General features: G+C 46.5%; 781 protein-coding genes, 6 tRNA genes, 3 rRNA genes, 6 pseudogenes, 4 riboswitches and 1 other annotated feature (2 of these 801 running past the window's edge). Of the genes and pseudogenes, 235 read left to right on the top strand and 561 right to left on the bottom strand.

Annotation, left to right across the window (positions count from 1 at the left end; translation table 11 throughout):
• The 7 genes from QNO02_RS07615 to QNO02_RS07585 form a co-directional block, all read right to left on the bottom strand.
• Window positions 1–314, bottom strand: partial view of an IucA/IucC family C-terminal-domain containing protein gene (locus QNO02_RS07615; protein WP_289391614.1) — the start only. The gene continues 463 nt to the left of window position 1, outside the view; the window shows 314 of its 777 coding nt (coding positions 1–314); its start codon is at window positions 312–314; its stop codon lies beyond the left edge, outside the window.
• A gap of 1 nt (window position 315) precedes the next feature.
• Window positions 316–1,356 carry an ABC transporter substrate-binding protein gene (locus tag QNO02_RS07610; RefSeq protein WP_289391612.1) on the bottom strand — a complete coding sequence of 347 codons (1,041 nt, stop codon included), beginning with the start codon at window positions 1,354–1,356 and terminating at the stop codon, window positions 316–318.
• Between the two features lie 136 nt (window positions 1,357–1,492).
• Window positions 1,493–1,771 (bottom strand): hypothetical protein, encoded by a 279-nt coding sequence (locus tag QNO02_RS07605; protein WP_289391611.1) that lies wholly within the window; start codon window positions 1,769–1,771, stop codon window positions 1,493–1,495.
• 149 nt (window positions 1,772–1,920) lie between these two features.
• On the bottom strand, window positions 1,921–2,226 hold the full coding sequence (locus QNO02_RS07600; protein WP_249911431.1) for a hypothetical protein: 306 nt from the start codon (window positions 2,224–2,226) through the stop codon (window positions 1,921–1,923).
• A 5-nt stretch (window positions 2,227–2,231) separates the two neighbouring features.
• Entirely contained in the window at window positions 2,232–2,828 is a 597-nt protein-coding gene (locus QNO02_RS07595; RefSeq protein WP_289391610.1) for a chloramphenicol phosphotransferase CPT family protein, read from the bottom strand.
• Window positions 2,829–2,873: 45 nt separating this feature from the next.
• On the bottom strand, window positions 2,874–3,221 hold the full coding sequence (locus QNO02_RS07590; RefSeq protein WP_289391609.1) for a hypothetical protein: 348 nt from the start codon (window positions 3,219–3,221) through the stop codon (window positions 2,874–2,876).
• Window positions 3,222–3,310: 89 nt separating this feature from the next.
• A complete protein-coding gene (locus QNO02_RS07585) occupies window positions 3,311–3,877 on the bottom strand; it encodes a histidine phosphatase family protein (RefSeq protein ID WP_289391608.1) in 567 nt (188 codons plus the stop codon).
• Between the two features lie 233 nt (window positions 3,878–4,110).
• On the opposite strand from QNO02_RS07585, the gene QNO02_RS07580 reads away from it, so the two are divergent.
• Window positions 4,111–4,713, top strand: coding sequence for a hypothetical protein (locus QNO02_RS07580; protein WP_289391606.1), 603 nt, complete (start codon window positions 4,111–4,113; stop codon window positions 4,711–4,713).
• Window positions 4,714–4,764: 51 nt separating this feature from the next.
• Here QNO02_RS07580 and QNO02_RS07575 read toward each other — a convergent pair whose 3' ends face one another.
• The 15 genes and pseudogenes from QNO02_RS07575 to QNO02_RS07500 all read right to left on the bottom strand — a co-directional run bounded on the left by QNO02_RS07575 (window position 4,765) and on the right by QNO02_RS07500 (window position 23,375).
• Complete coding sequence (locus QNO02_RS07575) at window positions 4,765–5,244, bottom strand: hypothetical protein (protein ID WP_289391604.1); 480 nt, start codon at window positions 5,242–5,244, stop codon at window positions 4,765–4,767.
• A 161-nt stretch (window positions 5,245–5,405) separates the two neighbouring features.
• Entirely contained in the window at window positions 5,406–6,053 is a 648-nt protein-coding gene (locus QNO02_RS07570; RefSeq protein WP_289391602.1) for a DUF3885 domain-containing protein, read from the bottom strand.
• Window positions 6,054–6,190: 137 nt separating this feature from the next.
• Window positions 6,191–6,469: pseudogene (locus tag QNO02_RS07565) on the bottom strand (DUF3024 domain-containing protein); the annotation flags it as partial.
• Between the two features lie 599 nt (window positions 6,470–7,068).
• On the bottom strand, window positions 7,069–7,905 hold the full coding sequence (locus tag QNO02_RS07560; RefSeq protein WP_091033370.1) for a carbohydrate ABC transporter permease: 837 nt from the start codon (window positions 7,903–7,905) through the stop codon (window positions 7,069–7,071).
• A gap of 17 nt (window positions 7,906–7,922) precedes the next feature.
• A complete protein-coding gene (locus tag QNO02_RS07555) occupies window positions 7,923–8,858 on the bottom strand; it encodes a carbohydrate ABC transporter permease (RefSeq protein WP_091033373.1) in 936 nt (311 codons plus the stop codon).
• A gap of 70 nt (window positions 8,859–8,928) precedes the next feature.
• Window positions 8,929–10,230, bottom strand: a complete 1,302-nt coding sequence (locus QNO02_RS07550) for an ABC transporter substrate-binding protein (RefSeq protein ID WP_091033375.1) — start codon at window positions 10,228–10,230, stop codon at window positions 8,929–8,931.
• 410 nt (window positions 10,231–10,640) lie between these two features.
• Complete coding sequence (locus QNO02_RS07545) at window positions 10,641–11,765, bottom strand: GntR family transcriptional regulator (protein WP_289391598.1); 1,125 nt, start codon at window positions 11,763–11,765, stop codon at window positions 10,641–10,643.
• A gap of 504 nt (window positions 11,766–12,269) precedes the next feature.
• Window positions 12,270–12,602: pseudogene (locus tag QNO02_RS07535) on the bottom strand (DUF4080 domain-containing protein); the annotation flags it as partial.
• A gap of 191 nt (window positions 12,603–12,793) precedes the next feature.
• Entirely contained in the window at window positions 12,794–13,150 is a 357-nt protein-coding gene (locus QNO02_RS07530) for a hypothetical protein (protein WP_289391596.1), read from the bottom strand.
• A gap of 355 nt (window positions 13,151–13,505) precedes the next feature.
• A complete protein-coding gene (locus QNO02_RS07525; RefSeq protein ID WP_289391594.1) occupies window positions 13,506–14,273 on the bottom strand; it encodes a matrixin family metalloprotease in 768 nt (255 codons plus the stop codon).
• A 447-nt stretch (window positions 14,274–14,720) separates the two neighbouring features.
• The gene (locus QNO02_RS07520) at window positions 14,721–16,763 is read right to left on the bottom strand and encodes a B12-binding domain-containing radical SAM protein (RefSeq protein WP_289391592.1); all 2,043 of its coding nucleotides are present in this window, start codon (window positions 16,761–16,763) and stop codon (window positions 14,721–14,723) included.
• 383 nt (window positions 16,764–17,146) lie between these two features.
• The gene (gene recQ / locus QNO02_RS07515) at window positions 17,147–19,027 is read right to left on the bottom strand and encodes a DNA helicase RecQ (RefSeq protein ID WP_249911442.1); all 1,881 of its coding nucleotides are present in this window, start codon (window positions 19,025–19,027) and stop codon (window positions 17,147–17,149) included.
• Between the two features lie 310 nt (window positions 19,028–19,337).
• A pseudogene (locus QNO02_RS07510) lies at window positions 19,338–19,604 on the bottom strand (Rpn/YhgA-type helix-turn-helix domain-containing protein); the annotation flags it as partial.
• Window positions 19,601–21,352: an ABC transporter ATP-binding protein gene (locus tag QNO02_RS07505; protein ID WP_502921877.1), complete on the bottom strand. Its 1,752-nt coding sequence runs from the start codon at window positions 21,350–21,352 to the stop codon at window positions 19,601–19,603. The gene QNO02_RS07505 and the pseudogene QNO02_RS07510, both read right to left, overlap by 4 nt.
• Before the next feature lie 202 nt (window positions 21,353–21,554).
• Window positions 21,555–23,375, bottom strand: coding sequence for an ABC transporter ATP-binding protein (locus QNO02_RS07500; RefSeq protein WP_289391587.1), 1,821 nt, complete (start codon window positions 23,373–23,375; stop codon window positions 21,555–21,557).
• Window positions 23,376–23,489: 114 nt separating this feature from the next.
• On the opposite strand from QNO02_RS07500, the gene QNO02_RS07495 reads away from it, so the two are divergent.
• The 3 genes from QNO02_RS07495 (at window position 23,490) to QNO02_RS07485 (ending at window position 25,751) form a co-directional block, all read left to right on the top strand.
• Window positions 23,490–24,383: an AraC family transcriptional regulator gene (locus QNO02_RS07495; RefSeq protein WP_289391585.1), complete on the top strand. Its 894-nt coding sequence runs from the start codon at window positions 23,490–23,492 to the stop codon at window positions 24,381–24,383.
• A gap of 17 nt (window positions 24,384–24,400) precedes the next feature.
• Window positions 24,401–24,925 (top strand): DUF5412 family protein, encoded by a 525-nt coding sequence (locus QNO02_RS07490; RefSeq protein WP_289391583.1) that lies wholly within the window; start codon window positions 24,401–24,403, stop codon window positions 24,923–24,925.
• A gap of 310 nt (window positions 24,926–25,235) precedes the next feature.
• On the top strand, window positions 25,236–25,751 hold the full coding sequence (locus QNO02_RS07485; RefSeq protein ID WP_289391582.1) for a hypothetical protein: 516 nt from the start codon (window positions 25,236–25,238) through the stop codon (window positions 25,749–25,751).
• Between the two features lie 127 nt (window positions 25,752–25,878).
• Here the strand turns inward: QNO02_RS07485 and QNO02_RS07480 are convergent, their stop codons facing one another.
• From QNO02_RS07480 to QNO02_RS07460, 5 genes are all read right to left on the bottom strand, one after another.
• A complete protein-coding gene (locus QNO02_RS07480) occupies window positions 25,879–27,009 on the bottom strand; it encodes a glycosyltransferase family 2 protein (RefSeq protein ID WP_289391581.1) in 1,131 nt (376 codons plus the stop codon).
• A gap of 585 nt (window positions 27,010–27,594) precedes the next feature.
• Window positions 27,595–28,341: a class I SAM-dependent methyltransferase gene (locus tag QNO02_RS07475; RefSeq protein WP_289391580.1), complete on the bottom strand. Its 747-nt coding sequence runs from the start codon at window positions 28,339–28,341 to the stop codon at window positions 27,595–27,597.
• Window positions 28,328–29,857, bottom strand: coding sequence for a nucleotide sugar dehydrogenase (locus QNO02_RS07470; RefSeq protein ID WP_289392708.1), 1,530 nt, complete (start codon window positions 29,855–29,857; stop codon window positions 28,328–28,330). The genes QNO02_RS07475 and QNO02_RS07470 overlap by 14 nt, the downstream gene beginning before the upstream one ends.
• Before the next feature lie 66 nt (window positions 29,858–29,923).
• Window positions 29,924–30,913 (bottom strand): SDR family NAD(P)-dependent oxidoreductase, encoded by a 990-nt coding sequence (locus QNO02_RS07465; RefSeq protein ID WP_289391579.1) that lies wholly within the window; start codon window positions 30,911–30,913, stop codon window positions 29,924–29,926.
• An 18-nt stretch (window positions 30,914–30,931) separates the two neighbouring features.
• Window positions 30,932–31,621: a glycosyltransferase gene (locus QNO02_RS07460; protein ID WP_249911450.1), complete on the bottom strand. Its 690-nt coding sequence runs from the start codon at window positions 31,619–31,621 to the stop codon at window positions 30,932–30,934.
• A 312-nt stretch (window positions 31,622–31,933) separates the two neighbouring features.
• Between QNO02_RS07460 and QNO02_RS07455 the strand changes: the two genes are divergently transcribed.
• The gene (locus QNO02_RS07455; RefSeq protein ID WP_091033419.1) at window positions 31,934–32,644 is read left to right on the top strand and encodes a GT-D fold domain-containing glycosyltransferase; all 711 of its coding nucleotides are present in this window, start codon (window positions 31,934–31,936) and stop codon (window positions 32,642–32,644) included.
• Window positions 32,645–32,859: 215 nt separating this feature from the next.
• On the opposite strand, the gene QNO02_RS07450 is transcribed toward QNO02_RS07455, so the two are convergent.
• Window positions 32,860–33,267: a hypothetical protein gene (locus QNO02_RS07450; protein WP_091033422.1), complete on the bottom strand. Its 408-nt coding sequence runs from the start codon at window positions 33,265–33,267 to the stop codon at window positions 32,860–32,862.
• 190 nt (window positions 33,268–33,457) lie between these two features.
• Between QNO02_RS07450 and QNO02_RS07445 the strand changes: the two genes are divergently transcribed.
• From QNO02_RS07445 to QNO02_RS07380, 14 genes and pseudogenes are all read left to right on the top strand, one after another.
• On the top strand, window positions 33,458–34,606 hold the full coding sequence (locus QNO02_RS07445) for an RluA family pseudouridine synthase (RefSeq protein ID WP_289391578.1): 1,149 nt from the start codon (window positions 33,458–33,460) through the stop codon (window positions 34,604–34,606).
• A 36-nt stretch (window positions 34,607–34,642) separates the two neighbouring features.
• Window positions 34,643–35,221 (top strand): SLOG family protein, encoded by a 579-nt coding sequence (locus QNO02_RS07440; protein WP_091033429.1) that lies wholly within the window; start codon window positions 34,643–34,645, stop codon window positions 35,219–35,221.
• A gap of 157 nt (window positions 35,222–35,378) precedes the next feature.
• Window positions 35,379–36,194 (top strand): adenosylmethionine decarboxylase, encoded by an 816-nt coding sequence (gene speD / locus QNO02_RS07435; RefSeq protein WP_036610662.1) that lies wholly within the window; start codon window positions 35,379–35,381, stop codon window positions 36,192–36,194.
• Between the two features lie 183 nt (window positions 36,195–36,377).
• Complete coding sequence (gene flgB / locus QNO02_RS07430) at window positions 36,378–36,788, top strand: flagellar basal body rod protein FlgB (protein WP_091033431.1); 411 nt, start codon at window positions 36,378–36,380, stop codon at window positions 36,786–36,788.
• A 149-nt stretch (window positions 36,789–36,937) separates the two neighbouring features.
• Window positions 36,938–37,426, top strand: a pseudogene (locus QNO02_RS07425) (GNAT family N-acetyltransferase); the annotation flags it as partial.
• A gap of 210 nt (window positions 37,427–37,636) precedes the next feature.
• On the top strand, window positions 37,637–38,038 hold the full coding sequence (locus QNO02_RS07420) for an NUDIX domain-containing protein (protein ID WP_256332353.1): 402 nt from the start codon (window positions 37,637–37,639) through the stop codon (window positions 38,036–38,038).
• Window positions 38,039–38,056: 18 nt separating this feature from the next.
• Window positions 38,057–38,920, top strand: a complete 864-nt coding sequence (locus QNO02_RS07415) for a helix-turn-helix domain-containing protein (RefSeq protein WP_289391577.1) — start codon at window positions 38,057–38,059, stop codon at window positions 38,918–38,920.
• 69 nt (window positions 38,921–38,989) lie between these two features.
• Complete coding sequence (locus QNO02_RS07410; protein WP_091033437.1) at window positions 38,990–39,511, top strand: ankyrin repeat domain-containing protein; 522 nt, start codon at window positions 38,990–38,992, stop codon at window positions 39,509–39,511.
• Between the two features lie 225 nt (window positions 39,512–39,736).
• Window positions 39,737–40,252, top strand: coding sequence for an RNA polymerase sigma factor (locus QNO02_RS07405; RefSeq protein WP_091033440.1), 516 nt, complete (start codon window positions 39,737–39,739; stop codon window positions 40,250–40,252).
• Window positions 40,249–41,583: a DUF4179 domain-containing protein gene (locus QNO02_RS07400; RefSeq protein WP_289391576.1), complete on the top strand. Its 1,335-nt coding sequence runs from the start codon at window positions 40,249–40,251 to the stop codon at window positions 41,581–41,583. Before QNO02_RS07405 ends, QNO02_RS07400 begins: the two co-directional genes overlap by 4 nt.
• Before the next feature lie 94 nt (window positions 41,584–41,677).
• Window positions 41,678–42,721 carry a S66 family peptidase gene (locus tag QNO02_RS07395; protein WP_133386821.1) on the top strand — a complete coding sequence of 348 codons (1,044 nt, stop codon included), beginning with the start codon at window positions 41,678–41,680 and terminating at the stop codon, window positions 42,719–42,721.
• Window positions 42,722–42,785: 64 nt separating this feature from the next.
• Window positions 42,786–43,091 (top strand): hypothetical protein, encoded by a 306-nt coding sequence (locus QNO02_RS07390; protein WP_036610673.1) that lies wholly within the window; start codon window positions 42,786–42,788, stop codon window positions 43,089–43,091.
• Between the two features lie 235 nt (window positions 43,092–43,326).
• On the top strand, window positions 43,327–44,088 hold the full coding sequence (locus tag QNO02_RS07385; RefSeq protein WP_091035078.1) for a threonine/serine exporter family protein: 762 nt from the start codon (window positions 43,327–43,329) through the stop codon (window positions 44,086–44,088).
• Window positions 44,089–44,106: 18 nt separating this feature from the next.
• Window positions 44,107–44,565, top strand: coding sequence for a threonine/serine exporter family protein (locus QNO02_RS07380; RefSeq protein ID WP_036610676.1), 459 nt, complete (start codon window positions 44,107–44,109; stop codon window positions 44,563–44,565).
• A 130-nt stretch (window positions 44,566–44,695) separates the two neighbouring features.
• Here the strand turns inward: QNO02_RS07380 and QNO02_RS07375 are convergent, their stop codons facing one another.
• The 10 genes from QNO02_RS07375 to QNO02_RS07330 all read right to left on the bottom strand — a co-directional run bounded on the left by QNO02_RS07375 (window position 44,696) and on the right by QNO02_RS07330 (window position 54,715).
• Window positions 44,696–45,247 carry a DUF2569 domain-containing protein gene (locus QNO02_RS07375; protein WP_133386820.1) on the bottom strand — a complete coding sequence of 184 codons (552 nt, stop codon included), beginning with the start codon at window positions 45,245–45,247 and terminating at the stop codon, window positions 44,696–44,698.
• 112 nt (window positions 45,248–45,359) lie between these two features.
• Window positions 45,360–47,201: a transglycosylase domain-containing protein gene (locus tag QNO02_RS07370; RefSeq protein WP_289391575.1), complete on the bottom strand. Its 1,842-nt coding sequence runs from the start codon at window positions 47,199–47,201 to the stop codon at window positions 45,360–45,362.
• Window positions 47,202–47,221: 20 nt separating this feature from the next.
• Entirely contained in the window at window positions 47,222–47,962 is a 741-nt protein-coding gene (locus QNO02_RS07365) for a HAMP domain-containing protein (protein ID WP_133386818.1), read from the bottom strand.
• 100 nt (window positions 47,963–48,062) lie between these two features.
• Window positions 48,063–49,193: a sensor histidine kinase gene (locus QNO02_RS07360; RefSeq protein ID WP_091033461.1), complete on the bottom strand. Its 1,131-nt coding sequence runs from the start codon at window positions 49,191–49,193 to the stop codon at window positions 48,063–48,065.
• Window positions 49,194–49,248: 55 nt separating this feature from the next.
• On the bottom strand, window positions 49,249–49,953 hold the full coding sequence (locus QNO02_RS07355) for a response regulator transcription factor (protein WP_026081203.1): 705 nt from the start codon (window positions 49,951–49,953) through the stop codon (window positions 49,249–49,251).
• Window positions 49,954–49,982: 29 nt separating this feature from the next.
• Window positions 49,983–50,936 (bottom strand): aminoglycoside phosphotransferase family protein, encoded by a 954-nt coding sequence (locus tag QNO02_RS07350; RefSeq protein WP_133386816.1) that lies wholly within the window; start codon window positions 50,934–50,936, stop codon window positions 49,983–49,985.
• Between the two features lie 106 nt (window positions 50,937–51,042).
• On the bottom strand, window positions 51,043–51,510 hold the full coding sequence (locus tag QNO02_RS07345; protein WP_240768266.1) for a DinB family protein: 468 nt from the start codon (window positions 51,508–51,510) through the stop codon (window positions 51,043–51,045).
• 175 nt (window positions 51,511–51,685) lie between these two features.
• Complete coding sequence (locus QNO02_RS07340; RefSeq protein WP_289391573.1) at window positions 51,686–52,627, bottom strand: DUF1963 domain-containing protein; 942 nt, start codon at window positions 52,625–52,627, stop codon at window positions 51,686–51,688.
• Window positions 52,628–53,009: 382 nt separating this feature from the next.
• Window positions 53,010–54,299, bottom strand: coding sequence for an ammonium transporter (locus QNO02_RS07335; RefSeq protein WP_036610695.1), 1,290 nt, complete (start codon window positions 54,297–54,299; stop codon window positions 53,010–53,012).
• On the bottom strand, window positions 54,296–54,715 hold the full coding sequence (locus QNO02_RS07330; RefSeq protein ID WP_091033471.1) for a hypothetical protein: 420 nt from the start codon (window positions 54,713–54,715) through the stop codon (window positions 54,296–54,298). The genes QNO02_RS07335 and QNO02_RS07330 overlap by 4 nt, the downstream gene beginning before the upstream one ends.
• 287 nt (window positions 54,716–55,002) lie before the next feature.
• Here QNO02_RS07330 and QNO02_RS07325 point away from each other — a divergent pair, with 287 nt between their 5' ends.
• Window positions 55,003–55,494 (top strand): DinB family protein, encoded by a 492-nt coding sequence (locus QNO02_RS07325; RefSeq protein ID WP_091033474.1) that lies wholly within the window; start codon window positions 55,003–55,005, stop codon window positions 55,492–55,494.
• Between the two features lie 114 nt (window positions 55,495–55,608).
• Here the strand turns inward: QNO02_RS07325 and QNO02_RS07320 are convergent, their stop codons facing one another.
• Together QNO02_RS07320 and QNO02_RS07315 are read right to left on the bottom strand one after the other, a co-directional pair.
• A complete protein-coding gene (locus tag QNO02_RS07320) occupies window positions 55,609–56,112 on the bottom strand; it encodes a GNAT family N-acetyltransferase (RefSeq protein WP_289391572.1) in 504 nt (167 codons plus the stop codon).
• 107 nt (window positions 56,113–56,219) lie between these two features.
• On the bottom strand, window positions 56,220–57,320 hold the full coding sequence (locus tag QNO02_RS07315; RefSeq protein ID WP_133386812.1) for a peptidoglycan DD-metalloendopeptidase family protein: 1,101 nt from the start codon (window positions 57,318–57,320) through the stop codon (window positions 56,220–56,222).
• Between the two features lie 220 nt (window positions 57,321–57,540).
• Between QNO02_RS07315 and QNO02_RS07310 the strand changes: the two genes are divergently transcribed.
• The 3 genes from QNO02_RS07310 to thrS all read left to right on the top strand — a co-directional run bounded on the left by QNO02_RS07310 (window position 57,541) and on the right by thrS (window position 62,532).
• Complete coding sequence (locus QNO02_RS07310) at window positions 57,541–58,302, top strand: response regulator transcription factor (RefSeq protein WP_289391571.1); 762 nt, start codon at window positions 57,541–57,543, stop codon at window positions 58,300–58,302.
• Window positions 58,299–60,059 carry a sensor histidine kinase gene (locus QNO02_RS07305; RefSeq protein ID WP_289391570.1) on the top strand — a complete coding sequence of 587 codons (1,761 nt, stop codon included), beginning with the start codon at window positions 58,299–58,301 and terminating at the stop codon, window positions 60,057–60,059. The genes QNO02_RS07310 and QNO02_RS07305 overlap by 4 nt, the downstream gene beginning before the upstream one ends.
• 472 nt (window positions 60,060–60,531) lie before the next feature.
• The gene (gene thrS / locus QNO02_RS07300) at window positions 60,532–62,532 is read left to right on the top strand and encodes a threonine--tRNA ligase (RefSeq protein ID WP_289391568.1); all 2,001 of its coding nucleotides are present in this window, start codon (window positions 60,532–60,534) and stop codon (window positions 62,530–62,532) included.
• 47 nt (window positions 62,533–62,579) lie between these two features.
• Here the strand turns inward: thrS and QNO02_RS07295 are convergent, their stop codons facing one another.
• Complete coding sequence (locus QNO02_RS07295) at window positions 62,580–63,443, bottom strand: SDR family oxidoreductase (protein ID WP_289391567.1); 864 nt, start codon at window positions 63,441–63,443, stop codon at window positions 62,580–62,582.
• Window positions 63,444–63,547: 104 nt separating this feature from the next.
• Here QNO02_RS07295 and QNO02_RS07290 point away from each other — a divergent pair, with 104 nt between their 5' ends.
• A complete protein-coding gene (locus tag QNO02_RS07290; protein ID WP_289391566.1) occupies window positions 63,548–64,090 on the top strand; it encodes a hypothetical protein in 543 nt (180 codons plus the stop codon).
• Window positions 64,091–64,146: 56 nt separating this feature from the next.
• Entirely contained in the window at window positions 64,147–64,878 is a 732-nt protein-coding gene (locus tag QNO02_RS07285; RefSeq protein WP_289391565.1) for an MBL fold metallo-hydrolase, read from the top strand.
• Between the two features lie 572 nt (window positions 64,879–65,450).
• Here the strand turns inward: QNO02_RS07285 and QNO02_RS07280 are convergent.
• Window positions 65,451–66,662 carry a PQQ-dependent sugar dehydrogenase gene (locus QNO02_RS07280; protein WP_289391564.1) on the bottom strand — a complete coding sequence of 404 codons (1,212 nt, stop codon included), beginning with the start codon at window positions 66,660–66,662 and terminating at the stop codon, window positions 65,451–65,453.
• A gap of 262 nt (window positions 66,663–66,924) precedes the next feature.
• Here QNO02_RS07280 and QNO02_RS07275 point away from each other — a divergent pair, with 262 nt between their 5' ends.
• The gene (locus QNO02_RS07275) at window positions 66,925–68,013 is read left to right on the top strand and encodes a M24 family metallopeptidase (RefSeq protein WP_289391563.1); all 1,089 of its coding nucleotides are present in this window, start codon (window positions 66,925–66,927) and stop codon (window positions 68,011–68,013) included.
• A gap of 247 nt (window positions 68,014–68,260) precedes the next feature.
• On the opposite strand, the gene QNO02_RS07270 is transcribed toward QNO02_RS07275, so the two are convergent.
• From QNO02_RS07270 to QNO02_RS07260, 3 genes are all read right to left on the bottom strand, one after another.
• Window positions 68,261–68,614: a hypothetical protein gene (locus tag QNO02_RS07270; protein WP_289391562.1), complete on the bottom strand. Its 354-nt coding sequence runs from the start codon at window positions 68,612–68,614 to the stop codon at window positions 68,261–68,263.
• A gap of 203 nt (window positions 68,615–68,817) precedes the next feature.
• Window positions 68,818–69,501 carry a queuosine precursor transporter gene (locus QNO02_RS07265; protein WP_017689950.1) on the bottom strand — a complete coding sequence of 228 codons (684 nt, stop codon included), beginning with the start codon at window positions 69,499–69,501 and terminating at the stop codon, window positions 68,818–68,820.
• Window positions 69,502–69,877: 376 nt separating this feature from the next.
• Window positions 69,878–71,275 (bottom strand): L-cystine transporter, encoded by a 1,398-nt coding sequence (locus QNO02_RS07260; RefSeq protein WP_091033512.1) that lies wholly within the window; start codon window positions 71,273–71,275, stop codon window positions 69,878–69,880.
• A gap of 353 nt (window positions 71,276–71,628) precedes the next feature.
• On the opposite strand from QNO02_RS07260, the gene QNO02_RS07255 reads away from it, so the two are divergent.
• Entirely contained in the window at window positions 71,629–73,329 is a 1,701-nt protein-coding gene (locus tag QNO02_RS07255) for a methyl-accepting chemotaxis protein (RefSeq protein ID WP_289391560.1), read from the top strand.
• Window positions 73,330–73,455: 126 nt separating this feature from the next.
• Here the strand turns inward: QNO02_RS07255 and QNO02_RS07250 are convergent, their stop codons facing one another.
• The 11 genes from QNO02_RS07250 to cobD form a co-directional block, all read right to left on the bottom strand.
• Complete coding sequence (locus QNO02_RS07250; protein WP_289392705.1) at window positions 73,456–75,000, bottom strand: cobyric acid synthase; 1,545 nt, start codon at window positions 74,998–75,000, stop codon at window positions 73,456–73,458.
• Window positions 75,001–75,126: 126 nt separating this feature from the next.
• Window positions 75,127–76,017 (bottom strand): adenosylcobinamide-GDP ribazoletransferase, encoded by an 891-nt coding sequence (gene cobS, locus QNO02_RS07245; RefSeq protein ID WP_289391559.1) that lies wholly within the window; start codon window positions 76,015–76,017, stop codon window positions 75,127–75,129.
• Window positions 76,014–76,574 (bottom strand): bifunctional adenosylcobinamide kinase/adenosylcobinamide-phosphate guanylyltransferase, encoded by a 561-nt coding sequence (cobU, locus tag QNO02_RS07240; RefSeq protein WP_289391558.1) that lies wholly within the window; start codon window positions 76,572–76,574, stop codon window positions 76,014–76,016. The genes cobS and cobU overlap by 4 nt, the downstream gene beginning before the upstream one ends.
• Window positions 76,571–77,692, bottom strand: a complete 1,122-nt coding sequence (cobT, locus tag QNO02_RS07235; protein ID WP_289391557.1) for a nicotinate-nucleotide--dimethylbenzimidazole phosphoribosyltransferase — start codon at window positions 77,690–77,692, stop codon at window positions 76,571–76,573. The genes cobU and cobT overlap by 4 nt, the downstream gene beginning before the upstream one ends.
• 44 nt (window positions 77,693–77,736) lie before the next feature.
• The gene (locus tag QNO02_RS07230) at window positions 77,737–78,549 is read right to left on the bottom strand and encodes an ABC transporter ATP-binding protein (protein ID WP_289391556.1); all 813 of its coding nucleotides are present in this window, start codon (window positions 78,547–78,549) and stop codon (window positions 77,737–77,739) included.
• Window positions 78,546–79,592 carry a FecCD family ABC transporter permease gene (locus tag QNO02_RS07225; RefSeq protein WP_133386799.1) on the bottom strand — a complete coding sequence of 349 codons (1,047 nt, stop codon included), beginning with the start codon at window positions 79,590–79,592 and terminating at the stop codon, window positions 78,546–78,548. Before QNO02_RS07225 ends, QNO02_RS07230 begins: the two co-directional genes overlap by 4 nt.
• Complete coding sequence (locus QNO02_RS07220) at window positions 79,589–80,587, bottom strand: ABC transporter substrate-binding protein (protein WP_289391555.1); 999 nt, start codon at window positions 80,585–80,587, stop codon at window positions 79,589–79,591. The genes QNO02_RS07225 and QNO02_RS07220 overlap by 4 nt, the downstream gene beginning before the upstream one ends.
• Before the next feature lie 410 nt (window positions 80,588–80,997).
• Window positions 80,998–81,128: riboswitch (cobalamin riboswitch) on the bottom strand.
• Window positions 81,129–81,294: 166 nt separating this feature from the next.
• The gene (locus tag QNO02_RS07215) at window positions 81,295–81,972 is read right to left on the bottom strand and encodes a histidine phosphatase family protein (RefSeq protein ID WP_289391554.1); all 678 of its coding nucleotides are present in this window, start codon (window positions 81,970–81,972) and stop codon (window positions 81,295–81,297) included.
• Window positions 81,963–82,943: an adenosylcobinamide-phosphate synthase CbiB gene (cbiB, locus tag QNO02_RS07210; protein WP_289392704.1), complete on the bottom strand. Its 981-nt coding sequence runs from the start codon at window positions 82,941–82,943 to the stop codon at window positions 81,963–81,965. Before cbiB ends, QNO02_RS07215 begins: the two co-directional genes overlap by 10 nt.
• A gap of 44 nt (window positions 82,944–82,987) precedes the next feature.
• Window positions 82,988–83,818 carry an adenosylcobinamide amidohydrolase gene (locus tag QNO02_RS07205; protein ID WP_289391553.1) on the bottom strand — a complete coding sequence of 277 codons (831 nt, stop codon included), beginning with the start codon at window positions 83,816–83,818 and terminating at the stop codon, window positions 82,988–82,990.
• The gene (cobD, locus tag QNO02_RS07200; protein WP_289391552.1) at window positions 83,815–85,005 is read right to left on the bottom strand and encodes a threonine-phosphate decarboxylase CobD; all 1,191 of its coding nucleotides are present in this window, start codon (window positions 85,003–85,005) and stop codon (window positions 83,815–83,817) included. Before cobD ends, QNO02_RS07205 begins: the two co-directional genes overlap by 4 nt.
• Before the next feature lie 189 nt (window positions 85,006–85,194).
• On the opposite strand from cobD, the gene lplA reads away from it, so the two are divergent.
• The gene (lplA, locus tag QNO02_RS07195) at window positions 85,195–86,199 is read left to right on the top strand and encodes a lipoate--protein ligase (RefSeq protein WP_289391551.1); all 1,005 of its coding nucleotides are present in this window, start codon (window positions 85,195–85,197) and stop codon (window positions 86,197–86,199) included.
• A gap of 252 nt (window positions 86,200–86,451) precedes the next feature.
• Window positions 86,452–87,255, top strand: a complete 804-nt coding sequence (locus QNO02_RS07190; RefSeq protein ID WP_062833159.1) for a Cof-type HAD-IIB family hydrolase — start codon at window positions 86,452–86,454, stop codon at window positions 87,253–87,255.
• A gap of 331 nt (window positions 87,256–87,586) precedes the next feature.
• Here QNO02_RS07190 and QNO02_RS07185 read toward each other — a convergent pair whose 3' ends face one another.
• The gene (locus tag QNO02_RS07185; RefSeq protein ID WP_289391550.1) at window positions 87,587–89,113 is read right to left on the bottom strand and encodes an NAD(P)/FAD-dependent oxidoreductase; all 1,527 of its coding nucleotides are present in this window, start codon (window positions 89,111–89,113) and stop codon (window positions 87,587–87,589) included.
• Window positions 89,114–89,269: 156 nt separating this feature from the next.
• Between QNO02_RS07185 and QNO02_RS07180 the strand changes: the two genes are divergently transcribed.
• Window positions 89,270–89,839, top strand: coding sequence for a TetR/AcrR family transcriptional regulator (locus QNO02_RS07180; RefSeq protein WP_289391549.1), 570 nt, complete (start codon window positions 89,270–89,272; stop codon window positions 89,837–89,839).
• A 388-nt stretch (window positions 89,840–90,227) separates the two neighbouring features.
• Here QNO02_RS07180 and QNO02_RS07175 read toward each other — a convergent pair whose 3' ends face one another.
• Both QNO02_RS07175 and QNO02_RS07170 read right to left on the bottom strand, forming a co-directional pair.
• Window positions 90,228–90,551 carry a hypothetical protein gene (locus QNO02_RS07175; protein ID WP_074094012.1) on the bottom strand — a complete coding sequence of 108 codons (324 nt, stop codon included), beginning with the start codon at window positions 90,549–90,551 and terminating at the stop codon, window positions 90,228–90,230.
• A gap of 297 nt (window positions 90,552–90,848) precedes the next feature.
• Window positions 90,849–91,787: a DMT family transporter gene (locus QNO02_RS07170; protein WP_289391548.1), complete on the bottom strand. Its 939-nt coding sequence runs from the start codon at window positions 91,785–91,787 to the stop codon at window positions 90,849–90,851.
• A 120-nt stretch (window positions 91,788–91,907) separates the two neighbouring features.
• On the opposite strand from QNO02_RS07170, the gene QNO02_RS07165 reads away from it, so the two are divergent.
• Window positions 91,908–93,329, top strand: coding sequence for an aminotransferase-like domain-containing protein (locus QNO02_RS07165; RefSeq protein WP_289391547.1), 1,422 nt, complete (start codon window positions 91,908–91,910; stop codon window positions 93,327–93,329).
• A gap of 140 nt (window positions 93,330–93,469) precedes the next feature.
• On the opposite strand, the gene QNO02_RS07160 is transcribed toward QNO02_RS07165, so the two are convergent.
• The 11 genes from QNO02_RS07160 to cysT all read right to left on the bottom strand — a co-directional run bounded on the left by QNO02_RS07160 (window position 93,470) and on the right by cysT (window position 102,618).
• Window positions 93,470–94,096 (bottom strand): ABC-2 transporter permease, encoded by a 627-nt coding sequence (locus QNO02_RS07160; protein ID WP_289391546.1) that lies wholly within the window; start codon window positions 94,094–94,096, stop codon window positions 93,470–93,472.
• Complete coding sequence (locus tag QNO02_RS07155) at window positions 94,089–94,955, bottom strand: ABC transporter ATP-binding protein (RefSeq protein ID WP_249911481.1); 867 nt, start codon at window positions 94,953–94,955, stop codon at window positions 94,089–94,091. The genes QNO02_RS07160 and QNO02_RS07155 overlap by 8 nt, the downstream gene beginning before the upstream one ends.
• 5 nt (window positions 94,956–94,960) lie before the next feature.
• Window positions 94,961–95,335 carry a GntR family transcriptional regulator gene (locus tag QNO02_RS07150; protein WP_036610760.1) on the bottom strand — a complete coding sequence of 125 codons (375 nt, stop codon included), beginning with the start codon at window positions 95,333–95,335 and terminating at the stop codon, window positions 94,961–94,963.
• A 228-nt stretch (window positions 95,336–95,563) separates the two neighbouring features.
• On the bottom strand, window positions 95,564–96,145 hold the full coding sequence (clpP, locus tag QNO02_RS07145; RefSeq protein ID WP_289391545.1) for an ATP-dependent Clp endopeptidase proteolytic subunit ClpP: 582 nt from the start codon (window positions 96,143–96,145) through the stop codon (window positions 95,564–95,566).
• Between the two features lie 18 nt (window positions 96,146–96,163).
• Entirely contained in the window at window positions 96,164–97,036 is an 873-nt protein-coding gene (locus tag QNO02_RS07140; protein ID WP_289391544.1) for an RNA polymerase sigma factor, read from the bottom strand.
• A 117-nt stretch (window positions 97,037–97,153) separates the two neighbouring features.
• Window positions 97,154–97,963, bottom strand: coding sequence for an MBL fold metallo-hydrolase (locus tag QNO02_RS07135; RefSeq protein WP_289391543.1), 810 nt, complete (start codon window positions 97,961–97,963; stop codon window positions 97,154–97,156).
• A gap of 285 nt (window positions 97,964–98,248) precedes the next feature.
• Complete coding sequence (locus QNO02_RS07130; protein WP_091033569.1) at window positions 98,249–98,695, bottom strand: hypothetical protein; 447 nt, start codon at window positions 98,693–98,695, stop codon at window positions 98,249–98,251.
• Between the two features lie 157 nt (window positions 98,696–98,852).
• Entirely contained in the window at window positions 98,853–99,917 is a 1,065-nt protein-coding gene (locus tag QNO02_RS07125) for a sulfate ABC transporter substrate-binding protein (RefSeq protein WP_289391542.1), read from the bottom strand.
• A gap of 25 nt (window positions 99,918–99,942) precedes the next feature.
• A complete protein-coding gene (locus QNO02_RS07120) occupies window positions 99,943–101,007 on the bottom strand; it encodes a sulfate/molybdate ABC transporter ATP-binding protein (protein WP_036610770.1) in 1,065 nt (354 codons plus the stop codon).
• A 1-nt stretch (window position 101,008) separates the two neighbouring features.
• Window positions 101,009–101,806, bottom strand: a complete 798-nt coding sequence (locus QNO02_RS07115) for a sulfate ABC transporter permease subunit (RefSeq protein ID WP_017689977.1) — start codon at window positions 101,804–101,806, stop codon at window positions 101,009–101,011.
• Complete coding sequence (gene cysT / locus QNO02_RS07110) at window positions 101,803–102,618, bottom strand: sulfate ABC transporter permease subunit CysT (protein WP_289391541.1); 816 nt, start codon at window positions 102,616–102,618, stop codon at window positions 101,803–101,805. Before cysT ends, QNO02_RS07115 begins: the two co-directional genes overlap by 4 nt.
• Before the next feature lie 348 nt (window positions 102,619–102,966).
• On the opposite strand from cysT, the gene QNO02_RS07105 reads away from it, so the two are divergent.
• Window positions 102,967–103,368 (top strand): secondary thiamine-phosphate synthase enzyme YjbQ, encoded by a 402-nt coding sequence (locus QNO02_RS07105; protein ID WP_289391540.1) that lies wholly within the window; start codon window positions 102,967–102,969, stop codon window positions 103,366–103,368.
• Between the two features lie 189 nt (window positions 103,369–103,557).
• On the opposite strand, the gene QNO02_RS07100 is transcribed toward QNO02_RS07105, so the two are convergent.
• The 5 genes from QNO02_RS07100 to tkt all read right to left on the bottom strand — a co-directional run bounded on the left by QNO02_RS07100 (window position 103,558) and on the right by tkt (window position 109,297).
• Window positions 103,558–104,160: a TetR/AcrR family transcriptional regulator gene (locus QNO02_RS07100; RefSeq protein ID WP_017689980.1), complete on the bottom strand. Its 603-nt coding sequence runs from the start codon at window positions 104,158–104,160 to the stop codon at window positions 103,558–103,560.
• 5 nt (window positions 104,161–104,165) lie between these two features.
• The gene (locus QNO02_RS07095; protein WP_036669098.1) at window positions 104,166–104,798 is read right to left on the bottom strand and encodes a YigZ family protein; all 633 of its coding nucleotides are present in this window, start codon (window positions 104,796–104,798) and stop codon (window positions 104,166–104,168) included.
• A 176-nt stretch (window positions 104,799–104,974) separates the two neighbouring features.
• Window positions 104,975–106,330: a glucose-6-phosphate isomerase gene (locus QNO02_RS07090; RefSeq protein ID WP_017689982.1), complete on the bottom strand. Its 1,356-nt coding sequence runs from the start codon at window positions 106,328–106,330 to the stop codon at window positions 104,975–104,977.
• 236 nt (window positions 106,331–106,566) lie between these two features.
• Window positions 106,567–106,884: a pyrimidine/purine nucleoside phosphorylase gene (gene ppnP, locus QNO02_RS07085; RefSeq protein ID WP_017689983.1), complete on the bottom strand. Its 318-nt coding sequence runs from the start codon at window positions 106,882–106,884 to the stop codon at window positions 106,567–106,569.
• Between the two features lie 370 nt (window positions 106,885–107,254).
• Complete coding sequence (gene tkt, locus QNO02_RS07080; RefSeq protein ID WP_289391539.1) at window positions 107,255–109,297, bottom strand: transketolase; 2,043 nt, start codon at window positions 109,295–109,297, stop codon at window positions 107,255–107,257.
• Between the two features lie 434 nt (window positions 109,298–109,731).
• Here tkt and QNO02_RS07075 point away from each other — a divergent pair, with 434 nt between their 5' ends.
• The gene (locus tag QNO02_RS07075) at window positions 109,732–110,211 is read left to right on the top strand and encodes a hypothetical protein (RefSeq protein WP_289391538.1); all 480 of its coding nucleotides are present in this window, start codon (window positions 109,732–109,734) and stop codon (window positions 110,209–110,211) included.
• Window positions 110,212–110,285: 74 nt separating this feature from the next.
• Here QNO02_RS07075 and purU read toward each other — a convergent pair whose 3' ends face one another.
• On the bottom strand, window positions 110,286–111,179 hold the full coding sequence (gene purU / locus QNO02_RS07070; RefSeq protein WP_076209449.1) for a formyltetrahydrofolate deformylase: 894 nt from the start codon (window positions 111,177–111,179) through the stop codon (window positions 110,286–110,288).
• A gap of 42 nt (window positions 111,180–111,221) precedes the next feature.
• Window positions 111,222–112,328, bottom strand: coding sequence for a deoxyribonuclease IV (locus QNO02_RS07065; RefSeq protein WP_289391537.1), 1,107 nt, complete (start codon window positions 112,326–112,328; stop codon window positions 111,222–111,224).
• A gap of 170 nt (window positions 112,329–112,498) precedes the next feature.
• Between QNO02_RS07065 and QNO02_RS07060 the strand changes: the two genes are divergently transcribed.
• Together QNO02_RS07060 and QNO02_RS07055 are read left to right on the top strand one after the other, a co-directional pair.
• Window positions 112,499–112,966 carry a DUF2621 domain-containing protein gene (locus tag QNO02_RS07060; protein ID WP_176872741.1) on the top strand — a complete coding sequence of 156 codons (468 nt, stop codon included), beginning with the start codon at window positions 112,499–112,501 and terminating at the stop codon, window positions 112,964–112,966.
• 157 nt (window positions 112,967–113,123) lie between these two features.
• Window positions 113,124–114,035, top strand: coding sequence for a TIGR01777 family oxidoreductase (locus tag QNO02_RS07055; protein ID WP_249911488.1), 912 nt, complete (start codon window positions 113,124–113,126; stop codon window positions 114,033–114,035).
• 12 nt (window positions 114,036–114,047) lie between these two features.
• On the opposite strand, the gene QNO02_RS07050 is transcribed toward QNO02_RS07055, so the two are convergent.
• The 16 genes from QNO02_RS07050 to QNO02_RS06975 form a co-directional block, all read right to left on the bottom strand.
• On the bottom strand, window positions 114,048–115,820 hold the full coding sequence (locus tag QNO02_RS07050; RefSeq protein ID WP_289391535.1) for a DUF6382 domain-containing protein: 1,773 nt from the start codon (window positions 115,818–115,820) through the stop codon (window positions 114,048–114,050).
• A 298-nt stretch (window positions 115,821–116,118) separates the two neighbouring features.
• Window positions 116,119–116,634, bottom strand: coding sequence for an A24 family peptidase (locus QNO02_RS07045; protein ID WP_091033592.1), 516 nt, complete (start codon window positions 116,632–116,634; stop codon window positions 116,119–116,121).
• 11 nt (window positions 116,635–116,645) lie between these two features.
• Entirely contained in the window at window positions 116,646–117,677 is a 1,032-nt protein-coding gene (locus QNO02_RS07040; protein ID WP_091035091.1) for a hypothetical protein, read from the bottom strand.
• A 29-nt stretch (window positions 117,678–117,706) separates the two neighbouring features.
• On the bottom strand, window positions 117,707–119,824 hold the full coding sequence (locus QNO02_RS07035) for a hypothetical protein (RefSeq protein WP_289391534.1): 2,118 nt from the start codon (window positions 119,822–119,824) through the stop codon (window positions 117,707–117,709).
• 91 nt (window positions 119,825–119,915) lie between these two features.
• Window positions 119,916–120,590, bottom strand: a complete 675-nt coding sequence (locus QNO02_RS07030; protein WP_091033596.1) for a TadE/TadG family type IV pilus assembly protein — start codon at window positions 120,588–120,590, stop codon at window positions 119,916–119,918.
• Window positions 120,574–120,762 (bottom strand): Flp1 family type IVb pilin, encoded by a 189-nt coding sequence (locus QNO02_RS07025; RefSeq protein WP_091033599.1) that lies wholly within the window; start codon window positions 120,760–120,762, stop codon window positions 120,574–120,576. The genes QNO02_RS07030 and QNO02_RS07025 overlap by 17 nt, the downstream gene beginning before the upstream one ends.
• Window positions 120,763–120,773: 11 nt before the next feature.
• The gene (locus QNO02_RS07020; RefSeq protein WP_289391533.1) at window positions 120,774–121,643 is read right to left on the bottom strand and encodes a type II secretion system F family protein; all 870 of its coding nucleotides are present in this window, start codon (window positions 121,641–121,643) and stop codon (window positions 120,774–120,776) included.
• 12 nt (window positions 121,644–121,655) lie between these two features.
• Window positions 121,656–122,399: a type II secretion system F family protein gene (locus QNO02_RS07015; protein ID WP_249911849.1), complete on the bottom strand. Its 744-nt coding sequence runs from the start codon at window positions 122,397–122,399 to the stop codon at window positions 121,656–121,658.
• Between the two features lie 40 nt (window positions 122,400–122,439).
• Complete coding sequence (locus QNO02_RS07010; RefSeq protein WP_091033602.1) at window positions 122,440–123,744, bottom strand: TadA family conjugal transfer-associated ATPase; 1,305 nt, start codon at window positions 123,742–123,744, stop codon at window positions 122,440–122,442.
• Entirely contained in the window at window positions 123,741–124,958 is a 1,218-nt protein-coding gene (locus tag QNO02_RS07005; RefSeq protein ID WP_091033604.1) for a nucleotide-binding protein, read from the bottom strand. Before QNO02_RS07005 ends, QNO02_RS07010 begins: the two co-directional genes overlap by 4 nt.
• 162 nt (window positions 124,959–125,120) lie before the next feature.
• On the bottom strand, window positions 125,121–125,504 hold the full coding sequence (locus QNO02_RS07000) for a VOC family protein (RefSeq protein ID WP_091033607.1): 384 nt from the start codon (window positions 125,502–125,504) through the stop codon (window positions 125,121–125,123).
• A gap of 144 nt (window positions 125,505–125,648) precedes the next feature.
• Complete coding sequence (locus QNO02_RS06995) at window positions 125,649–126,512, bottom strand: DUF6612 family protein (RefSeq protein ID WP_091033609.1); 864 nt, start codon at window positions 126,510–126,512, stop codon at window positions 125,649–125,651.
• Window positions 126,513–126,579: 67 nt separating this feature from the next.
• A complete protein-coding gene (locus QNO02_RS06990) occupies window positions 126,580–127,002 on the bottom strand; it encodes a thiol-disulfide oxidoreductase DCC family protein (protein WP_091033612.1) in 423 nt (140 codons plus the stop codon).
• Window positions 127,003–127,190: 188 nt separating this feature from the next.
• A complete protein-coding gene (locus tag QNO02_RS06985) occupies window positions 127,191–127,469 on the bottom strand; it encodes a hypothetical protein (protein WP_017690003.1) in 279 nt (92 codons plus the stop codon).
• Window positions 127,470–127,568: 99 nt separating this feature from the next.
• Complete coding sequence (locus QNO02_RS06980) at window positions 127,569–127,814, bottom strand: zinc ribbon domain-containing protein (RefSeq protein WP_036610816.1); 246 nt, start codon at window positions 127,812–127,814, stop codon at window positions 127,569–127,571.
• A gap of 213 nt (window positions 127,815–128,027) precedes the next feature.
• A complete protein-coding gene (locus tag QNO02_RS06975) occupies window positions 128,028–128,447 on the bottom strand; it encodes an organic hydroperoxide resistance protein (protein ID WP_133386779.1) in 420 nt (139 codons plus the stop codon).
• 399 nt (window positions 128,448–128,846) lie between these two features.
• On the opposite strand from QNO02_RS06975, the gene QNO02_RS06970 reads away from it, so the two are divergent.
• Complete coding sequence (locus QNO02_RS06970; protein ID WP_036669231.1) at window positions 128,847–130,142, top strand: Nramp family divalent metal transporter; 1,296 nt, start codon at window positions 128,847–128,849, stop codon at window positions 130,140–130,142.
• Between the two features lie 137 nt (window positions 130,143–130,279).
• Here QNO02_RS06970 and QNO02_RS06965 read toward each other — a convergent pair whose 3' ends face one another.
• Together QNO02_RS06965 and QNO02_RS06960 are read right to left on the bottom strand one after the other, a co-directional pair.
• A complete protein-coding gene (locus QNO02_RS06965) occupies window positions 130,280–130,963 on the bottom strand; it encodes an HAD family hydrolase (RefSeq protein WP_289391532.1) in 684 nt (227 codons plus the stop codon).
• Between the two features lie 193 nt (window positions 130,964–131,156).
• On the bottom strand, window positions 131,157–131,555 hold the full coding sequence (locus QNO02_RS06960; RefSeq protein ID WP_235193755.1) for an HAD family hydrolase: 399 nt from the start codon (window positions 131,553–131,555) through the stop codon (window positions 131,157–131,159).
• Window positions 131,556–131,670: 115 nt separating this feature from the next.
• A riboswitch (cyclic di-AMP (ydaO/yuaA leader) is annotated at window positions 131,671–131,846 on the bottom strand.
• Window positions 131,847–132,216: 370 nt separating this feature from the next.
• Here QNO02_RS06960 and QNO02_RS06955 point away from each other — a divergent pair.
• Window positions 132,217–132,696, top strand: coding sequence for a glutathione peroxidase (locus tag QNO02_RS06955; protein ID WP_091033621.1), 480 nt, complete (start codon window positions 132,217–132,219; stop codon window positions 132,694–132,696).
• 147 nt (window positions 132,697–132,843) lie between these two features.
• Here the strand turns inward: QNO02_RS06955 and QNO02_RS06950 are convergent.
• Window positions 132,844–132,926 (bottom strand) — tRNA-Leu (locus tag QNO02_RS06950).
• A gap of 426 nt (window positions 132,927–133,352) precedes the next feature.
• Between QNO02_RS06950 and QNO02_RS06945 the strand changes: the two genes are divergently transcribed.
• The 3 genes from QNO02_RS06945 to QNO02_RS06935 all read left to right on the top strand — a co-directional run bounded on the left by QNO02_RS06945 (window position 133,353) and on the right by QNO02_RS06935 (window position 135,187).
• Complete coding sequence (locus QNO02_RS06945) at window positions 133,353–134,054, top strand: urease accessory protein UreF (protein WP_162158974.1); 702 nt, start codon at window positions 133,353–133,355, stop codon at window positions 134,052–134,054.
• A 266-nt stretch (window positions 134,055–134,320) separates the two neighbouring features.
• On the top strand, window positions 134,321–134,524 hold the full coding sequence (locus QNO02_RS06940; protein ID WP_017690011.1) for a hypothetical protein: 204 nt from the start codon (window positions 134,321–134,323) through the stop codon (window positions 134,522–134,524).
• Window positions 134,525–134,551: 27 nt separating this feature from the next.
• Window positions 134,552–135,187: a nitrogen regulation protein NR(II) gene (locus tag QNO02_RS06935; protein ID WP_133386778.1), complete on the top strand. Its 636-nt coding sequence runs from the start codon at window positions 134,552–134,554 to the stop codon at window positions 135,185–135,187.
• Window positions 135,188–135,217: 30 nt separating this feature from the next.
• Here the strand turns inward: QNO02_RS06935 and urtE are convergent, their stop codons facing one another.
• The 5 genes from urtE to urtA form a co-directional block, all read right to left on the bottom strand.
• Window positions 135,218–135,913: an urea ABC transporter ATP-binding subunit UrtE gene (gene urtE / locus QNO02_RS06930; RefSeq protein WP_062833124.1), complete on the bottom strand. Its 696-nt coding sequence runs from the start codon at window positions 135,911–135,913 to the stop codon at window positions 135,218–135,220.
• Window positions 135,891–136,700: an urea ABC transporter ATP-binding protein UrtD gene (gene urtD / locus QNO02_RS06925; protein WP_091033631.1), complete on the bottom strand. Its 810-nt coding sequence runs from the start codon at window positions 136,698–136,700 to the stop codon at window positions 135,891–135,893. The genes urtE and urtD overlap by 23 nt, the downstream gene beginning before the upstream one ends.
• Complete coding sequence (urtC, locus tag QNO02_RS06920; RefSeq protein WP_091033633.1) at window positions 136,663–137,754, bottom strand: urea ABC transporter permease subunit UrtC; 1,092 nt, start codon at window positions 137,752–137,754, stop codon at window positions 136,663–136,665. Before urtC ends, urtD begins: the two co-directional genes overlap by 38 nt.
• A 21-nt stretch (window positions 137,755–137,775) precedes the next feature.
• Entirely contained in the window at window positions 137,776–138,681 is a 906-nt protein-coding gene (gene urtB / locus QNO02_RS06915) for an urea ABC transporter permease subunit UrtB (RefSeq protein WP_036610830.1), read from the bottom strand.
• Window positions 138,682–138,863: 182 nt separating this feature from the next.
• Window positions 138,864–140,114, bottom strand: a complete 1,251-nt coding sequence (urtA, locus tag QNO02_RS06910; RefSeq protein WP_091033636.1) for an urea ABC transporter substrate-binding protein — start codon at window positions 140,112–140,114, stop codon at window positions 138,864–138,866.
• 261 nt (window positions 140,115–140,375) lie between these two features.
• Between urtA and QNO02_RS06905 the strand changes: the two genes are divergently transcribed.
• From QNO02_RS06905 to QNO02_RS06880, 6 genes are read left to right on the top strand one after another with little or no spacing between them, the layout of a single operon-like run.
• Window positions 140,376–140,678, top strand: a complete 303-nt coding sequence (locus QNO02_RS06905) for an urease subunit gamma (protein ID WP_076209470.1) — start codon at window positions 140,376–140,378, stop codon at window positions 140,676–140,678.
• Window positions 140,679–140,695: 17 nt separating this feature from the next.
• Window positions 140,696–141,085, top strand: coding sequence for an urease subunit beta (locus QNO02_RS06900; RefSeq protein WP_076209471.1), 390 nt, complete (start codon window positions 140,696–140,698; stop codon window positions 141,083–141,085).
• The gene (gene ureC, locus QNO02_RS06895; RefSeq protein ID WP_091015311.1) at window positions 141,082–142,800 is read left to right on the top strand and encodes an urease subunit alpha; all 1,719 of its coding nucleotides are present in this window, start codon (window positions 141,082–141,084) and stop codon (window positions 142,798–142,800) included. Before QNO02_RS06900 ends, ureC begins: the two co-directional genes overlap by 4 nt.
• Before the next feature lie 33 nt (window positions 142,801–142,833).
• Window positions 142,834–143,529 carry an urease accessory protein UreF gene (locus QNO02_RS06890; RefSeq protein ID WP_289391531.1) on the top strand — a complete coding sequence of 232 codons (696 nt, stop codon included), beginning with the start codon at window positions 142,834–142,836 and terminating at the stop codon, window positions 143,527–143,529.
• A 33-nt stretch (window positions 143,530–143,562) separates the two neighbouring features.
• Window positions 143,563–144,282, top strand: coding sequence for an urease accessory protein UreG (ureG, locus tag QNO02_RS06885; protein ID WP_017690021.1), 720 nt, complete (start codon window positions 143,563–143,565; stop codon window positions 144,280–144,282).
• Window positions 144,188–145,159 (top strand): urease accessory protein UreD, encoded by a 972-nt coding sequence (locus QNO02_RS06880; RefSeq protein WP_289391530.1) that lies wholly within the window; start codon window positions 144,188–144,190, stop codon window positions 145,157–145,159. Before ureG ends, QNO02_RS06880 begins: the two co-directional genes overlap by 95 nt.
• A gap of 111 nt (window positions 145,160–145,270) precedes the next feature.
• On the opposite strand, the gene QNO02_RS06875 is transcribed toward QNO02_RS06880, so the two are convergent.
• From QNO02_RS06875 to QNO02_RS06860, 4 genes are all read right to left on the bottom strand, one after another.
• Window positions 145,271–145,696 (bottom strand): helix-turn-helix domain-containing protein, encoded by a 426-nt coding sequence (locus QNO02_RS06875; RefSeq protein ID WP_036610863.1) that lies wholly within the window; start codon window positions 145,694–145,696, stop codon window positions 145,271–145,273.
• 169 nt (window positions 145,697–145,865) lie between these two features.
• Window positions 145,866–145,948, bottom strand: a tRNA-Leu gene (locus tag QNO02_RS06870).
• Between the two features lie 17 nt (window positions 145,949–145,965).
• Window positions 145,966–146,041 (bottom strand) — tRNA-Lys (locus QNO02_RS06865).
• A 106-nt stretch (window positions 146,042–146,147) separates the two neighbouring features.
• Window positions 146,148–146,219 (bottom strand) — tRNA-Glu (locus QNO02_RS06860).
• A 313-nt stretch (window positions 146,220–146,532) separates the two neighbouring features.
• Here QNO02_RS06860 and QNO02_RS06855 point away from each other — a divergent pair.
• A complete protein-coding gene (locus QNO02_RS06855) occupies window positions 146,533–147,309 on the top strand; it encodes a DeoR/GlpR family DNA-binding transcription regulator (protein ID WP_076251528.1) in 777 nt (258 codons plus the stop codon).
• Window positions 147,310–147,313: 4 nt separating this feature from the next.
• Window positions 147,314–148,210, top strand: a complete 897-nt coding sequence (locus tag QNO02_RS06850; protein ID WP_133386771.1) for a Cof-type HAD-IIB family hydrolase — start codon at window positions 147,314–147,316, stop codon at window positions 148,208–148,210.
• Window positions 148,211–148,274: 64 nt separating this feature from the next.
• Here the strand turns inward: QNO02_RS06850 and QNO02_RS06845 are convergent, their stop codons facing one another.
• Both QNO02_RS06845 and QNO02_RS06840 read right to left on the bottom strand, forming a co-directional pair.
• Window positions 148,275–148,946 (bottom strand): MgtC/SapB family protein, encoded by a 672-nt coding sequence (locus QNO02_RS06845; protein WP_017690026.1) that lies wholly within the window; start codon window positions 148,944–148,946, stop codon window positions 148,275–148,277.
• A gap of 93 nt (window positions 148,947–149,039) precedes the next feature.
• Window positions 149,040–149,699: a flavin reductase family protein gene (locus QNO02_RS06840; protein ID WP_289391527.1), complete on the bottom strand. Its 660-nt coding sequence runs from the start codon at window positions 149,697–149,699 to the stop codon at window positions 149,040–149,042.
• Between the two features lie 107 nt (window positions 149,700–149,806).
• Between QNO02_RS06840 and QNO02_RS06835 the strand changes: the two genes are divergently transcribed.
• Window positions 149,807–150,505, top strand: a complete 699-nt coding sequence (locus tag QNO02_RS06835) for an ArsR/SmtB family transcription factor (RefSeq protein ID WP_289391526.1) — start codon at window positions 149,807–149,809, stop codon at window positions 150,503–150,505.
• A 223-nt stretch (window positions 150,506–150,728) separates the two neighbouring features.
• Here QNO02_RS06835 and QNO02_RS06830 read toward each other — a convergent pair.
• The 3 genes from QNO02_RS06830 to QNO02_RS06820 all read right to left on the bottom strand — a co-directional run bounded on the left by QNO02_RS06830 (window position 150,729) and on the right by QNO02_RS06820 (window position 151,454).
• Window positions 150,729–150,817 (bottom strand) — tRNA-Ser (locus QNO02_RS06830).
• A 6-nt stretch (window positions 150,818–150,823) separates the two neighbouring features.
• A tRNA-Asn gene (locus tag QNO02_RS06825) sits at window positions 150,824–150,899 on the bottom strand.
• A 93-nt stretch (window positions 150,900–150,992) separates the two neighbouring features.
• On the bottom strand, window positions 150,993–151,454 hold the full coding sequence (locus tag QNO02_RS06820) for a SprT family protein (protein WP_289391525.1): 462 nt from the start codon (window positions 151,452–151,454) through the stop codon (window positions 150,993–150,995).
• A 118-nt stretch (window positions 151,455–151,572) separates the two neighbouring features.
• Here QNO02_RS06820 and QNO02_RS06815 point away from each other — a divergent pair, with 118 nt between their 5' ends.
• Entirely contained in the window at window positions 151,573–151,929 is a 357-nt protein-coding gene (locus QNO02_RS06815) for a hypothetical protein (protein ID WP_017690032.1), read from the top strand.
• Window positions 151,930–152,110: 181 nt separating this feature from the next.
• Window positions 152,111–152,254 (top strand): cortex morphogenetic protein CmpA, encoded by a 144-nt coding sequence (gene cmpA / locus QNO02_RS06810; protein WP_017690033.1) that lies wholly within the window; start codon window positions 152,111–152,113, stop codon window positions 152,252–152,254.
• Between the two features lie 180 nt (window positions 152,255–152,434).
• Here the strand turns inward: cmpA and QNO02_RS06805 are convergent, their stop codons facing one another.
• The 6 genes from QNO02_RS06805 to QNO02_RS06780 form a co-directional block, all read right to left on the bottom strand.
• Complete coding sequence (locus QNO02_RS06805; RefSeq protein ID WP_289391524.1) at window positions 152,435–154,657, bottom strand: Tex family protein; 2,223 nt, start codon at window positions 154,655–154,657, stop codon at window positions 152,435–152,437.
• Between the two features lie 501 nt (window positions 154,658–155,158).
• Window positions 155,159–157,348, bottom strand: a complete 2,190-nt coding sequence (locus tag QNO02_RS06800) for an alpha-galactosidase (protein WP_289391523.1) — start codon at window positions 157,346–157,348, stop codon at window positions 155,159–155,161.
• A 237-nt stretch (window positions 157,349–157,585) separates the two neighbouring features.
• Window positions 157,586–157,936 carry a type II toxin-antitoxin system PemK/MazF family toxin gene (locus QNO02_RS06795; protein ID WP_024630714.1) on the bottom strand — a complete coding sequence of 117 codons (351 nt, stop codon included), beginning with the start codon at window positions 157,934–157,936 and terminating at the stop codon, window positions 157,586–157,588.
• Between the two features lie 3 nt (window positions 157,937–157,939).
• The gene (locus QNO02_RS06790; protein ID WP_017690037.1) at window positions 157,940–158,221 is read right to left on the bottom strand and encodes a CopG family ribbon-helix-helix protein; all 282 of its coding nucleotides are present in this window, start codon (window positions 158,219–158,221) and stop codon (window positions 157,940–157,942) included.
• Between the two features lie 260 nt (window positions 158,222–158,481).
• Window positions 158,482–159,669, bottom strand: coding sequence for an alanine racemase (alr, locus tag QNO02_RS06785; RefSeq protein WP_091033662.1), 1,188 nt, complete (start codon window positions 159,667–159,669; stop codon window positions 158,482–158,484).
• Window positions 159,670–160,064: 395 nt separating this feature from the next.
• Window positions 160,065–161,264: an outer membrane lipoprotein-sorting protein gene (locus tag QNO02_RS06780; protein ID WP_289391522.1), complete on the bottom strand. Its 1,200-nt coding sequence runs from the start codon at window positions 161,262–161,264 to the stop codon at window positions 160,065–160,067.
• A 249-nt stretch (window positions 161,265–161,513) separates the two neighbouring features.
• Here QNO02_RS06780 and QNO02_RS30275 point away from each other — a divergent pair.
• Both QNO02_RS30275 and QNO02_RS30270 read left to right on the top strand, forming a co-directional pair.
• Window positions 161,514–162,463 (top strand): annotated as a pseudogene (locus tag QNO02_RS30275) (serine hydrolase domain-containing protein); the annotation flags it as partial.
• 90 nt (window positions 162,464–162,553) lie between these two features.
• Window positions 162,554–163,006 (top strand): DUF3471 domain-containing protein, encoded by a 453-nt coding sequence (locus QNO02_RS30270; protein ID WP_353959115.1) that lies wholly within the window; start codon window positions 162,554–162,556, stop codon window positions 163,004–163,006.
• A 245-nt stretch (window positions 163,007–163,251) separates the two neighbouring features.
• Here QNO02_RS30270 and QNO02_RS06765 read toward each other — a convergent pair whose 3' ends face one another.
• Window positions 163,252–165,138 carry an ABC transporter substrate-binding protein gene (locus QNO02_RS06765; protein ID WP_289391519.1) on the bottom strand — a complete coding sequence of 629 codons (1,887 nt, stop codon included), beginning with the start codon at window positions 165,136–165,138 and terminating at the stop codon, window positions 163,252–163,254.
• A 123-nt stretch (window positions 165,139–165,261) separates the two neighbouring features.
• Between QNO02_RS06765 and QNO02_RS06760 the strand changes: the two genes are divergently transcribed.
• The 4 genes from QNO02_RS06760 (at window position 165,262) to QNO02_RS06745 (ending at window position 169,914) form a co-directional block, all read left to right on the top strand.
• On the top strand, window positions 165,262–166,512 hold the full coding sequence (locus QNO02_RS06760) for an MFS transporter (protein WP_289391518.1): 1,251 nt from the start codon (window positions 165,262–165,264) through the stop codon (window positions 166,510–166,512).
• Window positions 166,513–166,674: 162 nt separating this feature from the next.
• Window positions 166,675–166,884, top strand: a complete 210-nt coding sequence (locus QNO02_RS06755; RefSeq protein WP_289391517.1) for a helix-turn-helix transcriptional regulator — start codon at window positions 166,675–166,677, stop codon at window positions 166,882–166,884.
• Window position 166,885: 1 nt separating this feature from the next.
• Window positions 166,886–167,656 carry a DUF3169 family protein gene (locus QNO02_RS06750; protein WP_249911511.1) on the top strand — a complete coding sequence of 257 codons (771 nt, stop codon included), beginning with the start codon at window positions 166,886–166,888 and terminating at the stop codon, window positions 167,654–167,656.
• A 50-nt stretch (window positions 167,657–167,706) separates the two neighbouring features.
• A complete protein-coding gene (locus QNO02_RS06745; RefSeq protein WP_289391516.1) occupies window positions 167,707–169,914 on the top strand; it encodes a serine hydrolase domain-containing protein in 2,208 nt (735 codons plus the stop codon).
• Between the two features lie 138 nt (window positions 169,915–170,052).
• Here the strand turns inward: QNO02_RS06745 and QNO02_RS06740 are convergent, their stop codons facing one another.
• Both QNO02_RS06740 and QNO02_RS06735 read right to left on the bottom strand, forming a co-directional pair.
• Window positions 170,053–171,102, bottom strand: coding sequence for a hypothetical protein (locus QNO02_RS06740; RefSeq protein ID WP_289391515.1), 1,050 nt, complete (start codon window positions 171,100–171,102; stop codon window positions 170,053–170,055).
• A complete protein-coding gene (locus QNO02_RS06735) occupies window positions 171,102–172,937 on the bottom strand; it encodes an HSP90 family protein (protein WP_289391514.1) in 1,836 nt (611 codons plus the stop codon). Before QNO02_RS06735 ends, QNO02_RS06740 begins: the two co-directional genes overlap by 1 nt.
• 444 nt (window positions 172,938–173,381) lie before the next feature.
• On the opposite strand from QNO02_RS06735, the gene QNO02_RS06730 reads away from it, so the two are divergent.
• From QNO02_RS06730 to QNO02_RS06720, 3 genes are all read left to right on the top strand, one after another.
• Complete coding sequence (locus QNO02_RS06730; RefSeq protein WP_289391513.1) at window positions 173,382–174,287, top strand: ABC transporter ATP-binding protein; 906 nt, start codon at window positions 173,382–173,384, stop codon at window positions 174,285–174,287.
• Entirely contained in the window at window positions 174,280–175,113 is an 834-nt protein-coding gene (locus tag QNO02_RS06725) for an ABC transporter permease subunit (RefSeq protein WP_289391512.1), read from the top strand. The genes QNO02_RS06730 and QNO02_RS06725 overlap by 8 nt, the downstream gene beginning before the upstream one ends.
• Window positions 175,114–175,248: 135 nt before the next feature.
• Window positions 175,249–176,043 carry a MurR/RpiR family transcriptional regulator gene (locus QNO02_RS06720; RefSeq protein WP_289391511.1) on the top strand — a complete coding sequence of 265 codons (795 nt, stop codon included), beginning with the start codon at window positions 175,249–175,251 and terminating at the stop codon, window positions 176,041–176,043.
• A gap of 3 nt (window positions 176,044–176,046) precedes the next feature.
• Here QNO02_RS06720 and QNO02_RS06715 read toward each other — a convergent pair whose 3' ends face one another.
• Window positions 176,047–177,033: a Gfo/Idh/MocA family protein gene (locus QNO02_RS06715; protein ID WP_289392699.1), complete on the bottom strand. Its 987-nt coding sequence runs from the start codon at window positions 177,031–177,033 to the stop codon at window positions 176,047–176,049.
• On the bottom strand, window positions 177,033–178,079 hold the full coding sequence (locus tag QNO02_RS06710; RefSeq protein ID WP_289391510.1) for a Gfo/Idh/MocA family oxidoreductase: 1,047 nt from the start codon (window positions 178,077–178,079) through the stop codon (window positions 177,033–177,035). The genes QNO02_RS06715 and QNO02_RS06710 overlap by 1 nt, the downstream gene beginning before the upstream one ends.
• A gap of 244 nt (window positions 178,080–178,323) precedes the next feature.
• Between QNO02_RS06710 and QNO02_RS06705 the strand changes: the two genes are divergently transcribed.
• Window positions 178,324–179,610, top strand: coding sequence for a DUF5050 domain-containing protein (locus QNO02_RS06705; protein WP_133386756.1), 1,287 nt, complete (start codon window positions 178,324–178,326; stop codon window positions 179,608–179,610).
• A gap of 193 nt (window positions 179,611–179,803) precedes the next feature.
• Window positions 179,804–181,435, top strand: coding sequence for a helix-turn-helix domain-containing protein (locus QNO02_RS06700; RefSeq protein ID WP_289391509.1), 1,632 nt, complete (start codon window positions 179,804–179,806; stop codon window positions 181,433–181,435).
• A gap of 128 nt (window positions 181,436–181,563) precedes the next feature.
• Here QNO02_RS06700 and QNO02_RS06695 read toward each other — a convergent pair whose 3' ends face one another.
• Complete coding sequence (locus QNO02_RS06695; RefSeq protein WP_133386754.1) at window positions 181,564–182,139, bottom strand: GbsR/MarR family transcriptional regulator; 576 nt, start codon at window positions 182,137–182,139, stop codon at window positions 181,564–181,566.
• 501 nt (window positions 182,140–182,640) lie between these two features.
• Here QNO02_RS06695 and QNO02_RS06690 point away from each other — a divergent pair.
• Both QNO02_RS06690 and QNO02_RS06685 read left to right on the top strand, forming a co-directional pair.
• Window positions 182,641–183,870: a quaternary amine ABC transporter ATP-binding protein gene (locus tag QNO02_RS06690; RefSeq protein ID WP_076331983.1), complete on the top strand. Its 1,230-nt coding sequence runs from the start codon at window positions 182,641–182,643 to the stop codon at window positions 183,868–183,870.
• Window positions 183,836–186,424 carry a glycine betaine ABC transporter substrate-binding protein gene (locus tag QNO02_RS06685; protein ID WP_091033707.1) on the top strand — a complete coding sequence of 863 codons (2,589 nt, stop codon included), beginning with the start codon at window positions 183,836–183,838 and terminating at the stop codon, window positions 186,422–186,424. The genes QNO02_RS06690 and QNO02_RS06685 overlap by 35 nt, the downstream gene beginning before the upstream one ends.
• A gap of 255 nt (window positions 186,425–186,679) precedes the next feature.
• Here the strand turns inward: QNO02_RS06685 and QNO02_RS06680 are convergent, their stop codons facing one another.
• The 11 genes from QNO02_RS06680 to QNO02_RS06630 all read right to left on the bottom strand — a co-directional run bounded on the left by QNO02_RS06680 (window position 186,680) and on the right by QNO02_RS06630 (window position 198,409).
• Window positions 186,680–186,892 carry an immunity 17 family protein gene (locus QNO02_RS06680; protein WP_047842001.1) on the bottom strand — a complete coding sequence of 71 codons (213 nt, stop codon included), beginning with the start codon at window positions 186,890–186,892 and terminating at the stop codon, window positions 186,680–186,682.
• A 587-nt stretch (window positions 186,893–187,479) separates the two neighbouring features.
• The gene (locus tag QNO02_RS06675; protein WP_289391508.1) at window positions 187,480–188,838 is read right to left on the bottom strand and encodes an ABC transporter substrate-binding protein; all 1,359 of its coding nucleotides are present in this window, start codon (window positions 188,836–188,838) and stop codon (window positions 187,480–187,482) included.
• Window positions 188,839–189,226: 388 nt separating this feature from the next.
• Window positions 189,227–190,048 (bottom strand): carbohydrate ABC transporter permease, encoded by an 822-nt coding sequence (locus QNO02_RS06670; RefSeq protein WP_091033722.1) that lies wholly within the window; start codon window positions 190,046–190,048, stop codon window positions 189,227–189,229.
• Window positions 190,045–191,007 carry a carbohydrate ABC transporter permease gene (locus tag QNO02_RS06665; protein WP_091033725.1) on the bottom strand — a complete coding sequence of 321 codons (963 nt, stop codon included), beginning with the start codon at window positions 191,005–191,007 and terminating at the stop codon, window positions 190,045–190,047. The genes QNO02_RS06670 and QNO02_RS06665 overlap by 4 nt, the downstream gene beginning before the upstream one ends.
• A gap of 344 nt (window positions 191,008–191,351) precedes the next feature.
• Entirely contained in the window at window positions 191,352–193,169 is a 1,818-nt protein-coding gene (gene kimA / locus QNO02_RS06660; protein ID WP_289391507.1) for a potassium transporter KimA, read from the bottom strand.
• A gap of 261 nt (window positions 193,170–193,430) precedes the next feature.
• Window positions 193,431–194,276, bottom strand: coding sequence for a rhamnulose-1-phosphate aldolase (gene rhaD, locus QNO02_RS06655; RefSeq protein WP_289391506.1), 846 nt, complete (start codon window positions 194,274–194,276; stop codon window positions 193,431–193,433).
• Between the two features lie 382 nt (window positions 194,277–194,658).
• Window positions 194,659–195,183 (bottom strand): GNAT family N-acetyltransferase, encoded by a 525-nt coding sequence (locus QNO02_RS06650; RefSeq protein WP_289391505.1) that lies wholly within the window; start codon window positions 195,181–195,183, stop codon window positions 194,659–194,661.
• 203 nt (window positions 195,184–195,386) lie between these two features.
• Window positions 195,387–195,674, bottom strand: a complete 288-nt coding sequence (locus QNO02_RS06645; protein ID WP_091033737.1) for a hypothetical protein — start codon at window positions 195,672–195,674, stop codon at window positions 195,387–195,389.
• Between the two features lie 188 nt (window positions 195,675–195,862).
• On the bottom strand, window positions 195,863–196,351 hold the full coding sequence (locus tag QNO02_RS06640; protein ID WP_091033740.1) for a DinB family protein: 489 nt from the start codon (window positions 196,349–196,351) through the stop codon (window positions 195,863–195,865).
• Between the two features lie 27 nt (window positions 196,352–196,378).
• A complete protein-coding gene (locus QNO02_RS06635) occupies window positions 196,379–197,314 on the bottom strand; it encodes a helix-turn-helix domain-containing protein (protein WP_289391504.1) in 936 nt (311 codons plus the stop codon).
• A gap of 240 nt (window positions 197,315–197,554) precedes the next feature.
• A complete protein-coding gene (locus QNO02_RS06630) occupies window positions 197,555–198,409 on the bottom strand; it encodes a helix-turn-helix transcriptional regulator (RefSeq protein WP_235431527.1) in 855 nt (284 codons plus the stop codon).
• Between the two features lie 105 nt (window positions 198,410–198,514).
• Here QNO02_RS06630 and lacZ point away from each other — a divergent pair, with 105 nt between their 5' ends.
• The 3 genes from lacZ (at window position 198,515) to QNO02_RS06615 (ending at window position 204,092) form a co-directional block, all read left to right on the top strand.
• Window positions 198,515–201,634: a beta-galactosidase, LacZ type gene (gene lacZ, locus QNO02_RS06625; protein ID WP_289391503.1), complete on the top strand. Its 3,120-nt coding sequence runs from the start codon at window positions 198,515–198,517 to the stop codon at window positions 201,632–201,634.
• Between the two features lie 177 nt (window positions 201,635–201,811).
• Window positions 201,812–203,239 carry a VanZ family protein gene (locus QNO02_RS06620; RefSeq protein WP_289391502.1) on the top strand — a complete coding sequence of 476 codons (1,428 nt, stop codon included), beginning with the start codon at window positions 201,812–201,814 and terminating at the stop codon, window positions 203,237–203,239.
• A gap of 166 nt (window positions 203,240–203,405) precedes the next feature.
• Window positions 203,406–204,092 carry a hypothetical protein gene (locus QNO02_RS06615; RefSeq protein ID WP_289391501.1) on the top strand — a complete coding sequence of 229 codons (687 nt, stop codon included), beginning with the start codon at window positions 203,406–203,408 and terminating at the stop codon, window positions 204,090–204,092.
• A gap of 116 nt (window positions 204,093–204,208) precedes the next feature.
• Here the strand turns inward: QNO02_RS06615 and QNO02_RS06610 are convergent, their stop codons facing one another.
• The 10 genes from QNO02_RS06610 to QNO02_RS06565 form a co-directional block, all read right to left on the bottom strand.
• Window positions 204,209–204,556, bottom strand: a complete 348-nt coding sequence (locus QNO02_RS06610; protein ID WP_289391500.1) for a hypothetical protein — start codon at window positions 204,554–204,556, stop codon at window positions 204,209–204,211.
• A 127-nt stretch (window positions 204,557–204,683) separates the two neighbouring features.
• Window positions 204,684–204,920 (bottom strand): hypothetical protein, encoded by a 237-nt coding sequence (locus tag QNO02_RS06605; protein ID WP_289391499.1) that lies wholly within the window; start codon window positions 204,918–204,920, stop codon window positions 204,684–204,686.
• A 47-nt stretch (window positions 204,921–204,967) separates the two neighbouring features.
• Complete coding sequence (locus QNO02_RS06600; RefSeq protein ID WP_289391498.1) at window positions 204,968–205,399, bottom strand: hypothetical protein; 432 nt, start codon at window positions 205,397–205,399, stop codon at window positions 204,968–204,970.
• Between the two features lie 226 nt (window positions 205,400–205,625).
• Window positions 205,626–207,260 carry a chaperonin GroEL gene (gene groL, locus QNO02_RS06595; protein ID WP_036611259.1) on the bottom strand — a complete coding sequence of 545 codons (1,635 nt, stop codon included), beginning with the start codon at window positions 207,258–207,260 and terminating at the stop codon, window positions 205,626–205,628.
• 73 nt (window positions 207,261–207,333) lie between these two features.
• The gene (gene groES / locus QNO02_RS06590) at window positions 207,334–207,615 is read right to left on the bottom strand and encodes a co-chaperone GroES (protein WP_017690077.1); all 282 of its coding nucleotides are present in this window, start codon (window positions 207,613–207,615) and stop codon (window positions 207,334–207,336) included.
• A gap of 400 nt (window positions 207,616–208,015) precedes the next feature.
• Complete coding sequence (tatC, locus tag QNO02_RS06585; protein WP_192133095.1) at window positions 208,016–208,798, bottom strand: twin-arginine translocase subunit TatC; 783 nt, start codon at window positions 208,796–208,798, stop codon at window positions 208,016–208,018.
• Between the two features lie 78 nt (window positions 208,799–208,876).
• A complete protein-coding gene (tatA, locus tag QNO02_RS06580; protein WP_036668966.1) occupies window positions 208,877–209,125 on the bottom strand; it encodes a twin-arginine translocase TatA/TatE family subunit in 249 nt (82 codons plus the stop codon).
• Window positions 209,126–209,333: 208 nt separating this feature from the next.
• Window positions 209,334–209,819: a MogA/MoaB family molybdenum cofactor biosynthesis protein gene (locus tag QNO02_RS06575; protein ID WP_017690080.1), complete on the bottom strand. Its 486-nt coding sequence runs from the start codon at window positions 209,817–209,819 to the stop codon at window positions 209,334–209,336.
• Window positions 209,820–209,856: 37 nt separating this feature from the next.
• On the bottom strand, window positions 209,857–210,360 hold the full coding sequence (gene moaC, locus QNO02_RS06570; protein WP_353959106.1) for a cyclic pyranopterin monophosphate synthase MoaC: 504 nt from the start codon (window positions 210,358–210,360) through the stop codon (window positions 209,857–209,859).
• Between the two features lie 15 nt (window positions 210,361–210,375).
• Window positions 210,376–211,014 (bottom strand): 5-formyltetrahydrofolate cyclo-ligase, encoded by a 639-nt coding sequence (locus tag QNO02_RS06565; protein WP_289391497.1) that lies wholly within the window; start codon window positions 211,012–211,014, stop codon window positions 210,376–210,378.
• A gap of 279 nt (window positions 211,015–211,293) precedes the next feature.
• On the opposite strand from QNO02_RS06565, the gene QNO02_RS06560 reads away from it, so the two are divergent.
• A complete protein-coding gene (locus tag QNO02_RS06560) occupies window positions 211,294–213,252 on the top strand; it encodes an ABC-F family ATP-binding cassette domain-containing protein (RefSeq protein WP_289391496.1) in 1,959 nt (652 codons plus the stop codon).
• 651 nt (window positions 213,253–213,903) lie between these two features.
• On the opposite strand, the gene QNO02_RS06555 is transcribed toward QNO02_RS06560, so the two are convergent.
• The 7 genes from QNO02_RS06555 to QNO02_RS06525 form a co-directional block, all read right to left on the bottom strand.
• A complete protein-coding gene (locus QNO02_RS06555; RefSeq protein ID WP_091033768.1) occupies window positions 213,904–215,463 on the bottom strand; it encodes a 2-isopropylmalate synthase in 1,560 nt (519 codons plus the stop codon).
• A 331-nt stretch (window positions 215,464–215,794) separates the two neighbouring features.
• Window positions 215,795–216,138, bottom strand: a binding site (T-box leader).
• Between the two features lie 517 nt (window positions 216,139–216,655).
• Window positions 216,656–217,711, bottom strand: a complete 1,056-nt coding sequence (tsaD, locus tag QNO02_RS06550; RefSeq protein WP_091033774.1) for a tRNA (adenosine(37)-N6)-threonylcarbamoyltransferase complex transferase subunit TsaD — start codon at window positions 217,709–217,711, stop codon at window positions 216,656–216,658.
• Complete coding sequence (gene rimI, locus QNO02_RS06545; RefSeq protein ID WP_036668955.1) at window positions 217,708–218,229, bottom strand: ribosomal protein S18-alanine N-acetyltransferase; 522 nt, start codon at window positions 218,227–218,229, stop codon at window positions 217,708–217,710. Before rimI ends, tsaD begins: the two co-directional genes overlap by 4 nt.
• Window positions 218,230–218,466: 237 nt before the next feature.
• Window positions 218,467–219,315: a tRNA (adenosine(37)-N6)-threonylcarbamoyltransferase complex dimerization subunit type 1 TsaB gene (tsaB, locus tag QNO02_RS06540; RefSeq protein ID WP_502921876.1), complete on the bottom strand. Its 849-nt coding sequence runs from the start codon at window positions 219,313–219,315 to the stop codon at window positions 218,467–218,469.
• Between the two features lie 2 nt (window positions 219,316–219,317).
• Window positions 219,318–219,800, bottom strand: coding sequence for a tRNA (adenosine(37)-N6)-threonylcarbamoyltransferase complex ATPase subunit type 1 TsaE (gene tsaE / locus QNO02_RS06535; protein WP_017690089.1), 483 nt, complete (start codon window positions 219,798–219,800; stop codon window positions 219,318–219,320).
• A 267-nt stretch (window positions 219,801–220,067) separates the two neighbouring features.
• Window positions 220,068–220,244 carry an H-type small acid-soluble spore protein gene (locus QNO02_RS06530; RefSeq protein ID WP_026081228.1) on the bottom strand — a complete coding sequence of 59 codons (177 nt, stop codon included), beginning with the start codon at window positions 220,242–220,244 and terminating at the stop codon, window positions 220,068–220,070.
• A 4-nt stretch (window positions 220,245–220,248) separates the two neighbouring features.
• Entirely contained in the window at window positions 220,249–220,545 is a 297-nt protein-coding gene (locus tag QNO02_RS06525) for a hypothetical protein (protein ID WP_237176576.1), read from the bottom strand.
• A gap of 264 nt (window positions 220,546–220,809) precedes the next feature.
• Here QNO02_RS06525 and ku point away from each other — a divergent pair, with 264 nt between their 5' ends.
• The 5 genes from ku (at window position 220,810) to ligD (ending at window position 226,151) form a co-directional block, all read left to right on the top strand.
• Window positions 220,810–221,724 carry a non-homologous end joining protein Ku gene (gene ku / locus QNO02_RS06520; RefSeq protein ID WP_133386733.1) on the top strand — a complete coding sequence of 305 codons (915 nt, stop codon included), beginning with the start codon at window positions 220,810–220,812 and terminating at the stop codon, window positions 221,722–221,724.
• 317 nt (window positions 221,725–222,041) lie between these two features.
• On the top strand, window positions 222,042–222,911 hold the full coding sequence (locus QNO02_RS06515; protein WP_289391493.1) for a VOC family protein: 870 nt from the start codon (window positions 222,042–222,044) through the stop codon (window positions 222,909–222,911).
• A gap of 178 nt (window positions 222,912–223,089) precedes the next feature.
• Window positions 223,090–224,202 carry a GerAB/ArcD/ProY family transporter gene (locus QNO02_RS06510; RefSeq protein ID WP_289391492.1) on the top strand — a complete coding sequence of 371 codons (1,113 nt, stop codon included), beginning with the start codon at window positions 223,090–223,092 and terminating at the stop codon, window positions 224,200–224,202.
• Between the two features lie 35 nt (window positions 224,203–224,237).
• Window positions 224,238–225,188, top strand: a complete 951-nt coding sequence (locus QNO02_RS06505) for an ATP-dependent DNA ligase (protein WP_249911535.1) — start codon at window positions 224,238–224,240, stop codon at window positions 225,186–225,188.
• Window positions 225,189–225,260: 72 nt separating this feature from the next.
• Window positions 225,261–226,151 (top strand): non-homologous end-joining DNA ligase, encoded by an 891-nt coding sequence (gene ligD, locus QNO02_RS06500; RefSeq protein ID WP_289391490.1) that lies wholly within the window; start codon window positions 225,261–225,263, stop codon window positions 226,149–226,151.
• Between the two features lie 55 nt (window positions 226,152–226,206).
• Here ligD and QNO02_RS06495 read toward each other — a convergent pair whose 3' ends face one another.
• Both QNO02_RS06495 and cls read right to left on the bottom strand, forming a co-directional pair.
• Complete coding sequence (locus tag QNO02_RS06495; RefSeq protein ID WP_036611290.1) at window positions 226,207–227,118, bottom strand: YitT family protein; 912 nt, start codon at window positions 227,116–227,118, stop codon at window positions 226,207–226,209.
• A 348-nt stretch (window positions 227,119–227,466) separates the two neighbouring features.
• Window positions 227,467–228,906, bottom strand: coding sequence for a cardiolipin synthase (cls, locus tag QNO02_RS06490; protein WP_133386728.1), 1,440 nt, complete (start codon window positions 228,904–228,906; stop codon window positions 227,467–227,469).
• A gap of 376 nt (window positions 228,907–229,282) precedes the next feature.
• Here cls and QNO02_RS06485 point away from each other — a divergent pair, with 376 nt between their 5' ends.
• Window positions 229,283–230,641 carry a hemolysin family protein gene (locus QNO02_RS06485; RefSeq protein ID WP_091033797.1) on the top strand — a complete coding sequence of 453 codons (1,359 nt, stop codon included), beginning with the start codon at window positions 229,283–229,285 and terminating at the stop codon, window positions 230,639–230,641.
• A gap of 120 nt (window positions 230,642–230,761) precedes the next feature.
• On the opposite strand, the gene QNO02_RS06480 is transcribed toward QNO02_RS06485, so the two are convergent.
• The 28 genes from QNO02_RS06480 to QNO02_RS06345 all read right to left on the bottom strand — a co-directional run bounded on the left by QNO02_RS06480 (window position 230,762) and on the right by QNO02_RS06345 (window position 258,058).
• Window positions 230,762–232,351 carry an alpha/beta hydrolase family protein gene (locus QNO02_RS06480; protein ID WP_289391489.1) on the bottom strand — a complete coding sequence of 530 codons (1,590 nt, stop codon included), beginning with the start codon at window positions 232,349–232,351 and terminating at the stop codon, window positions 230,762–230,764.
• 52 nt (window positions 232,352–232,403) lie between these two features.
• Entirely contained in the window at window positions 232,404–233,504 is a 1,101-nt protein-coding gene (locus tag QNO02_RS06475) for a DUF1648 domain-containing protein (RefSeq protein WP_289391488.1), read from the bottom strand.
• A 24-nt stretch (window positions 233,505–233,528) separates the two neighbouring features.
• The gene (locus QNO02_RS06470; RefSeq protein ID WP_036611299.1) at window positions 233,529–233,924 is read right to left on the bottom strand and encodes a GntR family transcriptional regulator; all 396 of its coding nucleotides are present in this window, start codon (window positions 233,922–233,924) and stop codon (window positions 233,529–233,531) included.
• Between the two features lie 221 nt (window positions 233,925–234,145).
• The gene (locus QNO02_RS06465; RefSeq protein WP_249911539.1) at window positions 234,146–235,219 is read right to left on the bottom strand and encodes an AI-2E family transporter; all 1,074 of its coding nucleotides are present in this window, start codon (window positions 235,217–235,219) and stop codon (window positions 234,146–234,148) included.
• Between the two features lie 174 nt (window positions 235,220–235,393).
• On the bottom strand, window positions 235,394–236,173 hold the full coding sequence (locus QNO02_RS06460) for an ABC transporter permease (RefSeq protein ID WP_289391487.1): 780 nt from the start codon (window positions 236,171–236,173) through the stop codon (window positions 235,394–235,396).
• Window positions 236,166–237,074, bottom strand: a complete 909-nt coding sequence (locus tag QNO02_RS06455; RefSeq protein ID WP_047841976.1) for an ABC transporter ATP-binding protein — start codon at window positions 237,072–237,074, stop codon at window positions 236,166–236,168. Before QNO02_RS06455 ends, QNO02_RS06460 begins: the two co-directional genes overlap by 8 nt.
• Window positions 237,075–237,106: 32 nt before the next feature.
• Window positions 237,107–237,358 (bottom strand): hypothetical protein, encoded by a 252-nt coding sequence (locus tag QNO02_RS06450; RefSeq protein WP_143023589.1) that lies wholly within the window; start codon window positions 237,356–237,358, stop codon window positions 237,107–237,109.
• A 296-nt stretch (window positions 237,359–237,654) separates the two neighbouring features.
• Entirely contained in the window at window positions 237,655–238,176 is a 522-nt protein-coding gene (locus QNO02_RS06445) for a hypothetical protein (protein ID WP_133386723.1), read from the bottom strand.
• Window positions 238,177–238,260: 84 nt separating this feature from the next.
• Window positions 238,261–238,845, bottom strand: coding sequence for a VanZ family protein (locus QNO02_RS06440; protein WP_289391485.1), 585 nt, complete (start codon window positions 238,843–238,845; stop codon window positions 238,261–238,263).
• A 10-nt stretch (window positions 238,846–238,855) separates the two neighbouring features.
• Window positions 238,856–241,015 (bottom strand): WD40/YVTN/BNR-like repeat-containing protein, encoded by a 2,160-nt coding sequence (locus QNO02_RS06435; RefSeq protein ID WP_289391484.1) that lies wholly within the window; start codon window positions 241,013–241,015, stop codon window positions 238,856–238,858.
• Window positions 241,016–241,036: 21 nt separating this feature from the next.
• Window positions 241,037–241,957 carry an LCP family glycopolymer transferase gene (locus tag QNO02_RS06430; RefSeq protein WP_133386720.1) on the bottom strand — a complete coding sequence of 307 codons (921 nt, stop codon included), beginning with the start codon at window positions 241,955–241,957 and terminating at the stop codon, window positions 241,037–241,039.
• Window positions 241,958–241,970: 13 nt separating this feature from the next.
• Window positions 241,971–243,302 (bottom strand): UDP-glucose dehydrogenase family protein, encoded by a 1,332-nt coding sequence (locus QNO02_RS06425; protein ID WP_289391482.1) that lies wholly within the window; start codon window positions 243,300–243,302, stop codon window positions 241,971–241,973.
• A 32-nt stretch (window positions 243,303–243,334) separates the two neighbouring features.
• Window positions 243,335–244,717: a sugar phosphate nucleotidyltransferase gene (locus QNO02_RS06420; RefSeq protein ID WP_249911543.1), complete on the bottom strand. Its 1,383-nt coding sequence runs from the start codon at window positions 244,715–244,717 to the stop codon at window positions 243,335–243,337.
• A complete protein-coding gene (locus tag QNO02_RS06415; protein ID WP_091033831.1) occupies window positions 244,714–245,742 on the bottom strand; it encodes a polysaccharide pyruvyl transferase family protein in 1,029 nt (342 codons plus the stop codon). Before QNO02_RS06415 ends, QNO02_RS06420 begins: the two co-directional genes overlap by 4 nt.
• Window positions 245,729–247,105, bottom strand: a complete 1,377-nt coding sequence (locus tag QNO02_RS06410; RefSeq protein ID WP_091033833.1) for a lipopolysaccharide biosynthesis protein — start codon at window positions 247,103–247,105, stop codon at window positions 245,729–245,731. The genes QNO02_RS06415 and QNO02_RS06410 overlap by 14 nt, the downstream gene beginning before the upstream one ends.
• An 8-nt stretch (window positions 247,106–247,113) precedes the next feature.
• A complete protein-coding gene (locus QNO02_RS06405; protein WP_249911545.1) occupies window positions 247,114–248,019 on the bottom strand; it encodes a glycosyltransferase in 906 nt (301 codons plus the stop codon).
• Between the two features lie 43 nt (window positions 248,020–248,062).
• Window positions 248,063–249,085, bottom strand: a complete 1,023-nt coding sequence (locus QNO02_RS06400; protein WP_076209611.1) for a glycosyltransferase — start codon at window positions 249,083–249,085, stop codon at window positions 248,063–248,065.
• Between the two features lie 11 nt (window positions 249,086–249,096).
• Window positions 249,097–250,041 (bottom strand): glycosyltransferase family 2 protein, encoded by a 945-nt coding sequence (locus QNO02_RS06395; RefSeq protein WP_289391480.1) that lies wholly within the window; start codon window positions 250,039–250,041, stop codon window positions 249,097–249,099.
• A gap of 21 nt (window positions 250,042–250,062) precedes the next feature.
• The gene (locus tag QNO02_RS06390) at window positions 250,063–251,130 is read right to left on the bottom strand and encodes a glycosyltransferase family 4 protein (protein WP_133386716.1); all 1,068 of its coding nucleotides are present in this window, start codon (window positions 251,128–251,130) and stop codon (window positions 250,063–250,065) included.
• Window positions 251,131–251,168: 38 nt separating this feature from the next.
• Entirely contained in the window at window positions 251,169–251,648 is a 480-nt protein-coding gene (gene pssE, locus QNO02_RS06385) for a PssE/Cps14G family polysaccharide biosynthesis glycosyltransferase (protein WP_091033844.1), read from the bottom strand.
• Window positions 251,645–252,103: a PssD/Cps14F family polysaccharide biosynthesis glycosyltransferase gene (gene pssD / locus QNO02_RS06380; RefSeq protein WP_289391479.1), complete on the bottom strand. Its 459-nt coding sequence runs from the start codon at window positions 252,101–252,103 to the stop codon at window positions 251,645–251,647. Before pssD ends, pssE begins: the two co-directional genes overlap by 4 nt.
• Window positions 252,100–253,476: an O-antigen ligase family protein gene (locus QNO02_RS06375; RefSeq protein WP_091033850.1), complete on the bottom strand. Its 1,377-nt coding sequence runs from the start codon at window positions 253,474–253,476 to the stop codon at window positions 252,100–252,102. The genes pssD and QNO02_RS06375 overlap by 4 nt, the downstream gene beginning before the upstream one ends.
• Before the next feature lie 34 nt (window positions 253,477–253,510).
• Window positions 253,511–254,209 carry a sugar transferase gene (locus QNO02_RS06370; protein WP_036611331.1) on the bottom strand — a complete coding sequence of 233 codons (699 nt, stop codon included), beginning with the start codon at window positions 254,207–254,209 and terminating at the stop codon, window positions 253,511–253,513.
• The gene (gene galU, locus QNO02_RS06365; protein WP_091035105.1) at window positions 254,206–255,108 is read right to left on the bottom strand and encodes a UTP--glucose-1-phosphate uridylyltransferase GalU; all 903 of its coding nucleotides are present in this window, start codon (window positions 255,106–255,108) and stop codon (window positions 254,206–254,208) included. The genes QNO02_RS06370 and galU overlap by 4 nt, the downstream gene beginning before the upstream one ends.
• Before the next feature lie 187 nt (window positions 255,109–255,295).
• Window positions 255,296–255,973: a CpsD/CapB family tyrosine-protein kinase gene (locus tag QNO02_RS06360; protein WP_091033856.1), complete on the bottom strand. Its 678-nt coding sequence runs from the start codon at window positions 255,971–255,973 to the stop codon at window positions 255,296–255,298.
• Window positions 255,954–256,709 carry a YveK family protein gene (locus QNO02_RS06355; RefSeq protein WP_235193748.1) on the bottom strand — a complete coding sequence of 252 codons (756 nt, stop codon included), beginning with the start codon at window positions 256,707–256,709 and terminating at the stop codon, window positions 255,954–255,956. Before QNO02_RS06355 ends, QNO02_RS06360 begins: the two co-directional genes overlap by 20 nt.
• A 31-nt stretch (window positions 256,710–256,740) precedes the next feature.
• Complete coding sequence (locus QNO02_RS06350; RefSeq protein WP_133386712.1) at window positions 256,741–257,499, bottom strand: tyrosine-protein phosphatase; 759 nt, start codon at window positions 257,497–257,499, stop codon at window positions 256,741–256,743.
• Between the two features lie 154 nt (window positions 257,500–257,653).
• On the bottom strand, window positions 257,654–258,058 hold the full coding sequence (locus QNO02_RS06345; RefSeq protein ID WP_133386711.1) for a hypothetical protein: 405 nt from the start codon (window positions 258,056–258,058) through the stop codon (window positions 257,654–257,656).
• 378 nt (window positions 258,059–258,436) lie between these two features.
• On the opposite strand from QNO02_RS06345, the gene QNO02_RS06340 reads away from it, so the two are divergent.
• Window positions 258,437–258,805, top strand: a complete 369-nt coding sequence (locus tag QNO02_RS06340) for a helix-turn-helix domain-containing protein (RefSeq protein ID WP_017690127.1) — start codon at window positions 258,437–258,439, stop codon at window positions 258,803–258,805.
• Window positions 258,806–258,902: 97 nt separating this feature from the next.
• On the opposite strand, the gene QNO02_RS06335 is transcribed toward QNO02_RS06340, so the two are convergent.
• From QNO02_RS06335 to QNO02_RS06320, 4 genes are all read right to left on the bottom strand, one after another.
• Window positions 258,903–259,058 (bottom strand): hypothetical protein, encoded by a 156-nt coding sequence (locus tag QNO02_RS06335; protein ID WP_221819112.1) that lies wholly within the window; start codon window positions 259,056–259,058, stop codon window positions 258,903–258,905.
• A 232-nt stretch (window positions 259,059–259,290) separates the two neighbouring features.
• On the bottom strand, window positions 259,291–263,889 hold the full coding sequence (gltB, locus tag QNO02_RS06330; RefSeq protein ID WP_091033861.1) for a glutamate synthase large subunit: 4,599 nt from the start codon (window positions 263,887–263,889) through the stop codon (window positions 259,291–259,293).
• A 672-nt stretch (window positions 263,890–264,561) separates the two neighbouring features.
• The gene (locus QNO02_RS06325; protein WP_091035107.1) at window positions 264,562–266,844 is read right to left on the bottom strand and encodes a YhgE/Pip family protein; all 2,283 of its coding nucleotides are present in this window, start codon (window positions 266,842–266,844) and stop codon (window positions 264,562–264,564) included.
• A gap of 206 nt (window positions 266,845–267,050) precedes the next feature.
• Window positions 267,051–267,632, bottom strand: coding sequence for a TetR/AcrR family transcriptional regulator (locus QNO02_RS06320; protein WP_036611349.1), 582 nt, complete (start codon window positions 267,630–267,632; stop codon window positions 267,051–267,053).
• Window positions 267,633–268,014: 382 nt separating this feature from the next.
• On the opposite strand from QNO02_RS06320, the gene QNO02_RS06315 reads away from it, so the two are divergent.
• Window positions 268,015–269,229, top strand: a complete 1,215-nt coding sequence (locus tag QNO02_RS06315; protein WP_289391477.1) for an MGDG synthase family glycosyltransferase — start codon at window positions 268,015–268,017, stop codon at window positions 269,227–269,229.
• A gap of 274 nt (window positions 269,230–269,503) precedes the next feature.
• Here the strand turns inward: QNO02_RS06315 and QNO02_RS06310 are convergent, their stop codons facing one another.
• Window positions 269,504–270,361, bottom strand: coding sequence for a cell wall hydrolase (locus QNO02_RS06310; RefSeq protein ID WP_091033869.1), 858 nt, complete (start codon window positions 270,359–270,361; stop codon window positions 269,504–269,506).
• 130 nt (window positions 270,362–270,491) lie between these two features.
• Complete coding sequence (gene thpR / locus QNO02_RS06305) at window positions 270,492–271,094, bottom strand: RNA 2',3'-cyclic phosphodiesterase (RefSeq protein ID WP_249911549.1); 603 nt, start codon at window positions 271,092–271,094, stop codon at window positions 270,492–270,494.
• Window positions 271,095–271,301: 207 nt separating this feature from the next.
• Here thpR and QNO02_RS06300 point away from each other — a divergent pair, with 207 nt between their 5' ends.
• The gene (locus tag QNO02_RS06300) at window positions 271,302–272,258 is read left to right on the top strand and encodes a D-2-hydroxyacid dehydrogenase (RefSeq protein ID WP_289391476.1); all 957 of its coding nucleotides are present in this window, start codon (window positions 271,302–271,304) and stop codon (window positions 272,256–272,258) included.
• Window positions 272,259–272,491: 233 nt separating this feature from the next.
• Here QNO02_RS06300 and QNO02_RS06295 read toward each other — a convergent pair whose 3' ends face one another.
• The 39 genes from QNO02_RS06295 to QNO02_RS06105 all read right to left on the bottom strand — a co-directional run bounded on the left by QNO02_RS06295 (window position 272,492) and on the right by QNO02_RS06105 (window position 312,530).
• Complete coding sequence (locus tag QNO02_RS06295; protein ID WP_289391475.1) at window positions 272,492–273,469, bottom strand: TRM11 family SAM-dependent methyltransferase; 978 nt, start codon at window positions 273,467–273,469, stop codon at window positions 272,492–272,494.
• A 341-nt stretch (window positions 273,470–273,810) separates the two neighbouring features.
• Window positions 273,811–275,523 carry a methyl-accepting chemotaxis protein gene (locus QNO02_RS06290; RefSeq protein WP_289391474.1) on the bottom strand — a complete coding sequence of 571 codons (1,713 nt, stop codon included), beginning with the start codon at window positions 275,521–275,523 and terminating at the stop codon, window positions 273,811–273,813.
• 285 nt (window positions 275,524–275,808) lie between these two features.
• A complete protein-coding gene (locus QNO02_RS06285; RefSeq protein ID WP_289391473.1) occupies window positions 275,809–276,834 on the bottom strand; it encodes an MsnO8 family LLM class oxidoreductase in 1,026 nt (341 codons plus the stop codon).
• A 21-nt stretch (window positions 276,835–276,855) separates the two neighbouring features.
• Window positions 276,856–278,271 (bottom strand): deoxyguanosinetriphosphate triphosphohydrolase family protein, encoded by a 1,416-nt coding sequence (locus tag QNO02_RS06280; RefSeq protein WP_076209597.1) that lies wholly within the window; start codon window positions 278,269–278,271, stop codon window positions 276,856–276,858.
• Window positions 278,272–279,014: 743 nt separating this feature from the next.
• Window positions 279,015–280,895 carry a molecular chaperone HtpG gene (gene htpG / locus QNO02_RS06275; protein ID WP_289391472.1) on the bottom strand — a complete coding sequence of 627 codons (1,881 nt, stop codon included), beginning with the start codon at window positions 280,893–280,895 and terminating at the stop codon, window positions 279,015–279,017.
• A 1,329-nt stretch (window positions 280,896–282,224) separates the two neighbouring features.
• Window positions 282,225–283,124, bottom strand: a complete 900-nt coding sequence (gene nikC, locus QNO02_RS06270) for a nickel transporter permease (RefSeq protein ID WP_124117053.1) — start codon at window positions 283,122–283,124, stop codon at window positions 282,225–282,227.
• Between the two features lie 230 nt (window positions 283,125–283,354).
• Window positions 283,355–284,359 carry an ABC transporter permease gene (locus tag QNO02_RS06265; protein WP_249911555.1) on the bottom strand — a complete coding sequence of 335 codons (1,005 nt, stop codon included), beginning with the start codon at window positions 284,357–284,359 and terminating at the stop codon, window positions 283,355–283,357.
• Between the two features lie 175 nt (window positions 284,360–284,534).
• Window positions 284,535–286,184, bottom strand: a complete 1,650-nt coding sequence (locus QNO02_RS06260) for an ABC transporter substrate-binding protein (protein ID WP_289392697.1) — start codon at window positions 286,182–286,184, stop codon at window positions 284,535–284,537.
• Window positions 286,185–287,117: 933 nt separating this feature from the next.
• A complete protein-coding gene (locus tag QNO02_RS06255; protein WP_289391471.1) occupies window positions 287,118–288,056 on the bottom strand; it encodes a glycoside hydrolase family 25 protein in 939 nt (312 codons plus the stop codon).
• Between the two features lie 251 nt (window positions 288,057–288,307).
• A complete protein-coding gene (locus QNO02_RS06250; RefSeq protein ID WP_289391470.1) occupies window positions 288,308–288,805 on the bottom strand; it encodes a phage holin family protein in 498 nt (165 codons plus the stop codon).
• A gap of 268 nt (window positions 288,806–289,073) precedes the next feature.
• Window positions 289,074–290,111, bottom strand: coding sequence for a phage tail protein (locus QNO02_RS06245; protein ID WP_289391469.1), 1,038 nt, complete (start codon window positions 290,109–290,111; stop codon window positions 289,074–289,076).
• The gene (locus QNO02_RS06240) at window positions 290,112–290,657 is read right to left on the bottom strand and encodes a putative phage tail protein (protein ID WP_289391468.1); all 546 of its coding nucleotides are present in this window, start codon (window positions 290,655–290,657) and stop codon (window positions 290,112–290,114) included.
• The gene (locus QNO02_RS06235) at window positions 290,654–291,712 is read right to left on the bottom strand and encodes a baseplate J/gp47 family protein (protein WP_289391467.1); all 1,059 of its coding nucleotides are present in this window, start codon (window positions 291,710–291,712) and stop codon (window positions 290,654–290,656) included. The genes QNO02_RS06240 and QNO02_RS06235 overlap by 4 nt, the downstream gene beginning before the upstream one ends.
• Complete coding sequence (locus QNO02_RS06230) at window positions 291,705–292,118, bottom strand: DUF2634 domain-containing protein (protein ID WP_289391466.1); 414 nt, start codon at window positions 292,116–292,118, stop codon at window positions 291,705–291,707. The genes QNO02_RS06235 and QNO02_RS06230 overlap by 8 nt, the downstream gene beginning before the upstream one ends.
• Window positions 292,115–292,372 (bottom strand): DUF2577 family protein, encoded by a 258-nt coding sequence (locus tag QNO02_RS06225; protein ID WP_051447218.1) that lies wholly within the window; start codon window positions 292,370–292,372, stop codon window positions 292,115–292,117. The genes QNO02_RS06230 and QNO02_RS06225 overlap by 4 nt, the downstream gene beginning before the upstream one ends.
• 6 nt (window positions 292,373–292,378) lie before the next feature.
• On the bottom strand, window positions 292,379–293,389 hold the full coding sequence (locus QNO02_RS06220) for an XkdQ/YqbQ family protein (protein WP_289391464.1): 1,011 nt from the start codon (window positions 293,387–293,389) through the stop codon (window positions 292,379–292,381).
• A gap of 13 nt (window positions 293,390–293,402) precedes the next feature.
• Window positions 293,403–294,098, bottom strand: coding sequence for a LysM peptidoglycan-binding domain-containing protein (locus tag QNO02_RS06215; protein WP_289391463.1), 696 nt, complete (start codon window positions 294,096–294,098; stop codon window positions 293,403–293,405).
• Entirely contained in the window at window positions 294,099–296,084 is a 1,986-nt protein-coding gene (locus tag QNO02_RS06210; RefSeq protein ID WP_289391461.1) for a phage tail family protein, read from the bottom strand.
• A gap of 201 nt (window positions 296,085–296,285) precedes the next feature.
• Entirely contained in the window at window positions 296,286–296,708 is a 423-nt protein-coding gene (locus QNO02_RS06205) for a phage tail assembly chaperone (RefSeq protein WP_105600712.1), read from the bottom strand.
• A 170-nt stretch (window positions 296,709–296,878) separates the two neighbouring features.
• Window positions 296,879–297,337, bottom strand: a complete 459-nt coding sequence (locus QNO02_RS06200; RefSeq protein ID WP_289391460.1) for a phage tail tube protein — start codon at window positions 297,335–297,337, stop codon at window positions 296,879–296,881.
• Window position 297,338: 1 nt separating this feature from the next.
• Window positions 297,339–298,655, bottom strand: coding sequence for a phage tail sheath family protein (locus tag QNO02_RS06195; protein ID WP_289391459.1), 1,317 nt, complete (start codon window positions 298,653–298,655; stop codon window positions 297,339–297,341).
• Window positions 298,655–298,864 (bottom strand): YqzN/YkzM domain-containing protein, encoded by a 210-nt coding sequence (locus tag QNO02_RS06190; protein ID WP_289391458.1) that lies wholly within the window; start codon window positions 298,862–298,864, stop codon window positions 298,655–298,657. Before QNO02_RS06190 ends, QNO02_RS06195 begins: the two co-directional genes overlap by 1 nt.
• A gap of 49 nt (window positions 298,865–298,913) precedes the next feature.
• Entirely contained in the window at window positions 298,914–299,333 is a 420-nt protein-coding gene (locus QNO02_RS06185; RefSeq protein ID WP_289391457.1) for a phage tail terminator family protein, read from the bottom strand.
• 221 nt (window positions 299,334–299,554) lie between these two features.
• A complete protein-coding gene (locus tag QNO02_RS06180) occupies window positions 299,555–299,713 on the bottom strand; it encodes a hypothetical protein (RefSeq protein WP_289391456.1) in 159 nt (52 codons plus the stop codon).
• A 398-nt stretch (window positions 299,714–300,111) separates the two neighbouring features.
• Window positions 300,112–300,675: a hypothetical protein gene (locus QNO02_RS06175; protein ID WP_289391455.1), complete on the bottom strand. Its 564-nt coding sequence runs from the start codon at window positions 300,673–300,675 to the stop codon at window positions 300,112–300,114.
• A complete protein-coding gene (locus tag QNO02_RS06170; RefSeq protein ID WP_289391454.1) occupies window positions 300,675–301,325 on the bottom strand; it encodes a hypothetical protein in 651 nt (216 codons plus the stop codon). Before QNO02_RS06170 ends, QNO02_RS06175 begins: the two co-directional genes overlap by 1 nt.
• Window positions 301,326–302,042 (bottom strand): pyocin knob domain-containing protein, encoded by a 717-nt coding sequence (locus tag QNO02_RS06165; RefSeq protein ID WP_289391453.1) that lies wholly within the window; start codon window positions 302,040–302,042, stop codon window positions 301,326–301,328. It abuts the gene before it with no gap.
• Entirely contained in the window at window positions 302,042–302,632 is a 591-nt protein-coding gene (locus tag QNO02_RS06160) for a YmfQ family protein (RefSeq protein ID WP_289391452.1), read from the bottom strand. Before QNO02_RS06160 ends, QNO02_RS06165 begins: the two co-directional genes overlap by 1 nt.
• Window positions 302,633–302,769: 137 nt before the next feature.
• Window positions 302,770–303,909 carry a baseplate J/gp47 family protein gene (locus QNO02_RS06155; RefSeq protein ID WP_289391451.1) on the bottom strand — a complete coding sequence of 380 codons (1,140 nt, stop codon included), beginning with the start codon at window positions 303,907–303,909 and terminating at the stop codon, window positions 302,770–302,772.
• 4 nt (window positions 303,910–303,913) lie between these two features.
• A complete protein-coding gene (locus QNO02_RS06150) occupies window positions 303,914–304,369 on the bottom strand; it encodes a DUF2634 domain-containing protein (RefSeq protein WP_289391450.1) in 456 nt (151 codons plus the stop codon).
• Window positions 304,362–304,772, bottom strand: coding sequence for a hypothetical protein (locus QNO02_RS06145; protein WP_289391449.1), 411 nt, complete (start codon window positions 304,770–304,772; stop codon window positions 304,362–304,364). The genes QNO02_RS06150 and QNO02_RS06145 overlap by 8 nt, the downstream gene beginning before the upstream one ends.
• On the bottom strand, window positions 304,765–305,751 hold the full coding sequence (locus QNO02_RS06140; RefSeq protein WP_289391448.1) for an XkdQ/YqbQ family protein: 987 nt from the start codon (window positions 305,749–305,751) through the stop codon (window positions 304,765–304,767). The genes QNO02_RS06145 and QNO02_RS06140 overlap by 8 nt, the downstream gene beginning before the upstream one ends.
• Window positions 305,748–306,380 (bottom strand): LysM peptidoglycan-binding domain-containing protein, encoded by a 633-nt coding sequence (locus tag QNO02_RS06135; protein WP_289392696.1) that lies wholly within the window; start codon window positions 306,378–306,380, stop codon window positions 305,748–305,750. The genes QNO02_RS06140 and QNO02_RS06135 overlap by 4 nt, the downstream gene beginning before the upstream one ends.
• A gap of 54 nt (window positions 306,381–306,434) precedes the next feature.
• On the bottom strand, window positions 306,435–308,216 hold the full coding sequence (locus QNO02_RS06130; protein WP_289391447.1) for a hypothetical protein: 1,782 nt from the start codon (window positions 308,214–308,216) through the stop codon (window positions 306,435–306,437).
• A 182-nt stretch (window positions 308,217–308,398) separates the two neighbouring features.
• Window positions 308,399–308,833: a phage tail assembly chaperone gene (locus QNO02_RS06125; protein WP_017690174.1), complete on the bottom strand. Its 435-nt coding sequence runs from the start codon at window positions 308,831–308,833 to the stop codon at window positions 308,399–308,401.
• A 174-nt stretch (window positions 308,834–309,007) separates the two neighbouring features.
• Entirely contained in the window at window positions 309,008–309,415 is a 408-nt protein-coding gene (locus tag QNO02_RS06120) for a phage tail tube protein (RefSeq protein WP_289391446.1), read from the bottom strand.
• A gap of 128 nt (window positions 309,416–309,543) precedes the next feature.
• Window positions 309,544–311,007: a phage tail sheath subtilisin-like domain-containing protein gene (locus QNO02_RS06115; RefSeq protein ID WP_289391445.1), complete on the bottom strand. Its 1,464-nt coding sequence runs from the start codon at window positions 311,005–311,007 to the stop codon at window positions 309,544–309,546.
• On the bottom strand, window positions 311,007–311,207 hold the full coding sequence (locus tag QNO02_RS06110; RefSeq protein ID WP_017690177.1) for a YqzN/YkzM domain-containing protein: 201 nt from the start codon (window positions 311,205–311,207) through the stop codon (window positions 311,007–311,009). Before QNO02_RS06110 ends, QNO02_RS06115 begins: the two co-directional genes overlap by 1 nt.
• Window positions 311,208–311,606: 399 nt before the next feature.
• Window positions 311,607–312,530, bottom strand: coding sequence for a hypothetical protein (locus tag QNO02_RS06105; protein ID WP_289391444.1), 924 nt, complete (start codon window positions 312,528–312,530; stop codon window positions 311,607–311,609).
• Window positions 312,531–312,964: 434 nt separating this feature from the next.
• Between QNO02_RS06105 and QNO02_RS06100 the strand changes: the two genes are divergently transcribed.
• The gene (locus QNO02_RS06100) at window positions 312,965–313,309 is read left to right on the top strand and encodes a DUF3139 domain-containing protein (protein WP_289391443.1); all 345 of its coding nucleotides are present in this window, start codon (window positions 312,965–312,967) and stop codon (window positions 313,307–313,309) included.
• A gap of 4 nt (window positions 313,310–313,313) precedes the next feature.
• Here QNO02_RS06100 and QNO02_RS06095 read toward each other — a convergent pair whose 3' ends face one another.
• Window positions 313,314–315,164: a DUF4127 family protein gene (locus QNO02_RS06095; RefSeq protein ID WP_289391442.1), complete on the bottom strand. Its 1,851-nt coding sequence runs from the start codon at window positions 315,162–315,164 to the stop codon at window positions 313,314–313,316.
• Between the two features lie 345 nt (window positions 315,165–315,509).
• On the opposite strand from QNO02_RS06095, the gene QNO02_RS06090 reads away from it, so the two are divergent.
• Window positions 315,510–315,992 (top strand): hypothetical protein, encoded by a 483-nt coding sequence (locus QNO02_RS06090; RefSeq protein WP_289391441.1) that lies wholly within the window; start codon window positions 315,510–315,512, stop codon window positions 315,990–315,992.
• Window positions 315,993–316,087: 95 nt separating this feature from the next.
• Here the strand turns inward: QNO02_RS06090 and QNO02_RS06085 are convergent, their stop codons facing one another.
• The 7 genes from QNO02_RS06085 to QNO02_RS06055 form a co-directional block, all read right to left on the bottom strand.
• Window positions 316,088–317,038, bottom strand: a complete 951-nt coding sequence (locus QNO02_RS06085) for a hypothetical protein (RefSeq protein ID WP_289391440.1) — start codon at window positions 317,036–317,038, stop codon at window positions 316,088–316,090.
• A gap of 188 nt (window positions 317,039–317,226) precedes the next feature.
• Window positions 317,227–317,862, bottom strand: a complete 636-nt coding sequence (locus QNO02_RS06080) for a VOC family protein (protein ID WP_289391439.1) — start codon at window positions 317,860–317,862, stop codon at window positions 317,227–317,229.
• Window positions 317,859–318,317: a VOC family protein gene (locus tag QNO02_RS06075; RefSeq protein ID WP_249911575.1), complete on the bottom strand. Its 459-nt coding sequence runs from the start codon at window positions 318,315–318,317 to the stop codon at window positions 317,859–317,861. Before QNO02_RS06075 ends, QNO02_RS06080 begins: the two co-directional genes overlap by 4 nt.
• A 46-nt stretch (window positions 318,318–318,363) precedes the next feature.
• The gene (locus QNO02_RS06070; protein ID WP_289391438.1) at window positions 318,364–318,939 is read right to left on the bottom strand and encodes an NADPH-dependent FMN reductase; all 576 of its coding nucleotides are present in this window, start codon (window positions 318,937–318,939) and stop codon (window positions 318,364–318,366) included.
• A gap of 188 nt (window positions 318,940–319,127) precedes the next feature.
• The gene (locus tag QNO02_RS06065; RefSeq protein ID WP_289391437.1) at window positions 319,128–319,862 is read right to left on the bottom strand and encodes a response regulator; all 735 of its coding nucleotides are present in this window, start codon (window positions 319,860–319,862) and stop codon (window positions 319,128–319,130) included.
• Between the two features lie 18 nt (window positions 319,863–319,880).
• A complete protein-coding gene (locus QNO02_RS06060) occupies window positions 319,881–321,548 on the bottom strand; it encodes a GAF domain-containing sensor histidine kinase (RefSeq protein WP_289391436.1) in 1,668 nt (555 codons plus the stop codon).
• A gap of 99 nt (window positions 321,549–321,647) precedes the next feature.
• Entirely contained in the window at window positions 321,648–322,130 is a 483-nt protein-coding gene (locus QNO02_RS06055) for an ArpU family phage packaging/lysis transcriptional regulator (protein WP_017690187.1), read from the bottom strand.
• Window positions 322,131–322,823: 693 nt separating this feature from the next.
• Here QNO02_RS06055 and QNO02_RS06050 point away from each other — a divergent pair.
• The 3 genes from QNO02_RS06050 (at window position 322,824) to QNO02_RS06040 (ending at window position 325,698) form a co-directional block, all read left to right on the top strand.
• Window positions 322,824–323,267 (top strand): helix-turn-helix domain-containing protein, encoded by a 444-nt coding sequence (locus QNO02_RS06050; protein WP_082219000.1) that lies wholly within the window; start codon window positions 322,824–322,826, stop codon window positions 323,265–323,267.
• A 42-nt stretch (window positions 323,268–323,309) separates the two neighbouring features.
• On the top strand, window positions 323,310–323,726 hold the full coding sequence (locus QNO02_RS06045; protein WP_017690190.1) for an ImmA/IrrE family metallo-endopeptidase: 417 nt from the start codon (window positions 323,310–323,312) through the stop codon (window positions 323,724–323,726).
• Window positions 323,727–323,898: 172 nt separating this feature from the next.
• Window positions 323,899–325,698 (top strand): 5'-nucleotidase C-terminal domain-containing protein, encoded by a 1,800-nt coding sequence (locus QNO02_RS06040; protein WP_289391435.1) that lies wholly within the window; start codon window positions 323,899–323,901, stop codon window positions 325,696–325,698.
• 601 nt (window positions 325,699–326,299) lie between these two features.
• Here the strand turns inward: QNO02_RS06040 and QNO02_RS06035 are convergent.
• Both QNO02_RS06035 and QNO02_RS06030 read right to left on the bottom strand, forming a co-directional pair.
• Window positions 326,300–328,081, bottom strand: a complete 1,782-nt coding sequence (locus tag QNO02_RS06035; RefSeq protein ID WP_289392695.1) for a proline--tRNA ligase — start codon at window positions 328,079–328,081, stop codon at window positions 326,300–326,302.
• A gap of 368 nt (window positions 328,082–328,449) precedes the next feature.
• The gene (locus QNO02_RS06030; protein WP_289391434.1) at window positions 328,450–330,396 is read right to left on the bottom strand and encodes an FAD-dependent oxidoreductase; all 1,947 of its coding nucleotides are present in this window, start codon (window positions 330,394–330,396) and stop codon (window positions 328,450–328,452) included.
• A 435-nt stretch (window positions 330,397–330,831) separates the two neighbouring features.
• On the opposite strand from QNO02_RS06030, the gene QNO02_RS06025 reads away from it, so the two are divergent.
• Window positions 330,832–331,503, top strand: a complete 672-nt coding sequence (locus QNO02_RS06025) for a 3'-5' exonuclease (protein WP_289391433.1) — start codon at window positions 330,832–330,834, stop codon at window positions 331,501–331,503.
• Between the two features lie 57 nt (window positions 331,504–331,560).
• Here the strand turns inward: QNO02_RS06025 and QNO02_RS06020 are convergent, their stop codons facing one another.
• From QNO02_RS06020 to QNO02_RS06010, 3 genes are all read right to left on the bottom strand, one after another.
• Complete coding sequence (locus QNO02_RS06020) at window positions 331,561–332,532, bottom strand: helix-turn-helix transcriptional regulator (protein ID WP_165980359.1); 972 nt, start codon at window positions 332,530–332,532, stop codon at window positions 331,561–331,563.
• A gap of 151 nt (window positions 332,533–332,683) precedes the next feature.
• Window positions 332,684–333,388 carry a hypothetical protein gene (locus QNO02_RS06015; RefSeq protein ID WP_091033957.1) on the bottom strand — a complete coding sequence of 235 codons (705 nt, stop codon included), beginning with the start codon at window positions 333,386–333,388 and terminating at the stop codon, window positions 332,684–332,686.
• A 207-nt stretch (window positions 333,389–333,595) separates the two neighbouring features.
• Window positions 333,596–333,763, bottom strand: coding sequence for a hypothetical protein (locus tag QNO02_RS06010; RefSeq protein WP_017690196.1), 168 nt, complete (start codon window positions 333,761–333,763; stop codon window positions 333,596–333,598).
• 330 nt (window positions 333,764–334,093) lie between these two features.
• Here QNO02_RS06010 and QNO02_RS06005 point away from each other — a divergent pair, with 330 nt between their 5' ends.
• From QNO02_RS06005 to queF, 6 genes are all read left to right on the top strand, one after another.
• The gene (locus QNO02_RS06005; RefSeq protein WP_036611459.1) at window positions 334,094–334,549 is read left to right on the top strand and encodes a hypothetical protein; all 456 of its coding nucleotides are present in this window, start codon (window positions 334,094–334,096) and stop codon (window positions 334,547–334,549) included.
• An 18-nt stretch (window positions 334,550–334,567) separates the two neighbouring features.
• The gene (locus QNO02_RS06000) at window positions 334,568–335,272 is read left to right on the top strand and encodes an AIM24 family protein (RefSeq protein ID WP_036668803.1); all 705 of its coding nucleotides are present in this window, start codon (window positions 334,568–334,570) and stop codon (window positions 335,270–335,272) included.
• Between the two features lie 386 nt (window positions 335,273–335,658).
• Window positions 335,659–336,339, top strand: coding sequence for a 7-cyano-7-deazaguanine synthase QueC (queC, locus tag QNO02_RS05995; protein WP_289392694.1), 681 nt, complete (start codon window positions 335,659–335,661; stop codon window positions 336,337–336,339).
• On the top strand, window positions 336,336–336,827 hold the full coding sequence (gene queD, locus QNO02_RS05990) for a 6-carboxytetrahydropterin synthase QueD (RefSeq protein WP_036611465.1): 492 nt from the start codon (window positions 336,336–336,338) through the stop codon (window positions 336,825–336,827). Before queC ends, queD begins: the two co-directional genes overlap by 4 nt.
• Window positions 336,820–337,593: a 7-carboxy-7-deazaguanine synthase QueE gene (queE, locus tag QNO02_RS05985; protein WP_289391430.1), complete on the top strand. Its 774-nt coding sequence runs from the start codon at window positions 336,820–336,822 to the stop codon at window positions 337,591–337,593. Before queD ends, queE begins: the two co-directional genes overlap by 8 nt.
• A gap of 148 nt (window positions 337,594–337,741) precedes the next feature.
• Window positions 337,742–338,233 (top strand): preQ(1) synthase, encoded by a 492-nt coding sequence (gene queF, locus QNO02_RS05980; protein WP_076209554.1) that lies wholly within the window; start codon window positions 337,742–337,744, stop codon window positions 338,231–338,233.
• A 128-nt stretch (window positions 338,234–338,361) separates the two neighbouring features.
• Here the strand turns inward: queF and QNO02_RS05975 are convergent, their stop codons facing one another.
• The gene (locus tag QNO02_RS05975; protein WP_289391429.1) at window positions 338,362–338,574 is read right to left on the bottom strand and encodes a hypothetical protein; all 213 of its coding nucleotides are present in this window, start codon (window positions 338,572–338,574) and stop codon (window positions 338,362–338,364) included.
• A gap of 253 nt (window positions 338,575–338,827) precedes the next feature.
• Between QNO02_RS05975 and QNO02_RS05970 the strand changes: the two genes are divergently transcribed.
• Window positions 338,828–340,102, top strand: coding sequence for an MFS transporter (locus QNO02_RS05970; protein WP_076319042.1), 1,275 nt, complete (start codon window positions 338,828–338,830; stop codon window positions 340,100–340,102).
• Between the two features lie 421 nt (window positions 340,103–340,523).
• Here the strand turns inward: QNO02_RS05970 and QNO02_RS05965 are convergent, their stop codons facing one another.
• From QNO02_RS05965 to abnA, 8 genes are all read right to left on the bottom strand, one after another.
• A complete protein-coding gene (locus QNO02_RS05965) occupies window positions 340,524–341,012 on the bottom strand; it encodes a prolyl-tRNA synthetase associated domain-containing protein (RefSeq protein WP_289391428.1) in 489 nt (162 codons plus the stop codon).
• 58 nt (window positions 341,013–341,070) lie between these two features.
• Window positions 341,071–341,916, bottom strand: a complete 846-nt coding sequence (locus tag QNO02_RS05960) for an EcsC family protein (RefSeq protein WP_289391427.1) — start codon at window positions 341,914–341,916, stop codon at window positions 341,071–341,073.
• A 195-nt stretch (window positions 341,917–342,111) separates the two neighbouring features.
• Window positions 342,112–343,092, bottom strand: a complete 981-nt coding sequence (locus tag QNO02_RS05955) for a glycoside hydrolase family 43 protein (protein WP_289391426.1) — start codon at window positions 343,090–343,092, stop codon at window positions 342,112–342,114.
• A 695-nt stretch (window positions 343,093–343,787) separates the two neighbouring features.
• Window positions 343,788–345,209, bottom strand: coding sequence for an arabinan endo-1,5-alpha-L-arabinosidase (locus tag QNO02_RS05950; RefSeq protein WP_289392693.1), 1,422 nt, complete (start codon window positions 345,207–345,209; stop codon window positions 343,788–343,790).
• Window positions 345,210–345,265: 56 nt separating this feature from the next.
• Window positions 345,266–346,108, bottom strand: coding sequence for a carbohydrate ABC transporter permease (locus QNO02_RS05945; RefSeq protein WP_036611483.1), 843 nt, complete (start codon window positions 346,106–346,108; stop codon window positions 345,266–345,268).
• Window positions 346,109–346,134: 26 nt separating this feature from the next.
• Complete coding sequence (locus QNO02_RS05940) at window positions 346,135–347,025, bottom strand: carbohydrate ABC transporter permease (protein WP_036611613.1); 891 nt, start codon at window positions 347,023–347,025, stop codon at window positions 346,135–346,137.
• Between the two features lie 157 nt (window positions 347,026–347,182).
• On the bottom strand, window positions 347,183–348,523 hold the full coding sequence (locus QNO02_RS05935; protein ID WP_091033985.1) for an ABC transporter substrate-binding protein: 1,341 nt from the start codon (window positions 348,521–348,523) through the stop codon (window positions 347,183–347,185).
• A 132-nt stretch (window positions 348,524–348,655) separates the two neighbouring features.
• Window positions 348,656–349,567, bottom strand: coding sequence for an arabinan endo-1,5-alpha-L-arabinosidase AbnA (abnA, locus tag QNO02_RS05930; protein WP_289392692.1), 912 nt, complete (start codon window positions 349,565–349,567; stop codon window positions 348,656–348,658).
• Window positions 349,568–349,964: 397 nt separating this feature from the next.
• On the opposite strand from abnA, the gene QNO02_RS05925 reads away from it, so the two are divergent.
• From QNO02_RS05925 to QNO02_RS05910, 4 genes are all read left to right on the top strand, one after another.
• On the top strand, window positions 349,965–350,882 hold the full coding sequence (locus tag QNO02_RS05925) for an ArsR/SmtB family transcription factor (protein WP_091033990.1): 918 nt from the start codon (window positions 349,965–349,967) through the stop codon (window positions 350,880–350,882).
• A 274-nt stretch (window positions 350,883–351,156) separates the two neighbouring features.
• A complete protein-coding gene (locus tag QNO02_RS05920; protein WP_289391425.1) occupies window positions 351,157–352,074 on the top strand; it encodes a helix-turn-helix transcriptional regulator in 918 nt (305 codons plus the stop codon).
• 83 nt (window positions 352,075–352,157) lie between these two features.
• Window positions 352,158–352,667: a DinB family protein gene (locus QNO02_RS05915; protein WP_289391424.1), complete on the top strand. Its 510-nt coding sequence runs from the start codon at window positions 352,158–352,160 to the stop codon at window positions 352,665–352,667.
• Window positions 352,668–352,678: 11 nt separating this feature from the next.
• Window positions 352,679–353,248, top strand: a complete 570-nt coding sequence (locus QNO02_RS05910; protein ID WP_289391423.1) for a YdeI/OmpD-associated family protein — start codon at window positions 352,679–352,681, stop codon at window positions 353,246–353,248.
• 63 nt (window positions 353,249–353,311) lie between these two features.
• On the opposite strand, the gene QNO02_RS05905 is transcribed toward QNO02_RS05910, so the two are convergent.
• Entirely contained in the window at window positions 353,312–354,181 is an 870-nt protein-coding gene (locus tag QNO02_RS05905; RefSeq protein ID WP_502921856.1) for a helix-turn-helix domain-containing protein, read from the bottom strand.
• Window positions 354,182–354,347: 166 nt separating this feature from the next.
• On the opposite strand from QNO02_RS05905, the gene QNO02_RS05900 reads away from it, so the two are divergent.
• Both QNO02_RS05900 and QNO02_RS05895 read left to right on the top strand, forming a co-directional pair.
• Window positions 354,348–355,862 carry a glycoside hydrolase family 43 protein gene (locus tag QNO02_RS05900; RefSeq protein ID WP_289392691.1) on the top strand — a complete coding sequence of 505 codons (1,515 nt, stop codon included), beginning with the start codon at window positions 354,348–354,350 and terminating at the stop codon, window positions 355,860–355,862.
• A 316-nt stretch (window positions 355,863–356,178) separates the two neighbouring features.
• Window positions 356,179–358,479: a helix-turn-helix domain-containing protein gene (locus tag QNO02_RS05895; protein WP_289391421.1), complete on the top strand. Its 2,301-nt coding sequence runs from the start codon at window positions 356,179–356,181 to the stop codon at window positions 358,477–358,479.
• Window positions 358,480–358,683: 204 nt separating this feature from the next.
• Here QNO02_RS05895 and QNO02_RS05890 read toward each other — a convergent pair whose 3' ends face one another.
• The 8 genes from QNO02_RS05890 to QNO02_RS05855 form a co-directional block, all read right to left on the bottom strand.
• On the bottom strand, window positions 358,684–359,730 hold the full coding sequence (locus tag QNO02_RS05890; RefSeq protein WP_289391420.1) for a glycoside hydrolase family 18 protein: 1,047 nt from the start codon (window positions 359,728–359,730) through the stop codon (window positions 358,684–358,686).
• Window positions 359,731–359,735: 5 nt separating this feature from the next.
• On the bottom strand, window positions 359,736–362,369 hold the full coding sequence (locus QNO02_RS05885) for a transglutaminase domain-containing protein (protein WP_289391419.1): 2,634 nt from the start codon (window positions 362,367–362,369) through the stop codon (window positions 359,736–359,738).
• A 7-nt stretch (window positions 362,370–362,376) separates the two neighbouring features.
• A complete protein-coding gene (locus QNO02_RS05880; RefSeq protein ID WP_289391418.1) occupies window positions 362,377–363,399 on the bottom strand; it encodes a carbohydrate-binding family 9-like protein in 1,023 nt (340 codons plus the stop codon).
• A gap of 63 nt (window positions 363,400–363,462) precedes the next feature.
• Complete coding sequence (locus QNO02_RS05875) at window positions 363,463–364,749, bottom strand: alpha-L-fucosidase (protein ID WP_289391417.1); 1,287 nt, start codon at window positions 364,747–364,749, stop codon at window positions 363,463–363,465.
• Between the two features lie 107 nt (window positions 364,750–364,856).
• On the bottom strand, window positions 364,857–366,452 hold the full coding sequence (locus tag QNO02_RS05870) for an extracellular solute-binding protein (protein ID WP_091034022.1): 1,596 nt from the start codon (window positions 366,450–366,452) through the stop codon (window positions 364,857–364,859).
• 41 nt (window positions 366,453–366,493) lie between these two features.
• Window positions 366,494–367,402 (bottom strand): carbohydrate ABC transporter permease, encoded by a 909-nt coding sequence (locus tag QNO02_RS05865; protein WP_036668765.1) that lies wholly within the window; start codon window positions 367,400–367,402, stop codon window positions 366,494–366,496.
• A 15-nt stretch (window positions 367,403–367,417) separates the two neighbouring features.
• A complete protein-coding gene (locus tag QNO02_RS05860) occupies window positions 367,418–368,389 on the bottom strand; it encodes an ABC transporter permease (protein WP_133386662.1) in 972 nt (323 codons plus the stop codon).
• Between the two features lie 784 nt (window positions 368,390–369,173).
• Window positions 369,174–370,097: an S-layer homology domain-containing protein gene (locus QNO02_RS05855; RefSeq protein WP_133386661.1), complete on the bottom strand. Its 924-nt coding sequence runs from the start codon at window positions 370,095–370,097 to the stop codon at window positions 369,174–369,176.
• A gap of 360 nt (window positions 370,098–370,457) precedes the next feature.
• Between QNO02_RS05855 and QNO02_RS05850 the strand changes: the two genes are divergently transcribed.
• The 3 genes from QNO02_RS05850 (at window position 370,458) to QNO02_RS05840 (ending at window position 374,615) form a co-directional block, all read left to right on the top strand.
• A complete protein-coding gene (locus QNO02_RS05850) occupies window positions 370,458–372,200 on the top strand; it encodes an ABC transporter ATP-binding protein (RefSeq protein ID WP_133386660.1) in 1,743 nt (580 codons plus the stop codon).
• The gene (locus QNO02_RS05845) at window positions 372,193–374,010 is read left to right on the top strand and encodes an ABC transporter ATP-binding protein (RefSeq protein WP_289391415.1); all 1,818 of its coding nucleotides are present in this window, start codon (window positions 372,193–372,195) and stop codon (window positions 374,008–374,010) included. The genes QNO02_RS05850 and QNO02_RS05845 overlap by 8 nt, the downstream gene beginning before the upstream one ends.
• Before the next feature lie 104 nt (window positions 374,011–374,114).
• Window positions 374,115–374,615, top strand: coding sequence for a DUF5381 family protein (locus QNO02_RS05840; protein ID WP_289391414.1), 501 nt, complete (start codon window positions 374,115–374,117; stop codon window positions 374,613–374,615).
• A 34-nt stretch (window positions 374,616–374,649) separates the two neighbouring features.
• Here QNO02_RS05840 and QNO02_RS05835 read toward each other — a convergent pair whose 3' ends face one another.
• Window positions 374,650–375,081 carry an Lrp/AsnC family transcriptional regulator gene (locus tag QNO02_RS05835; protein WP_249911599.1) on the bottom strand — a complete coding sequence of 144 codons (432 nt, stop codon included), beginning with the start codon at window positions 375,079–375,081 and terminating at the stop codon, window positions 374,650–374,652.
• Between the two features lie 131 nt (window positions 375,082–375,212).
• Between QNO02_RS05835 and QNO02_RS05830 the strand changes: the two genes are divergently transcribed.
• On the top strand, window positions 375,213–375,965 hold the full coding sequence (locus QNO02_RS05830) for an MBL fold metallo-hydrolase (protein WP_091034040.1): 753 nt from the start codon (window positions 375,213–375,215) through the stop codon (window positions 375,963–375,965).
• 525 nt (window positions 375,966–376,490) lie between these two features.
• Here the strand turns inward: QNO02_RS05830 and arfA are convergent.
• On the bottom strand, window positions 376,491–377,996 hold the full coding sequence (gene arfA / locus QNO02_RS05825) for an arabinosylfuranosidase ArfA (RefSeq protein ID WP_091034043.1): 1,506 nt from the start codon (window positions 377,994–377,996) through the stop codon (window positions 376,491–376,493).
• Between the two features lie 182 nt (window positions 377,997–378,178).
• Here arfA and QNO02_RS05820 point away from each other — a divergent pair, with 182 nt between their 5' ends.
• Window positions 378,179–379,084 (top strand): ArsR/SmtB family transcription factor, encoded by a 906-nt coding sequence (locus tag QNO02_RS05820; RefSeq protein WP_036611621.1) that lies wholly within the window; start codon window positions 378,179–378,181, stop codon window positions 379,082–379,084.
• A 120-nt stretch (window positions 379,085–379,204) separates the two neighbouring features.
• On the opposite strand, the gene QNO02_RS05815 is transcribed toward QNO02_RS05820, so the two are convergent.
• The 5 genes from QNO02_RS05815 to QNO02_RS05795 all read right to left on the bottom strand — a co-directional run bounded on the left by QNO02_RS05815 (window position 379,205) and on the right by QNO02_RS05795 (window position 389,712).
• A complete protein-coding gene (locus QNO02_RS05815; protein ID WP_289391413.1) occupies window positions 379,205–379,999 on the bottom strand; it encodes a C40 family peptidase in 795 nt (264 codons plus the stop codon).
• Between the two features lie 526 nt (window positions 380,000–380,525).
• Complete coding sequence (locus tag QNO02_RS05810; RefSeq protein ID WP_289391412.1) at window positions 380,526–383,801, bottom strand: glycoside hydrolase family 48 protein; 3,276 nt, start codon at window positions 383,799–383,801, stop codon at window positions 380,526–380,528.
• Between the two features lie 82 nt (window positions 383,802–383,883).
• Window positions 383,884–386,877 carry a glycoside hydrolase family 9 protein gene (locus QNO02_RS05805; protein WP_502921875.1) on the bottom strand — a complete coding sequence of 998 codons (2,994 nt, stop codon included), beginning with the start codon at window positions 386,875–386,877 and terminating at the stop codon, window positions 383,884–383,886.
• Window positions 386,878–387,218: 341 nt separating this feature from the next.
• On the bottom strand, window positions 387,219–388,955 hold the full coding sequence (locus tag QNO02_RS05800; protein ID WP_289391411.1) for a methyl-accepting chemotaxis protein: 1,737 nt from the start codon (window positions 388,953–388,955) through the stop codon (window positions 387,219–387,221).
• A 205-nt stretch (window positions 388,956–389,160) separates the two neighbouring features.
• Complete coding sequence (locus tag QNO02_RS05795) at window positions 389,161–389,712, bottom strand: undecaprenyl-diphosphatase (protein WP_289391410.1); 552 nt, start codon at window positions 389,710–389,712, stop codon at window positions 389,161–389,163.
• Between the two features lie 184 nt (window positions 389,713–389,896).
• Between QNO02_RS05795 and QNO02_RS05790 the strand changes: the two genes are divergently transcribed.
• Both QNO02_RS05790 and QNO02_RS05785 read left to right on the top strand, forming a co-directional pair.
• Window positions 389,897–390,892: an LCP family protein gene (locus QNO02_RS05790; RefSeq protein WP_289391409.1), complete on the top strand. Its 996-nt coding sequence runs from the start codon at window positions 389,897–389,899 to the stop codon at window positions 390,890–390,892.
• Window positions 390,893–391,031: 139 nt separating this feature from the next.
• A complete protein-coding gene (locus QNO02_RS05785; RefSeq protein ID WP_289391407.1) occupies window positions 391,032–392,285 on the top strand; it encodes an acyltransferase in 1,254 nt (417 codons plus the stop codon).
• Window positions 392,286–392,322: 37 nt separating this feature from the next.
• On the opposite strand, the gene QNO02_RS05780 is transcribed toward QNO02_RS05785, so the two are convergent.
• Complete coding sequence (locus QNO02_RS05780; RefSeq protein ID WP_289391406.1) at window positions 392,323–393,060, bottom strand: hypothetical protein; 738 nt, start codon at window positions 393,058–393,060, stop codon at window positions 392,323–392,325.
• 219 nt (window positions 393,061–393,279) lie between these two features.
• Here QNO02_RS05780 and QNO02_RS05775 point away from each other — a divergent pair, with 219 nt between their 5' ends.
• Both QNO02_RS05775 and QNO02_RS05770 read left to right on the top strand, forming a co-directional pair.
• The gene (locus QNO02_RS05775) at window positions 393,280–394,227 is read left to right on the top strand and encodes a hypothetical protein (protein ID WP_289391405.1); all 948 of its coding nucleotides are present in this window, start codon (window positions 393,280–393,282) and stop codon (window positions 394,225–394,227) included.
• 54 nt (window positions 394,228–394,281) lie between these two features.
• The gene (locus tag QNO02_RS05770; protein WP_091015589.1) at window positions 394,282–394,524 is read left to right on the top strand and encodes an NHLP leader peptide family RiPP precursor; all 243 of its coding nucleotides are present in this window, start codon (window positions 394,282–394,284) and stop codon (window positions 394,522–394,524) included.
• 75 nt (window positions 394,525–394,599) lie between these two features.
• Here QNO02_RS05770 and QNO02_RS05765 read toward each other — a convergent pair whose 3' ends face one another.
• Complete coding sequence (locus tag QNO02_RS05765) at window positions 394,600–396,498, bottom strand: ATP-binding protein (RefSeq protein ID WP_289391400.1); 1,899 nt, start codon at window positions 396,496–396,498, stop codon at window positions 394,600–394,602.
• 153 nt (window positions 396,499–396,651) lie between these two features.
• A complete protein-coding gene (locus QNO02_RS05760) occupies window positions 396,652–396,933 on the bottom strand; it encodes a hypothetical protein (RefSeq protein WP_017690238.1) in 282 nt (93 codons plus the stop codon).
• 145 nt (window positions 396,934–397,078) lie between these two features.
• Between QNO02_RS05760 and QNO02_RS05755 the strand changes: the two genes are divergently transcribed.
• From QNO02_RS05755 to QNO02_RS05745, 3 genes are all read left to right on the top strand, one after another.
• Window positions 397,079–397,240, top strand: coding sequence for a hypothetical protein (locus QNO02_RS05755; protein WP_017690239.1), 162 nt, complete (start codon window positions 397,079–397,081; stop codon window positions 397,238–397,240).
• Window positions 397,241–397,362: 122 nt separating this feature from the next.
• On the top strand, window positions 397,363–397,734 hold the full coding sequence (locus tag QNO02_RS05750; RefSeq protein ID WP_036611534.1) for a hypothetical protein: 372 nt from the start codon (window positions 397,363–397,365) through the stop codon (window positions 397,732–397,734).
• A 39-nt stretch (window positions 397,735–397,773) separates the two neighbouring features.
• Window positions 397,774–397,965, top strand: coding sequence for a hypothetical protein (locus QNO02_RS05745; protein WP_289391395.1), 192 nt, complete (start codon window positions 397,774–397,776; stop codon window positions 397,963–397,965).
• 102 nt (window positions 397,966–398,067) lie between these two features.
• On the opposite strand, the gene QNO02_RS05740 is transcribed toward QNO02_RS05745, so the two are convergent.
• Entirely contained in the window at window positions 398,068–399,282 is a 1,215-nt protein-coding gene (locus tag QNO02_RS05740) for an MFS transporter (protein ID WP_289391394.1), read from the bottom strand.
• Between the two features lie 255 nt (window positions 399,283–399,537).
• Here QNO02_RS05740 and QNO02_RS05735 point away from each other — a divergent pair, with 255 nt between their 5' ends.
• From QNO02_RS05735 to QNO02_RS05725, 3 genes are all read left to right on the top strand, one after another.
• The gene (locus QNO02_RS05735) at window positions 399,538–400,185 is read left to right on the top strand and encodes a peptidylprolyl isomerase (protein ID WP_289391393.1); all 648 of its coding nucleotides are present in this window, start codon (window positions 399,538–399,540) and stop codon (window positions 400,183–400,185) included.
• Window positions 400,186–400,660: 475 nt separating this feature from the next.
• Complete coding sequence (locus QNO02_RS05730; RefSeq protein WP_289391392.1) at window positions 400,661–400,924, top strand: YqkE family protein; 264 nt, start codon at window positions 400,661–400,663, stop codon at window positions 400,922–400,924.
• A gap of 205 nt (window positions 400,925–401,129) precedes the next feature.
• Entirely contained in the window at window positions 401,130–401,924 is a 795-nt protein-coding gene (locus tag QNO02_RS05725; protein WP_036612094.1) for an SDR family oxidoreductase, read from the top strand.
• A 139-nt stretch (window positions 401,925–402,063) separates the two neighbouring features.
• On the opposite strand, the gene QNO02_RS05720 is transcribed toward QNO02_RS05725, so the two are convergent.
• Window positions 402,064–402,825, bottom strand: coding sequence for a YwaF family protein (locus QNO02_RS05720; RefSeq protein WP_289391391.1), 762 nt, complete (start codon window positions 402,823–402,825; stop codon window positions 402,064–402,066).
• A gap of 457 nt (window positions 402,826–403,282) precedes the next feature.
• On the opposite strand from QNO02_RS05720, the gene QNO02_RS05715 reads away from it, so the two are divergent.
• Window positions 403,283–404,257, top strand: a complete 975-nt coding sequence (locus QNO02_RS05715; protein ID WP_074093825.1) for a ring-cleaving dioxygenase — start codon at window positions 403,283–403,285, stop codon at window positions 404,255–404,257.
• A 140-nt stretch (window positions 404,258–404,397) separates the two neighbouring features.
• Here the strand turns inward: QNO02_RS05715 and QNO02_RS05710 are convergent, their stop codons facing one another.
• The 3 genes from QNO02_RS05710 to QNO02_RS05700 form a co-directional block, all read right to left on the bottom strand.
• Complete coding sequence (locus QNO02_RS05710; protein ID WP_091034085.1) at window positions 404,398–405,105, bottom strand: stalk domain-containing protein; 708 nt, start codon at window positions 405,103–405,105, stop codon at window positions 404,398–404,400.
• A 272-nt stretch (window positions 405,106–405,377) separates the two neighbouring features.
• Entirely contained in the window at window positions 405,378–406,223 is an 846-nt protein-coding gene (locus tag QNO02_RS05705) for a hypothetical protein (RefSeq protein ID WP_289391389.1), read from the bottom strand.
• A gap of 198 nt (window positions 406,224–406,421) precedes the next feature.
• On the bottom strand, window positions 406,422–407,699 hold the full coding sequence (locus QNO02_RS05700; RefSeq protein WP_017690252.1) for a methyl-accepting chemotaxis protein: 1,278 nt from the start codon (window positions 407,697–407,699) through the stop codon (window positions 406,422–406,424).
• A 334-nt stretch (window positions 407,700–408,033) separates the two neighbouring features.
• On the opposite strand from QNO02_RS05700, the gene QNO02_RS05695 reads away from it, so the two are divergent.
• Window positions 408,034–409,467, top strand: a complete 1,434-nt coding sequence (locus QNO02_RS05695; RefSeq protein WP_091034092.1) for an aspartate ammonia-lyase — start codon at window positions 408,034–408,036, stop codon at window positions 409,465–409,467.
• 120 nt (window positions 409,468–409,587) lie between these two features.
• Here the strand turns inward: QNO02_RS05695 and rpoN are convergent, their stop codons facing one another.
• Both rpoN and pruA read right to left on the bottom strand, forming a co-directional pair.
• Window positions 409,588–410,892: an RNA polymerase factor sigma-54 gene (rpoN, locus tag QNO02_RS05690; protein WP_091034094.1), complete on the bottom strand. Its 1,305-nt coding sequence runs from the start codon at window positions 410,890–410,892 to the stop codon at window positions 409,588–409,590.
• Between the two features lie 127 nt (window positions 410,893–411,019).
• Complete coding sequence (gene pruA, locus QNO02_RS05685) at window positions 411,020–412,567, bottom strand: L-glutamate gamma-semialdehyde dehydrogenase (RefSeq protein ID WP_289391387.1); 1,548 nt, start codon at window positions 412,565–412,567, stop codon at window positions 411,020–411,022.
• Between the two features lie 382 nt (window positions 412,568–412,949).
• On the opposite strand from pruA, the gene QNO02_RS05680 reads away from it, so the two are divergent.
• On the top strand, window positions 412,950–413,873 hold the full coding sequence (locus QNO02_RS05680; protein WP_289391386.1) for a proline dehydrogenase family protein: 924 nt from the start codon (window positions 412,950–412,952) through the stop codon (window positions 413,871–413,873).
• Between the two features lie 229 nt (window positions 413,874–414,102).
• Here the strand turns inward: QNO02_RS05680 and QNO02_RS05675 are convergent, their stop codons facing one another.
• Entirely contained in the window at window positions 414,103–415,314 is a 1,212-nt protein-coding gene (locus tag QNO02_RS05675; protein WP_289391385.1) for a BclA C-terminal domain-containing protein, read from the bottom strand.
• A gap of 451 nt (window positions 415,315–415,765) precedes the next feature.
• Here QNO02_RS05675 and QNO02_RS05670 point away from each other — a divergent pair, with 451 nt between their 5' ends.
• Entirely contained in the window at window positions 415,766–417,481 is a 1,716-nt protein-coding gene (locus QNO02_RS05670; RefSeq protein WP_091034106.1) for a sigma 54-interacting transcriptional regulator, read from the top strand.
• A 47-nt stretch (window positions 417,482–417,528) separates the two neighbouring features.
• Here the strand turns inward: QNO02_RS05670 and QNO02_RS05665 are convergent, their stop codons facing one another.
• Window positions 417,529–419,598 carry an nSTAND1 domain-containing NTPase gene (locus QNO02_RS05665; protein ID WP_091034108.1) on the bottom strand — a complete coding sequence of 690 codons (2,070 nt, stop codon included), beginning with the start codon at window positions 419,596–419,598 and terminating at the stop codon, window positions 417,529–417,531.
• Window positions 419,599–419,913: 315 nt separating this feature from the next.
• On the opposite strand from QNO02_RS05665, the gene QNO02_RS05660 reads away from it, so the two are divergent.
• The gene (locus QNO02_RS05660) at window positions 419,914–420,204 is read left to right on the top strand and encodes a hypothetical protein (RefSeq protein WP_124117151.1); all 291 of its coding nucleotides are present in this window, start codon (window positions 419,914–419,916) and stop codon (window positions 420,202–420,204) included.
• A gap of 59 nt (window positions 420,205–420,263) precedes the next feature.
• On the opposite strand, the gene QNO02_RS05655 is transcribed toward QNO02_RS05660, so the two are convergent.
• The gene (locus QNO02_RS05655) at window positions 420,264–421,934 is read right to left on the bottom strand and encodes a PucR family transcriptional regulator (protein ID WP_091034114.1); all 1,671 of its coding nucleotides are present in this window, start codon (window positions 421,932–421,934) and stop codon (window positions 420,264–420,266) included.
• Between the two features lie 189 nt (window positions 421,935–422,123).
• On the opposite strand from QNO02_RS05655, the gene ald reads away from it, so the two are divergent.
• Entirely contained in the window at window positions 422,124–423,257 is a 1,134-nt protein-coding gene (ald, locus tag QNO02_RS05650; RefSeq protein ID WP_289391383.1) for an alanine dehydrogenase, read from the top strand.
• Between the two features lie 167 nt (window positions 423,258–423,424).
• On the opposite strand, the gene QNO02_RS05645 is transcribed toward ald, so the two are convergent.
• Entirely contained in the window at window positions 423,425–424,342 is a 918-nt protein-coding gene (locus QNO02_RS05645) for a PD-(D/E)XK nuclease family protein (RefSeq protein WP_249911615.1), read from the bottom strand.
• A 513-nt stretch (window positions 424,343–424,855) separates the two neighbouring features.
• Between QNO02_RS05645 and QNO02_RS05640 the strand changes: the two genes are divergently transcribed.
• Window positions 424,856–425,539, top strand: coding sequence for a serine/threonine protein kinase (locus QNO02_RS05640; RefSeq protein WP_289391382.1), 684 nt, complete (start codon window positions 424,856–424,858; stop codon window positions 425,537–425,539).
• 264 nt (window positions 425,540–425,803) lie between these two features.
• Here QNO02_RS05640 and QNO02_RS05635 read toward each other — a convergent pair whose 3' ends face one another.
• The gene (locus QNO02_RS05635) at window positions 425,804–426,700 is read right to left on the bottom strand and encodes an AraC family transcriptional regulator (RefSeq protein ID WP_289391381.1); all 897 of its coding nucleotides are present in this window, start codon (window positions 426,698–426,700) and stop codon (window positions 425,804–425,806) included.
• A gap of 129 nt (window positions 426,701–426,829) precedes the next feature.
• Between QNO02_RS05635 and QNO02_RS05630 the strand changes: the two genes are divergently transcribed.
• Both QNO02_RS05630 and QNO02_RS05625 read left to right on the top strand, forming a co-directional pair.
• A complete protein-coding gene (locus QNO02_RS05630; RefSeq protein ID WP_289391380.1) occupies window positions 426,830–427,717 on the top strand; it encodes a sugar phosphate isomerase/epimerase family protein in 888 nt (295 codons plus the stop codon).
• A 48-nt stretch (window positions 427,718–427,765) separates the two neighbouring features.
• A complete protein-coding gene (locus QNO02_RS05625) occupies window positions 427,766–428,821 on the top strand; it encodes a Gfo/Idh/MocA family protein (RefSeq protein ID WP_289391379.1) in 1,056 nt (351 codons plus the stop codon).
• 310 nt (window positions 428,822–429,131) lie between these two features.
• On the opposite strand, the gene QNO02_RS05620 is transcribed toward QNO02_RS05625, so the two are convergent.
• Window positions 429,132–430,451, bottom strand: a complete 1,320-nt coding sequence (locus QNO02_RS05620; RefSeq protein WP_289391378.1) for a glycoside hydrolase family 125 protein — start codon at window positions 430,449–430,451, stop codon at window positions 429,132–429,134.
• A 482-nt stretch (window positions 430,452–430,933) separates the two neighbouring features.
• Between QNO02_RS05620 and QNO02_RS05615 the strand changes: the two genes are divergently transcribed.
• Window positions 430,934–431,995: a LacI family DNA-binding transcriptional regulator gene (locus QNO02_RS05615; protein ID WP_289391375.1), complete on the top strand. Its 1,062-nt coding sequence runs from the start codon at window positions 430,934–430,936 to the stop codon at window positions 431,993–431,995.
• 232 nt (window positions 431,996–432,227) lie between these two features.
• Here the strand turns inward: QNO02_RS05615 and QNO02_RS05610 are convergent, their stop codons facing one another.
• The 3 genes from QNO02_RS05610 to QNO02_RS05600 all read right to left on the bottom strand — a co-directional run bounded on the left by QNO02_RS05610 (window position 432,228) and on the right by QNO02_RS05600 (window position 435,051).
• On the bottom strand, window positions 432,228–433,841 hold the full coding sequence (locus QNO02_RS05610; RefSeq protein WP_289391374.1) for a hypothetical protein: 1,614 nt from the start codon (window positions 433,839–433,841) through the stop codon (window positions 432,228–432,230).
• On the bottom strand, window positions 433,819–434,394 hold the full coding sequence (locus tag QNO02_RS05605) for an RNA polymerase sigma factor (RefSeq protein WP_145320840.1): 576 nt from the start codon (window positions 434,392–434,394) through the stop codon (window positions 433,819–433,821). Before QNO02_RS05605 ends, QNO02_RS05610 begins: the two co-directional genes overlap by 23 nt.
• Window positions 434,395–434,535: 141 nt before the next feature.
• Complete coding sequence (locus QNO02_RS05600; protein ID WP_289391372.1) at window positions 434,536–435,051, bottom strand: mismatch-specific DNA-glycosylase; 516 nt, start codon at window positions 435,049–435,051, stop codon at window positions 434,536–434,538.
• Window positions 435,052–435,172: 121 nt separating this feature from the next.
• Between QNO02_RS05600 and QNO02_RS05595 the strand changes: the two genes are divergently transcribed.
• The 4 genes from QNO02_RS05595 (at window position 435,173) to QNO02_RS05580 (ending at window position 438,837) form a co-directional block, all read left to right on the top strand.
• Window positions 435,173–436,093: an AEC family transporter gene (locus QNO02_RS05595; RefSeq protein ID WP_062832926.1), complete on the top strand. Its 921-nt coding sequence runs from the start codon at window positions 435,173–435,175 to the stop codon at window positions 436,091–436,093.
• 306 nt (window positions 436,094–436,399) lie between these two features.
• On the top strand, window positions 436,400–437,467 hold the full coding sequence (locus QNO02_RS05590) for a WXG100 family type VII secretion target (RefSeq protein ID WP_289391371.1): 1,068 nt from the start codon (window positions 436,400–436,402) through the stop codon (window positions 437,465–437,467).
• A gap of 16 nt (window positions 437,468–437,483) precedes the next feature.
• Window positions 437,484–437,942 carry a DUF5381 family protein gene (locus QNO02_RS05585; protein ID WP_289391370.1) on the top strand — a complete coding sequence of 153 codons (459 nt, stop codon included), beginning with the start codon at window positions 437,484–437,486 and terminating at the stop codon, window positions 437,940–437,942.
• 58 nt (window positions 437,943–438,000) lie between these two features.
• Window positions 438,001–438,837: a YfjC family protein gene (locus tag QNO02_RS05580; RefSeq protein ID WP_289391369.1), complete on the top strand. Its 837-nt coding sequence runs from the start codon at window positions 438,001–438,003 to the stop codon at window positions 438,835–438,837.
• 124 nt (window positions 438,838–438,961) lie between these two features.
• Here the strand turns inward: QNO02_RS05580 and QNO02_RS05575 are convergent, their stop codons facing one another.
• A complete protein-coding gene (locus QNO02_RS05575) occupies window positions 438,962–439,213 on the bottom strand; it encodes an RNA-binding protein (RefSeq protein ID WP_047841868.1) in 252 nt (83 codons plus the stop codon).
• 276 nt (window positions 439,214–439,489) lie between these two features.
• On the opposite strand from QNO02_RS05575, the gene QNO02_RS05570 reads away from it, so the two are divergent.
• Window positions 439,490–439,882, top strand: a complete 393-nt coding sequence (locus QNO02_RS05570) for a RidA family protein (protein ID WP_289391368.1) — start codon at window positions 439,490–439,492, stop codon at window positions 439,880–439,882.
• Between the two features lie 141 nt (window positions 439,883–440,023).
• Here QNO02_RS05570 and QNO02_RS05565 read toward each other — a convergent pair whose 3' ends face one another.
• The 5 genes and pseudogenes from QNO02_RS05565 to QNO02_RS05540 form a co-directional block, all read right to left on the bottom strand.
• Window positions 440,024–440,656, bottom strand: a complete 633-nt coding sequence (locus QNO02_RS05565) for a copper amine oxidase N-terminal domain-containing protein (RefSeq protein ID WP_289391367.1) — start codon at window positions 440,654–440,656, stop codon at window positions 440,024–440,026.
• A 95-nt stretch (window positions 440,657–440,751) separates the two neighbouring features.
• A pseudogene (locus QNO02_RS05555) lies at window positions 440,752–443,430 on the bottom strand (polynucleotide kinase-phosphatase).
• Window positions 443,427–445,037, bottom strand: a complete 1,611-nt coding sequence (locus QNO02_RS05550; RefSeq protein WP_289391366.1) for a 3' terminal RNA ribose 2'-O-methyltransferase Hen1 — start codon at window positions 445,035–445,037, stop codon at window positions 443,427–443,429. Before QNO02_RS05550 ends, QNO02_RS05555 begins: the two are co-directional and overlap by 4 nt.
• Window positions 445,038–445,471: 434 nt before the next feature.
• Entirely contained in the window at window positions 445,472–446,272 is an 801-nt protein-coding gene (locus QNO02_RS05545) for a nucleotidyltransferase domain-containing protein (protein WP_289391365.1), read from the bottom strand.
• A gap of 26 nt (window positions 446,273–446,298) precedes the next feature.
• Complete coding sequence (locus QNO02_RS05540) at window positions 446,299–447,792, bottom strand: TROVE domain-containing protein (protein WP_289391364.1); 1,494 nt, start codon at window positions 447,790–447,792, stop codon at window positions 446,299–446,301.
• A 371-nt stretch (window positions 447,793–448,163) separates the two neighbouring features.
• Between QNO02_RS05540 and QNO02_RS05535 the strand changes: the two genes are divergently transcribed.
• Both QNO02_RS05535 and QNO02_RS05530 read left to right on the top strand, forming a co-directional pair.
• Window positions 448,164–449,519, top strand: a complete 1,356-nt coding sequence (locus QNO02_RS05535; RefSeq protein WP_289391363.1) for a helix-turn-helix transcriptional regulator — start codon at window positions 448,164–448,166, stop codon at window positions 449,517–449,519.
• On the top strand, window positions 449,467–450,351 hold the full coding sequence (locus QNO02_RS05530) for a WYL domain-containing protein (RefSeq protein WP_133386624.1): 885 nt from the start codon (window positions 449,467–449,469) through the stop codon (window positions 450,349–450,351). The genes QNO02_RS05535 and QNO02_RS05530 overlap by 53 nt, the downstream gene beginning before the upstream one ends.
• Before the next feature lie 115 nt (window positions 450,352–450,466).
• Here QNO02_RS05530 and QNO02_RS05525 read toward each other — a convergent pair whose 3' ends face one another.
• The 6 genes from QNO02_RS05525 to QNO02_RS05500 all read right to left on the bottom strand — a co-directional run bounded on the left by QNO02_RS05525 (window position 450,467) and on the right by QNO02_RS05500 (window position 454,625).
• Window positions 450,467–450,970, bottom strand: coding sequence for an LURP-one-related/scramblase family protein (locus QNO02_RS05525; protein WP_091034173.1), 504 nt, complete (start codon window positions 450,968–450,970; stop codon window positions 450,467–450,469).
• Window positions 450,971–451,152: 182 nt separating this feature from the next.
• A complete protein-coding gene (locus QNO02_RS05520; protein ID WP_133386623.1) occupies window positions 451,153–451,893 on the bottom strand; it encodes a hypothetical protein in 741 nt (246 codons plus the stop codon).
• Window positions 451,890–452,588 (bottom strand): ABC transporter ATP-binding protein, encoded by a 699-nt coding sequence (locus tag QNO02_RS05515; protein WP_091034178.1) that lies wholly within the window; start codon window positions 452,586–452,588, stop codon window positions 451,890–451,892. Before QNO02_RS05515 ends, QNO02_RS05520 begins: the two co-directional genes overlap by 4 nt.
• Window positions 452,581–452,967: a GntR family transcriptional regulator gene (locus tag QNO02_RS05510; RefSeq protein ID WP_036606428.1), complete on the bottom strand. Its 387-nt coding sequence runs from the start codon at window positions 452,965–452,967 to the stop codon at window positions 452,581–452,583. The genes QNO02_RS05515 and QNO02_RS05510 overlap by 8 nt, the downstream gene beginning before the upstream one ends.
• Window positions 452,968–453,161: 194 nt before the next feature.
• Window positions 453,162–454,028, bottom strand: coding sequence for an aldo/keto reductase (locus QNO02_RS05505; protein ID WP_289391362.1), 867 nt, complete (start codon window positions 454,026–454,028; stop codon window positions 453,162–453,164).
• Window positions 454,029–454,067: 39 nt separating this feature from the next.
• Complete coding sequence (locus QNO02_RS05500) at window positions 454,068–454,625, bottom strand: STM3941 family protein (protein ID WP_289391361.1); 558 nt, start codon at window positions 454,623–454,625, stop codon at window positions 454,068–454,070.
• Between the two features lie 560 nt (window positions 454,626–455,185).
• Here QNO02_RS05500 and QNO02_RS05495 point away from each other — a divergent pair.
• Window positions 455,186–457,195 carry a S9 family peptidase gene (locus tag QNO02_RS05495; protein ID WP_289391360.1) on the top strand — a complete coding sequence of 670 codons (2,010 nt, stop codon included), beginning with the start codon at window positions 455,186–455,188 and terminating at the stop codon, window positions 457,193–457,195.
• Between the two features lie 130 nt (window positions 457,196–457,325).
• Here the strand turns inward: QNO02_RS05495 and QNO02_RS05490 are convergent, their stop codons facing one another.
• Complete coding sequence (locus QNO02_RS05490) at window positions 457,326–458,015, bottom strand: stalk domain-containing protein (protein ID WP_289391359.1); 690 nt, start codon at window positions 458,013–458,015, stop codon at window positions 457,326–457,328.
• 411 nt (window positions 458,016–458,426) lie between these two features.
• On the opposite strand from QNO02_RS05490, the gene QNO02_RS05485 reads away from it, so the two are divergent.
• Window positions 458,427–459,620, top strand: coding sequence for a MalY/PatB family protein (locus QNO02_RS05485; RefSeq protein ID WP_289391358.1), 1,194 nt, complete (start codon window positions 458,427–458,429; stop codon window positions 459,618–459,620).
• Window positions 459,621–459,799: 179 nt separating this feature from the next.
• Here QNO02_RS05485 and QNO02_RS05480 read toward each other — a convergent pair whose 3' ends face one another.
• The 11 genes from QNO02_RS05480 to QNO02_RS05430 all read right to left on the bottom strand — a co-directional run bounded on the left by QNO02_RS05480 (window position 459,800) and on the right by QNO02_RS05430 (window position 471,724).
• Window positions 459,800–460,417 (bottom strand): ABC transporter ATP-binding protein, encoded by a 618-nt coding sequence (locus QNO02_RS05480; RefSeq protein WP_289391357.1) that lies wholly within the window; start codon window positions 460,415–460,417, stop codon window positions 459,800–459,802.
• The gene (locus QNO02_RS05475) at window positions 460,407–461,363 is read right to left on the bottom strand and encodes an ABC transporter ATP-binding protein (protein WP_289391356.1); all 957 of its coding nucleotides are present in this window, start codon (window positions 461,361–461,363) and stop codon (window positions 460,407–460,409) included. The genes QNO02_RS05480 and QNO02_RS05475 overlap by 11 nt, the downstream gene beginning before the upstream one ends.
• A 2-nt stretch (window positions 461,364–461,365) precedes the next feature.
• On the bottom strand, window positions 461,366–462,373 hold the full coding sequence (locus QNO02_RS05470) for an ABC transporter permease (protein WP_289391355.1): 1,008 nt from the start codon (window positions 462,371–462,373) through the stop codon (window positions 461,366–461,368).
• A complete protein-coding gene (locus QNO02_RS05465; protein ID WP_133386615.1) occupies window positions 462,370–463,365 on the bottom strand; it encodes an ABC transporter permease in 996 nt (331 codons plus the stop codon). Before QNO02_RS05465 ends, QNO02_RS05470 begins: the two co-directional genes overlap by 4 nt.
• 42 nt (window positions 463,366–463,407) lie before the next feature.
• Window positions 463,408–465,066, bottom strand: a complete 1,659-nt coding sequence (locus tag QNO02_RS05460) for an ABC transporter substrate-binding protein (RefSeq protein WP_289391354.1) — start codon at window positions 465,064–465,066, stop codon at window positions 463,408–463,410.
• Window positions 465,067–465,351: 285 nt separating this feature from the next.
• A complete protein-coding gene (nikR, locus tag QNO02_RS05455) occupies window positions 465,352–465,888 on the bottom strand; it encodes a nickel-responsive transcriptional regulator NikR (protein ID WP_289391353.1) in 537 nt (178 codons plus the stop codon).
• A gap of 51 nt (window positions 465,889–465,939) precedes the next feature.
• Window positions 465,940–466,965, bottom strand: a complete 1,026-nt coding sequence (locus QNO02_RS05450; RefSeq protein ID WP_289391352.1) for an alpha/beta hydrolase — start codon at window positions 466,963–466,965, stop codon at window positions 465,940–465,942.
• 80 nt (window positions 466,966–467,045) lie between these two features.
• Entirely contained in the window at window positions 467,046–468,149 is a 1,104-nt protein-coding gene (locus QNO02_RS05445; protein ID WP_289391351.1) for a hypothetical protein, read from the bottom strand.
• 288 nt (window positions 468,150–468,437) lie between these two features.
• Window positions 468,438–470,465 carry a hypothetical protein gene (locus tag QNO02_RS05440; RefSeq protein ID WP_289391350.1) on the bottom strand — a complete coding sequence of 676 codons (2,028 nt, stop codon included), beginning with the start codon at window positions 470,463–470,465 and terminating at the stop codon, window positions 468,438–468,440.
• Window positions 470,440–471,342 (bottom strand): ABC transporter ATP-binding protein, encoded by a 903-nt coding sequence (locus QNO02_RS05435; protein WP_289391349.1) that lies wholly within the window; start codon window positions 471,340–471,342, stop codon window positions 470,440–470,442. The genes QNO02_RS05440 and QNO02_RS05435 overlap by 26 nt, the downstream gene beginning before the upstream one ends.
• A complete protein-coding gene (locus tag QNO02_RS05430) occupies window positions 471,335–471,724 on the bottom strand; it encodes a GntR family transcriptional regulator (protein WP_091034217.1) in 390 nt (129 codons plus the stop codon). The genes QNO02_RS05435 and QNO02_RS05430 overlap by 8 nt, the downstream gene beginning before the upstream one ends.
• Before the next feature lie 1,134 nt (window positions 471,725–472,858).
• On the opposite strand from QNO02_RS05430, the gene QNO02_RS05425 reads away from it, so the two are divergent.
• Window positions 472,859–473,764: a futalosine hydrolase gene (locus tag QNO02_RS05425; RefSeq protein ID WP_289391348.1), complete on the top strand. Its 906-nt coding sequence runs from the start codon at window positions 472,859–472,861 to the stop codon at window positions 473,762–473,764.
• On the top strand, window positions 473,761–474,603 hold the full coding sequence (locus QNO02_RS05420) for a 1,4-dihydroxy-6-naphtoate synthase (RefSeq protein WP_289391347.1): 843 nt from the start codon (window positions 473,761–473,763) through the stop codon (window positions 474,601–474,603). Before QNO02_RS05425 ends, QNO02_RS05420 begins: the two co-directional genes overlap by 4 nt.
• A 1,209-nt stretch (window positions 474,604–475,812) precedes the next feature.
• Here QNO02_RS05420 and QNO02_RS05415 read toward each other — a convergent pair.
• Window positions 475,813–476,436 (bottom strand): pyroglutamyl-peptidase I, encoded by a 624-nt coding sequence (locus QNO02_RS05415; protein ID WP_289391346.1) that lies wholly within the window; start codon window positions 476,434–476,436, stop codon window positions 475,813–475,815.
• Between the two features lie 21 nt (window positions 476,437–476,457).
• Window positions 476,458–477,459, bottom strand: coding sequence for a Gfo/Idh/MocA family protein (locus QNO02_RS05410; RefSeq protein ID WP_289391345.1), 1,002 nt, complete (start codon window positions 477,457–477,459; stop codon window positions 476,458–476,460).
• A gap of 486 nt (window positions 477,460–477,945) precedes the next feature.
• Here QNO02_RS05410 and QNO02_RS05405 point away from each other — a divergent pair, with 486 nt between their 5' ends.
• The 4 genes from QNO02_RS05405 to QNO02_RS05390 all read left to right on the top strand — a co-directional run bounded on the left by QNO02_RS05405 (window position 477,946) and on the right by QNO02_RS05390 (window position 482,877).
• The gene (locus QNO02_RS05405) at window positions 477,946–479,676 is read left to right on the top strand and encodes an AraC family transcriptional regulator (RefSeq protein ID WP_289391344.1); all 1,731 of its coding nucleotides are present in this window, start codon (window positions 477,946–477,948) and stop codon (window positions 479,674–479,676) included.
• Window positions 479,677–479,775: 99 nt separating this feature from the next.
• The gene (locus QNO02_RS05400; protein ID WP_353959105.1) at window positions 479,776–480,849 is read left to right on the top strand and encodes a FecCD family ABC transporter permease; all 1,074 of its coding nucleotides are present in this window, start codon (window positions 479,776–479,778) and stop codon (window positions 480,847–480,849) included.
• 2 nt (window positions 480,850–480,851) lie between these two features.
• Window positions 480,852–481,868 (top strand): FecCD family ABC transporter permease, encoded by a 1,017-nt coding sequence (locus QNO02_RS05395; RefSeq protein ID WP_091034232.1) that lies wholly within the window; start codon window positions 480,852–480,854, stop codon window positions 481,866–481,868.
• Window positions 481,869–481,929: 61 nt separating this feature from the next.
• Window positions 481,930–482,877, top strand: a complete 948-nt coding sequence (locus QNO02_RS05390) for an iron-hydroxamate ABC transporter substrate-binding protein (RefSeq protein WP_289391343.1) — start codon at window positions 481,930–481,932, stop codon at window positions 482,875–482,877.
• A gap of 171 nt (window positions 482,878–483,048) precedes the next feature.
• Here the strand turns inward: QNO02_RS05390 and QNO02_RS05385 are convergent, their stop codons facing one another.
• The 4 genes from QNO02_RS05385 to QNO02_RS05370 form a co-directional block, all read right to left on the bottom strand.
• Window positions 483,049–483,471: a macro domain-containing protein gene (locus QNO02_RS05385; RefSeq protein WP_289391342.1), complete on the bottom strand. Its 423-nt coding sequence runs from the start codon at window positions 483,469–483,471 to the stop codon at window positions 483,049–483,051.
• Window positions 483,472–483,530: 59 nt separating this feature from the next.
• Entirely contained in the window at window positions 483,531–484,505 is a 975-nt protein-coding gene (locus QNO02_RS05380) for a TIGR02452 family protein (protein WP_289391341.1), read from the bottom strand.
• On the bottom strand, window positions 484,498–484,983 hold the full coding sequence (ybiA, locus tag QNO02_RS05375; RefSeq protein WP_289391340.1) for a riboflavin biosynthesis intermediates N-glycosidase: 486 nt from the start codon (window positions 484,981–484,983) through the stop codon (window positions 484,498–484,500). The genes QNO02_RS05380 and ybiA overlap by 8 nt, the downstream gene beginning before the upstream one ends.
• A gap of 92 nt (window positions 484,984–485,075) precedes the next feature.
• On the bottom strand, window positions 485,076–486,014 hold the full coding sequence (locus tag QNO02_RS05370; protein WP_289391339.1) for an NUDIX hydrolase: 939 nt from the start codon (window positions 486,012–486,014) through the stop codon (window positions 485,076–485,078).
• Between the two features lie 233 nt (window positions 486,015–486,247).
• On the opposite strand from QNO02_RS05370, the gene QNO02_RS05365 reads away from it, so the two are divergent.
• The 3 genes from QNO02_RS05365 (at window position 486,248) to QNO02_RS05355 (ending at window position 490,361) form a co-directional block, all read left to right on the top strand.
• Window positions 486,248–486,682 (top strand): MarR family winged helix-turn-helix transcriptional regulator, encoded by a 435-nt coding sequence (locus QNO02_RS05365; protein ID WP_249911652.1) that lies wholly within the window; start codon window positions 486,248–486,250, stop codon window positions 486,680–486,682.
• 69 nt (window positions 486,683–486,751) lie between these two features.
• Entirely contained in the window at window positions 486,752–488,536 is a 1,785-nt protein-coding gene (locus QNO02_RS05360; RefSeq protein ID WP_289391338.1) for an ABC transporter ATP-binding protein, read from the top strand.
• Entirely contained in the window at window positions 488,529–490,361 is a 1,833-nt protein-coding gene (locus tag QNO02_RS05355; protein WP_289391337.1) for an ABC transporter ATP-binding protein, read from the top strand. The genes QNO02_RS05360 and QNO02_RS05355 overlap by 8 nt, the downstream gene beginning before the upstream one ends.
• Window positions 490,362–490,718: 357 nt before the next feature.
• On the opposite strand, the gene QNO02_RS05350 is transcribed toward QNO02_RS05355, so the two are convergent.
• Window positions 490,719–492,290 (bottom strand): ATP-binding protein, encoded by a 1,572-nt coding sequence (locus QNO02_RS05350; RefSeq protein ID WP_256332322.1) that lies wholly within the window; start codon window positions 492,288–492,290, stop codon window positions 490,719–490,721.
• A gap of 257 nt (window positions 492,291–492,547) precedes the next feature.
• Between QNO02_RS05350 and QNO02_RS05345 the strand changes: the two genes are divergently transcribed.
• Window positions 492,548–492,883, top strand: coding sequence for a hypothetical protein (locus QNO02_RS05345; protein ID WP_036672474.1), 336 nt, complete (start codon window positions 492,548–492,550; stop codon window positions 492,881–492,883).
• 276 nt (window positions 492,884–493,159) lie between these two features.
• Here the strand turns inward: QNO02_RS05345 and mglC are convergent, their stop codons facing one another.
• The 7 genes from mglC to QNO02_RS05310 all read right to left on the bottom strand — a co-directional run bounded on the left by mglC (window position 493,160) and on the right by QNO02_RS05310 (window position 502,953).
• The gene (gene mglC / locus QNO02_RS05340; protein WP_017690326.1) at window positions 493,160–494,179 is read right to left on the bottom strand and encodes a galactose/methyl galactoside ABC transporter permease MglC; all 1,020 of its coding nucleotides are present in this window, start codon (window positions 494,177–494,179) and stop codon (window positions 493,160–493,162) included.
• 15 nt (window positions 494,180–494,194) lie between these two features.
• Window positions 494,195–495,700, bottom strand: a complete 1,506-nt coding sequence (locus QNO02_RS05335) for a sugar ABC transporter ATP-binding protein (RefSeq protein WP_289391336.1) — start codon at window positions 495,698–495,700, stop codon at window positions 494,195–494,197.
• 75 nt (window positions 495,701–495,775) lie between these two features.
• The gene (locus QNO02_RS05330) at window positions 495,776–496,837 is read right to left on the bottom strand and encodes a galactose ABC transporter substrate-binding protein (protein ID WP_036672480.1); all 1,062 of its coding nucleotides are present in this window, start codon (window positions 496,835–496,837) and stop codon (window positions 495,776–495,778) included.
• A gap of 161 nt (window positions 496,838–496,998) precedes the next feature.
• Entirely contained in the window at window positions 496,999–498,177 is a 1,179-nt protein-coding gene (locus tag QNO02_RS05325) for a substrate-binding domain-containing protein (RefSeq protein WP_289391335.1), read from the bottom strand.
• Window positions 498,164–499,951, bottom strand: a complete 1,788-nt coding sequence (locus QNO02_RS05320) for a sensor histidine kinase family protein (protein ID WP_289391334.1) — start codon at window positions 499,949–499,951, stop codon at window positions 498,164–498,166. The genes QNO02_RS05325 and QNO02_RS05320 overlap by 14 nt, the downstream gene beginning before the upstream one ends.
• Window positions 499,952–499,977: 26 nt before the next feature.
• Window positions 499,978–501,711, bottom strand: coding sequence for a response regulator (locus QNO02_RS05315; protein ID WP_289391333.1), 1,734 nt, complete (start codon window positions 501,709–501,711; stop codon window positions 499,978–499,980).
• 339 nt (window positions 501,712–502,050) lie between these two features.
• Window positions 502,051–502,953 carry a tyrosine-type recombinase/integrase gene (locus QNO02_RS05310; RefSeq protein WP_289391332.1) on the bottom strand — a complete coding sequence of 301 codons (903 nt, stop codon included), beginning with the start codon at window positions 502,951–502,953 and terminating at the stop codon, window positions 502,051–502,053.
• A 168-nt stretch (window positions 502,954–503,121) separates the two neighbouring features.
• Here QNO02_RS05310 and QNO02_RS05305 point away from each other — a divergent pair, with 168 nt between their 5' ends.
• Entirely contained in the window at window positions 503,122–503,322 is a 201-nt protein-coding gene (locus QNO02_RS05305; protein ID WP_017690333.1) for a cold-shock protein, read from the top strand.
• A 99-nt stretch (window positions 503,323–503,421) separates the two neighbouring features.
• Window positions 503,422–503,694 (top strand): HU family DNA-binding protein, encoded by a 273-nt coding sequence (locus tag QNO02_RS05300; protein WP_036606368.1) that lies wholly within the window; start codon window positions 503,422–503,424, stop codon window positions 503,692–503,694.
• Window positions 503,695–504,026: 332 nt separating this feature from the next.
• On the opposite strand, the gene QNO02_RS05295 is transcribed toward QNO02_RS05300, so the two are convergent.
• From QNO02_RS05295 to QNO02_RS05285, 3 genes are all read right to left on the bottom strand, one after another.
• Window positions 504,027–504,671, bottom strand: coding sequence for a Vat family streptogramin A O-acetyltransferase (locus QNO02_RS05295; RefSeq protein WP_289391331.1), 645 nt, complete (start codon window positions 504,669–504,671; stop codon window positions 504,027–504,029).
• A gap of 35 nt (window positions 504,672–504,706) precedes the next feature.
• Complete coding sequence (locus tag QNO02_RS05290; protein ID WP_289391330.1) at window positions 504,707–506,395, bottom strand: methyl-accepting chemotaxis protein; 1,689 nt, start codon at window positions 506,393–506,395, stop codon at window positions 504,707–504,709.
• A 507-nt stretch (window positions 506,396–506,902) separates the two neighbouring features.
• On the bottom strand, window positions 506,903–508,903 hold the full coding sequence (locus tag QNO02_RS05285) for a CotH kinase family protein (protein ID WP_289391329.1): 2,001 nt from the start codon (window positions 508,901–508,903) through the stop codon (window positions 506,903–506,905).
• Window positions 508,904–509,368: 465 nt separating this feature from the next.
• Here QNO02_RS05285 and QNO02_RS05280 point away from each other — a divergent pair, with 465 nt between their 5' ends.
• A complete protein-coding gene (locus QNO02_RS05280; RefSeq protein ID WP_289392684.1) occupies window positions 509,369–511,105 on the top strand; it encodes a methyl-accepting chemotaxis protein in 1,737 nt (578 codons plus the stop codon).
• Between the two features lie 120 nt (window positions 511,106–511,225).
• Here the strand turns inward: QNO02_RS05280 and QNO02_RS05275 are convergent, their stop codons facing one another.
• The gene (locus QNO02_RS05275; protein ID WP_289391328.1) at window positions 511,226–511,741 is read right to left on the bottom strand and encodes a hypothetical protein; all 516 of its coding nucleotides are present in this window, start codon (window positions 511,739–511,741) and stop codon (window positions 511,226–511,228) included.
• 94 nt (window positions 511,742–511,835) lie between these two features.
• Window positions 511,836–512,198, bottom strand: a complete 363-nt coding sequence (locus tag QNO02_RS05270) for a hypothetical protein (RefSeq protein WP_105600908.1) — start codon at window positions 512,196–512,198, stop codon at window positions 511,836–511,838.
• Window positions 512,199–512,504: 306 nt separating this feature from the next.
• Between QNO02_RS05270 and QNO02_RS05265 the strand changes: the two genes are divergently transcribed.
• The gene (locus tag QNO02_RS05265) at window positions 512,505–513,083 is read left to right on the top strand and encodes a TetR/AcrR family transcriptional regulator (protein ID WP_062837398.1); all 579 of its coding nucleotides are present in this window, start codon (window positions 512,505–512,507) and stop codon (window positions 513,081–513,083) included.
• 77 nt (window positions 513,084–513,160) lie between these two features.
• Window positions 513,161–515,347 carry a YhgE/Pip family protein gene (locus tag QNO02_RS05260; RefSeq protein ID WP_289392682.1) on the top strand — a complete coding sequence of 729 codons (2,187 nt, stop codon included), beginning with the start codon at window positions 513,161–513,163 and terminating at the stop codon, window positions 515,345–515,347.
• A gap of 129 nt (window positions 515,348–515,476) precedes the next feature.
• Here QNO02_RS05260 and QNO02_RS05255 read toward each other — a convergent pair whose 3' ends face one another.
• From QNO02_RS05255 to QNO02_RS05240, 4 genes are all read right to left on the bottom strand, one after another.
• Window positions 515,477–515,818 (bottom strand): DUF4190 domain-containing protein, encoded by a 342-nt coding sequence (locus QNO02_RS05255; RefSeq protein ID WP_133386591.1) that lies wholly within the window; start codon window positions 515,816–515,818, stop codon window positions 515,477–515,479.
• 564 nt (window positions 515,819–516,382) lie between these two features.
• Entirely contained in the window at window positions 516,383–517,138 is a 756-nt protein-coding gene (locus QNO02_RS05250; RefSeq protein ID WP_289391326.1) for an amino acid ABC transporter ATP-binding protein, read from the bottom strand.
• A 33-nt stretch (window positions 517,139–517,171) separates the two neighbouring features.
• On the bottom strand, window positions 517,172–517,831 hold the full coding sequence (locus QNO02_RS05245) for an amino acid ABC transporter permease (RefSeq protein ID WP_076331811.1): 660 nt from the start codon (window positions 517,829–517,831) through the stop codon (window positions 517,172–517,174).
• Window positions 517,832–517,943: 112 nt separating this feature from the next.
• Window positions 517,944–518,714, bottom strand: a complete 771-nt coding sequence (locus QNO02_RS05240; RefSeq protein WP_076331810.1) for an amino acid ABC transporter substrate-binding protein — start codon at window positions 518,712–518,714, stop codon at window positions 517,944–517,946.
• Between the two features lie 292 nt (window positions 518,715–519,006).
• Here QNO02_RS05240 and QNO02_RS05235 point away from each other — a divergent pair, with 292 nt between their 5' ends.
• Window positions 519,007–519,549 carry a hypothetical protein gene (locus QNO02_RS05235; RefSeq protein ID WP_289391325.1) on the top strand — a complete coding sequence of 181 codons (543 nt, stop codon included), beginning with the start codon at window positions 519,007–519,009 and terminating at the stop codon, window positions 519,547–519,549.
• 118 nt (window positions 519,550–519,667) lie between these two features.
• Here QNO02_RS05235 and QNO02_RS05230 read toward each other — a convergent pair whose 3' ends face one another.
• Window positions 519,668–521,173: an alpha-glucosidase/alpha-galactosidase gene (locus QNO02_RS05230; protein ID WP_289391324.1), complete on the bottom strand. Its 1,506-nt coding sequence runs from the start codon at window positions 521,171–521,173 to the stop codon at window positions 519,668–519,670.
• A gap of 189 nt (window positions 521,174–521,362) precedes the next feature.
• Window positions 521,363–522,376 carry an AraC family transcriptional regulator gene (locus tag QNO02_RS05225; RefSeq protein WP_289391323.1) on the bottom strand — a complete coding sequence of 338 codons (1,014 nt, stop codon included), beginning with the start codon at window positions 522,374–522,376 and terminating at the stop codon, window positions 521,363–521,365.
• 180 nt (window positions 522,377–522,556) lie between these two features.
• Between QNO02_RS05225 and QNO02_RS05220 the strand changes: the two genes are divergently transcribed.
• Window positions 522,557–523,174 (top strand): histidine phosphatase family protein, encoded by a 618-nt coding sequence (locus QNO02_RS05220; RefSeq protein WP_289391322.1) that lies wholly within the window; start codon window positions 522,557–522,559, stop codon window positions 523,172–523,174.
• Window positions 523,175–523,612: 438 nt separating this feature from the next.
• On the opposite strand, the gene QNO02_RS05215 is transcribed toward QNO02_RS05220, so the two are convergent.
• The 8 genes from QNO02_RS05215 to QNO02_RS05180 form a co-directional block, all read right to left on the bottom strand.
• Window positions 523,613–525,949 (bottom strand): rhamnogalacturonan lyase, encoded by a 2,337-nt coding sequence (locus QNO02_RS05215; protein WP_289392680.1) that lies wholly within the window; start codon window positions 525,947–525,949, stop codon window positions 523,613–523,615.
• Between the two features lie 850 nt (window positions 525,950–526,799).
• Window positions 526,800–529,244 carry a glycoside hydrolase family 6 protein gene (locus QNO02_RS05210; protein WP_289391321.1) on the bottom strand — a complete coding sequence of 815 codons (2,445 nt, stop codon included), beginning with the start codon at window positions 529,242–529,244 and terminating at the stop codon, window positions 526,800–526,802.
• A gap of 573 nt (window positions 529,245–529,817) precedes the next feature.
• On the bottom strand, window positions 529,818–530,894 hold the full coding sequence (locus tag QNO02_RS05205) for an efflux RND transporter periplasmic adaptor subunit (protein WP_289391320.1): 1,077 nt from the start codon (window positions 530,892–530,894) through the stop codon (window positions 529,818–529,820).
• Window positions 530,895–530,922: 28 nt separating this feature from the next.
• Complete coding sequence (locus QNO02_RS05200; protein ID WP_289391319.1) at window positions 530,923–532,293, bottom strand: ABC transporter permease; 1,371 nt, start codon at window positions 532,291–532,293, stop codon at window positions 530,923–530,925.
• 18 nt (window positions 532,294–532,311) lie between these two features.
• On the bottom strand, window positions 532,312–532,995 hold the full coding sequence (locus QNO02_RS05195) for an ABC transporter ATP-binding protein (protein ID WP_289391318.1): 684 nt from the start codon (window positions 532,993–532,995) through the stop codon (window positions 532,312–532,314).
• A 217-nt stretch (window positions 532,996–533,212) separates the two neighbouring features.
• Window positions 533,213–534,376, bottom strand: coding sequence for a hypothetical protein (locus QNO02_RS05190; RefSeq protein WP_289391317.1), 1,164 nt, complete (start codon window positions 534,374–534,376; stop codon window positions 533,213–533,215).
• Window positions 534,373–535,839, bottom strand: coding sequence for a sensor histidine kinase (locus QNO02_RS05185; protein WP_289391316.1), 1,467 nt, complete (start codon window positions 535,837–535,839; stop codon window positions 534,373–534,375). Before QNO02_RS05185 ends, QNO02_RS05190 begins: the two co-directional genes overlap by 4 nt.
• Window positions 535,836–536,549: a response regulator transcription factor gene (locus QNO02_RS05180; protein ID WP_036606313.1), complete on the bottom strand. Its 714-nt coding sequence runs from the start codon at window positions 536,547–536,549 to the stop codon at window positions 535,836–535,838. Before QNO02_RS05180 ends, QNO02_RS05185 begins: the two co-directional genes overlap by 4 nt.
• 215 nt (window positions 536,550–536,764) lie before the next feature.
• On the opposite strand from QNO02_RS05180, the gene QNO02_RS05175 reads away from it, so the two are divergent.
• On the top strand, window positions 536,765–537,241 hold the full coding sequence (locus tag QNO02_RS05175) for an RNA polymerase sigma factor (RefSeq protein ID WP_091034338.1): 477 nt from the start codon (window positions 536,765–536,767) through the stop codon (window positions 537,239–537,241).
• 221 nt (window positions 537,242–537,462) lie between these two features.
• On the top strand, window positions 537,463–540,249 hold the full coding sequence (locus tag QNO02_RS05170; RefSeq protein ID WP_502921874.1) for a DUF5689 domain-containing protein: 2,787 nt from the start codon (window positions 537,463–537,465) through the stop codon (window positions 540,247–540,249).
• 465 nt (window positions 540,250–540,714) lie between these two features.
• Here QNO02_RS05170 and QNO02_RS05165 read toward each other — a convergent pair whose 3' ends face one another.
• From QNO02_RS05165 to QNO02_RS05145, 5 genes are all read right to left on the bottom strand, one after another.
• The gene (locus tag QNO02_RS05165) at window positions 540,715–540,975 is read right to left on the bottom strand and encodes a hypothetical protein (protein ID WP_133386580.1); all 261 of its coding nucleotides are present in this window, start codon (window positions 540,973–540,975) and stop codon (window positions 540,715–540,717) included.
• A gap of 300 nt (window positions 540,976–541,275) precedes the next feature.
• Window positions 541,276–542,082, bottom strand: coding sequence for a phosphonate ABC transporter, permease protein PhnE (gene phnE / locus QNO02_RS05160; protein WP_017690380.1), 807 nt, complete (start codon window positions 542,080–542,082; stop codon window positions 541,276–541,278).
• Entirely contained in the window at window positions 542,079–542,930 is an 852-nt protein-coding gene (phnE, locus tag QNO02_RS05155; RefSeq protein WP_105600934.1) for a phosphonate ABC transporter, permease protein PhnE, read from the bottom strand. Before phnE (QNO02_RS05155) ends, phnE (QNO02_RS05160) begins: the two co-directional genes overlap by 4 nt.
• Window positions 542,927–543,724 (bottom strand): phosphonate ABC transporter ATP-binding protein, encoded by a 798-nt coding sequence (gene phnC / locus QNO02_RS05150; protein WP_062837418.1) that lies wholly within the window; start codon window positions 543,722–543,724, stop codon window positions 542,927–542,929. Before phnC ends, phnE (QNO02_RS05155) begins: the two co-directional genes overlap by 4 nt.
• Before the next feature lie 177 nt (window positions 543,725–543,901).
• The gene (locus QNO02_RS05145) at window positions 543,902–544,885 is read right to left on the bottom strand and encodes a phosphate/phosphite/phosphonate ABC transporter substrate-binding protein (RefSeq protein ID WP_105600936.1); all 984 of its coding nucleotides are present in this window, start codon (window positions 544,883–544,885) and stop codon (window positions 543,902–543,904) included.
• Window positions 544,886–545,158: 273 nt separating this feature from the next.
• Here QNO02_RS05145 and QNO02_RS05140 point away from each other — a divergent pair, with 273 nt between their 5' ends.
• The gene (locus tag QNO02_RS05140) at window positions 545,159–546,763 is read left to right on the top strand and encodes a bifunctional metallophosphatase/5'-nucleotidase (protein WP_289391314.1); all 1,605 of its coding nucleotides are present in this window, start codon (window positions 545,159–545,161) and stop codon (window positions 546,761–546,763) included.
• 223 nt (window positions 546,764–546,986) lie between these two features.
• Here the strand turns inward: QNO02_RS05140 and QNO02_RS05135 are convergent, their stop codons facing one another.
• The 4 genes from QNO02_RS05135 to QNO02_RS05120 all read right to left on the bottom strand — a co-directional run bounded on the left by QNO02_RS05135 (window position 546,987) and on the right by QNO02_RS05120 (window position 552,522).
• On the bottom strand, window positions 546,987–547,322 hold the full coding sequence (locus tag QNO02_RS05135) for a hypothetical protein (protein ID WP_289391313.1): 336 nt from the start codon (window positions 547,320–547,322) through the stop codon (window positions 546,987–546,989).
• A 274-nt stretch (window positions 547,323–547,596) separates the two neighbouring features.
• A complete protein-coding gene (locus tag QNO02_RS05130; RefSeq protein WP_289391312.1) occupies window positions 547,597–549,435 on the bottom strand; it encodes an ABC transporter ATP-binding protein in 1,839 nt (612 codons plus the stop codon).
• Complete coding sequence (locus QNO02_RS05125) at window positions 549,416–551,224, bottom strand: ABC transporter ATP-binding protein (protein ID WP_105600942.1); 1,809 nt, start codon at window positions 551,222–551,224, stop codon at window positions 549,416–549,418. The genes QNO02_RS05130 and QNO02_RS05125 overlap by 20 nt, the downstream gene beginning before the upstream one ends.
• Before the next feature lie 245 nt (window positions 551,225–551,469).
• Complete coding sequence (locus QNO02_RS05120; RefSeq protein ID WP_289391311.1) at window positions 551,470–552,522, bottom strand: CotH kinase family protein; 1,053 nt, start codon at window positions 552,520–552,522, stop codon at window positions 551,470–551,472.
• Between the two features lie 345 nt (window positions 552,523–552,867).
• On the opposite strand from QNO02_RS05120, the gene QNO02_RS05115 reads away from it, so the two are divergent.
• Genes QNO02_RS05115 through QNO02_RS05100 form a run of 4 tightly spaced genes read left to right on the top strand, consistent with a single transcriptional unit; the run spans window position 552,868 to window position 555,818 of the window.
• Window positions 552,868–553,605, top strand: a complete 738-nt coding sequence (locus tag QNO02_RS05115) for a hypothetical protein (protein ID WP_091034368.1) — start codon at window positions 552,868–552,870, stop codon at window positions 553,603–553,605.
• A 52-nt stretch (window positions 553,606–553,657) separates the two neighbouring features.
• Complete coding sequence (locus tag QNO02_RS05110; RefSeq protein ID WP_161799422.1) at window positions 553,658–553,795, top strand: hypothetical protein; 138 nt, start codon at window positions 553,658–553,660, stop codon at window positions 553,793–553,795.
• A complete protein-coding gene (locus tag QNO02_RS05105) occupies window positions 553,796–555,142 on the top strand; it encodes an arsenic transporter (protein ID WP_047841808.1) in 1,347 nt (448 codons plus the stop codon).
• 13 nt (window positions 555,143–555,155) lie between these two features.
• Complete coding sequence (locus QNO02_RS05100) at window positions 555,156–555,818, top strand: YwrJ family protein (RefSeq protein WP_289391309.1); 663 nt, start codon at window positions 555,156–555,158, stop codon at window positions 555,816–555,818.
• Between the two features lie 64 nt (window positions 555,819–555,882).
• Here QNO02_RS05100 and QNO02_RS05095 read toward each other — a convergent pair whose 3' ends face one another.
• The 27 genes from QNO02_RS05095 to QNO02_RS04965 form a co-directional block, all read right to left on the bottom strand.
• Window positions 555,883–556,449: a hypothetical protein gene (locus QNO02_RS05095; RefSeq protein ID WP_289391308.1), complete on the bottom strand. Its 567-nt coding sequence runs from the start codon at window positions 556,447–556,449 to the stop codon at window positions 555,883–555,885.
• 146 nt (window positions 556,450–556,595) lie between these two features.
• Window positions 556,596–557,699 carry a toxic anion resistance protein gene (locus tag QNO02_RS05090; RefSeq protein WP_036606281.1) on the bottom strand — a complete coding sequence of 368 codons (1,104 nt, stop codon included), beginning with the start codon at window positions 557,697–557,699 and terminating at the stop codon, window positions 556,596–556,598.
• 11 nt (window positions 557,700–557,710) lie between these two features.
• Window positions 557,711–558,463, bottom strand: coding sequence for a hypothetical protein (locus tag QNO02_RS05085; protein ID WP_105600950.1), 753 nt, complete (start codon window positions 558,461–558,463; stop codon window positions 557,711–557,713).
• A 147-nt stretch (window positions 558,464–558,610) separates the two neighbouring features.
• Window positions 558,611–559,660 (bottom strand): ATP-grasp domain-containing protein, encoded by a 1,050-nt coding sequence (locus QNO02_RS05080; RefSeq protein WP_091034385.1) that lies wholly within the window; start codon window positions 559,658–559,660, stop codon window positions 558,611–558,613.
• Complete coding sequence (locus QNO02_RS05075; protein ID WP_289392675.1) at window positions 559,661–560,509, bottom strand: HAD family hydrolase; 849 nt, start codon at window positions 560,507–560,509, stop codon at window positions 559,661–559,663.
• Entirely contained in the window at window positions 560,509–561,660 is a 1,152-nt protein-coding gene (locus QNO02_RS05070; protein WP_289391307.1) for a cysteine protease StiP family protein, read from the bottom strand. Before QNO02_RS05070 ends, QNO02_RS05075 begins: the two co-directional genes overlap by 1 nt.
• On the bottom strand, window positions 561,657–562,952 hold the full coding sequence (locus tag QNO02_RS05065; protein ID WP_341131763.1) for a phosphoribosyltransferase family protein: 1,296 nt from the start codon (window positions 562,950–562,952) through the stop codon (window positions 561,657–561,659). The genes QNO02_RS05070 and QNO02_RS05065 overlap by 4 nt, the downstream gene beginning before the upstream one ends.
• Window positions 562,953–563,019: 67 nt before the next feature.
• Window positions 563,020–564,240, bottom strand: coding sequence for an HpcH/HpaI aldolase/citrate lyase family protein (locus QNO02_RS05060; protein ID WP_091035150.1), 1,221 nt, complete (start codon window positions 564,238–564,240; stop codon window positions 563,020–563,022).
• 191 nt (window positions 564,241–564,431) lie between these two features.
• Window positions 564,432–565,688 carry a TerD family protein gene (locus QNO02_RS05055; RefSeq protein WP_289391305.1) on the bottom strand — a complete coding sequence of 419 codons (1,257 nt, stop codon included), beginning with the start codon at window positions 565,686–565,688 and terminating at the stop codon, window positions 564,432–564,434.
• Between the two features lie 25 nt (window positions 565,689–565,713).
• Entirely contained in the window at window positions 565,714–566,295 is a 582-nt protein-coding gene (locus QNO02_RS05050; RefSeq protein ID WP_036606267.1) for a TerD family protein, read from the bottom strand.
• 93 nt (window positions 566,296–566,388) lie between these two features.
• Window positions 566,389–566,964, bottom strand: coding sequence for a TerD family protein (locus QNO02_RS05045; RefSeq protein ID WP_091015801.1), 576 nt, complete (start codon window positions 566,962–566,964; stop codon window positions 566,389–566,391).
• A gap of 90 nt (window positions 566,965–567,054) precedes the next feature.
• Window positions 567,055–567,648: a TerD family protein gene (locus tag QNO02_RS05040; RefSeq protein WP_062837433.1), complete on the bottom strand. Its 594-nt coding sequence runs from the start codon at window positions 567,646–567,648 to the stop codon at window positions 567,055–567,057.
• A 35-nt stretch (window positions 567,649–567,683) separates the two neighbouring features.
• Window positions 567,684–568,130 carry a tellurite resistance TerB family protein gene (locus QNO02_RS05035; RefSeq protein WP_036606259.1) on the bottom strand — a complete coding sequence of 149 codons (447 nt, stop codon included), beginning with the start codon at window positions 568,128–568,130 and terminating at the stop codon, window positions 567,684–567,686.
• 343 nt (window positions 568,131–568,473) lie between these two features.
• Entirely contained in the window at window positions 568,474–570,129 is a 1,656-nt protein-coding gene (locus QNO02_RS05030; RefSeq protein ID WP_289391304.1) for an extracellular solute-binding protein, read from the bottom strand.
• Between the two features lie 60 nt (window positions 570,130–570,189).
• Window positions 570,190–571,059 carry a carbohydrate ABC transporter permease gene (locus tag QNO02_RS05025; RefSeq protein WP_036606256.1) on the bottom strand — a complete coding sequence of 290 codons (870 nt, stop codon included), beginning with the start codon at window positions 571,057–571,059 and terminating at the stop codon, window positions 570,190–570,192.
• Between the two features lie 14 nt (window positions 571,060–571,073).
• Window positions 571,074–571,991: an ABC transporter permease gene (locus QNO02_RS05020; RefSeq protein ID WP_047844113.1), complete on the bottom strand. Its 918-nt coding sequence runs from the start codon at window positions 571,989–571,991 to the stop codon at window positions 571,074–571,076.
• Window positions 571,992–572,260: 269 nt separating this feature from the next.
• The gene (locus tag QNO02_RS05015; protein WP_091034399.1) at window positions 572,261–573,325 is read right to left on the bottom strand and encodes a response regulator; all 1,065 of its coding nucleotides are present in this window, start codon (window positions 573,323–573,325) and stop codon (window positions 572,261–572,263) included.
• Window positions 573,322–575,052, bottom strand: a complete 1,731-nt coding sequence (locus tag QNO02_RS05010) for a cache domain-containing sensor histidine kinase (RefSeq protein WP_289391303.1) — start codon at window positions 575,050–575,052, stop codon at window positions 573,322–573,324. Before QNO02_RS05010 ends, QNO02_RS05015 begins: the two co-directional genes overlap by 4 nt.
• A 272-nt stretch (window positions 575,053–575,324) precedes the next feature.
• A complete protein-coding gene (locus tag QNO02_RS05005; RefSeq protein WP_249911699.1) occupies window positions 575,325–576,215 on the bottom strand; it encodes a hypothetical protein in 891 nt (296 codons plus the stop codon).
• Window positions 576,216–576,480: 265 nt separating this feature from the next.
• On the bottom strand, window positions 576,481–577,212 hold the full coding sequence (locus QNO02_RS05000; RefSeq protein WP_249911700.1) for a nuclease-related domain-containing protein: 732 nt from the start codon (window positions 577,210–577,212) through the stop codon (window positions 576,481–576,483).
• Window positions 577,213–577,490: 278 nt separating this feature from the next.
• Window positions 577,491–578,384, bottom strand: a complete 894-nt coding sequence (locus QNO02_RS04995; RefSeq protein ID WP_091034406.1) for an NAD(P)-dependent oxidoreductase — start codon at window positions 578,382–578,384, stop codon at window positions 577,491–577,493.
• A 113-nt stretch (window positions 578,385–578,497) separates the two neighbouring features.
• A complete protein-coding gene (locus tag QNO02_RS04990; protein ID WP_289391302.1) occupies window positions 578,498–580,831 on the bottom strand; it encodes a helix-turn-helix domain-containing protein in 2,334 nt (777 codons plus the stop codon).
• A gap of 54 nt (window positions 580,832–580,885) precedes the next feature.
• Window positions 580,886–582,976: an alpha-amylase family protein gene (locus QNO02_RS04985; RefSeq protein WP_289391301.1), complete on the bottom strand. Its 2,091-nt coding sequence runs from the start codon at window positions 582,974–582,976 to the stop codon at window positions 580,886–580,888.
• Between the two features lie 10 nt (window positions 582,977–582,986).
• Complete coding sequence (locus QNO02_RS04980) at window positions 582,987–584,519, bottom strand: extracellular solute-binding protein (RefSeq protein WP_076332970.1); 1,533 nt, start codon at window positions 584,517–584,519, stop codon at window positions 582,987–582,989.
• A gap of 80 nt (window positions 584,520–584,599) precedes the next feature.
• Window positions 584,600–585,481 (bottom strand): carbohydrate ABC transporter permease, encoded by an 882-nt coding sequence (locus tag QNO02_RS04975; RefSeq protein WP_076332971.1) that lies wholly within the window; start codon window positions 585,479–585,481, stop codon window positions 584,600–584,602.
• Window positions 585,482–585,521: 40 nt separating this feature from the next.
• A complete protein-coding gene (locus QNO02_RS04970) occupies window positions 585,522–586,475 on the bottom strand; it encodes an ABC transporter permease (RefSeq protein WP_091034419.1) in 954 nt (317 codons plus the stop codon).
• Window positions 586,476–586,478: 3 nt separating this feature from the next.
• Window positions 586,479–588,494, bottom strand: a complete 2,016-nt coding sequence (locus tag QNO02_RS04965; RefSeq protein WP_289391300.1) for an alpha-amylase family protein — start codon at window positions 588,492–588,494, stop codon at window positions 586,479–586,481.
• 277 nt (window positions 588,495–588,771) lie between these two features.
• Here QNO02_RS04965 and QNO02_RS04960 point away from each other — a divergent pair, with 277 nt between their 5' ends.
• Genes QNO02_RS04960 through QNO02_RS04950 form a run of 3 tightly spaced genes read left to right on the top strand, consistent with a single transcriptional unit; the run spans window position 588,772 to window position 592,527 of the window.
• A complete protein-coding gene (locus QNO02_RS04960; protein WP_133386567.1) occupies window positions 588,772–589,893 on the top strand; it encodes a GerAB/ArcD/ProY family transporter in 1,122 nt (373 codons plus the stop codon).
• Window positions 589,865–591,367 (top strand): spore germination protein, encoded by a 1,503-nt coding sequence (locus tag QNO02_RS04955; RefSeq protein WP_091034427.1) that lies wholly within the window; start codon window positions 589,865–589,867, stop codon window positions 591,365–591,367. The genes QNO02_RS04960 and QNO02_RS04955 overlap by 29 nt, the downstream gene beginning before the upstream one ends.
• Window positions 591,364–592,527, top strand: coding sequence for a Ger(x)C family spore germination protein (locus tag QNO02_RS04950; protein ID WP_289391299.1), 1,164 nt, complete (start codon window positions 591,364–591,366; stop codon window positions 592,525–592,527). Before QNO02_RS04955 ends, QNO02_RS04950 begins: the two co-directional genes overlap by 4 nt.
• 83 nt (window positions 592,528–592,610) lie before the next feature.
• Here QNO02_RS04950 and QNO02_RS04945 read toward each other — a convergent pair whose 3' ends face one another.
• The 4 genes from QNO02_RS04945 to QNO02_RS04930 all read right to left on the bottom strand — a co-directional run bounded on the left by QNO02_RS04945 (window position 592,611) and on the right by QNO02_RS04930 (window position 594,536).
• On the bottom strand, window positions 592,611–593,114 hold the full coding sequence (locus QNO02_RS04945) for a hypothetical protein (protein ID WP_289391298.1): 504 nt from the start codon (window positions 593,112–593,114) through the stop codon (window positions 592,611–592,613).
• 3 nt (window positions 593,115–593,117) lie between these two features.
• Entirely contained in the window at window positions 593,118–593,705 is a 588-nt protein-coding gene (locus QNO02_RS04940) for a hypothetical protein (protein WP_133386564.1), read from the bottom strand.
• A gap of 43 nt (window positions 593,706–593,748) precedes the next feature.
• Complete coding sequence (locus QNO02_RS04935) at window positions 593,749–594,102, bottom strand: hypothetical protein (protein WP_289391297.1); 354 nt, start codon at window positions 594,100–594,102, stop codon at window positions 593,749–593,751.
• 71 nt (window positions 594,103–594,173) lie between these two features.
• Window positions 594,174–594,536 (bottom strand): hypothetical protein, encoded by a 363-nt coding sequence (locus QNO02_RS04930; protein WP_133386562.1) that lies wholly within the window; start codon window positions 594,534–594,536, stop codon window positions 594,174–594,176.
• A 190-nt stretch (window positions 594,537–594,726) separates the two neighbouring features.
• On the opposite strand from QNO02_RS04930, the gene QNO02_RS04925 reads away from it, so the two are divergent.
• Both QNO02_RS04925 and QNO02_RS04920 read left to right on the top strand, forming a co-directional pair.
• The gene (locus tag QNO02_RS04925; protein WP_133386561.1) at window positions 594,727–595,260 is read left to right on the top strand and encodes a hypothetical protein; all 534 of its coding nucleotides are present in this window, start codon (window positions 594,727–594,729) and stop codon (window positions 595,258–595,260) included.
• Between the two features lie 807 nt (window positions 595,261–596,067).
• Complete coding sequence (locus QNO02_RS04920; RefSeq protein WP_133386559.1) at window positions 596,068–596,394, top strand: DUF1433 domain-containing protein; 327 nt, start codon at window positions 596,068–596,070, stop codon at window positions 596,392–596,394.
• A gap of 58 nt (window positions 596,395–596,452) precedes the next feature.
• On the opposite strand, the gene QNO02_RS04915 is transcribed toward QNO02_RS04920, so the two are convergent.
• On the bottom strand, window positions 596,453–596,734 hold the full coding sequence (locus QNO02_RS04915) for a hypothetical protein (protein ID WP_249911714.1): 282 nt from the start codon (window positions 596,732–596,734) through the stop codon (window positions 596,453–596,455).
• Between the two features lie 235 nt (window positions 596,735–596,969).
• Window positions 596,970–598,268 carry a galactokinase gene (locus QNO02_RS04910; RefSeq protein WP_289391296.1) on the bottom strand — a complete coding sequence of 433 codons (1,299 nt, stop codon included), beginning with the start codon at window positions 598,266–598,268 and terminating at the stop codon, window positions 596,970–596,972.
• Window positions 598,269–598,545: 277 nt separating this feature from the next.
• On the opposite strand from QNO02_RS04910, the gene QNO02_RS04905 reads away from it, so the two are divergent.
• The 3 genes from QNO02_RS04905 to QNO02_RS04895 are packed head-to-tail and all read left to right on the top strand — an operon-like array spanning window position 598,546 to window position 601,551.
• Window positions 598,546–599,802, top strand: coding sequence for an MFS transporter (locus QNO02_RS04905; protein ID WP_289391295.1), 1,257 nt, complete (start codon window positions 598,546–598,548; stop codon window positions 599,800–599,802).
• A 59-nt stretch (window positions 599,803–599,861) separates the two neighbouring features.
• Complete coding sequence (locus QNO02_RS04900; protein ID WP_289391294.1) at window positions 599,862–600,788, top strand: DUF2268 domain-containing putative Zn-dependent protease; 927 nt, start codon at window positions 599,862–599,864, stop codon at window positions 600,786–600,788.
• Entirely contained in the window at window positions 600,763–601,551 is a 789-nt protein-coding gene (locus tag QNO02_RS04895) for a MerR family transcriptional regulator (protein WP_289391293.1), read from the top strand. Before QNO02_RS04900 ends, QNO02_RS04895 begins: the two co-directional genes overlap by 26 nt.
• A gap of 145 nt (window positions 601,552–601,696) precedes the next feature.
• Here QNO02_RS04895 and QNO02_RS04890 read toward each other — a convergent pair whose 3' ends face one another.
• The 3 genes from QNO02_RS04890 to QNO02_RS04880 form a co-directional block, all read right to left on the bottom strand.
• The gene (locus tag QNO02_RS04890) at window positions 601,697–602,296 is read right to left on the bottom strand and encodes a hypothetical protein (RefSeq protein WP_289391292.1); all 600 of its coding nucleotides are present in this window, start codon (window positions 602,294–602,296) and stop codon (window positions 601,697–601,699) included.
• A gap of 454 nt (window positions 602,297–602,750) precedes the next feature.
• Entirely contained in the window at window positions 602,751–604,799 is a 2,049-nt protein-coding gene (locus QNO02_RS04885) for a DEAD/DEAH box helicase (protein ID WP_289391291.1), read from the bottom strand.
• Window positions 604,800–604,934: 135 nt separating this feature from the next.
• Window positions 604,935–605,402 (bottom strand): hypothetical protein, encoded by a 468-nt coding sequence (locus tag QNO02_RS04880; RefSeq protein WP_289391290.1) that lies wholly within the window; start codon window positions 605,400–605,402, stop codon window positions 604,935–604,937.
• A gap of 192 nt (window positions 605,403–605,594) precedes the next feature.
• Here QNO02_RS04880 and QNO02_RS04875 point away from each other — a divergent pair, with 192 nt between their 5' ends.
• The 6 genes from QNO02_RS04875 (at window position 605,595) to QNO02_RS04850 (ending at window position 612,275) form a co-directional block, all read left to right on the top strand.
• Entirely contained in the window at window positions 605,595–605,942 is a 348-nt protein-coding gene (locus tag QNO02_RS04875) for a helix-turn-helix domain-containing protein (protein WP_076332993.1), read from the top strand.
• Between the two features lie 194 nt (window positions 605,943–606,136).
• Window positions 606,137–607,231: a DNA sulfur modification protein DndB gene (gene dndB / locus QNO02_RS04870; protein ID WP_353959104.1), complete on the top strand. Its 1,095-nt coding sequence runs from the start codon at window positions 606,137–606,139 to the stop codon at window positions 607,229–607,231.
• Entirely contained in the window at window positions 607,224–608,726 is a 1,503-nt protein-coding gene (gene dndC, locus QNO02_RS04865; RefSeq protein WP_289391288.1) for a DNA phosphorothioation system sulfurtransferase DndC, read from the top strand. Before dndB ends, dndC begins: the two co-directional genes overlap by 8 nt.
• Before the next feature lie 17 nt (window positions 608,727–608,743).
• On the top strand, window positions 608,744–610,750 hold the full coding sequence (gene dndD / locus QNO02_RS04860; protein ID WP_289391287.1) for a DNA sulfur modification protein DndD: 2,007 nt from the start codon (window positions 608,744–608,746) through the stop codon (window positions 610,748–610,750).
• Complete coding sequence (locus tag QNO02_RS04855; RefSeq protein WP_289391286.1) at window positions 610,747–611,124, top strand: DndE family protein; 378 nt, start codon at window positions 610,747–610,749, stop codon at window positions 611,122–611,124. Before dndD ends, QNO02_RS04855 begins: the two co-directional genes overlap by 4 nt.
• A 17-nt stretch (window positions 611,125–611,141) precedes the next feature.
• A complete protein-coding gene (locus QNO02_RS04850) occupies window positions 611,142–612,275 on the top strand; it encodes a cysteine desulfurase family protein (protein WP_289391285.1) in 1,134 nt (377 codons plus the stop codon).
• 241 nt (window positions 612,276–612,516) lie between these two features.
• Here the strand turns inward: QNO02_RS04850 and QNO02_RS04845 are convergent, their stop codons facing one another.
• From QNO02_RS04845 to QNO02_RS04810, 8 genes are all read right to left on the bottom strand, one after another.
• A complete protein-coding gene (locus tag QNO02_RS04845) occupies window positions 612,517–614,259 on the bottom strand; it encodes a DUF262 domain-containing protein (RefSeq protein ID WP_289391284.1) in 1,743 nt (580 codons plus the stop codon).
• A 256-nt stretch (window positions 614,260–614,515) separates the two neighbouring features.
• Window positions 614,516–619,744: a DNA phosphorothioation-dependent restriction protein DptH gene (gene dptH, locus QNO02_RS04840; RefSeq protein WP_289391283.1), complete on the bottom strand. Its 5,229-nt coding sequence runs from the start codon at window positions 619,742–619,744 to the stop codon at window positions 614,516–614,518.
• The gene (gene dptG / locus QNO02_RS04835; protein ID WP_289391282.1) at window positions 619,725–621,113 is read right to left on the bottom strand and encodes a DNA phosphorothioation-dependent restriction protein DptG; all 1,389 of its coding nucleotides are present in this window, start codon (window positions 621,111–621,113) and stop codon (window positions 619,725–619,727) included. Before dptG ends, dptH begins: the two co-directional genes overlap by 20 nt.
• 4 nt (window positions 621,114–621,117) lie before the next feature.
• Window positions 621,118–622,899, bottom strand: a complete 1,782-nt coding sequence (gene dptF / locus QNO02_RS04830; RefSeq protein WP_289391281.1) for a DNA phosphorothioation-dependent restriction protein DptF — start codon at window positions 622,897–622,899, stop codon at window positions 621,118–621,120.
• A 337-nt stretch (window positions 622,900–623,236) separates the two neighbouring features.
• Window positions 623,237–626,374 carry a DUF3427 domain-containing protein gene (locus QNO02_RS04825; RefSeq protein WP_289391280.1) on the bottom strand — a complete coding sequence of 1,046 codons (3,138 nt, stop codon included), beginning with the start codon at window positions 626,372–626,374 and terminating at the stop codon, window positions 623,237–623,239.
• A 261-nt stretch (window positions 626,375–626,635) separates the two neighbouring features.
• Window positions 626,636–627,112, bottom strand: a complete 477-nt coding sequence (locus QNO02_RS04820) for a hypothetical protein (protein ID WP_289391279.1) — start codon at window positions 627,110–627,112, stop codon at window positions 626,636–626,638.
• Between the two features lie 83 nt (window positions 627,113–627,195).
• Window positions 627,196–627,693 (bottom strand): hypothetical protein, encoded by a 498-nt coding sequence (locus QNO02_RS04815; protein WP_289391278.1) that lies wholly within the window; start codon window positions 627,691–627,693, stop codon window positions 627,196–627,198.
• A complete protein-coding gene (locus tag QNO02_RS04810; RefSeq protein WP_289391277.1) occupies window positions 627,693–628,892 on the bottom strand; it encodes a WXG100 family type VII secretion target in 1,200 nt (399 codons plus the stop codon). Before QNO02_RS04810 ends, QNO02_RS04815 begins: the two co-directional genes overlap by 1 nt.
• Before the next feature lie 498 nt (window positions 628,893–629,390).
• Between QNO02_RS04810 and QNO02_RS04805 the strand changes: the two genes are divergently transcribed.
• Window positions 629,391–629,801 (top strand): hypothetical protein, encoded by a 411-nt coding sequence (locus QNO02_RS04805; RefSeq protein WP_289391276.1) that lies wholly within the window; start codon window positions 629,391–629,393, stop codon window positions 629,799–629,801.
• A 361-nt stretch (window positions 629,802–630,162) separates the two neighbouring features.
• On the opposite strand, the gene QNO02_RS04800 is transcribed toward QNO02_RS04805, so the two are convergent.
• From QNO02_RS04800 to QNO02_RS04775, 6 genes are all read right to left on the bottom strand, one after another.
• A complete protein-coding gene (locus QNO02_RS04800) occupies window positions 630,163–630,447 on the bottom strand; it encodes a DUF4183 domain-containing protein (protein ID WP_091034485.1) in 285 nt (94 codons plus the stop codon).
• A gap of 82 nt (window positions 630,448–630,529) precedes the next feature.
• Window positions 630,530–631,414: a DUF4183 domain-containing protein gene (locus QNO02_RS04795; RefSeq protein WP_289391274.1), complete on the bottom strand. Its 885-nt coding sequence runs from the start codon at window positions 631,412–631,414 to the stop codon at window positions 630,530–630,532.
• Window positions 631,415–631,766: 352 nt separating this feature from the next.
• Window positions 631,767–632,657 (bottom strand): permease prefix domain 1-containing protein, encoded by an 891-nt coding sequence (locus tag QNO02_RS04790; protein WP_289391273.1) that lies wholly within the window; start codon window positions 632,655–632,657, stop codon window positions 631,767–631,769.
• Entirely contained in the window at window positions 632,644–632,988 is a 345-nt protein-coding gene (locus QNO02_RS04785) for a PadR family transcriptional regulator (protein WP_289391270.1), read from the bottom strand. The genes QNO02_RS04790 and QNO02_RS04785 overlap by 14 nt, the downstream gene beginning before the upstream one ends.
• 28 nt (window positions 632,989–633,016) lie before the next feature.
• On the bottom strand, window positions 633,017–633,214 hold the full coding sequence (locus tag QNO02_RS04780) for a cation:dicarboxylate symporter family transporter (RefSeq protein ID WP_502921855.1): 198 nt from the start codon (window positions 633,212–633,214) through the stop codon (window positions 633,017–633,019).
• A gap of 105 nt (window positions 633,215–633,319) precedes the next feature.
• Window positions 633,320–633,706, bottom strand: a complete 387-nt coding sequence (locus QNO02_RS04775) for a DUF4362 domain-containing protein (protein ID WP_289391269.1) — start codon at window positions 633,704–633,706, stop codon at window positions 633,320–633,322.
• A 281-nt stretch (window positions 633,707–633,987) separates the two neighbouring features.
• Here QNO02_RS04775 and QNO02_RS04770 point away from each other — a divergent pair, with 281 nt between their 5' ends.
• Window positions 633,988–635,541: a stalk domain-containing protein gene (locus tag QNO02_RS04770; RefSeq protein ID WP_289391268.1), complete on the top strand. Its 1,554-nt coding sequence runs from the start codon at window positions 633,988–633,990 to the stop codon at window positions 635,539–635,541.
• A 179-nt stretch (window positions 635,542–635,720) separates the two neighbouring features.
• Here QNO02_RS04770 and QNO02_RS04765 read toward each other — a convergent pair whose 3' ends face one another.
• From QNO02_RS04765 to QNO02_RS04700, 14 genes are all read right to left on the bottom strand, one after another.
• Window positions 635,721–639,203: a glycoside hydrolase family 2 TIM barrel-domain containing protein gene (locus tag QNO02_RS04765; RefSeq protein WP_289391267.1), complete on the bottom strand. Its 3,483-nt coding sequence runs from the start codon at window positions 639,201–639,203 to the stop codon at window positions 635,721–635,723.
• 257 nt (window positions 639,204–639,460) lie between these two features.
• On the bottom strand, window positions 639,461–640,468 hold the full coding sequence (locus tag QNO02_RS04760) for a restriction endonuclease (protein WP_101314654.1): 1,008 nt from the start codon (window positions 640,466–640,468) through the stop codon (window positions 639,461–639,463).
• A 199-nt stretch (window positions 640,469–640,667) separates the two neighbouring features.
• Complete coding sequence (locus tag QNO02_RS04755; RefSeq protein ID WP_289391266.1) at window positions 640,668–642,515, bottom strand: IucA/IucC family protein; 1,848 nt, start codon at window positions 642,513–642,515, stop codon at window positions 640,668–640,670.
• The gene (locus QNO02_RS04750) at window positions 642,475–643,854 is read right to left on the bottom strand and encodes a type III PLP-dependent enzyme (RefSeq protein ID WP_289391265.1); all 1,380 of its coding nucleotides are present in this window, start codon (window positions 643,852–643,854) and stop codon (window positions 642,475–642,477) included. The genes QNO02_RS04755 and QNO02_RS04750 overlap by 41 nt, the downstream gene beginning before the upstream one ends.
• Window positions 643,851–644,627, bottom strand: a complete 777-nt coding sequence (locus tag QNO02_RS04745; protein WP_289391264.1) for an HpcH/HpaI aldolase family protein — start codon at window positions 644,625–644,627, stop codon at window positions 643,851–643,853. The genes QNO02_RS04750 and QNO02_RS04745 overlap by 4 nt, the downstream gene beginning before the upstream one ends.
• Window positions 644,624–646,627 carry an IucA/IucC family protein gene (locus QNO02_RS04740; protein WP_289391263.1) on the bottom strand — a complete coding sequence of 668 codons (2,004 nt, stop codon included), beginning with the start codon at window positions 646,625–646,627 and terminating at the stop codon, window positions 644,624–644,626. Before QNO02_RS04740 ends, QNO02_RS04745 begins: the two co-directional genes overlap by 4 nt.
• Window positions 646,602–648,389, bottom strand: coding sequence for an IucA/IucC family protein (locus QNO02_RS04735; protein ID WP_289392671.1), 1,788 nt, complete (start codon window positions 648,387–648,389; stop codon window positions 646,602–646,604). The genes QNO02_RS04740 and QNO02_RS04735 overlap by 26 nt, the downstream gene beginning before the upstream one ends.
• A complete protein-coding gene (locus QNO02_RS04730; RefSeq protein WP_289391262.1) occupies window positions 648,367–649,800 on the bottom strand; it encodes an MFS transporter in 1,434 nt (477 codons plus the stop codon). The genes QNO02_RS04735 and QNO02_RS04730 overlap by 23 nt, the downstream gene beginning before the upstream one ends.
• Complete coding sequence (locus QNO02_RS04725) at window positions 649,794–651,149, bottom strand: diaminobutyrate--2-oxoglutarate transaminase (RefSeq protein ID WP_289391261.1); 1,356 nt, start codon at window positions 651,147–651,149, stop codon at window positions 649,794–649,796. Before QNO02_RS04725 ends, QNO02_RS04730 begins: the two co-directional genes overlap by 7 nt.
• Before the next feature lie 188 nt (window positions 651,150–651,337).
• The gene (locus tag QNO02_RS04720; protein ID WP_289391260.1) at window positions 651,338–652,360 is read right to left on the bottom strand and encodes an ATP-grasp domain-containing protein; all 1,023 of its coding nucleotides are present in this window, start codon (window positions 652,358–652,360) and stop codon (window positions 651,338–651,340) included.
• Between the two features lie 541 nt (window positions 652,361–652,901).
• Entirely contained in the window at window positions 652,902–653,723 is an 822-nt protein-coding gene (locus QNO02_RS04715; RefSeq protein WP_091034523.1) for an ABC transporter ATP-binding protein, read from the bottom strand.
• A 13-nt stretch (window positions 653,724–653,736) separates the two neighbouring features.
• Window positions 653,737–654,780, bottom strand: a complete 1,044-nt coding sequence (locus tag QNO02_RS04710) for a FecCD family ABC transporter permease (RefSeq protein WP_289391258.1) — start codon at window positions 654,778–654,780, stop codon at window positions 653,737–653,739.
• The gene (locus QNO02_RS04705) at window positions 654,777–655,790 is read right to left on the bottom strand and encodes a FecCD family ABC transporter permease (RefSeq protein WP_289391257.1); all 1,014 of its coding nucleotides are present in this window, start codon (window positions 655,788–655,790) and stop codon (window positions 654,777–654,779) included. Before QNO02_RS04705 ends, QNO02_RS04710 begins: the two co-directional genes overlap by 4 nt.
• Window positions 655,791–655,887: 97 nt before the next feature.
• On the bottom strand, window positions 655,888–656,901 hold the full coding sequence (locus tag QNO02_RS04700; protein WP_289391256.1) for an ABC transporter substrate-binding protein: 1,014 nt from the start codon (window positions 656,899–656,901) through the stop codon (window positions 655,888–655,890).
• A gap of 425 nt (window positions 656,902–657,326) precedes the next feature.
• On the opposite strand from QNO02_RS04700, the gene QNO02_RS04695 reads away from it, so the two are divergent.
• Both QNO02_RS04695 and QNO02_RS04690 read left to right on the top strand, forming a co-directional pair.
• Window positions 657,327–657,908: a hypothetical protein gene (locus QNO02_RS04695; RefSeq protein WP_289391255.1), complete on the top strand. Its 582-nt coding sequence runs from the start codon at window positions 657,327–657,329 to the stop codon at window positions 657,906–657,908.
• A 218-nt stretch (window positions 657,909–658,126) separates the two neighbouring features.
• Complete coding sequence (locus QNO02_RS04690; protein ID WP_289391254.1) at window positions 658,127–659,899, top strand: alpha-glycosidase; 1,773 nt, start codon at window positions 658,127–658,129, stop codon at window positions 659,897–659,899.
• Between the two features lie 354 nt (window positions 659,900–660,253).
• Here QNO02_RS04690 and QNO02_RS04685 read toward each other — a convergent pair whose 3' ends face one another.
• From QNO02_RS04685 to QNO02_RS04675, 3 genes are read right to left on the bottom strand one after another with little or no spacing between them, the layout of a single operon-like run.
• Entirely contained in the window at window positions 660,254–661,633 is a 1,380-nt protein-coding gene (locus QNO02_RS04685; RefSeq protein WP_289391253.1) for an ANL family adenylate-forming protein, read from the bottom strand.
• Entirely contained in the window at window positions 661,627–663,045 is a 1,419-nt protein-coding gene (locus tag QNO02_RS04680; protein ID WP_289391252.1) for a cysteine peptidase family C39 domain-containing protein, read from the bottom strand. Before QNO02_RS04680 ends, QNO02_RS04685 begins: the two co-directional genes overlap by 7 nt.
• Entirely contained in the window at window positions 663,042–664,421 is a 1,380-nt protein-coding gene (locus QNO02_RS04675) for an alpha/beta hydrolase (RefSeq protein WP_289391250.1), read from the bottom strand. Before QNO02_RS04675 ends, QNO02_RS04680 begins: the two co-directional genes overlap by 4 nt.
• Window positions 664,422–664,872: 451 nt before the next feature.
• Here QNO02_RS04675 and QNO02_RS04670 point away from each other — a divergent pair, with 451 nt between their 5' ends.
• Window positions 664,873–667,029 carry an alpha-amylase family glycosyl hydrolase gene (locus tag QNO02_RS04670; protein ID WP_289391249.1) on the top strand — a complete coding sequence of 719 codons (2,157 nt, stop codon included), beginning with the start codon at window positions 664,873–664,875 and terminating at the stop codon, window positions 667,027–667,029.
• Between the two features lie 157 nt (window positions 667,030–667,186).
• Here the strand turns inward: QNO02_RS04670 and QNO02_RS04665 are convergent, their stop codons facing one another.
• The 4 genes from QNO02_RS04665 to QNO02_RS04650 all read right to left on the bottom strand — a co-directional run bounded on the left by QNO02_RS04665 (window position 667,187) and on the right by QNO02_RS04650 (window position 672,444).
• Window positions 667,187–668,473 carry an MFS transporter gene (locus QNO02_RS04665; protein WP_289391247.1) on the bottom strand — a complete coding sequence of 429 codons (1,287 nt, stop codon included), beginning with the start codon at window positions 668,471–668,473 and terminating at the stop codon, window positions 667,187–667,189.
• A 198-nt stretch (window positions 668,474–668,671) separates the two neighbouring features.
• Window positions 668,672–669,508, bottom strand: coding sequence for a sugar ABC transporter permease (locus QNO02_RS04660; protein ID WP_017690474.1), 837 nt, complete (start codon window positions 669,506–669,508; stop codon window positions 668,672–668,674).
• Window positions 669,505–670,860, bottom strand: coding sequence for a sugar ABC transporter permease (locus QNO02_RS04655; protein ID WP_289391246.1), 1,356 nt, complete (start codon window positions 670,858–670,860; stop codon window positions 669,505–669,507). The genes QNO02_RS04660 and QNO02_RS04655 overlap by 4 nt, the downstream gene beginning before the upstream one ends.
• Window positions 670,861–671,157: 297 nt before the next feature.
• Window positions 671,158–672,444: a sugar ABC transporter substrate-binding protein gene (locus QNO02_RS04650; protein WP_289391245.1), complete on the bottom strand. Its 1,287-nt coding sequence runs from the start codon at window positions 672,442–672,444 to the stop codon at window positions 671,158–671,160.
• Window positions 672,445–672,889: 445 nt separating this feature from the next.
• Between QNO02_RS04650 and QNO02_RS04645 the strand changes: the two genes are divergently transcribed.
• The gene (locus QNO02_RS04645) at window positions 672,890–673,924 is read left to right on the top strand and encodes a LacI family DNA-binding transcriptional regulator (RefSeq protein WP_091034562.1); all 1,035 of its coding nucleotides are present in this window, start codon (window positions 672,890–672,892) and stop codon (window positions 673,922–673,924) included.
• Window positions 673,925–674,094: 170 nt separating this feature from the next.
• Here the strand turns inward: QNO02_RS04645 and QNO02_RS04640 are convergent, their stop codons facing one another.
• Complete coding sequence (locus QNO02_RS04640) at window positions 674,095–674,853, bottom strand: SDR family oxidoreductase (protein ID WP_289391244.1); 759 nt, start codon at window positions 674,851–674,853, stop codon at window positions 674,095–674,097.
• Between the two features lie 192 nt (window positions 674,854–675,045).
• Here QNO02_RS04640 and QNO02_RS04635 point away from each other — a divergent pair, with 192 nt between their 5' ends.
• Window positions 675,046–675,645: a TetR/AcrR family transcriptional regulator gene (locus QNO02_RS04635; RefSeq protein WP_289391243.1), complete on the top strand. Its 600-nt coding sequence runs from the start codon at window positions 675,046–675,048 to the stop codon at window positions 675,643–675,645.
• A gap of 249 nt (window positions 675,646–675,894) precedes the next feature.
• Here QNO02_RS04635 and QNO02_RS04630 read toward each other — a convergent pair whose 3' ends face one another.
• The 4 genes from QNO02_RS04630 to QNO02_RS04615 all read right to left on the bottom strand — a co-directional run bounded on the left by QNO02_RS04630 (window position 675,895) and on the right by QNO02_RS04615 (window position 680,529).
• Complete coding sequence (locus QNO02_RS04630) at window positions 675,895–676,659, bottom strand: SH3 domain-containing protein (RefSeq protein ID WP_289391242.1); 765 nt, start codon at window positions 676,657–676,659, stop codon at window positions 675,895–675,897.
• A gap of 277 nt (window positions 676,660–676,936) precedes the next feature.
• Entirely contained in the window at window positions 676,937–678,076 is a 1,140-nt protein-coding gene (locus tag QNO02_RS04625) for a toxic anion resistance protein (protein WP_017690481.1), read from the bottom strand.
• Between the two features lie 20 nt (window positions 678,077–678,096).
• Window positions 678,097–679,785, bottom strand: coding sequence for a vWA domain-containing protein (locus QNO02_RS04620; RefSeq protein ID WP_289391241.1), 1,689 nt, complete (start codon window positions 679,783–679,785; stop codon window positions 678,097–678,099).
• Between the two features lie 12 nt (window positions 679,786–679,797).
• Window positions 679,798–680,529 (bottom strand): hypothetical protein, encoded by a 732-nt coding sequence (locus QNO02_RS04615; protein ID WP_353959113.1) that lies wholly within the window; start codon window positions 680,527–680,529, stop codon window positions 679,798–679,800.
• A gap of 497 nt (window positions 680,530–681,026) precedes the next feature.
• On the opposite strand from QNO02_RS04615, the gene QNO02_RS04610 reads away from it, so the two are divergent.
• On the top strand, window positions 681,027–681,557 hold the full coding sequence (locus tag QNO02_RS04610; RefSeq protein ID WP_289391239.1) for a GNAT family N-acetyltransferase: 531 nt from the start codon (window positions 681,027–681,029) through the stop codon (window positions 681,555–681,557).
• 92 nt (window positions 681,558–681,649) lie between these two features.
• Here the strand turns inward: QNO02_RS04610 and QNO02_RS04605 are convergent, their stop codons facing one another.
• Window positions 681,650–683,971, bottom strand: a complete 2,322-nt coding sequence (locus QNO02_RS04605) for a beta-L-arabinofuranosidase domain-containing protein (RefSeq protein WP_289391238.1) — start codon at window positions 683,969–683,971, stop codon at window positions 681,650–681,652.
• Between the two features lie 182 nt (window positions 683,972–684,153).
• Here QNO02_RS04605 and QNO02_RS04600 point away from each other — a divergent pair, with 182 nt between their 5' ends.
• Together QNO02_RS04600 and QNO02_RS04595 are read left to right on the top strand one after the other, a co-directional pair.
• Complete coding sequence (locus tag QNO02_RS04600; protein WP_289391237.1) at window positions 684,154–684,918, top strand: helix-turn-helix transcriptional regulator; 765 nt, start codon at window positions 684,154–684,156, stop codon at window positions 684,916–684,918.
• 129 nt (window positions 684,919–685,047) lie between these two features.
• Window positions 685,048–685,560, top strand: coding sequence for a GNAT family N-acetyltransferase (locus QNO02_RS04595; protein WP_091034581.1), 513 nt, complete (start codon window positions 685,048–685,050; stop codon window positions 685,558–685,560).
• Between the two features lie 134 nt (window positions 685,561–685,694).
• On the opposite strand, the gene QNO02_RS04590 is transcribed toward QNO02_RS04595, so the two are convergent.
• A complete protein-coding gene (locus QNO02_RS04590; RefSeq protein ID WP_091034582.1) occupies window positions 685,695–686,738 on the bottom strand; it encodes a 2,3-butanediol dehydrogenase in 1,044 nt (347 codons plus the stop codon).
• A 332-nt stretch (window positions 686,739–687,070) separates the two neighbouring features.
• Between QNO02_RS04590 and QNO02_RS04585 the strand changes: the two genes are divergently transcribed.
• A complete protein-coding gene (locus QNO02_RS04585; protein WP_289391236.1) occupies window positions 687,071–687,982 on the top strand; it encodes a LysR family transcriptional regulator in 912 nt (303 codons plus the stop codon).
• Window positions 687,983–688,096: 114 nt separating this feature from the next.
• Here the strand turns inward: QNO02_RS04585 and QNO02_RS04580 are convergent, their stop codons facing one another.
• The 6 genes from QNO02_RS04580 to QNO02_RS04555 form a co-directional block, all read right to left on the bottom strand.
• Window positions 688,097–689,851: a methyl-accepting chemotaxis protein gene (locus QNO02_RS04580; protein ID WP_249911765.1), complete on the bottom strand. Its 1,755-nt coding sequence runs from the start codon at window positions 689,849–689,851 to the stop codon at window positions 688,097–688,099.
• A gap of 180 nt (window positions 689,852–690,031) precedes the next feature.
• Window positions 690,032–690,322, bottom strand: coding sequence for a hypothetical protein (locus QNO02_RS04575; protein WP_249911766.1), 291 nt, complete (start codon window positions 690,320–690,322; stop codon window positions 690,032–690,034).
• A 20-nt stretch (window positions 690,323–690,342) separates the two neighbouring features.
• Window positions 690,343–691,731 carry a WXG100 family type VII secretion target gene (locus QNO02_RS04570; RefSeq protein WP_289391235.1) on the bottom strand — a complete coding sequence of 463 codons (1,389 nt, stop codon included), beginning with the start codon at window positions 691,729–691,731 and terminating at the stop codon, window positions 690,343–690,345.
• A gap of 291 nt (window positions 691,732–692,022) precedes the next feature.
• Window positions 692,023–693,375 (bottom strand): amino acid permease, encoded by a 1,353-nt coding sequence (locus tag QNO02_RS04565; protein WP_143023596.1) that lies wholly within the window; start codon window positions 693,373–693,375, stop codon window positions 692,023–692,025.
• A gap of 137 nt (window positions 693,376–693,512) precedes the next feature.
• On the bottom strand, window positions 693,513–693,794 hold the full coding sequence (locus tag QNO02_RS04560; protein WP_091034594.1) for a hypothetical protein: 282 nt from the start codon (window positions 693,792–693,794) through the stop codon (window positions 693,513–693,515).
• 165 nt (window positions 693,795–693,959) lie between these two features.
• On the bottom strand, window positions 693,960–694,415 hold the full coding sequence (locus QNO02_RS04555) for a GNAT family N-acetyltransferase (RefSeq protein ID WP_289391234.1): 456 nt from the start codon (window positions 694,413–694,415) through the stop codon (window positions 693,960–693,962).
• Window positions 694,416–694,670: 255 nt separating this feature from the next.
• Here QNO02_RS04555 and QNO02_RS04550 point away from each other — a divergent pair, with 255 nt between their 5' ends.
• On the top strand, window positions 694,671–695,246 hold the full coding sequence (locus tag QNO02_RS04550; protein ID WP_206105806.1) for a GNAT family N-acetyltransferase: 576 nt from the start codon (window positions 694,671–694,673) through the stop codon (window positions 695,244–695,246).
• Complete coding sequence (locus QNO02_RS04545) at window positions 695,243–695,590, top strand: DUF1801 domain-containing protein (RefSeq protein WP_133386491.1); 348 nt, start codon at window positions 695,243–695,245, stop codon at window positions 695,588–695,590. The genes QNO02_RS04550 and QNO02_RS04545 overlap by 4 nt, the downstream gene beginning before the upstream one ends.
• Window positions 695,591–696,073: 483 nt before the next feature.
• Here the strand turns inward: QNO02_RS04545 and QNO02_RS04540 are convergent, their stop codons facing one another.
• The 4 genes from QNO02_RS04540 to QNO02_RS04525 all read right to left on the bottom strand — a co-directional run bounded on the left by QNO02_RS04540 (window position 696,074) and on the right by QNO02_RS04525 (window position 701,802).
• The gene (locus QNO02_RS04540) at window positions 696,074–697,378 is read right to left on the bottom strand and encodes a DUF1963 domain-containing protein (protein ID WP_289391232.1); all 1,305 of its coding nucleotides are present in this window, start codon (window positions 697,376–697,378) and stop codon (window positions 696,074–696,076) included.
• A 105-nt stretch (window positions 697,379–697,483) separates the two neighbouring features.
• The gene (locus QNO02_RS04535) at window positions 697,484–698,662 is read right to left on the bottom strand and encodes an alanyl-tRNA editing protein (RefSeq protein WP_133386487.1); all 1,179 of its coding nucleotides are present in this window, start codon (window positions 698,660–698,662) and stop codon (window positions 697,484–697,486) included.
• A 228-nt stretch (window positions 698,663–698,890) separates the two neighbouring features.
• Complete coding sequence (dhaK, locus tag QNO02_RS04530; RefSeq protein ID WP_289391231.1) at window positions 698,891–700,660, bottom strand: dihydroxyacetone kinase subunit DhaK; 1,770 nt, start codon at window positions 700,658–700,660, stop codon at window positions 698,891–698,893.
• Window positions 700,660–701,802: a glycerol dehydrogenase gene (locus QNO02_RS04525; RefSeq protein ID WP_289391230.1), complete on the bottom strand. Its 1,143-nt coding sequence runs from the start codon at window positions 701,800–701,802 to the stop codon at window positions 700,660–700,662. Before QNO02_RS04525 ends, dhaK begins: the two co-directional genes overlap by 1 nt.
• A gap of 305 nt (window positions 701,803–702,107) precedes the next feature.
• On the opposite strand from QNO02_RS04525, the gene QNO02_RS04520 reads away from it, so the two are divergent.
• Window positions 702,108–703,142, top strand: coding sequence for a PocR ligand-binding domain-containing protein (locus QNO02_RS04520; protein WP_289391229.1), 1,035 nt, complete (start codon window positions 702,108–702,110; stop codon window positions 703,140–703,142).
• 105 nt (window positions 703,143–703,247) lie between these two features.
• Window positions 703,248–704,237, top strand: coding sequence for an aldo/keto reductase family protein (locus tag QNO02_RS04515; RefSeq protein WP_289391228.1), 990 nt, complete (start codon window positions 703,248–703,250; stop codon window positions 704,235–704,237).
• A gap of 237 nt (window positions 704,238–704,474) precedes the next feature.
• Here the strand turns inward: QNO02_RS04515 and QNO02_RS04510 are convergent, their stop codons facing one another.
• From QNO02_RS04510 to QNO02_RS04495, 4 genes are all read right to left on the bottom strand, one after another.
• The gene (locus tag QNO02_RS04510; RefSeq protein WP_289391227.1) at window positions 704,475–705,362 is read right to left on the bottom strand and encodes a LysR substrate-binding domain-containing protein; all 888 of its coding nucleotides are present in this window, start codon (window positions 705,360–705,362) and stop codon (window positions 704,475–704,477) included.
• Window positions 705,363–705,393: 31 nt separating this feature from the next.
• A complete protein-coding gene (locus tag QNO02_RS04505; protein WP_289391226.1) occupies window positions 705,394–705,864 on the bottom strand; it encodes an SMI1/KNR4 family protein in 471 nt (156 codons plus the stop codon).
• Window positions 705,865–705,977: 113 nt separating this feature from the next.
• Window positions 705,978–707,078, bottom strand: a complete 1,101-nt coding sequence (locus QNO02_RS04500) for a threonine aldolase family protein (protein WP_289391225.1) — start codon at window positions 707,076–707,078, stop codon at window positions 705,978–705,980.
• A 53-nt stretch (window positions 707,079–707,131) separates the two neighbouring features.
• Window positions 707,132–707,992, bottom strand: coding sequence for a LysR family transcriptional regulator (locus QNO02_RS04495; protein WP_289391224.1), 861 nt, complete (start codon window positions 707,990–707,992; stop codon window positions 707,132–707,134).
• A gap of 181 nt (window positions 707,993–708,173) precedes the next feature.
• On the opposite strand from QNO02_RS04495, the gene QNO02_RS04490 reads away from it, so the two are divergent.
• The 4 genes from QNO02_RS04490 (at window position 708,174) to QNO02_RS04475 (ending at window position 710,464) form a co-directional block, all read left to right on the top strand.
• Window positions 708,174–709,163, top strand: coding sequence for a quinone oxidoreductase family protein (locus QNO02_RS04490; protein ID WP_289391223.1), 990 nt, complete (start codon window positions 708,174–708,176; stop codon window positions 709,161–709,163).
• Window positions 709,164–709,556: 393 nt separating this feature from the next.
• Window positions 709,557–709,775: a bacteriocin immunity protein gene (locus QNO02_RS04485; RefSeq protein WP_289391222.1), complete on the top strand. Its 219-nt coding sequence runs from the start codon at window positions 709,557–709,559 to the stop codon at window positions 709,773–709,775.
• 36 nt (window positions 709,776–709,811) lie between these two features.
• Window positions 709,812–710,327 (top strand): RNA-binding protein, encoded by a 516-nt coding sequence (locus QNO02_RS04480; RefSeq protein WP_289391221.1) that lies wholly within the window; start codon window positions 709,812–709,814, stop codon window positions 710,325–710,327.
• Window positions 710,327–710,464 carry a hypothetical protein gene (locus QNO02_RS04475; RefSeq protein WP_165980344.1) on the top strand — a complete coding sequence of 46 codons (138 nt, stop codon included), beginning with the start codon at window positions 710,327–710,329 and terminating at the stop codon, window positions 710,462–710,464. The genes QNO02_RS04480 and QNO02_RS04475 overlap by 1 nt, the downstream gene beginning before the upstream one ends.
• Before the next feature lie 101 nt (window positions 710,465–710,565).
• Here the strand turns inward: QNO02_RS04475 and QNO02_RS04470 are convergent, their stop codons facing one another.
• The 3 genes from QNO02_RS04470 to QNO02_RS04460 are packed head-to-tail and all read right to left on the bottom strand — an operon-like array spanning window position 710,566 to window position 717,355.
• Window positions 710,566–714,072 carry an Ig-like domain-containing protein gene (locus tag QNO02_RS04470; RefSeq protein WP_289391220.1) on the bottom strand — a complete coding sequence of 1,169 codons (3,507 nt, stop codon included), beginning with the start codon at window positions 714,070–714,072 and terminating at the stop codon, window positions 710,566–710,568.
• The gene (locus tag QNO02_RS04465; RefSeq protein ID WP_289391219.1) at window positions 714,041–714,910 is read right to left on the bottom strand and encodes an S-layer homology domain-containing protein; all 870 of its coding nucleotides are present in this window, start codon (window positions 714,908–714,910) and stop codon (window positions 714,041–714,043) included. Before QNO02_RS04465 ends, QNO02_RS04470 begins: the two co-directional genes overlap by 32 nt.
• A 36-nt stretch (window positions 714,911–714,946) precedes the next feature.
• Complete coding sequence (locus QNO02_RS04460) at window positions 714,947–717,355, bottom strand: S-layer homology domain-containing protein (protein ID WP_289391218.1); 2,409 nt, start codon at window positions 717,353–717,355, stop codon at window positions 714,947–714,949.
• 384 nt (window positions 717,356–717,739) lie between these two features.
• On the opposite strand from QNO02_RS04460, the gene QNO02_RS04455 reads away from it, so the two are divergent.
• Complete coding sequence (locus QNO02_RS04455; protein WP_017690511.1) at window positions 717,740–718,528, top strand: formate/nitrite transporter family protein; 789 nt, start codon at window positions 717,740–717,742, stop codon at window positions 718,526–718,528.
• A gap of 264 nt (window positions 718,529–718,792) precedes the next feature.
• On the opposite strand, the gene QNO02_RS04450 is transcribed toward QNO02_RS04455, so the two are convergent.
• The 8 genes from QNO02_RS04450 to nirB all read right to left on the bottom strand — a co-directional run bounded on the left by QNO02_RS04450 (window position 718,793) and on the right by nirB (window position 735,611).
• Window positions 718,793–719,779 (bottom strand): WXG100 family type VII secretion target, encoded by a 987-nt coding sequence (locus QNO02_RS04450; RefSeq protein WP_133386474.1) that lies wholly within the window; start codon window positions 719,777–719,779, stop codon window positions 718,793–718,795.
• Between the two features lie 45 nt (window positions 719,780–719,824).
• Complete coding sequence (locus QNO02_RS04445) at window positions 719,825–720,289, bottom strand: acetyltransferase (protein WP_502921854.1); 465 nt, start codon at window positions 720,287–720,289, stop codon at window positions 719,825–719,827.
• Between the two features lie 162 nt (window positions 720,290–720,451).
• On the bottom strand, window positions 720,452–722,008 hold the full coding sequence (locus tag QNO02_RS04440) for a glycoside hydrolase family 30 protein (RefSeq protein WP_289391216.1): 1,557 nt from the start codon (window positions 722,006–722,008) through the stop codon (window positions 720,452–720,454).
• Between the two features lie 145 nt (window positions 722,009–722,153).
• Window positions 722,154–724,853 (bottom strand): beta-glucosidase, encoded by a 2,700-nt coding sequence (locus QNO02_RS04435; protein WP_289391215.1) that lies wholly within the window; start codon window positions 724,851–724,853, stop codon window positions 722,154–722,156.
• A gap of 662 nt (window positions 724,854–725,515) precedes the next feature.
• Window positions 725,516–730,486 carry a DUF4132 domain-containing protein gene (locus QNO02_RS04430; protein ID WP_289391214.1) on the bottom strand — a complete coding sequence of 1,657 codons (4,971 nt, stop codon included), beginning with the start codon at window positions 730,484–730,486 and terminating at the stop codon, window positions 725,516–725,518.
• Window positions 730,487–730,510: 24 nt separating this feature from the next.
• Window positions 730,511–730,930: a hypothetical protein gene (locus QNO02_RS04425; protein ID WP_091034653.1), complete on the bottom strand. Its 420-nt coding sequence runs from the start codon at window positions 730,928–730,930 to the stop codon at window positions 730,511–730,513.
• A gap of 343 nt (window positions 730,931–731,273) precedes the next feature.
• Entirely contained in the window at window positions 731,274–733,406 is a 2,133-nt protein-coding gene (gene nasC, locus QNO02_RS04420; protein ID WP_289391213.1) for an assimilatory nitrate reductase catalytic subunit NasC, read from the bottom strand.
• Window positions 733,407–733,427: 21 nt separating this feature from the next.
• Window positions 733,428–735,611 (bottom strand): nitrite reductase large subunit NirB, encoded by a 2,184-nt coding sequence (nirB, locus tag QNO02_RS04415; RefSeq protein ID WP_289391212.1) that lies wholly within the window; start codon window positions 735,609–735,611, stop codon window positions 733,428–733,430.
• A 425-nt stretch (window positions 735,612–736,036) separates the two neighbouring features.
• On the opposite strand from nirB, the gene QNO02_RS04410 reads away from it, so the two are divergent.
• Window positions 736,037–737,266 (top strand): nitrate/nitrite transporter, encoded by a 1,230-nt coding sequence (locus QNO02_RS04410; protein WP_133386829.1) that lies wholly within the window; start codon window positions 736,037–736,039, stop codon window positions 737,264–737,266.
• A 145-nt stretch (window positions 737,267–737,411) separates the two neighbouring features.
• On the opposite strand, the gene fabF is transcribed toward QNO02_RS04410, so the two are convergent.
• Window positions 737,412–738,650 carry a beta-ketoacyl-ACP synthase II gene (fabF, locus tag QNO02_RS04405; RefSeq protein WP_289391211.1) on the bottom strand — a complete coding sequence of 413 codons (1,239 nt, stop codon included), beginning with the start codon at window positions 738,648–738,650 and terminating at the stop codon, window positions 737,412–737,414.
• Between the two features lie 138 nt (window positions 738,651–738,788).
• On the opposite strand from fabF, the gene QNO02_RS04400 reads away from it, so the two are divergent.
• The gene (locus tag QNO02_RS04400) at window positions 738,789–739,652 is read left to right on the top strand and encodes a helix-turn-helix transcriptional regulator (protein WP_289391210.1); all 864 of its coding nucleotides are present in this window, start codon (window positions 738,789–738,791) and stop codon (window positions 739,650–739,652) included.
• 134 nt (window positions 739,653–739,786) lie between these two features.
• Window positions 739,787–740,461 carry a response regulator transcription factor gene (locus QNO02_RS04395; protein ID WP_091034665.1) on the top strand — a complete coding sequence of 225 codons (675 nt, stop codon included), beginning with the start codon at window positions 739,787–739,789 and terminating at the stop codon, window positions 740,459–740,461.
• A gap of 20 nt (window positions 740,462–740,481) precedes the next feature.
• Here the strand turns inward: QNO02_RS04395 and QNO02_RS04390 are convergent, their stop codons facing one another.
• The 10 genes from QNO02_RS04390 to QNO02_RS04345 all read right to left on the bottom strand — a co-directional run bounded on the left by QNO02_RS04390 (window position 740,482) and on the right by QNO02_RS04345 (window position 754,464).
• Window positions 740,482–743,721 carry a hybrid sensor histidine kinase/response regulator gene (locus QNO02_RS04390; protein ID WP_289391209.1) on the bottom strand — a complete coding sequence of 1,080 codons (3,240 nt, stop codon included), beginning with the start codon at window positions 743,719–743,721 and terminating at the stop codon, window positions 740,482–740,484.
• Between the two features lie 179 nt (window positions 743,722–743,900).
• The gene (locus tag QNO02_RS04385; protein WP_036672654.1) at window positions 743,901–744,206 is read right to left on the bottom strand and encodes a PAS domain-containing protein; all 306 of its coding nucleotides are present in this window, start codon (window positions 744,204–744,206) and stop codon (window positions 743,901–743,903) included.
• 71 nt (window positions 744,207–744,277) lie between these two features.
• Window positions 744,278–746,275 (bottom strand): methyl-accepting chemotaxis protein, encoded by a 1,998-nt coding sequence (locus QNO02_RS04380; protein WP_091034673.1) that lies wholly within the window; start codon window positions 746,273–746,275, stop codon window positions 744,278–744,280.
• A gap of 335 nt (window positions 746,276–746,610) precedes the next feature.
• Window positions 746,611–747,453, bottom strand: a complete 843-nt coding sequence (locus QNO02_RS04375; RefSeq protein WP_502921853.1) for a MetQ/NlpA family ABC transporter substrate-binding protein — start codon at window positions 747,451–747,453, stop codon at window positions 746,611–746,613.
• A gap of 63 nt (window positions 747,454–747,516) precedes the next feature.
• The gene (locus QNO02_RS04370; protein WP_091034683.1) at window positions 747,517–748,188 is read right to left on the bottom strand and encodes a methionine ABC transporter permease; all 672 of its coding nucleotides are present in this window, start codon (window positions 748,186–748,188) and stop codon (window positions 747,517–747,519) included.
• Entirely contained in the window at window positions 748,185–748,994 is an 810-nt protein-coding gene (locus QNO02_RS04365) for a methionine ABC transporter ATP-binding protein (RefSeq protein ID WP_091034685.1), read from the bottom strand. The genes QNO02_RS04370 and QNO02_RS04365 overlap by 4 nt, the downstream gene beginning before the upstream one ends.
• A 131-nt stretch (window positions 748,995–749,125) precedes the next feature.
• Window positions 749,126–751,429 carry an outer membrane protein assembly factor BamB family protein gene (locus QNO02_RS04360; RefSeq protein WP_289391207.1) on the bottom strand — a complete coding sequence of 768 codons (2,304 nt, stop codon included), beginning with the start codon at window positions 751,427–751,429 and terminating at the stop codon, window positions 749,126–749,128.
• Window positions 751,430–751,529: 100 nt separating this feature from the next.
• Complete coding sequence (locus tag QNO02_RS04355; protein WP_289391206.1) at window positions 751,530–752,324, bottom strand: energy-coupling factor transporter transmembrane component T family protein; 795 nt, start codon at window positions 752,322–752,324, stop codon at window positions 751,530–751,532.
• Window positions 752,299–753,870, bottom strand: coding sequence for an ABC transporter ATP-binding protein (locus QNO02_RS04350; RefSeq protein ID WP_289391205.1), 1,572 nt, complete (start codon window positions 753,868–753,870; stop codon window positions 752,299–752,301). Before QNO02_RS04350 ends, QNO02_RS04355 begins: the two co-directional genes overlap by 26 nt.
• Entirely contained in the window at window positions 753,871–754,464 is a 594-nt protein-coding gene (locus QNO02_RS04345; protein WP_036672660.1) for an ECF transporter S component, read from the bottom strand.
• Window positions 754,465–755,154: 690 nt separating this feature from the next.
• On the opposite strand from QNO02_RS04345, the gene QNO02_RS04340 reads away from it, so the two are divergent.
• Window positions 755,155–756,108, top strand: coding sequence for a copper amine oxidase N-terminal domain-containing protein (locus tag QNO02_RS04340; RefSeq protein WP_289391204.1), 954 nt, complete (start codon window positions 755,155–755,157; stop codon window positions 756,106–756,108).
• 190 nt (window positions 756,109–756,298) lie between these two features.
• Here QNO02_RS04340 and QNO02_RS04335 read toward each other — a convergent pair whose 3' ends face one another.
• The gene (locus tag QNO02_RS04335; protein WP_289391203.1) at window positions 756,299–756,967 is read right to left on the bottom strand and encodes a pectate lyase; all 669 of its coding nucleotides are present in this window, start codon (window positions 756,965–756,967) and stop codon (window positions 756,299–756,301) included.
• Window positions 756,968–757,316: 349 nt separating this feature from the next.
• Window positions 757,317–758,192 (bottom strand): radical SAM/SPASM domain-containing protein, encoded by an 876-nt coding sequence (locus QNO02_RS04330; RefSeq protein WP_289391202.1) that lies wholly within the window; start codon window positions 758,190–758,192, stop codon window positions 757,317–757,319.
• Window positions 758,193–758,374: 182 nt separating this feature from the next.
• A riboswitch (TPP riboswitch) is annotated at window positions 758,375–758,477 on the top strand.
• A 270-nt stretch (window positions 758,478–758,747) separates the two neighbouring features.
• Here QNO02_RS04330 and QNO02_RS04325 point away from each other — a divergent pair.
• The 7 genes from QNO02_RS04325 to QNO02_RS04295 all read left to right on the top strand — a co-directional run bounded on the left by QNO02_RS04325 (window position 758,748) and on the right by QNO02_RS04295 (window position 765,778).
• Window positions 758,748–759,512, top strand: a complete 765-nt coding sequence (locus QNO02_RS04325; RefSeq protein WP_289391201.1) for an ABC transporter ATP-binding protein — start codon at window positions 758,748–758,750, stop codon at window positions 759,510–759,512.
• The gene (locus QNO02_RS04320) at window positions 759,502–760,332 is read left to right on the top strand and encodes an ABC transporter permease (RefSeq protein WP_289391200.1); all 831 of its coding nucleotides are present in this window, start codon (window positions 759,502–759,504) and stop codon (window positions 760,330–760,332) included. The genes QNO02_RS04325 and QNO02_RS04320 overlap by 11 nt, the downstream gene beginning before the upstream one ends.
• A 163-nt stretch (window positions 760,333–760,495) precedes the next feature.
• Window positions 760,496–761,569, top strand: a complete 1,074-nt coding sequence (locus tag QNO02_RS04315; protein ID WP_289391199.1) for an ABC transporter substrate-binding protein — start codon at window positions 760,496–760,498, stop codon at window positions 761,567–761,569.
• Between the two features lie 1,019 nt (window positions 761,570–762,588).
• Entirely contained in the window at window positions 762,589–763,401 is an 813-nt protein-coding gene (gene thiM, locus QNO02_RS04310; RefSeq protein WP_289391198.1) for a hydroxyethylthiazole kinase, read from the top strand.
• Window positions 763,398–764,210, top strand: coding sequence for a bifunctional hydroxymethylpyrimidine kinase/phosphomethylpyrimidine kinase (gene thiD / locus QNO02_RS04305; protein WP_127550527.1), 813 nt, complete (start codon window positions 763,398–763,400; stop codon window positions 764,208–764,210). The genes thiM and thiD overlap by 4 nt, the downstream gene beginning before the upstream one ends.
• Complete coding sequence (gene thiE, locus QNO02_RS04300) at window positions 764,210–764,875, top strand: thiamine phosphate synthase (RefSeq protein WP_289391197.1); 666 nt, start codon at window positions 764,210–764,212, stop codon at window positions 764,873–764,875. Before thiD ends, thiE begins: the two co-directional genes overlap by 1 nt.
• Window positions 764,876–765,034: 159 nt before the next feature.
• Window positions 765,035–765,778: a MerR family transcriptional regulator gene (locus QNO02_RS04295; protein ID WP_289391196.1), complete on the top strand. Its 744-nt coding sequence runs from the start codon at window positions 765,035–765,037 to the stop codon at window positions 765,776–765,778.
• Window positions 765,779–766,344: 566 nt separating this feature from the next.
• Here QNO02_RS04295 and QNO02_RS04290 read toward each other — a convergent pair.
• The 9 genes from QNO02_RS04290 to QNO02_RS04250 form a co-directional block, all read right to left on the bottom strand.
• A complete protein-coding gene (locus tag QNO02_RS04290) occupies window positions 766,345–766,827 on the bottom strand; it encodes a hypothetical protein (protein WP_289391195.1) in 483 nt (160 codons plus the stop codon).
• A 328-nt stretch (window positions 766,828–767,155) separates the two neighbouring features.
• A complete protein-coding gene (locus tag QNO02_RS04285) occupies window positions 767,156–767,812 on the bottom strand; it encodes a deoxynucleoside kinase (RefSeq protein WP_289391194.1) in 657 nt (218 codons plus the stop codon).
• Complete coding sequence (locus QNO02_RS04280; RefSeq protein ID WP_091034729.1) at window positions 767,809–768,432, bottom strand: deoxynucleoside kinase; 624 nt, start codon at window positions 768,430–768,432, stop codon at window positions 767,809–767,811. Before QNO02_RS04280 ends, QNO02_RS04285 begins: the two co-directional genes overlap by 4 nt.
• A gap of 183 nt (window positions 768,433–768,615) precedes the next feature.
• Window positions 768,616–768,732, bottom strand: a 5S ribosomal RNA gene (gene rrf, locus QNO02_RS04275).
• Window positions 768,733–768,806: 74 nt separating this feature from the next.
• A 23S ribosomal RNA gene (locus tag QNO02_RS04270) occupies window positions 768,807–771,732 on the bottom strand.
• 249 nt (window positions 771,733–771,981) lie between these two features.
• Window positions 771,982–773,534 (bottom strand): 16S ribosomal RNA (locus tag QNO02_RS04265).
• The 16S, 23S and 5S rRNA genes sit together here, the layout of an rRNA operon.
• A gap of 699 nt (window positions 773,535–774,233) precedes the next feature.
• Window positions 774,234–775,409 carry a YhgE/Pip domain-containing protein gene (locus QNO02_RS04260; RefSeq protein ID WP_289391193.1) on the bottom strand — a complete coding sequence of 392 codons (1,176 nt, stop codon included), beginning with the start codon at window positions 775,407–775,409 and terminating at the stop codon, window positions 774,234–774,236.
• Between the two features lie 80 nt (window positions 775,410–775,489).
• Window positions 775,490–775,921 carry a MarR family winged helix-turn-helix transcriptional regulator gene (locus QNO02_RS04255; protein WP_036605963.1) on the bottom strand — a complete coding sequence of 144 codons (432 nt, stop codon included), beginning with the start codon at window positions 775,919–775,921 and terminating at the stop codon, window positions 775,490–775,492.
• 165 nt (window positions 775,922–776,086) lie between these two features.
• Complete coding sequence (locus QNO02_RS04250) at window positions 776,087–776,254, bottom strand: DUF3934 family protein (protein WP_074093608.1); 168 nt, start codon at window positions 776,252–776,254, stop codon at window positions 776,087–776,089.
• A gap of 313 nt (window positions 776,255–776,567) precedes the next feature.
• Between QNO02_RS04250 and licT the strand changes: the two genes are divergently transcribed.
• From licT to QNO02_RS04235, 3 genes are all read left to right on the top strand, one after another.
• The gene (gene licT / locus QNO02_RS04245) at window positions 776,568–777,428 is read left to right on the top strand and encodes a BglG family transcription antiterminator LicT (protein WP_133387310.1); all 861 of its coding nucleotides are present in this window, start codon (window positions 776,568–776,570) and stop codon (window positions 777,426–777,428) included.
• Window positions 777,429–777,612: 184 nt separating this feature from the next.
• Window positions 777,613–779,511: a beta-glucoside-specific PTS transporter subunit IIABC gene (locus tag QNO02_RS04240; RefSeq protein WP_289391191.1), complete on the top strand. Its 1,899-nt coding sequence runs from the start codon at window positions 777,613–777,615 to the stop codon at window positions 779,509–779,511.
• Window positions 779,512–779,553: 42 nt separating this feature from the next.
• The gene (locus QNO02_RS04235) at window positions 779,554–780,963 is read left to right on the top strand and encodes a glycoside hydrolase family 1 protein (RefSeq protein ID WP_289391190.1); all 1,410 of its coding nucleotides are present in this window, start codon (window positions 779,554–779,556) and stop codon (window positions 780,961–780,963) included.
• A gap of 100 nt (window positions 780,964–781,063) precedes the next feature.
• Here the strand turns inward: QNO02_RS04235 and QNO02_RS04230 are convergent, their stop codons facing one another.
• From QNO02_RS04230 to pbp4, 6 genes are all read right to left on the bottom strand, one after another.
• On the bottom strand, window positions 781,064–782,284 hold the full coding sequence (locus tag QNO02_RS04230; protein ID WP_289391189.1) for an MFS transporter: 1,221 nt from the start codon (window positions 782,282–782,284) through the stop codon (window positions 781,064–781,066).
• A gap of 32 nt (window positions 782,285–782,316) precedes the next feature.
• On the bottom strand, window positions 782,317–782,916 hold the full coding sequence (locus QNO02_RS04225; protein WP_074096742.1) for a TetR/AcrR family transcriptional regulator: 600 nt from the start codon (window positions 782,914–782,916) through the stop codon (window positions 782,317–782,319).
• Between the two features lie 194 nt (window positions 782,917–783,110).
• Entirely contained in the window at window positions 783,111–783,287 is a 177-nt protein-coding gene (locus tag QNO02_RS04220) for a hypothetical protein (RefSeq protein ID WP_249913492.1), read from the bottom strand.
• A gap of 37 nt (window positions 783,288–783,324) precedes the next feature.
• Window positions 783,325–783,501: a hypothetical protein gene (locus tag QNO02_RS04215; RefSeq protein WP_176873166.1), complete on the bottom strand. Its 177-nt coding sequence runs from the start codon at window positions 783,499–783,501 to the stop codon at window positions 783,325–783,327.
• A 163-nt stretch (window positions 783,502–783,664) separates the two neighbouring features.
• Window positions 783,665–784,081: a VOC family protein gene (locus tag QNO02_RS04210; RefSeq protein ID WP_091038947.1), complete on the bottom strand. Its 417-nt coding sequence runs from the start codon at window positions 784,079–784,081 to the stop codon at window positions 783,665–783,667.
• 229 nt (window positions 784,082–784,310) lie between these two features.
• Window positions 784,311–786,398 (bottom strand): penicillin-binding protein PBP4(5), encoded by a 2,088-nt coding sequence (pbp4, locus tag QNO02_RS04205; RefSeq protein WP_289391188.1) that lies wholly within the window; start codon window positions 786,396–786,398, stop codon window positions 784,311–784,313.
• Between the two features lie 177 nt (window positions 786,399–786,575).
• On the opposite strand from pbp4, the gene QNO02_RS04200 reads away from it, so the two are divergent.
• A complete protein-coding gene (locus tag QNO02_RS04200; protein ID WP_047840578.1) occupies window positions 786,576–786,980 on the top strand; it encodes a CBS domain-containing protein in 405 nt (134 codons plus the stop codon).
• A 120-nt stretch (window positions 786,981–787,100) separates the two neighbouring features.
• Here QNO02_RS04200 and QNO02_RS04195 read toward each other — a convergent pair whose 3' ends face one another.
• The 7 genes from QNO02_RS04195 to QNO02_RS04165 form a co-directional block, all read right to left on the bottom strand.
• Window positions 787,101–787,541: a hypothetical protein gene (locus QNO02_RS04195; protein ID WP_133387315.1), complete on the bottom strand. Its 441-nt coding sequence runs from the start codon at window positions 787,539–787,541 to the stop codon at window positions 787,101–787,103.
• Window positions 787,538–787,987, bottom strand: coding sequence for a hypothetical protein (locus QNO02_RS04190; protein WP_249913495.1), 450 nt, complete (start codon window positions 787,985–787,987; stop codon window positions 787,538–787,540). The genes QNO02_RS04195 and QNO02_RS04190 overlap by 4 nt, the downstream gene beginning before the upstream one ends.
• A gap of 25 nt (window positions 787,988–788,012) precedes the next feature.
• Entirely contained in the window at window positions 788,013–788,489 is a 477-nt protein-coding gene (locus tag QNO02_RS04185) for a GyrI-like domain-containing protein (RefSeq protein ID WP_289391187.1), read from the bottom strand.
• A 216-nt stretch (window positions 788,490–788,705) separates the two neighbouring features.
• A complete protein-coding gene (locus tag QNO02_RS04180; protein ID WP_289391186.1) occupies window positions 788,706–789,773 on the bottom strand; it encodes a hypothetical protein in 1,068 nt (355 codons plus the stop codon).
• A complete protein-coding gene (locus QNO02_RS04175) occupies window positions 789,770–790,645 on the bottom strand; it encodes an ABC transporter ATP-binding protein (protein WP_289391185.1) in 876 nt (291 codons plus the stop codon). Before QNO02_RS04175 ends, QNO02_RS04180 begins: the two co-directional genes overlap by 4 nt.
• A complete protein-coding gene (locus QNO02_RS04170; protein WP_289391184.1) occupies window positions 790,626–791,474 on the bottom strand; it encodes a hypothetical protein in 849 nt (282 codons plus the stop codon). Before QNO02_RS04170 ends, QNO02_RS04175 begins: the two co-directional genes overlap by 20 nt.
• Window positions 791,449–792,021 carry an RNA polymerase sigma factor gene (locus QNO02_RS04165; protein WP_289391183.1) on the bottom strand — a complete coding sequence of 191 codons (573 nt, stop codon included), beginning with the start codon at window positions 792,019–792,021 and terminating at the stop codon, window positions 791,449–791,451. Before QNO02_RS04165 ends, QNO02_RS04170 begins: the two co-directional genes overlap by 26 nt.
• 238 nt (window positions 792,022–792,259) lie before the next feature.
• Between QNO02_RS04165 and QNO02_RS04160 the strand changes: the two genes are divergently transcribed.
• Both QNO02_RS04160 and QNO02_RS04155 read left to right on the top strand, forming a co-directional pair.
• Window positions 792,260–792,862: a hypothetical protein gene (locus QNO02_RS04160; RefSeq protein ID WP_091038915.1), complete on the top strand. Its 603-nt coding sequence runs from the start codon at window positions 792,260–792,262 to the stop codon at window positions 792,860–792,862.
• A 236-nt stretch (window positions 792,863–793,098) separates the two neighbouring features.
• The gene (locus QNO02_RS04155) at window positions 793,099–795,339 is read left to right on the top strand and encodes an S-layer homology domain-containing protein (protein WP_289391182.1); all 2,241 of its coding nucleotides are present in this window, start codon (window positions 793,099–793,101) and stop codon (window positions 795,337–795,339) included.
• 142 nt (window positions 795,340–795,481) lie between these two features.
• Here QNO02_RS04155 and QNO02_RS04150 read toward each other — a convergent pair whose 3' ends face one another.
• The 3 genes from QNO02_RS04150 to QNO02_RS04140 all read right to left on the bottom strand — a co-directional run bounded on the left by QNO02_RS04150 (window position 795,482) and on the right by QNO02_RS04140 (window position 799,010).
• Window positions 795,482–796,468: a phosphotransferase enzyme family protein gene (locus QNO02_RS04150; RefSeq protein ID WP_289391181.1), complete on the bottom strand. Its 987-nt coding sequence runs from the start codon at window positions 796,466–796,468 to the stop codon at window positions 795,482–795,484.
• 405 nt (window positions 796,469–796,873) lie between these two features.
• On the bottom strand, window positions 796,874–797,422 hold the full coding sequence (locus QNO02_RS04145) for a hypothetical protein (protein WP_133387324.1): 549 nt from the start codon (window positions 797,420–797,422) through the stop codon (window positions 796,874–796,876).
• A 4-nt stretch (window positions 797,423–797,426) separates the two neighbouring features.
• The gene (locus QNO02_RS04140; RefSeq protein ID WP_289391180.1) at window positions 797,427–799,010 is read right to left on the bottom strand and encodes an ArnT family glycosyltransferase; all 1,584 of its coding nucleotides are present in this window, start codon (window positions 799,008–799,010) and stop codon (window positions 797,427–797,429) included.
• Window positions 799,011–799,183: 173 nt separating this feature from the next.
• Here QNO02_RS04140 and QNO02_RS04135 point away from each other — a divergent pair, with 173 nt between their 5' ends.
• Window positions 799,184–800,635 carry a CAP domain-containing protein gene (locus QNO02_RS04135; protein WP_289391179.1) on the top strand — a complete coding sequence of 484 codons (1,452 nt, stop codon included), beginning with the start codon at window positions 799,184–799,186 and terminating at the stop codon, window positions 800,633–800,635.
• 150 nt (window positions 800,636–800,785) lie between these two features.
• On the opposite strand, the gene QNO02_RS04130 is transcribed toward QNO02_RS04135, so the two are convergent.
• Both QNO02_RS04130 and QNO02_RS04125 read right to left on the bottom strand, forming a co-directional pair.
• On the bottom strand, window positions 800,786–801,184 hold the full coding sequence (locus QNO02_RS04130) for an iron chaperone (RefSeq protein ID WP_091038905.1): 399 nt from the start codon (window positions 801,182–801,184) through the stop codon (window positions 800,786–800,788).
• A gap of 141 nt (window positions 801,185–801,325) precedes the next feature.
• Window positions 801,326–801,988: a M48 family metallopeptidase gene (locus QNO02_RS04125; RefSeq protein WP_289391178.1), complete on the bottom strand. Its 663-nt coding sequence runs from the start codon at window positions 801,986–801,988 to the stop codon at window positions 801,326–801,328.
• Window positions 801,989–802,141: 153 nt separating this feature from the next.
• On the opposite strand from QNO02_RS04125, the gene QNO02_RS04120 reads away from it, so the two are divergent.
• Complete coding sequence (locus QNO02_RS04120) at window positions 802,142–802,909, top strand: GNAT family N-acetyltransferase (protein ID WP_289391177.1); 768 nt, start codon at window positions 802,142–802,144, stop codon at window positions 802,907–802,909.
• A 114-nt stretch (window positions 802,910–803,023) separates the two neighbouring features.
• On the opposite strand, the gene QNO02_RS04115 is transcribed toward QNO02_RS04120, so the two are convergent.
• Both QNO02_RS04115 and QNO02_RS04110 read right to left on the bottom strand, forming a co-directional pair.
• A complete protein-coding gene (locus tag QNO02_RS04115; protein WP_289391176.1) occupies window positions 803,024–805,402 on the bottom strand; it encodes a GH36-type glycosyl hydrolase domain-containing protein in 2,379 nt (792 codons plus the stop codon).
• A gap of 129 nt (window positions 805,403–805,531) precedes the next feature.
• Window positions 805,532–805,951 (bottom strand): ester cyclase, encoded by a 420-nt coding sequence (locus QNO02_RS04110; protein ID WP_289391175.1) that lies wholly within the window; start codon window positions 805,949–805,951, stop codon window positions 805,532–805,534.
• Window positions 805,952–806,254: 303 nt separating this feature from the next.
• Here QNO02_RS04110 and QNO02_RS04105 point away from each other — a divergent pair, with 303 nt between their 5' ends.
• Window positions 806,255–808,777, top strand: coding sequence for a transglutaminase domain-containing protein (locus QNO02_RS04105; protein ID WP_289391174.1), 2,523 nt, complete (start codon window positions 806,255–806,257; stop codon window positions 808,775–808,777).
• Between the two features lie 126 nt (window positions 808,778–808,903).
• Here the strand turns inward: QNO02_RS04105 and QNO02_RS04100 are convergent, their stop codons facing one another.
• Complete coding sequence (locus QNO02_RS04100) at window positions 808,904–809,806, bottom strand: SDR family oxidoreductase (RefSeq protein ID WP_289391173.1); 903 nt, start codon at window positions 809,804–809,806, stop codon at window positions 808,904–808,906.
• 284 nt (window positions 809,807–810,090) lie between these two features.
• On the bottom strand, window positions 810,091–811,470 hold the full coding sequence (locus QNO02_RS04095; protein ID WP_091019689.1) for an amino acid permease: 1,380 nt from the start codon (window positions 811,468–811,470) through the stop codon (window positions 810,091–810,093).
• Window positions 811,471–811,848: 378 nt separating this feature from the next.
• On the opposite strand from QNO02_RS04095, the gene QNO02_RS30265 reads away from it, so the two are divergent.
• Window positions 811,849–812,214, top strand: coding sequence for a DUF6713 family protein (locus tag QNO02_RS30265; RefSeq protein ID WP_133387335.1), 366 nt, complete (start codon window positions 811,849–811,851; stop codon window positions 812,212–812,214).
• A 72-nt stretch (window positions 812,215–812,286) separates the two neighbouring features.
• Window positions 812,287–813,279, top strand: coding sequence for a DUF4003 family protein (locus tag QNO02_RS04090; protein ID WP_249913516.1), 993 nt, complete (start codon window positions 812,287–812,289; stop codon window positions 813,277–813,279).
• A 112-nt stretch (window positions 813,280–813,391) separates the two neighbouring features.
• Here the strand turns inward: QNO02_RS04090 and QNO02_RS04085 are convergent, their stop codons facing one another.
• The 3 genes from QNO02_RS04085 to QNO02_RS04075 all read right to left on the bottom strand — a co-directional run bounded on the left by QNO02_RS04085 (window position 813,392) and on the right by QNO02_RS04075 (window position 816,821).
• A complete protein-coding gene (locus tag QNO02_RS04085) occupies window positions 813,392–814,381 on the bottom strand; it encodes a phosphotransferase (RefSeq protein WP_289391172.1) in 990 nt (329 codons plus the stop codon).
• Window positions 814,382–814,550: 169 nt separating this feature from the next.
• The gene (locus QNO02_RS04080) at window positions 814,551–816,326 is read right to left on the bottom strand and encodes a SulP family inorganic anion transporter (RefSeq protein ID WP_289391171.1); all 1,776 of its coding nucleotides are present in this window, start codon (window positions 816,324–816,326) and stop codon (window positions 814,551–814,553) included.
• A gap of 165 nt (window positions 816,327–816,491) precedes the next feature.
• Window positions 816,492–816,821, bottom strand: coding sequence for an ArsR/SmtB family transcription factor (locus tag QNO02_RS04075; RefSeq protein ID WP_017690603.1), 330 nt, complete (start codon window positions 816,819–816,821; stop codon window positions 816,492–816,494).
• Between the two features lie 193 nt (window positions 816,822–817,014).
• On the opposite strand from QNO02_RS04075, the gene QNO02_RS04070 reads away from it, so the two are divergent.
• Window positions 817,015–817,959 carry an alpha/beta hydrolase fold domain-containing protein gene (locus tag QNO02_RS04070; protein WP_289391170.1) on the top strand — a complete coding sequence of 315 codons (945 nt, stop codon included), beginning with the start codon at window positions 817,015–817,017 and terminating at the stop codon, window positions 817,957–817,959.
• A 110-nt stretch (window positions 817,960–818,069) separates the two neighbouring features.
• Here the strand turns inward: QNO02_RS04070 and QNO02_RS04065 are convergent, their stop codons facing one another.
• The 9 genes from QNO02_RS04065 to QNO02_RS04025 form a co-directional block, all read right to left on the bottom strand.
• Window positions 818,070–819,647: a glycoside hydrolase family 43 protein gene (locus QNO02_RS04065; protein WP_289391169.1), complete on the bottom strand. Its 1,578-nt coding sequence runs from the start codon at window positions 819,645–819,647 to the stop codon at window positions 818,070–818,072.
• Window positions 819,644–820,543, bottom strand: a complete 900-nt coding sequence (locus tag QNO02_RS04060; RefSeq protein WP_289391168.1) for a carbohydrate ABC transporter permease — start codon at window positions 820,541–820,543, stop codon at window positions 819,644–819,646. Before QNO02_RS04060 ends, QNO02_RS04065 begins: the two co-directional genes overlap by 4 nt.
• A gap of 15 nt (window positions 820,544–820,558) precedes the next feature.
• Complete coding sequence (locus tag QNO02_RS04055; protein ID WP_289391167.1) at window positions 820,559–821,533, bottom strand: ABC transporter permease; 975 nt, start codon at window positions 821,531–821,533, stop codon at window positions 820,559–820,561.
• 135 nt (window positions 821,534–821,668) lie between these two features.
• Window positions 821,669–823,342 carry an extracellular solute-binding protein gene (locus QNO02_RS04050; RefSeq protein ID WP_249913522.1) on the bottom strand — a complete coding sequence of 558 codons (1,674 nt, stop codon included), beginning with the start codon at window positions 823,340–823,342 and terminating at the stop codon, window positions 821,669–821,671.
• A gap of 175 nt (window positions 823,343–823,517) precedes the next feature.
• Complete coding sequence (locus QNO02_RS04045) at window positions 823,518–825,092, bottom strand: response regulator (protein ID WP_289391166.1); 1,575 nt, start codon at window positions 825,090–825,092, stop codon at window positions 823,518–823,520.
• A gap of 11 nt (window positions 825,093–825,103) precedes the next feature.
• Complete coding sequence (locus QNO02_RS04040) at window positions 825,104–826,906, bottom strand: cache domain-containing sensor histidine kinase (RefSeq protein WP_289391165.1); 1,803 nt, start codon at window positions 826,904–826,906, stop codon at window positions 825,104–825,106.
• 56 nt (window positions 826,907–826,962) lie between these two features.
• Entirely contained in the window at window positions 826,963–827,811 is an 849-nt protein-coding gene (locus QNO02_RS04035; protein WP_289391164.1) for a GNAT family N-acetyltransferase, read from the bottom strand.
• 198 nt (window positions 827,812–828,009) lie between these two features.
• On the bottom strand, window positions 828,010–830,190 hold the full coding sequence (gnpA, locus tag QNO02_RS04030; protein ID WP_289391163.1) for a 1,3-beta-galactosyl-N-acetylhexosamine phosphorylase: 2,181 nt from the start codon (window positions 830,188–830,190) through the stop codon (window positions 828,010–828,012).
• Between the two features lie 13 nt (window positions 830,191–830,203).
• The gene (locus tag QNO02_RS04025) at window positions 830,204–831,223 is read right to left on the bottom strand and encodes a glycoside hydrolase family 88/105 protein (RefSeq protein WP_289391162.1); all 1,020 of its coding nucleotides are present in this window, start codon (window positions 831,221–831,223) and stop codon (window positions 830,204–830,206) included.
• A 171-nt stretch (window positions 831,224–831,394) separates the two neighbouring features.
• On the opposite strand from QNO02_RS04025, the gene QNO02_RS04020 reads away from it, so the two are divergent.
• The 3 genes from QNO02_RS04020 (at window position 831,395) to QNO02_RS04010 (ending at window position 836,820) form a co-directional block, all read left to right on the top strand.
• Complete coding sequence (locus QNO02_RS04020; RefSeq protein WP_289391161.1) at window positions 831,395–832,342, top strand: AraC family transcriptional regulator; 948 nt, start codon at window positions 831,395–831,397, stop codon at window positions 832,340–832,342.
• A gap of 231 nt (window positions 832,343–832,573) precedes the next feature.
• Entirely contained in the window at window positions 832,574–835,705 is a 3,132-nt protein-coding gene (locus QNO02_RS04015; RefSeq protein ID WP_289391160.1) for an ATP-binding protein, read from the top strand.
• Window positions 835,702–836,820 carry a response regulator gene (locus QNO02_RS04010; RefSeq protein WP_289391159.1) on the top strand — a complete coding sequence of 373 codons (1,119 nt, stop codon included), beginning with the start codon at window positions 835,702–835,704 and terminating at the stop codon, window positions 836,818–836,820. The genes QNO02_RS04015 and QNO02_RS04010 overlap by 4 nt, the downstream gene beginning before the upstream one ends.
• A 113-nt stretch (window positions 836,821–836,933) precedes the next feature.
• On the opposite strand, the gene QNO02_RS04005 is transcribed toward QNO02_RS04010, so the two are convergent.
• On the bottom strand, window positions 836,934–838,118 hold the full coding sequence (locus QNO02_RS04005; RefSeq protein ID WP_091038856.1) for a DUF4317 domain-containing protein: 1,185 nt from the start codon (window positions 838,116–838,118) through the stop codon (window positions 836,934–836,936).
• A gap of 222 nt (window positions 838,119–838,340) precedes the next feature.
• Window positions 838,341–839,048 (bottom strand): DNA alkylation repair protein, encoded by a 708-nt coding sequence (locus QNO02_RS04000; RefSeq protein WP_289391158.1) that lies wholly within the window; start codon window positions 839,046–839,048, stop codon window positions 838,341–838,343.
• A gap of 515 nt (window positions 839,049–839,563) precedes the next feature.
• Between QNO02_RS04000 and QNO02_RS03995 the strand changes: the two genes are divergently transcribed.
• Both QNO02_RS03995 and QNO02_RS03990 read left to right on the top strand, forming a co-directional pair.
• Entirely contained in the window at window positions 839,564–840,727 is a 1,164-nt protein-coding gene (locus QNO02_RS03995; RefSeq protein ID WP_036606020.1) for a glycoside hydrolase family 27 protein, read from the top strand.
• Window positions 840,728–840,931, top strand: coding sequence for a hypothetical protein (locus tag QNO02_RS03990; RefSeq protein WP_074093540.1), 204 nt, complete (start codon window positions 840,728–840,730; stop codon window positions 840,929–840,931). It abuts the gene before it with no gap.
• 2 nt (window positions 840,932–840,933) lie between these two features.
• On the opposite strand, the gene QNO02_RS03985 is transcribed toward QNO02_RS03990, so the two are convergent.
• Window positions 840,934–841,743: a helix-turn-helix domain-containing protein gene (locus QNO02_RS03985; RefSeq protein WP_289391157.1), complete on the bottom strand. Its 810-nt coding sequence runs from the start codon at window positions 841,741–841,743 to the stop codon at window positions 840,934–840,936.
• Window positions 841,744–841,825: 82 nt separating this feature from the next.
• On the opposite strand from QNO02_RS03985, the gene QNO02_RS03980 reads away from it, so the two are divergent.
• Window positions 841,826–843,361: a carboxylesterase/lipase family protein gene (locus QNO02_RS03980; protein ID WP_289391156.1), complete on the top strand. Its 1,536-nt coding sequence runs from the start codon at window positions 841,826–841,828 to the stop codon at window positions 843,359–843,361.
• Between the two features lie 132 nt (window positions 843,362–843,493).
• Here the strand turns inward: QNO02_RS03980 and QNO02_RS03975 are convergent, their stop codons facing one another.
• Together QNO02_RS03975 and QNO02_RS03970 are read right to left on the bottom strand one after the other, a co-directional pair.
• Window positions 843,494–844,837, bottom strand: a complete 1,344-nt coding sequence (locus tag QNO02_RS03975; RefSeq protein WP_289391155.1) for a HAMP domain-containing sensor histidine kinase — start codon at window positions 844,835–844,837, stop codon at window positions 843,494–843,496.
• Window positions 844,830–845,522 (bottom strand): response regulator transcription factor, encoded by a 693-nt coding sequence (locus QNO02_RS03970; RefSeq protein ID WP_017690627.1) that lies wholly within the window; start codon window positions 845,520–845,522, stop codon window positions 844,830–844,832. Before QNO02_RS03970 ends, QNO02_RS03975 begins: the two co-directional genes overlap by 8 nt.
• Window positions 845,523–845,681: 159 nt before the next feature.
• Here QNO02_RS03970 and QNO02_RS03965 point away from each other — a divergent pair, with 159 nt between their 5' ends.
• Entirely contained in the window at window positions 845,682–846,443 is a 762-nt protein-coding gene (locus QNO02_RS03965) for a TVP38/TMEM64 family protein (protein WP_289391154.1), read from the top strand.
• A gap of 44 nt (window positions 846,444–846,487) precedes the next feature.
• A complete protein-coding gene (locus QNO02_RS03960) occupies window positions 846,488–847,063 on the top strand; it encodes a GNAT family N-acetyltransferase (protein ID WP_289391153.1) in 576 nt (191 codons plus the stop codon).
• Window positions 847,064–847,261: 198 nt separating this feature from the next.
• Here the strand turns inward: QNO02_RS03960 and QNO02_RS03955 are convergent, their stop codons facing one another.
• Together QNO02_RS03955 and QNO02_RS03950 are read right to left on the bottom strand one after the other, a co-directional pair.
• The gene (locus tag QNO02_RS03955; protein ID WP_076253801.1) at window positions 847,262–848,428 is read right to left on the bottom strand and encodes a cobalamin-independent methionine synthase II family protein; all 1,167 of its coding nucleotides are present in this window, start codon (window positions 848,426–848,428) and stop codon (window positions 847,262–847,264) included.
• Window positions 848,429–848,542: 114 nt separating this feature from the next.
• Complete coding sequence (locus tag QNO02_RS03950; RefSeq protein ID WP_289391152.1) at window positions 848,543–849,112, bottom strand: SF0329 family protein; 570 nt, start codon at window positions 849,110–849,112, stop codon at window positions 848,543–848,545.
• Window positions 849,113–849,364: 252 nt separating this feature from the next.
• On the opposite strand from QNO02_RS03950, the gene QNO02_RS03945 reads away from it, so the two are divergent.
• Window positions 849,365–850,420: an ankyrin repeat domain-containing protein gene (locus tag QNO02_RS03945; RefSeq protein WP_289391151.1), complete on the top strand. Its 1,056-nt coding sequence runs from the start codon at window positions 849,365–849,367 to the stop codon at window positions 850,418–850,420.
• A gap of 95 nt (window positions 850,421–850,515) precedes the next feature.
• Here the strand turns inward: QNO02_RS03945 and QNO02_RS03940 are convergent, their stop codons facing one another.
• The gene (locus QNO02_RS03940; protein WP_289391150.1) at window positions 850,516–851,490 is read right to left on the bottom strand and encodes a tRNA dihydrouridine synthase; all 975 of its coding nucleotides are present in this window, start codon (window positions 851,488–851,490) and stop codon (window positions 850,516–850,518) included.
• Window positions 851,491–851,878: 388 nt separating this feature from the next.
• Between QNO02_RS03940 and QNO02_RS03935 the strand changes: the two genes are divergently transcribed.
• From QNO02_RS03935 to QNO02_RS03925, 3 genes are all read left to right on the top strand, one after another.
• A complete protein-coding gene (locus tag QNO02_RS03935) occupies window positions 851,879–852,085 on the top strand; it encodes a DUF2536 family protein (protein ID WP_076215046.1) in 207 nt (68 codons plus the stop codon).
• Window positions 852,086–852,369: 284 nt separating this feature from the next.
• Entirely contained in the window at window positions 852,370–853,248 is an 879-nt protein-coding gene (locus QNO02_RS03930; RefSeq protein WP_289391148.1) for a GNAT family N-acetyltransferase, read from the top strand.
• Between the two features lie 283 nt (window positions 853,249–853,531).
• Window positions 853,532–855,298, top strand: a complete 1,767-nt coding sequence (locus QNO02_RS03925) for a leucine-rich repeat domain-containing protein (protein WP_289391147.1) — start codon at window positions 853,532–853,534, stop codon at window positions 855,296–855,298.
• A gap of 117 nt (window positions 855,299–855,415) precedes the next feature.
• Here the strand turns inward: QNO02_RS03925 and QNO02_RS03920 are convergent, their stop codons facing one another.
• The 3 genes from QNO02_RS03920 to cysD form a co-directional block, all read right to left on the bottom strand.
• On the bottom strand, window positions 855,416–855,766 hold the full coding sequence (locus QNO02_RS03920; RefSeq protein WP_353959103.1) for an S-layer homology domain-containing protein: 351 nt from the start codon (window positions 855,764–855,766) through the stop codon (window positions 855,416–855,418).
• Window positions 855,767–855,870: 104 nt separating this feature from the next.
• Window positions 855,871–857,544, bottom strand: a complete 1,674-nt coding sequence (locus tag QNO02_RS03915) for a GTP-binding protein (protein ID WP_289391145.1) — start codon at window positions 857,542–857,544, stop codon at window positions 855,871–855,873.
• A gap of 1 nt (window position 857,545) precedes the next feature.
• Window positions 857,546–858,445, bottom strand: coding sequence for a sulfate adenylyltransferase subunit CysD (cysD, locus tag QNO02_RS03910; RefSeq protein WP_289391143.1), 900 nt, complete (start codon window positions 858,443–858,445; stop codon window positions 857,546–857,548).
• Window positions 858,446–858,697: 252 nt separating this feature from the next.
• Between cysD and QNO02_RS03905 the strand changes: the two genes are divergently transcribed.
• On the top strand, window positions 858,698–859,192 hold the full coding sequence (locus tag QNO02_RS03905; protein WP_289391142.1) for a leucine-rich repeat domain-containing protein: 495 nt from the start codon (window positions 858,698–858,700) through the stop codon (window positions 859,190–859,192).
• 135 nt (window positions 859,193–859,327) lie between these two features.
• Here the strand turns inward: QNO02_RS03905 and QNO02_RS03900 are convergent, their stop codons facing one another.
• Complete coding sequence (locus tag QNO02_RS03900) at window positions 859,328–859,909, bottom strand: TetR/AcrR family transcriptional regulator (RefSeq protein WP_289391141.1); 582 nt, start codon at window positions 859,907–859,909, stop codon at window positions 859,328–859,330.
• Between the two features lie 148 nt (window positions 859,910–860,057).
• Here QNO02_RS03900 and QNO02_RS03895 point away from each other — a divergent pair, with 148 nt between their 5' ends.
• Window positions 860,058–860,966, top strand: coding sequence for a ketopantoate reductase family protein (locus QNO02_RS03895; protein ID WP_289391139.1), 909 nt, complete (start codon window positions 860,058–860,060; stop codon window positions 860,964–860,966).
• A gap of 226 nt (window positions 860,967–861,192) precedes the next feature.
• Here QNO02_RS03895 and rlmD read toward each other — a convergent pair whose 3' ends face one another.
• Together rlmD and QNO02_RS03885 are read right to left on the bottom strand one after the other, a co-directional pair.
• Window positions 861,193–862,962: a 23S rRNA (uracil(1939)-C(5))-methyltransferase RlmD gene (gene rlmD, locus QNO02_RS03890; protein WP_289391138.1), complete on the bottom strand. Its 1,770-nt coding sequence runs from the start codon at window positions 862,960–862,962 to the stop codon at window positions 861,193–861,195.
• Window positions 862,963–863,583: 621 nt separating this feature from the next.
• A complete protein-coding gene (locus QNO02_RS03885) occupies window positions 863,584–864,465 on the bottom strand; it encodes a diacylglycerol kinase (RefSeq protein WP_047840512.1) in 882 nt (293 codons plus the stop codon).
• A gap of 525 nt (window positions 864,466–864,990) precedes the next feature.
• Between QNO02_RS03885 and QNO02_RS03880 the strand changes: the two genes are divergently transcribed.
• A complete protein-coding gene (locus tag QNO02_RS03880) occupies window positions 864,991–865,707 on the top strand; it encodes an NPP1 family protein (RefSeq protein WP_289391136.1) in 717 nt (238 codons plus the stop codon).
• A 103-nt stretch (window positions 865,708–865,810) separates the two neighbouring features.
• Here QNO02_RS03880 and QNO02_RS03875 read toward each other — a convergent pair whose 3' ends face one another.
• Window positions 865,811–866,227 (bottom strand): DUF4395 domain-containing protein, encoded by a 417-nt coding sequence (locus QNO02_RS03875; protein WP_133387372.1) that lies wholly within the window; start codon window positions 866,225–866,227, stop codon window positions 865,811–865,813.
• Window positions 866,228–866,298: 71 nt separating this feature from the next.
• Window positions 866,299–867,225 (bottom strand): ketopantoate reductase family protein, encoded by a 927-nt coding sequence (locus QNO02_RS03870; RefSeq protein WP_289391135.1) that lies wholly within the window; start codon window positions 867,223–867,225, stop codon window positions 866,299–866,301.
• A 168-nt stretch (window positions 867,226–867,393) separates the two neighbouring features.
• On the opposite strand from QNO02_RS03870, the gene QNO02_RS03865 reads away from it, so the two are divergent.
• Entirely contained in the window at window positions 867,394–867,963 is a 570-nt protein-coding gene (locus QNO02_RS03865) for a TetR/AcrR family transcriptional regulator (protein WP_091038820.1), read from the top strand.
• 146 nt (window positions 867,964–868,109) lie between these two features.
• Here the strand turns inward: QNO02_RS03865 and QNO02_RS03860 are convergent, their stop codons facing one another.
• Both QNO02_RS03860 and QNO02_RS03855 read right to left on the bottom strand, forming a co-directional pair.
• Window positions 868,110–868,895 (bottom strand): sirohydrochlorin chelatase, encoded by a 786-nt coding sequence (locus tag QNO02_RS03860; RefSeq protein WP_133387374.1) that lies wholly within the window; start codon window positions 868,893–868,895, stop codon window positions 868,110–868,112.
• 1 nt (window position 868,896) lies between these two features.
• On the bottom strand, window positions 868,897–869,187 hold the full coding sequence (locus QNO02_RS03855; RefSeq protein WP_017690665.1) for a YerC/YecD family TrpR-related protein: 291 nt from the start codon (window positions 869,185–869,187) through the stop codon (window positions 868,897–868,899).
• A 452-nt stretch (window positions 869,188–869,639) separates the two neighbouring features.
• Here QNO02_RS03855 and QNO02_RS03850 point away from each other — a divergent pair, with 452 nt between their 5' ends.
• Complete coding sequence (locus QNO02_RS03850) at window positions 869,640–870,278, top strand: tyrosine protein kinase (RefSeq protein WP_133387375.1); 639 nt, start codon at window positions 869,640–869,642, stop codon at window positions 870,276–870,278.
• Window positions 870,279–870,410: 132 nt separating this feature from the next.
• On the top strand, window positions 870,411–871,499 hold the full coding sequence (locus QNO02_RS03845; protein WP_289391134.1) for a DNA alkylation repair protein: 1,089 nt from the start codon (window positions 870,411–870,413) through the stop codon (window positions 871,497–871,499).
• 281 nt (window positions 871,500–871,780) lie between these two features.
• On the opposite strand, the gene corA is transcribed toward QNO02_RS03845, so the two are convergent.
• The 4 genes from corA to QNO02_RS03825 form a co-directional block, all read right to left on the bottom strand.
• Window positions 871,781–872,740, bottom strand: coding sequence for a magnesium/cobalt transporter CorA (gene corA, locus QNO02_RS03840; protein WP_133387377.1), 960 nt, complete (start codon window positions 872,738–872,740; stop codon window positions 871,781–871,783).
• Between the two features lie 307 nt (window positions 872,741–873,047).
• Window positions 873,048–874,037, bottom strand: a complete 990-nt coding sequence (locus tag QNO02_RS03835; RefSeq protein WP_062836232.1) for an inorganic phosphate transporter — start codon at window positions 874,035–874,037, stop codon at window positions 873,048–873,050.
• Between the two features lie 14 nt (window positions 874,038–874,051).
• Window positions 874,052–874,669, bottom strand: coding sequence for a DUF47 domain-containing protein (locus QNO02_RS03830; protein ID WP_076215091.1), 618 nt, complete (start codon window positions 874,667–874,669; stop codon window positions 874,052–874,054).
• A 317-nt stretch (window positions 874,670–874,986) separates the two neighbouring features.
• A complete protein-coding gene (locus QNO02_RS03825; protein WP_289391133.1) occupies window positions 874,987–876,063 on the bottom strand; it encodes a DUF3048 domain-containing protein in 1,077 nt (358 codons plus the stop codon).
• A 338-nt stretch (window positions 876,064–876,401) separates the two neighbouring features.
• Between QNO02_RS03825 and QNO02_RS03820 the strand changes: the two genes are divergently transcribed.
• Window positions 876,402–876,944 carry a DoxX family protein gene (locus tag QNO02_RS03820; RefSeq protein ID WP_091038811.1) on the top strand — a complete coding sequence of 181 codons (543 nt, stop codon included), beginning with the start codon at window positions 876,402–876,404 and terminating at the stop codon, window positions 876,942–876,944.
• Window positions 876,945–877,100: 156 nt separating this feature from the next.
• On the top strand, window positions 877,101–877,313 hold the full coding sequence (locus QNO02_RS03815; RefSeq protein WP_017690673.1) for a hypothetical protein: 213 nt from the start codon (window positions 877,101–877,103) through the stop codon (window positions 877,311–877,313).
• Window positions 877,314–877,483: 170 nt separating this feature from the next.
• On the opposite strand, the gene QNO02_RS03810 is transcribed toward QNO02_RS03815, so the two are convergent.
• From QNO02_RS03810 to QNO02_RS03800, 3 genes are all read right to left on the bottom strand, one after another.
• Window positions 877,484–878,269, bottom strand: a complete 786-nt coding sequence (locus QNO02_RS03810) for a DODA-type extradiol aromatic ring-opening family dioxygenase (RefSeq protein WP_062836227.1) — start codon at window positions 878,267–878,269, stop codon at window positions 877,484–877,486.
• A gap of 103 nt (window positions 878,270–878,372) precedes the next feature.
• Window positions 878,373–879,203 carry an alpha/beta hydrolase gene (locus QNO02_RS03805; protein WP_036606057.1) on the bottom strand — a complete coding sequence of 277 codons (831 nt, stop codon included), beginning with the start codon at window positions 879,201–879,203 and terminating at the stop codon, window positions 878,373–878,375.
• A gap of 253 nt (window positions 879,204–879,456) precedes the next feature.
• Entirely contained in the window at window positions 879,457–879,690 is a 234-nt protein-coding gene (locus tag QNO02_RS03800; RefSeq protein ID WP_133387380.1) for a hypothetical protein, read from the bottom strand.
• Between the two features lie 412 nt (window positions 879,691–880,102).
• Between QNO02_RS03800 and QNO02_RS03795 the strand changes: the two genes are divergently transcribed.
• Window positions 880,103–880,915 (top strand): hypothetical protein, encoded by an 813-nt coding sequence (locus QNO02_RS03795; protein ID WP_289391132.1) that lies wholly within the window; start codon window positions 880,103–880,105, stop codon window positions 880,913–880,915.
• Window positions 880,916–880,941: 26 nt separating this feature from the next.
• On the opposite strand, the gene QNO02_RS03790 is transcribed toward QNO02_RS03795, so the two are convergent.
• Both QNO02_RS03790 and QNO02_RS03785 read right to left on the bottom strand, forming a co-directional pair.
• Window positions 880,942–881,847, bottom strand: a complete 906-nt coding sequence (locus QNO02_RS03790) for an AraC family transcriptional regulator (protein WP_289391131.1) — start codon at window positions 881,845–881,847, stop codon at window positions 880,942–880,944.
• A gap of 405 nt (window positions 881,848–882,252) precedes the next feature.
• On the bottom strand, window positions 882,253–885,342 hold the full coding sequence (locus QNO02_RS03785; protein ID WP_289391130.1) for a copper amine oxidase N-terminal domain-containing protein: 3,090 nt from the start codon (window positions 885,340–885,342) through the stop codon (window positions 882,253–882,255).
• Window positions 885,343–885,658: 316 nt separating this feature from the next.
• Here QNO02_RS03785 and QNO02_RS03780 point away from each other — a divergent pair, with 316 nt between their 5' ends.
• The gene (locus tag QNO02_RS03780) at window positions 885,659–886,627 is read left to right on the top strand and encodes a hypothetical protein (protein ID WP_289391129.1); all 969 of its coding nucleotides are present in this window, start codon (window positions 885,659–885,661) and stop codon (window positions 886,625–886,627) included.
• A 150-nt stretch (window positions 886,628–886,777) separates the two neighbouring features.
• Here QNO02_RS03780 and QNO02_RS03775 read toward each other — a convergent pair whose 3' ends face one another.
• The 25 genes from QNO02_RS03775 to QNO02_RS03655 all read right to left on the bottom strand — a co-directional run bounded on the left by QNO02_RS03775 (window position 886,778) and on the right by QNO02_RS03655 (window position 916,650).
• On the bottom strand, window positions 886,778–887,365 hold the full coding sequence (locus tag QNO02_RS03775) for a GNAT family N-acetyltransferase (protein WP_289391128.1): 588 nt from the start codon (window positions 887,363–887,365) through the stop codon (window positions 886,778–886,780).
• Between the two features lie 14 nt (window positions 887,366–887,379).
• Window positions 887,380–888,672, bottom strand: a complete 1,293-nt coding sequence (gene ilvA / locus QNO02_RS03770) for a threonine ammonia-lyase IlvA (RefSeq protein WP_133387385.1) — start codon at window positions 888,670–888,672, stop codon at window positions 887,380–887,382.
• Window positions 888,673–888,735: 63 nt separating this feature from the next.
• Window positions 888,736–889,626 carry an alpha/beta fold hydrolase gene (locus QNO02_RS03765; RefSeq protein WP_133387386.1) on the bottom strand — a complete coding sequence of 297 codons (891 nt, stop codon included), beginning with the start codon at window positions 889,624–889,626 and terminating at the stop codon, window positions 888,736–888,738.
• 364 nt (window positions 889,627–889,990) lie between these two features.
• Window positions 889,991–892,282 carry a beta-glucosidase family protein gene (locus QNO02_RS03760; RefSeq protein ID WP_289391127.1) on the bottom strand — a complete coding sequence of 764 codons (2,292 nt, stop codon included), beginning with the start codon at window positions 892,280–892,282 and terminating at the stop codon, window positions 889,991–889,993.
• Between the two features lie 216 nt (window positions 892,283–892,498).
• Window positions 892,499–893,104 (bottom strand): alpha/beta hydrolase, encoded by a 606-nt coding sequence (locus QNO02_RS03755; RefSeq protein ID WP_249913560.1) that lies wholly within the window; start codon window positions 893,102–893,104, stop codon window positions 892,499–892,501.
• Window positions 893,105–893,118: 14 nt separating this feature from the next.
• Complete coding sequence (locus tag QNO02_RS03750) at window positions 893,119–894,069, bottom strand: ring-cleaving dioxygenase (RefSeq protein WP_251035167.1); 951 nt, start codon at window positions 894,067–894,069, stop codon at window positions 893,119–893,121.
• 254 nt (window positions 894,070–894,323) lie between these two features.
• Entirely contained in the window at window positions 894,324–895,406 is a 1,083-nt protein-coding gene (locus QNO02_RS03745) for a hemolysin family protein (RefSeq protein ID WP_124118555.1), read from the bottom strand.
• 263 nt (window positions 895,407–895,669) lie between these two features.
• Window positions 895,670–897,007 carry a hemolysin family protein gene (locus QNO02_RS03740; protein ID WP_133387389.1) on the bottom strand — a complete coding sequence of 446 codons (1,338 nt, stop codon included), beginning with the start codon at window positions 897,005–897,007 and terminating at the stop codon, window positions 895,670–895,672.
• Window positions 897,008–897,723: 716 nt separating this feature from the next.
• On the bottom strand, window positions 897,724–898,989 hold the full coding sequence (gene purD, locus QNO02_RS03735) for a phosphoribosylamine--glycine ligase (protein ID WP_289391126.1): 1,266 nt from the start codon (window positions 898,987–898,989) through the stop codon (window positions 897,724–897,726).
• 129 nt (window positions 898,990–899,118) lie between these two features.
• Complete coding sequence (gene purH / locus QNO02_RS03730) at window positions 899,119–900,666, bottom strand: bifunctional phosphoribosylaminoimidazolecarboxamide formyltransferase/IMP cyclohydrolase (RefSeq protein WP_289391125.1); 1,548 nt, start codon at window positions 900,664–900,666, stop codon at window positions 899,119–899,121.
• A gap of 294 nt (window positions 900,667–900,960) precedes the next feature.
• Window positions 900,961–901,578: a phosphoribosylglycinamide formyltransferase gene (gene purN / locus QNO02_RS03725; RefSeq protein WP_289391124.1), complete on the bottom strand. Its 618-nt coding sequence runs from the start codon at window positions 901,576–901,578 to the stop codon at window positions 900,961–900,963.
• Entirely contained in the window at window positions 901,578–902,618 is a 1,041-nt protein-coding gene (gene purM, locus QNO02_RS03720; RefSeq protein WP_289391123.1) for a phosphoribosylformylglycinamidine cyclo-ligase, read from the bottom strand. Before purM ends, purN begins: the two co-directional genes overlap by 1 nt.
• 261 nt (window positions 902,619–902,879) lie before the next feature.
• Entirely contained in the window at window positions 902,880–903,326 is a 447-nt protein-coding gene (locus QNO02_RS03715; RefSeq protein WP_289391122.1) for an immunity 26/phosphotriesterase HocA family protein, read from the bottom strand.
• Window positions 903,327–903,329: 3 nt separating this feature from the next.
• A complete protein-coding gene (gene purF / locus QNO02_RS03710) occupies window positions 903,330–904,808 on the bottom strand; it encodes an amidophosphoribosyltransferase (RefSeq protein WP_091038782.1) in 1,479 nt (492 codons plus the stop codon).
• On the bottom strand, window positions 904,793–907,036 hold the full coding sequence (purL, locus tag QNO02_RS03705) for a phosphoribosylformylglycinamidine synthase subunit PurL (RefSeq protein WP_289391120.1): 2,244 nt from the start codon (window positions 907,034–907,036) through the stop codon (window positions 904,793–904,795). Before purL ends, purF begins: the two co-directional genes overlap by 16 nt.
• Window positions 907,014–907,703, bottom strand: coding sequence for a phosphoribosylformylglycinamidine synthase subunit PurQ (purQ, locus tag QNO02_RS03700; protein WP_036606071.1), 690 nt, complete (start codon window positions 907,701–907,703; stop codon window positions 907,014–907,016). The genes purL and purQ overlap by 23 nt, the downstream gene beginning before the upstream one ends.
• A gap of 4 nt (window positions 907,704–907,707) precedes the next feature.
• On the bottom strand, window positions 907,708–907,953 hold the full coding sequence (gene purS / locus QNO02_RS03695; protein ID WP_017690695.1) for a phosphoribosylformylglycinamidine synthase subunit PurS: 246 nt from the start codon (window positions 907,951–907,953) through the stop codon (window positions 907,708–907,710).
• A gap of 601 nt (window positions 907,954–908,554) precedes the next feature.
• Window positions 908,555–909,427: a phosphoribosylaminoimidazolesuccinocarboxamide synthase gene (locus tag QNO02_RS03690; RefSeq protein ID WP_091038777.1), complete on the bottom strand. Its 873-nt coding sequence runs from the start codon at window positions 909,425–909,427 to the stop codon at window positions 908,555–908,557.
• Between the two features lie 243 nt (window positions 909,428–909,670).
• Window positions 909,671–910,969, bottom strand: coding sequence for an adenylosuccinate lyase (gene purB, locus QNO02_RS03685; protein WP_036668399.1), 1,299 nt, complete (start codon window positions 910,967–910,969; stop codon window positions 909,671–909,673).
• Window positions 910,966–912,168: a 5-(carboxyamino)imidazole ribonucleotide synthase gene (gene purK / locus QNO02_RS03680; protein WP_289391119.1), complete on the bottom strand. Its 1,203-nt coding sequence runs from the start codon at window positions 912,166–912,168 to the stop codon at window positions 910,966–910,968. Before purK ends, purB begins: the two co-directional genes overlap by 4 nt.
• Window positions 912,165–912,650, bottom strand: coding sequence for a 5-(carboxyamino)imidazole ribonucleotide mutase (purE, locus tag QNO02_RS03675; protein WP_105602018.1), 486 nt, complete (start codon window positions 912,648–912,650; stop codon window positions 912,165–912,167). Before purE ends, purK begins: the two co-directional genes overlap by 4 nt.
• A gap of 193 nt (window positions 912,651–912,843) precedes the next feature.
• Window positions 912,844–912,945, bottom strand: a riboswitch (purine riboswitch).
• Between the two features lie 270 nt (window positions 912,946–913,215).
• Window positions 913,216–913,650, bottom strand: coding sequence for a universal stress protein (locus QNO02_RS03670; RefSeq protein ID WP_047840488.1), 435 nt, complete (start codon window positions 913,648–913,650; stop codon window positions 913,216–913,218).
• A gap of 178 nt (window positions 913,651–913,828) precedes the next feature.
• Window positions 913,829–914,092 (bottom strand): DUF1294 domain-containing protein, encoded by a 264-nt coding sequence (locus QNO02_RS03665; protein ID WP_017690702.1) that lies wholly within the window; start codon window positions 914,090–914,092, stop codon window positions 913,829–913,831.
• A gap of 125 nt (window positions 914,093–914,217) precedes the next feature.
• The gene (locus QNO02_RS03660; protein WP_017690703.1) at window positions 914,218–914,355 is read right to left on the bottom strand and encodes a hypothetical protein; all 138 of its coding nucleotides are present in this window, start codon (window positions 914,353–914,355) and stop codon (window positions 914,218–914,220) included.
• A gap of 165 nt (window positions 914,356–914,520) precedes the next feature.
• Window positions 914,521–916,650, bottom strand: coding sequence for a DNA topoisomerase III (locus QNO02_RS03655; protein WP_289391117.1), 2,130 nt, complete (start codon window positions 916,648–916,650; stop codon window positions 914,521–914,523).
• A 385-nt stretch (window positions 916,651–917,035) separates the two neighbouring features.
• Here QNO02_RS03655 and QNO02_RS03650 point away from each other — a divergent pair, with 385 nt between their 5' ends.
• Complete coding sequence (locus tag QNO02_RS03650; RefSeq protein ID WP_289391116.1) at window positions 917,036–918,970, top strand: amidase family protein; 1,935 nt, start codon at window positions 917,036–917,038, stop codon at window positions 918,968–918,970.
• 181 nt (window positions 918,971–919,151) lie between these two features.
• Window positions 919,152–920,375 (top strand): S-layer homology domain-containing protein, encoded by a 1,224-nt coding sequence (locus QNO02_RS03645; RefSeq protein ID WP_289391115.1) that lies wholly within the window; start codon window positions 919,152–919,154, stop codon window positions 920,373–920,375.
• A 171-nt stretch (window positions 920,376–920,546) separates the two neighbouring features.
• Here QNO02_RS03645 and QNO02_RS03640 read toward each other — a convergent pair whose 3' ends face one another.
• Both QNO02_RS03640 and QNO02_RS03635 read right to left on the bottom strand, forming a co-directional pair.
• Window positions 920,547–921,548, bottom strand: coding sequence for a ketoacyl-ACP synthase III (locus tag QNO02_RS03640; protein ID WP_289391114.1), 1,002 nt, complete (start codon window positions 921,546–921,548; stop codon window positions 920,547–920,549).
• Between the two features lie 338 nt (window positions 921,549–921,886).
• Window positions 921,887–922,746 carry the 3' portion of an alpha/beta hydrolase family protein gene (locus QNO02_RS03635; protein WP_289391113.1) on the bottom strand. The gene runs 646 nt beyond the window's last position, so the window shows 860 of its 1,506 coding nt (coding positions 647–1,506); its start codon lies off the right edge, out of view — the gene reads right to left on this strand; the stop codon is at window positions 921,887–921,889.

The following is a 922,746-nucleotide window of genomic DNA, read 5'->3' as shown; positions in this document are numbered from 1 at the left end:
TCTGAGAGCGCCGGATGATAGAGAAAGCTGTTCTCCAGCTGAAAGGTAACATGCTGATGATGAAACGTCATCGCGGTCACGAGCGGAGTCGTCCATAGATAGCCAAGCCTCTTGGCTAACATGGAGGCTGCGACTTTCATGTCAGGCGCATCGATATAGTTCTGAAACCAGCTGATATACTCTCGACACGCCTCTTCGTCATGCAACTCAATCAAAGCAATGGTACGGACACTATGTTCAGGCGGCTCACCAAGCAAAATCGAATGATCCTCTACCGTCTCTTTCCATAAGTCTGTCGAGAGATATGGGTTCATATTAATTCGATCCGAGCAGGGCTTCCGATGCCTGATCTACAATCAGATTAATCGCAAGCGGTCCGTAATAAGCGATCCACAGTGTTGAGTTTACGTCATACGTGCGGTTATTCTTCACAGCATCGAGGGACTTCCACACGGGATTAATCAACATAGCCTCTGCTTCTGCCGCAAACAGCTCATCCGACAGCACAAAATAACGATCTGCCCCAATGTCAGGAACCTTCTCCATGGAAATTTCAACAGAAGTATCATCCTTGATCTCTTTAACGAGTTCAGGCATGTTCAAGCCCAAATCATTATACAAAATGCCACCTGTGCGGTGCTCGATACCATGAACACGAATGCCTTCTTTACGCGGACGAATCAGAGCGACTGTCTCATCTCCCATTTTCTCTGCCAGCTGTGCCTTCAGACCAGCAACTTTCTCCTCATAGGCTGTGCGCACTTTCTCTGCCTCGTCCTGCTTGTCTGTAATCTTAGCCACTGTAGCTAACGTATCCCGCCAATCTTCATAGAAATCGAGTACCAGGGTAGGTGCAATTTTGCTTACACTCTCATACTGTTTCTCCTGGAAGTCCGTCATGATAATCAGATCCGGGTCCAACGCTACAATCGCTTCCAGATTAGGCTCGTCCCGTGTACCCAGAACCTGTACATCACTCGGTTGATCACCTAAGTATTCTGGAAAATCGGTGTTGCCTCCAGCGATAACACTACCAGCTGGCTTCTCGCCAACCGCTAACATCTGATCCAGAAACTTAACATCAAGCACTGCAATTTTCTGTAGTTTTTCATTTAGAGTGATGTCACCCTTCATACCCTTGATCGTTACAGGAAAAGCTCCGTCCGTCTGCGTTTCCGCATTCGCAGGTGTCTCCGCTGGTGTTGCCGCAGATTGCTTACCGCTATCTGTACCTGTTGCGGCACCGCAAGCCGTCAAAACAAGAATAAGGGCCAGCATCAAGCCCATAAGTAATCGTGATTTGTGAGCAGCATAGCCCTTGTTACCAGCCGCTTGCCCCTTTGTTCCTTGTTTCATGATGAATCCCCCTTATGCATAATACTGATAATGATTTTCATTGTCGAAACATAAAGAGAGTATAAACGATCTCCGTATCGTGTTACCATGTACTTTTGCGACATTTCAGCCGGACTAATGCGACATCGCGAGCCTTTTATCCGCCCTTTAATTTCTCAGCGATATACCCTTGCAGTCGGTAGATGTCCGAAAGAAGCTCTTCTTCCTCCGGCGTATTCTCATACTCCCCTAACCAGCGCGGTGTGCGGATATGCCACTCATCTGTCAGGTATTGCTGTTCATCCCGATACTCCAAAATATGTCCCAGGAAATATTCCAGTGATCCAAAAGATTGTTTACGACTATCGTTGATGATGGATTGTGTTTGTTCAATGATTACCTGTAACATGTGTTGAATATGATCTTCTGGATTCATAGCGTTCTCCCCCTTGTCCAGCAAAGTTCTAAAAACAAAAAGAGGAAGGCCCTTCTCTATTCCATAGAGAATCAGACAACCTTCCAATCTTCTTTTCAAAACATGAATCATGTATTAACTCATCTGATGTAGAACTCATCATTTCGAAGCTACTCTGGATATTCCCTTGATGCCTCGATCAATTTATTTTCTTCATCAAAAACGTTCAGCACTCTCTCAATGTCATCCACTTCATAGCTTCTAACAACAATCAGTTGCTGCATATGAAGACCTGGTGGGTCAATGTCCGGTCGAGACAAATTATTTAGCAAACGTTCTGGTGTATATAAGATGCTCCATCGTCTGGAACCATCTGTAAAGACCATCGTGATCTCTATCCAATTCCATTCTTCCGAGTTATCCGATCTCACCTCATCATCAAAGCGCCAGCTTACCAGCCTTGGTCTTAAATTCATTTCTTTTACGATGTTTTTACCTCTCTTCTGCTTAACTTCTTAAATGCCGAGTATTCCTGATCGGACTTCATATAACTTAATATCTTTTCCGCACATGCAGCTGAGCTAAGCTCTTCCGTATTTACTTCCAGATCATATTCATCATAGGAGTAGATGTAGTCGAACTGGGAATGGGCAAGTCCAATCTCACGATCTCCCCTGCTCTGCTCTCTTCTGGTGAGTTCTTCTTTCGAGCAATGCACGCCTACAAACAATATCGGATAATCCGATAGTAAATTATAAAAATCGTTAAACCACTTGTCATTGCTGATAACCGTATCCACGATGACATTCAAACCCATTTCCGAAAACAGCTTAATGGTTGCACAGTACAACGAATTGATGGGGTCAAACAGGATATCTGTCATCACATGGTGTTCCACTTCTCTTGTTGGTTTCATATCTGGATATGTATTGTCGATAAACTGATCATAATTATGCAGAAATTGATCTACAGATAGATGATGAAACGGAATATCTCCCTGATTTTTCATTTCCATCGCAATGCTCGTCTTCCCCGAACTTGACGTTCCGTTCAAAAATATAATGAGTCCTCGTTCCATATTGATCACCCTTATCATTAAATTGGAAAACACTGTTCTGCCGAATTACCACTCTCTCCATTCTTCCGTAATATCTTCATCCTGGATGTCTAACCCAGCTAGCCTAGCCGCCTTGTCTATAAAATCAGCCAATTCTTCACGTTCCATCGTTTCAATAAAGTAACCATTGGCCTCATTCATTTCATTAAACCTAAGCACAACTTCTTCTACAGCCTTCATCATGCGCTCAGAATCTTGCGTTTCTTGTAATGCTATTAATTGGTGCAAATATGTATCCAGGGCTTGATCAGACATGAGTAATCTCTCTTCTGTAAAAATCTCATCTCCGTGTTTAACCATTCTCTCGTTCCATAGTTTCGTTGGTTTTTCATGAAACAAGTTTTGTAATGTCAATGGAATCAACCCCTTCCATATTTAATCATATCTATATTTTACCTGTAACCCAAATTATGAACAAGCGTTCACGCCTATTCACTTTCACCCTATTCACTCCATAGCCTTGTCACGTTCTCTAATTCCATCTCGTCAAATTGTAATCGATAAATGTCCGGTTTCTTGGTTTGATTCATAAAATCCAATCCGTAATCCGAATCAAAGTAGTTCATCATCAACGTCATTACATGTCCGTGTGTGCCGATCGCCACTTTTTTACCCTTGTATTCTTCTAAAATCTGTTTCAACACGCCCACTGCTCTATTCTGGCAAACCGTGTTCGATTCGCCTCCTGGCAATGCATAATCCGGGTCATCAAACATCTTCTTCGAAGCAGGCTCGAACTCTTCATCCGCAATCATATCATCTGAAAAATGCCTTTCCCGCAGATCCTCCATGATCTGAATATCTAATTCTAACGCTGCTGCCGCACCCTCTAAGGTCAGAATAGCCCTGGCATAAGGACTTGAGACAATGGAATGTATTCTTTCATTCGTTAATATTTCCGTTATTCGTTCTGCATTCATCTTGCCCTCCAGAGTAAGCCCCCTCGTTCTTTCCGTTCCTTCCGTATACGGTGACTCCGCATGCCTTACCATATAAACGATGGTCTTCATAGGACCCTCCTTGAGTTTCTTCTATCAAAATTTATGGTCACGCTTTAGGTCCTTCAACATATTTTGTCTTTTCGTTCCAAAAATCAATGAAATGGTGCCACCATATTTTGATTCTGAATTCAGGATTGAAATTCTGTCAGATATTAATTTACAATAATTTTCAGATATGTGTATAGTAGAAATGAAGCAAGATGTTTTCAAAAGAAGTTAAATCTGACGGAGAGGATGAGATCATGTCTTTTTTCAAAAGGAAGGTTGTACTAGTCTCTTTATTCGTACTGGCTATCTCTGCTGTTGCAATCGCTTATGCAAATGGTCAATCGAAACCGGACGTGCCCATTCATAAAGTCGTCAACCTTTCGGCCAACTCTTTAATATTTCATGAAATAGATAAGCTGGATGCGTTCGCTGAACTGATCGTTATTGGTTATGCAACAGCAGATTTCAGAGATCGAGAGCATGTTATTACTGCATTTGATGATGGAACCATGCAATCCTTTCACACCAATACAAACATCAAGATTGAAAAGATATTGAAGAAACCTGAAGATTTCCCTTCGGATCAGAACGAATTAACAATCATTGAACCCGTCAGCCTGGAAGGAGACGTCAAGTACACAGTTAATGACTATGTAGAACTGCAGAAAGGTGATAAAAGTGTGCTTTTCTTAATGAAAAACTCCTTTGGTGATTATGGATTAATCAATGATAACTTAGGCAAATTCAGCCTTGAAGGGATAACTCAATATAGTTTACCTCAAGCCTCCACTGTAGAAGAGTTATCCGAATACGAAACTTTCCGTGACTCCGTTATGGAGAGATACCATTTGAAATAAGATTTTCATCATACAACGGTGATCTTTGCGGACATAGCTGCCCTCTTTAATCTATTGCACTTCTTTATCAAGACTAACGTCAAAGGATGAAGTTATCGATTTTTGTCTGTAATCATTGGGTGTCACTTTAATCTTCACGTTTAGATGTATAGATTCAGGAAGATTCATTTCAGTTATATTCTCATAACCAATGAAGTAATGATGCTTTTCGTCCAGTTCTATCAAACCTCCACCTGTTGAGCCAGAAGTTGAAATCAAATATCCGTCATGATAAAGCTCACAAGCAATATTATATTCCTCCAAACTGAACCCTTTCACTTCATATCCAACCTTGATTTGATTTTCCGTGTAATCAGCATTTCGTATACTAATCGCACCACCATCAACCATTTGGGTCTGAATTGCAATATTTGCTTCGGGCATCTGCGGTTTCTTTAATAGATAGCCTACTTTTAGGTACCATATAGCTCCTAATACAACTACAGCAAGTACAATCATAGCAATAATAATCTTCTTTTCTTTTTTATCCATACTCCTTACTCCTTACATCAGAACACTCTTGAAGTTCTTTCCAAACCTGTGTTTCAAATAATACATTACCCCTGCGCGATCAACATCTGAAAACTGTCTTGGATCATCGATCATCCATTCCATTAGGGATTATGATCAATTTAATTTCAGGTTTTCCCGCATTATCCTATAAATATATTGTTAATTTTGTCTCGATCATAATCTAGAATCCAATCGTTATATTCTGTATAGACATCCATTAGCTCTTCCTTTGCTGCTGAAATAACATCGCAACCTCTATCATCATAGATGTGAAATATCGTTTTCTTACTTATATTAACAAAATACACACTATGATAAATCTTTGGCTTAATTCCAACATCATGATTACATATAGCTTTGATTAACTGATTATATTTCAAGTCCTCAACTCTACATTTAGTCCAGTACCTATACATGTTGTTCCTTGGGTCTGGGACTTCATCCGGTTCACAATCCAAACCTGAAAGTATCTCAAGTCTCAAGGCTCTAATTGGCCCTTTCTTCTTGATATATTTCCTGTACAGGTTCAATTTCTTCACTTTGTGTTTAGGCTTATCTGAAAAATAAGCTTGAGTTATTAATAGGACTTCATCTTCTTGATCATGAAGAGCCTTAAATAAGTCAAGCGATCGATGATAAACTTGTTCCATGTAATGCTCCGTATTTATCCCAAACATCAGAGGATTGCCAAGTTCGAATCGTATTGCAACATCCCAATTATAAAAAAGAGGCGGTTTTTCTAATGTCAGGTTTGGAAAATGCTCTGCCAGGTATGTCTTCAGGTCCATTCTGTGGCCTCCAAATTCTCTTTAAAGATGAATGCCTGCTAAAAAATGAGTCCGTCTCTTCAATGGTTTCCCGTTTGACATTCAGATCTTTTAATGTTAATTAGCTTACTCAACTCTCCAACACTTTTTTTGAAAAATTAACCCCAGAACATTCCGTTATGACCTTCGTCCACGATCTTTAGCTGTGTTTCAAAATCTTCATTCGGTTTAATATCATCAATGAAATGCCATCTGCCCTTACTGTCCTGCCAATAGATTTTCCATGCCTGCTCATCTAATCTGAACTGTGCTACCGGCATCTGTACCCATTGCTCGCTTCGAAAGGCTTGTCTTTCTTCAATCAACGTCACATGATTTCCTCTTATTTTATTACTAATCTTCATCTGACTTTTCACGTGCTCGGGTACAGCATTTTCGGTGTAATGGTCTTGATTATATCATGTTGTTCTCTCCGATTTAAATGATGCTTTTAGTGTTGTAAAAGGTGAAACGGAGCGCGGCTTATGCAATGGCAAGCCGCGTCAGGATGAGGTGCTGCGCCCAATGGGGCAGTACCTCATGGGGTTGCACCGCGTGCATTAGTGCGGTGCTCATGCTGCCATCACGAGCACACTTTCATGATGGCAACACTTGGTGCATCACGATAGCTGCGCCGTGATGCACGCAAAAAAGCGCCGCGACTTCATCGTCGTGGCGCTTCCTCCTGCATAAGCCAATCGGCCATGCAGCTTTTGTTACGCTACTGCGTCCCATTGGCGCAGCATAACGGTTTCTTTTGATTTTACAATTTTAATAATGGGGCTATGCTAATCATTTACGACTTAGGGGACAGGCCACGAGCTGGATGTTTCTCCTCATCTAAAAGCTGCCTCTCAAGCCAACAGAGCCTGAGCGATCTGATCGATAATGCCATTGATGCCTGTGGGTCCATAACAGCCGATCCATGTCGCGGAATGGTCCGTCCTAACATCCCTGGGGTTCCGCATCGCTGGAGCTTAATTCATATAAATGATGTTCAACCTTTTATACCGCTAAATGTAATGCCGCTAATAAACGTCTTTTGAAGAAAAAAGAACAAAACGATAATAGGTAATGTCATCAAGGTGGATACGGCCATTAATAGACCCCATTCGGATCCCTTTTGACTCTGAAATTGCTGCAATCCGAGCGAAACCGTGTAAGATGGTTCATTGGTTAAATAGAGCAAGGGGCCCATGAAATCAGTCCAGCTCCCCATAAATTGAAACAATGCCACGGCTAAAACGGCGGATTTGGCTAGTGGAAACATGATCTGTAAATATATACGGAACTCACTAGCGCCGTCTAAGCGGGCCGCTTCACGCAGGGCATCAGGCAGTCCCATGAAAAACTGCCGCAATAGAAAAATGTAAATGGGCACTCCAAAAAATTGGGGTACAATCAGTGGAAGAGGTGTTCCTACCCAACCTAATTTAGTAAACAACAGGAATAGAGGAATCATCGTCACCTGTCCGGGGATCATCATAACAGCAAGGGTAACAAAGAAAAGTATACCTCTCCCACGGTACTCTAACTTGGCAAAACTATATGCAACCAAGGGACAGGATATGATCACACCAAGCGTACTAACGATAGTTATAATCGCCGTGTTTTTCAGATATGTCCAGAAAGGGATATACTCAACAGCACGGGAATAATTACTCCACAGAATTGGATGCGGAATCCACTCGGGTGGAAATGTAAAGACTTGTGTGAGTGGTTTAAGAGAAGTCGAAAGCAGCCAAATGAACGGAATCATGAAAAATGCAGAAGCAACAATTAGACATAAATAGGCTAACGCACGATTGATTCTTTTGATAGCGGTAGGATTCATCCCTTACTTCCTCCTCCTTATTTCCCTTGATAATGAACCCAGCGTTTAGACGTAATAAAAATAATTCCGGTTAATGCCATAACGATAATAAATAAGATCCAGGCCATTGCGGAGGCATAACCCATTTTGAAATATCTGAATCCGTTCTCATATAAATACATGACGTAAAAAGTCATGGAATTTGCAGGAGTTCCTTGCCCTTTGGTCAACGTATAGGGAAGAGTAAACTGTTGGAATGCACCAATCATTCCCATGACAAGGTTGTAGAAAATAACGGGAGTGAGCAAAGGCAGGGTTACCTTTCTCGTTTTCTGAAACCAGTTAGCTCCATCGATTTGCGCCGCTTCATAGTACTCCTCAGGGATGTCTCCTAATCCAGCAAGGTAGATAACGACAGCTTGCCCAATACCCCAAAGCGACATCAGAATGAGAGAGGGCTTGGACCATGACTCACCACCAAGCCAAGGAGGCCCTTCGATACCGATATTCGCTAACATCCCGTTCACCAATCCGAAGTTTGGATGTAACAGCCACATCCACAGAACAGCCAGAGCCACTTGTGGCACGAGAGTAGGTAAGAAAAAGATCGTTCTGAATACAGCCATACCCTTGACCTTCATATTCAACATCATAGCGAGTGCCACACCAATAAATATACTTAAGGGAACAAAAAATACGGTAAAATAAAGCGTGTTGTATATGGATTTCCAAAACAGAGGATCATGGAAAAGATCTCTATAATTATTCATTCCGACAAATTCACCAGGCTGCAGAATGCTGTAAGTAGTGAAGCTGAAGTAGATGGACATTAGCATGGGAATTGCATAAAAGCATAGCAGCCCTATAGCCCAAGGTGAAGCAAACAGCCACCCAATCACGTTAGTTCTGTGAAGTGCTCGTTTCCTTGCCGATGGAATTGCTTTTACTTGAACTGGATCGGCCAGTTTCGCCATGTACATTCTCCTTCCAATTGTCATTCATGAATAGGCAAGGAGAGAGTTCGCTCCCTGCCTACCGAGCACCCTATTTGTCGTATTTTTCCAAAGCCTTATTAACAGTCTCTGTTACTCTATCCAGGTTCTCTTTCGGAGTACCGTTACCGCGGGTAGCCTTTTCCGTAGCGGAAGCTAACTCATTCCACAGCAGTTGTCCTTCAGGAATAACCGGGCGGTTATGTGAATTGGGCAAAATATTAATAAATTCCTTCATAATCGGATCGTCCTTGTAACCGTATTGGTCGTTAACCGAATCGATAACGGAAATTTGAGAGTCAGCGTTTAATAACGTTTGCCCCTCTTCTTTCCCTAAGAATTCGAGGAATTCCCAAGCAGAAGCGACGTTCTTGGCGCCTTTAGGGATAATAGCGGACCCGCCTCCCGACCATGTCGTAAAATTAGTACCTGTTGGGGTCGGTATTGGTGCAACACCGTAGTTTAAATCCGGCTTAAATTTTTCGATACCCTTCACCGTGAAGTTTCCACTTATCTTCATGCTGACTTGACCGGAAATGAACGGATCCATTTCCTCCGAGCCAGCTGCGCTTGTGAATCCGGCAATATCCTCGACATTGTATTTTTTGCCAAAGTCGGTCATCCATTGTAATGCTTCAACGACTTTAGGATCATTTGCGGTAATTTTGCCGGTGGCAGCGTCCTGGAATTCTCCTCCAAATGCCCATCCCCAAGTATACAGCCAGCCTTGCGAATACCATGGGATGAACCCGATCCGTTTGAAACGTTTACCTTCCTTGATGGTTAACTTATCGGCGGCCGCTTCAAGCTCGGCGATCGTTTGTGGTGGTTTGTTGGGATCCAGCCCTACTTCTTTGAAATGATCCTTATTGTAAAATAGCAGGCGAGAGTCCGTATCCATCGGCATTGCATAAAGCTTTCCTTGATAACTGGACTCCTCCCATGCAAATGGATAATACATTTCCTTACGAATTCCGGATTCTGCTGCCATCGAGGATAAGTCAGTCAGAGAACCTTGCGCAGCCCAAGTACCGACCTTAAACCGATCGAAAAGTGCAACGTCAGGAGGATTGCCGCCTGCGACTGCAGTCAGCAGCTTCTGATCGGATCCCTCGTTGGATTCTGTATAAACCAATTTCATTTTGATGGTAGGGTTTTTCTCCTCAAATGCCTTCACGACTTTATTCATATTATCTAAATCAATTGAGGTAAGACCATGCCACATCGTAACCGTTGTAATCCCCTCTCCGGCCTGATCGTTTGAGCCTCCCTTCGTTGAGCAAGCGGTTACAAGTAGTAACATAACCAGAAAGTAAACAAGAATTGGAAATGCGAATTTTTTGGATCTCCTCATTCAAAGTCCCCCTTAAGTTAAATTCATTAGTTTAACTTGGATTCCTATAAGATCCACTTCATTTTCCGATAAATCCACATTTTATGTAAGCGCTAACAACATTGGTGACATGAACTATGCAAAACAGAAAATGATGAACAAAGTGAATTTGTTATAAGGAATCCACTAGTTATACTAAGTATGTTAATATGACGTCATGCAGCGTGTCAATTGCAATATTACGACATTGATGTATGGCTACTTCACAGAAGACAGACCGCGTTTAGAAGACGTTTTTCTAGCGAGATCAGGAAGGTCCATGCTTCGAAGTTTATACTTTCTGATATCAAAAAAAGGCCGAAAAGCCCCTGGAGACTTCTCGACACATTGAACAATATCCTAGCTTTTGTTGAGCTGTGCTTGTATTAACCCTACCTGTTATTTTTAACGACCATACGATGATCAATAATGTTTAGCTCGGGAACTGCTGTTCCATGCAACTGAGAGATGAGCATATCCACTGCCAATTCACCCATCTGCTTCTCATCCTGCTTAATATGAGTGAAGATGGGTTGACCTAGGTAATCGTTCAGGGAGTCGAAACAAACAATCTCGAATTCCTCCAAAGATTTCCCCATCGAGTTGATGACCTGAGCCAGCATGGTAGCTATTAGAAATTCCGACGCGACAAACGCCTTTACATCAGGGTGTTGTTTCAAAAAATGCTCTACTGTTTCTTTATCACGTTCAATCGCTGTTCCGTTTATGTTTATGGGAAGGGTACCCTTCAAGTTCGTCAATACATAATCTTTGTTCAAGTTCATTCCTTCTTGGGTGAAGGCAAACGTATACCCGAGCAGCCTTTCCTCCAATGTTGAAGTGTTCTCTTCCGGCGGAGATAAAAAGGCAATTTTTTTATGACCTTTGCTGATCAGATGACGTGTAAGATCCATGGCTGCTTTCTGATTGTCTGTGTACACCGAACAAACCGGAATTCCTTTTAGGTATCTATCGACCAAAACAATTGGAAACCGATCCAATACAAGTCGAAGCAGCTCCGAATTATAGTGTTGACCATGAATGGGGGTCACGATTAATCCTTTGATGCCCAAACCAATAAATAAGTCGATCGCGCGTTTTTCCTCATCCCGATCCCCGCAAGTTCGCTTGATAATGAGTTGATAATTATGCTCAGCACTCCGCTTTTCCATCGATCTAAGAAGTTGTAGGCCAAACTCGTCAGAAAAATTCGGTATAATAAACCCGATCAACCGCTTATCATCCTCATGAACCAAAGTCGTTCTTACCTCTGAATAATGCTTCGGTTCTTGTCCTCCAATTATACCATCGGCCACATATGAACCTTTTCCTTGTATTCGTTTGATAACCCCAGAATCCGCCAATTTCTCCAGAGCCTTTTTAGATGTAATACGACTGACGCCAAATTTTTCAGCCAATTCTTTTTCAGAAGAGACTCGGTCTCCTTCTTTTAAACGACCTTCTTTAATCTCTTGTACAATATAGATATATATCTGCTCGTATAAATGCAATTCCACAAAACCACCCTGACATCATAATATTAATATACTAAGTATATTACACAAGAAGTAATTCGCAAAGTTACTGAGAATACCGACGAACTTCTGTGGCATGGAGTTTTCCAAGTCTACTATGTCAGACCTCTGCTTACAATTAGACCCCATGGTAGGGGCACGGAATAACTGGCCCTTAGTCGACAGCCGATTCCCGTTTATCTTAGAGTTCTATATTTATTACTTGTTTTACTTGAAGGAACAAACACGCAATCACAATGTTCTCCATCATTACTAATATCTCCAAACAAAATTTTATGTATTTGATCTTTGATAAAATACCCTCTTCTAAAGGCTCCGTAAGGATCCGCAGCTTGATTATGTTGTTAGGCGCAGTACCCTCTTCTTTGAATAGCTTTCAAATCTCTATCCAAAATCTATTTAATATGTTTCCATCTTCTGCTAACTTCCCGCAGCGGCAGTCGCACTCGTACCGCTGCTTTCCAGCCATGCCGTGCCTGAGGCACCGGCAATGCGCGGCAGGCGAACGTCTTCCGGACGTTCAGCCAGGGTCTTCATATAACCCGCCCACTGGTCTTTCTGGAGTGGATCTTCCCACCAGATTTTGCGTGGTTTGTACTTGTGGCCGAGGAAATAGTCCAGCTTCATCAAGCCGAGCACGACATCCATATGCGGCGTTCTGCGCGACTTCAGGAAGCTGTGCAGACGGGTGAACAGATCCTCCAGCTGGTGACCGATCTTCTGCCAGCCCTGACCCTCCCAGTAATCCCCGAACGCCTGGAAGAAGTCAAACGGCGAGTTAAATTCCTGCTCCATCAGATACTTCAGCGTATGGTCTATAGATCAAGTCTAACCGCACAAATCATCCGTAAATTAACCATAGTCCCCCTGTGATAAACTCTCCCTACTTCACCATCTAACACGTAAAAACACCTCCAAAATTGGGCTCCGTATCTTACGATCGGATTGCACTCTCTCGGAGGTGTTACTATTTATCTCAGACTATAGGGCCCTTAAGTTCATCAAATATACTATTTTTTTGTATACTTGTTATTATAGGCGATGAGATATCTCGTTTTAGAATCTTCTACAGCAATCATATCTGTACTGTTTTCGTGTTTAATTTTAAATAGTTTTGTACCTACTTTGTATGTGTTGGAACTTATAATGTTCTCATCATCATGATCACTCTCATTCGTTGAGGATATTTCTATCTCACCTATTTGTTCATCTAGTTCATCCTCTGTAATGGTGTCATTGCTTGTAATATAGACTTCTTCCTTTAATTTTATCATTTTATCTGAAGCAAAACTTCCAGAGGACGATGAACACCCGAACAAAAATAAAATCAATGAAATGACAGGTATAAATAGCAATTTTCTTTTCATATTTCCTCCATAGATAGACGAAGGCCCCTATTTCAACGGGGCCTTGACCTTGAACTTTTATTTACCGAAAGCGGAAGTTGAAACTTCGTCAAGAGTAACTAAACGATTATCGTAAAGATTTTTATACGAGCTATCAGCCACTTTAAACGATTTTTCATCCTGTTTAATAAAGATACTTTCATCCTCGTTAATAGGAATGAATACATTATCATCAATCTTTTTTAGATACAATAATACTTCTGTACCTTCTTGGAGTTCGGTAGAATGCTCATGATAAATAATGGACGTATCCGTCTCTCCGCCAATTTGTCGTAGATTAATTAGATCTCCCTCTGAAACTTCTCCTTTGATGACATTATCTATAGCTACCTCCGATTGCCAAAAATGCTTCCTCTGTTTCACCATCATTTTTGATGAGAGGACTAAGTTTGTTTTTAACCATTCCACTCACAATAACATCGGCATCATGTGCACGAGCTTCAAGGGTGCTATAGCCGATAGCCCAGGAATAATGATTTATTTTTAAGTCTTTTTGTGTGGTTTGAACCTTTTCCAAAACATTATCAGGAACATCTAACACAGGTTCATCACTCTGCACGCTAGCAAAGTTATTGTTATAGATAACATTAATGGTATTAATGTCCCATGAAGTTGGCGACTTGTTTGGACGTCCGTCAATTAAAGTTCCAGAAGAATTACGTTCAAATGTATTGGGAGTCATAACGGTAGGGTTACCAAATGGAGCGTGATCCAACCCAAGAGCATGACCAAATTCATGAGTTGCGATGCCCTTTACATGATCTGTAGTGTAATGACTTTGAGCTGTATAGTATGTATTAACCCATGTCTTCATGGTGGAATAATTTCCGGTTATAATACTAGTGGTCCACTGTGCAAATCCGTCCCAAGTAACACCACTGTCAGATTTATTGCCTGCAGTAAACTTAGAATTGGTCCCAGCTTTTAGAAAGACATCAGTAGAAAGATTCCACTCATCTCTAGCATGTGTCCATATATTGGTGTAGACATTATTGGTCCCATTGTTTTGATAAGTTATATTTCTGCTTCCCCAAGAGTAACCAGTTACTGGAGTCGCATAAACTTGTAAGTTACTAAACAACATTCCTGCTAGACCGCACAGTAATAATGCTTTCTTAACATGTTACATGTAAACACTCCTTAAAAAATGGATTTTATTACCAGTAAATTAAATATAATGATGGTCATATCGAAATGTCAATGCTCTATGTAAAAAAAGTATTTTTCTGCTATAAATCCCCACAATTATTATAAAATAAAAACAGCGAGCCCTATCTCGATTTATCGAGGTAGGGGCTCCCTTAATTGTACTAGGGACTTTTTCAGTGCCTCGTACTCTACAGGGGTCATCCTTTTTAAGTTCCATTGGGTTGCACCGCGTTTGAATAACCGCGGTGCTCATCATTGCAGCAGCATCACGGGTGCGACGCCGTGATGCACGCAAAAAAAGCGCCACGACCTCATAGTCGTGGCGCTTCCTCTTGCTGTATGGCAATAATTAGCCCATGCAGCTTATCTCAGGCCGCTGCACCTACATAGCAGCGGCTTCTTCTCCCAGCGGCAGCGTGTAATACTGCGCCTGCTGCCCTTCATGCTGCTGGTACACAACGACCAGCAGCGTCCGACCTTTCGCGGCAAGCGGGCTGGCGCCAGCTAGCACACGCTCAAGCCGGAACGGAAGCACATCCAATACGGTGTGCTTCTGCAGTTCCTTTTCGCCGAGACCAAGGTCGGCGAAAGCACGGGCACCCATGACCGTCTGTGCGGTCATGGCCGAGGTCATCGGCAACGCACGCGAAGCGTTGCCGTCCACCATGTCCGCCGCTCCATCCGCGGCGGACCCTGTTGCGTCGCCCGAAGCAAGCGACGCTGCACCCCCGGCTTCGCTGCCGATCACACCCGCCGCATCCGCGGCAGAGTCTTCCTCGGCAGCAGTCGAACTTCCCGCAGCGGCACTCGGACCCGTGCCGCTGCTTTCCAGCCATGCCGTGCCTGCGGCACCGGCAACACGTGGCAATCGAACGTCTTCCGGACGTTCAGCCAACGTTTTCATATAACCCGCCCACTGGTCTTTCTGGAGCGGATCTTCCCACCAGATTTTGCGTGGTTTGTATTTGTGTCCGAGGAAATAGTCGAGCTTCATCAGGCCGAGCACGATATCCATATGCGGCGTATTCCGCGACTCCAGGAAGCTGTGCAGACGAGTAAACAGATCCTCCAGTTGGTGCCCAATCTTCTGCCAACCCTGACCTTCCCAATAATCCCCAAACGCCTGGAAGAAATCAAACGGCGAGTTGAACTCCTGCTCCATCAGATACTTCAGCGTATGGTCCATCCGGTGTGCGTTCCAGTATTTCTCCAACACATCCTCCAGCCGCTTCAAGCGCACGATGTCACTGAACGGCAGGACATCACTGCCCAGAATCTCATATGGCGCGTGATCCATATACGTATAGTTGTACTTTTCCGCATCCAGACGCAGACCCGTACCACGCAGCATTTTGAGGAATCCGAGCTGAAGCTCTTCCGGCCCCAGTGCAAACACATCGTTAAACGTTTTGCGGAACGTATTGTAATCTTCCTCCGGCAGTCCGGCGATGAGATCCAGATGCTGGTCGATTTTACCGCTAGCTTTCACTTTGTTTACGGTACGGCTCAGCTTGGTAAAGTTCTGACGGCGTTTCACCAGTTCATTGGTCGGATCATTCGTGGACTGAACCCCGATCTCGAACCGGAATGTACCCGGCGGCGCATTCTCTGCCAGATAGTCCAGTACTTCAGGACGCATAATATCCGCCGTAATTTCAAACTGAAACACTGTCCCCTGATGATTCTCGATCAGGAATTTGAACATTTCGAGCGCATAATCCCGTTTAATGTTAAACGTCCGGTCCACAAACTTAATCAGCTTCGCACCCTTCTCGATCAAGTACAGAATGTCCGACTTCGTCCGCTCAATATCGTAATACCGCACGCCGACCTCAATACTGGACAGACAGAACTGACAACTAAACGGACAGCCCCGGCTGGTCTCAAAATAAATAACACGCTTCCCGAGATCGGGAATATCCTCTTCAAATCGGTGCGGTGAAGGCAGATCGTTCAGATCCGCTTTCGGCCGTCCTGGCATGAGAATGACTTCTTCCCCTTTGCGATACGCCAGTCCATACACGAAGTGGAACTTCTTGCTTCCTTCCAGCTCCGTCAAAAGCTGATGCAACGTCTCTTCCCCTTCACCCATCACGATGAAATCAACATTGGGAATCCGATTCATCCAATATTCCGTGTCGTAGGACACTTCCGGCCCGCCCAGCAGTATTTTCACGTTCGGCATAACCTTCTTGAGATTATCTATGACCTTGATCGTCTCTTCGATGTTCCAGATGTAACACGAGAAACCAATCACATCCGCGCCGCGCTGATACAGATCAGACACAATGTTCATCACCGGGTCCTTGATCGTATACTCCGCCAAGTCAATATCAAAATCCTTCTCACTGTATGCCTTCAGACACCGCAAGGCCAAGGAGGTATGGATGTACTTTGCATTTAATGTAGAAAGAATAACCTTCATGGTTCACAACCTTTGCCTGGACACCCAGACCATATTTTTTGGTAAAAGGAAAGCTGCACAGCCATCCTGCCCGGGATGCTGTTCATCTAAACCTCTTTTGAACTAGCCATTTCATCTCTCATGGACATATCCAACTTTTGTCTTTCAAAGAGTGGACACTCTTTTCAAAAAGACATATACACCTCGCCAAACCCAAACCACAACATACAGTAAATAACCCATATAATAAAACTACATGTTGTATACGATAAGGTCAGCCATTTCTAACGCCAATGTCCACCCTTTGAAAGACAATTAGCCATCATTTGTCCACTCTACAGAGATACAACAACCAACTTCAAAGATTCGAAAGTGAAAATTAACAATACATACTCAATTCACACTTACTCATACTCGTAAAACGCATCATCATCCGTATCCACTTCTTCGCCCGATTGCTTCTGGAAAAACTCCAGGAACGGTAGTCCATACTTGCGGTACTTGACCTCGCCGACCCCTTTGATATCCAGCATGTCACGTTCTGTCTGTGGACATACCACACTCATCTCACGCAGGGTCGCATCATTGAAAATAATGTACGATGGCACATGCTCTTTCGCCGCCAGATCACGACGGATCAGACGAAGTTGTTCAAATACCGTCTCATTAACCGCAGATGGCATTGCATCGCGTCCACGACGTCCGCCGTAATTCGTACCCGAAGCCGTCGCCGCTGTCTTGCGGACGACACGTTGCATCACTTCACGCTGGCCTTTGAGCACCTCCACCGCAAGTGGTTGCAAACGTACAACCGGATACTGTCCCTCGGACAACATCAGATATCCTTCGGATACCATCACGTTGATGATCTCCGATATCTCGCGCTCTGTCCGATTGCCCATCACGCCGTAGGTTGGCAGAGAGTTGAAGCCGTAATCAAGCACCTTTTTGGCACGGGAGCCTTTGAGCACCGAAGCGACCAGCGATACACCATACCGTTCACGCATGCGGTGAATACAGCTGAATATTTTCTGGGCATCAATCGTCATGTCTACCAGCTCGCGGTCGTCCGTACAGGAACTGCAAATACCGCAAGGCGTATCGTCATGCACCTCACCAAAATAATCCAGCTGCGCACTGCGCAGACAACGCGTTGTGTAACAGTAATCCACCATCTGTTGCAGCTTCCGGTAATCGTTCTGTTTGCGGTCGCCCTCCATCGGATTCTGCTCAATCAGGAACTTCTGGGTGATAATGTCCTGTGCCCCGAATAACAGAATACACTGGCTTGGCTCTCCATCCCGGCCTGCACGTCCGGCTTCCTGCACATATGCCTCCATATTTTTCGGCATGCTGTTATGAATAACGTAACGCACGTTCGATTTATCAATCCCCATCCCAAACGCATTGGTCGCCACCATCACACGGATATCATCGTACAAAAAAGCTTCCTGGCTCTGGGCCCGTTCATCGTCCGTCATCCCGGCATGGTAGCGTCCTGCGGGCAATCCCGCCTGCAACAAACGCTGATGCAGATCGTCCACGTCCTTACGGGTCGCGGCGTATACAATCCCTGGCTCACTGGCATGCTCGCGCGCATAATTCAGGACAAAGTCCTTCTTGCTCTCGCCGCGCAGCACGCTAAACGCCAGATTATCCCGCCCAAGTCCGGTCACATACGTCTGCGGGTCCTGCAAACGCAGCAGCCGCAGAATATCGCCCATGACCTCGGGCGTCGCTGTTGCCGTGAAGGCCGCAACCACCGGCCGCTCCGGCAAACTGTCCACAAACGGCGCTACCGCCAGGTAGCTTGTCCGAAAATCATGTCCCCACTGTGACACACAGTGGGCCTCATCCACAGCAACGCATGAGATCGGCAAATAGCCCATCTCCTCGCGGAACCAATCCAGCTCCAGTCGCTCAGGCGCGACATAGAGCAACTTCAGCTCACCGCGCTGCGCCGCGCGGATGCGATCATTCACTTCTTTGCCGCTAAGTGTACTATTAATATACGCGGCAGCAATTCCGGCGGTCGTCAACGCATCGACCTGGTCCTTCATCAATGAGATCAACGGGGAGACAACAAGTGTCAGTCCCGAATATAACAAGGCGGGGATCTGATAACAGATCGACTTACCGCCCCCGGTTGGCATAATACCCAACGTATCTTCACGTTCGAGCAGGCTGGCTACAATCTTTTTCTGTCCCTCACGGAAGTCGGGGTAGCCATAATATTTTTGCAGGAGACCCTGCGCTTCTTCTAATGTAGGTGTTTGCACACTCATGTAAAGACTCCTTACTTATCACCGGTGTTTCTCCACCAGCTTGGTCCGATCCGATTCTGACATCCGAAAGCAGCTCATATGCCGCATCCTTGACAACAAAATGGCGTTCTCATGACTTGTCCGTCAAGCAAACGCCGCTCCCTTTAGTTTAACGGCCCAGCCACGAATGAGCAACCGCGTTTTACTGTAAAACGTTTGAACCTTCTTCATCAAAATAAAAACAACCGTTCATCCCCGTTTGGACAAACGATTGCATTTAATTTAAAAAACAATTAAGTCATACAGCGACTGTTTTGCACTGGTGGTACTTCTAATCTTTCAATGCTTCAACTTCAGGCTCAGATAAGCCGCTTGTTTTGGCGATAACTGAAACTTCAATTCCAAATGAGAGCATGTTTTTTGCAATCTCAATCGCCTTTCTTTTTTCCCCTTCTATTCCCTTTTCCGTAGCCCACTCAATCATGGAAGCTTCATCATGCAAATACTTCTGCCGCTCTTCATACAAACGACGTGCCTCCCGATCCTGACTGAGTAACTCCGACGTATCCCTTACTTTCTTAACCCCAGATTCATTCATGTTATATCACCGCCTCTTGCATTCATGCGATAATACAATCCTTTCCTCTGCATCAGTTGTTCATGCGTTCCATCTTCGGCAATTCGGCCATGCTCCATCACAAGGATACGAGAGCACTGACGGGCAACCTCCATGCGATGTGTGACGAGCAATCCTATTCTGCCTTTCATAAAGTTCAACAAGTGATTCATCACCTTCTGTTCTGTCTGAATATCCAGTGATGACGTTGGTTCGTCCAGAATATACAGATCCGATGACCTCATAAAGAGCCTGGCAAGCGACAGTCGCTGCTGTTGGCCTCCAGATAAATTGGCCCCTTTCTCTTGCAACATTGCTGCGTATTGTCCTTCCTGTGCCTCAATGTATTCATGCAAACCTGCCTGCCCTGCCGCAAGCTTTACCTTGTCCAATGTAACGTCTGAACCCAGACGGATATTGTCTTCAAAACTTCCTGTGAAAAAAGTTGGTGTCTGCGGCATATACGTCAGTCTGGACTGGTCATCCATCTCTACATACTCTGCAACATGTTTATCACCCAGCAAAACGCTTCCGTTTGTTGGCTCAATCAGCCCTGCACACACATGGCATAAGGTAGATTTGCCTGCACCACTGGCGCCAACTACCGCAACCAGTTCACCAGGAACCAGATTAAGCGTAATCTGATCCAAAATCGTCCGACCACTGTTTTCATCTATTACCGTAACCTGTTGAAGACGTAGCATAGCCATTTCGTTCTCTTTATGTGCCCCTTTTTGTGTACTCCCTTGATCTTGGTTACAAATTTCCTGTGCAAACTCCTCGTGCTTCGTATTAGATGCGTCAGTCTTCTTGTTCTCCGCCAATTTCAACCATGCAGAGATACGTCCAAATGCGCCCACGCTGGCTTGCATCTGACTCCACTGGCTGGACAAGCCGAGTACTGGCCACACTACCAATTCAAACAGCAGACTACTTGCAACAACCATGCCCGGAGACAAAGTTCCCCTAGCCGCTGACAAAGCAATAAGGAACAAGGCTGCCAATTGAGCCAGACCAAACACCGCCATCGCCACGTTATCCGACATGCTCAGGGTCATCTGTAACTTGGCCTGAACACGATTCAGTGTTTGCTGTTGTGTTCGAAAACGAGCAAGAAACCACGGTGAAGCATCATACATCTGAATCACCGGTATCCCTTCAACATACTGCTGGATCTGTTCTTGGGACTCGCCTTCCCGGGATTCGACCTCATCGGACAGATGTACAATTCGCTGATCATACAACCTCGCCGTAAACCAGATTGCCCCTGCACTTACCAAGGCGATAACCGCAACCCATGCATCTGCTCTGTACAAGTAACCCAGCGATAAAGCAATGATGAATACAACCGTAACACCCTCTGCAATAGCCTCCACAACTTCTGCACCATGCTTGGTGTCTTCTTTGAGGCGAAGCATCACATCTCCGGACTTCTGTCTGCGCACCCAGGAATAAGGCATCCGGTTTAAAAGTTTCAACAGATCCATGGACATATCCCGTTGCATCGATTCCTTGAGCCATACCAGCACGTAACGATGCATCGCGAGCAATACAATAAATCCTGCCAGAATAGCGATGAAAATCATTGCGGTGGCATTAAGCTGTTCCTGTCCCCCATCATGAATAGCATCCACGAAGAATCCCTGTACAAAGGCAAGTCCCCAATCAAAGACCGCATCTGCTGCGATAAAAATGAGCAAGATCACTACAGCTAATCCATAAGGCTTCATCCAGCGAAAAATAACGGGCCATACCGTTGCCAATGATACAGCTTGCTTTGGATCATCTGGAACATCACTTTTGTTCATCTGATGAGGAGCTTCTATTTCAGACTTTTCATTTTCATTATTTTCATTTTTCTCATATGCTCCACTTTTCTCATGACTGCTCTTCATTTCAACGTCATCGGCATATGCTGCATCTTCGATCTTGTTACTCATGCTGTCCCTCCACTTCCGTATCCTGCTCCGCAATATAACTTCGATATCCGTTTGGCCGATCCAGCAATTCACGATGAGTCCCCGTATCTTCGACGCGTCCCTTCTGAATATAGATGACCTGATCCGCCCGTTCGATCAGCGATAATCGATGAGTAACGGCAATAACCGTTGTGCCTTTGTCAGCAGAGATTCGGGCAAAGAGATCATTCAATCGTTGCTCATGCCACGGGTCTTGAGATGACGTCGGTTCATCCAACAAGAGAATATCCGGGTTTCTCAGCATCGCTCTGGCTAGACTGATACGCTGAAGCTCTCCACCCGACATCGTCCCGCCTTGTGGCTGAAGCTCTGTTCCATAGCCGAGTGATTGACGCATAATCGCGTCATGTGCATGCGTCATGTGGGCCGCAACCTCTACTTGATCGGCAGATATCCCCTCTTGTCCAAAAACAATATTCTCTTCCACTGTACCTGTGAAAATAAAGGCTTGTTGCGGAACATACACCTGATTGACTTGCGCTGTCTGAACTTCGTGCATATCCTTCAGTGAATTCTTCTGATCTTTGACCTTAATCGAACCAGTAACCGGTGTATCTAATCCGGCTATTAATTTCAATAACGTGGTTTTACCGCACCCACTTGGCCCCGTGATCACAGTAAGTTTTCCTTTCCTGGCCTCAAAAGAAATATCTGTTAACACTTCTTCTTGCTCCGCATACCTGTAAGACACATGCTGCACATTGATGCCAGCTGGTTTAGATTGCTTTTCAAGCTGCCCCAAATGCGTATCGGACTGTACATATGCATTTGTACTGGTATTCGCAATCCTGTTCTTTTTCTCCAAATCCAACACTTCAAAGATTCTGGACGCATGAGAAGCCGAACCAATAAAATTATTCCACAGCCCAGATAACGACTCAATGGGACGAGTTAACTGACTGCTTGCTACCAGAAAAGCTGCCAGTCCGCCTACATCCATATGTCCATTCAGGACCTGCATGCCGCCTAGATAGAGAATCAGAATCATGCCACCATACGTCGAGACCCGTCCGGCTGCTTCCGAAAGTCGTTGTAACACAGATACAGACATCGTATGTCTGAACACTTGATCCATTCGATCTTTAAAATGATGGTGTACATAACCTGCGAGTCCGTAACTGCGGATCTCAACTGGGGCTTGGATGATTTCAGTCAGCATCTCATCTCTTGACGCTGCGCTGGCATTCAACTGATCATGCTGTCTTTGCAGACGTTTACCAAGTCCTACCGTTACAAGAGGATAGATCAATGTAAATGCAATGATAGCCAACGACAGCGGCAAGTTCACCCAGCTGAAGTAAGCAAAGGCAAGAATCAGCTGAATAATATTTTTGGCGAGTTCAATGCCATGTTGGTTGATCCCCTTCTGTGCTTCCTTGGCTGAAGTCCATATCCTGGAGGTTAGGTCACCCGTATGATATTGTGCCAGATCACGTGTCTCTGTGTTGCTAAAGGATGAGAGCAGTAGAGACTGCACAGACAATAATGTCTTTTGCTGGAATAACGTCTCGACCCTCGTCATGAATGCGGTTACAATCAATCGTAATACGACAATGCTAACGCCTATGATCAAACCTGAGTAGAGTAAAGAAAACTGTGCTTCAGTCGCGCCTTTGACCAGTCTTCGGATCGATTCCAAATAACCGACCTCAATCAGGGAGACCAAACATGCGGCGAAAAGTAACAGAATGATGAACATACGGTACTTGCCCGTTAGTGTCCATAATCGAGTTAACATGCCTAACGTTGTATAAGTTCTTTTGTCAGCAAACATGGATGGTTTCTCCAATCTTGTCATTAAATTATGTACTTGGTTATGATATCATCGGTGATAAGGAAAAAATGAACATTTATTGCTGTAAGTACTATTAGAAGTAGGGAGATTGATATGCAACACGATTTGCTAGGCACATTGGATAAGCTGTTCGACTACATAGAAGACCATATCCAAGACAAGTTAACGCTGGATCATCTGGCATCTGTGACTCATATATCGAAGTTCCACCTGCATCGCATGTTCAAACATGTAAGCGGACAATTGCCTGGAGAATACATTCGCTCACGCAAACTGGCACGCAGCCTGGAACAATTGGTGAACCTGAATTGGAAAATCATCGATATCAGCGGACATTACGGGTTCGAACATGAACAATCCTACATACGTGCTTTCAAACAAGCCTTTGGTATCACCCCCCTGCAATATCGCAAACAGGGAGCTGGAGACCTTGAATTCACAGCCCGCATGACTTCGTCCATGATCACGATGCTTCCGTACGGATATATTTTCACACCAACATATGTACGAAAACCGGCTATGAAACTCATTGGGCAACGATCCCACATTCGGTATACAGATAATGAAGAGCACTATGAAGCCAATTCAGCAGGCAACGATTTTTTTGAAAAACACTTTCATTCGATTCCTAATGTGTTGCAGCCTAACGTGTATATTGGATTTACCAATGAAATTAATGAGGATTACAGTACATATCAGCCGTCTGTAGAAGTGACCACTCTGGATCATATCCCTGAAGAACTGGACGGAATTGAGGTCCCGGCCAACCAGTATGCCGTTTTCAAATTCGTCTGTGATTTCCATCCAAGTCTGATCAACATTGATCATTTGGACAGTGTCTGGACATTTATCGATGAATATTGGCAGAGCCATTCGGGGTACGAGAAGAGTGATCCATACTATTTTGAAAGAATTGATGGCAGTCTGGCTCAGGACCACTACGGAGAAATGGACATTTATATTCCTGCAAAGCAAATTTCACTGTAGGTGGAGGTTAGATGCTTATGGACTCAAATACTCAAGCTAATTCAAGTTCATCTCATACAGATTCTCGCAAACCTTGGATACGTAGACACCCGTTTATCACTACATTTACATTATTGATTCTTATCCTATTTACTGCCGTATTCCTGTATTTCTGGCTCCGTCCATACTTCTCCACATTTGACCGTTCCGAACAGGGGGAATTGAGCTATTCCATCCCTTCACGGAATGGTGACTATACTGCCGAGATTTACGGCGTGCCCTATGGTGGTGCCGCAGGTGGGGTTACGATCTGGGTCGATGTAAAGAAGACAAATGCCCCTGAGGACGCCACGGTAAAAACGATCTATCGTGCCAAGCACCACGGAAATAACCATCTCGAATGGGAAAGTGAAAACACACTCCGGATTGAAAACTGGAATGAATACACGGATGAGACCATTACTCTCAACATCGATGACGAAATATATGATGGATGGGGCTGGGCGTGCAAAAGCATACGAATGAAGGACCAGTCTGTGCGATGCCCGGCACCCGAAAAATAAAACAACTTAGCAGCTAATATGATGGCCTTTAACACTCGAGATCTCATCTTGATGCGTAATCCTCACTGCACCGCATGTCAGAAGTTCCAACGCTCTGTAAGCCTTGTGAAATTTTCGCCACATGCCTACTTTTATTACACCATGGTAGGAGATACACGCGGCACGAGAAGCATTAAAAGCCCCACTCACCGACTCTTTCGGTTAAGCGGGGCTGCTCTTGTTCTACATGTTATCGTGTAATTACTTATACTTCATTGTGATCTAATATGCTTGTTTATTAACAACTTCGTAGCTATGGAACTTTAAATATATGGCAGCACATAACTTATCTATCACATCTATTCTACCTCTTCTGCTTCTGCTTCTGCTTCTGCTTCTGCTTCTGCTTCTGCTTCTGCTTCTGCTTCTGCTTCTGCTTCTGCTTCTGCTTCTGCTTCTGCTTCTGCTTCTGCTTCTGCTTCTGCTTCTGCTTCTGCTTCTGCTTCTGCTTCTGCTTCTGCTTCTGCTTCTGCTTCTGCTTCTGCTTCTGCTTCTGCTTCTGCTTCTGCTTCTGCTTCTGCTTCTGCTTCTGCTTCTGCTTCTGCTTCTGCTTCTGCTTCTGCTTCTGCTTCTGCTTCTGCTTCTGCTTCTGCTTCTGCTTCTGCTTCTGCTTCTGCTTCTGCTTCTGCTTCTGCTTCTGCTTCTGCTTCTGCTTCTGCTTCTGCTTCTGCTTCTGCTTCTGCTTCTGCTTCTGCTTCTGCTTCTGCTTCTGCTTCTGCTTCTGCTTCTGCTTCTGCTCACAATTGTGCCTTACACTCTACTTCCAATCAACCTTTATTTTCACTGATCCGCCCTATCGCATGCTACCAGCAACGGTTAGTTTTTGTTGTTGTTTCACTTCTGCTTCAATCTATCTTCTCTATCTCTACTCCCGCTTCAAACTCGTTTGTCCTCATCTGTCCCACTTCATCTACCTACTTACGAGGTGACACTTCACCACGTTCTTCCCGCTCTTTCATCTCTTTGCGTACCACCACTTCGAGCTTCTGCCGATTGGCAAGCAATCCGGGATCGTTGGGCAAATACTCACGGGCTTTGGTGTTATGCATCAATGCGTGCTCCCAGTTGCCCAGATGGGCATAACAAAGGGATAAACGGGCATGTGGCAGCCAAGTGCGACAGGCCACAGGTACCGGGCGCAGTCCCGGATCACGGCTGCTCACGTCTACCGCCTGCATATACCAGTAGATCGCCGAGACGGGTTCCTGCCGCTCATGGAAACAGGCCGCAATGGCACAGCAGAAGTCGGCATGTGGCAGATCATACTGGAACGACTGCAGCAATGCGCCGAGCTTACGGCCCGGCTTGCCCAGTCGTTCATAACATTCCGCCAACCGCGCGCAAGCAATCAAGCGATCCTCGCGGTAACCGCTTGGCTGTTCCAGCAGCTTCGCGTACCCGCGTGCCGCTGCCGCATAACGCTGGCGGTCATAACATTCGCCTGCATAATAAAACAGCAGGCGACCTTGGGCTACGCCCTCTTCAGCGATCCATTTGCGCAGAATGCGCACGTTTCGCGCCGAATGATGTCCCGCTTCGCGGCGGTGCGTGACGGCAATGTCTGCCGTAATGACCTCGCCGCGCGGGAAGCTGAGCTGCTCGTGCAGCCGGCCATGCCAGCGGCACCCGGCATCCCGCTTGACCAGGCGAAGGCGTCGGTCCGTCACAAGCGGACTTCCCTCCGCCCCCTCGGCCAGCGTGTAGTTTAAGATCACAGCTTCCGTCTCCCCCTCAGACGGAAGCTGCTGCTTCAACACCTCCAGCTTCGCCCGTTCCGCGGGCAGCAACACATCATCTGCATCCAGCCACAGGATATACTCCTGCGTAGCCTTGGCGAATGACTCATTCCGCGCTGCCGCAAAGTCTTCCTTCCATTCATACGTGTAGACCTGGTTGGTATACTGCGCAGCGATGTCCATAGTGCGATCCGATGAACCGGTATCCACAATGACGATCTCGTCCGCGATGCCGGCAACCGAGTCCAGACAGCGCGCCAGCGTGCGTTCCTCGTTCTTCACAATCATGCACAGACTGATGGTGATCACGTTTTGAGCCCCTTCCTGTCGTACGCGTATTGCGAAATGTCATAACGATTTGCTTGCGTTGGTTAAATACTTCGAACAAAGTACTATCGTAAGTTGAACTAAAAGATTTTTACACTGGACACTCCGATGACAGAACAACCTTCCGATCGTGTTATCCCCATTTTTTTGATCCTTCTATAAAGGGTAAATCCGTGGATAAAGGCCAAGCATATGCTTCCGATGCAGCTTTCATTCAGAACGCTTTTAGCTCAGCTTCTTAATTCTTTTGGGCTTCTCCGTTTCGTGTAAATGTTTATTCCAATTTATTTGGTATTTAGTATTGGTCACGGAATTCATTTCATTTCCACCTTGGCTAACGAACTGAGGTGACGCTATATGGTGTATTTCAGCCACTTGGAAAATGTAACGAATCTGAGACCCGCTATTCTCGCATTATAGGCATCCATTCGTCGTTTATTGCAGCTTTCAGATGAAATAACGTCGCTGAGATTCGTTACATTTCCTATCTCTGCAAAATCATCTAAATAAGGCGTGTGAGATTCGTTAGAACATAGGATAGCTCTGTCGTCATACTAAACAACACCGCTACACTTCCCCACTCTCCTGACGGCGAAGCCGTTTCACCTGCTCCACCGCACTGTCCAGGGCCTTCTTGCGCTGTTTCATTACACGGAGATGCTGTTGCTCCACCTCGGCAAAATGCATATGATCCAGCTCCATCCACTTCATCAGTTGATCCAAAGTCGGCGACATATGCAGTTGTGTACTCCGCCGTTTGCGGGCCACGCAACATAGATATTTATGATGAATTTCGAGTTTCAAGACTACAAAATACGGCATCAGGGTCATCGCCAGACTTCCCGCATAGAAGGTCTGCTTGTGGTCATAGAACGGGTGATACCCATACGGCACGGTTACCACCAGCGTCCCATCTTCTTGCAACAGCCGATGAATCTGGATCAATAACGTCTCCGGATGAGCAAAATGCTCCAGCACTTCTCCAAGCAGCACCGTGTCAAAAGTAGTTCTTACTTTCCATTGCGTAATATCCAGCATCCGAAAATCCACATTGTTTCGAACCGGCCGGGATTCTTTGGCAAGCTCGCCTTGGGCATACCGGATACTCTCTTCCTCCAGATCAATGCCAGTGACACGAAATCCTTCACGTGCCAGCAGAATGGACGTAATGCCCTGACTGCACCCGACATCCAGGATGCGTTTGCCTGTTGCCTCACGGCACATCCAGTGGACACGTGTTCTCGTCGCTTCATGAGAATCTTCCGAATTAATCTCGCCGTAATAGCGTTCGCTTACACGATCATGATTTGCCATGGGCATCTCCCTGATCCTCGTCGGGATCGATCGCAGCTTCACGGCGAGTTACGGCGCCCTCGACTGCCACCTTGAATTCCTCTTTTTGCCCGGACCCTTCTACTCGTTCCTGTTGCTCGTAAACTCTCTTCGCCTCATGCCGTACAGGCTGACCCAGCACCACAATATTTCCCCCGTGGCATCCGGCCGTTGCATTGCGTGTATCAAAAATCAGCTTTGCATGATCTGCCATCTCCTGATAATCAAAACCCGAATGATCCGTCGTAATAATCACCAGATCAGCTCCTGTCCACAATTCCGGCACCGCCGGACTAGCGTGAAGCACTGTACCGTCATCCTTGCGGAAGACAGGCACCATTGGATCGGTAAAAACCACATCTGCGCCCGCTGCGCTCAGCAGCCGGAAGACGTCCAGCGCAGGCGATTCGCGCAAGTCATCAATGTCTTTTTTGTAAGCCATACCCGCGAGTACAACACGTGCTCCCCGCACAGATACACCCTTCTGCTCCAACAGCTCCGCGGCACGTTTTACCACTCTCTCTGGCATTTGCCGATTGGTTGCATCCGCCAGCTGAATGAATTGCAACTCCGATCCCTGACGATTTGCAGCCCAGGACAGATAGATCGGATCGATTGGAATACAATGTCCGCCGATTCCGGGACCGGGATAGAATGGCATGTAACCAAATGGCTTGGTTGCCGCCGCATTCAGTACTTCCCAGATGTTTACCCCCATCTGTTCACAGGCTGGGGTCAGCTCATTCACAAGGGCAATATTGACACTGCGGAATGTATTTTCGAACAACTTTGCCGTCTCCGCTACCGTTGTTGAACTAACCGGAACAACTTCGTTGAGAAACGAGCCATAGAACTGTTTACCATAATTAAGACAAGCAGGTGTGGAACCGCCAATAATCTTTGGGGTATTTTTCACACCATAATGCACACTGCCCGGATCTACCCGCTCGGGAGAATAACAGACGTAGAACTGTTCTCCAGCTCGCCAGCCGTTTGCCGCTTCAATCGGTTGTTTCACGCGTTCCTCCGTTGTGCCCGGATAGGTCGTACTTTCCAGAATAACCAGGCTGCCTTCCTGCAAATACGGAGTCATGCCATCCACCGCCGCCGAGATATACGAGATATCCGGTTGATGCTCGGCAGTCAGTGGGGTAGGCACACAGATTACAATGACATTTGCCTGCGCCACAGCTGCATAATCAGCACTTGCCTTGAATAACCCAGCCTGCATAAGCGATTGCACAACATCATCTTCTATACCGATGACATACGATTCACCGGCACGCAGCTTAGCTACCTTCGAAGTATCAATGTCAATCCCGTGGACTTGATAACCAGCCTGTGCCATCTCTACGGCCATGGGTAAACCAACATAACCGAGACCGATGACAACAGCTTTCAGGGAGCGGTCATTAATATGTTTTATTAGAGTACGTTGCTGTAACTCTTCATTTCCTTCGTTCTGCTCAGGCTGATGATTCTCTTCCATTCCTTCCACCTCCAAACGCTCCGCCTCCCTTCGGTGGGCGTGTCTGAGAACTCCGAACGAGTTTTCAGGCACGCCCTAGTCGATATAGCCGCCTGCACGTAAAAACCTGGCAATCGCTGGTTTGTTCATCATGGCACTGTCCGAGCGATACTCGGAGAAGTTCACACGAGGCAGACTGCTGTACTGATCCGTCAGGCTTTTGTCCTTGTGCTCCGGCAGGATCACATAATACTGCGCATCGTATTGGTACGTACGTGGCGCTTCAAAGGGCGAGATTAACACTTCATGCAATTTCTCGCCTGGACGTATTCCCGTCACCTTATAATCGAAGGATGGACGACCTGCCTGTTCCAACATGACGGATGCAAGTTCCGTCATCTTGCAAGCTTTCATTTTCATCACAAAAGTCTCTCCGCCTACGGCCGCCTCAGCCGCTTTAAGCAGTAAATGTATAGCTTCGGTACGCGTCAGGAAAAAACGGGTCATGCCTATATCCGTAATGGTCGGGCTTTTGCCTTCATCGATCTGACGACGGAACAGAGGCACGACACTACCGCTGGTTCCAAGCACATTGCCCCCACGGATACAGACAAACCGAGTACCCTCACTTAGCCAGTTGGCACGGATCATCATTTTTTCACCCAAAGCCTTTGTCATGCCATATACGTTAATCGGATCTACCGCCTTATCGGTGGACACATCGATGACTTTGGGAACCTGCATACGTATCGCTGCCCGAATAATATTCTGAGTACCGATCACATTGGTCTTGAACGCTTCATCAGGTTGGTCCTCGCACACCGGAACATGCTTCAGCGCAGCCAGATGGAAGAGCACATCCACACCTCTGCATGCATCTTCCACTGCCCGATAATCGCGGATATCCCCAATGATGAATCGCAGACGTGGATCATGGTTGAACTCTCGCTGCATCGCAATCTGGGCGTATTCATTACGTGACAGAAGGCGAATCTCAGCCGGGTCCTGCTCCAGCAGTACCTCAGTCAGCTTTTGACCCCAGGATCCAGTTCCTCCGGTGATCAGAATTGTTTGTCCTTGAATCATGGATGAATCCCTCCCTGATCAGATCATGAATTCGCGTAATACCTGTGCCATCTCTTCGCGGCTTAATCGGTCTTTGGGTGGTACCTTTTTGACTGACGTATTGCTCGAATGCACGATGTTGACATAGTTACGCGGCGTCAGCAGCTCATGCGGCAGATCGATGACATTGCCATGCGTACCTCTGCCCGGAAGCTTGACCCGGTATCCTGCTGCGTATTCGGCTGTCTGATATAAGTAGACATAGAATTGCGGAGAACGGTGAAACGCCGGGGCCATCTCGTTATTTACACTGTCCCACAGATAACCATTCTGGTTGATCAGTGCCATCGTCTGCGGCTGTGGTTGAATATCGTAGAGTTGTTGAACAAAGGTTTTATGGTATAGATCATCCGAATCCAGACGGGCAATATAGAGTTGCTCCGCACCTTCGGCAAACGCCAGAATGGCACGCACACTCTCAATGTTGGTTCCAAAACGAATATTGGAAGGAAGCGGCTCCTGATCCGCCAGAATCTCCCGCATTAAGTCCCCCGATTCCTTGGACAACTTCACCACTGTGAGGAAATCCTGATTCGTCTGTGCCTTCAGGCAATGCAATGTGAACGTGCGGAAGATGCCCATCCGACGCTCCAGCCATTCCCGCGTCAATCGCTGCGGGTCCATTCCGTAATTGTTAAAGTTAATCTCAATCACAACTTTCCTGGACATAACACTCCTCCTCATGTACGCTGCATGTTACGTTTGTCGGATACAGACTGTTTTCATAGTTTTGATGCCGTCTTCCTACGAAGACCATCTTCTATCTATCTGATCGTTTACAAGCCACATCTCACTTGTGAATCCAGCACTCTATATCGTATGAAACGTTGATAGAAGCGGTACCGACAGATGTACTAACTTTCATATAAATAGATTGATATACAACCGAAGATGGCGCCCTTCGGGTCGAACGTACATATCGTTACGGTATTCGCAACATAGAATAGAACAGTTCAATTTTCAAAGGAGGCAACCCATCAAATGAATTCGATCTATCTTGAAATGGAAGATGTGCTTGATCAGCTCGAAGCGGCACTTCTGGAACACCGACCGCTGTCTCTTGTACGAGTCGGTGATGGAGAGAATATCGTCATGTCCCAGGAAACCGTGTGGACCACGGAACAGGTCCTTCAGGAGCGTTGGGCCAAGAAGGCCAACTTAGGTCAAAAGGGACTTCGCCTTCCCAACCCGAAACTCCGGGATGAAGTCGCCTCTTCCTTGCAACGTGCCGATATCGTCGGCATTCTTCCTCGCGGTGACAGCACCATTAATGCTCCGGATTATCTCAAAAGACCCCTGACCGACATGGTATTTGCACACTTTGGCATCTCTCCTCCACTGACTTGTCACGCCTGTGTCAATCGGGAACTGGCGCAGAACCCGCGTTTCTGGCAGATGCTTGCAGGCAAGCGTGTGTTACTCGTTACCCGTGAGATTGAGGCACTGCGTGTCATGCTTGAACGTGAGCCGTATAATCTGAACATTGTGACTGCCCTGCCCTTCGACAGCTATGATCAAATGGATGAAACGCTGCACTGGATTCAGACCAATCAACATACCTTCGATGTTGCTCTCTTCTCCTGCGGCGTCAACGCGGTTGTTCTTGCTGAGCGAACAGCCGCACTCGCAGGTAAAGTCGCCATCGACTTTGGCAAAGCCAACAACATCATTCTGAAAGGCCGTGCCAACTGATTTTCAGGCACCTCCAACCTCGAATCAGTGAGTTGCAGCGAAACTTGCATATGGTTGTACGGCAGAAACCCCCGACTTCTTGAGCCGGGGGTTTCTTGCTGAGCGCTAGTCGACCTATCGCTGTATTGTCTTGCGTTTCTGGGGTATGAAGCGAACTCTGCCGTCAACAGAAGTGATGACGAAGCACTCTGCTTGTTATATTTCGCCTTTCACTACTAACCGGTGGCTGCAATACCGTATAACATCTCCGGTCCGGTTCTTACTGCTGTGGACACCCCCGAGATGAACGAAGTATACACACTTTCCAATGCTGGTGGTGCAGACAGATCCTGAGCTGTGAACGAATGGAATTCGGCACCTCCGTTCTGCCCAATCGTACCTTCAGCACGGTAGATGATATAGAATGGATCATATAAAAAACCCCGCACAAGCTCCACAACAAAGGTATCTCCCAGTTCTCCCGTAACACCTACTGTCCCGTTCAACGTAATAATGGGATTCACCACACCCTGCGTCTGTAGACCAATGGTGCCGAAGGCTGCCGGGGATTCTGACAGTGACAAACCGGGCTGTCCTACGGTTGCCGAGTTCATCGAAGTTCTCATATCGAGAAACACGCCCATGAGTAACACCTCCAATGCTATGGGATACCCTATCCTATGAATCTCACTACTCTTATGATTGGATGTATAGCAGATTGCATGAACCTATTTTTATTTGTCGACTGTTAATGGTATATTGAACTGCATAACGAAAATGAACGGATCGTATGCACACAAGCGGTACAGGCTGTTCAGAAGGAGATTACTATTCATGAATAAACGCAAACGTCCAACAGGCAAGACATCGGCCTCGGCCAAGGGGAAATCTTATGCAGGTTCATCTTCAGCACGGTCCGGCAAGTCCAACTTCTCATCTGCCAAAACATCAGGTGCTTCCGCATCACGCAATACGGAGGAGAATAAGAAGCCAATAGCCGCGAAATCATCGGGTGCACCCAAGAAAGCTGGAGGCAACAAACCCAAAAATGCCAGCGCATCCAAACGACCAGGCAATTCCTATTATCGCAAGCAGGAACCACCACGCCAGTACAAAGTGACCGAACCGGATGAACTGTTGAACTTCCTGTTGCAACATCTGAAATCGGGACGGAATGCAGTAAAATCCATTCTGGGTCGTGGACAGGTATCCGTGGATCAGAAGGTCGTAACCAAGTTTAATGAAGCGCTGACGCCAGGTCAGATTGTCTATATTCGAAAAGAAGGTGCAGTCGCTGCTCCGTCCTTGACGGGTATTAACATTTTGCATGAAGACGATGATATCATTGTGATCCGTAAGGAAGCTGGACTGTTGTCCATTGCCGCTGACAAGACGGATGACCTGACGGCATACCGCCAACTGACAGAGCATGTGCGTCGCACCAATCCGCTGAACCGGATCTTTGTTGTCCATCGTCTGGATCGGGATACGTCGGGTGTCATGATGTTTGCCAAAAGTGAAGAGGTACAGCAGAAGCTGCAAAACAACTGGAAGGAAAATGTGCAGGACCGCGTCTACGTTGCCCTTGTTGAAGGTGCAGTAGCCAAAGAAGAAGGTACCATCTCTTCCTGGCTGAAGGAAACCAAAACGCTGAAAATGTACTCCAGCTCTCGTCCGAATGATGGACAACACGCCATTACACATTACAAACGTCTGAAGTCGAACCGTGAGTTCTCCTTGCTGGAAGTGCGTCTGGAGACAGGGCGTAAAAATCAGATTCGTGTGCATATGGAAGATCTCGGACATCCGATTGCCGGTGACAGAAAATATGGTGCACGCACAAGAGACCTTGGCCGTCTCGGACTTCATGCACGTATACTCTCGTTTATTCATCCCACAACGGATGAGCTGATGTCATTTGAAACGGATATTCCGAAGCCATTCCTGTATCCGTTCCGTGCAGATGCTCCACCTTCGAAATAACTGCACCTTGATCATGCCTGAAAGGAGGAACGGACACTGAAAAACCTGTTGATCACCGGTTACCGGGCACATGAATTGCAAATTTTTGGACAGAAACATGAAGGTATTCCTTATATCAAAAAAGCCATCTCTTCCCGCCTCACTCCCCTTGTCGAGGATGGTCTGGAATGGGTGCTGACGCCGGGACAATACGGTGTGGACCTGTGGGCCTGCGAAGTGGTCATTGATCTGAAGAAGACGTATCCACATCTGAAGCTGTCGATCATCACTGCCTTTCAGAATCCGGAGGAGCAATGGAAAGAAGACAAGCAGGAGTATTACCGTTCCATCCTCTCGGGTGTGGACTATTACGGTGCGATTAGCAATCAACCTTATATCGGGCCGTGGCAGTTCACTGCACGGGATGACCTGTTGCTGCGTAAAAGCGACGGTCTTCTGCTCGTTTATGACGAAGATGCCGGAGAAGGCAGTCCCCGTTTTGTGAAGGAAAAAGCCGTGAAGAAACAGCAGAACGAGGACTATACAATCATCAGTGTCACTTCAGAGGATATTCAATCTGTAGCTGAGGATGAGCGTATGAACGATGTTATAGACTTTGACGATTCTTCATTCTGAAAAAATGTAGATCATCTGGAGTCTATTCATACATAGCTTTCACCAGAGGGGAATCGTGTTTCGAATGACGTACATATGTTTTTTTTCGAGGCAGGTTGGGTATAAGTAGTATTATAACTGCGATGATATGTCGTATGGGATAAGGGGAACTGCAACCATGACAATTACGCCAGAGCAGCGCATTCAACTGCATGGATTTAACAACCTGACCAAGTCGCTCAGCTTTAATATGTACGATATTTGTTATACCAAAACCAAAGACGAACGCGAAGCTTACATTGAATATATTGATGAACAGTATAACGCTGCCCGGCTGAGCAAAATTCTGAACAACGTCTCTGACATCATCGGAGCCCACGTTCTTAATGTTGCCCAGCAGGATTACGTGCCTCAAGGTGCGAGTGTGACGATGCTCGTTTCGGAAGGCCCGATTGTGGAGATCCCCGAGGAATCACTTGATGAATCTCCCGGCCCTCTGCCGGATAACGTTGTTATGCAGCTGGATAAAAGCCATATCACTGTGCACACCTACCCTGAATTTCATCCTAGTGAAGGTATCAGTACCTTCCGTGCGGACATTGATGTCTCCACCTGCGGTGAGATCTCACCGCTTAAGGCGCTGAATTATCTGATCCACTCATTTGATACGGACATTATGACGATGGATTACCGGGTGCGTGGTTTTACGCGGGATACAAGCGGACGCAAGCTGTTCATTGACCATGAGATCGGCTCAATTCAGAATTATATTCCGGACGAGATCAAGAGCAGCTTTGACATGATTGACGTGAACGTCTATCAGGAGAATATTTTTCACACCAAGTGTAAACTGAGGGAATTTGATCTCGACAATTATCTGTTTGGGTACACCAAGGATAAGCTCAGCAAGAAGGAACAACAGGAGATTACGGAGTGGCTGAAGCTGGAGATGGACGAGATCTATTACGGCAAAAATATTAATCGTCCCTCTTAAAGAGGTTGTTCAACGCTGATCCATAAGGGCAAGGTCTAAGACAAGACTTCATGAAGGCAGGGTTCTTCTTTTCGGGGGACCTCCGGCATGTGCTTGTCTTTTTCTTTGTTTTGTTGACAGTGTGCAACTTTATTTCTTATTATAGAAGTAACTGTACAATCTACAGTGAAGGAGACTGAGCCCGTGATCGAAACGAATACAACAAGACGTAACGAATCACTGTTACAAGCACTGACTGCACAGCACAATGCCATTACCAATAACATTGCCAATGCAGACACACCCAACTACAAAAAGAAAACGGTAGAGTTTCAGGAAGAGCTTAGACGTATCGTTGAAAATGGCAAAACCGATCAGCTCGCCATGAAGCGGACTCATACCAAACACTTCCCTGTCAGTGATCCCAATTCTTCCATCGTACAGTACCGAATTGTCGAGAACAACGAAACAACGATGAACAATAACAACAATAACGTTGACATTGACAAGGAAATGGCGGACCTTTCAGAGAACCAGCTCATGTATAACTACATGGTTGATCGGGTCAGTGGACATTACAAAAAAATGAAGAATTTATTGAATGATCTGAAATAATGAATGTACAAGCAGCCCGAAATGGCTGCTTTTTTTATGATCTTTTTCCCTGAGTGCAGCTCGTTTGGTGCCATTTTTCGGTATCCTCTCCTGTTCGTAGTATAATGGGAAGAAACGAATGATTTCATATCGTATAAAAGAGGTGCAACATGTCTCCACGTCATTTAAATGGTTTTCAAGGTTCCAAAGTCAGATTAGCGGCCCCATGCCCTGAAGATTGCATGCGTCTCTCCCGCTTCACAGACGATTATGAATATTTGCGCAACATGGATACCGATATCGCGATCCCGTTAACGCCGGATGAGACAGGGTCCTCCTCCGTCCGCCGCGATAACGGATTTGAATTTGCATTACGTACACTGGAGGGTAACCGATTCATTGGATTCACAGCCCTATACCGAATTGAATGGAACAATCGGTCTGCTCGTTTGGCCATTGGTATCGGCGAAGAAAATGATCGGGGTAAAGGTTACGGCAGTGATGCCCTTGCTCTAATTCTTCGATATGGATTCCACGAATTGAACCTGAACCGGATTGCGCTGGAAGTCATCGAATACAATGAAGCCGCGAGACGTGCGTACCTAAAAGCCGGATTCCGGGAAGAGGGTCGCCAGCGTTCTGCAGTTTTGCGGGATGGCATGCATTATGACCTGATCTCGATGAGTATCCTTGCGGAAGAATGGTCGGCACAGTCTGGGCTTCCTTTATCATTCCGGTCTAATCGTACTCCTGAATCCGGGGATATGGTAGCGGGTGGTTTTTCACAACGTAATGGGAACGAACAAGCTGCGCTGTCCCTGTCGGAATTAAGTTCTGTTCCAAAAGGTGAATCTGAAATTTCACCTCGCATCGGCGTAGGTGCGGTCATCCTGAATGAACGGGGCGAAGTGCTTCTCGCCTGGCGGAATCGTCAGCCCGAACAGCACACCTGGAGTATTCCCGGTGGGAAAGTAGATCCCTATGAATCACTGGAAACTGCCGTCATCCGTGAAATCAAGGAGGAAGTGAATCTGGATATCACCATTGACAGTCTGCTCTGTACGGCGGAGACGATCCAGCCACAACAGAGGGAACATTGGATATCCGTGCTCTATTCCACCAAGGTGATTGGCGGCCATGCTCGTAATCTGGAAGAAGGCGGAGCCATTGGTGAGATCGGCTGGTTCCCACTCCATGATCTGCCCTCTCCACTCGCCTGCTTTGCCGTGCCTGGACTGGAAGCTGTGAAGAAGCTGTATAACCAGAATTAAGCTTGGAGGTGCTTGCAAGTGTTGGAGATTCCTCTTCCTCAACTCGTCCCCTTCATTCTGCATGAATCGAGTTCCCAATTCGATTGGAAAGGCAGCGGCTCGCTATCACTGAAAACATTCCGTAACGGAAAAACGCTCTATGAAGCGGGGCGCGGTCACTTCGCAGTCAATAATGAGAACTATCTGCTTCTGAATGAGGGCCAGGAATATAGTCTTCACATTGATTCATCTACTCCAGTTGAATCCTTCTGTATCTTCTTCCCTCCTGGTTATGTGGAAGAGATCGGCCGGAATCTAATTACCAGTGATCTTCAGCTACTTGATGAGCCGTATAGTTATTCATCCTCAAACAAGATGGAGTGGGTAGAACGTACATACGCGATGGATAATCGGCTTGGCGCAGCCCTGAATCATTTGCGTAATTTCTACAGTCAAGACACGCTGGATTCCTGGGCAATAGCGGAGCAGCTTCATCATCTTGCTGTTCACATGCTGGATCTACACCGTAACGTTCAGCAAGAGATCAACGAATTGGATATGATCAGACGTTCAACCAGAGAAGAATTGTATCGAAGAGTGTATATCGGGCATGAGTATATCTCCGCCTACTATGATCAGCCGTTAACGGTAGAACAGACAGCATCGGCTGCACAACTATCCGTGAATCATTTTCTACGCAGTTATAAAAAGTTGTTTGGTACTTCACCCCATCGTTATCTGACTGAATGCAGGCTATTGGCTGCAAAGCGGCTTATGCTAGATTCGGACAGGTCGGTCACCAATATTTGTTATGATGTGGGCTTCGAAAGCCTCGGTTCGTTCAGTTCATTATTCACTAGACGCTTCCATAGCTCTCCTTCCCAGCTGCGGGCAAAAAGGTGATTATGAAGAAGAACCTCTGAAGAGGAACATCTATAATTACATTATCTCATCAGATGGAGGTATTCCTTTATGAATCATGCAGAACAGATTAATCAACTATTTCAGGCTGCACAGGCTGGAGATGTGGCCAACCTGCAATTATTGCTCGCTTCTCACCCGGAACTCACCAATACTGAAAATCAGGATGGGTTAACTCCGCTGGGGTATGCCTCTCATTATGGACAAGCTGGAGTAGTTCGTCTTCTTCTGGATTATGGAGCCGATGTTAACGCCCTTTCTCATTCCAAGATTTCCTTTATTCCGTCCAATACTGCACTGCATGCCGCGCTTGCCGGAGAACGCTCGCCAGAAGTTATCCGCCTTTTGCTCGAACATGGGGCATCAACGAGTATTCTGGACAGCGATGGACAAAATGTGCTGCACTCCGCAGCATTTCATACGGATCAGATTGAACTTATCGAGATGTTACTTCAGCATGGAGCTGATCCAAACGCGCTGAACTCAGCGGGCCAGACCGCACTGGAGATTTCACTTGAACGTGGCAACACGTCTACAGCTTCATGTCTGCGAGCAGCCTTGGCAGCACAGTAGCAACAATGATTAGATAACGTGAGCAATACCGTGAATAACCGTCAGGACTCTTTTTGGAGTACAAAGAGAAGGCCTGACGGTTATTTGTTGTCCTCTACGTTCTCGTATACATAGGTAGTTCAACTTCTATAGAAATCGCAATACATCATATTTTTTTAGAAAATAAGAACCGTTTGGAGCCTTACGCGGTCTAATACTCAACATATCCATGAAAGGAGGAGCCATGTGACCCCTACTCAGCTCACCATCGCCGCACAAAAAGGGGATGCCGAGGCTTTTGCAGCCTTAATGGAATTACATCAGAGCCAACTGTACCGTATCGCCTATGCCTACCTGCATGACGAAGGTGATGCGCTCGAAGCGATTCAGGAATCAACGTTCAGGGCATTCCATAAACTCAAAAAATTAAAAGAGCCCTCCTACTTTGGCACTTGGCTCATCCGCATTCTGCTCAACTACTGTGCGGACGAACGCAAACGCAAAAGTCGGTTCAGTCCCGTCACCGAGATTCATGAATCCAGCAGTTGGGATCATCCTGCGGACCCCGATCTTGCTGCAGCCGTCTCCACCCTTGACCGGGATTGCAAACAGATTATTATCCTGAGTTATTTCGAAGGTTTCTCCTTAACTGAAGTTGCCGATATTCTCGAAATCCCGACCGGAACTGTAAAATCCCGATTACATCGGGCACTCGGACAGCTCCGTGATCAACTTGAAACGAAAGGAGATGCACCCTCATGACGGATGAACAAAAATCATTTGACGCATTGGAAGAACGGCTGAATGCTCGCAAGACGGAATACGAAACCATGCCTGTACCGGATGCTGCCTATCAGGCTGTTCAGTCCGGAATCCGCCAAGCTGCCCGCAAACGCAAGTCCCGGATGCGCTGGTATATGAGTTCCATCTCGGCAGCTGCCCTCATCCTGCTATTTACCGGATGTATCCGTGTCTCTCCCGCTTTTGCGTCCTTCGTGGAGCAATTGCCCGGCATGGAAGGCATTGTGAGTATGATTCGCCAGGACAAAGGATTAATGATGGCCATCGATAAGTCCCTCTTACAGCAGGTCGGTGTCACCGACGAGCATGATGGTGCTTCCTTGACCGTTGAAGGCATTATTACAGACGAGTCACGTATGGTCATTTTTTACACGATGAAGGGCATGAAAGATTCGGAGAAATTCAATTATGACATTGATTTGCTGGATGAGAACGGAAAAGATCTTCCTGTTGCATTTAGTTACGCTTCACCTAAACCGGCTTCAGACAAAAATGTATATGAGGATATGATTGATGTGATCTTCACAGATGGAGCCCTTCCTCCTGAAGAGCTGAGTGTTGTGTTTAAGTCCAGAGATACAGCAAGTGCTGAAGAGTGGAAATTGACATTCCCGGTAGACAAAAATCTTACCAAAGGCATGAAAAAAGTCATTCCCGTGAATCAGACATTAACGGTGGATGGGCAGCGTATTGATGTGAAACAGGCTACCCTGTATCCAACCCGTCTTGTGCTTGATGTGAATTTTGATCCTAAAAATACCAAGAAGGTATTTGGCCTCAGTGATCTTCAACTGGTCGACGAGCAAGGTCGCGCGTGGAGAACAGATACCTCAACAGGTGGGGATGAACGTTCCATTTATTTCGAAAGCATGTACTTCTCCATACCGAAAAAGCTGACCTTACAGGGATCTGGCTTCTCGGGATTGGACAAAAAGGATCTGAATCTTTCACTTGATCTGAAGTCACGTCAGATTACAGGTGGTCCTCCTGGATTGAAGATGGTTGGCAGCAAGGTTGAAGGCAACGATTTAATTATTGACTTCTCTGTTGCTGGCAGTATGCAAGGTGGGTTCGTTCTCTCTTTCGAAAATGTTAAAGACAGTGAAGGGAAGTCATATGAGATTCCTGGAACCAGTTGGAGTAGTGGGGAAGGGACGGATGATAGTCATACGATTGTTTCTTCTACTATCGAAAATGGAGCCAAGTTAAAAGGTGAATTGAAGATGAACATATCCACCTATCCGATGAAAATCAAGTCACCATTCTCATTGGAGATTCCTGTGAATCCTTAATCTGAACACAACGTGCTTTCAATAATCGGATTAATCTATATAATGGAAATATTCATGAAGATGAGCAATATTCACAAGAAAGGGTGTTTCCATAATGAATCAACGTTCGATCCGTTATCCGCAGCCACTCGCTCCGGGAAATACCATCGGTGTGGCAGCCCCCTCCAGCGGTGTAGGTGAATCCCTGCACCATTATCTTGAGGAGAGCAAACGCAATATGGAGCGCCTGGGTTTTGGCGTGATGGAAAGCCCCTCTCTACGTCATAACACCAAATGCGTGAGTGCCTCCAAAGAGGAACGCGCCCAAGAGATGAATGAATTTTTCCGCGATTCAACTATTCAAGCCATTATCCCACCATGGGGCGGGGAGTTTCTGATGGATATCCTGCCCCTGCTGCATTGGGAAGCTTTAAAAACCTTGCCGCCCAAATGGATCATGGGTTATTCGGACATCAGCACCTTTTTATTCGCATACACCTTGATCACCGGAACAGCATCTGCACATGGCACCAATTATATTGATCTAAGATCAAACGCCATTGATCCCGTGACTGCGCGCTGGATTGATGTGTTACAGACCAAAGATGGCGGACAGATCACACAATCGTCTTCCACACATTATCAATCGGCATGGAAACCGGAATCTCCTGGTTTTAACCTGGATACACCTTCGCGCTGGAAACAGCTAGGCCACTCGGAAGATGCAGATACCGCTGTGTCGTTCTCCGGTCGGCTGATCGGTGGCTGTATGGATACGATCACTAGTCTGATTGGTACGCCATACGCACCCGTCCAATCGTATCTGGATCAGTACTGTGCAGACGAAGGAACGATCTGGTATCTGGAGAGCTGTGAGATGAATGCGGGGGATATCTACCGTCATCTGTGGCAGATGAGACAGGCCGGCTGGTTTGCAGGTGTGAAAGGCTTCATGTTCGGCCGACCTGCGGGTTATTCCGATACAGCCGATTTCAATTTTACTGATGCCCTATCCTCTGCACTTGGGGATCTGGATGTCCCTGTACTGTACGATGTGGATCTCGGCCATGTTCCGCCCCAGCTCACCTTTGTGAATGGAGCATTGGGCAAAGTCGCTTATGAAAATGGACGCGGGAGCCTTGAGATGGCGTTTGTGTAATCACCTTTTATAGGCAGATGCATACCTTGAAGTAAGAACTTATTTTGAGGAAGGGTTGTGCATCATGTCTGAATCCACATCCACGCCATCCACGCGTGTCGTGTATCAAGCCAATCAACCGATGCTTCAATCCGTGCAAAGTGTGCGGAATATGCTTCATCATACAGCTCGGCAGCATATAGGCAAGAAGGTACAAGTCCAGAATATCGATGGGCAAGTGTGGGAAGGTGTCATCATCAGTGCAGACCGGGGGATTTTGTATCTCCAGGTTACCCCGATGCATGGATATCCTGAACCGCGCGCCTTATTTGGACCAACAATTTTGCCGCTTGTGCTGTATGAATTGTTGGTTATCACACTGTTGATGTAGGGCATTGTACTGCTATATCCGAACCTGTTCCAAGAAGCTTCGCTCCTGAGATCTTCAAAGTCTTGGGAACGAAGCTTTTTTATGGTCTCGGCGATGGTGCGGTATGATTCCTTGCGAGCGTGTGAAATATGATACAATGGTGTCGCACCACCCCATATCTCATATGAAACGGAGCTTGATCCGGTTGGAATACATACATCATGATTCATCACCCGTATCACAAGCCGAGACGGGTATGATTGGCAGCAACCCTACTGAACAATCCCGCGTGATTGCAATCTGTCTGCTCGCAGGCAAAATCATGCTGCAAAGCGGTGGTGAAACCTACCGTGTGGAAGATACGATGAAACGTATGGCGGCTGCGCTGGGTTTACCCCATTCGCACAGTTACGTTGTTCCGACAGGCATCTTTTTCTCTGTTGATGCAACCGAACCTGCCAAGCTGATTCGTATCTCCGAGCGTACGACGGATTTGGACAAGGTGTCCGAGGTGAATGCGGTCTCCCGCCGCATCGGACAAGGTGATCTATCCGCTCAGGAAGCCCATGATCTGTTGGTACAGATCGAAGGCAAGCCCTCCTCCTATTCAACGGCTGTGCAGCTTACGGCCGCGGCGTTATCCAGTGGTTGTTTTACCATTATGTTTGGCGGAGGTTGGAGCGACTTTCTTCCGGCGCTGATCTGTGGGGGCATAGGTTATGCAGCCGTTATTGCCTTTCACCGGTTGGTGCGGGTTAAATTCTTTGCCGAGCTTACGGCATCCTTTGTTATTGGCTTACTTGCTTTTCTCCTGATCTATATGGGAGTGGGTCATGAACGGGACAAAATAATTATTGGTTCGGTTATGCCGCTGGTTCCGGGGCTGCTGATTACCAATGCTGTACGCGACCTGATGGCCGGACATCTCGTATCCGGATTATCCAAGGGAGCCGAGGCATTTCTGACTGCCTTTGCCATAGGTACCGGTATTGCAGTTGTATTTTCACTTTTTATGTAAGACGGAGGAATGCAGGATATGCTCCATTTTATTGAACAAGCCTTAACCAGTTTTGTCGCTTCAGCCGCGTTTGGGATCATCTTCAATGCACCAAGGCGCATGCTGCTCCACGGTGGATTTGTCGGCATGATTGGCTGGATTATCTATATCGTGCTTGAATATGCAGCGGATGCGGTTCCTGCTACACTTGCAGCGACCATAGCCGTAGGTGTCATCAGCCAGGTATTCTCTCGCATGTTTCGCGCACCCGTCATCATCTTTAGCGTCGCAGGCATCATCCCTCTCGTTCCTGGTGGACTGGCGTATAATGCGATGCGAAGTTTTGTGCAAAATGACTACAGTGCCGCTATGGAGATGGCCGCCAAGGCACTCATGTTATCCGGCGCCATTGCCGTAGGCCTGGTGTTATCCGAGGTATTAAACCAGATGATACGCCGAATTCCCGCCTCACTTCGGGCAAAATCATCATCGAAATGATTATTCTTTTCATATATCAGCACACGTAAGGCCCGTTGGCATACAGGATAAAATCTTGTATAACAACGGGCCTTACGTGCCACTATCCTATAGAGCACTATAGTGCAGTGAGACAATCAAAGAAGTCTATTTACTTCACGAACGTATTCTTCACACGGACCGATTTTAGGAAATACGGGATAAAGATACAGCACGTCAGAATGGATCGTACGATCAACTGAAAAGCCGGAGTTGCATCAAGCACATGCTGTTCTCTTGGGATTTCATTGCGCGCAATCAGAATCCACGTCACGATGCTTATGATCACATTCATCAGGTACATCACCATCATCATACGCGGAAACTGTCTCTTCCGTTTATATAAAAGAATGAGATTCACGATAACGATCATCAATAGAATGGTACTGCTTATGAAACCAAACCACAGGAGTGGACGGATCGTCTCCCTGTAAATCTGAGGATCGACACCACGGCCTACTTCCCATCTGGCAGGGTCCATGATAACATTCACCTGCGATACATCCGAGATGAGAAACACCAGCGCAAGCCAAAGACTGATCTGGATTAAAATAAGCCATCCGCCCAATCCGGAGATACCAGGCCGTTCCGGTCTGATCCCGGTTTTGGGTTGCAGCGAGTTCATATCCGTATCTGTATCCGAGTTACTGTATTTATAGTTCATTCCATCCTCCTTTTACACTAGATAAAAAAACATATTATACATTAAAATCTAGATTCTGTGTATTTAAGAGGATAAACGGAGCATCTGGCCTATGATCTCCTCCCTTAGACGTTTATCGCATCGCGCGTTTCATTACCGTTGCAAACAACTCCGCTGCAACACCACTTCCTGACCTCATATAATGTTCTGTATCTGTATGATCAAATCCCATCCAAACCGCCGCAGTCCAATTACTCGTATAGCCCACAAACCACAGATCCCGATTGGCCTCTCTTCCCACACCTTGTATTGCAGCCTGTGTTGTTCCCGTTTTACCCGCTACCTTGTGCTGCCCTAACTGTGCCCGGCTTCCGGTCCCCTGACTGACTACATTTTGCAGCATTCTGGTCATGGCATTCGCCGTGCTAGAGGAGATTACCTGCTTGTTTTCCGACGTATGAGCATATATTGTTCGTCCACGGGAATCTGTAATCTGGCGTATCAGATGGGCTGTATTCAACTTGCCATTATTCGCAAACACGGTATAGGCCTGAGCCATCTTCATTGGTGATACCCCCTGATGCACACCGCCCAGAGCAACCGAGAGATTCATATCCTCTTTCCCCAGTTCAATGCCGAGTCGTGCCGCAAATTGATGTGCATCGTTTAGCCCTGTCTCATGAAGCAGCCATACGGCTGGTGCATTAATGGACTTTTGCAGGGCTTGGGACATGGATATTGAACCACTGTAACGCCCACCGAGATTGGAAGGTTGATAGCTGCCATATTGCATGCGTTTATCCGGTAGTATGCTCTCTGGCTTGAACTTCCCCGACTCCAACGCAGGGCCATATGCAATAATCGGTTTAAAAGAAGAGCCTGGCTGCCTTGCATCCATAATCGCCCGGTTGATGCCCCCTTTTAAGGGATTACGTCCACCCATCATCGCTTTCACTTCACCGTTGTGCTGATCGATAATAACCATACTTGCCTGGACTAGCTCGTCTTGGCGATCATCGGGGAATCGGGTAGTGTCTGCAAATGTTTCTTCCATCGCCAGTTGTGCCTGCTGGTCTAGCCCGGTTTGAATAACCCAACCTGCCGATTGAATCTCCGCTTCACTTTTACCTGTGAGCCGAGAAGCCTCCTGAATCACAGCATCCACGGCAGACACATATGCGGGCTTGCTCAAGCCCGGTGAAGTTGTTGCATTCAATACGGTTTCAGGCGGCGTGAAATCGACGTCACGGGCTTTGAGCATCTGCTTTCGTGTAATTAGTCCCTGTTCATGCATTAGTCCAAGGATAACGGCACGTCTTTGTTTGGAAAGTTCAGGATGATCTACTGGATTGTATATGGATGGACCTTTGGGCATTCCGGCCAATGTAGCAATCTGCCATAGTTCCAACTGGTGCATATCCTTAATTCCGAAATACCGCCAGGCTGCCGCCTTTACACCATACTGCTGGCGTCCCATGTAGATCTGATTCAGATACATCTCCAGAAGTTCATCCTTGCTATACCTCTTCTCCAGGGCCATCGCAATCGATATCTCATTCACCTTTCGACTCAACGTTTTATCCCCATTCAAATACAGATTTCTTGCCAGTTGCTGTGTAATGGAGCTTCCTCCCTGACTCAGATTCATATGTATAATGTCTTGCACAATGGCCCTGCCGAGTCCGATGAAATCCAGTCCATCATGGTTGTAGAAACGTCGATCTTCTGTAGCCAAAAAAGCCATCTTTAATAAATCCGGCATGGCGTTCAGATCAGCATATTCGGAATACCCTTTGGTCTGCGTATGCAACCTCGAAATTTCGGTCCCCTCTGCATTCGTAATAATGGTTGAGGAGGCCACCTGCATGGCCTCAGGACGATTGCGAAGCAATCCTTCGCCATAAGTAATCAGATAGAGATAGAAAAAGGCCAAGATCAAAACGACAACCACTGCTCCATCAAATACGTGATACATCCGTCGCTTGCCCCTGTGCTTCAACATTCAGGCTCCTTGTGTACCTGTTCCATTGAAACTCCGCGTTCCTGTCCATTCCGTTGTGTAATCTCTAGAGCATGTTGAAGCAGCAATGTCTGTTCATATGCCAACTTGGCCCAATGCTGAACTTCCACCTCATCCTGACAGCGCCCTTCGATGATCTCATCCAGAGAAGATTCAATACCGTAGAGAGTAAGTTTTATCGGCAAGTCAACCTGTGTAGAAGTAGTTTGGGCGTTCTCCTTGTCTTCTTCCACATGTTGCTGAAGTCCGGGTTGCTCATGCTTAATAGAAGCTCCCTGTATCTCTCTTTTCTCCTGTTTCGGTTCTGATCTGCTCCGCCCTTCCTCATGCAGGAGAATAGCAATCCTATTCAGATTGGCAGCAATTTGTCGTAGTTCACCACCACTTAGAACATCAATTCTTCCAGGATTGTGGCCCAATGCAAGTTCGGCTGTTCCACGCGCAAGTTGACTGAGATCTTCCGCAATCTTCTGGGATCGAATCCAGAAAAAGATCGCAAACACGGCTCCACCAATGAAGATGAAGAACGGCTTTGTTCCAATATGGTTGATTCCCCAGTTCATCATACGCGTTATCCATGCTGTATCAGGAAGGACGTGGTGATGCGCAAATCGCAGCACGTGATAAACGACAAAAAGGAGCGCTGCGCTCAGTAACGCGCTTGCTCCTCCAATGTATATGTATCTTAGTCTTACAGTACTGAATCGGGTCTTCATATTCGTATCCTCCTCTATACAACAATAAGTAATAGAGGTAGCATACCGAATATTTCTTAATGAGGAAGTAGTTAACTTCTTACCAAATTCTTAATTATTACTACTCTTCGTAATTACTTGGCGGAGCAGCAGTTACAGGAAATCGGGTAACAAAATCCGTTCTGCCCTTTTCACTGTAGGCAACGATACTTCCTCGATGTAATTCAATCATCGATTTGGCAATCGCCAGGCCTAGACCCGTACCTCCCGTTTCACGGGAACGCGATTTATCCACACGATAGAATCGATCAAACAGATGTGGCAGATCTTGCGCCGGAATCGGTTCACCATAATTACTGATGCGGACTACAGCCTCATCACCTTCAAGGGCCAGCCCAATCTCCATTAGTTTACCTTGCGAACCATACCGAATGGCATTGCTGAACAGATTCTCATACGCTCTTACAAGCTCTCCTGGAGCAGCTTGTATCCATAGTGGCTCTTGCCCGCCGATGATCTTGTAGGTCATGCCAGCATCCTCCAGCATGGGAGTAAACTCTTCAGCCAGCTGCATCAGAAACGAATTCAGGTTCAATGCTTGCAAAGACAACGGAAGACTCCCGCCACTCACACGCGTATATTCGAACAAGTCATCAATCAGCTTACGAAGAGTCAGGGATTTCTCATAGGCGATGCTAACATAATAGCGCATCTCAATCTCATCCTGGTAGCGATCCTTCTCAATGTACTCCAGAAATCCCAGAATAGAAGTGAGTGGTGTTCTCAGATCATGTGATATCCCCGTAATCAGATCGTTTTTGGCAGCAACTGCATTACGCTCTTCCTGAAGCGATAACTGCAATTGTTCAGCCATCTGATTAATGCTTGCAGCAACCACTCCGAATTCATCCGAGGTCTTCACTTCGATGCGATGGGATAACTCTCCTTTGGCAACTTCCTGAATTCCCGCCGTAATTTCATCCAGAACCCGCATCACCTTACGAGAGAACAGGAAAAAAAACAGCACAAAACCAAGCACGCCCACCACAATCATCAAAGGCACCGAACCGATATTATTCACCAACCACCTGATCCCTTGGGCCGGAATGGAATAATCCGGATACGCCTGAGCTTCCAGGATGGTCTGCCCCACCTGGCTGCCCCCGTACAAAATAACTGCAGTTAATATGCCGCTCAGCAGAAATGCATAGATAAATTTCCAACGGACTGTATTAATCAACTTTGAATTCATAGTAGGAACTCCCTGAATGTGTTCATGTCACATGACATCCTGTGGATGTACATGTTTATTGCGGTTTGATCATCTTGTAACCAACACCCCATACGGTCTGAATGAACTTGGGATGTTTGCTATCGAGTTCAATCTTCTCACGAATCTTGCGAATATGTACCATGACGGTATTATTCGACTCCATGAATTCTTCCTTCCAGACCTGACGATAGATCTGTTCCATACTGAGTACTGAACCTTGGTGGCGAGCCAGTAATTCAAGAACAGCAAATTCACGCGGAGTCAGACGAACCGGCTGCTCATCAACCCAAACTTCATGTGTATCTGTATTAATGACTAGATCATCAATAACCCACTCGTGCTCTTTGTTCTCCCGACCTTCATTGAAGGTATGATACCTGCGCAGCTGGGATTTGGCCCGTGCGACAAGTTCAAGCGGGTTAAATGGTTTGGTCACATAATCATCAGCACCGATGCTTAGCCCTGTGATTTTATCCATATCCATACTTTTGGCGGACAGCATGATAATCGGCATTTTCTGCTCTTCCCGAATTTTCATACAAGCTTCGATTCCGTCCATATTTGGCATCATAACATCTAGAATAATGAGATCGATCGACTCTTTTTTCAATTGTTCCAGTGCTTCAAGCCCATCATTCGCGGTGAGAATCCGATAACCCTCGTTGCCAAAATAAATTTCCATCAGTTTAATAATCTCCTGCTCATCATCCACAAGCAGAATGGTTGCTGGCTGTGCCACGGCATTATTCCTTTCCCTTCCCCAATTTTTTACCTGTTCAAAGTATACCACCGAGGGACGAAACTGCGAAAATCATCGTGATCTTCACGGACACGTTCGATCTTGGTCATCATCTCATGTGTCTCTTCCGGCTTCACCTGCTGAATCCACACCACAGAAGACACGAGTGCCATAGCCGTATACAGTGAATACAATCTCCAGAATAACTCATTCGGTTCATTGCCATCGAAATAACCCTGAATCTGACCAATGGAATATGGAATACTGATCTCCGAAGCAAACAAACCCAGCTTCAAAAATTCATGAATGGGATCCCCTTGATCATAACGATTAAAATCAATCACTCCTGCGAGCTTATCCTGCTTAACGACAAGATTGCTCGGGTGGAAGTCATCATGCTGAAATCCATCTGGACGATTTTTCATCCAACCGAGATGGTCTGCAATGAACGTTAGAATAGGCTGATCCTCTTTCATCACGATCGGGCACTGTTTATAGCGCTCCACGTAACGTTGATGCTTCGTGCTCTTGCGTATGTACCATGATTCGGTCTGTTCCTCCATCGGCAACTGGTGAATCAGCTGTAGCTGCGCTCCTGCTTCAAAGCCAACCGCCCACTGTTGCTGTTCACTCAGTTGAGGCAGTCTCTCGGAAGCATCTTCGCCTTCAATGTAGCTAAGAATCATATATTCGTTCTTCTCATCCAATCTACCTGTGCCCAACGTTGAAGGACACAGTACACCTAATTGTTGCATGCTCTTCAAACATTGATATTCCCTTTGCTTCATCCATTCCTCAGCAACATCATATACCCTCACCAACACATGGCCTTGGTCAGGGACAAACATTTTGAATTTAGCATCCGCTGAATAACCCTTCATAACGGGTTCAATCCGTGTAGCCTTATCAAGTTCAGGAATCTGTTTTAACCTGTCAATCAACGTATTGTTCATCGATGCATTCCATGTATTATGTCGTTCCATACCAGAATCCTCCGTTATTTCACGTATAACGTGTAGTATCGTCGGTCTACTACCACTTTATCCCATGATGTTTACTATAACATGCTTATATGTATTCTATCTGTTTCTATTTAAAAAGTACTGATTCGGGTTCTTTGCCCGTCAGGGTCAGCATCGTATACAATTGTCCTCTGTGATGATATACATGCCCCATAATCTCAAGTAACCACTCCAGCCGACTATAGGAAGCTCCCCAGTACGAATCCGTCACATGTAATAACTCTTCCGTGTTAAACTGCCTGTACCGTTGGTATAGATACATCTGGTTATCAATTAAAGCCTGCTTGATCTCATCGAGCGAATGCACCTGGTTCTCTGCATAGAATTGAGCCATCTCTTCTTCCGTTGCACCTTCGGAAATATAAACATCCGCTCGGCAGATCACAGACAGATGGGCTAGTAATTCTCCAACAGGCCGTTTACCTTCAATTGGAGTCAAAGCCAAATCTTCTTCCGACAACTGATCACATATATCAATCAACGATGTTACAGCCACGTCAATATGTTTGAACGCAGATTGAATCAACAGATACACTTCCTTTTTATCCCATTATACAGAACATATGATCGGTTATTAACCAAGATATCCCTCCTTAATATATAAACAAGTTATATACCAAATCTAACAATTTACGAACAAAAAAGTCCTTCCTCCTTCTTATAGACGGGATTCAGGACATTTTGTTGCCTATATGAGTTCAAATCTTTGCTCAACTTGAGTATAACGAACAATACGTATGCTCGAATCGTCCAGCCTCCAAGTCAGACTTGCGAATGAAAAATTGTAATTCCCCGCAATCCCACCATTGGAAACCAATAGCATCATGTGTATCTATCTTTAACAGCAGCAGCGTATCGGATAGTTCCTGCCATGTCCGATCCTCATCACCGCCGTAATGCTTGGTCAGCTTCTTCTCACACTCCTGCTCATTATAATCATACTCTTCTCCCAGTGCGATCTGTAATACGGCACGATGCTCGGCATCTGGATGCTGCCCGTCAGGATATCCAAACATACCACCCCAATTCAGCATACTCGGATGATTCCAGCTCGACTCGAATTCAAGGTATCGGTCATACAGACTCACTTCCGCTTCGGCCTCATCGCTCTCAAGCTGAGACGGCGAGAGCTCATTCAGCGCGTTGACGTCAATATATGCATATGTAGGAAACTCAAGATTAGGCAGCACAGTCACCGAATGTGCAACAAACGGGGCTCCATCCAGCGCGGTATCTCCCTCAGGCTCTCGCCTTATCAGGTTATGAGAACTCGGCTCAAAAATCACACGATGTTCAATGGGACAAGCAGATTCATCCGTGCCAACGAAAAAGTATAACATGCCACGTTCAGGCAATGTCCCGCGCCCATCATTCGGCGTATACGGCGACAAATCCACCAGGTTCAGTTGGGCCAGGAAAGTCATTGGAATTCCTTCTTGTGTTACGGGCCATTCCATGCGACTCGGCAAATCCGGATGTCCACCCACACGTGAGTTTCCTGTTCTGCGATATTCGTCCAGTGTGGATACATCGAGGCGAATTCCCCAGCGGCTTGAAGACAACAGCAGATCTGCAGCAACTCCCAAACCATACTCCTCAAGTGTTTTACGGGCTTTTCTGGTCAGACGTTCACATTGTTCTGGCTTAATCATATAGATCCTCCCCTTTTGACAATACACCTATGCTGAGACATATTCAGGTTCACACCTGTATATTCTTCCGCCCGGACGTCTTTCCCTGCTTCTATATAAATTGAACTTAAGAATATTTTACACTTACAACTCCGATGACAGAACAACCTTCCGATCGCTGTTATCCCCAGAATTTTTTAGATTCACCTTTGGAAAGGTAAAAATCCGGGGATAAAGGCGAAGTGTATGCTTCCGAAGTAGCTTTCTTGCAGAAAGCTTTTAGCTTCGCTTCTTCAGGTTCTTTCTGTCCTCTACGTTCTCGTGTAAATATGTGTAGTTCAATTTATATAGAAAAAAGAGACTGACATCCCCTGTCAGTCTACTTCTTTATCCTATATTCCATTTAACGATTTGGATCAGAGGACTTTTCCTGGTAAGCACGCATATGCTCCTCACCGTCCAGGAATTCATGGGCCTGATGGGCTGCCATCACACCATGATAGCTGATATCCAGACCCAGATCTTCCTCTTCTTCTGTCGAACGTACAGGCACAATTTTGCCAATCAACTTTAACCCGATCCAGGTCATGGCGAATCCCCAGATGACCAAGGCTGTAAGGCCAAGTGCCTGAACACCCAGCAACCTCCAGCCGCCACCCATGAATAATCCACCATCCGTGGCAAACAGACCTACAGCAATCGTGCCCCACATCCCTGATGCGGCATGCACCGGGAAAGCACCAACTGGATCATCAATCTGCCGACGGTCCAGCCAGTTGGTGGCAGCCATCATCAATAAGCCGGATACTGCCCCAATGAATATCGCTGCTACATCGCCAACAAAAGCACAGCCTGCCGTAATGCCGACCAGTCCCGCAAGCGAACCGTTAATGACCGATGGTGCATCTGAACGATTGAAGCGGAATAACGTATACAGTAACGTAACCGCACCACCCGAAGCCGCAGATAACATCGTGACAATCGCAATGTGACCAATTCTTACATCCGTCGCGCTGAGTGTACTCCCAGCATTGAAGCCAAACCAGCCGAACCATAACAGAAATGCACCTACAGAGGCCAGTGGCAGATTGCTCGGAAGTGCGATGGCACTTACGCCAAGCGGCGTGTATTTTCCTTTACGCGGACCAATGATAATCGCAGCAGCGAGTGCAGAGAATCCGCCGAGTGCATGGATGACAGCCGAACCGGCAAAGTCCTGCATCCCCAGCTGACTAAGCCAGCCGCCGCCCCATGCCCAGTGTCCACCAATTGGATAGATGATCGCCGTCATCAATATGATATACAACAGGTAGGCACGGAAGTTGATCCGCTCTGCTACCGCTCCTGAAACGATGGAAATAACGGCAATGGTAAAGGCAGCCTGGAACAACCAGAATGTCTCCAGAGATACCGGTACGTCCAGATGAGACAAATCCCCATTCAGGAAAAATCCCGTTACTCCCGCAAAACCGCCAACGTCCGAACCATACATCAGTCCAAAACCGATGGCATAGAACAGTAACGTTCCAATTGTAATGTCAGCAAATACCTTCATAATAATGTTCACACTATTTTTATAACGCACAAAGCCAGCCTCGAGCAGGGCGAATCCACCCTCCATCAATAAAATCATCGCTGCACTCAGTACGACCCAGACCGTATCAATCCCGGTGCTTAACGTCTCCAAAGTCATGCTTGTACATCCTCCGTTTCACTAAGCTGTCTGAGCTCACGGATTGTATCGGGCGCAAGCTCAATCTCGTCCCGCTCAATGCTGTCCGGATGCTTAATTCGTTCTGCGATCTGATCCAATTCACGTATGCGTCTGCGAATCTGTTCCATCTTGCGAAAACGTTCCTTCACCTGCACCATATACTCCACCGCCTGATGATGGGATGCTGGACGTCCCGCAAACCATTTGCGTACGGGCGACAACGATTGATAAGCGATCTCTTCCGCTCGACGCTTTTGTTCGAACTGTTCGATCTTCTGCTTGAGCGTTTGGATCTCATTTTCTTTTTTGACCTTCAGCCGTTCGATAAGGTACAATAAATCGGACGATGATATTTGCAATGCTGTATGGTGATACACCTCGTCGATTACTAACATATCATGTCAGGACTCCTTACATATCAAGTTACTTGTACCGATTATAGTTTGCCGGGGTCTGCCCGTCAATCTTTTTTTGGACTTGAGATGGATTGAAACGAACCGTTCATTAGAGAACGGCTTTTTTTATTGGGCACAAATTACATCTAACAAGGCTAATCTTGCCTATGATTCGCATTCATTCTTTCCATTCTTTATGCTTATAGGATAAGCATCCACATTTGGGGTAATGAACATACACAGACTGCCCGCATCACAGAACCCATATATAAGGAGAGGATTATACGATGTTTACTCGTAATGACGATATACGCAACCAAATCTGGGAAGCCGTCTCGGGACTCGAAGAAGAACAATTGAACCAAAAACCTTCACCCGCGCAATGGAGTATTATGCAAGTACTACGTCATCTGAACCTGATGGAAAATGTAATTGGAAAACAAGCCCGCCTGGCTCTCGAAAAGGAACAGACGGTGTCTGTGGACAAAAAACCATATGAATTATCGTTGGACCGCAGCCGCTCCGTCGAGGCACCACCCCATCTTCAGCCTCCAGCAGCGCCTGAAGCACTTGCAGATGTACGCGGTGATCTGGACGAATCTCACCAAGCGTTAAACAACTTTGCATTGGATCATGATCCTGACCTGCTGCGCAGCAAGTCCTTTCCTCATCCCGTATTTGGTGAGATGGATCTTACCCAATGGATTGACTTTACAAGTTATCATGAGGAACGTCATCTGGGACAGATTCAAGAGATTAAACATCAGCTTGGCGTGTAAGCACAACCTACACTTTCACATAGCGACGAATATAGTTGAACGACAAAAAACCTCCAATCCTATCATTTAGGTTGGAGGTTTTCAATGTTCTTATCTCACGAACAAGAACGACACTTATATTTTTTTGCCCAAAATCGCCAGATCTCTATTCACACCATCCAACACGGCCACTTCGGGATAATAACCCCACTGTTCAAAACCATGCTTGCGCAATAACCCCAGACTCGGTTCGTTATGTCCGAAAACAAATCCGAGAATGGTCGTAATCCCAAGTGCAGGACATGCTGCAAATACCGTTTCGAGCAAACGTCCACCAGCCCCAATTCCACGGCATTGCTGATCCACGTATACACTGACTTCCACCGTTCCATTATACGCAGGACGTCCATAGAATGAACTGAGACTCGCCCAAGCGACCACCTGTCCTGCCTGCTTCATCACCCAAAGCGGACGATGTTCCGGTGTATGTTCCTCAAACCAAGGCAAACGTTGCTCCACCGTCACCGGCTCCAAATCCGCTGTTGCCATACGGCCCTCAATGGTAGAATTATAAATTTCTACAATCCTCGGCAAGTCCTCCAGGCGCGCATATTCAATCTGCACATCTTCCAGTTTCATCGCTATTCCTCCATCATTCCAGATCGTTCTATTATCATAGAGGATATTATAATGGAAAATAGAAGCCTTCGTCATCCCTAACATTCTGACAGAGAATTACTCCATCATTACTCCGCCAGTCCCTGTATTGTGTTCCCACGAGTTAACTGCTGACTCTGGTCTGCCCAACGAATGTTAATTGAGCGAGATGTGAACAGATCCGGGCCATCCGATACCTGGAAATGCAGATGAGCTTCACTGGAGTTACCCGAATTACCAAGCTCACCGATAGGGTCTCCCTGCTTGAGCTTATCTCCTTTTTTGACCGAAACACTGCCTTCCTTGATGTGTCCCGTGATGCTGTATTCACTGTTGCCATGGTCGATCACCACATAGTTACCCGCCGGCTCTTCTGGATTCATCACACCCGGTACATTGTCCGGTATATCGTTCTTGATATCGACAACGGTTCCATCGGCAGCTGCATAGAGTGGTTCACCAAAAGCATAATAGTTTTCGTTTGCCGTTGCATCACCTTGATAACTGGATTGTTCTTTGGTCCGTACGATATCCAGTGCATAACGCTGCGTTTCGTGCTCATAATGATAGTTTGACAAGGCATCATTGCCTCCCCAGAATACGTACCATTCCCCCTTCATCGGCAATTGAAATTCCGTTTTGGTGAATTTGGCATCCGTGTCCTCATAAGCTTGCAGCGGTTGGATCAAGAGGCCTTCAATTTGATTTTCTTCGGAAAAATAGGCTCGAATCCCTTTGGTCCCAGTCTGATCCTTCCAGGCAACCTCGGTTAATTGATTCATTTTGGCGTCTACCACTTGCTCCCACGATTCAACACCCTCCAGAAAAGGATCAGCGGTCGTTTTGAACTGTTCAAGCGTTAACGTCCCCTTAAACTCAGGAGAGAACTGATTATAGATTGCATCCTTTGAACCGTTCATCAACGTATCTATGAAATTGTCCGGTGTAACCATCGCGCTCACCTCTGAACTTGAGTTCTGCTCCTGATTAGAGTTCTCGCTCGTTTCATTATTGGATGCCTGTTCGGCTGACTGCTGCTCTGCCTGGTCGGAAGTAATGGAATTGCTGTTGCCGCAAGCAGACAATATCACGCAAGCTCCAAGGGTAATCGCAAGCACCTTCCAGCCCTTTCTATGCTGTAATTTTGAATGTGTATGATGTTCTGATTTCAGATGACCTTCTCTGTTCATTCTCAACATCCCTTCTGTTAATCGTTATACTTTCCAGTTAAGTGTACAGAATGAGTCTTATCCTTCGTCTAACCCTAACTTACCAGTAGATAAACTCGTCTTGCCCTCTAACGCTGTATAATTAAGATTCCGTTAAGATAGCTCATACGCTATACAGCCTTCTTGGATGGTATGATTAGCAATACACACAACGGAAGGATCAGGAGGTCATTTTTAAACTATGGATAACGTCTCATTACTGCTTGTGGATGATGAACAGGCCATTCTGCATATGCTCAAAACCGTTCTGCTCAAAGAGCAGTTTCTCGATATTGATACCGTTACAACAGGCGAAGCTGCCATTGAGGCATGCAACAACAAGACCTATCATTGCATCGTGCTCGACATCATGCTTCCTGGCAAAAGCGGACTGGAAATCTGTCCTTTTCTAAGGCAGGTCACCGATGCGCCCATCCTGTTTCTGACGGCCAAAACAACCGATTATGACAAATTAACCGGATTCGCTGTTGGTGGCGACGATTATGTCGCCAAACCCTTTAATCCGCTGGAAGTCGTTGCTCGAATTAAATCATTACTGAAGCGTTATTTACCTTCCAAAACCGCAGCGATCTCGGATCACATCCCATCTAACGTAAATACGTCATCTCCCAGCACATCGGAAGGCGTGTACGACTTTGGACGGTTTCAAGTGCTGGAATGGGCTGGTGAGCTTCGTGTTGAAGGTGAGTCCGTATCCTGTCCGGCACTTGTGTTTCAACTACTACTCTTTTTCTGCAAACATCCCAATCGCATCTTCACCAAGTCAGATCTATATGAACGGGTCTGGGGCTCTGAAGCCATTAGTGATGACAATACCGTGATGGTTCATATTCACCGCATTCGGGAGCGCATTGAAGCCGATCCTTCCAATCCAGTGTTTCTCATTAACGTCCGAGGTTTGGGATACAAACTGATTCAGCCGGAACATGTGTCACGCCCATGAGTATTCGTCGCAGGTTAATGACCCGGTTTATCGGGATGCTTGCCGGTGCAGTCGTTCTTATCATCCTGCTTGGGTCTGTAGCCACCTACTGGGTTGTGCAAAAGGTAAATGAAGTGAATCTGGTGGATGATTTTGCTGTTAATGGTCTGGACCAATTGATTAATACAGCAGAGATTCTGCCAGATAATACGATCCGATATGACCCCGAATTGCTGAAACAAGTGGATAAAAATCAAGGCTGGCTCCAGGTTCTGGATGAACAAGGTTACGCTATTGATGAATATCACACACCTGCCGATGTTCCTACTCACTATAAACCGGGGGAATTGATTGCATACTGGGAAATCCAGAAGCCGTTCCCTTATCAGATTGTCATGCTGATTCGAGAGAAAAACGGGAAGGAATTCACTTTGTTATATGGCGAGAGTAACCCGGCCAAGTCCTTAATGAATAACATTCGTTCAGACCTTGCTTTCACCAACGGGAAGCTTGATCTTCAGCCCGACCAACAGGAGGCCCTCCGTGCCGCCAATGCTTATCTTCAAGTATTGGACGCGTCAGGAAGCGAACTCTCCTCCTATAACAAACCGGCCATGGGCGTACCAAGCGAATACACCATTCAGGAACTGGTTCTGCAAATTCGCTATCCGAGTCGATCAGGCATGTCTGTTGCCACGTGGTACGATGAGAAGAATGAAACCACCTGGCTGATTAGCATCCCTGGCGATCCATTGGCGACCGGAAATCAAAACCCCTACAATTTTATTCTGGAACCGGCATTGGTTGTATTGATCGTGTCCATCATCATTCTGCTCATTTTGCTTGCCTTCTGGTATGCCAACCGCTTCGGCTCACCTATGCTGCATATGCTCCAATGGTTACAGCGTCTGGAACGAGGACATTACGAGGAACCTACCGGAGCCTTTGGAGTGCCTCGCAGTCAGCGTCGTAACGGAAAGTGGAAGCGAAAATACAACGTGTATGCTGAAGTGCTTCGCTCCATGCAGGCCCTGTCTCACACTTTGAAACAAGATGAAGAACTTCGGAAACAGACCGATTCTCTGCGGGAGGAGTGGATTGCTGGCATAACACATGACCTGAAGACACCCCTCTCCTCCATTCAGGGATATGCTCATATGCTTGAGGCGGATAAGTATAGCTGGACCGCGGAGGAAGTCAGAGAATTCGCAGGCATAATGCTCGATAAGTCCATGTATATGGACAGGCTTGTCAACGACCTTGCCATGACCTATCGATTACGCAGTGGAGGATATCAACCTGTGGTGGAAAAGACTGACGTAAATACGTTACTCCGTGATCTGATCCAGCGCGCTGAACGGAATCCGGCATATGGAGAAGGTCGCATCATATTCCAACCGTCCGAAGTGCCTGTGTATGGACTTGTCCATATTCCGTCGTTTGAACGAATTGTGGATAATCTGACCGCCAATGCCCTTCTTCATAATCCGCCCGAATCCATCCTGGTTGTCAGTGTGCATTCTGGTACGCAGGCAGATGAATTCAGCATTCAGTTTGCCGATAATGGAAAAGGCATGGACTCCGAAACGGTATGGAAGTTATTTGAACGATACTATCGCGGCACAGATACAGGTACATCGGACGTTGGATCAGGGCTGGGCATGGCGGTAACCAAAGGGTTGATCGAAGCCATGAATGGTCGTATTGAGGTACAGTCCACCCCTGGTGAAGGAACGATCATTCGCTTAATATGGGATGAGCCGTCCGAAACCAAATAAAATGTTCCGCTTGACCTTTCCATTTTCAGTCTATATAATCGACACTCAATAACACCTGTTCCAATATATTGATATTGAATGCAACACATTTCAGAATAATTCAAATGAGTTTGATCTAACATATTTGGCGATGACCAGAGACAAGATTTCGTTTGCGTGCTGCCCAGAGAGAGAGGGGATTGGTGAAACCTTCTTCAGCGAACGGACCGGAATTACCCCTCTGCAGCCGTGACCTCGAACCTCAGCATTTTGGACCCCTTTGGATGTTCGACATGCTGTCAGTAGAGTTCACCGCCTGATCCCCGATAACGGATTCCAATGAGGGTTATGATGTTTTCTGTTCCGGCGGCTGGCCGAGATCAGGGTGCACCATAACCAAAATTAGGGTGGAACCACGAGCCAAGCGCACTCGTCCCTTTTCCGGGACGGGTGTTTTTTGCGCTTTCATTTCAAGAAATGGAGAGTGGTTCACATGAGCAAACAAGAAAACAGTAACTCAGCAAGCAACAAATCAGGTAACGAAATAAACAACCAAGCAAATGATCTTCAACCATCCAGTCATTCCATTGAGGTCCGTCTGCAAGGTGGCGCGATACGTTCTTACGAAGCAGGCATCACTGTAGGGGCGGTCGCCTCATCCATCAGCACAAGTCTTGGGAAACAGGCTATCGGCGGTATTGTAGATGGTCAGAATGTCGATCTCGATTGGGTGCTCAAGCAAGATTGCGAACTCGTTATTGTTACTTTGGACAGCGCGGAAGGTCTGTATCGTTATCGTCACAGCGCAGCACATGTGCTGGCACAGGCGCTCAAACGCATCTACGGTGCAGAACAAGTGAAACTGGGTATCGGCCCAGTCATTGAAGATGGATTCTATTACGATGTTGATCTGGAGCATGCCTTGTCCATCAGTGATCTGGCTGCCATTGAGCGGGAAATGAGCAAAATCATTCAGGAGAATCATAAGATCAGTCGCCGGGTCGTTAACCGGGAGGAAGCCCTCCGTATCTTCGGAGAGATCCAGGACCCCTACAAGCTTGAACTCATTCAGGATTTGCCGAAGGACGCCGAACTTTCAATCTATGATCAAGGAGAGTTCTTCGATCTGTGTCGCGGTCCCCATCTTCCATCCACTGGTCGAATCAAAGCGTTTAAGCTGTTGAATGTAGCCGGTGCGTACTGGCGGGGTAACTCGGATAATAAGATGCTGCAACGTATCTACGGCACTGCTTTCCCCAACAAAGCCCAACTGGATGAACATCTGCACATGCTCGAAGAAGCAAAAAAACGGGATCATCGTAAACTCGGCAAAGAGCTTGAACTGTTCATGTTCTCCGAAGAAGCGCCAGGCATGCCCTTCTACTTGCCCAAAGGCATGACTGTTCGCACTGAACTGGAGCAATTCTCGCGTGAGCTGCAATTACAGGAAGGTTATCAGGAAGTTCGGACTCCTCTCATGATGAACAACAGGCTGTGGGAGCAATCCGGCCATTGGGAGCATTACAAGGACAACATGTATTTCTCCGAAGTGGACGATGCCACTTTTGCACTGAAACCGATGAACTGCCCGGGGCACATGCTGATCTTCAAAAATACACTCCATTCCTATCGCGAATTACCGATTCGCATGATGGAATTTGGTCAGGTTCACCGTCATGAATTCTCAGGTGCCCTGAACGGTATGATGCGTGTGCGGACATTCTGCCAGGATGATGCCCATCTCTACGTCATGCCAGAGCAGATCGAGGACGAGATCAATCAGGCGATCTCACTGATCGGACGTATGTACGATATCTTTGGATTCGAATATAAGATTGAATTGTCCACTCGTCCGGAAGATTCCATGGGATCTGAGGAACTGTGGGATCAGGCGGAACGTGCATTGCAAAATGTACTGGATCGCCGCGGCGTGGAGTATCGCGTTAACGAAGGAGACGGTGCCTTTTATGGACCAAAAATTGACTTTCATATCCTCGATGCACTGAAGCGCAGCTGGCAGTGCGGAACAATCCAGCTTGATTTTCAAATGCCGGAGAAGTTCGACCTCACTTACATTGGCGAGGATAGCCTGAAACACCGTCCTGTTGTGATTCACCGTGCCATCTACGGTTCCATTGATCGTTTCATCGGCATCCTGACTGAGCACTATGCGGGAGCGTTCCCACTCTGGCTCGCACCTGTGCAAGTGAAGCTGCTGCCTGTATCAGATCATTACGCAGATTATGCGCTCCAAGTACAGAGCCAGCTCCGGGCTGCGGGCATTCGGGTAGAAACAGATCTGCGCAGCGAGAAGCTCGGGTACAAAATCCGTGAAGCCCAGATGGAAAAAGTGCCTTATTCACTCGTGCTTGGTGAGAATGAGAAAAATGCCTCATCCGCCTCTGTCCGTGCATACGGTCAGGGAGATCAAGGCATTCAACGTATTGAAGCTTTTATTGAAATGATCCAACAAGCTGTGAAGGCAAAAGTATAAACGAAGTAACGCCCCTATTCAATGGTCACTTATCAGCCTGTGCTGAATTACAACTTCTCATCAGGTTTCAGCCCAACTTGTTCTTCGCTCCACGTCCAGAAACGCTCAGCTGAAGCATCATCAACGGCATGTGCCTTCAGCTGCTGCTCTTTCTGTTGATAGAAGTAACGCCCGGTGATGCCGACGACTTCAGGGCTTGTGGCCAGATAAACAGCCGTTCGCGCCCCTTCTTCAGGGGACAGAAAGAATGGAAGCTTGCCCACAAACGCCATAATACGTGTGCCAAATCCGGTATTGCGATCTACGCCAATGCTCGTTCCCACCGCACCAGGGTGTAGACAGTTCACTGTCACCGACGTACCTGACAGTTTGCGAGCCAATGCACGAGTGAACAGCACGTTCGCCAGTTTGGATTGAGCATAGCTTTTGATCGGATTATAACCTTTGTGCAGATGTGGATCTTCGAAGTGGATTTTGCCAGCCTTGTAAGCACCTGACGAAACGTTCACAACCCGTCCCTGCTTCGCAGCTTTCAGAGGTTCTATCAAAAGTAAGGTCAACAGGAAATGCCCCAGATGGTTAATACCGATACTTTGTTCGAACCCGTCTGAGGTTTCCTTCCGCTTGACCATCACCACCCCCGCATTATTAACCAGAACGTCAAGGCGATCATGACGCTCGCGGAATGTGCAGGCAAACTGGCGTATACTTTCGAGTGAACCGAGGTCACACAACATCAATTCAATCGCAGAAGAGCCGGACTGACGCACAGCTTCCTGAAGAGCCTCCTGTCCACGCTTCTCACTGCGGCACGCCATGATTACGTGATATCCTTGTCTTGCAAGTTCAATGGTGGTTGCCAACCCCATACCTGAGTTAGCTCCTGTTACAATTGCTGTCTGATTGGACATGAGGTACTTCCCTTCTGAACCTGAGGTTCCGAAATTAGAGGCGCAACGACGGACAATATGAGATAATGATAGGATCACATCTCGGTTTCCATGGGAGGACAAGTATGCTGACCAAAGAAGATTTTAAAAAAGTTAAAAAACAAGCCAAACTTGAAATCGCACTACTCGAACAGGAATATCAGGAGATCTTGCAGAACGTTGATTCTACGCTGTATGAAAAATACGGTATTTTGGACAAAGAAGAAACACGTGAGCTCACCCGAAAACGCAAAAACCGAAGATATGCTTCACTGGTCATCGAACTATGCGCCATTACTGAACAAATGTTACATCAACTGTACAAAGACGTATATCAGAAAAAGTTTAATTCGACCCAGCTGATAAAAACTCCTGCCTATCGTGCGCGCTCCAACATGGAGATTATTCAAGCCGAACTGAGTAAAGAATTCATTACTCTTGAATCCGAAAAAGAACACTTCGCAGAAGCCCTTAGCCAGGTGTTTCAGACGAGGAACAAACTTGTTCATGATAACTTCTCATTTGTCTCCATCGTTAAGGATGGCAGTAATGAAGAAGAAACGTTTGAAACATTACTCCATACGGTAAAAAAATATAGAAAACACTTAAAATATAATCGCCCTGAATAACAACAATCATTGCTAAAAAAGAAAAGGAGGTGTACCGGACTACGGTCCGGACAACCATGAGCCATCCAACAACTTCGATTACTGTGCTAAATCTCCAGATTCCCACACCTTCCGGGAACAGCCCCATATTCCCCGTCATGCTTCGTGATGTAGATGGTGTTACCTTGGTGGATACGGGCATGATTGGACAATTTGCTGAACTTCAATCCGCTTTGGAACAAGAAGGCGTTCAACTCTCGGACGTCAAACGTGTGATTATTACCCATCAGGACATCGATCATATCGGTAATCTGGGCGTTCTTCTGGATGCTATTCCCGATCTGGAAATCTGGGCACATACCGATGAAATTCCTTATATAACAGGTGAGAAACCTTTGATCAAGTTCACGCCTGAACGTCGTGCGCTGCTGCCCGCGCCCGTATTGGCACTGGCAGATCAACTGCTCTTGCAGCTGCCTGAAGTGAACATTAGCAGAACGCTGGCAGACGGGGACATATTACCCCTTCAAGGCGGTACACAGGTCATTCATACACCGGGACATACCCCAGGCCATATCTGCCTGTATTTCGGGGAGCAACAATTCCTGCTCGCTGCCGATGAACTTCGTGTGGTCGATGATGAACTGGTTGGCCCAGCGCCACCCGCGACACCGGACATGCCTGAAGCGCTGCGAAGCCTGAAGAAACTGACCAACCTTAAGCTCAATAAGGTTCTCTGTTATCATGGTGGAGAGTACACCAATGATCCGGCTCAGCGTATTGCCACACTTGCGGAGAGCGCAGAATAGGTAAAGAATGCGGAGCTGTGAGTGTTTTTGGATGACACAAGCATCCTATTAACGCTGTTTCTCTTCGTGCGGCATTGTGCGGAGTAGCTCATTCAAGATTAGGGCGACACATACATTACAATCAAGGAGCTGTCCCATAAGTCATGAATTTGACGGGAACAGCTCCTTTAATTAACTAACCATGTGCATATACTACTGCACTGGAGTTGTTTTGTAACGAATCTCTGACACCCTATACGCAGAATTTTGAGTATCAGTATTTTCTAACGAACTCCAGACACCTTAGTTACTCATTTCATTGGTTTTTCGGCAGGTTTCGAGTGAATTTTGGCGATATAACGTGACTGAGGTTCGTTATATACTATGAACGCCACCAAACCTCTATTTAAGGTGCGTCAGGTTCGTTAGAAAAATATTATTTAGAGCGATTTAGATTCAGGGCATTTCAGGGCTTTGGCTCAAGATAAGCGGCAACCGTTAGGTTTAAACTTAGTCCATCCTCAACCTTAAGGCGAGACTAATTCGGTTCGACGCTGTCCTGTAACACTGATTTTATCTCCTTTGACCCCGACTTAGCTCTCCGGAGTAAGTACAATCAGCTTGTCATCCCCATCACGTAGCGATCCTCGTCCATCCCGATTGTTCGTAAGCACGTATAACTTTCCGTCCTCACCAGCACTCACATTGCGAATTCGACCCCATTCATCTTCGAAGATCGGTTCCACCTGCTCGACCTGTGTACCATCCTCCGAAAGAGTAACTTTCAGCAACTGCTCTCCACGCAGATTCGCAGCAATCAGTGATCCAGCCCAAGGTCCTTCTTCAACAAAAGCTACACCAGACGGTGCCCATGTATCATTCCCACTATGTGCAAGCGGAGCCTGATATGCGCCATTGTCATCGTCGTCTCCCTCCACCTCAGGCCAGCCATAATTCTCACCAGCTACAATCCGGTTGATCTCATCATGATTACGCTGACCATGCTCAGTGGAGTAGAGATAACCGTTGTCCGGGTTCCAGGCCAGTCCCTGTGCGTTACGGTGTCCCATACTGTATACAGGTGAATTCGGCCATGGGTTGTCTGCCGGGATCGATCCGTCGAGACCTATCCGCAATATTTTACCTCCAAGGCTATCTTGGTTCTGTGACAGTTCCGGTTCATAACGTTCACCTGTCGTGATATAGAGCAACTTGTCCGGGCCAATCTTGATCCGCCCACCGTTATGATTTGTTCCGCCTGGAATGTTACCAAGTAGTTCTTTGTCTATGACCGCTTTGCCATCATTCACCTTGAGGCGTAACACCCGATTGGCAATGTTGTCGCCTTCGAGATAGGAGTGGTATGCATACAAGTAACCGTTCTCCTCAAAGGCCGGATCAGCTGCAAGACCCATCAGACCTCCTTCGCCTTCTTCATTAAACGGAGCTGAGAATTCAATCAGTGGTTCAGGGGCTAGTTTCCCATCCTCAATGACTCGAATTGCACCAGGGCGTTCCGTTACAAACATCCGACCATCAGGCACACTTACAATCTCCCATGGTGCATCCAATCCTTCAACCAGAACGGACGCCTGATACGGAATAACCGTCTCCCCCTGCGCTTCACTCTCTTTTCCACCCACACTGGTATTGCCGCCGTTGGCTGTCTGTCCCTGACCTGTTCCCTGTCCCTGAGACGTCTGCTCTGTTCCTCCCGTAGAAGGTTCGCCTGAAGAACAAGACGCGGTTAACAGTGCCACACTTAATAATGAAGCATACAGTGGAACGTTTACTCGATTATTCATGACTACATCTCCCTTCGCATATCGTTCTTTTGTATAAAATAATTAAGCCAAGCTTCAACGTATTGTTAATATATTGTACTCTATTGTTGTGGTGTTATTATTCATGTGTAAAGCGGTTTCGCCCTGTATTACCCTTCATACCAGCCGCTTAAACCGAGAATTCAAGGGATCCCGAGGACATGAAATCATCGCAGTTTGGAATTCCATCATAATCTTTTATAATAGAAGGATAGTATGAATGGAAAGGTGGACAACTACACTTATGAATCAAAATTCTTTATCTCGTCTTGAAGCCGATCTGTCCGGGCAAGGATTGGACGCCATGCTGATCACAGATCCAAAACATATCTACTATTTAACTGGATTTGCAAGCAATCCGCATGAACGCTTCCTTGGTCTGGTTCTCGCACGTGGCGAAGAACCCTTATTGATTGTACCCGCACTGGACGCTGAAGCTGCCGCAGCCGCTTCCTCGGTATCCAATATTGCCACTCACACGGATACGGATAATCCGTACGCTTTGTTTGATCGTTATCAGGGGCGCTTGGGCCGGGTTGGTCTCGAGAAAGAATACGTGACGGTCGCACGTTATGAGCAGCTGACCGCCGCTCTCGGTGCAGCCAGCTTTGAAGATGTTGGCCCCCTGCTTCGCACATTACGTGTGAAAAAAACACCAGATGAGATAGCCCGCATTCGCCACGCCATTCATCTAATTGAAGAAACTCTTCGTCAAGGCCTCTCTCATGTTCGTGCAGGCGTAACCGAGATTGAACTTGTCGCAGAGATGGAGTATCAGATGAAGAAGCTGGGTGCCGATGGCCCTTCCTTTGATACCATGGTGCTTACGGGACCCAAAACAGGTCTGCCACACGGTACACCGGGTGAACGGAAACTGCAACATGGTGACCTGTTGATGTTTGACATGGGTGTGTATGCTGGAGGATATGCCTCGGATATCACACGTACATTCGCCTTTGGTGACATCTCACCTGAACTCAAAACCATCTATAACACTGTGCTTGCAGCGAACGAAGCTGCTATCCAAATCGTGAAACCAGGCATTACCTGCGCCGAAGTGGATCGTGCAGCACGCCAGGTAACGGAAGTAGCGGGATACGGCGAACGTTTTATGCATAGAGTAGGCCACGGATTGGGTATCGACGTACATGAGTATCCTTCCCTCCATGGAGAGAATATGGACATCCTGAATGAAGGTACCGTATTCACGATTGAACCGGGCATCTATACCGCAGCAGGCGGCGTTCGTATCGAGGATGATGTAATTGTGACCGAGACGGGTGTCGAAGTTCTGACGACATATCCAAAAGAACTGCAAATCCTTACCGACTAATTCAATTGGATCTATGTCAAAAACAGCCCATATACATCCAATGCTCAGCCGATATTATGTATCATGAACTAAACTGCACGCAACTGTGCTGAACTGTATCTTCAATAATATAAAATACACACGCGAACGCAAAAATCCCGCGAATCCATGAATATCATGGGTTGCGGGATTTTAATTAATACAAAGCATATCCTAAATTACTCCGTCTGCATTCTACGTAATCTTATTCCTGCTCACTCATTTACCATTAGTCAAACTCATGCGTGATATCCTGCCAAGACTCTAGCTGTGGCAACTGTTGCTTCCCCCAGTAATCCAGAAACCATTGAATAATCCCAGTTGTATCTGTTGTGCTGCAGCTGTAATGCCGGAAACCGACCTCGCCTTCCTGCAAACGAATCTCCGCCACCATTTGCCCTGGTTCCTCAAGCGCAGCAGCCTGCATATACATACTTCCCTCCACCAGCTCCGAAGGTTTAAGTACTACGTATTCATGCAATTCCAGATTGGAGATCAACTCCACCAATAATGAGGCATTAATGTTATCATTCTCGTAGGTTGTGCCATTGCTTTCCAGTGTATAACGCAGTGTAGAGTACATGTGCGATTCCCCTTTGGTTGAAATCATCGTTGGCTAATGATACACGCTCATAACGACAGGTCGTTTATATTATAACTTTTTCATAAAAATGTAAAAAGGATTTTTCTTGTTTCGGGTCTTTTCTATGAAAAAAACCCTTGCAGAGTCCGAATTACAATGGACTGCGCAGAGGGTAATTTTAAGTGATACTCTTTGAATATTCTCTAAGCTTCATCCTTAAACTTAAAGCTGCGTGCAGCATACAGAAACGGCGTTCCGACTGCAGTTAATACAAATTTGATAATATACGTAGTCAGGAAGATTTCCAGCCAAACATCCCAAGGATAGATGAACGCAAATGCGATCGTGCAGAACACCAGTGTATCCACGAATGAACTGATGATCGAACTACCGTTGGTGCGTATCCACAACTGATTGCGCCCTGGGGCCACCTTGCGCAGCCAGGAGTATAATCGAACATCCAGGAACTGACTGATGAAGTACGCCGTCAGACTTCCGAGTGCCAGACGTGGCAGCAGACCGAACAGCTTCGCCATGGATTCCTGTGCAAAGTCCGTTGGTGCCGGGTCAAAGAACAACACCATCTGCATCAGAACCGTCGTCATGATGAGCGTGAAGAATCCGAACCATACGGCTTTGCGTGCCTCACCTGGTCCATATTTCTCATTGAGCAGATCACTGGTCAGATACATGCTGACATACATCGTGTTGCCTAACGTCAGTACGATACCCATGATATCTATCGTTTTGGTCACCTGAATGTTGGCTATAACCGTAGCCACACCAATCCAGGCATAGAGACCTTTTTTACCGAACAAGCGGTAACACAGCAGGAAAAATCCATAAGTTACGAGAACAAAAACTGCTCCCCACCCTAAGTTAAACATAAATACATACACTGCCTTCCTAGTTTTGATTACGCGGGATGGTTACGAACCGCGGTTTGGCTCAGGGCCAAAACATGAATACTCTATCACATTTCTCGTCCCATGAACAGAACTAAATAACTCCAAGTCTGCCTGAGTGAATATGATCCCTTCTATATTTCTCCTCTGTCACTCTCGACCATACGACTGTTTTTGTACTTCCTTGCCTTACACCGTGTATCGAAAAAGAAGACGGCTTCACACACCGTGCACAGCATAGTTTGATTTCCGCAAAAAAAAACCGCCCTCCAGATTCCTCCGAAGGACGGCTTTTCTCACTTGATTTGTAGACGGCTCTAGCTATCTTAATGTGAGCTTCTATCTAATCCATTCTGTATTAAGCCTGAGCCGCAGAATCCAGCTCACGGCTCTGATCGTTAAACGTGTCCCGATCGTTTTCCTTCAAAATTCTGCTCGTCACGAGTCCTGATGTCATTGACCCGTTCACGTTAAGCGCTGTACGACCCATGTCGATCAGCGGCTCCACGGAAATGAGCAGTCCAACCAGAGCCACAGGCAGATTCATGGTGGACAATACGATCAGGGAAGCGAAGGTTGCCCCGCCGCCAACGCCAGCCACACCAAACGAACTGATCATGACTACGAGGATCAAAGTCACAATGAAGTCCCAGCTCAGCGGGTCGATGCCGACCGTCGGAGCAATCATTACCGCCAGCATGGCCGGATAGATCCCGGCGCAGCCGTTTTGCCCAATCGTAGCCCCAAAGCTTGCAGACAGGTTCGCAATACCGTCCGATACGCCGAGTTTCTTCGTCTGTGTCTCCACATTCAGCGGGATCGCCGCTGCACTTGAACGGGACGTAAAGGCAAATACCAGTGTTGGCAGCACCTTCTTCAAATACGTAACCGGGTTGAAGCCGGACAGAGAGATAATGATCAGATGAATAATAAACATGATCGCCAGCGCGATATAAGACGCAATCACGAATTTGATGAGCTTTAATATCTCTTCCGCATTCGTTGTCGCCGTTACCTTTGTAATCAGTGCTAAAATCCCGTAAGGCGTAAGCCTCAGCACCAGTGTAACAATTCGCATAACCACCGCATATACCGCATTAACCATACCGCGGAACGTCTCCGCCTGCTGAGGTTTTTTGCGATCCAGTCCAAGTACGGCTACACCGATAAACGCGGAGAAGATAACCACCGCCAGTGTGGATGTACGACGTTCTCCTGTCATATCTGCAAATGGATTCGAAGGAATGAATTCCAGCACTTGCTGCGGGATGGTCTGATCCTTCACATCAACAAGCCGTTCCTCCACCTTCTGAATCTGCGCATTCTCCCGGTCTCCTCCTTGAATCTCAATGGAAGTCAGGTTGAAGCCCAGACTGGTCACAATGCTGACCCCGGCAGCAATGGCTGTGGTGATCAACAGAATGGCAATAATGGAAACACTCATCTTGCCGAGATTTTGCTTGCCCTTCAGATTCATAATGGCCGAGATGATCGACACCATGATCAATGGGATCACGACCATTTGCAACAAACGAACATATCCTGAACCGACCAGATTGAACCAATCGACTGATTTCGTAACGACATCAGAACCTGATGTGTACACCAATTGGAGAATAACCCCGTACACAACCCCCAGTCCCAGACCCGCAAATACGCGTTTCGTAAAGGAGATATGCTTTTTCTGCATCCAGTAGAGGATGCCAAGTAAGGCAAGCATAACCACTACATTCAATATGACTAGAAAAGTATCCATTTCTTTTAAATCCTCCTCAGGTATGTGTGTAACCGGAAAATATCCGATTTTCTCTTTTATCTTTTGTACTTCCGACAAAGACATTTTACAATATAACATATAACAAACTATTCTGGTAGGTATTAATTGATATTATGTAATATGCATGTAACAGATTCATCTATTTCTGAAAAAAATACACCAAATCGTGAAAATTGTTCTATTCAACCTCCGGTTAATTTTGTAATATAGGTATATCCGCTTATTCCCAAGTTTTCTCAACGTATAATTTAGGTCTTTCTTCATTGGTAGATAGGTCTTAGGATTACGGAAAAGCGACAATGTTAATGAACTTGACGTGAAAGGATGATCATATGTTTCGTAATCGCACCGTTGCCGGTAAAATCAGAGGCACTTTGTTCCTCGTTCTGCTGGTTGCTTCCCTGTTGTTCAGTATTAGTTTTTACGCCGTTTCGATGAATATTATTCAAAGCTACGTGCTGCCGCAGTTTGACAAAGTCCTAAACACGTCCATTCAGGATATATACAAGAATACTTCAGCATCCAAAATCCTACAGGTACAGAGTGGCGGAGCCGGTTCTGAAGGTGCTGCCATGACCGTGGAATCGTATCTGGCAGATAAAGCAAAAGAACATAATCTGGATGCGGCTTACGTTGTTGCTATTCAAGATGGCTCAGCCAAAGTGGTTGTTGCCAACTCTTCCTCAGGCATGAAAGCGCAGGATGAGATCAGTGTAGAACCCGCAATGAATGCAGCTATTGAGAACAAAGAAATGGTAATCAGTGAGGTCTACTCCGATTCCTTTGGTGTACATAAAGCAGCCTTTATCCCCATTGCAGGAAGTAACATGATTATGGCTGTGAGCATGGATGCCCAGTTCATTCAAGACAAGATTACCCAGATTTTCTGGTTATGTCTTGGGATTACAGCATTAGTGTTTGTGCTCGGGTGGCTTATCTCCACTAGTATGATCAAAAGAGTGACCAAACCGATCATCAAGCTTGTCCAACATAGTAAACAAATTTCCCAAGGCGATCTGACCGCTGAACTAGAGATCAAAGGTAAAGATGAAATTGCCCAGCTTGCCGCAAGCTTCCAGACGATGACGCATAACCTGAAAGAAATGATTAGCCGTGCCTTGTCTACATCCAATGAAGTTGTGTCAGGTTCCAATGACCTGCTTCAGCGAGTTGAATCGATGTCTGGTATGGTTCGAAACTCCAGCCGCTCCGCAGAAGATGCAGAAAAAGGTAGTATCAGCATTGCGTCAAGCGCATCCGAGAACGCCAGAGCTATGGAAGAAATTACGCAAGGTATCATGCATATTGCTTCTTCTTCCGCTGAAGTATCTGACCAGATTGGTGAAGCAGCCAACGAGGCAGTAAACGGTAACCGACTGGCTCAGAATGCCATTGAGCAGATGGAGCGTGTAGGCCAGACAGCAAGCGAATCGTTGCGTTATGTCGAAACTATGAATGAACGTTCGGTAGCCATCGGCACCATTGTTGCTTCCATTTTTGAAATCACCAAACAGATTAACATGCTGTCACTCAACGCCTCCATTGAAGCAGCACGTGCCGGAGAACATGGCCGCGGATTCGCTGTTGTTGCTGGAGAAGTTCGCAAACTTGCCGAGCAATCCAAGACAGCCACGGAAGAAATATCGGATTATCTGGGTACCATTCGTGAAGATGCTGAACGCTCGGTTGATGCCATGAACCGTGTAACCCAGGAGATTGGTTCAGGTACAACTGTTGTTCAACAAGCAGGCTCAGCCTTCCAGCAGCTGAATGAATTGATCCAGAACGTGAATCTGACCATTCAGACCGTCTCTGCTTCTACACAACAAGTATCCGCTGGTGCTGAAGAAGTGAGTGCGTCCGTTGAAGAAACGGCACAAATTACGACCAAATCCCGTGAAAGTATGCTACAGATTGCTTCAACAGCAGATCTTCAGCTCAGCGAGATGGATTCACATTCGAATACAGTTCGTCATCTGCATGAACAAGCTGTAGAGCTGCAATCCGCTATGAAGAATTTCAAAATAAACTAACAGGTTAACCATTAACCTATCATCACCTGTTTTAAACCTCATTTAATCATAGGATATATAATACCCCCATGCCGCTAACATTCCGTTTTTAGAGAACGGTTTGTCGGACATGGGGGTATTGTTGTTTCACTTGGGTGCCTGAACACCCATAATCTCGTACACACGCTTCATATCCAATGCCGAACGCAACGATTCGGCTACCCGATCGAACTCCATCTCCTTACGTTCATGCGCACTATATGTCTCCTGAAGCGGCGGCAGTCCTTTTCCTGCACGCAAGGCATTCAGCCACGAACGTCGGAATTGATCACTTTCAAACAAACCATGCAGGTAGGTTCCCCACACGCTGCCATCTACTGAGCCCCAGCCTTCTTGGAAAGGTTGGCCACCTGGATGGGATATTTCAAATAGTGCGGTTACACGTTCAGGCTCGTGGCACTCTGTAACACCCATATGGATCTCATATCCATGAATAGGTAATGGAGATGTTTCCACATCTGGTTCACCAAACAGACGAATCGGATTCTGAGGTTGCACCCGTCCGGAAGCCCTGACTGTCTGTTTTTCCTGAAGAAATGTTGTCGATAGCGGAAGCCAGCCAAGTCCCTTCGCTTCCTGGATCTGATTCGCCTCCACTGCAAACGGGTCCTTCAGATGTCTTCCAAGCATCTGGTATCCACCACATATCCCTACGAGCTGAACGTTATCACGTTCGGTCTGACTGGCAATCGCCTGCTCCAGCCCAGACTCACGCAGATATGCCAGGTCACCTATGGTATCCTTCGTACCCGGTAGAAGAATGGCATCAGGACTGCCCAATTCCTCTGGCGAGGTCACGTAACGCACATTCACATCCGGTTCACGGGAAAGTGCGTCAAAGTCTGTAAAGTTGGAGATTCGCGGATATCGGATCACCGCCAGATCCAGCTCGGTTTTGCCGGATTTCCCATGACGCATGGAGTCCAGCACCACTGAATCCTCTGCTTCAATCTGAATATCTCTTATGTAAGGCAATACACCTAATACTGGAATGCCTGTCCGTTCTTCGAGCCAGTCGAGTCCCGGCTGCAACAGGGACAGATCACCGCGGAACTTGTTGATAATGAACCCTTTGACTCGCGCCACCTCATGGGGTTCCAGCAGCTCCAGCGTACCTACAATGGAAGCAAACACTCCGCCCCGATCAATATCGGAGATCAGAATCACCGGCGCATCGGCCCAGCCTGCCAGATTCATGTTGACGATATCCCGGTCCTTCAGATTGATCTCGGCCGGACTGCCCGCTCCTTCCATCAGCACAATATCATAGGTATCCCGTAGCCGATTCAACGCATCCATCACCGTCTGCTTTGCTTCAGGCAGAAACTTCTGGCGATAATCTGATGCACTCATCTGGGCAAAAGGTACACCATGTACCACGATCTGCGAATGCATGTCCCGCACCGGCTTGATCAGGATTGGATTCATATCGGTTGTCGCCTCAATACCGCAGGCCTCGGCCTGTGCTCCCTGAGCCCGACCAATCTCCTTGCCATCTTCCGTCACATAGGAATTCAGTGCCATGTTCTGTGATTTAAACGGGGCTGGCTTGAAGCCATCCTGCTTAAAAATCCGGCACAATGCCGTTGTGATGACACTTTTGCCTACATCAGAAGCCGTTCCTTGCAGCATCAGTACCGCCGCTGGTTGTGATGGCCTATCTTCCACGCTCTCTCCCCCTGTCTCCGTGTTATATCCAGATCACCTTGCTCCCAACCTCATGCGTAACACTTTCTATACTGCTTCTTACTTCAAAAGTTACAGCCAGAACAGTCCTTGAAGCACGCTCAGCACGGTCAACAAAGCCGCCTCCAGCAGCTCATTCATGGCACCATACGTATCCCCGGTTAAACCGCCGAGCCGTTCACTGATCCGGGCAGCCACGAATCGGCCGATATAATAACACGCCACAGGCAGTATAATAACTGCCGTCACCGGGTATAGCCACCATGGCAGTGTTCCCAGCCCACTCACCATCGCATCTGCAATCCCCATATCCGGCTTGAAAAGCCACACCGCGGCAAACGTAACCGCCCCTGCGATCAGGGTCAGCCCCACGGCTGAGCTGCGTGCACGCTGGACTTCCTTCCGCTCACCGAGACCTTTGAACAATACCGCAAGTCCATCATCTCCGCGTGCATTCGGCCAGGCCGACATTGCATACACCATGAACCAACGGCTCCAGATCATGGGCAGGATCAGCAGCGCACCGTACACCCAGTGGCCCTGGGCAATAAAATCGGCGATCAGCGCCGCTTTCATCATGAGCAGCAGCACACAGGCAATTACTCCCATGGCCCCGACACGGCTGTCCTTCATAATCTCCAGCATTCGTTCACGGGTACGATAACTGAGCAAACCATCCGCCGTATCCATCCATCCGTCAAGATGGAGCCCTCCGGTGAGCCATACCCATAACGTCAAAGTTAGGATGGCAGCCGGAAATGCGGGAAGCACTGCACCACTTAAGGCTCCCAAGAGCCAGACACACAGACCAATTGCAGCACCGACCAGCGGGTAAAAGACTACACTTTCCCGCAGCAGCGGCGGGACAAAATCGATTTGCATTTTGACAGGGAAACGGGACAAAAATTGAAAAGCGGCGGCCGCCGCATGTTTGCGCTGAGGAGCAGGCGTGCCCTCCTTCATAAGCGGTACTCCTTGCTTTTTAGTTCAATCGCAATGCCCACGGTCACCAGAAATACTTCACCACATATCGCTGCAATGCGCTGATTCAGTACACCGGCCAAATCCCGATATTTCCTGCCAAGGGCATATTCCGGTACGATCCCGTCCCCCACTTCATTCGTAACCAGAACAAGTAAACCGGGATAGGTTCGAATCGCTTCAACCAGCTCGTCCAAATGTCCCTGTAACACCTGCTTCTCGTCATGCTCATGCGCTAACAGAACATTTGTCAGCCACAGCGTCAGGCAATCCACCAGAACGGTGGGTGCAGAAGTCCCTGTATGCCCTTCACCCATGCGGCTTATCAAAGCAGGCAGATGTATCGGCTCTTCCGTTGTATGCCACAGATACCCCGATGCCTCGCGCTGATGCTGATGCATGGCGATACGCTCACGCATTTCATCATCGTAGGCCTGAGCTGTCGCCACATACCAGGCCTCCGAGGAACGTTGCATGCAGAGACGCTCGGCAAAGGAACTTTTGCCACTGCGTGCGCCGCCTGTCACCAGTACGCTCATCGGGAACTCTCTCCTTGCAGGGATGAATCAACCGACGCAGCAGAGTCCGAAGCATGGCTTGCCCCGTCCGAGACACCCGCGCTTGCAAAGGTTGCCATCTCGTTCAGAATGAGACATGCTGCGTCAATCAGATGAAGACTAAGCACACCGCCTGTGCCTTCACCCAGACGCATGTCCAGATCCAGCATCGATTTCAGGTCCAGTTCACGCAGCAGCGCTCCATGCCCATTTTCATGTGAAGTATGAGAAGCGATCATATAAGCCGTACTCAGAGGTGCAAGTTGTCTTGCAACCAGCGCTGCCGCGGTAGAGATGAACCCGTCTACAACGACCGGACACCGATGAGCAGCTGCTGCGAGGATAACCCCCGTGAGTCCAGCAATCTCCAGTCCACCCACCTTGCACAGAACATCCAGTGCATCATCCGGGTTCGGTGCGTTTACACTAAGCGCCTGGCTGACTACAGCAGCCTTGCGCTGCAAGCCTGCATCATCAATCCCTGTACCTCTCCCCACAGCGGCAGCTGGTGCAACTCCGGTTAACGCGCTCATTACCGCAGCACTTGCAGTTGTGTTGCCAATTCCCATCTCCCCGGTGACAAACAGCTGTGTTCCCTTCGCCACCTCTGCCGATACAACTTCGGCTCCTGCAAGGATAGCCCGAACTGCCTCATCCCGGGTCATCGCTGCCCCTCGGGCCATGTTGGCCGTGCCTTTGCGAATTTTGCGGGAGAGCAGGTCCGGATGTTCAAGATCGGCATTCACCCCGATATCCACACAGATCACATCAGCTCCGGCGTGACGTGCAAGCACATTCACCGCAGCACCTCCAGCGAGGAAATTCAGGACCATCTGCGGGGTCACTTCAGCAGGAAAGGCACTGATGCCTTCTTCCACTACGCCGTGATCTGCGGCCATGACAATGACCGCCCTGTGATCAAAACGCGGACGTGCATTGCCCGTCATGCCTGCCAAACGGATCACCAGCTCTTCCAATTTGCCCAGACTCCCCGGCGGCTTCGTCAACGAATCCACATGCGCAGAGGTTTCTGCCGCCACTTCCTGGTCAGGAGCAGTAATCTTACTTATTAAATGCTCCAACACCTGTTCATTATTCATACAACCAGCACTTCCTTCATCAAAATATGGTTGCCCCGCTTCATTTAATCGATGTCCCGCCGCAGCAGCAGTTGAGGTATGGCATGGTCGGGATGGGAGACAATCGCGGGTTTGACGCGAAATATATCCTGGATATTCTCATCGTTGATCAACGTATGAGGTGTGCCCTTTCCAACCGCCATACCCTCACGGAGCGCCAGAATGTGATCGCAAAATAACGCGGCCAGATTCAAATCATGCAGCACAGCCACAATTGTAATGTTATTTCTCTGTCGCCATGCCGATAATAATTCCATGAATTGCAATTGATATTTAATATCCAGAAACGTGGTCGGCTCGTCCAGCAGCAGTAACCGCGGCTCCTGAGCCATAACTTTGGCTAGTGCGACTCGCTGCCGTTGCCCGCCGCTGAGTGCATCCAGCGGTCTGTCCGCCAGCTCTGTCAATCCTAGATCTTCAAGCACCTTGTCCACTACAAGTGCCCCATCACCCGTTTCCCGCCCCAGCCAGTTCTGGTATGGATATCGCCCCATCTCCACCACGTCTCGCACGGGATAGGAGATGGCTGGCAAGCCATCCTGCTGCAATACAGCGATCATGCGCGACAGGTCCTTACGGCTGTAAGAGCCAATATCTCGACCATCGATACGGATCTGACCTTCGTTTAACTGTTCCGTTCCGGCAATAAGCTGGATCAGGGTAGACTTGCCGCTGCCGTTTGGTCCGACAACTCCCCACCAGTCACCTTCGCCAACATGCCAGTCTACATTACGCAATGCCTGATGATTGCCATATGACTTCCCTGCTCCCTTAATGGAGATAAGTGAAGTCGAGTTGGAACTGGTACTGAAATTCATGGCATCATCCCCTTCTGCAACTTTTTGTTCCGGTGCAGCAGGTAAGCAAAGAACGGCGCACCAACAAAGGCGGTGACAACACCGAGCGGAATTTCAGTTGGCGCCAGCAACGACCTTGCGATGGTATCTGCCCACACCATGAAGATCGCACCACCAATGGCAGACAAAGGTACCAACAGTCGGTAATCCGGCCCCACCACCAGCCGCAACATATGCGGGATCACCAATCCAACAAATCCAATGACACCCGATACCGAGACAGCCCCAGCAGTCAGCAGTGTGCCAACTGCCAGCACGGACAGCTTGAGTCTGTCCACTCCGATCCCGATATGTGCCGCTTGACGTTCTCCCAGTGCAAGCACATTCAACGAGCGTGCGCGGCTCCAGAGAAAGACCAGCCCTAACAGAAAATACGGGAAAAGGATGGCCGTATACGACCACCCACGCAGAGCCAGACTTCCCATCGTCCAGTATATAATTTCATTAATCGTCTGTTTCGACATGGTCGACAGGAAGGAAACAACTGCGCCCAGGAAACTTTGCATGACCACACCAGCCAGAATGAGGCTGTGTGTAGGTATTTTACGCCCTTCACGAGCCAGTGCCATAACAAACCATAACGTGATTACACCCGTCAAAAACGCCACCAGTGGCAACGTCCAGATTCCGATCAGTGCATACTGCAATCCGAAGAAAATCAGAAAGGCTGCACCCACCGAAGCACCGGATGATACGCCCAGGGTGAACGGGTCTGCCAGCGGGTTCCGAAGAACCCCCTGGAATCCCGCACCAGCAATCGCCAACGATGCGCCAACGAGCACGGCAAGCAGTACACGTGGGAATCTGACTTTCCAGATAATCTGTTCGGCTGCCTTATTCCAATCCGGTGTAATCCAATCGCCCACCCAGGGAATTTTGTGAATCAGGATACCTGCAATATCCCGGATCGGCAAAGCTACTGAACCAATGCCCGTGCAGATGAGCACGGTGAGCACCAGCAGCACCATGCCCGTCGTTCCGAACAGGATCAGCTTTTTACTCATTGGAATAAGTCAGGGTAGATCGCTTTGGCTACTTCTTTCAACCCTTGAGTTACCCGTGGACCCGGACGGCTCAGCAGGTTGGCATCCAGGCCAATAACCGCGTCATTTTTCACAGCCGTAATTTGATCCCAGCCACTGCGCGCCTTGATGATCTGATCCAGTGTTTTGGAGTTTTCATCAATTACATCATTAGCATACAGAATCACATCCGGGTTGGAGGCAATCACGTTCTCTTCATTGATTTCATACCAGCCCTCTTTGTCCGAAGCAATATTGCTGCCACCGGCTACAGTGATGAGTTCATCCATAAATTCGCCTTTACCCACAGTCCAGCCTGGGGAGAATTCAACGTATACTTTTTTCTTATCTTCCGGTTTAACTGCCTTCACTGCTTCCGTTACATCCGTAACGTCCTGTTTCATCTGAGTGATGATTTCTTGTGCTTTTTCCTGATGATCGGTAATTTTACCGAAGGTTTCGATATTATTCATCACATCGTCAATGGATTTAGGATCCGTTTTGAAAATGGTAATGCCCAGTTCACGCAGTTTCTTCACCGCATCTTCGCTCATGGAGATACCTGTGAAGACAATGTCGGCTTCAGCTGCAATAATGGACTCTTCATTGGGCTTGGTGATACCGCCCATTTTAGCTTTGGTTGTTGCCGCTTCCGGATAATCGTCATAGTCGGATACACCAACGATTTGATCGTCCAATCCAAGGGCAAACAGGGATTCCGTCTCAGCCGGAGACACGGATACGATTTTGGCTGGTGCCTTTTCAAAGGTGAACGATTCACCCGTTGCATCCGTAACGGTAAGTGGATATTGTGTTTTGAGGTCCGTCTGCGCCTGGCCTTGGGATTGCTCCTGTGCCGGTTGCTGTGAAGTACCTGTACCCTCGTTTGTTGTTGCATTTCCACATCCGGCCAAAGCCAGTGCGAGTGCCGCTGCACTTAGCAGGGACGCTACGTTTTTCCAATTCTTGATATTCATTCTGTTATTCTCCCCTTCTCTATTTGTACTATTTTCTTGCATCGTGCTCGAACTCTTACTCCCCATGCCTTGGTGTTCCTGTGTAAGGTTTGAACTGCAACATTTACACGCTAACGGAGAGTGCAGAACCAATCTGAAGAAACGAAGTGTTCGCCTTTATCACCGGATTTTCCATTTCAAAAAGGGAATCAAAAAATCTGGGGATAACAGCGATCGGAAGATGGTACTGCAATCGGAGTGACCTCGTGTAAAATTGGTCTCGGTTCATCTTACATGAACAATAAAAAATCCCCAATCCTTGGACAAGGATCAGGGATGACGTCTCGCATATGGCGATCTGTACATGTTCAACCAAGGGTTGTCCATGCGCATAGAATAGCCCGAAACGCTGTCCTTTCCTCGAAGGAACACCGGTTTGTACGTCCAGGGCAGGTAACCTGACTTACAGGAATCATCCTGTTTTACAGTGGCGGGACCGTGCCGGATTTGCACCGGCTTCCCCATTTCACCCATGTGTGTTTCATGACTCGTACTAAATTTGCCATGAAAACAGCCTTCACACGCGGGACCCTTGGTCGCTGATATGGTAAACCATTGTCGTGTAATTTCTGCATGCTGCATAATCGTTCAGGCATCACACCTGCAGCGTATCTGTATCCATGCTGAAGTCACACTTCTGTTGTGATTATAGGGTATATTGTACATCCTTACAACCCGATCGGCGGAAAAGTCACTCTGCTGCCAAACCACTGATTCCCCTGTTGATCAAGCTGAACCTGAATCGCCTGTCCCGGGACGACATGTGTATCCCAGAACCCAAGCCCGGCAATCAGACGGGACAAGGCATACCGGATGACACCACCATGCGTAACCACAACTATGGTTGACTCGCGCCCCTCATCAACATGCATCGAAGCACGACCCTCCAACAACATCTCTTGGAGAAAGGAATCCAACCGTCCGGTAAACTCCTGCCACGATTCCCCCCCGGGCGGAGTGACCTCCTGCGGCGCATCAATCCAGTTTCGGTACACAGGGTTATCCTTAAGCTGATCATACGTCAGCCCTTCCCACTGTCCAAAATCATTCTCGCGCAGGCGCGAGTCAAACTTCACCTGTCCGATGGCATCAGGAAGAATCTGTTCCAGCGTCTGCCGGCAGCGAAGCAGATCACTGCAATATACCTCATTCCACGAAACACCGCTCAATTGTTCATGAAGCGGAGCCAGTTCTTCTTTGGCATTTGGCAGCAGACCGATGTCGGTATGCCCCAGATATCTTTTTTCCACATTCCATAACGTTGTCCCATGACGGACCCACAGAATGTTTCGTTTCAGCGGCTCAGGCTGATTCGTATGTACTTCATTGCCTCCATTTATGACCATAACAGCGTCCCTCCTGCTAGCCACACCCCCAGCGTTATGAACACGCATAGTACCACAAAAGCCCCTGCCGACCAGAACATCAGGCGTGACGTTTGCACAATATCCTCGGCTTCCATCGGCCTTGTGGCTTCACCCATGTAGGCACGAAATGAAGCAACGCCGTGATACACGTTATGTCCGCCAAGCCGGATGCCCAGTGCTCCGGCCACCGCTGATTCGGGAAAACCGCTATTCGGACTTGGATGTAGTCTTGCATCCCGTTCGACCATGCGTGCTGCTCCTTTGGCGTCCAGCTTCATGACCCAGGCACCCACGATTAACAGAATCGCGGTCAGCCGCGCAGGTATCCAGTTCGCCACATCATCCAGACGGGCCGAGGCCCAGCCAAGATGCAGATACTTGTCATTTTTATATCCGACCATGGAATCCAACGTGTTGACGGCGCGATAAGCCATGGCTAGTGGAGCGCCTCCAATAAGTGCATAGAATAACGGTGATACAATGGCATCCACGATATTTTCAGCAACCGTCTCCACCGTTCCCCGCACAACCTCCGGTTCGTCCAGATGCGCCGTATCACGCCCAACAATCATGCCCAGTGAAGTTCTGGCCGCCGGCCAATCCTGCTGCTTCAGATGACGATACACTTCCATACCTGCATCCTTCAGCCCTTTTGAAGCAATGGTCGTTGCAATGAGCACCACTTCAGCTGCCGCTGCAATGACAGGATGAATCAGCCCAATCACATATACGAGTCCCCAGGTGATGGCAAAAGAACCCCCTGCAATCACAATTGGGAACAACAGCCCTGCTCTCTTCAGCCCCAATTCTGTGCGCACACGCGAGCGAATGACACGTTCCAATGCCGAGATGCCTTTTCCCATGCCAATCACCGGGTGGGGAATCCAGCGCGGATCTCCGATACATCGGTCCAACAGGTACGCCAGTATAATAATCCAGGCTCCCGCCATGCCTGTCCAGAATGGCCAGGTCCATAGATGCTCCAGCTCAAAAGTCATTTGTGCTTGATCCTCTCTTTCCATAACAGTCCGGCCTGAAGGCTCTCCGTCACCGTGTCGTACACCAATCTGCCAATTGCCGCCCCTGCCGTAGTTGCTGTCCCGGCATAAGTGATCATCGGATGAGGTTCCTCCACTGCCTGACGTACCGCCAACACAATGGCATCGGTTGTGGTACCGGTGGCGGGCAACCCGTTCTCCGAATCCAGAACACCCGCATCCGCCAGCGCGGCCGCTTTGGATTCCACCGCCGTCTGTACCGCATTCACCATCGCCCCAGTGGTCATGCGTCCATTCAACCAGAGCATGATGTTAATTGTACCCGGGACATAGGGGTGAATCGTTAGATTCCGTGCTGAAGGAGCAGAGCGCTCCCTGCCGGAAGACATCGTCTTATTTCCCGCCGCATCAAATACCGTTCTCTCCGACCCCGCGCGTGCGGCATTCGATACACCCGCAGTGGTGCAACACAGAAGACCAAATTCATCACTTGTATATTCCTGAATGGAGGTATGCTCCAGCCTTACGGCCGTCAATAATCCGGCGCATTGATCTCGCGGCTCATGCCATTCATTCAGCGCTTGTTCGATATCACGCGGCGGATCATCACAGCGGTAATGCCTGTCCACATAGATGTTAAATATGCGATCCAGTTCTATCATCCCACCGCCATATACTGCACTCGACAGCGCTTGGGCAGCCCTTGGGCTCTGTGCTTTGATATGTCGTTCATATGCGGATATGTTCAGTCCGGGCCAGGAAGAGGAAGCATATTCATTCTCTCCTGTTTCTCCATTCGCAAAGTAGTTATAAAACGGGAGTGTCACGACCGCCTCCCTCCCTGTGCCTGTTCCGAATCTTTCGTCTGCTCCTGCTGACTTGATTCATGAATGGAGGACTGATCGACATTCGGATATCCCTTGGTTTCCAGCACGCTGCCCAGCACTTCGAGCAATGTAGCATTGGCGTCTGCATCCTTGACCGCGAAACGTACATGCCCTTCGTCAAGCCCCGGATACATGGCACAACTGCGAATCAGGATGCCTCTTCTGCCCAGCGCCTCCTGCATTGATGCTGCTGTCCAAGGGGCCGGCACACGTACCAAAATAAAATTCGCCTCTCCCGGTGTCACCGCACATCCGTACGCCTTCAGTCCTTCGATGAGACGCCCCCGTTCCCGCGTGATCTGTGCTATGGTCTCCTGTTCGTACCGTTCTCCGCTGCGCAGACAGGCTTCCCCTGCCATGAGCGCCAGACCGTTGACACTCCAGGTCACCTGTTTCTTCGTCATCGCCTGGATGTATTCCGCACGGCCCAAAGCATATCCGAGACGCAAGCCCGGAATGGCATAAAACTTTGTCATCGAGCGAATGATGATCACATTTGGATAGTCATTCAGATGTGCTGCCAGGGACTGACGCCGGGCTACCGGAATAAAATCCATAAATGCCTCGTCAATAACGAGTACGGTTCCCGTTTTTTCCGCTTTAAGGGCAAGCCTTTGCAATACCTCAAGCGGATATTGTACACCGTTTGGATTGTTGGGCTGGCCAAGGAAGAGCAGGTCTACCTTTTCCATGAGCTGCTCGATCTCCTCAGGTCCCGCTCGCCACGCCAGTTCTTCTCTGCCCTCCGTATGCACAACCTCGGCACCGAATTGTCGTGCCAACGCCCGGTACTCCGAGAATCCCGGTTCCACCGTACCCACCTTGCGCGGGGCAAGCCCCAACAGAATGAGCGCCATGCTTTCGGCTGCACCGTTGCCCACGGAAATCTGCTCCTGCCTCACACCAAGACGCTCGCTAAGCAGTGCTTTGAATCCCCGATGCCCCGGATCGGGATACCGAATCACCGACTGCCATCCTTGCTGTATAGCCTCCAGCACCCCTCTGGGCGGACCGAGCGGATTAATGTTGGCACTGAAATCCAGAAAATCGGCGGCTTCCCTCCCAAATCGTGACGCAGCCGTCTCCACGTCCCCGCCATGTCCGAACACTTCGATATAACCGGTCATTCTTCCGTCATCCTTTCTGTATGTCCTTTTTATTATGGATGGCACGGGAGGTGTGGGTCAATCCTGTTTTCTTTGTGTCCCAACCATAATTCGTTTACAATAGAAGAGGAATTTCGGTTCCGTTTGATATACAAGGTTCACTACATAAGGGACTAGCAATCCCTCACATACATTAATGGAGGAATGACCATGCTGTTTGTAGACAACCAGGGCATTACAGATCCTTCTGTAAACCTTGCCATTGAGGAGTACATTCTGAAACATCTGCCGATGGAGGATGACAGCTATCTGCTGTTCTACATCAACCGTCCATCGATTATCATCGGAAAACATCAAAATACGATTGAAGAAATTAATATCGAGTACGTTCAGGATAACGGTGTGCAGGTAGTTCGTCGTCTTTCGGGAGGCGGCGCGGTATATCACGATCTGGGCAACCTGAATTTCAGTTTTATTACAGCGGATGACGGTCAATCCTTCCACAATTTCCGCAAGTTCACCCAACCTGTGGTTGAAGCTTTGCACGAGCTTGGTGTAAATGCCGAGTTGACCGGGCGTAATGATCTGCAAGTCGGCGAAAAGAAAATTTCGGGCAACGCCCAGTTTTCCACACGTGGGCGCATGTTCAGTCATGGCACATTGATGTTTGATCTGAATCTGGAGCATGTTCAGGCTTCCCTGAACGTCAATCCCGAGAAGTTCAAATCCAAGAGCACCAAGTCCGTGCGCAGCCGGGTCGCCAACATACGTGATCTGATTGACACCAACCTGACGATTGAGCAGTTCCGCGATGAGCTGTTACGTCACATTTTCCGGATGGAGCCTAAGGACGTTCCACAGTACACGCTCACTGACAAGGACTGGGACAAAATCAAGGAAATCTCCGCTGAGCGTTATAACAACTGGGACTGGAACTATGGCTTGTCTCCGGAAAGCAATGTGAAGCACACTCGCAAATTCCCTGTCGGCATCATCGATCTGCGCATGAACATCAAGGATGGACGCATCGAAGATATCAAAATCTTTGGCGACTTCTTCGGCGTAGGTGATGTAGCTGATATTGAAAATATGCTGCGCGGCAAGCGGTATGAGGAAACCGAGGTGCGTACTGCACTTGAGGGCCTGGATGTAAAACATTACTTCGGCAACCTTGAGCTGGAAGACTTTATTGGCCTTGTTTTCCTGGAAGAGTAGGTATATAAGTTCAACTCAAGAATGTTTACACCTGCCACTCCGATGACAGAATAACCTTCCGATCGCTGTTATCCCCAGATTTTTTTGATTCCCTTCTTCAAAGGGAAAATCCGGTGATAAAGGCGAACGCTCCGCTTCTTCAGGTTTTTTCTGTCCTCTCCGTTCTCGTGTAAGACGTTTAATTGAACTGATATAGATTAAGTCGGGTATAGATACCAGATAGATACAGATAAAAAAAGGAGAGAAATACAGATGACCTACAAATTAATCGCAATCGATATTGATGACACACTGATCAACGACAACAAGGAAGTAACCCCTGCTACACAGACTGCACTGGAACAAGCGGTTGCCCATGGTGTAACTGTAACGCTGGCGACTGGACGTGCTTATGCTTCCGCACAAGCGCTGGCTCGTCAAACCGGACTTAACGTGCCAATCATTACGTATCAAGGCGCATTGGTGAAAAACCTGCTGGACGAAAAAGTCCTTTATGAGCGTTACGTTCCACAGGAAGCTTCTCGCAAATTGTATGATTACTGCCTGGAGAACAATCTCCACCTTCAAACATACATTGACGACAAGCTGTATGCCCGTGAGGAAAACGACAAGCTGCGTGATTATGCCAAATTAAACGGCACCCAATATTACATCGAATCTGATTTCATCAAAGTGATCGAACAAAAAACTCCGAAGCTGCTTATTATCGATGAGCCAGACTACTTGGATAAGGTTGCCGTTGACCTGCGTGAATTGCTCGGACCACAAGTGCATATCACCAAGTCCAAACCTTACTTCCTGGAGATCATGCATAATGAAGGAACTAAAGGCCACGCCCTGACCTTCCTCGCTGACCATTTCGGTCACCAGCTCAGCGAGTGTATTGCCATCGGCGACTCCTGGAACGACCATGAGATGCTCGAAGTTGCTGGTCTTGGTGTAGCGATGGGCAATGCCATCCCTGCCCTGAAAGAGCTGGCAGACTACATTACGGCAAGTAATAACGAAGACGGTGTAAAAGAGGTTATTGAGAAGTTTGTGCTGAACGCAGAGTAAATAAGATCAACGAACAGCCCAGTCGGCGAATTTCGCCGTGCAGGGCTGTTTTTTTGATTTTAAAAATATGTTCATTATCCTATTTAAACGATTATATTAGGTATATTTCTCTGTTTTTTTTATGTTTTGAGAGCAACAATGCGGTAATCAAGGATAATTGTAGTGAAATCGTAATCGCCATAGATAAGATGACACGATTTGTATCTGGGACATCGGCAAAAAAAAAAAAACAATAAAAAATACAATGAATGAGATTACAATGCTAGCTATGAATTTGAAAATTATTCGTTTCATGTTTTGCCTACTTTCACGCACCACGATTCATTGTCTCTTACTTGCTCATGGCATGCTGGAAAGACTCCAACAGTTTCTTAATTTGCCCATCAAATTCCAGTTGAAATGGCGGAATGATCTCATCTATTCTTTGCTGGAATAGCTCCGGATCTTGGACACCAAGCTCCGCTCTTAACTCCATTTCTTCTTCGGAACCATTGTCGTTCAGGATCATGTTCAGGATTTCACCTTTAAAGTATTCACTTGGAGGAAGGATTAGAGCATTCATCAGGAACTGGGTAAAAAAGAGATGATTATTATTTTCCTGACTCGCCTTTTTCATCGCCTGCTTAGTAAACAAGTTTATATACTTCTGAGCAAACGTAACCCCTTTCATTCGGGAAGGCCCAACCTGTTCGACCCCTTTCCAGCGCAGATCGGCCACAGAACTAAGCCACCAGGCCGGTTCAATCGCCTGCTGCATACGAAGCAGGATTTGGCGCTCAAACTGCGGCTCAGGATGTATTCGCTGCTCATCCAAACATTTTCCTATGGTCTCGGCTTCAATTGCTGCGACCGTCATGCCTTGGCCATGGATCGGATCGAAGCTGCAAAATGCATCGCCAAGGACGAGTAATCCGGAGGGCCAATTCTCCATGAGTTCAAAATGTTGACGGACAGACTCGGAAATACGGTATCCCCGCGGTCCTTGAAACGGCTCCAGCTGGTCTGCCAACGCTACGATTTCATCCGAAGCAAACAGATGTTTGATTTGCTCTTGGAACTCATCCGGATGGGTTGAAGGATATTCATCTCCTCCTGCGTTGAACAGTAATAGTCCAGCGATCTCATTCTCAATGCGCCACAACATGCCTGCACGAGTTCCTTGCACAGGATCGGACTCTGTTATCACCGTTCCCCAGTCATTTTGAATAGAGGATGGTATCTTATAATAGCGGGTGCTGTAACCAAGAGACACCTTCAGCACTTCCGGCTCAGGCACGGACACCCCTATCTGTTCAAGCCATCTGATCAATTTGGAAGAACGCCCCGCGGCATCAATAACCATATCTGCTGCAAGCATTGCTTCCCGGTTATTCCGGCCTCTTTCCTTGGTATACACGCCTGTAATCGAACGCTGATCTTCTGATGCCATTAACCCGGTAACTTCCGTACTCGTTAAGAAGCTTATATGATCGATGTTTTGGACGCGCTGACGCAGTACCCACTCCAGCAGAGCTCTACTGCTAGATGCAATTTTGAATGAGGAATTAGCATTTGCCTTATTAACTAATGTACCGTAGCGATTGGCAATCACAAATTTCTCTTCATTTGAAGGAATGGCGCCAAGCGCGACCAATTCGTCATTGTATCCGGGAAAGTACTTTTCCAGAATGAGTCCGCCGCGCGGTAATACACGATGTGGATGAAAGGATTGAGGCACACCCTGCCGATTCCCCGGTTCAGAAGGTAATTCATCTCGCTCAATGATACATACCTCATCATAATAATCAGATAACATCCTTGCAGTGATTAACCCTGCAATACCTGCCCCAATTACCACAGCTTTTTTCATATCGGACATCGCCACTTCATCCTCTCTAATCCATCATATTTTATCTACACTTGTAGCCCTATCAAAAAATTACTTATAATACCAATATACACTTGGAATCTCGCATCAAGTAAGAATCAATATCAGGATACTATATAGCTAAACTACAATAAGGAAATGATGTAGATGAAAATGATTGATAAAAAGGTGGATTTGAGAGTTACCCGAACTCATAAATTGTTAACGATGGCGCTTCTCGATCTGTTATGTGAGAAAGGCCAGCTATTCAGCAACATCACAATTAATGAAATATGTGACAAAGCTATGGTTCACCGAACAACATTTTACAAACATTTTAAGGATAAATTTGCTCTACTGTCCTCCACCCTAACTTGGGTCCTTCGGGATTATTTACACATGAATGTAGAAGATCGGATACAGCAGCCTTTGCAAAGCGTATCTAAAATTCTGTTCGGAAATGTACTGGAGACTATCGTGCAGAACCAGCAGAAGGATGAGGGGTTTAACAACTTTTTCATACATTATATCGGAGAGATATTCAGACGAGATTTTCTGGAATTGAAGAGAAGAGGTAAACATTTTTCACTTCCCATTGAACTGGTAGCCGAGTTCCACTCGGGGGTTATTCGTTTACTTGTGACGTGGTGGATACAACATTTCGATGAAAATGTTACGGCAGAACAGATGGATGAATATTACTACCAACTGGTTAACGAGAACATCATGTTGGAATAACAAACAGCTCAACCTAAAATCAAGGGCTGATTTTGAGATTGAGCTGCATACCTTCAAACTTTACCTATTTTAAAACAGTTTCGGAAGCCTGCACTGTCACCCTCGCACGCTTTCCTTTCTTCAACCAGCCGCTCACCTTCTCATTCATCGCCAGCAGTCCTGAAACGACCAGCACCACTCCGATCCATGTAACCCAGCTGACATGCTCACCTGGAGATCCGGTTATTGAGAAGTTTGTGATTAAGGCGGATTACGGTTCAAGCGAAGCATTCAGCACAAACTATGTTCTGATCAAAACATAAAAAAACAACAGCCCTGTACAACGATAACTCGCTTGTGTAGGGCTGTTATTTTAAGTGTAACTATGTATTATCATCTTTCTCAAAACTCATTTTTTGTTAGCCATTTTCTCTAGTGCTCTAACGGCACGCTCACGTTGTTCCCTCTTCACAGCCCGGTAGTGACTTGCATCCTCTCCAGCACTGCTAAAGAATCCCCAGAGCATCCCAATTAAACTACCCACTATACTAGGAACCGCCTGATTCACCCAGTAAAAATCCATATCCAGTTTAATACTTAGAAATAAAAGTCCACCCCAGATGATAAAATAGCCATAAAAAGCTAGATAACGATGACTAAATGCAAAAAGTAGATAAATTAAAAATGCAACAAAACCTAAAACAATCGAAATCACATGAAATTCATCTTCCATAATAACGTAACTCCCTAATGCCAGTCTAGTTGTTTTGCATAAACTCATTGAACTCTAAGAATTTCTTTTCACTTACATGCTCGATTAAACTCTCGCTTGGTAGAACTTTCTCCTCTCCGCTTTGTTAAACGCACTCCACACTATATCATATCCTGCTTCTTCTTATAACCTATATTTAATTCTTATGAACAAATAACCATCCGTTTACGTCATCCAAGATGTCGTAAACGGATGGTTTAGTTTCCTGTACTACTCATTGAATTATCGCTCTCATTCCTGTGCAGAATTACGCATCACCTATTTCACCACAGGTTTGGAGGTTTGAGATACTGAATAGGAACGCTTTCCTTTCTTCAACCAGCCGCTCACCTTCTCATTCATCGCCAGCAGACCTGAAACGACCAGTACCACGCCGATCCATGTAACCCAGCTGACATGCTCACCATAGACAACAGCACCAAGACCTACAGCAATGGGCGGAGAAATGTATAACCAGGTTGCCGGGAATAACGGGTTGGTTCGCGACATAATCCAATAGAACAGACTATGCCCCACCATGGAGCCTATGACAGTCAGATAGATCACCGACGAGACGGCAGGCACCCAGTCCAGAGCAGACATATTCCACGATTCCGTTCCGGCCGAGAGCAGAGTTAAGAGCAATCCCCCATACATCATCTGCACCGCATTAATCGCTACAGGACTAGCCTCCTTGAACTGATGAATGACCTTTTTGGAGTATAATGCACCTGCTGAATAACAGACTTCTCCCACCAGTACCGCGATACAACCCCACATGAACAAGGAACCTGCACCAAGCGATACACCTGGCAGCACAACCAGAACCACACCGGTGAACCCGATCAGGCAGCCTGTAATCATACGGCCAGATGTTTTTTGCCGTAACAACGCCGTCTGCATCAACATAATCATCAGCGGCCCTGTCGCTGACAGAATGGCACCCACACCCGAGCTCACATGCTGTTCAGCCCAATATAATGTGGCAAAGGTGCCGAAGGTCAGACCCGCTCCCGTCAACAACATCTCCTTGCGGAACAGGAGTGACCAGCTCACTTTGCCCTTCATCCACATCCATGCAAACATCAGCGCTCCCGCGATTACAAATCGCAATCCGGCTGACAGAAAAGGCGGCATGCCTGCCTCTACTCCAATTTTAATAGCCAGAAATGTTGTACCGAAAATAAGACACATGACCGTAAATGCAATCCCCACCATGATAACCACTCCTTTGTCTGTTCTTCATCATATCTCATGGTCTACAGAACAGAATGAACAAAACAGAACAGTTGTCGCCTATTAGCTGTTACAATAGAGTTCAAAAGGAGTGTGAGCCGGGTGGGCAGAACCATGATGATGACAGATAACAGCCTGAAACTATATGAGCAAGTAATCCATTATCTCGTTGTACGTATAGAAGCGGGAGAGTGGGCAGAACATGAAAAGCTGCCATCTGTACGAAGCCTGTCCGAGCTACTCGGCGTACATCGTCTGACTGTTTTCAAAGCCTATCAGGAGTTAAAAGAACGTGGGAATGTTTATGTGAAGGACAAGTCCGGCTATTATGTCAGTCCAGCAACTCCATTCTCAGTAACGGATCAGGCGGATGATCCCGCCGTGTCTGCCTGGCTGCATTGGGACTCCCTCGCACGTGTACAGTCGCTTGAAGCTGAATTCCAGTTTTCCAAATCACTGATTGATCCCGCCCTGCTTCCCAATCGGTATTGGGGAGAACTGATGCGTGATCTGCTAGATCAATATCCCCGTTTGCTCGGAACGTATTCCACAATTCAGGGTGATCTGGAATTGCGAAGCGCGCTGGCAAGCCATCTGACGAAAAAAGAACGCTTCTATCTCTCCGCAGACGAGGTGTTAATTACATCAGGTGCCCAGCAAGCGATCGACGTCATCTCGCGGACGCTGGTCAAACCCGGAGATCGGGTGTTGATGGAACGGCCTACGTATGGACCAGCAATGGAGATTTTCCGCAAACAAGGTGCTCGTCTGGTCTTTACGGATATTCACTCGGACGGGTATGATCTGGAGCAGATCGAACATCTGATGAAAAGTGAGAAGCCGCGCCTCTTTTATATGACACCGACCTTTCAGAATCCAACCGGCATGAATGTTCCAGTAGAACAGCGCAAGCAGTTACCGGAACTGGCAGAGCAGTATGGATGTTTTCTGCTCGAAGACGACAGTACCTATGATATCTATTTTAAGGATAAACCTCCTGCACCGATTTTCACCTATGACACCACCGGACACACCCTGTACATCCGTAGTTACAGCAAGTATGTTGCACCCGGGCTACGGATTGCAGCCATCATATGCCGTCAGCGTTTCATGCCGGGACTACAGGCTGTAAAATCACTGACAGATAACGGAACGCCCCTTCTGAACCAGAAGCTTTTTCTCCGTTATTTTCAGTCAGAACGTATGCATCAGCATCTGTCCAAGCTGCGGACCGCCATCCAGCTACGGATGGAAGTGATGGAACAGTTTCTGCTGGAAACGGACTGGACGTGGACCCGGCCGGAGGGCGGACTCAACTTTTGGGTAGAGCTTCCTGAGGGTGTGGATACCGGAAGACTGCTTCACCGATGCATGGAACAATCCGTTGCCTTTGTACCCGGAACCGTATTTGATTCTTCGGATAATTCAGCCAGTCGCAAGCTGCGCCTGTCCTTCTCTTATGCACATGAGCAGCAGATTCGGGAAGGCATGAGCAGGCTTATTACGCTGGCCAAAGAAATATAAGGTTTGGATTTCCTAGAACAGAAGCCACTCCGAAAACTTTCAAGTGCAATTTGCCGCTGGCCCCGCTACATCAAAAAAAGTCGCCTTGTGGCGACTTTACTTTTGGTGTTCTATATTCTCTACCTGCACCCGCTCTGTGCTTAAAGGTCTTTTCTTGCAAACAGGCGGATCGTAATAAGATAAGACACTACAAACAAACCTATTATGCCTACAGAAACCAATGCCATTGTCGTTGTGGTAATCATGCCGTTCTCGTTGGCCATACTCATGAGGTACGCAACGGGTTGCGCCAGTATAATCATACAGACCATGAATATCGCATTGATAATGCCTGCCCCTTTTTTGCTAAGTCCGTAGAATAGAGGCATGTATATGGAGACTAGCACAAGCACCATGCCTACGGAAATGGCAATATCCATAAGTGAATAATTCGGTTTGTTCAGTTCAGGATAATTCAGGTTCACAAGCTCGTGAATTCCGTACGACGCGAGCACCCCGAAAAATGTATAGACTATAGCAGAGAGGTACTTGGCTTTCACAATCTGTCTGCGGCTAACCGGGAGCGTGACCAGGAAATTATGATTATGGTTCTTGATATCAATCATAGTTGCCAGCATGACCGAACCAAAGGCTGTGTAGATGCCTACAAAATACATTGACATTTCACTCTTTGGTATAAATGCAAGACTAAACACCACCAGGTATAATCCAATCGTCCATAGTGAACTTTTCAGTACAATGAAGTCTTTACGAAGTAGGTTAAGCATATTTGCGTCCTCCCTTCGCCGTAAAATAAATGAGGTCTTCCAACGTGGGTCTTTGTAAAAGAGCAAACCTGCCAAATAACTGTTCGGCCTCTGCTTTATGATCCGACAATGCTTCAAAACCAACGGCTGTCTCTCGTATTCCGATGAAATGTTTCCGAATGTCGGAATCAAGCAGACTCGTATCCCCTTTTACAATCGTATACCTTTCCAGCACATCATCTTTGGCTTCATTAAACACCAGTTTTCCTTGATGAATAAACGTAATGTAGTCTGCAATACGTTCCAGATCGGTCGTAATATGTGTCGAGAAAATAATGGACCTTGTTTCGTCCTGTATCATATCCGCAAGAAGATCGAGCAGTTCCCTCCTAAATACAGGGTCAAGCCCGGATGTTGGTTCATCCATAATCAGCAAATCTGCTTCATGCGACAAAGCTACGGCGAGAGAATACTTGATCTTCATGCCTTTGGACAGATCCTGGATTTTCTTTTTGGGAGACAGTTCGAACTGATCCAAGTAGTCATTGAACGCTTTATTATCCCATTTGGTGTAAAAAGGAGCGATCATTTGTGTCATCTCCCGGATCGTTAGATGCTCATAATAAAAGCATTCATCGGACACAATGCCAAGGCGCTGCTTGATGTCAACTTCCTGATTGGGCATCTCACTGCCCAATGTCTTGAGGCTCCCCTTATCGGGATGGATCAGACCCGTGATCATTTTGATCAAAGTACTCTTTCCCGCCCCATTCGGACCAATAAGTCCCGTGATATATCCTTTTTTCACATCAAGAGATACATTATCTACTTTAAATAAGGGATACGTTTTGGTTACATTACGTAATTCGATAGCGTTCATTATGCTTATTCCTCCTCAACCAACAATGTAAGATGATGGATTACATCCTGTGAACTCATGCCCAGTTCTCTGCTCTCACGAATCACTTCGAGCATCTTCTCTTCCAATTGTTTCATCCGCCGTTCTCGAATAAAGTCCTGATTGGCTCCGGATACAAAGCTCCCTTTTCCTACAACTGAATCGATCAGTTTCTCCTTCTCCAGCTCTTCATAGACACGTTTAGTTGTAATAACACTGACTTGCAGATCCTTGGCGAGCTGCCGAATGGAGGGGAGACTATCTCCAGCAACCAATTCTCCGCTCAAGATGCTCTGTCTGATCTGAGTTAAAATCTGCATATAGATCGGATCGCTCGAAGCGTTCGATATTAAAATGTTAATCTTTCCTCACCTCATTGATGTTAAATAGTTTTCAGTAGGTATAGTGTATATATATAATATACACACTATACCTACCGATGGTCAATCCTTATTTCAGATTGTTCTCATTCTGAATCATTCCATAGACGTGGACTGGCTAATCTGGACGACAAAAAAGAGGACGTCAGTTTCCTGTTCGTCCTCTTGATTAATCAAGCCCGAAAGGTCACATGACCTTCCGGGATACTGTTATGAGCTGGATATGACCTTATCCACCAATCCATATTCGACTGCTTCAGCAGCGGACAGGAAATAATCTCGATCCGAGTCCTTCTCAATTCGCTCAATCGACTGCCCTGTATGGTCGGCTAACAGCTTGTTAAGGCGCTGACGATGCTGAATGATGCGGTTAGCATGAATCAACATATCCGACGCCTGCCCCCGCGTACCGCCATGTGGCTGATGGATCATGATCTCACTGTTGGGCAGCGCCATACGTTTGCCTTTGGTTCCACCCACCAGTAATATCGTACCAAAGCTTGCCGCCATACCTGTACAGATCGTGGAGATATCCGGCTTCACAAATTGCATAGTGTCATAGATCGAGAATCCCGCAGTCACCGACCCACCAGGGCTGTTGATGTACATCTGGATATCCTTCTCCGGGTCCTCTGCAGTCAAAAACAATAACTGGGCCACGATGGCATTTGCCATCTGATCCTCAATCTCTCCGGACACCATAATGATCCGGTCTTTGAGCAAACGTGAATAAATATCATAACTCCGCTCTCCGCGAGCAGTTTGTTCCACTACATACGGCACTACATTCATATATGTCGCCTCCTCGGTTTAGGCAACCATGTTGACCGTGTACCCGCCTCCATACGACATCGAGTTCATACCAGAAGTGGGGTACCCGTACATCATTGGCTGCATGGATGGAGACGGCAAAGTCTGCTGCAAAATCGTCCCCGCCACAGCCATCGGATCATCCGAACGATTCAGGCACAGATCAATGATTTGAGCTGTATCTCCATTACGAAATGCCAGCAGATAACTGCGCAGTTCCTCCCGATTGTCCACCACTGTGCCCTCTTCATACTGCAATTCACCGTCTGATTGTTCCAACCTGTGCCTCACCTCGGCTATGGCAGAGCGGGCACGACTTAACGCTGCTTTCACAGCCCCTTCTGTTGTATCCAACATTTCCGCAGTCTCTGCCGCCTTATAACCCATTAATTCACGTAATACATATATCACTCGCTGCCACGGTGGTAGCGCATTTACAAGAAGTTGTACGGCAGACTCCAATTCCTCGAATCGCCTTTCCTCCTCCATCTCGTGCAGGAACGGCTTCAAGCTATCCAGTTTATAGGCTAATCTCTCCCGCTGGCGTAAGATATCAATCCAGCTGTTGCGTGCAATACGAATCAGATAAGCTTCCCAGTTTATATCTTTATTCATCCCGGAAGTTCCAACCACTCTCGACGACAATACTTTGAGACAGGTCTCCTGAACCAAATCCTCCGTCTCTGGAACTGATTTCGTCAGAGATAAACAATACGCATACAACGAACCCATCAGATCGGGTAATACGGCATGAATGCTTTGGTTCAATTGATTTTTTCTGTCGTTGCCATTGAATTCAATATCGAATTTATCTTGTTTACCATCATCATGTGGTCTGTTGATTCTGCAATCCACGGACTTCACAAAGGCCATCTTGGGGGCCCCCCTTTGCTGGTTCCTGATTGATTTTGACTTACACTATGTAAACGAAGAACCCCTTGTAAAGGATACGCTCTTCTGAATTTATTTTATTACGCTAGTTAAGTTGGGTTACGCATTCGTTTCCAGCTTTAATGTTCCAAGCGGCACCTTCATCCCGGTAAGGGCAATCGTAATACCTTGATCCAGATTATAATTCTGCCTTACATCTACGTCATGAGACATATGTGTAAAATAAGTATGACCCGGCTTCAGTTCCCACAGCAGCTCCTGCGCCTCACGCATATCGTACACGGAACGTGTTGAGAATTCCGCAAGCTCATGCACAAAGCTTGTTCCAAGCACCAGCATATCCAGTCCGTGCAATGGCTCTTTCTCGGCGTCTTTCAGGTCAATAGCATCTGAACAGTACGCCCAGCTATACCCGTCTCGATCCAGTCGATAGGCGTAAGAATACCCGTTATGTCCGTGGCATACTTTCCAGGAATGCACCTTCCAGCCGCCTAGTTCAATACCATCATCCGTTTCCAGAAAGTCCATATGACGCCCCAACCAGGGAAACTGTCCCTGAATGGTGGCAATCACTTCACTCGGTGCATACAAACGCCCTTTTACACCCAACCAGCGGCATGCATCCGCCCATTCCGGCAATCCTCCAATATGGTCAAAATGAGCATGAGTGATGAGCAGCGTATGCACCATACGCAATCCCTGATCCTCCATCTGTGATCTCCAGTCTGGTCCGCAGTCAATCATGAACTGTTCACTCGCACCATCCCCAACACCACCGTCAATCAGAACAGAAGAGCGTTTCCGTTTATTTTCTCCCGTAAGCCTTGCCTCTGTACATACGTCGCAATCACAATACACACGTGGAACGCCCATCGCATCGCCAGTGCCCAGAAATGTTAGCTGATTCAATCCGCATTCCCCCTGAATTAATGATATGTAAATTGTAATCGTCCACCTCTGTTTTTGCAAAAAAAAGACCATCCCGCTGCAGTTCTCCACTGCAATTCGGGACAGTCCGTGGTCTGACTGTTCACCGTCAGACTTTAATTCCATGCTACGCTCCATTCGGGAGCTTCCGCTCATCCACATCTGGTGCGCCCTCTTATAGCTGGGTCGCCAATATGAAGAGCAGGCCTTACCTTTTTTCACAGGCCATGACCGACTGAATCGAGTCACATTAACCCAACGCTAGAATTAAACCAGTGCCCGCAGCTTCAAAGTCAGTTCCTGACCCGCAGGTACATCCTTCGATTCTGTAATGACCCAGTTCGATGCAAGCCGCTTCGCCAGCACCTCTGCCTGCTCCGGTTTCAGCTGTAATCCGGTTACTATACCTTCACCCACCGTGAAATCTTTCTCTGGCTGCACCTTAAAGGCCTTCTCCAACCAGATTCCGAGTCCACCACGCGTGTTAAAGGTAATCCGGTAGCCGTCTTTCACTGCTGCCTCCAGATTTTCACCATGCTCGTCCGCATACGAGAAAAATTCGTTATATCGGTATTCCTCTTCAGACACGGCGTCAAAAGCGGAAACGTCTTTGGCTTGAATGGCTTTTAATATTTCTTCCTCAGGCATCCCCTTACCGCGGGCCTGCTCCAGTCGAATTGCTGTACTTTGGGATAATTTGATCTCTGCATTCATCCAACTCACACCTTCCTGCTAGTACTATGTAACAATCATGATTCAGTATACCTCTATTATAACCTTTTGGCAGTAAAAAACCTCCATCTCTACTTCCATTGAAATGAAGGTTTAGTATCCATATGCTCGGTTACCTGTTCGATTACATCAGCTATGCTCATATTCCCGCAAGCACCTGATACCACACGCCGCGTTTGGAGTACAACGTACTGCGTACCTCATCCCATCCACCCAGATAGTTGATATCAAATAATCCTTCAGGCGTTGGGAATGTGGACTCGGTCTGTGCAAATACATCCGGATCTACTGAACGAAAACCATGCTTGGCAAAAATGCGCTGTGCTTCTGGTGTACGCAGATATGCGACAAAAGCTTCCGCCAATTCACGATTCCCATGTTTATCGGCATATTTATTCACCACAACTGCCGGGTTCTCAATCAGGATCGTATTTTTCGGAATGACGATGTCATAATCTACACCTTTAGCGATCCGGGCAAGCAATTCATTTTCATACGTGACGATTACATCACCGACACCATACTCGAATGCCGCCATCGAAGAACGCCCACTCTTGTCCAATGATTCAACGTTGCGATGTACCTGTTCGAGAAAATCCTTGGCTGCGGCAGGATCTTTCTTCCCCTCTTGTTCCTCCGACAGTTTTAATCCAGCACCGTAAATGGCATTAATGTCCCATTGTGCGCCCCCGGATGTCTTTGGATTAGGGTAGAGTACCTTCACTCCCGGCTTGGTCAAATCCTGAAAATCATGAATTCCGAGCGGGTTGCCTGCTCTTGTGCCCAGAACAACAATCGAACGGGTGATCATGCCCTCATTAGGGGTCTGTTTCCAATCGGAGCTAACCAGATCGGCTTTGACCAGCTTCTCGATATCACTCTCCATCGCGAGCAAGGCCACATCAGCCTCGAATCCACCAACGATGGCTCTTGCCTGTGTACCCGAAGCTTCATAGGATTCCTGGAAGTTAATTGTCTGTCCGGTTTTTGCCTTCCACTCCTCTTGGAACTTGGGCAGCAATTCGCCTACAGCGTCTTTTGCTACACTATAAGCACCAATCACCAGCGTAGTGGATGAATCGTTACTAGAGGGCTCGTTCTGTTCGCTTGCCCCCTCCTGCTTGCTGCACCCAGCGGTCATGCAGACGAGCAGAAGCATGAGGGCAACATATAAGAGTATGGCTTTCTTCTTCCTCGTCTGCATGGGCAGCCCCTTTCTTCCACTTGATCTAAATCATCACCGGCATCGGATCTTCCTTCAGTCGGTTCTCAACCACCCAACTGTTGGAGTCATTGAACAGATATGCACGGTGTACAAGGACTCGAATTTGTTGACCGATCTCCAAGGTCGTTTTTTCCAGGGAACGATATGTGATTAACTTATGACCCTGTACGTCCACCTCTACCATCCATTCACTGCCCCGGAAATGAAGATGTTTGACTGTACCTTTTTCCGTTGCAGACAACATGGTGAACTCATTTTTCAAGCCGATCTCAATATACTCCGGTCGAATAAGCGCTTTGGTATGTTCACCCTCGACAGCATGTTCGAATCCTTTCAGCTGGGAAGCATCCTCCACAACCGTAGACTCCCCGATAAAGGTAGCGACAAACGGTGTCTGCGGGTTTTTGTAGATATCCCAAGGTGTGCCCTTCTGTTCCAGACGACCTTGACTGATAATCATAATCTCGTCCGCCACTTCAATCGCTTCATCCTGGTCATGCGTTACAAAAATCGAAGTGATTCCTACCCGTTCGATTAGCTCCCGCAACCATGAACGCAGTTCCTGACGGATCTTGGCATCAATGGCCGCGAACGGTTCATCCAGCAATAACAGCTGGGGCTCCGGGGCGAGCGCTCTGGCAAAAGCCACACGCTGACGCTGCCCACCAGACAGCTGATGCGGATAGCGCTGTTCGAAACCTTTTAACCCGGTCAATTCAACCAGTTCCATAACCCGATCACGAATCTGGGCTTTCGGTGTCTTTTTGACCTTAAGTCCAAAAGCAATATTCTCAAATACCGTCATATGTTTGAACAAGGCATAGTTCTGGAATACAAATCCGATGCCCCGCTCCTGTGGAGGCAGATGGTTCACGACTTTTCCGTGAAAGCGAATCTCTCCGGAACCCGGATTCTCCAGACCCGCGAGCATCCGCAGAATGGACGTCTTCCCGCCTCCGCTGGGTCCAAGCAGACCGATCAGATGGCCTTTGGCAATATCGAATGAGACATCTTTTACCGCATGAAAATCACCGAAATGTTTGTTCAGATCACGGACTTCTACATGCATATCAATGCACTTCCTTTCGCTTCTTGGCCCATTCCATCATGAGCAGCAGCCCGACGGAGAAGGTGACCAGCACCAATGCCACACCATTTGCGGCAGCTACATTAAAATTCTCAACATCCTGATACACCAGGGTTGTTGCGGTCTGCGTTTTGTTCATAATATTACCGGATACAACCAGCACTGCACCGAATTCCCCAAGCGAGCGTGCAACCGTCAAGACTAGACCATATACTACCGCCCAGCGGATTGAAGGCCATGTCACACTCCAGAACGTTCTCCAGCCGTAAGCGCCAAGTGTAGATGCGGCCTCCTCTTGCTGAGAACCGAGTTCCTGCAGGACAGGCATAACCTCTCTGACCATCAGTGGAAACGTAACAAATAACGTTGCGATCACCATACCTGGGAAGGCATAGACCACATTGAATCCAATCCCTTCAAAAAAAGCGCCCATAATGCTGTTAGGTCCCAACATCAACACAATCATCAAGCCGCCAATGACAGGAGATACGGCATAAGGCAGGTCTACAATGCTGTTCAGCAGCCCTTTTATCCGTTCACTCAGCCATCCGGCACGAACCAGATACAGAGCCATCATGATGCCAAACAATGTATTTAACAGGGTGACCACCAGGACAACCAGTCCGGTCATCATCAAAGCGTGTAACGCCTCAGGGCGCATCAGCCCTTTCAGGAATCCGCCTGCCCCGTCTTCAAATGCGCCAATAAAAATACGGCCAAGCGGGATAATCAACAGTACAATAAATACCGCAAACGTCAGTCCGATTAAGAGTCGTCTCATCGTCTTCTCCCCCGCATCTGCACCAGATTGATCAGCCAGAGGATCAGGAAGGAGAGCGTCAGGAGCAACACGGATACAGCAGCGGCTCCCGTTGGATTATCACTTTCAATCTCCCCGTAGATAAATACGGAAGCGGTCAGTGTTCTTCCTGGAATGTTACCAGCCACCAGCACAACAGCCCCGAATTCAGCCAGTCCTCTGGAGAAAGCGAGCATCCCTCCACTGATCATGCCAGGTGCCATGGACGGCAGAATAACCTGCATGAACGTGCGAGTCTTGGATGCCCCCATCGTGTACGAGGCCTCTTCCTCGGAAGGATCGATTTCTTCCAGCAAAGGCTGCACTGCACGGATAACAAACGGAAACGTGACAAAGGTCATCGCGATAACAATGGCGGGCTGATGAAACACAATCTCAAATCCCATGGATTCAGCCAGTTTCCCGATGGCACTGACCGGACCCAAAAGCAGCATAATCATCAAGCCGCCCACCGCTGTTGGCAGTGCAAACGGGAGATCAACCAGACTGTTAAGAAACGATCGGCCCACAAAGCGATACCTTGTCAACACCCAGGCAATCATCGTGCCCAGAACTACATTAATCAGCGTGGCAATCACAGCCAGTCGAATGGTCAGCAGTACGGCTTTCCACGCGATGGGGTCCATAATGCTCTGAACAAAGTTGCTCCATCCTTCGGAGAAGGAATTGACGTACACACCGATGATTGGAAGTACAATAAGTACGATAAAATATAACAATACGGTACTGCGAAATCCCCAAGTCCATCCCTTATGACGAAGAACGGTATTCATTGCTGCGTTCCCTCCCAGCCTCCGGCTTTAGCTCCGGTCGGCAGTCTTCCTGGCTTCAATACAACATTTTTCCTAAGTTGGATGATATTGCTTTAATATTATTCCCATTAGTCTACTTGGTTTTGCTTTTCTGATACTTTACCAGTTTGCAGTGCTAATCGTCAATGCTTTTATTGAATAAAATTGGGGCACATATGAGATCGATTACTAAATATCACTTCAGGTTATTTCTGTCCTCTCCGTTATCATACGAATTGCTATTTTCACCTTGCATATGTGGTTTGTTTGGTATGTAGTGGTTAAGGTACAATCGAGGGTAAGAACAGAGATGATAAGGAGCGATCTAACATGTTATATACGAAGAATATATCCACTTCCACACGAGATGAAATGAAGGATATCACATGGGACGTAAAGCAGGTTGTCCAGAGTAGCGGGGTGCAGAATGGGACGGTGCTCATCTACTGTCCACATACAACGGCAGGTATTGCCATCAACGAAAATGCAGACCCGGATGTAAAACATGATGTCTTGTTACGCTTTGACGAAGTGTACCCTTGGGAGCATCCCGAGTATCGACATGCCGAAGGCAATACAGCCTCTCACCTCAAATCCATTACAACAGGGCCATCACAGACAGTTATTATTCACGAAGGCAGACTGCTGATTGGCCGCTGGCAAGGCATTTACTTTTGCGAATTCGATGGACCACGTGAGCGGGAATATTTTCTCAAAATCATGGAAGGTTAGTTGGGTCCAATAGACCTGCCACCTACTCATTCATTTTTGCAAACACAAACAGGCGGTCCACCCTCATTCCGGGTCGGAGCCGCCTGACTTGGTCTGCTGCGCATATTAACTTTCGCGAGATAACGTTATAAAGAATTAAAGTTATGACAAATCACCGCCCTGAAGTGTAGGGGTGCAACAATAGCGCCATTATTGGACGCCAGGCTGCTGACCCAGATTGCGGCACAGCACTTTGACATGAGACAGCGCAGACGATTCAATCTCCACAAACGTTAAACGGTCCTGAATGTAATAAGAAATGAATCCGTGCATAGCCAAAAATAGCGTACGCGGTACCCTTTGAATATCCTCTTCCGTACAGTTCTCTTCATTCATATACTGCCTTATAATCGATGCAAACAATTCGAAGCAACGTCCCTGTTCGGTACGACAATAAGACAACAGTTCTTCGTCCCTGATCATAAACATGATTTCGTATTGATATGGGTTCTCCAGACCAAAGCGAATAAACTCCATCATAATGTGCTCTACCTTGCTCACATCATCACGAACCGGCCTGACCATAGCTTGCAGCAGCAAATGCCCCAGATGATTAAAATCTTCAACCACGATGGCATAGAACAGCTCTGCCTTTTCCTTAAAGTGATAATACAGCGACCCATGACTATAGCCCAGATGCTGGCCGATGCTTCGCATCGAAATGGCGCGGTATCCTTTGGTAATAAAAAGGTGCCTCGCCGCCTCCAGTATCCGCTCCCTCGACAACTCCTGTTCGACTGCTCTTCTAGCCATATATTTTATTCCCCTTCAATAAAATAAAGCCGCTGTCCCTCCGTGATCCGGGATTGCCCTTGCGTCAAATCCGTGATCCAGGCTATAAATGCCTCGGTTTCACTATCCGGCGGAAGACAAGTCAACGTAACCTTATCGGTGAATCCAGTTTCACCTGTACGGACTTCCCGGCTTCTTAACTCATTTTCCACTTTTCCCAGCCACGTATAATCCAGTTCAACAAACACTTCACGATGCAGCACGTTGGTAATGGCTTCTCCGGCTTCGATGGCTGCTACAGCTCCATCCGTATAAGCACGAATTAACCCACCGGCTCCAAGCATAATTCCCCCGAAGTATCGCGTAACCACAATTGCCACATTTTTTAATTTCTGATTTTTGATCACTTCAAGAATGGGTTTCCCTGCTGTTCCGCTGGGTTCACCGTCATCGGATTGCTTCTGGATCTCGTCTCGCTCCCCAATCATGTATGCAGAGCAGTTGTGAGTCGCATTCCAATGTTTTTTCTTGATCTCATCGATGAAGGCAACAGCCTCTTCCTCTGTCGTGACCGGCATAATATGACCGATAAATCGCGACTTCTTGATTACAATTTCCAGATTGCCCGGTCCTCGAACCGTGCGATAACGTTCAATCATCCTAAATCCAACTTTCTGATCTTTTCCTGAGTCCATTTTACAAGAAAGCAGTTCACCGCGCGAACGCGGACGAACTGCCCTGGTTATCTATATCCGGGAACCCTGCATCTTAAACGAACAGTGATTCCCGGTTAGATTTACATTACCTTATTCAACTATATGAGCAGACCGATGAATTATTCGGAAAGTCTCGCTTCGAGCGCTGCTTTCTCTTCTTCAAAGCCTGGTTTGCCCAGCAATGCGAACATATTTTTCTTGTAAGCTTCCACGCCTGGTTGGTCAAATGGATTGACACCCAGCAGGTAGCCACTGATACCGCATGCTTTTTCAAAGAAGTATACCAGATATCCGAAAGAATATGGAGTCATATCTGGAATGTTCACAATCAGGTTTGGTACTTGACCATCTGTATGTGCAAGCAGTGTTCCTTGGAACGCTTTTTTGTTAACAAAGTCCATGGTTTTTCCTTCAAGGAAGTTCAAACCATCCAGATCGTCCGGATCGGATTTGATTGAGATATGCTCAGCAACTTCAGTAACCTGGATAACAGTTTCGAAGATGTTCCGGCTACCTTCCTGGATGAATTGACCCATGGAGTGCAAGTCTGTAGAGAAATCAACAGATGCAGGATAGATCCCTTTGTAGTCTTTACCTTCACTCTCTCCAAACAGTTGTTTCCACCACTCGGACACGAAGTGCAGTGAAGGCTCATAGTTTACAAGGATCTCAGTGCCTTTGCCTTTGCGATACAATGCGTTACGAACTGCAGCATATTGATATGCTTCATTCTCAGCTACGTTTGGGTTGCTGTATTCTTTGGATGCGTCAGCCGCACCTTGCATCATTTCTTCGATGCTGATACCAGCTGCTGCGATTGGCAGCAAACCTACAGCTGTCAGAACGGAGTAACGTCCACCTACATCATCAGGGATAATGAAAGATTCGTATCCTTCTGCATTTGCGAGTTCTTTCAGTGCACCGCGCGCTTTGTCTGTTGTAGCATAGATGCGTTTGCGAGCTTCTTCTTTACCATATTTCTCTTCCAGTGCTGCACGGAAGATACGGAATGCAATAGCCGGCTCAGTTGTTGTACCGGATTTGGAGATAACGTTGACGGAGAAATCTTTGCCTTCAACCAGGTCCAGCAAATGAGTTACATATGTGGAGCTGATATTGTTTCCTGCAAAATAGATTTCAGGCGTTTTGCGTTTGTCTTTTGGCAGATTGTTATAGAAAGAGTGAGTCAGCATTTCAATCGCTGCACGTGCACCCAGGTATGATCCACCGATACCGATAACGATCAGTACTTCGGAGTCGCTTTGGATTTTGGCAGCCGCTTTTTGAATGCGAGCGAACTCTTCTTTGTCATAAGCCGTTGGCAGGTCAATCCAGCCCAGATAATCGGAGCCTGTTCCTGTTCCGTTGTGAAGCTGCTCGTGAGCCAGACGAATCGGTTCTGCGAAATAATCCACTTCGTGCTGATTTACAAATTGCAATGCCGTGCTATAGTCAAATGTCACTTTTTTTGCCATGATCTCAAAAACCTCCTGATTTCGATTATATTGCGTGTTCAAACTTTGTAATCAAAAGCGGACTTTTTGAACAACCTCTTATATTATGTCCGTATTCCATTCTAAACAACTTGCCTTAAGGATACTTCAAATCCACGGGGCTGACAAGCTTGCAGCTCGAACTTTGTCGTTAGAATTCAAGAAGTAAAAAGGGTAAACCGAATCCGCAGGTTGCGGTTCTGCTTACCCTTCTTATGTTATTCCGCCGGGTACGAGCAGACGTAGTCAGTAACGCTGCGTATCTCCAGTTTAAATTTGGATTCGGCAGGCACGTGGAACGTAGCTTGACCTTGAATCTCTTGCCACTCTTCTTCTCCGGGAAGCAATACTTTCAGATCTCCGGACAGAATCTCCATAATTTCACGAGAATCCGTACCGAACTCATAACTGCCTGGAAGCATGATGCCCAGAGTCACTTTGCTGCCATCCCCCAAAATAACTGTTCTGCTGGTTACTTGACCATCATAATAAATGTTGGCCTCTTTCACTACACTAACTTGATCGAATTGTGACATGCGTACCCGCTCCCCTGAAGTTAATGAAAACAAAAGGCAAAACAGATCAGGGCGATAACGCTTCACCGCCCCTGTTCTGCGGAAATAACTTGCTGCCATGGATCAGGACAGCATGATGCCCTCCCAACCATAGCAGCGTTTATGAAGCTAATTGCGTGTTCAAAAAGTCAGGTTTTCAGTACCGAGAAGATGGGATGAAGCTAGAAATGGAGTAGCGGAGCGTAGGAGAAAACTACGTGAGCAACTACAATGTTTCCGAAGGAAACATACTCCGTAAGCATATTCTTATTCGGCTGAATCCCATATTCGACGCTGATGATGCCGTGAGGCATCCTTCGTAATCAAAAGCAGACTTTTTGAACAACCTCTATTACAGCAATGCTTTTACGCGGCTAACCACGTTATCCACTGTAAAGCCATACTCTTGGATAACACGGTCGCCAGGCGCGGAAGCACCAAATGTGCTGATTCCGAGAATGTCACCTTGATCTCCAACATATTTCTCCCAGCCCATTGGATAAGCCATTTCAATTGCAAGACGAGCTTTAACATCCGGAAGAAGAACGGACTCTTTATAAGCTTTGTCTTGTTTCTCGAACAGATCCCAGCTTGGCATGCTGATTACGCGAACTTGGATGCCTTGTTCTGCAAGTGCTGCTTGAGCTTTAACAGCCAATTGCACTTCAGAACCTGTAGCGATGATTTGTGCTACCGCTTTGCCATCTTTTGCATCAGAGACAACATAAGCACCACGTTTCACGTTCTCACGCGAACCTTCAACGGTACCTTCCAGGATTGGCAGGTTTTGACGAGTGAGTACGAGTGCAACCGGGTTGCTCTTGTTCTCAAGCGCGTAAGCCCAAGCAGCCGAAGTTTCATTACCATCAGCCGGACGAATAACCGTCAGGTTAGGAATGATACGCAGGGATGCCAATTGCTCGATCGGTTCGTGCGTAGGACCGTCTTCACCAACAGCGATACTGTCGTGAGTCAGAACATACGTTACAGGCAATCCCATCAGGGCAGCCAGACGAACAGCCGGACGCAGGTAATCGGTAAATACGAAGAACGTACCTCCGAATACTTTCACACCACTGTGCAGTGCCATACCGTTCATTGCTCCAGCCATACCGAATTCACGGATACCGAAGTAGATGTTACGGCCGGAGTAATCTTCAGGTGTGAAGTTCTCCAGGTTGTTCAAGTGAGTCATTGTGGAGCTTTCCAAGTCAGCAGATCCACCTGTCAGTTGTGGCACGTTGTGTGCCAGACCGTTCAGAGCGTTACCGGATGCTACACGAGTGGAGAGCGCTTTGTCTGTTGCTGCATATTTAGGAAGATCACGGTCCCATCCTTCTGGAAGGTCGCCGTTAATCGCTGTTTCGAATTGAGCTGCAAGCTCAGGATATGCTTTTTTGTACTCGGCAAATTTCTCGTCCCAAGCTTTATTAGCAGAGATACCACGATCTTTCACTTGTGCAAAGTGATCGCGAACTTCAGCTGGTACGTGGAAGTTTTCTTCATAAACCCATTTGTAATACTCTTTAGTCAATTTGGCTTCGTCTGCACCCAGTGGAGATCCGTGAGTACCGCCGTGGCCGCCTTTACCTTGTTTGTTCGGGCTACCGTAACCGATAACCGTTTTAACTTCAATCAGTGTAGGACGCAGTGTATCTGCTTGACCTTCCTGAATTGCTTTTTCGATTGCAGGCAGATCGTTACCATCTTCAACGCGCAGCACTTGCCAGCCATAAGCTTCAAAACGCTTCGCGATGCTTTCGGAAGAAGACAGATCCAATTTACCATCCAACGTGATGTCATTGGAGTCGAACAACATGATCAGTTTGCCCAGGTGCAAACGTCCAGCCAGGGAAGCTGATTCATGAGATACGCCTTCCATCAAGTCACCATCACCACAGATTGCGTAAGTGTAGTGGTCAACTACGTTGAATTTATCTTTATTGTATGTTGCGCCCAGTTGAGCTTCAGCCATCGCCATACCTACAGCCATTGCAATACCTTGACCCAGTGGGCCGGTAGTTGCATCAACACCTGCAGTATGTCCGAATTCCGGGTGACCCGGAGTTTTGCTTCCCCATTGACGGAACTGTTTCAGTTCTTCCATTGGAAGATCATATCCGCTCAGGTGCAGCAAGCTGTACAGCAACATGGAGCCATGTCCTGCAGACAGGACAAAACGGTCCCGGTTAACCCAAGTTGGGTGGTCCGGGTTATGAGTCATCGTTTTTGCAAAAAGTTGGTACCCCATTGGAGCGGAGCCCATAGGCATACCCGGATGTCCGGAATTTGCCTTCTCAATTGCATCAATCGCCAAAGTACGTACGGTAGTAATCGACAGGTTGTCGATTGTAGTGTTCTCGTCCTTTTGAATCGCTTCGTTCTTGTCAGTCATGGTTTGTCCTCCTCATGTCTTTAGATAAGTCGGGTGCGCAAGCGAATCCCTCTCATCATACAAGCAAACCGAATTTCACAATAAGTGAATCCGCTTGAGTGTTTCATTTTGACTTATTCACTTTTGTATTGTATCACTTGGCGTGAAGCTTTTCCATAACCTTCTTTGAGAAGTTCATGAAAAATCGGTTGTTTGTGATGAATAATCCTTGGCCAATCAAGCAAAAATCGTACTTTAAAAGGTACTAAATTCCAAAAGCAGACTTAAGGAGCCTCGCAAATCCATCGCATGAAGTATAACCTTTAACCTGAAAACCATGCATATTTTAGATATTCATCCTCAATTCACATATAATGTTCCTTAATATGGATTTGAAAATCGGGCTGTGGTTTACTTTTCAGATGTCCATGCGTCAATCATAGGAGGTCGCGATCATGCCAGATCCTGCTGCTCACCCATCAACATCGGTAAAACACTCATTACCCTGGTTATCCGGTATTTTAACGGGGATTCTATCCGGAGTTGTCCTGGGATTTTTCCTCAAAATGATTCAGGCCAACACAGGCGAACAAGTATATACCCTGCTGTTGAATATTGATTTTGTGCCTGGTCTTCCACCAACCTTACCCGAATTTATTGAATTTACTTTGCATCTCATCGTATCCGTTATCATCGGCATCTTCTATGTGTGGTGGATACGACATTCAGGCCGCCCAATGATCAAAGGAATTATACTTGGTTCAGTCTCGTCCGTGCTCTATATCCCACTCTCTCAATTGTCATCACGTGTGCCAGACCTGTACGATGTTTTTGCCATCCTCTATTGGATTGCAGGACATCTGCTATTTGGTATTATGCTTGGCTTGTGCGGAAAGTATATCAACACAACAAAAAAAGCGACTCCCGTTTCGTAAACGAATTGGGGTCGCTTTTTGGATAATCTATTATGTGGTTCCGAATCAACCTTGCACAGTATTAAAGCGTGAGCTTAAAATACAACGGTTTTATTTTCGTGAACAAGAACGCGGTCTTCAACATGCCATTTCACGGCACGTGCAAGCACAACACGCTCAATGGTACGTCCAATACGCTTCAGCTCGGTTACATCGTCCCCGTGGCTTACACGCTGCACGTCCTGTTCGATAATTGGTCCGCCATCCAGTTCTTCCGTAACATAGTGCGCTGTCGCACCGATAATTTTGACACCGCGGTTGTACGCCTGCGCATACGGTTTACCACCAACGAAGGCTGGCAGGAACGAATGGTGAATATTAATGATTCGATTGCGGTAATGCTCAATGAACATCGGAGAGATAATCTGCATGTAACGAGCCAGAATGATCACATCCACATCGTTGCCGATGACGTCCAGTTGACGCTGTTCGGCTTCTTTCTTCGTGTCTGCTGTAACTGGGATATGATGATATGGAATGCCAAATGATTCTACATAGTCCTTCATGTCCAGATGGTTGCTGACCACAAGAGCAATATCAGCATCTAGGTCGCCAGCCTGCCATTGCCACAACAATTCAACCAGACAGTGATCTTCTTTGGATACAAAGATAGCCAATTTCTTCTTGCGGCTAACCGCAGATAGCGTCCATTCCATTTGGAAACGGCTTGCTACTTCTTCAAAATCAGCTTCCAGTTTCGGCAAATTGACCAACAATTGCGGAAGATCAAACTCAATCCGCATAAAGAACATGCCGCCAGCAGGGTCCATTGTATACTGGTCCGACTGAACAATGTTTGCACCATGCTGGTGCAGGAAGTGAGAGACGGCAGCTACAATTCCTGGACCATCCGGACAGGAAATAAGCATGCGCGCACGATCGGCGCGGTTTTTAGAATCAGGGCGTACTTGTTTAGCGTGGATCTCCATCGGGTTATTCTTCCTCCTTCAATTAAGCCATGACCTGCGGGATTAACCCGCAAGCCATGCAATCAAGCGATGATTCAGTTGTTCTTCATTCAAATGCGGGAACAATGCAGCTTCAGTCACCATGTCATAGAGGCGTTCCAGCGGTTCGCGCGGATCTGCCTTTTTGGCTTTGGCATCATTTTTGAGCAACGTCCACACATCCAGAATATACGAACGAGACTCAATCTCTTTACCTTTGAAAAAGTGTTGCAACTGTTCTACTTCTGTCAGGAAATCCTGGCCGAATCGACCGGCAACATCCCCACGAAGCAGGGCAATCTCCACCTCATACATTGGACGCTGGGTCTTGGCCTCTTTACCAATCCAAGGTGTCTCAAGAATAAATGGACGTCCTTGAAGCTTCTCATGGTTGACGATGCGGTTAATCGCCTCAAACCCGATCCAGCCAGAGCCAATTGGTGTATGACGGTCCTTGTGCGCACCCATAGCATTCTTACTATCATTAATATGCATTACAGCAATGCGGTCAAGTCCTACCGTGCGATCGAATTGTTCCAGTACACCGTCAAAATCATTAACGATATCATATCCGGCATCATGAATGTGACATGTATCCATACACACAGTGAGGCGCTCGTTATACGTTACTTTCTCGATAATCTGAGCGATCTCTTCGAAACTACGCCCCATCTCCGTACCTTTGCCAGCCATGGTCTCCAGAGCGATGTTCACATCTGTCTCTTTCACACCCTCCAGCACTTCATTCAAACCTTCTGCGATCCGTCCGATCCCATAGTGGGCATCTTTATCTGTAAAAGCGCCAGGATGTAATACGATGTTTTTCACACCAATGGCATGTGTACGACGAATCTCTTCCTGAAGGAAATCTACAGCGAGTCTATACGTGTTGTCTTTGTATGAGCCAAGATTAATAATGTACGGTGCATGGACAACGATATCTTCCATTCCACCCTCTTGCATGGCAAGTTTGCCTTCTTCAATATACATGGATTCAATTGGCTTGCGACGTGTATTCTGTGGTGCACCCGTATATATCATAAACGAACTGGAACCGTACGAAGACGCTTCCTTCGTTGCACTCAATAATCCCTTGTCCGAAAAGGACACGTGGGAGCCGATTTTCAGCATTATTGATCCCCCTTAATCTGAATTATCCCTTATTCTAACGCGATTATCGAAATAAATCTAGAAATGCGCTATAATTCGGGATAGAGGCTATTTTTTACAGCTAATATGTGGAACATGGGTAGGCGGAATCCGTCTTTCCGTGAAAATCAATGAACCGAGGTGACTCCGCAATGATTTTCGACTCCTACGCGATGATACTGACCAGTAGTTCCCCCAGCAATTGGTTTATGAATACAATCGCATTCTGGACTTTTTTATTGCTTGGCAGCATGTGTATCGGTGGATTCTTCATGATGCGCAAGTTTTTGAAAGTGCTACCAAAAGCGGACGGAAAGTCCAAGCTGGATTGGCAGAATTATTGGGTTGAAGCCAGCCGTCACTTGTGGACAGATGAAGCCAAAGCTTTTTTGGATCAACTTGTGGAGCCTGTGCCCGGGCCATTTCGTGACATAGCCAAACATTCCATTGCTGCAGAGATCGGTAAGATTGCAGTTGAAGACAACGCCACGGAAGTATCGAGAGATCATTGTATCAAAGGATACATCATTGCCACACCGAAGCGGGATAATAAGTTTTTGGTAAAGTTTTTGGAGAAAAACAAAATCGATTATTCCCCTTATCAACATTTGATTAAATAAAATAAAAGATGAGTTAAGTGGCATATAAATTGGGTTAATTAGATACAGATATGCTCCGTCAGGTAAGTTGTTCCCAACAGGCATTGCTTACCTTACGGGGCTGTTTGTCGATCCAACGGTATATCAGCGCAGTGAAAATACAGAGAGGATGTTTGATATGAAAATTGCCATTTGTGGAGGTACCGGATTTGTGGGAGGAGCACTTGTAGATTACTGGCTGCAAGCCGGGCACCATGTGAAAGTTATTACACGAAAACTGCCTGACTTGCATAATCCAAGTAAAAATCTTACATATATATCGTGGGAACAAGTCGAAGAACAACCTCACTTGCTGGAAGGTATGGATGCTCTCGTTAACCTTGCCGGAGAAACGCTGAATCAACGTTGGACAACCAAGGCGAAGCTGGAGATTGTTGAATCCAGAGTAACAACCGTAGCACGGGTAGCCCGATTGGTGGAATCTCTGGAACAAAAGCCGGAAGTGGTCGTTCAAGCTTCTGCCATGGCCATCTATGGAACCTCCCCTAATGAAACCTTTGACGAGAGTAGTCCGCAAAAATCCATGAACTTCCCGTCCCGGGTCTCGGAACAATGGGAAGTTGCTGCAGATGCAATCAAAGATGTAAGACTCGTTAAAATCCGGGTGAGTTTGGTGCTTGGACACAAAAGAGGTGCTTTTCCATTGATGAAACTCCCTTATATGCTGGGTGTTGGTGGCAAGATCGGCAGTGGCAAGCAATGGACTAGCTGGATTCACATTATGGATATCGTAAGACTCATTGATTTTAGCATTCAAAATAAACAAGTGTCAGGTCCGGTCAATGCTTCCTCACCGAACCCTGTCACCAATGATGAATTCGGTCGTACGGTCGGTAAAGTGTATCATCGCCCTCACTGGTTCCCCGTACCCAGCTTCTTAATTAAAACCTTAGTTGGTGAACTATCCGTTGTTCTGCTTCAGGGGCAGAGAGTCATTCCGCAAAAAGCACTCGACCACGGATTCCAATTCACTTTCCCTACCTTAACCCAGGCACTGGAAGATCTGAAGCACCGCGGCTTATCTGACTGATTGAACTATGTCTTATCCAACCGACCGATAAGTGTAGACTGATTCCGCAAGTGTAAATGTGTCTCCATCCGCCAATGGATATTCCTTATACGGAGCAAGAATATTGCCCTGAAGAATGGTGCCATTGACGGAACCCAGATCCTTAATCACATAGCCCGATTTGTTCCGGCTCAATTCCACATGAGCACGGGACACGCCGGTCGCTGTGTCCACCCACTGAACCATGTCTGCTGATCTTCCGATGACAAAAGATGCTCCTTGCACATCCATCCGTTCATGTTGGTCACCGGTGCCAGATCTTCGTTCAAGATAATAAGACGCCATCATTGGTCCTGCCCCTGTAACATTACCTCCACTCAGATTCTGCAAATTCACGGTTGCTTCCGCAACTGCATCCTGTCGAATTAGCTCTGAAGTTGAAGCTACCGTCTCCACATGGTGCTGAACGAACGGTGGTTCGGAGTGTTCAGGTGTCATATGCAAATTTTGAAAACGGGAATGCTCGCCACCACCTTCTGAGGTGGATGCAACCGTTTGGTTTATGCGTTCCGCTGACCTTTCAGCTGTATTCCAGCGCCAACTCTCCTGAAATTGTTCCTCTTCATCTTCCATTTGCTTGCCTTTGTTCTTACCTAAATTGAATGAAAAAGACCGCTTATTCTCTGCGTCATTATGAGGACTTCCCTTGCGCTTCCACGTCCATCCTGCTACACCAAGCAAGCCAAGGCTTAGTACCATGCACAGGATCATCTGCGTCTGTCCCGGTTGCTCCATGTATATAAATCTCCATACCAATGCCATGGCAACCATGCAGCCCAGTATGATATAGGTCACTTTGGAAGATCCGGACTTCTCCTCCGCGTCCATATCAACACGCTCTAGGGAATCATACGGGTTACTTCGTCCCTTATCCATGCTGTTTGAGCTCTCAAATGAAGATAGCTCAGGCGAGCGCCTGCCTGGAAAGGTTCGAGATCTCACCGGAATGTCTTCCACCTCGGATTCACTCGTTTTTTGCGGCTGACGAAAATTTAATTGCGGCTCCACAGCAGCATTATGAACGGGAGCACTGGGTTGATATGGTCGAGAATTACCAGTGGCTTGCCTGCTCTCTCGCTCAGAAATCGACGAATGAAGATCACCTCTTGAATCATTGGGTGTTTCCAAAGTTCTGGATGAGAGAAATGCTGCGACTCCTCCATTCTCTTGCTCGTCAGCATATAACTCCAGCAGAAGCTCTCGCAACTGTCTGATATCCCAACGTTCATTGTCACATAACTGCAGAACACGCTGAATGCCTTCTCCTTGCAGTTCCTGCACCTGGGCCATCAGCCTGATCACAAGCTCACGGAATTGCTGCGGCGTTGGATCAACTTCAACCGTATCCATGATTGGTACATAGACCATTCCAAGCTCACCCTGTTCAAATGAACCGTTGATGAACAAGTACTCTTCCTGGATCAATAATTTACGAGGCTCCAACATATACTGTCGGCATTCCATGAAGGCATCGGCTAGTTGGAACAACAGACCATACAGAACACGCAACTTGATTTTGCTTGACTTTAACATCTGGGATAACATTTTGTACCCTGAAATGTCGTACTGCAAAGTTACATTTCGATCGACTTCCCGAATATGAACAGGAAGAAGTCGAGGAATCTGATTGGAGGACAACATCCCCATTTGTACCCGGCTCAATTCCTCCATTCGTAACCCGTCTTCTTTTTCCAAAACCATGAACGCTCCGCCGTTACGAATAAAATCTCTCGTTAATCCATACATGCCAATCCTCTCTTTCCATTGCTATATAGGATCAACTAAAGAAAGTTACACTGGGTACTTCGATGACGGAACAACCTTCCGATCGCTGTTATCCCCAGATTTCTTGATTCCCTTTGTAAAGGGGAAAATCCGGGGATAAAGGCGAGCGCTCCGCTTCTTCAGGTTTTTTCCGTCCTCTCCGTTCTCGTGTAAAAAGTTTAGTTGATATAAGTTGAGTTACAATACACCACACTCTTCCACTCCAATCGCAGTGCTATCTTCGATCACTGTTATCCTAACGTTTTCCAGACTCCTGATATCAAGGGAAAAGTCCCGAGACAAGGACCGTGATAAATCCAGGTAACACCGCCAGCATAAATGGAAACTTCAATGTCTTCTCTTTATTTACCAGCTTGAGCGAACCGAGCATGAAAAAACCTGCAAGACTACTTGCCATGCCTCGAATCCGTTTCGCTGAATCTTTACGGAATAGAAGTATTACTAGACCAATTGCGCCCGCGTACAAAACGGAGTAAATAATGACATGAATGCCAAAAGCAAGCCCCGTCCATGCGCCAATCCCACCAAACAATTTCACATCTCCTGCCCCTACGGCTCCAATCGCATACATCAGAAACAAAATACCAAAACCTGCTGCAAATCCAGCGGCTGAAAACAAGAAACCATCCCAACCGCCCCATATGATATGGGCCAATACGCCTGCAACAGTCACAGGTAAAGTCAATCGATTTGGAATTTTCATGGAACGAATATCTGTAATAAAAGCTGCAATGACGTATATGCCACAGGCAATGTAAAACCACTCCACCTCCATCATCCCCTTCCTTATTTTCTGGAGGCTACCGTAAACGTAGTCTCCGTCTTGGCACCGTCCCCTGTCTCGACAACAAAACTCCATGTTCCTTCTGTTGTCCGAGTACCAACAAACCAGTTCCATTCAATAATTCCATTCTCATCTGCGGTGGCCCAGCCAATGTGCTTCGCAGAACTTTCACCTGACTTGTAAAATATCGTTAAGTTGGCTGTCGCTCCTGGTTCTACCTTCACCTTAATCGTTGCATTATTGCCTATGTAAGCCGGGTCAGGCTTCGACAGTACCGTTGCTGAACCCGCAGTATCCCCGTCTCCTGCGCTGCCATCTGACCCTTCTCCGGTATCTCCAATCCATATCCGTTCTGCCGCAGCAGCCTGAATCCGAAGCGGTTTACTGAGAAAGGGGACTTTTATCGGCAATTCATAACTCAGTTCAAGTCGGAAATAAGGATTTGTTTTGTTTTTAAGATCAGGTATGGAAACACCGTTCACATGCACACGTTCCATATCCAGTAGAGTTGGCTCGATAAATGGTTGCAGCAGCGGTTTGACCATCGGATCAAGCACCGTTTCCAAGACGGATGTCTTGATCTCCTGTAGTGGTTGTTCACCACTGGCCGCCGCTGAACGTACCCAATCACTTAATGGCTCGGGTAGAGAAGAAGCATAACCTTCTGCCCATTCCGTCAGAGACAACTCCGGTATCTTCCAACCCCCTCCAGAGCCCTCACCACCTGCAGAATCAGAAGGTGTGAAGGCAAGGGAAACCGGATATATTTTCGTTGATAACTGCTTCACCGCTTCCCCTGCTGTGCTCTGTAACGCTGTGGAGATTAGAGTCATTTGCACAATGAAGATGAGAAACATGATAAAGAACAGAAAAACAGGTAACACCAGTGAAGCTTCCAGAACCATGCTTCCCTGTTCCTTTTTCGGAGAACATATCTGCTTATTCAGAGACTTCAATCGTTGCAATCTGATTATTCTTGTTAAACGAATCTGCAATTGTGCGCTTTCTTTTTCGTAATGTTGCTGCTTATCCATAATCCCTCCACCGAAACGATCCTGATCATTCAATAGGAATAATCCGCCTTCCGCTCAATGAAAAATCGCCCATCTTCAACCTGATCCGCACTACCCATAACTGTACCTATGCTTCTAACCACCCCTGGTAAAAACCACAGCTTGATGCTGCTGCGCATGTTACCCGAAGCATACGTCTGTTTCTCATCTGGATTCACACCAGTATTCAATCGAATTAGCGCCAGCATTCTGGACATTTTGCGTTCATTGTTACTATGCATCAATAGGAACAATCGGAGATGGTCCCTGTACGTCAGTTTGACTTTGATATACTTGGACAATTCCACACTGCCCTCTTTTGCTAGTTTCACCATATCCGCGATGGCGTTTGTAATCCCGTATAAGATTGCCGCCGATAAAACCAGAAGTGGGTTCCCAAGCTTGCTATGCTCAATTAACCCTTCGGCCGTCCGAATAGCCAGCCGCAAACCAAATATCTCCGCATATGCCGCAGCGATGTTACCCGAAGGATTATGAAACCCGTAAACGATATACTCCAGTTCCTGATTCTCCAGTTTGAAGACATCACCAGCATCTCCACCACCTTCAGTCCAGGTAAATAACTGACCAAAATCCATGGAGTTGAAATAGGCTAAAGCATATTCATTCTGAAATAATTCGTCACCAAGACTGTCCAGCAGACCGGACATCCCGCCAAACAAACTGTCCATTCTCTTCATGGCATCGCCACCAGAGTCATAAGGATCTCCAGCAATCTCTGCCTTTTTGGCTTCCTCACGACTAGCCTCGTTAAAAGCAATATTAGCGTTGTAATATTCCTCCAACTGTTTGAAAGCGTCCATGGAACCCGAACTTCCATTCTGAATCTGCGACAAGATTCGTTTGACTTCCTTCAATTTCCCTTTGGATTCTTTATCATTCGCTTTGCGTTGGGCATCCGACCCACGACCACTTTCCAGCTGCTGCTTACTTTGGAGGATGAGATTGGCAGGACCGCTACGTACATAGGTGTCCATATATCGTTCCGTAACCTGACTTGCCTGTCTGACCGCTGGTTTAATCGGAACACCGCTCATGGCCGTGACGCTGCGAAGCTGTGTATTCAACTCCATGTTGTCTCTTCTGACGTTAGAGAAGTCCGTATTCTGGGAAACAACCCGTGCCTTCAACTGATCAAATAGGCTATCTGCCCTCACAAGCTCCGAAGCAAGAGAACGTGTACTTTTGGCTTCAGTGCCTGATCCAGTAGATGCAGGACTCGTCCCAGGAAGATTCGAGTTGCCCACATTGTCGTAGCTGGCATTCTGCGAACGGTTCTCCCCCTCCGCGATTACACGTTTCATTTCCTCATTGATCTTGCGTGCTTCTTCGATCTTGGACTGTGCTTCCTCCAGCTTTGTTTGATGGGCCTGTAACGCCGGTTGTATGATCATGCTGATGCCTGTCACCACATTACCAACACCCGTCCGATAACGAGCCAGTTCCAATATGTATTGTTGCTCTCTGAATGGCAATCCCTCATCCGCCTGTTTCTTGTTAAGATAATCTGCATAACGTGCTGCTGCCTCGGCAGCTGTCTCTGGTGTTTCTTCCAACATTTCTTCATAGATGGCCTGTGAGGGCGGGTCCATGATTAACTTCGGAAGATTCTTCAGCTTCTCCGCGGATTCCGTCTGATTGGCAATGGCTTCATCCAGCAATTCTTCACGTTTGTCATATAACTTCTGTAATTTTTTCAGCAAGTCTACCGTGTGTGCAGCTTCCTTCATCTCGTCTGACATCGGTTTGAACCGATTGATCACTTCAAGGGTAAAATCAACCGGAGCCCGATACTTCATATCCTCCTGAATCTGACGATTAAATATATCGTATCTGCCCAGTTCACGCTCCATGCTCAGTTTAATGGTATCCCACTGGATATCCAGAATGGGGAAACCATCTTTTACAGAGGAAGGCTTCACGCTATCATTCAGCACTTTAGCCATAATTGCATCCCCACTACTGTCGCCATACCCGAATAAACCATACTCCCGCAGTGAGGTGTCATAGGCTGACATGACGGATCTCATCGCAGCATGAGTCATGCGTTCGGTCTGCACCTTGAATGCCGCTATACGAGCGTAATCAATAAATATTGCGACAAACATATAAACTCCAGCCAATATTAATATCAAAAAAAGGCTTACTGCCCCCGACTCACCGTCTTTTTTTCTAAACAGCTCCGCCCTCCTCCTTTTCTCACTTTTTGCTTTTGCCAAAATGCTGCACAACCTGTCCGGCTTCTGCCGCTGTACTGGTCGCCGCGCCGCCCTTGCCTTTAAACTTGGCTGCATAATAACGGACCAGATCTACCGTTCGAATGAATTCAACCGGTTCAACAACTGCGGATGATCCTTGAGTGAGGACACGGTTACCTGAATCGAATAAAAAAGAAGGAAGAGGCAAAGAAATTACCTGATCCAGCTTGGTCGTTATTTTCCGCTGAATTAGAGAGTTCTGATACTCAATCGTTCCTTTCATGGCTGAAGGCATATGCTGCACCGCTTGTGCTAATTTCTGTTCCGAGAGACTTCCGCCTTCACCAGCAGGTACAGAAACGCTAACCTGATTGTCCGCTCCCGCCCAGCCAAACAACGCTCCAAGCATACGGTCATCCGTCAGTCTCCAGTACAGATTGTCATGTTCTCCAGCGACAAATTCACCTGTCATCGCCTGCTTGTGGCTGTTGTCCCAGCTATAAGCTGCACGTTCGGAAGCTGCATAGGCATGTTGATTCAGGAATGTTTTTTGATACATATACATGGTAAAAAAGAGCAATAACACAAGAATAAACAGCACGACAGGGAAGATCAGGGAGGCTTCAACGGTGAAGCTCCCTTCTTCCTTTTTGAACCTGTTATTCGAAGAATTCATTACTTTTATTACTCACATTAGTTAACAGTCTTTCTACCAATTTTTTAATTTGGTCTTTAAAAATCAAAGCAATAATGATAATAACCCCGATAATCAGAATCAGCTCCAACGTGCCGAGTCCGTCCTCTTCCTCCCAAAACGCGTTTACCTTGTTTTTCAATACTTCCATCATCCCAATTCCTCCTACATATTCATCATCATAAAAGCAGGTGCCCCGATCATGACCACAATCGTAAAAAAGATCAGTACCATCGGAAACACCAGTTTGGAAGAAGCCTGTTCTCCCTTCGCCCGACTGACAGCCTTGCGTTTCTCCCACAACACATGTGACAGATCCCGCAGCGCCAATACAAAGTCACCTCCCCCACGCCGGAAATTCAGCAGCACTGTTGTCGTAAAAATCGTCACTTCCTGTACACCGCAGCGACGACTGAACTGTTCAAATGATTTTTGAAACGAGTAACCATTATTCCAATCTCCCACCGTCTTTCTGAGTTCGTTGTACAACGGATGATTCCGTTCCCCCTGGCTTGTCACACAGTGAACGATGGCACGTTGCACGGTCTCCCCTGCGCCAACCAGCAGTACAATTCGGTTCAGCAGCTCAGGCAGTTCCATAAGAATATCCTGGTCTCTTCGCTGCACCTTTGTATTGAGGTCTTTGTAGAGCGCAAAAGGCAACGCTGCACCGAGCACGAGCCCACCCGCCATACCTCCGATGCCCATATCTCCAACGAGTGATAACAGGCAGCCCACCAGCAGCATGAGCCATGTGTAGGTCAACATTTCGGCGCAATACAGCATCGTTTTCTCTCCACTGTGCTGTATGCCATACATTTTCTGAATGGCATGTTGCATTCGAAACATGAGCACTGGCAATCTGCGTCCAATCTCAAACTTGTCCAATATAAACAGGAAGGGACCATGCAATTTTTTCAGTCGTAATCCTTCCATATCCAGCTTGCGCAGATGCCGGTAGGTCTGCCCCCGGGTTCGATCCAGCACCAGCCATCCCGCTCCGAGCATCCCTGCGACTATAACGGGAAGCAGCATCGTTTCAGCTCCTTATACTTTGATATCCATAATGCGATTAATCCACAGATAACAGCAGGCGAGTACTGCCAATGCACCACTTGAGATGATGTACCCCATCCCGCTATATAATGGCTCCATAAAGTCCTTAGCAGTCAGATTGAGGAATATCAGAAAAATAAATGGAGCGGCAAACATCACCTTTGATTCGAACTTTTTCTGCGATACCGCGACCATAATATCCTGCTGAATGTCCAGCTTCTCACCAATCACCGCAGAGGTACGACGCACAACTTCAACCAGATCCCCGCCAGTTCGTTTGCACGTAATGAACACATCTGCAAAATTCGTAATATCTTCAACCTGTGCCCGATCCGAGAAATCTTGTAGTGCCTCTTCGATTGGTTGTCCATACTCCATCCGTGTCCGCAATATCGTGAACTCACGAATCAGATCGGTATCCGCTTCCGGGTTCAACATCCGCAGATCCTCCACGGATTCCTTGAATCCATTTTCCACCGATTTTCCTGCGGCCAGTGCCGAAGATAATGCATATAATGCTTGCTTAAAATGTAAACTGAGTGTCATTCTTTTTCGTTCCAACAGCACTTTAGTCCAATGTTTTGGTACCCATATGCAACCCGCAGCCAGGATCGCTCCAGCCAACCAGTGATGGTAGAACAGAATTCCAATGCCAAAAAACAGCAGACCACTAATCAGCATACAGACCATTCGTTGTCTCCGGGAAAGCGTATATACGGTGTAATCCGTCAACATCTGTCTAGCTTCACCCAACAGTAATCACCTTCCAATGACTTTAATTCACGTTGTTATCTGATGAATTTGTTTCAATACTATATTGTTCTATGTATCCATCCAGCCATTCCCCAAGCCCCGCCATCTGAATTTTATCCACCTGATTCAACTTTCCAACCTGTACTAACCCGCCAATAATTTTGCCTTCACGCTCTTCTTGTTCCTGGAAACGAAACAGTGGATTCAGCATAACCTCACCGTCCTGCATGCCAATCACTTCACTAATCTCTGTCACCCGCCGTGAACGATCTCGCAGCCGGGATAGATGTACAAAAATATCGATTGCTGAACTAATCTGCTGCCTTACAACCGCAATAGGAAGATCTGCACCGCTAAGTACCATCGTTTCGAGTCTGCTAATCATGTCAGAGATGGTATTCGCATGCCCTGTAGACAAAGATCCATCATGGCCAGTGTTCATGGCCTGTAACATATCCAGCGCTTCTGCGCCCCTGACTTCCCCAATCACAATCCGGTTGGGACGCATCCGTAAGGAAGATTTGATCAGATCCCGAATAGATATCTGTCCCTTGCCTTCGGTGTTTGCATTCCGCGTCTCCAGTGATACCAGATTTGGTACCGTAACAATCTGTAGTTCAGCCGAATCCTCAATCGTTATAATTCGCTCATCGGCAGGGATAAACTGCGATAAGGCGTTCAGAAAGGTCGTTTTTCCCGATCCGGTCCCACCTCCAATGAAGATGTTGTATTTGCTCCGCACCAACTGCTGCAATAATTCTGCCGCTTCTTCATGTAGGGCTCCCTTTTCAATCAGATCGGACATCTTCATCGGTTCACTGGGGAATTTACGAATCGTCATCGTGGGTCCTTTCAAGGCAATAGGAGGCAACACGATATTGACCCGCGAACCATCCTTTAAACGGGCATCTACGATTGGAGAAGACTCATTCACAATCCGGTTTACCCCGGACACAATCATCTGGATGATATCCTCGAGCCGTTCCCTGGACTCGAATTCAAGGGTGATCTGGCTGACTTCACCTTCTTGCTCCACAAAAATCTCCTTGTGACTATTGATCATGATTTCCGTAATATCGGGATGATCCACAAGTGGCTGCAAAATATCCAATCCACGAAAGGAATCAAACAATCGCTGTACCAGCGTGTGACGCTCTCCTGAGGTCAGATCATCCAGCTTCGGGTCAGACAGAACTTTGCGTTCTATCCCCTGCCACAGTTCATCATCTCCTGCTGAAGAGGTTAAATCGAGTCCGGCCCTGACCTCCCTGCGCATCATCTGAAACTGTTCTTCACGATCCAGTATTCTATTGGATGGATCCGTCATAGTGCCCACCGATCCTGCTTCTGAATTCGTCCCGTCTGCTTCAATTCTTCTTCGCCATCTTGTACCAGCATGGCACATAATCTCTTCACTTCACGTTGGAAGATCGGAGAACTAAGCATGACTTCCTCCTGACTGAGTTGCTTCCAAGAAGGGATATAGGGCAACACTGCATCCAGATGCAGATCAGGGCGTGGGAGTGCATTGACGACATTGTCCCGATATTTGTTAACCACAAAGCGTGAACGCTCGAGCATACTTTCGTACAAGTCTGGCTTCGTACGCTCAGCATGCTGTAACCATTGTCCCCAACGATGCATGGCAGATATATCATCCTCAACCAGCCAGACAAAAGCATCTGCTGCATCCAGTACCCCTTCACTGCGCCCATCCCAACCGGAATCCCCATCCAGAATCAACACGTCATATTGTCCACAATCCGTTAAATAACGAAGCAGATTCGACGTATCCTCACGAGTCATTTGCAACAGTTCTTTCCGATTCGATAATGGCCAGAACACATCGGATCTCAGCGCTTCATGCCGGACCACATATCCATCTACGCCCTTCGATTGCGCCTGTAACTGCTTGCCGGATTCCTTTCTGCCCACCTTCAGATCGTATAACAGGCGTGACAATCCCGTCTCCGCATCCGGGTGACGCTGCCCACTTCTAATTAGTCCCTTTTCCAGAAACGGGAGCGTGCTGTCCAGCGTCTCCAGATTAAGATAGAGAACAGCATATCCCGCAAGTCCCAATTGCTTCGCCATATGCAGGGCTACTGCCGTTTTGCCACTTCCACCCGAAGCGGATACTACACCGATGGAGAGAGTCTCTTGCCCCGAATGGTGAACCTTCTTACGGCGTGGCTGTCGGCAAGCATGCATCACAGCATCCAGCAAAGCAGGCAAGGGTTGATATTTCATCAGCCGCTTGGCCTCATCCACCTCTTCCATCCCTTCACTAAGCATTAGCCAAGGTACACCTGATCCTTCTCCCCCGTTATTCAGCCAGTCATTCAGAAATTCCGGTTCCGCAATAACCAGATCTGGTAATTCCCGACCTTCTTTCTCATTCATATGATCCCTGAACGAATCCCCTTGGGAGAATGCCGTGAAACGCACATGGAGACCCGACGAATTTCCCTGTACATAATCAAGCCAGGCGCTAATGTAATCTCTATCTTTTGAAACCAGAACTACCTTCAGTACAATCAAATTTCCCTTCCCTCCCTGTCAAAAAGCACAAAAAAAGCACCGTCCAATAACCGCATGAATATGCAGTATATGGACGGTGCTTCCGTCACGTGCTATGAATGTATGGATAATATAGCATACAATTTCTGGGGGAGCAAGGGATTTATTCTAACCCATTTCTCCTTAAGAGTTGTACGGTGAATCGAACTCAATAATGTTACGGTCCGGATCAAGTACAAAAATCTGTGCGAATCCAGCCACACTATCAGGTCTCGCTTCGTACTCAATTCCCTGCTGTTCCAACCAGGCTATAGTCCCTGAATAACTGGTCACCCAGATCGCAAAGTGGCCGTCTGTTGTATCAATTCCAGCCTCGCGTAACGTGTGACCGTCAGGGTGCTGTAACAAATGAAGTTGCTGGCTACCGATGGCATACCATGTACCTGTGGAGCGGAAAGGCGGGCGTTCAATCTCCTGCATTCCCAGTAACCCCGAATAGAATTTCTTCGCGATTTCCAGATCACGTACAGCCAGACTAACATGGTGGATGTGTGCATATTCGATCATCTTTTATATCCCCTCTCTACTTCAATATGACTATACTATAACACCTTCAACCCTGACCATAATCTCCGCTAAACAGAAAAACACCCCTGATTCTAATCTGGTAAACCTCTCGGCTCACACAAATCTAGTTCAGAGGTGCCTGTTTTATTTTGCGCTATCCAATGCTTCTTGTGGAATCTTGATCTCTTCCACTTGATCCTGGTTGGAGAACGTACTGGTCATCTTCATGTCCATCGTCATTTTCTGTCCATTCTGTTCCATCTCCATGACCATGGTTACGTCCGTACTTGCAGGCAAATAGGTTTCTTTGTTGATCATATATTTCATCTTCATGCTGGTGATATTCATCTGATCAAGCATGGCTTGCATCTGGGCATCCGATCCGTTCTGCTCCATTACGGCTTTGGCCAGTTCCTTTACATTATCACCGGATACGTCAGCGTTAATCACATAATTGTCGCCTTCTTCGGTCACTTTAGTATCTTCTTCAATCTTTTTGAATTGCTCCAATTCACCTTCGGGATTCATGCTTGCTTTCATCTGCTCTATCAGTTCCTTGGTTTGAGCTTCAGGAATCGCAACCCATTGATCCCCAACTTGAGAGTAGATTTTATCCGAAGTGATATACTGCTTCACGTTCTGAGCTTCCTGTCCCGACATTTCCATTTTCATCTCTTGATAGATCATCATTGGATCTTTGATAATATCCATCTTGAGCGATGTTTTAACCTGTTGATCCTGCGACTGTTCACCAGCATCCAGTTTCAGATTCTGATCAATGTTTGCTTCAGTTGTGAAGCTTTTCATTTCTTTGGTTGCTGCATTGGTTTTGGTAATCAATTCGTCCAAGGTAGGGATCTTTGTTTCCTGCTCCGCAGGTGTATTACCCTCGTTAGATGTTTCGTTGTTAGTCGCTGGCGGCGTTGCGGTATTATCTGTATCGTTACCGCATGCTGCCAAGCTCACTGCTAATAATGCCCCGATAAATAATGTAGTCCACTTCTTCAAGTTGTTGTCCTCCCAAAATAGATATGATCTGTAGTCATTACCCAATTATTTCCGTTATTAATCACACTCACAAAAATCGATCTTTGATCTCTGGGGTAGGCAACATGCACGCTTCATCCTTGCCAAACCAGCGATAACGGTTGCGAGCAACCAAGTTATAGACTGCATTACGAATAAATTTCGGTACAATAATGAACACATATAACAACGGATAAGGAAACTTCAGACCTTTCGCCAATCGCAGCGCGGCGGTTGAACGTGTATAGTATTTTCCATTTTCGATCAGAACAAAGGTGTCCATACTGTCTGTCGACAGATTGCCCTTCTCCAGCAGTTCCTTGGCTACATCTGATTGGAGCGAAGCAAAATGATATTTCCCTTCCGGGTCACGCTTGATAATCCATTTGGTTAAGCCCTGGCAGAAGTGACAGACACCATCCACCAGTACGATCGGATGTCCCTGATGCACATCTGTTTGATTTGCTGTCATATTGGCTGCCTCCTATTGTTGCGGTTAGAGTAACTTACCCAATCTGGGCCTTCTTGTTGACTAATTCTAAATTTATTTCTAGAGGTAGTTCAAAAAGACTGAAAACCGCTCTTTTTGAACACGCATTTATTGGAAATATAAAGAAAAAGAGCGCAGGCATTGTGCCCGCGCTCGTATCTGTCCGACAATTACTCCGTAACTGCCTTTTCCATCCATTGGTCATCGATCATCTGTTGATGCAGGTCACTTGCCCACTGGTCCATACATTTGCAAATGAAATCTTTGCGACATACTGGACAAGGCGTTTTCTGCAAACGACTGATATTGGTCATCTTCCATTCCGGGGAACGGGAGTAGAATACACGGCATTTTGTACCGTCTACCAAATTCATTTTAAATTCGTACAATCCGTCTTCCTTGTTACCATAAGCTAATTCTAAATCTGCAATACGCGGTCTATAAGACATGGATATCACCTGTTTAATTCAAATTTGGTTCATGCAATGACACTACTCAGTACTAAGTTATATTAAAGAAAATTCAGTTCAATGTCAACTCGCGCATGTCTACCCGCCAAACAGAATATCCAGAATAGTCCCTACCTGCCCCTGTTTTTTCCCTTTCAAGACATCCGGATCAAATACTTCAACATACCCGCAGGAAGCACAAGCCACAAACAGGTAGTGATTATGCTGTATATCAAACATCTTGCTCAGGCCTGCTCCTGACATGGAGACTTCCTTAATGTTACAATCCGTGCCCCTGCATTTCGTACACACAAATCGCCGCTCGATCATCTCTTCAATACTCATCTTCGTTCCCCCTTTATGGAATGTGTAGCATGAAGTGGGAGTGCAATTATGTAAAATAGTACGCGATCTGGCATCTAATCTCCTGCATCATGTCCATATATTATAATCAACACAAAACCCTGCCGATTGCCAGCAGGGCTTTGTAGTCGAACATCAGGTATCTGGGACGATACCCTGCTCTATATGTTCCCTTTACTTGCCGGGAGTCAAATCTTAGACTACGTTTAAAACAACATCAATGTTGCCACGTGTTGCTTTCGAATATGGACAGAAATCATGCGCCTTGCGGGCCAATTCCTCTGCTTGACTATGATCTACACCAGGCATGCTAACGTCCAGACGAACAGACAGCTGGAAACCGTCATCCGAAGGGTCTTTACCAATGGATACGTTACTTGTAACGACCACATCCTCCAATTTCACACCTGCTTTGCGTGCTACATTGGCAAGGGCACTTTCATAACATGCTCCATATCCAGCGGCAAAAAGCTGCTCAGGGTTAGTACCTTCACCACCGGAGCCACCAAGCTCTTTTGGCATTTTCAGATCATGCTTGAGTACGCCATCCGAAGAAGTCACGGAACCTGTACGTCCACCTTTAACTGTCGCTACTGCTGTATATAAAGCTTCCATTAAGAATCTCTCCCTTATCCATATAGTTTTTACTGCCTTCCTTTCAATTTAAACTTCTGGCTCATTTTGAAACGCAATTTTGTATCTTTATCAGCTTTTACAACTTTATTATTTTCATGCATTTCAATGCGATGGCTGTATTTTCCCTATGTTTGGGTAATATACGAAGGGGCATCTGAAAGCTGCAACCGAAATTTTGTGCCGATACATAAAAGTTGCACTAGACAAAAACAATTGAAGGAGTACAATGTAACAATAAACATAAAAATTTAGATATATCATGAGCGGTTTGTCCCGCATCAATATCTCAAAATCAATAATTCAAAGTCAGGTGATTATCGTATGAGTAAAAAAAATCCGTTCAACGCTCCTTCAAGAGAATCATTGTCTACTGCGGGCATGGCCCCTTCCCTTGGAGAAGCGCATAGTTCAATGAAAGTTCCGCAGAATGCTGCATGGTGGAAGAAATTCCTCGCCTTTGTAGGCCCAGGATACCTTGTTGCCGTAGGTTACATGGACCCCGGGAACTGGGCAACAGATATCGCAGGCGGCTCACAGTTCGGGTATACCTTGTTATCCGTTATTCTGTTATCGAACCTGATGGCCGTTGTCCTTCAGTCGCTGGCTGGCAAGCTCGGCATCGTCACTGGACGGGATCTGGCTCAAGCCTGTCGTGAACGATTCAGCATGCCTGTTGTCATGATGTTATGGATACTGTGTGAGCTTGCCATTGCAGCTACCGATCTGGCTGAGGTCATTGGTTCTGCCATCGCGTTAAAGCTGTTATTTAACATCCCCATGTTATACGGCGTTATCATCACCGCAGTTGATGTACTCCTGATTCTTGTGCTGCAAAACAAAGGCTTCCGCGCTTTGGAAACTCTCGTCATTGTGCTCATGGCAACCATTGCCCTCTGCTTCGGTATTGACCTGTTTCTGGCGAAACCGGATATGGGAGGTGTGCTCCACGGTTTTGTGCCAAATGTCGAGATTCTGCAAAACCCGGCCATGCTCTATATTGCCATTGGTATTATCGGAGCAACCGTGATGCCGCATAATCTGTATCTGCATTCTTCCATTGTGCAGACCCGTCAGATCGAACAGACACCACAGGGCAAAAAAGAAGCCATTCGGTACTCGACCATGGATTCTACAATCGCGCTGACATTGGCCCTGTTCATCAATGCAGCCATCCTGATTGTATCTGCTGCTGTATTCCACAGTGCTGGTATGACACAGGTTGCCGAGATCGCAGATGCGTACCATCTGCTGACACCTCTATTGGGTACTACGGTTGCAAGTATTCTGTTCGGTGTGGCGCTGTTAGCATCAGGTCAGAACTCCACCCTTACAGGTACACTCGCTGGGCAGATCGTTATGGAAGGTTTCCTGAACATTCGAATTCCGGCTTGGCTGCGCAGACTGGTCACACGTCTGATCGCCATCATCCCGGCGGTAATTGTCACAGCCATTGCAGGAGAACATGGCACAGAAGAACTGCTCATTTTGAGCCAGGTCGTGCTGTCTCTTCAATTACCCTTTGCTGTAATTCCCCTGGTGATGTTCACGAGTGATAAAAAAAGCATGGGTGCATTCGCCAACAAATTGTGGCTCAAAATCATATCATGGGTCATTGCCGCGATTATCGTTGTGCTGAATGTATATCTGATCATTCAGACGATTCGGTTATTCTAATCTCGTTCTTATCGACTAAATACTAAAAAGGCTGATCAACTGCGGTATTCTATACCCAAGTTGATCAGCCTTTATTGTTGCAATACAGCAACATGTTTCCTTTTATAATAAAACGCTAAACTCTAATAAACAATTATCTAATCCTGATTGGGCACCAGTAATGGCAGGAGTTCATCCAATGAATTAACAGTCCAATCCGCACGTTCGTCATCCGATCGGTCTGGCTGGAATCTTCCGTAACCCTGCATAATCCGAATTGTACGCATGCCCAGCTTCCGAGCAGGTATAATGTCGTTATCGATCCGATCGCCGATCATGACGGCTTCCTCCGGTTCACAACCGGCCTGCTTCAAGGCCACAGCGTATAACTCAGGGTCTGGCTTGGACACTCCTTCTTCAGCCGAACACGCCAGAACATCAACATACTTCCGCAAGCCGTAGCTCTCCAGTCTTTCTTCCGTTCCAGGACTCTGATTGGCAATAATGCCAATACGATAATACCGTGACAACTGCTGAAGAACGGAATCCGCTGAAGGAAAAGGACGTTCAAGATCTTTTTGAAACTTCAGCTTGTCCTGAATCTGTTTCTGGTGTCCCTCGTCTTCAACGAATGTGTGAATCGCCACTCTCATAGGCCATTGCTCATATTTTCGGTAACAGTTCGCGAACAGTTCGCGTACCGCCTCAATCTTTACCGGATATCCCAAAGCACAGGCTTCACGGACGAACTGTCCGATAATATCATCAACCGGCTCCCATTCATCCACCAGCGTATCTCCAACATCAAAAAACAACCATTTCAATCCACCTACATCCGGCACGCCAATTCCTCCTTGTAAGCCACAGGTGATTCCTGATCCAAATCTAAAAGTTCGTGTTCAAAAAGTCTTGAACTACCTTTAAAACCATAAAAAAGAAGACTCACCATCATGCATGAGTCTCCTCAAATTTCCGTTTATCGATACATTCAATTATAACAGGCACCTTACACCTGAGCAATCACAAGCTATGGCATTACCCATTGAGGAGAAAGCCAACTTCCCCATTGAGCGAATATACAATCCGGTCTGCGCCCATGCCCCGATAGATGCCCTTAGGATGACTCTGCTCTGTAATGACGCACAGGGATTTCGATGTCCATGAACGGCAGATCTGTAAATAACGACAGGTCAGATTCAGGCTGTTCTCGAAAATAAACACGTTGCCTACGCTGCCCTGCGGCAAAAACCATTTTTGAGCTGCAGCCGTATTCATGCGAATGACATGTTCTACTCCGATTCTACGGAGTCTGCGCTCTTCCCCTGCACTGTTGGTTAGAACGGCAAACGGCATTTTTTTGTACATCAGCAATTTGATAAATTTGCGTCCTGCTTCATTTGGAGCAGTCACTAAGATCATCTCAGTATCCATCATTCGTTCCTCCCTTGGCGTGAAAAGACAACAAAAAAGAAGCGTGGGGGACCAAGGCCTCCCGAACGCTTCTTAAAGAACCCATGGCGAAAACGCCATGAACCAGCGTACGGCTTGTTGCCTCTCCCTTTAACGCTTACGAGGTTAGCTGACGGATTCGGGCGCGAGAGTCGCCCTATTTCCGGCTGTCACCGGAAAATTCACCCCATGAATGCCTACTGTCCTGGACAGCGCATTCTGTTGGTTCCCCCGTTTCCCACTCATCAATGAATGGAAACTCAGCGATTAAAACATCGTTCGTATATCTTAAAATAAGATCGAGCGATATTATCGTTTGTTTCGTTTTTCAGGTACAATTTAGTTTAAATTGAAATTACGTTATGAATCATACACCCGCGCCATGTCGGTGTAAAGTCCGCACAGATCACCGAATCGACAGATTTTCGGCAATACTCACATATAATAGCGCTTACAACAAGGTCATACTCTATCCTTCTCTTTAAATCTATCTAATTCTCACTCTGACGAAAATCACTACGCATTTCATTCACGCATTCTGCACAACTTGCCTCTTTTGATTCATTTAACACCATATTAGTTTTGCATTATTTAATTGTAACCAATATAATAAGAGGTATCAGATGATATCATGGAGGCGATTTAGATGACAGTCTACGATTACAAAGTGAATACCCTTCGCGGTCAAGAAGTTGAAATGTCCGACTACCGTGACAAAGTGTTACTGATTGTGAATACTGCAAGCTCATGCGGCCTTACACCTCAATTCAAAGGTCTGCAAGAATTGCAAGACAAGTTCAAGGATGCGCCATTTGAAGTCCTTGGTTTTCCAAGCAACCAGTTTGCCCAGGAAAAAGGATCTTCCGACGATATCGCCGAGTTCTGTCAGATGAATTATGGCGTGAGCTTCCCTATGTTTGAGAAAATTGATGTGAACGGCTCAAGCGCTCACCCTCTCTTCCAGCACCTTAGCACAGAAGCTCCTGGCCTGCTCGGCTCCAAAGCAATCAAATGGAATTTCACCAAATTCCTTGTGGATCAGAACGGACAGGTAATTAAACGTTATGCTCCCAAAACAACACCGGACAAGATTGAAGAAGATATCAAGAACTTGCTGCAAAAATAATACATTGGCCACCCGTAGCCGGAAGGTAGAGCAGCATTGCCCCGGTAATGGATGGCCTTTTTTATCAACTTTGATGTCAAACTGTTCAAAAAGACAAAAAAAGAAGCCTTCCATTAATGGAAAGCTTCTTTTTAATCGTTCATATGATGCGGTCGAGAGGACTCGAACCTCCACGGGCATACGCCCACTACCCCCTCAAGATAGCGTGTCTGCCATTCCACCACGACCGCATGTCGTAAATAATCGGCAACAGAATTGATTATACCGGGTTCAGAACCAAAAGTAAAGTATTTTTTAATACTTCTTTTTCAGCTAGGCATTTTCATCAAAAATCGCATAATCTCGTCATCTTTACCCTTGAACTGCATACATTAGATTTGATCCCCTCCTTTCCGGATTGAGCTGATCTTATTGATTCATTTATATCTAGTCCTCCCTAGACTTCGCAGATATTTAACTTTAAATGTTATATAAAATAACACAAATATTGAATTCCAGATTTAAATACATTAAATTCAACTGATACTATTGACAAAAAGCGGACATTTATGGGATGATAACTATCATATAATTCGGATTTTTAAACATAATGCAAACAAAAAGGAATATAAATGTCACTTTAAGTGACATTTAACGAACACAGGAGGCGAATGATTGTGAACCGTGGGAATAAGCTGCTCGATTATGTCAAACTGCTTGATTCCTCTATTCAGGTTGGAGGGTTCACCCATTCCTTCGGCATGGATATCCATATCAGGGAGGGTACCATTCGTAATGCTGAAGATCTCGAATCATTCATGCGTTGTCAGTTGCATCCGAGCATCGTTCGTCTAGAAGGTATGGCCATCAAAGGCATCTATACCGCAGCAGATCACAAGGATACATGGCGGATAGCTCTAATCGACAAGCTCGTCCATGTTCAGCGAACCCCTGGAGATCTCAGAGAACAAGCTGCCGCCATGGGTAAACGATTGATCAGACTTGCACGCGCTCTGCACCCCTGGATTGAATTCAGCCAGCTCGAACAGATCTTTGCCAAATACGATTCGGTTGGCTGCCTCTCCACTGTTCACGCCTGGATTAACCACCACCTCGACATCCCGGTCGAGGAGGCGGTCCTTGGTTACCTGCATTCAGCCATGAATGCCTGCATAACCGAAGCCTCCAAAGTCATTCCCCTGAACAACGATACAACCAAGGATCTGATGGTCCGCCTGGCCACAGATCTGGAGAATGAATGGAAGACCGTCAGCGCCTCGGCTGCGGATGGACTGGCACAGCCAACCTCGATGTCCATGAAATCATTTTTCCCCAGTTTCCATATGCTTGGAGCTGGACTTCATGCCTACAGGGCCTAATCCTCTTCCTCCTCATACCTGCTCCCCTTTATTCAAACAAACTAAAAAACACGCGGCAACCTCCTTGCCGACGTGTTTTTTGTCATTTTATTTGTTTTATTTACGTATTTACGCCATTTTTCATCACAAAATACACTTTTTTCCGTCTTTTTTAATTGTTAGATGACGAATTTACGTATATAATGAAACATACAGCTCGCATTTCTATATATTTTACATGAAGAAAGGGCGGCTGAATACTACATTCTAACCAGGGGTGAACCCTTTTGAACAAGAAAAAACCAGTTACACCGTTCGGATGGGCCATCAAACGACGGCTAACCGAACTTCAAGTGGACCAGAAGACCTTTTGTGAACAGCATGGCATCCCACCCTATCGTTTATCCAATCTTATTCACGGCACACGCAAAGCAACCCGATTCAGGCACCTGGTCGCTGATATTTTGGATATTCCAGATGAACTGAGATAAGATTTCTGCCAAAGGAGGGTCCCATCCATGAGACATGTTACATCCGATCTGGAGAGGCTGTCGTTCCAGTCCATACGTCACCAGCTCATCATCGTTGATCACAATTGGATTATCCAAAGTTGTAACCGTGCCTGGCAACAGGGACTCGGTCAATGCTCACCATCCCCGGATACACACAGTAATCATAGACATTACCTGCATCTGACGGAAGCCTGGGCAAAACGAGGCAAGAACGCTAACATGGCACTTGTCGCACAGAATTTGAAAGAACGCGGAATACCCTTTAATCGAAATCATACATATGACATCTGCGTGTATACTGTATACAACGAAAAGAGGTGGTTTCGTGTAGAACTCACCCCTCTATCTTATGCAAATTCAATTCAGGATACCGATCTCACTTTGATTGCACACATGGATATTACCGAACAGAGAAAGACAGAACACCAATTGAAGAAGGCATTGTCTGAAGTGCGCACATTGCGCGGACTGCTGCCTATTTGCGCCGTCTGCAAACAAATCAAGGACGAAGAGGAACACTGGAACTCCGTTGAGAGTTATCTAGAGAAGCATACCCACGCCGAATTTACCCATGACATCTGTCCGGAATGCATCCGGCGGTTATATCCCAAATACTCGAATATCCTGGACAAGCGTTCCTGAAACCTTCCTCCACTCGCCGACTAACTACAACTATACGGAGAGATGATGTTCAAACTGCGACATATCCAGTTCTTGCGGTGTCCCATGCAGGGTTATGGTTCCTTTGTCCATGATATAGATGTAATCTGCGGCACTTCGTACAAAATCGATACTCTGCTCTACTAGCAGAACCGAGAGGTTCCCCTTTGCCTTGAGCTGCAAAATAACCTGCCGAATGTCCTCCACGATAGAAGGCTGGATGCCTTCTGTCGGCTCATCAAGGAGCAACAACCCCGGACGCGAAGCCAATGCCCGGGCGAATGCCAACTGTTGCTGCTGTCCACCACTCAGATCCCCGCCCTGCCGTCCATACATCGTCGCAAGCACTGGAAACATCGCCAGCACATCTTCCGGGAACGTTTTTACTCCCGGCGCACTTGTCTCCAGACCAAGCAATAAGTTTTCTTTCACCGTAAGCTGCGGGAAAATTTCCCGCCCCTGCGGTACATAACCAATCCCTGCCCTTGCACGCTTGGCTGTATCCAACGTGGATAACTCCTGATTTTGCCACTGAATATTGCCCTTGCGTGTTTTGAGCAGCCCCATCAATGTTTTCATCAACGTTGTTTTACCTACACCGTTACGGCCCATCAGACACACCACCTGCCCAGGCTGTACGTCCAGGCTCACACCCCGAAGCACATTGCTTTCCCCGTAGCCGGATTCAATTCGTTGCAGCGACAGCATGGTCATCCCTCCTTTTGCCCAGATACACTTCTGCCACTTTCGGATCCGCCTGCACTTCCGCCATCGTACCTTCCTTCAACAATTTGCCTTCATGCATCACGGTCACCTTGGCTGCAAACTCTCGCACAAACTCCATATCATGCTCCACCACCACAACCGAGCGCTCACGCGCAATTTCTTGCAGAAGTCGTCCGGTCTTGTGTGTCTCTTCATCCGTCATGCCCGCCGCTGGTTCGTCCAGCAACAACACACGAGGCTCCTGCAAGAGCAACATACCGATCTCCAGCCACTGCTTCTCCCCGTGGGATAATGCTCCTGCACGGGCGTTAATACGGTCTTGCAGAGCAATCTGGAGAGTAACATGCTCCATGGCAGCACTCATTTTTCCATATCGACGAATACCGATGGCCTGTAGAGGAGAACGGCGAGTCTCCGCCGCCAGCGTCAGATTCTCCTGTACCGTCAGACCCGCGAAGATCGATGGCGCCTGGAATTTGCGTCCCACCCCTTTGCGAACAATCTGGTGCTCCTTCAGTCTTGTTAATTCCGTACCATCCGCCATCTTTACCGAGCCGGACATCGGTTTGGTTTTGCCACATATCACATCCAGCATCGTGGTTTTCCCCGCACCATTCGGTCCAATCAGAAAATGCAGGTCATGTTCATGCAGCTTCAGATTCATGCCTTTGACAGCAACGAACCCACCAAAGGCCACCGTAATGTCCTCGGCTACTAACACCGCTGATTCCTCAGTAGACTTTAGGTTTTTCCCGAGTGACTTGGACATGCGCACTCTCTCCTCTCCGCTTCAGCAAGCGAACGACATGACGATATACACCTACAATACCGTTTGGCATGAACAAAACTACCGTTACAAAGAGCCCACCAATAACGAACAGCCACCCTTCAGGGTAAGCCTCACTTATGCCTGTTTTGGCTGCATTCAGCACCACCGCTCCGATGACCGCTCCAATAAGCGTACCGCGACCACCCAATGCAACCCACAGGACCATCTCAATGGAAGGCACAATCCCCATCATCGATGGCGAGATAATACCCACCTGAAGAACAAACAACATGCCCGCGATGCCTGCAAGCGCACCGGAAAAAGCAAAAGCCAGCGTTTTATATCCTGCCGGATCATATCCGAGGAATCGCACCCGATTCTCTCCATCACGCGCAGCTTCTAGCACTTGACCAAACCGACTGTTCACCATTCGACGACAGAGCACATACGCGATCACCAGAACAGCAAGCGTTATATAGTAGAGAACAATTGTTGTTCCTGCGGAATGAAGTGTGAAACCAAAGATCGAATTATATCCGGTAATGCCATTTGTCCCACCCGTCCATTCCTGTTTACCAACAAAGAGTGTTACCGTAATAAGAACCAAGGCTTGAGTCAGGATGGTAAAATATACACCGGTGATCCGGTTACGGAACGTAAACCACCCCAGGGCAAAGGCGAGCAATGCCGGAAGGGCTATCCCCAATAACAGCGCCACCGGGAAAGAACGAAACGGCTCCCAGAACCATGGCAGACCACTGAGACCACTCCATCCCATGAAGTCAGGAAGTGTTGCTCCACTGGCCTGAAGCTTCAGATACATCGCCATCGCGTATCCACCCAGACCAAAGAACACCCCATGCCCAAGACTCAACACACCGCCATAACCCCAGATCAGATCGAGACCAATGGCCAGGATCGCCAGCGCCAAAAACTTGGCTAACAGACTCAGACGAAACTCCGTGGAGATTAGTGGAGCAAGACACATCATGATGAGTACAACCGCCCAGATAATCCTCATTTTCAGACTGCCAGTCTTGAGTAATGCCGACATGAACTAACCCCCTTCTTCACGTTAATCGAGACTCCGTGTGCGCATCGCGACCAAACCGCGTGGTTTCCATTGCAGGAAAGCAACGATACATACAAACACAAGCACCTTGCCAATGGAGGCCGAGGTATAGGTTTCGAACAGCGTGTTGAACATACCAATCCCCAGTGCACCGCACACGGTTCCAACCAATTTCCCTACCCCACCCAGGACAACGACCATGAACGCATCCACAATATAATACGTACCAAGTGAAGGACCAATCGGACCAATGAGCGTTAATGCACAGCCAGCAATTCCGGCAATGCCCGAACCAATCGCAAAGGTCATGCCATCTACCCGCCTGGTCGAAATCCCAAGACACCCCGCCATGCTCCGATTTTGCATTACAGCCCTCATTCGTCTTCCGGATGAGGTTCGATAGATATAGAGATACATACACAGCAGCACAACCGCAACCAATGCGATAATGAAAATTCGCTTGTATGGAAATACAATGCCATCCGAGATCGCCAATCCCCCATTGAGCCAGGCCGGACTGGATACTCCTACATTTGGCGCTCCGAATATCGTACGGGCCAGTTGTTGCAGCATCATGCCTACACCCCATGTCGCAAGCAGACTGTCAAGTGGCCTGCCATATAGATGCCTGATCAACACCACTTCAAGCAACCAGCCAATCAGAGCAGCTACAATGAACGCAATCGGTAGAGCCACAACAAAGTAGGCACCAAACCACGCCGCTGGAGCATAGGACATGAACAGATTTTGTGTTACATACGTTGCATATGCACCGATCATGATCAGTTCACCGTGAGCCATATTGATGACATTCATCAGCCCAAACGTTACTGCAAGCCCCAATGCAATCAACAACAGAATTGAACTGATACTCAGACCGTTGAACATCTGCAGGATAAACATATCCATCGCTATCCCCTCCTCCATACCGTGACTCTCGATATTTCACATGACTTCAATTAGCGGCAACAACATTTCCTACACCACAGTAACGCTTTACCGCGATACGGTGAGAGGATGTGTTGTCACACCCTCGTTTATGTTTTGGCTGCTTTGAAGCGAGTTACCTGTTTTATTGCGAGGTTTCTATGTTATTTAGCGCTGAGGGAAGCTCCCCATTCATACGTTTTCAGATAAGGGTCCGGCTTGACAGGCTCACCAGAATTCCACAATTCCTTGAACTGCCCATCTTCCTGCACCTCACCGATCCGTACGGTTTTGTAGATATGCTGATTCTCTCCATCCACGGTTACCTTACCTTCCGGGGCATCAAACTCCAGACCCTTGGCAGCTGCCTTCACCTTCTCTACGTCGGTTGATCCTGCTTTTTCCACCGCCGCTTTCCAGAGATAAACCGCCACATATCCCGCTTCAATCGGATCAGCTGTCACTCGATCAGCACCGTATTTTTCTTTGTACTTGGCAACAAATGTAGCATTTTCAGGTGTATCGGTTGTCTGATAATAATTCCACGAAGCCAGATGCCCCTTCAATACGTCTGCGCCAATACCACGGATTTCTTCCTCCGCCACACTTACCGAGAGGGTTGTCATCTGATCCGAGGAGATTCCGGCATCCTTCAATTGTTTGAAGAAGGCCACATTGCTATCTCCGTTCAGCGTATTGTATACAATATCCGGCTTCGCAGCCTTGATTTTGCTTATGATGGTACTGTAATCGGTATGGCCCAGCGGTGTGTATTCTTCACCCACCACTTCGCCGCCCTCTGCTGCGAGTTGTGCCTTAATGACCTGATTGGCCGTTTTCGGGAATACATAATCTGAACCGAGCAGATAAAACGTCTTGCCCCTGTTCTCCAGTAACCAGGTTACAGATGGAACGATCTGCTGATTGGTTGTTGCTCCTGTATAAAAAATATTTGGCGACGATTCCAATCCCTCATATTGCACCGGGTAAAACAATAAACCTTTGTTCTGTTCAAACACTGGGAGCATAGCCTTCCGACTTGCAGAGGTCCATCCACCAAATACAGCAGCTACCTTATCCTGTTGTAGTAGCTTCCCAGCCTTCTCCGCAAAAGTAGGCCAATCCGAAGCGCCATCCTCAATTACAGGCTCGATCTGTTTACCCAAAACTCCGCCCGCGGCGTTGATCTCTTCAATAGCAAGCATCTCGGCATCTTTAACAGATACCTCACTAATCGCCATCGTTCCGCTGAGAGAGTGAAGAATGCCAACTTTAATCGTATCACCGGAGGCAGCCGGCTCTCCTGTACCACCTGAACCCGAAGCTTCAGGCGGCGCAGTGCCCTCCACACACCCTGTCATCACAATGACCACACCGAGCAAAATACTCCATAACTTGACCGACCTCTTCTTCAATAGCCTACACTCCCTTTTTTTAGTCTATTGACGAACATTAAGGTCATTTGCGTCCGAAATGTTCGTTGATCCAAATTATGGAGGGTTACACTCTTCATGTCAATATAGCTTACATAATTTTATTTCATGCCTACTCGTTTCATGCATACTGCTAATATGCCTTGAAGCTTATTGACAAAGGATTCACCCTGTGTGAGTATATTTAACATATAACATGATCCATGAACATATCAGACATTATAAGCGAAAGGTCGGATTGCCTTGCACTGGACTGAGCAGGAAAAGGAAAAACTCCTGATTACCGTGGCCGCTAACCTCGCCCGTGAACGAAGAGCACGCGGACTCAAGTTGAATGTCCCCGAAGCCATCGCCTTGTTGACCTCCGAACTGATGGAACGAGCACGGGATGGAATGAGTGTTGCCGAATTAATGAGATACGGAGGCACCATCCTGACACGTGAAGACTGTATGGATGGTGTTCCCGATATGATTCCTGAAGTACAGGTAGAAGCCACATTTCCTGACGGTACAAAACTGGTTACCGTACATGAACCTATACGCTGAGAAAGGCAGGAGAAACCATGATTCCTGGTGAATACCGTTTGAAGCCAGATGACGACATCATCTGTCATCCGGATCGTTTAACCCTACGACTCATTGTCCTTAACCGCGGCGACCGCCCCGTCCAGGTCGGCTCTCACGTTCACTTCTATGAAGTTAATGCAGCACTGGACTTTGATCGCACCTCAGCTTTTGGACATCGCCTGCACATTCCGGCAGGCACCGCAGTCCGCTTCGAACCTGGTGAAGAGAAACCTGTTGAACTCACAACCTTTGGCGGCAAACGCCAGATTCACGGGTTCAACGGATTAACCGAAGGCTCTGCGGATCAAGCTCCTGATCCACTGAAACTGGAGGCATTCCTGAAGACGTTCTCTCCTCCCATACAAGATGGGGGTGAATCTTCATGAAACGAATGAGCCGTGAACAGTACGCGTCCATGTTTGGACCGACAACCGGCGATGCCGTAAGACTTGCAGATACCGAACTATGGGCAGAGATTGAACATGATTATGCCGTATACGGAGATGAGAGCAAGTTCGGGGGCGGCAAGGTTATCCGCGACGGGATGGGCCAGTCTACGACTGCTCTGCGAAGTGACGGCACTCCTGATACTGTTATCACCAACGCTATCATTATCGATCATTGGGGCATTGTAAAAGCGGATATCGGCATTCGGGATGGTCACATCTGCGCCATTGGCAAATCCGGTAACCCGGATACAATGGATGGCGTTCATCCCGCTCTGGTCATCGGTGCTTCCACCGAAATCATCGCTGGTGAAGGCATGATTGTAACTGCTGGCGGCATTGATACCCATATTCATTTCATCTGCCCACAGCAGATTCAGACTGCATTATCCTCCGGGGTCACGACCATGATCGGCGGCGGAACAGGACCCGCAACAGGAACCAAAGCCACCACCTGCACACCAGGAGCCTGGCACATCCACCGGATGTTAGAATCGGCAGAGGCTTTTCCCATGAACATCGGTTACCTTGGCAAAGGCAACAGTTCCAGTACCGCACCTTTAATTGAACAGATTGAAGCTGGGGTAATCGGCCTGAAGCTGCATGAAGATTGGGGCACTACCCCGAGCGCTATCGACGCTTGTCTTACTGCCGCCGGGGAACATGATGTTCAAGTCGCTATCCACACCGATACACTGAACGAAACCGGATTTCTCGAAAACACCCTGGCTGCGATCAACGGCCGGACGATCCACACGTACCATACGGAAGGCGCTGGTGGCGGACACGCACCGGATATTATCCGGGCCGCTGGGGAGTCCTACGTTATCCCCTCATCAACCAACCCAACACGACCGTACACACGCAACACCGTAGAAGAGCACCTTGATATGTTGATGGTGTGTCACCATCTGGACCCTTCCATCCCGGAAGATGTCGCTTTTGCCGATTCACGGATTCGTCCCGAAACCATCGCAGCAGAAGACATTTTGCATGATCTTGGCGTGTTCAGCATCATCAGTTCCGATTCACAGGCCATGGGCCGAGTGGGCGAAGTCATTATCCGTACGTGGCAGACAGCCGACAAAATGAAAAAACAGCGCGGTAAACTTGAACTCAACCCGGATTCTCCCTCCGATAACGATCGGATCAAGAGATATGTCGCCAAATACACCATCAATCCAGCTATCGCACACGGAATCGGTCATCTCGTCGGTTCGGTGGAAGTTGGAAAGCTGGCCGATCTAATCATATGGAAACCGGCTTACTTCGGCGTTAAACCCGAGATTGTCATCAAGGGTGGCATGATTACATTCGCCCAGATGGGTGATCCCAATGCATCCATCCCGACACCTCAGCCGGTATTTGGCAGACCCATGTTCGGAGCTTATGGGAGCGCCATTGCCAGCGGATCCATCACCTTTGTCTCCCAAGCCGCAGCAGATGCGGGGATCAAAGAGTCATTGGGCCTGAAAAAGCGGGTTGAACCCGTCAAGGGCTGTCGCTCGGTCAGTAAAAAAGACATGATTCATAACGACGTCACCCCTGTCATTGAAGTCGATCCCGAGACCTATGAGGTACGCGCCGACGGCGAGCTTCTCACCTGTGAACCCGCAGACGAGTTGCCTATGGCACAGCGGTACTTTATGTTTTGATAGAAATACGGATTAGCTGATAAGGGGGCACTCATGATGAACAGTGGCACGAAGCTACTCCGTTATGTTCAGCTGCTGGATTCGGCCCTGCCCATCGGTGGTTTCTCCCATTCCTTCGGTCTGGAAGCTTACACGCATGATGGCACCGTGCAAAATACCGCGCAGCTTGAACAGTTTATTCGCAGCCAGCTTCATTCCAGTCTTGTACGACTAGATGGTCTTGCCATCAAAGGCGTCTATCAGGCGATAAAACAGCAAGATGCCGATCTACTTGCCCTGTATGATAAACGTGTCCACGCCCAGCGCTCCCCTCGGGAACTCAGGGAAAGCGGCCACAAAATGGGAAAACGACTGCTCAAGCTGGCCCGTTCACTCTATCCATGGATGGACTTTTCCCTGATTGATAAGGCCATACGGGAACATGGCGCGTATTGCGGCATCACAACCATTCACGGTTATATCAACTATCAGTTGGAGATTGAATTGGATGAAGCCGTTACCGGGCATCTGTATACCTCAGTGAACGCTTATGTGAACAGCGCACTTCGCCTGCTGCCCATCGGACAAACCGAAGCGCAGATGTTGATTCAGAAACTGCTTGATGATATCGAAGCGGAATGGGCTCTCATACGGGACAATGACCCCGAAGATATGCACAGCTTCGGAATCGCCCAGGAAATCTACGCCATGCGGCATGAGACCTTACCCGCGCGGCTGTTTATGTCATAACTAATACTTTTATCTAACCAAGGAGGAATTGTTATGTGTGGAGGAGCTAATCATACGCATCATCCGGAGTGGGAACGTAAGGCATTTGATCGGAGTCGTCCGATGCGAATTGGAATTGGTGGACCGGTAGGCTCAGGTAAAACAGCCCTGGTGGAGAAGCTGTCCAAGGCACTGCGTACACGTTATAGCCTTGCTGTCATCACGAATGACATTTATACCAAGGAAGATGCCGAAATCTTGCTGCGTCAGAATGCACTGGCACCAGAGCGTATTATCGGCGTAGAGACAGGCGGATGCCCGCACACGGCTATTCGTGAGGATGCCTCCATGAATTTCGAAGCGGTTGACGAGTTGATTGAACGCTTCCCGGATCTGCAACTGATCTTCATCGAGAGTGGCGGCGACAATCTCTCTGCTGCATTCAGTCCGGAACTCGCTGATGTGTTCATCTACATTATCGACGTTGCTCAAGGAGAAAAACTTCCTCGCAAAGGCGGTCCCGGCATCACACGTTCAGATCTGCTGTTAATCAACAAAACCGACCTTGCCCCTTACGTTGGAGCAAGCCTGGAAGTTATGAAAAATGATACCGAGCGGGTACGCGAAGGCCGCCCTTATGTCATGTCTAATCTAATGAGCGGTGAAGGTGTATCCGAGATTGTCCACTGGCTTGAACATCAATATATGGATGACGATGCTTCCGCTGCACATCTGCATTCACACAGCCATGAACATGGCACTCACTCGCATTAATTTATCTTCTGTCCCCACGGGAACAGAGATAAATGGGAATGAAAGTGCAGGTGCGCCCGTCACACGCCGCAGCGAGCTTCGGGCCACCTTTGCCTTTCAAGGCGACCGGACTGTCATGACTGATCGTTATTACAGCGCACCTCTCCGGTTTAGCCGATCCTTTCGACCTCCCGGAGGCGGAACCGAATTATGTGTGTACACGTCAGACGTCTCTCCCGGAGTCCTTAACGGGGATCATTATCATTCCGAATGGGAATTAGGTGAAGGCACCCATGTCATGCTGAGCAGCACATCTGCTACCAGACTTCATCCTACACCTTCCATTCCCTCATCCGTTAATCATTACTTTCGGTTGGGAAAAGGGGCCACGCTGGAATACTTTCCTGAATGCGTCATTCCCTTCAAAGGAAGTTCTTCTTCGCTCGCTGTAACCTTTGAGCTGGAAGAAAGGGCAATCTTGGCCTATGCAGATATCTGGTCTGCCGGACGGATTCATCGGGGAGAAGCTTTCCAATTCGAGCGTTACCGTAGCTTGACGGAGATATGGCAAGGTGAACAACTGGCTGTCTGGGATCGATTCGGACTCGAACCGGATACCGATGATCCCAAACACTCCGCGTCTCTCCTTCACTATACCCATACCGCTGCGTTGTGGATGATCGCACCGGGGCTTGGTACTGCGGAGTTGGAGCAAGTCAGATCCGCGCTGCCACCAGATGGACGGATGCTCGCAGGTGCAAGTTTGCTGGCAACCGGAGGCATCGGCGTTCGACTCCTTGGCATGGCAGCTTGGGAGCTTCAGGAGCAGTGTCTTCAGATCTGGAACACACTCCGCCCCCATCTGCTGGGCAAAGAAACTCTTGTCTTTCGTAAATAAGGGCATGAAGCATGCATGGTTAACACAAAAAACCTCTGAACTGTCTCCGAGTGTGTTCGGATTAGTCCAGAGGTTTTTGTACATTCAGTCTATGGATGCTGCTCATATCACTTACGCTTCGTTTTCCTCAGAATCGTTCTCTGATTTGTTCTCAGGTTTATAGCGATAGTCGCCTGCATCCTTACTTTCTTTCGATTTGCGGTAACGGGTGAACTCAATATATTCGCTGATAAAAGACTGTTCCACAGTCGATAATTCACTTTCTTGGCAATTCAATTGCCGCAAAACGTCAAAAAAATAATCCTCCCGTTTTTCCCGAACCATCGCTTCCTTCGATGGACGTCCAATCATGAGCCAGTCGAGGCTCACATCAAAAAACGAAGCAATCTCAATTAATTTATTCGTACTCGGAATAGACTTGCCACGTTTCCAATCACCCAGATTGCCTGTGCTAATCTTCAGCTGTTGGCAGAAAGCCTTCTTGGTCATTCCTCGTTCGGCAATCAGGTGTTCAATTCGCTCATAGATCGACTGCATACAAGAACCGCCTTCCAACCGTAATAATCAACTCATCTGCTTGAATTATACCACATTATTCCTGAATGCTCAGCCTTTATATGCCTGGCACAGAATGATGTATATCGTATAACACAAAGATAGACTCCCATGAATGATCATAGAAGTCTATCTTATATTGTTGCTGTGATGCGGTCGAGAGGACTCGAACCTCCACGGGTATACACCCACTACCCCCTCAAGATAGCGTGTCTGCCATTCCACCACGACCGCATATTCAATTGTAAAAATGGTGAGCCATGAAGGGCTCGAACCTTCGACACCCTGATTAAAAGTCAGGTGCTCTACCAACTGAGCTAATGGCTCTTGCTGTAAACTTCACCGGATGTGCCATGCTTCATTCTTGTCTATAAGAGCAATGACTTTGAGGATTACTCATCGAAAATGTAGATCTCATGAGGTGGTGAAGATATGACCCGTAGGGGATTCGAACCCCTGTTACCTCCGTGAAAGGGAGGTGTCTTAACCCCTTGACCAACGGGCCTTAATAACAAGTTGTCTTTCTTGGCGACAAGAATGATTATACCACAGGACAATTTGAACTTGCAATACTTTTTTTAAAATTTATTTTTCAAGCGTTTTTGTCTTTGGCACACGGCTCTTCAGATCCCTAATATTAGCCATCTCCCCATTCATGCCAGTGTCATCCCCGTGCAGGAACAATGTTAACTATTCATTAAAACACTTATAAAAACTTACGTTCACTTATAATATTGCAAATCACATTAAGAATACTTATAATTAAAGTATCAGTATAAGTATAAGTACGGTCATCCATACACTCGGAGGTGACATGTTTGTTTCAAGAAGAACGAATGCAGCTCATTGTTGAACATCTACGCAAACACAATCGCATCTCAGCCGATGATATTGTCGCCTTGTTTGATGTATCACGGGATACTGCACGCAGGGATCTGATTAAGCTTGAGGAACAGGATGCCATTATCCGAACCCGTGGCGGCGCGATTCTCCCCCCTCCTCCGCAAGAATTCAGATCCTACAAAGACCGTTTACTCGATGTATCTGAGGAAAAGAGGGCCATCGGCAAACTTGCTGCGGCCATTGTAAGGCAAGGCGAGATCATTATTCTGGACTCTTCCACGACTGTGCAGGCCTGTGCCGAGAACTTAGACGGCAAATCCTGTACCGTCATTACTAATTCGATTCATTCCGCTGATCTTCTCTCCAATCACACTGCTGTCCAGATTCGTTTGCTCGGAGGCAAAGTAGATAAGGAACAACGTTATGTCTACGGTACCTCTGTTATTGAGACTCTCTCCCACTATTATGTAGATAAAGCCTTTATCGGTATTGGCGGTATCACCATGGATGGCTTCAGCGCTTCCGAAGAGGAAGGGAAAATTAAACACCAAATGATGAAAGCTGCCAAGAAGGTTGTTGTTCTTGCAGATCAATCCAAGTTTGATAGACGTTATGGTTATCGTTTTGCCGACTGGTCATTGGTGGATGTATTGATTACGGATCAATGGCCAACCAAAGAATGGCTTGTTTTTCTAGCTGAACAACAGGTTGAGATTCTCATTCCTGAACCAACAGATGATAAGGAGTTGTAAATATATGAAATTATTTGCCACAGATTTAGATGGAACTTTGTTGAACAGAGATAGCCAGATTAGCCCGGAGAACGCCGCAGCCATCCAAAAGGCCCAGCAATCCGGTATGAAGGTTACCATTGCTACAGGACGTGTCTATTCCGATGTTGTGACCATCAGCCGCGAAGGCGGAATCAAAACCCCAATTATCGGCTCTAACGGAGCGACAATTCATGATGCAGACGGTGAACGTTTATTCCATCTTCCGCTTGAGCGTGATACAGCAGCTTCCGTCATGCAGTGGCTGGAAGATCATGATGTCTATTATGAGGCTTCAACGCAACAAGGCATCTATGCCCCGCGTAGCAGTCATGAGACCTTGCTCGCCGAGATGGAACGTGTTCTTGGTTCGAACCCTGGTGAGGACATTGCACGCATGATTCGCTCCATCAAGAAACACTATGACAAAAAAGACTATCACCGCGTAAACAGCCATCTGGAAATTCCGGCAGAAGCCTACGTCTATAATATTATGGCCTTCTCCATGAATCCGGACAAAGTAAAGAGAGGACGAGAATACTTCGCATCCCGATCCGATGTCGCCATGGTTGTATCCTTTGAGCATAACTTCGAAATGCAGCACCCGGACGTATCCAAAGGTAATGCCCTCACCAAACTGGCGGCTCACCTGAACATCTCCATGGAAGATACAGTAGCGATCGGTGATAACTTCAACGATGTCTCCATGTTAAAAATGGCAGGACTCGGCATCGCCATGGGTAATGGCGAACCCGAAATCCAGGCATTAGCCAAAGCCATAACGCTGACCAATGTGGAGCACGGTGTTGCCCATGCCATCGAGTGCCTGCTTGAAGGTAAACCGGTGTCCCGTCCAGAAACGATTGTCGGAGAAGGTCAGTAATTGAACCCATACTGAATTAAGCACTGAACCTGCATGGTCGTCTGTTGAGCCATGCAGGTTCGCTTCATTTTAACTCCGCAGATCGAACGTGAGGCACGTCCTGTAACAAAATAATCAGTTGCTCGCCCCGGTATGAACCCGGCAGTTGCAACGTGAACTCAAGTACAGTCTCTTCCACGGAGTCTGTGCTTGTTTGCTGTTCAGTCTTAAATCCGATGACCGAGATCTTCTCCTGTCCCAGCAGTGCCAAAACAGTCTTCAGGGCCTCTCCCTCATTTTGCAGATGGATGGTTAACGTCTCTGTTCGGGCGGATACCAGCCAACGTGTGGGTCTATGCAGTAACATCTGTGCCACGACAATAAGCAGTGTCACGCCTGCACCCGTCCAATACAGACCTGAACCCACAGCAAGTCCCATGCCTGCCGTAGCCCATATGCCAGCCGCTGTGGTCAATCCCCTGACCGTGTGACGCTGTGTGAAGATCATGCCCGCTCCAATGAACCCCACACCACTAACGACTTGTGCAGCGATCCTTGAAGGATCAAGAGACAGATTGTCCCAACCAGCCTGATCCTGGAATCCGTATTTGGACACAATCATCATCAGGGCAGCACCGACAGCGACCACAAAATGAGTACGAATTCCCGCCTCTTTCATTCGATTCTTGCGCTCATATCCGATTAGCACACCACATATTCCAGCTATGAGTACACGCATCAAATATTCCACTTCCATGCACATCACCTCTTTCATTATGTATATGCTTACATTAGTCTATCTTTACTATTACCCAATCTTTACATGACTAATAAAGAACTTCCGTCCAGGTCAATTCTCTGCCCGGAAATTTTCCCCTTGTCTCTCTCCCAATCCGTAATAATGTCTGAAATTATATATCAGCGGATGCCATTCCTCTGGATTAATCTTGTTCGGTCCAGATATCAGGCGTGTGTGCGCGTGCACCTTCAACGCTTTCACTTCAACAATCGCCATGAACGGTGTATGTTCGGGAATACGTATGTGTTGTACAGCCGCTTCAACCTGGAGCGGACATTCAACTATTTTATCTGGTGCCACCTGAACCGAGCATTCGGATGTCAGTCCAGCTACAGTGAATTTATCATGACAATATTCATAGCCCATCTGCCTTTTCTCCTCAGGAACCGGGTTAACTCCCGTATAACGACCCAATGCCTCAACCTGTCTCCACATGGTCGCATCTGGTAAATTAATCACACACTCCGGATGTCGACTCAGATTTTCATAGGCTTTGCCTTGAGTACCTAGACCGAGAACCAGACAGTCTCCAAGCGCCCAAGACGAAGATAATGGTGACAGGTTGGTTGACCCATCCTCATTTAATGTGCTTAGCAGCAATACAGGCGTACCATAATATAAAATACTGGGATTAATCGTTTCATGTTGAATCACTGCTGGACTCTCGGACAACTGCCCTGTAGCAAAGTCCTGTTTCGTTATCTTTTTCATCCTGTACCTCTCCTGTTCCAATTCCAATGATTTATAAGCTCAATCTGACCCATATGGGACGATACAACTGGATTGTAATACAGTAATAGTTCAGATATGATCGAAGTATGAATGTATATCCGAATATTACTGTTATTGCGTCGTTAATCGCTGATCCAAGCCGCGCTATTTTTCTGTCATCCTTACTGGATGGCCGTGCGTTGCCCGCAGGTGAGCTTGCTCATATGGCAAGTGTCACTCCCCAGACGGCAAGCAGCCATCTAGCTAAACTCGTAGAGGGAGGATTACTTGAAGTTGAACAACAAGGACGCCATCGATACTACCGTCTTGCAAACAAAGAAATTGCTAATCTGATTGAAACGATGGCCAGTATTGCCCCGCCTGTTCAGATCCGCTCTCTCAAACAATCCGACCAGCTTCAACAACTGAGTTATGCACGGACCTGTTATGGTCATCTGGCCGGAAAATTGGGAATCTCGCTCTGTGAAGCCTTAGTACAGAAGGGTTATCTTTCAGAGCCCGAAGAGGCACATAGCAAGGATTACCAAGTTACAGAGAAAGGAATACAGTGGTTCACTACGTTTGGAATTAAACTTCAGATGCAGCCAGGATCACGCCGGGCCATCGCTCGCAGATGTCTGGATTGGAGCGAACGCCGTCATCATCTCTCAGGTATGCTTGGGGAACAACTCAGACATCGATTATCGGAACTGGACTGGATTCGTCAAAAAACAGGAAGTCGCTCTGTCGAAGTGACGGAAGCAGGCAAGAAAGGTTTATACGAGGTGTTGAGCATTTCACTTTAAGCAGAAGCGTATACAAGGGATACGCAAAGATGAATAAACGCAAAAAATCCCCTTCACACTGACCGTTAACCGGTCTAATGTGAAGAGGATTTTTTTGGTGAATCAGAACGGAGAGAGAGGGATACTCTCACTTCGTTCGAGACTGCGAAGTATTGCTAACGAAGCTTATGCTCCAACGAACCTTTAGGGTTCTCATCCCTTTGCAGAGAAGTTTAATTCAGAACGGAGAGAGAGGGATTCGAACCCTCGCACCGCTTACGCAGTCTAACCCCTTAGCAGAGGGTCCCCTTATAGCCACTTGGGTATCTCTCCAAGAAATGGCTCCCCGAACAGGGCTCGAACCTGTGACAACTCGATTAACAGTCGAGTGCTCTACCAACTGAGCTATCAGGGAAAATTAACTTGAATAAGATTAATTTATCATGATTAATAATCCAAGTCAACATCCCTTCCATCACTTTCTTTAATACATTAAATGATACACACATCAGATATTTTGAAGGCCCAGTTTTCCCGCGCAACGACCACAACGGTAACGCTTCGGATCTATTTTCCGCTTCCGCAAATATTCCGTACCACAGCTCTTGCACACCAGCTTATAACGATAGGGCAGCGGCTTTCTGCCTTTACCGTCAGGAAGTGATTGGCAGTAACGCGAGCCGCCTACCTTCTGCAATAAAGCCTTGAATTCCGGGTCACGATGCTGATAGCCGCGCCCACGAATATGCAGATGATAGTGACACAGCTCATGTTTGATGATTTTCTCAACCTCATCTCGCCCATAGGCTTCGAGTTGATGCGGATTGATCTCAATCCGGTGACTTTTGAGCATATAACGCCCACCCGTCGTGGTCAGGCGACTGTTAAACAACGCTTCATGGGTGAACGGTACTCCGAAATGATCCAGTGATACCTGTTCAATCCATTGTTGCAATTCCTCATTTTTCATCGGTATCTCTCCTTGCACCCCCTCGGAGCATTTGTTTTTCCGGCATAATACTTGAATTTTAACCGTTTCGTAGGCTACACTGTCAAGTAGAATGTATGAGGGGAGATTATTACTCGTTATGCCTACAATGCGCTATGTCATCCTGCAGCAGGAACAACAATTGCAGTTCGTGGAAATGCCGGCAGATTACGCCTATCAACTCAGTGCGCTCAATCTGCGCCTGCACAAGGAAATTGATAAACTCACTGCAGCAGATGTCCCTGTCCTGCCTTGGGCGATCGCCGAATGTGACAGCCTCGATCTCCTAAACGAAAATCTTACTATCATCGGCGGCCTTGATTATATCAATGCGCTTGAAGAATCTTTTGCAGCACTACGTGAAAGCCATTATCCTTTAATTTCTCTGCTTACCGAAATCCGGGCTCTTCAGGCCCAATTGGAACAATGGTATGAAGAAGAGATGGAAGCTCTCTAATTCACCGCAGGTATCATTTTATAATGATGAGAACGAAAAGCACATCTCCCTGAATTGGGATTTGTGTTTTTTTGAGTGAAAAAGATTGATTTGCCGGAGGGCCTCCACTTATCCCGCACAGTCCAGGCTATTGCCACATATGCTAACGTACAGATGAATTATGCAAGAGGAGGAGATACCCTTGCCTCAATGGCTTTGCAATCAACTGATGCGTGCATTTCACAAAAAGGACAGCCGGCAAATCAAGTTGCTGAACGAATGCTGGTTCTTTTATCGTAACAAACCAGCAAATGGCACACCACGCAGCGCGGAGAACGAACTTTAAGAGGTTGTTCATAAAAGTCTGCATTGGATTACGAAGGATGGCCTTTTGAACACGCACTTTAAGAAAATGCACATATTGCCCACCGTACTTACTAGAGGAATTAGAACGAACAACGGGACTATTACTGTCGACAACAAACAGCCTTCCTGGTCAGGGAAGGCTGTTCTCCAATCCTATTACTTAAGAAGACTGTTGCGCAGAAGCAGGCTTCTTCATCGTAAGGCCGACACGGCCTTTTTTGGTATCCACATTCATAACCCAGACCGTTACATTATCCCCGACAGATACAACATCCATCGGGTGTTTAACATATCCGTTGCTGAGCTGTGAAATATGGACAAGCCCATCACTCTTAATTCCAATATCCACAAAGGAACCAAAATCAATTACGTTCCGAACCGTACCTTGCAGCTCCATGCCTTCTACCAGATCCTCAATTTTCAATACATCTGTACGGAAGATTGGCAACGGCATTTCTTCACGCGGGTCACGACCCGGACGCTGCAAGCTGTCCAGAATGTCACGCAATGTAGGCACACCTACGTCCAGTTTCACAGCCAATTGCTCTGGCTGTTGCTCTGACAGTAATACCGACAGTTCCTTACTGCCCAGCTTGTCCAGTGCAACCTGAAGCTCCTTGAACAACTGATCCACAACCTTGTAAGACTCAGGGTGAATAGGTGTACGATCCAATGGATTCTCGCCCTCACCAATACGCATAAATCCTACGCACTGCTCATAGGTTTTGGCACCCAGACGTGGCACCTTCTGAAGCTGACGGCGGTTCGTAAACCGGCCATTTTCTTCGCGGTACTTCACAATGTTTTTGGCAATCGTAGCGTTAACTCCGGCAACATATGACAGCAACGAAGGTGATGCCGTATTCACGTCCACACCCACATGGTTAACTGCGGATTCCACGACAGCCTTCAGGCTTTCTTCCAGAATCTTCTGGGATACATCATGCTGATATTGACCCACACCAATGGCTTTTGGATCAATCTTAACCAACTCCGCAAGCGGGTCTTGTACCCGGCGTGCAATGGAAGCAGCACTGCGCTCCGCAACATCCAGATCCGGGAACTCTTCCTGGGCCAACTTGGATGCAGAATACACACTCGCCCCAGCTTCATTGACGATCAGATACACGAGACTTTCGTCCCCGTTCTCCTGAATAATCTCGGCAACAAACTGTTCTGTTTCACGGGACCCGGTACCATTACCGATGACAATCAATCCGATGTCATATTGCTTAATCATCCGATGGAAAACCTCGGCTGCTTCACGTTTCTTGTTGTGTGGTGGCGTTGGATAGGTAACAGCCACTTCCAGCAGCTTGCCCGTATCGTCGACCACAGCCAGTTTACAACCAGTACGATAGGCAGGATCGACACCAAGCACACGTTTGCCATGAATCGGCGGCTGAAGCAACAGGTTGCGAAGATTGGCTGAGAATACTGAAATTGCTTGATTCTCACCTTTTTCCGTGAGTTCTCCACGAACTTCACGCTCGATGGAAGGCGCAATAAGCCGCTTGTATGCATCTTCAATCACATCACGCAGGATATCCTGCACGGCAGAAGCACCACGAATGATCTGTCCTTCCATATGGCGATGGGCCGGTTCTGCCTGTACGTCCAGGCCGACTTTCAGAATACTCTCACGTTCACCGCGATTAATCGCGAGAATACGGTGTGGAGGCATCTTTTTGGCTAATTCGCGGTAATCATAATAATTCTCGTACACGGACTCCTCTTGAGCATCCTTCGCTTCCGAAGTCAGCATGCCGTGATCCAAGGTGTACCGACGAATCCAGGCACGAATGGCAGCATCGTCTGCGATATTCTCCGCGAGAATGTCTTTGGCTCCCTGAAGCGCCGACTCCGCATCTTCTACACCCAGTTCAGCATTAATATATTTCGCAGCTTCCTGGAGTGCATCGCCTTGTTTCGGTTGACCCCAGATCCATACAGCAAGGGGTTCAAGACCTTTTTCCTTGGCCACGCTGGCACGCGTTTTCCGCTTCTGACGGAACGGACGATACAAGTCTTCCACTTCCTGCAGCTTCACAGCTTGGGTAATGGAGTTCTTCAGCTCTCCGGTCAGCTTGCCCTGTTCCTCTATAATACGGATGACTTCCAATTTGCGATCCTCAAGATTGCGCAGATAAACAATGCGTTCTTCAATCGATCGCAGCTGGTTCTCATCCAGCTCTCCAGTCATTTCTTTACGGTAGCGGGCGATAAATGGAATCGTATTGCCTTCGTCCAGAAGCTCCGACGTTGTGCGGACCTGCTTCAAGGACAGTGACAGTTCCTTGGCTACCTGTTTGATGATTCGTTCATGGCGTTCTGCCTTTATTGTTTCTTCATTGGGTTCCAGAACCGTTTCCTGTTCAGACAAAATAAATCCCTCTTTCCTTCCTGAATCGTTCGTTACAATCATTTCAGGGCAGCTTTGCTGCTGTAATTACAGTATAGTTGAACCATTTGTTTCTTCCACTCTACCCTATATTATCACAGAATCACGTCCAGATTTCCATCAATCCGCAAGCATACAAGTTCTGACAGAATGATGTCATCCTCCAGCCTTCCCCAATACGTCAAAAAAAGACCGAAAAACGTCAATACGACGCTCCTCGGTCTTTCCTTATTCAAAACTTTAAATACAATAGCAATCTAATAAGTGAAACTGCTCATTTACACGATGACAGAGAGGACAGAAAAAACCTGAAAAAGCGAAGTGTTCGCCTAAAAGCTTTCTGAAAGAAAGCTACATCGGAAGCATACGCTATCTCCGGATTTTCCCTTTGAGAAAAGGGAATCGAAAAATCTGGGGATAACAGCGATTGGAAGGTTGTTCTGTCATTGTAGTATCCGTGTAAATAAAATGTAGTTCACTTATCTAGACGCGTTCAAACCGGAACAGTTCGCTCAGATAGTCTCCTGATGCACTGCCTACCGAAATACCGCCATACATCAAGGCATCGCCGGTAAAGGTCTCCGATCCGCCTTTCAGACGATAATCCGCATTCGGGTCCAATCCTTTCAGCTTCAGGCGCTGAAGTGGCGCATTAGGCTCAGAGAGCACGCGGAAGTAGAATACAACGGCTTCGCTTCCGTCCGGTGCAATAAACATCCACGCTGTCTCATTGCCTTCAAACGGACTGAGCAAGCGACGGAATGTTCCATATTGAACTGTTCCACGGATCTCCTTGTACAGCTCTACCTGTGCTTTCACGATCTCGTTCTCTTTCTCAGTGAATTTCGTCAGGTCCAGCTCGTAACCGAAGTTGCCCGACATCGCAACATGTCCCCGAATCTCAAGCGAAGTGATCCGGTTCACCTGATGATTTGGTACAGCTGAGATATGCGATCCCATGGAACTCACCGGGTACACAAGACTGGTACCGTACTGAATCCGCAGACGGGATATAGCATCCGTGTTATCACTTGTCCACGTCTGTGGCATGTAATACAGCATACCTGGATCGAAGCGGCCACCACCACCTGAACAACTCTCGAACAGAATATTCGGGAACGCCGAAGTGATTCGTTCCATGACGTCATACAATCCCAACATGTAACGATGCGCGGTCTCACGCTGTCTATCTGCCGGAAGCAACGCGGAACCCACTTCCGTCATATTCCGGTTCATATCCCATTTCACATAAGTAATTGGTGCAGAACCAAGTACGTCTGTTAACATGCGCACAATCTCATCACGTACATCCTGACGAGAGAAATCGAGTACCAATTGTTGACGTCCTTCTGTCCGGCGACGATCAGGCACATGCAGACACCAGTCTGGGTGCGCACGGTACAGCTCACTGTCTGGTGAGATCATCTCAGGCTCAAACCACAATCCGAACTGCATGTCCAGACCTGTTACCCGGTTAGCCAGATCATCCAGTCCCTGTGGCAATTTGTTCTTATCTACAATCCAGTCGCCCAGCGAGGAGTTGTCACTGTCCCGGTGTCCAAACCAGCCATCATCCAAAACAAACAGCTCAATACCCAGCTTCTGTCCAGCACGAGCGATCTGTTCAATCTTATCTGCATTGAATCCAAAGTAGGTTGCTTCCCAATTATTGACCAGAACCGGACGTTCCGCATTACGGAACTTACCACGCGCAAGACGCTCCCGATACAATTCGTGGTAGGACTGTGACATGCCGTCCAAACCTGCATCCGAGTATACCATAACTGTTTCAGGTGTCTGGAACGCTTCCTGTGGCTCCAACTTCCAGCTGAACTCAAACGGGTTGATCCCGAGCGATACACGGGTGGTGTGGAACTGATCCACTTCAGCCTGTGCGGTGAAGCTGCCACTATAAACGAGACTGAATCCGTAAACTTCACCTTGGTCTTCATCCGTGCCTGGTGTCATCAGCGCAATAAATGGATTCTGCTGGTGACTGCTTGAACCGCGACGGCTCTCAATCCCTTGCAGGCCTGACGCAAGCGGTCTGCGAACGATATCACGTTCCCGTGTCCATGCACCTGACAATTGCAACAATTCATAATCCGCATGCGGCAAATCAACAGAAGAACTGAGCGCACGCACCACATTCACTGAGGTAGCGCTCTCATTAACGATACGCATGGAGCGTGTAATCGCATTAAATGCCGTAAAGGCTGTATAAGAAAGCTCGATTTTGATACCAGCGACGCGGTCTTCCAACTCAATAACCAGTGTCTCTGCTTCGTCATCGGATTCAACATACGTTGCTGGCAATCCAGTAAGCGCTGTCTTTCCTTTGACCAATCGATGGCCTGTATACGTAAACTCCGAAACCGTTGAGCCATTCTCAAGTTCCAATTGGATTGCAGGATTACGGAAATCACTCGTGCCATACACTGGTAATTCTACTGGCAACGTATCGAACGAGATTGTACGATCCTCTGGTACCGGGTTCGGACTGAAAGATGCTCGTTCTGTACGAACATGCAACCAGCTCAGATCGGTGTCACGTAATTTTTTGCCATAATACAAATGCACCAAATATCCTGAAGGCAGTACCTGAAATACGTAACTGGCCTCACGGGTCTGTAAATGAAATTGAAGTTTCTCCTGATTGATGTAAATGCTCATATGTCTCCTCCACCTCTATATATATAGGTCTTTCGGGTAAACGGTTTCTCAGGTTTCATTATAACGAAAAGATCGCCAATGTTCTACGCTTTCATCAAGCTTTAATCAAAAGAGCGCATAACAGCCCGAAGGTTGTCATACGCTCTTTTGGTTACAGTCTGAATTCAGTGTGTTCCCTTACAGGAACATCCATTGCCAACGAACGGCAGGGCAGCGTACAAGACGCTGGTTGCTGCCTTAAAAATCGATTAAACCAAGGCTGATCTGTAAGGCTTCGTTGACCAATTTCATGGTCTCCTCGTCCAGATGGGTAATCTTGTCAGTCAGCCTCTGTTTATCAATCGTCCGTATTTGTTCGAGCAAAATAACCGAGTCCCGGTCAAAGCCGTGTGCCGCCGCATCAATTTCAACATGCGTTGGCAGCTTTGCCTTCTGGATTTGGGCGGTGATTGCCGCCACAATACAAGTTGGACTGAACCGGTTGCCGATATCATTCTGGATCACCAGAACCGGCCTGACTCCACCTTGCTCGGAACCGACAACGGGAGAAAGATCCGCAAAAAAAACGTCACCACGTTTTACGATCAATGTCTACACCCCGCTAACTAAGCGGTCCAGAGTGCTGTCCGCATCTTCCTCCGCATGAAAGGCTTCGGATGCCATGGTCAGATTAATTTTTGCCATCTCCATGTACCCTCGCTGCATCGTTTCACGGATGTAACGTTTCTTACGCTCCGTTAAATACAGCTTCATAGCCTGCCTAATCAATTCGCTGCGGTTGGAATTCTCCAGCGCTACGATGCCATCCACTTCCTGCAAAAGATAATCAGGTAAACTGATCATGATCCGCTTGGTGTTCTGCAAGTTGGCCACCTTTCTTCCACCCCCACAAACCTTTCGCCATTGTGAACCAGTATTACGTTTTTCCAGAACTTTTATACAAAGGAATATATATGCCCCGAGTATATCAAGTATGCTGTACTCCATTATAAACACGGGGAACAATATTCGTACAGACCAAACATCTCAATTCAGGAATTAAATCCTTACCGTCATACATAATTCGAGATGCTCCGACAGTTTTCCTTCTGTTCTGAAAAAAAGTTTATTGGGAATGACGTCCAGTTTACCTGTCAGGATGTCAAAAGTGGATTAATTTTGGCGACTACTGCTCCCCCGCGGGTATATACCCGCGGAATGCGGTGCGCCATCATGCAGATCACTTCATAAGCAATCGTACCGAGCTGGGATGCCACCTCGTCTGCGGTTATTACGCCACCAGACTGATGACCGATGAGGACAACCTCTTCGCCGACTTGAATTTCTTCCGCCTCTTCCGCGAAAGATTGTAACGACACCATACACTGATCCATGCAGATCGTACCGACGACAGGGACGCGGCGGCCGCGTACAAGCACTTGTGCTTTACCTGTCAGCATTCTGGAGAATCCGTCTGCATATCCGAGCGGCAGGGTCGCTATTCGTTCGTACCCTTGCGTAAAATAACGGGTTCCGTAACTGATCCCCCAATGGGGTGGCAGTGTTTTGACCAGAACCGCTTTTGTCTTCAGCGTCAATACCGGGGACAGCTTCACCACCTGATGATTCACCTCAGCCGAAGGATACAGTCCGTACAGGCTTATTCCCACACGTACCATGTCATAGGACAATTCCGGTGTATCAATGGCAGCGGCGCTGTTCGCCGTATGTATAATCGGGATGGAACATCCCTGATCCCTGAGCGCATGAACCACGCTTTGGAACCGTCTATACTGCTCCAGTGTATAGGTTTTGTCTTCTTCATCTGCTCTGGCAAAATGGGTAAACATGCCTTCCAGCATCACCTGATTGAGCGAAGCTACTTCCTGAATGAAAGCCAATGCCTCATCGCCAGGCAACAGACCTAATCGGCCCATGCCGCTGTCGATTTTAATATGAACCTTCAGTTGGTTAGCGAATGTGCTCGCATCCAGATGTCGAATGGCGTCAAGCACTTCCCTGCTGAACAGTGTGACGGTCACATCATGTTGCCATGCAACAGCGATCCCTTCAGGCGGCGTATAACCCAGTACCAGGATTGGAATCGTAATCCCATGTTGTCGCAGTTCCAGAGCTTCGTCAAGAAAAGCCACACTTAAGTAATCCACACCCACTCGTTCCAGTTCTCTAGCCGTCTCCACCGCTCCATGTCCATAGGCATTGGCCTTCACACAGGCGAGGAATTTCATGCCCTGAGGCAATGCCTCGCGGAAAGCTTCTACGTTAGTACACAAATGATCCAAATTGATGTCCGCTTGGGTCGGCCGATATTGTCCTTGCACGTTAAGTCACCTTCTCTAATCATCTTAATCCGGCTCACGTCAGACTCCATCGTAATGCTCCAGCATGTGACTGTCAAATGAACCGAAGTTTCGCATTCAAAAACAGATGTAAGGTGCGCCGTTTGAGGAACAAATGCGATCACAGAAGAAGACCAATAAGCGAGATTGGCAGGGCTAAATTCCACTTTTCCACCCCAGCAAAATCTGCTTATATCGATTATTTACCCGGTTCCCTCTGCGTAGAAGCGCATTTTGCATTATTGGGTGTATCGAGTAAGAAAAACGGCGCCAGATGAATACCTGTCTTACATCAAAGCAAAGCACCGGAGAACGGGTCTCCGATGCTTCTTAGCATTCCTTATGTTTATGCTACTATTCGTTCATTTGTTCAAAAATCATTTGCCTGACTCTTCCTGCATCGAAGTTGCAATGCGTACCATTTCGTTCTGAGGCAGGTCTGCACTGGTGATCCGATATTCTATACCATCTGTCATCCATGTCAGTGTCTTCAATGCATCTCCGCTGATCATCCCCAGTGTGAATCCAAGATCCACTACACTGGATGGAGCAAGCGACACAGCTCGATCCTGCGGTCTGGCTTCGAATATGGTGTAATTATATATTCCTTCATAACGAAGCATAACCGAATAGTCTCCCGCCTCTTCCAGAATCTGATCATCCTTGAGCTGCACGCCTTCCGGCGCATAGGTCGGCTGAATTACGCCGAAACTGTCTGAGCCTTCCGGTTCTGCAAGGGTTGGCTCTTCGCCTTCCTGACCTGTTGCAGCACCTTCTGTACCTTGCTGCTCTGTGTCCCCACCTACACCCGTCTGTCCATCAGTGACAGCTCCGTCAGGTTCAGGCGCAGTCTGAGGATTGGCAGGTTCTTTACCACCCTCATTACCGGTTTGCTCCACAGGAGTCACACCGGAGTCCGTTCCTGTTTTGCCACCTTCTTCTGTAGCTGCTGACATGTTACGTTGCATGTCAAAGGCATCTTTCTCAAATTCAGTCCCGAATTTGAAGGAGTCAAATTTCACATCGACCACAACATTGGCATTGGAGTCGGATACTTCCACCTGTTTAGGTGCATAATCGCTTTTGTTCAGCCAGATCTTCTGTCTGACGAGTGCATGTGTATTATAATTGGCAGCTACATCAAAAACATAGCTCTCCTTCTCATCCGCAAACTGACGGGTTGTATCTCCCGTAATGCTCCGAATCAATGTTTCATAGAGGTATACCTGTCCTTGGTTATCTGGCCAATTGCTCTGAAACCGGAAGCTTTTGTTCTGGCTCGGTGTCAAAACAAACACGCCTTCATCGTTACGCAGTACAATCTGTGTTACATCCTTTTTGGCATTGGTTAACGCAATACGATAATAGGAAGGCTTCTGATGCCATACCTCGACCTTGTACTGCTGCGGCGCATCTCCGGTATGCAGCGTCATCACGCCTGCCCCCTGGTAACTTTCCATCTCTCCAACGACTTCGTTCAGATCTTTGACCACAGCTGCCGCATCCTTCTTCCCGCAGGCGGCAAGTAAGGCCGATAAGACCAATACCATGGCAAGCATCCATGATATTCGGCGCATGACATCATCCCCTTTAGCACATGTTTTCACTTCAGGATTGTGCTTGCAGCAGAACCCCTACTTGATTAGTACATGTTATGAGGGACTTGTTCGATATATGCGGACTAGTTTGACAAGCAATCGGTGAAGTCCGTTAATACGGCATTGCTATGCAAAATCAGTCTCGGGGAGGATGTTAACTTTATCCAGAAAAGGCATAGTGAATTGTAGGATATTATTCGTTTTGTTGAATATTGGGAGGGAAAAGGTATGACGAAAACAAAGCTTCGCACATCACTGGAAGGACTGGATGAATTCATCAACGAGCAGCTTCAATTATGGAATGGTGTCGGCACAGCGGTGGCTGTGATCCATAAGGATGAAGTCTTCTGGCAAAAAGGCTACGGTTATCGTGACCTGGAGTCCAAACTTGAAGTTACCCCTAATACGTTGTTTGCCATCGGTTCAAGTACCAAAGCCTTTACCGCAGCAACCGCTGCTCTGCTTGTGGATCAGGGGATACTCGACTGGGATACCCCAGTGAAGTCGTATATGAAAGATTTTCAGATGTTCGATCCGATCGCAACAGAACGTATAACTATTCGCGACATGCTGTGTCATCGTTCGGGTCTTCCAAGGCATGAGTTGGTATGGTACAACTCCCCACGTACAAGAGAAGAACTTGTTCGTACATACAGTATCTGGAGCCAAATCAGGATTTCCGAAACAAATGGCAGTATCAGAACCTAATGTACATGACGGCAGGTTATCTGGTTGGACAGCTCAATGAAACTTCGTGGGAGCAGATGGTTCAGAAGACCCTATTTAATCCGCTGGGTATGAACTCAAGTCTGTTCTCTGTTGAAAAAATGCAACTTCAGCCTGACTATGCTTACCCTTATATGGAGAAGGATGGTCAGAATACGAGAATACCTTTTCGAGCCATTGATGCCATAGGACCTGCTGGTTCCATTAACAGCAATCTAGTCGATATGATTGCATGGCTTCAATTCCAATTGCATCAAGGTCAATGGGAAGGAACGTCATTGATATCGAAGGAACAGATGAAGATTATGCATAGTCCTCAGATGCCCAGTGATTCGCCGTTCATAAGCCAAGAACTGCCTGTGAGTACATATGGTCTGGGTTGGATGATTGAGCCTTATCGTGGACATGCCATGATTCATCATGGTGGGGCTATTGATGGCTTTGCATCGCAAGTTGCCTTTTTGCCAGAGGAACAGATTGGAATCGTGGTTCTGAGCAATACCCACGGAAGTATAATTCCGTATACGGTTGCTTTTCATATCATGGACCAACTGCTTGGATTGGAGCCTGTCAATTGGAGTTCCAAATTAAGAAAATTAATGGGGAAAGAATCAGCAGACACGGAGGCTAATCCGGAGAATCCTTTGGAAGTACCTATTCAACCAGACACTGCCGTTGAGGAAAAAATTGAAGAACCTCACATTACACCTTGTGATCGTCCTTACACCGCTTATGCGGGTATTTACACGCATCCTGGTTATGGCGAGATGTCTATTCAGGAGACAACGGACGGGTTGCAGGCAACCTTTAACGCCATTGAAATGCCCATGGTATACACCGGAAAAGATACGTTCTCCGTCGAATTTGTGTTATTCGGTCTGAAGATCACATATACGTTCACCCTGAATGAATCATCAGAAGTTGCACAATCCATCTCCATTCCTTTGTTGCTTGAACCGGGTACAAAGCCTATTGAATTCATTAGGGTTTCGTAAATAATCAGAACCTATATAAATTAAACTAATGAATGTTTACACTGGTCACTCCGATGACAGAACAACCTTCTGATCGCTGTTATCCCCAGATTTCTTTAATTTCTTTTCATAAAGGGAAAATCCGGGGATAAAGGCGAACGCTCTGCTTCTTCAGGTTATTTCTGTCCTCTCCGTTTTGTATAAATGTTTAATTCAATTTATATAGAGAACACTTGCTTCATTTCCGTTGTGGTAGCCAAACCTACCTACCACAACGGAATATACACTGGGTAACTCGTATCCTCTTCCTCGGCACCAGGGCTTCTCTTCACCCACAATCTGCGCAGATCAGGCAGACCATACCCCGCAAGACGATAATCTCGCAACGAATCATGATGGGCGTGTTCTTCCTTGAAGCTGTATGTGGGCAGAAGCAACGCCTCCTGAATCAGTCGATCTTCTAGCCGAATCAATCTACTCAACCGCTCCGCAGGTTCCTGGATCATGACCACTCGTCCACATTCCTGTTCCAGTTCATGTCTCCAGTAATCATTCATCGCAATCAGGAATAACGTGTTCTGGAAGGTATACATCGTCACCAGACTCAGCACGATATGATCATCGAACACTTCTCCCGTATAGATCAGATCACAATCCCTGAATCCATCTTGATAGACTGCATGAACCGGATCTCCCGGGATAATGTTAATATGTAGGCCAATCTGTTTACATCTCTCTGCAAACCAGACCATATCTGCCTCCATCTTCTCTCCTTCTTCCACCCCCAGACTTAAACTTTGCCCTTGGTAAGAGCTACGACGCAATAATACTGAGGCCCGCGCCAGTGAGGTCTCGACAGAAAGTACTGTTTCAGGTGTGACCGAACCATCCGATTGTTCCGATTGCTGTTTCCATAGCTCCCCTTGATCCGCACCCTCCGTAAGATGTTGCTTCTGTACTCGTCCTCGAATCAGACTATAAGCAGCCTGCGTGTTCGGGCTTCCGAGTGCTTCCGACAACTCCTGCGCATTCAATAGCTGTTGAACAGCCCGGCGAAAATTCACATCATGCTGTGGCCCTTCCTTCTGCATATTAAACGTCATATACACTCCGCCCTGCATCTCATGCTGTACAGCACGAGGTTGTGCATCCGGAAATAAATCATGCTTGATGATGGACTCCGCTTTTCCCGAGTGGGGGAGCTGCCACACTTCAACGCGATCCACATAAGCCCGCCCTCTGAAATAGGTAGGGAACACCTCAAGCACGAGCAGCTTCGAATCATGACGAGTCAATTGATAAGGTCCTGTTCCAATCGGATGGAGCGGGTTCATCTCCACATCTCTAGGCAGGATAGATGCAGACATACTACTCATTAGATCCGGGAACATGAAGTTGGGCTTATTCAACACAAAACGTACAGTCAACTGGTCATACGCTTCTATGCTCCCAATGGAACTAAACAGAGGCCTGCACGGGTTACTCTTGTCAGAGATAATGCGATCAAAGGTAAACTTCACGTCCTCTGCATCCAGTATCCTTCCATGATGAAAAGGTATGCCTTTGTGCAGATAAAAGGTCCATTCCCTTCCGTCCTCATGACTCTCCCATGCTATAGCCAGACTCGGCTCACATACTTGGCGTTCAGCATGATAACGAACCAGACGATCAAAGACCTCTGCAATGATGAAAACTTCTCCCCACATCCCCGTCTGCGTTGGGTCGAGAGTCTTAAAAGGTGTATTCTGCGGAATTCGCAAAGTATCCACTCGCCCTCTGTCCCCTTCATTCGAACGCAGACCGAATTGAGTCTGCATTTGCTGCATCAGATGTTCTCGCATCGTAATTGGCAAAGCGGCGGCCAGTTCATAGGCGTCCTCCATCCTGTTGCCACTCAATAGATAATCGAACCGTTCACGCGCCACTTCAAGCAACGGGATGTAAAATACCAGCATCGATTTTTTGCCCCTGCCACGCTGCGGGTTCCACCTGACCCACCCGTTCTCCTTGAATTTGTTCATAATGAGGTTCATGTTGCGCATGGTACAACATAAAAGATCGGCAAGTTCACCTACCGTTGTATATACTTCTTGTTCATCATGCACATGTGGAAAGTTTAATCGCAGTTGAATGTAATGTTCTGATACGTCCATATATGTCCTCCCTTCTGCTAAAATACGAAATCCATCCGGATACTTCTACAGTTTTTCTTCAGGTTTTCCTCCATTATACTCAGTAACATCAACATGACCAGTGGGAAGGAAGAAAAACGATTTATGAAATACGCCGATCTGCACCCTAACATCAGGATACGTATCATTACTGATTTTTTCACGGATCTGACCCAAAAGTCCATCATTCCATTCATGGCGATCTATCTGAGTATTCAGATTGGCGCAGGTTTGGCAGGGTTATTGCTGACTGTCAATATTGTGGCGTCCATGATTGTGGGAATGTGGGCAGGATATTGGTCTGACCGGATTGGACGGAAGAAATTGATGGTGATCGCACAAAGTCTCCAGGTCATGGCTCTACTGGGCTTGGCCATCGCCAATTCGCCGTGGATGGATTCGATCATTGTCACTTGTCTCATGTTTCTGCTCAGTAGTCTCAGTTCAGGGATCACCGTGCCGATTGCTAATGCCATGATTGTCGACGTGAGCAGTGAACATGAACGTCATTATGTATATGGATTGCAATATTGGACAACAAACGTTGCTGTAACCTTTGGCGCACTGATGGGCGGACTATTTTTCGAATCATTTCGTTTCCTATTGTTCAGTCTGGTATGCCTTGAAAGCCTAGCTACCCTGTTTATTTTGATCTTTATGATTCGTGAAACAATGGATAAACGTGCATTAGCTTATAGCGATGCTCCCATCCAGAGGAACATACTGAAAACGTACTGGTCGGTCTTTCAGGACAAACGTTTCATGATATTTTTCACGGCTACTGTACTTGCAGTCTCCCTGGAATTTCAGTTGGATAAATACATCGCTGTTCGTCTAAAAAATGAATTCACCGCTCAACTGTTCGGCTCAGATATCTCAGGTCTGCATATGTTCAGCCTGATCATGGTTATTAACACCGTACTGGTCGCCTTGGTTGCCATTCCATTCTCCAGATGGATAGGTCGCTTCCAGTCCAGATCTATCATGACTGTCGGTATGCTCCTCTATACCGCAGGTTTCACCGTACTTGCTTTCAGCAACTGGGCCTGGTTACTCATCTCATCCGCTATATTGCTAACCATTGGAGAATTGATGTACGCCCCTGTTCGTCAGGTCCTGCTCGCGGGCATGATTCCAGACTCGGACCGTGCTGCCTATATGGCTGCTGACGGGTTGAGTTACAACGCTGCTGCTCTCCTAGGCAGTCTCGGGTTAACCATTGGAGCCTTTCTGCCCTCCTATGCAATGGCTGGTCTGTATGTCCTGATGGGGCTTGGAGCGCTCGTCTTTTTCCGAATGTTACTTCGGAAGGCAGAGGAACAGAATCAACATCTGCCGTGTGCAGATGCATCTTGATTTCACTTTTCCGAAAACAAAATAATCATCCAAGGGAGCCCAGCAGGCTCTCTTTTTCATGTCCATTATCAACATTTAGAAGTAAATTATATTTAACATTTTGTATATTATAGTTTACATTTAGTCAAATATCATGTACATTAGGTTCATGGAGGTGAGCAAGTGGAAGAATTACACAATCACGTTCGGGAGTTACGAGCCAGAGACCGGCTATCCCAAGCAGAACTGGCCAAACTCATTGGTGCATCCCGTCAAACCATTGCCCTGATTGAGCGTGGAGATTACTCTCCGTCGGTCGTTCTGGCACTAAAAATAGCACATGTATTTGGTGAACCTGTCGAAAAAATCTTTGAACTGAAAGGTGGAGATTAAAATGAAAAATTCATCATCCTCGTCCATTAAAAAGCGGTTGCGTCTTCCCTTGTATGCAGCAGGTGGCGCTGTAGTTGGTTTTCTCGGAGCTAGCGGAGTCAGTAAAGTCCCTTCTGACTTGAACTGGACGCTGTCCGTGTATTATGACTATGATCTTTTATTCGCAATACTGGCGGCTCTTGTGGTAGTTATGACGGTGTGGAACATCTTCAGTCTCTCCCGCACGCCATCTGTCCCTCCCATGGAAGATGATGCTTATGGAGATTCCGATTCACTCATCTCTCCCGCAGAGCGCTCCCTCGGAAAAGCGATGATCCTCAGCGGATTCAGTGTTATTCTTACGTTTACCTGGGCAGCACTTGCCTTGTCCTTGTATGCATCCAACCGAACCATGCCGAATTCTCCAGAACTGTTTAACCTCTTGAATCTTGTTGCTTCGTGCATCTCTATTATCATCGTTGTGGTCGTGCAAACTCTGACTGTGAAGCGATACAACCTTTATTTCCCTGATCGTGCGCTGGATTTGAACTCGCGCAATATGAAAAAAGATCACTTCGAGAAATTAGATGAAGGTGAGAAATGGATCGTGTATCGCGCAGCCTATCGTTCTTTTCAGATGATGAATGTACTTCTTGGTGTTGGAATGGTCTCTATGGTTCTATATTCGATACTCTTTACCTTTGCTCCATTCCCGATTGTAGTGCTCTCTGTAATCTGGATTGCCAACATCGGAATCTATTATCGTGAAACCTATCGGGCGAGTAATCAGTAATACATGGGTAGGTAACTATTTTGTAAATATTTTCATAAAGGAGTGTTTGCATGCATTTATCCAAACGAAAGACCCGTTTCAGGTTCACCTCCCTAACAGGCGCTTTTATGGCTGTGGTTCTGTCTCTCAGTCTGTGGGTACCCGCAGTTCAGGCGGAGACCGCGACTCCAGTAGTTGCTGAACAAGGAAAGACGAAAGCGCTGACAACTGAATCGGCTACAGCATTTCTGGATTCATTCTTCGATTCCCCTGAGGCAAAGCCCCATTATGTGGGAGCCTCCGTGGTTATTGTGAAAGATGGCAAAGTACTGGCGGAAAAAGGATATGGCTTCTCCGATGTGGAGAGTAAAACAGCGATCGATCCGAAAAATACGGCCTTCCGTGTAGCCTCTGTCTCCAAAACGTTCACGTCAGCAGCTGTTATGCAGCTGGTCGAGCAAGGCAAGGTTGATCTGCAAGCTGATTTTCAGACCTATGTGAAAGGGCTCGAATTCGATAATCCTTTTGACAAACCTGTAACTGTGGAGAACCTGCTCACCCATACGACCGGATTCGAGATCCGTGATCCGCAGCAGGAAGACATCCATACTGATTTTGACAAGTACATAGCGATGGAGGAATACGCACAGCAACATATGCCTCCTGTCGTTCGGGAGCCTGGTAGCGCCTACATGTACGATAATTTCTCGTTTTTGCTACTTGGCATGATTGTTGAAAATGTAAGCGGCGAGCCCTTTGAATCCTACATGCAACAACATATCTTCAAACCGCTAGGAATGGGTAACAGCAGTTTCATGCTGGACAAAAAGTTCCAAAAGCAGCTAGCTACAGGCTATGATGCGGCACACAATCCGCTTGATCTGTACACCATCTCTCCAACACCAATGCCTCAAGGTGGCATGTTGTCTACCGCTGAGGACATCGGGAAGTTCATGATTGCGTTCCTGAATGATGGCGTGAAGGACAACGAGCGGATTCTCAAGGAATCCACGGTGAAAAGCATGGAACAATACCGTTCTTCCATTCACCCATTGTTGCCGGACGCCACCTATGGATTCGAAGCAGCATTTCAGATTCCCGGTGCAGGAAGTAGTCCAAAAGTTATTACGAAAGCAGGCGACCTGATCGGATTCAGCTCTTATCTCTTCCTTATTCCCGAGCAAAATACAGGCGTTTTCCTGACGTATAATCAAAATGGAGCACTTCGTAATCTGTTCTACCCTGCATTCATTCAGAATTTCTTCCCGCAATATGCAGAGCCTGGACAGCTCAAGGAATACATGCCGCAATCAGCAGCTGAGCTGCAACGCTTCACCGGATTGTACGCGGATCTACGAATTAGCACGATCGTCAGCTCCCTGAAAAATGCTGGTACAGAGCCTGGACAACTGAGCATTTCGGACGTTTTTCTGGGTCAACGCAACCTGATTCAAGTGGAAGATAATCTCTTCAAAGATGAATTGACCGGTCAATTCACAGCATTCAAGAAAAATGCTGATGGAACCATCTATATGAAAGAACCTTACCTCAACCCTATGGGTTATGAGAAAAAAGGACAAAATCCTATGGGCTTCCGGGATGTTCGTGAGAACAGTCCTTATGCTGAGGCTATCTATGGATTACAATCACTCGGACATTATGTGAATGATGTAAGCGAATCTTTTCAACCGAAAACGGCAGTAACACGAGCTGAATTTATTGAGAATGTCCTTAAATTGAGCGGATTGAAAGCCAGCAAAACCACACCACCTACGGGCACCGATTGGGCCGATCATACCGCAGCTGGATATATTCAGCTTGGATTTGAATCTGGCATGATTACAGGTACGGATCAACAACAGTTTAAACCAGATCAAGTTATCACCAGACAGGAAGCGATGGTAATGATCTGGAGATCTCTCCAACTGCAATATCCTAGTGAACTGTTCACGGATGTCAAACTTGCGGGACACACGGACCCATGGGCTGTACCAGCCGTTCAGATGATGGCGAAGCTTGGTATCCATGGACCTGAGGTAAAAGTGCTGGAAGATGGATCCATTGATTTACTTTCCCGCAAACCTCTGATTCGTCAGGAAGAGGCTGCGATTATGTATGCGCTGCTTACCCAACCAACAGATCAAATCGTCGCTGAACTGATGGCTGCTCAGCAGCCGCAAGCTGAACCTGCTGAAGGAGCCGAGCCTGCAGAGGAGACATCTGAAACTGCGCCGGTTCCTGTACCAGCGCCGGTCCCTTCTGCAGCATCAGCACAATAAAAATAAAATTAGATTTATCATGCTTATGAGGCAAGAAAAAACAGGCTTGTTCAGAAGGGTAAGATCCTTCTCGAACAAGCCTGTTTCGTTACTTTTCATAACTTATTATAGCGATCTGTTATTGAGTTATATCCGTCTCTATTCGATCAACGAAGATACATGGTGGTTCCCGTTACGCTGATCAAACTTGGCTGCAGCGGTCTGAGCATGCTCCGCAAAGTAATCGGCCAGCTTGAGCAGGTCGCCTGGATCGCCTTCATACGGGAAGGATGATGGCAGACGCAATCGGTATTCTGGAGATTCTTCCGCCCAGCGGCGAAGCAACGATGCTGCTCTGGCATAAAACAACATTTTGGCGTAAGGATCTTCATGATCAGCAGCGAACACCAGTGTTTCCTCCAGCACATCAATGCCTTTTGCAGGGTTCGTACGTGTGAGATAATCCATCTGTTCCGCAAAACTCTGCACAAAATCGTTCTGGCCTTTGATCAGGCGATATCCCTTGGTCTGATGTTTATCTGCTTCGGCAGTCCGTCCCAACCGATATAACGGCATCAAAATTTCAGACAAAGTCAGATGCGGAATCTCCGCACAGCTCATACGCCCTTTCAGGATAGGCTGTGCCGCCTCCAACACCTTCTCATCGTCTCCTTTTAACAGGAAATATCGCATAATCTCATCCTGCTCACAGGCTTCGCAGTCACTCATAAAGTCACGATCCATCGTTCTGAATCGATCATAACTGCGTCCCGCTTCCTCCAGCTCCCCAAAATCCATAAAGATCCGGAATCGATAATACCAGTAGGAGCGTTCGCTGTAACCGTACGACTTGAAACGCCGTCCGAAATCCTCCAACAACTCCATGATCTTCTCACGTGATATTTCCGGGAAGTCGGGCATCTTGCCCAATATCCATTTGTACGACCACATTAATGTTTCTTCATCATATTCTTCGGGCTGTTGGTCGAACTTGCCCAGCTGCCAGGAAAAAGCAATCAAAGCTTTCATCGGATATCCACAGAAGGTGGCTACATCCACAATCTCTGAGCGTGCTTCGTACGCTTCCATAACCATACCACTGACATCGGCCACCCGCGCTGCTTCCTCCAGCATACCAAGCTTCGCCGGACCATTGGGTAAGCCATAGGCCTCGTCCATCAATTCTTCAAAATCCATCTCTGTCTTCATCACGCATCCCCCTTACGATCTGTATTTGCACGCAAACCCCAATCTATAAAACGAACAATGCCCTGATTTAACACTTCAAGCTCCTGTTTGCTCATGGCATAATGCCCCATCATCAGTGCATTGACGTATAACATTTCGATGGCAATCGGCGTCATCTGATCATCCGGTGATGTCAGTACCCGCTGAATGATCGGATTACTCACGTTCAGATACAAGGTTGAGTACCCTGCTGAACTCATGCCAGAAGACAATGAACCCAGAACAGACGAGAACAATTCCGTGCTCTCCTCGCTTGCTTTTTCAAGTGCGCGAAGTGTTGAAGATTCTTGAGACAGCGTGAACAACACCGGCAGATCCGTTGGCTTGAAACCTTTCACCTCAGCCCGACAACGGAAGCGCTGTAAGGCAGAATCTGCGAGTCGCAATGCATCATAATATTGATTACGTTCAGCGGGAGGTACATCGGTGAAACTCATCGAGACCTGGTCCGGTTGTAGACGCTCCGTCTGTACATTGTGTACAGCCATCGGCAATGTCGTCATCAACTCGCTGTCATAGATGTACCCACCGTTAATCACCAGCATCGATTGTGCGGATGCCACATGATGGATCTGACGGTACTCATCCACAGAAGACGTGAAATACAACGTCTCTCCTTCATCGATTAGTTCACCCAGCTCCCGGTGGCCCCTTGTGCTCTCAAATGGCAGCCAGCGATGAATCATGGCGTAGAATGCCTGATCCTGCACAGCCAGTGCCTTCATGGACAGAGCATGCAGGCGAATCAGCTTCTGCAGCCGTTCCGTCTGGCTCTCAGCCATGTCGGCCAGTCCCTGGCGAAGTGCGTCTCCAAGTTCGGAGCGAACTTCCTCCAGCTTTTCATTTTCATAAAAATGTTCCCGTGATGCCGTCGGTTGAAGCTCATCTGTCCAGATCAGGCATTTCACAAAAAACGCCCACTCAGGCAAAATGTTCTCTGCCTTCTCCGAAATCAGCATTCTCTTCAGGTAAACCCGGTGAGAACGCTTGGCATTCAGATTAACCGCGTGTGGCAGTACAAAAGCAATACCCCCGGTACGGCCTGAAGCTGTCGTCAACGGAATGAAGTCCTGGAACTGCTCGCCAAGCAGACGTTCACCAAATGCCAATACCTCTGATCTGCGTGAACGTGCGAGTGCAGGGTCCATCAGCCAGATCGGTGTCTCGCTATTCACTACATATTGGGCGCCGTCATGATCCAGCGTGACTGGATACGGCAATAACGCTCCGTAATAGAACAGAGCTTCTTTCACATACTCTGGTTCAAAATAGTGCGCCGCGTCCGGTATGCAACGCAGATATACTTTGGTCCCCGGGGACAGCTGTGTGTCCAACTGTCGAATCGTATAGGTGCCATCCGGCTTGCCCCGCCACTCCATCGAAGGGCCGCCCTTCGCGGATTGCGTCAGCATGACGATTTCGTGACTCACCATGAAACAGGATAACAACCCAATCCCGAAACGCCCGATAAACGAAGTCTCTCCATCCAGCAGCGCTTGCTGCCCCCTCTTCGAGGATTGTCCAATCATCGCCAGGAATTCATGGATATCAGCTTCAGTCAAGCCGATGCCGTTGTCCTCCACCATCATGGTCAATTGTTCACCTGTTCCTGTCAGTTCCACACGAACTTTGCCCTGATACCCTGGCTCGGCCTCCGTTCGTGCAGTAATCGCATCCGTCGCATTCTGCATCAGTTCTCGCAAGAACACTTTCGGACTGCTATATAGATGGTTGGATAAAATCTGGATCATCCCGCTCAGGTTCACTTGAAAACGATATTCATTGGATGCTGTCATGACTCACTCACCTTCCTCTAAGTCCAAACACAATATGTACCCATACGATGTAATCATATGGATGTGTTAGACGAATTCATTATGTAATCGTTAAAAACAGACGTTCCCGTGACAGGCACGCCTAAACATCACGTCAAGCCGCCCCTGAATAACCAAGACCGGCGTTAGATGAATATTACAGGCATTCATGAGACGTATGGCCTTATCTTTCATTACCACATTATGAATGGCAATGAAACGGATGTTCTACCCTAAAATAAGGATACATGTTACACGGTAGAGAAAAAACAAACCTGAGACCCGATTTCAGACAGACTTCAGGGTAAATATGCATCCTACATTCGGGACTATTGAAGGAGGAAAATATCTTTTTTGTCGTCCATTTGAACGATATCAGCCTACCGCACGTATAATCTCCAAACTCAGATCGGACGGTGAATATACATGATCGAAGTACGCAACATATCCAAGCAATTCAAGGAGCATCAAGCACTGCATGATGTCAGTTTCACAGTTAAACAAGGCAGTGTCACCGGGTTGATTGGACCCAACGGTTCGGGCAAAACCACACTGATCCGTATCATGAATGGGGTCTTGGGCGCTTCCGGTGGACAGGTGACCATTAACGGATTGGACGCCGCTCGTGAGGCGGAGAAAGTACTGGCCATGTGTGGCACCCTTACCGAGCAAAGTGGATTATATGAAAATATGAGCGGGCGTGACAATCTGACTTTCTTCGCAGATGTTTTTGGCCTGAAGCATGCCAAGAAACGAATCGACGAGCTTGTAACTCTGTTCGAGTTGCAGGATTATCAGCATCGAAAAGTCGGCACCTATAGCACAGGCATGAAGAAGCGCTTGGGCCTTGCACGAGTACTCTTGCACCGTCCTTCCATCCTGTTTCTGGATGAGCCCACCAATGGCCTTGATCCGGATGGAATTCAGATGGTGCTGCGCATTATCCGTCAGTTAAATAAGGAAGAAAAGATGACGATTCTGGTCTCATCCCATGTGCTGTCCCAGCTGTCAGCCGTCTGTGATCATTATATTTTCATGGAAAAGGGGCACATCGTGGAGGAAGGCACAGAGCAGGAGATTGTTAGCCGGTACCTGTCCACGCCGACGCTCGAAGTAGAAGCCGACATGCCCAATGGATGGCACACGGCAACCAACTTCACGCCTGAAATAATCTCCGCACATCAAGCAGTATTTCAGCTTACATCGCGTGAAGACATTCCATTACTCCTAAGGCAATTAACGGAGCATGGTCAAGTCTATCAGGCCCGCATCACGGGCAGTGATCTGGAAAGTATCTATTTTGCCATAAGGGAGGCACACCACCATGAATAACCGCCAAGCCATACGTGCACTGGTACGTAAAGATATCCGGTCCGTCACAGCCAGCGTTCAGCTCTGGTTGCCCATGTTGATCGTCCCACTGATTATCGGAATCATTATGCCCTCTGCCCTCCTGTGGGCGGCCTCCAGAATGGAACTTCGTTCTCTGGGCAACATCAGCTTTCTACTCGAATCATTGGATGCGTTAACCCATGGTGGACAGATTCCTCAGCTTGCTTCCATGCCTACAGATAATCATCGTATTGTCTATTACTTGGCCATGTATATGTTCGCTCCCTTGTTTCTCATCATTCCGGTGATGGCCTCCAGTATTCTGACGGCCAATAGTTTCGCTGGTGAGAAGGAACGTAAGACGCTGGAAGGATTGTTGTTCACACCGATCAGTATGAACACTCTTTTTAAAGGCAAAGTGCTAGCGGCCCTGATCCCTTCCCTTCTATTATCCTGGGTTACTTTCCTGATCTACGGAATCATTGCCAATATTCTGATGTACCCCATGTTTGGAACGTTGATGTTTCCCAATCTGAACTGGATAATACTTGTGGTGTGGGTTGTTCCCGCTTGCAGTCTTATGGTCATTTTATTGAACGTCCTGATCTCGGCCAAGGTCCGTGGGTTCCAGGAAGCCTATCAGCTCGGCGGATTAATTGTCCTTCCCCTCATCGCCTTAGTCGCTGGTCAAGCCAGTGGCATGCTGCTCATTGGTCCTTGGATGTTACTCATGATTGGAGCAGTGCTCCTGCTCATAAGTTTGGTTCTTCTTCGTCTGGTCACCGCGTGGAATGGTCGTCAGCAACTGGCGGAAAGTCAGATCTGAATGATGTGCGTGTAACGAGGAAATTCAACAGATCACACCGTCGCTCCGCTATACAGATTGAGAAATAAATATACGCGGGTTATGATGTGGAGATATATGCTATGGGATGATTCTAGAGAGGAATGGAACAACTGTATGGAATCCAAACTACTTCAAAAATTAAAATATGCTTCACAATTAACGGCACAGGAGAAACATATTGTGGACTATATCCTGAACAATCCCGAAGTTGTATTTGATTCTACAGCCCATGAACTGGCACAGCAGACCTATACAAGCTCATCCACCATTGTTCGCTTATGCAAAAAGCTGGGTACCAAGGGGTACCCAGACTTTCAGTTAAAGCTTGCTCTTGAATATCAACAGATGCCTTCCGCGATGCAAACGCAGGATCATGCAATTGCAGAACAAGGCAATGTGCTGGCTGCCATCGACTCGGTTCCTTACCTGTACCAGCAGGCGCTGGAGGATACCCGCCGGATGTTAAACGCTCCTGTTTTGCTACGAATCGCTAGCTGGGTTAAAGAATCCGTACGCATTGATATCTATGGCAGTGATATGAATTATTATCTGGCTCAACAGGCTTGTGCCAAGTGGAATGAACTCGGCATATCTGCCATTGCTCATAATAGTCCCAACATGCATTATTTGAACACGATGAATCCCAAAAGCCTGACGCTGTCTTTTGTTATCTCACACACAGGGGAGAACCAATCCATGATTGAAGCCGCCAAAGTGCTCAATAGCAAACAGATGAAAGTCATCGCGGTCACGGGCAACAACCATTCAACCCTGTCCAGACATTGTGATGAAACGCTGCTGGCTTATGGATACAATGAACAATTAAGGCTATCCAAAATGTCTTCGATGGTCTCGGTACTCTACATTTTCGACATGTTATACATGGGGAGCATTAGCGCTACGTATTAACGATTAAAGCTGGTCCGCTGCAAATACAATCCCGGCATTCTTGCGCGCACTCATGAGTACACTCATCACAGACTGGCTGTGTTCGAGTAGTTCGTAACACCGTTTGTAATCCCCATTTGCATGGATGTCCCTGAACGCTTCCCACTCATAGTACAGCCAATTGGATTTGGTCTGCTCATTATACCCCTCAGCAGGCTCATTCCCGATTTGAAGCTTGATCTCCCGGCAACCGTTTGCTCCTCCCACAACCTGAAGATAACCTTTCTCGCCCTGAATGAGCACAAAGTTCATGCTGTTTGTGTCTTTGGCACCTACACATTCCGCAATAAACTCCGGATATTGGAGAACCACTACACCTGACGTATCAATGCCGTTTGCATGCTGATTCGCGGTATACGATACGGTATTTGGACTCCCAAACAGATTCATGACCAGATGAAGATTATAAATATTGATATCCATCAGCGCTCCGCCAGAGAATTGTGGATTAAATACGTTCGGCGTTTCCCCTGCAAGCAGATCATTGTATTTGCGCGAGTATTGACTGTAGTTACACTGGATGAGTTTGATCGGACCAAGCTTTGGTAGCTGCTCCTGTATGACTTTAATATTGGGCAGATGAATGTTGGAGATAGCTTCAAACAGCAACAGATTCTTTTCTTTTGCAAGTGCAATCAGCGTTTCTGCTTCCTGAAGCGTGGACGTGAACGGTTTTTCGCAGACGACATGTTTGCCATGTTGAAGTGCCTCATAGGCCTGTTCGTAGTGCATGCTGTTTGGTGAAGCAATATATACGAGATCTACATTTGTATCTGAAAGTAGGGATTCCAGGTCCGTATAGATGGTATCGACCCCATACTTACCCGCAAGCTCCTGTGCTGTCTCTCTCTTCCGGGAGTACATCGCTGTACACGTAACATCATCCAGTTCATTGATCGCAGATAAAATGGCATCCACAATGGACCCTGTACCAATCGTTGCTATATTCATCATATCGTTTCGCTCCTGTCGTTGGTTGTTTGTCGGTTTGCTCTCTTCGCTGCTTCGATTCCGTCATGTAAAATATCCAATACATATAAAACCTCTTCATCCTTGACCGGTTTATCACCGCTATGTCGAATGGCATGAAGCAGTTGATCATATAAAATGCCATAGTCCGTCGCTTCCGAAGGAACTTTCTCCGTATGTGATGTTCCCTCATCGTCCACATAACTAATCGTACCCCAGTTATCCTCCGGTTCAGCTTGAATGGATACCCGGGTTCGTCCATCTCCATTTTTCGTTTGATGCCCACTGCTATATTTAACAAAGCTCCCTCGATCCCCGTGGACAATGAATTTTGGATGCTCGATCTTCACAAGCAGACTGCACTTAATCGTGGCCTTCATTCTTCCATATCGAAAATCAATATCGATGTAATCATCGGATTCACCCGGCGCGATCAAACTCCGAACATCATAATCAATTCGGTCAGCTACGCCATAGATGGAGATTAACTGATCGATGGTATGCACGGCCAAGCCATGCAACAATCCAAATCCACTTCTCGTATACTGTGGGTGAAAATAATCATAGTGGGACTGGATTTCAACAATATTCCCCAGTTTGCCGCTCTCAATCACTTTTTTTAATGTCAGGAAATCACCATCAAATCTGCGATTTTGATTTGCCATGGCGATGAGATTTTTACGATTGGCTAGTTCAAAGACAGCTTTGGCTTCCGCAGAAGTGGAGGCAAAAGGTTTCTCGACCAGCACATGTTTCCCATGTTCCAACGCCTGCTTGGCGTATTCTACATGGCTATCCACATGGGTAGCAACAACAATCAACTCAATCTCATCATCCTGCAATATTTCTTCAAAATTGGTTGAAAAAGCAATCTCGGGATAAAGTAATTCACGCTCTGTATCGCCCACCCGATCTTCCTCGCGACGGTATATCGTCTTCACCTTGATATTTTCCTTTTTGTCCAGATAAGGCAAATGATAATTCACCACCGCATTCCCAAATCCGATGATCGCCACATTCATGAACATGATCGCTCACTCCTCTGCTCTGGTTGAGTGTAATGTTATCACGATCAAGTCAGGCGGAGAAGGCTTTGGGACGGGATTGGCAGCATCATGCGCAATTTGATTTCAGGTTTGAATGACTATGAAATTGAATTTCATCCTCTTCTTTTTTTTCATGTTTGAGATCTAACATATCTTCCATAGTTTACCGATATAACATAAGGAATTAACGACATACATATAGAAAAACGAAGGGGACGATGAACGAATGAAAACAGGGTATACATACTTACAGCGCACCATCTGTACATTGCTGTTATTTACACTCATTGCAGCAGTGACGTTGGGAGGTGGAACCGCAGCCCAGGCAGCTTCACTCAGCCAATCCACAGTGTATTATGAGTCAGATGGCGTCCTGTACAAAGTATCCGCTGATGGCAGCAATACAACAGAAGTATTAATTGATTTCCAAGGGGTGGACTTGCACGCGGCAGGCTCTTATCTCTACTACACGCAGACTGCTTCTTCCACAACATTGCTTCGGGTTCCAAATGACGGGTCCAGCGATGCGGCAGAGACATTTGCTACAGATGTACTCAGCTATTATACGGATAACGGATTCATCTATTATCTGGATGCTACAGGTACCATTTATCGCGCGAATGGCAATAGTAATGCTTCAGCTGTCACCAAAATTGCTGACAAGGCTGATACCGACTTCCCATTCCTCCTGGTAACCAAAGGGCGTGCCTACTATAATGCGTTGGTTAATGGAAACACGTGGATCGTGTCCAAAACGTCCAACGGTTCTGGAGCTGTGCAGCGGATTGCCGCAGGCGCAGTGGAAGGACGTTATTTTACGAACCAAGCCAAAAACGAACTGCAACTGATGGTAAATACAGACCCGTACGAGGATTTCTATTCCACCAATGCTGTTGTCATGTATAAGGTGAATTACAACACTGGTAAAGCGACCGCTGTTAATCCCAAAGCCAAACTGGATGTGAATGCTGTATATTCCGGTGGTTGGGGAAACAATCTTTACGTGTATAACAAAGGAATCGATCTCGACAGCAACAAAGATTACAATTATGGCAAAGGCAAAGCGTTTGCGTTAACAACTTCAGCCAAAACACTTCAACTTCATAACAAAAGCGTTCGGGAAGTAAGTGCTTTAGGTACAGACAAGGTTGTCCTTATTGATGCAGACAAAAAGGCTTATGCCAAAACGGTCTCGGGCAACAAAGTGACCAAATCCGCCAACCTGAATTTGAACAATGTAACGTACGTGGCGAATCAATTGACCAACGGCACACCTACGGCTGCTTACATCTCGGGCAACAACGGTCTCTATTCGGTCAATACAGCTCTCAAGGTAACGAAACTTACCGGGGACGAATGGGATGCATTCCATATCAGAGATGATGTTGCGGGCCTCTTCTACATCAATGCCAAAGATCAATATCGCTTGTATCACGTGCAAACGGGTGGAACAGGAAAAAAAGTAATGAGTGACGTTTTTCTCGACAATATTCTATTGGTGACACCGTACTAACATATCAATATATAATGTTGATTCAGGCGTATAGCCCATTCAACGGACTTGTCCATAACAAAAAGGATTACCTTGCAGCCATAAGGCTCTTGGTAGTCCTTTTTTGGTTGTCGAAAACTATTTTTCAAAAACATCTTCCATATGAGAATGATAATTGTTATCATTAAGAAAATAAGACAAAAGGATGGTCCGTATGACTGAACAGTTTCCCTTCATTGCTGAAACCTCATCTCTACCGCTCCTCTCCTCTATGTGCCGTGTGCGTCGTGGGGAGAATTTCCGTGTGCAAGGCAAGACGGTGTCACGGCCCATGCTCTGTCTTATTTTGCAAGGAGACGGTGTTCTGGTCCTGAATGATACAGCCTATACGGCGCAAGCGGGCAGCTTGTTTGTACTGAAGCCAGGAACAACCATTGAGGCCGCTGCACGCTCGAATGTGACCGAATGTATATTGCTAAGCATGGATACGGTTTGTTTGCAGCAAGTGCGCGGTGAATGGAAAATGACCTCTTCACCCGCCTTCCCGCTGGATTGGCAGACAGGCAGGTTGCTGATTCGTCATGAGCAGCAGGCTGTATCACGTTTGGAACAACTGTATGAAACCTATCGCGGTCTTCAACCGGATCACTTTATCAGCATACATAGCCAGCTGCATGAGCTGCTGCAATTTCTCTCGGAGAACAGGCTGGAAGCCAATCATGAGAAAGTGGACCCTGCCTTGGAACGCAGTATTATGTATATGCGACGTTACATGAGTGAAGGAATCAGCATGGATCAGCTTGCCAAGATTGCTGGACTCACACCCAGCTCTTATTCACGCAGTTTCAAGAAAGCCAAAGGCATGTCACCGACCGATTACTTGAATCGTTTACGTATAGACGAAGCCAAAAAACAGCTGACAGAGGAATCCTGTGTCCTCAAAGACGTCGCGGTATCTGTCGGGTATGGCAATGAGTATTATTTTAGCCGCAAATTCAAACAAACCTTGGGGATTGCTCCCAGCGTATATATGAAAAGAGATCAACTTCGCGTAGCTACAGCATCCATTATGGGATTCCATGAGAACTTGGCTTCGCTTGGACTGCACCCGGTAGCTGTGCTGGAAGGTGAAGGTGTGTTTGACCGAGAATCGGATGAATATGAACAAGAACGCCGATTAACCAGACAATTAGATCAACTTCGGCAGGCGAAGCCAGACTTGATCATCGGTGACTTTTACCACAAGCCCTATTACGATCACCTGAAAAGTATTGCACCCACCATCATCTTGGAGTCCACTGATGACTGGAAAGAGAACCATATGCGCATCGCTGAACTGGTCGGACGTGAGAAACAAGCGTTGCTGAATTTCAAAGAACTTGAGTTTCGCAAGCTTGAAGCAAGCCTGAACCTGCAACCCTATTTCGGACAAAAACGGTTTGCTCTGATGGAGATTACGAGTCAGTTCATCCGCTTACAAGGGACTGGCGAGCATCCATTAAATCACTTGTTGTATGCTGAATTGGGACTCCAGCCTGCTCAGCTTGTATCTCCCGAAAGTTCCAGAAATGAGTATGTTGCGGATAGTATTCCCGTGCTGGACACGGATTACCTGTTGATCCATCGTGCTTCGCTTCAGTCTGCCAGTGAAAAGCTGTTCCGACGCATGAAACAAACGGCATCGTGGAATCGATCCCCTGCTGTATTGTATGGTCACGTTCACGATATCTCGAACTGGCAACGGTTATGCTGGGCCCCGGCTGGCCGGTTGCAGATTCTGAACGAACTGGAACAGATTGCTCAGCAATCTGTAGTCTTTCCTCAGGCAGGTCTGATCGGACATTAGACGGTGAACATAGGTCGATACGATGGGCAAGATTATCTTTTACATCGTGTTCCTTCATTATAATTCAGTAAGTTATTGCACAGGCCAAAGGGCCCTCTCCTATAACGGAAAGGGCCCTTTGCATGTAATTATGAATGTTCCTTAATCTCTTCCTTCGGAACCAGCTTGTATATCTCTTCATCTTCCATGGTATCAATCAAACGATCCAACCATTTGTAATATGCTTCCGCTTGCAAAACTTTGTGTTTGTCTTCCATCAGGATGTGGATAAGTTCAGCATCCGCCTCTTTATCCAGATCTTCGACTAATCGATTCAGTTCTTCAATTGATTTGCGTAGAACCTGAAGGTTACTCTCCACGGCTTTTCTCCACTTAATCGCAAAATAATCCGTAAACGTCTGATGCCAGTCATATTCCACTTCATATAGGTCTTTTCTGGAGCCCTTGCTCCACACTTTATTTACCATTTTCAAATCCAGCAGTGTTCGTACACCTGTACTCATACTCGTTTTGCTCATTTCCATTTCCCGTCCCATATCGTCAAGGGTCATTGGTTTGTCTGCAAAAAATAGCAATCCATACAAGTGTCCCGTAGACAGCGTAACCCCGTAAAGATCCATATTACGTCCAATGGCTTCAATGACGCGCTTACGAATCTTCAGCACGGTTGCCTGCTGTTCCTCTTGTAAATGGTCCAAGCCCATGCTTGCAACCTCCATTCTGAACATTCCACAGTCTTTGGCGAAATAATTGCAACACTTTAAAAGTCCTGCTTACATGGGAAAGCACTCGGCCGGACATCATATATGCCAGAGGGCTTTCATTCACCCAATGTATGAAAATGGGAACTTTACCAGGCTACAATTGCCTATGACTATCTTTTAACCAAAAAATTCAGCTTCAATTCAGCTCATTTTCTATTGTAGAAAAAGCGATATCAAATGTAAAGGAACCTTATTAGGCAGAATAAGGAGAATGACGGAGCATATGGGAGGAAAACTTTGTACAGTTTTTACTGTACAAACATTATGTACTGTTTATTCGGTTGCTATACAGGGTAAGTATTGTTAGAATACAAAACGTTACCCAGAAAGACGGGAAGCGAAGCAAAAACTACCGGATTTCGTGGCTGGGCGCATAAGTGTATGGGCTTATGGATGCTGAAAGCCGTTCGAAGTGCACAACACATCAGAAGGGGTGAAAACATGACCATACTTGAAGTGAAAAACGTAAGTAAATTGTTTGGCCCCCAAACCGAGCAAGGTCTGCAATTACTGGAGCAAGGTTGGGGTAAAGAAAAGTTGGCCAAAGAAAAACAGATAACGGTTGGTGTCAACCGGGTCAACATGGACATTAAAGAAGGCGAGATTTTCGTTATTATGGGACTGTCCGGGAGTGGTAAATCCACACTGGTTCGGATGTTCAACCGTTTGATTGAACCAACATCCGGAGAAATTCTGGTCCATGGTAAGGATCTACGCAAGATGAACAAAGAACAATTGCGCGAAGTGCGCCGGAAAACGATCAGCATGGTCTTCCAGAAGTTTGCGTTGTTCCCGCACCGTACCGTTCTTGATAATGTGGAGTATGGATTGGAAATACAAAAAGTAGATAAGGAAGTACGCCGGGAGAAGGCAAAAACTTCACTGGAGCTGGTTGGCCTTAAAGGCTGGGAAGACAAAATGCCAGATGAACTCAGTGGTGGGATGCAGCAACGTGTCGGCTTGGCGCGTGCACTTGCCAATGACCCGGAAGTACTACTGATGGATGAAGCCTTCAGTGCACTTGATCCATTGATTCGCCGTGATATGCAAGATGAGTTGATCGAGCTTCAGGATAAGATGAAAAAGACCATTATTTTCATTACCCATGACTTGGACGAAGCGCTGCGCATCGGCGATCGTATTGCCCTCATGAAAGACGGCGCAGTTGTGCAGATCGGTACACCGGAAGAAATCATGATTCAACCGGCCAACTCATATGTGGCCCGCTTCGTCGAAGACGTGGATCTGTCCAAGGTCCTTACAGCATCTCACGTAATGCGTCGCCCTGAAACAATTACGCTTGATCGTGGTCCTCGTGTTGCCCTCGAATTAATGCGCGAACGTGGTATTTCCAACCTGTTTGTCATTGACCGATCGAAAAAACTGCTTGGTGTTATTACAGCTGAAGATGCAACCCGTGCCATGCGCGAAAACAAAGTATTGAACGATATTCTGATCACGGACGGGCCGACGGTTTCGCCTGAGACCCTGATTCATGAATTGTTTGAAATCGTAAGTTCTGCCCATGTGCCGCTCGCTGTTGTTGGTGAGAATGGCCGTCTGCAAGGTGTTATCGTCCGCGGTGCCCTGCTGGGTGCGCTTAGCGGTGAAGTTGCAGTAAAGGAGGAACTTGTGAATGATTCCCAAAATACCACTCGCATCGTGGATTGAATCCATCGTTGACTGGATGAGCTCCTCGCTCTCCGGATTGTTTAAAGTTATCTCTGTTGTTATTCAGGAAGTGGTCGGATTCTTCTCCGGGCTGTTCATGCTGCCCCATCCACTCCTGTTCATTGCGATATTGGGTGTTCTTGCGTTCCTCGTAGGTCGACTCCCACTGACACTGTTCACGGTTATCGGGTTCTTGCTCGTAGATAACTTGGGATACTGGTCCCAATCCATGGACACACTCGGTCTGGTTATCACTTCAGGATTGGTTTCGATCCTGCTTGGTGTGCCTGTCGGAATCTGGCTCGCATACAGTAAAACTGCGGCGCGTATTGTCACACCGTTGCTTGACTTCATGCAGACAATGCCTGCATTTGTCTACTTGCTGCCTGCGGTTACATTCTTTAGCCTCGGTGTCGTTCCAGGTGTTATCGCATCGGTTATATTTGCGATTCCACCAACGATTCGACTGACTCACCTGGGTATCAAACAGGTATCTGGCGAATTGGTTGAAGCAGCCGATGCATTCGGCTCAACTTCCATGCAAAAGTTGTTCAAAGTACAACTTCCACTCGCTTTGCCTACTGTGATGTCCGGTATTAACCAGACCATCATGCTGTCGCTGTCCATGGTTGTTATTGCATCCATGATCGGTGCGCAGGGTATTGGTGCGGAAGTATATCGTGCAGTAACACAGTTGCAAATCGGTAAAGGTTTCGAAGCCGGTCTCGCTGTTGTCGTACTCGCGATTGTACTGGACCGTTTTACACAAAATCTGTTTATGCCAGGTCGCAAAAAGACCTCCCGCATTACAACGAAGCAAAAAGCTTGGATCACTGCTGCGGCAACATTCCTTGTGCTTGTAGCTGGTTTCTCACAATACTTCGTTGGTGGCACAACTTCTGCTGGTGGCAACAACTCAGGAGCCAATGCTGTGGGTGAAGAAGTGAACTATCAGATTATTGGTATCGATCCAGGGGCTGGTATCATGAAGTCCGCTGCAAAAGCGATCGAAGACTATAAACTGACTGACTGGACTCTGATTGAAGGCTCTGGTGCAGCCATGACGGCCACGCTGGACAAAGCGATCAAAAATGAAGAACCAATCATTATTACAGGTTGGACTCCGCACTGGATGTTCAACAAATATGATCTGAAATATCTGGAAGACCCTGAGAAATCTTTCGGTGATGCTGAAGAAATTCATACCATCGCCCGTAAAGGTCTGAAAGAAGATCACCCTGTTGCATTTGAATTCCTGTCCCGTTTCCAATGGACATCGGATGAAATGGGTGAAATGATGACTGCTATCCAGGATGGGACATCCGCAGAAGAAGCAGCTAAAGCTTATGCTGAGAAACATGCCGATCAGATTGCTGAGTGGACCAAAGGTCTGACCCCAGTGAACGGTGATGCGTTCAAACTGAGCTATGTGGCTTGGGATTCGGAAATCGCAAGTACGAACTTGCTGAAATATGTGATGGAAAACGAATTGGGTTATAAAGTTAACGCTCTGCAAGTCGAAGCCGGACCAATGTGGACGGGTGTTGCCTCAGGCGACGTAGATGCCTCTCCAGCAGCTTGGCTGCCATTGACACACGCAGACTACTGGGAACGTTACAAAGACCAGGTGGACGATCTGGGTGCCAACATGACAGGTGTACGTACAGGCCTCGTGGTTCCTAGTTACATGACTGAAGTCAATTCGATTGCAGATCTGGAGACAGGTGCCGCTTCTTCCACTCCATCGGCAAGTGCTAATGTGGGCGAAGAGGTTAATCACCAGATTGTTGGTATTGATCCAGGTGCAGGTCTGATGAAAGCTACGGCAAACGCCATTAAACATTATGATTTGTCTAACTGGAATCTGATTGAAGGTTCCGGAGCAGCAATGACTGCATCATTGGACAAAGCTTATAAAAATGAAGAACCAATCATCGTTACGGGTTGGACGCCGCACTGGATGTTCAATCAGTATGATCTGAAGTATTTGGACGATCCCGACTTAATTTTCGGCGATGCAGAGGAAGTTCACACGGTTGGACGTAAGGGAATCAAGGAAGATCATCCCGTTGCCTACGAGTTCTTCTCTCGCTTTAATTGGACTGCGGATCAGATGAGTGAAATCATGGTAGACATTCAAAAGGGCGTTTCGCCTGAAGAAGCTGCCAAGACTTATGCAGAAAAGCATCCGGACCAAATTGAAGAGTGGACCAAGGGGTTAACCCCTGTTAAAGGTGACAATTTACGTCTCGGTTATGTTGCATGGGACTCTGAAATTGCGAGTACCAACCTGATGAAGTATGTGCTGGAGACGGATCTCGGTTATACCGTCAAAGCACTACAAGTCGAAGCTGGACCCATGTGGGCAGGTTTGGCAGCAGGTGATATTGATGCTTCCCCAGCCGTATGGCTCCCGCTTACACATGGTGATTATTGGGAGACTTATGGAGACCAGATTGAAGACATAGCTGTCAGTATGACTGGAGTCAAACAAGGTCTGGTTGTTCCAACGTACATGGATATCAACTCTGTTGAAGACTTAAAAGATAATTAAACCAGATTGAGATGGATAAACCTGAATTTGGTAAAAAGACCACCGAAATTTTTCGGTGGTCTTTTTGTTTTGGCTATGATTTTTTTCAGGCATGCTATTTGATTTGATATTCTATCTTGGTCATACTGCATACTGCTACTTTAAGTATTCACACGCTTTTTCCATTTGACTCTTCTCACATATCCTCTTACTTTGCCTTCGCTCATGAACATCGTATGTAGATGATACTTGGTGAGTTCGGTTATTTCCCAATAACTATCCGATCAGTAACAGTAGTACACCAATGACAATCATAACTACACCGAGAATACCATATACCACTCTTGCACCCTGCCGTCCAATAGTCTTCACAAAAATTCCTGCTCTGAAACTCTTCATAAACCAGTCCCAATTGTTGATACCACCGAGCAAACTAAAAATTCCTGCCGCTATGGCAAATAGTGCGATTAAAACGGGTTGATCTTGCATTTCGTCAACACTCCTTCAATATAATCCTGTCTACTATACCTTCACTTGGTGAAAATTAACAGGCATTAATTAGTAAAAAAACAGCTTGCAGATGTAAGTCTGCAAGCTGTTCTAAGGAGTTAAACATATTATATTCATTTGCCTTTAGAGACTAAGTTTTACAATACCCGCTGATTTTCGCGAAATCTTTTCTAAGCTATATCTCGTCTGAAATATGAATACATCTTGCAATTATTCGTAAGTTTTGCCGATTGTTAGCGCGCAGGAGGATTTTTTACATAAATCGTCATATCGACTTTAGGCCTAACCGTGGTATATAAAATCGAACTACTGACACATGGTAATTAAATATCTTTTACTTCGACATACAATCCCTCACCCTTTTCAGCCGTACTTTTGTTACTTGGCCTGTGATCTGACAAAATCTGTTAACGTTCATCATGTTATCAACGTTGCATCATTTGTTCAAACAGGTTGTACATTAAGAAAAATCCGTCTTAGGTCTCAGAGGATATCATAAAATCACAATAATGCGACGATCATTAATGATCGCCGCATCTGTTTTTAATCCAAAGCTTTACCTACAATTATTTCTTCACCGTGCTGTTATATTGCGCAATCTTGTCTGTAATTTGTTTGGCTGCTGCATCCAGTGCTTCCTGTGGTGTACCTTGTCCATTCAGGACCGTTTCAATCGCTCCTTCGACAAGTTGTCTGGCTTCTGGGAATACACCCATCAATGCCCCGGATGTTGCTGTCGAATCCGCGGAAGCGTGCAATTGATCGACTGCTGTCTGGAATTGCGGGTACTTCGCCATATTATCCTTTAATACTTGCTCATTGTAGGCTGCTGTCGTAATAGGGAAGTATCCTGTCGCAACACTCCAATTCGCTTGTACCTCTGGTGTAGCCAAATACTTGATGAATTCCCATGCCGCTTGTTGTTGTGCTTCCGATTTGTTATTCATAATGTACAAACTCGCTCCACCCACCACAACGCCGCCTTCTTTGGCATCCGCTGGACGAGGCAGGAAGCCTGTTCCCAGTTCAAACTTGCCACCTGAACCTTCTACGATTTTACGCAGGCCAGCCGTGGAATCAAGGGTCATACCGATTTGCTGAGCTGTAAATGCTGCTGTTGTATCGTCTGTGCTACGTCCCAGATTGGAGAGGGTTTTCTCGTCAATCATCTTTTTCCACCACGTTAATGTCTTCACTCCAGCTTCGGAGTTCAGCAGAGACTCTGTAGCTGCCTCAGTTCTTCCGTTTCCATTGTTTACATAATCTGCATTCTGGTTTGCAAAGAACTGTTCCATAAACCAGCCATAGATCGCCATGGATGCACCTGGCTTACCGTCTTTTGCCAGTGCTTTTGCCGCTTGCTCAAACTCTTCATACGTCTTCGGCGGGTTCTCCGGGTCCAGACCTGCTGCTTTGAACATATCCTTGTTGTAGTACAGGATCGGGTTCGATGTGTTAAACGGCATCGCGTTCAACTTGCCATCGATGGTGTAATATCGGATGATGTTTGGCTCCAGTTGGGAAAGGTCGAACTGGTCCTTGTCGATGAACTGTTGTACTGGCGTAATCATGCCCGAATCGATCATGAACTTGCTGCCGATCTCGTAAACCTGGATAATGTCAGGACCGCTGTCTGAGCCCATGGATGCTTTGAGTTTGTTCAGACTTTCATCGTACTTCCCTTGATAGATGGGCTTCACCTGAATGTCCGGATGACTTGCGTTAAAGTCAGAAGCGAGTTGATTAATAGCTTTCTCCCCAGCGCCAGACATGGAATGCCACCACGTCAATTGTGTTGTTTCAGCTGCGGCTGCTTCTGCTTGAGCTCCACTTGCCGAGCTACTTGTTTCCGCTTTTGTTCCGCAAGCGGAGATAACCAACATGAGTGCAGCCAGCATTAATGCAAATGTTCCTCTTTTTTTCAAACGAAATCGCTCTCCTTTTATATGGCTCGCTTCAACATAAGTGCTTTGGGTGCTGCAACGTGACGTTCCGGATATGAATCGCTCTTTTGATCGCTGTTACCCCCGGATTTTTTTCAATCTCCCTTTAAAAGGGGAAAATCCGTGGATAAAGGCGAGCGCTTCGCTTCTTCAGAATCGATTCTTCTCCTTCACTACTTTTGCAGCTCTTCAAGAGACTTATTGAAAATGCGAGCCTCATTTTATTCGCTCCTGGTATCCAAACCTTAGACCTTGTACGAAGATACAAGGTTTAATTCAAAACCTCTAATCAAAACCTCTAAATCAAAATCTTTAGATCAAAACCTTCAGAACTTCCATTTCAATTAAATAGTATTAAAACTTTCTCTCCTTACCCCTTCAGCGCGCCTGCGGCCATTCCGCGGACAAGCTGTTTCAACCCGAAGACCAATAGCAGCAAGGACGGTAGAATCACCATTGCTGTCCCGGCAAATACCAGATTCCACGCGGTGGATTCCTGGAACTCCAGCATCGAGATCCCGATCTGTGCGGTTCTCATTTCCGGTGTATTTGTCACCAGCAGCGGCCAGAGATATGAATTGTACATGCTTAAGAATGAATAGATTGCCAATGTACCAAGTGCCGGACGGGACAAAGGCAAGACGTGCGATATGAAATAACGAATATGACCACACCCGTCGATTCTCGCTGCCTCAAACAATTCCTTGGGCAGTTGCATGAAGAACTGTCTTAGCAGGAATGTTCCAAACGCCGTTGCCAGAAACGGCACCATAAGCCCCTGGTAACTATCCAGCCAACCCCAGCTGCGAACCGTCAGGTAGTTGGGGATCATCGTCACTTCCCATGGAATCATCATCGTTGCGACAAACATGCTGAAGATGACGTTTTTGCCTTTGAACTGCATTTTCGCAAAAGCATAGGCTGCCATACTCGCTGTAATCAATTGACCAAGCGTTGTCAGTCCTGCGACAAGAAAGGTATTGCCGATAAATCGGCCGATCGGAACAATATCGAACACTTCGCTAAAGTTGGACAGATCGATGGAATTTGGAATGATATGCGGCGGATAAGCGCTCGCATCTTCCGGCGTCATGACGGCCATGAAAAAGGTGTACATCACCGGATACAGCACAAGTGCTGCACAGATCGTCAGTAATCCATACAACAGCGTTTTGGTCCATGTCGCCCTCATTGGTAATGCACTTTCCTTTCTACCCATTTGAACTGGATCAGGGTCAGCAGCATAATCACCACAAACAGGATCAGTGCCTGCGCACTACCTGTACCAAAGCGGAAATTAACAAAGGCTTCCTGATAGATGGAATATACAAAAACATTTGTACTGTCCATCGGGCCACCCCGGGTTAAAATGTTGATCTGACCAAACGATTGAAAAGCACCAATGATCGATACGACCGTAACAAAGAATAACGTGGGTGACAGTAGCGGCATCGAAATTTTGCGAAACGTCAGCAATGGTCCTGCACCGTCAATCTTGGCGCTCTCGTAGATCTCATCCGGGATGCCTGCCAAACCACTGGATAGAATAATGTAGTTGAATCCGAGGTTCATCCAGATCGTCATGATGGAGATCGAGATCAATGCCCAATCCGGGCTGGTGAGCCAGGGAATTGGATCGATGCCTACTTTGCCAAGCAGATAATTCAGCATGCCCAGGGTGGGATGGAATAGAAACTTCCAGATGACCGCTGACGAACCAACGGATAACACCACGGGCAGAGAGAACACAAATTGGAACACACGCATTCCCTTGAATCGGTTGTGAGTCAGTGCAGCCAGAATCAGAGCAGCCAGCATACCCGTAGGCACTGTAAACAGGACAAATAGTAAAGTCACTTTCATCCCTTGCATAAACAGTCCCGACTGGAACACAGCCTTGAAGTTATCCAGTCCCACGTAAGCCGCAATCTGCCCCGTCGGATCTGTGGAATGCAGACTGAGGTACACGGACTTAAACATCGGGTAAAACAGAAACACTGCAAACAAAAGCAGCGATGGTGCCAGGAAACCATAGGCCAGCATATTCTCCCGCATTCGCTGCACACGCAGCGAGGCTGTCCGGCGCTCACTCGTACCGGATACGCGCCGTTTGGCGGCAGGCAAGCTGATCCGGTTATCAAGCTCACTCATCGGATTTTCTTCCCCCTTGTTTCACGCATTCAGTGTGTGTGAAATGTTATATCAACTTCAGCACCACGTTATCTAGTGTAAGAGTCGAATGTCACAGCAAAATTCATTCTGAATCAACGTAACGTTAATCATGGACAAGGGACTTTACGCAAATGTGCATCCATTCGAAAGCGGTATCCAGACCGGATCTCATGACAAAAAAACCGCAAGAACTCCCCTTTTTGGAGATATCCCTGCGGTTCGATGTGTAAATGGAATATGAACGTTTGTCTGTTAAAGAACTTGACTCATTTTACAATAATCTGTAAATCTCCCACACGAGGTAAAGCGATTAACCGTTCGAGTTAACGATTAAGATGATATGGCACCGTGGTGACAATCACGTCTTTGTAATTGATCAGATAGGCCCGGATCATGAAGCTGGTCTGGTTGTGCAGTACATTTTGCCACCAGTGCTTGGTGATGAATTGTGGAATCAATACGGTGATGTGATCGGTCTCGGCCGTTTTCCACTCTACGGTATCAATGAATTTCTTCAGCGGCCCCATAATGCTACGGTATCTCGATTTGATCACGACCAGACGAACACCTGGATTCCACTCCTCCCACTTCTGCTCCATCTTGCGTATGGCCTCATCATCGAATCCAATGTACAGCGCGACCACATGATCCGACATCGTCTGGGCGTAACTGATCGTATTCATGACGACCCGGGTAATGCCTGCAACAGGAATGACTATCGTATTGCCTTTTTTGGCCGGCTTATCGATCTGAATATCAATCCGCAGCTCATCAGCAATGTTGCAATAGTGTCGGTGAATACGCATGAATACATAAACAACGAGCGGTAAAAAGATAAAGATGACCCATGTCTGCGTGAACTTGGTGAAAATAAAGATCAGGGTAATGGATAATGTAGTCAGCATACCGACGGTATTGACCAGCAACTTCATCTGCCAGCCAGACGGTTTGACTTTGATCCAGCGAATCATCATACCGAGCTGTGACAGGGTAAATGGAATGAACACCCCTACCGCATAGAGCGGAATCAGGCTTTCCGTATTTCCTTTGAACCCGACCACTAGCAGCGCAGACATCACACTAAGAAAAATGATCCCGTTCGAGAAACCAAGGCGGTCTCCTCTGACCATAAATGCATGCGGCATGTATTTGTCTTTCGCCATCATGAAGGATAGCAGCGGAAAAGCCGAATATGCTGTGTTGGCTGCCAGGAACAGGATCAGTGCCGTTACACCCTGGATGATAAAATACATCGTGCCCCTGCCAAACGTCGCTTCAGCAATCTGGGAAATGACCGTTGCTTTGGGATCAGGCTTCACCCCATAACCGAAAGCCAGCAACGTGATGCCAATGAACATGGCTCCTAATATACAACCCATAAGCAGTAATGTACCCGCGGCATTTTTCTCGGCAGGCTGCTTGAAGTTTGGGATCGCGTTACTTACCGCTTCCACACCAGTCAAGGCCGAACATCCGGAGCTGAATGCTTTCAATAACAGAAACATACTTACATGGGATAGACTTGTTCCGAATTCAGGTGCAGCTGCTTCCATCCCCCCGGCAAGAAATTTGATTCCGCCCGAGATAATCAGAATTGCAATCGAAAAGATAAACAGATGGATGGGGATCGCCAGCACAGACGCTGACTCCGTCACTCCCCGCAAATTCATAATCGTTAGAAAAACAATCATAATGAGTGCAATCACAACACTGTAGTCATGCAGCATAGGAAAAGCCGACGTAATCGCATCCGTCCCTGCGGACGAACTTACCGCAACGGTCAGAATATAATCGACCAGCAGAGATCCTCCGGCAATCAGACTGGATGTTGTACCCAGGTTATCCTTGGCTACGATATAAGCGCCGCCCCCTGTTGGATAAGCAAATATCGTCTGGCGATAGGAAAAAATTAAAATGACGAGTAATCCCAGCACGGCGATGGAAATCGGAACAGAGTACCAAAGGGCGGCGAATCCGGCCGCAACGAGCACCAGCAAAATCTGTTCCGTACCGTAGGCAACGGACGATAGGGCATCCGAGGACAGGATGGCGAGTGCCTTCCATTTCCCCAATTTTTCTCCATCCAGTTCAGCCGATTTCATTGGCTTGCCTATTAAGATTCTCTTCATTTTGCCAAGCATGATCATAACTTCCTTCCGTCTCTCATCTGTGAAGCATTGTTATTATGCAAAATCGCAGAGCTATTGACAATACGTCATTTCACCCGAAATTCGCCAGCGCGTGATAATGCATTCTACGATTCAATAATCGATAACAAAGCCATTCTTGTTCAGCAATTTGAACTTTTTTGAACCAAAATGACGATTGTTCGTCAAAAAAAAGGAAATGGCCTTTGGTTCAATGAACCAAAAGCCACTTCCTTGATCTATGCGTTGACTATTTTAACTGCCCAGAATGCCAGGACGAGGGGTAACACCAAACGCTTGTGCCAGTGTGGTCAGCTGCTCATCCGTAATTCTCTGCCGGATCTCGTGGCCGGCAACCAGCATGTACACTTGGGCTGCCTTCTCAATGGTCTCAATCAGACCAAATGCCTCGTCAATCGTTGTTCCTGTTCCAAAGATGCCATGTTGCGGCCAGATGACCGCGTGGTATTCTTTCATTTTCTCAGCCGTTTCGCGGCCAATCTCGTTCGATCCAGGAATCATCCATGGAATAATACCAATCCCATCCGGGAATACAACTACACACTCCGTGCACATCTGCCACAGCGTCTTCGTGAATTTTGCTTCATCCAATTCGTGGATAAACGTCATAGCCAATACATGAGTGGCATGGTTGTGCATGACCACCCGGTGGTTCGGGTCTAATTTCAGACGTTCGATATGGCTCATGAAATGTGTAGGCAACTCACTTGTTGGGTTGGCCCCCGACTTCAATCCCCAGAGCACTTCCAGCTCCTGTCCATCCTGCGATACACGCAGCAACCCTAGATTACTCTCGGGATCAGCGAGTACATTTTTGAAATATTTACCCGATGCGGTCACGATAAAATACTTGCCTGCCAGCTCCTGCACCGAAAATGCCGGTTTGATCTTGCGAATCACATGATGGATATCGATATATTGTGCAACTTCTTCTTCCTCCAGCAGATAGCTGACATTACCGCCATTACGCTCATCCCAGCCATTTTTCCACATATGTTGGGTAATCTCAGCCATCTCACGGACAAATGGAATATGGAAACCTGCAGCCCGCGTTGTTTCATTGGTAAGGGTCACGTTCATGATCAATCTCTCCTTATATTGAAAATCATATGGCTTGCCACGTACATAGTAAGTTCTTTATTTCACATTCATTATACCTTTGTTTATCTTTGATAGTCAATAAAAAACACAGAAATAAGCTTTTATTTATTTTTGTTTAGTTTTGTTTATTTGAAAATCAAACAAAAAAATACCCCACCGGCGCCCGGCGGGGTCAGTCACACATCTATTTAACACGAGAAGGGGTTTACAAGATTTATCATACCTCCGCTACCTTAATAGAAGCTGAAAGCGAAATAAAAAAAGCATGAAAACCAGGTTGATATACAGTAGACCACATTTCTCATATAAATGAATTCACTTCATTAGGATAGCCTATGGCCTGTCCCTATTCGAAGCATATTTACGGTTTTTTCAGCACATAGGACGGATGCATTAATCCTGTCGGTTCATACTGTTTGTCACCTGTATACTCAAATCCCAGCTTCATCAAGATGTGACGTGACACTTCATTATCCGGATGATGCCCGGCAAACAGTGCCTTCACATTCATTTTGTCAAAGGCATAACCAATTACCGCCCGCGCCGCTTCCTGCGCATACCCTTTGCCCCAGTGATCCCGGGTTAGATGAAATCCCAATTCATAGATCTCCTCTTCTGGAGAATACGGACGCAGGCCACAGCAACCGACAAACACCTCCGACTCTTTCTCAAAAAGGGGCCAATATTGCACCCCCGCTTCCTTCTGTCTTTGAATCTCCTGTGTTAATCTCGCTTCTACTTCATCTTCGCTTAGAAATCCCTTGCTGGTAATCCACTTCGAAATCTCATGATCGCCCCACAGCGCAAACGCCAACGCACGATCCCCTTCGTTCCAAGTCGCACATTCCAACCGTTCAGTTTCAAATAAGATTGTTCTGTTCATCATCGACTAACCTCCTCTATGCCAACACCAGTTCACGTGCAGCTTATAGCTTAAATTAATCGAATGACCGCCAAAGTAAACAAACCTGTATAAAGGCGCTGTAAACCAGCCACTTAATTAATTTAAATCTATGTATATCCATAAAAAAAGAAGACCCCCGTCGACAAGATGTCCGACAGAGGTCATTCCATTTCAGTCCACACCAATTACAAATCTGCTACGGCAAATTGAATTGTTCCGGAAGCTGCGCCTCCAAGGTTAGCTAACAAGGCAAACACCAGAACTCCACCTGCAGAAATGGTAAGGCTGCTGTTTACAGGAATAACGTAAGTGACTACAGGTTCATTAACACGTGTTATTACGAGAGATACTGGAAATGGTCCAAAGTTGTTCACTGTAGCGCTGGCATTGGTGCCTCCAGCCAAGTTTTCGTAGTAAGACTTGCCTACACCGGCTGGAAGATTGTAAAACTGTTGCGGTAAAAGGATGGCCATCGAAATCACCTCCTTTTGCTGTGATACGGTATTCTATGCTTGAAATCTATTAAAGCAACGGTGAATTACCAGCGTCATAATGTCCAATTTTGATAGACTTCATAGATTGATAGACGAATGCACGCAAAAAAGCCCCACCGGACCATCCGGTGGGGCTAACTAAGCTTACTTTATTATTACAGGTTTAATTACGCATACAGCATGAAAAAGTTCAGTTCATGGCCCTGCTGTTTGAGATAGTTATACAGCTGCGAACGGTGATGGAATACATGCGTTACCGTTTCAATCTGCCATTGAACCTGCAAATGACCATGTTCCATATAAAAAGCTTTCGTTGAACGATTCAAAAAGTCATCTTCGCTCAATCCCGTGATATAGGCTTTGTAGGATTCGAAATTGCTCCATAACGTTGCTTCAAGCTTCTCGATATCCTCAATCCCCGACAGGCTATTCTCTACCAGCCCAACCTCAGCTTCACCTTTTTCCTGCATAATGGCAAGATCGGATGCGGTAATCTGGATAAAATGATGCACTAGCTCCACCAATGAACGCATATTCTCCTGTGGACGATAAGACCAATCCTCCGAACGGATCAAGCGAATTAACGAAGCCCCCGTACGTACGCCTGTTTCCAATTCATTTAACAAGTGATCCCGAATCTGCAATGTTCCATTCATATATGATGTCTCCCTTACCTTTTATTCTCACGATTTAAGTATAACCGACGTTTCTACAGATCTATTGTACAAATCGGACAACATCCTGCCATGCTCTCTGGCTGCCGTCAATGGAGTCTCTCCATAAAACTTGCGAAATTGCCGAATCAGATGGGCTTGGTCAAAAAATCCATGATTCTGGGCAAGCATTGCCCAGTCTGCCGTGTTTCCCTGATGAATATCGCTCAGCACACGATGAAAACGAACCACCTCACTGAATCGTTTGGGGCTGATTCCGACCCATTCCGAGAACTTGCGATGCAACTGCCGTTCACTAATCACTTCACGCATCGCCAGCTCTTGGACAGTCATACGTCCCCCATCTATAAAGATGCGGTGCAGCACGTTTTTCATCAAATTGTTCTCAGATGTGCTTGCCTGCACGGGCAACGGACTCAAGTACGCATTCATAACCTCTACTCGCTCTGCAAAACTATTCGTTTCGGCCATCCGTTCCTGAAGCTCGTTCAGCTTCTCCGGCCAACATTCCTGAAGTGCAATTCGCTTATCCGTAAACCACTCCAGAGGCATGCCATGGAAGACATGCGCTCCACCCGGGAAGAACCGGACACCAAAGGTGTAGTCTCCAGCAGAAGGACCATCATCGGATGGCTCAGGTAGAGCGAACGGCTGTGTATAATTGCCACAGTAAGCATAGGAGTGCTCTGAACAGACCGGGTCGTATGTAATCAGCATGTCCGTGCAACCATCCGGCAATACCCGGGCAGGTACCGTCGTCATCGATCGCTCTGGAACTTCTCTCTTAGCAACATCCGCATGTGTTTTAGGAAGAGATCCTGATTCCCAATAACAGGCCACATAAGCCATCAAGCCGGCAGCAGGTATTTTCTCAACATAATAACTGTTAGGGTACGTTCCATTCATCTGAATAGGCTTAAACAACGGGTGCAAACTGTGATCCACAATTCCATCCTCCGGTCACTAGAGTTGGTTACACATTATGTATTTATCTATCATACCATCAACCGAAGAAATGAAGTAAAAAAGTGCCCTACCGGAGGACAATCCGCTAGGGCCAGTCACACATCTATTTAACACGAGAAGGGGTTTACAAGACTTATCTTACCTTCCCAACCTTAATGGAAACTGAAATTGGGATGAATAACAGATCAAAATTCAAAATGAATAACAGCATTCAGACTTTCAATTCAGTCCGTGCAGTTTGCGAAAACGCTCTGGACTCATGCCTGTATGCCTTTTGAACATCGCACAGAAATAACTGGCATTCTCGTAACCCACCCGATCAGCCACTTCATATATTCGAAGCTCTCTCTCACTGAACATAAGTTGTTTGCTTCGATTGATCCGTTCCTGGTTCACGTAAAATACAGGTCTGGTATGGAGTGCTCTCTGAAACAGCCTGCACAAATATTGGGGAGATACCACAGCCACATCGGCAAGTTCCTTCAGGGAAAGTGAACGATCCAGATGCTCTGCGATATAACGTAGCACAGGCTTCAAGCGCTCCAGTTCATCATTATAATTGGCGGATGCGATGAGCAGTGGCTTCAGATCCAGCAGCAGGGCATATAATTGTTTGGAGCATTCCACATCGTAATCTGCGTAATCCGTATCACCGCCATTCTCTCCTCTAACCAGAAGTTGCTCCAGGCCACGCAGCAGCGTTGCTGTCCTGAGTCTGCATACGCGTGAACCGGTTATCCCCGCATAAGATAATAACTGGCTGGCTTCTCTCCCCTGAAACGAGACCCAAGCCAGCTCCCAGCGGTCACTGATGGGCATATATCGATGCGGAACATCGGGATACAGAAAGAAAACGTCACCCGGTCCGACAATATACTCATCTTCTTGTATAATCAGCCTCCCCTGACCATGAATAATCTGATGGATCTGATAATCCGGGAATCCCTCTGGACGCTCGGTTTCATATTGGTGTTCCCAGTAACCAACCGTGGTCATATAGATCGGCAGGCGAGCAGCTTCTTCTGTTTTACCAAAAAAAATCCGGGTATCCATCCAGTACACCACTTTCTTCATCGTTAGTTTCATATTGTGATATATATGGGCAATATTCTTTATTCTCTAAGTCATCATTCAATTCTATAATGACAATATTATAACATTCCAGAAGGAGTTGCTGTTATGCGAAAGAAACTGGTACACACCCCTCCGGCAAATGGATACCCGGAATGGAACAACAATCCCGAGACTTTTCAAGTAGGACGTCTACCTGCACATGCGTCTATGGTAGCGTTTCCATCTGTAGCAGAAGCGTTATCCAATGAATCCAGCGCATCACCATGGTACGAATCACTGAATGGTCAGTGGAAGTTTGCCTTTGCGGAGACACCGGAGCAACGGATTACATCCTTTTATGAGAACAACTATGATGCCAGTGACTGGGACGAGATCGCCGTTCCCTCCAACTGGCAGCTACAAGGTTACGATTATCCCCAATATACGAATATGACCTATCCGTGGGTCGAACGCGAGCCTGAATTGAAGCCACCATTTGCACCAACAAGTTATAATCCGGTGGGTTCGTATATCCGTACGTTTACGGTTCCTGCTGACTGGAAAGAGCGTCCTGTCCTGCTGCACTTTGAGGGCGTTGAATCTGCCTTTTATGTATGGGTGAACGGAGAGCTGGTCGGTTATAGTGAAGACACGTTCACGCCCGCAGAATTCGATATTACTTCGTATCTAACGGAAGGTGAGAACAAGCTGGCTGTGGAGGTATATCGCTGGTGTGATGCGAGCTGGCTGGAGAACCAGGATTTCTGGCGGTTAAGTGGCATCTTCCGTGGTGTATACCTGCATTCCCCTTCCCCGGTTCAGATCGCCGATTTCTTTGTTCGCACTGAACTGGATGATGCGTATCAGGATGCGGAGCTACTGCTGGATTTGAAATTATTTAATCATAATGCCGCGCAGACTACTGCCGGATGGTCCGTTCAGGCACAGCTTTATGACGCACAGCAGCAGACTGTACTGAAGCAGCCACTTACTGCGGCCGTTACTTTCCAGGGTGAGGATGAACTTTCATTCCAGTTGGCAGCAGAGGTTATCAATCCGCTTCTATGGAGTGCCGAGTTCCCTCATCTATATACACTTGTGCTGTCCATTCAGAATGAATCGGGCGAAACACTGGAGGCTGTTCGCAGCCGGATTGGATTCCGCAAGTTTGAACTGAAGGACGGCCTGATGCAAATCAATGGCAAACGCATTGTGTTCAAAGGCGTGAATCGTCATGAATTTTCCCCGGATAAGGGTCGAGCCATTGGGCGGGAAGACATGATCCGTGACATCGAGCTGATGAAGTCCTATAACGTTAACGCGGTGCGCACATCCCATTATCCGAATCAGTCACTCTGGTACGAACTGTGTGATGAATACGGCCTCTATGTCATTGACGAAACGAATCTGGAAACTCACGGCACATGGTATTATGGGCAAAAGGAAATGAATGAAAATAACATTCCCGCAAGCAAGCCGGAATGGCGTAATAATGTAATCGATCGCTGTAACTCGATGTTCCAACGGGACAAAAACCATCCGTCCGTTATTATCTGGTCTCTGGGTAATGAATCCTTCGGCGGCGATAATTTTATCGCCATGTACGATTATCTGAAACAAGTCGATCCAACCCGTCTCGTTCATTATGAAGGGACTTTCCATTATCGCCCTTCCGATTCGGCAAGCGACATTGAATCGACGATGTATATCAGCCCACAAGATGTGGAGCAATACGCGCGCATGAAAGGTCCGAAGAAACCTTATATTATCTGCGAATACAGCCATGCCATGGGTAACTCCTGTGGAGGTCTGCATCTGTATTGGGATTTGTTCGATAAATATGATGTGTTGCAGGGTGCATTCATCTGGGACTGGGTCGATCAGTCCATTCGTACCACTACGGCAGACGGTGTAGAATATTTCGCTTATGGCGGAGATTTCGGTGAATCCCCTCATGATGGCAATTTCTGCGGGAACGGACTCATTCTGGCAGATAAGACGGTTACACCGAAGCTGGAAGAAGTGAAGAAATGTTATCAGAACGTTCGTATGGAAGCTATTGATGTCAAAGACGGCCTGCTGCGCATCCGAAACCAGTTCCTGTTCACGGATCTGAGCGAATATTCGCTCGTATGGACAGTAACACACGATGGTGTATCCGTAGAGAACAGCACGTTGGATATCGCGGTCCCTCCAGGGGAATCGGTTGAAGTCCGAATCCCGTACACGCCATCATCCGATCTGTTCCAGGAAGCGGTGCTGACTGTATCTCTGGTCACCAAAGTTGCAAGCAAATGGGCAGGAACAGGTCATGAGATTGCCTGGGATCAGTTCGTGGTATCTCCGCGATTGCGTCCAATCCAACCGATACACCAAGGACAAGGCAATGCGCCGCAGGTACAGGATCTGCAAGATGAATTGAAAGTGGCTACAGGCCAAGTCAACTTGAGCTTCAATCCAGCTACTGGCGCGTTAACTTCCTATCAAATCAACAATCAGGAGCTATTGCTCGCACCTGTCCGGCCGAATTTCTGGAGAGCCATGACAGACAACGATATGGGTAACCGCCTGAATGAGCGTTCTGCGTTCTGGAGAGATGCTCACGCTACCAGCAGTTTAATTCGTTTCGAGCACCATGCAGACGAACAAGGCATTCTGGTGACGACCGATTATACTTGGGATTCACATCCGGGATGTACGCTCTCGATCACGTATCGAATCGATCCGGATGGCGTACTCGAAATCAGCCAAACTCTTATTCCAGGCGTAGGCTTACCTGATCTACCGGAATTCGGTATGCTGCTGCAACTGAATAACCGCTTGGATACAATCTCTTGGTACGGCAGAGGGCCACACGACAACTACGCAGACCGTCTAACCAGTGCACGTCTCGGTTATTACACAGGTGCGGTTCGAGATCAATTTGTTCCATATCTGAAACCACAAGAGTGTGGTAACAAAACGGATGTACGCTTTGCTGAAATTAAGTCAACGGATGGTCAAAGTGGTCTGCATATTGAAGCCTCCATCCCATTTGAAATCAATGCGTTGCCTTGGACACCTGAGGAGCTGGAAGCAAACGATCATGTGTACAAATTACCTCAGAGCACACAAACCGTTGCCCGCATCAATTACAAACAAATGGGTGTTGGCGGAGATGACAGCTGGGGCGCACGTACCCACGCTGAGTACACCTTGCCAGCCAACCGCGCATATCATTTCACCTTTACGGTAAGACCTGTATAACATCAAGCAAGCACTGCTGGCAGCATGCCGGCAGTGCTTTTTTTATTCATACAATCTAATCTTACATTTTTGAAAGATTCGTGAAAGATAGATACATAGGAGTTACAACCACCATTGATTATACTTTAAACAAACAAGATGCTGACAATGAACATAAAATAAATGGAGGAGTTACAAATGGATTTAATACAAGTTATAGGCAGAGTATTGCCTATCTTAGCTATTGCATTGGCCGCAGGAGTTGTTGTAATCGGTATTACTTATTCAGTATATATTGCATATAGGAAAAGAGGGGGTAAAAGAAGCATAACTAACAGGCAATTTATAGCGTCATTTTTGATCTTGGGTTGGTTTGTCATTGTTATGACTTTAACCACATTTAGCAGAGGAGCTAATTATGAGGGTTGGATCAATTTAGAGCTATTCAGTGGCTATATAAATGCATGGAATCAATGGTCGTTGAGCGAATTCCAGCTCATCATTTTTAACATGTTGATGTTCGCACCATTCGGTTTTATACTTCCGCATATCGGAATGAAAACGCGTCACTTTAAGCCCGTGCTACTCATATCGCTGTTGGTAACATTGGGTATCGAAATTTTACAAATGATCACCGGTAGGGGAATATTTGAACTTGATGATATTCTACATAATACACTAGGTAGTATGGCAGGATATTTGTTGATGAGAGCGATCCTCGACAGTGTTGAGCAAAGAAAGATCACCTTAAGATCACTATGGAAGGCACTCTGCATACCACTAGTTTTTACGATGCTTTTTTCCAGTGCTTTTATCATTTATCACAACAAAGAACTTGGTAATCTCTCCATACGTCCAGCTATTTCTCAAAATATGAATCAAGTCGAAGTAACGCTTAACACAAGGTTACCGGATGAGGCCGAGAAAGTATCTCTTTATCGCAGTAGTGAAATTCACAACCTGGAATATGCCAAACGAGTTGCCTCTCTAATGAAGGATTATTTTGAATTACATCAGAAAGGTAGCATATCTATTGATGGATACAACCGAATTTGGAGTTTTCTTGACAATACGGGAACAGAATATACCTTTAATTATGACGTCAGTCGAGGCACATGGTGGCTGGCATCTAATATTGAAGCAAGCACTCCAGTAGAGCCGGAAGATTTAATCAAACAAGGACAAGAGTATGGCAGTTGGTTGATTGAGAATGACTTATTGCCTAAGAAAGCGATATTCAGCACGCAAAATGGAGACACGGTCCGATGGGATATCGAAAAAACAGTTACAGATATCGCGAAGGGTGACCGCGATTATGATACCGGACTAGTTATGATTGTCCCATCAGCAGAACCTATGATTCCTCAGAATTTATTATACTCTATGAATAAAAATATTTATGTGCGAGTGGTTGATATTATCAGTCCGGCTGAGGCATACGAAGAAATTCCCAAGGGAAACTTTTCGATCTATAACAACTTAAAGAAAGGAGACAAACTAAGTGTGAACAAGTATGAACTGACTTACACCTATGATTCAAAAGGTTATTATCAGCCAGTTTATCGATTTGAAGGAGAGATCAATGGAGAGAATTGGGATGCTTTGATCCCAGCAGTAATGAATTGATTTCAACTTCTACGTGCCTTGATGAAGCATACCATCCTGAAATGCTTGATAAACATTGGCTTTTTTTGGGTGAGTGGTACGTAGTAGAGTTTGAAGTTTTTCATGAGAACATTATAATAAATGAGGTGCTCAAACGATGAAATTATTTTGATTACGAGGTGAGAATTTGCAATATCTGTTTACCGCTCTCTTCATTCTTGGTTTCATTGCTTTCTTGGGATTTCTTGTTCTGATGATCTTATCTATTCGCAAAGGTAATAGGTTGCCGATCAAATACATTATTCTAACAACGGCCTGTTTTGCGATTGCTTCAATTGGGTTGTATGGCATCCTGACTTTATCTTCGAACTCTAATCAGTCTGAAATAGATCAGCCCCCTTCATCCCAAATCGAACTTTCTGGCCTCCATATGACTACCGATGAATTCCAAAATAAATTTAATGGCGCCGTGGGTAAATATCGACTGAATGGTTTGAGTATTACCCGCTTGAATATGAATAACTCTTCTGAGCAGGGCACTAGCGCTTTCGAGTATATATTCAATGATGCATTGCGCTTGGTTGGTGTAGTGAATGCAGATGAGAGCGTACAGGAAGTCAGGTTATATGGAACTGGTGATACGCGTAAACCAACGGGTGGAATTTTTTTGACTGCTATCGCCGCACTCATTCTCACAACCCATAGTGAGTACACGTATAACGATGCACAAGATGTCATTCAGGATATCGGTCTATTGGATCGTGATGTGAATCAGTCTGATTTTGATGGTGCGACAGTTCGAAATGGATTAGAATATCGCTTCAGTATCCAGGATCATGATCTCTCGACTTTTGAAATAACTGTTGCGAAGTAAGACTTCGTTGTGAAAAAGGCCGCTCCCTGAAGGAACGGCCTAACGTGTGGAATATACTATATAATGATTCAGTAGTTGCCACCAAACCAATGATGAACACCTCCCGAATGCGAGAGTTACTCAAACGTTACAATCTCGCTCTGATTGTTCCAACTCATTTTAAAGGTAATCGGGTCTTTCGTTTTCTCCGCCTCAGTAACCGTTCCCGACATACTGAACGGTACCCCTTGTTCCTCAAGCGCTTTCCCCTGTTGTTTTATATTATTGCCGGTAAGGTCAAACACAAAATCCTTTATACGCTTTTCATCACCTATATAAGTAATCCTATAGATCCCTGTTGATCTCTGAAGAGACACATCCCAGTTATCGCTCTTTCCGTGTAGTCTATCATCCGCACTACAAGCTGAGACAATAGATAAAAGTAATATAGTACAAAGAATCAATGGCAATTTAAATAATTTCATAAAATCCCTCCAATATAATAAAATAACCAAAAATTGAAAAATCAATCTCCATAAACGGCTGATAAACCAATTGGCTATATTATCAAATCAGAGCTAAGCTACGTTACGTGTGATAATCATGTGTAACCTATCTTGTGTATTGATCAATATCATCGTTCGCAGATTGGTGCTCTCTTCTATGATGATCTTCATGCTGACGGACGTCGTTCTTTAACTTTGCTAAGAATCCCCATCCCATAAAGGCAAGTAAAAGCACGGTAATCAGTGCATAAGCAAAGCTATATAGATTCATAAAGAAGTTGATAAAAATTGCAGCAAGCATCAACCCCAGAATCCACAATGTCCACTTTGTACCCTTTCTCAAAACATTTCCTCCTCCTTTAGAGTAAATTCCCAAATCATTTATAAGCATCAGTTCCCCAGAGAAACATCTAATGCGCCAGACATCCCTTGCGCAGAAGAGGTACTCACATAATACCAACCCGTGGACAATGCTTTGTCAATAAAATATGTATGCTCTTCTCCATCTGCTGAGACAATGCCAGACTTTATTGCGGTTCCACTTGTAGATCCTTCATTGATCGTGAACGTGAAGTGTTTCGAACCCGTGTTTTTAAAACTCACTTTAACATAACTAAATCCTGCCGGAATATCAAACCGATGTGTATTTGTAGTACCTGCGAAATCTTCATTATTGATTACTGTTAATGTCGTTGCTGGAGTACTTCTAGGTTCATTTGCTTTTACTAATCTCTCTTCAGAATTGGAAGTGAAATTATAAATTAAGATGATAATAACAGCAGACACCAAACCTGCCACTATTATTTTTCTACCAGGTTTCATGATGTATGACCTCCATATCTCATTACTAAAGGAAAAAGAGGAAATCCCCCACATTGTGACTTTGATTATAAAATACTCAATAAAATAAAAACCACTCCTTAATAATTACTAAGGAGTGGTTTTTATTTATGATTTGTAACAGTGGCCGCTTCACAAATTCTTGTCACATCGTAACGAGAATCCACTCTGCCAGGCACATGATGCTTTAAAGGTTTTTACACCTTTATTACATCATGCCGCCCATTCCACCCATACCGCCCATGTCAGGCATTCCGCCACCAGCACCTGCTGGTTCTGGTTTGTCAGCGATAACTGCTTCAGTAGTCAAGAACATTGCCGCTACGGAAGCAGCGTTTTGCAATGCATAACGAGTTACTTTTGCAGGGTCAACGATACCTGCTTCGATCATGTTAACCCACTCGCCAGTTGCAGCGTTGAAGCCGATTCCTGTTTGTTCTTTTTTCAGACGTTCCACGATTACGGAACCTTCTTCGCCAGCGTTAGCTGCGATTGTGCGGATTGGTGCTTCCAGAGCACGCAGGACGATGTTTACGCCTGTTTGCTCGTCACCGGACAGAGCTACAGCCGCAACCGCGCTATATACGTTCATGAGCGCTGTACCACCACCGGATACGATACCTTCTTCAACCGCTGCGCGAGTTGCGTTCAGGGCATCTTCGATGCGAAGTTTGCGTTCTTTCAATTCTGTTTCAGTAGCCGCACCAACTTTGATTACTGCTACACCGCCGGACAATTTAGCCAGACGCTCTTGCAGTTTCTCTTTGTCGAACTCGGAAGTTGTTTCTTCCAATTGTGTACGGATTTGGCTAACACGTGCATCGATATCGGATTTGTTACCAGCACCGTCAACGATGATTGTGTTTTCTTTTGTTACGCGGATTTGACGAGCTGTACCCAGTTGTTCCACAACAGCGGATTTCAGGTCCAGACCCAGTTCTTCCGTGATCAATTGGCCACCAGTGAGGGCAGCGATGTCTTGCAGCATTGCTTTACGACGGTCACCGAATCCTGGAGCTTTAACAGCTACAGCATTGAATGTACCACGCAATTTGTTCACAACCAGCATAGCCAGTGCTTCGCCTTCGATATCTTCAGCGATCAATACCAGCGGTTTGCCTTGTTGAACGATTTTCTCAAGCAATGGCAAGATATCTTGCGTGCTGGAGATTTTTTTGTCTGTGATCAAGATGTACGGATTGTCCAAAACAGCTTCCATTTTGTCCGTATCAGTGATCATGTAAGGAGAGATGTATCCACGGTCGAATTGCATACCTTCAACCACTTCAAGCTCTGTAGCGAATCCTTTGGATTCTTCTACTGTGATTACGCCATCTTTACCTACTTTTTCCATAGCTTCAGCGATCAATTCGCCTACTTCTTCGTCAGCTGCAGAGATTGCTGCAACTTGTGCGATGGATTGTTTGGAATCGATTGGTTTGGAGATGGATTGCAATTCAGCAACCGCAGCTTTAACCGCTTTGTCGATCCCTTTACGGATACCGATTGGGCTAGCGCCTGCAGTTACGTTTTTCAGACCTTCTGTGATCAGCGCTTGCGCCAATACAGTTGCTGTTGTAGTACCGTCACCGGCAACATCGTTGGTTTTCGTTGCTACTTCTTTAACCAGTTGTGCACCCATGTTCTCGAATGCATCTTCCAGTTCGATTTCTTTAGCAATGGTTACACCATCGTTAGTGATGAGCGGGCTTCCGAATTTTTTCTCCAGAACCACGTTACGGCCTTTAGGACCGAGTGTTACTTTTACTGCATTAGCCAATGCATCCACACCACGAAGCATGGAGCGACGAGCGTCTTCACTGAATTTAATGTCTTTAGCCATGTTAAGAAAACCTCCCTAGTTTTTGTTGGAAAATGGTCGTGCTATATGGTTCGGTTATCCGATTAAATTTGAATTAGTCGAGAATCGCGTGAATATCGCTTTCTTTCATAATCAAATATTCTTTACCTTCGAATTTGATTTCTGTACCGGCATATTTGGAGAAAATAACGCGATCTCCTTCTTTCACTTCCAGAGCTACACGTACGCCGTCTTTCAATACTCCAGCACCAACTGCAATGATTCTACCCTCTTGCGGTTTTTCTTTGGCGGAGTCCGGGAGTACGATCCCGAAAGAAGTTGTTTGCTCTTGCTCCAGTGGTTCTACCAATACGCGTTCACCTAAAGGTCTGATCATGAAAAATAGCCTCCTTTTGAAATTATATAACGTTACATTGTAGGTTGTAGCCATATGTATTAGCACTCGACAGTGTTCAGTGCTAACAACCAACTTTATGATACTCAACTTGAAGCATGATTTCAAGTCCTTTTGACGAATTCCTGCGAGAATTTACGTTGAATTTACACGAACATAACCAAATTACACCCGCTGCGCCTGGTTATATGTTGCAATTCACTAATCTTATTCTACGAAATTGTTTAGCCCTTCTGCAACGTTAGCGGACAGTCCCTTTCCCATTGTATCCATTGTTGAACATAATATGCCTGCTTGTCCTGTCGTGTTGGTCGGCAGTCTACAGAAATAGCCCGGATAAGAACACACCGTCTTCTCCGGGCACATTACAGCTTATCCTCATTCAGCCCACATGTTTCTTATCCTCGGCACGAACGTAGCGGGATTCGATCTCTTCATCGGCTGCAAGCTGCTTGCGATATACGATTGCGGATAATAACACACTGATCTCATATAACAGGAGCAAAGGAATCATCACCAGCAGATCAGATATAAAGTCTGGAGGTGTAATAACCACTGCAATGAAGATCAGAACAAAATAAGCAACTCTGCGCATCTTGCGAAGACGAATTGGATTCAGAATCCGCAGTCCTGTCAGAAACATAATAAGTAAAGGAAGTTCAAATAACAGAGACACAGGCAGCACAATGCCAAACAGGAAGCTGAAATACTGCTTCATCCCGTAGGTCTCCACAAGTCCCATCTTCTCCGTTATCGCTGTTGTGAAGGCGAGTGCCATCGGAAAAATAACATAATACGAGAAAGCCATACCTGTCAGAAATAAAAGAAACACATAGGGCACATACTTCAGCGTTGCTTTTCGTTCGCGCGGCTTTAGCCCTGGACTAACAAACTTCCAGATCTGATACACCGTAAACGGCAGCGTAATAATAAGTGAAAACAAACCGGCAATCTTCATGTAGATGCCAATCCCGTCCCAGAACGAGAAGGCATGTAACACAAAACCTTTTGCCGACTCTGCCTTGGTCAGATATTGGTATACCGGGTCCGCCACAAAAAATCCTGCAATCAGTCCCAGCACAAAAATACTTAATACGTAGATCAGCCGCTTCCGCAGCTCACTCAGATGTTCCGTAATCGACATTTCTTCCATTTGCTGCGTCATGCCTGCCCCCCATTATTGCCAGCTTAAAATACAAAACCCTTCCGGCAGGAAGGGATTTCTCTTTCATTGCCGTCAAGATTATTCCGGCAGGCGTTTATCAGCAGGCTTGTCTGCAGGTGTGCTCTCAGCCGCCAGCGGTTTCGCTTTCTCCTGCTCTTTGCGATTGGACGAGTCATCCTCAGAGATAATCTCGCGAGCGCCCTCTTTGAATTCACGGAAGGTACGCCCAACTGCACGTCCCAGTTCCGGAAGTTTGTTGGGTCCAAACAACAACAATGCAATCACGGCCAGCAAAATAAACCCCGTTGGTCCAATGGAACTAAACATTGATATTCCTCCTCGTCTCAAGCTTCGAAGATGCGCATATTCGGCCAGATGTTCATAGATGTCTCTGCTGCGTTCTTAATTTAAGCCCATCATACCATAGATGTAACCACTTACATAACCCGCAAAATTCACAAATAAGAGATGTCACTAGAACAATCTAACAACAGTCATGGCGAATCGGATATCCTTGCCCAGAGTCCATGCTCGATTATTGCTTGAACTGACCCGTAACCATCAGCAGCGCTTCCGGAAGCTGATCCATAATGGCAGCCAGATGTTCGTGCACACCCTTTGGCGTACCTGGCAGATTAACAATCAGCGTGCGTCCACGAATGCCACATACCCCACGGAACAGCATTGCAGAACGGTTTTTGCTCATTACACTGTACCGCATGGCCTCTGCCATCCCGGGAACTTCCCGCTCAATTACACGCCGGGTCGCTTCCGGAGTAATATCACGAATGGCCAGCTCCGTGCCACCGGTAGTCAGCACCAGATCGGCGTGAAAATAATCCGTCATCTCAATCAAAGCCGCAATAATCTCATCGGGTTCATCCGGAACGATACGGTACTCCACGATTTGACCACCCAGCTCTTCTTCCACCAGCTCCCGAATGACTTGTGCACTCGTATCCTCACGTTCCCCGCGGGCTCCTTTGTCACTGGCTGTCAGGATTGCTGTTCTCCACACCATAAAGATCACCCTTCTCCTCTATGAAAATAAATATTGCCTATCGGCTGTAATCACCGTTTTTGCCACCACTCTTGGAATTCAGCATGGTTGGACCGATAATCATATCTTTTTGCATGGCCTTGCACATGTCATAGACCGTCAGTGCTGCAACTGAGGCAGCCGTGAGCGCCTCCATCTCAACACCCGTTTTGCCTTCGGTTTTGACAGTAACTTCAATGTGTAATTCATCCACTCCGTTATCATGAAAACGAATATCCACACCCGTCAGTGCCAGCGGATGGCACATCGGAATCCAGTCCGACGTTTTCTTCGCGCCTTGAATCCCGGCAATCTGAGCCACAGCCAGAACATCACCTTTACCGATTCGGCCCTCCCGAATCGCTTCCAGTGTATCTGGATTCATCGTCACCTTGGTTACGGCCACAGCCGTACGTACGGTAATTTCCTTACCCGAAATATCAACCATCCGGGCCCGCCCCTGTTCATTAAAATGGGTCAGTTTGCCACCCGAAGACTGGCCGTTGTTCACTTCTGAACTCAATCACATCACAACCCTTTATTCGATATGTAATATACCTTCGGTTGTTATCAACAGATCAATCCGCAGATCGAGCAGGTCCATCGGGATCTCCTCTTGTAACTGACCCGGCAATACCATCGCAGCCATCAACGGTTTCTTGCCCGTCATCGCACATGTTGCTGCAAGCGTCTCGGCAAAACGATCATAATAACCGCCACCATAACCAATACGCCCTCCATGGAGATCATAACCAAGCCCCGGTACCAATACGAGATCGATATCCGGCCAATCATCAGGTGTCAGGACTTCACAGGAATCCTTAGGTTCGGGTATCCCCCATATGCCTGGCTCCAGATCCTGTTCTCCGGTCACTCGCCGTAGCTCCATTCGGGTTGGATTCGCCAATACTTTTGGTGCAAGCATCACATCTCCATGTTTCCAGCCCTCTTGAAACAGAAAAGCTGTGGACGCTTCGCTTCCATAGGACAAATAACTGAATATGACGAGTGGTCTGTTCACGACCTTACTCTTGGCCTGTCTAAGGCGTTCCAGCTCCCGCTTCACTCCAGCGTTAATCTTAGTCATTGCCTGCTGACGCATGCTTGCATCCATCAGATCACGGCTCTGTCTCAGTCTGGATCGAAGCTGACTTTTCAGTTCCGCATGATCCTGCATATCCTTGAATAACCTCCTGTTGATAGGGAAGGTAGAAAAAAGCTCTCATTAAAAACAATTTATATGTTATGACCAGTTGTCATCTTGTTGAAATGGTTAAAATGATTCATTTTCTGCAAAATCCTCATGTAATAACATGCCTTCTTTCAGTTTATCATTGATTGATCAAAAAGACTACATGCCCCATGCGTTCCCAATCGGTGCAATTGCTCTGTATTTCATGTAAACTGGGATATAGTTGTCATATCAAGAACTGGACCTATGGAGGAACTTAATTTTATGCTGCTGCAAGTATCCGGAATTATCAAACGTTTTGGTGTCGATCCAATCCTGGACGGCGTGAACTTACAAATATTAGAACGCGAGCGCATCGGCCTCGTTGGTGTAAACGGTGCAGGAAAATCCACTTTGCTCAAAATTGTGGCGGGTGAAATGTCCTATGACGGGGGACAGATTTTCAAATCCAAAGAAACAACGCTCGGTTACCTGGCTCAGAACAGCGGGCTGCAGTCCGACCGTACCATCTGGGAAGAAATGATGAACGTCTTCGCTCACCTGACACAGGCTGAAGCAGATTTGCGTCAGATGGAACGCGATATTGCCGACCCTGCCCAGATGGAAGATGAGAAAAAGTACGCGGACCTGCTGGAACGTTATGCGAAACGCTCCGATTGGTTCAAGGACCATGGCGGTTATGAGATGGAAACCCGCATTCGCAGCGTACTGCACGGGATGGGATTCGGCGAATTTTCGCCAGACACCCCTATTGCTACTCTAAGCGGCGGGCAGAAGACACGCCTTGCGCTAGCTCGTATTTTGCTTCAGGCACCCGATCTGCTCATGCTCGACGAGCCTACCAACTATCTCGATATCGCCACCCTTACTTGGTTGGAAGATTATCTGAGAGGTTATTCAGGCGCACTGCTCGTGGTATCCCATGACCGGTACTTCCTTGATCGACTCGTAACAACCATCGTGGAGATCGAACGTCACCGCTCCAAAAAATACACGGGCAATTACAGCCGTTATATGGAACTCAAAGCTGCCGAATATGAAACTCAGATGAAGCAATATGAGAAACAACAGGGTGAAATCTCCAAGATGGAAGATTTTGTCCAGAAAAATATCGTGCGTGCCTCGACGACCAAGCGGGCTCAAAGCCGCCGCAAGGCCCTCGACAAAATGGAGCGCCTCGATAAACCGATGGGTGATCTGAAAAAAGCTCATTTTTCCTTCGAAACCGCCTTTATGTCCGGCAAAGAAGTGCTTCGAGTGGATCAGCTGTCTGTCGCTTATGATGAGGCTTCTCCATTGTTCCGCAATGTATCCTTCGATCTGCGGCGCGGGGAAACGGTTGCTCTGATTGGTCCAAACGGTATTGGTAAATCCACCATGCTGAAGTGCCTCACCGGAAGTTTGCGTCCGGTAACCGGGGATATCCAATGGGGAACAAAAGTGCAGATTGGCTATTATGATCAGGAGCAGACTGGGCTCAATCCGTCCAATACGGTTCTGGAAGAACTGTGGAGTGCCTATCCCGGGATGGAAGAAGCACGCATTCGGACCGTACTGGGGAACTTTTTGTTCAGCGGTGACGATGTGCTCAAGAAGATCTCCTCCCTCAGCGGCGGTGAGAAAGCACGTGTCTCTCTCTCCAAGCTGATGCTGAAGGAAGCGAATATGCTCATTCTGGATGAGCCTACGAACCATCTCGACCTGTTTGCCAAAGAAGTGCTGGAAGCGGCGTTAATGGATTATGAAGGCACTCTGCTGTTCATCTCCCATGACCGGTACTTCCTCAACAAAATGGCTGAGCGCATTGTCGAGCTTCATCCAGGCGGCACGGAACACTATCTCGGTAATTATGATGATTATGTGGAGAAGAAACAGGAGCTTGAGGACATCGCACGTGAAGCAGCTGAGGCACGTCAGGCTTCAGCCAAGAACTCGTCCAAATCCGATCTGAACACAGCCACAACCGAAAAATCCGGAGCGGCTTCATTCGAAGCGGAAAAACAGGCGAAACGTGAAGAACGTAACCGGCAACGCAAGCAGGAAGCTCTGGAACAACAGATTGCGGAGTTGGAAACGAAGATTACAGATCTTGAGGCACAGATGGCTCTGCCTGAAATCTATCAGGATTATATGAAGCTGCAAGAACTCCAGCAACAAACGGAGGAACACAAAGCAGAACTCATCAAGGCATACGAGGACTGGGAAGAACTAGCTATGGAATAGTACCAATAGTACAGACTCATAACATGGTTTGATCGCGTCCATACAAGTATAGTTGTACCATCGGCTGATTCCTTATTGGGATCAGCTTTTTGTTTGTTAAGGATGAGTATTGAAGGTATGCACCTTATGTTTTTTATGTTCCATGAGATTGAACTCTAACAAACGGAGGTTGGGAGAGCTGTTTTGGCTTTTGTCAAATTTACTCGAATGAAGAGAAATATTTTTATCCCCCTTCCCCTCACACTTATCCACAAGAAAGCAAGATAGCAAGCACATTAATAAGCTTAATTATACAGCGGTAGAATAGCCTTTTACACACAAAAACCATATTTATCCACTAAGTTATCCACTTTATCCACAACTTTGTGAATAGTAAGGAGTCATTCTATCCCCTAAACCCTTTTCGTTTCGAAAACTATACTGGTTTGACTTTGCGGTAGTTACCCACAAATTACACTGGATATGTGGATAACTATAGTCACACCTTGACAAATGCATTCTCCCGCTACTCAATGTTCCTCCATAATAAGACAAAAGCAGACCTTTGTCGTTCAAGGCCTGCCCGTCATTTATTTACTATATGCCATGCATATTTACATCAAATCGCACTTGCTACTATTGCCGCTGTAGATGCGATCTGGCAAAGATGTTTTACGCATGCGCTTCTTGTTCATGATGTTCGGAAGACTCGGCCTTCAGCCCAGCAGCATTACAAGCCGCTACATACGCAAGACCGGCAGCCATGACGATATCATTATGTGTTGCCGTTCCCCGGAACTCACGCCCTGCACGCTCCACGGTAACTACAGCTTCTGCACTTGCACCTTCTCCCCCACTCAAGGCATGCATCTCCATATCAACAAATGCAATATCATCGGAAATGCTCTGACCAATTGCACGAATGGTCGCATCCACGGGTCCACCGCCAACAGCGGAGTAAGATTGTTCTCCAGCGCTTGTGCGAATACGTACGGCGGCCATTCGATCCGTCATGCTGCCCGCCGTCACCTGCAATTCAACCAGTTCATAGTCCTGTGCAGGAATATTCATGGTCTGGCTAACCATCTGTAATAACTGGTCATCACTGACCACTTTTTGCTGGTCTGCGGTTTCTTTGAACACCTCATACAATTGCTCCATCTGTTGCTCATCCGGTTCAAAACCGTATTTGCGAACCCGATCCTTCAGGGCGTGACGACCGGAGTGTTTGCCCAAAATAATCATGCTGCGCGGAATACCCAGAGCTTCCGGGTCCATAATCTCATAGGTATTCCGATTCTTCAGCAGACCATCCTGATGGATGCCTGATTCATGCTGGAACGCATTACGTCCCACCACCGGTTTATTGTATGCAATCGGGAAGTGCATCGCCCGGCTAATCTGACGTGAAGTTTCATATAGCTGATTCAGCTTAATGTTCGTCGTTGCACCAATCGCGTCTCCCCGAGTCTCCAGCGCCATAATCAGCTCTTCCAGTGCACAGTTCCCCGTCCGTTCTCCGATACCATTAATGGTCACTTCAATCTGGGTAGCTCCATTGGCAATCGCAGCCAAACTATTGGCTACGGCCAAGCCCAGATCATTATGACAATGAGCACTATAGCGAACCTGATCGCCGCCTCTTGCACCCTCACGCACCCGGCGGAACATCTCACCATACTCATGTGGCAGGGCATATCCGACCGTATCCGGCAGATTGATAATGCTGGCCCCTGCTTCAATGGCGACTTCTACCATTTCAATCAGATCGTCCATTTTGGTACGGGCAGCGTCCATAGCTGTGAACTCTACGATGTCCGTGAACTGACGTGCATAAGATACCATCTCACGAGCGGTAGCCACCACTTCACTGCGCGGACGGCGCAGTTGATGCTCAATATGAATATCCGAAGAAGAGATAAACAGGTGAATTCGGCGCCGTGCTGCATCCGCTGTTGCTTGAACAGCTGCATCGATATCACCTTTGACCGCACGCGCGAATCCGCAGATTTCCACGTTCTGCAACTGTCTCGAAATCGCCTGAACCGCCGCGAACTCACCTGGACTGGAGATCGGGAATCCAGGCTCAATGACGTCGATACCCAGAGAAGCCAGTTGGTGTGCCAGTTCAATCTTTTGCTCGGGTTGCAGACTTGCTCCTGGTGCCTGTTCTCCATCGCGCAGTGTTGTATCAAAAATCTCAATCATGCGTTTGTTATTAGTTGTTGTCATATCCATTAACCTCCATCAAATTTTTATAAATATTTTCGTTACGATCCATGAGCCACAGAACACCCGCTAATCGCCGTCACTGTTGTTATATATTTTGTTTGTAAACGCGTATGTTGTTTGTAGCTTAGTCCTTGGTAATCATTAAAGCCTGTTGAATTTTTAGTGCCTATACTTGATGTTCGATGTTCATTACTCGTTGCATATACTGCTTACCCTCATAACAGAGTGTACGTCGACTTACACCCTGACCTTCTGACTTTTCAATCTCCATATGGTTCTTCCCATGCCCACCCTGCTGCCGGCAGCAAACACAAATAACCCGCCATCTCATATAAGAGACGGCGGGTTATTATCCCCTCCGCGGTACCACTCTCGCTTGATGGGCCAGGCTTGCGCCAGACTCCATCCACCTCGTCGTCTCCGAGATCCAATGGATTGTGCATGTGCACACGACACCACTGGAATTCGGAGAAACACCCTATAACGGGGGTTAACCGTTGCTATGTAACACATGTTGTTGTCCATCCATCAGGACAACTGGGCGATTGATATCGTCCCCACGCTTCCACAGCTCCGTTCCCGGGCGAGATTCGAATGATTCCAGCCACTGCGTCGCACCACCCCGCAGCTCTCTGAGCGCTTTATCGTTCTACTGCTCCCGTTCATCACATTTATAATATGACCTAACTTCATTTATCCTTATTTTGAAAATCAAAAAAAGCCTGCCACCTCATGCAATAATGCAAGAGACGACAGGCTGTTCACCTTCGCGGTACCACTCTTGTTGACTTACTTCCTGTTCATTCAAGACAACCCCTGAATGCTTTCGCATATCCGGATCCCTTGAAGCAGCCTGAAAGCCCCCTCAGTTATCGTCAGTTGATCCTTGTAATAACGGTCCTACCGACAACGGCCCATTCACGGAGGCAACCCGTAACCATGTACTTTGGGCCATGATCGGCCTTCGGATTCTCCCGGGGAGTCACCGTGTTCCATCGTTCCGCTTCCAGGTGAGTTTCAGGTTTCCTTCGACTGCGTTGCACCATACCGCAGCTCTCTAAGACCGGGAATGACCTTACTATTCCTGTTCATCGCGTTTATCAGTTCAGGAATCTGAATTCCTGTTTAAATTTGTAACTAAATATACATTCTTTACATCCCTGCTGTCAACTCTTAATCTCAAACTGCCTGACTATACGGATTGAACGGACCATTCCTCCAGGGAAAGTCCTGGATCTGCCTTCGCATCAAATTCAGCAATTTCTCCCCGCTGCCATTTCAGATATGCAGCCGCTCCAATCATGGCCGCGTTATCCGTACAATATTCCATTGGCGGGATTAACAGTTCAAGCCCTTCCTTCGTGCATCGCTCCTGTAATGCCGAGCGCAACCCCCGGTTAGCTGCAACACCACCACATAATAACAGTTGACGTGAACCATACTCACGAACTGCTCTAACGGCTTTCTCCACCAACACTTCAACAACAGCTTCCTGGAAACCACGTGCAACAGCAGACGGCTCCAAGGTTTCTCCGCGCATTTTGGCCTGGTTGAGCGCATTCAGTACAGCAGACTTCAGACCACTGAGACTGAAATCGTACGAACCTGCTTCCAGCCATACCCGTGGTAATGGCACTACGTCCTCCGCTTCAGATGCCATCCGGTCCACATGCGGGCCACCCGGATAAGGACAACCCAATGCACGTGCTACTTTGTCATACGCTTCGCCTACAGCATCATCACGTGTACGACCAATCAGTTTGAACTTACCCTCGGATTCCATATGCACAAGTTCTGTATGTCCACCAGATACGACTAGTGCCATCGCTGGATATTGCAGTTCATGAGTAAGTCGGTTGGCATAGATATGCCCCGCAATATGATGTGTGCCAATGAGCGGTTTGCCCAGTGCCATGGCCAGCGTTTTGGCCGCAACAATACCCACCAGCAGTGCACCGACCAGCCCCGGACCTTGCGTCACGGCAATTGCACTTAGATCACGTGGACGAATGCCGGACTGTTCGATCGCCTGTTCCAGCATCAACGTAATGACTTCAACGTGTTTGCGTGAAGCCACTTCAGGTACGACTCCACCAAATGCCTTATGCGTCTCGATCTGACTTGAGATCAGATTGGACAGCACTTCCCGTCCATCTTTGACTACTGCTACCGATGTTTCATCACAGCTTGTCTCCACCGCCAAAATGTAGGATGGTGCAGAATTTATTTTTTCATTGAGTTCGTTCATGAATCCAGTACGCTTCCTTCCTCTTCGCCGCTCCGGCCTGCAGACGGCAAGTTCGCCCACATAATCATCGCATCTTCCCCATTATCGGAGTAATACCCTTTACGAAGACCCGCCGATTCAAACCCTTTTTTCTGATATAAACGCTGTGCAATGCTGTTCGAGACTCTGACCTCCAGCGTCATTCGTTCCATCCCGAGATAAGCCGCTGTGCTCATTAATTCATCCAGTAACTTTTCGCCAAGCTTGCGTCCACGATACGCGCCTCTGACTGCAATATTGGTAATATGGGCTTCATCCATGATTGTCCACATACCTGCATAGCCAATGGCTTTTCCTTCTAATTCCATCACCATATATTTAGCAAAATGATTGTGTGTCAATTCATTTTGAAATGCTTCTTCCGTCCAGGGCAGGGTAAAGGCCTCATGTTCAATCTCCATCACATCGGGAATATCCGCGAGTGTCATGAACCTGAACTGAAGCGTTGCTTCCTGCTTATTATTCGCCACGTTGTCCATCTGCTTTCCCCCCTTTAGTGCGTGTTCAAAAAGACCGGTTTTCAGTACCGAGAAGATGGGATGAAGCTAGAAATGGAGTAGCGGAGCGTAGGGAAAACTACGTGAGCAACCAAAATGTTTCCTCAGGAAACATACTTCGTAAGCATCCCGCTTATTTCGGCTGAATTCCATAATCGATGCTGATGATGCCACCAGGCATCCTTCGTAATCAAAAGCGGACTTTTTGAACAACCTCTTTCAGCCTTTGCGCAGAAGATTGGCTTCCGCTTCAGACAGCTGGGTGTAGTTTGGCACCAGCGCATGCACGTCATCACGCTGACCTGCAAGCAGCGCGGCGGCGCCAAGGCGCCCAACCCAGCGGCCTTCCAGCTCATAAGGTACGAGCTGGAGCGCCGTTCCTGCGGGGCAGCGAAGCTCCGCCGCTGCCGCAGCATGAGGGCCCGTCTCGCCGACGATCCAGACGGCTGCGGGCCGCTCTTCCGGCGCCGCCTCCGCCATGCGGGCGGCGAGGGCTTCCAGCCATCCGTCCATCTTGCGGATGGCATCAGGCGCCAGACGCCGGGGCGCATCGCTCCCGGCGGAGGCAAACAGCGCGGTGCACGCTTGACCGCGCCGTGCATCCACAAGCGGAACGATCCAGTGGACAGGGGCAGCACTTGTGCTGCCCTGGTCCGCGGATGGCGTTCCGCCAGCCCCTGCTGCGGCATCCTCTGCCGCAGCTTCCGCCTTGGCGGCGAGGCCGCTGTGCCAGCCGCCCCAGGCGATGGCCTGAAGGCTGGACACCCCGGCTACGGGGATGTCCCACGCCCAGGCCAGTGTCTTCGCCGCGGTCACCGCAATGCGGATGCCCGTGTACGAGCCTGGGCCAACGCCAACGGCAATGCCGTCCAGTTGGCCAGGCTGTGTTTTGCTGGCGGCCAGCAGCTGCTCCATCACCGGTACAACGTGTACCGAATGGTTGCGCTCAGCCCGTTCATTGCGTTCTTCCAGAAGCGCATGACCTTCCATCATCGCAGCTGCCATCACTGCGGTGGATGTATCCAACGCCAAAAACCGCTGACGCGGCTCTTTTTGTAAATCTTCCATCATCATTTGACCCCATTCTGTCTGAACTGTCGGCACATGGCTGCATAAGTCTCGCCGTACCCATCCAGTGTAATCGTTCGATCCTCCAGGCCCGTTGTTTCAATCTGCACATGCAAATGCTCTTGCGGCAGCAATTCGGGAATGATACTCGACCACTCCACCAGACTGACTCCGGCTCCATAGAAATATTCATCAAGTCCAAGCTCATCCGCTTCTTCCAGCGATATGCGATATACATCCATGTGATATAAAGGCAGACGCCCTTCGTACTCCTTGATTAGCGTGAATGTGGGACTGCTTACCACATCACGTACACCCAAATGCCAGGCAAATTTCTGTGAAAATGCCGTTTTTCCCGCGCCCAGATCACCATCCAAAGCAATCACCATGCCGGCGTTTGCCTGTCTGGCGAGTGCGGAAGCGAGTGCTTCTGTATCTGCAATGCCATGGGATTGATACACCCACTGCTCGTGCGTCTGATTCAATATTCGCCCCACCTTTGGCGGTCCAGCCGCCTGAGTTCACTTTGAACCTTATTATATCGGTCCCTTTCTTCCCCCGCAACATCCAAGGAGGCAAGCGGAAATTATAACATGCATTATTGGACGTGTCTCAAAACTCGCTTCCTTCGAAGTTTCAGACACCTACTGGGAAAAACCAAAAACCGGCACCTCTCGGTACCGGCCGTGTTATGCATATATTTCAGCTTTTATTCATTCTCGAATCCCTCAATAACTATATGCTACTTGTATCTACTCCTCCAAGCGATCCACACGTACCGTCTGGGTATTTCCCGGTCTGCTGCCAACCTGAACGGTCGCCATGCCATTGGCTTCATCCACGTTTTCGATCCAGACTGGATCTCCCTCCAAGGTAACGGCAATGGTATCCTTGGAATCATAGATCGCTTTGGCGCGCTTTGCATCCATCATCTTATTCATACTCCCCTTCCGGATCATCATGTGATTCTCTAACCATGCTGTCTGTTGTACTTTCACCAATATAACCGTTATCTTCCGTAACCTGTCCACCGCCTAACCCTTCATTCACCATCCGGTCAATGTCGAGCATGAACGATTCCCGATCAAGGGGCAATTCTTCAGAAGTGACCGCTTCCCAATTCACATCTGTGGCTGGTGTATAGAATTCTTCAGCGCTTTCGGCTTCCGCAAGAGGATATGGAGAAAATGCATGCTTGTGTGCTTCTTCCTCATCACGTCTGTTCTTCAATATTGCACCTCCCGGCATATGTGCTGCGAGAATAACTACCTATCCCATGCCCATCTTCCTGTCGGAATTCAAGCATGTTTCTGTTATCATCCCCGAGTCTCGCCGAACCATACGAATTCGTTCGTCCATTAGACGATTATCCCTTGCGCCAGATGCCCATACTATTAAATATAAATCCGTGTTCAAAAAGTCCAGTTTTCAGTACCGAGAAGATGGAATTTTTGAACAACCTCTAAAAGGTACCTCAATGAAAGGAGCCGATCTATGCATACCGTCTGGAAAGGTGCAATCAGTTTTGGCCTTGTGCATGTCCCTGTAAAAATGTTCTCGGCTACCGAAGACAAAGACATCTCCATGCGCTATATCCATAAAGTCTGCGGTAGCCCGCTCGCTTATGTTCGTCAATGTCCCTCCTGTGAAGTGGACGTCAAGTGGGAAGAGATTACCAAAGGCTATGAATATGAAAAAGGAAAGTTTGTACTCTTCGAGAAAGATGAATTGGAAGCGTTAAATGATTCCACCGGCAAAACCATTACCATACTGGATTTTGTCGACTTGACTGAGATTGACCCGATTTATTTTCAGAAAACATATTACCTATCGCCCGATCAGGCTGGTGGAAATGCCTACCAGCTCTTGATGAACGCGATGCGGGATACCGGAAAAATTGGCATCGCCAAAATCTCCATTCGCTCGAAGAGCAGTCTGGCTGCCATACGTGTGCTGGAAGATTGCCTCTCCATGGAGACAATTTTCTACCCGGACGAGATTCGCCCTGTCTCCCAGGTGCCCAACTTGCCGGAAGTACAGAACGTGAATGAGAAGGAACTCACGATGGCAAAGCTGCTGATTGACCAATTGTCCACGCCTTTTGAACCCGGTAAATACACCGATGACTACCGCAGCAAACTGCTGGATCTCATTCAGCACAAAGTGGCAGGCGAAGAAATCAAGATTGCTCCAGCCAAACCTGAAGCCAATGTAATGGATTTGATGGCTGCCTTACAGGCTAGTATCGAGGCCGTGAAGCCTATTCCGGCTGACCCTGGGACAACAACGGCCAAGCCTAAGAAACGTGCACCGCGAAGAACGCCTGCTCAAGCGGTTGCCGGAGGAGAATCCGATACACCTGCGACACCAGCCAAAAGAAAAAAGGCGACACCCAAACCAAAAGTTTGAATGTCGCTAAGGCAAGACCGATTCCGTTATATAACTCATGTAATGAGGTTTACTCCGATCCGGCTTCACAGTCGGATTTTTTTGTTTTACAGAACTATGGAAACAGTTCTTGTCAGTAAAACTCCAGCTATAATCGTAAAATACGATTGACGAAAGCTGATTTATATTTTATATTAACTTATGAAAAGTAACTTATTTATAAATATACAGTCACGCTGTAATTCTGCTTTAACAGTATGCAATTAAATAATCCGTTTTCAACGCATATACACAATCAAACGAGAACCCATATTATCTATGATCAGGAGGAAACAATCATGAATACAACGTATCAAATCCCTGCCACAACCCATCTGGGTGAAGTGAGTCTCCGAATTATGAACCTAGAGCGTTCTATTAAGTTCTATACCGATGTGGTTGGATTGAAATTACTGGAGCGTAGTGGCAAAGTGGCTACGTTGACAGCAGACGGAAAACAGTCCCTGCTGCGATTGGAAGAGCTCACGGATGGAATTACCCTGCCGGAACGCTCACACGCTGGCTTGTATCATTTCGCCATCCTGCTGCCTGACCGTAAGTCCCTGGGTCTTGCTCTTCGTAATCTGGCTGCATCCGGTATCGATATCGGCCAAGGCGATCACTTGGTCAGCGAAGCCTTCTATATCTCCGATCCCGATCAGAACGGGATTGAGATCTATGCTGACCGTGCACGTGATACCTGGAAACGGGATAGCGACAATAACTACGTAATGGCAAGTGATCCTGTTGATGTGGAAAGCTTGTTTGCCATATCGGAGAATGAACCTTGGCAGGGTCTGCCTGCTGGCACCGTTATTGGTCATGTACATTTCCACGTCCGCAGCTTGGAAGAAGCCCGCAACTTCTACACCGGCATACTCGGTTTTGATATCGTGGGTAACTTTGCGAACATGTCAGCACTATTTGTATCCGCAGGCGGCTATCATCATCATCTGGGACTTAATATCTGGGCCGGAGTGAATGCACCTGTCAATCCAGATAACGCTACAGGAATTGACTACTTCACCATTGTGTACGCCACAAAGGAACAATTGGATCAGGCACTAGAACAATTGCGTCAATCAGGCGCAGTCGTTACACAAGTGGAAGGTACCTGGTTTACGGTAGACCCACAACATATTCGTATACGTCTGACAACTGCGAACTGAATTTTGTTTAGGCGTTACAATATGTTTGCTTAACCTCATTTTATTAAGCCCGGGTAACTGATTTCTCTACATCTCAGAGAGATCGGCTGCACGGGCTTTTTGAGTTGGCTTTTATAAAACTGGCACAATTGGTGCATTCTAACCAATACATAGACAAGATATGTTAAGGAGATACCTCATGATCGAAAAGGGACGTTTGACTGTTAGACAGCTCGCTTCACTCATGTTCCTGTGCACAATTGGAGAGCAGATTCTGGTCTTCCCTTCCATGATCACATCCTACGCTCATCAGGATGCCTGGTTATCAGCCTTGTTGGGAGTCGCAGGGGGCCTTGGCATACTCTTCATTATGCTTGTTGCCTACAAACTGCATCCCCGGTTAAATCTGATTCAAAATGCCCTTCGAACACTGGGACCCTGGATCGGGACCTTGTTTGGCTCTTTTTATCTCTTTTATTTCCTGATCAGTACCTCAACGTTCATTAGGGAGATTGGCGATTTTATGTCTACCCAGATCTTGCCGGAATCTCCATTACTGATTCTGCATATGGTTTTTATGTGTGCGCTTGTCTGGGGGCTTCTATCGGGTCTGGAGAGCATTGGTAAAACTGCTGAGGTCTTTCTTCCGCTGATCGTGTTGTTTCTGCTTATTCTGACGGTATGTCTAATCCCTCATGTACATTTGGCCAACATCCAACCTGTGCTTGCACAAGGATTTCTTGATCCATTCAAAGGTTTTGTTGCTGTACTCACATATCCCTACTGTGAACTATGCATCTTCATGATGCTTTTTCCCTACACAAAAAAAGAGCCCCATCTGGAGAAGGACATCCTGTTAGCAGGGATGATTGGCGGATTGTTACTCACACTGACGCTCAGTATGTGTCTGCTCGTTATGGGACCATGGATGACCCAGCATCACTGGTTCGCTTCATTCATCCTTTCACAGAAGATCAATATCGGAAACTTTATGCAACGCATCGAAGCCTTCATAGCATCGGTCTGGATTATCGCTGTTTTCTTCAAAGCCGCTCTGTTCTTCTATGGTTTTGTCCTGGGCGTCGCTCACCTGTTTCGCTTGTCCAGTCACCGTTCTCTGATCCTGCCGGGTGCCATGCTTATTCTCGCCATGTCTATTCTAATCTCTCCGAACGAGAACTTTTATCTCAAGGTTGTTATTCCCTATTGGATTGATTGGGATCTGACCTGTGGCATAGCACTTCCGTTACTTCTAATTCTGGTGCATCATATGAAGTCCCGCTTCAAAAAATATAGTAAAATTCCGAATTAACCTGCGCTAATTGGTGTACGAGAGAGGAGTTCCCCATGTTCAAACCGTTGATTCCGTTCGAACCTATCTCCAGAGATACTTTGCCCACAGGTCCGCAATGGATTGCCCAGGTCAAGTGGGATGGAGTCCGCATGCTTGCCTATGAGGACGGGCATGAGCTGCGCCTGGTGAATCGCAGATTACATGATCGAACTGCACAGTATCCCGAGCTGGTAACACCACGCAATTTATGTTCAGGCTCCTCTTATATCTTGGATGGAGAAGTTATTGCGCTGGACCCAGACACCGGAAAACCTTCGTTTTATCACGTTCTGCGGCGGGATCGGATGAGCAGACCCGAAGGTATCGCCCAAGCCATACATCAGATTCCAGTCACATATATGGTATTTGATATCCTGTTTTATGAGGGGAAATGGGTGACGGATCAGCCTTTGGCAGATCGACAGCGCCTGTTGCACGAGGTCCTTAACACCGCTCCCCATGTTCAGGAGGTCACCAATACACTTGATGCCGCTTCCCTACTTACGGTCATGAGACAACATCAGATGGAAGGCATCGTCTGCAAGGATCTCACCAGCAGTTATGGCATACAGGGCAAGGACCAGCGCTGGCAGAAGGTCAAAATCATGCATGATGTATATGCCATGATCGGGGGAGTCACGTACCGGAGCGGTATTGTAAATGCCGTCGCGGTTGGTGTATATGATGGGCCTGATTTTGTCTATATTGGTCATGTTGGGACTGGCAAATTGAACTCCAATACGTGGCGGGAACTCACACATCAAGTCGAGCCTCTGATCAGGCAGGACAGACCGTTCCATAATGTACCCGAGCGCAGTGCAGAGACCACCTGGGTGGAACCGCGAATAGGAGTCAAAGTGCAATATATGGAGCTGACTCACCATAACACTCTACGCCATCCCAGTATTCAAACCTTCGCGGATGTAACCCGCGAAGATTGCCTGGCGAACCAGCTTCTTCCATGATGAAGAGTTCGCTGCACCTCGTGTTTCGGCCCATGTTTCAATAATTCATTAAGCGTATAGGAGGTGTTCCATATGGCCCCCAAGATCCAGGGAACCATCATAATAGAAGGCACTGAGCTGACGGTAACGAACCCGGACAAGCTCTTATGGCCGGAAGCAGGTGTTACCAAAGCCATCTATCTGCAAAAGCTGGCCGCTCTGGCTCCTTATCTGCTCACGTATACGAGCAATCGACTTCTCACCACGATAAGATATCCCCACGGCGCCGGAGGAACATTTTTCTATCAAAAGAATGCTCCTGAGCCTGTACCAGATTATGTACACACTGAAGTTCACGACGGCATCCGCTATGTGGTCATGAATGGACTTCCCGAATTGTTATGGCTTGGCAATCTGGCTGCACTTGAATTTCATCCTTCTCTGCATACTGTGGGAAGCCATCTGCCCAGTGAATGGATGATTGATCTGGACCCCTCTCAGGAACATGAGCCGCGGATCATGCAAGCTGCACTCATCGTTGGCGAAACCCTGACTTCCCTTGGTCTGAGGTCCATTCCCAAAACTTCGGGCGCAACAGGAGTTCAGATCATCGTTCCCATTGTGCAAGGGGTAACCTTTGATGAATTGAGAGAGGTTGGTTATTTTGTGGGCAAATATGTCACTCAGAAGTACCCGGATCTATTCACACTGGAACGACTTAAAAAGGATCGTGGAGACCGCATTTATTTTGACTATCTCCAACATTATGGAGGTAAAACCCTTGCCGCTCCCTATACACCACGTGCCAAGGCAGGGGCCACTGTCTCCACTCCACTTACTTGGGATGAGGTTAGAAGTAACGTCTCCATCCAGGATTACCATCTGATGAACATTATTGAACGCTTGAACCAAACCGGTGATTTAATCGCAGCTGTTGAACCCCAACCCGTTGAACACATTCTCAAACATTTGAAGAAAAAATAGCCGACTCCCTCATCATAAGGGTGTCGGCTATTATCATTCATGCGTATATCAATCGCTAATGGATACCTTTTTTCTTGAAACGTCCGCCCTTCACGTCATGAATATTACCGATAGCCACAAAGGCTTGCGGGTCCCAATCTTCAACGATAGTCTTCAGCTTCGCTTCTTCCAAACGGGTGATCACCACAAAAATGATCTTTTTCTCGTCCCCGCTGAATCCGCCCTCTCCATCCAGGAAAGTTACACCACGACCAAGACGGTCTGTCAGGGCTGAACCGATATCACGATATTTCTCACTAATGATCCATACCGATTTGGACTGGTCAAGCCCTTCATTCACAATATCAATCATCTTCATCGCAATATAATATGCAATCATGGAATACAGGGCATTCGGCCAGCCGAATACAAATCCTGCACCTGCGAAAATAAACACGTTAATGAACAACACGATCTGTCCTACAGACAAAGGTGACTTCTCACTAAGCAAAATGGCTACAATCTCCGTACCATCCAGTGAACCGCCAGACCGAATGACAAGTCCAACTCCCACACCCAGGATCAATCCGCCAAATACAGCTCCGAGCAAAGGCTCCCCTGGTGTTAATGCAGGAACGTGGTGCAATAATGATGTCCCGATGGACATGACCACAATCCCCAGCAGCGTGGATAATGCAAATGTTTTACCAATCTGCTTGTAACCCAGAATCAGGAAAGGCAAGTTGAGCAAGGTCAGGAATACTCCGAGTGGCAAATTTGTAAGTTCTGACACCATAATTGAAATCCCCGTAATCCCACCATCAATAACACCATTCGGTACGAGAAACACTTCAAGCGATACAGCCATTAGTGCAGCACCGATCAGAATCATCACAATACGTTGCAGCAACTTTAATGTAAACACCGAGCTTTTGACCCCGCGGTCAGCTTGCTTGGCTGTTAGTTCTTTCACCGTTACATTGGACATGGTATCCCCCCCGTTAAATCAGTGTGTGAATCCATTTTATAAATCATTTAAATACTCAGGGTGAATCTACATATGGAGAACAGCAAACTGCGTTCTATATGTACCCTGGCTATACAGCGCAAGCATCTAAAAGCGATATAAAATGGATTCAAAATGTTATTCATCCCGGTTTGCACTTTCAAAAGAGAGCAAAAGGGAGCCTGTTTTCCCGCAGACTCCCCTCCTTCGCCAAGACATGATTTATATATCTATTATATCATAAAAGATCAAATTTGCGCAAAATACTTAGCAAAAAGAAGATAAATTCACAAAAAGTGAACTTATCTTCAGAAATCTGCCCTAAATCGGCTAAAGAAGCGGAGAAAGCATCCGAGAAAGCATTTCTGCGCCTTTTTGCCGTCGTGAACGCTTCTGAAATACCTCCCCATCGATCTGACTGCATTCCCCGAGATCACGTTCAAAGTCAGTGATCAAACGACGAATCGGAGAGGACTCGAACAGGACAGCCGTTAACTCAAAATTGCAAAAAAAACTGCGCATATCCATATTGGCCGTGCCTACCGTTGCAAGCAACTCATCCACAATCATCACTTTGGCATGTACAAAACCTTTGCGATATTGGAAGAACTCAACACCTGCTCGCAGAAGTTCCTCTACATATGAAAGGGATGCCAAATGAACAAGCTTTGAATCAGATTGATACGGAATGATAATTTTCACATCAACTCCACTGACAGCAGCTGTTTTGAGTGCCTCATACAGGGCAGGATCAGGAATAAAATAAGGTGTGGTAATGTAAATCCGGTCACAGGCTACTGAAATGGCCCCAAAACACATTTCCTGAATGGCATCCCAGTCCTGATCCGGCCCACTAGCCAGAATCTGAATTCGTTCTTCCCCGCTACAGATATGGGGTGGAAACAATTCCGCAAGCTGGGGTTCGGTAATTCGCTCACCGGAAGCCAATTTCCAGTCGTTAAGAAACGTACTTTGCAGGAAATATACCGCATCTCCCTCAATCTGCACATGTGTATCCCGCCAGAAACCCACCTCTGGGTATTGCCCTAGGTAATCATCGCCTACATTAATGCCACCCACGAAACCAACCTGTCCATCCACAACAACAATTTTACGGTGATTCCGGTAGTTGACTCTTCGGTCAATCGTTGCAATCAGTGGCGGTAGAAAATAATGAAACTCCACACCTGCATCCTGCAGTTTGCGGATAAAACTCCAGCTCATCTTGTGACTGCCTAGACCGTCACAAATAAACCGAACCTTCACGCCCTCCTGTGCCTTGCGAATCATGACATCCTGAAACTTCGTACTGATCACATCATCACGAAAAATGTAAAATTCCACATGCAGATGGTGCTTTGCTTTTTCCATTTCCCTCAGCATTGCCGCAAATGCCTCTTCACCATTTGTGAGCACCGTACTGTGGTTACAACCTGTAATCGGGCTCTCTGACAAATGGGATAACAGGTTAAACAATCGATGCTGGTGGCTGAAACGATCTCCAGGCATCTGTTTGACATCTCCAATGATGTGTGCTTGTTCCCAGATCGTTTCCTTCATTTCACGGAAGATGCGCGATCCACCCTTGCGGAGTTTTTTTCGTTTGTTATAATCCTGCGCCACGAAATAGTACACTACAAAACCGATCAAAGGAACGCAGAACAAAATAAACAGCCAAGCCACAGCTTTAGCCGGATTACGAAATTCCAACAAAAGAATTGTGGCTGCCTGGAAAATAAATACGAGTAATATAATGACCAGCCAGAACATTCGGCTTCCTCCTCAAGTGGCAAGCTTTATGACCTTGCCCTTCTCTCACCTACACAGCTTTGACGATTCTGTATACAGCTAATCATAGATACCCAATGTACCCCCTATTCGTAACGTTTGCTTAGATAAAACTTTACATAAGCAGACGGAATACTTCATTCTGGAAATTCAAATTTCTACTTTGTTCATTGTATATTCTGACTGTGTTACCTTCTACATATCAGTTTAATGATGGAACAGATTCGCATTGTGACGCCAATCTGCTCATTCCACCTTCCAGACTCTTCCTCATTTCTTTGTCTGGAGGTGGTCTTCTTACGTAAAATTAGATATAATAATCGTTAAAAACTTATTACTTAAAGGAGAACAGTAGTGAATGGACAGTGAGAGGTATGCGTTAAATTTAGTATTGGTTGCGATTTTGATAGGACTTTCGGCGTTTTTTGTCGCAGTGGAATTCGCTCTGGTACGGGTTAGACCGAGCCGGATCGACCAAATGATTGCAGAAGGAAACAAGCGTGCGCTGGCTGTTAAACAAGCCGTTGCCAATCTGGATGGCTATTTGTCCGCCTGCCAGCTTGGAATCACGATTACATCTCTGGGACTGGGCTGGCTGGGTGAACCAACGGTAGAGAAAATTCTCCACCCTGTGTTCGAAAGCATGCAAATTCCTGAGGCGGTTTCTTCATTCTTATCGTTTGTAATCGCGTTTGCTTCCATCACGTATCTGCATGTTGTGGTTGGTGAACTCGCTCCAAAAACGATTGCAATCCGGAAAGCCGAGACTGTTGCACTGCTGACGTCTACACCTATCATCTGGTTTAACCGAATTATGTATCCTTTTATCTGGCTGTTAAACGGCTCAGCGAACCAACTGGTGAAACTGTTCGGAATCAAACCTGCTTCTGAACATGAAGATGCACACTCCGAAGAAGAGTTGCAGATCATCATTAATGAAAGCTTTGAAAGTGGTAAAATCAACCAAGCTGAATTCGGTTATGTAAGCCGGATCTTTGCTTTTGATGAGATGTTAGCCAAAGAAATTATGGTACCCCGGACCGATATGGTCTGCCTTTATGTGAATAGAACAAACGAGGAAAACCTGGAGATCATTCGTGAAGAACAATATACACGTTTTCCAGTAGTGAATGAGAGTAAAGACGATATCATCGGTATCATTAATACGAAACAATTCTTCCTGGAACTTTACGGAAACGATGAACCTGTTGATCTATCCTCCCTGATTCAGCCTGTATCGGCTGTTCACGAAACAACTCCTGTGAAGGACTTGCTCAAGAAAATGCAGAAGGATGGCGTCCATATCGCCGTACTTGTCGACGAATATGGAGGAACTTCCGGAATTGTAACCATTGAGGATGTGCTTGAGCAGATTGTTGGTGAGATCCGCGACGAGTTCGACGCAGACGAAGTGGAAGATATTCAAGTCATCAATGAGAACTATGTCATTATGGACGGTAAGGTTTCCTTATCAAAGGTGAACGACATGTTTATGTCCAGCCTGGATGCAGATGAGTGGGACACCATTGGTGGATGGCTCTACAGCCATCGTCCCGAGATGAACGAACAGGAAGAATATGAGTTCGAGAATCTAATCTTTGTTTTGCTGGAAAAAGACAAGAATCGGTTCTACAAAGTGGCCGTTGTTCCCAAGGAACCACTGACCATGTCTGATTATACCGATGAAGACGAGAAAGAGTCCAATTGGTCTAAATAAAGCAAATTTATAAATAAAAAGAGGAACACTTGCCTATATTGGTAAGTGTTCCTCTTTTTATATCTCGCCCCATGTGTCACTTCCCATTGTTATCACTCAACCAAGATTGGAACTCCCGTTTTAGTTTGATTTTAATACCCACTTCGCAATATCATCGATAATGGCTTTGGAGACATTAGATGGCTCAGCGTACTCTTGACCGATTGAAAGTCCATCATAGCTGGATAAAAGATGATTTACCTTTGGATAGCTATTGTACGTTACATTGGAATGACCTTGCAGAGACGATTTCCAGGTTTGGAATTGATTCATAGACACTTGCACATCGTTTTCGCCTTGTATAACAAGCATAGGTGTATTTTGTGATTTAGCCAGTTCCGCAGGTACATAATCTCTCTGCTCAAACCACCAATAAGCAGGTTGAAGTGGAAACGCCTCAGGAAGATGATCTACAGAATATTTTGGATCTTTGACCATTGCAGCCACATTTTTATAAAAATCAGCTTGCCCTTGAATGACATCTCTGTCTAAACCAAGCTGCTTCATCCGCTCTACCAATTCGTCCTGCTGCTCGGTAAGCACATCCACAAAGCTACTACTTGGTGCAGCAAGTAAAATACTTCCTGCAATATCATGTTGTTTATCCTCAGCAATGATTAACGGCATTGCAAACCCGCCTTGACTATGTCCAGCTACAAAAATCGCTGTAGAATCGATATGTGCATTCTTTTTAAGCAATTCCACTGCATCGTTTACCTGATCTACGCTCTCTTGTTTTAATGTGAATTTAGGCTGAGAAGCGACCTTATAGGTATGCTCATACGTAACCTTATCGTATCTTAATACAGCAACTCCTTGTGAAGCTAAACCTACTGCAAGATCGCGAAACGGCTTTGCACCACCAATGGCAGCATCTTGATTGTTAGGCCCAGATCCGTGTACCAGTATGACAACCGGGAAAGGTCCCTCTCCCTTGGGCAAAGTTAATGTCCCTGGCAAAGCTAAATCACCCTGACCAACCGTAATGTTTTGTTCTGTATAGGCAGATGGGTCGTCGTAGCTTGGTTTTTGATACACATCTGGAGTAGCGGCGGCAATATGCAAATCATCCACAAGTCCGTTTTGATTCATTCTGACCGTAATGTTTAAACGAGTCAGCTCTGTTTTGAACGTATAGGTAACATTGCGATGCACTGTATTATTTTCTACATGCTTAGCTATGGCTTCACTTTTAATTTTGCCATTTTGTCCTTCTAAAGCTCCCCACAGCTGACTCAACAACGTGGGTGACAACACTCCACTCACAGAGGTATGAACATACTTGGCAGCCTCCTCGCCATCGCCCTCACTTATAAGTGAAATGAATATGTCCTCAGGTGCTGCCTTCAGCGTCTCGGTAAGAAATGTCCCATCCATATAGGTAACTCCTTTCGTTAACTGAACAGGATTGTCTAAGGATATGGCTTGCCCATTCACCATCGCCTGTTTCTCTCCTACCTTAACTATAATCGTAAGCTCACTTTTTCGTATTGTGATTTGTCCTGTTTTTTGTTGCCAAGATACCTCTGCCCCATTCTTTTCTGCAATCTCACGAACAGGAACAAGATTTTCACTACCAGCGGATTTTTCAGCAGCTTCTGAGATGGATGTCACCGGAAGAATGAGACCTACGAAAGTAAGAGAAAGTAATAGCTTTTTCCAATTGTTCATTGTAATAACTCCTCCTAATCAGTTTTTATGTTATGCATAGATCTATGAGCATTTATTGGCTCAGAACTCTGCTTATAACAACAATAGCAATGATGAATACCAACAGGACCCAAGATAGTGGACGAGCGAAGTTAATCGTCCAGCCTATTCCATAACGTTTTTCTACGGTAAAAGAAGGATCATTGGCATTGAAGTAAATAAAACCAAGCTTCCAATGTTCATCGTCATTCACAGGCTGCTCCTTGGATCGTTCACGATCCTCTTGATGGTTCCGAATTTTCCCACCGCCTTGTCTGCCTGTGAGAGATAGCCCTACCGCGCCTAACAAGATCAGCACAGGGGTAATGAAGATAATACCTTTTAACAAGACGAGATTCGGGACGAACATATTCATCTGAATGAAGGCAAATAAAATGGTAAGAAGCAACCCCGTTATGATCGTAAATAGGGACCATTTACTGCGGAATTGAATATTTTCAGCAGCAAATTGGGCCGGATTAGACGCGGTAAGCTGTTGTTTGCTTGTTTTGATACTCCAGTTCACCAACATCATAAGTGCAATGATGCCTAGCTGCACAAGATTAATAGCCAGTACCGAGAGGTAGGTTTTAGGCGCACTGGAAATGACATTGCCCTGAAGATCATATTTCATTGGAATGACGTTAGGGAGTGCCTTATAATTCAGGATTGAAATGATTCCAATGGCTACAATAATAGCAATGTGAATGAGAAACCAATAGTTGGAATAGGTGAGTTTATTTTGACGGAAGGTGGTATCGATTTTAACCCGTTGAGGTGCGTCTACAGTTGTAAGTGTTCCTTTTATCTTTTTCATCTTGAAATGAAATAAGATGTGTAGTGCTGCCCAGTATACAATAAACAGCACTGTGCAAACACCGGTGATCATTGCCGTAGACTTTTCATTAGCAGATGGGAGTAAATACAGACAGACAAGTATAATCATCCCGTTTCCGATCAGACTTACGGTAGCAAACGTACTCCGCAGCTTACGCAAGATGGGTGTGTAGTAATTATATTCACTTACCGTAACCCCAAAGCTGATTGTTTCCCTTGTCACATATGGTGCAAAAGATAGAAATAGAGCTAATGGAGCAAAGATTAAAATGATAGGTAATATACTAAATAGTTGCATACATAACACACTCCCTCGATTCCTTTATTCTTTGTTGTGACCCATCTTCACATCATCATACATTTGGTCTAACACCGCAGATAGTTCCTCTTTGGTCATTCCGCGACAGATCGCTTCGGCAATAATCGGTCTTAATTCTCTTTGCTGCTTTTTCAAAAAATCATCCGTTAAACCAGGCATTCCATCAGGGTTCACTACGACTCCCTTTTGCCTATGAACCAGAATGTATCCATCTTGCTTGAGTAGTGTATAAGCCTTGTTGACAGTGTGAAGGTTAACACCAATATCTGCGGCTAAATTCCGAACCGAAGGTAACGCCTCACCTAGCTGTAACTCACCACTAGCAATGCCTTCAATAATTTGATAAACAAGTTGCGAATAGATGGGAAGTTCGGATTGCATATCCAGTTGAATAATCAAGGGTTCACCTTCTTTTTGTTATCTGTTATATATCAAGTATAACAGCTATAACATGAGTGAGCAATAAAAATGAAAATAAAAATAAAGCCGCATATCCATCGCGAGGGCAAACTTACCTGACCCTTCACCATGGATATGCGGCTTATCCTATGAGCTTATCGATGTGATTCAAGAATAAACATTAGTAGTGGCACATGACAGAGTTATATTTCAGATTCCATTTAAAGTTCAGTCTTATCTTCGACAATCCGATAATGGATTTTGCGAACTATAATTTTCAGAATCATATACAGCGGAATCACGATGATCATACCCAAGATATTTCCCAGGTCAGCACCCACGAGCAAAAGGATAACGGTAGTCAGTGGATGAATATCCAGCTGTTTGCCATAGACGTAAGGTGAGATCAGATTATCCTGAATTTGCTGTGCGATTACAATGATGACCAATGACCAGATCGCCATCGAAGGTGATTCGATAAACGCAACAATGACAACCGGAATAGCTGCCAGCAAAGCACCCACATAAGGGATGAAGTTTAGAATAATGGATACAACAGTCAGCAGCAAAGCGTAAGGCAAACCTAAGATTAGAAAACCGATGTACATCAGAATCCCTAGGGCTACATTAACAATAACCCGCCCAACAATATAGTTACTTAGTGCTTCATCGATCTCATGGACGGTTTCTTCCCCATCCTTCCGATAATGTCTTGGCAACAATAAGGTTAGATTCGTACCAAACTTGCTGCCTTCCTTGAGCATGTAATACAACATGATCGGGAACGTTGCCAGAATAATAACCAGATTGGATACCACGGAGAATAACCCGGAGACATAATTGGTTGCCTGAGTGATCCCTTGGCTCAGAACATCGGATAATCGTGAGAATAGATTGGAATCATCAGGCAGGTATCTGGATACAAAATTGCTCTTTTCAAGTGCATTCAACTGATCGCTGAGTGAAGTAACCAACGCTGGAGCATTCTCCACAAAATTCATTAATTGTTCACGCAGGGAAGGCCATACAAGCACACTAAAACCTGCAAGTATTAATGCAATTACGACATAAATAATCAGAACTGACAATGCACGTTTGATCTTATGCCTTTCCATATAATCGACAAGCGGGCGCAGCAGATAATAGAAGAAACCGGCAATCAGCAGCGGGATGATGATGATGTGAATCAGTGAGGTCAGGGGGCTGAAAATAAAGTTCACTTTATCCCCCAAATACACGATGAGCAGCAGCAGAATAATCGCTGTGCATATGCGGTAGAACTTGTTATTTATCAAGAAACGTGATCCCTCCATGCGCTGCTCTGCCAAAGTGACTGCGGCGTTCATATGTATATCTAATCATTTACTTATGATACTAAGTACCCTTAAATGACAGTCATGCCACAGCCGATGCTGAATATACACTTTTTCTTTCCAAAACAAACATTGGAGCAAAAAAAGAAGCAGGCGTTAGCCTGCCACATCTCTTTTGCTGAATACAACCCAGGAAATCACCATGAAAATAACGTAATACACCGCCAGGACTGCAATGGAGAAACCAAGTGTCATTCCTGCACTCGGACCACCCATTAGCGCAAAATCCGCCCCGGATGTCATATATTTGCTAAGATCCATGTTGTTGAACAGAACATACTTGGCCCATTCATAACGGACCGGATTGAATATGAGTGAGAAGATACTCTGTGAGAACATAATGAACAGGGATAATCCAATCGCAAGTGCACCTGAACGAAATACGGAGGACACCATAAAGGCAATCGCAAGTGTAATGAACAGATCAACATACAAATATCCCCATAACGTCAGAGCATTACCACTTCCCGAAGGACCATCATGCGAGAACAGTAGATAGGACATACCTGTTGCCATTACAATGACAACCAGAGTACTCAAAATACTGAAGATGATCACGGTGAGGTATTTGGAAGCTAGAATTTTGCTTCGAGACCATGGACGAATAAGCAGCAGTTTGATTGTTCCCCAAGTAAATTCTCCAGCTACCGCTTCCGCTGCAATCACAACACAGAAGATCGTATTCAGAAAGAATACAATTTGCACAGTTGTTACAGCCGCTTCCCAGAATGGAACACCAGCCGACCCCATTCCTTCTCGCAGTAACACTGGCATTAATAGCGAGATCAGCGCCAGAATCGCTAACATGATCCAGGTACGGGGACGACGGAATATTTTCATATTTTCATTCAATATCAGATTACCAAAACTACCCAATGCCTCCACCCCCAGTGACTTGCAAGAATTGTTCTTCCAGGGTGTGAGTCACGTTACGAATACCGTATACCTGAAACCCTTCGCTAACCAGCTTGGCATTGATATCCGGAATCTGCTCACGAGACACCCGCATCACCAGGACATTGCCCTGTACGACAGCACCCTGAATCAGATCCGCAGCGCGGTCAGCATCATTCAGCTCAAAAGCAACTTCGATTAATGCATCCGAACCGGCTTCAGCCCGAAGGTTTCTTACATCAATCAACTTGCCATTCTGGATGATGGCCACCGTATCACACATCAGCTCCATCTCCGACAATAAATGACTGGATACAAAGACCGTAATACCTTCCTCTTGGGTGAGCTGACGCAAATAATCTCTCAGTTCCCGTATACCCTGTGGGTCCAAACCATTGGTCGGCTCATCCAGTACAAGCAGCTTCGGTTTATGTAATATCGCTTGCGCGACACCCAGACGCTGGCGCATGCCCAGTGAATAGGTTTTGACCTTATCGTGAATACGGGCCGTAAGCCCCACACGTTCAATCGTTTCCGCAATACGTTCTTTCGTGACTCCCGGCGACATGCGGGCAAAGTGAACGAGATTCTGGTACCCGGTCAGAAACTTGTACATTTCCGGATTTTCTACAATAGCTCCTACCTGGGCTACCGCCTTCTCAAATTCATTCTTCACACTGTGTCCCGAGATGAAAATGTCACCTTTACTGATGGACATCAGTCCAACCATCATCCGAATCGTTGTTGTTTTCCCCGCGCCATTAGGTCCTAAAAAACCAAAAACCTGCCCCGGAGAAATATCCAGAGTCAGGTCGCTGACCAATGATCGGGAGGATATGATTTTGCTGACGCCCTGAATCCGGACGACCGGCTCCTGCTGCATTCAATCCCCTCCTTCATGGACGAGCACATACCTCATGCCCGTTTCTCATATGCACATAGTGTATCATAATCTTTAGTATATTGTCCCGCAAACTGGGATTTCCCCTGACGTTTCGCTTCAACTACACACGCTTCACAGCATCCAAGCGGCATTTCACTCCGGTAGAATCCGGTGCGAAATACGTGATTGCCTCCATTGCCCTCTTCCTTCATTTCGACAGAGCTTCTAGCGACCGACACAATCATCCCACAACTGACACAGTAAAAGCGGCCCGTTTCGATCAATGATATTCCTTCCCCTCACAAGGAGCTTAGAAGTCCTTGTTATTTGTCGTTAGACGCTGAAAATTGATACATTTTGTATCTATCTCGTAATTTACTTGACACCGGGACTAATGTCAAGGCTTTACAGCCATAAAAACAAGCAAAACACAAAAAAAGCTCCAAAAATGCGACAAAAGTCTCGCATTTTTGGAGCCTGATGTTAGGTAAATGATACAATTCGGTTCAATGTATGGGTTAATATCATCATATCGGAGTTCCAGTCTCTTTCACAACGATGCCCACGATGTGATGCCTGATCAATCACTATTCTCGACCTGCGAGGTATCCTCATTTTTCTGATTTGGATAATACCAGAGTAAGGTCCACTCATCGCCATCTTCTACCAGATAACAGGTCTGCACAATATCGAATTGGCCAAAGGTACCTGAGTACTTCTGGGTGACCCGAATTCTGTAGGCTTCAGAAAATGGTTTAACCCCATCGATCACGGTTACATCGAACTCACGCTCCGGCTTTTCCATCTCCAACTCAAACGTTTCCACGCCAAAGTGCTGCATAAATATATGTGCTCTGTTCTGTACGTAAGCACTCTTGGGAAACCGCTCTTTCATCAGGGGATGAAAGAGTTCCCATGAACTGCCGAAGTCACCCGTCTGCTCATATTTGTAAAACTCTTCGGCAACAGCAGCAGCTTCATCCGATGTATCTGCCTGAAACAAATACGGAATGGTTCTGGCAATCAACCACAGCAATAATACAATGATCGCGATGAAGCCGATCTTTTTGAGCAAAGCATTCCGGTTCCTTCTTCGCAGCATGTCCAGTCCTCCTTGTCCTACTCCATACTTATGATGGATGGCAGACAAGTAGAAGTTGAACGATACATCTAATTTCCTGGGAAATCACTCACTGTGAATGGAAGTACGCTTTCCCTTTCTAATCCTTCGGATAATGGACTGAAGTGCTGCATATATGGCAATCCCACAGCAGCCGCCGAGCAAGTCTACTCCCACATCACGTATCGAGCTTGTCCGGTCCGGGCTGAACTGCTGAATATACTCATCAATGGAGGCTATAACAAACACCACAGCCAGAGCAGAAACGATACTGGTCATAAGGGATGTTCTTCTGTACCGCAGCCCGCCGTACACAAGCATGGCGAGCACAGCGTATACAAATAAGTGTGCACTCTTGCGAAAGACGAACTCTGCAAAATCATACGGCCTCTGCTTCAGCGAATACTCATACTCCCCATAAGTGAATTGCACATCAGGAAGTGTAAAACCGATGTGCAATTTTTGAGACCATTTATGAAGCCACGGCTGAATGTCTTGCTGTTGAGAGGATTGCGTGGACATGGACCAGATGACCAGAATCCAGATCACAATCAACAGCAGAGCAATGAGAAATCCGTACGTTCTTCGTACATGCTTTTGTCTCGTGCGCCCGGAGCCCTCCTCCATCATTTTAATCTTCACCACTTTCATATCTCACTCGTTATTCTATTGATCCAACATACATGCCTCTGCCATTTGTACCTACATATACCTGACCATAGATTTGACGGTCTGCTGCCATAATTTGCGGTTCATTGCCCAGCCCGATTCCAGTACCTAAAGGACCTATATTGTTCCAGGTTGCCCCCATATCATCGGAACGGAAGAATCCATTCACGTTATTTACGGTGCCATATACATAGACAGCTGGAACTAAATTACCTGGCTTCGCTTTACCAAAGGCAAATAATTTGGAATTCTGCACACCCTGGATCTTGGAAAATGTATTTCCCGAGTTCGTTGATGCATATAATCCATCGGTTCCCAGACTCACCCATACATTATTCGCCACGCCAGGTGCAGCCTCGACTTTAATGAAGCTTGTATTGATATCCGTATTAATAGGAAGGCGAACCGCATTCGCTTTGGACCAGTTGGCTCCTGCATCCGTAGACCGATACAGATAACCAGCAGCATACATATAAAATTTATATCCATTGATGCGATCCGCAGCCAGTGGATGATTATAGGCAAAGACCATATTCCCCCCAATTGCCTGAAATGGGGCACCATTCATATTTTGCCATGTTGCGCCACGATTCGTGCTTCTGACCGGATTACCGGTCTGGGGGTAATAAACAATTACATTGGGATTAATGGCTGAATAGGCCACCCGCCCCAGTGTAGAGCCTGCCGGAACGTTTACCGGGGTTACTGTAACTCCGTTATTGGAAGAGACAAATAAGCGTGTGGTCGTACCATACCAGTCACTGCTTCCCAGAAATATCATGTAATTCGGATTTGCCTCATGATAGTCAATACTCACAATTTCTCGCATACCTGAGAGCGGTATTTTATTAAGAGGAACATCGGTTACATTTTCATGTCTAAATCCGACTTGATCCGTTAAACCACTAAAGAATGAAACACCCTGAGGTGGTGTGGATGCCGTGAGTGCGACGACTTCTTCATGACCATCGGTAATAGCTTCCCAAGTACTCGCAGTACTGCCAGTCAATCCATTGGTACCATTGATATTTTCCGTCTTGTACACGCCAAACCAGTCTGTAGCATATACGGTGCCCGGGTTATGCGGATCAAACTTGATACTGGATGTCGCTGAGAAAAACATGTTGGGTGTCCACCATGACGGTTTGGATACCAACGTTTTGCTCACTGTTGTCCAACTCTGTCCGCCATTAACGGAACGATACAGTGGCAGATTATCTCCGCCTGTTCGAACGGCTGCCAGGATGTGATTATCATTATTGGGATCAATCGTGATTCCATAATAAGATGAGTAACTGGAGCTGGGTGTTATATTCGTCCACTGCACACCATTGAACTTGTAAACGCCTTGATTATCCGTTGTCACATACAACGTCCCGTTCTTCGCCACAGTCATACGTGCAGGATATTCGGGACTTCTCCCGGTAAGTTGCCAAGTGGTCTGCCCATTGCTTCTTGGTGCTTTGCTATACACACCAATGCCGCGAACCCCCGCATACACAACTTGACCTTGCTTCGTCACGGGATTCAATCCATAAGCTACACTTCGAATTCCCTCACCGGACAGCCCACTAGGTACATCCCATACCTTACTCCACGTGGCTGCACCATCACTGGAAGTGTACAATCCATCATATCGTGTACCCACGTGCAGGTAATTGGAGTTCGTGGGATTAACCGCGATGCTCTCTCCCATGGCTCGATGGATATTTCCATTCGATTCATTCCGAAGATTAAGTCCGGTTCGAGTCCAGGTTTCTCCCCGATCTGTGGATTTCAGAATATCACTCGGCCCCACGTTACCGTACTTCCCAGCAGCGATATACACGACATTGGGGTTTTGCTGATCCAGCGCAATTCCATCCACGCCGTACAGATTGCTGTCCTCATCTCCAAAATGATCCAGTAGTGGAACCCAATCTCCTGAGGTTACATCCAGGCGGTAAGCTCCTCCAACGTCAGTTCGAGCGTAAACCAGATCAGGCTCAGTCGGATGAATGACCACCCCCGTAACGTACCCCCCACCACCAATAGGTATATTCTTCCATTGATAGTTTTGAGCTGATTGAACATAATTTGTACTTGCCGGTATCATGAGCATATACATTAGGAGCACAATCAGGGACAATTTCATTAGCCTGGAGATACGCATCTGGTTCACCGCCCTATCCGATCATTTTGAATGTTCTTCAATCATCTGATGTATCCTGTCTCGTTCCGACTGTTCCACGATATAATAATACACTCCGTCTATTTTTTTGCCCGTGCCTTTAATCTCAACGGATTCAATATGATCCAGTACCGAACGATAATTGGAGAACATCTGCTTCATCTCATCAAAGGTAACGTCGGTTCTGACGTGAGCACTGACTTCGTCCAGCAACGTCTCCAGTTGCAACACGTTGGATACCTGGACCGTATTCTTCAGCACTTGTTTGATGATCTCCCGCTGACGGTCATTCCGCCCGAGATCTCCCTTCGGATCATCATAACGCATCCGCGAAAATCCCAAAGCAGCTTCACCATCCAGATGAATATTCCCTTGCTCGAACCGGTAACCCTCATAGTCAAATGCAAACGGGTTATTCACATTTACTCCACCCACCATGTCGATGACTTGTGCAAAGCCCTCCATATTCACTTTCATGTAGTAATGTATGGGAACGTCAAGCAATTGTTCCACCGTTTGCACAGACATGTTAACGCCCCCAAAAGCATAGGCATGGTTGATCTTATCCTCCGTGCCGTGACCAACAATATTCGTTCTGGTATCTCGGGGGATGTTAAACATAAGTGCGGATTTTTTTGCAGGATTAACACTTAATACAATCATGGTGTCGGAGCGCCCCCGATCATTGGAACGTTCATCCACACCCAGAATCAAAGCATTAAAAGGTTCTTCATTCTCCATGTCCACAGGGAAATCTCCCCCACCCCGCTGGTCAACAATAGATACCTGCTTGATGGGTTCCCGGGGTTCATACATTTGATCCGCCGCTGATTTAACATGCGAATACAGATACACAGAATATCCAATCATGACAACTGCAACAAGGGAAATGGCACCTAATGTTATTTTAATCCCGCGTCTCATGTTATGGCCTCCGTCAGATGACTGCCGTTTTTCTTCCATCAATATTGGTTAGACCTGGACGACCAACGGAGTAGTATTGGAAGGACGTATCTTTAATCTGATCTTCTCCGTAGATGTTTCTTCCATCAATCAGGATGGGTTGATTCATATGCGCTGCCAAATCAGTCAGATTAACCTCCATGAACTCTTTCCATTCCGTCAGAACACAGAGTGCATCAGCACCTTCCGCCGCTTTCATGGCAAGCTCTTCCCATGTAATGGATGGGGAATCCACCTCTTTGCGGAAGTTCTCGGTAGCAATGGGGTCATACGCCCGAATCACTGCCCCCTGCTCAAGCAAACGCTGAATGATCTCAATCGCCGGAGCATCACGAACGTCATCGGTATCCGGTTTGAAAGCGAGCCCCCAGATGGCAATCTCCTTCCCTTCGAGTGAGCCTAGTGCATCTTCCAGTTTACGAATGACGTTGAAGCGTTGATCTTTGTTTACTTCCACCACGGACTTCAGCAGTTTGAAGTCATAATCCACATTACCTGCAATTTGAATCAGAGCCTGTGTATCCTTAGGGAAACAGGAACCTCCGTAACCAATGCCTGCCTTGAGAAAGGAGGCACCGATTCGTCTGTCATAGCCCATGCCTTCGGCAACGCGGCTGACATCTGCTCCTACTTTTTCACAGATGTTAGAGATTTCGTTGATAAATGAGATCTTGGTTGCCAGGAAAGCGTTGGATGCATATTTAATCATTTCGGCCGAGCGAATATCCGTAACAATAATCTGATCGGTTAATGGCTGATGCAGCTCTTTCAACGTGGCGACTGCCCGCTCACTATGTGTCCCAATGACTATCCGGTCAGGATAGAGCGTATCCTGTACAGCGGTACCTTCTCGCAGGAACTCCGGTACCGATGCCATGTCGAATGGATGATTCGTCAAACTGCTGATCCATTCCTGAATACGATCGTTGGTTCCGACAGGAACAGTGCTTTTAGTCATTATTATTTTATAATTATCCATATAAGAACCTATTTCTCGCGCGACAAGCTCAATAAAACTCAGATTTGCTTCGCCATTAGGCAGGGATGGCGTACCCACCGCGATAATGATGATATCCGAACGACTGATAGCATCCTGAATGTTGGTGGTGAAGGACAGCCTTCCTGCTTTCATATTGGCATTCATGATATCCTTCAGACCCGGTTCATAGATCGGAACATGACCGTCCGTTAACATATTCACTTTTTCCACATTGTTGTCGACACAGATCACGTTATTTCCCAGTTCCGAAAAACATACGCCCGATACCAAACCCACATACCCTGTGCCAATCACCGTAATATTCATTCCATAATCTCCCCCATGTTCTAATGTGTTGGTTACGCGTGCTTCACATATGTCTGAACAATGTCCTGCCATTCGGTAGACACTCTAACGATATCTTCCTCAATCAGCTGGCTGCCGATCTGTACTTCAATGATCTCCAGTTCCGTAACGGCTCTGACGGAATGAAGCATACTCCGGTCAATGATCACCGTATCTCCTTGCCCGATCATTCGGCTCTGCCCATCCAGAATCAATTCCCCTGTTCCCGATACAACCGTCCATACCTCATTGCGAAGCAAATGGTATTGATAACTCAGGTTTTTCCCGGCACTGATGCAGATTCGTTTGGTGAGAACCTCGCCGCCAGCTTCGTTTCTTGTGTAATCCAGAACCCGGTAGCAACCCCACCTACGCTCCTCATACATGGGGCGTTGATCTTCGTTCTTCAAGATTTCCTTGATCCGTGGGCTGGCTTCTTTGTCACTGACCAAAATGCCATCCGGACTCACGGCGACCACCACATCCGACAACCCCAATATGGCAACCGGAATGTTCAATTCATTGACCAGGTGGGTATTCAGGGAATCTCCCGTAATCCACCCTTTTCCTACAACCGAGCTTCCCATCTCTTCCGTGAGTGTGTTCCACGTGCCTAGATCTTTCCAGAAGCCGTTATACGGAATAGCGATAATCTGATTTGCCTTCTCGACAACCTGGTAATCAAAACTGATCTTGTTCAATCTTCCGTATTGCTTCAGCATTTCGTCATACTGGATCGGCAGTTCCATCTCAATGAGCAGATTAATCAAATAACCAAGCTTAAAAGCAAAAACCCCGCAATTCCATAATGCGGCCTGCTCCATCATAAGGACCGCATCGGATTCGCAGGGTTTCTCCTGGAACTTCGCTACATTCACGTATTCATTGTTATTTTCACTGGAAGAAAGGGATTGCGGAATGATGTATCCGTACTTCTCTGACGGATAGGTCGGCACAACTCCCATTAAGGCCAGATCGGCACCTGACTTATCGAGCATCTCCGGCAAGGTTGCCAGCACTTCGAAGAATTCTTTTTCAACAAAGGGATCTACAGGCAACACTGCAATTGTCTCATTCAAACTCACACTCTCTACGGAATACAGATAGGAAGCTGCGAGTGCAATGGCTGGAAACGTATCTCTGCGCTCAGGCTCCACGACCAGTCTGACATCGTCTCCCAACTGAGAAGTCAGAATCTCGACCTGTGGCAAACTGGTTGCGATAAGCGCCTTTGATGCAAGTCCGGCATGATTCAGCTGTCGCCATACCCGCTGTACCATGGATTCCGGATTCCCCCCAGGCCCATGGAGTACTTTAAGAAATTGCTTGGATCTGGAATCGTTGGATAACGGCCAGAGACGCTTGCCAGAACCGCCGGATAACAGAATACTTCTCATAGCGCTGCACCATCCGACAGCACAACCGTACTCGCTCCCTTGCTGGTCTCGGTTGGCTTGTTATATGTGCTGGTCTGATTGGATTCCAGTCTGCCTGCCGGATTGCTCTTGGTCCAAGCTGCATAATAATTCGAGTTCTTGCCGTATGAATTATCCAGCAGGATGTTCGGTTGATCCAGGAGACAGGCCAGAATATGTCCATGCAGACGGGATGTCGTGATGGTCTGGTATTGATTGAATTCCTTAATGGCCGTATGTACCATCCGATCAGAGTATTTGTACCACAACCAGCGGGCAAAAGAGCTGCCTTTCCCTGACTTTAACCGGGACGTAATCATGCGAATGATCTTCCGGTCTACCCGGTTGTACAATGTCTCCCAGTCTTTAAACGTGGCCTTGGGTCCACTGACGGATTCGTAATGCACCTGATTCTGAGTTTTCTCAATGTCTTTACGGAAGAAATACAACATCTCTGCACTAGGCTTGCTCTTGGACTTAAGAGGCCACAACTGATGCGCCATATCCGGAGAAAGGTACACATTGGTTTGTTGAAATTCTTTACTGGCTATCTCATAAGATAAGGTGTCCCGGACAAAAAAGTGCACATCCTTATGACGATTGAATACTTGGGCTGTCTTTTTCAATTCAATATCACTCTTGTAAAACATCGTCTGTGGCAGAATGACAATCCGGTGATTCGGATGTTGTGCAATCATTCGTTCTCTCAATTTCTGATGGGCAGGGTACAGATCACCAAAGTTACCTCCCCCGTGCAACACGATCGTTATACCTTCCGGAACCTTGAGGGACAAAGGGCAATCCAGAATGCTGTATCTGGCACGTACTTGAATATCATTGTCCCGGAAGAAAGCCTCAGTACCTTTCATAATCAACAAGTCGCCACCATTGCTATGCACCGGGTAATCCAAATAATAGATTTCGGTACGCGGTGGAATGACCTTCAAAATCTGACGTAAATGTCCCTTCAACTCTTCCATTGGATGAATATTGTTAGTGCCCAGCATCTCCATCTCCTCCTTGGGTGACTCTTCTTCTTTTTTTGTTTAACCGTTCATAGAGAAACGGTATATCTTCCTTGTCATAGAACATGGCGGCAAACTTCACCTTAAATACAATCTTCATCGCGGCCACAGTAACCACCATTCGCACAATGGACCCGATCAATAAGGCAATCGCAATTCCGTTGAGTCCCCACAGCGGGGTGAATACAAAGAACAAAGCCACCGTCACCGAGAGTGCAATGAGCTGTCTGATCATCACAAGTCCAGGCCGACCAAGTGCATTAAACGCGGATGCCAGAATCCAGGAGCCACCACCAATAATGCATTCCACAGCCAAAATATAAAATGCTACGCTCGCCTCCAAAAATTCGGAGCCAAACAGAAGACCCATCAGGTAGTTCCCCACAAACATGGTGGGTATTACAATGATCATCATGACCATGAGCGAGATGCGGAAGGCTCTGCCAACTGTTCGAATAATCTGCTCTTGGGGCAATCCGGTCACTTTTGGGAAAACAACATTGCTAATCGCCGTCTGAACTGCGTTATAGATTCGGGATAACGCAAATACGACGGAATACAGTCCAAAGTCACGCGGGGTGAGCAAAGCCAAAATAATGATTTTATCAAACTGGGTATACAACGTTCCTAACAATTCAACACCATACACCTTGCTGCCATAACCAAAAAGCTTTTTCGCCGAACTCTGGTCCACCCGATCCTTGAACCATCTCAGTCTCAATTCATTACGGTTGGCATAGATAGCCCACGCCACCACGGAGAAGCTGGTTACAAAATAGATTGCAGCCGCGAGTTGAATGCTCAGCATGCCCAGGCCCCATAACACAAAAAGCCCGCCTACATTAAACAGGGGGATCATTAACCGGATACCATTATATACAGCGAATTTCTCCCGACTCTGCGAGAGGGCTGATATGAGATTGATGACAATAAGTACAGGAACAGTAGCAATCGTATACCATCTGGATATCTGCACGACCTCCGGCGGAAAGCTGGAGAGCCAGAAAGGTAATCCAAACCAGGCCACAATACCAATGATGATGCACACCGGAACTTGAAAAAGAAAGCTTAACCGAACATACTGTGCACTCTTCTCGGTTGCGCTCTGTTTGATGTTATAAATGATAGAAGTTGGTAGTCCGAATCCGACCAATCCGGTTAAGAGCGCAGGCCAGAATAGGATGGCCGAGAATGCGCCCTTTCCCTCTACCCCGAACATGCGTGACGTCAAAATGGAAGACAACATCGTCAGTGTCATGACCAGCAGATTGGTTCCACTTGTCTGAAATATGGCACTCATTAAGCCGTTTCCTCTGAATACTTTGCGAAGTGCAACTTGCGCCATAGCGATCCTCATCCCTTACTGTTTTGACGAAGCGACCCAACGATCATGCCGTTTCGGTAACATACTTTGGCAAGCTGACGTGTGAACCGATCTGCATTATAAATGTAGATCAGTGAGGTTGTGATCCCCTGTGCAAGCTTGATCCCATGTTTGGCCGTACGCACAACACCACGGTCCTGATCACGAATGGCATCACTCACACCTTGCCAATAGATTCGGCGCAGAAACCAGTTCTTCGTTGTTCGCTCTTTGGCTACTTTATGTTGTACCGCACCATACGGCGTGTAATATACCTTGAACTTTGTCCGTATTCTTGCAATTAACTCACTCTCTTCACTAGAGAGAAGATTGTTCCCCACTCTTCCAAGGTCTTCACGGAAGGGAGCCAGTTGATCAAAGACGGATAAACGAAAAGCCACATTTGCACCAAATGGAATATAAGGACTTTTCATCTCAGTGACTTCATCTGCAAAATCCAGAATGGTGAACAGCGACCTGTTCTCTGGTGGAATCCACATTGGCTCAGGCACTTCCCAGATCGGGTCAATCTTGCCACCGACACAACCGATATTTTCATTCATCTCAAACACGCTAACGATCTGGCGAATCCAATCCCTGCAAGCAAAGGCATCATCGTCAAGGAACAGGATATACTCGCCGCGCGCCTCGTGAATGGCCCGGTTACGGGCTACAGACAAGCCTTGCTTTTCTTCCAACACATACCGGATCGAATGGTTCTCATGCTGCAAGATGGTTTGGAGCACGATTTCTCGTGTGTTGTCTTTTGAATTGTTATCAATGAGTATGATCTCATAGTCGCTGCTTGCGTAATTCTGTTGTACGGCACTTCGTATAGCCTCTACCGCATCCTGTGCACGGTTATACGTACAGATCGCGACGGTTACTTTCATCATTTCATCCCCATATTTTTCAATTAGGTCCACCCGTTCATCTGCACTAACTGGAGTACAGGGTAAGTGTCCTTTGGGCAATCACTGGCCAATCCAGCCGCTCCAACGCTTTGACAAAACCACTGCCTTCCTGAAACTCCGATTGTTTTAATCGGATCATATTCATCGCTTTAAGCAATCCATCCGGATCAGAAGGTTCGTAGAGGACCGCACAATCTTCAGGCAGGTATTCCTCCAACAAGCCAATCCGTGGTGCCACCACAGGTTTACAGAAGGTCAATGCCAGAATTGCACTACCAGAAGTTGCAATTTGCTTGTATGGAAGAATGATCGAATCGACTGCATCAAAATAATCCGAATATTCATCATCTTCGATGAAATGAAAATGGGTATGAATATGTCCACTCTTGAGAAATTCATCTCCAAGGTCATAATCCTTTACCTTTTTACCGGCAATCAACAGATGGGCTTGTTCGGAATCCAGATCCTTGAATGCCTCCAGCAAATCATCCACGCCCTTATACGGCGACACCTGACCGAAGAACGCATACACATAACTATCCTCCGGGATGCCAAACCGGGAGCGGATATTCACGCCTTTCCCCTGATACACTCCCTTGTAATGTCCATGCGGAATAACCTCGATCCGGCTGGAATCAATCCCAAACGTCGAACAGATCTCGGAGATCAAGGGTTTACCCATGACAATCAGCTTGGAGCAATTTTGGACCAGTATTTTTCTCATCCAATAATCAAACCGCGTCTTGCCGCTGTTGTGAGGCCAGATGTTATGCACCGTCCAAAACAATTTGGCCCCGCGCAAACGTGCAAAACAAATCATCAATACATACAGAATGGACTTGATCACTGTTGTCAGCACGGATGAACCTCTGTAATAGAAGCTGGGCCAATGAAAATGCAGCACATCATTTTTTTTCAGTTTGATTAGATCTCTTTTGGTAAACTGTTTCACTTCCCATCCCTTATTCTCAATGGAATCGGATAACAGCTCATTGAATTTATTGTTCTCAATCATCTTGGGCAGCATATACACCGTCGGATTTTCCATCCAGGCACCTCTTACTTTAGTTTCATTCGCACAGGTTCCTCTGCATACGTTCCAACTGCGCGCCTTGCATGAAATCTCATTAGAAATCCTTGCATCATAATTTTGGTATTACGCTTGAGCAGCACCCAATCTTTCCACCAGGGATACAGCGACAGTGCTTTTTTCAAATAAACGTTATTGCGAAGCGTATTTCTCGACCATTCGAGCATTCGATAATGGTGTAATTGACGGCGCTTCTGTTCCTTGGACATGTCATTGTAGTATTTCAAAATAATCTTGCGTTGGCCCTTGTACTTGGCCGTTGTAGAGGTTGAAATTCGTGGACCACTGTGGATGTTGATATCCACCAGCGGTTCTTTCACATTCACGGCGATGTAGCCTCGTTTCAATATGCGTAGATAAAAGTCATAATCCTGAGCGGATGTCAGATTTTCATCGAATCGAACTTCACGGGCCAGTGAGGTAAGTACCATGATTTTGGACGTTTCCCCGATCCAGTTGAATGTAAGCAGATCCTCATACCGAATAACATCGCGAGGTTCCACCGACAATTTCCGTTTGACCACCTGATGCTGCTCATTCGTGTATGCGAGATACTTGCTGCAAAAGGTGAATGATTCCTGTGTACGCTCCAGCACTTCCGCCTGGGTTTTTATTTTGTCAGACATCCATTCATCATCATCATCCAGGAAGGCAATGTACTTGCCATTGGCTTGGGATATCCCTACATTCCGTGCATGGTTGGCTCCTTTGGGATATGGAACCCGGATGTACCGAATCCGTGAATCTTCCCGTGTCCAAGCCTGACAGATTTCTGGCGTCTGATCTTCTGAACCATCATCTACTATGAAAATTTCCAGATACGGATGTGTTTGCTCACGTACACTTCTCAACGCATTTTTCAATAACTCGGCCCGATTATGGGTCGTAATGATGCAAGATACCAAGGGGTTCATTTCATCACCTTTTCCTGTTCACTAGGATACCTTCACTTGAAGTGCATCATATATTCCTGACAATCTGCCTACGAGAAGATTCATATCGAACTTATCCGATATAATCTCTCTGTTATGTGAACCCATTCCCGCTCTAACCTCTTCATCCATAATGAGATATTCCAGCGCTGATGTCAGCCCGTGCACATCTCCCGGCTCGATTAACAGCCCATTATGACCGGATGTAATCACTTCGGGGATGCCTCCGACGGTGGTCGATATAATGGGCAAGCCACAATTCATTGCTTCAAGTATGGCCATAGGTAATCCCTCATGATAAGAAGGCAGGACCAGTAGATCCGCTTCCCGCATCAGCTTTTCCTTTTGCTCTCCGTTAATCCAGCCGAGTACATTGACACGATCCTCTATTCCATACTGCTGCACGATCGCTTTGACTTCTTCGACTTCGCCATCCCCTGCCAGATTAAAGGTGGCTGTAACGCCCAGCGCCTTCAATTGCTGAATGGACTGAAGCAGATCGTAGACTCCTTTTCGCTCACCCAGTCTGCCCATGAAGAGAGCATTAACGGCTGCCTGTTGTTCTCTCACAAACGGTTCTTTGACAAAGACCCCGTTATAAAGAACCTCAATCGCTGTCTCCGGCACAATCGTAGCAAAGTATTCTTTCCACGTCTGGGACAAGACAATCAACTTATCTGCCTGATTCAGAATGTAGTGACAATACTTGCGCTGCAGAGCAAATTGATTGTAGAAATCATCAAAGCTGGCCGCATGAATATGCAGAATAACTGACTTTCGAAACAACTTTCGTGCCGTTAGCAGAAATAGAGACTTCCGATAAAAGCTCCCGTTGTTCGCCATATGAATATGCACGATATCCGGCTTAAACGTGTACAGCTTCATCCAGAATTGAATGAATCCCCGTATAAAAATAAGCAGCCGTGAGAACACGCTGCCCGTGATATACGTTTCGACCCGCTGCATAGCATACATTTCCGAGATCGAAGAATCCTCAATGTTTTTGATGACACTCACAATTCCGCCCATATCCTTCAAGGATGATCCAACAACCAATACTTTTGGTTTCATGATAGACTCCTTTTTTTCATGGTTAATCTTCATACCTCTTACAGACTGTTCACGTAATTTTTAATGGATGAGATCAGATCAGACTGTTTTCTCACATAGGGCTGGAACGTCAGCTCCTCTATGCAAGGAACCAAGTTTTGCAATTCAGCCTGACTCTCCGCGACGGCCACATAGCCGTTATCCTGAAAAACTTTGGAGATCTCAAGCTGATGGTCATCCACATGTTCGCCCCATTCTTTCCGGCGTGGAATGACAATAACCGGCTTGCCACGTTCAAGACAATTTGTAATGGAGCCAACACCCGCATGAGAAATAATGCATCTGCTGCGCTCCACATATTCATTCATCTCTTCCTGCGTGAGGAAGGGAATCACAGTGAAATTCCGCGGCTGATACTCGGTATATCCGGATTGGGCAACAACCTCTTCTTCAATAATTCCTGCCTCAATCGCCTCATCAATAAGCTCAAACATCCGATTGAAGGGAAAACGCTGGGTTCCAACGATAGCAAATATCAAAATAAAGCCCCCCTGTATTTCGCATTGGGATAGCTATCCTGCAACGTTTCCCATTGGATGAAGAACTCATCCGAGATTTTGTACATCAATCTCCCGGTTGCACTGGAGGAATAGATTTTGGCATAACTTTCGATATAAATCAGCTTGGCACCGAAGATTTTACCGATGAGGCAAAAAGGGTAGGTAGCTCCCGCCCCTGTTGTAATGATCACCTTTGGACGCTCGCGCAGATATAAAAAGAATGATTTGAAAATGTTAGCCATAAAAATCAGCAAAAACATCGCATTCTTACGCTCTTGCTGCATTAAAAAGTATACTTTACCCTGAGACGAATCTACTTTTTTGCTTTTGTTCTTCTCGGTAATCAGGAAATAATCATGTTCTTCAACCGCAGGAATAATTTTGGTTAATTCATCAAAATGACCGCCTGTAGAACTGATCAAACAGACCTTCATGTTCTAATCTCCTTTGAAAAGGATACGTCCTTGGCTCGCTGTATCTGTATATCCACTTCTGCTTCAGCCCCTGACTTGGAATGAACTCCATTTCCCGTAGCATATAACGCGTTCAGGAAGATACAGAATGGAGCAATCAGATGAACCGTGGACAGGGTATTGTCAAAAAAGGAATAGGTCAGGAAACCGATAATCATTCCGGCAAAATACAACCGGATCATGCCGCTCAACCGGAAGTACACGGCCCGGAACACCAGCAGCAGCGATAGAAACAACAGGATGGCTCCAACTAACCCGCCATCGTAATAAAAACGAATGTATTCATTATGCGGAACGACGAATCCAGAAAAGATACTTCCATCATTCGCTACGAGGGTTGAGCCGAGTCCACGTCCAAATATCGGATACTCATTTGCTTTGCCAATAAAATAATTCCAGGCTACATCCCTTCCCGACAAGCCTTTGCTCTCTGACCTCATCTCATAATTGTCCCACTGCGCTATCACCATATAGGCCACAGCGACAACAAACAGAATGAGAGGAATAATGGCACTGACTCTGCCTTTGATGAAGGCTTTCAGTTGATCAAAAAGATAGACCAGTATAATCGGAATAAGCGCAATAAGCGGCCCCCTTGTTCCCGTCTGGACCAGAATGACCAGATGTGTCAAGGTAAGCATGTAATACAGAACAACCTGATGGCCTTGCTTGATCTGAATCAGACAGACGCAGATTGAGATAAAACACAACATGGCCAGATGCGCGGCGATGTTAGCTCCCTGTAACCGGGTTACACCCGACATCTCCAGGTTAGTAATGGACAATATGCCGGCGAGTTGCAGAATATAACCACCAGCAAGACTGAATAGTGGCAACCATGCGAGTACACGTATAATACGTTGACTGATCTCTCTTGAAAAATGGGGCATCAGCAACAAAAAAGGAACAATTACTCCTAGAAAGGCCTTAAATGGATCGAGCGGACTAACCTTGCTGGGCAGATCAGATAGAAAATAACTTTCCACAAATAAAAACCCAATCGCCAGTGCAGGATAGATCAGATCTTTGCGAATACCAAAGCGTAAAAAAAGAGAGACCACAAAACCCAGAATCGCCAGCTTGTAGAAGGACAGCGAATCCAGTCCTGCCAGATGAATGCTAAATATTTTATCAATGGACAATGAAAAACTTACAATGAGAATCATAAAAATCCAGCTGGGCTGTTTAATATAAACGCCCAGCAGAATCACAGCTATAAGTGCAACAACCGAAACTAACGGAAGATAGATTGCTGCGAAGACAATTACCAGCGAAAAAAGAATGATATTAAACGACTTCATATTCAATGCAGCAAGTATACCGGTCTTTTGCATATCTGCTATGCCACCTCAAAGCCAGAATCGTGTTTCAAAACGCATCCTTCGAACCTACCAGCACCTTGAACGTTCTGAAGATAATTTTGATATCCACCATCATGCTGCGCTCACGGGCATACGTCAGATCCAGCTCCACCATTTCCTCAAAACCAACACTATTTCGACCGCTGACTTGCCATAATCCCGTACATCCCGGGATCATCTGAAGGCGTTGTCTGTCATAGGAAGTGTAGTTCTTCACTTCTCTGGGCAGAGCCGGTCTGGGTCCAACGAGACTCATCTCTCCTCTGAACACGTTCCACAACTGAGGCAGCTCATCCAGACTGGTTTTCCGAATGAACTTGCCAATTCGGGTAATGCGGGGATCATTTTTCATTTTGAACATATTCCCGTTCACTTCATTCTGATCAATCAGTTGTTCCAACAGATCTTCTGCATTCGCAACCATGGATCTGAATTTGTACATATGAAACTCTTTTCCATTCTGTCCGACCCGTACCTGACGAAAAAAAACAGACCCCTGCGGGGCCTCGATTTTGATTAATAATCCGATGACCGCAAACAAGGGGCACAAAATGATCAAACCTATGAAAGAACCCAGCAAATCGAGCATTCTTTTCATAAATAGATACACTTTATCCGCATTTTGTCCTGACATCGTTGATGCATTGTACCCCAGACTTGGGTCCATAACAATCTCCGCTTCCTTCGATTGGGGAGATGGACTCATTCAAACTCCCCCCCGGCTGCATGTTCTACCGACTCTTTTTCCAGAATCTGTTGCAGAGCTTGCAGCATTGGAATTCTAAGTTCCTGTTTTTGCAGAGCGAAGTCGATGGTTGTCAAAATGAATCCCAGTTTCTCGCCCACGTCATAACGCACTCCCTCGAAATCGTAAGCATACACTCCTTGTGTCTCATTTAAACGCTGAATCGCATCTGTTAATTGAATCTCTCCCCCTTGACCAATCTCTTGTTGCTCCAGATGTTCGAAAATCTCTGGACTCAGTACGTATCTCCCCATAATCGCCAGGTTGGAAGGCGCTGTGCCTTGGGCAGGTTTCTCTACGAACCTGAGAACCTCTGTCAAACGGCCATCCGATTGAAGCGGGTCCACAATGCCGTATCTGTCTGTTTGTTCAGCAAGTACGGTCTGTACGCCAACAATGGAATGTTGAACCTGATCATATTGATCAATCAATTGTTTGGTGCATGGAACTTCCGATACGACGATATCATCTCCGAGCAACACGGCAAAAGGTTCGTCACCGATAAAGTTACGTGCACACCAGACAGCATGACCAAGTCCTTTGGCCTCTTTTTGTCTTATGTAGTGGATATCCACGTTAGAAGATTTGCGGACCTCTTCAAGCAAGCCCAGTTTCCCTTTTTCCAGCAAGTTGTGCTCCAGTTCAAAAGCGTTGTCGAAATGATCTTCAATTGCCCGCTTCCCTTTACCGGTTACGATGATGATGTCTTCGATTCCAGAGGCAATGGCTTCCTCAACGATATACTGTATAGTTGGTTTGTCCACAATAGGGAGCATTTCTTTGGGCATCGCTTTTGTGGCTGGCAAAAATCGTGTACCTAGTCCAGCTGCAGGAATGATTGCTTTTCTCACTTTTTTCATAAATACCACCCTATCCTCTTTTTTTTTAGTTTGATAAAAGTTGAACCAGGGCATCTAACCCGTCCTCACGTCATACCTTCGACGATTAACGTCTAAGGTTCATTGAACCCACAGCATGACCGAGTGCCTACAGTGATAAAGGTGCAGTAGACATTACCTGTTTACTTGGGAGCATTGGATGGAAGGTTTACTTCTCTCCGTAGCCCACCGGAACTGCAACGTTTTTGATATTGTTCAGAATTGCGCCCAGGATTCGTGCATTCACATGCTCCAGAGCAGCCTTGGTCTTCTTCACTAATTCCTTCTTGACCTTGCCCGAGTTCACGACCAGCAGCACGCCATCACACAGCGAGCTCACAATGAGTGCATCCGTTACCGCGAGCACCGGCGGTGTATCAAACATGATGACATCATATTGATCCTCTAACTTCTCAATCAGCCTTTTCATCCGGTTGGAACCAATCATCTCGGAAGGATTCGGCGGAATTGGGCCAGAAGTGAACAATTGGAGATTATCGATATAGCTCTCTCTAAGCACGTCTTCCACACTGTACTGATTAGACAGCACACTACTCAGACCGATATGATTCGGTACAGAAAATACCTGATGCAAGGAAGGATTCCGCAGATCCGCATCGATCAGCAGAACTTTCTTGCCTTCCTGGGCATAGGTTACCGCCAGGTTGCTAATGGTCGTTGTTTTGCCTTCGCCGGATTCAGCCGAAGCCACCATGATTTTTTTGATATGACTGTCGATTGAGGAGAACTGAATGTTCGTCCGTAATTTACGGTACCCCTCCGAGATCTGAGATTTGGAGTTAAAATAGGTCACCAGACTGTTATTTTCATTGGTTAGCCGCGACATATTTGCCATCCCCCACTTTCTGTTGAGATACGTAATTTTTCGTATTTTTCAGATCATCTTTTTTCATTTTGGATATCACTGTAAGCACAGGCAGGCCCAGCTCTTTTTCAAGTTCAGTTTCGGATTTGAATGTGTCATCCAGATAATCCATCAGGAATACAAGTGCAATCGCGAGCACAAGACCTGCGAACAGACTGACAATGATGCTTAATGTGGTTTTCATATTGATTGGAGATGCGTTACTATCCACTTTTGCTTCACTGAGGATAGCCACATTATCGATTTTCATGATTAGGGGGATTTGAGATTGGAACACGTTGGAGATGGCATTGACCGTTTTTGCGGCTTTTTCGTAGGTAGTCCCTTGTACAGTTATGCTCATCACTTGGGATTCGCTGGCTGTAGAGACGGAGGTGCTATTCATGAGCTGAGCAGAGGTTAAGCCTAGGTCTGGATACGTGGTAGCGACTTTATCCATAATGGCGGAAGATTTAATAATTTCTCTGTATGAGTTAATGAGTTTGATATTGGTTTGAATCATGCTGAAGTCCATCATCGCCTGGCCTTGAACGTTAGAGGTCTGGTTCACGATCAGTTTGGAACTTGCCTCATAGATGGGCTGGGTGAAGAAAATGCTTTTGACCCCTGCACCCACACCGGCTATCAAAGCAATTGCAACAATCAACCACAGTTTCTTTTGTAAGAGTCGAAAATATCCTTTCAGTTCCACTTTCATTCCTCCTATACGTTGTGATCTATCTATGTAACTACCAGATGGACAGCAGCCATTTGCGAGGTTTCCAGCGTTCTGTGACCAGACACGAATTCGATAGAATGTGCGACGCATTCTCTGCCAGCCTTTTAACGGCTTCGGCTCCAAATCGACGCTCGATGGCCCGCTCTCCTTCACTTATGGCAAATGTCCTTTTGCACGTATCATGTGCATCTGATGAAATGAAATGAAACCCGTTTTCTTTGCAAAAATGAAAACACCACTGCCGAACTTTCCATCCGAAAAGCCCAGTGAAAGATTGAGCTGTGAGCTGACATAGCCCGCCTTGACTCAAGTAATCAGCCAACAACTTTGGCTTCTTCAAAATGACACGATTGCGTTCCGGATGAGCAATAATAGGGGTAATTCCCGCTATTCGTAATTCATGCAGTATCCTGGGGAACTGTGAGGGAATATGACCAAAGGGCAGTTCCAGCAACATGTAACGACTTCCGGCGAGTGTGCAGCACTTTCCTGCATATAAGTCTCCAATCAGGTTGTCATGCACCCTGATTTCCTGTCCGGGACGGATCTCCAGGCGAATGTTGCGTTTGCGAAGTTCTGCATGGAGCAGGTTCACGGCCTGATTGACCACCATCGGTTCATTGTTGTATTGCCCGTTCAGGTGATGCGGAGTAGCAATAATGGAGGTAATTCCTGAGGCTGCCGCCTTCTCAGCCATCGCAACGGACTGCTCCATTCGAACAGGACCATCATCCAGGCCGGATAATATGTGGCAGTGCATTTCAACCATATCCAAACTTCCTGAAATAGTATGAGCCCCCTCGCCCCTTTATTCATTGCGCAAATGCTTTTGGTGTTAAAGAACTAATGCATAACGCTATGAAATATAGTAAAATGGCGTTAAGTACATGTTTTGTTCAGAAAATGTTAAGAATCGCTTGGAATTATATGGTGAAATCAATGTAATGATAGGGTTCCTGCAGAGCCTTTTGTTCTGTTGCCTTTTCATACTGAAAACGGGAAACCGCGGGAAACTGAACTTCAGTAAGCATTGTGTTTAACTGTCCAGTTATATATAGTTTCTGTTCGTGCTGAATATGCAAGTTTGAATGATACATTGTGAGCTCTCCGAAGGGCTGTTTCCATTGCAACCTTGCGTGAAGTCGTACACATACATGTTGATCTTCAACATCCAAACCAATGAGCATTTCTGATGATACCGGCAACTTCAGGTCGCTCAGGAAGGTGATTGCTTGAGTGTCCATTCCAAGTAACAGAACAGGGCGTCTTTTGCGGTCTATCATTTTCCCATGAAACTCCTGAATGTACATATGGACATTTAATTTCATATCAGCCCATTCCTGAATTATTGAATACATGGTTTCATTCCTTTAGAATGGATTAGCCTACATGGACTGCCTACACTTCCTTCTCACAGGTATATGGTCCAGGCAACAAGGAGATACTTAAAATATTCCAAATGATACATTTTGTAACTCCATACGTCCAATTTACGATACAATACGTATCATGTCAAGCGGTATTTGGACATGGTTCTTTTGATTTACGACAATTTGAGATGTCCTTAGACAGACCTATTTACAAATGGAAATGGGTTAAAGGAAACACATGAGGAGTTACTCTTTTGCAGGAAAGCTGCCCTGATCAAACACTTGGCTCAGGATTGTTTCAATATATATTTGATGTCGTTCAGGGGGAAATAGCTTATGAGCTACGGAAATCGCATTGCTGAATTACGGGAACAGCGGGGACTTACTCAAGAAGAACTTGCGAGCTCCATTCATATTACCAGAGCTGCTCTCTCCCACTACGAGAAGAACCGTCGTAAACCGGATTTCGAAGTGTTAACGAGACTTGCTGACATCTTTGAGGTGTCTATTGATTATCTTATAGGACGTACAAAGCAAAGCGATGTCGTGATGGATGAAGACGTACGTGAATTCGTTGATACCTTGGAGTTATCGGATAAGGAAGTGTTGGAACGCTTCGATCTGATGATTGATGGGAAGTCCTTAACAGAAGAAGAGGCACGTCGTTTTATTGCGTTTGTCCGAATGGAACGCAGTATGGACTAAACCCGAAAAGAGGACCCAGTTCCCGAGAGATAACCTCTCTGGCTTCTGGGCTTTTTTTGTGTCTTAATTCCCTTTCATTCCATGCTTGTCTATTGTGTCAAGGACGCTTGTTGTTGACGGAGGATACGAAATGGGTCCAACGCTCCGGGTCGATTCCGCATTGCAGTAAAACTTTCATGATGTCCATCTGGGTTGCTTCGACTGGTTTACCTGTCGGCCTACGATCGTCCCTGTTTGGATGCTTCATATTCATTCCGCTAACCTCTCTTATCTTTATACTTTCCCTGCCCTCCAAAACTAGCCTTATTATACTTGAGAATGTTCCTCGATGTTGTCGTCTCATGGCGATAACGTTTTTTGAAGGGGTTCTAATTTTGTCGAAAGCAAAATAGGAGCAATATGGTGCCGGAATGGCAACCATATTGCTCCTATTATTCTTAATACAACCTGTTCATGCACTTCCACCTTTGAACAAGGAAGTTTTATTAACCTCCAGCACGTGCAAGTTCACGCATATTCGCTTCAAACGCTGCGAGCAGCGCTGCTTCTCCCGTCAAACCTGTTGCTTGAATCCGTTCGATCTGTTCTGTCATACGTTTGAAGTCCTTCGGAATAACCCGAACGAACTGATTCAGCGCATCTTGCCAGTTATCCAGAACGCGCTGACCGACAGCACTTCCTGTATTGGCAACATGACGTTGAATCATGCCTCGCAGATCTGCACTTTCGGCCACATCTTCGATACGCTCCAAAAGAACCATTTCCAGATTACAACGTTTCAGGAATGTGCCTTCTGGATCATATACATAGGCAATACCTCCGGACATCCCTGCTGCAAAGTTACGACCTGTATCGCCCAGTACAACGACACGTCCACCTGTCATATACTCACAACCATGGTCACCTACACCTTCAACGACTACTTTGGCGCCCGAGTTACGTACAGCAAATCGCTCACCCGCAATACCACGGATATACGCTTCGCCGCTTGTTGCTCCGTAGAGAGCCGTGTTACCGATAATGATGTTATCTTCCGCCTCAAACGTTGCTTTCGGAGAAGGCATCACGATCAGTTTACCTCCGGACAATCCTTTACCTACGTAGTCATTGGAATCCCCTTCAACGGTCAAGGTCATACCTTTAGGTACAAAGGCCCCAAAGCTTTGTCCGGCAGAGCCGACAAATTTGAATTTAACCGTATCTTCGGGCAATCCTGCGAGTCCATATTTGCGTGTGATCTCACTACCCAAAATGGTACCTACTGCACGGTTAACGTTTGTAATTGGAAGCACCGCTTCAACCGGTTGACCGGATTCAATAGCAGACTGTGCCAGTGGCAGCAATTGTTGCATATCCAGCGTTTCTTCCAATTGGTGATTCTGATGCTGTGTGCGGTAACGTGCAGAGCCTTCCGGCATTTCAGGCACGTGCAGCAATACAGACAGATCCACACCTTTTTTCTTCCAGTGATCTACGGCTTCTACCGTTTCAAGGCAATCTGTACGTCCGACCATCTCCTGAATGGTACGGAAACCAAGATCAGCCATGATCTCACGCACATCTTCAGCAACAAATCGCATGAAGTTAACCACATGAGCTGGATCACCCATATAATTTTTGCGCAATTCCGGATTCTGTGTCGCTACACCAACCGGACAAGTATCCATTTGACAGACACGCATCATGATACAGCCAAGTGCAACGAGCGGTGCTGTAGAGAAACCATACTCTTCTGCTCCAAGCAAGGCTGCAATCGCTAGGTCACGGCCGTTAAGCATTTTGCCGTCTGTTTCGAGGACGACACGGTCACGCAGATTGTTCAGCATCAACGTTTGATGTGTCTCTGCAAGACCTAGTTCCCAAGGCATACCTGCGTGGCGAATCGAACCTTGCGGTGATGCACCTGTACCACCATCATAACCGCTGACGAGGATGATATCGGCACGGCCTTTGGCTACACCTGCCGCAATTGTACCCACACCCACTTCAGATACAAGCTTCACGTTGATCTCAGCACGCGGATTGGCATTTTTCAAGTCATAGATCAGCTCTGCCAGATCTTCGATCGAGTAGATATCGTGATGCGGTGGTGGCGAGATCAGACCTACACCCGGTGTTGAACCACGGACTTCAGCAACCCAAGGATACACTTTACGTCCTGGCAGTTGTCCGCCTTCACCTGGTTTAGCTCCCTGAGCCATTTTAATCTGAATCTCGTCAGCATTAACCAAGTAGTTGGATGTAACACCAAAACGTCCGGATGCTACCTGTTTAATCGCACTGCGACGGGAATCCCCGTTGCTATCTTTAATGAAGCGAGCCGGGTCTTCTCCACCTTCACCGGTATTGGATTTACCTCCAACACGGTTCATAGCGATGGCAAGATCTTCATGCGCCTCTTTACTGATCGAACCGAAGGACATTGCACCTGTTTTGAAACGACGCATGATATCTTCTACGGATTCAACTTCTTCGAGTGGAATGGAAGCTCCCACCGGTTTCAGTTTCAGCATGGAGCGAATGGTCAACAGTTGATCATTCTCACCTTGTACAAGTTTGGAATATTTTTTATACAGCTTGTAATCCCCAGTGCGTACCGCATGTTGCAGGGTATGAATGGTTTGCGGATTGAACAGATGCTCTTCTCCGTCGTTACGCCATTGATAATCCCCACCGGAATCCAATACTTTATCGTTACCGTCTTTTTCCGTAAAGGCACGGTTATGATGTGTCAACGCTTCGGCTGCCACTTCTTCCAACCCAATTCCACCGATACGGGAAGGTGTCCAAGTAAAGTAACGGTCAACGAAGTCTGATTTCAGACCTACCGCTTCGAATATTTGAGCTCCACGATACGATTGAATCGTAGAAATCCCCATTTTGGACAACACTTTAGTAACGCCTTTGGTAGCTGCTTTAATGTAGTTTTTCACTGCTTTCTCATGCGAGATACCACGCAGCAACCCTTGCTGAATCATGTCATCCAGCGTTTCAAAGGCCAGATAAGGGTTCACTGCACTTACCCCGTAACCCAGCAGCAACGCGTAGTGGTGAATATCACGCGGTTCTGCCGATTCGAGCATAATGCTGACTTTTGTTCTGGTTCCCTGGCGAATCAGATGGTGATGCAGACCTGCTACAGCAAGCAATGCAGGAATGGCAGCATTCTCTGCGTCCACACCGCGGTCAGACAGGATCAGAATGTTATGACCTTTGTCGATGACACGATCTGCAGCTTCGAAGAGCAAATCCATCGCTTTGCGAAGTCCTTCTGCTCCTTCCGCAGCGGTGAAGAAGATTGGAATCGTCATGGAGCGGAAGCCTGGGCGACGCACATGGCGAATCTTCGCAAAGTCTTCATTGGACAATACCGGTGTATCCAGACGGATCTGGCGACAACTCTCCGGTTCAGGATTCAACAAGTTGCGCTCAGGACCAATGGTTGTTGCCGTAGACGTTACAATCTCTTCACGGATTGCATCGATCGGCGGGTTGGTTACCTGGGCGAACATCTGTTTAAAGTAGTTGTACAGACGCTGCGGACGATCCGACAGCACAGCCAGCGGTGCATCATAACCCATCGAACCCGTAGCTTCCATACCTGTTGTTGCCATGGGCTCCAGGATTTTACGCAGTTCTTCAAATGTATAACCATATGCCAGCTGAAGCTGGGTCACGTTATCATGTTTTGGATCAGGAAGTTCCGGTGCTTCCGGCAACTCGCTCAGATCCATCAAATGCTCATCAAGCCAATCCTGATACGGATTCTCGGCTGCAATGATTGCTTTTACTTCCTCATCCGCGATGATGCGGCCTTCTTGTGTATCCACAAGCAACATCCGACCTGGACGCAGACGATCTTTGTACAGGATCTCTTCCGGCGCGATATCAAGTACCCCAACTTCGGAGGACAGGATAATACGGTCATCTTTGGTTACATAATAACGAGCCGGACGCAAACCGTTACGGTCAAGTGTTGCACCAATTTGCAAACCATCTGTGAAGGCCATTGCTGCTGGTCCATCCCAAGGCTCCATCATTGTGCTGTGATATTCATAAAATGCTTTTTTGGCAGGGTCCATGCCTTCATCTGTGCTCCAAGGTTCAGGAACCATCATCATGGCCACGTGTGGCAGAGAACGTCCGCTCAGATACAGGAACTCCAGCGTGTTATCAAACATGGCTGTATCCGAACCGTCCGGATTGATGACCGGTTTTACTTTCGCGATGTCGTCACCGAACAACTCGCTCTCGAACAAGGACTGTCTAGCATGCATCCAGTTCACGTTACCACGCATCGTGTTGATCTCACCGTTGTGGATCATGAAGCGATACGGGTGGGCACGTTCCCAGCTTGGGAAGGTGTTTGTACTGAAACGGGAATGCACAAGTGCGATAGCCGATTCAACAAGGTCTTGCTGCAGATCCAGATAGAACTCTCCTACCTGTTCCGTTGTCAGCATGCCTTTATATACAATTTTGCGACAAGACAAGCTTGGAAGGTAGAATGAACCGCCTTCTGCTTCATCTGCCGAATAACGAATAGCCAGCTCAGCGCGTCTGCGAATAACATACAGCTTACGCTCGAATCCAAGCTCATCTTTCACATCTGCGGATCTTCCAATGAACACCTGACGTACATAAGGTTTCGCTGCAAGCGCAGAACGGCCAAGCATTTCATCAAAAGTAGGAACATCCCGGAAACCCAGGAACGTCTGTCCTTCTTCTTCAATAATCTTCTTAAGGCTCTCTTCATGTGCACTACGAATGGCAGGGTCTTGGGAAAGGAACAACATCCCTACGCCATAGAACCCCTGTTCTGGCAATGCAAAACCAAGACGTTCCGCTTCCTGTGCAAAATAGCGATGTGGAATCTGAATCAGGATACCTGCTCCGTCGCCGGAATTCGGTTCACTTCCCTGTCCTCCACGGTGCTCCATGTTACTGAGCATGGTGAGCGCCTGACTAACGATATCGTGTGAAGGTACTCCTTTGATGTTGGCAACAAAACCCATTCCGCATGCGTCTTTTTCGAACTGCGGGTCATACAGACCCTGTTTTGGAGGTAATCCGATGTGTCTCATGGAACGCAACCTTTCTATAATGAAGTATTTCGGAAAGATCAAGAACATAGGCAACAGGCAACAATGAAACGGGAGGAGCTGGCCTTTCGCTTGCGATAGAGCCTGCTAGATAGAAGAGGTGACAGCATGAGACTGTCAAAAATAATGCCTGCTATTGGGCAGAAGCCATTGAATGAGATGAGCTGATCCGGACGATCCGGCAAACAGCATGTATAAATCAACACGCAGCCGCTGGCACGGCTACTGAAATGGAGCGACGTTTTTTTGATATAGTTCTATTATTTTAACACCGACCTAACATCAGCGCAATTTAAACTTTTTAATACCTCTGATAAGAAATGTTTTGCAGTACAGCTTTACAGTAGTGACGTTTAAATTCATCTCTTTTTCGAATAATTATACACTTTTTAAGCCAGAGTACAACTGAATTAAATTGCTGACAGAAGAAAATCGTTCCATGTGCAGCCTACGTTTATCCATAATTCCACCAAATTTTCACTGCTTAAGCCAGCGAAACTTTACTTCTCTATGCATTTGTATACAAAATAGCCTGCAACCCCTTTTTGGGGTCACAGGCTATTTGCACTATTTGACTACTATATTGCATAATTTCACTACAAGAAAATAAAGTTTTTTTTCAAAAATATGACCCTGCTGAAGATCAGGTTCGACTTATGCCGTCACAACTTGACCAGAATCAGCCTGTTCGACTTCTTTTTTCGGACGTCTGCCATTCCAGAGGAAGTAAGCAAGCGTCAGCAGAATGGATACACCTGCATAGATGCTAAGAATACCTGCCTGATGCCACATCACATCCAGATTACCACTCGATACAACGGCTTTGAAGCCCATAATGCTGTGTGTCATTGGCAACCAAGGGCTAAATGCCTGAAGCCATGATGGAATCAGTTCTACCGGGAAGGTTCCTGCACTAGCCGCAAGCTGGAAGACCAGAAGCAGAATGACGACATAACGTCCAGGCAGATCCAGCCAGGTTACAAGTGCCTGAACGATCAACATGAAGGTCAGCCCCGTAATAATGGTAAACAGATAGAACAGCCCTACGCTGTGCGTCTCCAGTCCAAGACCATATAACATGAAACTTGCCACAATAACCGATTGGAAAATACTCACGGAGCCAAATACCAGTGTCCGGCTGACAAAACGATTCCAGCCTGTTGCACCAGGTACGGACGTTTCCCGCATTTTCAATACAATCGTGGAAATCAACGATCCCACAAACAGACCGATCGACAGGAAGAACGGTGTCAATCCTGTACCATAATTGCTTACGTTCTCTGCTGTGTTCTCCGAGGAGTTTACAGGTTCAGCGAACATGTTCACTACATCATCCGTTTTCTTAACTTCGGATGTTTTCTGCGCGGCATCATTCAGCTTGGTAGCCAGTTCACTTGAGCCATCTTTTAGCTCGGTAAGACCGTCAGCCAGTTTGCCTGCGCCATCCCCCAGTTGTTTGGAACCATCGGTAAGTGAATTAACACCACCACTGAGTTTGCCTACACCCGTTTGCAAAGCTGTTGTACCTGAGCCCAGCTGCTTGGCACCATTGGCGAGCAATGTACCGCCACTTGCAGCATCACCCAGTTTGCCACTGAACTGCTTCAGACCATCGGAGAGCTTCGCTCCTCCTTGACTAAGCTGTCCGGCTCCTGCCAGCAATTGCTTTTGTCCATCTACCAGCTGGTTTGCACCAGCAAGAAGTTGCTCCTGGCCACCATGAAGCTCGGATGCGCCCGCAGCCAGCTGCTGATTGCCCTGATGCAGCTGATCTGCACCCTGTGCAAGCTTCTGCTCGCTCTCATGCAATTGTGCACTGCCATCGGCAACGGCTTCACTCGCCGCAAGCAGTTTCTGTACATCAGCACTTTCAGCCAATTCCGGGTTCGAGGCAGCAAGCTGCTTCAATCCGGCGGCTACGCTCTGTGCACCATCAGCAACCTTGGAGCTGCCATCTACAGCCGATTGCAGGCCTGTTGCCAGTGTACCGCTGCCCTGAACGGCACTTTGCAGACCATCCGACAGCTTCGCACTGCCCTGTTCTGACGATTTCAGGCCAGCCTGCAACTTACTTGTGCCATCCAGTGAAGACTGGAGTCCCGTTTCCAACTTGGCGCTGCCATCCTTCAACTGATCTGCCCCGCTCTGAAGCTGGCTCGAAGCAGCTGCCTGAAGCTGTTGCAGACCGGATACAAGATTCGATGTTCCACTTTCAAGCTTGGTTGCCCCAGTGTGCAGCGCGTTAACACCATCACTTAATGGAGAAAGTCCTTCCTGAAGTTCAAGCGTTCCGGATGCAAGCTTCGCCAGGTTATCCTTGAGCTTAACAGCACCATCATCCAGTTTGCCTGCGCCGGTATTCAGTTCACCCGCCCCGTCGCCTGCCTCAGCCAAGCCATCCGATACTTCGGAGAACTTGTCGAGCAATGTCTCTGCATAGGATTCCGTTACTTTGGCTGAGACTTTTGCTTTCAGGTCCTTAATAGCGGTCTTACCGATCTGTGCACCGACAAAACTGTAATTGCCATTCGGTTCATAGATCAGATCAGCCGGCTCCGGCTTGTCATCGAGCAACGTTGTTGCTTGGGATGAGAAGTTCTCCGGAATCGTAATTTGCATATAATATTTGTCATTACTCATGCCTTCTTTGGCTTGACTCGCACTGACAAAATCCCATTTGAAATCGGCATTTTTCTTCAGCTCATCCACCAGATCACTACCTACATGGAGGGATTTGCCCTCCAGCTCAGCGCCTTTATCCAAATTGACAACGGCAACCGGCATCTCATCCACATGACCATACGGGTCCCAATAGGCCGCCAGATAGATGCCACTATACAGGATCGGTATAAACATAATTGCAATAACAGGGATCAACACCTTCGGGTTTCTCACGGCCGATCCCACATCCTTGAAAAACACGGATAAAGATTTCATGTCATTTTCTCCCCTTAATCTCTCTGCTCCATGAGCAGGAATAACCATAATGAAATACAATGTCGCATTCCAGAAAATATACTGAAACACGAACTGACCACTTTCCTCAAACAGTCACTTTAGGGCAAAAAAACAACCTGTCTTCCGACAAGCCTCCCTGCTTGATACACGTAAAAATCCTTATATTATAGTAGATTAAATTCGGATTACGTTACAGCAGCAATTCCTTCCATTAAGAAAAGGCGAAAGTAAGTCTTAATTTCCTCTTTGCTCAGCGGTTGATGTTGTTTGCTCCAGTCTGAGGTTAATGCAATATACAGGCGAATCATCATAAATGCGACGACTTGCGGATCACAATCTCGAATCTCTCCATTGTCTTTTGCTTTCTCAAGCTCCTTAGCCAGAAAGTCGGAGATTACTTTCTCCACCTTGTCCAAACCTTCCTTGGCCTGCAGCGTTCCAAAGTCCTTCAGCTCCTGAGATAACTTAACAAGCAGATCGTGATCACGACGAAACTCTAACAATGCATCCAGTACTCGAAACAGATTATCGAAAAATGCACTTTCCTGATGTACTTCACGATGCGCGATGTTCTTCATTTCCTGAATCACTTCTACCAGGATCTGATCAAACAATTGTTCCTTATTGGTAAAAAACGTATAGATCGTTCCTTTGCCAACGTTCGCAATCTTGGCGACCTGATCCATCGTCGTTGCTTTGTATCCAAACATGGCAAACGACTGGGCTGCTGCATGAATAACCTGCTGTCTCCTGTCAATCGGAGCCATCATATCCCTCCTTTAAACACATTCATTGTTCAATCGCTCTACATAAATGACCAAAAATACAATTCGGTCATTCGGTCAAAATATACAATACCACCTTAGAAAACAGATTGCAACCCTAACATTTTAAAAATTGTGTTAATATTTTTTAACCTAAATGCAGTGGAAACTCCTTCTGTCGTCGTCTATAGTGTAAGATGACTCAGATAATACGTATATATAATGAAGTTTAGGTTGTCTCATTGTAAGATATATGGTGTAAATATTCATAGAAGAAACATGATTTTGAGCTTCAATGTATATTCATGTAGTAACGCATTCCCTAGCTAGAATAAACAATGAATATCTTCATTTTGAATTAAAACTTATGAATAAAGGTGAACTCATGCGAAAACCAAGAGTGCTCTTATTATCGGAAGGTTTCGGTACCGGTCACACTCAGGCCGCTCATGCGCTGGCACATGGCATCAAAAAAGTCAGTCCACATGTTCACAGTCGTGTCATTGAACTAGGCAAATTTTTGAACCCAACGGTAGCTCCACTAATTTTCTCTGCATATCGAAAGACACTATCGGTTCAACCCAAACTGGTCAGCCTGTTGTACCGCACACAGTACAATAAATCATTAAATGGTTTTACCAAGCTGGCGTTGCACCGAATTTTCTATACACAGACGGCACAGGTTGTATCCCAACTAAAACCCGATGCGGTGATCTGTACCCATCCTTTTCCGAATGCTGTCATCTCCCGGCTCAAACGCCAGGGTCTGAATATCCCGCTCTATACGGTCGTGACGGATTATGACGTGCATGGAACATGGATTAATCCGGAAGTGAACAAATATCTGGTCTCTACCCCTCAGGTCAAAGCATTGCTTGAGATCCGGGGTGTCGATCCCTCCCATATTCAGATCACGGGAATCCCTGTGCATCCAGACTTCTGGGAAGCTGGAGATAAGGTGAAGCTGCGGGAAGAGATGGGGCTTCAGAACATGCCTACGGCGCTGCTTATGGGTGGCGGATGGGGACTTTCGTTTGATGAGGATCATATGAAAGCTCTCACGTCTTGGGCAGATCGTGTTCAATTGGTCTTCTGTCTAGGAAGCAATGAAAAAATGATTGCAAAAATGAAGGAAATGCCTTGCTTCCAACATCCGAATATTCGTATTTTGGGATATACACGGGAAGTAAGCAAACTGATGGATGTATCCGATGTGCTGATTACGAAGCCAGGTGGCATGACATGCACTGAAGCGCTGGCCAAGGGTCTACCAATGTTGTTCATTCCTCCGATTGCAGGTCAAGAGGAAGAAAACTGTGAATACTTTGTACAAGCCGGATACGGCCAGGTCATTCACTCTGCCGACGTGATCACCAATCGTTTCAGACAACTAGTGGAACAGGCATCTACTCAAACTGAAAGCCCGCTGAACGTAGCGCATATTCCAGGTAACCATTCGGTCTATGATCCGAAGTGCTGTGCTCAAGCTGTTCATAATTTATTGTTCCCGACTACGGCCGAAGTCACAACAACCTCCGTGGAGCGCTTCACAGCCGAAATTGCTGCCACGTCCTTGTCAGGTACCAGAATACCATTCTGACGCCTCTATGGGCCTATAGAACAGCTCTCACGAGGTGTTATAGAGGACAAGACAATTGCTCACGATATACAAAGAAGGTTCCCTTCCGAATTTTTGGAAGGGAACCTTCTTTTATTTTCACTAATTCCACCGTATGATTTGGCAGAAAAAAGGGTAATTTAGAGTATAACGATATTTTAAATAACGAAATAAAACTACGATTCAGGCTTTTTCAAGGGCCGTGTGATACACACACAGTTAACTACCCTGCCTGTTTGCAGAATTTACGGGTCGATTACTTGTAAAAAGTATGATGACCGATCGTTTTTACTTTTTTCTGCGAGCGAGCAACTGTCAGATCGTCGGCAAGCGTCAATGATAAGAAATAATACGTATCATCGGCAACTTCCTTCTTCCCGTTCAACGCAGCATTCACTGCTTTGATGCTGTCCTCGTTGGGAACTACACGTTTCATACGTCCGTTCGCTACAGGACTAAACTGGGATTTCTGATAGATGACCTTGTAAATGGTATCGGGAAAATTGGCTGACCGCAGCCGGTTTAAGACAACATTGGCAACTGCCACTTTGCCTTCGTACGGTTCACCTTCCGCTTCTGCCATGACGATTTTTTGCAGCAGATGCAGTTCTTTATCGGACACACTGTATGACCAGGTTGCAAGTTTCGAGTCTTCCTGGTTCAGAAGTTTGGTCCGTGTAAAGTATAGTTTTTGGGGGGGAGTTGTTACAGCAGCGACTTCTTTGGCACGTTTCACTTTGGCCAATTTCAGTGCAGCTTCTTTTTTGGCTTTGGCCGCAGCTACCGCTCTAGCTTTGTTCTTGGCCTTGGCTTCTTGCAGTTCCTGCTCTTCTTGAGCAGTCGTAAGCCAGTTCTTTGCTGGCAGAGATTCAGTCCACGCTACGGTTTGGGCAGACAGATTAGAGGACAGACTTGTCCCATCTTCCATCATACGCCTCTCTTCTTGCGTAGATGTTTGGTTATTTTGCACAGAAGCCGCAAGTTCGGTCATCTGTTTACTATCACTAGCTTCATTCCACTTCCCCGTCGCCTGAACGACATTTACCCCCACTATACATACAAGCAGCACTGATAACATCGGTGCTACCCAACGATTTTTGCTTATAATGTTCATTCGAAGATTCCTCCTGTCGAAACAATTCCCTTAACTAAGTAACCCAAAAAAAAGAATTTGAATAACGATGGCTAATATTACATAGGGATAAACGTTATGTCAATGTGATTTTATGGCATAAAAATGATTATCAGGAAAAAGAGAACGTGTCCAGGACCTCATACATTGGCGATTGGCCCAGCCTTGTCACATAAAGTACAATGTCCTCCACCATCCATGAATTAGCACCTGCGGAATGTTCCGGAAGCACTCCAGATACCCCTTTATTTTCATTACCTGGAAGCTGTCCCAGATATTTTCTGGCAATGGTAATGTGGGGAGCATAAGGTCTTAATTCAGCTTCATACCCAAGGGGCGAAGTCGCCTGCACGATTTGTTTTTGCAATGAAAACAAGTGCTCTAGCTCTCCGCTAACACCTTTCCAAAGCACCTTAGGTGCTTCTTCAAGTCCAAATGTGCCCCAGTCGGAAAGCTGAAGTTCAAACGGCTGAAATCCGCTTGCTGCTGAGCGCAATGCTTTTCGCAGGTGCCCGATGTCACTAACTAACGTATCCCCCAGAAATTGCAAGGTTATATGATAATCTCTATGATCTGTCCATTTACGAAAATCTAGCTTGTTCTGTACAAGCCTCACATCCATCTGAAGAGACTGCTGAACAGCAACAGGAAGACGAATTGCTACAAACAATCTTTCCCGTCGGGATGAATGATCCTGATGTGATTGGTTATTCATTGCATACACCTCTCTAAAGTTCGCTCTATTATTTCATAACTATACATATCGTTTCAAGTTGGGTAAGTATAGAGTGACACAAATATAACCATTTGCAAATAAGGCTAGATTCCTGCATTTCCCACCTTAATGCACATCCAACACCAAATCTGATACACTTTAATTATCAAACTCATCAAACTATTTATCTCAGGAGGACCACACATTATGGGTAAAATTGTATGTTTTCCATCTCTATCCGAAGAACAGCAACAACGCATTCGGAATGCTGCACCGGGATACACCCTGAAATTCGGAAAAGCCAAGGAATTGGACCCCGCTGAGTTGAAAGAAGCTGAGATTATTCTCGGCTGGTCCCCACTCGTCACAGAACATGCATTGAAACAGGACAGCCTGTTGAAGTGGGTTCAGGTCTGGTCTGCTGGTGTGGACAATCTCCCCTTCGCAGATTTGCAACAAAAGAACGTTCAGATCACCAGTGCAAATGGAGTTCACGCGATTCCAATCACCGAAATTATTCTGGGCATGATGTTATCCCACAGTCGCTGGCTGAGACAAGCTATGCTGCATCAACAGCAGGCCGAATGGAAAGCTCCTGCCAAACCACTGCCGGAACTGCATGGCAAAACAGCGGTCATCGTTGGTGTAGGTGAGATCGGTACGGAAACAGCCCGTATTCTCAAAGCACTCGGCATGCGCACGATCGGAGTTCGCCGCTCAGGTAAGGATGTCCCCAATGTGGACCAAATGTACGACATGACCGGTTTACATGAAGCCTTGAGCCAGGGCGATTATGTAATTAACATTTTACCGCTAACCGATGAAACCAAACATATATATGATCAAACTGCATTTGAGCAGTTCCGATCCGGTGCCTGCTTCGTCAATGTAGGCCGTGGCCCCAGTGTGAAAACGGAAGCGTTGCTGAATGCACTCCAAAACGGCCAAGTTGCCTTCGCCGCACTGGACGTGTTCGAAGAAGAACCTCTTCCTGCAGACCACCCGCTATGGGGCATGGATAACGTGTTAATTACGCCTCACATCGCAGGAAGTACAGAGCAATACGCGGATCGAGCAGTCGGTATTTTCGTCAAAAATCTGGAAGCTTACGTCGCTGGCGATACCCTGCCGGTGAACCTTGTGGATTATAGTCATAAATATTAACACAAACACCCGTTCCCATGCAATATTGTGCAAATCAGATCAACGATATACATTGAACTAAAAAGATTTAGACTTACAACTCCGATGACAGAACAACCTTCCGATCACTGTTATTCCCAGATTTTTCTGTCCTCTACGTTCTAGTGTAAACGGTTAGTTCAATGGATATGTAAGCAATAAAAAAATCTACCTCTGGAAATTTCCCTAGAGGTAGATTTTTTTGTTTTTCACGCTTACATACATAGCCAAATATGACGTATAAACGTGCCTTTATGTACTGTTCGGTACTCTTTTACAGTCCATCCCGCTTCCAACAAGTGCTCTTCTACCCACTCTGTGGAAACAATCACTGCCCGTTTTGCCAATATGCGCAAACTTTCCAGCATGGCTCGTTGCTCAGCATCCGGAAGTACAGAGCAGAGATTATAAGGCATGTCCAGAATTGCTGCATCATACAAATCTTGCAGCTCATTCATATCCCCCAGTGTGATTCGATCTGAATCATATCCATAATGCGGCAGATTGATTCGCGCACCTCGGACAGCCAGCGGATTGAGATCGTTACCTTTTGCGTCAATTCCCATGGATAAAGCCTCAATCACAACCGTTCCCATACCGCAGCATGGATCAAGCAAGCGATGGTTTTCTACTCTCGGAACAGCAATATTAACCAGCGCTCTCGCAAGCGTGATGCCAAATCCAGTCGAGTAGTTTTGCGGCTTCTGCCTATGAATTTGCCAAGATCGATCCGCTTCTGTCCACTGGCCCAAGATCCATTTTTCTCCTGTTCGGATTAGGCCGAAAGTCACCTTAGGTTGTTTCATCTGTGCCTTGCCCTTAATGCACATGCCGATTTCTTTTTCCAGTTGACGAGACTGTGCATAATCAGGGGTATGATCCCCTTCTTTCAGACAAATCACCTTAAATGTCTCTTCTGGCAACAGCTGAATCTCTTTGGCAAGAGGAAGCAGATCAGTCACGCTGCTCCCTTCGCCGATCACGTCCAGTCTGCCATGGATAAAAGGACTGCGTCCAGGTGGAATACATCGTTCAGACCACACATACGACCCCATATCCATACGGATCTCCAAACTCGGTTCAAGCAGCGTATTCAGTTCCAGCATGCATAATTCCTGCTCGTTCTCGTGGCAAGCAAAAGTGTAGAGGTGTTTCCCAGAAGTAGCGTATATACCAAGTGTTTCATCAGGCAAAATCCCCCTCTCCTTCCTTCATTAATCATGTTTCTTCTATATAAATAGTAAGCCCATTGAAGACATATCAAATACGACTCATATGTTTGCTTCAGGTAGTCATTGTATACAATGTTAGGCTCCTAGACAACTATCCATTTCCTTACACGTATCTAATTGGAAAGAAAAAAAAGTAAGGTGTTCCCATTGTTTAGGAACACCTTACTTTTTTTTGAGATTGTAGCATTGGAAACCTAATATTCTTGCCAGCAAACGTTATAGGCCAACAGCTCATATATCATACTGATTTCTCACCAATCGCCGCCTGCGTGATTCCAGCTTCTTCTATTATAAGAAGAAGGTTATATTTTTAATTTTTCAATGGATGTAAGCAAATCTTCCGATAATTCTTTCAGACTTTGAATGTTGCCGCTAATCGTTTCCATGGAACTTACCTGCTCTTCCGCCGATGCAGAAACTTCTTCCACACTCGCTGCCGATTGTTCCGAAACAGCGGAAATCTGCTGACTGAAATCATTCATTCGTCCGCTTGCTTCCTGCATGCCTGCCAGTCCATCTGTCATCGTGCTGATGACACCAACCATGCCTTCCACCGATTCGTTAATTGTATGGAAGAGTTGACCTGAAGCAAGCACATGTTCCTGACCCAGTTCGGTCTCCTGAACGCCCGTACGTAATTCCGCAACCACCCCTTGTGACTCCTGCTGGATATCCTCGGTAATCGCCGTGATCTCTTCGACCGAAGTCTGCACAGCCTCAGATAACTTCCGCACTTCTGATGCCACTACAGCGAATCCGCGTCCACTCTCTCCCGCACGTGCTGCCTCAATGGAGGCATTCAATGCGAGCAGATTGGTTTGGCGTGCAATGTCATGAATGACTTGAACCAGTTTGGAAATATCTTCATTTTTACGATTCAACCGTTCCATTTTGTCCATGGAAGCCGAGACCGAACCGGAAATCTGTTGCATCTGCTGCACCGACTGTTCCATCGCCTTGCGACCATTCAGCCCTTGTTTCAGTACAAGATCCGACATGACGCGCAGCTGGCTGCCTTGTTCCGTATGATTTTGAATGTGATCATTCAACGCTTCAACTGTCCGGGCTGATTCCACGGCTGTCTCTGCCTGGCTCTCTGCGGCCTTGGCTGACTCTTCCATGGTCACAGCAATTTGGCGACTACCAATCTTAACCTCTTCTGAGGATATTGCCAGTTCCCCACTTTGCAGATTGACAGCTTCCGCAATTCGTCTGACGCTCAGAACCATGGAAGTCAGGTTACCTTTCATGTCATTCACCGCTTTGGCCAGAACACCGACTTCATCCTCATGTTTGGTATGTATGTCCTGAACATTCAATTGGCCTTCTGCAATCAGTTTCACCGCACTAATGACACGTAGCAGTGGTTTCACGACCTGTGAACGGATAATCGGAATGCTGATCGCTGTAATGACAATCATGACAAGAACGCCAATAATGATGATTAATCTACCATCCTGCACCGATCTGATTGTTTGGGCCGCCGCAAGATTGGACTGTTCCTGATTATATTCCACGAGATAATCTAGATCGACTTGCATGGTGTCAAAGGAATCAGCACCTTTATCAGATACTTCCTTCGCCAGCTGTGTCTGACCCTCATCACTCAGCTTGATCGATTGCGTATTAATCTTGAGATATGCTTCCCATTTGTTCTTGAACGCAGTCCAGTGTTCGAGCTCATCCGCAGACTTCTCTTGCTGATCATAGATTTTAATCGCCTGTGTCGTTTCACGAATATACTTGGTACGCTCTTCTGACAAAAATGCCTTGTCTGTTTCATCCGCGTCAAAGTGACGATAACTCAGTGACAGGACATGCTCTGTGGTATAATTTAACCGATTAATTTGCTGGATTGATGGCATCCAATTGTTCGTAATTTCGTTAGTATTGGTTTCAATTGAATTCATCCGGGTGACAATCGTGACACTCAAAATAATTAAACAGAGGATTAACAAGTAGAACGCGATGCTGATACGCAGACCGATACTCTTGATCTTGAATCTGCTGAACATATGATTTCCCCCTTGACCTCTTCGGTCATCCCGAATTCAGGTGCTTTTGTCATTGTTTTCCCCTTCTTTTGACCTCTTGTCAAAAGAACTTATCTATATTATATCGATAGGAAAATAGACGTAAAGTATTATAACATTATTTTGTCATTAAGATGCTTGGTTTTGTAAAAGATTGTTGAATCTTGACAAAGTCCAAACCGAAGAGCTGCAGCATACGGTAAAGTCCCGATCTGCAGCTCTTCGGTTTGTTCGGATTTCAACGGCTAACATCATAAAGTGATCAGCCTATTTCAGTATTGCTGTCTTATGCTCAGCCAGCAATCGATATGAATCCAACCTGCGCTCATAATCTGGTCCTGCCGTAACCAGAAGCAACCTCTCCGTATCCAGCCTGTTACTCACCTGTTGCAATCGCGCCCATACCTGCTCAGCTGTACCTGCATAATGCCGCACCGAATCATTATGATCAATAACGGCTGCATCATTCGTCTTAGAGACCGCGATACCACTTGAATTCGACTCGGTTGAATGTTCTTTCCCATCCAGCTTGCGCCTCTCCGCCATGTCACGACTCCAGTCCAAAGCATCCGTCTCTGACTCGGCACACAATACGCTGACTGCCACCATAACTTCAGGCTCCTTCATCGTTGCACTAGGCATAAATCCTTCTCGGTATCGCCTTACAGCCTCTGTACCATCGGCATCACTCATGAATTGACCAAAGACATATCCCATGCCAAACCGTGCCGCAAATTCTGCACTCTTCACGTTAGTTCCCAACATCCAGAGTGATAACGGAAGCTTGGGAATCGGACGAGCTGTCACGGGATGATCCTCGTACATGTAGCGGTCTTCGAGCAGTTCCGTGAGTGCTGCGAGCGATTCAGGCAGCTTGGACACATGCTGCAAGTAATTGCCACTGAGTGCCATCGTGGCATGAGGTCCACCGCCAGGAGCACGTCCGAGCCCAAGCTCAATGCGCCCCGGATAGAGCGCAGCCAGCAGGCGGAACGACTCCGCAACCTTGAGCGGGCTATAATGCGGCAACAAGACCGCACCAGAGCCAAGCTGGATCGTTGTTGTCCTTGCTCCGATGTGCGATAACAGTACTTCGGGAGAGGCCGATGCCAATTCAGCCATATCATGATGCTCTGACGTCCAGTATCGTACGTATCCCCAAGCCTCGGCATGTTGCGCAAGTGTCACCGATTGTTGAAGTGCCTGTTCCGCTGTGGCATCGTTTAACCTTGGAACAAGGTCAAGTACGCCCAGACTGAACGTCTCACTCATTCGCTTAGCCACGCGTCTCATCTCCCTTTATATCGGTTAATTTTAATCCAGATCGTAGATCGAACCCACCTTCAGACCGTAGAGTTCATTATATATTTTCTCGGCAAATGCATCCGTCATTCCTGCGATATAATCGATCACCATGTGCTCCCAAGTCCAGATCGGCTGGGCTTTGGCTTGATCCTTCTCATACCGCTGCAGCCAGTCGGATGGAATAATGGATTTGGACGTTTCCGGATCGAGGAATGCATCCCATAATCGCTTAATCATCCACTCACTGCGCTTCTGTAGCCGCTGTACACGCAGGTCACGAATCATGGTCACCCAGGCAAAACTCTTGAGCACACTCACCGTACGCAGCATATCAAGGTCTTCAGCCCCTTCACGGACAAAAGTTACCTTCTTCCAGTCACCGTCGTCAATAACGCCCAGGCTGCCTACAAAAAAGCTCACCCAGTAGGCTTTCACCTCACGACGGGTACGCGAGTAATCATGCTCGCAGAACGGCATCTTCTCATTCCAGATGCGCAGGAACGAAGCGAGGACCTCTTCTACCTTTTGCCCAATCGCTTCTCGGGTCCATCCGTTCCAGAACAGATCCTCCAGCGTTGTAATTTTATCCACAATCAATCGATTCACATGCGGATCTTGCAGGAAATGCTCATGTACTTCAATTTTGCCTGCTTTGATGCCATCCTCCAGGTCATGTGAGGAGTAAGCAATATCGTCGCAAAGGTCCATCAACTGTGCTTCCAGCGTCTTCTTGCCTGCCGGCACGTTCCAGCGGTCACGAATCTCCCGAATATATTGCCACTCATGATGATACATGCCTTTTTTGCTCTCTGTCCCAGGGTACGGATATTTGTTTATCCCTAGTAATACCGCATCAGACAGGTTTAGTCCGTCGATATCTTCACGCTTCTCCAAGTGCATAATGAGACGGAAGTTATGCGCATTGCCTTCAAAATGCTCGTATTTCCGTTTTAACTCGGCACGGACTTCAGACTCCACCTTGGGAACTTTGGCACTGCGGCTTTTTTTCATGATTTTCTTAGCCTCGGTGTTAATGAGGTCATCCAGAATACCATCTAATACTTCTTCACCTTTATGTCCAAACGGCGGGTGACCAAAATCATGTGCGATTGCAGCGCACTCCACCACTTCTGAATCAATAATAAGGCCGGGGTTGTCCGCACGGTCCCAGTCTACCTCAGGAAAACGGCGAATCAAACTTCGGGCAGCCTCTCGTGCAATCTGTGCCACCTCCAGGGAATGGGTCAAGCGAGTACGATAATAATCACCCGTTCCTGCGCCAAACACCTGCGATTTGCCCTGTAACCGACGGAAGGTCGGTGAATGAATGAGTCTGGAATAGTCCCGTTCATACGCTGCACGAGATCCATCCAATTTGGTTAATTCAGGATATTGTCTATGTTCTCTCAGATCGTTCCATTGCATGGGGATCACTCCTAGCCGACTGTCTCTATTTTGAGTGATTATACACAACATCTGTGGTTTCGAAAAGTAAAACCTGTCTGCGATTGTCATCTCTTCTTACATCAACTTGTAATGAACAGTCATCTTCTCTTATTATACCCTGCCAGACTATCATCCGTGCATCTAAATGACAATGATTCATATTGAACTCATTATTCACATATGCTCGCTCCCATAGCAGAACAACCATAAGTACTCACTGTGCCAACAGGTGGCCGTTCCGGTTACGGATCGTTCTTATGATCGCTGTTGTCTCCAGGTTTTCTGAATTCCCTTTAAAAAGGAAGAAATTCGGGAATAGCGTATGCTTCCGATGCAGCTTTCTTACAGAAAGCTTTCAGGCGAACGCTTCGCTTCTTCAGAATCGATTCCGTCCCCTTCACTACTTTTGCTGTACTTAAAATACATAATGGTATTCACCAGTTATCTCGCTAAAATTGGAGTGAAGATCAAGTTCAACTTATAATAATATCATCATTTGCTTCAATGATAGTCTGTCTCCCCCGCGCCCTCCCCGTTGTGGGTAAAAACAAAAAAACCGACAGGACTGAAACGCCCTGTCGGGGTGGAGATGGTGGGTGCAACGGTATTTTGTAGTTTCCAAGCCATATAAGCACTGCGCCTTGGACCCGGAAACTGCATGGAACATTCCATCACTTTTGATTAAGTGCACCGTTATTCCATCACTGCGATATTGCGGAAGTTTACACCATAACCTTACAGATATCGTTGGTGAACTCTACTGGATCTTGAATTGGCAATCCTTCGATTAACAATGCCTGATGGTACAGCAGGCTAGTGTAGAGGTTCAGTTTTTCCTGATCTTGCGCGAAAGCGTCTTTCAACGATTTGAAAACATCGTGATTCACGTTGATTTCCAGCACTTTGTCGGCTTGTACGTTTTCGCTGTTTGGCATAGCTTTCAAGATTTTCTCCATTTCAATCGTCAATTCACCTTCAGTGGACAAACATACCGGGTGGCTTCTGAGACGTTTGGAAGCTTTAACCGCTTTGACTTTGCCGGCCAATTGAGCTTGCATCGCTTCAAACAACTCTTTGTTGTCGTTGTCCTGAGCGTCCGTTTCTTCTTTGTCCGCGCTATCTTCGATACCCAGGTCACCACTGGAGATGGATTTGAATTCTTTCTCCTTGTAGTTCGTGATCATCTTGATTGCGAACTCGTCGATGTCATCAGTAAAGTACAATACTTCGTACCCTTTCTCAAGAACACCCTCGATCTGTGGCAGCTTCTCAATACGGCTAATGGATTCACCAGATGCATAGTAGATGTACTTCTGATCTTCCGGCATTCTGGAGACGTATTCGTCCAGGCTAACGAGTTTGCTCTCTTTGGAAGACGTGAACAACAGCAGATCCTGCAATGTATCCTTATTCACACCATAGTCGCTGTATACACCATATTTCAACTGACGTCCAAACGCTTGGTAGAACTTCTCGTAGTTCTCACGCTCGTCCTTCAACAGGCTTTGCAGTTGGCTCTTGATTTTGTTCTTAATGTTCTTCGCGATCAGGCTAAGCTGACGGTCATGTTGCAACATCTCACGGGAAATATTCAGGGATAGATCTTCGGAATCCACCATACCTTTTACAAATCCGAAGTAATCTGGCAACAGATCCCCGCATTTATCCATGATCAATACACCGTTGGAGTATAACTCAAGGCCTTTTTCATACTCTTTCGTATAGTAGTCAAACGGCGTATTCTCCGGAATAAACAGGATTGCATTGTATACCACTGCGCCATCTGCGCTGATGTGCAGGTGTTTGAGCGGTTTGTCAAAACCGTAGCGTTTTTCCATATAGAAGTTATTGTAATCTTCTTCGGTCAGTTCGCTTTTATTTTTACGCCAGATCGGCACCATGCTGTTCACGGTTTGTTCTTCTTGGTATTCCTCGAATTCGTTCTCCGTGCCCTCTTTCGGACGTTGACCCGTTACATCCATCTTGATTGGGTAGCGAATGAAGTCGGAGTATTTCTTGATGATGGATCTCAGGCGGTACTCTTCCAAAAATTCGTCATACGAATCTTCTTCGGTATTTCCTTTGATCGTCAGGACGATCTCTGTACCTACAGAATCTTTCTCAGCTGGTGTGATCGTGTAACCATCCGCGCCTTCGGACTCCCATTTCCAAGCCTCGTCGCTGCCCAGCGTTTTACTTGTTACGGTCAGCTTGTCCGCCACCATAAATGCCGAGTAGAAACCAACCCCGAATTGTCCAATGATGTTGTGACCGTCTTTTGCTTCATTTTCTTTCTTGAACGCCAGGGAGCCACTCTTCGCGATAACCCCCAGGTTGTTCTCCAGCTCTTCCTGCGTCATCCCAATTCCGGTATCTGTCAGTGTGAGGGTGCGGTTTTCTTTGTCGATCGTGAGCTTGATGAAGTAGTCCTCTTTGTTGAAAACGAGCGAATCGTCCGTCAGTGCTCTGTAATAAATTTTATCAATGGCGTCACTGGAGTTGGAGATCAATTCTCTCAAAAAGATTTCTCTTTGGGTGTAAATGGAGTTGATCATCATATCCAGCAAACGTTTGGATTCAGCCTGGAATTCTTTTTTAGCCATGAGTGGTTTGACTCCTTTCAAATTTGGATATCGAATGATTTGATTGAAAATAGAAAGTAACTGAGATAATCCTGCGGCCATCAGTAGACTCAAAAACCTTTGATCGCTCTAGTCCAAAGATATTGTGCTTCACTTCTAACTGGCTCATTGTAAAAATAAGTGCACGACATTCTGCAATGTAGCCGTTCCGGTTACGAATCGTTTTTCGGATCGCTGTTATCCCCGTATTTCTTTGATTCCCTTTTAAAAAGGGAGAAATCCGGTGATAAAGGCGAACGCTTCGCTTCCTCCAAATCGATTTCGTCCCCTGCACTACTTTTGCATCTGATCAGCGACTGATTTTTAGGATAGAGATCATCAATGAAGTGATATCTTTTATTAAACGTGGAATGCCGCGTCAGGTCTGTTGTGCCCCTTTGGGCTTCGCATGTCTGACTCAGGTTCAATATCTATTTTCAAAAACAGAACCATTCCATATGTAGGCGTATAGTAAAAATATCATTTGTTAGCACTCTAATGATCGGAGTGCTAAACCCTTCCTTTTATATAACATATGGGAAAATTGGGTGTCAATACGCAGGCGGTTATTTTAACAAAAAGATCGAATAACCCTTCAATTTTTGCACATCACCAATTATTTTACCGTAATCCCGCAGGTAAAACAAAAGCCGCCTCGAACCAAAGTTCGAACCGGCATGGTGAAAGATTATAATGTGTCTGTTGATATAGTAGATAGCGTTAAAACATATTTCATCTAATGTACCTTGGAGTATCCTCGACCTTACTGTGTCGAGACTGATGTATGGGTACGTTGGGATATTAGTATGTTGGTACCTTGGTATTGTGGTTGCTTGAATGTCCTGAACAGCATGGTAGTTACGCGCTAACGAACCTCAGAGGCGTAAAATAGCCTTTTTAGGATGAATTTATTATCTAACGAATTGTAGACACGCTATTGCTCGCCTTTAGCCAACCTTTCGAGAATTTCCTCAGGCTTTTCACATAATATCGTGTGTGAAGTTCGTTAGATTGGGAAATTGTCTGGAAATCGTAAAATAAGGGCTCCCGGGTTCTTTAGAGTTGAAGGAGAAGTTAGCGTAACAGCTACAAATAGGATTATGTCTAAAAATTAGCACATGCGATTAGTTTTAGAGTTAGCGATGGCGCGTATGCTGCGTTACAGAAAAAGTTAGGGTTGCAGAGCTAGGGTTTCAAATCAAAGTTACAGCTTGAGTTCGAGCTTGGGTTATAGGTTACGGTTACGGTTACGATTTGATTTTGATTTTGAGTTTGAGCAGAAGTTAGTGTTACGGTTAGAGTTTGAGAATTCTACTTTTTCGCCATTTTCGGATCAAGGGTATCGCGTAGTCCATCGCCCATGAGGTTGAAGCCGAGAACGGTTAACATAATTGAAACGCCGGGGAAAATCAGTGTCCACGGGGCTTTTTGTATAAACTGACGGGAGTCCGACAGCATTTTGCCCCATTCCGGGTCGGGTGGTTGTGCACCCATACCTAGAAATCCGAGTGCAGCGGCCTCAATGATCGCCGTTCCAATTCCAAGTGTACCTTGCACGATCAGAGGAGTAAGGCTGTTGGGCAAGATGTGGCGAAACAAGATTCGCCCGTTGCCCGCTCCGAGTGTCCGTGCCGACGTAATGAATTCCTCCTGTCTCAAGCTGAGTACCCGTGAACGCACCAATCTTCCGTAGGTCGGGATGTTCACGATGGCGATGGCGAGCAGTGCATTTTGCAAAGACGGGCCCAATATCGCCACAATGGCGATGGCTAGTAAAATCCCCGGAAAGGCGAGCAAGATATCAAATAGACGCGAGATAAGCATGTCCGCCCATTTTCCATAAAATCCTGCAATTAAACCAAGCAACGTGCCCGCGATAATAGATCCAATGACGGAGAAAAAGCCCACCCACAAGGAAATACGCGCCCCGTGCAGCACTCTGGAAAACACGTCACGCCCCAGATCATCGGTACCAAACCAATGCTCTGCCGAAGGAGCCTGAAGCCGATCCACCAGCACCTGTTCCTTGTAATCGTAAGGTGCGATGTAGGGCGCAAGGAAGGCCAACAGGATAAAAAATACGATAATAATCAGACCAGCAAGCGCAAGCCGATTTTTCCGAAACGTTCTCCACGCTTCCCGCCATGGACCGGATGTGCTCGCCGACGCAGCGTCAATGGATGGTCCGGTATTGGTCGATAATTTGGCCATGCGGCGTCTCCTTTCTTGGATATGAATATAACAAAAGATCAACGAGTTCTATTACACTCAAGCACTACGATTGCAGTATCATCTTCTGATCGCTGTTATCCCCAGATTATATTGATCCACCTATTTAAAGGTGAAAATTCGATGATAAATGTGCAGCCTATGCTTCCGATGTAGCTTTCTTTTAGAAAGCTTTTAGCTTCGCTTCTGCAGTGTGGTTCTTGATGGAGTTCCTATTTATAACTAATACGAGGATCAAACACGGCGTAGAGCAAATCTACAATCAGATTGATCACCACGAAAAAAAACGCCACGATCAGAATGCCACTCTGGATCACCGGATAGTCCCGCGAACTAATCGCTTCATATATATAACGTCCCACACCAGGCCAGGCAAAGATCGTTTCGGTCAACACCGCACCCCCAAGCAGCGATCCGGTCTGGATGCCGATAACCGTAAGCACGGGTATAAACGCATTTTTGAGTGCATGTCCATATACAACAAAAAATGGCCCCAGCCCCTTCGCCTTCGCTGTACGAATGTAATCGGAACTCATCACTTCCAGCATGCTGGAACGAGTCATCCGGGCAATAACGGCCATCGGGATCGTACCGAGCGCAATACTTGGGAGTAACAAATGTTTGGTTACGGTCCACAACTGATCCCAGCGTCCGGCAATCATCGTATCCAGCACATACAAGCCCGTAATGGCTTCCACCGGATCACGTGCATTCATTCGTCCAATGGAAGGCAGCCACTGCAACTTGTTCGCAAACAGCCATTGTTCCATCAGACCCAGCCAGAAGATCGGCATGGATACACCCACCAAAGCAATGACCATACAGCAATAATCAAACCAGGAGTTGTGCTTCCATGCACTGACAATCCCGGCATTCACCCCAATAATGACAGCAAACAACATACTTGCCATCGTTAATTCAAGGGTTGCTGTCAGATAAGGCACAATTTCCTGGGCAATAGGCACCTTGGTGCGGATGGACGTTCCCAGGTCTCCTTTGAGCAAATCGCCCAAGTAGGCGAAATATTGCTGGAACCAGGGTTTATCCAGACCGAGCTGGTCCCGAAGGGCCTGCTTGGATTGTTCGGTTGCCTTTTGCCCAAGTATGGTCTCGGCCGGATCACCCGGAATCGCGTGGATGATGGAAAAGACGATCAGGGTCATGCCCAGCAGTACGGGCAGCAACACAAGCACACGTTTGACAATATAGCTGTTCAATCCTGTTCACCTGCCTTCGACAAATCGTGCAAAAATAAAAAGCGCCGGCAGACACGCATGCTTTGGATAGTTACGTCCAGATGTGGGTTCTGCCAAGCATTTCGTCTCACCAGCGCTTTGATAGAAAGAATGGTTAATGCGTTAGATGCATATTCAGATTCAACTTCCCTCTACGCTATTCGAAGTAGGCCCCGGCATAGGATTCACTACCCAGCGGAGATGGTACAAAACCTTTCAGGTTTGATTTACCCGCCAGAATTGGGGTGGTATGCACAAGTGGAATCCACGGTGCGTCTTCCTTGATAATTGCCTGCGCTTGTTTGTAAAGCTCGGCACGTTTCTCCTGATCTGTTTCTTTCTGCGCATCGGTCAGCAACACATGCAACTCTTCGTTGACATAGAAGCTGCGGTTATTGCCCGGAATGGCGTCTTTGTCCAGCAAAGTGTACAGGAAGTTATCCGGATCCCCGTTGTCACCCGTCCAGCCGAGCATGTAGATATCATCTTTCTCCCCGGCCTTGGCATCATCCAGATACGTCGCCCATTCCGGGGATTCGATGTTTGTAGTCACACCAATTTTCTCAAAATCAGCCTGGATCGCTTCCGCTACCTTCTTGCCATCAGGCATATACGGGCGGGATACCGGCATTGCATAGAAGGTTACCGGATCAGGCAATCCGTCAGGGAATCCAGCTTCGGCGAGTAGAGCTTTTGCTTTTTCCAGATCATATGGGTAATCCTCAATGGTATCGTTGTATCCCCACAGCGTTGGCGGCATCGGGTTCACGGCAGGCTCAGCTTGTCCAGCAAAGAACGCATCAATGAGGGCCTGCTTGTTCACCGCATGGTTGAGGGCTTGTCTGACTTTGACATTATCAAATGGTTTCTTCTTGAAGTTAAAGCCGATATACGCCACATTGAACGGTGGACGCTCGATCTTCTGCAACTCGCTGTTGCCTTCAAGGATGGACAGATCGTCCGGGTTCAGATCTTCCATGACATCAATCTCGCCGTTTTGTAGGGCATTGAAACGAGCCGTGTTATCCGGAATGGAACGCACGATCACTTTGTTCAGCTTTGGCAGTCCTTCTTTCCAATAATCCGCGTTTTTCTCCAGGGTGATGGAGTCGTTACGCTTCCACTCTTTGAATACAAATGGGCCCGTGCCCACAGGCTCGCTCTTGAAGTTTTCTTTTTTCTCCTGAATCGCGGTTGGGCTGGCAATGCCAAATGGCGTCATCGCAATATTTTGCAGGAAAGGCGCTTGTGGTTGGTTCAATGTGAACTCCACCGTAGTCTCGTCCGTCGCCTTCACTTCCTTGATCACACGTCCGTCCTCTGGACCAAACATGGAATCGTAATAATCGAAGGAATCTCCTTCGAATTTATATTCACTCGCCGGATCACCCCAGCGGTTAAAATTGAACACAACAGCCTCCGCATTGAAGTCAGTTCCATCATGGAATTTCACACCGGACTTCAGCTTAAACACATACTTGAGTCCATCCGCCGAAATCTCCCAGCTCTCTGCTAGTCCAGGAACGACTTCTGTTCCACCTTCCTTGTAGTCCAGCAACGAATCAAACACCTGATGTCCAATCTTCAGCGACTCTCCATCGGTCACAATCGCCGGGTCGAGTGCGACGGAATCCCCACCACGCCCCATAATCATCGTATCTTGCGCTTCCGTCACTTCGGCTGGCGGCTCGCTGCCTTCCGCGGGAGCAGGCGAATTCCCAGCCCCCTCATTGCTTGAGCAGCCTGACAACACCAAGACGGTGCTCAAAGCCAGAGTCAAAAAACCGGACATCCATTTCTTTCTCATTCGCATACGTACAACACCCTTCCCTGTCTCATAATGTGTGTGATGCTGGCATGAAAGATCTCCAATGTTGGCAATCGGTTTGGTGCTATGTATCATATAAAAGGCTTTAGATGCCTGTGATACCTGAATTAATGTTCTGGGAAAAGTACGGCATGGATGAAATGTAAACACAGCATGGGACACGTATGGAATACAGGTAAATTTCAGATCGTGCACATGGATTGAGGACGTCGTTTGATTACTTTTATAGAAAATGAAAAAGGTTCAACAACGTATCTTGTGAGATGAATCTATGAAATCGAATGAAATTGTTGCGTTTTATTTGAACTAAGGTCAATAAGTAACAGTGAGTGGGTATGGACTGGTAAGAGCAAGTTTAAGTTGGTAGATTAAAGATACTGATAGGCATATGGATACTACGCTGCTGGCTACGCAATAAAGTCTGTTCCTTGAGCGTATCGTGTTGAGCATGGAGTGTGGAGACCGGATTAGGTATCGTTATCGTTCGTAAGCATTACGGATGAAAGAAACTCAACATAGACTAGGTTGTTTGATGAATCGTGTAAGTTGTTTAAATCGGTGGCTTTCTCTTGCAGATTGGATAAGTAAAATGTATGAACGAGTCATCTTGAGATGTTGGATTGTACAACAGGGAGACATTACAATAACTTCATATGTTATGGTTTTGTCATGATGAGGAGGATTGTGTAAATAAACTGTGGTGAAAAACAATTTCGTGTAACTTACTTTACATCACATTAATCAATTAGACAAGAGATTTACAGACATAAGTCTTCAACTTTATTATATGCGTTAATATTACTTACACAAAACACAAAAAAGGAACACAGTTCGACAAAAATCGTCTCGTGTCCCTTCTCCACTCCATCCACATTCAGATAAGATCACCATTTTAATTTGCTAAGAATCTGCTCACTTTTTAAATAAACCTCTGCGATGCATCACGGTAATAAAACGGTAAAAATCATAACTTGCCCCATTATCGATACTGAACAATGGATTTTTGGTGTCATATGCAAGTGCTGCATCCACAGCTGCTTTCGCCCATACTGGAACTTCCATTTGCTGACGCGCCTGCAGTTTATCAACCTGGGATTTGAGCGCGTCAAACGCTGCTTTCTCTTCGGCTGTCATCGGTTCGCCCCCTTTCGGTGGTTCGGTTGGTGGATTCGGATTACTTGGATTGGAAGGCTCCGGTGGTTTCGGAGTAGCTGCTGCGTATCTTGCTCTAAGCTCTGCCGCTGTTCCCTCGAATTCATTCATATCCACGTTGCCACTAATGCCATTCACCTTGCCTGAATCCGTATACTGCCAGAACGTCCAACGCTTCCATGCCGGCTGGTCGTCCGGTACACGAGTGTTGCTGTAACGCGCGATCCACAGATCGTATGAGCTGAGTGATGTGTCAAAATTCCCGGCAAATGAATTGCCCGTGTATAGGATCGGTTTTACACCTGTCAGACGTTGTAATTCGGTCAAAAAAGCTTTGGCAACTGTATTCATCTGCGCTTTGCTCAGGTTGCCAGGGTTGTTTTCGTAATCCATGACGGGTGGAAGTTGTAGCGCTTTGGCGCCTCCCACTTTGTTAAGTGTATTGGCATAATGTGCCGCCTCTGCCTTGGCACCATCGGTAGATGTCGCGCGGAAGAAATGGTACGTTCCGACCAGCATGCCCGCTGCCAGTGCACCTGTTACATTTTTCTGGTAATTTGGATCGGTATATGTCTGTCCCTCAGTCGCCTTGATGAATACAAATGTCATGCCACTTGCCTTCACCTTCGCCCAGTCAATATTGCCCTGGTATCGGGAGACGTCAATGCCCTGTGTGTTGCCCGAACTTCTCGTTTGCATGTTTCTCACACCCTTTATGCGGCAAATTGCCGTTTGTATCAGCATTTTACATCATTCGATTCAAGCGTTCCCAGGTACAAGTATAGACAGATTAGAGCATTCTGATCTATACATTGCTGATTGGATGTCACTCTCTGGATTGATGCAAAATGCTCCTATAGTTAATGCGGTTGGATTAGGGGTTGCTTGTGTGCGTGTCCCTGATGTGTTTGAGATATGTGTAGTTTCAAGTGCTAGCTTGCTATAGTGCATTACTTCTTACTATCTCCAGTCTGTGAATCTATGTCATCTGGATCTGCCTGTGAAAAAGAATCTTTGGCACTCGGGGAGAAGTTACCGGGGAGTTCCCCGGTTCCCCCTTTGCCCTTGAGCACTTCAATTGCCTGTCTAATCACAGGCGGAATCGGAGCGCCCAACTTGCCCCCGTTTTCGATAATGGACAATAACTCATTTGCGATATAAAAAAAGGCGACCGCATCCCTGAACAAATGTCCGTCTCCCAGAACACCGTCCACCAGATGAGCCACCGATACCATTGCAAATATAAATACCTTTCGTGCGATGCCGAACATGCCTACGTTACTTTCTAATTTCCCACTCATACCCGCCGCCGCGATACCAGTTAGGTAGTCGAGGATGACGAATACGAGTAATACACCGAGCACGCCTGACCAGCCTCCGAAGAAGTAGGTTACCGAGCTGCTCATGAGTGCAATTCCCCATTTCCATAGGGTATCCCATCGTTCCATGGTTTCACCTCAATTAATCTTTAAGTTTCTTTAGTATTCTTCTTCTCTCAAACGTAACAAGCAAAGTTTCCAATTAATCAACCCAAACAGTACTTCCCTGTTCAAAATAAAAGTTAAGTATAATATAATCTATCAACTTTACAATACAAAAATTAACTTATAAATAATCCCCAAAAAAGGTTTCAACTTCCTAATACATAATTATGTTTTTCCTCTCTGTCACAATTCGAAACCAATATTGAAACTGAAATTGAACTACTTAAAAACTTCATCGAATTACCCCACCACCAAAAGTAAGTTCCGAACCTTGTAGCTGTGAATCTGATTTTGATACTACGGATCCACCAACGACATACAAAGCTAGATAGTTATTACTACCTGTGTTTTTCTCAGCATACACATGGCTAATTAAATCCACATATAGCGCATAATATTTGTTGCTAATTTTATTTTCAATAAGGGCTACATTAGAAGCACTGCGTATGAAAACACCAATACCAGTATCACTAGTTGCCTGTTCAAATTTACAATTGCTCAACCGTACATATTTACATAGTTCAATTTGAAAAGAAGTGCCTCGAGTGTTGATTACATCAAATCCGTATATCTCGACTTCGACTGAGCAATTATTTAAATAGCAGCTGCCTATTGTCACTTCGTTGGAAGCGTTCAAATAAATTCTACCTATACCTGACTTTCCAGATATTATAATCTGCTCCGGATAGTTTCCTTTATTCACTCTTACATAAACTCTGTGGTTTATAACTTCAGGTAGGATTGAAATAGCCTTAGCTATAGTTTTGAAAGCCTGGGCAGGAGATAAGCCTGTATTACCATCATATCCTGTACTAGCATTAACATAATATGTCAAGTTTTCAGTAGATGTCGTTGGACCTGCAGCCACTGGAGTCCATATGATTCCATTATAATATTCCATCTTTCCAGCTTTGATTCGCAAGCCATGCGTTTCCGAACTATTAACTATTGAGTCGGCATGAACATCAATTGCATAATTTGTAGCAATCCTCGCATCCCTAACCGCCTTCTCCGTTGCCGCCACCGTCTCGGACGTGCCATCCGTCTTACTAGACAACTGCACCTTACCTTTCTGCGTCAAAGACGCTTCAGGAACATCAATCTCACCCACCGCTTCACGAAGTTCCTCTAAATCTTGCTTAGTCGCTACACCCTCATCAACCTTCTCCCAGTTCTGATCCAAATACTTGTCCAGATCAAAATAGGTCGTCGATGGCGAGGATCGGTCAATCTTATTCAATCCCAAATTTGGTGTTTTTGGTTCATTCATCTATGCTCCACCTCCTGCAAATTTATCCTGCCGGGTCTGTTCAATCTCATCCAGCGTCATGCTTTCAACTTCCGAAATCGTCAAATACCGTAGACGGTATTCCACGGTCATATGTGCCGGTTTAATATCCTCAATCGCCGCCTTCAGATCGTCCAGATTGGGCGGTAATCCCCATGTGTCGATGAAGCGAATTCGGATCAAGTATTCCTCAGGCGATACGGATACATCAATCCCGCCACTTTCGTACGCCTGCGCCACGTTCTTGAGCATGGAGCCAGAGACTTTGCCGCTGCCGCGCATTTTGGAAATGATTACGGATCTCCGCTGGTCGTCTGGCTTGGCTTGATTCGTCGGAATCTGCAAATCCCGCTCATAACGTTCCAATGCCCAGGTCGCAGACTCCGGGTAGAATTGATCCAGAACACTTTCCAAACCCACCGTAAGCTTGTCCAGCTCAACACCTTCGGTCTCCGTAAGAAGCTGCATCTCCAGCACATTTTCATACAATGGGGGCAAAAGATTCATTAATGCCTCTGCTTTACTCATGTCACCTTCACCGTCCCAAGAACGGCTACTGCGCCGGGGGCAATCTCCAGATTGTACATCCCACCATTCACCAGCAGATCGCTATAATCGATCACAGGTGGGATATCCAGAATGACATTGGCAATACGTGTCCAACGAACCAAAGGATCTGCAAATGCCAGTTCTTTCAGATACGCCGTAACTCCCGTTTCAATCAGTGTCTTCACGCCCTCATACGTTGAACCGGAAGCAAGCGTAACCTGTACCTCCACATCAATATGCACCTCTTCCGCCCCCACCACTGTGACCACGGGCCCGATTGGAGCTGCACCTTCACCCATTCCATCCTGGGATGGATCGATATATTCCTGCACCGCCTTAATAACCGCATCAGCAGGTGTTTTCATTTCATTATTCAGCAATGCCACCTTGACTGTACCTGGCCCGTCCCATAGTGGAAAAGCCTTCGCTTTGCCAACCCCGGAGTTTTCCCGTGCCCATAGCTCATACTGATATTTGTTGGCACTCGTGACCGGACGGGAAACTTTATCCTGATAACGATCATATAAGGCCTGATCCGTTTCCTCGTCTTCTCCAGGAACCAGCAACTGTGTCAATTCAGCCGTCGTCAAGCCGGCAATATAATCGATAGGCAGTAGTGCCCCCGTATATTCATTACCTTCCGCTCCCGCGACCTCACATTCCAACACATATTGCCCTGCCGCGATGCGTTCCACAACAACATACACCCGATCCCCAGTGGAAAAACGACTCTCCAAAGGAACCTCAACAGGCTTACCTTCGTTATCCCGAAAACTCCCAACCCAACGTGCCTTCGTGGCCGCTTTCCGACTAATGCCAGACCAAGCCACCGCGCGATCCAGATACTCTCCAGATGCTGTATCCGCAAACTTCAGGTTGGCGTTCACATCCAGCTCGATATACATCTGAGCCATTTCCACAGCCGCAGGCGCAAGCGCATCATAGATAATGCTGCCTTCACGTTTATCCACACCATCTGGTACCCTATCCAGCATTCGGTTTAAAATAACTTCAAACGTCTGCTCTTCATACATTCATGTTCACCTCCGTCTCTTCCCTGAAGCTGCCAAAATCCGTTTCCACGGTAAAAGAAACCCGTACCCCGTCAGCCTCGTGGACAAAATCGAACTCGGTTACATCCGAAATGCGATCATCCGGAAGCAATGCTTCGCGAATCCAGCGTTCCAGTTCCGATTCAACCATGGATCTCCCGGCCATTCCTTCCCAGGACCATTCCATACCGTAATCCGAGGAATAGATTAGATGCTCGTAGCGGCGTGTGGACAACGCTTTATACACCGCCTGTTTTACCGCATCTTTTCCATCCAGTTGCAATCTTCCAATTCGTTGTCCCGAAGCTTGAAATACATACGTCAGACTCGGAAGCACAGCAGCTTCTTCCAGATCTTCTGCACTAATCTGCGCACCTTGTGGAATCATGGATTCACCAGCCGATCCAGCACAACAAAGCTGTCTCCACCTTGAACACGTAATAACAAAACATGGTCACCCACGGTCCAAGCTTTGTTCACTACGGATTCTGGCAGTACCAGAAAAGGTTCAGCCAATGCCAGCCGTTGTTCAACGGTGATCTCCAGAGGCTGTGTATTCGTCACACTTCCGTACATTATCTGAACGGGAGACTTGGCATCTACAGCGGCCACCGCCGCCTTTTTAATCACGTCCAGCATCATTTATCGTTACACCACCTTCAAATCCAGTGACATCGTGTGCACGCCCCCCTGTACCTTATGCGTACATTCGTCTACCAGAAAATATTGATTAATCTTCAGTTCATCGATCTGGATGTTGACAAAACTACCTGCCCTCACCTTGAAATCACCAAGCGCATCCACTTTCAACGTCTGCGTCTCGCGGTTACGTAGGGTCATCAGGGTCTTCAGCATGGCATCAATCTGGCCTTCCTTCAGGCCATCATCCGCTTTTTGGTACAAAAAAAGCAGCCCCCATTGACGGATGCTGCCTGAGTCCTGATGAACATAGGTTTCTCTTTTTCCCGTATCCTTGTTATCCCGATACAGCTTGATCTTGTTATACGTCTGGTCGTCAATTGACCGCGTATAACTGTAATCCGTGAGCAGACTGTTATCCCCGATGACAAAACCGTAAGGCATCTCTTCCACATCCCGAAGCACAAGTTTGCCGAAATCATCGTAGAAGATATAGTTTTTACCGCCATAGATCAGCGTTCGGTCCAACGCCTCACAGATCATGTCAATCAGCTTTTTGTTATCGAATAACATACGCGGAATAACATATTTCGGCTGAATCAGATCACCAGTCTTCAACAGAAAATCCTTTGCAATTCGTTTAATTACATCCGCAGCAGTCGCATTAACGAACTTATACGTCTGATTCGCGGTTAGATAACGAGTCTGGTCGTAGGCTTTGATTTTGACACTTTCGTCCTTGCCACTATCCACCGAGAAGATATATCCGTAAAATATGCCTACCTCGTTGCTGATATATTTCACGACATATCCATTCTCATATGTGAATTTCTTATTTTGGTACAGACTGCCCTTGATCAACGTGAATTCCAGAGAGGATGGTTTGCCGATGCGGGAGGTTTTGTACGTAATGTCACCGGCAAGTTCGCTAATGTCCCAGATGTTGCCCTGCTTGTCATCCAGCAATAACCGTTCCTTCATGTTTGCCAGCTTATCATCCAGCCTGATCTGCTCTTGCATATTCCCTCTCCTTTCACGGAAGCTTGATCACAAGTCCAATTGGCAGCTTCTTCAGTTGGGCATCTTTGATGCCATTCAGCTTCTGCAGCTCTTTCCAGCGAGATCCATCTCCCAGATGGGCTTTAGCTACAGACCACAAGGAGTCTCCGGCTTTGAGAGTGACAGTTTTGGGCTGGATTTTTTCATTGGGCCGGGAGGCTTTGGTTTTTGTTCTCGAAGCAGCCGTATCCTTGTTGTCCTTAAGTGGCACTACTTTTTTGGCGGCATAGAAAATGAACTGTTTCAGCTTGATATCATACTGGATATCCCCCACCGTACCCGCTGTCTCCTTCCAGTCAAAGCTCTCAATGGAAACCGCCATATTAATGGTGTACCTTGCACTGGAAAAGAACAGTCTGACGGGTCTGCCCGTCTGCATCCAGCGGATGATCTTTTTCACATATTCATAGGGATCACGGTAAAACTGCTTCTGAATTGCCGGATGTCTTGCATCGTAGTTCAGATGATACGGGCTGTAGTCTGCCGGAAAAATCCCGCTGAAACTGACTTCACGCAGCTTCGGCGACTTGATCACGTTAATTTCACCCAAAGCGCTAACGTTAAACGTACTGCCGTCTCCCGAATCCGAAAACTCAATGCTCTCTGGTGTGACCGGGAAAAACATGTATTCAGAACGGTTATTGAAGCTTAGTTGAATATAATATTCCACTTATCCATACACCCCCTGAGCACTGGAGACGATCTGACTGTTCAGTCCATCGGTGATTTTGCTGATGATGCTGTCCACATCATGTCCGCTGTTGATATCACCCGTGGTGACCTGAACGGTTGGCGTCAGACTGACAAATCGCTGAATCGCCTGCATCTCTGCAAGCTCACGCATCAGTTTCAGATCCTCGCTCGTTACATCCACTGTGCCGTCCACGTCACCGATCTTGTCCACCTGTCCGATATTGTTGATTTTGTTGATGTTACTCATATTGTTGTTGGGAACAACGGTGGGAGCAGGTGCAGTTGGCATCGAAGGCATGGAAGGGGTTTTGGGTATTTCGGGTGTGAAGTCTTTGCCAAAGTTACCTGGTAGACCTTTATCCTTGGAGTCATCCTTCGGGTTGGAAGAGAACTTAGAAACCCACTCCTCAGCCTTTATCTGACCATCTTCAAAAGCTTTAGGATTGTATTCTCCGTCCATTTTGAAAAATGTCTTCACATCTTTGTCACTCGTAGGCTCCCAGGATTCCAGGCCTTTCTTCCACTCCTTTATTTGCTTGCCACCTAAATTAATATCTGACTCTTGAAACAAACCAATATTGAAACCAAAGGTTTTGTTAACAAGTTTGATCAGACTGTTAAGTCCGCCATTAATTCGTTCCATGGCATCTTCAATAACAGTTACGACGTTATAGAATATATCAAGAATGAAAATACCCATGTCTTTAAATAACTTCTGTATGGCATATACTGGGTCTATGAAAAAGTTAACAATAGCCTCCCCCAGCGAAGCAAACAGGTTCCACACTGTGGCCACTACTACGCGTACGATTTCTCCAAGCATCATAAATGAACCTATAATCACTCCCAAAATCTCTGTACCAGACATCCCCATCATGTTCAAAATTCCAATAACTGCCGCAATCGCAGCAATTGCCAAAAGAATCGGCCAATTCAACAATAACCACGCAGCAACAAGACTATAGACTTGTGCGATGACCAATGCCAGTACAACAATTGCCAATGCCATCAGGATAGGCTGAATGATATCCCAGTTCTGCTGAATCACGGCTGCAAGGTATAAAATGCCGTCTACCAGCATCGTCAACGCGTTTGCCGCAACCGTAAATGCATTGCTAATCCACTCAATAATGACCGTAAAATCCCCATTTGCAAAGGCTTCATTTAATCGATCCAGTAAAGGTGTTAAGGCAACGAGGGCTGCCTGTCCAATCTGACCGAGAACTCCATTAAACTGATTAACTAGTGCATTCCACTTCTGCAACGGTGAATCTAACATGGTGTCAAAAGCCTGTTGGGTATAGCCTTGTTTTTGCAAAATAACATCAAGCTTTGTGATAAATCCATCCAGATTAGATGAATCAATGGTTTGTTGCAGACCTGCTCCGTTTAGAGCTTCAGCAGGAATGTTAAACGAATTGGCAAGTTCTCCATTGTCTCCGTTCATGGCAGCAACTAAGGCACTGGATGCATCTGACATACTTTTTCCATCTGGAGAAAGCATGCTCAACCGTTTAGTCATATCTCTCAGTTGGTCAACCTGATCCGTATTCTGTGCATACGGGATGAGCGATAGTGTACCTTTCAAGGCATCCGTAACATTCTGTCCACTCTTGAATGCTTCTGCACGGTAGCGATTAAAGATCGTCTCCCCCTGAGCATCATCACCAGTGGCAGCCATATAGCGATGCTTCAGATCCTCTTCTTGTGCCGCTGGAACAAGAACCGCTTGCCCTGCTGATTTCATCATGCTGATCCAGGATCGCACACGCTGGGCTCCTTCTGCAAAAGCCGCGTTCACTTTGGCTTGTTCCTCGGATACGTCCTGTAGCAATTTGGATGCCATTGCAATACTGTTCAGTCGAGCAGAATTAAACATGGTACTTATAGCAGCAGGTAATTGTTGAAATTGCGTTACTATACGTGTTGAAGTAAGGTACAGTCTTGCAAACATGGCATACATTCATTTCTCCCTCCTTTCCTTTTTATTTCTTCCGGGCGCGGCTCTTGGACCGCTCTTTCTTCACTTCCTCCACCCGGATGGAGATCATTGCATAGATGGCCGCTCGTTCTCGCATGGAGAAGGCCATTAGCTCATGCGGCAAAATGTTCAGTTCATGGAGAGCGTAATAAGCCAGATTGGCTTCGGAATCGCCCTCTTTAATTAGTTTTTTACGTCATCCACCAGTTCGTTCATATCCTGATTGAAGCCGTTCAGCTTCTGAACCTGTTCGCCAAGCGAAGCAAATTCCCCAGGCAACAGCATTTTCCGCAAAAGCGATTCCGCCCCCATCACGCCATATGAACGCTGGAGTTCTGCGTTTTTCAAATCGGGAAATACTACACTTGCGCTCATCAGGCGAGCCATGTAATCATTCGCATCAATATCGGGTGTGTAGACACCGTTCTTGCCCTTGATTTTGCGGGTAGCTGCCTTGCGACATTCCTGGTTTTCGTCCTCGGTCATGCTGCGCAGTTTCCAGGCCACCGGCTCGCCCTTCTCATCTTTGAATCGGGGGGATACGGTAAACTCCTCCGTTGTATCTGTTGCTGCATTTTGGGCAAAAAACATACTCAATCCACTCATGTATTGTTCCTCCTCTAAAGTTAGGTCCCCCGCCGCACGAAGCGGCGAAGAACAGTATTTTGACACGCCAAATAGCCCGTAACACAGGCAAGTTGAACAGGTTTCTTTTACAAACCCGCTGCTAAGTTATACTCTTTATGAATCTTAAGGTATTAGGATTTCTCGATAAATTACTTCGGTAAATTGAACGATACAGGCATATCGACATCTTCAAAGGTAAAGCTCACTTCTTCCTCCAACGCCTCGGCCTCGGTATCCAGGGATGCCATGATCACACTGTCGAGGTTGACGCCTTTGAGGGTCACGGTCTGTTTGCCTATCGTAGAGGAAGGATCTTCGTTGGTCACTTCAATGTCGAAGTACGTGTCCACACCATTCTGCATGTACTGGAGCATCAGCTCGCGGAAACGGGAAGTGGTGTAGAAAATTGTCATGGAACCTGAACCGGACCAACCGGTTGCTTTGTGCTGTACGCCGCGGCGGCCCAAGGTTTTGACCTCTGCTTTTTGTTTCTCCACTGTTGCTTCCAGCGTCTTCACATAGAACATTTCTTCCGTCTGTCCCTTAATCGTTGCATATGCGCGGCCTTCCTGGCCGGAAATCGTGTCGCTTGCTTTCAAAAATGCCATCTTAAACCACCTTCACTTTCATATATACTTTTTCAACGGAATCCACAGGTTGGACCTGAATCTCGATCAGAATACTATCGGTTTCATTGCCCGGAGCAACAGTGATATCTGTTTTGGAATCAAAATTTTGAATCGCCCCAATATCCTGAAGCTGCTTAAGGTAGGTAACACATTGGGAACGGAACAGGCTGCGCCCATCCTCGTTGTTGTTCACTTTGCCGATGTAATAGGACTCGAAAATTCGTTTCATATCGTTAGCGATACCATCAAGTACACGGATTACACGGTTTTTGGCAAAATGACGTGCCTTATCCGGTGTAATGGAACGGAATGTATTCACATCCTGCTCTACCACTGCGCGGTTGCTGCTCGCCGTAAACACAAACTCGCCATTACGCAATGCTGCCTCTGTCTCGGTATGTGTCAGTCGTCCGTTCACATCCACGGCGTCGTCATACGCACGGAACGTCAGCGATTCATTCAGGTTAGCTCCTGCGGTTGCACCGGCAGTCCATGCTACGGTTTGTTTTGGCGTAAGAACGGTACCGTCTGCGAGAACAACACCATTTTTGACACTGATAATGCCTTCATGGTCTGCAGCCGGATAATCGGACAGAACGAGTTGCACCTTCTTGCCCTCGGTATCACGCAAGCGCTTGATGTAGGCTGTGTAGACTGACTTGAGTGTGGCATCGTCTGAGATCAGACCAACCGTGTTAAAGTCCAATACTTCCAGTTTGGTCAGGAAATCAGCGTGCTCTTGGTTCGTTGCTGTACCATCCAATCCACCTGTTAGTGGAAGTGACGCTGTAGCTGTGAGTGCACCTTCACCCGTAAATGTGACGTATGCGTTGGATTCCAGAGCTTCGATGGTGGACGAAGTTTGTTTGTCCACTTCTTTACCCGCAAGCAACGTGGAAACGTCCAGTTGTTCCGGATCATTGATATTGGCTGAGATTACAACAGCCAGATCATTACCACGCACACCGCCGTGTTGGGCTGTGACTGTCAGTTTATCCAAGGTTGCCTTGGCTTTGGTACCTGCATTGAGTCGATAAAGAAGCAAGGTCTGCGCCCGTTTCAATGCCTCGCGGATCAGTAGTAATTGCGGTGCTGTCCAGTCATAGCCCAATTTGGCTTGTACATCTTCACCTACTTGTACGGTCAGGATTGTACTCACTTGCCCCCATGACAATGGAAGTGCCAATGCCACCGTTCCCCGCTCCCCTACCGTACCCGGCAATGAGCCCTCTGATGCAAAATTCATATATACGCCGGGGCGTACCTTGTTTTGTGTTGTCCATGTTCCTCCAGCCATTATTGTGCCTCCCCATTCATAAATTGTTGGATGTGTTGCTGTGCTTCTTGTAAGGTGTATGTTGGTTGTTCCAGCAGAACTGCTGCCAAGATATCTTTCTCCATCCGGCTAAGTTGCCGGGATTCGGCGAACTGTGCTTTGCTGTATTTTTGATTGTTTTTCTGTTGAACTTCCGGTTTTTTAAGGTCAGGTTCTTTTTTTGTAAACATCGCCAATGCCCCTCCTATTCCTTTCATACTGATCCCCTCATTTGGTTAGTTATTCTCTTGTAGCTTTAAGTGCAGTAGGTCGTTGTTCCAGTTGTTGCATGGTAGCGGCGGACTCCGACACTTTGGTGGTTCGCATGGTATAATACACCAGCATTCGCGGAGTATCGTTCTCCGTCTCCCAACGCAGTTCCGTTGCACGATAGGGTGTGCCTTCCACGTCGATGGTCTCCAACGCTTCGAACAGTTCGTCCGGCAGGGTCGCTGGGATATTGTCTGCGTCAAGCCAGCGGATTTCAAAGGCATAAGATTGCACGAAGCGATCGCTTCGTTCCCTGGTGAGTTGAGCGGACTGCAGACGGTAGGATATGCCCGGGGTGGAACCAGTGCCCGTTTTGGGGAGGATCGGGATGTTCGGGAAGTGCTGAGTTAGTGTTGTAGAGATAGAGTCGGTTAAGTGGTTTATGCTCATGGTTCACCTCCTTTGGGGTTGAATATTTTTACAAAAGGTATCGTTTCTATATGACACCGGACTGGCATCCGATTTTTCGTATCCTATATATGAAGCCGCTGAGCTACCTGCTGCCAAAATACATTTACCTACTTGTCTCCAAATCAACTCCCCCTGAATTCAATATGAAAGCCCCTGACGGCTCTAGAGCATAAAAATAGCGCACCACTTAGGTACGCTCATTAAATCCCTTCAGTTTGTTCTAAAATGTAATCTTCGACTGCTTGCCGATAATCAGCATTGGTGATGTCATCCAACAAGTACACCTGACCCGTTTTTGGATAAAGTCCTTTGTCCAAGATTTTTTCCGTTGCATTCCTTACAACCACTTGGTTAACCATTACAAAATCGCTCCTGTATTTTCATTAGCCATGAGCAAAATTTGGTCTTCCAATTCTTTATGTCCTCTTCCACTATCAGTTCGGTATGAATCCTTTCCAGCACTGGCAGTTTTGTTTAAGGATCAATTTTCACAATTCGATAAATGTTAAGGCGTCTCATCATATTCCAGATCAATGTGTTCCAATTTCGTAATCTCGTTTCGTGTCGAGCCGTCACCTTGCCAAATTGAAGCTACAATTTCACCGTATTGATCATATATATAATTCTCATTCCTGTTTGCATTGTATTTTCACTTCCTTTCCTGAATATCTTTATTCGGGTTTTAACAGACAACAGTATAAGCTTTCCCGGCTCACAACGTCACACCCTTTCCCCCTGCTATCTCTATCTATTTAAATTACAGTGAAACAAGTGTCGTGTTGAAATAATGCGTAGCTGTTACTGAACTTGTACTGGTGTTATCGGACCAAAGAACGAGTTTCAAAGGTGCGGTTACATCAAAGTTAGCTGGAGCAGTGTTTTGAGAAAAATTCCAATTTATAGTATTTGTAGAAGTGTAAGATGAATTGTCTGCCCTGTATTGACAAGTCGAAATCTTCAACTGCAAATCAATAACAAAGTACAGTAGATTCAAGACTTTTAGACCTTGACCTGCGGCAGAAGAACCATGTATAGGCCAATAATTAACCCCATCATATAGCGCGAAAAAAGCATAAACGCTGTCGATTGTCGCTGGTAGAGAAATATACGACACGGTTCCTGTATTTCTCGCCGTTCCTGTTATCAATTTCGCACCCGCCTCAAACGTTGCATAAGTGTAAGCCAGATAATTTCGGTTGTTCTGGCCTAAGGTTACGCCTGTGCTTGCATTTGGTCCGGGATTTAACAAACTATACTTGCCCCCGCCTGGAGGACCGCCCAACCTGTAATTGCCAAGCGAGAAAAAATCAAGTGTCGGCATTATGTCACCACCTGAGTAACGACATGAACACTGACAACGGAGCTATCAGCCGAACCTTCTACAAATTCGCCGGAAGTGAGGAGTATATCGGTGAATGGTATTAAAATTGTGTCGTAAGGGGCCAGCTTGTAATTCGATATTAAGGTGAGGTTAGCGCCAGTTCCCCCGAATCTGATATTAATTGTCCTTACCACACTGTCGGTGTTGCATATAACAAGAGACTTAACCAGCCTTTTAGAACTATCTGAGGCCGATGGAATTATTGCTATACCACTGGCATTCAATGTTAAGCGGCTAGTACTTAACCCTAAAGTTGTAGGGGTTCCGTCTCGTTCAATGGCTGAAATCCTGATATTAGCAACACCCGGCGTACCTTCTTGATATATATGCATAGTTTCCGATGGTCCGATAATAATATCACTTACTGGAATTACCAAAGTTTCATAAGGTTTAAGTTGTTTTCCTCCCACCAAAAATCTATTTGAGTTTATCATGATATAAATTCTAGGGCTGACAGTTGAGCCAGTGTTGCAGATTACAATTGATTTCAGAATGCACGTTGTATTTGCTTTGCCTGTGTAAATAAGGGTTCCGGCGGGTCCGGTAAAAGGTATTGAGTTAGCGTATATTTTTACGGCTGTATCTGGCATCTATAACGCCCCCCATACGTTTGGTTGTAGTGTTTGCAATGTCCACGGATTAATAAATGTGGCACCGTTTTTATACCTAGTATATGAATTCGTGGTTTCAGTTAAAGACGTGACTCTTTGAATCAAAGTGAGTGAGTTTCTCGCTATAACCTCCACGAAACAATTAACTGCAACCGGACCGTTAATCACACTTGCCACGAAATAAAAACCAGGTGTTAATAAGGTGTTTAAATCCTGAGAACTAAGAGTAGTGACAAACCCGTCATCCTGTGTAAGCGGGAACTTCTGCCATGGTCTATCATCGACGTATGCTTGAGCACTCTCGTCAGCCTGGGGCAGTATCTCTTCAAGTTCGTCTCTTGTAGGTACTTTCTTCCACGCACCCCATCCGAAATAGTAGTTTCTTTGAAAAACCTCTAAGTTGCCAGGCTGGAAGGTGGTCAGGGTTTGCAACACTCCCGCATGCGGCTCGACTGTCAAGTGAAATGCCTCTCCTGTTGGGGAATTAAGCAAGGTTTCTACAGTAGCATTCGTTGGGCAATAATATTCCCCTTCTGTAATATAGCTATTAAGATCAGATTCCGCAGGTATAAGGATGGATTCACGTGTTGCAACGCCTGCGTCAATCTTTTCAAAAATCCTGTTAATACTCTCTCGGGTCACATTCTCGTTCCCCAAGGGAAGAGGCAATTTCAGTCGATCTGTTTCTTTTGGCATTACGCCCACACCTCCAGTTCATTCCACGTCAAGGACGCGGCATTGAGTTCGTCCCATGTCATCTGTTTGTCGTCCAGATCATCCCAGACCAGATAACGATATCTATATTCCACGGCCATGTGGGCCGGTTTCAATTCTTCAATCGCACGTTTGAGATCATCGATATTGGGCGGGCTGCCCATCGTATCCACAAAGCTCACCGTAAAACTCCACGTTTCCGGCTGAAATGTCACATCTACCTTGCCCCCATCATACGCCTCAGCCACATTCGCAACCTGCCTGCCCGAGAACTTTCCTGCCCCGCGCAGCTTCGACTCGACCACCGCACGCCTTTGTTCCACAGGTTTGAGACGATCTGTCTCAATACCAAGCTCTTCTTCCCAGAAGTCCAGCCCCCACGTCGCCGTGCGGACAAAAAACTGCTCCAGCGTCTCATCCAGCGCCTTGTACAGCAGATCCATTTCACTGCCTTTGGCCTGCATATCGGCCTGCATGACACGCGAAGTCTCGTAATACCTTGGCAAATACGAGAACAGCTCCCGCCCTTTCTCACTCGTCAGTCCAATATCTACAATAGAAGGAGCACTCATGCCCTGTCCCCTCCCTTCCTTGCAAATCAATATGGAGTGTCTCGCTCACCAGTTCCAATCCGGATACGCGTACTTCTCCCGATCTTCTTAAGTCTCCGCACTCCCCAATTACATCCTGATCAACCGTCTGCCCAACACTACTCATTCACATCCACCGTCCCCAGCACGGCCACCTGGCTCGCAGTCATCTCAATATTCTGGTCACTCACACCATTCACGGTCAGGTCCGAATAGTCGATAATGGGTGGAATGTCCAGCAGAATTGCGGCAATGCGAGTGTAACGAACGAGCGGATCGGCAAAAGCCAACTGCTTCAAATACGCGGTCACCCCGCGTTCGATCAATGCCCGCACATCAGCGAGTGTCGCATCACTGGCAAGCGTCAGTTTCACCTGAATATTCATCGGCACTTCCACGGCTGGCATCACGGACACCACTGGCCCCGCCGGTGCCACTCCTTCACCCTGTCCATCTTGCGTTGGGTCAACGTACTTCTGCACCGCTGCCACCAGATCGGTACCCGCAGCACGTTTGTCTGTGTCTAACAGATACAATCCCACCGTGCCCGGCCCCTGCCATAACGGAATAACACGCGTTGCACCAACACCTGGCACTTCACTGGCCCACTGTACATATTGTGCTTTGTTGCCACTGGTTCCTTGGTTGCGCACTTTGGCATAAAAGCGTTCCAACAGCGCCGTATCGGCCTCAACATCCGCACCGCCTTTAATCACATTAACGTTCGTGACAGAGGTCACACCACTTACAGGTGTAGACAGCACAGTTACCGTGCCCGCAGGTACATTGCTCTCTTTTCCGGCAACAAGCGCTCGCACGCCTACCACCCCGAAGCCCTCTGCATCCAGTTCCAAACGTCCCACCGTCTCATATTCGAGCGAAGCTTCGGCAGATACTTCATCCGCGAGTGTAGCCACGACCGTGCCTGCTGGCACCACTTTACCTGGCGTCCCCACGAACCTCACCGAACCCTGAGCCGCCACCGCAGCCCGCCGTGTAATACCGTGCTCTCCCGCCCGCAGATCCAGCTCTTCCGAACGAAAATTCGGATCACTGCTCGCAGCCGTACTTGCAAACCCCCGCCGAAGTAATTCCTGCGCCCACAACGCCGCCTCGGACAGCATAAATGCAACCGGAGCGTCCGCATCCCACAGGAACGAACCCTCCGACTTATCCAGATCCGCGGGCAGACGATCCAGCATACGCTGCATAATCTGTTCCTCCGTCTGGTCCTCCAAATAACGCGGAATCTCAGCCATCCCGTCAGATCACCTCACTTTCCAGAATAAACATCTCTTCCTGCACACTCGCCACCCGGCACGAGAACATGCACTGCTCCCGATTCCAATCGAACGTGAACTGGTCTACCGAATCCGTGCGTGGATCAGCCAGCAACGTCTCCGTCACCATCCGGGTAATCTCACTTTCCATCACACCCCGACTGTCGCCCTGCCCCACCAGATCCTCCAGCTCCGAACCATAGTTCCGGGAATAGATCACATGTCTGTACCTTGGCGTTTTCACGGCCTTGATGCACCACTGTACCCAGGCTTCATGCCCACTAGCCGCAGCTACCTTGCCACTTGGGGTCAGTACAAAATCCCCTGCATCGTAATCGAATCGCCAGCTCCGCCCAAAGCGCACCTCTTCCGAAGCCGCCCCCGACAGATCCTCCTCATCTTCCCAGACCACACCCGTTTCCGGGAACAAACTAGGCATGCGCACTCACCACCTTACACAGCACCACAATGTCATTACCGCCATTCACCCGCATTGCCAGCACGCGATCTCCCGCTCTTAACCCTTTACCAAGAGACCACACCGCTTCTTCCACTTCCTCTTCTTGCAAAAGAAACCGCCCCGTGCCCGTCGTCCCGCCGTTTGCCACGTCAGATATACCCGAGATCGCGCCAGCAGTCTCGCGCTCCGGCAGTCCAAGCGTGCCCGGCAACTCGGCCACGAGATAATCCTGCACTTCGTGCTTGAAATCATCCAGCTTAACGCCCGACGAGGTCATCGTACCCAGTACTGCTCCCAGCCCGCTCACAGCCTGACGAGAATGTGTACTCATCGCACCCCGCATGACGTCGGCAAAATGCCCATACGGATCATCTTTATTCAAGGTAAACCCTCCTTTTCACCAGCTCAGCCGTCCCCAGCTCCAACGTCATCGTTCCAGACCCGGCAGATAGATCACGGCTTACCGACATGACGATTAGCTTCAGTCCTTTCAACAACACTGCGTCCCCAGCGCGGATCGTATTCACATCCGGTGCGGATATCGTAAAAGTCTCCTGAATACCCGTCAGATGACTTTTCGCCAGTTTTTTCGCGGCAGTTGTCGATTTCACCTGATCGTCCTCGACCAGCTTTTGCAATGTGCCCAGTTCTTCCACACCATTCTGCTCAATTGCAAGCACTTTGGAAGGAACTTCTTTGCCACTCGGTGACTCCGACGCTGCCATCACTTTAACTTTGGTAACCGCCCCTTCGAGTGTGCGCATCTGGGTCAGATCAATCAGTCGATCAAGTTCATACACCTTTGCATTACTTCCAACCTGGAAGAGCTGCAACCCGCCGGGTGTCATCCGTGGATGGTACATTTCCCCGCCGGACTTCGCCGTTTCTTTCAGATCGGCAAACATCATCGAAAAGATCGTCTGTGACCGATACACGGCTTTGCCCAGCTTTGTCTTGGTATCCGGCAGCGTGGCGTATGGAATCTTCCACTCTTTGGCGTAGGTTTTGAGTCGTTGCGTAGCAGTCTGATCTTTGGGCAGTAGGAACTCGTCCTCCGATTTTTCCAGATATATCATTCGGTCGTACACCGTGAGGGACAGCCGCTTAGTGCCGCTGTTCGAGCTTTCCACCTCCCAGATGACCGCAGGATGCAACAGATGAACCATGGATTTTTCGTCAAAAGGAACCCCGCTAATCCGCACCGCCATCCCAGGTGAGATCGAAGGCAGACCGGAAGACGCAGAAACCGCCAGCCGGATGTTGGCCTGATAGGCAATCTGGTCGAGCGAATCCTTTAGCGTAATCGTTTCCACCAGCTTGGTGATGTCATATTTGTCGTCGACAATGACCTTGTAGGTCATGGCATCACCAGCTTTTGCCCGGGCTTGATCCGGTTCGGATCACTCCCGATGATCTTTGCGTTGAGCTTGTAGATCTCGTTCCATTTGGAACTGCTGCCCAGCTCAAGCTTTGCTATTTTGGAGAGGGAGTCGCCAGATTTGACGGTGTAAGTCTTGCTGTTCTTTTTCAAATCGGTACGCGAACCTGACTTGCTCGCGGATGCCGCAGAGCCCACCTTCTCCACCTTGGAATCCCGCCATGTGCGCAAGGTCAGGTCGAAGTAAATATCTCCTGTCTCCCCCCCACGAAAGCTCGAATTAAGCGAAACAATAAAAACAGGCACGTTCACGCCCGTCTCTGAAATGATGAGGCGCAGCGGCTTTTTGGAGATCAGAAACGTGTTTAGGACATTCATCGCCACACGCGGATCAGGCAAATTTTCTTTGTACATGCAGTAGGACGCATCATACTCTTTTGGAAAAAAAGAAGAGAAGGTGATCTCCTTCACCTTCTCCCCCTGCGCAAAATCAAACTCGCCATGCTCCAGCATATTAATCGTTTCGTACCCTTTGGACCTGGAAATACTCACCTCTTCCGGGTTCACCGGGAATTGAAATGAAGTGCCGCCATCCTTCAGCGTAAATGCCATTTTGTTAGGACCTACTTCATCTATAAGTACAGACATACACGGCCTCCTTTCTGCTTAGGCCATAATCGTTTTTCGGTTTTCCATCGCACGGCGGAACTCGCCCGTAATCCGTTGTCCGACCTGTCTGGAGACAGCATCGTAATCAATCGCATTTTCACGCACAGTCACCTGCACCGCACCTGGTGGAATATTGATCGCAATCTGATTGGTAGTTTCGGTTTTGAAATCCTTCAGGTAGCCGGACAGACTGCTCATCTGGTCTTCAGATATCTGTACCGTCATCGTGGACGATTTCCCATTCGCCTGCGCACCGTTACCAAGCGCCATCGCTTGGTTCTGCATCATGCTTGCTCCCACGAATCCAGCAGTTGTAGGCTGGCCAACCTTGCTGTTCATATATGCGGATGGGCCTGCCATTGTCAGTGCCGGTGGCATGTAGGCAGGTGCCATCTGCGGGCCTGTTGCAACTGGAGACGGTGCAGCCACCGTTGCTGCCGAGACCGTCTTTTCTTCTTTTTTGGAACCAAATCCAAAGAAGCCGGATATGCCATCGGTGATTTTTTTTGTTTTCTCAGAAACATAATCAGCTGCACCCGACAATGCATCCCCTACGCCCTCGGTAGCACTAGACATAAAGTTTCCAATATCCTTCGCTTTGTCTCCAATCCAACCGCCTGCTGCACTTCCGGCCCGACTAAATAAGTCTTTTGATTTCTCGGCTATATTACTAGCCCCTTTAAAAGCAAAGGCAGTCATTTTCGTGATACCCTCCACACCACCATTAACCAAGCTACCTACCTTATCGCCAACCCAGCCACCTGCTTTCTCACCAAGCCAGCCACCTACTGCACCACCAATAAGGTTTCCAACCACCGGAATCGGAATCACACTGCCAAGAATACCACCAATCGTAGTCCCTACTGCATTACCAGCAATAGAACCGATCGCACGCGCGCGTTCCTCAGGAGGAGCGCTTGCAAGATCTTTAATGTTGCTAAACATACGAACCGGTGCCAACAATTTACCTGCTCCCTTGACAATCCCTCCACCCAGTTTACTGATGATTCCTGAGCCTCCTGCTGCTTCACTACCTCCGCCACCAAAGAGACCTTTTACATCGCCCCACAATCCATCGAATCCACCGATCAAATCGGACCCTGCGGACGAGAAATCATTCACAAACTTTGCCCCACGTTTTGTAACCTTGAACGCCTTTTTAAATTTATTCCCCGGTGTGGCAGGTGTTGTGATTTCTTTCCATAGCTTCTTCCCACTATTTCTTGCATCAAAGACTTTCCCCACACCAGATGAGATTGATTTCCCACGATCAAACATACCTTTCATCTTCTGCAAAAAAGTTTTCGGTTTCTCCTCTTTTCCTCCTGCTGCCGTTCCAATATTAATGGAATCCAACTTGCTACTCAGCATATGAATCGATTGGGTATTTATATTCAAAGCATCGATCAGTGGCTGTGAATTCACATTAACGGATACACCTGAAATCTGGTGGCTGACTTTGAGTTGCACACTAGCTGTAGCATTCAACATCTTAGATCGGATTTGCTTCATTTTCCTCAACAAACCATTTAATGCTGGGGTAGCACGGTCAACCAGATCAACCGTCGGTGTAATACGCAGCCTGCTGATTCGCACAGCCATACTATAAATATGCTCCAACCTGCGTCCTGTCGTTCTCAGCTCATTATTCACCTTAATCAGACTCTGATATCGAACTCTGCCCAGACGTTCCGTGGAGCGTTGGATTTGATCCAGATAACGAAGGGTTGTCCGCATTTCCACATTGGACTTGGATAAACCTACAATCATTTCTGCCATTTTTTCACCTCCTGCCCTATATTGTTATCGATTCATTTGCGAGGTTATCGCTGCCATCTCTTCTTCCGAGAACGCAATTAACAGCGAGCGCTCCCCTCGTGGCAAAGACCAGAACTCTCCGGGCCGGAGATGATGACGTACCCACATGTGATACAGGAACGTGGTCATCCCGCCGGAGTGAATCAGTTTTTTAGGTCTTCAATCTCCACACCGAAGCCGGACAGCTCCAGTACTTTATCACCTACGGCATCCAATTCACCCGCGAGCAGCATGCGGCGTACCGCCTGTTCGCCACCGGATAGCTTCATGCGGCCGGTAATCCGGGTGTCCCCCCAGCCGGACAATTCCAGGCTGCGGACTTTCAATTTCACCGTTGCTTCGGAAATGAGCAGCGCGTTAAACGTTTCGGTGTCCACCTTTTCCTCGGTGCGGCCTTTGGTCGTTTTACGAATCGTACAGCGTTCGCGAATGTGATCCACTTTGGAAGACGTCAGTCCACGCAAGGTCAACAACAGATCCAAACGCTGAATCCGCACATTCTCCTCTGGCAAACGTTCTGCTGCTTCAAACAACTGATCCAAAATCTGTTCTTCGGACATATTTTCATTCATACTCATCGGGCGTTATCTCCTTCTTATTTCACAAATGGGTTTATCTATGCCAGCTTCCAAGCCTATAGAGACAACAAAGAGACCGAGATCATCTCGGCCCGCATTGGTGTCCATATTATACGAAGTAACTATGCAATCACGCTTGAGCAAACCCGCTCAATAACGTGCCTATTCCAGAGCTTAGTTCGCCACAATTGGATTCAGCAACTCAAATCCTTCAAACGTAAAGCCCGTTTCCTCCGGTACTTCCTCACCAGCTGTCCAGTTGGCAAGCTGGATTTTGTCCACCATGCAGCCCTTGAGCAGAACGCTCTCATGTCCATATGATTCCGGGTCATCCACTTTGGAGATAATCTCAAATTTGGTGAAGCCGCGCATGATCATGTCAGAGGTGACTTTGTAACCCGTCATCGTGCCTGTTCCTTTTTTCGCGCCATTCTTGTGCACCTTCCAGTCGTTACCAACCAGGTTCAGCTCACGCTTTTCAATCTCCACACTCGCTTCCAGCTTGTTAATGTTTGTCTGCCACACACCATCGATATGCAACTGACCATGGGTACCTAGAATTACTCTTGACGCATCCAACATATATTTTCCTCCTTGGGTTGGTTGAACTAATAAATATTACACGGTATAACTCCGCAGTCAGAACAATCTTCCGATCGCTGTTATCGTGTAAACCATCAGTTCAACATATAGTAATTATTCTAGAAACCTTATTGCACGTAAAATGTACCAAACAACTGCTCCATCACATCCGTCAGCTTCACATTCCATTGCAGGAATACTTGATCTGCTTCCGGTTTCAGAACTGGTGCCGCACCATAATACGCCGGGTCAAGAATGACATCGTAACCGTCGGCCTCAATTACATTGCTCTGTGCGAGCAACGCCAAATAAGCCTTCATGGCACTAATCAGTGCCTGACGACCCTCTTCGGTATTGTTCACTTTACCGATATACGTATCTTCCGCGGAACGTTGCAGATCCGTGTTAATCGCGTCCAGTACACGAATGGAACGGATTTTTTTCCACGCATTATTCTGTCCAGCGGCTGGCGTTACCAGTGTGTTTACACCGCGAAGTGCCTTCACCTGACGACCATCATGGAAGAAAATAAATACGCCATTCTGTACCGCCTGTTCCTGTTCTGCACGCGTCCAGCGACGTGTCACATCATCGAACGGAGTAGCTGCATAGGTTGTGGATTGGTTCAGACGTTGTCCGGCGATCAGACCTGCAACATAGGCGGATGTTTCCGCCGAGCTGTAGAATGCATCTCCAAGGCGCACGCCTGTACCGACATTAATCACACCTTCATGGTTCAGCGCAAGCGAACGTGCTGCCGCTTTTTGTGCTGCTGTAGCAGAGGTATCGTCCGCTGCGGAACCGCCAAATACAGCCACCACCGGTTTACCTTCACTACGTACACGTTTCACCCATGCCGCAAAGCTCGCAAGCAGAGGTGCATCTGCCGCCTGATCCAAAGCCAAGACGTCGAATTGCTCCCCTTCCAGCGCACCCTGTACTGCAATGTACTCCGCATTGGTCAGGTCATCGTTGCCACTTACGCCACCTTTGAATGCCGCACCCGCAATTGTTGCAACTACACCTGCACCATCGCCAATCGCCTGAGCCGTTACCCAGACATTTTGTTCATCCGCGTTAATCTCTTTTGCCAAAGAAGCTGCTGTAATATCCGCTGTCAGGAGCGCATACAACATCCGGTTACCTTCAAAAAGACGAACTTCATGTTTCGTATTATCAATCACACCCGGCTGGATGGTGACGTAGAATCCATTTGCACGCTCCCCCGGATACTTCGCATCCAGTTGCAGCACATTGGCATCACTGCTGTCCTTCAAAGTAAGCGTAGCTGCTTTGGCCGCAGCACTTGCTACCCGATAAGCGAGCAACTTCTTCGGTCCACCCAACAGGGCGAGCTTCAAGGACGTATAAGCCGTACCGTTATCCAGCACATTCGCTGCATAAATGCGTTCAATCACCGCTTCGCTACCTACTTCAACAAAAGTGCCCACCGGACCCCAGTTGGCCTTGATTGGCACAACGACTGTTCCCCGCGTACCCGCTTGAATGGCCGAAGATGCTGCCGCCTGAAAATTCATATATAAGCCCGGAAGGACCGGACGATTCGTTTGCTCCCAAGTTCCACCTGCCATTATCCCTTCACCTTCGCTTTCATAAATTGGTTAATTCGTTCTTGCGTTTCTTCAATGGAAAACGTCTCTTGCGCCGCTTCGTACAGCGCACCGTACAGCACCTCTGCCTTAACGGCAAAGAGGGCTTCTGCATGATTCATCAGTTCTGCCCGTGTATACCGCGGAGCGGTCTGTTTGCTTTTTTTCACTGAGCTTGCCATGGCCATCTCACCTCATTTCTTGGACTACTAAATTTGTGAACATTGATCTTTAAACTTGACCTATGAATTTTCGATCCTATGAACCTATAAATTTGAAGCTATAATGTCGAAGCTACATCTATCATCTCAAAGCTATAATCTGGAACCACTCATAAAAGTGCATGTTCAAAAAGATCGATTTTCAGTACCGAGAAGATGGGATAAAGTTAGAAATGGAGTAGCAGAGCGTAGGGAAAACTACGTGAGCAACTACATGTTTCAGAAGGAAACAATCATCGTAAGCATATGCTTTTTCGGCTGAATTCCATATTCGATGCTGATGATGCCGTTAGGCATCCTTTGTAATCAAAAGCGGGGTTTTTGAACAACCTCTAATAGAAGGTTCCTCTCGACTAACATTTACTCCATGCCTTTGCTATGGTGAATCTCACGAATGAACGGTACATTCGTACCCGGACGACGAATCCGCTGTTGCAACGTCAGGCGAATCTGACCATTCAGATATGCATCCGTCTGCAGATCTGCCGTGATCTCATCCACCGTCACATACCGTGTGTTACCTTCGTGCTCTTCGCCACCCGTTTCAGTGACGGCAAGACGAGATTGCACTGCAAGTTGCTCTACCAACCGAGTAACGGTCTGCCGTGTTAGCACCGGATGATCGGTGAGCACATGCCCAATCCACTGCTGTCGAACCTCCAATGCTGAAGTCCCGGCTACAGACGTGCTGCATATGGCCATTCGCCATAACACAGACGGCATTTCGTATCCACCGGGCCAGACATCCCCATATACCGACCAGTTCGAGCCAAGCTCTTGCTGTGTCCAGTCTTGAAGCGCAGCTAACCACGCGTCACCTGTTTCAGCGAGGACGACTCCCGAGTCTTCGGGAACATACACTCCGAACCGCAGACTGCGCGTAAGCATGCCAGATCCTGCATCCACCCGGTCACTATCTGAAGAACCCAGATAGATACAAGTGAAGGACTCACCTGCTTCATCCACCAGCCTTACTTGATGCAACCCTTCGATTAGAAGGTCTGACCAAGCTTCCACCTGTTCAGCGCCACCATCTTCCGGACGAGCGTATGGTGAGATTTTGATGATCCGTCGATACCCCGCCCAAGCAGACTTCGGCACCTCTTCGGCAAACGCAACCACGGCACAAGGCCCGGCCAACACCTCGCCTGACGCAGGTGCATGCAGCACACGACCGTCCCAATCTGGAACAAGTACCGCCAGCTTCTGTTTCAGCGTTTTTTTAATGAGCGTACTCATTTTACTGGTGCTCATGGCAGTGCTAATTTCATTTCTCATAGACACATTCATTTGGCCCCCTTTGGCTGCAAGTTTGAGATCTGCCAACACCATGCAGCGTCAATGCAGCAGCAGTAGACTCCCCCTTTTAACTCAGAGTCTGTATTGCTATCGAACCAGTAACGGGACTACATTCACCGCATCAAAAAGACCGGCCACTTGGCCGGTCTGTACATTAGCGTATGTGCTTTCGGTGCGTCCCTTGTTATTGATCCGATAATACAATCTTACACCCTTTCATCCCTAGCGCGGATGGTGTTCCGTACGACTTCGGTGCGATTAAGGGAGTCGTTTGGGTGGAAAAAAGACGATTCTGGAGGCATCATTTTAAAGAATAAATAATTAAGCATTAAGATCAATAAATTGATAAATTTATCCAAATATATTAATATTTCATTATCAAATTCATTGTCACTTACGTAAAAGAAGGAGAAATACATATGAGTAAAAAATTCAAGATTACTTCACTTGCTGTTTTAGCATTTATACTCGGGATATCCTGCTGGGCTTACATCGAACTACTTGGTAATCCTTTCAAGCAAAATGATGCTGAACAACAGGTAACCACTTACCTGATTAAACAGAGAGGTTACTCACCCGAACAGCTTATCGAAGTACAAGTTACTTACTCCTCAAAAAGTTCTGAAGCACCTTACGGTGCCTCAGTAACATTCGCGGATGAACCCGAAGCGAAATATCAATATATCATTTTTAACAATAGAGAGATTAAGCAGTACAGTCATAACAGTGATCATCCCAAACACGAGGAGCCCATGGTGAGATAGCAGTTTAGTTCAGTGTAACTTGCGGGTTCAACGTAATCTCAAATGCACGGCCCCAGATGAAATCAGGATTCCCATATTCCAGCAGCGCACTGCCATACGTCGCATAAGACAAATCACCATCACAGATCTCTTTGATCGCCACATTGCCTGTCTGGAACGCTGTTTTATTCGCAAGCGCTGTGGTATAAGTCTGCATCAAATCACGGAGCAATGTTTGCAAATGGGCATAGTCTTCCTCTGAGTTGAACAGCAACATATTTTGATCTGAAAGAGTAGCCACGTTGGTATACAGCGCATGGGCTCGGGAATATGTGCGGATCTCTGCAATCGCTACCGCTTTGTAATAATAATCCTTCAGGAAACGCTTAAACAACAACGAGCCATGCGCGTTCATCGCATCCCGCAACTTATGCTCATGCTTCTCTGTTGTGATCAACGCGTACCTCGACTGTCCCATGCCTACGGCAATACCGATCTTGTTGCCCGGTGTATTCCAGGCACTGTAACCCAGAACCCGTCCGGTATACGGACTGTTTAGCAACGCTTCAGCAACATCAACATTGGCTGGTCCTTTACCCACAAAATCAATCAATACCGAAGGCAGACCTTGCTCACTATTCAGCGTCAGTTGCTCCAACGCAGCTTGCACCTGATCCAGAGCGGTAATGGCAATAATCTCGATGTCGATGCCCGTGTTCTCTCCGGAATTACCCGGGTGACCCTTCGTCATACGATCCAGTTCGGAGGTCATGTCAAACGGGACAACTTGATCGGCTGATACAGCCACCAGCTGTTCATTTTCCAAGCCAGCACCCACATCCGTCACCACCTCAGGTTCAGGATATGCCGAATCCGCTACAAGCACACCACCTACAATATCCACATGACGAACCACATTTTCGTGTACATCCATGTATTCATACGTGTTGATGACGGTATTGCCGTGAGGACCAAAATATTTCACTGCGTAACGTGTCCTCGCCCCACCTCGGAACAACTGGTTAGCCATGCGAGCGACCAAAGCGTGCCCCAGACCATCTGCATCCGGCAGGATGATAGCACGATCCGGATTTTGTCCATTGGTTCCACCCAGCCATTCATTGATCCGCGCTTCTACATATTTGATTTCATTGATCTGAACACCCTGCGTGTTTGCATCGTCGACGCCAACCGCAAGGAAATCGATATAACCTGTGCGAGCCAGCTGATCCAGAATGTACAGATTTGTTTTGAATTTATGTTGTCTTGTATTGTAATACTGTTCTTTATCAAAATAGGTCGTTGTCCCATATTCCACCCCATCTGGGGACAGGTTATAACCTTCAATAATGTCCTCAAACTCAGTGTATGTCTGACGTGGCTGCTGCATCAACGCACGGGACTCATTATATGCATCGAGCGCCAAGCCATCTGCAAACGAGGTTGTAGCCAAACGCATGATGGTGTCCATTACGAATACGGATTTGCGTGGATATTTCTGCTTGATCACGCGAATCACATCCAGCAAACGCGTGGTCTCATCATCGTATTCTGGATAGGCGCCTCCTCCATCTTCGCGGAGCTGACGACTGCCAATCAGACCGCCATAAGCGAGCATATCGGATGAGATAATGAATCCGTCGACCTTGGCAGCATGTTTCAGAATAAAGTCGTGAATCTTGGACGGTTTGCCATAAACCGGCGTGGAGGTGCCGAGCAGCGTTGTGCCATCTACGGTTTTCTCCGAGTCCAGACGATTCTTAATATCACTCAGGTTCGGTGTAACGATATGGATACCGGCTGCTTTCCCTTGCACAATCACATCATCCAGATTCGCTGGACGATCATCCAGTGGAACATACAATACTGTTTTCATATCACGTAGCCTCCTGTTATCTGTTTAGTCTTTAATACCCGATCAGGGCAAGGATGCAATCACCGATTTAAAAAACCGGCCCCATGGCCGGTCTGTACTTTAGCGTATGAGCTGTCGGTGTGTCTTCCTTGCTGCTGATCCGATAATACCATTTTACCGCCTTTGCCCACTCGCGCTGATGGTAATCGGGATGAATTACGCCTGAATGTGGTCGTCTCTATGGCGGTTAAATGCCGATTTCTCGCGAGAAACTCCTATCGATAATCCAACCAAACCCATCCTGATGATGTTTATATGACATAAGTAGCTTTCAAATCCTACGAACAATAAAGGATGGATATGACCATGAAAAAAAGGTATTTCTTCTATCTTTGGATTGCTGTCACCAGTTATATGGCGGGCCCCGCTATGTATGCGTTGGCGATGTACATCTTATATCAGGAAACAGATGTTGTAACAACATCTCTCATTGGATGGACCGCGGCAACATTCTTATCCGTTGGTATCCTGTTTATCCTGATCACAGTCATTATGCTACGAGTGTTCAACATCTATTATTTTTGGCTGCAAACCCTGCTCTTCGAGTTGTTTTTCCTTCCCCTCGTCTATATGACTACTGTTCTTCTTGGGGCTGGCAACAGGGGACTGCCCAAGCTGTCCTTTCTATTTACGCCCGAAGGCATCTCCTTATGGATGTTCTGGGGGAGTATTGCACTTATGAGTTCCTGGGGAATATGGGCAGCGCGTCAGCCCGTACGAAAATCACCATACATGCTGGTGTCCAGAGTCATGCTGATCCTTTTTCTCCTTGAAATTTGGCCCCGTTAAAAAGGTTCAGGATGCCCACAATTCGGTAGACCAGAATAATGCCTACAAGGGGTGTCCGTCATGACGGACACCCCTTCTGAAATGTATGTTTTATCTCACGCGATGATATAACGAAAGTTCTCCCATGTTTCCGGTACAGACTCCCCGTTCTTCGCATGATGATAGAAGCTGAACGGGAATTTGAACACATGTCCTCCGTTCCAGTCACGGGAACGTCTATCGGTGAGCCAATATTCCAGCTCATGGGGGAGCGCCACTGATCGTTCCGCTCGTTCCAGTGGCAGCAGGTCTACGGGTGATTGCAATGTCGGCATCTCCTGTTCAATATCCACATCTCGGCTTAAGCGTAGTGCCTTCACCATGGTAAGGAAAGGCGGAATACCTTTGTGGAATAATGCCGGATAACCCAATTCATATAATATGTTAAGCGCATGTCCATAGGTCAGCATATGACCAATCAGATCATGATGTGCTTCCGCATGATATATGGTCTGGAACGCACCAAGCTCATCCAGAATCAGACGTGACAACTGAACTGGATCTTCGATCTCAGGAAAACCGTCGCTTTTTTCCGGCTTCAGACTGCGAATTTCTTTCAGCGTTGTGTTCATCCAAGATCTTCCCGGGATGGTTCGATCGAATGAATCAATCAGTTCAACCAGCCGACCAATATCCTCCGCAGTGCCCCATCCATCCAGTTCGCGAATAGCTTTCAGACTGATTGCCCCGTAGATGGCCTGGTGTCCAACCCAGTGCAGCTCTCCAATCGTTCGATCCAATGCGTCCGTAATACGCGCTTCGGCATCTTCCCTAGGCATTATCTCACCAATCGGAGAGGTCTGACCAGGGCTGATTCCATGCTGGCGAAGCATGGCTTTTGCTTCGGCGGTAACACTGCCGGCGGCAAGGGCAGTGAGACGATTTTCCCGTACCCAAAAATATGCCGCAATCGCACCCGCCCCATAATGGGCGTGCCATAGATCTCCTGTACGTTCCCGACTGGAAACGATAATCGATAGTCCCTCTTCCAACAAACGTCGATCCAAGCTTACCTCCACCCTTCATCATATGTAAGTCCATCAGAGAAACTATATAAGTTGAACTAAGATCTGTCCTCTCTGTTATCGTGTAAATTTAGTTCAACTTATATTTCCTAATTAATAAATAAAGCGTTTACTTCTATAACATGATGGAAATGCTCCACATATGCCCGTTTTACCCCGGAATGCAAAGTTTAGCCAATTCGAAGCTTGCCCACGCCACGGATGGATACTTCCAGGGGATAGATCTCTGCTTTTTGCTTGGAGAAAAACCACGTCCGATCCTTCTTCACCACAATAAATAAACCATGTACATCTCCTACAGGAGCAAAGGTATCACTAACCTCACCCCAGCGCGTGAGTCCAATCTGCTGAAGCTCATTCACCGTAGATAGAACATCCTCCGTCACCAGTCCAACTTCACACACCTGTAATATATCTTGAGTCGAGAAGTCATGGTCACTCTCGTTCTGAATACGATGATGAGCAATCAGCTCGATAATATTGCCTGCCGGATCTTCAAAATAGAGAGAATGAGAGTCCCAATTAGTAGAGTATGTCTCATCCCGATGTTCTTCCCTACTTAAAACAACACAAGATGCAGCCCACTGCTTTGCTTCCTTGAACCGATTCGTTGGAATCAACCAGGCCACATGATAAAAGGGCTCATGATCTGTTTCACACGGTTTGAAAATCATCTTTGTCCTTCCTACCTGCAGGTTGAAGGCCTGATCTGTCGCATTGGACACTTTCATTCCCAACGTATCGCGATAAAAATGCTTGAGGTCCTCCAGCCGTGTTGTATATAACTGTAATTCTTCGATCATCATACGGTCTTCTCCTGCATCTCCTCCCACTGACTCCACGGCACCATGCCTAGCTCAGGCTTCGCTTCATCCGGTAGCATGGCGATGAATTCAAGCGAATGACCATCCGGATCGGTAAAATACACAGATACCGCAGGCATCCAGCCGAAGACGTACAGTTCACCGATATCATCATCCAGGAAGTTGCTTGTCTTGATTCCTTTGTTCTCCAAGTGAGCCACTGCATGTTTCATATCCTCCAGAGATACATGAAAAGCAAAGTGCTGACGTTTCACCTCGGAAGGTTCCTTTTGCCACAATCCAAGCATGGCATTGCCTTTTCCACCAATCCAGTAGAAGGAGTTTCCACGTTCTTTCTGCCCGTAGGCATGAGGTAAACCCAGGACCGTTTCATAGAAATGATGGGATCTCTCCAGATCCGTCACGTTTAGATGTGTTTCAAATATGCCTGTAATCATAATGCTTAACCTCTTTTCCTTTTCCCAATTTCATCTTCGTTTGTCCTCAACTCATGATTGAATTCCGCGCATTCGTTAACGTCAGGGCCAGACTTAAAAACGATCCAATAACCCGCTGCACCCGGTCCTCTATATCCTGACTACCTTCGTACTCTTCGTATCCGTCAAATGTTGCTTCGAATCGTCTACGCTGCGCACCACCAATGGAAATCCACTCCTGGGCATTGATGCCATGCAGATTGCGAACAATCGCTTGTAGTTGTAAAAGCGAACTTACCCCCACCGCTCCACCAGAGGAGCTGATGGACAGGACGGGCTTGCCGCTGAAATGAGCCTGACTCAGGTGATCCAGTGCATTTTTGAGCACACCGCTAATACTGCCGTGATACTCTGGTGTAGACAGGATGATGGCATCTGCCGCGAGCATACGTGTGTTCAGGTCTGCCAGATGTTCATGATCCGCCTGCTTTTCATCTGGTGCATAGAATGGAAGTGGTGTCTGATACAGATCAAACAGGCTGGCCTGATGTCCCTGACCGCGAATAATCTCCACAGCATACTCTCCCAGACGTGTACTGGTTGCATTGTTCCGATTGCTGCCTGCCAAAATAACAATATTCATTCATGTCACTCTCCTTGGTTTTTTAATAATTTAAACTCTCATGTTTCAACCGATCTGTTATTTCTACTCTTATCTTACCTTTCTTTTGCATCCAAATCGTCAGCAGATAGACTTAACTTGAAATACCAAAAAACTCAACCTTTAGGTTGAGTTTATACGACTTAAGTATGAACATATGTCGGAATTGGTCACACGACCCAGCCATTTCTTACGGCATGAAGAGCCGCTTGTGTCCGATCCGCCAGTCCCAGTTTGTCGAGCAGATGACTGACATGTGTTTTGACCGTTTTTTCGGTGATGACCAATTGAACTGCAATTTCCTTGTTGCTCAATCCTTGAGCAATCAGCCCCAATACCTCTTGTTCACGGCGAGTAAGCATATCCGGACCACCAAAGGATGTATCATTTGATTTTCCAACCTGCTTCAGCTCTTGAATTTGACTGTCTGCTGACTGATCTGTCGGTATATGCTGTGGTTGCTGTTCATTTATAGACCAATCGGATGAAGCCATCACATGCATCAATTGACCTGCTGCGGCGGGATGCAATTCTACCTGACCTGCATGCACATTGCGAATGGCCACAGCCAGATCCTCCGGTTCAATATCCTTGAGTAGATATCCTTTCACCCCTGCGCGCACAGCAGGAACGACATGATCCTGATCCGAAAACGATGTGAGCACAATAATTCGCGTTCCTGGCATTAATGCACGCAGCCGTCTGGCTGTTTCGATTCCGTCCATGACCGGCATATGCAGATCCATTAATACCACGTCAGGTTTTAACAATTCCGCCTGCGCCAGAGCTTCCTGCCCGTTCGATGCTTCACCAACAACTTCCATGTCTTGCTGTGTGGTCAAAAAAACGTGCAGCCCTCGTCTCACCATCGCATGATCATCTGCGAGCAATATCGTAATCGGCATCTCTTCTTCCCCCTGACTTTATACAGATTCGAACGGAAGTGGAATGACTGCCGTTACTGTTGTTCCCTTGCGGGGAGAACTCACTATTTCTAAGCTGCCCCCGAGCGATTGGGCCCGTTCCTTCATAATGGACAGGCCAAGCGAGCTTCCAGACGACACTTTTGGCCTGTTCGCACCACCTTTTCCCTGATCTGTGACGGTGAACACCACTTCATGATCACTTAACTTGAGGGTGACCTCAGCAGAAGAAACATCAGCGTGTTTCCGTACATTATTCAGCGCTTCCTGTCCGATTCGCCACAATGCTTCTTCTATATTACGCGGTAAAGACCGCGTTCCCGTCCGATTCATCACCACTTGAAGCCCCTGGCTGGTGCCGTATTCCTGTAGCGCATGGAGCAGCCCTGCTTCCAGTCCCGCGGGACGGAGCTGCATAATCAATGCGCGCATTTCCTTGAGAGCCTCCTGAGACAAAGCCCGAATATCCTTCATCGCTTCCGCTGCCGGGTGCAGCTGCTCGGAGCCGGATAACATACTTTCCGCGCCTTTAGCCGTTAACGACAGTGAAAATAAAATCTGATTAACCGAATCATGCAGATCGCGAGCCAACCGGTTCCTCTCTTCGAGTCGTGCCAGTTCGCGGCGATTCTCCGCCAGCTTCAGACTCTCCCATGAGGCAGCAATATGTTCAGCCACTGCCTCCAGCACTTCACGGTCCGCCTGCGCAGGACCTGATGTTCCTATTCCGATCACCAGAATCCCCGTTTCCCCTGGCGTATGGTATGGAAGGGGAGCAGCAATTCCCGAGGCAATGGAATTCATAGTCTCGTCAGGCTTGCACAAGGTAAATATCTCAGCGATCTCTGTCCCAGACAAAGATGTTACACGATGACTATTGATTATATGGTTAATGTGGCTCGTCACTTCTGAAGATAACGGAGTACTTGATAACGTTCGAACCTTATCATCTGCATAGGCTGCCTGCAAAACGAACATTCCGTTTTTCTGCTGAATAATTGTAGCAAAAGGCCAATCATAATGCTGCCCAAGCAGCTGTACAACTTTTAAAGAAAAAGTATCAGAATTGCTGCATTCGTTCACTGCAAGACCCAAGGCCGTGCTGAACTCCCCCAGCTTGGCATACAGATCAGCCCGTCGCTGCTCCGCACGATACAATCTCATCCGTTCTATCGCACTACCAATCTGGTATGCCACGCCCTGTAACAGTGCCAGTTCACTGTCGCTGAAATGTTCCTTGGCTGGCGCAGCCACGTTGAGCAGGCCGAGCATCTTCTCACCTGATCTTAACGGGACGGTTGCATGGTGGGTAATATCATGGGTATCTCCCCATTGGAATTCAACGGCATCCTCCAGCCGTTTACAGTTAATGATGTTGACCGCATGATTGAGTTGACCATCCTTAAAGCGGTTCACACACCAGCAGGTACCCGTTCGCATGGGCTCTTTATCTTTACGCAGTAATGCCGGGGGCAGATTGTAATCCGAAACACAGGTATAGTCTCCACGTTCATTAATCAGAAACATCCAGCCTGCCGTTAATCCGGTCAACTCCAGTAATTTGCCGACCACGGTATCCAGCATTAAGTTCAGATCATTGGACGTATTGAGCGTTTCCGCGATTGTCTTCAACGTGATCATTTCCTGCATTCCGACTTCTTCCGACATCGCAGACTTCTCTCCTTTGGCTGTGCCAACTGTGGTTTGTTCAACTATTGTAACCAATCCACCCTGGATATTAAAGGATCAACTTCTTCAATCGCTCACTCAGCCCAGCTTCTGTCGCTCTTTGCGGGACACAGACAAAGGCTCCATATTAATCAGACCTCGATCTGACAGAGCCAGCGCCATTTTGTAGAAAGCACGTGTACGAATCTTCGTATACGTATCCTTGCTGACAGGCGGATCAAACACATGGTTATACACTTTATAGTCAAACACATCATCGTCTTTCAGATATCGTTCACAGACGAGTACACGTTCCTTTTCACTCAGCCGGGATACAACAAAATCAATCGTATCGCAGTATGCCTGACGTGCGCGCTGCACGTCCACATTGTAGATCGCCGTTCTCGCCGTGGAATCACCCGTCACATTGGTTGCACCGTGGAAACGCTCGGCATAACTTGCCGTCACCATAACCTCTCGTTCTTCAAATGCTATGGTTTTATAGATTCGGTATTTTTCCAGTGCAGCTTCAACAGCTGTTTGCGTTTTGCGTCGGTCCAATTCGGGCAGCATCAATTCCATATTTATCTTCCTCCTTTAGTATTCTTCATATCACTCACTCTATCGTTCACGTCATGTTGTTTTGCAATCGTTCTTTGCACGATGGCAAAACGCTCTTATTCATAGAGTTGTCCAGTTTTCCAAAAAAGTAACGACATTTTTTTAATTTCCCCCTGTTGCCTTTTGGAATCACTCCAAACTGCTATAATCCGGGGAATTCAACTTTTCAGAAGGTGATTACAAAACACACGCTCTGCCTCAACTTTACATTTTGTTCGTATAGTGTTCGTATTTCTATTTGAGGATACCACTTTCTGGAGATCGGAGTAAACCTTCATTTTGGTTCGTTTTGACGATAAAATAAAACCTTCGCTCTCATTTCCTATGCCTTTTGGCATAATTGTTTCATATCTCTTTACCTAATGGTATATATACGTTATAGTACTGTTTAATTAATGAACTTCCGTATAAGTCATTTGATTTTTATAAGTTAAGATGTGGATTAGATATGCACGTTAACGGAGAGGACAGAAAGAACCTGAAGAAGCGAAGCGTTCGCCTTTATCACCGAAATTCCACCTATGAAGATATACATTCAGGAAATTCGGGGATAACAGCGATCGGAAGGTTGTTCTGTCATCGGAGTGATCTGTGCAGCACGAGCTCTCTTAATTTATAACTCAAGCACTTGTACGAATCGAAGGAGTTGGCATAATTGTGGAGCACGCTTTTGGTCCTTATATGAAACAACTGCGCGAGCAACAGGGATACAGCATCAATCAGCTCGCCGAAGCAGCCGGAATAAGCAACTCACAGATTTCACGTATTGAGAATGGGGTCCGGGGTGTGCCGAAACCAGCGACCATCCGCAAGATTTCAGATGCACTCTCGGTGCCCTATACAGAGATGATGAAGCAAGCCGGTTATATTGAACCAGGGAGTGCTGCTGAACTTCAGGACGTGCCGGAATGGGCTACATACAAAGACCGTCGTGATTTCAAAAAGATGCTGGAGGACGATGATGATCTGATGTTTGACGGCATTCCACTCGATGAAGAGGACAAGAAACGAATCAAGGATGTACTGACAGGTCTGTTCTGGGAAGCCAAACAGATGAACAAACGCAAAAAGACAGACGAATCGGACAATCGCCCATGAGGCATGACCCACTGAATTTAATGAGGCAGCAGGTGAGATCATATGGATGACATCGTAACAAAGCTGATTCGAAAACACCGGACCAACTGCCCTTTCAGCATTGCCCGCGCGGTTGGAATACAGATTCGTTTCACCAATTTGGGGAAGTCCACCAAGGGACTCTACTTTCGCAAGCTCCGGCGCAGGTTTATCGTCATACACAATGATTTGCCGCCGGAATGGCAACGGTTCGTGTGCGCCCATGAGCTTGGACACGACCGGCTTCATAAAGGGATTAATCGATTCTTTCTGGAGGAACATTCCTATTTTGCTCCAGGCAAGCTGGAAAGACAGGCCAATCGTTTTGCCATTCAATTGCTAACCTCAGGAGTGATGCCTGAACCCGATGAATCTTTGGAGAAATTTTGTTTACGTACCGGACTGCCGCGTGAAGCGCAGCATTTTTTTTACACACTTTAAGAACATACGTTCTTTCAGAAGATTATATTTTCCAACAGCAGATTTACATGTCACTTTCAGGTTACGTATTTTTACGTAATTCGCGAGATTTCCTAATAATAGTCTGTTAAAATACTACGTGAGCTATGTAAACGCTCAAGTAGATTATTATTTGGGGAGGTTTCGGATTCATATGAAAATCTGGAAGAATTACGTTTCACTTCTGCTAACGGTCTGTTTGCTGTTTGGCAGTGTAGGTATTGCCTCAGCTGCAACGGATACCACTCCGGGCACAGGTAAACACATTACCATTCTACATACGAATGATACGCATGCCCGTGCAGTTGAATCTTCACCTGCTATGGGTTTTGCCAAAGTAGCTGGAATCGCTGACAAATATCGTAGCGAAAACCCTAACACACTCTTGCTCGATGCTGGAGATGCTGTGCATGGTACAACATTTGCCACTCTTGTGAATGGTGAGAGCATCGTGAAAGTCATGAATGAAATGGGATACCAAGCCATCGTACCGGGTAACCACGAATTCAACTACGGTTCGGATCGTCTGATCGAACTGGCAGACATGATGAACTTCCCCATGCTGAGTGCCAATGTGAAGAAAAAAGACGGAACACGTCTCTTCGATCCTTACCTCATTAAAGAGGTGGATGGCGTGAAAATTGGTATCATCGCTTTGACTACACCGGAAACGTTGTACAAAACAAATCCAAAAAATGTAGAAGGTCTTGATATTACAGATCCATCTGCAGAAGCCAAAGTTCTGGTGAACGAGATCCGCAGTAAAGTAGATGTTGTTGTGGTATTGGGACACCTTGGTCAAGATGCGTCCAGCACGGATACTAGCTTTAAAGTTGTTAAAGAAGTTCCTGGCATCGATGTATTCATCGATGGTCACAGCCACACTGTACTGCAAGATGGCCTTGTATCCGATAATGGAACATTGATTGCAAGTGCAGGAGAATACACTAACTACGTAGGTGTCATCGATCTGTGGGTAGACGGTGGTAAAGTAACGAAAAAACAAGCAACATTAATTGATGAAACTGAAGCAAAAGACATCAAACCGAATGAGAAAGTCGCGACTCTCGTGAACTCCATTCAAAAAGAACAAGAACCTATTTTGAAAGAAGAAGTAGCCAATACAGCTATTCTGCTGGATGGTAAACGTGAACAGGTACGTGCAGGAGAAACTAATCTGGGTGACCTGCTTGCAGATGCCATTCGTGATGTCAGCAAAGCCGATATCGCATTGACTAACGGTGGTGGTATCCGTGCTTCCATCGAAAAAGGTATTGTAACCAAAGGTGATATCATCACAGTGCTTCCTTTTGGTAATCAAGTGGTAACCCTTGAAGTGAAAGGGTCCGATATTCTGGCTGCCCTTGAAGTCGGTGTAGGTTCCTACCCCGAACCAAGCGGTGGATTCCCGCAAGTATCTGGTATCAAGTTCAAAATCGACACTTCCGCTGCAGAAGGTAACCGTGTACATTCCGTAACCGTGGGTGATAAAGCCCTTGATCCGGAAGCAACGTATACACTGGCAACCAATGATTTCACAGCTGTTGGTGGTGACGAATACACCATGTTTGCCAAATATCCAACTACGGGTATGTATGGCGCGCTGGACGAAGCATTGATCAATTACATGCAGAAGCTTGGCGCTGTAGACATCAAAACAGATGGTCGGATCAGTGAAGCGGTAAAACCTGCAGTAGAGCCGGAAACTCCTGCAACAGAAACACCAGCTCCAACCAAGCCAAAACCAGAAACACCAAAACCGGAAAAACCGTCTAAACCAACACCAAGCAAACCAGCTCCAGCCAAACTGCATGTTGTGAAATCCGGAGATTCCCTGTACTCTATCTCCAAACAATACGGCACAACTTGGCAGGCATTGCAAAAGCTGAACAATATCAAAAATCCACACTGGATTTATCCAGGTCAACAATTGAAATTGCCTGCAGCTTCTTAAGCTCAGCAAAGCAAAGTGCATATAGGCATGATTGCTTATATGGTGCAACAACATTACGAATCTATCTTGTCACAACAAAAAGGGTGTCCCTCAGGCCAGATTACTGGTTAAGAGGACACCCTTTTGTATCTCCGTTCTTAAACATCAATCCACATCAGATACTTGAACATTTCCTGTGGACATATCCTGCTGATCCTGACAATCATCTGAGGCAAAAATAAATCCCAGCTTGGCCATAACGGACCAACTTTATCATGTGCCTTCGACACCGAACTATATAAAAACTCTCCGGAATTACCGTATTCATGCGCTTATTGTACATTTAATTTCGACATCTCTGTCTTCTCAACATTGCATACTTGCACATAAATCCACCTGCGTATAATCATCTTCAAATCCTTAATCATAAAATCATTTGTATACTAAATACATATGTCCAAATATAGTTATTTCGTATGATATCACTCATAAAATCCTACCAAATTGCATGCCTATAGCCCTCTTTTTCATGCTCTCATTGGAATTTCAGCAATCAAAATCATCTACCGCATCATATTCGGTACTATTATATGAACTCATATAATTAGAAAATCCCCTGAATTTAGGAAGTGAGTTGTTCCTTCACATAAAGCACAGCCTCCTGTGCGGTCAAAGCGATTCGTTTCGATTCACCTGATGCTGCAAGTGCGTGTGATCCCAGTTCAACCTGTCCTTCTGCTGCTCCTCGGCCAATAACGATCTGCACAGGCAATCCGATCAGCTCTGCATCCTTGAATTTCACACCCGGACGTTCATCCCGGTCATCAACCAATACGGTGAAACCGCCATCGATTAATTGTTGTTCCAGTTCGAGGGTGAGCTGACGCTGCTGCTCATCCTTCCAACTTACTGTAATCAGATGCACATCATAAGGCGCAACAGCGGCAGGCCATCTTATGCCATCATCTCCTGCATACTGCTCAGCTATTGCGGCCATCAGGCGGGATACGCCAATGCCGTAACACCCCATGACGGGCGCACACTGGCGACCATTACGATCCAGGAATGAAGCGCCCATGGCATCACTATATTTTGTTCCCAGTTTGAAAATGTGTCCAACCTCAATACCTTTGGTAAACACAAGCGGTGATCCACATGTTGGACAAGCATCCCCTTGAGCAGCAAAGCGAATTCGTTCTACTCGCTCCAATGCAAAATCAATGCCTGGGCGTACGCCGGAAACATGCACATCCACTTCATTGGCTCCTGTAATTGCACTCTTCATCACTGCCACGTCAGCGTCCACTACCATCGGCAGATTTAGTCCAATCGGACCCAGGAATCCTACCTTCAGATTTGGATGTGCCGCAATGGCTGCATCGTCTGCAAGGATGAGTTCCTCTGCCCCCAACACCTGCTTTAAAGCGATGTCATTCAATTCATGATCTCCACGCACAAGCGCAGCGACGAGCTGACCATCCGCCACATAAAGCAGCGTTTTGATCATATGTTCAGCCCCTTCGCCCACAAAGGAACTTAACTCTGCGATCGTACGAACGCCAGGTGTGGAGATGCGTACTACATTTTCCGCTCCTGAATGTTCATCCGTTTGAATGGAGTCTGAACTCGCAAAGTCGGCTGGAACTTCCAAGCTTCCTTCTTTTTTCTCAATATCTCCAGAAGTCTGATAATCCGCTTTCTCCAGATTCGCAGCATATCCACAATGTTTGCAGGTTACAATCGTGTCCTCACCCACATCAGCAAGAGCCATGAACTCGTGTGTTTCCCCTTGACCGCCAATCGTTCCTGCGTCCGCCTCAACACGGATATAGTCCAAACCACAACGCTCCAGAATGCGACTATAAGCCGTGTTCATCGCCTGATAAGTCCGATCAAGCTCTTCCCAGTCCGAAGCAAAAGAGTACGCATCCTTCATGATGAACTCACGTCCACGCAGCAATCCAAATCGAGGACGGCGTTCATCCCGGAACTTGGTTCCGATCTGGTACAGGGTGAATGGCAGCTTACGATACGAACTCACCTCGTCCCGCGCTAAAGCGGTTACGACTTCCTCATGTGTTGGTCCAAGAGCAAATTCCCGTGCATGACGATCCTTCAGACGCATCAATTCGGGACCATACTGTGTGTATCTTCCGGATTCTTCCCACAACTCCGCAGGCTGCATAATTGGCAGCAACACTTCCTGACATCCCGCACGATCCATCTCTTCACGAACGATCCGTTCAACATTTAACAATATACGCCGTCCAAGGGGCAGGTAACTGTAAATTCCCGCAGCAAGTTGGCGAATCATACCGGAACGCAGTAACCAGCGATGTCCCGCCGCATCTGCCTCCGCTGGCGCTTCACGTAATGTTGGGACAAGCATTTCACTTTGACGCATCATAACACACTCCTAATCTTCCTTTTTGTTATCAAATACGGCGCATAAACAGCAAAAAGACACATCCGTCAAGGGACGAATGTGTCGTGGTACCACCCTTATTTAACTGCAAATTAATCCGTTCGCAACCTATGCGATCTGTAACATGCAGTCCTACGGGGCATAACGGGCCCTGCCGGCGGAGGTTGCAACCCTGTATGGGCATTCTCTTCCGCAGCTCGCGAGGTAGGAATTTATGAAGCAGCTACAGGAACCTTGCACCACACTGTCCCCTCTCTGTTGAAGCTGGCTTGCACAATCATGTCCTCGTTATAACGCTGTTATCATTTTTGACCACATTAGTTCATTTACAAGTAATTGTCAACCAATTAGTCGAATACAACTCCAGAATAATACTCCACTACATCACGAATGAGCATAAACGCATCCCCATTGGTAAGATTGTTCTTGTCAGCAATGCCAGCAAGCGTGTCATCACTTATAAAGTTTTGTGTTTGCAATTGAGCAAGTGCCTGTTCAAGTGAAGTTTCAGTTTCTGAAGATCCCATTGCCAGACATAACATATACGCAGCCTGATCCAACGTTAAAGGTAGGGTTAAGGCATTCTCCATATTTGCTAGAGCTTGGTCGGCACTGCCTGTGTAGGCTTCTGGAAACATCGCTTGCATTCTTTTCAATTTACTTAAAAATCGTTCTGGATTCATTCCTTTATCCAGTTCCCAACCATCGTTATTATAATTGCCTGAAGTCATATACATACTCGCTGCAGCCAATAATCCCTTGTAATCCTTATGCTCCATGTAATCAGGCTGCTCGAAACGATGTACTTTCAGATCCATACCCTGATTCTCCAGCATCGTACGTAGTTCAGATGCTCGCTCTTCTGAAGTTGAGAGTTCGCGGAAGGACTCCTTATGGATATATGCCAGCTTGACCGCTGCCCCTGCTGCTTCTCCCTCTGCCATTCCCAGTGGGACAACTCTTGCACTACCGTGTGGGATTGTATCATAACTTGCTGCACGTCCAACGACGAGCAAACCATCAACCTTTAGCGGTACGAGCGAGCGAAAGGGTACACCATATTGAATTGGACTCAACATAATCGTGCCGGGATTTCCAACACTCGTGCTCTGAATATCAATATCGTATGAACCGTATCCAATGGCATCCCAATGATCACGATTTTCCATGACATCAGCTAATGTTAATCGGTACTCGCCATAGATATGACGTGACTCCCTCACATAAAGTTCGTTCGCTGTTCCAGCATATTGTAGCCCTGCAAATTCATCATAATTTTTCTTCAGAAAATCAACAATTAGCGGGGCTTCCTTACGCCCGATTTCCAGACCTTTTTTCACAGATATCGGATCTAACGGATCTACCCCAAAGATTTGCATCGTATTAATCAAGATTGTATCATCATTTTGTCTTCCGATATTCAGACTGCGAATCTTAATATATTGTGGATTGGAGGATTCATATTTTCTAGCATCACCGTACCCCCAAGCACTCATCTTATCAACCCCGGTTCCCTCTCTTTCCCTAAACTTTTGCCATACCTCATCAGTAACACCGCTTAGCTTGAATACAAGCGTAGAGACCATTTTGGATTTACCATCTCCAATATCTTGTCTACCTATGGAGTATGGAACTCCTGCAGCGGCTGCAATATCCGCATCTTGCGTTGCATCAATGATGGAGCGGGTTGAGATCTGAACAGTTGTTCCATCTTCTTTAGTTATACTCATACCCGTTATTGTCGTGTGATCTCCCGTAGATTGTTCAGTAAGTGGAACTAATTCCTTAGCATTCATCAACAGGTCAATATTAGGTTCAGAACGAACCATCCGATAGAAAATGTTAGCCGCTGTATTGGTATCAAATGAACTACCCTCGATCTGGTCAAACCATTCCTGGAAAATGCCTTTGTTCAAAAAGTCAGGCTGCCGTAAACTACTCAATAACTGCGGTTGTTCAGGGGAATAATTTAGATCCAGCGTATTAAGGCCTCCCTCGGTCAACAATCCTCCCAACATGTTGCGATCTCTTGCTTCCACCAGCAATACACGCATCCCATTACGAGCAGCTGATAAGGCAGCGGTAATACCTTCCGGATCCGTTCCAGCTACAATAACGTTATAGGAATCTTTCAGGTTTAGTGTAGATTGCACGTCCTCCAAAGGCTGCCATACATAATTATTATTAAATTTATAATTCTTGTTCCAAATATAGAATGCACCATATGCAGCGCTCATTAAAACAATAAACACACTAGCTGTAATTGCTGTTATTTTCAATTTTCTACTAATCAAAGAAACAAACCTCCATATGTACTTTAAATTCAATAATACTAACTCGTGAAGTAGTTTTCCTATGTTATACCAACAACCGACTAACTTTTTCTCCTTTCCTACATGAGTATGCCATAAATAATAAAAAACTCCCCAACACTTCAAACGGTGTTAGGAAGTTTTGATAATAAGACGGAAAGTTCTACTTTTATGTTGCCATAGATACAAACAAAATATAGGAAAGTCCCTAACTTTCCTCATTATAACGACCACTTTTTGTGAAGTAAAGACTTACCAAAACCGGAAATGTATCAGAAAGATCATTAAACACTCAGACTGTCCGTTCATCCTGACTACAATGAATTCTCTAGCGATGGCTGACATGGCAGCACGTTCCCTGTAATATAGAGAAATAGAAATCTATCACAGGTATTAATTGATAAAGGAGCTTGTCCTATGCCATATATCATATATGATCTTGAATTCACAGTAAGCCGCAATACTCGCTATTCTTCTGAAATTATTGATATCGGTGCCGTCAAAGTTACGGAAAGTGCGGATGGATTGGTCGTAACGGGTACGTTCCATACGTATGTTCGTCCTTCCAATAAGTCTGTTCTGTCCACTGACACGATTCAGTTTACAGGTATCACACAGAAAGATATTGATGCAGCCCCTCTTTTTCCGGCAGCATTAAACCAATTCATTGCCTGGATGGGAAGTGACCCCTATTACATGTGTTCCTGGGGACCCGATGACCGCAGCAAACTGATCTCTCATTGTCGCACCCATCAACTTGATGTGGCCTGGATCACCAATCATAACGACCTCCAGCAACAATGGTCCCGCACCGTTCGTAAAGAAGGTAAGTTCCGTCAACTCGGACTCGCTCAGGCTCTTGAAATCTGCGGAATTGAATTTGATGGTACCCAGCACCGTGCTTTGGATGATGCCATCAATACAGCCAAGGTGTTTATGCATCAATTTGACCGTTTCACTCTGGAAAACAACTGTGCAGCCGATGATGAGGGCATTACTTCCAAGGTTGTCTATTCCAGCTCCACAGAAGATGAAGAAAAAGAATCTCCATTTGGCAATCTGGCAAGCCTTTTCAAAACCAAAGAGTAACCGTCCACAGCACAGTACTTAATCGTGTCTTGGCTTAGGATGGATGGCATTCTAATCTCAACTTTTATTGTACATTTGTTGCCAATAGTTTAGGCGTTCTTTCATCTTGATGCGGCAGATCTCAGGTTCGAGAATTTCCGCATCAGGTCCATATTTAGATATCCATACGAGAAATTCGTCAACATCACTTAATATGGCTTCAAATAACAGGCTACCTTCCGGTTCAATGGTTAGGATGGGTCGCATAAAAAATTGCTCCTGCATCACACGCTCCACAGCATGGGGTGCAAATCGAATTTTGAACGCAGTCCACTCCGTACTTCCCTCGTATGCCCAAGGAATGCGGAAGTGTGATTGCATCAGATAATCCTCTTTGCGAAACGTGCGTGGCAATATCCGTATCTTTTGCAGCCGGCTCACCTGAAATATTCGAAGTTTCTCCGACAGGTGACAATACCCTAACAGCTCAAATCTGTATTCACGAGGGATAAGACAGTAAGGATCTATACGTACGATCCCTTTTTTACCTTGAGACAGATACTCCCCTTCAATGGTGTTCTGTGAAATGCCAGCCTGAAGCAGGGTAATCATGGATTGATTCTGCGAATCGTTGTTTTCATTTTGCCATGCGGGCAATCCCGCTTTGAACAATCCACTAATTTGCTCCGACCATTCCACTCGTTCTGTTTTGTTTTTCTGACTCGAAGCAACCACTTTCTCATAAGCGCTCTCAAAAGCAGGTTTCAGCAAAGGACGAATATTCTCCATAACTTCAGCAAGATGCATGAAAGCTTGAGCTTCTTCATCAGACCAATTTAGCGGATACATGGCAAATTGGCTGATAAACATGTACCCTTGTCCGTGTCCCATATTGGCGATCGGGATATGCATTGCACTGAGGGCCTCCATGTCGCGGTATATCGTCCTTTCCGTCGTCTCGCATCGCTGGGCGAGCTCACGTGCCAGTATGCCCGGCTTGGCCTGCACCAGTGTGATAATGCGCATTAATCGGATTAGTCGGTCTGTCATTTTGCCGGACCCTCCACGATGTTGTTTCAATAAATTTGATACAACTCCATCCATTGTTTAATATGATATTGATACATACATTCGACCTTCTCCTAAACTTCACCTTCAAATATGTAGACTCTCTCTATACCGTTACCATCTGAAATCAACCCTATTCCCCTAATATCTTTTTTTCACGATCATGATATCCTGTTGTAAAGGTGATCCCGTAGTGATAACGCAGCTTTTCAACGATCTCGGCTTCTGCGTAATAGTCCAGATCTTGCTTCCGCGCAGCTTCAATTAACAACGCATCAGCATGGCGACGCAACATATTACTTCCCTCCTGAACCCGGCCTCTTTCGTAGGCGCGCAGGGCTTGTTTGATCAGGGGCACGGTTTCACTTAATTTGATCGTCTTCTCCACCTTGGGATCTTCCGGTTGGCGCAACATGCCCAGATGACTGGTGTACTGAATATACAACTGTTCTCTTCGTAACAATACACGTTGACTTTGCTTCAACTTCCTTGTGCTCCAGTAGGCTGAACATACGGCAGCTTTTCCTGATACACGGGGTCCCATGACGAATTCAAGCAAAATTTGTTTACTTTCTCCCTTGTACATATCCCCAAGCCTCAATAACCAGCCAATATCCGTTTCTTTGGAACGACATCCATAGATGCCTTTTAGCTGCACTCCATATTCCGGTTTGAGCAAAAGTTCCAAATCTCTTGATACAATTTTGGGTGCTATTTTCCTAAGTCTTTTGGCAGGGGCACCGTTACGCCACTCTACCATCATATATACGGGGTCGGCTCCCCCTGTCGGTATGGCCTCTTTATTCCACGAATAAGATACTTCAAAGACTGAGTTCACTGGTAGTCTCTCCCCCGATTTATATGTATTATCTTCTAAGTTATCAGGGTGAATGGACACTATATTGTCACGGAACACATGTTCTCATTAAATTTTTCCAATATATTAGTTTTATATCCCTAAATCCGTCTCAATACGACAATAAACGACGAAAAAGCCTGGCACTAGGCCAAGCTTATCAATCACTTATCTATGACAAGTCCCAAATTAAACAGTAGGATGATCGATTCCCATTTTGTGTAAATATTGTACACCATCTGCTTCGTTTACCGGTGCATAGGTGACACTGTCAATGACCAGCTTACGCCCTACTGGCTCTCCATTCACAGTGATCATGATTGTTTTGGTTGATGTGTTCTGATCTGTTGTGTACATATGTTTCTACTCCTTCATGTTCACGATCTTATATTCAATCGGATATATTGGTATCGTTCATTAAATTGCGCATTTGTGAATAGCATGCACCCGGAACTGAAGTAAAAGATCTGTAAAACGGTCCGGTGTGCTTGCCTATCGTTCTATTACCCCACAGATTTGTAAGTTAAACAGCCCTGTTCCTAAATAATTTTAAATATTTCGGGTAATAAAACGATATCATCTTGAACCCATCGTCCCGGTTTTGACGTATAATGTAAGAGCCGTATTTCAACAATAGACGACGAATTCGGCGATTGATCTATCTAACCGAAGAAAGAGGTGTTAACGATGCCAAAATCCATTCAGGGTTATTTCATTCGGGTGTTATTCACCACATGCATTCTATTTACCGTTTCGATCGCTTCAACAGTAAGTGCAGCCAGTGCCAATATTTTTACGGATATATACAGCGGATGGGAGCGAGTCTCCGAACTTCCCGGAGAAGTGAACGCTCTGCAGGAAAGTTATAAGCAAACGATGGAGCAACTAAATCAAACGTCCGCTCAGTTGGGACAAGCCCAGGCCAATGTCGAAGCATTTAAGACCCAGAACGAACAACTGCTGGCTCAGAACCAGAAACTCACTGAAATGGTAAGTAAATTACAGGACGACCAGAATGCCAAAGCAGCTACCACCAAACGAATTCAGACGACGATCATCACTGTCGTTTCTCTCATATTGGGTTACTTTGTTCTGATTCGTGTGATGCGCTGGGGAATGCGTCGCCGTTCGGGCCGAGTATAAAAGAACAGGAGCAACTGCATGAACATACACCTGAACAATGCTGAAGCAGGCGGAGCAGGACAAGTCGTCACATTTTCACTCATTAAAGATGACCGCCTTCATATTTTGCATCCGCAGCAAATTGTGGCCTTCCGCGGTCCAAGTGGGAGTCGCAATGATAAATTCATGAATATCACGGGCATATATCGCAAAAAAAAGCTGATTAAATCCGAAATCACCGGACCTTGCCAATTTGTGGCTGCCCTGCCTCCCGGATTCACGATGAAGGAAGTGGAGCTCACGGAGGACAGTGATCTGCTCTATGACTTCCGCCACCTGTTCTTCTACTCTGATGGTGTAACCATGCATACCAAAATTCAGAAAATCAAAAACATGCTGATCACCCGTGATGCAGTGAAAATGAAATTTTCCGGCAAAGGCAAAATCGGATTGCTTACTCAAGGCCAGGTCTGCCAACAGGAACTTCACCCAACAGCGCCGCTCTATGTGGATGCTGGCAGCATTATTGCCTATCCCGAAAATGCACATCTGGAACTCACCGTATATGGTAACAACCTTGCCAGTCAGCATATGAATTATCATTGGAAGATGACAGGACATGGATCTGTACTCTTTCAGGCTGGACGTGAGAATCACCGCTTGGAACAGGATCTTAACGATGAGGGACTGTTCAAACGAATTTTGAAAGAAGTGATTCCTTTTGGCAATGTATTGATCAAATAAACTGATCAAATAAGCTGTTAGTTGATGGAGCCGACCGATTAGCTGCCACTATGCTCCAGTGGGGTGGTCACCACGCGGTTTCATGTTATAATGGTTCAGACAATTGAAGAAGAAAATCCATGCCTGTGGCATGGGAGAGGTTCGCGAACTCCCTCTATAAGACTTGAACATCTGATGGTCAGTATAAGTCTTGCGTACACATTGCGGTCACCATGCAATCATGTACGTAAAAAACTAAGGACACTTACTCTTACCTGCTTTTTTGAAGCGGTTATCGAGAAGGTGTGTTTTTTGATGGATGCCAGTTCATGAACTTCTCTGTTCTTCCGACACTCTATGCCTATGTGCATGGTTTGATCTCAAGAAGATAGAGAGGTTTTTTTATGTTGAACGAAGAAAAAGCAGTCGTTGTATTCAGCGGTGGTCAGGATAGTACCACGTGTCTGTTCTGGGCCAAACAGCAGTTTGCCGAAGTCGAGGTTGTTACGTTTGATTACGGTCAGCGCCACAAGTTGGAGATTGAATGTGCAGCCGAGATCGCTCGTGATCTGGGGGTACAGCAAACGGTACTAGATATGAGTCTGTTAAATCAGCTTGCCCCCAATGCGCTTACTCGCACGGATGTGGAGATTACACATGAACAAGGCGAACTGCCGAGCACATTTGTAGATGGACGAAATCTGCTGTTCCTCAGTTTTGCGGCCATTATGGCAAAGCAAAAAGGAGCACGTCACCTGGTTACAGGTGTATGCGAGACGGATTTCAGCGGATACCCGGATTGCCGGGATTCATTTGTAAAATCGATGAATGTGACGCTTAACCTGTCGATGGACTATCCTTTTGTCATTCATACCCCACTCATGTGGCTGGACAAAGCCCAGACGTGGAAGATGGCCGATGATCTCGGTGCCTTTGATTATATCCGCGAGCGTACCCTAACCTGTTATAACGGCGTGATCGGCGATGGATGCGGAGAATGCCCTGCCTGCAAACTGCGCAAAGCCGGACTGGATCGTTATGTACAGCAACGTGCTGCTGCTGAATCGGCGGGAGTGGATGTACGATGAGAGAACCTGGAACATTCCGTATTGTAGAGCATCTGCAACGCATCGGAGAAGATATTCTACCCACCCAGCTGCGCTATCACCGCAAACGTGTGCTTGTAAGCAAAGAATTCACCTTTGACGCAGCACATCACCTGCATTGTTATGAAGGCAAGTGCAAAAACCTGCACGGTCATACGTATAAAGTTATTTTTGGCATCAGCGGTTATCCGGGTGAAACCGGGCTGACAGTTGATTTTGGACATATCAAAGATATATGGAAAACTCAGATTGAGGGCTATCTGGATCATCAGTACCTCAACGAGACACTTCCTTTAATGAATACAACAGCTGAAAATATGGTCGTTTGGCTGTTCGAACAGATGGAACATGCGCTCCAGACGGAGCCCTATGCCGGGCTGACCGATGGTGGGCGGACGGAGTTTGTCCGACTCTTCGAGACACCCACCAGTTACGCGGAAGCGAGACGGGAGTGGATGATTGATGAGTAGTATTGTAGAACAGAGACAGTCGCGCGAACGCAACCAAGAGGCGCGTATCCCTGTGATGGAGATTTTTGGTCCGACGGTTCAAGGCGAAGGCATGGTCATCGGGCAAAAAACGATGTTTGTTCGCACCGCGGGCTGCGATTATCGCTGCTCTTGGTGCGACTCGGCCTTTACCTGGGACGGCAGTGGCAAGGACCAGATTCGGATGATTACGCCAGAGGATGTATGGGAAGAATTGCGCCGCGTTGGCGGCACGCGTTTCTCCCATGTCACCATCTCTGGCGGTAATCCCGCCCTGCTCGCTTCGCTGGGCGGGTTGGTTGCCCTGCTGCGGGAGAACGGCATCCGCACTGCGGTGGAGACGCAGGGCTCCCGCTGGCAGCCTTGGCTGGCGGACATTGACGAAGTCACTGTCTCGCCCAAGCCACCCAGCTCCGGCATGGACACCGATTGGGCCGTGCTGGATGATCTGATCGAACGGCTGGCCGCTGGCTCGGTAGAAAGAAGCTATAGTCTGAAGATCGTGATCTTCGATGAGACAGACTTGGACTATGCCCGCCGTGTGCATGCGCGGTATCCGGGCACGGATTTATTTTTACAAACCGGGAACCCGGATGTGACTTCCGCCGATACGCCAGATCTGGCGTCCTCATTGCTTGCTCGTTATGAGTGGCTGATCGACCAAGTCAGTGCCTCCGATGACCTGAACAACGTTCGTGTGCTACCACAGCTTCATACGTTGGTATGGGGCAACAAACGCGGCGTCTGATGGGCAGTGTGGGTGGAATGGGCGGCATGATGTAAGGATGAGGGCGAAAGGTCCTCAGACAATGAAGAGAATTAAACAGGCAAATGGCCTATTCATATATACCGCGAGGCTTTGGGCTTTGGCGGAAACAAGGAGCGTTTAATAACCGATGAGACAACCTGATGAGATGCAAGATGTGACGTTGCTGGGCAACCAGAACGTTAAATATACGTTTGAATATGATCCGGGCATCCTGGAGAGCTTTGATAACAAACATCCGTACCGCGATTATTTTGTAAAATTCAACTGCCCAGAGTTCACCAGCCTGTGCCCGATTACGGGTCAGCCGGACTTTGCGACGATCTATATCAGTTACATTCCTGATATCAAAATGGTCGAGAGTAAATCACTTAAGCTGTACCTGTTCAGCTTCCGCAACCATGGTGATTTTCACGAGGATTGTGTGAATATCATCATGAACGACCTGATCAAGCTGATGGACCCGCGCTACATTGAAGTATGGGGCAAATTCACACCGCGCGGCGGCATTTCCATTGACCCGTATACGAACTATGGTAAGCCAGGAACGAAGTACGAGCAGATGGCCGAGCACCGCATGATGAATCATGATATGTATCCGGAGACGATTGATAATCGTTAATGGATTCCGAAAATAAAAGCAAAAGCCGAACTCTTCCATCTGAAGAAGTTCGGCTTTTGTTTTTTTACAGTTTATACGATTTTTATACGAAGTTCAGCTTTCTTCTAAATCCTCGATTCAACTGACGTTCAAGTGGCTTGATCGTCCTTTAGTTCTCTGACTTTTTTGACGTAATGTCTCAACATCAAAACACCAATCGATTGAAAAATGATAAAGATGACGATAGCAGCAGATAGAGATTTCGGTGCAACATAGATAGCCTGAAACGTTATGACAGCCATATATAAAATGGTCATTACCAGCTCGCGTTTGGCGGATTCATAAGGTGATAAGGATTTCATATCCATCCCTCCTCTATCCTTTTTACACACAAATATGGATTTTCTTACATTAGATGCTAAAGTAATACGTTTCTTTTGTAAATGTAATGCTATAAATAAACACCTCAGAAATAGAGTTGAATTCATCAACGTTTTCCTTTGTTCCCCTTGTCGGTCCAATCAATCTATCCTATTATGTAACAATATGCTTACACGCATAGAATACAACATCAGGCGCTGATCCCTCGTGACCGCGACCAAAGGAGAATTGTACATGTCTACACAAACCTCATTAACAAAGGACGCCACAGCGCGTTCGAAAAACCCACCCGGATTGGATGCCCAAAGCACCGTATACCGGATACTCATTGCAATCAGTCTGGTTCATCTGTTCAATGATTCAATCCAGTCGGTCATTCCCGCCATTTTTCCGATTCTGAAAGACTCTATGCATCTCACGTATACTCAAATCGGATGGATCTCATTTGCTATCAACTTTACCGCTTCCATTATGCAGCCTGTCGTAGGCTGGTTTGCTGATAAAAAACCGACACCATCCATCCTGCCCATTGGCATGGGTTTTACATTTACCGGCATGTTGCTGTTGGCCTTCGCTGACAGTTATATGGCTGTCCTGATCTCCGTTATCTTTGTGGGTCTGGGTTCCGCCGCTTTCCATCCGGAAGGTTCGCGTGTATCACACATGGCTGCCGGGCAACGCCGTGGACTGGCACAGTCCATCTTCCAGGTTGGTGGTAACGCTGGGCAATCCCTTGCCCCATTGCTCACACGCTGGATCTTTATCCCGTTTGGACTGTTCGGTGCCATTGGATTTACAGGCATTGCTGCCATGGGAATTGCAGTTCAGATCTACATCGCCCGTTGGTATGGACGTATGCTGCAATCGGGAGGATATCTGCGTAGACAGGCTGCTGCTCGTCGTGCACCCAATCCTGCTTTGCGCAAAAAGATTACTGCCGCCATTACGTTATTAATCTTGCTTGTCTTTGTTCGTTCCTGGTATATCGCTTCCATCGGCAGCTTCTATGCATTTAATCTGAAAGATACTTTTGGATTGTCCACAGAGGACGCACAGATCTATATCTTCTTGTTCCTGGCTGCTGGAGCACTTGGTACGTTCTTCGGAGGCCCACTGGCAGATCGATTCGGCAAACGTAACCTGATCTTCCTGTCCATGGCTGGAGCTGCTCCACTGGCTCTGTTGCTGCCCTATGCGAATCTGTTCTGGACAGGTGTACTGCTTACCATTATTGGTTTTATTATGTTATCCAGCTTCTCGGTTACGGTTGTGTACGCACAAATGCTGATTCCAGGCAAAATCGGAACAGTTTCCGGTCTAATTACTGGTCTGGCATTTGGTATGGGAGGCCTGGGTGCACTCGTGCTGGGCAATTGGATTGATGTTTTCGGTGTATCACCCGTAATGCAGATGTGCAGCTTCCTGCCCCTGCTCGGGATCTTCACGTTCTTGCTTCCATCCGATAAATTGCTGAATATCTGGGCCAAAGAAAACGGTAGTGAAGAGTAAAAAATACATCAACAGGTGTCCACTTTTTATTCTATATTAGATCCAATCCTTACGTGGCAGCATCGCCCTTATAAGACGTTATCTTGCGCTAACGAACCTTACAGCACTTATTTGAACGAATACTTCCGGTTTCCCAATCTAAAGAATCTGAGCAACGCTATTCCCGAGAAAAAGGCCGAAAACCTTGGAATGTGTGTGTGAAATGCAGAAATAACGTGTCTGAGATTCTTTAGAAACTGGATTTAGGGAAATTTCTCCTAATAGCGTCTACTGAGTTCGTTAGATTTCACTTTAGTCACCTACATTTTCAGCCTAAATAAACTGTTTGAACCATAACAAAAAGGTTCCCGCCAACTCTGTATCCACAGACTGGCAGGAACCCTTTTTATATTTGTTTTTCTCGTATTTAGCTTCAACCGTTTTATTCCACGTCACACATGACAACACTGCTACCCTGAGCTATAATCAGTTCCTTCACATCTTGAAATCCAAGGAATACCGTTGCTGTATTTTCCATCGGATGAATTCCGATTTTCTGACCGACTAGATCCTTGTCAAAAACTACCGTCACGTTTTTCTGTATATTATTGAAAACCCCCATTGGATTTACATGGCCCTTTTCCAATCCGAGGAATTCCAACAAATCCTTTTCACTGGCAAAACTTAATTTGCGGCTAGGTATCTTTTCGCTTAAACTTCTCAAATCAACGGACTTCGTCCCAGCAATCGTCACCAGATAATAATTGCGCTTCTTGTCATCACGCAGAAACAGATTTTTAACGATACGTTCTGTATGCGGAATCTGATAAGAGAATATTTCCTCCATCGTGTATACTGCGGGATGTTCAATACTTTCGTAAACGATATTATTGCGATCTAAAAGATCATAGAAACCCTGTTTGTTTAACATAACAAATTCATCTCTTTCAATATAAATATTCTTTTATAATACTACTTATTCTGTAACCTTATTTCAAACGCTGAAGGATCAGCCGTTTTTTGTACAGCATTTTACCTGCTTCGGCTACATCTCGAATTGTATTTTTGTTGCTCACTGAACCAAAGACCATGCCGGCAATAGGCACGAGTTGGAACAGTTTCTTCCAACCAAAGGATTCACTGTAGGAGTTAAAAACTTCCCGCCAGCCCTGCATCTGCGATACCACTTCAATGGGCTTGTCCGGATCGTCGTATGCTGCCAGTTCTTCAATAATCGCTTTCTTGCCTACAATATCAGCGGAAGAGAATTGCAGACATTTGACAATAAATATACGTTCCAGCGGTTCATCGGGATCATAGCCGTAACATAGTGCCATCTCCTGCAGCACCTTCAGAGAAAGCCCCATTACCATCGGAATATCTGCTGCAATGGTTACAATGCCACCAAAACCTGTAGCTGCTCCCTGAGCCGCGGCAAACTTCGTTCGACTCTCGGTAATGTTATCGGCCACCTGATCAAGCACTTGAAGTGGCAGATTCTCTACACTATGAATCTTGGCTGTGCCCTCAGCTTCAGCATCCTGTTCCAGACGATAGGTCGTATCTATCATGGAATAACCGGACCTCTCGGCTTCCTCTTGCAGCAGTTTGGCTACTTTTTTCTTTTGTACGAGGAACTTGCCTCCATTCTGCACATACTGACCCACATCGTTCAGGGAATCTCCGATCTTCTGTTTCAGTGCTTTAGGCATCACTTTATCCAACATCGCAAAGGGCAAACGCCCGATTTTATCCCAAATAAATAAGTCTTTCTGTTGTTTCTCCCATTTCAAAATCTGTTCAAGTTCGTGGTCCAATGTTTCACGTGAATCCATATGTGGTCCTCCTAATAGGTTGTGTATCGTAATCCGTATCCTTCTCATACGCAGAAATTATCGTTGTGGTTGCTTTGTTTTGTGTCCAGGACACATATGTTCAGACCACTCTATCTTATCGTTCACATACAGAAGAGCCCTTAATCAGCATCACTCGCTAACTAAGGGCTCTCGGATATAAGGTTTCATTACATCTTATTTCGCTTCCGCTGCTGCTCTGCCATCCGGTGCCGGAACACCGAAATCAGGTGTGCCATCTTCACGCCAATGAATTACTTGAGCACGGGCATGGCGGTTCGGATCATACAAGGGATCACCCTCGATGTCTTTGTAATTACGCGCATGATAAATCAGAATATCGGTCTTGCCATCCGGTGACACCGTAAAGCTGTTATGGCCCGGACCGTATTGGCCGTTCGCTTCACAAGTCTGGAATACCGGCTCGGGTGATTTCACCCAGCTGGCCGGATCAAGCAAGTCGGCATTTTCATCTGCGGTGAGCAGACCCATACAATAATTGTAATCGGTCGCGCTTGCCGAGTAGCCGATAAATAACCGTCCATTCCGATGCATCACAGCTGCTCCTTCATTAACTTTAAAGCCGATGATTTCCCAATCATACTCCGGTGTAGAGATCATGACCTGTTCGCCGCGTAGCGTCCACGGGTTTTCCATTTCGGAAATGTACAGGTTCGAGTTGCCCACAATATCAGGATCTTTCTGTGCCCAGACCAGATAGCGGATACCCTTATGTTCAAAGGTCGTTGCATCCAGTGCGAATGATTCCCACCGGGTGTAAATCTGCCCTTTCTCTACCCACTCTCCTTCGAGTGGATTCGCGGAATCGTTCTCTAGAACATACATCCGATGATCGAACAGTCCTTCGTTGGTCTCACTGGTGTGAGCCGCAGCGTAATGTATGTACCATTTGCCATCGATAAAATGAATCTCCGGTGCCCAGATGTTGGCACTCATTGGCCCTGTGTCACGCTTGGTCCAAGCTGTTACTGGCTTGGCATCTCTTAACTCTTCCAAAGTCTCTGCTCGCCGGATCTCAATCCGATCAAAGGCTGGTACAGAAGCGGAGAAGTAATAGTAACCATCTGTATGACGGTACACCCAAGGATCAGCGCGCTGCTCCAGGATGGGATTAGTAAATTTAATGGAATCAGTCATGGGAATGCTCCCCTTTCAAATGTTGTTTGGCTCGAAGTTTGGAGATGTAACCCAAGTGCGCAAAATACGAAAACCTTTTTGGGGTGGTGCACAGCGGACGTTCGGGGGTGGTAGGGCCTTGGTGCTCTCTTGTCCTCCGATTTCTTTTGCCCACCGCTCTTGGCGGTTGAAATCGGATGCCAAACTCGCTCCTGCGGCTCCTTCCTCCCCCTTACTGCTTGTGCACCCTCGGAGCGGCAGCTCGCTCTCACCGCGCTCGCTGGGTTACAACCTCACTTCGAGCCTTTTTGGTGGCTCGGTCTTATGGGATTGACCGCTTCGCTTGGTCAACTCTCCCCATGTAATGCAGGGCTAGCCGCAGAGCTATTGGCCAGCTTTGCCATGCACAGCAGACGTTCGGTGGCGGTAGGACCTTGGTGCTCTCTTGTCCTCCGATTTCTTTTTATCACCGCTCTCTGCGGTTGAAATCGGATGCCAAACTCGCTCCTGCGGCTCCTTCCTCCCCCTCTCTGCTTGTGCACCCTTAGAGCGGTAGCTCACTTTTTTCGCGCTCGTTGGGTTACAGCCTCACTTCGAGCCTTGAATGTAGCTCGGTAAATATAGTGTGGACCGCTTTGCCCTGAGCCGACTCTCCCAACCAAGTGCACGGCTGGCCTATAATCTTGTGGCCAGCTGTGCAACCTCTGGGTCGACCCTTACTCCTCCGCTGCGCTGATCTGCTTGCCCCAGACCGCCACGCCGTGGTCATCGAGCCCTGTCACCACCAGCGCAGGTTGGCTTCGCTCCCAGTCCCAGGACGGGAGCAGCTTCAGCTCTTCCGTGGAAGCTCCGCCCCATGGGCTTTCTTTCCACTTTAGTGTCAGTGTTTGTTTGTCATCAAACGTCCAGGTTCCTGAACCTTTTTCGCTTTGGATTTTTCCTTTGTCCGTTAGGGTATAAGGCACGGCTTGAATCTGCCCGTCCACGGACGGATCAATTGCCATGCCTTCCCACTCCCCGGCAATCATGGACTTCGGAACATCCTGTGCTGTTTCACCAGCGTAACGTTCAGGTGAAACCACAGGCCAGCCATCCTTCGTCCATAACATTTTGCGTACATGCAGATATGGCCAGTTTTTATCCGTCTCACCCCGCGCATGATGCACGATGTAATAATCGTCTCCGTCCTTCAACACGGAGTTATGTCCAGGCGCAACCCAGCCCTCGCCTTCTGTGAAGCGATAACCGCCGAGAATTTTGGTGCCGATCTCATATTGCGGCAGATGATCCGTATCCAGCATGTTATTGCCGTTTATGTCCGTGTATGGTCCTGTGATTGAATCAGCACGCGCAACCCGCACGTTATAATCTTCGAACAAGGAATCATATGAGACGAACAGATAATACTTTTTGAACTCCGGGTTATACACAATGTAAGGACCTTCCACTGCGCCCTCTTCAGTTGCACGATCCCGTGCAGCAATGCGAGTACCATAGCCCTCGTCCTTGAATTTCCCGGTGTCGGGATCAAGTGGCGCAATGTAGATGCCGTCAAAGAATGAACCATATACCATCCACGAATTGCCCTCAGCATCCACAATCGGATTGGCATCAATGGCATTTAATTTGTCTTGTTCATTCGCAGAAGTTTTCACAACCAGTCCTTCATCTGTCCAAGGACCTTCGGGAGATGAGGATGTCTGAAGACCAATAGCCGACTGGGTACTGCCAAAAGAAGAAGCCGAATAATACATCCGATAGGTATCACCAGCCTGAATCACATCCGGTGCCCACAGATTGACCGCACCTGTCCAGTCCAGCGCTTCTTGCGGAATCCCGGGCAGAGCCTGACCTACCCATGTCCAGTGGATCAGATCATCCGATTTGCGTACCATGACGCCGGGTTTCGCTTCTCCTGCTACACGAACGTCTGTGGAATAGACGTAGTATCCCTGATCTGTTTTGATAATGGCTGGATCATGCGCATTGTTCACCGTCCAGCGTGATTCATCGTCCAAAATGGAAGTGTCATACAACTGAGTATCTTGAGGAGCTTCAGGGAAGAGCGGACGGGACACCGTTTCTCCTGCTCCTTCTCCAGAACAACCTGTAGCTCCAACAACTAACAATAACAACATGGAAGCAACCACTCCTTTTCCTGAATTCGACCACCGTCGGAATTTCTTCCGCTGGTTCATCCCTTCACTCCTGAAATAGCAACCGACTCAATAATCTGTTTCTGGAAGATCAGGAAGATGATTAATACAGGTAACAGAGCCACAATCGACGCCGCCATAATAAGTGGGTAATCGGTTTGAATTGCATACGTGGCATTAAAGTTTGCTATAACGAGCTGTAACGTCTGCTTCTCCGGTGAATTCAGATAGATAATCGGTGCCAGATAATCATTCCAGATGCCCATGAACCAGAGAATCAACTGTGCAGCAATCGCCGGTTTGATGAGTGGAAACGTAATACTGGAGTACAGCCGGAAGTAGGAACTTCCATCGATTTTGGCCGCCTCAATAATCGCATCAGGTACACTAAGCAGGTATTGGCGCAGGAAGAAGATCATGATTACGTTACCGAACAGGCCAGGAACAATCAGTGGTAACAGCGTATCCACCCAGCCCAGCTTCGCAAACATGATGAATTGCGGGATCATGACTGTTGGATAAGGAATCATCATGGATGCCAGCAACGCGAGAAACAGTTTATTTTTGTGTGGGAATCTTAATTTGGCAAAGGCAAAGGCCGCGATACTGGACGTAAACGTACCCACCACCGTTACACTCACCGCAACGATGAGGCTGTTTTTGATCCCGCTGAGCAGCGGACCTGCTTCCCAGATTTCTTTATACTTTCCAAATTGGAATACTTCAGGTATCCATACAGGCGGAAGCGCGAACACATCTTGCTTCTCCTTCAATGACGTGGACAACATCCAGATCAGTGGTGCAATCATTGCAATTGCCCCAATCGCAAGTACGATAAAAATGATCGAGTTTGTTAATTTCCTCTTTTGACTGTAAGACATCTCCGGTTCACTCCTTTCCTTGACAATCAATCCCCATCATAGGCTGATTTTTCGTTCATTTTGAATTGCACCAGGGTAATGACAAAAATGAAAATACCAAGAATCATGGCCATCGCTGAGGCATAACCCATCTGCAAGTTACTGAAGGCTTTCTGCCAGATGTAGAAGACGATTGATGCCGAAGAATATTCAGGACCACCAGTAGGTGTCATAATGTTCATTTCGGTGAAGATCTGGGAACCGCCAATGATATTTGTAACAATAAGGAAAAAGGTAACTGGCTTCACCATAGGCCAGGTGATGTTACGGAAGATTTGGAACCCATTCGCTCCATCCAGCTCAGCCGCTTCGTAGTATGTACGTGATACACTTTGCAGTGCCGCCAAGTACAATAACATCGTGTATCCGAGACCTTTCCACACCGTCATAATAATCAGAGCGGGTTTGACCGTGTCTTTGTTCGCGAGCCAGTTAGGACCCTTAATCCCAAACAGATCAAGGAACTGGTTCACTAGACCATAATCCCCGTTGTACGCCCAGTTCCACATAATGGACACCGCAGCGAGGGAAGAAATGACCGGAATGTAATAGATCACACGGAATGTCGTTGTGCCGGGAATTTTACGATTCAGACCCATCGCCAGCAACAATGCGAGCAACAATCCAATCGGAATACCAAGCATCAGGAAAAATGTATTAAACATCGCTTTGTAGAAGAGGTCATCCGTGAGCAAATCCTTGAAGTTGGCCAAACCGATAAAGTTCATCTGTCCCAGTCCGTCCCAATCCGTAAAGGAACCATAAAGGGAGTAGAGGAACGGGAACATGACAAAGATCAGCAATCCAAGAATCGGAGGTAAAATAAACAGATATCCGTACAGCATCTCTTTGCGATACAAACTCGATTTCGTAATCACGGCGTTCACCCCTGTTTCTAGTATCAGCATGTGGCATTCTTCGATTGAACCTTGCCGATCAACGAATGCCACATGCCCGTATGGAATCCAATAAGTTCCAATACGAATGATGCCAGCAGCATGATTGCAGGCTGCCGGCATCACCCTTTCCTATCTACTATTTCTGAGATTTCTTTTCTTGTTCAACCGCTTTGTCGAGCAGTTTTTGCATTTTCGGTTGTTGCTGCTTCACATAGTCTGCGGCTGTAATCTTGCCATCCAATACCGGCTGGATGTCCGTGAAGAACAGGTCATACCATTCCGCATTGTACGTGTAGTTACCTGGCAGAGCCCGGCCGTAATCCTCAACGATATCAATGAATTCCTGTTTGTTGGCTGGTTTCGTGGATGTATCTTTGGCCCACTCGTCTGCCATATCAAGCAAGTTCGGAATCTGTACCTTGGCATCTACCAGTTGCTGCATGCCTTCCTTCGAAGCCGTAAGGTAGTTCACCAATGCTGCTGCTTCTTCTGGATGTTTTGTCTTCGCCGATACTCCGATTCCCAGAGATCCGATCCACGTTGCCGACTTGCCAGTAGATCCCGCAGGGAATGGCAGCAAATCATAATCGAAAGGTAATTTCTCAAATGTACTCATATCCCATGGCCCTACAGGGAAGAAAGCCATTTCACCTTTCATCCAGCGTTGATACGTATCCAATGTTTGCGCTTCCTCAATGGAAGGTGTGATTTTGTATTTGTTTTGCATATCCGCGAAGAATTGCAGTGCTTCCGCGAATTTTGGATCATCAATCGTTACCTTAGTTTTGGTCTCATCCAACCAATCCCCACCGTTGCTCCATACAAAGGATTGCAGTGCCCACTGTACGTTGAATCCGGTACCGTACACATCCGGTTTACCGTCCCCATTGGTATCTTTGGTCGCTTGCTGGTTCACCTTGATGAACTCTTCCCATGTGTATGGTTTATCCTTGTCAGGGAGTGGGATGCCCTCTTTTTCAAACAACGTTTTGTTGTAGCCCAGTGCAAATGGCCCCAGATCCTTCGGCATACCGTAGATATCGCCCTGTCCTGCCATTTTTCCATCATAACGATACAGGTCCACGCCGTATTTCCAGATATTATCGAGATCCACATCCGGATTGTTTTCAATATACGAAGTGAGGTTCATCAGCACATTGCTGTTCACATACGCTTTCACGTCACCCGGATTGATATAAAATACGTCAGGCAAGCTGTTGCCTGTAATTGCCGCTCTCAGCTTGGTCGCATATTGATCCGCAGCCGTTACGATAATTTTGACTTTCACACCCGGATGATCTTCTTCGAATTTCTTGACCACCGCTTGGTATGCTTTCTGCTCGTCTGTACCGCCGCGGAACATAAATGTTAACTCCTTGTCCCCACTTGCACCGCTGCTTCCTCCGCATCCCGCAAGTACCAGCGCACTTACCAGCATAAGAAGCATAAATGTGACCCAACTCTTTTTCTTTACCATCTGAACCCCTCCTGATCTGGACTTGTAACCGTATTCAATTGGATGAAATAAGATTTCTGTTGTTAAATTTATCAAATCCAGATCACTTTAGTCAACACTTTTATAAAACATTTTATATTTATATAAAACAAATCAGTATTTCGGCCAGCCATTCGAGTCCCAAAGCAAGTCATTAATCAGCAATTTCGGATTGCCATTATCCTCTGCATCATAGGCATGTCTTGCGATGACATTACCGTTGTACACGTCCTGACCACCTGGACCTTTCCATTTCACATTGCCTGTATCCAATATCGTTCCGCCACCATTCAGCATATTAACTCCGTTTTTGTCCACATAAGGGCCTGTTATACTGGTCGAACGTCCATAGACCATTTTGTAGGTACTGTTCACCCCTTGGCAGCAAGAATCAATGGAAGCAAACAGGTAATAATAACCGCCACGATATACAATACTTGGTCCTTCAATAGCCCCTCCGTTATTCGGGCGCGCAGCAATGGAAGTTATACTTCCCGTCGGTTTCATCGTATTTTTGTCCAGCTTGACAATCTTCAGACCGCTCCAGAAAGAACCGAAGGCCAGCCATGGATTGCCTGAAGCATCAATGACCAGATTCGGATCAATGGCATTATAATTATTGGTGGTCGTGGTTTGAAGCACCAATCCTTCGTCCTTCCATTGCCCTGCACCAATACTGTTCGCAGACGCAAGACCAATTGCAGACCGATTGGAGCCAAAGGTAGAGATCGAATAATAGAGCCATACTTTTCCGTTATACTGCTCTACATCCGGTGCCCATACATCCAATCCGCTTTGTCCCGGAACGGCAGAAGCCCACCAGGATGGCTTACTTAAGAAGATTTGTGGAACACGATACCAGGACGATCCATTATCGGATTTCAATACTTGAATGCCCGGGCCGGTTGAAAAGGTGTACCAGGAACTGCCCTCTTTGATAATCGACGGATCATGAACAGCGGTATCTCCGGTCAGATTCCAGAACGCCGCCAAAGCTTTTGACTGACCTGCCAGCAGTAATACCATCACAAGTAATGCCGGTAACGCCAACCGTTTCCACTTAAACCTCTTCACATTGCTTAACTTTTCCAAACCAAACTCCACCTTTCCTGATCAAATGGTTAATTAGGTTCATGAAGTAATGAATCAATTTAGGTATAATAGGATTATAAAAGCGGTTACATTACATTTCAATGGTATATTTCAAATATATGTGAACTGATTAACACTTATTTTAACCGGAATAGTGAATAAAATATAGATTATATTTTCGTATTTGCGCTATACACAAGGGTTTTGACTTCTATTTCTCCACCCTTCCCTTCCATGAGGGAATGATTTATAATTATCTGAAATAAAACATATAAATGTGCAAATGTCTGTGTCGAAGACTTTGTTCAGAACGGGGAAAGGAAATCCACCTATGATTTATATTAAAGATCTGATGTCGGGTGTGAATATCTTCAAAGCGCTCAGTTCGGAAATCCGGATTCAGATCATCGAGCTGCTGGCCAAGAACCAAAGCCTTAATCTCAATGATCTCGCAACCAAGCTGGGACTGAGCAATGGTGCCATCACAATGCATATCAAGAAGCTTGAAGAGAGCGGATTGATCGAGATCAACACCGCCGTTGGCAAACATGGAATTCAGAAGATATGTTATCTCAATGAGGAAAAATTGATGGTTGATCTGCGTTCACAGGAGATTAACAATCGTTATGAGGTGGAAATTCAGGTCGGTCATTACAGCGATTATCAGGCTGCACCTACATGTGGTCTCGCTACCCGGGACAGCATTGTTGGAGAGTTCGACGATCCGCGTTACTTTGCTGATCCACTGCGAATTGATGCGGAGATGATCTGGCTGGCTGAAGGTTATCTGGAATATCGGATTCCCAACTATCTCAAGCCTAATCAGTCGTTTAGCGAAATTCAGTTGTCGATGGAACTGGGATCGGAGGCCCCTGGTTTTTGTGACAATTACCCTTCGGATATTTATTTCTACATTAACGGTATTGAGATTGGCTGCTGGACTAGTCCGGGGGATTTTGGCAATACACGCGGTACCTTCAACCCGGAATGGTGGCCTCCGCACTTGAATCAGTACGGCATGCTGAAGCTGATCCGGATTACACAGGAAGGCAGCTATATCGACGGATGCCGCATCTCGGACGTGACGTTGGACCAGATTGGGCTGGATTACAAAAGCGATATTCACTTCCGCATTGCGGTTACGGACGAACCTTTGAACAAACGGGGCTTAACGATCTTTGGTAAAAACTTTGGTAACTATGGACAGAATCTGCTCGCTCGGGTTCTCTATAACGTGCAAGAAGAGTAGAGCCGGCTCTGACTATTAACTCGATATTAAGCCTCGACCGATTTGCTAACGTAACTGTTCAACACAACAACAGCAACAACAATGTGTCTTCAAAAGGGTGCTATCCAGCACTCTTTTTTCATCTCGCCTAAGAACTTATTCAACCAAGTTGAAACAAACATACTGGATGATGTGACTTCCTATAGACCCTTTGTGATCCTCCATGTTGTTCACCATGTCGTGATATAATAATGGCCTGTAATGACAAAAATGGAATAACGGGCGGGGATACCTTTTGAAATTGGAGCGATTAATCTCAATCATATATAAACTGCTGAACCACGAAGTATTGTCTGCTTCCACCTTGGCGGAAGAGTTTCAGGTGTCCCCAAGAACGATCTATCGGGATATTGATGTAATCTGTGCCGCCGGCTTCCCGGTCGTCTCCCATCAGGGACTCAAAGGCGGCTACGGCATGATGGACGGATACAAGATGGATAAAAGCTTGCTTGGTTCTTATGATGTGGATTCCCTGATCACGGTCCTGAGCAGTCTATCCACAGTATTCGAAGATGCACGTGCACAAGGCACGATTGAACGTCTGCAAACGATTGGACCGGAGCATCAGAACTCAAGTCTGTCTGTGGATCTGGAGACTCGCCGAACAGAACCTGATGCCCTTCCTCATCTGCGTAAAGGTATTACGGATCATCAGGTTGTCCGTTTTGACTACATCAATACCAAGAATGAACATACACCCCGCCATCTGGAACCGGTAAGGCTACAATTCAAATATCGTAATTGGTATGTGTATGGATTTTGCCAGACACGGCAGGATTATCGCGAGTTCCGACTGTCCCGGATGATGAACGTGCAACTGACATCGGAACACTTCCAACCCCACCTTGAGCTTCCCCAAGAGACAGTTGTGTCAGATCCGTCATGGCAAGATCAGGTTAGTGATGTGGTATTTCGGGTGAACCCGGAAGCGCTCGCGGAAGCCATGGATCATTTTCAACAGGCAGATAAGCAATTTCACGAGGATGGAAGTATGACGATGCGGATCCAGGTTCATCAACCGTTACAAGCCAGATGGCTCTGGTCGTTTCTGCTTAGTTTGGGAAGTGGTGCTGAGGTGCTCGAACCGATTGAATTACGAGGCATCCTGGAAGAACAGCTTCGAAACACACTTAAGTTCTATGAAGAAGTATGACACGCTGTTGTCATACTTCTTTTTTTATAATCATCTCAGTAAGTTAACCCAATCTATCGCCAAATTAAAGGAGACGATTATCAATGAATCATCCAGAGCAAATGTATAATTACCACACATGGGCCACTCAAACGATCCTGGGCAGAATCAAGGAACTGCCCTCTTCTGCACTGAGTCAGGAAGTGAACAGTTCATTTCCAACCATTGCTCACGCACTCAGCCATATCTATACAGTGGATAAGATGTGGTATCTGGTGTTAACTGGCACCGGTATGCCCGAGGCACTGCAAGCATGCATATCACTCAATAGTGAAATTCACGGTTCTGTGGATGAGTACATCCAATGTTTTACCGACCTGTCGACACAATACAGTGAGTGGTTACGAGGCCAAGCTGATCTGGAGCAAACCATTCTACTCGATAATCCATTTGCCGGAATTCGCGAAACCAGCTTATCGGAAATCGTATTCCATGTGGTTAACCACGGAACCTATCATCGAGGCAATGTTTCTACTATACTGCGTCAATTGGGGCATGCCTCCATCATGAATGACTATTCACTCTTTTGGTATCAGGAACAGGCTCAAGTATAGTTGACAATCGGATGGAAAATGTACATTGTATCCCCGTAACGTCGAGGGAAGAATTGAGAAATTGGTTGTGGACGCATGGAAAAGTCGAGAAATCTTGCTGGGTAATTATAAGCATGAAACCCGTGCCGAATACCCTGCTGTATTTGGACGTGGTTGAGGAGGCGCTGTGCTTTGGCTGGATCGATGGAGTCAAAAAGAAAATATCCGAGACTCAATTAGCACAGAGATTATCGCCTAGAAGTAAACGTAGCTCATGGACTGAATTGAACAAGGAACGTGTTCGTCGTCTTGAACAGTTGGGCTTCATGCATGACGAAGGTAGACAGGTTCTTCCTGTTATGGACCCGAATGCTTTCATTATGGATGGTGTGATCGAACAAAGGCTGAAAGAAGACCATCAGGTTTATGCAAATTTCATGGCCTTTCCTACCCTATATCAAAACGTTCGAATCGATACGATCCAAAGTGTTAAACATCAGCCAGCATTATTCCAGAGCAGATTGGATAAATTCATAATCAACACAAAGGAAAATAAAATGTACGGTCAGTGGCATGACAACGGACAGCTATTGGACTATTGAATTTTCACTGAGACAGCAGACAGGACCTCCCTATGAGGAGGCCCTGTTTTGGTGTTTCCAATTTCAATGATTCTGCCTGTATGTTTTGGGAGACTTGCCAAAGGCTTTCTTAAACTGGCGAGTGAAATAATTGCTGTCGTTAAATCCACATTCATACGAAATTTCCGTGATGGACAGATTCCCGTTTTTCAACAAATGACATGCCTTCTCCAGACGCAACTTTTGCAGATAAGAGATCGGGGTCAACTGATAATAGGATCGGAAAATACGATTCAGATGCCTTATTGAGATGTTCGACTTCCCCGCAATATCCTCCAACAACAGTGGCTCAAGATAATGATCTTCAATAAATGAAATGGCATTTGCCAGATGCATCAGATTATTACCTTCGATCCCTTTCTCCTGCGTATCATATTGTCTCGACAAATAAACAACCATCTCCGTAAGACGTGAGATCAACATCGTCTGATACCCTTGCTGTTTACTCTGATACTCCTCAATCATGAACGATATCAGCGATTCTACATATTCCAGACTGGAAATGGATAACGCCAATTTACTCGGAAAAGAGTGAATATTACGATAAAACGGTTCCAAAACAAACAGCGCCTGGAAGCCGTTAGATTTTCTCAGATCGGGCCCAGCCGAAGCAAGCATTTCAGGACTGAACATAATGTTACAGATCCTAAAATCATGAGGGTCTTTATACGCGTGATGGGTGTCGCCATTAATCACAAATACGTTCCCTTTTTTAATAAAAAATTCCTCGGTGTTCACCACATGGGTTGCATGACCACTCAGAACAATGACAAGTTCCGTAAAGTCCACATGATTATGAAGCTCCATGTCTTGGTCGTGTCCACCATACTGAATGAAAAATGGAAATTGCTGATCCGAAGTAAACCATCTCAAATATGCATTACTCAAAAGCATTCCCCTCCGCAAACCATGTTGGGTTGAATGTCTATATCATGCTATTCGAGGACCGAAAAATCAAGGTTGGAAATGATTGAAGACGATATAATTCCCCTTGAAGCAACGATACCTCTCATACGTTCAGGTTATTTTAAACTCTCAAAAAGAATAGGAGCATAACATGATGAAATATACCAATCCGGTGATTCCGGGGTTTTATCCAGATCCAAGTATCTGCCGTGTAGATGAAGACTATTATCTGGTAACCAGTACCTTTGAATATTTCCCTGGTGTGCCCATCTTCCACAGCAAAGACCTTGTGAACTGGCGACAGATCGGCCATGTCCTCACAACGACTGAGCAACTCCCTCTAGCGAACGCGGGCAGCTCTGGCGGCATTTTTGCCCCAACTCTTCGGTACCATGATGACTGGTTCTATATGACAACAACCAATGTCAGCGGCGGCGGAAATTTCTATGTACGTAGTGCCCAGCCCGAGGGACCATGGTCTGCTCCGATTTTTGTTGATCAGGGCGGCATTGATCCCTCTTTTCTCTTCGATGAAGATGGACATGTGTATTTTCAAACGGCCTGTAACGGCGATGAAGGTGAGGGCATCTATCAATGCGAGATAGACATCACGACCGGAGCCAGACTAACCGATAGCCGATTGATCTGGACTGGAACCGGAGGAGCAGCCCCCGAAGCTCCCCACATGTATAAAATAAACGGCCTCTACTATCTGATGATCGCCGAAGGTGGAACCGAGTATGGTCATATGGAGACCATTGCTCGGAGCACAGAGCCATACGGACCATTTGATCCGTGTCCTCATAATCCAATTCTGTCCAATCGGAGCATGAAATCCAGCATTCATGCAACCGGTCATGCAGACCTTGTCCAGATCCAGGATGGAAGCTGGTGGGCCGTATCTCTTGGCATTCGTCCAGCAGGTTACCCCATGCGGCACCATCTGGGACGTGAAACGTTCCTGGCACCTGTCACTTGGACGGACACCGGTTGGCCAGTGATCGGTGTGGACGGACATATTGAGCAGGAGATGACTGGGCCTTTGTTGACTGAGCACCCTTGGTCGCCCCAGGCTATTCGGGATGATTTTGACGAACCATCATTAGGCATGAACTGGATCTTCTTACGTAATCCAGTTCCGGGTAGTTGGACGCTCACTGAAAATCCCGGGCAACTCATCCTCCGAGGTCATTCGGTTTCACTCGATGATGGACAAAATCCAGCCTTTGTCGGGCGTCGATTGAGCCATTTCTTATGCAATATGGCAACCGAGCTACGTTATGAGCCAAATGCGAGCGGTGAGGAAGCCGGATTAACCTTATTTATGAATGATAAATATCATTACGATTTGGTTGTAACACGGATCGATGGGCAAAAGAAAATCATACTACGGCGAACCGTCGGCTCTCTGCGAACCGAGCAGGTGTTTGACTGTGACACGGGGCCGGTTGTATTTCAAATCAAGGCTGACCGTAATAACTTCACGTTCCTCTACCAGCAAGGTTCATCCGATGCCATCGAAGTGGGTTCAGGGGAAACACATCTGTTATCTACCGAAGTAGCAAGTGGTTTCACAGGTGTGATGATCGCCATGTACGCTTATGCTCCATCGGGGGAGTGTACGCCTGCAAGTTACGATTGGTTTGACTATGAACCTCTGGACGAATAATCGTTTTAACTCCTATATTCAGTAATAGAAAAATATAATATATGATAAGCTAAAATTATCCCCTTAAAGTAGATACTCTTTGAAAAGCCTTGTGTGGTAGCATAAGGAAATGAGTGAACTTTGAGGGGATTTTGCTATAGCTATATCTTTATTACGGATTGCACTTGAATTTATAAAAGAACCATTGCTTTATTAGAGAAGTTCTCCTAGTATTTTTAGAAGGAACACCCCAGCAGTTCCCATCTTGGCAATACCTTCACTGCCCATATGAGAGCGCTATCGCTGCAGCACGAAAGAAAAACGGGAGGTTGCAGATATGAAATGGAATCACTTCAAGTCCAAGCTTCTGTTTAAGTACACCCTATCCTATATCTCCATTTTCCTTATCCCTCTTGTTATTTTAACCATCATTATTTATCACAACGCTGTGGACACGCTCCGTTCAGAGATCGAGCAGACCAATGTCAATCAGCTCACTCAAGCCAAAACTGTCATTGATGATCGCATGAAGGAACTACAAGACATCGCTTTTCGCATCGCCTACGATGAGCAGTTAACGCGGTATTGGACCCACCATCCGTACTATAGCCGGGAATCAATCGGCGCATTGGTCAAATACAAAGCTACCAGTTCCATTATCGATGAGTTATTCCTGTTCTTCCGCGGAGATGATAACATCTATTCTTCTCAAGGTTCTGAGAACCTGGATGTATTTACTGGCCGCTACAAATTTACTACGTGGAACAAAACAGACATGATCCGGGATTTGAATAACGTACAGTCCCCCACAATACGTCCAGCGGAGCAGGTCGTCCAAGGAACCAGAATACCCAATTCCATGCTAGCCTACCTTGTACCGATTGCACCTAACAATACGCCCGCCCATGGAACCGTCATGTACCTGATTCACGAGTCCAATCTGACGGGCCTAATTGATTCCATCCTCAGCGACTATCACGGGATGACTTATATTTTCGATAATTTCGGGCAAGTACTGGCAGCCAATTACAAGGGAGAAATCATATCCGAACAGGAAGTTAACGCTCTGTTTGCTCTTGAACCCGGAACGCACAGCATCTCCTTAAATCAAGAACCACATTCGGTTGTATCCGTTAAATCGGATGCGGGTTGGACTTATGTGACCGCTATGCCGAGCAACCAATTTTTTAGCCGAATCGTTCATATTCGCACCTTTGTTGTTCTTGTTTTCTCCTTCATGGTGGTGATGGGCACGTTCCTCGCCATTATGTTGGCCCGAAGACATTACCATCCGATTTCAGACTTAATGGAGTTCATTCGGTTGAAAAATGATCCTGATCCATCCTCCACCACCAACGAGCTGGAATGGATCAAGAAAACACTGCATGATTATAGTCAGCGCGTAGATCTTCAGGAGCCCTATGCTCGCAATCATATTTTGCTCATGTTGCTGAAGCACGGTCACACCGGAGATTTCCCCTCTGAGTTTACGGATAAGCTTGGCATACGCTTTAACCGATCCCATTATTTTGTGATGACCATGGGCTGGGAAATGCATGCTTTTCCTATCGGTGATAACCCCGAGCAACCTACTGTCATGCAGCTGATGAACGATGTGGAGCTGCCGGAGTTGTCTGCATATGCTTACGGCGTGGAGCTGCCACAGGCAGACCAATTGGCCCTTATCGTGGGATTCGATGCCGAAATAGAGCATGAAGGTAGACTGAATGCTCGTATGGAGCCTATTGTTGAAAAACTGCAATGGATGGTGACAGAACACACCGGGGTCGCGCCCGCAATCGGGATAGGCAATCGGTACATTTATCCGAAACAGCTGAATCAGTCCTACATTGAGGCCTCGACCGCTCTGGAAGCATCGATGCTGCATGGACAGGGCAGCAGTACATACTTTAACAACCTTTCCGGTTCCGATGTACAGGATTCTTCCTTCTGGGTTCCTAAGGATGTGTTATTAAAGCTGGTTCAGAGCTTAAAACAAGGCAGCTATGATGTGGCGGTTCAGATGGTGTCAACTGCGTTGAATACCCTGAAATCCGAAATGCCGTCTGTACCGCTGCTGCGTTGCATCTGCTTTGATATTCTGAATACAATGCTCAAAACCGCTTCGGAGCTTGGAATTCATCATGTGGTTGATCAACTTCCAAGGATCACTTCCTACGACTCGTTGGAGGATTTGGAGAAAAAACTGACAGGTCTTGCCGCCGAAATCTGCGCCCATGTCGAGGCAAAGAGTGAAACGGAAGAAAGCTCCCTGATGGATGAAATTGTTGCTTATATCGATGCCAATTTCTCTGATTATGATCTCAGTCTGGGTACGATTTCATCGAAATTCACGATCTCTTCATCCTATTTCAGTCGTTCTTTCAAAGAAAAGATCGGCATGAACTTTACCCAATATATCTGGCAGAAACGGATGGATGAGGTCATTCGACTACTGCTGCATACTACCGATCCGTTAAAAGATATCATCACGCGTGTCGGTTACCTGGATACACCAAACTTCATCCGCAAATTCAAAAAAGAGACGGGTTATACCCCAGGGCAATACCGTAAAATGCACCGTCCCAACGGCTCCGCCGATTCCCCTGATGATGATGACGAGGAATGTATTGGATAAAGGGATACATTGTCTCTGTGAATGGTTACATCTCAAAACAGTAAACAATGTATATGAGAGCGAATAACCGTGCCTGATTCATTAGACCAAAATAACGCAAACAAGGGGCCGTCCTATACGCCATGCTCATGACGTATAGGACGGCCCCTTCGTATGTTTTTAGTCCTTAGACATAATCGATCCGTCGGCTTCGACGTGCTTATCCTATTTCCCAGCTGGAAGAACCTTCAGCCCTTGATGTACTGCACCCAGCAAACGGTGAGTTGGATCACAGCCGTACTCCCAGAACATGATCCCGGCCAGACCTTGATCCTTTACGTAATCACATTTGCATTGGATCGATTCTTCATCATCATACGATATTAAGCTGGACCCATTAAACAGAAACGGTGCACAGGCTTCTTCATCCCAATAACGAGTGTAACCATTCTTGTTAATGTACTTCGCTTCCAGCTCGGCAAATGATGGTCCATATCCGCCTGTACTACCGGCCATTTGATGGAGCCCGTAGTTTCCGTCAGGAACCTCAGTCCAGATCCGGGAATAGAACGCAGCTCCGATCACAATTTTCTCCTTCGGAACGCCTGCGCGAATAAACAGGTTCACGGAAGCATCCGTACTGATTCGAAACAGATCTCCGGTTGGCGTGTACAGATTCGTATGATGTCCAGTCAGGACTTGAAAACCGCCACGCATATCATAGGTCATCAACTGCACGTAGTCCAGGTACTGCTGCACCTTAGCCATCTCTGTACCATCAACGTAGTATTGATCAGCCCCTGCCGCAATGGTGAGCAGATAATAACGGCCATCCTCTTCTCCCTTGGCACTCAGTGCCTCCCGCATCGTCTTGAGAAGTAAAGTGAAATTCCGTTTATCATCAGGACTGGATGCGATACCTGCTTCACCATAACAAGGATACTCCCAGTCCAGATCAATCCCGTCAAATGGATATTCCTCCAGCACCCGGACCGCAGATGCAGCCATGCTGTCCCTCCCCGCCTGGGTTGAGGCGGCTTCGGAATAACCGCCTGCGCTCCATCCGCCTACAGACAACAGCACTGTAAGATTCGGATGCTCCCGCTTGATGTGCTGGATCACATGGCCGTTTTTTAAATGCTCGGTGGTGATTGCATCATTCTTGACATGTCCGAAGGCTACGTTCAGATGTGTTAACTTCAAGAGATCCTCATGTGCCATATCGGGGAGAACTGAATCAACAGCATAACCCGCAGCAATATATCTCGTCACTCTCTTCACTCCGATCCGTTCGATGATTGAGATATCGCAGCAGCAATCTGCAAGGCTTCCTTCCCGGTACCAATCTTGTACCCGGAAGCCAGATAACGAACTTGATGCTGAGTATCCAGCACAAACAGATGTGGATAACCCGCTTCATAAGCCGCAGGCTTCGAATTGAAGCCTGACAAGGAAGCATAACTGGAATCTCGTACAAAAACCGTGCGTACAGGCAGTTTTGGATAATCAGCAGGGTCAAAGGCAGCGTTCCATTCCATATCTCCGATCATGAGTACGATGGGTATGCCCAGCTTATCCAGCGGCTCTGCCAGCTCGCACAGTTCACGAATCAGATGTTTGGTCGGTTCCCGCTCCGGTTCAATCCAGGCAGCAATGGCACCCTCCGATCCCAGAAGTTCCTCCAGTTCTACCTCTGAACCATCCAGACGGGTCAGTATACTTCCTGGTGCCAGTTTACCCAGTACAGGAATATCAACCTCATTCTCGCGATAAGACAATACAACATCAGTTGTATCTCCGGCGTTCACGGTAAAGTAAACGAATCGTACTTTTGCCGTTCCATCTTTCAGACGAATGCCTGTCGTTAAGCGATAAGCTCCTGCCTCAACCTCATATGGCTCACTATAGACATCCGTACTGCCATAAGGATAAATCAACGTCTTGTAGACGCCATCTTCCAGACGGGCAAACGTAAAGTTCTCGAAATAGGATGCTTCAGGTGTATCCTGCGAAGCTTTTATATCCCTATGAAGTTGGAGCATTCCCCAGCTTGTGCTCTCCTGAGTTTGAGGTAAGGCGAGACTAAACACTGCATCCTCCCAGCCTCTGTCACTTAGATACTGTGGTTTCTGTGCGCTCGGATGTAATCGGGCCGGAATACCCAAACTGCGACATACAGCCACAAACAAAATATCCAGCGACTGAGAGTCTCCCTTCATTAGACTAAACGTCCCTATCGGATTCCCTTTACCTTTTAGATTAGGAAGATCTTCATAGTATTCGTATTCCTGTTCCAGCATTCGGGCAAGTGTCGCAGGATTTTCCCTGAACGTCACTACCTCCTCTGCCGAAAAGGCATTCTGGAATACACCTCGATAAGGGACCAGCATCTCATAGGAGATCCGCGGACACAGGATGTATCTCACAAACGTATCTTCCGCCCATGATCCTTGCTGCGAGAGTGCACCAATCAGATGATCGTCCAGCGTCTGGCGAAGGGTATCAATTAAATCTTTTTCATTCATCGACTCCAGCAACCGGAGCGGCCATTCACCGTATGAATTGGAACGTTCCTCTAGGAAAGATGCAATTTCACGACTGTTCCCCCTTGCCTGCTGGAGAACATCCCACACACGTACCGAGGGCAGTCCAACCTTTTTAGCCAGCGAGACAGCTTCCTCCTCACTCAGGAACGTGTCCTCATACTCGCTCCGGGTCTGCGCTCCTTCCTCCAGCCGACGATTGTGAATCTGGATCTTCTCTTCCGGTAACACAATCACAGCCTCTCCCTCCCTTTCCGGAGGAGGAACCATATCGAAATCTACAATCCCTGTAGGCTGCTCTGATGAGTTCAGCACAAGCTCTATAACCTTGTTTTCCTGAGCCTTGAATAGGATCTCACTCCACTTGCCGCCGCTAACCGCACGAATCAAAAGGTCACCACAGCCAGTCTTAAAGGTCGCTTCCCCTTGTGCATCCGTCCTAATCTCGGCAATTGGATAAAATTCAGCCGTATTGTACAGCTCAAAGCGGACGCTCGCGCCGGGTACGGGCTCTCCCTGCTCATTTTTCACCTTCACATAGATGTTGCGTGTTGGCGCATAGTTCTCAAGCAGATTAATCTCCGTATATCCCTTTTCGGAGAGCGTAATATCCTCTGGGCCGGGATAGTCGGCATAGATTCTTGTATTAATCAGCATGGCCCTGCGGGCTGGCGGACTGAACCACCCTTGGTTCAGACGGACTTCCGGCTCGCATGCACCGATGTAATACCATTGACCATCTGCCCAGGCTTCTACCCAAGCATGGTTACTATCACAGTGAGCCCAGCGCGGTGTGTAGACCTGACGGGCAGGTATACCGATGCTGCGAAGAGCGGCCACCGCCAGCGTGGATTCTTCGCCGCATCGACCACGAGCATTCCGGATCATCGTCAGCGGGGATATCGTGCGCAGATCGCTGCCTATATAGGTCGCTTTTTCATGACACCAGTAATTCGTCTCCAAAATGGCATCTGCCATGGATAAGTTCGTAGTCCGCTCGGCTAATTCGTCATACAATAAGCCGCGGTAATCTTCAATATTTTCCGTATTTATGCGATAAGGCAGTACAAAATGAAGGAACAAATGATCAGGAACGCGTTCTCCCCAAGGCACACGTTTACGGGTGTCCAATGCCCGGCTCACATGACTCAAGAACAAGTCCCCGTTATAATCAGCCATGTCGTTTACCGGCATATAGGCATAGACATACTTCAATGCCCACGTCTCTTCTTGTGTTAGCTCCTGCTGAAAAATATGAAATAACTCCGATTTGCGAGCCTCTGCAAAACGTACCTTCTCCTGGAACTTCTGCTCGATCCTCTCCAATGACTGTGCATCAAGGGAAAATACCAAGGTTTGGCTGGTCATTGCGTTCTCACTCCTTCCACAGCTTTCCGTCTTCCCGAATACAGATCAAGGCCGTTCCGTCCAAAGACGGCGCAGTAATCTGGAACAGGCTGCGAGTCGTTTCAATAACAGGCTCACAGCTCCACGATTCCTCACCCATAAGCAGCTTCACATCTTGGGTAAATTCACCATGCTTTTCATAATAATTACGTTCACGGTAATAAAGCTTGCGAAGCTCCCATTTGATTCGTTCGTCTTCAGGCAACTCAAATGACTGATCCGTTCCGTCATCCGAGAATACAACATACCCCCATAACTCCGGGTAATGCATGTTGATAATACCCATAGGTGACCACACCCAGTTGTCCTCCGGATAAGGTTTACCAGTATCTGGATTCAGCACCTTGTAGTACTCATCGCCCTGTACCTCGGTCTGCCACTCCACGCGCGAGAAGTTGACACGCCAGAATTCACCCGGCGAAGGTGGACGGTTTCCTTCGGCACATTCCTTTAGACTGGTCCAGGGAATCGCAACTTCCACGCTCCATTTCCGGTTCTCTGCACCAGGTCTGTTCAGTTCCCCATCGATATATACGGCCGTCTTGAGACCGCTAATATCCCAACCGTTAACCGGAGGCCCACCATCCCGATACGGCTTCACTAATAACAGGTCCCATACCGTATTGAGCGCATTGATCTCGAACTCATAATATTGATGGGAATCCCCGTCGGGATCGATAAAAATCTCGAAGTCATTGTCATAAAAAATAACGGAATCACGTTCAGTCAGGGTAGCCCATATCTGATCTTCAATCAGCTCGGCAGCAAAATAGAAATAGTCGTCATCCCACAGCATTTTTACCCGTGTCTGTTTCTCTGGCTTTGGACGAAGATCCCCTTCGATATCAACGAAATCCTCCGTCCAATGAGCCGCATTCCAAAATGCCTTATCCACACGGCCATCTAACACCAGTGGTTCCTGCGCACGCTTGCATATATAATGTTTGGGAGCATACTCAATCCTGGGTTCTGGCACTCCACTTCGGTTCATGTCACTCTCTCCAATTCGTAAGGGAGGGCATGCATCTATCGGCACATGCCCTCCCCGTAATGGTTAGTTATGGGTGACAACGGCTCCAGCGCCGCCGTACATTTCCAGCTCCTCATCAAATTCGAGCTTAAGAACGGTCACCTGTTCATGTGTATCCTTCGAGGTCATCTTAATCCACGTTGTTCCCGGGATATTGAACCAAGGCACGCCCCCATGAATCTCATGATTAAGCTCTTTGCCCGAATGCAGCACGGTAATTTTCTTGATCGGATTGCAGAGCCCCTTGATGCACACATTCTCTTTTGGATCGTCATACACAAACAGGTAAAGCGTCTTTCGATCCTGGGATACCGTGCTTCCCCCCAGATAATAGCGAGGCATAATGCCTTCACCCGTACCAAAGACGGCCTCTTCATGGGTTCGGATCCAAGCTCCCAGTCCAAACAAAATATCCTCCTGCCTCTGATCGATGGTGCCGTCTTCACGCGGACCGATATCCAGCAACATATTACCGCCCATCGAAATGCAGTCACAGAACATTCGAATGATCTGATTTAACGATTTGTATTTATGATCGGTTGGCACATAACCCCATGATGTGTTAATCGTGGTGCAGAATTCCCAAGGTCCCTCGGGTCTTGTGATCGGAATGCCCTGCTCAGGCGTCTTGTAATCCCCATAACCTTGAAGGCGGGAGTTGATGATGATATCCGGGTTAAAAGATTGCAGATAATGCTTGAACTCAGGCAGATTCCACTGCTCGGCACTCCGTTCCCAGTCCCCATCAAACCACAGCAGATCCACCTTTCCGTAATTTGTTAAAATCTCTCCCAGTTGATGGTTATTAAATTGCAGGAACTTCTGCCACTTTGCCTGATCCTGAACGCCGTCCACAGGACTTGAATGCCGGTTGACACCACTGAGATCCTCCGGTACTTTTCCACCTTCATACACGCTAGGATAATCCGGATGTGACCAGTCAATGAGCGAGAAATACATCCCCAGATGAATGCCCTTTTCCCGAATCGCTTCCGCATATTCCTTCACAATGTCACGATTCGCTGGTGTCTGTTTGACAACATTGAGATCACTATATTGCGTATCCCATAACGCCACGCCATCATGATGCTTCGTTGTCAATACGGCATACCGGGCACCAGACTTCTCAATCAAGTCCGCCCACTTCTCAGCATTAAATTCCGATGCCGTAAAACCATCCAACTGTTTCATATATTCTTCATAGGATATCCTGCCATTATAGAAGGACCAGGATTCCGCAATCCCGTCCACCGCATAGATGCCATAGTGGATGAATATCCCCAGTTTGGCTTCTTCAAACCATTTCTGCATAACGCTCCACACCTCCCCCGAGAATTCTTATATGCGAAAAATTTAATGCAGCTAACATTATTGAAGCTAACTGCTGTCTTTTTGCATGGGATGTATCTCGATAGGCTTTATTGCCCCGAATTCCAGCGGTCATATGCCCCCTGATACAGTTCGATGATACGGTCACTGCCCATTTTCTTCATCTGTGCAATGTACTTATCCCAGTTCTCAAGTGGTTCCTGGCCGGTCACAAACTTCGCTTCCATCTGTTTAACGTACGTATCCAGATCAGACAATAGAGCGGTTGCTTCGCTTTGCTCTTCATTCGTCAAATAAACGTTAGGAAATGGTGCTTTTCCGATAGGTACCAACTTCTCTTGATTCTGCTGGTCAATCCACTCATCAAATTCGGTGCGTAGACCCTTAGCTACATCCGGATCATTAATACCCGGTGTCAAAATACCAAAGTTCGGCGTAATTTTACCCCGGTATTCCTCGCGATCACCGCCGCCAGGAACAGGGAGCCACTCTTTAACGTGATTTTCCTTGTCTTTGAATTTCCACAGCACACCTTCCGGACCTTGATTGAACAGTGTCGCACCTTCATAGCTGTATAAGTAATCGATCCATCGCATTGTCGCCTCGGGTGACGGGTTGCTGCTTGTAATAGCAAAGGTACCGCGAGCCGACATGCCCGGATGTTTGCCGTATACCGGAGAGTCTGCCACATCGCTCTTCACGGGTGTCATCAGCGGATGATCCGTGCTAGGTTCACCACCAAGCGTGAAGTATGGATGGTAATCGTTAAACAGTGCAAGTTTGTTGCTTTCACCTTTTGCTTTTTTCTGATCACCTGTTTGAGAGAAGGTCTCATGATCCAGCAAGTCTTCCTTCCACAAGCGGTTCATGAATGTAAGATAACCTTTGTAACCTTCTTCTTGATAAGGATAGTGAACTTTACCGTCCTTATCGGAATAGATGCCTTCGTTGTACATTCCCCAGAAGCCGAAGAAAAACATGCGAAGATCATCCAGTTTCACAGAAGTAAGCGGAATTTCATCTTGCTGGCCATTGCCATTAGGATCTTCTTCTTTTACACGCTTGAGATACGTATACAATTCTTCCGTAGTCTTGGGCTCTTCTACGTTAAGTGCCTTCAAGAATTCCCCGTTGTACCACATTGGGCCTCTATACCATACGGCCGCTTTATCAATGAATGGGAGTGCATACATATGCCCATCAGGTGTTGTAAATGATTTGCGGACATCCGGGTTCTCATCGAGTATCTTTTTGATATTTGGGGCGTAACCTTCGTCAATGTATTTTTCCAACGGGATCAGGATGCCCTGGCTGCCATAAGTCACCTGCTCGGCAGGCTTGAGGTCCGCAGCATAGAACATATCCGGTAAGTCTCCACTCGCGAAAACCAGATTTTTTTTCGTTTCAAAGCTATCGATCGGTGAGAGCTGGTATTCCAGCTTGATGCCCGACAGTTTCTCCATTTCTTGCAGCACAGGCATCGTGCTCCAGTCGGCTACGCCCGCATCCTGGGACATAACCTTCAACGTTAGCGTTTTGTCTACAATGGGAAAACCTTCCTTTTTGACCCCCTCTACTTTGGAGGTCGTGCTTCCGTCTTCATTGGTTGAACCACAAGCTGCAAGCAATGTTGCGAATAAGGTGAGACAGAGTGTAATGGATGAAGCCTTGCGAAGCTTTTTCATAACAACAACTCCCCTTGTTTAATGTGGTATATGGATTAAGATCATCCCTTAACGGAACCGATCATAACACCCTGTACAAAGTAACGCTGGAGGAATGGATACACCGCAATGACCGGTAGGGTGGCAACAATAATGACTGCATATTTGACCAGTGCAGCAATCTCCGCTTTGGTATTCATCGCCGTTGCTGAAGACGTATCGATAGCGCCTCCCCCCTGTGCCGCCATTTCCTGAAGCACCAGAATCTGGCGCAGAAAGAGCTGCAGCGGGTACTTGGAAGAATCATTCAGATAGATCATGGCACTAAAATAGCTGTTCCAGTGTCCGACTCCATAGAAGAGCGCCATCACTGCAATGATTGGCATGGAAAGCGGGAGCACAATCTTGATGAACAACCGGGTGTTGGTACACCCATCAATATGCGCCGCTTCCTGTAACTCCTTGGGAATGGTTGATTGGAAGAACGTCCGGCATACGATAATATTCCAGATGGATGCAGCCCCGGGCAGAATAAGTGCCCACATGCTGTTCACCATACCAAGATCCTTGACCAGCAGGTAACTTGGGACAAGCCCTCCGCCGAAGAACATCGTTACCATAAACATCGCCATGAAGAATCCACGTCCCACAAAGTCCGAGCGGCTGAGCGCATAGGCTGCCGGTAGTGTAACAATCAGGTTAACGATGGTGCCTACAACGGTATAGATAATCGTATTTTTGTACCCAATCCAGATGTTGGTGTTCTCAAACACCCTGGCGTAACCTTCAAACGTAATCCCTTTTGGAAGCAGCCACATCTCACCGGAGGCTACATATTTGGGATCACTGATTGAAGCACTGATGATGTATAACAGTGGATACAGCACAATGACGAGCGCTACCGTCAGATAGATGTAATTGCACAATAAGAACAATTTATCACTTCTGCTTTCTTTCACAGCGGATGACATGTGTATTCCCTCCTTTTACCACAGGCTGTTTTCACTGGTGCGGCGTGCAATCTGATTTACGGTAATAAGTAGAATCGCATTAACTACGGAGTTGAATAATCCCACCGCCGTAGAGAAACTGTACTGCGCATCGACCAGACCGGACCGATAGACAAATGTTGAGATGACATCAGACGAGCCCATGTTCAGCGGATTTTGCAGCAGCAGGATTTTCTCGAATCCGACGCCCAGAATACTGCCCATATTGAGAATTAACAAGATGGTGATCGTAGGAATAATCGCTGGTATGTTAATATGCAAAATCCGTTTGAACCGGCTCGCACCATCCACCACAGCCGCTTCATGCAGTTGCGGGTCCACACCCGATAGAGCGGCAAGGTATATAATGGTGCCCCAGCCTGCACTTTGCCAGACTCCTGAAAGTACATACACTGTCTTGAACCACGCAGGGTCCGTCAGGAATTGAGGTGACTGAAATCCAAGGGCCTGTACCAAATTGACAATCATGCCTGACGAGGGTGATAAAAAGGTAATGATCATCCCCGACATCACCACGACCGAAATGAAATGTGGTGCATACGTGACGGTCTGCACAGTACGCTTGAAGAAGGAATCCTTCACTTCATTGAACGCTAACGCCAGAATAATCGGCAGTGGAAAACCTATAGCCAGCTCATACAAGCTGATGCTAAGGGTATTCCATAGTAAATCCCAGAAATAATACGAATTGAAGAAACGGATGAAATGATCGAATCCGACCCATGGGCTTCCTGTGACACCAAGCGTTGGGATAAAGTTTTTAAATGCAATTTGTATGCCGTACATCGGACCATAATGGAATATCAGAAAGTATAAAAAGGCTGGCGCAATAAACAGATACAACTCCCAGTTCCGAATCGTCCTTCTCCATAATTTATTTTTCTTACTGCTCGGATTGGTGTATACCGATAAGTTTTGCGATAAGGCGGACTTCCCATCTGGTTGCATCAGTTGTTTCCTCCTTTTTTGGTAACGCTTACATACCGAGTTTATGGTTCATTGCCTAATCCGTAAATATGCCATTTCAATCTTCACTTCTAAAATCACGGAATATACTGTTACAACAGGGGTTTACACTTTTGTTGCCAGCTTGTCATTGTCATTTCGGGGTTGTAAAACATGTAGAATTTGACCTATTTCCCTCCTGTAGTTGTCATTGAGTGTTTCATCACATGAACTTGAAAGATGTCAGATCCGAACTTAGGTTAGAAAACAGACCTTAAAGTCAAAACCCACATATACGCATTGGACACGGTATTCATGTCTACAAGCATCATACTTTAATGTAATATTATCTGTCATATATATTCCGCACATTACAAACCTGTAATGGCTTGCCTTTATTCTATATTTCTCCTCCCTCTTTCGTATATATGTTGTTTTTATCTTTGCCTTCAGGATACATAAGCGCTTATAAACACTGGAAATATGAAGTCATATATGTAGATTTTGCACAAGGTGTGGAATCTGAAAACAGTAGATATTTCGGAAAAGACCATTTAAAAAAAGCCATTCCGCTAACACGAACTGGCTTTACAACCTAAGCAGATATCCAATTTTATTCATAAAAAATGACATAATTAATCACACTACATGTAATATAAATGATCATATAAACCTGTGTACAGTTTCAACTCAAATAAAAAAACCACTCTCCATACATGTATGGAGAGTGGTTTTGAAGATACACATCCGTTTTAACCATGTTCAGTTTATAGGGGTTGCAGTGAATTTACTTACCAGAAGGTTGAGCTTCTGCTGTATACCCTGTTGGAATATCCGTTTCTGCAGTCACATTTGTGATAACCATCGGATACATCATGTCTGGATCAGGTTGAATAATGGAATAGAGCACGATCGCGCGTCCATCCTTCTCCAATTTCACATCATCAATCTTCAATCCATAACCAGGGTGTGGCATTTCAGCAGTGAGTTTAACTTTGGTTGTTTTGTCATCAACCTTCGTTGTTGTCACTTCAGGTACGATCGCTTGTTGGCCTTCACCTGGATTGGTTGGAGCTGGCTCTGCTGAGCCGCCATTGCCGTGTTTATCCACAAATTCGAGTGCATTGAAGATCATGCTTGCAGCCTCCATACGGGTAAGCGACTGATCTGGACGGAAGTTACCGTCCTTATCCAGTTCAATGATGTTCATGTTCAGCAAGTTCTGGACTGCAGATATGGCGTCCTTACCGATTTTATTTTCGTCCTTAACAAGATTATACTTCATAATAACCGGATAATTCCCGGTTGTGTTAATGCCTTCATGCAGCAAAATAACAAATTGCTCACGTGTCATCTTGCCTTGGGGATTCAATTCTACCGGAATGGACAATCCGTTTTGCGTAGCCGCTTGAACAGCGTCAGCATACCATGTGTCTGGACTAATTTTATCTTGAGCGGAAGACGCAGCATATGCATTTTTCAGACCAAATGCATTTACAATCAGTTGAACACCCTGTGGCTCGGACAATGCAAGATCTGGACGGAACAGATCCGCTGTTACTCCGCTAACAATGCCTTTTGATTTCAATGAATCCACAATCGACTTCTGACCTTCATCCTTCACATCTGTGAAAGCAAATACCGATGCACCTCCTGCTGTCAAAGAAACGCAGAGCGCAAGTGTTGCAGCCAAACCTTTTTTATGTTTCATTTCCTGGCACCTCCATATGATTAGTAAAGCCTATTTTTTACCTCTTCATTCCTACAGACGGCATACCCATGAAAAATGTTTCAGTAATTTCGACATCTGGTGAATACAACACGGGAACACGGCATAGAACTCTTCTCCGACGCAGCTAATCCGATCACCTGCTTTTTGCTAACTGGCTTCGTTGACATCCATTCGGATTAGCGCAAAAATAAGAATAGAGAAATCTATCGGATGACGGATAAACAACGAACTAGATCGCATACAGTAAGAGGGCACGACGCGCTAATAACAGGTGTCGGCCCTTTTCTTGACTCCACCTGCTGAACTGACTTCACCTATAACAAAAGGAGAACAACGCTTATGTCCAAGAAAGGATTACTTCGCGGTTATGTTGTGTCGAACTGGCCTGTTTATCTGGTTGCTGTTCTTCTGATTATTGCCTCCAATGTCGGGCAAGCATCCTTGCCCCGCATACTCGGCAGTTTCACGGATCAGTTGATGCAGAACACGCTTCAGATGCAGACGGTCGTAAGGTACAGCCTGTCCCTTTTGGCTATTGCCATCGGGTATAATCTGCTGTTCGGTACCGGGCAATTCATGATTATGAAGCTCGGTCGACGCTTCGAATTCATGACGCGTGAGCGTATATTCAGTAAGTTTTCCGAACTTAGCGAACATTATTTCTCCAAACAGGGGAACGGAAAGCTGCTCAGTTATGTCATGAATGACGTTACTTCCGTTCGTGAAGCGATCTCCAATGGTGTGACACTCATGACCAATGCCACCTTCCTGCTGTTGTCCTGCATTGTCATGATGCTGCTTAGCGGGATTCCGTTGACGCTCATTCTAATCAGTGTTGTCCCTTTGCTGGCGATTCCATTTCTGGTCGTGTTTTTTGGTCCGCGGATTCGCAAGCGCTCTCGCGACGTGCAGGAAGCTCTTGCTACCATGACGGAATCGGCGGAAGAGCAACTGGGTGGCATTCGCGTAACCAAGACGTTTGCCATCGAGGACAGTGCTCGTGCACGCTTTGGAACTACCGTCGATGCAATCAAGAGCAAGCAGCTTCGACTGGTTCGTCTGTCTTCCTTGTTTCAAGCCTTGCTACCACTGCTGGGAGCCATCTCATTGGTCGTTTCTCTGCTTGTTGGAGGTATTATGACCATGCAGAATTCTATTACACTCGGGAGTTTTGTCGCCTTAACCTTATATCTGCGCATTATCATGGGACCGCTTCAACAGATCGGCAATGTTATTAATACCGTTCAGCGCTCAGGCGCATCACTGGAGCGGGTGAATGACCTGCTCAGCGAAGTAGCGGATGTACGTGAACTTCCTGAAGCCACAGCGCTCCAAACCGTACAAGATATCACCATGGAGAATCTAACCTTCTCCTATCCTGGCAGTTCATCTCCTGCTCTCAAAAACATTCAACTCAATATCCGTGCCGGGCGAACGGTCGGTATTGTAGGCAAGACCGGCTCAGGTAAAAGTACCCTCGTCAAGCTATTGCTGCGTACATATGAACCACCTGAAGGAACAATTCGCATCAATGGTACCGATATTCGTCAGCTGTCGCTGGAAAGTCTAAGGTCGCGCATCGCCTATGTCCCTCAGGATGGATTCCTGTTTAGTACCACCATCCGGGATAACATCGCATTTAGCGACCGGGAAGTATCGCTGGATACAGTGGAACATAGTGCACGGCAAGCCATGATCTATGACAATATTGTCCGTTTTCCCGATCGCTTCGATACACTGCTTGGCGAACGTGGACTCACCTTGTCTGGTGGACAGCGTCAGCGAACGAGCCTTGCAAGAGGACTGATCAAACAAGCACAGTTACTTATTCTGGATGACAGTATGAGCGCGGTTGATGCTGTCACCGAGAGTGGTATTCTGCGCAGTTTGCGCGAAATCGGCAAGGGCAAAACCACATTGATTATCTCTCATCGCATCAGCGCGGTCCGTCATGCGGACGATATTATCGTGCTGGATGAAGGACGAGTCGCTGAACAGGGAACACATGCTCAGCTGATGGTTGCCAAGGGGTTATATGCGGCCACCTACCGTTTGCAGGAGGAGGGATTACATCATGTCTAACGCTAACCCTGAACTTCACCCAGATGCAGAGGCCGATCAGAGTAAACGAACTTCGTTTAAAGCGATGATGGCATACGCCAAACCGCATAAATGGGCTTTTGCCGGTATCTTCTTCTGTTCACTGCTTGGCATATCGGCAGATTTGTTACAACCCTATCTGGTGAAGATCGCCATCGATGATCATCTGGCCGTGGGCCAGACCAGTGTGGGCTTTCTCGTTCAGCTCGCAGCCATCTTTCTTGGGCTGGCTGTCATCAGTTTTATTTTTACCTATATCCAGAATAATCTGTTGCAGCACGTAGGACAGAACATTGTATCCCGGATCAGAAAGGACCTGTTCAAGCATATCTCCAAAATGTCCATGTCCTTCTTTGACCGTTTTCATATCGGCAGTCTGGTTACAAACGTATCCAGTGATACGGAAACCATCAGCAGCTTTTTCACTCAAGTACTGCTCAGTCTGATTCGGGATGGTATGATGCTGGTGCTCATTATCGTCTTTATGTTCCAACTTGATCCTGTGCTGGCGACATACTCCCTGATCGTTCTGCCTGTCATTGCGGTGGTTGCGGTATTATTCCGTAGTCGACTGCGGAAAGCTTATCAAAATGCCCGTACCCGGCTTTCCCGTTTGATCGCATTTACGGCGGAGAACTTGTCCGGCATGTTCCTGATTCAGGCTTTTCACCAGGAAGAAGAACAGAAGAAACGTTTCTCGGAACAGAATGCGCTTCATCTGAAAGCCAACATTGCTCAAGCCCGCTCCAATGTCATCTTCAACCGGACGTTTGATATCCTTGGCAATGCGGCACTGGTCATGATGGTCTGGCTTGGAGGTCGCGCCGTACTGGGAGAGTCCCTGCAAGTCGGGGTATTGTATGCGTTTATCAGCTATATCCGCCAGTTCTTTCAACCGATTAACCAGATTACGATGCAATGGAATACATTCCAGTCCACGACCGTATCGATGGATCGCATCTGGAACATTCTGAATACGCGGCCTGAAGTTGCTGATCCCAAACCCGGAATGGCCTCCTCGCTTGAACCACAAAATGTGATGGGCCAGATTGATTTTAATGATGTGTCTTTTGGTTATCGGGCAGACCGGCCCTTGATCCAACAGATGAACCTGCACCTCTATCCGGGTGAAATGGTAGGTATCGTAGGAACAACAGGCGCTGGCAAAAGTACACTGATCTCCCTGCTCAATCGCTTCTATGATGTAGACAAGGGCAGTATCGAGATTGATGGTACCGATATTCGGCATCTGCCGCAGGCTAAGCTTCATCGGATCGTGGGTCTGATTCAACAGGAACCCTTCCTGTTCTCCGGTTCCATTATTGATAATGTGAGGATGTTTCGTGAGGATATTACGCGAGAGCAGGCGATTGAGGCCTGCCGGTTTGTCGGGGCACATACGATGATTTCACGTTTACCACAAGGATATGATACGCATCTATCCGAACGCGGAAGCGGACTGTCCGCCGGGGAGCGGCAATTGATTTCATTTGCCCGGATTGTGGTGTTCCAACCCCACGTGCTCATCTTGGATGAGGCAACCGCCAATCTGGACTCACACACTGAACAGCTTGTGCAGCAGGCGCTGGAATTGGTATCCCAAGGACGCACCACCATTGTCATTGCTCATCGCCTGTCCACAGTGATGCATGCTGATCGAATTCTGGTGATGGAGAATGGGGAGATTGTGGAGGAAGGACCGCACCAGGAACTAATCGCAGCCAAAGGTGTATATGCAGACTTGTACACCCATGCGCGTGATGCAGGTAAAAATTCAGCTATATCAGGGTAATGAACCTGAGTTATAGTAAATACAGAACGTTGAACATGCCGCTCTGCTTATGCAGGCGGCACGTTTGGCATATCGATCAGCATTGTTAATTAGGAGGAACATCTATGCAACAACATGAAACACCCAAGCGTGACCATCAGCAGATTCGTTACCGACGCAGCACAGCTATATGGAAAGGAAGTTTATGCTTCCTGTTCCTTCTCTTGTGCGTGAGCTTATTATGGATCATCGTGGACGGACAAGCGGAAAGACTGGAGACCCTATACTATTCCATCGCTGCCGTGCTGGGTATGTGGTTGATCGGACCGCTATTCTTCATGTTTGTCTCACGACTAACCAGAACCCCTGCCGTATTGTTATCCTGGGATGAGGATGCGTTGAGCACAGGCAAACAGAAGATTGCTTGGAGCCAAATTCGCAAAGTTGAACTCGCTTCACCTGCCCGCAGCAAGTGGCTCCTGTCTGCTTCTCCCATGTTTGTCCTGTACTTAAAGGACGGCACACGCTCTCATATTCAGACAGATCATCTGCTGAGCAAAAAAGAGTTGAACCAGGCGGTGACCTTGCTTCAGGAGACTTTGCAGCAACAGAAGCAGGATTGTTGAGTACCGGGATGGATGAGGGCAAGTTCCCCACATATCACTGTGATTTCTCAACACCTATGGACAGACTGACTCTGTAATTGCCGTAAGGTAGCAATGCTTCAAGCAGTTGGCCAAGCTGCTCTGTGGTGCCAGTCTGCACTCTCATCAGATAACAGCCTTCTCCGCTGACGCGATGGACTTCAACGATGTCCTTACGATCAGCAATGAATGTACGAAAGGGGGCATGTCTGTCGCCGGAGTTCAAGAAAACCGTGACAAATGCCTGTAGGCCGAGGCCCAGGCGTTCCGGGTTCCATTTTACCGTATACCCTTCAATCACGCCCAGATCTTGCAGCTTGCGGACTCTTGCACCAACTGCCTGTCCCGTAAGATGAACCTCTTCACCGATCTCTTTGTGAGAACGTTTGGCATCTTGAATCAGAATCTGCAAAATACGTATATCTGTGTCATCTACCATTTCATTCATCTTACTTCAGCAATCCTTTCACGGTGAAATTAGCGTGGCCTAATTCCATTCATCATGTTATGTACGCCGTTAAACGGGTTGTATACCATATAGGGTAATACTATTAAACAACTCGAAGGAGTGCAAATATAATGAAAATTCAATTGATTCGCAATGCTACACTGTGGCTGGAATACGGAGGGCTGAACATTCTCGTTGATCCGATGTTGATGGACGCCGAAGTCATGCCTGCATTCCCGAACACACCCAATGAGTTACGTAATCCAAGAGTGAGCTTGCCCGAAACCGAAACGGATTATCTGAATCCGGATCTGTTGATTGTGACACACACCCATCTGGATCACTGGGATGAAGCCGCGGCGAAACAACTTGGCAAAGACATTCCCTTGATCTGCCAGCCTGGGGACGAGAACGTATTTCTGGAGGCTGGATTCACCAATGTAACAGCTGTAGATGAAAAAAATGAGCATCACTCTGTCCGATTCGCCCGTACATCCGGGCATCATGGCACAGGTGAAATCGGCGAACGTATGGGCAAGGTGTCCGGCTTCGTACTTGAAGCAGATGGAGAACCTGTCACCTATATCGCTGGAGATACGATCTGGTGTGAAGAACCTGCTGAGGCCATCCGCCAATATGCCCCAGAAGTCATTGTTGTAAATGCCGGAGGTGCACGCTTCGTGGAGGGTGATCCCATTACGATGGACGGGCCTGACGTTGTCGCCGTGAAGCGCCATGCGCCGTCTGCTCATGTCATCGCTGTGCACATGGATGCGATTAACCATTGTGTGATGTCTCGTACGGATCTTGCGACTTATCTGGCATCCGAGCAGTTGGATGGTCAGGTGCTCATTCCACGTGACGGCGAAAGTTTTGAGTTTTGAAGCGGAAGCTACGCTGAATCAAAGCTGAGAAATAACCTTTTCACACAGGTGGGTGGATTGTAACGAACTCAGCACACGCTATTAGTCTGTTTTTGGATACTCTAATATTCTAACGAATCCTAGACACGTTATTTCCGCTCTGGGCTTGCTTTTCCCGAGATTTATCCATCTTTTTGCCAGGATAACGTGTCTCCGATTCGTTAAATTTCTACTATAACGATAATCGGCACAATAAGGTGTCCTAAGTTCGTTAGCGCGTATGCACAGGAACGTGTACTTCATTCTCAACACACGCCGTTACCTAACTTATATGTTACCTTGTCTGCCACTTCATTACTCATGTCTCCCATGTCTTCCCTTTCCCTATAAAATATAACGAAAAAAGCTGGATGCGATGAACTCGCACCCAGCTTTTTTTGGCTTCAAGGAACACGCTGATCCTCTGAGCCGCTGGCTTCCCTCTTGGGCATCATTCCTGCAATTGCGCCCTCACGTGTCCTATCCCTTTACGCTTACGCTAATCCCCTACTGAACTTTCAAACGAATCACGTTCCATGATGCTTTCGCCAAGCTCGCCGTAATCAGGGTCTCAGATACAACTGCACCCCCACGATTATGAGGAGCAACACGGTTTGGTTGCGCCGCCGTATTCGATGCTTTGAGATCATCACTTTCCAGCACGATATGCTCGATCACGGTACACTTCCCGAAGCTGCGCAGGTCCACCTCGAGCGGAAGGGATTCTTCCAGATGACGGTTGACTGCGAATACAGTCACTTCACCCTGCTCTTCGTTATGAACCGCAATAGCTTCCAGATAAGGAACATCTGTGATTTGTTTTGTATCGTATTTTGGAGACTGGATCAATGGCACCAATGCTGTTCCACGCCCGAAGAGAGATGTATGCATGAATGGATAGAAGATTGTCTGTCTCCATGAACCACCGCCCGTATCTGTCATGATTGGTGCAATTACGTTAACGAGTTGTGCCAGACAGGCCATTTTAACCCGATCCGCATGTTTGAGCATACTGATCAACATACATCCAACAAGCAGTGCATCCTCATGATTGTAGATATCCTCAAGCTGTGGCGGGGCAATCTGCCAAGGGTCCATCTTCGAATCATTTTCATTGGAGTGATACCATACATTCCACTCATCAAAGGACAGATACATCGTCTTTTTGCTGCGTTTCTTCGCTTTGATATAATCACAAGTTGCCTTCACGGTATCGATAAAACGATCCATTTCAAGCGAGCGTGCCAGGAACGTTGGCGTATCTTGCTCTTGATTGCCGTAGTATTGATGCAAGGACAGATACTCCACGTGATCATACGTATGATCCAGCACCGTTGCTTCCCATTCCGGGAATGATGGCATATTCAGGTTTGAACTTCCACAGGCTACCAGTTCAATCGTTGGGTCCGTCCACTTCATGACTTTTGCCGCTTCAACGGCTGCACGTCCATACTCTTCTGCCGTTTTGTGACCGATTTGCCAAGGGCCATCCATCTCGTTGCCCAGACACCATGTTTTGATCGCATGTGGCTGCTTGTATCCATGCTTGATGCGAAGATCACTATAATACGAACCTTCCGGATGGTTGCTGTACTCTACAATATTTCGTGCTGCATCGGCGCCCCGTGTTCCCAGATTAACGGCCATCATGACTTCAGAATTAGCCTGTTTCGCCCAGTCCACGAATTCATTGAAGCCAAATTCATTGGTCTCAATCGTTCTCCAGGCCAGTTCCAGTCTGCGTTTGCGTTCTGACACAGGTCCAACCGAATCTTCCCAATTGTAACCGGATACAAAATTACCTCCAGGATAACGTACAATCGGTACATTTAACTCCTTGACCATCTCCAGCACATCCGTGCGGAAACCCTGTTCGTTCGCTGATGGATGCCCCGGCTCGTAAATCCCGCCATAGACGGCACGTCCCAGATGCTCAATAAATGATCCGTACAAGCGCTTATCCACTACACCAATAGTAAAATCTTTATCTACCGTCATTTTTGCTTTTTCCATAATGAATTTCAACTCCTTAAGATTAATATAAAAATTAATTGATATTCTATGGATCAACGTTCATATTTATATTAAAATCGATTATAGCCTTAATTTCAACCTGAATTTTGCAAAATGTTATTCTTTTTACTGAATTTATGTTTAACTTAATTCTATACAGATAAAATGGAGGAACAACTGTGATCAGAGCAAATACCGATGCCGAATGGCTCCCCCTATATGAAGCACTTGCCAGTGAAGTCCGTCTACAGATCATCCGCCTTGTTGCAGAGACTCCGATGAATGTGAAGGATCTTGCTGCTTCACTGGGTCTGAGTAGTGCCATCGTGACCATGCATGTCCGCAAACTTCAAGATGTGGGCATTATTCAGTCCAAAATGATACGCAAAGACGGCGGCACACATAAAATGAACAGCCTTGCTGTAGACTGGATTGGCATCTCCATGCCGCAGGAAAGCGGGACAGCCCGCAAGCTGCACGAGGTTTCCGTCCCTGTGGGACACTACACCCACTTTGACGTCTATCCGACATGTGGTCTGGCTACGTCCAATCATGTTATCGGACAGTATGATGACCCTCGTTATTTTCTCGACCCTGAGCGGATGCATGCCCATATTTTATGGTTTGGCCGTGGGTTTGTGGAGTACAAAATTCCAAACTATATCTTATCCGGACAGCAGATCAATGCCATTGAATTGGCCCTCGAGATCGGGTCAGAAGCACCTTCGGTTAATCCGAATTGGCCCTCGGATATTACATTTATGCTTAATGGCATCCGATTAGGGGAATGGACAAGCCCCGGAGATTCAGGCAACGGACGTGGCATGTTCACCCCGGAATGGTGGAGTGACAGTGTCAATCAGTACGGCATGCTCAAGGTACTGCGAATAACCAATGAGGGTACGTTTATTGATGGACAACATCTATCCGACATTACACTCGCAGATATCCCGGTTGAACGCAACCAGTGGACCCTTCGTCTTTCGGTGGAAGAAGATGCTCAGCATGTAGGCGGGCTTACCTTATATGGTGAGGGATTCGGCAACTACAATCAGGATATCCTGTTCCGACTGTACTATCACGATTGAGTTCTTCAAAATAATAAATAACACAAAAACACCTCCCACTCGCCTGTCAAAGGCAGAATGGAAGGTGCTTTGTATGCATATGAACATGTGCGGAATATCTAGTAAGGTTCTTGTTCTAACCTACAGCGCACTGCCACCAAACAGGAAGCGATACTCCCAGTGTTTGCCGGAGATATCACTAGTTGTTACACCACCGCCAGCGTTGGAATAGGTGTGTAATACTTTTCCGTCACCCAGGTAAATCCCTGTGTGCGTAATGGTTGCGCTAGATTTATTCACGCCCGAATACGATGATGCAGAGCTGCCTTTATACGACATGAAATACATCAGATCTCCGCGTTTCAGGTTTTTCCAGTTCGTCTGAACTGTACCCTTGGCTTTTACATAGGCTCCCTGTTTGCGGGAATCCGCTGGAAGCTTGATGCCAAGTGCATCAATGAAGGCCTGGCGTACAAAGCTGGAACAGTCAAAAGTAGCTGTGCTGTTACGACTGGCTCCGAACTCATAAGGAGTTCCCAAATATTTCATTCCCGCTGCAATCACTTTTTCTACAGATGCATTGCCAGTCACCGATGTACCACTATTCGAACTCGATCCGCTTGTGCCGCCACTAATCGCTTGTGTGTATTTGGATGAAGAAGATATGTAGCCTGTCCGGTTAGCAGAATCCTTAATCTTATACCAATCCGAACCGGATTGCTGAAGCACCGTTACCGTTTCCCCTTTAGCGACCAAGCGAACAATCTTCGCAGAAGAAGAAGGTGTTGTGCGTAGGTTTACGCCCCAAATTACTTTTACTTGTGAATTGTTAACAGCAGCTGCCGATACCTGTGCCGTTAGTGCTCCTGTCGTCAGACTTCCCATCAGCATCGTTGCTGTGACACTTGCCGTAATAATCGTTTTCTTCCAGTTCATGATGTCGAGTTCCCCCTGATGTTACAGAATTTTAACCTGGCTTGGTTCTCCCGGGCTTGCCCCATTGTAAACGGGCTATCCATAACGTTCATCAGTCAAAAGTCCTGTATTGATGCAGGCGAACTTGAGTACTAAGTATCAGGGTTTGTCCATAATCTGCTGGAAAAATTCACTGCTGATCCCTTCTTTTTGAAAGGTTAAATTATTGTAACTATTTGATGTGCTTGATTTTTCCGCGATACAAGAGCTAGGTCGTTTCTCATTCAGGGCATATGCCATATGACCTATATTTTAATGTTTAAAATCGCAAATATGGTAAACATTACTATGATTCATTTGCCGATTACCGTTCCCCGAATTCACATTTTTGCCTCCAGCCTCAATACGGATCGATTTATCAGCAGTGTCCGTTGATTATTTCGTATTCCATTTTTGCTTTTCCATAAAAAAAGAAAAGCCAGGGATTTCTCCCCGGCTTAACCTATATGATGAGTAACATCACTCTACAATTGGTCGATCAACTCATTTAAGGTTCAATTCCCCATACCTTGGCGCCATCCTGATAAGCTGTCACTTTTGTCCAGGCACTGAAGGCCGTTTGGGTGGAATCAAAGGAATAATCATTGGTTTGATCAAAATTCGTCCAGTTGTTTTTCGAGAAACGTCCCTGGATGATTCCGGTCTCGGCACCAGCGGCCAAACTGCCGGCACCCGATTTGAATTCAATCTCCAGATACGTATCTGCCGTGCCCTTGGCCGGATCTATCGAAACAAAATGCCCTTCCACGTTACCACTGCCAATCTGTGCATAATCACACCAGAAACTCAGATCAGCGGCACTATCCTTCGTGAAATAATACCGGACCTTCACTTTGCTCAAGTCCACCGCAGTTGTACCTGTATTCTTCACATTAAATTGTGGAGTAATCGCATTGACCGAAGTTCCTGAACTACCATTACGGTATTGTACTTCAAGCGTTCCCGTTGTGACTGGAGGTGCTAATGGAGTCAACACCAATACATTTGAATTCGTCTGACCACTCGTATTAATGGCTACGACTCTATAATTATAAGCTGTACCATTCACCGCTGTAGCATCGGTATACGTCAGTGCAGTCAAACCTGTTGCCAGATCAGCATATGCCCCGCTGCCTACCGAACGTTGTACCTTATAACTTGATGCTCCAGTTGATGCAGTCCATGTCAGTACTGCCTGGGCATCGCCAGCCGTTCCAGTAAGGTTGAATACGCCTGGCACAACGGTACCTGCGAGTGGTGTTGCAGATGCCTGTGTCGACGGTGCAGACTCCCCTACGGCATTCACCGCAGTGACCACATAATAATACGTTGTGCCGTTGGTCAAGCCTGTATCCGTGAATGTTGATCCTGTGACCCCTGTTGCTACAGACGTATAAGGACCACCATTCACCTCTGCACGTTTCACGGTATACGAGGCTGCACCAGCGGCTGCGTTCCAATTCAGAACCACTTGCTCACTTCCTCCAGTTGCTGTTACGCCAGCAGGAGCAGCGGGTACTTCCACTTCCGGACTATCGGAATCTCCGAGGAGACGATCATACTCGCCGTACGCTGTAGCCATATCCACTTGTGACCAGAACCGGTGATACGTAAAGGTAGGTGCACCGTTTTCCCACTGCTTCGTGGTCGGATTATACGACGTTTTGTACAGGTTATCCAAGTAAGCCCATGCCGGATCTTGCTTGATGGCCGGACGCAGATCGGAGTATCCAATGTATACGCCATTGCCGCCTTTTGCCGGATCGGAAGGTACACCTGCTGTACCAGGAATCGTGTTGCCTTGACCAAAGGTTCCAGACCAGTTCGCCGGGATATAGATCTCTTTGGCAAAGAAGCGGAAGTAGTCTTTACGCTCTTCTTCCGTAACAATACCCACACCATCATTGTAATCCCAAGCTGTATCCAGCAGAGCCTCGGCCAAATCCTTGGCTTCTTGGCCTTCCGCGTTAAGTGTGCCGTTCTCTGCCTGTGTTCCCGCTGCGAAGAAAGTCAGAGCTTTAACGTAACTTCCCAGAACTCCTGTGTCCTGCACTGGATCTTTGGTCGTTACACGGAAGTTCGGATTTTCCGTAAACGAACTGAATCCGTTCCACTTGTCCGGTTGACCCTGCCATTCCTGACCACCCGGAATCCAGAACTCTCCGGGAGCCGGCGTTGTCGCTACCTGAACATTAGTTCCACCCAAAATGCGCTGTCCAGCCGCATTCAGATAATAGCCTTGCGCATCCGTCACCGGACGCTCACCTACAAATACATAATCCTTACTCCAGTCGATCCACTTCGTGATTACTTTTTTGGCCATCTGGAAGTTCTCAGAGGTCAAATCACCGCTCTCCGCAAGAATATAGTACATCTCGGCTACACGCTCCAGCGGCCATGCCTGGAATCCAAACCAGGTGTTGGAATCCGGATCACGATATACAGGTGCCTCCTGATAAGCCATGTCATAGAATGTACTTACGCCTGCCGGATAGGCTTTGTATGAACCATCCAGACTGTTCGTTGCTCCCCCGCCGATAGCTCCTTCATGGGATTGTAGCCAAGTGTAGAATTCCAACTGACGTTTCAGCGTAGCATTCCAATCTGCCTTCGCTGTTGCTGATTTCGGAATCAAGCCGCCAGCCGGATCAGACAAAGCATACGCTGCAACCGGGTTTTGATAAGCCTGATGGGTATGGCTCGCTCCAATGCGCCAAGCCCAATCCCCACCTTGACCCAGGCCACCGCCCCAAGACGTATACCAAGCCATGAGATACATGTTGGAATCCTTGCCTGTACCCGGAGTCGGTGTACCGTTCTTTGCACTTCCAATTTTCTGGAAGTATTTATCATACATACCATAGCGTAGATAGTCCCCCATCTTCTTCGCTTTATCCAGATATTCCGGATTGTTGTATCCCATCTCCTTTGCCCAATACAGCACCTGTACAGCACGCGCATCGGCATCCGTTGCGTTTGTGTAACGCCATTGTGCTGACGGTACCTGATTTTCCTTTGTGAACAAGCTCATGAAACCTTCGTTTGTCTTACCAAAAGATTTATCATCCTGGGATGGATGCGGAATGGCTTCCCACACAGACTCCTGCTCCCCACGTTGGAACGTATTCACATAGGTAGCCGTATGTGATGGATTCAACAGGTTTCCATATCCATACCAGTCATCCACATCGACCAGCCAGTGCATGAGATAGGTCTGATTGTCACCATAGGTCGCCTTAAGTTCGGCATCAATCGGGTCTTTACCCGCTGCATATTGACCATTAAGTTGCGATGGATATTGATCTGGGAAAGGTTTTTCCGCTGCATACGTAGCAGGGCTGTTTGGGTTGTATGAGCTCATCGTAGGCTGCTCTTCCTTGCCGTCACCTTCGTTGACCGGGATAATGTATTTCTCCATACTGTCCCAAGCTGCTTCCAATTGGGACCAATCTCCCGTGTAGTGACCATACATGGTTTCCAACCACAGCCAGTAACTATATGCCTCAGACGTCGTCATATGACCATAATCCGGGGCCTCACTCAGCAGGGTCTCAATGGAATGATACGGTAGACCCTCTGGCGAAAAATATCCGTTCGCCGGATCTTTCAACTGATCATACAATTGCAAAAACCGGGCTTCATTAATGCTGTCTGCCTGAATCTCGATGGCCTGATCTGCGGCATGTGCTGTTTGCGGCCCTGCCCAGAGTCCGGTGTATCCGGTCAACATGACGGTTCCCGCCAGCATCGCTGTTAAACTTTTTTTCGCAGCTGATTTCAACATTAATATATACCTCCCTGGAATAGTGGAAATTGAATATAAACGGTCTGACCATGCTGCTCTTCGGCCAATGATCTTGAGCTAGTTACGGCTCCAAGCCCCACACTTTGGTGTTTCCCTGATACCCGGTTACCTTGTTCCATGCGGCAAAAGCCGTCTTGGAAGCATCATAGGAATAATCATTACTTTGATCGAAATTGCTCCAGTTATTTTTGGAAAAGCGTGCTTGAATCACGCCGGTCTCTGCTCCAGCGGCCAAACTGCCTGCTCCCGACTTGAAGCTAATCTCCAGATACGTATCTGCGGTACCCTTCGCCGGATTCACTGCGACAAATGTACCTTCAACATTGGCCGTGCCCATCTCGGCATAATCACACCAGAAAGTCATTTGATCCGCACCATCCTTGGTGAAATAATATCGGATCTTTACGGTACTGAGATCAATCGCTTGTGTTCCGGTATTCTTCACGTTGAACTGCGGAGTCACCGCATTACTTGAATCCCCGGACCCTCCGCTGCGGTACTGCACTTCGAGTGTACCGGTCGTCACCGGAGGTGCAGAAGGTGTCAGTGCCAGGACATTGGACAGTGTCTGTCCGTTCGCATTCACAGCTGTAATCCGGTAATTGTATGTGGTGCCATTCAGCGCTGTTGTATCGGTGTAAGTCAACACGGACAATCCGGTTGCCACATCCGCATATGTCCCACCTGCCACCGAACGTTGTACCTTATAGGTAGTAGCGCCCGAGGCTGCTGTCCAGGTCAGGACCGACTGCGCATTACCAGCTGTCCCACTTAAAGTCAGTGCTCCCGGCACCGTCGAAGCTGCTTGTGGGGTAGCCGACACCTGCACAGAACCCGATGATTCCCCTGCTGAATTCACAGCAGTCACTACATAATAATAAGTCGTCCCGTTGGTCAGCCCCGTGTTTGTGTAGGTCAATCCATTAACCCCTGTCGCAACAGTTTTATATGGTCCTCCACTCACCTCGGAGCGCTTCACCGTATACGATTCAGCCCCGGATACAGCGGCCCAAGTCAGGTTAACCTGACTACTTCCCGCTACAGCCTGCACGCCAGCAGGTGCGCTTGGAACCGTGACTGGTGTAACACCAGGCTCCTGTCCATACACCTTTACCCCTGCATCATAGACTGGAAGGTATATACTCTTCACAGGAGTGCCTGTGGTCAGCGTCTGGAACGAATGATCATTACTTGCATTCCATGCACCCTGTGGGCCTGTAATGCGGAACTGTACTTCTTTACGATAATTTCCTTCCCCACCTGGATAGATCTTGGTATTACCGAAGTTCGCCGTAATGGCATAGATATGCTGGGCTGCATTCACCACAACGGGTTGGGATACCGTCGCCCCCTCTGTATAGGAGGTTGTCACTTGCACGTCCGATACCGTACGTCCGGCAGCATACACTTCACTCAAATCCAGGAAATACTTAAAAGACAGTTGATCTCCCATTCGGGCAGGCCAAGCGGAACGATTATTAAGCTGTGCTCTGATTTCCGTATAATTGGCACCTGATGATTTAATTGCAGCCTCCACAAAGAACTCATCTCCCTTCACCTCAGGTGCAGGGAAGTTCGCAAGGGGCTGATGATTCTGACCAAATAGCAAATTCATCTTTGCCAGTGCGCCGGTAAAACCAGCATTGTAATCGGTTGCGACCTCATTACTCACGTAATCCCCGATATCATCGGTATATCCATCCGATGCATCCGGGCCACCGACCATGGCACCATACAGAATGTGGCGATGGTTAGCCGGTGTATCTTCGTTATTCAGCCATGAACCGTGAGCGGTCCGATGATGCGGATATTGAGGTGCATTTTGCCCATATCCGACCACATAACTGCTCTGACGTGGATTATCGCCCAGAATATAATTCATCTGTGAGACAGCAAAATCCTGATATCTTGACTTTTTCACAGGATCACTGACCCAGTCGGAGTATACAAAAGAAATAAAGGATGCATTCGCTGCATATCGGAGCGAGCCCCACTGATCCAGCCACGCCAGACCTCCTGGCGTATACTTGACTCGTGTCCCATTGACTCCAACCGTCCAATAATCCAGATTGCGCTCAGTCGACTGAATAAATCTCGTCGCCTCCGGCATGTTCAAACTGGACGTAATACGGGCAAGCAGGATCTGGGCACCATAATGTTTACTGTCCCAACCTTGTGTCCAGGTATACGGCCAATTGGCTGAGCCTCCGCTAGAAGACCACCGGTCCGTAGCTGCAATGGCTTTGGACAAGTAAGCGCTATCATTAGTGGCTAAATAAAGCCACGCTCCGCCCCATGCCAGCTCGTCTTCGTATCCTGTCCACGAATTATAGAACGCTGCAGCATCAGTGATACAATCGGTGTATTCCCCCCGATATGTATCTGCGAAGTTATACAGCTCTTTCGCATGTTGGAGCAGTCTTGCCGAATATGCCGGATCATCATCTGCAAATACAATCGATGACGCTGCCAGTGCTGCAGCCGTTTCTGCCGCCAGATCACTGCCCGGGCATGAAGCATCGATCTTGAACGAAGGACGGTTCATCTGCATGACTTCTGCGGGTCCCCACCAGGCATGGTCGGTATTGCCTGCCCCCACTTGTCCCCATAATTCATTTGGTTTCGTATGCGCTTTCATAAAATAGTCGGTCGCCCATCGGATATTATCCTTGATCTCCTCCAGTTGTCCGGCCTGTTCATATCCGTCGCCGTATTCCACGACAGACCAGGCGAGCATCGTTGCGGAAGCAGCCATCGGAAAACCAAACTTCACATGATCTCCGGCATCATACCATCCTCCGGTCAGATCAACGCCTACATCAGCCCCATCCTGCATGCCCGAATTACCACGCCATTCGACCCGATTACTCGCTGGCAACGGGCCCGAACGCTGTGCCTCATAGAAGTAAATGGCCTTTTGCAGTGCTTCAGCATAGTTCTGATTTCCGACGGCCGCATCCGCCTTAGGAATTCCTGTGCCCATCGATAAACTCCCTGCCAGTAGTCCTGCCGATAACGCGATCATAGCGACTCGTCTCCACCAGCTCCCCTTCATGTTCAACTATTCATCTCCTCTTCATCAATATTCCGTATGCATTACTCTGGACTGCAAGTTTATATCGCTCCTCCCCATGGTGTATTTCAGTGTAAGTTACACCATTAATTACCATTATAGCCGTTTGTTTCACTAGCTATATAAGCGTTGGTGACTTCTGAAATAACATTGTTGTGACCTGCTCTGCGTCATGCGACAAAAAAAGCTGTTTCTCTAACACATATACGCGTTAGAGAAACAGCTTCTCGCCCTTGCTATCATCAACAGTATAAATCGAATGGCATTCTGACCATCCTGTCAGTATGTTTCTGTACACCTTAGGTGTCAGAACATCTCATTGGTTACACTTTGAACTTGTTAATCTGCTCCTGCAGTTCTTCGGCCATTTTGGATAATGAACCTGCGGATGATGCAATCTCTTCCATCGAAGCCAACTGCTGCTGAGTTGCGGCAGATACATTATGAACCCCGCCCGCTGCCTCTCCAGCAATGTTGGAGATTTGACTTACATATCCTACAACCTCAGTTGTACTAGCCGACATTTCTTCTGAACCTGCAGATACTTCCTGGATTTCACCCGCTACTTTGTTGACCGCATCCGAGATCTGCTCGAACGCTTGTCCTGCCGCAGTAACCATCTCGATTCCTGCTTCTGTCTCACTGCTGTTCACTTTGACTGCCTGAACAGCATGATCCGTATCTTTCTGAATCAATTGAACGAGATCCGTAATTCTTTGCGCAGAAGTAGAAGATTCCTCAGCCAACTTACGCACTTCTCCCGCAACTACGGCGAAACCACGTCCATGCTCTCCTGCTCGTGCGGCTTCAATGGCTGCATTCAGTGCAAGCAGATTGGTCTGCCGGGCAATGTTGTTGATTACCTCGGTAATGGTTCCAATCTCTGCTGAACGTTCCCCCAGCCCTGTAACCAATTCAGTAAGCGAAGCAATGGAATTTCGAACAGAACCCATCTGTTCAACCGCTTGCTGAATAATCATATTTCCTTCGGAAGATTGATTCGCCGCATCTACAGCAGATACGGATACACTCTGAGCAAGCTCGGCAATCTGCTCTGATCCGAGAGCCATCTCATTCATCGCCTGTGAAGAACGCTTCACAATATCAACTTGATCAGACGTACCTACAGCCAGTTCTTCGACCGTTTGGGAGATCTGTTCCGAGGCTTGAGTATTTTGCTCTGCACTTGCAAGAAGCTCCTCCGATGAAGCGGCTACCTGTTCGGAAGTCATCGATACCGATTCAATCATGGAGCGCAAATTGCCACTCATGGTATTGAAGGAAGCCGCGAGCGTTCCCAATTCGTCTTTGTTCTTAAGTACAATCGTCTCACCCGTCAGATCACCATTGGCAATAGCCATGGCCGCTTCATTCATTTTTTTGATTGGACGTGAAATGATGCTTGCAATGAAGAAGGCAATAAATACAGCTAGCAAGAATGCAAAAATCGTCACTGCCAAAATCACATTAAATGTATTCTCTGCCATCACAACAGACTCATTCGTTGCTGCATCCGATCCTTCATTGCCTAAAGTGATTAACTTGGCGATAGAGTCGTTTGCTGTGTACCACATTGGATAGGCTTCAGTGTGCAGTCTACTTGCTTCTTCATAGTTATTTGCAATACCGAATTCTATGAATGCAGGCATTTTCTCCACATAAGCATCATAATTCGTACTGAAATCATTGTAGAGCTTCATCGCTTCATCATTGCTCTCAATGTATGTAAGCAACTGTTTACGCTCATCCTCAATCTTCGTGAGGAGCAACTTTAACGCTTCATTCACCTTGACATTTTCTTCTTCGTCTTGTTCAACGATAATTGCCAGCGCCAACCGCTCTACATCCGAAACATCGCCATTCATCAAGCCAAGGAGGCTTACACTCGGCATCCAAGTCTGATCTACATCATTGGCTTTACCTGACATATTATGGATCTGTATTAACGCATAAACGCTTACAACAACCAGCAGAGCCACGACAATTAAAAAACCAGTCAGTAACTTGCCTCGAATCGTTAACTTCAATATCCCCAACTTATTCCCCCGCGTGTCTTCCATGTGTCCCACTCCTCAAAATAATACATATTTATAGTATATCGTCACCTATCGTCATGAATTGTAGATGTTAGAATTCATTTTCTATAAATTTCGCTTAACTTCGAATATAACGCAAAAGAAGTCTCCCATCTTTGGCAGAACCAGAGAAAGAGACTTCTTTATTGAACAAAACTATTACGATTTCGCTCCATATTACGTGCAGAAGCTAACGAAAAACACGTCGGTGTATGTTAATGAAAAAGTCGGGAATCGACTTGGTATAATTGCGGGTTATAATCAGAACCACACTAAGCAGACTTCCGAGAATGAATCCTCCCAGAATATCTCCTGGATAATGCACACCAACATATACACGAGACACCCCTGTCAACACAGCGAGTAACAACATCCATAACCCGAAGCGACGTCCAATGAAGAATGAAGCAGCCGCTAGAGCAAATACAAAGGAAGCATGTTTACTTGGAAAAGAAGGATCAGGTACATGGGCAACCAGTTGATGCACTGGCCCTTCTACAAAAGGCCTTGGATGACCCACTGCTGGTGATATCCCCCATTTGGTTAGAACTAAAGCTACAATGGAAGCTACACAGGCATAAAAAACAATTCGCTGTTTCGATGGATCGCCGAGAAACCATACGATAACGAGCAGTGCGATCATAACCCAGACCGCATACTCGGATGATGTGATCATAAACCAGTCCAGAAACGGTATTTGGTCTGCAAACTGATTAATCCAATTAAATAGTGATTGATTCATAACTGGCTTTTAATACCCCCATTACACAAAACAAGATTATTTTTTACATAATAAATATACACTAACTATTTGTCAAACAATCCCCATCTTGACCGAAGTTACGAAATCAAAGAGGACATTTTGCTTTCTTTTTGTTAAACTAGTTTGGGTTACATATCAGTTCAATCATAGAAAGGTGAAGATTATGCTTAAAAAATGGTTATGGGGTACAGCCCTGACCCTGGCACTTGCGATTACAGGTGTCATTGTATATTACGGATATTCGATTGTTCATTTTGCCAATAGCATCTCAACTGCTTCCGGGACTTCATCCGATTCTTCCTCTTCGGGCACAAACAGCGATTCAGACACTCCAACGACAACGATTCCCAGATGGGAGGGCCAAGAACGGGTAAACATTCTGCTACTTGGTGGGGACTCCAGAGGCGATGATGCAGGGCGTTCAGACTCGGTCATGGTCGCTTCCATTGATCCGGTCACCAAAAAAGCCCACCTGTTCTCCGTACTTCGAGATACCTATGTCGCCATTCCAGGGCATGGCAAAAGCAGACTTAATGCAGCCTTTTCCTACGGGGGTGCGGAGCTGACCAAACAAACCGTCAGTGATCTGCTCGGTATTCCCATTCAGCATTATGTCTACACAGACTTTACAGGTTTCATGGCACTTGTTGATGCGGTAGGCGGCATTGAAATCGACGTAGAGAAAGACATGTATTACACCAGTAAAGCAGATAAACATATGTACGACATTGACTTGAAAAAAGGATTGCAGCATATGGACGGCAAAACCGCCCTGCAATATGTTCGGTTCCGACATGATGCCACCTCGGATTTTACCCGTACCGAACGGCAGCGGATCTTCATGACCGAGCTGGCCAAGAAAATGCAGAGCACCACGTCGCTCTTCAAAATCCCGGATATCCTGGAAGCCATCGCTCCCTATATTGAGACAGACCTCAGTCCAACCCAGATGTTAAAACTCGCATCACTTGGCTTCGATATCCATGTGAACGATATCGATCAGCAGCAGATTCCACCGAACAAACTCCTCACCAATGAACTGGTCGGCTCAGCTCAGGTGCTGGGTGTTGATGTAACCAAACTCCAGTCCTACATTCAGAAACTGTTTGAAGAAGATGCCGCGTCCTCAGAGACTCCATCATCAGAGGAACAGAACTAAAATAAGCATCAGATATATCAACAAAAAAGACGGCCATAGCCGTCTTTTTTAGTACCTATTTTCTCCATTTAATGCAGCCTTAATGTTTAACGGGTACCCTTATATGATGAACTCCGGTTCCTGGAGGGAGGATTACAATGTGAAAAAACCGCGAATAGCGGAATGGACCGAACTGCGGGGCATTGCCTTTCTGGCAATCGTCATGCAGCATAGTATCGCTGAGTATATCTATCGCGCTGATATTGAACAACCGGATTCCATTATGCTGACCATGATTTATCATCTGACCCGATTTGGTACGCCAACGTTTGTATTTCTATCGGGTGTAATGTTGTTTTACCATCATCGTAACACCAAACCGGAATATCCTCGCTTCATTCGAAAGCGATTTGGCGATATCTATATGCCGTTTGTCGTATGGACACTGATCTATTGGCTCGCAGTCCGTATTTTCACCCCCGCGTTCTGGCGTGCAGGCATACCCGATTTTTGCAGTCTGATTCGTGAACTGTTTGTCCCGCAGACGGGATATCATCTCTGGTTTGTCATTATGGTGTTTCAGTTCTATATTCTGTTCCCCCTTTTTTTGGCGGGAGCGAAAGCCATTCAGAGACGTATCCAGAACACCTCACGTTTCACGCCCATGCAAGTCATTGTGGCACTCATTGTCTTGGCAGCTGCATTCTACGGCCTGCTTATGAAATGGTCCTACTATAATATGGGGAGCTGGACAGAATCCATGTCTGAGCCATGGTCAACGTTGCTGCAATATCGCTCCTATTCATGGGTGATGTACTGGTTCTACTTTTTACTGGGTGCCGTATGTGCCTGGTCAGTGGATAGCTGGAGGAGTTGGACCACCAAGGTGCTGCCATGGACGATCTGTCTGTTTATAGGGATGTATATATGGCTTGGTTACGATGTGCTGCGTGGGTCCGGGGATGTTGTTAATCTGAATATCTCCACCTATCTGAAACCAACCACATTCCTGATCATTATGGCTCAGATGTTTATGATGTATGGTTTCCTTGTACTGATGCGAGGCAAAGATACACGGTTTCAGCGCCTGTTATCCTGGATTGGCCGCTATTCATTTGGTGGATATCTGGTTCATGCACTGGTAATTTACGCTATCGCTTATGTAACCAGACCGCTTCAACTCAGTGGATGGCATCTGCCTGTAACGTTGCTATCGTTCCTTGTAACGGTTGTTATGGCTCTTGCAATCAGTTGGGCGCTGTCCAAGCTTCCTGGCTCACGTTTCACGGTAGGGTTAATGCGCAAACCACGTTCAACCTCCCATTCATCAGCTGCTGTGGACAAAAGAATTACACCTGAGCGAACTCCGTCACCCGGCCACACTCGCAGCCCGGGAACGAGTGAGCCGTTTTGAAATAAAGAAGAGCGTCCCCTTATGGAGACGCTCTTCTTTATTTCACTTCACTCGAAGTTGATCGTCCAGGAACAGGTTCCTGGGGACCCGGGGCTGGATGCACATTGCCCTTCTGATTCACAAATCTCTTCAGATCACCCGTTAATTGTTCCTTCAGCTTGTCCACCAGCTGCGTTTCACTAATGCCTTTTGCCTGAGCAATCTCAGCCAGTGATTTCCCTCCCTGAAGCTGCGCGTGCAGTTGAGCAGGGGTGACTCCAATAAACCGGGCAATTTCGCCTTTATCTACCATGGAACGTTTGCCATGGTGGGCAAATTCACGCCGCAAGTCACGCAGCGGGGTATTAATGACCTTTTTCAACTTGGTATCCATGTCCGCCTTCGTAGCTGCTGCTTGTTCCTTGGTGAGGCACCCCTCATCGACAGCTTGATCCAGACGCTGTGCAAGTGTAGGCTTCAACTTCTGCAATAACTGCTCCTCATTAAGTCCCTTACGCTCTTTCGCAATCTGGGACAACGTCTTGCCAAGTTCCATCTGTTCTTTCAGATCCCGAAGTCCAATCCCAAGCAAGTCTGCCGTCTCACCAATCATAAACAGACCGTGTCCTGCCTGCATGCATGGCTTTGCTGGTTTGCCGGAGGAAGAAACTTTTGACGCATCGTCATGTTCCTCAGCCCGAACGGTTGAATCAGCAAATGCCACATGTCCTGTTGCTGCTGTTATAACTACGGCTGCCAATCCGGCTGCCATCCATGTTTTCCATTTCAAATTCATTTTTCTGCCGCCTTTCCGATGTCGAAATCCTGTGCCTTCCTAGTTTGAGCCTAAAATCCACTTTTTTATGCCATAAAATACAAAAAGTCATCATTTTTCTCACAATTGATCACAAAAAATCCTATTTTTTTCAGTTTATTTCCGCTATACTAAGTGTAACTTCATGATCTAGTCGAACAGTCCTTAATCACCTTATCGCAGGAAGGACGATATGTAACGATGCGGAGAGATTGGTTAGATCCGTTTAGATCCGATCTGGAGGTCGTGTTTGCTTCAGCGGAACAACTCGTACGGGAATATCCCGAACCCTTTTCAGGACATGCATTAGAGCAGATTCGTTCGGTTAATCCGCTGTTACGAGATTCGGGACACAGCTACATCGGGTACATCATTCCACTTTGGATGCAACACTCAGATAAACTACCCCCAGAGAAAGCACACCAATTAAGTACAGCCTGTCTCATTCACATGTTATATTTTCTGAATCAGGACGACGTGATGGATGAACAACCGGAGAATGCCACATTGAAGTTATCCCTGGGTAATCTATATTACATGGATGCTCTTCAATCTTACTCGGTATTATTCAATCCTTCCTCCACGTTCTGGGTCTATTTCAGACAATATGTAGTGGATTGGGCCGTGAGTGTTACGGGTGAGCATTCCATTGATTATTTCCAACAGAATCCCTTGTTGATTGCGCAAAAGGCTGCCCCTCTCCTCATTGGAGCTACTGGTGCACTGCTTCTGCTGAATCAGTCCGACCGGATAATCCCGGTGTGTTCTGCCATCAACATCACACTCATGACACTCCAGATGACCGATGACTTCACAGACACGCAACAAGATGCTGTGCATGGAAACTACAACAGCTACCTCTCCCACATATCCGCAGCACTGAATCACAACTATCCAGTTCATCCTCTAAGCGAACGTATACATGACAATGTATATAATACACAACTCATGAACTCTTACGTAGACATTGCTTATCGCTATAATCGTACACTGACATCGTCTAACTTAGGAATATCGCATCTCGAGGCGTTTAATTCTTATTTATGCAGCACTTTAGTACAAGCTGTTCAGGACATTACACAACGGAAGAAACGGCTCCTCCAAGGCGGGTTTCATCACTGGATTAGCGAGCAACAGTTAGGATTCTGAGCATAAGGACTAAGCTGATTCAGTTTAATTTTAAATATGAAGGGAATGTTGACGATGATGGTATCAGAGAAAACGTTGCATGAGGATATTATTGAAAAGGCTTGGACTGACGAGCACTTCAGACAACAATTGCACTCCAATCCGAAGCAGGCGCTTCGTGAAGCTTTCGGTATCGTAATCCCGGAGCACATTCAGGTGCGTACCGTTGAGGAGCAGCAGAATGACTATGTGCTTGTCATACCTCCCAATCCTTCCAAAGTAAATTATGATGTGAATTGCGGACCTTGGAGAAGTTAAACCGGGTGAGTTATTGGTAATGTAAGAAATTAGGGGTAGGAACAAAAAAAGCCGCTGTATCCTTCTGCGAGTTCGTCAATCGACGAACTCGGCAAAAGATACAACCGCTTCTGTTCCTACCCCTTTGGTGCTTGTAAAGCTGATCTGTCCTTGCATCGCTTCAACAATTCGGAATGTCACCATCATGCCCAGGCCTGTGCCTTTGATTTTATTGGAGAAATAAGGCTCGCCCAACCGGGAGAGTGCTTCCTCGTCCATTCCTTCTCCGTTATCCCTGACATGTACCTTAATCATTCCATCCTGCTTGTACGCCCAGATATCAATCTGGCCTTGTCCCTGCAGAGCTTCAATACTGTTCTTGATAATATTGATAAAAGCCTGCTTAAACTTCGAGGAATTGCCTCGAATATATAGATCTGGCGGAATGTCGGTAGTGATTTTACCACCTTCCAGATTAGCCATCGGTACAAGAATGCCTTCAATATGATTGAATTCATCCGAGATATTGAGCGAGATAATATGGTCAAACTCAGGTTTGGCAAAGGTAAGAAAATCCGTTATGATGCCCGAAGCCCGATCAAGTTCTTCCAGTGCAATTCGCACATACCCCTTATTTTTGTTGTCTTCCTGTTCCGTCATAAGTTGCAGGAACCCTCTTGTCACCTGAAGTGGGTTACGTACTTCATGGGCAACGGAAGCAGCCAGTTCGCTAATAATCTCCATCTTTTCGGATCGCTGCAACTCATTGTTGAACAGCTCCAGTTCCTTGGAATACTCTAGAACTTTAGTATGTTTTTCGGCAAAACGACTTCCGAGAATGGCAATCAACGAGATCACAAATGCAACCATGGACCATTTCCACCATAACAGATGATACGTCCCACTCCGCTGATAATACCACAACAGTTCAGCCACACTGATCAAGGCAAATGTACCAAATCCCGTTGCAAGCAGCATAGCTTCCCGATTTCGTTGCAGCGCTTTGGCGATGGTACCAACCAACAGGATTGTCAGCAGAATGACCAACACAATACCAACCACACGCTGTACGAGCAGATTGTAGAGGATCTCCCATTGCCCACCTGAAGTAACATAGATACATAGAGAGAACACAGCAATAACTGAATATATGAATAGTATTTTTCGCAGTTTGGTGAAGATTCCATGCAGTCCTGGCCCGATAATCTGTTCAAAAAAATAACATAACGCTGGCATGCCCAGCAGCATCGCCAGATCAAAGACTACGGAATACAGGTCACCATATACCTGATAGAACGTATACAAAAATTGCGAGTACGTGATGATCATCGTGCCGATGGAACCCATCACGATGCATAGCGAGATCCATAATCCCTTATGGAATTTGCCAAGGAAGAACGTACAACTCAGCATCGTAATCGCTGTGAAAACAAAGGTCGCGCCCAAAATTACATCAATAAGTCCGTTATGAATATATTTCTCCTGTAACGCGGCATAAGGTCCAACCTGAACAGTACCTTGTATCCCCAGACGGCCTTTTTCATTTTGCGACCATACATAGAGCGTATCACCTGAATTTTCGCTGGATAAGGGCAGCAACACAGCATTATTATCATAATTGTAATGGTAGTTCTCGTAGACCTTTCGGTCTTCCAGATAAACAACAATATGATTGCCTTTAATGTTCTCAAATCGAATGGCTGAACTTTCCTCACTCAACACAGGGATGGTCAGGCGAGTCCATAAAGAATTCGATCGATCCGTATTGCTATACTCTAACTTATCGCTGCCCTGCTTTTCCCATATCTCGTCTGCTCCCTTAACCTCACTGATGAACCCTTGATCGTCAACGTTCCCCCATTTTACTTCCCATCCTGTAATGGATACAGGTTGCTGAACCGCTCCTGTAGTTGCAAAGACTATCCCATGTGGCATGCCTAGAATAATCAATACACTCATCCATAAGATGACGATAGCTTTGGGCACATTTTTCATTCACAGCACCTCAAAGTTCTAATTTTCCCTATCTTAAATTCTCTCATTTATCATTCGCCACCGTTTGTCACGTCACCTTCTTGAGATAAAATGAAATTTCACATTTAAGTCGATTTATAGTCTTATTTCCATTTTATTGTTAAAGTTACCCGATTAATCACGCAAGTCTTCGAACTGGTTCACTATCATTTCCCGTTCTTTCTGTTCAACTTGACTGCGAAATTCAAGCCACTGCTCTGTCTCCTCATCATCATAGATGGTCCATATGTCTGAGAAAAGGAAATCCCGTAACTGTACAACTTGCCCGGACCATATACCGCCTACCCAAAATAAACCATCCGGACGACGGATGACGGTACGGGAGAACCCGGGTGTGGACGCCTTTTGTCCGATACGGATGCGTGTGATCATATTGCCCAGTGTGAACCAGTCCACATGAAATTCCTCCCTTACATATTCAAGCTTCATCATAACATAGGCAAAACAGGAAAAGCTGTAAAAACGGTGGCTGCGATTCAATCCTTTGTTCCGGGTGTAATGGTTTCTCAAAGCAAACAAACACGCTAAGGAGATGATTACAATGAATGAGCCACATCGTACGGTTGAGGTGGAACATAAGGATGTTCAGCATAAATCGGATTCAAGTATGGTCGCTTCCACATTTATTAAATATGCCGCATATATCATTATCTTTTTCGGATTCTTATACTTCTTGGTTAAATATGTATTCCCCAAATTCTAAGGCATTCATATCGTAGTGAACACCCGGAGATAATAACCTGTGCAAGATTACAACACTAGCGCTTTGGGTAACTACGGGGTAAGAAGCATTTGGGCAACCGACAACGAAAGGAAGTGTTACTCATGTCTGACAAACCAATTAGTAACGAAGAGAGCGACCGCTATTATGACCGTTATCAGAGGTCCCGCGATATTCCGCCAGAGACAGAAGTCCCGGAAGGCGATATGGATACCTTTGATGAAGTTTCCGGCAGACGGATTGTAACGGAAGATTCGGATCTGGCACCCGTAGCCGCAACTGCTGTGGACGAGCCGGAATTGGATTCACGTTTGGCTGAGACACCGCTGGAATCTGTACCGGATGCAGATCTTCTGCAACCGAACAGTCCGGTTGATCCTGCTGCACCCGATCCGGATGCGCTGCATGGTACCGATCTGCTTAATGGTGCTGGTGCGGATGCCAAACCGGAGAACGACATTCCACCACGCCATTAACGGCTGTTATGACATCCTGAATGAGGAGGTGCATACACGATGAAGGAAGATCGCCAAAAGAAGGTGCATGAACCGGTTAATCTCGTGACCGAACGGGATATTGACCCGGACTTCGGACTGTTCACTGAGGACTCCTTCCCCGAAGCACTTGAGGACGAGGACCAACGTGATGCGGTCGAGCATGCCATTCCCAAAGAGAAGGCTTCTCGTAAGCCCTCTTCGGATGACTAACTTATATAGATCCGTAGTAGACTTAAAAAAGATGACGTCTGTAATTTCACAGCGTCATCTTTTTTGTTACCTGTAAGTTCACTTACTCTTAGTGATTCAGCATCATCGCTTAGCGGAAACCTTATCTGCCACGGGCAGTTTGTGATCCAATCCCGACCACTTCGCGACAATCGCAGTGATAATCAGTGCAAGTCCATTAATGATAAAAATCCAGCGTATCGGCAGCCAGCCACCGAGAGCCCCACCAACGATCGGTCCCGCCATCGTCCCGATCTGGGCAGCGGACTGATTCAGACTAAAGGCCCTTCCCCTGAAACTTGATGCGGTAGCCTGCACAATCATGGCGTTAATCGCCGGAAATACAGCCGCAAAGAATAAACCATACACAAATCTTAAAATGCCGAATGCGATATAACCTGTTGTAAAGAACTGCAGAAGATTCCCTACAGCCCCACCAACCAGTCCAATGATCAGCACTTTACCGTATCCAATCCTTGAACCAATCTTGCCCCACCGCGGCGCCATAATAACTGTTGCTACCCCCACCGCTGAGAAAATAATACCCGAGCTGAGCGAGGCACGATCCGGCTGAACGCCCATCTCCATCACATAGACCGTCAATAGTGGCTCCAGAATCATGACAGAGAATGTACATATGCCCATCATGCCAAGCACCGTCATAAACAAACGATTTGCTCTCGCTTCACGAATGTCATCCATGACGTGGGAACGAGCTTTGTTCCGGTTGAAGTTCTCTTCTTTTACCCAGAAGGTTGCGATGATTGCTGAGACTAACACAACAATAGCCGAAAACAAAAATGCATTCCGGTTGCCATAATAATGACTCACCACGCCACCAATTAACGGTCCGATAATACCACCAGTGGCTCCTGCAGTGGACATAATACCAAGTGCATAACCAGTCTTCTCTTCAGGTGTATTCGTGCCTACCAGGGCAATCGCTGCTGGAACAAACCCTGCAAGCAGACCCTGAAACAATCGAACAACAATCAGCGAATACGGGTCCTGCACGAAATAATTGATTAAATACAAGACGGCAAGGCTGTATCCCGACCGGATCAGCATCGGCTTGCGTCCGTATTTATCAGCCAGTGATCCCCAGAACGGAGACACGAGTGCACTCGCGAGAAACGTAATGCCAAATGCCAGTCCTGACCATAACTCCAGGTGATCACGAACCCCCAAGTCAGCACTTAGAAACAGGGGCAGAAATGGAATCGAGATCGAATAGGCGGTGCTGCAAAAAAATACACCAATCCACAATATGACCAGATTGCGCTTCCACGAGAAGTTCATATACCCGCACGCCCTTTCCGTTACTGACGCCGGGACTGCCGTGTATTGGAGCGGACGGAACAGACCCGTACGTCCCGATGCGGAAGCATTTTCCTTATTTTACACCCATCATTCCACGAAGGCCATCCCTTGTTCACCACAAACACATGTATTACATTGCCATCCTGTCCACAAAAACGGTATGATAGTTGGGTAAATATCCAAATATGATTTGGAGAAAATATATAATGCAGAGATGCAAGGAGGAACGTTTTCATGTCTTTACGGTGGAAAAAAAATACAGTGGTCTCGCTGGTAATCGCGATGCTGCTTATCGTCATTAGTGGTTGTGGACGCCCTTCGAGTGGCGCTACAGAAACACCAGCTCCAGTTGAACCAACGGGTCCCAATCCGGTAGCTACCATTGAAATGGCAGATGGACAGAAGATCGTCATTGAGCTATATCCGGAGATTGCGCCCAATACAGTGAACAATTTTATTTCACTAGCGAATCAGGGTTTCTATGATGGCACAATCTTTCACCGTGTTATTCCAGGTTTCATGATTCAGGGCGGAGATCCAGACGGTAATGGTCGAGGTGGCCCAGGGTACGCCATTAAGGGTGAATTTACATCCAACGGTCACAAAAATCACCTGAATCATACCCGCGGAGTCATTTCCATGGCACGCGGAGATAATTTGGATTCGGCTGGTTCTCAGTTCTTCATCATGTTAGCTGACGCGGATCATTTGGATAACGCCTATGCTTCCTTCGGTAAAGTAACGGAAGGCATAGAAACTGTGGATAACATTGCAGCTCAGGAAATAGGTGAAGGTGACAAACCCGTTAAGGATCAAGTTATGAAAAAAGTTACGGTAGACACCTACGGTCTGGAGTATCCAGAACCGGTAAAAATGCCTTAATTAACATCCTTGCCAAACGGATGATAATCCCTGGTTATGACTTGTTAATAAACTCTAAACAAACAAAAGCTCTGTCCTGTGCGAATGTCGCAAGGCAGAGCTTTATTTAATGATAGCGGTTACATATATGACTTTATAAAAAATGACCTCTTCCGGCATCATCCTCAATACATCCATCCCATCAAACGTAACCAGCCGATAATCGCAATCCATAACGGGCAGCTAAAGGCAACGCCCCATGCAAGCCCTTTCAGTAAACCACGGTTTACTTCCACGAACAACGACTCCTTTCTCCAGGGAATAGTCGTAGTATCGGTAATATTATATGATTTTATACCCGATTTCATTCGTCACGCAACCCTCGTTTTCCTGCTTTTGTTCCGCAGTTTCATGGAATGCATTACGGGAACCTGATATACTATGACTACTGTACGACAAATGGAACCTGATTCATGTTTGGAAAGGAGATTTTCCTATGGCAAAATCCAAAAAACGCCCCCCTGCTCCTAAAGCAACAGTAGCACAGGATAAACCCACAACACTGAAAGATCTACTGAGCAGTGATGTGCTGGAAAAGCTGAAAGCTCAGGCGGATGAAGCCAAGGCTGCCGAAGCGGCTCTTAAAGAGCAGGAACGTCAGCAAGCAGAAGAAGCTCGCCAAGCGGAGCAGAAGCGCCGGGATAACGACTTCGAATATTTGCTTAATAACAGCGCTATGGACTGGAAGAACCATAAGTAAGCCGGGCATGACCTGAGGGTGTCTTCTATCACACATGCCAAAATAATATTACAGCAGACAGATCATGAAGATGATCTGTTCAAAGAACAGGGCCGCATTGCGGTCCTGTTCTTTTTGATATATACACATATGATTCACGCATCTTGAGCCGGGTATGTTAGAAGTAGAGCGTACAACGATAATCTAACTCATGGAGGGATCAGAGATGACAGAACAACGTTTGGAAGGCAAAGTCGCGATTGTAACCGGAGGTGGATCGGGGATTGGTCAGGCTACCGCTATTCGTTTCGCCGAGCATGGGGCCAAAGTGTACATGCTGGATCGCACACCCGAAAATGCGGAGGAAACCAAGCAGACGATTGAAAAGGCTGGCGGAGAAGCGTATGTGATCGAATGTGATATCTCCAAACCGGATAATGTGCAGAAGGCAATCAATCAGGCTGCGGCTGAAGCGGGTAAACTGGATATCATATTTGCGAATGCCGGCATTAACGGAACGATGGCCCCGATTGAAACGATGGAAATCGAGGACTGGGACCAGACGATGGAGATCAATATGCGCGGAACCTTCGCAACCGTCAAATATGCCATCCCCCATCTGAAAGAACACGGCGGAAGCATCATTATCACCAGTTCTATCAACGGTAACCGGGTCTTCTCAGGGATCGGTTTCTCTGCATACGCTTCCAGCAAAGCGGGACAAACTGCGTTTACGAAGATGGCTGCACTGGAGCTGGCTCGTTATAAGATCCGTGTAAACGCCGTCTGCCCAGGAGCCATCGATACCAACATCGATGATAACACCTACCCGTCGGATGATCTGAAAGAAGTACAGATTCCTGTTGAATTCCCTGAGGGTCATGAACATCCGCTCAAGGGCGAACCTGGAACGTCGAAGCAAGTGGCAAACCTCGTTCTGTTCCTTGCTTCCGATGAAGCCTCTCATGTTACAGGTACACGAATCTATGTGGATGGTGCGGAATCTCTGCTCCGTGGATAAAATATAAATATAAGTTGGCCCCCTTTCAGGGACAACGCCCGAATATCCCGCAAGCGATCTGATCCGGTCAGATTACTGCGGGATGTTTTATTTATAAGAAGTTTATAATCCTGCGCAGTTGCAACTACAAGGATTATCACTACACTGCGGAACTTTTACCTTTTTTCACACGATGCTTCAACCGGTCTGGAATGGCAAAGAGCAAAATGTACATTAGCGAGAACAAAACAAGCGCAAGTATCTCTTCCCCAAGGATGTACATGGGATACGGACCGAGCATATCCAGCACCGAGGGTGTACTCGGCTTGTGTCTCAAAAACATGTAATTCGCGTCAAGCATGACATCTACAATGTATACGATTAGTGCTGCCACATTCACAAATATCATGGAACCGGCTACAGATCTCCAGCTAGGTCGCAGCTGTTCCACCCAGGTCATGTAGAGTAAAGCCAGAATGATGCAGGCATGAGCGACGAAAAATTGAATGAATCGAAAATGTGCATAACCATAACCCAGATTAGGAGTCAGGATCGCCATAAGGGCTCCAGCAATGCCTACAAACAGCAGTGCAGAATGTAACAGTCGACTGCGTGTCAGTAGTAACAACGCCGATAATAGCAGAGACAGACTGCATAGTTCGAGTGGCAGTGAAGTCTGCAGGCTCCATATCCCTCCGTACACATACCAGAGTTGCAGCACGATTTCGCAGGCAAACATGATACAGGCCAGAACAATCCGCAGGGTGCGGCGTGCCCTCTCTGACCATGATCGAAGATGGTGTCGAAGCAAAAACAGCAGTACAATCAATGCTGTAATTACGCTAATTGAAGCGATATGTGAAGTGGAGAACAGAATAAACGGCTCTGCGTCATAAGGGTCCAGCCATGGTGGATACGCCATGCATCTCTTCTCTCCTTTACAAGGATCTCACCAACATTATCTCTCTTTAATGTTAACTTTTTCATTTTGCCATTGAATGAAATTACTGTCCAGTTGGAATTCTAAATAAGCATTGTAATTTGAATATCTTTATGTTAAGATAAATCCAGAACCAAAACAAACGAAAAGTTAGTAACTTTCTTAATCGAAATTATAAAAATACAGCACTCAACAAATGTTCAACTAAACATTTACATGATAACGGAGAGGACAGAAAAAACCTGAAGAAGCGAAGCGTTCGCCTAAAAGCTTTCTGAAAGAAAGCTACATCGGAAGCATATGCTTTCCCCGGATTTCCCCTTTCAAAAAAGGAATCAAAAAATCTGGGGATAACAGCGATCGGAAGGTTGTTCTGTCATCGTAGTATCAGTGTAAATAATCCTTAGTTGAACGTATAACCTAACTAGGAGGAATTATTATGCAAATCAAAGGACTTCACCACGTATCAGCTCTAACAGCACATGCCGATCAGAACTATCGTTTCTACACCAACATCATGGGTCTGCGCCTCATTAAAAAAACAGTCAACCAGGACGATGTATCCGTCTACCATCTCTTCTATGGCGATGAGAAAGGCAATCCGGGTACCGAACTTACCTTCTTCGAGATTCCGATGGCCGGACAGACTCGTGAAGGGGTGAACAGCATATCTGGAACGTCACTGCGCGTTCCAAGTGATGCGGCACTTACTTACTGGCAGCAACGTTTTGACGAATTCGAAGTCCCACATGGAGAGATTGTTGAACGGGGTGGTCGTGCCACGCTCTCGTTCACAGACTTTGAAGGACAACGTCTGATTCTGGTCTCGGATGAAAACAATACAGGTGTCGCTGGTGGTAAACCATGGGATCAGAGCCCTGTGCCTGCCGAGTATGGCATTGTAGGCCTAGGCCCTATCCATCTTACGGTAAAAGATGCTTCCCTTACCGCTCCGGTTCTTACCGAACTGCTCGGTTTCAGAGCTAAAGGAAGTTACCCTGCCTTTACTCCAGGTCAACCTGATGTACTCGTTTTTGAATCCGGCGAAGGTGGCAGCGGCTCCGAGGTGCATGTTGAGGAACGAAATGACCTTGCCCAAGAACGTCCTGGACGTGGCAGCGTACACCATGTTGCGTTCCGCGTGGATAATGAAGAAGAGCTGAAACAATGGGTGGAACGGGTTCATAACTTCCAATTCCCGAATTCCGGTTTTGTAGATCGTTTCTACTTCCGCTCCCTGTATTTCCGTGAAGCAAACGGTATTCTGTTCGAGCTTGCAACCGATGGTCCGGGATTTGATACAGACGAAGAATTGGAGCATCTGGGCGAATCGCTTGCCTTGCCTCCATTCCTTGAAGGTCGCCGAGCCGAGATTGAAGCCAATCTCAAACCGCTGGATACCATGATCCGCTAATAATCGTAACAAAACGAAAATAAAAACGATGTTCATCAGGCAACTCTGAATACGTTCAGGAATTGCCTAGTGAATCATCGTTTTTTATGTTTATGCTTGCCTTGCCACGTCTGTAAGGTGGCAAACTTGCAGATTGTGTTTTACTTCGTCAGATACGATGTTGTGAGCGGTACAAACAGAGCCGAACCCGGATCTTCAGATACAATCTCTACATAGACAGCGTCTGTACCTTTAACATCCACATCCAGACTCATCATACCGCTTTCTGGAGTGATATTGAACTTTTTGAGTGTCGCGAGATCCTGATCATAGATATGAATCTCCTGATTTCCTTTCAGTGCGGCAAGTTCCAAGTGCAGAGAAGAATACTTTTTACCCGTATTAATCTGGATATCATCCCCCTGTTTCGTAGGATCATTATGCAGATAAACATCCTTGTAATCCTTGCCTTTATATGTGGTATCCTTAGGATCTTTGGTGTGCCAAGCGGTAGATCCCAGTACGGATGTTCCAAGTGCACTCAGCGTTACTTTTCCGTTGGTTACGGGCGCAGATCCATTCGTTCCGCCAATCAGGACGGATGAAGTTGCACTGTCATACGTGATCTCTGTCCCAAGCAATGATCCCACAGCACGCACAGGCAAATAAGTTGTTCCGTTGTAAGTGATAGGCAACACCGTTTTACCATTGGCATCTTTGGCTGTCACCGTGGCACCATCCATTTTTAGCGTAATCTTGCTGTTTAGATAGGCTTTAATCTGCTCCAACCCTGTTGCTGCAAGCGCACCAGTACCGATCCCAAGCGTTAATGTGCCTACCATCAGACCCAGTACAACCTTTTTCTTCATCAAAATCCCTCCTGAACGTTAAAATGATTTGTCCTTTATACATTTAAACGACTAAAGTGATAATGTCAATTGTTTACTGCATTTTTAGTACAAAGTTCCTATCTGTAGGCAGCACAAAACGAGGCTGTATGTCCCGATTTTTTTCAGCCTCGCCCTGTTTCCCACTGTCCGCAAAGATAGAAAGGAAGATATTCTTATCAGATGCTCACTAACCCCCACACTTTGAGAACTACTTCCAATCCCCGCTGCACTACGATATCAACAGAATGATATCAATCAAAAGATTCATAATATTCTTCTTCATACACTTCCATGCTGTACTTCAAATCTACAGCCTTCCACTCGCCATCTTGATACTCATAAACAAATGTCAGATCACCAGCATATAAAGCTGCACCATAAGATCCTGCTGCTGATACGACAAGCTGACCATCTTCTACACTGTAATAGGTTACTCCACCGAATCCCAACTCTTCGTTATATACGCCGCCACTCGTATCCTCCTCGATCCGTAAAGGTTCTGCTTGAACGCCATCAACGGCGACATCAACATCCACACGGTCTGATCTAACCGTAACTTTTGATTTCACATGCTGTTTCGCAATCTCATCCAAAGATTGCATCTTCATCTCTTCCAGCGTTACCGGATTAATGATACGTGCTTGTCCCAAATAAATACCTGTTCCATGACCTTTCGTGTACAAAACGATAATTTCTTTCTGACCGTCTCCATTCAGATCCAGCTCGTGCACTTCGGGTTTGTAAGACCCGCCTTCTCCCTGCCAATCACTAAATTCTCTTGTCTTGCCGTCCACTTCCAAAATCATTCCGTTGTATATATATCCTGAACCCTCAACTTTCATAGGGTATAATCTGACGTTCTCATTCTCTGGAGCTACCGAAACATATTCCTCATTCACAGGAATGGATTCCTGTGTTGTCTTCGCTGTGTCATGCAGTTTATCTATATTGGAAGCCTCGACCTCTGCGGTCTGGCTGGATTGATCATCTATATTAAGCTGTTTTTGCGATTCATTCATGGTTCTGGCAGCCGAAGTTGTACTAATCGTAGCTACCGCCAAAATAATCATCAGCAGGATACCTGTCCAAGTTTTCAATATACTGGGCTCCTTTATCTGTTGTGATAATCCTATTATATCTTCATTTATCGCCTGCAAGTTGCGAATTTGTTAATCTTTCATAAAATAATCTTTACAAATTTCCGTTTTCACGAAAGAACGTTCGGCTTTAACCAGAATAAGCAAATTATCATACCAAAACTGTTCTCCAAAAACAAAAAAAATCCCGAACACAGCTTAAGGCTGCATTCGGAATGCTTTGGTTTTGTCCAATAACCGATCGGTTAATTGTCTCAGTTCTTCCGCCGAGGATGAAATCTCCTCCATGATGGCTGTCTCTTCGTGTGCGGCATCCATAATTCGTCTCGCCTCATCCGAGAACGATCCGGCTTTCCCCTGGATCTTCTTCACATGACCGTGCGTTTGTTCCACGCGACCAGTCTGTTCTGCAATCTTGGAACCGATATCATGCGCACCTTTCATAAATACTTCCACCGTTCCTGTCAGTTCATGCAACGTCTGATCCACAGAGACGGTCCGCTCCGATTCATTAACCACGAGACCATGCTGCTCATGAGACAGTTGGGCTGTCTCCCTGATCCGCTGCTGCACACGACTAATCAGCTCATTAATACGGTGTACCGATTCCTTACTTTCGTCTGCCAGCTTGCGGATCTGCTGCGCCACGACTGCAAAACCAGAACCTTCTTCGCCAGCTCGTGCAGCCTCAATGGAAGCATTCAGGGCAAGTAACCCTGTTTCCTCAGCGATGTTTTTGACAGATTGGGTAATTACCTCGATATCGGAGGCTTCCTTCTCTAGCAACAGCATAATGTCGCGGGAACGATTGTGCGACTCGGCCAGCTCGTCCATCCCTTTCATCAACGATGAAAAAGTCTGTTTTGTATGATCCACCGATCGTTCCATCTGACCGGACATCTCTGTCATGTCCATGGACTGGCTATGCATACGCTGGAAATCGTTCAGCATCTCATCCGCAGTGATCAGAGATTGATGGGAAGTAACCTTCTGCTCTTCTACGCCTACCGCAATATGATCCACCGCATCCGACATCATCTCGATCTGTTCGGCGGCCTGGGTAATCGCTTCACTCAGAGACTGTGCGTTCTGTGAAGTCGTTCTTGTACTGTCTGCAATATCATTTACAATACTTCGAAGGTTAGAAACCATTGCGCGAAAAGCATCATATAATACGGTAAGTTCATCTTGCGTGCGTCGCTGCGGAATTTCGGTTGTCAGATCACCCGCTGAAACCTGTTGCGCAGCCCGGGACAGGTGGACGATTGGACGAGTCAGCCAGCGTGAGGCAAACCATCCCAGAATCCCGTTCCAGCATACTCCCATGATCAGGATAATCGATATGTATACCCAATTCGGAATATCTAACGTAATCCAGTCTTTGACAAAAAATATAAAAAAGCCGCTAGTTCCGTAGGTAATAATCGAAATCAGTACCAGACCTGCGACAGTCTTTGCTCCTAAAGTCCATTTCATGTGCACACCCCGTAGTCCTTTTTTCCTATTTTACCAATCATGTACCAAATTTCATGTGATATACATCACTGAAACCGTTCTATTTCCCCCATACTTGCCGTTCATGCATGACTTCTCTACCATAAAGCGCATAATGTATAAGACAAGCTTGGCCGTCCCTCCCTTTCTTAAAAATTGAATAATATTCCATTTAAAATCCCTAATTTTATTTATTATCGGCACAAGAGGCCAAATGATTTAGATTGGCATCCATTTTGCTTAAATGATATACTGAGTGCGCTTCAGCAACGCTGGAGCCGAACTATTTTTATTGATGCCACTGGAGGCGAACGAGATGTCTACTATGTCCACACGGACGGAGAAAGATTTTATCGGTGAAAAAGAAATCCCGGCTTATGCTTATTACGGAATTCAGACGGTACGGGCCGTGGAAAACTTCCCGATTACCGGCGTTCCGGTACACCGGGAGCTGATCACGGCTCTGGCTGCGGTGAAGAAGGCAGCAGCGATTACCAACATGGAGTTGAAGATGCTGCCAAGCAAGATTGGCGAGGTGATCGTCATGGCGGCTGAAGAAATGATGAAAGGCCATCATCTGGATCATTTTATTGTAGACTCCATTCAGGGCGGTGCAGGCACCTCCATGAATATGAATATGAACGAAATTTTGGCCAACCGCGGGCTGGAACTGTTAACCAAAAGCAAGGGAGACTACTTCCATTGCAATCCCAATAATCATGTGAACATGTCCCAATCTACTAATGACGTGGTTCCTACAGCACTGCGCATTGCGGCGTACCAACTGTCGGAGACGTTACTCGCTACCATGAGAAGACTACAGGATGCGTTCCGTAAAAAAGAAGTGGAATTCAACGATGTGGTCAAGGTTGGCCGTACCCATCTTCAGGATGCCGTACCTATTCGCCTTGGACAAGAATTCGGAGCTTATGCCCGTGTAATCGGACGGGATATTGAGCGTCTTGAATTCGCCAATCGCCGCTTGCTTACCATTAACATGGGTGCAACTGCGGTAGGTACAGGACTCAATGCCAAACCCGAATATATCGTCAAAGTTACAGAGCACCTGTCAGCTGTTACCGGACTACCACTACAAACAGCTGAGGATCTTGTGGATGCAACCCAGAACACTGATGCCTATCTGGAACTTTCAGCGGCGCTGAAGGTATGTGCGGTTAGCCTTTCCAAAATCTGTAATGACATTCGCTTGATGGCTTCAGGCCCGCGTGCAGGATTCAATGAATTGCGCCTGCCACCGCGTCAGCCAGGTTCGTCCATTATGCCGGGCAAAGTCAACCCCGTTATGGCGGAAGTCATTAACCAGGTATCCTTCCAAGTGATGGGGAACGACCATACGATCTGTATGGCTTGTGAAGCTGGTCAATTCGAGCTGAATGTCATGGGCCCAGTTATTGCGTTCAACTTGCTGCAATCGCTGAAAATTATGAATAACGGCATCGATGTTTTCACGCGTTATGCAGTGGAAGAGATGGAAGCTAACCGTGAGCGCTGCGAATTAATCATGAACCAAAGTTTCAGTATGGTTACGGCGTTGAACCCGCACTTAGGTTATAATGTGGCAGCTTCCATCGTGAAGGAAGCGCTCAAGACTGGACTTTCCTTGCAAGAGATTATTTTGGAACGCGGATTGCTGACACCGGAAGAACTTGAAGAGATTCTTCATCCGGAACAGATGACTACACCAGGGATTGCCGGAGAACACTTCCTGCGTAATATGGAACGTTTGTAGGTGATCAGGAAAACTGGTGCAGCAACCTAAACACGAATGATTAACAACAACCCCCGCAGACCGTTCATCCGGTTTGTGGGGGTTCTTGTATACAGAGAAGATAAGACGCCAGCTATTCGATTAAGCCCATCGTTTCCGCTCAAGGGAAGGCAGAATCTGAAGTTCCTCCCTGTACTTGGCAACCGTTCTGCGGGAGATAACAATCCCTTCCTCAGCGAGCAGTGTGGCCAAATGACTATCCGAGTATGGACGCTGAGTCTGTTCCATGCGAATGATTTCTTTTAATCTGCGTTTCACCGCTGATGCTGATGTTTTATCCCCTGACGTTGTACTGATTCCGGAGTCAAAAAAAGCCCTGAGTTCATATACACCATGTGGGGTCTCAATGTATTTACCGTTCACCGCACGACTTACCGTTGATTCATGCATGCCAATCTTCTCTGCAATAACAGCCAAATTAAGTGGTTTTAACGCGGATGGGCCTTTGACCAAAAAGTGCTTCTGCTCTTCCATCACGGCTCCCAGCACACGCACTAAAGTCCTGCGCCGCAGGTGTACACTCCGAATGATAGCCCTTGCCTCTGCCGCGCGGGTTGCCCAGATCTCGTCAGGCACCTCTTCCCTGATCCAGCGGATGCACGCTTCATTCATCGATACATGAGGGTTACCTGCCGCATGCAGGCTAAAATGGACCTCACCGTTACGAAACCCAACAATGGCATCCGGAATAATGTAATGTGGTCGTTCCGTACATCCGATGGATCGGCAGGGCTTAGGGTCGAGACGTGTAATATAGTCGTAGGCAACCTGAGCGTCCCGTGAAGTCATGCCTAATCGACTCCCTGTTCTCCCTGGGTGAAAAGGAACCAGTGATTCCAATCCCGCTTCCACCATCCGCTCCGCATTCAGCGCTGCTGATGGATCACGTCTAATCTGGAGCAACAGACATTCTTGCAGATTCCGCGCCCCTATACCAGCAGGGTCCAGCGATTGGAGAAGCTCCAGTCCCGCTGCAATCTTGCTCATCGGAAGCTGAAGAACTGCTTGCACCTCTGCCAGTTCCACCGTCAGATAACCATCATCATTGACGCATCCTGCCAAATACACAGCCATATTTTCCAATTCGTCTGGAAGTGTCATCACTCGAATTTGCGCAATTAGCAATTGTTCCAATGTAGGTTCTGCACCTTTAGCCTGAAGCAACGGATCATAGGAATCATACCTGCGCTGATCTATTCGCCTTGGAATCCGTGCGAGGGGCGCAGCTTGCTCTTCCAGTTCAAGTACTGGATTTTCCTCCGCCGCATCCAGCAAGTAACGGGTCAGATCCTGACCAGACATGGTTAGCAAATGAAAGGATTGTTTCATCTCCGGCGTGATGGACAGCCGAATACGTTGTTCCTGTACCAACTGAACACCTAACATCCGTTTCCCTCCTTATGCCTTCGGCAATAAGCATCTGTGTTTCTTATCCGAACAAAAGGATTTGCAGGGATAATAGCATATTATTCAAGCGAATGTAAGAAGTTTTTAATCAGATCATGGTTTCTGTCTAGTATTTCTCGGATACCAGCTTCGCCTGTGTAAACAGCAGCAGATAGTCTCTTCCACCTGCCTTGGAATCCGTGCCTGACATGTTAAATCCGCCAAATGGATGTGTGCCTACCAGTGCTCCGGTACATTTCCGATTGAAATACAGATTACCCGCAAAGTATTCGCGTCTTGCCTGTTCCAGATGTTCACGATTACGTGAGATCACCGCGCCGGTCAGACCATAGTCTGTATTATTGGCGATATCCAAAGCGACCTGGAAAGATTCTGCTTTGATGAACGCAAGCACAGGTCCAAAAATCTCATCTTGAGCAATCCGGGCTTTCGGATCAACATCGGCAATTATGGTTGGTTCAATGAAATAACCTTCAACGTTCCCTGTACCGCCACCGTGCACAAGACGCCCCTCACCCTTGCCGATTTCAATATATTCCGTGATCTTTGCATATGCCTTGTCATCGATAACCGGCCCAACCTGACTGCCAACTTCAAGTGGACTGCCCATCGTCAGTTTCTGTGTCCGTTCAATCACTTTTTGCAATACTTCATCATATACATCCTTATGAATAATGGCACGGGAACACGCCGAACATTTCTGTCCTGAGAAACCAAATGCCGAAGCGGTAATGGACTCTGCCGCGAGTTCCAGATCACTGTCACTGTCTACTACGATGGAATCCTTGCCGCCCATCTCTGCAATAACCCGTTTGATCCACTTCTGACCTGGAGCTGTTCGTGCTGCACGTTCATTAATTCGCAGTCCTACATCTCTGGAACCGGTGAAACTGATAAATCTGGTGAGCGCATGATCCACGAGATAATCGCCCACTTCACTGCCTGGTCCTGGTAAAAAGTTCACGACGCCATCCGGCAGACCAACTTCTGCGAGCAGCTCCATAAACTTAGCGGCAATCACCGGAGTTGTGCTGGCGGGCTTTAATACCACCGTGTTGCCAGATACCAGTGCAGCAGAGGTCATGCCTGCCATAATCGCCAGCGGGAAGTTCCAAGGGGGAATGACAACGCCCACGCCCAGCGGTATATAACTCAGTTCATTATCTTCTCCTGCAATCCGCACGAGGGGCTGCGGTTCACTCAGTCGCTGCATATCCCGTGCATAGAATTCCATAAAATCTATGGCTTCCGCTGTATCCGCATCGGCTTCAGGCCAAGTCTTGCCAGCTTCATAAACCATCCATGCAGAGAACTCATGCTTGCGACGGCGCATAATGGCAGCTGCTTTGTATAGATAACGAGCCCGTTCATTCGGGTCAGTATGTTTCCATGTGTGGAATGTCTCCGCAGCTGTCTGAATAGCCTTTTCGGCCAATTCCTGATCTGCCTGATGGATCGTTCCGACAACTTGATTCTTGGCTGCGGGATTCACGGAAGTTAACGTGCGGCTGCTTGTTATTTTTTGCCCACCAATAATAATCGGGTATTCCTGCCCAAGTTCAGCTTCTACCTGACGAAGTGCGTCTTCAAATGCTTCCTGGTTCGCCTGGACCGCAAAGGGTGTGAATGGTTCGTTAACAAAAGGGATATTCATCAATGATTCCTCCTTCAGGATGTGGGATTCGCTGGCTGCTCGCCTGAATTATTTTGCATGTTACTCATCACCAAATATATGTAGCAAAATCCGTGCCAACTCCGGTTGGGATTGAAATATTTTTCTCGTTAAATTCAACTACTGAAAATTTACACGGGCCACTCCGATGACAGAACAACCTTCCGATCGCTGTTATCCCCAGATTTTTTTGATTCCTTTTTATAGAGGGAAAATCCGGGGATAAAGGCGAGCGCGATAATTTTCATAAAAAATAGTAGACCATCGCTAAATCTGGCACGCTTCTTGCTTCTAATTAGGGATAAAAAGCATGATTTAACCGAGTTGGATCGAATGATGCACCATGCTGAAGGAGGAAACGAAAATGAGTGTGGGAACGGAAATATATCGCAAAACCTTATTGACCGTGGCAGGCAACAAAGCTGTAGAGAACCTGTCCATCAAATATGGTAAGAAGCTTGCAGGCAAGTTTATTGCAGGGAACACCTTGGAAGAAGCTCTCGAAGAGATCCGCATACTCAATAATAAAGGCATCATGGCTACGCTCGATCATTTAGGCGAAGGCATCACCCGCCTGAGCGAAGCGGCATTATACAGGGATGAGTATGTACGACTGGTAGAAGGCATTGCACGTGAAAGAGCAGACTCCAACGTCTCGCTGAAACCAACACAGATGGGCCTCGCACTCGACCCGGAAGAGGGTTATCGAAATATCCGTACCGTTGCCGCACAAGCCAGATTGCATGATCTATTTGTCCGAATTGATATGGAGGATAGTCCATTTACTCAAGCGACGCTGGATATTGTTCGAAGACTGCACTCGGAAGGACTGCATAATACAGGCACAGTATTGCAAGCCTACCTGCATCGCACCGAAGAAGATACACGTGATATGATTCGGGAAGGCATTCGGCTTCGTCTGGTTAAAGGTGCTTACAAAGAACCCGGATCAGTCGCCTATCAGAATGCTTCTGAAGTCATTCATCAATTCAAAACGATGATTCGTAATCACCTCGATCAGGGTGTGTACACTGCAGTTGCCTCGCATGATGATCACATCATTAACTGGACGAAACAATACGCCAAGGATCGGGGAATCTCTCCGGATGCCTTTGAATTTCAGATGTTATATGGTCTGCGCATGAGCGAACAGGAACGTCTCGCCAAAGAAGGCTATCGCATTCGTTGTTACGTACCTTATGGCACCATGTGGTATCCGTACTATACCCGTCGTTTGGCTGAAAAACCGGCTAATCTCTGGATGGTCGTTAAGAATATGTTCCGATAGTTATTTTCCAGCTGTATCAATATATAAATAAAAAACAGCAAAAATAAAACCATGCTGCCTCTTTCTTTCTGGGCACATGGTTTTTTCTGTACAAACACTTTACCAGAGCATCCAACTTTCCTTTTCTCCGGTTCTTCTCTTAATGTCTAAAAAATTAGCATCCCCAATTTTAAATGTCTATTTTTCTGGACACACCCATTTATTAATCAAAATTACAAGCTCGAAAAGGCTAACTGCTTAACTGTTGAATAAGAATAGAAGCATTAACATTTGTCTGTGTTCCACCTGCTAGTGTTTGCAGACCAACAGCTGATGCGCTGGAATGATTCCGCAATGTCAGCACATCACCGGGAGCAGCCGTAATAATGACCATGCCTGGATTCGGTTGAGTGCCAGCTCCTGAACCATAGACACTGCCACCTACAGGGGCTCCGTTTTGATAAAGGGTGAATTGGTTTGCCTGCACACCTGCAACGTTGAAAAACACCGCATAGTCCCCGGCATTACCAATAATAATCGCAGCGGTATTGGCCGTGTGAGTAATACCGGTAAGATTTGCGTTGCTGTCGAAGATTACATCCGCTTCAATAGCTACAGTTTGAGCTGATGTATTAAAAATATAAGCGTACGAGGACAACCCTTGCCCTGCTGTACCGGTTGCTCCAGTGACACCTGTCGTTCCGGTTACTCCGGTGACGCCTGTTGTTCCGGTAACCCCAGTGCTTCCTGTTACTCCCGTAACGCCAGTGCCTCCTGTTACTCCTGTAACGCCAGTGCCTCCTGTTACTCCTGTAACGCCCGTGGCTCCTGTTACTCCAGTAGCTCCGGTGCTTCCCGTTACTCCCGTAACGCCAGTGGCTCCTGTTACTCCGGTAGTCCCTGTGGCTCCTGTCACTCCGGTGGCACCGGTGCTTCCCGTGATGCCCGTGATGCCCGTGATGCCCGTCGCTCCTGTTACTCCTGTAACGCCCGTGGCTCCTGTCACTCCGGTGGCACCGGTGCTTCCCGTGATGCCCGTGATGCCCGTCGCTCCTGTCACTCCTGTGACGCCCGTGGCCCCTGTCACACCCGTTGTGCTCAGCGTTTCTCCCAACAACTCCTGGGACACCAATCGGTGAGCCGCGACTAATTCGCCTTCGCCATCTTTACCCCATACGGATATTTGTGCTTCTGGAGCAGCCGTGTCTGAGGTTGAAAATACAAACTCAAAAGCATCAAAATTCCCATTATAAACTTTGGTGATGACCTGATTAGGTGATACATTGAGCAGTTCTTCTACATATAATGTTCTGACTCCATTAAGGTAATAGCCCCGAAGAAGTACCGTGAACATTTCTGTCGCATTCCGGTTATCGATTTTGACCGTAACGGATTGAGTTGGTCGGATCCCCGCTATCCCTGAAATATTATTCTCAATGGGCCCAGTTGATAGAATGGCCATTTCATCACCCTCCTTTGATTCTTCTTCATGCGGATTGCCTTCATATAGCATTATTCAGAAGTTTCTTAATGGTGTGGACAATGCATGTACTATATGAATAATCACTTCAACTGCCGTGTAGCAGATTGAGAGATAACAGTTTTAATCAAGTAACTCGAATGTCAATTTAAATAACTCAACCCTCACCTGGATTATTGAATGGTCCATACGAATTAGCATTAATTCCTTTTAATAAAAATAAAAGGGAACTCCAGAAATGAAAATCCAACATTTTTCTCTTCTGTGCCGACAACATGTATGCTTCATGTCAAAAAATATATACACACCTCATTTGGAAAGTTATAATATGGGTAACCATCATTCTCCAGTCATTTCATAAGCAGATCACTTGTAAGTAACTTGTGTAAAAGAAGTTGTTTCCAAAAGTTATGTTCTAATTGAGGTGATACCGATGAAACATTTACTTCCAGAATTAATGTCTTTATTGCGTACGGATATGGATGTTCTGGATACAGACCTCTCCACACTTACCATTCCGTCATCAACATCGTTGGTAGATGCCTTCTCCTTATTCGACACATCTTCTTATCTATTCATTCAGGATGATGGACCCCTATTGGGATATATCGCCGTATCCGATGTTTTGCATGCCATGATGCATGCACATCGCCTAATAGAAGCTTATTTTGAGACCACACTGGAGACAGCGGGTTCAGCTCTGACATTAATTAATGAAGATGCCAAGGTGGCCTACTGGACAACTGGCGCGGAGCATGTTTTTTCGATCAGCAAAAAAGACATCATCGGACAACCCGCAGCGGACTTTTTCCCTCCAGATCGACTACAGTCTCTCAAGACGTTGTATACCGGCGAAACGGTCTATCGCAAACAGCATCAGCCACGGCCCGACCTGTTCGCCCTGATTAATGCTCGTCCTGTCCAACTGGATGGACATATTGTGGGTGCAGTTGCTGCCGAAGTGGATATAACAACCGAAATCCGATTACATCAGGAACTATTACATATGACCTCCAAAGTCCAGCATCTGGAGAAAGCCGTTGCTCGGCTACGGCCCGAATTAGATCCATTCGCCAGAATCAAGGGCAGCAGCTTGGTCATCAAGCAGTGCATGGAGACCATCCGCAAGATCAGTACCACCTCAGCTACTGTACTTATCCTCGGAGAGAGCGGCACAGGCAAGGAGTTATTCGCCAAAGCCATTCATGATCTTCGTGAATTGCAGACTGCACCATTTATCGCTATTAACTGTGGGGCAATTCCTGCTTCCTTGTTTGAAAGTGAGTTATTCGGTTACGAAAAAGGTGCCTTCTCCGGAGCGGATCCCAAAGGCAAAAAGGGCAAGATTGAGCTTGCCGAAGGGGGTACTCTTTTTCTGGATGAGATCGGTGAGATGCCATTGGAATTACAAGTGAAACTGCTTCGGGTGTTGCAGGAGAAGAGTTACTTTCCTGTGGGGGGAACGCGAATGAAACAGGCCGACTGCCGGATTATCGCTGCGACCAATCAGAATCTATTAAGTATGATTGCCCGCAATCAATTCCGGGAAGATCTCTACTATCGGCTGAATGTCATTAACCTTGTCATCCCTCCTTTGCGTATGCGGAAGGAAGATATATATGAATTAACCCAGACGTTCCTTCAAGAATTCTCGTTGCTCTATAACCGTCATATTGAGTTGGTTCCACCTGAAGTGTTCAAGTTGCTGTTCCAATATGATTGGCCAGGCAATGTACGTGAATTACGAAATGTGATCGAACGCCTGACCATTCTGACGACAGATGGTGAGGTGAAGCAGGAATATCTACCTGATACCCTCACTTCCCTCACCATGCAAGAACAGTCCGAAGTTCAACTGACATCCGGAATTCATTCACATGCCAACATCGAAAATCAGCAACGTCAGGATTCGGCGGGAGCAGAACCAGAACAAGAACCTCGAACGGTTGCAAATGTGGACGAATTAGATACCTTGGATGATTCCGAACTTGTCTCCGGTGTTACCTACCAGCAAAAATTGGACACCTATGAGGCGCAACTTCTAATTCAATATCTGAAAGCAGCAGGTGGCAACAAACGAACACTCGCCAAGCAACTTGGCATCTCCCGGGCAACGCTCTATAATCGCATGAAGAGGCTTGGTCTATGACCAGCCTCTTCTTGTCTTTATTATCAGTATGATGAATGAATAGAACCCTACAAAATCCGCGCCAAGCGAGTCAGCGCTGTTCTGAGATGGCGATAAAATGTCGCCCGACTCATGGAACACGTCTGGGCTGCGGCAGTTGGATTGCCAGCATGCGTCCAGTAGGCCGCGTATAACAGCATCTGATCCTGTGGAGATAGGCCATGTACTCTGCCTTCCAACAGATCCATGACATACAGCTGTAACTGGATTCCATCCTTTACTCCTCTAACCCTGCCAGCATATTCATGCAATTCTCCCGGGGAACGAAGATCCCCCAACATCTTGCGAACATCCTGTTCAGTCCAGATTACACCATCCACTTCCGTTGTTTCCGGCTGTATACGATCCTCTGTTGGTTCCGGAGCAAGAAGAGACATGACCCACTCTCCGAATTGCCCATTACGCAAATCCAAATCAAGTACGTCCGCCTGGTCCTCAAATCTGTCGCAGACACGAGTGCGGGTTCTTCGCATCCGGAATCCAATACTCTGCAAAAATAGTTTCAGGTGAGGGTTCGTTGCAACGAGCATCGCTCGCGCACCATCACCCAGTAGAGACAGCCGGTCCAGTGCCATGTATCCCACCAGTTCTTCTCGTGTATAACCAGGCACATCATCTCTTGCCGCAGCTAGCAAAGCAAAGTGAGTATCACTCTGATCCGGGTCATTTTCAAGTTCCTGTGGTGTGAAGCATTCATGCATCTCATTTGGAAAATATTTTAGTAACAACTCACGACTCTCCCTATGTACAAGGATGGTTATGAACATGGCAATTGTCTCCCCAAGCTTGTCACGCATTAATACAATTCCTTCGGGATAACGGTGTGCCAGTTCATCCAGGAAGGGGCCATAGGATACCGCCTGCCATGGTTCCACGCTGTATTCGCACCATTGCTGTAACAGGCTGTGCAGAACGGGCAGATCCTCACTTCTCATCGTTTCGAGAGGTGAGAACAAGGAATCACGGGACACATCCGCGTACTTGCGGTATTGAAGCATGGATTCCTGACACAGCAACAGCATCTTCCTAGCGATCTGGCGACGCTCACGCGGCCCCGCCTGTTCATGCAGCGGTTTCAGTAACTTCACGATCTTGATACGCATGGTCTGCAACCGATGAGGCTCACGTTGGCGAAAATCTCGTAGTAGATGTACTCTGGCCATATCATGCAGGGCAAGACCATCCGGGCCGGAACGGATAAACGACATCTGTCTCAGCATGTGGTACTCTTCTTTTGTCACGGTCATATCCAGTACTGATGATAATAATTCCTGATTGGCTGTCTCAAGCAGTGTTAGTACCTCCACCACAGGATGCAGACGGGGTGTCGTAAGTTCCAATAATAATCGAGCACTGATCATATGTGACAGTTCAGCCCATTCGGACTGCGGAAGATTCCTCCTCTGATCCGCAGCTTCTACAGCAAGGGCCAGCCCCAGCGGATGCCCATCGGTCATTCTCGTAATGGTACCTGCCATCCCCTGATTCAGAAAGCCTGCCACCGTGATGTATTCCGTAATCTCATCAATTGTGAAATGTTGAAGCCGCATCTGTATAAACCTCTGATGTAATCGGGGATGTGTCCGCCAGGTGGACGCCAGTTCCGGGCGTGATGCAAGAATGACAAGTATCCCTCTTAACGGAAGTTTGGATACAAAGACTTCCATGAACCAGCTTTCTAACAGAGCAAGCTCTTCATAATTATCCACTGCCAGAACCAATCTCTTCTCGATTGATGTGTCTCTCAGCAGACTCAATGGTCGCGGGGATCCTTCACTATCCATTGTTTCCAAGCCTAATGTAGAGGACAAATAATCCATAAAAACGGAAGGAGTCGCCCCACATGATCGACCATCCATCCAGATTGCCGTCGCACCTCGATCCCGAGAGACAGATAACATCTCTGAAAGCAAGGAAGATTTACCAATGCCTCCCATGCCCGTAATTGAAAATATGGTTAATGGGGCTTCCGGATGATTGAACCACCGCTCCAGTGTCGTCAGTTCCTTGGTTCGACCAATGAAACGTTTGCCATCCTCAAGATATTTGTCGTATTGAGCCTCACTACTGTCTCCCATATATGTCCTCCGTACTAGATACTGGTACTTTTAATATACTTTTTTTCCTCACAAAATTGAGACTATATTGAGACGCGCAATTGCATGTGAAGTGATAGAATCTTGTTAAAAGCCAATTTATAGGAAATATTCAAAACAGCGGACATGGAAACGTTTAACACGGTATATAGACGCCTCCACGCTTCTTCTCAACGTAATGAATCATTCCGCCGATCAAGCACAGCCAACATGCATATGAGCATTTACTGATCTCGAATTCATGCTTCCCTTTCATACCCTACTACCAGCCCGATATTCCAGGAAAGGCGGATTTGTGTGAGAATAAACCTCGATATCTGTAATCTGAGCGGACAACTTGGAATCAATCCCAAACGACTTAATGAATGGCTGCACCAAAGTGGCATTTCAATGGAGGACAATGAAGCAGAACAGGAAGGACGTCCCGACCGGTCGTCACCCCCGTATCGGCTGGCTGCTCCTTCTTCATTATCACTGGCACCTTCCTCCGGTCAAACGAAGCTTTATCGGGGCCGACGCTCCACTTCCACTCTGCAACGCCTGCCTGCTTCATTACGACATACCCGGCGGATTAGTAAAAACTGCTAGACTGTGCTCAAGGTAGTGTAAGATCGATGCACAGTCTGTCTTGCATCCCTTTCACCTCATCAAGAGGATTGCCACTGTCCATTCTCAATCATCGCGTGCGCGAGCAGCGCCATCTCCAGACAGATTCTTCTCCCTTGATCCATGTAACCTGGACCCATCAGTTCTTCCAGCTTCTCCAGTCTGTTGTACAACGTTTGCCGATGAATAAATAACTGGGCGGCCGCATCTCGCTTGGAACCAAAGTTCTGCAGGTAAGCATCTAACGTCTCTACCAATCGCAGGTGATGCGTTTGGTCATGTTCAATCAACATACCTAGGTGATCCTGGACAAAGGGTTGCAGGAAGGATTGGGGTAACGCCTTTAACATTTGATATATACCCATACGTTCGTAAAAGTGAACATGTTCCATCGGATCTACCGATCTCGAAACTTCGATCACCTGGTAGGCCTCCTGAAGGCTCTCCGGCAGGCTGGTCAAACGGTTGCGTAACTTGCCAAATCCCACATGAATCATAACCTGTTTCAAGTTACGACTGGCAAACCGTTTCACGTCCTGGGCAATCCCTTCCAGTAATCGCAGCAGTTGATGACGTGCAGCAGCCGTTACTGCTTCCTTCGCACAGCACAGATATACCTGGTTGTTCTTCAGCATAATCAGGCTAGGCAGATTGTTCTTCTTGAGCAGGGAACGCAGCAGGACAAGAACATCCTGATGATTAGCTTCCATTCGCTCCCGGCCTGTACCCTTTAATCGATGCTCAATCTCGATGACCCCTCCTGCAAACCAGTACTGTCCCTTTACCAGCAAACGAAGCCCCATTCGGGTCTGAGCCTGTTCCTCCTGATGGATGTTGCCATTCATCAGATCCTGGATCAGTTCATTCTGATTGCGGACCATCTTCTCCTCAAGAAACTGGGAACGAAGCGTGAGCGCTGCCGCCGCCTTCGCCGTATAATCGAGCAACAGCTTGAGATATTCCACTGGAGCTGCGGGATGCACAATCATGCCTACAGCCGAAAATACCTGGCCGAAACAGACGACCGGATGACACAGCAGAGCTTTCTCTTCGTCCATGTGGAACCATAATTCAGTATCTGAATCATTCAAATCCAGATGTTCTACCTCCTGCTCATACCAGGTATAGATGGCCTGTTCCATCTCAGGAACAAGTTCGGGCACAAAACTGCCCGGCTCCATGGACGAAATGTACACCACCGGTTTGGCAGCGTACTCATGCAGCAGGTTCAGCACAGCAGACATATCTGTACTCTGTAAAGTTCGTTGCTGAAGTTGACGGGAGTATGCTTCCAGACTTTTCAGCAGCTGGTGTTGATGATTAATGAGCAGAGAGTGAATATCCTGTGTAATCTCGACAAAACGGACCGGTTGCTCAAATACGATCAGCGGAAACTGGTGTCTGTCCGCCAGTTCAATCAGTTCTTCCGGGATTCCGTATATGCTGGTACCAAACTCTACACATAGCCCCGCTGCCTCACTGCCAATGAGCTGAAGCAGATACTCTTCGCGCCCTTCTTCCGATTGAAGCCACAGTCCAGTGGATAAAATAAGATCATGGGGGCTTACAAATGGAGATACATTTGTAATCTCCAACACATGAACCCAGCCAACCTGACGGTTCACTCCATCCTTCCCTGCCGCTAGTCGTGCTCGGCTAAATACCGGACGTGCAAGGATATCTTTGATCGTAAACACACGGTCATTTCGCAATGGCGATCCCTCTTCGTGTTATTTTTTCTTACATTATAATCCATGGACAAATGTCCTGAACAGTCTTTTTCGACAATATGTTGAGTTCAATTCCTAAAGATTAGACATCAAGTAAGGTGCAAAACGATTATCCAAGTCATAAACTTGTAGTATAAGCTAACAACCAATAAATGGACGAGGTGCATGGTGATGAGAATCGGAATTCCCAAAGAAATCAAGAACAATGAGAATCGTGTAGCAATGACTCCGGCCGGGGCTGCTGATTTCATCAGAGCCGGTCACCAGGTACTGATTGAACAAGGCGCGGGGATCGGCAGTGGATTCACGGATCATGAATATCAAACTGCGGGCGCCGAGATTCGGATTGATGCCAAGTCAGTGTGGGCCGAGGCCGATATGATCATCAAGGTGAAAGAACCGCTTGCCAGTGAATATGGATATTTTCGTCCGGGACTGATTCTGTTCACCTACCTGCACCTCGCAGCGGAACCGGAGCTTGCCAAAGCGCTTATTGCAAGTCGGGTCACGGCTATTGCGTATGAGACGTTGGAGGTCAACAGTGCTCTGCCCCTGTTAACCCCTATGAGTGAAGTTGCAGGCCGCATGGCCTCCCAGATCGGAGCACAGTTACTGGAGAAGACCGAAGGTGGCAAGGGCATTCTGTTGTCCGGTGTACCAGGCGTCAGTCGGGGGAAAGTGGTCATTATCGGTGGCGGAACGGTGGGAACAAATGCAGCCAAAATTGCTATTGGTCTTGGCGCCGATGTGACCATCCTTGATCTGAATCTGAATCGTCTGCGCCAGTTGGATGATATCTTTGGCAATCAGATCCACACACTGGTATCCAGCCCGTCCAACATTGCAGCAGCTGTTGCGGCGGCAGATCTGTTGATCTGTGCGGTGCTGATTCCGGGCGCCAAGGCGCCAACGCTTGTCAGCGAGCAAGTGGTTAAGACGATGGCACCGGGCTCGGTCATTGTGGATGTGGCGATTGATCAGGGCGGGATCGTTGAGACCATTGATCATATCACAACACACGATGAACCGACCTATGTGAAACATGGCGTCGTCCATTACGCGGTGGCGAACATGCCGGGCGCCGTGCCGCGTACGTCTACGGTGGCGCTGACCAACGCCACCATGCCTTATGCGCTGCAGCTGGCCAACCACGGTGCAGCCGCCGCAATTCGCGGCAGTTCGTCCATTCGCAGCGCGGTTAACGTGCTGAATGGACATATCACGTATGAGGCGGTTGCCCGTGATCTCGGGCATGCCTATGTGCCTGCGGGTCAGGCGCTGGAGAATACCGCCGCTGTCCAGTAATCTTGATATGATCGTTCCACCCGGCGCCTTGTCGCCAGGCCTGTGGAACGCAATAGAAGCGCAAGTCGGGTAGATGATGTTCCCGGCTTGCGCTTCTTGATTTTTTTCACATATAGGATAGCTTGTTGGTTGGTATAAGGCCTTTTGGTTCCTCCGGTTTTGGTGCTTCAGACTGCTCGCTCACTGCATACTTCGCGGAAGTTGCAATCCCGGCAGGACCGGTGCGATGGCATCGCTGTGAAATAGGTGACGTCCTTGGGACGGTTATAATACTCATCCTCCACGCAGGATCGCATCTCCTCAATGTAACGACCCACGTTCTCCTCCACCTTCCGGATATCCTCTTCTGTCGCTGTAAACTCTCGGTGTTTCCCGGTTAACAAATACTCCACTCGCAGCTCAATCTGCTCCAAAGGAATTCGGTAGTGTTCTCTCACATAGGATGCGTACAGCATTAGCTGATCCGAGAAGTCATCTTCCTTGCCCGTCTTCCAGTCCACAATGACAATGTTGCCGTTACTGCGCCGATACAATAAGTCCATCTTCACATACACGCGTGTATCGTGCAGCATCATGGTATCCCATTTCTCGATCTCCAGAATGTCCGTACTTGCCCGGGACAAGTCCTCCCACGTAAGCGTCTGGTACAGGTTACCGACACAGGCCGAAGCCCGTTCCTTAATCGTGGCAATCCGGTCATTCAACGTATCATCCCCGTAATAGATCTCGGACAGCATCGTGCGATTCTTGGGGTTAAGTCGCCACTGATCCGCGTCCATTGATTCCATATACGCCTGATTCAGCAGCTTGCGTATCGTCTGTTCCAGAAAGTGTTCACGCGGTTTGTCTTTGCCCTCTTCCCTGCTGCGTACCGCCGACTCACACATCCGATGCGCGAGGTCCCCGAAGACAAGATACAGATTGCTGAGCTGCTTCAGACGGTACAGACGAACCTGCATCTCATCAGCAGAGTCTGCCTTCCAGCCGTTATGGGCACCGTAATAATGATAATAATATTTGCGCAGGCACTCATCGAACATACTCGCCCGCGACTGCGAATAAGACCACTGCGGGTATTGTGCCATAAGTAATCTGCCTTTCTGTATGCCGGATCTGCATGAGATCCCTTAATGCTCACAGTATAAAGCCCGGGCAACCTTGTCGCAAGCGCGCTTCCGTTATTTTCTTCTGACGCAACCGTTTCCGATTCGATCCGTATCGTTTATATAGTAACATCACCAAAAGATGAAATTGCGGAGCAGAACGCTTAATATACTTCATAGAGGGCAGCGAATCCGGGACCTGGATGCTAGTACTGGTCTAGCCCGGGGCCAGTGCGGGCCCGGAGCTAACGAATCTCACACACCTTATCATGTGGATCATGAGGTTTTACGGAATCTAACGAACCCCAGACACGCTAATTAGTCTTATTTCGATTGTAGAACGTGTTTATTGCAAGCAAATGAGCCAATAGCGTGTCTCTGATTCGTTACATTTTCAGATCTGCCGATTTTCGTGAAATAAGACTTACTCCGTTCGTTAGAAAATGATTATATGAAAAAAATTGTACAGGCATATCCTAAAAGGAGGCACCACCCATGAATCGACCGGATTGGTTCCAGGCGGAAGAAGCATTACAACAGATCCAAGTCATCGGAAGCGACCGGAATGAGCTCGTGAACATCATCGGCGATGTAGAAGGATTAAAATGCATTGGCACAGGTACAGACGCGGCTGTATTTACGTATGACGGCTTGCCGCAGTATGCCTTCAAGATGTACTCGGATCATGCCTTGGACAAACTCGAAAATGAAAAGCAGGTGTACGAACAGCTCAAAGGCCTGCCATACTTTCCTACCTATTACGGCAGTGGCCGGAACGTGCTCGTGATCAGTTTTGAACCCGGGGATACCTTGCTGGAATGTTTGGAAAAAGGAATCCCTGTCCCCGAGCAGGTGATGCTCGATGTGGACGCAGCGCGAGAAGCCGTTCGCAGCCGCGGGCTGAACCCTCGCGACATTCATCTAAAAAATGTAATTCTTCAGAACGGACGTGGGAAAGTGATTGACGTATCCGAGTATATTCAGGACGGCAATGACAATCGCTGGGAGCATCTGGTTTGGGCTTATCACAACATCTATCCACGGATCAAAGGAACGCCCATATCCCCACGCATGCTGCAAACGATCAAATGGGGATACAATCAGTTCGATCATGCCAACATCAAAATGGACGACCTCGCCAAGAAAGCCAATCGTCTGTTCTTCAGATTTATGAAATGAGCACGTTGTACACATAGATAATTGTCTTAATATTATTGAATCAAAACCACCCGGATTACAGCCTTAAAGAGGCCTTTATCCGGGTTATTCTTTGTATATGTGCGTATGCGTATGATTATGGTTACGGTAATCACTGCTGTGTGTGCTCCGCTTCTACTTCTACTTTTACTTCTACTTCTGCTCACAATTGCGACTGCGAGTTACTTAGGGTCACAACCATCTTTATAGACATTTTATTGGAGACTACTGCTAAACTGGTCGCGCTCAACCTTCTTTTCTCCCCCGCCCCTGCGAGGGGGTCATGCCCTTGTACTGTTTGTATAACTTTGTAAAATAGTTGGCGTTGTCGCAGCCGACTCTGGCGGCAATCTCTGTAATGGTCAGACTACTGCCTTGCAGCAGTTGCTCTGCCTCACTCATCCTGCACCCGTTCACGTATTCCACAAAGGTACGTCCGGTCAGCTTTTTGAACATTTTGCAGAAGTGATACGCATTCAATCCCACATGACTTGCCGCTTCCGTAACAGACATCTTACCTGTGGGGTCCGCTTCAATCTGTGCAATCAACTGTTTGAAACGTTCGCGGTTTGGAAAATACGATCCGACCGTTTTATCCGGTAGCTGCTGCGGCATAAAGGTACGCGCAAGCAGGGTGAACAAGGCATGCAGCTTGGATTTCACCACGAGCTGATAAGCCGGGGGCTGTAACGCCATTTCCTCTACGGCTTCATTCAGCAAAGAATAATAGCCTACGCAGGCTGTGTTTTCCTCTGCCGGTTTGACCGGAAATCTCACTCTTCCTTCCAAATACGGCGCGACATATTGCTCATGCACAGGATCATGAGTGAAATCATGGAACAGTGCACGGTTCACTACAACGGAATCATAATGCACATCCCCCTCATCCAGAGCATATCCAACATGCAATGTGCCTCCCGGAATGATAATGACCTCACCTGCTCGAACCACATAAGGTTTGCTATCAATATGAAAAAGCGCACTTCCCTTGCGCATGATAATCAGTTCGAAATGTTCATGCCAATGCAAATACAGAATGCATTCTTCAGCTTTCATATCTGAACACCGATTTTGGAACAGCTGAAATGGATGTGATTTATGGTCAATTCGGGTATTTTCGTGAAGCGCTTTCAGATCCAGCACAACTTCTTCCCCCTCTTCACAAGATCCGACTATTATTACACAAGATTGTTTAGAGCCATCCCTTTAATCCACGGCTATAATGAGTGTGTCACGAAGTACTATAAGCCAATATTGGAGTGAATTACAACCATGAATAAATCATTACGCATCGGTACCCTTGTAGGCGGGCAGGACGCCGTCCGCGTTATCCCGCAGATCATGCAACATGGCTTCGAATCATTTAACCTGACCTTCTGGCAAACAACTGGTGATCTGGACCTGGCAGAGACAGCCAAACGTGTCCGTGAAATCGTGGACGAACAAGGTATTGTCATCTCCGCGGTGAGTGTATTTGGTAACCCACTCACAGGAGCCGGAGACAACGCCGATACATTGGCAAGTTGGGAGCGAGTGATCGATAATGCACAGCTCTTCGGTGCAGATATCGTCTCCGGGTTCACTGGAAGATTGACCGATCAACCCATTAACGAGTCCATCCCCCGGTTCAAGGAAGTATTTGGAGAACTGGCACGCCGGGCAGCAGACCGGGGTGTACGCATTGCTTTTGAAAACTGTGATATGGGTGGCACCTGGCAGACAGGCGACTGGAACATTGCCCATAACCCGACGGCCTGGGAGATGATGTTTGATGCTGTTCCAGATGAAAATGTTGGGCTGGAGTGGGAGCCTTGCCATCAAATGTCCAGCCTGATTGATCCTATTCCACAGCTACGCAAATGGGCTCATAAAGTCTTCCACGTACATGGCAAAGATGCCACGATTGCCTGGGATATCGTCAAGGAATATGGCGTGCATGGTCCACGTGAATTTGTCTGGCACCGCACACCCGGCTTCGGGGATAACAACTGGGCAGACATTATCACCATTCTGCGCCAGAACGGTTATCAGGGTACGATTGATATTGAAGGCTGGCATGATCCCGTCTACAAAGACGAACTCGAAATGACCGGACAGGTACATGCATTACGATATTTGAAACAATGCCGCGGCGGCGATTTTGTGCCAAATCCGGTATAGGAAACCATGCGAGCTGTACAACACAATCCATGCGAAGGAGATGAGAACATGACTCATCCTTATCGGGTAATTATTGCTGGCTGCGGTGCCATGGCAAACACGTGGGCGGACTATGCCTTGCAAAGGCCAGATACAGAAATCGTGGGACTGGTCGATCTGTATGAACAGACAGCCATTGCTTTTGCTACAAGACATGGTCTCACCTGCCCTACGTTCACCGATATCCGTGAGGCTATTCAAGCGACTGGTGCAAATATCGTGTTCGATGTCACGATTCCGGCGAGTCATTACGGCATTGCCATGACAGCGCTGAAGGAAGGGTGTCATGTCTTTGGCGAGAAACCCCTTGCGGAGTCCTTCTCCGACTGCACAGATATTGTGCAAACCTCTCGCAGTACAGGACACATTCAAGCCGTGATGCAGAATCGCCGATTCGATCCGCGTATCCGCGCCTACCAGCACCTCATTTCCGGCGGAGCTATAGGGCAGGTAGGTTACGCAGGGGCCGACTTCTTCCTCGGGCCACACTTCGGCGGATTCCGGGATCTGATGGATAGCCCACTGCTGCTCGATATGGCAATACATACGTTTGATCAGGCACGATATATTCTCGGAGCCAACCCGGTATCGGTGTACTGCCATGAGTTCAATCCTCCAGGTTCCTGGTATCAGGGCAATGCGATGGCGTTATGTATATTTGAGATGTCTGACGGGTCCGTATTCAACTATCGCGGATCCTGGTGCGCAGAAGGTGTACCCACATCATGGGAAGCAAGCTGGCGCGTAATCGGTGAAAAAGGAACCGCCATCTGGGATGGTCACGATGACATCTATGCTGAAGTAGTTACTCCGCAAAGCCTGGATGCTGACGGCAAACCATCCTTTTTCCAGCCAAGCGAGCGGATTGAAGCGGAACTGCCTGTCATGGACAAAACAGGTCATCACGGCTGTCTCGAAGACATGTTCGCCGCACTGGAATCCGGACGATTACCTGAGACCGATTGCAGCGATAACCAGTTCAGCATGGCCATGGTCCTCGCATCCTTGGAAAGCGCACGCACAGGCCAGAAAGTCTTCATCGCTGACCTGCTGAAAAACACATAGCGAAGCGCCTGTGTTTTTCAATTAAACAAAGCCCAAACTGCAAAGTTCAGCAGTTTGGGCTTTCTTGTTTTTTTACCTACTCTCCTATTCTAAAAATGATGTCGTTCAAAAAACAGTCGCGCTCGATAGTAAAAGTAGTGTAGGGAACGAAATCGATTCTGAAGAAGCAAAGCGTTCGCCTTTATCACCGGATTTCGACTTTACAAAAGGCGATCAAGAAATCCGGGGATAACAGCGATCAAAAGAACGATTCGTAACCGGAACGGCTGCTTCACGAGCAGTGAGCAATTTTTTTTGAACTTACATCATTTTATAAAATCCCTTTTTTCATTGCCTTATACACCAGTTGCGAGAACAGGCTGTTGGACCAGGCGAACCATGGTCTGGTGAACGTGTTGGGATCATCGGCGTGGAAGCCTTCATGCATATATCCGGTACCCGCATCCGTACTTTCCAGCAATGCAATCATCGCCAGTATTTCCTCGTCATTGTCTGCGGTTAAGCCCTGCATGGATAACGCCATGTGCCAGATGTATCCCGGAGGGGTATGGGGGCTGCCAATACCTTTGGCTACCTTCCCTTCATAATAGAACGGATTTTCTTTGCTCAGAATAAATCGACGTGTGTTCTGATACACCCTGTCTTCAATCGAAGCATATTCCATATACGGTATAGACATGAGTCCAGGTGTGCCCGCATCATCCATTAGACAAAAGTTTCCGTAACCGTCCGTCTCATAGGCATAAATCTGCCCATACTCTGGATGACGATAAGTACCGTACAGGGAAATACCGTGTCGTATTTCTTCTTCCAAACGAGCCATTCGGCTTACCAGTTGTTCATCCCGGAACACCCACTTCGCGATCTCCCCCATCTGACGCAAGGTTACCGCAGCAAACATGTTCGCCGGAATATTATAATGAAAATCACATGCATCATCACTCGGACGAAATCCGGACCAGATCATCCCCGTGTAATTCACAGGCATACCCATTCCTTCATTTCGCAGCGTATCATGGGCTGGACAATTGCGCCGCATGAACCGGTAAGGTGATTGCTCTGTGTGATGCTGTTCTGTCTCCCATAGTTGTACGATATTCTCCATCACTTTCTTGAAGCGCTCGTCAAATATATCCGTCAGTTCCGTCTCCCGCCAATATGTATAAGCCAGCTTCATGGAGAAACAAAGGGAATCCAGCTCAAACTTCCGTTCCCACACCCAAGGTGACATCTCCGTCTCATCATTGGCATCCCAATGCCATCCATTCGCTGTTTCATTGAACGCATTGGCATAGATATCCATATCAGCGTAGAACGTATGACGTTTGATTAGACCTCCAATGATACGCTGCAACTTCTCATCATTCTTCGCAAGTGGAACATAGTGCATGACCTGCTCTACGGAATCCCTTAACCACATGGCGGGAATATCCCCTGTAATTACAAAGGTTGTCCCATCATCGAGCAGCTTTGTGGTCGTTTCCAGCGTATTGGGAAAACAATTGCGAAATTGAGCCAGCAACCTCGGTCGATGTTGCAAACGCTCGTCCGCTTCAGTCAGAATATCCTGCACAGCTTGCGGTAATTCCAGATGCGTCATAGAGATTTTCGGTAATCTGAACTGTTCCATGGATGTTGTCTCCTTCAAATTGGTTTATTTAAGTTCAGCTAATAATTATTTACAACCGCGCTCCGATTGCAGAATAACCTTCCGATCGCCGTTATCCCCAGATTTTTTCGATCCCCTTTCTCAAGGGGAAATCCGGTGATAAAGGCGAAGTTTATGCTTCCGATGCAGCTTTCTTGCAGAAAGCTTTTAGCTTCGCTTCTTCAGATTATTTCTGCCCTCTCCGTTATCTTGTAAATGTTTAGTTGAACATATATAGATTGGTTTAAATTGACCCTAACACTCTTACACTATTGTTATTTTTGTTATGATAAATTATAATAACATTATTATTTGTAAGTGTACTGTGTCAGAAGATGATCGTCAATTCATAAAGGTCATCTCATTGAAAATTCAATTCACTATTTACATCTGAAATTTGCATTCATTCAATCGATACGATCATTGGATTTATGCAAATTGCTCACATACGAAGGAGTAATGATATGTCACGCAAAGTATCCATTCAGACGCTGGCTGACCAGCTCGGATTATCCAAATATGCCGTCTCCCGCGCACTCAGTGGCAAGACAGGTGTCAGTGAAGCGACACGCGCACGGGTACTGGAACTCGCTCGTGCTTTGGGATATCGCCAAAGTACTCCGGGTGCTACCAGCAGTCCTGCTGCTGCAAACCATGTGGATCCGTCCGATCCCCCGTTTGTTCTCATATGCATGAATCAGCTCAATCGCGGTGAACCCCACTACTGGCAACGTGTTCTGTCAGGCATGATCTCCGCCTGTAATGAGCGTAGTTGGCATCATGCCATTGTATCTCCCTCACTCGGAGTGACGGACGAGAACACCTCTCCCGAAAAAGCGATTGCTCCTCATTTGGACTGGGAACGTTGTGCCGGGATTATTGTTATGGGTGCTTTTCCTCATACGGTACTGCAAAGACTCTCTCAAACGGGTCGGCCTATTATTCTCGTAGATCATCAGGAACCCCTGCTGAATTGTGATACGATCAGCCACGATAATCTGGAAGCTGGCATCACCGTCGCGAGATATCTACTGTCTATGAATTGCCGTCGGATCGGCCTTATCACTGATGATGGTCGTGCTGCGAGCTTCGCGCAGCGGAAGATCGGGATTGAGTTGGCCTTGAACCATTTCCATGTGGATACCAGTCGTACGACCAGCTTCAGGGAATGGAATATTCCGTATGAGAACGGTGAATGGGTTAACCAGCTGGCTACCACCATTCAAAACATGCCAGATGATGAACGTCCCGATGCCTGGATCGGTGTTAATGATGATATTGCTTTGCAGTGGATGCACAAATTACAGGAGATGGGCATCTCCACGCCTAAAGATTGCCTTGTCATCGGTATCGACAATGTACACTCTGCCGTTACGTCTTCCCCGCCTCTGACCACAGTTAATCTGTGTAAAGAGGAACTCGGACAGCGTGCCGTAGAGGCTTTGCAACGCCGGATCGAACGCCCGGGGACGCCAAAAGAAACGGTTATGTTATCGACTACGTTGATTCCAAGGGAATCGGCATAATTCAGAAAGCATAAACAAGATCTCTTGGATAGAAAAATTTATTGGTTACTTGCTTCCAACCTCAAATTGAACCATACGAAAGAGGCCCCGCATATCATTATGCAGAGCCTTTTTCATATACCTTATATGCTTATCTATACATCCAGAATCCAATCCAAAGATCAGTACTTATGCCATCCATTCAGAGCTTCATTTACTTCATGGCTGTTGATTAAAATAGATGTACTAATCGTTATTTCAGCCATGGTAGACTATTGTACGATGGAAGGTCCACTTCCCAATTCACATCACGATACTCTCTATTGACTACTGTTCTTTTCAAAGTGAATTTTGTACCCTTTTCTTCGTTAAACCCCCGAATTTTTAATTGCAGATCATCTTCAACGTATTCACCGTTATTATTAGGTTGATCCGGATAACCGTTCACTTCAACAGGATACTCTTTTCCATCCGAATCTACTGCAACCCAGCGATCACCCATGAAAGCATTTCGGAACGTCCCACTCCCCTTCAGAACTAGTGAATACCCTTCCTTTACATCAATCTTCGGAGGATCATACGATTCCATCAGTGGCTCGTACTCAAAATCATAGAATAATATTTTATCTCCAAGCTGTTCAAATTGTGCAAAAGTATAAAAATTCGTGTCCTTACGCCTCTTATTCAGATCAACTTCCACTGATTTCTCTTCTTTCACCGGCAGGGTGTAACCATCCAGAACAAAGCGAATGTTCTTCGCATCTACCGTTACCAACGCAGGGTCCCATGTCTCTGACAACTTCAACGGCCCACCGTTCTTTAAGTCACTCTGATCTTGGAGCTGGAACTTGGCTTGACGGGCATCTGGTCTTATTCCATTGAAAATTCGATATTCATTTGTTTCAGGAATCTCAAGATGGTAGATGATACTCATATAGCTCGCCCAATTCTCATCAACTTTGGCACGAAGTTCATCATCCAGACTCACATTCAGGTCAAGCCGGGTTCCGTTTGGCGTGCGTACAAGCTGTGTCATATCAAGCTTTAGTCCTTCTGGCGTCGTATATGTGTTATCCATAGAATTTTCAACAGCCAATGATTTGGCTTTGGTCATATCGATCTTGAATTTGAAGCTCCAATCCACCGTAACATCTCTATCTTCGTAGGATTTCTTCTCGTAATCATAATATCTGCCCACATTTAAATTACGCAGTTCACCCCGCACGACCACTTGATCCGGAATTTCATCATGAAACTGGAATAACAATCGTTCAGTTAGAGGGCCCTTTGTTCTTGCATCTCTTGCAAGAGTGGCAACCTGTCGCCCCTCTTCATCAGTAACATGAATTCTCCCCAACTCAGGCAGAAACCGTGATACCCCTAATCCATCAGGTGTTGTTTGTTGCATGGTCATTACCATATGAGATCGGTCTACAAGCACGTCTTCAATTTTAAGCGTGTAGCCTTGGTCATTAATATAGATGTTCGGATTAACCACAAGTCCGAGAGGTTTAAGACGCTTGTAATCATCCGCAAAATAGGAATATTTCAATGCTTCAGGCACAGGTATGTTAGGCAATGGCAGACGATCCACAGCATTTACCAGGGGTTGCGCTGGCTCTGCTGTTCGGTCAAAAGCAAACCAAGCCCCTCCGGCAAGGATCACAACAGCCGCTGCAGCGATTCCAGTCCGGCGCATCCAATGCGCTCTCTTGGATTTTTTCATGAATGGATGCTCGTCTTCTCCACTTTCCATGGACACCCCATCCAGCTTCCGCATGACCTTAAGCGTAAAATCCGCATCCGGCTCCTCACGGTACAGGTGCTCCTCCCACAACCGATCTTCATCCTTTGAAATAGGCTTCATACGTAGCTAAACCTCCTTTGCGTTCCATTTGCTTCCTCAGCGTTTTTTTCCCGCGATAAAGGGCGTTACGCACTTTGGTTGAACTCATGCCTGTAATATCTGCAATCTCTTCATAGCTCAACTCGTTTGTGTACTTCAGTAATAACACCAGGCGATACGATTCCGGTAACTGTTCGAGCTGTCGATATATTTCACGCTGCATCTCTTTATGCAGCACACGTTTTTCCGGTGTTTCATTACTGACAGGTTCGATCCCCTGATCGACCGGAGACATGACGGGTTTCTTTTCCCGTATAAAATCCCGCATCCGATTTACCGCAATGGTGTACACCCACGACGAGAAACGACTTCCCTCCCGCCGCGACGGGAGATAACGATAGATGCGAATGAACGTATCCTGAGCGAGATCCTGTGCATCCGGATGACTCGCGCCCATTCCGCGCATGATGCCGTAGACTTTATTTTTATATCGATCCACAAGCACGGAGAATAACTGCTTATCCCCTGCAACAATGCGCTGAATCAGCTCCTCCTCCGGTATCTGTTGAGTCATGTAATCCCCCTTCTCTACAGCTTCCATGCATGGTTCTGTACTATATAGACGGAAGCCGTTCCCGAAACCTCTCACTTTATCCAAAAAAAAGAATTCGCCCTATCGGCGAAGCCGACTGGGTGAACTCTGCTTACTCGCCTCTTAATCTTCCCTGTTCTTCTCCGTGACAAAATCAGCAAGCTGGGAATAGATGGCCACAATCTCATCCATCGACATCCGCACGAGTCCACTGGACGAGGGAGCGACAAACTCCTGAATCTCCTTGACGACCGGGTCATCCTGGAATCCCCATTGCACTTTGGTACGTTTGCTATACTGGGTGTACACTCCTTTTCCGACAAAACAGGCGATGTCCGGTCGGTATTCCTCCAGCTTTTGCCGCAAAATCTGGCGTCCTTCTGCATATTCTTCCTTCGTAATATCTTCCATACCTTTAGTGGGCCGGGCCACGATATTTGTGAATCCGTATCCCAGCTTCAGCAACTCTCCATCCTCTTGTGCATCATATAAACGCGGGGTTAATCCCGACCGTTCAAGGATGCGCCAGAACCGGTTTCCTTTGTAAGCATAATGATGCCCCGTCTCCCCAGACGTAATGCTCGGATTGAAACCAATAAACAATATCGATAAACCAACATCCAGATGATCTGGAATCATGACGCAACCCCTCCTGATGTTTTTTAGCCAATTCACACATTCGGTTGTGTATAAAATGATATAATGAGCAAAGCATTTTCGAAATCGGATTGAAATTTTCATGAAAAAGGAAGCTGAACTAATGATTGCAGACATCATGCTTGAAGTCGTCCTGCCCGTCTTTCTCCTGATCGCCGTCGGGTCCTGGATGCAAAAGGTGTTCAAGCTGGACTTGTACACACTCGCCAAAATCAATTTCTATTGTATTACCCCCGCAGCCGTCTTTATGAGCATGTACCACTCGGATATGTCGGGCGAACTGCTTGGGACCGTGACACTCTTTTACGCGATATATGTATTGATTCTCTATATTGTAGGTTCTGTATTTGCGCGTTCACTTAAGATGAATAAAGGCATGAAGGCTGCCTTCAACAACAGCATTATGCTGGATAACGCAGGCAACTATGGACTGCCCATCAATGCACTGGTATTCCGCGGCGATCCACTCGCCTCTTCCATTCAGGCGCTGGTCATGTCTTTACAGGCATTACTGACATTCACCTATGGCGTGTTGTCCATTCAGGGCGCGAAGCTCAAAGGTAATTACCGTGCGGTGATTATTGGTTTTCTTAAAATGCCTGTTCCATATGCGCTCTTGCTGGGGATTCTGTTTCACATGTGGAAGGTTCCCTTGCCTACGTTCCTGTCCATGCCACTAACCTATGCGCAGCAAAGTATGGTCGCTGTAGCGCTGCTGACACTCGGAGCACAGATTGTAAAATATCCAATTCGTCTGTACCGTCTTGATGTGTATATTAGCACATTTTTGCGTCTCCTGATTGGCCCGGCTATCGGGATTTCAATTGTGCTACTGCTTGGGTTGGAAGGTATCGCTGCACAGGCACTCATTATCGCTTCGGGTATGCCGACCGGTGTCAACGCATCCATCCTGGCGGAAGAATACGATAACGAACCCGATTTTGCAGCCCAGACGGTGCTGATCTCAACGCTCTTGAATATCATCACGATTACGGCACTGATCTCTTATGCCAAAACGTTCTAGATGGGAAATGCCCATAAGTACATCCCTCCGCTAAGGCCAAACTAAAATTTACAAGTCCACGCCCCCTAAAGGGGGGTGTGGGCTTCTTTGTTTATACTCTTCGTCCCATTTGCAGGAACAAAGTCTTACGAAGAGCATTTATTTAACCCAACCAAAGGACTGTTTTGCGCGTCAATTGCTTATTATCCGTTGCGAATAAACGTTTCGACCTTTAAAATTAGTGGGTAAATATTTCATAGCGTTTCATTTTTGATATATACATAATCTGTAGAAATTCTTAATTTTATCTTCCACGAGGTGAATGTCGTGACCAGGATTATTGTACCGCCTGAGCAGCTTCAGGCAATCTCCAACCAATTTGCTCAAGCTTCGGAACATAGTCGTAGCATGATTAACAATTTAAGCAGACATATAAGTATATTACAAAGCCAGTGGTCGGGAATCACACAGGAGCGTTTCTTTCAGAACTTTCAGGTGGCACATCGGCAAATGGAAAGATTCTCTAGCTCAGTCTCTGCGATTGGCACGGAACTACATACCATCGCAACTCGTTTCTCACAAGCGGATCAATCTCAGGGGCATGGTGTACAGACCAGTACAAGCCAATCCACTTCTGGGAAAGATGTAAAAACGACGCTATCAGATATATATGATCAAGGAAGTAAGTCCTGGAATATAATTAATGGGATTCATGGGAATGTAGGCCTGATTGGAACAGGACTATATTCTGCTATGGCTACGTCCATGGTACTCTCCAAAACGGTTCATTTCAAAGTAGATCCCCGGAACTCTAGCCGTGCCAAAGTTCATAATGCTCCGTGGGTGAAGGGAAAGGGGAATTCCTTTCTGAGTAACATGGCACGTAAACTGGATAAACAATTCCGCAACCCCGGTCTGGTTATGAAAGGATTAAAGGGCTTTGATCGACTTGCAGGTAAATTAAAAGTAGGTGATATCGGGCTTGGTTTCAACAAAGCCAACAGCTTCGGTCAATGGACCCGCAATGTTATTGCCGGTGTGAATAAAGGACAATACGGTATGAAAATTTCCAAAATCCCTACAATGATAAGCAAAAAACTGTTCCCTATCAACGTAGGACTTAATGTTTGGGATGAAGGGGTTAAAACGGTCTCCAAGTATAAGGAAGGAACATTAACCAAAACGGATCTCGCCGTGTCCACATCGAATATCGTGATCAAGTCTGCCTCTGCAGGAGCCGGGGCTATTGTTGGCGGGACCCTATTATCGTTCGCCGGGCCTGCAGGAACAGCAGTTGGAGCTTATGTAGGCGGAGCTATAGGTAGTTATGCCGGAAAACATATAGCCTCAGCGGCTGAAAAAGGGATTAGATGGGTTAGTAAACTCTTCAAATAATACTTAGGAGGTATCCATGCAGTTCGTTACATACCAACGCAAATATGCAATTCGTCACACGCTGATATCTGCTCTTTTTATCATAGCTGGACTTGTCTTGACTGGTGATGTTATTTATGGTGACAATAGCGTTCTGCAAACCTTGTACTTTACTAGTGCGGCATTCTTAAGCTTTTGGTTTGTGGGACGTCTGTTTATCTGGAACACCACGAGAATATTTGGAACAAACATTTTATTTTCCTTCGATCTGTCTGGCATTAAGACAAATGCAGGAAAACAGTTATCTTGGAAGGATATACGTACCATTGATTTCGTAGCACCGGGACTAAACAAATGGATCCAGCCTACTCCATCCTATTACTTATTCAAAATGGTTGATGGAAAAAGCTATAAAATATATACGTATAGTCTACTGAAACATCAGGAAAGCGACATTCTTAAAGTACTTCGAAAAACTTGGAATGAGCACAAATGACCTTTTAAAAAAGTAACCTTTATCTAACAATCTACATAGAAAGTAGGCGGTTAAGCTCATGAATAAACGACTTGTTACCTTATCCATTGAAGAATTCGGATTTGCGCTGGCCACACTTGGTGCAGAGGACATTGCAGTCGGTCTCCTAAAACCGATGTATGGCGAGTTATCTGAACAACACTGGGAACTCGTTCTAAGGGCTGCCTCTCACGGTCTTTTATCCAAAGGGCTCATCTTGCATATGGAAGATAGCGAGATAGAGATCGAGCCGGAGTTTTTGAAGATGCTTATGCATTTTGCCCAAAGCCGCAGCATGATTAGAGCGTACTCAGACAGCCTTGAACAAGAAAAGGTATTAACTATTCACAAAAGTACAGATAACAACGATACATACCTCTATCATTTGGCAGTGGATCAACGTGTGCATTTGTTCACCTGGACAGAACCTGAAGAATGGGAAGAGGAACTGTTCCGATTTTACATAGGGCAACACAAACCATTCATTGATCAACCTACTCAGTTCACGATAACGGAGGAACAATGGAATGTCTTGACGAACGAGGAAAACCGTATTTTGTTAGATAGATTCATGGACGATTGGGAGCTACCTCTAGAAACACGCGAGTTATTGAAGGTATGGCATAACTCTTTTGAAGCTTCTGGTCGTAGTGTGGATAACCTCAGTATCATCAATTATGCCGAAGATGTAATTCCTCTGCCTGATCAAGCTCTCCTGCTGCTTCATACCGAACAAGGTATCTGGAGCATGACTAACAGAGATTCCACCAGCGAAAATAATTCTAACATCGAGATTGACCAGCATACCAATTCCTCCTTTCGTAGACAATTGCGAGAATGGATCGATCGCTTCGCGGTTCCTGTCTCCCATACTTAAATGTGCACCACACGCAAAAAAAGTCCAAGAGCCACCACCTTTGGTCTCTTGGACTTCTTCCATTATTTAACCCATGAACTCTCAGCTGCCTGCTCAGCTACTTGTCATGCAGCCTGCCATAGGACTATGATTCAAACGTCGTTCGTTCCGGGAACTTGCCGCCTTCCCTGAATAAACATCGTACCAGTCGCTGCGCGGCTCGATTAAAGAAAAAACTCGGACTTACCCCATCCACCTGGACAGGTTCCAGTTCCCTCACACTTTCCTTGATCTTATTCATCTCAATGAGCCCCATCTTTCGCTCATTCGGTCCGAAGCGATAAATAACCTTCTCATCGTCCTCCGTCTGTTTCACCAGCAGAATCACAGATGCCATACAGGTTACCCCCTATCGTTACGTTATGAGATTCCATTAATCACTTGCCTACTATAATTATTACCCAGATTCTAGTGGAAGGATATAGGACTTAAGTTAGTTATACCTAAATTAAATATCCTGATATAAAGATTCTCTGGAATGAGTCGTTAGGCTCACAAACACCGTGTTTACACTATCCTAATGGATAGTCACTGTCATGAAAGTGCGTACTGCCCAAGTCGTTTTTCTCCGTTTATACTAACCATATCTTGAATTTCCAAAGGAGAGAAATATATGTCTTCAGCTCAAATATATAGCCACGGTGTCCCGTGGGAAGAAGCATTTAGCGTTGCTCAGGGATACAGCGTTAACGGTACGATCTACATTGCAGGACAATTTTCGCATGATATGCAGGGAACGTTTATTGGTGTCGATGATATTGAAGCACAGGTTCGCCAGACACTGGATAACTTGGATCGTGTGCTCGCAGGATTCAATGTGACCAAGTTGAACATTGCTGAACTGGAGATTTTTCTGGTTCACCCGCAGGAGCATCTTGAGGCATGTGTCGCCGTGTACAAAAAGTATATTGGTACGCATCGTCCGGCTGTCACGATGGTTGGGACCTCAGGACTCGCCTTCCCTCATCAACTGATTGAGATTCGAGCGATTGCTCATACCGACTAACTGATCCAGGTCATATCCAACGTTTCAGAGCCAAGTAAAATGGCCTGATGAGGTCTCGCTTTAACGAAGTTCATACACAAAAAAAGAAGCAGGGCCGGATAAACTCCTAACCTGCTTCTTTCTGATTTCTTAATCTTAATCTTATTCTTTCACCTTCACCGTCAGCGTATTACCGGATGAAGTGAGGGATGCCCCAAGCCCTTCTACCAAAACTCTGAGGGGAATGTACGTCGTTCCCTTAATTTCTTTGGGTGCTGCCTGTAGGGTGACTTCTTTCCCGTTAACCTTCACCTTTTTACTGCCCAAGGTAAAGATTAGCTTGTACTTGTCTTTGGTAACGGTAATGGTTTGAGTCTTACTGTCCCAAGACGTTTTGGCTTTCAACGCTCCGGCCATCTCACGCAGGGGTACGAGATTTGTGTTATTCATTACAATTGGAGATTCAGTGAAAATAACCTTGGAACCATTCACATTCACATGAACAGAAGACGTTATATATTCTGGTTTAGGAGTGGCTTTCTTTTGGGTTGCCGTTGAAGACTTGTTACTTTTCTTGGTACTTCCTGAACTGGATGAACTTGAAGATGAAGATTTGGAACTCGAAGAGGAACCTCCGTTGTGATAATGATATTCCCCTTGTTTCAGCCCCCATTTTGCACAGTTGGTACGACAGGTGTGCCCTCCACTCGAATCTGTTCTTCCTGGATGAGCAGACGCAACAGTAGCAAAAATCATGAAAATGGCAAGCAAACTGCTTATTACTTTGATACGCATACGGATAACCTCCAGCAATTAGTTTAGCCAGAGTATCATACCATATTTACCCATACAATATAGGTGAATAACAAAATTTATTTTCACATAACAGTTCACAAACGCGGGTCTACTCGCTCCGACTCCAGCGATAGCGTTGCCAGCACGCATTCATGAATTCGTTCCACTGGCTCTCTGCGTATAAAGCGCTCAATACCCTCCATGCCCAAAGCACTCTCCATTAAGGCGTGACGTTCTTTTTTGGATGTTTTGCGTTTACGAAGTCGGGACAAATTCTCGGGTGCCAGGTAATCCATCCCATAGATGATGTGCAAATATGCACGTCCTCGTACTTTAATCGCAGGTTGAATCATTTTGTTGTTATTCCAAGCGCGGAACGTTTCAGGTTTGATCACAATCCCCTCATGACCTTCCGCCGTAATCTCATCCCACCAACGAATGACATCCGCTTCATCTGCCTCACTTGCGATCATGCGATATTCCGTCTCCATCATCAAGGTCGACATTCAGGCGAACTCACGGTTTTGTTCCATATGCCATTCATGTGTTTGCTCCCAAAATGCTCCCGTGCTATGTGCAAGTGTGTGGAACGGCGCAATCCGAATGTCCACGATATCATCCACATCCCAGCAGTATTTTTGGAATACATCGCGGAACGTCTCGGCATTAGCGAGTTTACCTGCTGTCTCCTGCAACCACTCATCTACCTTACGACCTGCTGCTTGAGCTTCGCGCAGTTTGTCCAGTACCGTAGAGCGATCCATAAGCGAGGCTTCGGCCACATGTGCATATTGCGAAGCAATCAGCTCACGCGCCTTCAGATTCCAAGGTACAATCTCCGCATCGAGCAATACAAATTCGGTCTGATGACGATCAAAATAACCACCTGCGGTCAAATCAGCATGTAACCTTGAGAGCACAGCCTGCTCTATCGAAGGGTCAAAAAAGGATCGGCCCGTCCGGGTCACAATGTTCCCCAACATCGGCCTACCCACTCGCTGCACCGCAGCTTGTTCATCGCGGATGAGAAGTAAAATGGCCCGGCTGCCCATGTGTTTTTTCTCGGCAACCATACGGGTAACGCCCTGTAAGCGATAATACTGGAACGCATCCTGTGGATGCTCCAGGTATCCTTCTACAGAACATACACCTGGCGGAGGACTCATTGTAGGCGGGATGTAAATCAGTTCTTCCAGCGGTACAGTATAATGGGAAAACGTATCAATTGCCGTCTTCGCCACCTCACCGTGCACAGACACATCCAGTTTGGATGCTGTCTGAACCGTGAAACCCTCCTTGAACTTACGTATGTTGGGCGGAGCAAAACGCCGCTGTTCCCAGCGCTTTAATGGACTATCCGGATCCCCCGCATAATCCTGCTTCGCCGGAACACTGACTGCCTCACGTTCTGGCATTCGCCAAGCAGTGAGCATGCCACCAAAAACGACACCTTGATCGATGTTGACCGTATCATTCACAATCGTAGGATATGGACGAGGATCATGCCCCCAAACGATGCATTCACCCGAATTGTGATCCACGTACCAATCCTTGCGCACAGGCCGACCCTGATCATCCGTCCCTTCCACATCGCCATACCGGCAGTAATCCTGAATGCGTTTGGACTGTTTTCCAATAAAATGATCTCGAATCCCTGCGTGTGCAACAACCACCTGTCTTACCCCGTTACTGGAAAACACCAGATGAGATGGTGCATCAAGCAGAAATGCCTTAAGCTCTGCACGTACTCGCTTTGCTGTCTCTTGGCCGTGCTCCTGCTCAAACTGTAGCAGTTCCATCTCCACCCGTTCGTCACCATGACTCAGCGTAACGTCTCGACCATCCAGATAACGTGCGATCTTCCAGCCGTGATTACTGTCAATCATGTAGGCGAGCTCGGCGGTACAATGACGTTGCCAGAACAACAGACATTGTAACGATTCTGGCCCACGGCTCGTTACGTCACCAACGGAGACCAATTTGCGTCCTTCAGGGTGACGATACAGGCCACTTCCGTCCTTGTCCACATATCCGAGGCGCACGATTAATTCCATCATTTCATCATAACAACCGTGAATATCTCCGATGATATCAATACCTGTACCCATGTCAGTCACCAGCGGATTGGATGTGCGGACAAACGTAATCTCATCTGGCCGCTTCAGCACATAACTGGCATCAAAGCCATCCTCACGGATCGAGCGTAATGTGCGCTTGAACTGCTGCACCTGTTGTTTCACCCGTTGACGGCCACGCGGATACTCCCGCTGGGCATCACGTTCCAGTAGTTCTTTTTCCGGAATATCCAACACGACAGCAATCACAGGCACATGAGCCTTTCTCGCCATCTGAATCAGGCGCTCGCGATCCTCGGGATACAGATGTGTCGCATCCACCCAGGTCAGCTTGTTCAGGCGGCAGCGGGTTGCCAGCATCGCCTCCATCGCTTCAAATGCTTTGGCCGATACTTGCTGATACTCCGCATAGATCACATCCGCTTCACTGCGGGGACGGTGTTTCCAATCCACATACTCATCATCTCCAACCAGCATGCGGAATTGATCGGATGAGACGGCTTCCGTGCGGCGAATGACGCTTTCTGCAACAAGACGATCCAGCAACGTACTTTTGCCACTGTTGGACGGGCCGACAAGAACGACAATGCCTGCGTTGGGTAGATGAATCTCACGCTGTCTTTCCTCCGTCCCACTTTCCCTATCCTGCTGCCCTCTGCCTACATCCGAGATTTCGTTCGGTGTTACTATTCTCCTCATGATTGGCTCTCCTTTCTCCGCTCAAAAATGACCAGTTGGGTAGGTTTTCCATAACCTTCTGCATGCTCACCGATACCTTTAATTTCATAGGCATAGTTCCCTTGTTGCGTCCATTCCTCACACCGGGAAACCAGCTCCGCACGGGTCCACTCAAAGCGATGATCATGGTGGCGAAAGCTTTCCTGCTCCATTGCATACACTTCGTTATATTCCTTGTTTGGTGTAGTGACCAGCAGCACTTCTGGCTGATATTCGTTCATGATTGTATCCATAATTCCGTTTAGACGATATTCCTCAATATGCTCAATCACTTCGCACAGGATCATAACATCCTGGTTTTGCATCTGCTCGTCAAAATAAAACAGTGAACCAATGATTGGTTCCGGCATAGCCACCACTCCTGAACGCCCCTCCAACTTAGTAAAGCGCTCCATGGCCCGGAGCCGCGACTGACCGGAAGGTTCAACGGCCAGAATTGCCTCCACACCGGGAATGTACGCCAAACGGGCAGACAGCTTGCCTTCACCCGCTCCCATATCAACAATGCTCCGTTTGACTGGCAACGCTGCAACCACATCTGTAATCGCACGATAACGCAACTCGTTTAACCGCACAGGAGGTTCAGATTGTTCAGATTGCCCGCCATCTCCTCCAGCTGTACCTGTATCTACATCAGCAATCTTTGCATCACCATCTTCTATCTCTGTATCTGCATCTGTACCTTCACCTGGACCTCTAGAATCTGCATTCAGTTGCTTCTCATCGCTATCGGACTCGGACCCCAGGTACTCTTGTTCTCCTTCTTCCTGATGCCCTGCTTTATTCTCCTGAATAATCGCTTCCGAGGTGTGGCCTATTCCTCTCTCCTGTCCAAAGGACACAGTCAAAGCACCCTCTTGACGCTCATACTGCCGAATCAGTTCGGTAAAACGCAACGTACGCTTCACAATGAGTTCTTTCAGTGGGTGAGCATCCAGCCAGCCTTCACCATACCGTTTGATTTTATCGATCTCATCTTCACTGATGAAATAATGTTTGTAATTATCCAGCACTGGAATCAGTAGAAAAAGCTGACGCAGTGCATGTTGTACCGTATTACGTCCACGCAGGATGATATGGCGAACCGTGCTTTTACTTTTCAGATCAAATGAATACGATAGTTCTCCACGCTCCACCGAAACGGCGTATCCTAATGGCAAGAATAATTCTTCCACAACTCGATCCGGCAGATCGGACGCCACTGGGCCAAATGTCAGTTCCAACTCAAAAGTATGACCTACCCATTGCACATAGTCTTCCTTGGGCTTACCATTCAGGGCCGTCCCTAGCGCCCCACGTATGTAGGAGCAGAACAAACTGCTGGTCACGAACTCACGATCATTGATATATTGCGTTATGTCATATCCATCGGGTGTACCCCTGACCAGATCCACAGGATCAGGCTCGGCATGAATCAGCACTTCCGTTTCGTTCTCTGTAGTTGTGGTGTACACCATTCTTACACGCACGCCTTTGTCTACGCGGTCATATATATTCAGCGGATTCTTCGCTAACAAATGGGATACGACCGCCGCGTCAGCGCCGCTTGCTTTTAAGATCAGATGCATCAGTTCTCCTCCTTAATATATGAAAAATGTTTCACGCACTAGACAGTGTCTTCAAACCTGCTGAAAGCCCAAGCGTTCTTAAACGTCTCGGAGCCAGAGCAGCACAAGTGCATGATGGAGCGCTAACGAATCGCTGGCGTCTTATTTCATAATGAGAAGCACCCCCGGAAACCTAACGAACCCCAGTCACGCTATATGGAGCTAAACCGCCTTTTTCTATCCTTTTATCCGACTTTTTCGGAAAATAACGTGTCCCATGTTCCTTACATTTTAAAAAGGCACCCTGGAGGCCACATAGGACGTCCTGTGTTCCTTAGAACATACTCTCCCTAGCAATTGCAACTCGTCACAATCGGCCAGCCGACCTGAACTTTAAAACGTTCGGGACGCGGACATTCATCATCGAATCGCTCGCCTGGGTGAGAAGAAACGCCCTAATTGTTCCCCCACACCTCTTGCAATGCCAAACGGAAAATCCGATCCAATTCTTCAAATTGAATTATTTGCTCATTATCCATCTGTCCGGCCAGTTGTTCAAAATGCTCGATCTTCTCCGCCAAAAAAGTCTGAATTGCGGGCAACTGCGGCTCCAGATCCAGTTCCTCGCCTGCCTTTTTCCGGCGCAGCAATTCATGAATCTCCGTATATAGCGGTGTAGTCGCAGGTACAAGTTCTTGCACCAACTCTTCGAATGCCATCGGTGGCATTGCATCATAACGTTCGATCCAGCCACAAGCGAGTAATGGACGAAGAACATAGAAATACTTTTTAATCTTGACCCGCTCACCTTGTAAATAATCGCGGAAGTTCCCCTTTGCCATATTCAGATAATGATACATGCAGGACTTGGGCGAGAAGGTCAACGGTGAAAGTGCACGGATATGCTGTGCCACGTTATACTGTTCATCATACTGAATGGGGGATTGCAGCCACTCCAAAAGTGGTGGATTGGATTTGCGAAACAGCTTCAACGCCTTGCGCAGATCCCAACCATTAATGTCGAGCTGGTCACTGATTGGGCGTTCGATCACATCCCTTTTATCCTCAATCGACAAGTACCATTCCAGCGGTCTCACATATAGAAAACGCACATCATAATCGCTGTCCTGAGAAGGAAACCCCCACGCCCGGCTGCCTGATTCACAGGCATAGATGATCCGTACCTGCTCGTCCTGTTCAATCTGCTTCAGCTGTTGTCTAATCGTATCTCTCATTTCTTCATGAACGTAGGTCATGGTCAGCCGCCTCCAAATTCCCTCAATTAAATCTCTATCTCTCTAACCCGGTTCGCGAGTGTATCATATCCTGCCACAGTCTCGGCAATATACGTCAATACCGTTTCACTCCAACCGTAGATGTAAAAGGTTTTGCCATCCCGTGGCGGTACCATTGCCTGCCGATAAGGTGCTATATCCACAATAAATGCCTTCAACTCCGGATTCATCATCCGGCGATATCGCTCAAGCTCGGCATATAACGGGCTGCCTTCATTCTGCTGTTCATCGGTGATCATAATGATCTGATCCACTTTTTCTCCGATATCCCGAAGTTCCCGCACTGGTCGACCCGTGTCTGTTCCACCTTGTGCGCGAATACGGTGAGCTTGGGAAAGAATGCTCTCATCCATCTTGGGACGAGCATCCTCAACCATATGATCGAATAACCAGAACAGTGCGTTACCTCGTGTTTGTTTATAAAGCGCCAGTGCCAGCACCGAACCAATCCGCAAATAATTCCCTTGCATGGAACCGGAGCGATCCAGGAAAATAGCCGTTTTTCCCGGCAGTGTTGGCAGGTTGCCAATGGATAGCTCCACCGCTTGCCTCAAAGCATCCCGCAACTCTTCTCTCGCAATCATTTCATACGCACTGGCGAATCGGAAAGGTAAGATTCGCGACTTGCGCAGGGCTTCTGCATCCGTTAGACGGCCCGTTACGTAATCGATATTTTTCGATTTTTCAAAAACACCTGCCCGATCCATTGCATTCAGATGGCGCAGCAACGCAAAGGTCGGCATCTGTGACATTAACGCCTCCCACACCGTACGTGTCGGTTGCATGATCGAGGTGACCACCGAATACGGAAGTTTACCTTTCACGATCAGATGCATCCGACTTGCCGGGTTAGGGGTAGCTTTCAGCTTTTCAAGGGCCTGCAACTGCGGAAGTTCCGTAAGATCCACCTCATGCCCGCGCAAATAACGGAATAAGGCTTGCTGCTTCAGATCTATCGGCTTGGGATGTGCTGTAGCGATCATATCGCCCAGACTATATCCACGCCCGCGTCCGTTGTATTTGATCGCCCAGTATTCACTGATCCCGTTCAAAAAGAGACTCACCTGACGCTTTACCGCTCGTCCGCCCTGCCCCCGACCCAATCCTCTCAGAATGGTCAGAAAATCAGCCAAATCAGCCGGTGTCTGTACGACCTTGGAGAACACCTTTGCAAACTGATCCGCGTCTACTTTGGACAGCAGTGCCAGCCCGTATAGAGGCTGTAACCTCATCAACCCTTCATTACGAGCATAGACCAGCGCCCGCGCCATAAACCCCGCATCGACCTCAGCCATCTCCTGATGACTGACCATCGCATCGTCCATCAGTTGCTGGGTATCTGCATAGAACGTATTGTTCAATGTATTGGTCATCAACATCTGTATATATTGTTCCTCCACCAATCGCTCATAGGCTCCATAACCCCCATGATTACGTGTCGTTGGCTGAGGTTGATTAAATAATTGTTTCGCTCTGCTCATCACTCATGACCTCCCGGTGTGAGTCTATTTACTGATATTCCTTAATAAAATGATCCGAGGAAAAAGGTGGGAAGGTATATTACCCGCTCTACCGCTGAGCTACACCGCCATGAACGGCGGCGATTGGATTCGAACCAACGACCTGGTCGATTAACAGTCGAAGTAACCCTCCCTGGCGCCTCGGAACCTTGATCCACAGTGCTTGTTGCTGCCCCGCTTCACAACCTCATTATGCCTCACGCACCTACACGCGAACATGGTAAAAGTATGACGACGACTCATTTTCTGAAATGAAGTCAATCTTCACAAGTTTAAAATGAAACCTGCCACTCTTCCTGCTACAATGAAGGGATAACAAGGAGTGAATGTTCATGGCAAGAGAGAGTTTTGACAAAGAAATTCAGTTCTTACGCATGTTATCCCTAACAAGCGGTGCATATAACCGCAAACAGTATGCCGAGCGGCTTGGCATATCCGTACATACCTTTGATAAAACCAATCGCAGATTAAAAGAAATCATGCAGACCGTCGCCGACCAACGCTCAGGTGCCGAAGCAAGCCGGGAAATGGCCGATCTCGTTCGCTTCCAATACGGGGAGTCGGCAGAGCCTATGCTGCTCTTTCTCTTCCGTGCCAAGTCGATGAAAGAGACTGAAGTTCAGCGACTTTCCGTCCTTTTGCATACCTTACAAGATGAAGCCTTAACCGCGATGGAACTGCTGGACGCCTGCTGTGCTGAGCTGCCGGAAGATCTGGCACTACCTGACGAGAAAACCATTCGCTCCGACCTGAAGTATCTGGAAGAGGTTGGGGTTATTCGAAAAGAGCCGGGTGGCAGACCGTATCGATATGCTTTACAACAAGATGTCCTTACCCAATTAACAGTGGAGGAACAGCTGGAGTTGTATGATTTTGTAGATATGATGGCCAACACCCAGGTGCCTTCCGTACAAGGGTACTTATTGCGGGACAGTTTGAAGAAAGCCATTACGGCAAGTTTTCCGCAAGAAGAAGCTACTGAGCCCTATATCTATAAGTATCACTATTACTCTCGTATCCTGGACGAAGCTCATCTCTACACATTGCTTAGTGCGATTCGTCAGCGCAAACGTGTGCAGTTCCTATACTATTCACCGAAAAAACCATCCAGCTACAGTTCACAGAATACGAATCCACGCTTTGAACGCGAAGCAGATGGTCGATCCAACCAGATCGTGCCCCTTGAAGTGATTTATGACCATCAGTATGGTCGTTGGTATGTAATTGGATATCAGGGGCGCCGCGGCTTTGTTAAATTCCGGATGGAAGGCATAACCCAACTGGAGGAACAGGATTCAGTAGAAGAGGAATACATGCTCGAATTGAAGCAGCAGTGGACCGACATTAGTCGCTACAGTTGGCTCGTGGATACGGGGAATACCGTGACGGTTCAAGCACGCTTTTTCCACCCGGAGCGTGGTCAGCGCAACTTCATTCTGGATCGGGTTCGTCTGCAAGGTCAATGGGGCAAGATTATACCCGAAACGGACCATACCTTTCTCTACGAAATCCAGGTCAACGGTACCACTGAGATCAAACCGTGGTTACGGAGTTTTGGCTCAAGCTGCGAAATAATCGCACCTCAGAGACTACGCCAGGAGATGATCAAGGAATGGAAGGAGATTGCGGAATATTATGAACCTGTTCGAGAAGATGTTCAACTATCAGATGATGACGCGATTGAATGAAACCGGACTATTCACCTGGACCTCACAGGAACGGGCCTGGCTTCGCATGATGCTGAATCATCCTGCTGCGAGAGAAGCACTGAGCGCTGTAACATTGGATAAAATGTACAACATGCTGAATGGTGAGCAGGACCTGAACCTTCAAGATTACCTGACCGAAAAAGCCAAAAGCGAAGAAAACAGTGTCTCTCACCCACTACTTCGACAGTTAAGGCTAATCATACTGCATCATCAGGGATTTCGAATGACAGGCCGCGTCCGCAATGGACGCACAAGCCATGATGAATTTGGTTTTCCGTATAAACTGGAGTATTCCATGGTCAAAAAAGAATGGTATGTGCTCTGGTACGCGCCTCGCTTCGACAAGCTCATGTCCACCAAGCTGCACAGCATCGTTACCGTGGAAGCCCAACCCGTTGAGCCGGATACCGCTTCTGGTTACACTGCCCGAATTGCTGCGATAACAGAGAAGCGTAAAACGACCATCACCATCGAGGTACTGCCCGAGTTCAATCAGGAACTGTCCCGAATCCTCTATGCCTTCTCCTGCTTTGAGAAACAGGTCGAGTACCTGGAAGCCGAGCAGACATATCGGATCGAGCTGACCGTTCCGCGCAATGAGATGGATTACGTCTTATCCAAAATGCGTTTTCTCGGCAAACGGGTTCGAATCGCTGACCACACAGTGCTGCGGGAGCGAATGTCCGAAACAGCTGCCAAGGCATTGGCCCGTTATGCGGAAAAAGATCCTGATATGCATCCCAAACACTCCAATGAAGTTCAGCACCGCCAACGTGAGGAAGGCTCCCTTGCGAAAGCCGATGGTCATTGATTTGGTCCCATACACGAAAAAAAGGTCTGGATAACCTTATCCAAACCTTTTTTGCTATACCTACTTGCTCGTAATGTCGTAAACTTATCAGCGGAAGTATTTCTACTCCATCCACTTACGTTGCTCCACCACTGCTGGCAGCTGAATTCCGCCTTTTGTTAATCGCATGCACGCCCATGACCACTGCAATTAATTCATACGTGTCCAGTTGTTCCGACTGGTTATCTAGTACAAATGCCCCCGAACTAAACCAGCCGCTGGTGCGACGAAAACTTGCCACGATGCGGCCACCACTGCCACTTATATCATATTCCTGCGAAAATGCTGGAGCAGACACATCATACGTACCGCGTGATCCTGCATCATACTCATACTTTTTGCTGAAGAAACTAAATCTCGCTCGCAATACGCCCAGATGTCTCCCATCGGCTGCAGTGATATCCCAACGATTGGTTAACATGCGGAATTTGCCACTGCAAACCAATCCCGAGTTATCTGATACATCGAGCGAAGAGCCAAAAACACTTTTCAAATCGAGATGCCCGGCCTGTTCCTGATTTGGATTCATGATCTCGGTGTAACCCGCATTAAAAAAGTTATCCCTAAAGTATAGTTCCATAACGATTGCTCCTTTCCCTTACATATCCTTTTGTTCTGTTTAACCTAATCTCTCATCGAGCACACAATATATCTATATATACGTATAATTAATGGTAGTGGATTCAAAATATGGATTAACACTGGATGTAAAAAAAAACGAGCAACCCTGGTTGCTCGCATCATGTTCAAGTTATCCTGTCATCAGACTTCGACTTTTTTGTTGTTCAGATAAATGGTAGCCCACACCAAGATGACCGCCACAATGACTTCAAATACAATGCTTCCCCACATGCCGTCCGACCATAATACACCATTGGCTGTGATTGCAATACCTGTACTTTCTTCCGTATACCGGAACATCTCATTTGGACTGAAGCGTCCAGTCGTAATAATATTCTCCAACCAGCCAATCAGATTAACGAGGACAAAGAATGCAACGATTCCGATCCATGGTCCTGTTCTCCAGCGGAAGCTGCCTGCAATCGAGATCGAAAGGAAGATAATGACGGTCATGAATACCATAACCCATGCGCTAAACAGCAACAAACTAATATAATCCGAAACATGCAGACCCGAAAGATCAATATTGCTAGCCATGTTCATTCTGAGCTTCATTGAGATATAGATGTAGGCATGAGTCGTAAAAATAATGACTAACCCCAACCCGCAAAGTAGTCCAAAGATTAAAGGAGACAACACATGTGATAGGCCCGTTACGGGTAACAGACGGCGATTATAAGAGCGGATATTGGACGTGTATGTTTTAATCATTTTCACATAAATAGCCACACCAACTCCAACATAACCCATAATGCCAAGCACAATCCCTGTGACCTCAGACACGAAAAGGGAAAGCCCCACTTGAGCGATAATCAAAATAACTAGCCCAGCCAGCAGTGTATTCCAGTTCCTTCTAAAGTCATACTTCAATAATGTCATCATTCCGCATAGACCTCCTTGAACATCTCATCCACACTTTTCCCATATTTCAGACGGAGCGTTTCTACTTCTTCCCGCATCACCAGCTCGCCCTCGCGAATAAAGACAACTTCATCAAAAATCCGTTCGATATCATTCACAAGATGTGTGGAGATGATCAGACTGCTGTCTTCATCATAGAACTTGACGATCGCATCCAGAATCTTGCCTCGCGCAACCGGATCTACTCCGCCAATCGGTTCATCCAGCAAATACAGACGAGCCTTACGGGATAGTGCCAGTGTTAGTTGCAGTCTTTCATTCATCCCTTTTGACAGATGCCGTACCCGGTCACTCTCGACAAGGTTCATAAAATCGAGCATCTCCCGTGCCTTCTCCTCGTCAAAATCAGCATAGAAATCGCGGTAGTACGCAATCGCATCCCGCACTCTCATCCACTTTTCGGTTAATGGACGATCCGGCATAAATGAAACCAGTGACTTAGTCTCCAGCCCCACAGGCTTACCTGTGACTTGAATCGTTCCACTGCTCGGATGCAGCAAACCTGCAACCAGCTTCATGAGCGTACTTTTGCCACTGCCGTTGCTACCCAGCAGACCTACGATTCGTCCTGGAGCAATATCCAAAGTAATATTACTGAGCGCTTTCTTATTGCCATATGTCTTATTGATCTGATTCAGTTCAAGGATGTTACTCATGCGTTGTTCCTCCCTTTCCTTCCGCAACGGCATCGGCTACGATGGATAAGATATCCTGCTCTTCAATCCCCAGTTCCTGCATTCCGGTCAGAAAACGTTCCAATAATTCACCGGCCATCTCTTTTTTGATCGTCATAATCTTCCGCTCCTCACTGGTCACATATCTGCCCAAGCCCCGTTTGGTTTCGACCACTTCTTCCCGCTCAAGCTCCTGAAATGTCCGTTGTACTGTATTGGGATTGATCTGTAATTCAGCCGCCAGTTCACGAACCGAAGGAATTTTGTCACCTGCCTGAAGTGTCCCGGTTACAATCTGTCTTTTGATATACTGCATGATCTGCAGATAGATTGGTAAATTGTTATCAAATTCTATAGTCACAAAGCTCTCGCTCCTCTCTGTACTGGTGTGTTAGTTACATAGTACACTAGTGAAATAGTGTTGTAAAGCCCATTTGTTATAAATATATAATCGCTCAGTTGATGAGCAAGCTTTGGTTATCGAAATACATACAAAAAAAGAGCAGATCGTGAAGATCTGCTCTGCATAACTCATTAATCGTATTGTCATCTATTTCACACGATATCTAAAGGTACCTTACCTTTAGGCGCAGGAAATGCCTCATCCAACCGTGTGAGTTCCTCTGGTGTCAAAACGATATTCACTGCTGCTGCATTGTCTGCCACATGATTCAGCTGTACCGCCTTGGGAATCGCCATCACATCTCCGTCCCTGATCACCCAGGCTAATGCGATCTGCGAAGTTGTAACTCCTCGATCCTGCGCAATCTTCTGAATGACTGGATGCTCCAACAATTCACTGCGAAGTCTGCCCCCCTGAGCCAGTGGACAATACGCCATTACAGGAACGCTACGTTCCCGCATCCACGGGAGCAAATCATGTTCAATACCACGCGAAACTGCATGGTAAAGCACCTGATTCACCATGCACTGAGAACCCTCTGGCAAACTCCATAATTCCTGCATATCCCTTGTATCCAAGTTTGAGACACCCCAACGCAGGATTTTACCGGATTGCTTCAATTGTTCCAAGGCCTGGACAGTCTCTTCAAGTGGTACTCCTCCGCGCCAGTGGAGCAGATACAGATCCAGGCGATCTGTTCCTAAGCGCTTGAGACTACGCTCACAGGCTGTAATCATCTGCTTGCGATCTGCATGATGGGGATATACTTTGGATACGAGAAAGACTTCATCACGCAGGCCTGAGATGGCCTTTCCCGTAACGACTTCTGCCCCACCTTCTGCATACATCTCCGCCGTATCAATCACGGTCATTCCCAGTTCAATACCGGAACGTAGTGCCCGTACTTCTTCTTCCTGGCTGGATTGCTTCTCTCCCATGTACCATGTGCCTTGTCCTATCGCGGGCAGGGCAGTTCCATCTGGAAGCATAACCGTGCGTGTCTGATCACCATGCAACATCTATATTCCTCCATTCTGAAGACTCGATGGATATTGACTCTAACGACGATGATACGAATCATAAATCATGTTATCACTCACATGTCTCCAGTGGCTCATCATCATGATATATAATTGATCCAGTGGCACTGTGAGGCTGCTTTGGGCAACGCTGATGGTCGCATCGACCATATTGCTGTTGACCGTCATCAATTTGCGTTTCATCCCGTTCTGGCGATCCAGAAAGGCTTTTTCGTCCCGCAATTTGACCCCAATCATTTTCTGTCCCATCAATTCATACATAAAAATATTCTCAACGTCTCTCCAGGCCACTGCCCCTCCTGCGGTATAAGAAGATGCATCCACAAACCCATCCTCATCGATCACAAAAGAAGGTTCCTTCTTAATCATCTTTACCAAACTGTAGCAGAAACATAGCCCAAAAAACAAAATGGATAGAAGTCCAATCACACCCGAGAGGATGGAATCATTCGTACTTGAGGAACTATCAAAAATCAAAAAAAATCCGGCTGCCACAAAAAGTGCTGCCCCTGCCGTAAGCCACGCCATTCGTTTCCGGTTTGGATATTCTACATGCTGCTCATAGGATGTGCTCAACGTGACGTTCCTCCTCCATTGCGACTGAATCATACAAGTTCTATATAAACGAATGGTTATGAACCAAATACCTGAATGTTGAACAGGAATTGCATTGTACATTAAACCAAATTCACCAATGTTAAACATTAAATTAAGACCATTTTTCGTCATTTCTGCGCTTATTCAACATTAGGATTCGTCATCCTTCGAGCAAATCCTTTAACACACCTATATGAATTGAACTAAAGAATTTTCACACGGGTCACTCCGATGACAGAACAACCTTCCGATCGCTGTTATCCCCAGATTTTTCGATTCCACTTTTTCAAAGTGAAAATCCGGGGATAGCCTATGCTTCCGATGCAGCTTTCTTTCAGAAAGCTTTTAGGCGAACGCTCCGCTTCTTCAGGTTATTTCTGTCCTCTACGTTACGTGCAAATATTTAATTCAATTAATATACATTGTTAAATGTCTTACCCTCCTTCATTACACTTATTGTCCTGTCCCTAGCTTTCCGTTAATATAAATGGAAAGGTTAGGAAATTAACCAATTCTAATTCATGGTGGGAGGACAAACAATGATGAGTCAGCGCGGCATAACAGCGGAAGATCTTTATCAGATTACATGGGTTAATGATCCAACTCCGTCCCCTCAAGGCGGACAACTGGTATATGTAAGCCGGAAAACGAATGAAGCACGTGACGGTTATTGTTCTCACCTAAGACTGTTGCATCTGGGGAGTCAGAAGGACAGGCCCTTTACCTCTGGAGAGAAGGATCATTCCCCAGCCTGGTCGCCGGATGGGTCCCAGCTTGCCTTTCAACGAGAGGTTGAGGGAAAATCCCAAGTGTGGATTATCGCAGCTGATGGCGGAGAAGCACAGCAAATCAGTCACTTGAAACATGGCGTCAGTTCCTTTCTCTGGTCACCAGATGGCCATACCTTACTTGTGAAATCACCCGTGGATATGAGCGGAGAAGAAGAATTACAACCTACAGATTCTAAAGACAATGACCATAAACTGCCGCAAGAACATGTCGTGGACCGCATTCGCATGAAATCAGATGCAGGTGGATTATGGGACGGAAGACGTTCCCATCTCTTCACCATCGCGCTAATCGACGCAGAAGCTAGCCCTGTAACTACAGGTCATTATGACGTTGGTGACTACGCCTGGTCACCGGATGGAACATCCATCGTATGGATCACGCAAATGCCTGAAGAAGGCGAGGATCATAATGACTATACCCTAACCAATCATGTGTACCTTGCCAAGGCAGACGGAACAGATGTGCAGCAATTGACCCCGGAAGGATATACGTTCAGCCGACTGACATTTGCACCGGATGGACAATCCCTGGCCCTGCTCGCCAGTGACCGTTCTTATGGAAATGCCACGCTTGTGAAGCTATATACCCTTCCTATATCAGGTGGTGAGCCCGTATGTCTAAGCACGGATTGGGACGTACAGTTAAATCACAGCATTGTTGGTGACATGCGATCACATCTGACAACCACGGGGCCTGTACTCAGTCGGGATGGTTCATCCATCCTCTGTCTCGCGACCATTCATGGTAGTGTACGCATCGCCAAATTCGCACGAGACGGCAGCAGTGCCGAGTATATATTGCCTGACGAACAGGAGATTTATCAATTTGCGGAATTGGAAAACGGACAGATCGTTGCCGCTGTTGCTGATACGCGAAGTCCCGGTGACCTCTATATGTATGAACAACCGGAAGATTCCGGTGTAGAACCGATTCAGCTCACCCGCAGCAATCCACAGCTTGAGGAGGATATCCATCTTAGTGCACCAGAGACTTTCTGGTTCAACTCCTCGGATGGCCTGCGGCTGCAAGGGTGGATCATGAAACCTCGTGGCATGGTCGACGGGGTCAAAATCCCGACCATTCTTGAGATTCATGGCGGCCCGCACATGATGTATGGTTTTACATTTATGCACGAATTCCAGATTCTCGCCGCACAAGGCTACGCTGTTGTATACATCAATCCACGCGGGGGACTCGGATACGGGCAGCAGTTTGTAAACGCCTGTCGCGGAGATTATGGCGGTGGCGATTATCGCGATCTTATGGAGAGCGTGGATTATGTCCTGTCCCAGTATGCGTTTATTGATGAATCCAGATTGGGCGTAACCGGGGGCAGTTATGGTGGCTTCATGACCAACTGGATTGTTGGACACACGGACCGCTTTAAGGCCGCTGTTACCCAGCGTTCCATCTCCAACTGGCTATCGTTCTATGGTGTCAGTGACATTGGCTATTTCTTCACAGAAGATCAAATTGGTGGTAACGCGTGGGATGACACGGAAAAACTGTGGAAACATTCCCCGCTCGCTTATGTCGGCAACGTGAGTACTCCGCTGCTCATTTTACATGGCGAACAGGATCTGCGGTGTCCAATTGAACAGGCTGAGCAATTGTTCATTGCGTTGAAACGACGCAAGCAGACCACAAGACTTGTTCGTTTCCCAGGGGCAAACCACGAGTTATCTCGTGGAGGTCATCCCCACTTAAGAGTACGTCGTCTGGAGCATATTGCCGGTTGGTTTAACGAGTACTTGTAACGGACTAATATTTAGAATATTAATTCAGAGTATAGAACCAGATATGGATTCAACTCTAAAAGCCGTCCAATGAAATCTGTAATGATTTCAACGGGCGGCTTTTGCTGTTCACCTTTTATAGAAGGAAAGATTACTCTTCGCCCCACACTACGGTGATTTCATTCAGATCCTTGTTGGTTGCAGACACCGAACCTGTGATGGTTACGGCATATTTGCCATCTTCACGACCCACGATGCTGAAGCCGTCTGCCTGGATATCCTGAGTGTTCTGACTCAGATTTTTGGTCTGGTAGTAGTCTTTGTAGGATTTTCCAACGGTTAGCAACGTTTCTTTGGTTGTGTAGGTGAGAACAACTTTTTTGTTTCCATCCATTATGTTCTCAATGAGACTTGTTGCCTTAGCATCCTTAGGTAAAGGGAAATCTGCTGGCAGATACTTGGACTTTACGCCTACCGCCTGTGTGTTTGTACCTGTTGAGGGCGATGTCGATTCGCTGTTGCCTGTGGATGTTGATCCACCAGAGGAGCTTGAAGAGCCGATGCTTACTTTATTGTTTTGGGAATCATACTTCACTTCGGTCTTCAACGCATCTGCAATCGAACGAACGGGGAGATATGTACTGCCTTGATATGTAATTGGCGCAAGTTTTTTGCCCTGGTCACCTGTCGGTGTAAATTTCTGTCCGTTCACTTCGATGGCGAGCCCATGGTTCAGATAAGCTTTGATCGTCTCCAGTTGTGTACCTGCATATACACCTGCCGATCCGGTTAACACCATGCCAAACACACCCGCAGCAATCAACCACTTTTTGCTTTTCATCCCTAAACGCCTCCTGAGTTCAAATGTCAGCCTTATGCATAATACGATTCAAGACGATCGCTCGATGTACGCGAAAGACTCATGTAGTTATGCTCATCATGTATGGGCACGAGCTTATTCGGATAACAGCCCGTTGTTCCACCAAATGTTAGCAATATAATAGCATCTGACAAGAGGTTGTAAATAATATATGAACAAAACAGGACCAAGGGCGTACAAAAATAGTCTTTATCGTATTCCCGCTGTACTCTCGCTCGTTAAGTTGTTCTTATATGAATAAAGTCCTGAATTCCGGACCATACATATGAAGCTAATCATACACGCACAACAGTTGCGAAATTAACCAATGTATTAGATAATTATTTGTCGATTTGTGGTCGAAGGAACGGAACTCAAGGGGGATTAAATACGATGAATAACAATAACAGTACATTTGACCAGCCTATTAACCGGATCTCTACCGGATCAGAAAAATGGGATGCGCTTGAGGATATCTTCGGCGCTGCTGATGCGCTTCCGATGTGGGTGGCCGATATGGATTTTGCTGCTCCACCATCCGTCATTCAGGCCCTGCAAACACGGATGGAGCACGGGATTTTTGGTTATACAGTACGGACTGAAGCGTATCATGCAGCTGTTGCAGACTGGATGGAACGGCGCCACAACTGGAAAATTAACGATAACTGGATCGTATTCACTCCAGGTATTGTGCCCGCACTCAGCATTGCTGTACAACGATTCACTCAGCCGGGAGATGCAGTGGTCATCCAAACTCCGGTGTATGCGCCCTTCTATGAAGTAGTACGTGGTCAAGGTCGTGAACTGATCACCAATCCTTTAGTAGAGAATAACGGTCATTACACGATGGATCTGGAACAACTGGAATCCAGCTTGCAGACCGGTCGGGTCAAAATGCTGATTCTGTGCAGTCCTCATAATCCGGTTGGACGGGTATGGACTCGTGAGGAGCTTGAAGGACTTACGTCACTGTGTCTGCAATACAACGTACTGATGGTTTCAGATGAAATCCATGCCGATCTTGTTCATCAGCGCGGAACTCATACACCTCTGACCCTGATCTCGGACGCCGTCTCTGATCTAAGCATCATCTGTACAGCTCCAAGCAAAACGTTCAACATTCCTGGCCTCTGCACATCCAACATCATCATCCCCAATGCCAAGTTACGGGAATCGTTCGCGCAGGGTGTAAAAACAATGGGACTTGCCAATATCAGCACACTAGGGGCTGTTGCAACCGAAGCTGCATACAACGGAGCCGAGGAATGGCTGGATGAGTGCATTGCCTATATCCGTGGAAATATGGAATATGTACAGCAATATGTTGCGGAACATATGCCTCAGATTAAAATGCATCTGCCCGAAGCAACCTATCTGTTGTGGATGGATTTCCGGGAACTGAATATCCCACATGCACAACTATGCAACATGCTTCTTCATGAAGCAGGGCTGGCTTTCAATGACGGGAGCTTCTTTGGAACAGAGGGTACAGGGTTCATGCGTATTAATGTAGCCTGTCCACGTTCCACGGTTGAAGAGGCGATGCGCAGGTTATCTGCGTTGCTAAGCAATTTGTCGGGCAAATAAGCTGTCAGTTACATCAATGTACGTTGCGAACAGAACGTGTACGGTTCGTTAAATGGCGAATATTTGTCAAAAGGGAAAAGGGGTGCCCCATAGTCAAGTCCATGACTCACATTCATGGTCAATGACTTCACAAGGGGCACCCCTTTTGTATTCGATCATTTTATTTATTCAAAACATAATTAAAATGATAATGACATCTTTATCGGCATCGGAGTAATTCTGTCGCACAGCCTGTCCAACAAATCCCGATCATGGCTTATGATCAATAGCCCCAGATCACGCTGGCGAGCCACTTCCATCACGGTATGCCAGATCTGTGCCTGAGTGATCGCATCCAGCATCGTTGTCATCTCATCTGCGATCACATAACGTGTCGCTGTACCGAGTGCTCGCGCCACACAGAAACGCTGCAGTTCTCCACCGGATAATTCACTCGGCCTACGGTCCAGCCAGGTTGGCTGAATACCCAAAGCTTCGAGTAAATGCTCATCCTGCACAGACGCCTCTTGCAGCACGCGACTCATTCGCCAGCGTGGATTCACAGCCTTCTCCGGGTGCTGGAACACCAGCTGAACCGGACATACTCCTGTACGTGGGAGTGGTTTCCCATCCAAAAGGACTTGCCCTGCAACAGGTTCGGCATATCCTGCAAGAATGCGACCAAGGCTTGTTTTCCCACAGCCACTTGGTCCCCACAAGCCAACCACTTCTCCCTGTTGCACATGCATGTTCATCTGTTGGAATACCCATGATTTCTGATCGTAACGGTAACTCACATCTCGTGCTTCAAGTGACATGGAAACACCTCACTTCTCCGCCCCGTATCTGACGAAGCTCTGGACGTTGGCGGGTACATGCAACGGTTGCCGCGCTACATCGGGGAGCAAATGAACATCCTGCTGCAATCTCTAGACCCGCCAATGGCTGGGAGCCCGGAAGTGGCTGAAATCCATTCTGCGGCAACGCATTCCAGAGCGCTTTTGTATATGGATGACGCAGACGTTCTCCATTCCCTTTAAAATCATCTACCTGCGCCGTCTCTACATTGGTCCCCGCGTAAAATACAGCGATGCGATCCGCTGCTGTCAGGGCAGTCGTGATATCATGAGTAATCCACAGAATGCCTACGCCTTCATTAGCAAGCTCGCGAAACTGCTTCATCGTCTCGGCCAGCACTTCGGGATGAATGCCTGGTGTCGGCTCATCTGCAATGATCAGCTTAGGCTGACCTGAGGTCGCTGTAGCCATCAACACCCGCCTTGCCATACCTCCGGACAACTCAAACGGGTACTTTCCGGCTGTTCCTTGAGGAAGATGATATCGCTCCGTCAGCTCCTGCTCCGTCTTTGTCACATGGGATCGAGTCATCAATCTGCGCTTCCTTCCCAAATCTCGGGTTACCGGCTGAACTTGTCTCCCCACCTTCATCAACGGGTCCAAATAACTGACGGATTGTGGAATCAACATCAGCTCCTCACCACGCAGATGAAGCTGCCGCTCTGGAGTCAAAGGCTTGCCTTTATAGCTAATTCTACCTTCCAACCTGGCATTGGCAGGCAGGATGCCCATAATGGCCTGCGCCAGCACACTTTTACCCGATCCACTTGCACCTACAACAGCCACGATCTCGCCCTCGTTTATGGAAAGATCCAGATTCTGAATGACGTAAGTCTGTTCCTGCCCAAACCAGCCACGAGCGCGCCGAAATGACACCGACACTCCCTCAATATCAAGCAGAGCCATATTTACCTCACCTCCCTTGAACTACCTGTCCCCGTCAATGTCCTCAGACTGTTGCCCAATACATCAAACGCACGAACAACCAGCAACAATGCCAATCCGGGGAAAAAGGCGAGCCACCACATGCCAGCAGATAAATATCTCATCGACTCTGACAAAATAATTCCAATTGCCGGTTGTTGCGGGGACAACCCCAGCCCCAGAAACGTAATGGCTGCCTCATGCAGAATCGCATGGGGAAAGATTAGCAGTACGCCCACGAACAGTTGCGGGACCAGATGTGGCAGCATATGCTGCACCGCAATTTGTATCCGCGATCGACCTAACTTATGTGAAATCTGAATGTATTCTGCGGATTTCAGTTGTATCATCTCCGCTCTTACAATCCGGGCCAGATTCGGCCAGTGAGTCAGCGCAATCGCTGCCGCCACTCCTGCCAAACCTCCACCAAATACAAAGGCCAGCATAACCAGCGATACCAGATGAGGTACACTCAGGAACAGGTCGATAATCCATGAGATCACCCGGTCAGCAGCCTTGCTTGAAGCGGCAGCCAAACCCAATAACATTGCGATCATTCCACCACCACATGCAGCAAGCAATCCCACTTGAATGCTGGTTGCCAATCCTTTTAACGTGCGCATGAACATATCTCTTCCGAGCCAATCTGTGCCAAATGGATGCGCCCAGGTTGGAGCCAGATTCCGATCCATTAGTGAAGTCAGCGTAGAACCAGCCGGAAGCAGCCTGCCCGTCAACCACACAACGGCAATCCAGATCACCGCAAGGCTTCCCCAGATCACCGCTCTTTGGCGAGGATTGCGGAAATTTTGGTCTCTGGCACCCGCATAACCTTTTCTCGTTTGGCGTGTTGTTCCTGTTCCTTTTCCAATCTCAGCTTTTAGTAACCCCGGATTAATGCTGTACCTTACCTCTTGAGTCGCAGTTTTCACTTTCTGTACTTCGGCTGTTTCTGCCGTCTGCTCGGAGGAGCGTTCTACCGTCTGCTTCATGACATCAGCTCCTCCTTCATCCGCGGGTCAATCATACGATACAGAATGTCGGCAACCATATTACCTGTGAACACAAAAATTGCACTGCACATCACAAGTCCAAGCAGCAGTGGAACATCTCCACGCAACCCAGCCTGAACCGTTGCCTGACCCAGCCCAGGATACGAAAATACCTGTTCTGCAAGCACAGCCCCACCAAACAGTTCACTGAACGAAGCAAACTGTAGCGTTATCGCTGGCAAAACAACATGTCTGAACCCATGTCGACGGAACAGCTGAAATCCACGCTCACCTCGCGCTCTCGCAAACAGGATATAATCTGACTCGAGCACATCCGTGAGCTTCTGCCGGGTATGCAAAGCGATGGAAGCTACCCCAGTCAAACTGAGGGTCAACGCTGGCAGAATCATATGAATAGCCCGATCTCCCCAAGTGACCTGATCAGCCGACATCCCTGCGGGTACCCCAAGACCAACTGGAAGCCATCCGAGCCACACCCCAAATACCATCAGCAGCAACAGCGCAATCCAGAATACCGGCGTAGAGGCCAGTGTATAACAATACCAGCAGATCAGGCGATCCAGCTTCGAATCCCGTCTCATGGCAGCAACTACACCAAGAGTGAACCCAAAGATACCAGATAGTAGCCAGGCTACAGCCATAAGTGCGACAGAATTCATGAATCGTTCCTGAATAATATCCGCTACAGGTTGTCTGTAGATCATCGAAGTTCCCAGATCTCCCTGAATAAGCGCTTGTCCCCAGGTTAGCAATCGTTCCATGGGAGATTCATTCAATCCCCAACGTTCTTCGATTAAACTGCGCTGTTCGGCGCTTACCCTAATCATATCTCCACCAATGTAGGCTTCGATCGGGTCCACAGGAGAGAATTGCATTAATATAAAAGACAACACACTGACTCCAACCAATAGAGATACAAGTCGCAACACTTTAAAACCAACAAATCTGGCCCATTCATTCCTGCCCGTCATCCAATCTCTCCCCAATTCAGGCTAAAGCTACCGCTGTGCTTCTTATTTCGTGCTGTTATCCCAGGACCATTCCTCCAGATTGGATGTCACCGGCCAGCCGTGACCATGGGGGTGGATCTGCTGCTGGCCAATGTTCAGGCCGTTCTTAACCAGATACAGATGATCTATATTTACGAGCCATGCCCATGGCGCATCCCCCTGATAACTGAAACCTGTTGTTCCATCCCATTCCGCTTTTTGCCAGAACGGCAATGCCTCTTCTTCACTGGTGGCCTGAAGGGCCTTCTCCATCCATGAATCCACGACTGGATTACTGTACAGTCCTACATTGTAATATCCGTCTCCCTTGTGAGTACTGCTATAGAGGTTATACGTTTCCAAGGGATCATGACTGCCCCAACCAAATAATACAGCGTTGGAATAAGCCATCTTTTTTGTCTCTTCACGGCTTTTGCCTTCAACATTGATCTTAATTCCCGCCTGGGCAACCATATCCGCAGTAGCTAACGCCAGAGATTGTCTTGTTAAATCACCTGCAAAATAAAGCAGATTGAACTCGGCCTTAACGCCGTTTTTCTCAACGATACCATCCCCATCTGCATCCACCCAGCCACCAGTCGCCAGAATGCGCTTTGCTTCTTCGAGATTGGCATCCGTAAATACAGCTTCTGCGTTGCTCCAAGGCAGATCATCACTGACGGAATAAGCTGGACGACCGTACCCTTCCAGTACACCCTCAACCAAAGCCTTACGATCAATCACAACGTTCACCGCTTGGCGAATCGCCAGATCGGATGTCACATCATTCCCTGCGGGAAGACCATCGCCCGACTTGGCACCAGCAGGCTGCATGGGGAACATGATGCCCCGGTTATCTACGGTTTTCACGGCCTCTAATGTCATGCCATTCACCTGTTGTTTGCTAAACGCTGACGGGATAGCAGCGATATCCACCGTACCTGCCTGTGCAGCGGCATAAGCCGCATCTTCATCCAGATAAAGGAAGGTGAGTTTGTGGAATGCAGACTCGTTACCGTAATATTCTTCATTGGCTTCCAAGATGGCCTGTTGTCCTTTGTCCCACTGAACCAGTTTGTACGGTCCCGAACCGACCGGATGCTCCGCATAATCAGCGCCATAGGCGTGTTCAGGCACAATGCCAAGGGTCGTCAGCAGACTGATGAACGTAGACTGCGGCGACTTCAATGTGAATACGACCGTGCTATCGTCGGTTGCCTGCACATCAGCCATATTCGTCAAATCAATCACGGACCCACTCTGAGCAGCCGTATCAAACGTAAATTTTACATCTTCGGCCGTAAGCGGCTCCCCATCAGAGAATTTTACATCGTTCCGAAGTGTAACCGTCCAGGTCAGCCCATCTTCACTAACCGAGTATGCTGTAGCCAGATCATTAACCAGTTGTAACTTGGCATCCCGCTTCAGCAAGGTACTCTGGAAAAGTGGTGACCCATATTGCCCCCATCCGGTTGTTGGATCAAACCCACCTTCCGGTTCGGTGCCAACGGCCAGCACCAATTCATCTTTGGTTAAGGCTGTACCTGATTGTCCATTCTCTGCTGATGAAGCTGTTGGCGCTGTGCCCTGTGCACAACCAGATAAACCAATGGAACATACAAGCAAGATGCCTAATCCTGTTCTAACTTTTCGTTTTCCCCATCTCCATGAAAATCTGCCCATTCTGGTCGTTCCCCCTCTAAAGTTGTACTGCACTCACTTATTTCGTGTTACTTTTCAGAGAAATTGTAGCACAAAACACAAATCATATGTCAACAAAGTTAACTTAAAAATCCAAATATTTTCATATATTTGATTTAATAATTAAAAAATTCTTTAACCGAGCATTTGTAGCGCTCTATAGAGTCAGGTATTATAACAAACAAAAAAAACAGACGGTTGGCATCTAACCAATAGTCTGTTTTTTAGATTTGCTATATTTTCATAGAAATTACACTCGTATTTGTCTTACTCCGAAGAGCGATGATGATGGTTGTGACCATGCTGACCCGCACTGTGATTGTGATCCAGACTTTGATCCGGCTTGCCATCCTGATCATGACTCTGAGCATGAGCCAGTTTGTTGAGTTCATCCACATAAGTCACAGACAATTCTGCATACAATACCCCTTTTTGCACCTGGATCTGTTGATGCAGATGACGCAATCGCCCCAGATTCCCTCGTACGGCAATAACCTCCAGGCATTGGTCATGGTTCAGGTGTACGTGCATATTGGAAATGATGTCATGATGCGCCTCGTGCTGCAGCTCCATCAAACGAATGGGAAGATCACTGATATGGTGATCGTAGACCATCACAATGGTGCCGGCCACATCCTGGTCGGATTGTAATGCAGAAGGTTGCAGTAATGTTTTGCGAACAAGATCACGGAAAGCCTCAGATCGGTTTTTGTATCCCTGTTCCTCAATATACTGGTCAAACTGCTCAATCAGAGGTGTAGGAAACGCCACCCCGAACCGGGTCAAATCTTCTTTATCTGCCATGCTTCTCCTCCTGCGCCTCATTTGCTTCGAGTGTACCACAGACTTGTCTGCTCATCGACTATACTGTTGCATGAATCGTACTGCCGAATGTATCGCCTGTTGTCCAGCGTCACTCTCCAGATCAAATTGATAATCATGTCCCAGCTTCTCTGACGAGTTCGAGAAAAACAAGGTTTCCACCTCAACATCAAGGCGCTTCAATACTTGTGCCAGCTCAATCGATTGACTGGTCAACGGGTCATTATTGCCTGAGGTAATAAAAGCAGGCGGGTACGCTGCTGTGGCCTGAAGCACGGTCGACATTTCATGCAGACGTGGATAGTCTTCGTATGTTTTGACTCCTGTATATGACCAGAGAAATGTCCGTATGAGTGGGAAGCCTGTATCGGCTACTGTGCTTAGATTGTATGGACCACAGAATAGAAGAACCCCACGCAACTCTTCCGGCTGAGTGGCTGGTGTTATATTCATCAGTTTAGCCAGAGATGGATTGGTCACCACTGCCGCGGTCTGACTTGCAATCTGGGCACCTGCCGAATTGCCTGCGAGAAATATGTTTTCCGGGTCACCCTGATACTCACTGACATGGTTCTTCACGTAAGTCAAAGCCTGATTCGTCTGGATCACGGGAATGGGATATTTCGTATCCGGTGCGAGCGCATAATTCATACTGACCACAACGTAACCCTGTTTGGCTAATTGTACGGCATAATCTGCGATATCCTTTTTGTCACCCAAGACCCATCCTCCGCCATGAATCCACAACACAACAGGCAAAGGTTCCAATGTTACGGAAGGATAATAGATATCCAGCGTACTGTCATTACGCCCTTCGTCTGCATAGGGTACATCCACAACACGAGTTACGCCTTCCGAGATCATACGGTCCTTGCTGCTCGTATCTGGATTAGTAGTTTCAATTAATGATTTTAATAAAAATACAGCTATTTTGGGTGTCCATTGTGTACCAATCCCGATAAAACCTATGATCAAAATTAGTACAACGCTGGGAATCCAGTAACGTTTACGTTTAAAACCTTTTGCCCCCGTACGTTTCGTTTCCAACTTGGACTGCAATAATTCCACCTCGTTCCATCATCATCGAAGCGTCTTTACATCTAAAGTGGTGTACGTAGTAGGGAGAACCAGGTTTCCTCTTATTTGGGTCTCTTGGCGATTTCCTGTCTGACTTTCACATATGTAGTGGATACTTTTTGCTCCAGTGTATGAATATTTTGTTTTGTGCTTGCCCACTTCTCTGCTGCAGAAGCCAATGTGTTTAATGAGCTGAGTACACGTGACGTTTGGCCTTGCTTTGTACTCTGTTTGAACTGTTGTAATGCGTTGGAATATCGTTCTTTAGCCAGACTCGCCTGTTTTTTAGCCGTTTGAATCTGTTTCTTCGTGGAGTCGGCCCCTGCTACCATAGCTCGTAAACGTTTTATTTCAGCGCTCTTCCGTTTACGTACTTCAGCAAGTTCCTTTTTCTTGATCCGGATGTCTTCTCTGGCAAGCTTCACAACGGGTCTCAATGTGTCGGCCTGCTTACGGATTGCTGCACTCCATTCCTTATTTTTGATGGCCTTGGCTGCATCCAACTGTCTATTGACTGAACTGTATAGGGCGAATAGCGGTTCATATCGTGCTTGTGTTTGCTTCACCTTTTCAACTAGAGCTGCGACCTTCGCATCATCGATTTGTCTTATTTCTACCCGTAATCGCTCCAATTCCGCGGTATTGGCGGCATGAAGTGTCTTTATTTTTTGTTCCCAAACCTGCTCTTGTGTCTTCCAGCTCCCCACTTTCTCGTACGCTTGCTTCAACGTTAACTTGGTTTGTGCGTCGGCTTTGTTCAAAACGGAATCCCAGGCTTTCTGCGCTGTTACGCCAAGATCAATGCCCGCTGCCTCGGCTGTTGAAGCAAAATAAATCGTGCCTGCGCTGAAAAGAATTACAAGCCCTATAAGCAGGCGTGATCTGAAAATAAGATGAGTCAATGATGGCAATTTACCAGGTTTGCCTTTACTTTGACGTATTACGTGACTACCGCTATATCCTGTAAGAACATGAGATGCACTTACACTTGTCTCTATTGGATCTATGTCCTTTAAAGCTAAATCTTCGATATGCTGTCGACCCTTCTTTCCTTCCAGCAAGCCATGATGATCTAAGAAATCATTTTCGCTTGATCGTTCCAATAGGGAACAACATGCCATGGCCTCCTGTTCACTTATCGTTTCCTTCCATGCTTCTGTTTCCATCCATCTCTACACCCTTTCTTTTAAATTACTTAGCAGAATAGCCAACGAAATCAGCGAACGACAAAAAAGCACCCGCAAGTCAGGCATTTGCCTGCTCTTACGGGTGCTTCCCTCATAAGCCGTTCCATATGAGATTCGATTGAACGAGTCGCTCGAACCTTTTCTTTTTCTAATATATTCCATTCGTTGTATCTGGTCAAGTCGTACTAGTTTAACTGGTCTAATATCAACCCTTCAAACAACGGGAGAACCCTTCCCGAATATAGTTAACAACTGATACAGCCCAGCTTATTGATTGACCAAAATAGCTTTCATTTCCTCGGTCAGATCCTCTTCTTTTAACATCATATAGATGTTCTCGCCACGAATTACATTCAACTTGATCTGATAAACGGTATCTTTCTCTGTTAGATAACCAGACCGTTGACGTTTGAGCAAATCACTAATGATTTCTTTGTTTTTAGTCGCTATCTGTTTGTTACCACTTAGATTTCCATCGATATATTCGGGCTGCGGTGTAGCCCACTGAAGCGAACCCGGACTGTTAATCTCCTGCTTCGCAAACTGAGCAGAGACAATCTCATCTGCCTGGACAAGCAACTGATCGTATAATTTGTTCTCCTTCAGCCAAGCCAATACCCGATCATAGCCAGGTTTGATCTCAAAATTCCACATCTCTTTTGGTTGGAATGGATCTTTTGAAGACGAGTCCTGATTCATCTCCGCGTAAGCAAACGACTGCCACGAAGAGCGCTGTTCTTCATAGGTCTGATCCAAAATGTCCTGTTTCAAGAGTTCCTTGAATTCACGGACTTGCTCCGGATTGCTAATATACACCTTTCGGTATGAACTAATGGCAGAGCGAATGCCAAAACTTAATGCATCCTCTTCCAGCTTATACGTTTCAAAGGCGACTCTTTTGTAATCCTGGGACTGTTTCAGAGCCATTAATTCCTGATGAAATTCGGCTTCTGGAATATAATATTTACGTTTGATCACTTTGCCGTTATCCAGCTTGTAGTTAATAAATACATACTCATCGTTACGCATACCTGGATTGATTGGGTCATTCAGTATAGGAAGATCGGAATCCACAATTTTTTGATGAAGAGCGATAACTGCCCCCATGTATTCCGGATCATTAGAATAGAGGTGAGCATCGTCCTTTTTCTGAGTGACACCGTTACTGTAGGTATAACTCTCCCCACCAAGCTTGATGCTGTTCACCTTGTTCAATTCAGGCACTCGCGCAGCGTATCCATTCCAGTCGGCAATAGGTACGTACAGTACCAATCCAGCGATGATACCATATAGAATCAGCTTGGGCAGCAGCCTGCTGCTCCAGATCAGCCATGTTTTGCGAATAATCATCTCGGCAACGATATAACCTACAATTCCACCAAGAATATATCCGAATATTCCCCATCCAGCTGATCCTCTTGGAGCAATAATCGTGAAGTAAGCTCCGCCAATCAGAACCAACGTAAACATTAAACCAAATCGGAATATAGGTTTTACAAGAGTAAACGTAACTGCTTGCGTAGCAGATTCAACCTGTCTTCTCGAATAGAGCAGATAACTCAGAGGAACAAACAGGATTGCGAATATCGAATAGATTATAAGTTCTCCATTAGTGATAGGAGCATAACTGATTGAAGCCATGCGAAGAACAAGTGACATTTCTTCCGAATTACGTCCCAATTCATCGTACGGATATCCAAGCAAATAATGCTGGAGATGAAGTGACATAATGAACCATACGACAACAGGTAACAAGAGGAGCGCGTATACGGTAAGCCCCTGCAACACAGATTGCCCGATGCACATGCCAACCGCCACAGTAAGCATGAACATAAATAGCGAGTAGATGCTCATACTCAAGCCCCACATCCAGATCGTACTGCCATCAAACAGAAAAGCAGGTTGATCCAGTACTGCCCATACCCAGCCGGTAATTGCAGTTGTAATCCAGATTGGAAGCAAAATCATGGCATATCCGGTCAACAAGTTAACCGTTAATAGATGTTTACGACGTAACGGCAAACTATGGAACAGATCAGAAGGTGCACCGGTCTGAATATACCGAAACAGAAAGATTCCAGCCGCTACGGGGAGTGTGATGGCGAACAAAATCTGCACTTCACCATTGGCCTGAAACAAACTTGTAATCTGTTGTGGCACATCCCTGTACTCGGTAGCGATATATAGCGGAAGTGAGAACAACAATGTGATGAGATATAAAATGCCTATCCATCCATGCTGTCTGAAATTTTGGATCAGGATGCCCCGGTTACAGAACAATCGGTTGAATATCATACCCTGCGTCCTCCATTTCATAGATAAAGATTTCTTCAAGCGTCAGAGGCAGTACATCCAGCAGATACGGATCATGTATACGGAATTGATCGGTTACCTGTTGTCGGTTGCCTTTGACAATGTACAGGGATACACTTCCCCGTTTCTCTTCATGCAAAATATCAATCTGCTCATCCATGGCTTTCGCATGGTCCGGGTGGCGGAAAGCAACCTGGATTTTATGCGTATCGGCCTTCAGATCATCAAGATCCTTCTCTACAATAATTCGGCCTTTGTGCATAATCGCCACATGGTCACACAGATCTTCGATCTCACGCAAGTTGTGCGACGAGATGACAATGGTTACTTGACGCTCAGCTGCTTCCTGGAACATCAGGTTTTTGATCTGCTGGCGCATGACCGGGTCGAGGCCGTCAATAGGCTCATCCATCAGCAGCACTTCAGGCATACAGCTAAGTCCCAGCCATACGGCTGCCTGACGGCGCATGCCTTTGGACATGCGATGCAACTTGCGTTTTACATCCAGCTTGAACACGGTAGCCAGTTGCTTGAACCGTTCCTCATTCCAGCGCGGATATACCGAACGATAAAATGCAGCCATCTGAGTTATTGAAGATTGCGGGAAAAAGTAGGGCGAATCTGCCATAAAAATTGTGCGGCCTTTGAGATCCATATTTTCATAAATCTCATTATCTTCGATACGAACAGTCCCGCTGTCCTGACGGTAAATGCCAGCCATCATTTTGAGCAGCGAAGTCTTGCCTGCCCCGTTGGAACCGAGCAAACCATAGATCGACCCCTTATGTATGTGCATCGTTACGCCATCCACTGCCTTTTCCTGTTCAAACGCTTTGACGACTTGATTCAGCTCAATCATGAGGCTCCTCCTTCTCTATACGGGCCATCGCTTCCTCAAACAAAAGCGTCATATCCGCTTTGGTCAAACCGGAATACGAAGCTTCTGCAATCAACTTCACCAGAGACTCTCTGATCTCATCTCTCATGGCTTCATTCGGATGTTCCACAGACGATGATACGAAGCTCCCTTTTCCCTTCAAAGAATAAATGTAACCTTCACGTTCAAGCTCGCGATACGCTTTCTGAATCGTATTTGGATTCACAGTCAGCTGCGTGGATAACGCACGAACGGAAGGAAGCTGCTCGTCGGGCTTTAGAATACCGTATACGATCATTTCTTTGACTTTGTCCACTAGTTGCTCGTAGATCGCCTTACGGCTGCGTACATCTAATTCGAACATCCCGCACCTCCTTTCTGTAAATGTGTGAAATAACCTATGGGTTTAAATGACTGCATCTGAGGTGTATTAACTGTACTACTATTATTAATACAGTTGAATCAGATTGTCAATCGTTGACTTTGACTTCTTGTTTTATTCGGAGTACGTTAAGAAAGATAGAACATATGGTATATTTGACATATTGTTTTTTTGGAGCAGGTTCATTTCGGCTTAGGACGGGGCACGATCAGGGTAGCATTCATATGAGGTGAGGCAAAATGGCTATCTGAAGCGATGTGGCTAGATTTGGCTACTTGAAGTGATACGTCTACGGAACCTTTGCTTGACCGTTTTTGACAGAATTACATGCAAAGGTTGTTCAGGTCTTTCCCCTTCCGTTATGATGGTGATGATATATTGTTCGATAATCACTGTATCTTGATTACTTTTTTGTGCGCGTTTAACCTGATTGATTGTTAGGTCTGTCATGCGTTATATATGTAGTGTTGCGTTATAGCTCTATTGTCTGCACAGTAGTTGGCTGTTCAGCAGGCAGCTATATTAGAGTTAGCGAGACTATGTAATTGCTTTAAGTTCGGGTTTGCACAAATGAGCTACTATACAGGGGTCAAGTGTAGAATCGGCCCGTTATTCATTGGGTTTGTTGGTCTAAAGTCCGAAGGTCGATATATGATTAACGTTGATTGGGTCGGGGCAACCATCAGCCTTTTCAATCGTTTATTTGTTCGTTTGGAGTGCCAACTCGTGATGTCCGCACTGAGCATACATATTGTAGATATGTCTTTCAAAGGGTGGACACGGACATGAGTAATCAACCTGGAATTGATATTCTACATATAGATTTTTCGTGATTTTTAGTCCGAAAACATCTATATGTAGTGTTTTATTTTAAAGGATGGGTATAGTACCTTTTTAGAAAAAGTGTCCACTCTTTGAAAGACAAAGTTAAGATAAATGTCCTTTTGTAGTGGACAAATATATGTCCGAATTCCATTTATATAAGTTGAACTATACATGTACACGGAAATATAGAAGGCAGTAATAACCCGAAGTAGTGTAGCTAATAGCTTCCTATAAGGAAGTTGCTTCGAAAGCATCCGCTACGCTTCAAATACCTCATAAGGAGAATCCGAGATGAATGAACATAGACAAGATGAAGATCAGAATAATGAACCAAACGCATCACTCCACACCAGTGACCAACAGGGAGAATTAAGCGGGACAACAACGACTTCAGATACCAATCTGGTCCAAGCAAATTCATCACAACGTGTGTTAATTGTAACTGCAGTTGATGCGGAGAAAGATGCGGTCCTCCGCGGCTTGGGAGACACGGCCGCGGAACGATTTGACGTCATTGCTGCGGGCGTTGGCCCAGCCTCGGCCGCAGCAGGAACAGCCGCTACATTGGCATATGCCGTAGCGGCTGCAAGCACAAGGGCTTTGGCGCAAGGTTCTACTGCGCCAAGCCCATCCGATGTGGCACAGGCATCTGCCACATCTTCAAGGCCGGGGCCCCTTGCCGGAGCCGGATCTTCACCAGCCTACATGCTGGTGATCAGTGCCGGCATCGGCGGCGGGTTCCCCGGCCGGGCAGACGTCGGCTCCCTCGTGGTAGCCGACGCCATGGTTGCTGCCGATCTGGGCTCGCAGACGCCAGATGGCTTCCTTAGTGTGGACGAGCTCGGATTCGGCTCGTCCATTGTGGCGGCGGACGCGGAGCTTGCCGCTCGCCTGCGCCATGAGCTGCAGCGGGCCGGGCTCGCTGTCAGCGGAGGCACTGCGGTCACCGTTTCCACGGCGACCGGAACAGCGGAGACGGCCGCGGAGCTATTGCGCCGCGTGCCGGATGCCGCCGCCGAAGGCATGGAAGGCTTCGGCGTGGCAACAGCTGCCCAGCAGTTCGGCGTGCCAGCACTCGAACTGCGGGCCATATCCAACGCGGTCGGTCCACGCGACCGCGACGCTTGGCGCATCAAGGATGCCCTCGATGCGCTTCAGGCTGCAAGTTCCATTTTACGGGAGGTTATTACATCATGAAAATTGCATTTTCCCCTTGTCCAAATGATACATTTATCTTTCACGCGTGGGTGCACGGATTGATCCCGGGCGCACCTGAGCTGGATGTCCGTTATGCTGATATTGATATTACCAATGGTCTGGCGGCAAATCCCGATGGACCTGACACACCTGAAGTGATGAAAATATCTTATGCAGCACTGCCATACGTGTTATCTGACTATGCTCTGCTTCCTGCTGGAGGCGCACTCGGCAGAGGTTGTGGTCCGCTGGTTCTGACCGCAAACGGTACAACCGATCCAGCCTATCTGTCTGGACGACGGGTTGCTGTGCCTAGTGAACGCTCAACAGCATATCTACTATTCCGTCTGTGGGCAGCGCAAAATGTTCCGGGCGGTGTAGGCGAGATTGTGGTCATGCCATTCGACCAGATCATGCCCGCTATGCGAGACGGCAAGATCGATGCCGGACTTGTCATCCATGAAGCACGTTTCACGTACCAGAACTATGATCTCAAACTAATGACGGATCTTGGTAACTGGTGGGAAAGCGATACGGGTCTTCCGATTCCGCTTGGAGCAATCATTGCACGTCGCAACATGGATGCTCATGCCCTCGCCGGATGGGCACGCGCCTCCGTTGAATATGCATGGGCGCACCCGGATGAGTCGAGAGCATACGTTATGGAACATGCCCAAGAAATGGACCCTGACGTAGCTGCACAGCATATCGGACTGTATGTTAACGAATTCAGCGCCAACCTGGGCGATGATGGCTACGGTGCGATTACTGCACTGCTTGGACGTGCCATGAAAGAAGGACTCGTTCCCGAGTTCGATCTTGATCTGTTGCGGATCTAACTTTGCTTTAATTTGAGTTAGTTTCTCTTCGTTCTATATCTAAAGAACACAGCGCATCTTATTTAGCCGAATAACGCGGTATGAGATTTCTAAAGAATCTCAGACACCGTATTCGGCTAAAATTCGTTCATATCACCGACCAACTCGCATAATTTCGCAAAATAACGATCCTACGATTCGTTAGAAATTGGTATGTGCGTATTTCCAGCGAATAACGTGCGCTCGGTTCGTTAGAGTCGGTCCCACGGTGTTCTGAGGAGCAAGCTTCGCAAAAGCCTATCCTAGTATTAGAAATTTAAATGGTTTGTAAAAGTAGACTTAGGGTGCTACAAATTCGCAGGTTTTTCTCTAACGAACCCTATGCACCTTATTCAGCCGAATATCATGCGTTGAAAATTCTAACGAATCCCAGACACTCTATTCAGCTAGAAATCGGTCATATCACCGATAAACTCGCTTCATTCCACAGAATAACGCTTCTACGATTCGTTAGAAATTGGTATGTACGTATTTCCAGCGAATAACGTGCGCTCGATTCGTTAGAGTCCTGCATCGGGTACATTAGTGGATACAAACTTCTTAGCTAGCCAAGGTGATGGTCGTGTTCTAACGTCTTGTTTTTAAGGGCTTGGTTACTTTGGGTTAATAAAGGTTGTATTCAGAAGGCACACGAATCGGAGTCTGTCCTTTAACTCCCACCTACCTTTTTCACTGAATCCCTACTTTCCAGCAAAAGTTGTATAAGCCTTACCGGGTTTCGGGTTTCGGGTTTCGGGTTTGTGGTTGTGGTTTGTGGTTGTGGTTGTGGTATGCGGTTTGCGGTTTGCGGTTTTAGAGTGTAATTTTTAACTAGGCTAAAAACTTGCATCAAGATGCTTGCTGCAAACTAATGGCCTCACTAACCATGTTGGACTACACATGACACATGATATAGAAAGAGCTGTCCCCTAACGTCAGACTTATGACGACGGGACAGCTCTTTTTTTGACTTTATATTCGACTTCATATTTATACTCATATCTATCACTTTACTCAACCCAAGATTGAAGCAGAAAGAACCCCATGCAACTCCACGCTCTACACGTCATCTTGAACCCTACTGTACTCCATCATCCCACCCCACTACTCTCCCTTTCACAACTGCGGTCTACGAAGCCAACCATCGCCTATGATCTGCTGCAACCGCAGCCAAACGATCGCAACCATTCCCTACGATTCAGCCACAATCGTGCGGATCATCATCCGCAGCGCATCCAGCATCACGGGAATAGGCAGCGAAGGGACGGAAGGCTGCAACACAGCCATCTCTGTGGAGGCGGGAAAGTGTACAAATCCGGCACGGATCGGAAGTTGCCCTACTCGAATGTGATCCAGTACCCGGTACATCGTGTTGTTGCAGATATATGTACCTGCTGTATTGGACACGGTAGCGGGAATACCTGCTGCGGACATGTCATTCACCATGGCACGTATGGGCAACGTGGAGAACAATCCGTCCGGGCTGCCGTCTACAATCGGCTCGTCCACCGGACGCTGCCCCTGGTTATCTGCATAGGAGCCAGGCGGAATGTCTTTGACATTCACGGCGATCCGCTCCGGTGTGATGGATGTTCTGCCCTTGGCCAGCCCACAGGCGATGACAACATCTGGCCGATAGGCTTCCATCTCTGCGATCAGCAGGTCTGCACATTCATCGAAGTGCACGGGCAACAGTACTGTTTTTAGCTCAGCACCCTCGATCACTTCGTTTGCAAGAGCTTCCATTAACGCTCCGGTGGGATTCACCGCATCCCCGCCAAAAGGTTCAAACCCGGATATCAGAATCTTCACCATCACACGTCAGCTCCTCTCTGTTTACTCCGATTTGTAACGCAATCCCCACTGGCCCCGAATTGTGTCCATCAGCTTCATGATTTCCAGGGATTCGTCCAGTTTAATGGTGTGGCTCTCCGTCCGACCTTCGAGGATACAACGTCCCGCTTCTTCCGCCTCAAAAGCATAACCAATACATGTTCGATCATCCGTGAACTTCTCCGGCTCGTCCTGACCATTCACATGCAGATAGGCTTCTTTGCCCGCCAGGAATAAAGGTAGACGAATCTTGCCTTCCGTACCGTATATGACCGCTTCATTGCTAAGGTTCAGACGAATGGCAGCACTCAGTGATGCCGAACGTCCCTCGGAATAGGACAACAATACGGAAAACTGCTCATCCACACCCGTCTCACCGATATTGGCCGTACTCCATACATGCTGGGGCTGTTCGCCAAAGATCATCGAAGCAAAAGAAATCGGGTACACTCCTGCATCCAGCAATGCGCCCCCACCCAGATCCGGATTAAGCAACCTTCCTTCCGGCTCCCAGCCAACACGGAATCCAAAGTCTGCCTGGAGCAAACGTACTTCACCGATTCGTCCTTCTGCAATCCATGCTCTGGCTTGAGCGATTGGTGGCAAAAAGCGTGTCCACATCCCTTCCATCAGGAAAAGGTTGCGCTCCCGTGCCGTCTCCACCAGTTGCTCCAACTGACGCGCATTCATCGTAAACGGCTTTTCACAGAGCACCGCTTTACCTGCCTCCAGACAAGCCATTACATTCTCCTTATGCACAGGATGAGGTGTGGCCACATAGATAATATCTACCTCAGGATCCTGAAGCATCTCATCATAAGAACCGTAAGCGCGTGCAAAACCATATTCAGCTGCAAACTTCTCCGCACTTCCCGCTGTCCGTGAACCTACCGCTGCTTTCTCTGCGTTCCCGGCATGCTCCAAATCCTTTGCAAACTGGGATGCAATCCATCCCGTGCCCATAATGCCCCAGCGTACTTTGTCCCGTCCCACTACTTCTGTCATATTAAAGCCTCCCTACTGCAATTTGAGTTGAAAAGGTTCATGATTCAGATCAGGCCAACATGTTATCCCCTTTATTTTACCAAAAAGAAACGCTTACGTCAGAAAACGATTTCGATTATGTGCTTTCAATAGAATTCAAGCTCATCAGGGCCTCGAACATATCTGTGTACATTTCAATTCTCCAGTAGATTTGCTAAGATTATCAGCAGACTAGGGCCAAGAAGTCTTGTCCCTAAACATACTTGTAACTAGCGACAATCTGGTTAAACTATCGATCACATCTGATAACGGGATCATACCCGTGTGCTATTCATAAAACCCTGACTATACTGCAAACGCGCTTTGGACAAGGCAGCCAGTAATCATAACATCATTCAAAACGCATCAATAGTTGTTCAAGAAAGACCTTCAGGTCCAAGAAAATATGGTACGTTCCAGATTCAATCATTACCTAACTGTTCAAAAGAGAGGAGGTCGCATAGCACCATGACTACCATTCCCGGTACCACCCACAGCGGCATGAATCCACACATGTTACATCAGCAGACAAGTCCCAATGCAGAAAAGGAATCCTCAACCCGGGCAGGCCTGGATGCCTTCCTGAATGATACCCTGATTGAACTTCGTCAGGCAGAACATATAATAACCCGTGGGAAATGGCGCTGGTCCACAACTGAGCTAGCTCATCATACCTTCATATACATGCACAAATTCACAGGCCAACTGATCATGAATGAGACCGAATCCCACGTGGTTCGCAAATCAGCTTGTCTGTGCACACCAGGAACTGCAATTGAACTGATCGGAGATGAAGACCATGATATTGAACTGTATATCATTCACTTTGATCTGTATCGGGCTACGGAGAAGACAAAAGCCAGACGAATCTACGAACGTGAGCTCAGTTCACCTGTTACAGGCTGGATTCAGGGCCCATTTTACGGTATACAGCGCATTGCCGCACAGCTTACACAATTAACCCAAGAAGGACTGGAAACAGGCTTGAAAGCACAGCTCCTCCTGACAGAACTGTTACATATACTCTGGCCTCAAGAAGACCAGACTGACGTAGTGGCTGGACAGGATGAACCCGAACAGTGGCTCAGGTCCACCCTGCAATACATGCGCGAAAACTACATGCACGAGATCAAGCTGGAAAAGTTGGCTGAACTGGCTGACATGCATCCATCCTATTACTCGCAGCTATTCAAGAGCCGCATGCAGAAAAATCCGATTGAATACATCACTCATCTGCGTATGAACCGGGCCAAGGAATTGTTGCTCACTTCCGATCTGCGTATCCGTGATGTGGCTCGTGAAGTGGGTTACCGTGACGAATTCTATTTCAGCCGACGTTTCCGGAACCATGCTGGATATGCCCCCACTTCCTATGCGAAGCAGGTCCATCGGAATATCGTGTCGCTCTCCTATCCATACACGGACCACCTGATGACACTTGGCATCACGCCATGCGCAGCTCAGATTCAGGGCCACCTGCCTCATATGCCCAAATCGCTGGCACTGCCCTTCCACGCTTATGAACCGTGGGAACAGGGACGTCAGGCCTTCCTGGATGTAAATCCTGAATTGATTCTGACCAAGGACAATGCAGCTGCAAAAGCGATGGAGCATATTGGCGATGTCGCCCCCATCATCACGATTCCCTGGAACCAGACAGACGTCTTTGGTCATCTGCATCAGATTGCATCCATTGTGGATCGTACCCAGGCAGCGACAGATTGGCTCGATCGACATGAGCGCAAAGCGGAGCGTGCACGCAAAAAAATGAAGGAATTGGTCGGGGAGATTACCGTTGCCGTTGGCACGTTAACGCCTAAAGGTCCACGGATGTACAGCCATCGCAACTTCGGACATGTCTTTTATCGAACCTTGCAATTGGCCGCTCCTCAGCGGATTCAGACCGAACTGGCTGGCAAATCTCCCGGCGTTGGATTCAACTGGCTGCCCTTCACACCAGGGGAATGGGACGGACTGGAGGCAGATGTGCTGGTACTGGCGATTAATTCTATGCATGAAAAGGCAACACTGTTGAAAGAGATGGCTTCGAATCCACTATGGAACAGCCATCCTGCGGTAAAAAACGGACGTGTACATCTCATCGACTGGAACTCATGGGTCGTATATGCTCCATATTCCATCAACATCCAGCTCGATGAAGCGCTCTCTATGTTGACGAACAAACCTTCACTTTTGTAATCTAAAAAATGTCCATCTCCAGAATCTTAATTTATGCCATGTACGGGCCTGAATTAAGATTCTATAATGATCACTAATTGATAATGATAATCAATAACAATGAAATGCGTTGTTGGTACCAAAGGAGTGACCCGTATTCAACATCCGGGACTGCCACATCGTCCGTCTAATTCAAAAAAATCTGCAGTGACCGTTGGGCTGACGTTTTTGTCTGCCATAGCCATACTGCTGCTAAGTATGTTTGTCGCAATCTCTTTAGGTGCCAAAGGGTTAACGCTGGAAACCGTATGGGCTGCCATATTTCAGTACAACCCAGCTTTGACGCCACATCAGATTATTCATGAGCTGCGGCTGCCTCGTGTCCTTGCCGCGGTTATTATCGGCGCTGCCTTTGCCGTTGCAGGAGCTTTAATGCAAGGTATTACGCGTAATCCGCTGGCAGACACGGGCATTCTGGGCATCAATGCTGGAGCCACTTTTTTCGTAGCACTGAGCTTTGCCTTTTGGCCCGGACTGCCGTACGGCTGGATTATGTTTTTATCATTCGTGGGGGCTGTTCTGGGCACACTGCTTATCTTCCTGCTTGGAATGGCAGCACCTGGTGGTCTGAATTCCATTAGACTGACCGTTGCCGGGGCCGTTATTGCAGCCATGTTAACCTCGCTCAGCACAGGAGTTGCCATTTATTTTGACCTGAGTCAGGATCTGGCCTTCTGGTATGCTGGTGGGTTTGGCGGAATTGAATGGCGGCATCTCAAGCTGATTCTTCCCGTGCTGCTCGCCACACTAGTACTGATTATGCCACTCGCCCGGCGTGTATCCCTTATGTCGCTCGGTGAAGAAGTAGCGATTAATCTCGGAATTAACCTGCGTTGGACGAGGTTTCTCGCCCTCGCAGCGGTTGTTGTGCTAGCTGGTGTGTCCGTGTCGGCAGTAGGCTCAATTGGATTTGTCGGGCTCGTCATCCCCCATATCTCACGCAAACTTTTGGGTGTGGATTATCGACTCATCATTCCGATGTCTTCACTGCTGGGAGCGATATTACTGGTGCTCGCCGATCTGGGATCACGCATCGTGAACCCGCCCGAGGAACTCGCGGTAGGCATTATGGTCGCTTTTGTCGGTGTACCGTTCTTCCTCTATCTGGCCCGTAAAGAAAGGAGGGCCTTGTAGCGATGAATTTTAATACACCCTCACGAGGTAAACGTTCGATAGTTGTCAGTATCACGCTGCTCTGCATCGCCATTGCCGTTATTGTGATCAGCCTGAACACGGGAACCATTCGTCTCTCCCCAGTGGCTGTGTTACAGACTTTGTTTGGTAATGGCAGTTCGGATGATCAAATTGTACTGTTTGATTACCGACTTCCTCGCATCCTTGTAACTGTACTGGCCGGAGCAGGACTTGGTATTGCTGGAGCAGCCCTGCAAGGGATTACCCGCAATCCACTGGCGGACCCGGGTATTCTGGGATTACATGCGGGGGCAGCATTTGGACTAATGGTGTTTGTTAGTCTCTCCTTTACAATGGATGGCTCTGTGGCCTTGCTGATCCCGTTGTTTGCTTTTGCAGGCAGTGTTGCCGCCGCTCTGATCATCATGCTGCTGTCCTATGATCGGCACAACGGCGTATCACCCATTAAGCTGATTCTGGTGGGAATCGCGGTAGCGGCCGGGTTCCATGCGTTGACACTCTACCTATCCCTGCGTCTGGATGAAGACACCTATTCCTTTGCCGCTCGCTGGTTGGCAGGTAGCGTCTGGGGCCGGGATTGGATTCATGTGCAAGCATTGCTTCCTTGGGTGGTGTTATGTATCTCGTACATCTGGAGTCGATCCAAAACGCTCGATGCCTTCAATCTTGGAGATGCTGCCGCAACCAGTATCGGGACACCTGTCCGATCCCAGCGTATTATTTTGCTGCTCTGCGCCGTGGCCTTGTCTGCCGTTAGTGTATCGATGGCTGGCGGGATCGGCTTTATCGGTCTGGCAGCGCCACATCTGGCGCGCAGGCTTGTCGGTCCGATGCATCGGCATCTGATCCCTGCTGCCGGACTCATCGGTATGGTTATTCTGGTGACCGCCGATACGATCGGGCGAACGATCTTTCAGCCTAACGCCATTCCGGCAGGCGTGGTGGTTGCTGCGATTGGTGCGCCTTACTTTTTGTACCTTTTAGTACGAAGCAAGTGATCTTTTTTTTCAAAAAACAATAAAGACATCCAAGAGATGTTCAAGGAGAATGTGACTACCCATGTTAAAGAAAAATCTTATGCTTGTCATGAGTATCTGTCTGGTGCTTGTGCTCGCAGCCTGTGGAACGGCCAATAATTCATCATCTGCTTCTGACGGATCGTCCACGGATACTTCAAGCAAAAATCAGGACAACAGTGCAAGTTCAGGAGAGCCACGTATTGCCTCCATGTCGATCCATCTGACCAATGATCTGCTGTCTCTCGGTATTACTCCAGTTGGTTCCGTTATCGGTGGCGAAGCCAAAGGTTTCCTGTCCCATGTTGCTGATCAACTTCAAAATACAACGCCACTTGGTCCGGTTAAAGACCCGGATATGGAAGCTTTGCTTGCCCTGAAACCCGATGTGATCTATCTGGACGAAGAATTCTCCGGTGGTGATATTGCCAAATTCGAAAAAATTGCTCCGGTGCATGTCTTCAATCTGGATGACGGTACATGGCGCGATCATTTGAAAGACATTGGCAAACTCGTGAATCGCGAGAAGGAAGCCGATCAATACATTCAGGACTACGCGACCGAAACGGAAGAAGTGAAATCTCTGATTCAAGACACGATTGGTGATGGAACAGTAATGGCGATCCGTGTTACTGCCAAGGAATTACGTGTGTTCAGTACACGTCGTCCCATGGGTCCCATTTTGTATGAGGATCTTGGTCTGACTCCTGCCAAAGGGATCACAGATATCGATTCGACTAAACCGTATCAAGTCGTCTCCCGTGAAATATTGCCGGACTATGATGCAGATGCAATCTTTGTGGTTGTGAATTCGGATGATGAAGCCCAGACCATGTTCAAGGAGCTGCAAAACAATCCGATCTGGCAAGGTCTGAAAGCAGTCAAAGCCGGTCATGTCTACCCGATTGGTGCACAACCTTGGCTCGATTACTCATCGATCGGTAATAAAATGGCCATGGATGAAGCCAAAGAAATGTTCTCCAAAAAATAAAGTGTCCGATACATCTGATACCTATCATCTATAAAAAACAATAAAAAACCTCACTTTGAATTGGAACAGCGTAGGTATGAATCATACTTACGGTATATTCCCCTCAAAGCTGAGGTTTTTTGCGTTGGATCTGCCAGCAAGCTGCAGTCCATCCTCTTCCACCAAGTGCGCTCACAGTGTACAGACAATGACCTCAACATCCGTATCGGCAAAAGCTTTCTGGATAATCGGACTGACTTTCTCCCATTTCAGTCTGTCCAACCCGCATCCTATTCGGGGCATCGCCAGTTTCGTAATACCATCCTTCACACACACGTCTCGCATGGATTCTACCGCATTAGTCAACGATTGATACGTCGGCTTATTGGAGAACTTTGCCTTGGTGACCAGATTCAGCGTCCGTCCTACCGGATAACATCGTCCAATCTCAAGTGGCTCTTGTCCCGCCTGTTCTTGAAGATTTTCCAAACCGAATCGTTCGCGAAACTGTACCGCAATGCCCTTGCCCATCCTTGCATCGGCTGATATGCAGTGTGCAAGCGTGTACTCATCCCCCAGTTCAAATAAATCCTGTTCTCTCTCATGAAACTGCATCGCATTCATCTCCTTTTGTCCTGCTTCCTTCTTCAAGCTACATCCTTTGTTCTACTTAATTAGCCCTCTGCCAAAAAACGTTGAAATGCCTTTAATGTTCTCTGACCTGCGGATCGATCATATACCGCAAATACAATTCGTTCAAAGGAGTCCTTAAATCCCTCTCCCACTAACACATCATGAAAATACTTCGCCACCACTGCCGGTTCATTACGAAATACGCCGCAACCGTACGCGCCCAGAACAATCGTACGGTGACCGTTGGAAACAGCCACATCCAGAATATAACGAATACGTTCCTTCATCACGGACTCAATCTGTAGATCATCCGCTTCTCCACGCTCTTTCACCACACCCGCATTCACCGCTGGCGCAGTAATGAATGATGATACATAATATTTGTCCAGCAATCGGTCTTCGTCATCCCGGATCACCGGAACATCCGGTGAATAGATCATATAATTCGAATAGAGACCCGATCGCTGTTTGCGATTGTACTCGTACATTTCGTCCATTTGGGTGATGCACGGGTATAGTCCTGTCGCTCGGGCCAGACTCTCTTCCTGTGCCTGACTTCCACCAAGGAAACCGCCGCCAGGATTTTTCGCCGATGCAAAGTTCAGACAGACCACATCTTCTCTTCCTTCAGCTACCGTCAAACGTAAAGCAGCTCCAAGTGTAGTCTCGCCAGTAACTTCAATGCGACCCGGTGCAGCCTCAACTCCAGCGGATGGGGCCGTGGGTTGAATTCCAACGTAAGCTTCTGTACGAAGCTTTTCTCTGAGCGCGGACAATTCTGCTGGACGGTATAACACCGAATTTCGGATGGCTTGCTGCACATCGGTACCTATCTCAACCTTGCGATCATACCCATTTACGTATTGCCCTTCATCCAAAATAGCCAACGTCTGCTGTGCGATATTAGCCCGAATAGTACGTGGATTGGAGCCGGCAATACCACTTGATCTATCGAGTTTACTGTTGTTGCTGTATCGCCCACTGCTATTGTTTTTATCCTGTTGTTGATCACTCATCTGAATCACATCCTATATCTTCTCTTAGACGGGTCAAAATCTCACCCAGCCAGTTGGTTCCCCGCCATGTTCTTCTATTACGAATATGCGGGTCTTCCTCCGCCAGTCCCACACCCCAGATGCGATCATCCGGGCTTGCTTCCACTAGGGTCGTTCCACGAGTGGCACGCAGCGCGGTTAGCAGTTCTTCGTTTTGTGTAAATTTGGCCAAATTACCCTCGTAAACGATGCGCTGGCACTCAGCTTCCCATAAAGTCTGGTCGAAGCCTGCAACCTGTCTGCCTAGCTTTTTTTGTACCGAAGCAGAGCTTGCCTTCAGAATCTTGTCTGCGATGGTATGATCGCCAAACAGCAGCGCTTTCTGGTGCATCATGTATTGCTCCGCACTCGTGTAGTGAATCCCGTTCACGGTAAAATCCGCCGGGTGCCACTGTGAGAACGGAGATGCAGTCCGCCAGAAAAACGTAAACTTTTCCATCCATATCCCCTCTTTACATGCTCCTCATGTATGCAATCATCCCGCAAACATCTTGAATGACTTCATTCGATTTCAGTGATGCACACCATCTTCTATAAGTTCTGTCTCTCTGGATTCAATCTGTATAAGCGTGATGGTCGATGACCGGCACTGCTCGCATACTCTCCTGTCTCAATGACCCAATCGGCGATTTTGCGCCGGAAAGCGGCAGCCAGCAGTTTTTTGCCACTGATGATCTCATGTACTTTCTGAAGTGCAGTCAGCGTAAACGTCTCCGGCATCAGATTAAATGCAATATCCGTGTACTCGATCTTGGATCGCAGACGCTCAAGCGCATAATGAATGATCTTGGCATGATCAAATGCAATCCCCTGAACCTCCCCCAACGTCAAACGATGGCTCCGTACTTTTCCTTCTATTGTTTCTTTCGTCTCAACAATTGCCGATAACTCTTCTGTTCCATTGGTCAAAATCAACTGCAGCCTGCGTTCTGTCACACGTCCACGCTCATGGATATGGCGTTTCTCTTCCAGAAGTCGCTGTTCCACCCGAAACCAATTGGCCTCACTGGCATCATCACCAGCCTGAAGCTCCAACTCGCTGCTATCCACCAGCGCCATATAGGAACAGCTGATGACCCGTGTACGCGGATCTCGCTCCACATCTCCCCAGGTGTACAGTTGCTCCAAATAAATATCATCCAGCCCCGTCTCCGTCAACAATTCCCGCCGAGCAGCATCTTCCAATGATTCCTGCATGGAGACAAATCCACCCGGTAACGCCCACTGTCCCAGATAGGGATGGCCACCCCGCCGGATCAGCAGTAACTGGAGTTCGGGTTCCGCGAGCTTGCGATAGTTCTCCTGAGCCTCACTGCGTATCGTAAAGACCAACATGTCCACGGTGACGGAAGGACGTTCGTAATCACCAGCATTATACGTTTCCAGAAACTGTTGTTCACTGATATGTATCTGATCCTGATGCTCCCGGTAATCGGGGGCTTTTCCTCCTGAGGAACCTTCGTAAGTCATAATATACTAACTCCATTCTGTTATTAACATTATGTTATTAACAATTAGATAATATCAATTTATCACATCATTTTATCTTAGGTCAATATTTCCAGTCCAAAATAAATGATCTGTATTCACTTGACGATATGTCAAATCAAACTTAAGATTTAGTTAGTCGACTAACTAAATGTGCGTGTTCAAAAAGTCTGGTATTCAGTAGATGGAATGAAGGTAGAAATGGAGTAGATGATATGAACCCAGTCCAAAACGATCGGTTAATGGGACAGCTATCCGAACTCGTGAAACTAAAACGTTACAAGGTTCATGAGAAACTTGTGAACCACCCCGAGTTATATCCGGGGCAGCCCCCTTTGTTGTTCCAGCTTGAACGGGAAGATGGCCAATCCCAGAAAAATCTGGCCGAACAACTTCAGCGCAGTCCCGCTACGGTGACCGTCATGCTTAAGCGCATGGAAACATCCGGTTATGTGAGACGCGAAGCAGACCCGAAGGATCTGCGCAGTCTGCGGGTCTATCTGACGGATCAGGGGCGCTCCGCGTTACAAGAATTGAGAGAAGTGATTCAGGAGTTGGAACAGCAGGCCCAGAAAGATTTTACACCGGAAGAATCCAGGATCATGTCTCTGCTTGCACAGCGTATGCTCCAAAACCTGCGTGAATCCTGAATTGATGCAGACTGGCAACATCGCACCAATTGATTCACTTACGCAATGAAAACTGAGGTGATTTCCTAATTGTGGACGTTAAAACGATTCTTGACCCCGTATAAGTCGGCGGCGATCATCGCCCCGCTGCTCATGGTACTTGAGGTTACCATGGACCTGCTCCAGCCCAAACTGATGTCCAGCATCGTGGATGATGGTGTGCTTGCAGGCAACCTTTCCCATATCATAACTACAGGTCTGATCATGCTACTTGTTGCGTTAATCGGCTGGGTTGGCGGCGCAGGCTGTACACTCTATTCAAGCAAAGCTGCCGTTGGATACGGCACAGATCTGCGCCAGGAACTGTTTGACCATATTCAAACCTTTTCCTTCCGTAATCTGGATACGTTTCAGGAAGGATCTCTGATCACTCGTCTAACCAGTGATATCACCCAGATGCAGACCTTTGTGCAGATGCTGCTGCGGATGTTTATCCGTTCGCCGATGCTGATCATCGGTAGTATCATTATGGCGTTTACGATCAGTGTGAAACTGGCTTTGATTCTTATTGCGACTGTGCCGGTACTATTTATTATTTTATTTATTCTGATAAAAGCTTCCTATCCGCTGTTCGCCAGTGTGCAGAGCAAGCTTGATCAGGTCAATGCTGTGCTTCAGGAGAATCTTGCTGGCATTCGAGTCGTCAAGGCGTTTGCACGTGCACGTCTGGAGAAAAAGCGCTTCAAGCAATCCAACGAAGATTACACTACAACCGCCGTCAAAGCCTGGCGTATTGTAACGCTGAATGCACCCGTGCTCAGCCTGATGCTGAACGCTACCATTGTAGCGGTGCTGTGGTTCGGAGGTTTCCAGGTAGTCGGAGGCGATATTGCTGCTGGAGATCTGATTGCTTTTATCAACTATGTCACGGTTGTACTCTCGTCCCTCACGTCCATCGGCATGATGATGATGAGTTTCTCCCGCGCCAAGGTATCTGCTGCACGGATCAACGAGGTGTTACATACACAGCCGGATATTCAATCGGGAACCGACAACTCCGGGAATGTGCAGTCACCCCCGACTACCCGTGATCAATCCCAATACCAAACGTCTTCCCTTTCCTCACGCACAGACGGTCAAGTGGAGTTCAGAGACGTATCTTTCCGTTATGACGGAGATCATGCACTCACCGGCATTAACCTGAAGGCTCGCCCGGGTGAGAAAGTGGCTCTGATCGGTTCAACAGGTTCAGGCAAAACCTCGCTCGTGCAGCTGATTCCCCGTCTATACGATGCTTCGCAGGGTGAAGTGCTCGTGAATGGAGTGAACGTTCGCCACTGGGATCTTCAGGATCTTCGCAGCCGTGTGTCCATTGTGCTACAGGAATCCATCCTCTTCAGCGGCAGCATCCGGGATAACATTTGCTTCGGCCGGCCCGGTGCAACGGATGCTGAATTGCGTGCTGCGGCACAAGCTGCGGCAGCGGATGATTTTATTATGAAACTGAAAGACGGGTATGACACGGAACTGGGGCAACGCGGCGTCAATCTGTCCGGTGGGCAGAAACAGCGTATATCCATTGCACGCGCCCTGCTCATGCAACCGGAAGTGCTCATTCTGGATGATAGCACCAGTGCTGTGGATCTGCGCACGGAAGCGAGTATTCAGAAGGCTTTGCAATCCTTGATGAAAGACAGCACGACCTTTTTGATTGCACAGCGGATCTCTTCCGTGAAGGATGCAGACTGTATATATGTCATTGATGAAGGACAGATCGTTGCCAGGGGCACACATGATGACCTTATGGCTCATTCATCACACTACCAAGCGATCTATTATTCGCAGCAACGGAAGGAGGATGTTCAATTTGGCTAAACCTGCATCTTCCTCCATTCAACAAACCGTCGTGCCTCCGATCGGAAGACCCGGACCAGCGGGAAGAGGACCTGTTCCCAAAGTCCGAGCCAAAAATGCTCGCCATGCTCTGATTCGGGTATGGTCGTACATGGGACGTCATCGCAAAGGAGTCATTGCTGCATTGGTTCTAACCGCTCTCGGCACACTGCTCAATCTGGCAGGGCCTTATCTTCTCGGCCGCGCCGTTAACGAACATATCGTTCCCAAAGTAACAGCGGGTTTACTGAAGGAATGTCTCCTCTTGCTGAGTGTTTATGTCTTTGGTTCGCTGCTGATGTGGGCTCAATCCTATGTCATGATTGGTGTGTCCCAACTGACCGTTAAAGATCTGCGTCATGCGTTGTTCTCCCGACTGCAAGAGCTGCCTGTCAGCTTTTTTGATAAAAATCAAAGCGGGGACCTGATGAGCCGGGCCACCAATGATATCGATAACGTATCTACAACGCTGAATCAAAGTGTAACCCAACTGATGTCCAGCGCCATTTTGCTCGTTGGCTCCTTGTCGATCATGTTTGCACTGGATGTTCGGCTTACCCTGCTCAGTCTAGTGACTGTACCCTTGATTACCATCGCCACTCGCCTGATCGCGTCAAGAACACGCAAACACTTCACCGCTCAACAGAAATTGCTTGGTGAGCTTAATGGGTATGCTCAGGAAACTATTGCTGGACAAAAAGTCGTAGCTGCTTATAATCGTCAGGATCAGGCACATCAACATTTTGAAAATCTGAACGAGAAACTTCGCACATCCAGCACACAAGCCCAGACCGTTTCGGGTCTGGTTGGACCTACAATGAACGTGATGAACAATATCGGGTTTGCCATACTGGCTTCTGTAGGTGGATGGATGGCTTATCATGATCTAACATCCATCGGACTGATCGTCAGCTTTCTCGCTTACTCCCGCCAGATTGAGCGGCCACTCAACGATCTAGCCAATCAGTATAATTTGATTCAGGCTGCAATTGCAGGTGCTGAACGTGTATTCCACATCATGGATACGCCTGGTGAATACGTGGAAGAACAGAAGAAACAACTGGATCAGATTCAAGGCAAAGTGGTATTTGAAGACGTCTCCTTCGGGTACAGTGCGGAGCGAGACATTCTGAAGAAGGTTAGTTTTACTGCAAAACCTGGTGAGATGATTGCACTTGTTGGACCCACCGGCGCAGGCAAAACGACCATTATCAACCTGTTGCCCCGTTTCTACGAGATTACAGGCGGAAGGATTACCATTGATGGATGTGACATCTCGGAACTGGAGAAGGATCAACTTCGTCGGCAACTCGGCATTGTACTTCAGGATGCATACCTGTTCTCGGGTACCATTCGCGAGAATCTCGCCTACGGCAAGCCGGACGCAACGGATGAACAGATCAGACAAGCGGCTGAGCTGGCGAATGCACATTCGTTCATCCGCAAACTGCCACAGGGCTACGATACCCCCATCATTTCCGGGGGAAGCAACCTAAGTCAGGGACAACGACAACTGCTGACCATTGCCCGGGCAATTCTGGCTGATCCGGCCATTCTTATTCTGGATGAAGCAACGAGCAGCATTGATACGCGTACAGAGATGAAGATCCAGGAAGCGATGCGCACATTAATGAAAGACCGGACCAGCTTTGTCATCGCCCACAGACTGAGCACGATTCGTGAAGCCGATCAGATTCTCGTCATTGATGATGGACAGATTGCTGAACGGGGAAGCCATGACGAGTTGATGCAGCAACAAGGATTCTACTATCAGTTACATCAGGGACAGCTCAATAAGTCGAACTAATGATTATTTACACAGACACTACGATGACAGAATAACCTTCCAATCGCTGTTATCCCCAGATTTTATCGATTCCCTTTTCACAAGGGGAAAATCCGGTGATAAAGGCGAGATGTATGCTTCCGAAGTAGCTTTCTTTCAGAAAGCTTTTAGCTCCGCTTTTTCAGGTTTTTTCTGTCCTCTCCGTTACGTGTAAATGATTAGTTCAACCAAATATAGTTTGATCTGAACCGATGTGGAATCCACACATTAGTTAATCGAAATATTAAACGCCGCACGGGGTTCTTCAGGACCCATGCGGCGTTTTTTTGATTTTATTTAATGACTATTTAATTGCTATCTCTGGGTCAGTTATACGATTTACGTCTCCATGGGCAGATGAAGCGTGAAGGTGGAACCAACCCCCATTTCGCTATGGACGGTAATTTTACCATTGTGATCCTGAACGATTTTCTGGCAAAGTGCAAGTCCAAGTCCCGTACCTTCTTCTTTGGTTGTATAAAAGGGATTAAAGATTGTGGATAGCGAATTTTCCGGAATGCCGCTTCCTGTATCTGTAATTGAAATGAGTACTGCATCTCCTTCCTGCAACAAATCCATATGAACCTCACCAGGGTCTGTCATTGCTTCAAAAGCGTTACGAATCAGATTGATCAATACCTGCACAATCTTATCCCGATCCATGTTGATCACGACTGGCTCATTAATCATTTCAAGCGTAATTCGATGCCCACGGGATGCCGCATCTGACTCGGTCAAAGACATTACTCGTTCAAGGCAGTGCCCCAATTGTTCCGGCTTCATGTGATTGGCATGTGGTTTGGAAAACTGCAAAAATTCAGCTGTCAGATCGGTTACTCTCGTCACCTCACCCATAATCACTTCATACCATGGCGCGATATTAAACGCTTGTCCACGGGAAAGCTGCAGGAATCCCCGAATTGCGGTAAGCGGGTTCCGAATTTCGTGAGCCATACCCGCGGCCAGTTCACCAACGGCCCTTAGTCTTTCGGAACGAAAGACTTCTTCTTCATTTTTCAGCCACTTGCTGCGCTGTTGTTGAAGCAGCCTATCCTCGGCTACCGTCATAAAGTGCTGCAACGAATCCGACATCTCCGGGTACAGAGAGATGCTGTAGCTTACCTGGAATCCTTGAAGCTGCACGGATAACAGTGACGACATTCGTTCTTCCACATCCTGTATCTCCGGCAAAACGACCGCAAATCGGTCTCCTGCATACCGGGATATGCCATAGGCTTCGGTGAAATGATTGCTGATCATCTGACCTGTACCTGTGATTACCGTACACCAAGGATCTTCTGAATCTTTTTTAAAGCCGCTAAAGTTATTGACGTTCAAAAGGACAAGCAAAAAAGACCGTTGCTCTTCTACTGTCTTATGTAACACCTCCATGTAACCTTCGTAATTCAACAGTCCGGTAAGCGGATCATGCAAGGTCAGGAACCGATTTTTTTCCCGAAGCCTGCGCTTCTCGACCTCACTGTTGATTAAGGTATGATACAAAAAAATGATAACAACCGAGGTTAACAGGTCAAATAACGAAACCAGCAAAGCATATGTATCTACAGGCACATACGAAAGCCGAATCACCGTATATTGCAGCATAAGCAGCAACGAAATCGGCAAGGTCTGCGCCAACCGTGGTTTGTCCTGGATCATTGAAATAATGAGCATATAATACAGCATGTTGCACCAGTTCAGTTCACTGAAATAGTGGAATATCCCGAGAAAAATCCACTGAAACTTTCGCAGCACAGGATATCGTCTCTCCCCATAAATACTTGCTACCAATAATGTCGCCGAAAGTGACATTATTGCCATATGAGGGGTAAGCCTGAGAACATAAGAGGACAGAATGACAAGCAGACAACCTAGCGGGAATATCACCATTTTCATCGTGTAACTAAGCAAACAGCCTCGCCCCCTTTGACATAAAACTCACATCAAACAACTTATGTACATGTATTATATCGATTATGATTAGCTGATGTTGTCGATTAGTGGAGGCTCGTCAAATTCGCATGAATGTATAAATTATGAAGGCAATAGGACATATGATGTAATTGTAATCAACAAAAGTGAAACAATTCCTCTTCGCATATCATTATTGTGGTACAATACATTAATGGATTAATTTAGGATAAATACTTAGTTATGGAGGATATCACATGACAACACAACGAAAACCTTTCGGTCTGGGTACTCTATCTCTGCTCATACTGGCTATGGGATTCGCTTTTAACTACGGGTGGGGAGAAGAAAATTTCAGGTTAGGTTATCGACTATTCGAACTATTAAACTTGCCTATTTATAGTAACGGAGATCAAGGACTTCATATCCCCTTTGTAGCCACAGCAATCTTCTGGATCCCTACCATCTGGATAGCCAAAAAAAATCGTTCACATTATGGCTCAAGTGTTGCCTGTAACGTGGCTGCGTTTATGCTAGTGTTTTGCATTATTGGCCCTATAATTACTGTCGTAGATTGGTTTGTAAATGCATAACAATTAAAGCCAGCTCTCTATATCCCGAGGGCTGGCTTCTTTGCTGCTTTTCCATATAAGATGAACAAATTGTTTACACGATAACGTAGAGGACAGAAATAACCTGAAGAAGCGGAGCTAAAAGCTTTCTGAAAGAAAGCTACATCGGAAGCATACACCTCGCCTTTATCCCCGGATTTTCACTTCTTTAGAAGGGAATCAAAAAATCTGGGGATAACAGCGATCAGAAGGTTGTTCTGTCATCGGAGTGACTGGTGTAACCTCTTGAGGCTCATCTTATTTTTTCGCCATATACTTACGGATATCAAAAGCCACCGCAGCAACAATGATCAACCCTTTGATAATCAACTGCCAGTATGGACTTACACCGATAAACGTCAGACCATAGTTAATGACTCCAAAGATCAGCACACCCGCCATAACCCCAGGTACCGTTCCAATACCACCCGCCGTTGATACGCCGCCTACCACACATGCGGCAATCGCATCCAGCTCATACATGTTACCGTAATTGTTCGTAGCTCCACCTGTACGTGCTGCCTCAAGTACACCACCCAGACCATACAGTGCACCCGCAATGGCATACAGGGCAACCAGGTTGCGTGCCACATGAATCCCGGATACATGCGCCGCCTGAATGTTGCCACCGATCGCGTACATATTTTTGCCGAGACGTGTTTTGTTGAAGATCACCCAACAGATTAATGCTACCGCAATCGCAATCAGGACAATATACGGTATGGAATAACCTCCGCCCAGATCAATGTATCCAGAACCAATAACGGTGAAATCGGGTCTCAATCCTCCGATGGGCTGTGACTGGTTGGGTTCCGTATCAAAATAAATGGAGTTCAGTCCGTACACAGCAACCATCGTACCCAGCGTTGCGATAAAAGGAGGCACATGTAATTTGGCGACAATCAGTCCATTTACCAATCCCACGAATAGACCCGCGGTAATCCCGACAAGGATCGGCAGACCCACCCATAAGTGGGGCAGATCGGGGAAGAAGCGGTTGGCATACTCATCAATTTGCAGCATCGATGCCGATACAACAGCCGTCAGACCAACCACCCGTCCAGCGGACAGATCGACCCCGCCCGTGACAAGGATAAAGGCTGCACCAAGCGCAATAATAGCCCGTGTGGAGGATTGCTGTAAGATGTCCCGCAGTGTGGAGAAGGCAAGAAAATTCGGATCGGCAATAGCTATACCAATGATGAGCAGAATCAATACGATAAAGATGGCGCGCTGTGTTACATATTGTTTCACTTGATTGATCATCTGTGTGTTCATCTGTTTCCCTCCTGACTAAGCCATCCGCTGCTGCGCGGCCAGCCTCATAATATCCTGCTCTGTTGCCTCGGCTCCGTTCACGATTCCGGTGAGACGCCCTTCGCTCATCACCATAATGCGATCCGACATACCCAGCAGTTCCGGCATCTCCGAGCTAATCATAATAATGCTTTTGCCTTGACGAGCCAGTTCCGTAATAATGGTGTATATCTCGAACTTGGCCCCTACATCGATTCCACGGGTCGGTTCATCCAGCAGCAGAATCTCCGGGTCGGTCAGCAACCAGCGGGCCAGTAGAACTTTCTGTTGATTACCGCCAGATAGGTTGCGAATCAGTGTGTTAACTGAAGGCGTTTTGGTTCTAAACTTCTGCGTCTGTTCCCGTGCCTCTTCCCGGCCCTTCTTCTCGTCCAGCAAACCCACACGATTTCGGTAGCGCCCCAGACTGGCAATGATTGTGTTCTCATACACCGACAACACTGGGAATATCCCTGTAACCCTTCGTTCCTCCGTGAGCAACGCAATATTATGACGCTTCGCTGCTGCGGGGGAGTTAATCTTCACCTTGCGCCCATGAATCCAAATCGTACCTGAAGCGAGTCCGCGCAGTCCGAACAAGGACTCAATCAGTTCTGTCCGCTGTGCTCCAACCAAGCCGCCAATGCCGAGCACTTCACCTTTTCGCAGCTCAAAGGATACATCACGAAACGATTTGGACTGGTTTGATGTCAGCCCCTCGGCTTTTAATATCACTTCACCGGGTACGTTCGTCCGTTCCGGGAAACGTTCGTCCAGATCACGACCCACCATGCGTGTAATAATCAGATCTGTCGTTAAATCCGCAGCATCCCAAGTCCCGACAACAAAGCCATCACGCATGATCGTCACTTCATCCGAGATCGTCAGGATCTCCTCCATCTTGTGGGAAATGTAGATTATGGATACACCGCGACTGCGCAGTTCATTAATAATGGCGAAGAGCTGGTCCACTTCCTTGCCTGTCAGGGAAGATGTTGGCTCATCCATGACGATGACTTTGGAATTGAACGAGACCGCCTTGGCAATTTCCATCGATTGAATCTTGGAAACAGACAATGTTCCGGCTTGAGCCTTCGGATCAATATCCAGGTTCAGGTCCTTGAACAGAGATAGTGTATCAGTATACATCCGTTTCTCGTCCACCAGTATTCCCCTCATCGGAAAACGACCCAGCCAGATATTCTCCATCACCGGACGATGCGGGACCGGATTCAGCTCCTGATGAATCATGGATATCCCTTGCTGAAGTGCCGCTTTGGAATTCGGAATATCCACATCCTTTCCTTCAATGCGTATCGTTCCTTCATCCGGGTGATACATCCCGAACAGACATTTCATAAGTGTGGATTTGCCCGCTCCATTCTCTCCCATCAAAGCGTGAACCGTCCCCGGCTTCACCTTCAATGTGACCTGACTTAGTGCCTGCACACCCGGAAATGCTTTCGAAACTCCATTCATCTCCAGCAGGTAAGGTGACTCCATGTTGTATCCTCCCTTCCATATGACCGGCAAAAAAAGGGACGCTACCCGAATGTCGGACGTCCCTGTCTCGTGCTGTTATTGGGCGTCGGCAATGTTGTCTTTTGTAATCTTTTTGTATGCGATCCAGACGTATTTACCATCTGTAATGTCGTATTTGGTATTTTCCTTTGTTGGTGTCTCACCTTTGGCAAGTACGGAAGCCAGTGCCACCGTGGCTGCACCCTGATTCTTGGCATCATTCAGCACCGTGCCCAGCATCGTGCCATCCTGTAGAGCCTGAATGGCTGGCGCTGTTGCATCTACACCTACAACTGGCATTGATTTGCCATCCTTGAAGTATCCGGCTGCTTTCAATGCCTCAATGGCTCCCAAGGCCATGTCATCATTGTTCGCAAGAACGGCTTCAATCTTGTCGCCATGGGAAGCCAGGAACGCCTGCATTTTCTCCTGACCCTTCACGCGGTCCCACATCGCCGTGTCTTCCGCCAGTGCCTCCACTTCGATACCGGCATCCTGGATCGCCTGAACCGAATATTTGGTCCGAAGTTCTGCATCCTGGTGACCCGGTTCCCCTTTCAGCATGACGTATTGCAGTTTACCATCGCCGTTTTTGTCCGCTTCCGGATGTGCTTTCCAGTAATCCACAATCAGTTGTCCGGAGATCGTACCGGACTCCTCCGCTTTTGCTCCTACGTAGTACACCTTATCCCACTTGTTCATATCTTCCGCCACTGGCTCACGGTTGAGGAATACCACTGGAATGTTCGCTGCCTTGGCCTTGTCAATGATGACCCCTGCCGCCGTCCGATCCACCGGATTCACGGCCATTGCATTGTATTTCTTGGACACAAACAGATCCACTTTCTCGTTCTGGGTTGGCTGTGCATTCTGGCTATCCACGATATCCAGGGTTGCAATACCTTCCGCTGCTGCGGTCATCGCATTACGTACACCCGTCATGAATGTATCATCGAATTTGTAGATAGCAACACCAATCTTGGGCGTTTCCGTACCGGCTGCTGTCTGGCCTCCTGTATCTGTTCCCGTACTTCCACCCGCACTGTCTCCGCCGCTGCTACACCCTGCCGCCACAACCATACATGCCGTAATCAACAGTGTCATCCATGTTTTCTTCATATCCTAATGACCTCCCCCAAGTTCATTCGGCTTCACCGATGTCTTTATTATGAAAGGGTTTACATTAAATTCGAATACAATATCTTCACCTGTTCTATCGAAATCTTCCTCAAGTTAACAAACACTTTAATTTCTTCATTCAGCTTCATTCCAACATTCGTTCATTGTACAAAAGGAAACAACAGCTTCTGGTTATCCATCCAGAACATATTATCTGTACTAACCAGCTTTGTCTCAAGTAACACTCTCGCCTGCACCTGTTGATGGTTCAGACGCGCAACAGCTTGATTCAATCCCAGATAACCTGCACTGTATCCATTCTGGACGATGAGATGATCAAAGACCCCTTCCTGCAATTGCTCCAGTTGCTGTTGTTCACTGCCGAATCCAACAATCCTTACTTTGTCCGCAGTTTTACGTCGATTCAGTTCATCGGCTGCTCCCAGTGAAGCCGGTTCCTGAAGCGTGATAAAACCATCCACCTCCTGCTGGTCCAGCAATTGCTTCGCAGTCTGCCAACATCCATCCCGTGTATTACATATTGATTTGGGTTCCACTTGGATGTCAGGATACTGTACCAGAACTTCCATAACCCCCTGCTCTCTCTGAATCAGGCCGGAATTGACGGGGTCTGGACCCAATAGGGCTACATGCCCTTTCCCTTCCAGGAGCTCCGCCATGGCCTGACCCGCCTGTCTCCCGGCCTCAATATTATCCATGGAGATGATGCTGGTGATGCCTTTCACAGGAAATTCATCGTTAAGCACAATGACAGGAACGATGGTTCCATCGGAATTCCTTGTCTGTGCCTCCTGAATGATATCACTAAGTGCCCTCTCACTCAGGGGATCAACCAATAGAGCTGATGCTCCCTGCTTCAGAGCCAATGCGGCGGCCTCCACCTGAGCCTGCTCGCGTACACTGCGAGACAACGTTCCACGTCCCACTTTGGCCTGCTTAACCTGTAACTGACTACCCACGGAGTCAGGAATGGCAGGTGTGTACATATGACCCTCGGAAGGGTATGCCTCCACGGTCATCAGTTCCGCTCCACTCTCTTTGGCAGCCGCTTCGGCACCAAGCCGGATGGCTTCTGCAAGTTCCCCTGTTCCAGCTGGCGTAATCAGCGCGATACGTGGCGTTACTGCCGTAGCATCGGGATTCGATAAGCCACAGGCGCAGCATATGAGCAGACAGCAGTTTGCAACTGTCAGGGTTACTAACCGACGTTTCCGGATTCCAGGGAAGCTCGCAGCAACCTTTTTCCAAAACGTACGAATGTATGCCCCTACAACTCTGTGGCTGTGGATATCGCTCCTATTCTCCTTATTGTATGCCATTAGGCTCGCCCTCCTTCTGCTGCGATTGAATGGGGATCCGAATCCAGACGGTGGTGCCTTCTTCCAGCTCACTTGCAAATTCAAGTCCGAACCCCTCCCCATAATAGAGTCGCATTCGGTCATGGACGTTGCGCACCGCTACGCCGGAGCCTGCACCGCTTTTGACCACAGGACGACCACTTAGTAATCCCGACATCTGTTCTTCCGTCATGCCGACCCCATTATCTGTAATGCGAAATACCAGCTTGTTGTCCTCACGATAAACATCGACCTCAATACTTCCTTCGTCCATGTGGTACTCGATACCATGAACAATGGCGTTCTCAATCAGGGGTTGCAGCACCAGCTTTAATGTAAGGCATTCCAGGAGCGTATCATCTGCATGGATGGTAAAGTTGAATTTGCGCTTGAACCTCATCTGCTGGATCGTCAAATAATGCTGCGCATGCTCCAGCTCTTCCCTGATCGTGATAATCGTTTTACCTTGACTGAGACTGATGCGGAAAAGGCGAGAGAGAGACGTGATCATCGTGATCACTTCCTCATTGCGGCTCATGCCTACCATGCGCACCACGGAATTCAGCGTATTGTATAGAAAATGTGGATTAATCTGGGCCTGCAAGGCTCCCAGTTCCAGACGCCGCTTCTGTTCCTGTTCGTGGATGATCTCATCCATCAGGGTTCGGATTTTATTGACCATCAGGTTGAAGCGACGGGATAAACGTTCCACTTCCAGCGGCCCAGTAGTAGGCAACTCCACGTTAAAATCCCCGCGCTCCACCGCCTTCATCTTCCGTTCCATTCGCCGGATGGGGCGAGTCAGACTGGAGGAAAGAAACAGGGATACGAGAATGACCAGTACCAGAACAACGACCAATACACGAATGAGATATCCGTTCACTTCCTGACGCGTTGTCATAATCTCATCCAGATAGGCAACACCGACGATTTTCCACCCGATATTGGCAACGGACTTCACGGTATTCAGCCTTTTCTGTCCATCTGCTTCATCTTCGTAACTGCCGGAAGCGACCAAAGCCTGTTCGATATTCTCGCTTTTGAGCCCCATATACATCAATTGTTGCTGCGGATGGTAAACGATATTGCCCGCACTCTCATCGATGATATACACGTATCCTCGTTGCCCCAGACTGACCCGACGGCTCAGTTCATCCATCTGTTTGAAATTGATATCGACCAGCAAAATAACCTGCCGATCCTGACCATTCTGCCTTATCGTTATGCCTTTGCTCATGGAAACGACCCATTTATATGGGCCTGTGTACATGTTCTGAATATGAGGTAACGAGAAACTCAGATGATCCGGCACACGAAGTGCAGACTGAAACCACCCTTGTTGTGTCACATGGGCACTCGGTTTTAATTCGGCTGTAGGTCGGTTCTTAAGCAATTTCCCCGTGGAATCAAGCAGAGTAATCGAGATGATATCTTCACGACTGCTGAGCAGTGTGTCGAGCTGTTTGTCCACCAGTTCCCCTTCCCATGTCCCGTCACGCAGCATGTGTTCCTCAATGGCACGGTACAGATGCGACATACTGCGGACGTAATCCTCCAGGTTATAACTGACCTGATCCACAATCTGTCTCGTCGTCAGTTCCGCACTTCGCTCGGCAGCCTGCGTGAACTTGTCATGCAGAAGCATCGCCATGATGGTCAGCACCAAGACGATGAAAACGGAAAAGGACCACGTAATAATAAATCGGATACTGCTGACTCTGGACGAACGCAGCCGGGAGCGTAATTGAGGTCCCATGGACTTCACCCATCTCGAAAAGAACTTCATCGGATCGAACCTTCACTTGCCGTCTGAGAAGCCTGTTTACGATATTCTTTGGGCGAGACGCCAATATGTTTTTTGAAACAAAAACTGAAGTAATTGGGTTCAGCAAAGCCAACCTGCTCCGCAATCTCAAATGACTTCAGCTCTGTCGAGCGAAGCAGTTCACGCGCTGCCTCCATCCGGATCTGCATCAGGTACTGCAGGAAGGTAAGTTGCACTTCTTTTTTGAAAATGCCACAAAAATAACCGGAGCTGATATGCAGATGTCCGCACACCTTCTGAATGGACAGGTCCGGGTCGGCATAATGCTCTTTGGTGAAGACTAATGCCTGCTCAACAATATCCTTGTATACATGCTGGCGACCGCTGGCAATGCGATGTTGTACGAGTAGACAGACCTCCCGTACCTTCTTCTGTGCCTCAGTAAGACCCGGCAGTCGGAACAAATCCGCATACAACTGGAACCCTGCACCAAAGATGTCTTCCATTTCTTCCCCTGATGCCTGTGCTGCCTTCCATACCGTTGTTAATACTTCAATTAAATAAAGCTGAATATCACTTCGCCCGTGCTCCACGGTAATTTCCCGGAAAATGATCGCAAGTGCTTCCTCCAGCTCTGCCTGCGTACCAGCCTTCAGACAACGTGTTAGTGTCTGCTGCTTCAACTCGTCGAACCGCAGTTTGCCCGCTGTCTGTCGCTCCACGTCCGCGATGTATATGATTGAATCCGTCCCGGGCACAAGCCGATAATCCAATGCCAGCAGGGCATCTTCATAGGCATGATTCACATCCGCAAGTGTATCGACAATCTGACCAGATCCCACCGTAGCCGGGATACGTAAATAGTGGTTGATGCTGCGCATCACATTTTCCAATGCCTTCTGTTGCCGCTTCGCTCCATCTGTACTGCCCGAACGATCCACATAGAGCAGGACAATCGTCTCCTGATGCATAAAGGCATGACCAGCCCCATGCTCCGCCCAGACTTCTGCCGCAATGTTAAGTGCAGCAAAGCGTTTCAGTTCAGCATCCTCAGATTGACGCAAGGAGACTCCGGGAACGAATATCTCAGACTGATCCGCTACCTCAGATGTAGTTTGATTATGTCGCTGTGATAGCTCGTTGAATACTCCCTCAGGTTTCTCCTGCTGCACATCTCCTTCCATATGCAGTGTCAATACGGACACACCATAACGTTCTCCTGTCAGATCCAATCCGCATTGTTTGGCTTTACTATGAATATATGTCGAAGATTTCTGCCGATGGAGCAAGGTCGCCATCAGATCTGCCTGTAATAAAGGCAAACTGGTATGATAGTGCTCACGCAGCTGCTGTACATCTTCACGCTCGGCTACTTCAGCTGCCATCTGGGCGCGCAGTCTTGTGAGCAATTCGGTGAGGTGCCCTGCCGAGAACGGCTTCAACAGATATTCATCCACACTTAACGAGATGGCTTGCCTCGCATAATCAAATTCATCATATCCAGTCAAAATGACCACCTTCACGAGTGGATTACGCTTCCTCAATCTTTGCGCGAGTTCCAGACCATTCATGAATGGCATGCTGATATCCGTCACCACAATATCCGGCTCTACCCGCTCCGCCATCTCCAATGCTTCCCGCCCATTCTCAGCCAAACCGACAATCCGCAGATCGAGCGCTTCCCAATCGACCTCTACAACAAGTCCTTCACGCACATCTTCTTCATCATCCACCAGCAGTACCCGGTACACGATTGGATTCCTCCCTTTTATGACGAGCCTTATGCCCTAGCAACGCATAATATATGTAGCATTGTGAATCATTTGATTTCTTATTGCCCACCGAATTAAAGCAAAATGCAAAGGGATCATGTTGATCTGTTCCAAGGTTGCCATCATAATATACAATATTATCAGGGATATGTAATCGCTTTCTTTATTGGAGGTAAGGCAACCCTGTCGGGCACTGCCTAAGTGAAATGTGTAGGATAGTATATGAATGCTAAGCGTAGGTTAAAGTAATACAAACACGGGAAATTTCGAAGTGCTTCTAATAAGAGGTGTTTTGATTCTGAATATAATTCAGAGTCATCATTCTTGTTCTTTACGATGATTCGAACTTAATGCTTTAAAATAAATCATTGTGGTATCTGGATTGGTGTGTCCCATCATCTCCGCCAATCGGTGCAGTGGCGTATGCTCAGCCATGGCGTAGCCAAAACGGTGACGCAGGTCGTGTGAACTCAGTCCTTCCAGCCCTGCTGCTATCATTACTTTTTTAATCAGGTGGCGCAATGCTCTCTCCGTTAAACGATCGTTTGTCTTCTCTGAAGGAAAAAGGTAAGCAGTATCGGTAGCAAGATCAGATAAATACTGATTCAACATGACAACACACTGCATATTCAAAGGGATCAGACGTTGCACGTTGCGTTTATCGGCTCTAACTGTCAGGTGACCGCTTCGTTTACCTAGTTCGATATCATGAGGCTTGAGGTTGCATACCTCCATCGTTCGCAAGCCTGTGTGAAACATAAGGGTCAGGATGGTCTGATCACGAAGGGAATCACCGTTCTCCACTGCCGCGAGGAATGCCTGCTCTTCTTCGGATGTCATTCGGCGTGGACTGACTTTGTCTTCCGGAATGAATTTTAATGGTTTGGAAGGGTCATGACTGAGCCTGGATTCCAAGACAGCCCATTTGAAAAAACGCTTCAGCGTAATCAACCTTCGGTTAATGGTGGCTGGCTTCAATAACATAACTTTGTGTGCATCTTCGCGATAGTTGACTAAAGTGGATGTATCTACATCTTCGATTCGCAATGTCATTTCTTCGCTAAGCATGGTGCTTTCCTTGTACCATTCGATAAAGTGCTTCAGATCACTTGCATATTCCTTCACGGTTTTGGGATGCAATTCATCCTCATTGGTAAGCATATGAATGAATTCTTCTATCGTCGGTTCCCGCTGCACCGATATGCCTGATGACTGATTCATTAGAAAATACCTCCAAATCTTGACTTATATTAGCGGACATGGTATTATAATATTAATCGATACATTAGCGGACATCAAGTTCGTGGTTTAAATGCACCAGGTGAGTGTCAATTTTAAATTATACTCGTCATAATGATCGGCTAAAAACTTATTTTTTGGAGGAATCACATGCAAACAGGTACAGTGAAATGGTTCAACGCGGATAAAGGATTCGGCTTTATCGAAACTGAAGAAGGAACAGACGTATTCGTTCATTTCAGTGCAATTCAAGGTGAAGGTTACAAATCTTTGGACGAAGGTCAACGCGTTCAATTTGAAGTAACTCAAGGTAACCGTGGACCACAAGCTGAGAACGTTACTAAACTTTAATTATATGAAAGCTGCCTTATTAATAAGGCAGCTTTTTATTTACTCATATGTGTCACAGCAAAGTTTCCACATCCCAAGAATGAAAGCGAGGTATTCCCCATGGATAAAGAACAATTGATCACAGAAGTAGCCAAGGCTGGCGGTTTCTCCAAGAAGAATGCTGAAAAGGCTGTAACCGTTGTATTGGACTCAATTCTCGAAGCTCTCAAAGAAGGTAAAGAAGTTCAACTGGTTGGATTTGGGAAATTTGAAGTACAGAAACGTGAGGCAAGAACGGGAAGAAGCCGGAAAACAGGCAAAGAAATTCAATTACCTGCAGGTAAAGTTCCTGTATTCACAGCAGGCTTAAGCATGAAAGAAGCTTTAAATTAAACCACGTAACAACTTATTGAAAAGAGGTTTTTATTCAAACACACAATGATAATATGGATTTAAATGTCGTGTTTACTACCGTTGATGATATCATTAACTTTTATTCAGGCAAACAGACAAACCCGGATCACGCAGAAGCTCATACTCATTTAAAACCCCCATCAGTACAGTCTGATTGCAACCTACGACCACCCACCCGCTAAATTAACATTTCATCTTGGACAACAAGAGGCCCTGATCCGCTCAAAACGGTCCAGGGCCTGATTTGCTTGGAAGCCGGCTCCTTCAGGAACCAGCTTTTTTTTGTCTTCTATGCACAATGCACAACCATCCTATTCGTTGTTCAGAAGTTCGCGCAAGATCTGTAGATCATATGTAGAGACAAGACGTTCCAAATGTGTATCCAGCCATTCCTCATCCTGATCCCACCACTTCAATTCCAGCAGCAGTGCAATCGTCTCTTTGTCAAAACGCTTTTTAACAGTCTTGGCTGGATTACCACCAACAATCGTATAGGGTTCAATGTCCTTAACAACGGTTGAATTGGAGGCAACGATTGCCCCGTCTCCAATCGTGATACCAGGCATGATCGTCACATTTTGTCCAAGCCATACATCGTTCCCCAGTACCGTGTCACCCTTATATGGAAGTTGTTCCAGTGTAGGTGTCACACGCTCCCATCCTCCACCAAAAATGTTGAACGGATATGTGGTCATGCCCTCCATCCGATGATTCGCGCCATTCATAATGAATGTCACACCTTCCGCAATTGCACAGAACTTGCCAATGACCAGGCGATCACCAATAAAGTCATAATGATGCTGTATCCGGTCATAGAATTGCTCTGGCGGATTTGTGTTATCGCTATAATACGTATAATCACCAATGTCCACGTTGGAACGCGGCGGCAGGTTTTGAATGTAACATACCGTACGGATATTCTCATTCGGGAAAAGTTTTGTTTTATCAGGGGCCATATCGTAGTCCCTCCTTTTCCCTATTGTAACAGATATTAAATCTTAAACGGACTAAGTGAGGTCTGGAGCTCTGTCGACACATCGGACAAAATAGCCGCAGATGCCTTGATCTGCTCTACCGACTGGAGCTGTTCATGAACAGATCTGGCAGCCTGCTGTGAATTGGTACTGGCCGTCTGCGCATGGCGAGCGATCTCATGCACAGAAGCTACGATCTGTTCAACGCCTGCGGACATCTCTTCACTCGTCGCAGCCATGTCCTCAATCTCTGTAGCAATACGCAGGTTTGTATCCCGGATCAGGCTGAAGTTTTGTTCCGTTTCCCGGGTCAAGCGCAGTCCTTCTTGCACTTCGTCCTTCACTCTCGACATGGCCGATAACGATTGCTGCATATCTTGCTCCATGGCTTCGACGAGTTCTTCAATACGATCTGAAGATTCTCCAGCTTGTTCAGCCAGTTTACGAACCTCGGTAGATACCACGGCAAATCCTCTGCCATGCTCCCCTGCTCTTGCCGCTTCAATGGATGCATTGAGGGCGAGCAGATTCGTTTGATTTGCAATCTCATGAATGGTGGAAACCATCTGACTAATCTGTGCCGACTTCCCTTCCAGCATACGAATGACTTCATCCGTTGTGGTAACGGAAGATTCAATCGTAGACATCTGCTGAACGGTAAGTTGCACCGCTTCACCTCCGGTTTCTGCCTGTTTACGTGAATACAAAGCAGCGTCCGAGATGCTGGAGGCCTTGTCCGCCATACGTTGTACACCTATAGCCACTTCTTCCATGGCCTGCAGATTTTCTTCTGTACTGATCGTCTGACTATCGGCTCCCTGTGCCACTTGTTCAACAGAGGATGCAATCTGCGCGGATTCTTTGGCCGTTTGGTCCGCAATCTTCAGTAGCAGCCCGGTCGAATGCTCTGCTTTCTCCGCAGCCTGAAGGCCACCCTGAATGATGACCTGCAGATTACTTCTCATCTCATTGTATCCCGTTCCCAGCATGCCAATCTCGTCTTGGACGTTGTCCACAACTGGCTGTGTGAAATCGCCCGTACCCGCACGCTTAATCGCCACGGATACCCGTTCGATCCTCACTCTCACCCTGCGAACGTACAACAGGATCAGGGTAATCGCGACCAACATCGCGAGCAGGAATACGATCAGGAACGTCTTGAGGAACGAAGAGATAATCACATCAATTAACGATTGAGAAGCCCCTACATAGAAAATCCCGATAATCTCTCCGGACGCGTTCTTAATTGGTTCATAGGCCGTCTGATATTTCTGACCTACAACCACGGCTTCACCGAAATATTTTTCCCCTTGCTGCAAAACGGTCTGAGCGACCTCTGCCGATACCTTCGTGCCGACAGCGCGCTCCCCGTCCGCCATAACATTCGTAGCAACACGTTCGTCACCTCGGAAGATCGTTACCGTGTCCCCGGATGCTTGTCCAATCTCATCCACCAGTTCGAAGTTGCCTTCCAGCGCGGTATCTCCCTTGAATAATTGTCCATCCTTAATGGCCCAATCTCCTGGATGCTTATATGTAATGATACGATTCGCCATCTCCAAATCTCGCTTTGCCTTCTCTGTAGCAAATGTCGTGATCCCCTGCTTCATCTCCAGGATTACACTTACCGCCACGGCTGAAGAGAAGACGATAAATATACTGATAACGATCAAACTGATTTTGGTACCGATGCTCATGCTTCGCATGTGTGTGAGCCACCCTTTTCCCTATGTAATTGTGGGGATATCCAAGCCAATTTCGATTCCGTTTCGAATATCACTATAGTCTTATCGGTAGGAGTGTTCGCAATATTTATAATATTTCAGTGACATTTATCACAGTAATCGAAATTAAAAATCAAAGTTTTTCCTCTTTCTCCGTAATTATGTGAGAATGATCTGCTGTCTGGAAATTTAAACAATGTAGAAAGAGAAATTGGATATGTCTAAATTCATATAGAAGGTAGTACTAAAAATATTTCCGCTCATTTATGTTGCCAACCACATATTTAAGTGCCTGGGGGCAAACTGGTATCGTTAACTCAACTGCCTTCTGCCGAAAAAGCAGCGCAGTATGGCGTTACAGCCAAGACGGATTTTACTGGATGTTCGCTCCGTCTAACCTGAAAAGCAGAACAAAAAGGGATTCGATCTGACCATCGAATCCCTTTTCTTATTCTCCATACAACAACGTTGTTCTACTGGAGATATTTCTTATTTGGATGTAAGGCTTACTTTTGCAGCGGTTTGATCCCAGTCCACGGTAAGTCCCAGTCCTTCCGAGATGAAGCGAACGGGCACGAGTGTGCGACTGTTTTGAATGATCGCTGGTGCATCAATTTCGAGTTTTTCCCCATTTACGGTTGCCGTGCTGCTTCCAATCTTGAGCATAAGGGTCTGGTCATTCAGAACGGCTGTTACCGTCTTCGCCGTTTTGTCCCAAGTCACTTCTGCACCCAAAGCTTCGAGAATTGCGTTCACAGGCACCATCACTCGGCCACTTTGCTGCAGCGGGTCCTGATCCGGGAATGTGATCGATTTACCATCGAGTGTTACGGTAATGGTTTTTTCGTCTGTTCCGGATGAGGTATTCGAACCGGTCTCTTCCGAAGTCTCAGGCAGCGGTGTTACTTCACGTCCGAGTTGCTCTTGCAGGTTCGCAAGACGGTTCAGTGCAAATGTCGTCAGTGATCCGGCTGCCATGGAGCCCATGCCTCCGCCCCCACCGCCAAAGTTACCACTAGGGCGTGTCTGCGTATTATCTGTACCCGTTGTTGCATCTGTTGTACCGTTTCCAGTTGCGGCACCCGGCTGAGTCGGAGGTGTTGTTCCATCTGGAGGAGTCATTCCTTCAAAACCTTCAGGCGGCGTCATGCCTTCCATACCCTCAGGTGGTGTCATTCCCTCAAATCCTTCTGGTGGTGTACCGCCCATACCACCTGCTGCATCTGCATTTGCAGAATAAGCAATGTTGGATTCAAACTGTTCTGTCGTATAGAATTTCGTAGGATCTGCTTCTACATAAGGACGAATCTCATTGGCAAGGCCAGTAATACGATCCTGAATGCCTTCCATATAGTCCGTCAGTTCATTGACGTAGCTCAAATATTTTTCCTTATACTCCGGTACAGCAAGCAGGTTATTAATCATCGGTACATTTTCCATGCTAATGCCCAGTACGGGCTCGTCCACAGATACGTTTGTTGCGTTGGTGTTGGTCGTGGTTGATCCGGTTGTTGTGCCACGTCCGCCTCCACCCGAGTACCCGTTGAAGGACATGTTAAAGTCCCAAGGAACAACGGTGAACTTGCCATCGGCATCACTGTAGAGCATGTAGTTGTGTCCTTTGTCGCCGTTATAGCTGTCATAGTTGCCAAAAACCATGTTGCCTGCAATATATTGAAGTGCTGAATCTACGTCCAGTACATTTTCAATATCGCCTTTTTCACCTTCTGGCATCTCGTTCAACGTTTGGATGAAGGTTTTGAGTTTGGCTTTGTCCTTATCCGTACCCAAGTCTTTGGTGATTGTACTGTAGTCACTGCCCTCTTCATATTGAAGATAACTCTTCTCATCCGTATCATAGAGGACGCCTTCTTCGTAATCCTCACCGTAATTGCGCTCCAGATAGCTATCATCCACTGCTTCAACGCCAGTATAGAAACCAACCAGCTCGCCGTTAACGTACAGATTAACATAGTTCGTCATTGGTACATCCATGCCAATACTCCGCAGTGCTTCATAGTGAAGAACTTCACGCATATACGACGGATCGGCGTAGTTGTTGTTCAGTACCATTTTGTCCAGTCCAAGCAGCGTTTGTGTTTTGTCGTATTTATCAAACTTCAGTCTGAAGCTGTAACGGTCCGAATCTTCCATTGAGGCTACGGCTTTCAGGGTCAGATTGCCCTTGGTGGAGAAACCGACGTTGTCCAGCTTGTTGCCGTCCACTTCCACACTAACATTCTTATAATCCTTATCGAGCGGACTTTCGAGCATGCTCTTCCAGTCTGCATCATCAATCGTTACATTCACATCAATGACGTTATCCGTCTGGAACAACGATTCATAAGCTTGCGTCACGCCTGCACTCGTGGTTGTCGCTGTACTTTCTGCAGCATATGCTGCATTCGGACTTCCGATCAGCCCAAAAGATGACGTTACCATGGTCACGGATAATGCCGTTACTGCAGCTTTTCGTAATAAAATATTCAAGTGTTGAATCCTCCTTCTTGGTTTCTGTTAAGCAACTGTGGCTTATGTAAACATGTTAGGGGATGAACCTTTAGTGAATCTTAAACGCGATAAACCATAAAAATAAATAGTATGTATCACTATGAAATTTTCATGGATATACAAGAAATATAATGAAAAAAGCGCAAATATAACCTTAGAACCGGTTCATAAGTCCTATTTTTTTGCAAATATCTAACATTAATATGCCTTTATAACGATATATCTGAAGAGTAGAACTTACCTGGAGTTCATATACGTGAATAGCAAAACTCATTATGAAAAACTTTTAGAAACAAAAAAGAATTTGCTCAGATAGGTTATTTAGGGACGATTTCACAGTTTTCAAGTTAACAATTACATAGCGTGTACAACACCAGGATAAGTCCTTCGTCACAATCGTAGAAGGAGTGAACAATCTTGTTAACTAAGCTTCGCTGGAGTACCATGCCTTTCTTCATTAAAAATTTGGTGATCTCGTTTGGTAGCATCACCTTGATTGGTATTATCCTGATTACTGCGGCTTACCAGCTGCAAAAAAACATTCTGGTTGAACAGTTGCACGATCAGGCTACCGTCATCACCCAGAAATGGTACGATGATCTCGACACTGCCAAAGTGGCAGAAGCGGCTAAGGAAAAAAGCTACTCCGGTCCTGTACAGCTGGAAATGAAAGCTTATCTCGATTCCATCCATGAGTTCTATCCAAACATTGCGCAAGCGTACATTTTTGGTTCAGAACTTGAGCAAGGAAACGGAACGTCCATCATCGCGATTCCAACGAACCTGTTGGAACCATTCGAGGAAGGTAATCTGCCCGCAGGTGCCATGTACCCGCTGCCTCAGAATAACGTTGTAGTGCTGGAACAGATGAAAAAGGACGGAAAGCCTGCCTTCAGTGATTTCTACACGGATGAATACGGAACTTGGACCACTCTGATCTATCCAATTAATAACGCAGATGGCTCCATGTACGCTGCTCTTTACTTCGATGTCGATGCAAGCGCGGTTCCAAAAGGACTGAACGAACTACTCACGTACGGTTTGATGTTCCTGATCGGTTTCCTGATCCTGTTCATGGTGTTGCAATTCATTTTGCTGAAAAGAACGTTGCTTCCGATCCGCAATCTGATGAAAGGAATCGAAGAAGTCAGCACGGGTAATCTGGACGTAACCATCGATACCGGGCGAGATGATCTGGGTATCATCAACGAGAAGTTTAATGCGATGATCCATCGATTCAATACAACCATCTATAAAGTACAGAATACTTCGCATCACCTCTCGGAATCCTCCAAACAACTACTGGGCATTTCCGAGAAAAATAATGTGAACATTCAATCCATCAGCACCAATATTCGTGAAATATCTACTGGACTGGTGTCACAAGACAAAGCCACTGTGGAGAACGCACGTGCCATGACAGAGATGTCAACGGTAGTGCAGACAATCGCCAGCAGTTCAGCCGATGTAGCGGATGAAGCACTCAGCATGGAGCAGCGCTCCAGCACGGGTAATGTGGTGATGCAACAAGTCATTGAGCAGATGCGCCTGATCTCCGGTGCCGTGCGAAATACGTCAAACTCGATTCAGTCTTTGGAAAACAACTCGAACCAGATTAGCAACATTGTTAATCTGATCACGGAGATTGCCGGACAAACCAACTTGCTGGCACTCAACGCTTCAATCGAGGCAGCCCGCGCAGGTGAAGAAGGAAGAGGTTTTGCGGTGGTTGCAGGCGAGGTACGTAACCTGGCAGAGCAATCCCAGGAATCAGCGAAGCAAATTCGACAGTTGATTGAAGAAATTCAGCGGGATATCATGCAGTCTTCCGAGGCGATGCAGTTGGGTTCCATGGAAGTCACCAAAGGCTTGGAAGTTACCCAAGAGACTGGCGTATTCTTCGAGAATATTCTGACTGCTACGAATAAAGTTGCAAACCAGATTCAGGATATCTCCAGTTCTACTGAAGAAATCTCGGCAAGCACACAGGAAATGTCTGCCACGGCCGATGAACTGTCTGCCAATGTCAGCAAGGCAGCAAGCAGCAGTAAACAAATTGAGCAGTCAATCGAAGAGCAGGAAGCCTCCATGGCTGCCATTGTGAGTGCCTCCGATGAGCTCTCGGTTGTATCCGAGCAACTGCAAGAACTGATCTCATTCTTTAAAGTACGAGCAGAATAGAAGTAATACGAAACAGCTAGCAAGAATAAGACACAGTAAAAAAACCAAGGCTTATGAGTGACTAACTCGAAGCCTTGGTTTTTTTGTTGTTACCCGGGTAGGTTCTATACCTTCCCGGTATCATTTAACAGACAGTATTTCTTCTGCATGTATAATCATCTTTTTCTCGTCATTGTACCCTGATTGTTCGGATCGAAAACCAACATTTAGTACAACATTGACCTCACCATTCGATAATTGTTGAACCTGTTCTGGCGTAAGGGTTATTTCAACTTCTTCCGAATACCAGTTATCTTTCGTTAATTTAGTTACCAATTCTTCACTGGTACTTGACCTCGGCGGGAGAAGCGTCTTTCCATCCATTTGAAGATCAATATCGAAAAACTGTTTCGAATGGAAAATCTCGTGGTTGGCATCTTGTCCCCTATACCTTATCCCCGGTTTAAAAGTGAAGTCGTGATCACCAAATTGTTGGACACTTAATCGGAGTTCATATTCACCCAATTGCCTGGTTGCCGTCATCGTCTGTCCTTCTCTTTGAATTCGGTCTGGTGCTGTATCGTTGCTTTCCAATGATGAATCGGAACAACCCATTAGGACAAGACACATCATCAGGAGGTAGGAGAAATATTTCAAAGTAGACCTCCTCTCACTCTAATATATAATCTGACTCTTAGCGAATTGTACCATTAAGTTACATTGTTAATAAAATATATAAGAAGTTCTCCACTTAAGAGAAAGCATATCTAAACAGCCCATAGTATAGAGGTCCAATCGAAATAACTAATGTTATCAACATCCAAACTCTCCTCGTCATAATTGGTAATCCATCCAAAATCTCTTCCCCTTCGTTATCCTTTAAAAGCATTGCGAATAATACATCCCATAACAGAGCTGTCACAGTAATAAATTTCCACAAAGAAGGATTTAAAATAGCCGTTTCCGTTACATATCCTAGCAACCCTATCCATGTAATAACGGATACGACAAAATCGATTTTGCTAAGTTTAGACTTATACTTTCCTTTAATAAGATACGAGAGTGATGCTGTGCCAAGCAATCCAAGATAGATCGTCCATAAAACGTGTTCCATACGTACTCCTCATTCTTTGCTGTATTTTAATATTTACTGTTTCTTCGCCACCCTTTGCTATTATAGCTATTCAACTCTATAACTGATATATATAGCACTTTTCCATATTATAGCAACTCCTCATCCGTACTTTCCTCTACTCATTTATTGTTTTCATCCCCCAGCCCACATTATGACAAAGATCACATCCATCTTCCCTGTTCAAGTGCTACATTTGTTAACGACCAAATGACCAAAATAGTAAGTTGGTCATTAGATAACTTACCTTACCCATTGCCTTTCAGCCTACAAGGAGGTGTAGATGCGATGAAAACGATAGATCGAAGGCAACAGGTGATGGATTCTGCCGAGAAATCCTTTGCCCTGTTTGGCTACAAGGCCACAACGATGGAGCAGGTAGCGAGACTTGCCAATGTGGGCAAGGGAACAATCTATACTTTTTTCGAAAATAAAGAAGAACTGTTCAGCGAGATTCTGCGCTCGATCATTGCGGATATGAGACAGATTACAGAGCAGACCGTGAAGGAAGAGAATTCCTTTCTGGATAACGTGCATATGAGTATGGATTCTTTGCTAGAGTATCGGGAGGAACATGAGCTTTTGATCAAGCTCTTTCAGGAGGTCAACGAGTTCGGTACGCCGCAGGCCAAGGAAGGTCTGCAAAAAGTGGAGACAGCCATTCTTGAATATCTGGAGCGTCAGGTGAGCCGTGCCATGGAATTAGAGCAGATTCGCAGAGATGATCCCAAGCTGGTTTCTTTTGTCCTGTTGAAGCTGTATGTCACCTTAACCTCGGATTGGAACAAAGCACATCCTACGCTGCATAAGGATCAGATCAAGGATTTTGTGGGCCTCTTTCTCAAGAATGGCTTATCCCCCACCTAGAGAAAGGCATGCCGCTAGATTCAACACATAATAGAGATAGAACAAACGGATTAGCGTAAGGATAGGGAGAGAACATGATGAAATCATTCCACGTATTTGGGCAGGATCTGAAGTCCGCCTTTAAGAAACCAAAAGTATTTATTCCAATTCTCGTTGTACTGTTCATTCCGGTGCTGTATAGTGGCCTGTTCCTGAACGCATTCTGGGACCCCTATGGCAAAATGAATGAATTACCTGTTGCCGTGGTCAACACGGATCAGGGCGCAGTCTACAATGACAAATCACTCGAGGTCGGTCAGAATCTGGTCGATGAATTGAAAAAAAGTGACGATTTCGACTGGCAATTCGTGACTCGTGAACAAGCAGAACAAGGTATGCAAGCCAACACGTATTATATGACGATTGTGATTCCGGAGGACTTTTCCACTAAAGCAACAACCCTGATGGATGAGCACCCTGAGCCGGCAGACCTGATCTATGAGCCCAATGAAGGATACAACTTCCTCGCAGGTCAGATTGGCGGCACGGCGGTCAAACAAATTCGCTCCAAAGTCGCTGCCAAAGTCACAGAATCGTATACGGAAACGCTATTGGATCAGGTCGAAAAAATCTCTGGCGGTTTGGCGGATGCCGGGGATGGCGCAGGTCAGATTCATGATGGTGCGATCAAGCTGGATGAGGGTGCTGCTACATTAAAAGAGAACCTGTCTAAACTGGTAGCTGGCACCGACAAGCTCGAAACGGGAGTAGTTACATTAAAAGAAGGTACGTCCACTCTCGCCCAAGGCACAGATGATCTTCATACTGGCGCGAGTACCCTGTCCGATGGATTGTCCCAATTGGCGGCAGCAGGCATGAAGCTTGGTAACGGTGCAACCCAGGCTGAAACAGGTAGCAAACAGTTACAGGCAGGGATTCAGTCCGCTCAAGAAGGCGCGGCTAAGCTGGATGCAGGACTGGCGGCTTCCGAGGAAGGCAGTGCTCAGCTGACTGCTGGGCTGCAAAGTTCTGTTGAGGGCAGTGGCAAAGTTAGCGAGGGTGCCAAAGCAGTTGCGCAAGGGCTTGCCCAATTAGCTGAAGCCAGTCCGGAACTGGCCGCAAGTCCTGCTGTGAAGCAGCTACTGGCAGCCAGTCAGGCCGTAGCCGCCGGCAGCGAACGAGTGTATCAGGGTGGACAGCAATTAGTCGCTGGCAGCCAACACCTGTATGCTACACAACAGCAACTACATCAAGGCAGCAGTCAGTTGGTACAGGGTGAACAACAACTGGTACAAGGAGCTACGCAGTTGTCCGCCGGACAAGAAAAGCTTGCAACAGGGCTGAAACAATTCAATTCCAAATTATCCGAAGCAGCCGCTGGAGGAGCCAAACTTGCGGATGGTTCAGCTCAATTGAATGCTGGTGCAGGCAAGCTGGTTGCAGGTGTAAGCCAGCTTACAGAAGGAATCTCAACCCTGGCAGATGGCTCACATAAGCTCGATGACGGCGCCGGTCAATTAAAAGAAGGTACGCTTAAGCTAATGGACGGCTCTGGCGAACTTGCCACCAAGCTGAATGAAGCGGCTGAGCAGACGGGTAGTGTGAAGAAGACCGATGAACTGGTAACCATGTATGCAGAGCCTGTTCAAGTCGATGAACATAAATATAATGAGGTACCTAACTATGGTACAGGATTCTCGCCATACTTCCTGTCACTCGGGCTGTTTGTCGGGGCATTGATTGCCACATTGGTAGTGCCAACACGCGGCAGCACAGTTAGTGAGGCAAGTGGCTGGAATCGTTTTGTGAGTAAAACGCTGTCCTTCACGCTCATGAGTGCTGTACAGTCCCTGCTTGCTTCATGGCTGGTCTTGTACGGTTTAGGTCTGAATGTTCAGAGCGTTCCATTGTTCCTCTTGTTCAGCTTTGTTACCAGTCTAAGCTTCATGTACATCATTCAGGCACTGGTAACTTGGCTGGAGAATCCGGGTCGTTTCCTCGCGATTCTGATGCTGATCTTCCAGCTTACTACCAGCGCGGGCACCTTCCCGCTCGAACTAATTCCAAATTGGCTGAAAGTGTTTAATCCATGGCTGCCTATGACCTATTCGGTAACGGGTTATAAAGCAGTCATCTCAAGTGGACAGTTCGGCGTAGCTTGGGATCAGATCGGGATTCTGTGCATCTTTGCTGTGATTGGGCTTGGAGGAACCTTAACGTATTTCATGGTGCATCGCACCCGTGAGGTTGAGGACGTTAGCGGTGAGGTCGTACTTGACCTATAAAAAGTAAAATAAAAAGCAAAGGCGTGTACCTAAGCTCCACCCTCTTCTGGACAACAAGGGGTGTCGGCTAAGGTACGCCTTTGCTTTTTTTAGTTTAAGATACAATCTAAGTTTGCTAACTTCATATTTCTAGTATGTAGAGTAAATTTCAGAACTTGAGATAGCGAAACTAAACAATAGCACGAGCAAAATAAGTAATACATACATCGCTGTACCGATGATTCCACAAACAAGTCCAGCAATGGCTAATCCTCTGCCTTGCTCCATGCGAACTCTGATCTCTTTGAAGGCCAAAGATGCAAATATAATCGCGACGATGCCGATTACAATACCCACGTAAGGAATCGTGACGGACAGAATCCCCAAAACTAGTGATACAATCGACTTACTATTGGTCTTTGGTACTACATAAGGCGGTGGTGGCAATGTGTCATTAAAATAACGATCCACATCATTTTCGCGATGTTCCAAGGTAAATCCTCCCTGTTCTTTAAGTATGTTCATTATAATTGATTAATAGGAAAAATAATATCCATATTGTGTTAATAATGAATTACTATTAGATTTATTTTATTCCCATCATCTCTGGACACTTCCATACGCTTATAGATTGTACTTCAAGGATATGAATTTAAGAACCGTTTATCCGTGTGATGATATAAATCAAGAATACCTCTAACATATAGATATTATTATAGTCGTAATACTTTTCTGAATATCTTTGGGGGATTACTCAGATGAAAATCGATAAAGTAATGAACATACTTATGATTGTGATGCTTCTACTTATTGCTTTTTATCAAAATAATGTAGCGGTATTATGTTTTAGTATTGTTTTGTTTGGAATCATGAGTTACACCACTTATCGAATTCGAACACGTTGGAATGTAGTAACTTATATCGTGTTGACCCTGGTATTGATGATCTGGAACATATACCTGTGGACATAAGCTATTACTTTCAAAAAAAAGAACGCAATCCCTTATTACTCATAGGATTGCGTTCTTTTGACATTTCTTAGATTTGGAATGCCTTCTATCCTTCCACTTCCACCCGCTGCAAAAACGTCCGAGTACGTGCAAGCTTTGGATTGCCGAAGATCTGTTCTGGAGGCCCCGCCTCTGCGATCTCACCGTTATCCATGAAAAATACACGATCCGCAACGTCACGGGCGAAGCCCATCTCATGCGTGACAATCATCATCGTCATGTTTTCCTGTGCAAGTTGTTTGATGACACGCAGCACTTCCCCAGTCAGCTCTGGATCGAGCGCCGACGTCGGCTCATCGAACAGGAGAATGTCCGGCTGCATCATCAGTGCGCGAGCGATGGCAACACGCTGTTTCTGTCCACCGGACAGATTGGCTGGATAGGCATCGGCCTTGTCCGACAGACCTACTTTGCCGAGTAATTCCAGACTGCGCTGCCGGATGATTGCCAAGCTTTCTTTTTTCAACGTCTTTGGTGCCAGTTCCAGATTAGCCTGTACGGTCAGATGCGGGAACAAGTTGAAATGTTGGAATACCATACCCATACGATCCGTCATCTTGCGAATATCCGCGGCACCCGCGTAACGGCCATTATCAACCAACGTCTGATCCTGAATGCGAATCGTTCCACCCGAAATGTCCTCCAGATGAATCAGACTGCGCAGCATCGTACTTTTCCCCGAACCCGAAGGCCCGATCACGGCAATTACTTCGCCTGGTTCCACGTTGAAGGATACCTGCTTCAGCACATCAAGTGTACCGAATGATTTTCTCAACTGATTTACTTCTATTATATGTGTCATATGCAGACAGTCCTTTGATTGATCAGATTTAATTTATTCAAATGAAAATCGCTTCTCAAGTGCCTTGAACAGCACGGTGAGTACAAGTGTCATGAGCAGATACATAACCGCCGCCACGAAGAAAGGTAACAGCTGTATGTCGCGATTTACCGCCGCTTGGGCGTAATACAACAGCTCAGGTACAGCCACGGCATAGAGCAGTGCCGTATCCTTGATGAGCGTAATGGACTCATTGGCCGTTGCGGGCAATACTACACGAATCATCTGAGGAATAATGACTTTAGTCATCGTTTGCCACTTTGTTAACCCAAGTACCTTCGCTGCCTCATGTTGCCCTTTATCAATGGAAAGCAGTCCGCCCCTGAAGATTTCAGCGAAGTACGCCGCATAGTTTAGGATGAACGCAATCCCCGCTGCAACAAAACGATCAAACACCAGATACTCTCCAATCACCGGAAGCAACGGTAAACCGAAGCAGAAGAATAGAATTTGGAGCAGTAGCGGTGTTCCTCGCATCACATATACATACGTATGGGCAATCCATGCCAGTGGTTTAATTTGGCTTCTCATCGCAAGTGTGACCGCAAATCCAAGCGGTACGGATAACACGATCGCCAGCAAGAACATGAAAATGGTGGTCTGTGCACCCTCTAACATCGGTTTTAAAATGGTCGATAGATAATCCCAACTCATTATTTTGTCTCCTCTAATCTGTTAACCCCGCATTCCTCTGGGGCATGAATCACTCCAGCGTGGAATACGGGGTCCGTTTTGTTTCTAACTATATATCAGGTGTATAACCTGCCTATTTCAGAACCTTATCTTCACCCAACCATTGAGTGGAGATTTTAGCCGCTGTTCCATCTGCATTCAACTCATCCAGCGCTTTTTGCAGCTGATTCAGAAGCTCTTCATTGCCTTTTTTGATACCAATGCCATATTGTTCCGGTGCAAGAGATTCATCCATCAGTTTGAATGTTCCCTCTTCTTTGGACATGTAGTATCTCGCTACCACTTCATCAATGATGACCGCATCCAGACGTTTTGTCTTCAGATCCGTCAGTGCAAGCACGTTATCCTTAAATTCGGAAGCTTTGACTTTATCCTTAAGCGGACTTGCTGCCAATGCATCTGCCGCGGAGGACAGCGCCTGCAATCCCACATTTTTGCCATCGAGTTCATCCAGCTTGGTAATTGGTGAGTCTGCCAAGGTAATAGCAACTTGACTGTTTTCCAGATACGGCTTCGTGAAGAGCACTTTCTCTTTGCGCTCATCTGTAATGGTGTACCCGTTCCAGATCATGTCGATCCGGCCACTGTTCAGCTCTGACTCTTTGGAAGACCAGTCGATTGGCTGGAATGTGATTTCTTTACCCATTTTCTCCGCTGCAGCTCTTGCGTAATCAATATCAAAACCAACAATTTCGTTCTGCTCGTCCCGGAAACCCATTGGAGCAAACTTGTCATCAATTCCTACAACAATCGTGTTATCGTCTTTGCTTGCGGAACCGGAACAACCAGCCACAATCAATACACATATACTAATGAATAATAGTAGAATCGCTTTTTTTCTCATCTCTCGAACCCCTCCATGTCTATAACCAAAACCCAAACGCTTTAGTTCGTTACCACGTTATCAGAGATTTATAATAACATAGCATGGGAGAAGAGTCGAGTCTCTTGCCTATTTCCTTCTATTTCATGCAGCTTAATTGTCAACAATCTGTGAAAAAACCTCTTTCACTTGTGCCGGTTCTACCAGCTTCTCGCATATTGGAAATCCCAATTATGTAGCCCCTTCAACTCCGTACCCACTCATTGATTAGCAACATTTCTCTCTCGCTTTTCGTCTGGAAAATATTAGGGAGGTGGATGAAATAAAATTCTTCAATACGATAAGAACATTGACCACATTGGTTTTTCTTTCAACTATGCTGATATTATCCGGCTGTAATCCTACTTCAAGTCATGGTACAAAGGAAGTCGAAATGGGATCAAAACAGGTTCAGGAACCGGAACCCAACTTACCTCAGAAACTGCCTACGCCAACTATTCAGAGCGAAAGCGGCATCTCTATTCCTGCTATACAGGGCAGTTATTGCTGGGGAGGCACCTGCGCTGATTACGCTAGTCTAAATTTTGAAGACAACACTCCGGTCCAAGTTCTTGCCGGTGAGGATTTATCCATAGACATGGGTATAGATATCCCCCCGGATGAGATAAGTATTTCTGAATATGTGGACAACCGCAATGCATACGTTACTTCTTCGGATGGGACCTTCCAACTTCCCAAGGAACCAGGGACACATTATTATGGAGCATTTGTCCGCTGGTCTTCCCCTCAAGATTCACAGATCAGCCTGGGAGATACTTTTTTTACGTTTGTGGTTCGTGTCGTTGAGAAAAAATAGAATCAAACAGAGCCCCTCCAATACTGGAGAGGGCCCCGTCTACTCTTTATATTTCTTATTCATTTTTCTTGATTTTCATATTCCGTTTATATTTCGTTGTTGTACATCCTGCCTTTATTTATTGCTGCACTTTCTCGCGATCTTTTCCTTTATCGGATTCACCCGCGTTTTTGTTGGCAGCATCGCGATCCTGCTGCATCTCTTCCACCGTTTTCACCTTAAGACGCGCGGCGCCCTCATATTCCTTCGTTGGAATCAAGTTACCTGCAGCAAGTCTTGCTTCTGCGGCGGCAATCGCATCTCCGTACTGTGGCAACCACTGGGCCTGTGCAACGAGCATCTCGTCGAGCATCTGCCAGATCTCTTTCGGATTACATACGGCACCCACGAGCGGGTCCATCATGAACGCCTGACGAAGTAATTTGTCATCTCCGTTCACCGCGGCTTCAACCGCGAGCCGTTGCACGGAAATGCTCACATTACATACCGCAGCCGGACCAAGTGGCAGATCGCCTACATGCGGCATAGAGATACCGTTACGATCCACATATCCCGGTGCCTCAATAATTGCATCATCCGGCAGGTTGGAGATGACTCCATTATTAACGGTATTGAAATGTCCGCGATAGACGCGTCCGGTCTCCAGTCCCTCGATAATGTACGAACCGTGCTCCTCGCCCCGTTTTTCCGGAATGAATTGCATCGGTTCATCCTTCATCCAGTTTGGAAAATCAGTCTCAAACCAGTTGCGCCCCTCGGTACACACCCGCAAATATCCACCCGTCTCTCCGTTGATCCAGTTGCCCAGGTCGATCCATTCGTTGATCTCTTCTGGACGTTTGCGGTACCACGGCACATATTCACTCAGGTGACCATTCGATTCCGTACTGTAATACCCAAAGCGGCGCAGCATATCGATCCGCACTTTCTCGGTGCGGCTGTACTCCGGATGTTTCTCGAAGGCTTCGAGCAGATCTCCTGTAAGGTCTTTACCTTCATGAGACGCTTGAATATACCAGGTCTGATGGTTGATGCCGGCACAGACAATATCCACTTCACTCTTTTTCAATCCAAAAGCTTCCGCAATCTGATGATGACCATGCTGTACGCCATGACACAGTCCGATCGTCCGCACACCGCCGTACTTGTTGCAAGCCCATGTGAGCATCGCCATCGGATTGGAATAGTTCAAGAGCAGCACGTCCGGTGCGCTCTGTTCACGAATATCTTTACAGATGTCCAGCATCTCGGCAATTCCGCGTTGTCCATACATAATGCCACCCGCACACAGCGTATCGCCGACACATTGATCAACCCCATATTTCAGTGGAATATCCACATCGGTTGCAAATGCTTCCAGTCCCCCGACACGAATCGTACACAGTACATACTTCGCATCTTTTAAAGCTTCTTTCCGATCCGTTGTTGGCTGAATCTGAATATTCAATCCATTCTCACGGATATCCCGCTGACACAGCTCAGTCACCATGTCCAGATTGTGCTGGCTAATGTCGCAGAACGCAATCTCGATGTTGTTAAACTCTGGTACCGTCAGCAAATCCCTTAACAATCCCCGTGTAAATCCGATACTTCCTGCCCCGATAAACGCCACTTTAAACGACATCCCTAAGTCCTCCCCTAATCCGAATCTTTCGCTTCGGTTAATGACTCTCTTCATGAGATCATTGTACCAACGGCAAACAGGGAAGCGTTATCAAAATCATGACCTGTTCAAGATCTTGTTGTCAAAAATCCTAACTTTTACGCGCCGGTTACACTAATCGATATGTATTCGAAAATAACTGCAATTGGCCTATTCATCCGACGGGTACTGGCTAACATGTCGTTCCATCGAGGAGCGAAATTCAACTGGCGTACGGCCTGTATATTTCTTGAATAACATATGAAAATACTGACGACTGCCTACTCCGACATAGTCGGAGATCTCCGAAATCGGAATATTCGTCTGCTGAAGCAGCATCTTGGCCTTCTCCATTCGAAGCATCGTCAGGTAATCGGTAGGTGTCCGCTGCGTGTGCTGACGAAAAATGCGATGTAAATAGCCCGGATGCAGATTGACGGCTGCCGCGATATCCTTCATCTGAATGTTGCGATCCATATTGTGATGCATGAATTCAATAGTTCGTTTGACATACAGCTCCGCCTGATCTGGCGCACTCCGGCTCATCTCTCCGCGCAGACGTGCAACACGGACAAGCAATTGGATGAACAATGTACGCACCAGCATACCCTGTTCCAGGGACGAGAGATTCCGGGCTTCGCGATGATGCGACCTTTCCTCTGACGGAATAATCCTCATCGGCGCAGTTGATCTTCCTTGCTCCAGCAGACCGCGCTGATCGAGTTCAAGCACCAGACTCTTCATAATGTGATACACCTCTTCCGGATCTGGCAGTACCAGATATGGCGAAGCATTAGTTAGTAAAGTATGGACTTCTTCCTCTTCCAACGCGAGCTGACGGATAGATAACTGTCCAGGAGGCGAGTCTGAGAATCCAAACTCCACATTGAGCATCCGGCAAGGGACACCATCTTCCACCAGCAATCGGTGCGGGACACCTGCGTCGAGCATAATAAACTGTCCTTTTTTCAAAATAGTCTGCTCTGAGCTCCCATCCGGCATCTGCACATCCACCCGGCACATTCCCGAAATGATATACATGATCTCTGTGGAATCATGATGGTGATAGGACATACGATAGTTGTCCCATTGTTTGTAATAATACGCGTAGAAACGTGGCCCGCAGTCCTCTGTTCGCAATGCCTCCTGATACAGGCTTCCTGTCCAGCGCTTCGTGATGCTCATGTCCATACCTCCAGTCCTCAACAAACGATCCTCACTTTTCTCCATTGTAGCAATTCTATAGGTTGAAAATAAACTGTCTTAGTTAAACGCCTCATTGCGTTATTTTATTAGATAAATATATAATTAGCATGTTATCTAATTATTGTATGTGACTGTCTATACTTAAGGAGGATTCTAATCATGAGTACCACCTTTCATTTGGTGAGACATGGTCTCAAAGAACGACGAATCGGAGATGTCTCCCTCACTTCCAAAGGGGTTTTACAAGCCGAAGCCACAGCACTTCATTTTGCCAGAGCTACCTATCTTGTTACTAAAATCCTGACCAGCCCACTTCGACGAGCCCGAGAAACCGCAAGTATGATTGCCCGCCACACCCCTTCCTGTATAACCGAAGATCCTCGCCTGCGCGAACGTGCCAATTGGGGCGATTGCCCGGATCAGTCATTCGAAGAATTCATTGCGATGTGGGATCGATGTACGTCTGACCCAGATTACATCCCACCCGTGGGAGACTCGGCCAAACAGGCTGGTGAACGTCTGGCCTCCCTCCTAACCGAATTAGCTAATGAAGAGCCAGAGAACAGTAACATTATTGTGGTTGCACATGGTGGACTCATTACTGATTTTCTGGTGCAAACCTTTACCGAGCGCGAGCTTAACGTCTGGCATTCCGATTTTATTGCTATGCAGAACCAATTGATCCCCGAGTGCTCCATCACCACATTGATCCATGATCAAGGTAACTACACAATTAAAGCGTTCGCTTCTACCGAGCATCTATATAAGTTGAAATAAAGATTATTAACACTGACACTACGATGACAGAACAACCTTCCAATCGCTGTTATCCCCAGATTTATTGATTCCCTTTCTAAAGGGAAAATCCGGGGATAGCTTATGCTTCCGATGCAGCTTTCTTTCAGAAAGCTTTTAGGCGAACGCTTCGCTTTTTCAGGTTTTTTCTGTCCTCTCCGTTATCGTGTAAATGATTAGTTCAACTTATTTAGACTTAACTTATGAAAAAGAATGATGTAACACGGATGGATTGAAACACGCCAAGCTCTACCCGCAGATCCTTGTAAAAAAAGCTCTGAAACCTCCATGTGCCGAGACACATTGGGATTCCAGAGCTTCCAAGCTTCGATAAAAATACTTAAAGCGGATGACGTTGCTTTACGTTACGGGCTGATCTTAAACACATGTTATGTTGTTATTGCTAGCTATTAGGCCTGCTTACTTTCCCCCCTTACCTGGCGTGTAGAACTTAGGTAGCGTTACTTTTGACCAGTCCATATCCGATGCCATGTAGAAGGACGGATAGGAAGGCTGGTTGTATCCACTGTTCTGTCCGGCAATGCCCACACGATACATCGCATCATGCATCAGCGTGTACAGCTTGCGGTCTGTCTTCTCGGTACTCAGATAGATACGAATCGCTGAACTGTCGGTGGTTCTCACCAGCATCTCTTCCCGCCAATCCCCGAAGATATCAGCCACGAGAGAAGGCGTACCTTTGGTGTGATTGTTGGTCAATGTGCCTGTTGCCGTCAGCAACGTGCCACGATTCCAGTCTTTGATGGTTGGTGTAACATCAATCGCACCATCAACGATCTGTGTCGTCATATCACCAGCCCAACGGATATTCATATTGGTTCCCGGTGCTTGATCACTGATTTTCTCACCCTTAGCTGTCCACAAACCTACAGCCCATGTCTCCAGCCCACGACGAGTTGGATCAACATCACCCACCATGCCACGTCCGGTATCTTTCCCCGTGTACCCACCATAGATCACTTCTCCGGTCTTGGCATCCCGCAGGGAATAGCCGTACGGCGCCCACGGACCACCCTCGTGAACCATGAAAATCTCCAGTCCCGGACGATCCGGGTCGATATCTGCCACATGAAGTGCGTCCCCATGACCCAGACGAGCAATGGTTCCCGGTGCAGCACTTTCGGCAGGCATCAGGTCTGTGGAGCTGTACAACACACTTCCATCATGATCAATCGTAGCGGAGCCATAGATGATCTCCTGTTTGCCGTCTCCATCCACATCCGCCACACTGAAATAGTGCGCACCCTGAGTTGTAATGGAACCATACTGCGGATCTGTGCCATCCACACCATGTGGTCCATCATTAAACGGGTTCTTCATCGGCGTCCAACCGCTGTCCACTTTCCATTCCTTTTTTAGTTTCTTGCCGTCCCAATTGTAGGCAACCATCGTTGAACGTGTATAGTATCCGCGTGCAAATATAGCAGATGGTTTCTTGCCATCCAAATACGCCACGCCTGCCAGGAAACGGTCCACTCGATTCCCCGGTTCGATCCGTGCCATGGCATAATCGCCCCACATCAGGCCGTCATCATGACGTTCAGGTTCATATGGGATAGTCTCCAGCTCTTTGCCTGATTTCCCTTCAAATACCGTAACATACTCCGGACCATCCACGATAAAACCTTCGAACTTGCGCAGCTCATTTCGGTTGCTGCGTTCTACCGCATATACATCAATGAAGTAGTCGGCCAGGCTCTCGGCATCCTGCTGAGATAATGGGTAGTTATATTTTTTCTCCATTCCAAAAGCCTCTTCCAATGTTGCAGGCCAGTTCCCCTTCACAACCTCATCTTGTTTATGCCAGTTTCTGAACATATCCACCACATGATCGTAATACCCATCAGCACTTAAACGATAATCATCTTCGTTCGAGTACCCTGCCTTGCGATCCTGCTTCGGAAGTGTGATGTACTTCTCGGAGGTCACTTTTCCTTTTTTGTTATATTTGATAATCTTGGTGCCCGGAGCGGTCTTAAACATCATCTCGGCCTTGCCATCCCCGTCAAAATCGTAAACGAGCATCTGTGTATAATGAGCACCTGCACGAATGTTGACCCCTAGATCAATTCGGTACAGCAATTGTCCGTCTATGGTGTAAGCATCAATGTAGGTTTTACCGGTGTATCCTTTCTGCGATACGTCCTTGGCATTGGAAGGGTCCCATTTGACGAAAAATTCATATTGGCCATCCCCGTCCACATCACCCACACTCATGTCATTGGCAGAATACGTATAAGCTTCTCCGGCAGGCGTCACACCATCGGCGGGTTTTTGCAGTGGAATGTCCACATACCCGTTCGCCCAAGGTTTGACGGATGCACTACGTTTGCTTTCCTTGCCCTTCTTGTTCACCGCTGCCACTTCATAACGGGAAGACGATTTACCCGCGGAATCTACATAGTTGGTGCTGTCGGTGACGGTAGCGATCTTTTTGCCATCACGATAGACGTTAAAGTCCGTACCTGTCAGCCCTTTGTCGCTATACCCTGTGGCCTCGTCACCAAGCAATCTCCAACTGAGAAACACACCTTCAGATGTCGATGCAGCCACCAGTCCCCGATCCAGATATTCCAGTTGAATCTCTTTCACGTGACTGCCCCCCTTATGTGATTGCAGGCTGGCCTCCGTCGACCCATTACCGTTGGAAGCCTCCGCTCCCGTAACGCCAGCTGTTCCTCCAATGAGCAAAGCTACGCTAAGTGCCGAAGAGAGCACCTTGGCTGCAAGTGGCATACGAGCCTTCTTGCGACCGGATTGCTGACCTGACACCGATCCCTTATGTACCGGCGCTGTTGTTTCTGAGTTCATCCACCTTCACGCTCCTTGAGACAGAATGGGTAACGCTTGTACACATCGATGATGATTAGACGTTCGATAATTCATACAGGCCTTCTTCAACGAAAGATCCCAACCCTTAATGATTACGCTTACAAAATTAAAAAAGAGAAATCAGCTTGCCCGACTACCAGAGTGCGGTCCCCCTTCCATTCTCTTTCCAATCCGAGCGAGGTGATCCCGCCCATCGGGTTCTATTATAGACATCCTGCCTGCCAGACCCTAGGCAAATATCCGTCCAAAACGATCAATAATCAGTGTTTTTAGGAGTCATTTGGGAAATCAAACCGATGAACAATTCAGGCTGAAGGATGATTCAGACTCACCGCCAAGTTTTTTCTAACGAATCTCACACACCCTATTGGAGCATTAAACTCCACCAACGAATCCTAATGAATCTCAGTAACCTTATTTGGAGCAAAACAGGTTTAAACGGGTCAAAATCCACCCAAATTAACTGAATAGCATGTCTACGATTCGTTAGAATTTTAAACTGTATCAATTCAACTAAATAGCATGCCCTCTGTTCGTTAGAAAAGAAATAGGGCAGTCCTTTGATCACTTTCATGACCAGAGGACAGCCCAGCTTAATACATCCGCTCTCACATCCTAATTACGGATCTTCAAGCGATTTTAAATACATTTTCATGTGAGAACTTCAATCTAGAATGACTCTTGTAATGCATAGCGAAAAACCGCGATCCTCTAACACACTGAGGATCGCGGTTAAGACAGTTACAATTAAATTTTAAGGCTCAATGCCCCATACCAGGTTTCCATCTTGGTAGAGCGTTACCTTATTCCAATCCTGGTAGGATGTTTTCGTTGGATCGAAAGAGTAGTCATTCGTCTCGTCAAAGTTGGACCAGTCTGTTTTGTACATGCGAAGCTGGATGTCTCCAGTCTGTCCACCAGCCTGAATGCTGCCAGCGCCAGATGTGAAGCTCAGCTCCACATACGAGTCTGTGAAGGTACGCTGGATATTGGCTCCGCCAACTTGAGCATAATCGATGGCAGAATCCATCGCAGCCGGGCCTTCTTTTGAGAAGTAGTACCGGATCTTCAGATCACTCAAATTCACAGCAGTACTACCCAGATTTTTGATGTTGAAATACGGTTTGATCTGGCTATCTTGAGCATTGGTATCTCCAGCACGATATTGCACGACAAGATCACTCGTTGGTACAACGACACTTTGAGGTGTCGCGGAAGCTACAGCGGAATTGGTACTTTGCCCTGCTGTATTCACTGCACTTACCACATAATGATACGTTGTGCCGTTCGTGAGGGCAGTGTTGGTGTAGGACGTACCGCTCACATTCGCCGCGATCGTTGTGAACGGACCTGTTGCACTCAGTGCGCGTTTCACATTATAACTTGTTGCACCTGTAGAAGCGGTCCACGTCAGGCTCACCTGTGCATTGCCTGCAGTTGCTGTGAGAGCAGTCGGTGCAGCTGGCGCCGTCACACCTGCAACGGGTGTAGCTGTTGCTGTTGCAGAGTTAACACTTTCACCTACTGCGTTTGTTGCCGTTACCACATAATAATAGGTTGTACCATTGATCAGGCCGGTGTTGCTGTAAGATGTTCCACTTACATTGGCTGCAAATGTTGTGAATGGACCTGATGCACTCAGTGCCCGCTTCACACTATAACTTGTGGCCCCTGTAGAAGCAGCCCACGTCAAGGAGACTTGAGCATTACCGGCAGTAGCCGTCAATGCTGCTGGTGCTGCCGGAGCTGTTGTTCCGCCCGGAGGATTGCCTCCACCGTTACTTGCAGGAAGTACAGGGAATGCGTTTTTCACCAGTGCCACGAATTGATCATGGAACCAGTGACCCGATACCGGAGCATTAGGCAACGCACCTGTTAATACACCATCCCGAGTTGTGAAGGTTGGATCACACATCCGGTCGAAACCTTTGCCTTCGTTATTCGGAATTTCGGAGCTGGAGCCATCGGATTCACCCGGAGGTTTCACCCATACATAAGCATCCAGATGCGCTGGTCCTGGTGCAGCCTTAGGTGCTTCACCAATACCTGCGCCACTGGCATTACACCAGTTCCCCCGATGCTCCCGGCGGTCTACACGTCCGGAATTCACATAATCGTTGATGTTGCTGCCCGTAGCAGATGCTGGACGGTTTACCCCGCCCCACCCATTCCGGCTAGTATCAATCAGGAAACCTGTGCTGCTTGGCCATCCAGCTTGTACGAAATCGGCATACAGCGCAGCGGTGAAATCGGTTTCGTCAAAATAAGGATTCCACTCATAAAACTTGGCAGATTTAATCGGTTGTCCACCGATATTAAGATCAGGGTTAGACAGGTTCGGCTCCCCCAGCGGTGTAGTGTTCGCTGTATTTGTAATGAAACCATCTGCACTGCTCAGACCCGCGGCTGTCCCTTGCACAACACTTGTATACAGCGCGACTGCTGCAGAACGGTTGTTATCCCATCCAAGCCAGCCAGAGTGACCGATATCCAAATAGTTGTACACATTCGGAATGGCGTGCAGCTTGTCCAATGCATACTTCACACCCGCCTCATAGATACCTGTTGAGCTGGCTTGACCACAAGCTGGTGTACTCAGGTTGGTCACAAGGTTAGGCAGACTGTCCGGTTCAATGACGGCAATAATACGAATATCCTGATACTTCGGATCTGCGAAGATATCTGCAATGACATCAATATAATCCGTTTTATATGTCTGCAGTGCCGCCTGTGTTAGTGGAAGTTCACCATTCGATGCGAGTGCATGACAATCCCGTCCGGGCAAGTTATAGATAACAAATGAAGCGGTGATCGGTGTACCCGGTTTCTTTTGAGCAAGTGCAGCGTCCAGATGTTCCTCGATGCTCTTGCGTCCGGCATTGTTCACCCCGCCATTAATCGCAGCAATCCGGTCAACCCATACTGCGGTTGGATACGATTTGACTGTCTCCATCTTGGCCTTCAACGATGCATCGTTGGTCAGCGCAATGGACGTATCCACGAGAGCCGAATAGTCCTGGTTCAAATAAGCCGTTGCCCCTACAAATGGATTATCCACATGTGCTTCAGCCGCCTGAGTCAAGCCTGGAGACAATCCAGGGAAAATCCCCGCAGCGAGCAGCGTTGCAGCAAGCATTTGTTTTACACCTTTGCGCAGGATCTTCTTACCTCTCGATTTGGTTTTCAATTTAGTCTTCATAGTTCCACCTTTCCTTTAGTTAGATTGGGTTGTACTCATGTCTGATCCTCTGTGTCATTATGATGCTTAGCACGAAGAGAACGTTCGGATGAGTTGGTTGTATCACCTCCAAAAAGAAATGGTTGTATAACTGGAATCTTGAGCAAACAAATGGTGTGTGAGGGCGAATCATGTGAATGAGTATAATATGGTGGGTGTGGTTGAACGTGTGTTAGACATGAAGAAGTGTGAACAATGACTTACGAGATGTCTGATTTCCAAATTCGGTAAGCGCTTTCTTCAAACAGTTAAAAAAAAAGGTCTTCGCCTATCCATCTACAAACATGATGTTCGGTGTCACCTCCTTATGTTCTGATTATACGACATGTAAATATTACTGTAAATTGAATTATATAAATTTAATTATATTTTTTTCCATAATCGAGGCAGGAATCTGGACATCCCTTGCTCCAAACGACACACGAGGTTCATCCTGGCAATCTGCCACAATGAACCTCGTGTTTTTCAATGCCGAATGAACCCGCTCGTCTAGATAGTCATTACATATAATGCCTTGTTCTTATATTCCTACATCTAAGGCAAAACGACAATGTCTCCCGGTTTTAAGCCACTAACCACTTCCGTCTTGTCCCCCGATTCCATTCCAGCCTGGATGGTCAGCGGCTCTGTCTGTCCATTGCCTTTGTCTAACAGTACGTAAGGCTCGGTCTGATCCCGCATGATCGCGAGGCTGGACACTACCGTCACTTTATCCTTCCGCATTGTCTCGATATCGCCTTCCAGACTCACGCCTCCATACATTCTGGTGTCCGGCTTCAGATCAATGACCACGTCAAACTGTGAAGCTTGCTTGAGGTCCATATCGGTACTCTTGCGGGCGAATTTGGATACCTTACTCACCTTCCCGGTGAATTGCAGGTCTTTCTGCGCTGTCATTCGCACCTTAACTGGCATGCCCACCTTGAGTCTGAACATTTCTTCCTCACCAACAATCGTCATAAATTTCAGTTTGCTGATGTTTGTAATGGACCCGATCAGCTGTCCTTCCGTCACCGCACTTGTCTTGCTATCCTCTTCATTCATCTGAAATATACCGGTAGCAGAAGCATATACAACAGACTTACTTATTACTGCCTGCTTTTTCTGTATCTCCTTCTCCTTGAGGACCAGTGCTTTTTGATTCAACTCATTTGTCAGGCGTTTGCCTTCCCGGTCTGCAAATGCCTTCTTGCGCTCCTCTTCCGTCACGCCAAGCGCCTCGCTCATATTCGCCTGATCCAGGCTAACCTGATTCATCTTATTTTCCAGCTGGGCTTTCTCCAGATCACTCTGCAACTGTTCTACTTCTGTTTGTAACGTGGAAGTATCGAGGGTAAACAGGATATCAGCTTTGCTCACCTGCTCACCACTTTTCACATGCCACTGCTTGATGTTGGAAGCATACGGAGCAAAAATATCCGTCTGATCGGTGTATACGGATTTCCCCTTCACCTGTATCGTTTGCGTCATCGTTTCCTGTGTCACATCAAAGGTAATCGGGGGCGGAATTTCTATAGGCGCCTCCGGTTTTGGCTTGTACTTTTCATACAGCCAGTATCCTGCACCTGCCAAAAGTACAACGGTGATGATGATTTTAATCCATTTCTTCATGTGCCCAATTTCCCTTTCGCTGATAAAATTACATTGATTTGATCACAGTTAATGCATTGGTCCGAGATGCGCTGATTGCCGGATATATACCCGATACAATGCCAACCAGAACAGCAAAAACGATGCCAAGTGGCAGAGCCGACTGCTGAATAACGACGGTCATCGGACCATTCATCTGATCTGCCATCTGACTCGCCAGCAGACTGTTCACCCCGTCGAGGGCAGCAAAGGCGATCCCCACACCAGCTATGCCGCCCATTAATCCAAGCATCGCTGCTTCTGTAATAAACATCTGACGGATCTGCCACAGATTTGCGCCCAGCACCTTCATCACACCAATCTGTTTACGACGCTGATGCGTGGACATAATCATCGCTACAATAATGGATAATGAGGCCAACAGCATGATAAAACCACCGATCCCCAATGCCGCTTTTTGGTACATCGCCAATTGACCTGCCATCGCTTCCTCTTGGAACAGATTACTCTGTGTGTTTAACGTCAGCTTTTTAATCTGTTCTTCCACCTGGGATACATAACGTTTGTCCTCAACCTTGACCAGAGCCGAGTTAAGATGTTTGGCCGCACTGCTGTCGGCCTGCTGTAATCCAAGCTCATCCTGCAATGCACGAGCTGTATCGAGCGGCAGAAATACCTTTTTATCATTTTGAGCACTCATCTCATCCATGTTGGAAGGCTTCGTCAACTCTCCAGACACGCGTATAGAGCCACTCATTTTGGTTTTGCTCGCATTTGCATAATCTTCATATCGGAACTGAACCAGCTGCTGAACCAGCTGATCCTGCTTGGCGGACATTTCCGTAAACTGTTCCAAAAGCTCGTTGTTATATGGATCAGCATTCAACTGCTCAAATAACTTCTGAGTTACTTTGGGGTCCACGAGTCCAAATGCAGCCCCATAACTGGTTACCGCCATACGACCATCCTCTGCCCCACGTCCCTCAGCATACTTGTATCCAAACCCGCCCAGGGTCTCCAGCTGGGTACCAATGACCTCAACATACGTGCTACGACCATCCGGAAGCACCATTTCCAGCGAATCCAGCTTTAACATGGGAGCCACGGCAACAACATGGGGTAGTCTTTGGATAATCTGAATCTTTTCCAACGTCAATGCTCCCCGTTCAAACTTCGATGTCTGACCATTCCCCTTGCCGTTCCCAGTACGTATGCCTTCATTGGGTGTAATCGTGATTTCATCCATCTTGTAATTGTCGTTCAATGTTTTCTCGCTATAGGTCTGTACGGACTGCCCCACGCTAAGTGCAATGATCATGGCGGCAGAGCCGATGGACAGCCCCATCATGCACAGCAGTGTGACCATTTTTCTGCGAATGATCTGTCCCCAGGCCATACGTGCTACATCCCGTATTCTCACATTTCCTCTCCTTTTGCCTCAAACATCCCTTACAGCTTCTTCGACCAATATTCCATGTTGTAGTGTAAGCACAACTTGCATCTGCTCCGCGACCTCTGCTTCATGTGTCACAATGACAAAGGTTGTATTCATATCCCGGTTAAGCTGCTGCAAAATCGCAATAATCTCTTCCTCCGTCTCGGTATCCAGATTCCCGGTAGGCTCATCTGCAAAGATCACCGAGGGTTCGGTAATGAGCGAGCGTGCAATACTGACACGTTGTTGTTGACCGCCCGACAACTGGGACGGGAACAATTTTGTTTTTTCCCCCAGTCCAACCTGTTCCAACAGCTTCAATGCTTTTGCTTTGCGTTTTGAAGGGCTTATCCCCATAAATACCAAGGGTAACTCTACATTTTCCCGGATCGTAAGATTGGACAGCAGTTCATAGGATTGAAAAATAAACCCGATATGACTGCGTCTGAACTCAGCCAGGCGATTTTCACTGAAACGTACAATATCTTGTCCCGCAATTAGAATCTTGCCCTGATCCGGTTTCATCAGCCCCGCCATCAGATTCAGCAGTGTGGATTTACCCGAACCAGAACTGCCCAGCAGGGCTACCATCTTGCCTTCTCCAATCGTCAGGTTGATATCCTGAAGCACCGGCACGGTTCCCTGGCCATTGCGGAACGAGTGGGATAATTGTTCAACTTGAAGCATTGCTACATGTCTTCCTTTCTACTTGCTAAATATGTAAAGAGGTTGTTCAAAAAGATTCGCGTAGAATATTCCCTTTTCATTATAGGGTCGAGATGTATCTGGACTGGCCGGAGTTGTATCCAACTTGTAACATGTCATAACAAAAAGACCTTGTCCCCAGAGCAGATATCGCCAGCTCCATCAGACCAAGGTCTTATATTCGTATGCCTTCCGCAGCTTACCAGGCTCTGAAACTAAAGCGGTACATCTCACTTTTATCCATCGTGCTGCCCACTGCAAATAGCTCATCGTCTTTCCATTTCAGATTGATGAAGTTATCAATATTGCGGTAGATCACCGTATCCGACGAAAGCTTGCTGTCATTCAGGTAGGCAATATGCAACTCATTCTTCAGATTCTGATTATCCATTGGATAAAAGTAAGCGATTCGCGATTCATCTGCATCCAGTTCGAAGTTCCAGATGGAACCTTGTAATACCAGATCATACTGCTCCTGCGCTGCTCGATACCGATACAGCCCCTGTACCTTATTCATCGTTCCCTGGATGAGCATATCACCATTTTTCAGCAACTTGAATTGTTGAATGTCTTCCATTGCAGCATACGCCTTCACTTCATGCTCGTCCTCAAGCGATACACGATAGATGGCATAATTTTCTTTCAGCATCACCAGCATATAAAACTGCTTCAGATCTTCACTGACCTGCAATACATCCATCACGATAAACGTATCACTCGAACCCTTCCCTTGTCTTGGTCCTGTGAACATGCCCATTAGCTCATCATACGTGTAGATGACTTGATTCGTCCCCTTGCTCAGATCAACTTGTTTAAATGAAAGATCATCCTGACCGATGTAGGATTCGTTCCCTGTAAACACTCTATAATACGAGTTGTCGTTCGGAAGCTTGCGACGTTCCCCGCTCTCAATCACATACTCATATGTCGTCTTCTGCGCCTGCCCCGCCCGGTACTGGGAGTAGATGATTTTCTTGTGATCCGGGCTAATCGCAACGCCATAATCCGTATTACTCGCAATACTCTTCACTTCATTATCATCCAGATGCAGGAGAGACAGCTGAAGCCCGGAATAGGAGGATTCCAGTTGATTTAATATAATCGTGTTCCGATCTACCACTTCAAAATCAAAGATTGCAAAGTCATTCGGAATCTTGGTAGCTGACTCGATCTGAATCGTACTACTCGGTGGCGGTGCCAGACGGCTATTGAATTGCTCACTTGGCAAAATTACGGTTCGTGGCTTGAGATTTCCGATACTGAACAGGCTGCCAATCCCGAATATTCCCCCGACAAATGCGATCAACAGCCCTGACAGCATCAATCTGTCGCGGTTTTTACGCCAAAATCCGGGATGTCTCATGCGTTCATTTCCCCCGGAAGACTGATATTTACTTGTGTCCCTTGCCGCATGATGCTCTTCATCTCCACTGTTCCTCCATGACGCTCAACGATGTTCTTCACAATAGACAGACCCAGCCCGGCACTGCCTTTCTCGGCCCTGTTGATTCCTTTATCCTGGTAAAAGGGTTCAAATACATGCTGGAGCGCTTCAGCACCGATTCCTTCTCCCTGATCACGGATCACAATAGCAATGGAATCACCTAACCGGAAGGATTGCACTTCGATGATGGAGTTCACATCACTGTACTTGACCGAGTTATCCAGAACGTTGAGGAAAACCTCCTTCAGCTTATCACGATCTCCCTGTAGATACTGATGTTCCTCCAGCTCATAGTGAATGCCTATATTGTACTTACTGGCCTTAATCGACATATCCTCGCAAGCTTCACGGATAATATCGGATACATCGATACGTTCGAATCGGTACGCCTGAATGACCGCAGACGAGACTGAAACCTCCAGAATATCCGCAACCATCGTGTTGAGACGCTGGCTTTCTTTGATAATATAATTCATGCCTTTGTCAAAAAAGTCCTGATCGGCAAATCCGTTATCCCGCAAAATCTGGGCGTACCCCAGGATCGTTGTTAGTGGTGTCTTCAATTCATGCGTCACATTGTCAAAAAAGACTTTGCTTCTCGCCTGTACTTGCTTCACTTCGTCCCGTTCTCGCTCAATCACATCAATCTGCTCCCGAACCCGATTAATCATGACAGTGAAGCTTGAAGCCAATTCACCGATCTCATCCTTGGTTGTAATCTGAATGTCTGCATTCAGACTTCCCTGGGCCACTTCCGCAGAACGTTTCGTGAGTACACGGATGGGTTGTGTAATTTTCCGGGAAATAAAGATGGATGCGATAAATACAAATACGAAAATAACCGCTGCAAACAGCTTGATCGTATTCTGGAACCGAAGATTGCGTTTGTACAAGTCCGTGTAATCCTTCTCCAACTGTACAATGCCAATCAATTGTTGATCCATCTGAAGTGGGAAGGACAGACTGGAGGTGACCCGACCTTTATCCACAACGGTGGTGTAAGCGATCCGGGATTGTATGGCTTGCTCCACATCAGGATGGTCAGAGCGCTTGGCAACATTAACCTCGCTGCCAGCAGATCCGTAAGGCGAAGCATCAGGACGGTATACCGTAATCTTTCCGCCAACGGCTGATCCAATCTGCTCCGCGAGCTCGCGACTCCCTGCTTCAAGCGAGTCTCTGCTCATGCGTTTGTTATGTATCAGGAAGTACTGATTCAGCGCGATGTCCAGATTTCTTTTGGATTGCACCATATCCTCATGCACTTCCCGGTACATATTCTCCTGAGCTACCTTATTGGACAGAATCAACAGGACGGAGAATCCGATAAATACAATGACCGAGAATAGCACCACCATTTTGAACTGGATCGTCCACTTCATGTCTGTACCTGAATATTCAGCTTGTACCCCACACCGAATACCGTTTCAATCATCGAAATGCCTTGCACACCACTATCCAGTTTCTTGCGAATCCGTTGCACATGAATGTCCACCGTTCGGGTATCCCCTGCAAAATCAAATCCCCATACCTTATCCAGCAGTTCAGAGCGTGTATGAACCTTACGATGATGGGTCACGAGAAATAACAAAAGATCATATTCTTTATTCGTGAGTCCTGCCCGTTCCCCGTCTTTCCACACTTCCCGTTCATCCTTGCGGATCTCAATATGCTTGCCTAGCCTTACCACCTCATAGGACTGATTCTCCAGTGTCTCGCTGATCAGATCAATCCGGCGAAAAATCGCCCGAATGCGCGCAACCACCTCACGGATATCAAAAGGCTTCGTGATATAATCATCCGCCCCAAGCTCCATGCCAAGTACCTTGTCCAGCATGTCCGACTTTGCAGTGATCATGATGACAGGTATCTTGGAGTTCACAGATAGTTGCCTGCACACATCAAAACCGCTCATATCTGGCAGCATCAGATCCAGCAGGATCAGATCCGGCTTCGAATCCCGAAGCAGATCCAGACCCTCTTTTCCCGTAGCTGCTTCCTTGATCTCAAATCCTTCCTTACGTAACGAATAGGACAGTATATCGCGAATGGACTCCTCGTCCTCAATAATTAAAATCTCTTTTTGTCTCATGATACCTTCGTAATCTCCCTGCTCTATGAATTTCCTTCATCTGCCTATATTTTGTATCCCAAGCCGTATGCTTGAATAGAGGGAAGCACGAAATGTTACAACTCCGATACAACTCTGAACCTTTTGGAAACAACATCCCGATATACTTGGATCATAAGAGACTCATACCAGACCGGACCCAAGCCTGATCTGTATCCAAGGGGGATTCACATCATATGAACAGCACACTAATTAATGATGCTTATGTCAACTATAAATCAGAAATCACAAGGTATCTATCCCATATCGTCAAACAACCGCAAGACGCAGAAGATCTGGCACAGGATTGTTTCATTCGACTAATGAACGTTACCGTGGATATCCCTGAAGACCGCATTCTCTATTATCTCAAACGCATTGCCCGTAACCTGGCGATGGACAGCTTCCGCAGGCGAACCCGTACACTCAGACGAGACAGCCGTCTGGAGGTACCTACCCATCACGTCGATACACCCCACCTTGAAATTAGCGAAGGTGTTCATGATCTTGTCTCCCATATTAACAACACCGAGCATCGTAAAATATTAGAACTTCGCCTCATCCATGGATATTCCATTAAGGAAACGGCAGAGCTGGTGAATCGCAGTGAAGGCATGATTAAATCCTCTGTCTTCCATGCCGTCAATCGAATTCGGGCCAAAGTCATCTCATAAGAGATGGCTTTTTCTTTACGAAAAATCATTAGTGACGGCGGATGGAAGTGTTAAGACAGGATCGAATTACCTATGGATATGTCAAAAGACCCAATTTTACAAATATCGAGTTAATTTTTACAAATTGTTATGACTATGTGAGATTTTCATGTGGTAGAATATGGACGAACTCATGAATCAACTAATATTTGGGAGGGATTTGGTTGGGTAAATTAACAGGTATGCGAGGAGTATTTCTAAAATCACTCCTGGCATTGTCCATGGCTTTGCCGCTTCAGATCGGATTATGGAACGGAGATGCATCGGTTCATGCGGAAGGGCCGACAGACCCGGCACCGTTCATCCAGGCAAAGGTTGTGAACCAAAATGCAGGTAAAAAAGTATTGTTCGACAACTCTCACGGCCAAACGGCTGGAGCTGCAGACTGGGTCATTGATGGAGGTTTCTCCGACTTCGGGAATGCACTCGCGAATGATGGTTATTATGTCAAAGAACTTCGCAAGACAACTCCATTTACCTATGATGATCTGAAAGAGTATAACGTATTCGTTATTGCAGAGCCTCAAATTCCTTTCAAAACATCCGAACAAGCAGCACTCAAACAATATGTTGAAACGGGTGGCAGCATCTTTTTTGTTGGAGATCACTATAATGCCGACCGTAACAAAAACCGCTGGGATGGCTCTGAAGTCATCAACGGTTACCGTCGGGGAGCTTTTGAAGATCCAACCAAAGGTATGAGCACCGATGAGCGTAACTCGGATGCCATGCAAAATGTAACTAGCACGGACTGGTTGTCCGATAACTTCGGCGTACGTTTCCGCTATAACGCACTTGGCGATATCAACGCCAATATCGTTGTACCGGCAGATCAAGCCTTTGGCATCACAGAAGGGGTATCGGCTGTAGCCATGCACGCCGGTTCAACACTCGCAATTACCGATCCGGAAAAGGCAAAAGGTATTGTGTACCTGCCAAAAACCAACGCAAAATGGAATAACGCGGTGGACCAAGGTGTCTACAACGGTGGCGGGATTGAAGAAGGTCCTTACGTGGCTGTATCCAAGCTGGGCGCAGGTAAAGCTGCCTTCATCGGTGACTCCTCTCCAGTAGAAGATGCATCACCAAAATACTTGCGTGAAGAGACAGGCACACGCAAAACAACTTATGACGGTTTCAAAGAAGCCGATGATGCCGTGTTGCTCGTGAACACCGTAAACTGGCTCGCTACACAAGAGAACTACACAAGCCTAACTGAAGTGAACGGACTTGAACTGGACACAGCTACAGCGCTGCTGCCATTTGAAGAGCCAGCTGCTTCCACAGAACCACAGGCTGAACCTTGGGCCGCACCTGCTGCCGGATATAAGTGGTACGATCGTTCCACGTTTAAGGCTGGTTCTTATGGCGGACCTGCATCCAGCGCAAACGCTGCTTACAGCTTCGTGAAGCAGGATACACTTCCAAATGCAGAAGACTTCCAGATTCGTGTAGTTGTGGAGAATATGGCTCCAAACACAACCGTATCCGGTTATAGTGCCGGTATCTATCTGACTGGCGGAACACAGGTCGCCATGATCCAGAATGAAAGTGGTACATGGCCAACTTCGTACGGCTATAGCTCCACATTCAGTGTAACCTCGGACAGCCAAGGTCGCGGGATCAAAGACCTGAACGTCCGTATTAAACCGGGTACAACTGGTGCTGCCAGCTTGCGTCTGCGTCTGAATGGCAGCAACCTGATCACCAATGCCGTGACTGTTGGCAATGTGCCAGCAGAACAGCTTCCAGAAGAAGAAGGACCGATTCCAGCAGCTATCACTGTTGCTGAAGCACGCACCAAAGCGGTTGGCACTACCGTAACTATCGAAGGTGTTGTGACGACAGAACCTGGTGCATTTGGTGGACAAGCCTTCTATCTTCAAGATGAAACTGCTGGAATCTACGTATTCCAGCATACTAGCGGCTTCCATGCTGGTGACAAGGTGAAAGTAACGGCAGCAACAACCATCTATAACAGCGAGTTCGAGCTTACGGATATCGTTGCGATTGAGAAAACAGGTACGGCTGCCGTACCTGCTCCAATCGAAGTTACAGCAATTACAGATGCGAACCAGGGTCAACTGGTTCAACTGAAAGATGTAACGATCGAGAATATCATCAGTGCTACACCAGTTGGATCTTTTGAATTTGACGCGGTAGCAGCAGATGGCACAAGCACACATATCCGTGTAGACACCCGTACAGGTGTGACGGAGACTGCCTTCCCTTATGCTGCTGGTGACAAAATCGATATCACAGGCGTTTCCGCTATTTTCAAAGACGTATATCAATTGAAACCTAGAAGCTTGAATGATTTTGTACCTGCTGAAGATCAAGGTGGAGGCGAACTGCCTTCCACTCCAGCTGCGGGAGCACCGGGTAAACCGGTGCTTTCCTCTGATAGTGGATATACAACCGGCCTGTTCGAAGGTTCGTATAACGTAAGCATGAACCTCTGGTGGGGCGAAAATGGTTCCGAGTACAAGCTGTATGAGAATGGCGTTCTTGTGGATACGCAGAAGTTAACTGCAACTACACCATCCGCCCAATTTGCCAAAACGGCAATTACAGGCAAGGCTAACGGAACATACACGTATGTAGCCGAGCTGACCAACGACAAAGGCACTACACGCAGTGACGAGCTGACAGTTCAAGTAACGAACGCTGCTCCCGGGAAAGCGAACTTGTCCCAAAACAACTGGGATGGTGACGGCAACTACAACGTATCCATGAACCTCTGGTGGGGTACAAACGCAACTGAGTATCGTCTTTATGAGAATGATGTATTGATTGATACACAAGCGTTGAAAGCTGCTACACCAGCATCTCAAAGTGCTACAACGGAATTGTCCGGTCGTGCTAACGGAACGTATACGTACCGTGCTGAGCTGATCAACGCCGCAGGCGTAACCAGCACCGAGACAATTACGGTTCAAGTAACCAAAGCGTTGCCTTTGGCTAGCTAAGTCTCAGCTAAGAAGCCTAACGTTTAACCAAGCAACTAAAAAACCGAAACCAACATTGCCTGATTCACAGGGCAACATGGTTTCGGTTTTTTTGGCTGAATAAAGTTGGACATTCTAAAGTTGGACATTTTCCAGAAAGTAGATACTGGACCTCTGGCAAGAAAGTACTCACTTACACTACGGACTCCCCTAATTGTTTCACTTTCCTAATGCTAACGAACCTGACAGGCCTTATTCGGCCATTTGGGCCGCATTTTAAAATCTAACGAACCTCAGCGTCGCTATTTAGCTGTATTTGGGCTGTTAATGGATCAAATCGGACAAATCGTAACATATAAGGTCACTACGATTCGTTAGAATTCCAGTGATGCCTTATGAGGCTAAATAGGGTCTCTCTGGTTCGTTAGCCCAGCTCCAGCAAGGCTACATTTTCTAAATACCTTAACGACCATACAGAACCCTGGTTCATTTCAAACGTTCCGGCTCATATCCATTTCTAACAAATAGAATGCTGTTCCATACAGCACAATAAGCGGCCACGGCGATGACACTAATGAAAAAAATCAAGTTCATCTGTGTAAACGTATAACTGCTTCCTGTGAAAATAATCAGGATTGCACTGAGCCCAATATTTTCTCTGTTATGTTTTTTAAACTTCTGAAAGATCATTCTGTACAGTAGTAGGAGTACCATAAACCCAATCCATATAAAATAAAATGTTTCCATAGGTCACCTTCCTTTTAAAAACTCACTTCTTGTATGGATATCTAAGAGTAGTATTAATTAATATCCTTAATTCCCTTTATATAGAAACCTATTAATCTTACATGTAATTGGAAAATAATTCAATCATCTTTATAACATATTCTTGGAATCCTCTTATTCCTCGACGGTTAGCTGTGCAACAAGAACGCACCGTTGTTTTTGTGCAGACACAAAAAAAGACTATCCCTGCCAATATTCTGGCACCGAATAGCCCTCTCTTCTTCCTCTATCATCTAATATATTCGTAGCTCCACGTTAACCCTACACCAACTTCTTACGGATATACCCCGAGATCAGGTCGATAATCGTGATCATCACGATTATACCCAGCAGGATTATACCTACTCGCGGCCAGTTCCGAGTGCTAAGTGCAAAGATCAGCGGTGTACCAATCCCCCCTGCTCCAATTACACCCAGTATGGTCGCGGAACGTACATTAATCTCGAAACGATATAACGTATAGTTCAGGAATCCAGGCATAACCTGCGGCAGGATGGCAAACCACAACTGCTGCATGCGATTGGCTCCAGAGGCAAGCAGCGCCTCAGATGGGCCATAGTCGATATTCTCAACTTCATCTGCGTATAATTTACCCAACATGCCGATGGAGTGTAACCCAAGGGCGAGTACCCCTGCAAACGATCCGGGACCTACTGCCTTGATGAACAACAAGGCCATGATAATCTCAGGGAACGTGCGGATAAAGCTGAGTACCATTTTGCCTGCACCCGAGATGGAACGATGCCCACTCATGTTACGGGCAGACCAGAATGCAAACGGAATACAGAGCACAGCCGAGATCACGGTACCCAGCACGGAAATCGCCAGCGTATCCAACAGTCCGCGCAGCAAGTCTTCTCCCTCAGGCAGATATACAAAATCCCAGTCCGGTGAGAAAATTCCGGCGACAATGGCCTTCATAATCTGAGCAGCGGTTTCCTTGAACCCAGTAAACGGTACACCGGCAAGCGCCCAGACATACACAAGGATCAGCAGTAACACAATGACCCAGCGAAGCGGGTTCTTCCGTGGTTTAGGCCGGATGCGGCTTGTTTCATTTTTCATCATAGCAATTTCTCCCGCAGCTTAGTACTTACATAATCAATGATCAGAACGATGACGAGGGTAAACAGAATGATTACGCTGGTCTTGTCATACTCCAGGAATCCAAGTGTGGCCTCATAGTAGAGTCCAATTCCTCCGGCTCCCACCAGTCCGAGAATGGCAGCAGCACGTATATTAATTTCGAAGGCATACAGCACATAGGATGTGAACTGGGCAGCCAGTTGCGGCACTACGCCATATACAATGAGCTGAATCCGGTTCATACCAACAGCCGTCATCGCTTCCAGCGGCCCCTGATCAATGGTTTCCAGCGTCTCATAGGTCAACTTCGCAATCAGACCTATCGAGAACACAGCCAGTGCCAAGATTCCGGGGATGGGCCCCAAACCAAATACAGCAACAAACAAAGCAGCAAGCAACAGATCTGGCACGGTTCGAATCAGGTTCAGCAGAAAACGTGCCGGATAGTAAATCCAGCGACTTGGCATCAGGTTACCAGCACAGATGATCGAGACTGGTATCGCAATAATCGCACCAATGGTTGTCCCAATCAGGGCCATTCGGATCGTTTCCAGCATGCCTTGCACGATATTATCAAAGTAACTCCAACGGGGTGGGAACATTTCCTTTAGCAGATCCAACATGTTGGGAAAACCTTCAAACAACTCCGTGAAGCTGGCATCCGTCTGTTTGGCACTGGCCCACAGAAGGAGCAGAATGATCACTAAGGTGAGCAAATGTTTCGTACGCCCAGGCGGCTTCGGGCGATTCACAACCTGAGACGGGCTGGAACCAGGTTCCTTCCCTACTCCGCCTGAATTCTGAAGTGGAACGTTGGACTGCCCCTTCATACCACAACTTCTCCCTGCTCATGCACAGCCTGCTTGTCCAACAATTCGTCAGCCAGAATCGGTCTGCCGTATATTTCTGCAAAGCGCTCATCCGTCGCCTCTTCCACCGGACCGTCGAATACGACCTCGCCTGCTCTCAACCCGACAATACGGGTCGCATACTCTCTCGCCAGATCAATAAAGTGAAGGTTGACGATGGTCGTAATCCCAAGGTCTTGATTGATGCGTTTCAGGTCATCCATAACCTGCTTGGTTGTAAGCGGGTCAAGTGAAGCAACCGGTTCGTCGGCCAGTATGATTTTTGCTTCCTGTGCAAGTACACGAGCAATAGCGACACGCTGTTGTTGTCCACCAGACAACTGATCTGCACGGGAATAAGCTTTCTCCGAGATATTCACACGATCCAGTGCAGTGAATGCCAGTTCAATATCCTCTTTTGGAAAACGACCCAGAATGGTACGCATGGTGGAATGATATCCAACGCGTCCAGCGAGTACATTACGAAGTACACTGGACCGTTTCACCAGATTGAAACTCTGGAAGATCATGCCGATGTCACGTCTGATCATGCGCAGCCGTTTGCCTTGTGCCTTCGTGATGGAACTTCCGTTAATCAGAATCTCGCCCTCACTAATGTCGTGCAGTCGGTTAATGGAGCGTAAGAGCGTTGATTTACCCGCACCGGACAGACCCACTACAGCAATGAATTCACCCTGCTCAAATTTCAGATTAATATTATCCAGGCCCTTGGTGCCGTTAGCGTAAGTTTTGGTAACGTTATGAAGCTCAATCATGACAATATCCTTCTTTCATTCATAATGATCAACCATACATGAGTCTTTGCTATAATGGCACAAGCCAGCGCAGCGTAGATCACGCTGAACTGGCCTGTCCATTGCTACGATTAAGCTGTTCCCATCCAAGAAAGCTACTACAAAGTGAACAGATCCCGAACTACTTTTGGATCAGAATTATTCACCTTTCACTTTTTCGCCATACTGGCGAACGATCTCAAACTTGCTATCATCGGACTCTACATAACCTTCATGCGTATAGATTTCTTTGATGATCTGGTGACCTTCAGTATCTTTACCGATATCGATGAAGGCTTGTTTGATCTTCGCAGTCCAATCTGCATTCATGTCTGTACGAACGGCAATGGTATCGTTAGGAATAGGCTCAGTGAACGCCAGTACACGTGTATCTTCAAATACAGTCGGATAGTCTTTAGCTACCGTGTTGCGGGCATCTTGGAAAATAGCTGCTGCATCAACGTCACCGTTTAATACAGCGATAACACCTTGGTCATGACCTTTCAACGTTACAGGTGTTACATCTTTTAATGGATCAATCCCTCTGTCCAGCAAAAGACCTGCTGGCCATACATAACCTGCGGAAGACGTTACGTTTTGGTAAGCGACTTTTTTACCTTTAAGGTCCTCGATGGATTGAATCGGCGAATCTTTTTTCACAATGAACATGGATTTATATGAATCTGCCAGTTGCTCTGTAGGAGCTCCAGTCTCATCATTTACACCAAAACGTTGTGCTTGCAGAATAACTTGTGCAGCGCCTTTTTCTTTAGCCAGTACATAAGCTGTCGGAGGCAAGAAACCTACGTCTACTTTGTTGGAAGCCATTGCTTCAATAATTGTGTTGTAGTCGGTGGATACGCTGACTTTTACCGGAATGCCCAGTTTGTCACCAAGCAGCTTCTCCAGCGGTTTCGCTTTAGCTTCAAGCGTATCTGCATTCTGGGAAGGAACAAATTGAACTGTAAGTTCAGTTGGCACATAACCTTCGACAGCTTTCTCTGTCTCTGCCGCAGACGTACCGGATGCATTCGAACTCGCATTATCCCCGTTAGCCGAACCTGTTGTACTACTGTTAGACCCACAAGCACTCAGAAACAGAACCAAAATCAACAATGGTAAAAATAAAGCAGACTTCTTCAAACGAACACCCTCCAAAGAGTTTCTATTTTTCAGTACTTATCTACTATAGTTGCCAAATATTTGCGCGATGTGAAACGGAATTTGGAGTTTTGTAAAGTTTCCTGTCAGGCTGTCAGCGCGACTTGTATCTGTTAGAATAGGCTCATTATGGTTGAAGATATAAGAAGAACATCGGAGATAACTGGGTATACTTCGGTTCTTCAGGCTATTCATTCTTCTCCGTTTTATGGTAATTCCATATATCTGAACTTATATATTAGAGGAGATTGTAAAATGACATCCACAAACCATACGGCAAGCTTCGACATTCTGTTCACCAGTGATCTGCACGGGGCCATCCGTCCCATTCATTACAATACCAATGCATACCGCCCAGCCGGACTTGCCCTGCTAGCTTCCCTGATTCGTAAGGAACGTGAACGTTCACCTGAGCTCATGCTGGTGGATAACGGAGATCTGCTGCAAGGATCACCCTTCTCCTCCTATGCAGCTTCACAGGTTTCCAAAAACGAAGTGCATCCATTCATAACAGTATTGAATGAACTCGGTTATGATGCTGCGGTGATGGGCAATCACGAGTTTAACTATGGTCAGAATCTGTTGCACGGAGCGGTTGACGCTTCCAATTTCCCCTGGCTGTCTGCCAATATTGTAAAAGATGAGCAACCAGACGTACCTGCCTTCGGTCCTCCGTATCTAATCAAAACATTGTCCACGGGTGTCAAAATTGCCCTGTTGGGCGCAACTACGCACTACATCCCAAACTGGGAGCATCCGAAAAATATTGAGGGGTTACAGTTCCTTGATGCCTTGGAGACGATTCGTGCATGGGTTAGCTATATCCATGAGCATGAACAACCAGATGTAATGGTTGTCAGTTATCACGGCGGATTTGAGAGTGATCTGGAGACAGGCGAGCCAACCGAACGGTTAACTGGAGAAAACCAAGGCTATTCCATCTGCCGGGACATCGAAGGGATCGATGTGTTGCTTACCGGACATCAGCATCGTCAGCTTATCGCTAATATTCATGGTGTAACCGTCATTCAGCCGGGATTCAGTGGAAATGGTGCGGGGCATGTATCCGTTCAGTTGGAACAATCATCGGGCGGGAAATGGCAGATTACAGATAAGAAGGCTCGGTTGTTACTTCTGGATGAACATAATGAAGTTGAACCTGATGCAACCGTCATGAAACTGACGGATGTGCTGGAAACTGAGGCACAAGCATGGCTTGATCAACCTATTGGCGAGGTGGCTGGGGATTTATCTATCACCAATGCTACGGCTCTGCGACTCAAGGCACATCCATTCATTGCTTTTGTACATCAAGTGCAGATGGAAGCGACTGGAGCGCAGCTCTCCAATACCGCCATGCTGAGTGAAGAAGCTCGCGGTTTCGGGAGTCACATCACCGTTCGGGACGTGTTATCCAACTTCATCTACCCTAATACTCTGACGGTGCTGGAGTTGAGTGGTCAGGATATCCGGGAGGCACTGGAACAAACGGCTCGTTACTTTGAAGTGAATGCTTCTGGCGAGGTGGCAGTCAATCCGGCTTATATGGAACCCAAACCTCAGCATTATAATTACGATATGTGGGCTGGCATGGAGTACGAACTGGATATTTCCCAACCTGTGGGCAGTCGAGTTGTGAAGTTGGAACGTGAAGGCAAGCCAATGGACATGAATGGCACATACTCTGTGGTGATGAACAGCTACCGCGCTGCTGGCGGCGGGGATTATGCAATGTATCCGGGCAAAAAGGTACTGCACGAAGGTGCCACGGACATGGCCGCACTGGTGGAAGATTACATCCGCAGACATCAACCGTTAACGGTGGAGCAGGCGGATAACTGGAAAGTTATTGGAAGTTAAATGAGAAAGAGCAGGTCCTGTGATCAGGATCTGCTCTTTTGTTTTCAACCTATAACTTCGTATAGAAACGTAATGTAGTTGATTTCAGCCTCATAATTTCAATACATATTGGAATTGAACTGACCATTAGCTTAAAGAAAAAACAACCAGTTGGTTGACCGGCTGCTTACTTGTTCTTATTTGAATTTTCCTATCCTGTCCTGTCCTGTCCTGTCCTGTCCCGTTATCCGATATATTGAAGGATTAACTGATATATTGCTATCGAAAATCCTAAGATACTCGCTTTCATTTTAGATGGATGATTTCTTTCGCTGCGAATCAAATATAAGAAAACCACAATAAACCCTGCGGGGATCCATAGCTCAAAGACACCTTTTGTTGTACTTTGAGAATAAATTGGAGTAATGAACGTACTAATCAAAAAGTAAAAGAAAACCGTAAAACGTCTTGTTTCTAATTGCTTGCTCCACCTTACTAGAATGAAAATAATAATGATTGCGATAATCATAATGTGTAAAGGGGGAAAAAGAAGAGCAGCATTCCCAAATTTGAATTCCATTCCACATTGCCCTCCTCTCTTTTAATGCATCACATGACTGACTACAGGCATACATGTAAAAATTCATTCTCATGCTTCAAAACCGCTGGCAACCTTCCAAATACAGACCTATTCCAATATATCCTTATTTTAACATACAATCACATTTCCATTTTCCATGTTTATTCAATAAAATATGCAAAAAGAGCAGAATTGAGGAGCATCGTGCCCTCATCCCTGCTCATTTTACATACCTACAAGTTTTCTAATTCATGTCACATAATATCCAAAATGACTACTGTGCCTTTTTACGCAACTGACTGTAATACAGCTCGCTGTAGAAACCGCCTTGTTCCAGCAGCGCATCATGCGAGCCTTGCTCTAGTAGATGCCCATCTTTCAGCACCAGAATTCGGTCGGCCTGGCGGATCGTGTTCAGCCTGTGGGCAATGACAAAGCTGGTACGGCCTTGCATCAGGCGTTGCAGCCCTTCCTGAATTTTGATCTCCGTGACGGTATCAATACTGCTGGTTGCCTCGTCCAGTACGAGTATCGATGGATCTGCCAGAATTGCCCGGGCAATGGCGAGTAATTGCTTCTGCCCCTGACTAATGCCGCTCCCGTCGGCCTGGAGCACTTTGTCGTATCCATCCTTCATTCTCACAATGAAGGAATGGGCATTAGCCAGCCGGGAGGCTGCTTCCACCTCTTCATCCGTTGCGTCCAGACGGCCAAACCGAATATTTTCCCGAATTGTGCCCTGAAACAGAAATGAATCTTGTAGTACAAATGCCATATGTGACCGCAGATTCTCACGCCGAATGGTGGTCATATCGCGACCATCTACCGTTAATGTGCCACCTGTTGGATCGTAGAAACGGGATAATAGCTGAATTAATGTTGTTTTCCCCGCTCCGGTCGGACCTACAAGGGCAATCATCTCCCCCGGTTTGGCTTCAAAGCTGATGTCATGCAAAATGTTACGCCCTTCATCGTATCCAAAGGATACTTTGTCGAAACGAACGGCTCCCTCTACCTTGTCCAGAGATACCGCTGCCCCTTCATCCTTCGCTTCCTCATCTTCGTCCAGCACCTCGAATACGCGCTCAGCCCCCGCAATTGCGGACAATAACGTATTCCACTGATTCGCCAGATCATTGAGCGGACGGGTGAATTGACGAGCATATTCTACAAAAATAATAATCACCCCGACTGTAACCGAACCCTGAATCGCCAGAATACCACCGATGCCTGCAACAATCGCAAAGCTCAGGTTGTTCAAACCATTCATCAGTTTCGGAATAAATCCGGAGATCGTCTGTGCCCAGAAACCGGAAATCCGGATACGGGTATTTCGTTCCTCAAAACCGCGAATCACCCGCTCCTCTTGGGAGAATGCCTTAATGATTCGCTGCCCGGATAATGTCTCTTCAATGTAACCGTTAAGTTCACCGAGATTACGCTGACGCTCCTTGAAGAGTGGTCCCGTTCTGCGCGTAATCCAACGCATACCAATGGCCATCAAAGGCACAACGATAAAAGTAAGCAGGGTCAGTAGCGGACTGAGCCAGAGCATAACCCCAAACGTTCCGAGCAGTGTTAATACACTTGAGAAAATCTGGATGGCCGAGCTGTTCAACGTACCGCTGACATTCTCGATATCATTGGTCACCCGACTCATAATCTCCCCCTGCTGGCGTTTACCGAAGAATGGAATCGGCAGCTTGTGCAGATGGGCGAACAGATCATACCGCATGCGGAACACGGTTTCCTGTGCAATTTCGATCATCCATATGTTTTGTAACCAGGATGTAAGAGAGAACAAGACATACACTGCGGTTAATCCAATCAGAAACCGAGTCCAGCTTGCGCCGGCTTCCCCCGCGATGAAATCATCCACGGCCACCCCTACCATGTAAGGGCCAAGCAAAGCGAGTGCGGAGCTGGCAAACACCATCAACAGTACCATGGACAGCTTGACTTTACGTCGTGCCAGATAGGTCCAGATACGACCTAGCGTACCTGACCAGTTCTTCGCCCGTGCCTTGGGTTTGCGACCACCGCCTGACCGTAACGTCTCAGGATCAATCGGTGGCGGCGGCTGACGGAAAGGCTCAATGAATGCTTTGAACATGCTGTGCACCCTCCCCGTATTGTGATTCATGAATTCGACGATACAGCTCTGACGATTCCATCAGGTCTTCATGTTTTCCCTGTCCAATGAGTTGTCCATCATCAAGCAGCAGAATCAGGTCCGCCGAAGTGGTTGAACTGATCTTCTGGGTGATGATAAACGTGGTACACGACAATTCTTCCAGCGCATCCAGCAGTCTGCCTTCTGTAGCTACATCCAGCGCACTCGTGCTATCGTCCAGAATCAGAATTCTTGGTCTACGTACCAGTGCTCGTGCAATGGAAAGTCGCTGCTTCTGTCCACCGGAGAGATTCACTCCCCGTTGACCCAGCAATGTATCATAACCGTTTGGTAAATTCTCAATCGTTTCATGGATCTGCGCGCGCTTCGCCGCTTCCACGATCTCCTCCAAGGTAGCTTCTTCCTGGCCCCAGGCAATATTCTCCCGAATGGAACCGGTAAACAGGACAACCTCCTGAGGCACATAACCAATCGCACCACGCAGCATGGACAGATCCAGCTCTGATGCATCGGCACCATCAATCCGTACCTTTCCTTGATCCTCTGTATATAACCGCGGAATGAGCTGTACGAGCGAAGATTTGCCTGAGCCAGTTGCTCCCATAATGGCAATGCGCTCCCCCGCTTTTGCCGTGAATGTGATGTTATCCAGTACTGTAATTTCACTATTCGGATAACTGAAGCCTACACTGCGGAATTCAACCGCTCCCTGCACAGCGCGCTGTTTCTTCGCTGGATATACAGATTGCGGAAAATGCGAAGAATTCACAGATCCAGCAGATGGTACAGACGCTGATACTGCCTTATTCTGTTCAGTCTCCGATGTATCCTCCGTATTAAACACTTCATTCAGCCGTTGCGCCGAAGCGCTTGCTCTCGAGAAGGTTACCAGAATCCATGACAACGCAGACATGGCACCAATTGTGCGAAGCAGGTAGTTAATGACGGCGACCACTTCACCCACGGTTGCATTACCGGAGGCAATGTCGACTCGTCCAAACCATAACACGGCGATGATACAAACGTTCATCATCAGCAGCATGAACGGCATCGTGGTCTCCGTCAGGCGCAGCGCGGAGATTGTGCCTTTCATCAGCTTGCCGCTGAATCCGGCAAAGCGTTCGATCTCATGGCCCATCCGTACGAAGACACGGATCAGCCGAATGCCTGTCAAATTCTCCTGGATGACTCCATTGACGGCATCCAGTCTGCGCTGCACATTGCGGAACAGCAGCGCTGCCTTTTTGATCATCCACACTACAACAATGAGCAGTACAGGCACCATGACAACCAACAGCAGACCCAACCTCGGGTTCACGATCACTGCCATAATCATGCTACCAATCACCACCAGAGGCACACGTGTCATGAATCGCAAACTCATGAAGACGGTGTCCTGAACCTGGGTCACGTCCCCCGTTAATCGGGTAATCAGGGACGATGTCGCGAACCGGTTAAAGACAGCATAAGAGAACGTTTGCACTTTCTCATACAACTTCTCCCGCAGATCGTATCCGAACCCCAAGCTCGCATGGGATGCAAAGAACGAACTCGCAATTCCGGCAGCAAAAGCCACAACAGCACTGCCGACCAGCACGCCACCCCATAACCAGACGACAGACAAGTCTCCCTGTTGAATGCCGTTATCAATGATCTTGGAGATCAGATAAGGCTGAGCCAGCTCCACCGCAAGCTCAATTAACATCATGACCAGGGCTGCAATCGCGGCAACTCGGTACTTCTTCAAGTAGTACAACAGCTTGATCATAAGCATTCCTCCGGCTCGGAGCACCCTAAACCGATAACACGTTCCAGCTCAGAGCCTCCATTAGACATGTTGTTTTCTCCACAGCGTCCAATATGTAATCATTTCTATGTACACATATGGTTATTATAGCGTATTTTACAATGCCGCTTCTATTCTTATTACCCTACTTTTCCCAATACAATAAACTTCTCATCATTTTGGCAGTAAAAAAAGGAAGGTCTCCCTTCCCCACGCTAGTTAAGTGCTTACAGCTGACGTAGTTTTTCACTTAGATACTCCCGACGTTTCACCACATATTCGCGAATTCTTTCCGGTTCACCTGCAAATACATCCATGGGCCATTTCATGTAAGGATCTTTGTTGACATCTTCACGAATCTCATTGTGCAATCGATGGACTAGAGGCATAATTCGCTTCTCTGTAAAAGCATTCATCAGATGCTGGCGCATCAGCTTCTTATATTGTTGACGGAAACTGCGAAATGCCAGCAATCGTCCGGTAAGTCTGTTATACCCCTGAATACGAACAAGATTGGGGTCAACTCGTGTTCCATAACAGTTCCTCCCCCAAGTACCCTCATAATCCCAAGGCAGGATACCGTATTTCCCACTTTTGATTTTCTCATACCATGTGTAATTCTGATGAAATCCATCGAAGTTCCCTGTGAGCACAGCTCCGCTTAACCAGCGTAAATAATTGTCCGTATCCACCCTCGACTGTAAAAAACGAAACAATTCCAGCTTGGACTTTGTGTTCAACTGCTGAATAAAATTACGCAGTCTTGTGCGGTCCACATCTTTGCCCCGAATTAAGCTGTACCCGGATAATAGATCGGTACTTGTTGAAGAGGTATCCGAATTTATCGTAAAACCAGCATGATCATTCACTGCATAGAAGATACTGCGCACAGGGATTTTCCTTTGGCGAAAAAAGAAGGATTTCACCCCTTCAATCCGCAGGTATACACCCAAAAGCTGCCCGTTCAGATAGAGTACGCAGTGTTGTGTAGACGGTGCGGGTACACGAATCGACTCAAAAAACCGAAAAGAAAGTGCATTGCGCAGCAACGAAGGATCATCATACTCCGCATTAAAATGATACGTCCGGCTGGCTGTACGAATCTCAAATGATTTTTTGGGATAACCGCGTGTATGTCCTCCCCGGTATCGAAGCCGGATCGGAAACGGCTTGCCGTCCATCTGCATCGTGCTGTTTACAAACGTCTCTGACCATATATTGGACGTTAACTGTTGATATTCGGTTGGAGACAAGCTGATATGGTAGACAGGTAGAGCCATTTCCATCCGCCTTTCGAATACCTGTAAGATTCGCCCGTAGGCTCTTACACCATCCTATGCAGATGCACAGAAAGTCGTACGGGCGAATGCACACTCCTGATACTTATCACATCCGAATTCACTTGTCATAATGCGGAATAACCGAGTTATTAATCTATAAATATACATAAATTCTAATAGATTATAGCCAAAATAATATAAATATAGTTAACTGGCTAGTCCCTCCAAGAGGCATGTCACATATGCTTAAACTACAGATAGACACGAATGACGAATGGAAGGGATCACAATCACATCCACCATTTTTGTCCATCTGAACTTATATCATGGAAGGGGTCAAACACAATGTCTATGAATGGTCAAGGAATGAGAGGTTTGTTGGGAAGAGAGATTAAGATTAACCGGGGAGGACCTGATTCAGTACAAGGTACACTTACGGACGTACGCTGGGACTATATGGCAATGAATTGCAAAGAAGGGATTGTCTACGTTAATGAATCACATGTCAAAAGTATAACAGATACAGGTCGTTCCGGTGGTAACCGAAATGCAGCCATGGGTAACCCAATTCCTTCCAATACGTTTCTGGGCGTAATGCAAGCACTCCGCTTCCGCCGTGTTCAGATTAACCGGGGAGGACCTGAAAAAGTCGAAGGCATCCTGGCCGATGCCAACCAGAACCAATTGATCATGGCTTTGAAAAATCAGGAGATTGTTCGTATTCCGATGCAACATGTGAAATCTGTATCCCTCGTACGTGGTGGCGGGAACAACAACAACAACAACAACAACAATAACAGTAGTAATACAAGTCAAGGGAACCAAGCAGCCCAAGGTAATCAGGCGGCTCAAGGCAACCAGTCGCGTGGCAACCGTTCTCAAGGGAACCAAGCAGCTCAAGGGAACCAATCCCAGGGTAATAAGTCCGGCGGCAACAAGTCACGGAACAACCAAGGCAATCGTTCTCAGGGGCAACGAGTTCAAGGCAACCAATCCCAAGGAAATAAATCTGGTGGTAACAAGTCGCGAGGCAATCAAGGCAACCAGTCCCGTGGCAACAAATCCGGCGGTAAAAAGAAGTAACTGAAATAAACTGAAAACTAAGTTATTTACCAGCTTAAAGGGGGGAATTATCATGTTGATCTTCGTCGCATTAGTCTTGATTGGTGTGCCTTTTTACTGGATCGTTGCACCGGGAAGGCCCACTCCATCCCATGAACATCTGCTTCAGGCTTCGTCAGGACTTCTCCCCCTGGGAGGTGAATCACAGTAAATGCCTGACTACCAGTTGTGGTTAACCTTCGGGGTCTTTATCATCACTGTCATTTTCCTGATGTGGCGTCCTGGCGGATTGAATGAATCTATACCCACCTCGCTTGGCGCCCTTCTTCTTATTTTAACTGGAGTGAGCAGCTATGCTCACATTGTTGGAATCTTCGGGATCGTATCTGGTGCAGCCGTAACAATTCTCTCTACCATTGTCATGTCGATTATTCTAGATAGCATCGGTTTTTTTCGCTGGATCGCTTTGAATATGATTGAGAAAGCGAGAGGTTCCGGCTTTCGATTGTTCTGGCTAATTCTATTACTTTGTTTTCTCATGACCATCTTCTTCAACAATGATGGCAGTATTCTGATCACAACTCCGATTATTATTCGAATCTGTTCTATCCTTCGTCTGAAAATGCATCAACAGTTGCCCTACCTGATCTCCGGTGCCCTCATCGCTACGGCTTCCAGTGCGCCAATTGGACTTAGTAATCTGGCTAACCTGATTGCTTTGCAAATGGTTGGCTTAAATCTGAATACTTATACTCAGATGATGTTTGTGCCATCCATGCTTGCGATTATGGTGATGACCGTACTGCTATTCTATTATTTTCGCAGAAGTATTCCCAAAGTTATTCATCATTTCCCTGTATCCCTGCAGCCTTCATCAGGTTCAGGATATCATCCGCTACAGACAACTGAATCCGAGAATAAAGTAGACTGGTGGTTGTTCCGTGTCTGTATTGGTATCGTTGTATTTATCCGTGCAGGATATTTTCTAGCTGAGCAAGTCGGTATACGCATGGAGGTAGTTGCAATCACTGGTGTTATTCTCATGCTCGCTGTGCGTTGGTATCGCACCCGGACTGGACTCAAAGATGTGATAACACAAACGCCTTGGCATATTCTACTCTTTGCCTTCAGCATTTATGTTATTGTAGATAGTCTTCACCGCGCAGGCATGACCGCATCGATCATTCAGTGGATGAAACCGATAATAGAAGGAGGAAATGCCAGCATCATTGCTGTGTCGGGGTTAATGCTCACTCTGCTTTCCAATCTATTCAACAATTTGCCCTCCGTCATGATTGGAACCTTTGCTGTTACAGATCTTCCACTAAGTGAATCTCAAATGCATCTTGCATATCTTGCGAACATTCTGGGAAGTGATATCGGAGCCTTGCTGACGCCTATTGGCACCTTGGCAACGTTAATTTGGATGTATATATTAAAGACCCATCATATTCGAATCTCCTGGAAACAGTATATGAAAGTTACCTTTATTGTGATACCAATCAGTCTAATTGTTAGCCTAATTTCACTCTATATTTGGACATCTATTCTCTATTGAGAGGAGGAATACTGTGGAACTTCTTACGCATTGGCTGGGTAAATCCGTCGAATTGGAGCTATCTGGCTGTAAACTACCGATCCAGGGTGAGATCATTGATGTAGGCCAGGATCTGATTGTAGTCTACGGAAACCAGCGATTTGTTTATATTCCACTTCATCATGTTCAATCCATGCATGTCGGCACAGCAGATGAGTCAAGTATGATTGTGCCAACACCTGACCCCGAGATGGATCACACCAACATCTCTTACCGCAAAATACTGATGAACGCCCGTGGACGATTTAGTGAAATCTCCATCGGAGGCAAAACATTGCATGGGTATATTACCAATATTATGAATGACTACTTTATGTTCTACTCTCCGTTATATCATTCTATCTATGTTTCCATTAATCATCTGAAATATATTATTCCTTCTCCTACTAACAGCACACCCTACTCCCTTAGTAAACAACATTTCCCTATGCAACCCTCATCCATGTCACTCTCCCGTACACTTGATCAGCAACTTCATAAAATGATAGGTGAACTTGTTGTACTCAACCTCGGTTGCAAGCCTTACCGAGCAGGGTTATTGAAGAATGCAGATAGCCACTTGCTTGCGTTGGTAGAAGCAGATGGAACTTCTTTAATTATGCATACCGATCATATCCAAACCATTCATCTCCCTTGAATATCAAAAGAACATAAAGGTTCATCTGCCTATGGCTGATGAACCTTTTTTTCAACTTTACATCCTACCATCTTCTACGTCCACGCTCACCCCGCCAGTCATCATTCAACTCGCCCAGGCGATCGTATGTCTCCTTATATATCCGAATCACAGCCTGAACTTTGATAAAATCGGTATCCTCAGGTCCAAGTCCTTCCATAAACATTCTCTGAATGATCTGTTGGAAGAATTGCACTCTGGCCTCAATCTGTTCTTGCTCAAGATGTAATATGTCTTCGAAACTGTGGTTCCCTATGTAATCCATCAACTCATCATCATGACTGGAATAATCTGCGTTTCTTCGATCTGCAACCCATTCATCCGGCTCGTCGGATTGGAGATTAACACTGGTGCGCAATTGTGATAAGATGATTTTCTCTTTGGCCAACATGACATGAAAGTCTTTGTTACGGAGCAGTTCAGACACAATCAGACTGCACATTTCACGATTTTGGATCAGTATGCCGTCAAATGGATGTAGCGTCCACTCGCCGTTTGCATAATACAGGTTAAAGTTAAAGAACTCACTGCCATATTTGTATTGAATATTAATCTTGGTCTCATCAATAATCTCAAATGAAAAGTCCAGCATGTTCAGCAAGCTCCTTCGCACAACCCCAGATTTTAGCTATATTCTATCAAATAAATGAAACAAAGAGACGCACTCAGCGTCCCTCGTAGAAAATAAATACATGTAGCAATCTTGATACGATATACAGCGAGTCTTACCCTATTACCCTAATCCAAGAAAGATCCTAATGCGCTGGAATCCGGTTTATTTTTCTCCGGAATAGCAGCAGCCTTCGGCCCTTCCAGACCCAGTCGATCGCTCATTTTAGCGTTAAGGGTTGTCATCTTGTTGGTATAGTCATTACAGCTCTCGATGATCCGGCGATTAGACTGCTCGGACAGATCCAGCGCAGACATCAGATCACCCATCGCCTGATTGACCGCTTCAAGAGACATGGCCGGTTTGGACAACAGTTCATTTGTTTTCTCTGTTGTTGTCTTCAACAACCTGGCGTTCTCCTTGAATTGATCTTCAATCGTCTTATTCGTAGCTTCCACAGCAGAAATGACCTTCTCCTGATCATTAAGAGCCATCGCAATCATGGCCGAAACGGTGATCAGATTCGCTGTTTTATCAATGGCATTATTCACTGAATCAATCAGCTTGTCATTGTTATCATTAATGATGTCGGTAGCTGCGATCGCCTGATTGTACAGCATGATCATCTCTGTCATGGATTGGGTACGTGTTACCACTTTGCGCAACCCACGCTCCAGATGTGCTTTACGATTCTCGTTCTCAGGCTTAGCAATCTCGGTTTCAAACAATGCTTTCAATTGATTACCGAAGGAAATTTTGGTCTGCAGATTGTAAATCTCCTGAATGGAAGAACGTTTCAATTGACGCATGTTCACGATGCTTTCTTCCAGGTTGTCCTTGCCGTCCCGCAACCCGTTAATGATGGCATCAATGTTCGTGCGAACGGATTGATAACGGTATACATAGTTTTTCAGCGGGCTTTTACGTAACAACTTCCCGACAAAACTCACATTTTTACTCTGCTGCAAACTCTCACATTCATCACGGAGCTTCAGGATCATGTTGGATACCTCTGCCCGATTCCCGGACATCAGTTCATTGACTGGACGATCAAGCAGCTTGAGAGTCTGTCCTGCTCTCTCTTGTGTTTTCACGCCCAACTTGCCGATATCATCCATTAAGGTATCCAGGTGAGCCGGATCACTTTGGGACACTTTCTGAATAAGCTGCGTTGCTTCCTGGTTAATCCGTTGCTCATCTTCCTGCTTCAACTGAGCCCATTCCGTTGCCATGCCAATCCCTCCTATAATTCAGAGCTGTTATACCGTTGATGTATTAGTTCCGCTTTGTTCTGAAGCTCCATTAAGTCTTTATGTTCAATCGTTGATACAATATCCGATATCTTGGAATCTACGTCTCGAAGACCATTCAGCAGCATACGCCGATTATTGCGTTTGGCTTCTCCACTTAAACGCAGAAATGGATTAATAAAACCGTTCAGGTCTTTCAAAATCAGTCTGCGCACCGTATGGTTAATATCCCCGTTGTTTAACTCCTGAAGGGAAGGAATCACACGCTGAAGACGGGCAAACAACGCCAATGATTTCTCCACGATCTCATTATCCAGCTCGTTCTTCTGACCTTCAGAGATGATCATATCCTCCAGAACCTCCAGGTATTCAATCACTGGATCAAATACAGGATCTGGTTCGGTGCGGGAAGGCTTCGCTTGTTCTGAACCCGCATGTTGTGCGGGAGTGGAGCTCGAATGGGGCTGAGCCAGAGAAGCTTCTCTTGCCCCTGTTGGCACTGCGCTTGGCGCTTGTCCACCATTCAAGCGGGATGGTTCATTTCCGATATCTGTAATGGGTACAGGGGCTGATGACGAACCCTCGACCTGTGTGCGTGGCGTGGATCGTGAAGGAATCAGTCCCCCGACCACAGTTGCCAGTGCCGGAATTGCCCACGTGATGACATCCGGTAGAAAAGGACTCGAGATTGCCGCGAGACCATAACCGACCAATGCGCCTATACCTATCTTCGTTTTCCGTAACATTACTTGTCCTCCTGCCTTAACAACACATACAGTGCATATTCAAAAAGTCTGGTTTTCAGTACCGAGAAGATGGACTTTTTGAATAACCTCTCATCCGTATTGTAAAAAAACCATCCAGAAGGTGTCAATGTTGAGGAAAATTCTCAGCTAGACGTGGTGTACTCCGCTTACCTTCTGAACGTCGATTATAAATGGCTGTTCGATATGACTTCCCAGTATGCCAAATTTCGGATGAAGTGGTCCAATATCATGGCCAAGTGCCGACTTGACCGCCAGATAAGGGAAGTTTACACCGGACAGACAAGACATGTGCAACCCACCCGACATACGCGGATTGATCTCCAGCAGCTTCGGTGTATCCTTGCGATATTTCATCTGAATATTAAAATTATAAGGAATCCGATATACCTCTGCCACATTGCGGGCAATCGCCAGCAATTCCTCGTTTTCTTCAAGCAAACGCAAACGTCCTCTTTCTTTTCTACGTGGAATAGCCGTTAATAGTTTCCCATTGCGGTCCGAAAGACAATCAATGCTGTATTCATATCCTTCCAGTACCTCCATCACCATGACGTTGGGAAAGGACGGAGCAGAAGAGAACGCACGCAGGGCATCTTCATACGAAATGGAGTTAAGCGCGTATCCGAACAACTCCTGCAACGGATCACGCTCATTGTTGATCACCCGGAATCCCATGCCGCCCTCACCATTACATGGTTTGAAGCATACATCATGTCCACGTGCACGCAGCGCCTCATAGGCATGCTGGAATTGTGCAGCATTACTGACCGTGAAATAATCCGGAATCTCCATAATGCCTTTCTCACGCACCGATTCATAGAACCGGTCTTTCTCCATCAATTGTTCCAGCAATTCCGTGTCCGAGCATACGATAACCCGTGTACCGATCTCTTCGAACAGGGAGATATGTCTGCTGATGTCCAGCATGTTCCAGCGTGGAATAAACACATCAATCTGATGACGACGGCAAAAGTCGAGGCAAAAATCAACATATTCCCGGCCCGTTACACGCGGTTCAACTTCCGCAACATCACAGCCCTGTAATGCCATGTGTCCCGGATCAGGATGAGTACCGTAGATCTCAAATTCCATGCCGTCCTCATTGTCCCGAATCGCATTCATATAATGATACGTTACAGAGAACCAACGGTTGAAGTAAATCTTCATTTTTTTCATTTATACGGTCTCCCTTATCTCGGCATGGTCTATCTGGGTCTGTTGATCGTTATGAATACGGTGGACGTAATCGAGAATCTCATCTGCTGCAAAAGCACCGAATTGTTTCGTAAATTGATACGGTACTTGCTCAGGTACACGCTGTCTCTCCACATGTAACTCTCCGTGGGACGGAGCAATAGCATGCTGCGCAAAGTCCAGCAAACAGCGATCCAGCAAGGAATCGCCCGAAGCAATTACAGGCACATCGCCAATGCGTTGCCTAATATGCTCCACTGCAGCTCGTTTGTTCACGGCCGAAGGCACCAGATAGAGCTTCCGACCTTGAATCGAACTCTCCCATCCCAGCGTCTCTAACACCCGAATCTTTTCCGCAATACGCTCCATTGGAAGCTTGTCACGTTCGATCAGCAATGCAAAGAACAGCTCATCACACAATCGCTGGTTAATCACCCATTCTGGACTCAGCACATCGTCAAATAAATCCAGGATCTCTTCGGGAGCAGCTGCCTGCTGACGAAGCAAAGAACGAATATGCAGATTCCATTCATCGTCTACCTGACCGTCAACAATAATGTTGCCACCATTACTCGTCACCGCATATTTCGGAATACATTCGCTCTGAAAAATATGAATGCGCCGGTACTGCTCCACAGTACGTGTCGTCACAGGCATAAATACAATGTCTTGTGGCAAAGACTGCAACCGCTCCAGTGCATATGCTGACATAAAAGCGGACAACTTGCCGTTAATCCACTCTGCGGGAACAAGTCCCGGTGTATCTTCGGGAATACGGAGCGCACGACGGGAGTACACCAGCGTCTGGTCCAGATCACTTGCGTAGATCATCATTCTCCTCCACCTCCCAAGGATTGAATAATGCCGCAACAGGAATAGGTTAATCCCGGATATACCTCAACCGGCACATTTCTGTCTCTGGCGAGCATCATGATATGTTGCAAATCCGGATTATCCAGACGGTCCACAAGAATCTTCCAGGGGACCCGACGCAATAACACCCGGGTTGTTTCTCCGATTCCAGGTTTGATCAGATTGATGTTCGCAATGCCAAAGGATTGCTGGATGGCCTCGATATCCTGCCAGCCTTTCCAGGTAATTTCCGAAGTACCAGTAGCATTGTCCTCCGTTTGAATCTCCGCTAGATCTATCATTTGCTGAAAATGCTGAGCAATAGTATCCACGTATTGGGTCGACACATCCGCAGAGGACCATTCACGATACCATTTGGCCCCGTGAAAATCTGCCGGCCCAATCAGATCATCGCGAAGTACTGTGCGGCTCACCAGTCCAGAGACAGTGGAATTCAGACAAGCGCTAGGAATGAGATAATCTTCCCTCGTCCCAAAGGTGCCTGAGCATTGCCCCGGATCGGCCAACACGGCAAGATCATCATCGAGGCTTACACCATAAGTCCGTTCCATTTGGTCACAGGACTCTTTCAGCACTTTGCGAATAGCCCCTTTGCCTGTCCAACCGTCTACAAATTGAATGGCTGTTTCCAGACCATGCTGCTGTAAAATATATAAAATTGCGTTCTCGTCCATACCCTTGCCACGAATAATTGAAATGCTATAATGCGGAATCGTCACCTTGTATTTCAATTCAATATAACGCTTGATCAGGATGCCTACAGGTGTTCCGGCTCGAGCCAGAGATACCAGCACCAGATTCAGTCCCCTGCGCTCTACAATCTTCTCAGCCACAATGGCGGTATGACGAGCGATTCTTGCAGCGGATTGTTCCAGCGTCTGATGGAACAGCTCGATGTATTCTTTTGTGGGCTGATATTCCACGGGCAGCATCTCCGAATAATGAACCCCGGATTGGATCGCTTGCTCCCGTTCACCCGTTCCCTTTTCCAGATCCACATGGCTGATATCCTTCAGTAGGAAAACAACGTCCGATGCAGCATAACTGCCCATCGGTTCGGGAGACTGAATCTCACGTTGTCTGATTAGCTCCAGTGTAGTTAAGTTCATTGCTCGTTGTCCCCTGTCTTCTCTGGCAAGCCGCAATACACAATATGAATGTGTCCGCATCCCAACTGCTCCAGTGCCTTCACCATCGGTTCCATTCGTTCTTCGGACATCTGTCTCTCCAGCAGAACAAAAATCTCATCATATTGTCCCGGGGCGATGTTATAGATAAAGTTACGAACGGATGCGTCTTCCGGTGAGGCATATCCGGCACCACTACGAACAGCATATCCTGGAGCCGGATGTGTATGGATTGGACTGCGGGTAGTCGATTGATACAACACGCCTTCTCCCATCTCGGCAGCAACACGCATTGGAATGTACATGAACTCCCCTGTTCCCATCACCAACGTCCGTTCTCCCTCACGCTGCGAGCGAAGTCGTTCTGCGATCCGGCTAATCTCCTGACGTAATACGCCATTATGTCGGGATTGCATACCAAACCTGCCAGTATGCTGGACATAGCTGGCTGTGCTACGTTTACCTTCACCATCCTCCGAAGTGGCATGAAGCTGATGGAAGGCATCTGCAACGATAGAAGTCTGAAGCGTTACGGCAGGATGAGATAGCTGCTCATCTTGCTGTGTTGGTTCCAACTGTGGAGTACCCACCACTTCAATGCGGCCCTTCAACAGGCTTAACGGTGTAATGGTAATTCCCAGTTCAGCTTCCAGCTCGGCAAATCGATTCTCGTCCGCTTCCGTACGCCAGTCCAACAGTGAAGCAATCACATATTGCTTCCGTGGATATCTGGCCTGAATATCCCGAATGATATTCAACGTGGTTTTACCGGTCGTAATCTCGTCATCCACCAGAACAATCGGGCCCTCTCCTGCAAAGGCTTCATGATCCAGCGCATAACAACGATGAGCCATCGCGTGGGAATGTTCTTCTTCAAATTGAATATCTGGATGCATCGCTGGAACATATTCGCGAGTAGTGTGAATATAGGAAGCTTGATCAGCAAACATCTCATACATGCTGTGGCCCAGCGCTGTAGCGGTCTCGGCAAAACCAACAAAACGAATTATTTCCGGCAAACTCAAGCTTTCTTGCAACAGCATGTTGTACACTTGCCGGGCTTGCTTGGGATCAATCAATCCTTCGACCATTTCCCGTTTCCACTCGGTGATCTGAACTTTCGTCTCTTCCGTCTTTTCAGTCAGGTGCTCATATAACAGAACAGCCAATGCCGCGCCGCTCAGAAGCGAGGTATACGGGTTAACCGGGATGTGCTTGCCCAGCAGTCTGCTTACAAACAGAAATGAACGTTTCTTATTGATTCGTGCGGCCATGGAAAATAGAGATTCTAGTGGAAGTTGCAGCGGGTTATGTGTAACCTGAACGTTCAGACTGAATTGATCAAGAATTGGGAACGTAGTTATGTTGTTGCTCGTGCTTGGGCAAGAGCCCGACAAAATGCTGCTGTTCATGTAACACCCCATATATTTGTGATCGGATTAGAATTCGATTCGCCCAGCTCAAGTGTGGTTTAATCTCATTCATTTTGTTATAGTAATTACTTTTGAACACACCCAGGCTACCGTCATTACGGGCGATGATGTCTTGTGCATCGGAATATTCCTCATGTGTAACAACGTACATCGCTTGTACGGGCTTAATATGAGAAGGATGAATGATCGTTTTGCCTACAATTCCATTTTCCTTGTCCATCATGACTTCACGCATCAATCCATCCATTGTGTTCGTAATATATTTCATTCTCAGATGCAGCCCTGATTTGCCAAGGGTTTCTTCGAATGGAGTCTGTCGTAATTGAGGTTTGAACACGCGCTCCCGCTGACTGAAATATTCCCAGACAGGACCCGAGATCACATACGGCTTGTCCATTCGTCCAAACAGATTGATAATATCGGAGATGCAGTCACGGATCGTGGCGATATCGTATATGGTCAATTCCGGGCTTCGGCGTAGTCCAAAAAGGCTGGAGAAATCGGTCGCGCCAATGCGTACATTGAGTACATATTCAACATTTTCATCGAGGATGTTTCGAAGACCCAGTAAGGTCTCCCAACGTGTCTCCCGATATATAATTGAAGCCGTTTCCAATATAGGCATTCCATAGAGAACGGGATAATGATCCGGTTTCCGTTGATTATACTTGCGGATCTGGTCAAAATAAGCTCTTCCATTGTCCACGCAAAACTTGGGCAATGCCACGCCTGTCAGCATGGACACCAGTTCTCCCAACGTATCAATGAGACGTTCCAACTGTTGTGGTGAACGTACACGAGCAAACAGAAGAGGCATTTGATCCTGACTCAGCATGCCTGTCTCCATATAAGTCATCAGTTGAGTTAGATGCTGTACCAGACACTGCTCGGCAAACTCTACTTGGTCGTCACCCACAGCGTCCTCCAGATCAATAATAATGGTCGTCAGACCTTCATGTTTACCATTCATAATGTCGTCCGCGATATGTGTGCGCGTCGCGGGCATATATAAAGCAGCCCCAACAGCATATGCCAGTAGATCTTTGGATGTCCGGTGATTGAACGAGACGGGTGAAGAGAAAAATAAAGTATCTTCTTCTTCCAGACTCAAAAAGTTAAAATATTTCAGGATTGTCTCCTCCTCGCACCTTTGGCAATAGCCAATCTGCAATAGTTGATTCCAGCTGTCGGGGCATAAAAACCAATCCCTCCTTAGTCTGGAGGGATTGATGGTCTATTATCGAGGATAACGTTGGTCAACAGTATCCTTGCAATGGTGCTGACCGATACAGCGTTTATATATTGAATAAATACAAATGATTACTTTCTTCCCGCAACCCACTGCATTCCCCAATCATGAGCCTCGTCCAACGCCTGATGCCCATTATAGAACTGCACGATTCGTTCAATACTGAATGTCTCATTGTTCACATTGCGTAACATCGCGATACCACACATGCCAAGCGGGCTCCCATATTCATTCATTCGGACAATGATATCCGGGCCGTCCTTCTGCTGGATGGTTACCACACCGTCTACTTGAGACCAGTTGGCCACACCACCATAAATATAGGTGAATACCAAAATGCGCTCAATTTCCGAGATACGGGCACCATTAATCCGCAGATTCTCTCCCGTCTTAACCGATCCCGTCCGGTCATCCCCATCCAGTGCAATATAAGGGAAACGGTTCAGTGAGCCAAACGTTTGTCCCAAGGCCTGAATCACATCTCGTGTACCATCCTTCATCTCGAACAGGCAGCCCAAGTCCAGATCCACACTCTTGCTGCGACCAAATAACCCTTTGCTACCCTGTTGATTCCAGTTGAGGTTAATCAGGATTTCACCAAGTCCCCCCGCATTTTTCTTGAGGTTAATGGTGTCCCCCTTCTTCTTCAATTCAATTTTGCTGAAATTGATCGAATTCACAGGAGAAGGCGTCGGTTCTGATGCGGGCGCCGGGGGTGGTGGAGTCGGTACAGCTGTCGGAGGAACGGTTGAAGTCGTTGGTGCAGGGTCCGATCCACCATCCACATCCACACCAAAGTTAGCGCAGAGTGCATCCAAACCACCTGCAAAACCCGACCCTATCGCATTGAACTTCCATTCTCCGTTATGACGATACAATTCACCGATGACAATCGCGGTCTCCACTGTAAAACCGCTTCCCAGATCATATCTCATCACTTCCTGACCTGTAGCTGCATTGGCAAACCGTAGAAAACCATGCTGAACCTGTCCAAAATGATGGCGTCGTGCTTCACCATCATGAATCGTCAGACTGAAGGCGATTTTCTCAATTCGGGCAGGGATTTTGCCAAGATCAATGGCGAATTGTTTCTTCTCGCCACCAACCTGTCCACCATCCATATACGTGATGAACGAGGTAGAGGGCTGATTATAAAAGATAAAATCCTCATCTCCAGCCACTTTATTGTCTGAACCCAGAAGGAATGCTGATGTGTCCAGCTCCACACCCGAGGCTGCCTCCCAACCAATGCCTACCGTTAGACGGGACAAGCCCGGATTGGTTTTGGTCAGATCACTCTTCTGGCCTTTCACGACAGAAATTGCCATAGCAGACTCACCTTTCTATGCCAAGTTATTGTGCATCCAGTCCGTAATTTTTGCATAAAGCAGATAGTCCACCTGTGAAGCCGCTGCCGACCGCCTGGAATTTCCAGTCCGCACCTGCACGGTAAAACTCACAGAACACCACAGCTGTTTCTGTAGAGTAGTCTTCTCCGAGGTCGAACCGAAGTACTTCCCGATCACTTGCAGCATCTACAACACGAACAAAAGCGTTGGAGACTTGTCCAAAATTCTGCCCTCGTCCATCTCCATCGTAGATCGTTACCGTAATTCCGATCCGGTGAATGTGCGCAGGGATTTTGCTAAAATCAACGACAACTTGCTCATCATCGCCGTCACCCTCACCCGTACGATTATCACCGGTATGTGTCACTGAACCCGCACCGCCGCTTGGATTGTTGTAAAAAACAAAGTCATCCGTACCTTTGGCTTTTCCATCTTCGTACAACAAAAAAGCCGAAGCGTCCAGGTCAAAATCGACTCCACCACTATATTTGTTTGTGTCCCAACCTAAACCAACTACCACACGGGTAAGGCCCGGATTCGTCTTAGTCAGGTCAATACGTTGTCCTTTGGCAAGACTGATCGTCATTTGTTTTTCCACCTTTCCAAAATATGTGATTAAATGAAAAGGAGAACCGTCCAGGAGACGGTTCTTCCCATCCTGTAAGTCGTTCTGTACGTCCTATTGCAAACCGTAATCGCGTGTCAATCCAACCAATCCATCCTGGTAACCACTACCAATGGCACTGAACTTCCACTCACCGTTATGACGATACAATTCACCAACAACTACACCCGTTTCAATGGAGAAGTCTTCTCCCAGGTCGAAACGAATCAGTTCTTCGTTGTTTGCTTCATTGACGATTCGCACATAAGCACGGGAGACTTGTCCGAAGTTCTGGCTACGTTCTGTAGCTTCGTAGATCGTAATAGAGAATGCAATTTTCTCTACATTTGCGGGTACGTTAGGCAGGTCGATATTGATCTGCTCATCATCACCATCGCCATCTCCTGTACGGTTGTCACCGGTGTGAACAACAGAACCATTTTCATTTTGTGGATTGTTGAAGAAGATGAAGTTTTTCTCGCCTTCTACTTTACCGTTTGCATTGGCACAGAATACCGATACATCCAGGTCAAAGTCTTTTCCGCCATCATACTTATTGGTATCCCAGCCCAAACCTACTGTGATTTTTGTCAAACCTGGGTTCGTTTTAGTCAGATCGATTTTTTGACCTTTAGAAAGATTAATTGCCATCGTATGATCATCCTCGCTTATTTGAGTGTATTGTAGTTATCGTGACATATGAATATCAGGATTATTGTCGATTTAGGTTAAATCTTGTACTTAGGAGTACCTGCGAGCGAGTTCGTTGATATGTACCGCATGGGAACCCTCTCCAATTGCCGAGAATTTCCATTCGCCTCCATGACGATACAATTCACCACAGATCAACGCTGTTGAACCTGTGTAGTTATCGGATAGATTGAACTTCACGAGCTCACTGGAATTTTTACCATCCAGAATACGAATATAAGCCTTCTCAATCATGCCAAAATCTTGCTTGCGATTGACACAATCGTAGATATTAACAACGATTAATACTTTATGAACATCAGCAGGAATACGGGACAGATCCATTTTGATCTGTTCGTCGTCACCGTCTCCCTGTCCTGTTAGATTGTCACCTGAATGGATAACCGAACGACATGCACTTTGCTTGTTGTGGAAGCAAACCAGGTTGGAATCCTTGACCAACTTGCCTTCCTCATTCAACATGATCGCCGATGCATCACAATCGATATCCGCTTGTTTTTTTCTTCCAAAGAAACCTTTGGCAGTTACCGGGTCCCAACCGAGACCAGCAATCACCTCAGTAAGTCCTGCATTGCCTTTGGTTAAATCAATTTTCTGTCCTTTGACCAAATTAATGCTTGCCACTGATTTTCACCTCCCTTCATATGTAAAATAGCTACTTAGAGATTGAATTCACTCGGGTTCAGTCCAAGTACGATGCATATCTCGGCAACAACTCTTTTCTCCTGATCATCAAAGTTGCCATCAGCTGAACCAATCGCACTGCATACGCCCACAATAACGCGTCCTACATCCGGCTTGGCTTTGAATTTCCCAATGGCTTTCAGCGCTTCCTGCTTCCCGATCTCTGGAGAGAACTCAAAGTTCGCGACATAATGATTAAAACGTGTAATCACTTCAGCCATATCAAATACTTTCAATTCCTGACTCAGGTTGATATAACCGGCCATCTTGTTCTTTTCCGCTTCGTCAATGGAACCATCTGCAAAAGCAACCAGTGCACACCCTGCAACCACGGCATCCATAAAATCTTTATTTTTAAACTTTTTGACTTGCTCTTCAAGTCCTTGTTTTGTTGAATTTAACCAGCTTTTAAATGAACTCATACTCAACCTCCAATAGTTTCAACCTGGTGTTCCGTACATTATTTTCAAGATTTTTCAGTAACTTTCATGTCTACATCATGTTGAATATAAGTTAAATTATTCCTTAACTATACTCTGAAATACGGCAATATTCTACATTAAAAAACAATTAATACCTTATGATACGCATCGTTCTGGATATAGTTTCAAGCGAGATGCGAGAACTTTCTATTCACTTCATTTTTCAGTCTAATATTCCCCTATATGAAGCCCAAACATAAAAAGGCTCTGATCAGGGGATCAGAGCGCTTATTTCTACCAACACCAAAATTATAAATCTTATGAATGATTCGAATCCTTGAATTCACTCTGCTTTTTCAAAATCAGCCTGTTGTTGTTCATAGATTTCATAGAAGTCGTCCCAGACTAGTACATTATCCTTTTCCTTGCCCCACCAGTCTTTGTACCATGCTTCAATCTCCGGGCCACCGCCTTGCTCCCACTTCTGCTGTGCTTCCGTAGCTGCCTGTTCGACCGTATATTTGCTTCCGCCAATGATGGAACGGGTAAAAATATCGTTGATCGCTGTTGTCACATTGGTCAACTTCACCTGAAGCTCCTTGGGTAGCTGCGGCATATGTTCTGAATGAGTAACACCCTCTCCTACCGGAAGATCCGTCATGTATACCTCACGCGCTTCCTTGAATAGTCGAAGTCCTTCCTTCTGCGACGGGATCTCTTCGCTGAACAGCATTTCTGTATACCCGCATTTGCCTTCCTCCAGACGGCTGTACAACATGGCGTAATCGCCTGCCCAGCTGATCTCCTGCTTGTATTTCTCCTGATCAGAGATGCGCGGACAGCCTTGATCGTTCAGCGTGTAATGCGTGTTTTCAAATCCATTTTTGAAGGTTCGCCCTGACTCTGTTTTGGTAAGAAAATCGATATATTGCATAACTGCTTCCGGATTTTTGGCTCGCGCATTCACAGCTGCAGTCATCTGAACGGGGTTATTCCACACCATCGTGTGCTGTCCTACGGACGTGGTTGGCAGAGCGATGACCTTTAATTTGGCCTCAGGAACATTCTGCATCAGTGTATCCAGTTCCTTCGCTGCAAACCCGGTATAATCCGAAGTCATGGCCGCGTACATACCGATTTTGCCATTCAGGAAATCCTGCTTCGCCTTGGCCCCGTCCTTGTCGGTCAATAAGTCCTTATCGACCACACCTGCTTCATATAATGCACGTTTGAATGCCGTGGCTTCTTTCATGTTGTTGGGACCAACTACCATCTCTCCGTCCTCCACATTCACCCAGTTGGCGTTGTACATATAGCGAAACAGACCCGCTGTATCGCCGAACTGAAATCCACCGATGCCATATGTATCATTAGCTCCGTTTCCATCGGGATCATTCTCCGTGAAGGCCTTGGCTACCGCCAACATCTCTTCCTCATTGGTCGGTACCTCCAGATTCAACTTTTCCAGCCAATCTTCCCGGATGAAAAAGCTCGTTAGTGGAAACACCTCGTTCATACGTCCCACTTCATAGAGCTTACCATCGCTTTTGATGCCAGCCTTCTTGAGCTGGGGATATTTCTCCATCAAGGCTTTGTATTCCACACTCGAGTTCTCGATCAACTCATCCAGCGGCATCAGCTGTTTCTGATTAAACAGTGTGTTACGGATCGGCGTACCGAATTCAAAAATGATATCTGGTGCGCTGCCAGAAGCGAATAATACGTTAAGTTTCGACTGAGATTCCCAGCGGGGAACTGCTGTATATTTTACATTTGCCGGGCCATTCTCGTTAATCCACTTGGACCACATATTATCTTCGATCGTACCCATGCCGCTTGGGACCGCGCCCCGATCATAGATCGTTGACGTGATGCTCCCCCTGTTGCCTTCACCTTCCGCCTGTTCGCTACCGTTACCTCCTGTACATCCCGCCAGCAAACCACCGATCAAGCCCAGAACGAGACCCGACTTCATCCATGCCTTCATCGTTAACGCCATAGATAAGACCCTCTTTCTCTCCTGTAATATGAACCTATGCGGGTTAACCCACAGCCTGCTTTAACCTTTAATTGATCCAAGCATGACCCCTTTAACGAAGTACTTCTGCAAGAACGGATACACTGCCAAAATGGGTATAACCATCACAATGACAGCTGCTGCCCGGATGCCTTCCGGGGTCAGATTCGATATCATCGTTGGATCGGTAAAATCCTGTACATTCAGATTGGACATAATCATATTTTGGACGAGCACGGTCATGTTGTATTTGGACGTATCATTGATATAAATCATCACGCTCATGAACGAATTCCAGTAACCCACGCCGTAAAAGAGAGCAATAGTCGCCAGCAAAGGTTTGGATAATGGCAACACGATTCGGAACAAAAGCCCCAGTTCACCACAACCATCGATGCGCGCAGCCTCGTCCACTTCCCCCGGCAGATTTTCAAAATAAGATCGCATAATCAGCATGTTGTAAGTGCTCACCAGGCCCGGTAGCCAAAGGGCGCCGTAACTGTTCACAAGACCGAGATTTTGCACGACCAAATAAGTCGGGATGAGTCCACCGTTAAAAATCATCGTGAACACCATCGCCATCGTAAAGAAGCGCCGGTGATAAAAATGTCTACGTGACAGCGGATATGCCGCCATAATCGTCACCGCCATGCTGAGCCCTGTACCGATCAATGTGATCTCCACACTGTTCCAGAATGCATTTAGAATCGGCGTTCCCGTAATTAGGCTGTGATAGGAGAACCAGGTGAAATCGACGGGCCATAACCCCACTTGACCTGAAACAACCGCTCTCGCATCACTAAATGACAAGGCAACAATGTTCAGTAAGGGCAGGATACAGCTGACGGCAACCAATGACAACAATACATAATTGATTAGATAAAAGACTTTTTCTCCTTTGGTTTTTCTCATGCTGTTCTCCCTCCCTACCACAAACCTTCGTTAAATCGACGCGCGATATAATTTGCACTGAAAATGAGGATAAATGCAACCAGTGATTCGAACAATCCCATCGCCGTTGTCAGGCTGAACTGTGCTCCCTGAAGACCGGTGCGGTAGATATAGGTACTGATTACATCCGCTATCTCATTGACATTGGAATTCTGAAGCATATACACCTGGTCGAATCCGACCTCCATCACCCGCCCCATCGAAAGAATCAGCAGAAGAATAATGGTGGAGCGTATACCCGGAAGGGTGACATGCCAGATCTGGCGCATTTTACTGGCCCCATCCATCTGTGCAGCCTCGTATTGGCTCGGATCAATGGTCGTTAGTGCCGCGAGAAAAATGATGGCATTGAAGCCCATGTCCTTCCAGATCCCTGAGCCAACAAACACCGCAACCCACGAACCCTTGTTGTACATGAACGGATAAGGTGCTCCCGTCCAGGCCTCGACCCAGCGGTTGACGATCCCATTTTCCAAAGAGAAAACCGTCATGATCATCATCGCAATGATGACCCAGGAAAAGAAGTGTGGCATATAGACCACCGTCTGCACCGTTCGCTTAAAGGCCATGTTTCGCACTTCATTCAGCATAATGGCCAGAATGATCGGAATAGGAAACCCGATAATGATGCTTAACAGACTGAGGAACAAGGTGTTGCGAATAATCTCCACCGTGCGCGGATCACTGAACAGCGTCTGAAAATGCTGAAAGCCCACCCATGGACTGTTCCACAGCCCATCATAGAAGTTGTAGTCCTTGAAGGCCATGACCAGCCCTCCGATGGGTGCATAACGAAAGGTAAGGTAGAACATAATCACCGGAACAAACATCAAGATTAACGGAATATTCATCTTGAATCGTCGAAGCCGCTGCTGCCGAATCCGATGCTTCATTTCACTGTCCGGCGGTTGTAATCCAGACGGCGGACCTGCGGTCAGTTCCCCCTTCACATCCATCACTCCTCTCTGCTGTTGATGTACTATAGTTGTATTTTAGATAAAAATGTAAGCGTAAACATTTGTTATTTAACGATCCTTTTATAATTTTCTACGCAAAAATAACCCCACATGGTGGGGTTGACCTTGGAAACGAACAGATATTAAGAGAAGGCTTCTTTAATTGTGACCCTGCAGCAGTTCAAGGAGGATTGCTACCGGGCACTTCACTTGGCTACTTGCTTGCGATATTCGCGGGGCGATACCCCCGTCATCTGTTTGAATACGGTTGTAAAATAACTGGAGTTATCGAACCCGGTCAGTTCCGCGATATCTGCCATACTCTGCCGAGTGCTATGCAGCAGCAGTTTCGCCTTATCAATTCGGCGCTTGCTGACATATTGGCTAAAGCCTTGTCCTGTCTCTTTTTTGAACAAATGGCTCAAGTAGTTGGGTGTCACATGAACATGGGCAGCCACGGCCTGCAACGTGCATGTGCTGGAATAGTTCATTTCAATATACTGTATAACTCGTGTAACGACATGATCCTGCTGTTCCTGAGTTAGCCGCATCAGCATATCCAGCCACTCTTCGCTCTTGCATCTCGCCCAAGCGATGACTTCAGGTATGGTATGAATCCAGAGCAGTGGATCTGGGGAAGTGGGGTCCATACCACCGGATTCCTGAGGCTGAAGCTGTTGTACCAGTAAGTCCGTCATGACCTTCATAAGCATATGAATCTCCGCTTTGCCTTGTGACAAGCTCATCCCGGACGCTTCTTCTAGCAACATCTCTATCCGATTCATTATCGATCCGAATTGATGGTGGAGCAGCAACGAAGTCAGTTCCTCTCGCAGTCTCTCGGTACGGTCCACCTGGCTGTATTGTTCCCTGATCCGAATGTCGGACTGTTTTCGGCGATATCGTTCATGTGCCTTTTGTAACACCTGACATGCTTCATCGAGCGAGAACGGCTTTAACAAAAATTCAATTGCCCCATACCGGATGGCACGCTGTGCATATTCGAACTCACGATAACCTGTCAAAATGATAATCATAATGTCCAGTCCACTCTCGTGTATGCGTTCGGCCATATCTAGACCATCCATCACAGGCATGTTGATGTCCGTAATGATCAGATCAGGTGTGCAGCTGTGTACAGCCTGTATCGCTTCTTCTCCATCGGCCGCTTCCCCAACGACCTCCCACCCGAGGGGGTTATTACGAACCAGATGAATCAGACCCTGACGAAATAATGCTTCATCATCCACTACGAGCATACGTCCATTCAACAGAACCTACTCCTCTCAGTCACCTGAATTTCCCGGCATGAGTCCTCACCGATCTGATAAGGCAAACGAAGACGTACTAGCGTTCCCTCTCCCACAATCGACTCGATCTGTACACCGTAGGGTTCACCGTGTATCAACTCAATTCTTCGAAGTACACTCCGCATGCCAATGTGCTGACGTTCCTCATCTGCATGTGCCACTGGCGTCATAATGCGTTCAATGACCGATGAATGCATGCCGCAGCCGTTATCTGAAATTTCAATGATGAGCAGATCCGGCTCTCCTTCATGCCCGTTTTGCCGTGAGCCACGAATCTCCAGATGGCGGTTGCTCCTTTTGTCCGAGAAGGCATGAACAAAAACATTCTCCACGATGGGCTGAAGCAACAGTCGGATCACCTGACAGCGAAGCAATTCAGCAGAAACGGCAATTTCAATTGACAAAGCTTCCTGATACCGGGCCTGCTGAATCTGCAGGTAATGATCAATTTGCTTCATCTCATCCTGCACGGTCGTCAGTTGCTGCACGGGTTCCAGCGTATACTGCAGCATCTCGGACAAGGCAGTGACCAGGCGAGCCGATTTCTCATCGCCAAGCATATAGAACTTCCAGAAAAACATGCTCAAGGTGTTATACAGAAAATGGGGATTCAGCTGGGCCTGAATAGCTTTGAGTTCAGCTTCTTTTTCACTGAGTTCCCGCTCGTACACTTCATGTATAAGCGTATCAATCCGGGAAGCCATTGCATTGAATCGTTCACCGATGAAACCGAGCTCATCCCGTGTCTCGATCCGTACCCGTGTATCGAACTGTCCATCACGCACTCTTTTCATCGCGTTGACTAGACTCGCAAGTGGACGCAACAGTCTGCCGCTAATTACGGTAATGATGAACCACGAGCATAATATGCTGGCTACCGCAGAGAACACAGCAACTTTTACAATGATCTTTCCCTTGTTCTGAATCTGAGCGAGTGAGACTTTGCTGACCAGGGTGAAGCCCGCTTTGTCTGACGTTTGCTTCGTATACAATTGGGTTGTTCCCTGCTCGTCCCTGATCTCAGTCGCCCCTAGGCTTAGCTCGGTAAGTGGTGGTGGATCCGCATCCTGATTATGAAATGCATAAAGAAGCTCACCATCTGCGTCAAACAAGTAGACAGCAACTTCCTCGTTCAGCCGAAGATCTTTGAGATACGATTCGAACAACGAGGTGTTAAACAGTATTAGCATTACGCCATAGGTCTCCAGATCAACAGACCGCATTAATCGTCCCGCCAAAATCCAATTGGATTGTTCCTCCTGCAAGAAAGCATCCGGCCCCAAACGATTCCAACCATATTCGCCGCCCGTTCCTTCCAGTCTATGAACCATCTCTGCCAGATAGGAAGGATCCATCTGTTGAAATGAGCCAGCAAAGGCGCCGAGATTAAATATGTTTTCCTTCAGGTCATATATGCGGAGCCCCATGATCTCCGGTGCATCCAGCCTTACCTGATACAACTGATCATCCAGTTCATCTTCTAGCTTCATCTGATCGTAGGACGAGATGCCGGAGGTCTGTGCTTTGATGGCATTTTTTACGGAGGGATTCAGTGTGATATAATCGGTGACTTTATACATGTCGTGTACCCTGGAATCCAGACGTGCAAGAATCTGCTCTGCGGTAAGACTATACTGGCGACTGACCTCTTCATTGAACAGGTCGATATGAATGCGATAGGTGATCAATCCTGTGATTCCGGAGATTAAGACCGTTGCGGTAGATAAAAACAAGATTAGCTTTGTTTTAAATTTAAAGCGTTTACAAAAGTTCATCCACCACATCTTTCACACACCTCACCTATATTCCGTACATGTCTTACTCCTAAAAACATATCATACACCTATTGGAAAAAACCAGAAAAACCCTGACCCCGCTTCAATCGGTAGTCAGAGTTTGAAGGCATGTGATCCAGACATGTTACCGGGATGATCCAGATTAACTCTGGATCACGGCATTTTTATTCCCCGTAAATCTCTTTGATCCGTTCTTCCTCATTCGTAGACAAAAGAACATTAAGCAACCCCATCGCATTATTGGCATCGGTTCTCGTCGTCTTATACATCTCGGCAAACGCCGCTTCATCCTGCTCCGGGTCCATCGCAGCAAGCTTGCCCCACGACGTGCGGGCCTTGTCGTATAGCGTACTCAACGTGATGTCACGCGGATGTTGTGCAACAGGTGCCATGGATTCAAATTTCGCTGTGACCCTGAAGAAATCCTTGGAATCCTGGAACGATGTACTGTTATAATCCTTATTTTTCATCGCATCTTCGGTGATCAGCAGACCTTCACGGGCGATAAACAGTGTTTTCACCATGGCACGCTCCAGATTGGTTGCTTCTTCCCAAGTTACATAAGATTCATCAGGTGCTTGTACGGTTGTAAAAAAAGGAAAAGCATCATCAATTAACCGCTGCGAATCGGAATGAATTGGAACCTCTGCATTCATGTCCACAACGGCATCGCTATAATTGGCTACATTAATATTTTTGGAACCCGCCTCACTGACCCGACGCACTGGATGATCCGTAAGCGGGATACGGATATAACCGAGCTTATCGGCATACTGCTGCTTCAACTCTTCCAATGTGGAGTCCTTTCCAATCTTGCCGTCGTCGGCTGAAGAAGATTCTTCTGTAGTTGAACCTGTCTCCTCACTCCCATTCGAACCGGTTGCTGCGGTTTCCGTTACGGTCGCATTTGAGCTACTTGTCTCTGACGAAGCAACTTCTGTACCGGAAGCAGACTCCGGCGATGACGTCTCTTTCGCTCCGCCACCACAAGCTGTCAGAATCGCTGCCAAACCGAGCATAACTGTGAACGTCTTTATCGTATAATTCCATTTCATCGTATAATCTTCCCCTATCGTATGTATATTCCTGAGAACCATTAACCTCTGCTCCAAGACTTGAACACTTACTTACAAAAATATCCTTTCATATAACATGCTTGATTCACACAATTGGACATGGTCTACATTCTATCATAAGTTAAAAATCGGTTGTATACGACGATATACCTGTGTCTAAAGCCTTTTACTAGGCGCGCATTAACTACCACCGCAACACAAAAACACTGCCGCCCGTATGGACAACAGTGTTCGTGAAGCGTAATTATTTGATTCCTTTAGCCTTCTCCATATGCTCTGACCGAATCTGAGGATCCGTGGAATTGACCGATGATAACAGAGCGTAGATCGCCTGGATATCCTTCTCTTGAAATACGGTTTCGGGAACCTCAGTCTCAAGTCGTTCCGTCTTGCGCTGAATCGTTTCCACCAATTCATGATCGTAGATGATCAGTTCATCCGAATTCACATACCTCACAGCAGGATCAACACTGATGCGGCAACGGTTGGTGAAGGTCACCATGGAGACGAGACGTACTCTTTTGTAGTCTCCGAGGTGTGCATGAATGGCTTCAACATGGGCACGATGCTGCATGAGCGGATTGTACATTTTGACCCGGCTGCTGCTGACTGACCAATTGGCCTCTCTTCTTCCGCCGCGAATCTCACCTGTCGTCAGATTTCGGGTTTCGATCACAAAGATTGCCCGAGGGCCGATCACAACATGATCAATCTGCGAATAACCGGAGCGTGACTTTGGATTGGTAACGAGCAGGTCGTTCAGCACTTTATATTGACTTGGAAGACCAATCAGCTGATCTGCTGTACTAGGCTCCTCCGGCTGGCGTGTCCAATCCCCTTCCGCTTTTTTCTTGCGCTTACTACGGACCATACGCGGGGGAATGGCTGTCGTCGATGGTAACGCTGAAGCGGAGGCTGTAATCTGGTTCGCAAGCTCTGGTTGTGTCTTGAACAGAGACAGGATTTTCTTGAACATGGGCAAGCTCCGTTCTATTATAGTGTGGGTTACGGGTGACCATTACAGGAGGAATAACATCCTTTGACACATTCATTATGTAAACTTCTATTACTTATGTCGGATAAAGCGGGGTAAAAATAAAGGGAAAACGATCAAAATCTCTCTAAAACGCAAAGTACATATGAACATTTAACCAATTCCGTGACTTTAGAAGCATAAACAAACCGCAAAATTGAAAAAAAGCAGCGCAACCCTTTCCTGAATAGAAAAAGAATACGCTGCTGTTCTCTTGGATGTTAAGCCTGAAGATAATAGGTGTAGAGCACCTGTGTACCCTTCTCTTCCAGACCATTATTCGCTATTTCCTGATACAGAGATTCGGCCAGAGCCAACCCAGGTGTTTTCATGCCCATCGCTTTTGCAGACTCCAGTGCAATTCCCATGTCTTTGATAAAATGTTTCACATAGAATCCAGGCTCATAATCGCCTGCGATCATGCGCGGACCGAGATTGCTGAGTGACCAGCTTCCGGCTGCACCGGTAGCAATGCTCTTCAGCACGGTCTCCGCGTCCAGACCAGACGTCTTGGCATAGGCTAGTGCTTCGCATACGCCCATCATGCCAGAGGCAATGGCAATTTGGTTGCACATTTTGGTATGCTGTCCGGCTCCCGCCTTGCCTTGCAGCACAATGTTGCTGCCCATCTGCTCAAACAGCGGACGCACGGCTTCAAAGGCCTCCGAACTACCACCAACCATAATGGACAGCTTCGCGTTCTGCGCTCCGATATCACCGCCCGACACAGGTGCGTCCAGTGCATGCAGTCCTTTGGCTTCCGCAGCTTCAAAGATTCGTGCAGCCAGTAACGGACTGGATGTTGTCATATCAATCAGATATGAACCCGGTTTCGCATTGGCTACAAGCCCATCCTCACCGAGATAAATCTCCTCCACATCCTTCGGATACCCCACCATCGTGATGATGACATCACACGCGGCAGCCAGTTTGCCTGGTGTGTCATGCCATACGGCACCCTCTTTAACCAACGCTTCCGCTTTGGCAGCAGTTCGCGTGTACACATGCAGCGGATACCCTGCTCTCTGGATGTGCCCAGCCATGCTTTTACCCATCACGCCTGTACCAATAAAGCCAACCTTAGTCTCTCCAGGTACCTTAGTCGTTATTGTCATCGCAGGTTTCCTCCCTATTTCTCTAAGTTTTGTGGGGTGCTTGTTCTGAGATCGATAGCTATATCTGTATGTTAATGCTTTCGTACCCCGCCGTCTATCTTTTGTCTCCAAATCTAGCGAACCGACATGCGGTATTGGTTCGGGGACATATGAACGAAACGTTGAAACGCACGGTTCAAATTACGTTCAGAATAGCCTACCTTTTCAGCAATTTCTGTAATGGTACAATCGGTGTCCTTTAGCAGTTGCTTTGCTTTTTGCACTTTCATATTCATCAGATATTCGATAAAGGATACTCCCATCTCCTTCTTGAAAAGCCTGCTCAGATAGGAGGGGCTGACGTTCACGAGTTCCGCACAATCCGAGAGGGATTGGACACCTTCAGGTTGAAAGTTAAGGTGCTCGCATACACGCTGCACAATATGACGGGATGAATGTGTACGGAGGTCTTGACTGATCTCTATGCATAGCGGAAACAACACACCAATAAACCAATCATGCATCTCTCGTGACGTCTGATTTTCCTGCAACTGATCGAACAAGTTGCCACCAAGACGTTCAAGCATGCCTGGCCCTTTGGTTTCCATATATTGAATAATGGCCGACAACAGCATGTGGTAGCCCTGGATCATGATTGTATACGATTCGGAACCACGGACCCTTTTGGAAAACCTGTGAAGTACATCTTCAGCTTCGGAAAGGGTGCCATTCCATAATGACTCCATCATCTCCGTCTCCATCTCTCGTGGATACATAAACACCGGATTTCGCTCGATCGCTACAATATCTTCGTAAAACAGGACATTCTCCGCATCGTCAAACAATCGGTATTGCAGCGCAAGCTGTGCTTCCCTGAACGACTCTGCTACAGTTTCAAGTTGAACTGAACGGCCCACACCAACCGTACCAGAGAAGGAGAGGTACTGATTCAGAGCATCATGAATATCCTCTGCATAGCGACATACCCTCTGCCTTATATCAACAGAAGACATCTCTGCATCAAAGTGTAATATCGCTACCGAGTCACTATCATTTTTATCCACCACGTATCCTTTAAGATCATCATTCTGACTGAGCAGTTCATCCATTACATTTTTCAAAGCGAAAACAATGACAGGACCTTCACTTGGTAAAAAACGTTTCTTCTTCACCAGATTCTCTACTTTCACCACCAGCACAATGTACTGTCCTTCGGTTGAAACATCATGTCTGGCGCATTCCTCAGCAAACGGAGTGCCTCTCCATGAACCGCTGAATTGCAAGAGCTTCTGAAAGAAACGATCACGCAAATCAGGTTGTATGCCCTCAATATAACGATTAAGCTTCTCCGTCTGGTCGTTGAGATAACTAAGTGAAGACCTGATATATTCAATTTCGTTCCCTTGGGGAGTTGACTCCTGCCCATTTCTGCGCAGATGTTCTCCGTAACGCAGCAACTGTTGAATTGGATTATAGGCCAGCCGTGAGCTGAACCAGGTAAGCAGTAATCCAACGAACACAAAGATCGACACACAGATCAGGATTAATACGCGAATCCAGTTCAACTGGGCAATCATCTCCCGCTCCGGCAACTGGGACACATAGGTTCTTCCCATTGATGCCCCCACATAAGCCACAAGTTCGTTACCCTGCTCTCCCTTTAGTACGTCATGCCCTGACCTTTCCCTCCCCTCCAGATACGCAATCTGCTGTAATATGGCATCATCAGACGCCGCTGTACCAATCGCCTGGGGTCCGTCTGTATGCAAAATAATTCGTTGATCTGAATTCAAGATCGCCAGGGACTGATCTTCCAGACTAACGGAATAACTTCGTAGCAGACTTCGCAATGCCTGTTCTTTCATCTGCAGAATGATCACCCCACTGGGTGGCCCCTGACCCATGATCGGCAGTTGTCTGACATAGGAGATATAACCCGCCTCTCCGGACCCTGGCAGATACATCCATCCTGCCCCTTGGCTTCCTTCAAGCGCGACCTTCATATCCTGCTTCTCTCGGTAATCTACCAACGGGACCAATCCATAATAATGGGATAAAACCATATCCGTTTTGCCGTCAAAATAGATCATTTCTTCAATAAGATTATTGGTGTTTTTGTGAAGTTGAAACATCTCCAGCAGATCCAGATGCAGAAAGTAATCGCTCTCATAATTGGCATTCCCCAGTGCATTACGCATCAAGGGACCACTGGCGAGCTGCATCGATTCATGCTCAATATTGGACAGAATGTTCTCGACCCGGTCTTTGAGCAAATTAAGAGAGGCCATGTTGTTATCCTGAAACTGACCGGTCAACTTGATCATAGAAAAATGATAATAAGCACTTCCGGCAAGCACCACCGGAATGACCACCGACATGCAGCCCAGCCAGATCAGCCTTTTCAAATACCCATTCGTTGCGAACCAGCGATCCAATATGGATTGGACGGTATGCATGATACGTCTCATGGATTCACCCCCGTGTGCTGCCTTATGCTCATTACCCTCAACTATTAGGGTTCATTATATCAAGAGCGGTATGCGGATACACTCCCAAACATCAAGTCGGGGAACGTTTATTTTCAATTCACCTTCAACCCATTGCGTTTTCAGAAGATTTTCGGTAATTAAGGCTTCCGCTTCTCCTGCAGGACTCCCCTCACCAGAGCCCACCGTAATCTCAATATCGTGGAGCGGAAGGACGGAAGACAATGGTCTGCGTCCTGCTCCGTTGACCAGATGGATCAGCAGCTCGTCGTCTTTGCGAAAAACCGTTAATTGTAGTCCCGGAGTTGCTGTCACAGATACCGTTGCCTTTCCATCCAGCAGAAGGTCTACGGCGTTAGCAAAGAGTCTGAAATGTTCCTCCAGCTTAAATTCCTGGATTAGACTGCTAAGCGAAAAAGGTAAATAACACGCCTTCCCCCCTCCAAGTGTACGAAGCAGTGCCAGCGGCAGATCCGTCTGCTTCACAGCCAGTGAAGCACGTTCAGGAGGTGCGCCGACACTTTCCAAAGGAGAAAATGGAGGCACCAATGTTGCCAATACCTGTACGTCTGTATCGATCGGTTGGCAGTACATTACCTTGCCGCGATGGGGGATAAGTTCGGTCTCTTCCAATTCACGCTGCAATGGGTTCGTGCCCTTAGGTGTGTCTATGCCTACAAGTGCCGAAGATTCGAAGCGCAAATAAGAAGCGAATAAATACTCACTCTCTTGCATTTCCCCGGTAATACCGAACAGATCAGCCATAAGGGACTTGCTCTGCTTTTCTTCCACGGGCAACTGCCCTTCTGCAAACACACTGCCTCCTTGACTCACATATTCATGTAACGTTTTTGCAAAATCAGGCGGATACGTGCATCCTTCAGGCAAAAGAATGACCTGGTACCGATGCAGATCCACGCTTGCCAACTGTTCCGGCAGAATCACATCAAACGGAATTTGCTTATGAATCAGCGCTTCAGCCAGACCTTCTGCAGAACGGTCTGCATTCCACAGTAATGCTACCTGACATACCGGCTGTGCACCGTCCATATATGAAGCAAGTTTTGCCGCATCCGTGTTGACTTCCCTCACCGTACGCAAGATTCGCTTATCCGTAATTGTATCCGGAATTCCGGTCAGGGAGTGCCAGAGTTGGCCTCCATTGGCCGGGATCTGCGAGAGCCAGAACCGGTACTCGGCTGGTGGAAGCCCCGTGTGGCGCCAGTCCATCCCCGGACAGGAATGAATGATGCCGAAGGGATCTGGACGTCCAGGAACGGAGCGCCCCACTTTGATACTAAGCGCCGGCTGCCAAAATTCCGGTATACGTGTATGTCCCAGTGACAGGACATCCTGTGGCTCCGTGCAGAGCATATCCGTAATGGAAACCCTCTTCTCCAGATGATCCCGGTGCAGATTATAGTACAGAATCATTGGTACTTCAGGTCGGACAGTCTTAATCTCCTGATACATCCGTCCCAGATTATCATCGAAGCAACGTGCAGCAAAATCGGGCTCGAGCTCGGCAGACGTTCCAGGCAGATCCGCACCATATAGACCTCTATATTTCTCCTGACATTTGGAGCATTGGCAGAAGACATATCCGGGGGCGTTAAAGAAAACACCGTCGATCTCATAACGTTCCAGCGCCTCCCGAATGACTGGAACAGCCAATTCCTCGTTCCGATAACCCCCGTTAATGCAGGTCGACATGAGAAGCGGCCAATGACCCGGGCGTGTAGCCCCAATAATATCCGGTTGCCCTCCTTCCTTACGTGTAAACCATTGGGGCCGCTGCAGATAGACGGAGTCCTCTGCCTTGCTGAAATCAAAGCGGGCGATAAATCGAATTCCCCGCTGATGACAACTGTCGATCAACTCCCGCAGCAGATCACTGTCTCGGGACAAATAGCCATTATGCACATGAAAATTCACTTGGGATGAATACCAGGCATAGATCCCACCGGTATTGAACACCATCGCATTGGCGCCCATCTCCATGATCTGATCCGCAAGCTTTTCGGGATTAATCTTTGCCGTATCCTTGACCTGCATATTGGGCTGGATGATGCTTAGCGGCTGCTGCCACCATGGACGATGTTCCTGCTCGGTTATTGGGCTCTTCATCGTTTCTCCTCTATTCCGTTATTGTAGGTTGATTGAATTGATCGTACGCTTTGGCCATTTCCTGGTACGCCTGCTTGATGTCAGGCTGATTATTCAATTTATCTACATAGGCTCTGAGTTGTTCCACACTGGTTTGACCGACAATCGTCCGGGTTAGCATGGAACTGTATTCGTCTGCGTATTTAGGCCACGTTTCTCTCCATGCTTCTGAAGTGATGACTCGATAGAAATCAATCTTGCCTATCTCATCAAAGTTCTCGACTTCCTTGATTTTGGCATCATTATAAGCCTTGTCACCAGAAGCACTGATCACCTTGCCCCATTTGGCGTAAGCGAGCACTCCCGCCCCTTTGCTGGTCGTATTCACTTCCTTAACTCCCTGTTCCGTCAGAACCTTCTGACCGTCCTGTTCCGTATAATGAACACCTTCAATTCCATAGTAAGAGAAATCTGTCATCTCCTGAGAAGCCGTCATGTCAAAATACTTCAGAAGCTGCTTCACCTTTTCTTCCGGCACCTTTTTCGAAATATAAAATCCACCAGCTACGCCGGTTTCCAGCCCGACTGCCGCATCTCCATGAGGACCTGTCAGGGACAGATTCAGAATCTTCGCATCCGGTTGGCCGGATTTCTTCATGGCCTGCTCCCATTCGTGATCCCACCAGATTGGACGTCCATAGGAAGCGGCCCGATTGGTCTTGAAGAGTTCCTCAGCCTGGCTTTCTTTCATGACGGCATACTCTTTCGATAACAATCCATCCGCATACAATTCACGGAACCACTCAATCATCTCGATATACTGAGATGTTAAGCCGGGGCTCATCAACCCGCCGTCATTATCATAGGTGGGATTATAAGCTCCGAATCCCGCCTGGAACATTGCTGGTGGATTGTTGATGAACAATAAGCCGACGGTATCCTTATTCCCGTTGCCATCCATGTCACTATCTACAATCTTTTTCAAGACTTCCCTATACTCTTCGAATGTCTTGGGAATCGGCAGGTTCAGCTTCTTCAGCCAGTCCTCCCGAATCTTCAGCCCTCCATCAATACGAGAGCGGGAACGCGGCACCGCATAGATTCCTCCATCGACTGTCAGATACTTCAGGGCATCGGGTGCAAGATTCTCCTTCAGATTCGGATATTCGCTGAGATCGCCAAGGAACGGCGTCAAATCCCAGAACGCACCATTTTGAATGGCCGTAATCAGAGTTGGACGAATCTGATTCTGGTAGGCTACCACTTCGGGCAGGTCACCCGACGCGAGCAGCAGATCCAGCTTCGTATCCAGATCTCCAGAGGGTACCCATTCGATATCCAACTTGGCATTCGTTCGTTTCTCCCATTCGGTCCAGTATTCATTGTCCATATCAGGAATCTCATTGTATAAGCCTGCAAACATCTTGATATTCAGCGTCTCATCTCCCCCAGATTCCCCTATACCTGGATTAGTGGCTTCTCCCGATCCACTGCACCCGGCAAGCATGGAAACGGTCAAAAGAATGCAGAGCCAAGTCGTCCATCGTTTATTGAGCTTTTGCATTGTTATTTCCTCCCCTAAAACCTTTTAGTAAGCGTTTGCATATTTATTGATAAACATTTTGTTTATTCACTTTGTAACCGTCACCCTTTGACCGAACCAATCATGACCCCTTTGGCAAAGTGCTTCTGCAAAAATGGATATACGATCAGGATCGGTACCATCGCCAGTACAATGGAAGCCATTCGAATCGTCTCCTGTGGCACAACACTTTCGTCACTGGCTCCCGCCTGAGCCACGGCGACCGAATTCGAATCGATTACAAGAGTTTTGATGAGTAACTGAAGCGTCCATTTGCTAGAATCGGATAGATAGATGAGTGCATTGAAATAAGCGTTCCAGTGTCCCACTGCGAAGAACAGCGTAAACGTCGCGATGGCTGGCATCGATAACGGGATTATGATGCGGATGAAGGCCGTCAGGTCACTGCATCCGTCAATCTGTGCCGCATCCTCCAATTCGGAGGGCAGCGATTCGAGAAAGCTTTTAATCACAATCAGGCTCCATGCATTCGTCAGTCCAGGCAGAATCATGGACCAATATGAGTTCAACAGCCCCAATTCCTTAACAAGCAAGTAGTTGGGAATAATGCCGGCACTGAACACCAAGGTGAAAATGACCAGCCCCATGATCCACTTATGACCGGGCAACGACTTCTTCGTTAAACCATAGGCCATCGTGAAGGATACGATAATATTCAGTATGGTGCCAACCACCGTAATAAACAATGTGCTTTTGAAAGCGTTCAGGAAGCTATTCGTTGATAAAATGTAACGATACGACTCCAGCGACCATTTTTCCGGAAAAAGATAAAACTTCAGCGGCACATACACTTTCGGATCGGTAAACGATACGCTGAACACGTACAGAAACGGGAAAATGCAGGCTAGCGAGATCAAGGCAACCAGGCTGTAATTGATCCAGTCAAAGAGTGTCAGACCTTTTTTCTGCACAACAAAGCTCATTTCTTATCCTCCTGTCCAAAAAGAGCAACGACCCTCCGGGTTAATAGATTCCCTCGTGTCCAAGTCTTTTCACAATTTTGTTGGCAGCCACAATCAGGAACAATCCGACCAGACCTTTGAACAGTCCTACGGTAACTCCGATGCTGATCTTGCCTTGCAAAATGCCGTACGTGTAGGAATACGTATCGAATACCTCCCCTACCGAGCGCACCAAGGGGTTCATCATCAGCAGGATCTGTTCAAAACCGGTATCCGCCATGCTCCCAAGGCGTAGAATGAGCAAAATGATAATTGTTGGCCGAATGGCTGGCAAGGTAATATGCCAGATCTGCCGGAAACGTCCGGCGCCATCCACAACCGCTGCTTCGTAACGCTGAGGATCGACCCCCGCCATCGCAGCAAGGAAAATGATTGTCCCCCAACCGGCTTCCTTCCACATGCTTTGGGCGGTAAGTAAACCCCAAAAATAATTGGGTTCGGATAAAAACGAAATCGTGTCTTTCCCACTCTGCGCAATCAGTTTGTTCACAATGCCAACGTCGGTGGAGAGCAGGAAAAACGTCATGCTTGCAACAACAACCCATGACAGAAAATGCGGTAAATATACAATGGATTGATTGATGCGTTTGAACGTCTCATGCCGGATTTCATTCAGCATCAGTGCCATCAGGATCGGCAGTGGGAAATGGAACACCAGCGCGATCAGATTGATGGCGAGTGTATTGCGCAGCATGATATAGAAGTTGGAACTGCCAAACAGTTCATTGAAATGCTTAAATCCCACCCATTCACTGCTCGTAAATCCAAGGAATGGATTGTAATCCTGAAAGGCGAGAAGCAGTCCCCAGAGGGGAACAACTTTGAATAATAAGAAGTACAACAGCCCCGGCAAAATGAGTAAATAAATCATCCGGTGTTTGTACATGCGCGATAGCAGACTGCCGGATTCCAACTTGCCACTTGAGCGGCTTATTGTCTTTAACTGGGTGTTCATCGGCTACATCACCTCTCTCTTCGAGGCATGATCCATGCCAATTACAATGGCCTCATACCGTGCCAACATAGGGAGGCTAATCCTTGTTACACTTGCCTCTCTCTTGATGGGAACAGCTTTGGACGAACACAGGGAGTACGCATGTATGGATGTGCCGATGTTGTTAAGTTCAATTGCAAGGTCATATAACGGTAACGCTTCCATATATGTCGTGCCATTGAAACCGGACAAGTTCAATAGCTGAACCAACAGGTTGCCATCTTCCATTTGGTTCAGGAACAGCTCTACACTGGCTGGAAGGTCTGTTCTCAATGAGCGTTCTCCAATGAACCGATCGAGTATATCCGTCACTGCATGTTTGTGATCTTCGAAACCGTGTTTGTAATACAACGCACCTGGATTCCAACCGTAATAGATGCCCGCCCCACGATCAACATATTGGGTGATCCCCAATCCGTAACTCTCTCCCATCTGATGACCATAGGCCCGCTCCGGTGGACCAAAAGAGGCTGGTTCGATATAAGGCATATATCGCTCCGTATGCGATGGATTGAACTGCATCCGCGAAAAACCGCCGTTGACCGTAATCCAATCCCGATCCTTCAGACTGGGAAAGAGATTATTGTCACCTACATGCAAGTAGGCGGCAGGCAGCATATCTACATCCCCTGAGTGGACAACCCCAAACCATTCCTGCAAACATTCCGCATCATTCTTGAAGGCATTGCCTGTAGCAAGCAGCACTACTCCCTGACTTTGCACTTCTTTTAATGCTTCTAATGTTAGTGGTTCAGGACGTTGCATCCCGGGCAAGATGACTACTTTCACTGCGGCGAGTTTATGCGCCATGGCTGCAATCCGTTCTTCCACGATGACATCAAACAGTATGTGGGCTTCTTTTAACATTTTGAACAATCCTAGATATTCCCTTCCCGCCCCAGCCGCGGACGGTTTGATCAAAATCACTTCTGCCATGGAAGCGAGATGCCCATAGATATGTTCATGGTCTGCATGATAGCGGAAGATACGCTGTGCCACGGGAAAGTTCCTTTGATCCGGATATCCCTCAAATGCCCCAATGACACAGAAGTCCAGCCCTGATCCGTTCGCGATATTCTGAAGTAACCGCACTTCAGTCTCATACGGAGAAACACCTGTGAACCGGTAGGTCAGGTCGATGGCATTGATGCTGCAATTGCTGATCAGCTTGTTATCCCAACTCTGTACGACAGAAGCTACATTTTCAGAAGCAGAGTACTGCCATAAAGGTAAGGCACGGGTAAGTGATGTGTTGGATTCCTTGCGAATGATATCGACCTGGTGAGGATGGTAGGTGCTGATTGCCACATGAGGCCAGCGGGATTTAACCAAGTCATGAATTTTGCTCAGAATCTCTCTGGAAGTGACCTCCTGAAACTGAAGATACGATGCATGCAGCTCATGCTCAGGGCCTGTATAGTCCAGTAGCTCACTCCCGCAGATCTCTTTGAAACGACGCTGACAATTGTCACAGTAACAAGGACCATAATAGTTACCACTGTAATCCCAGTGCTGATAACCAAACATATTGAAGAAAATGCCGTCCACCGGATACTTCTCCAAGACTTCCGTGATGGTTTCAAGCGATTTTTCCTGCTGATACGCACTGTTCAGACACGTATGCACAATGCCATAATAATTCACTTCTTGTCCTTCACGATCACGATAAAACCATTCCGGATGTGCTTCTAAAAGCGATTCATGGGCTTTGCTGAAATCAAAACGGGCGACAAACTTCATATCCAGCTCATGCGCCTTAGTGACGGCTTCCTGTAGCACATCCGCATGAAGATAAGGTGTGACGTATTGGTGCTCCAATGTGGAAGGATAGAAGGCAAAGATGCCTCCCGCATTCATCATCAACACATTGGCTTGAAACTCCTGAAGTTCTTTCATCAACAGGTCCACATTCATCCCCGCATCGATCTCACGGAGATTGTTCTGAATCAGGCGAAGCTGGTTCGAAGACCACCAGTTCATTCGCATCGTCCTCCTCTTGTCTGCGATGTACTTTAACCGTATACCTTGGATGACAGGCACAGTAGGGACATTTTTTGCAGAAATCGGTTAGGAAATATATGTCTGTTCTACAGAGCCAATGAACAGTATGAAGGCATACACGCCAGATATGGCAGACAATAATTGTCCGTTTGCTACTTTGTTGAGTTTTTTGATTCAAAAAAACTGAAAAAGGAATCAACTTCCTGTATGCTGTACAACCTAACGGAAACTTCCTTCATTGGAAAGGAGGATTCCCATGAGTCGTGAAAAAGGTCAAATTACCATTTGGTTGTCCTTTTCCATCATTTTATTAAGTGCCGGACTAGTCTGCCATGTCTTGTCCATTCCAGCAATTCTCGAAGCGGGCGGCAGAGATGGATGGTTGTCTGTTGTAGCCGCCGCTCCATTGTTCATGTTGTTCCTATGTATGATGTATATCATCATTCGGCGAGTACGTGGACAGCGATTAACAGATTGGATTACCCGAGAATTCGGGGCGGTACCTTCCTGGATCTTCCGGATCTCCGCTTCCATTCTGCTATTCACGCTTGGCACACATACGTTGTATGAGACAACCAACTGGACCGTATCCACATATCTTCAATTCACGCCACCTTACGTTCTGGCTGGTGGCGGAGCACTGGTTGCCGCGTGGGCAGCGGCTAAAGGTATACGCTCCATTGCGATGACTTCCAGTCTGCTGCTGCCCTTTGTCATTTTGCTTGGTTATTTTGTAATGTCCGCCAATATGAAATACAAAGACTACAGTCTATTGTTCCCGATTATGGAGAACGGCATGGGTCCCGTGTGGCGGGGTATGATCTACTCCTTAGCCGGTCTTATGGAAATCTGGATTCTTATGTTATTCCAACATGAAGTCAAAGGCAAAATTCGTTGGTGGCATGTTCTGATCCTAGGCGTGTTTATGCTCAGTATGGCGATAGGACCAACGATCGGAGCCATCGTGGAATTTGGTCCCGAGGAAGCAGCAAAACAACGAAACAGTCCCTATGAGCAATGGAAACTTGTGAATATAGGCAAACTGTTGCAACACGTTGATTTTCTGTCCATCTATCAGTGGCTTAGTGGTTCCTTTGCAAGGGTGGCCATATCCATGTATCTCATCGTGGATCTGCTGAATTTCCGCAGACCGAAGAAACGATATATCGCCATCCTTACCATTACCGTCATCATGAGCTTCATGGCGATGCAATGGTGGCGCATTGATTACGTCGACTATTACGTGGATCATATTCAGTTCCCGGTCATGCTCGCTTATGTATCCATCGTTACCGTAATATTGACCATTGCCGCATTAATCCATAAAAAGGACAAGGAGGCTCCCGATCATGCCGATCTCAACCCAGCCCAAGAATAATCCTGACGTTGAACCGTTCCGAATGAACGAGCATAACCTGAATACCTTTTTTGCCGGATCTGACGATGTCATCATCAATAGTCATATGATCGGAGAACCTCCGATGCAACTCCTTATGACCTATTGCAGCGGTATGGTAGATAGTGAAGCGATCTACGATATTATTCTCCCGGAACTCAAACGAACATATGAAAATACACACTTTATCCGTACATCCGACATTGAAAAGTGCATCAGCCTGGATTGGACCCGAATGGATCTGCAAGATCCGGCATTTGGAACTGAACTGATGTCTCTCCGTGTTTTTGAAGGCCATATGTTGATCTGTATTCCTTCCCTGCAAACCATGTGGAGTATTGATATATCTAACATCCCTACTCGAACACCGGAGGAATCAACCACCGAAGTTTCGATTCGTGGGGCAAGAGATGGGTTCATCGAACCCCTTGCCGTCAATGTTGCCTTGATACGCACCCGTCTGCGTACGAACCAACTGGCCTGTAATATCGAACTGATCGGTACACGTTCTGCAACCAAGGTGGCATTGATGTATATCAAGAATATCGCCAATCCGGAGCTGATCGAAGACGTCCAGGATCGGTTGCGTAAGATTGAGACGGAACGCATCTTGACCGCCAATGAACTGGAAGAATTGCTGTCGCCTTCGAAGATTACTTTGTTTCCCGTCACCCATTATACGGGCAGGCCTGACTTTGCTGCAGAATGTCTCCTGAATGGACGTTTTATCCTCATTGTAGACGGTAATCCCAGCGCCATTATTGGGCCAGTCAATCTGTTTCTTTTGCTCAAATCACCGGAGGATGCCAGCTTTCCCTTCTTGCCTGTGAACGTAGGACGGATGCTGCGCTTTCTTGGCCTGATGATCACCGTATTCCTGCCTGGCTTTTATATTGCGCTGACATCCTTTCATATGGATCAGATCCCCTTTCCTCTAGTCGCGACGATATCGGTTGGACGCATGGGACTTCCAATGGAATCGGGAGTGGAGATGTTTCTCATTATGCTGCTAATGGAGCTGTTCCGAGAGGCGGGGGTACGTTTACCAAGTGCCATCGGCCAGACATTAACGGTCGTTGGAGGTCTGATTATCGGAGATTCCGCCATTCGAGCCGGCATGGTCTCTCCCCTTATGATTGTCATTATCGCAGTTACCGTCGTAGCTGGAGCAACCATTGTGAATCAGGTCATGACCAGTTCTGTGCTGATCTTGCGGTTCCTTTGTTTTGTCTTGGGGGCATCCCTCGGCATCTATGGGTTCATCCTGTCGTTGATTCTGTTCCTCATCTACCTGACCGATCTCAAATCATTTGGCATTCCGTATCTCACGCCGTTAACACCGCTTCATTTCAAACAAGCGATAGCTTCATTATTCAAACTGCCAAAGGGGTTAGGTAAACGAAGACCCGTCTATCTTGAGACTCAAGAACCGCGTAAGAAAGGAAACGGACGATGAAACACTTGTTACAGCGATGTTTGCTGGGTCTGTTAAGCCTATCGATGTGCGTGATGACAAGCGGATGCTGGAGTGCCTTTGAGATTCAACAGGTAGACTACGCCAAAGCCTTTGGGATTGATTATAAGGACGGCATGTATCACCTGTATGTACAAACACTGGATTTTGCCAGTGTCGCCAAAAGTGAAAGTTCAACCAAAAGTGCAGACACACCACCTGTATGGGTCGGACATGCCGAAGGGAAAACGATGAGTCTGGCGCTGAACGAACTGTTCCGTACGGCTCAATTACACATGGCTTGGGGGCATGTGACAGCCATCGTTATGGCCGAAGGTGTGCTGACTAGCAAACACATCAAAGAAGTGTTCGACATGCTGGGACGTTTTCCAGAATCCCGTTATACAACCTGGGTGTATGGAACACGAGAGCCACTGGAGAAAATTCTGAGTGCAACGTCCATGTATAATATGTCGCCACTGGACAGCATTCTTCACAACCCGCTCCCGACGTACATGGAAGAATCGTTGTATCCGCCTGTGCTTAGCTTTAAACTCATTGCAACACATAATGATCCGGCTACCACGACGTATCTGCCGAGTCTTGCATTGAACAATACCCAGTGGGCTGAGAATGAGAAGAAACATGATTTGTTTCTGGTGGAAGGGGCCTTTTTTGAGAAGACTGGCTATGACTTTGAATACTTTCCACGCAGTCAGCTTCCCGGTTATCACTGGCTAATTAAGGACATGCGGCGTGCTCCCTTGCTTGTGCAGAAGGATGAAACGATCTATGGAGCACTCAGTGTAGGCTTGCCAAAAATAAAAATTAAACCTGTCATTCATGGGGAAGAGGTCAAGTTCAACATTGACGCCCAATACCTCACCGCCCTGTACGAATACCTGGTACCCACCTCTTATGAAGAGATGATCCAGATTAGTGAAGTGAAGTTACGTGAGCAGATCATGCAGACCTATCGTCATGGCCTTGAGCGTGGTGTCGATATTTACGGCCTTCAGGAGAAGCTGTATCGCAAAAATCCAAAGCTCTGGCGTAAGTTATCAAACAATGGCAGCAAGATGATGCTTACCGAAGACTCGATTCAGGATCTGAAAATCCATCTCACGATTCCGTATACAGGGAAATATAAACGGAAAGTGTAGGAAACGCGTAAAACACCCCTTGTCCGTCTGGAGCCGGATAAGGGGTGTTTGTGTAGATGGATGTCGTTCGTTTGCAATGCGAATCATGCGGATCTGTTACTGCGAAGTTTCCATTCCATTAGCCAGCCTATCAATATGGAGAAAGATAGGCCAAACAGCAGGATCGGCACGTTGTAAAACAGTGTGTTCGTGTATTGGTTCAGCCAGCCAAAACGGTACACTGCCGAATTCGGATCATTCGTAAATCCATTGAGTTGCATTCGTAAGTCATCGATAATACGTAACTCCAGAAAGACTGACAACACACACAGTAGGAGAGCAGTCAAGGGTACATAGACATGCACCTTTCCTCCCCAGCGCTGACGCTGATCATATAACCACCATTTGGACAAAGTTGTCGTCCAAATACATAGAATCAGGAAGGTCAGAAGAGATGGAGCTAACACTAGAAGTCCCAGGTTACCGTTACCAGACACTCCTCTACCAGGCTCATGTTGGAAGGTTAATCCACGAACAGCACCAATCATGAGTACATTCCATATGAGGAAGATGAAGTATGGCTTGTTGATTCTTTTTAAACGACTCATATGTTACCTCCTAACCTCACTATCGAGAGATGAGTAGATGACGTGACCTTCGTCGTTCAACCCTTTTATGTCCCATATCATCTCGTGAATCGGCCGCTGGATTACCGCATACCACAACCTGCGGCTGGATTGATCGGAAGATGATTCCACGATTTCCGCTTCCAACCGTGAAGATGCCAGATTTGGTTCGTAGCGAATATGCACCTGGGTAATGTCAGCATCGTGGAGATACCCGTATATAATATAGATCATTTTGCCTTTGGACTCCTCGTATCCTGATATATGAGAAGAAAGCGGCTCGACCGGATTATCCTGCAGACCACCGCCTATTCTGGCCAGTTCGGAGAACCACATCTTTTGCTGGATCAAAGCAGGAGTCAGGTTATTCGTAGTGAGATCTTTATATAATACCAATTGTGTTCGCGGTTCAATAGTTGTAACTAGCTTCACCTGTTCGGCATTAATACCATTCTTGCTGAGCACTGAATCGAGGTCCTGCGGACCACAAGAGCGTATCAAAAACAAAGTTGCAGCGAGCAATACAAAGAACAACACGTACGCTACCTGTTTACGGTTGCGTGTCTTGAGCATAGATTAACGTCTCCTTAAAAATTGAATCTTTATAAACAATTAATTATCGTAGAAATGGTATGTCAGATAGTGCTGTCCCGAAGTAATCTACCAGCATCCATGCAGCGATCCATAACAATGGCAACTGCATGATCCAGTAAGGAAAGATGTATCTTTTCTCATGATAAGAAACCCATCCCGAAACCAAAGCCGCAATAACACAAAGTGGGTATGACATCAGTATCTTGCCTTCCAAACGACTTGCCACCTGATACTCAGAAGGAGTGGGTGCAGCGAGCGACATTCCCATGCCAAATGCGATCAATGGCCAGATCAGTAATGTCAGACCATATATTAAGGTGAAAATCATGATGTACAAGAAACTTATTTCTTTTCTTCTTATATCTTTGCTCAACAATCGAACTCTCTCCCATGTGTTCATTTTATTTAAAAAAAGACATCCAACGGCCGCTTACTCTCAACTAACTTTCACTTCTTATAATAATGCATTACCCGCAACCGAGTAGTCAGGATTAACGTCTGAGGAATGAGCACAAAGACAATATACATAAGTACAATTAACCATAGATGTGCGGCAAAATGTTCTGCACCGAAGGATGGCTTCGGACGTTCAATCCAATACCACCAGCACGGGATGGCAACAAACCATGTCAATCCCGTGGAGATGAACATATCTTTTATATCACTCCATAGAAAGCAGAACAGCGCGACGAACAAAATAGGACCTGTCCAGGAATCCAATATCGGTCCCCAGCTCTGGAAGACAAAGATAATGGCAGGATACAGGAGGTTAATGGTCCAGCGCCAAATGTTATTAGTGTATAGATTCATTATTTTTCACCTCGTTACGTACCGTTGCAATTTCACGTGAAAATACAGGCTACAAAAATTTGCGAAGATATGTACTCTCGATTTTAAAAGGTTATTCAATTACATACTGGGAAAGAAATGAAGAGAATAAGCATGATTTTGGATATTATAGCTCATACTACCTTCAGGAAATTATCGAAGGAGTGACAGTATGAGGTTAAAAAGTATCATCGCCGTTGGAGCTGTGTTAACGTTCTCAACTCTGTTATGGGGCTGTGGTAATGGCACTGCGAATAATGCTTCCCAGCAACAGAATGACACCGTTCGGTCGGAGAGTTGGAGCGATCCCAAACGACTAGAAGCTTCTCATCTCGAGGCACTTGAGCGTATGGAAAAAGATCATATCCACCGAATGGTTTCACTTAGTGCAAGTACAGATGGAGACAAAGTGATGACCACACTTGAACGATCGAGCCAAAAGTTGGAGGAAATGCGACCGCTCGCCGAAATGCTCCAGTATGAAGGACATCCGGCATTATTACAGCGAATTCAAGACATGTCCAGTGATATCCAAGGTTCCAAATCCGTCATTGCTGAGATGAAAAAATTGCCTCAGGACGGTAAAATTAAGATCCAGTCTGAGAACTCCGATTCCTTGCATCACATCAGCAGCTTCCGTGATTACCACCAGTATATTCAAGAGAAAATTCAAACATTGAACAGGAATACTACTGATATACACTAATCAGTTATAGTACTGCTTACCCAAGGGAGTAAATAGTTAGGTGGGAGGATTACTTCCTATCTGACTATTTACTTGTGAGCAGATATAGACAATTACAATTACTGTATCCTGCTGCAACCTTCCATGAATCGTACGTATCTTCTGTTCCTGTTGCACGAGTCCTTGCTGCAATTGCTCGCATTGTTGAAACAGCTCTTCGTAAATCCGACAAGGATCGGAATATTCTGTCTATGTCCACTTCCCTCCTGCTATCTACATATAAATAATATTAATGTTGATACTGATCAGCATTACGAAATCTTCTCTCCTTCGTAAAAATTAAAATAAGGCAATTCCGAAATTTCCTTATATCTTATTATCAGTTATATAGGTATCCATAAAAACTCTTCTCTGTTTACTGATCTAAAAAGTTAAAGTATATTATAATGTGCTAAGTTAACATATATAGGAGGTTTAAGATTATTTTTAATAATATTCAATCTGTATCTTTTATACTTTTAATCTTATCCCTTATATTGGGAGGTTGTAACTCTATAACGAATCAAGACAAGATTATTGAAGAAGCCACTCAAGTGGGTCATCAATACTTCATTAATCACTATAATACTGAAGTGGAATTCATTGATCATAAATTTATGCCGAAAGATCTCAGCCACAATATTAGTTTGAGTGGACATGTTAAAAATAATAAGGAAACCGAAATCACTATCATAATTGATTATGATACATTTGAAGTTCAAACAGCTGTTGTACCGAAAGAGTTACTCGACAAGAAAATCAAATAAGTTCCAACAAGGAGTGGTAGATGTGCTCAATAAAAAATATCGCACACTTCTAACGCTATTAATAATAATTGGTTTAAGTATCACTGTATTTTGTGCTTGTATGTCCAACGAGCAAAAAGAAATTGTACAAAAAGCCGAGATCGCAAGCCTAGCTTATTTTAAAGAAACCTATGGAATTGATGTTGAGTTTACAGGCCACAAGTTCATTCCGTCTGACTTGTCTCATACGGTGTCACTGACAGGGTACGTAAAAGGAAATAAAACCCAAGAAATATTCTCAATGGTGGATTATGATACTTATGAAGTCAAAACAGGCTCAGTGCCCGAAGACATCAAACCTCTTAAGTAGATGTGTGATAATTAGGCCCGTCACTGACTAACCTCAACCTATTCTCTCCATTTCCTCTTCATTCCACCCACAACGATACCCAAATGAACATGCTAAACAGCAAGACTGGTGCCAGTGCGCCTGTGGCTAATATGATCCAAAGCGACGCGGGCTTGATCCTTTGGCAATATGCATCAACCTTGCGCATCCGATCTTTGCGCCACTTGGCGAACCTGAGCTGTTTGATCATCCGATTGAGAACTATTTGCCGCTGCTCGCCCTCTTCCACATCTTCAATCGCACGCTGCAACTCCTCATATAATTGAGCCTCTTCCTGCCCAGCCACCGTAGGTGTAATCATCTGATCCTTCCTCCCATGAGAACATTATTGAGATACAGCCTCTCACCTATTCGAACCATCATTAATACGCCTGTATTCTAGTCACTACCTACCTAACTAAGCTACTACACTACATAATTAACACATTACGGACCTTCAAGGTTTGAAGTTTTTTTCAAAAAATGAACAACCCAAAAAGCCCGGGCATGGCCCGGACTTCGTTGAATGATGCTAGAACTATTTAACCGAGTGCCGTTTAGCCAGCGTTAGCGATCAATGCATTCAGGCATACTGCACCCTGCGCACGCACATTAACGACGATAATCGGCGTTTCCAGCATGTCATGCATCCATGACATATAATCTTCTACTTTTTCGTTCGGAAGGATCGTCAGAATAACCCCTGCGAATCCACCACCATGAATCCGACAAGCGCCGTCACCCAGGTTTTGCAGATAATTCTCCGTCACAGCCAGCGCAATGCCAATCTCTTGCTCCTTCACAGCACCACTCTGATATACATTCTGCAGCCACTTCCATGACGAATTACCAGACGCTGTAATCAGTTTCAGGAAATCAGCAAAACGTCCATCACGTAACGCCTGTACCTGACCATCGACACGATTGTTTTCTTCCAGGAAATGAAGCGCACGCAGTACGGCACGATCCCCAGCTGCTTCACGAACCTTCTTGAGGTTGGCATAGATTGCGTCTGTAGTAATTTCCCGAACATACTCACTCCCCAACGCCTGAGCAACCGCTCTCATCTCATATGGCACAGCAGCGTAATCTTCCGTCAGATCGGCGTGGTTACCGCCCGTATTCACAATGACCAATGAGTAGCCGTTTTGTTGGAAATCCCACTGAACAGGCTCGATGACTGGCTGTGCAGGATTTTCAAAATCAATAGCAATGAGTCCGCCGTACGCACAAGCCATCTGATCCAGCAGACCGGAAGGTTTGTTCCAATAGTGATTCTCCGCATACTGACCGATTTTGGCCAAGGTCACAACATCCAGTGCTCCATCGTTATAGAAATGATTCAAAATCGTACAGATCAGCATCTCAAATGAAGCCGAAGAACTCACTCCTGATGCAGAGAACACGTTACTGGAGAGATACGCCTGGAAACCGCCTACCTTATATCCGAATTCTCCAAATCCCGCAGCCATACCGCGAATCAATGCTGTTGTGCCATCGTCTTCCGTATTTGGCGTGAGATCCGTGAGATCGATTACATATTTCTTGTCATAGCCTTCTGAGTAAAACGTAATAACGGAATCCGCAGTTGGTGCTGCCACTGCAATCGTATCCAGCGTGATGCTGCCCGCCAGCACTTTACCATGGTTATGATCCGTATGATTGCCGCCAATCTCGCTGCGTCCTGCTGCGCTGAACAACTTGCTTCCCTCTTGCGGGCCGAAGTACTCTTCGAACGTTGCGTTCAGCTTCGTGTAACGTGCAGTCTGTTCCTCTACTTGTGATTGTCCATACATTTGGGCAAGCAGCGCTTGGCCCTCCGTGGATTGGATCAGATTCAATGGTTGTGTCGTCATTAATAATCCTCCTATGGATATGCAGCTTTTTATTTTTTGGCTGTTGATGAACGTGGTTGTCGCGTCTGTTTCATACCTTATTCCTCTCCCATTATCTCAGCTTCGTAGCGGAAAAGGTAGGGTAGAATTGAAAGTTTGTAAGCGTTTTGTGAAGTTATTTAATGTAAAAATAGGATTGAAAACCATTTTGTAATAACTTAAATTTGGTTTAAGTGAAAACACATTATTTTCCAACCTCGAAGTTGCTATGCTTAACATCTTATTGGTGGAGGGAACGATGAAAATCAAGTCAAACTATACCAAGTTATTCGGTGCATTTTCGCTTACATTTTTGGGTGATGGACTTACACTTGCTGCGGTTCCTTGGCTCATATCAACCCTTACAAGCGATACGCTGTATGCCTCTGTCACCATGACGGCACTTCGTTTACCCTGGCTACTATTCAGTCTTCCTGTTGGTGTCCTCATCGACCGTTACTCACGCAAACATATGCTGATTGGGGCTGGCTTTACTCGAATGATGCTTCTGCTTGGACTAACGTTATGCATCTGGGGAGGATGGGTGAGCATTCCGATTCTGGCTCTGTTCATGTTTGGTATTGGCCTGAGCCGAGTTGTATTCGACAGCACGGTGCAGACGGTCATCCCTCAACTGGTAGATGAGAGCAAATTGGAGAAAGCGAATGGGCAGTTCACCGCCGGACAGTTAATCACAAGTGATATTCTGGGCGTTGCCCTGGGAGGGTTCATTATCACCCTGCATATTGTTTTTCCTTTTGCCATAGACGCCGTAACGGCTGTAGTTGCTCTGCTTTTTTTAATCAGTTTGAAGGGAAACTTCTACCCAGGGGATACGGAAACAACCAAGAAGGAAGTTCGCCCGATGAAAAATTGGAAACGTGAGATGTGGTCCGGTATTCGATATGTCTATCATGATCGTTTTCTCCGTGGATTAGCCATTCTGTCTGTCACCATTACGCTGATGTATTCCATCATTCTGGCTACTCAGATCTTCTTTGTACGAGATGTGCTTCAGTTGGATGCCTTTGCATTCGGTATCCTTATCTCCATCGCAACGATCGGCAGCATTGTAGGGAGTCAGGCTGTTGCTTATATGCGCAAGAAATGGAGTACAAAACAATTGATTATTTCCTCCATTCTGTGCATGGGAATCATCTACGGTGCGGTGGGTCTAACTACAAATGCGTATATGGTAGGCGGACTGTACTTTTGTGCTGCATTTTTCATTATTGTCTACAATGTTACCCGTTCCTCCATCCTGCAACGTTCCGTTCCTAATGAGATGCTCGGCAGGGTTGGAAGTGTGTTTCGCTTTTTGTCCTTTGGCATTAGTGCCATTGGTACACTTCTTGGCGGATTATTGGTGCGGGTTAGTGGGACGACATTTGATCGCGTATTCTCGCTGCAACTCCCTTACCTCTTGTTAAGCCTGATCTACATCCTGTCTGCTCTGATATTCGCACTGAAGATGAAGAATCACTCAGAGAGCCAGCAGCGTAACATCAACGCTTGACTGTTACGTTAGGTCATACTTGATAATGATCTCAAGCTTACATGAAGGAGAGATTAAGGATGAAGATTACCGCGTTACGTTCAGATCAAATCTATGAGGAGATCGTCCAGGCTGCACCCGATGAGAAATTGGAGTTATACCGCGAGCGAATGATGAGTCCATTCATGAACAAATGGAACATTCAACAGATCCCGTTTCGCTCTCAAGAGCCTCACGGCTTCGATGTGATCATGATGAATAACTTTATGAATATCGCTCCCGCAGATATCACACCTGAGATTAACGAATCGTTAGCAGCAATCTCGTCTGTAGCATTTTGGCAACAGTGTCATGAAGCTGTTTGTACGAGTCTATCCACCTTTACAGAGCACGGGATTGAGCTATCGGTCTCCGAATATCTATACACGATTTTATTAGGCGATAAGAACAGCCCTTCACTCATGATGAACGAAGGCATCAGCGGAGATGGTGGAATCCCCGGTTATATTATTGCGAACCTGATCCCGAGTAGATATACTCTACCTCGTATCCAATCCGTGTTAGCCCATGAATGCAATCATAACGTGAGGTATCAATATATCCAGTGGAATCCACAGATTACGCTTGGCGAGATGGTTGTTAGCGAGGGGCTGGCCGAGAGCTTTGCCACATCCCTGTATGGAGAAGAATTGTTAGGCCCCTGGGTAGCCAAAACGGATATGGAGACATTGAATACCGTAATCAAACCAAAGATGAAAGACCAGCTGCATGTCACCGGTTTTGACCAGATTAATCCGTATCTATACGGCGATGAACTTGCCATCATGCAAAAATTCACGCCCGTAGGTATGCCCTATGCGGCTGGCTATGCCTGCGGTTATCACTTAATTCAATATTATCTGAACAAAACAGGTACACCGATCACCGAAGCAACCATCACTCCGGCAAGTGTCATCCTTGCTGAAACAAAGGACTTTTGGAATGAAGACACCCTATTTCACCGTTAAAGATATCATTCAGATCACTGGCATCACCAAACGCGCATTACATTATTATGATAAAACGGATCTATTAAAACCGAGCAAAGTCGAGGACAATGGCTATCGGTATTACGATCAAGAGGCACTGGGGAATCTGCAGATGATTCTGTTGTTCAAAGAAATGAATTTCTCCTTGAAAGACATTGCAGCCATGATGCAACTCTCCAAAGAAGAACAGAAAGACATCCTGAGAGAGCACCGGAGTACACTCGTTCAACGAAAACAAAAGCTCGAAACAATCATCGACCAGTTGGACGAGTATGTGGATGGAACGGATATCTCTCATCTTCATCTGTTTGACGACTCTTCTATTCTGTCCATTCAAGAGCAATATGAATCTGAGGCAAAGTTCGTCTACGGAGATACCGAGAAATATCAGGAATTCGAAGCGAACGTGAGTCAGCTGTCTGCGGAAGAGCAAGAAAAAGCCTACCAGCAGTTCTCGGTCAACATGGAGCAGGTATTTCATGCGTTGGCGAGACATCAGGATCTGTCTCCTGCTTCTGGTGAGGTGCAAGCGTTAGTGTGTGAATGGAAGAGTTGCCTGGAACAGTTCATGAGCTGTGATGATGAGATTCTGAGATGTATCGCGGAAGCCTATACGACGGATCGCCGCTATGCGGGTTATTTTGATCAGTTTGGCGATGAGGTTTTTTTGAGGTTTTTGTATCAAGCGATTATGGTTTATGTGGAGGGTGGAGTCATATCAGCGGTGAAAGATGTTAGATGACCTCCGAAAGAACGCACTGAAAAAACACGGAACAATGGTGATATCAATTAAACGCCCATTATGTAAATGATCTATCTAATAAACCCATGGCTAGAGCACCTTAGCCATGGGTTAGTGATGGATATTTTAATTTTTAGAAATGTTTTTATCTGAACTCACCAGTTAAATCAACTCCGTCAAATGTAGCCTTGGGATAATAATAAACAAACATCGGTAGGCCTGTGAATGAATCAGACTTATTTAAGGTAAGGAAATCCACTTTGCCAGATGATGTCTGGCTTACTGTATTGTTATAGATTTTACCTATTGCTCCAGTTTCAAAATTTACAATACCCACACAATCAATTTTAACTTCTGCTCGGATGTTTCTTTTTATGCCAGCTGTGTCCCATGCGTCCATATAGAAATTCCAGCTATTTTTACCGAATCCGTTATCGTATTCTACATAACCAGTTAAAGCTAATGTTTTATTGTTACCTGTGAAAAATTTCTTTGAGACCGAAAAGACTGATACGTCCCCTTTATTTTGAATATATGTTATATTATTGTTTAAAGCTGAGTTTTCTTTTAAATATTGTGTATCTTCGTCAGAAAATGGTTCGTTCACTTCATACTTATCTAGTATATTTTGTATTTTTAAGGATGTATCTTCCTCACCTGTACTTGCGTGGGCTGAATTAGTAAAAAGAACGGAAATGGATATTGAAACCAAGAATAATGTCAATAACATACTGATCTTCTTCACTTTAAATACCTCCTAAAAATTATTATGAAAGGGGTTTCGACAATGCATATTGTGTGGAATAATATACTTATTCTCGTTGTTAGCCTTCTTATCTTAGCTGGACTAGTTTCTGGCACAATCTACTTTTTAATAAAAAATAGGTCTAAATAGTTCACCTCCTTATGACGATACCACTTCCATATATTATATATTATTCAATAAATTATAATAAAACCCTCTTATAATATTAATAATATCTAATCTTTTTTAAGTTGATATATTTGTTGTTCGGTCTTTCTACAATTATTAGACAGTTCCCCTATTCGAATAATATAAGTGAACTACAAGAAGTTAATTTCAAGTAAGTAAAAAGCGTACCATTGGAATAGTGGTACGCTTTTTGCTTTTTCTTCTTGGTAATTTTTTATTTGCCAAGTAAAATTTCAGTTTGACTGACTGTATAAGAACTTCTTCTCTACTTCCCCGTCCCCCGCTCAAAATACGCATGCAAACGATACTGACAAATCTCCTTCGTCCAACGATACAGTAGCGCCTTCTCCTCCGTATCCTGCACTTTTACATTCAGCGAGAACATGCCATCCTCGAAACGGGTCATACTACCCTTCGCCCCGCTCCACATAGACATTGGCATGTCGATTATCAGTTTTTCAATCCGTGTTGCCGTCTTCTCATTCCACTCCCAGATCGCAAGTTTGCCTTTGTCCGAAAAGTCCTTCCGTTTCCGGTACTCCTTCTCCGTCAGGTACGTATGGAAAAACCTTGCCATCTCCCCCGGTGTGATCGGGTCCATCCAGTGCGCATCGCCTCGCTCCAGCATGTACAGCAGCACGATCATTTTGTAGCTTTTGTTCATGAGTGTCTTCTCCACATCACGCAGCCACGCCTCATGCCGAACGTACACCTCTCCCTCAGCCGGGGACAGCAGCTCCGCCCAATAGAGAAATCCAACATAGGAGCCAAATTCGTTCCGGTACCCGATACTCTTCGAACGTCCCATCAGATGCAGCTCCAGATACGTCGGAATACGCCCCAACTCTCGTTTCACATCCAGAAAATCCTGATGCAACTTCTCACGACGGGGCAGCCGTTTGCGGCTTAGCTCCTGAAGCAGGTTCACCACCTTCGTCTCCAGATGAATTCCACAGTTAGCCGGAACTTCCGGCACAGCCGAATCCCGATCTTTCGCGGTTCCTTCCAGCTCCCCACGCACATCCAGCAGACTCAGTTTCACATCCGCATTTCGGTAGTTCCCGATCAGGTCGATGATGACACAATGTGATTTGCCTTCCGCCAGCCGTAGGCCGCGCCCTACCTGCTGGGTGAACACGGTGAGTGACTCCGTTGGACGCACAAAGAGAAGCGTGTCTACACGCGGTATATCCGTTCCTTCATTGAATAGATCCACCGTCAACACAACCTCCAGCTCACCCGCATCAAGCTGGCGAATGGCTTCCTCCCGCGACATCTCCGATGTGCGCGAATGCAGACTGAGCACCTTCACGCCCTGACTGCGAAAATACGCAGCCAAATAGTCCGCCTGCCGGATCGACGAGCAAAAGCCAATCGTTCTCGTCTGCTTGTGCCGCAGCCAGGCCGCATAGATCGTCTCCACATGCTCCTCTTGCAACTGAACAGCCATGAGCTGTTCTTCATCATACTTTGTCCCGATCCACCGGAGTTTCGAATAATCGATGTCATCGGATACTCCGTAATATTGAAATGGCGCCAGCCACCCTCGCCGGATCGCTTCGATAAAATGCATCTGGTAAGCCACATTCCCGTCACAGAGCGCATACACATCCTTGCCATCTAGCCGATCCGGGGTAGCCGTGATGCCCAGAAGGAACTTCGGTTGAAAATGCTCAATCACCAACATGTACGTCTTCGCCGCCGCATGATGGAACTCATCCACCACGATCAGATCAAATGCATCCACCGCAAACCCATCCCGGTGCTTTTGCATACTCAGCGTAAAGATTGAAGCATACACACAATCCGCCGCCCCATCCTTATGCTGTCCGTTATATATCCCATGACTGCGCTCCGTCATGATCCGCTGAAAAGACTTCTTCGCTTGGAACAAAATCTCTTCCCGATGAGCCACAAACAGCACTCTCTTGAACTGCTGGGCGAAGAAACCCGCCAGATACGTTTTTCCAAGCCCGGTCGCCATGACGACCATCGCTTTGTCGTACTGCTCCTCCATCGTGCCATGGAGTGCTTCAAGCGCATCCAACTGTGCCAAACGCGGCTGGATCAGGGCAAGCGACAGCTCGGCGGTTTCTTCTTCTTTGTCCTCAGGTAGACCTGTGCCAAACTCCGCTTCTTCCATCTCCGTGATGCGCTGGATCATCTCCGGATTCTTCTGGTGATACTTTCGGTACTCTTCCTCATACAGTTCAATCGAATCCGGGTTCACCGGCAATGTTGTCTCGTGGTAGAAACTCTGCATGAACTTGTCCAAAGCTGACTGAAACGTATACGGCTCCGCCTCCGCATTCATCGCCAGATTCCATTCATACCCCGTCTTCAGAGCCGTGAACGAAAAGTTAGACGAACCGACGATCAGCAGTCCTTCTCCGTTGTCATGATCGTTTAACCCTAAGGTTTATAAAAATAGTTTTAAAAAAAAAAAAATCTACTCTGTTGAATCATTCACCAATCGTGCGGTTAACTCTCTCACTATATCTTCCGTTCGTCGAAAAAGTCTTTCGATGTTATTCAGTTCTAAAGGTTGATCATATGGACAATCCGCTAAGGATGACATATGTTGCATCGTACCGATGAACAAAGCGATATCCAATCCCGGTTCAGCGTCTGTATGAACTAGAGGCAAGATTACGTTCATAGTGAGTTCCTTCGGTGGATGCATTGAATGATAACTATGGATATACAACGCTTTAATCATAGAGGCTAGAGCCCAGTCACAGAGAATCAAACAAGCCTTGAATTGATTATGATCACGCATAATTGCAGCAAGCTTGATGTGATATTGGGAAAGCCGTTGATATTCAAATACATCTTTTTTGACGTCTGATAATTTATCATCTATACCATTTACAAATTCATTATTCTGCCGATTCTTGTAGGAGTAAGCGTGATACAAGTTGATCAACTCCTCAAATTATTAGTTTAGAATCCACATAACATTCGAATACTTTGCATGTTTTTTTTACTTTTGGGCAAGATACAAACAAAATATTACTACATAGTAGTTTTAAATACAAATTACTTATTATCTATTGGTTAATTAACGATGATTCTTTCTCTACACTTCTAATTAAAGAGAGGTGTTCATATGTCCGAACTTTTAGAATTAGTGGGCGCGAGAATAAGAGATCTAAGAAAATCTAGAGATCTGTCTCAAGAAGCATTAGCTGAAAATGCGGGTTTTAATCCAAGTTACATTGGTTTTATTGAACGAGCAGAACGAAATATATCTTTAAAAAATCTTGAAAAGATTGCTGCCGCTTTAGATGTCGGGGTATATGAACTGTTTACATACGTTAAGGAGCGTGAAGATCTCTCGCAAGATGATTCCAATATTACTAAGATCATTTCTCTATTAAGAACCCATGAACCTAAGCACATTTTAATGGTGCTTAATATAATTACTGAGATCTTCGATACTTATGATAAAAACTAAAATAACGAGGAGCACGCCGATCGTACACGACCGGAATGTTACCTCGTTATTTTCATTATTCCTTCATCTTTTATTCACGTAATTACGTACTATATTTACTTTATTATGTAATTTAGACATTGAACATTTGTTCGTCTTACGATAAAATCAATATACATTCTACGTTATTACGTACGTAAAACAGGGGGATGCCTATGAACTTCAGTTATAGTTTTCCAGCGATTCGCGGGATTCAAGCTGGAAGAGATTTTTATACAGTAATGTGCCCATTGAAATTAATACCTAGGATATTTCTTTTTGATGAGGAGGAAATTCCGGCCGACCACCGTGCACAACGTTTAATGAATAAATCAAGAATTCCGGATATTACGAATTATATTCTTGAGAATCCTAAAGATTATATTTTCTCTTCGTTAACTGCATCAGTAAACGGCGAGCTAATTTTCCAGCCACAATCAGAAGAGTTTAAAGATCTTGGTTATTTGAATATTTCTTTAGATGCTCAATTTCTCATTAATGACGGTCAACATAGACGTGCAGCTATTGAAGAAGCTCTCAAAATTTCGCCTGAACTTGGTGACGAAACGATATCCGTAGTATTCTTTCATGACCTTGGACTTCTGCGCTCTCAGCAAATGTTTTCGGATTTGAATCGTCATGCAGTGAATACCACATCTTCAATCGGAATTCTATACGATCACCGTGATCAACTATCTTTGATCACTAAAAGTTTAATTAATGAAATTCCTTTATTGGAGCGATATACGGATCGTGAGAAAGTGTCTTTGTCCAAAAATTCTCCTAAATTGTTTGCTCTGAATCACATTTTCAATACGATCTGTAAACTGTTAGGTAAGCGCAAAGGTGAGTTAATCTCAGAACCCGAGAAAAAATTTGTGTCTGAGTTCTGGGCTCTACTTTGTGTTTCTATATTGGAATGGCAAGATGTACTCAATAAGCGAACCTCGCCAAGAGATCTTCGTATTGGTTCGGTTGTAGCGCATGGTGTATTCCTCGAAGCTATTGGTATAGTTGGCCAATATCTTTATCGTTATCATGCAGATCAATGGGAATTGTACGTAAAAGAACTATCCAAAATCGACTGGAGTCGCGATAATAAAGCGGATTGGTTAGGCCGTGCTTATGGACAAACCGGACGTATTAACAAGACAAATGAGACCATTCAATTGACTGCAAATCTCATAAAATTTAAACTAGGGCTCCCCTTAACAGAAGCCGAGCAGAAAATTGAAAATAAAATAAAAGAAGGTACATCTACTGATGTTTAATATATTTAATACTGGAAGCAAATTCGTTGAAGCCAAAGAACTAGTCAAAGAAGTCTATTTAGCAGATGAGAAGCCTTGGGTCGTAGGTTTCAGTGGGGGAAAAGACTCAACGGCAGTTGTACAGCTAGTCTTTCAAGCCTTATCCGAGCTAGAGCCTTCTCTTCTGAAGAAAAAAGTGTACGTCATTTCATCAGATACTCAAGTAGAAACTCCTTTAATTATAGACAAAATCACGCGAACTCTTGGACGCATACAAAATAAAGCACTCGCTGTAGGTTTGCCTATTGAAACACACAAGGTACGTCCAAAAGTTGAGCAAACCTTTTGGGCCTCTATTATTGGAAAAGGTTATCCTACTCCTCGTCAAAAGTTCAGATGGTGTACGGATCGTTTGAAAATCGAGCCTGCTAACCGCTTCATTCTTGATAAAGTGGATCAGTTTGGTGAAGTGGTTATGTTACTAGGAGTTCGAGATTCCGAAAGTTCTACAAGAGCAGGAGTAATGCAGTCTCATACTATAGAAGGTTCAAATTTAATGCGCCACTCTACACTTCGAAACGCATTTGTTTTTGCTCCGATTCGCTCCTACACTCTTGATGATGTGTGGGAATTTTTATTGCAGTATGAGTCACCATGGGGCGATGATAATAATGAACTGCTTCAACTCTATCAAGATTCAAGTAGTGAATGCCCTCTCGTGGTAGACAAAGAGATAAAAGAAAGTGCAGGTTCTTGTGGAAACAGTCGTTTTGGGTGTTGGACATGTACAGTTGTTAATGAAGATAAGGCGTTAAGCGGATTTATTAATAACGGTGTAGATTGGTTGCGTCCATTATATGATTTTAGAAATTTCCTTGTTCAAATACGTGAAGATCGTACGAAAAGACAAAAACATCGTATGAATGGCGAAGTCTATCTGACAACAAATTTAGGCGGCATAGATCCTGATGATTTGAGTTACCCTAGAATCTTCAAATCTGAAATGAAGCATTATATTGAAGAAAATAAAATTAACCTTGCATCTGTGGAGGAATTGGATATTTTGATCGTTGATGATGAGAATCCTGATGCTCTTCCTAAACGTTTTGGCGTCGGTCCTTTCACAATGAAAGCTCGGGAAGAAATTCTTCGAAAATTATTACAAACTCAAGAAGAAATTCGCCAAATGCATGACCCTAACGTTGAATTAATCACATTTGAAGAGCTTAAAGCGATTCGGAAATATTGGAATGACGACCTACAGTGGGAAGATCGACTTCCTCTGATCGTCGAAGAAGAAACAGGTATAGTTTACGATTGGCATCAAAATGATCGTCCTGTATTCAAAGAAGACCAAGTTACCGATCTAGAATCTCTCTGTCAAGAAGAAGGAGTCAACCTTAATCTTCTTAAAGAATTAATATCTGTTGAGAAAGAATACTCCGGTGTAAAAGTAAGAAGAGGACTATTCCAGGCATTTGATAAAACACTCAGACAAGATTTCTTACATTTATAAAGGTGGATTAATAATCAATGCACATTCAAAAACTGGCTCTCCGAAACATAGGTGCTTACCATGGAGAGCTCAATAAATTTGATTTTCGTACAACGACTAACCGTAACGTAATACTACTTGGTGGGAAAAATGGTGCTGGTAAAACGACAATACTAGAATCCTTAAGAATCGTTTTATTTGGCTCCATGGCATATGGTTTTGTTACTGAGAATGAACCCTATTATCGTAAAATTAGAACATTACTGAATCGTAAAGCAATTAATGAGAATGTGACTGACGCATTTCAGATTACTCTTGATTACAGTTCCACTGAGGATTTTGAATTACATGAATATTCATTAGTAAGAAGCTGGCGAATAAAAAATGATCGTATTCGTGAGAGTTTTGCAGTTAAACGTGATAATCAATTCTTATCTGCTCAACAAACTTCTGATTTCCAGAGTCGATTACGTGAAGAAATGCCTCCAAAATTATTTGAACTTTGCCTTTTTGATGGTGAGGATATTTCACGTATTGTTTCTGAAGAAAAAATTCCAGAGTACTTGAAAGAGTCAGGTAAAATCCTATTTAATCTGGATCTATTCGTAAATTTGGAAAAGGATCTGAACACTTACCGAATACAATATGCTCAGCAAAATGCCAGTGCAGCAGAAGAAGTTGCTCAGTATGAACAACTCGAGATTGAAATTGATCAACTCAAAGCAACAATCGACGAAAAACAACAGCTTACAGTGCTGCATGAAGAAGAGATAAGCAATCTGAATGATGCTATTAAACAAGATAAAAAGGATTTCGAAATTCACGGTGGCCTACTTCAGGAAAAAAGACAAGAAATTGTTTCTAGAATAAACATCATTGAGAACAAACGCAAAACGAATTCAGAACATGTACGGCATTTCGTCTCATCTCTTCTTCCCTTCTTTATAGCGAGGAAACAACTCAGACTAGTATATCATCAGTTAAATGGAGAAAAGCAATTTGAGTCATACGATTATGTTGCAAACTCACTAGTAGAAGAAAAGCTAGCTTCTCTTCTTAATAATGTACTTGGGTCAAGCAAAGAGATAGATGAACGTGAAGTGACATCTGTATTTGAAGGTCTACTGAATTTAATAAAACCCGATCAAACCAAATTAATTCATCGTGCATCGTTTGAGCAGCGTAGCGAGATTCATAATTTGAATAAACAAATTCAAGCACTAAATGTAACCGAATATGTTAGCCGTTTCGATGAAAATGCTATCTTGTTAAAAGAATCTCAAGAATTAAGAACCCAATTAGAAACGAATGATCAAGCCAGTGAATTCAAGGAACTTCTGGAACGAATTGAACAGAAAACAAAACAAGCTGAGCAACACAATATGATGATGGAACAAATTGAGTTAGAAATTCAAGCCCTGTCTGAAAGCTTGCATGCTAAAATACTGCAAAAAGAAAAAGTAGAAGACAAGATTCGAGAATATCATAAATCTGAAAAGTCATATGAAATGACTGAGAAATTACTAAAAGTTAGTCAACGTTTTAGAGAACGCCAATGGCGTAAAAAACTTGATGACGTTGCTAATGAAACTGTGCGTATGATTGACGTACTCTTCCGTAAGAAAGATTTCATAAAACAAATTCATATTGATCACACGACTTTCGAATTAAAGCTATATAACTTGATGAACCAAGAAATTTCAAAAGAACGTCTTTCTGCTGGCGAAAAAGAAATGCTGATGTTAACAGTAATACTAGCTATGTTTAGAGTTTCAGGTTGGAAACTGCCGTTTGTATTCGATACCCTCATGGGAAGACTTGACCAGGACCACAAAAAGTCCCTTATTCAACATTTCATCCCGCGTTGTGGAGAACAAGTCCTTATGTTCACAACGGATTCTGAAATCACGTCAGAACAATTTCATGTGATTGAAGAGATTACGGCTCGTTGTTACACGCTAGAATATGATGCCTCACAAGAAAGCGCAGTAATAGTAAAAGACCGCTACTTTGATATCATTAGAGAGGCGGGACAAAATTCATGAACTTTACATTAAAAACATCCAAATATGCTAAAGAGACGCTAACACAACTTCATGCCTCAACCGGTATTACTCCCAACATTTTGATCCGGTATGCAGTTGCTCTATCTCTGAGAAATAATGACTCAAGTAATCCAATTGTACCTATTACAAAAGATTTTACAGATGGTCTTGTATTGAATCGGAGCACAGTTACAGGAGAGTTTGATTACTCCTTTCGTGCAATGGTTACACAAGCCGCTGGTCGCGAATTAACAGATGAAGAATTCTTCCCTTCTTATTTTAACGCTCATCTGGAACGCGGCATACGCACTTTGGCTTCAGAGTATAAAAGCGCAGGAAATTACGAAAAATTCATTCGTAATTTGTTATCTTAACGAAAGTAGTGATCCCAATGTTGTATCTGGATAATAGCGCCACAACCAAAATCCATCCTGAAGTTTTAGAAGTAATGCTTCCCTATCTTCAGGAGGAGTACGGTAATCCATCCAGTAAGTTTTATTCTCTGGCAGAGAATGCTAAAAAAGCTGTAGCTAAAGCTCGCCAACAAGTCGCTCAACTATTAGGATGTGATCCAGACGAGGTTGTATTTACAAGTGGAGCTACCGAGAGCAATAATATGATTATTAAAGGCGTTGCTGACTACTACGGTCATAGACAGAACGCATCCAATTATTTGTTGACTTCTGCTGCCGAGCATCCATCTGTTCTCGAAACAGTTCAATTCTTGGGTGATCGTGGTTTCAGTACGAAATTCCTTGATGTCGATTCTTTTGCAAGAGTAATTATTGAAAATGTCACAGAAGCAGTTACCCAGATCCAACCTCTGCTCACTTCATTTATGTGGGGAAATAATGAGATTGGCTCACTGAATCCTATTGGTGAACTTTCCAAATTATACGCAGCCAACGGGTTATTCTTTCATACTGATGCAACTCAAATTATCGGAAAAGTACCCGTTGATTTGCGGAAACACAAAGGAATTCGTTTCCTTTCGATGTCAGCACATAAAATAGGCGGCCCCAAAGGCATCGGAGCCGCCATCATACGGAAACAATCGAAAGAGATTTTCACTCGCCTAACCCCCCTCCTTCACGGAGGAGGACAGGAAAACAATTATCGGAGTGGAACTCTCGCTGTACACAATATTGTTGGATTGGGCAAGGCTGCTGAGCTTGCATCACAGAAGCTAGAGGAAAATGTTCAGCGTCTAACTCAGTTGGAAAATTATCTTGTCGATATTCTTAAGACAAATTTAGGTAACAAGATTACTTTCAATAGCGACACACAAGATAAAATTCCAGGATTAATTAGCCTTCAATTTATCGGTGTAAATAATGAGCTACTGCTAAAAAAATTATCCAGCTTCATTGCACTTTCATCTGGTTCAGCATGTAGTTCAAGTAAACCAAGTCATGTTCTAAGCGCGGCGAGGAAATCGTTAGAGGAGGTTAGACAGACCATTAGAATCACGTTAAGCGCTGATGTAAGTGAATCTGATTTGGATTTGTTTAGAGAGATTAACTAATAAAAACAAAATAAGTGGGATTTAATTCTAACCCAAATTTCGAAAACAGACGTTAACAAATCAGCTATAGGACTCTACATTACTGAGTTTCTTGCTAAAAACAACGCGCACCAAATTGGTGGAAGAAAAAGCACTTGTATTCCTTGACATGTCTGATTTAATCAATTCATTTTTTGAAGTTCAGGTTTAATTAAATAGGGACCAACCTAAAAGAAGGTCCCTACAATAAATTCAAAATCTGTTATTTAATTTTGAATATTTCATTATAAGCTAGCGAAGCAAGCGATAACGATCTATCTCTTATATCTTTTACATTCCAATCAGTTCTTCCATCGTACTCATTAACAAACTCATTAACAACTTTAAAATTGGAAAGTTTATAAATGTTCACCTTATCAGAGTAAGCTTTTGTTCCACATCTTGTATTAAGCTCTTGGGAAAGTGGTAATAGATTACCTATAGAGTAGGCTTCTTCAACCTTTTTAGATTGATGTAGTATGTGCTCAATACTAATGTTAGTTATATCCAACTCATTACTCTTTCTGTAGTATCTTTCCATTTTCTTAAAGAAATATTGAATAACTTTTTTTTCTTTAGTATAGGAATCTGAAAAACGCAACTTATTTACAAATTGTTGTTGAAATTCGTCATAGATTGGTTTTTTTTCATAAAGATCATTGATTAATTCTTTTATCACCTTATTACTTTCCTGTTTATTCTTTACTTTCCTAAAATCTCTAGCAAATCTAGAATATTTACTTTCTAAACCTGAAGCACTCGACGAACAAATTGTTGAAAAAACAAAGTGAAACTCCTCAATTGCTCTAAAAGCCCTTTTAATAGAATCTAATGAGACCCTCCCATCTTTCTTTCCTTCTAACAAAGATAAAAGTAAAGGTCGAGGTGAAATCACCCTCATAACACTTAAAGCTTGCAAAGATTGATAAATTTCTAAATCCTGTTGTTGTTTCCAATCATCTGTAGTTGGTGAGGTTATTAATTTATATTGTTCTGATTCATCCACTAACTGGTCTAAAAATAACTTCATATTTTTTTTATTATCTTTTGAGACATGTTTAGTGAAGGACTGATAGATTTTAGCTTCAGTTGTATGTTCATACTTTGAAATCCAGAAATGCCTCATAAAAATTTTAATATCAATTTGATTCTCTCTTTCTTGTAAATTCTTCAAGAGAGTTTTCCACTGATTCTTTGCATAATCTATTGGATGTTGATCCTTAAGTACTTTAAATATTTGATTTTTAATCAAATCAGCCATTGAAAGATCAAGGCCTTTTGCATTTAATGTTTCAAAAATATTATAAGCCTCATCTTCATTCGGCTCTGTTATATAAATGGTTTTAAAAGCAAGTACTTGGTCTCTAATTGCCGTAACACATCTAATATGATTTTCTTTTGTTTTGTCTTTTCCACAATTAGTATAATGATTCATTTCTTCAATTAAATCTTGCTGTTTTAATTTTTTTTTGAAAAAATTATATGCAAATGCTAAGTTTTTTTCCTCAGCTTTTTTCGGAATTAAATCTTCTTTTTTTTCATACTGAATAGCTTGTTTAATAAAATCAGAAGAAGCTTTATTCTCAAGTCTAAAATATGAATCGTCATCAGGAGTTTTTCCCTCAATAAAATTATAGCAACCATTCGCTTTTTTTTCCTCATCTAAATCTTTATATGTTTGAACAAGTGCGCTAAATAAAATTGTAATTGAAGTCAATCTTTGTTGCCCATCTACAACTTGTAGATTGGAAGAACTCTGATCACCGACCATAACTAAAGAGCCGACAAAGTAATTTCTTGTAACAAATCTATCATCTAAATATTGAATATTTGTTAATATATCTTTCCATAGTTCAGTAAGCTCATCAATCGTCCATGAATATTCTCTTTGAAACCTTGGTATAATATATTTTTTATCAGATGTGAATATTTCTTTTATCGTTTTTTGTTCTGAATGAAAGTCCATTTATAACCCTCCGCCAAATTTTATGCTTTATGTCAAATACAAAAAAAGGAATTAATTGAATTTATTAAGGCTTAACCTATACAATCAGTGCTTGACAAATTGTATCCAATGAAATTTAGTTGTCTGAGCATCTACACAACCTAATTTCCACAAAAAAAAGTGCAGCATAAGCGTTTTATTAAGTCAAGCACTGATTACTGTTTAGAGCCTTTATTAATACAACATTTTTAACTAACCGTGACAAACGAAACTGTAATTAATTTAACTCCCAAAATGCCTTATCCCTCATCAAAATCGGCTGTCTTGAACCAGCCTTCACAATACTAAAGTGCTTCTGTAACAACTTGATCCGATTCATAATGTTATCTTCCTCAGACTTACTCTGTGTGCTAAATACCATTCGAATCTCCTTCGCAGACATTTCAGAGACGTTATGCACAATCCAGGTCAGAATATAATTCGCATAATCATTATCCGATGTTGAGAAGTGGCTTAAGAACTGTGTTGATAAAATCGTTCCTACCCCAAATTCACGTCCTTCTTTCAGGATTTTCTTAATGGAAGTGAAATCTTTGCTGAGGAAATTATCTGCCTCATCAACTAATATCATACGTGTAATTTCGCGATAGGCTCCATCAATTGCGCTGTGTCCAAACATTTGCATCTGACTGTAGAAGACATCCAACGTAATGGAAACTACCAGGTTCTGAATGCTCTCACTGTAGCCAGACAAGTTAATTACGGTGATCCCATCAATCATATCGAAAAGAGAGATCGTTTGAGACGAGTCAGTTTCAAACACTTCGTTTTCATATAACTCTTTAAGTGCTGCATAGAGAGAATCAACTTTTGTATTTTCTTTACCAACGTATAGTTCATATACATCACTCATCGTAGGAGCAGGTAAATCCCAAGTTGAAGAATCTCCCTTTATAATTCCCTTTTTAGAATAAGCTTCCATCATCAAGTCCTTCAAAGTATTCGCTTGAACTTGCCCAAGACTGAAAGACCGTACAATCGTATCTGTTAGTGAGTTACTTGTGTGAAGGGGCAACAAGGGTTTAAATGCTTCCGCCTTATACAAAGACAACGGATTGAATGGTAAATGATATAAATTATAGACCTTCGCATTTGTTTTTTCTGTAAAATCAGGTTTAATATAATCACCTTTATAATCGAAGATCAATATGCCTATTGGTGTTTGATTAACATTATCGTAGCTGTTACGACTCAACTGCGTAATTAATGATTTTGTGAATTGTGTTTTCCCGGTTCCCATCGTTCCAATGATTCCTGTATTGGTGTGCATAATCTGATCAGTTGAAGTAGGGAACCATTTCACCTCTTCATTGGAAGATGCATGATGTCCAAATAGAACTTCTAATGGTTTCACGGGTTCTTTAGAGACTACAGAACTGTGAGAATCTTCAGCAGATTCTAATTCAACTGGTGTGTCATCAGCTATGTTCGTGGTAGCTGCTACTTCACCTAGTCCTGCATCATATTGTTCACGAGTTTCAGTAACAAGCAAGACTTGGTCTTCAATCTGAGTCCTCTCATCTTGTTTGGAAGAATCATATAAATTACTGAGCAATTGCTCAGGAGACAAGTCCCCCTTACTGCTCTGTATATACTCCTTCATCTCCTCGACACTCTTGAGTATGAATTCATATCCACTCTTCTCAGGGTAATCAAAGATCATAACATTATCGTTCATTTTAATATCTGTAAACACCACATCTTTTTTAAAGGAAATCACAGCACCTTGACCAATGTGTTGATCCAACGTATTTACAATCTTGTATTTATCATTAAGAAGACGCTCGCGAACATCATGTTCTGTAATCCGATTCCACGTTTGTTCAGGCCAAACTGAATAGAGCTTCATTTTTTCCGCACTTGCAATCGCTAATTGCATGAAGAAATTTCGATAAAGTACCGATTGGAAACTCTTCTCGTCACCTGTTAAGAACTCCATTAATAACTGTTTCGTTTCCTTGACTTGGTTCATAGCTTTCTCTTGCACTTTGGCACCATTATGGCCTATTTTGACCTCGATTGGGTAAAAGTGAACCAATACTTCTTCTTCGTGCGGCTCAATTCCGATCAATAACAAGTCATCGCTATAAGATCCGAATCTTCCCAGTTTTCTTGCAGAAAATAAACCTTCCGATTGTCGAAGACCCGTTCCACCCGAAATTCTAAGGATTTCTTCCATTGAAATGGGAATCCATATAATGTTGCTATGTGCATACACAGCAAGAGATAATTTTACCGCAGAAAGAATACTAATCTTTTCTTTGGGAAAATAGTTTTTCTGTGCCAACAGACGAAGCAACCAATTCCCGTTAATGGCATTAAAAAAATTAATGATTGGAGGTAACATCTGGTCCTCAACATAAATTGTCTGCTGACCCAGAAATTCTTTGATTAGACGCTGGTATTGTTTAGAACGTCTGGTGACTGTAATTGCATCAAAACCACTGGATGTTGTGAATTGGTCACTGTAGTGAATAACCAGCAAATCTTTTTGAGCGTCACTATTCTTAAAGAAACTTAGATCCACTTTAGGCTCTATGAAGGTAACCCAATGAGCAGAGTCGTACACCTGATCTAGCTGTTGTTTGTGATCTGCCGAGATCGCTGTAACAATATTAATATCCTCTTGGTAATTATCCAGAGTTCGTGCTACTCTCAATAAGGAATTCAATTTAGGTACCATTTTCAACAGCGGTACGTCTTGTGTCGGATAATATCTGGTTCCAAATCCCGTTTTATAATCTTCGTTGATGAAAACGGAAGGAATACCTGATACCAGTCCAAATAACGATACTCCTGTAATCATTTCAGAAGCATTACTTGTAGCAATCTGCTCAATTTTATTCATTTGATAAAATGTAACATGACTGTATTCATAACTCGTTGTATCCACATTTTTAGAGTAGAATCTCACCTTGTCTCTAAAAACATTTAACAATTCTTCCGGATGATATCCTTCCAGCTCCAATTTAAGATTGAAATGTTTAGCGATCTCTTCAGCATCTGAATAATGTGACATCTCCTCAAATGCATTATTGATTCCTTTTTCAGCATAAATGTGAATTTCAATCGGCAGGAGTTTCCCTTTTTCCAAGTTATCTTTTAGTTGCTTCTTGTAATATTCAAAAAGACCTTGCAGAATTTCTTGACAGTCTCCCATATTAATCGTGTTGATTTTAAGTGGCGCTCGACGATCCAATTCAAAAAGATATCCAAAGTGGCCCGTAAATTCTTCGATTTTTTCTTGCACCAATTTATTCACAAATATCTTGGAAGATTCAAATCTTGGCAAGCTTTGATCCATGTAAGAAGCCCACTCATACGAATCCATCATCTCAATTGCTTTGTACAGTTTGGAATTGAAATTGACGTAAGGCAATAAATTAGTTGGTCTCATCGAATGCAATAATTCATCACTGATCGGCTCGTCACCCACCAATTGATTTAACTGTAGTTGGTAAGCCAAATGAAGAGGGTGCAACGGTGTGAACAACCATTCTGGATTCACATGTTCTTTCCGAATCGTTCCAATCAAAGCAAGATCCCTTTGAGTCTGGTTAAGCGACTGGCCATTTTGTAACTGCTCAAGCTCCTGCATATATGCTTCAATATAGTTACTGGCTAATGCAGTATAATCCTCATCAAAATATGCTAAGCTAGGGAGCAAATCATTCGTTCTGAAATATCGGAGAAGATCACAATATGCTTCTTTTAAAGGTTCCGAAACCGAAATAGACTCTGGAACAATTTTGCCTAAGTTATCTTCATAAAAATACAGATGATTGGTCTCTAAAAGCTTACGTTCTCGCTCTAAATTACGTTTAAACTCCCCTTGAGCAAAAGTCTCCCTTGTTCCTTGAACAATTTTCATCTTTTCATTCTCAATTCGGAATGTGAAATGTTCCTCCTTCTCGCGTTTCAACTTCCAGACACTGAACCCTCCAATAGGAACAGGACGTTCAACTAAATCTTGTACAGCAAATGGAATACTTGTATGAGGAAGCTGGATGTTAAAATAAATCATTTCTTCATCACTATTATTTTCATCATTGCGAGAAACAACTAACTCTTGGTCTTCCGTGACGTCAAAGGTACTTTGAGATTCGGTCAAATTAACCTTAATGATCTCAGCAGCATCCTTATTGAAGAACCAATGCTCTGCATCCGAGTTAATCAATAGGGATGACCCTTTTGATTTAGATTTTGATAAGTTGATTGCATAAGATGTTTGGATCGTTTGGAGAAGCTTAGGTTGTGTCTCAACAACCGTAATTTTAAATTCATATGCTGGAGATACCTCTGTCTTGTATTTCACACCGTAAAATGTAGTCTGTCCGATTTCATGTTTCAGGTGTAAACGGATCTTTTTACCTGCTTGTTCTCCTTGTATCGCATGTTTGATTTTATTTTCAGTGATATACTGATTTTTAATAAAATCATTAAATGTAAACTCTAAAGTAATATTCTCTATTGGATCAGGATTGAATACGATAATGTTTCTTTTACGTTGTCTACTCTTCGTCTCGCCATCGGCTCTCTCCCAATACTCTAACCCTTCCAAAGTCAATTTCTTACTAGCCTCTACATATTCCAGGCCTTTTCCTTCTAATTTCTTCTGATTCGATCTTCGTACTGAACCAAAATCAACATCTTGCCAGGTTTCAGCCTCCGTCAATACCTTAATTCCCTGATCATCAAAATGGCGCTCCAGGCTGATCTCAGCAGAACCATACTGGTGAGCTATCTCGACTGCACCATATAACAAATGATTTTCCTTCAGTCTTTCTTTTATTTCCTTAGGTGTTCTAGGCGTGTTAAAAAGTTCAGCATCATAAAAAAGTCCGAAATTTTTATATTCATCCATTTCCAGTTTTTCATTGTTCAGTACAGTAAGTATATTTTCATAATCGAATAAAGCCACTTTCTCATGAAGCCCCTGCTGTGCTTTCATGGACTCTATCGAAAAGTTAAGAATTTGCTTCTCTTCTGATGATAGATTAGATTGCTTCATCATTTCTTGTAGATCTTTTTCAATAGAATTGATATGGAAAGGCATACCTTCTTTTGCAAACGAGGTCATTCCCTGAACCAAACTATCTAAGTTCGAATTATGAATTAAGAGCATAGCAAGATTTTCGAATCGCTCTTCTTGTGTGCCAACTTTATTTCGTAATGTTGTCAGAAAGTCCGGGGTAGTTTCCTCCATATTGGATGCGATCAACACCTTAGTTTGATAATAATCTAAAGTGTGAGATTCATAATCTCCATCCTCTGTTGACATGGAGAACGAGCTAACTCGATGTATACTCTTAATTTCATTTACTAGATTCACTACTTGTTCTTCACGCTCAAATTGAATATGATATTTTTCCCCCGGTTGAATGCTCACTCCACTCAAAAATCGATCTATAAGGTGAGCAAGATAACTATAAAAATGCTTTGACATAAATAGCATCCCCACTATCGCTTTTTTTCTCTAACAGATTTAACTTTTCAAAGTATTCAATGATTGCAACCTGTGTATCTCGGTCATAAATCATGCCTCTTACTTCAAATTCCTCAAATAGTTTTTTCATCCTTATTTTTGGTTCGTCTTTAATGATAACTTTCGTAAGGAATAACAAATAATCCGTATCTAAAATCAACATTTTCCCAGATCTCCCCCTAGATTTAAGGAATGTTTTCTGACAAAAATGTACAAACCACGTTCTGTATCCATTATATGATTTTGATCTATATGAGTTATTAAACTGATGATCTATCATGTGGAAAAGTAGTGTCAATTTATTCAACAACGGAATTTCATATTGTTCAGGATGCATATTCATTTGAGACCATTTCACATCTGAAATTCCTGCACGATATTGTTCAATTACTGTATCTACGATCTCTTCTAATTCAAGATTTTTCTCATATGAATGGTTGCGAATCAATTCCGCAATCTCATCATAGGAATGAAAACGTCCTACTTCCTCCATTGACACATTAAGCATTTTCAGAAAATTCACATGAGTGAACATCCGATTAATGGATCTCTCGATGTTCTTCCATCCATATTCATAACTGATTCTCGTCTTTGACAACCGTTCTTCCTCTTCAAATGTAAAGTAGACAGGCGTTATGCCCTGCTCATATTTAGCAAAAAGAGTTTCGTTTTTTCGTGATATTTGAGTCATATAAAAAAAGTAATAATACGATAATAATTTTTCTAATTGTTGTGTAAATAAGTCCTGTTTCGTTGAAAGCCATTCAAAATCAGAAGCAAATAATGACGATATTTCAGGCAACAACACATCGTATTTTTTGGATTGGCCCTGTGAATCTTGTAATTCTGGTAAAGCATTAAAAATTAAAGAACTCATCAGATCTTCTGTATGACGTTCTGTTTTGTTAATTTCCCACGGTTCTTTCCCATTCCATAAAACCATGTAAAGAAATTCGGCCAATTTTTTATTTTCGTTTTCTACAGTGTTGATATAGTAAAGCGTTTGAGGGTGGAATAAAAAAAGCTGGTTATTCTCATCAATGAACAATGTTTTAATCATCTGTTTAAATTCGCTCTTTTGATTTACATGTTTAAACTCAATAGAATCAAGCACCTGTTCAACTAACTGATCTGGATTAGCCTCTGAAGATATTTTCTTTTGCCCCACCAGACGTAAAAATTCACCTATAACTTCTCTAAAGTTAAACTGAGTGTCTTTAAACTTCGTATTGTAAGGTAAGAGTTCGACAGACATCTTAGGGTTATGTCTAATAGAGGAATCAAATTTAAACTTGTCTTTGATCTCCTGCAAATCTATCTTATATTCCATTTTCTCACATCTCCGTAAATGAGTATTGGTCGAATTGATCATCGTAATTCAGACGATATCGTTGTGACTTTCCAAATTTCTTACTTTCGAAGATCAATTCATTTTGGTCATTACCTTTACTACTTAATTGATCAATGAATTCAACAAACTTAATGAATTGGAATTTGTCTTTTTTGTTGGGGCGATACCCATTCTTAATCTGAATTAGTAAAGAATATAGTGAAAAATCAATATCTATTTCAACAGGCTCTCCGCCTTTGGGTTTGAAAGCAATCGTTAACATAGGGATAAATTTTGTTAATATGCTTTCTTCTCGCGGTTCAACACGTTCCAGAGCAGGTTCTATATCTAATTTTTGTAGCGCATAATAATGAGTTTGAGGCTGTCCAATCTGAACATAAATAAGTCCACCATGTCCCTCACCATTCCACTTATAAATGGCATCACGAACATCTTCCCTGTAGAGCTTGGACAACTTGCTCCACGCTTTCCTATTCCAATGGTACAGATAATTCATGTATTGGTCGTATACCTGATCTTCAAATGAATTATGGGGTTCTTGAGGAATTAAGTAGTATAAATAAATAAATAATTTTACCATTTCATTTCTAAAGGACATGTCCTTTTTGTCCTCACTCTTCCATGGAGAATGAGAAAGCAGAGATTTCGCAAAATGTGGTATACGATTCACATCAATATATTGACTAAATAGATCTGCGCCATCTTTGCTGGATTTAAAATCTATTAGATGTTGATCCAGTAACTCTGTACGATACTGAGTAGGATTAATTTGATTTATAGCCTGATGAATAGAAGATGCATCTTCACGATTAAATAATTGGAAAGGTAACAGACATGCTATATAGGTTTGAAAACCCTGAATCTGGATTAATTCCATCATCCTTTTATGATCAAGATTATCGAGTGAAGAAGGAACAAGTATATTGTAAACAAAGTCCAGTAACGCTCGGGTAGAAATAATCAGTTTTTCTTTGACCATTGCCTGGATTAATAAGTCGATAATTTTTTCTTGAATATCTTCATATTGTAGTAATTCATAATTCTGAATAATCGGATTTTGTAATGCGACGTCAGGATTTTCGTTCTTTTCTCTAAGATAAGCCTCGTAAAATGGATTTTGTTCCGTTTTCCGAGTGATTTTCTCCAAGATCCCTTTAATGTAGCTTGAACTAGATCCACTCTCCGTCAATTCATACATATGATAATCACTGAAGTTAACATATTTGAAAACATGATCATCTTTGAAAGCCTCTTCTGTAATCACGGATTCCATAATTTTTTTTGCATAAATATATTCCTTAAGTCTAGTGAACTTCTTACCTTCCTCAGCATCAATAAAGTTATTTAAAGCACCAAGGTTGATCGCTAAAATGATACTTTTCTTCTGCTCTCTATCAATCTCTTCATCAGAAAAAGGCTCAAGAACTTTAGCCAAAGTTTCAACAGAAGTTTTTCGTGGAGAAAAACTTTCAGTAGCATCATTATGTAAATAGAAACGGTCAGGATCAGCCAAAAAGTCATATTTGCTTTTTAGATAGGATAAGATATGTGATTTTCCATCACCAACTCCGCCACACACCAAAATCAATTGTGCCCGATTCGATTGATTGGCTTCTAAAATATAGTTTTCAAGTTCCTTTTCTACTGGTCTTTGAACATGCATATATTTTTTAAATTCACTGAATCCCTCAAGATTCTCTACAGCTTCCTTCGAAGACTGCTTACAGCGCTTAAGAACATCAATGAAATGAGTATTTGTAGACATGCCCCATCCTCCAAAACACATTTTTATAAATCTCCACAAAAAAAGACATAGTTCTCCTATAGGAACCATATCTGTCATCATACGCTGATTACTGTGTAATAGACCATACTTTGGTCCCGCATACATAAAGTCAAAAAGGAACTAATTCAATACATGCAATAATGCGAAGCACTAATCTACAATAAATGACCTTTTATAGGATAAATATACCACACTTATGGTTCTTAAGGTACAAAATTAAGATTTATAGGTATTATTTCCAAGAGACCTGCGCATGTTCGAATATGATTAGAACAAAAAGCCTACTTAGGATGTCTGATTTCTTTATAGTGCTAATTCACACAATACACTTATTCGCCACCGCTACCATTTTCGCAGGCATCTCTTCCCGCAGTCGCCATACAAAGCTCATTGGCTTATTCCCCTCATGACTCACATAATCCGCTTGCCCCAAGAAAACAAATGGAGACGTATAGCCATGCTCCTCCTTATATTCCCGCACGAACAGCGCAATCCGATTGCCCGTCTCTCGATGATGGATGTACCGCTGCGCGGTAGCTGTATGCTCCGACACCCGGCTCTGTGTCTGCCAGTGGAATAAACGCTCGTTGATCGCATAATCCTCATACAGCGTAGATGGAGAGAAATCTTTGTCCGATTTGTTCAATGTAATGAAGAAGATATCCGTCTGTTCGTCTGCAAAATACTTCACCCCTTCACGGAAGGCGGGTGATTGCTCAGCGTTCCAGTAGCCAAAGGCGGCAAGCACTTGGTCGATTGAGTACATACAGTGGATATCCAGTGGACAAGTGTACGGGAACGAATTGCTTTTATCCACAAATCGCAGATGAGCCAGATTATATTTGAAAATATCCACAAGCTCTGCCCGGAATGCCTCACAAGACAGCACACGCTGTACACCCTCTTCGATGCTGCTCATTCCCAACTTCTCAGGCGCAGCCCGGTGGAAGGTGTAATAGAACATGGTGACCATGCGCTGTTCATCGGCGGTGGTTGGTTCTTTGCCTTTTTCAACAAAGTCGATCAGGAACGTCAGCCAGCTTCGTGAGTTGATCGTCAGCACAGAGGGCAGTCTGCGGATGTACTCCTCGTGTTCACCCTCGATAGGTGGTGTTAATCCTGCTTCGGCCAACAGGCCGCGAAAATACCTTCTCCCCGTACGTCCACCATACAATTCATAGAGAGTCATCCCGTGATGTTCCACAAAATGAGCCAAGGTCAGTGGCAGTCCGGTGTCTTGCTGGAACGTTTGAAGTTTCTGGATCAACGCTCTGCGATTACGACTCATTTGCTTTAAGTTGCGCATAATGTATTCTTTCGCTTGCTTTTCCAAATGAATGAACGTGCCGCGTGGCAGGTTCGAAAAGCCGTTCTCGACGTAGTACGAGATGGAATGTTTGGTAGCTCCGATTAGAGCACGGAATTTATCCTGGAACCTGTACTCTTGATGCGCTTGCCCGATGAAATCCAGCACGGTCAGGCACTCTTTGCCCTCCGCCATCCGTAGTCCACGTCCCAACTGTTGCAGGAATACGGTCAGACTCTCGGTAGGACGCAGGAACAGGATGGTGTTCACTACTGGTATATCCACACCTTCATTGTACAGATCAACGACAAAGATCATGCGCAGTTCCCCGTTTACCAGTTGTCCTTTCGCAGAATGACGTTCCTGTTCGCTCGACCCACCATGCAGGGCTATGGATGGAATGCCGACTTCGTTAAATATTTTTGCCATATACATCGCATGATCCACCCCTACGCAGAAACCAAGCCCCTTCACATCGTCCAGATCGGTTACGTATTTGTTCAGACTTTGGATAATCTGGTTGGCACGGATTTTGTTATGGGTATAGAGCTTCTCTAGTTCATTCAGGTCGTAGCCTTTACGCGACCATTTCACCTGGGATAGATCGACGGTATCGGTGACGCCAAAATATTGAAAAGGACTCAGTAACTTCCGGTCAATTGCATCGGTTAGACGGATCTCGGCGGCAATCGTATGATCGAAGTAGGCGGTAATGTCTTTGCCATCCATCCGTTCAGGCGTCGCGGTGAGTCCCAGCAAAATCTTCGGTTCGTAATGGGACAACAGCTTCTGGTACGAAGGCGCTGCCGTATGATGGAATTCATCCACAATGATGTAATCGTAATAGTCTGGGCTTGTGATCTCCGTCAGCTTCATGGAGTTAAGACTCTGAATACTAACAAACAAGTGATCCAGCGCCTCTGCTCGGTAATTCCCGACATGCAGCTCACCAAAGTTCATATCCTTCAGGATATACCGGAACGTGTCCCGACTTTGCTTCAAGATTTCTTCCCGATGGGCGACAAAAAGAAGTTTAGCTCCCGCATGGCTTGCACGGAATCGCTTGTAGTCGAAGGCAGAGATGACCGTCTTGCCAACGCCTGTGGCGGCGACGATCAGATTGCGGGTTCGTCCGTACAGCGTACGCTCGGCGTCCAACTGTTCCAGCACTTCTTTTTGATAATCGTAAGGCTGGATGTCGAGGTGAAAGTGGTTGGACTGATCTTTTTTGCGATTCAGAGCCTCCTTCAACTGTGCCTCATGTCCCTCATCTTCAGCTACATACCGAGTAAATTCGCGGTCATTCCAGTAACTCTCGAAGGTCGCTTCAATCTTGCGCAGCACGTCGAGTGACTCCTTCTCCGTCACCTTGAGGTTCCACTCCATACCACTGGTCAGCGCCGGGTTGGATAGGTTAGAGGAGCCGACATAAGCTGTAGTGAAGCCAGTATCACGGTGGAAAATGTACGTTTTGGCGTGTAGGCGGGTCACTTTGGTATCATAGGAAATCTGGATCTCTGTGTTAGGTAATTTGCTAAGTTCGGTAATAGCTTTGAGGTCGGTTGCTTCCATGTATGTAGTTGTGATGATACGTAGCTTCCCGCCGCCTGCTGTAAATTGCTGAAGCTGTTCCAGAAGCAGGCGAAGCCCGCTGAATTTGATAAATGACACCAACCAGTCGATCCGATCGGATGTCACGATCTCCTTCTGCAGCTCCAATAACATACTCGGCTCGGACTTGGCACCTGTGAACAAAGAGCTTTGGGAGATAGGCGTATCTGGACGAACGATCTTGGTATCCCTGACCGCACGAATGCTGTTCAGCTTGGAATACACATGGGTCAGTACTTCCCCCTGCTCATCCAGTTGCAATTCATTGTACTCTTCTTCCCCAAGCGTGCCTTTCAGGGTAGCAATAATCTCATTACACGTTCGGATCTGCGCTAACACTGCTGTCTTATCTTCTGTCTGTTCCCGTACAATCTTGAGCGCTCGCCGGGTCACCGCCGCCAAATACGTGGACAATAGTTTGCGTGCTTCCTCTGCATCCAACTTCTCAGTCCCAATGTTATACACATCCGGGTCCAGCTCCGAAATCTCCTGCCTGGTGATTGTGTTGATAAGCTGTTCATATATGCCTTGTTTCATGAATGTACCTCGTGTGGGTGTAGGATGGTTGTGGATAGTTCTCTATGTATAGGGTTCGCTAAAAATTACTTCTTCTATATTATCGACCAACCTGTGGAAGATTTCATTAGTTGTTTTGATTTCATAGAAAAAGCACCTCTACTTATGGTCTGGTAGAAGTGCTTAATGATATGACTTTAAATCATGCATAGATATGTGCAACTCATACCATCTTTTCACTGTATCAATTAGAATTATAAGTTAGTATGACAGTCTTCTCTCTTAAATTGAAAATAAGGTTATCATCTTATCTTTAATAGAGATTGATAAGTAATTGCTTGTTTTTTGAGTTTGAATATCAACACACAGGTTAGTTATCTCCTTTTGAAGTACCAAAAGCTCGGCTGGAATAACAAAAATATTCATTTTCTTTATATTCAGACCCTCATCAATTTCAATCTCAATTCTCTTTATATCGTCGTCAGCACGCAAAATATCACCTAGACAATAGACAATCTTGTCTTCTCTAGCCTCCTTAACCACTTTTTCTCCTAATAACCCTAAGAGAACTTGATAATTCGGATCTCCGTCTTTAAATATATTAATTAACTCAATGATTAGGTCATTCAGAGAAATATTTCTTAATTTCTCTTCCATCCTCTCTCTTGAATCATCTAGAAACCACGATTCGAGGTCCACTGGTGTATCGTCTATTATCCCCGGAAAATAGGGCTTAGTGTAAAGGAAATCTTTTTTCATTGTTTAACCTACCTTTTAGTTCAAGCAACTCTACTTTTCGTCTGGTAGAAATGACTATATAACTTTAATCTTAACTTTGTTTGTTACGTTTCATTTGAATCAAGCTTTGGGTTCTTATAGCACCAATCTGGGTGATACGGTAACGATTTTAATTTCTTCATATCTTCCCAACTGTAGACCCAATCATAATCTGTGACCCAAAAATAATCTTCGGGGTTTAGCTTGAGATATTCGTAAATAAAATTAAAAATAAGTTCTTGAACGCCGTATATTTCCTCAATGCAACCAACTTTGCAAATTTTTCTATTTTGTTCTAATCCAACATCCTCATTATAGTAAAATTCTATACTCGGATTATCTGTTGCATCTACGTAATATACAAATGAACATCCGTTTTCTTTAACCAATTTATGACTAATATTCATTGTAGTCGATAGAAATTGACCATCCATTGAATAATTTTTACTGTTGTGAAAGTTGAGCATTGCATCAGCATTAAATGCTGCAACTATTGAATCAGCCAATAGTTTTTCAGTTGTATATTTTCTGTGATCCATTAAGATATATGCTGAAGTTCCCATTAATTTATTATCCCCTTTAGCTCTTCTAATGAATTAACAATTGTTACTCCTTGCTTTCTAATGTCTTCTAGCATTTTGGCATTCTCTGGTCTCAAATTTGTCAATGGCTTATCAATGTAAAGGATTACCTTCTTTTGTTCTGGATTAAAAAAGAAATCATGGTTTTCATTTGTCAATTTATTAAACTGATCTTCTTTTACTGCCTTAATTGATGCTTTGACCTCAATTATTGCATTTTTTGTCACTACATCTAAATCTCCAGCAGCTTCGCCATTTTCCTTTAGAACTTTTTGCCCAAAACCCGTGACCTCCTGCTCTTTTCTTACGAAGTCAGCAACTTTTGCTTCAGTAGCCTTGCCAACATCCAAGCTATCTAAAAAGCTATCAATATCACGATTGATATTCTTGGGATGCTGATCAACCCAAGTTAATTCATTATTAGCCGTATTCGTATATTTTGTTTTATTTCCATCCCTAACTATACTACCGACATTCGAAGCTTGTCCTGCCCCCTCAATTCCTTTCCCTTTCTCCGGCTTGCCTCCACCTGATGATCCAATGTCGTCCTTCGAACGAAAGGCTTTGCCAAATAAAACATACGCAAGGGCCTGTCCCGTCATCGCTCCACCGTAATACCCTGCGCCACTCTCATCGATCTGCTTCTTCTGCTCTTCTACAAATTTCTCTATATCTGACCTCGCCGTTCCCGTACCCCAAGCGGTATCCCATGCAAACTGAATACCACGCCCAACGTCTACAACTTTGCCCACTGTCATGGCATATGCCACACTGCTTAATGTACTGAACGGGTTCTCGAAGAAAGCTTCTGCCGTCTGACCCATTCCCGTTATTGTTTCTCCTACTGATTTATCAAGCAGCCCTACAGCGAAATTTCGCTTTAGTTCCTCTGGAATGTACAGCGCAACCTCGCCTGAGCCGTCCGTTGTTTTGAAGTTCTTCGCGATAAACGTAAACTCTTTCTGGATTTCGTCCAACAGCCCGATTGTAGTCGGGAACACTTCTTTCACCTGCATAAAATCCCAGAAGAAACGCTCTCCTGTCACACCCGACCACTCGGATTGCAACATATAAATTGATTTCTCCAGTTCCCAGACCATTCGCTCCAGTTCCTGTTTCTTCTGCTGGACCAACCGGGCCTTTTCCTCCAATAGATCGGGATGTACCTCGATTCGCTGCATTTCCTTATCACCCGCCAACCTGACCGTAGTTTATGTACCTAAATTTTAACAAGTGAGAAGGAGGATTGGAATCAAACGGAAGGATCATTTCCTCAGAGGTTATCCGGTCGTTGGGCGATATCCCTTAGGCAGCTATTTTGCGCATTAGTGCATGTTCAGCATCGCTTGAATACCACGTCTATGAAGCCGAATTCAACTTCCTCCTTGCAATCCATTTCCCTCATAACGTCAATAACACAAGCACTAATACACCCATAATAGAGACTGAACTTCATCATATGAACCAATGTATACAAGGTAGAAAAGACAAACGGGAGGATGGGTATGCAACGATTAGCTGTTCCAGCACTCTGCCCGTTAGTTATATGACATTCACTACTCGTGTAGCGAGGAGATGAAGATACAGCAGAAGGCCATTTCTTTTTGTTCTCCTATGAACCCAATCAAAATGAATTTAATAACATAACATAAACTATCACTTATAGGAGGTTGATATTTATGACACTAGTAAAATATTCTACTGGTCCAGTTGAAAATGCTATTAATTTGGCGACAGTTCCCGGTGAGTCCAGAACTTTTTTCGCGAAGGCAGTTAATAATGGAAGCAGCAATGCTACGGTACGTGTTCGATTATTCCGTTTGAATGGAGCAAAAGCTCTGGTTAGCACATTTACTTTCACTCTTGCACCAGGCTCTTCTAGCTTCCGGGTTCTGAATGTTGCTAATTTGGTTCAATTTGAAGTTGAGTATACTACAAACAGCAAACATGTCCTTGTGTCAGGATGGGGTAAAAATGCAACTGGCCGACTGGTTGCAGCTCATCGCTTTTCACCTACAGAATTGGCTAAGAAAAGTTTCGGCAAGCACTCTAAGCACTCTAAGCACTATAAACATTATAAAAAGCATTAATCATAATCAGTAGATTGGAGATCCACCTGCTTCTACAGAGGTGGGTCTTTTGGGTTTATGTTTCAGATTTTGTCGACCTTCTATTATTTGTATTAAAGCTCTCTTGTTTTATCGATACATAAATCAAAAAAAGCCGCCATATAGGCGACTTTCTAAGCGATTATGTTCTTGTCATCGGACACTTGAGAGTTTCTTTAGTCACCATAACTTTGTAGTTGGGCAACATCCTTGGGTAACTATTTTTGCACATTAATGCATGGATGAATGCCGTTGAGTCGACTGGGTATCTTGTACAAAAAGAAAGACTTCTATCACAGATAGAAGTCGCACAAGATAACGATACAGTAGGATTAAATCTTCTTTAAGACACTACAAATTGTACAACAATTGGAGTTCCATCATTTAATGCATCTCCACCGGGAATTGTAATTGTAGTCGTCGTAGCCGAGGACGTATCTGCTGTTTGCATAAGGCCATTAATATAAAGATTGTAGTAGTTGTAGGTGCCTGGAAATGCGGTTGCAGCTACACCAGCGTCGTTTGTAAAGGCAGTCGCAGCAATGGCAAACGTTGCTCCAGTGCCGGTCCCATCACCAATGGTTGCAGCAAATCTCAAACTGTTCTGAAATGGTGTCACAAGTGGCATGTTTCTCACCTCCTACCTAACATAGTATATGTGGTAGGTTTGGGAGTAGTGAAGGCAAAGGAACCAGCAACTAAAACCAATTTTAACCATTTATTATATTGACTGTTATTATAATGATCTCTATAGTAATAGGTGTCCCTGCAAAGATCACACCGTTTTGTGACGAAAAAAACAAACTCTCAGCACTTACATCGTATGAGTTTCCTTGTTGGACGATCCCGTTGATATATAGATTGTTAAAACTGTTAAGTCCAATTCCGGCAAATTCGGTTATGCTGCCGCCATCGTCATTTGTGAATGCTGTGGCAGGAATTGTAACTGAGGCCGACAAATCCAGATCGGTGTCCGGAAAATAGAAGTAACGGTTTGCCGTAGGAATGATTTCAATTCCGGGTACGGTGCCCGGTGGACCTTGCTCACCTGGGGGACCCGTTGGTCCTTGGACTCCGGGAGTTCCCGGTTGACCTGGCTCACCCTGAGGACCTGCGGGGCCCTGGGCTCCGGGAAGCCCCGGTTGTCCCGGCTCACCCTGAGGGCCAACTGGACCTTGCGCTCCGGGAACTCCCGGTTGTCCCGGCTCACCCTGAGGGCCAACGGGACCCTGTGCTCCGGGAAGCCCCGGTTGTCCCGGCTCACCCTGAGGGCCTGCGGGGCCTTGCGCTCCGGGAACTCCCCGTTGACCCGGCCCTCCTTGAGGACCAACTGGACCCTGCACTCCGGGAAGCCCCGGTTGACCCGGCTCACCTTGAGATCCGGCGGGACCCTGCGCTCCGGGAACCCCTTGTTGACCCGGCCCGCCGTGAGGGCCTGCGGGGCCTTGGGCACCTGCCACACCTTGCGTTCCAGGGAGACTCACCGTCTCCAATTCATGTTGTCTCAACGGAGCGAGCAGGGGGCCGGGCTCACAACATACCGGGTTGCTACCCATCCCTCTCGGTAATGAAATGACTTTTTTGTCACGGGCCATTTTCTGTGATCTTAATGGACGCTTCAGTGAGCAGCGCTTTCTCCGATAAGATCTACGGATAATATGGCATTTCTTTCGTTTTCCCAAGTGTTTTTTTCTGCATTTCGACGTAGAACGACTGGGCCTTAATTTGTTGAGGGTGGCTGTCCTCTTGTTCAGATATTTCAAAATGGTCATCTCCTTAGGCCAAGGCACACAGTATATATGCCCTATACTATGTCCTTAGCACATTCGGAGAGTGTGCGAATAACTATGAGGGAAGCCCAATAAAAAAGACAAGAGTCTTGCTATAGTTGTCCTTTGTCTTGCCAGCATGGCTTCATTGTCTAATTATGAGGGATGCGGAATACCCTTATGAAGCGGAGCTCAACTTCCTTTTTGCCGTCCAATAGCTCCAACCTTGGAATACTACACACAACGCTACCGCCATGGTCAAACTCATCCCCATCTCCAACACTCGCTGCATATTCCCATTCAGGAAAACGCTGTACCCCTGAGTCACCGCGGAACTGAACTGCTCTGAGGCAAAAAATACATAATAGAGACTAAACATCAGCATATGAACAAAGGTATACATGATGGAAAAGGCAAAGGGAAGAATGGATATATACTTATTTTTACTTATCGCAAACATAATGAGTGCCTGTGCACCCAAGAAGATAGAGGCGATCAAGGTGGACCCCAATCCACCAGACGTATGAAGCACGCCACTAAAAAATAACTTTTCAAACATATTAAACGTAAGTCCTTCACCCCAATAATGATACATCACCTGAAAATAAGCTTGCAGATACCCTAAAGTGAATAACAGGGGCACAGATAACAGGCAAAGACGATCCACACGTTTGCGCGTAAACACAAGACAGGCACCTAACGCACACACCGTAATCCAAAAAATAGGCATTAATTCGATATACCGATTATGCACACCATATCGATTCGCGATTAGTCCACCCGCCAGTGTTACAATGAATAGGAGCAAACCTGCTAAGGCACAGCCAAAAATCATTTTCATGTTGAATCCATACGTTTCTTTGGTTACCGTTTTGCGCAGTTCTGAGATAGAGCCAAATTGTTGAATGGAATGTTCGATGGCCTCCGTCTCTCCCAACCCCTGGCGCTTTAGATGATCCACCGAGGAATAGAGGTGAGCGGCCATTTCTTCTCTCCACTCAGACTTTTCCCTCTTCGTTAAAAATGTAAATCGAAGTACTTGATCCAAATACTGTTCAATGACTTCCATGCAGATCCCCTCCCAAGAATATATCAATAATCTTGATGTTCTCCGTCCATGTTGTCCTCAATGTGTTGAGCTGAGTTTGGCCATCCGGGGTGATTCGGTAATATCGCCGCCGCGGTCCACTAATTTGCTCTCCCCAATAACCCTCTATGTATCCATTAGCCTCCATACGTTTCAGTGCCGGATACAACGTGCCTTCTTTTAGATCAAACTGACCATTGGTCTCGTCATTCACCGTTCTGGATATTTCGTATCCATATGCATCCTGCTTATTCAGTACAGACAGTACAATTCCATCGATGTATCCTTTAATCATTTCGTTTCTCAGCTTCACACACCACCTACTATGCATTTCTATGTAGTTAAGCATAACAAACAAATATTGTAAAAAGCAATCTTATGGAGCCAATTGTCTCAAAATAAATCTTATTCAACGTTGCACGCAACGATACGAAGCCGGAATCGGTAACTCCGGCAGCGCCTTTGGAGGTCAGCATCAGTACATCGAGCAGTACCAGCACCTGGGTAATGGTAAGCTCCACCCCATATGCCTGAGCCATGAACATCGCCGGCTCAGGTAGACCGAACCCATCATTTTACCGATGGAGAACAGTTAGCCTGCGCCGGAATTGCCAATCGTATATACCATAGCCCCGAAGGTTCATTTACAACTTAGGCATCCAAAAGGGGTTCTCTTCCTTCTCACACCCGGTTAACACGTAAAAAATATGTCCCTGCTCACTCTTCATCGTACCGATCCCTTTGCAGATGTCGGTCTTCACTTCCTGTTTGGAGCCATAGGCATCCCTTGAGTTATCGTAAGTCGATTGAATAGCTGTACCATCATAGATCAATTCCTGGATAATGGGCCCACCTTCAATGGTATACATCGTCACACGAACCTGATCCTGCTGTTTTTTCTCCACATTCTTCATAAATGTATTCCACTTATCCCCGTTCCGCATCCCTCCATGAAGCACAACCACATCCCCGCTTTGCTCCGCTTGCTCTGGATTATGGGGCTCAATAATTTCTGGGAATGATTTCGTCATTACTGGAAAATCCACTTTCTGATCATTTGCCTCACATGCTGTTAACACTATTAAAACTAACAAAACCGTAAGCAGCACTCTCTTCATCTAATCACCTCATCTTTATGACGCTAAAGACTACGTGCAGGTTACCTAATTTCTGTTAGGAAGACTGTAATAATACCTAACCCTCTTCAATATAAAGGAAATTTTATCACTTGTATGTAACTTCATCCCTTCATAGAGCGTTTAGAAAGAAAGGCAACATTCATGCCCAACTCATCCGAAAACGAGGCGATATCATGCAATCGGTAAACTCATCCGATCACATAGCAAAAGAAAAACGCTCCACTTCACGCTTGAATAATCGATCCAAGGGTAACGGTAAAAAGACCCATCGATTCACCATTGCAATAGCTACAACATTAGTTGTGTCAAGCCTGCTGATGGAGCTAGCTGATGTGCCAACGACTCATGCAGCCACTAACATGTCCCCCTCCACTAGTAACACCTCTGTTCAACCGACTTCATCAAGCAGTGTAGAGAAGAAACTTTACTATACCGCTTTACAGGGTGCTTATTATTACACAGTCGCATTGAGAAGTGACGGTTCTGTATGGGCCTGGGGCCGTAATCTCTGGGGAGAACTTGGTGTGAGCGACAACGTTCGATATCGTCATACATTTAGTCCGATTCGTATTCCCAAATTATCCAATGTAACAGTTATTTCATCCTCCGGTGGTGGGAACAACGCAGCCATTCAAGCAGATGGAACCATCTGGGAGTGGGGTAACGGCAACATGCCACGTCAAGTGCCTAATATTACCTCTGCCACGAATGTTAGCATAGGGGCTTTCTCAACCATCGCCCTTCTCCAGGATGGAACCGTTCGGTCTTGGCAAAACCCGCCTCAAGCCGTAGCCCTGGAACAGACACGTAAGCTACAGACGATCAGTGGACTAAAAGATATCATTCAAGTTGAATCCGCTGGCCTGCACGGCTATGCTCTGAAAAAAGATGGCTCCGTATGGACATGGAACGAGCCAAACGAACCCGGTAAAGCCCCTTCCAAACCAACCAAATTAAAAGATTTGTACAACATATCCTCGATCACCGGTGCAGATGCATCTCTACTTGCATTGGATAAGAAGGGAAAGGCTTGGCAGCTAGACCTAGGGGGCAAAGTCACCCCCTTTCATCACGAGCTCAAAGTGAAGAAGATGGATGCCAATTCAAGTTATACGTTGTTACTTACTACTTCTGGTCAGGTGTATAGCTATGGAAGGACAGTGACCGGCAAAGAAGGAAAATTAAACCATTTGTCTGGCATTACCGATGTTTCAGCGGGATATCACCATAGTCTTGCATTATCCTCCGAAGGGACTGTCTGGGGCTGGGGAAGTGATAAATATCAGGAAGCGGGAGGACCTGCAACATCTTCTGGAGGCATGGTCTACAAACCGGTTCAGGCCAAGCTCGGCACAGATGTTTATCTGAACGGTGAGCTGTTCCAGTCGATGTATCCCGCGGTGGAAACGCCCAAGACCGTACAATTACCAATCAAAGCAATCGCCGCAGTACTCGGAGCAAAATTTGAGGTTCATAAGGCGGAAGGTAGCCTTAGTTACTATACGTTAAAATATAACAATCGAACAATTACGATCTACCCTAAGGAAGCACATTATCAAATAACTTCCATGGATGAGTCTGGAGAGCAACTCATAGAGCTATCTGAACCCATCAATAACTACTCAGGAGCAACCACTGTACCTTTTGAAGTATTGCGTAGTTTGGGTTTGAACGTGTCCTGGGATCCAGAGAAAGCCAGGCTATCCATTGATGATGTGGACAAGTAAAGGTCAGGGCTCTAAACGAACGCTTTTACAACATCTGAATCCCCTTAACATATAAAAAATCCTCTTCAAGTAAACGGCTTGTTCGTAACGAACATCGTTTATTTGAAGAGGATTAATCTGTTTAACAACACACCGCTCAACGGAGCGATGGAGGATATTATTTTATTCCAAGTATGGTCTTATTTCTCGAATCGGAACCAGCCGAAGTCAAACTGACTGCCTGGCAGGAAGATAAAGCTTACTTTCTGCTCACCTTTCACTTGCTCAAGCTCAAACACCCGCTCCTCATATCCACCTGACTGGGTGAACTCAACCAACTGGTTGCTCTGTCCGTCCGCACCTGCGAAGCGAATATGAATCGTATTTTTATCAATCGGTGAATGACCGTAGATCACGAGCTTGGATGTGCCTTCTGCCGTAAAGTCCATGTTTTCAAACTCCAGCGACACGTTGTTCCCGATGCCTTCAACACGATCATCTTCAATTTTGAACGTATCTCCATAGAGATGGTCACAGGATGTAGCCGCATTCTGTTCAAAGGCCCGACTTTGGCGTTCGAAAGAGAACCCTTTAATATGAATCTTCTGCTTCAGTACAAAACAGATCGATGTAATTCCGCTAAGACGTTTGGATAATTGGTATGTCTCTTCCTGATAGACATTCCATTGGGATTCCTTGTCATACACCACATCTGCGATCATCGTACTTCCCTCTTCATCCGGCATCCCTTCCCAGATCTGAATGAAGTACTCCTCAGTGGACAGCGTGAAAATAGGAATGGTAATCGTATCGGAGCCGTATGGTCCGAAGTCAATATTACGGAAGCCTACATGCGTCTCTCCGTCGCGACTTGTCGCTACCCCACGTTCGTTGCCGTTACCAACCTCACCTTTGGTGTAATCGTACAGTCCGCCCGTGATGAAGCCGTATGGATCTTTGTAAGCTGTTCCGAGACCGTCCGCCTTGAATTCCAGCTGGGAGATGAGTTTCGTTTTATCCGTACCGTTGGAACTGGTTGCGCGAAGTCGGAACTCCCCGTCACCTATAGCCGATACCTTCACCGCATGTTGATGCTCGCCGTTGTCGCCCGTTTCCGCTTGAACGGCTTCCACTTTGGCAATGTTGGATTCAATCCCCGCATCATTCACAACAGCCCATTCGATGTCCCGGTAGGAGGTGTTCTCCGGATACAGCTTGGCGGTTACAGTAAGCTCCGGGTTGGACGGATCGAGCAACTGTCCTGCAGTACTGATGATCTCAATTTTTCGCAAAGGAATCTCCTGAGCGTTCCCCGTCAGCACCGGACGTTGTTCATTGTTCATGAAGACAGTTTGCACTTGCTTCTCATCAACCAGTTCCGCATCCACAATACGCGATTCAAACTCAGCTAGAGCCCCTTCCAACCCTTCGGAAGAAACTTCAATTCGGACCGTTCCAGGTTCATTTGTTGCTCCGATAATCGCCATCAGTTTGCCGCTGAACAGTCTTCTACTCAATCCTTTGTATGGATCATAGTCGGTGCTGTCCCCGTTATCCAGACCCAGCAATCTTCCTGCACCCGTCACCTGAACTTGTACGCGGTTGTTTGCATTGTGAACTGGATTACCCGTTTCATCTTCAACATCAATTTCTACAAAAATCAGGTCTGTGCCATTCGCTTGTAACTGCTCCCGATCCGCTTGCAGACGAATTTTCTTCGCATCCGTATAGGATCTTTGCACATCGGTTGCAATGATCTCACCGTTCTCATCATAAGCGATCGCTTTCAGCTCGCCCTCTTCGTAAGGTACTTTCCACCAGCCGGATAGCTGTGTTCCATTGGCATGATCGATATCGTACGTGCCAATGGTTTTACCGTTGAGTTGCAGCTCAATCTTCGGCGCGTTGCTGCACACGCGTACATCAATAATCTGACCCGGGCTGAAATCCCAATAAGGGAACAGGTGAACCATCGGGCTTTTCTTATAATCCGTCCAAGCCGCTTGGTAGATGTAATAAGAGTCTTTCGGGAACGTTGCGGTATCCAGCTGTCCAAAATACGAATTCTTCGTATGATACGGTGTCGGCTCTCCGATATAATCGAATCCGGTCCACAGGAACTGCCCCAGCGAATACGGTGTATCCCGCTCTGCCAGAATGCAGTATTCTGCTGACTTCGCGCCCCAACTGGTCGTACTGTTACCCAAAGCCGAACACTGCTCATCGTCATCTGCCAGAATCGGCTGTTCGAATGGGAAATGATATATCCCACGACTCTGCACCACCGAAGACGTTTCACTACCATAGATGATCCAGTCCGGATGCTCTTCATGATGTTTGTCGTAGTACTTTTCCGCGTAGTTGTAACCTGCCAGCTTCACGATATCTGCACATTTTTGTGCATTTTCCCAAGGCATGTAGTTCGAACCAATTGTCACGCCAGCATTACCTTTTGGATCAAATTCCAGCACATAATCCATCAGCATCCGGGTTACTTCCTGTCCACGCTCATCCGCATGGGTATCATAGATTTCGTTCCCGATACTCCACATGATCAGACTGGCATGGTTACGGTCGCGCTTCACCCAGCTCTTCACATCCGTATGCACCCACTCTGGGAAAAATCTCGCATAATCGTATGGCGTTTTGGCACGTTCCCACATATCAAAAGCTTCAGACACAATCAGCATACCCATCTCATCCGCAAGTTCCATGAACTCTTTAGCAGGCATATTATGCGCGGTGCGGATGGCGTTAACACCCATTTCTTTGAGCAAAACGAATCTTCTACGCAATGCCGTCAGGTTAAACGCAGCTCCCAGTGCCCCGAGATCATGGTGTTCACACACGCCGTTCAGCTTCATCTTAACTCCGTTCAGGTGGAACCCTTCATTGGCATCCAGCTTGATATCCCGGAATCCAATACGCTGTGATACCGATTCAACTGTCCGTTCTTCCTGGTCATCCGAGGTCAATCGCAGCTCCGTCACCAGTTCATACAGATGCGGTGCATCCGGGCTCCACAAGTTTGGACTCTCCACAATGATCTGTTGGCTATCTGCCGATTCCACCACATTCTCACCCACCGAAGCCGTAACATTCGCTTGGCTGGATGCCACCATCTGACCTTCATACCGGATCGTATGCACCAGCTCTGCTTGCTGATTCTGTTCCAGGTTCAGCTCCGTATCCACTTCCACCTGCCAGCCATTCGGCTGCTGATTAATGGATACATAGATTCCATCCGTAACAATATGGTTGCGGTCTCTCGTCTTCAGCCAAACATGGCGATAGATTCCGGCCCCGGAATACCATCTGCTGTTCGGGCTCTGATGCACCACTTTGACAACAATCTCATTGTCGCCTTCCACCAGTGCATTCGTGATCTCATGTTCAAAAGCAGAATAGCCATACTTCCACTCCCCAACAAGCTGCCCGTTCACATACACCGAAGAGTCCATGTATACGCCATCAAAACAAAGCAAAAGCTGCTGCTCATCCTTCGTATAATGGAACGTCTTGCGGTACCATCCAATGCTGTCTTCATACAGTTCAAGCGTATTATATATCAGCCAATCATGGGGAAGCTCCACAGGTTCATACACCAGACCCGCAGGTTCCGTAACATCCAGCTTACTTTTCGCAAATTGCCATCCATCATTAAAAAGTCTCTTCTGATTCATGGTAGATTCTCACTTTCTTGAAGTAAATTATGATTGCGGTTACAACAACAGATATCACTTTTTCCGAAAACCTTTTCGGTAATACACAAGTATGACTATAACACATAACCCGATTATACCATCAGTCTCTTTCCTATACCTTCATTTCATAAGATTTTTTAGCCATAATGATGAACGTTTTATTCCCTGCAAGCATTGTAACTCTCGATGACAACAAACCAAAAAGGCAACCCTTCAACCGGGTCACCTTCTCTGTTCTATAAAGGCCAATATATCTTCTTTAGGGGCATTAATGATTTAGCCTCTGAATCAAATGCATCATAATGCTGATTAATCAGCTCTACCAGAAGATCTGCATCTACCAAAGAAACTGGAATGTTAGAACGTTCTGCTTCATACTTAGCCTCTCTGGTGAATCCCCCAGTTGAAACATAAACTCCTTGATCACCGGGTCTTAACCCCCCGATAAAACTTCGAATTTCATTGGATCCCATCGCGTTTTTCCTATGTTTAACTTCCACCATAATTCTAGGCTGTTGCAGCCCCAAACCATCTGGTGATGCAATAATATCTCTACCGCGATCAGGTCCTTTTACAGATATTCTTGTTTTGTATCCCATGCCTCTTAAGACACCAGCTACCAGACTCTGCATTTCTTCCCAATCTAAATGATTGAATTTGTCCTTTATAAATTCATGTGCTCTCTCAATTACATCTTCCTTGATTGTATCTAGTTCTGCCTGTTCTTTCTCAGTTTCTTCCGGTTGTGATTCAAAAGACTCAGCACTTTTGGATTTCAAAAAATGGATCAGTTCCTTCACTGTTTCATTTTGCAATGCAAAAAGAGTCATTATCGAACCTAGAGAATTACGTGTGTTCGCTGTTAAAACATCCCGATTAACTAGCCCGTTCCACAACACCTTTCTATAGTGATTTTTGTCCGAAATAACCCCTTCACCAAATTCATAGTCTGAAGTAATTTCCCCAATCAGATACTCGCGTGTTTGAGGATTATATGTAACAACCAAATCTCCTACTTTCATTTCATTAGCAAATCTGATTAACTGACCCGCTGTTATATTTACTTTGCCATCCTTATAGTCAGGATACTCGTCACGAAGTCGCTTCTTCACATCATCGATATGTCTCACTTGTGCCAATGAACCTACTTCATTCCAACCAATGGCTATCATCTGTGTTTCTTTGAACTCTTCAAAGAGATATGCATTCTCTCCGGCTCTAATAAACCAATTATTTTTACTCATAATTTCCTCCATAACTTGCTTATTTCTAACTTAATTAGAAGTTTCGGCATGGAAATGACATTCCCTGCATGAAGACTGTATATAGTTCAGTAATTTATTACACTTCGAACTGCAAGATTATTGTTAAGCAAATCTAAAAGGTGACTTGAATTATCTCAAGTCACCTCTTCTTTAAATATGTTTTATGCACCTTTAACCTCTATCCCTTATAAAAAGGGTTCCACCCTTTGCCTTTGCCCGATGGCATCGCGCCAGGCACCCCATCCGCTTCAAGCAGCGGACGGACAACTAACTTCACGGGCCACTCCTTACTCTCGAATATCGCATGAGCGAGCGCGTCCCGGTCGGATTCGGGAAGCTGCACTTGTTGCAGCGCTCCCTTCCATGCCTGCTCCGTGATCTCCCATAACTTCGTTTCAGGGATGTGATACACCTCGCTAAGTGCCTCCATGATCGCAGCCAGATTCACCTGCGTCCCCAAAGACTGCACATAGAAGATCAGCTTCTGGAGCGTCTCATTATACAAGCTGTTCGAGTAGCCCGGGCGAATATGATAAGCAGGGTCAGCAATGCCATGTTTATCCAGATAAGGCTGATGCAAACGCACTGAATCATGATCGCGGAACAATAGACCTTTTACCTGATTATCCCGTAACACCAGACAACAGTTCTGACCATGAATCTCAGGTACAACGCCCACCTTGAACAGACGCATTACGATATCATAAAACGCAGTGGCTACGTTAGTATAAAAGTCGAGAACATAATCGCTGCTCAGGTTATCCCCCAGAATCTCCGTTAATAGATGATGACCTTCCAGATTCACACCCAGTGCGGCCATTGGGATAACTTTGTAATCATCACCCAATAACTCAGCGGGATACACACGAATCTGTGCAGCCAGATGCCGGGGATGATCATCGAACAGTCCCATGGATTCTGGCATAAAGCCCCACCAGTTCTGCTCTTCACACATGTACACCTTGTCCTTCAACGTCTCGTCACAAGCAACGGCTTGTCTTAACATCCGTTCTCCAGCAAGCCCATTCAACAGTTTGACTACCGGAAGATAACGAGCAGCCCCCAGAGACAGCACACTAACCGGTAGCTTGAGCATCAGGGTGGATTCGGTTGATGGAGCCATCGAGCGCAGAGATGATGTGGCCTGTACGTCGCCCACTTCCACATCCAATACCACAATGCTGCCTTCTTCGATCTCTCTCGTGAAGCGGGGCAGAATTACATGCTCCAATTGCCACGGGTGGACAGGCATCGGCAGGTATTCGTGCAACGTAATTCCTTTCCGGGCAAAATCGTCTTCCACCTCTCCGCGCTGAACATCGGCTAACACATCCAAAATGGACAATCCATCTTCACACCCTTGCTGCACGGCATCCAGTCGTATAGCCACCCAGCGTAGCGAAATCGCCTTCCCGAATTCTGCTGCATACCGTGTGACATCTTCTGCGTTGAATCCCACTTTGGCTTTGGATGATGGGTGAAATGGACGATCCCGCAATGCAGCAACACGTTCGCCTTTGGTAAACCATTCATAAGCAGATGCCGGAACGTTGGCGGACAGATACTGGACTTGTTCCCAGCCCAAAGCAAACTGCTCCACAGCAATATCCAGACTAGTCAGGAATTCCGCCACTCCGGGCTGCGCGTAGGCCTCATCCGACAAAGCCCTCTGTAACACTGCACGTCCAACCTCTGCTGGAGAATCGAGGAGAACCCAGCTTCCATCTGTTTTCTCCTCGTAGATCGGTGAACCCTGAACCCACTGAGTCCCCTGTCTGACTCCTGTTTCAACCAGACACAGTACACCTTGAGTGTGCAATCTATAGCGAGAAGCATCAATCTGATTATGCTCTCCGCTGTCATATCCCTTGTACAATCGACGGAACGGTGCAGGTGCTTCGGCAAAATCAATGAATGGGTTATCCTCCAGTGGGAGTAATTGCTCCGACAAAAATGAATTCATCAGATCCGCCATAATCCGGCGTTCAGCGGCTTGCAGACTGGAACGCTTCATCAGTGTTGACATGATTATTGTCCTCCGTTAGATAATGGAATGCCGGGTGCGGATGCCCCAGAAAATCATGATGCGAGATGGTCCAGCAATAAGCCCCAGACTTTTCAAACAAAACAATATCTCCCACGCGCAGCAGTGCTACCTCCGCATCGGAATGCATGCGATCCTTGGGTGTGCATAGCTCACCTACGATATGGACTCGACGATCTCTTACCTCTGGACGGGCAAATGAATGCTTCCAACGGTCCGTCGCCATAATCTGAAACGGATGGTTATGTCCCCATGAAGCAGGCAGTCGATTATGGTGCGTACCTCCCCTTAACACGGCAAAATACTGATCATGAGAGGTTTTGATATCCGTAACCTCTGCTGCGTAATACCCGTGGTCTGCCACCAGCAGTCGACCCGATTCAAAATACAGCCGACCTCCGTGTGAGGCAAGGCGTTGTCTGGCTTCACTTTGCTCCAGTAGGGAAGTGAATAATGGCCAGTCAAATCCGGGACTGCCATCATACGTGACACCGAATCCACCTCCTGCATTCACCACTTCCACAGGAAGATCATACTGCTGCTGCCACTGCTCCACCTTTTGCAAATACAGCTCAATCATCTCGGCGTGCAGCCTGGCGTCCATATTGTTGGACAAGGAGTGAAAATGGAACCCGCTTAACCGAACCACACCCGCGCCTTCCACACGAATGAGTTCAATGGCTTCTTCCACTGCCTCTTCATCGATTCCAAAAGGACTCGGCCCACCGCCCATAACAATCTTCGTCCGAGGCAACGTACTGCTTCGCAGATTGATTCGGAGCAGAATGCGCACCTCCTGCGCTTGCTTCTGTTTTTGCTTCTGCTCTTGCATCAGTTCCTCGCCGTATGCTTGCGTATATCTCTGCTCCGGGTTCTGCTCCCATTCTTGCTTCTGCCTGCTCTCATGCACCTGCTCCTGCTCCATCTCTCGCTCTTTCGCAATTGCAATGATGCGCCGAAGTTCCAACAGACTCTCCACATGGATGTAACTCACGTCATTCTCAATCGCCTGCCGCAGTTCGCTCTCCTTCTTACCCGGACCTCCAAACAGAATCGGAACCTTTCGACTTACCGCTCTAACCTTGAGTAACTCTCCAATCGAAGCCACTTCAAAGCCCTTTACCAATGGAAGCAACGCCTCAATGATCCGCGGATCTGGATTCGCCTTGATAGCGTAGAACAACTGTGTGTTGCCGGGCATGCTGCCTAGCATCTGACGTACCTGTTCCTGAATGCCAGCCAGATCATAGACATACGCACATACCGGGTCTTCATTCCTCCGTTGAAGTTCATCGATCACCTGCCATACACTAGGTTTCATATCTGCCCACCCGCATTCCTGTAATCATTCCGTTTCTGAGCATATGCCCGAAACGCCGTATTCCGATCATCACCAAGCACGTATATATGTACTCCCTGCTCAGCCCAGAGCGACATGTCTTCCACACCTCTGATGACCGTTGCATAAGGTACTTCGCACTGTTGCGCGGTAGCATGCAATTCATCCAGCGCACGTCTCACATCCGGGTGCTCTGTCTGCCATGGCACGCCGAGGGATTGCGACAGATCAGCCGCTCCTTCCAATACAAAACTCACCTGAGGGTGAGACAGAATCTGTGCACTTTGCCGAACTCCTTCAACACTTTCAATCATGGGAACAACCATCACCTGTTGGTTTGCTTCCTCGATGTATCCCGTAAGCGGATATTTCCCAAATACACCGGGACGACCGCTATTCAAGCTACGCATGCCAACCGGATGATAGTAGGCGTGGCGAACCGCTTCCTCCACCTGCTCTAGTTGCTCGACATGCGGAATGACGATGCCTTGGGCGCCACAGTCCAGCACTTTCAGAATCTCCGCTCGTTCCACTTTCGAGATACGTACCAATGGGGTTAGGCCGACCAGTTCCGCCGCACGGACCAACTCTTCCACCGATTCCATCGATGTTGCGGCATGTTCCAGATCAATAATGACAAAGTCATATTCTGCATGTCCGATCATCTCAATGATCACCGGATGTGGTATGGATACAAAAAGGCCATAGACAGGCTGTTTGCGTGCAATTTTTTCCTTCAGCGTGTTGATTCTCATTCGACGATTCCCTTTAATTCGGGCGTTCCCTTGGATTCAAGTGCATCCTTTGATATCTTGAGCGGATTACTCGCCTTGCGGAAATACAACTCCCCATCCCCATACAGGCGGCGCTTGGTCATCTCTTCGATCAGTGCATCTTCGGCAAAAAGGTCAAATGCAACAAACCGCTCTGCGTATTCCGGGTGCTGCTTCTGATAATCTACAATTACACCTGCGCACAGATGCCAGAATGCTGCCTCCGACAAACCAAACTTCTCCAAAACCAGCGCAATATCCGTCATACAGATAAAAAAGAACGCATCATACGTGTAGTCGCGGACTTCCGACACATCTCCCGCATAGATGAAGGAGTACCGATTGAACTTGCGATGGGTTTCCGGCTCCGGGTTCAGCTTCGGTGCCCGTTCTGGATGTAACAGTTGATCCGGTACATAGCGAACACCATCATGCAAATCCTTGATAAGGATTCGTTTCGGCAGATCATCTTCCAGTACCAAAATGATATTCTGAGCATGAGATTCCAGCGCAATCCCGTGTGCATAGAGCAGATGAATAATCGGAAGAGTTACCGTGCGAACAAGGGCCTCGCTCCACTTTTCCACACCATGTCGTTCTACAGCATCCTGGATAAACGGAACACCATCCGGTTGTACCAACATCAGTGCATTCAGCGGCCACGCCGTCTCACCTTGCTTCAGGTGAACCGATACATTCTCTCGCCAGATCGCACCGAGTGTGCCGTAGGCCCGTCCATATTGAGTTGCAGGTAACTGCTCATAACGGAACGACAGTCCCATGATTTCTTTTAAAATGCCAAACTGCGCCTGCTGCAACAGCTCATCTTCACGAACAAGTTCATTCAGCCAATCGCTGATCAATGGCGCGTTCTGGGTCGTATGCTGTGCCAGAATACGGGTGCTCGACGTATTGGTAATGCTGAGGGCCAGCTTGATGTAAGGGGCTTCCGGGTTCACTCTGTTCGACAGCGAACGGATCGACTGCTGCGCACGATAAGGCGAAGACGATGGACCGAGATATACGATGTCCCCATCCATCAGTTGACGGGCATATACCGATTCCAACTGGTGCTCCCACTGCCATGGATGAACCGGAATGAACACATATCGATCACCTGCGTCAGAGCCTATTTCTCCAACCTTGCCTGTTTCACTTCCAGGGCCGCAGACTGCTTCGCTGTCCTTTCCATGAGCTGTTTCATGATTGGTCTTCCCAACACTTCCACGAATGGTCCCACGAACTTCTGTATCGATTGGATACCCGTCTGCACCCGCCTGTGATTTCTCATTCATATCCCCTCGACCTTGTTGTTGCAGGATCTGATGAAATCGCAGTGCGTCCTCTACGGTCAGATGTTGCCCCACCAGTTCTTCAGAGCTATATCCCGCGGATACAGCGGTCTGAGCAAATTCTTTTTTCACAGCAACCCAGACTAAAGCAACTTCCGTATTAAACTCAGGGCCATAAGCGAGATTGTCTTTCAAAGAAAATCCTAGTCTCGACTTGTAGCTCGGGTGGTACAGATGACCGTCGGTCATGTGACTTTCAAGCGCATCATAATGCCGATCTTCACTCGGAATGTTCAAGGGCAATATAGCCCGGCACTGGCTGTCCTTTGCCATCGTTTCGAGCAGTTCCTGGATAAAAGCCGTCACATTTGCACCCTTCAATGCGTTCAGCACGATTTCCTCCAAAAACAGATCCAGATCGGTGCATGATACGCCCTCTCTTTGAATCGAACCCTTCTTCACCTTCACCCGGCCAAATGAAAACTTCCGCTCGGCTTCACACGTGTACGCCACAGAATCGCCGGAAGATGTAAGGCCGCTGGTTCGCCATGCGCTTCCACTCACATGACTGTCCAGAATGCCTTCGAACCACATTGCCTCCAACGTCTGCCGCATGATCCGTTCCTGTACACCCACGTAGACTGCTTCTGTCTTGCCGCCTGCTTCAGCCCTGTATCCCACGACTCCCACGCACTTCACTCCCTATTCGTTTCATTACATTGCTCACCGGCACGTAGGCCGGGGTCTGGCTGATCCCCCTTAGACAACTCACCAAATTTTGTTTGGCCAGAAATGCATCCGTTGTCAGCAGATGTTGCACATATGCATTGCCCGTTCGTTCCAGTTCCTCCACAAGTACCTCACGTACCTGCTTCCAGAAATGCTCCTCCGGGACGTTCACATCTCGCGCCAGGACATGAATCAGAGACCCCAGATGATTGACGATAAAATAGTACGATGTCCGCGCCCAGACTTTCTCTCGCGAATAAAATAATAAATCGGACGCAGCACGATCCTGCTCACTTATAAGTTCCTCATCTACACTGACCCCTTCCAGATCGCGGACGATAAACTCCACAGGCAACCCATCCTTTAAGGTCACAAGGGTATTCTGCAAATGGGCTTCAAAATGAATGCCTTTCTCTCCCGCCGCCCGTACAATCGGCAGCAGAGAACATTTCAGATAACGATCCAGCCAACGCTCGGCAATGTCACGTCCACCACCCAGCATCGTCATCAGCCTGGAGCGCATCCCGGGAAGCGGTGCTTCTACCAGACTGGATAAGACATACGTATTCTCAACATCAAACTCAATGGGTCGATACGCTATCGTAAACAGACTGGTTAACTCTTCATCTTCAAAAGCACAAGTGGCTACACCTGTCTCATACGCAATATACGTGTTCGGTTCAGCACTGAAGCAGTCATGCTGCCTGACGTACTTGGAGGCATCCAGTGTTCTGCGCATCTGTTCAGCACTGTTGGTGCGAATCATGTTGGTGATCTGCATGTTCAGTGACAACTTGATATTGCAGTTCCATTCGGGAACATAAACTGTACGGACCGAAGAGGTTGGATAGACGGTAGGCCCCGCACTACCGAGTAGGATTAATTTTTCATCTCGAATATAGTGCTGTACCTCGGACAACCGTGATATGTATGCGTATTGCCATGGATGGACAGGCAGCAGCTCATACATTTCACTCTTTTCTTTTAAAATAGGCTCCACATGGTTCCGCAGGAGGTCATGCAAATCCATTGCCGCCTCGTTATCAACCCATTCCTGCATGTAGATATCCTGCCTCACGGCGATATAACAGAGTTGAAATGATGTCCGTAACTCCGGACTGTACTTCTGTACATCCTGCTTGCTGAAGCCTTTGGAGTTCTTCGGAAACGGATGGAACGGATGACCAACCAACAATGACTGTTCCGATGTGCGATAGTCGTGGATGTCGAGACCGGCCGCTTGTTCGATATACAATGTAAGGTTACCGACACTGTTATCTACCTTTTGTGCAAAATCTTTGGCATACGCCAGCTCTACGCGATTCGTATTCTCACCCAATGGATGTACATTCTCCAGCTCAAGTGAACGCTTCATTTCCATCACACTTTTCTTCATTCCATGTTGATCCGAACTCGCTCCCTGTTCCCCATTCCCACTTAGCTCAGATGTGATCCAACGAACCAGGTCGCCATAATGCACTATTTCCCCGCCAGATTCCATGCTGAGGTATTCATGCTCCCCCATGGCAGAGTAATAAGACAAGCGTCCTGTCACCTTCACCCTACTAGCTTGAAAAGCAACAGCGTACGTCAGCGTACTTGGATTGATCCAAATATCGCTTTTCTTCTCTAGCGCAAGTTCACGGATGTAACAGTTCAGCAGCAGTTTGCACGAATGTTCATGCGCCTGCTGCTCAGCTTCAGACCGGAGCTTGTTTTCCATCTCGAACAATGATGCCAACCTTCTTTCGGGTTATAAGTAAGACCAGGGGAAGTGTAAGCAGTATGGCGCAGCCAAGTCCGATACAGATCTCTTTGAGTGCTCCCCATTTTGCCATCTCCATGGACGTTCCTGCCCCGGCAAGCCATTGCCAACGCATATCGTAATATAGGGTCATGCCCATCACCGCAAACGAAGAAGCCAGACGCTCAATCGTGGTTGATAACACCGACCCTTCGTGCATGTCTTCGTCCGGTAATGCTTGCAGGCCAATTGCAGAGATACTCATGCCTGACAGACCAACGCCAATTCCACGACAAGCCATGAGTATACCGATGATCCAGATCGATGCTCCCATGGGCAGAACTGCAAACGACAAGATCGATATGGACACCAGCAACGTCCCCCATGCGATAAAATGTATGGACCGACCGCGATCCAGCAAGCTGCCGCCAATCCACATGAACAGACTTGTACAGATCGACAAGGGAATGAACAACGCACCGGACAAGGCCGGCGACAGGTGGAAGACGTCCTGGAACAATAACGGCAATGCAAAGATCACGCCAAACATGACACAATCCTGAATCGTCGAGATCAATACGGTCAGCGGAAAGACGGCATTACGTCGCAGCAACTGGTACCGGATAAGTGGTTCCTTCCGACCGTTCTCGGTCTGGACAAAACGAATGAGCAGCACCACACCGAGCGCAATCAGCAGCCAAGGTACCCATACTGCCACGACAGGACTTGCGTACAACTGTACTCCCAGACTAAGGGCACCTACCGCACAGATCAGCAGCATGACACTGGTTGGATGCCATTTTTTCCTGCGGGCAGGGATATAGGTCTGAATGACTCGACCGCACCCGATGAACGAGAATATAGCCAGCGGCACATTAAGCCAAAACAGCATTTCAAGTCGTCCATACTGAATGATGAAACCACCCAGCGTTGGCCCGGCAGCCGGAGCGAGCATAAGCAGCAAGCCCCACGCTCCTGTAATTCGTCCTCGCACCTCTGGTCCGTATACATCAAACAACAGCACAAGTGATAACGGAATCATCAGCCCCGCGGCAACGCCATGCATGAAACGAACCAGCAACAGTACCTCAATAGAGTGATAAAATAGTGCACCTGCCACCGAGAACAGTCCATATAAACTGATGCCCAGCATATACGTCTGCTTACGCCCCAGTCGGTCCACGATTAGGGAAGCCAGCGGCATCGTTAACGTCATAGCCAGCATGTACAAGGCAATGATCCATCCGCCTGCTGTCGTAGAGATCTGATAATATTGCACAAAATAAGGCAGCAGCAGGTTAAATGCACTGTTGGTCAGTACCAACGAAAAAGCACCGAGCAGAATCGCGAGTAATACTGCATGCCTCTTCATCAGGGATAGGTTCAACATGCAGCCGTTGCTAAGGCAATCGCTTCAGCTACCGATTTCTCAAAAATGGCAAGGATTGCGCCCGATTCTTGCTCCGTAATATTCAGTGGCGGCAGAAAACGAACAACAGCTGAATGACGCCCGCCCAGCTCCACAATTAATCCATTCTTGAAACATTCACGCTGAATAGACTCAGCCAGCGCACCATTAGGCAGATAATGTCCCAGACGATCCTTGCGTCCCACTGGATCAACCACCTCAACGCCAATCATCAGTCCTCTGCCTCGCACATCTCCAATCTCTGCATACTGCTCTTTCAATGCATTCAGTTGATTCATAAACTGCTCACTGCGCAGATGAACGTTGTGTAGAACATCCTGTTCCCGAATATAACGAAGTGTCGCAAGTCCCGCTGCCATGGCCAGCTGATTGCCACGGAACGTACCTGTGTGTGCACCAGGTTGCCATTGGTCCAGCTCTTCCCGGTAGATGACAACAGACATAGGCAGACTTCCGCCAACGGCTTTGGAGCAGATGATTACATCAGGTACAATTCCGGCATGTTCAAATGAAAACATCCGCCCTGTCCGTCCAATGCCTGTCTGCACTTCGTCGATGATGAGCGGAATGCTTCGCTCTGCTGTGATTCGGCGCAGCTCCCTCAGCCATTCAATGTCTGCCGGAATCGCCCCGCCTTCGCCCTGAACCGTTTCCACAATGACCCCACACGGTGCGGCAATACCGCTCTCGCAATCATCGAGCAGGTTCTCGATATACTGTGCGCTCAACCGGGCCGTCATGCCTTCACCAACACCAAATGGGCAGCGGTATTCATAAGGAAACGGCAGAAAATGAACATCGGGTAGCAGGCTTTGCAAATGCTGTTTCTTGCTCAGGTTGCCACTCATCGACATCGTCGCTTGTGTTGAACCGTGATAACCTCCTTGAAAGGCAAGAATGGACTTGCCACCTGTTGCATGTTTGACCAGCTTAATGGCTGCTTCTACTGCATCGGCTCCGGTTGGACCACAGAACTGGATTTTGGCTTTGTCTCGCATCTCTGCCGGAAGAATGGAAAACAGTTCTTGCATATATGCAAGCTTCAGCGGCGTTGCCAAATCCAGTGTATGAAGCGGAATCTGCTGATCCAGAACATCGCGAATGGCGTTGACCACCGTGTCATGGTTATGCCCCAGCGCCAATGTTCCTGCACCAGCCAGGCAATCGTAGAATACGCGGCCTTCCGTATCGGTAATCTTCACCCCTTGGGCCTTGCTAATGACAAGCGGGAAATGTCTGGGGTACGATCTTGCATTGGATTCCTTCTCATTTTGCATCTTCAGATATTCCGTCTGCACCTCTACTGACATAGCCCTCTAACGCTCCTTATAATCGATTCAGGCTGAACCTGCTGCCTGTGATTCTTGTTCTTCATTTTGCATATGACATGGTATTGGTTCAAAATCATGTAAGGTCCGAATTATACATAATGGTATCCGTCATCTGTTATCCGTTATCCGTTATCCGTTATCCGTTATACATTGTCATCTATACGTTGTTATAAGCTATACATTTTATATTCAAGTTGCTCCTGACACAGGTATTCCAGGTATAACCGAACCACATCACGAGTTGTTCCACCATGGGGAAAGACGTGGTGCGTCAGATCTGGCAAGGCGTTCACTTCCAGAATGCCCCCTTGTTCTCTGGAGATTGGAGTGCGGATATCACAACAACGAACATCGACTCCTGCTACATCAATCTGAAGAGTTTTGGCCGCTTGAATGATCATTCGCGCATTCTCGGGATGAATGATTTCGGTACAATCCTTGTAGAATTCACTGATTTTTCCGGCGGCAGAATTGCGGAGATCATATAACTCGATTTCTTTTCCAGCGGCAGGAACTTCATCCAGAGTTGTCCCTTGTGCATGTAATACCTCCAGCACTCGTTCCGTTTCTACATCAACCTGAGGAAAAGCTTCATACTCGCCAATGGGTGTCATCTCGATTCGTTCCTGATTCAACTGCTCAATTAACGCCCGAACGGTTGAAGTCCCGTCTCCCTCGACATAGACAGGTCGATACTCATTCACAGCCGCTACTTCACCGTTAATAACCAGCACTCTGTAATCGATTCCGGTCACATATTGCTGCAACATAATACTGCTGCCATGGACACTCGCAAGACGAATGGCTGCCTCCAGTTCATCTGGAGTACGCACATCCAGCGTCACGCCCATGCTGCTGCTCGCATCCAGCGGTTTCACTACAATGGAACCATATCTATTCAGAAAAGCTACTGCTTCGCTCCCCATCTCCGGGATCACAATAAACGATGGTACAGACATCCCCTGCTCATGCAGCAACATATTACATGCCTGCTTGTTCTTCGCGAGCAGGCCAGCGATTAACGGCAGACGATGAGATCTGGTTTTGTTAATGATGATCTCTTTGTCCCCTACAGACAGCTTCAGGAAATCTTCGCATCCCTCTAGAAGTGGCTCACAGGTGATGCCCATTTCTCTCGCTTTGCTTATAATGAGTCGGTTTTGCAGATTATGAATCCCTTTCGGAAACACTGAAAATCCTCCTCGATCGAATGAAGGTACTCGCTCCTATATAAGTTGAATTAAAGATTATTTACACCGACACTACAATGACAGAACAACCTTCCAATCGCTGTTATCCCCAGATTTTTTGATTCCCTTTTCTCAAGGGAAAAATCCGGGGATAAAGGCGAACGCTTCGCTTTTTCAGGTTTTTTCTGTCCTCTCCGTTGCATGTAAATGATTAATTCAACTTATATGGCTCATACGTTCATCAATTTTTATTGTAATTATATATTGATAATGATTATCAATATCATATAAAATCTATTTTATGGCAATTCGAGTTATATTGTCAATAATAAACTTTTAAGGAAAAATAAGAATGAATTTAGTGTGGGTTTGAGTCGATTCAGGTATGATTTTATCGAATAATAGGCACAACAAACTGGGCAAGCCTGGGACATGGTTTTACCAACGGCTTGCCTAATTTGTCATCTGCATGATCATACAATGGAGTTGATGTGGAGTTTTGAATCATTATTGAAGTAATCAAAAGCGGACTTTTTGATCCTCAAGCCAGTTGTGTATAACGCTGTTCTCCATTCAGCTTCCTTCCTCGTCCATGCGGGATACAGGTTGGTGTGCCGAACAGTGGATCGATTGCAATCTCACACTCCATCTGGAAGACTTTACGGACCATGTCCTGTGTAACAATATCTTCCGGTTTACCTTCTGCGTAGATGGACTTGTTGTGAACAGCCACAATGTGATGCGCATAACGACATGCCAGATTCAGATCATGAAGTACCATGACAATCGTGCGTCCTTCCCGTTCGTTCAACTCAAACAACAGATCGAGGATATCAATCTGATGTGTCATATCCAGATAGGTTGTAGGTTCATCCAATAACAGCGTTTCAGTCCCCTGCGCAAGTGTCATTGCAATCCAGGCACGCTGACGCTGTCCACCGGACAATGCATCCACAGGTCGATCCGCGAGTTCTGCCAGATGTGTGGATTCAAGTGCCAGCTTGACCATACGCTCATCCTCTCGTGACCATTGCTTCAGCCACGTTTGATGTGGATAACGTCCTTGCTTAACCAGTTGGTTCACCGTCAGGCCCTCCGGAGCGGTCGGGCCCTGTGGCAGGATGGACATACGCCTTGAAATCTCCTTGGTCGGCAGCTTTGCAATCTCTTCGCCATCCAGCAGCACCGAACCGGAGCTGGATTTCAGCAACCGGGCCATCGTACGCAGCAGCGTAGATTTGCCACAGCCGTTGCTGCCAATCAGGACAGTAATCTGTCCCTTGGGAATGGTCAGGTTCAAATTTTCAATAATGGAATCTGCTCCATAGGAGATCGTAAGCTCCTTGGCTTCCAGAATACTCACAGCTCTCTCCTCCTCAAAACTGATTTCGATTCTTGAACAACAAATACAGGAAAAATGGTGCGCCTACGCCTGCGGTGAATACCCCTGCGGGAACATCAAGTGGTAGAAAGGCTGTGCGGGCAATCAGATCTGCCGCAAATACAAGCAGAGCACCAACCAGTCCAGATACAATCAGCATACTGCCAAACATCCGGCCGACCAGCTTCCGGGCAATATGTGGAGCGATCAGACCAACAAAACCAATGGTTCCGGCTACCGCAACGGCGATTCCCGCCAGCAGTACACTGCATAACAACAACGCTGAACGATGCCGCTGGACCGTTACCCCTAGGCCTGTGGCCAGATCATCCCCGAACTCCTGTGCATTCAGGCTACGGGCGAACCAGATTGCCAGCGGTACAACAATTACGATAACCGGGAGAATGGTTCGAACATCGGTCCATGATGCTCCGTACACACTTCCAGTCAGCCAGATATAGGCTTGACCTGCCGTGTAGAACGGACTCAGGATCAGCATAAAGGTCGTTCCAGCTCCCGTAATGGCTGACACTCCAATCCCGATCAGCACCAACCGGATCGGACTGACTCCTTTTTTCCAAGCAAGCACGTAGATGATTAATGCCGTCACAATTGCGCCAGCGATGGCGAACAATGGCAACAACTTGATGCTCACCGTTCCACCCAGCAATGTAACAAAACCTACAGCTGCAACGGCCGCACCGCCAGTGATACCGATAACATCCGGTGAGGCCAGCGGGTTACGGATAATACCTTGCAGGAGCGCGCCTGACATACCGAGGGCTGCTCCTACGAGCAAAGATAAAAACACCCGTGGCAGTCTTAAGGTCAGCACGACGAAGTCAAGCTCCCCTTCATTCAGACCAAATATCGTTCGAAGCACATCCAGCGGAGAGATAAAGTCACTGCCCACACTGGTACCAACAACCCCTGCCACCAGGAACAGGAGGATACATATGCCGATGACAACCAAAGATTTTTGTTCCATTTGCACCGAGACGGTGTCTTTTTTGTTGCGGAAAGTCAACATTTTCCTCATATCTTCGTCACCCCCTTGCGGGCAATGTACACGAAGAAGGGTCCGCCAATCAGTGCAGTCATGACACCAAGTGGAACTTCCTGCGGCATGATCACCAGCCGTGCGACCACATCCGCGGACAGCAGCAGAATCGCTCCCCCTACAATAGAGTAAGGAACAAGCCAGCGGTAATCATTGCCCACCAGTGCACGCATGATATGCGGGACAACCAGACCGACGAGACCGATCGAACCGGCTACGGCAACCGAACCACCCGCCAGCAATACCGTAACAATTCCCATGAGCACCTTGACCAAAAGTACATTCTGTCCCATCCCTTTGGCGATATCATCACCCGTCAAGAGCAGATTGATGGCTCTGCCCATGAACAGAGCGACAATAGCTGCGGCTGTCATGTATGGCAGAACAGGATATAACATTTCCAACGTCCGACCACTTACTGAACCGGCAAGCCAGAACAGTACATCCTGCAATCCGGTTCCATCCAGCACCAGAATGGCCTGTGTGAACGAGGCAAATAACGCTGAGATAGCCGTACCCGCCAGTACAATTTTGATCGGTGTCAGACCATCACGACCGAGGGAACCCAGTGCATAGACAATCGCCGCGGCAACCGCAGCTCCGGCAAAACCAAACCACATCATGGTGGTGAGCGAAGATACGGACAATACCACAATGGCAATGACAATAAAAAAGATCGCACCTGCATTGATCCCGAACACACTTGGTGATGCCAGCGGGTTACGTGTCAATGCCTGCATCAGTCCACCTGCCACGGCCAAACTTGCTCCTACAACAGCAGCAATCACCGTACGTGGCAACCGTTCCGTCAGCAGAACCACATGTTCCACAGAACTCTCGTCATAGAATTGCAGTGCATCCCATGCCATCTGAAACGTGATATGCGTACGTCCCAGAATCATACTGGCTAGGCAAACAAGTAAAAGTAATATGAATAAACCAGCCAGTCCATAGATCTTGGCGCTTGCCTTTGTAAAAAGGGGAAACATACTCTCACTCTCTCATCTGTAAAATGAAATAGGACCTGCCTGCCCATACACTTCGTTAACGAATGTCCTGGTGCATGGCAGGTCCTGCTCCTGTTAGTTAGTTCAGGTTGAACTGCTTATATAGATCGTCCAGCATCATGTTGGCCGATGTGTATCCACCTGCCATGTTCCAGGCCACTTCATCGACCTGAACCAGTTGGTTGTTCTTGACTGCATCAAGGTTTTTCCACAGTGGACTGCTGGTCCAATCATCATAATTTTTCTGAATGGCATCTGTTTCTGTGCCTGAGTTAAAGTTAAAGATCATGTCTGCATTCATGTCCGGAATGTTCTCTTTGGAAGTCAATTCAACTCCCCATGTGTCTGCGTCATGTCCGGCAGGTCTGGTGAACCCAAGTTCATTCAGAATCTTACCTGCGTATCCCATGTAGAAAATACGAACCTGATCGGCTCTAAAGTTCGTGATGGTTGCTTCAATTGGCAGACGATCGCCCATTTTCTCTTTGAAATCTGCTACACGGCCATCCCAATCAGACAACAGTTTATCCGATTGCTCAACCATATTCATCGCTTCTCCAACAGTTTTCACCGTTTCTTTCCAGTCAAACAGGGTCTCCGTCACTACCGTTGGTGCGATCTGGGACAATTGCTCATAGATCTCTTCATGTCTGATCTTCGTAGCAATAATCAAGTCGGGTTTCAACTTGTTGATCTCTTCCAGATTGGGCTGGGATTCCTGACCCACTTGTGTTACTCCGTCCAGATCTGCTCTCAGATATTCGTAGACTGGCTGCTGAACCCAGGATTCAACCACGCCAGTCGGTTTCACGCCAAGTGCAACGACAACATCATTAGCACCTTGGAACAGTGTAACAATCTTTTGCGGAGTTCCCTTGATTGTGGTTTCGCCCATAGCATGCTTGATCACTCGGGTCTGATCTTCAGTTGCACTTGCAGTTGTATCACTTTCATTATTGCTCTCATTGCTGCTTGCAGCTTGGCTGGACGTATTCGTTGTCTCGGCACTTCCACCCGAAGCACAACCAGCAAGTAGTGAAATCATCAGAATAAGTGCTGCATAAATGTATAGCTTTTTCTTTACTTTATACATGAAATCCGTCTCCCCTTTTTTATCTAAATGATATTGAATCTCATTATCAATTGTATTGTAATGGAGATGAAATCATTATACAAGCATTTTATTTGGAAAAACTTCTCACTCCCTGTCGAACTCTGTAACTTCGTAAAACAACATTAAATAAAGATATATTAACTAAATCAATACAATATATATCGATACAATACGCCTACACATAAACCATATATGTGATTTTTTTCTTACCTGCTAAATATACAAATCTCTCTTCTTACTTTTAGCTTCATCTAATACATGCCCTTTTTGCTGGTGGATCATTATTCATTCATATGCATTCAACCAAGATATTTACTGTAAAACAATTCCTGTAATTTCTTGTCGTACTATGTTAGATTATCCATTGGAATAAAATCACATCTATAGATAGGGGATACTAACACGTGAAGAAATCATGGGTACTATCAATCATTATGAGTTTTGTTTTGCTCGGAGGGGTATTCGCACCTGCAGGGTCCTATGCCTCTGCTGCGGATGACTCAACCACTACATATTCGGAAGACGAATACTATGAAGAAGTTGACACGTCAGAACAAGAACCGATCCCTACAGTCGAAGAAGAAGATTTCCTGAGCTACCTTGATCAGTTGGATAAGGCATCGGTATATGAGGAGAAAGCCTTCAATGCTTTGGGAGGTGGATTCTACATTACATCGTCCAATCGCAAGTCCGTTTTCCTGAAACTGACCAACACAGCGATTCCTAACTACACCAAATATGTTTCCAAGCTGAAGCTGATTAAACCGCAAAATACAGAATTGCAAAAAATCCATGCCAACCTGATTAAAGGTAGCTATACACAGCTGGAAGGATTCCAACTCGCTAAAAAAGCGGTCTCCAAAACAACGGTAAACAGCGCTGTCCTGAAACAGGCCAATGCCAAAATTGATTCCGGCAAGAAAAATATCGAGAAGTTTCACAAAGAATTCTCTGCATATGCCAATAAACTTGGATTTGATTTATAAAAAACAATTGTAGAAATGCGTCCTACATTTCGAATAAAACAATTTGAAATTTAAGGAAAAAAAGTGTTTTCTTTTGCTGCGTTAGTTCGTATAATAACACTATAATCAAAAGGCTATGCTGCCGAAAGGTACAACCTCGTGAACAATTGAGGTTGTGCCTTTTTTGCGTTTAATGGCCACTTTTATTGAATTTCATCATCTGACGAGGAGTGACTCACATGATTCTTGAAGCCATTTACCATCGCCCCAAACTCAATTGGTCCTATGCTTATGACCGCTCGACCATGCATTTGCGACTTCGTTCAAAACGCGGTGATTTGGATGCGGTAATCGCTATTACCGGGGACAAATATGCCTGGGATCGGACGATTACACACATTCCCATGCACATCTTTGCCCGGGATGAAATGTTCGATTATTGGGAAGCCGAGACTTCACCTCCCTATCGCAGATTACGGTATGGCTTCCAACTGATTCAGGGAGAGGAATCGGTCTGGATGACAGAGCGCGGATTCGAGCAGGCGCTGCCTGATCATCCACTTGAATTCTTTGATTTTCCATTTATGAACCCGGTCGACATTTTTGAGCCGCCTGCTTGGGTTAAGGATGCTGTGTTTTATCAGATTTTCCCTGAACGTTATGCCAATGGCGATCCATCCATCAGTCCCAAAAATGCTGAATCCTGGGGAGGGGAACCTACACCGGTGAACTTCTTCGGTGGGGATCTCCAAGGTGTGCTTGATCATCTGGATCATATAAGCCAGCTTGGCATCAATGCCATCTACTTCTGTCCGCTGTTTGAGGCCACGACGAATCACAAATACAATACAGGCGATTATATGAAAGTTGATCCTCACTTTGGAACCAATGAACAGTTCAAAGCGTTTGTGGATGCCTGTCATCAGCGCGGCATACGCGTTGTTCTGGATGCGGTATTCAATCATTCCGGCAGAGAGTTTCCTCCTTTTGTCGATGTCATGAAGAATGGAGCCGCTTCCCCCTACGCAGACTGGTTCTATATCAAAGACTGGCCGCCACGTGTGGAGGATGGTATACCAACTTATGACACCTTTGCCTTTGAACCGCTTATGCCAAAGCTGAATACGGAACACCCTGAAGTGAAGGCATATTTGCTGGAGGTAGGACGTTTCTGGATTGAGGAGATGGACATTGACGGATGGCGGCTCGATGTGGCAAATGAGGTGGATCATCAGTTCTGGCGCGAATTCCGTCAGACGGTAAAAGCCATCAAGCCTGACGCCTATTTGCTTGGTGAGATCTGGCATGATTCGCTCATGTGGCTTCAGGGAGACCAGTTCGATGCCGTGATGAATTATCCGTTTACCAACTCGGTATTGGACTATACGGTGCACGGCAAGCTCGACGGCCTAGCATTTGCCAATGAGATCGGTAAACTGCTCGCAGCCTATTCACAGCCTGTAACAGAAGCGGCCTTCAATCTGCTTGGAAGTCATGATACACCCAGACTGCTGACTTTATGTGATGGAGACGAGCGCAAGATGAAACTTGCCGTTACGTTGTTGCTTGCGTATCCAGGTGTGCCATGTATCTATTATGGAGACGAAGTGGGACTTGATGGAGGATATGATCCGGGTTGCCGCAAGTGTATGGAGTGGGATGAGACCAAGCAGAATCGCGAGCTTCTGGAATTCTTCACCCGTACGATTGCCCTTCGCAAACAGCACCCTGCCCTGCGCAGCACAGAACTGAAGATCGTATATGCAAAAGCCGGAGACCCTTGTCTTGCCATCGAACGATTAGATTCGCATACGGGTGAGCGTATGCTTCTTGTTCTTAATGCTGGTGATGAGCCGTGTACCCTCGAACTCCCCTTTGGAGATCGTAACATCTGGCGAAATCTGTTCACATCAAACACCGTGGAAGCTCAGCAAAATAAACTGACCCTCGATCTGGAAGCATACGGATTCTCCTTACTGCAAATGGAGATCAAACAACCAGCGAAAGCCTGATATGAATACGGCTAACAAGGGAAATAACTTCAAAGAGGCTGTCCTCCAGGTCATATTGACGACCAAGGACAGCCTCTTCTGTATCTTATACGTCTTGTGCATCTCATACGTCATACCCTAACGAACCCAGCACACGTTATTTGCTTTATTATACGTGGGCTAAATGTCTAACGAATCAGAGAGACCTTATTTCGTCCAATAAGTCCATTTTCGAGAGCAGAAGCCGTGTTTTCGACGCAATAACGTTGCTGAGATTCGTTAGGTTTTACTTTTCTTGATTATCCTCTCAATAGGATGTTTGAGGTTCGTTAGCTATAGCCATTCAAGCGAGGTGAAACTCTTCGAGGCAGCGACCTATTTCCCAGCTGAGGCGAAGGATATCGAAGTCATCGGTTTTCGTATTTTCTTCATTCTTGAACTTACGAGAGCTTCCTGTGTAATTACGATTTTCTGCGGAATCTTGTATGAAGGCAGCTTGTCCTGACAATATTCCCAGATGGACCGCCGCAGATCGGTGAGAGTACACTCCGCAGCCAGCCGGATAGTCACCTTCACCCTCTGACCGGTGATACCACTCTGTTCTCCCGAAACTACGGCCGCTTCAATACATTCCATCTCTTCCAGAACACCCTCGACCTCGGCAGGATACACTTTTCGTCCACCTACATTAATGATCTCGGAACGACGTCCCAGAATACGAATGTACCCCTGCTCCAGCACGGCTTCATCCCCTGTACGAAGCCACCCGTCCTCTGTAAAAGGTGATGGTGCATTCAAATATCCGATCATCGCTGTTGCTGTATGAATCTGCAATTCTCCTTCCACCACCCGATACTTGACCTCTTCATCTTGAATGGAGAACAGCAGAGAACCTGGCTCTTTGGAGCGGGTTGGCAGAATGCCAAGTTCAGACATGCCATAAGCTTGTATCGTCCTTAGTTGTGGAAATCTCCGGTTCCAGGCTGCCAGTACGGATTCAGGCATCACTTCCGATCCGTATGACACAACTTCGAGACTCGACAGATCATACCCCTCATCATTTCTACTCAGCAGCAACAGATTCATGAACGTTGGAGAGACAGGCAGCGCCTGTACACGAAACTTCTCAATCGTTCGGCACACTTCTTCGGGAGATCGATCCGCAATGATACAAAGACAGCCCCCACTGGACAGGGATTGCAGCATTGTATTCACACCGCCGATATGATCAAACATCATAAATGGAATCGTTCGCAAGGGCCGAACCTGCCGCCGAAAACGATGTAACAGCCGATCTGCACGATGCACAGTCGCTTTACTCACTCCGGTTGATCCGGATGAAAAGAGTACTAGGCCCCCTACGCCCTCCTGTGCCAGCGAGGATAACAACACGGGAACCTCTCCAGATAATTCACATGTTTGCCGAATGCACAACTTGCCTTCTTCAACGCCCAAACGCCATTTCACCTGTGCCAGTTCGATGTATTCCTGTCGTTTGGCTTCGACCAGGTACCGATCCATGGGAAGCACGATACACCCTTGTCCGAGCAAAGCAACCAATGCTGCCGCCGCATATGGGGAATAGTCTTCCTCCAGCGTTACAAGTTGCCCAGTCAGCCCTTCTGCTGTAATCCACTCACTCATGATGTCAACCTGTTCCAGCAGCCAACTGTAGCTGTACTCCCGATCCTTCCAGATCAGTGCAGGTTGCTGTCCCTGTTCCGCGAATCGTTCAAGCAAGAATTGGTTCAACATCTTGCATCCTCCTCACCGGCAGGCGCCCATTGCTGTGCGAGATAATCAACAAGTGAACCCACGGTCTGATACGGGCTTTCCGGCATAGAAGCAGCAGCCATCTCCGCCAGTGCGGCTCCCATCCCCGTCCCCCATCGATCTTCGATTCCCTGCTCTACCACTGCAAGCAAGGACACGAGTTCCAGCGAATCCAGTTGCCCATTTCGTCCATATAGCGGAGCGTTACCACCCTCACCAAGCGGAATCGATGTATTATGGTATGCATTTAACTCCCGGCAACTATCCAGCACGATACGAAGCAAAGCCTCCCTGTGTCGTTGTCCAATCCTTGGCACGGTCTGACGTTGAAAGCAATCTGCCCGAGGTATGGACTGTCGAAGTGATTCATACCAGTGCCATTCATCCGTGACCAACATTTTAATGACACCTGTTAGCTGTACTTTCCAGTGCTCACGGTTCTTCATCCGGCTGACCTGCAACATATTGTATGCCTTCTCCCACCGTGCAATGATGTCGCTGAATTCTCTTGCATATTGATCAAGTGGAGAACCGAGCCATAAGGCAGACTCCTGAAGAAGATCTCGAAGAAAATACCGGCTCCACCGCATATCAAACAGCAGACTGGATATCAGCATTTCATTGGCCTGCTCCCCTTCATTCGCCACATGCAGTGCATGTAACAATTGCAGCGATACCGCATGTCCAAAATGATAATTCCGCTCTCCTTGTGTAATCGTCCGGCCTGTTAGAAACTCTTCAATCTGCGTTGTTAACGCCTGAGTCAACATGTCTCGGTACCCGGCAGAGTCAAGCTTTACAGTCGCCCGAATGTCCATGGTTCCATACGTTCGGAGTTCTTCTTTGCGCTTGGCCTGAGCAAGCTCGGGTATGCTTTGGTTCCCTTTCCAGAAATCATGAAAGGCTGCTTGAGTAACCCTTCCCTTATACTTGGAGGGCACGGGATCGTAGACGTGAACATGCTCATCTTCCAAGCCATATACGGCAATCCAATGATCTACCAGATGCAGTCGGGAGCCTTGCTTCACGTGTTTGCGAATGTACTCGGGATTCTGATAATCCTCACAATAAGGCAGATGATAACTGGTTCCTGTAGCCAAAAAAAGCCCACCTTCGCCGATATGCTGCCTGATCTCCGCCTTGCCTTCCTCGAAGCTATCCAGCTGCCGCTGACCATACATCTCCCAGATCGGCTCTACATAATCCAATTTGTGAAAATAAGGCTTCACCAGTCCGTTATCCCCGCACGAAGGAAGGCTGTACAACCGACTTGCCGCCAGCAGTGCAAGACTTGTGATGGATCCTTGTCGATGGAGCACTTCATGAATCAGAGGGAAATTGCAGGGATAATAATAGGGAATGTCCAGCACTGGAGCGAATGAAGGAATGATCATTTTGGGCCTCCTGTTCCCGTTTTGGCTGACGTACTGCCCCAGGATTGGATTAGGTAATGCACAGACATATCATCTGTCGCTCGAAATACCCGATTGGCAATAGGCTTGCCATCCACATCGGTCTCGAAACGACGGAAACCGCGAGTAAATCGGAAGGAGAACCCACTATCTCGCGGGACTCGGTAACAACCCTCATATCGACCTTTACCGGAACGGACAAGCTTCATGCCCATGCCACCATATATCGTTTCCTCCGAGTCTTCGTCGGGAGCTACCTCTGCACGAATGCAGACCTCCACATGAGTGGACAATTCAGGAACGACAGTGTAGATGCGTGTAGCAGACAGTTCCCCTACAGTCAGCGTGATGGACGCATTTCCAATACCGACAGGAACCAACTCTCCATTCGTATGAATCTGAAGTACATTTGGGTCACTCGAAGTATAATTCCCATGAAGCAGACTCTGAACCAACCCACTCTCGTAGTGCATTTGTGCATTGATACACACGGTCATTCCACCCTCTAGTCCGATGACATCCCTTCCAAGCAGTTCGAGCGAGGAGGGCTTACCCACGTGGCCGAACATGTACAGTAACGGGAGGTGAACGCGTGCTCCCCAGTCACCTTCCTGATGACAGGCACCCTGCTGTTCCAGAAATGCCAATTCCTCACCCGATCCTACTCCGCGTTCAAGTAATTGATGAGCTACCCTTCTGACCTGGGAAGGCAGAAACAGACCTTCCGTATCTCCAATATCCATCCACATTCGAACGTCGGGTACCTCTTCTGGCAAGCGATACATGTTCTCTTCCAACAGTCCACTTTCCGATGTGTCGTCCAGCTGCACATCCACATAGAATGGCGACATCATGATCAGTTTTCCGAAAACATCCGGATTTCGCATCCCCATGTGCAATGTACAAAGCGCTGCGGCAGATGAACCCAGCAGCCCGGTATTCGACTTGTCCGGCAGCGTCCGATAACGATGATCAATGATCGGCTTGAGTTCATGAATGATGAAATGCTCATAGGCGATGCCTGAGCAACCCACACTCACGGCCTCTCTCTCCGGAGCGATGAAGTGATAGAATTCGTTGTGTGTGACTGGACGGACATGCGTAATGCCGACAATAATCAAGGATTCAATCTGCCCGGAGGAAATAAGACCGTCTGCTGCCTGGTCCATATTCCATGTTTCATTGCCTGGCCCGGATGGACCAAAAGCCCGCTGCCCTGCATGAACGTACAGAACCGGGTATTGCCGGGCTGTCTGCTCATGATAACCAGGCGGGAGGTACACATAAATGTTGCGGATATTGCCCAGCCGTGACGCCTGAATGCCTTCCAAACATTCAATGACAGAATGGGTACTCAACGATCATCAACCGCCTCTCTTCTCCCGATTCGACCGCATAATACAAACAAATAACCCCGCCTCAGAAGAGACGGGGTTGTCCCAGAACACACGTAATTGTCCGGGGATACATAGCCCTTATATTGTGAATCTGCGAATAGTTTAAATCCCCGGACGTGCTTTTGTAAACATAAAAATAGAAAATAAATGCTCCCAAAAAAGTTATTGACATAAGATCCAATATTTCTTACGATAACGTTGTGATCATAACTCGAGGGCCATGCTTTTAAACCTGAGCGGTTTAGGACAACCCCGGTAACTCCCGAAGGAGATGCCGGGGTTGTTAGCGTGTCAAAAGGAGGGAAGTCTTCAATCCACTGCGTAACACTCCGTTGTATTGAAAGCGCTATTATTCAAGAGCCAGGTTGGTTGTTTATCTAAACTACTACATTCACGAGAAGGGTGGATTACTATGTTTCAAATGGCCAAACGCTTACTCCTCAGCACAACACTGACACTCAGTTTACTTGCAGGGGGCGCACTTCCCTATCTGCCTGCTTCAGCGATCTATGCCGATGCGGATACCGCGGTTACCAACAAGCAGAACTTTAGTACAGACGTCATCTATCAGATCTTTACAGATCGCTTCCTGGACGGCAATCCTTCCAACAATCCTACCGGAGCTGCCTACGATGCCACTTGTAGTAACCTGAAGTTGTATTGCGGAGGCGACTGGCAGGGTCTGATCAACAAAATCAACGATAACTATTTTAGCGATCTGGGCGTTACGGCACTGTGGATCTCCCAACCAGTCGAAAATATCTTCGCCACAATCAACTACGGCGGCGTGATCAACACAGCGTATCATGGCTACTGGGCACGTGATTTCAAGAAGACCAATCCGTATTTCGGAACGATGACTGATTTTCAAAATCTAATTACAACCGCTCATGCCAAAGGCATCAAGATCGTCATTGACTTTGCCCCAAACCACACATCTCCTGCCATGGAGACCGATACCTCCTTTGCTGAGAATGGCAAGTTGTACGATAATGGTAATCTTGTTGGCGGATACACCAATGATACAAATGGATATTTCCATCACAACGGCGGCTCCGATTTTTCCTCCCTGGAGAATGGTATCTACAAAAACCTCTATGACCTCGCTGACCTGAATCACAACAACAATACTATTGACCAATATTTCAAAGACGCAATCAAACTATGGCTTGATATGGGCGTGGATGGCATTCGCGTTGATGCGGTGAAACATATGCCTCTCGGCTGGCAAAAGAGCTGGATGTCCTCCATCTATGCACATAAACCTGTATTCACCTTTGGTGAATGGTTCCTCGGATCTGCTGCATCTGATGCGGATAACACGGAATTTGCCAATGAATCCGGGATGAGCTTGCTTGATTTCCGCTTTAATTCTGCCGTACGTAACGTCTTCCGGGATAACACATCCAACATGTATGCCCTCGATTCGATGATTACAGGCACAGCGGCAGATTACAATCAGGTGAATGATCAAGTTACGTTCATCGACAACCATGATATGGATCGGTTCAAAACAAGTGCCGTGAACAACCGTCGTCTTGAACAGGCGCTGGCCTTCACGCTGACTTCACGCGGCGTACCTGCTATCTATTATGGTACCGAGCAGTATCTGACAGGTAACGGGGACCCTGATAACCGGGCCAAAATGTCTTCCTTCTCCAAAACAACGACGGCCTTCAATGTGATCAGCAAGCTGGCACCTCTGCGCAAATCCAATCCGGCAATCGCCTATGGCTCCACTCAGCAACGCTGGATCAATAATGATGTGTATGTCTATGAACGCAAATTCGGCAAAAGTGTAGCTGTTGTTGCGGTGAACCGTAATCTCTCCACACCAGCAAGCATTGCAAATCTAAGCACTTCACTGCCAACAGGCAACTACACCGATGTACTGGGCGGTGCACTGAACGGTAATAACATCACTTCCAACAACGGTAATATCTCATCCTTCACACTGGCAGCCGGAGCAACCGCGGTATGGCAATATACAACAAGCGAGACAACACCAACGATCGGACATGTAGGTCCCGTGATGGGCAAACCGGGTAATGTCGTTACCATTAGTGGACGTGGATTTGGCTCCACCAAAGGTACCGTATACTTCGGTACAACAGCCGTTACCGGTGCTGCGATCACATCCTGGGAAGATACACAGATCAAAGTGACGATCCCAGTGGTTGCAGCAGGCAATTACGCTGTAAAAGTAGCTGCGAATGGAGTCAACAGCAATGCGTATAACAACTTCACCATCCTTACGGGTGATCAGGTCACTGTACGATTTGTCATTAACAATGCTTCCACCACACTGGGTCAGAACATCTATCTTACAGGTAACGTAGCAGAACTGGGCAACTGGAGTACGGGCACAACAGCTATTGGACCTGCATTCAATCAGGTCATCCACGCCTACCCAACTTGGTACTATGATGTGAGCGTGCCAGCCGGGAAACAACTGGAGTTCAAATTCTTCAAGAAAAATGGTGCAACCATTACGTGGGAAGGTGGTTCCAACCACACGTTCACCACACCAACCAGCGGTACTGCGACTGTAAATGTAAACTGGCAATAAAATTTTCAGTCCACAAGCTAACCCGGAGTTACGCTAACGCAGCGTATGCTCCGGGTTTTGCTGTACCTAGCCAGGTTGCTTAGATTGCTTCTATCCTCTCTCTGTTGAATGTGTACGTGTGGGTTCAATTCATATCATTTTGATGTATCATAAAATGTCATTGATAGTTTCGGATCGACTTCAATGTTGTAGCGGCCAGAATACCTGTGGCCAGCAGTAATATGCCCACGCCTTGCAGCACAGAAGCTGCCCCCCACTGATCTGCTAATACGGAGACAACCGTCAATCCCAGAATAGGCGCTGTACTGGTGATTGTTCCAACCACACCATAGACCCTTCCTTGCAGCTCGTCCGGAACCGCTGTCCTCAGCATAATCTGAGTGAGCATCGTACAGCAGGCGAACATCGCACCTCCACCCACGATGAACGGCAACGCCATGATTGGCGAGGATACATTCGCCAAAAAAATATAGAGTGGTCCTAATACAATCAGACCGATAAATACCCATCTCCCTCTTCGCTTCAATCGTTTCCCCGAAGCAATCAGCATTGCAGAGCCAATCATATATCCAAGTGGAATACAGGTTTCAATTAATCCAAACTGTACCGGATTCGCCTCCCATACCTTGACCGCCATCACTTGGACCAGCATCATGGCTGACATGAAAAACAAAATCAGCACCGGATTGAGCAATACGATGGATCGAATCAGACGATTCCGATAGATGTAGCTAAACGAACTGCGCCATTCCTGAGCAAACGTGGTCTGCTGACTAGCGGATCGCTGTACCTCAGGAAAGCGACCCGCCATCAGCACACAGACTGCCGACAACAGAAAGGTTGCCCCCGTAATTAATATGGCGACAAATCCTCCAAATGCAGCAACAGCTACTCCCGCCGCGGCTAGTCCGCTGATTCGGGCAAGATTATCCACCATATGAATGGTTCCGGTTGCTTGTTGAATATGCTCCCTGCCTACCATACTTGCTACAGAGGCGTGGAATGCAGGTGCCTGAAACAAACTTGAAAACATGGACAGTGAGAGCAACAACAGCACCACCGGGAACGGCGCATGCCAACCGAATAAGCTAATCGCAATCAGCACAGCCATCACACCGCGAAATACATCAGACGCCAACATCAGCTTCCTGCGATCCAATCGATCTGCGACCGTACCTGCCACCGATCCAAATAAAAAACTGACGGCCATATTGCAGATCTGTACGGCCGCCATGCTCTTTGCACTGCCTGTGGTCTGTAACACCCACAGACTGATCGCAATCCCATTGAAGCAATCCCCGAAGACCGAGATGCCGTAGCCGTACAAAATCCTTCGAAAGGTAACATTACGCCAAAGTGTTGGCGGAGCTTTAGTATTATACAATGCAGCTTGTCCATCTTGGTATCCCATAATCTCGGGCTCACTGGACGGGTTCATGCCCATACATCACGTTCCTCCCTAATCATGATTCGAGCCCATACAGAACCAGGCACTTCCGCAGCATTGCCAGTCGATAAAGACATGACAATACGGAAGTGCCTGAGTTAAGTGAGTGTTACTCTATCGAGACTAATCATGCCGTCGTTAGCTTAGCTGATGATATTGTCTCTAGACCTATAATGTTTCTTGCTGAGTCTGCGTTTACCCTTTCGAAGCTCCTGCCGTCAGCCCTTGAACAAGGAATCGTTGCAGGAAAACAAACAGCAGGGTAATTGGGATAGCAATCAGTACCGCCCCCGCAGCAAACATCGTAAAGTTACTGTCCTGATACCGGTTGACCAGATCCCACATGCCCACCGCAAGCGTCCAGTTCTCTTTCGTCCGCAGCACCAGCCGGGCGAAGATAAAATCCATCCACGCACCGGTGAAACTGGTTAATGCCACATAAGTCAGCATCGGCTTGGATAAAGGCAGGATGATGCTGGTGAATACCCGCAGGTGACTCGCACCATCCATGCGGGCCGCTTCATCCAGACTGCGGGGAATCGTATCAAAGAAACCTTTGACGATAAATCCACCCAGTACCGCCCCTGAAGAATAAACCAGAATAAGCGCAGCGTGGGTGTCGAGCAATTTAATTTGCAGCAAAATGATATAGATTGCAATCATGCTCATAAAGCTTGGGAACATGCCGAGGATCAGCATGGTGGAGAGAATCGTTTTACGTCCACGGAAGCGGAAGCGGGACAAGGCATACATCCCAAGTGTCACCATCAACGTGGAGAAGATCATCGTGAAAAAGGCAATTTTCAGCGTATTCATATACCATCTGCCGTACATAAAGGACGGGTTATTAAACAGCTCACCGTAATGGGTTAGCGTGAAAGCTTCCGGCCACAACCGTTCACTGAACAATGCCGCGCCGGGTCTCAAGGAAGAGAGAAAGATCCAGAGTACCGGGTAGATGGAGACAACGGCGATGATCAGCAATAGCACATAACTCAGGGCCAAACGCAGCGGATTATTACGTGTCTTCATTGAATCATGTCCTCCTCCTTGAATGATTTGGAGCGGCGGAAGTTCCAGATAGAGAATGAAGCGATTATAAGGAAGATGATGATCCCTACCGCTGAAGCCATGTTGAACTTATTATTGTCGAGTGTGAGCTTGTAGAGCCAGGTCACCAGCAGGTCCGTTGCCCCTGCGTACTGGTAGTCTCCCCGCAGTGGATTTCCGTTGGTCAGCAGGAAGATGACATTGAAGTTGTTGAAATTTCCGGCGAACTGCATGATGAGTACCGGAGTTGTGGCAAAAAGAATGAACGGCATCGTAATGATCCTGAACTTCTGAAACGCAGATGCTCCGTCCACTTCGGCAGCCTCATAGAGGTCACGAGGGATGGCTGTTAATACACCCAGAATCAGCACCATACTGACCGGAATACCGATCCACATGTTGACAACAATGACGGTAACCTTGGCCCAGAACGGATCTGTCAGCCAGGGTAATCCCTCCAGCCCAAATGCTCTCATGTACGTATTGATCGGACCAAACTGACCATTGAACAGATTACGCATGAGCAGCAAGGAGATGATCTGCGGGATGGCATAAGGCAGAATAAAAATCGTCCGCCACAGCTTCTTGAAGCGTATGCCCCGCTGTTCAATCAACAGTGCCACAAGCACGCCGCCAAAATAGGTGGTGACTGTCGCCAGGATGGCCCAGATGACCGTCCAGGTCAGAACGCCGTAGAATGTCTGGCTCCAGGATTTCAGCTGAATCAGATCACTGAACGTCTTGAAGCCCACCCAGTCCACGAGTTTGGCTGGCGGAATATGATCCGGGGCCGAATAGTTGGTAAATGCAATCGTGATCGTAAACAGAATGGGCATAACGGTGAAGAAAAGAATGCCTAGTGCCGGGATGGACAGAAACAGATACGGAAAGTTTTTGTCCATCATGTTCCGAAGCGATGCCGCTGCGCCCAGGGTCTGCTTGCCTTCTTCCCTCGCAAGTCCCGTGACGTATGCATCCCGGATATTCAGGATATAGATCAGAATAAACACAAAAAACACCAGCAATACGATAATGCCATCAAGCAGCAAAAAGATGGAATGGTCTCCCCTTTGAAGTACAGTGGACCCATTCACTTTGACAAAACGCTGTGTATTTCCCCCCAGTGTCCATATGCCCCATACGGCCTGTGACAGGCGAGGAGGCAGGTACGCAAGCCCTGCTCCCTCCAGTAACAGTAGACAAATTCCCTTAATCCACTGTCGATTGTACAGCTGTCCAAGACCTTGCAGTATGATGGAACATATAGCCGCTGTCATCCGGTGCTGCCTTTCCCTGTTCGGTCCAACGGGCACCGGGACATGCTGCTGTTGCATTCGCTCTCTCCTCCCCGCCTATTGCTAACCTGCATACATTGAACAAAAGTGTACTTACACTGACCACTCCGATGACAGAATAAGCTTCCGATCGCTGTTATCCCCAGATTTTTTTCGATCCCTTTTCCAAAAGGGAAAATCCGGTGATAAAGGCGAGCATATGCTTCCGAAGAAGCTTTCTTTCAGAAAGCTTTTAGTTTCACTTCTTCATCTTTCTTCTGTCCTCTACGTTTTTGTGTAAATATGTAGTTCAATTTATGCAGTAATTATGCATATCTTCGCATTCGTCGTTCGTCCTTATTGGACGGTGGCAAGGCTTTCCTGGATCTGTTTCACTGCATTGTCCAGTGACGCCTTCACGTCCTTATCGGTATCCCATATATCCGTAATGGCCGAAGTGATCGGTCCCCATACGCTGTCCATGGCAGGAAGCGAAGGCATCGGTGTTGAGTTGTTGAACTGTTCCAGGAATGCCTTATTGATTGGGTCCTCTTGCAGCTTCGGATCAGCAGCTACGTTTTTGTTCGCAGGAAGTGTACCGTTCAGGTCAAAGTTCTCCATCTGAGCTTCTTCATTGGAAAGGAACGCTGCCAAGAGCTTCGACGCATTCGGGTATTGCGTAAATGCATTCACATAATAGGCTTTAACACCTGAGAAGGAGGTCATCGGTTTGCCATCGATTGCTGGAAGCGGAGCAACGCCGAAGTCGATACCTGCATTGCGATAATCGGCAATGGTCCACGGACCGTTAATGTCCATAGCCAGCTTACCGCTGGAGAATAATCCTTTTTTGATATCATAGTTCACGTCACCCATCTTAAGCGGCAGTACTTCCGACTTCAGCGTCTGCAAGAACTGTCCACCCTTCTGGGCTCCTTCGTTATTCAGACCGAGATCCGTGCTATCCATCCCGTTATCTCCAAAAATATAACCGCCCTGTGAAGCCAGGAACGCATAGTTATAGTAAAATTGCTGCAATTCCCACATCAGCGCATACTGATTGGACTTCACATTATTGAACGTCTTGGCGAAACTGATAATCTCATCGAAGTTTTTCGGAGCTTCTGGATACAATGTTTTGTTGTAAAAAAGAGCGTAGGTCTCAACGCTGTACGGATAGCCGTACAGGATATCCTTGAACGTCACTGCCTTCAGCGCGTTGTCGCTGGTGTTCTCTACGGTCTCTGCTTCGAATATGTCATTGGGCAGAATAAGTCCCGCTTCTGAAGCGCTACCAATCTTATCATGCGGGAAAACAACCACATCTGCCGCCAGACCCGCTGGGCCATCCGTCGTCAGCTTGGTTACCTGATCGGTTGGAGGTAATTCCTCCATTTTGACCGTTACCCCATATTTTTCTTCGAATTTTTTGACCCTTTGCTCAATAAAGCTGCTTTGATTTTTATCCTCCCAGATCACCAGGGTCGCCCCTTCTTCCGGTTGAAGGTTCTCGGATGTCAGCTCTACAACTTCCTCCGGATTCTCACCTGCCGTAGTTGGAGATGGACTTCCGCCTCCAGCACCGCACGCAGCCAGTGTAAAAGCCATCATGACGGACAATGTTGCCCCTTGCCATTTTCTCATGTAAAATGTCCCCTTCCCTCTGCTTGGTCCAACAAAGTTCGCGCTTTTCACCCTTTTGTCTGCGTATGTTGTCAGGTTTTGCATCCCATATTCCCTTTTGTACAAACGTTTGCTCAAATGGAAGACAAGATGACCTCTCCGTTCAATATGTAGGGGTAAAAAAGTCAAGAAGTATGTAAATCCAACGATGTAAGCGCTACAATAACAATCACATCATACAATAATGTACTTTCTTTGCACAAACGTTTGCACAAGCCATATTTGCTCAATTTTAACCATTTCCTCTCTTCTACCTACAGTAATTTCCTGTTTCCTTGTTCTGACTCTTTCTTCCTTAAATTTACTTCACGTGCATCCCTTACTCGGCAGTTAGCAATTGATTTCTCGTATCCTTTGGATTACCATAGGAGAATATTTATACGATTGTTCAGAAGGGATTTTTTACATGATTACGATCAAGGATATTGCCAAATTGGCGGGTGTTTCCCCTTCTACAGTATCACGGGTGATTTCCAACCATCCCAGAATCAGCACCAAGACATCTCTCAAAGTGAAGCAAATCATGAAAGAATTGAACTACCATCCCAACATCATCGCGAAGAGCCTGGTTTCCAAAACAACACATACCCTTGGGATTATGCTTCCGCGTCCTGCAGAAGAGTTGTTTCAGAATTACTTTTTCGGGGAACTGCTGCGAGGTATTATTACACATGCCACCCGTATGAATTATGAATTGCTGCTAACAACTGAAACATCATCAGACAATGAACTGCATGCGATATCCCGCCTTGTGCATGGCCGTAGAGTGGATGGCATTCTGCTGCTTGGGTCCAAGCGAGACGATCCTATCATTTCATTTTTGGAAGCGGAAAAGTTTCCTTTTGTGTTAATCGGTCGCAGTGAAGCTCATCCAAATGCCCCCATGGTGGATAACGATAATGTGCAGACTGCTTATGATGCTACTCATCATCTAATCGCTCAGGGACATACGCGAATCGGATTTGTCAGCGGTCCTCCGGACATTACGTTATCGCATGATCGTATGTTAGGATACCAAAAAGCGCTTGCCCAAGCCGGGCTGGATGCGGATAGTGATTGGATTGTGGAAGGCGAATTTCTGCAGGAAAGTGGATTCAGAGCGATGTCGCTGTTCATGTCCTTGCCGGACAGACCCACCGCAATTGTTGTCATCGATGACAATGTGGCCTTTGGGGTATTGAGAGCTCTTGCCGAGCTTCATTATCTGGTACCTGAAGATATCAGTGTGGTCAGTTTTAACAATATTGCATTATCGGAACTGGCTTCTCCACCCCTAAGCTCTATCGACATCGGGACTTATCAGCTTGGTTATACAGCCGTTCAGGTATTGTTAAAAATTCTTAGTGGGGAACCACAGCTTCATAATCCGGTCATTATCCCCCATCGTCTAATCGTGCGTGAATCCTCACTCTTTTCCAAGCCAAAGCCACCCTCAGATTGATTCATTTCGGGCATCCGTGTAGTAATGCAAACGTTTGTCCTACACGGAATATGCTGTTATCCACCGTACGTAGGTGCATAGGTGCAAAAAAAAGAAGCCGCATATACTCATGCGGCTTCCTTAATTCACACACTATTTCCGTACTCCATGCTCGACTGCACTTGAATGGATTAATAAGAGCTCCAGCCTGCATCAGCTGTAACGACAGTTCCGTTCACGAAGCTGGACTCGTCAGATCCGAGGAACAGAGCCACTTTGGCAATCTCTTCACTCGTTCCGATGCGTGGATTGATTGCCATGCCCAGCTGTTGCCGCCCTGCACCGAAATGGCTAATACCTGTCATGGAGGAGCTGATATTGGTTGCCACAGCGCCTGGAGCGATCGCGTTACAGCGAATGCCTTGCTCAGCATACATATACCCTGTATTTTTGGTGAAGCCCACGACCGCATGTTTGGACGCCGTATAGGCTGCTCCTGCACGTCCGCCGTGTAGGCCCCCTGCCGAAGCAATGTTCACGATAACACCTTTTTGTTTTTCCAGGAAGATTGGCAATACTTTACGCGTTGTCCGCATCACACTGGTTGTGTTCACAGCAAACAATCTCTCCCACTTCTCATCCGTTACATCTGCTGCCGGCTCCATGCCATCCATAATTCCCGCATTGTTAATCAGAATATCTACTGTACCATATGTGCTCACCGTTGTATCGATCAGATTCTGCACGTCTTCTTCTTTGGCTACATTGGCCAGAACGACAATCGCTTCTCCGCCCTGGGCCTTAATATCATTCACTACCGCTTGTGCGGATTCTTCGTTAATATCCGATACCACGACTTTCGCGCCTTCTTGGGCGTACAACGTGGCAATTGCTTTCCCCATACCTGAACCAGCACCTGTAACAACTGCAACTTTATCTTGAAGTTTCATTCCATGTATCCTCCTTTGTGTATTCGTTTACACTAAGTTAACAAACAAATGTTCATTAACTCCTATCCTTAGTATAATAAGTCATAGCGTTTCACTTCAATCAGTAAAAGCTTGTCCAGTTGTACGTTAAACAACACTTATAAGCCTGAATGTACTTTAACTAATAAAGTGAACTCGCGAGGAGGAAAATAGATGTCTGAAACTATGAATTCGATGGACCGAAGAATTAAAAAATCAAAAGCTGCACTGAAGGATGCACTCATCCATTTGATGCAGAAACATCCCTTTAAAGAAATATCGATTACGGATATTGTGCAGCGAGCCGACTTGAATCGGGGAACTTTCTACAGGCATTATCAGTACAAAGAAGACCTGTTCAACGAAATCATCGATGATGTGATTCAGGATCTGGTAACTTCTTTTCGTAAACCTTATCAGGATGAGGAAAAGTTCGAAGTCAATCTGATGCCCTCTTCGGCGATCACTATATTTGAGCATGTACACCAGCACGCACAATTCTACACACTGGTTGTGAAATCTGAGGCTTCATCCAACTTCCAGCGCATGATCTGTGATGTTCTTCGGGATCTGGCCTTACAGGATCTGAACCACATCTTCCCTCCGCACATCAACCATGAAATATTGGCAAGCTACCAATCTCATGCGATATTTGGCATGATCATGGAGTGGATCAGACAAGATTTCAAGCACAGCCCCGCCTACATGGCCGAGGAATTGTTCAAGATCATCCATTACAAGCCTGACAACACTTTAAAGCGTCCCCCTGTATAAAAGTCTCCTTCTTAGCCTTTGATCCATATTGTCAAAATAAAAAGAACGGTTGAATCGGCAGGTTACCCTGCATTCAACCGTAAGTTCGCGGATGTATCTTCCATATACGTATTTCTCATATCCTAGTGAGTAAATTCAATAAAGAAGCTGGTGCTCCTCAGGCTCTGGTCCGTTTAGAATTTGTAAATATAGCAAAATGCTAATATGTATCTCTTTTAAAGTTGGTATATAAAAATCCTAGTCTCCCGTCTACCAAGTGATTACTTTGCCACTAATCCATCCGTACTTCCCACTACTTGTCCATACTTCGTACCACGTACGACCATCCGATGGATCATAAACGGAACCGCCCCAGTGTTCTAATTGATCTCCTTTGTCCACAACGGCAACAGCAGATCCGTTGATCGAAGGTATATCTCGCATATTGGCATGGGCCACCGATACGGTCACGAACTGCGCTTTAGATGTGGAATACGCATTTCCTTCGTAATAACGACCATCCGATTGCTTCACCACTTTACTGCTCACCCATCCGATGCTTCCATCCGAAATACTTACCTGATACCAGGTACGACCGTCCGAGGGGTCAAAATTTTTGCGGTGCAAATATACAGCTTCATCGTCTTGGTATAGGATACCTACTGATCTTGCATTGATACTAGGTGCAACGCGCAGATTTATTTCTGAAGACGTTGGCTTCAGATAATCAATACTTTGTTCTGCTGACGTCTCAGCCACAGCGTAGCTAGCTTCTTCCTTAGGCTTCTCTACTGCTATTCCCTGAGCCGTATCTTCTTGAACCTTGTTAACTTCCGTTTGAGCTTCACTCTTCGAGTCAACCGCTAGCTCTACCTGCTCTCCGCCTTGAACTACATCTGACTGTACAACTGGTTTGGTTGTCTCCTGTAATTCTTGGCTCTTCCCTTCTTCCTTAATGGTAATCTCAATCCCGCCACAACCGCTCAATACAACAGACGCCCCCAGCAGTATGGCAAAAACCTTCTGACCCTTCATCGTATCCCTCTATTTCCTGTATATAGTTAGTCCAACTCCCCGACTACAAACCTCTTTAATTTTAATTCAATTGGCTATAATTGTATATGGAGATTCCATCAATGGTTGGATTAAAACACTAAGCAGCTCCCCATCAGCAAAAGGGAGATCGGAATGATTCTGTTCGTCGAATTTTCAGTACCCGGGAGCAATGCCATGAATTAAGCAAAGCTTATATCAAAAAAGACTCCGTGGGAGTCTTTTCCGACAGATTATGTCCTTGGGCTTAATCTGCTCATTACAACCCCAGCTTCTGCCCCTTCTCCAACCGTTGAATCTGCTGCTCTCCGGTATCCGCAAGTTCACGGAACTGGTTAATCGTCTCGCGCATTCTTGGCAGGGCTTCCTGCTTATAAAGACTGATGGAGTCAAGCGCAGACAGCACATCGGTGAACGCCTGCTTCATCGTATCCACGGAGATGCTGGCTTCATATGCTTGCTTCTGGATAGCAATCCCCTGATCCTTGAGCATCTTGGATGTTCCGGCGATCAGATCATTGGTTGTCTGGTTCAACAATTCAATCTTCTGCAATACAATCTTCTGGTTATACAAAGCACTCGCTACCGTAACGGCAATTTTCAGTGCCGAGATCGTTACATTCTTCGCACGGTCTACGCCTCGGATCAGTTCCTTGTTGTTGCGAATCACCACTTCAATCGCCATGATGCCCTGCTGATTCACCACTAACATCTGCTGTAGATCCATCACCCGCTGACGAAGCGGGAATAATACTTCTTCCGTAATAAAGCGGACTTTCTCGGGGTCTTCATTCCGAACCTTGGCGGCTTCAATCTGCGCGTCGATGGACTCATCCATGAGCACGCCAAGCTGAATTTCCTTTTGCAGTCGTTTGGTAAGTTCCCGCAGGTTCTGCTGTTCAATCTCCAGCGTTGTATTATCATTACGCAGGGTGGATCTGCCTTTATCCAAAGAGGTTACGATGTCAGCAATGACTGCGTCAGCCTTCTGGTATTTCAGGAAATAGGCGCGAAGCGGATTGAATAATTTCCCGAGGAAACCGGTCTTGGCAAAGTCGACTACGCTCGGGTCGAGATCCTTCAATTGCATATGCAGCTCGGTCAAGCCTTTGGCGACCTGACCGCCCTCGTCTCCCGTCTTGGACAGATGTCCAACGGAGACTTGAAGCAAGGCGTTTTTCTCAGAAGAGGATCTCATCGTGTTCATGCCAAAGCCGTCAATGGATTGCAAAATCTCTTTGCGCTTCTCCAGGGATTCGAGATCCAGTGTCATGATCATCTCTACGTTGGCATTTGCCACTTGTTGAAGCTCCGCAACCTCGGCAGGCACAGGTTTCACCTCTTCTTCGATCACCTTCTGAATTTCCTTCTGGCTTGGTATTTCCATTGAAAATGACATCTACAGTTCCCCCTTTAAATTTACATCTGTACGTTAAACAGGTTACCAATCTTGTACACGACATCGTCGGTATCGGCATTGATGCTTGCTGCTTCGTTAATGCTGGAGATACTCTCCAAAGCCTTGATGTCCGCGTTGTACCCAATCGTATAGATTGGCACTTTGTACGTCTCGACCAGATCCCGGATATCCTTGAGGGTATGACCTTCGTTGGTCTCGCCATCACTCAGGACAAAAATCAACGGCTTCACGTTCGGATTAGCAGCCATATAATCTTCCAGCATCTTCATTGCCACCACGATTCCATCAAAGGTCGCTGTACCACCGCCAGCTTGTAGACTATCAACTGTTCCAACAAACATGGACTGTTGGTTCGTATCATACTTGGCAATCGGCAGATTCACGGTTACGCCGCTGGAGTAAGAAACCAGGCCAATACTGTTGTCTGTGCCCAGGTACTTCTGCCCTTTGCGCAGGGACTCCTTCAGTCGGTTAAGCGGTTCGCCGTCCATGCTTCCAGACACGTCTGTCACGAACACGGCAGCAATAGGTTTACTGCCATTCTTCTTCTCTTTCCATACTTTCTGCGCGGACAGCAACGTGCCGCCATCCACAGTGGCCAGTTCGGATTTGTAATCCTGCAGCCCGTTGAAACCGAACTCTTCCGCCGATTGTTGGTACTTCGCCTGGGTTACGAATTCCGCAAACTTCTGGATAATCTCCTGTTTGTTCTGCGGCAGTTGACCTAGTGCATACAGCGGGCTGTCATGTCTCACGCCAAATGGTGTAAAAACGTATCCACTCTTCAGATCAGCGGTATTCACATACGTCTGGTATTCGAGTACAAAGGCATCCAGTCTGCCGGACTTCGCAGCCTCCCTCATCTGAATCGTTGTTGACGCTGTAAACGGTACATTCGTCTGGAATTTTTCGAACCCTTCAATAGCCTTCTCGCCAAGCGGGTTGGCGCTGTCATACGTATTCAGTGCGGTCACCAGGAAATTCAGTCCTGTGGAGCTGGCAAATGGATCGGTATATCCCATCGCGAGTTCATTGTTGGCAATGGCTTCGGTTACGGTTTTCACATTAACGGAGCCGTACGTATCAACCAGTGCATCATATTTGGCTTTGGAGATAACAATACCCGGAACATTCCCGACCAATCGCTCGGATACCATCTCTGTTTTCACCCCACTGGCCTCAACCATCTCGCCCCAAAGTTCATTGGAAGGTGTGAATGCATCCGGTATATACTTACCAGACTTGATATAATCGGTAGCCGTTCCGGAAGCAATGTTGCGGATTTTGACCGATACTTGTTTCCCACCAACGGTGATATTTGCTTTGTTGAACTCCTCGCCCACTTCGGTTAACCAGCCGTCTACCCCGCTGCCTGACTTCTCTGTGGAAGAGAAGATTTCGACGTAATCATTCGTTGTATTCTCTACGGCAATCGCAAATTTGGAGATATCCGGCAGTGATTCTGCCACATCGACCGGGTCGAGATCAATCTGTCCTTTGACCGGTTCCGCCGTCGCTGGCGCAATGTCCGCGTACAGTTTCCCCAGTTCCTTACCTGCATTCTCTGTGCTCACCTGTGTGGTTGACTTGCCAAAATTCGACGTCAGTGTAATCCCTGCATAGACCAGACCAAATACGAGTACCAGCATTACAATCGATATGAAAAAAAACTTTCCCTTCTTGGCCATACGAGCAACCCCTCACTGTCTGTATAATTTGGTGTGCTTGATTAACTGATCAATCTCCTGCATACAAGGCATCTGTTCAATATTTCCGGCTTCAAAGCTGTCGAGACGTGAAATCTCCAGTAACAACTGATCGAGCTTGAGCAAAACTTCCTCATTGGTGTGTAATGCATTTTTCACATAAGACAGATAATCGTTGTATACCTTGGTTTTTTCCTGAAAAAGCTTCTGGGGAATGCTTTCGGATTTGGATTTCATCATGTTGGCATAGTCAGCTTCATCAAATACATTCAACCGGTTCAGCACACTGCGGATGTTCAGGTACAACAGCTTCTCCACTTCCATTGTGACCGAAGCAAATTTCTTGTAGCTCAGTTCCCCGGGATCAAATCGTTGATGGAGCACATTCAGGAGTGTTTCTTTCTTCTTTTTCATTCGGCTAAGTTGGGACAGCCCTAGCGTAATATCTTCTTCGAGGACTTTGATGCGTCTATAAAAAGATAAGGCTTCCACATAATTTTCATGCGTTTCAATATGCTTCACGGGCAGGACTACCGGTTGCCTGAACAGCAAGGTGTAACTGCCATATATGAGTGCCATTGCACTGCCGAACAACAGGGTAACGGATAACGCAGTTGTGAATGCCCCTCCCTCGAAATTCAGCCCGATAAAGCCGGGTGAGAATGCGAGAACATTCACAGCCACAATACCGAGGATTACTCCCAACAATTTTATGTACTTGATCATGTTCAATCATCCGACCTCCTTTCATGTTATATATTGGTGCTTCATGTCGTAATTTTCCTGTTCAACTTATTCTTATTGTACATGATGTTAACGCTCTCAGGTGGATATGATTGGATATTTGAATACTCATAATATACGTGGTTTGGGCTTATCCCATTTCATATTTTCAGGGACAACGTGGAACTTGGCAGGAAATTTTGTGGTCAATCTGTAGAAGTACGTCTTCTCAAACAGCAGAGGGTGGAAAAAGAAATGTTATCAGGTAATACGTGGAAAATATCTATGCGTGTCATTTTTTATATAAGACTTGTCTGAAAAAAGAGCAAAATAAATACCCCGGTAAAGGTGCCGGAGTATATGAGATAGGCGGATGCGTTGGTGTCCGTTGAAGATGCTTCAATCAGCCTGGGCAACACCTTCGAAGCCTTAGATTGGTCCATGGTATAATCTGTTCTAAGAAACAGTACCTACATTCGAATTAGGAGGTTCTCATTCTCATGCAAGATATTGAAACCAATCGGTTAATACTGAGAAATTTCTCCGAGGAACATGCTCAAGGTCTATTGGATTATTTGTCAAATCCAAGGGTGAACTGCTTCCTTGACGAAAGAACATCCACTCTCGAAGAAGCTTCTCTAAAAGTTAAAAAAAGAAGCGAAGATGACTCTTATATTGCAGTCTGCATAAAAGATAGCGGTGATCTAATCGGAGAGTTATTCCTTCTAAAAGAAGAGCCAGATACATATTCTATTGGTTGGAATTTCAATGCTCAATATGAAGGTAAAGGTTATGCCAGCGAAAGTGTGGAGACTCTTTTGTCTTATCTCTTTCTGCAAAAAGATGCCAGAAGACTTTATGCATATGTTGAGGATGATAACTATAGATCACAGAAATTATGCGAACGAGTAGGCATGCGTAAAGAAGGTTGTTTTGTTGAATTTATTTCATTTACCAAATATGAAGACGGCACACCTAAATATGAGAACACTTTTCAATGGGCATTGTTGAAAAATGAATGGTTAGTATAGAAGCTCCAATTTGTAGACTTCCAGGGCGACTCGTATGCGACTCGCCCTAAAAGTTCACATTACTATGGATGTCGTTCTATCCAATTCCTGACTTACAAGATCAGGGATTCCGGTTTGCTTCTCATGGTGCGTACCTCGACAACTTTCCCGGCACAGCCATTGTCACCCTTCGCTTGGAACATGACCGTAACATTCTCCTTGCCCGAAGTAACGGTCTCAGGAATATCATAGGTCACATAGAATACGTCGCCGATTTTGTTCATATGAATTCGCTGCTCTCCAATGCGTGTGCCATCCACGGTAATGGTGAATTGTCTGTTATATAACGTACCTTCCCGTTCAAACGTCGAATAATCTCCACCCCAATAGGCCACACACAGATAATTGGTTGCGCTGCGATCCACCGCCAGTTGGTAACTGAAGTAAGCCCCACTGACACCATAAGCCTCTCGCCACATATGCAACTTCTTACGGCCATCTGTAATTGAACCGTTGTGGTGCTCACCACGGCAGTTGCTATCCAGTTGATGTCCAATCTCATCCTGCTGACCGTCAGCCTGAACCCTGTCGATCGTGATATCGTTCAACTCTTTCTCCAGCGCATCCCCTTCATCGTTAAACGGCCAGTACACGGTATAAAATTCGTGATGCACATCATAGAACGGAATGAGCTTCACGGCTTCGCCTGTGGAAGTAACATCTTTGCTAAGTTCAAATGTTAACGTATCTGCATCCACAACCTTGATCCACTCTCGTACATCCTCCTGCTCTGTCCAGATTACAGGTACAGGTGCAGTCTTGGGATTCAGCGCTGTTTCGTCCACAATCGTATCCTCGGGAAGACCCTCGTTTCCTAGTGCACCAGCGAGTACAATTGGGCCGTACAAGAAGGCTACTTTGTGGGCATCATCCCGGGAAGTGTACTGGCGGAGTGACATCGGCAGTGTGATTGTGATGACATCGCCCGTTGTCCATGTGCGGTCGATGGAAAGATAACCGGGTTCCATCCGTGTATACGGATGTTCCGTATCCCCATTAACCGTTGCCGTCATTGGCTGTTGCAGCCATGAGGGCACGCGTAATCTTAGATGGGCCGAGGCGTTGCCTCCGGTGATCGTCAGGGTCACCTTTTCCGAATAAGGAAAGTCGGTTTCAAGCTTCAGGGATAATCCCTGTAACGCCCAATCCAATTGGGAAGCGATATACAGGTTGACGTACAGGTCCTGTTCATCCTCAAAATAGATGGCCTCGGCATATTTGCCCGGGTTCTCCATGCCTGATCCTGTGCAGCACCACCAAGCGGTATCGTGAGTACCATAGATTTTGTAGTGGCCTTGCAGCGTTGATGCAAAATACGTTTTGTTCCCTGTATCGGGGTCCTGCGCGCCGAGGATGTGATTATAGATGGCGTTTTCATAATAGTCCATGTAGGCACTATCGTGATTCCAGGCGAAGAGTTGCTTCGTTAGATGTAACATGTTGTGAGTACAACAGCTCTCTCCTGTTTTGATGCCCAGACTCTCCATGCCCTTTGCTTCGTAATGCTCCGAGATGCTCGTCGCACCAAATACGTAAGAACGATGATGCACCGTGGTGTTCCAGAAAAACTCTGCCGCTGTCCGATAACTCTCATGAGTATGATCCTGGTTGTAGATTTCGGCTGCACCGATCACTTTGGGAATCTGCGTATTGGCGTGTTTGCCTTGAAGATCGTCCTGCTTGTGCTCCAAGGGTCTCAGGATCAATTGATGGGTGAACTTGTTAGCGATCTCAAGATATAAGGCTTTGCCGGTAATCCCATACAAGTGTGCAAATACTTCATTCATGCCCCCGTGTTCACTTTGAAGCATCGTCTGCATCTGTTCTTCTGTCATCGGGAGCAAACCTTCTACCGCCCAATCTGCAAATCGAGTAACTACATCAAGTGCCTGTCCGTTGCCAGTGAGTTTATGGGCATCAATCAGGCCACGATAGATTTTGTGTACACTGTACCAGGGAACCCAGTATTCACCGATATTGAATCCACCAATATTCTCTGCTCGAAAAGCCATGTGGAAAGGTTCTTCGGACAAACCACCGATATACCCGCTCCCCGTGGTCTGCTGGATTCTCGCCAGTTCGGTAACCGCATAATCCAGTCTTTCTTTTAACGTGATATTCCCGGTTGCCTGATACGTCACAGCCAGGGCAGACAGATAATGTCCGAGGGAATGTCCGCTGATGGTACGTGCCTCCCAACCCGCGTAACGCTCTTTTTGGGCAGGTAAACCATGAGCTTCGAAGCATGGAGCCAGGAATCGATCAATATCCAGCGATAACAGGTAACGCTCCCCCACCTCTTGTGATGTTTGGAACACACCATTTAACAAATCTACATGTTCCGGTCCCAGAAATCCTTTTTTCGTATCAATCATGACACTCACTCCTTCTCGGGATGTAATAGATATCCATTCATTCTTGAGGGGTAAAATCCGTGTTCTGTTCCATATGACTAATACTCATCAATCCACTTTAGAGCTTGAATATCCTCATATTATCAAATAAAATACAATTACATCAGACTCATAATCCAAGAAAAGGTGGATAAATCCGTCCTATGCAAAAGCCACTGGAGCATTACCTGTGCGGCAAGTTCATATCCGAAGGCAACTGGAGCCACATGAGACGCAGCATGCCTGTGCATGAGATTATTTTGATGCTGGAAGGTGAGATGTACATCGCGGAAGAAGAGGAACAATATGTAGTTCGTGCCAACGATCTGTTGTTTCTGCGCGCTGGTCGCACCCACTATGGCTACCAGATCAGCGACGCCCCCGTCAGCTTTTACTGGGTTCACTATGATGCCATGCTGCCAGAATTCAACTGGTTTAGGACACATGCCACCATTCAGGTACCTTCCATGGCCAATCAGTTATTCAAGCAATTGCTGCATGTGTCATCCTTCTCACCCGAGGAAGCCAACGCTGCTTTGTTATTGTTGTTCAGAGAACTGGAGCGCAATATAGAGGCAGATTATCGCCCGCACAATGCAATTGTGGACCATATCTGCAAGTGGGTGGATATTCATCTGCATACAAACATCACGGTGAGTCAGATTGCGGAAAATTTTAATTTTAACAAAGACTATATCTCCAAAATGGTGAAACGCGAGAAAGGTACCGGGCTCAAAACCTATATCCTCACAGAACGTATTCGCCGGGCAAAACAATTGCTGCTGAACACCAATGCCAGTGTAAAAGAAATTGCCGGACAGTGCGGCTTCTCCGACTACAAGCTGTTTCTGCGCATGTTCAAGCAGTACGAAGGCAATACGCCAACCGAATATCGCAATCATCTGTATTCCACACAGCTCAATCGCTGATATGCTTTGATCAATAGAAATGACTGAGTTACCTATAGAAAATTTGAATGAATCGGATTGAATCCGTTATGGTAAAATGCAAGAAAACTATATTCCATACTTAACCCATAAGAGAAGGGGAATTATAAGATGACAACGGCTGCCGTTACGATTCATCCTGCCACAGAAGCAGACCATCCAGAGATTGTAGATATCCTTGTTGCAAGTTATGCCGAGTATCGGGAGACTTTTGAACAAAATGAACGATGGGAAGCCTACCTGAAAGACATTCGAGAGTCTGTGGTTAATCCGTACCTGACACAATTATGGATCGCGAAGATTGATGATCAGATTGTCGGTACAGTCCAATTATTCGAAACAGCGCGCAAGGCTTATCCAAACTTTGAATTGCCAATCGATTATCCGTTTATTCGGCTGTTGGGTGTTGATCCAAAATGGAGAGGTCACGGGATTGCCAGAGTATTGCTCCAGCAATGCGTAGATTCTGCCAAAGAAATGGGCAAAAATACGGTGTACTTATATACGGGCGGTCAGATGGTCAATGCCATCCGTTTATATGAGCGTTTTGGATTTACAGAGGATGAGGAATTCAGCTCCGAGAGTGGCGGGGGCAAGGCGATCTGTTACCGTTATGATTCCTAGTGTTGGGTAACAGCCACCCGGGATCAGCGAACAGAGAATGAAATGTAAAAAAGACCGATCATCTTCATGAACGGTCTTTTTTACGTTTATAGATGATCAATTAGCATTTGAAATGATACATCGCTATTGATTTTTTAGCCGCCAATCTCCACCAAAATCTTCGCATGGCTCTTGTCGCTCATCAACAGCTCAAGTCCTTCCTGCACGATGTCGTCCAGTTTAATTTTCTTGGTGATGACCTGTTTCACATCGAGCGACCCTTCTGCAATCAATGAAATCACTTCAGGGAAAATGTGGCGATATGCCAGCGTTGCCGTTAGATTCGCTTCTTTGACCAGAAGATCGAAGAAGTTCACTTGAAGCGGATTTGGTATCGCAGCGATGACAACAACTTCTCCACCTTTTTTGACAACCGCAATGGCGCTATCCATCGTTGGTTGTACACCCGCTGCTTCATAAGCCACATCAATGCCACCCGATTGTTGCAAGATCACCTCTGTTGCATTAACTTTGGCACTGTTCACCGGAATCGCTCCCAGCTTGGCTGCCAAGTCCAGACGTTCCTCAAATACATCAACTGCATAGATCTCAGAGGCTCCTGCAGCTTTGGCAGACAGAATGGTCAATAATCCAATTGGACCTGCTCCATATACGGCTACTTTGTTCCCCACTTTCAGCTTGCTGTGACGAACCGCGTGAAAGGCTACTGCCGTAGGCTCTACGAGCGCGCCTTCTTCGAAAGATACGTTATCCGGTATAGGATGAACCATGTATGCTTCAACAACAACATACTCCGCAAAACCACCATCACCATTCAGTCCAACGAATCCAAATTGAGCACATTGGTTATAGCGCCCCTGGATACAGTACTCGCATTTTCCACAATGGTACAATGGCTCTACCACAACTCGATCCCCTACACTGATACCGCTTACATTGCTTCCCAATTCACTCACGGTTCCTGCAAATTCATGACCCAGTGTCAGCGGTGCTTTCTGTCCTGAGAGCGGATGATTCTCGCCTTCTTGAATCCCCACACCATGATGATAAGCATGCAAGTCACTGCCGCAGATCCCCGCATATTCCACTTTAATTTTGACCTGACCCGCTTGAGCAACCGGAACCTCCCGTTCTTCCACACGCACGTCTTTATGGGCATACCATACTGCTGCTTTCATGAAGTTCATCCCCTTTATATGATTGTCTATATAAGTTGAACTAGACATGTTACACCTAATTACGCTGGTTGCAGTACCATCTTTCGATCGCTCTTATCCCCAGATTTTCTTCACTCCCTTGATCCAAGGGAAAAATCCGGTGATAAAGGCGCACGCTCTGCTTCTTCAGATTGGTTCTGCACTCTGCGTTTCTGGTGTAAAAGAAAGGTTCTACTTATATAGTAAAAAACTATAACGCTTGTCTATATATTATATCGCTGTTCATGTATTATTCATATTTATAGATACTAATGTTAACATTAGTTGTATTAATGCTAAACGGAGATGAAATCATGAATCTGGAACAGCTCGAATATGTCGTTGAAATTGCGAAGACGCAATCATTCTCCGCCGCCTCAGAGCATCTGCATGTCACACAATCGGCGATCAGCCAATCGGTTCATCGTCTGGAGAAAGAATTGGGTATCATCCTGTTCGAACGCTCGCGGCAGGGAACTCATCCCACTCCTGAAGGCAAACAATTCATTGCCAAGGCACTGGACATTTTACAGCGGATTGATGAATTGAAATCCCTGAACGCAGAAGCCTCCTCTCTTAGCGGAGAGCTTCATGTGGCTACTTTTCCAAGTGTTATGCCCTATCTTGTCCGGTCTGCTGCGGATATGAAGCGCGAGCACCCGCAACTTAACATCTCCATTGAAGAGAAAGGGTCCATGGAAATTATCGAGGATATTCGCAATAACAAAACCCATCTGGGCTTTATCGCGATCTATGCGAAACAGCTGCGGGAATTCGATGGACTTCACTTCAGTCCCATGTACTCGGGTAAGCTGGTAGTTGGTACGCATCACCTGTCTGAACTTGCCAAGCACCCCCGTGTTTCACCTGATCAATTAAAAGAACACAAGCTGGCACTCTATCGAGATGGTTTCATCGAAGACTTCATCAAGGAATTCACCTATGATCATGGACCTCTGTCCATTCTGTTTAAAACAAATAATTCAGAAGCCATCAACATGGTATTAAGAAACGATATTGCCGCCACGATTGGTCACGACTTTTCCTTTCACCAAAATCAATTATGGAAAGAAGGTCTGGTGAAGATGGTGGAGATCGCTGGAATCGATCAACCCAAAATGCAAATTGGCTTCGTACAGACGGAGTCCAAGGAGGCCGCCCTAGCCGCAGAACGATTCGCCCAACGCTTCAGACAGGCGATAGAGCTTGATCATTTAAAAGTTTAAATCTAAAAAAGTGCTCCACCCTTTGAAGGAAGTTTGGGATGAACACCAACTTCTCCAAGAGCGGAACACTTTTCTAACTACTTTTTGCGTTACTATTACTACACCTTACTCAAACTATACTTTAACTTTACGTACGGCTTCACTCATCTCGTTCGTCTGCTGCTCCAGCATTGTGGAGGTCTGCGCCACCCTGTTGAACATGGCCGATTGTTCACGCATCAAGCGATAGATTTCATCCGAATGATCCGACACACCAGCTGATATCTGCGAGATCGTATTGACGGAGGCTGCAGCCTCTTCCGATCCTGCCGAGATTTCCTCTGCCGCAGCGGAGACTTCCTGAATGCGGCTGGTCACCAGTTGGAACGCATCAACTACATGAGCGAAAGCTTGCTCCGCTTCTGCGGTAATCGTAACACCTTGTCCAATCTCGGTTGCAGTAACCCCCATCTGTGAGCCAATCTGCTGTGATTCTTGTTGAATACGAAGCAACAAGTCGGAGATCCGTTCCATGGATGTGCTTGAGGCCTCAGCAAGCTTCCGAACTTCATCCGCCACAACCGCAAAACCTTTGCCGTGTTCTCCTGCATGTGCTGCCTCTATGGATGCATTAAGCGCAAGCAACTTCGTCTGACTCGCAAAATCACGAACCGTGTGCAGGGCACCACCAATTTCCTGGGAGTAATTGTTCAGCACCTGGACCATCGCTACAACTTCACTTGAGACATTTGAGATGCTCTCCATCTGTGTTTTCATCAGTGTCATGCTCTGTTTACCGGACTCCGCCGTAGAAAGCGCACTTGTTGCCGCATCCGATACAACCATCGAGGATTCGGAAATATCCGTTATGCCTTTTGCAATCTCTTCCATCGCATGCGCGCTATCGCTTGCACCCTGCTTCTGCGTATGTGCACCCTGCCTAATCTGTTCGACAGATTGATCAACCGTCTTGCCCATCTCAAGCATCTCTTCGGTACTGCGATTAAATTCCTTCGTTGATTCCGATAAAATATCTGTGGTTACTGCTACGCCTTCAACCATGTTACTCACAATCTTATTCAAGTTACCGGACATATGTATCATCGCTTGATATGTGGTTCCAATCTCATCTTCACTCCGCAAACGATATGACGTCAAAATTTGATTCGCTTCTGCAAGCTCACCCTGTGCCATTTTTTCCACACTCGCCTTCAGCGGTTGAAGTGGTCGCAGTCCTCTTACGATAAACCACATGACAACAGCAATGCCTATAAGTGTAATTAGTAGCAATAAGGCATAGAAGGGAATACTCGATTTCATAATATCCGATTCAATGCTTCCGATGACCGATACCGCCGTATCGATACCAATTACACCTGTTACAGCGCCATTACTATCCAGCATGGGAGCGTAAGAGGAAATATAGTCGCCGTACTCCTCATTGTTAATAATCGAAGAACTGGCTGTTTGCCCCTGCAACAGCTTCTGCACAGCCTCTTGAGGGACATCCGTTACTTCATTAATAGGCGAGGCTTTATCTGTATCCTTCATGCCGTCCACCATAATAAGTGGCGTACCTTTGTCATCTATTTTGACGAAATACACATACATTGCACCAATGCTTACGCGAAAGTCATCCAATTCATCACGAATCTTCACGAATTCGTCATTCTCCTTGGGGTCCTTGGCAAACTCGGCATAAGATGCTGTATCCAGCTGATTCACATAACTCTGAGCAATCTGGATGTTGTAACTCGAAATGGCCTTCTGCGCAGCTAGTTTCATATTGGCCACCTGTAACAGCATGCTTCCAACGGCTATAATCGTAATGACCAGTGTGACTACTGCAACAATGCGCACCACCAAACGTTTTCTAAAAAAACCAATCATCCGCTCCTCTTCCTCTCCCGTGAACCCAAGCCTTTTTGACTAGGCGCTACCCAAAAAACGCATGCTTGAAGCACTATGTATGGGAAAATAGTAAACGAATATGTCGAATTAGGCAAGAAAATATTGGGTTAATATAAAAACGCTATCATGGCCGTGGTAGCTTTGTTCATTGGATCAGTATTAGGAGTTTTGTGTATACACTATTGAGTTAATAGGGATCTCGGATTGTCTTATTGATTTACCAACGCATATTCCAATGCTTTTTTTATTCATTAACGAACTTGAGATTTGTATTGAAACCACTTCTATTGAAAATTCTTTATTGTCAGGTGTTCGTACAAATATATAATTATTGATTCGCTTTTTAATTTGATCATGGCTCAGATTATCAAGATCAGGATTAATTCCCACTAAAATAGTGCCATGTTCTGACGATTCAAAAATATCTCCAACATTCATTAATTTATACATAATTACAATCCCTTCTCCTTCTATCTATGTTGAATATAAAGTTCGTTTTTTACATCCTTTACACGGAGATCTGCATTTTTCAATCTCGTAATCGCATCTCTGAGTAGTGTTATTCTCTCTACAGAAGTTAACTCTGGGGCAAATCTCGCTGCTCTTATACTGGCTTGTGCTTCGTCCAACGCAAAATTTCGCGCATACGTTGCATCATCAAGATTATATAATTCGAAAGCTCTTCCGCTTTTATACGCTTCATAATGTCCAATAATCTCATGAGCTATAGTAGCTCTACCCGAAACACGTGTATTCGCACTTAATGTGCCTATTCCAAGAGACTCTGCTGGTAAAACATCTGTATTGATATACAGTCTGTCATACATCATACCGGTATTCCAATGTTCTCGAAATACTATATTCTCTTCCGGAAAACCTAATCTTACAGAGTAACTAACCAATTCAGTTTTCTGAGCATCTGTTAGTTCTATTTCATTTCTTAAACCATCAGATGAAATTTGTCGATAATCCCCTGTCCCCGCCTCTTTTTCCTTCTCCAGATATTCGGAAAACTTAGAGGATTCTCTCGCCTTTTTACTCTCAGCAATGTTATCTAGAACTCGAAGGCGTTGATCTTGAAGTCCATTAAAGCCACCTGTTAACTGCCCTGTACCAGGCGGACGATTGAATGAATTAATCTTCGCACCGCCTCCTGACGAAGTCAGAAGATTATGCGGCTTGATCATCGTGGAAGCATAACCCCCTCCAACCATTAGACCTCCCAACCCAATCATATTCGCCCAGTGTTCACTGGACCAGGCATTGGTCGGAAAGGTGGCTTCCCGTATCGTTCCATGGATACCAAACGTGAGCCAGTTGGCAGCATCATTCGGAGAGTTGAATGCTTTATCCGCCCTGTCTACATACCCCTGAACAAGACCACTTGGAATACCAAATGTCCAATAATCCAGAAATCCACCTACACTATCATAACGCTTTTGATATCGATCATCCGCAGATTGCATAAAGGCTTGTCCCAATTCGACTAAACTGTCAGCAGACTTCTGAAAAGCATTACGTGTATCGGCTAATGGTGCCCTGCATTCATCCGGCGGTGGTGGTACGCAATTCACATCATAGGATTGTACAGCTTCCTGATCAGCAAGTCTGAATTTTTCCGCATGCCCTTCGAGCTCCTTGGCGATGGATAAGGATAGTGAAACAAAGTCATCCATCACCCGCTGCACAACCATAAAATCAATATAAAACCTTTCCTTCGTGCTACCATCCCACTGCCTTTCGATTTCGAATAAATGTTGTTTCAAGATGTTATTCATCTGAAAAACCTGATTCTGAGCTGCTGCAAATTGTTTCGAAACAGATATCAACTGTTCAGGTGTTACTTTTATTGTTGTCATGTGAGACCTCGTTCTAAATATATTTCGTTGTTATACGAATATTTGTTGTTTAGAATGCTATAAGTTTTATATGTACAGATGGGCTTTTATTATAAAGTGAACACAGATCATTTCGTAGAGACTGTCGGTTTATTTATCTAGTTCGTATTACCCCTAATTTGTCCCAGATATAACAAAAACAGATCTTCCCATTCCGAAATAAAACCGTTCCCTTACTGAATACAAAAAAAACACCCCGGCGCAAGCGCCGAGATGTCATGTTGTTCTATATTTGCATACTACCCATCCATACTAAACTGTTTGTCCATTCGTCCTTCTGAATCGAATCAGGGACCAGATAATCAGCAACGCAAGCACGGCAAGACAGATGCTAATGCTGAACCGATTACCCTCATCAAACACAAACATCACCGCAATCACACTGAGACATAGTACCACGACTCCAGTTATATAAGGGAATCCCCAAACTTTGAAGGTCGGTTGAACCGGATATCTCTTCCGCAGTTTCAACTGTGATGAGGCAATACAGATCCACACAAGGATTACGACAAACCCTGGAACTGCGAGCAATACGCGGAACAGTTGATCCTGCGCGAACAGGCCAAGCAAGGAACCTCCGAGCAAAACTACTGAGCACACCAGAAGTGTGTTAACAGGGCTACCGTTGCGATTCGTCTTTGACAATGCCTTCGGAGCTTCCCCGCCCACTGCCATGGAGTGCATCATCCGGGATGCACCATAGATCCCTGAATTCGCAGCAGACAGAACTGCCGTCACCAAAATAAAGTTCATTATGTGTGCTGCTCCCGGCAGTCCCGTGGAGGCAAGCACTTGTACAAACGGACTGCTTTCCGGCCCAATCTCATTCCACGGGATAAGACCACAGATGATGAGAATCGGCAAGGTGAAGAACAGAATAATTCTGAGCATAAAATTGCCCACGATTTTGGGCATCACTTTTTCTGCATTTTCCGTCTCGGTCAGGGTCAGACCAATCAGCTCCGATCCCCCATAAGAGAACATGACCACAAGCAGTGCCGAGAAGATCGATGACCAACCGTTCGGGAAGAACCCGCCTGCTTGCGTATAATTTTGCAGATAAGGGGTGTTATCACTTGGGATAATGCCAAAGATCAACCCTGCACCCAGGAAGATAAAAATAATGATCATGGCAATTTTGATCCCGGCTAGCCAAAACTCAAATTCCCCGAACACACCCACACTGAGCAGGTTAACAAGTATAATGAACGCCGCACAAGCCAGACTCAGCGTCCACAGCGGTACTTCACTGAACCAATACTGCAAAAAGCTCCCGGCAGCAATCACCTCAATGACACACACCGATAACCATAGAAAGCAGTACATCCATCCCATAACAAAGGATACTCTGCTACCGAATGCTTCTTGCACGAAGTCTTTCATATTTTTGTTCTTGTACACCGTAGCCATCTCCGCCATCGCGGCCATAACAACCAGCAGCAATAATCCAGCAAAAATGTACGTGACAATAACGCCCGGACCAGCGAGTCCAATCGTCTCTGCACTGCCTTTGAAAATTCCTGTTCCAATTACACCACCCATAGCCATAAAACTGATGTGTCTTGGTTTAAGCTTCTTCTGTAGTGTTCCTTCTGTCTGAGCCAATTCAAGTCCTCCTGATGTAAAAAACGTCTGTAATGCTGTCTTGTTTCATAGACATAATGTCCAGTATACCCTATTGTCCATCAATCAGCCCAGAAGTTCCTTATGGCCAATTCATCCCAAACATATATGGACATAACCTATGTTTTATACCCCACAATCGCATGAAGCAATCTATGTACAATCCAGCTGAGCAAACTGTACACTGCCCCATAGATGAACCAAGCGCCTATGTTACTACCCATTGTTGAAAGATCACTCGCGATATACAACAAAGGCAGCATAAAAGAAATAATCAGCGCTCCCCAGAGTCTAAACCATTTGGCAAAATAACTGCATACTCCAAGCACCACAGCAATGATGGGACATAATATCAATACAGCAAACAGCGGATTCATATGATCGAACCACCAATATATCATGCACGACTCCCTCCACATTCTTCGTCACAAGGCCACGTTGCTTTAATGCTGTATTATTTAGTTTATTCTACTCTTTTTCCAACTTTTAAAATGTACGATATGTTGCAAAATAAAAAAACCAGCATCCTGTAAAAAACAGAAATCTGGTTTCTCATGTAGATCACTTTAGATTTTTTTCGTCATAAACGTGCTGTTCGGGTCCAATATATAATCTGCGAATGGTTCGCAATATTCGAATCCGAAATCTTCGTACAGCTTCCGTGCCGGGATAAATGAATCCATTGAGCCCGTTTCCAGACTGATTCGCTTATAACCACGGTCTGTGGCAACCTCCATAATATGAGCCAAAATTTTTCTCGCTACGCCTTTTCTCAGATGAGCCGAAGCGGTACGCATCGATTTCAACTCTGCATGCTCTGGATCAAGTTCTTTGATAGCCCCGCAGCCGAGCAAGTCGTCTCCTTCCCAAGCACACCAGAATGTAATTTCGGGCTTCTTGAGTCCATCCAGATTCAACGCATGAATACTCTCTGGAGGCGAATCGGCTGCCATCCCTTGCAAGTGCTCTGCAATTAAAGCCTTAACTTGTCCTCCACTCAAATCATCCACTTTAATCTCCAAAACGTACCACTCCCGCCGACATTTTTATTGGGTCTATCACTGAATGTATATCAATCATTTCATCTTACTACCGTGTCAGGTTTTATGACAAGAGGTTACTTTTATCCACTAAAATACGCTATTGTGATTCACCTGTAATTTCCAGTATGATGAGGCTATCATATGCCAAAGGGGCGAGGTCTATTGCGAAATATACATAGAGTTAAACGTGGAACTAAGGTGAAGCAAGCTTAACTTAATTTAAAGGAGACCCCTATGACACTGACAACGGACAACCTGTTTTATAGCAAACGATTAAAGATGACGCCACCACGCCCTGAAGACGTGCAGACCATGCTGCAATGGAACGAAGACCCGGAGTACCTTCGGAATGTGGATACTGATCTGGCCATTCCCTATTCAGAGAAACAGTTGGAAGATGAGGGCGAAACGAAGAACAAAGAAGTTTACTTCAGACTTCGCACGCATAAAGAGGATATGCTGATTGGTTTTGTCGTCATTCATAGCATTGAATGGAACAACCGCTGCGGCCAGCTCGCCATTGGCATCGGACTTGCCGAACATCGCAACAAGGGATATGGCACGGAAGCGTTGAATCTTATTTTACGATATGCGTTCCACGAGATGAATCTGGACCGGGTTGGCCTTGATGTCATCGCCTACAATGCCAAAGCAATCCGTTCCTATGAGAAGGTTGGTTTTCAGTTGGAGGGTCGGGCACGCTCAGCTGTATATCGTGATGGTAAGCGTTATGACCGCTTGATGATGGGAATCCTAAGACCAGAATGGGAAACACACAATCAGATCCATACGGAGGGTGAACAAGTATGACCAAGAATGCAGAAGTTACTGCGTTTATTGAACAGATTCAGATCCCTTGGCAAATACAAGTCTCTGAACAATTGCGCGAGTTAGTGCATGATACCATCCCTGATGTAGAAGAACGCGTGCAATACAAGAAACCTCATTTTTTGAAAAACGGAAAGTATGCTGCGGTCATCTCGCCATCCAAACAGGCCGTGTCTTTCACCATCTTCCATGCAACCGGACTTGATCTACCCGATGGGATCTTCGAAGGCCCGGAAGAACGCAAAACGATCAAGCTCAAGGAAAAAGATACACCCGATTATGAATGGTTGGCTGGTTTGTTAAAGCAGGCATCTGCGGACTTGTAGACGGATGTAGTGAAGAGGCACATACGCCGAAGTAGTAACTTAGGTAGTAATGTGCGGAACGTATGGTTTGGGCCGTAATGTGCCGGTGGTATGTATGGGGTGAATTAGCCTCTGAATTGCTTCATAAAACCTTGCCAATAGAAGTAATAACACGGCTACGATTCGTTAGAATTCTACAGTGCTGCAAATTCACCCAATAAGACGTGCTAGGTTCGTTAGACTGTGTGAGTACGACAAGCGGCCTCTGCACGTAGAAAAACAACCCATTCTCACTCTGGTGGCTAAATAAATAACATAACCGGCTAACTGTAAAAGATATCTCCCATCCATCCTGCGCAGGGCAAAGGGGCATCCCATGAAGTTCCAAGAACTTACGGGATGCCCCTTTGTTATAGTCTGTCTACTACTGTCATTCCAACCTTAACAGCGGTGTAATATTATAATAAAATGACTGCTTATAATAGCTTCTACTAACTTTCACCATCAAGATTGCTGGTACGATACGGCGGTCATCTGGCACGGCTCACATATGAACATGTAATACATACCCTCACCATATTCCTCAACCTCGCCCCAATCCAGTTGTGCGACAGCCTTCATTCTCGTGGAACAGCGTGGACATGGTGGATACTCCGCATCTTGAACCCATCCTGGATGGCCGCCAATCTGAGATAACGATGGCTCCATCGCCCACTCACTGGCATGGAATGCATGACGTGATGCATTCGCAATCCGAAACAGCCGGCCAACATCCGGTGCAAATTTACCATAGTCGTCTAGGTCAATCTCGTCCATTCCCATAGGCATGACATTATGTGAACTCCATAACGGTTCCCCTGCTGCGTCCAGCTCCATGTAAACCACACCGTAACTGCTGCATATCACGCAAGTCTGTATCTGAAGTCTCTGGGCATGCCAAGACACGTCCTTCAGAGCGGAATGTTTAACATCCAGACTAATTAAGGTGGTTAACGCATTGCCACACCATGGACAGCAATTGGTGCTTGAGGTCAGCATCGAGAGTGATCCTCCGGTTGACTCCACGTTAGGTCCTTCATTCTCTTTTACTTTATAGAGTGAATAACTTGGGGTGATGAATAATTCCCTGCGCTGCCCGTCTTTTGTAAGCTCCCAACCAGCTTCAGTGGTGTAATGCTCAGGTGCCACGTACAATTCACTCGCCCAAGATGGCGGAGATTGTCTCCACTGCTGGAACTGCTGCACGACAACATCATCTCCGATATGGGCCAGCATGAGCAATATGTGGTTCCGATTCTCATCATCGGTGTTCACCTGTTGCAACAGACGATCACGAACCTCACCCGAGGCACTTTTATACAAAATGGCAGGATAATAGATCTCCTGTTCCAGCAGCTCAGGAATTTCGGCAGTCAACGATATATCATGGTAGCAGACCAGATATACCAGAATGTCTTTGCCCGTATCTTCATCACCTGTACGAATCCGTTGCATCGCGTAATCCTTCAACTGATCTTGTTGCTCTACAGACAAAGATAGATATACCTGTTCCTCGGATTGTTCATAGGGTGTATAACGAATTAGTGGATCGCGAACCTGAGGTTTGTGCATGATTTTCAAAATTGCGACCGGGTCTGTGATACCTGCATACAAGTTCACGTCACGTCGATTCGCTTCAATGTACCTCTGGCGCTCCTCGCGTTCCATCTCCTGCTTGCAAGGCATGCAATACCCACCTGTTCTGGCAGCCGTTGCTGGCAAAATGGTATTTGCACACCCCTCCCGTATACACGGAATTCGTTCTGTCATATTCCAACCTCCTTCAACTATTGGCAATGGAAAACACGCCACAATGTGACGTGCTTGTCATTACTCCTATTTCAATATCGCCTGTTTCGTAAAGGAAAATGAGAATCAGTGATGTCCCAACTGGTCCTTGGTGAATTCGTAAAAGGCAAGCGCATCTTCACTGCTGGCAAAGCCTGCCTGAGCCATCTTTTCACTGCCGCCACCTTTGCCATTGTAGGCTCCAAGATTGCCTTTGAAGAAAGGTCCACAAGCCCATTCAGACGGCTGTCCATTCTGTGCCAGAACAACTTTGGCCTCTGAGATACTGGCAAAGAGCACAAGGCCTTCATGTTCTGCCGTCAGCTTGGTAGCCAGGCTCTGCATATCCTTGAGCGATTTGTCTTCAAAGACCTGAGCAATCACCAGCCCTTGCCGAGCGGCCAGAAGTTCCTCCGCATAATAGGCATCGTTCGTTGTTTTCACTGCATTCAGCTCGGTTTGCAGCTGTTTTTGCTCCAGCTCCATTTTCTCAATACGCTCCAATAATTCGTCCTTGCTGGTCTTTAATTTAACCATGATACTATTGAGCACGTTTTGTGTGGATGTGAATTCATTCAGCGCCCTTGTTCCACATTTGAAATAAATGCGTGTGCCACCCTTCACTTTTTCGGTTTTCAACAGTTTGATGATGCCGATCTCACCTGTCGCGGACACATGGGTTCCACCGCAGGCGTTATACTCCACACCCTCGATCTCGACGATGCGAATGTCCTCCGTTACCGTAGGTTGCTTCACCAGTGGCAATTGTGCGGCCTCTTCTGCTGTAACCCAAGAGGTGTTGATGCAAGCGTTACGATAGATCTGACGATTCACTTCTTGTTCAATGGCAGTCAATTGATTCGCGCCCAGTTCAGGCGCAGCCACATCAATCGTGTCATACTCCGTTCCAAGATGGAAACTGAGCGTCATCGCTTCTGTCAGCTTCAAAGTGATTGCCGATAACAAATGCTGACCCGTATGCTGCTGCATATGATCGAATCTTCGCTCCCAATCCAGCTCACAATGTACCTCGTTCTGTTCAGGGGCGCGTTCCACCTTATGCCATACTTCACCATCTTCGATGTTCACATCCAGAACAGTGATGCCGCCAATTTGTCCCAGATCACAAGGTTGTCCGCCCCCATGCGGGTAAAAAGCAGTCTCCGCCAGCGTGACATATACGCCGTCTTCCTTGTCCACTTTGCCTGTAATCGTTGTATGCCACTCTCTTGTATAAGCAGAGTCATAATAGATTTTTTGCGTCATTGAATCATCCCGATCCCTTCTCGTTCAAATGGTTTTTACCGATCTGCACCTAACCTCCAGATTACACTATCTGGAACTGCGAATCCAATTTAAGGCACACGAGATCGCATCTCCATATCAAAAAGACCGCCCTGTAAGCCATGCTCCAGAGCGGTCTTTTTACCTATACCTTATATTACCCATTTCACTTTTAATGCATATCACATTTAAATGCTGACAGGCTCGACTTTACTTCATCGACTCGGACAACTCTGTGAAAATAACACCCAGCGCATACGCGCCAGCATCCGGGTAGCCCAGACTACGATCGCCGACAGTACCTGCTCGGCCCATACGTGCCACGATGTCTTCGGTTTTCTTCGCACCTTCAACGGCTGCTGCTGCACCTTTGGCAAATGCTGTTTTGAAGTCATCGCCAGACTCCGCACTTTGTGTCCAGGAATCGGCACACGGCACGAGCGCATCAATCAAGGTTTTATCACCTACAACGGCACCACGTCCGAAGGAACGCTCTCCAGTAGACTGAATCCCTTGTACAGCTGCATGGATCATCTCAGCGAATTCAGCAACGTTTAATTGCTGTTTATCCCCTACTGCTTTGCCAGCCGCACGGAATGCCGAACCCCAGATCGGGCCGGATGCGCCGCCACAATATTCCATAATGACCAAGGAACATGCATCCAGGAACGATCCGATGTCTTTTTTATCTTCGTTAATGATGTGATTCCATTCGCGTTTCAACTGGCGGAAGCCTTTTGCCACACTCATACCGAAATCGCCATCACCGGCATGGGAATCCAGTTCACAGAACGGTACCTCGTTCTTGATGATGATCTCACCCATTTTATCGATCAGATAGACGACATTGTCCAGTGAAAATTGATTGCCTTTGATTACCGCAGCTGATGCATCCGTCTCCACTTCGTAAGATACGGGAGCGTCTTCACCCACAACAGCTTCCAGTGCTTCGGAATACGCCACTTGTGCTACTGGAGGGCCAGACACTTTAAATGCAGGTGTATCACTTTCCTTGAACAACAGCGTTTTTAGTTCCTCATCCAGTTTCAGGATCGTAACCGATGCACCCGCCATATCGATACTTGTCATGTAGTTGCCTACAAACGTAGTAGCGACCTTCAGACCTGCATGTCCTGCAAGCTCACGCTGAACGGAATTGTTGAGCAGGTACAGTTCTTGCAGTGGCGTTGCACCAAAACCATTCACGAGCACCGCAATCTCAGCGGATGCATCCTTATCCAACTTCATATCTGCGAGCAATGCTTCGACCATACGTCCTGCCAATTCATCAGCCGATACGATTTTCTCCCGGCGAATCCCTGGCTCACCATGAATCCCTACGCCGAATTCCATCTCATCTTCAGCAATTTCGAATGTAGGCGTGCCTTTGGCGGGCACGGTACAGGATGTGAATCCAAAACCAATACTACGAACGTTCTGAGCTGCTTTCTCGGCAACGGATTTCACATCTGCCAGACTGCGACCTTCTTCTGCTGCTGCTCCAGCAATCTTATGAACCAGTACAGTTCCCGCAACGCCGCGACGTCCAACGGTATACAAGCTGTCTTGTACAGCGATGTCATCCTCAACACGCACATATTGTACGTCGATGCCATCTTCTTCAGCCAGATGCGCTGCATTCTTGAAGTTCATCATGTCGCCGCTGTAGTTCTTGATGATCAGAAGTGTACCCTTGTTGCTGGCTGTTGCTTTAATCGCTTGATACACCTGGATTTGGGAAGGAGATGCGAATACATCTCCACATACCGCTGCATCCAGCATGCCTTTACCGACATAACCAGCATGAGCCGGTTCATGTCCGCTGCCACCGCCACTGATAAGGCTGACTTTATCAGCCTGAATCTCTCTGCGTTTGATGACTTTATATTTTTTCAGAAATTCCAGCTCCGGGTGTGCAAGCGCAATCCCGTTACACATTTCCATAACAACATGTTCGGCTTGGTTAATAATTTTCTTCATTATTTGGCCTCCCGGCGAGCTGCTTTGTACTGCCGACCCATACGGTCAGCCGCTGCAATGGCAGCAGCCACTTCAGGAACGGTGATCGGGAACGGCATGGCGTGAATGGATTCTTCCGGAATACAAGCGATCTCGGCAACTTTCAACAGCTCTTCCTGACTAATCGTATCTACACCGATGTCCGCCAAGCTGATTGGCAGTCCCACTTCGAGACAGAAGTCCATGACTTCGTGCAGCTCTTCAGTAGGTGCATTTTCAAGAACGAGTTGTGCAATCGTACCGAAAGATACTTTTTCACCGTGGAAGAAATGATGTGTGCCTTCCAGAACAGTCAAGCCGTTGTGGATCGCATGTGCTGCGGCCAGACCACCACTTTCAAATCCAAGACCAGACAACAGAATGTTCGTCTCAACGATGTTTTCCAGCGCTTGTGTCACAACGTTGCTGTCACTCGCTACTTTTGCTTTTGCACCGTCAGTCAGCAGCATTTCATAACACAGTTTTGCCAATGCAAGTGCCGCATTAGTACCGACTGCAGATGGTGTATATCCTTCGCGGGAACCCATTGGCAGACTTGCGTTTACACGGGAATAGGATTTCGCTGTTGCTCTTGCTTCGAAGTATGTAGAGAGCGCATCTCCCATACCGGATACGAGGAAACGTGTTGGTGCATTAGCAATTACCGTTGTATCAACGAGTACCACACTTGGGCTTTGTTTGAAGTAAGCATAGTCATCAAAAGAACCATCCGGTGTGTACAATACAGCGGAGTGACTTGTCGGTGCGTCTGTTGCCGCAATCGTTGGGCAGATGATCAGTGCTTCGCCTTCTGCTACACATTTAGCCGCATCAATGGCTTTACCACCACCAAGACCGATGGTAGAGTCACATCCTTTTTCCTTCGCGATCGCTTGCAGACGAGCAACTTCCTCACGGGAACATTCCCCTTTAAAACCGCTTTCAACAAACGTAATATTAAATTTCTCGGCTGTTGCATCAAGCTTTGCTTTGACACGCTGTACATCATCCGGATGTGCAATCAGCAAGGCAGATTCTCCGAAGGATTTAACAAAGTACCCCAGGTTCAACAATTCGTCTTCGCCTTGTACATATTTGGTTGGGCTGATAAATGCTTTTCTCATAATAATATATGCCTCCTAATGATATGAATGGGTGTAGTGATTACATCAAATTTTAATTTCTTACAATTGACCTTAATATAACGCATGAGCAGCAGGTTTACAGTGGACTTTGATAACAAATTATTATAATTTACAATCGTAATTTTTTGCTTTTTGGCACAATCATGGTATCTTATTGTCATGAGATGGTTGAATTTTGACCTCCCATTATACATTACCCGTCATCATTACATCTTAATATGTACAACTTGCTAACTTTTAACGGCCTAAATTATGATTCAGGTTAGCCTATGGAGGTTGCACCAATGATCAAACAATATCTGCATATCAACAAAATTCTCGACCTTAATAAATGGAAGCGTCTACAAGATTCTCTCGCAACAGTAACCAAACTGGCGATCCTAACCGTTGATTATAAAGGCATTCCCGTAACCAGTCACAGCAGCTGTCAGGCCTTCTGCCAGAATGTACGTAAAGACCCGGAGCTGCTCCCCTACTGCCAAAAATGTGATTCGCGCGGTGGTCTGGAAGCGGTTCGATTAAATGAGCCTTATGTGTATTTATGCCATTTCAATATTATAGATATCGCGATTCCGATCACGATTGATGGCAAATATATCGGCGCCGTCATGGCAGGACAAGTGAAACTCGCCGATCCGGAAAAGGGTAGTGACTTGGAGCAAATTGTCACGTCCAAAAACGTACCCATGCATGCAGCCAAGCTGGAGGAATTAAAGGACGATTACGCCCAGCTGCCTGTGATGACCTATGAAGAGATTGTGAAAATCTCCAACATGTTATCCCTGCTCTGCAACTACATTGTGGAAGAAGCGCTTAACAAAAATCTGTTAGTTGAAATGTTCGAGAAAGCTTCAGGCAATCAGGAGTCTCTAAACCTCTCCACCATTCTTCCTGGGTACTCCATTCGCAATATTGAGTCGATCAAAAAAGAGATGACCAATGCGATAGCGGATGCCTATCTCAAAAATAGCCCAAGTGACACGGAAAGCTCCAGTCCAGTGCTCCAGCCTGCTTTTGAATACATTCACAGTCACAAAAGCGAGCAAGTTTCGCTCAAACAAATGGCCGATCTATGCCACCTGAGTCCGAGTTATTTTAGCAGACTGTTTGCCAAGGAAACGGGTGAGAACTTCACCACCTACCTGGCAAAACTCAAGATTAAGTGGGCCAAGCAATTGCTTGAGGTTACCGACATGCCTGTCTCACAGATCAGTGATGAGTTGGGATTTAATGAATCGGGATATTTTATCAAAATATTCAAAAAGTTTGAGGAGATTACGCCTGCCCTCTATCGCAAATACATCCATGAGAAAATGTAGGTCCACTGATACTTTTTTCGTATCAAAGATGAGGTTAAAAGATATTTCACCTATTAATCTGCCATTGCTACAATGGATTCCAGATGACTTAGGGAGGCGACATGAATGGAATATCGCAAATTAGGAAACAGTGGATTAACCGTCAGTGAGATTTCACTCGGCAACTGGATTACGCATGGAGCGCAAGTCGAGGATGGTATAGCAGAAGCTTGTGTTCAGGCTGCATTGGAGGCAGGCATTACTACATTTGATACCGCAGACGTGTACTCCAATACCAAGGCAGAAACCGTACTGGGACAGGCTCTTAAGGATGTAAGAAGAGAAAGTATTGAACTGTGCACCAAAGTCTGTCACCCAACCGGCACAGGTCATAATGACCGTGGACTTTCACGTAAACACATCATGGAAGCCTGCAATGGTTCATTACGGCGGCTACAGACGGATTATATCGATGTCTATTACGCTCACCGTTATGATTACAACACTCCGCTGGAAGAGACGTTTCTGGCATTCTCCGATCTGGTACGTCAGGGCAAAGTTCATTACATTGGCATAAGTGAATGGAACGCAGATCAGATTGCACGAGCAGCCGCTTTGGCGAAGGAACTTCATATACCCTTCATTGCAAGTCAGCCCCAATATTCGATGTTGTGGCGTGTGATTGAGCAAGAAGTGGTGCCTGCAAGCGACCAAGCAGGACTTGGACAGATTACATGGTCTCCTCTGGCTCAGGGTATACTATCGGGCAAATATGCGCCTAACGAAGCGTTGCCCACCGGATCACGTGCAGCTGCTGAGGCAGGAGCACCCTTTTTCAATAGACTGGCTGGTCAGTGGTTACGTGAAGATGTTCTTACCGCTGTGCAACAGCTTGTTCCACTCGCTAAAGAGATTGGTCTAACGCTCCCCCAACTCGCTGTGTCGTGGGTTCTACAACATTCGTATGTCAGTTCCGTCATTATCGGTGCATCCCGGCCCGAGCAGGTATTGGAAAATGTAAAAGCCTCCGGTGTGAAACTGGACTCTGCCATCATGACTCGTATTGATGAAATATTGAATCCGTGGATTGAGCGTAATCCAACCAAGACGGGATAGTTTCTTTTTTTACTACTCACAACATACTAAGTTGAACTAATCATTTACACGATAACGGAGAGGACAGAAAAAACCTGAAAAAGCGGAGCTAAAAGCTTTCTGCAAGAAAGCTACTTCGAAAGCATACACCTCGCCTTTATCACCAGATTTTCCCCTTGAGAAAAGGGATCGAAAAAATCTGGGGATAACAGCGATTGGAAGGTTGTTCTGTCATCGCAGTGTAAGTGTAAATAACCTTTAGTGCAACTCATATTCCCCCTCAACAATGCTCATAAAGCGGGAAACCACTTCCTGATTCATATCCGTCCGCCATGCCGTGTACAACGGTACGGAGGGCGGATTTTCTTCTAATGGAAGAAAGACTACACCCTTCCGCTGGAACACATCCACCGAAGAAGGAACAATAGAAATGCCCATGCCCGCCGCAACGAGATTTACAATCGTATACATCTGAATCGCTTCCTGCGTAATTCGAGGGTCTACGCCATGCTCCCTACAATAATCCAGAACGAGACGATGGAACGGAGAACCCAGATGCCGTGGGAATAAAATAAAATCTTCATCGGCCAGTTCTCGAATCGAAACTTGAGTCTGAGAAGCCAACGGGTGATGATCTGGCAATACGGCAATCAACGTTTCCATCTGACAGGGGCGGAACGAGACATGACGAGTATCTTCCTGATATCGCAAAAATCCAATATGGATCTGTCCGTCTTCCAGTGCCTGCAATTGTTGGGACGAAGTCATCTCACGCAGCGTCAATTCAATTTGCGGATATGCAGCGCGAAATTTCCTAAGGACATCCACCATAATGCTCCCCGAAGCCGAATCCACGAAAGCTACGGTTATATGCCCGATGATACCCTGATCTGCCTTTTGTGTAAGCTGAATGGATCGATCGAGTTGGGCCAGGATAAGTCTGGCCTGTTCCAGAAAGACGGCACCTGCCGGGGTGAGACGAACCATTTTCCTCGTGCGCTCCAACAGCTTCACACCAAGCTCTTCCTCTAAATTCTGAATCTGTTGGCTCAGGGGTGGTTGTGTCATATTTAATTTCTCCGCTGCACGGTGGAAATGAAGTTCTTCTGCCACAGTGATAAAGTATCTTAACTTTCGGATATCCATAAGCCGATTGCGCATCCTTCCGTCTACCCTGTTAATTCATCTGTTCCTGAACCCAGATTGCCGACTCAGCCAGCATTGTCATTAATTCATTAAAGTCCACAGCAATCTCCCGCAGAGGAGTTTCCCCTGCATCGTGGATCAACATCAGCACCTTGCCTGAACTTTGATCCAGTATAGCCATACTTCCTTCACCAAATCCACCAATCGGGAAAGGCTGGAGGTCAGCTGGCAGCTCATATTCTTTCTCAACTTCACGGTATGCTTCCAGAAACTCGGGATAAGCCCAGCTCAGTTCTTTCACCGAATACAAGGCAGGGTCGCCGAAGTTACATGCACCGAATTCAAGTAAAAGTGCACGATACGCTCCCGGCAGTTTCACATTATACTTTTGCTCAAAATCCTCAATGCTCTGTTGCGTCTCAGGAGTACATCCTTCTCCCATTGTCGTATCGTAGGCTTTCACCAAAAGATCACGAATCGGTTTCAATTCTATTGACGTCACTTGAAATCCCCCTTAAGGTACTTTTCCCCACTGATCAGCCGTTGTGAATTCAATAGTTCTGCTTGAAGCACAACACCTTACCCAAAAAAGAGTCGAACATTAAAATCAACTTTTTATCTCACTTGTTTACGCAACTCTTGATCCAGCCATTCCAGTGCTGCACGCAGTTTATCCTGGGGAATTTTCTCATAACGATCACCCGTAGACAATTCAAAGGCGCAGCTGTTCCCACTTGTTTTGTTCAGATATGAAGTCATTCCTATGCCATACTGCTGAGCCATTTGCACAAGAATGGGTTCAACTTCGGCAGCAGCGAGCGCAAAGTGTACATGGAACATATTTGATACAGGTACCTCGGGCAACGTTTGTATCCCGTGACACGCATTCAGTAGAGAGGCGAGTTCTTGAGCCTGCTCGTAATACAGCTCCATTTTGCCAATCCGTTCATTGTAATAATACTGAGAACTCAGAATATACGGATACAGGCCGATCAGATCTCCGCCGTGCCGCCGTTTCCATACTTTGGACTCTTGCATCACATCCGTGTCGCCGGCCAATATGGCCCCCGCAATGCCTCCAATGCCTTTGTAAAAGGACACATACACCGTATCAAACAGACTGCAAATCTCCGCAGGTGTTTTCTGATAATAGGGAGTAATCTCAAACAGGCGTGCCCCGTCCAGATGCAGCTTAATCCCGCGTTCACGGCAATAGGCCGAGATCGCTTCCAGTTCTTCATATGCTGGCAATTGCCCACCAATCTCGCGTTGTGGCAGTTCCAACAGCAGGCAGGCAATGTCCTGGTCAAGCGCTTGTACATCTTCCAAACGAATCAAACGATCCTTGTCCGCCAGCAAAATCGATTCAATCTGGTGTAACTCTTTCAATCCGTCTTCCTCATGGATTTCCAGATGACACAGAGGGTGGTAAGCTACTCGCTTTATCCCTTTGCGGTCACACCAGATCCGTAATGCAATCTGCTGCGCCATCGTTCCACTTGGGAAAAACACCGCCGATTCCTTGCCGAGAACGTCAGCCATCTGTTGCTGAAATTCTTCAATGAGGGGGCCGTTGCCGTAGTGGTCACTAAACAACTCCCCATCGATCTGCTCCAGTACGTTCTGAAGCACCTTCACTTGGCGACTGCCGTGACCGCCTACAATAAAGTCTGCCTGATTAAATGCATCAGCCAACGTTAACTGAGTTTCTTTCAAGATCACTCACTCCTTTATAGTGCATGTTCATAAACGGAATTTTGAACAACCTCTTATAGTTCTGGTTCTGTAATAATCTCAACCAAAGCGTTGAGCGCACTAGATATATGTTCACCACGGGAATACACAAATCCTACTTCCAACCGACAATAAGGATCAGGCAAAGATAACACTGCAATCTCACCTCTTGATTCTGCTTTGGTAACCGAAGAACGTGGCAGCAATGATACACCGAGCCCGGCAGATACACCATTCAGAATCGTGTCTAGTGTTCCATATTCCATGATGTTAAGCGTGTGAATACCCTGATCTTTCAAAAAAGATTCCGCCTGATCGCGATGTGTGCATCCGATCTCAAAAAACAACATCGGCTTGGACAATAACGTGTACATCTCATGTACTCCAGGTTCAGCGATCAACACCAATTCTTCGTCATACATCTTCATATATTTCAGCTCAGGATGATCAATCGGGCCATATATTAAGGCTCCATGCAATTCATGTTGGATGACCTTCTGGTTCAGTTCATGGGTCCCACCCGTGACAAGCGAATGTTGTACTTCTGGGTAGCATGAAGTATATTCAGCCAAAAGCGGCGTCAGAAAAGTGGAGGCTGCTGTCTCTATGGCACCTAGACGAAGCATGCCAGCTGGTGGGTTACCCCCTTGTGTGGCATGCTCTGCTTCATATAATAATTCCAATATTCTATCCGCATACCCAAGCAGGTTCTCGCCTGCTGGTGTAAGCGACATCCCCCGATTGGAACGATGAAATAGCGGTACTTGCAGTTGAGTCTCCAACTGTTTAATCCGTGTTGTTACATTGGACTGCACATAATTAAGTGAGAGTGCAGCTTTACTGATACTACCTTCGCGGGCAACCGCCTGAAATATTTTCAAATCACCTGCATCCATACCCTCATCACCTGCTCGTCGTTATATCGGCATTCTGCATCATCCGATTCATGCAAAATGCTTATCTATTATTTTCAATGATACTGACAATCATTTTTGTTCATTTTACGTGAATCTGCTCCGTCTGTACAATGAGGCTCAGTAGTGAAATCTGGCTACACAGACAGGAGGAATATTAAACATGAAAGCTATTATCCATTCGGGCCAGAGCGGCCTTGCAGGTCTTCAATATACAGATTCAATCTCTCGGGCACCAGAAGCCGGGGAAGTGCAGATTCAATTAAAATCCGCTGGAATCAACCATCGAGATCTATTCATCATGGCAGGACGCGAAACCCAGGACACCCCGCTCATTCCCGGTTCCGATGGAGCAGGTATTATCGTAGCGATTGGCGAAAGCGTAAGAGGGTTCGCGCTAGGAGATGAAGTCATTATCCATCCTACACTCGGTTGGGAATATTCATCTGAAGTGCCGACCGTACCCGATATTGTTGGTGGCCCTACGGATGGAACGCTGGCTCAATATATAACATTACCTGCTGAAAATGCCCTGCCTAAGCCAGCCCACCTATCCTGGGAGGAAGCTGGCGTGCTGCCCCTTTCAGCGCTGACGGCCTATCGCGCTTTATTCACTCGCGGCGTATTGAAGATAGGTGAACACATCCTCATTCCCGGTATTGGCGGTGGTGTAGCGACCTATGCCCTGCTCATGGCAGTAGCGGCTGGTGCCACGGTGACCGTCACCTCCAGAAGTGAAGCCAAAAGAAATGAGGCACTGCGCTTGGGTGCTACCCATGCACTGGATAGTCATGCCGATTGGCGTTTGCAGAACGATCTGGAACCTGTAGATATCATCTTGGATAGCATCGGACAAGCCATGTTCCCAAAATATTTTGATATAATCAGACCAGGTGGATGTATCGTGATGTATGGTGCAAGTTCGGGGGATGATCTGACCGTACCAATTCGCTCTATCTTTTTCCCGCAGATCAGTCTAATCGGCACCTCTATGGGCAGCCGTGAGGAGTTTATCCAGATGCTGCAATGGGTGGAGCAACATGACATACATCCTGTCATTGATGGGGTATATCCGTTGCAAGACGCAGTGAAAGCATTCGAACGTATGGAAAAAGGCGAGCAATTTGGTAATCTGGCTATCCTTATGGAGTGACATCTATTTTGAGATGGGCTTTCATGAATTATTGAAAATTGATTTACGATAATGGGGTGAATCCATCTGACCCGTCTCGCTAAACGTATACTAATTGTTCTTATTGCTACTATCATTGTGGCCCAAATTCCTATGTTAAAAGAAACCTTAGCCCGAGGAGTTACTACGTTATATGTGAAGATAAAATATCCCGAACATTCCTTTCAATTCCAAGACTTCAACTACGAGTCTCATTTCGGGAACTATTTCATTTCTTATACTGATCAAGACGAACAACGCATTAGTCTGATGCTTGAGCCCAAATTTTTTCCGGTGCTCATTATATATGATCCATTGAATCAACCCATGAAAGACTAGTTGGTTCATGATATAAATCATTCAGGAGGTATCGATATGGACAATCAATTACATTTGGTAGAATTGGTTCGCAAACTGATGGACTCTGAAGGAACGGAAGCCGAGTTGGATGACATGTTGACGGAGCTACAGCAGCAGGTTCCACATGCGGAAATCAGCAATTTGATTTTCTGGGATGATCGAGACCTGACGCCTGAACAGATTGTGGAAGAAGCCTTGGCTGCCCGTCCAATCATTCTTCCGCCCAAGCCATAATATAACTCTGGAGGTGAACGGTAGGATATGTCTGACATGTCTGATTTAAATCATAGTAACAACAATGAACACCCTGATTTTAACGAAATTAGCGGAGAAGAAAAACTACAAGCACTTCGTGATCTGATCGAACTAACCGATATTCACCTTACTCAGCAAGTTCTCGCTATTGGCATGGATACACATGAAGAAGATCTCATCCGTATCGAAGCATGGCGAGCTTTAGGCATGGCAGGCTCCTCTGCTCTTCTGGGTGAAATCCTTCATGCTGCGGCGCAACTTGTTCGTGACTCAGAAGAAGATGAGGATGTACAGAATTACGTCTTGCAAACTCTCGCTCTACTGCCCGTCACAGAAGCCGAGATCCAATTGGCTCAGGAAGTGCTGGAGGGAAATGCCTACATATTAGTCAGAGGAGCTGCCTTTGCTATTCTTGTTGCACATCAACAAGTTAATGGTGCAACATCCGCGTTAGAATCGCTTCAATCCGATCCTGATTTTGGCTCTTCTGCAATGCGGGTACTCCATTCGAAACAAGGAAGCGATCATTAATGAGCGAATATGCAGAGCGTTTCATGCGCGCCAAGCTGGGACGTTTTTATGCAGAAGAATCAGCACCGCGTGAACGAACGCAAGAACACAAGATCGAGATTCTCAGATCCTGCATGTATCCATATCCTGTTAAATAAAAATCCTCCATGCTCACGTTGGGAGCATGGAGGATTCTTGATTTATTCTTTATTGAATCACACTATCTGTTAAACTAAACGCCATTGTAGCAAATACAAGTCTACGGTGTATGATTACCCACGTACTGTAAAGTTCCATGAGGGAACTCATTCCATTCACCGGTTAATGAGAACTGTTGTGAACCTGTATATATCCCGCGTTTTCGGATAAACGTCCCGCCAGCAGGCATGAATTGGTCATGTGAAGTTGGATCACCTAACACATCTACAATTCGTCCATCCTTTTTGAGAACCAAAGCAACGACGTTATACTCATTCGGATTATACAATTCCAACTCATCATTGTAGTACCAAGCTGGCGTTATATCGAAAAAATCGTAAAAAGTATAATTGATGTTTAAATAAGGTAACCCCGAAGTAACATCTAATATGTTTTTGGTTGTCACTTTCATTGTGGATGTCTTTTTCAACCACTGATGAACTTCCAATTGATACCCGGTTGCTTTATGTGACGGATCACCGTCACCTGTGTAATAAAGTTGAACAACACTGCGTCCATTCCCTGCATCTGCATACTGAGAGAAGAACAACTCTGACGTGCCCTGATTTTTCGAGTTCACCTGAACGACCACGGCCCTACCGTCATTCCCTATGATCCAGAATAATAATGGAGATACACTCAAAGGGATCTGGGAAGAATTAATCGTATCCGGCCCTGTAAACGTTGAATCTGGTGTACCGCTATAAACTTTAAAACTCGTCTGCCCAGGGAACCAATTGGACGCTGTAAGAATCAGAGGATCTATGACACCGGACTTCGTGTTGATCTGCATGACACCACCGTTAACCAGAGAAGCAGTCCGAACGTTGAAGGTGTAATTTACCTGTCCACCTTTTCCATCCTTCGCTGTTATGGTTAAAGGAGCAACTACATTCCCAGTCCCCGGTTTTAGTATGATCTGGTTACCATTAATGCTTGCATTCACCGCTTCATTTGAGCTGTTGCTTATCGTGAATTGCAACGCATCTCCATCGGGATCACTGAATAGTTGACTTAGGTCAAACGTGCGCTCATTCGTTACATTAGGTGTTAAAACTTGTTCGTAAATGCTACTTACTACCTCAGGGGGCAAGTTAGGGCCAGCAGGCTCGCCTTGTATAGCCAGGCCAAAGGACGCTTGTTCGCTACGCCCTTTCTGGTCATATACCGTCAACGTCACTGTTGTATTCCCTTCAGCAACTGGAGCAACAGCTATCTGTGAACCATTGGCAGAGACTGTCGCAATATTGGTATCTGCTGAGGAAGCATCCACTGTTAACGTGGCTGTATCAAAATTCATCAGGTACGACGTCAGATCAAGATTCAGAGCAGACCAAGGCCATGTTACCGTTTGATCCGGAATTGAACTGATATTTCCAGATTCAAGAACTTCAATATCAATATAGGCTGTCGCTTCTTTTCCATACATATCTTTTGCTTTGATGTTAGCTTGGAATTTACCAACCTGTCTCGGATGAATAATCAGCTTGTTTTCTTGAATAACCATCTCTGCGATCAGGAGATTGTTGAAATCAAGTGGTGTATGAAACTCTAATGCATCTCCATCGGGATCATTAAAATATTCCGAGAGATTAATGACCGCATCTTCCTTGCCTACAAACAACGTTTGAGCAGGCAGATTCTGAGTAAGCACCGGAGAAGCATTAGGCTTAGGATTAACCCTTATCTGAAATGCGGTTGAAATGGAACCACCTTTTCCATCCTCTACCGAATAATAAATGATGTATTCTCCAAATTTTAGAGCGGTAAAGCTCAGTACACCCGATTCCTCCTCAACAATTAAATCAGGATTAGAGGAGTATGCACTGAATGTGAGTGGGTCACCATCCGGATCTGTATAATAATCATTTAAGTCCACCGAGGGGATAGGATCTGTCAGGAAACCCAAGTATGCTTCAACCCATCCTGGTGAATTTCCTACCGGATTATGATTTGGCACTAGTAGGATATCGATGATAAAGAAATCCTCAGTGATTCCTCCGTTACCGTCATTCACTGTATAAGATATCGTATACGTCCCATTTTGAAGTGATGTTAACTTCAATTCACCCGTATTCTCCTCTACTGTTACCCCGTCTGGATTGGATGAAGTCGCTGTATACGTCAAAGGATCCCCATCTGGATCAGTATATACCTCGTTCAATTTCACTACAGGGATCTCATCCCCCAGGTATACCTCTATTTTCGCTGGAGCTTCGCCGACAGGCGCACGATTGAGTGGTGGCAGAACAACAACTTTCATGTCGAGTTCAGTAATTCCCGTACTGCCATCATCTGCAATTTGCCCATCATCCACCTTAATTTTAAGAACAACTTCCCCCGCCTTTTTAGGCGTTAACCTTAATACAGATTCAGCATAGTTCGATTTTACGATTTCTGTGCCCACGATTTCCGGAGCACTGTTCGTTACACTGTATAGCAATTCCGATTCATATTTCTCATCATCCATAACATAGACCATGAGATCCACATCCTTGCTACCTGACTCAGCTATCAATTCCTGATCAGGAATTGGCGATGCAATAGGAGGTCTATTCACGTAGACTTCGAATGTGGATCTCAGCCTTTTACCACGACCATCATTGGAAGTCACCGTTATGGTAGCCGTGCCATCCCCCAAGGGAACAATATCTAATTGCGATCCATTAAGGATAACCTTTGCAACGGCAGATTTGGATGAACTGACCGTATAAGTTACCAAGTCACCATCCGGATCAGTCACATAGTTGTTTAGGTTTAACGTTGCTCCCTGTCCATTCTGCGTATACTTGCGACTTTCAAATGGTTTCAGAAGTTCAGGAGCACGATTAGCAACAACAGGAGATGTTTCGCCTCCACTCCCCCCACTCGCTCCCCCTGACGAAGGAGATACCGTATTGGAAGATGCCGTTCCTGTATTTCCACTCACAACTGAAGACGAGACTCCGGCAGCCAAGGAAATATCTGAAACTTTCACATTCCCCGCCACATTAATCTGCGTGGAAGGGTTATTCACTTGAAGCTGCTGAATGGTGCCTGCTGCATTAATGTTGACAACGCCTGTCCCATCCACATGGAGTTGCTGTAAAGTGACGTTACCGTTAAGTTGCAGATATTTGGATGTATTCACATGGACCGTCTCAATGGCTCCTTGTAGCTCCACTTTGCTTGCACCTTCGAGAATATTTAATATCGAGAGATTAGCCGTTTTCTCGATATCAATCATACTGTCTGATCTAACGTTAACTTCTTGAGTACGGGTATTCCCTGTTAGTGCAACATGTACATCGCTTTTATCTACACCCACAGTATTGAGAATGGAATTTTCAAATACAACCGTATTACTATCGCCGCCATAAACGAAGACAGACTGTGCCACATTGATATTTTTGGCATAAAAATCATGCTTCACCTCGGGGGCAATCGTCAGCTTGCCCTTGACTGTAAGTCCTTCCACTGAAACAAAGTCTGCTTTCGTGGTTAGATCCCCATGAATTACAGCGTCTCCGCCATCCAATAGCAGATTGCCGCTAAATTCAGCTTTTCCTGGGCCCCCCCTCTTGACCACCTGTTCTAATTTCCAACCCGTTAATTTCAGTGAGCGTATGATTTCGACTCTTGAACTGTATTCCAGCCTGAGCCAGTACAGCCTTATTACGATTATTCAGAAGACCTGCCACTTGTTCAGAGATCTGATAGATAACACCGTTGATCTGAATCTGCTTTCCTTCGATTGACTGAATGACAGACAAGCGGGTTTCCGGGAACATGGCCGAGAGCAGCATGCCTATGGCTTCGCCCCGAACAAGCCCTTGTTTAACTTTATTCTCTCCCTGATATTCGCTTAGAAGTTCATCCTTCTCAGCAGTTCGAATATATGGAGCAGCCCACGTACTCGCTCCTTTCCAATCTGAAGGAAGGGGATCTCCCTGAACTTCTTGTTTAGCCAAAGCTGTGGCTCTTACCAGGACTGTCACCAGTTCCTGTCCAGTGATCTGGGCCTGTGGACGGAAACGCCCTGTTGCATCTCCTTGCAAAATCCCCGCCTTCTTGACCGCCTGAATGGAAGGTGCTGACCAGCTAGTAGATTTCACATCCGTAAAAGATGCTGAGACTGACTTGTCCAGTGTGAGACCCAGAGCTTGAGCAAGAACAACTGCCAGTTCCTGACGGGTGATTGGATCAGCTGCACGAACGTTTCCATCTGGATCTCCCTTGATGAATCCCATGGATACAGCCCTATTCATAACATCGTTTAACTTACTATTGTTATGATGAGCTGAGGATATGTCAGACACAGACATAGTCTGTGCCTCTGACTTATCATGTTGTGCAGATACGGGTACAGTGTTGGAAAGAAGCAACGCAATCAAAGCGAGCTGCACAGTCCTTCTTATTGTTGGCATAGAGGTTCTCCTTCATGATGTGGGATATTTCAAAAATTAAGGATTGGACGGTGAGGATGTGTAGTTACCCAGACCGTTGTAATAGTTCTCTCCTTGTTGGATCCACCGTGCCCCGTCATAATTTGCATCACCATGAACATTACCTGACATTCTTGTTAAAGATTGCGCAGGCTTCAAGATGGCTGTATCCATAGGTTCTCCATCGCTAATCTGATAGAGTATCAAAGTGATGTCTTGGGGTTGATCAATATCAAAATTAAAGGACATATAATAAATCTCGTCCTCATTAATCGGGAAATCTGTAGAGTCATCGGCAATGACCATCGTTTTATAAGGTGCAATGATAGTTCCAGAAGCAAACGTAATCGGATCGTCTATATCACTACGTTTAATTTCAAACTGACTGAGTTCAATTGGTTTGGACGTTGGATTATACAGTTCGATCGCCTGAGTAGTGTCTTCTCCCCAGACTACCTCGGAAATAAACAGGCCCTTTCCTGCATCCGGGTCCTCCACCTTAACCGTAAATGTCGTCTCAACATCTTTACCAGCGGGATCAGTAGCCTTAACGGTAACGGTTGCGGAACCAATACCGTTCTTGAGATCTAAAGTCAATATATTTCCTTGGACACTCACTTCTACCACAGCTGGATCAGAAGATTGTGCTGTATACGTTAGAATGTCGCCATCCATATCTGTGAACACATTAGTCAAATCAACCGTCTTACTCACGGTACCCAGTTCAACTCCAACAGTTGGCAGTGTTTTTACCACTTCAGGAGCATGGTTGATTGGTGGTTGTGGAATGATGATTGGCGGAAATGGCGGTAAAGGTGGAAATGGTGGTGGAATTAAGACCGGTTTGACCACATAAGTGAATGAAGCCGATACACTTCCTCCTTTTCCATCTGCAGCTTTCACCGTAACCGTTGTTTGGCCTGTAGCAGTGGCCATAATTTTTAATTTTGAACCCTGAATATTCGCTGTAGCGATGTTAGAATCGATCTCCGTAATCTCATAGCTCAGCTCATCCTCATCCGCATCAGTAAATACAGCACCGAGATCAATCTCTTGCATGCCATCTCCGAGATATACCATCATGTCAGAAATGCTAGACTGAACAACAGGCGGTTGATTCTGAGGAGACGGAGGTACAATAACCGGCGGCTCAGGTTCTGGAGTTGGTGTCGGCGTGGGAGTCGGTGTAGGAGCTGGTGTTGAAGATCCTGAGCCAGAATTGGAGTTGCTTGTCCCTGTATTGCTGGATGGTGTGGTCAGTGGCGGTGCACTGCGAATGATCTGTGAGGTTACGCCGCCCTTTGGAAGAATAACTGTATTCGTTTTCACACTTGTTGGTAATTGAATAATGGATTTCACGTTTTTCAACACAACTTCCTTCCACGTCCCACTTCCAAGAACAGTGACTTTGTCAGTCGTATCTACAGTTACCGCATCGATATCACCATCAATCGTTATAGCACTTACACCTGGTTTTAATACAACCTTGGACAAGGTATCAGCTTTCAGAGCAACGTGATTTGAAGAGACTGTAACCACACCTGGATAGGAGGTACCGACCAAATTCAATGTCACGTAATTTTGAAGCGTGCCTGCTTGGGTAATCTGGATTTCTGATAAGGCAGACAGGTTACGTGTACGTGCATCATAAGTAATTACTGCGTTCTGCAATGCTTCTTTGTTCTCATCATTCAAAATTCTTTGCAATTCCTGACTGATCACAAAAGGACGTCCATCCATATAGGCAACATCTCCGTCCAATGCAGTCAAAGAAGCTGTTCGTTTACCCGTCTGGAAAACATCTACGAGAACCTTCGCTATATCTTGTCGTTGTACCAGAGCTCTGGATTCAAATTTCCCCTCATTTGAATCCAATAGCCCCAATTTCAACGCAGTATGTACCTGTTCTTTAGCCCAGCCACTCACCTTGGATTCATCTGCAAGCGTCTGTTGTTGTCCTCCTTTTGCTCCTTGTGTTCCTGTCACTCTTACCAAAATGGAAGCAAGCTCTTCCCGACGAATCGGATCGTTAGCACGGAAATTGCCTGTTGCATCTCCAGTCATCCATCCCTTTTGACGAATTGCTTCAATATAAGGAGTCGCCCAATCTGAATGTTTAAGTCCAGTGTTGGAAGTCTTATCAATCTCTAATTGTGATGCTTTGGCCAGTAACACGGCCATTTCTCTTCGAGTCAAAGGCTGGCCTGGGTGAAATGATCCATCTGGATAACCTGAAATTAATCCTTTCTCTACTGCTTCCTTTACGGCCTGAAGAGAGGTCGAGCGAATATCGGTCTGATCTGTAAATACCGACGATATGGAGTCTGTTGATTCTCCAGTTTGCTCTGCTGCGTTGACAAATTGAGTTCCCCACAACATGCCTACTACAAGTGAAGTCAGAAACACTTTCTTCCAATCCTGATTCATATTTGTTCCTCCCAATAAAACTCGTTTTCGGCACATAGTTTATCAAGTTTCTCTGAACAATTTCTGAACAAAATAACTAGAAAAAATTCCAGATCAAAGGAGCTTATACAGAAGGAATCCACACTGATTTCGCTTAACATGGGAATACATTGTTCTATATAAATTTTTGGGTTTTGGCATAAGAAAAATGTGCAAATAACTAATCAAAAAGTGTAAATAATATAAACCCATATTATACGTATTCATCCAAAATAACTTAAACTGGTTAAAGATATTCTTTTTCTGAAAAAGCGTGTTACTATCTCAAAAATCGTTATAATAAAAGGAACTTGGTGAGATTTGTAAGTTAATGCAATCATTCAACTTAGCTATTGGAGGATAATTATGGAAACGGAAGCTTTACGCAACGTGGAACAACTAGCTTTGAAGAAACACAAGATTTACAAACAAAGCTTAATCAGGTACCTTGCACGCTCCATGCTGGCCAGTATGTTTATCGGATTCGGCGTCATCGTGGCGTTTAAGACAGGTAACTTCTTTTATATGGAGCAGTCCCCGTTTACCTATCCGATGGCAGCAATTACGTTTGGCGCGGCCATCATCCTGATCGCCTACGGCGGGGGTGACCTGTTCACGGGCAATACGTTTTATTACACGTATGCGGCGCTGCGCAAGAAACTGCGCTGGTTCGAAGTGATCAAGCTGTGGATTGCGAGTTATAGCGGTAACCTGATGGGCGCAGCCGTGTTTGCCTTGTTAATCTACCTGACCGGATTGTTCGACTCGTCCCAGGTGAACGGTTTTCTGCTAAGCGTGGTGGAACACAAAATGGAAGTTCCGACCATGCAGCTCTTTTTCCGGGGAATCCTGTGTAACTGGCTTGTATGTATGGCGTTCTTTGTCCCGATGTTCATGAAGGAGAATGGAGCCAAAATGTTCGCCATGATGCTCTTTGTGTTCTGCTTCTTCATCTCGGGATACGAGCACAGCATCGCCAATATGTGTACATTCGCGATTGCACTTGTGCTGAACCATCCGGGAACGATCTCATTTGAAGGTGTGCTTCACAACCTGGTTCCCGTGACCTTGGGTAATCTGGTGGGTGGTGTGCTGCTGATGGGCTTTATGTATTATGCGGTGAACAAACCGTTTCTGGATGAAGAGACACATTAATCTCTGGCAAAAAAAGAGTCCCTTCCAGCCCGGTCCATTGACCGTGGCGAATCGGTAAGCAAAACTATAAACACCCCGGCAACCTTCCCATCTCAGGGAGAAGGTTGCCGGGGTGTTTCTCTATGGGCAGGCTCACGGATAAGCTGCCTGCCCTCCACACGCATAGCCATGTGATACACAACCACATGGCTCCATGCGGTGGGTCGGCAAGCAGGCCACAACCCGGTACCCCTGCGTTGCTCGCTTGCCAACCTCATCCGTGGCTTAGAAGTAATCCCGCCACGGAGTATATTCAATATCGTTGTCGCCACGCGTGACCACGATCATATTTTCCATTTTGCCCGTTTCCTTATTGGTACGGTAGATCATCGTACGTGTCTCGCCTTCCTCCGGCACGGAGAACAGGAATTTGTCCGCGACGAAGGATGAACCTAGTCCTGTCGCATGTTCCGTGAAGGCAGAGCCCGTCTTGCTTGTCAGCAACAGACCAATGCCGTAGGCTGTAGCCGTTTGTGCTGCTTTGCCAAAGAGATGCTCGCCTTGACTGGTGGTGTGCGTTTGCTCCGAATACTTATACTTTTCCGTATCTTTGGTATAGTCCACCACATTGCCCTGTTTATCCAGACTGATGGTGGTCGTTTCGCCCTTGTCGCTTTTCACCTGATACGTACCTACGATGGAATCCTCGGTAATTTTCACCGTCTTGCCCGTATTGGGGTCAGTCTGATAGATTACATCTTCATACTGAAGCCGAATGATGTTCATGCTGGCCTGAATCTGCTGCGCCAGTTCTTCGTCCCCCATCTCTTTGGCTTTCTTCAGCATTTCCTCATAGTTTTGGTATTTCTCGGCATCCTTCTCAGCCCATTCATCCATGTTCTTTGGTGGACCTGGCGTTTTGTCCAGATCATCGCCTTTATTTTTGCCCATGGTTGATAGCGCCCGCGCTGCGGTCAGCGCCGTCATGATTGCCTGGCTCACCGCCTCTTCATCTGTCGTGCGGAAACGCTCGGCAATCTTCTTAAGCTCCGACTGAATGGACAGAACCAGTTCCAGAACAGATTTCATCGTGCCTTGAGCCGTTGAATAATCGTTATAGAAACGTTCCCGTTCCATCCCATCCCAATTGCTGCGCATGACACTCATCTTGCCGTCCAATGTGGACATGAATCCCGATAATTGCTGATGTGCCTGAGCGAACTGCCCACTGACCGTCTCCAGTTGTTCCGGTGTCACCTTGATCTGTGTCATCCTGCCACTCCTCATCCTGGTCATTTATAACTCATGGTCTATCCATTACGACAATCTCTCAGCCTGTTCCTGTTGGATCTCCAGATGCAACAGCGGAAACGGATTACCGGAACCGTCCAATTCGGAACGACCTGTCTGTACAAATCCCATTTTTTCATAGAATCGGGCTGCTCCAGTATTCTGCTCATTAACATCCACCTTGAGGTGACGGCCTTTGATTTTGAAGGTATAGTCTATGAGCAGACGTCCCAGACCCTGTCCGTGTTGACTCGGATCTACAAACAACATTTCGATAAAGTTATCATCCAAACCAATAAAACCTACGGGTTGTTGCTCTGTATTCAGCGCTTCCCAAACCTCGACTTGCCTGTGCTGCAACACATCACTCACCACTTTTTTATAGAACTGAATGTGATGCTCTTCCAAAAACGTATGTGTTGCCCGAACAGCACTCTCCCAGATCTCGACCAACTTGTCATGATCCTGTTCCCGATATGCAACGACTAACATGTCCAACGTATTCTCCTTTTCTATTAAAAGTAAAAGGTTATGTAAAAGCCCGATCCTGGGATCGGACTTGTTTGATAGATCAAATTTGAAATAACTCTTCGTTTATTTTACCATGTCCATCATTCAATCTGTACCCATAATTGCCAAACTTGAGTTAACGTTCTACCCCATTTTTGGTTTCCAACGGAAGGTAACTGCCGATTGGGAAGACAGTACATATCGAAACGAATCTCCGCCCATAACTACATCAAAGGAAACTTCTGCCTCACCCGTGTTAGCTGCAACCAGCACCATCGTTCCATCCGGATTACGGAAGGCTACGTTTTCGATCTGGCCCTGTTCTTGCGTGGAGTCTATCCTTACAGCTCCCGGACGTACATAACTGCTGATGTGGCCTAACGCATAATACTCGACATTTCTAATGATTTCATCACGCTCCGGGTCAATCGTCACAACCCCACGACAGTTCTCACAGCCACCGTTCGTGGGTCCACCTTGCGGATCGAGTACGATGTTCCAGAGCAGTACATTTTTCGCCCAGTTGCGAGGTGCACCAATGATGAGATTGGACATCTGCCAGCTCAGATTCTCGCCAAAATCAGGACTCCACTCCCCACCACTACATTCGGTAAAATAGATATTTTTGTCCGGGAAGCGCTCATGCACTTCCGACATGGCAGATGGATCACCTGCATAACAGTGAAAAGCAGATCCATCAATATATACAGCAGCCTGCTCATCACCAAGTACCTTACCGGTATATTCAACCGCCTGATCCCAGTTATGATCATACGCGATGATTCGCGTGTCCAGTTCTGCATCCTGTAGCGCCGGGCCGAGATAATCGCGAATGAACATCGCTTGTTCTTCGGATCCCATACTCATACTCGGATATTTATCCGAGGTGAACCCCGGTTCATTTTGCAACGTGATCCCGTAGATGGGAATGCCCTTTGCCTGATAAGCTTTGATATACTTCACAAAATAGCTTGCGTACGCTTCATACACCTGGGGATCGTTGTAATCCAGATACCAACCGTTAGTGGTCTTCTCCCCATACTTCATCCAGGCCGGGGCCGTCCACGGTGTGCCCAGTACGTTAAGATCCGGTTTCAAACTAGCTACACGCTTCAGCATATTCACGACTTCCTGATCCTTTTCGATCGAAAAGTGTTCCATCTCATAGTCCGTGCAGGACTCTATATCATCATAGGTATAACTTGAAGCCGCGCCTGATTCATCTACCGAATAATCGGAGGCACCAATCGTATGACGTACCATATCCATGTTTAGCCCTTCCGTCGAGAACATCTCCTTGAGTAGTTGTTCTTGCTGCTCCTCTGGAAGCTGATTAATCAGATGTACCGACGAACCCGTCATCGCTGCGCCGAATCCATCCATGGTCTGATACGTCTTGTCCGGGTCAATCTGTATGGTGAAATCCGACGAAGATGTGTCTGACTCCTGCGTTGAAAAAACTGAAGAACTTGGGTCAGCATCATGGTGATCTGTAATTGGAATGGGCTTCTGTGGTGTAAGCAGATTTTTCCGATCTCCCGTGGTTAACCAGACTTCGACCGCTCTCTGCTTGTCCGCAACCGGTGGCGGAGCGGGTTGTTCACTTCGGGTGAAGATAAGCCAGATTCCTATACCGACACAACAAACAGCAATCAATAGGATTATCCATCGTTTGGGATGCTCTCGCCAGCCTATATTCATCACGTTTCACTCTCCTTCCATTGTGGAAAAAGCCGCGGCCACTAGGCCACGACTCATTTTCCTAATCTATATGAAGTAGAACAAACTGCATTTAACGGAATAACTTCACTGGGAGAACAACCTTCCAATCTCCCTGATTGCAATTTTATTTACCGGACTTGCTTCCGATATTCACACTGCCTGTCAGACGGATATCATCCGATGCACTGCCAACATACAATTGGACTTTACCCTTAGGCATTACCCATTCATGCGATGTTTCATCCCAGTAGGACAATGCGCTGCGATCCAGTTGAATGTTGACCCGTTGCTGCTTGCCTGCTTTCAGATCAACCTTCGCCCAGCCAGCAAGCTGCTTCTCTGGCGTTTCAACTTTGGTTGGCAGGTTGCCGACATAGACCTGTACAACTTCCGCACCGGCAACTTTACCGGTGTTACGTAAGTTCAGGGATACTTCTACGGTTGCTTTGTCGCCTTTGCCTGTGTTTTTCACATGCAGATTACGATAATTAAAATCGGTATAAGACAGTCCGTGTCCAAAGGCAAACGCCGGTGTCATGCCTTCTTTGTCATATCCTTTATACCCTACAAAGATACCTTCGGAGTAGTTGCCCACCCCATTCACACCCGGGAATTGTTCCGCAGTGGATACCGGAGTTTGGGAATCATCTGATGGGAACGTCACCGGCAACTTACCGGATGGATTCACATCGCCGAACAGAACACGTGCCACTGCATTACCTTGTTCCTGACCTGCATACCAAGCCTGAACGATGGATGGCACTTCTTTTTGCCAGGAATCCATTTCAACAGCGCGACCACTCATTTGAACCACGATCGTTTTTGGATTGGCTGCCGCTACCTTGCGGATCAGCTGCTCCTGGTTATTCGGCAGTTCCAGGTCGGAACGGTCTACGTAACCTTCACTGTCATACGTGCGAGTTACCACAACGGCAACATCGGATTTTTTCGCCAACTCAACTGCTTTTTGCATCTTGGCATCAACAGCATCTTCTGGAGCTTCCCAGCCGAAACGAACCTGAGCTCCCATATCATGACTGGTTTGTACCGGGAAATCTGTACGATATTCAATCCGAATGTTGTGAGACTCGCCTTCTTTAAGCGTGATTTCTTTCTTTGTAGTGCTCAGTGTCGCACCTTGATTGTCTACCAGCAGCTGATCATCCACGTATAGTTTTGCAGAACCCAGACTGGTCAGAGACAGTTTGTAATCACCTGTTTTCGGTGCCGTAATGGAACCTGTCCAACGAGCGGACATTTTGCTATTAAACTTCGTTGGCGTCACCGGAAGTTTAGACGACTGTGCATTGAAGCCTTCATAGTTGTAAAATCCAAGATTCATGTTCACCTGATTATCCGTGCGGACCAGTTCAGGATTGCCCTCCATGTCCTTGTTCGTCCAATATTCGGCATGCAGTCCGTTTTTCGCATTGTCTGAACCACTTTCGTTAACACCCGCTGGAGACAAGAGCGTGGATGGTACCGCGGACGGTCCGTTAAACGCATCTCCTGCCGAGATTGGATCGGTTCCGGCTGCATATTGCACATCTACACCGTTTCCTGCACGGTTACGAATCCCTTCAAGCGGGCTCACCGTATACGTCGGATTAACGAGACTGCTACCTCCACCAGCAGCAGATGCGTTATCTGCATCCGGTCCGATGACAGCGATGGATTTCACGTTTTTCTTGGACAGCGGCAGTACATTATCGTTGTTTTGCAAAAGAACCATGCTCTCTTCTGCAATTTCACGTGCTTGTTTGCCGTCTTTCTTGGCATTGATTTGTGTATTCGTTACAGGGTTATCGAACAGCCCCTTATCGAACATTTGAAGCAAAATACGTCTAACCTTCTCATCAATGGTTTGCTCGCTGACTTCACCTTTGTTCACGGCTTCCAGCAATTTGTCTCCCCATTTGCCATACGGCTCTCCAGGTGTCTCCAGATCCAGACCCGCATTGGCGGATTTGGCTGTGCTGAAGTTTGCACCGTAGTCACTCATGACGAACCCTTCGAAGCCGAACTGGTCCTTGAGGACATCGGTCAGCATCTTCTTGTTCTCACAAGCGTATGTACCGTTCACCTGGTTAAATGAACACATTGCAGAACCAAGATCCGCTTTTTCAACCATCGCTTGGAATGGACGTGCATAGACTTCCTGAATGGCACGTTCGCTGGCTGTTGCATTGGTGGTAAAACGCTCTGTCTCCTGGTTGTTCAGGATGTAGTGCTTCGCTGTAGCGATAACCGGATTGCTTTGAATCCCGTTCACATACGCTGCACCCATGCCGGAAGCCAGCAATGGATCTTCCCCGAGCGATTCAAAGTTCCGGGAACCCCATGGTGTACGTGCAATATCAAGCCCAGGACCAAGCACTACATTATGTGTTGTATCATGTGCTTCCTGACCGATCAGATCGCCATATTTCTTGGCCAGATTGGTATCCCAGGAAGCGGCAAGCGCGATGGGTGCAGGCAGTGCCGTGGACTTTTTGTCCTGCACATCCGGGTTAGCCACACGTACCCCTGCAGGTCCGTCTGCCATCTGTAATGCCGGAATGCCGAGGCGCTCCAATCCATCATTATAGAAACCATAATAGTTATTTACTTTACCGGTTACGAATCCAACTTTCTCCTCCAGCGTCATCTCCTTGAGCAGCAGCTCGGTGCGTTCCTCCGCAGACAAGGATTTGTTCATCCAAGGACGATTGGCCCCAGATTCCGCCTCCGCGGCGAAGGCGTGCAGCGGCATAGCCGCAACCGCCACGATGATTAATAACATAAACCATCGTTTGAGGAAAATCAGATTGAGTCTTCTGTTCATGTTGTAAGCTCTCCTTCTCTCTTGATCATTTTTCTTGTGCACATATTGAATACATGTATACAAGGGAATGCAAACTGGCTTGATCCCAGTCTTTCAAGCATTCAGGTCGTCCTGCACATGGCTTCTGAAACTGCAGCCTGCAAGCAAGTCAGCAGATTTCGCTTCCTAACGATAGCCGACATGATCATGAATTACATCCCCTTAAATTTGGTAAATGACCGATTAGAACAAGCCTAGTTCTTTGGAATCACCATATTAACAATTCAGATAACAAAACAAGAAAACGAATTATTTACATTTCCGTAACTACTTTCGAACAAATTCTTTACTTTTAAAAACAGTCGGTTCGACCCACTCCCGATAAACCAATTAATGCAATTAATTATCAGATTAAGGAATATGTCGACACACTCTGGGTCCTAAGTCTATTTGAAAACGGAACCAATCCGGTCCATTGAAATATCCAAAAATATAAAAGCAACTTAGGTCCCTTTTAACAGGTTCTTCAGCTGCCTTTATGTTGGAATTGCTCCATATTGTCCACTTTCCGTCCATGATTCTTGTTCTACACTCGTTATATTGAGATTCGAAGTTACATTAAAATCGGAGTAGCAAATAAAAAACCGCCCCAAGAGGGGCGGCTCACTTCTGTTCAATCACTTCTAGTTCTGTAATTGTGCAAGAATCTGCGGGTCCTTGATCTTTTTATCTTCGGCGAGCAACATCACCTTGGACAAAATCTCAGCTGTTCTCGGATCTTCATCCAGGAATGGCAGGAAGATTCGACCCCGATGCTGACTGTGCACCGGAACAATATGAAGTGCACCTGTAGCTTGTTTGAACACATTACCACTCCCCAGATGAACAGCATACTCACCCAATTCACCATCAATTCGTGCGTAATTCCCGTCCAAACGTACATTGTCGATCTTCAGCAGACGCAACGACTCGTTCACAATGACGTGACGCATCTCGATTGTTGTCAGGCTGGCTTCCGGATCTACGCCTCCCACATGTGCAACGCTGACCACCAGATCGATATCACGCATAACTTCCGAGAAGAACGTCAGCGGCACATCTTGCAGCGCTACAGGTTTGTAGCTCTTACGATCGTAGAACTGCACCGTCTCCAAGGTAGGTGCCTCCGTATCTGCTGGTGAGAACCAATCTGCCATGGCATAGAGATTCGCAATCAGATTGTGCTCGTAACTTACCTTCTGCAGACCTTCCTCATAACTGACAGTCCATTGGCGTCCTTTAAGCAGAGCTACTGCTTTTTTCGGTTGAATCTGATATCCGGCGTATCGACGAGACACCGTACCATTAGCCAATTCGTCCTCGTTAGGAAGATACAGCTCACGGAATACCTGCTTGAAGGGCTGACGCTCCTGACGGGTGAACAGATCCCGCTGGAATTCACTCCAGCTTCCGCTCTGATACAGATGAAGCGGATGAGCAATCAACAGTTGATCCTGTTCCGATAGTGCATGGTTCGTACCCTCCGGCCCAGGAGCAACCAAACCATTGGATGATACATCGAATCGTCCCGTCTTGTCACCTGACTGGAATATAAGCGTTCTTACCAGCGGATGTATAACCGGATTTTGCATCAGACTGGCAATTTCCTCACGTGTAAAGGATGTTCCAGCAGTCATCGAACGTTCCAGCTCCTGTCGTGCCCGGCGATACTGATCCACCAGATCCGATTTGAGCTCTTTCAGTTCAGCGATATATCCATCTTTTTTGAACCGGGCAGGTACAGATTTGAGTGTCTTGCCTTTGCTAACGATAACCATTTCGGGTTGGCCTTCCTCATCAATGACCAATTGTGCTGTCGTGTCAGCATCCAATGCATGAGGTTCAAAGAAGGATTTCATCTCATCCAACTTACGTGCTTCCATGTCCCACATCAGCCGCGTAACATCAGCATAACCTGCATTACGAGCGAGATTGCCCAGTGCAATCTGTGATGCCACACCTTCACTGGCACGGCGTTGTGCACCGAATTGTTTGCTCTGCAACAGAAACTTCTGAATGAAGTCGTATCGCTCACGCAGATCCTGTTCCCGATTAGCCGCGAATGGGATCAGGCTGTAGGTTAACAAATGATCCTTGTTTCGCTTGTCTGACACGGAATCACGCATATCGTCCAATCGAAGCTTGCCCAGTGCAGCATCTGCGAACAATTGGGATCTGCGGTGGTTAGCTCCCCCGGAAATGTACTTGGCGCAATCGTATAACAGATTGAACCGTTCCTCCCCGACAGCAGCATAGGCTTCTTCAAACCAAGCGATATCAAACGCACCTTCATTAAAGTCCTGTGGTGAAATTGGAGAATAGTGGGCCACGATGGTTTCTTTCTCCGCAGTAAAGCGTTCATTGATATGGGCATGGAAGTACCATGCCGCACTGCGGAGACCTTCCCATCCCAGATGTTTTGCAACAATCTCCATCCACTGCGGGGCGTACATAGCTGCTTCCAGCAATTTTTTCTCATTCACCGGATACTTCTGGAGTAATTCTCCAAGACGCTTCTCATCTTCTCCATCCCGTGGATGACAATTCTGAATTAGATAGCTAAACGTCTCTTTACGTGTTGTGTTGTCCCCATAACTGTAGATATATCCACGGACAAATGTATCCTGATCCATCGCCGAGACCAGATGTACCCAGTGTTCCATGCCTTCAATTCGTTCCAGTTTCATGGCAAGTGTACTTACTTCTGTAGAGAGTTCTCCCCGGGTCAGCTCGATCTCCAGAATCCGATTAACGACCGTATCCCGTAAATGAATCAGCTTGGGATCACTTGCGATCACTTCTGTACGAGTGGATGTTAAGTCCCGAATAAACATCAGACGATTCCCACCGACCAGAACCTGTCGATATATCTCCTGTTCATCAATCAGGTTCAGCTGGTACGCGCGCAGGAAATCTTCAAGTGACAGCAAGGACAACGGTTGACTATTTTCTACAAGACTGGCGAACTGGTAGGCTGTCTGGAAGAAACGTTTGAAGCTGTTATCGTCATGGATTTTGCCACGAACCACATAATTCCAAGGTCCAGTCAGAATATGAAGCATGCCTGACTCTTTCTCGAGTCGATCAGCAGGCATACTCGCGATGATGGAGGCCCAGGTTTTCTCAGCTATTTCAAACGTGTCGATCGGATCGCTATCCAGAAATGCCGCCGATATCAGTGCCACTACCTGATCCTTATACGTTAACGAATCCAGCATCTGCTGTAGCTTTTCGATGTCATCCAGAGGATAGATCTGGTCGGCAAACGACTTGCGCCAGCCTTCCAATAACGGAATCTTTTGCAGTTCTTCATAGTCATACTGATCATGGAAGTAACTGTAATGGTCACTCAATTTGCCATTGAAATCCCGGAGCTGTATAACCATGTATAGCTGCATCAGTTCCACACTGCTAAACCCAGCATGTTGAATAAAGTTTTCCCATATGTCATGTAGCGGGAACTGTTCCATCTGCTTCATTTCATTCCGCTCTCCATACGGAACCTTGGAGCGAAGACTCGCTCCGACTAACAACGTGTCTTTGTAGCCAGCATAGTACTCCACTTCATACTCATGATCCCTGTGTTCATGCACTAATTCATCGAGCCCCTGCAGGAATGGTCTGGTCTTATCCAGAGAAAGTGTAAAGATATCCTTCGGACTGTGGCCTTTGAGGTCACGCTTCTCTTCCAGCAATGGCTCACGTCGCTTCGGATCGAATAAATTAAACCCATTAGCGGCCGTATAGCGACTCCCCTGATCCGTCAGCTTGTCGAGCAACTTCTGTTCCTTCGCGGTTGGCGTCTCAATCAGCTGTGCCAATGGCTGCAATTGCTCCTGCTGATCTGCCCGATCCGGATCTGCCGCAATCTCGGTCAACAATTCGAGCGCGCCTAGACGCTGCAACTCACTCTTGGCCTGCAAAAGTCGCTTCAGTGAAACCGTCAATTTATCCACGGGTTGTAGTAACAATACATGGATGACCTTCTGACGAAGTGAGCCTGTCTTGAGCTTCATCAGCGCCTCCATCTGTTTCATCTCTTCAACCGTCAACGTGAGCTGCTTCGCCTTGGAGAGCGCACTTTCCCGATTACTGATGCTTTTATCAGACAAACTCTCAAACACAAACTGTCTTTGCACCTCATTATCGGGATGCTGAACAAACTGGGACAACAGTTCCCCGCGCAGTTCTGGGCTCAAACGGTCCTTGATTGCGATGACTTCGCCGATCCATTCCGGGTCCATATCATAAGCGGCCAGATATAACATTTTCTTCACTACATCATCTGTATCAATCCGGTAGTGAACATACTCAAGTACACCCGATGGTCCACCTGATCCGCCTTTTGGAATGACAGCCAACATCTGTTTGAATTGATCAAAGTCCTGACGTCTCAATGCCTTATCTTCAAGCGCAGGCAATGGCCACACGTAGACACTACGCTGATTCTCTCCATTCTCGAAACTCCAGTTGTACATATACATGGCATCATAGTTGGTCACAATCCAGTGCATCAACTCGGTATCCTGCGCCTCCAGATAACGACGTGCAATGTGCAAACGAAGCTCTCTGTTCTGGCTGTTAGCCAGTACGTATTGGGCAACAATCTTCTGATATAATTGGCCTTGATCCATAATCTCGATGATCTTGCTCGTCAGTTCATTCTCTTCAATGACCGCTGTCGCCCACAGGCTGATAAAGAGCTTGTTGGCGTTCGCTTCCTGCTGCCAGGATTCGCGCACTTCTGGTTGCACAAGCGCCTCATACGCCTGTTCAATCAGCTGTGCAGCAACACGCTGATTGGCTGCTTCTATGCCAATTCCCGTCCATACGGCGAGTGCTCTTACCACCGAACTGAAACGGATCAGGTTGTTGTCGATGATGATTTTTAATATGTAAATATAGGCTTCCAGTGTTCCTTCATCCATCCGCTCCACAATGCTTTGGCGCAGCCCTTCCTGCAACCTTGCTGCAACGAGCAACTCACCCACCATCTGATAGGCATCTGCCTGATCGCTCATGAATATGCCTTTGATCATTTCATGGGTTAACAGCGCCGTCTGATTGTCGCCATAGATAATATCGTGCAATGCCTGCTTCATATCTCCGCCCTGATGATCCAGTTCATATGCGATACAATCCGCCAGAACCCAACGGATCTCATGCAGATAATCCAGCTTGTACTCACGAAGTGAAACATATTCACTCAGGGAGAAATTCTTCATCTCCATTCGGAACAATCCCATCAGTTTGCGGATGACCTGTGCTACATGCTGCTCCGGATCGGATGTGCGAAAAGGTCGGCGTTCATAGTTGTTACTATATGGGAAACGAGTCGCACGCTCAGCGATATAACGGAATCGTGCAACCAATGACTCGCTCGCCAGATGCTGGAGCACATCCAATAGTGGCTGGAATAATGGTTGCTGCGTTTCTGCAGCCAGCCTTCCAAGCAATTTTTCTGTATTCAAAAACATCTTTTCATCTCCACGCAAATACGTAGACCCGGCGATCTCCACAACATAGTTTGCCAGCTCAAGCTGTACCCCTCTTAACGACTTGGCTCTATCCTGCAATTCATCCATATACACCTGTACTTGTTCTTCCTGATTCATCCTGTTCTCCTCCTTCATCGTTCTCTACCACAGACGTCCGGCAAGCATTGTAAAACGAACAAACACCACGTTGTCGCCGTCCTGTATAACCACGGAATTGTCCAGTTCCTGCAATTCTTCATCGTTGAGAAACACTTTGTACAACCCATCCTCATAGGCGGTTATAGCTGTCTCCATCGCACTATTCAGATCAGGAGCGCCCTCATTGTATACTGCGCCAAACCCGACTTTCCCCGTCGCTCCCTGCGTCTCAATCTCATCCGGCATGAGGAAGGCGAGTAATTCTGCCTGTTGCTTCTTGTCCTGAAGGACTTTCACTTGCAGAGCCACCATGTTCTCAATGAGCTGCCTCAGCGTATGGGTTGTTTCCGGAAGTTCGGCAGCTTGTTTGGCAAGTGCCGGCTTGCGCTTACCCAGACTTTTTACCGTTATCCATATGTTCACCGTGTTCCCTCCCTATGTCCTGCCCTATTTGAAGAAGCTTCCATAAGCCCCGATATCTATACCATGATGCGTAATAACCTAAACTCGAAACTGTTGTCGGCCTCAAAATATAATCAAAAATACGTACATATGTACCCCTAATAAACATCATAACTAAAATTCAATCCATATTCATGAGCCAATCCTCATGTTTACGTGGAACCACGGAACTATGGCCTACTTGCGTACATATACGCAAAAAAAGCTGCACAGTCTCATATAAATATGGACTGCGCAGCCGCTAAGCTACCATTAGAACAGTTTATGTCGCCTGAGAACCTTTATAAACTGAAACCTGCATGAATCATCTCGCCAGACGCAACGGTCGAATGGTTACAGCTGCTGTCTTGAACCCAGGCATCCGGCAGAACGGATCTAACTCTGGTCTGGTGGCCCGATTCACATTCTGAATGCCACCCCAATGCATCGGCACGAACAAGGTATCCTCCCGAATCGAATCCTTGATGCGCGAACGAACCGTGAAGCTTCCGTACGTCGATTGAATCTCTACCCACTCTCCATCGTGAATACGATAACGGGCAGCGGTAGCCGGGTGAAGTTCAACAAAGTTCTCCAATTCACGAGCTGCCAGTGCCGGACTGCGATGTGTCTGCACCCCTGTAAGATAATGAGGCAGCACACGCCCATTGGTGAGAATTAAGGGGAACTCCGAAGATATATCATTCCAGCCCGGGCTGGATTCAAATGTGAATGCCGCTTTGCCATCCGGGTGAGCAAATCGTTCACCGAACAGCAGTCCTTCTCCCTGATCCTCCAGGGCAGAACACGGCCAGTATACCCCTTTCTCGTTACGCAAACGCTCATAGGTAATGCCATAGTAATCAGCCACTCCGCCACGACTCGCCACCCGAAGCTCATTAAAGATATCCTCAGCAGTTTCATATTCAAAATAAGAAGCTTTACCCAATTGTGCGGCAATCCGGCATAATATATCCCAATCATCGAGCGTTTCTCCCGGCGCAGGCTGCCCCTTTTCACGGAGCAGAACACGCCCCTCCAGATTGGTCAATGTACCTTCATTCTCCATATAAGATGTAACCGGCAGAACCAGATCAGCCATTCGCGCTGTCTCGGACAGAAACATGTCTGCCACGATCAGAAATTCCAGCTTGCGCAGACCTTCTTCCACCAAACGCACATTGGGGTTGGATACGACCGGGTTGGAGCCCATTACAAGCAACGCCCGAATCTCCTGATCATGGACCTTCTCCATCATCTCGTAGGCAGATACCCCTTTGCCTGGCAAACTTGCAGGGTCCACACCCCAGACGGATGCCACATAGGCACGATCGGCTTCATTTTCAATGGATCGATAGCCCGGCAGCTGGTCAGCCTTCTGCCCATGCTCCCGTCCGCCCTGCCCATTGCCTTGACCTGTGATGGCACCATATCCGCAGCCTTTTCTACCAATTTTGCCAGTCGCCAGCACCAGGTTCAAAAAGTGTCTCACTGCCATATGTCCATCCGTCTGCTGCTCCACACCACGTGCTGTCATGATCATGCCTGTCTCCGCCTCACCATAGGCCATCGCCGCCTGACGAATCAGCGCCAGATCAACCCCGCACGCTTGTGCCGCCTGTTCGAGTTGCAGATCAGCCAACCCTTGTATCAATTGCTCGTAACCATGCGTTCGTTCGCCTATAAAATGAGGGTCAACCAATCCGGCATCCATAATCACCTTCAACATGCTATCCGCCAGCAGAGCATCCATGCCAGGTTTCACCTGCAAATGAAGGTCGGCAATGGCTGCGGTTGCCGTCTTGCGTGGATCAATAACAATAATGAAGGCTCCGTTCTCCTTCGCTTGGTTGAAGTATGGCAGAAGGGTAGGTTGGCATTCTGCAATATTGGTACCTGCAAGTACAATGCAGCCCGCCTTGGGAATATCGGACAGACGGAACGTCAATCCACGATCCATCCCGAATACTTTACTGCCAGCTGAAGCCGCAGCTGACATGCAGAACCGTCCATTATAGTCGATATATTTTGTCCCCAATGCAACTCTGGCAAACTTGCCGAGCAGATAGGCTGTTTCATTTGTCAGAGATCCGCCTCCGTATACTCCGACCGTATCTGCCCCGTATGAATCTTTCAAGTCCTGAACCCGCTCTGCGATGGTCTGAATGGCCTCCTCCCAGGAACAGGGTTCAAGCTCGCCATTACGACGAATGAGCGGATGCATTAATCGTTGACCACTAAGCGCATGTTGATGAGCATTCATGCCCTTCACACACAACCTGCCCTGAGAGGCTTCATTCGGGACACCCTGAACCGTATACTCACCACGACGCTGGCCCGCAACAGGTGCAGCCAGTTCTTCAACAGTCATCTTGCATTGCACACTGCAATACGGACACTGGGTTTCCTTTACATAGAGCTTGGAGGCTGTTGGTTCTGAACTCACGGATAATCCCATCTTTCCATCCCCGCCTTTCATCTATATATCAGCTTGAAGTGTAGCTGCAAGTTCCTTCTGTAACTGGTCATCCAGCAGCGTTTCCCGAATCGTCATGAACCCCAAACGCTCCGTCCATGCCCATAACGGCTCATCATACCAGGCAGTTTGGCGATACCACTGAAGGCAGGCTGATGCGAGTGCTGCCGCTTGTATCTCTGTTTCAGCCACCCCGAGCAAGCCACCTTGCTTGACCGGATGTTCTGCGTGACCGCCTGCGTATATCTCCCATCCAGCCGGTGAAGCCAGCAAGCCGATATCCTGCACTAGTGCGCTCACCAATGACCCGGGTCCTGGTGCGACTCCCATATTCACCGGCGACGGCATCGCTGCGTCGATCCAACGCGCACGAAGTTGTGCAGCCAACCCCCTGGCATCTCTTGCATAGGATAACTGTGGAATACGATCATCCCAGCGCACCTGAATCTCTGAGTGCCCTTCGAGCTCATCATCTCTGGAAAGTTCAGCCTGATTTTCATTCCGTTCAACTATCCGATATTCCGTATTCATGATCTCTCTGTCATTAATCGATCGATTGGATACCTGTAAGTAATAATGAATTACGGGGCGACATACCGAGCAACCAAGCTCCGAACCCCAACCCAGCTTCTGCAAGATCAAAGATATGTCTGGTAGCACTGTCTCCAGAACAACGACGTCAGCCAGTATTTCCTTCAGTTCTGCATGCCCAAGATCCGTACAACTGCATACAGGCATTGGAGCAGGTTTATCCGGTGTGGCGACCACGCCAGTACCCCCGTTATTTTTCAGGTTATGCGTATGTTTCAATAGAGCAGCCACCATCGGGCGACAGCCACCGCATGAACCTGACGCCTTGGTCTGCTCCTTCACCTGATCTGCCGTTTCCAGACCCTGTTCCTGAATGGCCTTCATTATCGCAGCCTTGGTCACATTGTTGCAGGCACAGACAGTCTCCTGAGCCGATAATGCCGCAGCAGCCATCTCAGCAGGGTCTGGGGCGCCTTCACGCGGAGCCAATTCCGCCACACCTGCACCTCGTTGCACAAGTCCAAGCAATGCCGTTCCTTCGGTTGTATCTCCAAATAAAATGGCTCCACGCACTTTGCCAGCCTGCATCAGCACTTTTTTGTATGTGCCTTGAATGCCATCCAGATGTTGAATTGCGGTCTGCATGCCTTCCCCACTGATCTCACCCGCCGAAAAAACATCAACCCCCGATACCTTCAACTGTGAGTAGGGAATAGATCCTTTGTATTCAGGCGTTTCCTGTCCACAGAGCGTACGTGCGAGCACCTTCCCCTGTTCGTATAAGGGGGCCACCAGACCATAACTGATTCCCCTATGTTCGGCACATTCCCCGACTGCGTATATATCCGGTACACTGGTGCGCATGTAGTCATCTACAATGATTGCCCGATTCGTAGCGATTCCACTTCGTCTGGCCAGATCCACATTTGGCCGAATCCCTACAGCGACAATGACAACCTGAGCTTCAAGCTTGGAACCATCTGTGAATAGCAACCCCTGGGCCTGCGATCGCCCGGTAATTTTCTGCGTATTTTTGGTCAAAAGAAAAGACATGCCCTGCGCTTCAAGTTCCTGTTGAAGCATCGCGGCAGCCTTCTGATCCAACTGCCGGTTCATAATGTAAGGTGCGTTATGGACCACCACAGCTTCCATGCCCAGATGCAACAACCCGCGCGCAGCCTCCAGCCCAAGTAATCCGCCACCAATGACGGCGGCCTTGCGATATTTCTTGGAATAATCAGACATGCGCGTACAATCATCAATCGTTCGGAAGGACATGACCCGCTCTTTATCAATCCCCGGGATCGGTGGGATAAAAGGTGAAGACCCTGTCGCCAGAATCAGGACATCATAGGTTTCTTTTAGTCCGGATTCTGTCTCTATATATTTTCCTCGGGTATCAATTCGGCGCACCGTTTCACCTGCGCATAGCCGGATTTGATGCTCGGCATACCAGCTCCAATCATTGATTATGATATCCTGTAACGAATGCTCCCCCTGCAATACTTTCGATAACATGATCCGATTGTAGTTGGGACGGGGTTCATTGCCGTAGATGACAATCTCATACGTATCAGGCTCCAGTGCGATAATCTCTTCAACACACTTCACTCCAGCCATGCCATTCCCGATAATCACCAGTTTCCTTCTGCTCATGGGCTGCCCCCTATCTCTCTCACCTGAAAATAAACAGAAAAATCCCTTCTCCATAATTCGGAAAAGGGCACCGTTGCCTCCGGAATCCACACGCCTTTGTGTGGATTCATATTAGATTCAGATTAAGGGAATCTCAATCTAATGTCAACTAAATTAACATTAAAAGTGCGAATAACGATTAAAAAACGAATTATTTAAAATTACATGTAATTTTTGTTGACATATATATTTTCTCTTGATTATAATTTGAATCAAAATCACAGTGCTGTGATCAACTCAGATGCGGGAACACAATGACGTGTACCGCCTGTCGGCAACGGGGCCGCAAATCGTTCAGATCTGGACGAATTGCGGCCTTTTTCTGCCTCAACAAGCACATAGACAAATCACGAAGATCTCAATTGGATGAGGAGCGATGATGGATGATGGAGAGCAAAAGTTTTTGGAAAAGCGGGCATAAGCCCACCCTCTTCGGGGCGTTTATGTATTTTGACATCAGTTTTATGATATGGGGGATGCTTGGTCCGCTCGCAGTTGTCATAGCGTTGGATTATCCGATGACTCCGCTGGAAAAGGCCAATCTGGTCGCATTGCCTATTCTCGGCGGCTCCATCCTGCGCCTTGTGCTTGGCTTCATGTCTGATTATATTGGTCCGAAACTGACCGCACAGATCGGGATGCTCGTCACCTTAGTTCCTTTATTACTCGGCTGGTTATGGGTCGACTCTTTAAGCCAACTGTACGTGGTGGCACTCTTGCTGGGTGTCGCAGGCGCTTCCTTTGCTGCTGCGCTACCTCTGGCAGGACAATGGTATGGCAAGGAGCATCAGGGTCTGGCCATGGGTATTGCCGGGGCGGGTAACAGCGGAACCGTACTCGCGACGTTGTTTGCCAATCGCTTGGCTACGCATTTTGGCAGCTGGGAAGTTGTGTTCGGACTTGCTATTATACCAATCGCTATTGTATTCATCCTCTTTTCTATCTTTGCCAAGAATAGCCCTAACCGGCCTGAACCCAAGAAATTGTCCCAATATGGAAGTCTGCTTAAACAAAAAGATGCTTGGGTATTCTGTGCCTTCTATTGTGTAACCTTTGGCGGCTTCGTTGGATTATGTAACTATCTCACCATCTTCTTCAATACCCAGTACGGGCTCTCTCCTGTTCGTGCCGCAGACATTACCACATTCTGTGTAATCGCAGGCAGTTTCTTCCGACCTGTTGGGGGGTACTTGGCGGACAAAATTGGCGGAACCCGCATGCTGACTTTCCTGTACACAGGAGCCTGTATCATGTTGATCGGTGTATCCTTCATGCCACCACTTCCTGTGGTAGTAGTCATGTTGTTCCTCGGTATGATGTGTCTGGGAGCCGGAAATGGCTCCGTGTTCCAACTGGTTCCCCAACGTTTTGGCAATGAGATTGGCCTGATGACAGGTATTGTGGGTGCCGCTGGCGGATTGGGCGGGTATGCACTGCCGCTGATTCTCGGTCAACTGTATAGCAGCTATCAATCTTATACACCAGGTTTTGTCATTCTTAGCCTGATTGCAGCAGCTTCCCTGTTCCTGGTGCTCTTCATGCAATCCCGCTGGCGTGTAAGCTGGCTGAGCCGAGGTAACAAAGGCATGGCCGATTCGACATCCCTCTCTTCCTGAGGCGTACAACCACTCGGCCGTTAACCAAGGTACAGTGTTTACGAGTGATCCATAAGTAAGCAAAGAAACAGCGCAGCCCCATAAGGCAGCGCTGTTTCTTTGCTTACGGCTTTCTTTCTGCTTAAAGCTGCTTTTTCTTTTTGGCTTAAGAAGAATATTTTTGAAGAACAATAACCGCATTATGACCGCCAAAACCAAAGGAATTAGACATCCCAATCCGCAACTCTGCTTTTCTTGCCTCATTTGGTACATAATCCAGATCACATTCGGGGTCCTTCTGCTCCTGGTTTATGGTTGGAGGAATGATGCCATGCCGCAGACTTTGGATAAGTGAGATCGCCTCCGCACCACCAGCTGCACCAAGCATATGTCCCGTCATGGACTTATTCGCTGTGACCGGAATATCATAGGCACCTGTCCCAAAAAGTTGCTTAATCGCTCTCGTCTCAGAGAGGTCACCCGCCTCCGTACTGGTGGCATGAGCGTTAATCACATCAATGTCTTCAGGCTCAATCTGTGCTTCTTTCAGTGCTGCTTTCATCGCCAGATATGCCCCCCGTCCTTCCGGGTGGGTAGCTACCATATGATACGCATCTGAACTGGCACCATATCCAATCACTTCGGCAAGAATATTCGCCCCTCTTCCCAGTGCATGAGACAGTGATTCCACAACCAGAATTCCAGCGCCCTCCGCCATGACAAAACCGTCTCTTCCCGCATCAAATGGACGACTTGCTGTTTGGAAGGCTTCATTTCTTGTTGATAACGCTGTCGCATTACCAAAGCTTGCCAGCGACACTTCGGTTACAGCCGCTTCTGTCCCGCCAGCAATAATGACATCGGCTCCGCCATAACGAATTAACCGGAAAGCCTCTCCAATGGCGGTATTTCCAATGGAACAAGCTGTTACTGGTGATAATGTCGGTCCCCAGCAACCAAACCTCATACTGACCATAGCCGCAGCCATATTGGATATCATCATAGGTACCAGTGTTGGGCTGACTCGCGCAGGTCCCCGATCTGACAGGACCTTGCCTTGTTCCATCAATGTCTGGATTCCGCCTATGCCTGAACCAATATATACACCTACCCGTTCACGGTCCAGTTCATCCATCACAAGACCCGATTGCGATACAGCCTGATCCGCAGCAGCAACAGCAAATTGAACGAATCGATCCATACGCCTTGCTTCCTTGCGTCCAAAACGCTCTTCACCATCAAAGTCACGGACCACACCAGCGATTTTCGTTTTGTACGAAGCTGTATCAAAATGTTCTATATGCGATATCCCTGATCTACCCTCAATCAATCCGTTCCAGAATGTATCTACATCATTTCCCAGAGGAGAGATAACTCCCATTCCTGTAATCACGACTCGTTCCATGTCCATCCTCCTTCAGCCCTGTTGTCTACCTTACTCTTACGCTCTGCCACTAATAGTGCACTTTTGAATATCCTATTACAAGTTGTCAATTATAATAGTATAATGACTACCATGATAACGAGGATTGAAGGTGATGGATTGAACTACGATGTCAGGTTACAGGCATTGTCCACTTTTCTGAAAACACAGCGTTCCAAAATTTCTCCCGAATCGGTCGGTTTACCCACTGGAAGTCGGAGAAGAACGCCTGGGCTGAGGAGAGAAGAGGTTTCCCAACTGGCAGGAGTGAGTACAACATGGTATACCTGGCTTGAACAAGGTCGGGATATTCAGGTATCCCATTCCGTGTTGGATAACATTGCTTCAGCACTGAGGCTTACTGCAGATGAACGAAAGTATCTGTTTTCGCTCGCCATGGAGCATCATACAGAGCTGCCCACACTGGAAGAAGAACCGGTTCAACTTCACCCTTCCTTGCAGAAAATTTTGCAAGAACTTCATCACTGCCCTACCGTGATCTCGGATCGGCGTTGTTACATTGTCGGCTGGAATGATGCAGCCCGGCATGTTTTTATGGATTTTGAACAGATTGCCCCCGAACAGCGGAATATGATCAGTCTGTTATTTGATCGAAAGGAGTTTCGCAGGCTCGCGGTGAACTGGGAGGATTTTGTTAGCGGATTTCTGGCGATTTTTCGTGCTTACTATGGCCAGTATGTTGATGATGAATGGTATAATTTATTTCTGGATGACATGGTGAACAGACATCCCGATTTTCATACCCTTTGGAAACAAAGCAGTGTCAGCAGTGCCCCGGACGTATTAATCGAATTCAGGCATTCCAAAGCAGGCAAAATGTTGTTTGATCTGACTTCGTTGCAGGTTCAGGGCAGTTCCGATCTGCGTTGCAGTGTCTACACTCCTGCGCCAGAGAGCGCTACCGAGCGCAAACTGATGCGCCTGATCGAGCGTGAAGCTGATCCACATCTTGGCAAGCATTAAATCGGAGTCTCTCACCTTCTTGGAGTCATGTTAGTGTCTTGACATCTTCATGTTGCATGTTTTAAATATCAGGTATATTAAGTAATTCATGGATCTTAGTCCTTCTACAAGAAGGGGGTTCAGAAAGGAATATCATGACGAAAGTGCTTATCATAGAGGACGACAACATGTTAGGCGATACATTATCCTTGTATTTGCAAGGTGAAGGGTATGATGTTATTCGTGTCGATAACGCAAGAGATGGTCTTCTACAGCTTCAAGCGCGGCCTGATATCCTGCTTCTTGACTTGATGCTCCCTGATTCGGGTAATAAGAATCCTTGTTCTCTCATGCGCCAACATACGGCAATCCCCATTATTGTCATCTCTTCATTAACCGAGGTTTCTGAGCGGATTCGATCATTAACAGATGGGGCTGATGACTATGTATGTAAGCCTTTCAGCATGCAGGAGCTGAAGGCACGTATTGAGGCCGTATTGCGCCGCTACTCTATATTGAACAGCTCTGTTGTCACTGAACAGGAATCCGGAATATCTCTCGATCTGGCCCGAAGAACTGTTCTGTTGAATAACCAGCGCGTAGAGATGACGTTTTCCGAATTTGAGATCATGAAGCTGTTTATTCTCAATCCTGGCAAGGTCTACAGTAGGTATGCCCTGATTGAAGCAATTCGTGGTATTGATGCGTACATTAATGATCGCACCATCGATGTGCACATTACCAAGCTTCGCAAAAAAATTGAGGACAATCCAAAAAACCCCCAATACATTCAAACCATCTGGGGGGTCGGATATAAGTTCACACCTTAAAACCACACAGCTTCATTCGATCACCATGGCAGGGACTCGGTAATTTTATCAATTTCCTGTTGTACCTTCTCCAATGCCGAACGCAGATCCTCTTCTTTGAATAACGGACGGGACAAGAGCGATTCCAATTGGAGAACCGCACACATCAGGTCCACTGCATGCAGATTCGCAGCTACGCCTCGAAGAGAATGAACACTACGAATGACATCAGCAATCTGCTGTTGCTGAAGCTGAATCGCCAGTTTTTTCTGAAACGAGCCATACTCCATTCTGAATTTCGTGAGCGCATATTGCAGAATATGTGGCTTGCCGTCCATCTGTCTGATCGCCTTATCTGCATCAATTCCATTGATCTCCCTTATGCCTTTTAGATCAATCCATATTTCCAAAATGTCTGCGAGCTGTTGTTCATGTATAGGCTTAGTCAGGATGGCATTCATGCCTGCTTCAAGATATAATTCATGTTCGCTTTTTAAACCATTCGCTGTAAGCGCAATAATAGGTGTACGATCATATTTCCTCATCTTGCGAATGTGTCGCGCTGCATCAATTCCGTTCATAGCTGGCATATAGAGATCCATCAGAATCAGTTCCCATGTTTGTTCATCCAATTTCTTCAAAACCTCCGTGCCACTGTCTGCCAGCGTCACCTTGAATCCGGTATGTTCCAGCATGGCCCGAATGACCAGTTGATTGATTTCATGATCTTCAGCGATCAGAATGTGCCCTTTGGATTTAAGCAAATAAGATTCATCACCTTCTATCATCCGCTTTTTCTCCAATGGCCCTTCACCCTGAAGTGCAAGTAACACTTCGAACAATCCCAGACGTGTAATCGGTTTGATCATCATGAGATCCGGGCGAAAGGATCTCTCTTCACTCCACAGGGCATTTTCACTAAAGGCATGGGTATAACCCACCATTTGAAATTTGGTTCGGTTCAATCGCTTCATGAAACTTTCCCATAACGATCCGTTGACGGTGTCCTCTGCATCCATATCCATCATCATCAACATGGAACTTGCCCCATCTAAATGAGAGACACACCAATCACTTTCCATCATATGGTTCAACGAAGGATACAGCTTCGGCTTCATTCCGAATGAGTAGAGTATCTGCTTCAGATTTGCGCCCATCCGTTCATCTTCTTCAACGATAACCACCTCATCCGCACAATATAGAAGAGGGTATGTTTGCAGGAAGGAACTTTCTTCTTCCGAATCTGCAAGTTCAAATATCAAGTCGAATGAGAACAGACTGTACTCTCCCAGCACACTATCCACCCGCAAGTTCCCTCCCAAGGAGGTCACCAGAAGATAACAGATGACCAACCCAAGACCAGAACCACCATATGTTCGATACGTTGAAGGTTCCGCTTGAGTAAACGGGACAAAAAGCCGTTCCAATTGTTCAGGTGACATTCCGATTCCCGTATCCTCTACTTCAAAACGGATCTGAACTCGCTCCGCCTCCAATGAAAGCACCTCTGCCTGCAACGTTACATATCCATGCTCCGTAAATTTAATCGCATTACTGAGCAGATTCAATAACACCTGTTCAAGCCGGAACGGATCACCAATCACCGTTAACGGCAGATCGGGATCGGTTGTAAAGATCACTTCGATATCTTTGTGCCCGATGGCTACACCGATCTGATCTGCCACACGTTTGATCACATCCTCTGGTGAAAAAGAGACCTTCTCCAAAATCAGCTTACCTGCCTCAATTTTCGAAAAATCAAGAATATCATTTACGAGGGCAAGCAAGGTTTGGGAAGACGCGTTGATTTTACTCAAATAATCCTTTTGTTGTGGAGATAGATCTGTTCGTTGAAGCAACAACGAAAAGCTGATAATGCCGCTCAGGGGGGTACGAATCTCGTGGCTCATGAATGCGAGAAACTCACTCTTCGCCTGGCTTGCTTTGTCGGCCTTAACACGTCTATAGTGATCCGAAATGTCTCGAATGACTGCCTTAATTTTCTCACTCGAGTTTAATACTTTAACAGGGTATAGGTGAACCCGAACATGCTGCTCATGACCTTCTCCAACAATGAAACTCAGTTCCGTATCCTGTGCTATATTGTGATGTAAGGCTTTTTGGAAAACGAACAACCAGTTCTCCAGCTGCTCAATGAACAACAATTCTTCAAGCTGACGCCCAATCACTTCCTGCCTGCCGAGACCGAGAACATCCAGAAATTTCTGATTAACCGACACAATACTTCTATTGTTATCCAAACCGACAAACCAGTCTGCCGACACTCGCTCAAGTGTTCGATATCGCTCTTCACTTTCTTGAATCATTCGTTTAACTGCTCTGTGTTCCGTAATATCAAGTCCATATCCCACGACATATTTCACCACACCCTCTTCTCGCAGAGGGCGAACTTTCACCAGAGAATAGTAACCTTCATGCTCAATCTCGTAAAAAAAAGATTCCCCTTCCCATGCCCGGTTAAACTGCTTTCGCAGAAATTCTACCTTTTCCTGAGGTAAAATATCCAATGTGCCCAGTTTGTAATCTCGCTTCAGACTACTCATATCCAAGCCCAGTTGGGAGAGCATCTCTCCTTCAAGCACAAGATACTCGAATTTTCCGTTCTGTTTTCGGATTTTAAAAGTAAAACCCGGCTGCATACGAAGCATCTCCAGCATTTCCTGATCCCTCTGAATGACCAATCTCCTATATCGATGATTTTGGTTCAGATAATACAGGAATAATATAACGGACAGCAGGCAGATACATTGAAAAAGGAGAATCTGCCCCATCATTAGCAGAGAAGGGGAATGTGTCTTTAGTACAGAAAGTTCATACACAGTAATCACCAGCAACGCTCCGGACAACCACTTCTGCATAAATCCCCTGATATACTTAAAGATCAGACATATGGCTACAACAAATAACAACTCTGTCAACGCATACTGCCAGTTCTCCAACAAGGGATTACGCCCCATATTAATCCGAAACATCCACATGAATGCAAAAGTAACGAATGCAGAGCCAGTCCCACCAAAATAAGCGGCGAGTAGATACACACTGGCCCGGAAATTCAACAATGTACCATCCTCAAGCACAATAGAGAAATAATAGAGCGCCGTGCCCAACATGCTCAGCGTAATACCAATAATGATCCGAGTCGTGATGGATGTTGAACGGGTAGCATTTGTATGGTTCAGATAGTGATGAATTAGGAAAACAAAGATCAAAATTAGCGTGAAATTTAATACAAGATCGCGTAGCAAATGGTCACCGTCCACATTACGACTTCAGGATTTCATGCATTCAATGAATGTTGTAAGATTCATGGTCGCAGTTCCCCAGTACACAAATCATAGTATGCCGCACTCCCTTATTCAATTGACGATATTGACCATTTTTTTGAAAATAATTACTACTTTCAGCTAACATACCCTTATCACCAAACAACGATTTTTTTTCATGAAAATTCATCATTAAATATGCTGATATAAAAAAGAGAATCATCCAAATGAACCGATGTAATCGTAACTTGGGCTTCCCACACTTCCTGATCGGCCTTCATCAGTTTGGCTACGCCGGACCAGGTCTGATTTCCTCTCCAGTGGGTATCCATTAGCAATCGGGCAGGCTGACCTATGGTGCTCTCCCGTGAGAATCCTGTTTTGGTTACATAAACGGAATTCACATCCAGAATCACACCCTCCTCATCTGTAATCATGACCGCATCCGTTAGCAGTAAGAAGGCTTTGAGTTCCAGTTGCATGGTTGTCCACTCCCTCTAATGAAACATGATATGATGCTGTCGCTGTGTGATACTCTCTTCTACGATCCCGTTTAATACTTAAACTGTCTAATCAGGCGCTGCAGCTCTTCAGCCAGGGTAGACAAGCCACGAGCCGATGAAGAAATCTGCTCCATCGCTGCCAGTTGTTCCTCTGAGGAAGCGGCCACTTCTTCGGAAGTTGCGGCGTTGCCTGACGCAATGCCTGCCAACTCATTGGATACAGCAGATACTTCCTGTACACCTGCTGTGATCTCTTGCGACGTGGCAGCAATTTCTTCAATCTGAGGTGTCGTTTCCCGCATGCTATCCAGAATACGTTCAAACTTCCGAATCGCTTCTGTGGAGATGTCCATGCCCTCTCCAACCTCTGAAGTCACCTTCTCCATCATGCGAACGGAAGCAGCCATATCTTCCTGAACCGCCGTAGTCAGCACGGTGATTTCATTGACGGACTGCCCGGATTGCTCTGCCAACTTGCGAACCTCTGCTGCTACAACGGCGAATCCATTGCCATGTGTACCTGCACGAGCAGCTTCAATGGATGCGTTCAGCGCGAGCAGGTTTGTCTGTTTGGCTATATTTCCGATTAACTCCGTGATCGCTGAAATTTGGTGTGATCGTTCATATAACGCCTGAATCAATTGGTTTGTCTGTTCTACCGTCTCTTGAATCGATTGCATCTGACTCACCGTCTGTTTGACGGTGTTGCCACCTTCTTCTGCTTGTACAGTTGTATGTTTCGCCAAATCAGCGACATGTATGGAACGTTCGGCGATTCTTGTAATCCCAATCGTAATTTCATTCATGGCCTGATGGTTATGTTCAATACCTTCGGTCTGTTTCTCCGCACCACTCGCAATTTCCTGAATGGCTCGCGCTACCTGTTCACTGGCTGCGCTGGTTGATTCCGCACTCTGAGTCATTTCATCCGATGAGATGACTACCTGACTGGCGCTGTTCTCCACATTTTGAATCAGCACACGCAGATTGTGCTGCATTTTGCCAAAGGCATCACTCAGTTCACCAATCTCATCATGGCTTGTACTTGTTATGGTCTGGGTTAGATCCCCTTCACTCACCTGAATCGCCTGATCCTTCAACTGACGAATCGGTTTAACAATCGATCGCATCACCAGCCAGATGATCAAAATTCCGATGACAAGACAGGAAACGATCACCATAATTGTTCGATTCAGAATAGGCGCAGCCGCATCCTCTACTTCAGAAGAGAACATGGTACCTGCAACCTTCCATCCCGTGGATGCATTCGTGGCGTAATACATGACCTTATCAACCTGATCAAAGGTATAGTTGAAGTTACCGGATTCATTCGTATACACTTGTGTCCAAAAATCTTCTGTTGCATCTGTTCCAGGTTGCATCGTCGGATGATAGATATACTTTTCGCTGGCATCCAGCAGAATCAGATGTCCCTTTTCTCCTACTTTAATTCCGCTAACCAATTGACTAATGTCCGCCAGATTGAGATCCAATTGGACCACACCAGATTGGTCTTCCAGTGCCTTGGCGATGGTGATGGTGATCTCGTTTGTCTCGGCAGAAATATAAGGGTCTGTAACAATGACCTGCTCTGGATTTCCCATTGCTTCGGTATACCATGGTCTTACTCGGGGATCGTAATCCTTGGGCATCTCTGCATCAGAGGACATCAGATACACACCGGCTTCTGTGCCCACACCTATGGTGATGATATCTGTGTTCTGCGCAGCGTACCCCTTCAATTCGTTCACAACCCGAACCTCGGCATCATCTTGACGTAATTGCTCTGCAAGTGTATTCGCATAATATTCAATGTGATTCCGCTTGGCATTGATCGAAAGATCAATCGTTGCACTGGCAAGGTTCACGTTTTCCATCGCACTATGTAAAATTTGCTTCTCCACTTCATCTTTTGCACTGTTATACGATAAAACTCCAATACTGAACGATGGAATGGCCAGGAAAGCAATAAAGGACACGATCAACTTCGTCTTAAAGTTATTATGCATCTTGTTGAACCAATTCGATTTGCTATTTTTTTGGGACAAATTTCTCTACCTCTTCCAGATTAATTTTAGATTTACTTGATCTAACTCTTGTAAAGCTCTCATAGATTGTAAACCATCTTTTAAAAAAACTAGGTCTCACTTCTTGTAAAAAACACTTTTTACACTAAGAAACTCGAACAAATCTCTTAATTTATAATCCTAAAGAACTATTTTCAAACAAATTATACGAAAAAACTATTAAATAAAGTGTTCCGGGGATATGACCAAATTGTTAACTTTCTAAATACTTATTAATAAGCATGCAGATGACAAAAAAAAGATCCAAGCGTTATCGCTCAGATCTAAAGGTTATTTACATTGGACCAACGTATTCTCTATTTAAATGCCGGGATCGCAATATCTGCGTATTTCTCTTCGAAGAAAGCTTTGACCTCTGGACCCGCCATACGTTTAGCCAGCTTCTGGATCGCTTCGGAATCCTTATTATCCTCACGAGCAACCAGGGTAATCGCAAAATGGGAATCATCCTTCTCGGTTAACAGTGCATCCTTTTTCGGTGTAAGACCGAGCGGACTCGCATATGCAGGTGTCATGGCTACCAGATCAGCATCATCCATCATGCGAGCCAGCATCAACAAGTCCACTTCCTCAAACTTGAAGTTCTTTGTATTCTCGGTGATGTCTGCCTGTGTGGCGTTAAAACCTACGCCCTCTTTCAGCTTAATCAATCCGTTCTGCTCCAGCATCACAAGAGAGCGACCAATGTTGGAAGGATCGTTTGCAATTGCAATCGTTGCACCTTCTGGCAATTCCTCAATCGTTTTGTACTTTTTGGAGTAGCCGCCATAGATGGCATTATAGATAGGCTGTACAGCCACCAGATTGGCATTGTTCGCTTCATTATACTGAGTCATGTAAGGCACGTGTTGGAAGAAGTTTGCATCCACTTCCTTATTCGCGAGTGCCGTATTTGGTTGAACGTTATCCGACAACACAACAACTTCCAGGTTGACGCCATCTTCCTTCAAAAGTGGTTTAACAATATCCAGCACATCTGTCATCGGCGGAATCAACGTAGCTACTTTCAGCGTAACTTCTTGTGCAGCTTGTGTGTCTTCCTTCGTTCCTTCAGCCGCAGGTGTTTCTTCTTTTTTGCCACAAGCAGCTACAACCAGCATTACTGCAAGCAACATAAGCATCATCATTTTTGCTTTCATTTCATGTCTACCCCTCATCGTATAATCTGTATTGGTTATTCTTGATACTGCTCTGTCATCCGCTTAAGATCTGCGATCCAGCCAGTGGGACAGTCTGCTGCCTGTGAATTGGATCATCTGTACCAGGATAATCATAATGATGATCGTAAATACCATAATCTCCGTTTCGAAGCGCTGATAACCGTAGCGAATGGCAAAATCGCCAACCCCTCCGCCACCTACAATGCCCATCACCGTCGAGTAGGAGATGAAGCTAATTGTAGCTGTCGTGAGTCCCAGTACAAGGCCAGATCGTGCCTCCACGTACAAGAATTTCACCACAAGTTGCATCGTCGATGCCCCCATGGAAGCAGCAGCTTCAACTACTCCCCTCGGTACATCCAGCAACGCTTGTTCCACCAGTCTGGCGTAGTAGGCAATCGCAATAACCGAGAGTGGCACGGTTGCCGCCAGCGTACCTATGGACGTTCCCACGACAATCCGTGTGAATGGAATCATGAATACAACCAGCAGTAAGAACGGAAACGAACGAACGATGTTGACAACACTGCCGAGTACAAAGGACAGCGTTTGATTCTGATACCGTTGTCCTCTTCGGAATAAGTACAGCAGTGTACCAAGAGGTAACCCGATCAGAACAGCTGCCGCAATGGAGATGCCCACCATGACAAAAGTCTCTCCGATCGCCTGCCATATCTCATGCTGATACTTCAGCACAGACTCAGGTAACTTCATGACTTGTCCTCCTGTTCTGCCTGACGGAACAAAGACGAACCTGCCATCCCGTATTCGTCACCTGCAAGCAAGGAGGTCAGCAGATCAGGCTGCGGAGCAGGGATACTGCTCACTTCCGCTTTAGACAACGTACGAACGAGCCGCCCATCCTTCATGACGGATATCCTGTGACATAGTCTGCGAGCCACTTCCATCTCATGCGTCACTACAACAATGGTCACGCCCAGCGTTTCATTGATATGACGTAGCACATCCAGGATACCGTTCGTGGTCTGTGGATCAAGCGAAGAGGTCGGTTCATCACAGAGCAGCACATCCGGACGACTGGCCAGCGCTCGTGCAATCGCCACACGCTGCTTCTGTCCTCCGCTAAGCTGAGCAGGATATTGATCTGCCTTGTCTTCCAGTCCAACAAACCGCAGTACCTCAAGTCCACGTTTAACTCGCTGCGCACGAGATACACCCGCCAGTTCCAATGGCATGCAGACATTGCCACTCACCGTTCGATTACTGACCAGATTGAAGTGTTGAAAGATCATGCCAATGGATCTTCTTGCCTGACGCAGACTCTGTTCATTCATCTGAGTCAGGTGCTGCCCATTCACAACAACCTCACCATCATCCGGCTTTTCCAAACCATTGAGCATCCGCAGAAGCGTGGATTTGCCTGCGCCACTCGAACCTATGATGCCATGTATTTCGCCTTGTCCCACTTCGAGGGACACCGAGCTTAATGCTTCGAATCCCTGATCTGCACGGGAACCGCGCTCGTTATAACGTTTGCTTACACCATATAATGAGATCATGGAGAGTCCTCCCGTGAATGATCATGCATGGTTCTTCAAGAACACATGAAGAAAGCCCGCACAGCCGATAACCGGAGCGCGAGCAATCCTGTTCATTTATAATAAATCAACATCCCTGATGAGACAAGCTTTTAAGGTGAGATTGCCTCCTGCAGGCGGCTGGCTTCATATACACGAAAACGTCCGTTGGACGAACCCACGTACACTTCATTGTCGATCCGGTTGATCGTTCCATTCTTCGCATCCCGGTCGCGATGCTCCGGGTTTCCCATCACAACATCATGTACACGACCTAACAGTGCTCCATTCTTTTTGTTCATTACGAGCAAATTCTCGTCCATGGGCAACAGCAACTGATCATCAATGACCAGATAACTTCCCTGATTCGTCGGATGCCTTAGTGTTGCAATCGTATCTTTGGCATTCCAACGCGTCTCCCCCGTTTTATAATCCACAGCCGCCGGGTAGCCATTCTTAATCACATACAACTGATCCTCTTCCACCAGTCCTCGTTCAATCTTGCCCTTGAGTGTCCAGCGTGTTTTGCCTGTCTTGGCATCATACAGGATGGTTGTAAAATCTTCATATTCGCCGTAATGATTTCCGTTTTTGTTCTCACGGATCAACAGCATGCCATCATTCAACTCCTCAAATCGCTGTCCTACCCGAGCAGGAAATTGGGCAAGCTTTTTCCCCGTGTTCAGATCAAGCAGAAACCACTGATTATCTAGTGATAGCCATCTTTCAGCATTCGTGGTTGCAAAGGGATCAAGACGTTCAATTCCACCAGTATATGGATCATTCCAAAATTGTTCTATGGTGGATCGTTTGCCCTTTAAGCTCCATACGGTTCGCCCTGATTGCGGATCGACTGCAACCAGCTTATTCTTTTCCCAATACAACACATAGGGGTCATCTGCACTCTTGTTCAATAATTCATAACCCATAGCCAGTTTTCGCGTCCACAATGTTTTTCCGTTTGCACTGTCCAGAACCGTTAACCAACTGTTGCTTGAGCTCTCAACAACCGGGTTATCCACAACCACAACGTTCTTCGCAGCGGTGATGCCATTTAGTCTAAAATTTTGCTTAGGAGTGTACGTCCATGTGACCTTTCCGTTCTTCAAGTTCAGATGACGAATACGATCCACGTATTTTTTCTTATCAGGGTCATAATCGGTGTAGATTGTAACGTATTTGCGCTCTGCATCCACCTCTGCCTGCTGTCTTCCAAAACCCCCGCTGATCTCCCATAATTGCTGGCCGGAATGTCGGTCAAGGGCATATATGGAACCTTCGTAGTAATCCCCGCTAAATCCACCGTCATCCCCTTTCATCAGGAGCACATCATCCGTGGCTACTTGTAAAAAAGTGTAGTTAATATCCCCCTGGTTGGTCCATACCGGTTTCCAAGGGATTGTCGTTGGCAGTGGTGTGCCATAGATTTTTGTTGTGAACCCATATTCATCCGCCCGACTGATGTTCCAATCGGAAACAACAGCATTTCGATTATCCTGTGCTAAATTCCAGCGTGTTCTGACCAGTCTGCCATTCTTGTTGAATGTGACCAGAAATTGCGCATCTTCCCGCTCATATCTCCAGGTCTGTCCAATACTCATTAAATAACCCGTGAAATTTAGATTGCTTGAACTCTCTTTCCAATCCGGCTCGCCTAACCACCCAGCCACTTGTTTGGAGGTGGTTGCCTTGTTCAGCTTAATATCTGTCAGATGGCGTATAACCGAAGTTGGCAGCGATGCATCCTGTTGGAACCAACCATCCGCCACATTCATCCGCTGTTCTATAGCCTGTGCCTTGATCCAGAAGAGTCCTGGCCGATACGTGGAGGATTCTTTATTCCAGACTCGTGGGGCAATGGAGACCCCATACCATCCTTTCCACCTTGCAACAATAACAGCCTTATCCGTTAGCGCTTTCTCACTAGACCAGGTTGTAGAACTATCTGGAGCCAGATACAGCTTACTGCCTGATTGGAGCGTGAAGCTTTGGGGAGCCGTTTCCGTCATGCTTCTGCTCTCCTTCAGGGCATACCAACTTGGCAGCCAGAAGTCTCCATGATCGGTTGACTTAAGCTGCACCCACTCGCCTCGAACCGAGGCCAACGTATACTTTTCGTTTTTTGTTGTGTAGTATTCAATCCCCAGCTGGTCAGCAGCCACACTGCCGTCCCTTCTGTTTTTGAACAAAGGTATGTCATTCATGAGTGTAACGGTATCTCCTTGTTTGTAGGCCAACTGTGTTGATGAGGCTTGGGAACTTGCACCCAAGGCTTGTGGCGTTGTAGCCAAAGCTTGTCCTCCAAAGGCGACCATTTTGGAATCCAGCAGCATCCATCCCGTCAACAGCATAGCTGATAATCCAGTCATGGTAATCCATTTGTACCCCGTTCTCTGCCAGTCAGGACCCGTCTTCACTCTCGTTCATCCCCATCCATTAGAAGTTATTTCCATATAGACGCCGTAAACAGGAAAAAGTTACCGGTTACCTCAATATATTTCTCTCTATCTCCCCGTATTACCTTACATCCACCATCGTAGCATGATAAGGAAAGGTAACCCCGATGTAATAAGCAGCTGTTAAGGTGAGGATATAATAAAATACAAACCACAGATCAGCTCGCGAATAGCCAATCTGAATGTAATACGTGCGGCTCGCGCAATCTATGAACCCTTTCGCTTCCATCGCTACCGCCATTCGCTGTGCACGGCGAATGCTCTGTGCCAGCAGCGGAATAGCGTAACGCTTGAGTGTACCATACACGTTCCAGCGAGAGCCACGTTGCCGTGTTCCACGTATACGAATAGCGTAACGGAGCGTCTGGAATTCATCCAGCAAAATCGGGATCATGCGCATCGCGGCCAGAAAGCTATAGGCATATTTTGCAGGAAGCTTCCATTGCTGCATCAGGGAATAAAACAGCCGTACCGGCTTGGTCGTAAGACCAAAGAGTAACCCAGCCGCTGCCATAGTCAGCGAGCGAAAACCCAAGTGTAGACCGCGATAGAAGCTCTCTTCGGTTATGTGGATCAGTCCCCACTTATACCATGTGGTCTCGCCCTTACCAAACATCATCATACCTGTAGACGTGGAGATAAACACCAAAATGAATGGTGATGCGTACAGCATCAATCTATACCATGGGTGACCTGTCCAGCACAGTAACAGCATCATCGCCAACGCAACGTTGGCCATTACATTCAGATTGTGAATGAGGATAACGATGATAAACATCATCGTCAGAATGATCATCTTTAATCCCGGATTGACGTTATGAAGCCAGGTTTCACGGTGAGGAAACGACAGTTGCATCAGATAACCTCCCCTCATCTACCGTCCAGATTCGGGTGCAATATCTTTTGACAATTTCACGATCATGGGTAACCATAACAATAGCTGTTCCCTCTCTCCGCAATTGCTCAAGCTGTGCTAACATGGCAAACGTATTGCGGGCATCCTGTCCAAAAGTAGGTTCATCCAACAGCAGTATTCGCTGCTCTCTCACCAGTGCAGAGGCAACGCTCAAGCGTCGTTTCTGCCCCATCGATAATTGGTAGGGATGGCGCTCGGAGAGGTCGATTAGTCCAAATTGATTCAACATATGATCAGTCCTGACAAGTCTTTCTTCCGTTGTAAGCCTGCCCCCCAGCAATGAGAATTCCACTTCTTCCGCGACGGTGTTAGTCACAAATTGAAACTCCGGGTTCTGAAATACAAACGCGATTTGATCTGCAAGCTGCTCCGTTTTGCCAGAAGGCTGGCCTTCAACCTCATAATGACCTGTTGTTTTCAGGATATTCATCAGAGATAACAACAATGAACTCTTTCCAGCTCCATTAGCTCCGACAATACCAATCCAGTCTCCATGCCATACTTTGGCCTGCTCGACCTGAATGAAGGGTGTTTTCCCACGCCATCCGGTGAACTGCTTCAAGTCCAGTGCAGGCTGATAGGTGGGTGAGACAGGTGATAAGGATGAGACGTGAGATATGGGGGATATACCCGGTGTAACGGATAAGCCAGACGATTGCTGTGCTTCCAAGTTTGAGATGCCGTGATCCACACACACTTGAAGCTCTCCAAAAGCACTTCCCTCTTCTTCCTTAGCTGCCTGCTCTTGCTCCTCCCATATGCCTGGATACCAGATTCCATAAGCCTTCAGCTTGCCTCGTTCATCCGTGAATACCTGCTGCGCTGGCCCATCCGCCACAATCTTTCCTTCAGGTGACAACACAATGATGCGGTCGACCATATCCACAATCTCGTTTATTTTGTGTTCAACAATGATGATTGTTTTGTCACTGGCGATCCGTTTAACGGTATCCCACACCTGGGAAGTGCCCTCATCATCCAGCAGTGCAGTGGGTTCATCCAAAAACAATACCTCCGGGTCCATGGCAAGCATCGAAGCAATCGCAAGACGCTGCTTCATCCCCTGAGACATGGACTGGATCAATACACGATTCTGTTCAAAGGATAACCCCACTTGTTTCAGATAATATTCAATCAGAGCCGGCATCTTTTCACGTGGAATATTTCGGTTTTCCAGAACAAATGCGATCTCTTCATCCGTAAAGGACATACAGAACTGGGTATCCGGATCTTGAAAGACCACTCCTGCTTTGGCGGGAACCTGAATATCATCACATTTCATCGGAATCTCAACCGAACGTGGTATCAGACCGCTCAGAATTTGCAATAACGTCGATTTACCGGAGCCACTCGGGCCAAGCAACAGCACTTTCTCTCCTTGACGCACAGAAAGAGACAAGCCTTGAAATACCAAGGCTTTCTCTCCCGGGAACTTGCATCTTAGATTTGTCACACTTACCGCTTGCGAATTCCCCTCTCCGCTCATCTAATCCAACGCCTCATAATCCTGTTTGGATACCGGTCTGAGGGAGCGTGTTACACCGGTCAGTTCCAATGCTTTGGCGAGATAATAAGCAAACACTCCGGCAATCAAGATGCTTCCAATGAAGCGGAATCCGATAAATAACGTATAATTCCAGGCCGAGAGTGAATCAATATACCCGTATTGATAATCCAGCAAAAGCGAAGCCGCTGCGGCTCCTATGGCTGCAAGACAGGTGACAAACAGATTGGTTTTTCGATACAAAAATGCTGCGAAGAATATCTCGGCTCCCAATCCTTGCAACAGACCGTATACAAGTGTGGACATGCCCCATTCACTGCCCAGAAAGGCACTTACCGTTGAAGCCGCAACTTCGGCAAGAATCGCCACGCCTGGTTTACGAATGATAACAAAAGCAAACGTGCCCGCCATAAACCACATGCCGTAGATCATCTGCTCCGCATGAACGCCAAATGGTTTCATCAAGTCATATGTAGGTCCCCATATCTTGTAAATCACCCCAAACACTACTGCGATTACGATGGTTACCAGAATATCCGTTAGTTTCAATCGCTTGTTGCCTGCTGTTGTTGCCATGTTCTCTACGTCCTTCCTCTGTTCCCTGTGAGGGTTGTAAAAGTGTGTGTTCAAAAAGACTGGTTTTCAGTACCAAGAAGATGGGATGAAGCTAGAAATGGAGTAGCGGAGCGTAGGAAAAACTACGCGAGCAACGGACATTTCGGCTGAATTCCATCTTCGATGCTGATGATGCCGTCAGGCATCCTTCGTAATCAAAAGCAGACTTTTTGAACAACCTCTAAAAATAAACGAAAAAGCCTCCCCGGTTCCGGGCAGGCCTTACGCGCAGTATACAATCCTCACAATAATGTATCGGATGGATGTCGAAAATACGGAATATCAACTATTCCCTCTCCACCCTGGCAGATACACCACCACAGTTCAAAGAGGTCTGTTGTTCATCCACGTTCATTCCCACAATTCACCCTTACATATCGCAAATCCATGTTCTCTACGCTGGCATTACCCAGATCAGATGTACGGTCAGCGGCACAAGGCCACTCTCTCAGCCCAACTTCATTGAGCTCCCGGTTCACTTATTTCATTGCTTCTAATGTACATCAGATGGGTATTTGTGGCAATCCCTTGAAGAATCATCATGCTTCTTTTGGGGTATATGGGAAGGGGATATCTGATAATTCACTTTCCATAATATGAAACATTTAGGTTATGTAGTGCGTCTTAAAATTAGAAGGGAGATGGATAGTAATGAAAAAGTACAACTCTGTTTGGCAGGTTAAAACCTGGAAAATGATCCTTGCCGCTTCGATACTTACCGCAGGAACGGCACCTGCCTTACTCTCATCCACTGTGGCGGAAGCTGCAGCAACTAAACCTCATCCGACAGCTTATATTAACAATGTTCAAGCTCAATATGATGTTGTCCTACGGAAGGGTATTACGTACGTGGCATTGACTGAGCTTCAATTCCTCGGCAACTATACGTTTGGCTACAATAACAAAACAAAAGAGATCAGTATTAGCACAGGCAGCGATAAATATGTACTTACACCAAACAGCAAAACAATGAAGAAAAATGGTCAAAATGCGACATTGTCTTCAGCGCCGATTCTGGTGAATGGTAAAGCGATGCTTCCGCTCCGTGCCATCGGTGAAGCTTTTGGTGCCAAGGTGCAGTGGAACCAGAAGGCCAAGGAAGCCTACATTTACACTACCGATGCTACGATTGTAAAAGAATATAACAGTTCCGATCTGACTGTGGCGCGTGAAGCCGCACTGCATCTGCCCCGCTTTTCTGAACTGGGACAAGCACGTCTGGACATTCGCAACCCTTTGGGTCCAGTGGATTCATCCATTGAATACATTTTTGAACAAGGCAAAAAAGATCGTTTCTTCGTTGTTGAGGATAACGATCTGATCAGTTATTATATCCTCAAAAATGGAAGTGCCCTACTACAATGGCAGGCCAACATCAGCAAAAGTGCTGGAACCATCGGTGACCTGTTCTTTATTAAAACCAAAGCCGTTGCTGAAGTAGGGACTCGTCCTTCCGTAGCAGGTCAAACACTCGTATCATTCAAGTACTCTCGCATGCTTGAAGAAACCTCTTACGAAATCATGAACAAATTGGGCTCTATTGATACCGGTTCTGTTACCCCCGAGAAAGGCAAAATCATCGTTGAAGTTCTGGGAGAAAAATAATATGAGCCTCCGCTATAAAACATTGCTCAGGAGAACTATAAGAACTATACTATGACATCTGCATTACAAAAAGCGTCCCTCAGAGTCAGTGTGGCAATGACCTTGGGACGCTCTTTTTGGCGTTATATTTTAACTTCAAATCACAAGTGGAGCTTAAACTTTTACCAACTCCAGCGATTCAATCTCCTGTTTAATATTGCGTATTGCCGGATTGACTGGTCTTACCTGAAGCAAACCCCTTGAACAACGTTGGTACTTTGGAATAACGGGTATTCGTAATTTTGCCTTGTGATGTACTGCTGTCTGTACGCATAATCGAATCTTTCACATTGGAAATGTTGGAGTTATCCAGCGTCATATTAACTGCGAAGGAAGTTCCACCATTTTGTCGAACCAGTTTGCCAATATCATCTGCACGGAAATTTTTGATGTTAATCGTTCCAGCTGCATTCATCTGGAACACTTTATCATAAGCCTTGTACGCTGCCCCCCCGGTAATATTAACCGTTCCAGCCGACTTCAATGTCAGAGCATCCTCGCCTACGTCCTCCCAGACTACATTCGATATATTACAGTTACCATAACAGTGAACACCATCGGCAGCAGGTGATCCGATATTTACATTTTTGAGCGTGGCCCCTGCCTCCAGCCGGAAGACTGGCTTCTGGCCCTCTGCTTGAGAACCGTCACCCAATGTGGAAGGATTGGCTACAAATGTTTTGCCTTGACCGTCATAGGTCGTGCCCTTTGGAACAACAATCGTTGAATTAACAACTGTAGGTGCAGCAGCAACCGGAACTGCACCAAATATGGAAGCAACCAAACCAGCGGACAACAACAACGTCAATATTTTTTTCATAATTTTATTCCTCCCTTATTCTCTCGTTATTTGGTGGTGTACAAGCCTAAGCTTGTCCTGGAAGTTCGTCAGAGGTGCACCTCTGTCCGACCTACAACCTAATCCTACCAAATAAGGGAGGTAACTAGAATAATCATTAGATCAGATATATCATGAAACCGCACAATCCCTGTCATATCGGCATTTTTTTCATGCCAGGTCTCTCAAGCAATATGCTGATATCAACCTCTGGTATGCTCATTTGTAACGTATGTACCCCTAACTTGAATCCCCGATAACAAAGAAAGACCACTACATTTGTCTCCAAATGTGTGATCTTGAACGGCTTCTGTCTTGCTGATATAAGATATCAGGCTCCGAATCTCTGACGATAACCGCACTTTCGACACAACTCTTCCACAGCTTCCCGCTTGGAGAAACCATATACCAGATTGTTCGCTCGCTCACCCTCAATAATCTCCGAGAATGACTTCTCGTGCACATTACCCAAGTTAATTACACCCTCGCCATCGAGACAGCATGGAACCACCGTTCCATCTACAAGCACAGCTGCCTGACCACGCAATGCATGGCAGAAGCCTCTGCCGTCATCTTCAGGTGCATCCAGACTTGGCCACTGGAACTCATGGTCCTGATTCAGATATACATTCGGGGCAATTTTGACCCCACTGCCTGGAACTACTTTTTCCTCAATGCGGAAGTCCAGATTGAACTCACGTTCCAACACTTCAAGGGTCTCCCGATTTCGATTCATCTGAGCATTCGTGAAGTTATCCTGCGTCAGATTCCACAGTCGGAAAGAGATGATGACATTGTGCTTAACGGCCTCATGTACAAAGGACAAAATATGACGCAGATATCCGTCACGATCTGTTGAACCTTCATGCCCATCGAAGCTGTGCAGGGAGAAATTCATCTGCCGCAGCGCCGGTTTGCCAAGCAATTTATGCTGAGTCTTGGGCAGCAGTGTACCATTCGTTGTAATGTTCACCTTGAGTCCCTTCTCATGTGCGGAATCAAGCAACAGATCTATTTTGGGATGCAACAAGGGTTCGCCTTTGACATGTAGATAAATATGATTGGTGTGTGGTTTAACTTGTTCCAGTATATTGTTGAAGACTTCAGGGTCAATGAATCCTTTGGCACGCTGCGTCTGCGGACAGAAGCTGCAAGCCAGATTGCAGATACTCGTGATCTCAATATATACTTTTTTGAACGTTTTCAACTCGGGTCCCCATTCTGCCTAGGAGGGAGAATAATCCCACCTGCATTTTGTGATCCGGCCAATACGGGCCATCCCTATTATATCGGGTTCCTGAGCCGAGGTAAATTGTTCAGTTATCATGCTGCCTCTTTACAGTTCATGTTCAAGTGATATATGCTGAACACACAACTGCATATCTTGAACTTTTGCACTAGGGGAGCCTTGCGGCTGAGACGAATATGACTATTCGGACCCTTTGAACCTGATCTGGATCATACCAGCGGAGGGAAGTGGAGCGGCCTTTTAGTAAGCGGAATTTTCTCAATGTATGTGAAGATAAATTGCGAATTTAACTTACAGACCCACTCATTTCTCCGGAAATGGGTGGGTCTTTTTTATGTAGATTTATAAGTTTTCAGCGAAGCTGAATCAATCGATATCGTAAAAACCACTTCAGCTAAACGCGGTCTGTCTTCTCGAAAAGTACGTCGATAGACGTTTTTCTTATGTTACTTCTGCAAAGCACAAGATGCCGTTGTTATTCCAGCAGTCTGATATCAAGGGGGTGAGGATCAGATGACCAACCATGTAACCATTCACAACATAAGCTTCGCTTTTCCCGAAAAAATGGATTCCCCCGTACTCTCCAATGTGTCGCTTCAGGTTCAACAAGGGGAATTTGTCTCGCTCATCGGCTCAAGCGGATCAGGTAAAAGCACGCTTTTCAAGCTGCTCGCAGGCTTGCATGAGCCTACCGTCGGCACCATCGATATTGCTGATGTACCGCAAGGACAACGGCTCGGACGAGTCGCCTATATGCCGCAGAAAGACCTGCTGTTATCCTGGCGTACCGTCATGGAGAACTGCATGCTGCCTGCCGAGCTGGCACCAGGCCGACAGGACAAGGACAAACTACGAGCCGATATCATCGCAGGATTGGCAAGGTTCGGCTTGTCCGGTTATGAGCAGGCCTATCCAGATGAGTTATCCGGCGGCATGCGGCAGCGGGTGGCATTGCTGCGTACCTTGCTTACAGGCGGGCAGCTCATGTTGCTGGATGAACCCTTCGGTGCACTCGACGCCTTAACCAAACGACAAATGCATCGCTGGTTATTGGAGCTGTGGGAGGGCTTTGTCCAAACCGTGCTGTTCATTACACATGACATCGAAGAAGCCCTGCTGTTAAGTGACCGTATCATTCTGTTAACTCCAGGGGGGCAAGGCCAGCAGTTGCGGGAGATGACGGTTCCCTTACCACGCCCAAGGCATTCGGACATGATCTACGAACCGGCTCTCGTGCAGATGAGGCAACAACTGGAGGAACAATTACATGCAGAATGATAGAGCTGAGGTTAGCGTTTGGACGTGGTGTTCAAAGTGGCTCTCGAGGTCGTTTTCCCAATATGGTTTGTTTATTATGCTCATGTTCTTATCACTGGCGATCTGGGAAGTGATTGTGCGTATGGGATGGGTGCCCTCCTTCATCATTCCTGCACCCACGGCCATCATAGGCTCACTGGTTGAGCATCGTCATCTGCTGTTGACCATCCATCTGCCTGCTACCTTTATGGAGGTTGCCGTAGGTTTTGGATTATCCATAGTGACCGGAATTACGCTAGCGACAGGCATGCATATGAACCGATCGATTGAAAAGGCCTTGTATCCCTTCATCGTGATCAGTCAGACCATACCGCTGATTGCCCTGTCCCCCGTATTTATCCTGTGGTTTGGTTACACGTTGTGGAGCAAAGTCGCGGTGGTATTCTTAATCGCATTCTTCCCCATTGTGGTCAGTACCTACGATGGACTCCGCCAAGGCGATCCAGAGCAGCGTGAACTGCTGCTCACCATGGGCGCCAGCAAGTGGGATATTTTTTGCAAACTCCAGGTTCCGCTGGCACTTCCCTCTTTTTTCTCGGGGTTAAAGATGTCTGTGGTGTACTGCGTGGTTGGGGCAACGATTGGCGAATGGCTCGGTGGCAGCAAAGGTCTCGGATACTTCAGCCGCCGCATGTCCAGCAACATGAACACGGATGCGATGTTTGCTGCTATTGTGCTGTTATCCTTACTTGGGATCGTTTTGTTTGTACTGATTGCCTGGCTGGAGAAACGGTTTAGCATACGGCGTCATCGTCATGGAGGCAAAAGAAAAGTTGGATAATACTTAGACAGAAATTAGAGGTAAATACAGGAGTTACAATCTTCAAAACATACCTTATGCACAATTTCAGCAGCATCTTCAATCAGTTCATTGTCACATTGTCCGTTAACATGCTGCTGTCCATTTTCTACAAACCAAAACGATGAAATGAGGAACTTCATTTATGAATAACAAAGGTATATACTCCCTGCTTCCCATCATGCTCATTAGCCTTTTGCTGATCGTTAGCGGATGCAGCACCACGAATACTAGCAAAAACACGCCAACAACAGACTCTGCAACCAATGCACAACAGACAGACATGTCTGCAACCGAGCCAACATCAGACGCCAAAGATAAACTGTCCATCATGCTCGACTGGTACCCGAATGCAGTACACTCCTTCATCTACGTTGCTCAGGAAAAAGGATACTTTGCAGATCAAGGTCTCGATGTCGAAATTCAGATGCCTGCGGATACCAATGATTCACTCAAACTTGTTGCTGCTGGAAAAATTGATTTGGCTCTAAGCTACCAGCCCCAAATTTTGCTCGCTCGTGGTGAGAACATTCCTGTACGTTCCATTGCTGCTGTTGTTCGCCACCCGCTTGTGCATCTGTTGACCGAAGCAAATGGCAACGTGAGCTCACCCAAAGGTCTTGAAGGGAAAACTGTCGGTTATTCTTCGATTCCGCTGTATGAAGCGATGGTTCGTACGATGATTAGCAAGGATGGCGGCAACCCCGACAACATGAATTTGGTCGACGTTGGGTTCGATCTGATTCCTTCGCTGGCTTCCGGACAGGCGGATGCAATTATGGGTGGTTTTATTAACCATGAGCAACTGATTCTGGAGAAAGAAGGACATGCCATGAAATCCATTAACCCCGTCGATTATGGTGTGCCTGATTATTATGAATTGGTTCTGACCGCGAGTGAAGCTGGCATTGAAGCAAAAAAAGACCAACTTACCCGGTTCGTCAAAGCGATCCAGGAAGGACAGAAATATGTAACGGAGCATCCAGAAGAAGCCTTGAATATTCTGCTCGCTCATGAGAATGAAACGTCTCCGCTTGACCCGGAGATCGAAACCAAAAGTCTGGCTATTCTACTGCCACTCATGAATGAAGAAGGCCAACCATTTGGCCGGCAGGAAATGGAATCATGGGAAAATGTACGCGCATGGCTCGTTGAAAAGGCTTTGATTCCTGAATCGGTGAAAGCCGAGGATGCTTTTATTCATCTGCAAGGAGAGTAAATAAAGGAGAGCAACGTGAATAAAGGAAAAGTAACTGAACGCAAGGGAATGAAAGCAATGTGATCAAAAGCAAAGTTAGCAAGAACGTGAGGATCGGATACATGAAGGTTTGCGAAATGGAATTGGCCTGAATCAAGCATCGGAGGATCAGAATTTATAACAAGCCTAAGTGGCCTGATGTGCATCTGGGCAGCTTGATATGCGTTTTGGTGGCTTGATATGCGTTTGGGTAGCTTGTTGATATCTATTTGGTAATGTAAATTAGCGCCTATCTTCAAGCCTACCATGAGCTGAATCGCGCCCTAATATGCCCAGTGTAGAACATGGAGCGAGCTCTAACGAATCTGAGGCGCCCTATTCAAGGATTTGGAGCGGTTGAAGAAATCTAAGGAACCTGAGACATGTTATATCGGAATAAATAGCTGTTTGCAGCGTTTTGGTCAGGAGATTCTGGGAAATAACGTGTCCTGTGTTCCTTACATTTCAAAAGGAGGATCTGACAGCCATATAAGACGTCCTGGGTTCTTTAGAAACATCGTCTGACCATTGGTGCCCGATCGCCCCTCGATCAGTCGGGTATCGACATCCTGGGCTTTAGGACTCTCTTTGAACGCTAACGTCCATCACCGTATCGCTTGCCTGAGTTTGCAGACATACCATGGCTCCACTTTCTTTATTCTGTCTTTTATACTGTTTCTTTTTTTACTGATTTGTATTTGTATTGTTGTCTATCTGCGAATTTATATTTTATATGAATCTACCTTTTAGCTGTTTCAATCAAGGCTGGATATAGATCAAAATGATTAAATTTGTCTATATCCATTTACAAAAATCCATTTTTAGGGAGTTATGAAATTGTTTTAGATTTTACGTTTCTGCTTTTCCGTATTAATGCATCTGGCTGTTGTTATACTTGCGCCCCTACTCAACAAGGAGACTCATATCCTATTATTCTGCTGAGTGACTCCAGATATCGGACTTCCGCCGATGGGGTTACTTCAAAACAAGGAGGAAATTATATGTCTTATCTGGAACGTGTTCGTACGCAAAATCCGCTGGTACACAATATCACCAACCTTGTCGTTGCTCCCTTCACAGCTAATGGTCTGCTTGCACTAGGTGCGTCCCCTTTTATGGCCTATGCTCATGAAGAAGTCGCTGATGTCGCCAAGATGTCAGGAGCCGTGGTACTTAACATCGGTACACTCGATGACAAAATCGTTCAGGCGATCCAACTTGCAGGTCAATCGGCTAATACACATCATGTACCTGTGGTGCTTGATCCCGTCGGCGCAGGGGCAACCACCTATCGCACGGAAACCGTGCAGATGCTCGTTCGTGAGCTTCGCCTCACGGTGCTGCGCGGCAATGTGGCGGAAGTCGCCAATGTCATCGGTGAGAGCTGGAGTATCAAAGGTGTGGACGCAGGATCAGGTGAAGGTGATCGGATCGGCATTGCCGAGCGGGCAGCGCATAAGCTTGGCTGTGTCGTGGTCATTACCGGGAAAGAAGATATCATTACTGATGGACAATCCACATTCCTCACGAGTAATGGACATGCCCTGCTCACTCAGGTCACGGGTGCAGGTTGTCTGCTAAGTTCGGTGATTGGTGCTTTTACAGCCATAGCGGAATCGGAAGCCGATCTTCTAGGCAGTGTTGTTGAAGCGCTTGCGTTTTATGGTATAGCAGCTGAACTGGCGGCAGAGCGGTCAGCTCATCAGGGGCCGGGCAGCTTTCAGATTGAATTGTTGAATCAACTGGCACAAGTAACACCCGACCTTTTGGCAGAACGCGCACAGATCCGTCAGATCCGTGGAGGTGCAATATGAGCATTGCTCAAGCGCTAACCATTGCAGGTTCTGATAACGGGGGCGGCGCAGGCATTCAGGCCGATCTGAAAACGTTCCAGGAACTTGGGGTATACGGCATGACCGTTATCACGGCTATTGCTGCCCAAAATACAACAGGAGTGCAGGGTGTCTTTCCCATCCCTTACGATGGTATCGCTCAACAGTTGGACTCGACCGGGGAGGACTTTCAACCAACCGCAACGAAGACCGGGATGTTATATAGTGCCGAGATTATTCGTCTAGTGGCTGAGAAATGGCAGCAATACCGTTGGTCTAATCTGGTCATCGACCCCGTGATGGTCGCCAAAGGCGGCGCCCCCCTGCTCCAGCAGGAAGCTGTACAGGCGTTGGTTACGGAGCTGTTGCCCCATGCCCTGATCACAACACCTAATATTCCGGAAGCGGAATTGCTTACCGAGATGTCTATCACGAATCTGAGTCAGCGGGAAGAAGCCGCAAGACGGATTGTACAGATGGGCTCAACGTATGCTTTGGTCAAAGGTGGTCATGATGAAGGAAGTGGCATGATCGTGGATGTGCTCTACGATGGGCAGTCTTTTCATTATCTGGAGAATGTTCGTGTGGTAACACGTCATACACACGGAACGGGATGCACATACTCTGCTGCGATCACCGCAGAGTTAGCCAAGGGTTCACCTGTTCTGGCTGCCGTTACGACTGCGCGAGCATTCATTCAGGCGGCCATCGAAGATGAGCTGGGGATTGGGGCCGGACATGGGCCGACGAATCATTTTGCGTATCAGCGCAGACAGCGGGGTGAGCAGTGATGCGCCCTTGGGATGCAGAAGCGGTACAACGCGCGATGCAGGTGTATTTGGTGATGGGCAGCGTTAATACAACGCAAGACCCTGTGGAAGTGCTGCACCAGGCCATTGCTGGCGGCATTACGCTGTTCCAGTTCCGTGAAAAGGGAACTGGCGCCCTGGCTCACGAAGCTCGCATAACGCTTGCGATGCGGCTTCGCGAGGTGTGCAGCCAGCACGGGGTCCCGTTCATCGTGAACGATGATGTGGAGCTGGCTGTAGCGGTGGAGGCCGACGGCGTGCATGTCGGCCAAGATGATGCGGACGCGGCGCTAGTACGCGCCCGCATTGGAGATGGGCGGATGCTTGGCGTATCCGCCCACTCTGTGGAAGAGGCGCGCCGTGCTGTGCAGGCGAACGCCGACTACCTTGGCGTCGGGCCCATGTATCCGACGCGCTCCAAAGCGGATGCCCACGCTGTGCTGGGCCCCGCAGGGGTGGCGGAACTGCGCGCCGCAGGCATCGCAGTTCCGATTGTGGGTATCGGCGGCATTACGCCCGATACCACGGCCGCCGTGATGGCGGCTGGAGCCGACGGCGTAGCCGTCATCTCCGCCATCGCGGGCGCGGCCGATGTGCGCGCAGCGGCTGCGCAGTTCGCTGCGGCAGTGCGCGGGATGCAGGCGTAGCCCTGCTCTCCCTGCACTGCCAGACCCGATAGTCATACTTAGCCACCAGACCATAATCAAGATGCAGCTTCCATGCTCGCATCTTGTTTTTTCATTTTCAACTGTTGACTCTCACGTAACGTGACACTGTACAATCGGTGTTGTAAGGAGGTTTCACACATGGCCATGAAGGTAAAAGAAGTTGCCGAACTTGCCTCGATCAGTGTGCGCACACTGCATCATTATGATGAGATCGGACTATTAACCCCGGACGAAGTGACTTCTGCCGGGTATCGATTATATTCAGATGCCAACCTGGAACGGTTGCAGCAGATATTGTTTTTCAAAGAACTCGACTTCTCTCTGAAGGAGATCAAAAACATTATAACCAACCCCTCCTTCAATCCGGAAGAAGCACTTAAAATGCATCGACTTATACTACTGGAGAAGCGCCAACGCTTGGACCAGATGATTGCTACCATTGATAGAACGGTTTTACACGTGAGAGGAGAAATTAAAATGACAGCCAAAGAACAATTCGAAGGATTTGATTTTAGCCAGAATCCGTATGAACAAGAAGCGCGGGAACGTTGGGGAGACCATGCCGTCGATCTCGCAAATCAGAAGCTGCACAGTAAATCAACCATAGATCAGAAGGCTCTATCCGATCAAATGAACGAAATCTACAAACATCTGGCTTCACTTCGTCACACAGAACCAGCATCTGCCGAGGCACAGGCCGGTATTCAAGAATGGTACACCTGTTTAAACCAAATGGGAAGTTACTCACCTGAAGCCTTCAGAGGACTTGGTCAGATGTACGTGGACGATGAACGCTTCACGCGTAATATTGATCAGTTTGGCGATGGTTTGGCAGTATTTATGAGAGATGCTATGGCTGTATTTGCTGACCAAAACAAATAATATAGCCCTGTCTTCAACCACATACAGTATTATTCAACTCTCATTGCCGTAAGATATGCGCTTTAAACGATAATCTGGAACTTAAAGCTCTGTCCTCTAGTGGTAAAAGTAATCTCTCATCATCAGCTTTATAGCTGTAAATGGCCATTCGGATATTTGAACCTACCTCCTGGGGTGACCCTATCTTTCTTGTAATTAACCTTATGAACATGCTGGATATTTACTAGGGTTACCTAAGTATACAATTTAAATCGATCCGAGTTATTACATCAGTTATGTGCAATATCCCACCTCCTACCTGGTGGATACACAAAAGGGACGTACACCCTCAGGCGTATCGTCCCTTTTATGTATCCAAGTAACTCAGCCGCAATGTGAACATGCCTAACTGCTGCTCACTCTGAGTCCTTTAAAAATATCTTTTAAAGCAGATGCTCTTTACTACGTTTTTCTTCTGCTCCCAGTCCTTCGATATAACCTTTTCACAAGTGCTTAGGATGATGAGCATGAAGTTTCTTCTGTCAAACGTTCTTCATTTTGCTGCCAAGCGTCTACCGTCTATCCGATTAAGCTCTTGGCGCGTGATCCGATGAAGATGCATCCGTAGCTAGACTGGTTCTCGCCATCCGGCCAGGAATCTGCCATGCAGACACAATCGCAAGCACAATGAATAACAAATCAATCGGTTGACTGAAATAGTCCTGGAAGGTTTCTACAAACGCACTGATCATCTCGCTATCAAACACAAGTTCCATCACGCTTACATCACCAAACAGTTCGGAAGTAAAATAAACCACCGTCAGATATTTCCCCAACAAAATGCCTACGAGCGCAAACAGTACGGCAATAATCTTATGTACTGTCGCAATTTGTTTATTGGAGAACAACACAACTGCGTAGCCCGTGAGCGCTCCAATCAAAATCGCAATTAATCCCACCTCATACTCGGTCATTGCAGCAATAGCTGCCCATACGATGCCTCCCAGAATGGCTGCAATTAAGCCACCAATGATGGGCATACCGATTTTAACTCCTTGTTTCTCTTCCACGTTGTCTTTCCCTCCTGAGTCATGCATATGCTTCTTTTCCAGAATTCACCTTTCCTATGAAACCACAAAAAGACCTATTATTCAACATTTTTCTACTTTTGATGACCATGTATTTATATAATAGAAAAGATATATTAAGCATCCATTTCCTTATACGCTCGAATATATCCTTTTAGTTTTGTCCACAAACATCTCATAATCATTCCCTTGGCACATAAAAAAACATCCCTTCAACAGCATAATAGCCGTAGAAGGGACGTTGTCCGTATCTGTATCATAGATATAACCTCTGTAATCCAGAAAACTATATTGGCAAACTCGCTCTATCTTACCTTTGCACTTCCTTGGAAGGCCGAATGACAGCTGCAATCTGTGCCAAAATGGCATCCACCGATGCCGGATCATGCACATCATACTCATCAATGTTCAGACGCAGCACAGGGCAAGCCGTAAACTGATCAATCCACACGGAATAGCGCTCGTGCATGTGCTCCCAGTACGAACGATCCGTCTGAATCTCCATCTCGCGTCCGCGTTCCGTAATTCGGTTTAAAATCGAAGGCAGACTACCTTCCAGATAGATCAGCACGTCTGGATGTGGGAAATACGGTGTCATTACCATCGCTTCAAACAAACTGCTGTATGTCTCAAAATCTGTAGCAGACATGGTTCCTTGATCTGCATGCATTTGTGCAAAAATGCCCGTATCTTCATAGATGGAACGATCCTGTACGAATCCTCCACCCAGTTCAAAAATCTTTTTCTGTTCCTTGAAGCGCTCTGCCAGGAAATAAATCTGCAGATGGAAGCTCCAACGCTCGAAGTCATGATAGAACTTCTCCAAATATGGATTATGATCGACTTGTTCCAGAGAAGTCTTGAAATTCAAACGCTGTGCAAGAGCAGCCGTTAACGTGGATTTACCCACTCCAACCGTACCTGCTACCGTAATTAATGCATTCGTTGGAATGCCATAGTTATTCATATGATATACTCCTTTACGTGATTAACAATTTGCCTGAAGTGTTCAGGATGTTCCACAAAGTCGAGTTGCTCTGCATTGACCTTAATGATTACTGGCGGATTTGAGCTATTTGCCAGATAGTCCATGCCTGTTTTGTAATCAGCAATGAGTTGTTCCATATATGCCGGGTCCATATCCTGCTCAAATGAGCGTCCACGCTTGTTAATGCGGTACATCAACGTATCCAGTTCAGCTTCAATATAGAGCACCAGATTGGGCTTGGGCAGATCATCTGTTAACAGGTGATAGATTTGACGATATTTATCCCGCTTCGTTCCCTTTAAGGTACGATCGGCAAAAATCATATTTTTATAGATATGATAATCTGAAATGACTGGGGTATTCTGCTCTACATAATGAGCGCCCGTGTCTTCCAGCTGTTTAAACCGATTGCACAGAAAAAACATTTCCAATTGGAAACTCCACTCGTCGATATCCTGATAAAAGGAAGCCAGAAATGGATTCTCTTCTACGATTTCTTTAACTAACGGAAGATTCAATTCATGGGAAAGCATCGTTGCCAACGTTGTTTTCCCCGCTCCGATCGGACCTTCCACGGCAATAAACGGGGCTGATTTCATCGTGTTCACTGTTCCTCCTCGTACTTATGCGTGTTTCCGTTTTCTATATAGACCTCACCTATTGTATCACAGCTTTAAGGATTGGAACGCCAGTATTTTATGTATATAACAAGTCAATCGGAACTTATGAATTACAATAAAATAAAAAAGACACACTCGATATCATCAAGTGTGTCTTCTATTGCTTGGCGGCGTCCTACTCTCCCAGGACCCTGCGGTCCAAGTACCATCGGCGCTAGAGGGCTTAACGGTCGTGTTCGGGATGGGTACGTGTGGAACCCCTCCGCCATCGCCACCAAACGCGTAGCTTACATTTCAGAGATCGTTCTCTGAAAACTAGATTCGAAACGAAACGCGCGAATTATCACTTGCAATTGGATAAGCCCTCGACCGATTAGTACTGGTCAGCTCCATGCATTGCTGCACTTCCACCCCCAGCCTATCTACCTCGTCGTCTTCAAGGGGTCTTACATACTGGGAAATCTCATCTTGAGGGGGGCTTCACGCTTAGATGCTTTCAGCGTTTATCCCGTCCGTACATAGCTACCCAGCGGTGCTCCTGGCGGAACAACTGGTACACCAGCGGTACGTCCATCCCGGTCCTCTCGTACTAAGGACAGCTCCTCTCAAATTTCCTACGCCCACGACAGATAGGGACCGAACTGTCTCACGACGTTCTGAACCCAGCTCGCGTACCGCTTTAATGGGCGAACAGCCCAACCCTTGGGACCTACTTCAGCCCCAGGATGCGATGAGCCGACATCGAGGTGCCAAACCTCCCCGTCGATGTGGACTCTTGGGGGAGATAAGCCTGTTATCCCCAGGGTAGCTTTTATCCGTTGAGCGATGGCCCTTCCATGCGGTACCACCGGATCACTAAGCCCGACTTTCGTCCCTGCTCGACTTGTAGGTCTCGCAGTCAAGCTCCCTTATGCCTTTGCACTCTTCGAATGATTTCCAACCATTCTGAGGGAACCTTTGGGCGCCTCCGTTACTCTTTAGGAGGCGACCGCCCCAGTCAAACTGCCCACCTGACACTGTCCCCGCACCGGATTACGGTACCAGGTTAGAACCTAGATACGATCAGGGTGGTATCCCAACGTTGCCTCCATGGAAGCTTGCGCTCCCACTTCAAAGGCTCCCACCTATCCTGTACAGATCGTACCCAAATTCAATATCAAGCTGCAGTAAAGCTCCATGGGGTCTTTCCGTCTTGTCGCGGGTAACCTGCATCTTCACAGGTATTAAAATTTCACCGGATCTCTCGTTGAGACAGCGCCCAAGTCGTTACGCCATTCGTGCGGGTCAGAATTTACCTGACAAGGAATTTCGCTACCTTAGGACCGTTATAGTTACGGCCGCCGTTTACTGGGGCTTCGGTTCACAGCTTCGGATTGCTCCTAACCACTCCCCTTAACCTTCCAGCACCGGGCAGGCGTCAGCCCGTATACTTCGCCTTACGGCTTCGCACAGACCTGTGTTTTTGCTAAACAGTCGCTTGGGCCTTTTCACTGCGGCCCCCTCGTGCTATTCACACTACCGGGGCACCCCTTCTCCCGAAGTTACGGGGTCATTTTGCCGAGTTCCTTAACGAGAGTTCTTCCGCGCGCCTTAGAATACTCTTCTCGCCTACCTGTGTCGGTTTGCGGTACGGGCACCATCACCTGGCTAGAGGCTTTTCTTGGCAGTGTGAGATCATGACCTTCGCTACTACGATTTTCGCTCCCCATCACAGCTCAGCCTTACAATGTGCGGATTTGCCTACACATCAGCCTTACTGCTTAGACGGACATCCATCAGTCCGCGTCACTACCCTACTGCGTCCCCCCATTGCTCATAACGGCTTACGGTGGTACAGGAATTTCGACCTGTTGTCCTTCGACTACGCCTTTCGGCCTCGCCTTAGGTCCCGACTTACCCTGAGCGGACGAGCCTTCCTCAGGAACCCTTAGGCTTTCGGCGGATCAGATTCTCACTGATCTTTTCGTTACTCATACCGGCATTCTCACTTGTATAATGTCCAGCGCTCCTTACGGTACACCTTCAACCCTTATACAACGCTCCCCTACCCCTGATGCAAAGCATCAAGCCATAGCTTCGGTGGTGTGTTTAGCCCCGTTACATTTTCGGCGCAGAGTCACTCGACCAGTGAGCTATTACGCACTCTTTCAATGGTGGCTGCTTCTAAGCCAACATCCTGGTTGTCTGTGCAACTCCACATCCTTTCCCACTTAACACACACTTGGGGACCTTAGCTGATGGTCTGGGCTGTTTCCCTTTTGACAATGGATCTTAGCACTCACTGTCTGACTCCCGGAAGTAAGTCTATGGCATTCGGAGTTTGACTGAGCTTGGTAACCCTTGCGGGCCCCGCACCCAATCAGTGCTCTACCTCCACGACTCTGTTTTCCGAGGCTAGCCCTAAAGCTATTTCGGGGAGAACCAGCTATCTCCGAGTTCGATTGGAATTTCTCCGCTACCCCCACCTCATCCCCGCATTTTTCAACATGCGTGGGTTCGGGCCTCCAGTGCGTGTTACCGCACCTTCACCCTGGACAGGGGTAGATCACCCGGTTTCGGGTCTACGTCCACGTACTCATTCGCCCTATTCAGACTCGCTTTCGCTGCGGCTCCGGCTCTTCACCTTAACCTTGCACGGGAACGTAACTCGCCGGTTCATTCTACAAAAGGCACGCCATCACCCCTAAAACGGGCTCTGACTTTTTGTAAGCACACGGTTTCAGGTTCTATTTCACTCCCCTTCCGGGGTGCTTTTCACCTTTCCCTCACGGTACTGCTTCACTATCGGTCGCTAGGAAGTATTTAGCCTTGGCAGATGGTCCTGCCGGATTCATACGGGGTTTCACGTGCCCCGCACTACTCGGGATCCGTCTCGGAGGGAACAGACTTTCAACTACAGGGCTTTTACCTTCTTTGGCGGGCCTTTCCAGACCTCTTCGCTTAACCGGTTCCTTTGTAACTCCATGTGAGACGTCCCACAACCCCAAAGAGCAAGCTCTCTGGTTTGGGCTTCTCCGCGTTCGCTCGCCGCTACTGACGGAATCACTATTGTTTTCTCTTCCTCAGGGTACTTAGATGTTTCAGTTCCCCTGGTATGCCTCTACACAACCTATGTATTCAGTTGTGAGTAACTGGAAATTACCCCAGCTGGGTTTCCCCATTCGGACACCCCCGGATCAAAGCTTGCTTACAGCTCCCCGAGGCAGTTTCGTTGTTCGCCACGTCCTTCATCGGCTCCTAGCGCCTAGGCATCCTCCGTGTGCTCTTAGTAGCTTAACCAATTGCTCAATATGAGCAATAGCAATCTACCGTTTTTATTTAAACTTGTTTGCACAAGTTCAGCTAAAAAGGAATGTTCTAATTCGCGTTTGTTTCGTTTCGATATCTAGTTTTCAAAGAACAAGCTCCATGCAAAAGCAAGCTGTTTGAGAGTTTGAGCTCTCAAAACTGAGCAACGAGTGAGTAACTAGCCGACCTGGCTAGATTTTATATTTGAATGTTTCCGTTGCAGGAAACGATTCTCCATAGAAAGGAGGTGATCCAGCCGCACCTTCCGATACGGCTACCTTGTTACGACTTCACCCCAATCATCTATCCCACCTTCGGCGGCTGGCTCCTTGCGGTTACCCCACCGACTTCGGGTGTTATAAACTCTCGTGGTGTGACGGGCGGTGTGTACAAGACCCGGGAACGTATTCACCGCGGCATGCTGATCCGCGATTACTAGCAATTCCGACTTCATGCAGGCGAGTTGCAGCCTGCAATCCGAACTGAGACCGGCTTTGTTGGGATTGGCTCCATCTCGCGATTTCGCAGCCCGTTGTACCGGCCATTGTAGTACGTGTGTAGCCCAGGTCATAAGGGGCATGATGATTTGACGTCATCCCCACCTTCCTCCGGTTTGTCACCGGCAGTCTATCTAGAGTGCCCACCCGAAGTGCTGGCAACTAAATATAAGGGTTGCGCTCGTTGCGGGACTTAACCCAACATCTCACGACACGAGCTGACGACAACCATGCACCACCTGTCTCCTCTGTCCCGAAGGAAAGGTACATCTCTGTACCGGTCAGAGGGATGTCAAGACCTGGTAAGGTTCTTCGCGTTGCTTCGAATTAAACCACATACTCCACTGCTTGTGCGGGTCCCCGTCAATTCCTTTGAGTTTCAGTCTTGCGACCGTACTCCCCAGGCGGAGTGCTTAATGTGTTAACTTCGGCACCAAGGGTATCGAAACCCCTAACACCTAGCACTCATCGTTTACGGCGTGGACTACCAGGGTATCTAATCCTGTTTGCTCCCCACGCTTTCGCGCCTCAGCGTCAGTTACAGCCCAGAGAGTCGCCTTCGCCACTGGTGTTCCTCCACATATCTACGCATTTCACCGCTACACGTGGAATTCCACTCTCCTCTTCTGCACTCAAGTCACCCAGTTTCCAGTGCGATCCGGGGTTGAGCCCCGGGATTAAACACCAGACTTAAATGACCGCCTGCGCGCGCTTTACGCCCAATAATTCCGGACAACGCTTGCCCCCTACGTATTACCGCGGCTGCTGGCACGTAGTTAGCCGGGGCTTTCTTCTCAGGTACCGTCACCTTGAGAGCAGTTACTCTCCCAAGCATTCTTCCCTGGCAACAGAGCTTTACGATCCGAAAACCTTCATCACTCACGCGGCATTGCTCCGTCAGGCTTTCGCCCATTGCGGAAGATTCCCTACTGCTGCCTCCCGTAGGAGTCTGGGCCGTGTCTCAGTCCCAGTGTGGCCGATCACCCTCTCAGGTCGGCTACGCATCGTCGCCTTGGTGAGCCGTTACCCCACCAACTAGCTAATGCGCCGCAGGCCCATCCCCAAGTGACAGATTGCTCCGTCTTTCCAGTTTCCTTCAGGCGAAGAAAACAACTATTCGGTATTAGCTACCGTTTCCGGTAGTTGTCCCAAACTTGAGGGCAGGTTGCCTACGTGTTACTCACCCGTCCGCCGCTAACCATCAGAGAAGCAAGCTTCTCATCAAGTCCGCTCGACTTGCATGTATTAGGCATGCCGCCAGCGTTCGTCCTGAGCCAGGATCAAACTCTCCAATAAAGTATTGAAAAGAGCGATAAGCTCATTTTGAATCTGACGAGATTAAAAATCTCATTTGTGCTCCAGCCGATCCAAGCCAAGGCTTGTTTCCAACTTTCGCGTTCATTCTGCAAGCAGAATGTTTACTCACTCGTTGTTCAGTTTTCAAAGATCAAACTTGTTTTGTTACCGAATGTCGTTCTCTTCAGCAACTCTTATATAATATCATGTCCGAACCAACTTTGCAAGCTCTTTTTTTAAGTTTCTTTCGAAGCTTATTTCATTCGCTTGCCGCACCATGTAAACCGTGTTTTCTTGGCCGGACTAATAATATATCACGTATAAATATTAATTACAATACTTAATTTAAAAAAAATCATTTACTACAAATCAACTACCTTTACTGTGTGGCTCTCCTCTATCGCAGTGTAAAATTTATTATAGCTTAAATGACATTCTTTCCATTCATACATCGTAATACATGTCTAATTGATTTCAAACTTATTAGGCTACATCTCCTCTCATATATTTTAGCTTCATTAATATGCTCAATTTAGGTTGTCCTTTTATCAAGATCATGCAAGATTACTGGGGGCACTGTGTTACCACGAGTATTAAGTAGAAGTATTATAGAAGATAAACAAAAAAAGTGATGCACGCATATCGCTATACGTGAACCACTTTCTTGGGTGTTATTACATTATATATAGAAGGAAACTCTTAATGTTGTGCCTGTGCTGATGCTGGAGGCGTCATCGTCATTTGTCCATTACCTGTTTTTTGCATGCCAACTCGCAGCAACGTAATTCCCCACGTAATAATCGAGATCAACAGAAGATGAACCATGTATCCCCCCACTGCTTCTCCACTATAGATCAAACGCATAAATCCCTGTACCCCATTGGAAGCGGGCAGAAAGTTTCCGATATAACGGTAGAATGGCACCAGCATCTCGGCTGGAATGATATTTCCTGCAGTCATCAACTGGAGTGGAACCATCGCTACATTAAATAGAGGGCCTGCATTGCCAAACAGGGCAAAACTCATTTGTGTAAAACAGATACAAGCCAGACTCACCAGCACATGATACAGATATAAAGCGCCGAAAGAGCTCGCAACATCCGTAAACTGAAGAGCTAATGTATCCACAATTAGGGGAACGATCACAGCTATACACAATAACAGCAATTGCCGTCCCCAGAAGATTTCCCATTTGGAATGGGTACGCTTCATAATATTCGACGTAATATTGAACTGAATATTCATGGTCATCGAAGCAATGTAGGTGATAAAACCCAGAATCATGGGCAGCATCGATGTTGCAAAATCACTCACGCTGTTCGTTTTATTAATTTCAGCCTTCACAGGCCCTTCATTCATCTTCGCCATCGCTTGTCCAATAGCTGTACTCAGTTCATCGCTGTTTGTACTATCGTCATTGAGTGTCACTTGAACCTTGGATTCCAGAATCCCTTGGCCCATTTGTTCGGTCATTCCAGTCGCCGCGTGTTCCACAATCGATTTGGCTACATCAGCATTTCCCTGATTGATATAAAAGGACAAGCTCGCCTCTGTACCTCCTTCAATCTGGTCAGTGAATCCTTCCGGAATTACAATAACCATCGCATAGTTACCTGCATTCATCTGTTGCTCAGCTTCCTCGGCAGAACCCAGTACATTGACATGGAAAGGCGCGAGCGTTTCAATCTGCTTCTGCACCTCTGTTCCCTGTGTCCCGTCTTCGTTCACCAGAGCAACTTGAAGTTGATCCACTCTCTCCGTGGCTTGATGATAACCCGTCATCCAGATCACAACAAATAACAGCGGAACAATCAATGCAAAAACCAACCCTATTTTTGTCTGTGGCACTTTAAGAAAATCTTTGAAGCTTTTCATTCGTTCACGACTCCCGTTAGTTAAAATTAAAATAATTGCACTACACATATATGCACGTGCACATATTTGCCCAAAAAAATTTATTTCATCTTTTCGTAGATGCGATTCATCACATTCATGAATGCTTCAAGCTCTTCAGGGGAACATTCGGCGAGTGCCTCTTGCTCTTGCTGTTTTGCCTTTGGTGTCAGAACGTTATTCATTTCCAGTCCTTCCGCCGTCAAACAAAGTAAAACCGCTCTGCGGTCCTGTGGATCTTCTTCTCTTGTCACCAGACCTTTGCGAATCAACTTGTCTATAATTTTGCCTACCGTTGTCTGGTCCCGCACTGTTAATTCAGCCAGTTTTTTCTGTGATATATGGCTTCCAGCCTTGCTCAATTCATTCAAGACTGCAAATTGTTCCGGCGTAATATCCTGTTCGCTCAGATTTCTGGTTGTTGTTTTTTTGTATGCCAGATACGTCCGTGACAGAATCAGTCCAAGTGGATTTTCATCCATATTAACAGGCATGCTGATGCTCCTTTCTCTATATAGTAGCACTACCATCTAATTTGCGTAAGCTCTATATTATTACCATATCTACAATACTGTCAATTTAATTTTTTATCTTTTCAAGCAAAAAGAGACCCACCCGTTAGTCAGGCAGCTCTCTCCTCTGGCATCGTCAAGCCATACTTACTCGGGCTTGCCACTTGAAGTTTCGGTATCGTCCTTCTTCTTTGTGCCTTTACTTTTATAAGGCTTCGGGGCACTTTTCGCCCGGTTAGCAGCGGCTTGCCAACGGTTCCAGCCTTTTTTACCCGTACCACGGCCGGTGCCGCCTTTTCCTTTTGCATTGCTCATGTTATCACTCCAATAATCCTGTATATGCTTAAAAATGACCGTCCTCGGTAACTTATCATGCAACCCAGCCCATCTAATTCACTTCCAGCATTTCTTATTATACCAAAAATCCACGTCTTTACGTCCATTTCCATAAATCATTGTATTGTTATTCTGTTATGAAAGCGGTATAGTGGACATAATTGAAAGAGGAAGCTGCGTCTTCTTCGGGATTGTTACTGGTAAGCAGGCGATACCCAAACTAAGGCTGTCTATTTAAGCCTTAGTTTGGGTTTTTTGTTATTATTACGACCAATTGAGGTGAAACACATATATGATCATCCGTCAGATTTTTAACAACAATGTCATCCGGGCAGAGAACCAGGTTGGTCACGAATTTGTTGTCATTGGCAACGGTCTTGGCTTCAAAAAGAAAAACGGACAACCCGTGGATGAGGATAAAATTGAAAAAACTTTTGTGCTGAAATCGGATAAAATACCGCAAAAACTCATTGATCTGATTGGAGAAACGTCGGTCGAATATTTGAAGTTGGCGGACGAAATTGTAGGCCATGCCAAAAAGGAAATGGGCGATATTTTTAGTGATAATATCTATATATCATTGATCGATCATATTCAGTTTGCCATTACCCGGTACCGTAAATCCGTCGGGCTGAAGAATTCCCTTTTGTGGCAGATCAAGAAGTTTTACAAAAAGGAATTTGGGATTGGAATGAACGCTGTGGAGCTGATCCAGGAGCAATTCGGCATCCAGATGGATGAACATGAGGCAAGTTTTATTGCCATGCATTTTGTAAACGCACGCCAAGATGCTCAAGGCATGAAACAAACCGTTGAAATTACCGAAGTTATTGATGATATCTTCAATATTGTGACTAATCATTACCAAATTGCCCTGGATGAAAATTCGTTTAATTATTCCCGGTTTATTACTCATCTGCAATACTTTGTCCAGAGAATGCTGAGTAATGAACAGGAGCAATTTGCTTCAGGAGATAACTTTCTGTATGAACAGGTGAAGGACAAATACAGCAAGGCTTTTGAGTGCACACAACGGATCAATCAGTACCTTGAGGAAAAGTTTGAAAGTGCCATGTCCATTGATGAAAAGGTGTATTTAACGATCCATATTCAACGTGTCACTTCCCGTAACGAGTTGCTGGACACGGAATAAAAAAAGCTTGCAAACGATTTCGGCGTCATATATAGTAGGTCTCACAACTTAACGACAAGGATTGTTACTGCTTAAGCAGGCGATACCTAAATGATTGGCAACAGGTCATCTTTCCGATGATCATAGCCATTCGTTTAGGTATTTTTTTGTTTTCAGGCAATCTTAACAACAAAGGAGAATGAACATGGATCATAAAAAAATGGGGGATGACATCGTTCGTCTCGTCGGCGGAGAAGCCAATATCAATGGTCTTGTCCACTGTGCGACCCGGCTGAGATTCGACCTGAAAGATTCGAAAAAGGCCGAACGTGAAACGCTTGAGAAGCATGAAGGCATTATTACCGTTGTCGAAAGCGGCGGCCAGTTCCAGGTTGTCATCGGTAGTAACGTGGCTCATGTATATGCGGAGATCATGAAAAACCGGGATTTCGAAGGGGATTCCTCCTCAACGGCTGAGTCCACAGGGGAAAAAACCTCGCTATTATCCAAAGTTTTTGAAATCATATCCGGAAGTTTCTCGCCGTTAATCCCGGCTATGGCAGGATCAGGTATGCTAAAAGCTTTACTGACTGTCCTGACCATGCTTGGATGGATGTCTGATACAAGTGACACATACCTGATTTTATCCGCTGCCGGTAACGCTGTATTTTATTTCTTGCCCATTTTCCTCGGCATCACACTGGGTATGAAGCTGAAAGCCAATCCTTATGTAGCTGGTGTAATTGGTGCCGCTCTGATGGAGCCGAACTTCACCGGACTGATGGATAAAGGCTCGGATGTATCGTTCCTGGGCATACCGGTTGTCATGATGAATTATTCAGCCAGCGTATTCCCAATCTTCATATCAATCAGCATCTACGCTGTTCTGGATAAGTTACTCAAGAAAATCATTTTAAAAGACCTGCAATTGTTCCTTGTACCGATGATTGCTTTGATGATTATGGTTCCTCTGTCCGCAATGGCCTTTGGACCATTCGGCACCACGGTAGGTGACTGGATCTCCTCCGGCGTAACTTGGCTCATTGGCGTCAGCGGTATATTATCAGGGGTTGTACTGGGTGGATTCATGACCTTCATGGTTGTATTCGGACTCCACTGGGGCTTTACTCCAATCACGATTCAGAATATCGGGGTTGGCGGCGACCCGATCGAAGCCATGGCTGCTGCAGCCGTATTTGCACAAATCGGTGTAGCGTTCGGTATTTTCCTGAAAGCCAAAAAGAACAAAACCCTGCGAACCCTTGCTGGCTCGACCAGCCTTACCGGTTTACTTGCAGGAGTAACTGAACCAATCGTATACGGTCTGATCCTGCGTTATAAACGTGTGATTCCTATCGTGGTTATCGCAGGTGCGATCGGCGGTGCCATCAATGGTCACTTTGGTGTTAAAATGACTGCTTATGTGTTCCACAATATATTTGCCATTCCCGTCTATACACCAACGGTTGTCTACGTAATTGCGATTGCCTGCTCCTTTGCGGTAGCTGCGGTATTAACCGTGATGTTTGGTTATGAAAGCAAAACGAAAGACACAGTTTCCGAGAAAAATGAATCTGTCTCCAGCACATCTGCTGAAAGTACGCCGGTAGAGCTTCCTGTCGTACCTGAGACCAAAACAACAGAAATCAAGAAAGAACAAATTTATAGCCCACTTACAGGTAAAGCCGTAGCACTGAGTACCATTAATGACCCGGCTTTTTCGACTGGTGCCATGGGTAAAGGTTTGGCGATTGTCCCTGAGATTGGTGAAGTTGTTGCTCCCGTGGATGGTGTCGTCACCTCCCTCTTCCCGACCGGACATGCCATTGGACTAACCACCAACGCAGGAACGGAAATCCTGATTCATATTGGCATCAACACAGTAGCACTGAAAGGAAAACACTTCTCTCCTGTCGTTCAGGAAGGGGATATCGTCAGACAGGGCGATCTGTTGATCCAGTTTGACATCGATAAGATCAAGGAAGCTGGATACGAAACCGTAACACCTGTCATTGTGACCCTAACGCAGCAAGAAGTGGATGTGTTCGAAACAACTCAGGAACATGTACAGAAAAATGATGTCCTGCTGACTCTCGTTGTCTGACCCAACTTATATATTATGAATTCAACTTAGGAGGAACTAACCATGAAACATACTCAACTGAAACCATTTCCTAAAGATTTCTTCTGGGGAGGTTCAACCTCTGCCTATCAGATCGAGGGAGCCTGGAATGAAGATGGCAAAGGCCCTTCTGTTATCGACATGGGCAACCATGTGGAAGGCGTAACCGACTTCAAGGTAACCAGTGATCACTATCATATGTACAAAGAAGATGTGGCGTTGCTCGCCGAAATGGGCTTTAAAGCCTACCGCTTCTCCATCGCATGGACACGCATCTATCCGCAAGGAGCGGGTGAAGTGAATCCGAAGGGGCTCGCCTTTTACGATTCTCTCATTAATGAGTTAATTAAATACGGTATTGAACCCATTGTGACGATGTATCACTTCGATCTTCCTTATGCACTTGAAGAAAAAGGTGGCTGGTCCAACCGTGCAACGATTGATGCTTTTGAACAATATGCCAAGACCCTTTATGAGAACTACGGAGATCGGGTCAAATATTGGTTGACCATTAACGAACAAAATATGCTGATCCTGCATCCCGGCTCTCTGGGTACACTGGATACAACACTTGTTGATCCGCAAAAAACACTGTATCAACAAAATCACCATATGCTGGTTGCTCAAGCTAAAGCCATGGCCCTGTGTCATGATATGCTGCCTGAAGCCAAGATTGGCCCAGCGCCCAACATCGGTGTAATCTACCCGGCGAGTTCCAAACCGGAAGATACACTCGCGGCCGATAACTATGCTGCCATTCGTAACTGGCTCTATCTCGATATGGCGGTATATGGACGTTATAATCATATTGCCTGGAGTTATCTCGAAGAGAAAGGATATACACCTGTCATTGAAGACGGAGATATGGATATCCTGGCGCAAGGAAACCCTGACTTTATTGCGTTTAACTACTATACTTCCCAAACGGTTGGTGAAAGTCTGAACGATGGTAATGACTTCTCCCATACAGGAGACCAGCATGAAATCGTAGGTGAACCGGGCGCATATAGAGGATCTGTGAATCCCAATCTGCAAAAAACGGAGTTTGGCTGGGAAATTGATCCGGTCGGCTTCCGCTCCACCCTGCGTCAGATCTACTCCCGTTACCACCTGCCATTGATTGTTACAGAAAACGGTCTGGGTGCCTTTGATAAACTGGAGGAAGGCGACGTGGTTAACGATCCATATCGTATTGAGTTCTTCAAGAAACATATCGATCAGATTCAACTGGCGATCACGGACGGCGTGGATGTATTTGGCTTCTGCCCTTGGTCTGCGATCGATCTGGTTAGCACACATCAAGGATCAAGCAAACGTTATGGATTCATCTATGTGGATCGTGAGGAATTCGATATCAAGGAATTGAGACGTATCCGCAAACAGAGTTTCCACTGGTATCAAAAACTGATTGAAACGAATGGAGAAATTCGTTAATACCGAACTATTAAAAAAGTCGACTGCACATATTTCATGTGTAGTCGACTTTTTTGGTGTTGATGCATGGATGTGGAAGCTTTCTTTTCCAATTATAAAATTACATTTCAGCCTTCGGTTGCTTTACCACTTTGGCCCCTCTGAGTACCCGTAGGGATAACAGGAAACAGATGGCCAGAACAGCAGCTGCCGAAACGTAAGGATAGTTAATATTCACATCGAACAATGCTCCAGCTACGATCGGACCTGCAATATTCCCTAAACTGGTATACGCCGAGTTCAATCCGGCCACAAAGCCTTGTTGTTCTTGTGCCAGTTTGGACATCTGTGTACTGATCGCCGGACGTAAAATGTCCATACCCAGAAAGACGATAAACGTTACGACAAGAATCATCCAGTACGTACTTACAAACAAGGTCAACAGTACAAATACGGCTACAAATAACAGACAGACTGAAATGACCATCTTTTCACCAAACCGATTGAGCAACCAACCGATCAGAGATACTTGCACAACCGCACCCGCGATTGAACCAAATGTAATGATAAATGCAATGTCTTTGGTCGTGAAGCCAAATTTGTGATCCACAAACAGTGAAAATACCGTCTCATAGTTCGCCAAACCAAATGCCATAACAAATACAATAATCAAACTGAAAAAGTACGGTTCACGGTATGAATTCAGCAATTGGGATACCATACCCGGAGCTTTGGCCTTCGTTAAACCAGGGATAGGTTTACTTTGTTCTCCTGTGCTTCGCGTGGATTCAGGCAAAATAATCAATGTAATGATGGATGCCAGCAAACCGGCAACCCCAGCGGCGTAGAACGGAATTCGAATGCCAAAGTCTGCGATGTATCCACCAATTCCCGGACCGATAATAAATCCGGTTGTAATCGCTGCATTAATCAATCCCATACCTTTACCGCGTTCTTCCTCTGTTGTAATATCTGCGGTGTATGCCATAACTGCCGGGAAGATCATCGCCGCACCAATACCACCAAGCATCCGGGCTGCGAAGAGCAAGACTGGTGCATTGACCGCACCAAACATAAACTCGGATACGGCAAAGATGAGCATGCCGCCAACGATAATTTTTTTACGTCCCCAGGTATCCGACCAACGACCCGCAAGCGGGGAGAACAGAAACTGGGTGAAGGAAAATGCCGCTACCAGCAATCCAACCGTAAATCCGGTGATCTGCAGGAGATCCATATACGCAGGCATGATCGGTACAACCAGACCAATACCCGTAAAAACAAGAAAAATATTAAACATTAACAGCAGCAATGCGCCCCTGTTCCGTGTTAGTAATGCCATGATTCCATCCTCCGTAGTTGTCAAAATGTTGCTTAAGCTTTATCTTTTGCAATCCCGTGCAAGAATACACTGGCGGCCTGGCGGTATAACGCAAGAGCCTGATCAGGCTCCATCCCCCGCGACATCTGACTAAGACCAATAATGGTACTTTCCAGTATCAGTGCGAGATTATCTACATTGTCTGCCTTGAACTCACCGCTCTCAATGCCTTGCTCTATCATTTGTTTATTAAATTGAATATGCCGCTCAAACATTAAGGAGATCCGCTCCTCAATATCATTTTCTTTCTTTTCCCCTGTGAAGAACTCATCAGCTGCCTTCGTCAGCGGGTGATTCATATCGTCCAGAACTAATTGTTCCGCCAAACCATAAATTTTCTCCGTGGAGGTGCGATAGAGATGTTCTTTGGCCGCCCAGCTCTCTTCCCACTCCCGGTCCCACTCATCGATTAGATAGAGGAACAGACCTTCCTTACTTTTAAAATGGTAATATATATTGCCCTTGCTGCTGCCCGTCGCAGCTACAATATCCTCAATGGACGTTGCTTTATAACCTTTTTGTACAAAAAGGGCTTTGGAAGCATCCGCAAGTTTCTTCTTGGTCTGCTCGGTTTGAAGTTGCTTTTTATTCATATTCATTCCATTTCACTCCATCCCATACATACTGAACATTCGTTCTGTATTTTAACAGATGTATCGAATATAAGCAATGAAAAAGGAGAATTGGCACATTGGCCAACTCTCCCTCCACAATCATTTCACTTTTTTACCTTTACCATGCAATATTTTCAGTTGACCATTCTCGTATGGTACCTCGATCTAGTTTATTATTGCTGTCCTGCGCGCACCCGGATGTTGCCCAGTTCGTTGGCATTGATCGCAAATGCATTACCGCCCTGTCCAACCGAAGCTTTGGCTGACTGTCGTGCCTGGAATTTCAAACGGCTTTTGTCCACGTCCACCCGGTTAACCTGTTTTGCTTTCTTTTTACGTGTACTCATCATTCATCCCCCTCCCCACTTCTCTTTTTCTGCTGCCAGACTAACGTCTGCGAGAAGAACGGCGACCTTTCTGTTTCATGATCTGCACGTTGACTGCATTACTTGCAAGTACGTTTCCTGAGTCGGCATAACCCTTCGCGGTTTGGTGAATCTGGATTACGATATATTGCTTTTTACCAATACGATAGCGATAACTTTTCACGTTTGAACGAGTCATGGTCATCTCCCTGTGATCGTTTTTAACAAGCTCGGGTTATCCTATTCATGTCCATGTACATGGGGATGTGTGAATGCATACTTCCGATAATAAATGGATGAAGAAAAGATGCAAAAAAACCTTCCTATTATATTATAGGAAGGTTCTACTTATTTTCATTTTGTCACGCCGAAGGAAAAGCGCTTAGATCCATATAGGAGACTTCCCACAGATGATCATCCAGATCCTGAAAACTCCATCCGTACATGAATCCGTGATCCTGCGGTTCGTTGGATGGCTTCGCTCCTGCATCAAGGGCAGCTTGTACAATCGAATCTACCTGCTCACGGCTATCTACAGACAGGGCAACGATGACTTCGGTTGTATCGGCAGCATTGGAGATTTTTTTCGAGATGAAGGATTGGAAGCGTTCCTCCACCAGAAGCATGGCGTAAATATTTTCCCCAATGATCATACAAGTAGCAGACTCGTCCGTAAAATTGGCGTCAAACTCAAACCCCACCTTGGTAAAAAATTCAACGGATTTCTTCAAATCTTGAACAGGTAAATTGACAAAAATCTGCTTAGCACGAATAGCCACCATGGATCACCTCGAACTCATAGAATAGATTCCACCTCAAAATAACACCTCGCGAATACGCTGTCAATTGAATACAATTAGTGATATTCCAACTTGTGATTACTGCTCGGAATTAAATGATTCCATATTGAATAAAATGAAACAAAAAAGGCCCAGTCTCATGTTCGAACTATAACATGGTGACCGGGTCTTTTCATTATGTTTGCGGAGGCTATATATTAAATCGGAGTTACTGCGCAATCTCCAACTTTTCCAAAAAAGGCTTTAATTTATCCACGACATAGTGGCTTCCGCCTCGGCCGTTCACCTCTTCAATTACAGCGGATAACAGGAAGGTCGGAGAGTCGGTATCAAATACTACGAAAAATCCGTTTTCCTGTCCCTTCTCTCCCTTCTTCGCTTTCAGTTCTGCTGTTCCTGTCTTGCCCGCGAGTCCCACAGGAATTGAGTTCAAGGAGTGGGCGGTACCTCCCTGCCGGGAAACAACTTCTCCCAATGCATCCTTAACCGTATTTGCGGCTTCCGGAGTAATGATTACCTCAGGCTCAGTGCTTTCTTTTCCCTCGATCAGAACAGGTTTCACCAGTTTCCCCTCATTAATAAAAGGTGTAAATGACGATGCCAGATGAATCGGGGACATCAACATCTCCCCTTGCCCGTAGGACGTATCAGCGAGTAATACCTCAGACGACAGATCCAGATGTGCTTCATTGGCATATTGGCTTGGCTTCAGATACAGTTCATCCAGTCCAAAGTTATCGCCAAAACCAAACTTCTGGATCCCATCAATAAACTTGGCGCTGCCCATCTCGATCGCTTCCATGGCAAAGTAAATATTGTCCGAGTACACCAGAGCATCGACCATGTTAACCGGGGATAAACTCTTCACACGCTTAACATAGTAACCGCCCCAGCTATCATTTTTGCGCCATTGCAAGCCAGAGATATCATGTGTTTTGTCCGCTGTGGTCACCTTCTCCATCAGTCCCGCTGCGGCTGTAATCGCTTTGAAGGTTGATCCTGGTGCATACCGGGTAGTGACTCTGTTGATAAAAGGAAGCTTCTCATTCGCCGAATAAGCATCCCACTCTGCCTGAGTAAGCCCTGTAACCATCTTGTTCGGGTTATAGGAAGGCGCACTAACCAACGCCAGCAGGTTGCCGTCCGTCGGATTCATCAGAACCATCGCACCTGCGTCTCCTCCGCTGGATAATGTCTGATACAGTTTCTTTTGCTGTTTGGAGCTAATCGTCAGCTGAACATTCTGTCCATCTACAGCATCCTTACGAATAAGCTCAGAACGGGAGTTACCGGATTCATCGGTGATTTCGATCAGACCACCACGTTCACCACGCAGCTGTTTCTCCATGGACTGCTCCAAACCCGCTTTACCGATCCAATCCTCGGCACGATAATACCCTTCCGTATCCTTATCCAGATCTTCCTTGGTGGCTTTGCGCACGTAACCAATCAGGTGCGCAGCCGCCTCGCCGAGTGGATAATAACGGATTTCCTTGCTTTGCATCGTAACCCCGCTTAAAGATTCTGGCACGTCAAACTCCTCCGTTGAACCAATCGGGACAAAATACTCCGGCTTCACCCATGTCTGAGCAAGCTCCTTATGAATGGCATCTTCCGAAACCTGATAATGGCTCGCGATTCGGGTAATCATCTGGTCCGGGTTATCACCAAGTTTCTCCGGTACAATGCCCCATTCATTCATCGTTCCCTTGGTAGCGAGTGGCAAACCATCACGATCTACAATGTCTCCACGATCCGGGAACAGTGTCCTCACTCGTACCTTACTACCCTTAACCATGTCATTCAGGATCAGTGACGGCTGCCAGTTAATTTGCCAGTTTTTGCTGCCGTCCTCAAGCTCCTGCCGGACCAGTTTCAATGTATGCGTCTCACTGACTTCTCCCAAAAAAGTTGTCAGTTGCAGATTATAATCGACCTCATACGTTTCCTTGTTTTGTTTCTCTGTATCGGTCTTACTGCCATCGGAAGCCGTTTCGGCAACATCCATAGGCTTAACCTCCGCTTTGACGGTGGATACTTCCATACCCGAATAGATCGCATTGTATTTCTCAACAAATTGTTCCTTGTTCATGCCCGACTCTTGCAGCGAAGCAGGTGTCATCAAGGTGTACAACTGGTCAAATTCTTTTTTTTGCAGATGCTCTATGTACTGATTCACGGTAGTCTGGGGTTTGGCCTCTGCTTCTTTGTTATTCTGCATGTATAGATACATTCCGATTCCACCTGCAAATAAGATGGGCAGCAGTCCGTACATTAATTTACGTTTGGATTTCATGGTTACATCACCTCTAATATACACTATAGATTTCCAGAGTCATTTAAACAATGAAACAAATCTGACGAATTTATCATTAAAAATAGCCGAAAGCTCACATAATATGTTTAAATAAGAAGAGTGAGATTACATACTAAAGCTTTTTTGCTATGCAAAAGGCTGAAAAGGAGCCCGATGATGGAAATCAGCTATTTTTTACTCCCAAAAGCCGAAGTGGCCTATATCAAGTCTACCGCTTCCATGAAAGATGCTATTGAGCAATTGGAATCGCAACACTACACCGCCATTCCCGTGATTGACCAGGATGGAAAATATGTTGCTACCCTGTCCGAAGGCGATTTGTTATGGAAAATGCGAAATACACCCGGATTGACTTTTGATACGATGGATCAGGTTCAAGTCCATGAGATTAACAATCGGGTATATAATGAATGTGTATTCATTGAGGCTGAAATGGAGGATATGCTGACACTTGCAGCAGACCAAAATTTTGTGCCTGTGGTGGATGTCGATCGTGTCTTCCTCGGTATTATCCGTCGTAAGGATATTATTGAATACTATACGCGTAACATTTCGGATTAGATGAAGTGGAACATCCTGTAATAAGTAATAAACGAATATTCAACTCGAAAGGGTACTCCTGTGGTCATGTTTGGCCAAACCGGGGTACCCTTTTTGTTTCATGGTATGGTCGGAATCACTCTAGGTACGCTTGGCGCGCTCTTCCTTATAATAGTTCAACACGTCCCTTGGGCTTCCCTGGAATGCCCGCTCTTTGCCGAACTCATACGCCTGATGCAAATACGAATACGCCTCGTCATGCTGCTCAAGTCTCATGCAGATCATGCCGAGATCGATCAACGGACTCGTACTTCTATCCGAACTCCGCGTACTTAACGATATCTCAGCCCACGGCTTCGCCAGTTCATACTGCTTCAGATCGATATGTGCATTCGCATGACAGGATGCGATCCAGCTTGCAATCTCCCATTCCATCTTAGGCTCGGGCAACATGCCCCATGCCTGATCATAATAGATAAGTGCTTGTTCATGTTGTTGCGTCTCATCCAGCACATTACCGGCTTCTACCGTTTCTACAATTTGTCGCTCCAGTTCGGCATGTTCCGGTGTCAGATCTTTCATTGCACCGTCTCCTCCTCCAGGACGAAATACCACTCCAGAAAAGCATTGAAATCAGCCCACTGCGGCTCACTCTCACCATTAAGAAACCGTTCAATCGATTCGCCCAGTTCCACCAGCACCACTTCTCCCGTCTGACGGTTGTAGAAAAATCCACCTTCACCTTCAAAACTGTCCAGTGGAATATACGCCTCGGGAAGTCCCAGTGTAAGCTGTGCTACATTCATGTCTTCCATATATACGGTGTTCTCCATAAACCAGCAGATCTGATACAACTCCTGATGCCTGCTGTAAAAAGTCGGTCCATCCTCTGCATGTAAATAAAATTGTGCGAAATCCGACTGAAGATCGATCTCAAGCTTCCGCAATGCTTCTTCGTATGCTGCTGGAACATCTTCATGCCACCAGCCTTGCTCCTGGCAATGATCAATTACTTTATTGGATAACATCGTAGACCTCCTAATTCAATTTTGCTCACACAGATTTTACAGGTATCCAGACTTGGGGAGGTGTGCCGTGACCTCTATACACTTCAAGTTCCGGAATCCCTGCATGCTTATATGAAGTGGAAGGAAACCACTCTGTCATAATATGGTGCCACAACCGTTGTATCGCCTCCGGCTTTAATTCATCCGCTTCAAATACAACCCAATGGGACGCGGGAAGTTCGATGGACACCAAACCTTCAGGCACTTCACCAGAGTGAGAGGTAGCAATCCAGTACTCCATTTGATTGTCCTGCAGCTCTCTCTGATCTACACAGATGCCCACCAGACCGGGAATGGCTCCGTTATTGAACCCGTTTAAATGTTCCTCAATTCCTTCTGCCAAAGCATCCTGCCACATCTTTGGGATTTCTCTTAAATTCTCTCCATCCACACAAGAGAACGTTCGTTTGATGCCCACAAAGGTAAGGGACTGCTGTTCGATCACCTTATCATTCACATTCATTAGATGGACTCCTCTCTGAGGGCGATATGGAGCATGGTTCTCCATGACCCATTCATGAAAACATTGTTCCATACATGATATATACCTCCGATATGTCCTACAGTTACTGTATCAAAAGAGTAGATAGATTGGAAATAGTACCGGTACTCCTGCAAATAAAAAAAGCCCGCAGTAACTGCGAACCTTATTTCTCAAAAAAGGAACTCATAGCTTCACTCAAGAAAACACTTCCCGGCTGTGGAATATACGATATGTGGCAAGTATAGTCGAAGCAGTAATGAAAGCCATCACAATTATATATACGGTTAAATAAGACATATTCAGGCCGAATAAGGAATAGTTTAATGGTGTTCGATAAAGCCCTGTTACCCGTATCATGGTACTTATCGAAAATTTCTCGACCCAATTTAATGACCCGGAATTTAAATTTAATACGTCAAAGGCCAAGTATGGCAGACCTACTATCAAAGTATTCACAATTATAGCTATAAAGGATGTAGAACTTAGAACGGATACCAGTAAAACAATAGATGCAAAGACCATGCTACCTGCTATATGAGTAAACAATTGAACTAAATAATATTGAAAAGCAGTAAACGTATACGGTGAGAACTCATAATCAAAGCTGTAAACATACATGCCCACGCTCTGTATGGAAGTATCCGCCCCAGCCAGATTACCAAACCTTAACCAATATAAAACCAAGTTTACCCCAGTAAATAAAACGACACACATCACAACGTACAATATGGAAGCAATGCATTTTGCTGATACGAGCTTGCTTTTGCCTCTTTTGCTGCTACGCAGTAATGATGCTGTACCTAGTACATATTCTTCGGTAAATACTGGAGCCAACCCCAGCAGAATCATAATCATCATAAAAACTACACCGAATTGATCAATATATTCCAGTAGGTAGCCCCAAGGTTTATTATAATAAATCTCGGATACATTCACTGTTCGCTCCAAAATGTTGCCACGATCATCATATCGTGTGCTGTTCTTCATCGTTTCTGGAGAAAAAAACACAATATCGTAAAATGCACCATACTGGTATCTACCTTTGGTACTATCCCAAATGGAATCATATTGATTATGTGCGACTTTTACCTTCTCTGTTGTAATAGGTCCTTCATAAGGTTTGTAAAAAGCGGAACCATCCATTATCCCAGGATGCCTCCAAAAAGAGTATACGACTAGAAAAACAATTAAAATAGACATTGCTATACCAATACTTTTACGCGTTATAATTTTATAAAACTCGAATTGAGTTAAACGAATCAAGACTTCGTCTCCTCTCCAAAATAGTGCATATATACATCTTCGAGCCGAGGTGATTCTGGTACGGCTTGGGGAACAGGCTGTTCTTTGGCCAGAATTCGCGCTACTATTCCATCTGACTCATAAGACAAACCACTTACTTTGAAATGGGAGGTAAGATCAGCAAGTTGCTGCGAATTCAATTTCGCTTTCCATACGGTATTTTTCATCCGGTTCATAATCTCTTCCGGAGTATTATGGGCGATGAGCTGCCCTTCATTCATTAGAATCATCTCCTTACATGAAAACTCCAAATCAGAAATGATATGCGTAGATAACATTACAATACGATCTCTTCCCAGCCCGCCGATAATGTTACGAAATCGAATGCGCTCTTTGGGGTCCAATCCAGCTGTAGGTTCGTCAAGAATCAAAATTTGTGGATCATTCAGCAAAGCTTGGGCAATTCCCAATCGCTGCTTCATTCCTTCGGAGAATGTGCGGATTTTATGTTGTGCTTGATTTCCAAGGCCCACCATCACTAACGTTTCCTGCACACGTGCTGAAGCTTGATTAATACCGATCCCTTTCAAAGAGCACATATACATGAGAAACTTATAAGCACTGAATCGGTTATAAAATCCAAATCGTTGCGGCATGTAGCCTAACAAACTTCGATAACGCTCTCCCATGTTTTGGATAGACTGCCCGTTCAACAAAATTTGTCCAGACGTGGGCTTGGAAATGTCTACTATCATGCGAAGCAATGTTGTCTTCCCTGCTCCATTCGGCCCAAGGAGACCGTAAACACCACCACTGGATAGTTCCAGTGAGACTTCTTTTACCGCCAACTTGTTCCTGTATTTCTTGGATACGTTATCCATGGTCAGTATCAAAGGAGTAACCTCTTTCTGTCTGTAATGTATATTTTCTTGCCATCTCATAGATCTGACTGATTAATAGTAGAACTCCGCATAGAGCCATCGCTAAAAGTACTGTGGGCTGGATCGTTTGAAGTAGGGTCTTCAATTCGGGATTACTTAGTACAAGCCAAACCAGTGCGAACCATACAATTAAAAAGATACTGACGGCTGTCCCACCTCTGACACGCATCGCGAGCCATAGACTTGTACCTGCTGCGATCATAAGCTGTGTGTACGAAAGGCTGATAGCACTCCATGATATGGAAATACCTGTTTCGCTTGATATAAGTAAATTAAGCAAAAAAACAAACGCCATGTTCCCAATAAGCACTACGATTAGACGGGTAAGCATCAGTTGCTGTGCTGTAATTTTGCAGGTCAGTTCGATTTCCATTAATCCTTGATCTCGACCTTTGAAAACTTCTAGCAAACCAAGTACAAATGGAACAGGAACTATAAAGAGCACACTCATGTACGGGTCTGTCGTACTGTGGGTACCTAGCCAATAGCCGAACAACAAGAGCATTGAACAGACTAACCAGTAAGATTTGTGGAAGACAGCAACCTCACCATAAACTAACTGGAACAATTCCTTAACTGAATTCCCAGATGATTTTTGTTTCAGGTGAGCATTCATGTGTTCTGGCATATATGTATCCAGTATTCTAATTGTCTTGTCAATCTCCATCTCGGATGGAAATTCAACCGGATACTCATCCAGATATGAAGCAATTTCGTTGTACTCTTCTATTTCCAACTCTGCTACAGGATTCGATTCATCTCCGTTTCCTCTGCTTTTCATCCCGTTCACCTCCCACAATAATCTCCTTTAATTTCGTTATCCCCAATCGAATGCGTGACTTTACGGTCGATTCGTTGGTTCCCGTAAGTTCAGCAACTTCCCTGATCTTCAATCCATTGTAATAGTTTAGAATGACTGCATCTCGCTGGTGATCAGGCAAACTTAATACTGCCCGCATGACTTGCTCGTTCTGAAATCGCTTATGAAAAATATTCCAAACATTCTGTTGTTCACTGGCAGGGAACGCATCCTCAGTTAATTCACTCTCTCTTTGTTGCTGCTTGAACTCCCGCCCACGATAATAATCTCTACAATGGTTCACTGCAATCTTCAGTAGCCAGTGACTGAATTGTCCTGTGTTCTGATACTTGTTCAGGGAATTCATCATTTTTACAAATACCTCTTGAGTGAGATCATAAGCAGTATGGTACTCTCCAGTTTTTAGGTAAACATAAGCAAATATCGACTTATAATGCCGTTTCACCAGTACTTCCATGGCAGCTCGGCTACCTTCACGAATTTCTTGAATAAGCTCTTCATCATTCAACGCTCCCTCACCCCCTCTACAAACAATTAACGAAATTTGGATTGTAAAAGATCAAAAATATAGAGTATATTTTTCTGAATATAACAAAATCTCAAATAAAGAAGTATTAATATACTGACTCTGATCTAAATTTTCTCAGGAGTGTGAACTACTGGCTCGATCTTTCATTTCCTTATTCTGTTGCAACTTTATTCTTATTCGTTCGTCTAACTACTGATCAACAACTAAGGAGATGACTATGCGAATAACTTGCAGCCCCGGTTTCCCAGGAAGCATGATTGGATCGATTGATCTTCAGCCATCGAAGTATTACACCCCACCTTCCAGTAACAACCAGATTACAGATCATGTTGATCCCGAACTCGTTACCATTCCCTATGTGGAGGATCCAGAATTCGGATCACACTTTGACGCCATGAAGGTCATGAACGGAACTTATAAAGATGAAATGCATGTGAGCTATGATGTAGAGTTTACGATTGATGTAGATAAAAAAGGTTATATTACGCAATTTGAACATACGTTCCAGCTGGAACGTTATCTGGATCTGGTTCGCACACAGTCCTACAAAGTAATCAAGACAAACTGGCGCGGACAAACATTTCACGTGATGACATACAGTTACCTGGAGGAAGTCATTCATCCGAAGAATGTTCTTTTTAGATGTAACCTCGCAGAAGATGTGTTTGTGGTAGCTGAACTTGTCTCCAATCGCTCAGATGAAAGTGCAACTGAGCACGGTATCAGGGATCTGCATTTCCGTGCATTAATCTCGGCCCGAGATGATCTGTACCCATTAGATTATATGTGTGAGCCTGATTTCGACCTGAGTCTCGACTAAAAAGTAGATACATATGTAGAAAGAGCATAAGCTGTCCCGAATCAGCGGGGTGGCCTGTGCTCTTTTTTAACAAATGAACCACCAACTCCCTAATTTAAACTCCCTCCTTCATTCGCTCGGCCTTATGCTCCCCATGCCTGGCTCTAAGCAAAACAAGCTGTAATGTCGATGAATATACCATAATGCTGTACATGCATATGTTCTTCGTACGTTCAGATATGAGAGGGGTTGGAAACATGGTTTACCGGAAAAATAAAATGCATTCGCTGTTCGCTCTGCCCTTGGCAGGCCTGCTGTTTCTGTTATGGGGTGCTCAAGCGGCACATGCGGAACAGGTCGACAGTTTGTTGCCTGAGCGAAGTCAGCAGGAGATCGTTCAAAAGTGGAATCAGTGGATGAGTGGCAATGATACATCTCCCCTGTATACAGAGACACCTTCGACAAGTGCTCCCTACTCTGCTGGTGTGGTAAGTGATGCCTATCTGGAACAAGGGCTGAACGCAGCCAACTTTTATCGTTTTATCACGGGGCTACAGGGCGATCTTGTCCTTGATCCTACCTTGAATCGTCAAGCCCAGCATGGGGCTGTTGTGGTCTCCAAGGGTGAATACCTGTCCCATTATCCAGAGCAGCCAGGAGATATGCCAAAGGATTTCTTTGACACCGGTTCAAAGTCTGCCAGCAGCTCCAATCTGTACGTTACCAGCAGTGCCAAGAATAACGTCCTGACAAAAAGCATACAGGCCTACATGAATGATTCAGACGCCTCCAACATTGATCGACTCGGTCATCGGCGCTGGATTTTGAGTCCACAACTGCAACGAATCGGATTTGGACTCGCCACTCGTAGTGAAGCAGGCAAGACATATGATCAGTACTATAGTGCCATGCAGGTATTTGATAAAAGCAGAACTGGGGGAACTTCGTTCAACTACAGCCTGTTCCCGAATCAGGGTGCATTTCCAATCGAAGCCTTTGGCAGTACACAGGCCTGGTCTGTTCAACTGAATACAGATGTATTCGCGAAACCATCACTAACTGAGGTACAGGTCGAGATGACTCGGACTTCCGATCAACGTACGTGGACCTTTAATGCCAACAATCAGAACAGCGGCTTTCCAACCGGTTATTACAACGTGGACCCTGCGGATAAACAATGGTTTAATCAAGCCTATTTCAATGTAGAGACAGGTGGATATGGATATGGCTACGCCATCATCTTCCGTCCGGACGATGTGCAATTGTTAAAGAACGGCGACACGTTCGACATTCGAATTACAGGTCTGCAAAAGAAAAATGGTACAGCAGCGGAGATCTCATACTCCACACGTTTCTTCCATGTTGACGGTCTTCAAGATGCCACTCTTACCCGTATAACGCCAGGACAACCAAACCTGAACGTTCGAGCAGGAGAACAGATTGATCTACCTTCAATCACTGCAGTGAATGATAACGGAACATCCTATGTTCCACAATCTAACGTTTCCTTCACCACGACGTCAGATCGCATTGCCATCAAGGATGGAAAAATAGTCGGACTTCAGGCCGGTAAAGCCGAAATCCGGATTCGTTTTGAAGGGAAAGAAGCGGTTGTCTCTGTTACGGTAACGGGAATTCCCCAATTAAGTGATATCCGCACACATTGGGCGAAAGATGCCATTCAATGGGCCGTTCAACAGGAGATGGTCAGTGGATACGAGGATGGAACGTTCAAACCCAACAATCAGGTGAGTGAAGCCGAATTCCTCTCCATGTTGTTTAAGCTGTATGCGAATTCCCATGTCATTCAGAGCATCGATGCTGCAGAGGGACAAGCTATCAAAGGAAACATCTGGAGTGATCGTTATTATACCTATGCTTCCGCGTTGAATCTGAATCTGGATGCCAGCAAACAGAATCCGAAGCTGCGCAATCATGCCTTGAACCGAACAGAAGTAGCCGTAATCGTGGCGGGGCTTGGCGGTAAAAATTATACCCAGGATGACGATGCCATCCGGTATCTGCTGAACATGGGATACTCTTCAGGCAAAACAGCAGCTACGGTGCAAGGTTATGCGGGACAAGAATCCTTGACCCGGGCAGAGGCCGTTGTTTTTCTCCAGAACCTGAAAGAAAAAGGCTTCGAACTATGGAGCAGACCAAAGAATGCCACTGAAGCTACCGAGAATGAAAAGAACGGCGGACTACCGGATCAGACCATGAAAGCTGTATATTCTGCCGATCAAACGCTGGTCCTTCAAGGTACGTTCCTGGCGTATGCCAACCAGACGATGCCGATCAAAATCCATGGTCCTTCGCCTGCTGTAGAGCATATCCAAACGCAGCAGGTTACAACAGATGCTTATGGCAATTTTAAACTCACGGTAAGTAACCTTGATGCGAAGGAACTTAACCTCTATGTGGACGTACGCGAAGATTATTCCTACTGGATCAGTGTAGAGGCGGGGCGAACTGCGATAAGTGATTATACCGAGTAACATGTAAAAACCAGCTTAGGAATTCTACATTGAATTCCCAGCTGGTTTGTTTGTTATGAGGACTGATTTTGATATGAGACATGACATACGTTCAATGTTCAGTGTTCAATTATTGGTGGATATAACTTTTTAAGTGTAGACTTTAAGTCGGATGACCAAATTGCTCTGCCTTTTCATTCATTATCCTCGCTAACCTCGCTCTTAATCCACTCATCCACTCCGGTTCATGTGACCACTGCTCTGCAACAGATTGAAGCATACGCACATAACCGTACAAGTTGGCAAAACGGCGACAAGCGGGGAACATACTCTCCAGATCATAACGTTCTCCTGCCTCGGACCAGTAACCATTCAGGAACAATTGCTTCTTCAGCTCCCATTGTTCAGGCTCGATCTCCTCACGTAAACTATCCAGACTCTGTTCCACGTCCATCGCGTACCAGTGATACATCGAGTCATCAAAATCAATGGCATAACAAGACTGGCTATCTTCGTCATAGAAGACATTATCCAATTCAAAATCGTAGTGGATGAGTCCGAAATTTTGCTGGGTCATCGGCCAAGTCGCAAAATATGTTCGGAGAAACTCCACCTCGTTCAGAGCAGCCGTTTCACCAGGAAAACCCTTTAGGATCTCCTGCATCCAATTCAAAACATCCTTATAGGTCCAGCGTTTCTCCTTCTGCTCAGGCATGAATGCGCGCGATAGATGATGCAGCTCACCCAATGCCTGACCATAGCTGTACAGGATGGAGTCATTCAAATCAATACTTCCTAAATGCGATCCGGGTACTCGCTTGAATACGGAAGCAAAGTACGTTCCCCATGGCGTGTGAGCCTCTACGAGTTCTGCCCCTGAATGGGCAGGTACAGGCTCCATGGCTCCATACTGATTCGTTCGAAGATAACGGAGGAACTCCAGTTCAGCGCTGAGGTTGCTTCGATTTTTTTCCTCTACCGGGGCAAATCGAAGCAATCGCACTTCCCCCTGATCTCTAAACGGATACACGGCATTGGAGGATATACGATAATACTGAAACATGTCCAGCGATTCAGGATCATAACTCCAATTCTTTAAAATCATCTCGGCAAGATCATTATGTTGAAATAAATATTTTAATGTTAACATGGGCATTTCTCCTTTTTGATCATTTCATGTGGATTGCTCGTAGCCATCGAGTGCCTATTTTGGCGCGCAAAAAGCCGCAGGCTATGCCTGCGGCTTTTAAAAATTCTGAGTGTATGAGAAATTTGCACAAGCAAATAAACCTCGCATACGCCAGAAAAAATGAGCAGTTATATCCCTATATATCAGCAGATCTCAGATCGACTGGGAAACCGGATGTGTCCCACACTGCATCTGAATGATCTGCCGGAATTATTCAGTTCATTCTTACCTTCATTGTAGTAATGGAACATACCATCTTAGACCGTCGTTTCATGACGCTCACTCCCTTCAAAAAACCAGTTGTTTCCATAATAGCCGATAAGCCAAATGTAAGCAATTACAAAATGACGATAATCCCATCATTTTTTACTGGACAACCATCACCCGTTCCACCGTCTCGGTGTTGTCCTTATACCACACCATCACGATGTTTTCTTTTTGAAGATCAGACACTTGAATGGACGAATTCGCACGTGGGCTGGAATTGCCCGAGCGCGGCGTCCCCATGCCTTCCGTGATAGCAACATCATCACTTATATTTAATTTCATCTCCATTCCGGTATCCTTCCATTCCATGCTTGGGGATGAGGTGTCCTGCACCTCAAGTAACGCTAACGTGACTGTGTTTCCATTCACAGAAATGACTCTACCTATCATGTCGGCATTCATCATCCCCTGCGTCATGTCTGGACTGCCTGTACGGTCATTCATACCCGTGCCACCCCTTCCACCTCTAGGCGTTCCTCCATTCATGCCCAGGCCACCGCCATTCGGCATGCCGAATCCATTCATGCCTTGCACAGAACCGGTGTTGGTAATATTCTGGGCGGTTATAACATCGCAGGCCGTCAGCATAACCAAACATCCCATCAGCAGGAGTGACGTAACCGATGTAAAATATTTATTTTTTCGCATATGCTCACCTTTTTCTCAGGGAATATTGCTCCAAGGTACCTTTACGATGGAATATGAAGTCATACGTATCTTTGAACCCCATATAGGACAGAACAACCAACAGCGGATATACAGGATAGATGTATCTGGACTTAATCTCCCACAGAATATAAAACCCGATGAATCCGAGAATGACCAGGATTAAGGAGACTTCATCATACCGTTTACGACGAATTCCACCGACCAACCGGATGAAAATAAAACAGTACATCAAGAAATTCATCACATATACGATCCAGAGTAACCCCGTCCGATAAGCCGAATCCCCTTGCAACAGTTCTGTTATCACATTCGTGTAACTATAGGAGCCTGCGATTCCGCCTCCCCTTCCTCTTCCGGCACCCATGGAACTTTCATTGCCGATTCCGTAGCGGTCCATCTGGTATGTCCCTTCGGTCCAGGTCCATATGATCTTTTTGTAATACATCTGCACCAAGTCACTCGCACTTGCTTCAGACAGCTTCTTGCCGATCTCTTGTTTGAACAATGCTGCGCTCTCAACTTTATTGTAGTTGGCCTGCCTCTGATAGATCTGATAACTCTCCATATTGTCCCAGAAGCCAAAACGCTCCAGATTAATCCCCATATTTAGCCACATATAGACCGGTGCAGCATTCTCTCCAACAGGTTCGCTCACAGCTCCAGAGGATTGAAGAACCGCATTCTGAGTCCAGGTTGGTACATTAAACAACATAGCCAGCACACCGATGGAAATGACAACTTTCTTCGCTCCGATGCTCCGCATATTCAGCAGGATAGTTATGATGGCAGCTATTAGCACGATCACGCCAATGCTTCGGAAGTAATTACCCATCGCGAGAAAAACGGCGGCAATGACGATTGTTTTCCAAGACTTTTCACGTACAAAACGAATAACAAAGTATAAACAAGATGTCAGAAATGCTGTAGCAATCACATCGTTATAGATCAGGTTGTTAAGGAATAAGGAAGGCAGGTACGTTGCTGCAAAGATCAACACACCGTAATCACGTTCCGTGGATCTGTCATTCACTTGTTTATAGATAAGATAAATCATGAACGTTGTTAACGTTGAAAACAAAATATTAAATAGTTTGATGACCAGATAGTTATCCGGGAACAGGTACAGCAACGTCTTCAAGTACAACACGATCGAGTAGTTAAACGGGAACATGTGCAGATAACCACCCGTTTCAAACGAGGAGTAGTCTTGGTCATACAGCATGTTCATGGCCAGTGAAAGAACGGTCTGCGAATCATCGGTAGGCACTCTCGGAAATACGAAAATGATGATGATCTGAATGACCAGAGAACATAACAGCACAATCGGAATAACAACCTTCGGGCTGTATTTGTTCAGTTTCAGACACAGAGCATATAACCCGACACCTGAACCAAGAAGCAAAAGAATGACCGGGAGAAAAACACTCCACTGCTGCATGCCCAAAATGGGGTTGTCCCCATACAAGGCGTAGTTGTACTGTGCCCTCACCAATAAGGACGAAGCAATAAACACCGCAACAAACACGAGCAAAATGAGATAAAACGACTTATGCAGCATCTTAGACATGCCAAAACTCCTTTTCCATTACAGGATTCCGTGAGTATTATAATGGCTCTGGCTGAAAAATCGCTGAATTCGAATAAACAATTGCATTCATAAAACTAACGAATTATACCTTTAATGTCGATAATATACATCGAATACATAATAATATTTTTTTACTAGAAGGAGATTAGAACATGTTTATTCAAAAAAGGTACATCCGCTCGTTACTCTCTCTTCCTCTGGCAGGTCTATTGTTTATGCTGCTCGGAACCCAGCAGATCGCTGCTGCCCCTGTCGACAGTCTGCTGCCTGAGCGAAGTGAGCAAGAAATCAGTCAGAAATGGACGCAATGGATGAGTGGCAAGAACCAAACTGCCACATTCACACAGAATCCCTCGACCAAGGCACCTTATGTCGCTGGTGTAGTAAGTGATTCCACATTAGAGCAGGCCCTAGGTGCAGCCAACTTCTATCGTTATCTCTCCGGTTTGGATGGAGATCTCGTTCTGGACTCTGCGCTTAATCGTCAAGCCCAGCATGGAGCAGTTGTTGTCTCTACCGGAGAATTGACTCATTTCCCAGTCCGTCCTGCAGATATGCCAAAAGACTTTTTTGATCTGGGAGCCAAATCGGCTTCAAGCTCCAATCTGTACGCTTCCTATAGTGCTCAAGGAAACCTTGCAGTCCAAAGTGTTGAAGCTTATATGGATGATTCGGATGCCAGTAACATTGCTGCACTCGGCCATCGCCGCTGGATTTTGAGTCCGCAACTGAAGAAGGTCGGATTCGGGATTGCATCCCGGGACAACAAAAACTATGCAAGCCATTTCAGCACCATGCAAGTTATGGATACGAGCCGGTCTGGAAAACTCAATTACAATTACAACTTGTATCCTAACAAAGGGGCATTCCCGATTGAGGCATTCAATGTGTCACAAGCTTGGTCTGCACAGCTGAATCCGGACGTCTTCGCGAAGCCTTCCAACTCCGAAGTACAGGTGGAGATCGTCCGTTCATCCGATCAGAAAACTTGGGTACTGGGAGCAAAAACACCGGTTAGCAGTGATCCTGCAAAAGCCTTTTTCAATGTAAATACCGATGGTTATGGATATAACTACGCTGTCATTTTCCGCCCGGATAACTTAAAATCCCTGAAGGCAGGTGACACGTTCAACGTTCGCATTACCGGTTTGAAAAAGAAAGACGGGTCCAAAGCAGAAATTTCATATCAGACACGTTTCTTCTCGGTTAGCAATCCTTCACAAGAACCTGTAACCGATCCACAGAATCCTGGGACAGAACCACAAGACCCTGGAACAGAGCCGCAAGAACCGGATACCGGGAACGAGGATTACCTGGATAATCATCTGATGCAGTTCGAATATACAGCGGATCGTACGCTGAAAGTACGGGGAACACTCACGGCTTATGCAGGCAAAACATTCTCATTCCAGATTTACGGTCCTTCACCTGACGAAAAACATATTCGCACTGAAACGGTGAAGCTGGATGCTAATGGTCGGTTCAGTCTGACCGTTCCCAATCTCGGCGTGTCCGATCTGACCATATACTTGCAAGTGGACCCAAGCTTTATGTATCTTATTCCTACAGCAAGTAATTCAGACGTTACGTATTACTTTGAATAGAAGCGAAGAAAGAGCATAGGAATAAACTAAAGTAAAATGAAGTACGACCAGAGTAAAACCTAGAATCTAAAAACAAAAACAGTCGGAATGCATAGGCATCCGACTGTTTTTTATAGTTTATGATACGAGCTTTTGTGATAGGAGCTTTAATTACTTCGGTGCTCCTTTTTTGCGTTTCTTTTCCAACGCGATCTCCACATTTTCTTTCACGCGATACTCCACAATCCGGCGAATGAGATCCTCGGGCAATGGCTGATCCAGCGGAAACTGGACAGACCCCTTTCCCCCTTTATACTTGGAGAGTTCCTCCTGGAAAGCTTGAATTCCCCTGGGAGCAGGGTAAAACCCAATATGATGCTGGTAAGCGGCAAAATGAACCAAATTCCCATGCTGTGCATACGTAGGCATCTTGTAACTGATCTTCTCTTCGGCGTTCGGAGCCGCTTCACGAATAATCTGTCTTATTGCCTGTAATCTCACCTGTACATCAGGTGCAAACTCCGAGATATATTCATCTACCAGCACCGAATAATGGTTACTCTCAGCCATCTTGGACTCCTTCCACCACGGATACATCAATGGATTCGTGGTACGGGCATATTTGCTTATATTGTACTTCAAATGGACAAGCGGAACAGCTATTTTCCTGCAACTGAGGGATGTATCGGTTGTGAAAACTTAAGCCTGAAATTATAGCGTCATGGCTCTACCATTTCGCATCAGGTAATCTTCTTTTGTTTTGTAATCCGGCATGATACTGCCGATCCGTCGCCAGAAAGAACGATCATGATTCATGTGGTGAATATGGCAAAGTTCATGAATGATGACATAATCAATCACTTCCAGTGGCGCCATCGCCAGACGATAATTGAACGTAAGCTTTTTGTCCCAGCTGCAACTGCCCCACTTGGTGGGAGAATCTACGATCTCAACCGACTTCGGCTTCACCTTCAACTCTTGCTGGTAGCGACCGATGCGCTCCCCAATCATGCGTTTACACTCTGCAAAATAAAACTTCTTCAGATTCGCTCGCAGCTCCTCTTCTGTAAGCCCCTCTACAGGAATTAATTCATGCAGTGCATGTTCCTTGCCAAAAAGCAGGAACTTCCCCTTGCCCTCATCTTCATATTCCTTGGCTTGAGGACCGTCGAGCGCTTGCTGCATCAGGGCGGATTTCTTCAAGATCACATCCCCATGCTGCTCCACAAGTTGCCGGATCATGTCTTCACTGGTACCATTCGGTGCCTTGATCGTTACCATGTAAGGCAAGTCCATCGTGATGGAAACTTTCTTGCGTTTGCCGTATTCGATATGACAGTTAATGCTGTGATTATTTAATTCTATAGTTAACATAATGCGCTCCGCTTCTGAAGTTATTCATTCAACCAAATCAAATTGTATACCATCTCCAGATATAATGCATACTGTTCGGCGATATATCTGTTTTTGTTGTATTTTTATACATTATTATGTATTATTATTTAATCATAAAATCGGAGGTTGGATATGACGCATACAATAGATACAGAACACAAAACCATTGAAGAACTATCGCTTAATCACTGGCAGCCCTTGTCCACCTTACTGTATGACGGCTGGGTACTGCGTTTTGCCAAAGGATATACCAAACGTGCCAACTCCATTCAACCGATCCACTACTCCACTCTGGATGTGCATGAAAAGATTGAGGAATGTGAGCGTATCTATGCTTCCAATCAATTAAGTACCATATTCAAAATCACGCCGTTTATTCAGCCGGATCATCTCGACCAGCTTTTGCAAGACAAAGGGTATGGCGTTGTTGATCTGACCCGTATCCAAACTCGGAGTCTGGAAGAGATCAAAGAGCCTGTGCACCAAGCTGTACAGATCGACGAACAGTTGACCACAGCGTGGCTAGATCACTTTTGCCGACTGAATCAGGTGAATGATCTGCAACGGGAAACGGCGGAACTAATGTTGAACAATATCCGCACACAGGTAGGTTTCATCTCGCTGTTGATCGATGGGCAAGTCGTCGCTTGTGGGTTCGGTGTAATTGAACGTAGCTACATTGGATTATATGACATCATTACAGACGCTAACTTCCGGAATCGGGGACTTGCTGAACAGATGATCCTTCATCTCCTGCATTGGGCAAAAAAACAGGGCGCCACGGCCAGTTATCTACAAGTTGTAGCTAGTAATGCCCCTGCGTTAAAGCTCTACGCCAAGCTGGGTTATTCGGAGATGTATAGCTATTGGTACAGAGTCAAAGAATGGAATGAATCCTGACCATACTGAAACCAAAAACTGCCCTCCTCCTATAAAGGAAAGGCAGTTTTTAATTCGGCTTTCTTTAATGTACAAAACTCTTCACAACGTACAACAGCTACTCCGTACGATTTTCTACAAAGGCAACTTCACCAGCACCTCATATTTCACGCCGGCTTGTATGTTCTTGATAATGTCGCCTTCAATCCGTTGGCCGTCAACATGCACCTCAATTGTCTGGACAGATGCATCCTTCTTCATGTTTACATGCAGCTCAGCCCCGCGGAACAACCGCGTAACCGACGCCTCGTTCCAATCTTCTGGTAACTGCGGACGCACTTGAAGTCCTTGTGCATGACCTTGCAGTCCAAACAATCCGTCGATCAGGCAGCGATACACCCAAGGTACTGTACCGGTGTTGAATAGATGACTGGAGCGCCCGGCTGTACGTGGGAATTGACGATAGGCTCCGCGATAATAATTCGGGATAAATACGGGTAGCTGACCCCGCTGGAGAATATCCTTGGCATCGGGGCCAGGAATCATTTTGCGCAACAGACGATACGCCTTCTCCTTCTCGCCCACCAGATACAACGCATAAATATAGAAAGCCGCGGCGTGATTGTACACAGCTCCGTTCTCCGCACTTCCAGGATGTTTCTGCGTGACACGACCTACATCCTCCCGCATGGCGGTGAAAGACGGCGCGAGCTTCTCGACACCATATGGCGTCTCCAATTGCTCCTCTACCGCACGGATTAACTTCTCCTGCTTCTCCTGATCCGCAGCACCGCTCATAAGTGCCCAACTCTGAGGATTGATATAGATGCGTCCTTCCACGTCTTTGCTTATGCCAAACACTACGTTATCATCCGTAATTCCGCGGGCATACCAGTCCCCATCCCACAGATACTCATTGGCTACCGCATTGGTCTGAATGGCTTCCTGACGGAATTCCGCTGCAACCTCGGCATGCCCTGCCTGTTCACCAATATCTGCCCACACATTGAACGCATATGCCGTCGCAATGGTCAGCCAGCCGGATACACCTTTGCCTTTGTATCCCACCATGTTCATTGGATCACACCAGTCACCTTGATTAATATAGTTCAATCCACGTGCATCCCGCTCATGGATCAACCAGCGCATCGCAAGATTCATATGCTCCAGTACGGTGACCTTCTGTTCACTGTCTGTAAAAGGAACCTGTTCCTCCAGAATGCTATAGTCATTCGTTTCATCCAAATAGGTCTTCATACAGACCGGCAGCCAGATACAGTGGTCGGTATGAGGAACCTGGTTAATATATTTCAGTTCTGCGTCCGGGTGCAAAATAATGCCGTCTGGCATCGCACCGCTTATATGCTGTTGAGACAAAGCCGTCAAGAACGCAGCCCGCGCAACCTGCGGCTGAATGTAGCTCATGCCCATGTTGTCCTGCAAATAATTCCGCGTCTGTGGATCGGTTGTCAGACGATTGGTTTTGCCATGATAGTACATCTGGCGAGGTAGCCAGTGATTCACAACATTATCTAGCCAGCTGTCTGGTGTCTCGATCTGGATGTTCCCTTGCCCTTCCGCAATATACTCAGCATATTCCTGCTCCGCTGCGGTGAAACCATCCTGTCCTTCCTCATTCTGCTTTACAAAATAATGCTGACGAATGCCCTCAATCTCTGTCTCATCATGAGCCGGGCCAAAGATGAATCGATACGCCTGCTCCGCTCCCGCTTCCAGTTCGACTCTATATTGCAATACAGCTACAGGTGTCTCATACCGTGCATCTCCACCTGCGAGCGTCTCCGATTGAAGAGCAGAAGGATTATGAAGTCCGCCTTCGCCCTCAAAGCTCTCATGATTCACTTCCCAGGCGGTCGGTTGGTGATCTGCAAGCAGATAGGTTTTGTCGCTGTAGTTTTTGATTTTGCTATAATCCTGATATTTCTGATACGGCGTAATTGCCGAGCAGACAATGCCCTGCAAATCTTCCACATATGAACCGGATTGGTTCATCCATGACATATAGCCGACCGTATAATACGGGTAGATACTCAGCTTGCGTTTTCTCGAAGACAGATTGGTTACCTTCACACGCCATAGCTCCATGACATCTTCCTTCGGTAAACGCAGGGACATCTCGATGCAAATGTCATCCTGGATGACTTTCCAGTGAATATCGTGTTTGCCGACAGCGAACGTATAGCTATCTGCTTGCTTGCGAACCGGTTCATACGGGGCTGAGAAAATTTCGCCGCTTATTTCATCTTTAATGTAGACAAACCGTCCCGGATGGTGGGCATAATATGGCTGCTCCGGTTGCATAAATGTCTTCGCTTCCAGGTTGGGGGCATACGAGTATTTAGCAGGTTCGGGCTGCATGAATTGGGCCACCGCGTACCCCCGGCAATTCACATGAATCATCATCTTTTCATTCCAAAGAAATCCGGATGCCTTCGGTAAACTTGTCGGGCTGGTTAGTTCAACATATTGATTATCTTCCGTTGCTTTAATCATCACTGAACCTCACTTTCAGATAATGGAGTCAAAAGACAGAAAACGTTTTAGGTAACTTGTATACAACTTAGTCCATTATAACACGGGAACGCTTACAAAGAACTAAAAACTAAAAAAGAGCTGAGAACCTCAGCTCCGATTACGCTCCAATTGTTTTTCGATGCCCAACCTGTCGATCTGAATCCAATACTCTGCAATTTGTTCGTTTTCCACTCGGTATACCGCACTGGCAATTTCAATCACCGGGAGGTTGGTTGGACTGTATCCGTCCACTTCGCCAATATGGGTACCTGTTTGTCTCCAGCGCACATAAACTTTATCGCCTTGCGTCAGCATCTCTTGAATTTCGAGTGAAAATTCCCCGTAAGCTTCAATCATCTCTCGCACATGATCCGCATAATCAGAAGGTGTTCGGGTGACCGTGACCTCATCTTCAGATATCACTTGATGGGCCAGTACTTGTTCTGCCATCACGTTGCTTGCATAATCAGGATTCCGACCTGATCGGACTTCTTCAAAAAAGGTTCTGACAATCTGTTCTGCTGTCATACTCCACCCCAGCCTCCTCAAATTATTCTGTTATATATATAAATATGTAGTAACTCTTGTATTTTAACATGGTCCCCTCGCTACGGAATTACAACTGTTCTATTGTTCTACAGGACTTAAAACCTACCCTCACACCTTGACAATGCGTCAATATGACCATAAACTAGCAAAGGATATTAGGAAATTAATAGGAGGTTTGGCCGTTAAGAGGTTCGAGTAAGGGTTTTAACCATATCTGATAATCTTTCGGCGTATAGAACGTAGCCATTAGAGCAACTCAGAAAAACAAGAAAGCGGTGTATCATGAAACGTCTATTTTTCATTATGTTTGCGCTAACCCTGTTACTGGCTGGATGCCAGAGTACTGAGCAGGAAAGCAGTCCGTCCGAGAATAATCCTACAGAAGTAGTAGAAGGTTCTACCATTTTAAGTTTGAAGCAGAAATACGGCTCTGAATCGGAACAAGCCATCATGCCGATGTACAACGTAGCTCAGGATGAAGAATTTACGTTTAAGTTTAAAGCAGATTTACGTAAAAGTAACCTGCGAGCTAGTGACATTATTAGTGTACATACCGATATTAAAGCACTTAAAGCAAGCGATGTACATGCCCTTCGCGATACCAATGGCAACAACGTTTCCATTAGGCCTCTTGGGTGGGGCGTTTTAACCTCAGATTCCATGAAGAACAAGGATCAAGGCTCTTGGGGCGGTGCCCCCATTTATTACATTCGTCTGAATTATGATCCGGATGCGGAAAATCTAACACTGCTCGATCAACCCATCATTATTCCGTTTACAGTGAAATCGGAGTTGCCTGTGCCCAACCTAAGATACGAGATTGATAAAGACAGACGGTTATCGTTGGTCTGGGACAAGGTTGAGGGTGCCACCGAATATAAAATTTATGAACGTTCTGACCTAACCAAATTCGATACAAATGTACCTCTAACTGGCGCAGAGGACGCTTTCAGTAATAGTCTGCCTTTAGATATTGCGGTAACGACAGAGACGTCTTTCAATGATTTTATGAAAGACGGAAGAGGCGGGCTGGGCACTTATAGTGAACTGATAACTACTCATCAGAACCATGGTTTACGAGGAGAATATTACGTCACTGCAATCGGTGGAGGCAAAGAATCCAATTTTAGCAGAGGTGTCCCTACAGCTCCGCTTGCTTCCCAGTTACCAACATCTCTGAAAGAACAATTGTATAGGGAGAAATTAAAGAATATAGATGTACTTCCTCAGAAAGCAACAGTTGAGTACAATGACGGATCTCTAGCCCGTGAAACCATTGTTTATGATACCAAAAGCGTAGAGATTTCAGAGTTCAATGAAACAAATATTCCTTTTCACATTAAAGGAACAGCTCTGAAAAGTTACGTACGTGTAGAAAATGTGACCCAAGCAGACCTGGACAGACTCGCTCAGCAAACCGTAGCCGAGTCCAGCAACGGACTGGTGGAACCAAAGAATAACACACCTTACGTCCCTGCACCTGATGTGCCAACGATCATCAACAATCATGATGAACCTGAGTCTGCAACGGAAACAGAAGAAGCACCGGCTTCGGAAACTCCAACTACAGAGTCCACAACCGATACTGAGACTTCAGAGAATGCAGCTGAACCGGTATCCACCGAGGCTTCTAATGATACTTCTGATAATTCTTCAGATATGGCTTCTGAAGAAACTTCCACCGAAACACCTGCTCCAGCTCCCGAAGCTGAAGAAAACAATCTGGTAGATGAGCAGAAATCGAATACACAGCAAAATGTAGAACAAGGTAATCAGGAAACCGTGCCTCAGCCTGCTACAGGCGATGCAATGATCAATGCAGATTCCGCATTGGAAGAAGTTTTAGCCAAAAACATGATTGCGGCACAAGATAAAATTTCGTTAAAAGCTTTCCCCGAAGCTCAAAATTTCACGACACTCTCGGATGTTGTTCTGAAAGTGATGTACCAGAATCCCTTGATTCTTGGTGTGGAAGGTTTTGAATACAACTATGGTACGCTTACCCTTTCGATTCATTATAATGAATCGGCTAGTGGTATCCAGAAGAAGCAAGATGAGATTATTGCCAAAGCAAACGAAGTTGTGGCTTCCATTATCAAGGATGGCATGAACGAAGACGAGAAACGAAAAGCCATCTACGATTATCTGAACGATAACGCGAAGTATGATGATGCAGCGCTGGAAAATGCGGAGCAAAACAACTTCAAAAATGTCGATCCGCAGTTCAATGACTCGTTTACCACATACGGTATTCTGGTCAAAGGTGTTGGGGTATGTGCCAGCTATGCCTCCGTCTACAAATTGCTCTCCGATCTCTCGGGACTGGAAAGCATCGTTGTAACGGGCGCTTCCAGCGGTGTACCACATGCATGGAACAAGGTCAAAATCGGGAACGAATGGTTCCATGTGGATGCCACCAACAACCTGACAAACTCCGGCATCCCCTACTTCTTGTACAATGCCAACGATGAGACTGCTGCAAGTCAGAAAACAATAGCGGATAAGGATTACTGGCTTGATTCCGAGCTCGCGATGTTTAATGGCGAGAGCGATGCCAATGATTATTATGTGCAGAATGATCTCGAAGTCGCATCCCTTAATGAGTACAAAACAAAGGCGGAGAGTGAACTTAAAAAAGGAGAGAACCGGGTCATTCTCCGTTTTGCCTCCCCTGTTGACTCTGATGAGCTGATGACAGCTGCTGGCGAAGCCCTCGCTGCAGTGGATGAAGCCCTTCTGAATACGGCACAATTGGCTACGCTGGGCAGTTATGCCATCCTGGACCCGAAACCAGATCAGAAGTAATTTTATAATTTTTTAAAAATAGCATAACAACAAAGAACACCATTCACCTGCACAGGGAATGGTGTTCTTTGTTTAACTGGCCTATGATCACTGACCTAGGATTCATAGGCCTTTTATATCCAACGTTTACGGACTAACCGTACCACCATTCGCATTCAATGTCTCGCCGCTCACATAACTGGATTCCTGGCTTGCCAGGAACACAAATGCTGGAGCCATCTCGGCAGGTTGTCCTGCTCGACCAAGCGGTGTGTTGGAGCCAAAATCAGCCAGCTTCTCGACTGGTTGTCCACCCACGACCTGAAGTGGTGTCCATACCGGTCCTGGTGCAACAACATTGACACGAATCCCTTTGCTACCCACCTGTTGGGCCAGCGCTTTGCTGAACGTGTTAATGGATGCCTTCGTTGTTGCATAATCCAGCAGGATTGGCGAAGGTTTGTATGCCTGAATCGATGATGTGTTAATAATGGAGCTGCCCGGTTTCATGTGTTTCACAGCTGCTTTGCAGAGCCAGAACATGGAATAGACATTTGTTTTGAACGTTGCATCGAATTGCTCGGTGGTCAGATCTGCAATCTGCTCTACAAATTGCTGCTTACCTGCCACGTTAGCTAGGATATCAATCCCACCAAGCTCTTTTACAGCAGATTCAATGAGTTCTTCACAGTATTTCTCATCCTTCAGGTCACCTGGCTTCGTGATCGCTTTACGCCCGGCTTCCTCAATCAGCTTCACAACTTCCTGCGCATCTGCTTCCTCTTCCGGCAGATAAGACAGAACGACATCTGCGCCTTCACGAGCAAACGCAATCGCTGCCGCTCGGCCTATTCCACTGTCTGCTCCGGTCACAACTGCTTTGCGTCCTGTTAAACGTCCGCTACCTTTATAACTTTTCTCACCCGCATCGGGAACAGGGGTCATCTCACGCTGGAGCCCCGGCTCATCCTGTTGCTGTTTCCACTCCGGTGTAGCCTTCGGATATTGTGTCGTTGGGTCTTGCATGGTGTGCTGGTCTTGATTAGCCATGTTCAATTCCTCCTCGGTTATTTATATTGATCAATACGATCACAGAAGTTGTTTTCTTAAATGTTGCACTCTTTCCTTTGTAACCGAGTTGGGCGTTATTTAAACTAAGCTAACCAGATTCCATGACAACCGTCTAACATTGAATCTCCCCTAACCCCATGCCATTTTCCGAAAAAAATGCATTCCCTGAATAACGCTGAATCACCCTCAGGTTTTCCAATCGTTTCAAGGAATGCATGGTTGAAATTACGATATAAGTTGATTTTTGAATATTAGACTTTAGACTAGCGATCTTCGCCACCATCTATGCGTTGTCTTTTGCCGATGCCAAATGCGAAATATCCAGCCACCACGATGGCCATGAACGTAGCTCCAACAATCAGAGGCAAGCGCGTATCCGGGTTAAACGCCATACCGATAATGACGAGGATCAGATACACAATAATAATGTAATTGCTGATCGGGAACCATTTGGACTTGAAGTTATGATCCGCCATCTCGTTGCCCCAACGCTTTCTGAATCGGAACTGGCTGAACGCCAGTGCGAACCATGGAACCATACCCGGAAGAACACTTGCACTGTAGATGTACAGGAACAGCTTGGAGTCCGGCATCAGGTAGTTCAGCACAACCCCTATCAGCAGCAAGGAGATTGTAATGACGATACTGTTGCGGGGAACCCCGCCTTTGGACAGCTTTTTGAAAAAGGCAGGTGCCTGCCCATTCTCAGCCAGCGTGTATAACATCCGTCCTGCACTGTAGATCCCGCTGTTGCATCCCGACATGGCTGCCGTCAGCACCACAAAGTTGATGATTCCCGCAGCAGCAACAATGCCGACCTTGGCAAAGGTGAGCACAAACGGGCTGCCCGTCTCGCCTACTTCGTTCCAAGGGTACAAGGTTACAATAACAAATATGGCACCAACGTAGAAAATAAGAATACGCCACACGATATTTTTGATCGCTTTACGCAAGGTATATTTCGGATTCTCCGCTTCGCCTGCTGTAATACCGACCATCTCCACCCCTTGATACGCAGCCGTTACGATACACAGTGCAAATAGGAAACCTTTGATCCCTCCAGGGAAGAATCCGCCATGGCTAAACAGATTCGACAGCCCGATTGGCTGTCCTCCATTCCCCCAGCCGAAGAAGATGAGCCCGGTTCCGATCACGATCATCGCCACAATAGCCGTCACTTTAATCATCGCAAACCAGAATTCAAATTCCCCATAAAACTTCACGGCCGCCAGATTTGCCGCCGCAATGATGAGCACCCCAGCAAGTGCAGGTAGCCACTGTGGAATATCCGGGAACCAATACCCGACATAGATACCAATCGCCGTAACTTCCGCCATACCAACCGTAACCCACAGGAACCAATAGCTCCAGGCGGTCAGGAATCCGGCAAGCGGACTAATATATTTGTGAGCAAATGTAGCAAACGAACCTGTGACCGGCTCCTGAATCAACATTTCCCCCATAATTCGCATGACAAAAAAGATAACGATACCGGCCAATAAATAGGCCAGTAGCACGGATGGTCCTGCCCATTTGATCGTACTCGCCGATCCCATGAACAAACCAACGCCGATTGTACCTCCGAGTGCAATCAGCTCTACATGGCGGGGCTTTAGCCCTCTAGATAGTTGCTTTGATTCCAAACGATTCTCCCCTTTTCTTGTGTACAGATTCCTGATGTAATCTTTAATTTTCACATTCACATTAACGCAATGCAGAATTACTTCACCAAATTGTACGAGATGTGCCGCAGAAATACAACAAGGAATGTAAGGAAACGGATTCACTGCACATATAGGTATAGGATAACCGCTTAATGAATATGGCAGACAGTTCAATAAACAATTCACTGCAGCGTTGTGTAAACAAAGTGACAGAGACTTTCTAATACATGACTCGACAGGGAGGTTGCTGGAACCCCCAAAGGACAACTCACGTATTGTATATGTGGGTCGCAATACCGTAAGTGACTTGTTCGCTATTGACCTGCTTGTATAAAATTGAAAAATGGGAGACTTTACATGCCTGACTTTTTACTGGTTTTATTTTTGTTTAACCTGTCTCTCTTTCTGCTTCACGAAATGGATGCCATCAGGCGATCAGAGTGGAAATTGTTTATAGTGTTAAAAGATATGGAAGATGATAAAGCGTATAGGTATTTCACTTGGATTCACCTGCCAATGTATACCATCATCCTCTCTCTTCTTTTTAGCTCGTATCAGACCATTACATTTTGGGTGCTGGATATCTTTTTCATCATACATACCGTATTACACTTCTTTTTCGAAAAACATCCTCGAAATGAATTTAAAAACGGGTTCTCCAGATCATTGATCTACCCTATGGGAATAATCGCTTTAATTCATTTGATATTCCTAATTATCTAATCTCTTTACAACGACCGAATGAAGGAAGCTGGAAGGGTATTGTTGAATAACAGTGAATATGGAGGTGTGCCTATGCAACAACATCATGCAGAACGAGTTGAATTATTCGTTTCCAACACTCAGATCATTAAGAAGTCGTTCAAATGGCAACATGCGATGATGCACCGTCTGGCTGCCCTGCTCTATGCAGCGGAGAATAAAACAGCGGATGGGGAAGCCATTCGTCAAAGCCAAGAGTTGATTAAGCAAAACACAAAACTCTTCTCTGCATTCAGAGGTAATTCGGCCATTAGCATTGCTGCCATGCTCTCCCTTAAAACGGATGAAGAGACGAAGCTGGCAGACACCCTGCATGTCTATGACTTGATGAAAGAGATCAAATTTCGCAACTCCGATTATCTGGTTATTGCCGCCTATCAGATCGCTACTCAGACATCACCTGACCAGTTTCAACCTACGGTGGAGCGGGCCAAATTATTTTATGACGGCATGAAAGCAGAGCATCGTTTCCTCACTGGACAGGATGACTACATTTTTGCTGCCATGTTGGCCCTTTCCGATCTCAACGTGGATACTGGTGTGGCACGTATGGAACAACTCTATAGGGAATTAAAACCAGAGTTCTCTTCCAGAAACAGTGTGCAGGCGTTAACACAGGTACTGGTTCTTGGAGAGGATAACCCGGATGCAGGTGCTCGTGTGATTGCCTTAAATGAAGCTTTTCGTAAAAGGGATCTCCGAATGGACAAAACATACACATTACCCTCTCTCGGGATACTTTCCCTACTGCCTTCGGACAGAGACGCGTTAGTGGATGAAGTCGCGGAAACAAATGACTGGTTACGGACTCAAAAAGGCTTCGGGGCTTGGTCGATCGATAAACAGGAGTTGCTCCTGTTCTCATCCGCGTTGATAGCCATTCAACATGTGGAGAATCTGCGAAACGGTGTGCTTACGACAACGATCTCAACCAGTATCACAAATATTATCATCGCTCAACAAGCAGCCATGGCCGCAGCTGCCGCAGCATCGGCTGCTGCCGCTTCTTCATCATCATCCAACTAATAAGTGACCCTGTTACCTTCAATATAAGATGAAAAAGACCCTCCCGAGTTTAAGTTGACTCGGAAGGGTCTTAAAACATTCAAACCTACACCTAAATAATGTTCATCATTTGCTAGGATATAATCCCCGTATCCCGGAATTCTTCCACGAAACTGTCCAGCCAATCCGAACCATAGTCCAGCGCACCCGTATCACTCTCAATAAAAGCAACATCCAGACCCATCACCCAGAATCGACGAGCAACAATAAAGAGATCAACAGCCTGCTCATCTTCCGAGGAAAAACTTCTGACTGAACGATAACCTGCCATGAGTGCTTTCCATAATACTGCCTTTCGATCTTCAGACTGTCTCTTTCGCACCTTCACTTGAGCCAGATCGTAAGCACGCCAGCTTTTGGCTGCCCACTCGAAGTCATAATGGATGAACTGATGCTCCTGTTGAAACGCATTGTTATTCCCATGCATATCGCCATGGCACAGACCAAAATCCAGATCTTGTCTGGAAGCGGCAACGATGCGTTCTTTTAACGTTGTGGCAAACGTATGGAGAAATGCTGCTGCTTCATTGTTCTCACCAATATAGTGGATAATTCGCTCAAGGGGTTCGTCAATAAGTAACTTCAGATCCAGCTCATATCGTGGCAGCTCCATGTTCACCTGATCCATAGCCTCATGCAATTCAGCCGCAGATTGGCCAAAGGCGTAACAAGACTCCTCATCCTCCAGGTTGTTCTCCGTACCCTCAATATACCGAAACATTACAGCAACCCGCTTGCCTTCCGCAGCCTCCAACACCGTATATTCCGTATGATCTTTCTTCTCGATGTATTCTCCAATGTCGGTATGTTCCGCAGAACCTAGAACGTTCTTGAGTTGAGACAATAATGAAAGCTCATACTGAACATCTGCCTCCGTGATTTCAGTGCGGTAGATGCGGAGAATATACATGCCACTGGATGTGCGAACCCGGTAGGTATCATTCAATCCCCTAAGCCAAAACAAACATTCTTCCCATGTTCCAATGTCATATTGATTACTCAATGCAGACTCCAGGTACCTGGGGTTAAGCACTGAACGTAAAGCAGTCGGTTGAATGGACATATGTATACTCCTTCGGTTTAATATGATTATTTCTCATCTGATGAACGATGTAATCCTTTTCACCTATCAACCTATAACATAGTATATTTTTCGTTTATTTTCCAGAATATATATTTTGATAAACAAATACTCTGTAGACTCCTATAGCTCCCTCTCTCTCATCAGCAGGTTAGATAGGGCTATTTGCATTGACTCGATTTCCAGATTTCAGCAGGTTATTACACTCTGGGTCGGTGCCAGTACTCGACAATGCAGCACATTCACGAAAGGCAAAATGTTTGCACCCCCTACATTTTTGAACATCCAGATGCACTAATGCATAATTGATGGCTTCACCCGTGTGCTCAAACATATGATCCGAACCAATCCGTTCAATCAATCCTGTTCTCTTCAGCATCTCCAACGGTTGCGCCTGAATGCCTGAAAGTAAAACCCTGCCCCCGGATCTCTCCATATGTTTGACAACACGGACCAGATTGGATTCACCTGTCGTATCCATAAAAGGCACCTTGCCCATGCGCAACAGCAGAGTGCCTGGGCGCCGATGAATCGAATCCATGACTGACTTCTCGAACATATCCGCTGCGCCGAAAAAAAGTGGCCCTTCAATTGTATACAGACTTATTTGCGGACAGTCATGTCCTTCCCGAACCATGTGGGCCATGACTTTCTCATGTTTATGATCGGGATCGGGCAGTACTTTGGCAACCTTCAACATCTCACTCATGCGTTTAACAAATAAAAGGACAGCCAGAATCAACCCAACCTCTACAGCCGTTGTTAAACTTGTAAATACGGTCAGCAAAAAGGTAATCAGCAGAACGAGTGAATCACTCGTTTTGGTTTTCATAACATGTACGAAGGATCTCCGTTCACTCATATTCCAGGCAACCAGCATGAGAACGGGAGCCATACTGGCAAGAGGAATGTGCGATGCATATGGCGCAAAGAGAACAAGTACCAGCAAAACCACCATACCGTGAATTACGCCAGACCATGGCGATACTGCGCCGGATTTGATATTTGTTGCTGTACGTGCAATCGCTCCTGTTGCAGGAATACCACCAAACAACGGCGTCACCATATTAGCAATCCCCTGCCCAATTAACTCTCGATTGCTGTTATGCCGACTTCCGGTCATGCCATCGGCAACAACTGCGGATAACAGTGATTCAATCCCACCCAGCATGGCGATGACAAAAGCGGGTTGCAGCAAGTTCACGATACGCTCCCAAGTGATCTCAGGCACATGAAACTGAGGCAAAGAGTTAGGTATTTCTCCAAAGGACGAACCAATTGTAGCCACCTGCCCTTCAAAAAAGAACGCCGCGACTACCGTCGAAAGAACCAGCCCCACCAGTGATGCAGGCACCTTTGGTGCAAACTTGGGCACAAGCAGAAGAACAGCCAGACAGATTCCAGCTGTAAGCACACTGTATATATTAATCGTTGAGATATGCATCCCGATTTCTTTCATATTGGACCAGAAATCCTCGTGTTTCTCGATGCCTCGAAGTCCCAGAAAGTTCGTAATTTGTCCGCTAAAAATAATGACGGCGATCCCTGCCGTAAAACCGATAGTCACCGGCTTTGGAATAAACTTAATTAATGCCCCAAGTTTGAATACGCCCATTAGTACAAGCATCAAACCGGCCATCATTCCGGCGATCAGCAGATTCTCATATCCATACTGCATCACAATGGCAAAGAGGATTGGAATGAATGCCCCCGTTGGCCCGCCGATCTGGAACTTGGACCCACCCAGCAAGGAAATGAGAATCCCTGCGATTACTGTGGTATATAATCCATACTCCGGTTTGACCCCGGAAGCGATGGCAAAGGCCATACCGAGTGGAATCGCAATGATACCTACAATCAGTCCCGATAACAGATCCTTGCGAAAAGCGGCAGCATTATACCCTGCATATCTCCCCATCCATTTCATGTACCAAAACCTTCTTTTCTTCATATATTTGAATATTTGAATATAATTAAAAGACTACTCCCCTGCATACGTCCTGTCAATCGGATTACGCACAATCCCAGCAGGAACATAACACAAAAAAACAAGAACCTCCGGTGATTAACCCAGTTGCTCTTGTTTATTGTGTCAGGACTCTTTACGAATATCTTCCAGCATGGAAATGGCATCAACCAGATGATTGTCAAAAATCTGTTTGGTGACTGCCAACAGGTCCTTAATCAGCGGATCACGCAGCGAATAGGTGACGGTTGTCCCTTCTTTGATTCCGTGGACAACGTTTTTGCTGCGCAATACAGCCAGTTGCTGTGAAACGGCAGAGCCTTCCGATCCCAGAATGCTTTGCAGTTCATTCACGTTTTTGGCTCCTTCACTCAGCAGTTCCAGAATCTGAATCCGCATCGGGTGTGCCAACGCTTTGAAAAAATCCGCTTTAAACTGTTGAATGCTCTGATTCATACGCTATGCCCCTTCAATCGAACTTTTGAAGATGCAAATATCATAACATAGAACGGGTACCATGCTTTACTCTAACCATAACGGTTTAATGGAAAAATTAAGATTGACCTTGAAGTACACTTCAACCTTTATACTTTACTTATAGTTTCCACAGATCGTATATCTGATCTCCATCAGGAAGGGTGATTCCTCAATGAACATGTATATCCATAATCACAAACGCTCGTTGACGAGCTTTCTATTCGAGAAATATATCGGAACGTTAGATACCAAGAAAATTTTTTCAACACGCGAGCTTACCCGCAAACACCTCGATCATATGGGCTTGGAAAACATTAAACCTTATATCTTGGGTAAAACAAAACTATCATCTTCCATCAAAGAGCGCTCCCATGAAGACATGCAGGTATTCACATTAAACGATCAGCATTCCCGTGAACAGAGGGTCATTCTCTATATTCATGGCGGGGCGCATACACACCAGCCGCTGTCTTTACACTGGAAATTTATGGACCGCATGGCTCAGGCTCTGAATGCCAAAGTTGTTGCTCCCATCTATCCAAAGGTTCCGCATTTTAATTATCAACACACGTATCCGAAACTGCTCAATCTATACCGGGATCTCCTTGCCTCCGTGGACGACCCGGCACAACTCACCATTATGGGCGATTCCGCAGGCGGGAATATATCCCTTGCCTTGGCTCATTATCTGAAGATGCATGATCTCCCGCAGCCCAAAGATATCATCTTGTTATCACCTTGTGTGGATATGGTGCTGGACAATCCAGTCATATTTGATTACGAGACCCGCGACCCTATGCTCGCTGTCGAAGGGTATGATGTCATCCGGCGGATCTGGGCAGCTGATAAACCGTTGAACGATCCGTTAATCAGTCCAATCTACGGAAATTTCGCCGGTCTGGGCAAAATCAGCATCTTTATCGGGACCCACGAGGGTTTGTTTCCTGATAATATGAAGCTCGACAAACTGCTGACGGATCAAAGAATCGATCATCAAACGTACGTTTACCCCAAAATGAACCATGTCTTTGTCCTCTATCCGATTCCGGAAGCCAGGGATGCTCAGCGTAAAATGGTTAACATCATAAAAAGCTCAGCACATGAAACTCGACAATAGACTGTAACGCCTCCCCATAGCCCTTTGGTAAAAAGAACGAAAAAAAAGCTCAATCCCTGGACTAGAGCCACCGGATTTAGCTTTCTTGCTGTTATTCTGGCATCTAAATATTATTTATATGAACCATATTCAAACCAGTCAAAGTCCGCTACCTGATTGGAAGTAGTACCATTGCTGCTGCTAAACATTCCGATACAACAACCTACAAAGCCGCCGGCTACTTCGGTGCTCAGGCTGCTTGTATCCACCTGTTCCGCCACCACATGATACTGACTTCCATCCGTGCTGTAGTAGAAGCTTAGTTGCTGACCTGTCGCGGCCATTTTGATATACACTCGTGATACTTCATCATCCAGCGCGACTTGCGCAATGTGGGTATCCTGACCATCTATAACAGTCACCACACGCAGCACCTGCTGATTCTCGGCCAGAGCACGCTCAATCCGAACATGATACTGATCGTTCTGAATGACGACAAGACCAGCAGTTTCGTTGGCATTCCCGGGCACAAATTCCATCGCTGTAGCTGCGACATAATCCATATGCCTTTGACGCAGACAAACAAAGCTGGAATTTTCTTTTTCCTTCAATGTTTGCGGTTTCAGCTTCAGCCGCAAGTATCCCTTTCGTTCGGTTAATGAATACAGGTCTTCCTGGGGATTGCGCAGAAACATCCATTGCAAGCCCAGACGATCACTGTCAAAATGGTCAAAACGCAGTTGCGGCTCTACCGGAACAGGCTTCAAATCCAACGTGCCCTGCTCCTCCAGGATTCCGCGGCCCTCATTGACAACAGGCCATCCGTCCTCCCAAACGACAGAAGCAAGGAACGTCTCCCGCCCCAGATTACTAAAGCTCCCTCCATATGGACGCGAAGCCAGCATGACCATGAACCATTGACCGTTCTCAGCCTGCACCAAGTCGGCATGTCCTACATTAACAACAGGGTAACGTTTACCCAAATGGCGATGTGTAATGATTGGATTATTCGGATTCCCGACGTATCCTTCGGTCAAACTTTTGCTACGAGCAATGGTCACGGCATGGTTTGGTCCTGTGCCTCCCTCTGCAATCAATAAATAGTAATATTCATCGATCTTATACAGATGCGGGCCTTCCGGCCAGATGACATCCACCATCGCCCCGCGCCACAGAACGTAACTGTCTCCCACCAGCTTCATACTGCCCAGATCCAACTCCCGCAGCCACACTTCCCAGTTCCCATTATAACGAACTCCCTCGGAGCAAGGACGTGTACCAAGGTAATACGCTTTGCCGTCATCAAAGAAAATCGTAGGGTCTATGCCTTCTGCACCTTCAATAAAATAAGGATCAGACCATGGCCCAGCCGGGTCGGTAGCGGTTACAACAAAATTACCGCCATGCGATACATTGGTTGTAATCATATAGAAAGTGCCTTCATGATACCGAAGCGTTGGAGCGAATATCCCCTGTGAATGGCCTGCTCCCTGAAGATTTAATTGCGAAGGGCGGTCTAGCACATTTCCAATCTGTTTCCAATTTACAAGATCACGGCTCTGAAAGATTGGAACGCCAGGAAAATAAGCAAATGTTGATGTCACCAGATAAAAATCTTCACCCACCCGGCATACGGATGGATCTGGATAAAACCCGGGCATAATCGGATTGTTAAACGTGCATTGTTCGCTTTGATTTGCATTTTTCATTCTTTTACCCCTCCAATGGTTAGTCCAGTCACAAAGTATTTTTGCAAGAACGGATACAGTAAAACGATCGGCATTGCCGTCACAACCGTGATCGCTGCACGAATGGATACAGGCGTCACCATGTTGGTTACATTTTTGAATGAATCCACGTTGACGGTTCCCCCCTGTGAGGTCGCAGAGGATAACAATTTCATCAACTCATACTGCAAGGTAGTCAAATTCCGATTTCCCGCCGTGTACAACATGGAGTCAAACCAGGAGTTCCACTGACCTACAGCAATAAACAGTGCAACCGTAGCCAGAACCGGCTTGGATAAGGGAAGCACGATACGCATGAAAATCCGAAAATCTCCGGCTCCATCCATCTTCGCGGATTCAATCAATCCCTCCGACAGTCCCTGAATGTAGGTACGAATGACGATCATGTTGAACACCCCGATCAACCCGGGAATAATGTATACCCAGAAGCTGTTCAGCAGCCCCACTTGTTTGATCAGCATGTATCCCGGAATTAAGCCGCCGCTGAAATACATCGTCATGACAAACAGCGTCGTGACCAATTTGTTGAACATATACTCCTTGCGGCTCAGCACATAGGCCAGCATGGCTGTACAGAACAGCTGTACAACCGTTCCCACTACAGTTCTGGCAACCGAAATAAATGCGGCTTGTGTCAGATTCGGATTCTGGAATACGGAGACGTAATTTTGCAGTGTCCATTCCCTCGGCCAGAGATAGATCCCCCCGCGGATCGTATCCAGCCCGTTATTGAAAGATACGGCAATAGTGTTTAAAAAAGGATATAACGTAACCACCATGACAAACAACATAAATATGCCATTGGTGATGGAAAAAATAGAATCTCCCAAGTTTTGTTTTCTACTAAATCGCTTCACAGCTCTCCCCCCTTATCATATCAATCGCTCTTCACCAAGAGACTTGGCAATCCCGTTGGCGATAAATATGAGCACCAGACTGACCACACTTTTGAAAATGCCTGCTGCGGTGGCAAGTGAGTAGTTACCAAGATTAATCCCGTATTTCAAAACAAAAATGTCGATTGTCTCGGATACATCCTGCACAAGTCCGTTCCCCAGCAAGTATTGAATCTCAAAACCTGCGTTCAGTACGTTACCAACGTTGATGATGAGCAGGATAATGATCGTTGGTTTGATGCTTGGAAGCGTGACATTGAACATTTTGCGAAACCGCCCGGCTCCGTCGATGGAAGCTGCCTCGTACAAGCTCGGATTAATCGACGCCATGGCCGCCAGATAAATAATCGTGCCCCAGCCAATTTCCTTCCACATGCTGGACAGACCCACAATCCCCCAGAAGTATTTGGGTTCAGCAAAAAAATTGATCGGTGCATCAATCAGGCCCAATTTCGTCAGCAGTACATTCACAATTCCTGTTTCCGTTGATAATACATTCGCAACAATACCTGTTACGATGATCCACGACAGGAAATGTGGAAGGTAGGAAACCGTCTGTACCACACGTTTGAACAATACCATTCGCAGTTCATTTAATAACAGCGCCAGACCAATCGAGCCGACAAATCCCAGAAACAGACTGATCAGGCTCATCGCCAGCGTATTGCGAATGACACGTAAAAATGTAGGGTCCGTGAATAACGTTCGAAAATGATCCAGCCCCACCCAGTCCTGCTCCGTAAAACCAATGCCAGGTCTATAATTCTGAAACGCCATCAACCAGCCCCATAATGGTCCATACGCAAAAATAGCGATAAACGCAATAAACGGAAATGACATCCACATTAATTGTCGCTGACTTTTCATTCTGGACAGGTTGTACCCGATCCAGCTTGTTCCCGCTGGGATATGGCTGGTTTTTAACGAAGGCTGCAACTCCTTTTTGGCCATGTTTTTTCTCTCCTTGCTTACGAGTTATCTATATCACCCAGTCTGGGTGAATCGATTCCATTCCTATCCAATCTCCAAATCTAGCGTGTAAGAAAGGCTACGGGGTTCCCCATAGCCATTCTGTGTGACAGGACTTTACCCCCACAGTTCCATACGTCTGCGGACTTCTTCCGTCAGCGCATCTTCATACGCTTTAATATCTGCACTTTCCTTGAGTGTGGCTTGATACTCTTCCCAGGCTTTATCAAATTCGGCTGGTGAAGTCATAATCACTTTTGGCAGCCATTTTCGTTTTACATCGTCCATCTTCTGTCTGGCGATGGTCTCCGGTTTATTTGGTTCGAAATTATAGGTATAGATTGGGAACCACGGTTCATTTTCCTCCGCAGGCTCAAGGAAGTCAGTAAACTTCGTATATCCATAAGCCTTCAGCACTTTTTTGTCGATGTCATTTAATGTGGCAAGATACTCCTCCGGCTGCTCCTTAGGGTCAAGAGCATTCTTCCCGTCAGCGGTCATGCCCTCATGATGCGGGAAATAGACCAATGGGCTTCCCGTGTTCGCCAGTACCCAGTCCGGATCTTTGGAATTCGCACGTTGCTCCTCATTTCTGGAGAACACGCCTTTGTCATCGACTTGATAATCCACGCCTTCCTGTCCCCAGGTTCTCAATACCTCCATCTCAGGGTCCAGCAAATCATTAATATATTGAAGTGCTCCCTCGATATCCTCGCAGCTCTTTGTAATGGCCAAGCCGCCATTCACGTTAAGGATTGGATTGTTCTGATAACGCCCTTTAACATCCTCGGAAAGTGTAATGGACAACGGTACATAGGTTTTGTCATACAATTTTTGCTTCACGAGTGATGCCTCGGCGTCAAGGAACTGCCATCCTTGATCCACCATACCCAGCACACGTCCGGTAGAAATTTTGGATATATATTGATCATAGTTTGCTGTAAAGGTTTCGTTATCAACCAGGCCTTGATGATATACCTCATTGATCTTCTTGAAATATGCTTTCGCTTCAGGAATGGTATTGTAGTTTTTGGCCGTCAGCGTTTCTTTATCAACGATGGCTGCGCCTTCGTTCGGATAACCAGCCATGAAGAGCGGAGGGTTCTCCAGTGCGAAATAACGCCAGTCATAGGAGATAATTTCAAATCCAATTGTTGGCTGACCATCAACGGTCGGGTGAGCTGCTTTGTACCGTTCAATCAAGTCAAAGTATTGGTCAAGTGTTTTGATTGTCGGATAATTATCCCACTCCAGTACGGCCTTCTGAATCCAGAATGCTTCTCCGTCATGGGATACTTTCATCGATTTCTCTTGTATATTGCCGAATTGAGGAATGAAGTAGATATGTCCATCCGTCGTATTTTTCATCTTCTTCCAGTCTTCGCCCAGGTAATTTTTGATGTTTGGATATTTATCGATGTAATCCTCAAGTGGTACTAACGCTCCTGCTGCTACCAGTTGCTGAGTACCATCACTCCCATCGATAAAATCGGGATATTCGCCGCCTGCAATGAGTACACCAATCCGCTCTTTGGCTGTTTGGCCCGTAAGCCAGTCCATCGTGACTCTGACGCCTGTTTTCTCCTCAATAGCCTTTAACACCCGATTATCGTCAGGCGCAATTTTTCCCGGTACGGCAAAAAATGCGGAAAATTGTTTCAATTCCCTTCCATCTGCTGTCTTTTCCCCTTTCGAGGACGATCCCGGTGTACATCCAGCGAGTGCGATGACCAGTATTAAAGCGAGCAGAGCACTATACTTGATTCTTTTTCTAACATCCTTTTTCATCATGACCCCTCCATCGATTATATTGACAGAAGCTTTTTGGAAAGCGCTTTCCAAAGGCTGACTTAAAATTATCATGCTTCCATGCCCCTCTCAACGGGATAAACTATAGATGGAATCCCACTAATTCCAGCATCTGCGAAAAAAAATATCCCGCCGCTCCGTCAAGGAGTGCAGGATGTTAATCAAGAGAGTACGCAGCATGGGCACTTTTACGATATTGTGCAGGAGTCTCCCCCATGAGTTTCTCGAACCGGCTAATAAAGTAATCGGAATCCCGATATCCCACCATTGTTGCGATTTCGTATACTCTTTGATCTGTTCTGCGCAACAGCCGGGCGGCTTCCTCAATACGCAATTGATTCAAATAATCACTGAAGCTGATTGAGAAATGCTTTTTGAAAATCTGACCCAGATATGCACTATTCATGTAAAACTGCTCCCCGAGCAATTTCAGGCTGATATTTTCTCTGTAATGCTCGTGAATGAAAGCCTCAATTTTGGCTAATACGCCCATTGCATTCGACTTTTGCTGCTCCTTCAGTTTCTCTGCGCACATGAGCGAAAATTCGCATAAATGTTCAATGTTTTCCTCCATGGATAACATCGCGTAGTTCACCTTCAGAAAAGTCGATTCCATCAGCGTGGAATCTGGAGTAACCGTATCGTTATTCACGAGATCCAGCAATGTGTATGCCAAATAATGCAAGTGGATGCGGACAATACCAGGCTCGATTCGCTCATCCAGAAAAAATTGAAAAATCGCCGTTGCATGACTGTATAACTCATCCGTCTGCTGTTCCTCAATAGACTTAACTAGCCCATCAAACAATTGTTTTTCGAACTGTCCCGGCCGATTAACAAATAAAGTCGTATCCATAAGTTCGAAGTAATAGATGGACCTGCAAGTGGTGAAGAAACGTAAGCTTTTCATTATGCCGCAGGATTGATAAGACTCTTGCAGCGCCTCCAACTCATGTACTTCCTTCCCGACATAACAAGCAATAGCCGCCTCTTGACCATGGCTCAGATCGGCATGTAACCGGGTCAAATATTGCTCCAAGGTCACTGCCTCACGGCTCACCATCAGGTCTGTAACAATGAGCAGAACCGCATTTTTATCGCCTGTAAATGGCTTCAAAATTTGTCCCGGAAAGGGCTTGCCCACCCATGCCTCAACCCGAGCACACCAATCCGTTCCCTGTTCTGGACCAGCTTCCGCCTCAATCAGGATGCAACGCAGTATGCCGGCATCTTGATAGTGGGGCTGCAGACTCGTAACAGCATCCTCCTCAGCCACCCCAAGCAAGATTGACTGCATATGCTGAGCCATAATAATCCGATCTTTTTTTTGCTGATATCGCTTCTCTTCCGTCCGCGCATTAAATGCGACCCTGAACTCCTCAAGCACCTGAACCAGTTCGGTCTTCACAATAGGCTTGAGAATATAGTCATCTACCTGGTATTTAATTGCCTGCTTGGCATATCCGAACTCATAGAATCCACTTAGAAGAATCAGCTTGATGTCACCGCTATATTGCTCGTACAAGGTTTGGGCAAGCTGCATTCCGTCCATTTCCGGCATCTTGATGTCGGAAATAACCAGATCAGGCTGTACAGCGCGTATGCACTCCAATGCCTGTATGCCATTGGAAGCCTGACCGCAAATCTGAAATCCGTAAGACTCCCAATCAATTAACAAGAGAAGTCCTTGGCGAATAAATGGCTCATCGTCCACAATCAGCACGTTGATCATATCCTCGCTCCTTATTCTTGAGATGCCTGCATAAGAGGAATTCGAATACCAATCGTTGTTCCCTTCCCCTTCTCACTGAATATGTGCACCTGAACGAAATCATCAAAATACATCCGCAACCGAATATATGCATTCATCATGCCAATGCTACTAAGCTCGCTCATCCGATCCATACTCGGGTCTAGCATCATTTTGCGGAGCGAGGCGAGCTTGTCCTGCTCCATACCAACTCCGGTGTCTTGAATGGAAATGTACAGCTCCTTGCTTCGAATTTCAAATAATACCTCCACGACCCCATCATTCGACGTCCCCTCAATGCCATGGATGCAAGCATTCTCCACAAAGGTGAGAACGGTTAGCTTGGGTATCATCATCGCAGCAATGGATTCGTCTGTCATCCTGATTGCGAATTGCAGCTTTTCGCCAAAGCGATACCGCTGGATACTCAGATAACTCTCCACAAAATTGATCTCTTCTGCGATTGTAATCAGATCATCGCCCCAATTGATCGTCTGACGCAGCAGCAGCGCCAGTCTATGAATGACATCGGAGGTCTCATGCTCGTGCTTGATCAAACTCCGCATACGGATCGTTTCAAGTGTGTTGAACATGAAATGGGGATTCACCTGACTCTGAAGGGCTTTCAACTCCGCCTGCTTCTTAGAGAGTTCAAGGGCTTGCCGCTCCACCTGACCCTTAAACACAATCTCAATCAGATTCTTGATCTTGATGACCATCATATTATAACTATGGGTCAGGCTGCCTATCTCGTCCTTGCCCACAGATCCCGATATGACCTCAAATTTCTCATGCTTCACTTGATCAAGGTGCTTTGCTATCCGATCAACTCTGATGACCAATGATCTGGATATCAACCAGATTAGCAGTGTCGGAACCAACAGATTAAGAATTATTAGTAAAGTTAAATTAAGCTTGGAATTAACAATCTCCGACAGAACGTCCAATTTCTCCGTGCTGACGACAATCTGCCAATCCTCGGATACGACGGGAATCGATTGCATGGATTGAACAGGGTCAATTGGACTGTCGGCAATCAGATGAAATGGCTGGCGCGTCTGATTCATTTTTGAATCGTTCGAGAAAATGACCCTGCCATCCGAAACGACATACACCTTCCCATTTGCTCCCTCATTTTTAAGTGATTTGTTGATGAAAGCGTAGTCCAGATCAACCTTTAACACCTTTTCCACCTGCTGCTCCCCAAAGTAATCCAGCTTACGAATAATGCTTACTTTGCGTCCTCCCTGACTTTGCGACATCTCCGCCTGTTGTTTGTCAAAATACGAATAGATCATGATATGGTCGCTTGTGTTCATCAGCGCTTGATACCAATCACTTTTCTTCACCTCATCATCCAGCTTAATGAAGTTTCCTCCATTGACGAAGGTATCATTGCCAACATAAAACGTAATTTGATTCACCTGCTGGTAGCTGTAGTAGTACCTGACCAGATTGTTGTTGCTAAGCATATCATAGTAGGCAGAGTAATAGTCTTCCTGATCGCGATACTTGAACTCCATGAACCGGTTCAGCGTTCCATCGGTATAGAGAAAATTGGACACATACAAGCTATTGTCTATACTGTTCCGCAGGTTGAACTTGATCCTTTGCTGCATTTCATTAAATCGGCTATGCTCCTTCTCTTCAATGTTACCTTTGATACTTTGGTAAAACACGGTATTTGTGACCAGGACCGGGACCAGCACACAAAAAATGAACAATATGTACAACTTGGTTTTGAGACTCCAATCATCCAGAAACTGAATGCGCTTACAGTATGTCTTGCGGCTCATGTTATGTCTTTGTCTCCTCTAACCATGTCATATATCAACATTATTATGCGGTCATGCTATAATTTCAAGAGCATTTCGTACTGGCCGACATGATACGTAAAACCTGATTTGACCAGGAGGAAATCTTCCATCGGTTTTAGATGAGATTCCACATTGAGGACACTGATTCTAGGCGATTCTGTGCGTTGGACCATCTCTGTCAGGATGCTGCTTGCAATACCTTTGCCCCGGTAATTTTGGTTCACTGCAAGCTGTGGAATATCACCTGTTTTTTGATCTATAATGCCATAGCCAACAATGCTGTGATCCTGACGTGCAACGACATAGATAAAAGCCTCCGGTACAGCGTAGATGGAATCAATTGAATTTTGCCAGGAGGGCTCCACATCCCAAAATTCCTTAAACTGCTCCAAATCGATTCTCTCCACACATTCCACCGTACAGGTCTTTTGCGGTATGAATTTATCTTTTTGCAACTGGAAACATGAAAATTCCCTTTGAATTTTGAAGTTTTGTTTACTGTACAGCTGAACTGCAGATTCGTTGGATTGGATCACTTCCAGCAAATATTGCTCTACATTTTTTTCTTTTAACAGCTTTTGAATATTCAAGAGCAGATCGCTTGTAATGCCCTGCCGTCTGCAATCTTTAACAACGCCTGTCCCAAGGTCATATGCAGTTGTCTTTCCATTCCAGTTTCGAAGTCCATTGATAACAAATCCGACCAGTCTCTCATCCTTAAAGGCTCCCATAGAGATTTCGGATTGATACCCCCTTCGTTGGAGCATTTGCTGAAACTTCCAAAAAGGCAAATCCATTTTAACCTGGTAGTCGGAAAACGCGTCCACAAACGCTTGGTGGAGTGTTTCCATGCTGATCTTGTCCAACAATTTATAACTGTACATTAGGGCACTCTCTCCTTTGAACAGATGAAAATAATAATATAGTAGAGCTCATGATCCCTATCTTTATATACATATTCTACCAGATATTTTTAACACTATACAGTAAGATCCGCAATATATACGTTAATGAAATTGATTCAACTCATAAATAAAATAGACCGCTCCCTGATTAAGGAATACGGTCTATTAATCATTATTCTATGGGAATACCGATTTTGTTAAACCAATTTTGGTAATCACCGTATCATACGGGTCCAGTTCCATGGTCTGTTTTCCATGCTCTGTATTGATCGTCGTGGACTGAACCTGATCGCTATTATTGATCACAACCAATATGTTGCTTTCAGGGTAGTAGGCGCACTCGGTATACAAGTTATCCGTGATGTACTTTGTTTCATGGAATTCATTGCCCGCGAATCGAATCAGATTCAGAAGCAGTCTTGTATTTTCCCAGCTGAATTCGAAGGAAGGTAAATAGATCCCTTTTCCTTTTCCAAAAGCATGTGTGGACAGTGTGATCTGACCATCCGTTTCACTCACTACAGCTGCTGATCCATCAGTAAGATAAATGTTATTTTTCGAAAGTATGCTGGCCCCCTCAGGCACCAAACCATACTCATCACTAACCTCATACGACCATTTTCCATGAACAACTCTGGCGCCTGTATCCTCATCCACCCCAAGCACATGAGCCATTCTAAAATAGCTGTCATACCCGTCCAATGCCGAAGGCTGGTTAATGCCAATAAAGGTACCACCCTCATATACCCATTGGGTCAATAAGTCCACAGACTTGTGGTCACTCCAGTGCTCTCCACCGCTCCATGCTGAACCTGCAGAGCCGGCATTGATGACAACATCTACATCCTTCAATACGCCCTGACGAACATCCTCAAAATCAATAAACTGTACGTCAACAGGCAACCCGGCTAATGCCTCATTCACATGAATCAGATCATGCATATGTGTTTCATGAAAATGACCGGACAAGGTCCACGATCTTAACTTGCCCCAGCTATGCAGCACGGCTACCTTTGTTTTGATCTGATACGGTTTTCCCTCTTGATGCAGCTCTTTCATTTCCCTGAATTCATGGGCAATCTTCTCGATATAATCCACAAAGTCCGGATAAGGCTCAACCAGATGCAAATATCCACCCAGTCCAATCCGGTCAATCGACTCCCGCAGCAGCGCACGCCGGATATTAATCCAATATTTCTTGGCATCCAGGGTAGGGTCGCCTCCCTCTTTGAAGGTAGGAAGCCCGCCTAAGCCAACCGGAAACAAGTATGGATGCAAGCGAATCTCATGGGTATCAGCCTTAACGCCTGAGCACATTCTTGCCTCATAACCGGAGAACACACATTTGATCATGCCGTCGAATCCAAATTCCTCAAAGCGATCATTGTAAGGCTCCATGCCCACCCAGCTGTCATCATAGAAGACATACGCCAGCTTGTTATGTTTATGGACAATATCAATTAATTTCTTACCGAATTCAATTACAAAATCATTGATAAATGCCATCCAGTCCAGTTTGCGCTGATCCGCAGGCATATGAGTGACCTGATATTTACCGCCATTTACAAAGTCCTCGGCTGAGAGTGAATACCCAAATTTTTGAGCAAACAGATCCAGCGCTCTCGAACTTACTGTGAAATCGTATGAACCCCAATCCGAGAACAGATGGCGATTCCGCTCATCGCTGCCCCAGATCCAGGCGAAGTTATAAAATAGGGACGTAAAACGTACAACCGTTGTTTCCGGGTGGTCTTGGCACCACTTTTCCATCCAATCCAGCAAATAGGTTTGTGTGTCGGTATAGATCGGGTCAATCTGCATCAGATGCTCTTTGTCCCAGTTATTCGTCGTATGGTTGTACATGGAAATCTCTTCCCATATCCGATAAACCATGAAACTCACCGTGTATTTATGCCAAGGAGCAACGCCGGTAATGACAACATTGCCAGATTCCCTTTCATAATTCCACTGTCCTCTAGGTACCTCTTCCCCAGTCGTTCGGTCATACACCTGCCAATATTTAAACGCTTCTTTGGAATCATTCACCCTGAATTGTTCAGCGAAGAAGTCCTCCATCAGATAGATGGAGACATAATCTTGCACAGCGACCTTAGGATTCGTAATGAGAAAACATTGCTGCAGTTTATCCAGATTACGGGATGCCCACTCATTATGATCACGAATAATGCAAATGGTTGAATAGATGCCGTATCCGGCATTGATAATCTCATCGGACAATTTTGTACCGTCACTGTCACGGATCACATCGGCACCCCAGCGATCGGCAAGTTCCAGCGTCAGTGCTTCATAACCGGATTCTCCCGGTAGTGTAAAGGAGCCTTTGGTTGGTTTGGACAATGTGGTTCCCTCCCTATCTCAACATATCGGACAGAAAAGCGAGTGCCAGGCCCTGACCCCAGCCCTGAATCCAGTCTTTTGGAATATTGCGATAACCATCCCGATCTTTCATCACCGCCGTACCGCCAGAGACACCAAGCACGCGTCCATCTTCGCTAATATTGTTCAGGATGCCCTCCAGTGCCTTTTGCACGTATTTGGTATGCAGTGGATTGCCGTTATTGATCATGGCTGCTGCAATACCCGCGGAAGCCGACACCTCTTCATATGATTCTTCGTCATCCAAAACCGTACGCCACAAGCCATTCTCGGTCTGCACCAGCTTGAGAGCCGCCAACTGATCGCGAAGTGCACACTCTACATCCATACATTGGGGATATAAGTACCAGTCGTTGAGCTGAGGTTTCACCTGAGACATGGTATAGGCTCCCCAAGCGTTCGCTCTTCCCCAGTAAAATCCGGACATGTGGTCCTTGTTGATATTGTTATAACCGTGATACCACAGACTGCTGGTCGGATCTTGCAGGTATTTGATATGCCAGTAGTACTGATTCAGCGCATCCTGAATCATGGCTTCATCTTTTAATTTACTACCTACACGGAGCAGGAAAAATGCCGCCATAAACAAGGTATCCGCCCAAGCCTGTTCTGGAAAATCATTGGAAACGGATACCGTATGCTGAAGCACATTGTCTCCAAAGCGAAGCGCATGATTCTGGAGATAATCGACCTTGCTGAGGACAATATCCCAATATTTCTGATCTCCGGTTTCTTCATATAAAGTGATGAGCACATGACCCATGGCACATGTATTTACCGTCCAACTTGGCAGACCCAGCTCGATATATTCGTCTGCCCATTTCACCAGCCTGTCCAGAATCTCTTGGTTACCTGTCGTCTGATAGGCTCTGGATACGCCATAATAAGCCACACCGCCGGGCCAATCCCATGTCAGATCCATATCCAGTGTTTTCTTGGTAACGCTGTCGATTACGTTTAGAATATGTTCCCTGTCATATTTCACTTGAAGCATTGTTATTCCCCTCTCCCTGCGCACACGCCCCCAAGTGCGCCCTGAGAGGTGTCCGTCCATTTTTGTAAACGCTTTACTTATTCCATTGTACGCAGTAAAATAGTCTCAATCTAAGCATATTCGCAACAAAACTGTGCAATTTCAATCATTTATACATAGGAGTCCTCGAACATGCCCAAACCGAAGAAACCGGTCATTGAATATCGTCACTACAGCCTGCCCATTGATTTCCCTGTCCTGTTACTCAGTGGAGACCGCTGGAGAATATCCGATATCAAGAGTGAGCATCTTCATTTCCATAACCACATGGAGATTGGCATCTGTTATTCCGATGGAGGAATCATGGAGATAAAGGGAGAATCTGTGCCTTTTCGGGCAGGCGACATCACCTTCATTCCCCGATACCTTCCGCATACCACATACAGTTCACCTAATAACGCCAGCCTGTGGGCTTATATCTTTTTTTCACCGGAAGAACTCTTCCATCATTCGCTCAAAACAGCACAAACTCACATTGAACCGAATTTATGGGCGATTCAGGGAGCCAATTGTATTCTGAATAAGGAACAGTATCCCAAAATTCACATGCTCGCAACATCAGTGGTAGAAGAGATCAAGCAGCAGTCTCCCTATTATCGGGAGAGCGCGTACGGCTTGTTGATGTCTCTATATATCGAACTGCTTCGAATTCATGCGAGCAGCGAGCGCTTGTCATCTCAGGATCAGGAACGGGAACGAGACCTCCAAGGGGACTTGGTCATCTCACCCGTGCTGGAGTTTATCACCCAAAATTACATGATGCCCGTAACCATCGATTATCTCGCTGATCTGTGTCATCTGAGTACAACGCATTTTCGCCGCAAGTTCCATGAAATTATGGGAACCACACCACTCGATTTTCTGAATAGTACCCGGGTCGAAGAGGCATGCAAGCGATTGAAAAGCACGGAGGCCTCCATCCTGTCCATCTCCGAGCAAGTTGGCTTCCGATCCATCTCCAGCTTTAACCGCTGCTTTGCCAAACTGATGGGCGAATCACCTAAAGCCTGGCGCAAAGGGGCTCATACCGAAGCACAGTCTGCAAAAGCGTCGATATTGGAATTCACGGGTTGGGTGTGAATTCAAGTACAACATATTGAAATAACCTTTCTCATAAAAAAGGTACAAAAAAGCCCAAAAGTCGTGATGACTTTCGGGCTTTTTCCTCACAATAAACAAATAATAAACAGAAAAAAATGTCGAAATTTGATTGCGCCCCCTAGAGATATTCGCTACAATGCCGATAGAATACAAGAGATTTTGTCCGAATCTACCAAAGGTTTTGAACAAACTCTAAAGGAGCAGCATTTCGTGTTATTAAAAATTTCAGGCGTTGTCCTGACTGTTGTACTCGCTATTACCGTACTGCTCCTGTCAACGATCAGAGAACCCCAATCTGCGGCTCTTCATGCCCGTCAAGGTATTATGGACCTATCGGACTGGAACCCAGAACAGGACAAGCGGATCAAGCTAGACGGGGAGTGGGAATTTTACTGGGAGCGATTGCTTCCTGACGAATCTGCAACTCCGAATCAGGCTGGTCCAACGAAAGCACCCGATACCTATGCAACCGTTCCCGGCTCCTGGAATCGACTTAAAGTGGATGGCGAACGACTGCCAACCCACGGCTTCGCCACGTATCGACTGGTGCTGCGTAATGCACCTGTTGAAGGAACACTGGCGATCAAAAAAATGAACATTCGTTTTGCCAGCGAAATCTACATCAATGGCAACAAGCTGCTGGAAGACGGGCATGCCATGGCAAAATCCGCAGGTTACCGACCAGGAAACTCCCCCCAGATTGGCTTTTTCCCCTATCATGGCGGTGACATTGAGATTTTGATCCGGGTGGCTAATTACGATTACACGGACTCTGGCATTCCAGGTCCACTCTTTTTTGGCGAACAAGCAGCCATGCTGAAAAAACATCAATTCAACACAGCTATCGAATTTGGCACGCTTGCTGTACTGGGTACCATTTCGATCATATTCCTCATCAGTTACCTAGGGTCTGCACTCTACCGAAACAGGGACGATTCCCTGCTGCTGATTGGTCTAATCTGTCTGTTATATGCACTCTATAACGGCATGATCAGCGAACGTGTGTTATCCATGGCAGGCACGGAAATCTCCTTTAGCACACTCTATAAATTAAAAGATTTCTGCTCCGTGGCATGTTTGGGTCTGTTAACCTTTTACTTCTACCGATTCAAAACAGGCATCCTGTCCAGTATGCTCACAGCGGTGATCCTCATCATCTTCGGAGCATACTTATGCATGGTCGCGCTCCTGCCTATTTCCATCTATGGGCTGGCTGCACCTTACGTCGTCGTGATGTACACGTTGCTGCTGCTCTGGTTGCTGTATCAATGTGCAAAACAGTTCCTAACCAGTGAGAAGGGCGAACGGCTGTCTACTTTTCTGTGGTACGCAGCTCTCTTAAGCATCATGCTGTACTGTCTGGACATTAATCTCTTCTCGATCTCGCTCAAGGAAAACATGAATATCGGGCAGGCTTCCATTGTCCTGTTCAGCATCCTGATGCTGTTTCTGGCGGTGCTTCGGTTCTTCGAGGCCTATCGTACGGTTCGCACCCTCAAAGATCAGTTGCTCTTACTCGACAAAGTGAAGGATGACTTCCTGTCCAATACTTCGCATGAGCTCAAAACACCGCTGAACGCGATTGTCAACATCAGTGAAAGCCTGCTTAAAGGCGCAGAAGGTCCCCTTACCGATGAGCAAGCGCACAATCTGGCGATCGTGACGGGAAGTGGAAGACGATTAACCTATCTGGTCGATGAATTGCTGGATTATTCGAAAATGAAACATGGCGACATCCCGCTCCACCGGTCTTCGACCGATCTGTACTCGTTTGTCGAATCGGTCATGCGTATGCATTCCTTCCTGCTTGGCACGAAAAAGGTGGAGCTTATCAACCGCATCCCGGCGCATTTCCCGCCGATCTATGCAGACGGCAACCGACTGATTCAGATTTTGCATAATCTGATCGGCAATGCAGTTAAGTTCACGGAACGGGGCACGGTAAGCATCAAAGCTACAGTTGTGCAAGGCAAAGCCGAAATGCGCATTGTGGATACTGGTCGTGGCATCGGCAAGGACAAGCTGGAGCACATCTTCCTGCCATTCGAGCAGGAAGCAGATACCGGTCCAGCCGTTGCTGGAGGCACCGGTCTTGGACTAAGCATTACGCGCAAGTTGGTCGAACTGCACGGAGGAACCATTCATGCGGAATCAGCACCCGGCATGGGTGCTACGTTCATCCTGACCTTTCCGCTGGCAGAGAAAAAAGGAGAGAAACGTTCCAACGTTATGCCGCTTACCATCGCTCCTACAGGTCCTGGTAATCGGCTACTCCGGTTCGAAGAACCAACGATTGTACAAGGGAATAAAGACGAATGGATCATCGTTGTGGATGACGACTCGGCTAATTTGCAAACAATAGTAAATCTCTTGAAGCTTGAAGGATACAGTTACGCGGTCACTTCACGCTCATCTTCGGTACTGGAGCTGCTCGACCAGCTTCCCGCCGTGCATCTTGTCATTGCTGATATCATGATGCCCGACATGTCGGGTTACGAATTGCTGGAACGGATCAGGGAGCGCTTCTCTCCTTCCGAGTTGCCTGTACTCATGCTGACAGCGAGTAATAAAGCTAATCAATTGAAGTTGGCCTTGGAGAAAGGCGCCAATGATTTTGTATCCAAGCCGTTCGAATCGGAGGAACTGCTGGCACGGATCGGCGGTTTGACTCGGATGAAAACATCCGTCCAAGCTGCGCGAGATGCGGAAATATCTTTTTTGCGGTCACAGATGAACCCACACTTTCTGTATAACGCTCTGAACGCCATTGCCGAATTGTGCATGGATGCGCCGAATCGGGCAGAACAATTGATTTTGCAATTATCGAGTTATTTAAGACGCAGTGTGCACTTCAAACATCTGGACTCAAAAACCAGCCTGATGAACGAATTGGAGATGATCGAGGCATACGTAGCGATTGAGCAAGCCCGCTTTGGGTCAAGGTTAGAGGTCATTATTGATGTGGATGCGGATGTGAACCGGAACATGGACATTCCGCCCCTCACGTTGCAGCCCCTGATTGAAAACGCCATTCGGCATGGGCTGATGTCCAGCATTCGCGGTGGTCGGGTCATGTTGTCTATACGTAATCTGAATGATACGGAAACACGCTTCTCCATCGAGGACAACGGAATCGGCATAACCAAGCAACGGATGGACGAAATTCGGCAATCCACGGACGGCAGTAACGGCGTTGGACTATGGAATATTTCCAGCCGGTTGAACCTGCTGTATGGCAGACACCTTCAGATGGAAAGTCTGGACGGCGAGGGAACGCGGATTACATTTGATCTTCCAAATCAACGTCAAAGCATAGATGGGAATGGGGGTTATGAAACATGATAAAAGTCATCATCGTGGATGATGAGGATTTGTCGCTGAAGCGACTGAATCGCATTTTGACAGAAAGCGGAGAAGTTGAGGTGTCTCGCGCATTTCACGACCCGGAGGAAGCCTGTGAATATGCAGCAGAGAATAGCTTCGATGCGGCATTTCTGGACATTACGATGCCTCGCATCTCGGGTATGCAACTCATTGGTGAATTGCGTAAACATCATCCTTCACTTCCAATCGTGCTGGTGACTGGATATGAGGAATATGCCGTGCAGGCCTTCGACAAAGAGGTGATCGATTACGTCATCAAGCCTGTCACGGCAGAGCGACTGAACCGCAGCATCAAGCGGTTGCAGGAAAAGCTTCACGAGTCCATGCCAACACCTGAACCAGCGGTGCCGGAACCCAAACTGAACGTTCGTCTGTTCGGTGAATTCACCGTGTTTGGTGGAGCCGGAGCAGACAGTCCCATCAAGCTTAGAACGCCCAAGACGGAAGAATTGCTGGCATTCTTGCTGTATACCAAATCGACCACCCGCGATGCCTTGGCCGATACGTTGTGGAAAGACCTCAGTCCGCAGAAAGCCTGGACCAACATCAACTCCACACTGTACTACGTGCGACGTGCCATCGGTGATAACAGTGACGTGCCGATCATTCTCAAGGACAGAAACGGTATCCGTATCGACCGGGAAGCCATTAACTGTGATCTGTACGAGTTCGAGGCTTTGTTCCGGCAGATGCGTCAGGCATCGGCACATCGCCCCGAGCTCTTTGAGCGGATGGACACGTTGTATACGGGTGAACTCCTGAGAGGAAGGCATTATGAGTGGGCTTTCGCGTGGTCCAGACAGCTGGAGCTGGATTTCATCATGACGATGGAAACCGCGGCGCACTATCACGCGAAGGCAGGCGAGCCGTTACGGGCGCTGTATTATTTTGAACGTATCCTCCAGATTGATTCGATTCGGGAAGATATTCATCGCGAGATCATCCTCTTGTATCTGTCGCTTGGACGAAGAACCGAAGCGCAGCGCCAGTATCTGGTACTGGAGGAATTGCTCCAAGAGGAGCTTGGCTCCAGTCCGGCAGCGGATATCAAACAACTGTTGCGTCAATCATGAAATATCAAAAAAAGCCCAAGCTTTGGCATAATGCCTAGGCTTGGGCTTTTTTTCAACATATATAGACGTTCATTCGTCATGGTCTGATGATTTTACATCATCATGGTCTACAATCAATCCTCATTTATAAGTTTTTCGGTATTGAGCGTAAACCCTTCAATCACGACATCTTCATCCACTTCAATCATGATGCAACGTCTGCCTTGATAGTTCACCTGTTTTACATATCGCAGGTCTTGTGGGCTAACCGAAATCGTAGCAACCTTGGTTTCGATTTTAATAGACTTGGACGTGAACTTCGGCATAACACTGGTTGCCTTCATCTCATAGTTCTTGTTATCAACGATCGTTTCGAAGGCACGTTCTACTTTCTCCGTTGTCAGATCCTCTATACCGCTTGCGGTCAGTACACGTTCCAGATCTTTATAATCCAGCTTCGGAGGTTCTTCCTCATGGGACTCTTCGTTAATCTCGATGACTCGGTTGATCTCCTCATATACATGTGCAATAGTGGCTGAGTCAAGCTGTTCACCGGCCACTTCCTTGACGATATCTTCGAAGATCGCCCGTTCTTCCAGTGCGGTTACGGATCTTTCTCCATTCAATACATTTTCAACAAAATGCGGGTCCGGGAAATTCGATTTCCCTGTACAATATAGAACACGATTCACATCGGAGTAGTTGTCCGTTACGCTAGGGTACAGGAACCCTTGCTCTGGCGTGCTTAATTTGATAATCGGATCGACAATAATGTTGTATTTGAATTCTCTCTCCACGTAATCAAACAAGAGTGTCTTCCGCTGCTTCTCCGTGGAATTTACGCTGCACAGAATGAACGGATGGGCGAACACCTCATTCTTCTCACTCTCTTCCGTAGCTTCGTTTCTAGCCTTGGTTGGCAGATAATACTGTCCACGCACGAACGTAGCTACCATGTCCCGCTCAAACTTTGTATCTACCAGCATTCGATCCACGAGCAGCAGCATCAGATCCTGCCATTCATCCGGATCACCTGTTACCAGCGCCTGGTGAAGCAGTACCTGAGCCGGGTCCTCCGCCGCTTCCTGGAACTTCAATTCAAACAACTTCTGATCCAAATCACCTGTCAGCAATTTTTTGAAATTGCCCATGTACAGCTCCTGCTTCTCTCTGTCCACCAGTTCGAACGGGTGACGCTCCCAGTGATAGACCTCATTGGTTTCCTTCGTAATATACACGTTGAGAATATCGTAAATATTCAGTAGATCGTGATCGAGTTTAAATTGCTTGCGTATATGCGCGACTTCTTTTTTATTCATATTGGATTCGGCAACTCCTTAGATATGTTTCTGGCTTTATTAGTATAAAGGATCGACAGAAAATTTGTTGACTAACTTGTAGCTTGACGGTTACTAGATTTCAGTTACCCAAGTACGTGATACTCACAACAACACAAAAAGGGAGACACTCTCTACGTTCATACGAGCACCTCCTGCATGTGTTACATCTCCTGATGTTCTAGTCTATTACAGTGATTCCCATTAACATCTTACATATTTACGCTTGAAGCCCGTCCGCCCTTTTTCCACTGCCTTTTGGATATTCTCAGAGGCATTCAGCAGCTTGCTCTTGGGCTTGTCCTTGTTCACTTCGACAGGGCCAACGGCCTTGGCAGTCTCTACCGCCTGATTGTGTAACGGTTGATAGGATGTCGCGACGGTATACAGGAAGTTGTTCATCGAATATTTCGTTCGTTCCGGAGATTCGTGAATCGTCTTTTTCACCTGTTCCAGCATCTCCATCAGCTTATTCTCCGGAAATTCAGCATCCTTTCGACTGCCGAGCAACCAACAGTAACAGCTCCATCCTGCTGACATTTTCAGCTCATCTCCGCTCGCGATCCACTTATCCGAAACTTCTTGAGCAATATCCGTCTCTGCCAACGTGACGGCAACGATGAAGTCAGAGATCATATAAAAATAAGCAGCATCGATCCAACGGTCAAAATCTGCTTCCGTCATCGCTTGAGGATCGGCAATCACGCCAGCAAAGTACATCGCATCATAATTCCCCGTTGCGTATAGTTCCTCCGCCAAAGGCTGATCCTTTTTGATCTGCTTTGCCATTGGTTTCATCGCCCCGGTTGCCACGCCAAATAACGGTTCATGCGCACCGTTGGAGATGTAGATTTTTTTCGTTCGTTCTTTGCCCAGCGCTTCTAGCTCTTGCATCACTTCATCTAGATTCATTTGGCAACACTCCCAATCCTATAAATTATATATCTGATCATATCAAACGGACACTTATGTTTAACGAAAAACCGATGGAAAATCGCACATTATCCAATTGGAACCCTTCTGCCATATGCATAATCGTTACGGCGGGATTGTTACCTTTCCTATGAGGGATTCCCCACTGGGGTATTTTTCCTAAAAAAACTGAATACTATTCAAATTTCCCTGTTGCTCTGACAACCTGTTCGAGCATTATCACCGATCATAACATCTATACCATGTTTCGCACAGATCCCTGAAAAGATAGATATAACTTCTTCGCAGACAGACACTTTTCCTTTCTTATGCTTCTATCGGCAACTTCTGAAAACCTGCCGAGAGCCTGATTGGAAGAGCTAATTTCCCCAGCACAAGCAGAGCAACATATGTCCATGTCCAAGCAACGTTAAGCTATGGCAGGATACGTCGCTCATCGTTTATGTTCAGTTTAGTGTTGTTAACAAAACCGAGATGAGGAAGGATGCGAGAGCATGAGCAACAATCAAGTGTTAGGCTTTGCCCCTGCCCTGGGCTGGAATTCGTGGAATACCTTTACGTGGGATATTAACGAACAATTAATTCGGGATGTCGCTGATGTATTTGTATCGGAAGGTTATCTAGCCGCTGGTTACGAGTATATTGTCATTGATGATTGCTGGAGCCTGAAGGAACGTGATGCGAGCGGCAATCTGGTGGCTGACCCGGATAAATTCCCGAGTGGAATGAGAGCGCTTTCCGATTATATCCATAGCAAAGGACTAAAATTCGGCATGTATTCATGCGTAGGTACGCATACATGTGCCGGGTATCCAGGCAGCTTTGAGCATGAATTCCAGGATGCTGCCCTTTTTGCCGAATGGGGCGTTGATTATTTGAAGTATGATTACTGCTTCAAGCCGCGCCATATCTCAGGAGAGCTGCTGTACAAACGGATGAGCCTTGCGCTCAAAAACTGCGGACGCGATATCCTGTTCTCCGCCTGCAACTGGGGAGCCGACGATGTATACGATTGGATTCGGGAATCGGGCGCTCATATGTACCGCTCCACCGGCGATATCCGTGACAATTGGGATTCAGTGAAGGAACTTGCCCTGTCTCAATTGGGAAAACAAAGCTACACCGGCTCCTTCTGCCATAACGACATGGATATGCTGATTGTAGGTATGTACGGTGGAAGCAACAATGATTATATTGGCAGCATCGGTGGATGCAACGACATCGAATATAAAACCCACTTCTCACTCTGGTCCATGATGGGGTCCCCATTAATGATCGGATGTGACGTGCGCAAGGCTAACCAGATTACAAAGGATATTCTCCTGAATCCTGACCTGATTGCCATTAATCAGGATGTAGAAGCGCGCGGAGCTTACCGCATTAAACCAGAGCCGCAATGGTTTCACACAGACGATGTATTTATGCTGGTGAAGGTACTCACAGATGGTGATCTAGCTATTGGCTTCTTCAACCTGAGTGACAGCCAGCGGGAATTGTCTTTGCAATTTTGGGATATGGGTCTGCCTTACGCTGCCGGTTATGCTCTGTCCCTGTATGATTGCTGGGAACATCAAGAGCTTGGCGTATTCCGCGAACGCTTCGCTCCCGTTGTCGCAGCACATGACTGTTTAGTTGTGCGTGCCAAACTGGTGAAATAGATGGCTCAACATCGCCTGTGCACCTCGTGTCAGGTTCCGCTCTCTTCAGACGATGTGGGCATCTACCTCAAATTGATCTCGCGCTCTGCCCAGCAATTTCTGTGCATCGATTGTATAGGAGTGAAGCTGAACTGTGGACGCGAGCCTATTGAGAAGCTGATCCGTTATTTCCGAGAGTCCGGGAACTGCGCCCTGTTCCGTTAACGTTATGTCTTTGTCCGATGCAGCATCATGTACAATGTTGGCGTGTGTGAAGTTGCTTTCTTGAATACTTTGGAAAAATATAACGGATCATTGTATCCGACAGAATAGGCTACCGATTGAATCGGCAGGCCCGACGTTTTCAGCAGTTCACAGGCGCGCTCGATTCGGCAGGATGTAATATACTCCAAAACAGACTTGCCGGTTGCTGCCTTAAACAGACGAAACAAATAACTGCGCTCCAGATTAACTGCTTTTACAATCTCGGTGACGGTCAATGTCGGTTTCCAGTAGTTCTGCTCGATGTACTTTCTCGCCAGCCAGACATAATCCTTGGCGTCCACCTGCGGCTCCTTCGGATAATGTTCCATATAGTAGGAGAGCAGCAGACGCAAACGTGCATCCGCCCGCAGTAATTCATAGGATGATGCACCTGCGTTCCAGGCAAGGTGAAAAAAAGGCTGCAGTGTCTCCGGCGAGACCGCCACCACGGGGTGTACCTCTGAGAGCTGTGTCAGCCCCAGCAACCGACCGGCATCCTCACCGCTAAACTCCACCCAGACGTACTCCCATGGATCTTGCGGGTCTGGATAATAATAAATCTCCTTTTGCGGAAATATGATAAAGCTTTCCCCCGTAACGAGCCGAAAAACGCGGCCGCCCGTCTCCAGCGTCCCTTGGCCGCGGATAATATAGTGCAGCGCATAAACGTCACGTACACCTGGCCCCCATTGGTGAGCGTTGGCCGGCTTGTGACCACCGCTGATAAAATACAAATTACTGGCTCTACTGCTCTCATGCCAAATCGGATTCAACCTTGATTCCCCCTTTCTAATGCCACGTTGATCAGATGTTCGGTAACGCTTACACGCTAAAATCCAGAGAGGAGAATGTTGTATGCTTAGAATGGTTACGGTAGAACATGGACAAGTGCAAGGACTGCCCGCGGCGGACCCGCGGATTACCAGCTTCAAGGGAATTCCTTTTGCCGCACCTCCTGTAGGTGAAAACCGCTGGCGCGCTCCGCAGCCGCAGTCGAACTGGGAAGGTGTACTGCAAGCTTTTGATTTTGCCCCCATCTCCATGCAAGCCCCAACAGTCATCGATGATAACAATATCTATACCCGCGAATGGGCCGTTGATCCTGACCTGCCCATGAACGAGGATTGTCTGTATCTGAATGTCTGGACACCAGCCAAACGCACGGACGAGAAGCTGCCTGTTTTTGTCTGGTATTTTGGCGGGGGCCTACAAGTCGGCCATACGGCCGAAATGGAATTTGATGGCGAGCGAATCGCTCGTAGAGGTATCATCGTTGTGACGATTAATTATCGGCTGAATGCCTTCGGCTTCCTGTGCCATCCTGAGATTAGTGCCGAATCCCCCCATGCACCCGCCAACTTTGGTCATCTCGATCAGCAAGCAGGTACCCAGTGGGTCAAACGCAACATTGCCGCCTTTGGCGGTGATCCAGACCAGATCACTATCGGCGGACAGTCGGCAGGCGGAGGAAGTGTACTCAGCCAGATGACCTCTCCGCAAAATAAAGGCTTGTTCCAGCGAGCCGTCATCATGAGCGGTATAGCTACCGAGTTGTACCCGAAGGTCCGCGTGCCTTCTGTCCGCTCCAAACTAAGGAATGCAGAACAATCAGGGGTTGAATTTTTCAGCTTCCTGGGCGTATCTTCCCTGGCTGAGGCGAGACAACTGGATGCTGAATATCTCCGTGACAAAGCACTCGAATACAAAAGCTTCTGGGGAACTGTCATCGACGAACAATTCTGTGCAGGCGATCCGTTTACTCGTTTTGTTCAGCAGGAGCGCGAGGCGATACCCGTAATGCTGGGGCATACATCTTCCGAATTTTGGACCCGTCCCGCCGCAGCCAATCTGGAAGAACTGAAGCAGATGGCTGTGGAGCTGTTTGGCGAGGATGCTCCTGCCTTTTTACAGCTATGTGAGGCTGATTCCGGCCAATTAGAGCATGCGCTGCAACAAGCATCGGTCCGCATGATCCAACATGCCATTCTGCTCGCCATCCGCGCGAACAGCGGTCATCCGTCTGAAACGCCTCTCTACTATTATAACTTCGACGCCGAGATTCCGGGCTGGGACCAGCCAGGCACTTTTCACTCCGTCGATCTGTGGTTCTTCTTCGAAACACTCGCCAAATGCTGGCGGCCTTTCACAGGCAAGCATTATGATCTGGCTCGCCAGATGTGTAATTATTTATCCAACTTTATTGCTACAGGTGATCCAAACGGTCCGGACTCCACCGGAAAGCTGATGCCTCATTGGACTCCTTGTACTACGGAACAGCCGTATCTCATGGAATTTGGCGATCAGGCTCAATTACAGAAGGCTGAGCCCGGACCGATGCTCGCGTTTCTAATTGAACAATATTTCAAGAAACAGAATGCACCTGTTGTTTAAAACATAAGGTTTGCCCTCTCACGATATATGTAAGAGCCATGCTGTCGCATGGCTCTTTTTGTATAGTGTGAATGGTGGAGAGATGTTCATTTTTTGTTGCACGCAATAATCATAACGTCTCTCTCCCTTCCATTAAATATGAGTCTGAGTTGGTTTGTTGAAGATGACAGGTAGCGTAATCTGTAGTGAAAAGATATCCTTTTCCTGCGACACCGTCAACGTCCCGTTATGCTGCTGAATCATTTTCTGACAACTAACGAGCCCAATTTCGTTGCTATCTTTCTTTTTGCCAACACGTTTAATCTTATTCTCCACCTCAAGAATGACCCATTGTTGCTTCAAAGAAATCTGGATATGAACGGGATGCCCTGGATCGGCGTATTTTCCAATATTTGAAAATATGTTATCCATTACGCGACGCATAGCGACCAGATTAATTTCCAGTAAAAACTCCTCATGATGTGAATCTGTCTGAACCTGCACATCTATATCGTCCAAAACTACTAATTGCTCATCTATAAGTTGATCGATAAGTGCTCTGCCCTCATACATTTCAAATTCTACTTCCTCTTCTTCAGCGGCAGAGGATACCGTAAAATATTCGAATAGTTTGTCCGACAGCACTTTGATCTGATAGGCCTTCTCCCGGCTATTATGAATATACTGCAACAGATCCTCATGTGTCTTATATTTGTTGAGCTCTATGATATCCATATATCCTAATAGAATCGTGAGTGGTGTTCGCAAATCATGGGAAATCGCCGTGATCAATTCACGGTTGGCCATCCTGACCCTCTCCTCGCTGCCCAGCCGCTCCACAAATGATTTCCTCATCTCATCAATACTCTGGGCCAGAGATGACAGTTCATCCTTTCCCGATATCGTAATCGAATAATCCAAATTTCCACCTTCGAGTATTTTGATCTCTTGTTCAAGCACGCCAATATAAGATGTTTTCTTATTAATCATCAGTAGAAATGAAACAAGGAACACAATGGCCGCTATGAAAACACCAATAATCAGAATGAGGTTGTAGTATTGATACTCATAAAAGCTAACCAAGTATATCTGGGCATCCTGATCCGCAAAATGGATGGTGGTGATGGGTATTTTCGATGGCACGAATTGAGTTAACAGTTCTTCATTAATGGCCGGATCAATCTCCGTGTTGGAGGAAAATATCAATTTGTCTTTTGCAAAAATATACAGATTTAAGTAGCGCTCATGTCTTATCCAAGCAGACAATTGCTCATGATCACGGGATGACACGTTCTGGTTATCCACAAATGCTTCGAATCGATCGAGCGCATCTTGCTGCCTGTTCTCTACAAAAGTGGATTTGCTTAAATAACTATCTAATACAGTCTCACCAACAACTTGTAAAATAACGAGTGCACTTATGGAAATGACCAAAGAAATGATAACCGCCAGAACCAGTTTAATCTTCAGCTTTTTTCCGATTAATAATCTATTCAATTTTGTACCCCTTCCCCCAAACGGTCTTCACATATTTAGGGTTCTGCGGGTCATCCTCCAGTTTGCCTCTCAAATTACGAATATGAACCATCACCGTGTTATTACACGTATAAAAGTAGGGTTGCCCCCAAACACTCTCATATATATTTTCTGCCGAGAATACCTTTCGTCGCTTCTTAGCCAATAGCAGCAATATCTGGTATTCAATTTCAGTTAGAGCAATCTCCTTCTCTCCAACAAACACGGCTTTTGAATCCTGATGGACGGTAAGATCCTTAACGATAATCTGGTCCTGTTCTTCGGTCTTCTCCTTGCCCCGATATACATAATATCGTCGTAGTAAAGCCTTCACCCGCGAAACGAGTTCTGTATAGGAAAAGGGTTTGGACAAAAAGTCATCACTGCCTGAGGAAAAGGCCAATTGTTTGTCAGAATCCTGCGTTTTCGCCGTGAGAAACAGGATCGGTGCACTTGTTTTTTCACGAATCTCCAGACACGCCTTCAGCCCCGATTTATTGGGCATCATCATATCCAAAATAATGAGATCCGTCTCTTCGTTCACTTTATCAATCGCATCTTGACCATCTATCGCTTCAATCACTTCATAATTTTCACTCTCTAACAGAATCCTTACAATTTCACGAATCTCACTGTTATCATCAGCAATTAGAATTTTCTTGCTCATCTGATCCCTCCGTCTAATTTCAGTATAATATGCGCTATTAGCGACTACCAGCAAATACAATCGACTTAAGAATTCTTCAGAAGTTATGTAGGTATCTCTTAATAATTTCGTCTTATACTGTAAATATGTAGAAGTTATTACACAAAGGGGTCGTCAGGAATGCCACAAACTTCGAAAAAAGTAATGATTAACATATTGTTGGGTCTGTTCATCATGTTGTCCATTGGTCTACTGGTGTATTATTCTCCTGCCATTATTAAAATCATGTCTTCCATGGACAATTTCAGAGCGTATATTCATTCAACAGGCCATTGGGGTCCGGTCATGTTTATTTTATTCCAGATTCTTCAGATCGTGGTTGCACCTATTCCAGGAGAAGTGGTACAGGTCGCAGGCGGTTATATCTATGGGGTTACACTTGGGTCCTTGTATACTACAATAGGCTTGATTATAGGCTCAGCGATCGCCTTTTATTTCACCCGTTATATCGGTCGCGCCTATATTTCACGACTAATGCAAAAGAAAAATAATAAGTGGATGTCGTTAATTCATGATGAGAAGAAGTTCTCCGCTTTTTTATTTATCTTTTTCGTGATTCCCGGCTTGCCCAAAGACATGCTTGTATTTGTCGCCGCACTTACATCGATTAGTTCGTTTAGGTTCTTCACGATCCTTATCGTCGGTCGTCTGCCGTGGATCATCGCATCTACCGTTATAGGGTCCACGATTCATATGCAACAATACACGATCGCCATTATTATTTCTGTTATCGCTGTGATCGGGTTTGTACTCGGTTATATCTATAGGGAGAAATTGGTGGGATTGTTCTCCCGGTCAGACAGTACCAAAGCCAAACCCAAGGCTATACCGAGTTATAGTAAGAATAGGGAGTCTCGTAAAATAAAAAGAGATACAACATGAACAAAACCAATCTATTGATATGAAAACCGGAGGTATATCATCTTATGCAAATACTTAAAACCAATCGATTAATCCTGCGAAATTTCACCGTAACGGACGCAGCCGGACTGTTGGAATACACAGCAAATCCCAGAGTGAATTGTTTTATGGATCAACAAATTTCAACATTGGAAGATGCGGCGGCAGAGGTTGCAAAAAGAAACAGTGACGATTCCCACATCGCGGTTTGCCTGAAAGACAGTAACGAGCTGATCGGTGAGCTGTTTGGTATGAGGGAAGATCGGGATTCCGATACGGATAAAGATTCGAATTCAGATACGTATAGTATAGGTTGGAATTTTAATGGCAGATTTGAAGGGAAAGGGTACGCCAGTGAGAGCGCCAATGCTTTCATCGAAAATCTCTTTATGGAACAGGGAATAAGAAGACTGTACGCCTATGTCGAGGATGATAACTTCCGTTCTCAGAAACTGTGTGAGAAGCTGGGCATGCGCCGGGAAGGTCTTTTTTTGGAGTTCATTTCTTTTGTCAAAAATGAGGACGGCACACCGAAATACGAGAATACGTATCAATATGCTTTGTTGAAAAAGGAATGGCTGGCACATCGTGAATCGAAGTAATAAAGAAAGACATGCCTGCCTCATCATTAGTTTAAAAAAGTTATAGAAATGAGCACGTACCCATGTGTACGTTCCACAACAAATACGGCGGCTTTTCCCTGGATAGATTCCAGAGGAAAAGTCGCCGTTTCATTATCGCACAGAACACTATTGATCGAGCAATGTGTTTATAAGGTCACAATATATTCAGCTTGAATTCTAGACGGTGCTGCCCCAATATTGCTTTGCAATCTTCTGCCCTTGATCAATCTTCGCCCATTGCTGAGCTTCGCTTAATTCGTTACCACCATCACAAGATGCAAATCCGCATTGGTGAGACAACAGCAGCCGATCCTTATCAATGATTTTGGAAGCTTCGTCCAGCAAACGGACAACACGTGCTTCATCATCGAGTGTACTCGTTTTGGATGACAACAGACCCAGTACAATTTCCGTTTCAGGTCTGTCCTTGAACACTTCCAGAGCTTCAATTGAACCCGCACGATCATCATCCCACTCCAGGAAGAAACGGTCATATTTCAATTGCTTCAGGAACAGATTCGCAATTTTGGCATACGATCCACCACCCATGTTGCGGGAATCATAATTGCCGCGGCAGTTATGTGTCCACATTTTCAAGCCAAGGCTATGACCAAAGTCAATCACGGTATTATTAATATCAATGAATTCGGTAGCGAGACCCTTTACTTCATCTTGATTAATATTTTCCCCTGTAAAAGGAGAGTTCGGGTTGTCGTCTGCAAACAGTTCCCACAAGCAATCATCGAATTGCAGAATTTTACCGCCCACTGCAGCGAATTCCTCCACGAATTCCTTATACGCGATCACAAGACCCTCTTTGAGCTCCTGTATGTTTTGATATACAGCATCCGTTCCACCAATGTTATCCGACCAGGAAAGCTCACCGAAAATATGTGAAGGCGATGGTACACAAAGCTTCGTTTGTTGCTCGCCAGCCGTGTCTTGCAGTTGTTGGAACAGTTGAATGAAATGATGGTTCTTTCCACTCAATTTATCAGTGATGCGCAGTCCGATATCTTTGCGTGTTTCATACTTCGAAGTTCCATCCACATCTCTGAAAAAATAGCCATGATCCGCGATGTAACGCTTCACTCCGCCAAATCCCCATACAAAGTCCAAATGCCACATCGATTTCGAAAATTCGCCATCGGTAACCACGGACAAGTTATGTTCGATTTCCTTAGCCACAACTTGTTTAATTGCCTCCGTCTCACACTTCTCATATCCTTCGTAGTTTTCATAAAATGGATATTGGATATCATCGTTATGTTCAATTTGCGTTTTATATTTCAGCAGCTCATCCGGCCGCAATAAACTTCCTACGATCTGGAACTTATCAGTCATGTAAAAAACCCCCTCGTTGTATAAAATGATCATATCACGCCGAGAGCAGTTAGAAGGGATACTTAAAAACCATAACTGGTTATAGTTAAAAGCTATATCAAAAGTTAATCCATTTCACAACGTACGACGACGCAGTTCATAAAAATATTGTACCGCTGGATGCTTTAATTTGACCTGCTCCGACATGTTCAGAATTCGCTTTTTGCCAACTCGTCTGTCCATTAAAGCCAGAATATTAAACAAAATATCCTTGCTATCCAGATTATCCTCTATAGAAGTTGATAAATACGTCGTGGCTGCAACGGTAAAATTCGATTTACTAAGTGCGGTCTGAGCCAACAAAAGCTCCTTGGCATGTACGGAGATTTTTCTGCTTCTTGCCATGACTTGAAGACGATCCTCGGGAATGGGTCCTTTGGAATCTTTTCGAATAACTTCAATCTCTTCATCGCTCACAGGAATCATGATCTCCGGATCGCTCTTGATCTCCTGCTCTGTCTGATACCATCGGATTGGGGTTGTTGTATCACTCATGTTGAGTACATTCTTTTTATCTACAGTAATATAACAATTGCCTGATTTATCAGGTGAATAGCGATAGCTGGTGGCACGGTACTCCACCCTTCCAACTAACGCAGGACTAAGAAAACTCTCCAGTTGTTGCTTCAATTTACTCCAGGACATAAATCCTCCTATTATCAAAAGCCTACCGCATGAATTGCGGCGATCATTTCAAATATTTTTCAATCCGTCTCCAGTATCAACATTCATTTAAATTATAACATAGCAAACCAAATTGATGATGGAAGAAACCCAGTTATTGGTTTTGAATTCCCCTATGTGATAAAATTGCACAAAATTATCTACTTACTATTAAATCATCATAGCCTACCATTGGAACTTACGTTGTTATTCACAAAGGAGAGGAAGAGTGTAATGGCTACGAAGAAAGCAACCTTACCTGCTCATATGGAAAAACTCGTTAAAGATAATGATATCGCAACCGTAAAAGAAGTCTTTGAGCAATGCGAATGGGATGCCCGCGGGGGCTACAGCAAAGGTACGGCCCTCAGCTTTCGGCATATTTCGGATGAATTGGTCCGCTGGCTGTTAGAGCAAGGGGCAGATATTAATGCACGTGACAAATATCAACGCACGCCTTTACATGCCCATGCCTCACACTGGTCAGGAAATGTACCCCTGTTCCTTGAATTAGGTGCGGATCTGGACGCTGTGGATTACCAAAATGAAACACCGTTACATGCAGCGGTCAGTGGGTATCGAACCAAAGTGGTTCAAGAGTTGGTAAACCAGGGCGCTACGATTAACGTAGAAAATAAACAGGGTAATACGCCATTAGCTAAGGGGTTAGTCAATTGTAGGAATAGCGATATAGTTAATCTGGCAGAGATTGCCGCAATTCTTCTGGATGCCGGAGCATCGGTCACCCCGGATATGAAAGAATCGGTGAAGCGGATCGGTAAGGATTTTGAATTCGTCCGTGAGAAGTTCAATAAGGACAAGGTCGATGGAGTTTCAGACGCGCTGATTAAACTGTACCAGTTATTTGATGTCGAGCCGGTAGCGAATCGGATCATGCACGATGGAACTGCACCCATTCAGGTAAAGGCAACCACCTGGCCCAAGCAGCACCAAGAGCTGTGGGAATATCTCATCCCGGCTCAGGGCCACGCTCAAACGGTGCAGGGAGAGGTCATTCGCATCACAGGACGTGTGTCCCATGAAGTATTGGATAATGGCGGAGGAAACTGGGATGCGGAGTATCGCAAAATGCTGGATGCGCTAATTCGTTATCTGGGCACTGGAGCGCCACTCGCCCCCGCACTTCTCCAAGAGGCAGCAGATTTGGCCAGCAAGCTTCATAATGGATACGATTTTGATGCGCCTGCCAGATTATCCGAGTTGGCGGTATTATGGGTGCTTGCCAATCCTCAGCCGGTCACTATAGAGAAGCCAGAGTATACGCGTTAAACAGCAAAGCAAAAAAAAGAAGCGGAAGAGTTACCGCTTCTTTTTTCTATTTAATCTATCTGAATCATACTCCGTATCCATGATTACGTCTTACTCTACTCCACCTGTTCATTACTTTCAAACTCATTGAGCAATTCGCGTACTTTAGAAGTGGTTTTGGCGTTCATCAAGCTGTTTCTCAGCTCACTAGCACCGCGGAAGCCACGAACATAGATTTTGAAAAAACGGGCCAGCGGGCTGAACGAACGTGGTTCAAGCTCGGAATATTGATCATGGAGATCCAAATGCAGCCGTAGCAAATCAAGCAATTCCTTACTGCCGTGTTCCTTCGGCTCCTTCTCAAAAGCAAACGGATTCTGGAAGATACCGCGTCCAATCATAATACCATCCACACCATATTGCTCCGCGAGTCTCAGGCCTGTCTCACGGTCAGGAATATCCCCATTAATCGTCAGAAGAGTATTAGGCGCTATCTCGTCACGCAGTTTCTTAATCTCCGGAATAAGTTCCCAGTGAGCGTCTACTTTGCTCATTTCTTCTCTCGTCCGCAGATGAATGGACAGGTTCACAATGTCCTGTTGCAAAATATGGGTCAACCAGTCGCGCCATTCGCCGACCTCAGTAAATCCGAGACGCGTTTTCACACTGACCGGCAGCCCTCCGGCTTTCGCCGCCTGAATAATCTCCGCCGCAAGGGCTGGCCGGCAGATCAAGCCGCTTCCTTTTCCATTCTCCGCAACATTCGCTACAGGACAGCCCATATTAATATCGATACCTTTAAAGCCTTCCTTTGCCATACCGATACTCATCTCGCGGAAAAACTCAGGCTTGTCTCCCCAGATATGAGCCACAATCGGCTGTTCATCCGCTGTAAACGTCAACCGTCCACGCACACTATGGTGCCCCTCCGGGTGACAATAACTCTCTGTGTTCGCAAACTCCGTAAAAAACACATCCGGTCTGCCCGCTTCACTTACGACATGCCGAAACACAACATCCGTCACATCTTCCATCGGTGCCAGTATAAAAAATGGTCGTGGCAAATCACGCCAAAAGTTTTCCTTTGTCATCTCAAAAGCTCCTCTATACATTCCAGGACAGTCTTTGTCCTCATTAATAGTTAAAATAGTAAAACTCGTAACTCATGCATCTGCTTGCTTATCATTTACATGATCATTCGCAGTTTCGTTGCAATTCACATCATGGTGTCCTAGCTTCTTCTTCACTTATACCATGCAAATGTAACTTCGTTCAAACAGCAGTATCTGTTATTCCTTCCATTGGATCTTCAAATTATTGAAAGTTCGATGATCTCGAAATTGCCCTTTCCCGATTTTATCACGTCTTTATTAGATTTTCAGCCCGATTGCTCTTGCCGAACTGGAAAAGCTCCTCTAAAATGAAGCTCGACAGGCTTTTAACCTGCAAATCGAGATTTTAAGGAGGCCTGAATTATATATGGAAATTTCACTGGATATGATCAAAGACAAAGTCGAATGCTTGCAGGCTTATGACTTCCGTGAACTGGAACGAGCGATCGAAGAACGAATCGGAATGAACAAAGCATTAATGTTACGCGTGAAGCAAGTTCAACATCAAGTAACGTTTGACCCTTTTCGCAACAAGATGTTATATAGTGCAATCGTGCATTTTAACGTAGATTAATGGACCAAGATTTGAATAGTGAAAAACAGTTCACTGACGCAATTGCATTTAAGCATATCCTATAAAGCATGCAAAAAAGAAGACGCGAATTCGCTCGCGTCTCTTTCCATATCAAACTCCTTTTTCTCTTATTAAAACTCCTGCTTAAATAACATCGCCAAGTTTGTTTAAAACGCGGTATTAAAAGAGGATTTTTGTCACCTGTAATCATATTTTACATAGTTAAATACGGGGATCGTACCACTATACAAACAGTCATTTTTGAGGATTAAGGGGGTAATACCATGCAAGAATTAATATTTATGAAGAATTATAAAAACAATGAAGTACTGCGCAAGAGTTTTTTCGAGCTTGCTGTCAACACGTTTGAGATCAATTTTGAAGATTGGTATCAACAAGGATACTGGGGAGAGCGTTACATCCCTTATTCATATGTCGATGGAGACCAGGTTATTGCCAACGTTTCTGTTAACATCCTTGAGCTCATCATTCACGGTGAGAAGAAAAAAGCGATTCAAATCGGCACGGTGATGACACATCCTGATTATCGGGGGAAAGGACTCTCTACACGTTTAATGAATAAAGTTTTAGAGGAATACGAGAACAAGTACGATTACATGTACCTTTTTGCCAATGAATCTGTGCTTGATTTTTACCCCAAGTTTGGGTTTAAACCTGTGGAAGAACATCTTTTTTCAATGGATTATACGGCAAAAAAATCACCCGAACCTGCGAATATCCGTAAACTAAATGTTACTAACGCGGAGGATTTACGTCTTATTCAAAAATTGGCATCGGAACGATTACCTGTTTCTCAGCATTTCGCAACCCATCATGCTCAAGGAATACTCATGTTTTATTGCCTGAATGTCTTTAGTGATGATATTTATTACTTGGAAAACGAAAACGTCATTGTTATTTATCAGAAAGAAGACAATCATATCGATCTCTTCGACGTTGTTAGCTTAAACGAAATGAATATGAAAGATATCTTGGATAAGATTGCAGATGAGGATACGGAGAAAATAACCTTCCATTTCACTCCAGATGATCAAGGTCTTGATCTGAAAAGTTTGATCACCAATGAAGGTTTATTTGTAAGAACCCATGGTGAACATCTCTACCCTGTTCACGTTAAACATCCAATTACATCTATTGCTTGATGATTTATTTAATAAGATCTGCCACCAGTCATACTTAAAAAAGATCAAAAAGGAGCAGGATTTCCCTGCTCCTTCGTTATGTGAAACTCCTTACTCTCATCAAACGTAAATTTACAAGGTATAATGAAATCAGATGACCGTTCAGCATGATCTTATGACCATCATAATGAAGGAGGGGACATTCGTGGCGTTTATCCCGCTAAACTGCCCCAATTGCAACGGAAGAATTGAATACAAGAAGGATGAGGTTTTAAAGTGTCCCTATTGTGAAACAGAACTTTTATTGAAGCAAAATCATGTCTATTACGTAGACCAGACCATTAATCATTACCACGGAACACCCCCTAAAGCACCGCTGAAGCAGACTGCCTCCGTAAAGGTAATGCTGATACTGATGTTAGTCCTGGCTGGCGCCATCGGTACATATTTTTATTATAGCAACAGCTCCACCTATCCAAAAACAGAAGCCAATCTGCCTGTGCGAAAGATGCCTGAAAGCGAGGTTTTGCTCTCATTTTTGCGAGATATCTTCGATAAAGGGTCCGCCTTGCCAACAGAGGAGGAATTGGCTCGTATTCGCTATTTAACCGTAGAGCATTCGGAGAATGATCAGTGGAAGTTTACATATAGTCTCTCCGATCCATTCAGCGATGAACAGGCCGAGAAGATCACTTATATTACTCAGGACAAAAAACTGAATAGCCAACGGATTGATCAGCGAGATTTTGAAGCTTTTAAGGGACTGACCGCATTGGACCTGACAAATACCTATGAAATATCCCAGACGGACCAAACCACTTTGGCCCATATGCCGGGATTAAAAAGTTATGGAGGCGCTTTTAACGAATCCTTCAGTACATTTTCGGGCTACTTTGGCGACAAATCTAAAATTACGGAGCTTTCCACTCAGCTTCGCAGCAATCAGGAGTTGGCCCTACTACTGGAATTCCCCAATCTGAACTCTTTATCCATTACCTATGTGGATGAGTCCGTAACAGATTTTCACTTGTTAAACCAATTGCCAATCAAGTCCCTGTCGCTCACCTTTGTCGATGAACTCGGATGGGTGTCGTCCATGACCGGGCTATCATCCTTATCTATACAGTACAGTGAAACCACAGACCTGCAGCCGCTGTATGCCTTGACCCAGCTTCAGGAGCTTCAGTTGTCCTATTTAACGAACGTAAAGTCCATCGACTTTGTGCAAAATATGCCTGCTCTACAAACGTTAGATATCGAAAATGTAAACATCTCGAGCCTAGAGCGCTTGACCGGCAAAAACTCCATTACTACACTACGCCTGGCTTCTCTAAGTCAACTTGGTTCGGTAAAAGCCATCAATAGCCTGTCCTCTTTGCGGGAATTAACGTTGTCCGGCTACTACGAGAATCCAGAAGCGCTGACACTGCCTAAAGTAGAGCGAGCGGAAATTCCAAGCTCCTTTCTCCCCGGGCTAAAGGCCCCGACTACAACCAGTCTGACGCTCCGTGGCGGAAGTGGGGAATTGAACTTGGCTGCGCTGGGGAAATTCCCGAAACTGGAGCAACTCTCGCTCTGGGAGATCGATGAACTAACCCGTCTTGCCGCCCTGGACGGCTTGTCCCGCCTAGAGACCTTAAACATTTACGACTCGTCACTATATAAGGAGAGCGATGCTTTATTTCGTTTGAAGCAGGTGAAATCTCTGATGTGCTCCGAGTGTAGGCTGAACTTTGAGCAAAAATCGGCCGCAGATAAAGGCGTGCTTGAACATTTGACCTTAGAGCAGCCATATTTCAGCATAAACAATACCTCTGTTACTGAAGTTGACCAAATGATGCCTTACTTTGCCAACATGTCCGCTCTACGTTCCTTCACTCTGCAAGACAGCAATTTGGCTTCTCTCGAATTTATGAGTAACTGGCAGGCCATAGAAGAGCTTCATCTCGAGAACAATGCCATTTCCAATATCGAGACCCTAAGCCAGCTGCCTGATCTGCAAAAGGTATATCTATCCGGTAATTCCGTACAAAACAAGTCCGTGCTTGGCACGGGTGTGCAGGTGTATTAATTACCGATTGGGATGATGGGAGTTTTAGACTACTGTAGTTAGTGGATGGTATCGGAACAAAGAAAAAAGGGGCTCCCCTTATGCAGTTCTTCCTGCATGGGGAACCCTTTTGGTGCTTTAAATCAAGTCAGAAGCCTTCAATATTCTTTGGACGATAGCTGCAACCTCAGCACGGGTGATGTTGGCTTTCGAAGCCAGTTCATGTGCTCCTCTGCCGCTGATCACACCTGTCTCAATACTTGCAGCAACAGCGGAATGATACCAATCGGAAGCATCCACATCTGCAAAAGGCGCCTTGCCATCAACTGGCTTCAGTCCCAAGCCTTTCATCATAATCGCTGCGAATTCAGCACGTGTCATATCCATATTTGAATTATATAGATCGTTACCAATGCCATTCACAATGAGGCGAGAGCCCATATCATTGACAGCATCCTTAGCCCAATGATTTTCTACATCTTTGAACATCAACGGGTGCCACACCACTGAATACAGACTGTTCGTTAAGATGTTAGACGAAACAAACAAGCGGCTGCCTGATCGGCAACCGCTTTATCGGACATACATGCTTATTAAATGTCGTAGTTATTCGAAGGACTGTGATCGATAACGGATTGCACGACTCGTTTAACCACGGATTTCGCGGCATCCTGGGTGGACATTCCGCCGATCTCGTCCGCGTTAACTTCGATAAATCCTTTACCCCCGATGATCTCTCGAGCTGTCTCAAGTTCGCCCGCACTGATAGAATCATGGGATACCAGTGAGATCAGGCCGGCGTCGTTCAACACCTTTGCCATCTCCGCCGTACCGCGGAGCGTTTCTCCACTGACGCTCTCAAGCAGCATCGTATGGTAACCGGATGACATTAGTCGCTTCTCCACTTCCTTGGCGAGAGCTACCGTATCCGAGCCAGCAAACCAGAGCGTGAGCGGAGATTGTCCTTTCTGCTGGGCGCGAACATCTCTCGTGATCCCCGTATCCAGCGTGGCAAATCGGCTTTCTCCCTTCAGAGCTTGATCGATGACTCCGCAAGCAGACGTCATGTTGGTGACACGATCAATGAGGATAAAACCTCCGATGCTCTTATTGTGCTCAAAGGAATCGAAGACGATCTGATCCGACAGTGTGAATTCACACTTGGCCAATTCGTTCTTAACAATTTGATCGGCCAGAACGGTATGGCCCGTGTTAATGTCAATTTTATGGGTAATCGCCGTTACAGTGCCTGGAAGAGTCTTCGTTCCGACCTTTACCCAATAATGCTTGCCCGGAGTCAGGACGGAATCGTCCATCCACAGGATCGTAGAAGCGAAGCTGTCAGCTTCTTGGACTTGATTGTCTATCGTGAGCACGCAGCCCCGCGAGACATCAACTTCGCGGTCCAGTTGTATCGTAACCGGTTGGCCAGCATAAGCCGAATCCTGAGCTTGGTCCGTCACCAAAATCCGCTTAACCTTGGCTTTCTCACGACTTGGCAGAGTCATGAGTTCGTCTCCGACCGAAATCTTTCCAGCCTCAATCTGGCCCTGGAACCCACGGAACGTATGGTCCGGTCTGCTTACACGCTGAACTGGCATCATGAAAGGCTTCGTATCATCGGTAGTATGAACGTCTATACTTTCCAAATACGGCAATAATGCTAACCCCTCGTACCAGGGTGCATTCGGCGACTGGGTTGTAATGTTGTCCCCTTCCGTAGCCGACACGGGAATGACCTGAATGCTCTTGATTTGGAATTCGGCCGTCGTTTGGATGAACTCTTCCTTGATTGCCTCGAACGTCCTCTGATCGAAGCCGACCAGATCCATCTTGTTCACAGCCAATACGAGATGCTTGATACCCATCAGGGCGCAGATCCGAGCATGGCGTTTGGTCTGGGTAATGATGCCTTTGGTAGCGTCCACCAGAATGATGGCTAGATCGGCAAAGGAAGCGCCTACAGCCATGTTGCGCGTATACTCTTCGTGTCCCGGTGTGTCCGCCACGATGAAGGAACGATGAGACGTCGTAAAATAACGATATGCCACATCAATGGTAATCCCTTGTTCGCGTTCGGCCAGCAAACCATCGAGGAGCAGCGAGTAGTCGATTTTGCCGCCTCGGCTTCCCAATCGACTATCGAGCTCAAGCGCGCGTTCTTGATCGGCAAACAGCAGCTTAGCCTCATAGAGCATATGTCCGATCAGCGTGGACTTGCCATCATCCACACTTCCGCAGGTAATGAATTTAAGTAGACTCTTCATGTTAGAAATAGCCCTCCCGTTTGCGTCGTTCCATGCTTCCCGCCGCTTCTTGATCGATAACCCGACTGGTCCGTTCGGAAGATAACGCACCCAATGTCTCCTCAATGATCTCATCCAGCGTAACGGCATCGGACTCGACTCCGCCCGTCAGCGGGTAACAACCCAACGTGCGGAAGCGAATCTTCTTCATCTCTACCTTCTCGCCAGGCTCAAGCTTTATCCGCTCGTCATCCACCATGATGATATGCCCGTCACGATTAACGATCGGTCTTACGTCCGCGGAGTAAAGCGGAACGATATCGATGTTCTCCCGACGAATGTATTGCCAGATATCCTTCTCAGTCCAGTTGGACAGCGGAAAGACTCGAATGCTCTCTCCCTTGTTGATTCGCGTGTTGAACAGCTTCCACATCTCCGGACGTTGGTTCTTCGGGTCCCACGAGTGATTCTTGTTCCGGAACGAGAAAATCCGCTCCTTCGCACGCGACTTCTCCTCATCACGTCTTCCGCCACCGAACGCAACCGTGAATCCGTATTTATCCAATCCCTGCTTCAGGGCTGTGGTTTTCATAATGTCGGTATATGCGGAACCATGGTCGAAGGGATTAATTCCTTGCTGAATAGCCTCATCATTAGAGTGCACGATCATTTCGATACCAAATTCCTTCGCCTTTCGGTCGCGGAACTCAATCATTTCCTTGAATTTCCAGGTTGTATCGATATGCATGAATGGGAACGGCGGCTTCTCAGGGTAGAAAGCCTTTAGGGCCAAGTGCAGCATGACCGAGCTGTCCTTGCCGATGGAATACAACATGACCGGTTTCTCGCACTCCGCTGCTACTTCTCTGATAATGTATATCGCTTCAGCCTCAAGTTGATCCAGATGTGTTAATTCTTGCATGGCAAGGCGGCCTCCTTTTTAATCCTCACTAAAACCATCGTATTTATAAACTTATCCTATCAGATTCCATCTTTATTGCAAAGTGGAAAAAAGTAAAATTTATGATGTTTATGATTGAATCGACAATATTCAGCATTGAGTAACGGTTCCCTCCTATAATAAAATCGCCTGAACGAATGATTTGTGCTGAGCTACAAATGGAATCGGTTGGTTAACGATTTCTATTACAATCATGATTGAGGGCCATGGAATTTGAAAAAGCTGCCGCCTGTAAAGTACAGACAGCTAGATGGCTTGCCCAGCCTAGTGACCCTGAACATTTACGACTCTTCACTATATAGGGAGAGCGATGCTTTATTTCGTTTGAAGCAGGTGAAATCTCTGATGTGCTCCGAGTGCAGGCTGGAATTTGAACAAAAGGCAGCAACCGAGAACAGCGTGCTTGAATATTTGACCTTAGAGCAACCGTATTTCAGCATAAACAATACCTCTGTTACTGAAGTTAACCAGATGATGCCATACTTTGCCAACATGTCCGCTCTACGTTCCTTCACTCTGCAAGACAGCAGTTTGGCTTCTCTCAAATTCATGAGCAACTGGCAGGCCATAGAAGAACTTCATCTCGAGAACAATGCCATTTCCAGTATAGAGACCATAAGCCAGCTGCCTGATCTGCAAAAGGTATATCTATCCGGTAATTCCGTTCAAAACAAATCCGTGCTTGGTGCGGGTGTGCATGTGTATTAATTACCGCCTGGGATGATGGGGAGTTTTAGACTAATACAGTTAATGGATGGTTTGAAACAAAGACAAAAAAGGGGTTCGAGAATATATAAATTCTCGAGCCCCTTATGTTTATGTTTCGCTTTCTAACCATCATCGCTACACTCCAGAGCGTTGCGGATTGACCGTGCCAAAGATATGATACGGTGTTATCCCCTTTGAAAATAGACTATCGATCAGCTTGATCAATTCCTCCGACGATAGATCTTTGTCTCTGTGTATCCAAAGACGAAACATAGATATTAATGTTGATATGTAAAACTCAATGATGTATGGTGCCAAGACATCATCTGTTGAAAAATCCATAATCAATCGCTCAAAGGGAATTTCTCTTTTCAAGCGTTCCACAAAATGAACAGATCCATAGTCGCCCAATACAGCTTTAAGAACTGAAATTTCCTCTGCATTTTCCAAGCATTGAAGTGCATCTTGGATAGTATGTGTAGAAAACTCTCTTCCTGCCATTTCCTCCTTAATCGATTTCAACATACGCTCTTCAACGCAGTCCAACAACTCATAGATATCTGTAAAGTATTGATAAAATGTACTCCGATTATATCCTGATTGGTTAGCAATCTCTTGAATGGATATCTTTTCGATTGGTTTTCGGCAATATAAATCACAGAATACATTTATAAATGTCTGCCTTGTTTTTTCCGTAATTTCAGGTTGCTTTTTCATTGTTTACCTCCATTTTCTGTTGAATTGATTATACGACAGATATTAAAAATCTGATGGTTGATGACCAAATAGTGAATCTATACAATTACATTATACAACACGTTGTTGGATCATCAACAAGGATGAATATGGATATTAGGAGGCTAAGATGAGAATTTTATTTTTCGGTAGAGGTGTAATATCGACCCAATACGCTTGGGCTTTAGAGAAGGCAGGGCATACCGTTGAGTTTTACGTTAGAAAAGGGAGAAAAGAAACGTTCGGAAGTCATATCGCGCTTGAAATGTGGGACGCACGAAGAGGAAAACAGTTCATCCAAGAAAGCTGGGAAATCAAGCTGCATGAGGAGATAAGCCCAAATTACGATCTCATTATTGCGAGTGTCAACACGGAGCAACTTCCCGAAGCAGCAAGAATACTTTCGACTACTGCTGGTAACACCCCGATCCTAATATTCAATAATATTTGGCAGGATTTAAAATCATCAATCTTGCCCCTGTCTATGAACAACGTTGTCTTTGGGTTCCCAGGAGCAGGAGGCGGCATTGAGGACAATAAGCTTAGGGGCGGCTTTTTAAAAATGATATTTCTGGAAAAACCACGGGTAGGCACGGAACAGATAAACAACAAGGTCAAAGAACTATTTGAAAGCGCCAATTTTAAAATCAATTGGATCAAGGATATGCAAAGCTGGTTATGGAATCACTATGCCATGAATGCGGCGATGGAGACCGAGGTGCTCAAACGGGGAAGTTTCCCAGCAATCTTGAATCACAGTGACTCATTCGCAAATGTCGGCAACAGTATGCGGGAAATGAAGCCTGTTCTTAAAGCAAGAGGCGCCAAGATGGACGCGATTACTCTACTGTTGACCAAGATTCCACCAGCACTTCTCGGCACGCTGTTTAACAAGGTTATTTTTGCAAAGGGCAGCTTACCACGACTTTTCATTGAATACAATAATAGTAAGCCCAGTTTTGCAGTACTTGAAGTTGTGAGAGAAGCCCAAAAGTTAGGTATACCTTTGCCACGTCTTACCTCGGCATTAGAAAACTGAACAACACACAGCTATTATTAAAAACGGATAAACTGGAAAACTTGATATTGTTCAGACCAACATCAACTCTACTAATGATTATATAAACCATCATCCGACGAACGGAAGCCTCATTAAATTGTCCTTCGCTGAATGGATTAATTTGGTTATAACAAATATAGCCCGAGCTTTAGAAGCTTCGGGCTAATTAGCTATTTATTAAAACAGGTAATCTAGCTTCAAAACACTACTCCCTCACCAACATTGCCACCGACTCCACATGCACCGTATGCGGGAACATGTCCACCGGCGTGACCTCAACCGTCCGATAGCCACCATCCTCCAGCACACGCAAATCACGTGCCAACGTGCTCGGATTACAGCTCACGTACACCACTCGCTCCGGCTTCATCTCCAAGATCGTTTCCAGCAAACGTGGGTCACAGCCCTTACGTGGCGGATCGACAACGATCACATCGGCTTCGATACCTTGTTCTTTCCAGCGTGGAATAACGTCCTCGGATGCACCCACTTCAAACTTCACGTTCTTCATCTCGTTCAGCAGCGCATTGCTACGCGCATCCTCGATTGCTTCAGGCACGATCTCTACCCCGTACACCTGATCCGCATGTTGCGCGAGGAAAAGAGAGATCGTACCGATGCCGCAATAGGCATCAATCACCGTCTCTTTGCCAGTCAGTCCTGCGTACTCTACCGTTTTGCCATACAGGACTTCCGTCTGCACCGGATTCACCTGATAGAACGAACGCGCTGAGATCGCAAATTGCACATCACCGATATAATCATAGATTACATCACGGCCCCACAGGACACGGGTCTCATCGCCGAAAATGACGTTGGTCTGTTTTTTGTTCACGTTCTGGCAGATACTCGCTACATGCGGAATCGCTTCACGGATACTGCCAATCCATTCGTCTTTGTACGGAATGTCTCGACCATTCGTAACCAGAACAAGCATCATCTCGCCTGTACGGAACGCCTTCTTCACGACCACGTGACGCAGCAAGCCACGACCTGTCTCTTCGTTATAGGCGCTAATTCCAAAATGACTGCCAATCTCCTTAACCTTTGCAACCACTTCATCATTGTGCTCATGCTGAATGAGGCAGCTCTCCATATCAATGATCCGATGGCTTCCTTTAGCGTAAAAACCACCTACCAGACCACCCTCGGCAGCTCCAATCGGCACCTGTGCCTTATTCCGATAGCGCCATGGCTCGTCCATGCCCATCGTAGGCAGTACGCGGATGCCCTGCTCCGTATCCTCTTCGTTCATGACACCTTCAAGGCGAAGGCGAATACGATTGCTGCCGATCATTTGTACTTCAGAAGTAGCCAGTTCAGTTGTCTGATTCGCATCACCAACTGAAGCGTCATCCTGCACACGCTGTTCAGCGCCCTCTTTATCATCCTGCGTATTGGATGCCAACGTCTCCGCATCCTCCACCATCACATTCAGCTTGCCAATCCGTTGCAAATTATCGATCACCAACTGGCGTTTCCACGCAAGCTGTCCGGTATAGCTCATATGCTGGATCTGGCAGCCGCCGCACTGATCGTAGATCGGGCATGGCGCGGACACACGATCCGGGCTTGCTTTCACGATCTCCAGCAGTTTGGCATAGCCATACTGCTTCTTGGTTTTCATCACGCGAACACGCACGGTTTCACCTGGAAGCGCACCCTGCACAAAGAGCGTGTACCCATTCGCACGACCTACACCCTCACCGTCATGGTTCATCCCAATGATGTCGATGACGGTCTCTTCATTTTTGCTAACGGGCAGTCCTTCGATTGGTGCAGATTCACGCGTTCTCCCCTTTGGACGAACGGCAGAAAGAGATGCGCCTTGTGGCCGCACCTCTTTTCCTTGCTGACGTGTAGATGGACGAGATGATTGACTTGGCTGACGGGACGCTGAAGCGTTCCCTTGCCCCTGAGAGGCAGCCGAATTCCGGCGGTTTTTTCCACGACCGCTGCGGTTCGTATTAGACAACGTACATTCACTTCTTTCTTCTTATATAGTACCCGCCTGTGCAGGCGAGGGGAAATTTCTATTTCATTTTGTTCCCGATTCTAACGAACCTGGCACACCTTATTCACATCAAAAATAACGTTCCGAATTTCAAATGAACTTCAGAAACGTTATATCATCCTAAGATGGTGTTTTCCGACCTTTTCCGGTCATTTTCTCCAAAATAACGACGCTGAGATTCGTTAGATTCGCAGCTTCGACGATTTCGCCACATTAAGGCTTTCTGAGTTCGTTAGCCGCCAGCCGGCACCCAACCAAACTGTTACATTCAACACGGTGTACCACATCGCAGTACCATCGAACAAGAACAGCACTTTTAACCTTCAATGTTCAATATTCACCTGTTCGCTGTTCACGTTCACTCAATTACCACAATGTGCCTTGCTGTAACAGCTCAACGCATGGTGACCACATGAGATTATACGCGATCCCACCGGACACAGCAACTGGAAAATCTACTTCCATCTCGCCTTACGGCAGAGCTGAATCCAACACTCCTCATCACTTGTGCGGTGCTGTGCAACGACTACTATGGCATCATTGTTTTCCCCAAGCGACCACATTCTGCGCCAAGTGCCAAGTTTAACGATACAACATCAGATGATGACGCAAATTCGTAAATGTAGCTGGCAATGTTCCACCCAACTCTCCATCAAGGTTCAGTTGGACATATCCCGGTGACGTAACTTCCATATGACTCGTCTGGAAATGAACCACTTTCTTGTCGTTCAGATGTTCCCCACGCAGCGCAAGCGTTACGAGGCGGATCATATCAGCCAAATTACATTTCCTCACGCAAATGACATCGAACAGACCATCATCAATGGTTGCACCTGGAGCCAACTTCTCAAATCCCCCGACCGAATTGGTATTGGCGATGAGGAATAACATGAATTCATCATGAATCTCTTCCTGACCGTCGGCGCGAATAATCAGCTCCTGAGGAGACAGACTCGCCATTTTCTCAATACCCTTCATATAATAGGCCAGTTGCCCAATCATCGTTTTCAGACGACTTGGTACTTCATAGGTCAGTTCAGTCAATGAGCCACCACCAGCGATGTTGATAAAATATTTATCATTCGCTTTGCCCAGATCGAGCGGACGAAGCTGCTGATTAATGACCAGATCCACGTAATCTTCCCACTGTCTCGGAATGCCGAGTGCACGTGCAAAATCGTTCGTTGTTCCCAAAGGAAACACACCCAGCGGAGGACGGTTCTCCCGCTCGGCCATACCGTTAATCACTTCGTACAACGTGCCATCGCCACCAGCAGCAATAATCATGTCATATCCTCGCTCAATCGCGAGTTCAGCTTCCCGGGTTGCGTCACCTTCACCCGTTGTTGCGTGACATGAAGCTTCAATACCACCTTGATCCAAACGCTGCAAAATATCAGCCAGACGTTTCTTCATTTCTTCCCGGCCTGAGGTCGGATTATATATTAAGCGAGCTTTTTTCATCTCATACGCCACCTATTCCACATTATCCATGAGTCTAAACGACCTCATATTCTTACGTTGCATCAGTCCACAAAAGGGCATATTTTTTACACAATAATGAACTTCGGTTAATGTTGCTCTAATCTTTCGTCTTACCTATATCTATGCATCAGGAATTCCGTCTCATTCCAAAGCCTTTAACTCCTATCATATCATCAAATGTAAAGATGTCCTAGCCTGTAATCCATAAGTATATTTTTTCATATAGGTACCTACTAATCCATCCATTACCCAATAAACCTCACGCACCGATCCTGAATCTTCCCCACTACCTTTTATGTAAAATAGTCTCATTAATCAACCATTCTGCCCGCTTGGACAGGAATTAGTCTTCGATTTCGATGATCTTCATATGATTATGACATAGATATGCTACAAATTTACAAATCTTAAGATAAAAAGATAAATAATATAAATCTTTTTCCAATATAGTTTTAGTGCACCCTCTACTTAGCACCACATCATACCCTTGAAGGAGAAGTGTAAATGAAAAAAATCGTGTTAATGCTCATGGTTTCGCTTATGGCCTGTATTCCTTGGGTTACCACTGTTGAAGCGGCAGAAATTAATCATGATCAGGTTGTCGGATTTCAGGAAGTCTCACCAGTCACCGTGACACAACAAGCGGCCAAGCGTTTTCAGCCATTTCTAAAAGTCTATCATGGATGCGTGCCTTTTCCCGCAGTGGATCAACAGGGCAATACCAGCGCTGGCTTGAATACGTCCGGGTCATCGAATGGAAACTGTAGCTCAAGTACAGGCCAGATCTACTCCCGCTCCGCATGGCACAATGGGGTGTGGGCAATCATGTATTCGTGGTATTTCCCAAAAGACTCCCCTTCCTCTGGACTCGGCCATCGTCATGATTGGGAAGGTATCGTCGTGTGGGTAGACAATCCGGCAGCGGCCAATTCCAAAATCCTCTCTATCGCCTATTCTGGTCACGGCCAGTTCACCAACGTCACACCGAGCAATACCAATACACAAGGTAACCATCCGTTGATTTCCTATAATAGTACCTGGCCGCTGAACCATGAGCTTGGCGTTACCAACACTGTTGGGGGAACACAACCTTTAATCGGATGGGACGACCTGACTTCTGCCGCACGAAATGCGCTCAATACGACGAACTTTGGCAGTGCCAACGTGCCTTTCAACGATAACAATTTCACCAACAATTTAAATAAAGCCTGGTTCAGATAAGAAAAAAAAGAAAATCCCCTTCAAGTGAACAGCTCATTTGAGGGGGATTTCGTTATGAAGTTATCGTAGTATCCCGGAACCTGTTTCACTTCTTCAGCCAATCTCAAAATCCGATTTTTCTGCCTGCACGCAGCTGTTTGTACCAGAAATACACCGTGCAACCCACACAATAACCCAGCAGAGCCGCGCTTGCAGCCGCGAGAAGCATAATGGAGAATACATAACCTGCGGCTACCCAGCCAAGCGAGAACGAGATGAGTGCCAGAGACAGGAAGAGCACAGCCAGAATATTGTTGAATCGCTGCAGCTCCACCGCCTGCGTCTCTGTCCCTTTACCAGTTAACACAGCTTTCCCAATCTGCACAAACAGATTAAGCTTTCCACCAGAAGCCAGACCAACCACCTGAATGACCCACAGCACGCCCAGAACTACAATTGGATTGAACACAAACGAGAGTAAAACAAACAATACAATACCGACCTGATTTGCTTTCACATAGCGCATGGGCACTTCCCGCATCTGTATATCTCCTTATCCCCATTTTATTAGTTGGTTTTATTGTAGTCGGTATGCAGGGAATGAGCAACACTTCATTTAAGGGGAGTAAAATCTCTTTTCAGCACATCCCAATGGGGAGTCGGGATGCCTGTTGTCTTTTTCCAATCGTTAAATGCATTATTTAACGCCTCAATCTCTCCAAAAGAACCCGCAATCAGCTTATGAATTGGAAGAACACTGTATATCTTCAACAGAAGGTACAACATCCGTTGATGCTTGCGAATCATTTTAGCCTGAATCTCCGGTATAATCGTTATGCCCATAGCCTCAAGAACACTAAAACCTTCATCCATCGCCCCAATCATATGTTGGATTTGCTTTCTGTTCCCGTCCAACTTGATCAACTCACGCTCCTCATTAAAGCTCACCGCATTAAGCATCAGAATGGGGATGATATGGCTTTTCAGCCAGGCATCAATATCACTCAGAACATTCAACTTGTATTTTACATGTTGGAAAGCTTGATCCAGCAAAGGTTTAAATCCTATCTCTCCGTCCAGACTGCCGATTACCATTTGTCCGCTGCCTCCACCGACCGATAACATGCGGTCCTTTTCCCGCTTACCTCCACTCACCTGGAATCCAAATGCGACCTGTTTTGCCACCTTACTGTTTTCCACCAAATAGTTTTGCATGCTTCGTGCATCTGCGTTGTTTCCCACAATCACAATATTGCTGCTCTGATTGTTTGCCAGAATAGGTAACACAGAAGGAAAATCATTATATTTCATGACTACAAAAATCAGATCATATTGGTCATCCACTTCCAACGTTCTGGCTACCCGAACCGGATCAACTGTCGTTTTGAATTGAAAAATATGCCGGATGACGATTCCATCCTTCTCCAGCTCCTCTGCCCGCTTCCCTCTAGCCAGAATAGTAACATCATTGCCGCCGCGCACCAGAACCTGTGCCAGTTGACTGCCCAAAACCCCCGCACCATACACTAATATCTTCATTGGTTATCCCTCAATTTCATAGTTTATAAATAATCGTTGTTTTATCAACATTTGTTGATAAAATAAGAGTAACAAAGCACCTACTGTGCTTCAATCGTTAAAATATCCGTTTTTGTTGAATAATCAACGAATGATTCCTTATTGTTGAAAACCATCATAGGAGGGGCCATGGACAGACGAGTACTCAAGACACGAAAGGCGATAATTGAAGCTTTTGTGGGGTTACTGGAGGAACAGGATTTTGAGCAAATTACGATAAACGATATTGCTGATCGGGCTAATGTAAATCGAGGAACCATCTATTTGCATTACGCTGACAAGTTCGACCTGTTGGATCAATGCATTGAGACCTATTTGCAGCAGTTGTTGGATGCCTGTATGATCGAAAGCTCTACTACAACACCCGTTACAGCCAAGGATGCGCTGCTCAGAACTTTCCGTTATCTGGAACAGCATGCCTCTACCTATACTACACTTCTAACCAAAAAAGGTATTCCGGCATTCCGTAGTAAGTTGATGGGATTGTTGGTCCAAGGAGTGGAGGAACAGATGGATGCCTGTGGCATTCAGGAGGGTATGAAAAAAGAGATTACCATACAGTTTCTTGCTTCCGCTGCAGTCGGTCTTCTGGAGTGGTGGATAATGAATTCCATGCCTTATCCGGCCGAGGAGATCGTTGACCAATTAATAAGTTTACTGGAGCTACATCTGCAATTGCACGCACCCATTAATGGATAAACTAATCCTCGCTCAAGTGATCTACAACAAACAAAAACCACGTCCTTCGACGTGGTTTGATTGTTTATGAAGCTATGGAGTTCAAATCAATTGGTGCGACATTACTGCGAGCGATGTGATCACACACCTATGCCAAAGCGATCATTTCAAGAAGAAGCTTTAACCTCATTACATCTCTCCAGCAAAATCTGGATCTGGCGCTCCAGCCACTGCACAAGCAATGGATGTGGCAACAGTGTCTCACCGCTGTACACATAGTTCAGTTCCTGCAGCCGATCCGGAATAACGTTCCTCGTGAAATAACCGGCACTCAAAAACAGCGGCGCCACAATGACTCGGTTCCCCCGCTCTTCGCTCCAGTACTTCACTTTGTTGTACACACTCTCCGGATTCAGCAATGCATAATCCGTATGGGCTACACCACTAACTTCCTGCACACGCTCTGCAAGGGAAGAAATTCCGGCTTCCCAACGCTCGCGAAAACCATCATGAATACTCCCATGGCCTACCAGCAAAATCGTTTCCTTCTCCGGTTGCTGCGACAACAATCGGACTTTGTCCCACACCATCACGGCAATATCCGGATCGTTATCCACTGGATAACCAAAGTGAACCCGAGCCTTCACATCGAACGATTCCAGATCCGTTTCGCGATCAGGTGTTTCCTTTGCACCAATGGCATATTCAATTTCATCCACATGTGTACTCCCGGACGAAACAAATAGAGGTACGACCAGAATATCGGTTACGCCTTGTGCTTCCAGTCGGTCGATACCGTCCTGGATCAGGCGTCCTTCCACAAGTTCAAGAAAACCGGCTTCAACCGGTAATGGAACAGGCAGATTCAACCGGGAGATCGCGTCATCGACGGATTCCACCCAGGTCTGCTCCTGTGAACCGTGACTGATGATGAGTACACCCGGCTTCTTCATGTTAGCGTCCCAGGCGTTCCAGCGTCATTTTATAACCATCATTGCCGTAATTCAGGCAGCGTTTCACACGTGAAATTGTAGCTGTACTCGCACCTGTCTCTGCTTCAATCTGGTTATACGTATTGCCTTTACCCAACATACGAGCCACTTCCAGCCGCTGGGACATGGATTGGATCTCGTTAACTGTGCAGAGGTCATCAAAGAAAACATAACACTCTTCAATATCTTTTAGCGTCAAAATAGCCTCGAATAGTTGTTCAATGCTTTTATCATTTAGCTTTTTCAGCTGCATTTCATCATCATCCCCTAGCGGTTACTGTGTACCTACATTGTACTCACCCTGAGTTGGTATTTCAAGCGTTACCGATTTCACGCACTACAGAATAAAAATACATGTTACCGCTTACAAAAGGTACTATTGTCCTCCCCTCGCGTACATCGGGCGAATTTAACGCGCTATTTCCCAGTTTTCACCTGTATATATCCGATTACTTATGTAGGATTTCAATCCTCCTAAATGTTACAATTTTGTGTCTAAACTTCATTTTACTCTTCGTGAACCTGCCATCATAGATGCGCCCAAATCCGCAAATATCCCGTTTTCCGGGATACCCGCCTACGCCGTCTCTCCGCGAATGACATACAGTATAACAAAAGGGAGTTCCACAAGGGTCTATGATGTACATCTGTCATGCAACTCATGGAACGCAATTCCGAAATCCAATAGAAGGAACGTGATCGTTCATGCCACAGCATTATTATCACCGCCAGCCAGCACCAGGGCAGCGTCCGTCTTCTCATGCTCATCGGCAGGCACATACTTCTGCCTATATGCCGCCCGGTGTGGTTCCGCGGTCTTTAAATGAAACTCAGATTCAACCGATGTATCCTGGCGTAGAACCCCATTACCCGGGCTTCGGTGAAGTCGAAGCTTCTGCAGTCGTACCCTATGGGCAAGGTGTGGCTGGCGGGAACTTTTATGGAGGTGGAGCTCAGGTGGTTCCCCCTGCTCCGGTACAGGCGCCTGCTGCTACAGGCAGTTCCGGGTTTTCGTTAGCCAACATCGGTGAGTTAAAAGGAATGATTGACCGCTTCGGCGGAATTGACGGGATTATGAGTGGAATAGGCAAAATGCAGAAGGTCGTTGGTGGTATCCAGCAGATGGCTCCGATGATGAAACTCGTTATGGGCATTCTGCCTTTTGGAAAAGGAAAATCGAATAACAGCGCAGCTGATGCAGACTATGAAGAATATACGCCGCCCCGGAAACGTAAAAGCAAACGTCGGAACAAAACAACGAATGCTACACGTCGCCGCAATACAACTCCAGTCCGCCGCAAATCCAATACCACCAAGCGCCGTCCCAAAAGTCGCAAAGGTTAAATTCATCCAGGCACCCCCTTACAGAAGGTGGGTGCCTTAACACCGTTCATTAATATATCAAAAATTTCAGGAACTTATGTTCTTATTTCTGCAATTTGAGGTATACTTGATAATAACTAAAGGAGGCGGACCATGGAACTTATCAAAGACAAATACACTCCCGCATTAATCGATCGGACCGGCGAACAGTTGCGTCAATTCTACCCTAAGCTGGATACACAGCAATTTCATGAATTGGTTTTTGCTGAAGGCTGGGAACAGTTGGAATTCAAAGCGCGCATTCGCCGAATCACACTGGCCCTGACTGCAGTACTGCCCGACAATTATGAGGAAGCATTACATATTATTGAACAAGCCGCTCCGAATATGAGAGGCGTTGAATATCTGTTTGTACCGGATTTTATCGAAGTGAACGGACTTGACCCAGAGGATTACGAGTTATCCATGAAGTATCTGACCCTCTTCACACCTTATTCCAGCTCCGAGTTCGCGGTACGCCCGTTTATTAAACATTATCCAATCCAAACGATGAAACATATGATGGCGTGGGCAGAGAGCAACAACGAGCATATCCGCAGACTTGCCAGTGAAGGCAGCCGGCCACGTTTGCCATGGGGTGCCAAACTCCAGAACTTTATCATTGATCCAACACCTGTACTTCCGATTCTGCATGCATTGAAACAGGACGAGTCCCTCTATGTTCGCAAAAGTGTCGCCAATCATCTGAATGACATCTCCAAGGACCACCCTGAACTGGTTATGGATCTGGCCACGACCTGGTACGGACAACATGTACACACCGACTGGATTGTCCGGCATGCCAGCAGATCATTACTGAAGAAAGGACATAGCAAAGCACTAAGTCTTTTTGGTTATAACGAGCAGGATTCGATTCACATTGAGCAGCTTCAGCTTGTCCAGGATACGATTAGCATTGGCGAGGATCTTCATTTCTCGTTTGATGTCGTTAATGAGAGCGGTGAGTCACAGATGCTGCGAATTGAATATGAGATGGGTTATATGAAAGCAAACGGCAAGCAGGCTCCCAAACGATTCAAATGCTCTGATAAAATGTACCCGACAGGAAGAACCAAGGTAGCCACCAAACAATCTTTCAAAGTCATCACAACGAGAAAATATTATGCCGGTCTGCATACGCTAACAATTGTTGTGAATGGTAAAGCGGCAGCAACGACTTCTTTTGTCCTTGAAATGGAGTAACAGGAAGACATCGTAAGTTATACACAGCTTATTGCTGCGGAATAATTATTCACATGTGGATACATTTATTTTCAAAACTTCTATAGAAGAATCAGAAAGGCCACCTGGCAAGCATCATCTCCCGACAGTTAATCCTGCTCGAGATCCTTGTCCAGTGGCCTTTTTATATGTAACAAACGTTGCTTCAGCTATGCAATCTTCTTCTGATGATCTGCTCGCAATAGCTTGCGCTTATCACCGAAAGGGTGGAACTGTATACGGAGCAGTAAGGTATAACATTTCTACTTAAACCATCCCCGCTTCACAAACCAAGCCACCATACTCCCGCCAAGCACAAACATTAACAGAAGCACCGCACCATACCCAAACTTCCATTGAAGCTCAGGCATATAGGCAAAGTTCATGCCATATATACCCGCAATCAGTGTGAGCGGCATAAATACGGTCGTAATCACCGTGAGTGTCTTCATGATCTGATTCATCCGGTTCGAGTTCAGGGAAATATAACTGTCGCGCAGGTCAGCGGTCATCTCCCGATCGGCTTCGATCATGTCTGTCAGCTTCAATAAATGGTCATAGATATCGGTAAAATAAGCCGTATGTTCACCTGTTCGCTGCACATGCTGGGAGTTCACCACCCGATAGAGCAGATCCCGCATCGGTACTACGGTTCTTCTAAGCTTCAGCAATCGAGTCCGCAGATCAAACACCTGGTTCATCAAGTCTTCAACCGACTCTTGTCCACCCCGGTTCTCCAGTTCAGCCAGTTCATCCTCAATCGCAAATAAAGACGGAAAATAATGATCCACCAACTTGTCCATCACCGTATAGGCTGCTGCCACCGGACCTCGCGCCCAGATGGTTCGTTCATGTGCATGGTGCAACAAGCGTTCCCACGCTTCATCCACTTCCTCCAATACGCCATGATGAAAAGACACTAGGAAGTTAGATCCGAGAAACAAGTCAACCTCCTCGGCTTCCAGTGTGGACGGGTTCAGTGCATGCAGCACAAGAAACTGCAGATTATCATAATAATCGAGCTTGGGCCGCTGCAACACATGCAGACAGTCCTCTATGGCTAATGGATGAAAATGAAAATATGTATCCAGCAAACAGCTTTCCTCTTCCGTTGGCTGGTTAAAATCGGCCCATACCCAGGCGTAATCGTTCAGATCCAGCTGTGTAAGTGGTACGTTAACGGAGACTTGATGTTCTCGTGTAATGGCGAGTGTACGAATCATAAATCAGATCACATCCTTGTCCTGTATCTATACGTTATTGTACACAGGTACCTTCAAACTCGACAACAAAAAAAGCCAACCCTGTTGGCTTCTCTCATTTCCCTATCCACAGTTCCCTGTATCCACAGGAATATCTTCTTTTGGTTTATCATTCCACGGATGGCTATCCACATATCCAGCCTGTCCACACGTTCATGCACAGGCGTCTCTTGATTTTGGTTGTATAATTATCCACATATCCCGATATTCACACAGTTATGAACAGATTGTCTGGTAACCCCGAATTCGTTCGGGATAACTTCTCTTTTTAGAAAATAATCCAGTAGAGCAATCCTGCCAGTCCCGCAGTAATCGGAATCGTAATGAACCACGTAATAATGATACGTCCAGCTAGTCCCCATTTCACAGCAGAGAAACGTTTCGCGGAACCTACACCCAGAATAGCTGATGTGATCGCGTGCGTCGTACTAACTGGAAGGTGAAGCAACGTTGCTGTGAAAATAACGGAAGCAGCTGACAGATCGGCGGCGAATCCGTTGATCGGTTCAATTTTAAAGATTTTGGTACCCATCGTTTTGATGATTTTCCAACCACCAATGGATGTACCCAGAGCCATCGCGGTTGCTGCTGAGATTTTAACCCACAGCGGCACTTCCAGATGATCTTGTACACCTGCTGCAACCAAAGCAAACGTAATTATACCCATCGCTTTCTGTGCATCATTCGTACCATGTGTGAATGCTTGCAGTGCAGCCGTGAAAATCTGTACCGTACGGAAACCTTTATTCACGTTATGCGGACTGCGTTTGGCGAAAATATATTTGAGAATCGTCATGACCACATAACCGATGGCAAACGCGATCAGAGGTGATAATAGCAAACCTCCGACGATATCAATGAATCCGCTCCATTTCACTTTATCAGATCCTGCGCCAACAAGCACGGCACCTGCAAGGGCTCCGATAAGTGCATGTGATGAGGAAGACGGAATACCAAACCACCATGTAACCAGGTTCCAGATAATCGCTGCGATCAAGGTGACTATGACGACCTCGATCCCGTTATCCAGCGTGGTGGGGTCGGTCACACTCCCCCCAATCGTCTTCGCAACGCCTGTAAACATCATCGCACCGACAAAGTTCATCACCGCTGCCAAAAGGATCGCGCGACGTGGCGTTAGTGCCCGTGTTGATACCGAAGTGGCAATGGCATTCGCCGTGTCGTGAAAACCGTTGATGAAGTCAAACGCCAGTGCAAGGAAGACGACTATACCTAATACCCAAATCGTTGTTTCCATTATTCTCTGGCTCCTTAAGAATTACGCATAATGATGGATTCGAGCACATTCGCCACGTCTTCACAAGCATCCGTTGTTGTCTCAAGACGTTCGTAAATTTCCTTACGCTTGATCAGTTCAATCGGATCAGACACGGTAGCGAAGAGATGTTTGATACACATGCGCAGCACTTCGTCGCCCTGGTTTTCCAGATCATTCAAACGAATGGTGTATTCACGGATGGCCAGCAATTTTTTCTGTGACAGCAGATGGATTGCCTTCTGAATTTCGTAAGCCGATTGGCGCAAAATTTCAGAGAACTGAACGATAAATTCGTCCGGATCCGTCAGTTGGTACATATAGAAACGGGAAGCCGTTGCTTCGAGTCCGTCCAATACGTCATCAAGTGTTGTTGTCAGCTCCATAATATCATCGCGTTCGATCGGCGTGATAAATGTTTTGTTGAGTTCTGTAATGATCGTATGCACGTAATCATCACATTTCGACTCGTACTTCTTCATTTCATTGGCAAAAAGAGTCACATCCTGAAGGTTGGAAACATGCTGGGAGAAATAATCTGCCGCTTGAACAACCGTATCTGCCATATTCTCCAGTGTCTCAAAAAATATATCCTTCTTCTTCTTAAGCTTCATAGCTCTATCCCCTTTACGAGAAAAATTGCCGATAACCGATGAAACATGAAATGACAACCTTTGATATCTTATCATATTTGTTTCATGGTTTGTACAAAAGGTGTGATCCTTTTTTATATTCTTATCACATTAATCTGAAATGAATCTTAATTATTTGGAATAATGGTAAATTCAAGTCAAGATTTTACACTGCGTTTACAATTCGACATCAAAATTCAAAATCGACACGCTTCTACTTTTCACGCGAAGGTAAAATATACTGCCTTCTCGACGATAAAATGGACACATGTTTCATTGTTTTCTTTCATTACATCCTTTTATTGCTGCACAGCCAGCTTCACATGACTGGAAAATTCAGGTTGATTAGGAACAATGCTGATAAAGGTTTTGCCAGGCACAAGAGCCACTTCACTGCCACCCTGAACAAACCGTATAATATCCCCCTGCTTCTTCACCCACTGCCCACGAATCATCTTGCCTTTCTGGAACAACATGGCTTCCCCGCCCTGTTCCAAATTAACGGACAACCGACCTACACTATCAAGTACCTTGTGATCTGCACCTGCCACAATGATGTTCGCTGCGCCAAGTTGAGTCCCATTATCCAGATCCTGATCTGCCTTACCATTCACCATTCTCATATATCGTCCGCTAACTTCATCATAATCATACGTCACCCGGTAACTATCCAATAAATAATGGATATCGAATTGCTTCACTGCCTCTCCTGCGGATGTCGCACCTTCTTCGTTATAGATGTATACGGGAGACTTGAAATCATGGCTATAACCCTTGATATCTGACCCTTCTCTCAGCTTGTCCGCTGAAGTATACAGATTATGTGGGGCTTTACGGTCCGAGGAACGCCAGAAGTAAGGTCCACCATTCGAGATTTCATCCATATGCTGTTTCTGCTGCCTTTGCAAAATGGAATACGCCTCCGGACTGCCACCGGCATGAACAAGTACCCCATCATAACTCTCGCCGAGCTCAATTAGATATGGACGTATACTGCGAACGGGTCCAACCGTTTCCCCACCGCCTTCACTCTGGAAGATGGCAATGAAACGGGTAATACCTCCCTCAGCGAGAACTTCAAGAATGATATCGGCTGAACTTAGACCCGATTGGGGCCGAGCCGCTGGTGCATTATTAATCATTACGGCGAGTGGTCGTCGCGTAATTGCTTCATCTACAGGCAGACCCGTCAGAGGTGCTGTATAGAGAGACGTGTTGGACTCCTCCACGTTCTGTTCTTCTTGTACAGGTGCAGGTGTCGGTTCTGGCTGAAGTGGCATCTGCGCCACTTCCTGGTTTTGGCAGGCAACAAGACTCAATGAGAGAATAAACAGGGATGCAGCCGATGCTGCTTTGTTCCATTTAAAAAGCTTCAATATAGGACCTCCTGAACGATATGGCCTGGTTCTAAGTTGTGATATATGTCTCATGTGGGCAACCATTTCACGTATTTCTTTCCATTTAATCACACCCCATCCGATTTGTCTGCGCCCAGAAGGCCTTGATACAGCGTGAAATTCACATTTGAAACAGCGATTTGGGAGAAAAATATGTCCTAAATGTGAACTTCTCAAACCTTACTTAAAATTTGAACTAGATTGTGATTTTAATCACAAACAAAACGACTTTTGAACTATACAATAAAGACATCAAAGGTGATCACTTAGAAAAAACAAAAACAACACACACTAAATTCCATGAAGGAGTGGTTCATATGTTCAGCTTCAACCAATGGCTTAGAGAAAACAAAGTAGCAATGTGGATTTTGACAGTACTTCGGGTGTATATCGGTTATGATTGGATGACTCACGGATGGAGCAAATTGACTGGCGGATTCGAAGCTGGCGGGTTCCTTGCAGGGGCATTGGAAAAAACAACGGGTGATCATCCAGCAGTTCAAGCATGGTGGGGAACGTTCCTTGAGAAATTCGCAGTACCAAACGCAGGACTGTTCGACTTCGTTATCCCATTGGGTGAATTCCTTGTAGGTTTGGGTCTCATCCTTGGTTGCTTCACCACACTGGCAGCATTGATGGCTATGGTCATGAACTTCGCGTTCCTCTTCTCGGGAACAGTAAGCACAAATGCTCAACTGGTTGTAATGGAAATCTTCCTTGTCGTTGCTGGTGCAAATGCAGGTAAAATTGGTCTGGATCACTGGGTACTGCCTTACCTTCGCGGATTGTTCACTCGTAACAACAAAGGCAATCAGCCTAAAGACACACCAACGATTAGCCCAACTCACAAAACAGCTTAAGCAATCATTCATAGAATTCTCGGCCCTGCTCCCAATCCCCCTGGAGAGCAGGGCTTTTTACTTTTCAAAAATGGCCTGGATGCTCTGCCTGACTTGCTCAGCCACAGAAAATCGTATTATGATGAAATAAAGTTGAACTTCAAAGGAGTACACGATATGCCGACCCAGCGACGTCTTGAGACCGATGCGGACTTCCAGGAAGCCATGAATATGAAGTATAAGGTTCGAGTTTTTAAAGATAATCACCAGATTGACTCGGGTGGCATCATTATCCGTTTTGACAGCAACACCGTAGTTGTACAATCCAGTGTCAGCGAGCTCGCTTATCATTCACGTACAGACTGTGAATTGTTCGAAATCCGCAAATAAAGATCTATTGCATGAATAAGTCCTTGTATTAAAAAAAAGGTTACTGTAGCCCTTCAAGGGTGTACAGGAACCTTCTTTTGTTTATATATTGTTTAATTGTATGCATTAATACACGTTATCCGTAAGAAACTGGCTTCAAGCACCATAATCAGGCTGTTGTCTGTTCCAAGTTACACGCCGTCTCCAAACTGCCAGCAGTTCAAACTGAGCGTTCCATAAGGATAAGACTGGAATAAACGCTTCGCTGATCGGGACATATCCGCTGTACCCATGGCGTAGAACAAAGGCGCAAGGTGTTCTGTGCCATACGACGGAACTGCCGTGCGTGCGTGAGGGGCTTTTTTCTCATATTGAAACAGCTCTCTCGTGTTCCACTGCTCCAAGCGCTCCCCGATCCAGTTATCAAATTCCACCGCCCACTCTTGCGGTTCATCCGTATTGCCAAGCAATCGTAAATTGTGAACCGTTCCACCACTGCCAATGATCAGCACATCATCATGACGCAGCTGTTCCAGCATTCGGCCAATATCATACTGTTCCTGCGGCGTACGCAGCGAGTCTACCGATACAGCGATCACAGGGATATTAGCCTCAGGATACATATGGAGCAACGGTACCCATACGCCATGATCCAGCCCTCGGCCACGAATCGGCTGATGTGCCAGATTGCTGCGGGTGAACAAAGCACATATCTCGTTGGCTAAATCTGGCTGCCCAGATGCAGGGTATTCCATCGTATACATCGTAGAAGGAAATCCGTAAAAATCATGCAAGGTCTGATGTGTATCATCCATCGTCACGGACGGTTCAGGACAATCCCAATGCGCCGTAAATACAACAATGGCTTTCGGAGCCGGCAGCCTGTCTCCAAGCTGGTTCAAGAAGTGAGTGTAGTCATTGCTCTCCACCGCCAGAGCGGGAGAACCATGCGCAATGAAAAGTGCGGGTAATGTCATTGCTGCCAACCTCCAGACACGGATAGAATGCTTACTCCTCTATTTTACCCTTAAGAAGGCGCTTTTCCAAGCTGACATCCCCAAACAGTTGTAATCCTGCCACTTATATCATCCAGTGCTGCCAATCCTGCTCGATCTTCTGACGTTCGCCCAGCCACTCTCTCGTACGCGTAATGAGCTGTTCCCGCTCTTTACCTGAAGAGAAGGTGTGATCGCCCTGGAAGATGATCTCCTTGTCGCAACGACCTTCCTGACGCATCCAGAATACCTTTTGATACAGGAATGCGTAGTCTACAGGAATAATCTCATCTGATGTACCATGCACGACGAGAACATCACCGCTAAACTTAACTGCTTCCTGGAATGGCTGTTGTTCAGCAAGAGACTCGAAGAATGTCGGTGTGAATTTGTATCCAAGATAATCAGCCGCACCCAGTTTCACGCCTTCATCGTATACTTCCCGTCCCGTAATCTTCACGATATCATTGAATGGATAACCTACGGAGGACCACATAACCAGGTTTTTAACACGTTTGTCGCGCACAGCAGTTAGTAACGCAACGGCCCCACCCAGACTATGACCAATTAGCGTAACACGCGTAGGATCTACATCACTGCAATTCACCGCGTAGTCCAGCACCGAACGGGTCTGCAGCACCATGGACTCCAGTCCCTCCGCTCCGTACTCCCCGCTGCTCTCTCCGCAACCGATATAATCGAAACGCAGGACCAGATAACCGTCTTCAGCCAGCTCCCGTGCAGTCTTTACAAACAAACGATCCACGCCGATCCGACTACCAACGAAGCCGTGGCAGATAACTGCCAGAGGTACTCGCTGCTGACTCTTCTCCTCCTTGATATCTTTCACAACCGGATAATGAATCGTGGCTGTTAATTCTTCTTGCCCATGACGGATACTGATCTGACGTTCCATACCGATTTCCCCTTTCCACGCTTAGCCTGTTGAGTTCCATTTATTAAATATATATAATCCGATAAGTTTAGTGTGTATTAAGATGTTATTCATATATTATCATCCCGTAACCTTCAAGTCAACGTAAGTAAGAACCCTTTCTACGTCGACTGCTATTCTACATTTTATCGGTTAATAAGCAAAAAAAAATGAGCCACGCTGATGACAGCTGGCCCGGATATCATTTGGAATTCAAACAAGTGTTGCAGGATCGTTATTCGTAGCTTCTACGGAACATCTCGTGGGTCTCCACCCGTCCATTCCACTCATGCTCATGACCCGAATCACTATTGTCCCAGAAACTTCTTCCCCTCAAATTGCCATCTGTCAGTTCTTCTGCATACTCCGTGTCCTCCAGATTCTCCTCAAAGGATACAACCTCGTCTACGACTCCACGGGAGTTGCTGTTCAGTAGCAGCTTCCGCGTCAAATCTGTTTGTTTATCCATAACAAGCACACTCCAATCTTGGATTTCTGTTGGAAATGCTACTATTGTGATGGAATCGGCTGCTCTTTATGCATACTTCACACAATCGTTAGATCTGGGAGGCGTGAGGGATTTTTTTCACATGAACGGGAGAAAATAAACGAACAATCATTGGCAGCATATGCCTCGGAGTCCTTCTACCGAAAGGAATGAATTCATGGAACATCTACTGGAATGGATTCAACATCACGGTAAACTGGTGCTGTTATGCACCTGTGTCATACTAGCCTGTGTATGGATATGGGTCCACCATGAGCAGCTTTTTTATAAGGAATGACTTTGCGAAACGAGAGCCCTTCCCGTATACTAAAATACCGTCAGGGTCTTCAGTCAATTGGAAGATCAGAACGTGTGTAGACAGGGGGAGCAATCATTGGGGATTTCCTATAAGAAGCTTAAAGAAATACAGAATCGGCAAATAACTGAGATGAGTCGAATGACACCTGAACATGTGAAACTGTATGACGAGATCAGCACAATTGCACGTCATGCGCCAGCGGACGAGAGAACACAGGAAGAGTGGATACTCTCCGCAGGAAAAGCGATCGTGCAGGCTCAGCGGGATAACATATCCGCTCGCGATCTATACGGACCTGATCTGGAACAAGACATCCATGCACAGCTCGGGATAACAAATACAGCACCGGAGAAGACGGCTGCCGTTGAGGTGGGTAAATCCAGCCCAACCCGTGGTAATAGTCCATCAGATCCATCGAAAAAGAAAGCCAACGCTGGAGAACCACAGTCAACGGAGAATCCAGAGCCCGTGAAACGGACTCCAAAGTGGTATGCCATGATCGCTTGGGCGGCTTTGTCTTTTGTCATGTTGATTCAAGGATGTGTGGGATTGTTCGTGGGTTGGACTGGCGGAGATACGGAACCGTTCCAACACATTAGTCTGTTCTCTCTGATCGTTGCGGCAGTTGGCGGTATTGCATTGGTGGAGATGCTTCGCCGTCTTGCTGAGCGACCGGACGATGAAGGAGCGGACAAGAACACCGTACCTAAGGTTAACCTTAAGGGAATCATCATCTACATCGTCATCGTGGTCCTTGTGCTGTTTGTAGGGTATCCACTGCGTGATAAACTTCCAGTATTTGCACTGGCTCCGTGGGTGAGTGCGGTGATCGGCATTGTAGGGCTTGTAACGTTAAGGCCTTTATTTGGACAAAAGAAAACAGCATAACACGTTATATAATCGATTAAGGGACTTCACGAACTCGTGAGGTCTTTTTCCATTGGGAGGTGGTTCCGATGTTTGATTCCTTTGCCCGGTGTCTCTCCAAACTCCCGCTTGAACATCCGGATAAAATAGTTCACTTCCATGCCTACCGTCTCTGCCGCCTCTCGTACACTTGCTCGTGGGTGCTTGTCCAGCCATTCCGAAGCCTTCTGCAAACGCAATCGCTGCATATATTGATGTCCTGTCACGTCATAATGCTGGTGAAATAATCGGTTGAGATGCTGCACCGAATAACCAACTGCGTCAGCGATGTGCTTCAATAACAGGTCATCCTGGTAGTGCGTATGAATCAATGCTACTGCTCGGACGAGTGCATCCTTGCTCGGATCGGGCTCCCGATTAGAGTGTTTTACAGTGCCATCCTGTGCCCTAGATGATACAATACCTCCTATGCCGACATCAGATGGTATTTTCGATTGTGCTATATCCAAAATGAGCTGGTAGATCAGGGTTGATGTGTTCCACATCTCCGTTGCTCCTTGATCCAGCGCGTGCCAGAGATTGGTCATGCGTGACCAGATGACTTCAAAACCGGAGATATGGCACGGTTCGTTCTGAAGCAAACCCGTGGATTGTAATACCGATCCAGCCGATGCACCGCCAATGCCGATATAACCCAGTTCCCCTTTGGATTTGGAATGAGGCACATACTCATGCGCAACCTCGGGTTCCACGATGAATAACTGCCCTGCTCCTATCGTCCATGTCCCTTTTCCCGTTATCTTGAACTGCCCTTCACCACCGCGTGACAAAAACAACTGATACACCGGAAATCCATCCGGTCTATGCAGAACTTTCTCTTCCTGCGTGCCCACACAATACAGGTACAGCGGCAACCGGGAATCCGGCAGGCCCGTCAAACGAAATGCAAGCATTCCATCATTCCTTTCGGCTCATAGGCTTTTACATAAGGTGAACTAAAGAAATTTACACTGGCCACTCCGTTTCATGTAAATGTAAGTTCAATCTATATACCCAGCTTCCCTTTATTATCCAATAATTGGTTCAAATGCAACATTGGTCTAAGGGACCGTTCTGGCGACAAATTTTTTATCAAGTGAATTGCCGCGAGGATGTTAAGCGGTGTCTACGTGGGAATATTAAAAACTCCCTTTCCGGTTGGAAAGGGAGTTAATGGCTTTAAATTCCTAAAAATTAATTACCCAGTATGCGTTTCAACCGCATTTGTCTATCTGGATTCATGAACCTGGCGTAGAGGGGTCTGCAGCAGATGATTGAGTGCCATTACCACCTGAAGTTCCCGCGCCCGTATTGTCAGTTCACTGACCATTTCCAGAAGAAGCTGGCGGAATATCAAATGTTCTTTCTGCACTGACAGATGTATATTTCGTCGGCTCACTCACCACTGAGACTACCAAAACTTTGTATTTACCCTCTCCAAAAGCCATATTATTTGAATCATTGGCGGAATTTCCAATATCCACTATTGCTGTTCCTGAAGAAGTACCACCCGTATCAACAGTTTGTAAAGCTTTCCCAGCAGTTCCTGAATTGCTTCCTTCTTTAACAATGTACACATCGTAACGAGTAATCCCTAATTCATTTGGCTTATCGAAACTTACATTGATTAAATTATCAGTTACTTTTGCTTCTAAAGCAGTTACCGTTTGCACTGGTGTTACTGTCTGTTTCTTCGCATTAATAGTGAATGTAGATGAAGCCAAACTTGATTCACGATTATTGTCGTTTGATTCAGATAAAATATACACCGTGTATGATTTGCCTGCTTCAATTTTTTGACCATTGATATCAGACAGTACACCCGGAAGTATGGCATTTCCACCAGATGTTTCCACGTATTTTATTGTAGTGGAATTGTTTTCTTTCGCTATATTCTTCGCTACATTGAGCCCAAATGCGCTTCCTGTCGGAGCAACCATAACAACATAACGTCCAATGCCTGCTTTGGAAGCTGGTTCCGTATATCTCAAAGTCACATCCGTTACATCACCAGCTGCTTGCTCTTCTTTCTTAACTTCAACGTTAGTAATTGTAACTACTCCTACTGCACTAGTTACGGACAATTTAACATCTGCATAGGCCGTTGACAGCACATTGGATGAATTACCTGTATTACTTACCGCAAGTACAAATATGCGATAGTTCTCATCATTGCGAATAGTTGTACTATCTGTTGCCTTGGTATCGTCTAAAGTCACCGTGTAATCTCCGCTTCCTCCAGCTTTATTTACCACCTTAAAGTTGGAGTTCCGATTAGCTTCCGACAAATCAAATCCACTCAAGTTGGAAGTTTTGACTACAAATACACGGTAATGGTACACGTTCGTCTCATTCGACGATCGATTAAATGTCACACGCAAATCACGTCCATCTCCGTTATCCGCGATGTCCTTCGCAGTCACACTGGTCGGAGCGGTAACAGCCGTGTTTGCAGTCAGTGTGATCTGAGAAGAATATGAAGACAACGCATTTTGACTTGAGTTTCCGCTATTGCTTACTGACATAACGAATACACGATAGGAAACGTTATTAGAAATAAGGGAACCGCTTGTGTCGTATGCACTATTCGAAAGAGTTACTGACAAGTTACCACCCGTTTTGTTCACCTGCGTATAGTAGTTCGACGCATTAGCTGCACTTAGTGTGAAGTTGCCCGCATTACCGGAGCGAACAACGTATACTCGATATCCAGAGATTCTGGACTCATCCGCAGCTTTGTTGAACGAAACCCGCAGATCGCGCCCATCACCGTTGTCACCAATATCCGCAACAGCCAGGTTGCTAATAACTCCCGCGTTACCGTTCGTTGTCAGTCTCAGCACAGTGGAGGAAGCTGACAGCGCATTGGTGTATCCATTTTGCTGATTGCCCACCGCCATCACAAAGACGCGATAATCTTGCAGATTCGTTACGTTATAGCCACTTGTGTCCTTCATGGATGAAGGTAATGTCGTTGTAATGTTGTTGCCTGTTTTATTCACCGTATAGTACAGACTGGAGGACAGGTTACTCGCCGTTGTCAGATTAAAGCTGCTGGCAACCGAGTTACGCACCACAAAGACGCGATAATTCGCCACCTTGGACTCATCTGATGAACGGTTGAAACTCACCTGAATGTCACGACCATCTCCATAATCCGAGTTATCCTTCACCTGCGTAATTACTGGAGACGTTGCTGTGTTCACGGACAACGTAAGTGAAGATGATGCTGCGGACAGCTTGCTGTCTGTTGTTGTATTAGTGCTTACCGACAAGATGTAGACCACATACGCTGTGCCACTTTTGATCAATTCGCCGGACGTATCCCGTGTTGAAGAAGTCAGCTGGCTTTTCACTGCGGTACTATTTCCTTTGTATATGATCGTGGAGTTAGCACTGGATACTTTGTTCGCCGCAGCCAGATTGAACGCAGAAGAGTCCTTTGCTTTAACAACAAAAGCACGATAATACGTAATGTTGGATGTTGTGCTCGGCTGCGTGAAGTTAATCTCCAGATCGCGGCCATCTCCATAGTCACTAATATCTGCAGCACGCAGACTTGTAACCGCCTGTACTGTGGATTTTACATTATTGAGCTTCAATGCTTGGGAAGACCAGTTCAATGCATTTTTATAATTATTGCTGCTGTTACCAACAGTCAGTACATACAGACGATACGTTTCATTACTATTGAGCAAATCCCCGTTCACGTCACGCGTCTGTGCATTAAGAGTCAGTTTCGGGTTGCTGCCATTCGGTGTAACAGATGTATAGTTCGCAGAAGGTACGGCAGTTGCTGAGGACTCCGTGAAGCTATTCACATCGCGAGTTTTTACCAGCATAATCCGGTAAGCAGATACCGCCTTCTCTGAAGTTGGACGTGTAAAGCTCACGGTCAGGTCACGACCATCTCCGTTGCTTCCGGATACCGAACCATAGATGTTCCATGCAGCATATTGTGTCTCATCCACTGGAGGTGTTACCGTTGTCTTGATATCTACACGTTGATTGCGCGAGTTCCAGAATACTTTCTCTCCAAAAGCTTCACTGACAAAACGAATGGGAACCATTGTGTTGCCCTTAATCGTGTTCGCAGGTACATCCAACGATATCGCTTCCCCGTTGATGTATGCCGTTTTAGAACCAAGTGTCAATTTAACTTCCTGATCGTCGCGAGTTGCAACAATCGTTTTGGTTCTGTTCGTGTACTGTACCTTCGCATCCAATCCTTCAAAAATCGACCGTAGCGGAACCAGTACGCGTCCACCTTTCATGACAGGTGCCTGAGCAGATGATAACTCTGCATCATTAATATATATGCTGATTCTCGCAGCTGCATCCATAACCGATGTTGGAAGTGCGGACATCAGCATGGCCGATACAGCCAGCGCTGACATTACCTTCTTCACTTGTTTTCCTCCCGCTTTCCTCATATCCCATATCCCCATTCTCACATTTAGTTAACATCGAAATAGATTCGCTGTTCTTTTCATTAATTCCTGTATTTTCCTATGCACAACTAAGACGTTCCGATCGGCTCAAAAGTTTCCAGTTGTACAAAAAATATTTTCGCAGAAATCTTCCTCTATCTTCCACCCTCCAAAAGTTAAAAATAACAGAAGAATTTGTCACCATTCCGCAACCACATCCTGCACCAATTGGGTTAATGTATAGTGACTAGTGAACAACACCTATCAATTTCATAACTACGGGAGGTTCATATCTATGCCATCATCGTTCCAATCTGCCAAACGTAAAGGCATGCGCACCTTCATTACAGCCACCGCCATCCTCATGCTGCTCCAAACGGCTGTCGCTCCATTATCCGGAGTCGCTGCTGCCGCATCTTCCAGTACAGATACCAAAGTCACGACTGCCAGTTCAACAACGATATATAAAACATTTCAGTCCATGCTCTACAAAAAGAACGGCTTGCCTGCCGCGGATACTTATCTCGAATCTCATATCGATCAAGTTACGACTCATCATGCAACCCTGATGGTCTTACAGCTGGAGAATGCCCGCAACAAGGCGTTAACAGCCATGACGGACCGCCTGCTTGTTCCTAATGTTCAGGACAAGATGATCAAGGCATACAAGTTGAATGATAGCTTCACTCAACTCATGTCCCGCACCAACGACACCAGTCTGCGTGCACTACTTCAACAGGCACGGGATAGCGGCTATCGTCTGGTTATGCTGGAAGGTTCCCTCTATCCGATCATGAATTATATGGCTTTTCAGAAATATATCTCGTACGTGAAACCAGACATCAAACAATACATTAATATCATGGCAGTTGAAACCAGCAACCTTGCCGCCGATGATGGTGCACTGGTCATTGGCTATCAGGAGATACTCAATCGCGCTTTGAATCAGGAACGATTCCTGAACGAATATCCGAAGTCCAATCGATTACAACAGGTGAAGAACCTGATGAATAACTATACCTTGTATACGTTTTATGGCCTGAATAATACGCCTTTATTTGACTATGAAACGAACAAAATGACTGCCAATGCCCAGAAAGGTTACAAAGCTGTCTTACAACGTAACTCATCCGAAGACGGTGCCTTCCTGACCAAACTCGAAAAGTTCATGGACATCGTAACCGAAGCCAAATTTGAGAAAACGGCCACTGTTGAGAAATGGTTGGAACAGAATGTGCCGGTCAGCGACTATGCGAATTATTGAGTTAATCCGTTTCCTAAGTTAATATCCGGGCCAAAATTCAGGCTAAATCCCAACAGATAACCACAACAAAAACCGCCACAGGATTCACTCCTGTGGCGGTTTTCTTCATGCTTCTATAGTCAAAACTGACTAAACCGTCAGCGCTCTGTACTATTGAATCGGTTTGACCATATGATTATACTCATGTCCTGCGATGACAATCACGTCATCTTTGACATATCCCTGCCGTTCGTACAGCATTAGCGCACGGCCGTTGTCCCGTTCTACAATCAGGGATACCTGCGAGTGACCCAGATCTCTGCCCTGCTGCTCAAAAGCAGCCATCAGTGCCCGGCCGATGCCCTGCCCCTGATATGCTTCACTTACCGAGAGAGTATCCAGATAATACTCCCCCGGACGGGTTTCTTTGACCAATGCATACTTCTCTTCCCGGCTTCGTCCAGGGCGGTTCAAAATCGGCTGGTCCAGACGATCTGCGTCTCCGCCATCATAGGCCACCAGAATCCCCGCGATCAGCCCATCCTGCTCCATCACCGTCACATGACGATAGCTAATCCGGTTGTTTTCCTGTACATAGAACTCCTGCAAAATCTGCATCGCCTTCTCATGATCCGCCTCACCCGCTAACGAGTAAGCAATGTCCCCGATCGCCTGATACAGTAACGGAATGACCTGATCTGCATCTTCTATGCGCGCAGGTCTGATCAGAGGAGATTTTTCTTGGTGATCTGATTGCATACTGGAATGTTTCATCAGATTAACATGTTGAACAGATTCAGATTTTTGTTAAGCTCGGTATAGGCGATACCTTTGCGGTTCATACGTTCAATGAGTGGTTGGTAATCTTCCTTGTACATCAGCTCGATGCCCACCAAGGCAGGGCCATTTTCCTTATCGTGCTTTTTCGTATATTCAAATCGGGTGATATCATCATTCTTCCCTAGAACTTCCTCCAGGAATTCACGTAAAGCTCCTGCACGCTGCGGGAAATTAACCATGAAATAATACTTCAGACCTTCATAGATGAGGGAACGTTCCTTGATCTCCTGCATCCGGTCAATATCATTGTTCCCGCCACTAATGACGCAAACCACTGTCTTGCCCACAATTTGCTCACGATACTGCTCCAGCGCCGCAACAGCCAAGGAACCGGCAGGCTCGACAACGATTGCATTTTCATTATAGAGCTCCAGAATAGTTGTGCAGGCTTTGCCTTCTGGCACTTTCACAATGTCATCAAGTATACTGCTGCAGATGTCATAGGTCAGATCGCCAACCCGTTTCACCGCTGCGCCATCCACGAATTTATCTATATCATCCAGCGTCACAACCTGTTTGCGGAACATCGCCTCACTCATGGAGGCTGCCCCAAGTGGCTCGACACCGATGATGCGTGTCTCCGGACTCACAGTCTTCATGTAGGTTCCCACGCCGGCTGCCAGCCCTCCGCCACCAATCGTCACGAATACATAGTCGGCATTCTCATCGAGACTTTCCATGATTTCCATCGCTACCGTACCATTACCTGCAATAATCTTCGGTTGATCAAAAGGATGGATGAACGTCATGCCCTGTTCGTCACATGCACGCATTGCTTCTGCGTATGCATCGTCATACGTATCTCCGATCAGCACCACTTCAACGTTGTTGCCGCCAAAACGACGCACCTGCTTCACCTTCTGATTCGGCGTTGTACTCGGCATGAAGATTTTGCCGTTAATTCCAAGGGCATTACAGCTAAAAGCGACACCCTGAGCATGGTTGCCCGCACTCGCACAGACAATCCCTTTCTCCATCTCGGCTGGCGTCAGACTGCGAATCATATTATAGGCGCCTCGGATTTTGAACGAACGCACCACTTGAAGGTCTTCCCTTTTCAGATACACATTACAGTTATATTTGGCCGACAATACAGCGTCCCGCTGCAACGGCGTTCTTACAATGACCTCACGCAGCACATGATGTGCGCGCACGATATCTTCCATGCCAACACTGGCACGACCGGGACTTGTGGTTCCCGTTGGTTCTTGTTCAACTGGTTTCATGTTGTCTCCACACTCCGCTTTTATGGTCTAGCAATGTCGCGCACTGCTTTTCTTTGTATTGTATCACTTTTGTTCTGTTCTTGCGCCTGAGCTCACTTCATTTATCATTCGTACAATTTCATCGATAATGACCTGGGGGTCAGTATACATAACCATATGTCCCGATTGATCGGCCCCAATCCATCTCGCATTGGATAGCTGGCTCACCGTCTGGCGATGCGCCGTGATGAGGGCAGGTCTGATTTTCCCCTCTCCCTTGCCCGGGTTCGTACCCGAGATCACGCTAACTTCCAGATTACCCAGAGCCGGAGGATGTTCCAGCAGTGCTGCCATGTCATCCAGAAATGTTTTACCTTCCGCAAGCATCGTGCTGGCTGCCCGTACAGTGAAATCCTCCTTGAGGTGATCCGCCGCCACATCAGCAGGCTGAATGCTTCCAGCTTTGCTGCCAAGCAACTTATATAAGCCAGTCCGCGCCATGATTGGAATAATGAAACCATTGATGGCAAAGCTCTTTCTAGTAAGCTTGGAAAAATACATTTCGCAATGCTCGTCTGATGGATCTACCAGGATAATGCCACGTAATCGAGATAGATGTGCAGCTGCCGCAGCCCGTACAATCGGACCTCCCCAGCTATGTCCAACCAGAATGAATGGGCCCTGGCCCAGAGCGGTCAGCAGTTCTCCAAGATCCCCTGCAATGCGTTCAAGGCTGCGGGGAGCCGAGTCGACATCACTTCGTCCTGCCCCTGCCCTGTCATACACGACAGCACGTGCATGCTCAACAATGGCTGGTGCAACCAGTCCCCAGTTCGATCTGGAGGCGCCCATACCGGACTCAAATACAACCGTCAGCTCTCCTGTTCCCCTGGACATATAATGTAGTTTGCGACCATCGCGGGTCTGAACAAACGCACTTGAACCAAATGTATGTGAGCTAGGGTTAGGATTCATATTCCCCTCCTGATTACAAGCATAGTCATCTTTCACCGAATCTAATTGAAAATGATTATCAATTACTTCATTATAGAATAATCCATGCTTTACGACAACCATGTTGCTTCAGCAAGTTAGAGCAGTCCTGTCACCTCTGTCACGTTACTAGGATCATCCCCCATCCCACCGTTCCTTTCACCCCTTTTTCCTTATGCAAAAAGAAAACCCGATCCATAATCGGATCGGGTAACTGTACCAGCCAATATGCGGCTGGCTATCACATACACCTTCTTGTTGCTTCGTGCGCAGTTCCTGCACGATTGCATAATCGTAATCGCTTAATCCAAGGATGGGCGCCTACTCGGTTTAAGGCCGCAGCCCCTTATCCCCGAATACCATGATCCTTGCTGTTCAACTGCTCCAGAAGTTCATTCATCGCTTCTTCCGTCATGGCCCCACCGCTAAACGCAACAAGTGCACGCAGCGGCATATATTTCATCATCGCATCCATCATATCTGCATGATCCCCGGCATCATCACCGCCAAATCCACTAGCCTCCTGGAATTGCTGCAAAGCCTGTTCCAGCAGCTGTTTATGGGCGGGATCACGCTGGATATCCCCCAATGTACTATTACGCGTATAGGTTGGAAGGAATGTCGCTGTAGACTCTACGTTCACACGTGCGTGCACATGAATATCCCTTGAGGAACTGCCTACCTGAATCTCGAACTCTCCGGTCTCCACATGCCAGTCTTTCATATTTACGTTGTAATAGGCGAATGAACGCTTGTTTAGTGTAAAGCTCACTACTTTTGATTCTCCAGGTTCAAGAGCCACCTTGGCAAAAGCTTTCAATTCTCTCACCGGACGAATAACTGTGCTCTCTACATCGCTGACATACAGCTGTACAATCTCCTTGCCCGCTCTGTCTCCGGTATTGGTGATCCTAACTTGCACGTTCACCTCATCCTGATCTGTCAGTTCTGTGCGATCTACCTTCAGATCAGCATATTCAAATGTCGTATAACTCAGTCCATAGCCAAACGGGAACAGTGGCTCCAGCTCTTTTTTGTCATAATAGCGGTAACCAACAAAGATGCCTTCACGGTAATCGACATGATCCCCTTCACCCGGAAAATTCAGATAAGATGGATTATGACTGAGTTTGGCAGGGAATGTCTCTGCCAGTTTACCGGACGGATTCACCTCTCCGTACAACAGATCAGCTATCGCTCCACCAACAGCCTGTCCACCAAGATAAGCTTCGAGCACGGCTTGCACCTGCGGTAGCCAAGGCATCTCTACTGGAGATCCGTTGCTCAGCACAACGACGACACGTGATTGAACCTTCGCAATCTCTTCGATCAGCCGAATATGATTGTCAGGCAGACGCAGATGGGCACGATCATACCCTTCGGATTCATAACGATCTGGCAATCCAACAAACACAACAGCGGTATCCGCCGACTGCGCTGCCTGAACAGCCTCATGCATTAATGTCTCATCCACATCATCCGCTTCAATCCGATAACCTGGGGCATACGAGAAGGTTACGCCTTCGCCAGCCACCTGGGTCATCTCTTCCACAATATCATCCACTTTGGTCGGATTAATATGGGAACTGCCGCCGCCCTGGAAGCGAGGTTTGCGAGCAAATGCCCCGATTAACGCGACTTCGCCTTCACGTCCCAGCGGCAGGATACCTTCTTCATTTTTCAGCAAAACCATACTCTCGGCTGCCACCTTGCGCGCAAGTTGGTGATGCTCATCCTTGTTATATGTAGCCCCGTCTTGCTTTTGATCAACAGCATTGAAGATTAGCGTAAGCAGACGCTCCACCGCCCGATCCAGCTTGTCCAGCGACAATTGTCCGCTCTCTACGGCATCAATCACTTTACGCTCACCAATTCCACCGCTTGTTGGCATCTCCAATTCCAATCCCGCTGCAAGGGCGTCTGCACGTTCATTGACCGCACCCCAGTCTGATACCACAAGGCCTTCGTGACCCCATTCGTCCTTCAGAATATCCGTAAGCAACCATTCATTCTCACCTGCATACGTACCGTTCACCTTGTTGTAGGAACACATTACTGTCCATGGTTGTCCATCCTTCACTGCACCTTCGAAGCTCGCCAGATAGATCTCACGCAGCGTCCGCTCATCCACCACCGCATCAATCGACATGCGCCGTTCTTCCTGATTATTGACTGCAAAGTGTTTGAGAGATGTACCCACACCCTGGCTCTGCACACCCTGAATATGACCGGTAGCCATCTGCGTAGATAACAACGGATCTTCGGAAAAGTATTCAAAGTTACGTCCGCCCAATGGGGAACGTTTAATATTTACACCCGGACCAAGCAGTACCGCTACATCCTCGGCCTGACATTCCTCACCCAAGGCTACCCCGACCTGACGCGCCAGCTCCTTGTCCCATGAACTAGCCAGTCCTGCCGCAGACGGGAAACAGGTTGCAGGTACGCTCGACGTAAGTCCTAGATGATCTGCACTCCCATCCTGCTTCCGCAGCCCATGAGGTCCGTCCGTCACCATGATGGACGGAATGCCAAGACGCTCCACCCCTTTCAGATGCCAAAAGTCCAGTCCCGAGCACATACCCGCTTTTTCTTCCAGTGTCATCCGCTGTACCAGTTCCTTGATGTTACGTTCCACATTAACCCCTCCAGTTCATGATGTTGATACATAGCTATATCACTAAGCATACAAGGTTATCTACCACACATTCAAATGTTTACCCGGTTAGTAACGGTTACATAACACCAGTCCATCATTTCCTCTTTCTGACGATGACTAAATAAAAAGAAAAAACAGCCCGATCTTCACAATCAGGCTGTCTCTATACGTTTCATAACCGTCTATCCACCCAATTTACGCCTGTGTCTTATACCAAGCTGCCGCGGCTTCTGCCTCGGTACGAGTCAACTGATGACCTTGACGCTCCCAATGTGTGTTTACATCGGCACCTGCACCGCTCAGCAGCGAAGCGAGTTCCTCCGTTTCACGTCTGGGTACAATCGGATCGTTCTCGCCCGCACCAATGAACACAGGCAGACCTTTCAGATCCGGCAGTTCGAGTCCGCGCAGCGGTACCATCGGGTGATGCAGAATTGCACCTTTGAATACATCTGCTTGATGGAAGATCAAGCTTGCCGCAATGTTGGCACCGTTAGAGTAACCCAGTGCATACACGTTGGACCGATCAAAACCGTATTCCACCGCAGCTGCATCGACAAAAGATCCCAGCTCAGCCGTACGAGCAATCAGATCTTCTTCATCAAAAACACCTTCGGCCAAGCGGCGGAAGAAACGGGGCATCCCGTTCTCCGATACATTACCCCGCACCCCAAGTATGCCAGCTCCTGGTGCGATCATCTCCGCCAGACCGATCAGATCATTCTCGGTTCCGCCTGTACCATGAAGCAACAGGATCGTTGGAGCATCCGGCTGAGCACCTGCTTTATAGATATGTTTCATTGTATTGGTTGTGGTCATGATTTGGACTCTCCTTTCCATTCACGTACTTCAATTCGTGGCAACAATTGTTCAATCTGCTCACGCTGTGGTTCATACCATTCAGGCAACATCAGTTTCTCACCCATGCTCTCTGCTGGTTCATCCCGTGCAAATCCCGGAGGATCCGTAGCCAGTTCGAACAATATACCTCCCGGCTCCCGGAAATACACAGCGTTGAAGTATTGACGGTCAATGACTGGCGTTGGATGATACCCGGATTGTTCAAGATCCTGCTGAATTTGTTCATGCTCCACGTAATCTTTGGCACGCCATGCAATGTGGTGAACCGTTCCGGCTCCACCAATCCCGCGCTGGATACCTGTTGACTGAATATCGATGATCTGACCGATATCGCCGCTTGCCTGAAGACGAAGGAGTCCGTTCTCTTCACCGACCTGCTCCAGACCGAGTTTGCTCACCAATACGTCCATGGTTTTCTCAGGAACATGACTGAACAATACGGCACCACCGAATCCTTTGATGGCATGCTCTGGTGTCACACCGTTAAAACTCCAGTTGCTTGGCTGACCGCCTTCACGCTCAACCAGTTCAAGCAACAGACCGCCTTTGTCGAAGAAACGAATGTACTGCTCACCGAATCTGGTTTTATTTTCATATGGAATATCGAAGGAAGCAAGACGTTCTTTCCAGAAAGACAGGCTTCCTACAGGAACCGCATATACGGTAACTCCAGTCTGACCGGAACCAATGACACCTCTTCTTGAATTCTGCTGTGGGAAAAAGGTGATGATTGTGCCCGGTGCACCCTGCTCATTCCCATAATACAAGTGATACACGTCTGGTGCATCAAAGTTAATTGTTTTTTTCACCAGTCTGAGCGCCAACACACCTGCATAAAAATCAACGTTTTTCTGTGCATCGTCTACAAAAGCTGTAATATGATGAATTCCTGAAGTTCTGAACATAATCTCCACTCCCTTGGTTTTAGTAGTATCATAGGTTAGTTTTGCTTCTTTTATTTATTGCTTTTCGTTATTTATCTTTAAATTAAGATTCTTTAAATTTATATTAATCCATTGGACCTCAATATGCAAGCTTTTATTTTAAAATTAAGATTTAATACAAAAAAGCAGGCCCCGATCACTCAGGGAACCTGCTTAGCGTTATAACGATTGATTAGTTGTTTCGTATACCTGTATCACGTTTGTATCACTGCTTCTTAAACCAGTTTCATTCTTTTTGGTGGATTCACCAAATCTTTATGCTCGTATTCATCCTTGATATCTCCGACAATCTCTTCAAGGATATCCTCCATCGTAACCATACCTACCGTAGCACCTGCCTCGTTTTTCACGGTAGCAATGTGTACACGGCTTTGCTGCATCTGGATCAGTACATCCTTGATTGGAGAACGCTCGGAGAAACTCGGCGTATTGTGAACAAATGTCTCCATATTAAAGTCTCTGCCCGCTGCTACACTCGTCAACATTTCTTTTGTGTTAATAAAGCCCACAAAGTGCGCCTGATCCCCATTCGCAATAACAGGGTATCTGGTGTATTCGTGTCGATTCAGCGTTTCAATGATCTGATCAAGCGGCATTTCCTTATTCAGAGTAACAATTTTATCTCGTGGAATCATAATCTCCTGAAGCAAACGCTCATCAAAAGCAAAAATGTTTTTGAGATAGTCCAGCTCCGTCTGGTTGATCTCGCCACTCTCGTAGCTCTGTGCCATAATCAGCTTCAGCTCTTCTTCGGAGTGAACGGTATCATGCCCGGCAGGTTTTACACCAAAGATACCAAGCAACAGACGAGCAGCTCCATTCAGCGCATAGATGAACGGATTCATGATTTTACCGAACCAGTACAGTGGTGGTGCCAACAACAGCGTCATTCTCTCTGCAAACTGAATCGCCAGCGTTTTCGGTGCCAATTCACCAATAACCACGTGCAGGAAGGTAATGATCGCCAGAGCAATACCATAGGAAAGCACGGTAGACAATGCCGCCGGCACTTCCATGCGCTCAAAGAGCGGATGAAGCATTTTCTCAACGGTAGGTTCACCCAAGGCTCCCAATACCAGCGCCGTGATGGTAATCCCCAATTGACATGCTGACAGATAATAATCCAGGTTGTGCGCCACTTTTTTGGCCAGTACTGCCTTTTTGTTACCTTCCGAGATCAATTGATCGATTCGGGACATCCGTACTTTAAGAATTGCAAATTCGGCTCCAACGAAAAAGGCTGTCAGACCTATAAATACGGCTACTAAAAATAAATTCAAGGCTATTATTCCGTCCAATGATTTCCCTCAACCTGAGGGATTCACCTCCATTAAAATTTAAAATAAGGTTGCACGAGTGACGTTCCGGTGACGGCTCGTTCTTCCGAGCGCCATTGCCTCCAAATTTCCCTGATTGTTGTTTTCAAAGGTATAGAATTGGTTTGCAAACGCGAACGCTACGCTTCTTCAGAATCGATTCCGTCCCCTACACTGTTACGTTGCCAAAACATTTAAATTCTGAGGGCCGTCGACCCTAGATTACAGTTATGATCGAACCAACATTACGCAAGATCGCTAGCAGCTTCCTCAACCTGCGCGCCGTTTACCCGCTCCAGAAGAACTTGCTTGATGTGATAATTTTCGGTATCCACAACGGTCCAGACATAATCACCGTGTTCTACCGTGTCGCCTTTTTCCACACCTACACCCTTCTGGTATTGAATCCATCCAGCTACGGTATCCATCTCTTCGTTTCCTTCAAAGCTAAGCCCGAACTGCCGCTCCACTTCATCCAAAAGTACCCGACCATTAATGAGGTATTGATTCTCTCCGGTCTCCTGGATATCCGCCACCTCATCGGCATCGAATTCATCACGAATCTCACCGACCAGCTCCTCCAGAATATCCTCCATCGTAATAATTCCCGAAGTACCGCCGTATTCATCCACGACCACGGCCATGTGTACACGTTCCTGCTGCATTTTAATCATCGCATCCTGGATACGTGTAACTTCGGAAACAAATGGGATCTCACGAACGAACTCGCTTAGTTGATATGATCTTGCGGCTACCATGTCAGGCAAAATCTTCTTCACATTCACAACGCCGATAATGCGGTCCTTGTCCCCATCCTCGATGACAGGGTAACGTGAATAGTTATGTTCATCCAATATGGGAATAATATCGTCATAGGTCATATCCTGATCTAATGTCACCAGTTCCGTACGTGGTACCATGATGTCTTTGGCATCACGTTCGTCGAACACAAATACATTTTCCAGATATGAAAGCTTGGTCTTGTTGTTCTCGTCACCTTCATAACTCTGGTTCATGATGATCTTGATCTCGTCCTCCGAGTAGGCTTGATCATGTTTGGCAGGCTTCACACCGAATCCTCGCAGAAGAACACGAGAGGTTCCATTAAGCGCCCAGATGAACGGATACATGATTTTACCGAACCAGTATAGTGATGGGGCAAGCATTAATGTCAGTTTTTCTGAAAATTGAATCGCCAGCGTTTTCGGTGCCATCTCACCAACAACCACATGCAAAAACGTGACGAGGATAAAGGCAATCGCATAGGAAGCAATTGATGAGATCGAAGCAGGTACATCTAAATAATTGAATACCGGGTATAACAATCTCTCAACCGTCGGTTTGCCGAGCGCTCCCAGTCCTAGAGCAGTGACCGTAATACCGAGCTGACAGGCTGACAGATAATAATCCAAGTCCGAGACAACTTTTTTGGCAAGTACTGCCTTTTTATTGCCTTCGGCAACCAGTTGATCTACTCTTGATGTACGAATTTTGACTACAGCGAACTCCGATGCTACGAAAAATGCAGTCAATGCAATCAAGATAATAAGTAAAGCGATATTCAATATGGTAATTATGTCCAATGATTTCCCCGGTTCTCAGGGATTCACCTCCAGAGATAGTTACAGCGTGATCCGTTAACTAGGTTAACCATTCATGCGCTGTTTGTCGTTCATCATGGCGTATGCCTTATATGAAATCGAATAATGATCATATTTGTATATGTCGTACTGTTTGACCTTGTAAAATACAAAACAGGAATTCAAGATGAAGTCAATGACTTGCAGAAACTTCTTCATTCAAATCGGGTTACCCCTCATGCTGTCAATTGTTCCTCGCTTAACTCCACCTAGATTCGCCATTTGGACAATTTACAATATCGCCTACCCAATAGATATCCACCTCCCCTCGTACTCATTCCTGTTTCCGAAAAGTATACCATGTTTCCCGCTCAACCATCCAGTTGCACGTTATGGTTTGCCACAAGCTTACAGTATAATGTTCACAAATTAGTCTCTATGTATGTTACGTACTTTATATAATATGATTGATATTACCTCGTAATGTGATAATCTTCACATGTTTAGTATAGTCCAATTTATAAAAATACTACCCCTTACTTTAGGGCATTAAACATGCCTGATCTCCCTAATTTAATCCTGTTTCGTATCTTTCCCATGTTCTTTCCCGTATGGACAAGTCCGGCCGTTTGCACAAGATACATCTATATACGCAGCAAAGAGCCCGCAGGATGCAAATACCTTTCCGGTATACATCTATACGGGCTCTTGTATTCATTCTATACCAGTGCTTTGGCAGCTATATCCGTCCGCTGATGTTTGCCATCAAATCGGATACGCTCCGCCTCTGCGTAGGCTTTGTTTCTAGCTTCGGCAATATCTGCACCAAGTCCAACTACGCCCAGGATCCGTCCACCATTGGTGACCCAATCTCCTGCTTCACTACGCGCAGTACCTGCGTGGAATACCACGGCATCATCTACTTGATCCAGTCCTTCAATGACTACACCTTTGGCATAAGGTCCCGGATATCCTCCTGAAGCAAGTACCACACACACTGCGGCTTCATCACTCCATTCAATCTCAATATCAGCCAGCTTGCCATGAACGGTTGCCCAGAAGATATCGAACAAGTCACTTTTCAGACGTGGCAATACGACCTGTGTTTCCGGATCGCCAAAACGTGCGTTGAACTCAATCGTTTTGGGTTTGCCATCTGGCGAGATCATCAGTCCGGCAAACAATACACCTTGGAATGGACGTCCCTCGGACACCATCGCTTTAGCCGTTGGTTTAATGATCGTCTCCACGGCTTCCTCAATAATAGAAGCAGGGATATGTGGCAATGGTGAATATGTACCCATACCGCCTGTGTTTGGCCCCTGGTCATTATCGAATACAGGTTTGTGATCCTGTGCTGCCGCCATCGGACGAACCGTCTCCCCATCGACAAAAGCCAGAATGGACATTTCCTGCCCTGCGAGGAATTCCTCGATGATCACTTTGGCTCCTGCTTCACCAAATACCTTCTCCACCATGATGCTGCGAAGTGCCTGATCAGCCTCTTCACGCGAATAAGCTACCGTCACACCTTTGCCCGCTGCCAGTCCATCTGCCTTGATGACAACCGGGATTGTTTGCTCATTCAGATATGTTTGAGCCTGTTCGTAGTTGTCGAATTTTTCATAGGCTGCGGTTGGAATGTTATATTTGTACAGCAGGTCCTTCATGAACGTTTTACTTCCTTCGATCTCTGCTGCATTGCGACGAGGTCCGAATACCGGAATACCTGTCGAATCAAATGCATTCACGATGCCATCTGCAAGCGGATCATCCGGACCAATAACCACCAATCCCACTTTAAGCTCTACAGCAAGAGCCGTTAGTTTATCGAATTCATTTACCGCAATGGCATGACACTCAGCGAGCTGAGCAATACCTGCATTTCCCGGTGCACAGTGAATCTTGTCTACCTTTGGACTCTTAGCCAGTGCCCAGATGATTGCATGCTCCCGGCCACCGCCGCCTACTACCAGAATATCCATTCGTTCTGTTCCCCCTCCGTACATATCTGGATTTGTTACGCTAATGCGTGTTAAAAAACCTAAAAAAGAGGGGGTGTACCATAAGTCATAAGTATGACTGGCGACACCCCTTATTAAATCTTTTTTGCTCTAGTGTTTGAAGTGACGAATGCCTGTGAAGACCATGGCAATTCCATATTCATTGGCTACTTTGATGGATTCTTCATCTTTGATCGAACCACCAGGTTGAATTACCGCTGTAATTCCGGCTTTTGCTGCCAGTTCCAGCGTATCACCCATTGGGAAGAACGCATCGGATGCCAGAATAGCACCTTTTGCTTGCTCGCCCGCTTGCTCAATCGCAATTTTGGCTGCACCCACACGATTCATTTGTCCAGCGCCCACACCTACCGTCATGTCATTCGCTGCAAGTACAATCGCGTTGGATTTCACGTGTTTAACTACTTTCCAGCCAAACAACAGCTGTTTCAGTTCTTCTTCCGAAGGCGCACGATCCGTTACCACGTTCAGCTCGCTCGCTTCGATGGAGTGTACATCGGACTGTTGCACGATCATACCACCGTCAATAGACGTTACCACGAATTGGCTTTCCCGTTTACGAGCAGCATTCAGTTCACCCGTTTTGAGCAAACGAATGTTTTTCTTCTTCGTCAGGATATCGAGTGCCTCTTGTGTAAAGTCAGGGGCAAGAACGATTTCCAGGAAAATCTCGCTCAATTTGCCTGCTGTATCGCTGTCGATAATGCGGTTCGCTGCCACAATGCCACCAAAGATAGACGTTGGATCTGCAGCATATGCCTTGCTGTAAGCTTCATAGATACTTGCACCAATACCTACGCCGCATGGGTTCATATGTTTAACCGCAACAACCGCCGGTTCTTCAAATTCTTTGACAATCTGCAATGCTGCGTTCGCATCGTTGATGTTATTGTAAGACAACTCTTTGCCATGCAATTGCTCGGCTGTTGTCAACGTATCTTGTGCAGCCAGCGGTTTGCGGTAGAATGCCGCCTGCTGGTGTGGATTTTCGCCGTAACGCAAATCCTGGAGTTTTTCGTAAGTAACCGTCAGACGCTCTGGCAACGGATCGCCGTTCAGGTTAGAGAGATAGTCAGAAATAACTGCATCGTAAGCCGTTGTATGGCGGAACACTTTTGCCGCAAGCCGTTTGCGTGTTTCGAGTGTGGTATCTCCATTGCTGCGCACTTCTTCAAGCACCTTGCCGTAATCTGCTGTGTCAACAACGACACTGACAAAGGCATGGTTTTTGGCAGCCGAGCGAAGCATGGTTGGACCACCGATATCGATGTTCTCGATCGCGTCTTCGTACGTCACATCCGGTTTGGCGATAGTATCTTGGAAGGGATAGAGGTTTACGACAACGAGGTCAATATAACCCAATCCGTTCTCTTCCATCTGGCGCTTATGCTCTTCGCTGTCACGAACAGCCAGCAACCCACCATGAACTGCCGGGTGCAATGTTTTAACACGTCCGTCCATGATTTCCGGGAACCCGGTCACATCCGAAATTCCGATGACAGGTACGCCTTCCTTCGACAATAGGCTGCTTGTACCTCCTGTCGAAATAATCTCCACACCCATTTGCGACAGCTCGCGGCAAAAGTCCACGATGCCTGTTTTATCCCATACGCTGACCAGCGCTCTTTTGATACTCACAATATGCTCCTCCTTTAATGTCCCATGGCTTCGCGTTTCCTGACGAAACACAGCCGATTTATTTCCCGAGAAATATCACAAAATGCGTACCAATATTCGACTTCTGTTATATAAGTGGAACTAAGATGTTTACACGGGACACTCCGATGACAGAACAACCTTCTAATCGCTGTTATCCCCAGATTTTTTGATTCCCTTTTCTTAAAGGGAAAATCCGGTGATAAAGGCGACCGCTTTGCTTTTTCAGGTTTTTTCTGTCCTCTCCGTTAATGTGCAAAAAAATTTCAACTTATATCAAACCGGTTTGTTAACAGTAACGTGACGTCCGTCTAATTGAACCAGACCTTGAGCGAACCAGGATACCACTTCAGGGTAAAGTTGCTGTTCGGCTGCATGGATGGAGCGGCTGATTGACTCAGGCGTATCCTCTGGCAAAATGGGAACGGGATGCTGGGCAATAATCGGCCCTGTATCCATGCCACCGTCCACAAAGTGCACCGTTACGCCTGTAACTTTCACGCCATATTCGAGAGCCTGTCCAATCGCATCCTTGCCTGCAAATGCCGGTAGCAAGGACGGATGAATGTTAATCAACCGCCCTGCATAACGATCCACCACAACGGAAGTCAGCAATCTCATATATCCTGCAAGAACAACCAAGTCGATTTTTTTGGATTCAAGTACTTCCACGATCTCTGCCTCATAGGCTTCACGGGAAGCATAATTTTTCGGAGTAAACAGATGACAATCCACGCCTGCATCCTGTGCCCGCTGCACAACACGTGCAGCCGGTTTATCACACACGAGCAGTTCTACGGATGCCTCCAGCCCACCGTTTCGTACTGCATCAACCAATGACTGAAAGTTAGACCCTTCACCCGAGGCAAATACAGCTATGCGGTAGTTCGCCATTAAACATCCGCTCCCGTGAAGGTTACTCGCGCATCTCCTTCAGTAACACGGCCAATGATGTACGCTTCTTCACCAGATGCTTTCAGTTGTTCCAGCGCTTCCGATGCATCTGCTTCATTAACGACTAGGACAAGCCCGACACCCATGTTAAATGTGGTGAACATGTCACGGTTCGAGACAGCACCCTTTTCCTGTAACAGGTTGAAGATTGGCAGGATCGGCCAAGAGCCGTAGTTAATATCCACATTCACGTTGCTAGGCAACATACGTGGGATATTCTCGATGAAGCCACCACCTGTAATGTGTGCCATGCCTTTTACTTTTACCTTTTCCAGCAGGGACAACAGGGGTTTAACATAGATCTTGGTAGGTTCCAACAGGGAATCACCCAGCTTACTGCCCAGTTCCGCTACTTCATCATGCAGATCAAGACCCGCATCTTCCAACAAAAGTCTGCGTACCAGCGAGAATCCGTTACTATGCACACCGCTGGAAGCCAGACCAATCACTGTGTCGCCAGGGGCAATGGTTGTGCCGTTGATAATCTTTGCTTTGTCCACGATACCCACCGTGAATCCGGCAATATCGTATTCGCCTTCACTGTACATGCCCGGCATTTCCGCCGTCTCGCCACCGATCAGCGCACAGCCAGATTGATGACAGCCTTCAGCGATTCCCGCAACAATAGCTTCGATCTTCTCAGGAATAACTTTGTCACATGCCAGATAGTCAAGGAAGAAGAGTGGTTCTGCACCCTGTACCACAATGTCGTTCACACACATCGCTACCGCGTCGATTCCGATGGTATCGTGACGGTCCATGGCAAATGCAATTTTCAGCTTGGTGCCTACGCCATCCGTACCGGATACAAGCACAGGCTCATCGTATTTATCTTTGTTCAAACCGAACAGGGCACCGAATCCACCCAGATCTGTCATCACTTCCGGACGGAAGGTACGCTTCACGTGTTTTTTCATCCGTTCAACCGCTTCATTACCTGCCGCGATATCGACGCCGGCCTTTTTATATGCTTCGGACACAACCATCACACCCTTCGTATCTTGTATAAATTGAGCTATATAATATTGAACTAAAGATATTTACACCGTAACACTCCGATGACAGAATAACCTTCCAATCGCTGTTATCCCCAGATTTTTTGATTCCCTTTTTTCAAAGGGAAAATCCGGTGATAGCTTACGCTTCCGATGCAGCTTTCTTTCAGAAAGCTTTTAGGCGAACGCTTCGCTTCTTCAGGTTTTTTCTGTCCTCTCCGTTTTTGTGTAAATAAATAGTCCAACTCATTTATTAGTGCTCATCTCTAGCAGATGATTCTGTACCAACTCAAATCCAGCGACACTCAGCGAAATATATTGTTTGTACTCATCTGGCGGAATCATTCGAATGTATTCATCTCCGTTGTATACTTCACCAGAGCACTGGAAAACTTGCAGTTCCTTCTTCGTAGGAGTCAGCGGGATGTTACCGATGATTCGCCATGTTCCATCTTTCAGCAATTTGGGCGACGTGAAGATCACGTTGCTCTTACGTTGACCGAAAGAACAGACGAGAAAATCGCCATCTTCCAACCTTTCGGTTTCGTCACGCTGAATGCTCATCACGCCGAACGAAAATGCCTTTTTGAAACGGCCTTTAAGCGCGCATACCACTTGGCATACTGCAAATCGGCCATCCTTCATCGGAATCAGAAATACATCGCCTTCGTTATAACTCGTTCTCATCCGCATGGATTAACAGCTGCAGCCGAATTTTTCTTCCCCGCCAAAGTCGAGGCGGGTTGGGTAATCATTATCAAAACATGCGAGGCAAAGCCCGCCTTTGGGATCATCCTGATTATCTCCCTGAATCGATGCTATCAGTCCATCCGGACTGAGGAACGACAGGGAATCCGCATTAATCTCACGGCAAATTTCTTCCACCGACAGTTGTGAGGCGATCAATTCACGGCTGTCCGGTGTATCGATGCCATAGAAACATGGGTTTTTGAAAGGTGGTGATGTAATGCGTACATGGACTTCGGTAGCTCCTGCATCACGCAGCATGTTAACGATCCGACGGGAGGTTGTTCCCCGTACAATGGAGTCGTCAATCATAACCACACGTTTTCCTTCCACAACGCGACGCACAGCGCTCAGCTTCATCTTTACACCCTGCTCCCGCAATTCCTGGCTTGGCTGGATAAACGTACGTCCGGTGTATTTATTTTTGATCATACCCATCTCATACGGAATGCCTGTCTGTTCAGCGTATCCAATCGCCGCCGAGATGCTGGAATCTGGTACCCCCGTAACCAAGTCCGCATCCACAAACGACTCAATCGCCATCCGGCTTCCCATCCGTTTACGGGCAGCATGCTGATTCGCACCATTCATATCACTATCGGGACGAGCAAAATATATATATTCCATCGCACATAATGCCTTGCGGTGTTTGTGATGATCAAAGCGATCTTCGTGCAGACCATCTGCATCAAGCACGAGCAGTTCACCCGGTTCAATATCACGAATTAACTCTGCGCCGATTGTTTCCAGTGCACACGTCTCGGATGCAAACAGATACGCATCTCCCAGCTTACCCATCGTCAGCGGACGAAGTCCGTGCGGATCGGAAGCCACAAGCAGCTTGTCATTGGTCATGATCAGAAATGCATAACCGCCCACAATGCGCTGGAATGCCTCTTTTGCCGCTTCCACAAGCCCTTTGGAGGATCGTGCAATCAGATGCGCAATGACCTCGGTATCACTCGTTGTTTGGAAAATGGAACCGCTCTGCTCCAGCTCACGCCGGATCGTTGGTGCATTCACGATGTTTCCGTTGGTCGCTACTGCCAAATCGCCATCACGGTATTTGAATACCAGTGGCTGTGCGTTCGTCAGTTTACTGTCACCACTTGTTGAATACCGGACATGTCCAATGGAAATATCCCCGGTTAACGTCTGCATCAGGTCTTTGGTGAACACTTCTTTCACCAGACCCATGCCGCGATGATAGTTAAACTGGCTGCCATCACTCACACACATGCCTGCACTTTCTTCGCCCCGATGTTGCAACGCATGCAGTCCATAATAGGAGAGCGAAGCCGCGTCAGGGTGTCTGAACACCCCGAACACACCGCATTCTTCCTTCAATTTGTCGAGTCCTTCCTTGCCGGACCCTTCATTATAATAATCGCCTGTCCACAACGGTCCTGTCGTCAGTTCATGAGACATGGAATCGCATCCTCCCAGACCTGAGCCAAACCTCCTACAGGTTCGCTCACGGCTGATGTTCCGTTCAATTCAATCGTCAGGTTACTTCCTTCTACACGTCCAATCACAGCTACAGGTACACCGCGCTCACGTACAAATGCTTCAAGTTTACCCGCTTGCTCTGGCGTAGCGGACAACAAGATACGGGATTGGCTCTCACTGAACAGGACGTGATCTGCACGCAGTGCAGTCTCCACATTCACCTGTGCTCCTACGTTACCGCTGATACAAGACTCTGCGAGTGCAACAGCCAAGCCGCCTTCAGACAAGTCATGCGCAGAGCGAACGAGACCGGATTGAATAGCTTCCAGTACGGTGCTGAGCAACGCTTTTTCCGTTTGCAAGTTCAGTTCTGGTGGACGACCTTCCGTCTGACCATGAACCGCGTATTGCAGCTCGCTGCCACCCAGTTCAGCTTTTGTTTCACCGAGGAGGATGATGACATCACCTTCGGATTTGAATGCTTGTGTCGTGATATGATCCGTATCATGAACGAGACCTACCATACCGACAACTGGCGTTGGATAGATGGAGCCTTTGGCGTTTTCGTTATACAGACTTACGTTACCACCGATGACCGGCGTATCCAGCACACGGCAAGCTTCTGCCATACCGTCTACCGCTTTCTCCATTTGCCAGAAAATATCCGGCTTCTCCGGGTTACCGAAGTTCAGGTTGTCCGTGATCGCCAGCGGCTCTGCACCGGAACATACAATGTTACGCGCTGCTTCACTTACGGCAATCCGTCCACCAACTTCAGGATCAAGGTACACATAACGTCCATTACAGTCCGTTGTCATCGCAAGACCTTTGCGCGTGCCACGAATCGTAACTACGGCTGCATCCGAACCTGGACGAACGGCAGTGCTTGTACGCACCATGTAATCGTATTGATCATACACCCATTTTTTACTCGCTACGGTTGGTGAAGCCAGCACTTGTTTCAGCGCTCCGCCGAGATCCGACACTTCGTCGTAACGAAGCGTGTCGATGGAAGCACTTTGCTCGTAGTATGCAGGTACAGAAGAAGGTTTGTCATAGACTGGACATTCGTCAACCAGTGCCGTTACTGGCATATCTCCAACCACTTCGCCGTGGTGAATCAATTTCAGACGACCATCATCCGTTACTTTACCAACTTTGGCACAGATTACGCCCCAACGTTCAAAGATTTCCATCGCCTGTGCCTCATCCTTCGGCTCAACGACGAACAACATGCGTTCTTGGGACTCAGACAACATCATCTCGTAAGGCGTCATGCCTTCTTCACGTTGTGGTACCTGATCCAGATACAATTCCAGACCGTTACCCGCTTTACTTGCCATCTCTGCACTCGAACATGTCAGACCCGCAGCACCCATATCTTGAATTCCGAGCACGATGCCCGTGTCGATCAATTCCAGACAAGATTCCATTACCAGTTTCTCCATAAACGGGTCACCGACCTGAACCGCTGTCCGTTGGGACTCGGATTCTTCCGTCAGTTCAACCGATGCAAAGGTTGCTCCATGAATACCATCTCGGCCTGTTGGTGGCCCTACATAATAAACCGGGTTCCCTACACCTTTAGCTACGCCGCGCTGAATCTTGTCATGATCAATCAGACCCACACACATCGCGTTAACCAGCGGATTGCCTTCATAGCTCTCATCAAACATCACTTCGCCTGCAACGGTAGGAATACCGATACAGTTACCGTATCCAGCAATACCCGCTACAACATGTTCGAACAAATATTTAACGCGATCGCTCTCCAGCTTGCCAAAACGAAGGGAGTTCAGTAATGCAACCGGTCTTGCACCCATGGAGAAAATATCACGGATAATGCCGCCCACACCTGTTGCCGCACCTTGATAAGGCTCAACCGCGGAAGGATGGTTATGGCTTTCAATTTTGAATACAACAGCCTGGTTATCACCGATATCCACGATACCAGCACCTTCACCAGGTCCCATCAGGACACGTGGTCCAGTGGTTGGGAAACGGCGCAGCAATGGCTTGGAGTTTTTATAAGCACAGTGCTCGGACCACATTACACTGAACACACCAATTTCTGTGTAGTTTGGCTTGCGCCCCATGAACTCACAGATCAGCTCATACTCGCTGTCAGATACGCCCATTTGTGCGTAAAGTTTATGTTCTGCGACCTGTTCTGCTGTCGGTTCCTTAGCGGATAGCTGCTGCGTCATGCCGATCCCTCCATGCTTTCAAAATAGATGTAAACATACGTTTGCCGTCTTCCGAACCAAACAGTGAATCCACTGCACGCTCTGGATGCGGCATCATGCCGACCACGTTTCCAGCCTCGTTACAGACTCCTGCAATATCACCCAGGGAACCGTTCGGGTTGGTACCATACGTAAATACGATCTGGTTGTTCGCTTGCAGACTCGCGAGCGTCTCCTCGTCGCAATAATAGTTGCCTTCACCGTGAGCAATCGGGATGATAATCTCTTCGCCCGGTGCATAGTCACGTGTAAATGGTGTATCTGCATTCGCCACTTTCAATACCGTATCGTGACAACGGAATTTCAGGGAAGTGTTACGGATCAATGCACCTGGAAGCAATCCTGCTTCCGTCAGGATCTGGAATCCGTTGCAAATACCCAAAATATATTTACCTTGTTCAGCAGCTTTCGCTACCTCGTTCATTACCGGTGCAAAGCGGGAAATCGCTCCGCAACGCAAGTAGTCACCATAAGAGAAACCACCCGGAACTAAAATACAATCATAAGCCGAAAGATCTGTAGCCGTGTGCCATACATAATCAACCTCTTGTCCAATCGCATCTTCCACTGCCTTGTAACAGTCGATGTCGCAGTTGGAGCCAGGGAACACAAGAACTGCAAATTTCATGAGATTAACCCTCCAATTCGTAGCGGTAATCTTCAACAACGGTGTTGGCCAGCAGCTTTTCACACATGACTTTCAATCGTTTCTCCGCTTCCGCACGATCTGTTGTATCCAGGTTCAGTTCCATGACTTTACCGATCCGTACACTTTCCACTTCGTTAAATCCCATTGAATGCAGGGCTCCTTGAACAGCTACGCCTTGCGGGTCGAGTACGCTTTGCTTAATAGTGACATATACGGTTGCTTTGATCATGATCCTTATGTTCCTCCTCAGTAATGAACGGGATAAATGCTTTATGCTGTTAAAAATGGGGTGTGGAGCTTGCTCCGGGGCGGATTGTTCTTTCCGGTCGCTTGTTGTCCCCAGGTTTTTTGATTGTTTTGGCCCGCTCTGCGGTCAAAACCCGGGGACAAAGGCGAACGCTATCGCTCCTTTAAGAACAATTCCGCCCCTCCGCTAGTCCATGCGACGTTTTTTAAAGGCCTAAACCTTTTACGTTGCACGGTGTGTAATGGTCGAGACTGACCATTACGCGGAAATAGTAAATGGTCTTTGAGTAACTTTAGTAATTAATGAATTTAATTCTCTTAATTTCTCAGGCTTCCCCTACCTGTGGGAAGCCACCGCTCTTCATTGCCTCACCCACCAGTTTGAACACTGGCGGAGGGAAAGATTTGAGCTAGAGAAACGAAGTGCTCGCCTTTGCAACCGGAATGTTTCCTTTTGAAAAAAGGATTCCAATCAAAACATTCCGGGGGCAACAGCGATCGAAAGCCAAACTTTCCCGCAGCCCACCTCAAACGTTAGCTTCCTCAAACTTTCCCATAGCCTCTCGCTCAAACGTTAAACTTTATTATTTCGTTAAACGGTTATAAATATCGACGTATCTTGCGGTTGTTGCTTCAACTACCGCTTGTGGGAGTGGATCAGGTTTGCTGTTCTTGTCCCAATCGGTTCCAGCGAGATAGGTGCGCACTGGCTCTTTATCCATGCTGTCGATCTCGATGTCGAGTTCATAATTCTCTTTGGCCCAGAAGCGTGAAGCATCTGGGGTGAAGATTTCGTCAATCAGGATGACCTTGCCATCCACGATGCCGAACTCGAATTTGCAGTCTGCGAGAATGATGCCACGCTGATCACAGTAATCGCGAGCGAATTCGTACAGTCGCAGGCTTTTTTCCTGAAGCTCCATTGCAAGTCCGTCTCCCACCAGTTCTTTCATGCGATCCATCGAGATGTCCTCGTCGTGCCCTACATCATTTTTGGCAGCCGGGGTGAAGATGGGAACTTCGAGCTTGGCGTTCTTGCGCAGTCCTTCAGGCAGTTTAATGCCATTCACTTCACCGCTCGTTTCGTACTGTCTCCATCCACCACCAGTGATGTATCCACGCACGACACATTCAATATCAATGCGTTCTGCTTTGCGGGTTACCATGATGCGGTCTTTGAGCAATTCAGGGTCTGTGATCAGGTCACCCAGTTGATTCACATCGGTATGAACCACGTGATTGTCCATCATGCTACCTGTCAGTTCAAACCAGAAACTGCTGAGTTTGTTCAGTACGTTTCCTTTCTCGGGAACTGCCGGGTCCAGCACATAATCAAATGCCGAGATTCGGTCGGTAACCACGATTAGAAAATGTTCACCCAGATCGTACAATTCACGTACTTTTCCTTTATATAACAGAGGTGCTTTAACGAGATCTGCCGCAGTGGACAGTGCCATGGGCTCACCTTCTTTCAGGAGATGTAAAGTATACGTCCAATTCCCTTCATCACGCAGGGCCACTCCGAATGCAGAAGAACCTTCCGATCGCTGTTATCCCTGGATTTTTCTGATCCCCTTTCTAAAGGGGAAAATCCTGTGATAAAGGCGAGCGCTTTGCTTCTTCAGGTTTTTTCTGCCTTCTCCGTTCCAGCGTGAACACATAATCAACCTATACTTTTAGGGAGTAGAATACCTTATATATTAATCGTTCAGACCGAGCTTTTTGAAGATGGTGTCTACGTGCTTCAGATGCCATGACGGGTTGAACGCATCTGCGATTTCCTCTTCGTTCAGTACTTCCGTGATTTCCGGTGTGGATTTCACGATATCCTGGAACTGACGTTGTTCTTCCCATGCTTGCATCGCACGTGGTTGAACCGTATCGTATGCTTGCTCGCGGCTGAAACCTTTGTCGATCAGCTTTGTCATGATGCGACCGGAGAATGGTACCCCGTAGGTACGCTCCATGTTGCGTTTCATGTTTTCAGGGAATACCGTCAGGTTCTTCACGATGTTGCCAAAACGGTTCAGCATGTAGTTCAGCAGCATCGTTGCATCTGGCAGAATGATACGTTCTACAGAAGAATGAGAGATGTCGCGCTCATGCCAGAGCGTTACGTTCTCGTATGCCGATACCATATGTCCGCGAATGACGCGGGACAGACCGGAGATGTTTTCACTACCGATTGGGTTACGCTTGTGCGGCATCGCGGAAGATCCTTTTTGACCTTTAGCAAAAGCTTCTTCCACTTCACGGAACTCACTCTTCTGTAGTGCACGTACCTCTGTAGCAAACTTGTCCAGGGATGTTGCGATTAACGCCAGTGTAGCCATATATTCCGCGTGACGGTCACGTTGCAATGTTTGAGTCGAGATTGGCGCAGGTTTCGTGCCCAACTTCTCGCATACAAACTCTTCGACAAACGGATCGATGTTCGCGTACGTTCCTACTGCGCCTGAGATTTTTCCGTATTGTACATTGTCTGCTGCATGACGGAAACGCTCCAGGTTCCGTTTCATCTCTTCATGCCACAATGCCATTTTCAGTCCAAATGTCGTTGGCTCTGCATGCACGCCGTGCGTACGTCCCATCATTGGTGTGTGCTGATAAGCCAGTGCTTTTTCACGAAGAATTTCGATGAAATTCACAATATCCTTTTCCAAAATCTCATTCGCTTGACGCAGTACATAACCCAGAGCCGTATCCACGACATCTGTGGAAGTCAGTCCGTAGTGCACCCATTTCCGCTCCGCACCCAGACTTTCAGATACTGTACGTGTAAATGCGATAACGTCATGACGCGTTTCCTTTTCAATCTCATAGATGCGGTCGATGTCAAAAGATGCGTTCTGACGAAGCAATGCTGCTTCTTCCTTAGGGATAACACCCAGTTCAGCCCACGCCTCACATGCACAAATTTCAACTTCCAGCCACGATTGGAATTTGTTCTCTTCGGTCCAGATGGCTCTCATTTCGGGTCTGCTATAACGTTCAATCATGAATTTGTATTCCTCCAGAGGTTAGTTTGTTCAATCCATTGCAATCCTTCTTCAACATCCTGACAGAGCAGATTCACATGCCCCATCTTACGTCCTGTTTTCGCTTCGGTTTTACCATATATGTGAAGCTTGGGAATCACACCGAGCTCTATCGCTTCTGCATCAGGTTGCCCTGTTCTGGCGATAATGCCTTCCAGATGTTCTCCAAGCACATTGACCATAACAACCGGACTCAATAACGAAGTGTCCCCAAGTGGTAATCCGCAGATCGCACGGATATGTTGTTCGAACTGGGAAGTCGCACAAGCTTCCATCGTATAGTGACCGGAATTATGTGGTCTTGGCGCCAGTTCGTTGACGTACAGTCTTCCATCCGCCGCTACAAACAGTTCCACAGCAAGTAATCCAACAGCCTTCATTGATTCTGCCACCGCTGCTGCCAGCTTTTGCGCTTCAATCTGGATGTCTGCGGCAACTCTAGCCGGTACAATTGAAGCATGCAAAATGTTATTTACATGAATGTTCTCCGCTGGCGGGAACGTTTTGATCTCCCCATTTGTACTACGCGCTACAACGACCGATATCTCGCATGCAAACTTGATGAATTGTTCCAGCACCAGTTCCGCACCTGTAGCTGCAAGCTCTTCATATGCGGCAACCGCCTCACTCGCTTCCCGAATTACACGCTGGCCTTTGCCATCGTAGCCTCCAGTCACCGTCTTCAGTACACATGGCACTCCAAGTTCGCTTACAGCAACAAGCATCGTATCCGCACTCGTGATCTCACGATAAGGCGCAACTCTTACTCCAGCAGCTTCAATTGCTCGTTTTTCACGCAACCGATGTTGTGTGGTGTACAGTAACGCACTTCCTTGCGGAACGTAAGACTCACGCTCGAGCAGCCCAGCGACTTCTGCATCTACATTTTCGAACTCATACGTAATGACATCGCATTGCCAAGCCAGTTCAAGTGCAGCTTTGGCATCGTCATAACCAGCTTCAATCTGACGAGCAACTTGACCACAAGGTGCATCCGCAGCGGGATCAAGGGTAACGAATCGATACCCCATTGCCGTTCCTGCGAGCGTCATCATACGTCCGAGCTGTCCGCCTCCAAGAATGCCGATGGTTGTTTTCCCGGGCAGCAGGACATTTTTCAACTCACCTGCTATACCGGATTGGTTCCCTGTACTACTCATAGTTCTTCACTGCTTTCGAGTACTTCTTGTTTGATGCGCTCTCGGCGAGCTTCAGAGCGACGTTGGACATCCGGGTCAAAAGCACCGATCATTTGAGCTGCCAGCAATCCTGCATTGGTTGCCCCTGCCTTGCCAATCGCCACAGTTGCGACGGGAATTCCGCCAGGCATCTGAACAATGGACAACAAGGAATCAAGGCCATTCAATGCTTTGGATTGAACCGGAACACCAATGACCGGAAGCATCGTTTTGGAAGCGACCATACCTGGTAGATGTGCTGCCCCGCCTGCGCCTGCAATGATCACTTTGAATCCCCGATCAATTGCTTGCTCTGCGTATTCGAACATCAAATCCGGTGTACGATGGGCTGAGACAACTTTTTTCTCATATCCGATTTCCAGTTCATCCAGTACCTCGCACGCATGCTTCATCGTTTCCCAATCCGACTTGCTGCCCATAATTACAGCGACTTGCAGTGACATGAATACATCCAACTCCCGTCTGAGCTTTTTTGATTACATCTGATATTAAGGAACTCTTATTACGTGTGAAATGAAAAAATCCGCTACCCGCGAAAACATCACATTTTCTTCGGACACCGGACTCCAAGAAATACGTATCCCTCATTTGGGCATGCCAAAGGGGGGCTTGCTGTCCGCATCTGGTTGCATGCGACTCTCAGCCGTATCTCCTCGTAGTCCGGAAATTTACGGTTCCCGGGTAGATACTTCCGGGCCCTATTCCCGGCGTTATACGAGCAAATATCTATCAAACTATCTTCGTTCATTTTGGTAATCTCTTATTACACATTTCGTTCCTACTCGACCTTATTCTTACCTGATCGACACATCTAACATTCTAACAATCCCCTACAGCTAATGTCAACTTAAAGACGAACATTTAACATATTGACAAATATAATGTTCGGGAATTGCTTCATTAAATTCGGTTAACCATCCATTTCATCCCATAAAAGAAAGCCGGCTCCTCTTCAATCTCTCGAAGACAACCGGCTTCCTGCTTTTCAGTGAGTACACACTTCATCCATTATTTTACGATCAGTACTGGAACCTGAGCATGCTGCACCACATTGTGACTGACACTACCCAGGACAAATTCCCGAATTCCACCGAGTCCGCGGCTACCAATAATAATGATATCAGAATCATTTTCTTTGGCAAAATCAAGCAACACTTCCGCAGCCGCTCCTTGAATCAGATCCACGTTGGCCGTTACACCAGCAGCCTGAATTCGCTCTTTCGCTTCATCTGTTGTCTGCACCGCCAGATTGTAGTAGTCATTATTAAGTGAAGGTGGCAGTGGAGCCAACCCCTCACCGATGAATACACGCGGGAAATCAAAAGCATGAATGACATCCAGTACTGCATTTGGGGACACTTTAGCTAGCTCAATCGCACGATCAAGTGCTTTATTTGAAGCTTTGGAACCATCATAAGCCACTAATATTTTGGAAAATAACATGTGAATCCCGTCCCTTCCTTTATATGTAGAGCACGCGAAGCAAGCTTCGGTCTGACATGTAATTAACTAACAGAACCATATAACTCCTTAAACGTTCCGCAGCCACAATGAACCATTTATACGAATGAATTTACATATGAAACCCTACTATGAACGGTTACGCATGTGTTCCATGTATTCATTGAATAAAGTAACCATAGATTACCGCATTCAGGAACAACAACAACGGAATACCAATGGTGAAGCTGGGATGTTTGGTCTTATGCCTTTTCCGATACATCGCGATCCAGACTCCCAAAGCACCGCCAATAAACGCAAGCAAGAATAACGTCCGTTCGGGTGTACGGTCACGACGCTGTTGTGCACGCCTCTTATCATCCGACATCACCAGATAACCAACTACATTAATAAATAAAAACCACAATATAAGTCCGGTTTGCATATAATTCTAGCGATCCCCCTGTCCCGGGACATCTCCCTGTCTCCATTATAGTCCTCATTCGAGACATGTTCAACGCACCGGGTAGGGAACCGGAAATTGGTGCATAAACGCTACCTCACTCTGACTTAGGACTCCTGTTTTGGAATTCCGTTCAGGCTTGGTGCTCTTTTGGCTGCTTTGTCCGGGCGCACAGCGATACTCTCTTCCCGAATACTGTCTTTGTTTTGCTGGTTATGGATTTTCTCTGGTTTGTTATGCGGCATATAGGTATCACCTCCTTGGCTTACGTTGCCTGAAAACGGAGGATCTTATACGACTTCACATAGATGAGTAGAGAAAAGTTATAATCAGTCCCTTTGGAGTAAATGAGTACATCATTCGCATAGCTCGTACCGCACGAAGTATTACCTCAACTACCCTCAAGTGTGTTACTCTCCCTTTTTCTCCATAGCCGCCTTCAGCAGTTCACCCAGATTGGAACCGATGGACTCCTGCTTAGCATACTGTTTCACCAGCTTTTGCTGATCGCGTTTGTTCACATGCTGTTTGTCCTTATCCAATGTTTCTGTAATACCACAAGGAAGACATTGTACATATAACCCCGCCTTACCTTCTTTGATTTCCATCTTTTTGTGGCACTGGGCACAACGTCGGTTGGACAGTCTCTTCTCTGCCGAACGACGATATCCACAGTCCTCGGTAGGACATACAAGGAATTTACCGCGCTTGCCCTTCTTCTCCAGTAATCGTGCGTTACAGTCCGGGCAATGGCTATTGGACACATTATGTGGCTTGTACTCTGCTTTGCTGCCTTTGACCGTAGACACCAGCTCTTTGGCCATTGAACGAATACCATCCAGGAACGGTCCCGGTTTCCCTTGCCCACGGGCAATTCGCTCCAACTCAGCCTCCCAGCGAGCAGTCAGATCCGGTGTACGAAGCTGCGGGGCAGCCAGTTCAATCAACTGTTTCCCTTTGCCGGTTGGATGCATGCTGTTGCCTTGACGATCTATTGTGTCGGAACTGACCAGCTTCTCGATAATATCCGCCCGTGTAGCCGGAGTGCCAAGACCATGCTTTTCCATCTGGGAAAGCAAAGCGGCTTCGGTATACCGTTTGGGAGGCATCGTCCGTCCACTTTTAATATGGCAACGCTGAACCGTCACGGACTGTCCTTGCTGCACATCTGGCAAAAGCGCACGCTCATGGTCTGCTGCATCATCCACACGGTCATCGTCATCATCGCTGTAATCGCCGCCGTATACTTCACGCCATCCACTTTCTTTTACTGTTGTACCTTTGACATGGAAGGAATCGTCCCCCACTTGAACCGTGATCCCAACCGAATCGTACTTCGCTGCCGGATAAAATAGGCTGATAAAACGACGTACGATCAGATCGTACAATTTGCGTTCCTCCGGGTTCAATTGATTCAGAAGCACCGTTTGCTCCGTAGGGATAATTGCATGGTGATCAGTCACCTTGCTATCATCCACAATACGTTTGGTGATATTCAGATTTTTGCGCAGCAAAGGACGTGCCAAAGACGCATAAGGTCCAATGGCTACACTGTCCAGACGTTCTTTCAATGTAGCTGTCATATCCGAAGTCAGGTATCGGCTGTCCGTACGTGGGTACGTCACGAGTTTGTGCTGTTCATACAGACGTTGCAGGACATTTGATGTTTGCTTTGCAGAGAAACCATATTTCCGGTTGGCATCCCGTTGCAGTTCCGTCAGGTCATATGCCAGTGGATGTGGCTCCACCTTCTCGCTTTTCTTCACTTGGGCAATCGTGCCCTTGCGCCCGTCTACCCGTTTCTTTAATTCCTGAGTTTCTTGAGGGTTGAAAATTCGCGAATCTCCTCCAGCCGCCCGCCACACAGCCTGAAAACCTCCCAAATCTGCCGTTAACGTCTCATACTCCTGCGAGCGGAAACCATTAATTTCATTTTCTCTATCCATAATCATGCCCAAGGTCGGCGTTTGGACCCGTCCAGCAGACAACTGCGCATTGAAACGAACGGTTAACGCACGGGTCACGTTAAGTCCAATCATCCAGTCGGCCTCCGCCCGGCAACGTGCAGATTCATAGAGACGGTCGAACTGACTGCCTGGCTTCAGCGAAGCAAATCCGTCTTTGATCGCCTTATCTGTTTGGGATGAGATCCACAGGCGTTTAAAAGGTTTTTTCCACCCCGCCATCTGCATGATCCAACGAGCCAGCAATTCTCCCTCACGTGCCGCATCCGTCGCAATGACCAGCTCACCCACATCCTGACGCTTCATCAGCTGCTGTACGGCTTTATATTGATGGTTGGTCTCTTTAAGCACCTTCAGTTTCGTACGCTCTGGCAGAATGGGCAGATCCTCCAGATTCCATGTTGCATACTTCTTGTCGTAATCCTCCGGTTCAGCTAATCCCACCAGATGCCCAAGCGCCCAGGTAACGATATATTTCGGGCCTTCCATATAACTTTTATGTTTATCACGCGCACCCATGACTCTGGCTATTTCACGTGCTACAGATGGTTTTTCTGCGAGTACCAATGTCTTCACTTCGTATCTCTTCCTCTCTCTAATGCCTTATGTCTCTTCTATTCCTATCTTTTCATTATATCTTTTCATTATATCATTTCATGGTAAAGGTATGCTCTGTCATCTCTCTTTCCTAATCTGTTTGCATCATGTAACCTCAATGATTAATCACAATGTCGTATGTATGTCATATTTCATTACACATAGGAGATTAGTAGTTTTCCTGAGTACACGGAATCAGAAGCATCAATAAGTATTAACACAGTACAGTATTGATGTATACGTTTTTTTGGATAAATATAAACATTGTAAGTTTACCTAACATGACTATACAATGTGTCAAAAGCATAGAAACAGAATCGCTGCTACAACACATCAATGAGACACAGGAAGGGAGCGTGGATGCATGACTTATCATGGATCTGTATTGAAAAAAAGTGGAGCTTTGTTACTGGCGGGAGCTGTTGTTGCCACAACATGGGGAGGAACGGTGCCTTCGGCATTAGCTGCATCGGCAACGCCTACGAGTAAAACAACAGTTGCTTCGGTATCCAAAGGCAAAGCGCCTGCTACTCCGGCAGCATTTACTCAGGCTATGGAAGAAGCGGCTACACTTGCAGGTGTCCCTTTTACCATGGACAAGCTCTCCGGCACAACCGTACAACGTAAAGATGCTGCGGTTGCCTTGCAACAATGGCTCAAGCTGGATTCGACTACCGAATCATTCAAGGATGTCCCGGATGAAGCCACTTTCGCAAGTGCTGTTGGTGCATTAAATACCGCAGGGTTAATGAAAGGTTATACCGATTCCCTCTTCCTTCCAAACGCTGTACTTACCGAGAATGACCTCTCCATACTGAAAGACCGCATTTATAACTACATAAAACCGTTTGTCCTGGAGGAAGCAACCATTATGGATCTCCAGGCCGCAATGACGCAAGGAAAACTGACATCAAAAGAGCTGGTTCAGAAATATCTGGACCGCATTGAAAAATACGATGATCAAGGTGTAAGCATCAACGCTGTATTAACCCTGAACCCGGATGCGCTCCAAATTGCGGAGCAATTGGATGAAGAACGTGCAGCTCAAGGGGCCCGTGGACCTCTGCATGGCGTTCCGATTCTGGTGAAAGACAATTTCGATACCAACGATATGCCGACAACCGCAGGCTGTATCTGTCTGAAAGATTCAGTCCCTGCTCACGATGCTGAACAAGTGAAGAAACTCAAAGCAGCTGGCGCTATTATTTTGGGCAAAACAAACCTGCATGAATTCGCATTTGGCATCACAACATCCAGCTCATTGGGCGGACAAACATTGAACCCATACGCTCTGGACCACTATCCAGGTGGCTCAAGCGGCGGAACAGGTGCTGCCATTGCATCTAACTTTGCCGCAGCCGGCATGGGTACAGACACTGGCGGTTCGATCCGAATCCCATCCAGCTTCAACAGCCTTGTGGGTATCCGCCCAACCATCGGACTGTCCAGCCGTGAAGGCATTATCCCATTGGCTTTGACACAGGATGTAGGTGGACCTATGGCTCGTACAGTTAGTGACGCTGCAATCATGTTGGATGCTACAGCCGGATATGATAAAAAGGACGTCGCTACAGCTTACGCGGTTGGAAAAATCCCTTCCAGCTATACAGTCTTCTTGGATGTAAACGGACTGAAAGGTGCACGCATCGGTGTGGCCACAGAACTCATCCCAAGTACCAAAGCTGAAGAAAAAGCCGTTGCTGACGTCATCAACACAGCTGTAGAAGAACTGAAGTCACTTGGCGCTACCGCAGTTCCAATTTCTATCCCGAACTTGGCTGAGATCAACAAATACCCAAGCCTTAGTGGATATGAATTCAAGTTCCAGCTGAATGACTATCTGGAGTCATTGGGTGCAGACGCTCCATATCACAGTCTGTCCGAGATCATTGCTTCCGGAGAGTTTGATAGGTCACAAGAACAATCCATGAAGACTCGGGATGCACGCCAAACCCTCGAGACTACGGAATATAAGGACATCGTCCTGAAACGTACCCAAGTTACACGTGAGTCCTTGCTGAAAGTTATGGCAGATAATAATCTGGATGCCATCATCTATCCTACGTCCACACAAGCCGCTGGTGTTATTGGCGAAGGGCAAAACTCCGGTGGTAACAACCGATTGAGTCCATTCTCCGGCTTCCCGGCGATCACGGTCCCTGCTGGTTTCACAACCGATGGTTTGCCTGTAGGTATGGAATTCCTGGGTCGTGCCTTTGATGAAGGAACCTTGATCAAGCTGGCTTACAGCTACGAACAAGGAACTCATCACCGCCAAGCTCCTAAGCTTACGCCGTAAAATGTTTATGGAATTAATATAAGTTTGAACAACAAAAGTACACCTCGTTCATGTAATCCATGAATGAAGTGTACTTTTATTAAGTTTGCTCTGTTATACAATTAAAAATTGATCTTACCATCCTTTGTCGAATACAATAAATAGGATGTGATTCTAATTTTCATTACCATAGGAGGTTCGAATGAGGTATCCAAAGTGGAGTATTTTCATTATTATTCTGACTCTCAGTTTATCACCGTTCACTACGTCACTAGCAAACGCAGCTTCAAGTTCCAGCAAATATGAATGGGCCAAACCATCTGTTGAATTTATGGCATCTCATAATGCCATGCAGAGCTTTAAGCAAGAAGAGAAGAATTTAAGCAAAAATGTGTCAAAAGCAGAACTTACTCATATGATTCATCTTTTATTTAAAGAGTTCCGAGTAGATAGTAGTACAAATGTAGAAATTCCTGGTGTTCCTGCAAAAAGTACATATTATCCAATTTTTAGAGACGTATACGGAAGTATACCTAGTAATCCCTCAGGATTAATTGCAGCAGCAGATACAATCAATTACCACAATGAGACGTTTACATATCAACCCAACAAGATATTATCTCGCTGGGACTTATTAATTACACTAAATACTCTTTTTCCGGATATCGGTCACTCCGTGGATGAAATGTCAGAGAAAGAGGCACTCACCAAGCTGCAAAAATTCAAGGATATTCCTAAAAGATATTTTAATTCCTATGATACTTATGAAAAATGGAAATATGCTTACCAGCCATTAGCACCCGAATTTGGCTTTATTAAATCCAAAAATGATAATCACTTAGGCTCCGACCTTGATTATGTAAAACGAGATGCTCTACTCGGATTCTCACAGGTGGGCATAATGAAGCCTAATTCAAAAGGATACTTTTATCCGAATCAAAAGGTGACTTTAGCCGAAACGGCAGTGATTCTGCATCGGATTTATAAGTACTATGGTGGAACAGGTTATAAATATCAGCCATCTAAGGATGAAATAATTCCGAATGGAACTCTTACCTACTTCTATAGAAATCAAGTAAGCGGGCTGGGTATGACGGATGACTTCGCTCTGGTTAATGCGGATGACTCTCCAGCGTTGTATCTTGCGATTAAAGCTACTGAACCAGTAGACCTTAAGATCACTTTGAACGGTGAAAGCATCACTTATCCCTATGAGCGACTAAACGTTCTCAATGCACCAGTTATCATACCATTTGACGGTGCGTACTATGCTGAATTTTATCCCATCTTGAGAAGGACAGGCAAATTGGTTGGAGACCATGAGGCTATTGGAGAATTAGAATCTTATGATGAAATAAATTTAGAATATTTTTTCTCTGATCATTGGACCGACTTTAATGAATTTAATAAGCTTTGGGAGGATTAAACATTAAGTTAAGGGTATGACTCAATCACTTGAGTCATACCCTTATTATCTTGTCTTTTACAGACACCTATCAACGATTTATCTTTGATAGGGTTGAGAAAAACAACATTCAAGCTGCTCTTAGCGGTTGGCTACTCCTTATCACACTTACTCATAGACACTTTATTGCGATTACTCCTTGTCGGGCACACCCCACTTAAGAACCAGACCGGAATAGGTCAGTCCTCCTCCAAAACCGAACAGCGCAACATGTTGTCCATACTTCAACTTCCCTTCATCCACTGCAATCTGCAGTGCCAGCGGAATAGAAGCGGCAGATGTGTTCCCACGATACTCAACACTGGTTAAAGTACGTTCCAAAGGAACCGGTCCACGTTCGCAAACAGCCTCAATCATTCTCATGTTGGCACTGTGCGGGACAAACCTGTCAATCTGCTCAGGGATTAATTCAGCTTTTGCTATAAGTTTACCCAGTTGCTCTGGAATCGTCCGTACAGCCCACTTATAGATTTCTCGGCCATTCTGAACTAAACAACCTTCGCCCTGTAAAGGCACACCATTCATCTCTGAAGACAAGCCACTCTTATAGAGATGTACACCGCCTTCTCCATGTGTACCTGATATGGCTGCCATAAAGTCACCTTCTGCAGCTGCTGATCTCTCCACCAAGAAGGCTCCTGCTCCGTCACCAAACAATACACAAGTCGTGCGGTCTGTATAATCCGTAATTTTGGATAATGTCTCTGCCCCAATAACCAGTACTTTACGGTACATTCCACTGGTCACCAGACTGTCCGCTAGCTGTAGTCCGTAGGTAAAACCTGCACATGCAGCATTTAAATCCAGTACGCCCGTGTGTGGGATCTTAAGATTAGCCTGTACTCTGGATGCCGTACTTGGGAAAGCATATTCAGGTGTACTTGTAGCCACAAGGATCATATCCACATCTTCTAAACTTACATCATAACGACGTATCATATCTTCTACAGCCTTCGTGGCCAGGTCAGATACAAATTGATCTTCAGCTGCAATTCGCCGTTCTCTCATGCCTGTACGTTGCACAATCCATTCGTCACTTGTCTCGACTAATTTCTCCAGATCAGCATTCGTTAATATTCGATCCGGTACATACGTCCCCATTGCCGTAATGGTTGCCTTTGATTGATGCTTCATACCGGTAGTCACCTCACTTGTTTTTTACCATTATAGCACTAAGTCTTAGTACTTGGTACTAATTTTTTTTATAATCTTTACTCGATTTATACTTGGAATCAGCATTACTTTTATCTGCGTGAAGAGATGTTTCTGAACCATTACCCTATTTACGAGCTTTCTATAGACACTTAGTCCTTATATAAGGGTTACATCAGTCGAATTAAGAATTTCAAGTTAAGATGAACCTCAATAACGGGGACGGCGGATTGACATTTCTGCTAGCTACGTTTGAAGAAACGGATACAAAATCATATAAAAAAAACAGGTTGTCGCAATATTGACAACCTGTTCCATAATTATAATAGTGGGGTTATGAACTTCACTTCCGGGAACCGACTATCGGGTCCGTTCATTAAGTTTCCGCTCTTTTCTTTCAGATACATATCAAAGAAATCCAGCATATAGGAATTAATAATGAAATTCGCTCTTTCGGGCGCAATCTTCCCTGTAATACCCAGAATTTTGAAAATTGGAGAAATGAACTGCACGTCTGTAAAATTTAAATGCTCCGCATTATCGATATATAGAACTTGTCCCCCTGCGGCAACTGTTTTACGCATCCGATCAAGCTCCAACTTTTTGTCTTTCCTTTCTTGATCCACCCACTCTCTTGTATTACCCATACGTTCAAGTTCAGCATCCGTGTAGACTCGGTGATCGATCAACATTTTTAATTTTTCGTATACACTTTCCGAGTTCATGAACAAAATCGGCTTCCGCAAGCCCTCTTTGTCATGCAGACCATAAAGTCCTCCATCAAGGTCTATCCCAGCTGTTATTCGTGGATCGTAAGAAGCATCATAGGCCGTCGCTCCTCCAATGGAATGACCGAACACTCCGATATGCCCCAGATCCACCCTCCCTTTTAGCTGACTTGGAATTTTCCCCGATTGGATCAGTTCGAATTGGTCCAGCGCAAACACCACATCATCGGTTAACACTTTTCCCAACTTGTCACGGTTTTCTCTTTCTGTTCTGTAATCATGTTCGGGTGAAAACAAATCGCTGGTTGTATTGGTCGTGATTTGACCATACGGAAACTCGGTTGCAAATGTATTATAGGTGTGGTCGATCACTGCCACGATATATCCATGACTCGCAAGATTTTCGGCTTGTGACGTGTGAAAAAACCTGGAGGAACCAAAACCGGGATTTA

It is taken from the genome of Paenibacillus sp. PK1-4R, assembly GCF_030369595.1.
Classification (GTDB): Bacteria; Bacillota; Bacilli; order Paenibacillales; family Paenibacillaceae; genus Paenibacillus.
This window is presented reverse-complemented; position numbering and strand designations above follow the sequence as displayed.

Coding starts and splice junctions, on each gene's coding strand:
- QNO02_RS07280 (WP_289391564.1), bottom strand. CDS start 66,662: ATGAATAATCGAGTAAACGTTCCACTGTATGCTTCATTATTAAGTGTG.
- QNO02_RS03940 (WP_289391150.1), bottom strand. CDS start 851,490: ATGACAAAGGAAAACTTTTGGCGTGATTTGCCACGACCATTTTTTATA.
- QNO02_RS03995 (WP_036606020.1), top strand. CDS start 839,564: ATGAGCAACAATCAAGTGTTAGGCTTTGCCCCTGCCCTGGGCTGGAAT.
- QNO02_RS06485 (WP_091033797.1), top strand. CDS start 229,283: ATGGACAGTGAGAGGTATGCGTTAAATTTAGTATTGGTTGCGATTTTG.
- QNO02_RS06705 (WP_133386756.1), top strand. CDS start 178,324: ATGAAAACAGGGTATACATACTTACAGCGCACCATCTGTACATTGCTG.
- QNO02_RS05330 (WP_036672480.1), bottom strand. CDS start 496,837: ATGAAGAAAACATGGATGACACTGTTGATTACGGCATGTATGGTTGTG.
- QNO02_RS04230 (WP_289391189.1), bottom strand. CDS start 782,284: ATGGCATTACTAACACGGAACAGGGGCGCATTGCTGCTGTTAATGTTT.
- QNO02_RS04780 (WP_502921855.1), bottom strand. CDS start 633,214: ATGGCTCAGGCATATGGGGTGGAGCTTACCATTACCCAGGTGCTGGTA.
- QNO02_RS07360 (WP_091033461.1), bottom strand. CDS start 49,193: ATGAATTCAAAGTTGATTAATACAGTCCGTTGGAAATTTATCTATGCA.
- QNO02_RS06245 (WP_289391469.1), bottom strand. CDS start 290,111: ATGAATGAACCAAAAACACCAAATTTGGGATTGAATAAGATTGACCGA.
- QNO02_RS04410 (WP_133386829.1), top strand. CDS start 736,037: ATGGAGAGCAAAAGTTTTTGGAAAAGCGGGCATAAGCCCACCCTCTTC.
- QNO02_RS05030 (WP_289391304.1), bottom strand. CDS start 570,129: ATGGCGTTAACGATGAAGGCATGGATGAAGTCGGGTCTCGTTCTGGGC.
- QNO02_RS05570 (WP_289391368.1), top strand. CDS start 439,490: ATGTCTTCAGCTCAAATATATAGCCACGGTGTCCCGTGGGAAGAAGCA.
- QNO02_RS05770 (WP_091015589.1), top strand. CDS start 394,282: ATGATGGTATCAGAGAAAACGTTGCATGAGGATATTATTGAAAAGGCT.
- QNO02_RS06745 (WP_289391516.1), top strand. CDS start 167,707: ATGCATTTATCCAAACGAAAGACCCGTTTCAGGTTCACCTCCCTAACA.
- QNO02_RS04795 (WP_289391274.1), bottom strand. CDS start 631,414: ATGGCCCGTGACAAAAAAGTCATTTCATTACCGAGAGGGATGGGTAGC.
- QNO02_RS06840 (WP_289391527.1), bottom strand. CDS start 149,699: ATGAAAAAGATAACGAAACAGGACTTTGCTACAGGGCAGTTGTCCGAG.
- QNO02_RS04050 (WP_249913522.1), bottom strand. CDS start 823,342: ATGATGAAAAAGGATGTTAGAAAAAGAATCAAGTATAGTGCTCTGCTC.
- QNO02_RS05280 (WP_289392684.1), top strand. CDS start 509,369: ATGCCTTTCTTCATTAAAAATTTGGTGATCTCGTTTGGTAGCATCACC.
- QNO02_RS03880 (WP_289391136.1), top strand. CDS start 864,991: ATGAAAAAAATCGTGTTAATGCTCATGGTTTCGCTTATGGCCTGTATT.
- QNO02_RS03660 (WP_017690703.1), bottom strand. CDS start 914,355: ATGCCGCATAACAAACCAGAGAAAATCCATAACCAGCAAAACAAAGAC.
- QNO02_RS05195 (WP_289391318.1), bottom strand. CDS start 532,995: ATGCTTCAAGTTGAACAATTATCCCACTCGTTCCGCAATGGCCAGGGA.
- QNO02_RS07410 (WP_091033437.1), top strand. CDS start 38,990: ATGAATCATGCAGAACAGATTAATCAACTATTTCAGGCTGCACAGGCT.
- purS (WP_017690695.1), bottom strand. CDS start 907,953: ATGATCAAAGCAACCGTATATGTCACTATTAAGCAAAGCGTACTCGAC.
- QNO02_RS04905 (WP_289391295.1), top strand. CDS start 598,546: ATGAAAATCAAGTCAAACTATACCAAGTTATTCGGTGCATTTTCGCTT.
- QNO02_RS05395 (WP_091034232.1), top strand. CDS start 480,852: ATGAATTTTAATACACCCTCACGAGGTAAACGTTCGATAGTTGTCAGT.
- QNO02_RS05385 (WP_289391342.1), bottom strand. CDS start 483,471: ATGCAGTTTCATGAGAGAGAACAGGATTTATTTGAACTGGGGGATGAG.
- QNO02_RS07585 (WP_289391608.1), bottom strand. CDS start 3,877: ATGAAGACCATCGTTTATATGGTAAGGCATGCGGAGTCACCGTATACG.
- QNO02_RS06285 (WP_289391473.1), bottom strand. CDS start 276,834: ATGAGACGCGTGGCTAAGCGAATGAGTGAGACGTTCAGTCTGGGCGTA.
- fabF (WP_289391211.1), bottom strand. CDS start 738,650: ATGGAACGAGTCGTGATTACAGGAATGGGAGTTATCTCTCCTCTGGGA.
- purB (WP_036668399.1), bottom strand. CDS start 910,969: ATGATTGAACGTTATAGCAGACCCGAAATGAGAGCCATCTGGACCGAA.
- QNO02_RS06820 (WP_289391525.1), bottom strand. CDS start 151,454: ATGAAAAATGAGGAATTGCAACAATGGATTGAACAGGTATCACTGGAT.
- QNO02_RS04200 (WP_047840578.1), top strand. CDS start 786,576: ATGGAAATCAGCTATTTTTTACTCCCAAAAGCCGAAGTGGCCTATATC.
- QNO02_RS07265 (WP_017689950.1), bottom strand. CDS start 69,501: ATGTTTAACTTAGGGTGGGGAGCAGTTTTTGTTCTCGTAACTTATGGA.
- cobT (WP_289391557.1), bottom strand. CDS start 77,692: ATGAATAATGAACAGGTGTTGGAGCATTTAATAAGTAAGATTACTGCT.
- QNO02_RS07525 (WP_289391594.1), bottom strand. CDS start 14,273: ATGTTGTTTAGTAACTTACAAGTTTATGCGACTCCAGTAACTGGTTAC.
- QNO02_RS04540 (WP_289391232.1), bottom strand. CDS start 697,378: ATGACAGAACGAATTCCGTGTATACGGGAGGGGTGTGCAAATACCATT.
- QNO02_RS05595 (WP_062832926.1), top strand. CDS start 435,173: ATGATTGCAGACATCATGCTTGAAGTCGTCCTGCCCGTCTTTCTCCTG.
- QNO02_RS05925 (WP_091033990.1), top strand. CDS start 349,965: ATGATTTATATTAAAGATCTGATGTCGGGTGTGAATATCTTCAAAGCG.
- phnC (WP_062837418.1), bottom strand. CDS start 543,724: ATGATTGAGCTTCATAACGTTACCAAAACTTACGCTAACGGCACCAAG.
- QNO02_RS05960 (WP_289391427.1), bottom strand. CDS start 341,916: ATGGATTCACGTGAAACATTGGACCACGAACTTGAACAGATTTTGAAA.
- QNO02_RS04985 (WP_289391301.1), bottom strand. CDS start 582,976: ATGAAGAGCCCAATAACCGAGCAGGAACATCGTCCATGGTGGCAGCAG.
- QNO02_RS04115 (WP_289391176.1), bottom strand. CDS start 805,402: ATGATTAAAGCAACGGAAGATAATCAATATGTTGAACTAACCAGCCCG.
- QNO02_RS04950 (WP_289391299.1), top strand. CDS start 591,364: ATGAAACACTTGTTACAGCGATGTTTGCTGGGTCTGTTAAGCCTATCG.
- QNO02_RS06320 (WP_036611349.1), bottom strand. CDS start 267,632: ATGGCTCCGATTGACAGGAGACAGCAGGTTATTCATGCAGCAGCCCAG.
- QNO02_RS04090 (WP_249913516.1), top strand. CDS start 812,287: ATGCAACAACATCATGCAGAACGAGTTGAATTATTCGTTTCCAACACT.
- QNO02_RS07320 (WP_289391572.1), bottom strand. CDS start 56,112: ATGAAACTGGAAGATGTGCAGATTGAATATGCGCGCCTGGAGGACTTG.
- QNO02_RS04690 (WP_289391254.1), top strand. CDS start 658,127: ATGATTCTTGAAGCCATTTACCATCGCCCCAAACTCAATTGGTCCTAT.
- QNO02_RS06935 (WP_133386778.1), top strand. CDS start 134,552: ATGAGACATGTTACATCCGATCTGGAGAGGCTGTCGTTCCAGTCCATA.
- QNO02_RS06900 (WP_076209471.1), top strand. CDS start 140,696: ATGATTCCTGGTGAATACCGTTTGAAGCCAGATGACGACATCATCTGT.
- QNO02_RS03875 (WP_133387372.1), bottom strand. CDS start 866,227: ATGCGGGAAGTGCCCATGCGCTATGTGAAAGCAAATCAGGTCGGTATT.
- QNO02_RS04585 (WP_289391236.1), top strand. CDS start 687,071: ATGAATCTGGAACAGCTCGAATATGTCGTTGAAATTGCGAAGACGCAA.
- QNO02_RS05295 (WP_289391331.1), bottom strand. CDS start 504,671: ATGGCCCCTGATAAAACAAAACTTTTCCCGAATGAGAATATCCGTACG.
- QNO02_RS04325 (WP_289391201.1), top strand. CDS start 758,748: ATGACCAACCATGTAACCATTCACAACATAAGCTTCGCTTTTCCCGAA.
- QNO02_RS05565 (WP_289391367.1), bottom strand. CDS start 440,656: ATGCGTATCAAAGTAATAAGCAGTTTGCTTGCCATTTTCATGATTTTT.
- QNO02_RS05515 (WP_091034178.1), bottom strand. CDS start 452,588: ATGAGTAACATCCTTGAACTGAATCAGATCAATAAGACATATGGCAAT.
- QNO02_RS04620 (WP_289391241.1), bottom strand. CDS start 679,785: ATGGCCAAGAAGGGAAAGTTTTTTTTCATATCGATTGTAATGCTGGTA.
- QNO02_RS06355 (WP_235193748.1), bottom strand. CDS start 256,709: ATGAAAGTGGAACTGAAAGGATATTTTCGACTCTTACAAAAGAAACTG.
- pruA (WP_289391387.1), bottom strand. CDS start 412,567: ATGAATATCCCTTTTGTTAACGAACCATTCACACCCTTTGCGGTCCAG.
- lacZ (WP_289391503.1), top strand. CDS start 198,515: ATGCGAAAGAAACTGGTACACACCCCTCCGGCAAATGGATACCCGGAA.
- QNO02_RS06140 (WP_289391448.1), bottom strand. CDS start 305,751: ATGACCTACAAGGTCATTGTCGACGACAAATATGACATCACCAAGCTG.
- QNO02_RS04260 (WP_289391193.1), bottom strand. CDS start 775,409: ATGAAAAGCTTCAAAGATTTTCTTAAAGTGCCACAGACAAAAATAGGG.
- QNO02_RS05905 (WP_502921856.1), bottom strand. CDS start 354,181: ATGCTTTTGAGTAATGCATATTTGAGATGGTTTACTTCGGATCAGCAA.
- QNO02_RS04430 (WP_289391214.1), bottom strand. CDS start 730,486: ATGAATCAGGAAGAACAAGTACAGGTGTATATGGATGAATTGCAGGAT.
- QNO02_RS04705 (WP_289391257.1), bottom strand. CDS start 655,790: ATGTTTCCCCTTTTTACAAAGGCAAGCGCCAAGATCTATGGACTGGCT.
- QNO02_RS05055 (WP_289391305.1), bottom strand. CDS start 565,688: ATGGCAATTTCTGTCGTGAAAGGCCAGAAGAGTGATCTGACCAAAACC.
- QNO02_RS03715 (WP_289391122.1), bottom strand. CDS start 903,326: ATGCGGATGAGAACGAGTTATAACGAAGGCGATGTATTTCTGATTCCG.
- QNO02_RS03690 (WP_091038777.1), bottom strand. CDS start 909,427: ATGGCACTGTCCACTGCGGCAGATCTCGTTAAAGCACCTCTGTTATAT.
- QNO02_RS04375 (WP_502921853.1), bottom strand. CDS start 747,453: ATGAAAGCAAAAATGATGATGCTTATGTTGCTTGCAGTAATGCTGGTT.
- QNO02_RS06495 (WP_036611290.1), bottom strand. CDS start 227,118: ATGTCCAATGTAACGGTGAAAGAACTAACAGCCAAGCAAGCTGACCGC.
- QNO02_RS07020 (WP_289391533.1), bottom strand. CDS start 121,643: ATGCTGCTTCCCGTTATAGTCGCAGGGATGCTCGGAGCGGGATGGCTG.
- QNO02_RS04765 (WP_289391267.1), bottom strand. CDS start 639,203: ATGAATCAGAAGAGACTTTTTAATGATGGATGGCAATTTGCGAAAAGT.
- QNO02_RS04045 (WP_289391166.1), bottom strand. CDS start 825,092: ATGATCAACGTGCTGATTGTGGACGATGAGCCATTTATTCGCCAAGGA.
- tatC (WP_192133095.1), bottom strand. CDS start 208,798: ATGACGCAGCAAATGGAAGAAATGTCGATTACGGAACATCTGAGTGAG.
- QNO02_RS05080 (WP_091034385.1), bottom strand. CDS start 559,660: ATGAAAAAAATGAAGATTTACTTCAACCGTTGGTTCTCTGTAACGTAT.
- QNO02_RS07035 (WP_289391534.1), bottom strand. CDS start 119,824: ATGTTTGTCGCAATATTTATTGATTACGCTCGTATAGCGGCATTCAAG.
- QNO02_RS04685 (WP_289391253.1), bottom strand. CDS start 661,633: ATGTTGAACCAATTCTTGCTTGAACGATTCGCGGAACAGGGACAGCAA.
- QNO02_RS04850 (WP_289391285.1), top strand. CDS start 611,142: ATGTTGTATCTGGATAATAGCGCCACAACCAAAATCCATCCTGAAGTT.
- QNO02_RS03915 (WP_289391145.1), bottom strand. CDS start 857,544: ATGAAGAGTCTACTTAAATTCATTACCTGCGGAAGTGTGGATGATGGC.
- ilvA (WP_133387385.1), bottom strand. CDS start 888,672: ATGAAACCAGTTGAACAAGAACCAACGGGAACCACAAGTCCCGGTCGT.
- QNO02_RS06135 (WP_289392696.1), bottom strand. CDS start 306,380: ATGGCATTTACGCTGAAGGATGGCGGCACTTCATTTCAATTCCCGGTG.
- QNO02_RS05110 (WP_161799422.1), top strand. CDS start 553,658: ATGTTGATCTTCGTCGCATTAGTCTTGATTGGTGTGCCTTTTTACTGG.
- QNO02_RS04285 (WP_289391194.1), bottom strand. CDS start 767,812: ATGAATAACTATGGCATTCCAACGAATGCATTAATTACGGTAGCAGGT.
- QNO02_RS05020 (WP_047844113.1), bottom strand. CDS start 571,991: ATGAAGCATCGGATTCGGCAGCAGCGGCTTCGACGATTCAAGATGAAT.
- QNO02_RS04035 (WP_289391164.1), bottom strand. CDS start 827,811: ATGTACAGTTATAAATTGTTGGACAAGATCAGCATGGAAACACTCCAC.
- QNO02_RS05875 (WP_289391417.1), bottom strand. CDS start 364,749: ATGCAGAAATGGTTTGAAGAAGCCAAACTGGGGATATTCATCCACTAT.
- QNO02_RS07180 (WP_289391549.1), top strand. CDS start 89,270: ATGAAAATGATTGATAAAAAGGTGGATTTGAGAGTTACCCGAACTCAT.
- QNO02_RS05790 (WP_289391409.1), top strand. CDS start 389,897: ATGCTTAAAAAATGGTTATGGGGTACAGCCCTGACCCTGGCACTTGCG.
- QNO02_RS05425 (WP_289391348.1), top strand. CDS start 472,859: ATGAATGAACATAGACAAGATGAAGATCAGAATAATGAACCAAACGCA.
- QNO02_RS05305 (WP_017690333.1), top strand. CDS start 503,122: ATGCAAACAGGTACAGTGAAATGGTTCAACGCGGATAAAGGATTCGGC.
- QNO02_RS06170 (WP_289391454.1), bottom strand. CDS start 301,325: ATGCCAGATACAGCCGTAAAAATATACGCTAACTCAATACCTTTTACC.
- QNO02_RS07500 (WP_289391587.1), bottom strand. CDS start 23,375: ATGTTTGCTGACAAAAGAACTTATACAACGTTAGGCATGTTAACTCGA.
- purL (WP_289391120.1), bottom strand. CDS start 907,036: ATGACGCAGCAGCTATCCGCTAAGGAACCGACAGCAGAACAGGTCGCA.
- QNO02_RS04370 (WP_091034683.1), bottom strand. CDS start 748,188: ATGAAGTTACCTGAGTCTGTGCTGAAGTATCAGCATGAGATATGGCAG.
- QNO02_RS05700 (WP_017690252.1), bottom strand. CDS start 407,699: ATGAAATGGACTTTAGGAGCAAAGACTGTCGCAGGTCTGGTACTGATT.
- QNO02_RS04435 (WP_289391215.1), bottom strand. CDS start 724,853: ATGAACAGAAGACTCAATCTGATTTTCCTCAAACGATGGTTTATGTTA.
- QNO02_RS04655 (WP_289391246.1), bottom strand. CDS start 670,860: ATGCAACAGCAGCATGTCCCGGTGCCCGTTGGACCGAACAGGGAAAGG.
- QNO02_RS04020 (WP_289391161.1), top strand. CDS start 831,395: ATGCCCAAACCGAAGAAACCGGTCATTGAATATCGTCACTACAGCCTG.
- QNO02_RS07065 (WP_289391537.1), bottom strand. CDS start 112,328: ATGCTGAAAATCGGCTCCCACGTGTCCTTTTCGGACAAGGGATTATTG.
- QNO02_RS07295 (WP_289391567.1), bottom strand. CDS start 63,443: ATGTCCAATCAGACAGCAATTGTAACAGGAGCTAACTCAGGTATGGGG.
- QNO02_RS04940 (WP_133386564.1), bottom strand. CDS start 593,705: ATGCTCAAGACACGCAACCGTAAACAGGTAGCGTACGTGTTGTTCTTT.
- QNO02_RS03750 (WP_251035167.1), bottom strand. CDS start 894,069: ATGTTCAGAACTTCAGGAATTCATCATATTACAGCTTTTGTAGACGAT.
- QNO02_RS03990 (WP_074093540.1), top strand. CDS start 840,728: ATGGCTCAACATCGCCTGTGCACCTCGTGTCAGGTTCCGCTCTCTTCA.
- QNO02_RS07400 (WP_289391576.1), top strand. CDS start 40,249: ATGACGGATGAACAAAAATCATTTGACGCATTGGAAGAACGGCTGAAT.
- QNO02_RS06670 (WP_091033722.1), bottom strand. CDS start 190,048: ATGAGGGCGACATGGACCAAAACGCTGTTGTATGGATTACTGACGATC.
- QNO02_RS07175 (WP_074094012.1), bottom strand. CDS start 90,551: ATGGAAGATGAATTTCATGTGATTTCGATTGTTTTAGGTTTTGTTGCA.
- QNO02_RS05290 (WP_289391330.1), bottom strand. CDS start 506,395: ATGCGAAGCATGAGCATCGGTACCAAAATCAGTTTGATCGTTATCAGT.
- QNO02_RS06010 (WP_017690196.1), bottom strand. CDS start 333,763: ATGTACACAACAGATCAGAACACATCAACCAAAACAATCATGATCACT.
- QNO02_RS04550 (WP_206105806.1), top strand. CDS start 694,671: ATGACACTGACAACGGACAACCTGTTTTATAGCAAACGATTAAAGATG.
- QNO02_RS04465 (WP_289391219.1), bottom strand. CDS start 714,910: ATGCCAACAATAAGAAGGACTGTGCAGCTCGCTTTGATTGCGTTGCTT.
- QNO02_RS07395 (WP_133386821.1), top strand. CDS start 41,678: ATGAATCAACGTTCGATCCGTTATCCGCAGCCACTCGCTCCGGGAAAT.
- QNO02_RS03900 (WP_289391141.1), bottom strand. CDS start 859,909: ATGAAAAAGCAACCTGAAATTACGGAAAAAACAAGGCAGACATTTATA.
- tsaB (WP_502921876.1), bottom strand. CDS start 219,315: ATGGAAGATTTACAAAAAGAGCCGCGTCAGCGGTTTTTGGCGTTGGAT.
- QNO02_RS05480 (WP_289391357.1), bottom strand. CDS start 460,417: ATGTCACTTGAAGCACGAGATGTGAGTTACCGTTACGATCAGAAATCA.
- QNO02_RS06845 (WP_017690026.1), bottom strand. CDS start 148,946: ATGGAAGTGGAATATTTGATGCGTGTACTCATAGCTGGAATATGTGGT.
- recQ (WP_249911442.1), bottom strand. CDS start 19,027: ATGAGTGTGCAAACACCTACATTAGAAGAAGCGCAGGGTCTCCTGCAA.
- QNO02_RS04455 (WP_017690511.1), top strand. CDS start 717,740: ATGGAAACGGAAGCTTTACGCAACGTGGAACAACTAGCTTTGAAGAAA.
- QNO02_RS07450 (WP_091033422.1), bottom strand. CDS start 33,267: ATGGGCGTGTTTCTCGATATGAGAACTTCGATGAACTCGGCAACCGTA.
- QNO02_RS07365 (WP_133386818.1), bottom strand. CDS start 47,962: ATGAAGACCCGATTCAGTACTGTAAGACTAAGATACATATACATTGGA.
- ku (WP_133386733.1), top strand. CDS start 220,810: ATGCATACCGTCTGGAAAGGTGCAATCAGTTTTGGCCTTGTGCATGTC.
- QNO02_RS05610 (WP_289391374.1), bottom strand. CDS start 433,841: ATGAAGCCTATTTCAAAGGATGAAGATCGGTTGTGGGAGGAGCACCTG.
- QNO02_RS06235 (WP_289391467.1), bottom strand. CDS start 291,712: ATGTATGAAGAGCAGACGTTTGAAGTTATTTTAAACCGAATGCTGGAT.
- QNO02_RS04315 (WP_289391199.1), top strand. CDS start 760,496: ATGAATAACAAAGGTATATACTCCCTGCTTCCCATCATGCTCATTAGC.
- QNO02_RS07050 (WP_289391535.1), bottom strand. CDS start 115,820: ATGTATGGATTAACGAGAGATTTTATTCGTAACGGCGGAGCGTTCATG.
- QNO02_RS05115 (WP_091034368.1), top strand. CDS start 552,868: ATGTCTATGAATGGTCAAGGAATGAGAGGTTTGTTGGGAAGAGAGATT.
- thiD (WP_127550527.1), top strand. CDS start 763,398: ATGAGCATTGCTCAAGCGCTAACCATTGCAGGTTCTGATAACGGGGGC.
- QNO02_RS04960 (WP_133386567.1), top strand. CDS start 588,772: ATGAGTCGTGAAAAAGGTCAAATTACCATTTGGTTGTCCTTTTCCATC.
- QNO02_RS06430 (WP_133386720.1), bottom strand. CDS start 241,957: ATGAGACGCGGGATTAAAATAACATTAGGTGCCATTTCCCTTGTTGCA.
- QNO02_RS05620 (WP_289391378.1), bottom strand. CDS start 430,451: ATGGAACAGTTCAGATTACCGAAAATCTCTATGACGCATCTGGAATTA.
- QNO02_RS04190 (WP_249913495.1), bottom strand. CDS start 787,987: ATGTTATCCAATAAAGTAATTGATCATTGCCAGGAGCAAGGCTGGTGG.
- QNO02_RS06695 (WP_133386754.1), bottom strand. CDS start 182,139: ATGGGCTTGGACCATTTACAAGAGGAACAGCAGGCAACCGTGCTGAAG.
- QNO02_RS04925 (WP_133386561.1), top strand. CDS start 594,727: ATGAGGTTAAAAAGTATCATCGCCGTTGGAGCTGTGTTAACGTTCTCA.
- rpoN (WP_091034094.1), bottom strand. CDS start 410,892: ATGTTAGGTGTTCAGTTGGTACAGGAACAACGTATTCGGCTGTCCATC.
- QNO02_RS03810 (WP_062836227.1), bottom strand. CDS start 878,269: ATGACATTACCCGCACTTTTCATTGCGCATGGTTCTCCCGCTCTGGCG.
- QNO02_RS07350 (WP_133386816.1), bottom strand. CDS start 50,936: ATGGAACGACATAATACATGGAATGCATCGATGAACAATACGTTGATT.
- QNO02_RS05740 (WP_289391394.1), bottom strand. CDS start 399,282: ATGAACTTCTCGTGGAAGCGCAATCTGGTCATATTGTGGATTGGTGTA.
- QNO02_RS07155 (WP_249911481.1), bottom strand. CDS start 94,955: ATGAACGCTATCGAATTACGTAATGTAACCAAAACGTATCCCTTATTT.
- QNO02_RS07255 (WP_289391560.1), top strand. CDS start 71,629: ATGTTTCGTAATCGCACCGTTGCCGGTAAAATCAGAGGCACTTTGTTC.
- QNO02_RS04355 (WP_289391206.1), bottom strand. CDS start 752,324: ATGCAACTGTCGTTTCCTCACCGTGAAACCTGGCTTCATAACGTCAAT.
- QNO02_RS06125 (WP_017690174.1), bottom strand. CDS start 308,833: ATGAGTATGAATGAAAATATGTCCGAAGAACAGATTTTGGATCAGTTG.
- QNO02_RS07555 (WP_091033373.1), bottom strand. CDS start 8,858: ATGGCGAAACTGGCCGATCCAGTTCAAGTAAAAGCAATTCCATCGGCA.
- QNO02_RS06360 (WP_091033856.1), bottom strand. CDS start 255,973: ATGTCGCGGCTAACCAATGAAAATAACAGTCTGGTGACCTATTTTAAC.
- QNO02_RS06220 (WP_289391464.1), bottom strand. CDS start 293,389: ATGCAAGAGCAGATCAGGCTGGATGATAAGCTGGCAAACATGAAGGAA.
- rimI (WP_036668955.1), bottom strand. CDS start 218,229: ATGGACAACGTGGCGAATAATAAGCAGGAAGCAACGCTTCAGTTCAGG.
- QNO02_RS03845 (WP_289391134.1), top strand. CDS start 870,411: ATGGAACTTATCAAAGACAAATACACTCCCGCATTAATCGATCGGACC.
- QNO02_RS06750 (WP_249911511.1), top strand. CDS start 166,886: ATGAAAAATTCATCATCCTCGTCCATTAAAAAGCGGTTGCGTCTTCCC.
- QNO02_RS05730 (WP_289391392.1), top strand. CDS start 400,661: ATGGCAAAATCCAAAAAACGCCCCCCTGCTCCTAAAGCAACAGTAGCA.
- QNO02_RS07370 (WP_289391575.1), bottom strand. CDS start 47,201: ATGTATCACGTATTTGATGGAGCAGTGGTTGTCGTTTTGATCTTGGCC.
- QNO02_RS05415 (WP_289391346.1), bottom strand. CDS start 476,436: ATGGTGAAGATTCTGATATCCGGGTTTGAACCTTTTGGCGGGGATGCG.
- QNO02_RS07045 (WP_091033592.1), bottom strand. CDS start 116,634: ATGGAGGTGGAGTGGTTTTACATTGCCTGTGGCATATACGTCATTGCA.
- QNO02_RS06650 (WP_289391505.1), bottom strand. CDS start 195,183: ATGATGAACAGAACAATCTTATTTGAAACTGAACGGTTGGAATGTGCG.
- QNO02_RS05970 (WP_076319042.1), top strand. CDS start 338,828: ATGTCTACACAAACCTCATTAACAAAGGACGCCACAGCGCGTTCGAAA.
- QNO02_RS05230 (WP_289391324.1), bottom strand. CDS start 521,173: ATGTCGTTTAAAGTGGCGTTTATCGGGGCAGGAAGTATCGGATTTACA.
- QNO02_RS05550 (WP_289391366.1), bottom strand. CDS start 445,037: ATGCATCTGATCTTAAAAGCAAGCGGCGCTGACGCGGCGGTCGTATCC.
- QNO02_RS06475 (WP_289391488.1), bottom strand. CDS start 233,504: ATGCAACTATTTAGTATATTACCTATCATTTTAATCTTTGCTCCATTA.
- QNO02_RS06130 (WP_289391447.1), bottom strand. CDS start 308,216: ATGGCAGAAATGATTGTAGGTTTATCCAAGTCCAATGTGGAAATGCGG.
- QNO02_RS04485 (WP_289391222.1), top strand. CDS start 709,557: ATGGACAATCAATTACATTTGGTAGAATTGGTTCGCAAACTGATGGAC.
- QNO02_RS06020 (WP_165980359.1), bottom strand. CDS start 332,532: ATGACAGACCGACTAATCCGATTAATGCGCATTATCACACTGGTGCAG.
- QNO02_RS04670 (WP_289391249.1), top strand. CDS start 664,873: ATGTTTCAAATGGCCAAACGCTTACTCCTCAGCACAACACTGACACTC.
- QNO02_RS06055 (WP_017690187.1), bottom strand. CDS start 322,130: ATGGAATTGATGCTGCCCGAATTGGACCGACGCAAAACGCAAACAGCT.
- QNO02_RS05410 (WP_289391345.1), bottom strand. CDS start 477,459: ATGACAGAAGTAGTGGGACGGGACAAAGTACGCTGGGGCATTATGGGC.
- QNO02_RS05005 (WP_249911699.1), bottom strand. CDS start 576,215: ATGAAATGGAATTATACGATAAAGACGTTCACAGTTATGCTCGGTTTG.
- thiM (WP_289391198.1), top strand. CDS start 762,589: ATGTCTTATCTGGAACGTGTTCGTACGCAAAATCCGCTGGTACACAAT.
- phnE (WP_017690380.1), bottom strand. CDS start 542,082: ATGATGAAAAATGAAACAAGCCGCATCCGGCCTAAACCACGGAAGAAC.
- QNO02_RS06290 (WP_289391474.1), bottom strand. CDS start 275,523: ATGTTCAGCAGATTCAAGATCAAGAGTATCGGTCTGCGTATCAGCATC.
- QNO02_RS06730 (WP_289391513.1), top strand. CDS start 173,382: ATGATCGAAGTACGCAACATATCCAAGCAATTCAAGGAGCATCAAGCA.
- QNO02_RS04520 (WP_289391229.1), top strand. CDS start 702,108: ATGATCAAACAATATCTGCATATCAACAAAATTCTCGACCTTAATAAA.
- QNO02_RS07275 (WP_289391563.1), top strand. CDS start 66,925: ATGAATCAAAATTCTTTATCTCGTCTTGAAGCCGATCTGTCCGGGCAA.
- QNO02_RS04885 (WP_289391291.1), bottom strand. CDS start 604,799: ATGAATGCGGAGGCGGAGCCGTATACGTTTCAGTCAGCTTTGGACAAG.
- QNO02_RS04945 (WP_289391298.1), bottom strand. CDS start 593,114: ATGAGTCGTTTAAAAAGAATCAACAAGCCATACTTCATCTTCCTCATA.
- QNO02_RS04955 (WP_091034427.1), top strand. CDS start 589,865: ATGCCGATCTCAACCCAGCCCAAGAATAATCCTGACGTTGAACCGTTC.
- QNO02_RS04065 (WP_289391169.1), bottom strand. CDS start 819,647: ATGAAAAATGCAAATCAAAGCGAACAATGCACGTTTAACAATCCGATT.
- QNO02_RS05860 (WP_133386662.1), bottom strand. CDS start 368,389: ATGCAACCAGATGGGAAGTCCGCCTTATCGCAAAACTTATCGGTATAC.
- QNO02_RS05045 (WP_091015801.1), bottom strand. CDS start 566,964: ATGGCAATTAATCTTTCTAAAGGTCAAAAAATCGATCTGACTAAAACG.
- QNO02_RS04965 (WP_289391300.1), bottom strand. CDS start 588,494: ATGAACTGGTGGTCTTCGAACCAGCTTCGCCTGATTCAGAACAATCTC.
- QNO02_RS07520 (WP_289391592.1), bottom strand. CDS start 16,763: ATGAAGGTTATTCTTTCTACATTAAATGCAAAGTACATCCATACCTCC.
- cysT (WP_289391541.1), bottom strand. CDS start 102,618: ATGAATACCGTTCTTCGTCATAAGGGATGGACTTGGGGATTTCGCAGT.
- QNO02_RS05025 (WP_036606256.1), bottom strand. CDS start 571,059: ATGAGAAAAACCAAAGGAGAAAAAGTCTTTTATCTAATCAATTATGTA.
- QNO02_RS06335 (WP_221819112.1), bottom strand. CDS start 259,058: ATGAATATGAAGCATCCAAACAGGGACGATCGTAGGCCGACAGGTAAA.
- nikR (WP_289391353.1), bottom strand. CDS start 465,888: ATGGCAGATAAAGAAGATTTGACCCGGTTCGGGGTGGCGTTTCCTACA.
- QNO02_RS05105 (WP_047841808.1), top strand. CDS start 553,796: ATGCCTGACTACCAGTTGTGGTTAACCTTCGGGGTCTTTATCATCACT.
- QNO02_RS05835 (WP_249911599.1), bottom strand. CDS start 375,081: ATGAATGAAATGGTAGATGACACAGATATACGTATTTTGCAGATTCTG.
- QNO02_RS04995 (WP_091034406.1), bottom strand. CDS start 578,384: ATGACAATAACGACTAAGGTACCTGGAGAGACTAAGGTTGGCTTTATT.
- QNO02_RS04140 (WP_289391180.1), bottom strand. CDS start 799,010: ATGTCTAAGATGCTGCATAAGTCGTTTTATCTCATTTTGCTCGTGTTT.
- QNO02_RS07015 (WP_249911849.1), bottom strand. CDS start 122,399: ATGTTGACGGATTACACCGTATATACGCTTTCCCGGAGACAACGAATG.
- QNO02_RS07130 (WP_091033569.1), bottom strand. CDS start 98,695: ATGAATGCAGAGATCAAATTATCCCAAAGTACAGCAATTCGACTGGAG.
- QNO02_RS04990 (WP_289391302.1), bottom strand. CDS start 580,831: ATGAGACGTATCATGCATACCGTCCAATCCATATTGGATCGCTGGTTC.
- QNO02_RS06300 (WP_289391476.1), top strand. CDS start 271,302: ATGGGTAAAATTGTATGTTTTCCATCTCTATCCGAAGAACAGCAACAA.
- QNO02_RS05945 (WP_036611483.1), bottom strand. CDS start 346,108: ATGTCTTACAGTCAAAAGAGGAAATTAACAAACTCGATCATTTTTATC.
- QNO02_RS07460 (WP_249911450.1), bottom strand. CDS start 31,621: ATGTCCAGGAAAGTTGTGATTGAGATTAACTTTAACAATTACGGAATG.
- QNO02_RS06165 (WP_289391453.1), bottom strand. CDS start 302,042: ATGCCAAAAGAAACAGATCGACTGAAATTGCCTCTTCCCTTGGGGAAC.
- QNO02_RS05710 (WP_091034085.1), bottom strand. CDS start 405,105: ATGAAGAAAAAGGTTGTACTGGGTCTGATGGTAGGCACATTAACGCTT.
- QNO02_RS07140 (WP_289391544.1), bottom strand. CDS start 97,036: ATGGCCTTTGTGAAGTCCGTGGATTGCAGAATCAACAGACCACATGAT.
- phnE (WP_105600934.1), bottom strand. CDS start 542,930: ATGAAGGGGCAGTCCAACGTTCCACTTCAGAATTCAGGCGGAGTAGGG.
- QNO02_RS05915 (WP_289391424.1), top strand. CDS start 352,158: ATGAATCATCCAGAGCAAATGTATAATTACCACACATGGGCCACTCAA.
- QNO02_RS05675 (WP_289391385.1), bottom strand. CDS start 415,314: ATGGCCATTCTATCAACTGGGCCCATTGAGAATAATATTTCAGGGATA.
- QNO02_RS06340 (WP_017690127.1), top strand. CDS start 258,437: ATGAGCTACGGAAATCGCATTGCTGAATTACGGGAACAGCGGGGACTT.
- QNO02_RS06150 (WP_289391450.1), bottom strand. CDS start 304,369: ATGCCTAGTTTGTTCCCGGAAACGGGTGTGGTCTGGGAAGATGAGGAG.
- QNO02_RS05485 (WP_289391358.1), top strand. CDS start 458,427: ATGAATAACAATAACAGTACATTTGACCAGCCTATTAACCGGATCTCT.
- QNO02_RS05840 (WP_289391414.1), top strand. CDS start 374,115: ATGCAACAACATGAAACACCCAAGCGTGACCATCAGCAGATTCGTTAC.
- QNO02_RS05225 (WP_289391323.1), bottom strand. CDS start 522,376: ATGAGCATCACGAAGCGCTGGACAGGAAGCCTGTATCAGGAGGCATTG.
- QNO02_RS06630 (WP_235431527.1), bottom strand. CDS start 198,409: ATGAAGAAAGTGGTGTACTGGATGGATACCCGGATTTTTTTTGGTAAA.
- pssD (WP_289391479.1), bottom strand. CDS start 252,103: ATGAAGGTCTGTTTGATCAGTTCTACAGGCGGTCATTTTGATGAATTA.
- QNO02_RS06990 (WP_091033612.1), bottom strand. CDS start 127,002: ATGACAGCAAATCAAACAGATGTGCATCAGGGACATCCGATCGTACTG.
- QNO02_RS05405 (WP_289391344.1), top strand. CDS start 477,946: ATGACTACCATTCCCGGTACCACCCACAGCGGCATGAATCCACACATG.
- nirB (WP_289391212.1), bottom strand. CDS start 735,611: ATGAGCAGAAGGAAACTGGTGATTATCGGGAATGGCATGGCTGGAGTG.
- QNO02_RS05575 (WP_047841868.1), bottom strand. CDS start 439,213: ATGGCATCTGTGATTCTGCTGGTGAAACAGACGGAGGACGATGAGAAG.
- QNO02_RS07270 (WP_289391562.1), bottom strand. CDS start 68,614: ATGTACTCTACACTGCGTTATACACTGGAAAGCAATGGCACAACCTAC.
- QNO02_RS06960 (WP_235193755.1), bottom strand. CDS start 131,555: ATGATGGATACTGAGATGATCTTAGTGACTGCTCCAAATGAAGCAGGA.
- QNO02_RS06740 (WP_289391515.1), bottom strand. CDS start 171,102: ATGAAGACAGAGATGGATTTTGAAGAATTGATGGACGAGGCCTATGGC.
- dndC (WP_289391288.1), top strand. CDS start 607,224: ATGTTTAATATATTTAATACTGGAAGCAAATTCGTTGAAGCCAAAGAA.
- QNO02_RS04980 (WP_076332970.1), bottom strand. CDS start 584,519: ATGCAAAAGCTCAATAAACGATGGACGACTTGGCTCTGCATTCTTTTG.
- QNO02_RS03895 (WP_289391139.1), top strand. CDS start 860,058: ATGAGAATTTTATTTTTCGGTAGAGGTGTAATATCGACCCAATACGCT.
- pbp4 (WP_289391188.1), bottom strand. CDS start 786,398: ATGAAATCCAAACGTAAATTAATGTACGGACTGCTGCCCATCTTATTT.
- QNO02_RS06200 (WP_289391460.1), bottom strand. CDS start 297,337: ATGGCATTTTTGAAAGCAAGCGACACGATTTCCGGCCAGGAAGGCCGC.
- QNO02_RS04365 (WP_091034685.1), bottom strand. CDS start 748,994: ATGATCTCATTATATGGTGTAAGCAAACGTTATAACGAGCGCGGTTCC.
- QNO02_RS04760 (WP_101314654.1), bottom strand. CDS start 640,468: ATGAGTAAAAATAATTGGTTTATTAGAGCCGGAGAGAATGCATATCTC.
- QNO02_RS06685 (WP_091033707.1), top strand. CDS start 183,836: ATGATTCCCAAAATACCACTCGCATCGTGGATTGAATCCATCGTTGAC.
- QNO02_RS05540 (WP_289391364.1), bottom strand. CDS start 447,792: ATGAGCAGAGCGAAACAATTATTTAATCAACCTCAGCCAACGACACGT.
- groL (WP_036611259.1), bottom strand. CDS start 207,260: ATGGCTAAAGACATTAAATTCAGTGAAGACGCTCGTCGCTCCATGCTT.
- QNO02_RS04825 (WP_289391280.1), bottom strand. CDS start 626,374: ATGAAACAAGGCATATATGAACAGCTTATCAACACAATCACCAGGCAG.
- QNO02_RS05950 (WP_289392693.1), bottom strand. CDS start 345,209: ATGTTGTTATTGTTAGTTGTTGGAGCTACAGGTTGTTCTGGAGAAGGA.
- speD (WP_036610662.1), top strand. CDS start 35,379: ATGACAATTACGCCAGAGCAGCGCATTCAACTGCATGGATTTAACAAC.
- QNO02_RS06005 (WP_036611459.1), top strand. CDS start 334,094: ATGCCAAAATCCATTCAGGGTTATTTCATTCGGGTGTTATTCACCACA.
- QNO02_RS05170 (WP_502921874.1), top strand. CDS start 537,463: ATGCGAGGAGTATTTCTAAAATCACTCCTGGCATTGTCCATGGCTTTG.
- QNO02_RS03645 (WP_289391115.1), top strand. CDS start 919,152: ATGAGGTATCCAAAGTGGAGTATTTTCATTATTATTCTGACTCTCAGT.
- purQ (WP_036606071.1), bottom strand. CDS start 907,703: ATGAAATTTGCAGTTCTTGTGTTCCCTGGCTCCAACTGCGACATCGAC.
- clpP (WP_289391545.1), bottom strand. CDS start 96,145: ATGAATGTAGTGCCGTATGTAGTGGAACAAACTGCTCGCGGAGAGCGG.
- QNO02_RS07310 (WP_289391571.1), top strand. CDS start 57,541: ATGGATAACGTCTCATTACTGCTTGTGGATGATGAACAGGCCATTCTG.
- gltB (WP_091033861.1), bottom strand. CDS start 263,889: ATGAGACACATCGGATTACCTCCAAAACAGGGTCTGTATGACCCGCAG.
- QNO02_RS05370 (WP_289391339.1), bottom strand. CDS start 486,014: ATGACTTACGAAGGTTCCTCAGGAGGAAAAGCCCCCGATTACCGGGAG.
- QNO02_RS07580 (WP_289391606.1), top strand. CDS start 4,111: ATGTCTTTTTTCAAAAGGAAGGTTGTACTAGTCTCTTTATTCGTACTG.
- QNO02_RS06060 (WP_289391436.1), bottom strand. CDS start 321,548: ATGTCGGAAGAAGTCGGAATGCAGGAAATGATCACGTTGAAGACAATC.
- QNO02_RS04490 (WP_289391223.1), top strand. CDS start 708,174: ATGAAAGCTATTATCCATTCGGGCCAGAGCGGCCTTGCAGGTCTTCAA.
- QNO02_RS04615 (WP_353959113.1), bottom strand. CDS start 680,529: ATGATCAAGTACATAAAATTGTTGGGAGTAATCCTCGGTATTGTGGCT.
- QNO02_RS06435 (WP_289391484.1), bottom strand. CDS start 241,015: ATGCGTATCTCCAGGCTAATGAAATTGTCCCTGATTGTGCTCCTAATG.
- QNO02_RS04295 (WP_289391196.1), top strand. CDS start 765,035: ATGGCCATGAAGGTAAAAGAAGTTGCCGAACTTGCCTCGATCAGTGTG.
- QNO02_RS05965 (WP_289391428.1), bottom strand. CDS start 341,012: ATGTTAAACAAACAGGGTTTCTATGATCTTTTAGATCGCAATAATATC.
- QNO02_RS05490 (WP_289391359.1), bottom strand. CDS start 458,015: ATGAAAAGCAAAAAGTGGTTGATTGCTGCGGGTGTGTTTGGCATGGTG.
- kimA (WP_289391507.1), bottom strand. CDS start 193,169: ATGCTTGGCAAAATGAAGAGAATCTTAATAGGCAAGCCAATGAAATCG.
- QNO02_RS03780 (WP_289391129.1), top strand. CDS start 885,659: ATGCCATCATCGTTCCAATCTGCCAAACGTAAAGGCATGCGCACCTTC.
- QNO02_RS06310 (WP_091033869.1), bottom strand. CDS start 270,361: ATGAACATTATAAGCAAAAATCGTTGGGTAGCACCGATGTTATCAGTG.
- QNO02_RS04700 (WP_289391256.1), bottom strand. CDS start 656,901: ATGTATAAAGTAAAGAAAAAGCTATACATTTATGCAGCACTTATTCTG.
- QNO02_RS05625 (WP_289391379.1), top strand. CDS start 427,766: ATGACTCATCCTTATCGGGTAATTATTGCTGGCTGCGGTGCCATGGCA.
- QNO02_RS05190 (WP_289391317.1), bottom strand. CDS start 534,376: ATGAGACATCCCGGATTTTGGCGTAAAAACCGCGACAGATTGATGCTG.
- QNO02_RS06400 (WP_076209611.1), bottom strand. CDS start 249,085: ATGGAAAATCCGACGGTGTATATGCTGCCCAAGATGATTGAGAACAAT.
- QNO02_RS05780 (WP_289391406.1), bottom strand. CDS start 393,060: ATGAATTTGAAATGGAAAACATGGATGGCAGCCGGATTGGCAGCCGTA.
- QNO02_RS07385 (WP_091035078.1), top strand. CDS start 43,327: ATGATTGGCAGCAACCCTACTGAACAATCCCGCGTGATTGCAATCTGT.
- QNO02_RS05535 (WP_289391363.1), top strand. CDS start 448,164: ATGGCAAGAGAGAGTTTTGACAAAGAAATTCAGTTCTTACGCATGTTA.
- QNO02_RS06725 (WP_289391512.1), top strand. CDS start 174,280: ATGAATAACCGCCAAGCCATACGTGCACTGGTACGTAAAGATATCCGG.
- QNO02_RS03790 (WP_289391131.1), bottom strand. CDS start 881,847: ATGCTTGCATTTCGTTTGACGGGCCTGCCGGATTCCCGGTTGCCGCTG.
- QNO02_RS05765 (WP_289391400.1), bottom strand. CDS start 396,498: ATGAAAAATGTGCCCAAAGCTATCGTCATCTTATGGATGAGTGTATTG.
- QNO02_RS04560 (WP_091034594.1), bottom strand. CDS start 693,794: ATGATATATTGGTGGTTCGATCATATGAATCCGCTGTTTGCTGTATTG.
- QNO02_RS07010 (WP_091033602.1), bottom strand. CDS start 123,744: ATGACGGATCCATCCAATAGAATACTGGATCGTGAAGAACAGTTTCAG.
- QNO02_RS05715 (WP_074093825.1), top strand. CDS start 403,283: ATGCAAATCAAAGGACTTCACCACGTATCAGCTCTAACAGCACATGCC.
- QNO02_RS07105 (WP_289391540.1), top strand. CDS start 102,967: ATGTTATATACGAAGAATATATCCACTTCCACACGAGATGAAATGAAG.
- QNO02_RS04605 (WP_289391238.1), bottom strand. CDS start 683,971: ATGATTGATACGAAAAAAGGATTTCTGGGACCGGAACATGTAGATTTG.
- QNO02_RS05910 (WP_289391423.1), top strand. CDS start 352,679: ATGGAAAATGTACATTGTATCCCCGTAACGTCGAGGGAAGAATTGAGA.
- QNO02_RS04575 (WP_249911766.1), bottom strand. CDS start 690,322: ATGTATAAATTAATGAATGTTGGAGATATTTTTGAATCGTCAGAACAT.
- QNO02_RS05585 (WP_289391370.1), top strand. CDS start 437,484: ATGCAGTTCGTTACATACCAACGCAAATATGCAATTCGTCACACGCTG.
- QNO02_RS05735 (WP_289391393.1), top strand. CDS start 399,538: ATGTCTTTACGGTGGAAAAAAAATACAGTGGTCTCGCTGGTAATCGCG.
- QNO02_RS05420 (WP_289391347.1), top strand. CDS start 473,761: ATGAAAATTGCATTTTCCCCTTGTCCAAATGATACATTTATCTTTCAC.
- QNO02_RS04120 (WP_289391177.1), top strand. CDS start 802,142: ATGACGCATACAATAGATACAGAACACAAAACCATTGAAGAACTATCG.
- QNO02_RS03805 (WP_036606057.1), bottom strand. CDS start 879,203: ATGGAACGTCAGATCAGTATCCGTCATGGGCAAGAAGAATTAACAGCC.
- urtD (WP_091033631.1), bottom strand. CDS start 136,700: ATGTCCAAGTCACTCGGGAAAAACCTAAAGTCTACTGAGGAATCAGCG.
- QNO02_RS04570 (WP_289391235.1), bottom strand. CDS start 691,731: ATGACAACAATAAAAGTAACACCTGAACAGTTGATATCTGTTTCGAAA.
- QNO02_RS04855 (WP_289391286.1), top strand. CDS start 610,747: ATGAACTTTACATTAAAAACATCCAAATATGCTAAAGAGACGCTAACA.
- QNO02_RS05830 (WP_091034040.1), top strand. CDS start 375,213: ATGAAAATTCAATTGATTCGCAATGCTACACTGTGGCTGGAATACGGA.
- QNO02_RS07225 (WP_133386799.1), bottom strand. CDS start 79,592: ATGAGTAAAAAGCTGATCCTGTTCGGAACGACGGGCATGGTGCTGCTG.
- QNO02_RS04805 (WP_289391276.1), top strand. CDS start 629,391: ATGACACTAGTAAAATATTCTACTGGTCCAGTTGAAAATGCTATTAAT.
- QNO02_RS07610 (WP_289391612.1), bottom strand. CDS start 1,356: ATGAAACAAGGAACAAAGGGGCAAGCGGCTGGTAACAAGGGCTATGCT.
- QNO02_RS04010 (WP_289391159.1), top strand. CDS start 835,702: ATGATAAAAGTCATCATCGTGGATGATGAGGATTTGTCGCTGAAGCGA.
- QNO02_RS04335 (WP_289391203.1), bottom strand. CDS start 756,967: ATGAAAAAAATATTGACGTTGTTGTTGTCCGCTGGTTTGGTTGCTTCC.
- QNO02_RS05470 (WP_289391355.1), bottom strand. CDS start 462,373: ATGAAGCAGACGGTAGAACGCTCCTCCGAGCAGACGGCAGAAACAGCC.
- QNO02_RS05390 (WP_289391343.1), top strand. CDS start 481,930: ATGTTAAAGAAAAATCTTATGCTTGTCATGAGTATCTGTCTGGTGCTT.
- QNO02_RS05365 (WP_249911652.1), top strand. CDS start 486,248: ATGAACCCAGTCCAAAACGATCGGTTAATGGGACAGCTATCCGAACTC.
- QNO02_RS04185 (WP_289391187.1), bottom strand. CDS start 788,489: ATGAATGTGAATGATAAGGTGATCGAACAGCAGTCCCTTACCTTTGTG.
- QNO02_RS03980 (WP_289391156.1), top strand. CDS start 841,826: ATGCTTAGAATGGTTACGGTAGAACATGGACAAGTGCAAGGACTGCCC.
- QNO02_RS06455 (WP_047841976.1), bottom strand. CDS start 237,074: ATGCAGCAGGAGCCGGTCGTCCGGATTCAGGGCGTCAGCAAAATCATA.
- cobU (WP_289391558.1), bottom strand. CDS start 76,574: ATGAGCGTACTGGTGACAGGCGGCGCACGCAGTGGCAAAAGTTCCTTT.
- QNO02_RS03835 (WP_062836232.1), bottom strand. CDS start 874,037: ATGGAAACAACGATTTGGGTATTAGGTATAGTCGTCTTCCTTGCACTG.
- ligD (WP_289391490.1), top strand. CDS start 225,261: ATGGCCCCCAAGATCCAGGGAACCATCATAATAGAAGGCACTGAGCTG.
- QNO02_RS04635 (WP_289391243.1), top strand. CDS start 675,046: ATGTCTGAAACTATGAATTCGATGGACCGAAGAATTAAAAAATCAAAA.
- QNO02_RS04790 (WP_289391273.1), bottom strand. CDS start 632,657: ATGGAAGTCATTGAACAGTATTTGGATCAAGTACTTCGATTTACATTT.
- tatA (WP_036668966.1), bottom strand. CDS start 209,125: ATGTTTAGTTCCATTGGACCAACGGGGTTTATTTTGCTGGCCGTGATT.
- QNO02_RS06035 (WP_289392695.1), bottom strand. CDS start 328,081: ATGCGTCAAAGTGAAATGCTTGTCCCAACATTACGTGAAGCGCCAGCG.
- QNO02_RS05070 (WP_289391307.1), bottom strand. CDS start 561,660: ATGAACTTAACTACACTGGAGCTAATCAGACAACGTGAGATTCAGTCT.
- QNO02_RS05065 (WP_341131763.1), bottom strand. CDS start 562,952: ATGGCCGCACGAATCAATAAGAAACGTTCATTTCTGTTTGTAAGCAGA.
- QNO02_RS04170 (WP_289391184.1), bottom strand. CDS start 791,474: ATGAAAAGCAGAGGAAACGGAGATGAATCGAATCCTGTAGCAGAGTTG.
- QNO02_RS06375 (WP_091033850.1), bottom strand. CDS start 253,476: ATGCAAAAGACCGGTATACTTGCTGCATTGAATATGAAGTCGTTTAAT.
- ybiA (WP_289391340.1), bottom strand. CDS start 484,983: ATGGAAAAGTTTACGTTTTTCTGGCGGACTGCATCTCCGTTCTCACAG.
- QNO02_RS06345 (WP_133386711.1), bottom strand. CDS start 258,058: ATGAAATTAAATGTCCATATGTACATTCAGGAGTTTCATGGGAAAATG.
- QNO02_RS03850 (WP_133387375.1), top strand. CDS start 869,640: ATGCCACAGCATTATTATCACCGCCAGCCAGCACCAGGGCAGCGTCCG.
- QNO02_RS04070 (WP_289391170.1), top strand. CDS start 817,015: ATGAACATGTATATCCATAATCACAAACGCTCGTTGACGAGCTTTCTA.
- QNO02_RS05095 (WP_289391308.1), bottom strand. CDS start 556,449: ATGCTGGACTTTTCATTTGAGATTATTGATGAGACCAAGATTAATATT.
- QNO02_RS05810 (WP_289391412.1), bottom strand. CDS start 383,801: ATGTTGAAATCAGCTGCGAAAAAAAGTTTAACAGCGATGCTGGCGGGA.
- QNO02_RS05975 (WP_289391429.1), bottom strand. CDS start 338,574: ATGAAATCCTTATCACCTTATGAATCCGCCAAACGCGAGCTGGTAATG.
- QNO02_RS06760 (WP_289391518.1), top strand. CDS start 165,262: ATGAAATACGCCGATCTGCACCCTAACATCAGGATACGTATCATTACT.
- QNO02_RS04145 (WP_133387324.1), bottom strand. CDS start 797,422: ATGCGAAAAAATAAATATTTTACATCGGTTACGTCACTCCTGCTGATG.
- QNO02_RS06095 (WP_289391442.1), bottom strand. CDS start 315,164: ATGAAAACAGTATTGTATGTTCCACTGGATGATCGTCCAGCGAATCTG.
- QNO02_RS04600 (WP_289391237.1), top strand. CDS start 684,154: ATGCAAAAGCCACTGGAGCATTACCTGTGCGGCAAGTTCATATCCGAA.
- QNO02_RS06205 (WP_105600712.1), bottom strand. CDS start 296,708: ATGAGTGGATTGAGTATGTTTTTTGCCCAAAATGCAGCAACAGATACA.
- tkt (WP_289391539.1), bottom strand. CDS start 109,297: ATGACTGACAAGAACGAAGCGATTCAAAAGGACGAGAACACTACAATC.
- QNO02_RS04055 (WP_289391167.1), bottom strand. CDS start 821,533: ATGGCCAAAAAGGAGTTGCAGCCTTCGTTAAAAACCAGCCATATCCCA.
- abnA (WP_289392692.1), bottom strand. CDS start 349,567: ATGGTATTACTGCTGGCAGGTCAGTCAAAAGCTTTGGCGGCGTTCTGG.
- QNO02_RS07390 (WP_036610673.1), top strand. CDS start 42,786: ATGTCTGAATCCACATCCACGCCATCCACGCGTGTCGTGTATCAAGCC.
- QNO02_RS06645 (WP_091033737.1), bottom strand. CDS start 195,674: ATGGCCATCCTTTTACCGCAACAGTTTTACAATCTTCCAGCCGGTGTA.
- QNO02_RS04915 (WP_249911714.1), bottom strand. CDS start 596,734: ATGATTACACCTACGGTGGCTGGGCAGGAAGAGGCTCAATTATATGAG.
- QNO02_RS05300 (WP_036606368.1), top strand. CDS start 503,422: ATGGATAAAGAACAATTGATCACAGAAGTAGCCAAGGCTGGCGGTTTC.
- QNO02_RS06025 (WP_289391433.1), top strand. CDS start 330,832: ATGCCATATATCATATATGATCTTGAATTCACAGTAAGCCGCAATACT.
- QNO02_RS05465 (WP_133386615.1), bottom strand. CDS start 463,365: ATGACGGGCAGGAATGAATGGGCCAGATTTGTTGGTTTTAAAGTGTTG.
- QNO02_RS05530 (WP_133386624.1), top strand. CDS start 449,467: ATGAACCTGTTCGAGAAGATGTTCAACTATCAGATGATGACGCGATTG.
- QNO02_RS05580 (WP_289391369.1), top strand. CDS start 438,001: ATGAATAAACGACTTGTTACCTTATCCATTGAAGAATTCGGATTTGCG.
- QNO02_RS04340 (WP_289391204.1), top strand. CDS start 755,155: ATGAAAAAGTACAACTCTGTTTGGCAGGTTAAAACCTGGAAAATGATC.
- QNO02_RS04745 (WP_289391264.1), bottom strand. CDS start 644,627: ATGAGAATCAACACGCTGAAGGAAAAAATTGCACGCAAACAGCCTGTC.
- QNO02_RS06445 (WP_133386723.1), bottom strand. CDS start 238,176: ATGCTGCGAAGAAGGAACCGGAATGCTTTGCTCAAAAAGATCGGCTTC.
- QNO02_RS05075 (WP_289392675.1), bottom strand. CDS start 560,509: ATGATCTACGCAAGTGATCTGGACCAGACGCTGGTGTACTCCCGTCGT.
- QNO02_RS04975 (WP_076332971.1), bottom strand. CDS start 585,481: ATGAGCTTTGTTGTGCAGAAAAAAGGTCTGACACTCTTTGACTGGATC.
- QNO02_RS04630 (WP_289391242.1), bottom strand. CDS start 676,659: ATGAAGGGTCAGAAGGTTTTTGCCATACTGCTGGGGGCGTCTGTTGTA.
- QNO02_RS06640 (WP_091033740.1), bottom strand. CDS start 196,351: ATGAATGGAACATTGCAGATTCGGGATCACTTGTTAAATGAATTGGAA.
- QNO02_RS06410 (WP_091033833.1), bottom strand. CDS start 247,105: ATGGCGCAAGTTGCACTTCGCAAAGTATTCAGAGGAAACGGCTTAATG.
- QNO02_RS05865 (WP_036668765.1), bottom strand. CDS start 367,402: ATGTCATCCGCTGTGAAAGAAAGCAGAAGTGATAAATTGTTCTTATTG.
- QNO02_RS04970 (WP_091034419.1), bottom strand. CDS start 586,475: ATGAACACCCAGTTAAAGACAATAAGCCGCTCAAGTGGCAAGTTGGAA.
- QNO02_RS04450 (WP_133386474.1), bottom strand. CDS start 719,779: ATGACACAGATCAAGGTGACACCGGAACAACTGGAGACGGTCAGTGGG.
- QNO02_RS07600 (WP_249911431.1), bottom strand. CDS start 2,226: ATGAATTTAAGACCAAGGCTGGTAAGCTGGCGCTTTGATGATGAGGTG.
- purD (WP_289391126.1), bottom strand. CDS start 898,989: ATGGATATTCTGGTAGTAGGCGGCGGTGGCCGGGAGCATGCAATCATC.
- dndD (WP_289391287.1), top strand. CDS start 608,744: ATGCACATTCAAAAACTGGCTCTCCGAAACATAGGTGCTTACCATGGA.
- QNO02_RS03860 (WP_133387374.1), bottom strand. CDS start 868,895: ATGAAGAAGCCGGGTGTACTCATCATCAGTCACGGTTCACAGGAGCAG.
- QNO02_RS07505 (WP_502921877.1), bottom strand. CDS start 21,352: ATGAAGCCTTATGGATTAGCTGTAGTGATCTTGCTCATTTTTATCGCA.
- corA (WP_133387377.1), bottom strand. CDS start 872,740: ATGATTCGTACACTCGCCATTACACGAGAACATCAAGTCTCCGTTAAC.
- QNO02_RS06250 (WP_289391470.1), bottom strand. CDS start 288,805: ATGGAACGATGGGATACCCTATGGAAATGGGGAATTGCACTCATGAGC.
- galU (WP_091035105.1), bottom strand. CDS start 255,108: ATGAAAAAAGTGAGAAAAGCAATCATTCCTGCAGCTGGACTAGGTACA.
- ureG (WP_017690021.1), top strand. CDS start 143,563: ATGTGTGGAGGAGCTAATCATACGCATCATCCGGAGTGGGAACGTAAG.
- QNO02_RS04875 (WP_076332993.1), top strand. CDS start 605,595: ATGTCCGAACTTTTAGAATTAGTGGGCGCGAGAATAAGAGATCTAAGA.
- QNO02_RS05630 (WP_289391380.1), top strand. CDS start 426,830: ATGAATAAATCATTACGCATCGGTACCCTTGTAGGCGGGCAGGACGCC.
- QNO02_RS07560 (WP_091033370.1), bottom strand. CDS start 7,905: ATGAATCCTACCGCTATCAAAAGAATCAATCGTGCGTTAGCCTATTTA.
- QNO02_RS05310 (WP_289391332.1), bottom strand. CDS start 502,953: ATGAATCAGTCATCAGGCATATCGGTGCAGCGGGAACCGACGATAGAA.
- QNO02_RS05085 (WP_105600950.1), bottom strand. CDS start 558,463: ATGTTACGGAAAACGAAGATAGGTATAGGCGCATTGGTCGGTTATGGT.
- QNO02_RS06985 (WP_017690003.1), bottom strand. CDS start 127,469: ATGTCTTATAGACCGCGTATTGCAGATTTAGAATTAGCTTATGGTAAC.
- QNO02_RS04160 (WP_091038915.1), top strand. CDS start 792,260: ATGCGAATAACTTGCAGCCCCGGTTTCCCAGGAAGCATGATTGGATCG.
- QNO02_RS06620 (WP_289391502.1), top strand. CDS start 201,812: ATGGATTTAATACAAGTTATAGGCAGAGTATTGCCTATCTTAGCTATT.
- QNO02_RS05845 (WP_289391415.1), top strand. CDS start 372,193: ATGTCTAACGCTAACCCTGAACTTCACCCAGATGCAGAGGCCGATCAG.
- QNO02_RS06225 (WP_051447218.1), bottom strand. CDS start 292,372: ATGATGCTGGACGTGATTAAAAAGGCGGCGGTGGCCGCTGTAGATGCC.
- QNO02_RS05800 (WP_289391411.1), bottom strand. CDS start 388,955: ATGGAAGACACGCGGGGGAATAAGTTGGGGATATTGAAGTTAACGATT.
- nikC (WP_124117053.1), bottom strand. CDS start 283,124: ATGGCCAAATTATCGACCAATACCGGACCATCCATTGACGCTGCGTCG.
- QNO02_RS07090 (WP_017689982.1), bottom strand. CDS start 106,330: ATGGCAAAAAAAGTGACATTTGACTATAGCACGGCATTGCAATTTGTA.
- QNO02_RS04080 (WP_289391171.1), bottom strand. CDS start 816,326: ATGAAATGGATGGGGAGATATGCAGGGTATAATGCTGCCGCTTTTCGC.
- QNO02_RS06765 (WP_289391519.1), bottom strand. CDS start 165,138: ATGGACGTATCAGAACATTACATTCAACTGCGATTAAACTTTCCACAT.
- QNO02_RS03945 (WP_289391151.1), top strand. CDS start 849,365: ATGGCTACGAAGAAAGCAACCTTACCTGCTCATATGGAAAAACTCGTT.
- thiE (WP_289391197.1), top strand. CDS start 764,210: ATGCGCCCTTGGGATGCAGAAGCGGTACAACGCGCGATGCAGGTGTAT.
- QNO02_RS05815 (WP_289391413.1), bottom strand. CDS start 379,999: ATGAACTGGAAGAAAACGATTATTACGGCAAGTGTCACAGCAACGATG.
- QNO02_RS03885 (WP_047840512.1), bottom strand. CDS start 864,465: ATGAAAAAAGCTCGCTTAATATATAATCCGACCTCAGGCCGGGAAGAA.
- QNO02_RS04770 (WP_289391268.1), top strand. CDS start 633,988: ATGCAATCGGTAAACTCATCCGATCACATAGCAAAAGAAAAACGCTCC.
- QNO02_RS07475 (WP_289391580.1), bottom strand. CDS start 28,341: ATGGCAAATCATGATCGTGTAAGCGAACGCTATTACGGCGAGATTAAT.
- dndB (WP_353959104.1), top strand. CDS start 606,137: ATGAACTTCAGTTATAGTTTTCCAGCGATTCGCGGGATTCAAGCTGGA.
- QNO02_RS05720 (WP_289391391.1), bottom strand. CDS start 402,825: ATGGCGTATCCACCATGGCTGGACCCTTATGACGCAGAGCCGTTTATT.
- QNO02_RS04350 (WP_289391205.1), bottom strand. CDS start 753,870: ATGAGCGGAGAGGGGAATTCGCAAGCGGTAAGTGTGACAAATCTAAGA.
- QNO02_RS05335 (WP_289391336.1), bottom strand. CDS start 495,700: ATGGAGTCACCTTACCTGCTGGAGATGAATGGAGTTTCGAAAGCATTT.
- QNO02_RS04085 (WP_289391172.1), bottom strand. CDS start 814,381: ATGTCCATTCAACCGACTGCTTTACGTTCAGTGCTTAACCCCAGGTAC.
- QNO02_RS04650 (WP_289391245.1), bottom strand. CDS start 672,444: ATGAGAAAATGGCAAGGGGCAACATTGTCCGTCATGATGGCTTTTACA.
- QNO02_RS06975 (WP_133386779.1), bottom strand. CDS start 128,447: ATGGAAGCTTTATATACAGCAGTAGCGACAGTTAAAGGTGGACGTACA.
- QNO02_RS03820 (WP_091038811.1), top strand. CDS start 876,402: ATGTTCAGCTTCAACCAATGGCTTAGAGAAAACAAAGTAGCAATGTGG.
- QNO02_RS04645 (WP_091034562.1), top strand. CDS start 672,890: ATGATTACGATCAAGGATATTGCCAAATTGGCGGGTGTTTCCCCTTCT.
- QNO02_RS04625 (WP_017690481.1), bottom strand. CDS start 678,076: ATGTCATTTTCAATGGAAATACCAAGCCAGAAGGAAATTCAGAAGGTG.
- QNO02_RS06415 (WP_091033831.1), bottom strand. CDS start 245,742: ATGCTGGGCACTAACAATATTCATCCAATGGAAGAGTTGAAGGGACAT.
- QNO02_RS04155 (WP_289391182.1), top strand. CDS start 793,099: ATGGTTTACCGGAAAAATAAAATGCATTCGCTGTTCGCTCTGCCCTTG.
- QNO02_RS06175 (WP_289391455.1), bottom strand. CDS start 300,675: ATGCCGACACTTGATTTTTTCTCGCTTGGCAATTACAGGTTGGGCGGT.
- QNO02_RS05750 (WP_036611534.1), top strand. CDS start 397,363: ATGTCTGACAAACCAATTAGTAACGAAGAGAGCGACCGCTATTATGAC.
- QNO02_RS05935 (WP_091033985.1), bottom strand. CDS start 348,523: ATGGTAAAGAAAAAGAGTTGGGTCACATTTATGCTTCTTATGCTGGTA.
- QNO02_RS07315 (WP_133386812.1), bottom strand. CDS start 57,320: ATGAACAGAGAAGGTCATCTGAAATCAGAACATCATACACATTCAAAA.
- QNO02_RS06560 (WP_289391496.1), top strand. CDS start 211,294: ATGCTGCTGCAAGTATCCGGAATTATCAAACGTTTTGGTGTCGATCCA.
- QNO02_RS04445 (WP_502921854.1), bottom strand. CDS start 720,289: ATGTTAGTCGTTGCATATCGGGAACAGGATCATGACAAGTTGGTCGAG.
- QNO02_RS06980 (WP_036610816.1), bottom strand. CDS start 127,814: ATGAGTATTGAAGAGATGATCGAGCGGCGATTTGTGTGTACGAAATGC.
- QNO02_RS03830 (WP_076215091.1), bottom strand. CDS start 874,669: ATGAAGCTTAAGAAGAAGAAGGATATATTTTTTGAGACACTGGAGAAT.
- thpR (WP_249911549.1), bottom strand. CDS start 271,094: ATGAATAACCAATCACATCAGGATCATTCATCCCGACGGGAAAGATTG.
- QNO02_RS04810 (WP_289391277.1), bottom strand. CDS start 628,892: ATGCAGCGAATCGAGGTACATCCCGATCTATTGGAGGAAAAGGCCCGG.
- QNO02_RS05270 (WP_105600908.1), bottom strand. CDS start 512,198: ATGGAACACGTTTTATGGACGATCTATCTTGGATTGCTTGGCACAGCA.
- QNO02_RS04580 (WP_249911765.1), bottom strand. CDS start 689,851: ATGATTGGTTTTTTTAGAAAACGTTTGGTGGTGCGCATTGTTGCAGTA.
- QNO02_RS03640 (WP_289391114.1), bottom strand. CDS start 921,548: ATGAAGCATCAATCAAAGGCAACCATTACGGCAATGGGGACGTATGTA.
- QNO02_RS06040 (WP_289391435.1), top strand. CDS start 323,899: ATGAAAATCTGGAAGAATTACGTTTCACTTCTGCTAACGGTCTGTTTG.
- QNO02_RS03800 (WP_133387380.1), bottom strand. CDS start 879,690: ATGGATAAACAAACAGATTTGACGCGGAAGCTGCTACTGAACAGCAAC.
- QNO02_RS06000 (WP_036668803.1), top strand. CDS start 334,568: ATGAACATACACCTGAACAATGCTGAAGCAGGCGGAGCAGGACAAGTC.
- QNO02_RS07230 (WP_289391556.1), bottom strand. CDS start 78,549: ATGAATTTCAGTACCAGTTCCAACTCGACTTCACTTATCTCCATTAAG.
- QNO02_RS04590 (WP_091034582.1), bottom strand. CDS start 686,738: ATGAAAGCAGCAGTATGGTATGCCCATAAAGACGTGCGTGTGGAAGAA.
- QNO02_RS04680 (WP_289391252.1), bottom strand. CDS start 663,045: ATGATCATTCCTTCATTCGCTCCAGTGCTGGACATTCCCTATTATTAT.
- QNO02_RS04800 (WP_091034485.1), bottom strand. CDS start 630,447: ATGCCACTTGTGACACCATTTCAGAACAGTTTGAGATTTGCTGCAACC.
- QNO02_RS06850 (WP_133386771.1), top strand. CDS start 147,314: ATGAAATTATTTGCCACAGATTTAGATGGAACTTTGTTGAACAGAGAT.
- QNO02_RS04105 (WP_289391174.1), top strand. CDS start 806,255: ATGAAACGTCTATTTTTCATTATGTTTGCGCTAACCCTGTTACTGGCT.
- QNO02_RS06390 (WP_133386716.1), bottom strand. CDS start 251,130: ATGAAACCAAAAGTATTGGTTGTTGGATCATCCTTGAAGGATATGGGC.
- QNO02_RS04545 (WP_133386491.1), top strand. CDS start 695,243: ATGACCAAGAATGCAGAAGTTACTGCGTTTATTGAACAGATTCAGATC.
- QNO02_RS04075 (WP_017690603.1), bottom strand. CDS start 816,821: ATGAATCAGAGCATTCAACAGTTTAAAGCGGATTTTTTCAAAGCGTTG.
- QNO02_RS04930 (WP_133386562.1), bottom strand. CDS start 594,536: ATGAATCTATACACTAATAACATTTGGCGCTGGACCATTAACCTCCTG.
- QNO02_RS04240 (WP_289391191.1), top strand. CDS start 777,613: ATGGATCATAAAAAAATGGGGGATGACATCGTTCGTCTCGTCGGCGGA.
- queF (WP_076209554.1), top strand. CDS start 337,742: ATGAGACAACCTGATGAGATGCAAGATGTGACGTTGCTGGGCAACCAG.
- QNO02_RS04100 (WP_289391173.1), bottom strand. CDS start 809,806: ATGGCTAATCAAGACCAGCACACCATGCAAGACCCAACGACACAATAT.
- QNO02_RS03950 (WP_289391152.1), bottom strand. CDS start 849,112: ATGTCCTGGAGTAAATTGAAGCAACAACTGGAGAGTTTTCTTAGTCCT.
- QNO02_RS06715 (WP_289392699.1), bottom strand. CDS start 177,033: ATGAATATAGCAACGATTGGTACAGGGTCCATTGTGGATGCCATTTTA.
- cls (WP_133386728.1), bottom strand. CDS start 228,906: ATGTTCTGGCTGGTCATTATATTACTCGTATTTATTTTCCAGGCAGCC.
- QNO02_RS03815 (WP_017690673.1), top strand. CDS start 877,101: ATGCCGACCCAGCGACGTCTTGAGACCGATGCGGACTTCCAGGAAGCC.
- QNO02_RS04025 (WP_289391162.1), bottom strand. CDS start 831,223: ATGCTTCAAGTGAAATATGACAGGGAACATATTCTAAACGTAATCGAC.
- QNO02_RS05880 (WP_289391418.1), bottom strand. CDS start 363,399: ATGAACCGAAGTGGAGTGCCAGAACCCAGGATTGAGTATGCTCCCAAA.
- QNO02_RS05175 (WP_091034338.1), top strand. CDS start 536,765: ATGAACAGCACACTAATTAATGATGCTTATGTCAACTATAAATCAGAA.
- QNO02_RS05805 (WP_502921875.1), bottom strand. CDS start 386,877: ATGAAGGGGAGCTGGTGGAGACGAGTCGCTATGATCGCGTTATCGGCA.
- QNO02_RS04385 (WP_036672654.1), bottom strand. CDS start 744,206: ATGCAACTGGAACTCAAAGCCTTCTTACTGCTAACGGATGCGGTCATG.
- QNO02_RS06260 (WP_289392697.1), bottom strand. CDS start 286,184: ATGAGAAAGAAATGGATGTCCGGTTTTTTGACTCTGGCTTTGAGCACC.
- QNO02_RS06100 (WP_289391443.1), top strand. CDS start 312,965: ATGAGTAAAAAATTCAAGATTACTTCACTTGCTGTTTTAGCATTTATA.
- QNO02_RS05245 (WP_076331811.1), bottom strand. CDS start 517,831: ATGAGTTGGGATTATCTATCGACCATTTTAAAACCGATGTTAGAGGGT.
- QNO02_RS06045 (WP_017690190.1), top strand. CDS start 323,310: ATGGATGACATCGTAACAAAGCTGATTCGAAAACACCGGACCAACTGC.
- groES (WP_017690077.1), bottom strand. CDS start 207,615: ATGATCAGACCTTTAGGTGAACGCGTATTGGTAGAACCACTGGAGCAA.
- queE (WP_289391430.1), top strand. CDS start 336,820: ATGAGTAGTATTGTAGAACAGAGACAGTCGCGCGAACGCAACCAAGAG.
- QNO02_RS04150 (WP_289391181.1), bottom strand. CDS start 796,468: ATGTTAACATTAAAATATTTATTTCAACATAATGATCTTGCCGAGATG.
- QNO02_RS05615 (WP_289391375.1), top strand. CDS start 430,934: ATGTCACGCAAAGTATCCATTCAGACGCTGGCTGACCAGCTCGGATTA.
- QNO02_RS07340 (WP_289391573.1), bottom strand. CDS start 52,627: ATGATTAAGCCAGAACAATGTGAACGTCTGACCAGAAAAGCCCGTAAA.
- QNO02_RS04135 (WP_289391179.1), top strand. CDS start 799,184: ATGTTTATTCAAAAAAGGTACATCCGCTCGTTACTCTCTCTTCCTCTG.
- QNO02_RS07335 (WP_036610695.1), bottom strand. CDS start 54,299: ATGACTTTGGAGACGTTAAGCACCGGGATTGATACGGTCTGGGTCGTA.
- arfA (WP_091034043.1), bottom strand. CDS start 377,996: ATGGAAAAAGCAAAAATGACGGTAGATAAAGATTTTACTATTGGTGTA.
- QNO02_RS04250 (WP_074093608.1), bottom strand. CDS start 776,254: ATGAGCAATGCAAAAGGAAAAGGCGGCACCGGCCGTGGTACGGGTAAA.
- QNO02_RS07170 (WP_289391548.1), bottom strand. CDS start 91,787: ATGGTGGGGATTGCATTTACGGTCATGTGTCTTATTTTCGGTACAACA.
- QNO02_RS07595 (WP_289391610.1), bottom strand. CDS start 2,828: ATGGAACGAGGACTCATTATATTTTTGAACGGAACGTCAAGTTCGGGG.
- urtC (WP_091033633.1), bottom strand. CDS start 137,754: ATGTCGGCATTACTCAAGACTGGCAGTCTGAAAATGAGGATTATCTGG.
- QNO02_RS04225 (WP_074096742.1), bottom strand. CDS start 782,916: ATGAATAAAAAGCAACTTCAAACCGAGCAGACCAAGAAGAAACTTGCG.
- QNO02_RS05885 (WP_289391419.1), bottom strand. CDS start 362,369: ATGACCAGCCAAACCTTGGTATTTTCCCTTGATGCACAGTCATTGGAG.
- cbiB (WP_289392704.1), bottom strand. CDS start 82,943: ATGGCGGGAGCCTGGATTATTATACTGGCGTACCTGTTGGACCGATGT.
- rhaD (WP_289391506.1), bottom strand. CDS start 194,276: ATGAACGTGACCCTTACCAATGAAACAACGCGGGCTGCAGGTTTCCAT.
- QNO02_RS05605 (WP_145320840.1), bottom strand. CDS start 434,394: ATGACTCAACAGATACCGGAGGAGGAGCTGATTCAGCGCATTGTTGCA.
- QNO02_RS03650 (WP_289391116.1), top strand. CDS start 917,036: ATGACTTATCATGGATCTGTATTGAAAAAAAGTGGAGCTTTGTTACTG.
- QNO02_RS04195 (WP_133387315.1), bottom strand. CDS start 787,541: ATGAAAGATCTGACACCGGAACATGCCGAACTGGAGCGACAAATTGTA.
- QNO02_RS04640 (WP_289391244.1), bottom strand. CDS start 674,853: ATGAAACTTCAAGATAAAGTTGCAGTTGTTACAGGTGCTGGTTCAGGT.
- QNO02_RS07075 (WP_289391538.1), top strand. CDS start 109,732: ATGCCAGATCCTGCTGCTCACCCATCAACATCGGTAAAACACTCATTA.
- QNO02_RS06515 (WP_289391493.1), top strand. CDS start 222,042: ATGAATACAACGTATCAAATCCCTGCCACAACCCATCTGGGTGAAGTG.
- QNO02_RS06315 (WP_289391477.1), top strand. CDS start 268,015: ATGCGAAAACCAAGAGTGCTCTTATTATCGGAAGGTTTCGGTACCGGT.
- QNO02_RS05125 (WP_105600942.1), bottom strand. CDS start 551,224: ATGATCAAGCTGTTGTACTACTTGAAGAAGTACCGAGTTGCCGCGATT.
- QNO02_RS05320 (WP_289391334.1), bottom strand. CDS start 499,951: ATGGGACCTCAATTACGCTCCCGGCTGCGTTCGTCCAGAGTCAGCAGT.
- QNO02_RS06510 (WP_289391492.1), top strand. CDS start 223,090: ATGATCGAAAAGGGACGTTTGACTGTTAGACAGCTCGCTTCACTCATG.
- QNO02_RS06420 (WP_249911543.1), bottom strand. CDS start 244,717: ATGAGAAGTATTCTGTTATCCGGCGGTTCTGGCAAGCGTCTCTGGCCG.
- QNO02_RS07455 (WP_091033419.1), top strand. CDS start 31,934: ATGAATTCGATCTATCTTGAAATGGAAGATGTGCTTGATCAGCTCGAA.
- QNO02_RS06065 (WP_289391437.1), bottom strand. CDS start 319,862: ATGCCGATTACGATATTGCTCGCAGATGATCATGCGATGGTGAGACGA.
- QNO02_RS07445 (WP_289391578.1), top strand. CDS start 33,458: ATGAATAAACGCAAACGTCCAACAGGCAAGACATCGGCCTCGGCCAAG.
- QNO02_RS07250 (WP_289392705.1), bottom strand. CDS start 75,000: ATGCTGCAAGGAACGGCTTCTGATGTAGGCAAAAGTGTCATCACAACG.
- QNO02_RS07490 (WP_289391583.1), top strand. CDS start 24,401: ATGGACTCAAATACTCAAGCTAATTCAAGTTCATCTCATACAGATTCT.
- ppnP (WP_017689983.1), bottom strand. CDS start 106,884: ATGTCACAATTCGATCAAGTTAGTGTAGTGAAAGAGGCCAACATTTAT.
- lplA (WP_289391551.1), top strand. CDS start 85,195: ATGCTGTTTGTAGACAACCAGGGCATTACAGATCCTTCTGTAAACCTT.
- licT (WP_133387310.1), top strand. CDS start 776,568: ATGATCATCCGTCAGATTTTTAACAACAATGTCATCCGGGCAGAGAAC.
- QNO02_RS06610 (WP_289391500.1), bottom strand. CDS start 204,556: ATGAAATTATTTAAATTGCCATTGATTCTTTGTACTATATTACTTTTA.
- QNO02_RS04755 (WP_289391266.1), bottom strand. CDS start 642,515: ATGTCAACACTGATGAAGCGTTCCAGTCTGCAAGCCGCTGAACGCCGG.
- QNO02_RS06575 (WP_017690080.1), bottom strand. CDS start 209,819: ATGGTGTGGAGAACAGCAATCCTGACAGCCAGTGACAAAGGAGCCCGC.
- QNO02_RS05165 (WP_133386580.1), bottom strand. CDS start 540,975: ATGGAAACATTTTATTTTATATGGATTGGGTTTATGGTACTCCTACTA.
- QNO02_RS07215 (WP_289391554.1), bottom strand. CDS start 81,972: ATGGTCATAAATGGAGGCAATGAAGTACATACGAATCAGCCTGAGCCG.
- QNO02_RS04900 (WP_289391294.1), top strand. CDS start 599,862: ATGAAGATTACCGCGTTACGTTCAGATCAAATCTATGAGGAGATCGTC.
- QNO02_RS06240 (WP_289391468.1), bottom strand. CDS start 290,657: ATGAGTAAAGCAGAGGCATTAATGAATCTTTTGCCCCCATTGTATGAA.
- QNO02_RS07030 (WP_091033596.1), bottom strand. CDS start 120,590: ATGAATTCTTCGAATAACAGGTTCAAAAAGGAAGAAGGGAGCTTCACC.
- QNO02_RS05180 (WP_036606313.1), bottom strand. CDS start 536,549: ATGAGACAAAAAGAGATTTTAATTATTGAGGACGAGGAGTCCATTCGC.
- urtB (WP_036610830.1), bottom strand. CDS start 138,681: ATGGATATGTTTATCCTGCAGATGTTCAACGGTCTGAGTATCAGTTCA.
- QNO02_RS03920 (WP_353959103.1), bottom strand. CDS start 855,766: ATGTTCAAAGATGTAGAAAATCATTGGGCTAAGGATGCTGTCAATGAT.
- QNO02_RS03755 (WP_249913560.1), bottom strand. CDS start 893,104: ATGAAACATATCTATAAAGCAGGTGCTCAGCCGGATGCTCCAACGATC.
- QNO02_RS06480 (WP_289391489.1), bottom strand. CDS start 232,351: ATGAACAATTGGAAAAAGCTATTACTTTCTCTTACTTTCGTAGGTCTC.
- QNO02_RS04110 (WP_289391175.1), bottom strand. CDS start 805,951: ATGACAGCAGAACAGATTGTCAGAACCTTTTTTGAAGAAGTCCGATCA.
- QNO02_RS05495 (WP_289391360.1), top strand. CDS start 455,186: ATGATGAGTCAGCGCGGCATAACAGCGGAAGATCTTTATCAGATTACA.
- QNO02_RS06075 (WP_249911575.1), bottom strand. CDS start 318,317: ATGATTACAGGCATATTTGAAACACATCTAAACGTGACGGATCTGGAG.
- QNO02_RS05900 (WP_289392691.1), top strand. CDS start 354,348: ATGAAATATACCAATCCGGTGATTCCGGGGTTTTATCCAGATCCAAGT.
- QNO02_RS04220 (WP_249913492.1), bottom strand. CDS start 783,287: ATGATGAGTACACGTAAAAAGAAAGCAAAACAGGTTAACCGGGTGGAC.
- QNO02_RS07305 (WP_289391570.1), top strand. CDS start 58,299: ATGAGTATTCGTCGCAGGTTAATGACCCGGTTTATCGGGATGCTTGCC.
- purU (WP_076209449.1), bottom strand. CDS start 111,179: ATGGAGATCCACGCTAAACAAGTACGCCCTGATTCTAAAAACCGCGCC.
- QNO02_RS04595 (WP_091034581.1), top strand. CDS start 685,048: ATGACAACGGCTGCCGTTACGATTCATCCTGCCACAGAAGCAGACCAT.
- thrS (WP_289391568.1), top strand. CDS start 60,532: ATGAGCAAACAAGAAAACAGTAACTCAGCAAGCAACAAATCAGGTAAC.
- QNO02_RS06255 (WP_289391471.1), bottom strand. CDS start 288,056: ATGCAAACGAGAAGTTCGGGCAACACACAGGGCATTGACGTCTCCCGA.
- QNO02_RS05600 (WP_289391372.1), bottom strand. CDS start 435,051: ATGATTCCAGATCATCTGGATGTTGGTTTATCGATATTGTTTATTGGT.
- QNO02_RS06440 (WP_289391485.1), bottom strand. CDS start 238,845: ATGAAAGTGGTGAAGATTAAAATGATGGAGGAGGGCTCCGGGCGCACG.
- QNO02_RS06735 (WP_289391514.1), bottom strand. CDS start 172,937: ATGACAGCATCCAATGAATATCGTTTTCAAGTGAACCTGAGCGGGATG.
- QNO02_RS05755 (WP_017690239.1), top strand. CDS start 397,079: ATGAATGAGCCACATCGTACGGTTGAGGTGGAACATAAGGATGTTCAG.
- QNO02_RS30270 (WP_353959115.1), top strand. CDS start 162,554: ATGGACCAACTGCTTGGATTGGAGCCTGTCAATTGGAGTTCCAAATTA.
- QNO02_RS05130 (WP_289391312.1), bottom strand. CDS start 549,435: ATGTTCAAAGCATTCATTGAGCCTTTCCGTCAGCCGCCGCCACCGATT.
- QNO02_RS06155 (WP_289391451.1), bottom strand. CDS start 303,909: ATGGCTGAGATTCCGCGTTATTTGGAGGACCAGACGGAGGAACAGATT.
- QNO02_RS07530 (WP_289391596.1), bottom strand. CDS start 13,150: ATGAAAAGAAAATTGCTATTTATACCTGTCATTTCATTGATTTTATTT.
- QNO02_RS06120 (WP_289391446.1), bottom strand. CDS start 309,415: ATGTTGGATGCGTCAAGAGTAATTCTAGGTACCCATGGTCAGTTGCAT.
- QNO02_RS05440 (WP_289391350.1), bottom strand. CDS start 470,465: ATGATATTCAACCGATTGTTCTGTAACCGGGGCATCCTGATCCAAAAT.
- QNO02_RS05435 (WP_289391349.1), bottom strand. CDS start 471,342: ATGATTGAGCTGAATCAAGTCGTCAAAGCGTTTGAACAGGAAAAGGCA.
- QNO02_RS06210 (WP_289391461.1), bottom strand. CDS start 296,084: ATGTATGCCATGTTTGCAAGACTGTACCTTACTTCAACACGTATAGTA.
- QNO02_RS04730 (WP_289391262.1), bottom strand. CDS start 649,800: ATGTTGAACCTATCCCTGATGAAGAGGCATGCAGTATTACTCGCGATT.
- purN (WP_289391124.1), bottom strand. CDS start 901,578: ATGGCGAACTACCGCATAGCTGTATTTGCCTCGGGTGAAGGGTCTAAC.
- QNO02_RS07060 (WP_176872741.1), top strand. CDS start 112,499: ATGATTTTCGACTCCTACGCGATGATACTGACCAGTAGTTCCCCCAGC.
- QNO02_RS04125 (WP_289391178.1), bottom strand. CDS start 801,988: ATGTTAACTATAGAATTAAATAATCACAGCATTAACTGTCATATCGAA.
- QNO02_RS07185 (WP_289391550.1), bottom strand. CDS start 89,113: ATGTCCGATATGAAAAAAGCTGTGGTAATTGGGGCAGGTATTGCAGGG.
- QNO02_RS05855 (WP_133386661.1), bottom strand. CDS start 370,097: ATGAAACATAAAAAAGGTTTGGCTGCAACACTTGCGCTCTGCGTTTCT.
- QNO02_RS06325 (WP_091035107.1), bottom strand. CDS start 266,844: ATGAAATCTTTATCCGTGTTTTTCAAGGATGTGGGATCGGCCGTGAGA.
- purF (WP_091038782.1), bottom strand. CDS start 904,808: ATGTCTCATGAACTGACGACAGGACCGTTGTGGACAGGCGATTATTAT.
- QNO02_RS07095 (WP_036669098.1), bottom strand. CDS start 104,798: ATGATTGAACGTTATCGCACGGTTCGAGGACCGGGCAATCTGGAAATT.
- QNO02_RS06180 (WP_289391456.1), bottom strand. CDS start 299,713: ATGGTTAACCAAGTGGTTGTAAGGAATGCAACGGAAAAAATCTTGGAC.
- queD (WP_036611465.1), top strand. CDS start 336,336: ATGAGAGAACCTGGAACATTCCGTATTGTAGAGCATCTGCAACGCATC.
- QNO02_RS04255 (WP_036605963.1), bottom strand. CDS start 775,921: ATGCCTGTTAATATGGATGAAAATCCACTTGGACTGATTCTGTCACGG.
- QNO02_RS04660 (WP_017690474.1), bottom strand. CDS start 669,508: ATGAAGACACGTAATAATCCGCTGCGTTTGGCCCTGAGTTATGTGCTA.
- QNO02_RS03855 (WP_017690665.1), bottom strand. CDS start 869,187: ATGCAGCTGAAAAAGCTAAATGATAAAAGCATTGAACAACTATTCGAG.
- QNO02_RS05265 (WP_062837398.1), top strand. CDS start 512,505: ATGAAAACGATAGATCGAAGGCAACAGGTGATGGATTCTGCCGAGAAA.
- QNO02_RS04440 (WP_289391216.1), bottom strand. CDS start 722,008: ATGAATATAGGCTGGCGAGAGCATCCCAAACGATGGATAATCCTATTG.
- QNO02_RS05670 (WP_091034106.1), top strand. CDS start 415,766: ATGAAACATTTACTTCCAGAATTAATGTCTTTATTGCGTACGGATATG.
- QNO02_RS04665 (WP_289391247.1), bottom strand. CDS start 668,473: ATGGGCATGAACCCGTCCAGTGAGCCCGAGATTATGGGATACCAAGAT.
- QNO02_RS05850 (WP_133386660.1), top strand. CDS start 370,458: ATGTCCAAGAAAGGATTACTTCGCGGTTATGTTGTGTCGAACTGGCCT.
- dptG (WP_289391282.1), bottom strand. CDS start 621,113: ATGGAATATAAGATAGATTTGCAGGAGATCAAAGACAAGTTTAAATTT.
- QNO02_RS05215 (WP_289392680.1), bottom strand. CDS start 525,949: ATGCCACTTGCAGCCAAGGTGCTCTCTTCGGCACTTAGCGTAGCTTTG.
- QNO02_RS03930 (WP_289391148.1), top strand. CDS start 852,370: ATGCAAGAATTAATATTTATGAAGAATTATAAAAACAATGAAGTACTG.
- QNO02_RS07160 (WP_289391546.1), bottom strand. CDS start 94,096: ATGCTTAACCTACTTCGTAAAGACTTCATTGTACTGAAAAGTTCACTA.
- QNO02_RS30265 (WP_133387335.1), top strand. CDS start 811,849: ATGCCTGACTTTTTACTGGTTTTATTTTTGTTTAACCTGTCTCTCTTT.
- QNO02_RS07290 (WP_289391566.1), top strand. CDS start 63,548: ATGCTGACCAAAGAAGATTTTAAAAAAGTTAAAAAACAAGCCAAACTT.
- QNO02_RS03970 (WP_017690627.1), bottom strand. CDS start 845,522: ATGAGCAAGAAAATTCTAATTGCTGATGATAACAGTGAGATTCGTGAA.
- QNO02_RS04815 (WP_289391278.1), bottom strand. CDS start 627,693: ATGGGAACTTCAGCATATATCTTAATGGATCACAGAAAATATACAACT.
- QNO02_RS06565 (WP_289391497.1), bottom strand. CDS start 211,014: ATGCAGGATCATGCGGAACTGAAAAGTCAGCTTCGATCCAGACTGAGA.
- QNO02_RS06710 (WP_289391510.1), bottom strand. CDS start 178,079: ATGTTCATGAATGTGGCGATCATCGGATTTGGGAATGCGGTGGTGAAT.
- QNO02_RS06190 (WP_289391458.1), bottom strand. CDS start 298,864: ATGTTTACAAAAAAAGAACCTGACCTTAAAAAACCGGAAGTTCAACAG.
- QNO02_RS03765 (WP_133387386.1), bottom strand. CDS start 889,626: ATGAATCCTAACCCTAGCTCACATACATTTGGTTCAAGTGCGTTTGTT.
- QNO02_RS06530 (WP_026081228.1), bottom strand. CDS start 220,244: ATGGATGCAAAGCGCGCCAAAGCGATCTATGATTCCAAGGATACCATT.
- QNO02_RS05665 (WP_091034108.1), bottom strand. CDS start 419,598: ATGGGAGACAGTAGTGAGGCTCAATACGACAAATATCTTGAGGATGGC.
- QNO02_RS07380 (WP_036610676.1), top strand. CDS start 44,107: ATGCTCCATTTTATTGAACAAGCCTTAACCAGTTTTGTCGCTTCAGCC.
- QNO02_RS05140 (WP_289391314.1), top strand. CDS start 545,159: ATGACATCCACAAACCATACGGCAAGCTTCGACATTCTGTTCACCAGT.
- QNO02_RS05050 (WP_036606267.1), bottom strand. CDS start 566,295: ATGACGATCAGTCTTGCCAAAGGACAACGTATTGACCTGACTAAGACG.
- QNO02_RS04735 (WP_289392671.1), bottom strand. CDS start 648,389: ATGGAAAACAAGCTCCGGTCTGAAGCTGAGCAGCAGGCGCATGAACAT.
- QNO02_RS05870 (WP_091034022.1), bottom strand. CDS start 366,452: ATGAAAAAGCTTCGCAAGGCTTCATCCATTACACTCTGTCTCACCTTA.
- QNO02_RS05520 (WP_133386623.1), bottom strand. CDS start 451,893: ATGATGACATTATTGAAGTATGACTTTAGAAGGAACTGGAATACACTG.
- QNO02_RS05545 (WP_289391365.1), bottom strand. CDS start 446,272: ATGACCTACGTTCATGAAGAAATGAGAGATACGATTAGACAACAGCTG.
- QNO02_RS04345 (WP_036672660.1), bottom strand. CDS start 754,464: ATGGCAACAACAGCAGGCAACAAGCGATTGAAACTAACGGATATTCTG.
- QNO02_RS07000 (WP_091033607.1), bottom strand. CDS start 125,504: ATGATCGAATATGCACACATCCACCATGTTAGTCTGGCTGTACGTGAT.
- QNO02_RS06780 (WP_289391522.1), bottom strand. CDS start 161,264: ATGCGCCGAATATCATGGATGCTTGCCATGGTATTGGTCTTATCGGCC.
- dptF (WP_289391281.1), bottom strand. CDS start 622,899: ATGTCTACAAATACTCATTTCATTGATGTTCTTAAGCGCTGTAAGCAG.
- htpG (WP_289391472.1), bottom strand. CDS start 280,895: ATGGCTAAAAAAGAATTCCAGGCTGAATCCAAACGTTTGCTGGATATG.
- QNO02_RS05725 (WP_036612094.1), top strand. CDS start 401,130: ATGACAGAACAACGTTTGGAAGGCAAAGTCGCGATTGTAACCGGAGGT.
- QNO02_RS06815 (WP_017690032.1), top strand. CDS start 151,573: ATGCCTACAATGCGCTATGTCATCCTGCAGCAGGAACAACAATTGCAG.
- QNO02_RS06970 (WP_036669231.1), top strand. CDS start 128,847: ATGGCCCCTTCCCTTGGAGAAGCGCATAGTTCAATGAAAGTTCCGCAG.
- QNO02_RS05090 (WP_036606281.1), bottom strand. CDS start 557,699: ATGGCAACGGAATGGGCTCAGTTGAAGCAGGAAGATGAGCAACGGATT.
- QNO02_RS07120 (WP_036610770.1), bottom strand. CDS start 101,007: ATGCATGTAGAAGTCCGTGATCTGAACAAACATTTCGGTGATTTTCAT.
- QNO02_RS04710 (WP_289391258.1), bottom strand. CDS start 654,780: ATGAGGAAAATGTTGACTTTCCGCAACAAAAAAGACACCGTCTCGGTG.
- purE (WP_105602018.1), bottom strand. CDS start 912,650: ATGTCACTGCAAGTCGCTGTAATTATGGGCAGCAAGTCGGATTGGGAA.
- QNO02_RS05680 (WP_289391386.1), top strand. CDS start 412,950: ATGAGTGTGGGAACGGAAATATATCGCAAAACCTTATTGACCGTGGCA.
- QNO02_RS03670 (WP_047840488.1), bottom strand. CDS start 913,650: ATGTTATTTTCCAAAATATTAGTGGCTTATGATGGTTCCAAAGCTTCA.
- QNO02_RS06080 (WP_289391439.1), bottom strand. CDS start 317,862: ATGATGATCGAAGAATTACAGTTATATACAACACGGCTGGAGGACCTC.
- QNO02_RS06505 (WP_249911535.1), top strand. CDS start 224,238: ATGTTCAAACCGTTGATTCCGTTCGAACCTATCTCCAGAGATACTTTG.
- QNO02_RS04895 (WP_289391293.1), top strand. CDS start 600,763: ATGAAGACACCCTATTTCACCGTTAAAGATATCATTCAGATCACTGGC.
- QNO02_RS06835 (WP_289391526.1), top strand. CDS start 149,807: ATGAATGTATATCCGAATATTACTGTTATTGCGTCGTTAATCGCTGAT.
- QNO02_RS06690 (WP_076331983.1), top strand. CDS start 182,641: ATGACCATACTTGAAGTGAAAAACGTAAGTAAATTGTTTGGCCCCCAA.
- QNO02_RS07495 (WP_289391585.1), top strand. CDS start 23,490: ATGCAACACGATTTGCTAGGCACATTGGATAAGCTGTTCGACTACATA.
- QNO02_RS05460 (WP_289391354.1), bottom strand. CDS start 465,066: ATGGGCAGATTTTCATGGAGATGGGGAAAACGAAAAGTTAGAACAGGA.
- QNO02_RS06160 (WP_289391452.1), bottom strand. CDS start 302,632: ATGAGTGCTCCTTCTATTGTAGATATTGGACTGACGAGTGAGAAAGGG.
- QNO02_RS06600 (WP_289391498.1), bottom strand. CDS start 205,399: ATGAAACCTGGTAGAAAAATAATAGTGGCAGGTTTGGTGTCTGCTGTT.
- QNO02_RS05120 (WP_289391311.1), bottom strand. CDS start 552,522: ATGGCTCTACCTGTCTACCATATCAGCTTGTCTCCAACCGAATATCAA.
- QNO02_RS04460 (WP_289391218.1), bottom strand. CDS start 717,355: ATGAATCAGGATTGGAAGAAAGTGTTTCTGACTTCACTTGTAGTAGGC.
- QNO02_RS04040 (WP_289391165.1), bottom strand. CDS start 826,906: ATGAGCCGCAAGACATACTGTAAGCGCATTCAGTTTCTGGATGATTGG.
- QNO02_RS04525 (WP_289391230.1), bottom strand. CDS start 701,802: ATGAGAAAAGCATTTATCAGCCCAACCAAATATGTACAAGGCGAAGAC.
- QNO02_RS06185 (WP_289391457.1), bottom strand. CDS start 299,333: ATGAGCATAAACCACTTAACCGACTCTATCTCTACAACACTAACTCAG.
- QNO02_RS03935 (WP_076215046.1), top strand. CDS start 851,879: ATGGAAATTTCACTGGATATGATCAAAGACAAAGTCGAATGCTTGCAG.
- QNO02_RS07125 (WP_289391542.1), bottom strand. CDS start 99,917: ATGCAGACGAGGAAGAAGAAAGCCATACTCTTATATGTTGCCCTCATG.
- QNO02_RS06555 (WP_091033768.1), bottom strand. CDS start 215,463: ATGACAACAACTAATAACAAACGCATGATTGAGATTTTTGATACAACA.
- QNO02_RS05220 (WP_289391322.1), top strand. CDS start 522,557: ATGAGTACCACCTTTCATTTGGTGAGACATGGTCTCAAAGAACGACGA.
- QNO02_RS05430 (WP_091034217.1), bottom strand. CDS start 471,724: ATGTTCGAATTAGATGTACGCAGCCGTAAGGCGATCTACGAGCAACTA.
- dptH (WP_289391283.1), bottom strand. CDS start 619,744: ATGTCAAAGCATTTTTATAGTTATCTTGCTCACCTTATAGATCGATTT.
- QNO02_RS07330 (WP_091033471.1), bottom strand. CDS start 54,715: ATGTTAGTAATCGACGAGGTGTATCACCATACAGCATTGCAAATATCA.
- QNO02_RS04775 (WP_289391269.1), bottom strand. CDS start 633,706: ATGACGAAATCATTCCCAGAAATTATTGAGCCCCATAATCCAGAGCAA.
- cobD (WP_289391552.1), bottom strand. CDS start 85,005: ATGACCGGTTATATCGAAGTGTTCGGACATGGCGGGGACGTGGAGACG.
- QNO02_RS03665 (WP_017690702.1), bottom strand. CDS start 914,092: ATGCAAACCGGACTTATATTGTGGTTTTTATTTATTAATGTAGTTGGT.
- QNO02_RS05000 (WP_249911700.1), bottom strand. CDS start 577,212: ATGTTCAAGAAAATCCTGTCTCTGTTCAAGACACAACCAGAGCTTGCG.
- QNO02_RS04280 (WP_091034729.1), bottom strand. CDS start 768,432: ATGAAATCAGCCCCGTTTATTGCCGTGGAAGGTCCGATCGGAGCGGGG.
- QNO02_RS06195 (WP_289391459.1), bottom strand. CDS start 298,655: ATGGCTGGAGGAACATGGACAACACAAAACAAGGTACGCCCCGGCGTA.
- QNO02_RS07325 (WP_091033474.1), top strand. CDS start 55,003: ATGTTTACTCGTAATGACGATATACGCAACCAAATCTGGGAAGCCGTC.
- QNO02_RS03865 (WP_091038820.1), top strand. CDS start 867,394: ATGGACAGACGAGTACTCAAGACACGAAAGGCGATAATTGAAGCTTTT.
- QNO02_RS05895 (WP_289391421.1), top strand. CDS start 356,179: ATGAAATGGAATCACTTCAAGTCCAAGCTTCTGTTTAAGTACACCCTA.
- QNO02_RS05400 (WP_353959105.1), top strand. CDS start 479,776: ATGAAATGCGTTGTTGGTACCAAAGGAGTGACCCGTATTCAACATCCG.
- QNO02_RS07115 (WP_017689977.1), bottom strand. CDS start 101,806: ATGAGACGACTCTTAATCGGACTGACGTTTGCGGTATTTATTGTACTG.
- QNO02_RS05185 (WP_289391316.1), bottom strand. CDS start 535,839: ATGAAGTGGACGATCCAGTTCAAAATGGTGGTGCTATTCTCGGTCATT.
- QNO02_RS07100 (WP_017689980.1), bottom strand. CDS start 104,160: ATGGCTAGAAGAGCAGTCGAACAGGAGTTGTCGAGGGAGCGGATACTG.
- QNO02_RS06405 (WP_249911545.1), bottom strand. CDS start 248,019: ATGATGAAAGTAACCGTCGCGATCTGTACGTATAACCGTGCACAGGAT.
- QNO02_RS05260 (WP_289392682.1), top strand. CDS start 513,161: ATGAAATCATTCCACGTATTTGGGCAGGATCTGAAGTCCGCCTTTAAG.
- QNO02_RS06110 (WP_017690177.1), bottom strand. CDS start 311,207: ATGGCAAGCTCAGTGAAAAAAAGCAAACAGACCGCTCCGCGGTATACA.
- cobS (WP_289391559.1), bottom strand. CDS start 76,017: ATGAAGGAGGGCACGCCTGCTCCTCAGCGCAAACATGCGGCGGCCGCC.
- QNO02_RS07190 (WP_062833159.1), top strand. CDS start 86,452: ATGACCTACAAATTAATCGCAATCGATATTGATGACACACTGATCAAC.
- QNO02_RS05345 (WP_036672474.1), top strand. CDS start 492,548: ATGACAACACAACGAAAACCTTTCGGTCTGGGTACTCTATCTCTGCTC.
- QNO02_RS04845 (WP_289391284.1), bottom strand. CDS start 614,259: ATGGACTTTCATTCAGAACAAAAAACGATAAAAGAAATATTCACATCT.
- QNO02_RS06090 (WP_289391441.1), top strand. CDS start 315,510: ATGAAAAAAAGGTATTTCTTCTATCTTTGGATTGCTGTCACCAGTTAT.
- QNO02_RS04130 (WP_091038905.1), bottom strand. CDS start 801,184: ATGGCTGAGAGTAACCATTATTCGGTGCTGGTAGATGAATATATCTCG.
- QNO02_RS05695 (WP_091034092.1), top strand. CDS start 408,034: ATGTCTACTATGTCCACACGGACGGAGAAAGATTTTATCGGTGAAAAA.
- QNO02_RS07605 (WP_289391611.1), bottom strand. CDS start 1,771: ATGAATCCAGAAGATCATATTCAACACATGTTACAGGTAATCATTGAA.
- QNO02_RS06800 (WP_289391523.1), bottom strand. CDS start 157,348: ATGAGCATTTACATCAATCAGGAGAAACTTCAATTTCATTTACAGACC.
- QNO02_RS04395 (WP_091034665.1), top strand. CDS start 739,787: ATGACGAAAGTGCTTATCATAGAGGACGACAACATGTTAGGCGATACA.
- QNO02_RS07260 (WP_091033512.1), bottom strand. CDS start 71,275: ATGGATACTTTTCTAGTCATATTGAATGTAGTGGTTATGCTTGCCTTA.
- QNO02_RS07485 (WP_289391582.1), top strand. CDS start 25,236: ATGGCAGCACATAACTTATCTATCACATCTATTCTACCTCTTCTGCTT.
- purK (WP_289391119.1), bottom strand. CDS start 912,168: ATGAGTAGTACAGGGAACCAATCCGGTATAGCAGGTGAGTTGAAAAAT.
- QNO02_RS05380 (WP_289391341.1), bottom strand. CDS start 484,505: ATGAGTGATCAACAACAGGATAAAAACAATAGCAGTGGGCGATACAGC.
- QNO02_RS05135 (WP_289391313.1), bottom strand. CDS start 547,322: ATGGAATTCAAATTTGGGAATGCTGCTCTTCTTTTTCCCCCTTTACAC.
- QNO02_RS06370 (WP_036611331.1), bottom strand. CDS start 254,209: ATGAGTCCATCTCCCCAATCGAAGGAAGCGGAGATTGTTATGGACCCA.
- QNO02_RS06720 (WP_289391511.1), top strand. CDS start 175,249: ATGGAATCCAAACTACTTCAAAAATTAAAATATGCTTCACAATTAACG.
- QNO02_RS05250 (WP_289391326.1), bottom strand. CDS start 517,138: ATGACACATATAATAGAAGTAAATCAGTTGAGAAAATCATTCGGTACA.
- QNO02_RS05205 (WP_289391320.1), bottom strand. CDS start 530,894: ATGAAGAAATGGATTAAAATCATCATCACCGTTGTACTTTTGGCAGGT.
- QNO02_RS04725 (WP_289391261.1), bottom strand. CDS start 651,149: ATGTCAGTAGAGGTGCAGACGGAATATCTGAAGATGCAAAATGAGAAG.
- QNO02_RS06230 (WP_289391466.1), bottom strand. CDS start 292,118: ATGATTCCACAAGGTGCGCAGATTAGTGCAGAAGATCTGGAAGAAGCT.
- QNO02_RS07025 (WP_091033599.1), bottom strand. CDS start 120,762: ATGATGGAAGTATTGAAAAACAAGGTAAACGCGTTTTGGGAGGAAGAG.
- QNO02_RS04515 (WP_289391228.1), top strand. CDS start 703,248: ATGGAATATCGCAAATTAGGAAACAGTGGATTAACCGTCAGTGAGATT.
- QNO02_RS06665 (WP_091033725.1), bottom strand. CDS start 191,007: ATGAGTGAGCTTGATAACCGGATCAGCTTGCCTGCCGCCAAACGGCGC.
- QNO02_RS07575 (WP_289391604.1), bottom strand. CDS start 5,244: ATGGATAAAAAAGAAAAGAAGATTATTATTGCTATGATTGTACTTGCT.
- QNO02_RS04610 (WP_289391239.1), top strand. CDS start 681,027: ATGCAAGATATTGAAACCAATCGGTTAATACTGAGAAATTTCTCCGAG.
- QNO02_RS06070 (WP_289391438.1), bottom strand. CDS start 318,939: ATGAATATTGTTATTTTGGCAGGCAGCAATCGGAACAATGCAACCAGT.
- QNO02_RS05210 (WP_289391321.1), bottom strand. CDS start 529,244: ATGAAGACTAAATTGAAAACCAAATCGAGAGGTAAGAAGATCCTGCGC.
- QNO02_RS04910 (WP_289391296.1), bottom strand. CDS start 598,268: ATGACGACACAACCATTGAATCTGATCCAATCCACGGAGGGCCAAGCG.
- QNO02_RS03775 (WP_289391128.1), bottom strand. CDS start 887,365: ATGCAATCAGATCACCAAGAAAAATCTCCTCTGATCAGACCTGCGCGC.
- QNO02_RS04475 (WP_165980344.1), top strand. CDS start 710,327: ATGAGCGAATATGCAGAGCGTTTCATGCGCGCCAAGCTGGGACGTTTT.
- urtE (WP_062833124.1), bottom strand. CDS start 135,913: ATGCTGTCGCTGCAACGAATTGAATCCGGCTACGGGGAAAGCAATGTG.
- QNO02_RS05795 (WP_289391410.1), bottom strand. CDS start 389,712: ATGAATCAATCACTATTTAATTGGATTAATCAGTTTGCAGACCAAATA.
- QNO02_RS07465 (WP_289391579.1), bottom strand. CDS start 30,913: ATGATTCAAGGACAAACAATTCTGATCACCGGAGGAACTGGATCCTGG.
- QNO02_RS03870 (WP_289391135.1), bottom strand. CDS start 867,225: ATGAAGATATTAGTGTATGGTGCGGGGGTTTTGGGCAGTCAACTGGCA.
- mglC (WP_017690326.1), bottom strand. CDS start 494,179: ATGAACACACAGATGATCAATCAAGTGAAACAATATGTAACACAGCGC.
- QNO02_RS05445 (WP_289391351.1), bottom strand. CDS start 468,149: ATGGAAACAGAAGCATGGAAGGAAACGATAAGTGAACAGGAGGCCATG.
- QNO02_RS06875 (WP_036610863.1), bottom strand. CDS start 145,696: ATGCAGTCGATCTATGAGCGAATTGAACACCTGATTGCCGAACGAGGA.
- QNO02_RS03965 (WP_289391154.1), top strand. CDS start 845,682: ATGCCACAAACTTCGAAAAAAGTAATGATTAACATATTGTTGGGTCTG.
- QNO02_RS04495 (WP_289391224.1), bottom strand. CDS start 707,992: ATGGATGCAGGTGATTTGAAAATATTTCAGGCGGTTGCCCGCGAAGGT.
- QNO02_RS05645 (WP_249911615.1), bottom strand. CDS start 424,342: ATGGCACAATACCCGCAGTGGTCTTATTCGCAGTCGCGGGCGAGTATG.
- QNO02_RS07040 (WP_091035091.1), bottom strand. CDS start 117,677: ATGGATAAGCAGCAACATTACGAAAAAGAAAGCGCACAATTGCAGATT.
- QNO02_RS04235 (WP_289391190.1), top strand. CDS start 779,554: ATGAAACATACTCAACTGAAACCATTTCCTAAAGATTTCTTCTGGGGA.
- QNO02_RS04750 (WP_289391265.1), bottom strand. CDS start 643,854: ATGAAACCTAGTGTATGGCAGGTGATCGATGAACTTCAACGGAGGAAT.
- QNO02_RS04535 (WP_133386487.1), bottom strand. CDS start 698,662: ATGACGCAAAAAATCTATTATGACTCTGCTTATACAAGAGAGTGGCAT.
- QNO02_RS07375 (WP_133386820.1), bottom strand. CDS start 45,247: ATGAACTATAAATACAGTAACTCGGATACAGATACGGATATGAACTCG.
- QNO02_RS06955 (WP_091033621.1), top strand. CDS start 132,217: ATGACAGTCTACGATTACAAAGTGAATACCCTTCGCGGTCAAGAAGTT.
- QNO02_RS07570 (WP_289391602.1), bottom strand. CDS start 6,053: ATGGACCTGAAGACATACCTGGCAGAGCATTTTCCAAACCTGACATTA.
- ald (WP_289391383.1), top strand. CDS start 422,124: ATGAGAATCGGAATTCCCAAAGAAATCAAGAACAATGAGAATCGTGTA.
- QNO02_RS07220 (WP_289391555.1), bottom strand. CDS start 80,587: ATGAATATCAAGAATTGGAAAAACGTAGCGTCCCTGCTAAGTGCAGCG.
- QNO02_RS05475 (WP_289391356.1), bottom strand. CDS start 461,363: ATGGCTCTGCTTGATATTGAGGGAGTGTCGGTGTCATTTCGGCGCGCT.
- QNO02_RS03955 (WP_076253801.1), bottom strand. CDS start 848,428: ATGACTGATAAGTTCCAGATCGTAGGAAGTTTATTGCGGCCGGATGAG.
- QNO02_RS04320 (WP_289391200.1), top strand. CDS start 759,502: ATGCAGAATGATAGAGCTGAGGTTAGCGTTTGGACGTGGTGTTCAAAG.
- QNO02_RS07285 (WP_289391565.1), top strand. CDS start 64,147: ATGAGCCATCCAACAACTTCGATTACTGTGCTAAATCTCCAGATTCCC.
- QNO02_RS04480 (WP_289391221.1), top strand. CDS start 709,812: ATGTCTGATTTAAATCATAGTAACAACAATGAACACCCTGATTTTAAC.
- nasC (WP_289391213.1), bottom strand. CDS start 733,406: ATGGGATTATCCGTGAGTTCAGAACCAACAGCCTCCAAGCTCTATGTA.
- QNO02_RS06700 (WP_289391509.1), top strand. CDS start 179,804: ATGACTGAACAGTTTCCCTTCATTGCTGAAACCTCATCTCTACCGCTC.
- QNO02_RS06280 (WP_076209597.1), bottom strand. CDS start 278,271: ATGCAATGGAACGATCTGAGAGAACATAGACAATATCCTGAATTAACC.
- QNO02_RS05525 (WP_091034173.1), bottom strand. CDS start 450,970: ATGGAACTATACTTTAGGGATAACTTTTTTAATGCGGGTTACACCGAG.
- QNO02_RS07550 (WP_091033375.1), bottom strand. CDS start 10,230: ATGAGGAGATCCAAAAAATTCGCATTTCCAATTCTTGTTTACTTTCTG.
- QNO02_RS06115 (WP_289391445.1), bottom strand. CDS start 311,007: ATGGCAGGTGGAACTTGGGAGCAAACGAATCGTCCGGTCCTTCCGGGC.
- QNO02_RS06425 (WP_289391482.1), bottom strand. CDS start 243,302: ATGAATATTACGGTGATTGGCACAGGGTATGTGGGTTTGGTATCGGGC.
- QNO02_RS05775 (WP_289391405.1), top strand. CDS start 393,280: ATGCGGAGAGATTGGTTAGATCCGTTTAGATCCGATCTGGAGGTCGTG.
- QNO02_RS06680 (WP_047842001.1), bottom strand. CDS start 186,892: ATGCAAGATCAACCCGTTTTAATCGCACTATTTGCCATAGCGGCAGGA.
- QNO02_RS06350 (WP_133386712.1), bottom strand. CDS start 257,499: ATGGTTGAAATGCACTGCCACATATTATCCGGCCTGGATGATGGTCCT.
- QNO02_RS05640 (WP_289391382.1), top strand. CDS start 424,856: ATGAATCGACCGGATTGGTTCCAGGCGGAAGAAGCATTACAACAGATC.
- QNO02_RS04000 (WP_289391158.1), bottom strand. CDS start 839,048: ATGAATCTAGATGAAGTGATGCAAGAGCTAGAAGCGCTGGGCAAAGAA.
- QNO02_RS05325 (WP_289391335.1), bottom strand. CDS start 498,177: ATGGCATACAATAAGGAGAATAGGAGCGATATCCACAGCCACAGAGTT.
- ureC (WP_091015311.1), top strand. CDS start 141,082: ATGAAACGAATGAGCCGTGAACAGTACGCGTCCATGTTTGGACCGACA.
- QNO02_RS04215 (WP_176873166.1), bottom strand. CDS start 783,501: ATGACTCGTTCAAACGTGAAAAGTTATCGCTATCGTATTGGTAAAAAG.
- QNO02_RS04005 (WP_091038856.1), bottom strand. CDS start 838,118: ATGAATAAAAAAGAAGTCGCGCATATACGCAAGCAATTTAAACTCGAT.
- dhaK (WP_289391231.1), bottom strand. CDS start 700,660: ATGAAGAAAATTATTAACCAAGCCGAACATGTTGTTATGGAAATGTGT.
- QNO02_RS03960 (WP_289391153.1), top strand. CDS start 846,488: ATGCAAATACTTAAAACCAATCGATTAATCCTGCGAAATTTCACCGTA.
- QNO02_RS07055 (WP_249911488.1), top strand. CDS start 113,124: ATGAAAATTGCCATTTGTGGAGGTACCGGATTTGTGGGAGGAGCACTT.
- tsaD (WP_091033774.1), bottom strand. CDS start 217,711: ATGAACGAACTCAATGAAAAAATAAATTCTGCACCATCCTACATTTTG.
- QNO02_RS04820 (WP_289391279.1), bottom strand. CDS start 627,112: ATGAAAAAAGATTTCCTTTACACTAAGCCCTATTTTCCGGGGATAATA.
- cysD (WP_289391143.1), bottom strand. CDS start 858,445: ATGCAAGAATTAACACATCTGGATCAACTTGAGGCTGAAGCGATATAC.
- QNO02_RS05035 (WP_036606259.1), bottom strand. CDS start 568,130: ATGAGTTCATTTAAAAGCTGGTTAAATTCAACAAAACAAGGACTTGAA.
- QNO02_RS05240 (WP_076331810.1), bottom strand. CDS start 518,714: ATGAGAAAAAAAGCGATTCTACTATTATTCATTAGTATATGTGTATTG.
- QNO02_RS05505 (WP_289391362.1), bottom strand. CDS start 454,028: ATGTTGCATGGTGATCAGACACGCACGGTTATGCTTCCAGATGGAACT.
- QNO02_RS05955 (WP_289391426.1), bottom strand. CDS start 343,092: ATGACTGATTCCATTAAATTTACTAATCCCATCCTGGAGCAGCGCGCT.
- QNO02_RS04510 (WP_289391227.1), bottom strand. CDS start 705,362: ATGGATATCCGAAAGTTAAGATACTTTATCACTGTGGCAGAAGAACTT.
- QNO02_RS06890 (WP_289391531.1), top strand. CDS start 142,834: ATGATGAACAGTGGCACGAAGCTACTCCGTTATGTTCAGCTGCTGGAT.
- QNO02_RS05745 (WP_289391395.1), top strand. CDS start 397,774: ATGAAGGAAGATCGCCAAAAGAAGGTGCATGAACCGGTTAATCTCGTG.
- QNO02_RS06395 (WP_289391480.1), bottom strand. CDS start 250,041: ATGAACCCCTTGGTATCTTGCATCATTACGACCCATAATCGGGCCGAG.